This is a genomic window from Pseudonocardia broussonetiae, from assembly GCF_013155125.1.
In the GTDB taxonomy this organism is placed as follows: Bacteria; Actinomycetota; Actinomycetes; order Mycobacteriales; family Pseudonocardiaceae; genus Pseudonocardia; species Pseudonocardia broussonetiae.
This window is the reverse complement of the sequence record NZ_CP053564.1, coordinates 2,309,446-3,210,657: the sequence shown is the minus strand read 5'-3', so window position 1 is coordinate 3,210,657 and position 901,212 is coordinate 2,309,446. Positions and strand designations below refer to the sequence as shown.

Genomic DNA, 901,212 nt, shown 5'->3' with positions numbered 1-901,212 from the left:
CGAGCCCGCCAGCGCGGTCAGGATCGCGGCCTGGTGCAGGACGTCGTTGCGTCCGCGCGCCCGGCGCCCGGGCGGAACCGCCTTGACGACGCAGCGGTCCGCACCCGTGCCGATCTCGTAGGTCAGCCCCGAACGCCCGCCCTCCAGCACGGCCAGCCGATCCGCGGGCGGCAGGCCGAGTGCGTGCCGCACGCGCGTCGCGAGCACCGGATCGGCGTCGACGACGGCGTCCACCGCGGTCTCGGTCATCTCACTCCCTCACTCGGGGCCGCACCCGTCCAGGACGGGCCGGCACGGTCACCTCGTCGGTCAGCGGCCCGTCCACTTGGGATCGCGCTTCTCCAGGAAGGCCGCGACACCCTCGGCGGCGTCCTGGGAGTTGAGCGTGACGCCGACCGCGAGGTGCTCCAGCACCATCAGCGAGGCGATGTCCGCATCCAGGCCGCGGTCGATCGCCATCTTGGTCAGCTTCATCTGGAACGGGCTCTTGTCCGTGAGGTGGCTGATGAACTCCTCGACGGTCTCGTCCAGCTGCTCGGCCGGGGCGCTGTCGTTGACCAGCTCGAAGTCGGCGGCCTCCTTGCCCGACAGCAGCTTGCCGGTGAGCATGAGCTCCTTGGTCTTGCGGATGCCGAGCATCCGGGGCAGCCGGTAGATCGGGCCCGCGCCGCCGAAGAGCGCCCGGCGGATGTGGAAGTCGCCGATCTGGGCGGACTCGTCCGCGATCGCGAAGTCGCAGGAGATCATGATCTCGAAGCCGCCGGCCGTGACGTAGCCCTCGAGGACAGCGACGGAGGGCTTGCTCATGTTGTAGAGGCGGTCGCAGACCTTGGCGGACACGACCGCGACGTCCATCGCGGTGCTCGTGCCGATGAACTCCGCCTGCAGGCTGTCGAGGTCGAAGCCGGAGGAGAAGGTGTTGCCGCGCCCGCGGACCACGACGACCCGCAGCTCCGGGTCGGCCTCGATCTCGGTGATGTACTCGTCGAGCTTGTGCAGCATCGGCACGGTGATGCAGTTGCGCTTGTGGGGCCGGTTCAGCCAGATGCGCGCGACGTGACCGTCCCGCTCGAACTGGATGTCGTCTTCGGCAGCCATGTCATCCTCCAAGTTGAACTGAATTCAAGTCAGATAGTTCGCGGAGATCCGGGCGTTGTCAAGGGCTCACCGGGTCCTCCGACGTCGACGACCCGAAGTAGGCGCGCTCCGCGCGCCCGGCGAACGTCGGGTCGTCCGGCGAGCCGGTCGCGCCGATCGCCCCCTCGTGGAGCACCACGACCTCGTGCGCGACCGTCAGCGCGCGCGTCAGGAGCTGTTCCAGCACGACGACGGTGACGCCGTCCTCGGTCAGCCGGGCGATCCGGCCGTAGACCTCGTCCACCAGCGCGGGCGCCAGGCCGAGGGCCGGCTCGTCGACCACGAGCAGGCGCGGTCCGGCGATCAGGGCGCGCGCCACGGCCAGCAGCTGCTGCTCCCCGCCGGACAGCGCGGCGGCGGGCAGCTCGAGCCGGGTCCGGACGCGTTCGGGCAGCCACCCGGCCGCGTCGTCGATCCGGGACCGGAGCTCGCGGCCCTTCACCCCGGCCGCGTAGCCCGCGACCTCGAGGTTCTCGCGGACCGACAGGGTCCGGAAGAGCGCCCGCCCCTCCGGGACCAGGCTGCTCCGGAGCAGGTCCGGGACCGTCCGCTCGCCCGTGGTCGGGGCGAGGGTGCCGTGCAGGATCTGGCCCAGGGTGCTCTTCCCCGCACCGTTGGCGCCCACCACGGCGAGGATCGCGCCCCCGCGCACGACCAGGTCGATCCCGGTGAGAGCGGTGACCCCGCCGTAGCGCCGGGTCACGCCGCTCAGCGTCAGGACCGGGGCGGCCCCCGTAGGGGCGGGCGCGCGCGGGCGCTCCGCGGACGTGACCCCGAGGTAGCTGCGGCGCACCTGCTCGTCGGCCATGATCTCCGCCGGCGGGCCCTCCCCGATCGGCCGACCGAAGTCGAAGGCGACCACGCGGTCGGCGACCGCGAACAGGTCCTCCAGGACGTGGTCGATGATGATCACCGAGGTCCCCGCTGCACGCACCCGCTCGATCTGCGCGGCGAGCAGGCCGCGCTCGGCGGAGTCCAACCCGCCGAAGGGCTCGTCCATGATCAGCAGCCGCGCCCGCTCGGCCATCGCGCGTGCGAGGTCGAGCCGCTTCTGCGGACCGAACGGCAGCTGGTCGGGATAGCGCCCGCCGAGGCCGGCGAGTCCGACCTGCGCCAGCAGCGCCTCCGCCTCGCGCCGTCGGGCGGAGGTGACCCACCGGGTGGCGCACAGGAGGTTCTCGGCCACGGTCAGCTCGCCGAAGACCTCGGCGTGCTGGAACGTCCGGCCGATCCCCAGTGCGCGGCGCCGGATCGCCCGGACGCGGAGCAGGTCCGCGCCGGCGAAGGTCGCCGACCCGCTCGTCCTCCCGCCGGACAGCAACCCGCACAGGGCGTTGACCAGCGTCGTCTTTCCCGCCCCGTTCGGTCCGATGATCGCCACGACCTCGCCGGGCCGCACGGTCAGGGACACGCCGTCGAGAGCCTGCAGGCCGCCGAAGGCGACCCCGAGACCGCCCACCTCGAGCACCGCGTCGTGCGTGCGCCGGACCGGCGGTCCGTCGAGGGGCGGCGGAGGTTGCGCCGTCGTCACGGCGGCCGGTCGCAGTCGGCGCAGCAGCGTGCGCAGCAGGCTGCCGACCGCCGGGACGATCCCGGTCGGCAGCAGCAGCAGGGTGAGGACGAGCAGCGACCCCTGCAGGATGAGCTGGTCGATGCCGAGCAGATCGGCGAGGGAGGGCGCGAACGCGAGGAACACCCCGCCGAACACGCCGCCCGCGACCGTCCCCACGCCGCCGAGCACCGCCGCCGCGACCGTGTTGATGCCCAGCGTCAGGGAGAAGGTCTCGGGGCTGACGAATCCGGTGATCAGGCCGAGCAGCACCCCGGCCAGCCCCGTCACGGCGCCACTCACGCCGAACGCCAGGGCGCTCTGCGCCTCCGGCGCGATGCCGACCGAGCGGGCGACGACCGGGTGCGACTTGGCCGCCATCATCCGCATCCGCAGGCTGGTCCCGCGGGCGAGCACGGCGACGGCGACGACGACGCCCGCGGTGAGGATCGCCGCCACGACGGCCTCCGAGCCTCCGCCGCCCAACACTCCCAGGCCGAACACACTGGTGAGCTCCCCGACCGCGACCCCCTGGTCCCCCCCGGTCACGTCCACCCAGCGGTTGATGACCTCCAGGGCCACCAGGCTGAACGCCAGGGTCAGCAGGGCGATGTAGAGGACGGAGAAGCGGGCGCCCGCGAAGCCGAGGAACGCACCGCAGCCCCCCGCGAGCAGCATCGCCACCAGGACGGTCGGCTCCAGCGCCCAGCCGTGCGCCGAGCCGTACGCCACGGTGTAGGCACCGATCGCGAAGAGCGCCGGGTGCCCGACGGACCAGATGCCCGCCCATCCCGCCAGGAGGCCGACGCTCAGCACCAGGACCGTGTAGGTCGCGGCCAGCGCCACCGAGTAGGCCTGGAACGCGGGCAGCGCGCCGCCCTCGATGGCCAGCACCAGTACGACTGCGGCCAGCGGGGCGAGAAGCGCCCGGCCCAGGAGCCGCCATGACCAGAGCACGCCGGTCACACCCTCTCGAAGCTGCGGGTGCCGAAGATGCCCTGCGGCCGCAGCAGCAGGATCAGCACGGTGAGCGCGAACACGAACGTGTCGCGGAAGTTCGCCGAGACGTACGAGGCCGCCAGGTTCTCCAGCACACCGATGGTCACGCCGCCGATCACGGCGCCGTGCATGCTCGTCAGGCCACCCAGGAAGATCCCCGCGAACGCGCGGAACAGGGGCGCCGACAGCACCATCGGGGCCAGCCCCACCCGGGGGGCGTAGAGCACCGAGGCGAGTGCGGCGAGCCCGAGCCCGAGGGCCCAGGCGATCCGCGCCACCTTCTGCGCGGGCACACCGATGATCTGGGCCGTGGTGGCCGACTCCGCCGCGGCGCGCATCGCCGACCCCAGCGTGGTGCGGGTGAACAGCCAGCCCACCGCGAGCATCGCCGCGGCGGACACCCCGATCACCACCAGGTCCTGGGTCGCGAGCGCCGCGGAGCCGAACGAGACGCTGCCGGCGACCAGCGGCGGGAACGCCCGCGGCTCGGTGCCCCACATCGCGCTGACCAGCGCCTCGATGACGAGCGAGACGCCCATCGTCATGACCAGCGCCGCGAACAGCCGGCCCGAGCCGAGCGGACGCAGCAGGACCTCACGCACGAGGAGCCCGACCACGACGGCCACGAGCACGGCCGCGAGCAGGCCCGCCCACACGCCGAGACCGCGGTCCACGACCATCAGCGCGACGTACACGGCGAGGGTGGCCATGCTGGCCAGGGCGAAGTTCACCACGTCCGTGGCCCGGTAGATGATCACCAGCCCCAGGCCGAGCAGGCCGTAGACGGCGCCGCTGGCGATACCGCTCACCACGACGAGGAAGAGCTGCTCCATCGGTGGGCCTCCTTCAGACCGGGTCGGCGATCGGGCGGCGCGCCACCGCGGGCGGGGCGGGGTGCACCTCGTGGGCGTCCACCGGCCTCAGCTCCGGTCCGGCGCGCTGACGAAGTCGCCCTCGGCGTTCCACTGCCCGTCCCGGACGGTCACCCGCTGCACGTCCCGGGTGCCCACGTGCTGGTCCGCGGAGAAGGACATGGTGGGGGCCACCCCGGTGTCCACGGCGGAGGCGCCGCGGTAGGCCTCGACGATCGACTCGGCCGTGACCGGGCCCTGGATCGTCTTCACCACCTCGGCGAACACGGCGGCGTTCGCGTAGCCGAGCAGCGTGGAGAAGTCCGCGGGCTGGCTGGGCGCGTAGGTCGCCATGACCTCGCGGAACTGCTGCATCGCCGGGCTCTGGTCGGTGGGCGCCCGCACCAGCGAGACCGCCCGGAACCCCTCCGCCGCCGCGCCCGCCAGCGTCACGGTCGTGCTCGACGCGGTGGGCGAGTAGCCGTAGGTGGGCAGCGTGACGCCCTGCAGCTGGGCCGCCTTGAGGTAGGCCGCGGCCTCGGGGGCGGGGAGGATCAGCATCACGGCGTCGCCACCCGCGGCCTCGACCTGGCTGACCGCCGGGGCGAAGTCGGTGGTGCCGAGCTTGACCGGCACCGCGGTCGTGGTCGTGGACCCGTCCGCGCGGGTCGCCGCCGGGCCGATCTGGGCGGCGACGTCCGCGAAGGCCTTGGGGTCGTCGTGCACCACGACGAGCCTGCGCGCGCCGGACTCGACGGCCCACTGGGCCATCGCCGCGGCCTGGTCCTCGTACAGCGTCTGGGTCCCGAACAGCAGCGGTCGCGGCGGGTCGTACCAGGCGGCGATGCCGCCGTAGTGGTCGACGATCGGGACCTCCGACTGCTCGAGGACGAACGGGAAGGCCGCCTCGGACGGCGCGACGCCGTTGGCGTTGACGATGGCGACGACCTCGTCCTGCCCGATCAGCGCCCGCGCTGCCTGCACGGTCTGCTGCGGGTCGTAGGCGTTGTCCTTGACGATCCAGTCCACCTGCCGTCCGTTGATGCCGCCGTTCTCGTTCAACCAGCTGAAGTAGGCCTTGGCCCCCTCCATCTGCGGCACCCCGGAGGCGGCCTGTGCACCGGTGAGCGGGATCCAGGCGCCGATCGTGATCGGGCCGGACCCGTCGTCACCGGGAGCGGCGGACTGTGGTCCGCCGCCGCAGGCGGCCAGTACCAGGGCGAGGACCGCGGCGAGGACCGCGAGCACCCCTGTGCGTCGATCGAGCATCTCTACTCCCTTGGAGAGGATTTAACTGAGACGAGTTCAGTTCAGGTTGGGAACCGTAGGCCGGAGTGGCGTCCCCCACAAGACGGCAGTAGGATGAACTGACCTCAGTTCGAAGGAGTTCCATGCGACGACTCGACGACCGACGCGTGCTGCTGACCGGCGCCACCGGTGGCCTCGGCACGGCGATCGCGACCCGACTGGCGGCCGAGGGCGCCTCGGTCGCACTGACCGACCTCGACCCGGCGGCCTGCGCGGCGCTCGCCGACCGCCTCGACGGGGAGACCGTCGCGCTGGGACTCGACGTGGCCGACGAGGACGGGTGGCAGCGGACGGTCGCGGCGGTGCACGAGCGGTGGGGCGCGATCCACGCACTGGTCAACAACGCCGGGATCGGCAGCCTGGCGACCGTCGAGGACGAGGACCGCACGCGCTGGGACCAGGTCGTCGACGTCGACCAGACCGGCACCTGGCTGGGGATGAAGCACGTGGGGCCGCTCATCGAGCGCAGCGGTGGCGGCGCGATCGTCAACATCGCCTCGGTCCTGGGCGCCACCGGCGGCCTCGCGAACAGCGTCGCCTACGCCGCGGCGAAGGGCGCGGTCCGCGCGATGACCATGAACGCGGCGCTGCACTGGGCCACCCGCGGGGTCCGGGTCAACTCCGTCGTCCCGGGGTTCATCGGCACGGCGCAGCTGCAGGAGCGCTTCGGCGGCACCGAGCGGCACGCGGCGATGCTGGCGAACACCCCGATGCGACGGCTCGGGAGACCGGCCGACGTCGCCGCCGCCGTGGCCTTCCTGGCGAGCGACGACTCCGCCTACACGACCGGTTCCGAGGTCTTCGTCGACGGGGGCTGGTCCGCCCGCTGAACGGGGTCAGGCCCGGTCCGGCACCAGCACCGCCCGCCCGACGATCGCGCCGCGGCGCAGCTCGTCGAACGCCTCCTCGGCCTCCCCCAGCCCGAAGGTCCGCGTCCGGGCCCGGACCGCCCCGGCCCGCGCGAGCTCGACGACCTCGACCAGCTCCTTCCGCGAACCCCAGAACGGCAGCCGGATCCCCGCACCCGAGGGCAGGGGACCCGGCTTGGTGACCGGCAGGACGCCGCCCCCGCTCCCGACGACGACGAGCTCCCCCGCCGTGCGCAGCAGCACCGCCACCAGGTCGAGACTCGACTGGACCGCGGCGAAGTCGAGCACCGCGTCGGCTCCGCGCCCGCCGGACGCGCCGCGGACCGCCGCCTCGGCACCCGCGGGAGCGACGGCCACGTCAGCACCGGCCCACCGTCCCAGGTCCAGGGCCTCCTCCCGGGTGTCCACGGCCACGATGCGCGACGCTCCGGCCGCGCGCAGGATCCCGATCGCCAGGTGCCCCAGGCCGCCGACCCCGATGACGACGGCGACCGACCCGGCGGCCGCGAGCGCGTCCCGACACCCCTCGACGGCGTGGAACGAGGTGAGCCCCGCGTCGGTCAGCGTGGCGGCCAGTGCCGGATCCAGCCCGTCCGCCGCGACCAGTCGCTCCTGCCCGACGACGAGGGCCGCGGCCATTCCCCCGTCGACCCCCAGCCCGACGCCCGCGGCCGGCAGGGTGCGGCGCTCGTCGCAGTAGTTCGTCCGGCCCTGCACGCACCGCGGACAGCGCCCGCAGCCCACCGGGGCGTGGACCACGACCTGGGCCCCGACCGCCGGCCCCTCGACCCCGGCACCCAGCGCCGCCACCCGGCCGCAGATCTCGTGGCCGAGGGTGAACGGCAGCGCCCACGCGGCACCTGCGCCGTGGTCGACGACGTGGAGGTCGGAGTGGCAGATCCCCACCGCGAGCACGTCGAGCCGCACCTGTCCCGGACCGGGCTCCGGCACGCCGACGTCGACGAGCGCGGCTCTGCCTGGTTCCACCATCCGGTACGCGAGCACTGCGGATCCTTCCTCGAGGCCAGGTGTGCACCTCCACCCTAAGGCCTGAAATGAACTCAGTTGTGTGCATCTCCCGCTGCCGTACGGACAGCATCGGACGGAGCCGGGGCACCGCGGCTGCGGAGTACGCTCCCGGACCCGGGGCTCGTCCGCGTGGAGGTGCTGACCGTGCTCGAGGTCCGGCTGCTCGGGGATCAGGGGATCACAGCAGGGCGTGCCTCGGACGTCCGACCGGTCTCGTCGCGCACGATCGCGCTGCTGGCCCACCTCGTCCTCCACGCGGACGTGCCGCAGTTCCGGCAGCGTCTCGCGGTCCTCTTCTGGCCCGACTCGGGCGGGGCGCAGGCGCGCACGAACCTGCGACGTGAGTTGCACGACCTGCGTGCGGCCCTCGGGGACGACGCGCCGTTGGCGGTCGGTCCGACGACGCTCGTCTGGCACGACGTGCCGTCGTGCCGGGTGGACGTCCTCGTGTTCCGCCGTGAGCGGAACGCGGCGTCGGCGGCCCGGTCGGCCGGGGACCGGGAGGCCGTGCGGAGCCACGCCGACGCGGCGCTGCAGGCGTACCGGGGCGACCTCCTGCCCGCGATGGACGACGAGTGGGTGATCGACGAACGGGAACGGCTGCGCCGGGACTGCCTGGAGGTCTGCGATCTCGCGATCGCGGCCGAGCGGGAGTGCGGGGACGTGGCCGGCGCCGTGCGGATCGCCCGTCGCCGGATCCGGCTCGAGCCGCTCGAGGAGGCGGGGTACCGCGCCCTGATGGCGGTGCACCTGGAGTCCGGGGACGTCGGGGCGGCGGTCAGCACCTACCACCGGTGCGCCGCCGTCCTCGAGCAGGAGCTCGGCGTCCGGCCCGGGGCGCAGACCACCGCGGTCGTCGCCCGGCTGCTCGACGACGGCGCCGGACCCCGGGCACGCGCCGTGGAGGTGGGCCGTCCCGGCAGGGTCACCGGACTCGTCGGCCGGGACCGCGAGCTGCAGTCCCTGCTGCGGCAGTGGGAGCACGCCGCCGGCGGCGGGGGTGCCGGGCTCGTGGCGGTGGCCGGAGAGGCGGGCGTCGGGAAGAGCAGGCTGGTCGCCGAACTGGCGGCCGTCCTGCGCAGCGGTGGCGTCGCGGCGGCCACGACGCGCTGCTTCGGCACCTCGGGGCGGCTGCCCCTGGCCCCGGTGGCGGAGTGGTTGCGCAGCAGCGCGCTGCAGGACGGCGTGCGCCGGCTGGACCCGGTGTGGCAGGTCGAGGTCGACCGGCTCGTTCCTCGCCCGGGCCGGCCGGGCCGGGGGTCCGGCTCGGTCCGCGCGCGCCCGGCGGGCGCATCCCGCGCCGCGGCGGACGCCTGGCGGCGGCACCGGTTCTTCGAGGGGCTGGGCCGCGCCGTGCTGTCCGCGGAACGTCCCGTCCTCCTGGTGCTCGACGACCTGCACTGGTGCGACCCGGAGACCACCGCGTGGTTGACCTTCCTGCTCGGTCTCGCCGGCCGCGCACCCCTGCTGGTCGCCGCGACCGTGCGACCGGAGGAGGTCGAGCACAACGAGGACGCCTCCACGATGCTGTCGTCGATGCGCTCGGACGGGCGTGCCACGGTGCTCCGCCTGGCTCCGCTCGACCCGGCGGGCACCGCCGAGCTCGCCCGCTCGGTCCTGGGCCGTCCGGTCGGGCCCGGCGAGCAGGCGCTGCTGCACGGCACCACCGGGGGCTACCCGCTGTTCGTCGTGGAGGCCGCCCGCACCCTGCCGGACGACCCGACGGGCGCGGAGCAGCCGCTGGGGGCCGCCGACCTCGACGCCGTCCTGGTGCGCCGCCTGGAGCAGGCCTCGCCCACCGCCCGGCAGGTGGCGGGGCTCGCCGCGGCGGTGGGGCGGGACTTCGGCCTCGACCTGCTCGGGCAGGCGTGCGACCTCGACCCCGAACTGCTGGTGCGGGCGGTCGACGAGCTGTGGCGCCGCCGGATCCTGCGGGAGCAGGGCGGCGAGTACGACTTCTCCCACGACCTCCTGCGCGACGCCGCCTACTCCTCGGTCAGCCCACCGCGCCGGTGGCTGCTGCACCGGCGTCTGGCGCAGGGGCTGGAGGTCCTGCACGCGGGGCACCTCGACGACGTCGCCGCCCAGCTCGCCGAGCAGTACGACCGCGGCGGGCGCCCCGACCACGCCCTGTCGTACTCGGTCCGCGCGGCCGGGACCGCAGCGGAGGTCTTCGCGTACGGCGAGGCGATCCGGCACTACCGGCGCTGCCTGGACGTCCTCGGCCGGCGCAGGGCCGGACGCGACCGCGACGGGCGCGAGCTCGAGATCCTGCAGGCGATGCTGGCCCCGCTCGCCGCGCTCCGCGGGTTCTCCTCCGACGAGCTGCAGTCGATGCTCGAACGCTGCGTCGGGCTCGCCGACCGGCTCGACCGGCCGGAGGCGCTGCTGCGCGGCCTGATCGGCCTGTACGGCGCGCGGTTCGTGCAGGGCCACATCGTCGAGGCGCACGGGCTGGCGACGCGGGCGCTCGAACTCGGCGTCGCGGACCCCGTGCTGCTCGGGCAGGCGCACTACGCGTTCGCGGGAACGGCCGCCAGCCTGGGGCTACCGGCCACCGCGGTCGAGCACTTCGAGCTCTCGCGCACCCTGCTGGACGACGAGGTCTCGCTCCTGCTCGGGCTGCGTCCCGACCTGCACGCCCAGGCGTGGTCGGCGCACTCCCACTGGCTGCTCGGCGACGACGAGCAGGCGGCGTTCCGGTCCGCCGACGCGGTCGAGGGCGGACGCGCCTCCCACCACCCCTTCAGCCTCGCCGTGTGCCTCGCCTACGCCGGTCTCACGCACCAGCTGCGCGACGACGCGGTGGCCCTCGCGCCCGTCGTCGGCGAACTGCTCGAGCTGTGCCGGCGCTACGGGTTCGCCTACTACCTGCACTGGGCCACGATGCTCGACGGCTGGCTGACCGGGGGCGAGGCCGGAGCCGCGCGCATCGAGGAGGGGCTCGACGGGCTGCGGTCGCTGGGGGCGCACACCCGCATGCCGTACTGGCTGGCCCTGCTCGCGCAGACGCTCCTCGGCGCCGGGCGGCGCGATGCCGCGCGGGCCGTCCTCGACGCCGCACGGTCGAGCGCCGAGCAGCGGGACGACCTGTGGTGGCTCCCGGAGGTGCTCCGGCTGATGGCGGGGCTGGAGTCGGGTCCGACCGCGGTCGGCCTGCTCCGCCACGCGGTGGACCTCGCCGCGGCCCAGGGAAGTCGGACGCTGCACGCACGGTGCTGCTCCGACCTCGCGGCGCTGGGCGTGGAGGTCGACCCGTCGGCCACCGCGGACGGGCGACGCGACGCGAACGGTCTGCGAACGCCGGGGCCCTAACCTCACCCGGACCGAGCCCGAGCCGGCCCGACGAGGAGCACGCGGTGACGATCAGACTGTTCCCGGCACCACCCCCGCTGTCCGGTGACGCACCCGCCCTCGACTACGGGGACCGCGCTCGATGTCTGGCGGCCGCCCATCGTGCGCGGCGGACGTACCCGGGCCCACTGGGCGAACTGGTCGCGCGGGAGCTGACGTCCTACGCCGAGTTCGGGCACCGCTTCGGTGACGGGCTGATCCCGCGGCTGGTGGCCGCGGTGCTGTCCGAGCACGTCGACTCCGCATCGGAGCCGGGCTCCGGCCCGCGTGCGTGAGTCCGCGTCGACGGTCCTCATTGCAGGAAAGCCACGTTCACGCAACGGCGTTGCGTGAACGTGGCTTTCCTGCAAGTCGGGGACGGGCCGAGGTCCGACGGTGGGCGGCCGCAGGACCGGATCAGCCCCGCGACCTCACCATCGGCGCCGAACCGCCACGATCGGTCCGCGCCTGTGCACTCGACCGCACGCCGGTGGGCCGCCTCCTGGGTGGCCACGATCCCCGGCGCGTCGGGGCTAGGCGTTGTTCGGCTCCACCCGCTGCTGGTGCAGCCAGGCCTCCACGCTGAGAGCGGCGGGATGGATGGCTCGGGCCACGCCGAGATCCGCGTCGAAACCGGTCGCTCGAAGCCAGCGCCACAGTGCGACGGTGTCTGCCGAGAACCGCTGGAGCATCCAGACGGGCATCGGGAAGCGTCGGGGGTTCCGCCCGTGCACGCGGGCGTAGATGTGGCGGCACTCGTCGAGGGATCGGCGGTCCGCGGCGAGCGTCAGGTCCCCTCCGAGGTAGCGCTGCGGATCGGCGAACACCTTCGCGGCGATCACCCCGAGGTCCCGGCAGGACAGCCACAGGACCTCGAACGAGCCGCCCGCGATCCTGGGCCAGACGTGCCAGACGCCCGCCGCGGGGTAGAACGCCGGGTCGGTCATCAGCTCCATGAAGGCGGTCGGGCGGAGCACCGTGACGGGCACCTCGAGCTCGCGCAGGCGCTGCTCGACGTCGAGCTTGGACTCCCACGACCCGATCCCGGTGCCCCGCTCGCCCGTCCCCGCGGACGCGTACACCAGGTGCTGCACATCGGCCCGCTCGGCAGCCTCGGCGACCTTGCAGCCTTGTCGGATCTCGCCCGCGAGGCCGCTGATCTGGGGGTTCTGCACGCTGTAGACCCCGTGGACGCCGGCGAACGCGCGGTCCAAGGCCGCGGGGTCCTCCATGTCGGCCGGCACCATCTCGGCGCCGAGCACCGCGAGCGCTCGGGCCCGCTCGCTTTCCGGGTCGCGGGTCAGCCCCCGCACCCGCCACCCGTCGGCGAGCAGGGCCCGCGCAACGGCACTGCCCTGGCGACCGGTCGCTCCGGTCACGGCGACGATTCCGCGGTCCATCTCGACGCTCCCCCGGCGGGGCGGTACCTCCGGTGTGGAGGCTGCGCGCATGATCTCCATCCCGGCGTGGGATGGCAACCCTCCACCGGGCTGCGTCAGTCCAGGCTGTGTGAGTCGCCGAGCACGGCCCGTCTCACGTGCAGGGCCGCAGCGTCGTGGTCAGGACGGGAGCCCTGGTCGAACGTGGAGCGGGCGACGGGAATCGAACCCGCGTAGCTAGTTTGGAAGACTAGGGCTCTACCATTGAGCTACGCCCGCGTGCCCGGTAGAACCGGACGTCGTCACTCTAGCGGACGCCTCCCCTGCCGGTTCCCGGCAGCGCCCCTCCTCCGCTCAGGGGTGTTGTGTGCCGGTCTGTCCGGTATCGGCCGCAGAGCAGCGACCGGCGGGGCGGAGAGTGCGGCGATCGGCTTACACTCGCGCCGACGGGGTGTGGCGCAGCTTGGTAGCGCACTCGCTTTGGGAGCGAGGGGCCGTGGGTTCAAATCCCGCCACCCCGACCAGGTCAGGGAACGGGACGATCCGGTGGTGACCGACGACCCCGACCTCCAGGACGTCATCGCTCGCGAGCGGCGGCTGCACGACCCTGCCGTGCGGCGGGCGCCGGAGGTCGCCGGTGAGCTCCTCGACCCGGACTTCCGCGAGTTCGGCGCGTCCGGGCGCGTGTGGGACCGGGCGTCGATCCTCGCGATGATGGCCTCCTCCGACGACGGCCCCCCGGTCGTCGCCGACGAGTGGTGCGCGACCCGCCTCGCCGACGACGTCGTCCTGCTCACCTACCGCACCCGCCGCGCAGACCGCACAGCGCTGCGCAGCTCGCTCTGGCGCCGGAGCGGTGGCGGTCCGTGGCGCGTGGTCTTCCACCAGGCCACCGTGCAGCCGGTGAGCTGACCTCCGCACACCGGTTCTGCTTCCGCACACCACCTGCAACCGGTGTGCGGCGCACGGGACCGGTGCGCCGCGGGCTCAAGCCACCCGCGCGAGGAACGCGAGCGCCCGTTCCACCACCAGGTCGGTGGCCGCCGCGTCGTGCACGGGCAGCTCGCGTCGGTGAACAGGTGGGCGTCGCCGGGGTGGAGGAGGAGCTCCACCTCCGCGACGTCGGCGGCGAGCGCGCGGGCCACGTCGACGTCACCCGGCTCGTCGCCCTCCATCGTGTGGACCTGCGCCGGGAGCCCGGGCAGCCACCCCCCGAACTCCGACGGCGGGACGCAGCCGTGCAGCAGCAGCGCGCCGCGGACGCCGGGGCGGGTTGGGCGATCTGCTGCGCGGGCAGGACGCCGAGGGACAGGCCGACGGTCACCAGCGCGTCGGGCAGCGGCTCGACGGCGAGGCGGCCGCGCTCCACGACGTCAGCTCCCGCGCGCGTTCCCTGCTCCCGCGCGCCCCAGGGGCCTCGCGGGAGCAGGTTCGGCGCGCGGGACCCGGATCCGCGCGCCGGACGCGGGGCGGCGCGGGGCGGCGAGGGGCGGCGAGGGGGTCGGACCGCTGTGGCGGGCCGGCAGCACCGGTTGCCATGGCGCCATTCAGGCGCCACAATGGCGCCGTGGACCTCACCCCCTACGTCGACGCGCTGCGCCGCGAGCTCGCGGTCGTCGCCGACGCCGGCGGCGAGGAGGCGCGGGCGCTGACCGAGCGCCTCACCGCCGCGCTCGACGCCGCCGTCCGCCTGACGCTGCTCGAGGCCCTGTCGGGGGCTGCGGCCGAGATCACCCGCGACCTGGCGCCCGGATCGGTCGACCTCCGCCTGCGCGGGCGGGAGCCCTCGTTCGTCGTCACGGCCCCATCTGGCGCCACGGTGGCGCCACCGGCCGTGGAACCGGGCGACGACGCCGCCTCCGCCCGGATCAACTTCCGGCTGCCCGAGAACCTCAAGGCCCGCATCGAGGCGGCCGCCGCGGCCGAGGGCCTGTCGGTCAACGCCTGGCTCGGCCGCGCCGCGGCCGCGGCCGTCGAACCCGAGCGCCGCACGCACCGCGGCACCCAGCGCTACACCGGCTGGGTCCGCTAGCAGCCCCACCCGCCACGGCCGAGACCCAGGAGGCGCCCCATGCCCGTCTTCGACACGCCCCGCCCGATCACCGTCGCGCTCGACGTCCCGTCCGCGGAGGTACGGGTCGCCGCGGGCGAGCGCGCCGAGACCGTGGTCGATGTGCGGGCGAGCGACCCGTCCGACCCCGTCGCCGCCGAGTCCGCCGCGGGCGCCCGGATCACGCTCGACGACGGCGTCCTCACCGTCTCGGTGCCCGCGCAGCGCCGCCGCGGGCTGCGCGACCTGTTCCGCACCGGCTCCGTCGAGGTCACGATCGACCTCCCCGCCGGGTCCGGGCTGCGCGGCACCGTCGGCGGCGGGCTGAGCGCCACCGGTCGCCTCGGGGACTGCCGGCTGCGCACCACCGACGGCGAGATCGAGCTGGAGGAGGCGGGGGCGCTGCACCTCACCGCGTCGAGCGGCGGCATCGACGTCGACCGCGCCACCGGCACCACGGAGATCACCGGACGGGACGGCGACATCCGCGTCGGCTCCGTCGAGGGCGCCGCCACCATCCGGAACACCGACGGCGAGATCACCGTCGGCCAGGTCACCGGCGCGCTGCGGCTCGTGGGCGTCGACGGGGAGATCGACGTGGAGCGCGCCCTGGGCGACGTCGACGCCCGGACCGCGCACGGCGGCGTCCGCATCGGCGAGGTGGTGCGCGGCACGGTCTCCCTGACCACCGCCTACGGCGAGCTCGACATCGGCATCCGCCGCGGCACCGCCGCCTGGCTCGACCTCGACTCCGCCGAGGGCGAGGTGCACAACGGCCTCGACGCGACCGACGGCCCCGCCACCGGGGAGGACACGGTCGAGGTGCGCGCCCGCACCTCCGGCGGCGACATCCACGTGCACCGCTCCTGAGGAAGGCGCCCGGCCGACCGATGATTCCGGGGCCGCGCCGTCGTCCATCCTCCGTACGCACCCACGCAGCACGACCGCGAGATGGAGGAGTCCGATGCCCACCACCGTCCCCTGCCTGTGGTTCGACCACGGCGTCGCCGAGCAGGCCGCGGCGTTCTACGTCTCGGTGTTCCCGAACTCGGCGGTCGGCACCGTCACCCGGTACGGCCCGGACACGCCCGGCCCCGAGGGCGGCGTGATGACCGTCGAGTTCACGCTCGACGGGCAGCCCTACATCGGCCTCAACGGCGGCGACCAGTTCCGCTTCAGCGAGGCGATCTCGTTCCAGATCCGCTGCTCGGGGCAGGAGGAGGCCGACCACTACTGGGACGCGCTGTCCGACGGCGGCCAGGAGGGCCCGTGCGGCTGGGTGACCGACAGGTTCGGGGTGTCCTGGCAGGTCGACCCGGTGGAGCTGCACGAGCTGGTCGAGGACCCCGACCGCGAGCGGGCGGAGCGCGCCGTGCAGGCGATGCTGCGCATGGGCCGCATCGACATCGCCGAGCTGCGCCGCGCCGCCGACGCCGTCCCGGCCTGAGGCGGCTCCGGATATGACGGCCGTACTGTCGGAGCCCGGTTGTAGGGTCGCCCGCGTGACGACCACCACGGATCGCGGCGACGTCCGTCCCGAGGAGATGGAGCAGTACCGGCGCGAGCTCACCGGCTACTGCTACCGGATGCTGGGCTCCTCCTTCGAGGCCGACGACGCCGTCCAGGAGACGCTCGTGCGGGCGTGGCGCAAGGCCGACGGCTTCGAGGGGCGCTCGGCGGTGCGGTCGTGGCTCTACCGCATCGCCACGAACGTCTGCCTCGACATGCTGCGCAGCAGCAAGCGGCGGGCGCGGCCGGTCGACCTGGGGCCGTCGTCGCTGGTGGAGGAGTTCACGCGGAGCACCCGCTCGGAGTACGAGTGGGTGGGGCCGGTGCCCGACGAGCGCGTGCTGCCCACCACGGCCGACCCCGCCGAGCTCACGGCGGCGCGGGAGAGCATCAAGCTCGCGTTCGTCGCGGCGCTGCAGCACCTGCCCGCCCGCCAGCGGTCGGTGCTCATCCTGCGCGAGGTCCTCGCCTGGCAGGCCAGCGAGGTGGCGGAGCTGCTGGAGACGTCCGTGGCGTCGGTCAACAGCGCGCTGCAGCGGGCCCGCGCCACGCTGGCCGCGCGCGACGTCGCGCAGACCGAGCCCGTCACCGCCGACCAGCAGGTGCTGCTCACCCGCTACCTCACGGCGTTCGAGAGCTACGACATCCCGGCGCTGGTCTCGCTGCTCCACGAGGACGCCGTCCTGTCCATGCCGCCCTACGAGCTGTGGCTGCAGGGGCGCGACCAGCTGGCGGAGTGGTTCGTCGGTCCGGGCAGCGGCTGCCGCGGCTCCCGGTTGCTCCCCGTCACGGGCAACGGCCTGCACGGCTTCGGCTCCTACCGCCCCGACGGGCAGGGCGGCCACGCCCCGTGGGGCATCCAGCTGCTGGAGTTCCGGGGCGACCGGATCGCCGCGCAGCACAGCTTCATCGACGCGAAGCTGTTCCCCGAGTTCGGCCTGCCGACCCACCTCGCCCCCGGGCAGCCGTGGCCGGCGCCCGCCCCGTCCGCGTCCTGACGGAGCACTGCTGACCCGTCCGGGGAGCGGCCCTGCCGCCGCCCGGGTGGTCGCCGGTGCGCGGCGCTGCGCACATCGGTGGAACCCGGCGCGCGACCCGAACCGGAAGCCCCGTCCCGCGCGGACGAGGTGGACTGGAGTCGGGTGCAACTCGGGGAGTCGGTATGCCGAAGGACCTGTTCACGGAGTGCGCCGACGAGCTCGCGGCGTCGCCGGACCTCGTCGCGCAGCTGCTCGTCGAGCACTCCGCTGATCCCGACGGGTGGTGCCGCGGCCACAGCGCGCACCGCGAGCGCCACCCCTGCTCCATCCGCCGGCTGGCCGAGCTCGCCGGCGGTCCCTCACCCGCAGTAGCGGTGTAGCGGCCAGGTCAGGCCGCGGCGTCCCAGCGCCACTGCTCGGTCATGTCTCCCGTGCAGTCGGGGCAGGGCACGGCGACCCCGCCGTCGACCCCGGCCAGCTCCACGTCGATCCCGCAGTCGGTGCAGGCCCACCAGACCGTCGTGCTCGTCAGTGCGTCCATGCCCCCGATGGTAAATGACACCCCTGTCATTCGCGCCTCCGTCACTGCGCGTGCGTAACGGAACGATCATCGGCACCGACTCTCCCGCTGTGGCGCGGGCTTCCCGCGCCACGGCGCCGGTGGCGGCCCCCCTCCCGCCACCGGCCGGGTCCGCGTCGTCCGTGCCCGGACGACGCGGACCCACCTCACCGGGGCCGGGGGCTCAGGCCGCGGGCTGGCAGGTCGGGCACCAGAACAGGTTGCGGGCGAGGTGGCGCTCGTGGGCGATCGGCGTGCCGCAGACCAGGCAGGGCCGCCCGGTGCGGCGGTAGGCGTAGACCTTGCGGGCGCACAGCGCGCCGCGGTCGGGGGCGTCGAGCATGCGGGGGTCGTCCTCGGGCCGCAGCGTCTCGATCTTGCCGCGCTTCACGCCGTCGCGGAGCATCTCGACGAGGTCGGCCCACAGCGCGTCCCAGGTGGGACGGTCGAGCGCCTTCCCCGGCAGCTGGGGGTCGAGGCCGAGCCGGAACAGCGCCTCGGCCCGGTAGACGTTGCCGACGCCGGCGATGACCGTCTGGTCCATGAGCAGCGTGGCCAGCGGCGCGCGGGAGCGGGAGATGCGGGCCCAGGCGCGGTCGGGGTCGGCGTCGGGGCGCAGCGGGTCGGCGCCCAGGCGGTCGTGGATCGCGTCGACCTCGGCGTCGGTGATCAGCTCGCAGGCCGTGGGGCCGCGCAGGTCGGCGTAGTGCGTCGGCCCGACCATGCGCATCCGCACGAGCCCGCGCGGCGGGTCGACGGGCGTCCGCACGTCGCTGAACGTGCCGTAGAGCCCGAGGTGGACGTGCACGACGAGGTCGGGGCCGTAGTGGTGGAACAGGTGCTTGCCGTGGGCCTCGGTGCGCTCCAGCATCCGCCCGTCGACGATCTCGGCGCTGGTCGCGAACCGGCCCTGCGGGCTGGAGACCTCCACCGGCTTCCCCACGAAGCGGCGCCGGTGGGTGCGGGCGAGGCGGTGGAGCGTGTGTCCCTCAGGCATGCGGCAGGGCGGGGGCCTCGCCCGATCTCTCGTACTCGGCGAGCATCTCGATGCGCCGCGCGTGGCGCGGGTTCTCGGAGAACGGCGTGGTCAGGAACGTCTCGACGATCGCCAGCGCCTCCTCGAGGATGTGCATCCGCGCCCCGATCGCGACGACCTGCGCGTCGTTGTGCTCGCGGGCGAGCTTCGCGGTCTCGTCGTTGTAGGCCAGCGCGGCGCGGCAGCCGGGGACCTTGTTGGCCGCGATCTGCTCGCCGTTGCCGGAGCCGCCGATGACGACGCCGAGGCTCTCGCCGTCCTCGACCGTGCGCAGCGCCGTCTCGACGCAGTAGGGCGGGTAGTCGTCGTCGGGGTCGTAGGTGGCCGGGCCGACGTCGATCGGCTCCAGGCCCAGGGTGGTCAGGTGCTCCACCAGCTTCGCCTTGAGCTCGAAGCCGGCGTGGTCGGAACCCAGGTAGACGCGCACGGGCACAATCGTGCCCCATGAGCGCGGTGGCCGGGGTGGACGGGGTTCCCGGCGGCTGGGTCGTGGCCCGGGTCGAGGACGGGCGCGTCGGCTGGGCGGTGTGCGCGGACGCCGCCGCGGTGCTCGTCGCGACCGCCGGATGCGCGGCGGTGGGCGTCGACATCCCGCTGGGGCTGACCGCCGGGCCGGAGCCCCGCGCGTGCGACGTCGCGACGGCGCGGGCGCTGGGCCGGGCGCGGTCGTCGGTGTTCCCGGCGCCGCCGCGCGCGGTGCTGCAGGCGCCGACCCACGCCGCGGCCTGCGTGGTCGCCCGGGAGCTGACCGGCCGCGCGATCAGCCTGCAGAGCTTCCACATCGGCCCGAAGATCCTCGACTGGGACGCGCTGCCCGACCGGCCCGCGCACGTCGTCGAGGTGCACCCGGAGCTCGCGCTGCGCCGGATCGCGCCCGATGTGGCGTTCGCGCCGAAGAAGTCGGCGCGCGGCGCGGGGCAGCGCGTGGCGGCGCTGCACCGCTGGCTCGACGCGCCCGCCGCCCTGGCCGACCTGCCCGCCGGGGCGCGGCTGGACGACGTGCTCGACGCGCTGGCTGCGGCGTGGTCGGCGCGGCGGTACGCGGACGGGGCGGCGGAGGTGCTGGGCGCGGAGGTCGACGACCGGGGGCGGCCGATGAGGGTGGTGGTGTAGCTCCCTTTGCTCTGGACACCGATACGCACCGCCTTCGGTGGTGCGTATCGGTGCTCAGAGCAAAGGCGGCGGGCTACTTGCGGCCGCCGCCCAGCAGCCCGCCGAGCAGGTCGCCGATGTTCGGGGCGCTGCCGGAACCGCCGCCGGCGAGCACACCGCCGAGGATGCCGCCCAGCACGTCACCGATGCCGCCGCCGCCCGCGGGGGCCTGCGGGGCGGGCGCGGGGGTGGGGGCCGGGGCCGCCGCCGCGCCGCCCGTGAGCTTCGACGCGATCCACGACATGACGATCGGCGCGAGGATCGGCAGCAGCTTCGCGATCAGCTCCTGGCCCACCTGCCCGCCGAGCGGCCCCGTGCTGCCCAGCTGCTGCACGACCTGACCGCGGTTGGCGCCGAACACGTGCCCGACGATCTTGTCGCCCTGCACGGTGTCGACCTGCCCGAGGTCGACGCCGCCGTCGACCAGCCCGGAGTCGTGCTGCTGCACCGCGCTCGCGAACGACGACGCGCCGCCGGGGTCGTCGGTGTTGGCCTGGATCCCGCCGAGCAGTGCGGGCAGCGCCTGGCGCGTGGCCTGCTCGGCCGTCGTCTCGTCGACGCCGAGCCGATCGGCCAGCAGGCCCATCGGGATCTGCGCCAGGATCTCGTCCACAGGGCTCATGAGGGCCGCCTTCTCGAGGGGCCACCCCCTCGGGTGGCGACGCCGGGCAGCCTAGCGGTGATCATTCCCGCTTCTCGACGACCGGTTCCGGCTCGACCTCGCCGTCCCTCGCAGCGGCCGCCCGCTCGTCCTCCGGCGGCGTCGGGCCGTCGGTGTAGGTGGCCGGGCCCGGGTCGGGCATCGAGGCGGCCTCCGTGCCGGCGACGCCCGCGCGCTCGTCGATCCGCTCCCCCATGTACCGGATGACGACCGCCCCGGCCGCCGCCGCCGGGACCGCGAGGAACGCACCGGCGATGCCGTAGAGCGTGCTGCCGCCGGTGACCGCGAGCAGGACCACGGCCGAGTGCAGGCCGAGGCTGCGCGACTGCAGGATCGGCTGCAGGACGTTGCCCTCGATCTGCTGCACCGCGACGATGATCGCCAGAACGATCAGCGCGGTCGTGAAGCCGTTGCTGACCAGCGCGACCAGCACGCCCAGCACACCCGCGACGATCGCCCCGACGATCGGGACGAACCCACCGAGGAAGGTGAGCACGGCCAGCGGCAGAGCGAGCGGGACGCCGAGGACCAGCAGCCCGGCACCGATGAGGACCGCGTCGGCGAAGGCGACGATCGCCTGCGTGCGGATGAAGTCGCCGACCGTCTTCCAGATCCGGCGCAGCACCTCGGCGATGTGGCCCCCCGCGCCGTCGCCCGCGACGGTCCGGACCCAGGGCAGGAAGCGCGGCCCGTCCTTGACGAACAGGAACGCGAGCACCAGCGTCAGCAGGGCCGTGACGACGCCGGACGCGACGCTGCCGGCACCGGTCACGACGCTCGTGGCGATCGTCGACACGCTCTGCTGCAGCTGCGCCGTGGCCTGCCGGACGTACTCGTCGAGCTGGCTCTGGGCGAGGTTGAGCGGGGGCCCCGACAGCCACTGCTGGATGGCCTGGATGCCGCTGGTGGCGCTGGCGGCGATCTGGCCGATGCTGCCCGAGACCGACGTGCCGATCAGCGTGACCAGCCCGGCGAGCACGATGATCCCGCCCAGCAGGACCGTGCCGGCGGCGACCGCGGGCGGGAACCTGTGCCGGCGCAGGAAGGCCGTGGGCGGCCACAGCACCGTCGCCAGGATCACGGCGAGCAGCGTCGGCAGCACCACCGACCACAGCGCCCCGATCAGCAGCCACAGCAGCACCGAGCCCGCCGCGACGAGCAGCAGCCGCAGGCTCCACCGGGCCGCCCAGCTCACCCCGTCACCGATCGCGGTGCCGCGCCCGCGGTTGGTCCCGTCCGTCGTCGTCACGGCGACAGGTTCTCAGAGATCGGCCACCCGCGACGGATGGGATTGACCTGCACCGCGGTTCAACTCCTAGCGTCGGCGCCGGAACTGTCGGTGGTTCCCGCCACACTGGCGCGACGACGGACGGGGAGCGGCACGATGAGCATGGAGATGGTGGCCTGGACCTCGATGTACCAGGCCGCGCACGCGCACGACGAGCGCCGCGCGTTCTCGCGGGCCACGCTGCGGCGGATCGCGGGGTTCGCGCGGCCGCACCGGCGCCGGCTCGCGCTGTTCCTCGTGCTCAGCGTCGTGGGCGCCGCGCTGGGGGTGGCCACGCCGGTGCTGGCCGGGCGGGTCGTCGACGCGATCGTCGGCGGGGGTCCGGCGAGTGCGGTCGTCGGGCTCGCTGGGCTGATCGCGGTCATCGCGGTGGCCGTCGCCGGGCTCGGGGTGGTGCAGCGGTGGCTGTCGTCCACGCTGGGCGAGGGGCTGATCCTCGACCTGCGGGCCGCGGTGTTCGACCACGTCCAGCGCCAGCCCGTCGCGTTCTTCACGCGCACCCGCACCGGTGCGCTGGTCAGCCGGCTCAACAACGACGTCATCGGCGCGCAGCGGGCGTTCAGCGACACGCTGTCCGGGGTCGCGGGCAACGTCGTCACGCTCGCGCTCACGCTCGGGGTGATGCTGACGCTGTCGTGGCAGGTCACGCTGCTCGCGCTGGTGCTGCTGCCGGTGTTCGTGATCCCCGCGCGGCGGGTGGGGCGGCGCCTCGCGGCGCTGCAGCGCGAGGCCGCCGAGCACGACGCACGGATGGGCACGCAGATGACGGAGCGGTTCTCCGCGCCCGGGGCCACGCTCGTCAAGCTGTTCGGGCGGCCGTCGGAGGAGACGGCGGAGTTCGTGGCGCGGGCGGCGCGGGTGCGCGACATCGGCGTCCGCACGGCGATGGTCCAGTGGGTCTTCGTCACGGCGCTGACGCTGGTCTCGGCGCTCGCTCTCGCGCTGGTCTACGGCCTCGGCGGCTACCTGGCACTCACCGGCGGCATGGCCACCGGCGACGTCGTCGCGCTGTCGCTGCTGATCACCGGCCTGTACGCCCCGCTCACGGCACTGGCCGGGGCCCGGCTCGACGTCATGACGGCGCTGGTCAGCTTCGAGCGGGTCTTCGAGATCCTCGACCTGCCGCCGCTCATCGCCGAGCCCGCCGATCCAGCGCCGCTGCCCGACGGGCCGCTGTCGGTGGAGTTCGACGCGGTGCGCTTCGGCTACCCCTCGGCCGACAAGGTGTCGCTGGCGTCGCTGGAGGAGGTGGCCCAGCTCGACGCGCGCGGCGGCGAGGAGGTGCTGCACGAGGTGTCGTTCCACGCGCCGGCCGGGCAGATGATCGCGCTGGTGGGCTCGTCGGGGGCCGGCAAGTCGACGATCGCGCAGCTGCTCCCCCGGCTCTACGACGTCGACTCGGGCGCGGTGCGGGTCGGCGGGGTCGACGTGCGCGACCTCTCGTTCGACGCGCTGCGCGCCGCGATCGGACTGGTCACGCAGGACGGGCACCTGTTCCACGAGTCGATCCGGTCGAACCTGCTGCTGGCCCGTCCCGGCGCGAGCGAGGACGAGATCTGGTCGGCGCTGCGCCGGGCACGGCTGGCCGACCTCATCGCCTCGCTGCCCGACGGTCTCGACACGGTGGTCGGCGAGCGCGGCTACCGGCTGTCGGGCGGGGAGCGCCAGCGGCTCACGATCGCGCGCCTGCTGCTGGTCTCGCCCCGGGTGGTGGTGCTCGACGAGGCCACCGCCCACCTCGACTCCACCTCCGAGGCCGCGGTGCAGGAGGCGCTGGCCGAGGCGCTGGAGGGCCGCACCGCGCTGGTCATCGCGCACCGCCTGTCGACGATCCGCGCGGCCGACCAGATCCTCGTCCTGGAGGCCGGGCGGGTGGTGGAGCGGGGCACGCACGTCGAGCTGCTGGCCCGCGGGGGTCGCTACGCCGAGCTGCATCGCACCCAGTTCGCCGAGCCGGTGGCTACCGTCGCCGGGTGAGCGTCCGCCCCGAGCACCGCCAGCAGGCCCACCGCGTCCGTCTGGAGTGGGGCGTCGAGGGTGCCGCGCTGCTCGCGGCGGAGTGCGCGGCCGTCGTCGTGGTCGACGTGCTGTCGTTCTGCACGGCCGTCGACGTCGCCGTCGGGCGCGGGGCGTCGGTGCTGCCGCAGCGGGGGTCGAGCGCGGGGGCGGTCGACGAGGCGGCCGCGCGGGCGGCGGGGGCCGAGCCCGCGGCCGACCGGCGCGGGCCCGGCCCGTCGCTGCGGCCGTCGTCGCTGGTCGGGCTGGCGCCCGGCACCCGGCTGGCGCTCGCCTCGCCCAACGGCGCGACGCTGTGCGCGGCCGTCGGGCCGGGCGTCGCGCTGTTCGCGGGGTGCCTGCGCAACGCCTCCGCCGTGGCCGCGGCGCTGCGGGAGGTCGACGGGCCGGTCGGCCTCGTGCCCGCGGGCGAGCGGTGGCCGGACGGCGCGATGCGCGTCGCCGTCGAGGACGCGCTGGGCGCCGGGGCGATCGCGGCGGCGCTCGACGACCGCTCCCCCGAGGCCGACGCCGCCGTCGACCTGTTCCTCGCGGCGCGCGCCCGCGGCCTGCGCGGGGTGCTGGGGCGGCTGGCCTCCGGGCTGGAGCTGGAGGCCGACGGGTTCGGCGCCGACGTCGACCTGGCCGCGGAGCTCGACGCGAGCGGTACCGCCCCGCGGCGCGTCGACGGGTTCCTCGCGTGAGCGGGCGGTGGATCGAGGTCGGCGACGGGGTGCTGGCCCGGCGCTACGCCGAGCTCGACCTCACGGTGGGGCTGGTGGTCGGCGCCGAGCGGGCCCTGGTCGTCGACACGCGCGGCGACGTCCGGCAGGGCGCGGAGTGGGCGGCGGCGGTGCGGGCGGTGACGGTGCTGCCGCTGGTCGTCGCGATCACCCACGCGCACTTCGACCACTGCTTCGGCACCGCCGCGTTCCTGCCGTGCCCGGTGCACGCCCACCCCGCCTGCCGGGAGGCGGTCCTCGCGACGGCCGCGGCGCAGCGGGCGGAGTGGTCGGCGTACTACCGCGAGCGCGGCGACGCGGCGACCGCCGCCGCGCTCGCCGGCACCGATCCCCCGCTGCCCGACCACCCGCTGCCCGACCACCCGCTGCCCGACCACCCGCTGCCCGACCGCGCCGCCCCCGCGGTGCTCGACCTCGGCGGGCGGACGGTCGCGCTCCTGCACCCCGGCCGCGGCCACACCGACCACGACCTGGTGGTGCACGTCGACGACGTGGTGTTCGCGGGCGACCTCGTCGAGCAGGGCGCCCCGCCGTCGGTCGGGCCGGACTCGGTGGTGGCGGAGTGGCCCGCCACCCTCGACGCCCTGCTCGCCCTGGGGCCGCGGGTGGTGGTGCCGGGGCACGGCGACCCGGTGGAGCCCGAGTTCGTCGCCGCGCAGCGGGACGGGCTGCGGTAGGCGGGTGGGCCGGGTCAGGCCAGCGTGATCGTCCCGTCCACCACCGCGACCGCCTTCTCCGGCAGCGGGGAGGGGGCCGGGCCGCCGGTCACCGTGCCGTCGAGGGCGAAGCTGCTGCCGTGGCAGGTGCAGTGGATCGTGCCGTCGGTGACGTCGGCGACCACGCAGCCCTGGTGGGTGCAGGTGGCGGAGAAGGCGCGGATGGTGCCGGCCTCGGGCTGGGTCAGGACGACGTCCTGCGCCGCCAGGATGATGCCGCCGCCGACGGGGACGTCCGCGACGGCCGCGAGCGCGGCCCCGGTGGGGGCCGGGGCGGCGGCCGCGGCCCGCCCGGGGCCGTAGCCGGCGCACCCGGCGAGCGCGGCGCAGGCCGCCCCGCACAGGAGGGCGCGACGGCCCACGGCGGCGATCGGCAGGGGAAGCGGGGTGCTCATCGTCGACTCCTAGAAGCTCAGGCCGGAGGTGGTGAAGAACCAGACCGAGGACGTCAGCCAGAGGGCGACGAGCGCGGTGAACACGGCCCCGCCGAACACCGGCAGGGCCCACTTCGGCGTGCCGGACCGCTGCAGCAGCAGCATCTTGGCCACGAACACGCCGTAGAAGAAGCAGCCGAACAGCGAGTGCACGAGCACCCGCGGCTCGCCGGACTGGAAGCCGAGCGCGTAGAGGCAGTGGACCGCGACCGGCACCGTCAGCAGCACGGCGAGGCGGCCCGACCAGCGGTGCACCGTGCCGGTCCAGGACGGGGCGGTGACCCGCGGGAAGCGCCCGTACATCAGCAGGGCCGAGAGCAGCTGCACCAGGGCCAGCGCGAAGGCGGCGGTCGCCAGCCACGCCTTCGCCGCCGTGCCGCTGGAGAAGCCGCCGAGGTTGACCGCGAAGAACGTCGGCTCGTGGATCCGCCCGTAGACGCCGAGACCGACGGCGACGAGCGCCCCGATCCCGGCGGCGACGAGCCAGCCGGCCCGCGGGGCCGGTGCGGGAGCCGGCGCGGGAGGGGGCACCGCCGGGCCCGGCTGCGTCCCGGGGTCGGTGTACGGCGAGCTCATCGCACGACCCCCTCGGACGCGCCGTCCACCACGGTGACGGTGACGGGCGCGCCGTCCAGCACGACCGCGTCCGGCGCGGACGGGTCGAGCGCCGGAGCGTCGACGACCTCGCCCGCGGCCCGCGCACCGCCGGTCACCGTGCCGTCGACGGAGATCCAGCCGATGCGGGTGGCGACGCCGTCGACGTTGGCGCGGCCGTCGTAGAGACCGTCCGGCGCCTGCACGACCTTCGCCGCGAACGGCCACGTCCCGCCCCCGGCGGTCACCGAGCCCAGCGCCGCGGTCGCGTCGACGGTGCCGGTGAGCACCGCGCCGTCGGCGCCCTCCAGCGCCAGCGCGGAGCCGGTGAGGGTGCCCTCCAGCCAGGCCTCGACCTGCTCGCCGTCGCACACGTAGGCGACGGCCCGGCCGTCCTTGACGGCGATCGCGACCGTCACCTCGTTCCCCGACGACCGCCCGGCCCACACGGACTCGGCGACGGCGGGCGGGTCGGGCACGACGGCGACGGGCTCGGCGGCGGGTGCGGCGGCCGGTGCCGCGGCGGCCGCGGGGGCGGGCGGCGGCGCCTGCCCCGGATCGCTGAGCACGTCGACGGCCAGCAGCGCGCCGCCGAGCGCGGCGACCGCCCCGAGCGTCAGCAGTGGTGCGTACCTGGTCATCGGGGGTCCCCTCGGGTGCGTCGGACGGTGCCCGCACACGGTCCCGCCCCGGCGCCCGCCGCAGCAGGCACGACGACCGGTGCGAACCGGTACGCAGACACAGAGCGGAGCGGGGAGCCTGCGATACCTAGGCGGGCAGGGCCTTCAGGCGGAACGCCGTGACGGGCCCGCGGCGGCCCTTGACCGCGAGCTCCCCCAGCGCCTCGACGTCCGTGTCCGCGGGCAGCAGCGCCCGCGTGGCCTCCCCGATCACGACCTGCCCCGGCTCGGCGACCGACTCCAGCCGCGCGGCGACGTTCACGGCGTCGCCCATCGCGTTGAAGTTGCGCAGCGCGGTGCTGCCGATGTTGCCGACGAGCGCGGGCCCGGTGTTGACCCCGACGCGGAACGTGGGGCCGTCGTCGTCGGCGATCGCGGCGATGCCCTCCTGCAGGGCGAGCGCGGCGCGGACGGCCCGCACGGCGTGGTCGGGCTGGCGGGCGGGCGCGCCGAACAGCGCCATCATCGCGTCGCCGACGAACTGCACGACCGTGCCGCCCTCGGCCAGCACGGCCGCCGTCGCCACCTCGAAGTAGCGGTTGAGCAGCACGACGATCTCCTCCGGGCTCGACCGCTCGGAGAACGTCGTGAAGCCGCGGAGGTCGGCGAACACCGCCGTGACGTCGACGACCGCGCCGCCGAGCGCGGCCTGCGCGGGGTCGGCGAGCAGCGCCGTGGCGACGTCGGGCGACATGTACGCGCGGAACAGCCCGTCGAGCTGGTGGTAGAGCCGTGCGTTCTCCATGCCCATCGAGAGCTGGCTGGCCAGGGACGCGAGCAGGGAGCGGTCGCGGTCGCCGAACCCGCCGGGGCGCCGGACGAGGAGCACGCCGGCGGGGAGGTCCTTGACGGTCAGCGGGCAGGCGAGCACGTCGTCGCCGGTCTCGACGGGGTCGAGCCCCTCGGGCAGCGCGACGGGCGCGGTCCACGTGGGGTCGGTGCTCAGGGCGCCGGGCCAGCGCAGGTCGCCGTCCTCGAGCAGGCCGATGCGGACGGCGTGGCCGTCGAAGCCGTCGGCGACGCGGGTGACGGCGCGGCGCAGGAGGTCGTCCTCGGCGAGCCGGACGCGCGACTCGTGCCCGATCGCCACCAGCACGCCCAGGCGCCCGATCTGCTCGCGCTCCCCCCGCAGCGCCGACGCGGCCCGCCCGAGCACCGCGGTCTGGCCCTCGGTCAGCCCGAACCGCGACGCCATCCCCGCGGTGATCAGCCCCATCTCGTCGGCGGAGATCTCCCCCGCCTCCTGCCGGCGCACCGCCGACACCAGCGCCTCCAGCGCGGCCCCGTACTCCGCGCGCACGGCCTGCACCGTCTCCTCGGTGCGCACCCCGTCGAACAGCCCGGTGGTGGCGCCCTCGGCCTGGTACCCCGCGTACGCGCTGTAGCCGATGTAGCCGAACGCCAGCGCCATCAGCACGTGCCACAGCCACCACGTCAGGTGCCAGCTCGGCCCCAGCACCACGGCGACCATGGCCTCGGCCAGCAGCACGTTGGCCGTGAGGATCGACAGCAGCATCACCGAGCGGCGGCGGCGGTAGAGCTGGTAGTAGCGGACGGTGACGACGCCGTAGAGCACCACCGAGATCCCCGCGACGACGACGAGCGGGCCGGAGAGCCGCTCCGCCAGCGCCGGGTCGGCCAGCGGCGGCAGCCCGGCGAGCGACACCACGCCCCACAGGGCGGCGATCGCGAGCAGCCCGCGGCGCAGCCACGGGGCCAGGCGCAGGACCGTCGCCGACGGCAGGTCGACGACCGACGCGGCGGTGCACAGCGCCGCCAGCGCCAGCCCGACCGGCGTGGCGAGCGCGAACCCGCCGTTGCGGCTCCCGAGCAGCACCCCGGGCGTGGCCAGCGCGTGCAGCCCGAGGAACAGCGCGGCGGCCAGGAACCCGAGCCCGACCAGCAGCAGGCGGGCGTCGTCGTGGCGGCGGGCGGCGCGCGCGACCAGCACCGACAGGCCGACGTTGAGCGCGGCGGCGAGCGCGATCAGCCAGAAGTGCGTCGGGTGGTGCTCCAGGCGCACGTCGGCGGCGGGCACGGCGAGCAGCAGCCACAGCCCGGCCAGCGGCAGCGCGAGGTGGAACGCCCAGACCACGACGCGCGCGGGCACGCCCCGGGTGTCAGCCACGGGCCCTCCGGCGCAGGCCGTCGAGGTCGAGCACGGTCATCGTCCGGCGTCCGGTGGTGAGCAGGCCGCGGTCGCGCAGCACCCGCAGCGCCTTCGCCACGGCCTCCCGCGACGCCCCGACCCACCCGGCGAGCTCGTCCTGCGAGAGCGGCACCGGGATGCGGACGCCGTCGGGCACGGGCTCGCCGAACCGGTCGGCGAGCTCGACGAGGCGCCCGGCGACGCGCGCGGCGATGTCGAAGGCGCCGAACTCGACGCGCTTGCGGTCGGCGTCGCGCAGGCGGGAGGTGACCAGCCGCAGCAGCGCCATCGCCGCGCCCGGCTCGCTGGAGAGGAAGGCGACGAAGTCCGGCACCGGCACGACGAGCGCCACCACCGGCTCCAGCGCGGCCACCGACGCGCCGCGCTCGGTGCCGTCGATCGCCGACAGCTCGCCCAGCAGGGCGCCGGGCCCGCGCACCGCGAGCAGCACCTCCTCGCCCTGCTCGGTGATCGAGAAGACCTTCACGCGGCCGCTGACGACGACCACCACGGTGCTCGACCGGTCGCCCTCCAGGAACAGCGTGGCGCCCGCGGGCCAGCGCCGGTGCCGGCCCCGCGCGGACAGCGCGGTGCGCCCCGCGTCGTCCAGACCGGCCAGGAACTCCTCGGGTTCGAGCATGCGACCTCCGCGCCGACCGGTGCCGGAGTCTTCCACCGCCGACGGCGCGGGGCCAGGGTCACGCCGCTCCGGTCGGATCGGCGGCGGGGGCGAGGTCCGCGGGATCGACCGCGGGCGCGTCCGGGACGACGGGCACGACCGCACCCTCGACGGCCGCCGGGGCCGCCGACGTCGAGCCCTCGGCCGCCCCGGTGTCCGGCGGGGCGGTGGTGGGGTCGGTCGTCGTGGGCGGTGCTGTGGTCGGGTCGATCGTGGGCGGGGCCGTGGTCGGGGCGGGCGGCGCCGCGGTCCGGGGGGCGGTGCGTGGGGCCGGCTCGGGCTCGGGCTCCGGGGCCGGCGGCTCGGGCTCGGGCTCGGGCTCGACCGGTTCCGGCGCGGCGGTCGTGGTGGTCGGGGCGGCGGGCTCGACCCGGCTCAGCGTCGTCGGGTCCGGCGTCGCGGCGGAGGCGTCCGGTCCCGCGCGGTTCGCGAACAGGATCGCCCCGCCCAGCACGCCGGCGGCCAGCACGCTCGCCGCCGCCGCGGCGAGGACGCGCCGCGGGATCGCGCGCCGCGTCGCGGCCGCCTCGACCTCCGCGAACGGGCGCGCCGGCCGGGGCGGCCGCAGGGCCCGGGTGACCGGCGGCTCCCCCGCCGGCCCGGGCCCGGCGGCCCCGCGGCCCGGACCCCCGACGGCCGCGCCACCCACCGCAGCACCGCCCGCGGCAGCACCGCCCACCGCAGCACCGCCCGCGGCCGCACTCCCGACCGCCGCCCCCCGCACCGGCACGGCGCGCACGGTCGCGTCCCGCGCCGCCGCGTCCCGCACCGACCCCTCCCGCGACGCCGCGGCCCGCAGCGCCGCCACCCGGGCGGCCGAGCCGTCGTCGGTGGACATCGCCCCGGCGCCGTGCGCGGCCAGCGCCTCCGCCGCGGGCGCCGACGCCCCCCGCGCGACGAGCGCCGCCCCGGCCGCGATGACGCCCTTCGGGTCGACGTCGGCCGATGCGGGACGCCCGATGCCGGCGGACACGAGCTCGGTCACCAGCGGCATCCGCGACGAGCCCCCGACCAGCAGCAGCGTCGCGACGTCGGCGGGCGCGACCCCCGCGGACGCCAGCGCCCGCGCCAGCGCGTCGACCGTCTCGGCGATCGCCGGCCGGACCATGTCCTCGAACTCGGCGCGCCCCAGCCGCACCCGCGTGTGCAGCCCGGGCAGCATCACCGGCACCTGCACGACGGTGTCGACCGACAGCGCCTCCTTCGCCGCGGTGCACTCCCGCCGCAGCCGCGCGACGGCCTCCAGGACCGCGGGGTCGGTGCCGTCCAGCTCCGCCCAGGCGGGTCCGATCGCGTCGCGGACGTGGGCGAACACGGCCTCGTCGAAGTCGACGCCGCCGAGCCGCTCGATCCCCTCCGGCGTCCCGAGCAGCGCGAACCCGCCCCGCGGGTCCTTGCGCACCACGGCGGCGTCGAAGGTGCCGCCGCCCAGGTCGTAGACGGCGACGACCGACCCGGCCTCGACGCGCTCGGCGCTCGCGTACCCGACGGCGGCGGCCTGCGGCTCGGAGAGCAGCACCAGCGGCCCGACGCCCTGCGCGGCCAGCGCGGCCCGCAGCGCGGCGGTCTTGTGCGGACCCCAGCCGGCCGGGTGCGTCACCGCGATCCGCGACGGCGGGCCGCCCTCGCGCTGCGACACCTGCCGGACCAGCGCAGCGACGAACCGCGCCGCCAGCACCTCCGCCGGCACGGGCTCGCGGCCGACGAGGACGGGCGTCGGGTCGCCGATGCGGCGCTTGAACTCGCGCACGACGCGGTCGGGGTCCGACAGCGCGCGGCGCTCGGCGGCCTCACCGAGCAGGAACGAGCCGTCGGCGCCCGCGAACACCGCGGAGGCGACGGCGTGCCCGTGCTCGCCGAGCGGCACGGGCTCGGCCGTGCGGGCGCCGTCGCGGCAGACGGCGGCCGCCGACCACGTCGTGCCCAGGTCCACACCCAGCTGGTACATCGCTTCTCCTCCGTGACCGCTCGCCGGGGCCCGTCGGGGTACGGGGCGCCGTGAGGAGCAGGACGTCAGCATCACCGCGGCGGATGCCCGCGGGCCGGAAGTACCGGGCGGATCCCCTACCGCCCGCCGGTACCGGCCCGGGATCCCGGTACGGCGGCCGCGGCGGACCGGGGGTCGCCCGGATCCGCGGGGGTGCCCCCGGAGCCCATGGTTCTCGGCAACCGGCAAGCAGCGCCGGTGGGCGCGACCCGGCGCCGACCCGACACGCAGGAGAACACCATGACCGGCTCGTTCAACGTCGAGAGCTTCATCGCCAACCTCAACGAGGACCTCGACCTCGACCAGAACCTCCTCCAGGACTCCGACCAGCAGAACGAGAGCGCTCAGGTCTCCGACCAGGAGACGACGCAGGTCGGCGACCAGGACCAGGACGTCACCACGGCCACCAGCACCGAGGGCGGCAACGGCGGCGACGGCGGCCTGGCCGTCGGCGGCGACGCCAGCGGCGGTTCCGGCCTCGGGATCGGCGGCAGCTCGGGCGGCATCGCCCAGGGCGGCGGCAACAACGCCGACGGCGTCAACATCAACTTCGGTGACACCGGCGACGCCAACGGCACCGGCACGGGCGGCGACGGCGGCTTCGGCGGCAACGCCGACGCCTCCGGCGGGCGCGGCGGCGACGCCGACTCCGACGTCGACGTGGACGCCGACGCCACCCAGGTCCTCGACTCGGACCAGGACAACGACCAGGACTCGGACCAGGACAACGACTCCGACCAGGACGCCGACGCCGACGCCGACCTGGACCTGACCAACTTCATCAGCTGACGCACTCCCCACCGGCCCCGCCCGCGCGCGTCGCGGACGGGGCCGGTGGCCGACCCGGAGGTGGACCGCCGTGCTCGCCATGTCCCAAGTGATCGAATTCCTCCTCGACCTGATGGGCGACGAGGGCAAGCTGCAGCAGTTCGAGCTGAACCCGCACCGCACCATCGAGGAGGCCGGCCTCCAGGGCCTGACCGGCCAGGACGTGCGCGACGCGCAGCTCCAGATGTCGGACTCCGGCGTGCTCCGCCCCGACGGGGACGGCGGCGGAGGCAGTGGCGGAGGCGGCGGGGGCGGGGGGCGGCGGCGGTGGCGGTGGCGGGGGTGGCGGCGGGAGCCAGCGCTCCCAGCACGACGACCCCGTCCGCGAGATCCACCACACGACCACGCACTACGAGGTGACCGAGGTCGGCCCGCAGATCATCCAGATCGACGACCGCGACGTCATCTTCAACGACTCGTTCAACTCCGACGACGACGTCACGATCATCGACGACTCGTTCAACGACAGCTCGTCGGTCGTCAACGACGTCACGGCGATCCAGGACAACGACACGATCATCAACGACAACGACACGATCGACATCGAGGACAACGACACCACGGTCGAGGACGACGACGCCGTCGCCGAGGACGGCACCCCCGAGCCCGTGAACCCGCCGGTCGGCATCGGGATCGAGGACGTCGTCGGGCCCGCCGAGGAGCCGGAGGCCACCACGCAGGTCGAGCCGGAGCAGGGCGAGCCGGAGCCGGTGGTGGAGGAACCGGTCGTGGCGGAGGTCGAGCCGGAACCCGAACCGGAGCCCGAGTCCGAGGTCGAGGCCGACGTCGAGCCCGAGCTCGAGGCCGACGTCGACGCCGCGATCGTCTAGGTGACGCCATGAGCGGGACAGCAGGGACCGACCCCGCGCAGGCCGTCGACCGCGCCCTCGCGGCGATCGCCCGCTACGAGCGCCCCGACCTCGACGAGCGGCTGCGCGTCTCGCGCACCCGCGTGCTCGACGGGCGGGTGCGGGTGCTGGTCGTCGGCGAGTTCAAGCAGGGCAAGTCGATGCTGGTCAACGGCCTGGTCGGGGCCCCGGTCTGCCCGACGTTCGACGACATCGCCACCGCGGTGCCGACGGTCGTGCGGCACGCCGAGGCCGTCACCGTCACGCTGGTGCGCCGCGGCGGGCCGGGCACCGAGCCCGTGCGCGTCGACGTCCCGGCCGCCGACCTGGCCGCGCACGTCTGCGAGCAGGGCAACCCGGGCAACCGCGAGGGCTGGAGCCACGTCGAGGTCGGCGTGCCCCGGCCGGTGCTCGCGGGCGGGCTGGAGCTCGTCGACACCCCCGGCGTCGGCGGGCTCCAGTCGGTGCACGGCGCGGCGACGATGTCGGCCCTGCCGTCGGCCGACGCCGTGCTGCTCGTCTCCGACGCCTCCCAGGAGTACACGGCGTCGGAGATGGAGTTCCTGCGCCACGCCGCGTCGGTCTGCCCGACGGTCGCCTGCGTGCTCACCAAGACCGACCTCTACCCGGAGTCGGCGCGCATCGCCGAGCTCGACCGCGGGCACCTGGCGGCGGCGGGGATCAGCGCCGAGCTGTTCGAGGTGTCGTCGACGCTGCGCTGGCACGCCGTCGTCACCAACGACGCCGAGGCCAACGCGGAGTCGGGGTTCCCCGCGCTCGTCGGCTACGTCCGCAAGCGGGTGCTGGGCCAGGCCGACCGCATCGCGCGGCGCGGGGTCGTCCACGACGTCCTCGCCGTGACCGACCAGATCGCCGGGAGCCTGCGCGCCGAGCTGACGGCCCAGGACCCGGAGGCCGCGGCCGCGCTGATGGCCGGGCTGACGGCGGCGCAGGAGCGGGCGACCGCGCTCAAGGAGCGCTCGGCGCGCTGGCAGCAGACGCTCAACGACGGCGTCGCCGACCTCAACGCCGACATCGACTACGACCTGCGCGACCGCATGCGCGAGATCAGCCGCCTCGCCGAGGACGAGCTCGCGGCCGTCGGCGACCCGACGAAGGTGTGGGACCAGTTCGCGGGCTGGGTGCAGCAGGAGGTCGCGAACGCGGCCGCGGCCAACTTCGTCTGGGCCACCCAGCGCGCCCGCCACCTCGCCCACCAGGTCGCCGAGCACTTCTCCTCCGACCGCGACCAGCTGCTGCCCGCCCTGCGCAACGACCCGTCGGACGCGCTGCGCTCGGTGCGCGGGATGGCGGTGCCCGGCGCGGAGTCGTTCGGCGTCGGGGCCAAGGCGCTGACCGGCATGAAGGGCGGCTACATGGGCATGCTGATGTTCGGCATGATCGGCAGCATCGTGTTCGGCTCGATCTTCAACCCGATCGGGATCGGCGCCGGCATCGTGATGGCCGGCAAGTCGGTCGGCGACGAGCGCAAGCGGATCGTCACCAAGCGGCAGAACGAGGCCAAGACGGCGGCCAAGCGCTACGTCGACGACGTCACGTTCCAGGTCGGCAAGGACTCCCGTGACCGCCTGCGCGCGGTGCAGCGCGACCTGCGCGACCACTTCACCGAGCAGGCCGAGCAGCTCAAGCGCTCGCTGGCGGAGTCGCAGCAGGCGGCCGAGCGGGCGGTCAAGCAGTCCCACGCCGAGCGGGCCGCGCGGCACGCCGAGATCACGGCGGAGCTGGCGGCGCTCGAGGCGGTGCGGGCGGACGCGCGGGCGCTGCTGCCCCGGCCCGCCAAGCAGGCGGTCGCGTCGTGAGCCTCCTGGCCGCCACCCGCCGCGTGCTGCTGCTGGCGATCGAGACCCACCGCGACGACCCGGCCGTCGTCGCGCGGATGCAGGCGCAGCTCGCGCGGCTCGACGAGCCGCTGCGCGTCGCGATCGCCGGGAAGGTCAAGGCGGGCAAGTCGACGCTGCTCAACGCGCTGGTCGGCGAGCACGTCGCCCCGACCGACGCCGGGGAGTGCACGCGGGTCGTCACCTGGTACCGCGACGGCCGCGTCCCGCGGATCGTGCTGCACCCCAAGGTCGGCGGTCCCGTCCCGCTGACGGTCCGGCGCGCGGACGGCGCGCTCGTCATCGACATGGAGGGCGCGTCGGCCGACGACGTCGAGCGGCTCGTCGTCGACTGGCCGTCGGAGAGCCTGCGGTCCTCGACGCTGATCGACACCCCCGGGATCGCGTCGACCTCGGTGCAGACGTCCCGGCGGACCGTGGCCTTCCTCGACCCCGACGACGACACCCCCACCGAGGCCGACACCGTCGTCTACCTCATGCGCCACCTGCACGCCGCCGACGCCGAGTTCCTGGAGTCCTTCCGCGATCGCGGGGTCGCCCGGGCGACGGCCGTCAACACCGTCGCGGTGATCTCCCGCGCCGACGAGATCGGCGGCGGGCGCGTCGACGCGATGTTCTCCGCACGCGGCATCGCGGCGCGCTACCGGTCGGACCCGACGGTGCGCGGGCTGTGCCAGGACGTCGTCGCCGTCGCGGGGCTGCTCGCGCAGACCGGGCGGACGCTGCGCCACGCCGAGCACACCGCGCTCTCCGCGCTCGCGGCGCTGCCGCGCGAGGACCTCGAGTCGGCTCTGCTGTCGGTCGCCCGCTTCCGCCGCGGCGGCACGGCCCCGGGCGACGGGCCCGACGAGCGCGAGCGGCTGGTGCGCCGGTTCGGGCTGTTCGGCATCCGGCTCTCGGCCAGCCTGATCCGCCAGGGCGCGACGACGCCCGACGCTCTCGCGGCCGAGCTCGTCGCGCGCAGCGGGCTCACCGAGCTGCAGAACGTGCTGCACACGCAGTTCACCGGCCGCCGCGACCTGCTCAAGTCGCGGTCGGCACTGCTGGCCGTGGAGTCGCTGCTGACGGGCACGCGCCGCGACGGCTCGCTGGCCCGCGAGGTCGAGCGGGTGCTCGCCGGGGCGCACGAGTTCGCCGAGCTGCGCCTGCTGGGGGCGCTGCGCTCGGGCGCGGTCGCCCTGCCGGAGGCGGCGGCGCGGGAGGCCGAGCAGCTGCTCGGCGACGCCGGCGCGGCCCCCGCCGCGCGCCTGGGCCTGCCGGTCGGGGCCCCGCCCGGCGAGGTGCGGCACGCCGCGTTCGGCGCGCTGGAGCGCTGGCGGCGCCACGCCGCCAACCCGATGCTGGCCCGGGGCGCGACCGACGCCTGCCACACCGTGATCCGCACGTGCGAGGGCATCCTCGCCGGGCTGCCGCGGCCGGTCCGCGCGCCCTGAGCGGTATCAGGCGGCCCGGGGCGTCCTCCTCCGTGTCGGGTCCGACGGACACTCCGCAGTGTGTACGGGCACACGGAGTGCCACGCCGATCCGGCACAGCATGGGCGGACACCACAGCAGGGGGTAGCAGCCATGCCGCACACCGAGAAGCGGAGCACACCGTGACCGCGCCCGCGGTCACCGAGGCCGGCGACGCGGCCCGCGCCGAGCAGGCGTGGGCGCGCGGGGACGCCCTGGCCGCCATCGACGCCGCCGACCGCGCGCTCGCCGGGGGCGAGGACCCCGGGGCCCGCGCCGCCGGGGTCGCCGCCGCGGCCGGGGCCGCCGACGGCGCCCTCCTCGACGCGGCGGGCCGCTGGCGCGCCATCTCCGCCGTCCTCGACACCGACGGCGCGCAGGCCGCCGCGGTGTGGGCCACCGCCCGCGCCGCGCTGCTCCGCGCGCTGGCCGGGGACGTCGCCGGCGGCACCGCCGACCTCGCGGACGCCCGCGACCGGCTGCCCGACCCCGCCCCGCGCGGCCTGACCGTCCTCGTCGACGGGTCCGCGGCGGCCCTCGACGCGCTGCGCGGGGCCGTCGAGCCCGCGGCGCGGCGCCTCGCGGGCCTCGCCGCCGCGACCGTCCCGCCCGACGCGCTGGCGCCCGAGCAGTGGGGCGAGCTGGCGGCCACCGTCGCCGCCGCGGGCGGGCACGAGCGGGCCGCCCGCGCGATGCTCGAGCCGGTCCCCGGCACGCTGCCGACCACCCGCCAGCGCCTGCTCGCCGCCTGGCTGGACCTGCGCTCGGGACGCCTGTCCGACGCCCGCGAGGCCCTGGCCGACGTCGGCGGCACCGCCGTGCTGCGCCGCAACGCCGTGCTGGCCGCGGCCGTCGGCGTCGGGCTGGCCCGCCGCGGCAGCGACCCGGCCGCGCTCGCCGTCACCTGGGACCGGGTCGCGCCGGTGGTGGCCGGAGCCGACGTCGAGCCGTTCCTGATCGACGCCTGGGGCGAGCTGTCCGTCGCCGCCGCGCTCGTCGGCGACCCCTCGGCCGACCTGCCCGGCGCGATCGCCGCCGCCGTCGCCGCCGCCGGGTCGCCCTGGTGGGCCGAGGCGTCGCGGCTGTGGTGGGCGCTGGAGCGGGCGGTCGTCGCCGACGACGCCGCCGCCGCCCGCGCCGCGGCCGGGCCGCTGGCGGCGCTGGCCGTCGACCAGCCCCTGCTGCGGGTCCGCGCCCAGGCCGCCGCCGTCTGGGCCGCGGTGCTCGACGGGGACGTCGACGCGACCGCCGTCGACGCCGTCGCCACCGCCCTGGATCGGGCCGGGCGGCCGTGGGAGGCCGCGGCGCTGTGCCGCGAGGCGACTGCGCGGGCCGGCGCCCCGGCCGTGGCCCGGGCGCTGATGGAGACCGGCCGCCGCCTGCGCCCGGCCCGCGGACCCCGCCGGGCCGCCGGCTCCGACGAGCTGTCGGACCGGGAGCGCGAGGTCGGCGCGCTGGTGGTCGACGGGCTCACGCACAAGGAGATCGGGGCGCGGCTCTACATCTCCCCCAAGACCGTGGAGCAGCACGTGGCGCGGCTGCGGCAGAAGCTCGCCGCCGCGACGCGCGCCGACCTCGTCGCCGCCCTCCGGTCCCGCCTGGGCCCGGCGTGACCGCCGGGTGCGCCGTCCGGTTCGTCCGACCGGCGCAACTCAGGTTGGAGGACGGCCCGGGTGGGGCAGTCTGCGCCCGTGACCGAGCATCCGCGGGACACCGCCACGCAGCACGCCCGTAACAACCGCCACCTAGCGTCGCGGGCATGACCGCGCTGCCCCTGCTCGGGGCGGAGGAGGAGTTCCACGTCGTCGACCTGGAGTCCCGACGCTCCGCTCCCGAGGTCGACGCCCTGCTCGCCCGCCTCGACGGTGCCGAGTTCGCCCCCGAGCTGCAGCGCTCGCTCGTGGAGACCAACTCGCCGGTCTGCGCCACCCTCGACGACCTGCGCCACCACCTGCGCCGGCTCCGCGCCTCCCTGGAGTCGGCCGCCGAGCCGCTCGGGCTGGGCGTGGTGGCGGCGGGCACCGTGCCGCTGACCCACGAGGGCGACGCGATCTCCGCGGGCGCCCGGTTCGAGCGGATGCAGCACGAGTACCAGCTGCTGGTCAGCGAGCAGCACATCTGCGGGGCGCAGGTGCACGTCGACGTCCCCGACCGCGACGTGGCCGTGCAGGTCGTCCGCCGCGTCGCCCCCTACCTGCCGACGCTGCTGGCGATCTCGGCCAGCTCGCCGTACTGGCGCGGGCGCGACTCCGGCTACGCGAGCTTCCGGTCGATGGTGTGGTCGCGCTGGCCCACCGCCGGCCCGCCCGGGAACGTCGAGACCGCCGCCGACTACGACGCGATGGTGGCCGAGCTGATCGCGTCGGGGACGATCAGCGACCCCGGGATGGTCTACTTCGACATCCGGCCGAGTTCCCACCTGCCCACGGTCGAGCTGCGCGTGTGCGACGCCTGCCCCCAGGTCGACGACGTCGTGCTCATCGCCGGGCTGTTCCGGGCGCTGGTCGGGCGCGCCCGCGCCGACCTCGACGCCGGGCTGCCGCTGCCGGCGTCGCGCCACGAGCTGCTGCGCGCGGCGAGCTGGCGCGCGGCGCGGTCGGGCCTGGAGGGCGACCTCGTCGACCTCGTCGGGCCGAGCCTGGTCTCGCCTCCCCTGGTCGTCGGCCAGCTCGTCGACCACCTGCGCCCACAGCTGGAGGAGCTCGGCGACTGGGAGCAGGTGCTGGAGCTCTCGCAGGCCGCGCTGGGCCGGGGCAGCGCGGCGGCCCGCCAGCGCCGGGCCTACGGGCGGCGCGGCGAGTTCACCGACGTCGTCGACGCCCTGCTGGCCCACACCCAGGGCCGCACCCCCGCCTTCGAGCCCCCCGCGACCGTGCCCCGCAGCCCGGCGCTGCTCACCGCCTACCACCCGACGGCGTTCGACGAGGCCGTCAGCGAGGGCGGCACCGTCCTGCCGCACTACGGCTTCCTGTTCCGCGCGCTCGACCGCATGGGCCCGCGCGGGATGGTCGCCGCGGAGAGCGCTCTGCGCACCGAGCAGCGGGCCCGCGGCGTCACCTTCCGCGTCGCCGACGGGGAGCCCGACCGGCTGTTCCCGCTCGACCTGGTGCCCCGGATCGTCACCGCCGAGGAGTGGTCCGGGCTCAGCGCCGGGCTGGCGCAGCGCGTCCGCGCCCTCGAGGCGTTCGTCCGCGACGTCTACGGCGAGCGGCGCATCGTCGCCGACGGCGTCGTGCCGGCCGCGGTCGTGGAGAACGCGCCGGGCTGGAGCCGGCTGGGCAAGCTCTGCCCCGCCGACGCCGTCCGGATCGCCGTGGCCGGCATCGACCTCGTGCGCGACCACGCCGACCACTGGCTCGTGCTCGAGGACAACCTCCGCGTCCCCTCCGGCATCGGCTACTCGATCACCAGCCGGCGCCTGATCCGCAGCGTGATGCCCGACCTGGAGCCGCCGGCGGGCGTCGTCGGGCTGGAGCCGGTGCCCGGACGCCTGCGCTCCGCGCTGCTCTCGGCCACCGAGCCCGACGAGCCCGGCGCCGACGAGGTCGCGCTGCTGTCGCAGGGCCCGGCCGACTCGGCGTACTTCGAGCACCGCCTGCTCGCCGACCAGATGGGCGTGCCGCTGGTGACCCCGCGCGAGCTGCAGGTCACCGAGGAGGGCGTGTACCTGGTGGGCACCGGGGCGCGGAGGCGGCTCTCCGCGCTCTACCGCCGCATCGACGAGAACGCGCTGATGGCCGCGCCCGGTGCCGACCAGCGGCTCATCGGCCGCGCGATCGGCAACGCGGTGGCGCGCGGCAAGGTCGCGCTGCTCAACGCGCTGGGCAACGGCGTGGCCGACGACAAGCTCGTCTACGCCTACGTCCCCGAGATGATCACCTACTACCTCGACGAGCCGGTGCTGCTCGCCAACGTCCCCACCTACCCCTGCGTCGACGCCGACCGGCGGGCCGAGGTGCTCGACCGGCTCGACCAGCTCGTCCTCAAGCCCGTCGACGGCTACGGAGGGCAGGGCATCGTCATCGGCCCGCACGCCGACCGCGCCGAGCTGGCCGAGGTGGCAGCCGCCATCCGGGCCGATCCCGCGGGCTGGGTGGCGCAGGACCTCGTCGCCCTCTCCACCCACCCCACCTTCTCGGAGGGCAAGCTCGAACCGCGGGCGGTCGACCTGCGGGCGTTCGTGCTGCAGTCCCGGCACGGCGACGGCGCGCAGGTGGAGGTGCTGCCCGCGGCGCTGAGCCGGGTCGCCCCGGCCGGCAGCATGATCGTCAACTCCTCGCGCGGGGGCGGGGCGAAGGACACCTGGGTCCTGCGCTGACCGACCGGATCCCTGCCACCCCGTTCACACGACGGAAACATTCGGCGGAGACGCTGTCGTCATGTGCGGTATCGCGGGAGAGATCAGCTGGCGGGGTGCGGCGGACGTCGAGGCCGTCGCCCGGATCACCGCGGCCATGGAGCCGCGGGGCCCGGACGGCTCGGGCGTGCACGCGAGCGGCCCGATCGCGCTCGGCCACCGCCGCCTGAAGATCATCGATCTCTCCGAGCGCGGGTCGCAGCCGATGGTCGACCCCGAGCTGGGGCTGGCCGCGGTGTTCAACGGGTGCATCTACAACTACCGGGAGCTGCGGGTCGAGCTCGAGGGCCACGGCTACCGCTTCTTCTCCGACTCCGACACCGAGGTCCTGCTCAAGGCGTTCCACCGCTGGGGCGCGGCGTGCGTCGAGCACTTCCTGGGGATGTTCGCCTTCGCCGTGGCCGAGCGCGACACCGGCGTGCTGGTGCTGGGCCGCGACCGCCTGGGCATCAAGCCGCTGTACCTGGCCGAGGGGCCGGGGCGGCTGCGGTTCGCCTCGTCGCTGCCGGCGCTGGTCGCGGGCGGTGACGTCGACACCTCGATCGACCCGGTCGCCCTGCACCACTACATGAGCTTCCACGCCATCGTCCCGGCCCCGCTCACGATCCTGGCCGGGGTGCGCAAGCTGCCGCCCGCGACCGTCCGCACGGTGAAGCCCGACGGGTCGTCGACCGAGCACGTCTACTGGCGCCCCCAGCACGTCCGCCGCCCCGCCGACGCCGGGATGGACGCCCGCGACTGGGCCGACGCGACCCTGGAGGCGCTGCGCCTGGCCGTGCGCCGGCGGATGGTGGCCGACGTCCCGGTCGGCGTGCTGCTCTCGGGCGGGCTCGACTCCTCCCTCGTCGTCGCCCTGCTCGCCGAGGAGGGCCAGACCGGGCTCAAGACGTTCAGCGTCGGGTTCCACGCCGCCGGCGGGGAGTCCGGCGACGAGTTCGTCTACTCCGACCTCGTCGCCGAGCACTTCTCCACCGACCACCGCCAGATCCTCGTCGACCCGGCCCGGATGCTGCCCGCCGTCGACGCCGCGATCGCGGCGATGGCCGAGCCGATGGTCAGCCACGACTGCGTCGCGTTCCACCTGCTGTCCGAGGAGGTCGCGAAGGACGTCACGGTCGTGCAGTCCGGGCAGGGCGCCGACGAGGTGCTGGCCGGCTACAGCTGGTACCCGCCGCTGGCCGAGGTGCCGCGCGAGCACGCCGTCGAGGCCTACCTCGCCGGGTTCGCCGACCGGCCGCACGGCGACATGGCCACGGTGCTGCAACCGCAGTGGCTGCTCGACCACGACCCCAGCCGCGCGTTCGTCGCCGCGCACTTCGCCGAGCCCGGCGCCGACAGCACGCTCGACGCCGCCCTGCGCATCGACTCCACCGTCATGCTGGTCGACGACCCGGTCAAGCGCGTCGACAACATGACGATGGCGTGGGGGCTGGAGGCGCGCGTGCCGTTCCTCGACCACGAGCTCGTCGAGCTCGCCGCGGCGTGCCCGCCCGAGCACAAGCTCGCGCTCGGGGGGAAGGGCGTCCTGAAGTCCGCGGCACGCGGTGTCGTGCCCGACGGAATCATCGACCGCCCCAAGGGGTACTTTCCGGTACCGGCCATCCGGCACCTGTCGGGGCCGTTCCTCGACCGCGTCCGCGACGCCGTCACCGATCCGGTGGCCGTCCGCAGGGGCCTCGCCCGTCCCGAGTGGATCGCGGAGATGCTGGCCGACCCGAACACGACCCGCACCAACCTGGGCTCCAACGCGTTGTGGCAGGTAGCGCTGCTGGAGATGTGGTTGCAGGAGAGGGGGATCTGATCGCCGAGATCACCGGGCCCACCACCGGCCCCACCAGCTACCTCGACGCCGTCACGGCTCCGGACGGCGCGTCACTGGCGTGGGTCTCCGACGCCTCCGGGCGCCCGCGCGCGTGGACGGGTGCCTTCGACGGGCTCGTCCTCGGTCCCGCCCGGCCGGTGCCGCAGTTCGACGAGGACGTGCAGGCGCTGAGCTGGTCGCCCGACGGCCTGTGGCTGGCCGCGCAGCTCGCCCCTGGCGGCGGCGAGCGCACCCGCGTGCGCCTGATCGGGCCCGACGGCACCGTCGACATCGCGCCGGCCGCGCGGGCGGTCACGCTCGGGTCCTGGTCGAAGGGCTGCGGGCGGCTCGGTGTGACGATCCTGGGCGACGACGGCGACGGCCAGGCGTGCCTCGTCGACGTCCGCGACGGCACCTCCACGGTCCTCGCCTCCGGCCCCGCCGCCCGCGTCTGCGCGATCAGCGGCGACGGGAAGCGCGCGGTCGTGCGACTGGGCCGGCGCGGTGCGCGCGAGCTCGAGCTCGTCGACCTGCGCTCGGGCCTGCGCACCCCGCTGCTGCCCGGCGGCGGCGCCGTCGTCGCCGACGCCCGGTTCGACCGCTCCCGCCTCTACGTCCACACCGACGCGGGCCACGACCGGCCGGTGCTGCTCGCCGTCGACCTGCGCGGCCGCTCGGCCACCCGCGTGATCGCCGCGCGCGACGACGCCGACCTCGACGTCGTCGCCCTCGACCCGGAGGCGTCGCGGCTCACGCTCGTCTGGAACGTCGACGGGCGCAGCGAGCTGGAGCTGCTCGACCTGCGGTCCGGGCGGGCCGAGCCGCTCACCGCACCCCCCGGCGACGTCGTCACCTCCGTCGCGTTCACCCGGGACGGCCGCGCGCTGCTGGTCGGCAGCGAGGGCCCGACGGTGCCGCCGCGGATCTCGCACGTGCCGCTGTGGCCCGGCGGGGTCGCGGCGCCGCTGCTGGCCGACGCCCCGCCGCCCGGGCTCGTCGACCCCGACCTCGAGCGGTTCACCGCCGAGGACGGGCTGCCCCTCTCGGGCTGGCTGTTCCGGCCGCGGAGCACGCCCCGCGCCACCGGGGCGCGGCGCCCGCTCGGCCCGGTGCCGGTGCTGATCTGGCTGCACGGCGGGCCGGAGTGGCAGGAGCGGCCGGTGTACCAGCCGCTGTTCCAGGCGCTGCTCGCCGCCGGGATCGCGGTGTTCGCGCCGAACGTGCGCGGGTCGACCGGGTACGGCCGCGCGTTCGTCTCGGCCGACGACGGGCCGCGGCGGCACCAGTCGATCACCGACGTGCGCGCCGCGGTGCGGTTCCTCGTCGACTCCGGGCACGCCGACCCCGCGCGCGTCGGCGTCGGCGGGCGCTCCTACGGCGGCTACCTGACGCTCGTCGCGCTGGCCTGGTACCCGGAGTTGTTCGTCGTCGGCGTCGACGTGTGCGGCATGTCCGACCTGCACACCTTCTACCGCGACACCGAGCCGTGGATCGCGACGGCGGCCACCACCGAGTACGGCGACCCGTCGACCGAGGCGGCCCTGCTGCGCGAGCTGTCCCCCATCCACCGCGCCGACCGGATCACCGCGCCGCTGCTGGTCGTGCACGGCGAGGAGGACACGAACGTGCCGATCGGCGAGGCCTCGCAGATCGTCGCGGCGCTGCGCGAGCGCGGCCGGGCGCCGGGGTTGCTGCTGTTCCCGGGCGAGGGCCACGAGGTGCGCGGGGTCGAGAACCGGGAGCGGTTCGTCGACGAGGTGGTGCGGTGGGTGTCGGGTCCGCTGCTCGACGCGGACCTCGACGTCATCGACGGCCGAAGGACTGGATGACGGGCGAGCCGCCCTCCTCGGCGACGACGAACCGGTAGGCCTCGCTCGAGGTGGCGCCGTCGCGCGGGTCGAAGACGACGGTGGCCTCCACGACGCCGTCGCCGGCCGAGCGCGCGTCCTGCAGCGTCACCGAGTCCATGCCGCCGTAGAAGTTGTCGAACCCCGACTTCCCGCCCGACGCGGACTGCGCCTGCGGGCTGAGCAGCGCCCACGCGGAGTCGGTGTCGCCGGGCAGCAGCGAGTAGTAGCCCTGCACGAACGACACCGCGTCGACCGGGGCCGCCGGGGGCTCGGTGCTGCTGGGCGTGGGCGTCGGCGTCGGTGTGGTGGTGGACGGCGGCGCGCTCGTGGTGGTCGTGGCGGACTCGGTGGTCGTGGCGGGCTCCGAGGTCGGCGTGGCCGGGACCTGCGCCTGCGGTGTCTCGCCCGACTGGTTGAGCAGCAGCGCCGTGACGATCCCGCCGGCGACGACGAGCGCGGCCAGCACCCCGGCGAGCACCGCGACCCGGCGGCGGCGCCGACCTGCGGGCGCGGGGGCCGCGGGCGCGGCGGCGGCCGACCCGACGACCGTGCCCGGGTTCGGCTCGGCGCCGCGCGGCGGCAGCACCGCTGCCGTCCGGACCGTCGGGCGCGGGGCGACCACGGTGGTCGCCGTGTACCCGTCCTTGCCCGTCGCGACGAGGGCGAGCTCGTCGCGGGCCTGCGCGGCCGTGGGGCGGTCCTGGGGCTCCTTGGCCAGCAGCCGCATCAGCACGGGCGCGAGCGGCCCGGCCTGCTGCGGCGGGTCGACCTCGCCGGTGGCGACCTTGTGCAGCAGCGCGTACGCGTTCTCGTCGAGCCCGAACGGCGGGATGCCCTCGACGGCCGCGTAGAGCGTGGCGCCGAGCGCGAACACGTCCGACGGCGCCGCGGGCTCGTGGCCGCGCGCGATCTCCGGGGCGAGGAACGCGGGGGTGCCGGCGATGAGGCCGGTGCGGGTGAGCTGCACGTCGTCGACCGCGCGGGAGACACCGAAGTCGGTGAGCTTGACCCGCCCGTCCTCCCCGATCAGGACGTTGCCCGGCTTGACGTCGCGGTGCACGACCCCCGCGAGGTGCGCGGCGGCGAGGCCGTCGGCGACCTGGCGGCCCATGTCGGCCGCGGCGCGCGGCTCCATCGGGCCCTTGCTGGAGAGCACCTGGGCCAGCGACTGCGACGGCAGGTACTCCATGACCAGCCACGGCCGGTCCTCGTGGATGACGACGTCGAACATGCTGATGACGTGCGCGTGCTGCAGCCGCGCCCCGATCCGGCCCTCCCGCATCAGGCGCTGGCGGGCCTCCTCGGCCCCCTCCGCCCCGTTGCCGCGCGAGGCGGCCGCGAGCAGCTCCTTGAGAGCGACGGGCCGGTTGAGCAGCTCGTCGGTGCCCCGCCAGACCGCTCCCATGGCCCCGGCACCGATCCGCTCCTCGAGGCGGTACCGGTCGCCGATGCGGGTCGGGGGGTCCTCGGGCGCATTCATCACCCGCAAGGGTAGCGAGCGATCCTGGACACACCGACCGCACGGCCCCCACCCGCGTCCGCGGTCGTCGTGGCTGCTCGCCGGGCTGCTCGCCGGGCGGCGCGCAGAGGGCGGCGATCAAGGGCGGATGGTCGTGGTTCGTGATCCACTGGCGACCATCCGGCCTTGATCATCGCTGCTGGCGGCGCGTAGGTGGCCGTGGGGGACGGGCGGGCGGAAGGGACGGAGCGCGGGCGGCCGGGGCCGGTGCGCAGCGACCGCCGCACGCCGGTTCCGGTCCCCGCACACCAGTTGCAACCGGTGTGGGGGCGACGGAACTGGTGTGCGGGGCCTCGGGGGGTGGGTCAGCGGGGCAGGCCGAGTTTGGTGGCGCAGCCGGGCCAGGATCCGTAGCCGCCGCGGTCGTCGCGGACGCGGGTGGCGACGTCGATCTGCTGCTCGCGGGTGGCCTGGTCGGCGCGCGGGGCGTAGTCGGTGCCGCCGTAGTCGCTCCAGGTCCCCTCGTCGAACTGCAGACCGCCGTAGTAGCCGTTGCCGGTGTCGATGTCCCAGTCGCCGCTCGACTCGCACTGCGCCAGGCGGTCCCAGTCCTCGCCTCCCGCGGCGGGCTCCGGCTCGGCCGCCGGTTCGGGCTCGGCGGCGGGTTCGGGCTCGGCGGCCGGCTCGGGCTCGGGCGCGGGTTCAGGGGCGGGTTCGGCGGCGGGGTCCCCGGCATCCTCGGCCTCCGAGGCGGAGGCCGCGTCCTCCGAACCGGGGTCCCGGCCGCCCGCGCCGGTCAGGTCCTGGAGCGGGTCGTCCGCGTCCCCGGTCAGCGGGTCCTCGGTCAGCGGCTCCTCGGCGGGCGACTCGTCGGCAGGCGACTCGTCGGTCCCGTCCTCGACGCTCTCCTTCTCGGCGCCGTCGCCGGCGGAGTCCGAGCCGGCGGAGTCCGAGCCGCCGGAGTCGGCACCCTCGTCCCCGGCACCCTCGTCTCCCGAATCGGCCCCGGAACCGTCCTCCTCGGAGTCGCCGTCCTCGGACGAGGCGCCGTCCTCGGACGAGGCGTCCTCCGAGTCACCGTCCTCCGACTCGTCCACCTCGGAGTCGTCCACCTCGGAGTCGGCCCCATCGGAACCGTCCCCCGGCGCCCCCCTCCCCGCCCCCTCGTCGTCCACCACGAGCACCCAGTCCTCCTCGTCGGGAGGGCTGAAGGTCGTCGACCCGTCCGTCTCCACCGCGTCGAGCTCCGTCGCCTCCCCCGTCCGCGGGTCGAACCACCACGGCCGGCCGGTGTCGCCGTCGAGCGCCCCGAGGTCCAGGTCGACGTCCCCGCCCTCGGTGTACGCGACGACCGTGCTCCCGTCCTCCGCCAGCGCAGCGGGGACGTCGCCGTCGAGGGGCTCCAGCCGCGGCCGCGACTCCACCAGCGCCCGCACCCACCGCACCTGCTCCGCGCCGGGGGCGTCGAGGGCGTCCTCCCAGTCGTCCCGCGCCCCGTCGACGGCCGTGCGCCCGTCGTCGAGGAACTGCCCGACGGAGGTGTGGCCGTAGGTGGCGCCGGCCGCTCCGGACAGCACCGCCGACCACGCGTCCCGGCGCACGTCCTGCGCCGTGGCCCGCTCCCCCGGGGTCGACGACGGGCCGCAGCCCGGCCGGTCCTCCTCCACCGCCGCCCCGTCGACGAACGGCTCCCCCGCCTCGTACGCGCGCGTCCGCACCTCGGAGCGGTCGGCGCAGCCCTCGCCCGGGAGGACCGCGAAGCGGGGGTCGTCCGGCACCAGCACGACGTCACCGGCGGGAGCGAGGCGCTCACTGAGGAAGTCGGCCTGCTCGGCGCCGTCGGTCAGCGCCACGACGAGCCCCCGCGCGGACGCCTCGGACACGACGAACTCGGCGTGGTCCCAGAAGTCGTACGCCGCGTCGTCGGCCGGGTCCTCCCCCGCCGTGACGACGGGCTCCCCGCCGGCGAGCGGGGCGTCGCCGTACTGGTCGGCCGGGACGTCCAGCGACGCCCGGACCACGGTGAAGCCCTGCGCGGCGCGGGCGTCGAGGTAGCGGGTGACCTCGGTGCGGTTGAGGTCCTCCAGCAGGTCGGTCGCGGAGTCGGCCAGCCAGAAGAACGGCTCGCCGTCCCGCGTGAGCGACCGGCCCGCGACGGCGAGCGCCCCCGACCCGGCGCACCCGACCACGCCGAACAGGCAGTCGCGCGGCGGCCGGGGCCGGTCGAGCAGGAGCAGGCTCGCGGCGAGCACCGCGGCCACCGCGACGACGGCGACCAGCGGCAGGAACGGACGGGTCCGGGGCATGGGCGCGGACGCTAGGCACGGCGGCACCGCGGGCGGGGCCGGAACGGCAGGACCCGCGGACGCGACGACGGCCCCCACCGGGTGCGGTGGGGGCCGTCGTCGCAGGTCAGCGCTGGATCGACTTGATCTCCAGGAACTCCTCCAGGCCGAACCGGCCGAGTTCACGCCCGTTACCGCTCTGCTTGTAGCCGCCGAAGGGCGCGAGCGGGTTGAACGCGCCCCCGTTGACGTCGACCTGCCCGGTCCGCATCCGGCGCGCCACCGCCAGCGCGTGGTCGGGCTCGCCGAACACCGCGCCCGCGAGGCCGTAGACGGTGCTGTTCGCGATCTCGACCGCCTGCTCCTCGTCGGCGTACGGGATCACCGACAGCACCGGGCCGAAGATCTCCTCCTGCGCGATGACGGCGTCCGGCGCGACGCCGGAGAAGATCGTCGGGCGCACGTAGGCGCCCGGCCCGTCGACCTCCGCCCCGCTGAACGCGACGGTGGCGCCGTCGGCGCTGCCCCGCTCGATGTAGCCGTTGACGCGCTCCTGCTGCGCCGCCGACGACATCGGGCCGATGCGGGTGGTGTCCTGCGTCGGGTCGCCGACGGTGTACTTCGCGGCCGCGGCGACGGCCATCTCGACGATCTCGTCGTGCCGCGACGCGGGCACCAGCATGCGCGTCCACGCGGTGCAGGTCTGCCCGCCGTTGATCCAGGCGTTGCCCAGCCCGACCTTGACCGCCTTGGCGAGGTCGGCGTCCTCCAGGATCACGTTGGCCGACTTGCCGCCGAGCTCCAGCGCGACCCGCTTGACGGTGTCGGCCGCGACCACCGAGACGCGCTTGCCGGCGCGGGTCGAGCCCGTGAACGACACCATGTCGACGCCCGGGTGCCCGGCGATCGCCTCGCCGACGACCGGGCCCTCGCCGTGGACGATGTTGAACGCACCCGCGGGCAGCCCGGCCTCGGCCGCCACCTCGGCCAGGATCTGCGCCGACAGCGGCGCGACCTCGCTGGGCTTGAGCACGACCGTGCACCCCGCCAGCAGCGCGGGCGCGACCTTCGCGACGACCTGGTGCAGCGGGTAGTTCCACGGCGTGATCGCGCCGACGACGCCCACCGGCTCGCGGACGACCAGCGAGTTGCCGATCTCCTCGGTCCACGGGAACGACGACGCGAGCGACGCCACCCCGGCCGACGTGTACACGGGGAGCCCGGCCTGCACGGCCTTGGAGAACCCGATCGGCGAGCCCATCTCCGACGTCACCGCGGCCGCGATCTCCGCGCCGCGCGCCTTGAGGCCCTCGGAGATCCGCATGACGACGGCGGCCCGCTCGGCCACGTCGACCTGCGACCACTCGCGGAACGCGGCCTGCGCCGCCGTCACCGCCCGGTCGACCTCCGCGCCGGTGCCCTTCGGCACCGCCGAGACCACCTCACCGGTGGCCGGGTCGACCACCTCGATGCGCTCGCTCCCGCCGGCGACCCGCTCGCCGCCGATCCAGTGCCCGGTCACGTCCTCGCTCGATGCCATGCCCCGATCCTCACACGCCCGGCCGGGTGACGTCGCGACGACCGTTCGGCGCACCGATACCGGCACCCGGGTACAGCCGGGTCGATCGCGGGCGGGAGATCGCCCGGAGGGCTCCTCACCGGGGCCGGAGCGGGAGGACCATCGGCGGTGACGACGTCGAGCGGCTGGGAGATGCGATGAAGATTGCCGACATCCTCGCGACCAAGGGCCGGACGGTGCACTCCGTCCTGCCGTTCCGCACCGTGACCGAGGTGGCCAGACGCCTCGACGACCTCGGCATCGGCGCCGTGCTGGTCTGCGACGAGCACCGCACCGTCCGCGGCATCGTCTCCGAGCGCGACATCGTGCGGGCGGTCGCGCGGCAGGGGGCGGCGGTGCTGGACCGGCCGGTCTCCGAGGTGATGACGAGCAAGGTCCGCACGTGCGGCTCGCAGGAGACGGTGGCGCGCGCGATGGCGCAAATGACGGCGGGCCGCTACCGCCACCTGCCCGTCGTCGACGCCGGGCGCCTGGTGGGCATGGTCAGCATCGGCGACCTGGTCAAGCACCGCCTGCGCGAGATGGAGATGGAGACGGGCGTGCTGCGCGACGTCGTCATCGCCCGCTCGTAGGAACCACTCGCCCGCAGGGGCCCCGGACCACGCGGGGGCCCCTGCGGGCGGCGTGGATCAGGAGAAGTCGAGGTCCCCGCTGCGGGTCCGCTTCAGCTCGAAGAAGTAGGGGTAGCCGGCGAGCAGCACGGCCCCGTCGAAGACCTTGCCGGCCTCCTCGCCCTTCGGGATCTTCGTGAGCACCGGGCCGAAGAACGCGACGCCGTCGATGTGGATCGTCGGCGTGCCGACGTCCATGCCCACCGGGTCCATGCCGCGGTGGTGGCTCGCCTTGAGCTCCTCGTCGTACTCGGTGCTGGTGGCGGCGTCGGCGAGGGACTCGGGCAGCCCGACCTCGGCGAGGGACTCCGCGATCACCACGTCGAAGTCCTGGATCCCCTGGTTGTGGATCCGGGTGCCCATCGCGGTGTAGAGCGGGAGCAGGACGTCGGGGCCCTTCTCCTTCGCGGCGGCGATGGCGACGCGCACCGGCCCCCACGCCTTCTTCATCATCTCCTGGTACTCCTCCGGGAGGTCGCGGCCCTCGTTGAGCACCGCCAGGCTCATGACGTTCCAGGTCACCTCGACGTCGCGCACCTTCTCGACCTCGAGCATCCAGCGCGAGGTGATCCAGGCGAAGGGGCAGAGCGGGTCGAACCAGAAGTCGACCTTGCTGGGAGTGGTCATGTGAAGGGTCAACCCCGGCGGGACCGGACCGATTCCCGGGCGTCGGCCGGAGCCGTGTGGTGGGATGGCGCCCACTGCCCCCGAGAGAAGGTCGACTCCCGCATGGCTCCGCCGAACCTGACCCGATCCGACGCCGAGCGCCGCGCCGCACAGCTGGACGTCGCCGACTACACCGTCGCGATCGACCTCACCGACGGTGGCGGCAAGCCCGGCGAGGACACCTTCTCCACCGTCACGACCGTGCGCTTCACCTGCGCCGAGCCGGGGTCCGACAGCTGGATCGACCTGGTCGCCGCGGAGGTCGGCTCGGCCGTGCTGAACGGCGAGGCGCTCGACGTCTCGGGCTACCGCGAGGAGGACGGCATCGCGCTGCCGGGCCTCGCGGAGGAGAACGAGCTCCGCGTCGAGGCGCGGGGCCGCTACATGCACACCGGCGAGGGGCTGCACCGGTTCGTCGACCCCGTCGACGGCAGCGTCTACCTCTACTCCCAGTTCGAGACGGCCGACGCCAAGCGCATGTTCGCCTGCTTCGACCAGCCCGACCTCAAGGCCCGCTACACCCTCACGATCACCGCGCCCGCCGACTGGCAGGTCGTCGTCAACTCGGTGGTCGAGGAGACCTCCGAGGGCCCGGGCGGCTCGACCGTCCACCGGTTCACGACCAGCGAGATCATGAGCACCTACCTGGTGGCGCTGGTCGCCGGGCCGTACGCGGTGTGGCGCGACGAGCACGACGGGATCCCGCTGGGCATCTTCTGCCGCGCCAGCCTCGCGCCGCACATGGACCACGAGCGGCTGTTCACCGAGACCAAGCAGGGCTTCGACTTCTACCACCGCAACTTCGGGGTGCGGTACCCGTTCGGCAAGTACGACCAGCTGTTCGTCCCGGAGTTCAACGCGGGCGCGATGGAGAACGCCGGGGCCGTCACGTTCCTGGAGGACTACGTCTTCCGCTCCCGCGTCACGCGCCCGGTCTACGAGCGGCGCGCCGAGACGGTGCTGCACGAGATGGCGCACATGTGGTTCGGCGACCTCGTCACGATGACGTGGTGGGACGACCTGTGGCTCAACGAGTCGTTCGCGACGTTCGCCAGCGTCCTGTGCCAGGCCGACGCCACCGAGTACACAGAGGCCTGGACGACGTTCGCCAACGTCGAGAAGAGCTGGGCCTACCGCCAGGACCAGCTCCCCTCGACGCACCCGGTGGCCGCCGACATCCCCGACCTGCAGGCGGTCGAGGTCAACTTCGACGGCATCACCTACGCCAAGGGCGCGAGCGTGCTCAAGCAGCTCGTCGCCTACGTCGGGCTGGAGCCGTTCCTGGCCGGCCTGCGCGCCTACTTCACCAAGCACGCCTGGGGCAACGCCACGTTCGACGACCTGCTGGGCGCGCTCGAGCACTCCTCGGGCCGCGACCTGTCGGGCTGGGGCGCGCAGTGGCTGCGCACCACCGGGCTCAACATGCTCCGCCCCTCCTTCGACGTCGACACCGCGGGCGCGTTCGCCCGCTTCGAGGTCGTGCAGGGCGGCGCCCGCCCCGGCGCCGGAGAGCTGCGCACGCACCGCATCGCCGTGGGCGTCTACGACGACGACGGCTCGGGCGCGCTGGTGCGCACGCACCGCGTCGAGGTCGACGTCGAGGGCGAGCGCACCCCGGTCCCGGAGCTGGTCGGCGTGCCGCGCGGCAAGCTCGTGCTGGTCAACGACGACGACCTCACCTACTGCGCGCTGCGCCTGGACCCCGACTCGCTGGTCACCCTGATCGACCGCATCGGTGACATCGCCGAGCCGCTGCCGCGCACGCTGTGCTGGTCGGCGGCCTGGGAGATGACCCGCGAGGCCGAGCTCAAGGCCCGCGACTTCGTGGCGCTGGTGGCCGGCGGGTTCGGCGGGGAGACCGAGATCGGCGTGCTGCAGCGGCTGCTGCTGCAGGCCCAGACCGCCGTCTCCTCCTACGCCGACGACCGGTGGGCGGCCGAGCGCGGCTGGCCCCTGCTGGTCGACGCGCTGCTGTTCCGCCTCGACACCTCCCGCGGCGGGTCCGACACCCAGCTCGCCGTCGTCAACGCGCTGACCAGCAGCGTGCTCTACACCTCGGTGCTCGACGGGTTCGCGGGCTGGCTGGTCGACGTCGAGGTGCCCGAGGGCCTCACCGTCGACACCGACCTGCGCTGGCGCCTGCTGCAGGCGCTGGTGGCGCACGGCGCGGCCGCGCCGGAGCGCATCGAGGAGGAGCTCGCGGCCGACCCGACGTCGACAGGCCGGCGGCAGGCCGAGCGGGCCCGCTCGCTGGTGCCCACCGCCGAAGCCAAGGAGGAGGCCTGGCAGCGGGCCGTGCACGACGACTCGCTGCCCAACGCCGTCACCGAGTCGATCATCAGCGGGTTCGCGCACCCGACGCAGAAGGCGCTGCTCGCGCCGTACGTGGAGCGCTACTTCGCCGAGGTCGCGGGCGTGTGGGAGCGCCGCACGAGCGAGCACGCGCAGGCCGTGGTGATCGGGCTGTTCCCGTCGTGGGCCGTGGAGCAGGCGACGGTCGACGCCGCCGACGCCTGGCTCGCCGACGAGTCGCACCCGCCTGCGCTGCGCCGCCTGGTCACCGAGGGCCGGGCGGGCATCGTCCGGGCGCTCGGGGCGCGGGAGTTCGACCGCTCCTAGCCCGCCGCCGCTCGCTCCCGCCAGCAGCCGCGGGAGCGGCGCGGCCCTGGGCACCGCGGCCACGGCGCCCTCGGCCGGCGCGGCGCCGACCCGGGCCGCGCGAGCCGCCGACAGGTCCGGCGGTCGTCGGGGGGTGTCTCTATGGGGTTGTCAAGCGGCGGCGGGCGCCGGGCGAGGCTCCGAGGACGTTGGCGGTGCGTAGGGCGTGCGGTCGCGGAGCATGGCGTAGATGACGTCGGTGCGGCGGCGGGCGAGGCAGATCAATGCGGCGTTGTGCCGCTTGCCTTGGGCTCGTTTGCGGTCGTAGTAGGCGCGGCTTGTCGGGTCGGCGAGGCTGGCGAACGCCGACAAGAACAGCGCGGACTTCAGGGCGTGGTTCCCGCGCTGGGAGCGGGTCTCGCCCTTGATCGAGGTCCCGGATCTGCGGGTGACGGGAGCGAGGCCGGCGTAGGCGGCGAGGTGCCCGGCGGTGGGGAACGCGGCGCCGTCCCCGACGATGGTGAGGATCTTGAGGGCGGTCCTGAACCCGAGGCCGGGCATCGAGATCAGGACCTCGGCAAGAGGGTGGGCCTCCAGGCGGGACTCGAGCTCGGCGGCCAATGTGTCGCGCTCGGCGCGGACCTCCCGCAGTTGGGTGGCGACGCCGACGATGACGCGGCCGAACGCGGTGGTGCCGGGGACGACGACGGTCTGGGCGTCGAGCGCGGCGAGGATCTGCGCGGGCAGGGTCTTGGCCAGCCGCGGCGAGCGAGGGCGCATCGCGGCGGTGATGCCGTCCTCGCCGAGCTGGCGCAGCGCGTCGGGTGTGGGGGCGGCGGCGAGCAGGTCGAGTACCCCGCCGCGGTCCATACGGGGTCCGAGCAGGCGTTCCAGCGCGGGATGGACGTGCAGCAGGGCGTCGCGCAGGCGGTTGATGAGCCGGGTGGACTGAGCGGCGAGGTCGTCGTCGTAGCCGGCGAGCACGGTGAGTTCGGCGAGGATCTCGTCGTCGGTGCCGACCCGGCGCAGGGTGTGGGGCATGGTGCGGGCTGCGTCGGCGATGACGTAGGCGTCACGGGCGTCGGTCTTGCCCTGTCCGGGGTGCAGGTCGGCGATGCGGCGCATCGCCAACCCGGGCAGGTAGGCGACCTCGATCCCCAGTGACCGGGCGACCGCGACGGCCAGGGCACCGATCGAGGCGGGCTGATCGACGACCACCAGCACCCGTCCGTGCACGGACAGCTGCTGGAAGATTTCGGCCAGCGCGGTCTCGTCGTTGGGCAGCGGCTTGTCGTGCAGCCGCTGCCCGGTCGGGTCCAGCGCGCAGGCGTGGTGCACCGATTTGCCTACGTCGAGCCCGCAGAACACGGTGAAGTCGTGCTCGGGGATCTTGTCGGACTTCGACAACGACGCCTCCTTAGCCGCTGGGGCAGGCCGACCCGGGCACCCGCGCCGGCAGCCACGTTACGAGCAGACCACGCGAGCGGGTCAGGTCTCTATCAGCGGTCGTTGGCGCCCTCCGACCACGGTGACAACACCCCCCAGATCATCGACGACAGGGGCGACAAGTCATGCCGTGACCGGTGGCCTGCAAGCCCTCATCGGGCTTGATCAAGAAGGTAACGGGGTGATCGTCGCGCGTGTGCCGTCACGGTCGCCGGCGGGACCGTGACGGCACACTCCTGGTGATCATGCGCCGGCGCTCGTCCATGATCATCGTCTGGGCAGCTGAGCGACCGCATTCGGCCGGAAAAGCTGCCGATACGGTGATCATGGGATGTCGACCACCCACTGCAGCCCCGCCTCGGCCCGCTGAGCGCGGCCCGCCGAGCCCGGCCCGCTGAGCCCGGCCCGCTGAGCCCGACCCGGTCCGAGGTCCCCGACAGCACCAGGACCGTCCACCCGGCGCTCCGCAGCGGCTCCACGAGCGCGACCCCGTCGACGGGGCGCCCTGGCGCCGATCACCTGCGGGTTCAGGGCCGGACGCCGGGCAGGTGCGTGTTCGCCGCGCGCACCAGCCGGGCCAGCTCCGGCACCTCGACGACCTCGCGGCCGGCGGCGCGCAGCAGCTCGTCGCCCTCGCAGTCGACGAACAGGGAGGGCTCGCGCCAGGCGTAGACGACGCGCGGCACGCCCGCGTCGAGGATCAGCTGGGTGCACGACGCCGGGCGGGAGGCGCGGGTGCTGCAGGGCTCCAGCGACGTGTAGATCGTGGCCCCGGCCAGGCGCGGGTCGCCCGCGAGCTCGGCCAGCGCGCTCTCCTCGGCGTGGTCGCGGGCGTCGCGGCGGCCCGACCAGCCCTCGGCCAGCGTCGTGCCGTCGGCGGCGACGACCAGCGCGCCCACCCGGAACGTCGCCGACGGCGGGCAGCGCCCGGCCAGCGCGACGGCGCGGCGCAGCAGCCGGTGGTCGTCCCGGACGGTCATGCCGGGCCCCGGAGCAGGCGCAGGACGGCGACGTCGCCGACGGTGTCGACGCCCGCGAGCCGCCAGCGGTCGGCGGGGAACGCGGCGGGGTGCACGAACGGCGGCCCGGAGCCGACCAGCAGCGGGGCCACGGCGAGGTGCAGCTCGTCGACGAGCCCGGCCGCGAGGAACGCGGTGTGCACGGCCGCGCCGCCCTCCACGAGCAGCCGCCGCACCCCGCGCTCGTGCAGCAGCGCGAGCGCCGCGGGGAGGTCGGAGACGGTCTCCACCGCTGCCGGGACGTCCGGCGCCGCGCCCGTCGTCAGCACCAGCGTCGGGGGGCCGGTGAACACGCGCGCGGCCGGGTCGAGCGGGCCGCCGCGGGAGAGCACGACCCGCAGCGGCGTCTCCGGGAGCCCGCGGGCGACCCGCGCGTCACGGCGGGCGGCCGAGCGCACGAGCAGGCGCGGGTCGTCGGCGCGGACGGTGCCCGCCCCGACGAGGATCGCGTCGACGCCGGCGCGCACGTCGTCGACGCGGTCGAGGTCCTCGGGGCCCGAGAGCACCAGCCGCGCGGGCGTGGCGTCGTCGATGCGCCCGTCGAGGGAGACCGCGACGGAGGAGACGACGTGCGGGTACGCGGTGCTCAGCGCGTGCGCCGCCGGCCCCCGGCCTGGTCGGCCAGCATGCGCAGGCCGCTGAGCAGCCCGCCGAGGAGGTCGCCCTCGCGGAACGAGGCCACCATGCTCATCACGGCGAGCTTCGCGCCGCGGTCGGGCAGGCGCACGCGCGCCTCGGCGCCGGTGAGCACCTCCACGACCCGCTGCTCGGGGCTGACCGCCACGAGCACCGCCTCGCCGGAGCCCTCCAGCTGGGAGTGCAGCTCGGCGACGCGGGCGGTGACGTCGGGCCCGAGGTCGCCCAGGTAGACCGAGAAGCGCAGGCCGGTCTCGCGGCTGGCGAGCGTGAGCGCCTCGTCGAGCCGGGTGAGCTGCACGGGCGTGAACGGCTGGGCGTCGCGGTCGGGCTCGGTGAAGACCTCGGCCGCGGACACGCGTCCCGACGACGTGACGACGGTGCCCGGCGGCAGGTCCTCGGGGACCGCGACCTGACCGTGTCCGTGTCCCTCACCAGCTGCCACGGGCACCTCCTCGTTCACCGGTCACCGCGTGACCGTGCGCCGCGGGCAGCTGCGCGCCCTGCGGGTTGGCCGTCCACCACATCGGCTCGTGCGGCCACGGCTGCCCGACCCGGTAGCGGGGCCGGCGCGCGAGGCGCGGCCCGACCACGAGAGCGGCCACGAGCAGGTACAACGCGATCGACGGCACCGCGTACCAGAGGATCGACACCACCACGTCCACGGGCGAGAACCTAACCCACGCGGCCGCCGCGCGGGGGTCGGGGCCGACCCCGTTAGCGTGTCGGTATGCGTGCCGTGGTCACCGGTGGAGCCGGGTTCATCGGATCGAACGTCGTCGACGCGCTGGTGGCGTCCGGCGACGAGGTCCTCGTGCTGGACGACCTGAGCCGCGGCAGCGAGACCAACCTCACCGGCGCGCTCGCCGCGGGCGCCCGGCTCGCGCGCGTGGACGTCCGGGACGCCGCGGCCGTCGCCGAGCAGGTCACGGCGTTCGGGCCGGAGGTCGTCTACCACCTCGCCGCGCAGATCGACGTGCGCACCTCGATGGCCGAGCCCGCCCTCGACGCGCACACCAACGTCGTCGGCTCGCTCAACGTCTTCGCCGCCGCCCACCGCGCGGGCGTCCGGCGCGTCGTCAACACCTCCACCGGCGGCGCGATCTACGGCGACACCACCGCCGTGCCCACGCCCGAGACGCACCCGGCGGTGCCGCTGTCGGCGTACGGGCTGAGCAAGCTGACCACCGAGGCCTACGGGGCCTGGTTCGGGCGGTCGCACGGGCTGGACGTCACCACGCTGCGCTACGGCAACGTCTACGGCCCGCGGCAGGACCCGCACGGCGACGCCGGGGTGATCGCGATCCTGTGCGACCGCGCGCTCACCGGCACCCCGCCCACCGTGTTCGGCGACGGCCGCCAGACCCGCGACTACGTCTTCGTCGGCGACATCGTGCGCGCCAACCTGGCCGCGGCCCGGGCCGGGGCGCTCGGGCACGACGTCTACAACGTCGGCACCGGCACCGAGGTCGACCTGCTGGCGCTGGTCGACGCGGTGGCCGCCGCCGCCGACCTGCCCGCCGGGTCGTTCGCGCCCGAGTTCCGGCCCGAGCGGCCCGGCGAGGTGCGCCGCAGCTGCCTCGACGTCACCCGCGCCCGCGCCGACCTCGGGCTCGGCGACCCGACCCCGCTGGCCGACGGGCTACGCGCCACTGTCAACTGGGTGCGCACCCTCGCGCGCCCCTGACGCCGGGACCTGGTCGCGACCGGTGCCCTCGCGCACCTCCTCGCGCAGGCGCCCGACGAACTCCTCGACCTCCTCGACGTAGCGGCGCAGCTTCTGCAGCCGCCGGTCGGCGAGGTCGGCGAACGCGGCGAGACCCTCGGCGAGCTCCGAGCGGCAGGCTCCGGCGTCGCTCGTGCGGGGCCAGACCAGGGCCTCGACGCGGTCGGTCGGGCTCTCGGTGCCCTCCGTCAGCTGCTCCCGGATGTGCAGCAGCTCGCGCATCTGCTCGAGCGAGAGGTTGAGCGGCTTCATGAAGCGCAGCAGCCGGATGCGGGAGACGTCCTCCTCGCTGTACAGGCGGAAACCACCGGAGCTGCGGGCGGTCGGCGTGACCAGCCCCATCTCCTCCCAGTGGCGGATCGTGCGGATCGACAGGTCGACCCGTCGGGCGACCTCGCCGATCTGCAGCGTCGCGGCCGTCGAGGGGTGGGCCGCCGTGTTCTCGGTGGCTGGCATCGAGCCATCATGCCCCATGGGTGTAGGTCACCCTTCGTCGCCGCGTCGCCGGTGTCACCACATCGGGGGCCGCCGGCCCGCGTCGCGACCGGACGCGGCGTCGAGCTGGGCGCCCAGCTCCAGCAGCAGCGCGTCGTCGCCCGCGCGGCCCACGAGCTGCACCGACACCGGCAGCTCGGGCCCGTCGGCCGGGCCGTCGACGGGGCGGGCGAACGCCACCGGCAGGCTCAGCGCGGGCTGGCCGGTGATGTTGTAGGTCGCCGTGAACGGGGTGAAGCGCTTCTGCCGCGCGAAGTCCTCCGCCGGGTCGCCGCCGTCGGTGAACCACCCGACCGGGCGCGGCAGCTGGGCGAGCATCGGGGTCAGGACGACGTCGACGCCCGCGGCGGCCTGCGCCCCGACGACCCGCCGCGTCACCACCAGCGCCGACTGCGTGGCGGCCAGGTACTCCGGCCCGGACACCGCGCTGCCGCGGTCGCGCCACCACCGCGTCAGCGGGGCGAGCAGCGGTTCGGCCTCCGGCGGCACCGGGTGACCGTGCGCGAGCACCGCCCACAGCGTCTCGAACACCGGCAGGAACGACCCGTCGATGCCGGGCTCGAACTCGACGACCTCGTGCCCGAGCCCGGTCAGCAGCTCGGTGACCTGCTCGTAGGCCGTCACGCAGGCCGGGTCGAGCACGGCCTGGGGCACCGGCGGTGTGCGGTAGCGGCCGATCCGCAGCCGGCGCGGGGCGGCGCGCAGGGCGGCGGCCAGGTAGGTCTCCGGGCGCGGCGCGAGCAGCGGGTACGGCTCCCCCGGGACGGCGACGGCCAGCGCGTCGAGCATCGCCGCGGCGTCGTCGACGGTGCGGGCGAGCGGACCCGACACCGACATGCCCAGCGGATCGCCGCCGGCCGGGCCGCGCGAGACGAGCCCGCGGCTGGTCTTGAGCCCGACGAGCCCGCAGGCCGCGGCCGGGATGCGGATGGAGCCGCCGCCGTCGGTGCCGTGGGCGAAGGCGACGAGGCCGGCCGCGGTGGCCGCGCCCGCACCGCCGCTGGAGCCGCCCGCGAGCCGGGTGCGGTCCCACGGCGTCACGGCGGGGGGCCGACCGGCGGGCTCGGTGTAGGGCGGCAGCCCGAACTCGGGGGTGGCGGTCTTGCCGAGGCTGATCGTGCCGGCGGCGCGCAGCAGCCGGGCGGAGTCGTCGTCGACGTCGGGGACCCAGCCCGCGTACACCGGCGACCCGAACGACGTGGGCACGCCGGCCGTCATCGCCAGGTCCTTGATCGCGGTCGGCACCCCGAGGAACGGCGGGAGGTCGTCCCCGCCCGCCGCGAGCCTCTTCTCCGCCGCGCGGGCCTCGTCGAGGGCGCGGTCGGCGGTGACGGTGACGAACGCGCCCAGCCCGGCGTCGAGCGCCTCCACCCGGCGCAGCGCGTGCTCCACCAGCTCGACGGCGCCCAGGTCCCCGCGGCGCAGGGCGGCGGCCTGGTCGCGCGCGGTCATCTCGTGCGGCTCGGTCACCCGTGAGGTCTACCACGGCCCCGCGGGCCCGCCCTGGGACGATCCCGCGGTGCCCGCGCCCCGCCGCTCCCGCCCCGCCCTGCGCCCGTCGCTGCGTCCCGCGGCCGCCGGGGCCGCGCTGGCCGGGGCAGCGCTCGCGGCCGGGCTGGGCGCGCGCTACGCCGGCGGCACCGCGCCCGGGCGCCTCGACGACGGGCTGAGCACGGTGGTCGAGCGCGTCCCGGCCGGGCGGGGCGGGCTCGCGTGGCGGGTGTTCTCGGTGGGCGACCCGGCCCGGGCGGTCGCCCTGACCGCGGGGCTGGCCGCGGCCGGGCTGGCGCTGGGGCGGCCGCGGCTCGCGCTCGTCGCCGTCGCGGGGCCGGTGCTGACGGGCGTCGCGACGTCCGCGCTCAAGCCGCTCGTCGGCCGCCGCTTCGGCCGCCGGGGCGAGCACGCGTTCCCGAGCGGGCACACCGGGCTGGCGACGGCGCTCGCCGCGGCCGGGATGCTGCTCGTCGTCGACGTGCTGGCGCCGCGGCGTCCGTGGGACGCCATGGCGGTCGCCGCGGGCACCGTCGCGGTCGGCGCCGGGACCGGCGTGGCGCTCACCGCGATCGAGGTCCACTACCCGACGGACACGGTCGGGGGAGCCGCGACCGCGGTGGCCGTCGTCCTCGGTACGGCACACCTCGTCGACGCGGTGGCCGCCCACCGTCGGTGACCGACCGCTCGGCCTCCGAGAGCCTCCGCCGGGCGCGGGGTCGCCTCTCTCGTCACACACGCCACTCCTGTACCGAGAGTCACCGTTCCGGCCGATTGCTCACGGTTCGCACACGTAGCGCTCCGTATCCCCCCATCGTGAGTCCCTCGTTCGACGGAGATCGCTAGGGAACCCGTCACCGTCGCTGCATGGTCGGTCCTGCTCCCCCAATCGACCGCACCCGGACCTCCGGATGCAGCAGAGGCAGGTACGGCTCATGAACCGCAACGGCACCCACTCCCGCCGGCGCTCCGGCCCGTCGCGGCGCCTCCTCGGCGCGGCGGTGGCGGCGCTCTCGCTCGCGCTCCTCCCGACAGTCCCGGCGCTCGCCGCCGCGGCCGGCCCGGCCGTCGTGCCGGTGGCGGCGCCCGCAGCGCCGGCCCCGGGGCTCACCCAGCCCCCGCCCGACCCCGGCACCGATCCCGCGGCGCCCCCGGCACCGCCGGTGCCCCCGGTGCCGTCCGTCGCGCCGGTGCCCCCGGTCCCGTCCGTGCCGTCCGTGCCGTCCGTGCCCTCCGCGCCCGTCGCCGCCGCCGCGCCCGCCGCACCCACCACGGCGCCCGCGCCCACCGCGCCCGCCGTTCCCGCGGCACCGGTGGCGCCCGCCGCGCCGGTGGCGCCCACGACCGGTCCCGAGCCCACCCCCGCCCCCGAGCCGGCCCCGGCCGGGACGCCCGCGGAGACGCCCGCCGAGGCCCCGGCCGAGGAGCCCGCCACCGACGCCATGCCGGCGATCACCGTCGAGGGCGACCGGATCATGCGCGGCGACGAGCCCTGGTGGTTCCTGGGCTACAACTCCTTCGTCTGGTCCGCCGACTGCGGCACCGACGAGGAGATGATGTCGGCCGAGCAGGTCGACGCCTGGTTCCAGAGCATGCGCCACGACGGCCACGGCGCCGTCCGCCTCTTCTTCTTCGACGGCTGGAACCTCGACCGCCTCGACGCGGCCGTCGAGTCGGCGAAGGAGAACAACGTCTACCTGACGATCACCCTCGACGACGCCATCGGCGGCTGCGGGGAGAACGACAAGGAGGCCGGCTGGTTCGCCGACCAGTCCGAGCGCGACACCTTCCGCGAGCACATGACGATGCTGCTCGAGCGCTACCGGGGCGAGACGTCGATCGCCTGGTTCGAGTACTTCAACGAGCCCTCCTACGAGGGCGGCGCGCTGCGCGAGTTCTACGACGAGATGGGCGCCGCGGCCGACGAGGTCGACCCCACCCGCCTCTTCTCCTCCGGCACCGTCGCCCCCTACTGGCTCGACGGCGAGGACAACTTCCGCGACGTCCACGAGTCCCCCGGCGTCGACATCGCCTCCATGCACGAGTACGACGAGAACGAGGTCGAGTCCAACCACGGCCCCGGCGTCCGCGCCAACTCCGGCGGCAAGCCCACCATCGTCGGCGAGTACGGCATCACCGCGGGCGAGGGCTGCGACGTCGACTACGCGGGCCGCGCCGAGCTGATCCGGCAGAAGGCCGAGGTCTACACGGACACGACGATCGGCTACGCCGGCGCGCTGGCCTGGGCCTGGCAGCCCGGCACGGGCGGCTGCGACATCAGCAACCTCGACGAGGACGAGACCAGCCAGAGCGCGATGCGCGAGTTCGGTGCGGTGGCCGGCCAGGTCGGCGACACGGTCGGCGACCTCGTCGGTGACGTGGTCGGGGACGAGGCGCCCGCGGCGGACGACGACTCCGCTGCCGACGACTCCGGCTCCGGCTCCGGCTCCGGCTCCGGCGACTCCGGCTCGGACGACTCGGCGGACGACGGCGGCCAGTCAGACGACGGCTCCGGCGACGACGGCGGCTCGTCCGACGACGACACCGAGGGACGGCGTACGACGATCGGGTGATCCTCCCCGTTCGCCCACGGGGACGGCCCGGGCGGCGCAGGGTGGAGCCCGCCGCCGACGACGAGGACCCCGATGCCCACCTCCACCGACGTCCGACCCGCGCCACCCGCCGCCCCGCCCTCGCGCGGGCGGCGGGTGGCGCTCGTCGTCGCCCTGGTGCTGGCCGTGGTCCTGCCCGCGCAGCTGTGGACGGGCGGCTTCCCCGCCGGCGCCCCGGGCGACGACCCCGGCTCGGCCACCCGCGCGCGCTCCGGCACCGCCGCCGCGCCCCGCGAGCCCGCCGCCCGCTCCGCTCCCCCGGCCGCCCCCGCAACCGGCGCCGTGCCGGCGATCACCGTCGACGGCGACCGGATCCTGCGCGGCGGCGAGCCCTGGTGGTTCCTGGGCTACAACTCCTTCGTCTGGTCCGGCGACTGCGGCACCGACGAGGAGAAGATGTCGGCCGCCGACGTCGAGGCCTGGTTCGCCTCGATGCGCCACGACGGCCACGGCGCCGTCCGCCTCTTCTTCTACGACGGCTGGAGCACCGAGCGCCTCGACGCCGCGGTCGCCGCCGCGCGCGAGAACGGCGTGTACCTCGCGATCACCCTCGACGACGCGATCGGCGGCTGCGGGGAGAACGACAAGGACGAGGCGTGGTTCGCCGACTCCTCCGAGCGCGCCGTCTTCCGCGACCACATGACGGCGCTGCTGGAGCGCTACCGCGGTGAGACCGCGATCGCCTGGTTCGAGTACTTCAACGAACCGGACTACGCGGGCGGGGCGCTGCGGGAGTTCACGACGAGATGGGTGCGGCGGCCGACGCGGTCGACCCGGACCGGCTGTTCTCCTCCGGCACGGTGGCCCCCTACTGGCTCGACGGCGAGGAGAACTTCCGCGACGTCCACGAGTCGCCGGGCGTCGACATCGCCTCGATGCACGAGTACGACGAGAACGAGGTCGAGTCCAACCACGGCCCCGGCGTGCGGGCCAACTCCGGCGGGAAGCCGGTGATCGTCGGCGAGTACGGGATCACCGCCGGCGAGGGCTGCGACCTCGACTACGCCGCGCGGGCCGCGCTGATCGCCGAGAAGGCCGAGGTCTACACCGACACCGCGGGCGGCTACGCCGGCGCGCTGGCCTGGGCCTGGCAGCCCGGCACCGGGGGCTGCGACATCAGCAACCTCGACCAGGACGACGCGAGCCAGGAGGTCCTGCGCACCTTCGGGTGACGGCGGCCCCCGGGGCGGTCACCGCCCGCGGGTAGCCTCCCGTCCGTGTCCGCCGACCCCGCCGCCGCCGACGCCGACCCCCGCGTGCGCGGCCTCGACTACGAGATCGTGCTCGTCGCCTACAAGAGCGCGGGGCTCGTGCGCGCGCTCCTCGACGCGCTGCCGGGCCGCCCGGTCGCCGTCGTCGACAACTCCCACGACGTCGACGGCCTGTCCGCGGTCGTGGCCGGGCGCCCCGGTGTCCGCTACCTCGACGGCCCCGGCCGCGGGTTCGCCTCGGGCGCCAACCTGGGGGTCCGCACCTCCACCCACGACATCGTCGTGTTCGTGAACCCCGACAGCTCCCCCGACCTCGCCACCCTCGACGCGCTGGCCGCCGACGTCGCGGCCGACCCGGGCCTGGGCGCGGTCAGCGCCACGACGGTGCTGCCCGACGGCAGCGTCGAGATCGGCGTCGGCGGGTGGGAGCCGACGGCCCGGCGCGCGTTCGTGCACGCCGTCGGCGCGCACAAGCTCTTCCCCACCGCGGGGCTGTGGGCGCGACCGGTGCCCGGCAGGCCCATCGAGCTCGACTGGCTCAGCGGTGCCTGCATGGCCGTCCGCCGCGCCACCTTCGACCGGCTCGGCGGCTTCGACGAGCAGTTCTTCGTCTACAACGAGGACGTCGCCTTCGGCCGCGCGATCCGCGAGGCCGGGCTGCGCCAGCGCGTCCGCACCGACCTGCTCGTCCCGCACCTGGGCGGCGGCTCGGGCGAGGGCAAGACGCACATGCTGCAGCTGCGCGGCGCGTCGCTCGTGCGCTACGTCCGCCAGCACCATCCGGCCGCGACCGTCCTGGGCGTCCGGCTGGCCCTCACGCTGGGGTACGCGCCCCGGTACCTGCTGGCCCGCGCGCGCGGCCGGGGGGCGCTCGCGGCCGAGCACGCGGCCTACGTCACGGGGCTGTGGCGGGGCGCTCCGGCGGGCACCTCGAGTTAGGACAGCCTCAATCGAGCCTCACACCTTCGGCTGACACACTTGCCGGGCGTCGATGCGGGCCGAGTGGTCCGTCGGGAGCAGTCGATCGCCCGAGTGCAGGAGGATGTGTTGGCGGAGGTGCGGGCCCACGGCCACCCCCCCGAGAACAACCCGGTCCTGGTGGTCGCCGACTCCCTGCGCGACAACGGCGGCGTCCGCGTGGCCCTGGAGTACGCGCGGCAGTGGCGGATGATCGATGCTCCGGTGCAGGTCGCGGTCGTGCAGGACGTCGAGGACGAGGCGCACGCGCCCGTCGACCCCATCGTGCCGCTGGTGTTCCTCACCGCCCGCGGGAGCCGCTTCCGCTGGACCTGGCCGGTCGCGCTCGCCCGCCTCGTGCGCCGCGCGCGGCGCTCCGGCGTGGTGCTCGCAGGCTCCGAGACCGGCGTCGGTCTGCTGCTGGGCTACGTCGCCGCGCGGCTGGCGCGCCGCCCGTTCGGGGTGCTCGTGCAGGCCGACCTGGACGACGCCATCGCCACCTGGGTCGCCCGCCCGATCCGGCCGCTCACCCGCTTCGTGCACTCCCACGCCGACCTCGCGATCAGCGTCGCCGACAGCATCGTGCCCGGCGTGGTGGCCAACGGCCTGCCGCGCGAGCGGGTCCGGGTCGTCGTCAACGGGATCGACGTGGGCCGGGTCCGGGCGCAGGCCGGGCTGCCGGCCGAGCCCGACCCGGGCACGCCGCTGCGGCCCGTGGGCGTCCCGCCGGTCGTCGTGGGCCAGGGCCGGCTCAGCGTGCAGAAGGACTTCCCGCTGCTGGTGCGCGCCCACGCGCGCGTGCTCGCCGCGGGCGTCGACCACCGCCTGGTGATCATCGGTGACGGCCCGGTGCGCGGCGAGATCGAGGCGGCCGTCGCGGAGGAGGGCGTCGGCGGCACCGTCGAGCTCGCGGGGTACGTCGACAACCCGTACCCGATCACCTCCACGGCAGATCTGTTCGTGCTGTCGTCCAACTCCGAGGGCATGCCGCTCACGATCCTCGAGGCGCTGGCGGTCGGCGTGCCGATCGTCGCCACGCGCTGCGGCACGGGCGTCGACCTCCTGCTGGAGGACGGCGCGTACGGCGACCTGGTGCCCGTCGGCGCACTCGACGAGCTCAGCGCGGCGATCGAGCGGCACCTGCGCGATCCGTCGGTGCTCGGCGAGCGCGCGCACCGGGGCCCGCAGCAGGCGATGTCGTTCGACGTCTCCCGCTCGGCCCGCACCATCCTCGACCTGCTCACGGGCCTGCACCGGCCCGGTCCGGCGCGCCGGACGCCGACGCCCGTCTCCTGACGGCGCGCGGTCGCACCAGCTGTAACACGGGCGGGGGCCCGTGCCGACCGAACACACGACGGGATCGGAGATGTTGTGGGGGACCTGAAGGCCGTGATCCAGGCGGGGGGCAAGGGCACCCGGCTGGCTCCGTACTCCACCGTGCTGCCCAAGGCGCTGATGCCGATCGGCGAGGGCACCGTGGTGGACAACCTGCTCGAGCAGTTCGCCGCGGCGGGCGTGCGCGAGGTGGTCATCACCGTCAGCTCGTTCGGACCGCTGATCCGCAGCTACTGCGGCGACGGCAGCCGCTGGGGCGTCACGATCGACTACGTCGGCGAGGACGAGCCGCTGGGCACCATCGGCCCGCTGAGCGCGCTGCGCGAGCGGCTCGACGGGCCGTTCTTCGTCTCGAACTCCGACGTCTACACCGACCTCGACCTGACCGAGGTGCTGCGCTTCCACGAGAAGGGCGCCGGCCCGTTGACCGTGGTGCTGACGCCGCAGACGGTGAACATCCCCTACGGCGTGCTGACCCACCGGGACGGGCGGGTCGTCGGGTTCCAGGAGAAGCCGACCGAGACCTTCCACGTCAGCACCGGGATCTACTGCATGAGCCCCGAGGTGTTCGAGTACATCCCGCAGGCCGGGCCGTTCGGCTTCGACCAGCTCATGGCGGTGATGCTGGAGCAGGACCGGCCGGTCAACGCCTACCAGCACACCGGCCGCTGGGTCGACATCGGGCGCATCGAGGACCTCCGCCGCGCCCAGACCCAGCTCACGACCCTCATGGACGGGATGGGCGATGACGTCGCAGGCCTCTGACGTGCAGACCACCGACGTGACCGAGCTGCCGCTGGTGGAGCTCGGCGCCCCGATCCTGGGCGAGCCCGAGAAGCGGGCGCTGGCCGAGGTGATCGACAGCGGCTGGCTCGCGATGGGCGAGCGGGTCAAGCGGTTCGAGCAGGCGTTCGCGACGGTGCACGGCGCGGCCGACGCGGTGGCCGTCAACTCCGCCACGGCGGGGCTCTCGCTCATGCTCGCCGCGTTCGACGTCGGCGCGGGCGACGAGGTGCTCGTCCCGTCGATGACGTTCGTGGCCACCGCGGCCACCGTCGTGCACGCCGGCGCCACGCCGGTGTTCGTCGACCTGGAGGGCCCGGACCGGCCGCACATGGCCCTGGCCGACGCCCGGGCCAAGATCACGCCGCGCACGCGCGCGATCGTCGTCATGCACTACGGCGGCTACCTCATGGACCTGCCCGCCTGGCGCGCGCTGGCCGACGAGCACGGCCTGCTCCTGCTCGAGGACGCCGCGCACGTCGCCGGGATGGCCGAGGGCATCGGCGTGCACTCCGACGCCGCCGCGTTCAGCTTCTTCGCCAACAAGAACATGACCACCGCCGAGGGCGGCATGGTCCTCGCCCGCGACCCGGAGCGGCTCGCCCGCGTGCGCCTGCTGCGCGCGCACGGCATGACCGCGAGCACGCTGGACCGCGACCGGGGCCGGGCCGTCGGGTACGACGTCGTCGAGTTCGGGCACAACTTCCGGATGGACGAGCTGCGCGCGGCCGTCGGGATCGTCCAGCTCGAGCGCCTCCCCGGCTGGAACGCCACCCGCCTCGAGCTCACCTCGACCTACCGGGAGGTGCTGGCCCGGGCGCTGCCCGAGGTCACGGTGCCCTTCGACGAGGGGCACCCGAGCACCGCGCACATCCTGCCGGTCCTGCTGCCCGCGGGCGCCGACCGCACCGCCGTGATGGCGGGGCTGCGCGCGGTCCGCGTGCAGAGCTCGATGCACTACCCGCCCGTGCACCGCTTCAGCCGGTACGTCGACGCCTACGGCGAGGCCGACCTCCCGCACACCGACGCCTACGCCGACCGCGAACTGACCCTGCCCCTGCACCCCCGCCTCTCCCCCGCCGACGTCGAGCGGGTGGTGGCCTCGCTCGCCGGGGCCCTCTGAAAGGATCTTCCTCGTGGCCTTCGACCTCTCTGACCGCACGGTCCTCGTCGTCGGCGGCGCCGGCTACGTCGGCTCCGTCATGGTGCCCCTGCTGCTCGACGCGGGCGCCTCGGTGCGCGTGCTCGACCAGTTCGTCTACGACAACGGCTTCTCCCTCGCCCCGGTGCTCGACGACCCGCGGGTCGCGCTGCACCGCGGCGACCTGCGCGACGCCGCCGTGTTCGCCGAGGCCGCCCGCGGCGCCACCGACGTCGTCATGCTGGCCTCGCTCGTCGGCGACCCGGTGTGCAAGAAGTACCCGGAGCTCGCGCAGCAGGTGAACGCCGACGCCACCAAGGCGATCATCGACTCGCTCGACGGCCTGGGCGTGCAGCGCTTCGTCTTCACCTCCACGTGCAGCAACTACGGCATCCACGACTCGGCGACGCTGGCCGACGAGGAGAGCGAGCTCAACCCGCAGTCGCTCTACGCCCGCACGAAGATCGAGGTCGAGGAGCACCTGCTCAAGTCGGCCGCCTCCACCGACGCGTCGATGACGGTGCTGCGCATCGCCACCGCCTACGGCCTGTCGCCGCGGATGCGCTTCGACCTCACCGTGTCGCAGTTCGCCTGGGAGATCGCCTCGGGCCAGGACCTGCTCGTGTTCGACGCCGACACCTGGCGCCCGTACTGCCACATCCGCGACATCTCCAAGGCCGTCATGACGGTGCTCACCGCCGCGCCGGAGAAGGTCCGCGGCGAGGTGTTCAACGTCGGCGACACCACCCAGTGCTTCACCAAGCGGATGATCGTCGAGGAGGTGCAGAAGCACGTCCCCGACGCCGTGGTCTCCTACCGCGAGGGCGACACCGACCCGCGCAACTACCGCGTCTCGTTCGCCAAGATCACCGAGCGGCTCGGCTTCACCGTCGACCACACGGTGCAGGACTACCTGGCCCAGCTCACCACCGCGGTGCAGGCGGGCGTGTTCCCCGACGTCGCGGGCAGCACCCGCTACGGCAACTACGAGGTCCGCCACCTGGAGCCCCGCACGTGATCCGTCGGGTCACCCCCGCCCGGGTCGTCCACGCGGTCGGGCGCCGGCTGGGGCTCGCGCGCAACGAGCTCAAGGTGCGCCGCCAGCCGCTGCACAGCTACGCGCCGCGGTCCGCGCTCACCGGGCCCGAGACGGCCGTCGGGCGGGCGCGGGTGCCGGCCGTCGACGTCCACAACCACCTCGGGCTGTGGCTCAACCAGGGCCACGCGTGGATGGCGCCCGACGTCGGGGCGCTGCTGGCGTCGATGGACGAGCTGGGCGTCGCCACGATCGTCAACCTCGACGGCCGCTGGGACGCCGAGCTCGAGGCCAACCTCGACCGCTACGACCGCACCCACCCGGGCCGGTTCCTCACGTTCTGCCACCTGGACTGGTCGCTGCTCACCGACCGCCGCTTCCCCGAGCTGCTGCCGGCGGTGCTGCACCGGGCGAAGGCCGCGGGCGCGGGCGGGATCAAGGTCTGGAAGGACCTCGGCCTCGACGTCCGCGACCACGACGGCCTGCTCGTGCAGCCCGACGACCCCCGCCTGTACGACGTGTGGGAGACCGCGGCCGACCTCGACCTGCCGGTCCTCATGCACACCGCCGACCCGGTGGCGTTCTGGCAGCCGGTCGACCGCACGAACGAGCGGTTCGAGGAGCTCACCCGCCACCCCGACTGGCACCACGGCTCCCGCGACGTGCCCGGCCACGACGAGCTCGTCACCGCGTTCGAGCGGGTGGTGGCGGCGCACCCGCGCACCACGTTCATCGGGGCGCACGTCGCGAGCTCGGCGGAGGACCTCGACCGCGCGTCGCGGATGCTCGACCGGCTGCCGAACCTCACCGTCGACCTGTCGGCCCGCGAGGCCGAGCTGGGCCGCCAGCCCCGCCGCGCCGCCGCGTTCCTGGCCCGGCACGCCGACCGCGTGCTGTGGGGCACCGACTCGTTCCCGTTCCGCCCCGAGCAGTACCGCACCTGGTTCCGCCTGCTGGAGAGCGACGACGAGTACTTCCCCTACGGCGCCGACCCACCCCAACAGGGCCGCTGGTCGGTGTACGGGATGGGGCTCGACGGCGCGCTCCTGCAGGCGGTCTACGCCGACAACGCCCGGCGCGTCGTGCCCGGGCTGCGCGTGTAGCTTGGGCGCCCCGATCACGCGCCGCAGCGCGATCACGCCATCGTGCACCTCGAAGGATGATTCGGACACCTGATGCCGCACACCGCGACCGACCTGCCCCGCGCCATCATCCTGCACCCCAACGACGGGTGCCTGACGGTGGCGCGGGCGCTGGTGCGCCGCGGCATCGAGGTGCACGTCGTCACGAGCCCGTCCACTACCCACGTCCTCGCCAGCCGCGGGGTCACCGGACGGGCCCTGCCCGACCCGCGCACCGACGCGGCCGCGTGGCTCGCGGAGCTCGCCTCGCTCTCCGCCACCGGGGGCGGTGTCGTCATCTGCGGTTCCGACGCCGCGAGCGAGTTCGTCAGCGCCCACCGCACCGAGCTGGCCGAGAACCTGCGGACGTTCGAGTCCACCGACGGCGTGCACACCGCCGTCATGGACAAGAAGCGGCTCTACGAGATGGCTGCGGAGATCGGCGTGCGCGCTCCGTGGATGCACCTCGTCTCCACCCACGCCGAGCTGGCCGAGCGCGCCGCCGCGATCACCTACCCGTGCGTGCTCAAGGCCACCCTCGCGCACGTCGCGCGGGCCGCCGTCGGGCACGGGACGATCCGCGTGGAGAGCGAGGCCGACCTCCTGGAGAGCGCGGGCCGGCTGCTCGACCACGGCATCGACGTGCTGGTCACCGAGGTCGTCCCCGGTCCGGAGACCGACCTCGAGTGCGCGGTGACCATCCGCGACCGCGACGGCTCGTACCCGCTGGACTACACGCGCAGCAAGGTGCGGCAGTGGCCGCCTGACTACGGCGTCGGGTCGGTCATGGAGTCGCGCCGGCTCCCGGGCACGGCGGCGATCAACCGGCAGCTGCTCGACCACGCCGGGTTCGTCGGCATCTCGGCGTGCGAGACGAAGCGGCACAGCGGCAACGGCGAGCTGTACCTCATCGAGATCAACGTCCGTGTGCCCAACGGCTTCGGCCTGGCCGACGCGATGGGCGTCGACGGGTCGTGGCGGCTGTACGCGTCCGCGGCCGGGATCCCGCTGGGCCCGCAGCCCGAGCAGGTCGACGGGCGCAAGGCGATCTTCCCGGACCTCGAGTTCCGGGCCGCCGCCGCCCGCGTCCGCGCCGGCGACCAGACCCCGCTGCAGGTGCTCCGCAGCTACCGCGGCGCGCGGGACTTCGGGATCGTGTCGCTGCGCGACCCGGGTCCCGCGGTCGCGATGTTCGCACCGATGGTGCGCCGGCGGCTCACCCGCGTGCTCCGCGAGGCGTGGCAGCGGGTGCTGCGCCGCGGGGCACCGGCCCCGGCCCCGGAGGTCTCCGCACCGGTGTCCGAGATCACCCCGGAGCCGCGCCGCACCGCCTGACGCCGGTGCTCCGCCGCCGGTCCGTCGGGCTCCTCCTCCCGACGCTCCGCCGAACGGGTGAGCGCGCCGGATCCCCACACCCCTCTCCGCCCGTCCCCGGCCGGTAGGCTCTCGTCGGCGGAGAGTGTGCGTCCCTGGGCCGATCCGGGGTACGACGGAGGAGATGACGATGCCGGCACGACCCCACGGCCCGCGGTGCCGCCGTGTCGTGCGCGCATGGTGAGGATCCCCGCCGTCGCCCGCCGCGCCGGGTGGAACCTCGGCGACCAGATGCTCGTCAGCCTCACCAACTCGGTGCTGTCGTTCATGGTCGCCAACTCGGTCGACGCCCCGTCCTTCGGTGGCTTCTCCGTCGCCTTCACCGTGTTCGCGCTGGTCATCAGCGGCAGCCGGGCCCTGGCGACGTCGCCGCTGAACATCCGGTTCTCCGACGCCGAGAAGGACGAGGCCCACCGCTCGGCGGGCCACGCCACCGGCACTGCGCTGACCATCGGCTTCGTCACCGGCATCGGCTGCGGCATCGCCGGGCTGCTGCTCGACGGGCCCGCGTCGGCCGCGCTGCTCGCGCTGGCCATCGTGATGCCGATCGTCGTGGTGCAGGACTCCTACCGCTACGTCTTCTTCTCCCGCGGCCGCCCGTCGGCCGCCGCGCTGAGCGACGGCACGTGGACGCTGTTCCAGCTCAGCGCCGTCGCCGCGCTCCTCGTCTTCGGCGCCGAGTCGGTCGGCCTGCTCATCCTCGCCTGGGGCGTCTCGGCCCTGGCCGCCGTCGGGATGGGCATCAAGCAGTCGGGAACGTTCCCCGACCCCCGCCGCGCCCCCGCCTGGTTCCGCGAGCACCGCGACCTCACCGGCTACCTCTTCGCCTCCGCCGCCACCGCCCACGGCGCCAACCAGGGCGCGATGCTGGTGATCGCGGGAGTCGGCACGGTGCAGGCGCTCGGCTCCCTGCGCGGCGCCGCCCTGATCCTGGGGCCGACCTCGATCCTGTCCTCGGCCGCGATGAGCTTCGCGATCCCCGAGTTCTCCCGGCGTCGCAAGAACATGACCGACCGGCAGTGGCTGCTCGCCGCCGTCGGCGTCTCCGGCGCCGTCGCGTTCCTGGGGCTGTGCTGGGGCTCGTTCTTCCTGCTCGTGCCCGACCAGGTCGGCATCTTCCTGCTCGACGACACCTGGCAGGGCACCTCGGAGATCCTGCTCGCGGCGGTCGTGGCGCAGGTCTTCGCCTGCGGCACCATCGGCCCGGTCGTGATGCTCTACGCGATCGACCGCGCGTCGTCGACGCTGCCGATCCAGATCGTCCTCGGCTCGCTCACCTTCCTCTGCGGCGTCGGTGGCGTCGTGCTCGCCGGGGCGCCCGGAGCGCAGTGGGGCTTCGCGCTCGCCAACCTCGTCGTCATCCCGTTCTGGTTCTACCGGCTGTGGCGCGAGCTCAGGAAGCGCCGCGACCTCCTCGACCAGGAGGCCGAGGTCGATCCGGACCCGGTCGACGACCAGACCACCGCGATGGCCGCCCGCCCGTCGCGCAGCAACCACTTCATGGACGACCTGTCGTCGGCCCAGATGCAGACGATGATCATGCCGCGGATCGAGCCGCGCCCGCCCGCGCAGCGGCCGGTCCCCCGGCCCGTCCCGGCCCCCGCGCCCGACGCCGCCGCCACCCAGGCCGTCCCCACCCTGTCCGCCGCCGAGGCGACGCAGGCCGTGGCCGTCCCGTCGGCGAGCTCCGAGCCGGCCCCCACCCCCTCCTCCACCCCCGACGCCTCCGCCGACTCGGAGGCCACGCAGGTCACGCAGGCGCGTCCGCCGGACTCCTCCCCCGCTCCGGCCGTCGACGAACCCACCCGCGCGGTCCAGCTCCCCGACCGCGCTCCGGCCGACGCCGCCCCGGCCGACGCCGGCGGGACCGACGCCACCGGGGCCGACCCGAACGGCGCCGAGCGCACACGGCAGGATCGCATCCCGGCCGGCGCCAGCCTCTCCGGCGCCGACCTGTTCCGCTCGGGCGCCCGCCCCGACGCCCCGCACCCCGACGACGCCCACACCGGTGACGCCCGGTCCGACGCCCGGTCCGACGCCCGGTCCGACGCCCGGTCCGACGCCCGGTCCGACGCCGACGGTGCCCGGTCCGACGAGGCCGCCCCGCGGCCCGGCTACCTGCCCCCCGTCGGCCCGCCGCGGCCCGACGGCCGACCCGTCGGCGGCGGCGTCCCCCAGCCCGGCCCTCAGCAGTCGCCGCAGGTGCCGCAGCCGCAGGTCGACCAGCCCCGGGTTCCCCAGCCTCAGATGTCACAGCCTCAGGTTGCCCAGCCTCAGGTTGCCCAGCCTCAGGTTCCCCAGCCGATGCGGTCCGGCCCCGCGCCCCGCCCCGTGCCCGGCGGCCCCGTTCCCGCCGGACCCCTTCCTGCCGGCCCTCTCCCTGGATCCGCCCCCGGGCAGGGGCCCGGTGGGCAGGGACCCGGTGGACAGGGTCCCGGTGGTCAGGGACCCGGTGGGCAGGGACCCGGTGGGCAGGGACCCGGTGGGCAGGGGCCGCGCCCGTACGGCCCACCTCCCGGCAACGGTCCCGTCCCGCCCTACGGCCGCCCGCCCGGCGGCCCGCACCCCCAGGGCCCCGGCCCCGGTGGCCACCGCCCGCCCGCGCCCTACCCCGGCGGGCCCCAGCCCTACGGCCCGCCCCCTGTCCCCGGCGCCTTCGGTCCCGGTCCGCAGGGTCCTGGTCAGCAAGGTCCTGGTCCGCAGCGGCCCGGCCCACAGGGTCCCGGCGCCTACGGTCCCAGCCCGCAAGGCCCGCACCGACCGGGTCCCTACCAGCACGGCCCGGGTCAGCAGGGCCCCGACCAGCGCGGCCCCGGGCAGCAGGGCCCGGGTCAGCACGGCTCCGGACAGCCCGGCCCCGGACAGCCGAACCCGCCGCACCACGGTGCCGGACAGCACGCCCCCGTCCAGCACGGTCCCAGGCAGCCGGGCCCCGGCCAGCACGCCCCCGGACAGCCGAGCCCGTACGGTCCACAGCCTCCGCGTCCGACGCCCGGCGCGAGTGGACCTCCCCGTCCCGGGCACCAGAACCCGGGCCAGCCCCAACCCGGCCAGCCCCAACCCGGCCAGCCGCACCCCGACCAGCCCCGCTCCGACCACCAGGCCCCCGGCCGGCCCCACCCGGCCCCGCAGGGCGCGCACACCGACCAGCAGGGCCCGGACCGGTCGCACGCCGGCCAGCAGCGGTCCGGCGAGCAGCGGTCCGGCGAGCAGCGGTCCGGCGGGCCCCACCCCGGTCAGCAGGGCCCGCACCAGCAGGGCCAGGCACCCCACGCCCCCCAGCCCCAGCCCGGTCCCACTCCCGACGGCTCGCGCGCCGGCGACCCCGGCCGCCCCCCGCGTCCCACTCCCCGCGGCGACCGCCCGCAGCCGTCCCCTCGACCGTCCCCCGGCAACAGCGGCGGCAACGGGAACGGCCGGACCACCGAGCACGGGAACGGCCGGACCGCGAACAGCGGCAACGGGAACAGCGGCAACGGGAACAGCCACCCCACCGACGGGAACGGCGGCAACGGGAACGGCGGAGCCAACGGCACCGACAGGGCCGCTGGGAGCGCCGGAACAAACGGGAACAGCGGCACGAACGCCGGCGACGACCGCGACCGCGTCTCCTCCCCCTCCGACGCCGATCGGCCCGACGAGTCCCGCCGCAACGGCCACCCCCGCCCCTGACCCCGCTCTTGACCCCGCAGGCCCCGCAGTGATCGCCGAGAACGTCACCTCAACGCCCCGGCGGCGACCCTGACGGCACACTCTCGACGATCACCGCCTCATGATCACCAGGAGTGCGACCACACGGCCGTCCGCACGACCATGACGTCACACTCCTGACGATCTCCCGCCCTCGCGACCACCCGGGCCACCCCCACCCCGCCGCACCACACAGCCCGCCCTACCTCGGCGGCCCCACCCACCTCAGCCGCCCCACCCACCTCAGCCGACCACCACGGCCCCACCCCACCTCAGCCGACCACCACGGCCCCACCCCACCTCAGCCGACCACCACGGCCGCCCCACCACGGCCGCCCCACCTCACCTCGGTCTCCCCAACTCGGCCGCCCCCACCCCAGCCCGCCCCACCACGGCCGCACCACTCACGGCCGGCCAGCCCCAGCGCCTGAGCAGACGCCACAGACGAACCGCGGGCCCGCTCGCGCGCACGTTTCCAGTTCCCGCGCGCCGCCGGGGGCACGCGGGAGCCGGTCAGGTGCGCGGGAGCCGGTTACGCGCGCGCGAGACCGGCTCGGCGCGCCGGAGGACCCGCGCCTCCACACCGGCGTCCGCGTCGGTTCGCGGTGCGGAAACGGCGAGCCGGAAGCGCGGGCCGACCGCCGGAACGCGGGCCGACCGCCGGAGCGCAGACCCAAGCCGCCCCGCACCCACCGGCCCTCCATCCCACGACCCCGGCCACCAGCCCGACACACAACAGGCCCGACCCACGAGCAACCCACCACCCAGCCCAACCCGAGAACCACGACCGATCACCGAGCGTCCACCACCCCCACCCCCACACCGCCGTCCGTGGAAGTCTACTGTCACGTGAGAGTAGAGATCCCCGGAAGGAGCACATGATCGACATCCCGTCGGCCCTCCACCAGACCCCGCTCGCGCAGGCCTTCGACCCGCGCCGCAACAGCGTGAACGCCCTGCGCCTGGGTCTGGCCGGGCTCGTCCTGCTCTCCCACTCCCTGAAGTTCCAGGGCCACGAGGACCCGCTGGGCCACCTCACGGGCGGTGACGTCGACCTGGGCACCCTGGCCGTCGACGGGTTCTTCGCGCTGAGCGGTTTCCTCATCGCCGGCAGCTGGGCGGCCTCGCCGTCCACCGCCCGCTACCTCTGGCGCCGCTGCCTGCGGATCCTGCCGGCGTTCTGGGTGTGCCTGCTCGTCAGCGCGTTCGTGCTGCTCCCGCTGGCCCGACTGCTGGAGTTCGGCTCGCTCGCGGGGTTCCCGTGGACCGGGGAGCGGTCGGCGCTGTCCTACGTCACCTCCAACGCCGCGCTGTTCATCCAGCAGTACGAGGTGCCGGGGACGCTCGGGGGCGAGCCCGTCAACGGCTCCCTCTACACGCTGTTCTACGAGTTCGCGTGCTACCTCGGCATCGGTGCGCTCGGCGCGCTCGGCCTGCTGCGCGACCGGGTGTGGCCGCTGCTCGCCGTGACGGCGGCGGTGTGGCTGCTCACCGTCTCCGAGCTCCTCGACGGCGCGCTGCTCACCAGCCGCAGCGAGACCCTGGAGACCGCACTGCGCTTCGGGTCGATGTTCCTCGCCGGCGCGGTGGCCGCACGGCTCGCGCCGCGGCTGCCGATGGGGCCGGCGGGCGGTGCGCTCGCCGCGGTCGTGCTCGTGCAGTCCCTGGTGCTCGCGTCGATGGCGCCCACCCCGGAGGCGTCGACGCTGGTCCACGTCGCGATCGCGCCGGCCGCGGTCGCCTACCTGGTGCTGCTGGCCGGGTCGAGCCCGCGGCTGCACCGGGTCGGCGCGCGCCGCGACCTGTCCTACGGCCTCTACGTCTACGCCTGGCCGGCGCAGGCGCTGCTGCTGCTCGTCGGCGGTGCCGCCTGGCCGCTGCCCGTGTACGCCGCGGCCTCGCTCGGCGCCGGGCTGCTGCTCGCGCTGGCGAGCTGGACGTGGGTCGAGTCACCCGCGCTGCGCCTGAAGTCCTGGACGCCCGCGGCCCTGCGGCGGGACCGGCCTCAGGGCGTGTAGGTGCGCAGCATCTCCTGGACCGTCGGGTCGACGTCCAGGTTGCCGTACTCGCACTCCGACGCGTTGTCCGGGCCGGGCTGCCAGGCCCACATCATCGCGCCGGCGTAGCCCGCGCCCGTGGTGTAGGCCTCGGCCTTGAGGCGGGCCTGCTCGGCGCGCTCGGCGAAGTCCCGGTCGCACTCCTCGCCGGACTCCGAGGCGTAGAGCCCGAACTCCCCGACGATCACCGGCTTGCCCGCGGAGCCGCCGCGGACGTCGGGGCCGTGGTTGGACTCGACCTCGTTCTCGTCGTACTCGTGCAGCGAGGCGATGTCGACGCCGGGCGACTCGTTGAGCGTCGCGAAGTCGGCGTCCTCCCCGACGGCGTACGGGGCGATGGTGCCGGTCGCGAACAGGCGGTCGGGGTCGACCTCCTCGGCCGCGGCGCCCATCTCGTCGTAGAACTCGCGCAGCGCGCCGCCCTCGTAGGACGGCTCGTTGAAGTACTCGAACCAGGCGATGGTGGGCTCGCCGCGGTAGCGCTCCAGCAGCGAGGTCATGTGCGCGCGGAAGGCGTCGCGCTCGCCCTGGTCGTCGAACCAGCTCTCGTCCTTCTCCGTCTCGCCGCAGCCGGCGATGGCGTCGTCGAGCGTGATCGTCAGGTAGAGGTCGTGCCGCTTGGCCGACTCGACCGCCGCGTCGAGCCGGTCGATGTCCCAGTTCTCGAAGAAGAACAGGCGGACGGCGCCGTGGCCGTCGTGGCGCATCGAGGAGAACCAGGCGTCGACCTGCTCGGCCGACATCCGCTCGTCCTCGTCGCCGCAGTTGCCGGACCAGACGAACGAGTTGTAGCCCAGCAGCCACCACGGCTGCCCGTTGCGCAGGATCCGGTCGCCGTCGACGGTGATCGGGACGTCGGTGCCCAGCCCGTCGGCCGGGGGCGGGCTCGCGGTCGGGCCGGTGCCCCCCGACGGTGCCGGGTCACGGCCGACGACCACCGCGGCGACGACACCGATCACGACCAGCAGGGCCACGGCCGCGCCGATCACGAGGCGGCGACGGCGGCCGCCGGAGGGAGGGGTGACGCGCAGTGGGGTGGTGGACGGATCGCGGCCCGGTGCGTCGGACATGGTCAGGCGTTCCGGGCTCTCTCGATCACGGCGCGAAAGCTAGCACGGTCTACCGTTACGTCAGTGTCAGCCCGGCGGGGGCCAGCGGAGGCACGCCCAGCAGCACGTCAGCGGCCTTCTCGGCGATCATCATGACGGGCGCGTAGGTGTTGGCGTTGACGATGGTCGGCATCACCGACGCGTCGACGACCCGCAGCCCGTCGAGCCCGTGCACCCGCAGCGTCGACGGGTCGACCACCGAGTCGGGACCCGTGCCCATCCGGCACGACGACGTCGGGTGCAGCCCGGTCCGCGCGCGGCTGCGCACCCAGGCGATGAGCTCCTCGTCGGTGCGCAGGTCGCGGCCCGGCACGGTCTCGCCGCCGTCGAACGGGGCGAAGGACGGCTGGTCGAGCAGGTCGCGCGCCACCCGGATCGCCCGCGGCCACCACTCGCGCTCGGCCTGCCTCGACAGGTAGTCGAAGCGCAGCGAGGGGTGGTCGGCCGGGTCGGCGGAGCGCAGCCGGACGCGGCCGCGCGACTCGGGCCGCGCCGCCATCAGGTAGAGCTGGTAGCCGTGCTCGTCGACGACCGACGCCGGGTCGGTGCGCGTGGCGATCGGCGCGAAGGCGAGCATGAGGTCGGGGCGGTCCAGCGACGGGTCGGTGCGCACGAAGCCGCCGGCCTCGATCTGCGATGACGCCCCCGGCCCGCGCCCGGCCAGCAGCCACTGCAGCCCGATCGACGGCCAGCGGCTGCGGTGGCGCATCGTCATCATCGACACCGGCTGCGTGCAGCGGTTCTGCAGGTGGATCCCGAGGTGGTCCTGCAGGCCGAGTCCGACGGCGGGCAGGTCGAGCACCGTCTCGACGCCCACCTTCGCCAGGTGCTCCGCGTCGCCGACGCCGGAGAGCTGCAGCAGCTGCGGCGTCTGGATCGCCCCCGCCGACAGCACGACCTCCCCCGCCCGCACCTCGGTCTCCGGGCCGCCGTCCTGGCGCAGCCGCACGCCGACCGCGCGGGTGCCCTCGAACAGGACCTTCGTGACGAGCACGCCGCAGCGCACGACCAGGTTGGGGCGGCTGCGCACCGGGTCGAGGTAGGCCTTCGCGGCGGAGACCCGGCGGCCGCGGCGCACGGCGCGGTCGAAGGCGCCGAACGCCTCCTGCTCCTCGTTGACGTCGCCGGTCACGGCGTAGCCGGCCTCGCGGGCGGCACCGAGGAACGCGTCGAACAGCGGGTTGTCGACGGGCGCGGGCACCAGGTCCTGGGGGCCGCAGCGGCCCCGGCTCGGCCCGGCGACGGGGTTGCGGCTGTTCTCCAGGCGCGCGAAGTAGGGCAGGCAGTGCGCCCAGCTCCAGTGCTCCATGCCCGGCTCGGCCGCCCAGCGGTCGTAGTCGCCGGCGTGCCCGCGCTGGTAGACGACGCCGTTGATCGCGCTCGACCCGCCGAGGACCTTCCCGCGCGGGTGCACGAGCCGGCGCCCGTCCAGGTGCGGCTCGGGCTCGGACTCGAAGCTCCAGTCGTGGGTGCGGCTGCCGACGGCGTAGGCCATCGCCGCCGGCATCTCGACGAGCAGGTCCCACCAGCGGCTCTCCCGCCCGGCCTCGAGCACCAGCACCCGGACGCCCGGGTCGGCGCTGAGCCGGTGGGCGAGCACGCAGCCCGCCGAACCGCCGCCGACGACGACGACGTCGAACACGGGGCCGTCGAAAGAGGGCCCGCTCACCGCGCCGCCCCCGTCCACTCGCCGGTCTCCCGCGCCACCTTCTCCCAGTCGCGGCCGGTGGCCAGGTACGCCGTCTCCAGGTGCGTCGCGAGGTTCGGCGAGGCCGCCACCAGGACGTGGCGGTGGCGCGGCAGGCGGTGCGAGCGCAGGTTCATGCCCATCTTGAACGGCGCGAGCACCGCCGAGCGGACGCGGTCGCGCAGGGACGCGGCCGGGGTGAGCAGCACGAGGTCGCGCAGCAGCCCGCCCCAGCGGTAGGGCTCGAAGCCCTGGTAGGCGAGGCTGACGTCCCAGTCGCGGTACATGTTCGTGTGCGGCACCTTCGCCTGCCGGACGAGCGGCAGGTCCGTGCGCAGCGCGCCGACCCGCACGCCGAAGGTGCTGGTGGTGCCGAGCACGCGCACCCACACCTGCCCGTCGACGTCCCACTCCTGCGCCCGCCAGCCCCGCGGCTGCACGTGCGAGGGGTCGCTGACCCGACCGGCCGCGCGCTCGGCGGGCAGGGTCCCGTAGAGGGCGAAGTAGTGCGCGGGCACCTGCGCGGCGGCGCGGACGAGGTGCTCCAGCGCGTCGGCGGTGTGCAGGTAGTCGTCCTCGCAGAAGTAGACGAGGTCGTCGTCGGCCCAGCCGCGCTCGCCGGGCAGCCGCAGCGCCGCCATCAGGGAGCCGAACAGGCCCAGCCCGGGCAGCGCGACGATCTCGCCACGGCCGCGCATGAGCTCCAGCACCGGCTCGGCGACCGGGCCGTCGTTGAGGAACACGAGCTCGTGGTCGACGGCGTCCGCGGCCGTGAGCAGCGACCGCAGCGCGGTCTGCTTGCTGTAGTAGGGCGGCCGGGCCTTCGCATTGTCGCCGCCGTAGGAGCGGTACACGATCCGCAGGGTCACCCTCGCTGCTCCCTCGAACGGACGACAGGTCGAGGGGCAAGAGTGATCGCTGAGAGCGACGAGCTGCAACACGTCCGTCACGTGAGGGACGAGTTGACCACTACGCCGCGGGCCGGTGGGCGTCGAGCCGCTGTTACCGTCCTACCGACCTGACGTACCGGACGCACCTGGAGCGGAATGCCCGAGACCGCGCTCATCATCAGCGCGACGGCCCCGGTGCCCGTCGACAACGGGAAGCGCGTCGTCCTGCACGGCCTGCTGGAGTACCTCGTCGGCCGACTCGGCCCGGAGAACGTGCACTACGCCATCGTGGACGGTCGCGGCGGGGAACGACCCGACTTCCCGGGCGTCGCCCACCGGCTCGACCGGCCCGGCCCCGTCCGCCAGCTCGCCACCCTGGCCCGCCGCGTTCCCGTCGACCGCGCCTACACGGTCCAGGAGGCGATGTTCGGCTCCGCGACCCTGCGTGACCAGATCCACGACCTCGTCACCTGGCTGCGCCCCGACATCGAGATCTACGACACGCTGCGCCTGGGCCAGCACGCGCCCGCGTCCCCGCGTGGCCGGCGCCGCGTGCTCTACCTCGACGACCTCTTCTCCGTGCGCTACGACCGCATGCTCGCCGTCGACGAGCGCGGCGACGTCGACATCAACCCCCTCGGCGAGTTCGCGGCCAACGTGCCCGCGCCGCTGCGCTCGCTGATCCGCCACCGCGCGGTCTACCGCCCTGTGCTGCGCATGGAGCGCGACCGGATCCGCCGCGCCGAGGCCCGGGTCGTGCACGGCTTCGACACGAGCCTGCTCGTCAACATCGACGAGGTGCACCAATTGCGCGCGCTCGCGGGCGTCGACTCGGTGCGGGTCGTGCACGGGATGCTCCCGCCGGTCACGCCGCCGCAGCGCACCCCCGCGCAGCCGCCGGAGCTGGTGTTCCTGGGCCGGCTCAACATCCCGCACAACGACGACGCCGTGTGCGCCTTCATCCGCGAGGCCATGCCCGAGCTGGTGCGGCGCCACCCGGCCCTGCGCCTGCGCATCATCGGCAAGGACCCGAGCGAGGCGCTGCTGGCGCTGGTCGGGCGGCACCGGGACAACATCGTCCTGGAGGGCTTCGTCGCCGACCTCGACGACGTGTTCGCCACCGCCACCGTCTCGCTGGCCCCGCTCCGGTTCGGCAGCGGCGTCAAGATCAAGATGCTGGACGCGCTCGCCCGCGGGGTGCCCACGCTGGCCACCACGGTCTCCGTCGAGGGCGTGCCGGTGGCCGCCGACGGCGCGAGCGGCTGCTACGTCGAGGACGACCTGAGCCGCTGGCCCGACCTCGTCGACGAGATGGTCGAGCCGACGCAGAACGCGCAGCTGTCGAAGGCGGCCGTGGAGTTCTTCGAGTCCGTCTACGGCCGCGAGGTCGTCACGAGGCAGTACGACGAGATCTTCGGTCTCAGCGCGCCGGGAGCGCCCCGACCAGGCGCCTGATCTGGGCCACGCCGTCGAGCTCGTCGGTGACGAACCGGCGGCCGGCCCCGGCGAGCGCGGCCCGGCGCTCCGGGTCGTCGAGCAGCGCCCGCACGGCCGCGGTGAAGGCGGCGGGCCCGTCGGCGACGAGCAGGTGCTCGCCGTCGCGCCAGTGCAGCCCGCGGGCCCCGACCGGCGTCGTCACGACGGGCAGCCCGGCCGCCATCGCCTCGATCATCTTGATGTTGATGCCGGCGCCGTTGCGGACCGGGTTGACGAACACGTCGGCGGCCGCGAGGTGCGAGGCCGCCTCCGGGGCGTCGACGGTGACGCGCGCGCCCGCCGCCTCCAGCTCCGCCACCAGCGCCGCGGGGGCGCGCCTGCCGACGACGTTCAGCTCGGCGTCGGGCCGGCGCAGGTCGGGCCAGCACCGCCGGGCGAACCAGGCGATGCCGTCGGAGTTGTTGGCGTTGTCCAGCGCGCCCAGGAACAGGACGGTGCCCCCGGGCTCGGTGCGCGGAGCGCGGGTGGCGGCCTCCTGCGGCGGCAGGAACGGCGGCACGTGGATCACCGGGGTGGAGGTCGCCGCGGCGCGCACCGCGGCCTCCTCCTCGGCGATCTCGGCGAACACCGCGATCCGCGGCGCGGCGTGCACGGCGGCCTCCGCGCGGCGCAGCTTCCAGGCCTCCGCGGCGTAGGGCAGGTTGCGCGGGAAGCGGGAGCTGCGCGCGAGCTGGTCGAAGTAGGCCGACTCGACGTTGTGCGGGCGCACGACGGCCGGCACGTCGAGCTCCTCGGCCAGCGCGACGGCCAGGTGCGCCACCCGGAAGCTGACCGCGAGCACCGCGGTGAAGCCCTCGCCGCGCAGCCCGTCGGCCAGACCGGCGGGCAGCGGGCGCGACGCGAACAGGTACGGCGTGAGCGACAGGTGCGACAGCGGGCCGGTGCGCCGCGGGATCGCGGTCACCACGGCGCCGGGCAGCGCCGCGCGGTGCGCCGCGAGCTCCGCCCCGTCGACGCCGGGCACGAGCACGTGCAGCGCGACCCCCGCCGCCAGTGCCGCGCGCAGCTGGTTGAGCGACTCGACGCGGCCGCCCGCGTCGGCCGGCACGAAGGCCTCCTCGGCGATCGCGAGCCAGCGCTGTCCTCGGGTGTCCGGAGCCTCGGGATGCACGCCGCCATCCTGTCGCGCACCGTCCGGGGGCCGCCTTCGGGTGACGACCGTCGGGGCGGCGGGCACGGTTGGTTAGTATGACGGCCGACCGACGCCTGATCACGCGGATCGACGGTCACCCCGTCGTCACGGGATCCGCCCGGTCGATCCCCGGCGCCGGGCCCGTCACGCCCGAAGGAGTTCCTGTGCCCGACGTCCCGCTCGACTCGACCTCCGAGCGCACGAGATCGGGGGTACTGGCGACGGTCCGCACGCACGCGGCGGCGATCGCCATCGGTCTCGTCGCCGGTGCGGTCGTCGGCTACGTCGGCTCCCAGTTCCTGCCCACCGAGTACACGGCCACCTCGAAGATCTTCTTCGAGGCCAACGGGCCGTTCAGCCCGGACCAGGGCGGGGGCGGTGACGACGCCGTGCGGTTCGTCGCCAACCAGGCCGCGCTCGTGCTCACCTCCGACGTGCTGCAGCCCGCGGCCGACGCCGTGGCCGTCCCCATCGAGGACGTCCGCGAGAGCGTCACCGCGGTGGCCGGCACCGACACGAGCGACGTCACGATCACCGCGATCGCGCCCGCCGCCGAGCAGGCGCAGGCCATCGCCGACGCCGTCGCCAACTCCTACCGGACGGTCGCGGGCCAGCGGGTCACCGCCGAGGCCGACGCCGCCGTCGCCGCGGTCACCGACAACGCCCCGACCGGCGCGGGTGCGGCGGCCGCCGCCGCGGCCACCGACAACGGCGCCACCGCGAGCGCGATCCGGCTGCGCGCCGCCGCGTACGGCGACGGCGTCTCCGCGATCGAGCCGGCGATCCTTCCCGAGGCCGCCTCGGCCCCGCTGCCGCTGCAGAACGCGCTGATCGGCGGCCTCATCGGGCTGTTCCTGGTCACCGGCGTCAACCTGCTGCGCGACCAGCGCAAGGCCGGCACCGCCTCTGTCGCCGACCTCGACCTCATGCTCGGCGCGCCGCTGCTCTCCCGCTACCCGGCGCCGGGCTCGCGGGCGATCTCCGACCTGGTCAACGCCGACTCCAACTCCGACCGCTTCCGCGCGGCCAACGACGTGCTCACCGCGATCGACGTGCGCCTGGAGGGCATCCGCCGCCCGAGCGTGCTGTTCCTGAGCTGGCAGAACCACCTCTCCACCACCGCGCTCACCGTCTCGGTGTCGCTCGCCGCGGCCCGCGAGGGCCGCCCGGTCGTGCTCGTCGACGGCGGCGGCAAGGAGCGCGGCATCTCCTCGCTCACCGACGTCAGCCCGGGCCGCGGCCTGGAGGGCCTGGCCAACCTGGCCACCCCGATCAGCGCCTCGCTGCGCACCTGGCGCGTCGCGAAGGCCGAGCTCGGCGTCGTCCCGCTCAGCGACTGGTCGCCCACGCCGACGAGCGCCGCGGCCCGGCCGCAGGTGCTGCGCGCGGCGATGGAGCGGCTGCGCGAGAGCTCGGTGCTCAACCTCGTCGACGGCCCGCCGCTGACCGAGCGCTCGCTGGGCCTCGCGCTCGGCCGCGGCGTCGACGGCGTGGTGCTCGTCCTCGACGAGGACACCTCCGTCGACGACGCCCAGGAGATGGGCCGCCGCATCGGCATCGCCGGGATCTCGGCCATCGGCTACGTCCTGGTGCGCGCCCCGCGCCGCCGCCTGCGCGAGAGCGACCGCTCCGGCGGGCGCGGCGAGAGCGCCTACGAGAGCGACATGGTCATCGAGGAGGACCGCGCGCGTGCCTGAGCGGCCGGGCGGCGACGGGGAGTTCCCGGGGAGCGGGTCGTTCGACGACGCGCGCACCCAGCTGCTGCCCGTCGTCGCACCGCGCGCCGGGTACGCCCCGCGGCGGCGCCCCGGCGCCCCGCCCCCGCAGCCGCGGCGCATCGCCCGGCTCGCCGAGCGCGTGCCGCTGGCGTCGGTCTACCTGCTGATCGTCACCATCACGCTGTTCCAGCGGTTCGTCGTGCCGGGCACCGTGGTGTCGGTCGCGCTGCCGGTCGCGTTCGTCGTGCTGATCGGCCTGGCCGCGCGCGGGCAGCTGTCGGCCGACGTCACGCGGGTGGCGCTCTACCTCGCCGCCGTCGCGGCCAGCCTGCTGTGCACCGTGGTGGTGTCGGCGGGGTCGGGCCCCGCCCCCTCGTTCACGTCGCTGCTGCTGCTGCTCGTCCTCTACATCCCGCTGTGCTTCCGGGTGAAGGACCGCCTGCGCGACCAGTTCCCGCGGGTGCTGGAGTTCTACCAGCGGATCATGCTCGTGGGCGCGGTGTTCTGCATCCTGCAGACGGCGATCCAGCTCGCGGGGGTGGGCTACGAGGACCTGTTCGACACCTACCTGCCCCCCACGCTGATCTTCACCGAGTACAACACGACCTACCCGATCTACTACGGGTCGCCGATCCTCAAGGCCAACGGCTTCGTCTTCCTCGAGCCCAGCTTCGCGTCCCAGTTCCTGGCGATCGCGATCATCGTGCAGCTCATGCTCGACGGGAAGCGCTGGGGCCGTCTCGCCCTCTTCGGCGCCGCGCTGCTCGCGACGGTGTCCGGCACCGGCATCGCGCTGCTGGGCGTCGGCCTGGTGGTGCTGGCGATCCGCCGCGGCGGCCGCTGGACGGCCCGCGCGATCACCGCCACGTTCGTCGTCGCCGTGGCCGTCAGCTTCACCCCGGTGGGCGCGCTGCTCGCCGAGCGCACCGGCGAGAGCTCGACGTCGGGCTCCAGCGGCAACGCGCGGTTCGTCGCGCCCTACGTCGTCATCGCCGACGCGATCGGCCGCGACGAGAGCGTGTTCCTGGTCGGGCGCGGGGCGGGCACCGTCGACTCCGACGTCGCCTTCTTCAACCCGCAGGGCCTGCTGGTCAACTACCCGGCGCTGCCCAAGTTCATCGGCGAGTACGGCGTGCCGACGGCGCTGGTGTTCCTCGCGTTCATCCTGACGGTGCTGCTGCGCAACGTCCCGTCGCCCACGCTGGGGTTGATGGCCGCCACCGTCTACTTCGTGCTGTCCGGGAGCCTGCTGCAGCCGCAGACGGTGTACCTGTGCTGGCTGCTGACCGGCCTGTTCGCCGCGGCGCGGGCCGGTGAGGTCGCGGGCAGACGGGTGCGCCTGAGCTCGGCGGCGGCGGTCGAGCCGGCGCGGCGGCGCTCCCCCGCCCCGGCACCGCCCGTGCACGCCTCGCCGGTGCCCGGTCCCCGCCTGGCCGCGTTCGACAACGCCCCCGACCGGACGATGGCGGTGCCCGTCCTGCGCCGCCCCGCTCCCCCGGCCGGACCCCCTCCCCTCACCAACGGGCACCGCCCCACCCACCAGCGGTAGCCGTCCCGTCCGGACGAGTGCCGGGTGCGGGCCCGGACGGGTCCGATGAGAGAGTGTCCGGGCCGATCCGCGCACGCTCGAGCGATGCGGGTCGGCTCCACGGCAGGTGCGTGACGGAGATGGCGGTCACGCTGAGCGCCACCGCGAACGGAGTGACATGACGACGGCCACGAGCCGGCCCCTGCGGGTCCTGCACCGGTCCTACGGCGGGGACAACGCGAAGCCACGCCCGGAGTACTACAGCAAGCTGCTGGCCCTCGCCGCACTGCTGCGCGCCGCCGACGCGCTGGACGTCGCCCCGGAGCTCGTGTTCATCAACGACGGACCGATGCCCGACGAGCGCCTGCGCGTGATGGAGCGCTTCGGCGAGGTCGTGCCGGTCCGCAGGGGCGGCAGCGACACCAACTCCTACCGCGAGATGCTCGCCGACGAGAACGCGCGCACCGGCGAGCCCGACGACCTGCTCTGGCTCGCCGAGGACGACTACCTCTACGTGCCCGACGCCCTGCGCCAGCTCGTCGCCGCTGCCGCCGCCCTGCCCGCCGACTACTTCACCCTCTACGGCTCCCGCGCCGTCGACGTCGAGCGCAGCGGGCGCCGCCCCGTCATCCGCCCGGAGCCGGCCGCCGAGGGCACCGGGCAGTACGTCGAGGTCGGCGACGTGGCGTGGTACCGGGCCGCGGCCACCACCAGCACCTTCGCGATCACCCGCCGCGCGCTGGCCGAGGACGTGCGGCTGCTGCGCCACTTCGCCCTCACCGGCGGAGCGTGGGACAGCGCGACCTGCAAGGCCATCCAGGGCTTCGCGCCGTTCACCGGGCAGCGCCTGCGCCGCGACTTCCTCCCCTTCGGCGAGGTGCCGCCCGCGCAGTGGCCCAAGTCGGTCGTGCGCGGCGCGCTGCGCGTGGCGTCGATCCCGGTGTCGGTGCGCCGCCCGCAGCGGCGCCGCGCCCTCCTGGGCAGCGACCCCGAGCTGATCCTGCACATGGAGGCGCCGGACGACCCGCCGCGCCGGCTCAGCACGCGCACGCAGAAGATCGACTGGGCGGCCGTCGCGGCGGAGACCGCGGAGTGGGCCAATGACCACGGCATCCCCGTGGTGATCCCGGCACCGTCCGGCGGGTCCCGTGGCTGAGCACGCGCCCGTCCCGTTCCTGCGCCCGCAGCTCCCCCCGCTCACCGAGGTGCAGCGCTACTTCACCCTCGCCGAGCAGGCCCGCTTCTACTCCAACGGCGGCCCGTGCGAGCGGCTGCTGCGCGAGCGCCTGTCCGACTACCTCGACGGCGCCACCTGCATCCCGGTCAACAACGCCACGAGCGGGATCATCGTCGCCGTGCTCGGGGCCGTGCACCAGGCCGGCACCCGCGGCCGCGGGCTGGTCGTCACGCCCGCCTACACGTTCGTCGCCACCGCCGGGTCGATCGAGGCGCTGGGCTACCGCCCGCTGTTCGTCGACGTCGACCCGGACGGCTGGCAGATGGATCCCGACGCCCTGGAGCGGGCGCTGGCGGAGCACGGCCACGACGTCGCCGCGGTGCTCGCCACCCACACCTTCGGCACTCCTCCGCCCGCCGGGCTGCAGGACCGCTGGGCGGGCGCGTGCGCGGCGCGGGGCGTGCCGCTCGTCGTCGACACGGCGGCCGCGTTCGGCGCCGTCGACGAGGCCGGGTCCCGCACCGGCACCGCCACCGGCACGCACGTCTTCTCCTTCCACGCCACCAAGCCGTTCGGCGTGGGCGAGGCCGGGATGATCTCCACCCGCGACCCCGAGCTGGCCCGCCTGCTCGACGGCATCCGGCAGTTCGGCTTCGCCGAGGGCCGGGTGGCCTCCCTGCCCGGGATCAACGCGAAGATGGACGAGCTGCACGCGGCCACGGCGCTCACGGTGCTCGACACCTACGCCGACGTCCTCGCCGCCCGCCGCTCCACCGCCGAGTTCTACCGGCAGCACCTGGAGCCCGCGGGCTTCCGCTTCCAGACCGGCTCGGCCGGCGGCACCTGGCAGGCGGGCTACCTGCAGGCCCCCGACCCCGCCGCCCGCGACGCCCTGCTGGTGGCCGGGCGCGAGGCGCAGGTCGGCATCACGGCGTACTACGAGCGCCCCCTGCACCACCACCCCGCCTACGCCCACGCCCTGCTCGAGAGCGCCCTGCCGGTGTCCGAGGCCCTCTCCGCGAGCGCCCTGGCCCTGCCGATGGCCAACGACCTCACCGAGGTGGAGCGGGCGCGGGTGGTGGAGGTGGTGCTGGCGACGGTGGGGGCGGCGGCCTGACGCCTGCATCGTTCGCGGCGCTGCCGCCCGGCCTCGGCGAGCGGGTGCCGACGGGGTGATCGTCGAGAGGGTGACGTCACGGCCCCTGCACCGACCGCAGGGTGACGGTCTCGGCGATCACTGTGGTCCGCGCGACCCGGCCCCTCCTCGCTCCCCTGCAGGCTCGCGTTCCGCGGAACGCTCCGAACCGCGCACCCTCCTGCTCCGCACCCTTCCGGACGTTCGGGACACCGACGTCGGCTCCGTCGTCGTCCGCGTTCCGCGGAACGCACAGGACCGGTCGGAGCCAGGTGATCACCGAGAACGTCACCGTCACGGTCCCTGCGACGACCGTGACGGTGCGGTCCTGACGATCACCGTGATCCCCCTGGGCCCACCCGCCCGTACGCCGCAGCGCCGGGCCCACAGCCGTCCGCGTTCCGCGGAACGCAGAACTCCGGGTCCGGGCCCGCGTGATCACCGAGAACGTCACCTCACGGTCCCTGCAACGACCGTGAGGGTGCGGTCCTGACGATCACCCGCGTTCCGCGGAACGCGGCCGAGGCGACGGCGGCCGGCGCTCGCGCCGGCCATCGCCTCCCAACTTCCGAAGGCGCCGGAGCGGGTGCCGACGCATGATCGTCGGGAACGTGACCCCACGGCCCCGGCACCGACCGCAGCGTCACACTTCCGGCGATCACCGCGATCACCGCGATCACCGCGATCACCGCGATCACCGCGATCCCCGCGATCCCCGCGGCCCCACCCGTCCGCACGCCACCGCGCCGGATTCACAGCCGGTCCGCGTTCCGCGGAACGCACACAAATCGGTCGGGCCGCGTGATCACCGAGAACGTCACTCACGGCCCTTGCGACGACCGTGACGGCGCGGTCCTGACGATCACCCACGTACAACGGAACGGAGCGTTCCGCGGAACGCGACCGGAGCGCAGGGCCGGCCCCGATGCCCAGGGCCACAACCCCGTCGCACCTCCGTGTTCCGAGCGCGCCGGAGCAGGTGCCGAGACATGATCGTCGAGAAGGCGCCACCACGGCCCCCGCACCGACCGCAGCGTCACGATCCCGGCGATCCCGTGGTCCGCGCACCCGACCCGGGCCCACAGCCGCCCGCGTTCCGCGAAACGCAGAACTCCGGTTCGGGGCCGCATGATCACCGAGAACGCGACCTCACAGCCCCAGCGACAACCGTGACAGCACGGTCCTGACGATCACCCGCGCCCCGCGTAAGACCGGGCAGAACAGCTCAGCCCGCGCCCCCGAGGACCCACCAGGAACCTCAGCCGCCCCACAGGCTGCGGTACACCTCGGCCGACTGCGGGTTGGCCCCGTCGTCGAGCGTGGTGGCGAAGGCCGACTCGTTGAAGTACGTCTCGTACTCCATCACGTCGGCCCCGGCCAGGAACGTCTCGTGCATCTTCTCCATGTACACCGGGTTGTCGCCGATGCCGGAGCTGATCACGCCCCACTCCGTGACGCCGACGCCCTTGCCGTGGGCGCGGGCGAAGTCGATGACCGAGCACAGGCCCTCGCTGTCGCGGCACTGCTCGTCGAACTCAGCGGCGGTGGTGGAGGTCGGGTAGTGGTCGTAGGGGTCGATGCCGACCACGTCGACGACGTCGTCGCCCGGGTAGGACTTCCAGGCGTCGCCGTCGGAGGTCTGGGAGCCGTGGGCGTTCATGTTCCACTCGAAGCGCGCGTCCGGGGCGGTGGAGCGGACGGCCTGCACGACCTGGCGGTAGCACTGCTTCCACGCCGTGACGTCGGTGGCGCTCCACTCGAACCAGTCGCCGTTGAACTCCCAGGCGAGCCGGGTGTAGGCGTCGGTGCGGCCGGCGTTCGAGAGCGCGGTGCCGTAGCGGGCCCAGTTGGCGTCGTACGCACCGCTCGCGCACTCCGACAGGCTCCCGCCGGAGCCCTCCGGCCAGAACGGCTGGGAGATGACGAGGGCGTGCGGCGAGTCGCCCCAGGCCGACAGGATCCAGCTCGCGGACTCGATCTCCTCCCACGAGGAGCGGTCGCTGAAGCCGTGCACGACGTCGATGGGGCGGCCGCGGAAGCTCTCCCAGCGGTCGACCTCGCTCTGCGTCCCGATGACCAGCCCGGAGCGCCACGGCAGGCCGCCGGGGGCGTTGCCGGTGACGCGACGACGCGTGGTGCCCGTGGCGGCCGGCTCCCCGGAGCCCTCCGCCGCGGCCTCCCCCGACCCCGCTCCCGATCCCGCCTCCTCGGTGGCGGGTCCCGTGGCCTCGGGCTCGGCGCTGGGCGCGCTGTCGACGGCGGCGGGCGCGGCGAGCACCGGGGGCACGTCGGGGGTGGGCGGGATCAGCGACAGCAGGTCGGGCTGCGCGATCTCCGGGGGCACCGTGAGCTGGTCGACGACGTACACGCCCGCGCACACCGCCGCCACCGCCATGACGACGCCCACCGGGAGCCAGCGGCCACCGAACCCGCGCCGCGGCGCCGGCGCGGCGGACCGGCGGTGCCTCGGCTCGATCGGGGGTGCCTCGGGAGCGCGCATGTGGTGACCTCTGTGCTGGTTCGCGCCGGGCGGAGCGGGGAGCGCACCCGGCAGGGCAGGACCGGGGGCGAACCTATCACCCGAAAGCGTGACGATCCGGATCACTCGGCCGGCCGCCCCGGTCTGCGCCGAGCGTGCGGGGAGCGTCGACGAAAGGATGGGCCGTCCGCAGTACGGTCGGCCCGTGTTCGCCCGCCGCATCACCGTCGTCGGGGCCGGTTACGTCGGCCTCACCACCGGGGCCTGCCTCGCCGCGCTCGGGCACTGGGTCACCTGCGCCGACCCGGACGCGGCGCTGATCGCCCGCCTCCGTGCGGGTGACGAGCCCCTGCGCGAGCCCGGCCTCCCCGCGCTCGTCGACGAGGGACTGAGCGCGGGGCGGCTGTCGCTCGTCGCGGGTGCGGCGGCGGCGCTGTCGACCCCGCGCGGCGCCGCCGAGGTCGTGATCCTCTGCGTGCCGACGCCGGTCGGCGCGGGGGGCGTCGCCGACCTCACCGCGCTGCAGGCCGCCGTCGAGGAGGTCGGGCCGCACCTGGCGCCGGGCTGCGTGCTCGTCGTCAAGTCGACGGTGCCGGTGGGCACCGCGCCGCGCGTCCGCGAGCTGCTGGGCCGCGACGACGTGCCGGTCGTGAGCAACCCGGAGTTCCTGCGCGAGGGCACCGCGGTGCACGACTTCCGCCACCCCGACCGGATCGTCGTCGGCTCCGACTCGCAGGACGCGGCCGAGCGCGTGGCGGCCCTGTACTCCCGCCTGGGCGCGCCGACGGTGCTGACCGACGCGGCGAGCGCCGAGCTCGTCAAGTACGCCGCGAACGCCTTCCTGGCGCTGAAGCTGAGCTACGTCAACGCGCTGGCGGAGCTGTGCGAGCGCGTCGGGGCCGACGTCGGCGACGTCACCGAGGGCATCGGCCACGACAAGCGCATCGGCCAGGCGTTCCTGTCGCCCGGGCCCGGCTGGGGCGGCGCGACGCTGCCCAAGGACACGCACGCCCTGCTCGAGGCGGCCGACGCCGCCGACTTCGAGTTCCGGATCGTGCGCGCGGCGATCGACACCAACACCCGCCAGCGCCGCCGCATGGTCGACAAGGTGCGCCTCGCGGTCACCGGCAGCCGCACCGGCTCGCTCTCGCGCTGCCGGATCGGGCTGCTCGGGCTGACGTTCAAGGCGGGCACCGACGACCTGCGCGACTCCCCCGCGCTCGCCGTGGCCGCGCTGCTGCGCCAGGCCGGGGCCGAGCTCGTCGCCCACGACCCCGCCGTGGCGCCCGGCCGCGCCGATCCGGAGCTCGCCGGTATCGAGGTGGTGGCCACGGCCGAGGCCGCGGCGCGGGACGTCGAGGCGCTCGTCGTGCTCACCGAGTGGCCGCAGTTCCGCACGCTGGACTGGCCGGCGCTGGCCGGGCTGACGGTCCGCCCGATCGTCGTGGACACCCGCAACCTGCTCGACCCGGACGTCCTGCGCCGGGCCGGCTTCACCTGCCACCCCCTCGGGCGGCGGGTGCGGACGGTGACTCAGTAGGCGCCGTCACCGCGCAGCACGGCACCGACGGTCTTCCACAGGATGAGCGCGTCGAGGGCGAGCGACCAGTTCTCGACGTAGCGCAGGTCGAGCCGGATCGACTCGTCCCACGACAGGTCGCTGCGGCCGCTGACCTGCCACAGCCCGGTGAGGCCGGGGCGCACGTGCAGGCGGCGGTGGGTCTCGGTGGAGTAGCCCTCGACCTCGGCCGGCAGCGGCGGGCGCGGGCCGACCAGCGACATCGAGCCGCCGAGCACGTTGAACAGCTGCGGGAGCTCGTCGAGGGAGTAGCGGCGCAGCCACTGCCCGACCGCGGTGACCCGGGGGTCGCGGCGCATCTTGAACAGCGGGCCGGCGCCCTCGTTCATCGTGACGAGGTCGGCGCGCAGCTTCTCGGCGTCGACGACCATCGAGCGGAACTTGACCATCCGGAACGTCTCGCCGTGGCGCCCGACGCGGATCTGCCGGAAGAACACCGGCCCGCCGTCGAGCTTCACGGCGATCGCGACCCCGATCAGCAGCGGGAGCAGCAGGAACAGCAGGACGACGGCGCAGAAGCGGTCGAAGCAGCCCTTCATCACCTTCGCGATGCCGCTGAAGCGCGGCTCGGTGAGGCGCAGCAGCGGCAGGCCGTCGACCGGCTTGACGTGCAGGCGCGGACCGGCGACCTCGAGCAGGCCCGGGTCGACGACGATCTCGGCCTGCGAGTTCTCGAACTCCCACGACAGCCGCTGCAGCCGCCGCGGCGACCAGTCGGGCGTGGGCGTGACGGCGACGACGCGGTAGTGCCCGGCGTCAACGACGCGGTGCAGCGCCTCCAGGTCGCCCACGACGGGGACGCCCGCGATGGTGGTGTCGCCGTCGAGGCCGTAGCCGCTGGCGGTGCACGCGCCCGCGACCTGCCAGCCGAAGTGGGGGTTGTCGCGCGTGCGGACGACGAGCTCCGCGATCGACTGCGGCGTGCCGACGGCGAGCACGCGGTGCATGCACTGCCCGGTGAACCGGCGGCGGTGCAGCGCGCGGCGCATGACGTAGCGGGCGGCGGCGATGGCGATGCCGATCACCGGGATGAACGCGAAGGCCCACGGCCGCACCGAGCTGAGCTCGAAGGCGAGGCCGAACAGGCCGAGCAGGACCAGGCTGGTGATGGTGCCGCGCAGGACCGAGCTGAACTCCTCGGAGCCCTGGCCGAGCGTCCGCGGCTCCCAGGCGCGCCAGACCCACAGGCAGATCAGCGTGAGCAGGCCGGCGATGCCGGCGAGGCCCCAGGCGTTCGGCACGGCCGGCACGCCCAGGAACGTGGAGCTGATCCATCCCCCCAGGAGCGTCCCCGCTCCCACGACCAGCACGTCCGCCAGCACCACGAGGGCGGTGTAGCGGCCCTCCCACGACGTGCGCGGAGCCTCCACGGCCGGCTGGCCGTGCTCGCTCCCCAGGTCACCCCGTACGTGACGCGGTTCCCCGATGACCGGCAATGGACCGGTCCCGACCTCGCTGCTCAACACATCCTCCTTGCAGTGATCCGCGTCGTCGCGCGCGAACTCCGGCGCGCCGGCACGGCCCCTGAAAAGTCCCCCACCTACTCAACGCAGGAGGTGGCGCACTGTTACGTGACCTAGGTCACAGTGCGCTGCCGGCTTCGCGTCCTGACGTGCACATCCGCAGGTCGAGGCGACACGCCGCCCCCACACCGTTTCCCACTCCGTCGGAGCGGCTGATCACCCGATCGGGGAGCGTCGGCGGTGACACTCCGGATCTTGTGGACGCTTCGTCACCACTCGGGCACGCACGGACGCAGGACAGCACTCACGCGCTGTACCCCGCAACCGGGTTCCCAGTCCCCGTCTTCCGCTCACGGCCAGAAGGGAGGGATGCGTCTCAGTCGCGCCCGGCGGGGCGGCCGGTGCGGACGCACCCGGCGCGGGGGTCGCGGCGCGGGAGGGCGGTCCGGGGCTGCGGGACGATCTCGGCTGCGGTGGGCGTGCCGGCGGTGCGCGCCGCGGCGGGCACGGACGCCAAGGCGGAGGACAGGGCACCGGACGACAGGGCACCGGAGGACGGGACACCGGCCCGCAGGGCGGCCGACGGTGCGGTGCGCACGGTCCCGGACCTCAGGATCACCCCTCCGAGGACGACCGCGACGACCCACGCGCACGCGATCCACAGGGTTCCGAGGCCCATCACCCAGCCGAGCACCGCCATGTCCGCTCCCGACGCCTGCGACGGCCACGTTCATGACCGCGCGTCAGCATGCCGTCGGGAGGCGGGGAGGTTGCCTCGCTCGCGCCGACCGGCCCGATCGACGCGCCGACCGGACGGGATCGCGGGACGTGCGGGCGGTCACCGGCAGTGCACGGCCCGTACCGGAGCGCTGAACCGCTCGTCGCGGACGGCGTAACGCCGCTGCGCCGTCCGACGACTCCATCGGCCGCGGGGGCATCCGGCCCCGCCCGGCCGGCGGAGGTGCGGGAGCGATGACGGCGCGCAGGTGGGCGCTCGGGGCCGTCGAGGTCCTGCGCGCGCTCGGGCCGATGGTCGCGGTCGAGGTGCTGCTGCGCACGACCGACCTGCCGACGACGTGCCGCCGGCTCGGCGTCGCCCACGACCTGACCGCGCCTGCGGCGCCGGCACGGGCGACGACGGACCCGATCTCCCGCGCCGGACCGACCGCCGTGCTCCCCCGCCGGACCCGCCGCGTCGTGCGCGCCTGCGCGCTCGTCGTCGCGCACTGGCCCGCGGGCGACACCTGCCTGCGCCGCTGCCTGCTCACCGGTCACCGGCTGCGCGGCCTGGGGCCCGTCCTGCGGATCGGCGTCCGCCGCACCGGCGACGGCCGGTTCTCGGCGCACTCCTGGCTCGAGGTCGACGGCCGTCCGCTCGATCCGGCCGCTGGGGCCTTCGCAGCACTGGGCGCGGCCCGCCCGTGACCCTCCACCGCTACCGCGCGCACGGACTGCGCGTCCGCAGCACCGTCGCGCTGGCGCTGCCGGCCGACGCGGTCACCCGCGCGGGCCGCAGCGGCGGCCGGCCCGACCTCGTCCTGCGGGCCGGGCTGCGTCGCCCGGTCCCCTGCGCCGACCCGCCGGGGACGCTGCTCGCCGCGCTCGACCGCCCCGGCGGCGGGCGGTACTACTGCTTCACCCGCACCGCGGACGCCGTCGTGCTGCGCTACCCGGGCCTGTGCGACTTCGTCGGTGACGCCGCGCTGCGCCAGGTCACCGTCCACCTCGACCCGGCGGCCGACGCCGGGCTGGTCCCGGTGCTGGCCGCGGGCGCGCTGCTCGCCGTGCACCTGACCCTGCGGCACGCGCTGGTGCTGCACGCGAGCGCCGTGGACGTCGACGGCCGGGCGCTGGCGTTCGTCGGGGCGTCCGGGACCGGCAAGTCGACGCTCGCGGCGGCCCTGGCCGGCGCCGGCCACGCCCTGGTCTCCGACGACGTGCTGCGCGTCGAGCCCGGCGACGTACCCCGCGTGCATCCGGGCAGCACCGAGGCGCGTCTGCGGCCGGCCGCGCAGGCCCTCGCCGACGACGCCCCGCCCGGCGCCGTCCGCGCCACCGCCGACGGACGGCTGGCGCTGGCGCTGCCCGTCCGCGCGGGCGCCCCGCTGCCCCTGGCGGCGTGCGTGCTGCCGGCCCCGAACCGGACGGCGTCGGAGGTCGCGGTGCGCCCGCTGTCGCCCGCCCAGGCCCTCGTGCGACTCGTGCAGTTCCCGCGGGTCGTGGGCTGGCGGGAGCCGGCAGCCGCGGCCGCGCAGTTCCAGGCGCTGGCCGACCTGGTCCAGGTCGTGCCGGTCGTGCAGGCCTCGATCCCGTGGGGTCCGCCGTTCCCGCCCGGGGTGCTGGCCGAGCTGGTCGAGGCGGTCACCGGTCCGGCCCGGTCGCGCCGGGACCGGACACGGGGGGCGTAACGGGCCCGCCCGCGGGTCCGAGTCCCACTCCACGAGGGCGTCCCGGCGTCGTCCGCGCCCCCGTCCCGTCCCGTCGACGCGCGAGAGGAGGTGTACATGCGCCAGCCCTACGAACCCCCGGAGATCGAGCTGCTGGGCTCCGTCATCGAGGAGACCCAGGGGTTCCGGTTCACGGCACAGCAGGACTCGATCTTCGGGGTCAACGTGCCGTTCGGCGGTAGTCCGGTGCACTCCTGACCGCCCGTCGCGGGGCCGGTGGCCCGTCCACCGGCCCCGCTCCCGCGCCGAGAGGAGCGACCGTGGCTCTCCACCGGATGGAGCCGCTGGAGATCGCGAGCGGCTGGCTCGCCGACAGCCCCTGCCCCCCGCTGCCCGCGCCACCCGGCCCGGCACCGCGCCGGCTGCTCGACGCCCTGCTCGTGCCGCTGCTCGCCCGGCCGCCGTGCCTCGTCGCCTTCTCCGGGGGGCGCGACTCCTCCGCGCTGCTCGCCGCCGCCGTCGCGGCCGCCCACCGCGAGGGCCTGCCCCCGCCCGTCGCGATCACGCTCACCTATCCCGACGCCCCCGGCGCCCAGGAGTCGGACTGGCAGCGCCGGGTGCTCGACCACCTCGGCGTCACCGAGCGGGTCGTGCTGGTCGTGCACGACGAGCACGACGCCGTCGGGCCCGTGGCGGCACCGCTCCTGCGCCGCCACGGCGTGATCTGGCCGCCGAACGTCGCCCCGACCTGGCGGATGATGGACCGCGCCCGCGGCGGCTCGCTGCTGACCGGGGAGGGCGGCGACGAGGTGTTCGGCGTCAAGCGGATCACCGCGCTGACCAAGCTGCTGCACACGCGCACCCGGGCCGACCGCAGGCTGGTCCCGCTGGCGGCGCAGGCGCTCGCGCCCGCCGCGTTCCGCCGCCGGACCGCCCGGCGGGAGAGCTACCGGCCCCCGTGGCTGCGCGCGGACGCGTGGCGCGAGGTGCTGCGCCGCCACCTCGACGACGTCGCCGCCGAGGAGCTGCACGCGGGCCGCCAGACCTGGCAGCTCGCCTCGCACCGCGGTTCCCGGATCGGGTACGCCACGCTGCGGGCGCTGGGCGAGGAGATCGGCGTGCGCTACGTCCAGCCGTTCGTCGACCCCGGTTTCGTCGCCGCGACGGCGGCCGAGGCCGGCTTCTGGGGCTGGACCGGGCGCACGACGGCGATGCGCCACCTCTTCGACGACCTGCTGCCCCGCGCCGTGCTCGAGCGCGCCACGAAGGCGACCTTCAACGGCGCGGTGTTCGCCGCGCACACCCGCGACTTCGCGCGCGGCTGGACCGGCGACGGCGTCGACCACGACCTCGTCGACGCCGCGGTGCTGCGGGAGCACTGGCTCTCCCCGCTGCCGCACGCCCCCTCGATGGCCCTGCTGCACCAGGCGTGGCTGGCGGAGGGTGGGACGACCGGTCAGACGATCTCCAACCGCGGGATCGGGAACACCAGCCTCCCGCCCCACTCCCGCACGTAGGACAGCTGCTCGACGAGCTCGTCGCGCAGGTTCCAGGGCAGCACGAGGACGTAGTCGGGGCGGTCGTGGGCGATCCGCTCGACGGGGCACACCGGGATCCGCGTGCCGGGCGTGAGCCGTCCGTGCTTGTAGGGGTTGCGGTCGACCGTGTAGGGCAGCAGGTCGGGGCGGATGCCGCAGAAGTTGAGCAGCGTGTTGCCCTTGCCGGGCGCGCCGTAGCCGACGACGGTGCGCCCGTCGCGGCGCGCCTCGATGAGGAACTCGACGAGGTCGTCGCGCACGCGGGACACCGCGGTGGCGAAGCCGTCGTACCCCTCGACGGTGTGCAGCCCGGCCGCGGCCTCCGCGGCCAGCACGTCGCGCACGCGGTCCGACACGTCGTCCGGCCCGACCGCGGCGGCGGGGCGGGCCCACATGCGGATGGAGCCGCCGTGGGTGTCGAGCAGCTCGACGTCGACGAGCGCGAGCCCGCCCTCGGCGAGCGCCCGCTGCCCGGTGAGCAGCGTGTAGTACTGGAAGTGCTCGTGGTAGACGGTGTCGAACTGGGTGCGCTGCACGAGCGTCAGCAGGTGCTGCACCTCGATCGACACCCAGCCGTCGTCGGCCACCAGCGAGCGCAGCCCGCGCGTGAAGCCCAGGACGTCGGGGATGTGGGCGTAGACGTTGTTGGCGACGACGAGGTCGGCCGGCCCGTGCTGCGCGCGCACGCGCGGCCCGGTCTCGGGGGTGAGGAAGCAGGTGACCGTGGGGACCCCCCGCTCGCGGGCGGCGTCGCCGACGTTGGCCGACGGCTCGATCCCCAGGCAGCGCACCCCGTGCGGCGCCAGGTGCTGCAGCAGGTAGCCGTCGTTGCTGGCGACCTCCACGACGAAGGAGTCGGGACCGAGCCCGAGCCGCTCCACCGCACCGTCGACGAAGGCCGCGGCGTGGCGCACCCACGACGTCGAGAACGAGGAGAAGTAGGCGTACTCGGTGAAGGTCTCCTCGGGCGTGATCAGCGGCGGCAGCTGCACCAGCAGGCAGCCGGCGCACACGAGCACGTGCAGCGGGTAGGTCACCTCCGCGGCGCCCGCCGCCTCGGCCGTCAGGAACAGCTCGCACGGGGGCGTCGCTCCGAGGTCGAGGAAGCTGCGCAGGTCGGGGGAACCGCACAGCCGGCACGACGGGGTGGCGGGGACCACCGACGAGAGGTTCGGACCGATCTCGCTGAGAATCGCGGTCACGGCTCCTCCAGGTGTGTCGCTGCACGCCAGGAGCGTGCGCGGGGAACAGGTGCCGACAGACTCGGGCGCCGTGCACGTTGCGTTACCTCCCTGCCGTCGGGTAACGCCCCGGACCGCGCCCGCGAGTCCTGTCGCGGAACACCCGATCCGGACGAGACGAGGTGTGCACGATGAAGGTCGTCCTCTTCTGCGGCGGTTACGGGATGCGGATGCGCGACGGGACGTCGGACCTGCCGAAGCCGATGCACACGGTCGGGCCGCGCCCCCTGATCTGGCACGTCATGCGCTACTACGCCCACTTCGGCCACACCGACTTCGTGCTGTGCCTCGGGTACGGCGCCGAGCACGTCAAGGACTACTTCCTGCACTACTCCGAGACCGCGTCCAACGACTTCCGCCTGCGCGGCGGCCGCATCGAGATGCTGGGCTCCGACATCCAGGACTGGACGATCACCTTCGTCCACACGGGACTCGACTCCGCCATCGGCGAGCGCCTGCGGCGGGTCCGCGAGCACGTCGAGGGCGAGGAGATGTTCCTGGCCAACTACGCCGACGTGCTCACCGACCTGCCGCTGGCCGACATGATCGACCGGTTCAAGGCGAGCGAGGCCGTGGGCGCGCTGCTCGCGGTGCCGCCGCAGTCGGCCTTCCACTGCGTCGACCTGGGCGACGACGACCGCATCTCGGCGATCAGCACGCTGCAGCAGCTCCCGCTCTGGGAGAACGGCGGCTACTTCGTGCTGCGGCCGGAGGTCTTCGACTACCTGCCGCCGGGCGGGGACCTCGTCGCCGACGCCTGTGCCGCGCTCGCCCGGGAGGGCCGGATGCTCGCCCACCGGCACCGCGGGTTCTGGCAGCCGGCCGACACGGTGAAGGAGCGCAACGCGCTGGAGATCGCCTACCAGACCGGCCACCGGCCGTGGATGCTGTGGGAGCACCACGCCGCCGAGGAGGCGCTCCCGCCCGTCGCCCTCGCCGTCCCGGTCCCGCGCTGAGGTGCGGCCCGCCCGGACCGGCCGGTCGGCGGCCGACGCGACGGCGGCCCTGTGCGCGCTCGTCCTGCTCGGGCTCGGGCTCGCCGTGCTCGGCGGCACCGCGCCGTGGGCGGTCGACCGGGCGGCCGCGGCCGCGACGGCCGGGCTGACCGCGTCCTCCTACGACCTGCTCCTCGCCGTCGACCTCGTCGGGGAACCGGTGGTGGCGGTCGGGCTGGCCGTGCTGATCGCGCTCGCCTGCCTGCTGTGCGGGCGCGCGCGCCTCGCCGCCGTCGCGCCGCTCGCGCTGGCCCTGACCGCGGTGGCGGTCGCCTCGCTGAAGCCGCTGATCGGCCGCACGATCCACGGCCCGGAGAACCTGGCCTACCCCAGCGGGCACACCGCCACGGCCGCCGTGCTCGCGCTGGTCCTGCTGCTGCTCCTCGTCGACCTGGTACGGCCGGGGAGGTTGGCGGCCGCGGCGCTGGTCGTCACGGGCACCGTCGTCGCGGCCGGCGTCATGGCCGTGGCGCAGGTCGCGCTGTCGGCCCACTACGCCACCGACACCCTCGGCGGGCTGTGCCTGGCCGTCGTCACCGTCACCGTCACCGTCCGCCTGGTGGCCGCCGTACCGGCCCGCACCGCCGTGCCGGCCGCACCGAGGGGGGACCCGCCGTGACCACGACCGCGCCCGTCGACGGGGCGGTCGCCCGCTCCGCCGTGCCGCGCTCCGCCGAGATCGCCGCCCGGCTGCACCGGATGGTGCCCGGCGGCTCCCACACCTACGCCAAGGGCGACGACCAGTACCCCGAGGACATGGCCCCGGTCATCTCCCACGGCCGCGGCGCGCACGTGTGGGACGTCGACGGCAACGCCTACATCGAGTACGGGTCGGGCCTGCGGTCGGTCGGGCTGGGCCACGCCCACCCGCGGGTCGTCGAGGCGGTGCGCCGCGAGGTCGGCCGGGGCACCAACTTCGTGCGGCCCAGCGCCATCGAGGCCGAGGCCGCCCAGGAGTTCCTGGAGACGGTGCCGACCGCGGAGATGGTCAAGTTCGCGAAGAACGGGTCGGACGCGACCACGGCGGCGGTCCGGCTGGCCCGCGCCGCGACCGGGCGACCGCTCGTCGCGATCTGCCGCGACCAGCCCTTCTTCTCCACCGACGACTGGTTCATCGGCACGACGGCGATGTCGGCGGGGATCCCCGCGGTCACCACCGACCTGACCGTCACGTTCCCCTACGGCGACCTCGACGCCGTCGCGGAGGTGCTGGAGCTCCACGCGGGCCGGGTGGCCTGCCTGGTCCTGGAGGCGGCCACCGCCGTCGAGCCGCCGCCGGGCTACCTGCAGGGCCTGCGCGCGCTGGCCGACCGGCACGGCTGCGTCCTCGTGCTCGACGAGATGATCACCGGCTTCCGCTGGTCGGAGGCCGGGGCGCAGGGGGTCTACGGCGTCACCCCGGACCTGTCGACGTTCGGCAAGGCGCTGGGCAACGGGTTCGCCGTCTCCGCGCTGGCCGGTCGGCGCGAGCTCATGGAGCTGGGCGGCCTGCGCGACGAACGCGAGCGGGTGTTCCTGCTGTCCACCACCCACGGTGCCGAGACGCACGCGCTGGCCGCGGCGATCGCGGTGATGCGCACCTACCGCGAGGAGGGCGTCGTCGCCCGGATGCACGCGCTGGGCGACCGGCTCGCCGCCGGTGTGCGCGCGGTCGCCGCCGCGGCGGGGGTGGGCGAGCACGTGCTCGTCCGCGGACGGGCCAGCAACCTCGTGTTCGCGACCCTCGACGCCGACCTCCGGCCGTCGCAGGCCTACCGCACGCTGTTCCTGCGGCAGCTGCTCGCGGGCGGGGTGATCGGACCGTCCTTCGTGGTCAGCAGTGCGCTCTCCGACGACGACGTCGACCGCACGGTCGAGGTCGTCGCGCGGGCCTGCGCGGTGTACCGGCGCGCGCTCGACGTGGGCGACCCCGCCCCGTGGAGCGGCGGGCGCCCGGTCCGTCCGGTGTTCCGGCCGTTCGCCTGACAGGTGTAACGGGCACGGGCGGATGCCCGACTCACGGGGCATGCGGATGCGGGCGGGCGACTACTCGGCGCGCACGATCGGGAACGAGACGATCGTGCTCAGCCTGCCGACGTCGCGGTACTTCACGGTGACCGGCGTCGGGACGCGGCTGTTCGAGCTGCTCGCATCGGAGACCACTGTGGACGAGATGGTCGAGACCGTCGTGGCGGAGTACGAGGTGGACGCGGTGACCGCGCGCCGCGACGTGGAGCGGTTCGTCGGCCGGCTCCGCGAGGTGCAGCTGCTCGGGTGAGCGCTAGCTGTACTGATCGGACAGGTTGGTCAACCTGGTGATCGGTGGGTGTCCGCCGCAGGCGGTGTGGGGTCGGTGATGGTTGTACTCGTGAATCCAGCCGGGTAGGGCTTTGCGGCGGTGGGTTTCGCTGGCGTAGAGCCGGCGGAACGCCCACCCCTCGACCAGCGTCCGGTGAAACCGTTCGACCTTGCCGTTGGTCTGCGGGCGGTAGGGGCGGGTGCGGCGGTGGCGGATCTCGAGCTCGGCGCAGGCCTCGCGCCACAGGTGTGAGCGGTAGCAGGCTCCGTTGTCGGTCAGGACCGCTCGGACGGTGATGTGGCGGGCGGCGAACCAGGCCACTGCCCGGTGTAGCACCGCGACCGCGGTGGTGGCGGTTTCGTCGTCGCATATCTCGGTGTAGGCGACGCGGGAGTGGTCGTCGAGGACGGTGTGCAGGTAGCCGGTGCCCATCTTGGGCTGGTGGTGGCGGTTGCGCGGCTTGCCCGGGGTCGCGGCTCGATGACGCTTGCCTTGGGCTCGTCCGACGAAGCGCCATCCGCCGCCGTCGGGGATGTTGCCCAGCTTCTTCACATCCACGTGGGCCAGGTCGCCGGGGTGGGGGTGTTCGTAGCGGCGCACCGGTTCCCCGGGTGGCCCGATCCAGGTGGGAGAGCCGGTTGATCCGGCATGAGGTCAGGATGCGGTGCACCGTGGAGGTCGACAGCCCGAGGATCGCGGCGATCCCGACCGGGCCCAGGCGTTGCTTCCAGCGCAGGTGCACGATTTTGCGCACCGCCGGGGCCGGGGTCGCCAGCGGCGAGTGGTGCGGGCGGGAGGACCGGTCCTGCATCCCGGCCTCGCCCTCGCAGGCGTAGCGGTCGGCCCAGCGTTTCGCCGTCGGCCAGGACACCTGGAACCGTTCCGCGGCCCGGGCGACGGGCCAGTCCTGCTCGACGACCAGCTTCCCCAGGCGTAGTCGTGCGGTCGGGGTCAGCGCAGCGTTAGCGTGCACGGTGAGGACCTCCTGGGGTCGTGGTGTGGGTGCCGTCAGACAGCTCCACACCACCCCAGGGGGTCCTCACCTATCAAGATCAGTCAGACCGTGTCGTCACACGACCTCGACCAACGTCTCCGATCAGTACAGCTAGCCGTAGGCCGACGACTGGAGCGTGTAGAGCTCCGCGTAGCTCCCCGCGCGGGCCATGAGCTCGTCGTGGGTGCCGCACTCGACGACCCGGCCCGCCTCCAGCACGTAGATGCGGTCGGCGAGGCGGGTGCTGGAGAAGCGGTGCGACACGAGCAGGGCCGCGCGACCGTCGAGGACCGCGCGGACGTCGCGGAACAGGGCGTGCTCGGCGCGGGGGTCCAGGGCCGCTGCGGGCTCGTCGAGCACGACCACCGGCGCGTCGCGGTAGAGCGCCCGGGCCAGGGCGACCCGCTGCCACTGGCCGCCGGACAGGTCGGTGCCCTCGTCGAGGTCGCGCCCGAGCATGGTGTCGAGCCCGTCGGGCAGCTCGTCCGCGGCCGCGAGCAGGCGCGCGCGCTCCGCCGCGGCCTGCACCGCGGCGGCGTCGGCGGGGCGCTCGGGGTCGCCGAGCTCGATGTTGTGGCGCAGCGTCATCTGGTAGCGCACGAAGTCCTGCAGGACGACCCCGACCGACGCGCGGACGTCGGCGGCGGGCACCTCCTCGCCGTCCCACTCCCGCACGCCCGGTGCGGGGTCGAGCAGCCCGGCCACGATCTTCGCCAGCGTCGTCTTCCCCGAACCGTTCTCCCCCACCAGCGCGACGACCTCGCCCGCCCGGACCTCCAGGTCGACGCCGTCGAGCGCGGGCCGCGCCTGGTCGGGGTACCGGAAGCCGACGCCGCGCAGCGCGATCCGGTCGGTGAGCGGCAGCGCCCGCCCGGGCTCGGAGGCGCGCGGGGCGCGGGCGACGAACTCCTCCAGGTCGTCGAGGAACGGCACCGACTCCAGCAGCTCGCCGATCGAGCCGAACACCACGGCGAGCTGGCCGCTGAGCAGGCGCACCGCGATGGCCGCGGCCCCGGCCTCGGCCAGGTCGATGCGCCCGACCCGGACCAGCTCGACGATCGCGAGCAGCGCCCCGGCCAGCGCGAGGCCGACCCCGAGCGTGGTGAGCAGCCCGATCCACTGGCGCCGCCGCACCTGCCCGCGCAGGGCGCCGACGACGCCGGCCCCGAGCGCGTCGTAGCGCCCGCGCAGGACGCCGGCCGTGCCGAACGCCCGCATCTCGGCGGCGTAGGGGCGGGTGCTGAGCAGCTCGCGCAGGTACACCTGGCGGCGGTGGGCGGCGGTGATCCGGCGCGCGAAGGCGAACTCGGTGGCCCCGGCCCAGCGCGACAGCAGCACCGCGGGCAGACCGGCGGCGAGCAGCACCGGCACCAGCAGCGGCTCGACGCCGATCAGCACGGCCGACATCGTGACGACGCCCAGCACGCTCCCGCCCAGGCCCAGGAGCGAGGTGGTGACGAGGAACGGGCGGGTCAGCGCGTTCTGCTGCACCCGCTCCAGCGCGGTGGCGAACCCCGCGGACTCGTAGGTGGCCAGGTCGACGCGGGTGGTGGTGTCGAGCAGCCGGTCCCACACGCGCAGCGACACCCGCTCGCCGAGCAGCCGCTGCTGCTGGCGCTGCAGCGAGCCGGCCGAACCGGACAGGGCGGTGGCGAGCGCGAGGGCCAGCAGCGCCGGGCCGATCCCGACGTCGGCGGTCGCCGGCTGCAGCAGGGCATCGAGGGTGAGCTTGCCCGCGGCGACGACGCCGAGCGCCGCGACGGCTCCGACCAGCTGCAGGGCGCAGGCGACGGCGGTGCCGCGGGCGTCGGCCCGGCGCACCTCGCGGGCCGCGGCGACGACCAGGCGCGGCGCGGCGGCCACCGACCTCGCCCTCCCCGTCGCGCGCATCGCAAGATCGTAGCCGCCCGGGTCGGCCCGGGTCCGCGTCGTGACCGGGGTCAGCCGCCCGGCTCGTCGCGCGCCCCGCGCCGGGAGCGACCGGCCCGGACCTGCGCGACGGCGTACGCCAGGCGGGCGGCGGGCGTGCGGTGGCGGCCCGCCGTGTAGCCGCGCTGCGGGAGCGCGAGGGCGTAGAGGTAGGCCGCGCGGTCGCGCCACCGCGGCAGCACCGGCACCGTGGCGAGGGCCTGCGCCGCGAACGTCTTGTCCGCCCGGGTGTGCAGGGCGAGCCAGCGCTCGTCGCGGCGGCTCGGCACGAACCCGCGCGCCCACCCCGTGAGCGCGTCGTCCGGGCCACCGAGCAGCCGGTGCGCGTCGGCCACCGCGGCCGTCACGACGGCCTCGACGCCCCAGCCGGCCGCGGCGGCCCGCACCCGGGCGGTGTCGTCGGCGCCGCCCGGTGACCGCAGCCCCCGCAGCAGCTCCGCGACGTCGCGCAGCGAGCCCAGCCGCAGCGGCCAGTCGCCCAGCGCGGCGTGGAAGCAGGCGTGCAGGAAGCGGTGCGGACGGTCGAGCGCCCGCAGCGGCCGCCCCGCGACGGTGAACTCCTGTCCGGGCCCGCTCCACAGCGCGTCGAGGTCGACGAGCCGGCCCCACGGGCCCAGGACGAACGTCCGGTGCAGGTCCAGCTCGTAGCCCGCGTCGGGCACCATCGTCAGGCCCTTGTCGAAGCGCCGGTCGAACCCGGGGCGCGGCTCGGCCAGGGTCCGCCGGAAGCCGGCCGCGGACAGGACGGCGACGACCCGATCGATCTCGGCGGGCCGCACGAGCAGGTCCAGGTCGCCGAACGACCGCAGGGCCGGGTCGGGGTGGTCGAGGTGGGCCAGCGCGGCGCCCTTGAGCACGCGCACGCCGAGCCCGTGCCCGGCCAGCAGCGCGGTCACGGCGAGGAGCTGCTGCTCCAGCGCGAGCACCCGCAGCTGCCCGGCGCGGTGGGCCGCGGCCGCGCGGCGCGCCTGCTCGGCCGTGGTGGGCAGCGCGCCCTCGCGCACCGCCGCCGCCAGCAGACCCGTGACCCGGTGGGCGGCGGCCCCGCGCACCAGCGCGTCGAACGCGTCGTCGGACGGCGGCCGGGCCGGCAGCGCGTGCGCCGGCTCGGGCAGCCGGTGCGCGGCCACCGCCGCCAGCCCGGCCGGGTACTCCCCCGCACCGCAGAGCATGCGCGCCATCCCCGGACCTCCGGCCGGTGAGTGTAGGGCGGTAACGGCGCCCGGCGCGGGGACGAGTCCACGGGCGCGGCCCGTCGCGGGGACGGGCCGGGTGGACGGGAGCCGACGATGAGCCACACGACGCCCACCGGCCGACGCCGCCGGGGCGCGGCGCTCGCGTCGGCGGTGGCCGGCCTCGTGCTGATCACCGCGTGCCAGGTCGCGCCGCCGGCCGCCCCGGGCGGCGGGGCGGAGGGCGGCCCCACCGGCGCCGGACCGGGCCTGCCCACGGGACCCGTCGGCGCGGTCTGCGACAACACCGTCCCCGGGCCCGCGGAACCGCCGCCGGGCGCGGTCGTGGTCCGCGCCGGGGTCGTCGGCGACCTGCGCGCGCAGGTCGACGCCAGTCCGCCCGGCGCGGTGTTCTGGCTCGAGCCCGGCACCCACACCCTGACCCCCGACCAGTACGCGTCGATCACCCCGCGCGACGGCGACACGTTCCTCGGCGCGCCCGGCGCGGTCCTCGACGGGCGCGGGGTCAACCAGTACGCCTTCGTCTCCACCGCCGTCGACGTGACGGTGGCGCACCTCGTCGTCACCGGGTTCGTGCCGCCCGCCGACCAGGGAGTGGTCAACCACGACTCGGGCGACGGATGGGTCATCGAGCACAACACGATCCAGGGGAACAAGGGCGCCGGGATGATGGCGGGGGACCGCCAGGTGGTGCGCGGCAACTGCCTGCGCGCCAACGGCCAGTACGGGATGAACGCCTACCAGCCCGGCAACGGCATCACCGGACTCCTCGTGGAGGGCAACGAGATCGTCGGCAACAACACCGACGACTGGGAGGCGCGGGTCGAGGGCTGCGGCTGCACCGGGGGCGTCAAGTTCTGGGCCGTGAACGGGGCCGACGTCCGCGGCAACTGGGTGCACGACAACCGCGGCCCCGGACTGTGGGGCGACACCAACAACAACGACTTCCTCGTCGAGGGCAACGTCATCGAGGACAACGACGGCGAGGCCCTCTTCTACGAGACGAGCTACAACCTCGTGTTCCGCGACAACGTCGTGCGCCGCAACGCGATCGTCAGCGGGAAGACCTTCGCGCAGGACACCGACGACTTCCCGGTCGGCTCGGTGTACCTGAGCGAGTCGGGCGGGGAGCCGCGCGTCCCGGCCCGCACCGACCGCATCGAGATCACCGGCAACGCGTTCGAGGACAACTGGTCGGGCATCACGCTGTGGGAGAACGCCGACCGGTTCTGCAACAGCGCCGCGAACACCTCCACCGGCAACTGCACCCTGCTCGTCCCCGACGTCACGGCCTGCTCGCAGCCCGCCATCGCCAGCGAACCGCTGTACTCGGACTGCCGGTGGAAGACCCAGCGCGTCGACATCCACGGCAACACCTTCACCGCCGACCCGGCGGTCACCGGGTGCGCGCCGGGCTACGCCGACCGGATGGCCGTGCTGTCCAACGTCGGCACCTACCCCGACTGGTCCCCCTACCAGGGCGACGTCGTGCAGCAGGCGATCGTGCGCGACCAGGACGTCCAGTGGTTCGACAACGCCTACGTCGGGTCCTGGACGTTCCTCGTGGGCAGCACCGGCCGCTCGGTGCCCGTCACCGAGTGGCAGGCGGGGGAGACCGCCCAGGACGACGGCAGCACGTTCTCCCCGGGCCCCGGGGGCTGCTGAACGGGGTAACACCCACGCCCGCGGGATCGACATCACCCGCGTCCGCAAGGCCGTTCCACGAGGGAGCCGGGGGGATCGGAAGTGGCCGTGCCCGCCCGCACCGCACCCGCGGCCGACCGGTCCCGCCTCCTGCGGGCCGCCCGCCGCATCGGCTGGGGCATCGCCGACCAGGGCGTCTCCAGCCTGACGAACTTCGCGCTCGGCATCGTCGTCGCGCGGGCGCTCGACCCGGCGGGCTTCGGCGTCTTCGGGCTGGCGTGGGTCACCTACGGCGTCGTCCTCAACGTCTCGCGCGGCCTGTGCAGCGACCCGTTCACGGTGCGGTTCAGCGCCGCCGACCCGGCCGACCGCGCCCGGGCCGTCGCCCGGATGACGGGCTGCACGCTGCTCGTGGGGACCGTCGCGGGTGCGGTCACCGCCGCGGTCGGCGCAGGCCTGGGCGACCGGCTCGGGGCGGCGTTCGTCGCGCTGGGCCTGGTGCTGCCGGGGATCCTGCTGCAGGACGCCTGGCGGTTCGCCTTCTTCGCCGCCGGCACCGGGCGTCGCGCCTTCGTCAACGACGTCGCCTGGGCCGTGGCGCTCGTCCCGGCCCTCGCGATCGCCTCGGCCCGGCCGTCGGTGTTCGCGTTCGTGCTGGCGTGGGGCCTCTCGGGCGGGCTCGCCGGGCTGCTCGGGTGCCTGCAGGCCGGGATCCGGCCCCGGCCGCACCTGTCCCTGCAGTGGGTCCGCGAGCAGCGCGACCTCGGCCCGCGCTACCTCGTGGAGAACGTGAGCCTCAGCGGGGCCGCGCAGCTGCGGCTCTACGGCCTCGGGGCGGTCGCGGGGCTGGCCGCGGTCGGTGCGATCCGCGGCGGCGAGCTGCTGATCGGCCCGTTCCTCGCCCTGCTCATGGGGATCTCGGTGATCTCGGTGCCCGAGGCCACCCGGGTGCGCCGGGCCGCACCGCACCGGCTGGTGCACTTCTGCCTGCTCCTGGGCGCGGTGCAGGCGCTCGCGGCCGCGGTGTGGGGGGCGTTCCTGCTGGTGCTGCCCGACGCCTGGGGCCGCGCGCTGCTCGGCGACGTCTGGCCCGCGGCGGCGGTGCTGATCGTGCCGATGACGCTCACCGTGATGGGCTCGAGCCTCTCCAGCGGCGCGATGACCGGGCTGCGGTCCCTCGGCGCGGCGCGGCGCAGCCTGCGCGCCCAACTCGTGGCCGCCGCGGCCTACGCCGTGCTCGGCATCGCGGGCGCGGTCCTCGGCGGCGCCCCCGGCTCGGCCTGGGGCCTCGTCGCCGCCACCTCGCTGGCCGCCGCCGTGTGGTGGTCCCAGCTCCGCGCGGGCCTGCGCGACCCGGCCGCGCTCGCGCCGCCCCCGACCGGGAGGACCCCATGACGTCCCGCGACACCGCGCACCGCGACGGACCCCCGCGCGTCGGGCTGTTCGGCCTGCTCGGCGGCGGCAACATCGGCAACGACGGGTCGATGGAGGCCGTGCTCGCGCACCTGCGGGCGGAGCGGCCCGACGCCGTGCTCGACTGCTTCTGCAGCGGCCCCGAACAGGTCACCGCGCGGTACGGCGTGCCGGCCACGCCGATGCAGCAGTGGGCGTCCTACCGGCTGGAGCGCCGCGGCCCGGCGGCGGCCGTGCTCAAGGGTGTGGGCAAGGTCGTCGACGCGGGCCGGACGCTGGCCTGGGTGCGCCGCCACGACGCCGTGGTCGTTCCGGGCGCCGGGGTGCTGGAGGCGACGCTGCCGGTGCGCCCGTGGGGCTTCCCGTACGCGCTGTTCCTGCTGTGCCTCTCGGGACGCCTGGTCGGCACCCGGGTCGCGCTGCTCGACGTCGGCGCCGAGGTGATCGACAGCCCGGCCACCCGGCTGCTGGTGCGCACGGCCGCCCGGCTCGCCCACCACCGCTCCTTCCGCGACGCGCACTCCCGGCGGGTCATGGGCGACATGGGTGTCGACACCTCCGGCGACGAGGTGGGCGCCGACCTCACGTTCGCCCTGCCTCCGGTGGCGCGGCCGCCGGAGGAGCCGACCGGGATCGTGGGGGTCGGACTCATGGCGTGGAGCGGCGGCAGCGGCGACCGCCGCCGGGCCGGGGAGATCCACGACGCCTACCTCGCCGCGATGACCGAGTTCGTCGGCCGGCTCGTCGACGAGGGGCGGCGCGTGCGGCTGCTCGGCGGCGACGCCGTCGACGACGCCGTCGCCGCCCGGCTCCTCGACGCGGTCCGCGCCGCCCGGTCCGGTCACGCCCCGCTGTCCGTCGAGGCCGACCCGGTCCGCTCGCTGGACGACCTGGAGCGCGCGATGCACGACGTCGACGTCGTGGTGGCCACCCGCTACCACAACGTCGTCGCGGCGCTGCGGCTCGGCAAGCCCGTGCTGGCGCTGTCGTACGCCCCCAAGACCGACGCGGTGATGGCCGAGATGGGCCTCGCCGGGTTCTGCCACCCGGCCCGCTTCCCCGACGCCGACCGGCTGGCCGCGCAGTTCGCGGAGCTGGAGTCCCGGCGCGCGGAGCTGGGCGGGGTCGTCGCGGCCCGGGCGGCCGTGGTGGTCGCCCGGCTGCGGCGCCAGCTCTCCGGCCTGTGCGGGGAGCTGCTCGGGGAGCGTCCGCCCGCGGCACCGGTCGTGGGGAGCGCCGCATGAGCCGCACGAGGAGCAGGAGGAGGACGGGATGGGCACCGTGATCGACCGGGCCCGCCGGGTGGGCGGCGCCGCGCTCGACGTCGTCGAGCGGACGCTCACCGCGGCCGGACTGGGCGAGTCCCCAGAGAAGCTCGGCGCGGACGCCCGGCGCTACTGGGAGCAGCCCGACGGCGACCGGTGGCGCGCCGACTCCCACTGGCGCGACGCGAGCGTGTTCGCGGGCACCGACCTGTGGTCGGAGACCGGGCGCCGGCACCTCGACCTGTTGCGGCGGATGGCCCGCGTCGTCGAGCACCCCGGGCCGCGGGGCACCGTGCTGGAGTGGGGCTGCGGCGGCGGCGCCAACGCCGTGCACCTCGCCCCGGAGGCCACCGCGTTCGTCGGCGTCGACCTGTCGGCGGCCACGCTCGAGGAGTGCGGGCGGCAGGTCGCCGCCGTCACGGCGACACCGTTCCGCCCGGTGCTGATCGACCCCGCGGAGCCGGAGGCCGCGGTGGCGGCGCTGCGCGGCACCGTCGACGTGTTCACCTGCTTCTACGTCTTCGAGCTCATCGTCTCCCAGGAGTACGGCGCCCGGCTGCTGCGGATCGCCGCCGACCTGCTCACCGACGACGGCCTGGCGCTCGTGCAGATCAAGTACGACACGGGGTCCTTCGGCACCCGGCCCCGGCGGCGCAACTACCGGTCGCGGCTGGCCAGCATGACGACCTACCGCATCGACGAGTTCTGGGAGCTGGCGCACGACTGCGGGCTCGTCCCGCACGCCGTGCACCTGGTCCCGCGCAACGAGCTCGACGAGCGCTACGCCTACTTCCTGCTCACCCGGGCCGGCGGCCCCCGCGCGGAGGCCGCCCGGTGACCGAGCAGCGCACGAGCGAGATCCCGCTCCCGCGGACGCCGCCGGAGGCCGGGGCCGCGGCCCGCACCCCGCGGCTGAGCATCGGTCTGCCCGTCTACAACGGCGAGCGCTACCTGCCCGAGGCCCTGGGCGGGCTGCTCGGGCAGAGCTTCACCGACTTCGAGCTCGTCGTCTCCGACAACGGGTCGACCGACGCCACCGAAGCCATCTGCCGCGGGTTCGCCGAGCGCGACCCGCGCGTGCGCTACGTCCGCCAGCCGCGCAACATCGGGCTGGCCGGCAACCACAACGCGGTGTTCGCGCTCTCGCGCGGGGAGCTGTTCAAGTGGGCCGCGGACGACGACGTGTACGACCCGGACCTGCTGGCCCGCTGCGTGGCCGCACTGGACGCGACGCCCGGGGCCGTGCTCGCGCACTGCTACACGGCCGTGCTCGACGAGGACACCGGCGTGACGACGCCGCTGACCTACCCCCTGGCCAGCGCCGCCCCGCGCCCGGCCGACCGGCTGCACAGCCTGCTGTGGGACAGCGGCGGCGACGACGACTACGGGGTGATCCGCTCGTCGGTGCTGCGCCGCGTCCGGCCCTACGACAGCTTCTACAACGCCGACCGCACGCTGGTCGCGGAGCTGGCGCTGCACGGCCCGTTCGTGCAGGTGCCCGAGTGGCTCTACGTGCGGCGCGAGCACGCGGCCCGGTCCAGCCGGGGCCGCCGCGACATCCGCGCCTGGTGCGCGAGCTACGACGAGCGCCGTGCCGACCGGCTGCGCCACCCCGTCGTGCGCCTGCTCGCCGAGTACGTCTGGGCCTACGCGAGCGCCATCCACCGCGCGCCGCTGGGCCGCCGCGACCGGCTCGCCTGCTACGGCCGGCTCGGCGGCTGGCTGGTCGGCCGGACCGTCACGTCGGCGACGCGGGGCATCGGCAACGAGCGCCTCCCGGATCCGCGCCCGGCCGTGCCCTGATCGCCCCTCCCCCGATGCCCCGATCCCCGACCCCGGGCGACCGCCTCCCGGTAGCACCGCTCGAGCGCGTCGAGCCCGGCCGCAGGGGTGAACCCCGCCTCGTAGCGCCGCCTGCCCGCCTCCCCCATGGCCGCGTTGCGGTCCGGATCGGCCACGGCGGCGCGCAGGGCCGCGGCCAGCGACCCGGCGTCGCCCGGCCCGTGCAGCAGGCCGGTCACGCCGTCGTCGACCAGCTCGGCGGGCGCACCGTGCCCCGCCGCCACCACCGGCACGCCCGCAGCCATCGCCTCCACCACCACGAGGCCGAACGCCTCCAGCCACGTCGAGGGCACGGCCACGGCGGCGGCGCGGGCGGTGAGGGTGGCGCACGCGCCGGCGTCGAGCAGGCCGTGGAAGCGCACGTCGTCGCGCCCCGCGGCCCACGCGCGCACCTGCGCCTCCAGCGGCCCGGCGCCGGCTAGCACGAGCGGCAGCCCGATCCCGCCCGACGCGGCGATCTCGTCCCACGCCGCCATGAGCAGCGGCACGCCCTTCTCCGCCGTGAGCCGTCCCAGGAACAGCACGTGCTCACCGGGGCCCGCACGGCGCTGCGCGGGCTCGGGCACCACGTTGTGGCGCACGACGAGCTTGCCGGCGGGCATCCCCGCGTCCACCAGCTCGCGGCGCTGGGCGGCGGAGATGCAGAGGAAGGTGTCGACCCCGTCCCACCAGCGGCGGCGGTTGACGGCGTGGCCGATCGCGAGCGGCACCGTGGCGATCCGGGAGCCGCGGTAGCAGCCGTGCGCGACGGCCGGGAGCGGGGAGCGCCCGACGCAGGCGCGGCAGGGCCCGCCGTCGCGGTGCAGCGTGCCCGAGGGGCACACCTGCAGGTAGTTGTGCAGCGTCGCGACGACCGGCACGCCCTCGTCAGCGCAGGCCGCCACGACCGACGCCGACAGCAGCGGGAAGACGTTGTGCACGTGCACCACGTCGGGCGCCGACGCGCGCAGGCGCGCCCGCAGGTCGGCGCGGACCGCGGGGTTCCACGGCACGAGCAGCGGCACCGCGGCGCGGTGCGCGAGCGGCAGCGCGGCGATGTCGTCGCTGCGCCGCTCGTAGCGCTCGACGGCGTGCCCGCCCGCGGTGAGCAGCTCGACGTCGCGGTCGACGACCCGGTCCTCCCCGCTGGGCTGCCCCGACCGGTACCGGTTGTGGACGACGAGCACGCGCAGCGGGGCCGTCACGGCGCGACCGGCACCGCGACCGGGCCGGGCGGTGCCACCGCCCGGGACGGGCCCGGGACCAGCAGCGACGCCGCCACGGCCAGGTGCAGCAGGTAGGCCGACGCATCGCTCAGACCGACCTCGGTGTAGGACGCCACCGCGCAGTAGACGACCAGGAACAGTGCGCACGCCCGCGCGGGCCCGGGCGGGCGCAGCAGCGCCACCCCGAGCAGCACCAGCAGCATCGCGGCCGTGATCGCCACGCCGAGGATCCCGAGCTCGTGGTAGGCCGAGAGCCAGCTGCTGTCGATGGCCAGACCCCGGAACGACTTGTCGGTGAGCCCGATCCCGAGCAACTGCTCGCGCGGTGTGCGGTCGACCGCGAGCAGCGCGTCCCACACCTTCTGGCGCCCGGTGAGCCCGACCAGCTCGTCGGCGTCCTGGCCGCGGGCGAGCCAGGTCAGCACCGCGTCCCCGACCACCACCGCCCCGACCAGGCCGACGGCGGCGGCCCCGAGCAGGGCGCGGCGGGCGCGCCCGTCGGACGCCACCATGCTCAGCACGGCGACGGCGAGCCCGGCGACGAGCCCGGCGAGCGCGGTGCGGGTGTGGCTGAGCAGGAGCATGACGACGGCGGGCGCCACCACGAGCAGCACGTCGCGCCCGCGCAGCCGCCCCGCGATGCCGAGGAGCACCGCGAGCCCGATGGCCACCGCGCAGTACTGCCCGACCTGCGGCGCGGGGATCGGCCACAGCGCCCCGACCAGCCGCCCGTCCGGGCCGGAGAACGCCGGACCCGGCGTGACGACGATGCCCAGCAGCACGACCAGCAGCACGCCCCCGATCGCGCGCAGGTGGGTGCGCACCAGCACGAGGTCCGGGCGCCACCAGCACCCGATCAGCCACAGCGTCGCCACGAACACCACGAGCCGCGCCGTGCGCAGCAGCGCCCCGGCGCCGGACTCCAGCAGCATGCTCGACGCGACGGCCACCAGCGCCAGCGCGGCGAGCAGCACCAGGTACGCCGAGGGCCGCACCCGGATCCGCGGGTTCATGAGCAGCGCCAGCCCGAACGCGACGGCCAGCGCCCCCATCGTGATCACCTGCCCGCCCGCCTTGGGGATCGGGATGACGGTGCCGGCGCTGGGCAGGAAGCCCAGGACGTTGACCAGGAGGAGCCCCCAGACCACCGGGAGCAGGCGGGGTGGGTCGGCCGGCTCCGCCGCCGGGACCGGGGCCGTCATGCCGCCCCCGCCGGGGTGATCGGCCCGCCCCTGGCCTGCAGCCGCAGCCAGAGGTGCCAGCCGAGGTGCCGTTCGAGCCGCGCGGCCCCGGGCAGCCTGCGCACCGGCAGCGGGGGGGCGTGCAGGTAGCGGCGGAACGACTCCACGAGTGTGAAGTCGGGGAAGTCGGCGACCACCTCGCGCGGGGAGTACACCCGGGCGTAGGGGTTGTGCGGGCCGTCGGTGCTGCGGTGGGTGAACGCGTCGAGGTCCAGGTAGCGGCGCAGCCCGGCCCGCTCGGCCCCGTCGAGGTGCGCGCGCAGCAGCGGCGGCGCCGCCCGCATGAGCCGCGTGCGGCGCAGCGGGTAGGCGGCGGCGAGGACCGCGCGGCGCAGCACGCGGATGCTCACCTGGTAGTTGAGCGACCGGCGCGCGTACACCATCGCCACCAGCGTGCCGCCGGGCCGCAGCACGCGGTGGATCTCGGCCTGCGCCGCCCGGATGTCCGGTACGTGGTGCAGCACCCCGTGGCTGAACACGACGTCGAACGAGTCGTCGGGCCACGGGATCGCGGTCGCGCTGCCCTGGCGCAGGTCGACGTGCGGCAGGCGGCGCAGCGCCAGCCGGGTGCGGACGCGCTCGACGGACTCGGGGGTGAGGTCGAGCCCCGACCAGCGGGCCCCGCGGCGGATCAGCTGCTCGGACTCCGCGCCCTGCCCGAGCCCGATCTCCAGCACCCGCCGGTCGCGGAAGTCGAAGTGGTCCAGGCACGCCGGGATGTGGCCCTCCTGGTCGTAGCGCCAGGCGTCGTAGGCGGCGAAGAAGCGCTCGTGGTCGTCGGCGAAGCCGCCGTGCAGCCCGCCGACGATGTGGTCGCCGCAGGGGTGGGCGTTCCAGAACTCTCGGACGTCGCTCTCGTTCACGGGTGGGTCCTCTCCGGGCGGGGCACGTCGGCGAAGCACAGGACGGTCGCGAGCCCGGACGGGCCGACCTCGCCGGAGCCGATCAGGGTCACGGCGGGCTCGCGGCGGCCGAAGCCGGGCGAGTACCAGCCGCGCGGCGGGTCGGTCTCGCCGCGGTGCGCGGTCCAGGTGAGCTCGCCGGGCAGCTCCAGCAGCCCGTCGTGCGACGGGCCGCCGGTCCAGCTCAGCAGGACGCGGTGGCCGGCCAGCTCGGCCGTGACGGCCGGGCCCAGGTGCAGGGCGAGCCGGCACGGCTGCCGCCCGGGCCCGCGGACCTCGTCGTGGATGCGCAGCTCGCGCGCGGCGGCGTCGAGCTCGACGGTGCGGCGGTGCACGACCGGGCGCCCGCGGGCGGCGTAGCCGTCGTGCTCGGCCCGCCAGCGCGAGGTGCCGTCCGGCCGGTCCTCGGCGAGCAGGACGCGGCTGCGCGCGTGGCGCATCCACAGGAACGGCCCGCCGGAGCGGCTCTGGTCGGTGCCGTGCAGCTCGAGGGTGTTGTGGCCCAGCGTGGAGCGGAACCAGGCCCGCCACTCCGGCTCGCCGTGGTAGCAGTAGGTGCCGGGGTCGGCGAGGACGTCGACGCCGCCGTGGCGCACCTCCACCGACAGCGCGTCGGCGTGGGCGTGGGCGGCGATCGCGCCGAAGCCGTGCGGGCCGCCATCGCAGCGGCACCACAGCTCCGCGGCGCTGCCGCACGCGGGGGCGCGCAGCAGCGTCAGCCCGGCGTCGGCGAAGTGGTGCGGGCGCGTCGCGGGCCGCCCGGTGAGCGGGGGCCGCGGGTGGGCGAGCGCCGTGAGCAGCGGCGTCGCCAGGTCGTCGCCGAGGGGGGTGGGCCACCAGGGCAGCGCGCCGAACAGCGCGGCCCCGGTGGAGAGCAGCGAGGCCCAGCGGTCGGTGCCGTCGCCGTCGAGGACGAGGCCGCGCCCGTCGTCGCCGTCGCCCTGGCGGGGCGGGCGCCCCGACGCGTCCACGACGGCGGCCAGCGCGTCGGACATGCGCGACAGCGTCGCCCACACCGGGCCCGGCACGGGCAGCCCGGCCGCGTCGGCCTCGACGACGGCCGCGATCCCCAGCTCCAGGACCAGGCCGTGGTACTCGGAGGCCTGCTCCCGGTTCAGCCCGGACGGGAAGGTGTTGCGGGCCAGGTGCACCTCCAGCGACTGCATCGCCGCACGGCCCCAGCGGCCCGACTCGGGGAACCAGCCGAACGCGCAGGACGCCACGACCTGCCCGGCCAGCTCCGCGACGACGTGGTTGTTGGCCGAGGTCCCCCGGCTGGGGAACGCCTCGAGCCAGCGCTGGTGGAAGCGGATCTGGTGCAGCGCCTCCGGGTTGTGCTCGAACAGGGCGGGGGCGCCCGGCCAGCCGTCGAGCAGGCGCCGCGTCCACGCCCAGGAGATCAGCCGGATGCCCAGCTCGATCCCGCTGGTCCAGTGCACGCCCCGCATCGGGGGGTTGGCCGCCCACCACGACGCGAGGTGCTCGGCGACCCGGTGGGCGTAGCGCTCGTCGCCGGTCAGCGCGTACGCCGCGGCCAGCACGGTGAGGTGCTGGTGGCGCGAGGGCTCCCAGAGCTGCTTGACGTCGCCCACGGCCTGCTCGTCGCGGTAGGGGACGTCGAAGGCGTAGAGGTCCGAGGGACTGCGCAGGCCCGTCTTCGGGTCGCGGGACCAGTCCGGGTCGACCATGTCGTCGCGCAGCACCCCGAAGTACTCCGCGACGCCGTCCATCAGCCGGTCGGCCGTGCCGACCAGCCCCGCGGCGGGCTCCAGCGGGAGCAGGTCGGCGAGCCCGGCCGGCAGGGTCGCGGTGAACCGGCGCCGCGGCAGCACCGCGTCGGACCGGTCCGCCTCGCGCCGCCACTGGTGGACGCGCCGCGCGGTGACGACCCGCCCGGCGACCTCGGCGGGGCCCATCCGCGAGAGCCGCCGGAGGTACCACCCGGCGCCGCCCGCGGGCGCGCCGGTCACGGCAGCGCCCCCACCGGCTCCGGCAGCGGCGCGCGCACCGCCCCGGCCGGCCGCACCGGCACCCCGGACGCGAGGCTGGTCGCGACGGCGAGTGTGGCGCGGGTGGTGGCGACGAGGTCGGTGAGCGGCACCGGCATCGGGCCGCCGGAGCGCACGGCCGCGAGGAAGGCCTCGAGCTGCGCGGCCTGGCCCTTGTCCCGGCCGCGCGGGATCCGCGGCGAGGACCAGCGCCCGCGCCCGTGCACGGCCGCGCGGGCGAAGTCGTCCAGGTGCAGCACCCGGCCGTCGGCGAGCAGGTCCAGGGTCTCCTTGGGGAACGCGCTGTGACCCGCGGTGGAGTAGGTGATCACCGCGTTCGAGCCGTCCGGGTAGCCGAGCAGGACCTGCAGGTCGGTGCCGCCGGGGGTGCCGGTGGCGAAGACCGACTCCGGGGAGGCGCCCAGCAGCCAGCTCACGGTGTCGACGAAGTGGCCGCCCTCCCCGGTGAACCGCGACCCCTCCCCCGCGGCGTCGAGGTACCAGCTGCCGTGCTCGAGTCGCCCCGCGTTGACCAGGTAGCGGACCGTGGCGGGGCCGGTGCGGCGCCCGAACCGCTCGCGGGCCGCCACCAGCAGCGGCGCGAAGCGGCGGTTGAACCCGACCTGGACCCGGTCGTTGCCCGACTCGGCGACGGCGTCGAGGACCGAGTCCAGCTCGTCGGGCGTCAGCGCGAGCGGCTTCTCCACGAACACGGCCCGGCCGGCGAGCAGGGCGCGGCGGGTGAGCGCCGCGTGCGTGGCGTGCCGGGTGGCGACGACGACCGCGTCGACCGCCGGGTCGTCGAACACGGCCTCGACGTCGGTGCCGCACGCGGCGAAGCCGAACCGCCGCTGCGCGTTGGCCGCCGACAGCGCCGACGTGGTGACCACCCGGGCCAGCTCCACGTCGGGGCGCCCGGCGAGGTGCGGCAGCAGCATCGACGAGGCGTAGTTCCCGGCGCCCACGAACGCGAGGCGGACCGGACGCCCGCCCGGCACCGGCGGCGCGGGGCGCCCGGCGGGGACGGCGGTGACGGCGGGCGGGGCGGTCACCGGCGGCTCGACGGGCTGCGCGTCGGCGTAGCGGAACAGGACCGCGACGGCCGACAGGGAGCCCGACCCCAGCGCGCGGTAGGTCGCGACCGCGTCGTCGAACGGGGCGACGTGGCTGGTCAGCGGGGCCACGTCGAGCCGACCGCGGGCCATCAGGTCCAGCACGCACTCGAGGTTGCGGCGCTCGGTCCAGCGCACGTAGCCGATCGGGTAGTCACGGCCCTCGAGCTCGTAGGACGGGTCGTAGCGGCCCGGACCGTACGAGCGGGAGAACCGGACGTCGAGCTCCTTCTCGTAGTAGGCGTTCCACGGCAGGTCGAGGCGGCACTTGCCGATGTCGACGACCCGCCCGCGGTCCCGCGCCAGCGCGGCGGCCAGCTCGACGGGCTGGTTGCTGCCGCCGCCCGCGGCCAGGTACACCTGGTCGGCGCCGTGGCCCCCGGTGATCTCCGCGACGGCCGCGTCGACGACGCCCGACCCCGGGTCGGCGCACACGAGCGCGCCGAGCGACTCGGCCAGCGCGCACCGCCCCGGGTCCGGGTCGACGCCCACGACCCGCACGCCCGCCGCCACGAGCAGCTGCACGACGAGCTGCCCGACCAACCCGAGCCCGATCACCAGCGCGGCCTCGCCGAGCTGCGGCTCGCCGCGGCGCACGCCCTGCATGGCGATCGCGCCGACGGTGCCGAAGGCGGCGTGCTCGGCCGCGACCCCGGCCGGCACGCGGCAGAACAGGTTGCGCGGCACCCAGTTCAGCTCGCCGTGCAGCGCGTGCTCGTTGCCCGCGCAGGCCACGAGGTCCCCGGCCACCACCTCGGTGACGCCCTCGCCCACCTCCTCGACGACGCCCGCCAGCGAGTAGCCCAGCGGGGTCCAGGAGTCGAGCTTCGTGGTGACCTTGCGGTAGGTGGCGGCCACGCCGACCGTCGACGCGCTCTGCAGGACCTTCGCGACCTGGTCGGGGCGCGCCCGGGCCTTCGCGAGCAGCGACATGCTCGCCTCGCCGACCTTCATCAGCTCGGTGCCGGTGGAGATCAGCGAGTACCGGGTGCGGACGAGCACCCCGCCCGGCCGGCACCGCGGCTCGGGCACCTCGAGCAGCGCGAGCTCGCCCGAGCGGTAGTTCTGCACGACCTGCTTCATCGGTCGGTTCCTCTCAGGCCAGGGAGGCGGTCGTGTCGCCGGACGGGGCGCCGACGGCGCCACCCGCGCCGAGGGCGACGGCGTCGCGGTACCAGTGCTCGAGCGTGAGCACGTGCCACAGGTGCTTGGAGTGGTCCTCCCGGCCCGCCGCGTCCTCGGCGACGAGCCGGACGAGCGCGTCGCGCGAGAGCAGGCCCGACGACACCAGCAGCCCCTCGTGCACGACCTCGCGCACCTCGGTGGCCAGGTCGCGGCGCATCCAGGCCCGCAGCGGGGCGCTGAACAGGCCCTTGGGCCGGTGGACGATCTCGCGGGGCAGGGTGCCGAGCGCGGCCCGCTTGAGCGCGGCCTTGCCCTGGCGCCCGACGATCTTGCGGTTCCCCGGGATCCGGAACGCGGCCCGCACCACCTCGACGTCCACGAACGGCACCCGCACCTCGACCGACGCCGCCATGCTGGCGCGGTCGGTGTAAGTGAGGTTCAGCCCGGGCAGGAACAGCCGGGCGTCGGTCAGGCACATCCGGTTCACGTGGTCGGTCAGCGCGCTGTCGGCGTAGACCTCGGCGTGCTCGGCCAGCACCTCGTCGACCGGTCCCGCGAGATCGGGGTGCACCAGGTCGAGCAGGTCGCCGCGGTCGTACATCGTGTAGCTGCGCCGGAAGGCGGTCTCCTCGGGCAGGTCGGCGAAGCTCAGGAAGCGCTTGGCGAACCGCACGGACCGGTAGCCGCGGCGGGCGCTCGCCACCGGCAGCCGTCCCACCCCGGCCCCGATCGCCCCGCGCAGGCCCGCCGGTAGGCCCCGGTAGCGGACCGCGAGGGTGTTGGCCAGGTGCTTGCGGTACCCGCCGAACAGCTCGTCGGCCCCCATCCCCGAGAGCATCACCCGCACCCCGGCCTCGCGCGCGGCGCGGCAGATGAGGTAGGTGTTGATCGCCGCCGGGTCGCCGATCGGCTCGTCGAGGTGGTGGGCGAGCAGCGGCAGCAGCTCGGTGACGTCCGGCGCGATCTCGATCTCGTGCAGGTCGACGCCGTACCGCCGCGCGACGCTGCGGGCGTAGCGCAGGTCGTCGGGCATCGCCTCGAAGCGGGCGTCCTGCGCGCGGAAGCCGACGGTGTACGCGGCGATGCCCGGGTTCTGCTGCGCCGCGATGGCGGTGAGGTAGCTGGAGTCGAGCCCGCCGGAGAGGAACGTGGCCACCGGGACGTCGGCGGTGAGGTGCCGGCGGGTCGACCCGGCGATCACGTCGTGCAGGTCCGGGCCGCCGTGCGGGTCGGCCGCGGCCTCCTCGGCGGTGTCGCGCAGCGAGTACCACGTGCCGCTCGCGGACCGGCCGTCCGGGCTCAGCCGCAGCCAGGTGCCCGGCTGCAGCTTCTCCGCCTCCCGGAACATGCACCGGCTGTCGGGCACCCAGTAGTAGAGCAGCGACGCCACCAGCGAGGTGTCGTCGACGGTCAGGCCGGGGCCGAGCGAGCCCGCGAGCGCCTTGAGCTCCGAGGCGAACGCGACCCCGCCGTCGCGGCGCACCAGGAACAGCGGCTTGATGCCCAGCTGGTCGCGCACCAGCACCAGCTCGCCGGTCCGCTCGTCGAAGACGCCGAACGCGAACATCCCGCGCAGCCGCGGCAGGCACGCCGTCCCCCAGCGGCGCCAGGCCTCCAGCAGCACCTCCGTGTCGGAGGTGCCGCGGAACCGCACGCCCAGCGCCCGCAGGTCCGTCCGCAGCTCGGCGGCGTTGTACAGCTCGCCGTTGTAGGTCAGCGCGAGGCCGTCGGACACCATCGGCTGCGCCCCGGTCGGCGACAGGTCGACGATCGAGAGCCGCCGATGCCCGAGGTGCACCTCACCGGGCCCGGCCCGGTGGCGGTAGAGGCCCGACCCGTCGGGGCCGCGGTGGGCGACCGCGGCGGTCATCCGCCGCGTGAGCGCGCCGCCGCCCGGCCAGAGGTAGGTGCCTGCGACACCGCACATCGTCCGTGCTCCCTATCGCCCGGTCAGCCGGTCGTACACGTCGACGTACGGCGGGATCTGGTGGCGCCACGCCAGGAGGTCCTCGACGCGGCGGCGACCCGCCTCGCCCATCTCCTTGCGGCGCACCTCGTCACCGAGCAGCTCGAGGATCGCCGCGGCGTAGACGTCGACGCGGTTGGGCTCGGCGTACACGGCGGCACCGGCCGCCGAGACCCGCGTCTCCACCAGGTCGTACGCGACGACCGGCAGCTCGAACGCCATGTACTCCATGGTCTTGTTCATGGTCGACACGTCGTTGAGCGGGTTGCGCGGGTCCGGCGACAGACCGATGTCGGCGGTCGACAGCAGCGTCGCGACGAGCGCGTCGGGAGCGCGGCCGGTGAAGTGGACGTGCTCGCCGAGCTCGAGGTCCTCGGCCAGGCGGCGCAGGTCGGCGCCCGAGTCGCCGTCGCCGATCAGGGTGAGCGCGACGTCGGTGCGCCCGTGCACGTGCACGATCTGGTGCATCGCGCGCAGTGCGTGGTCGACCCCGTCCTGCGGGCCCATGACCCCGAGGTAGACCAGCAGGAACGGGTGGCCGCGACGGAGCTCCTCGTCCTCGTCGACGCGGCGCATCCGCTCCGGGTCGGGCCCGGTCCGCACCACCGTGACGTCCGCGGGCCGCTTGCGCCCGCGCGTGAGCGCCACCTCCCGGTAGGAGTCGTTGGTGGAGATCACGTGCGCGGCCAGCAGGTAGGTGACCCGCTCCGCGAGCTGCAGCGCCCGGTAGGGCAGGCCGGTGGAGCCGCCGAACCGCGACAGGTACAGCTCCGGGCACAGGTCGTGCTGGTCGTAGACCATGCGCGCGCCGCGCAGCAGGAACGGCAGCACCGCCACCCACAGCACGTCCGGCGGGTTGCAGACCTGCACGACGGTGATCGGCTCCCGCCGCCACACCCGCGTCAGCATCACGAAGGTGGCGAGGATCGACCACAGGTACTCGGCGACGAACATGATCTTGCGTGTGATCGGTGGGAAGGCGCGGTACTTGTGCAGCGCCACCCCCTCCAGCTCCTCGAACGCGGGGTCCCCCGGACCCTTCGGGCAGACGACGGACACGGTGTAGCCCGCGTCCCGCAGTGCCCGGCACTCCAGCCAGACCCGCCGGTCGAAGGGCACCGGGAGGTTCTGGACGACGATGCAGACGTGCTTCCCGCGGGCGCTCACCACCCCACCCCCTGGTAGCCGGCGAGGGACTCGACGGAGCGGCCGAGGCGGCCGTCGAGGTCGATGACCACCGGCGGCGCGGCGGCCAGCACGGTGGCGACGACGGACGGGTCGCTGGTGGAGACCAGCACCACCTGCGCGTCGCGCAGGGCGTCGGCGGCGTCGTCGTGGAGCACCTTCTGCAGGTGCGGCAGGCGGGCGTGGACGTAGCGCAGGTTCGCCCCGGTGAGCATCGCCGTGTTGACGTGCGGATCGTGTATCCGCACGTCCAGGCCCTTGCCGAGCATCATCTCGGCGAGCGCGACGTTCGGGCTCTCCCGCAGGTCGTCGGTGTTGTGCTTGAACGACAGCCCGAGCAGTGCCACGCGGCGGTTCTGGCCGCCGCCGGACTCGACGGCGTCCAGGACGCGCTCGGCCACGTCGCGCACGACCATCTCGTTGGACGCGAGCGCGCCCTGCAGCACCGGCAGGTCGACGCAGTTCATCCGGGCCAGGTGCAGCAGGCTGCGCAGGTCCTTGGGCAGGCAGGAGCCGCCGAACGCGAAGCCGGGCCGCAGGTAGGCCGGCGAGATGTTGAGCTGGCGGTCGCCGACGAAGACCTCCATCACCTCCCGGCTGTCGACGTCGAGCAGCCGGTAGAGCCGGGACAGCTCGTTGGTGAACGACACCTTGAGCGCGTGGAAGGCGTTGCAGGCGTACTTGAGGCTCTCCGCCGAGCGGAGCTCCACCTCGTGCACGGGGCCGCGCACGAACCCGAACAGCTCGCGCACCACGGCCGCCGCTCCGGGCGAGCCGCCGACCACCAGGAACGGCGGGTCGAAGAAGTCGGCCACGCTCGTGCCCTCGCGCAGGAACTCCGGGCACATCGCGACCTGCAGGTCGTCGCCGATGCGCCGGCCCGACGCCTCCTCGAGCAGCGGCGCGACGACCTCCTCGACCGTGCCGGGCGGCACCGTCGAGCGGACCACCACGGTGTGCGGCCGCGTCGAGCCGGCCAGCACGGACCCGATCTCGCGCACCACCCGTTCGACCTGCCGCAGGTCGGTGCTGCCGTTGTGCGCCGACGGCGTGCCGACGCAGATGAGCGAGACGTCGGAGTCGGCGAGCGCGTCGCGCACCGAGTCGGTGGCCCGCAGGGCGCCACGGGCGACGACGTCGACGAGCAGCGCGTCGAGTCCGGCCTCCAGGACCGGCGGGACGCCGGCGTTGAGCGCCGCCACCTTGCCGGGGTCGGTGTCGACGCCGACGACGTGGTGCCCGCGACTCGCCAGGCACGTGGCGGTGACCGACCCGACGTAGCCGAGTCCGAACAGTGTGACGTTCACGTGACCTCCACGCCATCGCCCGCCGTGACGCCCACGGCCGGATCCGTCCCGTTCCTCGTGCCGTTCTTCTCCGCGGCGCCGTTCCCGCCCGCGCCGTTCCTCGTCCCGCCGTTCTTCGTCCGCTTGCTCGTCCCGCGGTCCGTCGTCCTGTCGTCCCCGGCACCGTTCCCGCCGCCGTCCGCGTCTTCCTGGGCCGCGGGGTCGGCCGCGGGCACGAGCACCAGCTCGTCGGGGTGCCGCTCCGCCGCCGCCGCCCGGCCGCGCAGGGCGTGGTGCAGGCCGTCCCAGAGGGTGCCGTCGGTGCGGTCGCGCGGATCCGGGTGCACGAGCACGACGCCGAGGACGTGGATGCCGACGTCCGCGAGCTGCCGCGCCACCTCGTGCAGCCGGGCCGTCGACTCCGCCCCGGCCCGCACCACCAGCAGCGTCTCGCCGCCGAGCCGCGCGAGGTCGGTCCACGACGTGCCGGGCCCGGCCGAGCCCACCCCGAGGTGGAGGGTGCCCTCCGCAGCCGGAACGGTCGGGTGCGCTGCGCCGTCGACGACCTCGACCGGGGCCTCCACGCCCAGTGCCTGCACCTCGCGGCCGGGCAGGTCGTCGACGACGACGACGTCGTGGTCGACGGCGAGCTCGGCCGCGATGTCGGCGGCGAGCGAGGCCGCGAGCCGGGCGCAGCCCAGCTCCAGCAGCGACACGGGACCGGGCGCCGTCGTGACGAGCCGGGCGAGGACGGCCGCCGCCCGCCGCCGCTCCGACACCGGCCGGGACCGCCGCCACAGCCGCGACGGCCCGCGCAGCGGAGCGGGCAGCTGGGCGACGACCGACGCCCCGAGGTGCGCGGCGACGTCGCGGCGCAGCACCGGGCGGTCCGCGACGACGGCTCCGACGAGCGCGAGGCCCAGCCCGAGCCCCAGCCCGAGCAGCAGCCCCACCGCGCCCGCGATGCCCGCGGCGACGAGCGGCGAGCGCCCGGAGATCCGCGGCGCGTCCACGATCGTCGTCCCCGCGGCGACCCGCGGCGCGCCGATGCCGGCCTCCTCGGCCCGCTGCCCGAGGTCCTGGATCTGCCCGTCGAGACCCGCCCGGGCGGCGTAGAGCGCCTCGAGCTGGGCGGCCGTCGCCGGTGTCGCGGCCTGTGCGGCGACGTCGGCGATCTGGTCGCCCAGCTCGTCGAGCTGCGACCGGGCCGTGGCGCGCCGCTCGGAGAGCGCGGCGGCCTCCGCGTCGGCGGCGGCCTGGATGCGGGCGACGTGCGTGGCGATGTAGGCCTCGGCGAGGGCCTGCGCCCTGGCCAGCGCGTCGGGGCCGTCGCGCCCGGTCACCGTCAGCTCCAGGATGTTCGCCGCGACCGACCGGACCCGGTAGTCACCCAGCAGGTCCTGCGGGCGGACGTCGGTGGTGCCGAGCACGTCGAGAGCCCGCGCGGCCACCTGCGTGGTCTCGAACAGCGCGACGTCGGTCTCACCGATCGTCGTCGCGTTGGTGAACGACTCCTCCTCGTGCGCCACGTACACGCGGGTGACGGCCGTGCTGCCGGCGGGCAGCACCACCGTGCTCGCGACGCCGAGGAGCAGGCCGAGCAGGGCCAGGCCCAGCCAGGTGCGGCGGCGCCAGCGGAGCCCGGCGGCCAGGCCGCTCAGGTCGACCAGGGGCTGGGGCGCGGTGGCCGTCGGGGTGCTCACGACGTGCCCGCCAGCGCCGCGTCGGTCGGCTCCGCGCCGTCGACGGCCGGTTCCCCGGGCGCCGGGTCGTCGTCCGGCGACGACACCGCGGGCGCCACCGCGACGACCCCGCGCAGCGCCGTTCCCGCCTCGGCGAGCGCCGCGGCCACGCCGAGGAGCTGCCAGGCCGTGGCGGTACCCACCGCGACGACGACGACGGCCGCCACCGGGCCGTCCCCGAGATCGGGGCGCGGCCGGTCCAGGTCGACCTCGACGACGTCGGGCCGCGGGTCGCGTCCGTCGGCGACCGCCTCCGCGGCGCGTCGCACGAACGGGTCGGCGGCGGGGACGAGCAGCACCGTGCGCGCGTCCGGCACCGCGGGGACCGCCCGGTCGAGCACGCGGCGCAGCCGCACGGGGTCCTCCGGTCGGTCGGCCGGCGCTCCGGGGTCCCACGACCCGTCGCCGCGCAGGGCGTCCACCAGGGCCGCCGGGTGCCGCAGCGCGCGCAGGGCCGCGCCGACGCGCCGCACGGGACCGCGCGGTGCGGCCGGCCGGTCGCCGTCGGCCGTGGCCACCGCGAGCGGCGGGTCGGCCAGCAGCGGGGCGCCCAGCGCCTCGCCGATGCGGTGCGGGTCGCGCAGGCGCCGGTCGGTGTGCCGGGCCACCAGCAGCGCGACCAGCCCGAGCAGCGGGAGCAGCAGTGCCCCTCCGACGACGGACTGCACGAACGTCGGCGACGCCGCGCCGACCGGCACGGCCGACTCCAGCACCGCGAACCGGCCCTGGCCCGCCGCGGCCTCGGCCGCGGCCTCCTGCGCGCGGCCCTCCACGTCCTGCATCTCCGTGGTCGTGCTGGTCAGGCTGTCGCCGAGCCGGTCCAGCTCGGCGCGGGCCCGCACGCCGTCAGGGGTCGCCGCGGTCACGGCCTGTGAGCCCTGCAGCGTCGTGATGTCGCCCCGGATCTCGTCGATGCGCTTCTCGAGGTCCTCGCGGCGGCGGTCGAGCACCGCGGTCGCCGCGCTCGCGGCCTGGCCGACGAGCTCGGCGGAGAACTCCATGTACGAGCGGGTGGCCGACTCGGCGAGGCGCGCCGCCTCGGCGGGGGTGCCGGCGGTCGCCGCGATCCGCACGACGCTGCCCTCCACCACGGACGCCTGCACGCTGCCCCGCAGGTCGGCGCCGGTGCCGCCGCGCCCGACGTCCTGCGCGGTGCGGTCGAGCACGGTCAGGCTCGACGCGATCTGCGCCTCGGCGGCGATCTCCTCCTCCTCGACCGACCCGATCAGCAGCACCTCGCTGGCCGCGGTCCACCCCGGCGCGAGCACCAGCCACGCCGCGGACCCCAGCAGCGCGCCGATCACCACGAGGACGGCCAGTGACCGTCGGTAGCGACCGGCGACGGCAGACACGACCGACAGCCGCACGACGTCGTCCACGGTCACGTCCTCCGGTCCCGGATCCGCTGATCACCCATGTCGATCCCCTCGTCCCCGAACTGCCGCGTCAATCCGTTCGGCCTACTGCCGGCGTGGCGTGCTCACGCTCGGCGACATGCTCGCTGGGGTGAGCGCGAGCGTTACTCGAACGAGTGAACGGAACGGATCGCGCTATAGCAGGTAACGGTGAGCGCCCCTCGTGCGACCCCCGCCCTGCACGCAGGACGAGGACGGACAGGACACCGCGGTCGGGCGCGGGTTCCGGGGCATGCCGATGACGGCAGAGCTGAGGACGTGGATGACGTCGGAAGTCATGGCGAACGGACGGGTCACCGGTCACGCACCGGTCCGTCCACCGACGCCGATACCGCCCGCGGGCTGGGTCCGCCGCTACGCCGCGGCGGTCGTCGCCGGCGACGTCCTGGCCGTCGCGGTCGTGGTCCCCGCCGGCATCTGGCTGGAGCTGGGCACGAACGACCTCAACTACGGCGGCCTCGTCTCCCCCTGGCTGCCGCTGTTCTGCGGCCTGGTGACGATCGTGTGCCTGCTGCTCGCCCGGGCCTGGGACCCGCCGGTGCTCGGGCAGGGGTCCGAGGAGCTCAGCCGGCTGGCACGGGGGGTCGGCGGCAGCTCGGTCCTCGTCGGCATGGGCGGTCTCGCGCTGCAGGTGCCGTCCGTCCGGCCGTGGGCGTTCGGCCTGATCCCGGCCATGGGCCTGCTGGCGCTGCTCGGCCGCTACGCCCTGCGCCGCAAGCTGCACGCCCACCGCTTCGAGGGGCGGTGCGTGCACCACGCGCTGGCCGTCGGGTCACCGGAGTCGATCTCCGACCTCATCCACCGCACGCGGCGGGAGCGGTCCAACGGCTGGGTGGTGCACGGCGCGTGCACGCCCGGCCGTGGCGCGGAGGACGGCGCCGACATCCTCGGGGTGCCGGTCATCGGCGACCTCGACGCCGTCGCGGAGGCCGTCCGCGCCGGCGGCTACCGGGTGGTCGCGATCGGTCGCGCCCCGGGCTGGACGCCCCGGCGGCTGCACCAGCTCGCCTGGGACCTGGAGGGGCTCGGCGCGGACCTCGTCGTCGACCCGGGGCTGATGGAGGTCGCCGGGCCGCGCCTGCACGTCGCCCCGGTCGACGGCCTGCCGCTGCTGAGGCTCACCCAGCCGTCGCTGACCGGCCTGCCCCGCGTCGTCAAGGCCGTGATCGACCGGATCGGCGCCGCGCTGGTGCTGGCGCTGGTCACGCCGCTGCTCGTCGGGATCGCCGCCGCGGTCAAGCTCGACGGCGGGCCGGCCTTCTTCCGCCAGACCCGGATCGGGCGTCACGGCCGGTCCTTCACGATGATCAAGTTCCGGTCGATGGTGCCCGACGCGGAGTCCCGGCGCACCGAGCTCGCCCCCGCCAACGACGGCGACGGCCCGCTGTTCAAGATCCGTGAGGACCCGCGCGTCACGCGCGTCGGGGCGTGGCTGCGGCGCTACTCCCTCGACGAGCTGCCCCAGCTGTTCAACGTCCTCGGCGGGTCGATGTCGCTGATCGGGCCCCGCCCGCCGCTGCCCGAGGAGGTCGCCACCTACGACCGGACGGCCAAGCGGAAGCTCCGCGTGCGGCCGGGCCTCACCGGCCTCTGGCAGGTCAGCGGGCGCAGCGACCTGTCGTGGGAGGAGTCGGTGCGGCTGGACCTGCGCTACGTCGAGAACTGGTCGCTGGCACTCGACGCGCTGATCCTGTGGAAGACCGTCGGTGCGGTGCTGCGGTCGGACGGGGCCTACTGAGCCGGGCCCGCCCCGCAGTCGACCCACCGACCGCCCGACGCCTCGACCTCCGGCAGCGCGCGCCGGACCTCGGGCAGCAGGTCGGAGACGAACAGCAGGACCGTCCGCGGGCGGGCGGCCAGCAGCCGCTCCGGCGCCACGATCGGGATGTCGGTGCCCGGCATCCGGCGGCCCTGCTTGGCCGGGGACGCGTCGGCGACGGCGGGCAGGTCGGCGCGGCGCAGGCCCGCGAGGTGGACCAGCGCCACCGCCCGGGAGGCCGCGCTGTAGCCGAAGCCCGGCGCGTCCGCGTCGCGGCAGGCGTGCACGAGCACGCGCAGCGCGTCCGTCGACCGGGCCACGGCGTCCTGCAGTCCCCCGACGACCCCGGCGTCCAGCACGCCCGCGGCGGTCTCCGAGGCGACCAGGGCGGCGACGGACGCGTCGGGCCGCCCGCCCCGCCGCGCGACGAGGAGCACCGTGCCGCCGTAGAGGGGGAACCAGAGAGCGTCGGTGACGGTCAGGCCGGCGCGGGCGAGCATGCCGACGGCGGCGGGCGCGGAGTAGTAGGCGTAGTGGCCCAGCCGGACCGCGTTCCACTGCTCCCCCGCGAGGATCGCGGCCAGGGAGTGGAAGCCGAACAGGAGCACGCCGTCGGGGGCGAGGGCGTCGACGAGCCGCGCGAGCGCCGCGCGCTGGTCCGGCTCGTGCATGAGACCGAACGTGGCGTCGACGACGAGGTCGGCCGGCTCCCCGTCGGCGGCCGGGTGCACGCCCAGCGCCGCGAGCTCGGGCAGCCAGGACCCGCCGTGCGGCGTCGCGCCCTCGGTCACGGTGGCGCCCGCGGGCAGCAGCCCCCGCTCGCGCACCGCCGCGATCGCGTCGGCCCGCTGTCGCGCCAGCGCCGCGGGCTCGGCGCCGACGGGCTCGTCGGGCAGGGCGGCGTCGTCGGGGAGCTGCGCGAGGCCGCACGCGGCGCACAGCCACAGCCGCAGGGGGAAGACCGGCTCGGGCCCGGGATCCTCCAGCGGGGGGAAGTACTCGCAGGCGGGCTGCTCGCCGAGGTCGAGCACGAGGTGCCCCGACGGGGCGGCGCACGAGCGGCAGCGGATCACGGGCACGCGGTCCCCCCGGTGACGGGCAGGTCCGACCGGCGCATCCGGTGCTGCACGACGAGCACCCCGGTGCTGTACGCGAGGCCGGCCGTCACGCTCGCCGCTCCGGCGCCGAGCAGGCCGAACTCGGTGGTCAGCACGACCACCGCCACGATCGACAGCACGGCGCTCACCGCCCGTCCCGCCCACAGCTGCCGCATCCGGCCCGCGGCCTTCACGGCCTGGCCCGCACCGAAGCTCACCGCGACGAGGACGTACTGCAGGGCGATCAGGCGCGTGACACCCGCGGCGGGCACGAACTCGTCCCCGTAGACCAGGCGCAGCAGCGGCTCGGCCGCCAGCGCCACGAACCCGCAGTAGAGGACGGTGACGGCCAGGACGACCAGCGTGAGCGAGCGCGCGTAGCCCGCCAGGGCGGCCGCCCCGCCGTCGCGCAGCCGGCGGACCGACTCGGGGAGCCCGATGTTGCCCCCCGCGATGAACACGACGACCACCGGCCCGATCAGCCCCATCCCGGCGCGGAAGTAGCCGAACGGTCCCGCCCCGAGCAGCACGGGCAGGAGCAGCAGGTAGCCCTGGTCGGCGGGGAACGCCGTGCCGAACTCCGCGACGAACCAGCGGCTGCGCCCCCACAGGCGGCGCAGGTGGGCCGGGCCGCCCCGCACCGTCGGGCGGATGCGCAGCAGCAGCACCCCGGCGACGGCGCCGGCCGTCGCGCCCAGGCCCCACGCGGAGATGAACGCGGCCGTGCTCCGCACGCCGCCGAGGTAGAGGGCGCACGACACCGCCACCTGCACGACGGCGAAGACCGTATCGCTGACCAGCGCATGGTCGGGACGCCGCAGCCGGAACGCCATGGACCGGCAGTAGTCCTGCGCGAGCAGGCTCGGGATCCACACCGCCACCGACACCAGCGCCGCCGTACCGACGCCGCCCAGGTGCATGAGGATCCCGACGCCGGCGATCCCGCCGCCCGCCACGATCCCGACCAGCAGCACGGACAGGAGCCCCTCGGGCAGGTCCGCGTCCTCGCGGGTGCCGCTCCCGCCGACCGTCATCGGCTCGGTGACCAGCGCGCGGTTCAACCCCACAGCGGCCAGGAACACCAGGAAGGCGATGCCGAACGTGCCGAGGCCCTCGGCGCCGCCCGCACGGGCGACGAGGACGCCGAGCAGGAAGTTGGACGCCGAGGAGACGACCTGGTCGGCGAGGGTCACCACCGCCCGCTGCGCCGTGCGGTGGCGCAGGCGGTCGAGCACGGCGCGGCGGGATCCGGCCACCGCGGACCTAGCCGCGCCCGCGGTCGGTCCGGCTGAGCGTCATGCGCCCCTCCCTGTCCCCGGGGCCGTGGCCGCCACCTCGGTCGTCCGGCGCGCGGCCGGGCGTGCGATCAGGGGTGGGGTCGTCGCGGGGGCACCGGGCGTTACCCGCGTCCCGGCCGGGTCAGGCCGCGGTCGTCAGCCAGGGCTCCCAGGACGGCAGCGGCTCCACGGCGAGCACGAGGACGCCTCCCGCCGCCCGGTTGGGCGGGCGCGGCACGAAGGGCAGGGACCAGCCCAGCTCGTCGAGCATCCGGTCGGCCTTCTTGGAGTTGCAGGCCTTGCAGGCGGCCACGCAGTTGTCCCACGAGTGCGAGCCCCCGCGGCTGCGCGGGACGACGTGGTCGATGGTGTCGGCGCGGCGGGTGCAGTAGGCGCAGCGGCGCGCGTCGCGGCGGAGCACGCCGGCGCGGGTCATCGGGACGGCGCGGCGGTAGGGCACGCGCACGTACCGGGACAGCCGCATGACCGACGGAGCGGGGAGCGTGAGGTTCTCGGAGTGGAAGGCGCCGCCGACGGCGGCTTCGACGCACTCGGCCTTGCCGGAGAGCATGAGCACCACGGCGCGCTTGGCGGTGACGACCGCCAGCGGCTCGAACGTGGCGTTGAGGAGCAGTACCCGGGACCCCGTCGGGATCACGCCCGGGACTGGCGCGATCCCCGGCACCTCCCCTGGATCGGGGTCGGTACCGGTGGGGTCCGGTTGTCGATGCTTCACGCGACCACCTCCCTGGCGAATCAGACCATAGAGGGGGTGGGTTACGTAAGTGTGATATCGCGGCGACGCCGCGGCGGCGCGACGCCGCGGCGGTGCCCGGCCCCCACCCACCCCGCCCAGTTGCAGGAAGGCCACCTTGTGGACGGTTCGTTGCGTGAAGGTGGCCTTGCTGCAACTCGAGGCGGGGTCGGCGCGGGCGGAGGTGGCGCAGGTGGGGGGCCGTCGCGGGTCGGAGGTCGGCGCGGGTCGGCGTCAGCGCGGGTCGGCGTCAGCGCCGGTCGGCGTCAGCGCGGCCGGATCGTCAGGGCGGGGCGCGGGCGGGTGGCCGCGTGGGCGTGCGCCGCCCGCAGCTGCGCGATCACCGCGGCCCCCGCCCGTCGGACGTCGCCGGGCTTGCTCGGGAACACGATCGCCCCCGCCGCGCCGAAGGCCGCCGCCCGGCGCACCGTGCGGTCGTGGTCGGCCGGGCTGAGGTGCCACTCGGTGGAGTCGATCTCCCAGGCGAGCGCGACGTCGTCGAACCAGCAGTCGGCGACGCCGAGCAGCCGACCCCGGGCGTCGAACACCTCGACGTTCCACACGGCCGGCGGCAGACCGGCCCGGGCGAGCAGCTTCTTCGCGTCGAGCTCCGCCGCCGACCGGACGCCCTCGCTGACCTCGCGCAGCACCGCCCGCGGGTTCGCCGTTCCGCGCCGGCTGCCCAGCTCCATCTCCGTCCACAGCGCGCCGACGGTCGTGAGCCCGCGCTGCACGGCCTCGGAGAACAGCTCCGCGATCTCCCGGTAGTCGTGCAGCCTGCGGGCCACGGCCAGGAGGGCCCGCTCGGGCGGGGCCAGCGGGAAGCCGCCGTGCAGCCGCGGCTCGGGCATGCGGTGCGTGCGCTCGACGTGCACGAAACCCACGCCGCGCACCTGCCGGCCGTGCGGGAGGATCAGCTCCACCTCCGGGGGTGGGCCGGCCCGGCGCAGCGCCGCCGGCCCGCGGCGCAGCCCGTAGCGGCGGCAGGCCTCCATGCCCGACACCACCGCGTCCGGTCCGCCGAGCAGCAGCGCGGCCATGACGACCTGGTCGTCGGTGACGTGCCCCGACGACAGCACGATGATCCCCGGCAGCGGGCGCTGCCACGGCCCGCCCGGTCTGCACCGGTGGTAGGTGGTGCGCTGCGGCACCCCGCACGCCTCGAGCTGGCGGGCGCTGGCGACGCCGTGCGGGAAGCGGGCGCGGAGGTCGAGGCGGGTGCGGGCGCGGGAGGAGGTCATGGCGCGGATGCTGCCCACGTCGGCCGCGTCCGGAGGCGTTTCGGCGGAAGACGTTGCGGCCGCACACCCCGTCCCGCCGCCAACCACCACCGCACACCCGTTCCCACCCGCCGCGCATCCCCGCCGCCGAGTTGCAGCAAGGCCACCTTCACGCAACGAACCATCCACAAGGTGGCCTTGCTGCAAGTTTTCGGGGCGGGGGCGGGGGGCGAGGGCGAGGGGCTGGCGAGGCGGGGCAGGCGCGGGGGGCGGGGCCCGGGCTCACACCCGCGCCGGCGCCTCCGCCCCGAGCCGCTCCAGGAGCCCGTCCACCACCCGGTTCGACAGGCCCGTGCTGGAGTTCCAGCTCGTGACGTCGGGATAGATCTGCGCCGTCGTCGCCAGCAGCAGCCGGGTGCCCGGCACCTCCGCCGACGGCTTGGCCGCGGCGTAGCCCAGGGGGTACACCGGCTCCACGAAGGGCGCGGTGAACACCCGGACGTCGACGACGTCCTCGGCGGTGAGCAGGTCGGGGTAGGTCGCGAGCAGCTGGGCGGTCCAGCGGCGGGCGATCTCCTCGGGGTCGGTGCGGTAGAGCTCACTCGTGCGGTCGCAGTAGTGCATCGCGTACGCGAGGTGCAGGCCGTCGTGCGTGCCGTTGAGCGCCGACATCTCGATGACGCCGTCGAAGTCGGTGCCCGAGTGCAGCACCGGGGCCCAGTAGTGCCCGTCGAGGCCGCGGCGCAGGAAGAACAGCGCGTTGACGACGCCCTGGTACGCGAGCTGCACGGTCGGCAGCGCGGGCGCGAGCGCCTCGTCGGCCACCGCGCGCAGGGTCGGCAGCGGGAGCGTGGAGATCGCCCAGTCGGCCGTGAGCCGCTCCCCCGACGCCAGCGTGACGGCGACGCCGTCGGCCGCGGCGCTCAGCTCGGCCACCGGCACGCCGGTGCGCACCGTGCCGCCGCCCGCCTCGATCGCCGCGCGCAGGGCGTCGATGATCGACTCGTAGCCGCCGGAGGGGTAGCCGCGGACGGCCACGTTCTTCTCCCGGCCCAGCCGCTGCCACAGGTACAGCGCCGGGACGTCCCCGAAGGCGGCACCGAACTTGGAGCCGAACATCGGGGAGAACAGCCGCTCCCAGATGACGTCGCCGTAGAGGCGGCGCAGCCAGTCCTCGGTGCGCAGGTTGTCGAGGTCGCGGCCGCGGCCCAGGAAGCGCAGCAGCAGCGACACGACGCCGAAGCGCACGCGCTGGACCAGCGTCAGCGGCGTGAACCGCAGCAGGTCGAACGCCGTGTTGAACGGGTAGCGCTCGCCCTCGACGACCATGCCCATCCGCGTCGGCGCCCAGTCGACGGTGTCGGCGAGCCCGAGCTCGTCGAGCAGCGGCAGCAGGTGCTCGTCGCTGGGCATGACGCAGTGGTAGAAGCGCTCGACCGTGCGGCCCTCGCGCTCGAAGAACGTGCCGAGCCCGCCGAGCTGGTCGGAGGCCTCGAGCAGCGTGACGGACACCCCGGCCCGGACGAGCCGGTGGGTGGCGGCGAGGCCGGAGATCCCGCCGCCGACGACGATCACCCGGGCCGTCTCCCGATCCGCCACGTCACAGCGCCCGGTACGGGGCGGGCGCGAGGCGGTCGCGGACGAGGAGCTTCACGTACTGCCCCATCGTGCGCTTGAGGCGCAGCTTGCTCTCGCCCTGCTTGCGGTCGTACTGGAGCACGAGCGGCACCTCCGAGATGACGGGGTCGCAGTGTCGCAGCTTGAGCAGCAGCTCGACCATGCACGCGAAGCCCTGCTCCTCGACCAGGCGCTCGCCCCAGTGCTTGGCGGCGCGGGCCAGGATGCTGACGCGGTAGGCGCGGAAGCCGCTGGTGAAGTCGTTGACGCCCTCGACCTGCAGCGCCCGCTTGAACGTGACGGCGGCACCGCGGGAGAGCAGTCGGCGGAACGGGGGGACGGTCGAGTCGTCGCCGCCCTCGACGAACCGCGAGCAGATGACGACGTCGGATCCCGCGTCGAGGCCGCGGTGCATCTCGGCGATCATCGCCGGGTCGTGGGTGTCGTCGGCGTCCATCACGACCACGAAGTCGTCGGGGTCGGCGGCGGCGAGCACGGCGCGGATGCCGGACTGCACGGCCTGGCCGAGGCCGAGGTTCCGCGGGTGGCTCACGAGGCGGACGTCCAGCCCGGGCTCGCCCGCGGCGGCGATCTCGGCGGTGCGGTCGGCGGAGCCGTCGTCGATCACCCAGGCGACGATCCGCTCGGTGCGCGCGGTCTGCGCGAGCCGCGCGAGCAGCGAGGGCAGCGAGCCCTCCTCGTTGTACGCGGGGAGCACGACGTGGGCGACGCCCCCGGTCGCGGAGGGCTGGGGCAGTGCCCGGGAGCCGGCGACGGAGCTCGGCCGCTCGAACAGTTGCTCGGTCACGTCATTCACCCGTTCGGAAGGAGTGCGACCACGGAACGTGATCTCATGGACGACTCGCATACGTCCGAGGCCGCGTTACACCGTGCGGCCGTACGTCAGGAGAACTGACGAAGGCCCCGCCTGAAACACCAGCTCAGGACGGATTAGCCTTCCGGTCGTGCACGACCCATCGAGACGCGCATCACAAGAAGCTAACAACGCGTGCACACTCGACGAGCAAACGTCTGCCGCACAGCCACTCCGTGCGTCGGTCTCGGTTAGACCGAACGAGCACTACACCTGGCACGACGTAACGCGCAGTAGCGCACGGTGATCACCCGCCTCCAGGGAGACAGCACGTTGACGACCACCGACAGCCCCAGCCGGACCCCCGGGTCGCTGGTCGTCCGTCCCCTGTCCACCGCGGAGACGGCGGTCCCCGTCGCGGTCCCCCCGCGCCCGGCCGGCCGGCCCGCCGCGGCCGAGCGCCCGCTCGACGAGCGCGTCAGCGGCGTCACCGTCCTGCTCGCGGCCGTCGACCTCGCCGCGGTGGCCGTCGCGGTCCTCCTCGTCTCCCCGCAGTGGATCTGGGGCCTCGTCACCGGGGCGGTCCTCATCGCCTCGCGGGTGGCCGCGCGCCTGTACCGCAGGCGGCTGTGGCTGTCCTACTACCACGACCTCCCGCGCTCGATCGCCGCCGCGGCCGCCGCCTTCGGGCTCGTCGCCGCCGTCGCGCTGCTCGCCGGCCAGCACGACGCCACCATCCGCTCGATCGGCGAGGTCGTCGTCCTGTTCTTCCTGATCGCCGCCGTCCCGCGCGGGACGGTCTTCCAGGTCGGCCGCTGGGCCCGGCGCCGCTTCGGCCGCGGCGAGCGCACGATCGTGCTCGGCACCGGTGCGATGGGCGTCGCCCTCGCGGGCTCGATGCTGGACCTGCCCGAGTTCGGACTGCGCCCGGTCGGCTTCATCGACCCCTCGCCGCCCGCGGGCGGCACCGAGCTCCCCGTCCCGCTGCTCGGCGCCACGCTGCACGACGCCATCGCCGCGCACCGCGCCGGCGTGGTCGTCATCGCCTTCACCAACGCGACCGACGCCCAGATCGTCGACGCCACGATCACCGCGCACAGCCAGGGCGCGACCATCCTCATGGTCCCCCGCATGTGGGAGCTCTACCCCGACTCCGCGGACATCGAGCGGCTGCGCGGCTACCCGCTCGTCCGCGTCGCCACGGCGCCGACCGAGCGCCCGAGCTGGTGGGTCAAGCGCGCTCTGGACTCGCTGATCGCCGCCGTCGCGCTCGTCGCCCTGTCGCCGGTGCTGATCGCCGCGGCCGCCGCGGTCGTGATCGAGAGCGGGCGCCCGATCCTGTTCCGCCAGGAGCGCGTCGGCCTCGACGGCCGGACCTTCCCACTGCTCAAGCTGCGCAGCATGCGCCCCGCCGACGAGACCGAGTCGCAGACGCGCTGGAACATCGCGGGCGACCCGCGCATCGGCCCCGTGGGCCGCGTCCTGCGCCGCACCTCGCTCGACGAGCTGCCCCAGCTGTGGAACATCCTCCGCGGCGACATGAGCCTGGTCGGCCCCCGCCCCGAGCGGCCCGGGTTCGTCGCCGAGTTCTCCCAGGTGCACGACCGCTACTGGGCGCGGCACCGCGTGCCGGCCGGGCTCACCGGGCTCGCGCAGGTCAACGGCCTGCGCGGCGACACCTCGATCGCCGACCGCAGCCGCTACGACAACTACTACATCGCCAACTGGTCGCTGTGGCTCGACCTCAAGATCCTGCTGCTGACGATCCGCGAGGTCTTCCGCGGCGGGCAGCACTGACGCCGGCGACCGACGGGCCATACTGATCATCGTGCGACGGGCCGGGCTGGTGATCGCGCTCGTCCTCGTGCTGGCGGGTGCGTGCGCCGCGGGCGCGGCCGCGCCCCGCGGGCCGGCGGGCGACCGGTGCGCGCTCTGGTACGGCATCGGCGACACCCCCACCGACGCCGAGCTCGACGACGCCGCGGGCCGCTACGGCGTGGTCGTCCTCAACGCCTGGGAGACCGCGGCGCTGCGCCGGATCAAGGACCGCGCCCCGGACACCACCGTCCTGGTCTACAAGGACCTCTCCTCCACCCGCGACTACGCGGGCGCGCTGCGCGGCCCCGGCGAGGACGCGGAGCGGCTGCCGACCGGCGTCGGGTTCGCCCGGGCCGAGCGGGAGGAACCGGGGTGGTTCGCCCGCGACTCCGCGGGCGCGCGCATCGAGTGGGGCCCGTACCCGCAGCACTGGCAGATGGCGGTGTGGGACCCGTCCTACCAGCGCGCGTGGGCGCAGGACGTCACCGCGGAGGCCGTGGAGCAGGGCTGGGACGGCGTGTTCGCCGACAACGACTTCGCCAGCCTGCGCTTCTACTCCGACGCCGTGCTCGAGGGCACCGCCGACGCCGCGGCCACCGACCGCCTGGTCCGCGACGGCCTCGACGGGCTCGTCACCACCGCGGGCGAGCACCTCGCCGCGGAGGGGAAGGTGTTCGTGCCCAACGTGTCCGAGGCCCGGCTGTTCCCCGGGCGCTGGACCACGCACTCGCGCTTCGGCGGCGCGATGGACGAGAACTTCGCCCTGCGCGGCGACGACGGCCTGCTCACCTGGCAGGGCGCCGGCTGGACCGAGCTGCTGGCCACCGCGGCCGACCCCGACCGGTTGACGCTGCTGGTCACGGCGGGCGGCGAGGCGCAGGCGCGCACCGGCGACGCGGCCGCCGCCCTGCTCGCCGCCCCCGGCACCTGCTGGAGCGCGTCGACGGAGCCGGGCTACCTCGTCCCGGAGTGGACGCGCACGCAGGAGCTGACGCTGGGCGCCACGCGGGGCCCGGCGCGGGAGGCCGGGGGCGGGGTGTGGGTCCGCGAGTTCGCCCGTGGTTGGGCCGCGGTCAACCCCACGACGGGCGCGGTCGACGTCGACCCGCCGGCCGGGCTGGCCACCGCCGACGGCGCCGCGGTGCGGGGGACGCTGCGGCTCGAGGCCGGGGACGGCGTGCTGCTGGTGCGCCCGCCGGTCTGAGCGCTGTCGCTCAGGCGAGCAGCCCCGCGTAGAGGTCGAGGTGGGCGCGCGCGCAGACCGGGGCGGCGAACCGCTGCCGGGCCCGCTCGGCGAGCAGGCGCCCGGTCCGCGCCGGGTCGGGGTCGGCGAGGAGCTCGCGCAGGCGCGCCGCCAGGTCGTCGACGTCGCCGGGCTCGGCGAGCCAAGAGGCCGCGCCGGGCACGGTGAGCATGTCGGCGACGCCGCCGCACCGGGTGGCCAGCACGGGCTTGCCCGCGGCCATCGCCTCGGCGACGACGAGGGGCTGCTGCTCCATGCGCGACGGCAGCACGAGCGCGTCGGCGTCGGCGAGCAGCGCGGGGACGTCGGACCGGAAGCCCAGGAACCGGACGCGGTCGCCCAGCGGCGCGGCCCGGCGCTCCAGCGCGGCGCGCTCGGGGCCGTCACCGGCGACGGTGAGGTCGCAGCCGGCGGGGAAGGCGCCGGGGCGCGCGAGGGCGTCGACCAGGTCGGCCAGGCCCTTGCGCTCGACCAGCAGCCCGACGAACAGCAGGTGCCGGACGGGCGCGGCGGGCGGTGAGGACGGCGGCAGCCCCACCGCGTTGTCGACGTGCACGACCTTCCCGGCCGGCACCCGCAGCCGGCTCCGCAGGAACTCCCCCATCGACGGCGACGGCACCACGGTGGTGGCCACCGCCCGCGCGACGAGGGCGTCGGCGGCGAGCACCGCGCGCGTGTAGCGGCTCGGCGCGGGCGTGCCGGGGGTGCCGCGGAACCACGGCTCGGTCACGTCGTCGGGCACGCCGTGGTAGGTGTGCACGACGGCGGCGGGGCCGCCGCGGGTGCGCTCGAGCCCGGCCGCGACCAGCCCGGCGCGGCGGTCCTGGGCGTGCACGACGTCGGGGCGCCAGGCGCGCAGCGCGGCACGGGCCGCGCGGGCCGCTCCGAGGCTGCCCTTGCTGTCGACGGCGACGGCCTCGAGGTGCCCGTCGAGCAGGTCGGCGTCGCGCGCGGGTTTCGGGCCGAACACCCGCACCTCCGCGGAGCCCGAGGAGAGCAGCTCCGCGGCCAGGCGCACGGTGACGTCGACGGGGCCGCCGCGGTCCTGGGTGAGCAGGTAGGCGATCCGGGGCGCCATCAGCGGCCGCCCGCGGCGGCGGGGACGGCGAGCGCCGCGACGACGTCGGCCACCTGGGCGGCCACGCGGCGGCGGTCGAACCCGCGGACGGCGCGGTCGCGGCCGCGCACGCCCTCCAGGTCGGCGGAGGTGGGGTCGGCGAGGCGGCTCACCAGCGCGGCCGCCAGCGCGTCGACGTCACCCCGGGCGACGACGGCGCCGGTGCCCTCGCCCAGGCTCTCCCGCACCCCGCCCACGTCGAACGCGACGACGGACCGCGCGCAGGACATCGCCTCCAGCGGCACGAGCGCCATCCCCTCCGAGCGCGAGGGCAGCGCGACGACGTCGGCGGCGGCGAACCAGGACCCCGGGTCGTCGGTCGGGCCCGCCCAGCGCACCGACGGCGAGTCCGGGTGCGCGGCGCGCCAGCGCGCCTGCATCGGGCCCTCCCCGACGAGCACGAGCCGGGCGTCCGGCACCGCGTCGAGCACGGCGGGCCAGGCGGCGAGCAGCAGGTCCTGGCCCTTCTGCTCGGCGAGGCGACCGACGCAGACCACGGTGGGGGCGGTCGGCAGCCCGTGCGCGCGGCGGGCGGCGGCGCGGTCGGCCGGGCGCAGCACCGCGGTGTCGACGCCGTTGGGCACGACGACCGCCTCCCCCGTGACGCCCGCGGCCCGCCCGGCGGCGAGCTCGTCGGCGCCGACGCAGAGCAGCCGGTGCGTCCAGCGCGCCCCGGCGCGCTCCCAGGCCAGCGACGCCGCCCCGACCGGCCCGGACGACGCCTGGAACGACCACATGTGCGGCTGGAAGACCGTGGGGATCCGGCCGCGGACCGCGAGCCGCCCGGTGAGGCCGGCCTTGGAGCTGTGCAGGTGCACCACGTCGGGGGCGACGGCGTCGACCACCGCGGCCAGGCGGCGGGTCTCCCCCAGCACGCCGGGGCCCGGCGAGCGGCCCGCGGCCCAGGGGTGCACGACGGCGCCGAGCGCGGCCGCCCGCTCGGCGAGCCACCCCTCGGGGGAGGCGACGTGGACGTCCCAGCCGCGCTCGACCTGGTCGGCGACGAGCTGGGTGACGACGACGGCCACGCCCGCCGTGACGGGCTGGCTGACGTGCAGGACGACGGGGCTCACGCGGGCACCTCCGGTCGGAGCATGGTGCGCAGCTCGCGCAGCGCACCGCGGTCGACGACGGCCACGACGCCGGCGTAGCAGGCCACCAGCAGGACGCCCTCGACGAGCGCCCCGGGCAGCGACGACGGGGCGCCGAGCAGGCCCAGCGCCCCCGCGGCGCGGACGGCGGCGAGGCAGACCAGCGCGCCCAGGACGGGGCCGAGCAGCCCGCGCAGCAGGACCCGGGCGCGCGGTGCGGCCCCGGCGCGCCACAGCGCCACCCACGCGACGGGCACCAGCACGGCCGCGGCGGCGAGCTGCGCGCCGGCCGCGGCGACCAGGCCGTGGGGGGTGGCCACGAGCAGCCCGGCGACGAGCAGGACCAGGTGGGAGACCTGCAGCGCGAGGTACCAGCGCGGCCGCCCCGCCGCGCGGATCGCCTCGTACCAGGTCTGCAGCACGCTGATCGCGAGGCCGTAGAGGCAGAGCAGCACGAGCACCGGCACCGCGGGCGCCCACCGCTCCCCCAGCACGACGATCCGGTCGGCCAGCAGCGCGGTGATCGCGTAGAGGCCGCCGACGACGACGAGCAGGACGTGCGTGAACCGCCCGACGGCCGCCGGCAGCTCCGCCGGGCCGCGCTCGGCGAGCAGCCGGGTGTAGACCGGGAACGCCACGGCGCCCAGCACGATCGCGATCATGATGTAGGGCACCCAGGCGATCCGGAACGCCAGCGAGTAGACGCCGACCGCGTCCGGCCCGAGCACCCGGGAGACCAGCGGGTAGTGCACCGAGATCAGCAGGATCGCGACGACGGCGGCCGGCCCGACCACGGCGGTCCAGCGCCCGGCCTCGGCGGCGGCGGCCGCGTCCCAGCGCGGGCGCACCCGGACCCCGGCGAGCGTGCCGAACACCGGCTGCAGCACGGCGCTGACCAGCAGCCCTACCGCCAGCGAGTACGAGCCGACGCCCGCCACGGCCAGCGCCACCGTGACACCGGCGCCGACGACGGCGCTCCCGGCGTCGGGCAGCATCCGGCGGCGGAAGTCCAGCGCGCGGTGCAGCACGCCCATCTGCACGCCGCCCGCGGCGGTGAAGGGCAGGCTGAGCGCGGTGAGCACGACGAGCGGGGCCGCGGCGGGGGCGCCGAGCGCGGCGGCGATCGGGTCGGCGGCCAGCACGCCGACCGCGGCGAGCACCAGCCCGACCGCGACGCTCGCGGTGAGCACCGTCCCGGCCATCGCGCCGGGGTCGCGGCGGGTGCGGGTGATGACGTCGTAGACGCCCATCGACTGGACGACCTGCCCGATGTTCACCAGCGACACGGCCAGCGTCGCCAGGCCGAGCTCGGTCTCGGTGAGGAACGCGGCCAGCACCACGGTGACGGCCATCTGGCTGCCCTTGCTGACCAGGTTGACCAGGCCGAGCCAGAGCGTCCCGCGGGCGGCGCTGGCGCCCAGGGCGGTGGTCACCCCGACACCGCGACCGGTACCGGCGCGGCGCGGCGCACCCGCAGCACGGCCAGCGCCACCAGGACGGCCCAGCAGGCGACGAGCGCGACCCCGTCGACCGTGACGGCGAACCGGTCGCCCAGCGCGGCCCGGACCGGGACGTCGACGGCGTAGAGGTGCAGGTGCGGCACGGCCATGAGCAGCAGGGCCACCGGCACGAGCCGGGCTGCCCCGTGCTCGTGGCGGCGGACCCACCACCAGCCGGCGGCGCCGACGGCGGCGGGCAGCGCGATGAGCACGTCACCGGGCTGGTGCACCAGGGCGACGACGACGCCGACCCCGACGAGCAGGTCGCCCAGCACCGGGTCCTCGCGCCGGTCGAGCAGCCGCGCGAGCACCGCCGTGGCGCCCAGCACCGCGACGAGCACGAACGCCTCCGAGGGCACGGACCCGGTGACGCGGAAGACGACCGCGGCGACGTCGACGCGCTCGGCGATCGGCGAGTCGACCGCGCCGTAGGTGGTGCCCTGGGCGTGGCCGAGGTTGGCCGCGATGACGTGGAGGAAGCCGCCGACGCCGCCCGCGCGGGCGACGAGGATCCCGACCACCGGCAGGCTGGCCAGCGCGGCGATGCCGGTGCCACCCAGCGCGGTGCGCCACGAGCCGCGCGCGGCCAGCAGCAGCGCCAGGGGCAGCCCGAACTGCGGCTTGATCCACGCGACGCCGAGCGCGGCGGCCGCCCAGGCGGGGTGCGTGCGGGTCAGCACGAGCGCGCCCGCCGCGCCGACGGCGACGAGCGGGTTGATCTGGCCGAGGTAGAGCTGCGCCTTGCCCAGCTGGCTCGACAGCAGCAGCGCCGCGACGACCGCGGTACCCACCAGCACCGGCACGGGCACCCAGCGGCGCAGCTCCCGGGCCGAGAGGACGGCGAGCAGCACCAGCAGCGCGAGCGAGACCAGCGCGAACGCGGCCGCCCCCGCGGTGTAGGAGCCGAGCCCGAACGGCAGGTGCAGGGCCAGGTGGTAGGGCTGGTAGAGGTTGAACGTCTGGCGCACCGGCCAGGTCTCCAGCATGACGTCGGGCTGGTACGGGTCGCCGCCCGCGAGGAACTCGCGCACCGGGAAGTAGGTGGCGTCGCGGAAGTCCTGCATCGGCACCAGCGCCCGGTTGGCCGCCGTCGGCTCGGCGACGGTGAACGCGGGCAGCAGCGCGCGGGCCGCGCCGGCCAGGGCGGCCAGCCCGGCGACCACGGCCACGACGAGCGTCGCGCGGCCGGTCGGGGCGGGGCCGGCGCTCACGTCAGCACCACCGCGACCAGCGCCGACGTGTCGGGCAGCGCGCCGACCGCGGCGTCGATGTCCTCCTCGGCGGTGCGGGTCCGGTCCAGCACGGCCACGACGGCCGCCCGGTCGGCGTGCCCGTTGACCTGCAGGACCGCTCCCCCGGCGTGCAGCCGCCCGGTGAGCGACTCGGCGCGGGCCAGCGACCCGGGGCCGGTGCCGACCACCCGCAGCGGGCGGGCGGAGACCTGCTGGAGCACCGACAGGCGGGCCACGAGGTCGGGGTCGGCGGCGTCGAGGACGGTGACCGGGCGCGGCGCCCCGGCGAGGGTGAGCGCGTCGGTGATGCGCAGGCGTCGGGCGGGCGACGGGGCCGCGAGGTGGCGCAGCGCGAGCACCACGACCGCGGCGATCAGGGCCGCCACCAGCGCGAGGCCGGTGGCCAGCAGGCCGTCGGGACTGACCTGGCTGACGTCGGCGCGGACGTCGAGCGTGCGCAGCTGCGCGACCGGCGCGAGGACGTCGGCGTCGACGACCCCGCCCGCGACGGCCATCGCCAGCGCGTCGGCGTGCTCGGGCGTGTCGGCCAGGACGGTGATCCGGGCGACGCCGGTGTCCTCGACGTACTCGACGGCGATCGCGCCGCCCAGCTCCCCGGCGTCGGTGCCGGGCACGGCGCGCGTCGCGGCCTCCAGGACCGTCGGGGTGCGCACGAGCTCGGCGACGGCGGGCATGGCGAGCTGCACGACCTCACCGAACTGCGCGCCGCCCGCCGGCACGCCGTCGCGCTGCAGCGTCGGCCCGGCGACCAGCCCGACCCGCCCCTGGTACTCCGGGGCCTGCAGCGCCACGGCGCCGTAGGTGCCGGCGCCGACGAGCACGGCGGCGAGCAGGGCCAGGGCGGCGGTGGCGGTGCGGCGACCGGCCAGTGGGCGCGGCACCGGGCGGCGGCGGGTCAGCAGGTCCTCGTAGCGCGCGACCATCACGGCGGGGTCGTAGTCGCGGGCGATCGTGCGCAGGCCGGCGTCGGCGGCCGCGGTGCGGGCCGCCTTGTCGGTGAGCAGCGTCCCGAGCGCCTCGGCGACGGCCGCGGGGTGCCGCGGCGGCACGAGCACGCCGCCGCCCGAGCCGAGCACCTCGGCCACGCCGTCGACGTCGCTGGCCACGACGGGCGTACCCGACGCGAGCGACTCCAGCACCGAGACGGGCAGGCCCTCCCAGTCGCTGGTGAGCACGGTGGCGTCGGCCGCGGCGAGCAGGTCGGGCACGTCGTCGCGGTTGCCCAGGAAGCGGACGGACCCGGTGATGCCGAGACGCCCGGCCTGCGCCTCCAGGTCGGCGCGCAGCGGGCCGTCGCCGGCGACGAGCAGGACGGCCTTCTTCCGCGCGCCGGCGCCCGCGACGAGCTCGGCCCACGCGTCGAGGAGCACGTCGTGGCGCTTCTGCGGCACCAGCCGGGCCATGCACAGCGCGACGGGCGCGGTGGCGGCGAGGCCGAGCGCCTTGCGGGCCGCGGCGCGCGGCGAGGCGGTGCGGGCGGTCACCGCGTTGCGGACGACGACGGGCGCGGGCTCGTCGAGCCCGGCGTCGCGCAGCCGGCGGGCGATCACGTCGGAGACCGCGACGACGGCACCGGAGCTGCGGGACAGCAGCCGCGCGGCGCGCGGGTAGTCCCCGGCGGCGACGCCGTGGAAGACCGTGACGAGCGGGACCGCGCCGCGGGAGGCGAGCCGCCCGACGACCGTGGCCCCGACGTTGTGGGCGACGACGACGTCCGGGCGCGCGGCGCGCACCGCGCGCCGGGCCGCGAGCGCGGCGCGCAGCACGCCGAACGGGGACCGCCCGGCGGTCGGCACGGTGTGCAGCGCGAACCCCTCGGCGGCGAGCTCGTCGGCGCGCACGCCGCCCGAGCTGGCCACCGCCGAGGTCCAGCCGCGGTCGCGACCGCGCCGCACCAGCTCACCGACCAGCGACTCCGCCCCGCCGACACCCATCTCGCTGATGAGGTGCAGCACGCGCAGTTCCGTCACCGGGACCGTCCTCTCGCTCGGCCCTGCTGCCGTTGCGACAGCTCGAGCCCACAGGCCACGGCCACGAGCGACCACAGCGGTAGGTAGTACTGCTCGGACAGGAAGATCGACGCGACGACGACGGCCACCAGGCTCGCCTGCACCGCCGCGACCACCCGGCGGTCGGCGCCCAGGCGCAGCGCGCGCTCCGACGCGACGAACCCCGACGCGACGACGCCCAGGAACAGCAGCAGGCCCGGCAGGCCCAGCTCCGCGCCGACCTCGAGGTACATGGAGTGCGCCACCGGCGTCTGCTCGACCAGCTCGGCGACGTGCGACGCCTCGGCGTACTCGGAGCGGAACCCGCCGGGGCCGACGCCCAGCAGCGGGTCGCCGGCGAGCATCCGGGCGGCGGCCTGCCAGCGCAGCTCGCGGGTGTCGATGTTGGTGCCGGCGATGTAGGCCTTCTCGTCCAGCGCCCGGTCGAGCTGCGCGGGCGCCACCAGCAGCAGCATCCCGGCCCCGACCGCGACCAGCGCCAGCACGCCGCCGATCGCCCTCGCCGGGACCGCCCGGCGGGCCAGCAGCACCGCCACCGCGGCCGCCGCGGCGAAGCCCCCACCGCGGGAGAACGTGATCCCGGCGCCGACGACGAGCACGGCGGCGGCCAGGAGCAGCAGCGTCCCGCGCGCGACGGCCGGCAGGCGGCGGGCACCCGGCCCGGGGGTGAGCGCCACCAGCAGCGGCAGCGCCGCGACGAGCACGCACGCCAGGTCGTTGGGGTCCTCGAGCGGGCCCGAGGCCCGCGCCTCGCCCAGGACCAGGACGCTGTAGACGGCGCCGAACCCGGCCGCGCAGGCACCGACGACGGCGGCGGCGAGCAGGTGGCGCACCGGCACGTCCCGCCCGGCGACGTCGACCAGCAGCGCGGCCAGCGCCAGGAACGGCAGCCAGCGGATCGCGTACTCCACCGCGTAGGGCTCGCGCAGGTGCACCGCGGTGGAGACGAGCACGACCGCGGCGAGCGCGGCGACGAGCACGTGCACCCCGTGCAGCCGCGGCCGGGAGCGCTGCCGCACCCGGGACGCGGCCCACGCGAGGACGAACAGGACGGTGGGCACCTTGGCGAGCTGGCCGCCGAGGTCGAGCAGGTAGCCCTCGACGGGCGCGAGCCCGACGACGAGCAGCGCCGTGAGGTGCACCAGGCGCTCGTCGAGCGGGCGCCGGGCCGCGGGCGCCGGGCCGAGGCTCGGACCGGCCACGAGGGCCTGCGACACGCTCATCCCGCCTCCTCCGCGCCGGCGGCGCGCCGGGCCTGCGGACCCGTCGTCGATGCCGTCGCTGCCGGACCAGCGGACGTTAGCCCGATCTGCGCAGTGGTGATCCTCCCCATACGGGTGCTCGTGCAGGTCACCGGCGCGTGGAGCGCGTTGCGGAGAGCGCTACGATCCCGCGACCATGACCCACATCGCCGCGACCCGCATCGCCGCCGCCCCGGTCCCGTCGTGAACGTGCTGCGCGCCGACCGCAGGCAGCGGCTCGTCGCCGGGCTGGTGGCAGGGGTGCTGGTGGGCGCCGCCGTCGCCGGCGCCCTGCTGGCCCGCCCCGCGGTGTTCGAGGGCGAGTCCAGCCTGATCGCCCGCCCGGTCTCCGACATCCTCACGCCCGCCTCGACGCAGTTCGGCGAGGTCGTCGCGCTGGGGCTGCCCGCGCTGCCCGAGCTGGCCGCGAGCCCGACGGTGCTCGGCCGCGTCGTCGCCGCGGTGCCCGGCGCGCCGTCCGCCGACGAGCTGGCCGGGGACGTCGACGTCGCGCTGGTGCCGGGGGCCGGCGTCGCGCGGGTGACGGTCCGCGCCGCCAGCGCGGAGCTCGCGGGCGCGCTCACCGTCGCCGTGGTCGAGGCGCTGATCGCCACCGACGTGCTCGAGCCCGCCGCGCGCTTCGAGGCGCTCGACGACACCCCGCGCGTCAGCGACGTCGGCCCGACGCCCGCGTCGGCGCTCGCGATCGGGCTGGCCGCCGCGATCGTCGCGGGGCTGGTGGCGGCGCTGGTCGCGGGCCGGCTGCGCTCGCGGGCCACCGACGTCCAGGGCATCCAGGCGGCGCTGGAGCGCGCCGGGCACCCGCCGGTGGCCGTCCTCGACGGCAGCGACCGCACGCTCGGCGACCGCATCTCCGCCCTGCAGCGCGCCAGCGGGCGCCCCGTCCGCGTGCTCGCGGTGGGCCCCGGCCGGGCCGACCGGGTGGTGGAGATCCGGCGCGGGCTGGGCGAGCACGACGTGCCCGTCGACGGCGACGACGCCGACCCGACGGCGGTGCGCGCCCCGGCCTCGGTGGTGGCCGTGCTCGACGCGCGGGCGACCACGCCCGACGAGCTCGCTGCCGCCACCGCCACCCTCCCCGAGAAGTCCGCCGTGATCGCGGTCGTGCTGGACTGAGCCGGCTAGCGCGCCACCGCGGCCGTGCCGCGGTGGCGCCGGATGCCGGCGTCGCGCAGGCGGGCGACGTGCTCGCCGGTGCCGACGACGTCGAACCGGGACCGCAGCGAGGCCAGCACGTGGCCCAGCAGCGCGGCCTTCTCGCGCCCGGGCACCGCCATGCCGGGGAAGAACTCCATGCCGGGCGCCTCGGCGGCGTCGAGCACGTCGGTGGGGTGCAGCAGCAGCGAGGGCTGCACGCCGCGCAGCCGGCACAGCGCCAGCGCGGTGGCGAGGTAGGCCCGCGCCAGCCGCGGCGAGGCCTGGTGCAGCTGCAGCAGGTAGGAGCCGTGGATGGGCAGGCGGGTGAGCGGCATGGTGGTGACCGGCAGCTCGACGAGGCCGCCCGCGTCGCTCCAGCGGTACGGGTGGATCGGCGCGCGGACGTCGGAGACCGGGCCGAACAGCTCGCCGCGCTCCTCCTTCGGCGTGCCGCGGTAGTGGTAGGCGCGGGCCAGCGGGCCGATCCAGGTGGGCAGCGTCGTGGCGTCGTAGAGGTACCCGCGGCGGTGCAGCAGCGCCAGCAGCTCCGGGGTGATGCTGTAGCCCGGGCCGCGGAACCCGACCGGGCGGGGCGCGCCGGCGGCCACGATCGCGTCCTCGGTGCGGGAGAGCTCGGCCTCCAGCTCGTCGGGGCCGTAGCGGTGCAGCCAGGGCTCGTGGCCCCAGCTGTGGTTGGCGACCTCGTGCCCGGCCGCGGCGATCGCGGCCACGGCCTTCGCGCCGTCCTCGCGCTCGGCGTCGGCGCCGACCACGAACACCGTGGTGGCGAGGCGGTGCTCGCCGAGCAGCTCCAGCAGCCGCGGGACGGCGGTGGGCAGGAAGCTCGGACGGGACTCCCAGCCCGGGTCGCCGTGGGTCTTGAGGTAGGCCCAGAGGTTGTCGAGGTCGAGCGAGACGCTCGCGGTGGGGCGGGTCACGCGGCGACTCCCGCGACGGGCGCGGGCAGCTGCTCGCGCGAGGGGCGGCCGACGACGGCCATGGCGACGACGGCCGCGACCACCAGCGTCAGGCCCGCGGCGACCCACCAGCCGCGACCGGCGGCGATCTGGTCGCCGAGCACGGTGACGCCGAGGACGGAGGCGAGGACGACGGTGGTGGCGTCCATCGAGGCGGCGGCGACGGTCGTGGACGAGCGCTGCAGCGCGGCGGCCAGCAGCGCCTGCCCGACGAGCGCGGAGGCGACCATCAGCCAGGCCAGTGGCTGCAGCGGGAGCTCCAGCAGCGGGCCCGCGGCGAGCGGGCGCCCGCAGAGGGCGAGCACGGCGAACGCGACGCCGGCCAGCGCGCCCATCGCGACGGCCCCCGGCGCGCCGGGGATCCGGGCGGCCGGGAACGCGAGGGCGACGACGGCGAGCAGCGCGGCGAGCAGGCCGAACCCCAGCGCGGGCGGCATCGGGGCGGCCACCGACGACTCGGCGGCTCCCACGAGGAGCAGCAGCCCGACCGCCAGGACGCCGAGCGCGGCGATCTCCCGGCCGCTGACCCGCCAGCCCAGCACGACCAGCCCGATCACCGCGGCGAGGCCGACGGCCGAGGACGAACCGGCCTGCACGATGTAGAGCGGCAGCGTCGCGCGGGCGAGGAAGGCGAGGACCTGGGAGCCGAACCCGAACAGGTACACGCGGTCGGTGGCCAGCCGCACGAGGATGCCGGGGTCGACGGCGTCGCGCTGCTCGGTGCGCCGCGCGGCGACCGTCTGCGCGACGATGCCGACCGCGGCGGCCAGGGCCGAGAGGACGAGGAGGGCGTAGCCCCCGTACTCCCCGATGACGTCCGGCACGGGCCTGTCCCTCCTGCGGCGGGTCGGAGCAGACCCGGTTCGTCCGTTCAGTCGCGTCCGGGTCGACCGCCGTTAGCGCGGGTGACCCAGGACATAACCGCTGGTCGCGAGCGTGAGCAGCTGCCTACTCAGCGCAGCGAGGCGTAGACGACGATGTTGTCGCGGTAGGAGCGCGCCGCCCGGTCGAAGCTGCCGCCGCACGTGATGAGCCGCAGCTGCGCGTCGGCCGTGGGGCCGTAGACGCGCTCGGTGGGGAAGCCGTCCTTGGGGTACTGCTCCACGGCGTCGACGACGAACCGGGCCGTGCTGCCGTCCTCGCGCGGCACGAGGACCTCCGCGCCCGGCGTCAGCTCGCGGATCCGGAAGAACACGGCCGGCCCGCGCCAGGAGTCGACGTGGCCGACCAGGACCGCGGGGCCGGGGTCGCCCGGGGCGACGCCGCCGGTGTACCAGCCGACGCGGGAGAAGTCCTCCGGCGCCTGCAGGCGGCCGTCGCCGGCGATGCCCAGGTCGACGAGCGCGGGCTCGGCCAGCCCGATGGCGGGCACGGTGAGCCCGACCGGCCGCGCGGCGGGCGCCGGCTGGTCGACCCGCACGACCCGGGCGGCCGACGCGAGCGGCACCTCGGTGGTGACCGCCTCCGGCTCGTCGACGCCGAACAGGTCGAACGGGCCCATCAGCGGCACGCAGATCAGCAGCGCCGCCGCGGTGGCCCGCAGCGGGGCGGACGACCGCGGGGGCGGTGCGGACGGGGCGGCTCCCTGGTCGGCGGAGTGCCGGCCCAGCGTCGGCGCGCTCACCGGGTCAGCGGTGCCGCGAGCGGCGCAGCGGGGACGATCCGGAGACGCCGAAGACCAGCAGCAGCGCTCCGGCCAGGGCGAGCAGGATCGGCCCGGGGTCGGACCCGCCGGCCGTCGCACCGCCGCCGGCGGGGACGCCGCCCTGGGGCAGCGCGGGACCGGTGGCGGCGGGCGCCTCCTCCTCGCCGGGCCCGGCGACGGGGGCGCCGCTGAGCTCGGGGAGGCCGGGCAGGGCCGGGGCGAGGCTGCCGGTGACGTCGGCGAGCGGGGTGACGGCCAGCGTGCCCGCGGCGTCGCGGGTGAGGACGACCGTGCTCACCGAGCCGTCGGTCACGTCGAGGGTGGCCTGCAGCCGCTCCTCGCCCGAGGCGATGGCGACGTCCCAGGCGCGGGCGTCGACGGTGGCGTAGTCGGTGACCGAGCCGTACGCCAGGTCGGTGGCCAGCCGGGGACCGCCCGCGGCCTGCATCTCGACCGGGGCGCCGCCCTCGGCGCCCTGGATGATCCGGACGCGGCCGGAGCCGGCCGGGGCGACCGCCAGGTCGTCGGTGAGGAGCTGCCCCTGCACGGTGCCGCCCTCACCGGTGTCGAAGAACAGCAGCGACTGCGCCGAGCCGGGTGAGACCTCCAGCGCCGCGCTGAGCGGGGCCGGGGTGTCGGGCGAGGTGCCGGCGGGCCGCATCTCCACGGTCCAGCGACCGGCCGTCAGCGACTGGTACGGGGTGACCGCGCCGTACCCGGCGTCGGCGACGAGCGGGGTGCGTGAGGCGACCGCGCCCGGTTCCGTCAGGTAGACGTCGACGGCGGGCGTGCTGGGCGAGAGGTGCCCCAGGCGCACCTGCCCGGTCTCGGGGGCCTGCGCCGCGTGCGCGGGGACCGCGGCGAGCAGCGAGGCCGTGCCGAGCATCAGCAGGCCGACGATGCCGCTCGCGCGGTGCGTGCGGCGCGGAGCAGGGCGCCCGGCGGCGCGGTGCTGGCCCATGGTGATCTCCCGGTGATCGAGGTGGTCTGCCGGGACGTTCGTGCGCACCGTCCGCAGTGGATCGACCTTTCTGATCACGTGATCGTCACGGAAGTACGAGACGTTACACCGATCGGCCTAGTGTTTCGCGACCGAATGGTCACCCAGCGTGATCCACCGCGAAGTCCGCGGGACGGTCGCCGAGGCCGAGCAGCCAGGCCAGGGCGTCGGCGCTGCGCCGCGCGGCGCGGCCGTCCCCGAACGGGTTGCCCGTGCGCGGGACGGTGCGGTCGCCGTCGAGGACGCCCTTGGCCGCCGCGACGATCCGGGCGGTGTCGGTGCCGACGAGCTGCGCCCAGCCGACGTCGACGGCCTCCATCCGCTCGGTGACCTCGCGCAGCACCACCACCGGCACCCCGAACGAGGGCGCCTCCTCCTGGATGCCGCCGGAGTCGCTGAGCACGAGCGCGGCGCGGGCCAGCAGGCGGCAGAGCTCCGGGTAGGGCAGCGGGTCGGTGACGACGACGCGCGGGTGGTCGCCGAGCGCGGCGTCGACCTGGGCGCGCACGGCCGGGTTGGCGTGCGCGGGGAGCACGCAGACGAGGTCGGGGTGGGCGTCGACGACCTGGCGGGTCGCGGCCAGCACCCGGTCCAGCGGCGCGCCCCACGACTCGCGGCGGTGCGCGGTGACCAGCAGCAGGCGCGAGCGCCCCGCGGTGACGGCCTCGTGCACGGCCGCCAGGCGCGGGTCCTGCGGCGCCGGGGCGTCGGCGGCGATCACCGACGCCGCCACCTCCAGCACGGCGTCGACGACGGTGTTGCCGACGAGCAGCACCCGGTCGGTGCCCGCGCCGACGGCCGCGGCCTCGGCGCGCAGCGCGTCGGCGGCCCGCCGGGTGGGCGCGAGGTGCAGGTCGGCGAACACCCCGAGCAGGCGGCGGTTGGCCTCCTCCGGGAACGGCGCGGCCAGGTCGCCCGAGCGCAGGCCCGCCTCCAGGTGCACCACCGGCACCCGCCGCCACATCGCCACCAGGCCGCCCACCAGGGCGGACGTGGTGTCGCCCTGCACGACCACCGCCGCCGACCCCTCGGCGACCACCGCGTCGAGCGCGGGCACCAGCTGCGCGACGAGCTCCGCCTGCTCCCCCGTCGTCCGGTGCAGCGCGCAGACGACGTCGGGCGCCAGCCCGAACGCCTCCAGCGCCTGCGCCACCATCGTCGGGTGCTGGCCGGTGGCGACGAGCACCGGCTCCAGCACCCCCGCCCGGCGCAGCGCGAGCGCCAGGGGCGCCATCTTCACCGCCTCCGGCCGCGTGCCGATCACGAGGTGCACGCGGGGTGCGGTGGGCATGGCGGACCTCCGGGGCCGGGGAGCGATCACTGATCAGGTCGGCCGGACGGCCCGGAACGTTTCGGCCGGAAGGAGTGACCAGCGCTACCCCGTTCGGCACGCCCCGGCCGCCACCGGCACCGTCAGACCGCCTCCAGCGCCGCCACCACGTCCGCCACCAGGTCGTCGGGGTCCTCGCACCCCGCCGAGAACCGCAGCAGGCCCGGGGCCACGTCGTCGCCCCACCGCGCCCGCCGGTCGGCCGTGCTGCGCAGGCCGCCGAAGCTGGTGGCCGAGCCGACCAGCCGGCTCGCCGCGAGGAACCGCCCCACCGCCTGCTGGGAGTCGAGGGTGAACCGCAGCACCCCGTTCCACCGCCGCATCTGGCGGGCGGCGACGGCGTGGGCGGGGTCGCCCACGTGTCCCGGCCACCGGACGTCGGTGACGGCCGGGTGCCCGAGCAGCGCGTCGACGACGGCGCGGGCGTTGCCGGCCTGGCGCTCCAGCCGCAGGTCGAGCGTCCCGAGCCCGCGGTGGGCGAGCCAGGCCTCCATCGGCCCCGGCACGGCGCCGCCGCGCGAGCGGGCCTCCCGCAGCGAGGCGGCGAGGCCGGGGTCGCGGGTGCTGACGTGGCCGAGCACGACGTCGCCGTGCCCGGCGAGCGCCTTGGTGTCGCTGGCGACGACCAGGTCGGCGCCGAGGTCGAGCGGGCGCTGGCCCAGCGGCGTGGCCGTGGTGTTGTCCACGGCGAGCAGCGCCCCCACCGCGTGCGCGGCGGCCGCGGCGGCGGCGATGTCGGCGACGTCGAGCCCCGGGTTGGAGGGCGTCTCCACCAGCACGAGCGCGGCGCCCGCCAGCCCGTCGAAGGGGCCCGTGGTGGGCACCTCCCGCACCGGCACGCCGAGCGGCGCGAGCTCGCCGTGGGCCAGCGCGCGGGCGAGGTAGTAGCCGTCCGAGGGCAGGACCAGCGCGCCGTCGCGGCCGGTGAGGCGCAGGACGGCCCCGATCGCGGCCATGCCGGAGGAGAACAGGACGCACTCGCCGCCGTCGAGGTCGCCGATGGCCGACTCCAGCGCCCGCCACGTCGGATTGCCCGCCCGGCCGTAGAAGTCGGTGGGCAGCGGCTCGTCGGCACCGAGGTCGAAGGTGGACGACAGCACTGGTCCGGGGTGCAGGGGGTCCCCCGGCGCGCCGGGTGGGTGTCCGCCGTGCACGCACCGCGTCCCGTCGCCGCTCACGCCCCGCACCCTACGGTCGTGAGTGGCAACGAGTGCCCTGGCACTCGTTGCCACTCACGGGTCACTCCGGACGCGGCGCCCGGCTGATCAGCTCCTTGCCCATCTCCGCCGCCGACAGGCCCTCGTGGCACACGCGGCGCACGGCGTCGGCGATCGGCAGCTCCACCCCGTGGCGCAGGCCCAGCTCGCAGATCGACGTGCACGACTTCACGCCCTCCGCGACCTGCCCGTGGTTGGCCTCCTCGGCCTGCGCGAGCGACTCCCCGCGCCCCAGCCGCTCCCCGAACGTCCGGTTGCGCGACAGCGGCGACGAGCAGGTGGCGACGAGGTCGCCCAGCCCGGCGAGCCCGGCGAACGTGATCGGGTCGGCCCCCAGCGCGACGCCCAGGCGCGCGGTCTCGGCCAGCCCGCGCGTGATCAGCGACGCGCGGGTGTTGTCGCCGAAGCCCATGCCCGCCGCCATGCCGGTGGCCAGCGCGATGACGTTCTTGCCCGCCCCGCCGACCTCGCACCCCACGACGTCGGTGTTGGTGTAGGCGCGGAAGTAGCCGGTGGTGCAGGCGTGCTGCAGGGCGACGGCGCGGTCGTGGTCGGCGCACGCGATGACCGTGGCGGTCGGCTCCTCCGCGGCGATCTCGCGCGCCAGGTTCGGGCCGGACACCACGGCCACCTGGTCGGGCGTGACGCCCGCGACCTCGACGACCACCTCGCTCATCCGCTTGAGCGTGCCCAGCTCCACCCCCTTCGCCAGGCTGACGAGCGTGACGCCGGGGGGCAGCAGGTGCCGCCAGCCGTCGAGGTTGGAGCGCAGGGTCTGCGAGGGCACGGCGAGCACCACCGCGTCGACGCCGTCGAGCGCGGCCGCGGCGTTGGTCGTGGCCGAGAGCAGCCCGGGGAGCTCGATGCCGGGCAGGTAGTCGGGGTTGGTGTGCCGCTCGTTGACCGCCGCCGCGACCTCGGGCCGGCGCGCCCACAGGCGGACCTCGCGCCCGGAGTCGGCCAGCACCTTCGCGAACGCCGTGCCCCACGAGCCGCCGCCCAGCACGGCGACGCGCCGGACCTGCCCGCTCACGAGGCCCTCCGGAAGAACGCGGTGGGCGCCGGTTCCCCGCGCACCTCGGCGAGCAGGTCGCGCACCCGCCCCATCAGCAGGTCGGTGACCTCCCGCAGCAGCGCCGCGTCGATCGGCTTCCCCCGGTAGTCCGACAGGTCGACGGGCTCGCCGCAGCGCACCACGATCGGCCCGCGCGGCAGCGGCCGGAACTTCTTGTTGTAGCCGTCGAGGACGCGGTGGGTGCCCCAGTGGACCATCGGCACGACCGGCACGTCGGCCGTCAGCGCCAGGCGCGCGACGCCGGTGCGCGCGTGCATCGGCCAGGTCTGCGGGTCGCGGGTGATCGTCCCCTCCGGGTAGATGATGACGACCTTGCCCTCCTGCAGCGCCGCGGTGCCCTCGCGCAGGCTCTGCTGGGCGTCGGCCGACTCGCGGTAGACCGGGATCTGCCCGCTGCCGGCCAGCGCCTGCCCGAGCACGGGCACCTTCCACAGGCTGTGCTTGGCCAGGAACCGCGGCACGCGCCCGGAGCGCTCGACGATCAGCCCCGAGAAGATCGGGTCGAGGTGCGAGATGTGGTTGGCGACCAGGAGAGCACCGCCGTGCGCCGGGATGTGCTCGCGGCCCTCGTAGCGGCTGCGACCCGTGAGCCAGCCGATCGGGTAGAAGAAGACCGCGCAGAACGCGATCCAGAAGCCGCGCTTCTCACGCCTCACCCCATGCACTCCTCACGCCGGGCACCACAACCTGCCGGAAGTGTCCCCGGTGACCGGCCCGCCGGTCCACCCGACCCGATCGTGGAGATCTTTTCCCGAACCCGACGCAACCTCCCCCGGCGCGGCACGTCTCTGGTTGTGAGGACCAGTTACGGCAGTACCCGGTGAAGAGAAGGACAGTGATGACGGCCGCAGTGCAGACCGCCACGGTGCACCCCCTGAACAGGGTTACCGACCTGCGCGAGCCCGCGCGGATCGTTCCGACGCTGCGGCTCGTGGAGAACCCCGCCCCGGCTCCGGTCGACGCCCCCCTGGTCCCCGGCCGCGCGGTGCGCGGGTTCGTCGGGGTCGCGAAGGTCGTGGTCGACGTCACGGCCACCGCCCTGCTCCTGCTGCTCGTCGCGCCGGTGCTCCTGGTCGTCGCCCTCGCCGTGAAGCTCGACGGCGGCCCCGTGTTCTTCCTGCAGACCCGCATCGGCCGCGACGGCCGCGCGTTCCGCATGGTCAAGTTCCGCTCGATGGTCGTCGACGCCGAGAAGCACCGCGCCCTGCTCGCCGCCGACGACGAGGGCGCCGGCCCGCTGTTCAAGATGCGCCGCGACCCCCGCATCACCCGGGTCGGCAGCGTCCTGCGCCGCTACTCGATCGACGAGCTGCCCCAGCTGTTCAACGTGCTCAACGGCTCGATGTCGCTGATCGGCCCGCGCCCCCCGCTCCCGCAGGAGGCCGAGACCTACACCGCCCGCGAGCGCCGCCGCCTCTCGGTCCGCCCGGGCATGACCGGCCTGTGGCAGGTCAGCGGCCGCAGCGACCTCTCCTGGGACGAGTCGATCGCCCTGGACCTGCGCTACGTCGACGAGTGGACCCTCGGCCTCGAGATGCACATCGTCGCCGGCACCGCCCGCGCCGTCCTCGGCGGCCGCGGCGCCTACTGACCGTCCCCTCCCTCTCCTCCCGCGAGTCGGGCTCTCGCTGCGCCCGAGTCGGGCTCCGTGAGCCCCCGCCCCGCAGCCTGCGACGATGGACCCCGTGGATCTGGTGGTGCCGGTCAAGCGGCTGGTCGAGGCGAAGACCCGGCTGCGCGGCGCCGCCGGTGACGACCCCGCCGCGCACGCCCGCCTCGCCCTCGCGCTGGCCCACGACACCGTCGCCGCCGCCCGCGCCGCGCGCCTCGTGCACCGGCTGCTCGTCGTCAGCTCCGACCCGGTGGTGACCCTCGAGCTCACCGCCGCGGGCGTCGAGGTCGTCCCGGACGGTCCCGAGCCCGGCCTGAACGCCGCCTACTCCCACGGCGCCGCCGTCCTGCGGGCCCGCCGCCCCGGGGTCCCGGTCGCCGCGCTGCAGGCCGACCTCCCCGCCCTGCGTCCCGAGGAGCTCGACGCCGCCCTCGCCGCCGCCACGGGGTTCGCCCGCGCGTTCGTCGCCGACGCCGACGGCACCGGCACCGCGCTGCTCACCGCCGCCGCGGGCGTCGACCTCGACCCGCGGTTCGGCGTCGGCTCGGCCGCCGACCACGCCGCGTCAGGCGCGGTTCCGCTGGTCGGTGAGTGGCCGGGCCTGCGCCGGGACGTCGACACCCCCGCCGACTTGGCCGCGGCGGGCCTGCTCGGCCTGGGCGGGCGCACCCGCGGCGTCCTGGCGCCCTGCGCGCACCCCTGAGGAGCGCAGCGCGACCCGCTCCGGCCGGTGCGCCCCCGTCCGCGGCGCCGGCACGACCGGCGCCGGGGCGCGGCGCGGGCGCGGCGCCCGGTCGTGCACCAGGGTGATCAGCGGCGCCTCGACCCACCGGTAGAACAGCATCCCGCCGGCCACGGCGACGGCCGCGACCAGCACGAGCAGCAGCAGGCGCACCGGCAGCACGACCTCGGCGACCACCAGACCCAGCGCGATGCCGACGACCTTGAGCACCGGCACGTGCACGAGGTACAGCGAGTAGGACGCGTCCCCGGCCGCCACGAGCGACCGCGGCGCCCGCCACCCGTGCCGCAGCTCGCCGCCGACGACGCCGTACACCAGCAGCGTCGTCGGCAGCCCGACGGCGGCCAGGCGCAGCCAGCCCTCGACCGGCCCGTCGACGGGCCCCAGCGCGGCCGCGACCACCAGCAGCGCCACCGCCAGCGGGCACAGCAGCCGCGGCGCCGTGATCCGGCCGGCGAGCACCAGCGCCGCGAGGCCCACGCCCAGCACGAACTCGAGGTTGCGCGGGCCCAGCAGCAGCCCGACCCACAGGTTCGACGACGCCTGCTCCAGCGGCGCCAGGACGACGATCAGCGCCACCCACGTCCCGAGCGCCCACCACAGCCACGAGCGGCGCACCAGCAGCGTCGCCCCGAGGACGACGTAGAAGAGCATCTCGTAGACCAGCGTCCAGCCCACGAGCAGCAGCGGCAGCCCCGCCTGCGGCAGCAGCAGGAACGACGCCAGGACGTCGGGGCGGACGTCCTCGCTGGAGTTCACCAGGTCCGGCCGCCAGAGGAAGACGGCCAGGACCGCCGCGGTGACCAGCACGTAGCAGGGGTAGATCCGCGTGACCCGCCGCAGCAGGAACGCCGAGGCGGGCTGCAGGCCGGAGGCCACGTTCCGCGTGGTCACGGCCATGATGAAGCCGCTCACCACGAAGAAGAGGTCGACGCCCATCGGCCCCACGTGCTCGGTCCAGCCCAGCAGCACCGGGGAGCCGAAGAGCTTGTCCTCGAAGCCGGTCGGCCCCCCGAGGTGGGCGCCGACGACGAGCAGCGCGGCGACGGCGCGCAGCGCCTGGACCGTGCCGTACCGGGGAGCGGAGGTCACCCCACCCGATCGGGGGTGACGCACCTCGCGTTACGCCCCGGTTCACCTGGTGGACACCCTCGGGATGAGACGGGAGGGACACCAGTGGGCAACAATGGCCCGTGTGGGTGCAGACGTGAACGGTTCAGCAGGGCCCGAACCGACGCCGGGCGGTCGTCGCAAGGCCCGGGACAGCGCGTCGAAGCGGGCCCCGCGCCCGTCGACCCGCCGGGTGCACGCGGCCGCGCGGCCGCTGAGCACCGCCACCGTCGACGCCGGGCTCGAGATCCTCGACCAGCCGGGCCCGACGGCCGCGGCCACCGGGGCCCGCACCGACACCGCGGGCGCCGCGGTGCCCGTCAGCCCGCCCGCGCGCACGCCCGTGCCCGGCTCGGGCCTGCCCGACGACCGGTACCTCAACCGCGAGCTGTCCTGGCTCGACTTCAACGCCCGCGTGCTGGCCCTGGCCGAGGACACCAGCCAGCCGCTGCTGGAGCGGGCCAAGTTCCTGGCGATCTTCGCGAGCAACCTCGACGAGTTCTACATGGTCCGCGTGGCCGGGCTGAAGCGCCGCGACGACACCGGCCTCGCCGTCCGCAGCGCCGACGGCCTGTCCCCCACCGCGCAGCTCACCCGCATCGCCGCGCGCACGCAGGCGATCGCCGAGGCGCACGCGCGGGTGTTCCTCGACCACGTCCGCCCCGAGCTCGCCCAGCAGGGCATCAACATCCTGCGCTGGAGCGACCTGTCCCACGACCAGCGCGTGCGGCTGTCGGCCTACTTCTCCGCGCAGGTCTTCCCGGTGCTGACGCCGCTGGCCGTCGACCCGGCGCACCCGTTCCCCTACATCTCCGGGCTCTCCCTCAACCTCGCCGTCACCGTGCGCGACCCGGAAGGGCGCACCGAGCGGTTCGCGCGCGTCAAGGTGCCCAACAACGTGCCGCGGCTGGTCAACGTCGCCACCGAGGACGACACGATCACGTTCCTGCCGATCGAGGACCTCATCTCCGCGCACCTCGGTGACCTGTTCACCGGCATGGAGGTCGCGGAGGTGCACGCGTTCCGCGTCACCCGCAACGCCGACGTCGAGGTCGAGGAGGACCGCGACGAGGACCTGCTGCAGTCCCTCGAGCGCGAGCTCGCGCGGCGCCGCTTCGGCCCGCCGGTGCGCCTCGAGGTCACCGACACCATGAGCGAGCACGTCCTGGAGCTGCTGCTGCGCGAGCTCGACGTGCACCCCGGCGACGTCGTCACGGTCCCGGGCCTGCTCGACCTCACCGCGCTGTGGGCCGTGCACGGCGTCGACCGCCCCGACCTCAAGGACGACCCCTTCGTCCCCGCCACGCACCCGGCGTTCGCCGAGCGGGAGACCCCGCGCAGCATCTTCGCCACCCTGCGCGAGGGCGACGTCCTGGTGCACCACCCCTACGACTCGTTCTCGACGTCGGTGCAGCGCTTCATCGAGCAGGCCGCCGCCGACCCGCACGTGCTCGCGATCAAGCAGACGCTCTACCGCACCTCCGGCGACTCCCCCATCGTCGACGCCCTGGTCGACGCCGCCGCCGCCGGCAAGCAGGTTGTCGCGCTGGTGGAGATCAAGGCCCGGTTCGACGAGCAGGCCAACATCCGCTGGGCGCGCGAGCTGGAGAAGGCGGGCGTGCACGTCGTCTACGGGCTGGTGGGGCTCAAGACGCACTGCAAGACCTCGCTCGTCGTGCGCCAGGAGGGCGAGTCGATCCGCCGCTACTGCCACATCGGCACCGGGAACTACCACCCCAAGACCGCGCGGCTCTACGAGGACGTCGGCGTGCTCACGGCCGACCCGACGATCGGCGCCGACCTCACCGACCTGTTCAACTCCCTCACCGGCTACTCCCGCCAGACCTCCTACCGGTCGCTGCTCGTCGCGCCCTACGGCGTGCGGCGCGGCATCGTGCGGCGCATCGAGGACGAGATCGAGGCGCACCGGGCGGGCCAGCCGGGCGCGTGCGTCCGGGTCAAGGTCAACTCGCTGGTCGACGAGCAGGTGATCGACGCGCTGTACCGGGCGTCGCAGGCGGGGGTGCCCGTCGACGTGGTCGTGCGCGGCATCTGCGCGCTGCGTCCGGGCCGCGAGGGCCTCAGCGAGAACATCAGCGTGCGGTCGATCCTGGGCCGGTTCCTGGAGCACAGCCGGGTCTTCCACTTCGGCTCCGCCGACGAGTACTGGCTCGGCAGCGCCGACATGATGCACCGCAACCTCGACCGCCGCGTCGAGGTGCTGCTGCGCGTCGCCGACCCCGCGCTCGCCGCGCAGCTCGGCGAGATGATCGACAGCTGCATGGACCCGGCCACGCGGTGCTGGACGCTGCAGGCCGACGGGCGCTGGGAGCCCTCGCCGCCGCTCGACTCCGGCGTCTCCCCCGTCCGCGACCACCAGGCCGAGATGATGCTGCGCCACGCGCTGGTGGCCGAGTCGGAATGAGCACGCCGATCCTCGCGGCCGGCGCCGTCCTCTGGCGCCGCGCCGGGTCCGGTGCCGAGGTGGCGCTGGTGCACCGCCCGCGCTACGACGACTGGTCGCTGCCCAAGGGCAAGCTCGACCGCGGCGAGTCGATGCCGCACGCCGCCGTCCGCGAGACCGCGGAGGAGACCGGCTTCGCCGCCCGGCTCGGACCGCTCCTGCTCGACGTGCACTACGACGTCATCGAGGGCCCCAAGGTCGTGCGGTACTGGGCCGCGCAGGCCTGCTCGGGCGCCTTCGAGCCCAACGCGGAGACCGACGAGCTGCGCTGGTGCTCCCCCGACGACGCCGCCGCACTGCTGTCCTACCGCCGCGACCTCGACGTCCTCGCCCGCTTCGCCGACACCGGCCCGCCCGACTCGGTGGTCGTGCTGGTGCGCCACGCCAAGGCCGGCAGCCGCAACCAGTGGGACGGCCCCGACGAGGACCGCCCGCTGTCGGGCACCGGCCGCGAGCAGGCCCGCCAGCTCGCGACCCTGCTCCCCCTGTTCGGCCCCGACCGCCTCGCCTCCGCCCCGCCGATCCGCTGCCGCGACACCATCGCGCCGATCGCCGCGGCCCACGGCCTCCCCGTGGCCGACGAGCCGCTCCTGGGCGAGGAGGGCTACTGGGACGACCCCGCCGCCGGCCTCGCCCGCTTCCGCGAGATCGCCGCGCAGCCCGGCGTCAGCCTGGTCTGCAGCCAGGGCGGTGTGATCCCCGACGTCGTCGGCGCCCTGAGCGGACTCGACGACGTGCCGAGCCGCAAGGCCAGCACCTGGGTGCTGGGCTTCACCGGGGGCCGGTTGCGGACGTGGGACCACTACCCGCACCCCACCGGCTGAACACGGTGCCCGCTCACGCCGGTGGCCAACCCGTCGCGCTCGGCCACTCCCGCCACGCGCGGCGCTCCAGGTGCGCCTGCACCCCGGCGACGTAGGCCAGCGCCGGCGCGTCGCGCCACCCCCCGGAGTAGTGCATGCCGACGCACCCCCACAGGTCCCCGCGGCCCTGCGGAGCCGGGGAGAGCTGGCCCTCGTAGCAGGCCCGCCGCAGGCCCAGCGACCAGTCCACGTTGAACGCGGTGCTCGTGGCCGACCAGGGGGCGGTGCCGGTCCACACCGTCGACTTGATCTGGAGCAGGCCGAGGCTGACGCCGCCGTCGCCGCGCGCCGACTGGACCCAGCCGGACTCCTGGACCGCCTGGGCCCGCGTGACGTCCGGGTCGAACCCCCACTTGCACGAGGCCCAGCGGATGATCTCGTCGGTCGTGCCGGTGAAGCGGCCGGTGACGCGGGTGCGCAGCGCCTCGGCCGCGGGACCGCCCCAGGCCCGCGAGGCGACCGGCCCGGGCGGCACCGTGCGGTTCGCCCCGGTGTTCTCCGGCCGCGGCTCCCAGGGGTCGCGGCGGGTCGAGCGGGCGCAGTCCCCGTCGGACGGGAGCGGGGCTCCGGGAGGCAGCACCGCCACACCGAGGACGGGCGCACCCACGACCGCGGACGCGGCGACGGGCGCGGGGGGCGTGGGGACCGGGACCGCGACGGCCAGGCACAGGGCCACCGCGACGCCGGCCGCGGCTCGGAGCGGCACACCCGGATGCTCCCCCGAGAACCCGCAGGTGATCACGCACAGTCGCTCCGACGAGGAGTTCTGTCCTCCCTTCGTGGACGCTCCGCTATCGGGGTAACAGAGAGCGTCACCCGTCCGATCTACGGCTGAACTCGCCGGTCGTCCGACCGTGCCGACTTCCCAGTGATCGGAGCAGGATGCCAGCCGCTCGGACCAACGTCGCCGTCGTCGGGTACGGGTACTGGGGCTCCAAGCACGTCCGCGTGCTGAGCAGCCTCGCCGACGTGAGCGTGACCGTAGTGGACGGGAACGAGGACCGCCTGGCGGAAGCCGCGCACCACTACCCGGCCGCCCGGCTCGCCGGCTCGCTCGACGCCGTCGTCGAGGACGTCGACGCGGTGGTCGTGGCCACGCCGCCCGCCGCGCACACGCTGGTCGCGCTGGTCGCGCTGGAGGCGGGCAAGCCGACCCTCGTCGAGAAGCCCCTCGCGACGTCGGTCGCCGAGGCCGAGCTGCTCGTCGAGACGGCGGAGTCGCGGGGCGTCCCGCTGATGGTCGGCCACACCTTCGAGTACAACGCGGCCGTCCGCACGCTGCGCGACATCGTGCGCTCGGGCTCGCTGGGCCGCGTGCTCTACATCGACACCGCGCGGCTGAGCCTCGGGCGCTACCAGCGCGACGTCAACGTCATCTGGGACCTCGCGCCGCACGACATCTCCATCGTCTCCTACCTCCTCGACGAGATGCCGAGCTCGACGAGCGTCTGGGCGCAGTGCAACATCGGCGACCGCCACGCGGACGTCGCCTACCTGCGCCTGCAGTTCCCGCGCTCCGACGCCCACGCGTTCGTCCACGTGAGCTGGCTGAACCCCGACAAGGTCCGGCGCGTCACCGTCGTCGGCGAGCGCAAGATGGTCGTCTACGACGACATGTCCGACAACGAGCGCATCCGCATCTACGACATCGGCGTCGACCCCGCGGAGGTCGACGACCCGTCGTCGGCCCACGCGATGCCCGTCACCTACCGCTCCGGTGACATCACCTCGCCGTTCATCCCGTTCGACGAGCCCCTGCGGGTGCAGGACCAGCACTTCGTCGACTGCGTGCGCAGCGGCGCCACCCCCGCCACGACGGGGCGGCGCGGCCTCGACATCGTCCGGGTCCTGAGCGCCACCGACCGCGCCCGGCTCGACGGAGGGGTCGTCCCGGTCGACGACGGCCCGGTCGCGATCACGGAGCCGGCGCCGGCCACCGTGATCGTCGAGCAGCGCTCCCCGGTGCTCTCGTGACGCGCCCCGCCCCCGTCCCGTTCCTCGACCTGGGAGCGGTCAACGCACCGCTGCGCGACGCCCTCGACGTCGCCTGGAAGACCGTGCTGGGGCACGGGCGCTTCGTCGGCGGCCCGGAGGTGGCCGCGTTCGAGGACGACTTCGCCGCGTACTGCGGCACCGACCACTGCGTCGGCGTCGCCAACGGCACCGACGCGCTGGAACTGGTCCTCGACGGGCTGGGGATCGGGCCGGGCGACGAGGTCGTCCTCCCCGCCAACACGTTCGTCGCCACGGCGGAGGCCGTCCGGGCCGTCGGGGCCCGCCCGCGCTTCGTCGACGTCCGGCCCGACACGCTGCTCGTCGACCCCGACGCGGTCGCCGCGGCGATCGGGCCGCGCACGGCCGCGGTCGTCGCCGTGCACCTGTTCGGGCAGATGGCCGACGTCGACGGGCTGCTCGCGGTCACCGACCGCCACGGCGTCCCGCTCGTCGAGGACGCCGCCCAGGCCCACGGCGCCCGGTACGCGGGCCGGCGCGCGGGCGGGGCGGGGCGCGCCGCCGCGTTCAGCTTCTACCCGGGCAAGAACCTCGGCGCGTTCGGTGACGGCGGGGCGGTCGTCTCGGACGACGCCGAGCTCGTCGCCCGCATCCGGCGGACGGCCGACCACGGACGCAGCGCCACCAGCCGCCACCACCACGACGTGTCGGGCCGCAACAGCCGCCTCGACACCCTGCAGGCCGCGGTGCTGGGCATCAAGCTCGGCGGCCTCGACGCCGCCAACGCCCGTCGCGTGGAGGCGGTGGAGCGGTACCGGGAGCAGCTCCCCGACTGGTGCGCACCCGTCGCGCAGGACCCGCTCGCCGAGTCCGTCCACCACCTCGCGGTCGTGCGGGTGCCCGACCGCGCGGCGGCCGTCGCCGCGCTCGACGCCGGCGGGATCGGCTGGGGCGTGCACTACCCCGTCCCCTGCCACCTGCAGCCGGCGTTCGCGGAGTTCGCCGACGACCCCTGCCCGGTGGCCGAGAGGGCGGCCGGTGAGATCCTCTCGCTGCCGCTGTTCCCGGGCATCGCGCCGGCGCAGGTCGACCGCGTCTGCTCCGTCCTGGCAGGGGTGTGACACCGGTGCCCCCCTACGACCGGCTCCCGTCCGCGGGTGTCGAGGAGCGCACCGAGGCCATCGCCCTCGCGGCCGCCCCCTCGACGAACGGACGTCCACCCATGGTCACCGACGACCCCGGCACCCGCACCGCGGCGGCGGGCGGAGGCCCGTCGCGCCGCACGTGGACGACCCTGGCTCTGCTCGCCGTGCTGCTCGTCGTCGCGGGGGCCGGGGCGGGCTTCGGCATCGGCACGCTGCTGCCGACGCAGTACGCGGCCCGCGCCGACGTGCTCTACCTGCTGACCCGCGAGCAGCCCACCGGTTTCCTGCGGGAGGACCGCAACCTCAGCACCCAGCTCGTCCTGCTGACCAGCCGCACGGTGCTGGGCCCGGTGTCGGCCGGGTCCGGCGTGCCGGTCGAGGACCTCGCGGAGTCCCTGCAGGCCACGGTGCTGGAGGAGAGCGAGGTCATCAGCATCGAGTTCCGCGACGCCGACCCGGACCGCGCGACACGGATCCTCGACGCGATCGTGACCCGGTACCTGGCGGTGTCCAACAACGACGAGCGCTCGGACGTCCGCGGCTACCTCGAGACCGAGCTCGCCACGGTGCTCGACCGGATCGAGGCCGCCCGGACCGACACGGCGCTGGGTGCCGAGCTCTCCCCGCTGGTCGACCGCGAGCAGCAGCTGCGCAGCCAGCTCGACGAGCTGAACATCAGCGACCTCGCCGGGCCGGGCGCCCGCGTCCTCGTCCCGCCCTACGCCGACGTCGACCCCGTCAGCCCCCGCCCGCTGGTCACCGCGGCGACCGGCGCGCTCACCGCCCTGCTCGTCGCGGCGCTCGGCCTGCTCCTCGTCGTCCGGCGGCAGTTCCGCCCCTCAGGGGGGAGCGGTCATCACCACGACACTGCGCCGGACTCCCGGCGCGCCTGAGCGCGTCCGGCGGCGCCGGGTCTCCACCGCCAGGAGCTCGGCGACCGTCGCCGTCTGGACGCTGGTCAGCCGGGTCACCGGTCTGCTGCGGGTGGTCGTCGTCGGCGCCGTGCTGGGGCCGACCTTCCTCGCGAACGCCTTCCTGGCCACCAACACCGTCCCGAGCCTGACCTACTCGGTCGTCGCGGGCCCGGTGCTCGCGCTCGTCGTGGTGCCCGCCGTCGTCGGGTCGCTGGCCGAGCGGGGCGTCGCGGAGAGCGCGCTGCTGCTCCGGCGCCTCAGCACCCGGCTGGTCCTGATCGCGACCGCGCTGGCGCTCCTGCTCGTGCTCGTCTCGCCGGCGCTGGCCTGGTCGCTGACCCTCGGCGTGTCCGCGGGCGCGGAGCGCGAGCAGGCGCAGCGCCTGACCACGACGCTGCTCGTGCTCGTCGCCCCCCAGGTCGTGCTCTACACCGTGGCCGCGCTGGGCGCGGCGGCGCAGCAGGCCCGGGAGCGGTTCGCGCTCGCAGCCGCGGCCCCCGCGCTGGAGAACGTCGGGCTGATGCTGACCATGGTCGCCGCGGCCGTCCTGCACGGCTCGGGCCGCGACGTCGCCGAGGCGCCCGACGGCCTCGTCGTGCTGCTCGGCGCCGGCGCCACGCTCTCGGTCGCGGTGCACGCGGCCGTGCAGGTGTTCGGGGCCGCCCGCGTCGGCCTCTCGGTCCGCCCGGTGCGCGGGTGGCGGACCGACCCGGCGGCGCGCCGGACCGCCGACCGGCTGCGCAGCTCGGTCGCGGTGGCCGCCCTCCCCGCCGGGGCCTTCTACGCCCTGCTGGCCTGCTCGGCGACGGTGCGCGGCGGGGTGCTCGTGTTCCAGATGGCCTACTCGGTCTACAGCCTCCCCGCGGCGCTCGGGGCCCGTTCGATCACCACCGCCGTGCTGCCGGGCCTGTCCGCCGCGGCCAGGGCCGGCGACCGCTGGCGCTACGCGTCGTCGTGGCGCCAGGCGTTCTCCTACGTCCTCATGGCCGGGGTGCCGGCGCTGTTCCTGCTGGTCGGCTTCTCCGGTCCCGCCGCGGACCTCCTCGCCAACGGTGAGCTGCGCACCCCGGAGCTGGTCGCCGCGCTGGCCGCGTGCATCGCCGTGCTCGGCGTCGCGCAGCTCTCGGCCGGGGTCCACGAGATCGGCAGGCAGGCGCTGTTCGCGCGGCTGGACGTGTCCGGGCCGCGCCGGGCCGGGACGGTCGTGTTCGTCGCCACGGTGCTGCTCGCCCCCGCCTGCCTGCTCGTGCCCACCGGCACGCCCCGGCTCGTCGCGCTCTGCGGGGTGGTCCTGCTCGCCGACACCGCCGCCGCCGCGATCGTGCTGGTGCTGCTGCGCCGCGCGATCCGCCCGGCGGCCGTGCTCGACCGGGCGGCGACGGCCGCCACCGCCGCCGGAGCGGTCGCGGCCATGCCGGTGATCGGCGCGGGCGCCGTGCTCACCGGCACCGCCGACGGCGGGCGGCTGCTCGACGTGCTCGTCGTGACCCCGCTCGCGCTGCTGGCCGTGGCGCTGTTCCTGCTGGCGTGGACCGCGGTCCGCACCCGGCTGCCGGGTGCGCGGTGAGCGCGCCGCCGCTGGCTCCGCAGCGGGAGCCCGGGACGCCGGCCCGGCTGCGGGCCGCCCTGCCGCTGGGTGCGGCGCTGCTGGGTGCGGCGATCGTGGCCGGGGCCGCCGGGGCGGTCGGGGGCCTGCTCGCGGTGGCCGCCGTGGCCGGAGCCGCGGTGCTGGTCGTCACCGCGCTGCGCCCCGCCCTCGCCGTCCACGTCTACCTGGTCTCGCTGCCGTTCCTGTCGGGCATCGAGCGCGACCAGCTCATCCCGGTCGTTCGTCCCAACGAGGCCGTGCTGGTGCTCGTCCTGGCCGGCGCGCTGCTCGGCGGCTACGTCCGGCTGCTGCGGGGCGGGCGCAGCGGGTTGCGCCCGGGCCCGCTCGACGTGCCGATCCTCGTGTTCGTGCTGCTGTCCACGCTGTGGCCGGTCGTGTCGATGCTGCTGCGCGGGGTGGTGCCCGCCGGCTCGGACCTGATGGCGCTGCTGCCGATCTGCAAGCTGGCCGCGCTGCTGCTGCTCGTGCGGCTCACCGTGCGGACCGACCGGGAGCTGCTGCGGCTCGGGCGGGTCGTCCTGTGGCCCGCGGCCGCGGTGGCGACGATCGCCGTGCTCCAGACGGCGGGCTTCCCGCCCGTGCTGGCCGCGCTCGGGACGCTGTGGGCCGACGGCGGGGACGCCGCCGACCTCACCGAGCGCGGCACCACGACGTTCGCCTCGTCGATCGCGACCGGCGACTACGTCGTGCTCGCGCTGGCCCTGCTGACCGCGCTGACGGTCCGGGGACTGATCGGCCGCACCGAGCGGGTCGTCCTGGGTCTGCTGCTGGCCGCGGGGGTGCTGGCCGCGGGCCAGTTCTCCACGTGGGCGTCGGCGATCGTGGTCGGGGTCGTGGCGCTGCACCAGAACCCGCCGCTGCGCCGCACCGCGGTGCGCCTGCTCCCGCTCGCCGGGATCGCCGTGCTCGCCGGGCTGCCGGCGTTCGCGGAGCGGCTGTCGCAGTTCGGCGACGGGTTCGGCGTGCCGCGCAGCTGGCTCGGCCGGTGGGACAACCTCACGAACTTCTACCTCCCCCGCCTCGCCGACGGCAGCTTCGTGCTCGGGGTCTCCCCCGACTCGGTGCTGGTGGCGCCCGAGACGTGGCGCGAGGTCATCTACCTCGAGTACGGCTACCTGCAGCTGCTCTGGGTCGGCGGGCTGCCGCTGCTCGCCGGGTTCGCCTGGCTGTCGGTCGTCGTCCTGCGGGAGTCGCGGGAGCAGGCCCTGCGGACGGACGTGACCGGGGCGTACGCGGCGACGCTCGTGGCGGCGTGGTGGATGGTCCTGCTGCTGTCGGTGATCGACATCCACCTGGTCCTGCGCGGCACCGGCGAACTGCTGTTCCTCTTCTTGGCGATCATCAGCGGGAGGGTCGATGTCCGGACGCACCGGTGACGCGCGGTCGACGGCGTGGGAGAGCGGGATCCGGCGGGGGGCCGACGTCCTCCTGGCCGCGGTCGCCCTCGTCGTGCTCGCCCCGCTCCTGCTGGCCATCGTGCTGTCGATCCGGCTCGACAGCCCCGGGCCCGCGCTGTTCCGGCAGCCGCGGGTGGGCGCCGGGCGTCGCACCTTCACCGTCTACAAGTTCCGGTCGATGCGGGTCGGCGGGGACGACACCGCGCTGCGCGACCTGATCTCGGCCGAGCTGCGCGGCGAGGACACCTCCTCGGAGGGCAGCTGGAAGATCGACGCCGACCCGCGCGTCACCCGGACCGGGCGCCTGCTCCGCCGCACGAGCTTCGACGAGCTCCCGCAGCTGGTCAACGTGCTGCGCGGGGACATGTCACTGGTGGGGCCGCGGCCGTGCCTGCCGTGGGAGGCCACCATGTTCCCCGCCGAGTACGCCGACCGCTTCAGCGTGCGGCCCGGGCTCACCGGCCTCTGGCAGGTCAACGGCCGCAGCACCGTCGGCACGCTCGACATGCTCCGGATGGACGTCGAGTACGTGCGCACCCGGAACCTCGCGCTCGACGCGCGGATCCTGCTCGCGACGGTGCCGTCGATGCTCGGCGGGGACGGTGCGCGGTGACCACCCTGTTCCTCGCCACCACCGGCGGTCACCTCGAGCAGCTCGCCGGGCTCGCCGGGCGCATCGCGCCCGACGGCGACGAGCTGTGGGTGACCCACGCCAACGAGCAGAGCCGGTCGCTGCTGCGCGACCGCGACGTCGAGTACGTGCCCTACGTCCGCGTCCGCAACGTCCCCGACGTCGTGCGCTGCGTCCCCACCGCCCACCGCCTGTGGCGGCGGCGCGGCGTCACGCGGGTGGTGTCGACGGGCTCCGGGATCGCGCTGGGGTACCTCCCCTACCTCGCCGCGCGGGGCGTGGCGTGCCACTACATCGAGAGCGCGGCCCGCGTCGCCGCCCCTTCGGCGACCGGGACGGTGCTGCAGCGGGTGCCCCGGATCCACCGCTACACCCAGTACCCGCACTGGGCCGGCCCGCGGTGGGGGTTCGCGGGCAGCGTCTTCGACAGCTTCCGGGCCGAGCCCGCGGTCCCCGCCGCGACCGGCGTCCTGCGCGTCGTCGTCACCGTCGGCACCGCGGCCGAGTTCCCCTTCGCGCGGCTGATCGAGGGCCTGGTCCCGGTGCTGGGCCCGGGCGGAGCGCTGGAGTCGGCGACGGGGCGGCCCGTCGAGGTGCTCTGGCAGACCGGCTGCACCCCCACCGACGGGCTCCCGATCACGCCCGTGCCGTTCCTGCCCGCCGCCGACCTCGGCGCCGCGCTGGCGGCCGCGCACGTCGTCGTCAGCCACGCCGGGACGGGCTCCGCGCTGGCCTCGCTGGCCGCGGGCCGGCACCCGGTGCTGGTCACCCGGTCCGCCGCCCTCGGTGAGGCGGGCGACGACCACCAGGGCGAGCTGGCCGACGAGCTGGTGCGGCGCGGGCTCGCCACGCGCCGCGAGGCCGGATCGGTGACCGCCGAGGACCTCCTGGCATCGATGGGCACCACCGTGCACCGCGCGGACCCCCCGGCGTTCGAGCTGGTCGGATGAGCGCCGCCCCGACCGCCGCGCCGGCGATCCTGCGCGTCGACCCGCGCACCGACCCCCTCTGGGCGGCGCTGGCCGCCGGGCCCCACGGCGGCCTGTTCACCTCACCGCCGTGGATCGGCGCCGTCTGCGCGACGTACGGCTTCGAGCCGGTCGCGGCCGTCGCCGTCGACGACGCGGGGGTGCCGCGGGCCGGGCTCGCCTGGGTCGACGTCGACGACCTGCGCGGGCGGCGCCGCCTCGCCCTGCCGTTCTGCGACAGGGCCGACCCCCTCGTCGGCGACGCCGCCGCCTGGGCCGCCGTGTCCGGCGACGCCCTGGCGGGTGACCTCCCGTTCACGCTGCGCTGCCTCGACGGCTCCCCCGCCGCCGACGACCCGCGGCTGACCCGCACCGGCGAGGCCGCCTGGCACCGCACGCCGCTCGCCGGCCCGCTCGACGACCTGCACGCGCGGTTCCGCTCCCAGACCCGCCGCAACATCGCCACGGCCGGCCGCTCGGGCGTGGAGGTCGTGGTCGACGACGGGCTCGACGCCGTCCACGCCTACCACGACCTGCACGTCGCGCTGCGCAAGCACAAGTACCGGCTGCTCGCCCAGCCCCGGGGTTTCCTGGACGCGATCTGGGGCGCCTTCGCCCCCCTCGACGGGATCCGCACCACGCTCGCGCTGGTGGACGGGCGGCCCGTCGCGGGAGCGGTCCACCTCGTGTGGCAGGACACCGTCTACTACAAGTTCGGGGCGTCGGAGGCCGCGTCGCTCCCCCTGCGCCCCAACGACGCCGTGCACTGGGCGGCCCTGCGCTGGGCGCACGGGCGCGGTCTCGCGCACCTGGACTGGGGGCTGTCCGACCTCGACCAGCCCGGCCTGGTCGGCTACAAGCGCAAGTGGGCCACCGAGGAGCGGCGGATCCTGACGCTCAACGCGGGCGGGCCCCCGCACGGGCGCCGCGACGACACCGAACGGCTGCTGCGGACGCTCACCGACCTGTTCACCGACGACGCCGTGCCCGACGCGGTCACCGCGCGCGCCGGGGCCGCCCTCTACGGACTGTTCTGCTGATGACGACCGCGCGCCCGCTACTCCTCCGGCCGGTCGGTGCCGAAACCGGCGCTCGACTCCCCGTCGAGCTGGTACCCGGCCACGCCGTCCGGCACGGTGTTGTCGTAGAAGCCCGCGCCCGTCGACCCGTCCAGGAAGATCGCGGCCCGGTAGAGGCCGGGGCCGGTGAAGGTGTTGCCGCGCACCAGGACGTCGGGGATCCACTGGACGAGCACCGCCTGCGACCCCTCGACGTCGCAGACGTTGTCGGTGAACTCGATGCCGCGCGAGCGCCCGACCACCCCGTCCCCGCCGGACTCCTCGGCCGTCGCGATGAGGCACTGGTGGTCGACGTTGCGGCACACGTTGCCGGTGACCACGGCCCCGACCGTGGGCAGGCGGCTGTTGTCGTAGGTCTGGAAGCAGTCGGTGTGGGGCGGCTCGCCGTCGTACCCGTCGTCCTTGATGTCGCTCACGGTGTTGCCCGAGACGGTGATGCCGGTGCCGAAGAAGCGGATGCCGTCGGCGTCGTTCGCCGCGCGCATGACCGAGCCGCTGACCGCGTTGCCGCGCACCGTGATCCGCTCGCCCTCGACGATGATCCCGCTGCCGTCGGCGCCGGTCACGGTGTTGTCCTCGACGAGGACGTCGCGGCACCGCTGCTCGCACGAGATGCCGTCCTGGGTGGCGTCGCGCACCGCGTTGCCGCGCACGGTGATCCCGGTGCCCGCCAGGACCAGGCCCGTGCCGCCCTCGGTCGTGACCCCCTCGACGACCACGTGGTCGGCGTCGACCTCGACCGAGCGGACGACGACCGCGCCCAGCGCCCGCACCACCACGGGCCGCCCGGCCGTCCCGGACGCGGTGACGACGAGGTCGGTGGCGCGCAGGTCGTCCCCGGTCAGGCAGACCGTCGCCCCGGCAGGCGCCCCGGCCAGCGCCGCGCGCGCCGCGTCGGCGGTCCGGGCCTCAGCGGTGCACCCGGGCGTCAGGGGTGTGACGGGCGCCGGCACGGTGCAGGCCGCCACGGCCAGCACCGCGAGGACCGTCGCCGCGCGCGCCGCTGCGCTCGCCATGCAGCCCACGCTCCCTCCGGTCCACCCCGTGCGCCCGCCATCGTAGGGACAGCCCCCATGAGCCCCCGCAGCACGACCACCCGATCAGGGACCACCCGGTCCACCGTCGACAGGAGACGTCCATGACCGCCGCGCAGGGTCCCGACCGGGTCGTCGTCGTCGGGCAGGGCTACGTGGGCCTGCCACTGACCGTCCGGGCCGTGGAGGCCGGGTTCGACGTCGTCGGGTTCGACGTCGACAAGTCCCGCGTCGACCGGCTGGGCCACGGGCTGACGTTCATCGACGACGTCACCGACGACGACGTGGCCGCCGCGCTCGCCACCGGCAGGTTCCGCCCGAGCGCCGACCCGGCCGACCTGGCCGGGTTCGACGTCGCGGTCGTGACCGTCCCGACGCCGCTGGCCGACGGCGCCCCCGACCTCTCCGCCGTCAGCGCCGCGGCGACGGCCCTCGCGCCGCACGTGCGGGCCGGCTGCTGCGTCGTGCTGGAGTCGACGACCTACCCGGGCACGACCGAGGAGGTGTTCGTCCCGCTGCTCGAGGCCGACGGCCCGCTGCGGGCGGGGCGGGACTTCCGGGTCGGCTACAGCCCCGAGCGCATCGACCCGTCCAACCCCACGTGGGGCTTCCGGAACACCCCGAAGATCGTGTCCGGGGTCGACGCCGGGTCCGCGGACGCCGTCGCCGCCTTCTACGCGCGGCTGGTGGACCGGGTCGTCCCGGTCTCCGGCACGCGCGAGGCCGAGCTGGCGAAGCTGCTGGAGAACACGTTCCGGCACGTCAACATCGCGCTGGTCAACGAGCTGGCCGTCTTCTGCCACGGGCTGGGCATCGACGTGTGGTCGGTGGTCGACGCCGCGGCCACCAAGCCGTTCGGGTTCATGCCGTTCACGCCGGGCCCGGGCGTCGGCGGCCACTGCCTGCCGATCGACCCGTCGTACCTGTCGTGGCAGGTCCGCCGCACGCTCGGGCAGAACTTCCGGTTCGTCGAGATCGCCAACGACGTCAACGAGCACATGCCCGACTACGTGGCGAGCCGCGCGACCGCGCACCTGAACCGGGAGCGCAAGGCCGTCAACGGCAGCACCGTGCTGCTGCTGGGGCTGGCCTACAAGCGCAACTCCGGCGACGCCCGCAACTCCCCCGCGATCACCGTGGCGCACCGCCTGCTCGACCTCGGCGCCACCGTGCTCGCCGCCGACCCCCTGATCGACGCCGCCCAGGTACCGCCGGGCGTCGCGCTGGTGGAGGTCTCCGAGGAGACCCTCGCCGCGGCCGACCTGGTCGTGGTCCTGACCGACCACGACGTCCTCGACTGGGAGCTGGTGGGCCGGTTCGCCGACCGCGTCCTCGACACCCGCCGCCGGCTCGTCGAGCCGGGGACGGACCGGCTGTGAACCGCCCGGGGTCAGCGGCTCCCGGTGCCCGCCGGGAGCACCCGGTAGAGCCGGAAGGAGTTCGAGCGCGACCACTCGCGGCCCGGGCGCATGCCGCGCAGGCGGCGGACCTCCTCGAATCGGCCGGTCGCCCGCAGCACCTCCTCCTCGACGGGGTTGCCGTAGATGACGCGCAGCTCGCGGGGGGCGCGGTCCACCGACTCGAGCAGGCGGTCGACCACGGTCCGGAAGACCTCGCCGAAGAACGGGTTGTAGAGGAACACGACGGTGAGGTCGTCCGGGATCGGGAAGTCGAGCACGTCGGCGTGCACCAGGGTGACGTCGCGGACGCGGAGCCGGTCGCGGTTGCGCTCCAGGTTGCCGGTGGCGATCTCGTGCAGCTCGGTGGACAGCTCGACACCGACCACCCGGCGGAACGGGTAGGCGAGCGCGGCCTGGAGCACGACGCGGCCCATCCCGGACCCGAGGTCGGCGAACACGTCGTCCGGGCCGACCTCGCCCTTGCGCAGGATGCGGCGCAGGCTCGTCAGGCCGGCGGGCAGGTAGCGGTTGTAGTCCTCGTCGGAGAAGCCCAGCTCCTCGCGGCTGCGGGCGCCTGCCGTCGTCACCCCGTAGCGCCGCTCGAACAGCGCGCCGGTCACGGCCTGGCGGGCCGCCACGTAGGGCGGCTTGGCCAGGGAGACGAAGAGCTGACCCAGCATGGGATCTCCTGTCACGGCCGACGGCGTCGGCGGGGCGGGCGGTTCCGGGCGAACCACCGGTTCCTGCGTACGTCGTCACAGGGACCCGATCGTTACCGGAGGTGCGGCCGTGCATGAGGACCCGATCGTCACGGCGTCGGTCGATCCCGGCCCCGCCGCGCGGGCGGAGTGGGACGCGCTGGTGGCCGCCGCCCCCGCGGGCGACGTCGCGCAGCTCTCGGGATGGGCCGTGCTGCGGGGGGAGGCGGGGTTCGAGCCGCTGCACGTCCTCGCCCGGCTGCGGGGCGCGGTCGTGGGCGGCGCGCTCGTGCTGTGCCGGCGCCTGCCGGTGGGCGGGCGCGTCGGCTACGTCTCCTACGGGCCGCTGGTCGGCCCCGGTCTCGACGACGGCGACCGGCGGGCCGTGCTGGAGGCGCTGTGCGCCGGGCTGGAGCGGGTGGGGCGCGAGCGCACCCGCATGCTGTTCGTCCAGCCGCCCGAGGGCGGGGAGGACGTGACGCGGGCCCTGCTCGCGCGCGGCTTCCGCGGCTCGGACGCCGGCATCGCCCCGGCCGCGTCGCTGCGCGTGGACCTCACCGTCGGCGAGGACGAGCTGCGCCGGGGGCTGAGCAGGCGGCTGCGGACGTGGACCAACCAGTGGCCGGCCCGCGGCGTCAGCGTCCGCCGGGGCGGCGCGGCGGACCTCGCCCTGCTGGCCGGGCTGCTCGGCGACACCGCGCGGCACCAGGGCTTCACCCCGTTCTCGGCGGCGTACCTGGAGATCCTGCACCGCGAGCTGGTCGCGACCGGGCGGGCGGTCGTGTTCGTCGGCGAGGTCGACGGGGCCGCGGTCGCCGCCGACGTCGTGACGGTGTGCGGGGACTCGGCGAAGGTGCGGCTGGTGGGCCTGGACCGGTCCAGCGCCGCCACCCACCTCAACGTCCCCGGCGCGATCCGGTGGGAGTCGATGAAGTGGGCGAAGGCCGACGGACGGCGGTGGTTCGACTTCGGCGGGCTGCAGACGGCGTCGGTCGACGTGCTGTTCGCCGAGGGCGGCGTCGACGTCGAGGCGCTCGCCGGGCCCGACCGGTACAAGGTGAAGTTCGGTGGCGTGCCGTTCCGCTACCCGCCGGCGGTGGAGCTCGTGCCCTCCCCGGTCGTCCGCGGTGCCTACGACATGGTCCGCCGGTCGACGCGCGGGCGCCGGCTGCTGGACCTCACGAAGCGCCGCATCCGGGGCGGTCCGGCGGGCCGGGGCACCGGCGACCGGCAGGCCGCCCGCCGCCCGGTGAGCCCGGTGCCGGAATGATCGACTCCGTGCGGGAATCCACCTCCACCGTCGTCGTCGAGCGCGTCGCCGATCCCGGTCCCGACACCTGCGCCGAGTGGGACCGGCTCGTCGCCCGGACGCCCGGCACCGACGTGACGCAGCTGTCGGTGTGGGCGCGCGTCCGCGCGGGCCAGCGCTTCGTCCCGCTGCACCTGCTCGCCCGCCGCGACGGGGTGCTGGTCGGCGGTGCGCTGGTCCTGGTCCGCCGCGTCCGCGGGTTCGGCTCGCTGGGCTACGTGCCCTACGGGCCGGTCGCCGGGTTCGCCGACGGGCGCGCCGAGGTCGTGGCCGCGCTGGCCGACGCGCTGTCCTCGCTCCGGCTGCGCATGCTGTTCGTGCAGCCCCCCGAGGGCGCCGAGGACGTCAGCGGCGCGCTGGTGGACCGCGGCTTCCGGCCGTCCGCGGCGGAGATCGCCCCGACCGGGTCCATGCGGATCGACCTCGGTCCCGACGAGGCGGCTTTGCGGGCGGCCCTGTCGCGCAGGCTGCGCTACTGGACGGGCCGGTGGGCCGACCGCGGGGTCACGGTGCGCCGGGGCGACGAGCGCGACGTGCCGCTGCTCGTCGAGCTGATGGGCACGGCGGCGGCGGCGCGCGGCTACCCGCGACCGCCCCGCCTCGACTACGTGACGACGCTGTACGCGGAGCTGGCGCGGACGGGGAACGTCGCGCTGTTCGTCGGGGAGGTGCACGGGGTCCCGGTGAGCGCCGACCTGGTCACCGTCTGCGGCGACACCGTCCGCGGGAAGCTGTGCGGCTTCGACCGCGACGGCGACGGCAGGCGGCTCAGCGTCCCGGCCGCCGCCCGCTGGGAGATCATCCGCTGGGCCCGCCGCTCGGGCCACCGGTTCATCGACTTCGGCGGGCTGTCGGAGGCGACGCTGTGCGGCGCCACCGCCGGGGTCCGGGACGACGAGTCCTGGCCCAGCGCGGACCGCGCCAAGATGGCCTTCGGCGGCACCGCCTTCCGCTACCCGGCGCCGGTCGAGCTGATCCGCCCGGTGCCGCTGCGGTGGGCCTACGACGCGGCGGGGCGCAGCGCTGCCGGTCGCGCCCTGGTCGCCCGCGCGCGGATCGTGCTGCGCAGCAGTGCCCCGACCCGACCGGCGGCGGAGGCGGGGCCGTGAGGATCACCTGCGTCGGCGGCGGTCCCGCCGGGCTGTACTTCGCGCTGCTCGCCCGGCTGCGCGATCCGCGGCACCGGGTCACCGTCGTCGAGCGCACCCTCCCCGACGCCACCTACGGCTGGGGCTTCGGCTACTGGGACGACCTCCTCGCCGGGCTCGACGAGCACGACCCGCCGACGGCGCGGGAGATCCGGGCGGCCTCGGTGCGCTGGACCGGCCAGCAGGTGCGCATCCGGGACCGCCGTCCCGTGCACCTCGGCGGCTACGGCTACGGGATGGGCCGGCAGCGGCTGCTGGAGATCCTCACGCGGCGGGCGCTCGAGGTCGGCGTCGACGTCGAGCACCGGCGGGAGGTCGCGTCCCTCGACGAGCTCGGCGACGCCGACCTCGTGGTGCTCTCCGACGGCCACGGGAGCAGGCTCCGGCGCGGCCGGGCCGGCGCCTTCGGGACCACCGAGGAGGCGGGCGCGACGGTGCACCTCTGGCTCGGCACGGCGGCCTCCTTCCCGAGCTTCACGTTCGCGTTCGAGCCGACCCGCGCCGGGTGGGTCTGGTTCCACGGCTACCAGTACGCGCCGGGCGCGAGCACGGCCATCGTCGAGTGCTCCCGCGCGACCTGGAGCGGGCTGGGCTTCGACGCCCTCCCCGTCGAGGAGGCCGTCGAGCGCCTGTCGGAGGTCTTCGCGCGGCACCTGGGCGGGCACCCGCTGCGGTGCCGGCCCCCCGGAGCGGGTGCGGCCGCGGCGTGGCGGAGCTTCACCACCGTGGGCAACGCCCGGTGGCACGACGGGAACGTCGTGCTGATCGGGGACGCCGCGCACACCGCGCACTTCTCCGTCGGGTCGGGCACGAAGCTGGCCCTGCAGGACGCGATGGCGCTGGCCGACGTCCTGGGGTCGGGACCGCCCGCGGGCGGCCTCGAGGCGGCGCTGCGGTCCTACGAGGAGCTGCGCAGGCCGACCGTCGTGCGGCTGCAGGGCGAGGCGGCCCGCAGCGCGGCGTGGTTCGAGAACGCCGACCGGCACCTCCTGATGGCGCCGACGGACGTCGGCTACTCGCTGCGGACGCGCCGGGCCGCGGAGGTCGAGGGGGCCGCACCGCCCCTGCGCCGCCGGTCGCTGCCCTACCTGCTGCACCGGGCGACGCAGCTCCGGGCGGGCCGGGCGGCCCGGCGCGGGGTGAGCGCGCTCAAGCGGAGCTACGCGCGGCACCTGCGCCGCTGAGCCAGCCCGCCCCCGCCTCGCGTCCCGCCACTCCCCCGCTCGCACACAGGCCGCGGGGCCCGCACACAGGGCCGGACCTGTGTGCGGGCCCCGGACCCTGTGTGCGAATGGGGGCTACTTCTTCGCCTTCGCCTTCTTCGGCTTCGCGGCGGGCGCCTCGGCCACGGCCGCGGCCTTCGCCTTCGGCGCCGCCTTGGTCTTCGGCGCCTTGGTCTCCACGGCCGGGGTGGCGGCCTTCGCCTTCGGCGCCGCCTTCTTCGCGGCCTTGGGCGCCTTCGCCGCGGGCGCCGCGGCGGCGGGCTCCGGAGCCGCGGGCTCCGCTGCCGCCGCGAACGACGCCTTGGCCTTCGCCGGCTTGCGGGCGGGCTTCGCCGGAGCCGCCGCGGGCGCCTCCACTGCGGGCGCCTCCACGGCGGGAGCCTCGACCGCCGGAGCGGCGGCGGCCGCGGACCGGCGGGCCGGGGTGGCGCGGGGGGCGGGGGCCGACCCGCCGCCGACCGCCGCGCGGAAGCCGGTGCCGGGCCGGAAGGCGGGCACGGTGGTGGCGGCGACCTCCACCGTCTCCCCCGTGCGCGGGTTGCGCGCCACGCGCGCGGCGCGGGCGCGGGGCTCGAAGACCCCGAAACCGGTGATGGAGACGGAATCCCCGGATCCGACGGTGTCGACGATGGTGTCCAGCAGGCCGTCGACCGCGGTGGCCGCGGTCCGCCGGTCGCCGATGCGGGCCGCGAGCGCGTCCACGAGCTGCGTCTTGTTCATGGGCGACAACGTAGCCGCTGGTCAGGGGCGCGCACCAGGGACACGCGGAGGCGGATCCGTTGTGCGGCAACGGATCCGCCTCGCGAGGTCAGCGGGTGACGGGCATCCGGGCCGGTCGGGACGCCTCGAACGCCGTGATGTCCTCGGCGTGGCGCAGCGTCAGGCCGATGTCGTCGAGGCCCTCCAACAGCCGCCAGCGGGTGTAGTCGTCGATCTCGAACGGCACGGTGAGGTCGGCGGCCTGCACCGTCTTCTCGGTGAGGTCGACGGTGATCTCGGTGCCGGGCTGGTTCTCGAGCAGCTTCCAGAGCAGTTCGACGTCGGGCTGCGCGACCTCCGCCGCGAGCAGGCCGGCCTTGGCCGAGTTGCCGCGGAAGATGTCGGCGAACCGCGAGGAGATGACGACGCGGAACCCGTAGTTCATCAGCGCCCACACCGCGTGCTCGCGCGAGGAGCCGGTGCCGAAGTCGGACCCCGCGACCAGCACCGAGCCGCGGTCGAACGGCTCCTGGTTGAGGATGAACGACGGGTCGTTGCGCCAGGCCGAGAACAGGCCGTCCTCGAACCCGGTGCGCGTGACGCGCTTGAGGTAGACCGCCGGGATGATCTGGTCGGTGTCCACGTTGGAGCGCCGCAGGGGCACCCCGATGCCGGTGTGGGTGGAGAAGGCGTCCATCAGCTCAGGTCCTCGGGGCTGCTCAGGGTGCCGCGCACGGCCGTGGCCGCGGCCACGAGCGGGGACACCAGGTGGGTGCGGCCGCCCTTGCCCTGGCGGCCCTCGAAGTTGCGGTTGGACGTCGACGCGCTGCGCTCGCCCGGCGCGAGCTGGTCGGGGTTCATGCCCAGGCACATCGAGCAGCCCGCGGAGCGCCACTCGGCGCCCGCCTCGGTGAAGACCTCGTTCAGGCCCTCCTCCTCGGCCTGGAACCGCACGCGCATCGAGCCCGGCACGACCAGCATCCGGACGCCGTCGGCGACCTTGCGGCCGCGGATGACGTCGGCGGCCGCGCGCAGGTCCTCGATGCGGCCGTTGGTGCAGGAACCCACGAAGACGGTGTCGACGGCGACCTCGCGCAGCGGCTGACCGGCCGTCAGGCCCATGTAGGTCAGCGCCTTCTCCGCGGAGACGCGCTCGTTCTCGTCGACGATCTGGGCCGGGTCGGGCACGTTCTCGCCCAGCGGGAGGCCCTGGCCGGGGTTGGTGCCCCACGTGACGAACGGGGTGAGCGCGTCGCCGTCGATGTGCACCTCGGCGTCGAAGACGGCGTCGTCGTCGGTGCGCAGCTCGCGCCACGCCGCGACGGCCTCGTTCCAGTCGGCGCCCTTCGGCGCGCGGTCGCGGCCCTCCAGGTACGCGAACGTGGTCTCGTCGGGGGCGATCATGCCGGCGCGCGCGCCCGCCTCGATCGACATGTTGCAGATCGTCATGCGCCCCTCCATGGAGAGGTTCTCGATGACGTTGCCGCGGTACTCGAGCACGTAGCCCTGCCCGCCGCCGGTGCCGATCTGCGCGATGATCGCCAGCACGACGTCCTTGCTCGTGACGCCCGGGCGCAACGTGCCGTCGGCGCTCGTCACCGTGATCGACATGGTCTTGAACCGCTTGAGCGGCAGCGTCTGCGTGGCCAGCACGTGCTCGACCTCGGAGGTGCCGATGCCGAACGCCATGGCGCCGAACGCGCCGTGCGTGGACGTGTGGCTGTCGCCGCAGACGACCGTGGTGCCCGGCTGCGTGAGGCCGAGCTGCGGGCCGACGACGTGGACGATGCCCTGCTCGGCGTGGTTCATCGGGTAGAGCGGGACGCCGAACTCGGCGCAGTTCTTGCGCAGCGTCTCGACCTGCGTGCGCGACACCGGGTCGGCGATCGGCAGCTCGACGTCGGTGGTGGGGACGTTGTGGTCCTCGGTCGCCAGCGTCAGGTCCGGCCGCCGGACCGGCCGCCCGGCGAGGCGGAGGCCGTCGAACGCCTGCGGACTCGTCACCTCGTGCACGAGGTGCAGGTCGATGTAGAGGAGGTCGGGCTCGCTTCCGCTCTGCCCATCCTCTCGGCCCTCGCGGACGAGGTGCAGGTCCCACACCTTCTCGGCCAGTGTGCGCGGCGCCATCAGTTGCTTCTCCCAGCTGTTGGGACGTTAGTATCGCGGTGTGAGACAGCATAGCGGGATCGGCGTGCTCGACAAGGCCGTGGGTGTCCTCCGCGCCGTGGCCACCGAGCCCTGCGGCCTGGCCGAGCTGTGCCAGCGCACGGGGCTGCCGCGCGCCACCGCGCACCGGCTCGCCGTCGGCCTGGAGGTGCACGGGCTGCTCAACCGCGGATCCGACGGGCGCTGGCGCCCCGGCCCGGCACTGGCCGAGCTGGCCGCGGGCGGGGCGGACCCCCTCCTGGAGGCCGCCGCGGCCGTGCTCCCCCGCCTGCGCGACATCACCGGCGAGAGCGTGCAGCTCTACCGCCGCGACGGCACCCAGCGCGTCTGCGTCGCCACCGCCGAGCCGGCGAGCGGGTTGCGCGACACGGTGCCCGTGGGATCGCGGCTGCCGATGACGGCCGGGTCGGGCGCCAAGGTGCTCGCCGCGTGGGCCGAGCCGGCCGTGCAGCGCGCGGTGCTGGCCGACGCCACGTTCACCGAGCGGGTCCTGCTCGACGTCCGCAGGCGCGGGTGGGCGCAGAGCGTCGCGGAGCGCGAGTCCGGTGTGGCGAGCGTCTCGGCCCCCGTGCGCGACGGCAGCGGGCAGGTCGTCGCCGCGGTGTCGGTGTCGGGGCCCGTCGACCGCATCGGCCGCCGACCGGGCGTCCGCTGGGCCGCCGACCTGCTCGCGGCCGCGGAGGCCCTGCAGCACCGGCTGTGATCGAGACCCGCCCGAAAGGGTCACCGGCGGCCCGATACCGTGACGCGATTGCACGCAGGGTGAGGATCGGCGGCGGGAACGGGAGACGATGACCTACTTGCTCGGGATCGATCTGGGTACGACGAGGACGTCTGCCGCCGTCGGTCACCCGGGCGCGCGGCCCGGCGAGATCGAGATCGTCAACCTCGGCGACCGGTCCAGCTCGATCCCCTCCGTCTTCTACGCCGGCACCGACGGCTCGGTCCTGGTCGGCGAGGCGGCCGAGCGGCGCGCGCTCACCGACCCGGCCCGCGTCGTGCGCGAGTTCAAGCGCCGCATCGGCGACCCCACGCCGCTCGTCGTCGCCGGGGTGCCGTGGTCGCCGCAGGAGCTCTCCGCGCGCGTCGTGCGCTGGGTCGTCGACCGGGTGGGCGAGCGCGAGGGCGGCCCCGCCGCCCGGATCGCCGTCACGCACCCCGCGTCGTGGGGCCCGCTGAAGAAGGAGCTCCTCGGCGGCGCGCTGGCCGGGCAGGGCATGCAGGTGTCGTTCCTGGCCGAGCCGCAGGCGGCGGCGCTGCACTACGCGTCGGCCGAGCGGCTGGAGTCCGGCTCGACCATCGCCGTCTACGACCTCGGCGGTGGCACGTTCGACGCCGCCGTCGTGCACAAGGGCCCCCAGGGCTTCGGCACGGTGGGGCGCCCGGAGGGCATCGAGCGGCTCGGCGGCGTCGACTTCGACCAGGTCGTGTTCGACCACGTCCGCGCGGCCATGCCCGAGGCGTTCGCCGGGCTCGACGACACCGACCCCTCCGTGCTCTCCGCCGTCGCCGCGGTGCGCCGCGAGTGCTCGGAGGCCAAGGAGGCGCTGAGCAGCGACACCGAGGTGTCGATCCCGGTGCTGCTGCCCGGCTCGCAGGGCTCGGTGCGGCTGCACCGCAGCGAGTTCGAGGCCATGATCCGGCCGCAGCTCGAGGACACGGTCTCCGCGCTGCGCCGCGCCGTCGCCTCGGCGGGGATGACGCCCGACCAGCTCACCGCGGTGCTGCTGGTGGGCGGGTCGTCGCGGATCCCGCTGGTGGCGCAGCTCGTGTCGGAGCAGCTGGGCCGCCCGGTCGCGGTCGACGCCGACCCGAAGAACGCGATCGCCATGGGCGCCGCGCTCTCGCTCGACCCGGCGGCGCTCGCCGGGACCGGGCCGCACGTCCCCGCGCCGCGGGGCGGTTCGTCCGCCCCCGTGGGCGCCCGTCCGGCCGGTTCCCGGTCGACCGGCTCCCAGTGGGCGGCCGGTCCGGGCGGTGCGGTCGCGGCTGCCGGCCTCGGGGTCGCCGGCCTCGGGGTCGCCGCGGGCGCCGGTATGGCGTCGGCGGGGCCGTCGGCCGGGCCGGTGGCGTCGGCGGGCTTCCGGCCGCCGGGCGTGCCGCCGCAGCGGGTCGCCGGGGAGAGGGCCACGCAGGTCGTGCCGCCGCAGCGGCCGATGCCCGGGTCCCCCGGCTCCGGTCAGATGTCGGCCTACCCCGTCCGGCCGCCGATGGACCTCGAGGTCACCGAGTACCGCGAGGACGACTACGACCGCCCCGAGCCGCCCCGCCGCCGCGGCGGCGCGTTCCTCGTGTCGGTCGGCGGCCTGGCCGCGGCGCTCGGCGTCGTCGCCACGGTGTTCCTCATGCCGAGCCCCACCCCGACGCCCACGGCCAACACCGACCCGGCGTCCACGGTGCCGGTGCTGCCGCCCGTCTCGTCGGAGGTGCTGGGCACACCCACGCCGGTGGAGTCGACGGAGGCGCCGGTCGACGACGATCGTCCCGCCCCAGCAGCCCCCACCCGCCGCCCCGACCCGACCACGGCCCCACCCACCACGCAGGTGGAACCGCCTCCGCCGGTGACGACGGAGCCCCCGCCGCCGACGACAGAGCCCACTACGCCGCCCACGACGACGCCGCCCACCAGCAGTGTTGTCGAGCCACCTCCGCAGGCCGACGCGCAGCGGAACCTGCCGGTCGCCTGAGCCGGCTCGACCACCGGGACTGCGCTGTGGCGGCCCTCGGTGGGGCCGTGCGGTCACACTCCTGACGATCACGGTGTCGTCGGCCCGCCGCGCGACCCCGTGCCGCCGCCCGGGGCCGCAGCGCGCCATGATCGTCGAGACCGCGCCACCACGGTCGCCGCGACGACCCACACGTCGCACTTCCGACGATCACCGAGCCGCGATCACCAGGACCGCACCGCTGCGGCCCTCCCCAGGGCCGTGCGGTCACACTCCCGACGATCACCGGTGTCGTCGGCCCGCCTCGCGACTCCGCCGGCGCCCGGGGCCGCAGCGGCCACCCCGGGTTGTTGATCGCTGGCACCGCGCCACCACGGTCGCCGCGACGACCCACACGTCACATTTCCGACGATCACCGAGCCGTGATCACCGAGACCGCACCATGGCGGCCCTCAGCAGGGCCGTGCGGTCACACTCCCGACGATCACCGGTGTCGTCGACCCGCCCCCCGCGACTCCGCCGGCGCCCGGGGCCGCAGCGGCCGCCCCGGGTTGTTGATCGCTGGCACCGCGCCACCACGACTGCCGAGACGACCCTCACGTCACACTCCCGACGATCGTTGGCCAGTGATCGCCGAGACCGCACCGCTGCGGCCCTCCCCAGAGCCGTGACGTCACACTCCTGACGATCACCGGCTTGTGATCAGCGAGACCGCACCGTGGCGGCCCTCGCCAGGGCCGCGCGGTCACACTCCTGGCGATCACCGGTCTCGTCGATCCACCCCGCCCCTCCGTGCCGCCCGCGACCGCCGCACCGGCGGCCGCGGATTCATGATCACCAAAACCGCACCGTGGCGGCCCTCGCCAGGGCCGTGACGTCACACTTCAGACGATCACCGGCCTGTGATCACCGAGACCGCACCGCTGCGACCCTCGCCAGGACCCTCACATCACACTTCCGACGATCACCAGCCCGCACCCCCGGCCGCCTGCCCCCACCGCCGGCGCCGGACCAGAGACCGCGCCTCCGACGCCCGACCCACGCACAACACCCGAAAACGCAGAAACCCTCTCGACTCCGAACCGGAGTGAGAGGGTTTGTGCGTTGTAGCCCCGACGGGATTTGAACCCGCGCTACCGCCTTGAGAGGGCGGCGTCCTAGGCCGCTAGACGACGGGGCCAGAGACTCGCTGATATGTACTTGGCTTGCTCGAACTGCTCGGGAGAACAGTACAGGAAGGCTTTCTGGAGCTTTCCGCTGGGGTACCAGGACTCGAACCTAGACTAACTGAACCAGAATCAGTCGTGCTGCCAATTACACCATACCCCACTGGACGACGGTCACTCGGTGACCGCGTCCTGCGCGAACCACTCTAGCCGAGCCCCCCGGCGCGCTCCACACCGGCCCTCAGCCGCCGCAGCGACCGCTCGCGCCCCAGCAGCTCCATGGACTCGTAGAGCGGCGGCGACACGGTCCGGCCGCTGACGGCCACCCGCACGGGCGCGAACGCCTTGCGCGGCTTGAGCTCCAGACCGTCGATCAGGGTGGCCTTGAGCGAGCCCTCGATCTCCGCGGCCGACCACGTCGACAGCGCATCGAGGCCGGTCAGGGCCGCTTCGAGCACCGGGGCGGCGTCGGCGCCGAGGTTCTTCGCGGCCGCGTCCTCGTCGAGGGAGAAGCCGTCCTCGGACACGAACAGGAAGCGGAGCATGCGGGCGGCGTCGGAGAGGACGACGCTGCGCTCCTGTACGAGCGGGGCCGCGGCGGCGAGCAGCGCACGCTGGTCGTCGGTGTCGATGCTCACTCCCTCCGCGACGAGGTAGGGCTCGACGCGGCGGGCGAAGTCCTCGACCGGCAGCGCCCGCAGGTGCGCCGCGTTGATCGCCTCGGCCTTCTTCAGGTCGAACCGCGCGGAATTGCCGGAGACGCGCCCGACCTCGAATGCGTCGACCATCTCCGCCATCGTGAAGACGTCGCGGTCCTCGGCGATCGCCCACCCCAGCAGTGCCAGGTAGTTGAGCAGCCCCTCGGGCACGAATCCGCGCTCGCGGTAGAGGAACAGGTTCGATTCCGGGTCGCGCTTGGAGAGCTTGCGGTTGCCCTCCCCGGTGACGAGCGGGAGGTGCCCGTAGCGGAAGGGGCCGTCGCCGAGGCCCACGCGCTGCAGCGCCTCGAGCAGCGCGATCTGGCGGGGCGTGGAGGAGAGCAGGTCCTCGCCGCGCAGCACGTCGGTGATGCCCATGAGCGCGTCGTCGAGCGGGTTGGTCAGCGGGTAGAGCGGGCTGCCGTCGCCGCGGGCGAGCACGAAGTCGGGGACGGTGCCGGCGCGGAAGGTGACGTCGCCGCGGACGAGGTCGGTGAAGGTGATGTCGCGGTCGGGCATCCGCAGCCGGTAGACGGGCGCGCGGCCCTCGGCGCGGTAGGCGTCGCGCTGGGCGTCGGTGAGGTCGCGGTCGGCGTTGTCGTAGCCGAGCTTCGGGTCCCGCCCGGCGGCCTTGTGCCGCGCCTCGATCTCGTCGGCCTTCGAGTACGACTCGTAGACCTCGCCCGCGTCGATCAGGCGGCGCAGCGCGTCGGCGTAGAGGTCGCCGCGCTCGCTCTGCCGGTACGGCCCGTGCGGGCCGCCGACCTCGGGGCCCTCGTCCCAGTCGAGGCCGAGCCAGCGCAGGGCGTCGAGCAGGGCCTCGTAGGACTCGACCGAGTCGCGGCTGGCGTCGGTGTCCTCGATGCGGAACACGAACGCGCCGCCGGAGTGCCGGGCGTGGGCCCAGTTGAACAGGGCTGTGCGGATGAGCCCGACGTGCGGAGTGCCCGTCGGGGACGGGCAGAAGCGGACGCGGACCGGCCGAGTCGGTGAGTTCTGGGACGCAGTCATGGTCTTGCCAGGCTAGCGGACCCGCGCTAAATTCAACGCATGACGAATAACGAGCGCACGACCTGCCTCGTCGTCGGTGGTGGACCGGCCGGGATGGTGCTGGGGCTGCTGATGGCCCGCGCGGGCGTCCCTGTCACGGTCCTGGAGAAGCACGCCGACTTCCTGCGCGACTTCCGCGGCGACACCGTCCACGCCTCCACGCTGAACCTGCTCGACGAGCTCGGCCTCGGTGAGCGGTTCGCCGCCGTCCCGCACCGGCTCCTGGAGCGGGTCACCGTCCAGCTCGACTCGGGCACCGTCGTGATGTCCGACATGCGTCGGCTCCCGGGGCGGCACAAGCACATCGCGCTCGTCCCGCAGTGGGACTTCCTCGACATGCTGGCCGACTCCGCCGCCGAGGAGCCGGCGTTCACGCTGCGGCGCAACGCCGAGGTCGTCGACCTGCTGCGCGAGGGTGACCGCGTCATCGGCGTCCGGTACGTCGACCGCACCGACGGCAGCGAGCACGAGCTGCGCGCCGACCTCACCGTCGCCTGCGACGGCCGCGGCTCCGCGGTGCGCGCCGCCGCCCGGCTGCGGCCGCGCACGTTCGGCGTGCCGATGGACGTCTGGTGGTTCCGGCTGCCGCGCCGCGAGAGCGACCCCGTCGGCGGCGTCGGGCGGTTCTCCACCGGCCACTTCTGCGTGATGATCGACCGGGGCGACTACTGGCAGTGCGGCTACCTCATCCGCAAGGGCAGCGACACCGAGCTGCGGGCGGGCGGCATCGAGCTGATGCGCGAGCGGTTCGCCGGGCTGCTGCCGTGGATGGCGGACCGGATGGGCGCGCTGGAGTCGTGGGACGACGTCAAGCTGCTCGATGTGAAGCTGGAGCGGTTGCGGCGCTGGGAGCGCGACGGCCTGCTGCTCATCGGCGACGCCGCGCACGCCATGTCGCCGGTCGGGGGCGTCGGGATCAACCTGGCCGTGGCCGACGCCGTCGCCGCCGCCCGGATCCTGGCCCCCGCGCTGCGCAGCGGCGGGATCGTGCCGCGCTCGGTGCTGCGCCGCGTGCAGTGGCGGCGCTGGCTGCCGACGGCGCTGGTGCAGGGCGCGCAGCGGATCGCCCACCGCGCGGTGCTCGGCCCGACGATCATGGCCGCCCCCGCCGACGCGGCCGTCACGCCTATCGGGATGGCCGACGACGACGGCGGCCTCGCGCCCGCGCCGCTCGAGAGCCTGCCGTTCCCGATGCGGATGTCGCAGCGCTTCCCGGTGCTGCAGGGGATCCCGGCGCGGCTGGTCGCGATCGGCCCGCTGCCCGAGCACGCGCCGGAGTGGGCGCGGCGGGCGCCGCAGCCGGTCCAGACGCAGCCTGCCGGGGCGCAGCCCGTCGAGGCTGCCGCTGCTGCTCAGGCGGGCTCCGCGACGCCGCACTCCCCCACCTGACGGAAGCCGACGCGCTCGTAGACGCGGGTGGCGTCGGCGCTCCCGGCGGCGAGGAACACGAGGTCCGCGTCGGTGGCGCCGGCGAGCGCGGCGGTGACCGCGCCGCCGAGCCCCCGGCCCCGCGCCGCGGGGACGGTCCCGATGCCGACGAGCTCGGCGACGTCCCCCGCCCGCTGCACCTGACCGGCGGCGAGCGGGCCGTCCGGCCCCGTGACGAGGGCCATCGCGGTCCGGCCGCTCGCCAGGCCCGCCCGGGCCGCGGCGACGGCGTCCGGACCGGGAGCGTCGGGGGCCGGCGCCCCGAACGCGGCCGCGCCGACGAGCGCGACCGCGTGCAGCGCGTCGACCAGGTCGGGGTCGTCGGCGCCCAGCAGCCGCACGCCCTCGGCAGCGACGGCAGGACCGTCGAGCACCAGCAGCGGGCAGACGTGCACGGCCAGCCCGGCCTCGCGCACGGCCGCGTCCATGGTCGGCGCGGCGGCGTGCACCCACTCGAACGCCTCCGGCACCCCGGCGGCCCGCTGCCGGGCGCGGACCCGCGTGACGTCCGCGGCCGTGACCGTCGCCCCGGGCACCGGGCGGGCGTAGAGCGGGTGCCCGGGGCCGTCGGGCAGGAACAGCCGCAGCGGCCCGTCGTCGGTCGCCGTCGCGCGGGCGCGCGGCACCGCGTCGCAGAACGCGTCGATGCGCGTGAGGATCGGGGTCACCCCGCGATGGTGACGGGTACGGCAACCGGTTTGCGGGCGAGCGGCACCGCCACCGCGACGACGACGGCCGCGGCGACCGCCACCCAGCCCAGCCCGGCCGCCTCGTACAGCGGTCCGGCGAGCAGCCCGGCGACCGCGGCCCCGCCGTAGGTGGCGGCGGAGTTGAGGGCCAGGACCGCGCCGCGCGCGTGCGGGGCGGCGTCGGCGAGCCGGCTGACCACCAGCGTCAGCACGACGTGGTTGACCACGCCCCAGGCGACGGCCACGGCGAGCAGCGCCGGCAGCAGGCCGACCGTCGCCCCGAGCGCCAGGTAGACCAGCACGAGCCCGGCGAGGACGGGGGCGAGGCCGGTGCGGGCGGCGAAGCGGTCGGTGACCGCGCCCAGGCCGAACCCGACGCCGTAGGAGAGCGCGAGCAGCCCGGCCCCGGCCGCGCCGCCGCCGTGCAGCAGGCGGATCTCGGCGCCGGCGAACGCGAACACGGCGTAGAAGGCGGTCATGAACGCGAGCGTCGTCACGAGCAGCGGCACGACGCCGGGGACCCGCAGCGCGGCGGAGAGACGCGGTCGCGGCGCCGTCGGCACCGGCGTCGCGGGCAGCGTCCGGACCAGCACGGCCTGGGCGGCGGCGAGCACGGCCAGCGCGCCGAGCACCCCGCGCCAGCCGACGGCGTCGGCCAGCACCGTCGACACCGGGACCCCGGCGACGAGCGCGATCGACCAGCCCGTCAGGACCCGCCCGGTGGCCCGCGCGCCGTCACCGGGCGCGGCGAGCTCGGCGGCGAGGGCGTAGGTCGCGGGCAGCACCACGCCCGCGGCGGCGCCGGCGAGCACCTGCGCGCCCGCGAGCACCTCCCAGTTGGGCGCCAGCGCGGAGACCGCGGAGCTCAGGGCGAGCGCGAGCGCGCCGGCGGTCAGCGCGGTGGCCCGCGGGACGCGGTCGAGGCGCGAGCCCAGCAGCACGGCCACCGCGACGACGCCGACGCCGTACGCGGCGAGCGCGCGGCCGATCTCGGTGGGGGTGGCGGACAGGGAGGCGGCGAGGTCGGGCAGCAGCGGGGCGAGCAGGAAGGACTGCGCCCCGACCGCGACGACGCCCGCGGTCAGGACGGGGAGGTGACGGGCCATGCACCGAAGATGCTTCGGTCGTGACGCCGTTTCCAGTGCTCCAGGACCATGGCGAAGACTGTTCGGCCGAAGGGCTGTCAGGATGGCGGCATGGACCAGATCGACCGGAGGATCGTCGGTCTCCTCCTCGACGACGCCGACCGCACCTACGCCCAGCTCGGCCGCGACGTCTCGCTCTCCCCCGCCGCGGTGCACGAGCGGGTGCGCCGGCTGCGGGCGTCGGGGGTGGTGCGGCGCACGACGGTGGAGGTCGATCCCGACGCGCTCGGCGTCGACGTGCTCGCCTTCGTGCTGCTGGACACCGAGGGCTGGGCGCGCGACCACGTGTTCGCCGCGGCCGAGGCCGACCGCCGCGTCGAGGAGGCGCACTCGGTGGCCGGCAACAGCAACTTCCTGCTCAAGGTCCGCGCGGCCGGCCCCGACGAGCTGGAGGAGGTGCTGCGGATGCTCTACCAGGTCGAGGGGGTGGTGCGGACCCGCACGATCATGGTGCTGCGCCGCGGGTTCGAGCGGGGCGTCAGCCTGCCGTGACCGCTCCTGGCGCCCGCAGCGCGGCGTAGGCGAGGGCGTCGACCAGCGCCAGCCAGGACGCCTCGACGACGTTGCCGTGCACGCCGACCGTCGTCCACTCCCCCGCCTTGTCCGACGACTCGATCAGCACGCGCGTCACGGCGCCGGTGCCGCGGGTGAGGATGCGGACCTTGTAGTCGGTGAGGTCGACGTCGGCGAGCCACGGGCAGGACGGGGCGAGCGCGCCGCGCAGGGCGGCGTCGAGGGCGTTGACGGGGCCGTTGCCCTCGCGCGTGGCGATGAGGCGCTCCCCGTCGACGAGGATCTTGACGGTCGCCTCGGCCACGATCTCGCCGTCGGCGCGCCGCTCGGTGATGACGCGGTAGGACTCCAGGTCGAACGGCGCGGTGCCCGCGTCGCCGCGCGCGGTGCGCATGAGCAGCTCGAGCGAGGCGTCGGCCGCCTCGAACGACCAGCCCTGCGCCTCGCGCTCCTTGACCGTCGCCACGACCGACGACACGGCGTCCGGACGGCCGGCCAGGTCGACGCCGAGCTCCTCGCTCTTGAGCTCGACGCTGGCCCGGCCGGCCATCTCGGTGACGAGGATCCGCTGCCCGTTGCCGACGTCCACGGGGTTCATGTGGTTGTACAGCTCCGGGTCCACCTTGATCGCACTCGCGTGCAGGCCCGCCTTGTGGGCGAACGCTGACGTCCCGACATAGGCCTGGTGGGTGTCGGGAGCGATGTTGGCGATCTCCGCCAACGTGTGCGAGGTGCGGGTCATCTCCGCCAGGGCTCCGTCCGGTAGGACGGGCATCCCCAGCTTGGTCACCAGGTTCCCGACCACGGCGAACAGGTCGGCGTTGCCGGCCCGCTCCCCGTAGCCGTTCGCCGTGCACTGGACGTGCGTGGCACCGGCCTGCACGGCCGCGACGCTGTTCGCGACCGCGCAGCCGGTGTCGTCCTGGCAGTGGATCCCGAGGCGGAAGCCGGTGCGCCCGGCGACCTCGGTGACCACCTCGGCGATGCCCAGGGGGAGCATGCCGCCGTTCGTGTCGCACAGCACCGCGACGTCCGCGCCGGCCGTGACCGCCGCGTCGAGCACGCGCAGCGCGGTGTCGGGGTCGAAGGCGTAGCCGTCGAAGAAGTGCTCGGCGTCGAGGAACACGCGCCGGCCCTCCCCGACGAGGAACGCCACCGTGTCGGCGACCATCGCGCAGTTCTCGGCCGCGTCGGTGCGCAGCGCGCGCTCGACGTGGCGGCGGTCGGACTTGGCCACCAGCGTGACGACGGGCGCCTGGCTGTCGAGCAGCGCGCGGACCTGCGGGTCGTTCGCCGCCGTCGTGCCGGGGCGCCGGGTCGCGCCGAACGCCACCAGCGCGGCGTGGCGCAGGTCCAGCTCCCCCGCCGCGGCGCGGGCGAAGAACTCGGTGTCCTTCGGCAGCGCGCCGGGCCAGCCGCCCTCGACGTAGCCGACGCCCAGGGCGTCGAGGTGGCGGGCGACGGCCAGCTTGTCGGCCACCGAGTAGGAGATCCCCTCGCGCTGGGCGCCGTCGCGCAGCGTCGTGTCGTAGACGTGGAAGGCGTCGCCGAGCGGCGTGGCCGTGGGCTCGGTGCGGGACATCGGGGTTCTCCTGGGGCTCCGTGGGCAACAAAAAAGACCCCTCGCGGGATGCGAGAGGTCTGCGCGTCGGCCGGGTACTGCTAGCCGACGCGCCTGCCGATAATGATCACGGTGCTGTGCACGTCGGCGAGCATGGCACGCGGCGTCCCGCCGTGTCACACGCGGGGTCCACATGCTGGGACGGGTGTAGGCGGGCCGTGGCGTGATCCAGCAGGGTGGCGCACGGAGTCCCGCGCACCGACGCGCGAGGGCACGCGTCCGCGAGGAGTCGCCTTGTACCAGCTCACCGCCCTCTACAACCACCCCGAGGACCCGGCGGCGTTCGACAAGCACTACACCGAGGTGCACGCGGAGATCGCCAAGAAGATCCCCGGCATCCTCCGCTACACGATCAGCCACCCCGGCCCCGGTCCCGAGGGCGACAAGCCCCCGTACTACCTGGTCGCGGTGCTCGACTTCGCCGACGAGGCGTCGTTCGGGGCGGGCATGGGCGGCGAGCAGGGACAGGCGGCGGTGGCGGACCTGCCCAACTTCGCGGGGGCCGGGGTGACCCTGCTGACGGGGCCGGCGAACGAGGCCTGACCGCCTCTTCCCGCACTCGCGATTGCAGGAAAGCCACGTTCACGCAGCGAGATTGCGTGAACGTGGCTTTCCTGCAAGTCGGCGGGCGGAGCGGCGGAGCGGCGCCGCGGGCGTCAGCTGCTCGGCACCCCGGCGTGGCTGCTCACCAGCGCCGCGAGCCGATCGCCGATGCTGCGGGTGTGGCCGGTGGCGGAGTGGTCGCGGGTGGCCAGGTCGAAGGCCACCGCGGCCTCGATCCGCCGGGCCTCCTCGACGTTGCCGAGGTGGTCGAGCAGCAGGGCGACCGAGAGCACCGCGGCGGTGGGGTCGGCGATGCCCTGTCCGGCGATGTCGGGCGCGCTGCCGTGCACCGGCTCGAACATGCTGGGGTTCTTGCGGCTGACGTCGAGGTTGCCGCTGGCGGCGAGCCCGATGCCCCCGGTGACGGCGGCGGCGAGGTCGGTGAGGATGTCGCCGAACAGGTTGTCGGTGACGATCACGTCGAACCGCGCCGGGTCGGTGACCATGTGGATGGTCGTGGCGTCGATGTGCTGGTAGGCGACCGAGACGTCGGGGTGCTCCAGCGACACCTCCTCGACGAGCCGTGACCACAGCCGCCCGGAGTAGGTGAGGACGTTCGTCTTGTGCACCAGCGTCAGGTGCTTGCGGGGGCGGCGCTCGGCCCGGGTGAACGCGTCGCGCACGACCCGCTCGACGCCGAACGCGGTGTTCGTCGACACCTCGGTGGCGATCTCCTGAGGGGTGTCCTTGCGCAGCAGGCCGCCGGTGCCGACGTAGGGGCCCTCGGTGCCCTCGCGCACGACGACCATGTCGATCTCGGCGTTGCCGGCCAGCGGCCCTCGGACGCCCGGGTACAGGCGGGCGGGGCGCAGGTTGACGTGGTGGTCGAGCTCGAAGCGCAGGCGCAGCAGCAGGCCGCGCTCGAGGATGCCGCTGGGGACCGACGGGTCGCCGACCGCGCCGAGCAGGATCGCGTCGTGCTGCTGGAGCTCGGTCAGCACCGACTCCGGCAGGAGCTCGCCCGTGGAGTGCCAGCGCGCCGCGCCGAGGTCGTAGGTGGTCGTCTCCGCGCCGGGTGCGACCTCCTCGAGAACCTTCAGCGCCTCCTCGATGACCTCCGGCCCGATGCCGTCGCCGGGAATGACCGCAAGGCGCATGACTGGTGTTCCTCTCGTGGCTGGACCCGCGCGTGCCTCCGATTACCGGCGGGCCGCTGGGCACGTTACCGGCCGCTACCGGGGCGGATCGCCGCGCCTCACCCGTACGGGGTCACTCGCCCGGGTGAAACCACGCCGGAACGGGCCCGACCGGCCCGCGACACGCCCCCGAGCGGGCCATTCGGGCGCCCGCCCGAAGGCCGCGCCTCGGGAGGGATCAGTCGTCGAAGGAGATCAGCCGGGTGATGCGCGCCCCGACCGAGGCGCCGATCGGCTCGAGCACGCCCGGGTCGACGGGACGGTCGACGCGCAGCAGCATGATCGCGTCCTCGCCGTCGGTGGTCTGGCTGATCTGCGCGGCCTCGATGTTGACCGCGGCCTCCCCCAGCAGCGACCCGACGCGGCCCATGACGCCGGGGCGGTCGGCGTACTCCAGGAGCAGCACCTCGCCCTCGGCGCGCAGGTCGAAGTGCCGGCCGTTGACCTCGACGAGCTTCTGCACCTGCGACCGCCCGGTGAGCGTGCCCGACACGGTGATCGACTCACCGTCGGGCATCGCCGCGCGCAGCTGCACGACCGACCGGAAGTTCTCGCTCTCCGGGGCGGTGGTCAGCTCGACGTCGACGCCCCGCTCCGCGGCCAGCGCCGGCGTGTTGACGAACGTGACCTGGTCCTCGACGACGTGCGTGAACACCCCGCGCAGCGCCGCGAGCTGCAGCACCGAGACGTCCTCCGACGCCAGCTCACCGGAGACGTCGACGGTGATCGTGCTCGGCACGCGCCCGGCCACCGCGTAGAGCACGGTGCCCAGCTTCTGCGTCAGCGGCAGCCACGGGCGCACCTCCTCGCCGACGGCGCCGCCGACCTGCACGTTGACGGCGTCCGGCACGAACTCGCCGGCCAGCGCGAGCTGCACCGACCGCGCGACGTCGGTGCCCGCGCGGTCCTGCGCCTCGTCGGTGGACGCGCCCAGGTGCGGCGTGACGACGATCTGCGGGATCTCGAACAGCGGGCTCGACGTGGTCGGCTCGCTGACGTAGACGTCGATCCCGGCACCGCCGACGTGGCCCGAGCGCACCGCCTCGGCGAGCGCGTCCTCGTCGACCAGGCCACCGCGGGCCGCGTTGACGATGATCACGCCCGGCTTCGTCAGCGCCAGCTGGTCCTTGCCGATGAGCCCGAGCGTCTCCGGGGTCTTGGGCAGGTGGATCGAGATCAGCTCGGCGCGGCGCAGCAGCTCGTCGAGCGGGACGAGCTCGATGCCGAGCTGCGCGGCGCGGGCCGGGGCGACGTAGGGGTCGTAGGCGATGAGCTCGACGCCGAACGCCGCGAGGCGCTGCGCGACGAGCTGGCCGATCTTGCCCAGCCCGACGATGCCGGCGATCTTGCCGTTGATCTCGACGCCGGTCAGCGAGCTGCGGGCCCACCTGCCGGCGCGCAGGCTGGCGTCGGCGGCCGGGATGCGGCGCGCGGCGGCGAGCAGCAGCGCGACGGCGTGCTCGGCGGCGGAGACGATGTTGGAGGTCGGCGCGTTGACGACCATCACCCCGCGATGCGTGGCCGCCGGGACGTCGACGTTGTCCAGGCCCACCCCCGCCCGCGCGACGACCTTGAGCCGGGGCGCCGCGGCGAGCAGCTCGGCGTCGACCTGGGTGGCCGAGCGCACCAGCAGCGCATCGGCTCCCGCGATGGCGGCGAGCAGCGCGGGGCGGTCGGTGCCGTCCACGTGACGGATGTCGACGTCGTCGCCCAGCAGCGCGACCGCGGACGGGGCGAGCTTCTCGGCGAGCAGGACGACGGGGCGGGTGGCGGCGTTGCTCACGGCGGTGCAGGGCTCCCGGATCGGAGGGGTGGTACCCGCTGATCCTAGGGTCCGCGGGAGGGCCGTGGGCGCGGTGGGCGACACACCCCGACGTCAGGAAAGCCACTTTCCTGCCACCGGATGGCGGGAAAGTGGCTTTCCTGCAACGCGAGGAACGAGCAGCGACGATCAGGTCGCCTTGCTGCCCACCCAGCTCATCAGGCCGCGCAGCTTCTCGCCGACCTCCTCGATCGGGTGCGCCGCACCCTCCTGCTGGAGCTTGGTGAAGTTCGGGCGCCCGGCCTCGTCCTCGGCCACCCACTCGCGCGCGAACGTGCCGTCCTGGATCTCGCCCAGGATCTTCTTCATCTCCTCCTTGGTCTGCGCGTTGACGACGCGCGGACCGCGGGTGAGGTCGCCGTACTCGGCGGTGTCGGAGATGGAGAAGCGCTCGTTGGCGATGCCGCCCTCGTACATGAGGTCGACGATCAGCTTGAGCTCGTGCAGGCACTCGAAGTAGGCGATCTCCGGGGCGTAGCCGGCCTCGGTGAGCACCTCGAACCCGGTCTGGACCAGCGCCGCGGCACCGCCGCAGAGCACGGCCTGCTCGCCGAACAGGTCGGTCTCGGTCTCCTCGGTGAAGGTCGTCTCGATGACGCCAGCGCGGGCGCCGCCGATGGCGGCCGCGTAGGAGAGGGCGAGGGCCTTCGCGCCGCCGGTGGCGTCCTGCTCCACCGCGATGAGCGCGGGCACGCCCTTGCCGTCGACGAACTGGCGGCGCACGAGGTGGCCGGGGCCCTTGGGGGCGACCATGGCGACGTCGACGTCAGCCGGGGGCTTGATCAGGTCGAACCGGATGTTGAAGCCGTGCCCGAAGAAGATCGCGTCGCCGGCCTTGAGGTTCGGGGCGATGTCGTCGGCGTAGATGAAGCGCTGCTTGGTGTCCGGCGCCAGGATCATGATCAGGTCGGCCCAGGCGGAGACCTCGGCGGGCGTGCCCACCGTCAGCCCCTCGTCGGCGGCCTTGGCGCGGCTCTTGGAGCCCTCGGGCAGGCCGATGCGCACGTCGACGCCGGAGTCCCGCAGCGAGAGCGAGTGGGCGTGGCCCTGGGAGCCGTAGCCGATCACGGCGACCTTGCGGCCCTGGATGATCGACAGATCGGCGTCGGCGTCGTAGTAGATGTTCACGCTCATGACGGGTGGAGGTGTCCTCTCGGTTGGATGTCTGGGGGGGTCGTGAGCGGCAACCGTGGCCAGGGCGACGGTCGCCGCGCACGGGCGCGTCAGCGCACGGCGGTGGCGGTGATCGAGCGCGGCCCGCGGCCGACGGCGATCGTGCCGGACTGCACCATCTCCCGGATCCCGTAGGGCTCCAGGTTCTTGAGCAGCGCCGCGATCTTCTCGGCCGTGCCGGTGGCCTCGACGGTCAGGGCCTCCGGCGTGACGTCGACGGCGTGCGCGCGGAACAGGTCGACGATCTCCAGGACCTGGCTCCGCACCGCGGGATCGGCGCGGACCTTCACCAGCAGCAGCTCCCGCTGCACCGACGCGGCCGGCTCCAGCTCCACGATCTTGATGACGTGCACCAGCTTGTTGAGCTGCTTGGTGACCTGCTCGAGCGGCAGGTCGTCGACGGCCACGACGATCGTCATGCGGGAGACGCCCGCCTGCTCGGTCGGGCCGACGGCCAGGGAGACGATGTTGAAGCCGCGCCGGGAGAACAGGCCCGAGACGCGCGCGAGCACGCCGGGCTTGTCCTCGACGAGGACGGACAGGGTGTGCCGCTCGATCATGACTCGTCCCGGTCGTTCGCTGCCTGGTCCTGCTGGGCCTCGGCGGTGACCGCGGCGATCGTCCCGGTGTCGGCGACGAGCTCGTCGCCGTCGAACAGCGGGCGGATGTTGCGCGCGGCCATGATCTCGTCGTTGCCGGTGCCGGCGGCGACCATGGGCCACACCTGCGCGTCGGCGCCGACCACGAAGTCGATGACGACCGGGCGGTCGTTGATCGCCATGGCCTCGTGGATCACGCGGTCGACGTCCTCCTTCGACTCCGCGCGCAGCCCGACGCAGCCCATGGCCTCGGCGAGCAGCAGGAAGTCGGGGATGCGGTGCTTGTGCGTGCCGAGGTCGGTGTTGGAGTAGCGCTCCTTGTAGAACAGGTTCTGCCACTGCCGGACCATGCCGAGGTTGCCGTTGTTGATGACGGCGACCTTGATCGGGATGCCCTCGATCGCGCAGGTCGCGAGCTCCTGGTTGGTCATCTGGAAGCAGCCGTCGCCGTCGATGCACCACACGACGTCGTCGGGACGGGCCATCTTCGCGCCCATCGCGGCCGGCACGGCGAAGCCCATCGTGCCCAGGCCGCCGGAGTTCAGCCACGAGCGCGGCTTCTCGTACTTGATGAACTGCGCGGCCCACATCTGGTGCTGGCCGACACCCGCGGCGTAGACCGCGTCCGGGCCGGCGATCTGCCCGATCCGCTCGATGACGTACTCCGGCGACAGCGAGCCGTCGGCGGGCCAGGTGTAGCCGAGCGGGAAGCGCTGCCGCAGCTCGTCGAGCTGCCCCCACCAGGCCGTGAGGTCGGCGGGGTCGGTCGCCGCGCGCTCGGCCGTGACGGCCTCGATCAGGTCGGTGATGACCTCCTTGCAGTCGCCCACGATCGGGACGTCCGCGCGGCGGTTCTTGGAGATCTCGGCCGGGTCGATGTCGGCGTGGACGATCTGCGCGTGCGGGGCGAAGCTCGACAGCACGCCCGTGACGCGGTCGTCGAAGCGCGAGCCGAGCGCGATCAGCAGGTCGGCCTTCTGCATCGCGGCGACGGCGGCGACGGTGCCGTGCATGCCCGGCATGCCGACGTGCTGCGGGTGACTGTCGGGGAAGGCGCCCCGCGCCATCAGCGTGGTGACGACCGGGATCCCGGTGAGCTCGACGAGCTCCTTGAGCTCGTCCCAGGCACGCGCCTTGAGGACGCCGCCGCCGACGTAGAAGACCGGCTGCGCCGCCGAGTTGATCAGCTTCGCGGCCTCGCGGATCTGCTTGCCGTGCGGCCGGGTCGTCGGCCGGTAGCCGGGCAGCTCCATCTCGGCGGGCCAGGTGAACGTCGTCTGCTCCTGCAGGACGTCCTTGGGGATGTCGACGAGGACGGGTCCCGGACGGCCGGTGCTGGCGAGGTGGAACGCCTCGGTGATCGCGCGCGGGATGTCCTTGGCGTCGGTGACCAGCATATTGTGCTTGGTGACCGGCATCGTGATGCCGGTGATGTCGGCCTCCTGGAACGCGTCCGTGCCGATCAGCGCCCGGGACTGCTGCCCGGTGATCGCGACCAGCGGGATCGAGTCCATGTGGGCGTCGGCGATCGGGGTGACGAGGTTCGTCGCGCCCGGACCGGAGGTCGCCATGCAGACGCCGACCTTGCCCGTGGCCTGCGCGTACCCGGTGGCCGCGTGGCCCCCGCCCTGCTCGTGGCGGACGAGGACGTGGCGCACCCGGGTGGAGTCGAGCAGGGGGTCGTACGCCGGGAGGATCGTGCCGCCGGGGATCCCGAACACCACCTCGCAGCCGATCTCCTCGAGTGAGCGCACGAGGGACTGCGCGCCGGTCATCGGCACCGCGTCGAAGCGCGGGGACTCGGCCCGGGGGCCGGGGACGGCCTGCGGAGCCTGGCCGGGGCGGCCGGGCGGCGGCGCCGGTTTCGGTCCGGATCGGGGCGTGGCGGTGGTCATCGGCTGCTCTGCCTCGCTGATGGTGGGAATGGGCATGAAAAAACCCCCGACCGCCGGCTACGGCGGAACGAGGGTGGCGCGTCGACGACCGAGAACCCGCTCAGGCGTGGACGCGCCTGGCGATTACGAGGACCCGGGAGTCGGACATGGCGGCGACGCTAGCACGGCGCTGCCGGTGGGCGTCAACTGCGTGGGACGCCGGGCCCGCATGGTGAGACGCAGCCGACAGGACCGGGTGGCAGCATGGCGGAGTGCCCGCCGTCGTCTTCCAACCGTCCCGCCTGCAGCTGCTCGTCGCGACCGTCGTCGCGCTCTGCGCCACCCCCGTGGCGTTCGGCGCGCCGTACCTGTGGCTGCTCTACCTGCTGCCGATCGGGTTCGCGGTGTGGGTCGTCCGCACCCGCACGACGGTCGACGCCGACGCCGTCACCATCCGTTCTGTCCTGCGGCGCAGGCGCGTACCGTGGTCGGAGATCAGCTCGCTGCGCCTGGCCGGTACGGGCCGGGTCCGCGCGGTGCTGAACGACGGTGCCGAGCTACCGCTCCCCGCCGTCGGCGTCCGTGACCTGCCCCAGCTCGCCGCCGCCTCCGGCGGCCGGCTGCCCGACCCGGCTGGAGACTGAAGTGCCGGCACTGCGTTCCCGCGTCACCACCCACGGCCGCAACGCCGCCGGAGCGCGTTCGCTCTGGCGCGCCACCGGCATGACCGACGGCGACTTCGGCAAGCCGATCGTCGCGATCGCCAACTCCTACACGCAGTTCGTGCCCGGTCACGTGCACCTCAAGGACATGGGCGACCTCGTCGCGGGCGCGATCACCGAGGCCGGGGGCGTCCCGCGGGAGTTCCACACCATCGCCGTCGACGACGGCATCGCGATGGGCCACGGCGGGATGCTCTACTCGCTGCCCTCGCGCGAGGTGATCGCCGACGCCGTCGAGTACATGGTCAACGGTCACGCCGCCGACGCGCTCGTCTGCATCTCCAACTGCGACAAGATCACGCCCGGCATGCTCAACGCCGCGATGCGCCTCAACATCCCCACCGTGTTCGTGTCCGGCGGGCCGATGGAGGCCGGCAAGGCCGTCGTCGTCGGGGGCGTCGCGCAGGCGCCGACCGACCTGATCACGGCGATCTCGGCGTCGGCGTCGTCGGAGGTCGACGACGAGGGGCTCACCGAGGTCGAGCGCTCGGCGTGCCCGACCTGCGGCTCCTGCTCGGGCATGTTCACCGCCAACTCGATGAACTGCCTCACCGAGGCCCTCGGGCTCGCGCTGCCCGGCAACGGTTCCACGCTGGCCACGCACAGCGCGCGTCGCGAGCTCTTCCTGAACGCCGGGCGCACCGTCATGGACCTGGCCACGCGCTGGTACCGCGACGACGACGCGTCCGCGCTGCCGCGCAGCATCGCCACCCGCGCGGCCTTCGAGAACGCGATGGCGCTCGACGTCGCCATGGGCGGCTCCACCAACACCGTCCTGCACATCCTGGCCGCGGCGCAGGAGGGAGAGATCGACTTCGACCTCGCCGCCATCGACGCCGTGTCCAAGCGCGTGCCGACGCTGTCGAAGGTCTCCCCCAGCTCGGACTACCACATGGAGGACGTCCACCGCGCCGGTGGCATCCCCGCGATCCTGGGCGAGCTGTGGCGCGCGGGGCTGCTGCGCACCGACGTCCACACCGTCCACTCCCCGTCGGTCGAGCAGTGGCTCGGCACCTGGGACGTGCGGGCGGAGTCGCCGTCGGCGGAGGCGGTCGAGCTGTTCCACGCCGCGCCCGGCGGGGTGCGCACGACGCAGGCGTTCTCCACGTCGAACCGGTGGTCCTCGCTCGACACCGACGCCGCGGGCGGCTGCATCCGCGACCTCGAGCACGCCTACACCACCGAGGGCGGCCTCGCGGTGCTCCGCGGCAACATCGCCCCCGAGGGCGCGATCATCAAGACCGCGGGCATTCCCGAGGAGCTGTGGAACTTCTCCGGCCCGGCGCGCGTCGTCGAGAGCCAGGAAGAGGCCGTGTCGGTCATCCTCACCAAGCAGATCCAGCCCGGCGACGTCCTGGTGGTCCGCTACGAGGGCCCGGCCGGCGGGCCCGGGATGCAGGAGATGCTGCACCCGACGGCGTTCCTCAAGGGCTCGGGCCTGGGCGCGAAGTGCGCGCTGATCACCGACGGCCGGTTCTCCGGCGGGTCGAGCGGCATCTCGGTCGGGCACATCTCCCCCGAGGCGGCCGACGGCGGCGTGATCGGGCTGATCGAGGACGGCGACACCGTGCTCATCGACGTCCGGTCCCGGACGCTGTCGGTCGACGTGCCCGACGACGTGCTGGCCGAGCGGCGCCAGAAGATGGACGCCTCCGAGCGCCCGTGGCAGCCGCGCGACCGCGAGCGGGTGGTGTCGAAGGCGCTGCGCGCGTACGCGGCGCTGGCCACCAGCGCGCACACCGGAGCGGTGCGCCGGACGGTGTAGGCCGCGCCCCCGGCGCGACACGATCGCCACGAGACCCCGACTCGCGGGGTTGCCCGTCGAAGCCCGCGAGTCGGGGTCTCGTTGCGCGCGAGTCGGGGTCTCGTTGCGCGCGAGTCGGGGTCAGGTCGCGAGCAGGGGGCCGAGGGTGCGGAGCCCGCGCTCCGCGACCGCCGCCATCTCGCCCACCCGCTCCGCGCCGAGGTGGTCGGCGGCGAAGCCGAGGTAGTGGACGTGGACGTGCACCTCGGCCCACGCCCGCTCCACCTCCGCGACGCCCGGTGGCTGGGCTCCCGGGCGCAGGGCGTCGAACAGTGCGGTGTACGCCCGCGGGGCCGTCGCACCGGGCACGCCGGCCAGGGTGAGGACGTCGACGCCCGCCGGCGCGACGCGCGCGTTCCCCCAGTCGATCAGCGCGCCGCCGAGGAGGTTGCCGCGGTGGGCGTCGCCGTGCACGAGCGTGCGGGGCAGGCCGGCGAGCGCGGCGTCGATCCGCGGGTCGGTGCGCCACGCGGCCAGCGCGTCGGCCACCTCGGTGAACGCGGGGTCACCGGTGCGCGCGGCGGCACCGCGAACGGCCACCAGCGTGCGGTCGCACAGCGCGCGCCAGTGCGCGGCGTCGACCAGCGGGATCCCGCGGGGGCGCCGGCGCCACCAGTGCGCGTGCACCCGGGCCAGCGCCTCCCACGCCGCGTCCGGCACGGGCTCCCCGTCGGCGGGCGGCGTCCCGTCGACGAAGGGCACGACGATCCACCCGTCACCGGCGGCGAGCAGACCGGGGCCGGGGGCGACCGGACGCACGACGGCCACCGCGCGCATCGCCGCCACCTCCACCGGCGACGCCGCCTTCAGGACGACGGGCACGGTGCGGCCGGCGACGTCGAGGTCGACCCGCTCGACGCTCGCCGCGACGTACCCGCCTGCCAGCGGCGTCCGCGCGACGACCACGGCCGTTCCACCGAGCGCCCGGCCCGCCGCGGGCAGCCACGCGGCGTCGGGCGGGGCCGTCACGGGCCGACCGGCACCGGGCTGCGCAGCAGGAAGAAGACGAGCAGGCCCGCGGCCACACCGATGATCATCGCGAGCACGCCCCACGGGGCGGGGCGGCGGTTCCAGGTGCGCCCCCGCTCCAGCGCGACGTGCCCGGCGCCGGTGAGCACCAGCGCCGCGGCCCCGAGGCCGAGCACCGCCTCGAGCTCGACGCCGCGCGGGTCGGTCGCGAAGAAGCCGCCACCGGCGCCGAGCTTGAGCAGCACCACGTTGAGCATGATCGCGACCAGCCCCGCGGCCGCGAGCGGCGTGCCGACGCCGAGCACGACGAACGCACCCGCCACGAGCTCGGTGATGCCGGTGGCCCACGAGAGCGCGAGGGTCTCGCGGAACCCGAACCCGTCGAGCTCCCGGGCGAACCCGCCGATCCCCGGGCCGCCCCACAGCCCGAACACCTTCTGCATGCCGTGGGCGACGAACGTCCCGCCGATCGCGAACCGCAGCAGCAGCAGGCCGGCGTCGGTGCCGGCGTTCCACTCCAGCGGGCGGCGCGTCGGGCGGGTCTTCGTCGGCTCGGCCTCACCGAAGTTGCCGGGAGTGAACACCGAGGTCGGCTGGTCGCTCATGTCCGCGAGACTAGTGGGCGGGGACCGATGAGTCCGGTGATCGGCCGTCGTCTCCCCCGATGACAGCACGGCACGACGAACGGAGAACGCGATGTCCTTCCAGGCCTACCTCGACACCATCGAGAAGAAGACCGGCCGCATCCCGGCCGACCTGGTGGCGCTCGCCCACGAGCGCGGCTACGGCCCCGACACGAAGGCCGGCGTGATGGTCGAGTGGCTGAAGACCGACTTCGACCTCGGCCGCGGCCACGCCATGGCCCTCATCCACGTGATCAAGAACGGGGCGGGGATCAGCGACAAGCACGTCGGGACGACGGGCGCGCACCGCGACGAGTCCGACAGGCTCCGGCTCGACGGGCTGGCGAACCGCTAGTACCCGCCCTCCACGAGGTTCGGCGGCTGCTCCCCCCGCGCGAACGCCGCGATCTGCTCCGCGGCCACGCCGTACGCGCGCCGCAGGCCACCCGGGACGCTGCCGCCGACGTGCGGCGTGAGGAGGAGGCCGGGTGCCGACCAGAGCGGGTGGTCGGCGGGCAGCGGCTCGGGCTCGGTGACGTCGACCGCGGCGCGCAGGCGCCCCGACACCAGCTCGGCGGTGAGCGCGTCGGTGTCGGCGACGGGGCCGCGCGCGGCGTTGACCAGCACCGACCCGTCCGGCATCGCGGCGAGGAACCCGGCGTCGATCAGGCCGCGGGTGTCGTCGGTGAGCGGGACGATGACGACGCAGGCGTCGTGGTCGGGCAGCAGGTCGCGTACCTCGTCGATGCCGTGGACGCCGTCGCGGGCGCGGCGGCCGACGAGCGTCGTCGTCACCCCGAAGGGCGTCAGGCGTCGCACGGTGTTCTCCGCGACGTCCCCCGCGCCGACGATCAGCACGCGCTTCCCGTCCATCTCCTCGGTCTGGTGGTAGTCCCAGCGGGCCTCGTCCTGCGCGCGGACGAACTGCGGCAGGTGCCGGTAGACCGCGAGGAGCGCGGCCACGACCCACTCCGCGGTGGCGCCGCCGTGCGCGCCGCGGCAGTCGGAGAGCATGACGCCCTCGGGCAGCTTCCCGACCCACGCCTCGGCGCCCGCGGTGAGCAGCTGCACCAGCTCCAGCCGCGGGAGCTTCTCGGTGAGCGCGACGGCCTCCCCGGTCGCCAGGAACGGCGGCACGAGGACCTGCGCGTGCGCGGCCTCCTCGGGGAGCTCGCCGTCGGGGTCGTAGACGACGGCGGTGACCCCCTCGAGCTGCTCGGTCCCCTGGGCGTGCGGGACCAGGACGGTGATCGTGTCGGCCATGCCCGGGACGGTACTCACGGCCCGCTCACCCGGCCCGGCCTAACCTGGCGCGCGTGAGGGGACGGGTGCCGCGCGCACTGGCTGCGGCGCTGCTCGCCGTCGGCCTGGTCGGCTGCGCCACGTTCCCGGACAACGGTCCCCGCGAGTGGCAGGAGCAGATCGAGGGCGCGGGCGAGCTGGGCGGGATCCCGCGCGTGCCCGAGTCGGTGGAGCCGACCGCGCCGCCGACCGGCGAGCCGGCGCCGCAGGGCGGCACGCCGCCCGAGCCCGAGCCGTGCGACGACCCTGACCCGGCCGTGATCGCCACCTGCCTCGACCCCGTCGGCGCGATCGCCGTGCTGCCCGACGGCGTCACCGCGCTGGTCGCCGAGCGCCGCACCGGCCGGGTGCTGCGGGTGGCGCGGGACGTCGAGCCGCAGCTGGTGGCGACCGTCGACGTCGACGCGTCGGGGGGCGGCGGCCTGACCGGGCTCGTCCTCTCATCGTCCTACGCCGAGGACCGCCTGCTCTACGCCTACGCGACGACGCCCGAGGACAACCGGGTCGTGCGGATCGCGGAGGGCGAGCCGCCGGAGGCCGTGCTCACCGGCATCCCGCGGGGGCCGGTCAACAACGGCGGGGCGCTGGGCGTCGACGTCGACGGGTCGCTGCTCGTGGCCACCGGCGACGCGGGCGGCGCCGATCCGGCGTCGCTGGCGGGCAAGCTGCTGCGCGTCGACGCCTTCGGCCGCCCCGCCACCGGCAACCCCGACGCCGCCTCCCCGGTGCTCAGCTCCGGGCTGGTCGCGCCCGGCGGCGTCTGCGTCAACGCCGCCACCACGGCGGCGTGGGTCACCGATCGCCGCGGCGGGCAGGACGTGCTGCACCTGGTGGTGCCGGGTGCACTGGGCCCGGCGGCGTGGAGCTGGCCGGAGCGGCCCGGGGTGGCCGGCTGCGTCGCCCAGCAGGACGTCGTGGCCGTGGCGCAGAGCGGGGCCGGCGCACTGTTCGTGCTGCGCACCGACCCGCTGACCACGGCCTTCACGGCGACCGAGATCCAGCTCCCCGGCGTCTACGGCCGGCTCTCCGCCGCCTCGCTGGGCCCGGACGGCCTGATCTGGCTGGGCACGGTGAACAAGGACGGTGGGGTGCCGGTGCCGTCGGACGACCGGGTGCTGGTGCTGCCGCCGGTGGCGTCGGGCGGCCAGTCCCGGGCGTGACCCGTGAGTGGATACGAGTGCTGGAGCACTCGTATCCACTCACGGGCAGCGGGCGCACCGCACCGGCTCCCCCGCCCAGCCTCCGCGGCTCAGCACCGTGACGACCTCGCCGGCCACGCCGCACGGGTCGGCGCTGACGTCCCGCCACCCGAAGGTGAGCCGGGCCCGACCTGCCAGCTCGGCCGCGTTGTCGCGGCGGCGGTCGCGCCACGCCACGCTGTGCAGCAGGTGGGTGCGGCCGTCCAGTCGGACGGTGAGACCGGCGCCGACGTCGTACATGACGTCCTCGAACAGCGTGACGCCGTCGACGTGGACCGCACCCTGCCGTCGACCGTCCGGTAGGCCGTGCGCGGCCTCGACGTCGACCGCGTAGCACTCCTCCAGCACGGACTGGACCCCGTGCCGGACGAGCGCGACGGACCGGGTGAGCGCCCGGCCGTACCGCGGCGGCGGACGTTCGACGATGCGCTGCTCGACCTCGACGGGCCGCACGCGACCGGTCACCAGCAGGCTCGTGAGCATCCGCTGCGCCGCCCGCACGTCCGGCTCGGCCACCGACATGTCGAGCACGGTGTCGGCCCGGCTCGTCAGCGGAGGATCCTGCGCGACGACGATGTGGGCGAACGCGCGTGACCGGTGGACGATCACGAGCGGCGGCTGCGACACAGCGGAGGCGCCGTACGGGAGCGTGATGTGCACCGGCCCGTCCGACGGCGGCACCATGCCCCAGTGCTCGGCGGCCGTCCGGTGGCTCAGGACCGCCGCGGCCCCGCCGTAGCGCCTGGCCGCCTCCACCTTCGCCTCGGGCGTGAGCGGGCCCGTGAACGTCGCGTACGTGCGGGGAAGCACCCACTGCCAGCGGCCCGCCTCGACCGCCGCGACGATCATGTCGCGCGTGACGCCGGCGGACCGGAGCTGAGCGAGGTCGGTGATGCCGTGCTGGACGGTGTCGATCCGATCCCAGACGGTCGCGTGCGCGGTGGCGGACATCCTGCGAGGGTCCCGGACCCGAAGCGGCCGCTACCGACCGATCGGAAACCTGTGGATCACTCGGGCCGGATGTGGATACCTCACCCCGACCCGTGAGTGGATACGAGTGCCAGAGCACTCATATCCACTCACGGGTGGCGTCAGCCGCAGCGCTCGATGATCAGCTCCCGGACGCGCTTGGCGTCCGCCTGACCCTTCGTCGCCTTCATCACCGCACCCACGATCGCCCCCGCCGCCTGCACCTTGCCGCCGCGGATCTTCTCCGCGACGTCGGGCTGGGCGGCCAGGGCCTCGTCGACGGCGGCGATCAGCGGGCCGTCGTCGGAGACCACCTTCAGCCCGCGCGCTGCCACGACCTCGTCGGGACCGCCCTCACCGGCCAGCACCCCGTCGACGGCCTGGCGGGCGAGCTTGTTGTTCAGTTCCCCGCTCGCCACCAGCTCGATGACCCGGGCCACCTGGGCCGGCGTGATCGGCAGGGCGTCGAGCGCGACCTCGCGGGCGTTGGCCTGCTGCGCCAGGTACGCCACCCACCACGACCGCGCCTCGCCCGCGGGGGCGCCCGCGGCGACCGTGGCCTCGATGAGGTCGAGCGCACCGGCGTTGACCAGGTCGCGCAGCTCCTCGTCCGACAGCGACCAGTCGGCCTGCAACCGCGCGCGGCGGGCCCAGGGCAGCTCCGGCAGCGTCCCCCGCAGCTCCTCCACCCACTCGGCCGACGGCGCGATCGGCACCAGGTCGGGCTCGGGGAAGTAGCGGTAGTCCTCGGAGGTCTCCTTGATCCGGCCCGAGCGCGTGCTGGCCGTGTCCTCCTGGAAGTGCCGCGTCTCCTGCACGACCTTCTCGCCCGCGTCGAGCACGGCGGCGTGGCGGCTCATCTCGTAGCGCACCGCGCGCTCGACCGACCGCAGCGAGTTGACGTTCTTCGTCTCCGACCGCGTGCCCAGCACGCCCGAGCCGCGCGGCGACAGCGACAGGTTCACGTCGCAGCGCATCGAGCCCTGGTCCATGCGGACGTCGGACACACCGAGCGCCTTGATCAGGTCGCGCAGCGCGGTGACGTAGGCGCGCGCCACCTCCGGCGCCCGCTCCCGGGTGCCGGGGATCATCTTCGTGACGATCTCGATCAGCGGGACGCCGGCGCGGTTGTAGTCGAGCAGCGAGTACTCCGCGCCGTGGATCCGCCCGGTCGCGCCGCCGACGTGCAGCGACTTGCCGGTGTCCTCCTCCATGTGCGCGCGCTCGATCTCCACGCGGACGACCTCGCCGTCGTCGAGCGTGACGTCGAGGTACCCGTCGACGGCGATCGGCTCGTCGTACTGCGAGGTCTGGAAGTTCTTCGGCATGTCCGGGTAGAAGTAGTTCTTCCGGGCGAACCGGCCCCACGGGGCGATCGTGCAGTTCAGGGCCAGGCCGATGCGCATGGCCGACTCCACCGCTGTGCGGTTGACGACCGGCAGCGACCCGGGCAGCCCCAGGCACGTCGGGCAGACCTGCGTGTTGGGCTCCGCGCCGAAGCCCGTCGGGCAGCCGCAGAACATCTTCGTGGCCGTGTTGAGCTCGACGTGCACCTCGAGCCCGAGCATCGGGTCGTAGCGCTCGACGACGTCGTCGAAGTCGACCAGGGACGCGGTCATCGGGACACCTCCGGGGCGACGAGGGGCTCGCGCGTGGCTTCGTAGGCGGCGGCCGCGCGGTACATGACCGCCTCGCCGAGCGCCGGGGCCATGATCTGCAGGCCGACCGGCAGGCCGTCGGACAGGCCCGACGGCACCGACATCGCCGCCGTGCCGGCGAGGTTGGTCGGGATCGTGGCGAGGTCGTTGAGGTACATCGCCAGCGGGTCGTCGACCTTGTCGCCGATCGGGAACGCCGTGGTCGGCGTGGTCGGCGAGACGAGGACGTCGGCCTGGCCGAACGCGGCGGTGAAGTCGCGCGCGATGAGCGTGCGGACCTTCTGCGCCTGGCCGTAGTAGGCGTCGTAGTAGCCGCTGGACAGCGCGTAGGTGCCCAGGATGATGCGGCGCTTGACCTCCGGGCCGAAGCCGGCCTCGCGGGTGGCGGCCATGACCGCCTCCGCCGAGGCTCCCTCGCTCACCCGCAGGCCGTAGCGCATGGCGTCGAAGCGGGCCAGGTTGGACGAGACCTCGCTGGGCAGGATCAGGTAGTAGGCCGCGAGCCCGTACTCGAAGTGCGGGCAGGAGACCTCGACGACCTCGGCGCCCAGCTTCTCGAGCTGGCGCAGCGCCGCGTCGAAGGAGGCCTGGACGCCGGGCTGGTAACCCTCGCCGGTGAGCTCGCGGACGACGCCGACGCGCAGGCCGGACAGGTCGCCGTCGGCCCCCTGGCGCGCGGCCGCGACGACCGACGGGACGGGCGCGTCGATCGAGGTGGAGTCGAGCGGGTCGTGCCCGCCGATGACCTCGTGCAGCAGCGCGGCGTCGAGGACGGTGCGCGCGCACGGCCCGCCCTGGTCCAGCGAGGACGCGCAGGCGATGAGGCCGTAGCGCGAGACGCCGCCGTAGGTGGGCTTGACGCCCACGGTGCCGGTGAACGCGGCCGGCTGGCGGATCGAGCCGCCGGTGTCGGTGCCGATCGCGAGCGGCGCCTCGAACGCGGCGAGCGCCGCCGCCGAGCCGCCGCCGGAGCCGCCCGGCACGCGCGAGGCGTCCCACGGGTTGCGGGTGACGCCGTAGGCCGAGTACTCGGTGGACGAGCCCATCGCGAACTCGTCCATGTTGGTCTTGCCCAGGATCGTGACGCCGGCGCCGCGCAGCCGCCCGGTGACGGTGGCGTCGTAGGGCGGGCGCCAGCCCTCGAGGATCCGGGAGCCCGCCGTGGTGGGCATGTCGGAGGTGGTGAAGACGTCCTTGAGCGCGAGCGGCACCCCGGCCAGCGGGGACGCGGGCGCACTGCCGGCGGCCAGCGAGTCGTCGACGAGGGCGGCCGAGGCGAGCGCGGCGTCCGTGGCGACGTGCAGGAACGCGTGGACGCCGCCGTCGCCGTCGACCGCGGCGATGCGGTCGAGGTGGGCCTGCGCGACCTCGACGGCCGACACCTCGCGGGAGTGGATCCGCGACGCCAGGTCGGCGGCGGTCATCCGGGTGAGGTCCTCGCTCATGCCTCCTCCCCCAGGATCCGCGGCACGCGGAAGCGGCCGTCCTCGGCGGCGGGGGCGCCCGAGAGCGCCTGCTCCTGGCTCAGCCCGGGGCGCAGCTCGTCGGGGCGGAACACGTTCTCCAGCGGCACCGCGTGCGACGTCGGCGGGATGTCGTCGGCGGCGACCTCCCCCACCCGGGCGACCGACCCCAGGATCACGTCGAGCTGGCCGGCGAACAGTTCGAGCTCGTCGTCGGTGACGGCGAGCCGGGCCAGCCGGGCGAGGTGCGCGACCTCGTCACGGGTGATCGCGGCGGACAATGGACCCTCCAGGAGGTTCTGCGGCGGGGGTGGAGTCGGTCGGGGCGCGGCGGCGCGGCAGCCCGACACCGTGAGTCTAGTCCCCGGCCCGACACGCTCCGTTGTTGCGTGCGGAGCCCCGGACCCTGACAGAATCGCCACCCAGTGCCGCGCCTGCGGGACGGGTCGAGGAGGCGTGGCGTGTCGTTCCTGCTCCGGGTGGTGCTCCCGGACAAGCCGGGCAGTCTCGGGGCCGTGGCCACCGCGCTCGGCAACGCGGGCGCCGACATCCTGGGCGTCGACGTCGTCGAGCGCTCGCGCGGGCACGCCGTCGACGACCTCGCCGTGGAGCTCCCCGCGGGCCGCCCGCCGGACGTCCTCATCACGGCCGCGGAGTCGGTGCCGGGCGTGCAGGTGGAGTCGGTGCGGCCGCACTCGGGCAAGCTCGACACCCACCGCGAGCTGGAGCTGATCGAGGCCGTCACCGTCGACCCCGGGCACGGCCTGCAGCTGCTCGCCGAGGGCGTGCCGCGGATCTTCCGGGCCGGTTGGGCGCTGGTCGCGGCGCGCGAGGGCACGCGCGCCTACCGGATCGCGGAGAGCAGCGCGGCACCCGAGACGATCGCCGCCGACCTGCCGTGGCTGCCGCTCAAGCGCGCGATCGCCGTCGACCCGTCGGTGCACGAGGTCCCGCAGCCCTGGACCGAGCTCGACACCGAGCTCGCCGCCGCGCCCTTCGGCCCGTCGACGCCGCACGCGCTGGTCGTGGGCCGTCCGGGCGGGCCGGCGTTCCGGCCCTCGGAGCTGGCCCGCCTCGCCCACCTCGCCGGGATCGTGACGACCATCCTCGGGTCGTAGCCCGGTGGACCGTCCCTGGGCGCGCGTCCCGAGCTGGGTCGGGGCCGCCGTGCGGCCCGAGCTGGCCGGGGCCGTCGAGGAGATCATCACGGTCGTCCGGGCGGAGGTGCCCGACTACGCCCGCCCGCTGACCGGCCGCTTCGGCATGCGGATCACCGAGGGCGTGTCGGTCGCGCTGGGCCAGTTCGTCGACCTGCTGGGCCGCGACGAGGCCCTCACCGACACCCGCGTCTACCGCGCGCTCGGCCAGCTCGAGCACCGCGAGGGGCGGACGCTGGCCGCGCTGCAGTCGGCCTACCAGGTCGGCAGCCGGCTGCTGTGGCGCCGGCTCGGCGGCAGCGCCACGGCCCGCCAGCTCCCGCCGGAGGTCATCTTCGCCCTGGCCGAGGCCCTGTTCACCTACATCGAGCAGCTCTCGGCGGCATCGGTGGCGGGGTGGGCGGCGGAGGAGTCGAGCCGCGCGGGGTCGCTGCAGACGCGGCGCCACGCGCTCGTCGAGCTGCTCTCCCAGCAGCCGCCCGCACCCGTCGCCGAGGTGGAGCGGGCCGCGGCCGCCGCGGGCTGGCCCCTGCCGCCGCGGCTGGCGGCGCTGGCCGTCACCGACGTCGTGGAGGTGGCCGCGCGGATCCCGTCGGCCGTGGCCGCGGACGTCGACCCGGTGGGTCTGGCGCTGGTGCCCGTCGTCGACCGGACGGGGTGGCTCGAGCGGGTCCGCGCCGGCACCGGCGAGCGCCGCGCGGTGCTCGGGCCGGTCGTCGAGATCGGGGAGGCGCACCGCTCGATCGCCCGCGCGCGCACGGCGTGGCCGCTGCACGCGGCGGGACGGCTGGGCCCGACGGCCGACCGGCTCGTGCGCGCCGACGAGCACCTGCTCGCGCTGCTGCTCGCGGGCCAGCCGGAACTGGCCGACGACCTGCGCGCCCGCGCGCTCGCCCCGCTCCGGGACCTCCCCGCCGGGGCCGCGGCCCGCGCCGAGGAGACGCTGCGGGCGTGGCTGGACGCGCACGGCGACGTCACCGCCACCGCGGGCGCCCTGCACGTGCACCCGCAGACCGTGCGCTACCGCCTGGCCCAGCTCCGCGACACGTTCGACGGGGCGCTGGACGACCCGCTCACGCGCCTGGAGCTGGCGGTGGCGCTGCGCAGCGCGCCACCCGCCGAGCCCGACGCTCCGGGTCAGGCAGCCTTCGGGCCGCCGCCGGGGAACGCGTAACGGATGATCTTGCGGACCACCTTGGCGTACTGCTTGGGCAGCGGGCCGGCGGTGTAGGGCAGGCCGTAGCGCTCGCAGATCTCGCGCACCCGCGGGGCGATCCGGGCGTAGTGGTTGCTCGGGACGTCCGGGAACAGGTGGTGCTCGATCTGGTGGCTCAGGTTGCCCGTCATCAGGTGGAAGGCCGGGCTGCCGGTGAGGTTGGCCGAGCCGAGCATCTGGCGGACGTACCACTCGCCCTGCGTCTCGTTCTCCAGCCGCGACTCCTCGAACGACTCGACGCCGTCCGGGAAGTGCCCGCAGAAGATCACCGCGTGGGACCAGAGGTTGCGGACGGTGTTGGCCGTCAGGTTCGCGACGGCCGTCGACACGAAGCCGGGGCCCGACAGCAGCGGGAACAGCACGTAGTCCTTGGCGAGCTGCTTGCGCGTCTTGCGCCAGAGCGCCTTGAGCTCCTGCTTGGCCTGCGCCCAGGGCTTGGTGCCCTCCTGGACCTTCTCGAGCTCGATGTCGTAGATCGCGATGCCCCACTCGAAGATCAGCGAGAGGCCGACGTTCGTGAGCGGCTGGATCAGGTCGATCGGGCGCCACGGCTGTTCGGGCGTGACGCGCATGACCGCGTAGCCGAGGTCGCGGTCCTTGCCCCGCACGTTGGTGAACGTGTGGTGCTCGTAGTTGTGCGACTTCTGCCAGGCCTTGGACGTGGACGCGTGGTCCCACTCCCAGGTCGTGGAGTGGATCTTCGGGTCCTTCATCCAGTCCCACTGGCCGTGGAGGACGTTGTGCCCGATCTCCATGTTGTCGAGGATCTTGGCGACCGAGAGCGCCGCCGTGCCGGCCACCCAGGCCGCCGGGTTGAGCGAGAAGATCAGCGCGCCGCGGCCGGCGATCTCCAGGCCGCGCTGCAGCTTGATGACGTTGTGGATGTAGCGGGCGTCGGTCTCGCCGAGGCTGCCGATCACCTCGTCGCGGATCGCGTCGAGCTCGACGGCGAGCGCGTCGTACTGCTCGGGCGTGAGGTGCGCGGCGGCGCTCGGGGCGATGGTCGGCACGCTGCCGGCGATGCGGCTGGGCAGCGGGTTCTCGACGACGAGCGGCTCGGACTTGCGCATCGAGGTGGTGCGCGTGACGGGTCTGTCGATGGCGATGGTCATGAGGATGTCTCCTAGAGCTCGATCTCGACGTCACCGGCGGCACCCGACACGCAGGTCCGGACGTGGTCGCCCGGGGTGTCGTGCAGCTCGCCGGTGTTGAGGTCACGGACGGCGCCCGAGCGCAGGCGCCCGACGCAGGTGTGGCAGATGCCCATGCGGCAGCCGCTGGGCAGGACCGCGCCCGCCGCCTCGCCGGCCACCATGAGCGGCGTACCGGGGGCGACCTCCGCGGCGATGCCGCTGGTGGTGAACGAGACGGTGCCGCCCGCGCTGTCGCCGGCGAAGGCCGGGGGGACGAAGCGCTCGATGTGCAGCGTGTCGGGGTCGCCGGAGCGGGCCCAGTGGGCGGTGAGGTCGTCGATCATCCCGGCGGGGCCGCAGAGCCAGGTCTGGCGCGCGGCCCAGTCGGGGACGCAGTCGCCCAGCGAGTCGGCGGTGAGCCGGCCCTCGAGCGCGGTGTGGCGCTCGATGAGGCGCAGCCCGGTGGACGCGGCGAGCGCGCGCAGCTCGAGGCCGAAGACGACGTCGCGCGGCGTGCGGTCGCAGTGCACGAGCACCGCGCCGTCGAGCGCCTCGGGACGGGACACGGCCAGCTCGCGCAGCATGCCCATCACCGGGGTGATGCCGCTGCCCGCGGTGACGAACAGCAGCTTCTCGGGCACCGGCGACGGCAGGACGAACTCGCCCGCGGGCGGGCCGAGCCGGACCACCGTGCCGACCGGCGTGCGGTGGGCCAGCGCGCCGGACACCGCGCCGCCGGGCACCGCGGTGACGGTGACGGCGAGCAGGTCGTCGGCGGGGCGCGACGTGGCCGAGTAGGTGCGCCAGTGCCAGACCCCGTCGAGCCGGACGCCGAGGCCGACGAACTGGCCGGGGACGTGGCGCGTGCGCGCCCGGCCCGGGCGCAGCAGCAGGGTGGTGGTGTCGGCGGTCTCACGACGCAGGCCGACGACCTTGGCGTGGGGCTCGCTCGCCGACCACATCGGGTTGAGCGTGCCCAGCACGTCGTCGGGCAGCAGGGGCTGGGTCAGCCATCCCGCTGCCGTGTAGGCCCGTCGGCCGATCGCACTGAGAACTCCCATGACCGCAACGGTATTGCGCTTTTCGACAGGTCGCCACGGCCCCGGCCACGACCACGACACCGTTTCTGTTGCGTACGCCAAGAACCGGTGGTCAGAAGCGGAGTTTGAGCGCCGTCTCGACGAGGTCGTCGTTCCCTGTACCCAGCCAGCCGTCCGGCCTAACCAGGACGTCCTCGAACCCGATGCGGGTGTCGAGGTTGTTGCGCATCGCGTACTCGAGCACCGGCCACGCGCCGTCCTCCTCCCCGTGCAGCAGCACGGGGACGTGGAGCGAGCCGAGCGCGCGCAGGATGCGGACGCCCTCGGCGACGGCCGTGTCGGGATCGGGCACCGTCGACTCGGCGAGGACCCGGACCGTGCCGGGCGGAACGCCGGTCGTGCGCAGGGTCACGGCGTCGCCGCCGGTCCACACCCCGAGCTCGACGCCGATGCCGACGGACGCCGCGGCGGCGCACACGTCGGTCCAGCCCTTCTCGTGGACGTTCACCGAGCACACGTCGGGCTTGCCCATCCCGAGCCGCCCCCAGGCGAGCACGGCCTCGATGCGCAGCCGCGGGTCGGGCTGGATCCACCGGCCGGTGGTGACCCCGATCTCCATGTGCGGCACCTCGGCGCGGATCGCGGCGACGGCGTCGGCCACGTGGACCGGGTCGAGCGTCTCCTCCGCGCCGGGACCCCTCGGGTGCACGTGCACCGAGGAGATGCCGTGCAGGGCGACCGCCCGCGCGTCCCGGGCCAGGTGGCGGGCGAGGACAGGCAGGGCGGGGTGCGCGTCGGCGGGACGCGATCCGTTCAGCACCGCTTGCAGCACCAGTACACCCTCGTCACACGAGGATCCTAGCCCCGGGGCTCCCGGCCCGGCCCCACCGAGTGGAGACCCCGCTGACCCTCTGGCGAGGTGCCGAGCGGAGTGGCAAGGACTGCGCATCTCCTGGCCGTTCCCGCACGTCCGGACGTGCGCGGTAGTCGAGGGGTGCGGGGATCGACGGTGGGTGCGCGGGTGGTCACGGAGGGCGTCGGCGGGCCGGTGGCGATCGTGACGGGGGCGTGGGGGCGGGACCGTGGTGGTGCGCTTTCGGTGATCACCGGGCCGGCGTCGGTGCGACGGGCCCCTGCCGGTCGTTCGGCGGCGCGTCGGGCCGCGCCCGCGCACGCGTCCTGGCGTCTCGCCCGCCCGGGCATGCGCGGAACGCAGACAGGTGCGCCGTTCGGGCGGTCGGGTGTGCTGATCGCCGAGAGTGTGACCAGGAGGTCGCGGCGGGGGCCGTGAGGGTGCGGTCCCGACGATCACCGGCCCGTGATCGTGGAGAGTGCGACGTGGCGGTCGTTGGTGGGGCCGTTGTGGTGCGGTTCAGGTGATCACGGTGCGGGTGCGGGTGCGGCCGAGGACCGGCGATCGTCCCGCGCGCGTTCTCGGCTCCCGCGCGCCATCCCGCCTCCCGCCCGCCATCCCGCCTCCCGCGCACCTTCCCGCCTCCCGCGCACCCCCGGGGACGCGCGGGAACCTGCTCGGCGCGCGGGAGCGTGCGGGACGAGCGCACGGGCGGAGAGGGTGTGCTCGCACCGCGACCGGGGACTCGCGGCCATCCCGCGCACGTTCTCGCCTGCCGCGCGCGTTCCCTGCTCCCGCGCGCGTTGCTCTGCTCCCGCGCGCCCCCGGGAGCGCGCGGGAGCCTGCTCGGTGCGCGGGACCCCGCTCAGCGCGCGGGAAGGGGCGCGGGCGGCGGGGAGGGCGTCGACCCCGACCGCGCACCCTCCGGTCGCCTACGCGCGCTGCGCATCGACGGGTGCGTGGGTGGGGCAACGGGCAAGTGCCGCCCGGGGACTCGCGGCCGTCCCGCGCACGTTCTCGGCTGCCGCGCGCGGGAAGGCGCGCGGGAAGGCGGGCGGGCGGGGGGGCGCCGGCAGTGGCGCGCGCACCGGGCACGAGCAACCCGTGGGACAACGACCGAACTGCGCACCTCGCGGCCCCGCGACAACGTGCCGGCATGCGCAAAGGGTCAGAGGGTGCGCGGACGGCCAGAGGTTGCGCGGGTGGCGGCCGGTGCGCGGGTGGCGGCCGGCCGGTGCGCGGGTGGCGGCCGGCCGGTGCGCGGTGGCACACCCGGCCGGTGCGCGGGTGGTCGGCCGGTGCGCGGTCGGCACACCGGCCGGCGCGGCGCGCGGGACGCGGGGAGGGCGGGCGAGAGGCGGCGGCGCGGCGAGGGCGGGTGGAGGGCGGTGGCGTCAGGCCCCGGCCGTCGCCACCTCCGTGGCCGCCTCCGGCCCGCGCTCGAGCAGCACGCGGAAGCCCGCCTCGTCGAGGACGGGCACACCGATCTCCAGGGCCTTGTCGTACTTCGAGCCGGGGGCGTCGCCCGCCACCACGAACGCGGTCTTCTTCGACACCGAGCTCGCGGCCCGGCCGCCGCGGGCGGTGATGGCCTCCTTGGCCTCGTCGCGGGAGAAGCCCTCCATCGAGCCGGTGACGACGATCGAGAGGCCCTCCAGCGAGCGGGGCACCGAGGCGTCGACCTCGTCGACCATCCGCACCCCGGCCGCGCGCCAGCGGGCGACGACGTCGCGGTGCCAGTCGACGGAGAACCAGTCGCGCAGGGCCGCCGCGATGGTGGGCCCCACGCCCTCGACGCCGGCGATCGGCGCCAGCGCCGCGGCCAGTGCCTTCGTCCGCGCCCGCGTCTCGGCGCGCGCCTGCTTCTCCGCCGCCGCGGCCCGCTCCTCGTCGGACAGCTCCGCGGGCGCCTCCGCGCCCGCGTCGAGGGCCTCGGCCTCGGCCTCGACCTCGGCGGCGGGCACCGGCTCGGCCGGGTCGTCGGCCGAGCCGTCGGAGGTGATGACCAGGCCGGCGGCCTCGGTGTCGCGGGCGGCCGAGTCGGCCGCCGCCTCGATCGCGTCCATCGACCGGAACTCGCGCGCCAGCGCCTGCGCGGCGGTGGGCCCGACGTGGCGGACCGACAGCCCGACGAGCACCCGCCACAGCGGCCGGTCCTTCGCCGACTCGAGGTTGACGAGCAGCTTGCGGCCGTTGGCCGACAGCTCCCCCGCCTTGGTGCGGAACAGGTCGGTGCGCAGCAGGTCGTCCTCGGTGAGCGCGAAGACGTCGCCCTCGTCGCGCACCACCCCGGCCTGCAGCAGCGCGACGGCGGCCTCGTAGCCCAGTCCCTCGATGTCGAACGCGCCGCGGCCCGCGACGTGGAACAGCCGCTCCCGCAGCTGCGCGGGGCAGGACCGGGAGTTGGGGCAGCGCAGGTCGGCGTCGCCCGCCTTCTGCTGCGCGAGCGCCGTGCCGCACTCCGGGCAGTGGGTGGGCATGACGAACTCGCGCTCGCTGCCGTTGCGCGCATCGACCACCGGCCCGAGCACCTCGGGGATGACGTCGCCCGCCTTGCGGATGACGACGCGGTCGCCGATCAGCACGCCCTTGCGCTTGACCTCGTGCGCGTTGTGCAGCGTGGCCATCGACACCGTCGACCCCGCGACGACGACCGGCTCCATCTGCGCGAACGGCGTGACGCGCCCGGTGCGCCCGACGTTGACGGCGATGTCGAGCAGCGTGGTGATGGCCTCCTCGGGCGGGTACTTGAACGCGATCGCCCAGCGCGGCGCGCGCGAGGTGGAGCCGAGCCTGCGCTGCAAGGCCACCTCGTCGACCTTGACCACCACGCCGTCGATCTCGTGCTCGATGTCGTGGCGGTGCTCGCCCCAGTACTCGGTGTGCGCCACCACCTCGTCGACGCCCGACAGCACCACGGTGCGCTCCGACACCGGCAGCCCCCACGCCCGCAGCGCGTCGTAGCCCTGCGACTGGCGGACCAGCGCGAACCCCTCGCGCTTGCCGAAGCCGTGGCAGATGAGGCGCAGGTTGCGCGACGCCGTGACCCGCGGGTCCTTCTGCCGCAGCGAGCCCGCCGCGGTGTTGCGCGGGTTGGCGTACACCGGCTTGCCGGCCTCGACCATCTGCGCGTTGAGCGCCTGGAAGTCCTCCAGCCGGAAGTAGACCTCGCCCCGCACCTCGACCAGCGCCGGCACCGGGAACTCGTCGGTGCCGGTGAGCCGCTCCGGCACCTCGACGAGCGTGCGCATGTTGAGCGTGACGTCCTCGCCCGTGCGGCCGTCGCCCCGGGTGAGCGCGCGCGTGAGCCTGCCGTCCTCGTAGAGCAGGTTGACCGCCAACCCGTCGATCTTGAGCTCGCAGAGGTAGTGCACCTCCTCCGAGCCGACGTCGCGGGCCACGCGCTCGGCCCACGCGCGCAGCTCGTCGGCGGCGAACGCGTTGTCGAGGCTGAGCATCCGCTCGAGGTGGTCGTGCGCGGTGAAGATCGTCGAGAACCCGCCGACCCGCTGCGTGGGCGACTCCGGCGTGACCAGCTCGGGGTGCGCCTCCTCCAGCGCCAGCAGCTCGCGCCACAGCTCGTCGAACTGGCCGTCGGAGATGATCGGCGCGTCGAGGACGTGGTAGCGGAAGAGGTGCCCGGAGACCTCCTCGGCCAGCTGCGCGTGCCGCTCCGCGGCGTTGACTGGGCTCACGACCGGCAGGTTACCCAGGACCACCGACGGTTTCCGGGCGCTCACCCGAACCGGCGTCGCGCTCGGCCTCCAGCGCGGCGAGCAGGGTGCGCAGCAGGTGGTCGAGGGTGCGGCGCTCGTCGGCCGTGAGCGCGTCGAGCAGCCGCTCCTCGTTGGCGACGTGCTCGGTGACGGCCGCGTCGACGGTGGCGCGCCCCTGCGCCGTGAGGCTCACGCGCATGCTGCGGCGGTTGTCCGGGTCGAGCGCGCGGTCGACCAGGCCGGCGGCCTCGAGGCGGTCGAGCCGGTTGGTCATCGCGGCGGGCGAGAGCATCAGGCCCCGCGCGAGCACCGACGGCGTGAGCGTCCACGGCTCGCCGGAGCGGCGCAGCGACGCGAGGACGTCGAAGTCGCCGGTGGTGAGCCCGTGCGCGGCGAACACGCGCTCGATCAGCGGCCCGGCGACGCCGAGCAGCCGGCCGAGCCGCCCGAACGTGCCCATCGCGTCCAGCGGCAGGTCGGGGCGCTCGGCGCGCCACTGGGCGATGTACCGGTCGACGGCGTCCACGCGGGAAGAGTACTTGACTCCGTACATTTCGACGTCGTACTTTTCGCGTCATGAACAGCATCGAGTACAGCGCGGAGACCGACGTCGACGCCCCCGCCGCCGCGGTGTGGGCCCTGGTCGCCGACTACGGCCGCGACCCCGAGTGGCGCGACGGCGTCGCCACGATGGCTCCGTCGCCGCCGGGCCCCGTGCGGCCGGGCACCACCACCGACGAGCGGATGCGGGCGATGGGCCGGGCGTACCGCAACGGCGGCGTCGTCGGGGAGGTGGAGCCGGGCGTCCGCTTCACGTGGCGCACGACCTCGGGCGTCGACGCCGACGGCGCCCGCACCGTCCGCGACCTCGGCGACGGGCGCAGCCGCGTGCGGCTGGAGGTGCGGCTGCGCCCGCAGGGCGCGCAGCGGCTGCTCGCCCCGGTGCTGCGGGCCGTGCTGCGCCGCGGGCTCGTCGCCGACGCCGCCCGCCTGCGCGCGCTCGCCGAGCGGGCGGTGCAGCGGACCTGACGGGTCAGCGCCGCTCGCGGTCCTCGTCCCGGGCGTCGCGCTCGTCGTCGGGGTCCGCGTCGGGGTCGACGTCGGGCGGGTCCAGGAAGGCCGCGCCCAGCTCGCGGCACAGCTCCAGGGCGCGCCGCGCCCACGCCGGCGACGTGCCCGCGAGCCCGCACGTGGGAGTGGGCACGCAGAGCGAGGAGAGGCGGACGCGGTCGAAGCCCAGGCGGTCGGCCAGGTCGAACGCGGGCTGCGCGAGCCGCCGGGACGTGACGCGCCCCCGCGGCTCGACCGACGGCACGAGCCCGAGCAGCAGCGGCGTGCCGGCGTCCCAGATCTCGCCGATCCGGTCGAGCGCCGCGGGCACGGCGGTGCGCCCGGACACCGCGGGGCGGGTGGCGTCGACCGACACCGCCGACGCCCCGACGCCCGCCAGCAGCTCCAGCGGGGCGTCGTCGGCGCAGCAGTGCAGGACGGCGGGCACCCCGACGTCGGCGATCAGGTCGCGCAGCACGTCCGCCGCGACCGACGCGGCGACCGCCCGCACCGTGCCGTAGCCGGACGGCGTGGGGATCCGGGCGCCGAGCACGGCGGGCAGCGACGGTTCGTCGATCTGCAGGAGCACCTGGGCACCGGTGCGCGCGGCGACCTCGGCGACGTGCACGCGCAGGCCCTCGGTGAGGCTGGCCGCGAACTCGTGCACGGCCCCGTGGTCGGTGAGGACGCGGTGCCCGGTGCGCAGCTCGACGCCCGCCGCGAGCGTCCACGGGCCCGCGGCCTGCACCTTCACCCAACCCGGGCGGACCGGGTCGCACGCCTCCTGGAGGGCGTCGAGGTCGAAGCGGAGCAGGTCGAGGGCGCGGCGGTGGTCGTGACCGGGCCGGGACACGACCCGGTAGCCCGAGGGCCGGACCTCCACCGCGATGTCGACGAGCAGCGCCGCCGTGCGCCCGACCATGTCGGCGCCGACGCCGCGCGCGGGCAGCTCGGCCAGGTGCGGCAGCAGCGGCAGCTCGCCGACGATCGTGGCCGAAGCCTCGGCGACGTCGGTGCCGGGCATCGAGCCGACGCCGGTGGCCGCGCCGTCGGGCCAGCGGGGCCGCTCGCGCGGGGTCTCGTCCTCCTCCTCGACGACGACGGCGCGCGGCGCGGGCGGGGGCGGCGGCGGGTCGCCGGGACGGGCGCCGCCCAGCCCGGCGGCCGCCAGCGCGGCGGCCAGCGGGTCCTGCGGCTCGGGCCCCGCGGGGGCGAGCCCGGCGGCGGCGAGCGCGGCGGCCAGCGGATCGTCGGTGCTCATGGCGCGTGTCTACCAGTGCGGGCTCAGCCGGCGCGGTAGCGGGCGTCGAAGAAGCAGTAGATGCCGAACGCCGTCAGCCCCAGCGCGAGCAGCACCAGCAGCGGCGGCCCGTAGGGCTGGTCGGCGAGCGCCTGCAGCCCCGCGTCGAGGGTGGTCGGCTGCTTCGGGTCGTACCGGACGGCGGCGACGACGAGCAGCACCCCCGGCACCCCGTACGCGAAGCCCGCCGCGACCCAGCCGACCTGCCCCGTCCGCGTGACGAGCGTGGAGCGGCGCAGCCCGGCGCCGCGCAGGTCGAGCTCGCGCAGGAACGTGTGGCGCACCCCGCGCCGCACCGCGTACGCCGACCCGACCACCACGCCGACGCCCGCCAGCCCCACCAGCACCGGGCCGGCCGGCCACCCGAGCACCACCGACGCGAACGACGGCTGCGTCGACGGCGCCCCGCCCTTCGCCGCGATCGACCCGGCCGACCACGCGAGGACCCCGAACAGCCCGGCCTCGGCCAGGTTGATCGCGACCCGCCGCGCGCGCTGGCGCGGGGGGAGCTCGCGGTGCCCCAGCACGGCCTCGGCGAGCTGCCACAGCACCAGCGCGACGAGCCCCGCGGTGACGATCCACAGCAGCACCACCCCCGGCCCGGTGGCCGCGACGGCCTGCAGCGCGCCCTTCTTGTCGGCCCGCTCCGGGTCGCCGAACGGGACCTGCACGGCCAGCGCCGCGACGAACAGGTGCACCAGCCCGTAGGCGACGAGCCCGATCCGGCCGATGGTGCGCACGAGGATCCCCGCGCCCTCCGTGGCGTCGTCGCGCGAGACATCGGCGGTGATGTCGGACATCTCGGGCCTCCCGGGGTCGGCGCATCGTGGCAGGCGGCGGGCCCGCGGCGCCAGCCGTGACCGGGCGCCGGGGCCAGGTGCGGCCGAACGGCCGAACGGGCGTGCTGGCGTCCTCCGGAACGGGTGCTGGCACCCTCCCCCGCCCGGCCCGCGGCGCCGACGCTCGACGTCGTGGACACCGGACGGCTCCTGCGCTCCCTGCCCGCCCTGCTCGCCGCCGGGGCGGTCGCGCTGCTGGGCGCCGGGGTCGTGACGGTCGCGACGCACGCCGGGGGCACCGAGGCCGCGCCCGTGGTGCACGCCGGCGATCACCCCGGCGGTCACGGCGGCGGTCACGGCGCGGGTCACGGGGCGGGTCACGGCACGGGTCACGGCACGGGTCACGGGGAGCCCGGTCGCAGCGTCACCGACCTCACCGGCCCCCGCGACGGCGAGCCCGACGTGCGGTTCACCCTCACCGCGCGGCACGCGCCCGTCGGGGGCGTCGACGCCCTCACCTTCGACGGCACCGCGCCCGGCCCGGAGCTGCGGGTGCGGGCGGGGCAGCTGGTCGAGGTCGAGCTGCGCAACGCCGACGTCGAGGAGGGCGTCACGCTGCACTGGCACGGCCTCGACGTCCCCAACGCCGAGGACGGGGTGGCGGGCGTGACGCAGGACGCCGTCGCGCCGGGCGGCACGCACGTCTACCGCTTCCGGCCCGAGCAGGCAGGCTCGTACTGGTACCACTCCCACCAGGACTCGGCGCGGACCGTGGCGCGGGGGCTGTTCGGCGCGCTGGTGGTCGAGCCGGCCGGCGGCGGCGGGCCCGACGCCGTGCTGCTCGCGCACACGTTCCCCGACCCCGGTGCCGTGACCGAGCCCGTGATCGACGGGCCGGTGCGCCGCGACCCGGTCGAGCGCGTCCGGATCGTCAACACCGACTCGACGACGCAGACCTGGGCCGTCGACGGCGCCCCGTTCACGGTCCTCGCGATCGACGGCACCGACCTCACCGGTCCGACCCCGCTCGACGGTGCGGTGCTGCGCGTCCCGGCGGGCGGGCGCGTCGACGTCGGACTGGCCGGGCCCGCGACCGTCGGGCTGGTGGACGGGCCGTCGGTCGGCTTCGGCGTCGACCCGGTGCCGCTGACCGGGGGCGGGCCGGAGTTCGACCCGCTCGCCTACGGCACCCCGGCGGCGCCGGAGACCGGGCCGTTCGACCGCGAGCTCCTCCAGGTCCTCGACACCGAGCGCGTGACGCGGCGCGGCGTGCCGTCCGTCGTCTGGACGATCAACGGGTCGCTCGACCCGGAGCCCGCGACCGTCGCCGAGGGCGAGCTCGTCCGCGTGACGATCCGCAACGACGGCACCGACGCGCACCCCATGCACCTGCACGGCCACCACGTGCGCGTGCTCTCGCGCGACGGCGTCCCGGCGACCGGGAGCGCGTGGTGGACCGACTCGCTCGACGTCGGCCCCGGCGAGACCTTCGAGGTCGCGTTCCGCGCCGACAACCCCGGCATCTGGATGGACCACTGCCACAACCTGAATCACGCCGCCGCCGGGATGGTCATGCACCTGACCTACGAGGGGGTCAGCACCCCCTTCCGGCACGACGGGGGTGCGGGAAACACCCCCGAATGATCGCGGTAGCACTCCTGACCAGCGGTAACAGCGTTCCTAGGCTTTCCCCAGAACGACCGAGACCCGACCCGGAGGACCCGATGGACACCCGACGCCCCCTCACCGCGGCCGTCTTCGCCGCCGCGCTGATCAGCGTGACGACCGCGTGCGGCGGCGCCGCGGCGCCGGCCCCCGCGGCGGCCGACCAGCCCGCCCCGACCACCGCCGCCTCGTCCGTCGACACCGCCTGCACCAACCTGCTGGGCATCGACGCCACGCCGACGCCGGAGGAGGGCCCGGAGAGCCCGCCGGCGCCCGAGGAGGTCAAGGCGTGGGGGGCGACGATCACCACGATGCTCGACGCCGCGCTCGCCGCCGCACCCCCCGAGCTGACCCCCTCGCTCACCGCGCTCCAGCCCTTCGTGCAGACCGCCGCGAACGACGGCGTCCTCCCCGCGTTCGACGACCCGGGCCTGAACGCCGCCCTCGCGGGCTACGAGACGTGGGCCCACGACAACTGCGGCTACCAGAACATCGACCTGGTCGGCCGCGACTTCGAGTTCACCGGCGCCCCCGCCACCCTGGAGCCCGGCCCGATCAGCGTGCTGATGGAGAACCGGAGCGAGGACGAGCAGTTCCACGTCGCGCTCCTGGCCCGGGCCAAGGACCCCGCGATGACGGCCGAGCAGTTCACCGCGATGCCGATGGAGGAGCTGTTCGGGGCGGTCGACCTCGTGCCGGGCGCCGCGGCGGCGGCTCCGGGGCAGACCGGCGGCACGCTCGCGGACCTGGAGCCGGGGACCTACTTCCTGTTCTGCCCGGTCGGTGACGAGGGCGAGATCCCGCACCACCTGCAGGGGATGATCACGACGATCACGGTGGCCTGAGGGCGTTGCAGGAAAGCCACGTTCATGCAGCCCGGTTGCATGAACGTGGCTTTCCTGCAATTCCGTGGGTGCCCGAAGAGGTCAGGCCGTGCCGGTGATCCGCGCGCTCCCCCGCACCACGTCCCCGTCGTACAGCGCCACCGCCTGGCCCGGGGCCACCCCGCGCAGCGGCTCGCCCAGCTCCACCCGCAGCACCCCGCCGGGGCCGGGGTGCACGACCGCGGGCGCCAGGCCCCCGTGCGCGCGCACCTGCACCGTGCAGGCGAACGGCCCCGCGGGCGCCTCGCCCGAGCTCCACACCACGGCCGTGGCGTCGATCGCGCGCACGTCGAGCGCGTCGGCCGGACCCACCCGCACCGTGCCCGACACCGGCTCGATCCCCAGCACGTAGCGGGGGCGGCCGTCGGCGGCGGGGGCGTCGACGCCCAGGCCCTTGCGCTGCCCGACGGTGAACCCGTGGACGCCGTCGTGGCGGCCCAGCTCCGCGCCCGTGGCGTCGTCGACGATCGGGCCGGGCCGGGCGCCGATGCGCGCGCCGAGGAACGCGCGGGTGTCGCCGGAGGGGATGAAGCAGATGTCGTGGCTGTCGGGCTTGTCGGCGACGCGCAGCCCGCGGGCCGCGGCCTCCGCGCGCACGGCGGGCTTGGGGGTGTCGCCGAGCGGGAACATCGCGTGCCGCAGCTGGTGCGCGGTGAGCACCGCGAGGACGTAGGACTGGTCCTTGTCGACGTCGACGGCCCGGCGGAGCTCGCCCTGGCGCAGCTGCGCGTAGTGCCCGGTGCAGACGGCGTCGAAGCCCAGCCCGAGCGCCCGGTCGAGCAGCGCCGCGAACTTGATCTTCTCGTTGCACCGCAGGCACGGGTTGGGGGTCTCCCCCGCCGCGTAGGCCGCCACGAAGTCGTCGACGACGTCCTCGGTGAAGCGCGCCGCGAAGTCCCACACGTAGAACGGGATGTCGAGGACGTCGGCGGCGCGGCGGGCGTCGCCGGCGTCCTCCTTGGAGCAGCAGCCGCGCGACCCGCCGCGCAGCGCGGCCGGCGTCTCCGACAGCGCCAGGTGCACCCCGACGACGTCGTGCCCGGCGTCGACGGCGCGCGCCGCGGCCACCGCGGAGTCGACGCCGCCGCTCATCGCGGCCAGAACCCTCATGTCAGGACCCTCATGCGCTCAGCGCCCCGCCCCGGCCCGCCGCGCGCGCTCCACGACCTGCCCGATCACCGCCGCCACCGCGTCGACGTCCTCGGGGCGCGAGGTGTGCCCCAGGGAGAAGCGCAGCGAGCCGCGGGCGGTGGCCTCGTCGGTGCCCATCGCGAGCAGGACGTGGCTGGGCTGCGCCACGCCCGCGGTGCAGGCGGAGCCGGTGGAGCACTCGATGCCGTGGGCGTCGAGCAGCATGAGCAGCGAGTCGCCCTCGCAGCCGGGGAACGACAGGTGGGCGTTGCCGGGCAGCCGCGACGGCCCGCCGTCGATGGTGCCGGTGCCGGGGTCGCCGTTGAGCGTGGCGTCGCCGACGGTGGCCAGGACCTTGCCGACGAGGTCGTCGCGCAGGCCGGTGAGCATCGCGGCGCGGCGCGGGGCGTCGGCCACCGACAGGTCGACGGCGGTGGCCAGCCCGACGACGGCCGGCGTGTCGAGCGTGCCGGAGCGCACGTCGCGCTCCTGGCCGCCGCCGTGCAGCAGCGGCGTGAGCTGCACGGACCGCCCCAGCAGCAGCGCGCCCGCGCCGTAGGGGCCGCCGAGCTTGTGGCCGGTGAGGGTGAGCGCGTCGACGCCGGACGCGGCGAAGTCGACCGGCAGGATCCCGACGGCCTGCACGGCGTCGGTGTGCAGCGGCACGTCGAACTCGTGGGCGATCTCGGCGAGCTCGCGGACCGGGTTGACGGTGCCGACCTCGTTGTTGGCCCACATCACCGACACGAGCGCGACGGTCTCCGGCGCGGACTCCAGCGCCGCCCGCAGCACCTCCGGCCGGACGCGGCCGACGCCGTCGACGGGCAGGTGCTCGACGGTGGCGCCGGAGTGCTCGGCGAGCCACTGCGCCGAGTCGAGGACGGCGTGGTGCTCGATGCCGGGCAGGAGGACGCGGACGCGGCGGGGGTCGGCGGCGTGGCGGGCCCAGTACAGGCCCTTGACGGCGAGGTTGTCGCTCTCGGTGCCGCCGGTGGTGAGCACGACCTCCGACGGGCGCGCGCCGACGGCCGCGGCGATGCGCTCGCGCGACTCCTCGACCTCGCGCCGGGCGCGGCGGCCCGCCGAGTGCAGGGACGACGCGTTGCCGGTGCGGGCCAGTGCCTCGCACATCGCGGCCACGGCCTCGGGCAGCATGGGTGTGGTCGCCGCGTGGTCGAGGTAGGTGGAGCCGGCGCTCGGTGGCGTCACGTCACATGGCCTTCCCGTGTCGCTGGGTCGACCCGAGGATAGTCGCCCGGGCTCCCGCCTACGCGGCGACGGGGACGGGCCGGGCGTCGGGACGGGGCGCGACGGGGACGGGGTGGGACACACCGGTCACGGCACCGACCGCGGTGGCCGCGGCCGCGGCGAGCGCCCGCCGGTCGGACCCGGCCGGGTCCAGCGCGGGCAGCACGGTCATCTCGCAGGTCAGGGCGGGTGCACGCAGGACGCGGCACAGCGAGTCCCACAGCGTCTGGTCGCCGACGAAGGCGCCCGTCGCGGTGGCGGGGCCGGCGCCGTCGCGCAGCACGAACGCGACGGGTGTGACGGGCGTCCCGGCGTCGACAGCGGCCTGGAACGCGGCCCGACGGAACGTCCCGGCCGCGGCGCCGCACCAGGTCGTGCCCTCGGGGAACACGCCGACGACGGCGCCCGAGCGCAGCGCGGCGGCGGTCTCGGCGACGGTGGCGGGGAGCGCCCGCAGGCCCGAGCGGTCGACGAACAGGGCGCCGGTGCGGGCGGCGAGCGGGCCGAGGACGGGCCAGTCGCGGACCTCGCGCTTGGCCTGCATGCGCACCGGCCCGGCGGCGAACAAGGCGAGCACGTCGATCCAGGACAGGTGGTTGGCGACGACGAGCGCGCGCTGGCGCGGCAGCCGCCCGGAGACGACGGCCCGCACCCCCGCGGCCCGCAGCGCGGCACCGGCGCAGGTGCGCACCCAGCCCCGGCGCGCCCGTCCGCGCAGCACGGCGACGCCCGCGACCGTCCCCGCCAGCACGACGACGAGCCCCGCGAGCCGGGCGGCGAAGCACGCCGCGCCGACGCGGGGGCCGTCGCCGGGCAGACAGCCGGGCCCGCAGACCGGCACGGGCACCCAGGCCGCCGGGGCGCGGTGCAGCGCGCTCACGCCCCCTCCCCCAGGAAGAACCGGGCGTAGCGGGGGTCCATGTGGTCGAGGCCGAGCAGGACCGGGAAGTCGGCGCAGCCGAAGTCGGGGTCGTGCGCGGGGTCGCCGCACACCTGCGCGCCCAGGCGCAGGTAGCCGCGCAGCAGGGGTGGGAGCGGCGCGCGGACGACCGGGCCGTCGTGCGTCCAGGGGCGGTGGGGCGTCACGCGCCGGTCGGGGGGTGAGAGGTGCCCGTCGCGGACCCTCGCGGCCACCGACGCGGCGAGCGCTCCCCCGTCGGCCAGCGGGACGCTCGCGCAGCCGATCAGCCAGCGGTGGCCGGTGAGCAGCATGTAGCGGGCGATGCCGGCCCACACGAGGTTGATGACGGCGCCGTCGCGGTGGTCGGGGTGCACGCACGAGCGCCCGGTCTCGACCAGCGAGCCGCGCAGCGGGGCCAGCGCGTCGAGCGCGAACTCGCCCTCGGCGTAGAGGCCCCCGGCGTCGCGGGCCCGGGCGGGCGGCAGCATCCGGTAGGTCCCGACGATCTCGCCCGTGGCGTCCTCGCGGACGACGAGGTGGTCGCAGTGGGCGTCGAACCTGTCGACGTCCAGGCCGGGCTCGGGGCTGTGCAGCCGGGCGCCGAGCTCACCCGCGAACACGCGGTGGCGCAGCCGCTGGGCGGCGCGGACCTCGGCGGCGTCGGTGGTGAGCAGCAGGGAGTAGCGGGAGGCGGCGGCCGGCGGGGTCGCGGCGAGCACCTGCGATGCGGTCACCCGCTGTTCGTAGCCCTCGGAGGTGACCCGGACCCCGACCCCTCATTGCAGGAAAGCCACGTTCACGCAACCAGATGGCGTGAACGTGGCTTTCCTGCAAGAACTAGCGGCGGCAGATCAGGACTTGCGCTTCGCGATCTCGTCCTTGAGCTGCGGAGCGACGGTGAACAGGTCGCCCACCACACCGAAGTCGGCGATCTCGAAGATCGGCGCCTCGGCGTCCTTGTTCACCGCGATGATCGTCTTCGACGTCTGCATCCCGGCCCGGTGCTGGATCGCACCCGAGATCCCCAGCGCGATGTAGAGCTGCGGGGACACCGTCTTCCCGGTCTGCCCGACCTGGAACTGGTGCGGGTAGTAGCCCGAGTCGACCGCCGCGCGCGAGGCGCCCACGGCCGCACCCAGGGTGTCGGCCAGGCCCTCGACCACACCGAAGTCGTCCGCCGAGCCCACACCGCGGCCACCGGACACGACCACCGAGGCCTCGGTCAGCTCCGGGCGGTCACCGCCCACGATCGGCTCGCGGCTGGTGACCGTGGCGTTGCGCCCGTCGACCGTCACCGTGACGGTCTCCTGCGCGCCGGCGCCCGCGGTGGGCTCGATGTCGACCGAGCCCGGGCGCAGCGTGATCACCGGGTGCTCGGTGTTGGCCTTGGCCTCGGCGACGAACGCGCCACCGAACACCGAGTGCGTGACACCGTCACCGGCGATGGCGACGACGTCGTTGAGCCACGCCGAGTTCGTCCGGACCGCCAGGCGACCGGCGATCTCCTTGCCGTCCGGGGTGACCGCGATCAGCACCGCCGCCGGCGACGCCGACTCGACCAGCGAGGCCAGCACCGACACCTCCGGGGTCAGGAACGACGCGTCGTCGGTCTCGGCCACGTAGATCTTCTCCGCGCCGTGCCCGGCCAGGCCGTCGGCCAGCTTGGCCGCCGTGCCCGCCGCACCCACCACGACGGCGGACGGCTCGCCCAGCGTGCGGGCGGCGGTCAGCAGCTCGTAGGTCGACTTCTTGATCTCACCCTCGAGGTGGTCGACGAGGACCAGTACCTCAGCCATATCGGTCTTCCTTCCTCAGATGAGCTTCTGGGAGACCAGGAACGCGGCGATCTTCGACCCGCCGTCGCCCTCGTCCTCGATCTTCTCGCCCGCGCTCTTGGGCGGCTTGGGCGACGCGGAGGTCACCAGCGACAGCGCGTTGGCCAGACCGACCTCGGAGGCGTCGATCCCGGCGTCGGCCAGGCCGATCGTGGAGACCGGCTTCTTCTTCGCGGCCATGATCCCCTTGAACGAGGGGTAGCGCGGCTCGTTGATCTTCTCTCCGACCGAGATCACGGCGGGCAGCTCCGCGGACAGCATCGTGATGCCGTCGTCGGTCTCGCGCTTCACCGTGACCGCCGACCCGTCGATCGTGATCTCGCGGGCGTGGGTGAGCGCGGGGAACCCGAGCAGGTCGGCCACCATCGCCGGCACCGCACCGCCGCGGCCGTCCGAGGCCTCGTTGCCGGCGATGACCAGGTCGACGCCCTCGACGGTGCCGATCGCCTTGGCCAGCGCCTTCGCGGTGCCCACGGCGTCGGTCCCGGCCAGCGCCTCGTCCGACAGGTGCACCGCCTTGTCCGCACCCATCGACAGCGCCTTGCGGATCGCGTCGGTGGCCCGGTCGGGGCCCATCGTCAGCACGGTGACCTCGGAGCCGTCGTTGGCCTCCTTGAGCACCAGCGCGGCCTCCACGGCCCGCTCGTTGATCTCGTCCAGGACCGCGTCGGTGGCGTCCCGGTCCAGAACACCGTCCGACGGGTTGAGCTTGCGTTCGGAGTAGGTGTCAGGCACCTGCTTGACCAGCACGACGATGTTCATCGGACCTCTTCGACCTCCTGCCGGTGCGGACGCTGCCGCTCGTGGGTCTCGTGGGGACGAGAACCCCACGGATGTATCGACTCTGCCACCCGTTGCGGACTCTCGGCGCGGCGGGCGACGCTGCAGGTCATTGTTACCGGGCGGTATCCGCGCGGCAAACGCACAGGGTGGTGAGGCTGCTCACCGAGGGTCGCTGAACCGTGTGTGATCGGCGTCACGATGGCGGTTGCCTGCCCGGACGGAACGGGCACCCAGGACGTGGATCGAGTGACGGACGACCGGCGCATCCCGGCCGGCCCGCACCGATGGAAACGGAGTCTTCACCATGCCTCTCATGAACCGCCTCCTCGGAGCCCTGCGCGGTGCCACGAACCCCGGCCACCAGGGCGGCCACGGCCGTCCCGTCGGCGGCGTGACCCCCGGCGCGGGCCGTCCCGCCGGACGCAGCGGCGGACTCGCCGGCCTCGTCACCTCGGTGCTGGGCAACCGCCGCCGGCGCTACTGAGCCCGACCGCTCCACCTCCCTGACGAACGGCGTCCGCGACCACGCGGGCGCCGTTCGTCGTCCGTTCGCGTCCTCCCGCGCACGCCCCGGAGCCGATAGGGTCCGCCGGTACCTCCCGGATGACCCGGACAGGCCGACGGGAACCCGTCTGCGGGGTGCGCGTGAGAGGGGTGCCGCCGTGGTGGTGACCGGGTACGACGACCGTCACGGCTGCGGCTACGTCCTCAGCACCGGGGCCGACGCCACGGCCCCCGCCTCGCACACGCAGTCGGTCACGCACAACGGGCTCACCGTCCGGGCCACCCCGGAGCTGGCCGCGGCCCTGCGCGACGCGCTGACCCACCGGCCCGTCGCACTGCTGGGGTGGTCGGGACCCGAGGTCCCCCTGACCTTCGACGACCGCATCCTGCTGGCCTGGCTCCGGCACACGGTGGGCGGCGTGCTGACGGTGGCGGGCGGCCCGGAGCGCTGAGGGGCCCAGCCCACCGCGCCCTCCCCGCGCCCTCCCGCGCCCTCTCGGCCATCGCCAGACGCGCCGCTCCCGCGCCCTCCAGCGCCCACCCGCCTCGCCGCTCCTGCGTCCTCCCGCGCCCCCCGCGTCCTCCCGCGCCCTCCCGCGCCCGCCCTCGCCCTCCCGCGCCCTCCCGCGCCCGCCCTCGCCCTCACCCGCGTGACAGTGGAGTGGCTTTACTGCCACTGGATGCAAGTAAAGCCACTCCACTGTCATCGGGGCGGGGGGCGGGGGGCGGGGGGCGGGGGGCGGGGGCGGGGGGCGCGGGCGGCGGGCGCGGGGGCGCCGGGGCGGCCGTGCGTCGCCCTGCTCCGTCTGTCACCGTCGGCGCGTGACATCCCACCCGGCCCCCCTGCCGCTGACCGGCGAGCGGACCGTCCCCGGCATCCCCGAGGAGAACTACTGGTTCTTGATCGCTTAGACGGCATGCGCACGATCATTAGCGCTGCTGGTCACTGAGCGTCATGCGCATAGTTCTCGTGGCACCGACGGCCCTATAGGCGGCCCGGACCGGTGCGGGAACACCGGCTCCCCGGGCCTTGATCGCCCCAGGAGGCGACCCGCGGTGACCGTATCCGACCCGTCCGGCTCCGGCCAGGCACCACCGGCCGTCGAGCAGACCCCCGCAGCGACCACCGTCGTCAGCGCCCTCCGTGCGCAGGCCGCGCAGCTGCGGCGCGCCGTCGAGCACATCGCCGCGCAGCCGATCGACGAGCCTTCTCCCGTCATGGCCAGCATCGGCGTCACGGTCGAGACACGGCTCCGAGAGCGCGCCTCGTTCGTCGGCGGCCTGGAGGCAGCCGCGTCGCAGCTCGACGACGAGGCCACCCGCACCGAGCGCTACGGCCTGCGGTGAGCACCGCCGTCCTGCTCGATGTCGTGTTCTGCGCCCTGGTCGCCGTCCTGACCGGCTCTCTCGCCGTCGTCCTGCGCGGCCCCTACCTGTCCGCCCGCAGCTCTGCGCGCGGCCGCCACACCCACACCACCAACACCACCCGAGCACCTGGAGATCACGATGCGCGCCATCCCCGTCGACACGACCCGAGTCCGGTTCATCGCCACCGGCAAGCACGCGGCCCGCGCGGTCTACGCCGAGCTCTCCGACGGCAGCCGCAAGCGCGTCCCTGACAGCCACGACAAGGACGAGCAGGGTCGCCCGATGTGGGTGGTTGACGTGATGGTCGACGACCCCGACGCCGAGCGCGCCGAGATCGCCGCGGTCAAGGTCGCCTCCTACGAGGTGCCGGAGACCCGCCTCGGCGACGAGGTCCGGTTCCTCAACCTCGTGGCGGTCCCCTACGTCGCGCAGGGCACCGGCCGGGTCGCGCTGTCCTTCCGCGCCGACGGCATCGAGAACACCAAGCCGAAGGCCGCCGCGGCCTGACCGCGACCTGACCCCGAGCCGTTCAAGCTCGGACCCGCGGCCCGTCCCCCTGCCTGGCATCCACTCCCCTGGGCAGGGTGGCGGGCCGTCGTCGTCTCTGGAGGACGTCGTGACTCTGCTCGACTGGCACCACCGCCGCACCGACCGCGTCGCCAACTACGAGTTCGCCGCCTCGATGCGGTGGGCGTTCAGACAGGCCTGCATCGGCGCGGGTGTGTGCCTGGCCGTGGACTCCCCGATCGCAGGCACCTCGTTCCGCACACCCGAGGTCACCAACGTCGAACTCGGGACACCGCTGCGGATGACCGTGCGGATGCTGGAGGGCACCGTCCCCGCCGCGCTCGCCCGCGCAGGACACCTGATCGCGCCCCACCTGGGCGGGGTGGCGCTGCGGGTCGCCGACCGCGGGTTCGGCTGGGCCGTGGTCACCGTGCTGACCTCGGATCCGCTGGCCGGGTCGCTCGAGCTGCCGCCGTCGCCGCGCGCGGGTGTGCTCCTGGGGCGGGACGAGGGCGGCGAGAACCTTGAGGTCGACCCGGTCGAGCTGCCGCACCTGATCGTGCAGGGCCAGACCCGTAGCGGGAAGAGCACGTGGCTGTACGCGCTGATCGTGCAGCTGCTCCGCCACCTCAACGTTGTGGTGGCCGGCGTCGACCCGTCCGGGATCACGCTGCGCCCGTTCACCGGCACCGCGCACGCGAGGTGGCAGGCGTCGGGGCTGGCCGACCCGCACGCGCTGGAGGCCGTCCTTGTCGCCCTGGTCGCCGACATGGACGCCCGGCTCGCCGCGATGCCACTGGACCGAGACATCCTCCCGATCTCCGCCGAGCACCCGCTGGTCGTCACGATCCTCGACGAGTACCCGGCGCTGCTCCGCGCGCTCGACGCCGCCGACCCGAAGCAGGGCAAGCGCGTCCGGGCCCTGGTCGCTCGCCTGCTCGCCGAGTCCCACAAGGTCGGGCATCGGATGGTGATCGCAGCGCAGCGGGCGGAGGCGTCGATCGTGGGCGCCGCGGAACGGGCCCAGTGCGGCGGTCGGCTCTCGTTCCGCGTCGACTCCGCGGACTCGGTGAAGCTGCTGCACTCCGACGCCGAGCTGCTTGCCGGCGGCCACACCTCCGCACGCCCCGGGATCGCGCTATGCAGCTGGCCCGGCCGCCCACTCACCCGCATCCGCGGCCCCTACCTCGGCGGGTACGGCGCCTACGCCGCGGCCGTCACCGCAGCCACCCGCGGTGCCGCGTGATCCCCACCGAGCTTCTCCCAGCTCCCCTGCCCTCGTCGCGGCGTGCGTGCACCTGCATGGTCGTCGTGTGGGCCGCACCCTGCCCGCGAGCCGGCGGCCGTCCTACCCATGCGTGCGGCCCACACGACGACCATGCCGCCCTCTGGGGCCGTGACGAGGGCAGGGGAGCGACCCCCCTGCCCGAGACCGGTGCCCCCGGCAGGGCCGCCGGAGGCAGCTCGTGACCGCCGCGGGGCCCGCACAGCGCCAGCGCGCCGCGCGCGCCGGAGGCGTGAGCGCGGCGCGGGAGGCCGCGCAGCGGCCGACCCTTGGTAATAACGCACCTACTTCTTCCGGCGGCGCCGATGCAGCCCGGGAACGTCGGAACCAGGCGTGGGCCCTGCGTCGTCGCTTGTGGGAGATCAGCTCGCTTCCGCGGGTCCGGGCATGTGGGCGGGTGTCGCGCAACGCTGTAGGGGGTCCGACGCTGCGGGTGTCCGGTGACGAGGGTTCACGAGCTGCAGGTTTCGCCGGGCTGGTGCACTGCGGTAGCCCGTGGGCGTGTCCGTGCTGTGCCCGCCGGATCGGCGCTCAGCGGGCCCAGGAGATCCGCGAGGTTGTGTCTGCTGTGGACGCCGACGGTGGCGGTTGCGGGCTCGTGACGTTGACGTTGAGGCACCACCGCGGGCACCGGCTCACCGACTCGTGGAGCGCACTGCGGCACGCATGGGCCCGGGTCACATCCGGCCGCGCCTACCAGCGGGAGGTCGAGCAGTTCGGCATCACCGGGTGGATCGCCGCCGTCGAGGTCACCCACTCCGACCGGAACGGCCACCATCCGCACCTGCACGTCGTGTTGTGCTTCGACACGCCCGTATCCGACGATCTGCTCGGCGAGCTGGGCAGCCGCTGGTTCGCCCGCTACCAGCGCGCTCTGGCCCGGCGAGGGTTCGACGCGCTGGAGTTCGACGGCGGCCTGGACACCCGCACCGTCACCGCCGACTCGTCCGGGGCGCTCGCGGTGTACCTGGCGAAGTTGTCACTGGAGGTCACCGGATCGACCCGGAAGACCGGCCGGCGGCACTCGTCGCGCACCATGTGGGAGGTCCTCGCCGACGGTGTCGCCACCGGGCTCGCGGACGATCTTGAGGCGTGGTTCGAGTACGAACGCGCCAGCCACGGGCGCAAGCAGGTCACCTTCTCCCGCGGCCTGCGCCAGCGCTACCGGCTCGCCGAGGAGGAGACCGACGAGGACATCGCCGCCGCCGACCTCGGTAGCGACGACCTGATCGCTCTACCTGCGGAAACGTGGCGTGCAGTCCGCGACGTCGCTGAGGAGCTGCTTACCGTCGCTGAGGCCGAGGGTCTGGAAGGTGCGGTGCGGTGGCTCAGTGCGCGCCGCCTCGCTTGGAGCTGGGCTAGGCCGGCGCCGCCGACGTAGGATCGCCGCGCCGCGCTCCCCCGCGGCGGACATGTCGTCCGACCGGGGAGCAGCTCGTGAACGTAGGACGGCCCGGGTGCGCGGCCACACCGTCGAGCGGGGTACACGGCCAGGGCGGGCACTGCCTCGGCGAGCCGACGCACACAGCGGTGGTCCGGTGGCGCCAGCGCCGGTGCTGGGTCCGTGTCTTCCTCTGCCGGCGCCACGTCGACCTCGCCCCGGACGCCGAGCCGATGACCGCGCGTCACGTCGAGCTGCTCGCCGCCCGGCACGAGGACTGGTCGCGCGCCCTGGCCGGGCTCGGCTACGTCGGGCCGCCGACGTCGACCGATCGAGCCGGCGTGTGACCCTCGGCGCGCTTGACGGCGGCGAGGCGACCCGTTGAGATCCGCAGGTGTCGGTCATCTACAAGATCACCTACCCAAACGGGAAGATCTACGTCGGCCAGGACCGGACCGACACCCTCAACTACTACGGCAGCGCCGACAGTCGGCTCATCGAGCAGGACTTCACCCGAGAGCAGCAGCGCGACTTCACCATCCGCAAGGAGATCCTGTGGGAGTCGGCAACGGCCACTCACAGCGAGGTCACGCAGCGCGAGGTCGCACTGATCCGCCAGCTCCGATCGAACGACCCTGCGGTGGGATACAACCGCTGGCCGAGGCCTGCGACCGCCTGACCTGCGGGGATGGCGTGCCCCGGGTCGCGCGCTGCTCCTGGCCGACCCGGGGCGCAAGCCGCCGTGCAGGTTCCATCCCGCCGTGCGGCGCTTCCCTTCCCTGTTGCGGGCCATGTTGACCCGCACACGCAGCGTAACCGCTCGCCGTGCCCGGTCGCACTTCTAGCGACTGGTCACGGTGGGTAGCCGTTGACGGGGAGATGATCTTACTCCGAGTGCCGGGGCAGTCCATGATCGTCCGCCGGGTCCGCGCCACCCTCGCCTGCGCTGCGAGCCCGTCACCGGCCACCAGGGGGCGCGCTGTACGGGCCCAGGACGGCTCACGCGCAGGACAGGAGCGCAGGACCGAGGCTCGCACGGGGCGGCCGTCAGCGGCCGCTCAGGGCCGCGACGGGCTGGGCGCGCCGCGAGCGCGGGGAGAGGGATTCATAGGGGCATGGGTCCCAACGCGCGCAGGGGGTCGGGAGAAACGGGGCCTCGACCACGCAGCGACCAGGGGCGGCCGGCGCGCGAGGTACGCACCGGCCGCCCCTGGGATGGTGGGGGCTACGACCCCCCACCGGCGAGGAGCTCGCGGGCCTGGCCGAGGAAGCTCGGCGGCTCGGAGGCGAGGATGCCGCCGCCGACGAGGTCGTCCCGGACCCGACGCAGGCGCGCCTGCTCGTCGACCGCGGCCGCCCTCACCGCCCACGCGCTCGCCGTCGCCCGCCCCTTGCCCATGGCGTCTGTGCTGTCCTGTACGCCCGCGGCGCGCAGGGTGGCGGTCGCGTCCGCCATGTCCTTCTGCGCGGCCTTCACGCGCGCCTTGAGCGCCTTCTCGATGGCCGGCGCGTCCTCGGCCAGCAGCCGGATCGCCTCGTAGCGCCGCTTCTCGCTCACCTCCCGCTGGATCGAGCCGAGCAGGTGACCCTGCCTGGCGTCGAGCACGGCCAGGCGCGTGTCGACCTCGTCGATCCCGATGCGCTGCTCGGCCAGGCCGTTCACGAGCTCCTCGAACAGGACCGCGGTGCGCTCGAGGTAGCCGTCGGGCAGCGTGGGCAGGCTGATGCGAGCCTGCGCGGCTCGCATGCCGGGGGTGTCGAGGCCGAGGTCGGTGAGCGTGGACAAGTAGTAGCTCGGGCTGTAGCTCATGATCGTGATCCTTCAGTCGGCGAGCGGTAGCGGGAGGGTGCGGGCGCCCGGGTAGGCCCCCTTGACGACGATCGCGCAGTGGTCGACGGCGACCAGGCGCTGACGGACCTGCGGTAGGCCGTCGAAGGACATCCCGACGGCGTCGGGCGGAACGAGCTCCTCGAACCCGATCGAGAGCCGGTGCGGCTTGCGCAGCCACTCACCGAGCTCGTCCAGGACGTCCTCGTCGAGCCGCCACCGCACATGCAGGTCGTAGGCGCGCCGGTTGAACGACACGCACTCGCCGATCACGGGGGCGTCGCGCTCGTGGCCGATCTGGAGCCGGGGCCACCCGTCGGCGGCGACGGCGTCGGGGCCGGAGAACCACTCGACGACGTCGCCGGAGCGGTGGTGCACGGTCGCCGGTTCCCGCCACTTCAGCGCGATCCCCTCCAGGATCTGCGAGTAGCGACTACGGGTCCTCGGCGAGGCAAGGCCGGCGCGGTGGTGGGTGTCGGCGACCTCGGCGTGCATCCCGAACCGGCGGTAGATGACGCTCTGGTCCGGGCTGGGCTCGTCGTCGGTGTAGATGGGTGGGGCCATGTCGTTCTCCTCGTTGAAGGGGTGCTGCGTAGGTGAGAGATCCGGTCGTCCCCGAACTCGCGCGCGCGAACGCCAGGATCCGAATGTCCGAGAGACCCCCTGACCTGCGTATATAGGATCCGAGAGGTCTCCGAGAGACCTTCCGAGAGACCCGGATGCGTCCGAGAGAGGCGCCCGTCCGAGAGACCCCTCTCGGACGACCTCTCGGAGACCTCTCGGATCGCGTTTGCGCAGGTGGGACGGTCTCTCGGACACTCGGATGCGGGCACGGGTTCAGGCACTTTCGGCCTCGGGCATGACGGGGGCTTTGCCAGCCCGTCGCGCGCCGCTTTCGGTCAGGGTCCATACCCAGGTGGTGACCGCGCCGCGCTGCTGGCGGCTGACGAGCAGGCCGGACCGGCGGGCCTTGCGGCTGACGGTGTCCCACTTGAACCCGCGGCGTTCGGCCTCGTCGGCGCACTTCTTCGCGTGCAGCGGCAGAGGGTGACCTGCGGCGACGAGCTCGAACAGCCACGCGGTGTCGTCGGGCAGATCGGCGCGGTCGTTGGCGCCGCCGAGCAGGACGTCGGACAGGGTGTCGTCGGTGGTGCCGGTGATCGTGAACACTGGCTGGCTGACCGGAGCTCCGCCGATGAGCACGTCGACCGATGCCATGTCGTAGGTCAGGCGGGGCACGTCGTCGCCTGCGCGGCCGAGGTTGTTCTTGTCCTGCCCGAGCACCCGCTCGCCGTCGGGGCGCTCGACGAACGCCAGGACGGCGCGCACGGTGTCGCGTAGCCCGTGGCTGCCCGAGAGCAGTGACGCCACGTCGCCGGTGCGCTGCTTGTTGAAGTGGGCGACACCAGCGACGGCGGCCCCGGTGCGGTGTGCCAGGGCGACGAGGGGGCGCAGGCCGGCGCGGACGTCGTCGGTGCGGTCGGTGTTGGCGCCGCCGCGGTGCACGTCGATCAGGGGGTCGATCACGAGCAGTTGCGCACGGGTCTGTTCGACGGCGTCGCGGATGAGATCGATGTCGCGCGCCCACACGAGCGGCATCTCCGGGTCCTCGTCGGTCTCGGTGCCGTTGAGCAGGTGCACCCGGTCGAGGTCGGCGCCCGCGGCGGTGAGGCGGGGCACGGTGGTGTGTTCGTGGCTGTCCTCGGATGCGTAGATCAGGACGTCGGCGGGGCTGCCGGACAGCTCGCCAGGCAGGTCGCCGCGGGTGATGCGCGCTGCGCACCAGAGCGCGAACGGCGACTTGCCGACGTTGCCGCGGCCGGCGAGCACGCTGACCTCGCCGAGTGGGATCCGCCCGTACTCGCCGGTCTGCCACAACCACCGCGCGGCCTGCGGCTGGACAGCCGACGCTCGGACCATGCGCAGCCGACGCCCACCCGGCGTGGACTTGTCCCCGCTCGAAGTCGTCGCGCCTCCGCCGCCGGAGATCGTGGCGTCGGCGACCCAGGCCAACGGGCCTTCGTCGCAGTCGCACCCGCGCTCGTCCTCGGGTGTTGGGTCGCTGAGGACGATCTTCCGCGCATCGCGCAGGACCCTGTTGAAGTCTCGCTCGTCCTTCGCCCGGACCTGCCAGAGCTGGTCGACGGCCGTGGCGAGGCCGCGGTGTTCGCGCTCGTCGAGCCGGATCACGGCCAGCGCCCCGGAGAACTGCCCGGCCCGGGATCCGTCGGCCCACTTGTCCACGGCCCGCTGCATCGCTGCGCACGGCTCCACGTCCGCCGCCGTGCTGCGCAGGTTGAGCTGCCAGCGGGCGGTCTCAGCGGTCATGTCCGGGTCGTCGAGCTCGCGCACGACCGTGTTGGACCGCATCCGATCGGCGTCGCGCACGAACGCGCCCAGGTCTGTGTCGAGGGTGTCGGCGTGGTACCGCCAGTCCCGCTCACCCGCGACGATTGGGGCCAGGTCGCCGAAGTGGTCGTTCTCGTCGGCGACGGCGGGCGTGGTCATGGCGGTCATGGCGCGAACAGCCGGCGGGCCTGGACCACGACCGGGCACCTGGCGTGGCTATGGGCCATGATCGTGACGCCGTCCGAGTCGGTCACGGTGGGGCACCCCGGGGGGATCTCCGCGGTGCCCTGGAAGATGCGGATCGGCGTGGAGCCGTCCTCGTCGACGAGGTACGCGAGGTACCCGCCGTAGCCGGGGTCCTCCCCATCGGCGCGGACGATCACGACGATCTCGGCCACGTCCGCCGTGGTCATGTGCTGGCCGTGTCGACGTGAGGTCGTTCGTCGGGGTGTCCCGCGGTCGGTACGGCGGGCTATCCTGTTCCTGCGGTTGGATGACATGTCGCGTCGTCCTTCGGTAACGACACACGCGGGCCCGTTGTTCTGGCTGGGGAGCTGGGGAGCGGGCCCTCGTCGTGCCTGGGGAGTGGATCAGGCAGACACGGCGGCACGCCGGGCCTTGCTGGAGGCCAGCGCGAGACGCTGGAAGTGGGCGCGGCGGGCGCACTCCACTCGTCGTTCGCGCTCGGCGGGGTCGAGGTCGCCGCGGGGGTCTACTTCACGCTCGAACCGAGCGGTGAGACCGGCCTGCCCGCGATGGGCGTTCACGGCGGGGTCCTCGCGGGACCATCGGGCGTTCGCTGCGATCTGCGCGCGCAGCCGGCGCTGAGCTCGATCTAGAGCCATGGAACCGCACTACTTCCTGTTGCTCGACCAGTCCCCTGGTCGATGTGGCCTGTGGACTGATCCACTGCGCGCATGTGCGGTTACGCGCAGCCACTCCCTTGCCGAGAAACGTATAGCACGCCGTTACTTTGTGCAAACCCCCCCGCGCTGCGCCACGCTTTTGAGCAGGGACAGCGCCTGGCGCCGTTGCAGAGAGCTACAGTAGAGCGATGAACTAGACCCGATCGCCGCGCGCGAGCCGGCGCGCGGAGTCACGTGCTCGTCGGTCCGCCACGGATCGCCCGTACCGGCGGACCATGAGCGGTGACCGCCACCCTGCGAGCCGCTCGACGTCGCCCTCGTTCGCGCCGTGCGACAGCAGGTCGTCAGCCCAGGTGTGCCGGAACTGATGAGCGTGGATCGGGTCCATGCCAGCGACGGCGCACCGGCGGGTCAGCATCTCGCCGACGCCGCCGCCGGTCATTCGCCCGTCCCCTGCGCCGTCCCATCGCGCCGACAGGAACAGGGCCGGCGACTCCCGGCCGGCGCGGCGCTGATCCCGAGCCCGCAGGTACTTCCGCAGCGCGATCGCAGTCTTGCCTCCGAACGGCACGATCCGGGGGCGGCCGCCCTTCGTCCGGTGGAGCGTCACTTCCTGCTGTTGCAGGTCCAGGTCGGCGACGTCGATCCCGACCAGTTCGCCGCGGCGGACACCGGTGTCGAGCAGCATGCGGATGATCGCGGTGTCGCGGCGGTCGATGAACGTAGGACCGGCCATCGTCTGGAGCAGCCCCGTGAGGTCCCCGTCGGGGATCACGGGTACGGGCGGGAGGCTCTCCTCGGGCAATGCGACGCCCGCAGCAGGGTTCTGGACGACACCGCTGCCGTCCTGCGTGGCGAGGTACCCGAACCACAGCCGCAGGCTCTTGAGCCGGATGCGCAGGGTGTTCTGCCCGCGGCCCTCGTCTGCCATGCCCGACAGGAACTCCCCGACGTGGCGAGCGGTGACCTGACCGGGGGTCGTCACGGTCGGGTGGCGCTCAGCGAGGAACGCCCGTAGCTGACGCACCGCTCGGACGTACGTCACGCGCGAGAGGTCGGCGACCTTGCGCTCATGGGTCAGGACTAGTTCCCACTCGTCTTGCCAGTCCGCCAGCGCATCCACGGGGAGACTGTACGCTGCTGCGAGGTTCTCGTCTCGCAAGGCGGCATGCGGAACTCAGGACGTCAGGAGGTCATGTCGGGTGCGCGACACAATGCCAGGTGGCGAGGGTTGCCTTCCGCTCACGGGGGAGCGTACAGTCCCGGGAGTCAGCCACGAGAACTACTGGTTCCGCCGCCACGAGGTGGTCTACGAGGCCCTGCGCGAGCGCTGCCGCGGCGCCGTCGTGCTCGAGGCCGGGTGCGGCGAGGGGTACGGGGCGGACCTGCTGGCCGGGGTCGCGCGCCGGGTCGTCGCCCTCGACTACGACTCCCTCACCACCGCCCACGTCACCCACCGCTACCCCCGCGTCGACGTCGCCCGCACCAACCTCGTCGCGCTGCCGGTGCGCGACGGGGCCGTCGACGTGGTCGTGTCGCTGCAGGTCGTCGAGCACCTGTGGGAGCAGGAGCGGTTCCTGCGGGAGTGCCGGCGCGTGCTGCGCCCGGGCGGCGCACTGCTGCTCTCGACGCCCAACCGCATCACCTTCTCCCCCGGCCGCGACACGCCGCTCAACCCGTTCCACACGCGTGAGCTGTCGGGCGCGGAGCTGGCCGGGCTGGTGGGCGACGCCGGGTTCACGGGCGTCGAGGTGCAGGGTCTGCACCACGGGCCGCGGCTGCGCGCGCTGGACGCGCGGCACGGGGGGTCGGTCGTCGACGCGCAGGTGGCGGTCGTCGTCGACGGGAACCCGTGGCCCGACGCCCTGCTCGCGGACGTCGGGTCGGTGACGACCGACGACTTCCTGCTGCACGGCGACGACGTCGACGCGAGCCTCGACCTGCTCGTCCTGGCCACCCGCGGATGACCGCCCCCGTCGGCACCTTCTGCCTGGTCCTGCACAGCCACCTGCCCTGGCTGGCGCACCACGGGCGCTGGCCGGTCGGCGAGGAGTGGCTCTACCAGTCGTGGGCGCACTCCTACCTGCCCGTCGTCGACGTGCTGGAGCGCCTCGCCGCCGAGGGCCGCCGCGACCTGGTGGCGCTCGGCGTCACCCCCGTCCTCGCCGCGCAGCTCGACGACCCCTACTCCCTGCGCGGCGTCCACGACTGGATCGGCGGCTGGCTCCTGCGCGCCCACGAGGCCGCGGCGCGCCTGCCCGAGCTGGGCGCGCACGAGCACCGCGCCGCCACCACCGCGTTGGAGCTGTTCGAGCGCCGCTGGCGCCACGGGGCGTCGCCCGTGCTGCGCGGGTTGTCCGACGCGGGGGCCGTCGAGCTGCTCGGCGGGCCCGCGACGCACCCGTTCGCCCCCCTGCTGGAGCCGCCGGTGCGGGCGTTCGCGCTGGCCACGGGCCTGGCCGACGCCCGGCTGCGGCTGGGCGCGACGCCCGCGGGGATCTGGGCGCCGGAGTGCGGCTACGCGCCGGGGATGGAGCGGGAGTACGCCGACGCGGGCGTGGCGCGGTTCCTCGTCGACGGTCCGGCGGTGCGCGGCGACACGGCGTTCGCGCGGCCCGTCGGAGACTCCGGCGTGCTCGCGTTCGCCCGCGACCTCGACGTCACCTACCGCGTCTGGTCGCCCCGCGCGGGCTACCCCGGCGGGCGCGACTACCGCGACTTCCACACCTACGACCACCCGTCGGGCCTCAAGCCGGCCCGGGTCACCGGTCGGTCGGTGCCGCCGCACGAGAAGGCGCCCTACGACCCCGCGCGGGCCGCGGCCGCCGTCGAGCGCGACGCCGCCGACTTCGTGTCCGTCGTCCGCGACCGGCTCGTCCGCCTGTACGAGCAGCACGGCCGGCCGGCGCTGACCGTCGCCGCCTTCGACACCGAGCTGTTCGGCCACTGGTGGCACGAGGGCCCGGCCTGGCTGGAGGCGGTGCTGCGCGCGCTGCCCGACGCCGGGGTGCGGGTGACGACGCCGGCCGGGGCCGTCGAGCACGGCCTCGTCGGCGAGGCGGTGGAGCTGCCGCCGTCGTCGTGGGGGTCGGGCAAGGACTGGCGGGTGTGGGCCGGGGTCGAGGACCTCGTCGCGCTGAACGCGCGGGTGCAGAAGGCGCTGCTGTCGGTGCCGGCCGGCGGCCCCGCCCGCGACCCCCTCCGCGACGCGCTCGCCCAGGAGGCGCTGCTCGCGCTGTCGAGCGACTGGGCCTTCATGGTGACCAAGGACTCGGCGGCCGGGTACGCCCGCGACCGCGCGCACGCCCATGCCGCCCGCGTCGACGAGCTGGCGGCGCTGCTGCACGCCAGCCGCCGCGCGGCCGCGGAGCACCGCGTGCGGGAGTGGCCCGCCCACCCGTTCGGCCACGTGGACGCGCGCGACCTGCGCCCCTGACTCCGGTACCGGGGGTTCGCACACAGGCTGCGGGGCCGGCACACAGGGCCGGACCTGTGTGCGAGCCCCGGAAGCTGTGTGCGAGCCAGCGCCCTCAGCGCACGCGCGCGATCACCATGTCCAGCGGGTGCGGCACGTGCCCGTCGTCCTCGATGCCGCGCAGGTGGTCGAGCACCGCGGCGCGCACCGCGGGCGTCATCGCGGCCGTGCGGGCGCCGACGAGGAAGTCGAACACCGCCTCGCCGCGCCCGCACGGGTCGGCCAGGACGTCGGTGACGTCGAGGCGCCCGACCAGGGTCTCGGTGCGGACCTCGAGGCCGCGGAGGTCGAGCTCGTCGCGGACGTCGGAAGCGAACCACGGCCGGTGCCCGCCCCACGGGCACAGCAGCTCGGTGAGCACGCAGAGCGGCTCGAGCGGGGCCGTCGCGGCGACGACCAGACCGCCCGGCCGGACCATGGTGAGCGCGTGGTCGAGCGAGGCGCCGAGGTCGTCGACGTAGTAGAGCGAGTGGACGAAGTGCACCAGGTCGGCGGGGTGGCCGGCGTCGTGGTCGGCGAAGTCACCGATGACGACCGACGGCGTCAGCGCCTCGGCGGGCAGCGCCGACAGCCGCCCCGCGAACCCCATCGCCGACGGCGCGTGCGGCTCCACGCCCGTGTAGCGGACGCGGCGACCGTCGGCGGCCAACGCGGCGGCGAGCGGGGCGTCGACGCTGCCGTCGCCCACCCCGACCCCGACGACCCGCACCGGGTCGCACCCCACCAGCAGCGGCGGCAGCACCCGGGCCAGCCACTCCTGCAGCCGCGGGCGCTGGTCGCTCGCCGCCTCGTAGGCCGCGTGGGTGAGCGCGTAGCGCTCGCCGGACAGCGGCGGCAGGGGTGCGCAGCCCCGGACCTCCTCGCGCAGGCGGTCGAGCGGGAGGGTCGAGCCGGCGGTGGTCACCGTTCCACGCTAGGGCCGCTACCCGTTCGGGGCGCGGCGAAACCTGAGCTGTGGTTCGCTCGGAAGGTGACCTCCCCCGACACGGCCCGCCGCAGTCTCGACCACTGGAGCGAGGCGGGACGCGCCGAGATGGAGGCGTTCTACGCGCTCGCGACCGAGGACTACCGGCAGCTCGCCTCGGCCCGCGACTGGGCCGCCGACCTGCGCGCGCACGCCGTCGACGACCGCGTCCGGCTCCTCGACGTGGCCTGCGGCAGCGGCAAGTTCCCGTCCGCGCTGCTGGCCTCGGGGCTGCCGGAGCGGCCCGAGGTCGCCGTCGACCTGCTCGACCCGTCCGCCTTCTCCATCGCCGAGGCCCGCGCCGTCCTGCGTCCCCCGTTCGTCGCCGCCGGCGAGCACGAGGTGTTCCTGCAGGACCTGTGCGCCGAGGGCGCGTTCGACGTCGCGTGGGCCACGCACGCGCTCTACGCCATCCCGCCCGCCGAGCTCGGCGCGGGCGTCGCGCGGATGGTGGCGGCGCTGCGGCCCGGCGGGTTCGGCGTCGTCGCCCAGGCCTGCGCGCGGTCGCACTACCTGGCCTTCTACGAGGCCTACCGCGCGGAGATCGCGCCGGACGTCACCCCCTACACCGACGCCGAGGGCGTGGCCGACGCGCTGCGCGCCGCGGGCGTCGAACCGCAGGTGGTGCCGATCCACTACACGACCGGGTCGGCCGACCGCGCCGTCGTCGAGGGCTTCCTGCAGCGCTGCGCGTTCGACGACACGGTGCCGCTCGAGGCCATGGAGGCCGACGGTCCGCTGGGCGAGTACCTCGCCGGCTGCCGCGACGCCTCCGGCGCCTACACCTTCACCCACGAGACACACCTGATGACGTGGGAGAACGCGTGAACCCGTTCCTGTCCGCCACGACGGCGGCCGGCGGCGCGTCCGACGTGGCCGTCGCGTGGGACCGGGGCAACGACCAGTGGTGGGACTGGTACATGTCCCTCGCCGACGGTCCCGCGGCGTCCGGCCCGCTGACCAGCCCCGCTCCGCACGACCCCGGCCCGCTGCCCACCGACGACGCGCTGGCCGCCGAACTGGCCGAGCCCTACCCGCTGACCGGTGCGCAGGTCGCGCACTTCCGGGCGGAGTCGTTCGTCAAGCTCCCCGGGGTGCTGTCGCCGGGCGGGCTGGAGCGCCTGCGGGCGCGGCTGCGGGAGATGCTCGACGCGGCCGTCGACCCGGCGGTGGGGTTCCAGAGCCTGGAGATGATGTGGCTCGAGGACCCGCTGCTGCGCGCCGCCGTCCTCTCCCCCCGGATCGGCGGCATCGCGGCCGGGCTCCTCGGCGCCGACCGGGTGCGGCTCTACCACGACAACGCGCTGTCCAAGGAGCCCGGAGCCGGCCGCACGCCGTGGCACTTCGACGCCCACCACTTCCCGCTCGCCTCGGCCGACGTGCTGACGGCCTGGATCCCGCTGCAGCCGACGCCCCGCGAGATGGGGCCGCTCGCCTTCGCCCGCGGTGCCGACACGTGGCGACTGGTCGAGGACGTCGCGTTCGACAAGCACGGCACGTCCTACGACCGCGGCGTGTCCGAGGCGTTCCGGGCGCGCGAGGTGGCGGTGGAGGACGGGCCGTTCGCGGCGGGTGAGATGAGCTTCCACTCCGCCCACTGCTTCCACACCGCGGGCGCCAACCTCACCACCGTCCCCCGCATGGTGCTGGCCACCACGTACTTCGCCGACGGCGTGCGGGTGGTCGACGCCCCGACGATGGTGAGCGGGGACTGGCGCAAGTTCATCCCGGGCGCAGAACCCGGTGAGGTCGTGGAGAGCGACCACAACCCCGTCCTCTGAAGCGCCCTCCCGTCCCCCACCCCCGCGAGTCGGGGTCTCGTTGCGAGCGAGTCGGGGTCGAGGCGTCACCCCACCCCGACTCGCCCGCCACCACACCCCGACTCGCGGGGTTTGCGGGTCAGGGTCGACCGCGCCGCGGGGCCTACCGGCTAGTAGGTTCGTCCGATGCGGGTGCTGATGGTGTCCTGGGAGTACCCCCCGGTCGTGATCGGCGGCCTGGGCCGGCACGTGCACGCGCTGGCCACCGAGCTCGCCGCGGCCGGGCACGACGTCGTCGTCCTCACCCGTCATCCGGCGGGCAGCGACGCCACCACCCACCCCACCTCCGACGCCACGGACGAGGGCGTGCGGGTGCTGCGCGTCGCCGAGGACCCGGCGCACCTGGAGTTCACCCGGGACATGGTCGCGTGGACGCTCGCGATGGGCCACGCGATGGTGCGCGCGGCACTGACCCGCGTGGGCGGTTGGCGCCCCGACGTCGTCCACGCCCACGACTGGCTCGTCGCGCACCCGGCGATCGCGCTGGCCGACGTGCTCGGCGTCCCGCTCGTCGCCACGATCCACGCCACGGAGGCGGGACGCTTCAACGGCTGGCTCTCCTCGCGGACGAGCCGCCAGGTCCACTCCACGGAGTGGTGGCTGGCGAACCGCGCCGACACCGTCGTCACCTGCTCGGCCGCCATGCGCGCCGAGGTCGCGGAGCTGTTCGACCTCGACCCGGAGCCGATCGCGGTGCTGCACAACGGCATCGAGCCGCGCGGCTGGCGGGTGCCGCGGCGGCGGGTGGCGGCCGCGCGGGAGCGCTACGGCCCCGGGGGCGGGCCGCTGCTGCTCTACTTCGGCCGGCTGGAGTACGAGAAGGGCGTCCACGACCTCGTCGCGGCCCTGCCCCGGATCCGGCGCGCCCACCCGGGCACGCGGCTGCTGGTCGCCGGCACCGGCACCGCGACCGAGCTCCTCGACGACGCCGTGCGCGCCCACCGCGTGCGGCGCAGCGTCGACTTCCTCGGGCACCTGCCCGACGCCGACCTCGCCGCGCTGCTGTCGGCCGTCGACGCGGTGGTCCTGCCCAGCCGCTACGAGCCGTTCGGCATCGTGGCGCTGGAGGCGGCCGCCGCGGGGGCGCCGCTCGTCGCGTCGCGGGCGGGCGGGCTCGGCGACATCGTCGTCGACGGGGTCAGCGGGGTGTCGTTCCCGCCGGGCGACGTGCCGGCGCTGGCGCGGGCCGTCGGCAGCGTGCTCGCCGATCCCGCGGCCGCCCGTCGTCGGGCCCGGACCGCGCGGACGCGCCTGGGCGCCGAGTTCGACTGGACGCGCATCGCCGCCGGCACCGCGGACGTGTACGCCCGCACGGAGGCCGGCGGCCCGCAGGAGCTGCCGCGCCCGAAGATCCCCTCGGGGAACGTCTTCGGGCGGAGGTGACGGCTCAGGCGGCGTCCTGGCTCATGACCTTGGCGATGGCGTCGGGGTACTCGGCGACGAGGTCGCGGACCAGGTCGTCGCGGTCCTCGGCCACGGCCTCGTTGACGGCGACGGTGTAGGAGGCCTCGAGGGCCTGCAGGCGGGAGACGGTGCGGTCGTTCATCGGGGGTTCCTCCAGTCGTGGATCGTTCCTCTCCATCCAACGGCGACACCCCCCGACACGTTAGCGAACCGGGCGCAGATCACAACGATTCGATGCAGGTCACAGCGGCGACGCTAGATCGACTCGGACCGCTCGATCCGCACCTGCACCGCGGCCGCGGTCTTGCGGGCGATGTCGGCGACGGCGGCGCGCTCCTCGGCGGCGGCGCGGTAGTCGTCGACCCGGTTGCGCACCACCCGCGCCGGCGCGCCGACCGCGATCGAGTACTCCGGGATCTCCCCGCGCACGACCGCGTGCGCGCCCAGCACCGACCCGCGACCGACGCGCGTGCCGCGCAGCACGGAGACCTTCGTGCCGATCCAGCAGTCCGGGCCGATCCGCACGGGCGTCTTGACGATGCCCTGGTCCTTGATCGGGATGGTGACGTCGGCGATGCGGTGGTCGAAGTCGGTGACGTAGACCCAGTCGGCGACGATCGTGGCCGCGCCGATCTCGACGTCGAGGTAGCAGTTGACGGTGTTGTCCTTGCCGAAGACGACCTTGTCGCCGATCCGCAGGGAGCCCTCGTGGCAGCGCAGGGAGTTGCCGTCGCCGATGTGCACCCAGCGACCGATCTCCAGCCGCCCGTACCCGGCGCGCGCGTGCAGCTCGACCCGCTTGCCGAGGAACACCATCCCCCGCAGGACGACGTGCGGGTGCGCCGCGCGGAAGCGCAGCAGCCGCCAGTACCGCACCAGGTACCAGGGCGTGTACGCGCGGTTGCGCAGCACCCAGCGCAGCGAGGCGAGGGTGAGGAAGCGGGCCTGGCGCGGGTCGCGGCGCCCGGCCCAGCGGTCGCGCAGCGGCGACCCCCACATGCTCGTCATCCCCCGATGATGCCGGACGGCCCTGCGCCGGTCCGGGGCACCGTGTGGCGGGCGCGCCGGTCGGGTACCCGCGCCGATGACCACCCAGAGCGACACCCCCGACGAGGACCTGGACCGCGTCGTGTCCCGCCGCGTCGACCACCCGACGAGCGCCGACGCCGACGACGAGCGCGCCTACGCCGCCGCCGACCCGGGCAGCACCGACGACACCGACACCGACCCCGGAGGCAGCGGCGGGGAGTCGGAGCGGGCGGCGCGGGACGTGGAGGGGGAGAACCAGAGCGAGCCGACGCGGTCGGAGTAGGACGGCCGCGGCGTCAGCCCGCCGCCTCGATCTCCCCCACCGTCGGCATGCCGGCCCGCGCGCCGACGGCCCCCACCGAGAGCGACGCGGCGCGCACCGCCGTCCGCACGGCGTCGAGGAGCCCGTCCCCCGCCGCCAGCCGCGCGGCGAGGACCCCGTTGAACGTGTCGCCCGCCCCCGTCGTGTCGCGGACGGTGGCGGCGGGGGCGGGCACCCGCTCCACCGACGAGTCGACGACGAGCGCCCCCTCCCCGCCGAGCGTGACGACCACCGCGGCCCCGGTCCGCTCCCGGATCCGCTGCGCCGCCTCCACCACGTCGTCGGTCGCGGCCCCGAGCCGCGCCGCGAGGTCGAGGCACTCGCCGCGGTTGGGGGTGAGCAGGGGCCCGGCGTCCAGCGCCGCCACCACGGCGTCGGTGACGGGCGCCGGGTTGAGCACGCACGGCACCCCGGACGCCGCGCGGACCGCCGCGAGCACGGCGTCGTCGTTGATCTCGGTGCTGACCAGCAGGCACCCCAGGTCGTCCGGCACGTCCACCCGGGCCGGGACCAGCGCGTTCGCCCCCGCCCCGACCGCGATCTGGTTCTCCCCCGCCCCGTCGACGACGATCAGCGCCACCCCGGTGGCCCGCCCCGCCAGCACCGCCACCCCGGTGACGTCGACGCCCTCGGCGCGGAGCTCGTCGAGCGCGCCGGCGCCCAGGTCGTCGTCGCCCACGGCCCCGACCAGAGCGACCGCGGCACCCGCCCGTGCCGCCGCCACGGCCGCGTTCGCGCCCTTGCCGCCGCCGAAGCGCTGCGTCCCGTCGCCGACGACCGTCTCCCCCGGCCCGGGCAGCCGGGGCGCGGCCACGACGAGGTCGACGTTGACCGCACCGACCACCAGCACCGTTCCCGGGAGCGACGTCACGCCCGGGAAGCTACCCCGGCCTCCGGTCCCCAGCGCGCGAGCAGCGCGGCCTCGACGATCGTCATCAGCTCGTACAGCACGATCGACACCAGCACCGACATCGCGACGACGGTCCACACGCCGCCGTAGTTGCCCGAGCCCTTGTAGCCCGAGAGCACGCCGCCCATCCCCTCGAACCCGACGAGCCACTCGGCCAGCATCGCGCCGACGATCGCGCCGGGCACCGAGATCCGCGCCGACGCCAGGAACTGCGGCAGCGCCGACGGGATCCGCACCGTGACCAGCGCGCGGAGCGCCGAGCCGCCGTTGACGCGGACGACGTCGAGCGCCTGCGGGTGCGCCGAGCCCAGCCCCAGGACGATGTTCACCAGCGCCGGGAACAGCACGACGATCGCCGCGATCACCGCGATCCCCACCTTGCCCTGCCCGAACACCAGCAGCAGCAGCGGCGCCATGGCGACGAGCGGCACCGACCGCAGCAGCATCGCGATCGGCAGGAACGCCACCTCGAACGGCTTCCACAGCACGAACCCGATCGCGACGGCCGTGGCGATCACCATGCCGGAGGCGAACCCGATCGCGGCGTTGACCAGCGTCGTGCCCAGCGCCGCGAGGCTGTCGGCGCGCGCCTGCTCCGCCGACAGCGACGCCGGGCGGATCCCGCGCTCGGGGGCGTCGGAGAAGAGGTAGGCCCACACGTCCGACGGCGACTTGCCCACGAACGCCGAGACGTCGAACAGCGCGAGCAGCCCCGCCCACAGCGCCACCAGCACCACGACGGCGATGCCGACCGTGAGCAGCGCCCGCCCGAGCCGCGCGGCGATCACGCGCTCGTCCAGGGCGTGACGATCCGGGCGACGATCCCGACCAGCAGGTACCCGACGCCGGAGATCAGCCCGCTGACCAGCGCGAGGTACCACAGCAGCGGCGCGTCCGACTGGGTCTGCGCCGCGATCAGCGCGCGTCCGAGCGTGGAGTCGCCGCCGCTGCCGAGGTACTCGGCGAGGATCGCGCCCAGGAACGCGGCGGGCGCGGCGATCCGCAGCGCGGCGAACAGGCTGGGCAGCGCGGAGATCACCCGCACCTTCCGCAGTGTCGTCCACGCCGTGCCGCCGTAGGCCCGGACCAGGTCGACGCTCGCGCGCGGCGCGGCCCGCAGCCCGACCAGGCAGCCGACGACGGTCGTGAAGAACACGCTCATCGCCGCCAGCACGACCGACGCCCCGGACGGCGCGTCCCGGCCCGCGACGATGACGATCACCGGCCCGATCGCGACGAGCGGGATGCAGTAGCTGACGATCGCGATCTGGTTGGCGAGCTCCTCCAGCCGCGGGACGAGCAGGACGAGCACGGCCAGCGCGATCGCGGCCAGGTTGCCCCAGAGGTAGCCCTGCGCGGCCGAGGTGACCGTCGAGGTCGCGTTGGTGACCGTCGACGACCAGCGCTGCGGGTCGAGGAACTCCGCGACGACCGACGGTGGTGTCGGGATCGCGCCGCTGCCCTGGAACAGCACGACCGACGCCACCCACCAGACGGCGACGATGGCGAGCACGCCCGCGGCCCCACCCGTGAGCGGCGATCGTCGCCGGAGCCACGGTTGCCGCTCACGAGTCATGCGGAACCCCCGAACAGGATCTCCGACAGCCGGTCGACGTAGGCGTGGAACTCCGGCGTGCGCATGAGGTCCGGCGTCCGCGGCCGGGGCAGGTCGATCTCCACGAGCTCGGCGATCCGGCCCGGCCGCGCACTCATCACGGCCACGACGTCGGAGAGGAACACGGCCTCGGAGATGCCGTGGGTGACCATCAGCGTGGTCGCCGGCCGCTCGGTCCAGATCCGCAGCAGCTCGACGTTCAGCCGCTGGCGGGTCATGTCGTCCAGCGCGCCGAACGGCTCGTCGAGCAGCATCACCGTCGGCTGGACGACGAGGCACCGGGCGATCGCGACCCGCTGCCGCATGCCGCCCGACAGCTGCGCGGGCTTGGCCTTCTCGAAGCCGGTGAGCCCGACCAGCTCGATGAGCCCGTCGACGAGGCCGGGCTCCGGGGTGATCCCGGCGACCTCCAGCGGCAGCCGGATGTTGCCCGCCACGCTGCGCCACGGCAGCAGCGCGGCCTCCTGGAACGCGATGCCGAGCTCGTGGTCGCGCTGGATCTCCCGGGTCGACCGGCCGTTGATCAGCGCCTCGCCGGCCGTCGGGGTCTCCAGGCCGGCGAGGATCCGCAGGATCGTCGACTTCCCGCAGCCCGACGGCCCGAGCAGCGACAGGAACGAGTTCGCCGTGGTGCCGAGGTCGATCGGCGCGAGCGCCTCCACCGACTGCCGGCCCATGGAGAACCGCTTGGTCAGCCCGCGGATGTTGATGCCCGTGGCCGACGCCGGGTGCGCGTGCGGGTCCAGCGTGGACCGGGTCTCGGTGGAGGTCACGTCAGCCCACGATCAGGTCGGGGTTCTCCGCGTACACCTCGTCGAGGAGCGAGAAGTCGAACAGCTCCTCGGCGGTGATCGTGATGCCGATGGCGGCGAGCGCGCCGATGACGTCGGTGATCGCGGCGTCCGTGGCGGTGAACAGGCCGTTGGCCTTCGTGTCGGCGCTGACGATCAGGTCGTTCTGCGCGGTGGCCTGCTCGGTCTGGCCGGGGACGTCGAGGCCGAGGTCGGCGCCGTAGGTGGTGACGGCGAGCTCGGCCGCGGCGGCCGGGTCGGCGACGGCGTCGTTCCAGCCCTTGATCTCGGCCAGCAGGAACGCCTTGAGCTTGTCGCGCTCGGAGTCGATCGTCTCCTGCAGCACGACGAACGACTCCGAGGTCAGCGGCAGGCCGTTGTCGGCGAAGGCGAGCGTCACCGGGGTGAAGCCGTCGGCCTTCACCAGGAACGGCTCGTTGGTGAGGAAGGACATGAAGCCGTCGACGGTCTTCTCCGTCAGCGGCGTCGGTTCGTACTGCACGACGACCTGCTCGAGGCTCGCCGGGTCGATCCCGTTGGCGGCCAGCAGGCCCGCGAAGATCTGCTGGTTGGTGCCGGCCTGGATGCCGATGCGCTTGCCCGCGAGGTCGGCGACCGTGCGGATCGGCGCGCCCTCCTCGATCGAGAGGATGCAGAACGGGTTCTTCTGGAACGTGTTGCCGATGATCTTGAGCGGGGCGCCCTGCTCCACGATGAAGCGGGCGGTGGCGTCCGGCGCGGAGATGCCGACGTCGACGTTGCCGGCGAGGACGAGGGCGTCGGCGCTGTCGACGGGGCCGCTGACGAGCTCGACCGCGTCGAAGCCCGCCTCGGTGTAGTAGCCCTTCGAGTCGGCCATGTACTCGCCGCCGAACTCGATGTTCTTGATCCACGACAGCTGCACGGAGAGGTTGCCGAACGAGCCGGCCGCACCCGCGGCGGCGGGCGCCGGCGTCGTCGAACCACCCCCGCAGGCGGACAGCACCAGTCCGGCGGCGCCGAGGCCGGACAGGCGGAGGACATCACGGCGGGACACGATCATGCGGGGACTCCTGACGGTCTGCGACGGCGAGCGGGGACGGCCGTCGACCCGGTGAATCTAGGAACCGCATGACGCCTGGCGGTTAACGCGCCGTTACGGCCACGCAACCCCGTTTACGCTGACCGCATGCCGATCCCGCTGATCATCGACACCGACCCCGGGGTCGACGACGCCGTGGCGCTCATGCTGGCCGCCGCGTCGCCGGAGGTGGACCTGCGCGCCGTCACGACCGTGTTCGGCAACGTGCCGCTGCCGATGACCACCCGCAACGCCGGGCGGGTGCTCGCGCTGGCCGGCCGCGCCGCTGTGCCGGTCGCGGCCGGGGCCGCCCGGCCGCTGGTCCACGACCGGGCGTTGCGCGCCGAGGAGTGGCACGGCGGCGACGGGCTGGGCGGCCGCGCGTCGGCGCTGCCCGACCCGATTGCCGCTCCCGACCCGCGCGGCGCGATCGTCGTCATGGCCGCGGTGCTGCGCGAGTCCGCCGAACCCGTGACGATCGCGCCGATCGGGCCGCTGACGAACGTCGCGCTGCTGCTCGCGGTGCACCCGGAGCTCGCGCCGCGGATCGGGCGGATCGTGTGGATGGGCGGCTCGCTGGGCGCGGGCAACGTCACGGGGGCGGCGGAGTTCAACGCCCACTGCGACCCCGAGGCCGCGCACCGCGTGCTCACCCAGGCCGACGTGCCGGTGACGGTGGTGCCGCTCGACCTCACGCTCCGGTGCCCGGCCGACCCACAGTGGGTGGCCGCGCTCGGCGCGGGCGGGCCGCGCGGGCACGAGCTCGCGCAGGTCCTCGCGCACTACCGCGCGGCCTACCTGACCCACTACGGGCGCGACGCGGTCGCGCTGCACGACGCCGTCGCCGTGCTGGAGGCGATCCGGCCCGGCGTGCTGCGCACCGAGGCGATGCCGGTGCAGGTGGCCTGCGACCTCGGCCCGGCCCGCGGGGCGACCGTCCCCGTGCCCGGCGGCGGTCCGGACGTGGCGGTCGCGCTGGACGCCGACGTCGACGCCGTGCTGGCCGACGTGCTCGAGCGGGTCGGGCGGCTCGGCTGAGACCCGGGCGAACCGGGCCGCTCAGGCGAACCCGTGCTCGATCGCGTAGCGGACGAGCGCGGCGCGGTTGCTGACCGGGAGCTTGCCGAGCAGGCGCTGCACGTGGTTCTCCACAGTCCGCGGCGAGAGCCCGAGCCGGGTCGCGATCTGACGGGCCGTGAGCCCCTCGACGACCAGCCGCAGCACGTCGGTCTCGCGCTCGGTGAGGCGCACGTCGGGCGGCCCGGCGCCGCCGCTGGCCTCCAGCACGACGGCCGCGAGCCCCGGCCCGTAGGCGGGCTCGCCGCGCGCGAGGCGCGCCACGGCGTCGGCGACGTCCCAGGGCCGCCCGGTGTCGACGACGAACCCGGTGGCCCCCGCCCGCACCGCGGCCAGCACCTGCTCGTGCTCCGCGGACGCCGAGACGGCCAGCACCGCCGCGCCGGCGTCGGTGGCGGCGGCCACGGCGGCGAGCGCGTCCGGGGCGGCCATGTCGATCACGACGACGTCGGCGCGCAGCGCCAGCAGCTCCTGCGCCGTGGCGACGACGCCGAGCACCTCGAGCCCCTCGTCGCGCAGCACCTGCGCCCGGGACGCCGGTCCGTGCAGGAGAGCCACGGACGTCACGCCGACGATCCTGCCAGCCCGGGCGGCCCGCCCCGCCACCGCGGCGCCGCCGGTCCCCCGAGCGAGTGACGGGCGCGGTCAGTCGTCGGTCAGGCCCTGGTCGATCGCGTAGCGCACCAGCTGGACGCGGTTGTGCAGCTGCAGCTTGCGCAGCGTGTTCTGCACGTGGCTCTCCACGGTCCGGTGCGACACCACGAGCCGCTCCCCGATCTGCTTCGCCGTGAGCCCCTTCGCCACCAGCCGCAGGACCTCGGTCTCGCGCTCGGTGAGCACCGGCGCCTCCTCCGCGGCGGGCTCGCCGGCCAGGCGCCGGAACTCCCCCAGCACCAGCCCGGCCAGGCCCGGCGTGAAGACGGGGAACCCGGCCGCCGTGCGCTGCACCGCCGCCAGCAGCTCCTCCGCGCCCGCCGACTTCACGAGGTAGCCCGACGCCCCCGCCTTCACCGCCTCCAGCACGTCGGCCTGCTCGCCGCTGGCCGAGAGCACCAGCACCTTCGTGCCGGGCAGCGCCGCGAGGATGCCCTCGATCGCGTCGACGCCGGACGTGGCGCCGAGGTTGAGGTCCATCAGCACGACGTGCGGGCGGGTGGCCTTCGCGATGCGCACGGCCGCGGCGGCGTCCGGCGCGGTGGCGACGACGTCGAGGCCGCGCTCGGTGAGGTCGCGCGCCACGCCCTCGCGCCAGATCGGGTGGTCGTCGACGACCATCACGGTGATCCCGTCCGTCACGTCTGCTCCCTCGGCATCCGGATGATCCATTCCGTGCCCCGTCCGGGCCCGGTCTCGCAGGTGATCGTGGCGCCCAGGTCGCGCACGCGGCCCCGCATCGAGCGCGCCACGCCCAGCCTGCCCTGCTCCGCGGCCTCGTCGAGCCGCCCGTCGGGGATGCCCGGGCCCTCGTCGCGGACGCTGATCTCGACCTCGTCGCCCAGGTCCTCCACCAGCACCCACGCGGGCGCGTCCGGCCCGACGTGCCGGGCGACGTTCGCCAGCGCCGCCCCGACCACGGCCACCAGCTCCTCGACGGCGGCCGCGGGCAGCCGCACCGGGTGCGCCGGCGTCGAGACGCTGACGCGGCCCGCCCCGAGCATGCGCAGGGCGTCGGCGACGTCGCGCAGGCCGTCGGCGCCGGTCGGGGCGCCGTCCGTGGTGAGCAGGGTGCGCAGTGCGATCTCCTGCTCCCCGGCCATCGCGGCGAGCGCCGCGGCGTCGCCGCCGAGCTCCTGGCCGCGGCGGTGGACGTAGCCCAGCACCTGCAGCACCCCGTCGTGGACGACGCGGGCGAGCCGCTCGCGCTCGGCCATCGCGGCCTGCTGGCCGATCGCGGCGCGCAGCCGCTCGGCCTGGCGGCGCAGCACCGTCGACGCGTAGCCGATGCTGACCGCGACGAGGACGATCAGCTGGATGTCGCCCAGCTCGGCCTCGGCCCGTGCCGAGACCGCCAGCAGCACCGAGCACAGCACGGCCGCGCCGCCCAGCCCGCCGCGGACGCCGAACGCCAACGCGCAGGCGAGCACCGCGCAGGGCGTCCAGATCGAGCCGGAGACGGGCGCGTCGGCGTCGATCTGCGCCGCCGTCTGCACGAGCGGGGTGGTGGCGATGACCCCGCTGGTGACGACGAGGTCGGCGAGCGCGAGCCGCCCGCGCGGCATCCCGCCGAGGTAGCCGCGGCCGATGACGGCGGTCCACGCCGCCATCACCGCCTGCACCGCGACGGCGCCGGCCGGGGAGCCGTGCTCGTCGAGCGTCCAGAGGACGACGGCCGTGGTCGTGACCAGCGTCAGCACGCGGTAGAAGAGCAGGCCGCGCCAGAGCGGTTCGAGCGGGCGCTCGACGGTGGCGTCGCTCACGTCGGCCGTCCGCTCATGTCACCGGCTCGCGGGTCCCGCCCGGCCACACGCACGGCGACTCCCCCACCAGCACCCCTCCACCGACGGTCCGGACGGTGAGAACGTAGCCGCCGCCCGCCCGCACCTCGACAGCCGAGGCGTCGCGGGAGACCACCTCGCCCGCCGCCACGGCCGCGGCGACGAGTGCGGCCGGGTCGCCCGGGACGGCCAGCTCGACGCGGCTGCGCACCTGCCGGCTCGCCGGCCAGCCCGGCACGCCGAGCCAGGGGCACGCGACCTCCCCGGCCACGGCGGGCTCGACGGCCTCTCCGGCCACGGCCCGCACCAGCCCGTCCAGGTGCGCGCGGGCCTGCGCGGCCGTCTCGGTCGGGGCGGTCTGCACGGCCAGCAGGACCGCGGCGACGGCGAGCACGGCGGCCAGCAGCGCACTCACCGCGCCGACCAGCACGGGCACCCGACGGCGCAGTTCGTCCACGCGCCCATCGTGGCCGCGCGGCCCGCGCCCGCGGATCCGTAGGACTACCCGACCGGCCCGCCCTTGGTGCCGGTGACGAGCGCGTTGTAGAACCACGCCCGCGGCACGACCCGCGACAGCACGTTCTGGTCGAGCCACGACAGCCGCTGCCAGCTGCGGTAGGCGAACATCGCCCAGCCCATCCCGAGCTTCCCGGGCGGCACGGCGGCCTCGAACGTCCGGACCGGCCAGCCCAGCATCGCCGCGCTGAACTCCTCGGTGACCACCGTCGCGCCCATCGCGCCCGCGCGGCGGGCGGTGTCCTCGAGCTCGGCCGGGTCGAACACGTGGATGTCGACGACGGCCTCCAGCGCCGCGGCCCGGCTCGACTCGTCCAGCTCCGCCTGCGGCCGCCGCCACCCCTGCAGCACCGGCAGGCGCGTCAGCGTCGTGGTCGCCTTCCAGGTGGCCGCGCCGAGGCGGCGGGCGTAGGCGTCGCCGATGCGCGTGGGCTCCCCGGCGAACACGAACCGCCCGCCCGGCTTGAGCACGCGCAGCACCTCGCGCAGCGCCAGCTCGACGTCGGGGATGTGGTGCAGCACGGCGTGCCCGACGACGAGGTCGAACGTGCCGTCGTCGTAGGGGATGCGCTCGGCGTCGGCCACGCGGCCGTCGACGTCGAGGCCCAGGTGCTCGGCGTTGCGCAGCGCGGCCTGGACCATGCCCGGCGAGAGGTCGGTGACCGAGCCGGAGGTCGCGACCCCGGCCTGCATGAGGTTGAGCAGGAAGAAGCCGGTGCCGCTGCCCAGCTCCAGCGCCCGGCCGTAGGGCCAACCGGTCTCGCCGGCGACGAGCCGGAAGCGGTCGGCGGCGTAGGTGATGCAGCGCTCGTCGTAGGAGATGGACCACTTGTCGTCGTAGGAGCCCGCCTCCCAGTCGTGGTACAGCACGTTCGCGAGCTTGGCGTCGTGCCGCGCCGCCTCCACCTCCTCGGCGGTGGCGTGCGGGTTCGGGAGCGGCTCCGTACTCATGGGTAGGAGCCTAGCGGCGGCCCCGCGCCATGGGCTCGCACACAGGCCGCGGGGCCCGCACACAGGGCCGGACCTGTGTGCGGGCCCCGCGAGGTGTGTGCGAGCCGCCGGAAGCTCCTAGCGCCCGGTGAACTCCGCCTTGCCCGGGCCGTTGGCCACGAACGACTCCATGCCGATGCGCTGGTCGTCGGTGGCGAACAGCGCGGCGAAGGCCTCGGACTCGATGTCGAGGCCCGTGCGCAGGTCGACGTCGAGGCCGCTGTCGATGGCCTTCTTCGCCGCCGCGTAGGCCGAGGCGGGCCCGTTCACGAACTGCTCGGCCCAGCGGCGCGCGGCCGCGTAGACGTCGTCGGCCGGGACGACCTCGTCGACCAGCCCGATGGCCAGCGCCTCCTCGGCCTTCACCATCCGCCCGGTGAAGATCAGGTCCTTGGCGCGGGGCGCACCGATCAGCCGCGTGAGGCGCTGCGTGCCGCCGCCGCCGGGGATGATGCCGAGCAGGATCTCGGGCTGGCCGAGCTTGGCGTTGTCGCCGGCGATGCGGCGGTCGGCGCCCAGCGCGAGCTCCAGCCCGCCGCCCAGCGCGTAGCCGGTGATGGCCGCGACCGTCGGCTTCGGGATGGTCGACAGCGCGCCGAACCCGGCGGAGAGCCGCCGCGCGACCGCCGCCATCTCGGCGTAGGACATGCCCGCCATCTCCTTGACGTCGGCGCCCGCGGCGAGCACCTTCTCCCCGCCGTAGACGACGACGGCGCGCACGTCGTCGCGCTGCGTGGCCTCCGCGGAAGCGGCGAGCAGCTCCTCCTGCACCTGCCTGCTGATGGCGTTCATCGGCGGCCGGTCCAGCCGGATCGTGCCGACACCGCCGTCGACCTCGAGCCTCACGAATTCGGTCATGGCCCGACCCTAGATCAACGCAACCACGCCGTGTAGCGGCCGCGGCGGCGCAGGACGCCGAGCGGGAGGCCGAAGGTCTCGGTGAGGTTGTCGTCGGTCAGCACGTCGTCGAGCAGCCCGGCCGCGACGACCCGGCCCTCGCGCAGCAGCAGCCCGTGGCTGTAGCCGACCGGGATCTCCTCGACGTGGTGGGTGACCAGGATCGACGCCGGCGCGTCGGCGTCGGCGGCCAGCGCGGTGAGGCGGGAGACGAGGTCCTCCCGGCCGCCGAGGTCGAGGCCCGCGGCGGGCTCGTCGAGGAGCAGGAGCTCGGGGTCGGTCATCAGCGCGCGGGCGATCAGGGTGCGCTTGCGCTCGCCCTCGCTGAGCGTGCCGAACGCGCGGTCGCCCAGCGTCCGGACGCCGAGGGCGTCGAGGAGCTGGTCGGCGCGGTCGGTGTCGGCGTGCTCGTACTCCTCCCGCCAGCGGCCCAGCACGCCGTAGCCGGCGCTGACGACGACGTCGCGCACGGTCTCCTCGCCCGGGACGCGCAGGCCGAGCGCGGCGGACGTCAGCCCGATCCGGGTGCGCAGCTCGGCCAGGTTGACCCGCCCGATCCGCTCGCCGAGCACGTGCACGGAGCCGGTGGTGGGGTGCATCTCGGCGGCGGCCAGGCGCAGCAGCGTCGTCTTGCCGGCGCCGTTGGGGCCCAGGACGACCCAGCGCTCGTCGAGCTCCACCGACCAGTCGACGTCGCGGAGCAGCATCGTCGTCCCGCGCCGGACGGAGACACCGTCCATCCGGACGACGAGGTCGGTCAGGTCCGGAGCGGGGATAGGCGCAGCCACCCCCCCATCCTCGCGGATGCGACGACGGCGCTCACGGGTGCCCGGGTGCCTTAGGGTGGCTCCACGTGCCGGTCTTCCCGTTGGGTGCCCATGTCGACGACGCGGGGACGCGGTTCGCCGTCGCCTCCACCAGCGCCGACGCCGTCGAGGTCTGTCTGGTCGACGGCGAGGACGGGGCGCTCACGGAGCGGCGGGTCGAGCTGACGGAGCGGACGTTCGGCGTCTGGCACGGCCACCTGCCCGGCGTCGGGGTCGGGCAGCGCTACGGCTACCGCGTGCACGGCCCGTACCGCCCGTGGCAGGGGCTGCGCGCCAACCCGGCGAAGATCCTCGTCGACCCCTACGCCCGCCGGATCACCGGCCGCGTCACCGATCTGGGCGCCGCCCGCGGCTGGGTCGACGACCCGATGACCGGGGCGCTCAACGAGCGCGACTCGCTCGGCCACGTCCCGCTCTCGGTCGTCACCGCGCCGGACGGGGGCCCGGCGCACCCGCGCCCGGACGTCCCGTGGTCGGAGACGGTGGTCAGCGAGCTGCACGTCCGCGGCTACACGCAGTGCCACCCCGAGGTGCCGCCGGAGCACCGCGGCACCTACCTCGGGCTCGCGCACCCCGCCGTCGTCGCGCACCTGTCGCGGATCGGGGTGACGGCCGTCGAGCTGCTGCCCGTCACCTCCATCGCCGACGAGCCGCCGCTGCTCGAGCGCGGCCTGCCCAACTACTGGGGCTACGCGACGCTGGGCTTCCTCGCCCCGCACGCCGGGTACGCGAGCGTGCCGGGGGCGGAGGTGGAGGAGTTCCGCACGATGGTCGGCGCGCTGCACGCCGCCGGCATCGAGGTGATCCTCGACGTCGTCCCCAACCACACCGCCGAGGGCGGGGTCGGCGGCACGACGCTGTCCTACCGCGGCCTCGACGCCCCCGCCTACTACTCGCTGGGCGGCAACGGCCACGACGCCGACATCACCGGCACCGGCAACACGCTCGACGCCGGCTCCCCCACCGTCATCCGCCTGGTGTGCGACGCGATGCGGCACTGGGTCACGACCTACGGCGTCGACGGGTTCCGGATCGACCTCGCCTCCGTGCTCGGGCGTCCGCGCTCCGGGGCCTTCGACCCGCACGCCCCGCTGCTCACCGCGATCGCCGTCGATCCGATCCTGTCGCGCGTCAAGCTGATCGCCGAGCCGTGGGACGCCACCGGTGAGGGCTACCGCGTCGGCGGCTTCGGAGTGGCGTGGTCGGAGTGGAACGGGCGCTTCCGCGACGCCGTGCGCGACTTCTGGCGCGGCCACGGCGGCATCGCCGAGGTGGCGTCGCGGCTGTCGGGCAGCTCGGACCTCTACGCCGGCAACGGGCGGCGGCCCTGGGCGTCGGTCAACTTCGTCACCGCGCACGACGGGTTCACCCTGCGCGACCTGCTGTCCTACGAGCGCAAGCACAACGAGGCCAACGGCGAGCACAACCGCGACGGCACCGACGACAACCGCTCGCAGAACTTCGGCGTCGAGGGGCCGACGGCGTCGCCGGTGATCGCGGAGCGGCGCCTGTCGGCCGCGCGCGGGATGCTCGCCACGATGCTGCTGTCCACCGGCACCCCGATGCTGTTGGGCGGCGACGAGATCTGGCGGACGCAGGGCGGCAACAACAACGCCTACTGCCAGGACAACACGATCTCGTGGGTCGACTGGGACGGCGGGGAGGCGGCGGCGTCGCTCACGGCGTTCGTCGCGCGCGTCACCGCGATCCGCCGCAGCTCCCCCGCGCTGCACCGCGACCGCTTCTACCGCGACGGCGAGGTGCTGTGGTGGCACCCGGCGGGCCGGCGCCTGCGCGGCCACGACTGGCACGACGGCGGGCTGCACAGCCTGGGCCTGCTGCGCGGCGAGTGGCTGCTGCTGCTGCACTCCGGGCCGGACGCGATCGCCTGCACGCTGCCCGCGGGCGGGCCGTTCGTGCCGGAGCTGGACTCGACGCGGCCCGACGGCGCGCCGGTGAGCGCCCGTCCGCTGCCCGGGGGCACCACGATCACCCAGCCCGCCCGCTCGCTGCTCCTGCTGCGCGCGGCGGCGGACTGAGGGCTCGCTACCGGCGCCCCCGGCGACCTACGATCCCCCCATGCCGCGCTACGACTTCCGCTGCCGCGAGTGTGCGGACACCTTCGTGGTCAGCCGCCCGATGAGCGAGTCGGGCGAGCCCGCTCCCTGCCCCGCGGGCCACGCCGACACCGTCAAGCTGCTCACGACCGTCTCCGTCGGCGGCCGCAGCGGCGCCCCCCGCGTACCGGCCCGGGCCGGGGGCGGCGGCGGTGGGGGCGGCGGGTGCTGCGGCGGCGGCTGCTGCGGATGACGCACGGGTGACCGCCGGGTGGCCGAGCGCCGCCCGGTGATCACGCTCGGTCCCTCGCGCCCTATTCTCCGCGCGGCCGGAGCGGCCCGCGTCCGACGCGGGCGCGGGCGGGACTCCGGATCGAGCGAAGGACGTACACACGTGAGCACTCTCAGCGGCGGAAGCAGCCTCGCGGCGGGTCAGGCGGGCATCACCTCCGCCAACGGCCGCTACACCCTGGCCCTGCAGGCGGACGGCGACCTGACCGTCACCGACGGCTCGGGCGCGGTCGCCTGGAGCACCGGCACCGCGGGCAAGGGCGTCGCCCGCGCCGACATGCAGGCCGACGGCAACTTCGTGCTCTACACGGCCGACAACGGCGTCGTCTGGGCCTCGGACACCGACGCGCCCGGCGGCGTCCTCGAGCTGCAGGACGACCGCAACCTGGTGCTCTACACGGCCGACCGGAAGGTCGCCTGGTCGCCCAACTCCTACATCAGCGAGTCCGACAAGGCGGCCCTGGACGCCGCCGAGGCCGCGGGCCGCGCCCGGGCCGAGGCCGACGCCGCGGCGGCCGCCGCGGCCGCTCCGGCGCCCGTCGCGGAGCGCCGCTACACCGTGCAGCGCGGCGACTCGCTGTCGAAGATCGCCAAGCAGTTCTACGGCAACGCCAACGACTACATGCGGATCGCGCAGGCGAACGGCATCGCGAACCCCGACCTGATCCACCCGGGGCAGGACCTGCTGATCCCCTGATCTTCCGGTCCCTCGTTGCAGGAAAGCCACGTTCACGCAACGTCGTTGCGTGAACGTGGCTTTCCTGCAAGTCGGGGACGGCGGGGACGGGGCGGGCGGGGACGAGCCGGAGGGCCGATCAGCCCGCCAGCACGACCTTCCCCAGCTCCGCCGGGCTCGCCAGCAGCGGGTGGGCCGGCAGCACCCGGACCGTGTAGCCCGTGAGCCCCGCGTGCGGCAGCGGCACCACGGCCTCGAATCGCTCCCCCGCCCCGTCGGCCGCGCCCACGTGCTTCATCGCGGCCGTGCGCTTGCGGGCGTCGAGCTGGTCGGTCTCGTCGACCGGCCCCACGACCGCCTCCACGACGACGTCCGACGGGTCCAGCCCCGCCAGCTCCACCACCGCGCGCACCGTCATCGGCGCACCGACGACGGGCGTGTCCGGCAGCCCGGACGCGTCGACGCCGACGACCTGCACGCGGTTCCACGCGTCGCCGAGGCGCTGGCGGTAGGCCGCGAGCTCGCGCGCCGGCCCGAACGAGTCGGCGACGATCCCGGCCGCCGCGCGGGCCGCCGGGTGGTAGAGCGTCTCGGTGTACTCCTGCACCATCCGCGCGGCCTGGACCTGCGGGCGCAGCGTGGTCAGCGTGTGGCGCACGAGCTCGACCCAGCGCGGCGGCACGCCGTCGGTGCGGTCGTAGAACGCCGGCCCGACCTGCGTGGCCAGCAGCTCGTAGAGCGCGTTGGCCTCGAGGTCGTCGCGGCGGGTCGGGTCGGAGATGCCGTCGGCGGTAGGGATGGCCCAGCCGTTGCGGCCGTCGTAGAACTCGTCCCACCAGCCGTCGCGGATCGACAGGTTGAGCCCGCCGTTGAGCGCCGACTTCATGCCCGAGGTCCCGCACGCCTCCAGCGGGCGCAGCGGGTTGTTCAGCCACACGTCGCAGCCCCAGTAGAGGTACCGGGCCATCGACATGTCGTAGTCGGGCAGGAACGTGATGCGGTGGCGCACCGCCGGGTCGTCGGCGAAGCGCACGATCTCCTGGATCAGCGCCTTACCGCCGTCGTCGGCGGGGTGGCTCTTGCCCGCGACGACCAGCTGCACCGGGCGGTGCGGGTCGAGCAGGAGGTCGCGCAGCCGGTCCTTGTCGCGCAGCATCAGCGTGAGCCGCTTGTAGGTCGGCACGCGCCGGGCGAAGCCGACGGTGAGCACGTTCTCGTCGAACACGTGCTCGGTCCAGCCCAGCTCCGGCAGCGACGCGCCGCGCTCCAGCCAGGCCTTGCGGACGCGGCGGCGCACCTCGGCGACCAGGCGCGAGCGCAGCGCGGTGCGCAGGTCCCACAGCTCGGCGTCGGTGACGGACGCCGCGGGGGCGTCCGGCGTGCCGATCAGCGCCGTGACCTCGCGGGCCTCCCAGGTGGCACCGTGGACGCCGTTGGTGACCGAGCCGATCGGCACCTCGTCGGCGTCGAAGCCCTCCCACAGCCCGCCGAACATGCCGCGCGAGACGGCGCCGTGCAGCTGGGAGACGCCGTTGGCGCGCTGGGCCAGGCGCAGCCCCATGTGCGCCATGTTGAACATCGCGGGGTTCTCCTCGGCGCCGAGCGCGAGGACGCGGTCCATCGGGACGCCGGGGAGCAGGGCCCGCGCGGGGTCCCCCGCGCCGAAGTAGTGGCGCACCATGTCGACCGGGAAGCGGTCGATGCCGGCGGGCACCGGGGTGTGCGTGGTGAAGACGGTGCCCGCGCGGACGGCGGCGAGCGACTCGTCGAAGGAGAGGCCGTGGGCGTCCTGCAGCTCGCGGATGCGCTCCAGCCCGAGGAAGCCGGCGTGGCCCTCGTTGGTGTGGAACACGGCGGGCTGGGGGTGGCCGGTGGCGTCGCAGAACGCGCGGACGGCCCGCACGCCGCCGACGCCGACCAGGATCTCCTGGCGGATGCGCTGGTCCTGGTCGCCGCCGTAGAGGCGGTCGGTGACGCCGCGCAGGTCGGGCTCGTTCTCCTCGATGTCGGAGTCGAGCAGCAGCAGCGGGACGCGGCCGACGGCGGCCTGCCAGACCCGCGCGTGCAGCGTCCGCCCGCCGGGCATGGCGATCGCGACGAGCACGGGCGTGCCGTCGGCGGCGGAGAGCAGCTGCAGCGGCAGGCCCTGGGGGTCGAGCGCGGGGTAGTGCTCGAGCTGCCAGCCGTCCAGCGACAGGGACTGGCGGAAGTACCCGGAGCGGTAGAGCAGCCCGACCGCGACCAGCGGGACGCCGAGGTCGGACGCGGCCTTGAGGTGGTCGCCGGCCAGCACGCCGAGGCCGCCGGAGTAGTTGGGCAGCACCTCCGAGACGCCGAACTCCATCGAGAAGTAGCCGACCGCCGCGGGCAGCGAGTCGTCGTCCTCGCGCTCGGACTGGTACCAGCGCGGGCCCTCCAGGTAGGCCGCGAGATCGTCGGCCAGCTCCCGAACGGTGACGACGGTGTCGGCGTCCTGGGCGAGCGCCTCGAACCGCTCGGTCGGGATCTCGCCGAGCAGGCGCACCGGGTCGTGCCCCGCGCGCTCCCACGCGTCGGGGTCGAGCGCGGCGAACAGGTCCTGCGTCGGCGGGTGCCAGCTCCAGCGCAGGTTGGTGGCCAGCGACTGGAGCGGCGCGAGCGCGGGCGGCAGCTGGGCGCGGACGGTGAACCGGCGGAGAGCTCTCACGCGCGGCAGGATAGATGAATCGAGTCCGAGATCGGTCAAGCAGAGGGTTCGCGACCGGCCCCTCCGCCGTCCCGCGCACCGGGCGGGCTCCCGCGCGCCGCCGGGAGCGCGCGGCGGACGGACCGCGCCGGAGCGACACGATCGGGTCGCTCACGCCCGCCCCGGAGTCGTCCTCCGCGGGGGTCACGGAACCGTCTGACCGGCCCGGGTGACGATCGCGTGAATCTTGCGGAATCGGTTCCGACCCGTTCCTTTCGTGGCGCGAGCGGGTAGGTACGGTTGTGACTCACGTGACGGCTGCTCAGTGGGGGTGTGTGCCGAGATGACCGGACGAATCGGGATCGACGACGTCACTCCCTCGGTGAGCGGCGGTCGACAGGCCGCCAAGGCCGTCGTCGGCGAGGTCATCCCGATCACCGCCGCGGTGTGGCGCGAGGGCCACGACGCCGTCGCCGCCAACGTGGTGTGGAAGCGGATCGGCAGCAAGGGCACCGCGCACCACGTGCGCATGGAGCCCGTCGGGGTCGGCGGCGACACGTTCGGCGCCACCGTGGCCGCCGACGAGCCGGGCATGTGGACCTTCCGCATCGACGCCTGGAGCGACCCGTGGGCCACGTGGCGCCACGCCGTCACCAAGAAGATGGAAGCGGGCCAGAGCCCCGACGAGCTGGCCAACGACCTCGAGATCGGCGCCCGCCTGCTGCAGCGCGTCGGCCGCCGCCCCGCCGAGCGCGGCAACCGCGACCTCCTCTTCGGCGCCGCGAACGCCCTGCGCGACACCGCGATGCCGCTGCACGCCCGCGTCGCCCCGGCGCTGTTCCCCGCCGTCCAGCAGATCATGACCGAGCGCCCCGTCCGCGAGCTGATCACGCGCGGCCGCGCCCAGCAGGTCTACGTCGACCGCGAGCGCGCGCTCTTCGGTTCCTGGTACGAGTTCTTCCCCCGCTCCACCGGCGGCCGCGACGAGACCGGCCGCGCCGTGCACGGCTCGTTCGTCACGTCCGCGAAGCAGCTCGACCGCATCGCCGCGATGGGCTTCGACGTCGTCTACCTCCCGCCGATCCACCCGGTCGGCACGAAGCACCGCAAGGGCCGCAACAACAGCGTCAACGCCGGGCCCGGCGACGTCGGCTCGCCGTGGGCGATCGGCTCGGCCGAGGGCGGCCACGACGCCATCGACCCCGAGCTGGGCACGCTGGAGGACTTCGACGCGTTCGTCCAGCGCACGAACGACCTCGGCATGGAGGTCGCTCTCGACTTCGCGCTGCAGTGCGCGCCCGACCACCCGTGGGTCGCCGAGCACCCGGAGTGGTTCACCGTCCGCCCCGACGGCTCGATCGCCTACGCGGAGAACCCGCCGAAGAAGTACCAGGACATCTACCCGATCAACTTCGACAACGACCCGGCCGGGATCTACGCCGAGTCGCTGCGCGTGGTGCTGCACTGGGTCGAGCACGGCGTCAAGATCTTCCGCGTCGACAACCCGCACACCAAGCCGCCGAACTTCTGGCACTGGCTGATCTGGCAGGTCAAGGCCCGCCACCCCGAGGTGCTGTTCCTGGCCGAGGCGTTCACCCGCCCCGCGCGGCTGTTCGGCCTCGCGCGCCTGGGCTTCACCCAGAGCTACACCTACTTCACCTGGCGCACCACGAAGTCCGAGCTCACCGAGTTCGCCCTCATGCACGCCGAGCGCGCCGACGAGGCCCGTCCGAACCTGTTCGTCAACACCCCGGACATCCTCCACGAGTCGCTGCAGACCGGCGGGCCGGGCATGTTCGCCATCCGGGCAACCCTGGCCGCCACGATGGCGCCGACGTGGGGCGTCTACTCCGGGTTCGAGCTCTACGAGGGCGAGCCGGTCAAGCCGGGCAGCGAGGAGTACCTCAACTCCGAGAAGTACGAGCTGCGCCCGCGCGACTTCGAGGCGGCCGCGGCGTCGGGCAACTCCCTGGAGCCCTACCTGACGCGGCTCAACGAGATCCGCAAGGCGCACCCCGCCCTGCAGCAGCTGCGCGACATCACGTTCCACCACGTCGACAACGAGCAGATCATCGCCTACTCCAAGACCGAGCCCGCCACGGGCGACACGGTCCTGGTCGTCTGCACGCTCGACTCCCACGACGCCCAGATCGGCACGACCTCGCTCGACATGCCGGCGCTGGGCCTGGGGTGGAACGACCGCTTCACGGTGCACGACGAGGTGAGCGGCGAGACCTACGAGTGGGGCCAGTTCAACTACGTCGACCTCCGGCCGTGGCACCACGTGGCGCACATCCTCCGCGTCCAGCGGGGCTGAGCGCGGCGGCCGCGCCGCACCGGTCAGGAATCGAGAAGCACCGGGCGGGCGGCCGCACCTAGCGTGACCTGCATGAACCTCACGTTCCGGCAGGTGCACCGCTGGCTCTCCGTCGTCTTCACGCTCTCGATCGTCGTCACGGCGGTCGCGCTCGCGCAGGAGGCGCCCCCGGTCTGGGTGGCCTACCTGCCGCTGTTCCCGCTCGCGCTCCTCCTGCTGACGGGCCTGTACCTGTTCGCGCTCCCGTACACCGCACGACGCCGCAGGGCCGCCCGCGGGCGGTGACGTCACCGCCCGCGGATGAGACGTTCGGGTCGACGGCACCGCCACGTGCTGTGGACCCCGCGCCGTCCGATTAACCTCGTCGGCGATGAGTGAGAAGGTGGAGCCGGGCGTCGTGGTCGAGCAGGACGCCGAGGACTACGGGCATGCGCGCACGCTGGACGTCGACCACGACTGGTACAAACGCGCGGTCTTCTACGAGGTGCTGGTCCGCGCGTTCCAGGACTCGAACCGCGACGGCACCGGCGACCTGCGCGGGCTGACGTCCAAGCTGGACTACCTCCAGTGGCTGGGCGTCGACTGCCTGTGGCTGCCGCCGTTCTACGACTCCCCCCTGCGCGACGGCGGCTACGACATCCGCGACTTCCGGCAGGTGCTGCCCGAGTTCGGCACCGTCGAGGACTTCGTCTACCTGCTCGACGAGGCGCACAAGCGCGGCATCCGCGTCATCACCGACCTGGTCATGAACCACACCTCCGACCAGCACCCCTGGTTCGAGGAGTCGCGCCGCAACCCCGACGGGCCCTACGGCGACTACTACATGTGGGAGGACGACGACTCGCGCTACCCCGAGGCGCGGATCATCTTCGTCGACACCGAGCAGTCCAACTGGACCTACGACCCGGTGCGCGGCCAGTTCTACTGGCACCGCTTCTTCTCCCACCAGCCCGACCTCAACTACGACAACCCCGAGGTCCAGGACGCGATGCTCGACGTCCTGCGCTTCTGGCTGGACATCGGCATCGACGGATTCCGCCTCGACGCGGTGCCCTACCTCTACGCCCGCGACGGCACGAACTGCGAGAACCTCCCCGAGACCCACCAGTTCCTCAAGCGCGCCCGCAAGGTGATGGAGGACGAGTACCCCGGCCGGGTGATGCTCGCCGAGGCCAACCAGTGGCCGTCGGACGTGGTGGAGTACTTCGGCGACCCGGAGGTCGGCGGCGACGAGTGCCACATGGCGTTCCACTTCCCGCTGATGCCGCGCATCTTCATGGCGGTGCGGCGGGAGAACCGCTTCCCGATCTCGGAGATCCTGGCCCAGACGCCCGCGATCCCGGACAACGCGCAGTGGGGCATCTTCCTCCGCAACCACGACGAGCTCACGCTCGAGATGGTCACCGACGAGGAACGCGACTACATGTACGCGGAGTACGCCAAGGACCCGCGGATGAAGGCCAACATCGGGATCCGCCGCCGCCTGGCGCCGCTGCTCGACAACGACCGCAACCAGCTCGAGCTGTTCACGGCGCTGCTGATGTCGCTGCCCGGCTCCCCCGTCCTGTACTACGGCGACGAGATCGGGATGGGCGACAACATCTGGCTCGGCGACCGCGACGCCGTGCGCAGCCCGATGCAGTGGAGCCCCGACCGCAACGCCGGGTTCTCCATGTCCGACCCGGGCCGGCTGTACCTGCCGGTGATCATGGACCCGCTGTACGGCTACCAGGCCGTCAACGTCGAGGCGCAGCTCAACTCCTCGACGTCGCTGCTGCACTGGACGCGGCACATGATCGAGGTCCGCAAGCGCCACCAGGCGTTCGGCCTCGGCGAGTACCACGAGCTGGGCGGCACGAACCCGACCGTCCTGGCCTACGTCCGCAGCTGTGGCGACGACGTCGTGCTCTGCGTCAACAACATGTCGCGCTTCCCCCAGCCCGTCGAGCTCGACCTCTCGGCCTGGGTGGGCTGCGCCCCGCACGAGCTCACCGGTGGCGTGCCGTTCCCGAAGATCGGCGACCTCCCCTACCTGCTGACCCTCCCGGGGCACGGCTTCTACTGGTTCTCGATCACCCCGGCGGAGGAATCTGCGTGAACGAACTCCCCGACCTGCTCACCACCTGGCTCCCCCAGCAGCGCTGGTTCGCCGCGAAGGGCCGCCCCGTCGGCTCGGTCGAGATCGCGGCCCGGACGCCCCTGATGACCGACGGGGAGCCGCTGGTCGACCACCTGCTGCTCGCCGTGTCCTTCACCGACGGCTCGCCGGTGCAGCACTACCAGCTGTGGCTCGGTCGTCGCGAGCACCCGCGCGCCGACCTGGAGCACGTCGTCATCGGTCACCTCGACGGCGCGCTGGCCTACGACGCGCTGTGGGACGCCGAGGTCACCGCCTGGCTCATCGAGACGCTGCGCGCGGGCGCCACCATCGGCGACGTCGTGTTCGTGCCCGAGCCCGGCGCGGAGATCGCCCAGGGGGTGCCCGGCCGCGTGCTGGGCATCGAGCAGTCCAACACCTCGGTGTCGTGGGGCGAGCGGTCGATCCTCAAGGTCTTCCGCCGGGTCGTCCCCGGCCTCAACCCCGACCTGGAGCTGCACCGGGCGCTGCGCTCGGTCGACTCGAACGAGGTCGCGGCCCTGCAGGGCGCGATCGAGGGCACCCTCGACGGCGCCCCCGCCACGCTCGGGATGCTGCAGGACTTCGCGGCCAACTCCGCCGACGGCTGGTCGATGGCGCTGGCCAGCGTCCGCGACCTGCTCGCCGAGGGCGACCTGCGCGCCGACGAGGTGGGCGGCGACTTCGCCGCGGAGGCCTCGCGGCTGGGCGAGACGATCGGCGTGGTCCACGACGAGCTGCGCCGCGCGCTGGGCACCGGGGAGCGCGACGCCCGCGAGATCGCCGCGGTGTGGCACCAGCGCCTGGCCGTCACCACGGCGGAGGTGCCGGCGCTCGCGCCGCACGTCGACGCCATCCGGGCCACCTACGACGCCGTCGCCGGGCTGGGGGCGCCGCTGCCCGCGCAGCGCGTCCACGGCGACCTGCACCTGGGCCAGACCCTGCGCACGCCCTACGGCTGGCTGGTCATCGACTTCGAGGGCGAGCCCGCCGCGCCGCTGGAGGAGCGGGTGCGGCCCGACTCGTTCCTGCGCGACGTCGCCGGGATGCTGCGCTCGTTCGACTACGCCGCGTTCCACCAGATCCTGCAGTGGGAGCCGGGCACGTTCGCCGACCCCGACCACGACTCGCAGCTGGTCTGGCGCGCCAACGAGTGGGCCGAGCGCAACCGCGGCGCCTTCTGCGACGGCTACACGTTGCGCGCCGGCACCGACCCCCGCGACCAGCGCATGCTGCTGCGGGCGTTCGAGCTCGACAAGGCCGTCTACGAGCTGCTCTACGAGACCCGCAGCCGCCCGGCCTGGGCCCCGATCCCGCTGGCCTCCATCGCCCGGCTCACGTCCGAGGAGACGGTGCGCTGACGGGCGTACGCTGCGCGCCGTGACCCCGGACGCGATCGGCGCGCTGCTCGCCCGGCGGCCCGGCGTCCTCCTCGCGGTGTTGCACGGGTCGCGGGCGCGCGGTGACGGCGGTCCGGCGTCCGACTGGGACATCGGCGTGGTCACCGACGGCGACGTCGACCTCGCCGCCCTCACCGCGGACCTCACGTCCGCGCTGGGCACCGACGCGGTGGACGTCGTCGACCTCGGCCGTGCGAGCGCGCTCCTGCGCTACCGCGCCGCGAGGGACGGGGTGGCGCTCCTGGAGCGCACGCCCGACGCCTTCCTGGAGTTCCGGATCGAGGCCACCCGGTTCTGGTGCGATGCGGGTCCGGTGATCCGCGCGGCGCAGGAGCGCGTGCTGGCGGATCTCGGATGACGGGGATCGGCCGATGACCGGGATCGACCGCGAGCTCCTCGCGGAACGCGCGGCCTCCGTGGGTCGCCACCTCGACCGGGTCGCCGCACATCTGCCCGCCGACCCGGACGGGCTGGGCCCGCTCAGCGCGGCCACCGACACGGTCGTGCTCCACCTGTGGCAGGCCGTGCAGGTGACGATCGACCTCGCCGTCTCCTCGTGCGTCCGACTCGGACTCGGCAGCCCGCCGACGTACGGCGACGCGGTCCGCACTCTGGCCGCCGCCGGGGTGGTCGACGGGGAGCTGGCCGACCGGCTCGCGCGGGCCGCAGGGTTCCGGAACCTCGTCGTGCACGCCAACGCGGACCTGGACCTGCGCCGGGTGCACGCGATCGCCTCGGACGGCCCCGCCGACCTGCGCGCCTTCCTGGCCGCGCTGCGCGACCGCGCCGCCGGCTGAGGGCCGCCGGAGCCGTCCCGCTCACCCGCACGGCCGAACACCGACCCCGATGCGGGTGACGCGGCCGGGTCGGTGCCGCCTGGGTCGGCGTTCCGGGTGCCGGGGCCATAGGGTGCGCGGGTGGATCGCGAGGAGAACCGAACCCAGACGATCAACCCGATGATCGACGCCTGCCCGCCCGACCCGGCCACCGTCGACCGGGTCCTCGGCGGCGCCCACCACGACCCGCACTCCGTGCTGGGTGCCCACCCGCACGCCGACGGCACGGTGGTGCGCGTCCTGCGCCCGCACGCCGACGAGGTGCACGTGGTGCGCGCGGGCGGCGAGGGCCATCCGCTGGTCAAGGTGCACGACGCGGGGCTGTTCTCCGCCGTCGTGCCCGGCCCGCCCGCGGACTACCGCCTCGCGGTGCGCTACGGCGACCGCGTCGACATCGTGGACGATCCCTACCGCTGGCTGCCCACCCTGGGCGAGATGGACCTGCACCTCATCGGTGAGGGCAGGCACGAGCGCCTGTGGGACGTCCTCGGCGCCCACGTGCGCACCTACGAGACGCCCGCGGGCACCGTCACCGGCACGAGCTTCGCCGTGTGGGCGCCGGCCGCGCAGGGCGTGCGCGTCACCGGCGACTTCGACGGCTGGGCCGGGTGGGCGCACCCGATGCGCGTGCTCGGCTCGTCGGGCGTGTGGGAGCTGTTCGTGCCCGGCGTCGAGCCCGCCACCCGGTACAAGTTCCGGGTGCTGGGCCGCGACGGCCGCTGGCGCGACAAGGCCGACCCGATGGCGTTCCGCACGGAGGTCCCGCCGGCCACGGCGTCGGTCATCGACGTCGACACCCACGAGTGGGGCGACGCCGAGTGGCTGACGGCGCGCGCGCAGAAGCAGGCGCACGCCGAGCCGATGAGCGTCTACGAGGTGCACCTCGGCTCGTGGCGCCAGGGGCTGTCCTACCGCGAGGCCGCGGAGCAGCTCGTCGCCCACCTCGACGAGACCGGTTTCACGCACGTCGAGCTGCTGCCGGTGGCCGAGCACCCGTTCGGCGGGTCGTGGGGCTACCAGGTCACGTCGTACTACGCGCCGACCTCGCGCTTCGGCACGCCCGACGACTTCCGCTGGTTCGTCGACCACCTGCACCAGCACGGCTACGGCGTCATCGTCGACTGGGTGCCCGCGCATTTCCCGCGCGACGAGTGGGCGCTGGCGAAGTTCGACGGCGCCGCGCTCTACGAGCACGCCGACCCGCGCCGCGGCGAGCAGCCCGACTGGGGCACGCTCGTGTTCGACTTCGGGCGCAAGGAGGTGCGCAACTTCCTCGTCGCCAACGCGCTGTACTGGCTGGAGTCGTTCCACATCGACGGGCTGCGCGTCGACGCCGTCGCCTCGATGCTCTACCTCGACTACTCCCGCAAGGACGGGCAGTGGCTGCCCAACATCTACGGCGGGCGCGAGAACCTCGACGCCGTGGCGTTCCTGCAGGAGATGAACGCGACGGTCTACCGCGAGCACCCCGGCGTCGTCACGATCGCCGAGGAGTCGACGGCGTGGCCGGGCGTCACGCGGCCCACCCACCTCGGAGGGCTCGGCTTCGGGTTCAAGTGGAACATGGGCTGGATGCACGACACGCTCGACTACACCGGCCGCGACCCGGTGTACCGCGGCTACCACCACAACCAGATGACGTTCTCGCTGATGTACGCGTTCAGCGAGAACTACGTCCTGCCGATCAGCCACGACGAGGTCGTGCACGGCAAGGGCTCGCTCTGGGAGCGGATGCCCGGCGACGCGTGGAACAAGTCGGCCAACATCCGGGCCCTGCTCGCCTTCATGTGGGCGCACCCGGGCAAGCAGTTGCTGTTCCAGGGCCTGGAGTTCGGCCAGGAGCGGGAGTGGTCGGAGTCGCGCTCGCTCGACTGGGAGCTGCTCGAGGACCCGCTGCACAGCGGGATCAAGACGATGGTCGGCGACCTCAACCGCGCCTACCGCTCCCACTCCGCGCTGTGGACGAAGGACGTCTCCCCCGAGGGCTTCTCGTGGATCGACGCCAACGACACGGCGGGCAACGTCTTCAGCTTCCTGCGCCACGGCGTCGACGCCGACGGCAAGCCCACGGTGCTCGCGTGCGTCGCCAACTTCTCCGGCGGCGCCCGTGAGGGCTACCGCGTCGGCCTGCCGTTCGCCGGCCGGTGGCGCGAGGTCCTCAACACCGACGCCGAGCAGTACGGCGGGTCCGGGGTGGGCAACCTCGGGGCCGTCGAGGCCGACGAGATGGTGTGGCACGGGCGCCCCGCGTCCGCGGTGCTGCGGCTGCCCCCGTCGGGGGTGCTGTGGCTGGCACCCGAGCCGTTCGAGGGGGCCGTGCGGCGGTCGCGGATCGCGGCGGCGCCGGCGGAGCCGGTGGCGGAGGAGGCCGTTCCTGCTCCGGCCGTCGCTCCGGTCGTCGAGGCCCCGCCCGCCGACGCTCCGCTCGCCGACGAGGCCGTCTCGGCTCCGGTGGCGGACGAGGTGACCGACGAGGTGGTCGCGGCCGACGGTGTCGTGGAGGCGCCCGGGGACGTGGTCGCCGAGCCGGTCGTCGCCGAGCCCGTCATCGCCGAGCCCGTCATCGCCGAGCCCGTCGTCACCGAGCCGGTCGTCACCGAGCCCGTCGTCACCGAGCCCGTCATCGCCGAGCCCGTCATCGCCGAGCCCGTCATCGCCGAGCCGGCTCCGGCCGTGGAGCCGGGGCCCGTCGCCGACGACCCCGCCACCGGTCCGGTCCTGGACGGCGCGCCGGCCGCGCCCGTCACCGACGACGTCCCGGTGCAGGCCCCGGTGACGCCCGACGACCCGCCGGTGCCGGCCGTCGCGCAGACGCGCGTCGACCGGGCGGTGGTCGTCGAGCCCGTCGTCGAGCCCGTCGTCGAGCCCGTCGTCGAGGAGGCCGAGCCCGTCGACGAGGACGTCGCGGCGCCGACCGGCCGGCACGCGCTGGCTCAGCCGGCGGGTGCACCCGCTGCGGCCGACTCGGGCGCGTCTCCCGCGGCCGAGCCGACCGGGGACCGGCGCAACGGGGCGGCTCCGAGCAGCGCCAGCCAGTAGGCCACGAGGACCGCGCAGTACAGCGACCGGCCCAGGTCCGATCCGAGCTCCGCGATCGGACCCGGGTCGGTCGGCCAGATCGCGTTCCAGGAGACCGGGACGACCGCCACCGCGAGCAGCGCCGCCGCGAGGGCGCCCCGGCCCAGCGAGATCAGCACGAGCATGCCGGGCACGAGCAGCAGCAGGTAGTTGTGCCAGGCGATCGGGGAGAGCAGGAGCCCGGCCGCGACCACCGCCCACGGGGCGGTGCCGGCCGGGTCGACGCGGTCGCGGTGGCGTCCCAGCCACCCGAGCGTCCCGACGAGCACGGCCAGCCCGGCGACGAGGCCGAGCACCGTCGGCACGCCGAAGCGCATGGCGAGCCCGGGGAACGAGGCGTTGTCGACGGTGTCCGGGACGCCCTCGCTCAGCGCGATCCGCAGCCACTCGAGCGCGCTCGACGGGCCCGCGACCAGCACGCCGACCAGCGTCGCGACCGCCGCGGAGGCCAACCCGGCCCGCAGCGGCACCCACCGGCGCTGCACCGCGGGCAGCAGCAGGAGAGGTGCGAGCGAGGGCTTCAGCGCGACCGCCAGGCCGTAGCAGACCGCGGCGAGCACCGGGTGGCCGCGGCGCTCGGCGATCCAGCCCGCCACCAGCGCGACCAGCAGCAGCGGGTAGATCTGGCCGAGCACCAGCGTGCCGTGCAGCGGCGACGACACCAGCACCGCGACCACGACGGCCGCCGTCGTCCCGGCGCCCAGGCGCAGCTCCCGCGCCACCGCCAGCACCGCGACCACCACGAGCACGGCCGTCAGGACCAGGAAGATCCGGTAGGCGGTGAGGGCGTCGAGCCCGGCGAACGGCACGAGCAGCACCGTGAGCAGCGGCGGGTTGAGGTTGGTGAGCTTCGCGGGCGTCTCGTAGATGTCGGCGCCCTGGGTGAGCGCGACGGCGGAGTGCCAGAAGGTGTCGAAGTCGACGTGCAGGTCGCGCATGTCGGGCAGCGGCAGGAGCGTCACCAGTGCGTCGGGGTACCGGACGTGCAGCACCACCGCCGTCACCAGCGACGCGAGCACCACCACCGCCGCCAGCACGGTCGTCGGCGCGGAGCGGGTGGTGCGCGGGTGGGACACGGGGATCGACGCTATCCGACGGGGTGGACCGGCTCCCGTGGCGGGCCGGTCCGGGGGAGGATGGATGCGTGCGTGCCGTACTCGTCCTGCTGCTGGCGCTGGTGCTCGTCGGGTGCACGCAGGCCGTGCCCGGGCGCGGGGTGGCCGCGGACCTCCGTCCGCCCGAGCCGGCCGTGGTCCCGGCCGTCGCCGATGCCGACGCCGCGGCCGCCGCGGTGACCGCCGCGGTCGAGGACTTCTGGCGCACCGAGTTCCCCGCGTCCTTCGGGCAGCCGTGGGAGGACATCCGCACGCTGCTGCCCGCCTCCCCCGGCGACGGCACCCCGCCGTGCGTGCAGGACCTGTCCGAGGTCGCCGACCAGGCCTACTACTGCCCCGCCGCCGACGCCGTGGTGTGGGACGCCGCGGGGCTGGTCCCGGACCTGTTCGCGCAGTTCGGGCACGTCGGGGTCGTCGTCGTCCTCGCGCACGAGATCGGGCACGCGGTGGAGACCCGGCTGGGCCTCGACGAGGCGCAGGCCCGCGACCCGGGCGCCTACCCGACGATCCTGCTGGAGGCGATGGCCGACTGCTACACCGGCGTCGTCGTGCGCCAGTTCGCCGACGTCCCGGTGCCCGGCCTGCCGATCGGCACCGCCGAGCGCGACGCCGCGCTGCGCACGCTGGTCGGCTTCCGCGACCCGCTCGGCGTCGCGGCGGGCGACGAGGGCGCGCACGGCAACGCGTTCGACCGCGTCTCGGCCTTCCGGGCGGGCTACGACGACGGGGCGACGCGCTGCGCGGGGATGACCGTGCCGGAGCGCGGGTTCACGCAGGTGCGCTTCGGGTCGGCGGCCGACCAGGCCCGCGCGGGCGACCTGCCGCTGCGCGACCTGCTGGCCGCGATCGGCGTCGACGCCCGCGAGTGGGCCACCGAGCTGGCCGGGGTGGCGGGGTGGACCGCGCCGCCGCTCACCACCGGCGCCTGCCCGGAGGCCGCGGCGCAGGGGCCGGCGCGGCTGTGCCCGGCGGCCGACCCGCTGGCCGAGAGCGCGGTCGACGTCGACGTGCCCGCGCTGGCCCCGCTGCACACCGGGCTCGGCGACTTCGCCGGCGCCACGCTGGTGACCGGCCGCTACGGCCTGGCCGCGCTGCGGGCGGCGGGCACGCCCGTGGAGGGGGCCGCGGCCGGTCACGCCGCGGTCTGCCTGTCGGGGGCCTACGCGGGGCAGCTGCTGGTGGCGCCGGTCGACTTCCGGCTCTCCCCCGGCGACCTCGACGAGGCCGTGCAGGTCCTGCTCGCCGACGACTGGGCCGCGCGCGACGCGGCCGGCCGGGCCGACCCCGCCGAGCACGGGTACGAGCGCGTCGCCCGCTACGAGGACGGGCTGCGCGGCGGGCCGGCCGTCTGCTGACGCCGGCCCGGCCGCCCGGTCAGCCGCAGGAGCGGCGCAGGATCAGAACAGGACGCGCGCGAGCGCCCGGCGGGCCGCGGTGACCCGGGCGTCGTCGGCCGGGAACAGCTCGAACAGCCCGACGAGGTGCTCGCGCACCCGGTCGCGGTCGTCGCCGAAGACCCGGCCCGCGGTGGCCACGAGCCGCGCGAAGGCGGCCTCGACCCCGTCGCCGGCGATCTCGGCGTCGGCCGCGGCGAGCTGCGCGTCGACGTCGTCGGGAGCGGCGTCGGCCTTCGTGACCGCGTCCGGGTCGACCGCCTCGGCGCGGGCCAGGAACCGCACCTGCGCGAGCGCGGCGACGGCCTGCTCGTTGGCCGGCTCCACGTTGAGGATGTCCTGGTAGGCGGCCTCGGCGGCGGCGTAGTCGCCCTGCTCGAGGGCGTCCTCGGCCGCGGTGAAGCGCGGGTCCTCCGGCTCCTCCTCGGGCTCGGGCGCACCACCGGCGGCGGCCTCGGCCGCCGCGATGGCCGGCATCCGCTCGCGCAGGGCGTCGAGCAGGGAGGCGATCCACTGCCGGACCTGCGGCTCGGGCTGGGCGCCGTTGAACGCGTCGACCGGCTGCCCGCCGACGACGGCGACCACCATCGGGATCGACTGCGCGCCGAAAGCCTGCGCGATCCGCGGGTTGGCGTCGACGTCGACCTTCGCGAGGATCCAGGACCCGTTGCCCGCGGCCGCGAGGCGCTCGAGCACCGGCGAGAGCTGCTTGCACGGCCCGCACCACTCGGCCCACAGGTCGACGACGACCGGCACCTCCATCGAGCGCTCGAGGACGTCGGCCTGGAACGTGGCCTCGGAGACGTCGACGACGAACCCGGAGGGCGGGGCACCACCCGACGGGGCGCCACCGGGCGGGGGGCCGGCGGGGGCGGGACGGTTGGCGGCGTCGGAGCGGGCCTTCAGCGCGGAGAGATCGACCGCACCGGACATCGCGGAGGACAGCGCAGCCGTCTGGGCCGCCCGACGGGGATCAGGTCGTGACACGGCACCATCCTGGCACGTGGAGAGCGGTGACGACGCCCGGGTCGGCCCGGGCGCCCGCCCCGCCCCCTCACCCCGCGTCCCTCACCCCGCCTCCGGCAGCAGGCGCAGCCCCATGGGGTTGTCGGGGCTGAAGACGCCACCCGCGGGGAGCGTCGCGACGACCGGAGTCGTCAGTGCGACCAGCCGCTCGGCGGCCTCGTCGCCGACCGCCGCCCACGGGACGTCGGCCAGGGCGTCGGTGTACGCCTCGACCTCGGCGCGCAGCACGCTGCCCTCCTCGGTGAGGGCCCCGGAGTCCTCGGTGATCCCGCGCGCGGTCAGCCGCGCCACCGCCGCGTCCCACTCCTGCTCCGACCAGCCCCGCCGCGCGCGCAGCGCCGCCGGGTCGAGGCCCACGTCGGCGGCGAAGACGACCAGCGCCTCCACCGGGTCGAGCCCGGCCGTCAGCAGCGCGGCCACGTGGCCGTCGCCGCGGTGCTCGCGCAGCACGGTCTGCGCGTGCCACAGCACCAGGTGCGGCCGGTCGGGCCACGGCAGCGCGGCGTTGGCCGCGGCCAGCGCGCGCCCCGCCGTGGGGGCGGCGAGCGCGGCGTCGCGGGCGATGGCGGCGGCCTCGGCCACCTCCGGGGAGCCGAGCACCTCCGCCCCGACGACCCGGTGCAGCGCCGCGTCGACGGCGTCGAGCCGCGCGGCCAGGTACCGCTCGGGCGGGGCCACCGCCCAGACGGCGGGCACCGCGCGGGCGACGTGCGCCGGGTGGAAGTTGTAGAACAGCGCGGTGACGACCTCGGGCGGCGCCGCGCCCAGCGGGGCGGCCCGCAGCCCGAAGTAGCTCATCCAGTAGCCCTTCGTGCCCAGCGCGTCGCACCTCTCCTTCGACTCCGGGGCGAAGTAGGTGACGGCGTGGATCGGCTCCACGGCCCGCCACATCCGCCGCGCCCGGTGTTCGTGCTGCTCAACCACGTCGTCCTCCTCGTTCCGGTACCGCACCACCCGGTCGGTGTCACCCGACCCGGGCCCTACACGTGACTCTGCGTGACTGATCATCGTGCCGAACCCGCCGTGTCGATCACCGGACCGGCGGAGCACCACGACCGGCGGGCAGTCGTTGAGGATGTGTGAGTGACGCGCGCGTCGCTCTCCGTAGAACTTCTCGGCCGCCCCGCGCGGCCCCCACACGGAGGACCTGCCATGAGCACGGACAAGACCGTCGCCGACCGCCTGCTCGAGGACGCCCGCGCCAAGACCGCGCGCGAGGAGAGCCCGACCCTGGGCAAGATCGCCCTGATCGTGGGCGTGCTGGCCGTGCTCGTCAGCCCGATCTCCATCCTCGGCTGGGTGTTCGGCGCGGCCGCCCTGGGCCTCGGCGTGGCCGCCGTGCGCCGCCCGGCCGCGGCGCAGCAGGCCAAGATCGCCATGGTGCTCGGCGTCGCCGCCATCCTCGTGGGCGTCTTCTTCTTCACGCTCAACGTCGCCCAGGGCTGACCCGCACCACCGTCACCGCCGACCCCCCGCGCCCGCGTGCGCCGGGGGTCCTCGGCGTCGGCGCCCCTCATCCGGCCCGGCCGACGACCCCGGCCAGCAGGTCGGCCAGCTCCGCGGGACGCGTGAGCATCGGGAAGTGGCCGCCGGCGAGCTCGACGACCTCCGCCCCGGGCACGACGCCGCCGGTGCGGGACCACTGCGGGTCGACCACACGGTCGGCCGCGCAGACCACCTGCACGGTGCGCACGGCGGGCCACTCCGCGAGCGGCGTGACCTCCCGGGTGAGCGTCCAGTCCTGCGGCCGGACCGCGGCCACCGCCGCGGCGACGGCGGCCGGCCCGTCCTGCGTCCCGGTGCCCGCGAGCTCCTCCGCCACCCCGGCGTAGAGGTTCGCGGCCGCCGCGTCCGGCGGCCACGACGTCGTGCCGTCGTCGCCGCGGACCTGCCCCCGCCCGAACCCGGCCGCCATGATCCCCGGCTCGGCGCGCGTCCGGTCGGCCCACGACGATCCGGGGAGCGGCACGAGCGCGGCCACCAGGACGAGTGCGGCCACCCGGTCGGGACCGAGCCGCTGCGCCGCCACCGGGACGGTGAGCCCGCCCAGCGAGTGCCCGACGAGGACCACGCGGCCCTGAGGGCCCGCCGCGGCCAGCACGGCCTCGACGTACTCGTCGGTCGTGGCACCCGGCCGGTCGCTCGGCAGGTCGACCGCGACCACGTCGTGGCCCCGCCCGGCCAGCAGCTCGGCCACCGGCGCCCAGCAGGAGCCGTCGTGCCACGCCCCGTGCACCAGGACGACCCGCGGACTCACGCCGAGGCCTCCGGCGATCCGTCGCCGCTGCCGGCGGAGCCGCCCGCTCCCCCCAGCGCCTCCTCGACGCGCTCCACCTTGGCCCGGAGCTGGCCGCTGTCGAACCCGGGCCGGATGTCGGCCTTGAGCACGAGGCTGACGCGCGGGGCGCGGGCCTGCACGGCCTCGACCGCGGCCTTGACCACGGCCATCCCCTCGTCCCAGGTGGCGGACTCGATCGTGGTGAACATGGACGTGGTCTCGTGCGGCAGCCCGGAGGCGCGGACGACGCGGACGGCCTCGGCGACGACGTCACCGACGCTGTCGGAGCCGCCGCCCGCTGGGGCGATGCTGAAGGCGAAGAGCATGGTCGACAGCGTGCCCCAGCGCGGCGGCCGAGCGCGAGGCCCGGGACGGCGACGCTGCTAGCGTCGTCGTCCATGGCCCGCCACGATCCCCTGCCGTTCGACCCGATCATGCGGGCGGCGGACCTGTGGGCCGAGCGCATCGGCCCGTCGCGCTCGATGGCCGCCGTGACCAGCGTGATGCGCGTGCAGCAGATCCTGCTCTCCGCCGTGGACGCCGCCCTGCGCCCGCACGGCCTCACCTTCGCCCGGTACGAGGCCCTGGTGCTCCTCACGTTCGCGCGCAGCGGGCGGCTGCCCATGCGGGTGATGGGCGAGCGCCTGCAGCTGCACCCGACGAGCGTGACCAACATCGTCGACCGGCTGCAGGCCGACGGCCTCGTACGCCGCATCCCGCACCCCACCGACCGCCGGGCCACCCTCGTGGAGATCACCGACGAGGGTGCGGCGCTGCGGGCGCGCGCCACCGAGTCGGTGACGGCCGTCGACTTCGGCCTCGCCGGCCTCGACGACGAGCAGCAGACGCAGCTCACCGCCCTGCTCGGCGAGATCCGCCGGGCCGCGGGCGACTTCGCCTGACACCGGCCTCCCACCGGCCCTCACGACGGCCCGCCCGGCTCGTCCTCCGGCGCGCGCCGCCCGGGCCACCGCCGTGCAGCGCGGCTCCACGGCCGGCGCCGGCCCCTGCGGCACCCCCGGCGCCGGGCCGCGCCGAACCCCACCAGCGCTCCCCCGGCCGATCCGGCCACCACGCACACCGAGCACGTCGTCAGGTCCACGTCCGCCTCCCCGTCCCGCTGTTGACGGCGGTTGCGTCAACAGCGTTGACAGTACGGCCGGGGTCCGACAACCTGGGTCCGTGAGCACACCGACCGGCGCCGACGGCGTCCCCACCAGCGCGCTGCGCGAGGCCCGGGCCGCGCGCGGCTGGTCGCAGTCGGGGGCGGCGGGGGCGCTGCGGGCGCTCGCCGAACGGCGCGGTGGGCCCGACGCCTCCGCGGCCAGCCTCAAGACGCAGCTCTCCCGCTGGGAGAACGGCCACGCGCGGCCCGAGCCGGAGTACCGGGCCCTGCTGGCCGAGCTGTACGGGCGCAGCGCCGAGGAGCTCGGCCTCGCCGTCGGGCCGCCCGGGCCGCCCGACGGCCGCGAGCGCCTGCGCGGTGCGCTGGCCGCGGCCGCCGCGGTCGACGACGGGGTGGTGCGGCAGTGGGCGGCGCAGCTGGAGTCCGCCCGCCGCGTCGACGACGAACTGGGAGCCGCCGGGTCCGCCGGCGTCACGGCGGCACTGGTCGCACAGCTCGTCTCCACCCTGCGGCACACCGCGGCGCCCGCCCGGCGCCCCGCGCTGGCCGCCGTGCTGTCGGGCGCCGCCGCGCTCGCGGGGCGCCACGCCCTCGACGACGACGACCCCGACGCCGCGTGGGGCCACCTCGACACGGCCGCCGCGGCGGCGCGCGAGGCCGGGTCGCCCGTGCTCGTCGTGGCCGCGCTCGTCGGACGGGCCGAGGTGCTGCGCGAGATCGGCGACGCCCGCGGCGCCGCGGCCCTGCTCGCCGACCCGGCCCTCCCCACGGACCCGAACATCCCTACCGGCCCGGCCGTCCCCACCGAGCCGGCCTTTCCTGACGACGCGGCGCGGGCGCCGGAGCAGGAGCCGCTCCCGGCGGCCGACCGGGCCCGCCTGGACGCCGCGCGGGCCGTCGCCCTCGCCGCCGCGGGCAAGGCGGAGGCGGCACGGCGAGCCCTGGCCGCTCCTCCGATCGACGCCGCGCACCCCCAGGGGGTCGGTATCGAGTGGGCCGACGTCCACCACCGGCACGGGCAGGCGCTGCTCGAGCTGGGCGACCCGGCGGCCGCCGCGCGGCTGGAGTCCGGCCTGGCCGCGGGTCCGCGGTCGGCCCGCACCCGGGCCGGCCTGCACGCCGACCTGGCGCGGGCCCTGGCCGGCAGCGATCCCGGCAGCGCGGCCGGGCACGCCCGGGAGGCCCGGGCGCTGGCCCTGCGCATCGGCGCCCGCCGCCTGACGGCCCGCCTGGGCAGCACGTCGTGAGCCCGCGCAGGGCGGCGGCCGGGCGCGAGAGCAGGCGCGCCGGGCGGCTAGTGCTGCGGCGCGACCACCGTGCCGGCCAGCTCGTCGGCCGCGCCGTAGGGGTCGAGCTCGCCGTCCACGACGCGCTCCGCGAGCGTGGCGAGGCCGTCGGCGCCGGACACGTCGCCGATGCGCGCGCGCACCCGCTCCAGCGTGATCGCCTGGATCTCCGAGCGGGCGCGGGCCAGGCGCCGCCGCCGCCGCTCGCCCCCGGCGTCCATCCAGTCGCGGTGCGCGTCCAGGGCCGCCACCAGCTCCTCCACGCCCTCGGCGCGGGCGGCCACCGTCGGCACCACCGGCCGCTCCCACCCGCGCTCGTCGCCGTCGAGCGACATCATGTGCCGCAGGTCGCGCACGGTCTGCGCAGCGCCGTCGCGGTCGGCCTTGTTCACCACGAACACGTCGGCGATCTCCAGGATCCCGGCCTTCGCGGCCTGCACGCCGTCACCCATGCCGGGGGCGAGCAGCACCACGGTGGTGTCGGCGAGCGCCACGACCTCCACCTCGCTCTGGCCGACGCCGACGGTCTCCACGAGGACGACGTCGCAGCCGGCGGCATCGAGCACACGCAGCGCCTGCGGCGTGGCCCAGGCGAGGCCGCCCAGGTGCCCGCGCGTGGCCATCGACCGGATGAAGACGCCCTCATCGGTGGCGTGCTCGCCCATCCGCACGCGGTCCCCGAGCAGGGCGCCACCGGAGAACGGCGACGACGGGTCCACGGCCAGCACGCCGACCCGCCGCCCCCGGGCGCGCAGCGCGCCCACGAGCACCGAGGTCGACGTCGACTTCCCCACGCCCGGAGGTCCGGTCAGGCCCACGACGTGCGCCCGCCCCGTGTGCGGGGCGAGCGCGGCCGCCACGGCGCGCAGGTCGGCGGTGGCAGCGTCACCCGCACCGTCCATCCCGTTCTCCACCAGGGAGATCAGGCGGGCGACGGCGCGGGCCTCGCCGCGGCGGGCCCGCTCCACGAGATCGGGCACGTCGGGGCGGGGCATCGCCGGTACCGGTCAGCTCGTGGCGGGCACGCGCAGGATCAGCGCGTCACCCTGGCCACCGCCGCCGCACAGGGCCGCCGCGCCGACGCCGCCACCGCGGCGCTGGAGCTCCAGCGCCAGGTGCAGCGCGAGGCGCGCGCCCGAGGCGCCGATGGGGTGGCCGAGCGCGATGGCGCCGCCGTTCGGGTTGACGATCGCCGGGTCGACGCCGAGCTTGCGGGTCGACACCACGCCCACGGCGGCGAACGCCTCGTTGATCTCGATGATGTCGAGGTCGCCGACCTCGATGCCCTCCTTGCGGCACGCGGCGGCGATCGCGTTGGCGGGCTGCTCGTGCAGGCTGGAGTCGTCCGGGCCGGCCACCATGCCCTGGGCGCCGATCTCGGCGAGCCAGGTGAGGCCCAGCTCCTCGGCCTTGGCCTTGCTCATCACCACGACGGCCGCGGCACCGTCGGAGATCGGCGAGGAGGAGCCCGCCGTGATGGTGCCGTCGGCGGAGAACGCCGGGCGGAGCTTGCCCAGGCCCTCGGCGGTGGTCTCGGGGCGGATGCCCTCGTCGGCGTCGACGACCAGCGCGTCGCCCTTGCGCTGGGGCACGTGCACCGGCGTGATCTCGTCGCCGAACAGCCCGCTCTCCACGGCCTTGCCGGCGCGCTGGTGCGACTGCGCGGCGAACTCGTCCTGGTCGGCGCGCGTGATCTCGTAGCGGGCGTTGTGCTTCTCCGTGGAGGCGCCCATCGAGACCTGGTCGAAGGAGTCGTAGAGGCCGTCGTGGGCCATGTGGTCGAGCATGGTGACGTCGCCGTACTTGAAGCCCGAGCGGGACTTCGAGAGCAGGTGCGGCGCCTGCGTCATCGACTCCTGGCCGCCGGCCACGATGACGTCGTACTCCCCGGCGCGGATCAGCTGGTCGGCCAGCGCGATCGCGTTGAGGCCGGAGAGGCAGACCTTGTTGATCGTGAGCGCGGGCACGTCCATCCCGATGCCTGCGGCCGTCGCGGCCTGGCGGGCGGGGATCTGGCCGGCGCCGGCCGTGAGCACCTGGCCCATGATCACGTATTCGACCTGGTCCGGCGACACGCCGGCGCGCTCGAGCGCGCCCTTGATCGCGACGCCGCCGAGCTGCGCGCCGGTGAAGTCCTTCAGTTGGCCGAGCAGGCGCCCCATCGGGGTGCGGGCGCCGGCGACGATGACGGATCCGGACACGGAGACCTCCAGCAGCTGCGATGCGGTCGAGATGGTGCGAGTGACCCTGAGTTGCTGCGAACATACCCGCCGTCGGCGTGCCCGACCGGCCCCCGTGACGCCGTCCACGGCGTGACCCGGCACACAACCGCACGTCAGCGGCCCGGGGCGGCTACATTCCCGCCATGGCTGAGCACGCACCTTCGGGAGAGCACACGATCACCGCGGTCGACCACGTCGGCATCGCCGTCGCCGACCTCGACGAGGCGATCGCCTGGTACGCCGACACGCTCGGGCTGGTCGCGACGCACGTCGAGACCAACGAGGAGCAGGGCGTCCGCGAGGCGATGCTGTCCGCACCGGGCGACGCCGGCGCGGCCATCCAGCTCCTCGCCCCCCTGCGGCCCGACTCGCCGATCGGCAAGTTCCTCGACCGCAACGGCCCCGGCATCCAGCAGATGGCCTACCGGGTCACCGACATCGACGCCACCAGCGCCGCGCTCCGGGCCAAGGGCGTCCGCCTGCTCTACGACGAGCCGCGGCGCGGCACCGCCGACTCGCGCATCAACTTCCTGCACCCCAAGGACGCGGGCGGCGTGCTCGTCGAGCTCGTGGAGCCGGCGGCCTCGGGGCACTGATCCGAGGGCGGGTCCGACGGATCGGGTCACGACGGGCCGGGTCCGACGGGCCGGTCCAGCAGGACAGGTCGGGCCCGGTCCCTCGGGCGAGTGGTCCTGGCCACGTGGACGGGGTGCGGAAGCACCCGAACGGGTACCATACCGCGCAGTAACTTTCGGGATGCCAAGCATCTAACCCACGACTCAGCCATCGGAGGCCAGCCGTGCTGGAGATCCGCGACGCCATCCTCGCCGGGCAGTTCGACGCCGTCGGCGGGCTCGATGTCCCCGACCACTACCGCGGGGTCACCGTGCACGCCGACGAGGCGGAGATGTTCGCCGGTATCCCGTCGAAGGAGAAGGACCCGCGCAAGTCCCTGCACGTGGAGGACGTGGCCACCCCGGAGCTGGGCCCGGGTGAGGCGGTCGTGGCGGTGATGGCCTCGGCGATCAACTACAACACCGTGTGGACCTCGATCTTCGAGCCGGTGTCGACGTTCAGCTTCCTGCGCCGCTACGGCCGGATCTCCCCGCTCACCGCCCGGCACGACCTGCCCTACCACGTGGTCGGCTCGGACCTGGCCGGTGTGGTGCTGCGCACCGGGCCCGGGGTGAACGCCTGGAAGCCCGGTGACCAGGTCGTGGCGCACTGCCTGTCGGTGGAGATGGAGAGCCCCGACGGGCACGGGGACTCGATGATGGACCCCGAGCAGCGGATCTGGGGGTTCGAGACCAACTTCGGTGGGCTGGCCGAGCTGGCGCTGGTCAAGTCCAACCAGCTGATGCCCAAGCCCGCCCACCTGACCTGGGAGGAGGCCGCCGCGCCCGGGCTGGTCAACTCCACCGCCTACCGCCAGCTGGTCTCGCGCAACGGGGCCGGGATGAAGCAGGGCGACAACGTCCTGATCTGGGGCGCCTCGGGCGGCCTGGGCTCCTACGCCACCCAGTTCGCCCTCAACGGCGGCGCCACCCCGATCTGCGTGGTGTCCTCCCCGGAGAAGGCCGAGGTCTGCCGCAGGATGGGCGCCGAGCTGATCATCGACCGCTCCGCGGAGGGCTACCGGTTCTGGAGCGACGAGCACCACCAGGACCCCAAGGAGTGGAAGCGCCTCGGGGCGAAGATCCGCGAGCTCACCGGCGGTGAGGACCCCGACATCGTGTTCGAGCACCCCGGCCGGGAGACCTTCGGCGCCTCGGTCTACGTCGCCCGCAAGGGCGGCACCATCGTCACCTGCGCCTCCACCTCCGGCTACGAGCACACCTACGACAACCGCTACCTGTGGATGAACCTCAAGCGCATCATCGGCTCGCACTTCGCGAACTACCGCGAGTCGTATGAGGCCAACCGGCTCATCGACAAGGGCCTGATCCACCCCACCCTGTCCCAGGTCTACCCCCTCGCCGACACCGGACAGGCCGCCCTCGACGTCCACACCAACAGCCACCAGGGCAAGGTCGGCGTCCTCGCCCTCGCCCCCGAAGAAGGCCTCGGCGTCACCGACCCCGACAAGCGCGCCCGCCACCTCGAGGGCATCAACCGCTTCCGCGGCGTCTGACCTCGTCCGAGTGAGGAAGCCCACCACGGGCCGAGCACGTCTGAAGCGCCCGTGGTGGGCCCGGTACGGTGAGGTGCATGCCAGTCGACCCCGCTGAGGCCATGCCGGACGCCGGATTCGACGTCGTGCGCCGGGGCTACGACCAGGGCCAGGTCGACATGCACCTCCGCCGGATCGACGCGGAGATCAGCATCCTGGCCGCCGACCGTGACGCCGCCGTCGACCAGGCGACCCAGCTGGGGCGCGAGCTGGAGGATGCGCGGGCCCGTGCCGAGAAGCTGCGGGCGCAGGTCCGGACGCTCGCCGGGCCGCCGCAGAGCGTGCAGGGCATGAGCGAGCGCATGCGGTCGATGCTGCGCCTCGCCGAGGACGAGGTCTCCGACATGCTCGCCGGCGCGGAGAAGGACGCCGCCCGCCGCCGCGAGGAGGCGGAGCAGGAGGCCGAGCGGACGCTGGCCGCCGCGAAGGAGGAGGCCGAGCGCACCCTCACCGCCGCCCGCGACGAGGCGGCGTCCTACCTGGGCCCGGCGCAGGTCGAGGCGACCGAGCTCGCCGAGCGCACGGCCCGCGAGAAGGCCCGGCTGGTCACCGACCGGATCGCGATGGAGCGCGCCGTCGCCGCCGACCGCGAGGCGATGGAGCGCGAGATCGCCGAGCTGCGCGCCACCACCGAGGCCCGGCTGGCCGAGGAGCGCGCCACGGTCGAGCAGGCGCTCGCCGCGCAGCGGGCCGGGGTCGAGCGCGAGGTCGCCGAGCTGACGCGCCGCTCCGAGGAGGAGCGCGCCCGCCTCTGGGCGCAGGCGCAGGCGCAGCGCGACGAGGTGGAGCAGGACTTCGCCATCGCAATGGACCAGCGCCGCACCGAGGCGCTGGCCGCCCTCGCCGCCGAGCGCGCGTCGACGCGTCGGGAGATCGACGGATTGCACCAGGCCCACGCCGAGCGCGTCCGCGTCGAGGTCCTGCGCGCCGAGGAGCACGCCCACCGCATCGTCGCCGCCGCGGAGCGCCGCGTCGCCGAGCTCACCACCCTGCGCGGCCGGATCGCCGAGCAGCTCGGCGGCACGCAGTACGTGCTGAGCCGGGCCCTCGCCTCGCTCGCCCCCGTCGAGGGCGAGCCGGGCGCGCGCACCAACGGCCGCACCCCGTCCCCCACGCCCGCCCAGGCCCCGGCTGCGCCGGTCACCCCCGCTCCGGCCGCCCCCGCGCCGGTCACCCCGGCGCCGGCCGCCCAGACCGCGCCGGCGCCGACTGCCCGGACCGCGCCGCCCGCCCCCCGCGCCCAGACCGAGCCGCCGACCGTGCAGCTCAAGCCCGACACCCTGACCGATCTCGAGCCCGTCCCGGCGCCGAACGGCTCGACGGCCGCGCCGGCCGTCGGGGCCGGGGACGGCGCGAGGAACGGCGCAGCGGCCGAGGCCCCGGCCGGCACCACGACGAACGGTGCGACGGACCCCGCCACCACCGGCGCGGCCGACAGCACCCCGGCTGACAGCACCCCGGACGACAGCACCCCGGACGACAGCACCCCGGACGACAGCACCCCGGACGACAGCACCCCGGACGACGGCACGGCCGACGCGCCGGACGGCACGGCCGACACCCGGCCCAGCCCCCGGCGGCGCGACCGCCGCCGCGCCCGCGCCGCCGCCGGCCGCCGCTGACCCGTCGAACGCTGACCCGTCGACGACCCTGACCCGTCCCGAGGGACGAGGACGGGCACACCGCCCGAGCAGGTCACCGTCGGGCGAACCGGCAGCGCGAGCGTCAGCGCCGCCGCCCGGGCCCCCGCCGGTCGCGCGCGGCCCAGCAGCCGGCGTGCCAGTGCCGCCGGTCCTCGACCGAGCCGTACTCCCCCGCGGGCCAGGCGACGACGTGCGGCGCCGTGCCCGGGATCGCGTGGTCGCACCCCGGGCAGCGGTAGGAGCGGTCCGACGCCGTCGACCCGGGCACGCTGCGGACGATCCACTCGCCCTCGACGCGGGTGTAGGTCGCCGACCGCAGCGGCACGTGCGGCGGCCGCTGCGGTCGGCGTCCCCTGGCCATCAGGTGTCGGCCCGTCTCCGGATCAGCGCGCCGCGTAGTCCCGGAACCCGTGCCCGGTCTTGCGCCCGAGGCGCCCGGCCGTGACGAGGTGCTCCAGCAGCGGGGCGGGGGCGAAGCCGGACTCGCGGAACTCCTGGTAGAGCGACCGCTCGATGGCCAGCGAGACGTCCAGCCCGACGACGTCGAGCAGCTCGAACGGACCCATCGGCAGGGCGCAGCCGGTCTTCATCGCGGAGTCGATGTCGTCGGCGGTGGCGTAGTGCGCCTCCAGCATCTTCACCGCGTCGTTCAGGTACGGGAACAGCAGCGCGTTGACGATGAACCCGGCGCGGTCGCCGCAGCTCACCGGCACCTTCCCGATCCGCTCGCACAGCGCCAGCACCGACGCCGCCACCTCGGGCGCGGTCGTGATCGTGGAGACGACCTCGACCAGCTTCATCGCGGGCGCGGGGTTGAAGAAGTGCATGCCGATGACGTCCTGGGGCCGCGTCGTGGCCGCCGCGCACTCCACGACGGGCAGCGACGACGTGGTCGTGGCCAGGATCGCGCCGGGCTTGCAGATGTCGTCGAGCGCGGAGAACACGGCGCGCTTGACGTCGAGCTCCTCGGCGATGGCCTCCACGACGAGGTCGACGTCGGCGAAGTCCTCCAGGCGCGTGGTGCCGGTGATCCGGGCCAGCGTGGCGTCCTTGTCCTCCTCGGTGACCTTGCCGCGCACGACGGCCTTCTCCAGGGACTTCTTGATCCCCGCGATCGACGCGGACACCTTGGAGTCGCTGCGCCCGCGCACGACCACGTCGAGCCCCGCCGTGGCGAGGACCTGGACGATGCCCGAGGCCATCGTCCCGGTGCCGACGACGCCGACCCGGGCGATCTCGCGGATCGCGACGTCCTCGGGGACGGTGCCCGACGGCGTGAGGGCGTCGGGCACGACCTCGGAGCTGTGCGCGCCGGCGTAGGTGTAGAAGCCGCGCCCGGTCTTCCGGCCGAGCAGCCCGGCGGTGATCATCTGCTTGAGCACCGGCGCCGGCGCGTGCTGCTGGTTGCGCGACTGCTTGTACATCGTGTCGAGGATCTCGTAGCTCGTGTCGAGCCCGATCAGGTCGAGCAGCGCGAGCGGGCCCATCGGGTAGCCGCAGCCGTAGCGCATGGCGGCGTCGAGGTCCTCGCGGCTGGCGTAGCGCTGCTCGTACATCTTCGCGGCGTGGTTGAGGTAGCCGAACAGCAGCGCGTTGGCGATGAAGCCGGCGCGGTCGCCGATCACGACCGGGACCTTGTCGAGCGTGGCCGCGAACGCCGCCACGTCGTCGGCCACGTCCTGCTCGGTGACGACGGTGCGCACGATCTCGACGAGCTTCTGGACCGGCGCCGGGTTGAAGAAGTGCAGGCCGACGACCTTGCCGGGACGCCCGGTGCGCACGGCCAGCTCGGTGACCGACAGCGAGGACGTGTTCGACGCGAGGATCACCTCGGGGCGGCACACCGTGTCGAGCTCGGCGAACACCTTCGCCTTGAGGTCCAGGCTCTCGGGCACGGCCTCGATGACGAGGTCGGCGTCGGCCAGGTCGGCCAGCGACGTGCTGGTCGTGATGCGGGCCAGCAGCGCGTCGGCGTCCTCCTGGGTGAGCTTGCCGCGGCCCACGGCGCGGGACGTGGAGGTCTCGAGGTGGCTGCGCCCGCGCTCGACGGCCTCGGCGTCGGTCTCGACGGCGATCACCTGCAGGCCCTTGCGGGCGAACACCTCGACGATGCCCGCACCCATGGTGCCCAGGCCGACCACTCCGACCGTCCGGAACTCGCGTGCCACGCTGCCGCCGTTCAAAGTCACAGCCTCCGACGTTGGGGGATTCGGGTCGCCGAGCATCCTGTCATCCGGCGGCGCTCCCCGCCCCGTCCGTGTCGCCGGGAACACGGCCCGCGTCCACGGCGGACAGCAGGCGGTCGAGCGTGCGGCAGGCCTCCTCGAACGCCGCCGGCCCGACGAGGTCGCCCCAGGCCGTCTCGATCTCCGCGACCCGCACCGCCGCGGCCCGCAGCGCCCGCTCCCCCCGCGCGGTGGGCCGGATCAGCCGCGCGCGCCCGTCGGTGGGGTCCGGGACGCGCTCCAGGTAGCCGCGCCGCTGCAGGTCGTCGACCAGCTCGGCGGTGGCGGCCCGGCTCAGGTGCGCCCGGGCGGCCAGCGTGGTGAGGCGGACGTTCTCCCCGCGCAGGTTGCCGAAGACCTGCAGGTGCGCCTCGCGGATGTCGTCGAAGCCGGCGTCGTGCGAAGCGGCGAACACCTCCAGCCGGAAGTGCTGGAGCAGCCGCCCGAGCAGCTGGCCGATCGCGGGGCGGTCGGCGGGCAGCGGCCGGACGGCGCTTGACGGATCCACGACCGGCACTATACAACGGTTTCCGAAACTTCGGAAACCTGCGCATCTGCACCGACACATCGGGGAAGAAGGACCGTGGACATCACCACCGACGCCGGTCGGCTGCACGTCACGACGCTCGGCTCCGGCCCGCCCGCACTGCTGTGGCACTCCATGCTGGTCGACTCCCGGCAGTGGTCCCGCGTCACGGGGCGGCTCGCGGAGCACCGCACGCTGGTGCTCGTCGACGGGCCGGGCCACGGCCGCAGCGGCCCGCCGCCGCGGGGAACCGGCCTCGCCGACTGCGCGACCGCCGCGTCGCAGGTCCTGGCGGCGCTGGGGCTCGGCGCGGTGGACTGGGTCGGCAACGCCTGGGGCGGGCACGTGGGCCTCGTCCTCGCCGCCCGGCACCCGCACCTGTGCCGCACGCTGACCGCCGCCGCGGCTCCGCCCGCGCCGCTGCCGCCCGCGCAGCGGCGCCGGATCGGCACCCTCGTCGCCGCCTACCGGGTGCTCGGCGCGGCCCGGCCCCTGCGCTCGGCCGTGGCGGCGAGCCTGCTGTCGCCCGCGACCGCGGCGGACGACCCCGAGGCCCTCGACCTGGTGACCAGTGCGTTCGCCGCGGCCCCGCGCACCGGGATGCACCGGGTGATGACGGAGATGATGCTGCGCCGGCCGGACCTGACCGACGAGGTCTCGCGGATCGCCGCGCCGACCCTGCTTGTCGCCGGGGCGGCGGACCCGATCTGGTCACCCCCCCGCGCCGCGGCCGCCGCGGCCCGGATGCCCCGCGCCACGGCCGCCGGCGTCGCCGGGGCGGGGCACCTGCCGCCGCTGGAGGCCCCGGACGCCTTCGGCGACCTCGTCCTCGAACTGTGGGGGGTCAGCGCCCCCGCAGCACCCGCACCAGCCCGAGCAGCGCACCCATCCCCGCGGACGTCCGCCGGAAGCTCGTGACCGCGATCGGCAGGGCGAACCGCTGGCGCGCCACGGCCTGCGGGCGGGTGAACTCGCGCAGCCCGTCCTCGCCGTGGATGCGCCCGAACCCGGAGTCGCCCACTCCCCCGAAGGGCAGGGCGGGGATGCCGGCGAAGGAGATGACGGAGTTGACCGAGACCATGCCGCAGCGCAGCCGGGCGGCGATCTCGGCGCCGCGGGCCTTCGAGAACACCGTGGCGCCCAGTCCGTAGCCGGTGGCGTTGGCGCGGCGCACGGCCTCGTCGACGTCGGGCACCCGGTTGACGACGAGCAGCGGCCCGAACGTCTCCTCGGTGACGGCGGTGGAGTCCTCGGGCACGTCCAGGATCACGACCGGCTTGACGAACCCGGTGGCGGCGCTGTCGGCCCCGCCGACGACGGCCGTGCCGCCCTTCTCCAGCGCGTCGGCGACGTGGCGGCGCACCACCTCGGTCTGCGACGCCATCGTCATCGGCCCGAACTCCGCCCCCGCCGTCAGCGCGTTCGCCTTGGCGACCACCTTGTCGGTGAACTCCTGCGCCACCGAATCGAGCACGTACACGCGCTCCACGCCGACGCAGGTCTGGCCGGCGTTGGACATCCCGCCCCAGACGGCGGCGTCGGCGGCGGCCTCCAGGTCGGCGTCGGCGTCGACGATCAGCGGGTCCTTGCCGCCGCACTCGATCAGCACCGGCGTGAGGGTCTCGGCGCAGGTGGCCATCACGCGCTTGCCGGTGGCCGTCGAGCCGGTGAACGCGATCTTGGAGACGCCGGCCGCGCGGCAGAGCGCCGCGCCCGTCTCACCCGACCCGGTGACGACCTGGAGCACCGGGCGGCCGCCGACGATCTCGGCGAGCGAGTCGGCCAGCGCCACCCCGACGCCGGGCGTCAGCTCGCTGGGCTTGAACACGACCGCGTTGCCGGCGGCCAGCGCGTAGGCGATCGAGCCCATCGGCGTGAACACCGGGTAGTTCCACGGCCCGATGACGCCGACGACGCCGAGCGGCGCGTAGGTGAGCGTCGCGGCCTGGTTGGCCATCAGCAGCCCCGAGGAGACCTTCCGCCTGCCGAGCACCTTCTCCGCGTGCTTGGCGGCCCAGTCGAGGTGGTCGATCGCCAGCACGAGCTCGAGGCGGGCGTCGTCGAACGGCTTCCCGGTCTCCTCGACGACGATGCGCGCGAGGGCGTCGAGGCCCTTCACGAGCGCGCGGCGCCACTGCACCAGCAGCGCGCGGCGGCCGTCGAAGCCGAGCTCGGCCCACCAGGTCGCGGCGTCGGCGGCGCGGGTCACGGCGGCCTCGACGTCGGCGGCGGTGTGCACCGGGTACGTGCCGACGACCGCGCCCGTGCGCGGGTCGAGGGACTCGAACGTGGCCTGGACGGGCGCCTGCGTCGTGGTCATTACCGAAGAGTAGGCCGTGGGCCCCGGCCCGCACAGGCCGTGCGCGGCCCACGGGGGCCGGTACGGTCGCCGCCATGACGGGTGCGGACAGGGAGCTGCTGACCGGCCGGGACGTCGACGGCGAGGGACTCGCCGACTGGCGGCCGGTGTTCGACGAGCTGCACGCCCGGTTCCGGACGGCCGACTTCGCCTCCGCACTGGAGCTGGTCGACCGGATCGGGGCCGCGGCGGAGGAGGCGGACCACCACCCGGACCTGGGCCTGACCTGGGGCCGGGTCGACGTCCGGCTGTCCTCGCACGACGTCGGCGGGCTGACCCGGCGCGACGTCCGCCTCGCCCGCACGATCTCCGGCATCGCCGCCGACCTGGGCGCCACGGCCTCGACCGACGGCCTCACCGCGCTGGAGCTCGCGCTCGACACCCCCGACGTCGCGGCCGTCCGCCCGTTCTGGGCCGCGGTGCTGGGCTACGAACCGGGCCCGGGCGACGACGAGATCAGCGACCCGACCGGGACGCGTCCGACGATCTGGTTCCAGCGGTCCGCCGACGGCGGGGAGGCTCCGCAGCGCTGGCACCTCGACGTCCGCGTGCCGCCGGAGGTCGCGGCCGGGCGCATCGGGGCGGCGCTGGCCGCGGGCGGAGTCCTGGTCGACGACTCCGCCGCCCCCGCCTTCGTCGTGCTGGCCGACCCCCAGGGCAACAAGGCCTGCGTCACGACCTGGCAGGGGCGCGACTGACGCTCAGAACAGCCGCAGGTCCTTCGACTCCGTGCCGCGCAGCGCGTCGTAGTCGACGACGACGCAGCGGATGCCGCGGTCCTCGGCCAGCGTCCGGGCCTGCGGCTTGATCTGCTGCGCCGCGTAGACGCCGGTGACGGGGGCGAGCAGCGGGTCGCGGTTCATGAGCTCGAGGTAGCGGGTGAGCTGCTCGACGCCGTCGATCTCACCGCGGCGCTTGACCTCGATGGCGACGTGGCGACCGGCGGGGTCGCGGCAGAGCAGGTCGACGGGGCCGATCGCCGTCATGTACTCGCGGCGGACCAGCGTGAAGTCGTCACCCAGCACCGTGGGGTGCGCGGCGAGCAGCTCCTGCAGGTGCGCCTCGACGCCGTCCTTGACCAGGCCGGGGTCGACGCCGAGCTCGTGGCGCGAGTCGTGCAGCACCTCCTCGATGGTGATGACGAGCGACTCGTCGGCCTTGTTGCGGACGGTCCAGACGCCGGGCTGCTCCTCCAGCCAGCACGGCGGGCTCATCCAGTTCAACGGCTTGTAGGCGCGGTCGTCGGCGTGCACCGACACCGACCCGTCGGCCTTGACCAGCAGCAGCCGGGGCGCCATCGGCAGGTGGGCGGTGAGTCGGCCGACGTAGTCGACCTGGCAACGGGCGATGACGAGACGCACGGCGAGCGACCCTAGCCGGGGGCGGGAGGAGCGGGTCAGCCGAGCCCCTGCCGGGCGACCCACGCGGCGATCTGGCTCCGGCCGGTGAAACCGAGCTTGGCCAGCACGTGCTGCACGTGCGTCTCCACCGTGCGCTCGGAGATGTGGGCCTGCGCCGCGATCTGCCGGTTGGTGAGCCCGGCGCCCACCAGCCGGGCGATCTCGGTCTCGCGCGGGCTGAGCACCCCGCCGTCGCACAGCCCGGTGGCCAGGTCCGCGGCCGCCTGCGCGAGCGGGACCATCCCGAGCCGCTCCGCGCCCGTCCGGGCCTCGCGCGCGGCGGCGAGCGCGGTGTCGGTGTCGCCGCGCCGCCCGCGCGCCCGCAGCGCCCCCGCCAGCCGGAACCGCGCCTGCGCCGCCCACGGCGCCAGCCCCGTGGCGTCGTTCTCGGCGACGGCGGCCTCCTGGTGGCGCACCGCCAGGTCCGGACGCCCGGTGGCCAGCGCGGCGACACCGAGCGGGCCGTGCACCGACCCGTGGGTCGTGATCGCGCCCGCCCCGCCCGTGACGTGCAGCTCGGCGTGCGGGAGCAGCAGGCGGTAGCAGGTGGCGGCGGTCGCGGTGTCGCCCAGGTCGACGGCCAGCTCCGTGCGCCACGCCTCCAGCGGCAGTGCGACGAACGGCGGGATCCGCGGCGAGCCCGCCTCCGGCAGCCCGGCGTACCAGGCGCGGGCGTCGTCGGCGTCTCCCCGGTCGAGCGCCAGCCGCGCGTACGCGGCCCGGGCCAGCGCCGTGAACGGCGACGCCGTCTGCGGGTCCTGCCGGAACCAGGTGAGGTCGCCCGCCGAGCCGCCCGTGCAGCGGGCGACGATGATCCGGATGGACTTGGCCGTCGCGAACGCGCCGATGTCGCCGGCCCGCCCGGCCAGCTCGACGGCCTCCTCGTTGAGCCGCTCCGCCTCGGCGAACCGGCCGCGGCCGAACAGCAGCGCGAACCGCCCGCGCAGCAGGTGCAGCCGGGGCAGCGGGCTGCGCAGGCGCGCGACCACCGGGTCGACGCGGTCGAGCTCGGCCTCCGCCTCGGTGACGCGGCCGAGCTGCATCAGGGCGTCGAAGCGCCAGAGGTGGCCCCAGAGCACGTCCACGGGGTCGGCGGACCGCTGCGCCACGGCGAGCAGCCGCCCGCCCAGCACGAGCCGCTCCGCCGCTCCCCCGGCACCCGACCGCGCGAGCTGGCGGGCCCGCAGCGCCTCGCGGAGCGCCGCGGGGTCGTCGAGCCGCTCGGCCATGGTGAGGGACTCCGCGCTGGCGCGCGTCAGCACCTCGGTGTCGACGGCCAGCACCGCGGTGTGCGCGAGCTGGGCGAGCAGCCGGCTGCGCAGCACGGAGTCGGCGGGGTCCAGCGCGGCGAGCGCCTCGGTGCACCAGCCGCGGGTGAGGTCGAGCCAGTCGATCTCGGTCACCCCGGGCAGCACGAGCGCGACCTCGCCCAGCGCCGCGGCGTCGCCGGCGTGGCGGGCCAGGTCGGCCGCGGCGCGGCAGAGCGCCATCGCGCCCGGGACGTCGTGCCCGCCGGCCCGGGCGCGCGCCGCGGCGAGCAGCAGCGTCCGCCGCTCGTCCGGCCCGAGCACGCCCCGCGCCGCCTCGACCGCGCCGTCGTAGAGCCGGGCGGCGTCCTCGTGGGCGCGCCGGTCCGTCGCGAGCTCGGCCGCCCGCACCGCCCAGCCCACCGCGTCGGCCCGGTCGCCGTGCGGCCCCGCGGCGAGCGCGTGGGCGGCGAGGACGGGCAGGACGTCGGGGTCGCCGGCCCGGTCGGCGAGCGCGGCGGCGGCCCGCGCGTGCACCCGTCCGGCGTCGACGTCGACGAGCACGGCCTCGCGGACCAGGTCGTGGGCGAAGCGCAGCCCGGTGCGGCCCACGGGACGCTCCAGCAGGCCGTCGGCGACGGCCGGGGCCAGGTCGTCGAGCGCGCGGCCCGCCGGTACCCCCGCGACGGCCCCGAGGAGGTCGGCGTCGATCTCGCGGCCGAGCACCGCGGCCTCGGACAGCCGCGCCCGGCAGCCGGACGGGAGGTGGTCCAGGCGGGCGCGCACGACGTCGCGGACGGCCGAGGGCACGGCGTCGTCGGGCATCCCCGCCCGCCACGCCCGCACCAGCTCCCCGACCAGGAACGGGTTGCCCTCGGCCCGCGCGACGACGGCGGCGGCCCGTTCGGGCGGCACACCGGGCAGCGCGGTGCCCACCTCGTCCGGGGTCAGCCCGCGCAGCTCCAGCCGCGTGCCGGGCAGCCGCGAGGTCAGCTCCGCGGGCCGGTACGCCCCGACGACGAGCAGGCGCGCGTCGGCGGCGTCCCGGGCGAGGTGGCCGAGCAGCTCCAGCGACGGCGCGTCCGCCCACTGGAGGTCGTCGAGCACGACCACGAGGCCGGTGCCCGCCGCCGCGGCCGCCAGGAAGCGCGTCACGGCGTCGGCGAGGGCGAACCGCCCCTCGGGCCGGGCGACCGGGCCGGTGCCGGACGCGAGCGCCGCGAGCTCGGCGGGCAGCTCCCCCGGCCAGCTCCGCAGGGCGCGCCGCCACGGCCAGTACACCGGCACCCCGGGGGCGTCGCTGCAGCCGCCCGCCAGCACCGGCACCGCACGGGCGCTCGCCAGCCGCGCGAACTCCGCCGCGAGGCGCGATTTCCCGATGCCCGGCTCGCCGGCCAGGCAGACGACGCCGGCGCGGCCGTCGAGGGCGTCGTCCAGCCGCGCGACGAGCTCCTCCAGCTCGGCCGCGCGTCCGGCGAACCTCGGTTCCACGGCACCTCCCGCACGACGGAGTGCGTACCCGTACCACGGATACGTGGTTCCCACGATGGCCCGAGCTCCGGATGATCGTAGACATCCCGCCATGAGCCGAACCGCACTGCGCGCCGCCCGCCTCTTCGACGGCACCACCTGCACCGACGACCCGGTCGTCCTGGTCGAGGACGGCCGGATCACCGAGGTCCGCCACGGCCGGGGCGCCGCCGTGCCCGACGACGCCGAACTGGTCGACCTGCCCGGCGCCACGCTGCTGCCCGGGCTCGTCGACACCCACGTCCACCTGTCCTTCGACGGCGGCTGGGACCCGGTGGCCGCGCTCGCGGAGCGCGACGACGACGCGCTGCTGGACGCGATGGAGCAGGCCGCGGCGGCGCAGCTGGCCGCGGGCGTGACGACGGTGCGCGACCTCGGCGACCGCGACTACTCCGCGCTCACCCTGCGCGCCTCGGGCCGCGGGCCGCTGCCCACGATCGTCGCGGCCGGTCCCCCGATCACGTCCGCCGGCGGGCACTGCCACTTCCTGGGTGGCGCCGCGACGGGAACGGCGGGGGTGCGCGCCGCCGTGCGCGAGCACGCCGAGCGCGGGGCCGACGTCATCAAGGTGATGGCCAGCGGCGGCATCCTGACGCCCGGCACCGACGTCGAGGGGACGCAGTTCGGCCCGGCGGAGCTGCGGATCGTCGTCGAGGAGGCGCACCGGCACGGGCTGCCGGTCACGGCCCACGCGCACGCGCTGGCCGCCGTGCGCGACGCGATCGCCGCGCGGGTCGACGGGATCGAGCACTGCACCTGCGTCGAGGGCGGGAAGGTCGTGCTGCCCCCGGACGTCGCCGACGCGCTGGTGACCCGCCGGATCGCGGTCGGCGCGACCGTCGGGCTGTCGCCGGCCTTCGCCGGCCTCGCACCGCCCCCGGAGCTCGCCCGCCTGCTGCCCGGCCTGCGCCTCACCCTCGCCGAGCTGGTCCGCGCCGGTGCGCTGGTCGTCGCGGGCACGGACGCCGGCATCGCCCCGCCCAAGCCGCACGGCGTCCTGCCGCACGGGCTTGCCGAGCTGGTCTCGCTGGGGATGACCCCGCTGCAGGCGCTGGTCGCGGGCACGGCGACGGCGGCGCAGGTCTGCGGGGTGGCCGACCGCAAGGGCCGCGTCGCCCCGGGGATGGACGCCGACCTGCTCGCCGTCGCCGGCGACCCGACGACCGACATCACCGCGCTGACCTCGCCGGTCGCCGTGCTGGTGGCCGGGACGGTCGTCGTGTCCGGGGCGGTGGCGGCGTGATGGCCGTGCTGCTCCGGTGGGGCTCCGCGTTCGTGCGGCACCTCGGTGAGGCCGACGGCCGGCTGGGGCTCTGGTACGGCTACCCGTCGCCCTGGTTGTGGGCGGCCAGCGCGGACCCGGCCTCGTACAGCGCCGCCCGCAGCTCGGGCGGGTCGAGCGCCTCGACCTCCCCGGCCAGCCCGACGAGCTGACCCGCGGCCACCCGGACGTCCTCGACGGCCAGCTCGACGACGCACCAGCCGTCGGCGTCGGGCGGGCCGGCCCCGTCCAGGGCCCGCAGCGCGGCCTCGGTGTCGGTGACGTGAGCCAGCCACCGCCGCCCGTGCGGGCCCAGCCGCAGCCGGACCGTGGTGCGCAGCATCGTGGCCTCGAAGCCCGCCGAGGACTCCGCCCACCACTTGACCAGGTCGAACCCCTCGGGCCGCACGAACACCTCGCCGGTGGGCTCGGCGCCGGTGATCCGGTCGACGCGGTAGGTGAGGATCCGCTCGCCGCCGCGCGCGGCCAGGTACCAGGTGCCGCCCTTGACCACGAGCCCCAGCGGGTCGACGGTCCGCTCGACCTCCCCGTCGCGGCGGCGGTAGGTGATCCGCAGCCGCCGGTCGGCCCAGACGGCGTCAGACACCGCGGCGAGCTGCGTGACCTCCTGGGTCGTGTGGAACCAGCCGGGCGCGTCGAGGTGGAAGCGCTCGGCGACGGTGCGGGCGTGCTCGCGCAGCCCGTCGGGCAGGGTCGCCAGCAGCTTCGCCTGCGCCCCGGCCAGCGCCGCGCTCATCCCCAGCTCGGCCAGCACCTGCGGCGCGCCGACGGCGAACAGCGCGGCGGCCTCCTGCGCGGTGAGGCCGTCGAGGCGGGTGCGCCAGCCGTCGACGAGCCGGATGCCGCCGCCGGGCCCGGTCTCGGTGAACAGCGGCACGCCCGCGTCGGCGAGCGCGGCGACGTCGCGGTAGATCGTGCGCTCGGAGACCTCCAGCTCGCGCGCGAGCTCGGCCGCCGTCGCCCCGCGGCGGCGCTGCAGCGTGAAGAGCAGGGTCACGAGGCGGGACGCGCGCACCCCGCGATACTGCCCCGGTGGAGACGATCAGCACCCGCCAGGTCTACGCGAACAGCTGGATGACCGTCCGCGAGGACGCGATCCGCCGCCCCGACGGCTCCGACGGCATCTTCGGCGTCGTCGACAAGCCCACGGCGGCCGTCGTGATCCCGCTCGACGGCGACCGCCTGCACCTCGTCGAGCAGTTCCGCTACCCGGTCGGCGAGCGGCGCTGGGAGTTCCCGATGGGCACCGCGCCCGAGCGCGCCGAGATCGACCCCGCCGAGCTGGCCGCGCGCGAGCTGGCCGAGGAGACCGGGCTCGTCGCCGGGCGGATGGAGCTCCTGGGGCGCCTGGACATCGCGCCGGGCATGTCGAGCCAGCGCGAGCACGTGTTCCTGGCGACCGAGCTGACCGAGGGCCCGCCGAGCCGGGAGCACCAGGAGCAGGACATGCGGGCGGAGTGGTGCACGACGGCGGAGTTCGAGCGGCGGGTGCGCGACGGGGAGATCGTCGACGCCCAGACGCTCGCGGCCTACCTGCTGCTGCGCCTGAGGTAGCTGCGTCTGCGGTAGAAACGCGCGTACGGCACCGACCGACGCCTGGAGGCACGAGATGGACCTGCGCGAGACCGACGAGCAGCAGCTGCTGCGGAGGTCCGTCGCCTCGATGGCGTCGAAGTACGGCCACGACTACCTCGTGGAGAAGGCCCGCACCGGCGGCAAGACCACCGAGCTGTGGAAGGAGGCCGGCGACAACGGCTACCTCGGCGTGGCCGTCCCCGCCGAGTACGGCGGCGGCGGCGCGGGGATGGTGGAGCTGGCGATCGTCGCCGAGGAGATCGCGGCCGCGGGCTGCCCGCTGCTGCTCATCGTCGTCTCCCCGGCCATCGCGGCGACGGTGATCGCCACCAGCGGCACCGTCGACCAGAAGGAGCGCTGGCTCCCCCGCTTCGCCGACGGCAGCGCGAAGGTGTCGTTCGCGATCACCGAGCCGGACGCGGGCTCGAACTCCCACAACATCACCACGACGGCGCGGCGCGACCCGGACGGGAAGGGCTGGCGGCTCTCGGGCACCAAGTACTACATCTCCGGCGTCGACGAGACCGAGGCGACGCTCGTCGTCGCGCGGCTGGAGGGCGCGGGCGGGACGCTGCGCCCGGCCATGTTCATCGTCCCCACCGACACGCCGGGGATGACCTACCAGCCCATCGAGATGGCGATCCACTCGCCGGAGAAGCAGTTCACCGTCTTCTTCGACGACGCGCTGCTCCCCGACGACGCCCTGGTCGGCGGCGAGGAGGCCGGGCTCGCCGCGCTGTTCGCCGGGCTCAACCCCGAGCGCATCACGGTGGCCGCGTACTCCAACGGCCTCGCCCGCTACGCCCTGCGCAAGGGCACCGACTACGCGCGCGACCGCACCGTCTGGAAGACCCCGATCGGCGCGCACCAGGCGATCGCGCACCCGCTGGCCAAGGCGCACATCGAGGTCGAGCTCGCCCGGATGGCGACGACGCGGGCAGCCTGGTTCTACGACGCGGGCGACATGACGGCGGCCGCCGAGGCCGCGAACATCGCCAAGTACGCGGCGGCCGAGGCCGCGATCGGCGCCGTCGACGCGGCGGTGCAGGCGCACGGCGGCAACGGGATGTCGGTGGAGTACGGCGTCGGCACGCTCGTCGGCGCGGTCCGCACCGCCCGGATCGCGCCCGTCAGCCGGGAGATGATCCTCAACTTCGTCGCCCAGCACACGTTGGGCCTGCCGCGCAGCTACTGACAGGATGCGGGACGTGGCCCCCGACCAGGACCGGCACCTGCCGACCACCCACGCGAGCCTCGCGCACGGCGTGCCGCCCGCGGCGCGCGCGACGATCTTCGCGCTGTCGGTGGCCGGCGGCATCTCGGTCGGCCCCAAGGAGGGGCGCACGCTCGTGTTCGGGCGCAACCGGCCCGAGGTGCACGTGTGCGTCGGCGAGGACGACCCGCGGGTGAGCCGTCAGCACGGCGTGCTGACCCACACCGGCGAGCGCTGGTGGATCCGCAACACCGGCCGGCTGCCGGTGCGGCTGCCCGGCGGGCGGCTGCTGTTCGCCGAGGAGGAGCCGGTGCCGCTCGCGGAGGGCTACACGCCGGTGTTCGTGCGGGGGTCGAGCGGGCGCGAGCACCTGCTGGAGCTGTTCGTCACCGGCGCCGACGGCGGGCGCCCCGCGGCCCGGCACCGCGACGCCACCCAGCAGCCCGTCCTCTGGCGCCTCGACGACGACGAGCGCCTCGTCCTCGTCGTCCTGGGCCAGCGCTACCTGCTCCACGAGCACCGCCCGCAGCCGCTGTCCTGGCGCCAGGCCGCCGACCAGCTCGCCGAGCTGCAGCCCGACGCCGGCTGGACGCCCAAGCGCGTCGAGCACGCCGTCACCGCGATCCGCACCCGCATGTCGCGCGGCGGGGTGCCGGGGCTGACGCGCGAGGAGGTCGGCGAGCCGGTCGGCAACGCGCTCAACGACAACCTCATCCGCGAGCTCGTGCTCTCCACGACCCTCGTCCCGCCGGACCTGGAGATGCTCGGCGACACGTGAGCGAACCCACGGGCCCGCCGGGGCTGCCGGTCGGGCCGCGCGGCGGTTACCGTCAGACCATGGGCGACTACGAGTACCTCCTGGTCAAGCACGACGGTGACACCGTGCGGATCACGATGAACCGTCCCGAGCGCCGCAACGCGCTCTCCGAGCCGCACATGCGGGAGCTGCTGCGCGCGTTCACCGAGGCGGGCGACTCCGACGCCACCGGCATCGTGCTCTCCGGCGAGGGCAGGGCGTTCTCCGCGGGCCACGACTTCGCCGACGTCGCCGCGCGCGACGTGGGGGGCGTCCGCGACCTGCTCCGGCTGTGCACGCGCGTCATGACCACGGTGCAGCAGGTGCCGCAGGTCGTCGTCGCCAAGGTCGCGTCGATCGCCACCGCGGCCGGCTGCCAGCTCGTGGCCACCTGCGACCTCGCCGTCGCCGCGGAGTCGGCGTCGTTCTCGCTGCCCGGCGGCAAGGGCGGCTGGTTCTGCCACACCCCCGCCGTGCCCGTCGCCCGGAACATCGGCCGCAAGCGCCTGATGGAGATGACGCTGACGGGCGACGCGATCGACGCCCGCACCGCCGTCGAGTGGGGGCTCGTCAACTACGCCGTCCCCGACGACGAGCTCGACGCCCGCACCGACGAGCTGCTCGCCCGCGCCACCCGCGGCTCCCGCTACGGCAAGGGCGTCGGCAAGCAGACCCTCTACGCGCACCTCGACCGCCCCGAGGCCGACGCGTACGCGATCGCCGTCGAGGTGATGACGGCGATGTCGCAGAGCCCGGGCGCCCGCGAGGGCATGGCGTCGTTCCTGGAGAAGCGCAAGCCGGTCTGGACGGACTGACCCGCCCGGTCCGGCGGGCCCCGCCTGGCCCGCCTAGCCTGCTCGGCGATGCTCTCCCGCCGTGACCTGCTCCTGCTCGCGCCGCTCGCGCTGGCCGCGTGCGCGCAGCCGACGGGCACCACGCTGGAGCGGGCGCGGCAGTCCGGCGTGCTGCGCATCGGGATCTCCGGCGAGCGGCCCTACGGCTACGTCGGCGGAGCCGGCGAGGTCACCGGCGCGCAGCCGGTCGTGGCGCGCGCCGTGCTCTCCCGGATCGGCGTCGGCGGGCTGGAGGCCGTGCAGGTGCGGTTCGCCGACCTGATCCCCGGCCTGCGCGAGGGCCGGTTCGACATGGTCGCGGCCGGCCTGACGGTCACGCCGCAGCGCTGCACGGAGATCGCGTTCTCCCGTCCCGACTTCGTGGCCCCGCCCGCGTTCCTGGTGCCCGACGGCAACCCGCGCGGGATCGGGACGTTCCAGGGCGTCCGCCGCTCGGGCGTCCGGCTGGCGGTGCTGGAGGGATCGTCGGAGCTGACCTACGCGCGCGCCGCGGGCATCCCGGACGACCGCCTGCTGCGGAGCGACTCCCAGGGCTCGCTGTTCCGCGACGTCGTCGGCGGCCGGGCGCAGGCCGGTGCGCTCACCGCCGTCTCGCTGGCCGACGAGCTGCGCCGCAACCCCGGCTCGGGCGTGGAGATCACCCAGCCGGTCGAGCCCACCGTCGACGGCCGCACGGTCGTCCCGGCCGCCGCGTTCGCCGTCCGCCTGGGCGAGGACGACCTGCTGGCCGCGTTCGATGCCGCCCTCGCCGACCTGCAGGCGTCCGGCGAGTGGCTGGAGCTGACGGAGCCCTTCGGCCTCGACGCCCGCAACCTCCCCGACCCCGACCTCACCACCGCCCGCCTCTGCGCCCAGCCCTGACGGCCTGTGGGGCCGGGCGACGGGGACCCTCGCGGTGCCGGCCGGTGGTGGCGAGCGGGCCGGGCGGGCGAGCGGGCCCGCGCGGGCGAGCGGGCCGGCGCGGGCGAGCGGGCCCGCGCGGGCGAGCGGGCCGGCGCGGGCGAGCGGGCCGGCGCGGCGCCCTTCCCGGCGCCCTCCCCGGCGCGAGCCCCAGCGCGCGCCCCCGCGGTGATCAAGGGCAGATGGTCGTGCTCGGTGATCCACTAGCGACCTCTTGCCCTTGATCAGCGAGTCGGGAGGCGGGGCGGGGTGATGCGAGCCGGGGGGGGCGACGCGGGCGGGGAGGCGGTGCGGGGTGACGGCGGGCTGGGGGCGGGCGCGGGGCCGAACGCAACCGCCCTCGGACACGCAGCGCTCCATGATCGTCAGGAGTGGCGCCAGGCGGTCATCGGTGACCGCCTCGCACCATTCTTGGTGATCTTGGGCCGGTTCAGGCCGCTACGAGGTGGGCGTGGGGTTTGCGGCGGGGGGTCTGGTGCGGGTCGATCCACTTCGGGGGCAGGAACTCGGGGAGGCCGTCCCGGATCCGAACCTGCCAGTCGGTGTGGTGGATCTGGCGGTGGTGGGCCTTGCAGAGCATCACCAGGTTGTCGAGCCTGGTGGGTCCGCCGTGTTCCCAGTGGTGGATGTGGTGGATCTCGGACCAGGAGGGGGGTCGGTCGCAGCCGGGGTGGGCGCAGCCGCGGTCGCGGGCGGTGACCGCGCGCCGGAGGCCGTCGGGGATGGTGCGGGTGGCGCGTCCGATGTCGAGGGGTTGTCCGGCGCCGTTCATGACCACCGGGATGACGCCGGCGTCGCAGGCCAGCGTCCGCAGCGCGGCGGGCGTCAGCGTGCCGCCGAACTCCAGCATGGCGGAGCGGGCCCGGTGCTCGAGGTCTTCGAGTCGGACGGTGACGGTGAGCAGGGGTCGGCGGCCGCCGGTGTCGGGGAGGTCGCCGTGGTCGAGGACGTACCCGCAGATGTCGGCGAGGGCTTCGGCGTGGCGTTGCGGCGCAAGGCGGTCGTCGTCGGCGGTCAGTGGTGCGGCTTTGGCGTCGATGACCGCGGCGATGGCGTCGTAGAGGGCGGGGTCCTCGAACCGGCCCTTGATCGACCCACCGGACGCGTGGCGGGTGAGGCGCAGTTCGTTCACCGGTGCCGGGGTGTGGTCGTCGGGTTCGGCGCCGTCCTGGTCGAGCAGCGCGACCAGGGCGGCACCGAGGGTCTGGAGCTCGGAGGGGTTGAGGCGGGCGGCGTCGGCGGCGAGCTGGGTCTCGACTCCGGCCCACTGCTCGGGCGAGAGCCGGAAGGCGGCGTCGGTGGACAGGATCCGCCCGATCACCTCGACGTGCCGCAGCGCCATGTCACCCGCAGAAAACGCGGCCGCAGCGGACGGCAGGCGAGCGGGCAGAGGGGTCCCGTCGAGCGTGGTCCGGGCGTGGACATCGGCAGCCACGGCTGCACGACGCCGGGCCTCGACGTAGTCCCACGACAGCAGATCGGAGAGGGCACGGGCGGCGGACCGGTAGCCGCGGGTGAGGAAAGCGCCTTGGTCGTCGAGCGTGGCGATGGCAGAGGTGGAGATCGCATCCACGCGACGGACAGCGCCCTCGCACAGGCTCAACAACGCGAGGAGCTCGGTCTCGGATCCGGTGGCCGCGACCGACGCGAGCTCGTCGAGTGCATCAGCGAGAAGTGGACCCGGAGCCATGCCAGGGCAAACAGCACCACAAGCTAGTCGCAGCACTCAGAACGGGGACCGTTCTGTACCCGGGTCCGGAGGCATCGGGACCACGACGGCCATCGACCCGGTACACGTTCTTCACAGCAGGCGATCAGCGCCCCAGCACCGCCTTGAGGAACTCCTGAGTCCGAGGCTGAACAGGGGCCGTGAACAAGGAGGAAGGAGGCCCGTCCTCCACGATCCGCCCCTTGTCGAACATCATCACCCGGTCCGAGAAGTCGCGGGCGAACCCCATCTCGTGCGTGACGCACAAGATCGTGATGTCGGTCGACGACCCGATGTCCTGCAGGAGGGCGAGAACCCCGGCCACGAGCTCCGGATCCAGCGCCGACGTCACCTCGTCCAGCAGCAGGACGTCGGGCCGCATCGCCAGGGCCCGCGCGATCGCCACCCGCTGCTGCTGCCCACCGGACAACCGCGAGGGGTGCTCGTCGATCTTCTCCCCGAGCCCGACGAGGTCCAGCAGCTCGACGGCCCGCGCGTTCGCCTCGTCCTTCGACAGCCCCAGCACCCGCGTCGGCGCCTCGACGAGGTTCCCGCGCACCGTCATGTTCGGGAACAGGTTGAACTGCTGGAACACCATCCCGATGCGCCGGCGCACCTCGCGCGAGCGCCGCTCGTCGCCGGTGAGCTCCTGCCCCGCGACGCGGATGGTCCCGGACGTGACCGTCTCCAGGCACATGAGCAGCCGCAGGATCGTGGTCTTCCCCGACCCCGACGGCCCGATCAGCGTGACGTGCTCCCCCGGCGCGACGGTGAAGTGCAGGTCCGACAGCACGACGGCGTCGCCGTAGCGCTTCTCCACGCCGTCGAACACGATCATGGGCTCAGAGGGTCCCGACACCGGCACGGCGCTCCAATCTCCGCACCGCGAGCGCGGCCGGGTAGCTCAGCAGCAGGAACAGCAGGCCGGCCAGCGTGTAGGCCTCGACGTAGCGGAACGACACACCGCCGACCTCCCGCGCCTGCCCGACGATCTCCAGCACGCTGATCCCGATCAGCAGCGGGGTCTCCTTGAACATCGAGATCACGTAGTTGCCCAGCGCCGGCAGCACCCGCGGGACCGCCTGGGGCAGGATCACGCCGGTCCACACCCGCGAGCGCGGCAGGCTCAGCGCGGCCGCCGCCTCCCACTGCCCGACCGGGACGGCGTCGATGCCGGCGCGGTAGATGTCGGCGGTGTAGGTGGCGTAGTGCACCCCCAGCGCGATGACGCCGACCGCGAGCGTCGACAGCAGGATCCCGAAGTCGGGCAGCACGAAGTACAGGAAGAAGATCTGCACGAGCAGCGGCGTGCTCCGGACGAACTCGACGAACCCGCGCACGACGACCGCGAGCACCCGCGGCCCGCGCAGCGCGAGCGCGAGCACCAGCCCGAGGCTGAACGCGACGAGCGAGCCGAGCACCGTGATCTGCAGCGTCAGGACGAGCCCGGACAGCAGCTCGGGCAGGATCGAGAACGCGAACCCCCAGTCCCAGACGGGGTTCACGCGACACCCGCCGTGCTCAGCCGGGTGCGCTTCGGCGGACGCCTGCCGAGGCGCCGCGCGCCCACGCGCTCCAGCGCCCGCATCACGCCGGTGATCACCAGCGAGAGCAGCAGGTAGATCACCAGCACGACGAGCCAGATGACGAGGTCCTGCGAGCCGAAGTTGGGGATGAGCCGCTGCTGGGTGATGCCGGTGATGTCGAGGACCGACACGAACGACAGCAGCGCGGTGCTCTTGAGCAGCTGGATGAACAGGGTGTTGAACGGCGGCAGCATCTCCACCACCGCCTGCGGCAGCACGACCCGCCGCATCCGCTGCGCGGGCGTCAGCGAGAGCGCCATCGCCCCCTCGATCTGCGCGCGCGGCACCGACTGCACCGCGCCGCGCACGATCTCCGCCCCGTACGCGCCGTGGTTGAGCCCCAGCACGAGGATGCCGGCCCAGATCGGCACGATCTGGAAGCCGACGAGCAGCGGCAGCGCGAAGAACACCCAGAACAGCTGCACGACCTCCGACGTGCCGCGCAGCCCCTCGACGTAGATCCGCGCGACCACCCGCACCGCCCGCGAGGCCGACAGCAGGGCCAGCCCCGCCACGAACGACAGCACGATGGTCAGCGCGATGCCGCCGACCGTCGCGCCGACCGTGACGGGCAGTCCCTGCAGGATCACCCGCAGGAACAGCCCGAGGTCACCGGACATCAGGCGGAGCAGAGCTGCTCGGTGGTGAGCCCCTCCGCGGGCAGGTTGGCCTCGGAGAACCCGAACGGCGACGCGATCTCCACCCAGCGCCCGCTCTGCTGCAGCGCCAGCAGCTCCGCGTCGAACGCCTCGCGCAGCGGGGTGTCGGCGGTGCGGAACACGAAGCCGCCCGCCGACACCACCGGCTGGCCGTCGACCAGCGGGTCGAAGCTCTCGGTGACCTCCACGGGCGCGCCCGGGTTCAGCGTGCCGGTGAGCCAGCGCAGCGAGATGTCGGTGAGCGCGGCGCAGGCGACGCGCCCGTCGGTGACGGCCTGCAGCAGCGCGTTCTGCGAGTCGAAGGCCTGGATGTCGGTGACGCCCGCGGTCTCGGCGTAGCCCTGCTCGACCGCCGCGCTCAGCACCGCGATGCCCAGGCCCTGCGCGGCGACGTCCTCGAACGTCGCGATGCCCTGCGGGTTGCCCGTCGGGACCAGGAACGCCGTCTTCGCCGAGTAGTCCGGCACCGAGAACGCCGCCTGGCCGCAGCGCTCGGGCGTGATGTTCATGCCCGCGCAGACCATGTCGTAGTTGCCGGCGTTGAGCGACGGGATGAGGGCGCTGAACTCCGGCACCTGCGTGGCGACCACCTCGCCGATGCCCAGTGCCGACAGCACCGCGCGGGCCACCTCGGGCGCCTCGCCGGTGGTCTCGCCCTCCGGCGTGGTGAAGCCGTAGGGCTGCTCCCCCGCGATGCCGATGCGGATGCTGCCGGCGCTGCGCGCGGCCTCGAGCGCGTTGCTGCCGGGCGCGCCCGGCGGTGGTGTGGCGGCGGTGCAGGCCGACAGCAGCGCCGGCCCGCCGAGGGCCACCGCCCCCGCCACGGCGCCGCGCCGCAGGAAGTCACGACGGCTCCACGTTCGGTCGGTCATACCCGGACCCCCTCCGGACGACGATGACGACGGCAGCGAAGGTAGGCGACCTGCGGCGACCCCGCTGGGCGCGTTACGGGACTGCAACGCGGCGCCCGGCGGCCGCGCAGGGCACTATCGGCTCCATGCGCATCGCCGGGCTACCCGTGTGGGGTCCCTCCGACATGATCTCGGCCACTCGTGCCGTCCTCGGGTGGACCGACGAGGCGGTGGGGGTCGTCGCCGCCCTCCCCGGCCGCGTCGACGACCTGCTCGGCGAGGTGGAGTCGCTGGTCGGGCGCATCTCGACGATCGCGGGCTCGGTCGAGCAGATCCTCGGCCGGGCCGACGGGATCGTCGGCGAGATCGAGGGCGTGCTGGTCTCGGCGCGCCGCGCCGTCACCGACATCGACGCCGTCGTGCGCGACGCCGACGGCATGGTGCAGAAGGTCGACCCGCTGCTCGGCGAGGTCCGCGAGGTGGCCGGGAAGGCGGCCGGCCTGGTCGCCGACGCGGGCGACGTCGCCGCCGGCGCCGCGCACCTGGTCTCCCGCGCCGACGGGGTCGCCGGCGACGCCGCGCAGCTCGTCGCGCGCGCGGGCAGCGTGGCCGACGACGCCTCCGGTCTCGTGGGCCGCGCCGACGGCGTCGCGGGCAAGGCGGCCGAGCTGGTGGGCCGGGCCGACGACGTCGCGGGCAAGGCCGCCGAGCTCGTCGGCCGGGCCGACGTCGTGGCGCAGGACGCGTCCGGCCTGGTCGGGCGCGCCGGTGGCGTCGCCGACGACGCCGGCGACCTGATCACGAAGGCCGACGGCCTCAGCGACGGGGCGATGCACATCCTCGAGCTCTACCGGCCCGTGGCCACGAAGGCCGCACCCCTCGCGCAGCGCTTCGTCGCGGACTTCACCGAGGTCGAGCTGCAGGCCGCGATCCGGCTCATCGACCAGCTCCCGCAGCTCACGCTGCACCTCGAGAACGACATCATGCCGATCCTCGTCACGCTCGACCGCGTCGGTCCCGACGTCCACGAGCTGCTCGACGTGCTCCAGGACGTCCGCCACGCGATCCAGGGCGTCCCCGGCTTCCGGATGTTCCGCCGGCGCGGCGAGGAGCGGGAGCGCGAGGAGATCGAGCGCGACGAGGCCGGGACGCGGTAGTCAGCGCACCGGTCAGACCCCGTGGGCGCCCCGCACCAGGGTGACGATCTCGTCCATCATCTCGGTGAGCTTGTAGTCCTTGGGCGTGAAGACCGCGGCCACGCCCCGCTCCTTGAGCACGGCGGCGTCCTCGGGCGGGATGATCCCGCCGACGATCACCGGGACGTCGTCGGCCCCGGCCGCCCGCAGCCCCTCGACGACGGCGGGCACGACCTCCAGGTGCGAGCCCGACAGGATCGACAGCCCGACGACGTGCACGCCCTCCTGCACCGCCGCCGACACGATCTGGGCGGGCGTGAGCCGGATGCCCTGGTAGATCACCTCGAAGCCGACGTCGCGGGCGCGCACGGCCACCTGCTCGGCGCCGTTGGAGTGCCCGTCGAGCCCGGGCTTGCCGACGAGCATCCGCAGCCGCGAGCCGATGTCCTGCCCGGCCTGCTTGACGCGCTCGCGCACCTCGGCGATCTCGACGGCCGCCTCGCCGCCGGAGACGGCGGCCGACACCCCGGTGGGGGCCCGGAACTCGCCGAACACCTCGCGCAGCACCCCCGCCCACTCCCCGGTGGTGACGCCGGCCTTCGCGCAGGCGATCGAGGCGTCCATCAGGTTGGTGTCGGTCTTGGCGGCGTCGCGCAGCGCGTTCAGCGCCGACTCGACGACGGCGGCGTCCCGGTCGGCGCGCCAGGCCCGGATGGCCTCGACGGCGGCGGCCTCGGTGGCCGGGTCGACCGTCTCGATCGCGGCCGCGCCCTCGGCCTGCAGCGGCGACGGTTCGGTGGTGTCGAACTTGTTCACCCCGACGACGACGTGCTCGCCGGACTCCATCAGGCGCCGCCGCTCCGACAGCGACGACACGAGCTGGCCCTTCATGTACCCGGACTCGACGGCGGCCACGGCCCCGCCCATCTCCTGGACGCGGTCGATCTCGGCGCGCGCCCCCTCGACGAGCTCCGCGACCTTCGCCTCGACGACGACGGAGCCGGTGAACAGGTCCTCGTACTCGAGCAGGTCGGTCTCGTAGGCCAGCACCTGCTGCATGCGCAGCGCCCACTGCTGGTCCCACGGCCGCGGCAGGCCGAGCGCCTCGTTCCACGCCGGCAGCTGGATGGCGCGCGCCCGCGCGTCCTTCGACAGCGTGACGGCGAGCATCTCCAGCACGATCCGCTGGACGTTGTTCTCCGGCTGCGCCTCGGTCAGGCCCAGCGAGTTGACCTGCACGCCGTAGCGCAGGCGGCGCTTCTTCGGGTCCTCGACGCCGTAGCGCTGCTCGGTGATCTCGTCCCAGAGCTGCCCGAGGGCGCGCATCTTGCACATCTCCTCGACGAACCGGAGCCCGGCGTTGACGAAGAAGGAGATGCGCGCGACGACGTCCGGGAACTTCTCTGCGGGCACCTGGCCCGAGTCGCGGACGGAGTCGAGCACCGCGATCGCGGTCGACAGCGCGTAGGCGAGCTCCTGCGCGGGCGTGGCCCCGGCCTCCTGCAGGTGGTAGCTGCAGATGTTGATCGGGTTCCACTTCGGGATCTCGGCCACCGACCAGGCCACCATGTCGGTGATCAGGCGCATGCTCGGCGCGGGCGGGAACACGTAGGTCCCGCGCGAGAGGTACTCCTTGACGATGTCGTTCTGCGTGGTCCCGGCGAGCGTGGCGCGCGGCGCCTCGTGCTCGTCGGCCACGGCGACGTAGAGCGCGAGCAGGTACATCGCGGGGGCGTTGATGGTCATCGAGGTGTTGGCCTCGGCCATCGGGATCCCGTCGAACAGCGCGCGCATGTCGCCGATGTGGCTGACCGGCACGCCGACCTTGCCCACCTCGCCCTTGGCGAGCTCGTCGTCGGGGTCGTAGCCGGTCTGCGTCGGCAGGTCGAAGGCCACCGACAGCCCGGTCTGGCCCTTGGCGAGGTTGCGCCGGTAGAGCTCGTTGGACTTGCGCGCCGAGGAGTGACCGGCGTAGGTGCGGATCACCCAGGGTCGGTCACGCTCACGGTCGGTCGGGTACGGCACCGGACACCTCCGCCACGTTGGTTGCGGCCGATCGAAGTTCAGCGCAGCCTACTGTCGCGTAGCGCTCACACCCGGTCCGCACGACGGTCGTCACATGCGCGGATCGATCCAGCGGGTGAAGATGGGGCCATGGCCGACCAGGCGACGCGCTTCTTCGCCCTCTTCGGCGGGTTGATCATGATGGGGGTCATGGCGCTGGCCCTGCGGTGGACGTTCGGCACCGGGAAGGACCAGCCCGGGCCGCGCATCCCCGACCCCGACGACCCCACCGGCGACGGGCTGCTCGAGGAGGTCTCCCGGGTGCCCACCGAGGCCGCCGCGCAGGTCCTGCGGGGGCGGCTGGTGGCCGCCGGGATCCGTGCGACGGTCGGTCGCACGCCCGACGGCTACCGGCTGCTCGTGTTCCCGCAGGACCTGGTCGACGCGAAGCTCGTGCTCTCCGGGCGGTAGCTCAGACCCGGTGGTAGCGGGCGTCGAAGAAGCAGAAGACGCCGTACGCGACGAGCCCGACCGCCACCGCGATCAGCAGGTAGGGCCCGTAGGGCTGGGCCGCGAGGCCCTTGAGCGCCGCGTCCAGCCCGGTCGCCTCGTCCGGGCGCCGCTGGATCGCGGCGACGGCCAGCAGGATGCCGATCAGGCCGATCGCGACGCCCTTGGCGATGTTGCCGACCTGCCCGACGCGCTCCAGCACCATCCGCGCGCGGTGGTCCGACGGCGCCGACATGTCCTCGAGGAACTTCTTCTTGTAGCCCTCGTAGACCTTCACGACGCCGACGACGAGCACGACGAGGCCGGCCAGCCCGACGAGCCACTGGCCGCCCGGGAGCCCGAACACGCCCGCGGTGGCCTGCTGCTGCCCGCCACCGCCCCCGCCGCCCGACGCGGTGCGCCCGGCCAGGACGGCCAGCACGACGAAGATGACGGCCTTGACCGCGCTGGTGACCTTCTTGCGGATCATCTTCGTGCGGTCGGACTCGTAGGAGAAGCCCCAGACGGCCTGCTCCGCGCGCCACAGCGCGGCGGCGACGAAGCCGACCGCCAGCAGCCAGAGCAGGACCTGTCCGAACGGCTGCTGGGCCAGCGCCTGGAAGGCCCCGGTCTGGTCGGCCTGCTGGCCGCCCTGGCCGAACGCGACCTGCAGAGCGAGGCCGCCGATGATGAGGTGCGTGATGCCGTAGGCCAGGATGCCGCCGCGGGCGGCGATCTTGAGGGGCCTGCTGTTCGCGGCCTGGCGGGCCGAGTCGTTCGCGGATCGTGCTGCGCTGGTCATCCGCGGGTGTACCCGATCGGGTGACGCTTCACACGCGCCTCACGCGGCCGGTTCGCCCACCACGCGGGAGATGGCGGCGCCCAGTCCGCCGAGGTTCTCCACGAACCGCGGGTAGCCGCGGTCGATGTGGTCGACGTCCCAGACGGCCGTGCGGCCCTCGGCGCACAGACCGGCCAGCACGAGCCCGGCGCCGGCGCGGATGTCGCTGGCCCACACCGGCGCGCTGGACAGCCGCTCCACGCCGCGGACGACGGCGTGGTGGCCGTCGGTGCGGGCGTCGGCGCCCAGGCGCACCATCTCGTCGACGAAGCGGAAGCGCGCCTCGAACACGTTCTCGGTGATCATCGACGTGCCGTCGGCCACCGCGGACAGCGCGATCGCCATGGGCTGCAGGTCGGTGGGGAAGCCCGGGTAGGGCAGCGTCACGAAGTCGACGGCGCGCGGCCGCCCGTCCATCGCGACGGTGAACCCCTCGGGGCCGATGTCGGTGGTGGCGCCGGCGCTGCGCAGCTTGTCGAGGACCAGGTCGATGTGGTGCGGGTCGACGCCGCGCACGGTGACCTCGCCGCGCGTCATCACCGCCGCGAACGCCCACGTCGCCCCGACGATCCGGTCGCCGATCACGCGGTGCTGCGTGGGCTCCAGCCCGGTGACGCCGTGCACGGTGAGCGTGGAGCTGCCGACGCCGTCGATCTTGGCGCCCATCTGCTGCAGCATCCGGCAGAGGTCGACCATCTCCGGCTCGCGCGCGGCGTTGTCGATCACCGTGGTGCCCTCGGCCAGCACCGCGGCCATGAGGATGTTCTCCGTGGCGCCGACGCTGGGGAAGTCGAGCCAGATCTGCGCGCCCCGCAGCGTCTCCGCCGAGGCGACGACGCGCCCGTGCGCGATCTCGGTGGTGGCGCCCAGCTTGCGCAGCCCGGCCTGGTGCATGTCCAGGGGCCGCGAGCCGATCGCGTCGCCACCGGGCAGCGGCACGACCGCGCGGCGGCAGCGGGCCACCAGCGGGCCCAGCACGCACACCGACGCGCGCAGCTTCGACACCGACCGGTAGTCGGCCTCCGCGCTCGGGTGGGCGGGGACGTCGATCGTCACCGTGCCGTGGTCGACGGTGACCGTGCAGCCCAGGCTGCGCAGCACGTCGGCCATCAGCGGCACGTCGAGGATCTCGGGACAGTTGGTGAGCGTCGTGGTGCCCTCGGCCAGCAGCGCCGCCGCCATGAGCTTCAACACGCTGTTCTTGGCGCCCACCACGTCGACGGTGCCCTGCAGGCGCGCGCCGCCGTCCACCGCGAAATGCTCAGCCACGAGCGACGACGGTAGCCGCCCCGCCATCCCGGCTAGATTCGACCCATGGCCGTGCACCTGACGAGGATCTACACCAAGACCGGCGACGACGGGACCACCGCGCTCGGCGACTTCAGCCGCGTGCGCAAGACCGACGTCCGCCTCGCCGCGTACGCCGACACCGACGAGGCCAACGCGGCCATCGGCGTCGCCGTCACGGTCGGGGGGCTGTCGGACGCGCTGCTGGTGCCGCTGGCGCAGGTGCAGAACGACCTGTTCGACGTGGGGGCCGACCTGTGCTCCCCCATCGCCCTGGACCCCGAGTACCCGCCGCTGCGCGTCACCGAGGAGTACGTGACGCGGCTGGAGGGCTGGTGCGACGAGTTCAACGAGGACCTGCCCAAGCTGGCGTCGTTCATCCTGCCCGGCGGCACCCCGGGGGCGGCGTACCTGCACGTGGCCCGCACCGTGACCCGGCGGGCGGAGCGCAGCGTGTGGGCCCTGCTCGACGACGACCCGGAGCGCACGAACCCGCTCACCGCGCAGTACCTCAACCGCCTGTCGGACCTGCTGTTCATCCTGGGCCGCGCCGCCAACCCCGACGGCGACGTGCTGTGGCAGCCGGGCGGCCCGCAGGCGGGCGGCTGAGGGGCCTCAGGAGGCCTGGCGGTACCCGGTGCTCCGCCCGGGCGGAGCGGCCTCCAGCCAGGCCAGGAAGCCCATGAGGACGCCGGGGGTCATCGCCAGCTCCACGTCGACGCCGTGGCTGCGGCAGCGCAGCACGGCCGACGTCGTGGGCATGACGTACGCCTCGGCGTCGGCCGGCAGCCGCCGGTCGACGATCTCGAGCTGGTTGCGGTCGAGCTGCAGGGACGCGCCGGGGCGGAACGAGGTGAGCCGGAACCAGGCCAGCTCGTCGCCGCGGTAGCGGGCGACCCCGGAGTGCCATCCGGCCGAGGCGTCGCGGGAGGCGAACCGGGAGACGCCTGCGGGGCGGCGGCGCAGATTGAGGTCCACACCACCGCCCCGCATGAGGCGCACTCGCCGGAAGGCGAGGTATCCGAGGCACAGGCACGCGGCGATCAGGACGATGCCGAGCGCCGTGGCCGCCATGGTCGGCCGCTACTCGCCCGCGGCCTGCAGGCGCGCCTCGGCCCACGCGGCGTCGGCCGCGCCCTGTGGGTCCGAGGTGTCGGCCTTGTCGCGGGCGGCGCGCGCCCCCGCGACGTCGATCTCGTCGGCCAGCTCCGCGAACTCCGCCAGCACCGTCACGTTCTCGGCGGTGATGTGCAGGAAGCCGCCGCGCACGGCCAGCGTGGTGGACGTGCCGTCGGTGCCGTCGACGCGCACGACACCGGCGTCCTCGAGCTGCGCCAGCAGGGCCTGGTGGCCCGGCAGGACACCGATCTCGCCGACCGTGGTGCGGGCCTTGAGGAAGGTGGCCTGACCGGACCAGATCTTCCGCTCGACCGCGACCAGGTCGACCGTCATCTCAGCCATCCGGGTCAGCCCTCGAGCTTCTTCTTGTTCTTCTCCAGGTCCTCGATGCCACCGCAGAGGAAGAACGCCTGCTCGGGGTAGTCGTCGAACTCACCCTTGGCGATCTTGTCGAAGGCCTCGATGGTCTCCTTGAGCGGGACCGTCGAGCCCTTCTGCTGGGTGAACTGCTCGGCGACCAGCAGGTTCTGCGACAGGAAGCGCTCGATGCGGCGGGCCCGGCCCACGAGCTGCCGGTCCTCCTCGGAGAGCTCGTCGATGCCGAGGATCGCGATGATGTCCTGCAGGTCCTGGTACTTCTGCAGGATCCGCTTGACCTCGTTGGCGACCCGGAAGTGCTCGTTGCCGACGTACTGCGGGTCGAGGATCCGCGAGGTGGACGTCAGCGGGTCGACCGCCGGGTAGATGCCCTTCTGCGAGATGGGGCGGGAGAGCTCCGTCGTCGCGTCCAGGTGGGCGAAGGTCGTGGCCGGCGCGGGGTCGGTGTAGTCGTCCGCGGGCACGTAGATCGCCTGCATCGAGGTGATCGAGCGGCCGCGCGTCGAGGTGATGCGCTCCTGCAGCTCGCCCATCTCGTCGGCCAGGGTCGGCTGGTACCCCACCGCGGACGGCATCCGGCCGAGCAGCGTGGAGACCTCGGACCCGGCCTGCGTGAACCGGAAGATGTTGTCGATGAACAGCAGCACGTCCTGGCTGAGCTCGTCGCGGAAGTACTCCGCCATCGTCAGCGCGGACAGGGCGACGCGCATGCGCGTGCCCGGCGGCTCGTCCATCTGGCCGAACACCAGCGCGGTGTTCTGGATGACGCCGGACTCGGTCATCTCCGTGATGAGGTCGTTGCCCTCACGGGTGCGCTCGCCGACACCGGCGAACACCGAGGTGCCACCGAAGTTCAGCGCGACGCGCTGGATCATCTCCTGGATCAGCACCGTCTTGCCGACGCCGGCCCCGCCGAACAGGCCGATCTTGCCGCCGACCACGTACGGGGTCATCAGGTCGAGGACCTTGATGCCGGTCTCCAGCATCTCGGTCTTGCCCTCGAGCTGGTCGAAGTTCGGCGCCTTGCGGTGGATGCCCCACAGGTCGCCGGTGATCTCGAGGTCGGGCTTGTCCAGGCACTCGCCGAGCGCGTTGAACACGTGCCCCTTGACCTGGTCGCCGACCGGCACCGAGATCGGGCGGCCGAGGTCGGTGACCGTCTGGCCGCGGACCACGCCGTCGGTGGGCTGCATGGAGATCGTGCGGACGAGGTTGTCGCCGAGGTGCTGGGCGATCTCCAGCGTCAGCGTCTTGGCGAGGTCGCCGAACGCGACCTCGACGGTGAGGGCGCTGTAGAGCTCGGGCACCTCGTTGCGGGGGAACTCGACGTCGACGACCGGGCCGGTGACCCGGACGACCCGGCCGGTCCTGGTGCCGGTGGGGGCGTCAGCGGTGGCGGTCATCAGCTCTCACTTCCTGTGCTCACGAGAGCGTCGGCGCCACCGACGATCTCACTGATCTCCTGGGTGATCTGGGCCTGACGGGCCTGGTTCGACTCCAGCGTCAGGGTACGGATCAGTTCGTTGGCGTTGTCGGTGGCGGCCTTCATGGCCCGCTGCCGGTTCGCCGACTCCGACGCGGCCGACTCCAGCAGCGCGGCGAACAGCCGCGCGCCGATGTACTTCGGCAGCAGCGCGTCGAACAGCGCCTCCGCGTTCGGCTCGAACTCGTAGAGGGGCTGCATCTTCTTCTCGTCGCCGCCGGCGGCCTGCGGCGTGCCGCCGCCCGCCGCCGCACCGATGGGCTCGTCCGCCGCGATGCGGTCGGTCTCGCTGCCGGTGTACTCGACCTCCATGGGCGCCATCCGCCGCGCCTGCGGCGTCTGCGTGACCATGTTGACGAACTGGGTGTAGACGAGGTGCAGCTCGTCGACGCCGCGCACGCCGTCGTCGCCGGCCTCCCGCTCGCCGTCGGTGGCGACGGTGTCGTCGCTGCCGGCCATGAAGGCCGCCACGAGGGTGCGCGCCACCTCGGCGGCGTTCTCGTAGTCGGGCTGCTCGGAGAACCCGGTCCACGACTGCTCGACCGTGCGCCGGCGGAACCGGTAGTAGTTCACGCCCTTGCGCCCGATCACGTAGAGCACCGGCTCCTTGCCCTGCTCGCGCAGGAGCGACTGGAGCTGCTCGGCCTCCTTGAGCACGCCGGCGTTGTAGCCGCCGGCCTGGCCGCGGTCGCTGGTGACGACCAGCACCGCGGCCCGGGAGGCGTTCTCCCGCTCGACGAGCAGCGGGTGGTCGAGCGCGGAGTTGCTGGCCAGCTCGGAGAGCACGGCCGTCATCTGCTCGGCGTAGGGCTTGGACTCCTCGACCCGGGCCCGGGCCTTGACGATCCGGGAGGTCGCGATCAGCTCCATCGCGCGGGTGATCTTCTTGATGGACTGCGTCGACTTGATCCGCCGCCGCAGCACACGGATCTGCGCTGCCATGTGTCCGCCCGCCTACTTCGCGCTGCTGCCGGACGGGGCCGGCTTGTTGACCTTGACGGACTCGCGGTCGACGTCGTCCTCGTCCAGGGCCTCGGCGTCCTTCTCCTTCGGCACCACGGACGAGCCGTCGGTGGCCGTGAAGTTCTCCTTGAAGGACTTCACCGCGGTGGCGATGCGGTCGGCGAGCTCGTCGGACATCTTCTTCTCGTCGCGGATCTCGGCGAGGATGCCCTCCTCGTTGCGCCGCAGGTGGTCGAGGAACTCCGACTCGAAGCGCTGGATGTCGGGCACGGGGACCGAGTCGAGGTGGCCGCGGGTGCCGAGCAGGATCGAGACGACCTGCTCCTCGACGGGCTGGGGCGCGTACTGCCCCTGCTTGAGCAGCTCCACCAGGCGGCTGCCGCGGCCCAGGGTCGCGGCCGACGCGGCGTCGAGGTCGGAACCGAAGGCGGCGAACGCCTCCAGCTCGCGGTACTGCGACAGGTCCAGGCGCAGCGAGCCCGAGACCGTCTTCATGGCCTTGATCTGCGCGTCGCCGCCGACCCGGGAGACCGAGATGCCGACGTTGATCGCCGGCCGGACGCCCTGGTTGAACAGGTCGGACTCGAGGAACACCTGGCCGTCGGTGATCGAGATGACGTTGGTCGGGATGTAGGCCGAGACGTCACCCGCCTTGGTCTCGATGATCGGGAGGCCGGTCATCGAGCCGGCGCCCTTCTCGTCGGACAGCTTGGCGCAGCGCTCCAGCAGGCGGGAGTGCAGGTAGAAGACGTCGCCGGGGTAGGCCTCGCGGCCCGGCGGGCGGCGCAGCAGCAGCGAGATGGCGCGGTAGGCCTCGGCCTGCTTGGACAGGTCGTCGAAGATGATGAGGACGTGCTTGCCCTCGTACATCCAGTGCTGGCCGATGGCCGAGCCGGTGTAGGGCGCGAGCCACTTGAAGCCGGCCGGGTCGTTGGCGGGGGACGCGACGATGGTCGTGTACTCCAGCGCGCCCGCCTCCTCCAGCGACTGCCGGATGCCGGCGATCGTGGAGCCCTTCTGGCCGATGGCGACGTAGATGCAGCGCACCTGCTGCTTCGGGTCGCCGCTCGCCCAGTTCTGCTTCTGGTTGATGATCGTGTCGACGCAGACCGCGGTCTTGCCGGTCTTGCGGTCACCGATGATCAGCTGGCGCTGGCCGCGGCCGATCGGCGTCATGGCGTCGATCGCCTTGATGCCGGTCTGCAGCGGCTCGCTGACGCCCTGGCGGTCCATGACGCCCGCGGCCTGGAGCTCCAGCACGCGCTGGGTCTCCGCCTCGATGTCGCCGAGCCCGTCGATCGGGTTGCCCAGGGGGTCGACGACCCGGCCCAGGAAGTTGTCGCCGACCGGCACCGAGAGGATGTTGCCGGTGCGCTTGACCGGCTGGCCCTCCTCGATCCCGGCGTAGTCGCCGAGGATGACCGCGCCGATCTCGCGCTGGTCGAGGTTCAGTGCGACACCCAGCACGCCGCCTTCGAACTCGAGGAGCTCGTTGGTCATCGCCGAGGGCAGGCCCTCGACGTGGGCGATGCCGTCACCGGTGTCGGATACGTGGCCCACCTCGTCGCGGGACGTACCGGTCTCCAGCGACGAGACGTAGCTGGAGATCGCGCTCCGGATCTCCTCCGGGGAGATCGTCAGCTCTGTCATGGCTGTCGTCTGTCCTTATCTCTGTAAGAAGGGGTGTCAGCTCGGGAGGTGGCGGCCGGCGGCGGCGAGCCGGCCCGCGACGCTGCCGTCGATGACCTCTCCGCCGACCGCGACGACCAGTCCGCCGAGCAGGGATTCGTCCAGCTCGACCTGCAGCGACATCGGACGCCCGTAGAGGCGCGTGAGCGAGTCGGCGAGCCGGCGCTCCTGCTCGTCGGTGAGCGCGACGGCGGTGGTGACCCGGGCGACGTACCGGTCGCGCCGGGCGGCGGCCAGCTCGGCCAGCTCCTCGGCCGCGAGGTCGAGGTGGCGGCCCCGCGGGATGCGGACGGTCTGGCGCAGCAGTGCGGCGGTGACCGGGGAGACCCGGTCCCCCAGCACGGTGTCGAGCAGCGCGGCGCGCTTCTCCTCCGGCTGCCCCGTGTCGGAGAGCAGCGTCTTGAGCTCGGGCTCGCGGTCGAGGATGCGGCCGAAGCGGAACAGCTGGTCCTCGACGTCGTCGAGGCTGCCGTCCTTCTCCGCGACGGCGAGCGTGGCCCGCCGCGCGATGGTCTCCAGCGCCTCGACCAGGTCGGACGCCTTGGACCAGCGCGAGCCGACCAGGCCGTCGACGACCCCGAGGGTCGTCTCCCCCACCTGCGTGCCCACGACGTTGCGCAGCAGGCCGGTGCGGGCCTCCTCGGGGACGGCGGGGTCGCCCAGCGCCCGGCGCAGCGCCGTCTGCGCCACGACCAGCCGCGTGATCGCGAACAGCTCGTCGCCGAGCGTCGAGAGGTCGCGGGCGGAGGCGGAGTCGACGATCGCGTCGAGCCGCTCGCCCGCCGCGCGCAGGGACTCCCGGCTCGCGGCCTGGAGGACCACGGCCATCAGCTCGCTCCGGTGGTCTGCCGGGGCGCCATGCCGTCGAGCTCGGCGAGGAAGGAGTCGACCGTGCCGCGGCGGGCCTCGGTGTCGGCCAGCTCGGCGCCGATCAGCCGGGAGGCGAGCTGGACGGACAGGCCGCCGATCTCGCCCCGGAGCTGGCGCACGGCCTGCTCGCGGGACGCGACGATCTGCTCCTCGCCGCGCTGCTTGATCCGCGCGGCCTCCTCCTCGGCCTGGGCGCGCAGCTCGGCCTTGATCTGCGCCCCCTCGGCACGGGCGTCGTCGCGGATGCGGGCGGCCTCGGCGCGGAGCCCGGCGATCTGCTCCTCGTACTCGGCCTTGAGCCGCTCGGCCTGCTCCTGGGCGTCCTGGGCGCGCTTGATGCCGCCCTCGATGGCGTCGGTGCGCTCCGCGTACATCGCCTCGAAGCGCGGCACGGCGTACTTGTTGAGCACGAAGAGCAGGATGGCGAAGGCGACGATGCCGACGATCAGCTCACCGGGCAGCGGAAGGACCGGGAGCGGCTCCTCGGCGGCGAGGATCACAGTGTCCACCGTGTTTCCTTTCTACGGAGCGGCTCGGCAGGTGCGGCCGCGGTGAGCGGGATCAGCCGGCCGACGCGATGAAGAAGACGACCAGGCCGATCAGGGCGAGCAGCTCGACGAGGACGAAGGTGGTCCACGCGATGCCCATCAGGGTGCCGCGGGCCTCGGGCTGGCGGGCGGTGCCGCTGATGACGGCGGCCCAGATCATGCCCACGCCGATGGCCGCGCCGATGGCGCTGGTGCCGTACCCGATGGCCGCGAGGCCCGGGTTGATGTTCACGGCCTCGGCGGCCTGGGCGAGGACGATGTCGGTGCTCACGTTCGGTGTTCCTTCCATTGGGTCCGCCCCGGGGAGCGGATCGTTCGTGGGGGGAGCCTGCCGGCCCGTGGGGGCCGGGTGGGTCAGTGTTCCGAGGAGACCGCCGCGCCGATGTAGACCGCGGCGAGCAGCGCGAACACGTACGCCTGGATGGACATGACCAGCACCTCGAGGAAGGTGAAGGCGATGGCCGCGACGAACGCGAACGGTGCGGCCACGACCAGCGCGCTCCCGGAGAACAGCAGGAACTCGCCACCGACGACGGCCAGCACCAGGATCAGGTGCCCCGCGAACATGGCGGCGAAGACTCGGAGGGCCAGCGACAGCGGCTGGAAGATGAACTTCGTGAACAGCTCGATGACCACGATCAGCGGCGCCACGAAGATCGGGACGCCCGGCGGCAGCGCCGCGTGCTTGATGTAGCCGACGAAGCCGTGCTTCCGGAAGCCCGCGTAGTGGTACGTGACGTACACGAACAGCGCGAGCGCGATCGGGAAGCCGATGCGCGACATCGAGGGGAACTGGATGAACGGGATGATCCCGAACAGGTTGTTCACCAGCACGAAGCTGAACAGGCCCAGCACCAGCGGGATGAACGGCTTGAACTCCGCCCCGCCGATCTGGTCACGGGCCATGGTGTTGCGCGCGAGGCCGTAGATCGTCTCGGCCGCGAACTGCGACCGGCTCGGCACGAGCGTCAGCTTGCGCGTGACGAAGGTGAAGTACGCCATCACGATCACCGCGGCGAGGACGACCTGGAAGATCGGCTTCGTGATCTCCCCGAAGATGGGGGGGTAGATGAAGGTGCCGACGCCCGGGGGCGTGAACTCCTCGGCCGCCAGTACGAACTCGCCCAATGGGGATCCTTCCGGTGCTCCCGGCCTCGACGGAGGCTGTTCGGGAGATCGCCATGACCTGCGTTGTGCCGCGATCCCGCGGTATCAGCACCGCGTTTCGCTCACGTTGCGCACATTATCAGCCGGTCGGCGCTGCTCCGACGGCCCTACCTCGCACGTCACCAGCGGCGACGCGCCCGCGAGTGGATCACGGGGAGGTCTCGGGCCGCCCGGGCGCCGGGGAGGCGCCACCGCCGGGCCCGCCGGCCGCGTCCGCGGCCGACCCGGACATACCGGTCGGCGAACCGCTGGTCGCGGGCGTGGTGTCCGGCACGACGAGCAGCGTGCGCAGCCGGTACCCGGCCCACCCCTCGGCCGCGGTGGTGGCGAGCAGGCCCACGATCGTCGCCACGGCGAGCGACATCCGGTGCACATCGGGTACGGACGCGAGTCCGAAGAGCGCGATCAACAGGAAGATCATCTTCTGCACGAAGCCGCCCAGTGAGGCCATCATCACAGCCTTCGGCTCCTTGCCGGCCGTGCGGTGCATGAGCCAGAGCGTGAACAGCGCGGCCAGCAGCGCGAGCGCGATGCCCGCGAACGCGCTGACCGCGCCCCGCAGCCCGACCAGCACGCCCGCGACGACGACCGTCGGGACGCCCGCGACGGCGGTGGCCACGAGCACCCCGCGGCGCATGGACGAGGCCAGCGCGAGCAGCGTCTGCTCCTGGCCCTCGGGGAGGGTGCGGATCACCGGGTGGTCCTCGCTCTCGGTACGGACGAGGCGAGCACGGCCACGACGAGGCCGACCCCCACCGTCCACAGGACGACGAACGGGTCGTCGATCAGCGCCAGCGCCACGGCGCCGAACGCGAGCACGCCCGCCCAGAGGTAGATCAGGAGCACCGCGCGGCGCTGGCTGTGCCCGATCTCCAGCAGCCGGTGGTGCAGGTGCATCTTGTCCGGCGCGAACGGGCTGCGTCCGGCCCGGGTGCGCCGGACGACGGCCATCAGCAGGTCCAGGACCGGGATGAACACGACCGCGGCGAGCACGATCAGCGGGGCGAACAGCGCCAGCAGGTCGCCGCCGGTGGTGACGTCGGTGAGCCGGCCGGACGCCATCGTGGTGGCCGCGGCGAGCAGCAGGCCGATCAGCATGGAGCCGGAGTCGCCCATGAAGATGCGCGCGGGGTTGAAGTTGTGCGGCAGGAAGCCCAGGCACGCGCCGGCCAGCACGAACGCGATGAGCGCCGGCGTGAAGACGAAGGGGTCGTTGCCGTTGCGCAGCACCAGGCCCATCGTGAACAGCGCGGTGGCCCCGGCGGCGATCAGCCCGATCCCGGCGGCGAGCCCGTCGAGGCCGTCGACGAAGTTCATGGCGTTCACCAGCGCGACGGTGAGCAGCACCGTCAGCAGCACGCCCTGCTCGCGCCCGAGCCCGACCTGGCCGCCGAGGAACACGTCCGGCAGCACGGTCCACTGCACGCCGAACAGCGTCATCACCCCGGCCGCGGTGGTCTGGCCGGCCAGCTTGGTGAGCGCGTCGAGCTCGTAGCGGTCGTCGAGCGCGCCGACCAGCACGAGGATCAGCGAGGCCAGCACGACCCCGACCATCTCCTCGGAGTACGCGAACGCCAGGCGCATCGCCGGGAGCTGGTAGGCCATGGCGACCCCCGCCAGCACCCCGGCCAGCATCGCGAGCCCGCCCCAGCGGGCCGTCGGCGTGACGTGCACGTCGCGGCCGCGGGGCCAGGCCACCGCGCCGACCTGCAGCGCGAGCACCCGCACCGGCCCGACCAGCAGGAACGTGACGACCGCGGCCGTCATGCCGGAGAGCAGGTACTCCTTGATCGGGAGGATCTGCGCCGGCAGCGCCTGGGCGAGCACGGCGTGGGCGAGCACGGCGGCGGAGGGGCTCAGGGGCGCGGGTAGGCGGGCGCGCGGGCCACGAGCGCACCCACGCCCTCGGCGACCGAGGCGAGCTCGGCGTCGCCCGCCTGCGTGCCGTGCTCCGCCTTGATCGCCCGCGCGAGCAGCGACCCGACCTCGGCCATGTCGGCCTCGGTCATGCCCTGCGTGGTGAGGCTGGGCGAGCCGACGCGCACGCCCGAGGGCTTGAGCGGCGGCGCCGGGTCGTACGGGATCGCGTTCTTGTTGAGCGTGATGCGCGCGGCGTCGCAGCGGGTCTCGGCGTCGGCGCCGGTGACGCCGATCGGGCGCAGGTCGATGAGCGCGAGGTGCGTGTCGGTGCCGCCGGAGGTGGCCCGCATCCCCTCGGCCTCGAGGCTCTTGGACAGCGCCTGCGCGTTGGCGACGACCTGGTGCGCGTACGACCGGTACGCGGGCTGCGCCGCCTCCTTCATCGCCACGGCCTTGGCGGCGACGGCGTGCATCAGCGGCCCGCCCTGGGAGAACGGGAACACGGCCTTGTCGAGCGCCTTGGCGTGCTCGGCCTTCGACAGGAGCATGCCGCCGCGCGGGCCGCGCAGGACCTTGTGCGTGGTGGCCGAGACGACGTCGGCGTAGGGCACCGGCGACGGGATCGCCCGGCCCGCGACCAGGCCGATGAAGTGCGCCGCGTCGACCCACAGGATCGCGCCGACCTCGTCGCAGATCTCGCGGAACGCCGCGAAGTCGATCAGGCGCGGGTACGCCGTGGCCCCGGCGATGACCATCTTGGGCCGGTGCTGCCGGGCGAGGTCGCGGACCTCGTCGTAGTCGATCAGCTCGGTGTCCTGGCGGACCGAGTAGCTGATGTTGTTGAACCACTTGCCCGAGAAGCTCACCTTGGACCCGTGGGTCAGGTGGCCGCCCTGCTTGAGGTCCATCGCGAGCACCGTGTCGCCGGGCTGGGTGAAGGCGCCGTAGACCGCGAAGTTGGCCGACGCGCCCGAGTGCGGCTGCAGGTTGGCGTGCTCGGCGCCGAACAGCTCGCGCGTGCGCGCGTTGCCGATCTCCTCGGCCTGGTCGACGACCTCGCAGCCGCCGTAGTACCGCTTGCCGGGGTAGCCCTCGGCGTACTTGTTCGACAGCGTGGATCCCAGGGCCGCGAGCACCGCGGGGCTGGTGAGGTTCTCGCTCGCGATGAGCTGGAGGCCGCCGCGCAGGCGGTCCAGCTCGGCGAGCACCACTCCCGCGATCTCGGGGTCCTGCTGCTGCAGTGCGTCGAAGTCCGGGCCCCAGAACGGTGTCGTCACGGCGACTACGGTACCCGCCGCTCAGGCCGCCGCCCGCGCCTGCTCCCGCCACCAGTCGACCGTCGCAGCGAGGCCCTCCTCGAGCGGGGTGGGCTCCAGCCCGAAGGTCCGCTGTGCCGCCGAGGAGTCGAGGACGAACGGCTCCGCGAACTGGTAGCGGACCTCGGCCAGCTCCCGCAGGAACGGCACCGCGAGCCCGCCCAGGCGCACGGCGAGCACCGGGATCACCTGGACCGGCCGCTCGGGCACACCCGCCGTGCGCGCCATCCGCGACAGCATCCCGTTCACCGACAGCGCGGGGCCGGTCGGGACGTGCCACGCCCGGCCCCACGCCCGCTCGTCGGAGGCCAGCACCGCGAGGGTCTCCACGACGTCGCCGACGTAGGTCCACGAGTGCAGGGCGTCCGGGTCGCCCTGCACCAGGCGCGGCCGCTTGCCGGCGAGGAGGCGGGGCACGGCGTACTCGGCGAGGTGGCCGGTGGTGCGCAGACCCGGGCCGTAGAAGTCCGACGCCCGCGCCTCGGTCATCCGGATCCGCCCGGCCTCGTGCAGGGCGAGCGCGTCGGACCACATCCGGTTGCGGATCGCGCCCTTCGTGCCGGGCGCCGAGCCCAGCGGGGTGTCCTCGGTCATCGGGCCGTCGACGGGGCCGTAGCCGTAGAGGCTCGACATCGTCGTGAGGACGGCACCGGAGCGCTCGGCCGCCAGCAGCAGGGCGGCCGCGAGCGGCGGCCAGTCGGTGGCCCAGCGGTGGTAGGGCGGGTTGGCGCAGTTGTAGAGCGCGGCGGCGCCGGCCGTCAGGTCGCTCAGGATGGCGCCGTCGGAGGCGTCGGCCGCGACCCGCTCGATGCGCTCGCCCACCGGGCCCGATCCGCTGCGGGAGACGATGCGGACGTCGTGGCCCTGCCCGGCCAGGAGCCGGGCGAGGCCGTTGCCGATCGTTCCGGCTCCGACGATCACGTGCTGTGCCATAGGGTTCTCCTCGTTGTGCGAGCAGTGCTCTCTGTTCCGCACACTGTTCACGCTTCGGTGCTCCGCGTCAAGAGCACTGCTCTCGTTCCTGTGCGACACTCCCCCGGTGACCGCCTCCGGAACCCGCGCCCGCGTCCGCGCCGAGCTCACCCGCGAGATCACCGAGGCGGCGCGCCGCCACCTCGCCACCGGCGGCGCGGGCGCGCTGTCGCTGCGGGCCGTCGCGCGCGAGCTGGGCATGGCGTCGTCGGCGGTCTACCGGTACTTCCCCAGCCGCGACGACCTGCTGACCGCCCTGATCGTCGAGGCCTACGACGCCCTGGGCGCCGCCGCGGAGCAGGCCGACGCGGCCGCTGCGGACTCCGGCCTGCGCGGCCGCTGGCACGCCGTCTGCCGGTCGGCGCGGGAGTGGGCGCTCGCGCACCCGCACGAGTACGCGCTGGTCTACGGCTCCCCCGTGCCCGGCTACGCCGCCCCGCAGACCACGATCGGCCCGGCGTCCCGGGTGGGCGAGGTGCTGTGCCGGCTCGTCGCCGATGGCCTGGCCGCCGGGACCGTCCCGGTGCCGCAGGGCGGCGGCGACGCGGTGCTTGCCCCCGGCGTCGCGGAGCGGGTCGGCCTGTCGGCCGACGACCCCGGCTCCTCACTCGCCGCCCGCTCGATCCTGGCCTGGACCAGCGTGTTCGGCATGATCAGCTTCGAGCTGTTCGGCCACACGCACAACGTGGTGGCCGACCACGAGCGGTTCTTCCGGGACGGCGCCGACCACCTGGCCGACCTGCTCGGCCTTCCCGCCCATCCCGGCCATCCCGTCCATCACGCTGGAACGTGACGCCACGGTCGTGCGCGCGACCCTGACGTCGCACCCCCGACGATCATGACTGCGACAGCAGAGCCCACCCCCGGCGACCACCAACCAGGTCACACTCCCGACGATCACCGATCCAGTGCCGCGGCCGCAGGACGGCCGCCGGCCAGATCTAGGTGATCACCGGAACCGTGACAACACGGCCGTCGCAGCGACCCTGAGCGCACACTCCCGGCGATCACCGGCCGGCCGCGGCAGGACTGCGACACCAGCGCCCTCACGACGACCACCACGGCGCACTCCCGACGATCACCGGTCCCGCGCCGACGCTGCCGAACGGCCGCCGACCGGATGCCGGTGATCACCGGAACCGCGACACCACGGTCGTCCCCGCGACCCTGAGCGCACACTCCCCGCGATCACCAGCCCGACCGCGGCAGGAATGTGACACGAGCGCCCTCCCAGCGACCAACGCGGCGCACTCCCGACGATCACCGGTCCCGCGCCGACGCTGCCGAACGGCCGCCGACCGGATGCCGGTGATCACCGGAACCGCGACACCATGGTCGTCCCCGCGGCGCTCACGTCACACTCCCGGCGATCACCGGCGGGGGCCCCGGGGCACAGCCCTGTGATCACCGAGAACGTGACACTGCAGCCGTCCCAGCGACCCTGAGCGCACACTCCCGGCGATCACCAGCCCGACCGCTTCAGGAATGTGACACCGGCGCCGTCACCGCGACTCACACCCCCGACGATCCGGGAGGTCAGGCCGTGAGGACCGTCCGCCCCAGCACCTCACGCACCTCGTCGATCGTCACCGCACCCTGCCGGAGGACCAGGGGCTCGTCGCCGGTGAGGTCGACGATGGTGCTCGCGACGGGGTCGCCGGAGTCGCCGCCGTCGAGGTAGACCGCGACCTTCTCACCCAGCTGCTCCAGCGCCCCGCCCATGGTGGCGGGGGCGGGCGAGCCGGAGATGTTGGCGCTGGACACGGCCATCGGGCCGACGTCGCGCAGCAGCTCCAGGGCCACCGGGTGCAGCGGCATCCGCAGCATCACCGTGCCCTTGGTGGAGCCGAGGTCCCAGGCCAGCGAGGGGGCGTGCGGCAGGACCAGGGACAGGCCACCCGGCCAGAACGCCTCGATCAGCTGCCGGGCGGTGCGCGGGACGCCGAGCACGAGGCCGTCGATCGTGGACCAGGAGCCCACGAGCACCGGCACGGGCATGTCCGGGCCGCGGTTCTTGGCCTTGAGCAGGGAGCGCACGGCCGTGGCGGAGAACGCGTCGCAGCCCAGGCCGTAGACGGTGTCGGTGGGGAGCACGACCAGGCGCCCGGCGCGGACGGCTCGGGCGGCGGCGGCGAGGCCGTCGCGGCGGGCGTCCGCGTCGGCGCAGTCGTAGGTGGGAGGCACGGCGCGAGCCTACGAGGGGCGCCCGCGGCCTCAGGCGGGGGCGTCGACCCGGCGGGCGGTGGCGAAGCGGGGGCGGCCGGTGAGGTCGGTGTGCTCGGTGACGTCGGTGAGCACCCGGCGGCGGCGCAGCAGCGCGGGCACGGCCTCGCCGTGGGTGTCGTCGTGCTCGATCGCGAGGTGGCCGCCGTAGCGCAGCAGACCCGCCGAGGTGGCGATCACCGCGCGGATGATCTCCAGGCCGTCCGGCCCGCCGAACACCGCGCCGGGCGGGTCCCACTCGGTGACCTCGGGCGGCAGCTCCGTGTCGTCGGGGACGTAGGGCGGGTTGCACAGCACGAGGTCGACGTGGGACTCCAGGTCGAGCAGCAGGTCGCTCCACCGGACGTCACCGGCGTGCAGCGTGACCGTGCCGCCGTGCGCGGCGATGTTGTGCCGCGCCCACACCAGCGCACCGGGGTCGGCCTCGACGGCGTGCACCTGCGCGTCCGGCCGGCTCGCGGCCACGGCCAGCGCGAGCGCGCCGGTGCCGGTGCACAGGTCGACGACCAGCGGCGACGCGACGCCGGCGATCGCCCGGAGCCCCCACTCCAGCAGCAGCTCGGTCTCCGGGCGCGGGGTGAACACGCCCGGCCCGACGGCCACCTCGACCGGGCCCAGCACCGCGGTGCCCAGCAGGTGCTGCAGCGGCTCGCGGGCGGCCCGGCGGACGACGAGCTGCCGCAGCGCCTCCACCACCGGCGGGTCGACGAGCGGGTGCAGCATCAGCCGCCCGCGCTCGACGCCGACGACGTGCGCGGCGAGGAGCTCCGCGTCGACCCGGGGCGAGGACACCCCCGCGGCGGCCAGCAGGCGCTCGGCCTCGGCGATGGCCAGTCGCAGCGGCTGACGGCTCACCGGGCCGCCCTCCGTTGCAGGAAAGCCACGTTCACGCAACCAGATGGCGTGAACGTGGCTTTCCTGCAGTGCGCCGGCGAGATCACGAGCTGAGCTGATCCGCGCGGTCGGCCGCCGTGAGCGCGGTGAGCAGGTCGTCGAGCTCGCCGTCGAGCACCGTGCTCAGGTTGTGCGCCTTGTAGCCGACGCGGTGGTCGGAGATGCGGTTCTCCGGGAAGTTGTAGGTGCGGATGCGCTCCGAGCGGTCGACCGTGCGCACCTGCGACCGCCGCTCCGCCGACGCCTCCGCGGCGAGCTCCGCCTCGTGCTGCGCCTGCAGCCGCGAGCGGAGCACCTCCATCGCGCGGGCGCGGTTCTGCAGCTGGCTGCGCTCGTTCTGGCAGCTCACGACGATGCCGCTGGGCTGGTGCGTGATGCGCACGGCCGAGTCGGTGGTGTTGACGCTCTGGCCGCCGTGCCCCGAGGAGCGGAAGACGTCGACGCGCAGGTCCTTCTCGTCGATCTCGACGTCGGCGTCCTCGCCGGTGTCGGGGTACACGAGCACGCCGGCCGCGGAGGTGTGGATGCGGCCCTGCGACTCGGTGACCGGCACCCGCTGCACGCGGTGCACGCCGCCCTCGAACTTCAGCGCGCTCCACACGCCGTCGGGCTCGGGGGTCCGGGAGCGCAGGATCAGCGTGATGTCCTTGTAGCCGCCGAGGTCGGAGACGGTGGCGTCGAGCACCTCGGTCTTCCAGCCGCGCTTCTCCGCGTACCGGGTGTACATGCGGACGAGGTCGCCCGCGAACAGCGCCGACTCCTCGCCGCCCTCCCCGGACTTGACCTCCATGACGACGTCGTCGCCGTCGTGCGGGTCGCGCGGCACGAGCAGCTCGGCCAGGCGCGTCTCCAGCGCGGGGAGGTGGGCCGCGATCTCGTCGGCCTCGGCGGCGAAGGACGGCTCGTCGGCCGCCAGCTCGCGGGCGGCGGCGAGGTCGTCGCGGGCGGCGTCGAGAGCGCGCGCGGCGGCGACCACCGGGCCCAGCTCGGCGTAGCGGCGGCCCAGCTTGCGGGCCAGCGCGGCGTCGGCGTGGATCGACGGGTCGGCGAGGCGCAGCTCCAGCTCGGCGTGCTCGGCGAGCAGCGCGTCGACGGCCGGTGCCGGCATCGTCGCCTCCCTCTCTGGCTCGGTCCCTCGTGACATGCGAACGGCGCCCACCCGGATCGGGTGGGCGCCGTCGGCGGAGCTACTTGCCGGCCCGCTTGCCGTAGCGCGCCTCGAAGCGCGCCACGCGGCCACCGGAGTCCAGGATCCGCTGCTTGCCCGTGTAGAACGGGTGGCAGGCGGAGCAGGTCTCGGCGACGATCGAGCCGCTAGTCTTGGTGCTGCGCGTGGTGAACGAGTTGCCGCAGCTGCAGGTCACCTGGGTGGTGACGTACTCGGGGTGGATGCCAGATCGCACGGTGGTTCCTCTCGAAGTGGCGCCGGGTCCTCGCTGACGAGGTGAACCGGGGCCGGAGCGTGACTCTGTCCTTGAACCAGACAGAGCATTCAACCATCCACCCCGGCCCCTGATTCCCAGCGGGTCAGTCGTCGTTCCCGACCGGCAGGCCCTTGGCGACCTGCATGAGGAACTCGATGTTGGTGCGGGTCTTCTTGAGCTGGGTGAGCAGCAGGTCGATGGCCTGCTGGTCGTCCAGCGCCGAGAGCACGCGGCGCAGCTTGACCATGACGGCCAGCTCGTCGGGCGAGAGCAGCAGCTCCTCCTTGCGGGTGCCCGAGTCGCCGACGTCGACGGCGGGGAAGACGCGCTTGTCGGCGATGCGGCGGTCGAGCTTGAGCTCGGCGTTGCCGGTGCCCTTGAACTCCTCGAAGATCACCGTGTCCATCGTGGACCCGGTCTCGACGAGCGCGGTGGCGAGGATGGTGAGCGAGCCACCGTTCTCGATGTTGCGCGCGGCGCCGAGGAAGCGCTTGGGCGGGTAGAGCGCCGTGGAGTCGACACCACCGGACAGGATCCGGCCCGACGCGGGTGCGGCCAGGTTGTAGGCGCGGCCCAGGCGGGTGATCGAGTCGAGCAGCACGACGACGTCGTGGCCCATCTCCACCAGGCGCTTCGCGCGCTCGATGGCGAGCTCGGCGACCGTGGTGTGGTCGGTGGCCGGGCGGTCGAAGGTGGAGGCGATGACCTCGCCCTTCACCGACCGGGTCATGTCGGTGACCTCCTCCGGCCGCTCGTCCACGAGGACGACCATGAGGTGGCACTCCGGGTTGTTCGTGGTGATCGCGTTGGCGATCGCCTGGAGCACCATCGTCTTGCCGGCCTTGGGCGGGCTGACGATGAGCGCGCGCTGGCCCTTCCCGATCGGCATGACCAGGTCGATGATCCGCGTGGTCATGATGTGCGACTCGGTCTCGAGGCGCAGCCGGTCGTTCGGGTAGAGCGGCGTGAGCTTGGTGAACTCCGCTCGGTGGCGCGACGCCTCCGGGTCCTGCCCGTTGATGGTGTCGACGCGGACGAGCGGGTTGAACTTCTGGCGCGACTGCTCGCCCTCGCGGCTCTCGCGGACCGCACCGGTGATCGCGTCGCCGCGGCGCAGGCCGTGCTTGCGCACGAGCGAGAGCGAGACGTAGCAGTCGGTGGGGCCGGAGAGGTAGCCCGTGGTCCGGACGAAGGCGTAGTTGTCCAGGATGTCGACGATGCCGGCGACGGGCAGCAGCACGTCGTCGTCGCGCACCTCGGTGTCGACGTTGCCCTGGCCGCCGCCACCGCCCGCGCCACCCCCGGTGCGGTCGCGGTCGCGGCCCCGCCGGCGGTCGCGGAAGCGGCGACCGCGGCGGCCGCGGCCGTCGCCGTCCTCGTCGCCGTCGTCGTCCGGACGGTTGTCGCGCGGGCCGCGGTTGTCGTTGCCGCCGCGGTCGCGGTCGGCGCGGTCGCGGTCGGCGCGGTCCCGGTCGGCGCGGTCGCGGTCCCGGTCGCGGTCGGCACGGTCCCGGTCGTTCCGGTCACGGTCGCCGCGGGTGTCGCCCTGCCCGCTCTGCACGCCGTTCTGGGCCGCGGCGCTGCCGTTCTGCGTGGTGGCGGGAGCGGCGTCCTGGACGGCGGCGGCGGGCGCCTGGACGGCGTCGTTCTGCGCGGTGTTCTGCGCGGCGTTCTGGCCGGCGTTCTGGTCGCGCCGGTTGCGGTTGCGTCCGCCGCGCACCACCTCGCCGGACTCGCCGGCGTCGGCGGCCACGGGCTCGGCCTGCTGGTCGGCGCCGCGGCCGCGGCGGCTGCGGCTGCGCCGGCCACCGCCCTCGGACGGGGCGTCGGTGTCGGCCGCGGGGGCGGACCCGTTGGTGGCCGGGGCCCGGTCGACGGCGGGAGCCTCGACGACCGGCGCCTCGACCACAGGGGCCTCGACGACCGGCGCCTCCGCGACGGGGGCGGGCACGACCGGGGCCGGCTCGGCGACCGGGGCCGGCTCGGCGGCGGCCGGGACGGCCGCGGGGGCCGGGGTCTCGACCGGGGCCGCGGCGGCGGGCGCCGACGTCGCGTCGGGCGCTCCGGCCGGGCGCGACGCCGTGCGGCGGCGGCGCGTGGTGGGCGCCGGCGCGGCGGGCGCGGCCTCGGCGACCACGGGCTCGGCGGCCGGGACCTCGGCGGCGGGCGCCGGGGTGGCCGGGGTGGCGGCCGGGGCCGCGCTGTCCGGGAGGGACAGCTGGGGGGCCGGGGCCGCGCCCTGGCGCTCCTTGATGGCGGCGATGAGGTCGCCCTTGCGCATCCCGGTGGTGCCGGTGATGTTCAGCTCCTCGGCCAGCTGGCGGAGCTCCGCCAGCACCATGCCGGTGAGGCCGCCCCGCTTGCGGGCGGGCGCGGTGCTGACGAGATCGGTCTCGCTCACAGATGTCCTTCCTGACCGACCGGGTCTCATGCCCTGGTCAGCGGATGTCACACACTCGCCCGGACGGTGTGCCGGACGACATGTCGGTCTACGGATCGAGGGCCATCGGACCTCACGGCCGCCCCGACAGGCAGGGGCGACGATCGCTGCGACTGTTCGCGGGGGCGGCCGCTCGGGGCCGGGCGCGGGTCTGGCTCCAGCACTGGTCCGGTGTGGACCTGGGTGCCGGGGTTGCGCAGATGGCCCGAGTGGCCACGCGGAAGACGCGTGGATCGCCGTTGCGTGGCCGAGACTAGACTCCCCCGCTGGTCACGGCAACCACCACCCCCGGCGTGGCGGACCCTCAGTCGATCTCCACCTGCGCACCGACCGTGTCGACGGGCAGCGGCAGCGTGGAGAAGCCGTGCAGGTCCAGGCCCGCGGGCAGGGTGCCGTCGGTGGTGAGGGCGAGCACGGTGGGCCCGGCACCGGAGATGGCGGCCGGGACGCCGTGGGCGCGCAGCGCGTCGACCAGGTCGGCCGAGTCCGGGTACGCCGGACGCCGGTAGCCCTGGTGCAGGCGGTCCTCGGTGGCGGGAAGCAGCAGCTCGGGGCGCTGCGTGAACGCCAGCACCGACAGGGCGGTGCGACTGCCGGTGAAGGCGGCGTCGACCAGGGGGACCCGGTCGGGCAGCAGGCCGCGGGTCGTCGAGGTCGACGACTCCGTCCCCGCGACGAGCGCCACGGGGTGGATGCCCGGGTGCGCGTCGAGCCGTACAGCGTGGAAGCGCCCCGCGGTATTCCCGACGGTCTCCCAGGCGATGACGAACCCGCCGAGCAGGCTGGCCGCCGCGTTGTCGGCGTGCCCCTCCATACCGGCCGTGACCTGCAGCAGCGTGTCGCGCTCGAGCTCGACGTCGCGGCCCGCGAGCACGACGGCGGCGACGGCCCCGGCCACCGCGGCCGCGGCGGAGCTGCCGAGCCCGCGCGAGTGCGGGATGGCGTTGACGCAGCGCAGCCGCAAGCCCGCGGGCGCGTCGCCGGTGATGTTCCAGGCGGTGCGCATGGCGCGGACGACGAGGTGCCGGTCGTCGCAGGGCACCTGGCCCGCGCCCTCGCCGACCACCTCGACGGCGACGCCGTCGTCGGCCGCGCACGCCTCGACCTCGTCGTAGAGGCCCAGGGCGAGGCCGAGGGAGTCGAACCCGGGGCCGAGGTTGGCCGACGACGCCGGCACGCGGACGCGGACCTGACGGGGCCTGCCCATCAGACGAGGTCCGTCAGCGGACGGGACACCGGGGCAGGGCGCATCAACGCAGCTCCAGCGCGTCGGCGACGGCGCTCGGGTCGATGGGGATGACCGTCGGCGCGGGCGCCGTGAGCAGCGCCGTGTCGGGGTCCTTGAGACCGTGCCCCGTGACGGTGCACACCACCAGGGAGCCGCGCGGCAGCGTTCCGTCGGCGCCGGACTGCAGCAGCCCCGCGACGCTCGCCGCCGACGCGGGCTCGACGAACACCGCCTCGCGGGAGGACAGCAGCAGGTAGGCGTCGAGGATCTCCTCGTCGGTGACGGCGGCGAAGCGCCCGTCGGACTCCTCGCGGGCGGTCTGCGCCTGCGCCCAGGACGCGGGCGACCCGATCCGGATGGCCGTGGCGATCGTCTCCGGGTTCTTCACGGGCGCGCCGTGCACGAGGGGCGCGGCGCCCGCGGCCTGGTAGCCGAACATCCGCGGCGGGGAGTCGATCAGCCCGTCGGCGGCGTAGGCGCGGTAGCCGGCCCAGTAGGCGGTGATGTTGCCCGCGTTGCCGACCGGCAGGCAGTGGACGTCGGGCGCGCGGCCGAGCTCGTCGCAGATCTCGTACGCCGCGCTCGCCTGCCCGGCGATCCGGGTCGGGTTCACGGAGTTGACCAGCGCGGCCACCGGGTACTCGGCCGCGGTCTTGCGCGCGAGCTCCAGGCAGTCGTCGAAGTTGCCCTGGACCTGCACGATCCGCGCCCCGTGCGCCACGGCCTGCGCGAGCTTGCCGAGCGCGATCTTGCCCTGCGGCACGAGGACGGCGCAGGTCATGCCCGCGCGGGCGGCGTACGCGGCGGCCGACGCGGAGGTGTTGCCGGTGGACGCGCAGATCACGCCCTGTTTGCCCTGGGCGAGCGCGTCGGTGACCGCCATCGTCATCCCGCGGTCCTTGAACGAGCCCGTGGGGTTGGCGCCGTCGACCTTGAGGAACACCTCGCAGCCGGTCAGCTGCGACAGGTGCGGCGCCGGGAGCAGCGGCGTGCCGCCCTCCCCGAGCGTGACGACGGTCCAGCCCGGCTCGACCGGCATCCGGTCGCGGAACGCCTCGATGACGCCCGGCCAGCGGGTCGACCGCCCCACCGGGGCGAGCGGGGTGGTCGCGGAGGGGGAGGTCACGGGGCAACGCCCTTTCGTCCGAGGTCCTCGACGCGCAGCACGCTGTCGACGGCGTGCACGGCGTCGAGCCCGGCCAGCACCCGGACCGTGGCGGCGAGCGCCGCCTCCGGGGCCGCGTGCGTGACGACGACGAGCCGCGCGGCGCTGACCGTGTCGGCTCCGGCGGAGTCGGCGACACCGCCGGTCTGGCGCACCGCGGCGATGCTGACGCCCTGCGCGGAGAACTCCCCCGCGATGGCCGCCAGCACGCCCGCGCGGTCGGCCACCTCGAGGCTCACGTGGTAGCGGGTGGCGACCGCGCCGATCGGCAGCACGGGCAGGCGGGCGTAGGCCGACTCGCGCGCACCGCGCCCGCCGTGCACGCGGTTGCGCGCGACGGCGACGAGGTCGCCGAGCACGGCGCTCGCGGTGGGCGCGCCGCCCGCGCCCTGGCCGTAGAACATGAGCTGCCCCGCGGCCTCGGCCTCGACGAACACGGCGTTGAACGCGCCGTCGACGGCGGCCAGCGGGTGCGTGGCGGGGATCATCGCCGGGTAGACGCGGGCCGACACCGACTCCGGGGTGTCGGGCGTGGCGGGCGTGCGCTCGCAGATCGCCAGCAGCTTGATCACGCAGCCGATGCCGCGCGCGGCCGCGATGTCCGACGCGGTGACGTGCCGGATGCCCTCGCAGTGCACGTCGGCGGCCGTGACGCGGGTGTGGAAGGCCAGCGTCGCGAGGATGGCGGCCTTGGACGCGGCGTCGTAGCCATCGACGTCGGCGCTCGGGTCGGCCTCGGCGTAGCCGAGCCGGGTGGCCTCCTCCAGCGCGTCGGCGTAGCCGGCGCCCGACTCCGTCATCGCGGAGAGGATGAAGTTGGTGGTGCCGTTGACGATGCCGGCGACGCGGGTGATGCGGTCGCCGGCCAGGCTCTCGCGCAGCGGCCGCAGCAGCGGGATCGCGCCGGCGACCGAGGCCTCGTAGAACAGGTCGACGCCCGACGCGTCGGCGGCCTCGGCCAGCGCCGCGCCCTCCTCGGCGAGCAGCGCCTTGTTGGCCGTGACCACCGACTTGCCGGCCTTGAGCGCCTCCAGCAGCAGGGTGCGCGCGGGCTCGATGCCGCCGATCACCTCGACGACCACGTCGACGTCCTCGCGCGTGGCCAGCGCCGTGGCGTCGGTGGTGAGCAGGTCGCCGAGCTCGGGGTGCTTGTGCGGGCGCCGCACGGCCACGCCGACGAGCTCGACCGGGGCCCCGGCCCGCGCGGCCAGCTCCCCCGCCTGCTCGCGCAGCAGCCGCACGATCTCGCCCCCGACGGTGCCGCAGCCCAGCAGTGCGACCCGCACCGCGTTCCCGTTCACGCTCGCTCCTCGCTGACGACAGTGGGGGTCATGCTCCGGTGCGGACCCGCGCCGCCGCCCGCGCGCGTGACACGACTCACGGGCCGACCTCCAGCCGGAACTGGTCCTCGACGGTCTCGCGGCGCAGCAGCACCCGCGCCTCCCCGTTGCGCACCGCGACCACCGCGGGCCGCGGCAGGCGGTTGTAGGAGCTGGCCATCGAGTAGCAGTACGCCCCCGTGGCCGCGACGCCGAGCAGGTCGCCCGGGGCGAGGTCGGCGGGCAGCCAGCAGTCGCGCACGACGATGTCGCCGCTCTCGCAGTGCTTGCCGACCACGCGCGAGAGCACGGCCTCGCCGGTGCCGTCGCGCTCCGAGGACCGCGACACCAGCCTGCAGTCGTAGACCGCGTCGTAGAGGGCGGTGCGGATGTTGTCGCTCATGCCGCCGTCGACGCTGACGTAGCGGCGGCCCGACGACGTACCCAGCGGGACGTCCTTGAGCGTGCCGACCTCGTAGAGCGTGACGGTGCCCGGGCCGGCGATCGCGCGCCCGGGCTCGACGGCGATCTCCGGCACGTCGAGCTCCTCGGCGTGGCACTCCTTCTTGACGATGCCGCGCAGCTCCTCGGCCAGCTCGGCGACGTCGAGCGGGGTCTCGTCCGCCCGGTAGGCGATGCCGAAGCCGCCGCCGAGGTCGAGCGTGGTGAGCGCGGTCAGCGCGTCGCCGCCGTGCTCCTTGTGCAGCGCCGCCAGGAACCGCACGACGCGGTGCGCGGCGACCTCGAAGCCCTCGGTGTCGAAGATCTGGCTGCCGATGTGGCTGTGCAGCCCGACCAGCGACAGCCCCGGGGAGCGCAGCACCCGCCGCGCCGCCTCGGCCGCCGCGCTCGCCTCACCCCCCGCGATCGAGAAGCCGAACTTCTGGTCCTCGTGCGCGGTGGCGATGAACTCGTGCGTGTGCGCCTCGACCCCGACCGTCAGCCGGATCATCACCGGCGTGACGACACCGTGCGCGGTGGCGATCGCGTCGAGGCGGGCGATCTCGTGGAAGGAGTCGAGCACGACCCGGCCCACGCCCGCCTCGACGGCGGCCGTGAGCTCCTCGGTGGACTTGTTGTTGCCGTGCACCGCGATCCGCTCGGCCGGGAAGCCCGCGCGCAGGGCGACGGCCAGCTCGCCGCCGCTCGCGACGTCGAGCGAGAGGCCCTCCTGCGCGACCCAGCGCGCCACCTCGACCGACAGGAACGCCTTCGCCGCGTAGTGCACCGACGCGGCGCCGAACGCGGCGGCGAACTCCGCGGCGCGCGAGCGGAAGTCGTCCTCGTCGACGACGAACAGCGGGGTGCCGTAGCGCTCGGCGAGGTCGCGGACGTCGACGCCCGCCACCTCCAGCGCGCCGGTCTCCCCGCGCGCGGCGTGGCGCGGCCAGACCGAGGGGGCCAGCTCGTCGAACCCGGCGGCGTCGACGGGACGCGGGCCTGCGGTCTCGGGCGGTGCCGTGATGCCGGCGTGCAGCGGCCCGGCCGGATGCGCCCTCATGACTGCGCCTCCGCGGAGAAGAGCACGTCGGCGCTCACATCCGCTCCGGCGCGCTGACGCCCAGCAGGCCCAGCCCGTTGGCCAGCACCTGCCGCGCGGCGACGCACAGCGCGAGGCGGGCGCGGTGCAGGTCGGAGATCTCCTCGTCGCCCATCGGCAGGACGCGGCAGGAGTCGTAGAAGCGGTGGTAGGTGGCGGCGAGCGTCTCCAGGTAGCGGGCGACGCGGTGCGGCTCGCGCAGCTCCGCCGCCGTGGCGACGACGGCCGGGAACTCGCCGATCGTGCGGATCAGCTCGCCCTCGCGCGGGTGCTCCAGCAGGCCGAACGCCGTGCCGGGCTCCAGCCCGACGTCGGCGGCGTTGCGCGCCAGCGACGAGAGCCGCGCGTGGGCGTACTGGACGTAGAAGACGGGGTTGTCGTTGGTCCGGCGGCTCAGGATGTCGAGGTCGAGGTCGAGCACCGAGTCGATCGAGCTGCGGATCAGCGAGTAGCGGGCGGCGTCGACGCCGACGAACCCGACCAGGTCGTCCATGCTCACCGCCGTGCCGGCGCGCTTGCTCATCTTCAGCATCTGGCCGTCCTTGAACAGTCGCACCATCTGCCCGATGAGCACCTCGACCGTGTTCGGGTCGTCGCCGAACGCCGCCGCGGCCGCGCGGAGCCGGGCGATGTAGCCGTGGTGGTCGGCGCCGAGCATGTAGATGCACAGGTCGAAGCCGCGGGCGCGCTTGTCGAGGTAGTAGGCGAGGTCGCCGGCGATGTAGGCGGGCTTGCCGTCGCTCTTGATGACGGGCCGGTCCTTGTCGTCGCCCTCGTCGGTGCTGCGCAGCCACCAGGCGCCGTCGGAGAAGTAGAGGTTGCCCGAGTCCTTGAGCCGCTGCACCGCGGTGTCGACGGCCCCGTTGTCGTGCAGCGTCCTCTCGTGGAACCACACGTCGAAGTCGGTGCCGAACGCGTGCAGGGCGCGCTTGATCTCGTCGAACATGAGGTCGACGCCGATCTTGCGGAACACCTCGTCGCGGTCCGGGTCGGTGAGCGCCCCGGGCTCGGCGGCCAGCACCTGCGCCGCGATCTCGCCGATGTAGGCGCCGCCGTAGCCGCCCTCGGGCGTCGGGCGTCCCTCGGCCGCGGCCACCAGGGAGGAGACGAAGCGGTCGATCTGGCCGCCCGCGTCGTTGAAGTAGTACTCGCGGGTGACCTTCGCGCCGCGCGCGGCCAGCACCCGGCCCAGGGCGTCGCCGACGGCGGCCCAGCGGGTGTGGCCCAGGTGCAGCGGGCCCGTCGGGTTCGCCGAGACGAACTCGAGGTTGACGACGCGGTCGGCGTACTCGTCGCCGGTGCCGTAGGCCTCCCCCGCCGCCAGCACCTCGCCGACGACCGCGCCCTGGGCGTCGGCCGCGAGGCGCAGGTTGATGAAGCCGGGGCCGGCGATCTCGGCGGAGGCGATGCCGTCGCGGCCGGTGAGGGCCTCGACGAGCCAGCCGGCCAGGTCGCGCGGCGCGACCCCCGCCTTCTTCGCCGTGCGCATGGCGACGTTGGTGGCGTAGTCGCCGTGGTCGGGGTTGCGGGGGCGCTCGACACCGACGTCGTCGGGCAGCGCCGCGACGTCCAGGCCGCGCGTCGTGAGGACCTCGGTCGCAGTGGCGCGGACCAGGTCGGCGAGCTGGGCGGGAGTCACTCCAAGAGTCTAGGTCCACCCGCCCCGGGGCCTCCTCCGTCGGCCCCTCCATCCCCCGAGGAGGTGCTGCTCATGGGTTTCTCAGGCACCGCTCCTAGACTCGGGGGCCGCAAGGGCCGTCCGGGTGACGGCACCCGGACGCGACGGTGGGACGGTTCATGGTCAGCGGCAAGAACAGCAAGGCGGTGCGCAACGCGCGCGCGGCGGTCGTGACCCGGCGGTCGACACCGTGGGGCCTCATCTCGGCGGTGGTCGTCGTCGTGCTGTTCGCCGGCGCCGTCTTCGGCTACGCGTTCCTGCGCGGGGAGGAGAACGCCGAGCGGCTGTCCGCGCTCGCGCCGTTCACCCCCAGCGCGGAGAACCCCGACCCGTCGACGCAGATCGAGGGCGTCCAGGCGATCGAGTACACCGGCGGGCAGCACGTCGACCCCGTCACGCAGGTCGCCTACACCCAGAGCCCGCCCTTCGGCGGCGCGCACGACGCGGTCTGGGCCGCCTGCAACGGCGTCGTCTACGACCAGGCCGTGCGCAGCGAGAACCTCGTGCACTCCCTGGAGCACGGCGCGGTGTGGATCGCCTACAACCCCGACCAGGTCAGCGGCGCGGCGCTCGACACGCTGCGCGCGAAGGTCGAGGGCCAGCAGTACATGGTCATGTCGCCGTTCCCGGGCCTCGACACCCCGTTCTCGCTGCAGTCCTGGGGCCACCAGCTCAAGCTGACCGACGTCGACGACGTCCGGATCGACCAGTTCGTGGCCGCGCTGCGCGTGAACCGCAACACCCACCCCGAGCCCGGCGCGAGCTGCGCCGAGGTCGGGGTCTCCGGTGGCTTCGTCCGCACCTCCCCGCCGCCCTTCGTCCCCGCCCCCGCGCCCGGCACCCCCGGCACGCAGGCCGAGACCACCGCGGGCGCCGACCCGGTCACGCCCGACGCGGGATCGTGACCGTCTCGGTGGAGCGTCCGCCGACCTCGCCGTCCCCCGCCGACGGCGAGGCCCGGTGGGTGCGCCCGTTCGTCGCGGTCGTCGCGGTGGTGGGGCTGCTCCTGCTCGGCGCCGCGGGCGGGCTGCTGCTGGGCGTCCCGGGCTCGTCGACGACGGCCGAGCCCGGCACCGTCGACGTCGGGTTCTCCCAGGACATGTCGGTGCACCACCTGCAGGGCGTCGACATGGCGAGCTGGGAGCGCGACCACACCACCGACCCGGTGCTCGCCCAGCTCGCCACCGACATCGAGAAGACGCAGAACAACCAGGTCGGCCAGATGCAGGGCTGGCTCGCGCTGTGGGACGCCCCGGCCCTGCCCATCGGCGGCTACATGGCGTGGATGACCGGCGAGCACGGCCACGCGGGCACGGGCACGGGCACCGCGGACGGCCCCGTCGCCACGATGCCGGGGATGGCGACCGCCGCCGACCTCGACGCCCTGCGCGCCGCCACCGGCCCCGAGCTCGACGTCCTGTTCCTGCAGCTGATGCTGCGCCACCACGAGGGCGGTGCCGAGATGCTGCGCTACGCCGCGGAGAGCGCGTCGGTCCCGCAGGTCCGCAGCCTGGCCGCCCAGATGCTCGGCTCGCAGACCTCGGAGGCCGAGTACCTGCGCCAGCTGCTGCTCGCCCGCGGCGGGACGCCCCTGCCGCTGTGACGGTCCGGGTGCGCTAGGCTTGACGCACCCGAGCCCCCGTAGCTCAGGGGATAGAGCGTCGCCCTCCGGAGGCGAAAGCGCAGGTTCGAATCCTGCCGGGGGCACCACCACCTCTCCTCTTCCCCCGTGCGGTCCGCTCGTCCACACTCGCCGGTGCGCGGGTGTCGGCGGACGGAGACCGGACATGGCGGAGCGGGTCGAGGGCGTCGCGCGGTGGCCGTTGCGCGGGGCCTGGCGCACGTGGCTGCGGGTGTCCGCGCTCATCGGCCTGGTCCTGCTCGCCGGCGGCGCGGTGCTCGTCGCGCTGGCCCTGGCCGGCGGGGCTCCGGCGGCGGCGCTGCCGGGGCTGGTCCTGCTCGCGGTCGGCGCGGTCGTCGGCCGGCAGGTCGCGCACACCGCGCACGACGTGGTCCTGCACGCCGACGGCACCCTCGTCGTGCGGCGGATGCGCGGGCCGCTGCACACCCGCGTCGACGCCGTGACGGCGGTGCGGCCGTCGAGGCTGCGGTCGTCACGCACCCCGACGGTCCTCGAGACGACCGACGGCTGGGCGTACCTGATCCACGACGAGCGGACGAGAGCGACGCTGAAGGCGGCACTGGAGGAGGGCACTCACCCCTGAGCGGTTCTCAGGGGAGGTGGCGGGTGACCGCTGCCTCTGCCAGGGCTCGCACCTCAGGCTTCTTGCGAGGTCCCGTGATCGCCCTCCGCGCTCTCGCGGCCAGGGCGCCGTCGTAGAGCAGGAGGAGCTCGGTCGCGAGGGCGTCCGGGTCGGCCGCGCCCGTGCCCGCGGCCAGCTCGCGCAGGCGCTCGTCGAGCAGGTGGGTGTCGGCGGCGAGCCACTCCTGCGCGGGGTGCCGCGGGTCCACGACCTCGACCGCGGCGGCCAGGAACGCGCAGCCGCGCGCCGCCTCCTCCCGGCGGTGCAGCTCGTCGAGGGCGTCGAAGACCGACAGAGCGCGCTCGACGGCGTCGTCGCCGCAGCGCCGCAGCACCTCGTCCCAGATCGCGCGCCACCGCTCGTGCCGCCGCTGCAGGGCGGCGGCGACGAGGTCGTCCTTGCCGCCGAAGTGCGCGTAGAGGGTCGCCGGCGCGACGTGGGCGCGCTTGAGGACCGCGTCGACGCCCGTCGCGGCGATGCCGCGCTCGGCGAACAGCTCCTCGGCCGCGTCGAGGAGCCGCTCCCGCGCGCCGAGTCCGCCCATGACCCGTACTGTAACGACCACTATGGCGAAACGATCGTTACAGTCAGGGCTCGTGGCGTCCGGGACGGGCCTCATCGCGGTGACCTACGGAGTGGTCCGCTACGGGTACGGGCTGCAACTCCCCCAGCTCGCGGCGGAGTTCGCGCTGTCGGCGCCGGCGGCCGGGGCCGTCGCGGCGGGCGGGTTCGCCGCCTACTGCGTGAGCGCGCTGGCGGCGCAGCGCCTGCTCGCCCGGGGCTCGGCCCGCACGGTGCTGTGGCTGGCCGCGGCGGTGGCGGCGGTCGGCGCACTGGTGGTTGCGACGGCCGGGTCCGCCCCGGTGCTGGCGCTCGGCGTGCTGGTGGCCGGCAGCGCGGCGGGCGCCGCGTCCCCGGCGATGGTCGTCGCGGTCGCCTCGACGGTGCGCGGGCCGCGGGTCGCCCGCGCGCAGGCCGTGGTCAACGCGGGCACCGGCGTGGGCGTCGCGGTCACCGGCGCCGCGGTGCTCGCCGCGCCCCAGGTCTGGCGCCCGGTCTGGTTCGGTGCCGCCGCGGCCGCCCTGCTCACCGCCGCGGCCGTCGACCGCCTCGCGCGGTGGCCCGCCGCCGGCCCGCGCCCCGTGGACGGAGCGACGACCGGGATGCTGCGGCCCCTGCTGGCCGCCGGCGTCGCGGGCGTCGGCAGCGCCGCGGTGTGGACGTTCGGGCGCGACCTGGTCACGACCACCGGCGGCCTCCCCGGGCGGACCACCGCCGCGCTGTGGGTCCTGCTCGGCGCGGCGGCCGTGCTCGGCGCCCTGAGCGGCGACGCCGTCCGCCTGCTCGGCCTGCGGCGCGCCTGGGCGCTCACGGTGGCGCTGACGGCCGCCGGCACGGCCGCGCTCGCCCTCGCACCCGGTGCGGTGCTCGTCGCCGCCGTGGCCGGGGCGGCCTTCGGGGGCGCCTACACCGCGATGAGCGGGGTCCTCATCGCGTGGGGCAGCGCGCTGCGCCCGCAGGCCGCCGGGGAGGCCACGGCCGTCCTGTTCGTCGCCCTGACCGCCGGGCAGGCCCTCGGCGCGGTGGCGACGGGTGCGCTGGCCGGGCGCGTCGGCGCCCCGGCGGCGTTCGGGGTCAGCGCCGCGGTCCTGCTGGCGGCGGCGGGCGTCCTGCCGGCGCGGGTGCGCTCGTCCGCCGGCGTCTGAACGGGGGGGTGCGGTGGCGCGGCGCCCGGGGAGCCGAGGCGCCGCGCCACCGCCGCAGGGTGGTCGGTCGGGAGTGGATCAGGCCTGGACGGTCTCGTCGACCTGCTCGTGCTCGAGCGCCCGGTTGCGGGTCTCGGGCAGCAGCGACACGCAGACCAGCGACAGCACGCCGATCAGCGAGAGCATGACGCCGATCGCGAACGAGCCGAACGACGCCGCCAGGCTCGCGGCGAGCAGCGGCGGGATCGCCCCGCCCAGCACGCCGGCGAGGTTGTAGCCCAGCCCGGCACCGGTGTAGCGGTAGCGCGCGGCGAACAGCTCGGGCAGGTAGGACCCGGCCGGGCCGTACGCGATCGCGAAGATCACCATCGTGACCGACAGGCCGATCGCGAACGCCGTCGCGCTGCCGGTGTCCAGCAGCGGGAACAGCACGAGCGCCCAGACGATCCCGGCGACGCAGGACGTGCGGATGACGTTGCGCCGCCCGAACCGGTCCGACAGCACGCCCGCCACGACGATCGCGATGCCGAACACCACCGCCACCACGATCCCGATGCCCAGCACGACCGGGCGCGCGAGCGCCGCGCCGTCGGGGTTGGTGCCGTAGGAGGTCAGGTAGGCGGTGCCCATGTAGAAGAACGCGAACAGCATGGCCAGCGCGCCGGCCGAGAGCAGCACCTCGCGGGGCTGGGCGCGCACGGCGTCCAGGAACGGCAGGCGTCGCGACCGGTCCGGCGACGCCGCCTCGGCCTGCGCCCGCAGCTGGAGCTCCTTGAACGCGGGGGTCTCCTCGATCGAGAGCCGCACCCACAGCCCGACCCCGACGAGCAGGATCGAGAGCAGGAACGGGATCCGCCAGCCGTAGGACAGGAACGCCTCGTCGGTGTCGCCCATGACGAGGCCGGTGATGAGGAACGTGGCCGACGACAGCGCGAAGGCGATCGCCGGGCCGAGCTGCGGGAAGACCCCGTACAGCCCGCGCTTCTCCTTCGGGGCGTACTCGGCCGTGAGCAGCGTCGCCCCGGCCCACTCCCCGCCGACGGCGAAGCCCTGCGCGAACCGCAGCACCACCAGGATGATCGGCGCGGCCACACCGATGGTCTCGGCGCCGGGCAGCAGCCCGATGAGGACGGTCGCGATGCCCATCAGCAGCAGCGTCGAGATCAGGGTGCGCTTGCGGCCGATGCGGTCGCCGTAGTGGCCGAACACGATCGCGCCGACGGGGCGGGCGAAGAACGCCACCGCGAACGTCGCGAACGAGGCGACGATGCCGGCCGTGGAGCCCAGCGCGGGGAAGAAGACCTTCGGGAACACCAGCGCGGCGGCGGTGCCGTAGATGAAGAAGTCGTAGAACTCGATCGTCGTGCCGGCGCAGCTCGCGGCCGCGACCCGGCCGAGCGGCACCGGCGGGGACGGCGTCCGTCCCGGGGAAGACGTGGTGGACATCGGGGAGCTCCTCGGCGTTCGGTGCACAACGGCATCCGCAGCGTCACCGCTCCCGGGCGGGGCGCACTACCGACCGAAGTCGGTAGAGGCGGCACAACTCCGGGCCGGGTCACTCGTTGGACCAGCGACGACGCCGTCAGCGGGCCGCGCCCGCCCCGACCGGGAGGAGCCCGCCGTGCTCGACGACGACACGGTGTCCCGGGCCGTGGACCGGGTACTCGCGCAGCGCCTGGCCGATCTCCGCAGCCGGACCGGCCTGCCCGTGGTCTTCGGCGGCAGCACCCGGTCGGCCCCCGACGGCCAGCAGCTCACGATCAACCGCCTCGCCGGCACGCTCGGCGACTCGCTGCGGCTGCTCAGCGTCATCACCGGCCGCGGCCTGGGCGGCGCCGCGATGGCCCGCAAGGTGCCGTGCCGCGTCTCCGACTACGCCTCCACCACCGGCATCACGCACGACTACGACCACGTCGTCGTCGAGCACGAGCGCCTGACCTCGATCCTGGCCTACCCGCTGCTCGTGCACGGGACGGTGCGCGGCGTCCTCTACGGCGCCGTGCGCGAGGACGCGCCGATCGGCGACGTCGCCGTCCGGAACGCGGGGGTCGTCGCGGCCACCATCACGCGCGACGTGACCGCGCTGCTCGACCGGCACCCGCCGGCCACCGCGACGCCCCGCTGGGCCGGCGAGCTCGGCGCGGGCGCCCTCGAGGAGCTCGCTGCCCTCGCCCGCACCACGTCCGACCCGGAGCTCCGCGCGCGGCTTCGGCGCATCCACGAGGACCTCGCCGGGCCGGCCGGGCAGCCTCCCCGCCCGGCGGAGGGCCCCTCGCTGTCACCGCGGGAGGTCGAGGCCCTGCGGCTCGTCGCGGTCGGGTCGACGAACGCCGAGATCGCCGCGCAGCTCGGCATCTCGGTGCCCACGGTGAAGGCCTACCTGCACAGCGCCATGCGCAAGCTCGACGTCCACAACCGCGGCCGGGCCGTCGTCGTGGCGCGGGAGGCCGGGCTGCTCTGACGCGCGTGCGCCGTCAGGCCCCCGGCGTCCGGGCGCGGAAGCGCAGGCGGTCGCCGTCGCTGTCCACCAGCACCTCGGCGAACCCGGCGGCGCGCAGGCGGGCGGGGAGCCCGGCGGGGTCGACCGGCACGAACACGTCGTCGACGTGCAGGGCGCGGCGCGCCGGGGTGTCCTCGCCGTCGGTGCCGACGAGCAGGCCGCCCGGGCGCAGCACGCGGGCGACCTCCGCCAGCGCCCGGTCCTGCAGGTCGGGGTGCGGGATGTGGTGCAGCATCGTGAAGCAGGCCGCGGCGGAGAAGCGGCCGTCGGGCAGGGGCAGGGCGGTGGCGTCGCCCATCACGACGTCGACGGGCAGGCCCGCCGTCCGCGCCCGCAGGCCCTCGGCGAGCCGCTCGTCGATCTCGACGGCGGTGACGCGCGCCGCGCGCTCGACGAGCAGGTCGGTGACCAGGCCCGGCCCGGCGCCGATCTCCAGGACGTCGTCGCCGAGGTCGTCGTCGCCCAGGACCCAGGGCAGCAGCTCGTCCCGCACGAGCGACGCCCACCCCGCGCTGGCGCACAGCCGCAGGTGCTCCTCGTTCACCGCGCCGGGCCGCGCTGGACGACGTCGCTGACGGTGGCGACGTGCTCCTGCATCGCCCGCGCGGCCTCGAAGGGGTCGCGCGCGCGGATCGCCTCGGTGACGCGGCGGTGCCCGCCCAGCGCGTCGCGCGGGCGGTCCGGGCGCGACAGCGAGGCGATGCGGGTCTCCTTGATGAGGTCGCTGATCTCGTCCATCAGCCGGCCGAGCAGGCCCGAGTGGGCCGCGGCGGTGACGGCGGCGTGGAACTGCTCGTCGCCCTCGACACCCCGGCCACCCGCGGCGATGTCGCGCTCCATCTCGTCGAGCGAGGCCTCGATGGCCGCGAGGTCGTCGTCGGTGCGGCGCTCGGCGGCCAGCGCGGCGATCTTGGTCTCGAGCGCCTCGCGGGCGTCGATGATCTCCGGGAGCTGCTGCGCGTGCCGGCGCAGGGCGCTGACGATCTTCGCCGAGCCGCCGACGGGCTCGACCAGGATCACGCCGTCGCCGTGGCGCACCGCCACGATGCCGACGACCTCCATCGCCACGAGCGCCTGGCTGACCGTCGCCCGGCTCACCCCGAGGCGCGCGGCGAGCTCGCGCTCGGGGGGCAGGCGCTGCCCGACCTCGAGCCCGTTCTCGGTGATCCACTCCTGGATCTGGCTCACGACCTGCTCGTACAGGCGGGGGCGGACGACCGGCCGCAGCGTGCCTTCGACTGACATGGCGCCAGTCTATTGACATCTGGACGAGTCTGCTATTGGCTAGGCCACTCAGCCAACAGGCCAGCGTCCTCCGTCAACGTCGACGCCTGTTCTCACGGGCCCCGCGCCCTGGACTCAAGGACCGCCACATGTCACCCGAGCTGGTATCGATCATCGCGCTCGTGCTGCTGTTCGTCGTCGGCACCGTCCTGCCGATCAACATGGGGGCGCTCGGCTTCGTCGCCGCCTGGCTGGTCGGGATGTACGCGCTCGGCCTGACCGAGCGGGAGATCATCGCCGGGATCAGCGGCGACCTCGTGCTCACCCTGGTCGGCGTCACGTACCTCTTCGCGATCGCCCGCAACAACGGCACGGTCGACCTCATCGTGCGGGCCGCGGTGCGGTCGGTCGGCGGGCGGGTGGTGCTCATCCCCTGGGTGATGTTCAGCGTCACCGCCGTGCTCACCGCGATCGGCGCGGCCAGCCCGGCCGCCTGCGCGATCGTCGGGCCCATCGCGCTCGGTTTCGCGGGCAAGTACAGGATCAACCCGCTGATGATGGGCATGCTCGTCGTGCACGGGGCGCAGGCCGGCGGCTTCTCCCCCATCAGCATCTACGGCGTCATCACGAACTCGGTGATGGCGGAGAACGGCCTCCCGGTCGACGAGATGACCATCTTCCTGGCCAGCCTGCTGTTCAACCTCGCCATCGCCGTCGCGCTGTTCTTCACCCTCGGCGGCCGGCAGCTCCGGTCGCAGCGCCTGGGCCGCGACGAGCTCGACGAGAGCGGCCCGGCGACCGGCGGCCCGGCGGGCGGCGGGGCCGCCGGGGGCGCCGTCACGCTGACGAAGGGCGCCACGGCCACGGCCGTCGAGGCCCCGGCCGACCAGCGCCGGCGCCTCGCCGACCAGGTCATCACGCTCGTGGCGTTCGCCGCCGTCGCCTTCGTCGCGCTGGTCTTCGAGCGCAACATCGGCTTCACCGCGATCACCGCCGCCGTCATCCTCACCGCACTGTTCCCGAAGGAGCAGAAGGGCGCCATCAAGCAGATCGCGTGGCCGACGGTCCTGCTCGTCGCGGGGGTCAGCACGTTCGCGACCATCCTCAACACGGCCGGGGCCCCGGAGGCCGTCGGCGTCTGGGCGGCCGGTCTGGGCGCGGTCCTCGTCGGCGCGCTGGTCCTCTGCTACGTCGGCGGCATCACCTCGGCCTTCGCCTCGTCGACGGCCCTGCTGCCGATCATCGTGCCGATCTCGATCCCGCTGATCGCGTCCGGCGACGTCAGCGCGGTCGCCGTCGTGGCCGCGCTCGCCGTGGCCTCGACGATCGTCGACGTCAGCCCGTTCTCGACCAACGGCGCCCTGATGGTCGCCAACCGGCCCGACACCATCACCGAAGAGGCGTACTACCGCCAGGTCCTCTACTACAGCGTGATCGTCACGCTCGTCGGACCACTGCTCGCCTGGGCCGCCATCGTGGTCCCCGGCTGGATCTGAGAGGGATCACCATGACCGACACCGCACACGGCCCGCTGACCGGGACCCTCGTCGTCGACCTGTCCCGCGCGCTGGCCGGGCCGCACGCCACGATGATGCTCGGCGACCTCGGCGCCCGGATCATCAAGGTCGAGGTCCCCGGCACCGGCGACGACACCCGCGGCTGGGGCCCGCCCTTCGTGCAGCCACCGGGCACCGACGAGCCGGGCGCCCGCGAGTCCACGTACTTCCTCTCGGCCAACCGCAACAAGGAGTCGATCGCGCTCGACCTCAAGGCCGACGCCGACCGGCTGCTCCTGCTCGACCTCGTCCGCCGCGCCGACGTGCTGGTCGAGAACTTCCGCACCGGCGTGCTCGAGCGCCTCGGGCTCGGCGTCGACGTCCTGCGCGCCGCCAACCCCGGGCTGGTGGTCCTGTCGATCACCGGGTTCGGGCACGACGGGCCGGAGGGCGGCCGGTCCGGCTACGACCAGATCGCGCAGGGCGAGGCCGGCCTGATGTCGCTGACCGGCTCCGGCCCCGACGACCCGCAGAAGCTCGGCACGCCGATCGCGGACCTGCTCGCCGGGATGTACGGCGCGTACGGCGTGCTGGCCGCGCTGCGCGAGCGGGAGCGCACCGGCGCCGGGACCGTCGTGCGGACGTCGCTGCTCGCCGCCGTGGTCGGGGTGCACGGCTTCCAGTCGACGCGCTGGACCGTGGCGGGCGAGGTGGGGCGCGCCCAGGGCAACCACCACGCGTCGATCTCGCCGTACGGCCTGTTCCGCTGCGGCGACGGCGCCGTGCAGATCGCGGTCGGCAGCGAGGGCCTGTGGCAGCGCTTCTGCGCCGGCTTCGACCTGGACCCGGCCACGCCCGGGCTGGAGACCAACGGGCAGCGCGTCGCCCGCCGCGACGAGGTCATCGCGCTCGTCGAGCGGGTGTTCGCGGACTGGAAGGCGTCCGACCTGCTCGCGCACCTCGACCGGATCGGCGTCCCCGCGGGCAAGGTCCGCACGCTCGACGAGGTCTACGAGTGGGAGCAGACCCGCAGCCAGGGCCTGCTCGTCGACGTCGAGCACAGCACGCTCGGCACCGTCCGGCTCGCCGGGCCGCCGCTGCGGTTCTTCGACCACGACGGCCACGAGGTCACCCGGACCGCGCACACCGCGCCTCCGACGCTCGACGCCGACGGCACCGCCGTCCGCGCCTGGCTCGCCGCGAGCTGACACCCCGCCCGTCCCCCCGCCCGCCCGCTCGCCGATCGGAGGCTGCCGTGCAGCCGTTCGTGATCAACGGCCATGGCCGCATGGTCTTCCCGTCCAACTTCCTGCCCGAGCTCGACTTCACCCTGCTCGACGACCTCGACCAGCTCGGCGCCGTGATCCACCGCGACTTCGAGGCCAAGGCCCCCAGCGGCACCGAGATCCTGCGCCGGATCGAGGCGGGCGACCACTACGCCACCCGCTACGACGTGCTGCGCGACGTCGCGCTGAACCTGTTCTGGAGCAACCGCTTCACGATGACGATGTACGAGAAGCGCCCGACGCGGTGGCGCGACGTGCCGCGCCGGCGCGACGACGTGTTCCTGCCGGTCCTCACGCCGTGGGTCGACGCGGACCGCAAGGTCGCCGCCGTGCGGGACGTCTACGCGTCGCTGCCCGCCGCGTGGGAGGGCGACGCGGAGGACCGGATCTTCGACGTCCTGTTCGACGTGCTGCGCCACCGCCGCTTCCACGCCGCGGAGCTGCCGGCCGTCAAGCCGACGGTCGCGCAGGCGCTGGCCGACCCGACGAGCCTCACCTACCGGCTCACGTCCTACGACCCGGACCACCCGGTGTACGACCACCGGCGGATCCTCGACTGCGCGGAGGACGTGCCCGAGCTGGAGGCCCTGCACCGCTGGGCGATGGTGCTGCACGACCAGTACCCGTGGGACCGCGCGGCCACGACGCTGGCGCCGGTCGGCGACCTGCGCGACGACGACTACGTGGTCGTGCTGCACCCGCGCAACCGCGACGTGCTCGACTTCGTCCGCCGGGTGACCCGGGACGGCCGGCCCGCGGCGCGGCGCCGGATCGCCGACCACCCGCCGGCCCGCACCCGGCCGCCCGTGCGCCCCTACCCGCCGCTGCGGGTGCGGGAGCGCTTCGCCGTCCTGCCGAGGATCGAGGCGCTGACCGTGGTCCGCGGCGAGCACCTGTGCACCAACGACGACCTCATCCGCAACAGCGCCTACAGCTGGTCGCCGATGTCGGCGCAGGAGATCGTCGACAAGACCGGGATCGAGTCGCGCGTCTACACCGAGCGCCCGCTCGAGGACCTCGCGCTGGAGGCCGCGCAGGCCGCGCTGCGGCACGCGGGCCGCGAGCCCGAGGAGATCGGGGCCGTGCTGTTCTGCACGTGCACCAGCACGAAGCTGATGCCGTCGACCTCGACCTGGCTGTCGGGGCAGCTCGGCATGCAGCAGACGCACTCCTCGTGCGACGTCGTCGCCGCCTGCGCCGGCCTGCCCTACGGGCTCGCCGAGGCGACGCGGCTGCTGCAGGAGGTGGAGCGGCCCGTCCTGCTGGTGTGCGGCGAGAAGTTCTCCGACAAGATCGGCACCGGGCGCCCGGCCCGCATGATCTTCGGTGACGCCGCCGCGGCCATCGTGATCGCGCCGGCAGGCCCCGGCGAGCAGACCGACGTCGAGGTGCTGCAGACCTACGCGAGCGGCCCGGTCGAGGAGGTCAACTCGATCATCTGGCCCAACCCGGACTTCGACGGGAACGTCACCGTCCTGGGACCCGACGTGCGCGCGCTCGCCGGGCGCTACCTGCAGCAGATGATCGACGAGCTGCGCGACCAGAGCGACCCCGACGGCCGCGCGCCGACCCTGCTGGAGAGCATCGACCTCGTCGTCCCCCACCAGGCCAACAAGACGATGGTGCTGAAGCTCGCCGCCGCGGCGGGCCTCGCGGCCGACCGGCTGTTCTTCAACATCGAGACCGTCGGCAACACCTCGGCCGCGAGCATCCCGCTCGCGCTCGCCGACGCGAAGGCCCGCGGCGCGCTCACCGGGCCGATGCGGATCTTCGCCCCGGGCTTCGGCGCCGGAGCGGTGGGCGGGTACGCGGTGCTGCGGGTCGACCCGGCCGTCATCGCGCCCGAGCGGGTCTAGCCGGCGACCGCGGCGCGCGGGACGGACAGCCCGCGCGGCGCACCGGGGCGGTCGAGCAGGAGCACCCGCCCGCCCTTGGCCGCGGTCACGACGAGCACGTCGAGCCCCGGGCCCGCGAAGCACAGGTTGGTCGGGAAGGTCGGCTCCCCGAACGCGATCGTCTCGACCGGGCGGCCGTCGGGTTCGAAGACGAAGACCGCGTCGGCGTCCGGGGCGGCGGCGTACAGCCGCCCGGCGGCGTCGACCGCGAGCCCGTCCGGCCCCCCGGCCGGCAGGACGGCGGGCTCCCCCTCCGGGACGAGCCGGTCGCCGGTCCAGCGGTGGCGGGTCACCCGTCCCTCGTCGGTGCGGGCGAGGTGCAGCAGGTCGCCCCCCGGCCCGAGGGCGAGCCCGTTCGGGAAGGCGACCCCGTCGAGGAGCACCTCGGTCGTGCCGGTGCCCGGGTCGTGGGCGCAGAGCCGGCCGCCGGCCGCCCCCGGCGGGCCGGGATCGGTGAACCAGACGCGCCCGTCGGGTCCGGTGGCCAGGTCGTTGGGGGCCTGCGCCCCCGCCACGACGATGTCGTCGACACCGTCACCGACGATGCGCTGCAGCCCCGGCAGGACGGGGCGGCGGGAGCGGCTGGGGCGGACCGCACCGGCGTTCTGCGCGACCCAGACCGCACCGTCCGGCCCCTCGGCGAGCCCGTTCGGGCCACCACCGGTCTCGACCGTCCCCAGCACCCCTCCGCCGTCGAGGTCGATCTCGACGACCAGGCCGCGCGACATCGACACGGCGAGGAGGCGGTGGTCGGCCGTCCACAGCGGTCCCTCGGTGAAACCGATCCCCGCGGCCAGGGTGCGGGCGCTCACGCCCCGCCCCCGGTGAGCAGGTCGCGGATGCCCCGCTTGCTGACCTTGCCGGTGTCGGTCAGCGGGAGCTGGTCCTGGGAGAGGACGACGACGCGCGAGGGGACCTTGTACGCCGCGGCCCGCGCCCGGACGTGCGCCGTGAGCTCCGCGGCCAGGTCGTCTGCCACCGGGTGCGGCCCCCGCGCGACGACGGCGGCGGCCATCACCTCGTCGCCGGCGGGATCGGGCAGGCCCACCACGTAGGCCTGGTCGACGCCGGGATGGGTGGCGAGGAGCTCCTCGACCTCGAGCGGCGCGATGTTGATGCCCTTCACCTTGAGCATCTCCTTGCGCCGGCCGACGACGTGCAGCCGCCCGCCCTCGTCGAGGAGGCCGAGGTCGCCGGTCCGGAACCACCCGCCGGGCCGGAAGGCCCCGTCGTTCAGCTCGGGCCCGCCGAGGTAGTGGTCGATGACGCACCCGCGCAGCTCGACCTCCCCGGTCTCGCCCCCCGGCAGCGGGGTCCCGTCCTCAGCGGTGATCCGGATCTCCTGGGTCGGGACGACGGTGCCCGAGGTGCGCAGCCGGACGTCGAGCGGGTCGTGCGCGTCGGAGACCGTCGAGTGCCCGTAGCCCTCGGTCAACCCGTACATGCTGCAGATCTGCCGCACGCCGAGCTCCTCGGCGACCAGCCGCTTGTCCTCGGCCGTGAAACCGGTCGTGCCGGTGCGCAGCGCCGACAGGTCGTGCGCGCCGAACGAGGGCGCCGCGAGCAGGTTACGGGTGGTCGCGGCGAGGCCGTAGTAGACGGTGCAGCGCTCGCGGGCGAGGAAGGCCAGCGACCGGTCGCCGTCCACCCGCTCCTCCAGGCACAGCGTGACGCCGTGGGTGAGCGCGACGGGCAGGGCGTTCGCGCAGCCGTAGCCGAAGAAGAACGGGGCTGCGATCCACAGCCGGTCGCCGGGCACGAGGTGCTGGCGGCGGCCGATCTCGTACCCGTTGCGCAGGAGCTTGCCGTGCTCCAGCGGGACCGGCTTCGGCCGGGCGGTGCTGCCGCTGGTGAACAGCAGCAGTGCGAGGTCGGACGGGTCGGGGCCGGGCAGGGCGACCGGTTCGGCCCGGCCCGGCAGGTCCGTGCCGGACGGCCACAGGAGCGCGCCCAGGTAGTCGCCCGTCGCCGGGAACACCTCCGGCAGCCCGGCCCCGGCCAGCTCGGCCAGCACGTCGCGGCCGAACACCGTGGCGTCGGTGACCACCAGCCGGACGTCGCTGCCGCGCAGCACGTGCTCGAGCTCCGCCGCGCGGTACCAGGTGTTGACGGGCACGACCGTCAGCCCGGCCCGGTGCGCGGCGAGCGCCGCGGTGATCCAGCGCAGACCGTTGGGCAGCAGGATCCCGACCCGGTCGCCGCGACGCAGGCCCGCGGCGGTGAGGAAGGACGCGAACCGGGCGGTGCGGTCGGCGAGCTCGGCGTAGGTCAGCCGCCCCTCGGGCCCGACCACGGCCTCCGCGGACGGGGTCCGGGCGGCCAGGTCGTCGAGCACGGCGGGAACGGTCAGGGCGGTCGGGCCGGTGTCCTGCGGGGCGGGAGGTGCCGTCGGGACGCTCATCGCGCTGCTCCTTCGCGGTGGGGCGCGGATCGCGCCGTGGTGTCGGGACCGGGCGGGGTTGGGGGGAGGGCGGGGCGGAACACCACCCGAGGCGGATCGCTGCGGGCGTCGACCTCCGCGGTCACCGGGGCGCCGACGACGAGGCCGCCGGGTGCGCCGGGTGCCAAGCCGTCGGCCGCCGCGCCGACGAGGCGGGGCCCCTCGGCCAGCTCCACGACCAGCACCGCGTAGGGCGCGGGGTGCTCCGGGAGGTAGGTCCTGCGGAACACGGCGAACGACCAGAGGGTGCCGCGGCCGGACGCGGTGAACCACTCCGCGGCGTCCTCCGCTCCGCAGGACGGGCAGGTGCGCGGCAAGGGGAACGCGGGCAGGCCGCAGCCGCCGCACCGGGTCACCCGCAGCTCACCGCGGCGCAGCGCCGCGACGTGGGGCTCGACGTCCATCACGCCTCCGTCCCGAACAGCACCGACGACACGATGGGGGCCGCGCAGGCGTACTGCACGGTCCGGGCCCCGGTCACCTGGCGCCCGCCGCAGCCGCCCCGCAGCTGCCGGACCGCCTCCACGACGAGTCCCCATCCCTGCAGGTAGCCCTCCGACAGCTGCCCGCCGGAGGTGTTGACGGGCAGCTCGCCACCGAGGCCGATCCGGCCCCCGCCGATCCACTCCCCGGCCTCGCCGCGGCCGCAGAACCCGAGTCCCTCCAGCACGAACAGGACGTTCGGGCTGAAGTTGTCGTAGGCCATCAGCGCGTCGACGTCGCGGCGGTCGCGCCCGGCGCTGCGCAGCACGGCCTCCCCGACCTCCTGCAGCGCGCCGGCCCAGAAGTCGTCCGGCGGCAGGTCCGAGCCGACCATCCGGGCCCGCTGCGCCGCGCCCAGCACGTGCACCGGCGGGCGGGGCAGGTCACGGGCGCGGTCGGCGGCGGTGAGCACGAGCGCCGTGCCGCCGTCGTTGATCTGGCAGTAGTCCAGCACGTGCAGCGGCTCGACCACGTACCGCGACGCCAGGTAGTCCTCGACGGTGAGCGGTTCCCGGCGCAGCGCCGCCGGGTTGAGCCCGGCGTGGGCGCGGAACGTCGTCGCCACGGTCGCGAGCTGCTCCTCGCTCGTGCCGTGCAGGTGGCGGTGGCGCTGGAGCATGAGCGCGGAGAACGCACCGGGCGAGGTCATGCCGTAGGGGGCCGTGAGCGCCGGAGTGGTGCCGTAGCCCTCGCCCGCGGCGGTCGACCCCGAGCCACCCGCGCCGTAGGTGGCGCCCCGGGTGCGGCCGTCGTTGCCGTAGACGAGGGCGACGGTGCGGCACAGCCCGGCCCGGACGGCCGTGGCGGCCAGCTGGATCGCCGGCCCCGTCATCCGCCCCTCGGGCGGGACCTGCGCGGTCCAGACCGGGTCGAGGGCGTGCTCCGCGGCCAGCCCCTCGTAGCTGCGGACGCGGTGGGTCACCAGCCCGTCGACGTCGGCGGCGCCCAGGCCGGCGTCGTCGAGGGCGGCGCGCAGTGCCTCGCCGGCCAGGTCGTCGGCCGAACGGCCCAGCGCGCCGAACGCGGTGGTGCCGACGCCGACGACGGCGACGCCTGATCCGTCGTTCATCTGCGCCTCCTTCGGATACTTGATACAGAACGCACGCGTCGTGTTTCGCTCGGAAGAGCACGGCTCAGTCGGCCAGCACGCCCTTGCGCGTGAGCGCGGCGACCACCTGGTCGCCCTCCTGCTGGACGTGCTCCCGGTTCACCAGGTCGGCCTGCACCGCGTCGCCCGCCCGCAGCGCCGCGATGATCCGCGCGTGCCCCCGGTTGGCCTGCGGGCTCGCCGCCGCGGGGAGGCTGTAGACCTCGCGGGGCAGGTTCTGCGACAGGTGCCGCAGCACCGACAGCGTGCGCCGGCTCGCGCCCGTCTTGTTGATGAGCGCGTGGAACTCCCAGTTCAGGTCGTGCAGCAGGTCCGGGTCGTCGCTCGCGGTCATCTGCTCGTGCAGCTGCTCCAGCCGCTCGAGCACGGGCTCGGTGATCCTGCGGACCGCGCCGGCGGCCGCCATGCCCTGCGCCATGCCGTAGATCCGGTAGTGGTCGGCGATGTCCTCGGACCTGATCGGCACCACGAACGTGCCGCGGTGCGGCTCGGAGGCGACCAGGCCGTCGGCCTCGAGCGTGATCAGGGCCTCGCGGACCGGGAGGCGGCTGACGCCGAGCTCGGCGGCGATCGCGTCCTGGGGCACGCGCTGCTCGGCCTGCAGCCTCCCGTCGAAGATCATCGACCGGATGTGCTCGGCGACGTCGGCGCTCATCGCGCGGCGGTGGACCCGCGGTCGGGCACCGGACCGCGCCCGTCCGGTCACCGCCGCCCCCTCGGGTCGCCCCTGCACCTCTGGATAATCTATCAGCACCCTGCGGCGCTCCCGGCTCGGCGCGCTCATCGGGCACCCACCCCCGCCGCGATCCCCCAACGGGCGAGCGCGGCGTCCAGATCGGTGGCCGCGCGGGCGCGCAGGGGCGTGCGGCTCAGCCGGGGCGCCGCGGCGGGCTGCGGCCCGTCGGGACGCGGCACCAGGGTCCCCCGCGCGGCGAGGTGCGCGTCACCCGGCGCCTCCGCCAGGCCGAGCACCGGCGTGACGCACGCGTCCCGGCCGGCGAAGACCTCGGTCCACTCCGCCCGGGTGCGACGGGCGAAGCGCGCGGCGAGCACCTGCTTGGTCTCCGGCCAGCGCTCCCGGTCCCACTGCGCGGGCAGGCTCCCCTGGTCCACGTCGAGCCCCTCGAGCAGCCGGGCCCAGAACTGCGGCTCGATGCTGCCGACGGCCATGTACCCGCCGTCCGCGGTGGCGTAGACGTCGTAGAAGGGAGCGCCGGAGTCGATGTCGTTCGTGCCCGGCTCCCCCGACCAGCGGCCCTGCGCGGCTCGGCTCCAGATGCCGGTCATGAGCAGGCTGACCCCGTCGACCATGGCGGCGTCGACGACCTGCCCGCGACCGCTGGTCCGGCGCTCCAGCAGCGCGGCGAGGACGCCGAAGGCCAGCAGCATGCCCCCGCCGCCGTAGTCCCCGACGAGGTTGAGCGGTGGGACCGGCGCCTCGCCCCGGCGCGCGATGGAGCGCAGCGCACCGGTCAGCGCGAGGTAGTTGATGTCGTGCCCGGCCTCCCGCGCCCGCGGACCGTCCTGGCCCCAGCCCGTCATCCGGCCGTAGACCAGGGCCGGGTTCTCCGCCAGGCACTGCTCCGGTCCGAGCCCGAGGCGTTCCATCACCCCCGGGCGGAACCCCTCGACCACGACGTCCGCCCGGCGGACGAGGTCGAGCGCGACGTCCCGGCCGGTGGCCGTCTTGAGGTCCAGCCCCATCAGGGGCCGGCCCCGGGTGAGCGCGCCCCCGTCGACCGGCCCGGTGGGGCGGTCGACGCGGATCACGTCGGCACCGGCGTCGGCCAGCAGCATGGCGGCGAAGGGTCCCGGCCCGAGGCCGGCGAACTCCACGACGCGCAGGCCGGCGAGCGGGCCGGACGGGTGGTCGTCCCTGTCGGTGGTGGTCATGGTGAGCTCCTCATGCCGCGTAGGGGTCGCCGATGCTGCGGCCGCCGCAGACCACGAGCACCTGGCCGGTGACGTACGGGGCGTCGGCGAGGTGGGCGACGGTGCCCGCCACGTCCTCGGGGCGCCCCGCACGGCCGACCGGGATCGCGTCGAGCGTCCGGCGCCGGACCTCCGGCGGCAGGTCGTCGGTCATCGGGGTCTCGACGAACCCGGGCGCGACCGCGTTGACGGTGACGCCGGCCGGGCCCAGCTCCAGCGCGAGCGAGCGGGTCGCGCCGACGAGGCCGCCCTTGGCCGTCGAGTAGGCGCTCGACCCGAAGGTGCCCAGCCACGCCCGCGACGTGACGTGGACCACCGAGCCCCGTCCGCGCTCGGCCAGGGGACCGGCCAGGAGCCGCGTCAGGGCGAGCGGCCCGATCAGGTTGATCTCCAGGAGCCGCCGGAAGACGGCGGGGTCGAGCCGGCCGATCCGCGCGTCGCGCAGCACCCCCGCGCAGTTCACCAGGACGTCGACGCCGCCGAGGGCGGCGCACCGCGCGGCGACGTCGCGCCGCGAGGCCGGGTCGGTCACGTCGAGCGCCGCGGGGTGCAGGTCGCCGTCGGTGGTGCCGACCACGGCGTCCACCGCCGTCGCATCCAGGTCGGCGACGACGACGCGGGCGCCCTCGGCCGCGAGTCGGGCGCAGATGCCGCGGCCGATCCCGCCGGCCCCGCCGGTGACCAGCGCGGTCCTGCCCTCGAGCCTCACGGTCGCAGCCTCCCCAGGTCGGTGCCGGCGGTCAGGTAGGTCTCCTGACCGGTCACGGCCTCGCCGCCGGGGCCGAGCAGCGCGGCGAGGTGCCCGGCGAGGGCGGCCTCCGCGGGCCGGGCGGCGTCGAGCGCGACGACGTTGACGGTGATCCCGTCGCGGGCGAGTTCGATCGCGAGCGTCCGGGCCAGCGACAGCACGCCGCCGGCCACGGCCGCGGCGGCACCGAGCCCCGCCGCGCCCATCAGCGGGGCGTGCGGCAGGACGACGACCAGCCGGCCCCCGCCCCGCAGCGCCGGCAGCGCGCGCTGCACCGCGGCCAGGACGGCGTCGAGCGCGTCACCGACATCGGTGGCGAGCCGCTCGTCGGTGAGCTCGGCCAGCGGCGCGGGGTCCGGGACGCGGGGGACGACGCACGCGGCGGGCTCGACGGGGGGCGCGGTGGAGCGGAGCGCGGCGGAGACCGCGGAGCGGAGCGCGCCGTCGCCGAGGACCTCGACGCGCGGCACGGCCGGTGCGGCGCTCATCGGGCCATCACCACCGTCGTCACCGAGCCGCCGTCGGTCCCGTTGACGGTGCCGCCCTTGCAGTAGGCGAGCCCGGTGCGCGCGCCCTCGACCTGCCGGCCGCCCGCGGTGCCGCGCAGCTGCCAGGTGAGCTCGCAGACCTGCGCCGCGCCGGTGGCCCCGACCGGGTGCCCGCGGGAGAGCAGGCCGCCGCTGGGGTTCACGGGCAGCCGCCCGCCCAGTGAGGTCCGCCCGTCGGCGGTCCACGCCGCACCCTGCCCGCGGGGGACGAGACCGAGCCCCTCCATGCGAACGATCTCGGCGATGGTGAAGCAGTCGTGCATCTCGACCAGGTCGACGTCGGCGGGGCCGACCCCGGAGAGCTTCCAGGCCTCCTCCCCCGCGCGGTGGGACACGTCCTCGGCGTTGAGGTCGCCGGTGCCGGTCTGGACCGCGCCGCTGACCAGCCCGACCGCGAGCACGCGCGGCACCGGGCCCTCGATCCCGAGCCGCCGCAGCCCGGCCGGGCTGCAGAGCAGGACCGCGGCCGCGCCGTCGGAGATCGGGCTGCAGTCGAGCAGCCCCAGGGGTTCGGCGATCGGCCGGGCCGCGAGGACCTCGTGCAGGGCGACCGGCCGCTGGTACTGGGCGTAGGGGTTGTGGACGGAGTGCGCGTGGTTCTTCACGGCCACCGCCGCGATCTGCTCGCGCGTGGCCCCGTGGTCGGCCATGTAGCGGCGGGCGCTCATGGCGTGGCCGGCGGCCATCACGTAGCCGACGGCGGCGTCGAGGTCGCCGGGGTCGGGCCGGACGCCTCCCGAGACGCGGTCGGTCATCTTCTCGACGCCGATCACCAGGACGACGTCGTGCAGCCCCGCGGCGAGCGCGACCCAGGCCTCGCGGACCGCGGTCGCACCGCTGGCGCAGTAGTTCTCGTGGTTGGAGACCGGCCTGCCGTCGAGCCCGAGCTGGGCCGCGATGCGCTGGCCCGCCACGGGTCCGCCGAAGACGTGCCCGACGTGCAGGGCGTCGACGGCCCCGAGGTCGGCACCGGCGTCGGCGAGGGCCGACCGGGCCGCACCGACCGCCATCCGCTCGAGGGTGACCTCGGCGGGGTACCTGCCGAACCGCACCATGCCGACCCCGGCGACGTGCGCGGGTGCGAGGCTCATCGCGCCACCTCCGCGGCCGCAGTGAACCGGTGGCCGAGCAGCACGGTGCCGTCCTCGGCGGTGCCGAACGGGGCGAGCTCGAGCGTGACGGGCATGTCGAGGACGACCTCCTCCGGTGCGACGCCGACCACGCGCGCCATGAGGCGCACGTCGTCGGCCGGCAGGTCGACCTGGGCGAGCACGTAGGGGACCTCGACCCCGGGCGGGGCCTGGCGCACGACGGTGAACGAGTGCACCCGGCCCTCGACGCCCAGCTCGGTCTCGACGAGGCCGTCGCCCGCGCGGCAGCGCGGGCAGAACGTGCGGGACGGGAACGCCGTCGTCCCGCACGCCGGGCAGTGCGAGCCCAGGAGCCGGGGCGGGTCGAGGCGCAGCAGGCCGTCCCGGAACGGCCGGGCGCGGGCAGCGGTCTGGGGTGGGGACACCAGGGCCTCCTGGGGCGGTGGGAAGGTCGAGCAACGAGTCCCAAGGTAGATACTTGATACAATCTGCGCAACCTGCGAGAGTGGTCGGGGCCACCACCAGCACGACCATCACGCGTTCGCATCCGGCGCCGCGCTGATTGGATCAAAGATACGAAGGGACACCGATGACCCTCTCCGTTGCCGATCCCCCCGTCTCCTCGGCGGTCGCCGCACGTCTGGCCCTCCCGCCGCACGTGTTCGTCGACGGCCGGGCCGAGCAGCCGCTGAGCGGGGACGCCCTTCCGGTCCTCGACCCCGCCACCGGGCGCGCGCTGGGAACCGCCGCGGACGCCGGACCCGCGGACGTCGCCCGCGCGGTCGCCGCGGCCTCGCGCGCCGGTGATCCGGCCGGCCAGTGGCGCCGCACGACCCCGATCGAGCGCGGCCGCGTGCTGCACCGCATCGGGGACGCGATCCTCGCCCGCGCCGCGGAGTTCGCCGAGCTCGAGGTCCTCGACGCCGGGAAGCTGCTCGGGGCCGCACGGGCCATCGACGTGGACTTCGCCGCACGGGCCTTCCACTACTACGCCGGCTGGCCCACCAAGATCGTCGGTTCCACCGTGCCGGTCTCGCACCCCGGCGTCCACGTGCGCACCGAGAAGGACCCGGTCGGCGTGGTCGGTGCGATCACCGCGTGGAACTTCCCGCTCCTGCTCTGCGGGTGGAAGCTCGCACCCGCGCTCGCCGCGGGCTGCACCGTCGTGCTCAAACCGTCCGAGGAGACCCCGCACTCGGCGCTCTGGCTCGCCGAGCTGGCCCTCGAGGCGGGCCTGCCGCCCGGCGTGCTCAACGTCGTGCCGGGCCGCGGCGACACCGCCGGACGGGCGCTCGTCGAGCACCCGGGCGTCGACAAGATCTCCTTCACCGGCTCGACCGCGGTCGGCACGGACATCGCACGGCGGGCCGCCCACCACCTCACGCGCGTGACCCTCGAGCTCGGCGGCAAGAGCGCGAACATCGTCTTCCCGGACGCGGACCTCGACGCGGCGGTCGAGGGCTCGGCGGGCGGCATCTTCTGGCACGCGGGCCAGACGTGCAGCGCCCCGTCGCGGCTGTTCGTGCACCGGTCGGTGCACGACGAGGTCGTCGAGCGGCTGCGGGCCGTCGCCTCGGGCCTGCGGCCCGGTCACGGCCTCGACGCCACCACCGAGCTCGGCCCGCTGGTCAACGCCCGGCAGCGGGAGCGGGTGGCCGGGCACGTGCGGCGCGCGGGCGAGCAGGGCGCGGTCGTCCACGTGGGGGCCGACGTCCCGGACGACGGCTTCTTCCACCCGGCGACCATCCTGTCCGGCGCGCGGGACGACATGGCGTGCGCGCGCGAGGAGATCTTCGGCCCGGTCCTGACCGTGCTGCCGTTCGACGACACCGACGAGGTCCTGCGCCGCGCGGACGCCAGCGAGTACGGCCTCGCCGCCGGCCTGTGGACCCGCAGCGTCGACACCGCCCACCGCGCCACGAAGGCACTGCGCGCCGGGACCGTCTACGTCAACGGCTGGGGCCTGACCGACCCGGCCGCCCCCTTCGGCGGCTTCCGCCACTCCGGCTACGGCCGGGACCTCGGCCCCGACGCGCTCGAGGGCTACCTCGAGACCAAGTCCGTCTGGACCTTCCACGCCTGACCAGCGCCGACCCATCGCGAGGAGACACCGTGAAGACCCGTGCCGCCGTCCTGACCGGACCCCACCGGCCCTTCGAGATCCGTGAGCTCGAGCTCGACGAGCCGGGGCCCCACGAGGTGCTGCTGAAGATGTCCGCCGCCGGCCTGTGCCACTCCGACCTGCACATCGTGGACGGCGACAACGTCGTGCGCTTCCCCATCGTCGGCGGGCACGAGGCCGCCGGTGTCGTGGAGCGGGTGGGGCCGGGGGTCACCCGCGTGGCGCCCGGCGACCACGTCGTGTGCAGCTTCACCCCCGCCTGCGGCGTCTGCCGCTACTGCTCGACCGGCCGGCAGAACCTCTGCAACTCCGGCGCCACCATCCTCGAGGGCTCGATGCCCGACGGCACCTTCCGCATGCGCGACGAGGAGCTGGGCGAGATCGGCGCCTTCTGCATGCTGGGCGCGTTCTCCGAGTACTCGACCGTCTCCGAGCTGTCCTGCGTGAAGGTCGACGACTGGCTGCCGCTGGACCGGGCCGTGCTGGTCGGCTGCGGCGTCCCGACCGGCTGGGGCAGCGCCGTCAACGCGGGCGCCGTGCAGCCGGGCGACACGACCGTGGTCTACGGCCTCGGGGGGGTGGGCATGAACGCGGTGCAGGGGGCCGCCCACGCCGGCGCCAAGTACGTCATCGGCGTGGACCCCGTGCCGTTCAAGCGCGAGACGGCGCTGCGGTTCGGCGCCACGCACGTCTTCGCCACCGCCGAGGAGGCGGCCGCCACCGTCACGGAGCTGACCTGGGGCGAGGGCGCCGACCAGGCGATCTGCGTGGTCGGCGTGATGACCGAGGAGGTGATCACCGATGCCTTCAACGTGATCGGGAAGGGCAGCACGGTCGTGGTCACCGGGGTGTCCAACCCGGCCAACCTCACCGTGCACGTCTCCGGCTCCGACATGGTGTTCAACCAGAAGACGATCAAGGGAACGCTGTTCGGCTCGTCCAACCCGCAGTACGACATCGTGAAGATGCTGCGGCTCTACGACGCCGGTCGGCTCAGGCTCGACGAGCTGGTCACCGCCCGCTACACGCTCGACCAGATCAACGACGGGTACCAGGACCTCCGCGACGGCGTGATCATCCGCGGGGTCATCGACTACAGCAAGTGACCGCCGGCGGGGCCGGCCGGTCCGGCCCCGCCCTCCGCACGCCCGAACCAGCCACGGAGGCCGAGATGGACCCCGCCCCGCACGACGCACCCCCGGACGGACCGCAGGAAGGGAGGCCGGCGCCTGCGGCACCCCCCCGCGCGCGACGCGCCCGCCTCGCCGCCGCGTCCTTCGCCGGATCGACCCTGGAGTACTACGACTTCTTCATCTACGGCACCGCCTCGGCGCTCGTGCTCGGGCCGCTGTTCTTCCCGGGCACCAGCCCGCTGGCCGGCACGCTGCTCTCCTTCGCGACCTTCGCGGTCGGGTTCCTGGCGCGTCCCGTCGGCGCGGTCCTGTTCGGCGCGCTCGGCGACCGCCTGGGACGGCGCACGTCGATGATCTGGTCGATCGCGGTCATGGGCGTCACCACGTTCCTGATCGGGTGCCTGCCGACCTACGAGACCCTCGGCGCGGCGGCGCCGCTGCTGCTGGTCGTCCTCCGGCTCCTCCAGGGCGTCGCCCTCGGCGGCGAGTGGGGTGGCGCCAGCCTCATGATGGTCGAGCACGCCCCCGCCCACCGGCGCGGCCTCTACGGCAGCGTCGTGCAGATGGGCGTTCCCGGCGGGCTCATCCTGTCGGCGCTCGCGATGAACGCCAGCCAGGCGTTCTCCGGCCCCGCCTTCGCGGCGTGGGGCTGGCGGCTGCCGTTCCTGTTCAGCGTCGTCCTGCTGGGGGTGTCGCTGTACATCCGGCTGCACCTGGAGGAGACGCCCGTCTTCACCGCCATGCAGCGCACGCACCGCACCGTGCGGGCGCCGCTGCGCGACCTCGTCCGCACCCAGTGGCGCGACATCGGCCTCGCGATGGGCGTCGTCGCGCCGGGCGCCGTGCTGTTCTTCCTGGTGAGCACGTACGCGGTCTCCTACGGCACGAGCATCGTGGGCATGGACGGGTCGACCGTCCTCACCGCCCTGCTGGTCGCCTCGGTCGTCTACACCGTCACGATCCCGCTGGCGGGGTGGCTCAGCGACGTCGTGTCCCGTCGGGCCGTCCTCCTCGCGGGGTGCCTCGCGGCCGCCCCGTCGGGGTTCCTGCTGTTCGGGCTGCTGGGCACCGGCGACTTCCCGGGGGTGGTGGTCGGGATGACCGTCGCGCTGGCGGTCGCCCACGCCGCGCTGCAGGCGCCGCAGCCCGCGCTGTTCGCCTCGCGCTTCGACGCCCGGGTGCGCTTCAGCGGCGTCGCGCTCAGCCAGAGCCTCGCCACCAGCCTGCTGTCCGGGCCCGCACCGATCCTCGCCGCCCTGTTCTTCGCCTGGGTCGGGTCGTCCTGGCTGATCAGCGCCTACGTCGCGGTGTGGGCGGCCGTCGGTGCGGTCGCGGTGGTCGTGCTCTGCCGGCGGCCCGACGTCACCGGCGGGGAGGCCGTTCCCGACGCCCCGGCCGCACAGGAGTCCCTGCCGACCGTCGCCGGCAGGGAGTGAGCACCCAGCCGGGTGTCAGCGCTCGTCCACCACCCGGCGGGCCTTGAAGGTGGTCTCCGGCAGCGTCCCGGGCTCCAGCAGCTCCACCGGGACGCGGATGGCGACGGTCCGCTTGAGCGCCTCCTCCGTCCGCCGGACGAGGTCGGCGCGGCGGGCGTCGCCCTCCCCCGGCGCGGCGGCGGCGAGCTCGGCGCGCGCGGTGTGGCCGAGCTCGGCCTGCACGCACAGCTCGTCGAGCGCGCCGACCCGGCGGACCAGGATGCGGAACTCCGGGCCGAGCTCGTGGACGCTGCGCAGGGCCGTCTCGATCGCGCTGGGGAACACGTTGGCGCCCCGGATGAGCAGCATGTCGTCGAGGCGGCCGAGGATGCCCTCGGGCAGGCGGGGGTAGGTGCGGCCGCACGGGCACGGGTCGGTGGCGAGGTAGGTCTCGTCGCCGGGGGCGAAGCGGATCATCGGCTGGGAGTCGCGCCAGAGGTGGGTGTAGACGACCGCGCCCCGCTGCCCGACCGGGACCGGCGCGTTCGGGTCGCCCGCGTCGACGACCTCGGTGTACACCTCGTCGGTGAACAGGTGCGTCCCCGTGCCCTCGGTGCAGGCGACGCTGGTCTGGAACGGGTACATCTCCGAGGTCGACCCGGCGTCGGCCGCGGTGGCGCCCCAGCCCTCCTCGATGATCGTGCGGGTGCCGGGCAGGCTGCCGCCCGGCTCGCCCCCGACGAGCAGGTGGCGGACGGTGTTCTCCCGCAGGTCGATGCCCATGCGCTCGGCGACCGACAGCAGGTGGATGCAGTAGGACGGGGTGGCGCTGAAGATCGTCGAGCCCAGGCGGGCGATCAGCTCCAGGTGCTTCTCGGAGTCGGTGACGCCCAGCGGGAACAGCGTCGCCCCGATCCGCTCGGCGCCCTGCACCACGCCCCAGCCGCCGAAGAACAGGCCGAACGGGAACCCGACCTGCACGATGTCGTCGGGCCGCACGCCCGCGCACCACTGGGCCATGGCGTGCACGTCGCCCGCGCGCTCCCAGTCGGTGCGCGAGACCGCGTACATCGTCGGGACGCCCGAGGTGCCCGACGAGCCGTGGATCCGCGCGATCTCCCCCGGCGGCACCGCCCGGCTGTAGCTGCCGAACGGCGGGTGCTCCTGCTGGTCGGCGACCAGCATCTTCTTGGTGATCACCGGGACCTTCGTCGTGAAGTCCTCGACCGCGCGCACCTGGTCGGGGTGGAACCCGTGCGCGTCGTAGAGCCGGCGGTAGAACGGCAGCTCGGCGTAGGCGTAGCGGAGCTGGTGCTGCATCCGCTCCAGGATCACCCGGTCGCGCTGCGCGGGCGCGAGGGTCTCCCGCTCCTCGTCCCAGTAGCGGGGGTAGCCCCGCGGCCCTGCCGTGCTGCCCATGCGTTCCTCGTTCCTCGTGCCGGTTCCGCGTGCGTCAGGGGCGGGTGACGAGGCCCTGCGCCTCGGCGACGTCCCAGTAGGAGTGCAGCCCTCGCACGTGCTGGCCGCCGTCGACGGGCACGAAGTGGCCCGTGATCCGCCCGGCGGCCGGCGAGAGGAGCCACAGGGCGACGTCGGCGACGTCGGAGGCCTCCTGGTGCCGCGGCGGGGCGACCAGCGTGCGGTCGAGGAACTCCTGCCCGATCCGACCCACCGTGAACCCGGCGCCGAGCGGGGTGTTGACGGTGCCCGGGCCGATCGAGTTGGTCCGGATGCCATGGCGGCCCAGCTCCCCGGCGCAGACCTGGGTGAACTGCATGATCCCGGCCTTCGCCGCGCAGTAGTGGCCCAGGCCGTCGGTGGCGGCGACGGCGTTGAGCGAGGCGATGTTGACGATCGCGCCCCCCTCACCCGCCGCGACGGCCTGCCGCGCGAACGCTCTCGTACAGAGGAATGTGCCCTTGAGGCAGGTGTCGACGATCAGGTCCCAGTCGTCCTCGGAGGTGTCGACGACGAGCGAGAGCGACGCCGTGCCCGCGTTGTTGACGAGGTGGCGCACCGTGCCGAAGCGCTCGGCGGCGAGCGCGAAGGCCGCCTCGACGTCGGCGGCGACGGCCACCGACCCCTCGTACCAGGCCAGGCGGTCGCCCCCGTCCAGCTCCTTCGTCGCCGACTCGATGTTCGCCGCCGAGACCTCCAGCGAGACGACGTTGGCGCCGCCCGCGAGCAGCGCGGCCGCGATCGCCTTGCCGATCCCGCTGCCCGCTCCGGTCACGACCGCCGTCTGTCCGGACAGGTCCGTCATCCGGCGCTCCCCTTCGCGTTCCAGCCCCCGTCGACGGGCATCGACTGGCCCGTGCAGAAGCTCGCGTCGTCGGAGAACAGGAACGCGGCCGCGGCCGCGATGTCCTCCGCCCGGCCCAGGCGCGGGATCATGTGCGCCGCCACGAAGTTCTCCCGCATGCTGTCGGTGATGCCCGCCAGGATGGGGGTGTCGATCGTGCCGGGGCAGATGCAGTTCACGCGGATCCCGCGCGGGCTGTACTCCATCGCCACCTGCTGGGTCAGGCTGACGACCCCGCCCTTGGCCGCGGAGTAGGCGGCCAGGTTCTCCAGCCCCTTGAGCGCGGCCATCGACCCGATGTTGACGATGCTGCCGCCACCGCCGTCGAGCATCCGCGGGATGGCGGCCTGCATGCCCAGCCAGACGCCCCGGAGGTCGGTGCCGATCACGTGGTCCCAGCCGGCGTCGTCGAGGTCGACGACGTTGTCGGGCCCGGGGGTGTTGGTGACGCCGGCGATGTTGCCCAGCAGGTGCAGGCCGCCGAACCCGCCGACGGCCTCGTCGACGAGCCGCTTCCAGTCGCCGCGCTGCCGCACGTCCATCGTGATGTGCACGGCGCGGCCGCCGGCGTCGACGATCTCCCGGGCCGTCGCGTCGTCGTCCTGCAGGTCGCCGACGACGACGGCGGCGCCCTCCGACGCGCACCGCAGCGCCACTGCGCGGCCGATGCCCTGCACGCCGCCGGTGATGACGGCGACCTTGCCCTCGAGCCGGTTCACGCCGCCGCCCTCAGGCGATGCCGAGCGCGACGTTCGCCATGTGCTGGCGCCGGGCCATGCGCTCGCGCGCGGTGAACTGCGGCGTGACGTAGCGGGCGAACAGCTCCAGCGAGCGGTTCCACTTGTCGGTGGTGACCCAGTCTCGGCAGTTGATCAGCAGCGTGCCGAAGCCGCCGGTGGCCTCCTCCAGCTCCTTGACCTGGCGGATGCAGTCGTCCGGGCTGCCGATGATCCACGGGATGTTGTCGACCATCCACTCGAAGGTGAGGTCGGGGTCCTCCATGCCCTCGCCCTTCTTCATGAGGGCACCGAGGCCGAGGCCGAACAGGTAGTCGTAGGAGCGCTTGACGCCCTCGCGGATGTCGCGCATCGCCTGGTTCTTGTCGTCGGTCACGTAGACCTCGCGCACGACGCGCCAGTTGTCGCGGGTGACGGCGGGGTCGATGCCCGACGCCGCGCCGGCCTCCAGCATCGCCCTGCCCATCCCGACCAGGTCGGGGGCGAGGTCGTAGGTGCCGTTGTCGATGGGGGCGAAGTGCACGCTCAGCGGCTTCCAGCCGTTGGCGCCGCACTTGGCGTAGTTGTGCAGGCCGGTCAGGCCGGCGATCGCGAACGGCGGGACGTCCTGGTACGGGCCGACCTGCAGCTGGCGGTTCTCGTACTTCCAGTAGACGCCCTCGTAGGTCACCGGGTCGTCGGACGTGAGGAGCTGCCAGATGATCTCGAGCGCCTCGTTGGTGCGCGGCGCGGCCTCCGACGGCTCCAGGCCGAACAGCGCCTTGTCCGTGGGCAGCCCGCCGCCGCCGAAGCCGTACTCGAGGCGGCCGTGGGTGAGGTGGTCGAGGAACGCGAGGCGCTCGGCCACCATGAACGGGTCCTGGTAGGGCAGGTTGACGACGCCGGTGCCGAGCCGGATCCGGCTGGTGACGGCCGACGCCTTCGCGATCATGTACTCGGGCACCGGCACGTTCTCGTACCCGCCGGTGTGGTGCTCACCGATCCAGAACTCCGAGAAGCCGAGCCGCTCCGCCTCGACGATGGCGGCGATGTCGCGGTCGTAGGACAGCGTCCAGTTCTCGATCGGGGGGTGTTCCGGCATGGTGAAAAACCCGAACTTCATCGGTCGGTCCTCCTGCTGTGAGCGTGTCCGAGTGCAAACCGCGGTTCGGCTACCTGGTGCGGCAACTGTGGCGGCACTCACCTGCGGCTGTCAACCACCGGACGCGTGCTGCCGCCCTTGCGATCGGGGGGACCGTCCGCCACCCTGTGTCCGACCCGTGGTTTGGTAACCGAGCCGATCACCGCCCCTGGAGGAACCGTGACCCAGCCGAGTGCCGCCGACCCGCGGCCCCGCGTGCAGGCGGGCCCCGACGGCCACCGCCGCGTCGCCGGTGCCCGGTGCCGGTCGTGCGCCGAGGTCACCGCGTTCGACTGGCCCCGCTGCCCGGCGTGCCGCGGCGAGGTCGAGCCCGCCGACTTCGGCCCGGAGGGCGTGGTGTGGAGCTCCACGGTCGTGCGGATCCCGGTCCCGGGCCGCGTCCCGCCCTACTCGCTCGCCTACGTCGACCTCGACGACGGCCCCCGCGTCCTGGCCCACGTCGTCGACGGCTCGTGGCCGGCCCCGGACGCGGCGCCGATCGGGGGCCGGGTGCGCCTGGTCCCGCCCTCCCCCGACGGCGACGTCCGCGTCGAGCTGCTCGCGAGCGGGGTGCCCGCGTGAACGCGGTCGCGGTGCACGGCGTCGGCACCTCCCACTTCGGCCGCCAGCCCGGCCGCGACCTCATCGCGCTGGCTGAGGACGCCGTGCGCGAGGCGTTCGCCGACGCCGCCGTCACGGGCGTCGACGCGGTCTGGGTGGGCACCGTCTTCGGCCCCGCCGGCGTGGCGCAGCGCGTGCTGCGGGCGCTGGGCGTCACCGGGATCCCGGTGATCACGGTGGAGAACGCCTGCGCGAGCGGCACGACGGCGTTCCTCGAGGCGCACGAGGCCGTGCGCACCGGCCGCTACGGGCGCGTGCTCGCGCTCGGGCTGGAGCAGATGAGCACGGCGTTCGCCGGGGCCATCACGCCGGAGCCCACCGATCCGGAGGGCCGCTCGGGCCTCGCGCTCCCGGCCCTCTACGCGATGGCCGCCGCCCGCTACCTGCACCTGGGCGCCGTCACGCCCGAGCAGCTCGCCGCGGTGTCGGTGAAGAACCACGCGCACGCCCTGCACAACCCGCGCGCGCAGTACTCCGGGCGCTACACCGTCGACGAGGTGCTCGCCTCCCGCATGATCGCCGACCCGCTGACGGTGCTGCAGTGCTGCCCGACCTCCGACGGCGCCGCGGCCGCCGTGCTCGCCCCGGCCGAGCGCGGCTCGCGCGGGGTGGGCGTCCGCGGGATCGCGCTGCGCACGGGCGCGCCGTGGAACCACCGCTCCCCCCACGTCTGGGGCCACGACGTCGTGCGCGACACCGCCGCCGACGCCTACGCCGCCGCCGGGCTGGCCGCCGCCGGCGACGTCGACCTCGCCGAGGTGCACGACGCCTTCACCATCGGCGAGATCGTCACGACCGAGGCGCTCGGGCTCGTGCCGCCCGGCGACGGCGGGAAGGCCGCCGCGGCCGGCGTCACCGCGCTCGGTGGCGCGCACCCCGTCAACCCGTCGGGCGGGCTGCTCTCCCGCGGCCACCCGCTCGGCGCGACCGGCCTCGCGCAGGTCGCCGAGGTCGTCTGGCAGCTGCGCGGGGAGGCCGGCGGGCGGCAGGTCGAGGGCGCCCGGCTGGGCCTGGTGGAGACGATGGGCGGCGGGGTGTCCGTCCTCGACGGCAACGCCTGCGTCGTCGCCGTCCTGGAGGCCCCGTGAGCGCGTCCGTCGACCTCACCCGCGCCGACCTGCTCGGCGAGGACGCCGTGCGGGACCCCTACCCGCTCCTCGCGGCCCTGCGCGAGCACGACCCGGTGCACTGGAGCGAGCGCTACCGGTCGTGGTTCGTCACCCGCTTCGACGACGTCTCGGCCGCGCTGCGCGACGAGCGCTTCTCCTCCGACCGCATCTCGCCCTACCGCCGCGCGAAGCTGGAGGGTCCCGACGCGGACCCGGGCGTGCGCGCGGCGTTCGGCGTCCTCGAGGACTGGATGGTCTTCAAGGACCCGCCCGACCACACCCGCCTGCGCAAGCTGCTGAGCCGGGCGTTCACCCCGCGCACCGTCGAGCGGATGCGCCCGCGGATCGTCGCGATCACCGACGAGCTCCTCGACGCCGCCACCGCCGACGGCTCGGGGCGCACCGACCTGGTCGCCGACTACGCCTACCCGCTCACGGCGTCGGTGATCGCCGAGATGCTCGGGGTGCCCCGCCAGGACCGCGACCGCTTCAAGGACTGGTCCGACGAGATCACCGGGCTGGTCTTCGGCGGGATGGGCGACGCCGACCGGCACGCCGCCGGGGCCAACGGCATGGCCGAGCTGACGGCCTACCTCGCCGACCTGGTCCGCGCGCACGAGCGCGAGCCCGCCGACGACCTGCTGTCCGCGCTGATCAGCGCCCGCGACGACGACGACGCGCTGAGCCACGACGAGGTCATCTCGACCGGGGTGCTGCTCCTGTTCGCCGGGCACGAGACCACCACCAACCTCATCGGCAACGGCCTGCTGGCCCTGCTGCGCCACCCCGACCAGCGCCGCCTGCTCGACGCCGACCCGTCGCTGGTCGGCGGGACGGTCGAGGAGCTGCTGCGCTATGACGGGCCGGCCAAGACGGTGGCGCGCCTGATGGCGGCCGACGTCGAGCTGCGCGGCCGCACGCTGCGCCGCGGCGACCGCGTGTTCCTGTGCCCGTCCTCGGCCAACCGCGACCCGGCCGTCTTCGACCACCCCGACGACCTCGACGTCACCCGCCGGCAGGGCCGCCAGCTGGGGTTCGGCGTCGGGCTGCACTACTGCCTGGGCGCCCCGTTGGCCCGGCTGGAGGCGTCCGTCGCCATCCCGCGGGCCCTGGAGCGGCTGCCCGGGCTGCGTCCCGACGGCGACGGGCAGCGCTGGCACCCGGTGCTGCTGTCGCGGGGGCTGCGGGAGTTCCCGGTGCGCTTCGACGCCTGAGCGGGCCCCGGGGTCGGGGTCAGGCGTTCGGGGGCATCGACCGCGCCAGCGCCCGCATGCTCCCGCCCGCGACGAGCCCGCCCAGCGCCAGCGCGAACACCTCGTCGGCGAGCTCGAGGTCGGCGGCCTCGCCGCGCGGGGTGAACCAGTGCTGCATCCAGTCGAGCATCCCGACCAGCGCCCGGGCGACGGTCCGCGGCTCGGCGGGCAGCGAGAACTCGCCCGACGCGGCGCCCTCGGCCAGCAGCCCCTCGACGGCGGCCATGTACCGGGCGTCCATCTCCCGGAACTCGGCGAACTTGGGCGACTGCTCCATGTGCCCGATGTGGCGCAGGTACACGAACGCCGCCGGGTACCACTCGCTGAAGATCCGCACCTGCATCCGGATCAGCTCGCGCAGCCGCACGGCGACCGAGCTGCCGGTGTCCAGGCGCAGCCGGTCCAGCTCGGCCAGCAGGGCCCGGGCGGGCTGCTCGACGACCGCGAGGAGCAGCTCCTCCTTGCCCCCGACGTAGTTGTAGATGCTGCCCTTGAGGATCCCGACGCGCGCGCCGATGCCCTCCAGCGTCGCGTTCTCGTAGCCGTGGTCGCGGAACTCCTCCCCCGCGGCGTGCAGGATCTCCGGCCAGCGGCTGGGACGGGGCATGACGACTCCGGGGATGGGGGCGCGGGGGCTCCCGCATCGTAGGCTCCACCCGTGCCGCAGAGGCTGTTCGGCCGCGACGCGGAGCTCGCCGCGCTGCGGGGTGCCGCCGACCCGCGCGCGCTCCCCCGGCCCCGGCTCGTCGTGGTCGAGGGCGAGGGCGGGATCGGCAAGACCAGCCTGGTGCGGGAGTTCGCCGACGCGACGCCGGTCCGCGTCCGGTGGGCGCAGGGCGCCGAGGAGGGCGCGCCGCCGTTCTGGCTGTGGCGCCAGCTCGTGCCCGAGGTCGTGCCCGACCCCGACGGCGACCGGTTCGCGCTGTTCGCCGACCTGCGCGACGCCCTGGCCGGCGACGGCGCCTGCCTGCTCGTCGTCGACGACGTGCAGTGGGTGGACGAGCCCTCGCTGCTCGCCCTGCGCACACTGCTGCGCGATCCGGCGTGCGGCGCGACGGTCTGCTGCGCGACGCGCCGCACCGGTGAGGCCGGTCCGGGCTGGGAGCGGGTCGGCCCCGACCTGCTGTCCGGGCCGGACGTCGAGCGGCTGGTGCTGCGCGGCCTCGACGACGGCGCCGTCGCCGACGTCCTGCGCGCGGCGGCGGGCCGCGACCTCGCCGACGCCGAGGTGCGCGAGGCGACCCGCGCGAGCGGCGGCAACCCGCTGTTCCTGCGCGAGCTCGGCCGGCTCATCGCCGCGGGCACCGCACCCGCCCGCGCGGACCTCGGCGAGATCGTCGCGGCACGGGTGCGGCGGCTCCCGCCCGACGCCCAGCGGCTGCTCGGCGCGGCGGCGCTGCTCGCCGAGGAGTTCGAGCTGACCGTCGTCGCCCGGCTGCTCGACCTCCCGACGTCGGCGTGCCTGCCGGCCGTCGGCGACGCGCTGGCCGCGGGCCTGCTGCACGACGCGGGAGGCGGGCGGTTCCGCTTCTCCCACGGGCTGGTGCGCACCGCGCTGGACGCGACGACGCCGCTGCAGCGGGCCGTCGTCCTGCACATCCGCGCGGCGCGGGCCCTGGAGGACCTGCACCGCGACGGCCTGTCGCGGGTGTCGGCCGACATCGCCCGCCACTGGGCCGCCGTCGCGGTCACCGGGGAGCGGGAGCCCGCCGTCGCGTGGGCGCGCCGCGCCGCGCAGGACGCCACCCGCGCGCTGGCCCACGAGGAGGCGGCGCGGCTGTGGGCCTCGGCCCTGCACTGCGGCGGGCCCGCGCTCGCCGCCGGCGAGCGGGCGGGGCTGCTCCTCGGGCTCGGCGCGGCGCAGGTCGCGTCCGGCCGGTTCGCCGAGGCGCTGGCCGCGTGCCGGGAGGCCGTGGCGCTGGCCGAGGACGCGGGGCGCCTCGACCTCGTCGCGGAGGCGGCGCTGACGCTGGACGCCGTCGGCGACGGCAGCTGGGACCGCAGCGTCCGCACCTGGTGCCGGCGCGCCCTCGACGACCCGGACGCCGGCCCCGCACGGCGCGCACGGCTGCTGGCCCGCCTGGCCGAGGCGCTCGTGTACGGCGGCGACACCGCGGCGGCCGTCGAGCCGGCGGCGCGGGCCCTGGAGCTGGCCGAGGCCGGCGGCGACGGCGGCAGCGACGGCGACGCGCTCGTCGCCGCCCTCCGCGCCCGGCAGCTGACCTGCAGCGGCCCCGACCACACCGCCGTGCGGGCCGACCTCGCCGCCCGCATGACCGCGCTCGGGGAGCGGCTGCGCCGGCCCGCGGTCGAGATGTGGGGGCGGCTGTGGGCGGTCGACGTGGCCTTCGAGCACGGCGACCTGGCGCGGGTCGCGACCGAGGCCACCGCGCTGGCCTGGTGCGTGGAGCAGCAGCGCAGCCCGTTCGCGGCCTGGCACCTCTCGGTCGTGCGGGCGGCGCTGGCGCAGGCGCGCGGCGAGCTCGACCGGGCCCGCGAGCTGGGCGACGAGGCGTTCCGGGCCGTGGCCGGTACCGGGCACCCGGCCGCGATGGGCAGCCGCCTGTCCCTGCTCGGGGCGATCGGGCACCACGGCGGGTACGCCGAGGAGACGTTCGGGCCGCCCGGCGGGACGTTCGTGGATCCCGGCGACGTCCGCACGGCGTTGTTCGGCCGGCTCGGCCCCGCCCTCGCGCTCGCCGAGAGCGGCCGGCTCGACGAGGCCGCGCACCTCTACCGGCTCACCGGGCCGCCCCGCACCTGGGACGTCCCGCCCTACTTCCTCCTGCCCGCGCTGGCCGTCGGCGCCGGGGTCGCCGTCCTGCTCGACCTCCCCGACGACGTCGCCTGGTTCCGGGCGGCGCTGCGGGGCCGGCGGTCCGGGCACCTCGTGGGCGGGGGCGGCACCGCGAGCTACCTCGGCCCCGTCGACCTGGTCCTGGGCCGGTGCGCGGCCGCACTGGGCGACCTCGACGACGCCGCCGCGCTGCTCGCCGACGCCCTGGCCACGAGCGAGCGGATGGGTGCACCGGGGTTCGCCGTGGAGGCGGCCTGCGAGCTCGCCGCGGTCCGCCTGCGCCGGCGCGAGCCCGACGCGGCCCGGGCGCTGCTGGCCCGGGTGCGCCCGGACGCGCAGCGGATGGGGATGGCGCCGTGGGTCCGGCGCATCGACGCCCTGCTGGGCGGCGGCTCGGGCCCGCTGACGCCGCGCGAGCAGGAGATCGCCGACCTCGTGGCGCTGGGCCGGTCGAACCGGGAGATCGCCGAGGCGCTCGTCCTGTCGACCCGGACGGTCGGCAACCACGTCCAGCACATCCTCACCAAGCTCGGCTTCGCCAACCGCAGCCAGGTCGCGGCGTGGGTGGTCGCCCGCGGGGAGCGGGCGTGAGGGCACGGAGATGAGTAGCAGGTTGAGTACTTCCCCCGGCGCCCCCGCGGCCGCGCGTCCCTAACGTCCTGCGCGTCACCTCCCGACGCGGCACCAGGAGCACCCGATGACCTACGTCCACATCACCCGCGGGCCCGAAGGGCTCGCCGACTACCGGCGGGTCGAGCACGAGCTGGGGCCGGGCGCCGTCCCCGGGCGGCTCGGCCACCACGTCGGGACCGCCGACGGGCGGCTCGTCGTCGTCGACGTCTGGGACTCCCGCGCCGACGCCGACCGGTTCGCCGCCGAGCGCCTGTTCCCCGCGTTCGAGCGGGCCGGGGTGCGCCCCGACGCCTCGGCCGACGTCACGGCGTTCGAGCCGGTCGACTCGCGGACGTCGTCGTGAACGCGCGTCCCCTGGCGTCGGTCGGGGCCGCGCTCGCCGGCCTGGGCGCCCTCTACGCGTTCGCGCTGCTGCTCGGGATGCCCGACCCGGCGTGGTCGTACCTGGCCCGCGGCGTGGTGCACCTGGGCGAGCTCGCCGTGCTCCTGGCCGTCGCCGTGAGCGGGCTGGCCGGCTCCGGGGTGCTCGCGCGCGTCGGCGTCGGGCTGGCCGTGCTGGGGCAGCTGGCGCTCGCGGTGGCCGAGTGGACGCTGCTGAGCGCCCCTGACCTCAGCTTGGCCCTGTTCGCCGTCGGGCCGATCCTCACCGGGCTCGGTCTGGTCCTGACCGGGATCGCGGTGCTCCGCACCGGCCTGCTGACCGGGTGGCACCGGTGGACGGTGCTCGCGCTCGGCGCCTACGTGTTCCTCGTGATGATGCCGGCGATCATCGTGTCGGGCGGCCCGCCGGCCCCCCTCGGGCTGTGGGCGCTCGCCGTCTGGGGCCTGCTGTGGGTCCTCATCGCGGTGTCCGTGCTCACCGGGACGACGGCGGTGCGGCGGGCCGGCGCCCCGACCGCCGCGTAGACCCCCGGACGCACGGAACCGGCCCGGCCGAGGTGGCCGGGCCGGTTCCGCGTGGTGGTGGGATCAGGCGACGTCGTAGCGGTCGAGGTTCATGACCTTGTCGAACGCGGCGACGAAGTCGCGGACGAACTTCTCCTTCGCGTCGTCGCTGGCGTAGACCTCGGCCACGGCCCGCAGCTCGGAGTTCGAGCCGAAGACCAGGTCGGCGCGCGTGCCGGTCCAGACCACCGCGCCCGAGGCGTCGCGCGCCTCGAACGAGTCGTCGTCACCGGCGACCGACGACCACTGCGTGTCCATCGACAGCAGGTTCACGAAGAAGTCGTTGGTGAGCGTGCCGGGCGCGTCGGTGAGCACGCCGGCCGTGGAGCCGCCGGCGTTGGCGCCCAGGACCCGCAGGCCGCCGACGAGGACCGTGAGCTCCGGCGCGGTCAGGCTCAGCAGGTTGGCCCGGTCGACGAGCAGGTACTCCGCCGGGAGGCGGTGGCCCTTGCCGCGGTAGTTGCGGAAGCCGTCGGAGGTCGGCTCCAGGTAGGAGAACGACTCGACGTCGGTCTGCTCCTGGGTGGCGTCGGTGCGCCCCGGGGTGAACGGGACGGTCACGGCGTGCCCGGCGTCGCGGGCCGCCTTCTCGACGGCGGCGACGCCACCGAGGACGACGAGGTCGGCGAAGGACACCGGCTTGCCGAAGGACGACTGCACGCCCTCCAGCACCCGCACGACCTGCGCGAGCTCGTCGGGACCGTTGACCTCCCAGGTGCTCTGCGGCTCGAGGCGGATGCGGCCGCCGTTGGCGCCGCCCCGCTTGTCGCTGATCCGGAACGTCGAGGCCGAGGCCCAGGCGGTCGAGACGAGCTGCGAGACCGTGAGGCCCGACTCCAGGATCGACGCCTTGAGCGCGGCGACGTCCTCGTCGGACAGGGTGTAGTCGCCGCGGGCGGGCACCGGGTCCTGCCAGAGCAGGTCCTCCGCGGGGACGAGCGGGCCGAGGTAGCGCTCCTTCGGGCCCATGTCGCGGTGGGTCAGCTTGTACCAGGCGCGGGCGAACGCGTCGGCGAACTGGTCCGGGTTCTCCAGGAAGCGGCGCGAGATCGCCTCGTAGACCGGGTCGACGCGCAGCGCGAGGTCGCTGGTCAGCATCGTGACGGGCCGGTTGAGCTCGCCGGTCTCCGGGTCCGGGATCTTGTTGTCCCCGGTGCCGTCCTTGGCGACCCACTGCCAGGCACCCGCCGGGCTCTTGGTGACCTCGTACTCGTAGCCGAACAGGTTCTCGAAGTACTTGTTCGTCCACTTCGTGGGCTCGTCGGTCCAGGTGACCTCGAGGCCGGAGGTGATCGTGTCGCGGCCGGTGCCGGAGCCGAAGCCCTGCTTCCAGCCGAAGCCCTGCTGCTCGATGGGCGCGCCCTCGGGCTCGGCACCGACGTACTGGTCGGGGTCGGCGGCACCGTGGGTCTTGCCGAAGGTGTGCCCGCCGGCGATGAGCGCGACGGTCTCCTCGTCGTTCATCGCCATGCGGCCGAAGGTCTCGCGGATGTCGCGCGCCGAGCCGAGCGGGTCGGGGTTGGCGTTGGGGCCCTCGGGGTTGACGTAGATCAGGCCCATCTGGACGGCGCCGAGCGGCTTCTCCAGCTCGCGGTCACCGGTGTAGCGCTCGTCGCCCAGCCAGGTGCGCTCCGGGCCCCAGTAGACGTCCTCGTCGGGCTCCCACACGTCGGCGCGGCCGCCGGCGAAGCCGAAGGTCGTGAAGCCCATCGTCTCCAGGGCGCGGTTGCCCGTGAAGACCATGAGGTCGGCCCACGAGACCTTCTTGCCGTACTTCTGCTTGACCGGCCACAGCAGGCGGCGGGCCTTGTCCAGGTTCCCGTTGTCCGGCCAGCTGTTGAGCGGGGCGAAGCGCTGCATGCCCGCGCCCGCGCCGCCGCGGCCGTCCTCGACGCGGTAGGTGCCCGCGCTGTGCCACGCCATGCGGATCATGAAGCCGCCGTAGTGGCCGAAGTCGGCGGGCCACCAGTCCTGCGAGGTCGTGAGGACCGCGTCGACGTCGGCCGCGAGCGCGTCGAGGTCGAGGCTCGCGAACGCCTCCGCGTAGTCGAAGTCGCCGTCCATCGGGTCGGACGCCTTCGTGTGCTTGCGCAGGATCTTCAGGTTGAGCTGGTTCGGCCACCAGTCGGTGTTGCCCGCGCCCTCGGTGGGGTGTCCGAGGCGGCCCGAGTGCACGGGGCACCCTCCCGCCTCGGAGGTGTTCATGTCGGCTTCGACCGTCTCGTGGTCGTTCGCCTGGGCCTGGTCGTCAGACACGGGGCTTCTCTCCCTGATCAAGGTGGTGGGACGTGGAGCAGCCGGGGCACAGGCCCCAGTAGACGACCTCGGCCTCGTCGATCTCGAAGCCGTGGTCGTCGGACGCGGTGAGGCAGGGGGTGGCACCGGCGGCGCAGTCGACGTCGGCGATCACCCCGCACGAACGGCAGACGACGTGGTGGTGGTTGTCGTCGACCCGCGACTCGTAGCGCGCGAGGGAACCCCGCGGTTGGATGCGCCGGACGATGCCGGCGTCGGTGAGGACCCGCAGGACGTCGTAGACGGCCTGGTGCGACACCTCACCGTGCTGCTCCCGCACGACCCCGATGATCGAATCGGTGTCGGCGTGCGGATGGTCGTGCACGGCGGAGAGCACCGCCACCCGCTGGCGCGTGACGCGCAGTGCGGCCGCCCGCAGCCGGCGTTCGAGTTCCGTCGGCGTGGGCACGCGGCGAACTATGGCGCACTTCCTTGAATGAATCAAGATTGTGCTCGCCGCGCCCGCGGTTGCCCCGGCGGCGGCGGCTCGCTCATGCTGACGGCGCAGCCCCCATCCGCCTCAACGACGAGGAGCCCCCGTGGCGCCCTTCCCCGGCATCCAGCACGTCGCGATCACCGTGACCGACCTGGAGCGCAGCACCGCCTGGTACACGAACCTCTTCGGCGCCGGGCCCGTCCTGGACGAGGACGAGGAGTCGGGCACGTTCCACCACACGGTCTTCGCGCTCGACGGCGGCATGCTGTTCGGCCTGCACACGCACATGGGCGCGGAGAGCAGCGAGCCGGCCGACGAGCGGCGCACCGGCCTCGACCACATCGGCTTCGCCCTCCCGGGCTTCGTCGCCCTGGAGCAGTGGGCCGCCCGCCTGACGGCGCTGGGCATCGAGCACGGCGGCATCAAGAAGGCGAGCTACGGCAGCGGCATCTCGTTCCGCGACCCCGACAACATCGCGCTCGAGTTCTTCATCGCCCCCGGCACCTGACCACCCGGTGAGGGCGGGTCCGCGGCCGGCGCGGCACCCGCTCGTCCGTCACGGACGGTAGCGGCCCGCCACCGCCGATGACCCCTCGCTGACCGCCTGCAGGGGCGGAACCCGGCCCGCCGCCCGGCGATGTCACCCGTTGTCCACCGCCCTCCCCCTTGCGCCGCCACACGTTCGGGTGCGGTCGCTCGCCCGCTCCCCGCCGCCGTCGCAGACTGGCGCCGCCGGCAGGGGGGTGCAGCGATGACCACGACGGACGTCACGACGACGACGCAGCGCAACCGGACGACGCAGCGCGACCGGCTGCTCGTCCTCGGGCTGGGCAGCGCGCTCGTGTTCGGCGTCCTCAGCCGCGGCGGCTTCCCCACCGGCGACGCCGTGACGGTCCTGCTGCTGGTCGCGGTGGCAGCGGTGGCGCGCGCCCGGGTCCGGCGCGAGGTGCCGCGGCCGGTCGCGGTCTGCGTGGCGGCGCTGCTGGGCCTCGCCGTCTGGTCGGTCGGGCTCGCCCTGCTGCACGGCGACGTCGTGGACGGGGTGCCCGCCGCGGCGCTGCTCTGCGGCCTCGCCGCGGCGGCCTGGACCGCGTCCGCCCTCGACGCCACCGGCCGCCGGGTCCTGCACGCCGTGGTCCTGGCCTGCGGGGTCGTCGTCGCAGGGACGGGCTGGGCCGGTGTCGCCCTGCACGTCGAGCCGCTGGCGCTGGTGTCGTCGGGCCTGTGGCGGGCGTCCTCGACGCTGACCTACGCCAACGCGGCGGCGGCCTTCCTCGTGGCGGCCCTGCTGCTCGCCGTCACCGTCCTGCCCGCGCGCCGCCGGACCACGCTCCTCACGGTGTCGGTGCTGCTGCTCGGGCTGGTGGCCACGATGAGCCGGGCCGGGCTGGTGACGCTCGGCGTCGGGGTGCTGGTGCTCCTCGCGTCCGGCCCGCACCGGGCCCGGCTGCGCCCGCTGTGGCGGGTGCCGCCGGCCGTGGCGGTCGCCGCCGCCGGGCTCCTGCCCGCTCTCCCCGCCGACGCCGCGCCGCAGCCCCTGGCCGCGCTGGCCGGTCTCGCGTGCGGGACGGGCATCCTGTTCCTGCGCCGGCGCGCGATGGCGGTCCTGCTGGTCGCCGTAGCCGCCGCCGTCGCGCTCGCCGTGCCGGCGAGCACCCTCGCGGGGATCGCGTCGACCCGGCTGTCGGCGACCTCCGCCGAGCGCGACGACCTGCGCCGCGTCACGACCGCGCAGTTCCTGGCCTCACCGCTCACCGGCACCGGCCCCGGACGGCTCGACCTGGTCTACGTCGACCACACCGGGACGCTGGTGCAGGCGCAGTACACGCACGACGAGTACCTGCAGACCGCGGCCGAGACCGGCGTGGTCGGGCTCGCCCTCGCCGTGGCGGCCCTGGGCGCCCTCGCGGTCGGCGCAGCCCGCCGGTGGCGCAGCGCCGCCGGGCCGCCCGTGCTCGCGCTCGTCGCCGCCTTCGCGGTGCACAGCACCGCCGACTTCCTCTGGCACGTCCCGGTGCTGCCGCTGCTCCTGGTGGTCTGCGCCGTCACCCAACCCCCACACCCCTCGGAGGAACCGTGAAGACCGCTCGCAGGACCCTTGCCGAGAGCGCGCTGGTGCTCACCGTCGGCGCCGTGCTGGCCACCTCCGGCGGCGCCACCACCGCGCTGTCGCTGGTCGGCCACGAGACCACGCCGGTTCAGGCGTCGAGCGTCCCGGTGGCCGGCAGCAGCGCGCCGGGCCGGTGCGTCGACGTGACCGTGCCGGGCGTGCAGGTCAGCGTCGGGTCGGCCAGCGCACCGGCCGGCTGCGTCGTGGTCACCGTGCCCGGCACGGTCGGCGGCGCGAGCCTCCCCGTGGCCGCCGTCAGCGCACCGGTGGCGCAGTGGAGCGCGCCGCGGTGCGTGAGCGTGACGACGCCCGTCGGGGAGGTCCGCGCCGGCTGCTGACCGTCAGCGGGCCGTCGCCTCGCGGCGGGGCAGCACCCAGTCGGGCCGCACGAAGTGGCAGGTGTAGCCGTAGGGGTACTTCTGCAGGTAGTCCTGGTGCTCCTCCTCCGCCTCCCAGAACGGGCCGGCGGGGGCGACGTCGGTGGTGACGCGGCCGGGCCAGATGCCCGAGGCGTCGACGTCGGCGATCGTGTCCAGGGCGACCCGCTTCTGCTCGTCGCTCGTGTAGTAGATCGCCGAGCGGTAGCTGCGGCCGACGTCGTTGCCCTGGCGGTCCTTCGTCGACGGGTCGTGGATCTGGAAGAAGAACTCCAGGATCTCGCGGTAGGAGATGACGTCGGGGTCGTAGACGACCTCGACGGCCTCGGCGTGGTCGCCGTGGTTGCGGTAGGTCGCGTTCGGGGTGTCGCCGCCGGAGTAGCCGACGCGGGTCGAGACGATGCCGGGACGCTTGCGCAGCAGCTCCTGGGCACCCCAGAAGCACCCGCCCGCGAGGATGGCCGTGTCGGTCATGGTGCGAACCTCCAAAAGGTCGTTGCTCAAGGACGAACGCACCGATCGTGGACGATGTTCCGCGCGTCCACCACACTGCCGCGGTGCTCACCGTCCTGGGCGTGCCCGCCCACCCGCTCCTCGTCCACGCCGTCGTCGTCCTCCTGCCGCTCGCGACCGCGGGGTCGGTGGCGGTCGCCGTGCGCCCGTCGTGGGCCCGCCCGTACGGCCCGCTCGTCGCCATCGCCGCACTGGGCGGGGCCGTGTCGGCGGTGCTGGCGCGGCTCGCGGGCGAGCAGCTGGAGGCCGCCATCGAGATCACCCCGGGCTTCCAGCCGGTGATCGACCAGCACGAGCGCCTGGGCACGTTCACGGTGTTCGCCGCCTGGCCGTTCGCGCTGCTGGCCGTCGCGGCGGTCGGGCTGGCGTGGCGGGGGCGGGAGCGGGCGGCGCGGGTCGTCGGGGTGCTGGCGGCGCTGGCGGGTCTCGTCGCGCTCGTCATGGTGTCCCTGGCCGGGCACAGCGGTGCGGCGGCCGTGTGGGGTGACGTCGTTGGCTGACGCGGCCCTCGCGCGCCTGCGCGGCATCGTCCGCTCGCTCGCGATGTACCACGGCATCCCGGGGCGGCACCGGCGGATGGTCGCGTTCTACGGGCGGTTCCTGGGCCCCGGCGACGTCGCCTTCGACGTCGGCGCGCACGTCGGCAGCCGCGTGCGGGCGTGGCGGAAGCTCGGGGCGCACGTCGTCGCGATCGAGCCGCAGCCCGACTGCCTGCGCGTGCTGCGCCTGCTCTTCCGCCGCGACCCGGGCGTGACGATCGCGCCGGTCGCGGTGGGTGCGGCGCCGGGCACCGCGCGGCTCGGGCTGTCCAGCGCGACGCCGACGGTCTCGTCGATGTCGCCGGACTGGGTCGGCACCGTCGGGCGCGACGCCGGGTTCTCCCGGGTGCGCTGGGACCGGTCCGTCGAGGTCCCGGTGACGACGCTGGACGCGCTGGTGGCCGAGCACGGCGAGCCCGCGTTCTGCAAGATCGACGTCGAGGGGTTCGAGCTCGACGTGCTGCGCGGCCTGAGCCGCCCGGTGCGCGCGCTGTCGTTCGAGTACCTGCCGCCCGCGCACGACGCCGCGCTGGCCGCGCTCGACCTCGTCGACGGCCTGGGCGACTACGCCTACAACTACTCGCCGGTGGAGACCCTGCGGTTCGCCTCCGACGCCTGGCTCGACGCCGACGGCCTGCGCGCGCTGCTCGACCGGTACCGCCCGCTCGGCCGGTCCGGGGACGTGTACGCGCGGCTCCGCTGACCGTCAGGCGGGCGAGCTGAAGCAGCGCAGCACGGGGACCGGCGCGCTCGTGTCGATCCGGCACACGGCGGCGTCGCCCAGGAACAGCCGCCACACCGCGGTGTCCCCCACGCCGAGCGCCCACGCCACCGCCGCCTTGATGGGCGAGACGTGGCTGACGACCACGACGTCCCCTCGGGCGGCGTCGTCGGCGAGGTCGAGGCACGCCTCCCGCACCCGCTTCCCGACCGCGGCCAGCGACTCCCCGCCCGGGGGCGCGAAGTCGGGGTCGGTGTGCCAGCGCGTCCAGGTGCCGCCGTCGACGTCGGTGGGGACGACGCCGTCGAGGCGGCCGTAGTCCATCTCGATCCAGCGCTCGTCCACCTCGACGGGCCGGTCGCCCGCGAGCACGGCGGCGGTCTGCCGGGCCCGGCCGAGCGGGCTCGTCACGATCCGCGCGGGCCGGGGCAGCGCCGCGGCCAGCGCACGGGCCTGGCGGCGGCCGAGGTCGGTGAGCGGGTGGTCGACGTGCCCGCAGAGCAGGCCGCGCGCGTTGGCGTCGGTCTGGCCGTGGCGCACGAGGATCAGCACGGGACCGGCTCCGGCACCGCCGTGGGGCGCGGCGCCCGGGCGAGCAGCACCACCGCGAGCCCGGGCAGGCAGGCGATCATGCCCAGCACCCCGTAGACGACGGCCGCGGTGAGCCCCTGCGCCGCACCCAGCCCGGCCGCGGAGAACGCGACCGCGCCGACCGCCTCGCGCGGCCCCCACCCGCCGACGTTGAGCGGCAGCACCATCGCGAGCAGCGACAGCACCAGCAGCGGCAGCAGCTCCGCCACCGGCGCGGTGGCGCCCGCGGCCCGCGCGGCCACGACGAACAGGGCGAGGTACCCGGCCAGCGCCGTCAGGGAGAGGGCGACGACGGCGGGGCCGGTGCGCCGCGCGAGCACCCGCACGTCGGACGCCGCCGCGCCCAGCAGCGCCCGCAGCCGCGGCACGCGCCGCGCGACGAGGCCGACGGTCCCGAGCAGCGCCAGCCCGAGGCCCAGCGCCGGCAGCAGCCCGCCGAGCAGCACCGGCCGGGCGAGCAGCACCGCCAGCCCCGCGACGACGACCACCACCTGCCCGGCCGTCCGCTCCAGCACGACCGCGCGCAGCCCGCGCCCGTCGTCACGGCCGTGACGCACCGCCCGGTGGACGTCGCCGAGCACGCCCGCGGGCAGGACGGAGTTGAGGAACGAGGCCCGGTAGGTGTCGGCGACGGCCGTGCCGAACGGCAGCGCCACCCCCAGCCCGCGCGCGACGAGGCACCAGCGGCCGGCGGCGCACAGCGTCGTGAGCAGGCCGACGGCGAGCGCGGCGAGCACCGCGGCGGCGTCGATCGCGGCGAGCCCGTCGAGCACGGCGTCGGTGCCGACCCACACCGCGAGCGCGACGAGCACGGCCGCCCCGGCCAGCGCCTTCACAGCGGGGCCCTCATCGCGGCACCGCCAGCAGGTCCACGTGCCCGACCGTCACCCGCAGCACCCCGGCGGCCGCGGCGACGAGCCGGCGGCGCAGGTAGCCGCCCGCCTCCCGGTCCAGGTCGGGCCGCTGCTCGACCGCCGCGGCGACCCAGCCGCGCAGCCACTCCTCGGCCAGCGCGGTCTCCCCCGCCCCGAGCCGCCACGGGCTGGGCCGGGTCTCGACGGCCATGCCGTGGCGCGCGAACGCCTCCGCGGCGACGCGCCCGGCGTCGGGTCCGAGCAGCCGCCTGCCGTCGACGGTGCGGCGCTGGTGGGCGTCGAACGCGGCGGCGAGCACGGCGTCGAGCGGGTCGGCCGGGGAGATCGCGACCTCCCCGCTGACCGACAGCGCCAGCAGCGCCGCGCAGCCCGCCCCGGCGCAGGCGGCGGCCAGCGCGTCGACCTCCTCGGCGGTGAGCAGGTCGAGCAGCGCCGACGCGGTGACCAGGGAGGTCCCGGCGAGGTCGGCGGCGCGCAGGGCCGTCAGGTCGCCCCGGCTCGCCTGCGCGTCGACGCCCGGCGGGAGGTCCGCGAGGGCCCGGTCGAGCAGGACGGGGTCGCGGTCGTGCAGGACCCACCGCGCCGGCGACGCTGTTCCGCCCGGCGAGAGCCGCGGGGCGAGCCAGCGCACCATCGAGCCGGAGCCGCAGCCCAGGTCGCGGACCACGGCGGGAGCGCGCCGAGCGGTGAGCGCGGCCAGCTCGGCCGAGCGCGCCGCGGCGTCGGCGGGCTCACGCAGGGCCAGCCAGTCGGGCGTGCACACCGGCGAGCCGACGACGCTCAGACGGGCGTCCCGGCCTTCTCGAGCACGGAGATCAGGCACCGCGAGGTCACCTCCCACCCGGTCAGCTCGCCGCGGCGCGCGCGGGCGCCGGCGCGAAGCTCGGCGCGCAGGTCCGGGAGGTCGAACCAGCGCGCGAGCGCCATCGCCAGCGCGGGCACCTCGGCGGGCGGCACGAGCAGGCCGGTGCCGCCCAGCGCCGACCGCACCCCGCCGACGTCGGCCGCCAGCACCGGGATGCCGCGGGCCAGCGCCTCGGTCACGACCATCCCGTAGGCCTCGGCCCGCGAGGGCAGCACCAGCAGGTCGGCGGCGGCGAACGCGGCGGCCAGCGGCGCACCGACCAGCGCCCCGGGCATCCGGATGCGGCTGTCGAGCCCGTGCGCGGTGATCAGCGCCTGCACGTCGGCGACGTGGACGGGCGCGCGCCCGAGCGGGCCGACGAGGTCGCAGGTCCAGTGGCGGTCGGCGACGTCGGCGAGGGCGTCGACGAGCAGGTCCTGGCCCTTCGTCTGGGTCACCGACCCGACGCAGAGCAGCCGGCTCGCGCCGTCGGTGCCGGGTGCGAGCGGCGCCGGGTCCACGCCCGGGGTGACGACCTCGACGTGCGGCAGGTCGTGCTGGGTGCGCAGCCGCTGCGCCGTCCACGGGCTGGTGGCGACGACGGCGGCCGCGGCGTGCAGCACCTCGCGCTCGCGGTGCGCGAGGTCGGCGGCGCCCACCTCGTCGCCCAGCGGCAGGTGCACGAGCACGACGACCTCGAGGCGCCGCGACTGCGGCACCAGCACGTCGGGGACGCCGCAGGCCACGAGGCCGTCGACCAGGACGGTCGAGCCCGCGGGCAGGCCGGCGAGGGCGCGCTGCAGCGCGCCTCGGTCGGGCACCGAGGGCCGCGGCCAGCGCCCGGCCACCGGGACCTGGCGCACGGTCCAGCCGGCCGCGCGCATCCCGGCCACGACCCGGCGGTCGTAGGTGTTGCCGCCGCTGGGGCGGCTCGCGTCGTCGACGTCGGCGGGGACGACGACGTGCACGGTGCGCCCGGCGCCCGCGCTCACAGCGCACGCTCGTAGGACGCCCAGGCGACGTGCGACTCGTGCAGGGTGACCGTGATCCCGGCCAGCCCGCGCGCGCCCTCGCCGAGCGCGCCGGCGTGCACCCGGTCGGCCAGGCGGTCGGCGACGACCTTCGCCAGGAACTCCGTGGACGTGTTGACGCCCGCGAAGGCCGGGTCGTCGTCGAGGTTGCGGTACGTGAGGTCGGCCAGCACGCCCTTGAGCTCGGTGCCGGCCAGGCCGATGTCGACGACGATGCCGTCCGCGTCGAGGTCGGGCCGGCGGAACGCGGCGTCGACGACGAACGTCGCCCCGTGCAACCGCTGCGCCGGTCCGAAGACCTCGCCGCGGAAGCTGTGCGCGACCATCATGTGGTCGCGGACCGTGATGCTGAACAAGCGGATGCCCCTTCCCGTGCAGCTGATGACTCAGCCGTAGGTGACACGGACGCAGGGCGCGAACGGTTCACCGGCCGCGAGACGCGGCATCAGCGCAGGCAGATCCTCGAACGGGACGGCGTCGGTGACCAGCGCGTCGTAGCGCGGATCGGCCAGCAGGCGCAGCGCGAGGGCGACCCGGTCGGCGAAGCTGCGGCGGCCGCGGCGCGCGGGCGCGACCATCCCGACCTGCGTGCTGCGGATCGCGAGGCGCCGGCTGTGGAAGCCGGCGCCCAGCGGCACCGTGACGTCCCGGTCGCCGTACCAGCTCAGCTCCAGCACCTCCCCCTCGACGGCGAGCAGCTCGAGGCTCCGCGCGAGGCCGGCGCCGGTGGCGCTCGCGTGGACGACGAGGTCGCAGTCGCCGGCCGCGTCGGCGGGGTGCGCGAACGGCACGCCCAGCGCCTGCGCGACGGCCGCGCGCGCCGGGTCGACGTCGACGAGCTCCACGCGCACCCCCGGGAACCCGGCGAGCACCGCCGCGACGCAGCAGCCGACCATCCCGGCCCCGACGACGGCGATCCGGTCGCCGACCAGCGGCGCCGCGTCCCACAGCGCGTTGACGGCGGTCTCCACGGTGCCCGCCAGCACCGCCCGCGACGCCGGCACGTCGTCGGGCACCACCGTGACCGCCCCGGCCGGCACCACCCAGCGGGTCTGGTGCGGGTGCAGGGCGAAGACGGTGCGACCGCGCAGCGCTTCCGGACCGTGCTCGACGACCCCGACGGCGAGGTAGCCGTACTTGACCGGCCCGGGGAAGTCGCCGGCCTGGAACGGCGCCCGCATCGCGCCGTGCTGGCTCTCCGGCACGCCGCCGCGGAACACCAGCAGCTCGGTGCCGCGGCTGACGCCGGACACGAGCGCGCGGACCACCACGTCGCCGGGGCCCGGGTCGGGCAGCACCTCGTCGCGGATCTCGCCGTGGCCGGTGCCCGACGACCAGAACGCCCGCGCGCGGTGATCCACGTCGAACCTCCCTGAACCGCGACGGCGTCCGGGCCGTGTCCCTGGGGTGTACACACGCCCCATGACGACCGTAACGCGGCAGACCACGCAGCAGGCCTGCGCGGCCGTGTTCCAGGTCGTGCTGCTCGCCGCCCTCACCGCGGCGGTCGGCCTCGGCGCGCTCGGCTGGGCCGCCGGCACCGTGTTCGCCGCCGGGTTGTGGCTCCTGCTCGACGGCGCCGCCCGGCGCGCGGGCACCGACGCCCTCGGTCCGGCCGACCTCGTCACGCTCGCCCGTGCGGCGCTGGTCGGCGGGGTCGCGGCGCTGGTCGTCGACCGGTCGGGGGCGGTCCCGATCGTCGTCCTGGCGTCGGTGGCGCTGGTGCTCGACGCCGTCGACGGCCGGGTCGCGCGCCGCACCGGCACCGCCTCGGCGCTGGGGGCCCGGTTCGACATGGAGGTCGACGCGGTCCTGCTGCTCGTGCTCAGCGCGCACGTGGCGACGCTGCTCGGGCCGTGGGTGCTCGCGATCGGGCTGATGCGCTACGCGTTCGTCGCCGCGGCCCGCGCGCTGCCGTGGCTGCACGGCCCGCTCCCGGTGCGGTGGTCGGCGAAGGCCGTGGCCGCGCTGCAGGGGATCGTGCTGGTCGCCGCCGTCGCGGGGGCGCCGGGGTGGCTCGTCGGCCTCGCGCTGGTGCTGCTGGTGTGGTCGTTCGGGCAGAGCGTGCTGTGGCTCCGGCGTTCCCGGTGAGAGCGCTGCCCGTGTCCTCCCTGCGGACCGTCGTCGCCGCGCTGGTCGTCCTCGCCGCCCTCGTGGTGCCGGCCGAGCCGCTGGGCCTGCTCGCCCTGTCCGTCGAGGGCCTGCTCGGCGCCGCGCTGCTGCTCCTGCTCCCCGCCCGCGCCGTCCGCCAGGCCGCCACCGTCCTGGGCCTGGTGCTGGGGGCCGTCGGCGTCGTCGCCGTCCTCGACGCCGCGTTCCGCTCCGTGCTGGCCCGCCCGTTCGACCCGCTCCTCGACGCCGCCTCCGTGAGCGCCGGCGTCGAGTTCGTCGCGGGCTCGGCCGGTCCGCTCGCCGCCACTGCCGCCGTGCTCGGTGCGGTGCTCGTCGCGCTCGCCGTCCTCGTCGGCGTCACGCTCTCGGTCCGGCACCTCGCCGGGCTCGCCGTCGCCCACCGCCGCACCACCGCCCGCACGCTCGCCGCCCTCACCCCGGTCTGGCTGGCGTGCGCCCTGCTCGGCGCGCCCGTCGCCTCGGCCGGTGCGGCGCTGCTGGTCCGCGACCACGCCGTGCAGATCCGCGACGGCCTCGCCGACGCCGAGGCCTTCGCCGCCGAGCTCGCCGTCGACGCCCACCGCGACACCGACGGCCTCCTCTCCGCGCTCGCCGGCAAGGACGTCGTCGTCGCGTTCGTCGAGAGCTACGGCCGCGACGCCCTCCCCCTCGTCGCCCCCCGCCTCGCCGCCGGCACCGCGGAACTCGACGCCGCCGGCTTCGCCTCCCGCTCGGGCTTCCTCACCTCGCCCGTCGTCGGCGGCAACAGCTGGCTCGCCCACGCCACCTTCCTGTCGGGCCTGCGCGTCCACGACCAGCGCCGCTACGCAGCACTCGTCGACAGCGACCGCACGACCCTGACCAGCGCCTTCGGCGCCGCCGGCTGGCGCACCGCCGGCGTCATGCCCGGCACCACCCGCGAGTGGCCGGAGGCCGCCTTCTACGGCTACGACACCCTGCTCGACCACCCCGCCCTCGCCTACCGCGGCCCCGACCACGGCTGGGCCACCGTGCCCGACCAGTACACGCTCGCCGCCTTCCAGCGCGCCGAGCGCCAGGAGCCGCACGAGCCCGTGATGGCCGAGATCGCGCTGGTGACCAGCCACGCTCCCTGGGCCTACGTCCCGCCGGTCCTCGACTGGGCCGCCGTCGGCGACGGCTCGGTCTACGCCGACATCCCGCCGGGCCCCGCCGAGTACGGCGGCGCGGTCGCCTACTCCCTCGACAGCCTCGTGTCCTGGGTCCAGACCTACGGCGACGACGACCTGGTGCTGCTCGTGCTCGGCGACCACCAGCCCTCGGCCGCCGTGACGGGCGGCGGCGACACCGCGGACGTCCCGATCTCGGTGGTCACCCGCGACGAGGCCGTGCTCGACCGCATCGCCGACTGGGGCTGGACCCCCGGCCTGCACCCCGACGACGACGCGCCGGTCTGGCCGATGGAGTCGTTCCGCGACCGCTTCCTCACGGCCTTCTCGGCCGAGCCCGACCACCCGGCCCGCTGACTCCCGTCCGGTGGTCGTGGCGCCCGGTCCGGTAGCGGTGCCCGGTCGGGGTGGTCCATTCCAGGGCGCGGTCGGGCCCGAGTTCGGTCTGCCAGCCGGGATGTTCCTTGAGGTCGTGGTGGGCAGGGCAGAGAGCGACGAGGTTGTCCTCGCCGGTGGTCCCGTCGGGGTCCCAGGGGACGACGTGGTCGAGTTCGCAGGTGGCGGCGGGGCGGCGGCAGCCGGGTGCGCGGCAGGTGATGTCGCGGGCCCGGACGTGGTCGGCGAGGGCGGCGGGGGGCCGGTAGGTGGTGCGCCCGTACTCCAGCACCGTGCCGGTGAGGGGGTCGCTGACCAGGCGCCGCCACACGGCGTCGGCGGCGACCTCCCGGGCCAGTAGCGCGGGGATCGGGCCGTACCCGACGAGTTCGCAGGGGGCGTCGTCGGCGCCGGTGAGGGTGGAGTGCGGGACGAGCACGGTGATGAGTGGCTTCCCCGGGGTCACCGGCACGACCGCGACGGTGTCAGCGGCGGCGGCGGCGGGGTCGCGCAGGACGAGTCGTCCGGTGAGGACGGCGGCGAGCAGGTCGGCGCGGCGCTGGTCCAACGTCCGCGGATCCTCCGAGCCGAGACCCCGGGCGAGCCGGGTCAGCCACGCGTACGAGGAGGCGGCGTCCGGGGCGGTCAGCCGGGCCCACAGGGTCGCCATCCCGTCCTCGCCGGCGAACACGTCCACCCGCCGCTCCGCCCGAGCGGACCGGTGCCGAGCAGCGGCACCGTCCGGGTCCAGGGCGAGGATCGCCCGCCGCAGGGCGGCGTCGAGCTGCGCCCAGGTCTGCCCGGGCGCAGCGGGCAGCACCCGGTCCTGGACGGCGGCGGCGAGCGTGTCGTCGAGCAGGGCGAGCCGATCGCACACCAGCCGTGCACGCGACCAACACAGCCGCCCGCCCTCCAACAGGTCACGGGTAGGCCGCAGCACCCCGGAGAGCCGCCGGGCCTGAGCCAACCGCACCTGCGCCGTCCCTCGGGACACGGTCAGCGCCATCCCGATCTCATCGGAGGCCCACTCCCGCAGAGGAACCGCAGCGCTGACGGCGCGCACAGAGCCGTCCCCGGAACGTCCCTGGAACTCGGCCAACACGGCGGCCTGCCGGGCAGCAGCCCACGCAGCCAACCGCTCGAACCCGACAGCGGCATCCACCAGCTCGGCGTCGGACAGCGAGCCGACGGACTCGGTGGCGAACTCCAGCTCGAGTCCGAACAGTCCGGAGGGCGCGGTGTTGCCCAGCGTCTGCTCGGGGGGCAGAACGAGCACATCGCTGTCGAACATGTGTTCGATCATATCACTTCCACCAGCGGTAATCCACACTGGACCGAGGGCTTCGAGGGCAAGGCGACCCGGACCGCAGGCGCCCGCCAGGGCGCCGAGGACCGGAAGCGCCGCGGCAGCACATGCCAAGGTGACCCCCATGCCCGACAGGCACCTGAGCTCACACCACCTCAACAGGGCACTGCTGACCCGCCAGCACCTCCTCACCAGAACCCACCACGAACTCCGGAGAACGGTGGAAGACGTGGGAGGCCTGCAGACCCAGTACAGCCCGTCGGCCTACGTAGGTCTCTGGTCCCGCATGAGCATCTTCCAGAAGAACCACCTGACGGACGCCCTGGGAAGAGGGGAGATCATCCAGAGCTGGGTCATGCGCTGCACCATCCACATGGTCTCCGCCGACGACCACCCCCTCCTCACCGAAGCCGTCAGGGAGCACCGCAGGCAGCTCTGGACCCGCACCACGAAGGTCGACGCCGACATGGACGCCGTCGCGGACACCGTCCGGGAAGCGCTCCAGGAAGGCCCCAGGACCCAGGCCCAGCTCGTCGAGGCCATCACCGCAGCCGGCCACCCCAAGGAGGCCTTCTCCGGCGCCCAGCTCTGGGTCGACCTCGTCCGCGTCCCCCCGGCCGGCACCTGGGACCGCCCCCGCGCCCACGTCTACGGCCTGGCCGCACCCCTCATCGCCCCCGTCGACCGGGAGCGGGCCGAGGAGCACCTCGCCCGCCGCTACCTGGGCGGCTTCGGCCCCGCCACCCCCGGTGACCTCGCCCGCTACGCCGGCTGGACGATCACCTTCACGAAGGGCGTGCTCGCCCGCCTCACCCTCCGGACGTTCCGCGACCCCGACGGCGCCGTCCTCGTCGACCTCCCCGACGCCCCGCTCCCCGACCCCGACGTCCCCGCCCCGGTCCGGTTCCTCGGCACCTGGGACGCCGTGCTGCTCCTCGGCCACGCCGTCCGCGCGCAGCTGCTCCCGCCCGAGCACCGGCACCACGTGTTCCACACGCGCAAGCCGCAGTCGGCGCCCACGTTCCTCGTCGACGGCCGGGTCGCCGGGACCTGGCGCCGCACCGACGACCGGGTGGAGGTCACGCCGTTCGAGCCGCTGACGACCGCCGTGCGCGAGGAGGTCGAGGCAGAGGCCGAGCGGCTCGCGACGTTCCACGTCAGCGGTTGACGGAGATCAGCGGCTGAGCCACTCCCGAGCGTCCTCCACGCCGACCCACACGTGCGCCTCCCACCCGTGCACCCGGGCCGCCTCGACGTTCTCCGCCTTGTCGTCGAGGAACACCGCCTCCCCCGGCCCGAGCAGCGCCGACGCGCGGGCGAACAGCGCCGGGTCGGGCTTGCCCACGCCGAGGTCGCAGGAGAACACGAGCACGTCGAACGGCTCGCTCCACGCCGCCGCCCGCACCGCGGCGGCCAGCGGCACCGGGGCGTTCGACAGCAGCGCCAGCCGGTCGCCCGCCGCCGCCCGCTCCGCCACCAGCGCCGCCTGCTCGTCGGGCAGCACCGACCAGCGGTGGGCGTCGCGGCGCTCCAGCTCGGCCATCAGCTCCGCATCGGCGTCGCGGCCCCACGCCCGCAGCACGCCCGCCCAGTACTCCGACGACGCACCGCCCAGGTCGTAGGCGCCGCGCCCGGACCAGAACCCGGAGAGGAACTCGGCCTCCGGCAGCCCGAGCCCCTCGCCCACGACCGCGTGCAGGGAGAGCGTTGGCACCAGCACGTCACCGACGTCGAACACCACCGTGCGCGTCACGCCACCGCGGCCTTCCGCGGTGCCACCAGCAGCGACGTCCCGATCGCGAGCAGCGAGATCACGGCCGCCGTCAGGAACGCCACGCGCACGCCGGCGGCGTCGATCGCCCCGCCGGACGCCGACGCCAGCGTCATCACCGTGACGAACAGCGCCGTGCCCGCCGCCCCCGCCACCTGCTGCAGCGTCGTGATGATCGCGCTGCCGTGCGAGTAGAGCGACGTCGGCAGCGCGCTGAGCGCGTCGGTCATCAGCGGCGTGAGCATCACCGCGATGCCCGCGCTGAGCACGACGTGCGCGGCGACGACGGTCCACAGCGGCCCGCCGACGAGCGCGGTGAGCAGCCACAGCGCCGCGCTGAGCACCACCGCGCCGGGGATGACGAGCGGGCGGGCGCCGACGCGGTCGTAGGTGCGCCCGACGACCGGCCCGAGCAGCCCCATCACCAGCCCGCCGGGCAGCACGACCAGCCCCGTGACGAACGGGTCGGTGCCGAGCACCTCCTGCAGGTAGAGCGGCAGCAGGATCAGCGCGCCGAAGAGCGCCATCATGCTGAGCACGACGAGCACCACCGACACGACGAACGAGCGGTGGGCGAAGGGCCGCAGGTCGAGCAGGGCGCGGTCGTCGCGCTGCAGGCGCCGCTGCCGCGCCACGAACACGACCATCGCCACCGCCCCGACGACGACCGGGATCCACGGCGGCACCGCGGTCCCGCCGCGCGCGGCCTCGCCGATCGCGCTCAGGCCGTACACGAGCCCGCTGAACGCGATCGCGGAGATCAGCACCGACGGGACGTCGAGCGGGACCTTCCGCGTCTCCACCGGCACCTGCAGCAGCGACGCCCCCGCGACGAGCGCGACCAGCGCGATCGGCAGGACGATCCAGAACATCCAGCGCCAGTCGAGCGCGGAGAGGATCAGGCCCGAGATCGTCGGACCGACGGCCGGAGCCACCGCGATGACGATCGAGATCGTGCCCATCGTCGATCCGCGGCGCTCCGCGGGGATGAGCGTCATCACGGTCGTGAACAGCAGCGGCACCATCACCGCCGTGCCGACGGCCTGCACGATCCGGCCGGTCAGCAGCACCTCGAAGCCGGGCGCGAGGCCCGCGACCAGGGTGCCGAGGCTGAACAGCGTCATCGACGCGACGAACACCTGCCGCGGCGTGAACCGCTGCAGCAGGAACCCCGTGACCGGGATGACCACGGCCATCGTGAGCAGGAACCCGCTGGTCAGCCACTGCGCCGTGCTCGGGCTGATCCCCAGGTCGGTGATCAGCACGGGCAGGGCGACGCTCATGATCGTCTCGTTGAGGATCATGACGAAGGCGGACCCGACGAGCAGTCCGATCGCGAGACCCACGCGCGTGACCGGCGCCGCCGGCTTCTCGAGACCGACGTTCGTGCCGGACATTCTTCTTCCCCCCGGTTCCGGCGGCCGGACGGCGCCACCGTGATCCGAGCTTAGGCGGACCCGTCGCCCGGGCGCAGCCGCATTGCGGGAGGCACCTCCTGCGCCGCCACCCGCCCCCGCGACTCGACGTACGCCGCCACGAAGCCGATCACCAGCGCCAGGAGCACGCCGAGGTTGGCGTAGGCCCAGTCGCCCTCGCGCCCGCCGATCGGCCCGAGCAGGTAGCCCTGCCACGTCAGCCACTCGGCGCTCGCGTTCGTCACCAGCCCCCAGCCCAGCGCCGTCGCGACCGCGATGACCGCGATCGGGAACCACTGGACGTCGCCGTAGCGGCCCGACGGGCGGTAGAGGTCGTCCTCGGCGTAGTCGCCGCGGCGCAGCAGGATGTCGGCCAGCACGATCCCGCACCAGGCCGCGACCGGCACGCCGAGCGTGATGAGGAAGCCCTGGAACTGCACGAGGAAGTCGCCCGCCACGAACACGACGTAGACGGTGCCCAGCACCATGATCACGCCGTCGATCAGCGCGGCCGTCGGCCGCGTGACCTGGAGGCCGGTGGCCATCAGCGCGAGCCCCGACGAGTAGATGTCGAGCACCGCCCCGCCCACCAGGCCGAGCACCGCGACCAGCGCGAACGGCACCAGGAACCACGTCGGCAGCGCGGCGGCCAGGGCGCCGACCGGGTCGGAGGCGATGTTCTCGCTGAGCTCCGCCGACGAGCCGGCCAGCAGCAGCCCGAACAGCAGCAGGACCACCGGCCCGACGGACGCGCCGAACACCGTCCATCCGACGACCCCGCGGCTCGACGAGGAGCGCGGCAGGTACCGCGAGTAGTCGGCGGCGACGTTGACCCAGCCCAGCCCGAAGCCGGTCATGAGGAACACCACGGCCCCGACGACGGCGGCCGTGGAGCCCGAGGGCAGCGCGGTGACCGCGCCCAGGTCGATCGTGCCGGCGACCAGCACCAGGTAGACGACCGTCAGCACCGCCGCGACGACCGTGATCACCGACGACACCCGCATGATCACGTCGAACCCGAGCACCCCCGCGCCGACGACCAAGCCCGCCACCACGATCAGCGCGACGACGAGCGTGCCGGTGCCCCCGCCCGCTCCGAGGCGCTCGAACACCGTGGCCGTGGCGAGGGTGGCGGTGATCGTCAGGACGGTCTCCCAGCCGACGGTCAGCAGCCACGAGATCGCCGACGGCAGCCGGTTGCCGCGCACGCCGAACGCCGCCCGTGACAGCACCATCGTCGGCGCCGACCCGCGCTTGCCCGCGACCGCGACGAACCCGCACAGCAGGAACGAGAACAGCACCCCGAACACGCCCGCGATCGCGGCCTGCCAGAACGAGATGCCGAACGCGAGGGTGAAGGCGCCGTAGCTGATGCCGAGGACCGAGATGTTGGCGCTGAACCAGGGCCAGAACAGCTGGCGCGGGACGCCCTTGCGCTCGTCGTCGACGATGACGTTGATGCCGTTCTGCTCGACGGGCAGCGTGCGGCCGGTGGGCCGCGTCGCGTCCGCCGCGTGGCGAGGTGTGGCCACTGGCCCTCCTGGTACGCCGGGGCGTGTCGCGCACAACCTACGTCCCGGCCCGGTCCGCGTCGCGCCTTGATCCACCGTCCGGGTGAACCCGTTCAGGAACGGCCACAGCGGGTAACCGGACGGCATGGGGAGACACCGGCCCGCACCGGACCGCCGCCCGGTCACCCACCTCGTGGGCACCGGCCCCCGGACGGCCGGCAGGCCCGCAGTGATGGTGGCGGGCGGCCTGCTCGTGTGCGGTGCGGCCGTCGGGATCGGGATCGCGGTCGACGACGCCACCGAGCCCCGCGGCGTCCCCCTGCCCGGCGCGAGCGCAGTGCCGGAGCGGACGGCAGCGGAGCGGACGACGACCCCGAGCCGGACCAGCACCTCCGTGACGCCCGCCGCGACCTCCGCCGTCGCCGCACCCCCGCCGCACCACCGCCCGCCGCACCACGACCCGTCACCGCCGACGACGACGAGCAGCGGGAGGCGCCGGTGCAGGCGGTGGCCGCGCGGCCCGCCGAACCGCGGCCGGTTCGGGCGCCGGTGGCGCGGGAGCCGGAGCGGCCGCCCGCACCGGCCCCGGCGACCACCACCCCACCGCTCACGACCCCGACCACGACCACGCCGCCCACGACCCCGACCCCGCCACCCACGCCCACGCCGCCCGCGATCGCCGCAGCGCCCCCCGTACGACCCCACCGGCCACCACGCTCACCACACCTCCGACATCCGCCCCGACATCCACCCCGACGACGGCCCCCTCGTCCACCCGCCCCCGCCCCTACGCCCCGCCGGTGACGGCGACGACGGACGAGGAGGTCGAGGAGATCGAGGAGGCCGTGGCGGCGATCGACGAGGAGGTCGACGAGCGGGGCTTCGACGAGGAGGAGGCCGACGAGGACCGCGACCTGAGCGACGACCGCGACGACGACCGGGACGACCCGGACGACGACCGGGGCGAGGTGCGACTGCACAGCAGCCCCGCCGGCAGCCCCGCCCGCAGCCTCGACAGCAGCCCCGCCCGCAGCACGGACCCGACCGCCCTCACGACCTCCGGTACGCCGGCGCCCGGGACGGGCCGGGACGGGTGCGCCGCTCCAGCAGCGGGAGGGTCCGCCGCTCCACCACCGTCGACAGGATGACCACGCTCGTCGACCGGGCCACCGTGCCCGACCGGTTGAGCAGCAGCAGGGTCTCCTGCAGGTCCTCGTGCGACGCCGCACCGAGCCGGCACAGCACGTCCGACGCGCCGGTCGTGGCGTAGGCCTCCAGCACCGCGGGCAGGGCCGTGAGCTCGGCGGTGACGTCGTCGAGCGCCCCCTGCGCGATCTCCAGCGTCACGAAGGCCTGCACCGGGAACCCGGCCGCGGTGACGTCGACGTCGGGTCCGTAGCCGGTGACCACGCCGTCGCGCTCGAGGCGGTCGAGCCGCGACTGCACCGTGCCGCGGGCCACTCCGAGCGTGCGTGACAGCTCCAGCACCCCCGCGCGGGGGCTGTCGTGCAGCGCGCGGAGCAGGTCGACGTCGAGGGCGTCCAACATGGGCGGACTGTACAGCTGTACAGGGGTCCGAGGGGTTGATCTGTCCACTGCGAGCAGCTCGGAGAGGGGCTGTTGCGCAGTGCCCGTCCGAGGGGCTGTCATGGTGCCCATGAGCCTCGACGCGACCCTGACCAGCCAGGAACGCCTGGCGGAGCTCGACCTGGAGCAGCTGCGGCGGCTCGTCGGGCTCGTCGACCACGACCCGACCACCGACCCGTTCCCCGTGACCGGCTGGGACGCCGTCGTGTGGGCCGTCGGCAACGCCACGCAGGCAGCGCTGGTCTACCAGGCGGTGTGGGGCATGGAGCTGGTCGCCTACTCCGGCCCGGAGACCGGCAACCGCGACCACCACGCCTACGTCCTGCGGTCGGGCGCCGTGCGGTTCGTCGTCCAGGGCGGCGTCGACCCGGCCTCCGAGCTGCTCGACCACCACCGCCGCCACGGCGACGGCATCGTCGACATCGCGCTCGAGGTGCCCGACGTCGACCGCTGCGTCGCCCACGCCCGCAGCCAGGGGGCGACGGTGCTCGTGGAGCCGCACGACGTGTCCGACGAGCACGGCACCGTGCGCACCGCCGCCATCGCGGCCTACGGCGACACGCGCCACACGCTCGTCGACCGCTCCCGCTACACCGGCCCGTACCTGCCCGGCTACGTCGCCCGCACCGGTGTCACGGCCGGACCCCGCCTGTTCGAGGCGCTCGACCACGTCGTCGGCAACGTCGAGCTCGGCCGCATGGACGAGTGGGTGTCGTTCTACAACCGCGTCATGGGCTTCACGAACATGGCGGAGTTCGTCGGCGAGGACATCGCCACGGAGTACTCCGCGCTGATGAGCAAGGTCGTGGCCAGCGGCAACCACCGCGTGAAGTTCCCGCTCAACGAGCCGGCGATCGCGAAGAAGCGCTCGCAGATCGACGAGTACCTGGAGTTCTACGGCGGCCCCGGCGCGCAGCACCTCGCGCTGGCCACCAGCGACATCCTGGCGACGGTCGACGCGCTGCGCGCCCGCGGCGTCGAGTTCCTCGCCACCCCGGAATCCTACTACTCGGACCCGGAGCTGCGGGCCCGCATCGGCCACGTCCGCGTGCCGATCGAGGAGCTCGCGAGCCGCGGCATCCTGGTCGACCGCGACGAGGACGGCTACCTGCTGCAGATCTTCACCAGGCCCCTGGGCGACCGGCCGACGGTCTTCTTCGAGCTGATCGAGCGGCACGGCTCGCTGGGCTTCGGCGCGGGCAACTTCCAGGCGCTGTTCGAGGCGATCGAGCGCGAGCAGGCCCGCCGCGGCAACTTCTAGCGGCGGGACCCCGGTCCCGTTGTGAGACACCACGGGCGGCCGCGCTTCGCTAGGTTGCCGCCCATGGACGACGTACTGCCGATCCTGGAGAAGGTGCCGTTCCTCGTGGACGCCCAGCTCTGGGAGATCGCCTCCCGCTGCCGGATCTTCCGCTCGCGGGCCGACGGCGAGGACCAGACCGTGGAGCTGGAGCTGAGCCGGGACACCGCCGGGAGGTGGATGGTGGTGGCGCGCGACGACGAGCGCGACCTCACCGCGCAGGGCGTGCCCATGCCCGGCCTCAACGGCGCGATCAACATGGTGCCCTGGTACCTGCTCGACGACCCCGTCGCCGACTGACCCGCACGCCCCGCGAACGACAGGAGCCCGCCACCCCCGAGGGGGTGACGGGCTCCTGTGACGAGCTGTGGATCAGGCGACGACGCGCACGCCGGTGGCCTGGGGGCCCTTGGCGCCCTGGCCGACCTCGAACTCCACGCGCTGCCCCTCGTCGAGCGAGCGGAAGCCGCTCGCGTCGATCTCGGAGTAGTGCACGAAGACGTCAGCGCCGCCCCCGTCGACGGAGATGAAGCCGAAGCCCTTCTCCCCGTTGAACCACTTCACAGTTCCCTGCGCCATGCGATGAGCTCCTAGCAGATGGTGGTGGGGGCCGCACTGCGCAGCCACCCGGCCGACCGACCCTGACGAACGACCACCCGGGCCTCTGTGGACCGGACCGTCGTGCGCCAACTTGTTCCTGCGGGCGTGCATCACACGAACACCGAAACCGACGGACGAACACCGCAACCCTACACCTGTCGATCAGGTCGCGGAACCGGGTCACCGATCCGGGTCCGGACCGGCTCGACCGTGGGCGAACGCCGGGTCGACGGAGGTAGTGAGCAGTGGCAACGACCGCCTCCGCCCGATAGGTTCCGACACCGGAACGAGTGAACCGCCCGAACGGAGCCCGCCGCCGTGCCCACCCGCCGCACCTTCCTCGCCGCCGTCCCCGCGGCCGCCGCGACGCTCGTCCTGACCTCGTGCGGCGCCGCCGGCGCGACCTCGGCCCCGCCGGCGACGGGCACCCCCGCGGCGACGTCCCCTCCGCCCGCCGCGCCGGGCGCGCAGCAGAGCCCGATCGCGCTCGACACCGCCACGGCGCAGCCCGCGCCCGACCTCCCCGAGCTCGTCCTGGACTACCCGGGCGACGTCGAGGTCCGCGTCCGCTACGTCAGCCGCGACCCCGAGGACCCCACCGGCTGCACCACCCGCGGGCGCGAGGAGACCGTCGAGGCGGAGGTGCCCCCGGGCACGGCCGCGGTCCTGCTCGGCGACGTCCGGTACGAGCTCGTGCAGTTCCACTTCCACACCGCCTCCGAGCACACCCTCGACGGGCGGCGTTTCCCGGTGGAGCAGCACTTCGTGCACCGCGGCCCGGCCGGCGAGACGCTCGTGATCGGGCTGTTCCTCACCGACGACGGGCCGGGCGGCACGCTGCAGGACACCGTGCTCGGCGAGCTGCCCGACGAGTGCGGCGAGGAGGAGACCGTCGGCGGGCTCGACCTCGCGGGCGCCCTGCCCGCCGACCTGTCGACGCTGCGCTACCCCGGCTCGCTCACGACCCGGCCGAACACCGAGGGCGTGTCGTGGCTGGTGCTGCGGACGCCGGCCGCGGTGGCGGCGTCGACCGTGCAGGGGTTCCGGGAGCTGTTCCCCGAGGGCGACTCCCGCGACCTGCAGCCCCTCGGCGACCGGGTGGTGCGTCTGCGGGAGCAGTGAGAGGGCCTTCCCTGTTCCGAGTGGAGCAGTGGGGCGCCGTTCGTCGCACGCTGCGTCACGGTCGTCGTAGCGGGGCGCGTCCGAGAGAGCGGGACGGCCGGAGGTTGCCTAGGTTCGGTCCCGGGTCAGTGACGGCACGGTCACGAACTGGACACGGGACTCCCCACCCGACCGGCTCCCCCGAACCGGATGTCCAGCCGCGCCGTCGTCCCGGAAGGTTGGTCGTGGCTCGGCATCGCTCCCCCCGAGGCCGCCGCGCGCACGAGGGCAGTCCGTTCCCGGCACCGCGCCGGGCCACCGGAACCCCCTCCCTGCGCCGGACGGCGTCCGTCTCCACCCCCTCGCTCGCGCCCGCGTTCCCCGGGCCGCTCGCGTCCACCCCGGTGCGCCGGGGTGCCGCCGTCGTCGCCGTCGCCGGTGGCGCGCTGTCGCTGATGGGGGCCGCGGCCCCGGCGGCCGCGCCGCAGGTCGCCGACGTCGCGGCGCTCGCCCAGCTCCCCGCGCAGGACCTGCCCGCGCAGGGGGACGTCGCGGACGTGCTGCTCCGCTCGTCGGTCGAGCCCGTCGCGCCCGACCCCGACGTCCTCGACGACCCGTCGCCGCTCGTGAAGGCCGTGCAGATGGCCGAGGAGCGGCTCGTCCGGGCCGAGGAGGAGCGCGTCGCCGCCGAGGAGCGCGCCCGCGAGGAGGCCGAGGAGGCCGCCGCCGCGGCCGCCGAGGCCGAGCGTCGCGCCTCCGTCGGCGCCGACTGCGGCCTGGACACCGGCCAGCTCGGCGCCGTCCAGGACTACGTCCGCGAGGCCGCGGAGTTCCTGGGCTGCCTGTTCGGCGAGCCCACCATGCACGGGGTCGCAGGCCGCGCCGGCACGTCCGACCACCCGTCGGGCAAGGCCATCGACTTCATGGTCGACCGCGCCACCGGCGACCAGCTCGCCGCGTGCGCGCTGCGCAACCAGGACGCGCTGGGCATCAGCTACGTCATCTGGGAGCAGCGGATCAACCACGGGAGCGGCTGGGAGCCGATGGAGGACCGCGGCGGCGCCACGGCCAACCACTTCGACCACGTGCACATCTCGTTCGAGTCCGCGGGCGGCGGCGAGCTCACCGGGTGCTGAGCGCCACTCGTCGCGGTCCGCGACACGCCCACCTCACTTTCGGTGACAATTGACTCCGATCCGTGACCGATTCGCTATCGTTCCCGGCGGAAGAGCCCGCACGGCACCGGAGTCCCCGCTCCGGCCGGTCCCCGAACCGGACGCCCGACGGCCCGACGAAGAGGTAGACGTGTCCCGGCACCGCTCCCCCGCCGGCCGGCACGCGCACCCGCGGTCCGCTCCCCCGACCGCGATCCCCGGTGCGTGGCCGCGTCGCGCCGACGCGCCGCCCGCCCCTGCGCGGGACGGCGGTGGCGTCGCCCTGCTCGAACGGCCCGCCGCACTCGCGCACGACCCGCACGACCCGCACGCCGCGCACGCGTTCGCCGATCCCCGCGAGTTCGCCGCACCCCCGCGCGAGTTCGCCGCACCTCCCCGCGAGTTCGCCGCACCCCCGCGCGAGTTCGCCGCACCGCCGCGCGAGTTCGCCGATCCCGCCCGCCCCACGGCCCCCGCCGGTCGCCCGGCGGGCCCCCGCCACTCCGCCCCGGCCGTCCGCAACGGGCTGGTGGCCGCCGCGGCCACCGCCGGCCTGCTGTCGGTGGCCGCACCGCTCGTGCCGGCGCTGCCCGCCGCGGACCCCGCCGGCTCCACCACGCTCGCCCTGGCCGCCGAGGCCGAGGCCGCCGCCGACACGCCGGAGAGCGCGGCCCCCTCGCCGGTGCAGGCCTTGTCCGCGCCCGTCGACGGCCGGCTGCTCGCCGCCAGCATCCTCCCCGTCCCGGGGCAGACCGACGTGCTCCCGCCGCAGGCCGACGCCGAGTCGCTGCTCAAGGCGGCCGGGCTCGCCGACGCCGCCCGCGCGCTGGAGGAGCAGCGCCTGGCGCGCGAGGCCGCCGCGCAGTGCGACGTGCCCCTGCGCGGCCTCGGCTCCGTCAAGGGCTTCGTCCGCGACGCCGCCCGCTTCATCTCCTGCCTCTACGACCAGCCCGCGCTGATCGGCGTCGCCGGGCGCGCCCGCGTCTCCGACCACCCCCGCGGCCTGGCCATCGACTTCATGACCGACCGCGAGCGCGGCGACCGGATCGCCGACTGCGCCCTGGCCAACCAGGACGAGCTGGGCATCAGCTACGTGATCTGGCGCCAGCGCGTCAACTACGGCGACGGCTGGGAGCCGATGTCCGACCGCGGCGGCGCCACGGAGAACCACTACGACCACGTGCACGTGTCGTTCGAGCGCGGAGGCGGGTCGGGCGGCCCGCTCGCCGCCGCCTGCTCGTAGGCGCCCCTGCTCGTCGGCGCTCCTGCTCGCTCAGCTCCCGGGCGTCGCCTCGTGACCGGGGCGTCCCGCGGTGCGGCGGCGCTGCTTCATCTCGGCCTCGAGGACGTGGCGGCGCCCGTCCATCGTCTTCTCGCGGACGGTGCGCTCCAGCTCGCGCCAGGTCGCGTAGTAGCCGTCGTCGAACTCCTCGACGATCTGGAACGTCCAGCGCCCGGCGAGCACGTTGCGCCCGACGAGCTCGGTCTCGATGCGCTCGGCGAGGTCGGCGTGCCCCTCGGCGCGCAGGCCCTCGGTCACGTCGTCGAGCATGGCGTCGGCGCCGCCCATGAGCTGGTGGAACTCGTAGAGGGCGCCGCGGGCGCGCTCGATGCGCTCCAGCGCCTCGGAGAGCGCGCCGACCGCGGACACGAGGTCGTCGGAGGCGCCGGCGGGACGGGCGTGGTCGTCGTCGAGGGGTTCCACGGCCGACACGTGCCCCGTTCGCCCAGGGCGCAAACGCGGGCCCCCGGCGAACACGGCCCGCAGGCCGCGCCGGCGGTCCTAGCGTCGGGCCACCGACGACACCCGAGGAGTCACCGTGCCCCCGCAGCCCGTCCCGCCCCTGCCCGTCCCTCCCCTGCCCGTCCCCCCGCTGCCCGCACCACAGCCGTCCCACCCCACCGCCTCCGCCTCGTCGACGGTGCTCGTCGCCGGCGCCGACCCGGTCCTCGACCATCTGCTCGACGTCCGGGTCGTGCACGTCGGCGGCGTCCTCGACGACGACGCCGCGCAGCGGGTCTGCGCCCGCCTGCGCCTGCTCGCCGCCCGCGACGCGCGCCACGACGTCGTGCTGACGGTGTCCTGCACGGGCGGTCCGGCCGGGGCCGCGCTCGCCGTCGTCGACACGATGGAGCTGATCGGCCCCGACGTCGCGACGTGCGTCGTCGGCGCCGCGGCCGGGGTCGGGCTGCTGGTCGCGGCGAGCGGCGCTCCCGGGAAGCGGACGGCCACCGCGCACGCCCGCCTCACCCTGCTGACGCCCGCGGAGCCGTTCGGGATGGCCGTGCTCGCACCCGGGCAGCGGGCCGACGTCGTCGCGCTGCTCGCCGCGCGCACCGGCCAGGGGGCCGACCGGATCACCGCCGACACCGCCGCGCGGCGCTGGTTCACCACACCCGAGGCGATCGCGTACGGGCTGGTCGACGGGCAGGCGTGACTAGGCCGCCCAGTGCCCGGGCCGGTCGCGCCCGGCCGGCAGCGTGGTCGCGGCGTCGCCGCGGGCCGCGTCGAGCTGGGACTGGACGCCGAACAGGACGCCGGTGAGGTCGGCGCCCGAGAGGTCGGCACCGCGGAGGTCGGCGCCCAGGAGGTCGGCTCCGCGCAGGTCCGCCCCGCGCAGGTCCGCGCCCAGCAGGACGGCCCCGCGCAGGCAGGCGCGGCGCAGGTCGCGCTTCCGTGCGCCGACGAGGTCGGCGCCGGCGAGGTCCGGCCCGGCCGGGTCGCGGACCTCCGCGCTCACCGCGCGCAGCAGCGCCGCCACCTCCGCCCGGTGCGCCGAGGGGTCGAGCGCGGCGAGCGCGTCGGGGGTGCCGTCGGCCAAGCGCAGCGTCTCGTCGCGGGCGCGGCGGACGGCGGCGTCGTGGCTGCTGCCGCGCTCGAGCGCCTCGGTCACGTAGGCCAGGAGCTCGTGCAGCACCCGCACCACCGGGAACACCGCGCCGACCCGGGCGTCGAGCCGCCCGCCGAAGGTCAGCTGGACGACCCGCTGGCCCGCGCCGAAGCAGTCGTAGACGGTGCAACCGGGGAAGCCGCGCTCGCGCAGCGAGGAGTGGATGCCGCAGCCGTGGTCGGGGCGCAGGTTCGGGCACGGCGTGCCGGCGGGCTTGTCGAGGGCGAAGTCGGCCGACGCGGCGAACGCGGGGAGGACGCAGCAGAGGCCGGCGCAGCGCGCGCAGTCGGCCCGCAGGTCGGTCGGGGCGAGCACCCGTCCACGGTACGGGGCCGACCGGACGCCCCTGCGCGCACGGCGCTAGCGTGTGTCCACTTCTGCATCGATGGAGAGGCCCCTCACATGCGCGTCGGCGTGCTCACCGGTGGCGGCGACTGCCCCGGACTGAACGCGGTCATCCGGGCGATCGTCCGCAAGGGCGTCCCCGAGTACGGCTACTCGTTCCTCGGCTTCCGCGACGGCTGGCGCGGTCCGCTGGAGGCGCTCACCAAGCCCCTCGACATCCCCGCCGTGCGCGGGCTGCTGCCGCGCGGCGGCACGATCCTGGGGTCGTCGCGGACCAACCCCTTCGCGGTCGAGGACGGCGTCCAGAAGATCCGCACGAACCTGCAGAACCTGGGCGTCGACGCGCTCATCGCGATCGGCGGGGAGGACACCCTCGGCGTCGCGACGAAGCTGCACGAGATCGGCGTCAACGTCATCGGGGTGCCGAAGACGATCGACAACGACCTGTCCGGCACCGACTACACGTTCGGCTTCGACACCGCGGTCAACATCGCGACCGAGGCCATCGACCGGCTGCACACCACCGCGGAGAGCCACCACCGCGCGCTCATCGTCGAGGTGATGGGGCGCCACGCCGGCTGGATCGCGCTGCACGCGGGCATGGCCGGCGGGGCCAACATCATCCTCATCCCCGAGGTGCGGTTCGACATCGAGCAGGTCTGCCGCTGGGTCGAGTCGCGGTTCCGCCTCGACTACGCGCCGATCATCGTCGTGTCCGAGGGCGCCATGCCCAAGGACCGCGACGAGTCGCTGCTGAACGGGGAGAAGGACGCGTTCGGCCACGTCCGCCTCGGCGGGATCGGCGACTGGCTGGCCAAGGAGATCGAGTCGCGCACCGGCAAGGAGGCCCGCACCACGGTGCTCGGGCACGTGCAGCGCGGCGGCACGCCGACCGCCCGCGACCGCTGGCTCGCCACCCGCTTCGGCCTGCACGCGATCGACGCCGTGCACGCCGGGCAGTGGGGGCAGATGACGGCGCTGCGCGGCACCGACATCACGATGGTGCCGCTGTCGGAGGCCACCAAGGAGCTCAAGGTCGTCGACCCGGCGCTCTACGCCGAGGCCGAGGTGTTCTTCGGGTAGTAGCTGCCGGTCCGCCGCTCCCGCCACGCGCGGTAGCGGCGGTACCCGCGGCGGACGTTGCGCCACAGCACCACCAGCAGGATGACGCCGACCACCAGCAGGACCGCGGCGATTCCGAACGCCACCACCGGCGCGACGACGACGAGCGTCGCCACCCCGGCCACGGCGACGTCCTCCCCCAGGCTCACGCCGATGTTCGTGACGGGCTCGGGCGAGGTGTTGACGATCAGCCGCAGACCGCCCTTGACGAGGTGGCTCACCAGCGCGGCCGCCCCGCCGCTCGCGGCCAGCACCGCCTGCTCCAGCGAGGTCGCGTCGCCGGCCAGCAGCAGCCCGATCACCGCGCCCGCCGTCGGGCGGATCGCGGTGGACACCGCGTCCCACAGCGAGTCGACGTAGGGGATCTTGTCGGTGACGAACTCCAGCAGGTAGAGCACCGCGGCGACGACCAGCACGTCGGTGCGGGTCAGCGCCTCGGGCACCGCCTCGATCCCGCCGAAGCGGCCCAGCACGCCGAGCACGACCACGCAGAGGTAGGCGTTGACCCCGCTCGCCCACCCGCTCGCCAGCACCGCCGGCACCAGCTCCATGCGGTCAGGCTAGGTCGGGAAGATCACGGAGCGGCCTCAGACGATGCCCTGCCGGGTGGCGGTGTAGACGATCTCGGTGCGGCGGCGGACCTCGAGCTTGTCGCGCAGGTTGCGCACGTGGAACTTGACGGTGGCCTCGCTGATCAGCAGCCGGGCGCCGATCTCGCGGTTGGACATGCCGACGGCGAGCAGGCGCAGCACCTGGTTCTCGCGGTCGGTGAGCATCGCGCCGCCGAGCTGGCGGACGGCGGGGCGGTCGTCGTCGCGCACGACGTCGACGGAGGCCTCGGCGCCGCGGGGGCGGGAGTCGAAGACGCTCTCGCCGCGCAGCAGCGCGTGGATCGCGCGGAGGATGTCGGCGGTCTCGGCGCCCTTGCGGAGGTAGCCGTGCACGCCGAGGCGCACCGTCCGCATCATGACCTCGCGGTCGCGGTTGCCCGTCAGCACGAGGATCCGGGCGCCGCGGTGGCGCTCGAGCAGCATCCGGGCGAGGTCGACGCCCGCCGAGTCGCCGCGACCCAGGTCGACGTCGAGGATCACCAGGTCGGGCGGGCAGCGGTCGGCGACCACGAGCGCGTCGCGCGGGGAGGCGGCCTCGCCGACGACGGCGAGCTCGGGGTCGGGGGCGACGAGCTGCCGCAGCCCGAAGCGGACGATGGCCTCGGAGTCGACGAGCAGCAGGCGGGCGGTCCGGCGCGCCGTCGGGGGGGCGATGCCGGTCATCGCGCGGTCGAGCAGGGCCACGTCCGGTTCGAGCACGGCTTCGGTCGTCACGGGCGAACCTCCTTGGGGCCGTCGGGCGTGTCACGCGTCACTGGTCCCGGACCCTAGGTACCGCCACGTTGCCTCGACGTTGCACGCGCAAGGAGGGCCCGCTTGCCCCGTTCGGAGGCCTGGGCGATGATGTCGCCGGGGCAAGTCCTGGAGCGACGACGCTCGGAGCACACATGACGACGCGCGGTACGCAAGGCCTGCCCGTGCCCGATCCGGTGGAGCACGCCCGCGCGCTGACCGGCATCTACGACTCGGCGATGTCCGGCGGCACGGGTGCGGAGGCGCCGCGGTCGCTGGTGTCCGCGAGCTGGCAGCGCAGCCTCGCCGCGCAGGTCGACCCCGAGCGGCAGATGCCGCGGGCGGTGCTGGCCGAGGACGACCTGCCCGACCTGCGCGACACCCACCCGCTCAACGAGGTCCTGCCGCTGCTGCGCAGCACGCTCGTGAGCATCGCCGACGAGGCCATGCACGTCATGCTCGTCACCGACGCCGACGGCACCATCCTCTGGCGCGAGGGCGCGGCCCGCCTGCTGCACATCGCCGACGACACCGGCCTGTCCCCCGGCTTCCGGATGTCCGAGGACGCGATCGGCACCAACGCGATGGGCACCACGCTGGCCATCGACGCCCCCGTGCAGATCCACTCCGCCGAGCACCTCGTGCGCGCGTTCCACGCCTGGACCTGCGCCGCCGCGCCCGTCCACGACCCCGACACCGGCGCGATCCTCGGCGCGATCGACATCAGCGGCCCGTTGCACACGGTGCACCCGGCGATGGTGCAGCTCGTCTCGGCCACCGCGCAGCTCGCCGAGAACCAGCTGCGCGTGCGCCTCGCCATCGCCGACGAGCGGCTGCGCGTGCGCAACATGCCCCACCTCACGAGCCTGCGCGGGCAGGGCGCGCTCGTCACCCCGACCGGCCGGATCATCGCCGGCGAGCCCTACGGCACCTGGCCCGAGCGCGTCGCGCTGCCCCCGGGGTCGGGCCGCGTGCTGCTCGAGGACGGCCGCGAGATGGAGGTCGAGCCGCTCGCCGAGGGCTACCTGCTGCGCACACCGCGCGCCGCCGTGCGCGCCGCGAAGCGCAGCGCGCTGTCGCTGCGGTTCACCGGGGAGTCCGGCCCGCGGGTCGTGCTCAACGGCAAGCCGGTGCAGGTCACGCTGCGCCCGGCCGAGATCCTCACCGCGCTCGCGCTGCACCCCGGCGGCCTCACCGCCGAGCGCCTGGCGCTGCTGCTCTACGGCGACGACGGCAACCCCACCACCGTCCGCGGCGAGATCCTGCGCCTGCGCGGGCTGATCGGTGCCGACGTCCTGCGCACCCGGCCCTACCGCCTCGACGCCGTCGTCGACAGCGACTTCGAGGCCGTCCGCACGGCCCTGCGCGAGGGCCGGGCCGCCGACGCGCTGCAGGCGTGCGCCGGGCCGCTGCTGCCGCGCTCGGACGCCCCGGAGATCCGCGAGCTGCGCGACCAGATCGAGGCCGGGTTGCGCCGCGCCGTCCTCGACGCCGACGACCTCGACCTGCTCGTCACGTTCGCCGCCCACCCGCTGGGCCGCGACGACCTGGAGGTGCACGACCTGCTGGTGGAGCGGCTGCCCGAGCAGGACCGCCGCCGCCCCGGCATCGTCACCCGCCGGGAGCGGCTGCTCGCCGACGGCTAGTCAGCGCGGGCCCGCGTACGGGTCGGCGATCTCGCGCAGCCGCTCCAGCGCCGCCCGCAGTTCGCGCATGGCGCGCGGCCCGAGGTGCGCCGCCCACTCGGCCTCCACCTCGGCCACGGCGGCCGCGGCAACCGGCAGCACGCGCTCCCCGCGGGCCGCGATCCGCACGAGCCGCGCGCGGCCGTCGGTGGGGTCGGGCACCCGCTCGACGTAGCCGGCGCCCTCGAGCTGGTCGACGAGGAACCCGGCCGACTGCTTGGTGATCTGCGCCTGCTCGGCGAGGTCGGTGAGCCGGCTCCCGCCCGGCGCGATGCGCTGGACGACCCGGGCCTGCGCGAGCGTCACGTCGTCGAAGCCCGCGGCGGCGACGGCGGCCATCACGCGCTGCTCCATCGCGCGGTAGGGCAGGAACAGCAGCAGCCCGGTGTTCACGCGTCCCCTCTCGACACTGGTCAGAGAATCTGACAAGATTGGTCAGCCTCTCTGACGAAAGGATAGGTGACGTGGACGAGGACGCGAGCTGGCGGGTGATCGCCGCGGAACGCCGGGCACTGGCCGATCTGCTCGACGGTCTCACGCCGCAGGAGTGGGAGGGCCCGACGCTGTGCGACGGCTGGCGGGTGCGCGACGTGGCCGCGCACGTCGCGCTGACGCCGCAGCACCCGAGCACCGGTGCGATGCTCGTCGGCGCGGTGCGGGCCCGCGGCGACTTCGACCGCCTCAACCACGACCTCTCCGTCGCCCACGCCGCGCGGCCGCCCGCGCGGCTCGTCGAGGAGCTGCGGATGCACGCGGAGAGCCGCAGGCTGCCGTTCGTCACGTCGTACCGGAACCTGCTGATGGACGTCATCACGCACGTCCAGGACGTCGCGGTCCCGCTGGGCCTGCACCACGACCCGCCCGCCGACGGCGCGCAGGCCGCGGCGCAGCGCGTGTGGGACATGGGGTGGCCCTTCCACGCGCGGCGCCGGCTGCGCGGGCTGCGGCTCGTGGCCACCGACGGCCCGTTCGCCGCGGGCGAGGGCGAGGAGGTCCGGGGCTCGACCGTCGCCCTGCTGCTCCTGATGAGCGGGCGCACCGCCGCGGCCGCCCGGGACCTCACCGGCCCCGGGACGGCCCGGCTCGCTACTCGACCGTGACGCTCTTGGCCAGGTTGCGCGGCTTGTCGACGTCGCGCTCCAGGGCCACGGCGGCGTGGTAGGCCAGGAACTGCAGCGGGATCGAGAGCAGGATCGGGTCGAGCTCCGGCTCGTTGCGCGGGATGACGATCGTGCGGTCGGCCAGCTCGACGGGCAGCTTGCGGTGCGCGAGCGCGATCACCGGGCCGCTGCGGGCCTTGATCTCCGACAGCGTCGAGGTGTTCTTGTCGAGCAGGTCGTCGTCGGGGACGATCGCGACCGTCGGCATCTCCGGGCTGATCAGCGCCAGCGGGCCGTGCTTGAGCTCGGCCGACGGGTACGCCTCGGCGTGGATGTAGGAGATCTCCTTGAGCTTCTGCGCGCCCTCGCGGGCCACCGGCCAGCCGCGGCGGCGGCCCACGAACATCATGCTGGGGCTGGGCGCGATCTCCCGCGCCACCTCGGCGATCTCGTCGGAGAGCGTGAGGATCTCGCGCACCTGCTCGGGCAGCCGCTTGAGGCCTTCGAGGATGCGGGTGCCGTCGGTGGGCGAGAGGTCCCGGATCCGGCCCAGGTGCAGGGCCAGCAGCGCGAACGCCGTCACGGTCGAGGTGAACGACTTGGTCGCCGCCACCGACATCTCCGCGCCGGCGTGGATGTAGATGCCGCCGTCCACCTGCCGCGCGATCGTCGATCCGACCACGTTGACGATCCCGATGACGCGCCCGCCCTTGCGCTGCAGCTCCTGCACCGCGGCGAGCGTGTCGACGGTCTCGCCGGACTGGCTGACCGCGACGTAGAGCGTGTCGGGCTCGACCACCGGGTTGCGGTAGCGGAACTCGCTGGCCGCCTCGCTCGTGGCGGGGAGCCGGGCGAGGTCCTCGATGAGCTGCGCGCCGAGGTCACCCGCGTAGCAGGCGCTGCCGCAGCCCAGGATCTTGACGCGGCGGAACTCGCGCGCCTCGCGGACGCTGAGGTTGAGCCCGCCCAGGTGCGCGGTCGAGAAGCGCTCGTCGAGGCGCCCGGCCAGCGCGCGCGTGATCGTCGTCGGCTGCTCCTCGATCTCCTTGATCAGGAAGTGGGCGTGGTCGCCGATCTCGGCGCCGACGACGTCCCAGTCGATCGTCGACGGGCTCTTCGCCGTGGAGGTGTCGTCGAGGGTGAAGGTGCGGTAGCCGCCCGCGGTGAGCGAGGCGAGCTCGCCGTCGTCGAGGTAGACGACCTGGCGGGTGTAGCCGACGAGCGCGGCGACGTCGGACGCCACGAACATCTCCTTCTCGCCGACGCCCAGCAGCACCGGGCTGCCGTTGCGGGCGACGACGACGCGGTCCGGGTGCTCGGCGTCGACGACGGCCAGGCCGTAGGCGCCGACGACCTGGCGCAGCGCCCAGCGCACGGCCTGCTCGAGGTCGGTCGCGCCCGCGGAGAAGGCGGCGGCGACGAGGTGCGCGACGCACTCGGTGTCGGTCTGGCTGACGAACTCGACGCCGTCGGCCGTCAGCTTCGCGCGCAGCTCCTCGGCGTTCTCGATGATGCCGTTGTGCACCACCGCGATCCGGCCGGCGGAGTCGGTGTGCGGGTGGGCGTTCTCCGGCGTCGGGCCTCCGTGGGTGGCCCAGCGGGTGTGGCCGATGCCGGGGGCGCCCTTGAAGCGCGCGGGCAGGTCGGCGGCCAGCGCCGAGACCCGGCCGCTGACCTTGCGCACCTTCAGCCCGGCCTTCGTCATCACCGCGACGCCCGCGGAGTCGTAGCCGCGGTACTCGAGCCGGCCCAGACCCTCGAGGAGGATCGGTGCCGCGTCCTGCGGGCCGACGTAGCCGACGATTCCGCACATGGAGGTTCTCCCAGGGTCGTTGTTCCGGCGTCAGCCGTAGACGAGGCGGCGCAGCTGCCGGGCCGACAGCGCGGGCGGGGACACCCGCCGCGTCGCCAGCTCGGGGCCGAGCGCCGCGAAGATCCGGTCGTTGTGCCAGCCGCGGTTCCTGAGCTCGGCGTGGCGGCGGCGGACGTAGTCCTGCACCGGCTCCGCGAAGTAGCTCAGCACCTCGGCCACCACCCGCTCGGCCTCGCTCGCGCTCAGCGGGGAGCTGCGCACGAGGTGGTCGACGAGATCGTCGTACGGACCGGGCACCCGGAGGATGCTGCCGGAGAACCGGCGGAACGCCAAATCCCTGCCCGGAATCGGGCAGGACTCGGCGCGGCGTCGGACTACGGCCAAAAGAAGCCCGCGAGTCGGGGTCTCGTGGCGAGTGTGTCGGGGCGGTGGTGCGGACGTGGTGGCGCCTTCGCGGACGGGCGCCGTCTCTTCGGCTGCGCCTGCCGCCTCACGATGCTCGTGATCGCCGGGAGTGAGCCGTCACGGCCCTCCCGACGACCGCCACGACGCACTCCCGACGATCACGGGGCCCGGAACGGCTCCCCGCCGAGACCGTCACCAGCGGTGCGGATCCGGCCCCGCACCCGGCGCGTCACCCCCGAGCTGCGCACCTTCACGCGTCCTGCGCGTGCCGGGCCGTGCGCAGACCGCCGGGAGCCGCGCAGTTAGCGGTCCGGCGACGGGCGCGTGGTCGCTGCTGCCGCGCGTTCTGCGGAACGCAGATCCCCTGCCGGGCAATGATCACCGGAAGTGCGCACTCACGGCCCTCTCTGCGACCGTCACGTCACTCTCCCGGCGATCACGGATCGCGAGCTCTGCCGGCACCACCCGCAACGAGAGCCCGACACGGTCGCAACGAGAGCCCGACTCGCGGGGCTTCAGCGGCAAACTCGCGGGGCTTCAGCGGCGAACTCGCCGGGCGGCGGCGGCGAACTCGCGGGGCTTGAGCGGCAAACTCGCCGGGCAGCGGCGGACTCGGCGGGGGTCAGGCTGCCGGCTCCAGCTCCCCCGCCCTCCACAGCCGGGCGTAGGGGCCGCCGGCCGCCACCAGCACCGCGTGCGGGCCCTCCTCCACGATCCGGCCCCCCTCCAGCACCACGATCCGGTCCGACCGGGCGGCCGTGGCGAGGCGGTGGGCGACCACGAAGGCGGTGCGGCGGGAGACCACGCGATCGCCCGCCGCGAGGACCGCGGCCTCGGTGGCGGGATCGAGCGCGGCGGTGGCCTCGTCGAACAGCAGGATGTCGGGGTCGACCAGCTCGGCCCGGGCCAGCGCGATGAGCTGGCGCTGCCCCGCCGACAGGCCCTGCCCGCGCTCGCCGACCGGGTGCCGGAACCCGCCGGGCAGCGTGCGGACGAGGTCGAGCGCCCCGACCGCGCGGGCCGCCGCCTCGATCTCGGCGGGCGTCGCCGAGGGGCGGCCGTAGGCGATGTTGGCGGCCACGTCGCCGGTGAACAGGTGCGGCTCCTGCGGGACGATCCCCAGCCGGTGCCGGTAGTCGGCGAGGGCGAAGCGCCGCACGTCGACCCCGTCGACGAGGACGGCCCCCGACCCGGCGTCGTAGAACCGCGCGAGCAGCTTCACCAGCGTCGACTTCCCCGCGCCGGTCGCCCCGACCAGCGCCACCGTCTCCCCCGGGGCGACCCGCAGCGACACGTGGTCCAGGGCCGGGCCGGGTGCGCCGGGGTAGGCGAAGCAGACCTCGCGCAGCTCGACCTCGCCGCGCAGCCGATCGGGCACCGGGGTGGGCTCGCCGTCGGGCACGGGCTGCACGGAGGTGGGCGTGCGCAGCAGGTCGGAGATCCGGCTGAGGCCGACGCGCGCCTGCTGGTAGGCGTCGAACACCTGCGAGAGCTGCTGCACCGGGGAGAAGAACAGGCCGAGGTAGAGCAGGAACGCGGTGAGCACGCCGGGGGTGAGGTCGCCGGCCGCGACCCGGGCTGCGCCGACGCCGAGCACCGCCACCTGCGAGACGTCCGAGAGCAGCGCGACGAACGGGAAGTACGTCGCGATGTAGCGCTGGGCCCGCATGCGGCTGCGGCGGTAGGCGTCGCTGCGGTCGGAGAAGGCGGCGGCGCTGCGCTCCTCGCGGACGTAGGCCTGCGCGATCCGGACGCCGGAGACGTTCTCCTGCATGTCGGCGTTGACGGCGCCGACCTTCTCCCGCGCCTCCGCGTACGCCCGCGACGACAGCCGCCGGAACACCACGGTGGCCACGACCAGCACCGGCAGCACCGCCAGTGCGACGAGCGCCAGCGACGCGTCGGTGACCAGCAGCGCCACCGCCACCCCGACGACGGTGAGCAGGCTGACGACGGCCTGCGCGAGCCCGGTCTGCAGGAACGTCGAGAGCGCGTCGACGTCGGTCGTCATCCGCGTCATGATCCGGCCGGACAGCTCGCGCTCGTAGTAGTCGAGCCCGAGCCGCTGCAGATGGGCGTAGCTGCGCACGCGCAGCAGGTAGAGCAGGCTCTCCCCGGCCCGCGACGTGACGACGGTCTGCGCGGCGACGACGAACCACCCCAGCGCGACGACGCCCAGCCCGAGCAGCGTGGCGGTGAGCAGCGTGCTGGGCGAGCCGGCGGTGATGCCGCCGTCGACGGCGAGCCGGGCGACGGTCGGGAAGGCGAGCGTGGTGAGCGCGTCGAGCGACACCAGCACGATCGTCAGCGCGAGCAGCCAGCGCACCGGCCGCAGCAGCTTGACGAGCCGGAAGCCGGGGTCGGGGGCGGTGGGCTCCTCGTCGCCCAGGCGGGGGGTCTCGCGGGCGGGCGGGAGCGCGTCGACGGCCGCGGCGAGCGCGGGCGTCATGGGCAGCGCCCCGGCCATCGCCGACGGCCCCCCGACGCCCGACGCCCGACCCGTCCCGGTGCCCGCCGACGCCGCGGCCGCGCGCAGCGCCCCGTCCGACGCCGTGGCGGCCGCGGGCTCGGGCCACAGCTCGGGGGTGACGCCGCCGGGCCCGGCCGTGGTGGCGGCGGGCGACGGCGCGTCCTCGACGGCGAGCAGCTCGCGGAACAGCGGGCAGCGCGCCGTCAGCTCCGCCTCGGTGCCGACGTCGACGAGCTTCCCGGCGTCGAGCACGGCCACCCGGTCGGCGAGCGCGAGCGTGGAGCGGCGGTGCGCGACGAGCAGCGTCGTGCGCCCCGCCGTGAGCGTGCGGAGGGTGTCGTGGATGGCGGCCTCGGTGGCGCTGTCGACGGCCGAGGTGGCGTCGTCGAGCACCAGGACCCGGGGGTCGGTGAGCACCGCGCGGGCCAGGGCGATGCGCTGGCGCTGCCCGCCCGAGAGCGTCAGGCCGCGCTCGCCGACCATCGTGTCGTAGCCGTCGGGGAGGCGGTCGACGAACTCGTCGACCTGGGCGGCGCGGGCGGCGGCGCGCACCTCGGCGTCGGAGGCGTCCGGGCTGCCGTAGGCGATGTTGGCGCGGACGGTGTCGGAGAACAGGAACGCCTCCTCGAACACCACCCCGAGCTCGCGGCGCAGGTCGACCAGGCGCAGGTCGGGCAGCGGGACGCCGCCCAGGCGCAGCTCCCCGTCCTGCGGGTCGTAGAACCGCGGCAGCAGCAGTGCGACCGTCGACTTGCCGGACCCGGCCGTGCCGACCAGCGCGAGCGTCTCCCCCGGCGCGACCGTCAGCGACACCCCGTCGAGGACGGGCTCCTTGCGCGAGTAGCCGAACCGGACGCCGTCGAGCTCGACCGACAGCGGCCCCTCGGGCAGCTGCGCCGGGACGGGCGGGTCGACGACGTCGGGCTGGGAGTCGACGAGGTCGTACACCCGCTCGACGCCCGCTCGCGCGAGCTGCGCCGACACGACGAGCGAGCCGAGCAGCCGCGCGGGGCCGACGAGCCCGGCGACGTAGGTCGTGAAGGCGAGGAACGTGCCCAGCGTGATCGAGCCGGTGAGCGCGAGGTACCCGCCGAGGCCGATGACGCCGACCTGGCCGAGCGTGGGCAGCGCGAGCAGCGTCGGGTTGAGCCGCGCGGTGAGGCGGGCGGCGCGCATCCGCTCGGCGTAGAGCGTGCGGGCGCGGCCCTCCAGCGTCCCGACCTCGCGCGCCTCCTGCCCGAACCCCTTGACGACCCGGACGCCGGTGACGGTCTCCTCCACCTGCTGCGCGACGTCGGCCGCCCGCTGCTGCGCCGACCACGTCGCCGGGAACAGCGACGCCCGCGACCGCGCGGTGACGAACCCGGCGAGCGGCAGCAGCACCAGCGCGACGAGCGTCAGCAGCGGCGAGAGCCACAGCATCGCCGCCACCGAGGCGACGACGAGCACCACCGAGCCCAGCGCGAGCGGCACCATCGACAGCAGCGACTGGACGAGCTGCAGGTCGGTGATCGAGCGCGACACCACCTGGCCGGTGCGCAGGGCGTCCTGCCGGTGGCCGTCGAGGCGCTGGACCGACGCGAACACCTGGCGGCGCAGGTCGTGCTGGACGTCGAGCGCGAGGCGCCCGGCCAGGAAGCGCCGCAGGAACGACGCCCCGAACCGGACGAGCGCGAGCGCGCCGATCGCCGCGACGACCGGGCCGAGGACGGCGGTGGAGCCGGCCACGGCGTCGTCGACGGCCACGCGCGTCAGCAGCGGGCCGACGGCCTCGAGGCTGACGCCGAGCGCGGACGCCACGAGCGCGCCGATCGCGACGCCGCGGTGGCGCAGGCACGCGCCGACGAGGCGGCGGATCCATCCGGGTGGTGGGGAGCCGGGTGGTGGGGAGTCGGGCACGTCAGGGAACAGCGCCGGGACGGGCGGTGGCATTCCGCCGCGCACCCGGTTGCAGGAAAGCCACGTTCATGCAACGGAGCTGCATGAACGTGGCTTTCCTGCAAGTCACGTCGAGCGTCACGTCACGTCCCGCCGCCCGCCCACCCACCCGGCCAGCGCGGCCCCCACCGCCGTCCACCCGCCCAGCACCAGCAGCGCCCCCCACCACGGCGGCGGTGCGGCCACCCCGGCGGCGAGGCCCAGCAGGTCCGACGCGCTCTCCGGCCCGCCCAGCACCCGCGCCGGCACGTCGTAGACCGCCACCTCGCCCGCGTTCACCGGCAGCCACGCGCTGAGCGCCGCGACCGACGCCGAGTCGTTCGCGGTGAGCAGCAGCGACAGCAGCGGCTCGCCGAGCAGCACGTACACCAGCAGCAGCACGAGCACGGTGACCTGGTTGCTCAGCACCGTGCCCAGCGCGACGCCGAACGCGCCCCACAGCGCGCACACGGCCGCGCCGATCCCGACCACGGCGAGCAGCGCGCCCGGCTCGGGGACCTGCGCGCTCTCCTGCCCCGCCAGCCCGCCCGCGACGCCGACCGCCGACGCCACCAGCGCGTAGACGGCGCCGACCGCGGCCGCCACCAGCACCTTCGCCGCGAGCACCCCGCCCCGGCCCGGGGCCGTGAGGTAGGTCGTGGTGATCGTGCGGTGCCGGAACTCCCCCGCCGCCGAGACCGCGCCGTGCACGCCGGCGAAGGTGGCCGTCAGCGCGAGCGAGTAGGCCAGCGAGGCGAGCAGCAGCGGCAGGGTGTCCTCCGCGTCGGAGCCCCCGCCGAGCGCGAGCGTGAAGACGCCGCCGAACAGGTTGACCAGCAGCGTCAGCAGGGCGACCGGGACCAGCAACCCCCACCACAGCTTCGTCGACAGCGTCTTGCGCAGCTCGCTGCGCACCAGCGCGGCGATCACCGGGCACCCGCCGTCAGTCCGAAGTAGAGCTGTTCGAGGTCGACGCGCTCGGCCTCCAGGCCGTGCAGAGCGACGCCCGCGGCCAGCGCGACGTCGCCGACGCGGGCCGGGTCGGCACCGGTGACGGCCAGGCGCCCGTCGCGCCGCGCCTCGACCTCGGGCATCCCGGCCTTCGCGAGCGCCTCGGCCAGGCGCGCCGGGTCGGGCGTGGCGACGAGCACCCGCGGGCGCCCCCGCAGCCGCGCCAGCGGGCCCTGGTGCACGCAGTGCCCCCGGTTGATGACGACGACGTGGTCGACGGTCTGCTCGACCTCCGCGAGCGCGTGGCTCGACACCAGCACCGTGCGCCCCTGCCCGGCGAAGCCGCGGACGAACGCGCGCAGCCAGGCGATGCCCTCCGGGTCGAGCCCGTTGGCCGGCTCGTCGAGCACGAGGACCTGCGGGTCGCCCAGCAGCGCGGTGGCCAGCGACAGGCGCTGCTTCATGCCCAGGGAGAAGCCGCCGACGGGCCGGTTGGCCGCGGTGTCGAGTCCGACCGCGCGCAGCACGTGCCCGACCGCGGCGTCGGGCACGCGGATCGCCGCCGCGCACGCCGCGAGGTGCGCCCGCGGCGTGCGCGCCGGGTGGAAGCCCTGCGCCTCCAGCACGGCGCCGACGACCCGCGCCGGGTGCGGCAGCTCCCCGAAGCGCAGGGCGTTGATCCGCGCCTCACCGGACGTCGGCGCGACGAGCCCGAGCAGCATCCGCAGCGTCGTCGTCTTCCCGGACCCGTTGGGGCCCAGGAAGCCGGTGACGGTGCCGCGCTCGACGGCGAAGCTCAGGTCCTCCACCGCGCTCACCGGCCCGAACCGCTTCGTGAGCCGCTGCACGGTGATCCGCCCGCTGCCGTCGTCGCCCCGCGCTGCCGTCACCGGCCCGATCCTGCCGCACCGCCCCCGGGCGGGGTCCCGGACGCCCGGGTCAGACCGCGAGCGCGGCCCGGACGGCGGCCCCCGCCTCCTCGTAGGACCCGCGCGTGTGCCCGATCGCGCCGGCCAGCCACCAGAAGCCGTGGATCATCGACGGGTTCTGCAGGTGCGTCACCGGCACGCCCGCCCCGGACAGGGCGGCGGCGTAGGCGTCGCCCTCGTCGCGCAGCGGGTCGAACCCGGCGGTGATCACCGTGGCCGGCGGCAGGTCGGCGTGGCTCGCGGCCCGCAGCGGCGACACGTAGGGGTCCTCCACCAGCGTCGGGCTGGAGAGGTAGTGGCTGTAGAACCAGTCCATCGCGCTCTTCGTGAGCAGGTAGCCCTCGCCGTTCTCCACCCGCGAGACGTACTCGCCGCCCGCGTCGACGGCCGGGTAGATGAGCAGCTGGTGGGCGATCGCGGGGCCGCCGCGGTCGCGCGCCATCAGCGTGACGGCCGCGGCCAGGTTGCCGCCCGCGCTGTCGCCGGCCACCACGAGCCGGGTGGCGTCGACGCCCAGCTCGGACGCGTGCTCGGCCACCCACGCCGTCGCGGCGTAGCAGTCGTCGGGTGCCGCCGGGTAGACGTCCTCGGGCGCCTTGCGGTAGCCGACGGACACGACGACGGCGTCGACGATGGTCGCCAGCAGGCGGCACGGCTTGTCGGCCACCTCGATCGAGCCGATCACCCACCCGCCGCCGTGGAAGTAGAGGATCACGGGCTTGGGGCCGTCGCCCGCGGTCCGGTAGACCCGGACCGGGATCTCGCCCGCGGGGCCGGGTACGACGGTGTCGGTCACCTCGGCGACCTCGGGCTCGCCCTGCAGGTCGATGAAGGCCATGCCCATCTCCCGCGCCTCCGGCACGGTCATCTCGGCGAAGTCCTTGGCCCCCTGCGCCGCCATGGCGTCGAGGAGCCCCCTGGCCTGTGCGTCGAGCGTCATCGCTCTCCTCCGGTTCGTGGATGTGGATCGGACGCAACACCGTCGTGGCCGTCCCGTCAACGCCTTCTCCCCGGTTGTCCGAATCGCTATCGTCGGCTCGCGCATGTGCCGTGCGCCACAGGGAGGAACGCATGACCGGCTCGACCCTCGATCTCTCCACCGCGGCCGCCGACTTCACCGCCATCCTGGGCCACTGGGAGGCCGAGCGGCCCGACGCGCCCGCCGTCACCTTCGCGGGCACCACCCGCACCTGGGCCGAGTTCGCCCGCCGGGTGCGCCAGAACGCGGCCGCGCAGCGGGCCGCCGGGCTGCGGCCGGGCGACCGGGTGGCCGTGCTCGACCTCAACCACCCCTCCTGCGTCGAGATGACGCTGGCCTGCGCGCAGGTCGGCACGGCCAACGCCGTCGTCAACTTCCGGCTCGCGCCGCCCGAGATCGTGTACGTCGTCAACGACTCGCAGGCGCGGATCCTGTTCGTCGGCCCGGAGTTCGCCGCGGCCGTGGCGCAGGTGCGCGACAAGCTGCCCGCGATCGAGCAGATCGTCCACGTGGGCGGCGACGCCGACGAGTACGAGGCCTGGATCGGCGCGCACGAGCCCGACCACGACGTGCACCCGTCGGCGCCCGGCGACTGCTTCGTGCAGCTCTACACCTCGGGCACCACCGGCTTCCCCAAGGGCGCGATGCTCACCCACGCCGGGATGCTCGCGCACGCCACGAACGTCATGGCCGACTTCGACGTCGACGCCGACTCGCGCGTGCAGGTCGCCATGCCGCTGTTCCACGTCGGCGGCACGAGCTACGTGCTGCTCGCGATCGCGTCGGGCGCGCACTCGTTCATGATGCGGATGCCCGACCCGGCCGCCGCGCTGGAGATGCTGGAGCGCGAGCGGATCACGCACACGTTCTACGTCCCGGCGCTGATGGCCGCGATGCTGCAGGTGCCCGGCGTCGCCGACCGCGACTTCTCGTCGGTGAAGGCCCTGTCCTACGGCGCGTCGCCGATGCCGCTGCCCGTCATGCGCGGCTGCCTGAAGCTGTTCCCGGACGTGATGCACCAGGTCTACGGCATGACCGAGCAGTGCGGCGTCGTCAGCTCGCTGGGCCCGGAGGACCACACCGACCCGGCCGTCGAGCACCGCCTGATCTCCGCGGGCACGCCGATCCACGGGGTCGAGATCGAGATCCGCGACCCGGCCACCGGCGACCCCGTCGCCACCGGGGAGCCCGGCGAGATCTGGGTGCGCTCGGCGCAGGTCATGGGCGGCTACTGGGGCAAGCCCGAGGCCACGGCGGCCGCGATCACCGAGGACGGCTGGCTGCGCTCGGGCGACGGCGGGCACATGGACGCCGACGGCTACGTCTACGTCACCGACCGCATCAAGGACATGATCATCAGCGGCGGGGAGAACATCTACCCGGCCGAGATCGAGCGCGTGCTGGCCGAGCACCCGAGCGTCGCCGACGTCGCCGTGATCGGGGTGCCCGACGAGCGGTGGGGCGAGGTGCCCAAGGCCGTCGTCGTGGCGGCCCCCGGCGCCGGGATCGACGAGGCCGCGCTGCTGGCCTGGTGCCGCGAGCACCTGGCGGCCTTCAAGTGCCCCAAGTCGGTGGACGTGCTCGACGAGCTCCCCCGCAACCCCACGGGCAAGATCCTCAAGAAGGACCTGCGCAAGCCGTACTGGGAGGGCAAGGAGCGGCAGGTGGTCTGACGCTCGGCGGACCACGCCGTCGACGGCCACCGCGGCGGCGCGGCGGGCGGTGATCAGCGCTGGGGCGCGAAGCCGAAGGCGGTGATCACCGGCAGGTCGCCGCGACGCAGGCCGTCGAGCACGAACCGTTCGTGCGGGACGACAGGCTCGGGCAGCGCGTCGAGCGGGTACCAGCCCAGCCCGGCGCTCCGCTCGGGCTCCATCGTGCGCGGCTCGCCGGTCCAGCGGCGGCAGGAGAAGAAGAAGTCGACGCGCTCGTCGATCTCCAGGCCGTTGGCGTGCGTGCGGTGCATGGTCGTCAGGGGGACGAGGTCGCGCTGCTCGACGACGATCCCCAGCTCCTCGACGGCCTCCCGGCACGCCGCCGCGAACACCGGCTCGTCGGCCTCCACGTGCCCCGCGGCCGCGGCGGCCCAGTAGCCGTCGCGGTAGCCGGTGCCCTGGCGCAGCTGCAGCAGGACGCGCCCGTCGCCGTCGATCAGCAGCACGTACGCGGCAGGCACGACCCGGAACCCCACGGGCGGCGACCCTACCCGGGGCCCCGCACCCGGGCTCGCACACAGGCCGCGGGGCTCGCACACAGGGCCGGGCCTGTGTGCGACCCCCCGGAGCTGTGTGCGAGCCGGGGGTTGCGCGGCGGAGGACAGTCGTCCCCATGGCGGTTCGGATGGCGGAGCACGTGGCGACCTCGTTCGGCGACCTGCGGGTCGAACCCACCCCGGTGCGGCTGCGCGGCAGCGTCGACGGAGCCCCGGCCCTCGACACGACCGAGGCGCTGCTCGTGTGGGAGCCGGGGCGGGTGGTGCCGCAGTACGCGGTGCCCGTCGCGGACGTCGTGGCCGAGCTCGTCCCCGGGGGCGACGGACCCCGCCACGGCCCGGGCGCCCAGCCGCTGGGCCCCGACGGCCGGTCGGTGCTGACGCCCGACACCGGCTTCGGCGTGCACACCTCCGACGGCGAGCCCCTGACGATCCGACTCGGGGGCGTCGAGCGGGTGGGCGCCGCGTTCCGCCCGGCCGACCCCGCGCTCGCGGGCTACGTCGTCGTCGACTTCGCGGCGCTGGACTGGACCGAGGAGGACGAGCCCGTCGTCAGCCACCCCCGCGACCCGTTCCACCGCGTCGACGCCCGGCCGTCCTCGCGCCACGTCCGGATCGCGCTGGACGGGCAGGTGCTCGCCGACAGCCGCCGCCCGCTGCTGGTCACCGAGACGTGGCTGCCAGTGCGCTGGTACCTCCCGCCCGGCGACGTCCGCACCGACCTGCTGACGCCCAGCGGCACCGTCACGGCGTGCGCGTACAAGGGCGTCGCCCGCTACGACGCCATCGGGGGCCGCGACATCGCCTGGCGCTACCCGGCGCCGCTGCCGGGCATGGAGGCGCTCGCCGGGCTCGTCTCGTTCTTCACCGAGCACGTCGACGTGAGCATCGACGGCGTCGACGTGACGCGTCCCGTCTCCCCCTGGACGTGACGTGACCCGTCGGTAACATCGCCGCATGCTGCTGTCGACTCAACTCCAGTACGGCGACGACCCGATCAACAACGCCGAGGCGGTGGTCGGCCTGGAGAAGGCGGGGCTCGACGTCGTCTGGGTGGCGGAGGCGTACAGCTTCGACGCCGTCTCGCTGATGGGGTACCTCGCGGCGCGCACCGAGCGCCTGCAGATCGGCTCGGGGATCCTGCCGATCTACAGCCGCACCCCCACCCTCACCGCGATGACGGCGGCCGGGCTCGACGCCCTGAGCGGCGGCCGCACGATCCTCGGTCTCGGCGCGTCCGGCCCGCAGGTCATCGAGGGCTTCCACGGCGTCCCCTACGACAAGCCGGTGGCCCGCACCCGCGAGGTCATCGACATCTGCCGGCAGGTCTGGCGCCGGGAGAAGGTGCAGCACGAGGGGCTCTACTCGATCCCGCTGCCCGAGGGGCAGGGCACCGGCCTGGGCAAGCCGCTCAAGCTGATCAACCACCCGAAGCGCTCCGACATCCCGATCTGGATCGCCGCGCTGGGCGACAAGAACGTCGAGCTGACCGCGGAGCTCGCGCAGGGCTGGCTGCCGCACGTCGTGCTGCCGGAGCGGATGCGCGAGACGTTCGGTGCCGCCCTCGACGCCGGCACCGCGAAGCGCGCCCCGGAGCTCGGTCCGCTGCAGATCACCGGCGGCGGGATCCTCGCCATCGAGGACGACATGATGGACGGCGCCCGGCAGCTGCACCGGCACATGAGCGCGCTGTACCTGGGCGGCATGGGCGCGCGCGGCAAGAACTTCTACAACACCGTCTTCCAGCGCCAGGGCTACGCCGACGAGGCGAAGACGGTGCAGGACCTCTACCTCGACGGCAAGAAGGAGGAGGCCGCGGCGTCGCTGCCCGACGAGTTCCTCGCGCACACCTCGCTGATCGGCCCGCCGTCGTTCGTGAAGGAGCGGATCGCTGCGCTGCGTGAGGCGGGAGTGACCCACCTCCACGTCAACCCGATCAGCTCGGACCCGCAGAAGGTGTTGTCGCAGGTGAAGGAGTGGCTGCAGTAGGTGACGGGGGGGCCGTGTCGGTGACGAGCGGTGACCGGATCACACTCTGAGGTGTACCGGTCCTCGTCACCGATCCCCGGGAGCGTGCGTTGCTCGACCTCGTCATCGCCACGTCCGACGACCCGATGGGGCCGGAGCAGTACCGGTTCGTGGCGACGGACGCGTGGTGGCTGGGCAGCTTCGGCGCGCACCAGCACCTCACCGAGCACCGGCTGCGCACCTGGATCCCCGCGCAGCCCGATCGCGACTGGCTGCTCGACCGCTCGCTGACCGGCCGCCAGCGCTGGCTCACCGGCTCCCTGGAGCAGGCGCAGGAGGACGGGTTCGAGCTGCACGACGTCGCCCCGGTCGGGCTGTTCCGGGCGCCCTACGGCGAGTTCCACCGCGAGCGCGACCGCTGCGTCGAGCCCTCCCAGCGCCGCCGCGGCAGCTGGCAGGCCCCGACGCCGGAGTTCCTCGACCGCCTCCCCCGCGATCCCGCCGCGCTCCTGCAGCGCCTGCAGGACGACCACCCCGGCCGGTGGGCCTCGCCGTTCAGCGGCGCCGTCGACGCCCTGCGCACCTGCCTCGTGCCCGCCGACCTGCGCGCCGCGCTCTACCAGGCGCTCACCGGGCTGCCGGGCGTCACGCTCGCCGGCGGGACGTCCGCGTTCGACGGCCGCGAGTGCCTCGTGCTCGTCCACGACGCCGGGCGCACCCGCACCGAGCTGATGATCGACATCGCCGACGGCCAGTTCGCGGGCGAGCGCGACACCACCCGCACCGAGTCCCGCTGCGACCTCCCGCTCCACACGCTCATCGGCGAGACGGCCGTGCACAGCGCGGTCGTCGACGAGCTGGGCGAGCAGCCGTAGCCGACGCGCCATCTACCGGAGCGGCTGCTCCGGCCCGCCGTGGTCGGCCTCGGCCCGCGGCCCGTGGATGCGCCGCTCGGACTCCGCGATCGGCACGTCGTTGATGCTGGCCTCGCGGCGGCGCATGTAGCCCTCGGCGTCGAACTCCCAGAGCTCGTTGCCGTAGGAGCGCCACCACTGCCCGTCGACGTCGCGGCACTCGTACTGGAAGCGCACGGCGATCCGGTTCCCCTCGAACGCCCACAGGTCCTTGCGCAGCGCGTACTCGAGCTCCCGGTCCCACTTCCCGCGCAGGAACTCGGCGATCTCGGCGCGGCCGGTGACGAACCGGTCGCGGTTGCGCCAGACGGAGTCCTCGCTGTAGGCCGCCGCGACCTTCTCCGGGTCGCGCGTGTTCCAGGCGTCCTCGGCGGCCTGGACCTTCCGGGCGGCGGTCGTGGCGTCGAACGGGGGAAGCGGTGGGCGGCTCACGGGAGTCCTCTCGTCGGGGGCCCGGATCATCCCGCGCGCGGCCGTACGGCGCACCGGGCACCACCTCGTGCCCGATGTCTCCCCGCCGTCACCTCTGCCGCGATACCCGGGCCGCACGCCGGGGACTAACCTGGCGTGAAGTCCCGGCGAAGACGCGATCCGATCAAGGCGGTCCTCAGCGTGTCCAGCAGCAGTACCTCGAACCCGGCCAGTGACTTCGGTCCCAACGAGTGGCTCGTCGAGGAGATGTACCAGCGCTTCCTCGACGACCCGTCCACGGTCGACCCGGCATGGCACGAGTTCTTCGCCGACTACCGCCCCGGGGACGGCACGCCCGCCGACACCAACGGCGCCGCCTCCCCGTCGACGCCACCGGGACCGCCCCCGACGCCCACCGCCGAGCCCGCGGAGCCCACCGAGGAGCGCCGCACGGCCGACCGCGCCGCGATGGAGCCCCCGGCCGCCAACGGCGCCGCGCCGGCGAAGAGCGAGCCCGGGAGGACGGCTCCGGAGAAGGCCGCTCCCGAGAAGAAGGCCCCCGCGCAGGCGGAGAAGAAGGCCGCGCCGGCCGCGGAGAAGGAGAAGGCCAAGCCGGCCGCCGGCTCGTCGAGCCAGGCCGCGAAGCCCGCCGCCCCCATCGGCGGCGACGGCGAGTCCACGCCGATCCGCGGCGCCGCCAACGCCGTCGTCAAGAACATGAACGCCTCGCTGGCCGTGCCCACGGCCACGAGCGTGCGCGCGGTGCCCGCGAAGCTGCTCGCCGACAACCGCGTCGTCATCAACAACCAGCTCAAGCGCACCCGCGGCGGCAAGATCAGCTTCACGCACCTGATCGGCTACGCGGTCGTCAAGGCGCTGGCCGCCTTCCCGGTGATGAACCGGCACTTCGTCGAGGTCGAGGGCAAGCCCACCGTCGTCCAGCCCGACCACGTCAACCTCGGCCTGGCCATCGACCTGCCCGGCAAGAACGGGCAGCGCTCGCTCGTCGTCGTCTCCATCAAGGGCTGCGAGGCGATGACGTTCGCGCAGTTCTGGTCGGCCTACGAGGACATCGTCCGCAAGGCTCGCAACGGCGCGCTCACCGGCGAGGACTTCGCCGGCACCACGATCAGCCTCACCAACCCGGGCACGCTGGGCACCAACCACTCCGTGCCGCGCCTGATGCAGGGCCAGGGCACGATCGTCGGCGTCGGCGCGATGGAGTACCCGGCCGAGTTCCAGGGCGCCAGCGACGAGCGGCTCGCCCAGATCGGCATCAGCAAGATCATCACGCTGACGTCGACGTACGACCACCGCATCATCCAGGGCGCGGAGTCCGGCGACTTCCTGCGCCGCGTGCACCAGCTCCTGCTGGGCGAGGACGACTTCTACGACGACATCTTCCGCTCGCTGCGGGTGCCCTACGAGCCCGTGCGCTGGGTGCAGGACATCCCCGACGGCGCCGTCGACAAGACCGCCCGCGTCATCGAGCTGATCGACGCCTACCGCACGCGCGGCCACCTGATGGCCGACACCGACCCGCTCAACTACCGCCAGCGCCGCCACCCCGACCTCGACGTGCTCTCGCACAGCCTCACGCTGTGGGACCTCGACCGCGAGTTCGCCTGCGGCGGCTTCGGCGGGCGCGAGCGGATGAAGCTGCGCGACGTGCTGGGCCTGCTGCGCGACTCCTACTGCCGCACCATCGGCACCGAGTACATGCACATCGCCGACCCCGAGCAGCGCACCTGGCTGCAGGAGCGCATCGAGGTGCCGCACCAGAAGCCGCACGCGGCCGAGCAGAAGTACATCCTGTCCAAGCTCAACGCGGCCGAGGCGTTCGAGACGTTCCTGCAGACCAAGTACGTCGGGCAGAAGCGGTTCTCGCTCGAGGGCGGCGAGACCGTCATCCCGCTGCTCGACGCGGTGCTCGACAAGGCCGCCGAGCACGAGCTCGACGAGGTCGTCGTCGGCATGCCGCACCGCGGCCGGCTCAACGTGCTCGCCAACATCGTCGGCAAGCCGATCAGCCAGATCTTCCGCGAGTTCGAGGGCAACCTCGACCCGGGCCAGGCCCACGGCTCCGGCGACGTCAAGTACCACCTGGGCGCCGAGGGCAAGTACTTCCGGATGTTCGGCGACGGCGAGACCGTGGTGTCGCTGGCGTCCAACCCGTCGCACCTCGAGGCCGTCGACCCGGTCCTGGAGGGCCTCGTCCGCGCCAAGCAGGACCTGCTCGACAAGGGCGAGGGCGGCTTCACGGTCCTGCCGCTGATGATGCACGGCGACGCGGCGTTCGCCGGGCAGGGCGTCGTGGCCGAGACGCTCAACCTCGCGAAGCTGCGCGGCTACCGCACCGGCGGCACCGTGCACGTCGTCGTCAACAACCAGGTCGGCTTCACCACCGCCCCGGAGCACTCGCGGTCCTCGCAGTACTGCACCGACGTCGCGAAGATGATCGACGCGCCGGTCTTCCACGTGAACGGCGACGACCCCGAGGCGTGCGTCTGGGTGGCCAAGCTGGCGGTCGAGTACCGCGAGCGCTGGCACAACGACGTCGTGATCGACATGATCTGCTACCGCCGCCGCGGCCACAACGAGGGCGACGACCCCTCGATGACGCAGCCCGCGATGTACGACGTCATCGACGCCAAGCGCAGCGTCCGCAAGATCTACACCGAGTCCCTGATCGGGCGCGGCGACATCTCCATGGAGGAGGCCGAGCACGCGCTCAAGGACTTCTCCAACCAGCTCGACCACGTGTTCAACGAGGTCCGCGAGCTGGAGAAGACCCCGGCCGTCGCGTCGCCGTCGGTGGAGGACGAGCAGTCCATCCCCACCGACCTCGACACCTCGATCCCGCTGGAGGTGCTGCACCGCATCGGCGACGCGCACGTCGAGCTGCCCGAGGGCTTCACCGTGCACCAGCGCGTCAAGCCGGTGCTGGAGAAGCGCCACAAGATGTCGCGCGAGGGCGACATCGACTGGGCCTTCGCCGAGCTCATCGCGATGGGCGCGCTGGTGATGGACGGCAAGCTCGTGCGCCTGTCCGGGCAGGACAGCCGCCGCGGCACGTTCGTCCAGCGGCACTCGGTCGTGATCGACCGCCGCACCGGCGAGGAGTACTACCCGCTGCGCAACCTGAGCAAGGACCAGGAGCGCTTCCTGCCCTACGACTCGGCGCTGTCGGAGTTCGCGGCCGTCGGCTTCGAGTACGGCTACTCCGTGGCCAACCCCAGCGCGTTCGTGGCCTGGGAGGCGCAGTTCGGCGACTTCGTCAACGGCGCGCAGTCGATCATCGACGAGTTCATCTCGTCCGGCGAGGCGAAGTGGGGCCAGACCTCCGACGTCGCGCTGCTGCTGCCGCACGGCCTCGAGGGCCAGGGCCCCGACCACTCGTCGGGCCGCATCGAGCGGTTCCTGACGCTGTGCGCGGAGGGGTCGATGACGGTCGCCGTGCCGTCGGAGCCCGCCAACTACTTCCACCTGCTGCGCCGCCACGCCATGGACGGGATGCAGCGCCCGCTGATCTGCTTCACGCCGAAGTCGATGCTGCGCAACCGCGCGGTCGTCAGCCCGGTCTCCGACTTCACCGGCGGCCGGTTCCGCTCGGTCATCGACGACCCGCGCTACCGCGAGAACGACGGGCCCGCGGGCGACGTCCGCCGCGTCCTGCTGTGCAGCGGCAAGATCTACTGGGAGCTGGCGGCGCAGCGCGAGAAGCGCGGCGTCGACGGCGTGGCGCTGGTCCGCATCGAGCAGCTCTACCCGGTGGCCGACCGCCAGCTCGCCGCGGTCCTCGACCGCTACCCGAACGCGGAGGACATCCGCTGGGTGCAGGAGGAGCCGGCCAACCAGGGCGCCTGGCCGTTCCTCGGGCTGGTGCTGCCGGAGAAGCTGCCGCGCCTCGTCGGGTGGCGCCGCGTCTCGCGCCGCCGGATGGCCGCCCCCGCCGCGGGGTCGTCGAAGGTGCACGAGGTCGAGCAGAACGCCCTCATCGACGAGGCCTACGAGGACCTGTAGCCGTGTACTCCACCGACCGGGGCATCGAGGAGCTCGCGCAGCGCCGGGAGGGCGAGTCGGTCAGCATCGAGTGGCTGGCCGACCGCCTGCAGGCGTTCGTCGACCTCAACCCGGCCTTCGAGGACGCCGTGGAGCGGCTCTCGACGTTCCTGGCCCGCGACGACGCCGACGACGACCCCGACGCCTGACGCCGCGCCGGCCCTCGGCACCCGGTACCGGCGCGACGAGACCCCGACACGGCCGCAACGAGACCCCGACTCGCGGGCCTTTCGAGCCCGCGAGTCGGGGTCTCGTTGCGCGTGTGTCGGGGTCTCGTTGCGCGTGTGTCGGGGCGTCAGCGGGGGCGCAGGCCGAAGCGGCGCCGCCGGGCCGCCTCCTGGAGCGCCTCGAAGCTCCGGGTGGCCTCGGCGTCCAGCTCGTCCACCCGCGCCGGGTCGACGCCCGGGGCCGGGGCGGGCGGGGGGCGCAGCGTCAGCCACGACTCCTCCCACAGCATCTCCAGCGCCGCCTCCCACCGCACCGCCACGACCAGGCGGGTGAGGCCGGCGCGGGCGGCGGCCTCGCTCATCGCGTCGTGCTGGGCGACGCGGCGGTAGCCCAGCGCCGTCGCGCGCTCGGCGTCCTGCTCCCGCAGGTCCTGGGCGGCGCCGCTCAGCCCCTCAACGATGTCCTTGTACTCCCGCGCGGCGCTCACGGCTCCTCCGACGACGGCACGATCACGACCTCCGGGCGGGAGTGCTGGGCGCGGTCGTAGAACAGCCCCCGGCCCGGCCGCGGCGACCAGGACAGCATCATCCCGGGCACCAGCGCCCCGAGCTCGCTGCCCTGGACGTCGAGCGCCACCCACGCGCCGACGTCGTCGGGCGTGGCGCTGATCGAGAGCGTCGACCGCAACCGCGCGACGCTGCGCCACCAGCCCAGCACGTGCACGCCGGTCTCCGGGCCCGACCGCAGCACCCGGCGCAGCGCCTCGATCCCCTCGCGCTCCAGCACGGGATCGGCCGCGTCGGCGCCGAGGAGCACCAGCAGCACCGGGTGGCGCGGGCCGCCGCCGAGCCGGGCCACCACGTCGGCGGCGAGCGCCTCGATCCGCTGCCGCACCCCGTCGAGCATCACGACCTCCGGCGCGTGCCCCGCGGCGGTGAAGCGGGCCAGCAGCGCGCGGGCGTCGGCCAGCAGCGGCGCGACGACGACGTCGACCGACCCGGCCGGGTACTGCGCGGCCAGCGACCCGGCCGCCGCCCCGATCACGCGCCCTGCGTCCTCGGCGTCGGCACCGAGCACGGCGACGTTGCGGCCGGGGGTGTCGGCGAGCGCGGCCGTGGCGGGGCGTCCGGCCACGTCGATGCACTGCCCCAGCAGCGCCTGCGGCGGGCCGCCCGCGGGCAGCAGCGGCAGCAGGTCGGCCACGGCGGGGGCGCGGCTGCCGTCGAACAGCACGGGCTCCGGCCTGCCGGTGGACCAGGTCTCGTGCAGCACGCGCTGCACCTCGTCGGTGGTGCCGCGGGCGGTGGCGTCGGGGATGCGCACGACCTCGTTGCCGTGGCGCACGCCGGAGTCGTGGTTGACGATCGCGTGCCAGCGCGGGAGGTCCATCGCGGCCTCGTTGAGCTCGCCCAGCACCCGGCGCGCGCGGGGCAGCGCGATCCGCAGCACGAACTGCTCGAACACCGCGGGCCGCCCCCAGAACGCCTCGATCCCCGACACGTCCTGGCTGGCCAGCACGAGGTGGATGCCCTGGCTGCGCCCGCGCCGGGCGACGTCCTCGAGCAGCGCGGTGGCCTTCTTCGTGACGTCGTCGCGCTCGGAGAACAGGAGCTGGAACTCGTCGATGACGGCGACGATCCGCGGCCACCGCCCCTCGGGGTCGGCCCCGCGCAGCTCCTCCAGCTTCGTGACCTCGTGGTCCTTCGCGGCCTCGGCGCGGCGGCGCATCTCGTCGGCGAGGAACTGCAGCAGGGCCAGCCCGAACTCGCGGTCGGTGTTGATGTTGACGCCGACGAGCCGCGCGTGCGGCAGCCACGTCGTGTCCCGCCGCCCGCGCGTGAACTGGGCGAACGAGACGCCCTCCTTGAAGTCCAGGAGGTAGAACTCCAGCTCGTCGGGGTCGTACCGCGCGGCCATCGAGCTGATCATCGTGAGCAGCAGGTTGGTCTTTCCGGTGCCGCTCGGGCCGCCGATCAGGGCGTGCGGCGACTCGTCGGCCAGCACCACGTCCAGCGGCATCCCGTCGGCGAACCCGATCGGCGCGCGCAGCCCGGTGACCGACCGCTCGCGGCCCCAGCGCCCGGCCGCGGGCAGCAGGTCGGCGAACGCGCGGGCGTGGCCGTGCTCGTGGGCGTCGGCCAGGGTGTGCGCCGCGCGGGTGACGGCGTCGCGGGGCAGCGGCGGGTCCGGCGTGACGACGACGTGCTCCCCCGTCATCGACGACGTGGCCGCGCCGCCGTCGTGCAGCCGCACCGTCTCGTGCGGCGCCTGCAGCGTGACCGGCACGTCGACGAGCACCAGCGAGACCCCGGACGCGAGCCCGCCGCGGGAGATGCGCTGGAGCTGCCAGTGGTCCTCGTCGGCGAGCGGGCGGCCGTTGCCGACCAGCACCGTGACGATCCAGGGCTTGACCCGCGTGCCCGTGGCGGCGACGTGCGAGGCCAGCGTGGGGTGGCCGTCGATGAGCAGGCGGGTGTGCACCCGGCGGATCCGGTCGGACAGCTCCTCCAGCAGGTGGGAGAGCCGGCCGGGGTCGTGGACGGTGAGCAGGCCGCTGCGGGTGAGCGGGTAGAGGCCGGGGACGACGCCGGTGAACTGGCCGACGTCCCACACGTGCAGCCGCACCAGCCCGGGCGTGAAGTGGCTGACCACCCGCATCAGCAGCGTCTCGACGAGCGCCTCGGCGTGCGCGCGCCCGTCGCCCGACGAGGTGATCTGCAGGTGCGACTCGTCGAGCAGCGGCACCCCCACCGGCCACGTGACGGCCCGGGTCAGCGACTTCCCGGCGGCGCGGGTCGGCGACCCGATCCGCGCCTCCCCGATCCGCCAGAGCCCGGGCACCTCCTCGATGCCGTCGGACTTGCCGACCTGCCCGAGCCAGCGCCCCGGCTCGAGGCCGGCCGACAGCGGCGCCGCGCGCTCCAGGAGCTCGGTCAGCGCGGCGGGCCCGGTGCGCAGCCACGGGTCGAACGCGGCGGCCCGGTCGGCCTCCACCCGCGCGACGACGTCGGCGAGCTGCGGGTTGGCCAGCGGCACGGCGAGCGCGGGGTCGGCTCGGGCGTCGTCGAGGCCCTCGGTGCGCAGCCACTGCTCGACGAGGGTCTCCGCGTGCGCGCGGACGGCCGCGTCCTGCAGGCCGTCGGCGGCGCCGAGCGCGGCCGCCAGCGCGCCGTGGAGCTCGTCGAACGCCTCGGTGATCCGCTGCCTGCGGCCGGACCGCCCACCCACCATGGAGAAGAGACCTCAGATGCCGGTCGCGTAGCCCTGCGCGGTCTGCGTCGCGGCCGTGACGGTGTGCTGCACCTCGACGATGTCCGACATCGCCTTGGACAGCAGCGCGATCGCCTCGTGCGCGGTGTCCTGCGCACTGGACTCGGCGGTCTGCACCGTGGCCGCGCGGGCGTCCGCCAGCACGTCGTGGGCCTGCTGCAGGTGCCCGAGGCTCTGCAGCGCGATCTCGGCGGCCCGCGCCATGCTCGCCCGGACCTCGTCGACGCTCGCCATCGTCTTCCCTCCCGTGGAACGGGGCCTCGTGGTCGGCCCCCGCGACCCCGCGCGGACCTTAGCGCCCAGTGCACCGCACCCCGGACCGCCCCGCCACCGCGGCGGCCAGCAGTGGCCGCGGTCACGCCGCCCCGATACGTTGCCGGGAACGGCGGCGACGGGGGCCACAGCGGATGACGACCGGGGTCACCAGCACAGCACCGACGGGGCTCGGGTCGCGGTTGCGCCAGGTCGGGCCCGGCCTGCTCGCCGCGGCCGCGGGGGTCGGGGCGGGCGACCTGGTCGCCACGATGGTCGCCGGCTCGCGCTACGGCACCGCGCTGCTGTGGGCCGCGGTGCTCGGCACGGTGCTGAAGCTGGCGCTGGCCGAGGGCGTCGGCCGCTGGCACCTCGCCTCGGGCGCCACCCTGCTCGACGGCTGGCGCCGCATCGGGCGCTGGGCGACGGTGTTCTTCGGCATCTACATCGTCATCTGGGGCTTCGTCTACGGCGCCACGGCGATGTCGGCGGTCGGGCTGCCGCTCAACGCGCTGTTCGGCGGCCTGCCGGTGCGCTACTGGGCGATGATCGCCGGCGTCGTCGGCCTCGGGCTCGTCTGGGCGCAGCGCTACGCGGTGTTCGAGAAGTTCATCACCGTGCTGGTACTGATCAAGTTCGTGTCGGTCGTGTCGGTGGCGGCCCTCATCGGCCCCGACCTCGGCGCGCTCGCCGGCGGCCTCGTCCCCACGCTCCCCGACGGCTCGATCGTCTACGTCCTGGGCCTGATCGGCGGCGTCGGCGGCACGATCACGATGGCCGCCTACGGCTACTGGATGATCGCCAAGGGCTGGCGCGGCACCGGGTGGCTGTCGGTGATGCGGCTGGACAACGCCGTCGGCTACGTCATGACCGGCATCTTCGTCGTCGCGATGCTGATCATCGGCGCGGAGATCCTGCTCGGCCAGGACCTCGCCTCGGGCGACACCGGCCTGCTCACGCTGGGCACCGAGCTCGGCGAGCGCTACGGCGACTGGGCGCGCGTGCTGTTCCTCGTCGGCTTCCTCGCGGTCACCACGACCTCGCTGCTCGGCGTGTGGAACGGCGTCAGCCTGCTGTTCACCGACTGGGTCCGCACGATCCGGCTGCCGCACGGGCGCGACGCCGACCCCACCGCGCCCGAGCGGCCCTACGAGGCGGGCGCGGCCGAGCGCAGCCTCCCGTTCCGCGGCTACCTGCTCTGGCTGACGATCCCGCCGATGGGGCTGCTGTTCTTCGACCAGCCCTTCGCGCTCACGCTGGTCTACGGCGTGCTCGGCGCGGCGTTCATGCCGTTCCTCGGCGGCACGCTGCTCATCCTGCTCAACGCGAAGCGGTTCGTCCACGACGGGCGCAGCGGCTGGCTGTCCAACGTGCTGGTCGGCGCCGCGGCCGCGCTGTTCGTCGTGCTGCTGGTGACCGACCTGGTCAACCGCTTCGGCTGACGCGCGGCGGCCCCCTCAGACCATCCCGACCAGCATGACCGTCATCGCCCCGGCCATGGCGACGTGCGCGAGCGCGGCGGTGCGGGCGTCGCGCAGGACGGCGGTGCGCACGAGGACGGCACCGGGGGCGGGCACGCTCCCGAGGCGGTCGCCGCAGCGCAGGGCGTGCCAGGCGAACCAGCCCGCCAGCACCATCGCGAGCAGCGGCGCCGGGCCCCACCCGCCCCCGTGCCCGCCCAGCAGCATGAACAGCATCGCCCCGCTGCCGACGACGTGCTGCACGGCGTCGTCGCGACCGCGCCCGGCCGGGAGGCGCAGGGCCGCGGCGGCGAACCAGGCGCCGCACACCAGGAAGACCGCCGCCCAGACGGGTCCGGGCACGGGGTCGCCGAGCGGCGAGAACATCGCCGCCATCCCGAACCCCATCGCGGCGTGCGCGGCCTCGCCGGGCGGGTCGAGGCGCAGGCGCAGCAGGTGCACGGCGGCCACCGCGAGACAACCGACGGCGAGCACGACCGCCAGCGTCGTCATCAGCACGGGTGAACGATAAGCACGCCCGCGCCCCCGGATCCAGGTCCGTCACACGGTGTTCACGGCGACCATCATCGCCATGTCCTCGTGCTCGAGGTTGTGGCAGTGCAGCACGTAGCGGCCGCGGTAGCCGGTGAACCGCACCGCCACGTCGACGACCTCGCCCGGCCGCACGTCGACGGTGTCCTTCCAGCCGGCGTCGAACGGGCCCGGTCCCCCGCTGCCGCGGCGCAGCACCCGGAACGGGTCGAGGTGCACGTGCACCGGGTGGTGGACGTCGGTCACGAAGCGCCACACCTCCGGCTGCCCGAGCGGCGTCTCGTACCGCCGCGAGTCCGGGTCGAAGCCCTCGTCGTTGATCGTCCAGCCGCTGTGCCCGCCGGTGTCGCCGCGGGCGAAGGTGAACGTGCGCAGCGGCGCCCCGGCCGGCACGGCGGGCGGCTCGACGTCGGAGAGGCGCTCGGGCACGGCGCTGTCGTCGCGCGCGGTGCGGACGACCCGGAACGCCATGACGTCGGCGGTGCGGCCCTCGCCCAGCGCGTTCGTCATCCGGACCTCGGTGCCGACGGGCACCGCGGAGAGGTCGACGACGACGTCGAACCGCTCCCCGGGCGCGATGTCGAGGACGTCGTGGCGCACCGGTGCCGCGAGCAGCCCGCCGTCGGACCCGATCTGCACGAACGGGACGCCGCCGTCCAGCACGAGCCGGTAGCGGCGGGCGTTGGAGGCGTTGAGGATGCGGAGGCGGTACCGGGCGGCGTCGGCCTCGTGCACCGGCCACGGCGCCCCGTTGACCAGCACGACGTCGCCGAGCACACCCGCGCTCCACGCGTCCTCGACGCCGGGCAGACCGCGCATCCCCCGGTCCAGACCGGGGTAGGCGAACTCGCCGTCGGCGGTGAAGGAGCGGTCGCAGAGCATCAGCGGCAGCTCGCGGTCACCGCGCGGCAGCGGCAGGGCGTCCTCGACGTCGTCGCGCACGAGGTGGAAGCCCGCGAGGCCGCGGTAGACGGCCGGGGCGGTGAAGTCCATGCGGTGGTCGTGGTACCAGAGCGTGGCCGCGCGCTGCGTCATCGGGTAGCGGTGGTCGCGCTCGCCCGCGACGACGTCGCCGGTCATCCGGTGGTGCCCGGTCCAGCCCTGCGCGTCGCCGACGGGCAGCAGGAGGTCGAGCGGCCAGCCGTCGTGCTCGGGCGGGGTGTGGCCGCCGTGCAGGTGCACGACGGTGGGCACCGGGAGCTCGTTGCGGTGGCGCACCACGACCTCCTGGCCGGAGCGGCTCTCGATCGTCGGCCCGGGGAAGATCCCGTCGTAGCCGAGCACCGGCGTGCGGACCCCGGGCAGCACCTCCTGCTCGGCCACGCGCTGGGTGATCAGGTACCGGCCGGGCGCCACGGGCCGCGCCACCGGCGGTACCGGCAGCGGCACGCGGTAGGGCGCCGGCAGCGGCAGCGCGCTCACGAGCTGCCGCCCGGTCGACCCGGTCGCCGGCCCGCACCCGACGAGCGCGGCGCCGGCGGCGGCCCCGCCCAGCAGCGCGAGGAACCGGCGACGCCCGATCGGGCTCACCGGGACCGCCCCGCCGACGGGCTCCACACCCAGATCGCGAGCAGCACCGACGCCAGCACCACCGCGACGCCGAGCGGCACGTGCAGGGCGAGGTCGCGGGAGTACCCGGCGCCGACCTGGATGCCGATGGCGAGGAACAGCACCACCCCGGCCGGGGCCACCCACAGCCGCCCGCGCCCGGCGAGGACGTAGAGCAGCGTGAGCCCGATCAGGACCAGCCCCGACGCCGCGAGCAGGCTGCCGACCAGGCCGTGCGCCGCGATGGCGTCGATGTCGCCGGTGAGGAACCGCCCGGCCAGCACGGGCTGGGCGAGCACGGCGACCAGGTGCAGGGTGAGCAGGAGGCGCAGCGGCCACAGCGTGAGCCGCATCGAGGTGTCCACGACGGCCACGCTATAGGTAGTGGCGCTACCTATGGATCAGGGTTTCCCCCGATGGGACCCGCGGATCCGGGGAGTAGGTTCCCTACCTGTGAAGCCCGATGCCGTCCGCGGCCACCTCGACGGCCTGATCCTCGCCGTCCTGGAGCGGGGGCCCCGGCACGGGTACGCCGTGATCGAGGCGCTGCAGGCGAGCAGCGGTGGCGCGCTCGACCTGCCGACCGGCACCGTCTACCCCGCCCTGCGCCGCCTGGAGCGCGCGGGCCGGCTGTCCGGCTCGTGGAGCACGGTCGGCGGGCGCGAGCGCCGCACCTACACCCTCACCCGCGCCGGCCGCCACGCGCTGGCGCTGCAGCGGGCGGAGTGGGACGAGTTCAGCCGGGTCGTCGGTGACGTGCTGGGGCGCGGACCGGAGGGGCGGGCGACGTGACCGGCCCCGGCCTCGATCCCGTCGACCTCCACGTCGCCGCACTCGCTCGACGGCTGCGCGGTCCGGCCCGGCTGCGCCGGAGCATGCTGGCCGAGACCCGGGCGGGGCTGCTCGACGCCGCCGCCGCACACCGGGACGCGGCCGTCGCGGTGGCCGAGTTCGGGTCCGTGGCCGAGATCGCCCCGGCCTACCAGGCCGAGCTGACCGCGGCGCAGAGCCGGCGCACCGCACTCCTGCTCGTGGCGCTGTTCCCCGCGATGGTCCTGGGCTGGGACCTGCTCTGGTCCTCCGGTGTCGCCTGGACGGGGCCCGCGCCGGCCGCCGTCCGACTGCTGGCCCGGGTGCAGGACCTCGTGAGCTGGGGGATCACGGCGCTGGCCGCGACGCTGCTGGTCCTGACGCTGCGCAGTCGGGCCGACGAACGGCGCCTCGCCCTGGCCGCCGGCGGGCTCGGGGCACTCGGCGCGGTCCTGTGCGGGGGCACGGCGGTGGCGATGAACCTCGCGAACCTCGACCGGACCGTCGACATGCTCGCCACCCACCCGGCGGCCCTGCTCGCGATCGTCCTCAGCGGGGTGGCCCTCGTGCTCGTGCTGGCCTCCACGACCCGGGCGCTGCGCCTGGGCGTCCGGGCGGATCACCGACCGGTCGGGCCGTCGGTCAGACGAACGACCGGACCGTGAGCTCCGGCAGCGCGGCGGCGAGCACGTCGAAGTCCCGGTCGCGGTGCACGAGTGCGGCCCCGGTCCGCACCGCCACCACGGCGATGAGGCAGTCGACCAGCTTGCGCACGGTGCCCCCGCGCGCCCGGACGGCGCGGTACACCACGGCCGCGTCCCGGTAGTCGAGAGCCGCGTCGACCGGGAGCAGCACCACGCCGTCGACCAGCTTCTCGATCTGGGCGAGGGAACGGTCGGAGTTCGCACCTGCCAGCAGTTCCACCACCACCGGCTCGGTGATCGCGACACTCCCCGGCTCCTCGCGCAGCAACCGGCGCACCTCGAGGTTCGCCGCCGACCCCGTCCGCCGCAGGAACTCGATCCAGGCCGAGGAGTCGACCAGGTTCACGACGCGTCGACGCCGTCCCCGTCGTGGATCCGCGATCCGCGCATCTCGTCGAGGTCACCGTCCCAGCCGATGCCTTCGAGGCCCTCGAAGAACTCCGGGGACAGCCGCGGGCCGACCAGCCGTCGCAGCGCCAGGTCGACCGCCTCCTTCTTGGTCCGCAGGCTGTGCCTCCGCATGACCTCGGCGATCAGCTCGTCATCGATGTCGATGTTGGTGCGGCCCATACACCAACGATACACCGATTCAGTGCGCCCTCAGGCCAGCTCCACGACGTCCCCGCTGCGCACGGAGCCGCCGACGGCCACCTCCGCGTAGGCCCCCGCGCACGGCAGCACGCCGAACCCGGTGACCTCGACGCGGTTCTGCTCCATCGGCCCCCGCACGGCGTGCGGGGCGCGGGGCAGGGTGCCGTGCTCCAGCGTGGGCACCGAGCACCGCGGGGTGGGCAGCGTCAGGTGCAGGCGCACGTCACCGACCACCAGGTCGCGGCCCAGCCAGGTGTTCTCGACGAACGGGGCCGTGCCCGGCGGCGTCGCGATCACCAGGTTGGGCCGGTAGCGCACGGCCTCGACGCCGAGGTGGTCGAGCGTGGCGGTGGTGACGAGGTGCAGCGGCGAGTGGTCGACGAACGACCCGCCGGGCGTGCCCTGCGCGATCTCCAGGGTGGGCGCCTCGACCTCGGCCTCGACGCCGTGCTCCAGCACCTCGAGGGGGTCGGGGCGCTCGACGCTCGCCCCGTCCGGCCGCTGCGCCACCAGGCGCACCGGCCGGCCGAGGAACGCCGACAGCTCCTCGTCGGCCGCGGGGCCGACGACCTTCCCGTCCGGGAGCGTGATCCGCACCCCGGCGCCCTCCGGCGCGGCCGAGCACTGCAGCAGCGAGCGCCACAGGCGCGGGTGCTTGGCCGTGGCCACCCGGCCGGTGCCGACGTCGACCAGCGCGAGCGCGCGGTCGCCGTCGGCCCCGCCGGGGCCCAGCTGCAGCTGCTCGACCTCGACGCCGAGCATGGACTTCACCGGGTAGCGCCGGAGCGCGTGGATCCGCACGGTCAGACGAGGCCCTTCTCGGTCAGCCACGTCTTCGCGATCTGGGCGTCGGTCTGGCTCTGCTCGCCGATGATGACGTTGAGGTTGAGCAGCTCCTCCTGGGTCAGCGCCGCGGAGACGCCGTTGAGGGCCTCCTCCACCTGCGGGGTGACCTTGGCGGCGTTGATCAGCGGCACGATGTTCTGCGCCGGGAAGTTGTTCTTGGGGTCCTCGAGCGTCACGAAGTCGTTGGCGGGGATGGCCGGGTCGGTCGTGAACAGGTCGGCGCCCTGGATGGTGCCGTCGGCCAGCGCGGCGACGGTCAGCGGGCCACCGGTGTCGAGCGGGGTGAAGCCCTTGAACTCGCAGCCGTAGTTGTTGCGCATGCCCTCGATGCCGTACGAGCGCTCCTGGAACTGCGTCGGCCCGCCGAACTGGATGGTCGGGCAGAGCGGCACGACGTCCTCGATCGAGGTGAGGTTGTTGGCCTCGGCGAAGGCGCGCGTGACGGTGAACGCGTCCTTGTTCTCCGCGGCGGCCTGCTCCAGCAGCGTCAGCTCGGGCGGCAGCGCCGACTGCAGCGCGGCGTAGACCTCCTCGGGCGAGGACTCGGTGGCCTCGGGCACGACGTAGCGCAGGAGGTTGCCGTTGTAGTCGGGGACGACGTCGATCGACCCGTCGAGCAGGGCCGGGTAGTAGGTCTCGCGCGAGCCGATGGCGAAGCGCCGCTCGACGGTGACGCCGTTGGCCTCCAGCGCCTGCGCGTAGATCTCACCGAGGAGCTGGTTCTCGGGGAACTGCTCGGAGCCCACGCGGATCACGTCGGCGGGCGCGGCGGCCTCGCCGCCACCGGCGAGGGGGTCGCCGCTCCCTCCGCCGCCGCCGCCGCAGGCGGCGAGCAGCAGCATGCCGGCCAGTCCGGCCGCGATCGTGGCACCCAGGCGAGTCGTCTTCACGGGGTCAGCTCCTAGCGAGTTCGGGTTCGGGGGTGGAGCGGGTCGGGGAGGGAGCGGGGGGAGCGGGCTCCGACGGCGGGGCCGCGGCGCGGCGACCGGCCGAGGCCGAGGTGCGCAGGCCGGGCGAGACCACCAGGCGCTGCACGCCGGCGAGCACGGCCTCCGCGGTGAGGGCGAGCGCGGCGATGAGGAGCGCGCCGGCCGCCATCTGCGTGTAGTCGCGGACGCCGAGGCCGTCGATCAGGTAGCGGCCGAGGCCGCCGACGCCGACCAGCGCCGCCACCGCTGCGGTGGCGATGACCTGCAGCGTCGCCGTGCGCAGCCCGCCGATGATGAGCGGGAGCGCGTTGGGGAGCTCGACCTTGGTGAGGATCTCGCGCTCGGTCATGCCCATGCCGCGGGCGGCGTCGACGGTGGCGCGGTCGACGTTGCGGACACCGGCGTAGGTGCCGCCCAGCAGCGGCGGGATGGCCAGCACGACCAGCGCGATCGTCACCGGCGTGAGGCTGACGCCGCCACCGAACGTGACGAGCAGCAGCACCACGCCGATCTCGGGCAGCGAGCGCATCCCGTTGGCCACGCCGACGACGGCGAAGCCGCCGCGCCCGGTGTGCCCGACGTACGCGCCGATCGGCACGGCGATCAGCACCGCGATGACCAGCGCGACGCCGCTGTACTGGATGTGCTCGAGGATCCGCGCGGGCACGCCGGTGGACCCGGTGAGGTTCGACGGGTCGGCGAACCAGGCGAGGACGTCGCTCACGAGGCCGCCCATCAGCGCGACGCCCCGGCGCCGACCCACGGGGTGGCGAGCTTGCCGACCAGCACGAGCAGCGAGTCGAAGATCAGCGCGATGACGAAGATGAGGACCGTCCCGACGAGGATGGAGGTGGACGAGCCGCGCAGGAAGCCGTCGGTGAGGAAGTAGCCCAGGCCGCCGATGCCGATCAGGGCGCCGACCGCGACGAGGCTGATGTTGGTGACGGTCGCGACCCGCAGCCCCGAGATCAGGACGGGCAGCGACAGCGGCAGCTCCACCTGCGCGAACCGCCGCGCGGGCTTGTAGCCCATCGCCGTGGCCGCGGCGACGACCATGCCCGGCACGGCGGCCAGCGCGTCGGCGACCGAGCGCACGAGCAGCGCCACGGTGTAGACCGACAGCGCGACGACGACGTTGAGCGGGTCGAGGATCTGCGTGCCGAGGATGCCGGGCAGCACGATGAACAGCACCAGCGACGGGATCGTGTAGAGCAGCCCTGCGGCCGGCACGAGCACCGCGCGCGCGGCGCGCGACCGGTTGGCCAGCCACCCCACCGGCACCGCGACGACGAGCCCGATCAGCACCGGGACCAGCGCCAGCACCAGGTGCTGCAGGATCGCCGGGCCGAGCCGGTCGGCGTTGGCCGGGATCCAGCTCCAGTCGATCACGGAACGATCCGGGCGCTCACGCCGCGTCCTCGTGCTTGCGCGCGGTGGCCAGCGCGGTGAGCACGTCGTCGGCGCGGACCGAGCCGACGACCGCACCCGTGGCGTCGACGGCCACCCCGAGCCCCGACGGGGAGGACAGGGCGGAGTCGAGCGCGCCGCGCAGCGAGTCGGCGGCGGTGTCGTAGAGCGAGCCGCCCGCCACGAGGTCGTCGGGCGTGGACGGCAGCGTCGCGCGGCCGTCGACCTGCACCCAGCCCAGCGGCTTGCGGGCGTCGTCGACGACGAGCGCCCAGCCGTCGCGCGCGGCGTCGCGGACCTGGTCGGCCCCCGCCCCCATCGTCACGGTCGGCAGGTCGCCGACGGGCAGCCCCTCGGCGGGCAGGAACCCGAGGCCGCGGTAGCCGCGGTCGCGGCCCACGAAGCCGTCGACGAAGTCGTCGGCGGGACGGGCGAGCAGGTGCCCCGGCTCGTCGTACTGGGCGAGGATGCCGCCGGTGCGGAACACCGCGACCTTGTCGCCGAGCTTCACGGCCTCGTCGATGTCGTGGGTGACGAAGACGATCGTCTTGCCCAGCTCCGCCTGCAGGCGCAGCAGCTCGTCCTGCAGGTTCTCCCGGACGACCGGGTCGACCGCGCTGAACGGCTCGTCCATCAGGAGGATCGGCGGGTCGGCCGCGAGCGCGCGGGCCACCCCGACGCGCTGCTGCTGGCCGCCCGAGAGCTGCGTCGGGTAGCGCTTGGCCATCTCCGGCGCGAGGCCGACGATCTCCATCAGCTCAGCCGCGCGCGTGCGGGCCTTCGCCTTGCTCCAGCCGAGCAGCATCGGCACGGTGGCGATGTTGTCGAGGATCGTGCGGTGCGGGAACAGACCGGCCTGCTGGATCACGTAGCCGATCCCCCGGCGCAGCTGCGCCGGGTCCCCCGACATGATGTCGGTGCCGTCGATCAGGATCGTGCCACCTGTCGGCTCGACCATGCGATTGATCATCCGCAGTGACGTGGTCTTGCCGCATCCGGACGGCCCCACGAACACCGTGATGCCGCCGTCGTCGACGGTGAGGTCGAGTGCGTCGACCGCCACCGTGCCGTCGGGGAATCGCTTGGTCACGCCCCGGAACTCGATCATCCGAGGGACCCCCTGTCCAGCGGGAACCGCTTGCCGGTCCCCGTGAGAGCAGAAGGCTAACCCGACCGGTCGTGACCCCGCGACCGTTGTGATGAGCCTGAGATTCTGCGGGCACCTCAGCCGGCGAGCGCCGCGGAGGCCGCCGGGGTGGCCAGCCGACCGCCCGCGAAGACCTCGCGCAGGCGCTCCGCGGGGAGCGGCCGGGAGAACAGCCAGCCCTGGTAGGCGTCCACGCCGATGCCCCGCAGCACGTGGAACTGCTCGGCGGTCTCGACGCCCTCGGCCACCGTCGAACGGCCCATCGCCCGGGCCATGTCGACGACCGCGCGCGCCACCGCGAAGGCTGCCGGGTCGTCCGCGACGCCCGTGACGAACGCGCGGTCGACCTTCACCGTCTGCGCCGGCAGGTCCTTGAGCCGGGCCAGCGACGAGTAGCCGGTGCCGAAGTCGTCGACGGCGAACCGCACGCCCCGGTCGACGAGCTCGGCCATCGCGGCGAGCGCGTGCGGCGGCAGCGCCACCAGGCTCGTCTCGACGAGCTCCAGCACGAGGTGGTCCCAGTCGAGCCCGGAGCCGGTGACGATCTCGTCGACGACGGTCAGGAAGTCGACGTCGCCGGGCAGCAGCCCCGCGAGGTTGACCGCCACCGACGGGCGGCGCCCGCGGTGCTCGGGCCACGACGCGGCCTCGGCGCAGGCGGTGCGCAGGACCCACAGGTCCAGCTCGCGCAGCAGCCCGCTGCGCTGCGCGACCGGCAGGAAGTCGTTCGGCGGGATCACCCCGCGCTCGGGGTGGTGCCAGCGCACGAGCGCCTCGGCGCTGGTGATCGTGCCGTCCGGGCCGACCACGGGCTGGTACTGCAGCACCAGCCCGGTGCCGGTGATCGCGGCACGCAGCTCTGCCTCGAGCGCGAGCGCCTGCGTGGCGGAACTGACGACTCCGTCGGTGGCCATGCCGATCCCTCCGCGGCACTGCCGCCGCTTGGCGTCCTGCATCGCGACCTCGGCGAACCGCAGCAGGTCCGCCGCCCGGACGTCGCCGAGAGGGACCGGCGTCGCCAGCCCCACCGACGCCGTCATCTGCACCGGCTGGCCGTGCACCGTGATCGTGGTGCGCAGCAGGTCGGAGACGAGGCGGGCGAGCTGGTCGGGCCCGCCCACCTCCGCGTGGTCGGCGCAGATGACGACGAACTCGTCGCCCGAGAGCCGCGCCGCCGTGCAGCCCACCGGCAGCTCGCGCTGCAGGCGCCCCGCCAGCGAGACCAGCAGGTCGTCGCCGACCTCGTGGCCCAGGGAGGAGTTGACGCGCGAGAAGTCGTCCAGGTCGCCGCAGACGACGGCGACGCGGTCGCGCGCCGGGCCGGCCAGCAGCGCGTCGACCAGCGACAGGCAGGCGGCGCGGTTGGGCAGGCGGGTCAGCTCGTCGACGGTGCCCGCGCTGCGCAGCAGCTCCGCGGCCCGGCGGCGCTCGCCGATGTCGGTGCAGGCCACCAGCCAGAACCAGCTGCCGTCGTCGGCCGTGGAGACCGACGCGCTGACCTCGCACCACACCGTCGTGCCGTCGGCGCGCAGCAGCGGGGCGGCGTCGACGCGGTAGCCGTGCCGGGCGCCGGGCGCCACGGGCCGCAGCCAGCCGGGCAGCGCCGCGCGGTCCGGGCCGAGCAGGTCGAGCGGGCCCTCGGCGGTGAGGTCGGCGGCCGAGACGCCGCGCAGCGCGTGCGGCGGGACGTCGAGCAGGGCGCACATGTTGGCGTTGGCGTCGATCACGACGCCGTTCGGGTCGATCATGGCGACGCCCGAGGGCACCATCTCCATGAGGTCGGCGAAGCGCCGCCCGGCGTGCCGGACGCGGTCCTGCGCCTGCCGCTGCTCGGACAGGTCGCGCACCACGCCGACCAGCCGGACCGGCACGCCGTCGGCGGAGGTCTCGACCTCGGCGCGGCAGCTCAGCAGCCGCTCGCCGGGCAGGCGCAGCTCGACGTGGTGGTCGGTGGCGGTGCCGCCGCCGCGCAGGCCGCGGCACAGCAGGGCGACCTGCTCGCCCTCCACCGGACCCTCGACGCCCTCCGGCTCGACGCCGGCCGACCGGTAGAGCTCCAGCAGCGTCTCGCTGCGGCGCAGCGTGGCCGTGGCCAGCTCGTAGCTCCAGGTGCCGACGCCCGCGAGGCGCTCCAGCTCGGCGACCCAGCGGCGGTCGACGCGCTGCTGCTCGGTGCCGCCGCCCTCGGGCAGCTCGACGAGCACGACGGCGCGCAGCTCGCGCCCGGGCAGCTCCCAGCGCACGACCCGCACCCGCACGAGCTCGCCGTCGGGCCGGACCAGCCGGGCGTCGGTGTCGGGGCCGACGACGAGCTGCGGGAGGCGCAGGCCGAACAGCCCCGCCTCGGCCTCGGCGGCGTTGTCCGCGGCGCCCGCCCGCCCGCCGACGCGCCCGGCCAGGCGCAGCAGCGGGGCGTTGACGCGGACGATCCGGTCGTCGCGGTCGCACACGAGCGCGGGGGCCGAGGGCAGCGAGACGATCTCCGGCCCGCCGACGACGCCCCCGCCGGGCAGCGGCCCGCCCAGGTCCGACGCGCCGCGGCCGGCGCCGAAGACCGCGGTGCGCAGCGCCGGGAGCGCCGGCGAGCCCTCGGGGTCGGTGCGCTCGTCGGGGTCCAGGTCGTGCAGGTCCGCCATCGACGTGCCGTTCTCCCCGCCCGGCGCGGGGATGGTGTCGGCGGCCCGGCGGCCGGGGCCCTCGGCGTCGGGGAGGCGGTGCGCCGCGACCCGCACGCCCGACTCGGGTGTGACGGGCGACGGCTCGGGGGTCTCGGCGACGGCGCGGCCGACGGCGCGGGCGAACAGCGCCCGGTCGGCCGGCACCGCGCCGCCGAGGACGGCCTGCCGCGCGCGGCGCAGCTCGGCCCGCGCGACGGCCTCACCGGCGGGCCGGTCTCCGAGCTCGTCCACGGGCACTCCCACCGTCACGCAATGTTGGTCACTCGTCACAACGACGCAGGGACGCACCCGATCCGGGTCTTTCTCCCGATCGGCCTACGCCGCCCCGAGTGAGTGATCATCAAAGCCTGCACGGAGAGTGACGACGAGTGACGCAGGAGCACGAACCCCCAGGCCCCGAGCCCAGTTGGAGGTCACTCCGAGTCAGGTCGGCTCAGGCGCCCACCTGCGCGGCCGCGGAGACCGCCTGCGACACGGCGGGCGCGACACGCGGGTCGAACGGGCTCGGGACGATCCGGTCGGGCGCCAGGTCGTCGAGCGCGACCGCCGCGATGGCGTCCGCGGCGGCCAGCTTCATCGCCTCGGTGATCCGCCGCGCGCCCGCGTCGAGCGCCCCGCGGAACACGCCGGGGAAGGCCAGCACGTTGTTGATCTGGTTCGGGAAGTCGCTGCGCCCGGTGGCGACGATCGAGGCGTAGCGGCGCGCGACGTCCGGGTGCACCTCGGGGTCCGGGTTGGACAGCGCGAACACGAACGCCTCGGGCGCCATGAGCGAGAGCAGCTCCTCGGGCAGGCGCGCGCTGGACAGGCCCACGAACACGTCGGCGCCCGCGAGCGCCTCGGCGGTGGCGCCCGACAGGCGACGCGGGTTGGTCACCTCGGCGAGCGCGGCCTTCTCCCCCGTGACGCCGGAGCGGCCGGGCAGCAGGATGCCGCGGGAGTCGAGGACGGTCACGTCCGTCGCGCCGGCGGCCAGCAGGATGCGCGCGCAGGCGACGCCCGCGGCCCCGGCGCCGGAGATGACGACGCGCAGGTCGCACAGCTCGCGGCGCTGCACGGTGCACGCACCGCGCAGGGCGGCGAGCAGCACGATCGCCGTGCCGTGCTGGTCGTCGTGCATGACGGGGCAGTCCAGCGCCTCGACCAGGCGCCGCTCCAGCTCGAAGCAGCGCGGCGCGGAGACGTCCTCGAGGTTGACCGCCCCGAAGCTCGGGCGCAGGCGGACGAGGGTCTCCACGATCTCGTCGACGTCGGTGGTGTCGAGCACGAGCGGGATGGAGTCGAGCCCGCCGAACGCCTTGAACAGCGCCGACTTGCCCTCCATCACCGGCAGCGACGCGCGCGGCCCGATGTCGCCGAGCCCGAGCACCGCCGTGCCGTCGCTGACGACCGCGACGAGCCGGCTCGTCCACGTGTAGCGGGAGACCAGCGAGGGGTCGGCGGCGATCGCGCGGCTGACGTCGGCCACCCCGGGGGTGTAGGCGATCGCCAGGTCGCGGGCGTCGTCGAGCGGGGTCGTCAGCCCGGTGGAGAGCTTGCCGCCCAGGTGCGCGGCGAAGACGTCCTCGCGGGTCGGGGCGGGGACGGACAGGGGTGTGGACACGGTGGACGAGCTCATGGGGGATGCACTGCTTCCGGTCGCGGGGCGCTGGATCGCCGTGCACCGGAGGGCGGGTGGCTGCCCTGTCGCGGTGCCGGACGGCCTCCCGCGGATCACGCGCTGCCGGGATGGAGCGGCGCGGAACGACGGGGTTCGGCTGTCGGGTACGCCGGGATCCTAACCCGTGGGACGCCCTCCGGCTGCGTCGTTCGCATCACGCCCCGCTGCGCCCGGCGCACTACGTTGGCCCCATGACCGGTCGGGTGCACCTGCTGCGACACGGTGAGACGGAGTGGTCGCTCTCGGGCAGGCACACCGGTCGCACCGACATCCCGCTCACCGAGCGCGGCCGCGAGCTCGCCGTCGCCGCGGGCGAGCTCGGCAGGCGGCTGCGCGACGGCGCCGCCCCCGCACTGGTGCTGAGCAGCCCGCGCAGCCGGGCGGTGGTCACGGCCGAGCTGGCCGGGCTCACCGTCGACCGCGTCGACGAGCGGCTCGGCGAGTGGGACTACGGCGACTGCGAGGGCCGCACGACGCCGCAGATCCGCGAGACCGTCCCCGGCTGGACGGTGTGGACCCACCCCTGCCCGAACGGCGAGACCCCCGAGGACGTCGGGGCCCGCGCCGACGCGGTGCTGGCGCAGGCCCGGGAGGCCGACGGCGACGTCGTCCTCGTCGGGCACGGCCACTTCTCGCGCGTGCTCATCGCGCGCTGGATCGGGCTGCCCGCCACCGAGGGCGTGCGGTTCACGATGGACGCCGCCGCCTGGTCGGTGCTGGGCGACGAGCGCGGCGTGCCGAGCCTGGTGCACGTCAACCTGCGGGCGGTGGCGTGACGGACGGCGGTGGCGTGACGGACGGCGGTGCCGTGACGGAGGGCGGTGTCGCGGCGGTCCGGCCGGTGGCGCCCGGCGACGTCGCGGCCGTCGTGGGGCTGGTGCACGAGCTGGCCGCGTACGAGCGCGAGCCCGACTCGTGCCTGCTCACCGCCGAGCAGCTCACCGCCGCGCTGTTCGGCCCGTCGCCCGCGCTGTTCGGGCACGTGGCCGAGGTCGACGGCCGGGTCGTGGGCTGCGCGCTGTGGTTCCTCAACTTCTCCACCTGGCGCGGCGTGCACGGCGTGTACCTGGAGGACCTCTACGTGCAGCCCGCGCACCGCGGCGCCGGCCTGGGCCGCGCCCTGCTCGCCACGCTGGCCGGGGTGTGCGCCGAGCGCGGCTACGGCCGGCTGGAGTGGTCGGTGCTGGACTGGAACGCCCCGTCCATCGCCTTCTACCGCGGGCTGGGGGCGTACCCGATGGACGGCTGGTCCACCTTCCGCCTCGACGGCGACGCCCTCACCGCCCTGGGGCGTCGGGCAGGTCCAGACCCATCGACCACCCGCGCGACCGCTCGCTGATCAGCAGCAGGAACGTGGCGACCACCAGCACGCCGGTGACGATCCCGAGCACGAGCTGGCGCGACGGGCCGATCAGGGAGTAGACGACGGGCAGCAGCAGCAGCTGCGTGACGATCGCGGGCGTGCGGGCCCAGCGGCGGCCGGCCACCAGCCCGGCCCCGACGGCCACCAGCGCCAGGCCGATCACCGCGAAGTAGGCCGACTCCCCCAGGACGAAGTCGACGGGCAGGTCGGCCGAGCCCGCGCGGAGCGCCAGCAGCACGGCGAAGACGACGGCGGCGAGCCCCTGCAGGGCCACCGACGCCCCCGCGATGCGCACCTGGGGGGGTGGACCGGCGGACACGGGGGGCTCTTCTGACCTCACGGCACCGAGGATAGGACCCCGACCGGGTGGTGACGTGCAGTTCCCGCCCGTACCCGGTGAGCGACGAGTCGTCGTGCGAAAGGCGCTTCTCGTCGCGTCGAGCGGTTCGGGTCACCCGATTCGGGGACCGTGACGGTCCATTCACCGATCACCGCTGACCGTCGAGCCGATAAGGGCTCGCACCTGGGCAAACGAGAGCGCACTGTAGGCACCGGACAGGCGAGGGACCCGCAGCCACCACGGTGTCGGCGACCACGCATGGTCCGTCGGGAACCGGGTAACCGCGACCCGATGGGCGGGCAGAGGTTCACGCCCTTCGTGACGGACGATGCGGAGCAGTAACCGAACGTGTCGGAACTCGTTGCGAAGAGTGGGTGGAAGCACTCACCGGGGTGGACCTTGACCCCTTGAAAGACGTACGCGCTCGTGAAACAATTCACAAGCGCGGAAACACCGTGACGGACGATCGGCGCGACCCCGATCGCGCAAGTACGAGGAGCAAAGCAATCATGGACTGGCGCCACCGCGCAATCTGCCGCGACGAGGACCCCGAGCTGTTCTTCCCCGTGGGGACGAGCGGGCCTGCGCTGCTCCAGATCGCCGAGGCCAAGACCGTATGCCGACGCTGCCCCGTGGTCACCGAGTGCCTGACGTGGGCGCTCGAGAGCGGCCAGGACGCGGGCGTCTGGGGCGGCATGAGCGAGGACGAGCGTCGGGCGCTGAAGCGCCGCAACGCGCGCACCCGCGCTCGCACGGCCTGAGCACGGCGAAGCTGATCAGAGCAGCAGCAGTATCCGTACCCGCACGACCGGTACGGACGGAAGTGGAAGTCTCCCCCACCGAGGGCCCGAAGCCGGACTGCACCCGGCAACGGGCCCTCGGTCGTTCCACCGGGCGCACGCGGGGGCTGCTCCGGGTGGGGAGTCGGCGGCCCGCCAGTGCGACCTGCGTGCCGTCAACCACAGTCCTAGGCTAACGCCCCCGTAACGAGAGCCTGATGAGGGCCTCCGTTCCGCCCCCGGCCCTGGCCCGCACCTGCAGCGCCGAGTCGAGCTCCGAGTCGAGCAGCGTGCGGACGATCTGCAGCCCCAGCCCGTCGGCGGTCTCGACGTCGAACCCCGGGGGCAGGCCCAGCCCGTCGTCGAGGACGCCCACGTCCAACGTGGACGCCGTGCGCCGCGCCGTGACCACGACCTCGCCGGCCCGCCCGGGCTCGAACGCGTGGGCGAGCGCGTTGTGCACGAGCTCGGTGAGCACCAGCACGAGCGGCGTCGCGAGCTCGGCGGGCAGCTCGCCGAAGCTGCCGTCGCGGCGCACCTTGGCGCGCGACTCGGCGGTGGCGCCGTCGCCGATGGCCGGCAGCACCTTGTCGACGAGCTCGTCGAGGTCGACGCGCTCGGCCACCGACGCCGAGAGCGTCTCGTGGACCAGCGCGATCGAGTCGACGCGCCGCACGCTCTCCGCCAGCGCCCGGCGGGCCTCCGGGATCGCCGTGCGGCGGGCCTGCAGGCGCAGCAGCGCGGCGACGGTCTGCAGGTTGTTCTTCACCCGGTGGTGGATCTCCCGGATGGTGGCGTCCTTGGACAGCAGCGCCATGTCGCGCCGGCGCAGGTCGGTGATGTCGCGGACGAGCACCAGCGCGCCCGCCGCGTCGCCGCGCGGGCGCAGCGGCAGCGCGCGCAGCAGCATGACGGCGCCGCGGGCCCGGATCTCCATGCGCAGCGAGTGCCGCCCGGCCAGCGCGGACTCGATGCGCCCGGCGACCTCGGCGGCGTCGAACGGATCGAGGACGAGCGCGCGGGTGGCGCGGTCGAGCGGCAGCCCGACGAGGTCGCTGGCGTGGCCCATCCGGTGGTAGGCCGAGAGCGCGTTGGGGCTGGCGTAGGCGACGAGGCCGTGGGCGTCGAGCCGGACCAGCCCGTCGCCCGCCCGCGGGCTCGTGTCGGCACCGGCGACGGTGGCCTTCGGCGGGAACGTGCCGTCGGCGACCATCTGGCACAGGTCCGACGCGCTGCCCAGGTAGGCGATCTCCAGCGGGCTGGGCACGCGCGGCATCGCGAGGTTGGTGTCGCGGGAGAGCACGGCGACGACCGCGCCACCGTGCCGCACCGGGATCGTCTCGGTGCGGACCGGCACCTCCAGGTGCCAGCGCGGGTCCTCGTCACGGCAGATCCGGCCCTCGACGACCGCCCGGCGCAGCTGCGGGGTCTCCGCGACCGGGACCCGGCGCGCCACCATGTCCTCGCCGTGCGCGGTGGGGGCGGTGGTGGGCCGGGCCTGGGCGACGCACAGGAAGTCGGTCTCGACCGGCACCCACAGCAGGAAGTCGGCGAACGACATGTCGGCGAGCAGCTGCCACTCCGCGACGACCCGCTGCAGGTGCTCGACGACGTCGCCGGCCAGCTGGGTGTGCTCGGCCAGCAGCTCGCTCAGGGTGGACACCGGAGGAAGTCAACCACGTGGGACGATGGGTCCAGTGACCACGACCGTGTGAGGGAGGGAACCATGTCGAAGCGCGCACGCAAGCGCCGCGACCGCAAGAAGGGCGGCGCGAACCACGGCAAGCGCCCCAACACCTGAGACGCGATCAGCCGCAGGACCGACGATGCCGGGGTCCCCGTGGGGGCCCCGGCATCGTCGTGCGTGCGGTGGTGGAGCTGCGGTGGTGGTGGAGCTCAGTACGAGCGGCGCTCGACGCGCGTGGTGCGGACCGTGGTGGTCGTGCCCTCGGGGCCCGACTCGACGGTGACCTCGGCCTGCTCCAGCACCGCGGTGCGGATCTGCTGGCGCAGCTTGTCCTTGAGGCCCGCGGGCGCCTGCTCGCCGCCGCACTTGGTGGCCAGCAGCCGCTTGAGCTTCTCGTCGAGCCCGTACTCCGCGAGGCAGGGCCCGCACTCGTCGAGGTGCTTGGACAGCAGTGCGCGGCGCTCGCCGTCGCACTCCTGGTCGAGGAACAGCCAGACCTCGGCGAGGACCTCGGAGCAGTCGGTCTCGTGGTGGTTGCCGCAGCTCACGACGTGACCTCCTGACCACGTGCGCCGTCGCGGAGGCCCTGTTCACCCCGGAGGAAGCCCCGCTCGCGGGCGGTCTCGGTGAGCATCTCGCGCAGCTGGCGCCGGCCCCGGTGCAGCCGCGACATCACGGTGCCGATCGGCGTGCCCATGATCTCGGCGATCTCCTTATAGGCGAACCCCTCGACGTCGGCGTAGTACACCGCCATCCGGAAGTCCTCCGGCAGCGCCTGGAGCGCGGCCTTCACGTCGTCGTCGGGCAGCCCGTCGAGCGCCTCGGCCTCGGCCGAGGGCAGTCCCTTCGACGTGTGCTCGCCCGCCTGCGCGATCTGCCAGTCGGTGATCTCGTCGGTCGGCGACTGCAGCGGCTGGCGCTGCTTCTTGCGGTAGCCGTTGATGTAGGTGTTCGTCAGGATCCGGTACAGCCACGCCTTGAGGTTGGTGCCGGCGCGGAACGTGCCGAAGGCGGAGTACGCCTTCAGGTAGGTCTCCTGGACGAGGTCCTCGGCGTCGGCCGGGTTGCGCGTCATCCGCAGGCCCGCCCCGTAGAGCTGGTCGATGAGCGGCATCGCGTCGCGCTCGAAGCGCGCCATGCGCTCCTCGGGGGTCTCCGCCTCCTGGTCGACCACCACGGGCTCGGGAGCCGCGTCGGTGACCGGGGCGGTGCGGTCGGACGTGCTGCCGGGCACCGTGCTCCTCTCGCGCCGGACCACGCGGGTCCCGGGGCCGGCCACCGGTGTGGTGGCCGTACGACGGGACGAGCCTACGCGCCTCGTCGCGGAGCGGCCCGGTGATACCGGGGGGGAGTCCATCAGTGCGTGCGTCACGGCTCGTACAACACCCGGCCCCCGCCGGGTGATTCCCGCGCCGCTAGCGTCGGCGCCATGGCAGGCAGGGGAACCCCCGCGACGGCACTGCTCGCGCGCGAGCGGGTGGCGCACGTGCTGCACTCCTACGAGCACGGCTCCGGGCAGGCGTACGGGCCCGAGGCCGCGCAGCTGCTCGGGCTGGACCCGGCGCGGGTGTTCAAGACGCTCGTCGCCGAGGTCGACGGGCGGCTCACCGTCGCCGTGGTGCCGGTCGCGGACTCCCTCGACCTCAAGGGGCTGGCCGCGGCCGTCGGCGGGAAGCGGGCGCGGATGGCCGACGTCGCCGACGCCGAGCGCGCCACCGGGTACGTCGCCGGCGGGATCTCGCCGCTCGGGCAGCGCAAGCGGCTGCCGACCGTCGTCGACTCCTCGGCGCAGGGGCTGGACACGATGTTCTGCAGCGCGGGGCGCCGCGGCCTGGAGGTCGAGCTGGCCCCGGCCGACCTGGCCCGCCTGGCCGGCGCAGTGTTCGCACCCATCGCGACGTAGGCCGGGCCGGGCCGGGGCCAGGCCGGGCCGGGGCCAGGCCGGGTTGGGCGAACGGCACGTTCGTCCGGTGGGGTCGTGCGGGAGTGCCGTTCGCGCAACCGCTCAGAACCGCGCCAGCCAGTCGGTGACGGCCGCGCGCAGCCGCGGGTGCCCGGCCTTCAGGCAGTGGTCCCCGGGCAGGACCACCACCTCGCGGCCCGGTGCGGGGTCGGGCACGCCGAACGGGTCGTTCGCGCCCTGCACCACCAGCACCGGGACGGTCGGCGCGGCGAGCTCGGCGAGCCGGTGCTTCTCCGGGGTCCGCGGCGGCGCGACGGGGAACGCCAGGCACAGCACGCCCACCGCTCCCCCGGCGCCGGCCGTGCGGCAGGCCACGCGGGCGCCGGAGCTGCGGCCGCCGAACAGCAGCGGCAGGTCGGCGCGCACGTGCTCGACCACCGCCAGCCACGCCGTGTCGAGCTGCCCCGCCGGGGCGGGGGCGCGGCGCCCGGCCACCCGGTAGGGCTGCTCCACGAGCACGACCGACACCCCGGCCGCCGTGGCCGCCGCGGTGGCCGACACCAGGTCGGGGGCACCGACGCCGCCGCCCGCGCCGTGCCCGAGCAGCAGCACCGCGCGCGGGTCGGCCGCGTCGTGGCGGGTGAGGCGGGCGGGCCCGTGCGGGGTGTCGACCTCGTCGGACGTCATGCGGGGACGGGCGTCATGCCGGGTTCGGACCCGCCAGCAGGTCGAGCTGCAGGGGCTCCGGGACGTCCTCGAACGGCTCCAGCAGCTCGGGCCCGTTGTTGCGGACGCTGTTGACCTTCGGCGACACCGGCCGCAGCTCCAGCGCGCCGACCAGCTCCTCGGACGGCGGGGCGAGCAGCGCGGCCACCGACGGGTCGTCGGCGCCCACGTCGGGGTCGAGCCAGGCGTCCCAGGCCGAGGCCGGCAGCAGCAGCGGCATCCGGTCGTGGACCTGGGCCAGCACGCCCACCGCGGACGTGGTGAGCACCGAGGCCGTGACGAGCCCGTCGGGGTAGGCGCCCTCGGGGTCGTCCTTGGGCTTCCAGTACTCCCAGATGCCGGCCATCGCGAGCGACGAGCCGTCGGCGTGGTGGGTGTAGTAGGGCTGTTTGTGGTCGGGACCGCGCTGCCACTCGTACCAGCCGTCGGCGGGCACCAGGCAGCGCCGCGCCTGCATCGCCCGCTTGAACGCGGGCTTCTCCGCGGCCGTCTCCGACCGGGCGTTGATCATGCGGGCGCCGCCCTTCGGGTCCTTGGCCCACGACGGCACGAGCCCCCAGCGCACCAGGCGCAGCGTGCGCTCGGTGGTGTCGGGGTCGGGCGTGCCGTCGGCGTCGCGCGGGTGGCGCTGCACGACCGCGACGATCTGCTTGGTGGGCGCGACGTTGTAGTCGGGCTGGGCCGCACCGTCCGTGGCGTCGACGGCGCGGAACTCGTCGGCGAGGTCGGTGGGGGCCTTGATCGAGGCGTAGCGACCGCACATGGGTCCATCGTGGCACCCCACCCCGACAGCCCGCCGACCGGAACGAATGGGGGATCATGGGCACCGTGAGCAGCCCCTGGACCGCCCCCGTCGCGACCGGCCCCGTCCGCGGCCGGGTCTCCGTGCCCGGCTCCAAGTCCGTGACGAACCGGGCCCTGCTGCTCGCCGCGCTCTCCGGTGGCGCCGCCTCGGTCTCCGGGGCCCCGGCCACCCGGGACACGGCGCTGATGGTCGGCGCGCTGCGGGCGCTGGGCGTCGGGGTCACCGTCGACGGCGAGCACGTCGCGTTCGCGCCGTCCGCGGGCCTGCACGGCGGCGAGGTCGACTGCGGGCTGGCCGGCACCGTCATGCGGTTCGTGCCGCCCGCCGCGGTCCTCGCCGATGGCCCGGTCCGCTTCGACGGCGACCCGCGCGCCCGCGAGCGCCCGATGGGCACCGTGCTCGGCGCGCTGCGGGCCCTGGGCGCCCGGGTCGACGGCGACGCGCTGCCGTTCACCGTCGTCGGCACCGGCGGGCTGACCGGCGGCGACGTCGTCGTCGACGCGTCGGCGTCGAGCCAGTTCGTGTCCGGGCTGCTGCTGTCGGCGGCGCGCTACGAGAAGGGCGTCACCGTCCACCACGACGGCAAGCCGGTGCCCTCGCTGCCGCACATCGAGATGACGGTGGAGATGCTGCGCACGGCGGGGGTCGGGGTCGACGACTCGTCGCCGAACACCTGGCACGTCGCCCCCGGTCCGATCGCCGCGCGCGACTGGGCGGTGGAGCCCGACCTCTCCAACGCCTCGGTCTTCCTCGCCGCGGCCGCGCTGACCGGCGGCTCGGTCACCGTCACCGGCTGGCCCGCGGGGTCCACGCAGCCCGGCGCCGAGATCCTGTCGGTGCTCGCGCAGGCCGGCTGCACCGTGGAGCCCGGTCCGGACGGGATGACGGTGCACGGTCCCGACCGGCTCCACGGCGTCGACGTCGACCTGCACGACGCCAGCGAGCTCACCCCCACCGTCGCCGCGATGGCCGCACTGGCCGCGGGTCCGTCGCGGATCCGGGGCGTCGCGCACATCCGCGGCCACGAGACCGACCGGCTCGCCGCGCTCGCGCACGAGATCACCGCGGTCGGCGGCGACGTCACCGAGACCGAGGACGGGCTGGAGATCCGCCCGGCGCCCCTGCACGGCGCGCCGTGGGGCGCCTACGCCGACCACCGGATGGCCACGGCGGGCGCGCTGGTCGGGCTCGTCGTGCCCGGCGTCGAGATCGACGACATCGGGTGCACGGACAAGACGATCCCCGACTTCCCCGGACGCTGGACGGCGCTGCTCGGGTGATCGGCGCATGAGCAAGCGGGAGTACGACGAGTCCGACGTCCGGATCCGCCCCGGGCGGCGCGGATCGCGGCCGCGTACCAAGCAGCGCCCCGACCACGCCGACGCCGAGGGCGCGATGGTCACCCTCGTCGACCGGGGCCGCTGGACCTGCGCCCCCGACGGCGACAGCTCCCGCCCGCCGGTCACCGCGATGCGCGCCCGCGAGCTCGGCCGCACACCGATCGTGGTCGGCGACCGGGTGGGGCTGGTCGGCGACCTCACCGGCGACCCCGACACGCTGGCCCGCATCGTGCGCGTCGACCCGCGCGCCACCGTGCTGCGGCGCACCGCCGAGGACGACGACCCCTACGAGCGGGTCGTCGTCGCCAACGCGCAGCAGCTCGTCATCGTCACCGCGGTGGCCGACCCGGTGCCGCGCACGGGGTTCGTCGACCGCTGCCTGGTCGCCGCCTACGCCGGGGGCCTGTCCCCCGTCCTGTGCCTGACGAAGGCCGACCTCGCCGACGCCGAGCCGTTCGCCGCCACCTACCGCGAGCTGGACTTCCCGGTCGTCGTGACCCGCCGCGACCAGCCTCCGACCGAGCTGGCCGCGCTGCTCGCCGGGAAGGTGTCGGCGCTGGTCGGGCACTCGGGCGTCGGCAAGTCGACGCTGGTCAACGCGCTCCTGCCGGGCGTCGACCGCGCCGTCGGGGTGGTGTCGGCCGTCGGCAAGGGGCGGCACACCACCGTCGCCGCGCTGGCGCTGCCGCTGCCCCGCACCGCCGACGGGCGCGACGGCTGGGTCGTCGACACGCCGGGCGTCCGGTCGTTCGGGCTGGCCCACGTCACCCCCGACGACGTGCCCGCCGCCTTCGAGGACCTGGCCGCCGCGATCGAGGACTGCCCCCGCGGCTGCGGGCACCTCGGGCCGCCCGCCGACCCCGAGTGCGCCCTCGACGCGCGGGTCGAGCAGGGCCTGCTGCGGCCCGGCCGGTTGGCTGCGCTCCGCCGGGTGCTCGTCGCTCTCCGGTAACGGTTCGCTACGGTTCCTCGACCCTCTGGAGGCGCCGTCGTGGCATCGTGGTTGTCCCGCCTGCTCGCCGTACTGCTCGTCACCGGTGCCGTGGCGGGGTGCGGCGGGGCCGAGCCGGCCCCGGCCACCCTCACGCGCTACTACGACATCGGCGAGCTCATCACGGCCGTGTCGGCGCAGCAGCGGGTCGACGAGACGGCGCGGTTCACGCTGCGCGGCGAGCTCACCGGGGCGCAGGACGCGCGGCTGCGGTTCACCGGCGCCGGCGAGGTGCGGATCAGCGACGCCGACGTCGAGCTGGCGTTCACCCAGGTCGTCACGCAGTCGGGGGCCGACCCGCAGGAGACCGGCTTCGTGGTCCTGCCGGACGCGGTCTACCTGCGGATGCCCGCCGACGGCGGCAACGACGACCGCCCGTGGGTGAGGGTCGACCCGAGCTCGACCGACCCCGCCGACCAGCAGATGATCGCGCTCGCGAACCAGCTCACCGAGCGGGCCGACCTCACCGTCACGCTGGCGCGCTACGCCGACGCCACGCTGATCAGCGACGCCACCGACGACGTCATCGGCGGCGACCCGGCGGTGCGCTACACGATCGTCACCGACCTCGCCCGCGCCGCGGCCACCACGGCCGACCCGGCGCTGCGCGAGCAGCTCGAGCAGCAGGTCCGCTCGGGGCTGGACCGGATCACCTCGACGCTGTGGGTCGACGCCGCGCACCGCCCGCTGCGCAGCGCCGCCCGCCAGGAGCTGCCGGGGATCGGGACGCTGGTGGTGACCAGCAGCTACCGGGACTGGGGCCAGGCCGCGACGATCGCGCCGCCGCCGGAGGACCAGGTGCGCTAGCGCGCCCGTGAGTGGATACGAGTGCTCCGGCACTCGTATCCACTCACGAGCGCCGCAGGCGCAGAGCCCCGAGACTGGACCGCGTGCTGCTCCCCACCCCCGCGCCGGACACCGCTTCCTCACCGGACGCCGCCACCGCGTGGGTCCGCGCGCACCTGGCCGACCTCTGCCGCGACGAGCCCGTCGCCTCGCCCGCCTTCCGCGGCGGCCAGCAGGCCGCCGACACCGCGCTCGCCGCGCTCGACCTCACCGGCTACGCCGCCCGACGCAACGAGGTGCTGCCCGTCGGGCGGCGCGGGGCGACCCGGCTCTCCCCGTGGATCCGCTACGGCCTCATCGACCTGCCGACGGCGTGGGCCGCCGCGGCCGACGCCCCCGCCCGCGACCGCACCAAGTTCCGCGACGAGCTCGCCTGGCAGGAGTACGCCCGCCACCTCTACGCCCGGGTCGGGCACCGCACCGCCACGGCGCTGCGGGCGGCCCCGGCGCGCCCGGGGCAGGCGTGGGACGAGCCGTGGCCCGCCGCGATGAACTGCGTCGCGACCTGCGTCGAGGAGCTGGAGACCGACGGCTGGCTGGTCAACCAGACGCGGATGTGGCTGTCCTCGCAGTGGACCGTGCGCGCCGGGGCCGAGTGGACCGAGGGCGAGGACCGCTTCTTCACCCACCTGCTCGACGGGTCGCGCGCGGCCAACCGGCTCGGCTGGCAGTGGACGGTCGGCGGCGGCACCGGGAAGCCCTACGGCTTCTCCCGCTGGCAGGTCCGCAAGCGCGCACCGCAGCTGTGCCGCGGCTGCGCCCTGCGCGACGCGTGCCCCATCGAGCACTGGCCCGCCGACGCCCCGCCGCAGCCGCGCCCCGAGCCCGACCCCCGCCTGCGCGCCGACCCCGACCCGGAGGCCACCGGCGGGCCCCGCGAGCCGACGGGCGACGCCGAGCCCGACGCCGTGTGGCTCACCGCGGAGTCGCTCGGCGACGCCGACCCGGCCCTGGCCGCGCACCCCGACCTGCCGGCGGTGTTCGTCTTCGACGAGCCGCTGCTGGCGCGGCTGCGGCTGTCGGGCAAGCGGCTCGTGTTCCTCGCCGAGACCCTCGCCGACCTCGGCACCCGCCGCCCGGTCGAGGTGCACCGCGGCACGGTGCCCGACGTGCTGCGCGGGCGCGCGGTGGCCGTCACGCACGCCCCGGTGCCCGGGTTCCGGAGCCGCGCCGCGGAGGTCGGGCCGGTGCGGGTGCACCCCTGGCCGTGGCTGTTCCGCCCGCACTCGGGGCCGGTCAGCTCCTACACGGCGTGGCGGAGGAAGGCCCGTTAGCGCCGGGGGCCTAGTCCGAGAGCTCCACCAGGAACGCCACCTCGGACGGCGCGTACCAGGCCAGCTCGTGGTCCTCGGCCTCGCCGATGAGGAACTCGGCGTCGAGGTCGCCCATGTCGGCGGCGTCCACCGCGCCCGCGGCCTGCCGCACCGCGTACTCGGCCTCCTCGGTGTCGACGTGGACCGCCGCCACCGCCGACATCGGCACGCCGCCGGAGATGCGGACGGCACCGTCGTCGAGGTCGGGGCGCAGCGTGGCCTCGACGTCGGCCGCCACGACCACCCGCCGGGCGGGCACGCCGTCCTCCCCGAGCCCGAACTCGACGCCGAGCAGCCGCAGCGACGCGCGCGCGGCCTCGGCCATCGCGGCGTACTCGAGCTCCTCCTCGTCGCCCGCGGTGTAGCTCTCCCGCAGCTTCGGGGTGAGCGCGAACGCCGTGCCGCCCATCGGGTCGAGCCGGCCGTTCTTCACCATCCGCGCCAGTAGCGGCCACGTGGCCGGGATGTAGACCCGCATCAGCTCACCGTCCCCACGAGCTCGTCGAGCGCCTCGTCGACGAGGCCGGCCAGCACGTCGACGTCGGGCATGGCGTCGCGGTCGCCGTTGAAGCCGTAGTAGACACCACCGTCGTAGGACGTCAATCCGATGGCCAGCGCCTGCCCCTTCGCGAGCGGCACGACCGGGAACATCTCCAGCATCCGCGCCCCCGCCGCGTACAGCGGGAACTGCGGGCCGGGGACGTTCGTGACGACCAGGTTGAAGATCCGCTTCGACATCCCGCTCGCCGCGCGGGCCCCCAGCGCGTGCAGCGTGGGCGGGGCGAAACCGCCGATCCGGACCAGCGTGTCGGCGCCGACGGAGTGCGCCGAGGCCGTGTGCTCGCGCATCGCGTGCGTGACGTGGTGCAGCCGCACCACCGGGCTGGGCTCGCCGACGGGCAGGTCGACGATGAACGACGACACGCGGTTGCCGAGCGAGCCCGCCGTCGCGGTGCTGGGGACGTCGGCCTCGCCGCGCACCGACAGCGGCACCATCGCCCGCACCGTCGACGACGCCGTGACCGGCTCGCCGCGGGAGAGCAGCCAGTCGCGCAGGGCCCCGGCGACGACGCTGAGCACGACGTCGTTGACGGTGCAGCCGTGCGCGGCCCGCACGCGCCGGTAGTCCTCGAGCTCGGTGCGCGCGATCGCGAACCGGCGCTGCGTGGAGATGTCGACGTTGAGCGGGGTGCCCGGCGCGCGCCTGCTGGCCGCGCGCGCCATCGAGAACAGCTGCGCGAACCCGCCGGCGACCTTCCCGACGGTGGCGACGGCGTCGCCCGCCGCGGCCACGGCCGTCTCGACCACCAAACCGGGCCGCGCCACCGCCTCGGCCACCGCCCCCATCACGAGCTGCACGTCGGTGGGCTCGGGGCGCGGCATCCACAGCTCGGGGTGCCGGCCGTTGGTCGGGGCCTGCTCGCTGGGCGCGGCGACGTCGAGGATGACCTGGCCGATGTCGATGGCGCTGATGCCGTCGACCATGGCCTGGTGGGTCTTGGTGAGGATCGCGGAGCGACCGCCCTCCAGTCCCTCCACCAGGTACATCTCCCACAGCGGGCGGGTGGGGTCGAGCGGGCGCGACACGAGCCGCGCCACGAGCTCGGTGAGCTGCTCGTCGGAGCCCGGCTTGGGCAGCGCGGAGCGGCGGACGTGGTAGGCCACGTCGAAGTCGACGTCGTCGACCCACACCGGGCGGGCGAGGTTGGCCGGGACGTGCCGGACCTTCTGCCGGTAGCGGGGCACGAGCGCGATGCGCTGCTCGACGAGGTCGACGAGCGCGTCGTAGTCGAAGCCGGACGGGGGCCGCTCGAAGATCGACACACCGCCGACGTGCATGGGCGTGGACGCCTGCTCGAGGTAGAGGAACGAGGCGTCGAGGGGCGAGAGCCGGGGCGGCATGGCACCGATCCTAGGCTGACACCGTGGCCGCGCCCCGTTCCCCGAAGGACACCTTCATCACCGTCTACGGCCGCAAGCCCGTGCAGGAGGCCCTGGACGACGCGGACCTGCGCGTCGACAAGGTGATCGTCGCCGAGGGCCTGCGCGGCGAGCCGGTGCGCGCGATCCTCGACGCCGCACGCTCCCGCGGCGTGCCGGTGCAGCGCGCCACCGCCCACCGCGTCAAGGTGCTGGCCGGCAACGGGCGCCACGACCAGGGCGTCCTCGCCGACGTCGTCGCGCCGCGGATGGCACCGGTCGGCGAGTTCCTCGACGCGCTCGCGCCCGGCGCGCCCGCCGCCGTGCTGGTGCTCGACCGCGTCACGAACCCCGCCAACGTCGGCATGATCCTGCGCAGCGCCACGGCCGCGGGGCTCGACGGCGTGCTGCTCCCCCGCCGCGGCGTGCCCGCGATCGACCCGCTCGTCGTCAAGGCGTCGGCGGGGGTGGCGTTCCGGGCGCCGGTGCTGCGCTCGGGCACGGTCGAGGAGGGCTGCGAGGCGCTGCGCGAGGCCGGCTTCACCCTCTACGGCCTCGACGCCGGCGGCTCCTCGCTGCTCGACGCGGAGCTCCCGCCGCGGGTCGCGCTGGTGCTGGGCAACGAGACCGACGGCCTCTCCGACACCGTCGCACCCCTGCTCGACGGCGTGCTGGCGATCCCGATGCACGGCGGCGTGGAGTCGCTGGGCGTCGCGAGCGCGGGCGCCGTGGCCTCGTTCGAGCTGGCCCGGCGCCGGTAGCGGCACCTACCGTGGGGTCATGGTCCAGCGCCGCCTGCCCCGCCCCTCCGAACTGGCCCCGCTCCTGCGGCCCGCCCCGTTCATCCGCGACGCCACCGAGCGCCGCCTGAGCCGGGCGGCGAGCATCGCCGACCTGCGCCGCATCGCCCGGCGGCGGACCCCCCGCGCGGTGTTCGACTACACCGACGGCGCCGCCGACGGGGAGCTGTCGCTGAAGCGGGCGCGCGACGCGTTCGACCGGGTCGAGTTCAGTCCCACCGTGCTCCGCGACGTCTCCGAGGTCGACACCGGCCGCGACGTCCTCGGGCAGCGCTCCACCCTGCCCTTCGCCTTCGGCCCCACCGGCTTCACGCGGATGATGAACCACGAGGGCGAGCGGGCCGTGGCGGCGGTGGCGCAGGAGGTCGGCATCCCGTACGCGCTGTCGACGATGGGCACGACCACCATCGAGGACGTCGCCGCGGCAGCGCCCGGAGCGCGCAAGTGGTTCCAGCTCTACCTCTGGCGCGACCGCTCGGTGGCCAAGGACCTCGTCCAGCGCGCCGCCGACGCCGGCTACGACACGCTGATGCTCACCGTCGACACCCCCGTCGGCGGGGCCCGGCTGCGCGACGTCCACAACGGCCTGACGATCCCGCCCGCGCTGTCGCTGAAGACGTTCGTCGACGGGGCGCTGCACCCGAACTGGTGGGCCAACCTCCTCACCACCGAGCCGCTCGCGTTCGCGAGCCTGGAGTCCACCGACGGCACCGTCGCCGACCTCATCAACCGCGTCTTCGACCCGGCGCTCACGATGGACGACGTCGACTGGCTGCGCGGCACGTGGCCCGGCAAGCTCGTGATCAAGGGCATCCAGAGCGTCGACGACGCCCGCCGCGTCGTCGACGCCGGGGCCGACGCGGTCCTGCTGTCCAACCACGGCGGCCGCCAGCTCGACCGCGCGCCCGTGCCGCTGGAGCTGGTGCCGCCCGTCGTCGACGCGGTGGGCGACCGCGCCGAGGTGTGGGTCGACACCGGCATCACGCACGGCGCCGACATCGTCGCCGCGATCGCGTTCGGGGCGCGCACGGCGCTGATCGGCCGCGCCTACCTGTACGGGCTGATGGCCGGCGGGCAGCAGGGCGTGCGCAAGGCGGTGGAGATCCTGGCCGGCGAGATCGTGCGGACGATGCAGCTCCTGGGCGTGAACAGCGTCGACGAGCTGCGCCCGTCACACGTCCGGCTTCGCTCGAACGGGTGAACGCCGGCGTGCATCCGCGGGCGATAAGGGCCAAGGTGCGGGTATGAGTTTCCTGGACAAGGCCAAGGACCTGCTCAACCAGCACGACGACAAGGTGGACCAGGCGCTCGACAAGGGCGGCGAGGCCGCCAAGGCCCGTTTCGCCGGGCACGAGGGCCACATCGACGGGATCGTCGACCAGGCGCAGCAGCGCACCGGCGCCGGCGACACCACCCAGCAGGCGCCCCCCGCGCCCGCGCAGGGCGTGCCCGCCGACGAGCAGCAGTTCGAGGCGCCCGCCCCCGGGCAGAACCAGCCGGGCGAGCCCGAGCCGGGAGCGGTGCCGCCCCACCAGCAGTGACCGGCCGGCCGATCCGGCCGACCGCATCCGGGCCCGTGGTCCCGGTGGCGCACCGCGCCGCCGGGCCGCGGGCCCTCCTCATGCTCCCGGCAGGCCCAGCAGCACCTCGACCTCGTCGACGGTCGTGCCGGCGTCGACGTGGTGCACGACCACCGCACCCGCCGCCCGGGCGCCGCGGACGTTGGCGGCCAGGTCGTCGACGACCACGCACTCCGTGACGTCGACGCCGAGCCGCTGCGCGGTCCGCCGGAACACCTCCGGGTCGGGCTTGCGCACGCCCAGCACCGGCCCCAGGACGAGCACGTCGAACAGCGCGGCGACGTCGTCGGACACGGCGTGGGCGTCGGACACCAGCGCCGTCGGGTGGCCGGCGGCGCGGGCGCGGCGGACGAGGTCGAGCACCTCGGGGCCGTCGGTGAGCACGCCGCCGTAGTCCATGACCAGGGCGCGCAGCATCCGGCGAACCTACCGGCCCGTGCGGTGCGGGCGCGGGCGGTGCGGGCGCGGGCGGTGCGGGCGCGGACGGTGCGGGCGCGGACGGTGCGGGCGCCGATTGTGCGGCCCTGACAGTGCGGATCCGGACGGTGCGGCTCCGGACCCACCGGCGCCGTACGGTACGGCGCCGAACCGGTCGGAACGGCCCCGCCGCCGGGGCGGTGCGGCGCACGCTGCCGCCGTGACCAGCACCCTCGCGCCGCCCGCCCCCGCCGGCACCGCACCCACCGGCACCGTCCCCGCCGACACCGTCCCCGCCGACACCGCCCCCACCCCCAGCAGCGCCCTCGTCGCCCCGGTATCCACGCCCCCGCGCCCCGGCCCGCACCTGCGACTGGTGCGCTACGAGCCCGCTCCGGGCGAGGCTCCCCCGGAACCGCCCGCCGCACCCCGCCCGAGCGGCCCGCCCGCCGGCGTCACCGACGACCCGCCGGGCGCCCGCGAGGCGATCACCCGGCTGCTGCGCCTGGGCTGCGAGGTGCTCGACGGGCGCCGCCCCACCGCGCAGCTCGCCGCGCACTCCGAGGAGGAGGTGGTGCGGTACTGGCGGGTGGTGGCGGCGCGGCGCCCCGCCGCGCGGCGCTCACCGGCCCGGTTCCGCCGGGTCCGGCTCTGCCACCCGCGCCCCGACGCCGCCGAGGTCGCGGTGGCCGTCGAGCTCGACGGAGGGGTCCGCGCGCTGGCCGCCCGCTTCGACCTGCGCGACGGGCGCTGGCGCTGGACCGTCGTCCGGATCGGCTGAGGCACCCCGCGCAGCCACGACCGCCGCCCCCTCGGCACCGGCCCCGTCGACGCGGGTAGCGGCACCCGGGAGAGCCTGCCCCGGGACCGCCGCCCCCTCGGCCGCCGCGACCACGGCGAGCAGGTAGTCGCGCACGGCGTCGGCCACGGCACCGGGCGGCGTGGGGACGCGCTCGCCCAGCTCGCGGGCCGCGGCGTCGACGGCACCGGCGTACCGCGTCAGCCCGGCGTCGGTGGCGCGGACCTGCACGACCCGGCGGTCCACGGTGTCGCGCACGCGCCGCACGAGGCCGCCGCGCTCCAGGGCGTCGACGGCGGGGGTCAGGGTGGCCGGGGCGATCCCGAGCGCGGCGGCCAGGTCCCGGTGCGAGGCCGGACGGCCGCGCGCGAGCACGCCCAGCACCCCCAGCGAGGTGGGGGTGAGGCCGTGGGCGGCGACCGCGCGGCGGAGCAGGCGGTCGACCGCCTGCCCGGCGCGGGGCAGCAGCAGCCCGGCGGCGAGGGCGTCGGGGACGGGGTGCACGCCCCGCACGCTAGGGCCGTGGACCCGGGCGGCGGGGCGGTTCCGGAGAACCCGGCCCGCCGCTCAGGTGCTCAGGTGCTCAGGGGCGCGCCGCGGTGGCGGACCCGTGGCACTGCTTGTACTTGCGCCCCGACCCGCACGGGCAGGGCCGGTTGCGCGACGGCTCGCTCTCCGAGCGCGCGGCCCCGCGGGCGGTGCGGCCGCCGCCCCCGCTGGTGGCCGTGCCGCCGTCCTCGGTGGGCCCGCTGTAGCGCAGGTCCGCGGGGCGGGCGCCCTGGTAGGCGGTGGGCAGCACGCTGGTGGTGGCCGCGTCGTCGCTCGGCGCGGACACCGCGGGCTCGGGGCGGCGGCGTCGTCCCGACGGGCGGGCCGAGGAGGCGGCGGGGGCGGCCGCCGGAGCGGCGGGCGCGGCCGGGGCGGCCTGGGCAGGCGGGGCAGCGGCGGGCGCAGGTGCAGCAGTCGCAGGTGCAGCAGCCGCGGGTACGGCAGCCGCGGGTACGGCGGCCGGGGCGGCGGCCGCCGCCGGTGCCGCACCGTCGACGGGGGCTGCCGCCGGCGGGGCCGGAGCCTGCACCTTCACGTTGAACAGGTGCCCGACCGTCTCCTCCTTGATGCCCTCGAGCATCGCGGAGAACATGTCGTAGCCCTCGCGCTGGTACTCGATGACCGGGTCGCGCTGGGCCATCGCGCGCAGGCCGATGCCCTCCTTGAGGTAGTCCATCTCGTAGAGGTGCTCGCGCCACTTGCGGTCGATGACCTGCAGGAGGACCTGGCGCTCGAGCTCGCGCATGCCGCCCTGCGCGCCGATGATCGCGTCGATCTCGGCCTCGCGACGGGCGTAGGCGCCGCGGGCGTCCTCCAGCACGGCGGTCAGCAGGCGGTCCTTCGTGAGGTCACCCGGGTCGTCGAGGTCGCCCTCGTCGTCGGAGTCGGCGAGGTCCTGCCAGCGGATGCCGATGGGGTAGATCGTGCCCAGCGCCGTCCAGAGCTTGTCGAGGTCCCAGTCCTCGGAGTAGCCCTGACCGGTCTCGCCCTCGACGTAGGCCGTGACCACGTCGGTGAGCATGTGCTCGATCTGCTCCTGGATGTTCTCGCCCGCGAGCACGCGCCGGCGCTCGGAGTAGATGACGGTGCGCTGCTGGTTGAGCACCTCGTCGTACTTGAGCACGTTCTTGCGGATCTCGAAGTTCTGCTGCTCGACCTGCGTCTGCGCGCTGCGGATGGCCTTGGTGACCATGCCGGCCTCGATCGGCACATCATCGGGCAGGTTGAACCGGTTCATGATCGACTCGACCATGTGGCCGTTGAAGCGGCGCATGAGGTCGTCGCCCAGCGAGAGGTAGAACCGCGACTCGCCCGCGTCGCCCTGCCGGCCGGACCGGCCGCGCAGCTGGTTGTCGATGCGGCGCGACTCGTGGCGCTCGGTGCCGAGCACGTAGAGCCCGCCCGCGGCCTTGACCTCCTCCGCCTCCGCCGCGACCTGCGCCTTCATCGCCGCGACCGTCTCGTCCCAGGCCGCCTCGTACTCCTCGCGCTTCTCCACGGGGTCGAGCCCGCGGCGGCGCAGCTCCAGGTCGGCGAGGAACTCGGGGTTGCCGCCCAGCACGATGTCGGTGCCTCGGCCGGCCATGTTCGTGGCGACGGTGACCGCGCCCGCGTGCCCGGCCTGCGCGACGATCGCGGCCTCGCGCTCGTGCTGCTTGGCGTTGAGGACCTCGTGCGGCACCTGCCGCTTCACCAGCAGCTTCGACAGGTACTCGGACTTCTCGACGCTCGTGGTGCCCACCAGCACCGGCTGCCCGGCGGCGTGCTTCTCGGCGATGTCGTCGGCGACCGCCTCGAACTTCGCCTCCTCGGTCTTGTAGATGAGGTCGGGCTGGTCCTTGCGGATCATGTCCTTGTTGGTGGGGATCGGGACGACGCCCAGCTTGTAGATCTGGTTGAGCTCGGCGGCCTCGGTCTGGGCCGTACCGGTCATCCCCGAGAGGCGCTCGTAGAGGCGGAAGTAGTTCTGCAGGGTGATGGTGGCCAGCGTCTGGTTCTCCGCCTTGACCTCCACGCCCTCCTTCGCCTCGATCGCCTGGTGCATGCCCTCGTTGTAGCGGCGCCCCGCCAGCACGCGGCCGGTGAACTCGTCGACGATGAGGACCTGCCCGTCGCGGACGATGTAGTCCTTGTCCTTCTTGAACAGCTCCTTGACCTTGATCGCGTTGTTCAGGTAGCCGACGAGCGGGGTGTTGGCGGCCTCGTAGAGGTTGTCGATGCCGAGCTGGTCCTCGACGAGGGCGACGCCCTCCTCGGTGACGCCGACGGTGCGCTTGCGCTCGTCGACCTCGTAGTGCACGTCGCGCTTGAGCATCGGGGCCATGCGCGCGAACTCCTGGTACCAGCGGGCGCTCTGCTCGGCCGGTCCGGAGATGATCAGCGGCGTGCGGGCCTCGTCGATGAGGATCGAGTCGGCCTCGTCGACGACGGCGAAGTTGTGGCCGCGCTGCACCATGTCGGCCTTGTTCCAGGCCATGTTGTCGCGCAGGTAGTCGAAGCCGAACTCGTTGTTCGTGCCGTAGGTGATGTCGGCCTGGTACTGGCCCCGGCGGATCAGCGGCGGCATCTCCGAGAGGATCACGCCGACCGACAGCCCGAGGAAGCGGTGGATGCGGCCCATGTTCTCGGCGTCGCGCTTGGCCAGGTAGTCGTTGACGGTGACCAGGTGCACGCCCTCGCCCGAGATGGCGTTGAGGTAGGCGGGCAGCGTCGAGGTCAGGGTCTTGCCCTCACCGGTCTTCATCTCCGCGATGTTGCCCAGGTGCAGCGCCGCCCCGCCCATGAGCTGGACGGTGAAGGGGCGCTGGCCGATCGTGCGGCGGGCGGCCTCGCGGACGACCGAGAAGGCCTCGGGCAGCATCTCGTCGAGGGTCTCGCCGTCGGCGTAGCGGGAGCGGAACTCATCGGTCTTCGCGCGCAGCTCGGCGTCGGTCAGGCCCTCGACATCGGCCTCGAGGGTGTCGATGTGCGCGGCGATCCGGCCCAGCCGCTTGACCAGCTTCGTCTCTCCGGCGCGCAGCAGGCGGTCCAAAAGCGGCACAGCTCGACCTCATTCACGTGGCGGTCAGGTCGCAGCACGCGCCCGGGGGCGCAGCGCTGCCCGGTCCAGGGTAGCGAAGCACCCGGACCCACCTGCACAACGCCGAGGGGGCGACCCGCGTTCCTCGCGGAACGCCGGCCGCCCCCTCGGGGTCGGTGGGCGGGCTACCTGCCGAGCCGGATGACGCCGTAGTCGTAGCCCTTGCGCCGGTAGACGACGCTGGGCTCCCCGCTCTCGGAGTCGGAGAAGAGGTAGAAGTCGTGGCCGACGAGCTCCATGTGGGAGAGCGCCTCGTCGACCGACATCGGGTCGGCCGTGTGCACCTTGCGGCGCACGACGCGGCCGGGGGCCGGATCGTCGTCGGTGGCCTCGGGCGGGAGGTGGTCGGGCAGGGCGTCGTCGACGGCGTCGCGCGGGAACGGGATGTCCACGTCGGTCTCGGTGTCGAGGGGCGGCGCCTCCTCGAGCAGGGCGGTGCCCCGGCCGTTCGACGCGGCGCGGCCCACGAGCACCTGGGTGCGGCGTCCGGTGACGCGGCGGCGGTCGTGCGAGCGGCGCAGGCGCGCCTCGAGCTTGGCCACGGCGGCGTCGAGCGCGGCGTAGAAGTCCTGGGCGCAGGCCTCCGCACGGGCGACCGGGCCGCAGCCCCGGCCGGTGAGCTCGACGCGTTGACAGGTCTTGAGCTGGCGGCGGTTGGGCTCGTGGAAGAGCTCGACCTCCAGCCCGACGATCTTGTGGTCGTAGCGTTCCAGGCGAGCGACCTTCTCGGCGACGTGCACCCGGAAGTGCTCGGGCACCTCGACGTTCCGGCCGGTGACAACGATCTCCACGCAGACTTCCCTCGCTTTCGGCGTCGGGTTGGCGGTGCAGATGCGCCAGGACAGGAGTCCCGGCACTGGATCGGTGCGTTCCTCCTCGAATGCCCCGTTCGACGGGGCGGGTCGGATGAGAAGGGACCGTAGCCCGGATCACAGGACGGCAACAGACCCGTGCGGTGAGTGACCCCGGGCCGTGTGGTTGCGCTCGGTGACATTCCCCGAACACCGTCCCGAGGGTACGATTCCATCCGCTGTTCATGATCAACATGCGCCGGTCGCGTCGCACAGGACGAGCGCGCCGTCGACGCGCACACCCGCCGCCGCGAACGCCCCGACCGCCGCCCGCAGCGTCGCGCCGCTGGTCACGACGTCGTCGACGAGGAGCACGTCCGCCCCCGGCCGCGGGCGCAGCGGCGCGCGGACGTGCACCCGCCCGCGCAGGTTGGCCGTGCGCTGCGCCGCGTCGAGCCCCACCGAGTCGGCCGCCCCGCGCGCCAGCCCGAGCACGGGCACGACCCGCACCCCCGCCCGTCCCGCGGCCGCGGCGCGGGCGAGCCGCACCACGTGGTCGCCGCCGCGCGCCCGGGCCGCGGCCGCCCGCGACGGGGCCGGCACGAGGTCGACCGGGGCCCCGCTGAGCCCGGCGGCGAGCAGCGCGGCGAGCGGGACGGCGAGATCGCGCCGGCCGCGCTCCTTGTAGCGCAGCAGCGCGGTGCGCAGCGGGCCCGCGTACCGCCCGACGGCGAGCGTCGGCGGCAGACCGGGCAGCCCGACGCGGTGCGGCCCGGTGAGCAGGGATGCGCACGCGGGGCACCACGGCGCCTCCGGCGCACCGCACGCCGCGCAGCCTGCGGGCAGCACGAGGTCGGTCAGCGCCGCGGCGAGCAGGCGGGGTCCCATCCGCCCAGGGTGCCGGGTGGGGCCGACGGCGGGCGGGAGTTGTCCACAGGCGCGGCTCCGGCCACCCCACCCCCGGTTGCAGGAAGGCCACCTTGCTGACGTCCCGTTGCGTCAAGGTGGCCTTGCTGCAACTCGGCCTCGGGAGGCGGTCGCCCGCCGGCGGACGACAGGTGGTCGCCCGCCGGCGAGCCGCGCGCTCAGCCCGGGTAGAACGGCACCGCGTCCGGCGCCCCGCCCAGCACCTGGCGCCAGGCGTCCTGGTCGCCGCCCGCGAAGCTCCACACCCCGCTCTGGTCGGTCACCAGGAACGCCCGGCTCGGGGCGGCCGCGACCGCACCCAGCGGAGGCGTCAGGTTGTTGACCAGCAGCCCCTGCACCGACAGGCCGTCCACCGACACCTGCGCGACGAGCCGGTCGGCCCGGCGCGTGATCGCGACGACCGCCTCCGCCGAGCGCCAGTCGGCGCTCACGACCTCGCCGAGGTCGGCCGGGCGCAGCCGCCGGATGTTGCGGACCGCCGCCTCGCCGTCGAGGCTGCGCGTCACGGCGGCCGTGTAGAGCCCGCCCGCGACGACCGCGACCACGCGCATCCCGTCGCGCGAGAGGCGCAGGTCCTGGATCGGGCCGAACGCGGCGAGCTCGTCGGCGTTGACCTGCCCCGTCCGCGGCGTCCCCGCCCCGTCGACGAGCACGCGCGCCACCGTCGTCGAGTCCATGACGGTCCAGACCTCGCTGCCCGTCGGCGTCCACGACGGCCGGGTCATGTCGACGGCCGACAGCCCGATCTCGGCCACCCCGCCGTCGGCGCCGCCACCGACCAGCAGCAGCCGCCGCCCCGACGAGCGCGCGACCGCGGCGACCCGCTGCCCGTCGACCGACGACGCCGCCGACTCCACGTCGTAGGCCCCGTTGCCCAGCGGCCCGGGCTGCTCGGACCCGGCGGACCCGGCCCCCAGCCCGCGCAGCCGCCCGCCCGCGACGACGAGCGCGGGCACGTCGGCGGCGGGCTGGACGTCGCCGTTGAGGTCGGCCACGTCCTCGCGCGTGAGCTCGGGCCTGCCGGTGATCAGCGGGATCCCGTCGACGAGCAGCCGCACCCGCGCGACGTTGACCTCGCCGAGCGACAGCACGACCTGCGCGGCGAGCAGCCGGCGGCCGGGCTCGTCGAGGTCGCCGACCCGGGTGAGGTCGACGATGAGCGCGCCGGTCTCGGTGAGCGCCACGTTCGACCGCAGCCGCGCGCCCGCGTCGAGCTGGGAGTCGACGGCGCCGAGCAGCGCCCCCGACGGACCCGCCAGCAGCAGCTCCATCGCCCGCGAGGCCTGCGCGCGGGACGGGAACGCGGGCAGGTAGCGCAGGTCGGGGACGACGACGCGGCGGGCGGGGTCGACGAACCAGGTGCGGACGTCGCGGTAGCTCGTGCGGAACTCGTCCAGCGGCAGGACGACGCCGTCGGGGAGCTCGGAGATGCGCCACTGACCGTTGCGCCGCACGACCGTGACGTCGATCTGCACCGGCGCCTGCTCCGGCTCGAACGACCCCGACGCCGTCACCCGCCCGACGGAGCTGCCGCGGATCCGGATGCGCGTCGTGTCGGAGGACGGGTCGGGCGCGCCGGGCGAGGGGACGGTGTCGAACTGGGAGTCCAGCACGGTGAAGCCGGCACCCGCGTCCCAGTCCTGCGCCTCGGGGGCGAGGAACAGCCGGGCGGCGCCGTGGTCGTCGGCGCTGCTGCCCGAGGCCTCGACGAACCCGCGGACCAGCCCGCCCGCGTCCGTGCCGTCGACGGGCCCGGGCGGGAGCACCGCGGTCTCCCCGTCGGTGACGTCGCGCAGGATCTGCACCGGGGAGCTGCCGGGCACGCTCGCGCAGCCGGCCACGCCGCTCAGCGCGAGCAGCACGGCCAGCGCGACCGTCGCCCGCCTCACCGCTGCTCCCCCGCCAGGTCGGCCGCGGGTCGGGCTCCGTCTCCGCGGTCGTCGTCGGGCTCGTCGACGTCGTCGCCGGGCAGCCACTGCACGGCCGGCTCGACGAGCGGCATCCCGCGCGCCGGCGTGGGCACCGACGTCATCGGCGCGGGCGGGGTGCTCTCGTCGGGGCCGAGCGGGAGCGGGCTGTCGACGAGCACGCCGCCGGCGACGCGCGGGAGCGTCAGCCGGAACGCCGCGCCCCGGCCGACCTCGCCCCACGCCTGCAGCCAGCCGCCGTGCAGCCGGGCGTCCTCGACGCTGATCGAGAGCCCGAGCCCGCTGCCGCCGCTGCGCCGGGCGCGGCTCTCCTCGGCGCGCCAGAACCGGTTGAACACCAGCCCGGCCTCGCCCGGTCGCAGGCCGACGCCCTGGTCGCGGACCAGCACCGCCACCGCTCGGTCGTCGGCGGCCAGCTGCACCCGCACCGGTCGGCCCTCGCCGTGGTCGACGGCGTTGGCGACGAGGTTGCGCACGATCCGCTCGACGCGCCGGTTGTCAATCTCGGCGAGGATGCCCTCGGGCAGGTCGAGGTCGAGCTCGGTGCCGGTCTCGTCGGCGATGCCCCGGACGGCCTCGACGGCGCGCAGCACGACCGACCGCACGTCGACGTTCTCGGCCACCAGGTCGGCGACGCCCGCGTCGAGCCGGCTGATCTCCAGCAGGTCGGCGAGCAGCGCCTCGAACCGGTCGAGCTCGGTGACCAGCAGCTCCGAGCTGCGCCGCAGCGCCGGGAGCAGCTCCTCGCGGGAGGCGTAGAGGACGTCGGCGGCCATCCGGACCGTCGTCAGCGGGGTGCGCAGCTCGTGGCTGACGTCGGAGGTGAAGCGCCGCTGCAGCGCCCCGAACTCCTCGAGCTGCTGGATCTGGCTCTGGATGCTCTGCGCCATCTCGTTGTACGACTCGCCCAGCCGCGCGACCTCGTCGTCGCCCTGCACGCGCATGCGCTCGTCGAGGTGGCCGTCGGCGAAGCGCTCGGCGATCTCCGCGGCCTCGCGGACCGGGCGCACGACCAGCCGCGTGACGATGCTGACGATGCCCGCGAGCAGCAGGAGCAGCAGCAGCCCGGCGACGATGAGCGTGCTCTGGACCAGCCCGAGCGTGCGCTGCTCGGAGTCGAGCGGGAACAGCATGTAGAACTCGAGCCCGCGCGGGCCGGCGGTGCGCACCGGCTGCCCGACGACGAGCGTCGGCACGGCCACGCCGTTCTGCGTGATCGTCGCGTACTGGCGGGCCAGCGTGCTGTCCTCGCCGACGTCACGGCGCAGCTCGGCCGGCACGTCGTCGACGGGACCGGCGGAGATCTCCTCGCCCCCGTCGCGCCGCCCGGTGGTGAGCACGGCCCGGAACTCCCCCGCCGCGGTGGCCTCGCCGTCGGAGTCGGCGCTGGTCAGCTGCGCGAGGGCGTTGTTGAGTTCGCCCTCGGCACCTTCGCGGTCGGGGTCGACGCCGGACAGGTCGCGCTCCAGCAGCGAGACGCCGGCCTCGAAGCGCAGCAGCGTGTCGGCCTCCTTGCCCTGCACCAGGCGCTGCGCGATCTGCGTCTGCAGCACCAGGCCGAGCACGAGCACGACCGCCGTCGACAGGGCGAGGGTGCTGATCACCACCCGCAGCTGCAGCGAGCGCCGCCAGACCGCACCCGAGGCCTCGGCGACCTCGCCCCCGAACTGGCGCGCCTGGGCCAGGCCGCGGCGGAGGCGGCCGGGGCTCACTGCACCGGTGCGGGGCGTCCGCTCACGGCGGGCCCGCCTTGTACCCGACGCCGCGGACGGTCAGCACGACCTCCGGGTGCTCCGGGTCGCGCTCGACCTTCGACCGCAGCCGCTGGACGTGCACGTTGACCAGGCGCGTGTCGGCGGCGTGCCGGTAGCCCCACACCTGCTCGAGCAGCACCTCGCGCGTGAACACCTGGCGCGGCTTGCGGGCCAGCGCCACCAGCAGGTCGAACTCGAGCGGGGTGAGCGCGATCTGCTCGCCATGGCGCACGACCTGGTGGGCGGGGACGTCGATCGTGACGTCGCCGATCGCGAGCTGCTCGGCCGGCTCGTTCTCGGTGCGCCGCACGCGCGCGCGGATCCTCGCGACCAGCTCCTTGGGCTTGAACGGCTTCACGACGTAGTCGTCGGCGCCGGACTCCAGGCCCAGGACGATGTCGACGGTGTCGCTCTTGGCCGTCAGCATGACGATCGGCACGCCCGACTCCGAGCGGATGGCCCGGCAGACGTCGATGCCGTTCATGCCCGGGAGCATGAGGTCGAGCAGGACGACGTCGGGCCGCAGCTCGCGCACCGCGGGCAGCGCGCGGGTGCCGTCGGCGACGACGGCGGTGTCGAAACCCTCGCCCCGCAGCACGATGGTGAGCATCTCGGCCAGGGCCGGGTCGTCGTCGACCACCAGCACGCGCGACTTCATGCGGGTCAGCATCCCACTACCCGTGCGCGGGCCGCGCAGAGACCGGCTCCTCGCCCAGCAGCCGGGCCGCGAGGGCGTCCGCGTCGACGCCCGCCACCCCGTCCAGCACCGTCCACGGCGCCACCCACGACGCCGCCGCGAGCCCCGCGTAGACCGCGCCCGTGCGCTCCTGGAGCCCGCCGTCGGACTCGTAGGTGTCGCGCTCGCGCCCGGCCTCGGTGCGCTCGCGGTGCGCGGCGCGGTCGGCGGCCACGGCGTGGGGCACGGCCAGCAGCAGGTGGTGGTCGGGCACCGGGATCCCGAACCGCCCGAACTCCAGCTCCCGCACCCACTCCACGAACTCCCCCGCCGCGTCCTGGTGCAGCCGCGCCGCCCCGTACGCCGCGGCGGAGGCGGCGTAGCGGTCGACGAGGACGACGTCGTGGGCCTCGAGGTCGGCCCGCAGCAGCGGCCCCGCCGCCCGGCGGTCGAGCGCGAAGAGCAGCGTCATGCCGTGGACGGAGCCCGAGAGGTCGCCGAGGCGGCCGTAGAGGGCGTCGCGCACCAGCTCGGCGTGCACGTCGTCGTCGTAGCGGGGGAAGGCCGTGCGGGCCACGCGGGCGCCGCGGGCGGCCAGGGCGGTGGAGAGGGCGTCGGTCAGTGTCCGCTTGCCCGCCCCGTCGAGGCCCTCGACGACGACCAGTGCTCCCACGGCGCCGATCCTGCCGCACGGCCCGGGGAGGTGGGCGGGGGCCTGGTGACCCCCACCTCGCGCTTCCGCCGATCACTGCACCCCGACCGGGCGAACTGCGCACCGTCCGGCGTCCCGCGCATGTCCGGTGGCGCGCGGGAGACCAGCAGGTGCGCCGACGGGGGGCGCGGGCGCGGCCCGACGTGCCGTCCGAGCGACCGGCAGGGCCGCTTCTACCGGCGCCGGCCCGGTGATCACCGAAAGCGCACCGCCACGGCCCCACCAACGACCCTCACGTCACAGTCCCGGCGATCACGGGCCGGTGATCGTCGGGACCGCACCACCACGGCCCCCGCGGAGACCTCCTGGTCACACTCTCGACGATCACCACGCCCCGACCGCCCCAACTGCGCACCTATCCGCGTTCCACGCATGTCCGGGCGCGCGCGGGACACCAGAACGTGCGCAATCGGGCGCGGGGGGCGCGGGTGGCGGGGGGGCCGCGGAGCGGGGGGCGCGGGCGCGGCCCGACGCGCTGTCCAAGCGATCGGCAGGGCCGCTCGGACCGGCGCCGGGCCAATGATCACCGAAAGCGCACCGCCACCGCCCCACCAACGACCCCCACGTCACACTCCCGGCGATCACGAGCCGGTGATCACCGGGACCGCACCCTCACGGCCCCCGCGACGACCCTGGAGTCACACTCCCGACGATCACCACACCCCGACCGCCCCAACTGCGCACCTATCCGGGTCCCGCGAATGCCCGGACGCGCGTGGGAGACCAGAACGTGCGGAGCCGGGGCGCGGCCCGACGCGCCGTCCGAGCGACCGCTTCACCGGCACCCGGGCCGGTGATCACCAAAAGCGCACCGCCACCGCCCCACCAACGACCCCCACGTCACACTCCCGACGATCACGGGCCGGTGATCACCGAAACCGCACCCTCACGGCCCCCGCGACGACCTTGAGGTCACAGTCTCGACGATCACGAGCCGGTGATCACCGGGACCGCACCCTCACGGCCCCACCAAGCCCCCGCGACAGACGATCACGCCGCCATCGTCCGCACCACGTCCCACGTCGCGGCGAAGCCGGGGTGCAGGGGCAGGCCGCCCAGGCCCTCGGCCGGCACCCACCGCACCTCCAGGGTCTCGGCCGTCAGGGCGGTGAGCAGGAGCGGTTCGGCGGTGCGGGCGACGACGGTGGTGTAGGTCCAGCCGCCGTGGTCGTCGACGAACTCCCCCAGCGTCGTGACCGCCGCCGGGTCGAGCCCGGCCTCCTCCGACGCCTCCCGCAGCGCCGCGTCCTGCGCGCTCTCCCCGCGGTTGCGGGCGCCGCCGAGGATGCCCCAGGTGCCGCCGTGGTGGCTCCAGTGGGCGCGGTGCTGCAGCAGGACCTGGTCGTCGTGGCGCAGGAGCAGGCCGGCGGCGCCGAACAGGCCCCAGTGGCGGTGGCCCTGGTCGCAGTGGGTCCAGCCGTCACCGTCACCGCGGAGGAGGAGCACACCGCCAGCCTAGGCCGACACGAGCCCCGCTACGGGAACGCGTCGAGCGCGACCTCACCCTGCACGACGGTCGGCGGGTTCGGCGCCCACCCCGCGAGGTTGTCGCTGACGAACTTCGCTCCCGCCCGCGTCGACTCCTCGGCTCCGGCGCGGTCGGAGAACACGCTGACGGTCGTGACGCGGCCGGGGCCGGCGTCGATGAGGTAGTAGGCGACGAACCCGTCGATCCCGCGCAGCACCTCCCGGAAGCCGTCCCCCCTGGCTCGGATCTGCTCGACGACGTCGGGCGCCTCGTCCTCGTAGTTGCGCACCACTGCGTACACGTGTGCTCCTTCCTGCGCGAGGGGAACCGCTACGCGGGCGGCTGCAGGCCCAGCTGCTGGACCAGGCCCATCGTGTCGTAGGCGCACCACTCCTCGACGATGCGACCGTCGGCGAAGCGCAGCAGGTGCTGGCCGGTCATGTCGAGCGACCGGCCGGTGGGCTCCTGGCCGAGGGCCGGGCCGGTCATCGTGCCGGTGACCCGCCACGTCGAGAGCACGCGGTCGCCGAACTCGAACATCTCGATGACCGGGACCTGCAGGTCCGGGAGGCCGTCGCGGTAGGCGGTGACCAGGCCCTTGAACGCCTCGCGGCCGGTGACCCCTCCGCCCTCGACGTCGGGACCGTGCCGGACGAAGTCCTCGGCGATCAGCTCGTGGGTGACGTCGAGGTTGCCCTTGCCCCAGACCTCGTCGAGCAGGCGTCGTGCGGCGGCGAGCTGTGCGGTGTCGGCCATGTCGGGTGCCTCCTCGGGCTCCACGGCGTCGTGAGGGGCGACCGAGCGTAGGCCGAGGATCATGGGACGGCTGCCGCCTACCGGCGCAACCCCGGGCCGCCGGACGCGGACGCGCCGACGGCCGGCGGTGCGGGTGCACCACCGGCCGTCGGCGGGGAGGACGGGGAGGACGGGGAGGATCAGTAGCGGTAGTGCTCCGGCTTGAACGGGCCCTCGACGTCCACGCCGATGTACTCGGCCTGGTCCTTCGACAGCTTCGTCAGCTCCCCGCCCAGCGCCAGGACGTGGATCTTCGCGACCTTCTCGTCCAGGTGCTTGGGCAGCCGGTAGACGTCCTTGTTGTACTCCTCGAACTTCGTGAACAGCTCCACCTGCGCGATGACCTGGTTGGCGAAGCTGTTGCTCATCACGAACGACGGGTGGCCGGTGGCGTTGCCCAGGTTCATCAGGCGGCCCTCGGACAGCAGGATGATCGAGTGCCCGTCCGGGAACACCCACTCGTCCACCTGCGGCTTGATGTTGATCTTGATGATGCCGGGGATCCGGCCCAGGCCGGCCACGTCGATCTCGTTGTCGAAGTGACCGACGTTGGCCACGATCGCCTGGTGCTTCATCCGCTTCATGGCATCGGTGGTGATGATGTCCTTGTTGCCGGTGGTCGTGACGATGATGTCGGCCTTCTCGATCGTCGACTCCAGCGTCGCGACCTGGAAGCCCTGCAGCAGCGCCTGCAGCGCGCAGATCGGGTCCACCTCGGACACGATCACCCGCGCGCCCTGGCCGGCCAGCGCGGCCGCCGAGCCCTTGCCCACGTCGCCGAAGCCGCAGACCAGCGCGACCTTGCCGCCGATCAGGACGTCGGTGGCGCGGTTGAGGCCGTCGACCAGCGAGTGCCGGATGCCGTAGACGTTGTCGAACTTGCTCTTGGTGACCGAGTCGTTGACGTTGATCGCCGGGAACAGCAGCGCACCCTGCTCCGCCAGCTGGTAGAGCCGGTGGACGCCGGTGGTGGTCTCCTCGGTGACGCCGCGGATGTCCGAGGCGACCTTGGTCCAGCGCTGCGGGTCCGCGGTCAGCGAGCGGCGCAGCGTGTCGAGGATGATCCGGTACTCGTCGGAGACGGTCAGGTCCTCGTCCTCGACGGTCGGGACGACGCCGGTCTTCTCGTACTCGACGCCCTTGTGGATCAGCAGGGTGGCGTCGCCGCCGTCGTCGAGGATCATGTTCGGGCCGACGATCTCGCCCTGGTCGTCACGGAACAGGAACAGCTGCTCGGTGCACCACCAGTACTCCTCCAGCGTCTCGCCCTTCCAGGCGAACACCGGGACGCCCTTGGGCTCCTCGGGAGTGCCGGAGCCGACGACGATCGCCGCCGCCGCGTGGTCCTGGGTGGAGAAGATGTTGCACGACACCCAGCGCACCTCGGCGCCGAGCGACACCAGGGTCTCGATGAGCACCGCGGTCTGGATGGTCATGTGCAGCGAGCCCACGATCCGCGCGCCGTGCAGCGGACGGGCCTCGGCGTACTCGCGGCGCAGCTCCATCAGACCGGGCATCTCGTGCTCGGCCAGACGGATCTCCTTGCGCCCGAACTCGTGCAGCGACAGGTCGGCGACCGCGAAGTCGATGCCGTTGCGGGTCTGGAGCTTGCCGGTGGGGTCGGCGGTGGTGTCGACGGACATGACGGTGTGACGCCTCCTGGAGAACTTCGGATGACGGCGGCTCGCGGACAGCGGTGCGGGCAGCCTCTGTGGTCAGAGGCGCCCTTCTCACCATGGCCCGTACACCCCGAGCGTGGCGGACCCAGTGGTCCGTCGCAGCGCCTCTCGGGGAACGGCTACGCCAGTGCCCCACCAGCGTGGCCGCGTGCGGTCCGCGCTGTCAACCCGGGGTGAGCAAGTCGACGGCTGCAACGCGGCGGCCGCGCCACCGCGTCACAGGGTCGACGTCCCCGACCCCAGGAGCTCCCCGTGACCCCCTCTCCCCGCCGCGTCCTCGCCTCGTCCGTCCTCGGGATCGCCCTGCTCACGGCGTGGCCCGCGACGGCGTCGGCGCAGACGCCGCCCCCGCCCCCGTCGCCGCCGGTGACCGTCGCGCCCGTCCCCGCGACGCCCGGCCCGGCCGTGGCGCCCACCGCCGTGCCCGCGGTGCCGGCGGCTCCGGCGGAGGGCGGGCAGGTCGCGGTCGTGCCGCGCGGGGGCGCCGACACCGGTGGTGGCGCACTGGCCACGGCCGGCCCCGACCCGGCGCTGCTCGGCGGCGCCCTGCTCCTCGGGCTCGTGGGCGCCGGCGCGGCGGGGGTGGCCCGGACCCGTCGCGGCCGCGGATGAGCCGCGTCGCGGCCCTGGTGCTCCTGGTCCTCGCGCTCGTCGCCGGGTGCGCCGCCGGGCCGGCGCCCGCGTCGGGGACCCCGGCGCCCGCCGCCGCACGACCGGCCGCCGGCCCGGTGGCGCTCGACATCCCGGCCCTGGGCGTGCGGACCCCCCTCCTGTCGCTGGGGCTGCAGCCCGACGGCACGGTCGAGGTGCCGCCGCTCGACGACGTCGGCGTGGCGGGCTGGTACCGGCACTCCCCCGTCCCCGGCGAGGTGGGTCCGGCGGTGCTGCTCGGGCACGTCGACTCCGCCCGCGACGGCCCGGGCGTCTTCGCCGGGCTCACGCGGCTGCGGCCCGGCGACGCCGTGACGGTCGTCCGGGGCGACGGGTCGACCGAGGCGTTCCGCGTCGACCGGGTGGAGTCGTTCGCCAAGGACGCGTTCCCGACGCAGCAGGTCTACGGCGACCTCGACCACCCCGGCCTGCGCCTGATCACCTGCGGCGGCACCTTCGACGAGGAGCGGCGCAGCTACCGCGACAATGTCGTCGTGTTCGCCTCCGGAGCGCCGTGAACAGCGGGGACCGGGCCGCCTTCGAGGCGTTCGTGCTGGCCCACGGCCCGGGGCTCGTCGCGTTCGCGCGGCGGCTCACCCTCGACCACCACCGCGCCGAGGACGTCGTGCAGGACGTCCTCGCACGGATGGCACCGACCTGGCCGCCCGACGCGCGCGACCCGCTGGCCTACGTGCACACCGCGGTGCTGCGCCAGTTCCTGTCCTGGCGGCGCCGGTTCTCCTCGCGGGAGCGCCCCGGACCCGACGTCGGCGCCGACGTCGGCGCGCACGGCGGCTTCGCCGACGACGTCGTCGAGCGCCACCGCGTGCACCGCGCGCTCGCCGCGCTCCCGCCCGCCCAGCGCGCGGTACTGGTGCTGCGCTACCACCACGACCGGGCCGACGCCGAGATCGCCGCGCTCATGGGCTGCCGCGAGTCGACCGTGCGCTCGCACGCCCGCCGCGGGATCGCCGCGCTGCGGGCCGCGGGCCTGCTCGACCCCACCAGCGAGGAGACGCTGCGATGACCGACCACGACGGGACGGCCGACGAGGACGCGGTGCGCGACCTGCTGCGCGCCGCCGCACCGGAGCGGCCCGTCTCCGGTGCCGCGCTGCTCGCCGGGGTGCGGGTGCGCGTGGAACGGCGACGCCGTCGCCGCCGCACCGCGACCGTGGCGGCCGCGGCGCTGGCGGCCGCCGCGGTGGTCGGCGGGAGCGGCCTGCTGGCCGCGCGGACGTCGGCGCCGCTCCTGGTGCCGGCCGGGCAGCCGACGTCCACCCCGGTGCCGCAGGCCCCGGCCGTGCCCGGACCGCCGGCGGAGACCGCCGTCCCGGTGCCGGCACCTCCGGTCACCACCCTCGCCCCGGTGCCCGCGAGCGCGGTCCCGCAGGCCACCCCGGCGAAACCCCCACCCCTGGCGACCACGGCCACGCCGTCGCCCGCCGCGCCGCCACCCGCGGCCGTGCCCCCGCCCTGACCTGCCGCGGGAGCGGTCAGCCGAGCAGGTGGTCGCGCAGCAGCGCCTCGGCGGCGTCGGCGCGGCCGTGGGTGGCGAGCAGGCCGGCCGGCGCCACGGTGAAGTCGGCGTCGACCACGACCTCCACGTCGCCCAGCGCAGCGGCGAGCACGGGGTCGGCGCACAGCGTGGCGATCACCGAGCCCAGGCCGTTGCCCGACGCGCGCTGGCGGAACACGCCGCCGGTGAGCACGACGAGCCCCAGCCCGTCGGCCGCGTCGGCCCGGGCGCGCAGGTGCCGGCGCACGGCGACGACGGACGCGAGCGCCGCGATCCGCCGGTCCTCCGCGGCGCTGCCCGCGTCGCTGGGCACGAAGGCGACCTCGCTGGCCATCCGCGCGACGGTGGGCGCGAGCAGGTCGGCCTCCACCGGGTCGACGACGCCCTCGGCCTGCCCCTCGACGAGCACGCTCGCGGCGGCCGCGCGGACGCCCAGGTCGCCCTCGACGGTGCGCACCGCGCCGGTCGCGTCGACGGAGTGCACGTCGGTGGTGGCGCAGCCGACGTCGACGAGCAGCACCTTGCCGCCGCGGATCCGCGCGAGCTCGGCGGCGCCGCGGGCCACCGCATCGGGCGTGACGACCCGCACGAGCCGCCGGAACCGGGGCGCGACGGTGGCGCCGCGGCCGCCGATCGCGTGGCGCTGGTAGAGCCCCGCGAGCGCGGCGCGGGCCGGCTCCGGAACCACCTCACCGAGCCGCGGCAGCACGTTCTCGCTGGTCACGACGGTGCGTCCGGTGGCCAGCAGCGTGGCGAGCGCCTCGGCGCGGCCCTCGGTGTTGCCGGCCAGCAGGATCGGCGGGCGGATCCGGGCGCGGGCGAGGCGGCTCGCGTTGTGCAGCAGCAGGGCGGGGTCGTCGCCGTCGGAGCCGCCGATCAGGAGCACGACGCCGGGCCGGGAGTTGCGCAGCGCGCGGACGTCGGCGGGCTCGAGCGGGCCGGCGTGGACGTGGACGACGTGCGCTCCCGCCGAGCACGCGACGCGGTGCCCCGCCTCGGTGGAGGACAGCGTGTCCGAGCCGACGACGGCGAGGCGCAGGCCGCCGCCCGCCGAGGAGCAGGCCAGCAGCTCCGGCTCGGCCGCCGACCCGCCGGCCGCCGAGACCGCGCGGACCGTGGCGTCCATGCCCGCGAGGACGTCGCCGGTGGTGGTCGGGTGCTCGGCGAAGCCGGCCAGCCCGCCGTCGGCGCGCACGAGCACCGCCTTGGTCCAGGTGGACCCCACGTCGAGGCACACCGCGGCGGTGTCGGGATGGACGGGCGTCACGACGACCGAGCCTAACCCCCCGGAGCCGCGCTCGGCGCGTGGTCAACACCCCGGCGTCCCGGTACGTTCCGCGGAGACCTGGTCCCACCACGCCGCGGGAGTCCCCATGCTCGGCCTCATGCAGGATCGCCCCCTCACCCTGCCGCACGTGTTCCACCGCGCCGAGCAGTACTTCGCGCACAAGACCGTGGTCACCGCGGAGGCCGACGGCGAGACGTCGATGACGATCGGCGAGTGGGCCGGGCGCGTCCGCCGCCTCGCCACGGTCCTCGACACCCTCGGCGTGTCGGCCGACGGGCGCGTCGGCACGTTCTGCTGGAACACCGGCCGCCACCTCGAGCTGTACCTGGCCGCGCCCTGCACCGGGCGGGTGCTGCACACGCTCAACATCCGGCTGTTCCCCGAGCAGCTCGTCTACATCGTCGACCACGCCGAGGACGAGGTCGTGTTCGTCGACCGCTCGCTGATCCCGGTGATCGCGCCCCTGGCCGCCAAGATGGGCACGGTGCGGCAGTTCGTCGTGATCGACGACGGCGCCGACGCGGAGGTCCCCGAGGGCTGGCTCGACTACGAGGAGCTCCTCGCGGCGGCCGAGCCGTTCACCGGCACGTTCGTCGTGGAGGACGAGAACACCGCCGCGGCCATGTGCTACACCTCCGGCACCACGGGCAACCCGAAGGGCGTGGTCTACAGCCACCGCTCGGCGGTGCTGCACTCGCTGATCACGCTGACGGCCGACGCGTTCGCGCTGTCCGAGCGCGACGTCGTGCTGCCGGTCGTCCCGATGTTCCACGCCAACTCCTGGGGCCTGCCCTACGGCTGCCTGCTCGCCGGGTCCGACCTCGTCATGCCGGGGCCGAACATGACCCCGCAGGCCATCGCGTCGCTGCTGGCCCGCCACCGCGTCACCGTCACCGGCGGCGTCCCCACCATCTGGATGGGGATGCTGCCGATGGTCGGCGACCACGACCTGTCGCACCTGCGGATGATCGTCTGCGGCGGGTCGGCCGTGCCGCGGTCGCTGTCGGAGTCCTACCGCACGACGGTCGGCATCCCCCTGACGCAGGCGTGGGGCATGACCGAGACCAGCCCGATCGCCACGATGTCGACGCCACGCAGCCACCACGACGCCCTCACCGAGGACGAGCGCGCCGACATCCGCGCCCGGCAGGGCCAGCCCGTGCCCTTCGTCGACATGCGGCTCGTCGACCCCGACTCGGGCGAGGTCCAGCCCTGGGACGACACCGCCACCGGCGAGATCCAGGCCGCGGGGCCGTGGATCGCGAAGGAGTACTACCGCGGCGAGGGCGGCGGCGCGCAGTACACCGAGGACGGCTGGCTGCGCACCGGCGACGTCGGCACCGGCGACCGCTACGGCTTCGTCCGCCTCGTCGACCGCACCAAGGACCTCATCAAGTCCGGCGGCGAGTGGATCGGCTCGGTCGAGCTGGAGAACGAGATCATGGCGCACCCCAAGGTCGCGGAGGCCGCGGTGATCGCCATCCCCAGCGAGAAGTGGGTGGAGCGCCCGCTCGCCTGCGTCGTCGTGAAGCCGGGCGAGACGCTCACCGGCGAGGAGGTCATCGAGTTCCTCACCCCGCGGGTGGCGAAGTGGTGGCTGCCCGACGCCGTCGAGTTCATCGACGAGGTGCCCAAGACCAGCGTCGGCAAGTTCTCCAAGAAGACGCTGCGCGAGAAGTTCGGGGGCTACCAGGTCGCGGGGCCGACCAGCCACGAGCCGGCCTGACGCCCCCGTCGGGGCCGGCGTCCCGGCGGGACCGCGCACGGAGGTGCTGATGGAGGACGAGGTCATGGCCCGGGTCACCGCCGCGGTCCAGCGGGGGCAGGGCGGCGAGCGGACGGCCGCCCGCCGCGAGCTGGAGTCCCTGTGGGACGGCGACGGGCGCGCCGACGCCTTCCACCGCTGCGTGATCGCGCACTTCCTCGCCGACCTGCAGGACGACACCGGCGACGAGCTGAGGTGGGACGAGCGCGCCCTGGCCGCGGTCGACGGCGTCACCGACGAGCGCGCGCAGGAGTACGGCACCGCGCTGCGGGTCCGGGGCTTCCTGCCCTCGCTCCTCGGCAGCCTCGCCGACGACCACCGGCGCCTGGGGGACGCGGAACAGGCCCGGGGGTTCCTCGAGCAGGCGCGCGCCGCGTCCGACGCCCTGGGCGACGATGGCTACGGCGACCTGGTCCGCGGGATCCTCGACCGCGTCGGCCGGGCGCTGGACGAGGGCTCGACCGCACCGCTGCCGGACGCCTGACGTGGACGTCCTCGACGCGCACCTCCCCGTCCGCCTGCCCGTCCTCGCGCTCGTCACGTCGGCGGGCGGGCTCGCCGCGCTCACCGCCGTCCTGGCCGGGCTGCCCGCCGACCTCCCCGCCGCGGTGCTCGTCGTGCAGCACCAGGACCCGGAGCGCCGCCAGCCCGACGCCCTGGCGGCGCTGCTCGACGGGCGCACCCCGCTCTCCGTGCGGGTGGCCCGCGACGGCGACCGCCTGGAGCCCGGCGTCGTGCTGGTCGCCCCGCCGGCCACGCACATGATCGTGACGTCGACGTCGGCGATCGGGCTCATCGAGACCGGCGCGCTGCCGCCGGCCCGGCCGTCGGCCGACCTGCTGCTCGCCACCCTCGCCGTGACGTGCGGCCCGCGGTCGCTGGCCGTCGTCCTCACCGGCAAGGGCCACGACGCGCAGGCCGGCATCCGAGCCATGCACCGCTGCGGCGCGACGGTGCTGGCGCAGGACGAGGCGACCGCCGAGCACTTCGGCATGCCCGGCTCGGCCATCGCCACCGGCCTGGTGCAGGCCGTGCACCCGCTGGACGGGCTGGCCGCGGCGATCGTCGAGCACCTGGACCGCACGGTGCAGCGCGCCGGGGGCCAGGGCACGACCGGGTAGCGCTCCGGGACCGAGCCCGTGGACCGTCGGCCACCGGGGTCCGGTGTGCGACGGTGGGGCGTGCCGTCCGACCCCCTGCCGACGCTCGTCGAGCGGGTCCGGGCGACGCCGCCGCGGTGCGGCGCGACGCGGCTCGTCTGCGTCGACGGGCCGTCGGGGTCGGGCAAGACGACGTTCGCCGGACGGCTCGGCGACGCCCTGGACGCACCCGTGCTGCACCTCGACGACCTCTACCCCGGCTGGGACGGGCTCGCCGCGGTCGTGCCGCTGCTGCACGACGGCGTGGTCGCGCCGCTGCGCCGCGGGGAGGCCGCCGCGTACCGCCGGTGGGACTGGGCCCGCTCCGCGCCCGGCGGGACCGTCGTCGTCGGGCGGCCGCCGGTGCTCGTCGTCGAGGGGGTGGGCAGCGGGGCGCGGGTGGTCGCCTCGCACGCGGTGCTGCTCGTGTTCCTCGACGCGCCGGTGGAGCAGCGGTACCGGCGCGGCATTGCCCGCGACGGCGAGTCCTACCGCCCGCACTGGGAGCGGTGGGCCGCCCAGGAGGACGCGCTGTTCGCGGCGGAGGGCACCCGCGCCCGAGCCGACGTCGTGATCGACACCGGGGACCGCGCCGACACCGGCGACCGCTGACCGGGCCCCTGCCGCCGTTCGGACGGCGCGTCGGGCGGCGCCGGCGCCCCCCGCGCCCGGCTGCGCACGTTCTGGTCACCCACGCGCGCCCGGGCATGCGCTGAACGCGGATGGGCGCGGAGTTCGCGCGGTCGGGTGTGGTGATCGTCGAGAGTGTGACCAGGAGGTCGCCGCGGGGGCCGTGGCGGTGCGGTTTCGGCGATCACCGGCGCGTGATCGCCGGGAGTGTGACGTGGGGGTCGTCGGCGGGGCCGTGGCGGTGCGCTTTCGGTGATCACCGGCCCTGCGCCGGTGGGAGCGGGCCCTTACCGTCGCGGACGGCGCGTCGGACGGCGCGTCGGGCCGCGCCCACACCCCCCGCGCCCGCGCCCCCCGCGCCCGATTGCGCACCTTCTGGTCTCCCGCGCGCGTCCGGCGTGCGCGGGAGACCAAAGATGCGCGGTTCGTGGGGTGATCGTCGAGAGTGTGACCAGGAGGTCGCCGCGGGGGTGGCCGTGAGGGCGCGGTCCCGACGATCACCGGCCCGTGATCGCCGGGAGTGTGACGTGGGGGTCGCCGCAGGGGCTGTGAGGGCGCGGTCCCGACGATCACCTACCCGTGATCGCCGGGAGTGTGACGTGGGGGTCGTCGGCGGGGCCGTGGCGGTGCGCTTTCGGTGATCACCGGCCAGGAGCCGGTCTGAGCGGGCCTCCGCCATCGCTCGGACGGCGCGTCGGGCCGCGCCCGCGTACCCGGCGCCCGACTGCGCACGTTCTGGTCTCCCACGCGCGCCCGGGCATGCGCTGAACGCGGATGGGCGCGGAGTTCGCGCGGTCGGTGTGGTGATCGTCGAGAGTGCGACCAGGAGGTCGCCGCGGGGGCCGTGGCGGTGCGGTCCCGGCGATCACCGGCGCGTGATCGCCGGGAGTGTGACCAGGAGGTCGCCGCGGGGGCCGTGAAGGCGCGGTCCCGACGATCACCTACCCGTGATCGCCGGGAGTGTGACGTGGGGGTCGTCGGCGGGGCCGTGGCGGTGCGCTTTCGGTGATCACCGGCCCGGCGCCGGTCCGAGCGGGCCACTGCCATCGCGGACGGCGCGTCGGGCCGCGCCCACGCCCCCCGCGCCCACGCCCCCGCGCCCCCGCGCCCACGCCCCCCGCGCCCCATTGCGCACCTTCTGGTCGCCCGCGCGAGTCCGGCGTGCGGGAGACCAAAGATGCCCGGTTCGTGGGGTGATCGTCGAGAGTGTGACCAGGAGATCGGCGTCAGGCGTGCTGCGCCACCGGGAGCCGGTCGACCAGCGCGGCGACGGCGGCGGGCACCTCGACCCGCGCGCGGTCGCGCTCCTGCGCGGTGGCGGCGGTGCGCGAGTGCCGCACGCGGGCGCCGTGCCCCGTGCCCTCCGGCAGCTCCCATCGCCCGTCCAGCCCGGCGACGAGCGGTGCGACGACCTCGGGCGGGTGCACGAGCTGGCGCTCCAGCGCGACCTCCCACCCGCCCTGCGTCTCGGTGACGACGGGCTCCAGCAGGCCCAGCACGTCGACGTACTCCTCGTGCAGCGCGCGGTGGTCGAGCCCCGGGTCCTCGCCGGGCCGCCCGTCGAGCACGAGGCCCAGCGCGGCCAGGCAGGTGTGCCATCCGGCGGCGAAGCTCGCGGCGCCCGGGCCGTCGTCGAAGGCGTGGGTGAGCAGCAGGACCGAGCCGTCGCCGTCGGGGCGCAGCTCGAAGCGCAGGTGGTCGGTGTCCCAGGTGAACGCGATCAGCCGGGGCGGATCGAGGTCGGTGACGGTGCCGTCGGCACCGAACCCGAACTCCACCCTCCCGCCGACGCGCTGCTCGATCGTCGCGGTGCTGGGGAACCAGTCCGCGAGGCGCTCGGGTTCGACGAGCGCGGGCCACACGCGCTCGGGCGGGTGGGCGAGCCGGCGCTCCATGCGGAGCACCGAGCGGCCGTCGGACCTGGTCAGGATGGGGTTCACGGCGTCTCCTCGTCGACTGCGTCGAGTGGGCGTGCGGTGTCGAGCGGGCGTGGGGTGTCGAGGTGGCGCTCGAGCAGGTCGAGGCGGTCGGCCCACATCCAGCGGTAGGGGGCCAGCCAGGCGTCGATCTCGGCCAGCGGGGCCGGGTCGAGCTCGTAGAAGCGCCGCTGGGCCTCCGCGCGCACGCGGACGAGCCCGGCCTCGCGCAGCACCCGCAGGTGCTTGGACGTGCCGGGCTGGCTCAGCCCGAGGGCCTCGGTGAGCTCCCCGACCGGCCGCGGGCGCTCCCGGAGCAGGTCCAGGATCCGCCGGCGCACCGGCTCGGCGAGCACGTCGAACGTCACCCGTCGAACATACCTCGCCGGTTATATGCCTGGCAAGGAATACTCAACCCGTCTCGCCGCGGCCGATCCGCTCGGCGAGCCGGGAGTGGTGGCGGCCGTAGGCGAAGTAGACGACCACGCCGACGGCCATCCAGACGATGAACCGCAGCCAGGTCTCCACCGACAGGTTGAGCATCAGCCACAGGCAGGCCAGCACCGCGAGGACCGGCACCAGCGGCACGAGCGGGGTCCGGAACGCGCGGGGCAGGTCCGGGCGGGTGCGCCGCAGCACGACGACCCCGACGGAGACGAGCACGAACGCGAACAGGGTGCCGATGTTGACCATCTGCTCGAGGTCGCCCGCCGGGAAGAACGTCGCCACGGCGGCGACGACGACCCCGACCAGCAGCGTCGCCCGCGCGGGGGTGCCGCGCTCGCCGGTGCGCGACAGCGCGCGCGGGAGCAGGCCGTCGCGCGACATCGCGAACAGCACCCGGATCTGCCCGAGCATCAGCACCATGACGACGGTCGTGAGCCCGACGAGCGCGCCGATCGCGATGACGGTGGCCGCCCAGTCGACGCCGAGCGAGGCGAACGCGGTGGCGAGCGTGGCGCGCGTGCCGTCGTCGGCGGTCTGCAGCTCGGTGTAGGGCACCATCCCCGTCAGGACGAGCGCGACGCCGACGTAGAGGACCGTGACGATCACCAGCGAGCCGAGGATGCCGCGCGGCAGGGCCTTCTGCGGCTCCTTCGTCTCCTCCGCGGTGGTGGCCACGACGTCGAAGCCGATGAACGCGAAGAACACCAGCGACGCCGCGGCCAGCAGCCCGTAGATGCCGTAGACGCTGCCGCTCTCGCCGCCGAACAGCGACAGCAGCGACTGCGTGATGCCGCCCTCGGCGTCGCCGCCCTCCGCCGGCGGCGGGACGAACGGCGAGTAGTTGGCCGGGTTGACGTACATCAGCCCGACGACGATCACCAGCAGCACGATCAGCACCTTGATCGTGGTGAAGACCAGGCTCACGCGGCTCGACAGCTTCGTGCCCAGCACCAGCAGCGTCGCGAGCCCGGCGACGAGCAGCAGCGCGCCCCAGTCGAACGTGAGCCAGCCCAGCGAGAACGACGTCGGCACGTCGAGGCCGAACTGGCCGAACACCGTGGCCAGGTACTCCGACCAGCCCTTGGACACCACCGCGGAGCCGACGGCGAACTCCAGGACGAGGTCCCAGCCGATGATCCAGGCGACGAACTCGCCGAAGGTCGCGTAGGAGAACGTGTAGGCGCTGCCGGCCACCGGCACCGTCGAGGCGAACTCGGCGTAGCAGAGCGCGGCGAGCCCGCAGGCGACCGCGGCCAGCACGAACGCCAGCGACACCGAGGGCCCCGCGACGTCGCCCGCCGTGCTCGCGGCCAGGGTGAAGATCCCCGCGCCGACGACGACCGCGACGCCGAAGACGATGAGGTCCCAGGTCCCGAGGTCCTTGCGGAGCTTGGTGTCCGGCTCGTCGGTGTCGGCGATGGACTGCTCCACCGACTTCGTGCGCATGATCCCGTTCTGCCTGTCCCTCACCGCCATGACCGGCAACGTACGGAGAGGCGGGCGCGGTGTCACCCGCTGGCGCGTCAGACCGGTGCGGTGCGGGTGCGGTCCAGATCGGGCTCCAGGTAGATCAGCCGGGCGTCCGGTACGGCGGCGCGGACGCGGCCCTCGGCGGCGTCGATGGCGCGGGCGACGGCCTCCACCGGGAGCCCGGGCGTCAGCGCGATCTTCGCCGCGACGAGCAGCTCCTCCGGCCCGATGTACTGGGTGCGGACGTGCACGTCGCCGCCGACGAGGCCGTCGGTGATGCGGGAGAGCACCGGCCCGGTGGCGCCCTCGCCGATCAGCAGCGACTTCATCTCGACGATGAGGATGATCGCGATGGCGCCGAGCAGCAGGCCGATCCCGATCGTGCCCAGCGCGTCGAAGACGGAGTTGCCGGTGAGCACGGTCAGGCCGACGCCGAGCAGCGCCAGGACCAGCCCGATCAGCGCGCCGAAGTCCTCCAGCAGCACGACGGGCAGCTCGGGCACCTTCGACTGGCGGATGAACTGCCACCACGTGCCGCCGCCCTTGAGCGGACGCGACTCGGTGACCGCGGTGCGGAACGAGTACGACTCCAGCCCGATCGCGATGACGAGGATCGCCACGGCCACCAACGGCGAGGTGAGCGGCTCGTGCGACTCCAGCTTGTGGATGCCCTCGTAGAGCGCGAACACCGAGCCGAGCGTGAACAGCAGCAGCGCCACGACGAACGAGTAGAAGTAGCGGTCGCGACCGTAGCCGAAGGGGTGCTCCGCGGTGGCCGCGCGCTTCGCCTGCCGGCCGCCGAGCAGCAGCAGTCCCTGGTTGGAGGTGTCGGCGACCGAGTGCACGGACTCCGCCAGCATCGACGACGACCCGGTGATCAGCCAGCCGACGAACTTCGCCGCCGCGATCCCCGCGTTGGCGAGCAGCGCCGCCACGATCGCCCGCGTACCACCGTGTCCCGCCACGACGCCTCCCGCTCACCGCTCGACGGGGCAGCACACTACCCAGCGCGGGCCCGGTCGGCCGGGTCAGAGACCGTCGCCCGCCAGGAAGAGCTGGGTGCCCTCGGCGCGCGCCGTCACGACGACCTCGCCGTCCTCGTCGTCGATCCAGACCGACCCGCCGCGCTTGACCGACAGGTCGTTACCGGCACTGCGCACCGACGCCGCGCCCGCGGTGCAGAGCAGGATGCGCGGGCCGTCACCGGGCACCCGGACGTCGTCGGGCCCGCCCTCGAACCGGCGCAGCCGGAACTCGTGCGCGGGGGTGTCGTAGCGGATCCACCCACCGTCGGACTCGCCGTGCAGGACCGGGCAGACCGGGGCGGTGAAGTCGAGGACCCGCAGCAGCTCGGGGACGTCGACGTGCTTGGGGGTGAGGCCGCCGCGCAGCACGTTGTCGGAGTTGGCCATCAGCTCGACGGCCGCCCCGGACAGGTAGGCGTGCAGGTTGCCCGCGGGCAGGTACAGGGCCTCCCCCGGCGCGAGCGTGACCCGGTGCAGCAGCAGCGCGGCGAGCACGCCCGCGTCGCCGGGGTAGCGCTCGGAGAGCTCCAGGACCGTGCGGGCCTCCGCGCTGAACTCCTCCGACGCCCCGGCGAGCCGCACGCAGCCCTCCTGCAGCGCCGGCACGAGCGCGTCGAGCGAGGACTGCGGCAGCGTGATCCACGTCGTGAACAGCGCGCGCAGGCCGTGGTGGTCGGGCTGGGCCGCGAGGAGCTCGGCGTGCGCGGCGAGCGCGTCGACGTCGAGCGCGCGCAGCAGTGCGACGGTGGCCGTCGGCTCCCGGAACCCGACGAGCGCGTCGAACTCGGTGAGCGCGCAGACGAGCTCGGGCTTGTGGTGCGGGTCGCGGTAGTTGCGGTCGGGGGCCCCGCGGTCGAGGCCCGCCGCGTCCTCGCGGGCGTAGCCCTCCGCCGCCTGCGCCGCGCTCGGGTGCGCCTGCAGCGACAGCGGCTCGTCGGCGGCGAGCACCTTGAACAGGAACGGCAGCCGCCCCTCCCACCGCTCGGCGCGGTAGGCGCCGAGCCGTCCCGCCGGGTCGGCGGTGATCGCGTCGAGCAGCGAGGTCCGGGTGCCGTCGACGCCGACCAGGTGCGACGGGGCGCCGGGGTGCGCGCCCAGCCACAGCTCGGCCTGCGGGTGCGGGGAGGGGACCTCCTCGCCCAGCAGGTCGGCGATGACGGTGCGCGAGCCCCACGAGTAGGGCCGCACGGGGTTGTCCAGCAGCTCCACGGCGCCGGTGCTCCAGTCGGTCGTCAGGCGGGTTCGATGGTGCGGGTGGCCAGCCCCAGGTAGACGGAGGCGACGTCCACGCGCGAGGCCAGCAGCGCCGCCCGCAGCAGCGCGGAGTGCGGAGTGCCGCGGGCGACCTCGTCGACGGGGTGCAGCACGTCCCCGTCGGGCAGCGTGCGACCGGTGCGACGCAGCACCGCCTGCCCCGGATCGTCCTCCTCCGTGGCCACCAGCACCAGCCTCGGCGGCGGTGGCTCGCTGCCGTCGGCGGGGTCGTCGAACGGGTCGTGGAAGACGTCGCGGGCGCCGCCGGTGCGGTCGAGCGCGCGCAGCAGCCCGGAGGCGGCGACCCCCTCGCCCACGTCCCCGGCGTGCGCGACGACGCCGGCGTGGGTGGCCAGCGAGGTCGCGGCGTGCCGCGCGACGGCGGTGCCCAGCGGGTCGGTGCCCCACAGCAGCGGCGTGTGCTCGGCCAGGCGCAGCGCGAGCGACTTGGCCGGGTTCATGAACGGCTCGTGGCCGGGCTGGTTGCGCTCCGCCTCGGCGTCGAGCAGGTCGGCGAGGACGTCCATCCCGGGGTCCAGCGGCGCGGTGAGCAGCCCCAGCGCGCGCAGCACGGCGAGGCCGACGGCGAGCGCGCGCGGCAGGTCGAGACCGGGCGGCACCGGGATCCGCGGCTCCACCAGCCGCATCCGGCCCGCGCCGGCCGAGGCGACCGGGCCGTCACCGGGGGCCGACAGCACGACCTCGGCCCCGCGGCGCACCGAGCGCGCGACGGAGTCGGCGAGCTCGACGTCGGTGGCCTCGTCGGTGTGCGCGACGACCACGTCGAGCGGCCCGATCCAGCTCGGCACCGACTCGGCGACGACGACCGGCACCGGGCACGCCGGGCCGAGGAGCGCGGCGAGCAGCGCGGACGAGGACGTCGACGCCCCCGGCCTGCGGACCAGCACCAGGGCGCGCGGCCTCGCGCCCCCGAGGTCGGCGACGCCCGCCTCCTGCGCGCCGTGGGCGGCCGATCGCACCTGCGCGCCCGCCGTGGCGGCGGACCGCAGGACCCCGCGCGTGTCGAGCGCCGCCAGGGCCCGCGGGTCGGCCAGCAGCGTGTCGTCGAGCATCTAGCCCTGTTCCCCGGGGGCCACCGGTGGGGTGGCCTCCTCCAGCAGCAGGACCGGGATGCCGTCGACGACCGGGTAGCCGCGACCGCACGCCGTGCAGGTCAGCACGTCCGCCTCCGGGTCGGCCGGCGTGCCCGCGCGCAGCGGCGCGTGGTCGTCGGACGGGCAGGCGAGGATGTCCATCAGCTGGGGGTCGAGCTTGACGGTCACGTCGTCTCCTCCTGGAGGGGTGGTCTCTCTCGACTCTGCCAGTGCGCGGGCGCGGGCGCCGGGGCCGACCGGGTCGTTCCCGGTCACCGCGCGTGCGGTATCAGGCCCGGACCACGGCCAGCACCTCGTCGCGCAGCCGGGCGACGGCCGCGTCGTCGGCCGCCTCCACGTTGAGCCGCAGCAGCGGCTCGGTGTTCGACGGGCGCAGGTTGAACCAGGAGCGGTCGGGCAGCCGGACGGTGAGACCGTCGAGCTCGTCGGTCTCGACGCCCTCGCGCGCGGTGTACGCCGCGCGCACGGCCTCGATCCGGCCGGGCACGTCGGCGACGGTCGAGTTGACCTCGCCGGACGCCGCGTAGCGCTCGAAGTCGCGCATCAGCTCCGACGCGGTGCCGCCGGAGGCGCCGAGCTCGGCGAGCACGTGCAGCGCGGCGAGCATGCCGGAGTCGGCCTTCCAGAAGTCGCGGAAGTAGTAGTGCGCCGAGTGCTCGCCGCCGAACACCGCACCGGTGTCGGCCATCGTCTGCTTGATGAAGGAGTGCCCCACGCGGGTGCGCACCGGCGTGCCGCCGTGCTCGGCGACGATCTCGGGCACCGCGTTCGAGGTGATGCAGTTGTGGATCACCGTGGCTCCGGGGGTGACGGCCAGCGCGCGCACCGCGACCAGCGCGGTGATCGCGCTCGGGCTCACCGGCTCGCCCCGCTCGTCGACGACGAAGCAGCGGTCGGCGTCGCCGTCGAAGGCCAGGCCGAGGTCGGCCCCCTCCGCGACGACGGCCTTCTGCAGGTCGACGAGGTTGGCCGGCTCGAGCGGGTTGGCCTCGTGGTTGGGGAAGCTGCCGTCGAGCTCGAAGTACAGCGGCACGACGTCGATCGGCTCGCCCAGCACGGCGGGGACCGTGTGCCCGCCCATCCCGTTGCCGGCGTCGACGACCACGCGCAGCGGGCGGCTCCCGGACAGGTCGACGAGCTCGCGGAGGTACGCGGCGTAGTCGGCGAGCACGTCGCGGCGGGTCTCCGTGCCGCCGCCCGGGCCGTCGGGGACGCCCTGCTCGACGGCCTCGCGGATCGCCGCCAGACCGGTGTCCTGCCCGATCGGCGTCGCGCCCGCGCGGCAGAGCTTGATGCCGTTGTACTTCGCCGGGTTGTGGCTCGCGGTGAACATCGCGCCCGGCAGGTGCAGCCGGCCCGAGGCGAAGTAGAGCTGGTCGGTGCTGGCCAGGCCGATGTGGACGACGTCGAGGCCCTGGTCGGTGACGCCTCCGGCGAAGGCGGCGGCCAGCGACGGCGACGAGTCGCGCATGTCGTGGCCGACCACGACCGCGGTGGTCGCGGCGTCCTCGGAGCGCAGCAGGCGGGCGAGCGCGGCGCCGATCGCGCGGACCGTCGGCTCGTCGACGCCCTCCCCGACCACACCGCGGATGTCGTAGGCCTTGATGACGGCGGAGAGGTCCCTCATGGGGGTGAGCCTATCGACGCCCCGTCAGGACTCGGACGGCCCCGGCAGGACGCGCAGGTGACCGCGGCGGCCGGTGCCCGCGACCGGGGCGTGCTCGACGGGGCGGTCGGCCCGGCCCGCCTCGCGGACGGCCTCGGCGAGCGCCGTGAGGTCGTCGCTGGAGTGCTGCGGCGGGGCGAACTCGCCCTCGAACCGCACGACCTCCCAGCCCCGGGGGGCGGTGAGGCGGTGGGCGTGCCGGTTGCACAGGTCGTAGGAGTGCGGCTCGGCCTGCGTGGCGAGCGGCCCGACGACGGCCGTGGAGTCGGCGTAGACGTAGGTGAGCGTGGCCACCGCGAGCTCGGTGCACCCGGTCCGTGAACACCGCCTCACGCTCAGCACGTCGACGACGATAGCGCGTGCCCGACCCGCGACCCCGTTCCGACGCGCGGGCGTCCGCGCGCGGCGCCCCCGGCGAGCCGAGCGGGGATTACGATCCACCGATGACCACCGCACGACGGACGCTGCGCCGGTCCCCGCGCCGGCGGGACCGCCGGGGGCGCGGCCTGCGGGGGCTGCTGTACCCCACCACCACGCCGGCCGCCCGCACGCGCGCCGAGAAGTTCGACGCGCTGGTGCTGGAGGCGCTGGAGCCGATCGAGCTGCGCTGGGGGTCGGAGCTGACCGACCTGGACCTCGCCGTCGACGACGTGCCGGAGGTCGAGCGCACCTCGCCGGACGAGGTCGCCTGGGCCGCGGGCACGCTGGCCGACGCGGGCGTGCCGCTCGCGCAGCTGGTGCCGGCCGGGGTCGACCCCGACGGGCTGCCGTCGCGGGCCCGGATCGTCGTCTACCGGCGCCCGCTGGAGGCCCGCGCCAAGGGCGGGGCCGATCTCGCCGACCTGCTGCACGAGGTGCTCGTGGAGCAGGTGGCGGAGTACCTCAACATCGAGCCCGACGCCGTGGACGGCGGGGCGGAGTAGCGCTCCCCCTTCGGGGACGGCTCAGATGACGGCGCCGAGCTCGCCGCGGCGCAGCCGACGGCGCTCGCGCTCGGACAGCCCGCCCCAGATCCCGAAGCGCTCGTCGTGCGCGAGCGCGTAGTCCAGGCACTCGGCCCGCACGTCGCAGCCGCCGCAGATGCGCTTGGCCTCGCGGGTGGAGCCGCCCTTCTCCGGGAAGAAGGCCTCGGGGTCGGTCTGGGCGCAGAGCGCCCGCTCCTGCCACTCGGGGGCCTCCTCCGCACCGCCGTCGATCACGGTGAACGGCCCGGAGAGACGGTCGGGTAGCAAGCCCACGATCCCGGCACCGGCCTCGAACGTTCCCTCGCCCAGGACCCCTGCAACGATGTTCATGCGCCCACCTCCCCGCTACCACCCGGCGTGACCCACGTGCCCCCGCGAATCACAGCGATGTAAGTACAGCGCTGTCGGTTGGTGGTTGTCCAGCCGGAGCTGCCATCCGGGTGACGCGGTCCACCCCATCGGTCCCCCGTTCAGCACAATGGTCCGATGCGCGGAGTGTCGAGTCGGGTCAGCCCGTGGTTCCTGGTGCTGGTGTTGGTCACTGTGGGCGGCGGAGCGCTCACGGCGCTGGGCTCCGGAGTGCTCCTGACCACAGGCGTGGTGCTCCTCGTCCTGGGCGGCTGGGCGGTGTCGCTGTGCCTGCACGAGTTCGGCCACGCCTACGTCGCCTACCGCAACGGCGACCTCTCCGTCCGCGACAAGGGCTACCTCACCCTCGACATCCGCAGGTACACCGACCCCGTCCTCTCCTTCGGCCTGCCGGTGGTGTTCCTGCTGCTCGGGGGCATCCCGCTGCCCGGCGGCGCGGTCTGGATCCAGCACGGGGCGATCCGCTCCCGGGCCGCGCGGAGCCTCGTCTCGCTCGCCGGCCCGGCGATCAACCTCGTGCTCGGGGCGGCGCTGACGGTCACCGTCGCGGCCGTGTCGATGCCGATCGGGCTCGCCGTCGGACTGTCCTGCCTCGCGCTGATCCAGGTCCTCGCGTTCGTCCTGAACATCCTCCCGGTGCCCGGGCTCGACGGGTTCGGCGTCCTGGAGCCGTTCCTGTCCTTCCCCGCCCGCCGGTTCGCGGCCCGCGTCCGACCGTGGGCGCCGCTCGCCCTGTTCGTGCTGCTGATCGGGGTGCCGGGCGTCGCGTCGGCGTTCTTCGACCTGGCGTACGCGGCGTTCAGCGCCGTCGGCGGGGACGGGCGGCTGGCGGCGCTGGGCTACGGGGAGCTGTTGTTCTGGCGCTGACCCTCCGTGACGGGGTTTCACCATGGCGTTGCACCGATCGAGGGATTCAGCTACTGCCCGTCACCGACGTCCGGGCCCTCGACGGCCCCGCGGCCCGGGATGATCACCGGGCGCCACGGAGCCGGTGCCGCTGCCGTCCGGAGCACGGCCGCGTGTCGGTGCGACACGCCCGAACGGCCGCCGGTCGCTACGCCACGTGCCCACGCTCACCCGCTCTCGCGACCCCGCCCCCGCCGCCGCCGCCGCCCGACGTCCCGCCCCGGAGCCCGGCGATCAAGGGCGGATGGTCGTGGTGGGTGATCCACTGGCGACCATGTGCCCGTGATCGCTGGTGGCCGCACCTGACGGCCGTTGCGGGAGCCGTGGTGTGCGGTGGGTGATGATCACCCGATCTTGTGATCGTCGCGGACCGCACCTCACGGTCGTCGCCCCAGCCGTGGCGTGCGGCTGACAGCGATCATGGCGCCGCCGGGCCCTGTGATCGGCGCGAACCGCACCTCACGGTCGCCTCGAGGACCGTGATGTGCGGGCGGCGGTGATCACAGCGGCGTGTACGGTCGCCACGATCTCGGCTCCGAGGGGAACCGGGAGCGCTCAGGGGCCGTCCATGCCCGGTGCTGACCCGACCCTTCCTCGGTTCCGTCGCGATCGCGCGGGGCCTGCTGACGCCCGGACTCCTCCGCGGGCCGCGCTTCCGGCGCCTGTTCCCCGACGTCTACGTCCGCTCCGACGTCGAGGTCGACCTCGCCCTGCTGTCGGAGGCCGCGTTCGTCCTCACCCGCGGGCGGGGCGTGCTCGGCGGGTGGTCGGCGGCCGAGGTGCTCGGTGCCTCGTGCGGTCCGCTCGGCGCGCCGGCCGAGATCGTGGTGCCGGGCCGGCGGCGCGCGCGCCCGGGGCTGGTGGTCCGCGAGGAGGTGCTGCCCGATGACGAAGTCGTCGAGGTGGACGGGATGCTCGCCACGATCCCGCTCCGCGCGGCGTTCGACCTCGGCCGCAGGCCACCGCTCGTCGAGGCGGTGGTGGCGGTCGACGCGCTGGCGCGGGTGGGGCGGTTCGCGCCGCGCGACCTCGTCGCCTTCGGCTACGGGCACCTCGGCGCGCGGGGATCGCGGTTGCTCGCGGCGGCGGTCGCGCGGGCCGATGCGCGGTCGGGCTCACCGATGGAGACCCGCATCCGCATGGCGCTGGTCGACGGCGGCCTGCCCGCGCCGGTGCTGCAGCACGTCGTCGGCCCGTACGAGCTCGACCTCGCCCATCCCGACTTCCTGCTCGCCGTCGAGTACGACGGTCGCGACCACCTGACCCAGGAGCGGGCGATGCGGGACCTCGCGCGACAGGCGCACCTCTCGCGCCTGGGCTGGGACGTCCTCCGCTCCACCGCGGCCGACGTCCTGCTGCGGCCGCGGTCGGTGGCGGCCCGGGTGCGCTCGGAACTCGTGCGCCGAGGAGCCCCCGCCGCGTGAGCGCCGCACCGCGGGAGAGATCAGGCCGGCACCAGCCGCCGCCGTGCCGCCGCCACCATCTCCCGGACCGTGGGGCTGTCGGTGGGGAGGGCGTCGACCGGCCACCAGCGCAGGTCGTCGGACTCGTCGCTGATCCGCTCGACCGCACCGACCGGGGCGCGCACCAGGAACCGGACGTCGAGGTGGTGGGTGGGGACGCCCAGCGAGCAGGTGATCGGGTGGACGTCGACGTGCAGCGGCACCGGGTCGATCGTCAGCCCCTCGATCCCCGACTCCTCGGTGGCCTCCCGCAGCGCCGCCGCGACCAGTGAGTCGTCGCCGGGCTCGCAGTGCCCGCCGAGCTGGATCCACTTGCCGACGCGCGGGTGCAGCGTCAACAGGGTGTGGGTGCCGGGGGCGTCGAGCAGCAGCGCCGACGCGGTGAGGTGCCCCGGCTCGCACGACCGCTCGCACGCGTCGGGGCGAGCGGCCAGGAACGCGAGCAGGGCGTGCTTGAGGCCGCGCTGGTCGGAGCCCTCGGGCTCCCACCCGCGCAGCTCGGCGGCGGCCATCGCGGCGGCTACCACTCGACGAGCTCCCCGTCGCGCGCCGGCCGCGGCTCCAGCGGCGCGAGCGGGTGCCCGACGGCGATCGCGCCGAGCGGCTGCCAATCGGGCGGGAGGTCGAGGACGGTGCGCACGACGTCGGGCGCGAAGATCGTCGACCCGACCCAGCAGGACGCCAGCCCCTCCGCCGCCAGGGCGACGAGCAGCGACTGCACCGCCGCCCCGCCCGCGACGGTGAACATCGTGCGCTCGCCGAGGCGGCGCGCGGCGTCGGGGTAGGTGTGCATGCCGTCGCCGGTGCGGAAGGCGAGGACGAGCTCGGGGGCGCGGCGCAGCAGGTCGCCGCGCGACATCCGCCGCGACACCTCCTCGTCGGGACGCCCGTCGGCGGCGAGGTGCTCGCGCCAGCGGCGGGCCATCGCGTCGAGCAGCTCGTCGCGGCGCTCGCGCACCACCCCGAACCGGAACGGCGTGCTGTGGTGCGGCGCGGGCGCGGTCTGCGCGACGCCGACCGCCCGGCGCACCGCGGCGAGGTCGACGGGGGTGTCGGCGAAGTCGCGGGTGCTGCGGCGCAGCAGCACCGCCTCGGACCGCCCGCGCGCGATCGCCTCGTTCGTGCCGAGCCAGAACATGTCGTCGGCGACCGGGCGCACGAGGTCGCGCGCGGTCGACCCGTCGTCGACCGGTGTCATCCCCCGCACCACCGCGACCGGCACGCCGCCGAGCTTGCCCTTCGCGAGGTCGGCGGCCGCGGCCAGCTCGTCGGCCATCGCCACCTGCGTGACGAGCAGCTCGTTGCCCTGGTCGTCGCGCTGCCCGTCGTAGCCGTGCAGCACGGCGATCCCGGCCGAGCCGATGGCGAGGTCGGTCTGCCCGATCCGCCACGACCGCCCCAGGGTGTCGGTGACGACCACGGCCACCTCGACGCCGAGCAGCGCGCGCAGCTCCGACCGCAGCCGCGACGCGCTGGCGTCGGGGTCCGACGGCAGCAGCGCGAGCTCGTCGCGCCGCACGTTGGAGCCGTCGATGCCGGCCGCGGCCTGCACGATCCCGAGCTTGCCGACGACGATCGACGTCGGGCCGCGGCGCGCGACCACCCGCTCGGTCTCGGCGTCGATCAGCTCGCGGCGCAGGGCGTCGCGCTCGGCGGGGTCGGTGGGCGCGGTGACGAGCCGGCCCTCGACCTTCGAGAACACCTTGCTGGTGACGACGACGACGTCCCCGTCGGTGATCCACGGCGCGGCCGCGGCGAGCGCGGCGGCGAGGTCGTCACCGGGGCGGAACTCGGGCAGCCCGCGGACGGGCCGGACGGTGATGCCGTCGTGCGCGGCGTGGTCGGACACCTCGCGCTCAGGCACCCGCCAGCTCCACCGCGTCGCGCGCCATCTGCGCGGTCGCCTCGGTGCTCGACATCAGCAGCGGCACCGACCGGACCGCGACGCCGGGCACGTCGGCCGTCTCGCCGGAGTGCACCAGCCAGCCGTCGAGGACGCCCCCGGTCGTGCGGGCGCCGTAGTGGCGGCCGACGGCCTCGGCCGTGGTGTCGACGCCGATCGCGGTGAGGCAGCGGTCGGCCATGCCGCGCAGCGGGCGGCCACCGATGATCGGGGAGACGCCGACGACCTTCGCGGGCGTCGCCGCCAGCGCCACGCGGGCCCCGGGCACCTCCAGCAGCGTGCCGATGCTGACGACGGGGTTCGACGGCGCCATCAGCACGACGTCGGCGCCGGTGATCGCGTCGCGGGCGGCGGGCAGGATCGTGGCCTCGTCGGCCCCGATGCTGGCGAACCGGTGCGCGGGCAGCTCGCCCTTGTGCCGGATCCACCACTCCTGGAAGTGGATGGCCTTCTGCGCCTTCGGGCCGGTGGCCGGGTCGTCGACGACGACGTGGGTCTCGACGCGGTCGTCGGTGACCGGCAGCAGCGTGACGCCGGGCTGCCAGCGGTGGCACAGCGCCGCGGTGACGTCGGAGAGCGGGTAGCCCGCGCGCAGCATCCGCGAGCGGACGAGGTGCGTGGCGGTGTCCTTGTCGCCCAGGCCGAACCAGTCGGGGTCGGCCCCGTAGGCGGCGAGCTCGTCGCGCACCGACCACGTCTCCCCCGCGTGCCCCCACCCGCGCTCGGGGTCGATGCCCCCGCCGAGGGTGTACATGCACGTGTCGAGGTCCGGACAGATGCGCAGCCCGTGCAGCCAGATGTCGTCGCCGACGTTGACGACGGCGGTGATCTCGGCCTCGGGGTACGCGGCCCGGACCCCGACGAGGAACCGGGCGCCGCCGACCCCGCCGACCAGCACGGTGACCTTCACGCCACCGAGCCTACGACGCGCCGCGCCGGTCGTGCGGAACCGGGACACCGATGAGTCCCCGACGCCCCTGTCGTCCACAGGGCGTGAACGATGCACACGAGATCCACGAGGCCGTCGTCGCGGAGCGCCGCGGGCAGGTCGCGCTGTACTCCTCGCTCGACGAGCGGCAGTGGTCCGCACCGAGCCTGTGCGCGGGCTGGACCGTCCACCAGCTCCTCGCGCACACCACCATGCCGTTCCGCTACTCGCTGCCGAGGGTGGTGCTGGAGGTCGTCAGGGCGCGCGGCGACTTCGACCGCATGGCCGACCGCCGCGCCCGCGCCGACGCCGCCCGGCTGGCGCCCGCGGTGCTGCTGGAGTCGTTGCGCGCCCACGTCGACCACCCGTGGGCGCCGCCGGGCGGGGGCCCGCTGGGGGCTCTGTCGCACGACGTCATCCACGGGCTCGACGCCGCGGTCGCGCTGGGCCGGGAGCAGCACGTGTCGCGGGAGCGGGTGGTCGCGGTGCTCGCCGGGCTGGGCCCGAAGCACCTCGCGTCGTTCGGGACCGACCTCGACGGCGTCGCGCTGGAGGCGACCGACGCCGACTGGACCCGCGGCGCGGGCGCACCGGTCCGCGGCCGCGCCCAGGACCTGCTGCTGGCCGTCTGCGGGCGCCCGGTGCCCGCCGGGCGGCTCGAGGGCGCCGGCGCGGCGCGGTTCGCGCCCGGTCACATCGCGCGGTAGTCGCGCGGGGAGAAGCGGGGGCCGAAGCGGGGGCGCCGGAAGCCGCTGACCTCGACGTACCGCACGGCCCGCTGCCGCTGCGGGACGTAGGGCGCGAGGACGTCGAGCATCCCGGCGTCGTCGAGCGGGCGGCCCAGCAGAGCCCAGCCGACGACGGTGGGGATGTGGAAGTCGCCGAAGCTGACGGCGTCGGGGTCGCCCCAGGCGCGCTGGGCCACCTCGGCGGCGGTCCAGACGCCGATGCCGGGGACGCGGCGCAGCAGCTCGCGGCCCTCGTGCCCGCCCAGCTCGGCGGCCTTCTCCAGCCGGTGCGCGACCGCCGCGCAGGCCAGGATCGCGCGCCGCCGCGCCGAGTCGACGCCGGCGCGGTGCCACTCCCAGTCGGGCACGGCCCGGATCTGGGCCGGGGTGGGCGGCACGCGCATGCCGGCGGGGACGGGACCGGGCGCCGGGTCGCCGAAGCGCCGGCACAGCTCGCGCCACGACCGCCGCGCCTCGGTGCCGGTGACCTTCTGCTCCAGCACCGCCGGCACCAGCTGGTCCCACACCCGCCGCGAGCTGCCGAAACGCAGCCCGGGCAGCCGCCGGTGGGCGTCGGCGACGAGCGGGTGGTGCGCCACGAACTCCTCGGGCCGGTCGTCGGCGCCGAGCAGCGCGGGCAGCCCGTCGAGCGCCCACTGCGCGCCCGCGCCCCAGGCCAGCGCGCGCACCGCACCGTCGGGCAGGCGGCGCAGGACCGTCGTCGCCGGGCCGTCGGGCGTGGTGCCGACCCGCCAGATCCCCTCGCCGGCCCGCTGGAACGTCGGGTCGCCCGCGCCGCGGCGCAGCGGGGCGAGGACGCCGGCGAGGTCGAGCGGGAAGTCCGGCGCCCACTCCCTCGCGAGGTGCTCAGGCATCCGGGGAGAAGCGGATGCCGCTGACCTGCGCGTCGGGCCACACCCGGGCCCCGCCGCGCAGCTCGCAGCCGCCGGTGACGACCGCGCGGTCGCCCAGCACCGTGTCGACGACGACCGCGCCGTCCGCCACGCAGGCCCCGGCCCCGACCACGGAGTCGACGACGACCGCCCCCGCCCCGACGACCGCCCCGTCGAACAGCATCGAGCCCTCGACCGACGCACCGGCGCCGACCCGCGCGCGGCGCCCGACGGTGGACCCGCCCGACACCTTCGCCGACGGGTCGACCTGCGCGCCCTCGAGCACCAGCGCGTCGCCGACGGGTCCGGGGAGCGCGTCGGAGGGGGCGATGCCGCGGACGAGGTCGGCCGAGCCGTGCACCAGGTCGGCGGGGGTGCCCATGTCGCGCCAGTAGGCGGAGTCGACGTGCCCGGACACCCGGCGCCCCTGCGCGAGCAGCCCGGGGAACGTCTCGCGCTCCACCGACACCGCGCGCCCGGCCGGGATCGAGTCGATGACCTCGCGACGGAAGACGTAGCAACCGGCGTTGATCTGGTCGGTCGGCGGGTCGGGCGTCTTCTCCAGGAAGGCGGTGACGCGGCCGTCGGCGTCGGTCGGCACGCAGCCGAACGCGCGCGGGTCGGGCACGCGCACGAGGTGCAGGGTGACGTCGGCCGCGGTGCGCCGGTGGGTGCCGACGACGGCGGTGAGGTCGGTGCCCGCGAGGACGTCGCCGTTGAACACCAGGACGTGCTCGGCGCTCAGGTGCCCGGCGACGTTGCGGATGCCGCCGCCGGTGCCCAGCGGCTCGTCCTCGACGACGTAGGTGAGGTCCAGGCCGAGCGCGGCGCCGTCGCCGAAGTGGTCGGAGAAGGTCTCGGCGAGGTAGGAGGTGCCCAGCACGACGTGCCGCACCCCGGACGCCCGGATCCGCGAGAGCAGGTGCGCGAGGAACGGGACCCCGGCCGTCGGCAGCATCGGCTTGGGCGCGGACAGCGTGAGCGGGCGCAGGCGGGTGCCCTTGCCGCCCACCAGCACCACGGCCTCGACGTCGTGCATCGGGTCGGAACCCATTGCGCTACCTCCTCCGGTCCCGCGCGTACCGGCGCAGGCCGCGATCGACGGGCTCCAGCATGCCGGTCGCCGGACCGGGCCCGACGACGACCTCCGCCCCAGGCACGTGCACGGCCAGCCAGCCGGCCCGGCCCAGCCGCGCGCCGAGGTCGACGGCGTCGAGCGGGCCGAGGTGGCGCGGGTCGAACCCGTCGACGGACTCCAGCGCCGCGCGCCGCAGCAGCACGCACTCCGCGGCCACCCAGCCGACCGGCGCGGTGCGCCGGGGCGCGCCCGTCGGGATCCGGCTCCGGCGCAGGTCGGCGGCGGTGGGCAGGGCTCCGGCCGAGGGCAGCACGGCGCCGTCGGTGCCGCGCAGGAGCGGCCCGAGCGCGCCGGCGCGGGGGTGGCGCGCGGCCGCGTCGAGCAGGGCGTCGAGCGCCCCGGGGCCGGGTGCGGCGCGGGGGTCGAGGACCAGCACCCCGTCGACGCCCGCCGGCAGCGCCGCGACCCCGCGGTTCACCGCCGCCGCCCGCGCGAGCTCCTCGCCGACCGCGACGACCTGCGCCCCGGGCACCGACGCCCCCTCCGCGGTGACGACGACGAGCGGGCCGGGGAGGTGCGCGAACCCGTCGCCGGGCGCTCCCCACGTGACGACGCCGATCTGCACGCGGGAGACCCTAGTCGTCCGCCGGATCCAGCCCGTCGAGCTCCACCAGGATGTCGGCCGCCACGCGGTCGCCGGTGTCGGCGGCGACCTGCAGGAACTCGCGGGCGTCGTCGGGGCGTCCGACGTCGAGCAGGAAGCGGCCCATCGTGTACGCCCAGCCCGGCTCGGCGTGCCGGCGCGCCTCGGCGAACTCGGCCTGCGCGCCCAGGACGTCGCCGCGCGCGGCCAGCAGGAACTGGCCGAAGGCGGTGTGGGCGCGCAGCGCGCCCAGCTCCCCCGCCTCGCGGAACAGCACCTCCGCCTCGTCGAGCCGGGCCTGCGCGGCGCGCACCTCGGCCAGCGCGAGCACGGTGTCGGGGCGGGCCGGGTCGACGTAGACCTCGGCGGCCTCGGCCGCGGCGAGCAGGTCGCCCGCCTCGAGCTGCAGGGCGACGAGGTTGGCCGGGGCGAGCGGGTCGCCCTCCTCGGCGGCCCGGGCGAGCACGAGGATCCCCTCGGCGAGGCGGCCCTCGTCGCGCAGCAGGATGCCGAGGTCGTTGGCCGCGGCGATCTCGCCGGAGTGGATGGCGAGGCGCAGCGCGTCCTCGGCCCGCTCGCGGTCGCCGATCTCGCTGAGCGCCACGCCGAGCGGCCCGGCGAACCGCACGTGCCCCTGCGCCACCAGCGGCGTGAGCCACTCGGCCGCGGCGTGCCAGCTGCCGCTGTCGAGGTAGGCGCGGACCAGCAGGTCGGGCGCCGACTGCTCCCCGGTCGCGACGGCCTGGCGCAGCACGTCGACGGCCTCCAGCGGGCGACCCGCCTCCAGCAGCGCGGCGCCCTCCGCGGCGAGCGGCTCGACCGGGAGCGACGTCATGGAACCTCCTCGTTGGGGTGGCCCATGCTGTCAGTTCGCGCGGTCGTCGTCACCCTCTGTAGGTAGCGATCACCCTCCGGTAGGCCATTCGGCGGAGCGACTCCGGCACCAGCCGGTACCCGCCGCGCACGACGACGTTGCGGGCGAACTGCCCGCGCGAGGTGAAGCCCAGCTCCCGGAAGCGGCGCTGCACCGCGAGCTCGGCGCGCAGCTGGCCCAGCCCGCCGCGCCGCGCGTAGGCGCCCGCGCCCACCCGGTACTTGACGAGCGGCTCCGCCACGTTGGCCACCCGCGCGCCCGCGACGAGCATCTTCGCCCAGAGCAGGTAGTCCTCCATCAGCGCGAAGTCGCTGTAGCCGCCGACGGCGCGCACCAGGTCGCGGCGGTAGACGACGGTGGGGTGGTTGAACGGGTCGACGAAGCGGGCGCGGACCGCGATGTCGTCGGCGTCGACGGGCGGGGTGCGCAGCCCGACGACCTCGTCCGGGTCGTCGCCGAACTCCTGCAGCCCCGAGCCGACCAGGTCGACGCCCGACTCGATGATCGGCAGCTGGACGGCGAACCGGTGCGGCAGCGAGATGTCGTCGGCGTCCATCCGCGCGACGACGTCGTGCGCGCAGGCCTCGAGCCCGGCGTCCAGCGCGGGGCCCAGGCCGTCGTTGCGGTCGAGCTCCAGGACGTCGACGGGCACCGGGCTCTCCGCGGCCAGCCGCGCGATCGCCGCCTCCAGCGGCGCCGGCACCGGACCGTCACGCACGATGACGACGTGGTCGGGCCGGCGGGTCTGGTCCTGCACGCTCGACCGGAACGCCTCGGTGAGGAAATCGGCCCGGTCACCGGCCCAGACCGGCAACAACAGCGAGAACTGCTCGGCCACCGCCGGTTCCTCCGCCTCTCCCTGGGGGTCACGTTCCGTGAGCGTGCGGTGCGCGGTCGCGATCACCCGCGACACGCCCGCAACCTCCCGCGAGGCCGCGCCCGATGCTGCACCCTAGAGAGCAGGAGACACCGGGCACGCCGTCGGGGATGGAGCGAGGTGGAGCATGGACCCGCGCGATCTCGGGCTCTCGGGCGCCGCACTCCCCGAACCGCCCTGGCTGGCCCGCGCCGACCGGGAGCGTGACGCCCGCGCGGCGGCCCTGCGCACCGGTCTCCGCGCCGACCCGACCCGGGCCGCGGCGCACCCGCTGCGCACCGGCTCGCCGGTGCGGTCCCCCCGGGGCACCGGGTCGACGGCCCAACGGCCCGACGGCGAGCCCTGGGCCCCCGCCCCCCGCAGCTCCTCGACGCCCCGCGGCACGACGGGCGCCCGGGGAACGTCGACCGCTTCCCGTCCGCCGGGACCGGGCGCCGCCCGCCGCGGGCCGCGCGCCCCCCGCCCCGCGAAGGCCCCGCGCGCGCCCGGCCGGCTCGCGCGGAGGCTGCGGACCGCCACCGTCGTCGCCTCGGTGCTCGTGCTGACCGTCACCGGCACGGCGTGGGGCCTCTACCGCGACATCACCGCGGGCATCGTCACCACCGACGTCATCGTGGGCGGCAGCGACGGCGGCGACCAGAACATCCTGCTCGTCGGCGTCGACAGCCGCACCGACGCGCAGGGGAACCCGCTGCCGCCGGAGATCCTGCGCGAGCTCAACAGCGGCGCCGACACCGGCGTCCTGAACTCCGACACGATCATGATGCTGCACCTGCCGGCCGACGGCGGGGCCGCGGCCGCGTTCTCCATCCCCCGCGACGCCTACGTCGACATCCCCGGCTACCGCCGCGACAAGATCAACGCGGCCTACCCCGCGGTGAAGGCGCTGACCGCCGAACGACTGGTGGGCGACGGCATCGGCACCGGGGCGCAGGTCGAGGCGGAGGCCGCCCGCGCCGGGCGCAGCGCGCTGATCGGGGCCGTCGAGCGGCTCACCGGCCAGCAGATCGACCACTACGCCGAGCTCAACCTCGTCGGCTTCTACGACCTGACCCGCGCGATCGGCGGCGTCGACGTCTGCCTCACCGCACCCGTCGACGAGCCGCTGTCGGGCGCCCGCTTCGGCGCCGGCCCGCAGACGATCTCCGGGCGCGACGCGCTCGCGTTCGTCCGCCAGCGCCACGGCCTGCCCGACGGCGACCTCTCCCGCATCCGGCGCCAGCAGGTGTTCCTCGCCGCGGTCGCCGACAAGGTGCTGTCGGCGGGCACGCTGACCGACCCGGCCGCGCTGGGCGCCCTGATCGAGGTCGTGCAGCAGTCGGTCGTGCTCGACGAGGGCTGGGACCTGCTCGCGTTCGCCCGGCAGGCCTCCGACATCGCCGCCGGCAACCTCGAGTTCGTGACGATCCCGACCGCCGGGCAGGAGCGCAACGACCGCGGGGACGTGGTGCTCGTCGACCCCGACGTCGTCAGCGACTTCGTCGAGGAGCGCATCGAGGCGCAGCGGGTCGCGGCCGAGGCCGCCGCCGAGGTGCGCGCCGCGGAGCCCCCGCCGCCCGTCACCGTCATCGCCTCGCGCTACATCGTCAACGTCCGCAACGGGTCGGAGGCCGGCGGCCTGGCGGGCGACGCCCGCGCCTACCTGACCGGCCTCGGGTTCACCGGCGGCACGGTCGACAACACCGAGCCCGCCGAGACGAGCGTCGTGCGCTACTCCGGCGCCGACGGCGAGGCCGCGCGGTCGGTGGCCGACCAGCTCGGCGGCATCGACGTCGAGCGCGACGACACCGTCCCGCAGGGGCACCTCCTCGTGGTGCTCGGCGGCGACTTCGACCCGTCGGTGCTGCCCGCGCCCGCCCCGGTCGTCGACGCGTCCGCGCCGCCCCCTCCGGTGCAGGCCCCGATCACCGCGGCCGGGGTGCCCTGCATCGACTGAGGCGACCCGGGAGACTGGCGCCGTGTCCCTCACCGATGCGCTCCTGGACCGCTCCTCGGCCCGCCCCCTGATCACCTTCTACGACGACGCTACCGGCGAGCGGATCGAGCTCTCCGGCGTGACCACGGCGAACTGGGCCGCGAAGACCGCCAACCTGCTGCGCGACGAGTGCGACGTCGAACCGGGCTCGACGGTGGCGGTGCTGCTGCCCGCGCACTGGCAGACGGCCGCCGTCCTGCTGGGGGCGTGGTGGTGCGGCGCGGAGGTGGTCGGCGACCCGGTGGGCGCCGACGTCGTCCTGTGCGACAGCGACCGGATCGACCTCGCGCTGTCGGCCGCGCCGCCGCTGGGGGTCGTGGCGCTCTCGCTCGACGCGTTCGGCAAGGGCCTCACCGGCCTGCCCGACGGGGTCGTCGACTACGCCACCGAGGTGCGCCTGCACGGCGACGAGTTCGCGCCGTGGGAGCCGGTGCCCGCCACCGCGCCCGCGCTGGACGGGGCGTCGGTGGAGCGGGTGCTCGCCACCGCCCGCGACCGGGCGGCGGCGCTGGGCCTCTCGGCGTCGGACCGGGCGCTCTCGACGCTGGAGTGGTCGGCCGACGGCCTCACCGACGGGCTGCTCGCCGTGCTGGCCGCGGGGGCGTCGCTCGTGCAGTGCCGCCACGCCGACCCCGCGGCGCTGGAACGGCGGGCGCAGGCCGAGCGCACCACCGTGCGGCTGGGCGCCTGAGCCCCGTCAGCGCCCCATCGGTCAGCGCAGCAGCGAGCGCGCCATCACCAGGCGCTGCACCTGGTTGGTGCCCTCGTAGATCTGCGTGATCTTGGCGTCGCGCATCATGCGCTCCACCGGGAAGTCCTTCGTGTAGCCGGCGCCGCCGAGGAGCTGCACGGCGTCGGTGGTGACCGACATGGCGACGTCGGAGGCCAGGCACTTCGCGGCGCTGGAGATGAAGCCCAGGTTGGCCTCGCCGCGCTCGGCGCGCGAGGTGGCGACGTAGACGAGCTGGCGCGCCGACTCCACCTTCATCGCCATGTCGGCGATCATGAACTGGAGGCCCTGGAACTCGGCGAGGTGCTTGCCGAACTGCTTGCGCTCCTTGACGTAGGAGATCGCGACGTCGAGCGCGCCCTGGGCGATGCCGACGGCCTGCGCACCGATCGTGGGGCGCGTGTGGTCGAGGGTCTTGAGCGCGGTCTTGAAGCCGGTGCCCTCGGCGCCGATGATCCGGTCGGCCGGGATCCGGCAGTTCTGGAAGTAGATCTCGCGGGTGGGCGAGCCGTTGATGCCGAGCTTGCGCTCCTTGGGGCCGACCTCGAAGCCCGGGTCGTCCTTGTGCACGACGAACGCGGAGATGCCGTTGGCCTTCTTCTCCGGGTCGGTGACGGCCATGACCGTGTACCAGGTGGAGACGCCGGCGTTGGTGATCCAGCACTTGGTGCCGTTGAGCACCCAGCTGTCGCCGTCGCGCACCGCGCGGGTCTTCATCGCCGCGGCGTCGGAGCCGGCCTCGCGCTCGGACAGCGCGTAGCTGATCATCGCCTCGCCGGAGGCGATCGACGGGAAGACCTGCTGCTTGAGCTCGTCGGAGGCCGACAGCAGGATCGGGGTGAGGCCCAGGCCGTTGACGCCGGGGATGAGCGACGAGGACGCGCACACCCGCGCGACCTCCTCGATGACGATGCAGCCCGCGAGCTCGTCGGCACCCTCGCCGCCGAACTGCTCGGGGATCGTGATCGCGTGGAAGCCCGCCTTGGTCAGGGCCTCCTGCGCCTCGACGGGGTAGCGGCCCTGCTCGTCGACCTCCGCCGCGTACGGGGCGATCTCCTTCTCGGCCAGCGTGCGCACGGCGTCGCGAAGGGCCTCGTGCTCGTCGCTGAGCCGGTAGCTGTCGAAGTCGGAGTTCATGGCGCCGATCGTAACGGCACTGCGTGCCATCCGGCAAGCTCGCTGTTACCCTCCGTGCCATGACGGGCGCGACACGGCGGGGCCGCTCCGCCGAGGGCCGGGCGGAGGTCCGGCGCGACCTCGTGGCCGCCGCCGTCGCGCTGTTCCGCGACCGGGGCTACGAGGACACCACCGTCGACGACATCGCGGCGGCCGCCGGCGTCGGGCGCCGCACGTTCTTCCGCTACTTCCGCAGCAAGGAGGACGCGATCTCGCCCGACCACGAGACCGCGCTCGCCCGCATCGCGGAGGTCTTCGCGACCGCGCACCCCGACGAGCCCGTGACGAGCCTGGTGCTGCGCGCGGGCGAGACCGTGTTCGACCTCTACACCGACGACCCGCCGCTCTCCGTGGCCCGCTTCCGCCTCACCCACGAGGTGCCCGTGCTGCGCGACCGCGAGTCGGCCAGCGTCGACCACTACCGCCGCCTGTTCACCCGCAACCTGCGCCGGCGCTTCGCCGGGGAGCGCGACGGCGACCTGCGCGCCGCCGTCACCGGAGCCGCGGTGGTCGCGGCGCACAACCTCGCGCTGCGCGCCTGGCTCGACGACGGCGCCCCGCCGGCCCGGCTGCCCGAGTACCGCGACCGCTTCCGCCGCGTCGCCGACCTGCTGCCCGCCGACGAGGGGCTGCGCGGGGTCGCCGAGCGCCTGGAGATCGCGGTCGGGCGGCTGGAGCGCGGCGCCGCCTCCTGACCCCGGCGGGGCGTCAGCAGGGCGCGGTGAACGGCAGGTCCGGCACGTGCCGGGCCCACTCGGCCGCCGTCAGCGGGGCCCCGGCCGCGGCGCAGATCGCCGCCACGGCCTCCTCGGGATCGGTGAACCACACCCGCACGGTGCGGTCGGCCGCGCCGCCGAGCAGGCGGGTGCCGTCGGGCGTCCAGGCCACCGAGAACACGGCCTCCTCCGGACCGGTCAGGACGGCCCGGACCTGCGGCGCGCCCGGATCACGGACGTCCCAGGTGCGGACGGTGCCGTCGGTGCTGGCGGCCGCGAGCGCGGTGCCGTCCGGGCTGAACGCCACCGCGTAGACGTAGTTGGCCGGGCCCTCCAGCGGCGCGCCCAGCGCGATCGGCAGGTCGGGGTCGGAGACGTCGAACAGGCGGACCGTCCGGTCGGCGCTCCCGACGGCGAGCAGGCGCCCGTCGGGGCTGAACGCCGGTGAGTAGGCGAACCCGGTCGGCCCGTCGACGGTCGCCCGCAGCCGCGGCGTGGGGCCCGCGACGTCCCAGAGGTAGGTGGAGGTGTCGGCGCTCGCGGCGGCGAGCAGGCGCCCGTCCGGGCTGAACGCCGACGCGAAGACGTAGTTCGTCGCGGCCACCAGCGACGCCGTGCGCCGCGGCGCCGAGGGGTCGGTGATGTCCCAGGTCCGCACGAGCGCGTCGTCGCCCGAGGCCGCGAGCCGCGTGCCGTTCGGGCTGATCACGAGGTGCTCGACGAGCGCGCCGCTGCCGGGCAGGGGCGCCCCCAGGACGGCCGGGCGGGCGGGGTCGCGCACGTCCCACAGCCGGATGCTGCCGTCGGCCCGGCCCACCGCGAGCACGGTGCCGTCGGGGGTGAGCGCGGCCGACCCGGACACCGTCGGCCCGGGCTCCGGGTCGTCCAGCGCCGGGCCGAGCGGCTGCGCCCCGCCCGCCCCGGTGACGGTCCACAGCCGGGCCGTGTCGTCCTTGCTCCCGGGCCCGATCGCCAGCACGGCGCCGGAGTCGTCGAAGTCGAGGGCGAACACCGCGTCGTCGAAGCCGGTGAGGACGGGCCCGCGGACCGCCCACAGGTGCCCGACGCCGTCGGCCTCGCCGGTGAGCACCGTCGCGTCGTCGAGGAAGGCCGCCGTCGTGACGGGGGCGGGGTGCGGGAAGGTCGCGGTCACCGCGCCGCTGGCGGCGTCGTGCAGGCGCGTGTTGCCGTCGGAACCGCCGACGGCGACCGTCGCGCCGTCCGGGCTGACGGCCACCGCGTTGACCCAGTTCGTCGCCCCGGTGAGGGCGGGCACGGCCACCGGCGCGGCCGGGTCGGTGACGTCCCAGCGGTGCACGGCGCGGTCGGCGCTCCCCGCGAGCAGCGTGCGCCCGTCCGGGCCGAACGCCACGGCGTGCACCCGCCCGCCCGGCCCGCTGAGCGGCACCGCGCCCGGCCACAGGGCCACCCGCCCGGTCTGGTCGCCCGCGGCGACCAGCCCGCCCGACGCGGCGAGCGCGGTGAACCCGGCCGAGCCCGGCAGCGAGGACACCGCTCCGGTGCCGGGTGCCCAGGCGCGCACGTCCTCGCCCGGCACGGCCCCGTGGAGCGTGCCGTCGGCGGTGAACGCGAGCGCGGACACGGTCGCGGTGTCGAGCACGACCGCCGCCGACGGGTCGGCCACCGGCCGCAGCACCACCCCGTCGGCCTCCCCCACGGCGAGCGTCGCGCCGTCCGGGCTCAGCGCCAGCACCGCCACCTCCGACGTCGGGACGGGTGGGCCGAGCGGGCGCGGCGGGCCGTTGCCGTCGATGTCCCAGAGCTGCACCTGCGAGCCGGTCGCCGACGCCAGGATGCGCCGCGCGTCGTCGACGGCGAGGGTGGAGCCGAGCGCGGACAGCCCCGGCAACCGCGTCGGCAGGGGCGCACCCGTCGTGTTGAGCACGCTCGAGCGCGCCTCGGGCGTCGGCGCGACGCGGAAGGCGGCGACGGCGAGCTGCGCGGCCAGCGCGGGGTCCTCGGCGCGCAGCGCGTCGGCGCGCACGGCGACCTGGCGGGACACCGCGACGTCGCGGGCCTGCGCCGTCCGCCCGTCCTGCACGACGGCGTGGGCCGCGAGCGCGCCCACCACCAGCACCAGCACCGTCAGCGCTGCGACGAGCGCCCGCAGCGCCGTGGTGCGCCGCCGCTCCCGCGCCTCGCACTCCGCCTCCTGCTCCCGCCCGGCGCGCAGGAACTCCGCCTCCGTGCGGGTCAGGTCGTCACCGACCTGCTCGACGACCACCGCGAGCCGCACGCCGCGCAGCAGCAGGTGCGGGTCGCGGCCCTGCTCGCGCCAGGTGCGGGCGGCGTCGGCCAGGCTGCGGCGCGCGGCCAGCCCGGCGCGGTCGGCGTCGAGCCAGCCGTGCAGGCGGGGCCAGGCGACGAGCAGCGCCTCGTGCGCGATCTCGACGGTGTCCCGGTCGACGACGAGCAGCCGCCGCGCCACGAACGCGTCGACGTCGGTGTCCGCGACGGTCGGCGGCAGCTCGTCGCGCGCGATCCGCCGGCGCGTGTCGACGGCGTCGGGGGCGACGGTGACCAGGCGCAGGAACAGCTGGCGCACGGCGTGCTCGCGGTCGGGGCCCAGCGCCGCGAACGCCTCCTCGGCCGACGCCGCCACCGCCCCCGCGACGCCCCCCGTGCCGAGGTAGCCGCCCACGGTCATGGTGAGCCCGTCCCCGGCGCGCCAGGTGGCGAGCAGCGCGTGCCCGAGCAGCGGCAGCGCACCGGCCGGACCGCGGTCGCGGACGTCGGCGAGCAGCAGCGCGACCAGCGCCTCCTCGACGTCGACCCCGGCGGCGACGGCGGGCGCGGTGATGGCCTCGCGCAGCTCGTCGTCGGTCATCGGCCCGACCACCACCTGGTCGTGCTGCAGGGCCGCGGCCAGGGCGGGGTGCGCCAGCGCCGGACCGTAGAAGTCGGCGCGCAGCGCGAGCACGACGGCGGCCGGCAGGTCGGCCAGCGCGGCGACGAACGCGGCCCGGTCGTGCTCGGGCACCGCGGGGGCGAACAGCTCCTCGAACTGGTCGACGACGAGCACCGTGCGCACGGCGGGGTCGAGCTCGTCGCGCACGGCCGCGAGCACGTCCAGGGGCGCCCGGCCGGGCGTCCGCACCAGCGCGGCCGTGCCGGGGCGCGCCCGCAGCGCGGGGACCACGCCGGCCCGCAGCACCGACGACTTGCCCGACCCCGACGCGCCGACGACGACCAGCGGCCCGGTCGCGGCGTCGAGGCCGTCGAGCACCGCCGCGGTGAGGGCGGAGCGCCCGTGGAAGCGCTCCGCGTCGCCGGGCTCGAACGGCGCGAGACCGGGGTAGGGCGGCTGCTCCGGGGCCGCGCGGCGCCCGCCGTGGCGCAGCCGGAGGAGCGCCTCGCGCCAGGCGTCGAGGTCGGTGACGCCGCAGGCGGCGAGCACCAGCTCCATCGACGCCAGGGGCGGGCGGTGCCGGCCGGTGTAGTAGCCGCCGAGCGTGCTCGGCAGCAGGCGGGTGCGCCGGGCGACCTCGCGGATCGTCAGCCCGGCCCGTTCGCGCGCGAGCGTCAGCTCCCGGCCGAGGTCGGCCGGGGACCGGATGCGCGCCGGGTCCGGCGTCAGGTCGGTCACGGGTCCTCCGCACGTCGCAGGCCCGTGCGGTGGCACGGGCCCGTGCCGAGGGGTTCGTCCCGGACGTCCCGGACGTCACAGGTAGTTGCGCGTTCACAGACTTGCGGGGACCGGTCGCCCGGCCCCGGACGTGCGTGATCCCCGGGCCGCACCATCGGGTGCGCAAGCCGAGCTGGACGGGCTCGGGCCCGGGGATCACGGGTGACTGCCTGGGAGTCGCCGGCACCTACCGGCATTCCACGCGGTCGGAACTGCGTCCTCAGGTGCTAGCGGACAGCCACCTCACGAGTCCGGTTGCTACTCAACGCTGGACCACCTCCTCTCACGTGTGACACCACCCTACGACCGCACGGGCGGGGTGCGCCACGACTATTTTCCGGCGCCGTGCGACCACCGCAGGGGTGCGCCGGGGACGTGGTCCAGGACGGCCCGGCGCAGGTCCGCCACCGACGCCGCGCCGTCGGCGGTCGCCCCGGCGAGCACCGCGGCGACGCGGACGAACCGCGCCCACTCGACGCCCCCGGCGGTGGCGTGCACGGGCACCCCGCGCAGCGCGGCCCAGTGCTCGACGGGCGCGGTCGCGCCGGACACCAGCAGCCGCAGCCGGGCGGACGGCACGGCGTCGAGGCGCGCCAGGACGCCGGCGGGCGGATCGGCGGACGCACCGAGGTCGAGTCCGCCGAAGCGGGCGCCGAGGCGGGGGCGCGACCGCAGCGGGGTCGGGGCGGGGGCGGGGCCGTCGTCGATCCCAGCGTCGTCGGCGCCGTCGTCGTCAGCGCGGTCGTCGTCAGCGCGGTCGTCCGCGAGCAGCGCCAGCACCGCCACCGCGGCGTCGGCGTGCAGGGCGGCGAACGCGGCGGGCACCGCGTCCAGCGGCGGCCGGGTCGCCAGGCGCACGTGCCCGTCGTCGAGCGGGGCCAGGCCCCAGCAGCGCCACACCTTCGCGACCGCGACGTTGCTGATCCCCAGGTGGTCGGCCAGCAGCCGGCTCGACCAGCGCCGGGTGCCCGGGGGCGGCCGGCGCAGCGTCCGCTCGACCACCGCCACCGGGTCGACCGTGACCGGACGCCCGGCGCGCGGGGCGTCGCGCAGCCCGGGGAGGCCGTCGGACCGGTAGCGCTCCCGCCAGGTCAGGACCGTCCCCGGGGAGCAGCCGAGCTCCGCGGCGATGGCGGCCGGACCGTGGCCCTCCGCGGAGAGCAGCACGATCCGGGCCCGCCGGGCCCCCGACGACCCGGCGGAGCCCGTCTCCGCCCAGGCGCGCAGTGCGGCCGCATCCGTGGCCCCCAGTCGCAGCGGTGCAGTCGTGCGCATGGAGAGGGTGCTCCGCAACCACTCGACGGTGGCCGGGGACACGATCCCCGGGCGCCTGACGGGGAGGTGTTCGTGCGGGAGCGGACGGCCGGACGTCGGCCGATCGGGTGACGGCTCAGGCGCCGGCGGCGCGCTCGCGCAGGGCGGCGTCCTTGGTGAGGACGAGGTCGTGCAGGTCTGCCTGGAACGCCGTCATCCGCTCGCGCAGCGCGGCGTCGGAGGCGGCGAGGATGCGGACGGCGAGCAGGCCGGCGTTGCGGGCGCCGCCGACCGACACCGTGGCGACCGGCACGCCCGCGGGCATCTGCACGATCGACAGCAGCGAGTCGAGCCCGTCGAGGTGCGCGAGCGGCACGGGCACGCCGATCACCGGCAGCGGCGTGGCCGAGGCGACCATCCCCGGCAGGTGCGCGGCCCCGCCCGCGCCGGCGACGACCACGCGCAGGCCGCGGCCGGCGGCGTCGCGGGCGTAGTCGAGCATCCGCTGCGGGGTGCGGTGCGCGGAGTACACGCCCACCTCCCACGGCACGTCGAACTCGTCCAGCGCGGTGGTGGCCGCCTCCATGACGCGCCAGTCCGAGTCGCTGCCCATGATCACGCCGACGACGGGCTCAGGCATGCGTGGTCTCCTTCTCCGCCTCGGCGCCGTGGATGGACCAGCCGTCGGCCCACTCCGCGGTGGAGAGCCAGTGGGCCGCGAGCGCGGCGCGGGCGCGGACGGCGGCCATGTCGTCACCGAGCACCGTGACGTGCCCGACCTTGCGCGCGGGGCGCTCGGCCTTGCCGTAGAGGTGCACCTTGACGTCGGGGAACCGCGCGAACAGGTGGTGCACCCGCTCGTCCACCGACATGTCGACCGGCCCGTCGGCGCCCAGCACGTTGGCCATCACGACCGCGGGGGCGGTGGGGCCGGTGGCGCCGAGGGGGTAGTCGAGGACGGCACGCAGGTGCTGCTCGAACTGCGAGGTCCGCGCGCCCTCGATCGTCCAGTGCCCCGAGTTGTGCGGGCGCATGGCGAGCTCGTTGACGAGCAGGGACCCGTCGGTCCGCTCGAACAGCTCGACGGCCAGCAGCCCGGTGACGCCGAGCGCGCCGGCCAGGCGCAGGGCGAGCCGCTGCGCGCCCGCGGCGACCTCCTCGTCGAGGCCGGGGGCGGGCGCGAGGACCTGCACGCACTGCCCCGCCTCCTGCACCGTCTCGACGACGGGCCACGCCGCCGCCTGCCCGTACGGCGAGCGGGCCACCAGCGCGGCGAGCTCGCGGCGCAGCGGCACGGCCTGCTCGACCATCAGCGGAGTCCCGGCCGCCAGCAGCTCGTCGACCAGCGCGGGGTCGGCGGCGTCGAGCATCCAGACCCCGCGCCCGTCGTAGCCGCCGCGGACGGCCTTGAGCACGACCGGCCAGCCGTGCTCGCCGCCGAACGCGTCGACGTCGGCCGGGGAGTCGACGGTCGCGAACGGCGGCACCGCGGCCCCCAGCTCCGACAGCCTGCGGCGCATCACGAGCTTGTCCTGGGCGAACAGCAGGGCGTCGGGCCCGGGGTGGACGGTGACGCCGTCGGCGACGAGCGCGCGCAGGACGTCCTGCGGCACCTGCTCGTGGTCGAACGTGACGGCCGCGCAGCCCGTGGCGAACGCGCGGACCGCGGCGAGGTCGTCGGCGGCCCCCGCCCGGACGTCGGCGCACACCTGCGCGGCGGGCTCACCGGTGCCCGCGGCGAGCACCCGCAGCGACTGCCCCAGTGCGATCGCGGCCTGGTGGGTCATGCGGGCGAGCTGTCCGGCACCGACCATGCCGACGACGGGGAGGGGGGACGGGTCCACGGTGACGGGAGCCTACGCGAGCGCCGCCGTCGGCCCCGGGACGGCGTCTGGAAGGATCGTCCGGGTGTCCGTCGTCGAGTCGGTGCTGGCCCGGATCCCCCAGCCGTACCGCTCCGTCGCCATCAGGCACCGCGAGCTGATCAAGTTCGCCATGGTCGGCGGCACCACGTGGATCATCGACACCGCCCTGTTCCTGCTGCTGAAGAACACCGTGCTGATCGAGAAGCCGCTCACCGCCAAGATCATCGCGGTGCTGGTGGCGACCATCGCGTCCTACGTCCTCAACCGCGAGTGGTCCTTCCGCACCCGCGGCGGCCGCGAGACCCACCACGAGGCCCTGCTGTTCTTCGTGGTCAGCGGGATCGGGGTGGCCGTCTACACCGCCCCGCTCGCCGTCTCGCGCTACCTGCTGCACCTGAGCGTGCCCGACGTCAGCCTGTTCACCCAGGAGGTCGCCGACTTCGCCAGCGGCCAGATCGTCGGCGTCCTGCTGGGCATGGCGTTCCGGTGGTGGGCCTTCCGCCGGTTCGTCTTCCCGGACGAGGACGTGCGGCGGCAGGTGCCGGACCGCGGTGCCGACGAGCCCGCCCCGGCCGAGGCGCCGGACCGGCCGTAGGCCTGACCGGCCTTCCCTCGATCACCGAGACCCGGCGACCGCCCTCGCGCCGCGCACGGCCGGGTGATCATCGAAAGCGCACCACCACGGCCCCACCGACGGCGCTGACGTCACACTCCCGACGATCACCAGCCGGGCGGGTCGAAGCCGGCCTCCGGCGGCCGGGATCACCGAGACCGCACCGTCAAGGTCCCGGCCACGACCCTGGCGTCACACTCCCGACGATCACCGCCGCCGAGCAGCCGTGATCACCAGAACCGCACCACCAAGGCCCCACCGGCGACCCTGACGTCACACTCCCGACGATCACCCTGTTCCCTCCCGGGTGATCACCAGGACCGCACCCCCACGGCCCCACCGGCGACCCTGACGTCACACTCCTGACGATCACCAGCCGGGCGGGTCGAAGCCGGCCCCCCACGACCGTGATCACCGAAACCGCACCGTCAAGGTCCCGCCGACGACCCTGGCGTCACACTCCCGACGATCACCGCGGCGAGCAGCCGGTGATCGCCGAAATCGCACCGACACGGCCCCTCGGACGACCCTCATGGCACGTTCTCGGTGATCACCGGACAACCTCACCGCGGACTGCTCGGCAACCGCCCCGGCGCCACGACGTCGTCCGCACGCGCGGCGGGCAGGAAGATCGTGAAGGTCGGGGGGCGGGCGCGGGAGAGCTCCAGCCGCCCCCCGTCGGCCTCGACCAGCGCACGGGCCAGGGCCAGGCCGATGCCGGTGGACGAGCCGACCGACACCCCGCGCTCGAACACGTGGGCCACGAGCTCCTCGGGCACGCCGTCGCCGGCGTCGGTCACCTCGATCACCAGGCTCTTCTCGGTGGCCCGCGCGGCGATCACGACCGTGCCGCCGCCGTGGCGCAGGGCGTTGTCCAGCAGCGCGCCGACCGACTCGCGGATGCGGGCGGGAGTCACCCGGGCGAGCAGGCCGTCGGGCACGCGCACCTTCAGCGCCCGCCCCGCCGCCCGCAGCGCCGGGCGCCACTCCTGCGCGACCGCCTCCAGCCCGGCCCGCAGGTCCACCGGCTCCGCGCCGGCCGCGCGGGCGGCGCGGGCGGCCTCCAGCAGGTCGTCGAGGACGGCGGCCAGCTTCTCGGCCTGCTCCAGCGCGGCGAGGGCCTCGGAGCGGGCGCTGGGGTCGGGGTGGGTGGTGAGCTCGTCGAGGCGCAGCTGCAGGGCGGTGAGCCGGCTGCGGAGCTGGTGGGAGACGTCGCCGACGAGCTGGCGCTCGCGCTGCACGAGCTCGGCGAGCGCGGCGGCGGAGGCGTCGAGGACCTCGGAGACGGCGTCCAGCTCGGGGATGCCGTGGCGGGCGGGCGCGGAGCGGAAGTCGCCGGCGCCGAGGCGGGCCGCGCGGTCGGCGACGTCACGCAGGGGCTCGGCGAGGCGGCGAGCCGTCAAGGTGGCGACGACGGTCCCGACGGCGACCGACAGCACCACGAGCAGCAGCACCACGAGCGTGACCTGCACCTGCTGCCCGAGCAGCACCGCCCGCGGCTCCTGCATCGTGGCCGTGCCGCCGGAGCCGAGCGGGAGGGTCTCGGTGACCGGGTCCGCGCCCACGTCCGCGCCGATCACCAGAGGCGGGCGCCCGGCCTGCTCGAGCACCAGCCGTCCGCCGGCGGGCACGGCCAGCTCCAGCCCGGGGACGTCGACGGCCTCGCCGGGGCCCTCCAGCCGGGTCGCGACCTGCTCGAGGCGCGAGGTCAGCTCGGCGCGGTCGAAGTCGTCGACGAGCTGCCAGGTGGTGATCGCCAGCGGCCCGCCCAGCACGAGGGCGGTGAGGGCGACGACCAGCAGGGTCGACTGGAGGATCCGGCGGCGCACGGCGTGGGCCTAGTCGTGGTTGAAGCGGAAGCCGACCCCGCGGACCGTCGCGATCCGCCGCTCCCCGCCGATCTTGCGACGCAGCCAGGACATGTGCATGTCCAGCGTCTTCGACGTCTTCATCTCCGGGTCGTTCCACACCTCGCGCAGGATCTCCTCGCGCGTGACGACCTGCCCCGCGCGCAGCAGCAGCACGCGCAGCAGCTCGAACTCCTTGTTGGCGAGCCCGACCTCCTCGCCGTCGACGAGCACGCGCCTCCCGGACAGCTCCATCCGCACCCCGGCCACCTCCACCGCCTCCGGCGTGAGCCGCCGCAGCAGCGCCCGGACCCGCGCGAGCAGCTCCGCGAGCCGGAACGGCTTGCCGACGTAGTCGTCGGCGCCCGCGTCGAGCCCGACGACGAAGTCGACCTCGTCGGTGCGCGCGGTGAGCATGAGCACCGGCAGGTCGGGGTGGTCCAGCCGCACCCGCCGGCAGACCTCGAGGCCGTCCATGCCGGGCAGGCCGAGGTCGAGGACGAGCAGGTCGACGTCGCCGGCCTGCACGCGGTCCAGCGCGGCGAGACCGTCGGTGGCCACCGCGACGGCGTAGCCCTCCCGGGTCAGTGCGCGGGAGAGCGGCTCGGCGATCGCGGCGTCGTCCTCGGCGAGCAGGACGGTCGTCATGGTGGTCACACTAGGCGGGGCAGACTGCGGCACGTGAGCGACTCCGATCTCGATCTCGCCCTCCGCATGGCCGACGCCGCCGACGCCCTGAGCCTCGACCGCTTCCTGGCCGCCGACCTGCGGGTCGAGCGCAAGCCGGACCGCACGCCGGTCACCGACGCCGACACCGCCGTCGAGGAGGCCCTGCGCGCGCTGCTGGCGGCCGAGCGACCCGGCGACGCGGTGCTCGGCGAAGAGGAGGGCGGCACCGTCGACGGGGCGGCGCGCGGGTGGGTCATCGATCCGATCGACGGCACCAAGAACTTCTCCCGCGGCGTGCCGGTGTGGGCCACGCTGATCGGGCTGACGGCCGCGGGCACCGCGACGGTCGGCGTCGTCAGCGCCCCCGCGCTGGGCCGGCGCTGGTGGGCCGCGCCCGGGGAGGGCGCCTGGACCCGCGACTCCCCCACCGCGGCGCCGCGCCGGATCTCGGTGTCGGGGGTGGCCGACCTCGGCGACGCCTACGCCTCCACCACCGACGCCCGCGGGCTGGGCGAGCGCTGGGCGCGCCTGGGCGCGGCGGTGTGGGAGACGCGCGCGTTCGGCGACTTCTGGCAGCACTGCCTGGTCGCCGAGGGCGCGATCGACGTCGCCGTCGACGCCGCCGCGAACCCCTGGGACCTCGCGGCCCTGGTGCCGATCGTCCGCGAGGCCGGCGGGCGACTGGGCTCACTGGACGGGGCCGACGGCTTCGCCGGTGGCGACGGCATCTCCTCCAACGGCCTCCTGCACGACGCCACCCTGGCCATCCTCACCCCCTGACCGCACCCCGGAGACCCGCGAGTCGGGGTCTGAGTGCGAGCGAGTCGGGCTCTCGTGGCGAGGCTGTGACCGGGGCGCTGCCGGGTGACGTGCCACGGGCAGCCACCCGACCGCGACTCGCGCACCACGAGACCCCGACTCGCGGGCAACGAGACCGCGACTCGCGCGCAACGAGACCCCGACTCGCGGGGAGGGGGGCGGTGCGGACGGCTCGCGGGTGTCGGGTGTGTCGGGGCCGGTGGCGGGACCGCCGTAACCTGGAACCACCATGACCGAGCCGCTCACCCGCCCCGCCCCCGCCGGCTCCATCGCCGCCCAGGCGCTGCGCCGGCGCACCTTCGCCGTGATCTCCCACCCCGACGCGGGCAAGTCGACGCTCACCGAGGCGCTGGCCCTGCACGCCGAGGTGATCGACTCCGCGGGCGCGGTGCACGGCAAGGCCGGGCGCAAGGGCGTGACCTCGGACTGGATGGAGATGGAGCGCGCCCGCGGCATCTCCATCACCTCCGCGGTGCTGCAGTTCAGCTACCGCGACCACGTGATCAACCTGCTCGACACCCCCGGCCACGGCGACTTCTCCGAGGACACCTACCGCGTCCTCGCCGCCGTCGACGCCGCGGTGATGCTGCTCGACGCGTCGAAGGGCCTCGAGGCGCAGACCCTCAAGCTCTTCGACGTCTGCCGCAGCCGCGGGATCCCGGTGCTCACGTTCGTCAACAAGTGGGACGTGCCCGGCCGCGAGGCCCTGGAGCTGCTCGACGAGGTGGAGCAGACGATCGGGCTGCGGCCGATGCCCGTCACGTGGCCGGTCGGCATCGCGGGCGACCTGCGCGGCGTCGTCGAGTGCGCCACCGGCGAGCTGCGCCGCTACGCCCGCACCGCGGGCGGCGCGACGAAGGGCGAGGTCGAGGTCCTCACGCCCGAGCAGGCCGCCGAGCAGGAGCCGCTCTACACCGAGACCGTGCTCGACGAGCTGGAGCTGCTGCGCGAGATCGGCGCCGGGTTCGACGAGGACGACTACCTCGCCGGCACCGCGACGCCCGTCCTGTTCGGCGCCGCCCGCCACGGCGTCGGTGTCGGTCGCCTACTCGACGCGCTCGTCGACCTCGCCCCGGCCCCCGCCCCGCGCCCGGACGCCGAGGGCACGCCCCGCGAGCTCGACACCCCGCTGTCCGGCCTGGTGTTCAAGGTGCAGGCGGGCATGGACCGCAGCCACCGCGACCGCACCGCGTTCCTGCGCATCAACTCCGGCCGCTTCGAGCGCGGCATGGTCCTCACCCACGCCGGCACCGGCCGCCCGTTCGCCACGAAGTACGCGCAGGCGGTGTTCGGCCAGCAGCGCACCACGCTGGAGGAGGCCTTCCCCGGCGACATCGTGGGCCTGGTCAACGCGGGCGCGCTGCGCCCGGGCGACACGCTCTACGCCGACGAGCCGGTGCAGTTCCCGGCGATCCCGAGCTTCGCCCCCGAGCACTTCGCGGTGGTGCGTGCCAAGGACGCGGGCCGCTACAAGCAGTTCCGGCGCGGGATCTCCCAGCTCGACTCCGAGGGCGTCATCCAGGTGCTGCGCTCGGACCGCCGCGGCGACCAGGCCCCCGTGCTCGCCGCCGTCGGCCCGCTGCAGTTCGAGGTGGTCACGGCGCGGCTGGCCGACGAGTTCGGCGCGCCGGTGTCGCTGGAGCAGCTCAACTACACCGTCGCCCGGCTCACCGACGAGGCCGGTGCGCTCGTGCTGAACAAGGAGAGCGAGACCGAGGTGCTGCAGCGCTCGGTCGACGGCGCGCTGCTCGCGGTGTTCGTCAACAAGTGGCGGATGGAGACGATCCGCCGCAAGCACGAGGGCGTCATGATGGAGCCGCTGCTCGCCGGGGCCGTCGACCGCTGAGCCCTCGCGCCGGGCCAACTCTCACGTGCCGGTAGGGTCACGCTCCGTGACCCGCCCCGCCTGGCTCGCTCCCCGCGTCCTGCGCACCGAGGCCCTCTCCGGACTCGTCGTCGCCCTCGCCCTCATCCCCGAGGCCATCGCGTTCTCGATCATCGCGGGGGTCGACCCGCGCGTCGGCCTGTTCGCCTCGGTGACGATGGCGGTCACCATCGCGTTCACCGGCGGGCGCCCGGCGATGATCTCCGCGGCCACCGGGGCGGTGGCGCTCGTCGTCGCCCCGCTGGTCCGCGACCACGGCCTGCAGCACCTCATCGCGGCCGTGCTCCTGGGCGGCGCCATCCAGATCGCGCTGGGCCTGGCCGGCACGGCGCGGCTGATGCGGTTCGTGCCGCGCAGCGTGATGGTCGGCTTCGTCAACGCGCTGGCGATCCTGATCTTCGCCTCGCAGCTGCCCTACCTGGTGGGGATCCCGTGGGTGGGGTGGGCGCTGCTCGCGGTGGCGCTGGCCGTGCTCGTCGTGCTGCCCCGGCTGACCTCGGCCGTGCCGGCGCCGCTGGTGGCCATCGTGGCGCTCACCGCGTTCACCGTGTCCGCGGGCGTCACCGTGCCGACGGTCGGCGACCAGGGCGAGCTGCCCGACGGCCTCCCCGTCCTCGGCCTGCCCGACGTCCCGTTCACGTTCGGCACGCTGGCGGTCATCGCGCCCTACGCGCTCGCGATGGCCGTGGTCGGGCTGCTGGAGTCGCTCATGACGGCCAAGCTCGTCGACGAGATCACCGACACGCCCTCGGACAAGACGCACGAGTCGTGGGGCCAGGGCGTCGCGAACATCGTCACCGGCCTGTTCGGCGGCATGGGCGGCTGCGCGATGATCGGCCAGACGATGATCAACGTGCGGTCCGGCGGGGCCCGCACCCGCGCGTCGACGTTCCTCGCGGGCGCGTTCCTGCTGGTGCTGATGCTCGCGCTGGGTGACGTCGTCGGGACGATCCCGATGGTCGCGCTCGTCGCCGTGATGGTGATGGTCGCGGTCGGCACGTTCGACTGGCACAGCGTCGCCCCGGCCACCCTGCGCCGGATGCCCTACAGCGAGACCGCGGTGACGGTGGCGACGGTCGCGGTCACGGTGGCCACCCACAACCTCGCCTACGGCGTGGGCGTCGGCGTCGTGGTGGCGTCGGTGCTGTTCGCGAGGCGCGTGGCGCACGTCGTCGAGGTGACGGCGGAGCGTGACGGCGAGAAGGCCGTCTACCGCGTCACGGGCCAGCTGTTCTTCGCCTCCTCCGGCGAGCTCGTCACGGCCTTCGACTACGCGGGCGACCCGCCGTCGGTCGTCGTCGACCTCTCCGGAGCGCAGGTGTGGGACGCCTCGACGGTCGCCGTCCTCGACACGATCACGGCGAAGTACCGCGCCCGCGGCACCACCGTGACGATCACCGGGATGGATCCGCGCAGCGCCTCGCGGCACGCGGCCCTGGCGGGGCACCTGGACGCGGGGTGAGCGATGATCGCCCCGTGACCGAACTGGCCTTCGAGGACCTCACCCCCGGCCGGGTGTTCGAGCTGGGCACGACGGTGGTCGACCGCGACGAGATGGTCGCCTTCGCCCGCCGCTTCGACCCCCAGCCCTTCCACCTCGACGACGACGCCGCCAAGACCTCGCTCTTCGGCGCCCTCGCCGCGTCGGGCTGGTTCACCGCCGGGCTGTGGATGCGCCTCTACGTCGACACGGTCCTCAACAACGCGACGTCGCTGGGCTCCCCCGGCGGCAAGGACATCGCCTGGCCCGCGCCGGTGTTCGCCGGCGACGAGCTCCGCGCCACCATGGAGATCCTCGACGCGCGCCGCTCCCGCAGCCGTCCGGGCCTGGGCCTGGTCACCCTGCGGGCGCAGCTGCACCGGGGCGACACCGAGGTCTTCCGGAGCACGTTCACCGGGATGTTCGGCACCCGCGACGCGTGAGGCCGCCGGGAGCCTGCACGGGTCAGCCGGCCAGCGCGCGCACCACCCGCGAGGGCGACGGCCGCCCCAGCTGCCCGGCCATCCAGGCGCTGGTGGCGACGAGCGCGTCGAGGTCGACGCCGTGGGCGATACCGAGCCCGTCGAGCATCCAGACGAGGTCCTCCGTGGCGAGGTTGCCGGTGGCCGACTCCGCGTAGGGGCAGCCGCCGAGGCCGCCCGCGCTGGCGTCGACGGTGGTGACGCCGCGGCGCAGCGCGGCCAGGGTGTTCGACAGCGCCTGCCCGTAGGTGTCGTGGAAGTGCACCGCCAGGCGCTCGACGGGGACCCCGCCCGCCACGCAGGCGTCGAGCACGGCGTCGACGTGGCCGGGGGTGCCGGTGCCGATGGTGTCGCCGAGGGAGAGCTGGTCGCAGCCCATGTCGACGAGCCGGCGCCCGACGGCGGCCACCTGCGCCGGGTCGACGGCGCCCTCCCACGGGTCGCCGAAGCACATCGAGACGTAGCCGCGCACGCGCAGGCCCTCCGCGACCGCCCGCGTGACGACGGCGTCGAACATCGCGAACTGGGCGTCGAGGGAGCGGTTGAGGTTCCGCTGCGCGAACGTCTCGGTGGCGCTGGCGAACACCGCGACGTGCTCCACGCCCGACTCGAGCGCGCGGTCGAGGCCGCGCTCGTTGGGCACCAGCACCGGGTAGTCGACGCCGGGCGCGCGGGTCAGCCGGGCGAGCAGGTCGGCGGCGTCGGCGAGCTGGGGCACCCACTTCGGGTGCACGAAGCTCGTGGCCTCCAGGGTGCGCAGGCCGGTGCCGGCGAGGCGGTCGAGGAACTCCGCCTTGACCTCCACGGGCACCACGGTCCCCTCGTTCTGCAGGCCGTCGCGGGCCCCGACCTCGTAGATCGTGACGGACGCGGGCAGCCCCCCGGCGGGGACGGCCTGGGGAAGGGCTCGGTCAGACATCGTCGGCGACCTCCTGGTACAGCAGTGCGTGGACCCGCTCGACCCGCGGGACGTCGGTGAACTCGAGCGGCTCGTCGGACGCCGACTCGATCACCAGGGTGCCGCACCCGAGCACCCTCTCGAGCACGGTGTGACGGAACTGGACGCTGTGGATGCGGCTCATCGGGATGTCGATGCCGGTGCGCGCGAGGACGCCCTCGCGGACGAGCACCCGCCGCGTCGTGACGACGAAGTGCGTGGTGCGCCAGCGGACGACCGGCACGAGCGTCAGCCGGACGGCGAGCCCGGCCCCCACGACGCCCAGCACGAGCCACGCCCACGGCGCCCAGGCCTGCTCGCGCACGAGCGCGGCGAGGAACACGCCCACGGCGACGACGAGCAGCAGGTACAGGACCGGCCCGAGCAGCATCTTCGCGTGCGGATGGGTGTGCAGCACGACCCGCTCGCCGTCGACGAGCAGGTCATCGGGGTAGGCCACCGGCCCACCGTAGTTGCGGCTACTCCGCGGGCCGGAGGTGGACGACGTCGCCCGCGGCGACCGCGCGGCGGTGCCCCGCGGCGTCGAGCAGGAGCAGGCGGCCGTCGCCGTCGACGTCCTCGGCGATGCCGCTCACCGACGTCCCGCCGGGCAGCTCGACGCGCACCGGCGAGCCCAGGCTCAGGCACCCGGCGCGGTAGTCGGCGCGCAGGCGCGTGGCGTCGGGGTCGCCGCGCCCGGCGCGCCACTGCTCCTCGCGCGCGGACAGCCGGGTGAGCAGCTCGACGAGCACGGCCGCGCGGTCGATCTCGCGGTCGCTCTCGGCGGCGAGCGAGGTGGCGCCGGGCTGGTCGGACGGGGCGGACTCGACGTTGAGGCCGATCCCGACGACGACCGCCGGGCGCGCCGGGTCGGCCACCTCGGCGAGGATCCCGGCGACCTTCCGCGGGCCGCCGCGCTCCGCGGAGCCCACCAGGAGGTCGTTGGGCCACTTGAGGCCGGCGGGGGCGTCGGTGAAGGCGCGCACGGTGTCGAGCGCGGCCAGCCCGGCCAGCAGCGGCAGCCAGCTGAACCGCGACGGCGACACCCCGGCCGGCCGGAACAGCACGCTCACGGTGAGCCCGGACCCGGGCGGGGACACCCAGCTGCGGGCCAGGCGGCCGCGCCCGGCGTCCTGGTGCTCGGCCACGAGGACGGTGCGGTCGGGCGCCCCGGCGAGCGCCGCGGCCATGAGGTCGGCGTTCGTGGAACCGGTGCGCTCGACGACGTCGAGGCGGTTCCACGGGCCCACGCACGCCGCGCGCAGCGCCCCGGCGTCGAGTGGCTGCGCGGTGCGGTTCATGACCCGGGACGGTACCGGCGGGACCCCCCGGCCGCGGGACGGGAGGCCGCCGCGCGACCGGCGGGCGCCCCGGGTCGCCGGGCGCGCGCGGGCCGCCGCCGACCGGTCATCCCGCGCCGGGGCCGGTCATCCCGAGGCGGGGCCGGTGACCGAGGCGGGGCCGGTGACCGAGGCGGGGCCGGCGAGCACCTGGGTGCTCGGGGCCGGGATCCCGATCGCCGACGCCGCCCGGGCCCCGACCCAGCGGGCGACTGGGGGGAAGGCCGCCGCCAGCTTCAGGATCCGGACCGGATCCGGGTCGCCGCGGCGCATCCGGTCGAGGCTGCCCCGCTCGGAGCGGACCTGCGCGCGCTGCTCGCGGTCGGACACCGCCCGGCGGCGCACCTCGAACTCCCCGCACGCGGCGTCGAGCCCCGCGTCGAGGTCGGCCGGGTCGCCGCCGAGGACCGCGGCCAGCGTGTTGCCGGCGTCGGCCGCGTCGGCGATGGCGATGTTGATGCCGTTGCCGCCCACCGGGGAGATGACGTGCGCGGCGTCGCCGAGCAGCAGCAGGCCGGGCCGGTACCACGACGGGAGCCGCGTGATCCGGACGTTGAGCAGCGTGAGCTGGGTGAACTCGGTGAGGCCGTCGAGGCGGTCGCCCAGCCACGGCATCCGGTCGCGCGCCAGCGCCACCACCGGACCGACGCCGGCCTCGCGCGCCTGCGCGATCGTCCCCGTCGGGATGATGTACCCGAGCTGCCAGGTGGCCCCCTGCCCGAGCGCGACGACCGCCGCGCCGGGCACGGAGAAGTAGTCCAGGCCCGACAGCGGGGGGTCGCCGTCGCGGCGCGGCACCTCGAACCACAGGATGTCGAGTCCGGCGCCCAGCTCCTCGGTCCCGAACCCGCCCAGGCGCCGGACCTGCGAGAACCGCCCGTCGGCCCCGACGACGAGCGGCGCGCGGATCTCTCGCACCTCCCCGTCGGCGGCGCGGTACCGCACGCCGCGCACCCGCCCGTCCTCCTCGACGAGCTCGTTGACCCGCGCCGACATCTCCAGCCGGAAGCCCGGCAGCTCCGCGGCCCGCGCGGTGAGCAGCCCCAGGAACTCCGGCTGCGGGACGAGCACGTAGTGCGGGAAGCGGCGGCTGGCGCTGCCGTAGTCGGCGATCCGGTATGCCGCGGTCGGCGTGTGCCAGGTGAACGCGTCGGCCGTGGCGTGCGGGCGGGCGAGCACCTCGTCCGCCAGGCCGAGGGCGTCGAGCCACTCCATGACCGGCGGGGCGAGGGAGTCGCCCCGGAAGCGGCGGGCGAAGTCCGACCGGGCTTCGAGCAGCGTCACCCGCCGCCCCGCCCGGGCCAGCAGGTAGGCCAGCACGGCCCCGCCCGGTCCGCCTCCGACGACGACGCAGTCGGTCTCGTCCATCTCTCTCATCCCTCGATCATCTCGACCATCGAGAGACTACCGCCGATCGGCACTCCGCGCGAAGTACGCCGACGCCGCGGGGCGGAACATGAACCAGATCGCCGCGGCGACGAGGACCACCTGGATCGCGGTGGCGACCACGCTGACGATCCCGAGGGCCCCCAGCGACAGCATCTGCCCGGCGGTGAACAGGGAGTAGACCCCGCTGAGCAGCGACAGGCCCCCGAGCACGGTCAGCAGGATGCGGGCCCAGTTGCGGCCGTTGCGCATCGCGAAGACCGCGGCCGCCACCAGCGCCAGCAGGACCAGCGACACCACGATCCCGCCGATCGCCCCGCCGCGGGCGGCGCCGAGGACCTCGGCCGGGACGTCACCCTCGGCCACGCCGGCGTCCTCCAGGGCGGCCCCGACGATGGAGTCGATGAGGAAGAAGGCGGCGACCGCGCCGACGACCCCCAGCGCCAGGTTGGCCAGCCACAGGAGGAACGCGGTGCGCACCTCGGGCGGCGGCGCGCCGGGCCCGCCCTGACCGGCCCGCTTCTCGAGGCTCGGCCGGTCGTCGCGGTCGGGCCGGTCGCCGGGGTCGCCGTAGCCCTGCTGACCGCCGTACCCCTGCTCGCCGCCGTAGCCCTGCTCGCCGCCGTAGCCCTGCTGACCGCCGGGCCCCTGCTGACCGCCGGGCCCCTGCTGACCGCCGTAGCCCTGCTGACCGCCGTAGCCCTGCTGGCCGCCGTAGCCCTGCTGGCCGCCGGGCCCCTGCTGGCCGTAGCCGGGCTGCTGGCCGTAGCCCGGCTGCTGCCCGCCGTACCCGGGCTGGCCGCCGGACCCGGGCTGGCCCCCGTACCCGGGCTGGCCTCCGTACCCGGGCTGGCCTCCGTAGCCGGGCTGGCCCCCGTAACCAGGCTGACCCCCGTAGCCCGGCTGCCCGCCGTAGCCCGGCTGCCCGCCGTAGCCCGGCTGCCCGCCGTGACCAGGCTGGCCCCCGTAGCCGGGCTGCCCGCCGTAGCCCGGCTGCTGACCCTGGCCGGGCGGGGGGCCGTAGCCGGGCGGCGGGCCGTACCCGGGCGGCGGGCCGTAGCCGGGCTGCCCGCCCTGTCCCCCCGGTCCGCCCTGTCCGCCCTGCCCGCCGTACCCGGGCGGCGGGCCGTAGTCCGGCCTCCCCCGGCCGGGCTGCTCAGCCGGCTGGTCCTGCGCCGACTCACCGGGGTGCGGCTCGGACGGTGGCTGCGACATGCGACTCTCCGCTCACGTGAGGTGCCTGGCTGTGACCAGCACCACAAGTGCCGGTGGCAGGATCCAAGCCGGAGCGCCCGGGACGTGCAAGCACGAGGTGCCACGACCGGCGGACGTGACCAGGCACGCACGGACGAGGGGTTACCAGCCGGTAGGGGCGGCGGTCCTAGTGGTCGTCTGGGGAGCGCTCGACCGGAAAGGGATGCCTGCTAGCAGTTCCATCGGGCTCATCCCGAGCGCGTCAGCAATGCGCTCCAGGTCGGCAGTGCTGAGGGCCACCGCGCCGCGAGTGCGCTGTGACACCCACTGAGATGAGACGTGGAGTCGGCGTGCCAATTCGCGGCCGGTGACTTGCCGTCGGACGAGATGGACGCGCAGCTCCTCGGCAACGGTCTCGGTGAACGAGGGCGGCGGGGCTGCGTCGCTCTGAGCTGCAGTCATACCGTGAGGCTAGATGTTTCACGGTGACCGTGTCAACGATGCCGGCACGCGCAACACGCTCGTGTTGCATTGCACTTTCACGGTGAGCGTGGCATGTTGCCCGCATGCCTGAAACCGCCACCGACCCGATCGCAGCTTGCGTGCGCGCCGAGCTTGCGCGGATCAACAAGAGCGGGAGACAGCTGGCCGCAGAGCTGAGCTGGCACTACCCGCACCTCATGCGTCGCCTCACCGGTGGAGTTCCGTTCAGTGCGTCTGAGCTGGGGCGGATCTCCGCTCACCTCGACGTGCCCATCACGCGGTTCTACGGACCGGACAGCCCCATCGAGCAGGCGTCGTGACGGCGCCCGCCGCCGGCGTCAACGAGGACCTGCTCCGCCGCGTGCTCGACCACATCACCACCCACCCCGACCAGCACAGCCAGGACTGGTGGGCCCGCCGCACCGACTGCGGGACCGTCGCCTGCATCGCCGGGCACACCGTCCTCCTGACCGGGCACACGATCGACTTCGAGACGCCCGACGAGTACGGCAACCACGGCACGAAGCTCATCGACCGCCGCCGCGTCGAGGACGTCGCCGCCGAGCTGCTCGGCCTCAACGCAGAGCAGGCATGGCGCCTGTTCCACGACGCCGTCGACCTGCAGGCCTGCTGGGCCGCCGCCCGGTCCATCACCGGCGGCCGCATCCAGCGCTACGTGCCCCGCTCCACCCCGCCCACGAAGTAGCGACCCGGCGCCGCACGCGCCGAGCCGCCCGACCACGAGGAGATCACCCTCATGACCACCATCAGTCTGACGAACGCCACCCCCACCGGGCCACTGCCGATCACCGCGCGCTGGCCCCGCCGCGACCACGTCACCACCACCGCGCACCGGCGCAGCACCGACCTGATCGGCAAGGTGCCCGGCCTGCGGCACGTGTCCACGTTCCCCGACGTCGACCTCGCCAGGCCCGCGATGCGGCGCCAGGAGCCCGGCCAGCCGGTCACGGTGTCGGCGCTGCTCGCCCGGATCGGCGGCGGGCGATGAGCGGCGCCTACGACTTCCAGATCGCCTCGACCAGCCTGCGCGGTGCGCCCGTCGACGCGCTGCTGATGGCGGCCATCCTCGGCGCCGACACCGACAACCTCGCACGGCTCGCCACGGCGTTCCCGCAGCTGGTCGCCGAGACCCGCGCCCGGTTCAACGCGCCTGGCGGCGTGCTGCCCGAGGACGGGGCGACCTCGTGAACTTCCTCGCCTGGCTGTTCCCCACCCCACTCGACCCCACCGTCACCGCCGCCACCCGCACCTGGCTCCACACCCAGGACGAGGCCCGCGCCGAGCGGTCCGCCCGCGAGCAGCTCGTCGAGTGGAAGGTGCGGGAGGCCGCCGCACGACACCAGCTGCGGGAGCGGAACCGGATGTACGGGCGGGCGTCGCAGACCGTCGGCGAGCAGCGGGGCGTCATCGCGCGGCTCCGCGCCGAGCGGGACGCCTGGTGCGCCTCCCACGAGGACCAGGCGATCGAGCTGCGGGACGTGCGCCAGGGCGCGTTCGTCGAGCAGCGCGACCGGGCGACGGCCATCGAGGGTGCGGCGATCACGCTGCGCGCGCACGTCTTCGACTGGTCGAGCAAGTGCGAGTGCGGCTGGCGCCCCACGGAGACGACGGCGGACCACTCGCTGCACGTCGCCGAGCAGCTCGCCGCCGTCGGCGCGCTGGGCAACGTTCAACTCTCGGTTGAGAGTTCGGTTGCGAGCTCGCCGGTGCTGGTTGACCGAGACGGTGACGAGTGGCTGCCGAGACCAGGCGGGTCGTACTACTGCCCTGCCGGGGACATCTCCCGCACCTCGCGCGATGAGCTCGACGCCTCCTACGGCCCGCTCAGCGAGAAGGCGGCCACGTCATGACCCTCGAACGCATCCAGGTCGACGTCCCCGACCAGCCCCCCAACGGCAGCGTCGTCCTCGCCGGCGGCGTCGCCTGGCAGCGCCGCGACTTCATCGGCAACGCCGGCACCTGGTACGCCGCGAACGAGAGCGAGAACGGTCTCCACTGGTCGCACCTCGTCGTCGACTGCGGCCCCCTCGACGTGCTGCACATCCCCACCGAGAAGGCCACGCGATGAGCGCTGACTACGCCGACTTCCTCGCCGCGAAGGCGCGCCGCGTCGAGCAGGCGGGTCCCGACATCGACGCAGGCCAGATGCACCCAATGCTGCACGACTGGCAGGCCGAGCTCACCGCCTGGGCGGTCCGCACCGGCCGCGCCGCGCTGTGGGAGGACACCGGCCTCGGCAAGACCGTCCAGCAGATCGAATGGGCCCGCCATTCCGGCGACACCAGCCTCATCGTCGCCCCCCTGGCCGTCTGCCACCAGACCGCCCGCGAAGCGGCGAAGCTCGGCATCGACGCCCGCTACACCCGCGACGGCGGCGCCCCCCCGCCCGGCGTGTGGATCACCAACTACGAGCAGGTCGCCAAGTTCGACCCGGCCAGCATCGACGCCGTCGTCCTCGACGAGGCGTCGATCCTCAAGAACAGCGACGGCAAGACCCGCCGCCTGCTCACCGACCACTTCGCCGGTGTCCCCCGCCGCCTCGCCTGCACCGCCACACCCGCCCCGAACGAGCCCGAGGAGCTGTGCAGTCAGGCCGAGTTCCTCGGCCACGCCACCCGCGCCAACATGCTCGCCGCCTACTTCGTCCACGACGACCAGGGGTGGCGGCTCAAGGGCCACGCCCGCGGCCCCATGTTCGCGTGGATGGCGTCCTGGGCCGTGGCGCTGCGCCGCCCCTCCGACCTCGGCTACCCCGACACCGGCTACGACCTCCCCGGCCTGGAGATCGTGCCCGAGCTGCTGCCCGTCGCGATCGAAGCCGAAGGGCAGCTGTTCCCCACCGACCTCGGCGGAGTCGGCGGCCGGGCGAAGGTGCGGCGCGACACCCTCGACGCTCGCTGCGGTCGCGCAGTCGACCTCGTCGCCGCCGAGCCTGACGAGCCGTGGCTGCTGTGGTGCGGCCTCAACGACGAGGCCGACGTCCTGACCCGAGCCATCCCGGGGGCGGTCAACGTGGGCGGCTCCATGTCTCCGGAGGAGAAGGCTGAAGCGCTTCTCGGGTTCGCCGACGGACACATCCGGGTCCTCGTCACGAAGCCGGCGATCGCGTCGCAGGGGCTCAACTGGCAGCACTGCGCACGCATGGCGTTCGTCGGGCTGTCCGACTCCTACGAGCAGTACTACCAGGCGATCCGCCGCTGCTACCGCTACGGCCAAACCCGCGTCGTCCGCGCCCACATCGTGCTATCGGAGCTGGAGTCGCAGATCGCCGCGAACGTCGCCCGCAAGGAACGCGACGCCGCCGCCATGACTGGAGAGCTCGTCGCCGCGATGGCCGCCAACACCCACCACCGGAGGGCCGCATGAGCACCGACCTGTACCTCGAGGACGAAGCCCACGGCGACATGTGGTCGCTGCTGCTGGGCGACTCCTGCACCCGCCTCGCCGAGCTCGCCACCGGCTCCGTCGACCTGTCGGTCTGCTCGCCGCCGTTCGACTCCCTGTACACGTACTCGCCCAGCGCCCGGGACCTCGGCAACTCCGCGACCCGCGGCGAGTTCCTCGACCACTACGGCTACGTCATCGCCGAGCAGCTGCGCGTCACGAAGCCCGGCCGCGTCGCCTGCGTGCACGTGCAGCAGGTCGCCACGAAGAAGGCCGTTGACGGGTACAGCGGCCTCACCGACTTCCGCGGCGACGTCATCCGCGCCTTCCAGGGCGCCGGGTGGCTGTTCCACGGCGAGGTCACGGTGTGGAAGGACCCGCAGGCCCAGTCGATCCGCACGAAGGCGCACGCGCTGGCGTTCCAGACGAAGAACCGGGACAGCGCCGGCACTCGCCCCGCGCTGGCCGACTACCTGCTGAAGTTCGTGAAGCCCGGCGACAACGCCGTCCCGATCCCGCACCACGCGACCCGCGGCGAGGTGACCAACGACGACTGGATCGAGTGGGCGTCCCCCATCTGGTTCGACCGCACCGACGGCGGCACGGTCGGCGGTGAGCAGCTGGCGCCGGTGTGGCTCGACATCAAGGAGACCCGCACCCTCAACGTCCGCGCCGGCCGGGAGCACGCCGACGAGCGGCACATCTGCCCGCTGCAGCTCGACTTCATCGAGCGGTGTATCCGGCTGTGGTCCAATCCCGGCGAGACCGTCCTGACCCCGTTCGCCGGTATCGGCTCCGAGGTGTTCGTTGCCCGCAAACTGGGCCGCCGCGGTGTTGGTGTCGAGCTGAAGCCCAGCTACTGGCGGACCGCGGTCGACAACCTGCGCCGCCTCGACGCCGAGCTCGACACTCCGGCCCTGCTGGACCTTGACGGCGCGGCGGCCTTCTCGTGACCGCCGTCCGCGACCTCAACACCGACGACCGCGCCCGCCTCGCCGCGCTCCCCATCGAGCAGGTCGGCATGGCCGCCGTCGACCGCATGCGCGACGGCATCACCGTCCTCCCGCCCGACCCCGGCGTCGCCGTCCTTGGTTGCGGCATCTGCGGGCGAGTAGTCGACCTCGCATCTCTCGTCCGCGTCGAGCGCCAGTTCGTCGCGGGCCCTCCGGTCAGTCCCATCGCGTGCAGGAGTTGCGCCTCATGCCGTTGATCTCCGCGCACTACGAGCCGAACGTGCCCGTCCAGGGGTGCCCGTCCTCCGAGCGCTACCTCGCAGAAGCGGGCGCGGGCCGCGACCGCACTGAGTGCTGGCCCTGGCCCGGCGGCTTGAGCAGCTACGGGTACGGCCGCTTCCTCCTGGAGCGCCGCTTCCGGTGGGCCAGCGTCGGCGCGCACCGCGTAAGCCTGGAGCGACACCTCGGTCGGCGACTCCTGCCAACCGAGCAGGCGTGCCACCGCTGCGACAACCCCTCCTGCGTCAACCCGACCCACCTCTTCGTAGGCACGAACGCCGACAACTGCCGCGACATGCGCCTGAAGCAGCGGCAGAAGAAGAAGCTGACCGATGCTCAGGTGCTCGAACTGCGGGCCCGCTACGCGGCCGGCGGGGTGCTCCAGCGCGAGCTGGGTGATGAGTACGGAATCGGTCAGTCCTACGTGTCGACCCTGGTCCGCGGCGACTGGACGACAGGGCAGCCGAGGCCACGGCGATGACCCCCACCGACACCGACCACCTCGACCGCGTCATCCACCGCCTCCACCAGGCCAGCACCTGGGCCAGCTGGGGCGACAACGGCCGGCTCCTCACCCAGCGCCTCGACGACATGACGCCGGCACACTTGCGGTCCGTCCTCGCCTGGCTCCGCGACCGCGCCGTCGCCCTCCACGCCGAGCAGCTCGCCCACCACCACCGCGAGCTCAGCCGCGACCGCGACTACTTCGACACCCTCGCCGACATCGCGCACCTGCAGCGGACCCCGCCCGGGCACTGGCTCGACGAGACCCCACTCGTCCGCCGCCTCGCCCAGCTCGTACCCCACCAGCCCGCGCCCCGACGCGGCCTGCTGCGGAGGTGGCGGCGATGACCGAGGGCCCCGCCATCGAGCACGCCGAGTACGACCGCGAGCACCCCGAGATCGACCCCGCCCACGAGCAGCACCTCGAGGCCGTGCAGACGCGGTACGAGGAGAGCATCGGGTGGCACCGTGACTGAGCCCTGGATCACCGAGCCCGGCGTCTACGACCTCAGCTCCGAGGACTACCACTGCGACCCCGTCGTCGGCGGCAGCCTCTCCCACTCCGGCGCGAAGAAGCTTCTCCTCCCCTCCTGTCCCGCCATCTACCAGGCGTGGCGAACCGGGCCGCCCGAGGTCAAGGCCGCGTTCGACTTCGGCCGGGCCGCGCACCGCGAGGTCCTCGGCGCCGGCGACGACATCGTCGTCATCCGCGGCAGCGGGAAGGACGAGAACACCTGGCGCACCGCCAAGGACGACGCCGCTGTCGCCGAAGCACGCGCCGCCGGCCTCACCCCGATCAAGCCCCGCGACGCGGACACCGTGCAGGCGATGGCCACGCAGCTGCGCGAGCACCCCATCGCGTCAGCCCTGCTCAACCCGGCCTCCGGCAAGGCCGAGCAGACCCTCGTCTGGCGCGACGGCGACAGCGGCGTCATGTGCCGCGCCCTCGTCGACTTCCTCCGCCACCCCGTCACCGGGCAGCGCCTCGTCATGCCCGACTACAAGACCGCCAACGAGGTCGACCCCGACTCCATCGCCAAGGCGATCGCCGACTTCGCCTACCACGGGCAAGGCGCCTGGTACAGCGACGGCGCCGAGCACCTCGGCCTCACCACCGGCAGCCCCGCGTTCGTCCTCATCTTCCAGCGCAAGACCGCGCCCTACCTCGTCGTCTGCGTCCAGGTCACCCCCGAAGACATCGGCCGCGGGTACGAGCGCAACCGCGCCGCACGCCACCTCTACCGGTGGTGCACCGACAACGACCGCTGGCCCTCGTACCGCGACGGGTTCGGCAACTGGGCCGACGACCACGTCCTGTCCCTGCAGATCCCGCCGTGGGCGCAGAACCGCCACGACGGCGCATCCGAGCGCGGCGAGTACGAGCCGCACCGCCAAGGAGTGTTCGCATGAGCGTCCCCGTCCACCTCCCGCACCCCTCCACCCCTGCCCGCGTCGGGCAGGGCACCGCGATCGAGCAGTCCCGCGCCCAGGCCGAGGTGTACTTCCGCCTCCTCGCCGCGAAGGAACTGCCCCGCGACGAGGCCGCCGCCACCGAGGCGATGCGCGCAGCCTGCTCCAACCTGCGCCTCGCCGAGAAGGCGTTCTACAGCGTCCCGAAGGGCGGCGACCGGGCCATCGGCCCGTCGGTCCACCTCGCCCGCGAGCTCGCCCGCATCTGGACGAACCTCGACTACGGCGTCGTCGAGCTCCGCCGCGACGACGACTACCACCAGTCGGAGATGCAGGCCTTCGCGCTCGACCTGCAGACCAACACGCGCCCGTCGTCGCTGTGGATCCAGCCGCACAAGATGGACACGAAGCGCGGCGTCAAGCACCTCACAGAGGTGCAGGCCATCTACGAGTCGAACTCGAACGCTGGCGCCCGCCGGGTCCGCGAGTGCATCTTCAACATCCTCCCGCAGGCGTTCGTCGAGGAAGCGCAGGACATCTGCCGGGCCACGATCGAGCGCGGCAACGGCGAGCCGATTAGCGAGCGCCGCACGAAGGCGATCGCCGCGTTCGAGAAGACGTTCGGCGTCGTCGAGCAGCAGCTCGTGGACCGGCTCCGCCGGCCCGTGGATCGGTGGGACGAGCACGACGTCGCCGACCTGCAGGTGCTGTTCCAGTCGCTGAAGCGCGGCGAGGTGCAGAAGGACGTCGAGTTCCCCGCGGCCGCCGTCGTGGTCACACCTGGCGAGCTGACTGCGCCCGCAAAGGCCGAGCCCGAGGTGCCGGCCGACGAGGACGAGGACGCGCGACTGCAGGAGCAGCTCGACATGGAGGCCGAGCTCGCGGCGCAGGGCGCGGCCGACGACGACGCCCGCACCGAGTCGTGAGCCGGGTCGAGCGCCTGCGCTGGCGCATCGTGAGGCTGGTCGACAAGCTGCCCGGCCAGTGCTGGTCCGAGCTCGCCGACTGGGCCGGCCGCTGGTTCGCGGGCGACGACCCCGACGAGCAGTACGGCCTGCCGTGGCGCCCGCAGGGCTGGATGTGCCGCGAGGACGCCGCCCGCGTCGGGTCCTGCTACTGCGGGAAGCTGCAGGACCCGGCAGGCGCGGCTCGTGCTGTCGCCGAGCAGGCCGTGCGCGACGCGCATCGGCAGGGCCCGCGCGCTGATGGCTCGTGGGGCTGCGCCTGCGGCTGGGAGCAGGACAAGCCGCACCACGAGCACCTCGCCGACATGCTCGCGCCGGCCGTCCCGGGCGAGTCGTCGTGACCGTCCGCCCGATCACCGCCGTCGCCGTCGAGTGCGACCACCGCGACGGCCGCGACACCTGCGACTCGGCCCTCCTCCTGCGCGCCACCGACCCCGGCGACATCGACCGCCCGGCCGTCCTCGTCGCCGCCGCGATGCGCGGCTGGACCGTCGACGACCAGCAGCTGTGCCCGAAGCACCGACCCATCACCCCGGCCGCCCCGATGGCCGAGACAGGAGCCTGACCATGACCGAGACCTACGTGCGCTTCCGCGGCACCAACGCCAGCGTCGACAAGCTCGACATCGGACTCGGCGACCGCGTCGAGTTCACCGCCTCCGGCGAGTGCGTCGCCATCGGCACCGAGAAGCGAGCCGACGGCGAGGAGCGCCCCGTCGTCACCGTCAAGGTCGACGAGGTCGAGCTGGGCGACGTGACCGAGGGGTCGCGCGACGAGCAGCTGCCGTTCGACGACAGCCCGGACGCCGAGCTGTGAGCGTCGAGACCCGCGCCTACGACAACGAGCACGGCGACCCCGTTGTCGTGCTCGTGGCCACCGGCACGCACGACGTCTCCCGGCTCGTGAACCTGCTCTCCGGCGGCAGCCCGAACTCCGAACAGCGTCGGCTCGGCGCGACGATCGTGCGGCAGGTGCGGCGCCACAACGCCGGTCGCGCAGCGCTCCGACTGCTGCGCGACCACGGCGGCCCCGACTTCACCGCCGAGGTCGTGACGGCGGTCGCCTCGTGATCCCCCTCGGCGACCGCACCGTCACCGTCGCCTACCTCGGCGGCCCCGCCGACGGGCACACCCGCCCCTACCAGCGCGCCGCCGGCTGCATGCCCGACCTCGTCGACGGCTACCAGCTCGTCGGCCCCCACCCCTTCGACGCCACCGTCTGGCGCTACGCCTGGGCGTACACCCACACCGGCCGCCGGCAGCCCTGCAGCGCCGGATGCGAGCAGTACCCCGGCAGCCGGTGCCCCTCCGCCGGACGGCGACGACAGACCGCATGACGACCCTCACGCCGGCCCGCCACGCGCGGGCCGGCGCCCCGACAGCACGGCCCCCACGCTCCCCGCACCGGGCCAGGAAGGCAGGCCCCCTCGTGAGCGTGCAGGCCATCAGGTGGGCACGACGGCAACGCACTGGCTCGCCGGTGTCGAAGGCCGTGCTCTACGTCCTCGCCGATCACCACAACTCGGGTAGCGGCCTGTGCTGCCCGAGCACCCGGACGATCGCCGAGGAGGCCGACACCGACCAGCGCACGGCGCGCCGGCACCTCGAGGCGCTCCGCGACCGCGGTCTGCTGTCGTGGTCCGGCGGCTACGGCCGGGGCCGGAACCGGTACGTCCTGCCCCTCGATGGTGAGGGGTCTGACCCCTCACAAGTAGACGCCGGTAATGAGGGGCAGGACCCCTCACTAGACCTCGACGACATGAGGGGTGAGACCCCTCATAACGAGAACCGTAGTGAGGCGCAGCAGGATCGTAGTGAGGCGTTGATCTTGCGTAGTGAGGCAAACCGAGCCTCTGACCTGCAAGAACAGAAATCTAAGCGTACTACGTACAGAAGCGAAGAACATAAGGGGACGGCTACGCCGCCCCCCGCGCAGGCGCGGACGCGCGGCGGCGAGCGGCCCCGCGAGCACGCCTCGCCCGCCGAGCTCAACGCGACCGCCGCGAGCGGTGCCGCCTACGGCCTCGTCGCCGCCTGGGTCGAGCGCAACCCCGGCGTCGCGAACGGTCACCGCCGCGAGCTCAGCAAGGCCGTCGACCTCCTCCTCGCCCAGGGCGCAGACCGCGCCCACATCCCCGCCGCCCTCGACGGCGCGCACGCCTCGCACTGGCGCAACCCCGTGAAGGCGCTGCCGATGGCCTACGAGGACGTCCGCCGCGCAGCTGCCGCCCCGACGAGCAGCGCTCGCGCCGCCCGCAACACCACCGACGACAACATCCGCGCGCTCCTCGCCAGCAGCGAGCGCCCCACGACAGCCCGACGCGCCATCGGAGGACCACGATGAGCCTGACCGACGACGAGATCAAGATCGTGCTCGCGGTCGCGATGTCCTACGACAACCGCAAGCTCCCCGGCGAGGCAAACCGGATGGCGTGGGTCGAAGCCTCGCGCCGCGCGAACTGGACCGTCGACGCCGCCGTCGAGGCCGTGCACGAGCACTACTCGGCGCGCACCGACTTCGTCATGCCCGGCCACATCACGCAGCTCATCCGCGCCGAGCGCCGCCAGCCCGCCCCGTACCAGCCCCCGCCGCCGCGGCCGGCCGTCGAGGCCGCCGTCCGCGACGCCCTGCCATCGGTCGACGACCCCGCGCCGCCCCGGCCGCTCATCGCCCGCATGGCCCGCCGCGCCCGCCGGCCCCGCATGACCGCCGAGGACCGCGCCCGCATCGCCGCCGAGCTCGACGCGAAGCGCCCCGCCGCCGAGGGTGAGGCGTCGTGACCGACCAGCCCAGCACCAGCCGCGGCGGCGCGAAGGTCAGCGGCGGCACCTGCCCCAACGGGACGTGCCCGCACGTGCTTTGGCTGCACGACATCGTCGAGGCGCCGGGCCCGCCCGTGCAGGTGTGCACCGTCTTCGACTGCCCCTGCCGGGGCACCTCGTGAACCTCGACGACGTCGCCGACCGCGAGCAGGCCGAGACCGTGCCGTGCCCCGACCGGCCCCGGGGCTGCGGCGCCCGCCCCGACGAGCCGTGCCGCAACCTGCACACCGGGGGGCCGTTGCAGCACCTGCCCGCGCACGCCGCCCGCCTCGCCGCGGCCGGTGTCCGGCACGCCCCGCTCGACCCGCGGGAGATCACCTCGCCGCACGAGCGGACCCCGCGGTGACCCGCCCGATCTGGCGGGCCGACGACATCGTCATCGAACCGGCCGTCCCCGGCGTCGCCGGCTACGGCGTGTTCGTCGTGATCCGCGGCCGCCGCCTCGCCCTGGGCGCCGAGCAGACCCGCTCGCTCGCCGCCTGGCTCACCGCGCACGCCGGCGCGCTCCCGCCCCCGGCCGCCCCCGACGCGGTGCGGCTGGAGATCGACCGGCAGCGCGCCGCGCTCGCCGTCCGCTCCGAGCGCACCGACTCCCCCGACTTCCGTGTCGGGCTGGCGTGGTGCGACCACGCGCTCGACGCGATCGCCGCCGCCGCTGGCGCCCCCACCGAGAGGACCACCCGATGACCCACCAGGACCAGGACCGCTACACCGCCGCCATGCACGCGATGCAGAGCGGCGTGGCTGCCGACCAGAGCGGCGGGAGCGAGGACGGCACCCCGAAGCACCTGCGCGTTGGCGTGAACAGCGCGCTCGTCAGCGTCGCCGGGATCGGACGCCTTCTGATCGACAAGGGCGTGATCACGCAGGACGAGTACGAGGCCGCGGTGGCCGACGCGATGGAGAACGAGGTCCGGCTGTACGAGCGGCGGCTCTCCGAGCGCCTCGGCTCGACGGTGACGCTGTCGTGACCACCGCGACCGGCCCCGCGCAGGCCGTCCAGCGCGCCCTGCCCGGCCAGGGCCCGCGCACCCGCGTCCGCCTCGACGGCCCCGGCGCCGAACCCGACGTCCGGGCCGCACTCACCCGCGCCTGGCGCCTCGCCGGCCAGCCCCTGATCGTCGTGCTCCCGCTGCACCGCGACCCCGTCGGCGACGTCGCCGCCGCCTGGGCCGCCGAGCACGAGCTCGCCGGGATCCGCACCGAGCACCAGACCAGCGCGGCGTCGTCCGAGCCGTGCGTGGTCGTGCCCGCCGACGGGCCGGTGCCGTGGTGCGGGTGTGTCCACCCGCCGTGCCCGCGGTGCCTCGACGGTGACCGATGACCACGGCCACCGACCTGTTCGCCGGGGCTGGCGGATCCAGCGAAGGCCTCACCCAGGCCGGGGTGCGCGTCGAGGTCGCCGCCAACCACTGGCAGCTCGCCGTCGACACCCACGCCGCCAACCACCCCGACACCGAGCACCGCATCGCGAACCTGTCCGAGGTCGACTGGCGCACCTTCCCCAGCACCGACATCGCCTGGGTGTCCCCGTCCTGCGTGTGGCACACCCGCTCCGGCGGCCGGCGCCGCCAGCTCTCCGCCGACGCCGAGCGCAGTCGCACCGACGCTGGGGCCGTCGACCGCGCCACCGCGTTCGCCGTCATCGCCGCCGCCGAGGTCCACGCCTACCCCGTCGTGCTCGTCGAGAACGTCGTCGAGTTCCGCGACTGGGTCCTCTACGACTGGTGGCTCGCCGGGCTGACCGCGATCGGCTACCGCGTGCGGGAGCTCGTCCTCGACGCCGTCGACTTCGGGCACGCCCAGCACCGACGCCGGCTCTTCGTCGTCGCCACCCGCGACGGCGTCGAGCTCGACCTCACCCCGCCCGCGCGGCTCCCCGTCACAGCCGCCGAGATCCTCGACCCGCACCCCGGCCAGCCGGTCACCCGCCGGCTCTACGTCGCCGACCAGATCGACTCGATCACCGACTCCGGCGTCCCGCACCTGGTGACCTACCGCAAGCACGCCCGTGCCCGCCGGGCCGACCAGCACGCGCTGGCGACCGTCACCGCGGGTGGCAACCACCACGCCGTCGCCCAGCTCGTCGACGGCGTGCAGCACCACCGGATGCTGAGCAACCGCGAGTGCGCACGCGCCCAGGGGTTCGGCGACCACTACCAGTTCCGGGGCACGGCCGAGCAGGTGAAGCGGCAGATCGGGAACGCGGTGCCCGTCGGGATCGCGCGCTGGCTCGGCGAGCGTGCGACCGCTGCTCTGGGCGCCGACGCGGCCCTCGGTGGTGCGGCATGACCGCGCACGTCCTCGGCCTCGACCTGGCCCTCGCCAACTCCGGCGCCGCGGCCATCACCACCGACGGCCACGTCACTACCTGGGTCAAGACCACCGACGCGCTCCCCGCCGACGCCGCCATCCTCGACGTCGACGCCCGCATCAGCGACGTCGCCCGCTGGGCAGTCGGGCTGTGCACGACCGGCACCAAGCTTGTCGCCATCGAAGGCCCCTCCCACGGATCGCAGCACGGCCAGCCGCACGAACGCGCCGGACTCTGGTGGCGCGTCATCCGAGGCCTCATCGCCCGCGAGCTCCCCGTCGCCGTCCTGTCGCCCTCCACCGTCAAGGGCTACATCGCGGGCAAGGGCAACGCCGACAAGGCGCTCGTGCAGTACGCCGTCGACGCCGCCTGGCCCGGCCGCGGCCTCAAGCGGAAGACCAGCCACGAGTGCGACGCCGTCGCGCTCGCCACCGCGGGGGTGGATTGGTGCGGGTGGCCAGGTCCGTTCCTGGAGGGCAGGCGAGGTGCGGCCTGGCTGCTGAAGGGCCAGTGGCCGGAACGGGAGAGCGTCAGTGCGTGAGTGCAGCATCGAGGGTTGCGGTCGAAGGCGACACGGGACGCACGGCTGGTGCTCGATGCATCACCGCCGCTGGCAGCGAAACGGTGACCCGCTGCGCCTGGTCGTCGACAGGGTGCCGCCAGGGCTCACACCGCAGCAGCGGTTGGCGGCGAAGAGCGAGCGGCGCGGAGAGTGCTTGATCTACGCGCCGAACTGGAAGTCGGCGGACCACCGGAAGTTGATCCTGGCGTCCGGCAGGTGGGTCGGCGCGCACGTGCTCGCCTGGGAGCTCGCCAACGAACGCAGCGTGCCGTCCGGCCTGTTCGTCTGCCACAAGTGCGACACGCCGCCGTGCATCGAACCGGCCCACCTGTTCCTCGGCACGCCGCGCGACAACAACGAGGACCGCGACCGCAAGGGCCGCAAGGTCATCGTCCGCGGCACCAAGTCGTCGCGCTGGAAGCTCACCGAGCACCAGGTTCAGCAGGTACGGACCGCCATCCTGGCCGGTGAACAGGCGCGCGATCTGGCCATCCGCTTCGGCGTGCACCCCGAGACCATCACCGGCGCGGCGGTCGGTCGTCGCTGGAGCCACGTCACGGACCCGCCGCCGCTGGTGTTCGTCGGACGCGGCAGGCACGGCCGCTGGGCGGTGGCCGACCCGTGACCACCCGCGACCGCGCAGCCCTCGCCTGCATCCTCGCCTCCCTCACCACCCTCGCCCTCTACACCGCCGCCGCGCTGCAGTCCGGCATCGGGTACGCCGTCGCGTTCTTCCTCGGCGGCTCCGCGATCGCCCTCACGTTCCCCGACCCGAAGGACACCCCTCGTGACCACCACCGAGACCAGGCCCCGCCCGACCAGCCGCAGCCGCCACGCAGCGACGTCGACGGCACGGTGCGGCCCGTACCTGGACCAGTGCAGGTGCCGACACAGCGGACCGCAGGCGCTCACCGAGGCGGGCGTGCGGGCGCGGCACGCCGCCTCCGTCGCCCGCGCTGAGCGCAGCGGGTGGGACAGCGCCGAGGAGCGGATGCGCGCGCTGGAGGGTGCGCGTTGACCGAGCCCGAGCAGGCCGCGCCCGTCGACGTCGACGCCGCCCACCTCGCCCTCGACGCCGCCATCACCCAGCTCGTCCAGCCCTCCACCGAGAAGGTCGACCGCGCCGACGGCCTCATCGACTCCCAGGTCGCGCAGCAGCGCGCCGAGGAGCGGGCCACGACCGCCGAGCTGCAGCGGCGACTCGCCGGACACCGGGCGGCCGGCCAGCAGATGCAGGCGCACCTCGTCATGCGGCAGCTGCGCGACCACCGCCGGCGCGTCGTCAAGCGGCGGACCAACGGCAGAGCCACCACCGCCGTCGTGCCCAGCCTGCTCGTCCAGCTCCGCAGCGAGATCGGCGCCAGCAGCAACACCGGCGCCGGAGGCAGCGCCGGCCCGTACCGCAGCATCATCGCCATCCCGGCCACCGAGTTGCACGCCGAGATTCAGCGCACCACCCACGCGCCGCGTGGCGCGCTCGACCTCCGGCCCCACGTCACCCGATGGGCCGCCACAACCACCGACCTCGTGCACGCCGCCACCAAGGCCAGCGCATGGGTCGAGCAGATCCGCACCCTGCTCAACCCGCCCAAGCGCTGGCACCACCCCGGCGCCTGCCCCGACTGCGGCCAGGCCACCGCCCACGTCGTCGACACCAGTGGCGACCTCGTGCGCCGTCCCGCCATCGAGTTCGACCGCGACCGAGGCCGAGCACGCTGCCTCCGATGCCCCGCCCACTGGGACACCGAAGCCCAGCTCCACCAGCTCGCCCGAGTCCTCGTCGAACAACAACACGATCTCCGCATCTCGTGAACCCGCAGGTGATCAGCTACCGTGTGCTCACCGCGGTAGAGCCTGCCCAAATACAGGAGCGCTCCCGCATGCCGCACCGCCACTCCCGTCTCGGCCGCAGCACCCACCAGTCGCTCAAGCGGATCTGGCAGGACAGGCCCAAGGACGACGACACCGCGAGCCGCAGCACCACGCCGACCCTCGCCTACGGATGCGTCGCCCACGACCACTGCGACCGGCCACTGATCGACGGGTGTCCCATCCCGCTCTGTGCCCACCACGTGCGCGAGGTCTACGTCTACGCGCAGGAGCTGATCAGCGAGCGCCTGATCCCGGTCGTCGACGAGCTGGTCGCCGAGTACCAGCAGCAGGACCCGCAGACAGGCTGACCGCGAGGGGCCGCCGGTGACCAGACGCCGAGGTGGCCGAGCCTGGCGCGAAGCCCGCGCCGCGTTCCTCGCCACCACCGACGAGACCAACTGCTGGCTCTGCGGCCGCCACGTCGACCGCACCCTGCCCGGCAACCACAGGTGGGGACCCACCGCCGACCACCTCGTCTCCCTCATGGACGGCGGCCTCGAGTTACCCGAGCACGGCGCAGTCCTGCGCCTCGCGCACAACCGGTGCAACGCAGCCAGGTCCAACACCGCCCGCGCCCGCACCGGACTCCGACCACTCGGAGCCACCGGCCACGCATCGAGAGAGTGGTGACGATGCCCCGACTCACCCGAGCCCAGCTCGTCGGCCTCGGCGCCGGCGTCATGCTCGCCATCGGCATCGCGATCAGCACCGGCCTGCTGCTGCTCTACATCGTCGCCGACGTCCTCGCAGAGGGCTGACCAGCACAAACGCGGCATATCGGCAGGTCAGAGGCCCAATAAGATCCAGAGGGGGGTGCCGGTCACCCCGGCCTCTCCGGCCCCGTACCCCCCCTGGCGGGCGCCCAAATGGACGATCTAGGGGCGGTAAATGCCTCGAAAATGCCAAGAATGGGCCTCTGAGGCCATTTTTTAGCAAAAAGTCGGACTTTTTAGCAAACTTTTCCGGGAGGTGGCCGAAATGCGCGTTCCTGTGTGCGATACGTGCCCGGCCCCCGTCCTGCGCCGCAAGGGCTCCCGCGGGCCCCTGCCCAAGCGGTGTGACGCCTGCCGCGCCCCGAAGCCGGCCGCGAAGAAGCCCGCGGCCGCCCGCGCGCCGCGCACACCTGCACGCGGTGAGGTCGGGACCGCGCTGGCCGCCGAGCTCGCCGCGATGCCCGAGCGGGTGCAGGCGTCCACGGAGGCCGCGGCCGCCCGCGCGCTGGCCGTGCAGGTCGACCAGGGCCTGTCGATGACGGCGGCGACGCGGGAGTTGACGCGAGTCGTGGCGCTGCTGCGCGCGATGTCGCCCGCTGAGCGTGCGCTTGATGTGCGCGCCGAGGTCGCCGAGCAGGAGGTTCCGACAGGTGTCGCTCGCTTTACTGCCCGAGCCGCTGCGCGGCGCGCTGCGGCCGCGGGTTGAGGTCCGCCCGCCCGGGATCGTCGACTCGCTCGCCGATGACGCGGTCGACCTCGTCAAGGCGGGTGGGCTGACGCCGGACGACTGGCAGCGCGACGGGCTCGACCTGATGCTGTCGATCCGCGGCGATGGCGGCTGGGCGTGCCCGGACTACGCGGAGTGGGTGTCGCGGCAGAACGGGAAGTCTGCCGGGCTGCTGACGCCGCGAGCGCTGTACGGGTTCCTCGCGCTGGACGAGCACCTGATTCTGTGGTCTTCGCACCGGGTCGACACGACGATGCGGTCGTTCAAGTTCGTCGAGAAGATCCTGCGGAAGCTCGGCCAGCCGGCTCCGGGGCGGCTCGGCGAGTTCTACATCGAGTTCCCGGACCTCGGCACCACCGTGAAGATCAATGGGACGCACGGGCACGAGTCGTTCGAGCGCCTTGACACGCAGGCCGAGCTCAAGTTCGTCGCCCGGTCGGCGCGCGGTGGTCGTGGAATGGACCCCGAGTGTCTGATCCTCGACGAGGCGTTCGCGCTGAACGACGCGCAGATGGAGGCGCAGGCGCCGGCGACGGCGGCCCAGCCGAATGCGCAGGTGATCCTGACCTCGACACCGCCGCTGGACGGCGCGCAGGGCGAGGTGATGTTCCGGACCCGGGAGCGTGCCGAGTCGGACGACCCGGGCCTGATCGGGTACCGCGACTGGGGCCTCGCGGCGTCGCTGGACGAGCTCGCGGCGATGGCGCCGGAGGTGCGGCGCGCGTTCCTCGACGATCGGGCGAACTGGACACCGCCGAACCCGTCGCTGGGCTCGGGCCGGCTCACCGAGGCGGCGCTGGTGCGGCTGCGCCGGGTGATGTCCGAGGAGGGGTTCGCCCGCGAGTGCTTCGGCATGTGGCCGACGAAGGGCGCTGCAGGGTCGCGGCTGATCCCGGCGCAGGCGTGGCGGCTGCGGGAGGCGCCGGGCTCGTCGATCGAGGGCACGCCGGTGTTCGCGGTCGATGTGAACCCGGAGCGGACGGCGGCGGCGATCGTGGCGGCAGGGTTCCGGCCGAACGGCGGCGTGCTGGTGGAGGCGCCTCGCCCGGACCGGAACGCCGACCCGGACGAGGCGTGGCCGGTGGGTATGGACTGGGTCGTGCCGCGAGCGGTCGAGATCGACGGGTCGCATGGGCCTACGCGCTGGGGGATCGACCCGAACGGCCCGGCTGGGCCGCTCGCGCAGCAGCTGGAGGACGCAGGCCTGCAGGTGGTGCGGCTCAAGGGCCCGGATCTGGCGCGGGCGTGCATGAGCTACGTCGACGAGCTGCCGTTCCACCTCGGCGACGAGGTGCTGGACACGGCGGCAGAGGCGGTCCGGAAGCGCCCGATCGGTGATGGGGCGTGGGCGTTCGGTCGGCGCAACAGCGGGGCGAACATCGCCCCGAAGGTCGCGGCGGCGATCGCCCGGCATGTGCTGCTGGTGCACGGCGCGCTGGGGCCGTCCCCTGAGCCGCTTGCGGTGGAGCAGTCGAGCGCTCGGCTCGAGACGGCGGATCTGGCTCGGATGGGCTTCTGACGTGGCAAGGGAGGTGGACCTCGGATGACTGCACCGATCGGCGCGCCGACGTCGGAGCTGGGCTACGCGAACGCGGCGGGCTCGTGGTGGATGGCGCCGTCGGAGGAGACCACGCCGGAGCTGCGGTGGCCGCTGTCGGTCGCGGTGTACGACCAGATGCGCAAGCAGGACGCGCAGGTGGCGTCGGTGCTGCGGGCGGTGACGCTGCCGGTGCTGCGGACGCGGTGGCGGATCGCGCCGTCGGGTGCGCGCGACGAGGTGGTGTCGCAGCTGTCGGAGGACCTAGGGCTGCCGGTGCAGGGCGTCGACGAGCAGGCGGCGCCGTCGCGGCGGGTGCGGGACCGGTTCTCGTGGGCGGAGCACCTGCGGATGGCGATGCTGTCGCTGCCGTTCGGGCACTCCTACTTCGAGCAGGTGTGCCGGCTGGACGAGGCGGGGCGGGTGCGGCTGCGGAAGCTGGCGCTGCGCCCGGCTCGGTCGATCGCGAGCATTCAGGTGGCGCGTGACGGCGGCCTGGAGGGCATCGAGCAGTACGCGGGTGCGGACACGCTGGCCACGGTGAAGATCCCGGTGTCGCGGCTGGTCGCGTACGTGCACGAGCGCGAGGCGGGGAACTGGGTGGGGTCGTCGCTGCTCCGCCCGGCGTACAAGCACTGGCTGATCAAGGACCGGCTGCTGCGGGTGCAGGCGCAGACGATCGAGCGCAACGGGATGGGCGTGCCGCTGTACAAGGGCGGCGAGAAGGAGGCCAGCCTCGACGCCGGCCGGAAGCTGGCGCAGGACTGGCGCTCCGGTGACGCCGCCGGCGCCGCGGTGCCGTACGGCGCGGACCTGCTGCTGCGCGGCGTGGACGGGTCCCTGCCGGACGCCGACACCCCGATCCGGTACCACGACGAGCAGATTGCCCGCGCGGTGCTCGCGCACTTCCTGAACCTCGGCACGCAGACCGGGTCGTGGGCGCTGGGCACGACGTTCGCGGACTTCTTCACGCTGTCGCTGCAGACGGTCGCCGAGTCGATCGCCGATGTCGCGCAGCAGCACATCGTCGAGGACCTCGTCGACTGGAACTGGGGCCCGGACGAGCCGGCGCCGCGGATCGTGTTCGACGAGATCGGCAGCCGGCACGCCGCGACCGCGCAGGCGATCAAGCTGCTCGTCGACGCCGGCGCGCTGTCGAACGACCCGGCGCTGGAGCGGCACCTGCGCCAGCAGTACGGCCTGCCCGCGGCCGACGACACCGACCGGCCCCCGGCCGGCGACCCTGGAGGCACGGATGCCTGATCGTCCCCGTCTGCGCGCGGCCGCAGGCGCACCCCGGCCGTGGTATCGAGTCGGCCCGGTCCTGGCGCTGGCGGAGGGCCAGGCCGCCACCGAGGAGGCCGAGCCGGGTACGGCGTCGTCCTCGGCCGACGTCTACCTCTTCGACACCATCGGCGGCTGGTTCGGCGTCACCGCCGATGCGTTCGTCCGGGACGTGGCCACCCTCGACGTCGACCGGATCGTGCTGCATCTGAACTCGCCGGGCGGGGACGCGTCGGAGGGCGTGACGATCGCGAACATGCTGCGCGCGCACCGCGCCCAGGTCGAGGTGCGCGTCGACGGCCTGGCGGCGTCGGCGGCCTCGGTCATCGCGATGGCCGGCGACGAGGTCGTGATGGGCATCGGCTCGCAGCTGATGGTTCACGACGCGTGGGGTGTCGCGATCGGCAACGCCGCGGAGATGGCGCAGGCGCAGCGGATGCTCGACTCGACGTCGGACGCGCTCGCCTCGACCTACGCGGCGAAGGCCGGCGGGACCACGGAGCAGTGGCGCGAGGTGATGCGCGCCGAGACCTGGTACACCGCCGACGAGGCCGTCGCCGCGGGCCTCGCGGACCGGGTCGCAGCAGCCGACGAGACCGGCACCGCCGCGGGTGAGCAGATCACCCCGGGCGGCAGCAGCGGCTCGTTCTGGGACATGTGGGACAGCCTCGCCGCGCCGGACCGGTTCGACCTGTCCGCGTTCACCTACGCCGGGCGCGATCGTGCGCCCGCGCCCGCCATGCCGGGCCGTACAACTCCCGCCGCGTCCGCGGCCGGGCGATCCACAACTGAGAGGAGCGGCCTCGTGCCCTTCCTGGATGACGTCCGGCAGCGGCTCGGAGTCGCTGCCAACGCCGACGAGACCACCGTGCTCGCCGCGCTGGAGGAGGCGCTCGACGAGCGCGCCGACGGCGACGACGAGGACGACGACGAGACGAACACCCCGGCGCAGCTGCCCGAGGGCGTCGAGCCGGTCGACTCGCAGGCGCTGGCGCAGCTGCGTCGCGATGCCGAGCTCGGCCGGCAGGCGCACGCCCGGCAGGAGCGCGAGGACCGGGAGGCGCTCGTCGACGCGGCGATCGCCGACGGCCGGATCGCGCCGGCGAGCCGCGCCGCGTGGCTGACCAACCTCGAGGCCGACCCGGGTACGGGCGCGCGCGACACGCTCGCGTCCCTGCAGAAGGGCCTGATCCCGGTCGGCCCGCCGGTCGGGCACAACGGCGGCGCCGAGACCTCGGTGGATCCGCTCTACGCGAGCATCTTCGGGTCGGAGGCCTGAGTCATGGCTGACTACATCCCCGTGTTCAAGCCGGGCACGGACGTCACGTTCACCGCCGGCGCCGCCATCACCGGTGGCCGGCTGGTCGCGCTGTCCGCGGCCGAGACCGTCATCGAGACCTCGGCGACCACGGCGGCCTGGATGGGCGCCGCGGTGCAGGACGCCGCGTCGGGCGCGATGGTCGGAGTCACCTCGGGTGGCGTGCAGGAGCTGATCGTGAACGCCGCGGTCGCGGTGGGCGACATCCTCGTCCCGGCGGCGAACGGCCGGGTCACGCCGATCGCGGCCGGCACGAACTACGCCCACGTGGTCGGGATCGCGACGACCGCACAGTCGACGGCGGGGCAGACCTGCCGCGTCAAGATGGCCCGCTGACGGAGGACGAACGATGCCCTACACCTACCCGCCGGCGGCTCCCACCGTCACCGGCGATGTCACCAGCATCCACCGGCTGCTGCAGAGCCCGGAGCTGATCGCGCGTCGGCTCCGCACCATCGCCGAGCAGCGGTTCATCGCGGACGCCCTGCTGACGGGCCGCTTCACCGCGGTCGGCGGCGCGATCCAGTTCGAGCAGGGCGAGTCGCTCTACACCGACCGCGACCCGCGGGTCGTGCGGCCGGGCATGGAGTACCCGCTGGCCGGGATCACGCTCGGCACGACGCAGATCGCCGAGGTCCAGAAGTGGGGCCAGGACGTGCCCGTCACGGACGAGGCGATCGCCCGGCTGCTGCGCAACCCGATCGACCGCGCGTTCCTCAAGCTGGTCAACCAGATGGTCAAGAAGGTCGACAGCGTCGCGATCGCCGCGATCGCATCGGCGGTCACGCAGACCGCCGCTGCCGCCGCGGTGTGGACGACCGCCACGGCGAAGCAGATCTTCCTCGACGTGGCGAAGGCGAAGGCCGCCGTCATCGACCTCAACGACGGGTTCGAGCCCGACACCGTCGTCGTGTCCACCACCGCGTGGACGCACGCGATGGCGACGTTCGCCGACGCCGGCTACCTGCCCCGCGAGGACGGGAACTCCCCGGTCCTCACCGGCAACTTCCCGGTGATCGACGGGATGCGGTGGCTCGCCACCCCGAACATCCCGCTCGCGAACGCCGCGCTGGTCGTCGACTCGACGCAGCTCGGCGGCATGGCCGACGAGAACCTCGGCGGGCCGGGCTACGCCGGGTCGGTCGCGGGCATCGAGACCAAGAGCATCCGCGAGGACGAGACCGACGCGTACCGGCTGCGTGCTCGCCGCATCACGGTCCCCGTGGTGCTCGAGCCGAACGCCGGCTACGAGATCACGGGGGTGACCTCGTGAGCGAGTACATCGTGACCGGGCCGTGCGCGGTGGTGCACGTCGGCGACAAGATCCAGTACCTGTACCAGGGTGCGCCGCTGCCCGACGGGCTCGACGCCGACGAGGTGAAGCGCCTCGAGGGCCGCGGGCTGGTCGGGAAGCGGGACCAGGGCGACCTGGTCGTCGGCAGCGCCGCGGCGGACAAGCCGCGTCGGCCGGCCGCGTCGAAGGACTGACCGGTGTCCGCGCTCGACGTGCTGTCCGTGGCCGAGGCGCGGGAGTACCTGAACATCCGGCTGTCGTTCGATGCGTCGAAGACGGCCGAGATGGAGGGCTTCATCGCCGCGGCGGTGCGTCGGGTCGACCGGCACCTGTTCGGCGGCGACGGCCGGTCGCTGGCCGACGACCCTGACGCCGTCGAGCCGGAGCAGTCGCTCGCGGTCCGGGTGGTGCTGGCGGACTACTACCGCCCGCAGTCCCGGGCCGCGACGGTCGCCACCGGGCCGACCGTCGAGGACGTCGGCGTCGGCGGCCGGGCCCCGCTCGGTGCGCGCCTGACCGAGCTCCTCGGCCCGCCCGCGGCTGACGTGTCGGAGTCGGCTGTCGCCGCGGCAACAGCCAGCGGCCCGCAGGGGTCGTTCCCGGCGCCGATGGCGTGGCCCGACCCGGCCCCGTGCTGGGTGGTTCGGTGACCGGCAGCCCGGCGCCGCTGCTGGTGGTGGCGCTGCACGCCACGGTGGCCGCGTACGCCCGCACGTTGGCCGATCCGGACGTCGCGGAGGACTTCCCGCGGGTGGTGCGGGTCGACCTGGGCGTGCTCGGCGAGGAAGGCGCGGACGGCCAGTACGACGAGCTCGCCGCGATCGGCATCGGCGTCACCGGCAGCACCGACCGCGACGTCGACCAGCAGGTTCGGCGCCGTCTCGGCGGCCAGGACCTGACGGTGGACGTGGGATGCCGGGTGCAGGCGATGGCCGAGGACGAGACGCGGGCGTCGGCGCTGGTCCGCGCGTACGAGGTGCTGGACATGATCCCGGCGGCGGTCGCGGCTACGCCGGATCTGGACCTGCCGTCCGGGGTGCTGACGTCTCGGCCCTGGGTGGCGCGGGTGGCGCTGTCGTGGCTCGAGGACCCGCAGCTTCCGCCGCAGGCCGCGCTCGACGTGACCGTGCGGGCCTCGGCGTTCCAGCCCCGCGCCTGATCGCAGTCCGAAGTAGTTCCGCCCCCGGCGTCCGCTGCGGGGCTCGTTCGCATGCAAGGAGGAGCCCTCGTGGCAGAGCAGAAGGTCGTCGGGTTGGTCGCCAACCCGAACGCCCCGGAGGACTGGGTCGAGATCGAGCAGAAGGGCATCGACGGGACGACGCGCGTGCACCCCCGCTCGGTGAAGCACTGGGAGGCCCGCGGCTGGTCCGCGGTCAAGGAGACGAAGGCGCGGCCCGCCGCGTCCGGTAAGGAGTCCTGAGACATGGCCGCCACTCCACTGAACGTCGCCGAGCCGTTCTCCGCGCTCGACGGCCTCGAGGTCGTCTACGTGCCGGTCATCGCGGCGACGACGAACATCCCGACCCGTGTCGAGATCAACGCCGGCACCGACCTCACCTCGGAGATCACGGCGTGGGAGGGGTTCGAGGTCGAGCCCGGTGAGATCGAGATCCGCCGTCTGGGCAAGCGTCTGCGCGGCAGCATCCCCGGCGAGATCACGATCACCTCGGGGCGGCTCGACATCCTCGCCGACCGCGGCAACGACGACGTGCGCGACGTCCTGCCCGACGGCACGGTCGGCTACATCGTCTTCATGGACGAGGGCGACACCCCGACGAAGCTGATGGACATCTGGCCGGTCCGGGTCAACCGGCTGTCGAAGATCCGCTCGATGGAGAACGCGACGCTGCTCCGCGTGCGGTTCACGCACGACGAGCTGCCCGTCGAGGACATCGTCATCCCGGCTGCAGTGTGAGCCTGCGGGGGCGGCTGGTCGCACAGCAGCTCCCGACGCGCACGGTCACCCTGGCGCCAGCTGTGCAGGGCGCGGATCCCGACGTCGTCGAGGTCCGCGCCCTTCCCGCTCCCGAGTGGGACGCGCTGGTGCAGCTCCACCCACCGACCGAGCAGCAGGCCGAGGACGGGTGGGGGTGGAACCTCGCGACGTTCCGGCCGGCGCTGCTCGCGGCGTGCGTGGTGTCCCCGGACGACGAGGGCGACCCGCTCACCGAGGCCGAGTGGGCGCAGCTGCTGCTGAAGATGCCCGTCGGTGACCGCGAGCTGCTGTACCGCACCGCGGTCGACGTGAACGAGAACCGTTGGCCGGGCGCTGACGTGGGAAAAGGTTCCGGGTAGACCCGCTGTTCGATCTGCAGATGGACTACTGCGGGCCGCGTGGTCTACCCCGCTCGAAGTTCCTCGGCTGGCCGAAGGACGACCAGGACGCGGCGATCGTGTGGGTCATCCGGGAACGGTCGGTGCACGCGGCGTGCGGGACCCGCCGTGAGGACTGGGACCCGGAGCAGGGCGGTCATCCGCGCGCGTTCGTCGCGACGGTCGACGTGTGCCCGGGCTGCGCTGCACTGGAGAACCGGCAGGCCAGGTTCGACAAGCAGCGCGAGAAGGGCGACCTCGAGCCGGGGTCGTCGCTGGTGCTGCGCAGGCAGGAGGGGCTCCCGTGAAGATCACGGTACGGATCCCGAAGCACCGCCAGTTCGGAGCGCTGGCGCGCCGGTTCCGGGCTGCCGGGGACGGCACGCTGGAGCGCGACCTCGGCGCCGGGCTGCAGCAGTCGGCGCCGCCGGTGCTGGCGAAGGTCCACGCCCGCGTGATGGCCGCGTCGTTCCCGGCGTCGCCGTCGAAGGGCGGCGGCCGCTCGACCGGGTTCCGGGCGGCGCTGGCGGGCGCGACGAAGACCGAACCGCTCGCGTCGCCGGTCGGCGTGCGGTTCTTCGTCGACGGCGACGCGCTCGGCCGCGGCGGCACGGGCAGGGCCGGGCACCGGCTCGCGATGTACACCGAGGGCATCGCCCGCAACCGGTGGCGGCACCGGGCGTTCGGCCGCGACCCGGAGGACCCGAAGAGCTGGTTCAACCAGCTGCCCGACCCGTGGTTCTTCCCGACCTTCCCCGGCGAGGAGTCGCGGTTCGTGCGGGTCGTTGAGCAGGCGATGGACAAGACCGCGCGGCGGATCTTGGGATGAGGAGCGCATAGGTGAAGTGGCTGATCCCGTACGCGGGCGAGACGTTCACGTTCGACGACGAGCGACTGTCGGCGTCGGAGGCCCGGCTGCAGAAGCGGATCACCGTCGGCATGGCGCCCTTCGTGGCCGAGCGGGCGCGTGAGCAGATGGACCCGGACGCCTGGGTCGCGGCGCTGGTGATCGGCCGGCTGCGGTCGGGCCTCGACGCGATCGCCGCGGCCGACATCGACGCCGACGAGGTCGACCTCATGGCTGCGATGAAGCTGACCCGCGAGGCCGGCCAGGCGGAGGTGCGCGACCTGCGCGCCGCAGCGAAGGCCGCCCCCGACGCCCCGGCCGATGTCGAGGCGCCCGCCGCGCCGGAGGCCGCCGCCTCCTGACCCTGCTCGACCACCCCCGCCCACCTGCTCGGAAGCGCACACGGAGAGGGGGTGATGACGCATGTCCCGGTCGATGAACTTCGACGTCACCGCGAACGACAACGCCTCGCGCGAGTTCCTCGCGATGGCCGCAGCGGCGGAGAAGCTCGAGGACAGGCTCAAGAAGCTCGACCGGCTGACGGTCGAGCCGACGGCGCAGCTGAACATCACGCCGGCGACGCGGTCGGCGCAGCAGCTGCAGACCCGCCTCGACGCGCTGAAGAACGTGCGCGCCACGGTGGAGACGCCGGGCGCCGCGGAGGCACGCCGCGACGTCACGGCCCTGGTCGTGGAGATGCGGAAGCTGCGCAACGTCCGCGTGCGCCTGGACGTCGACGGCACCGCGAAGGCCGACGTCGCCGCCCTGGCGACGGCGCTGCGCACCATGTCGCGCGACGTCAAGGTCAAGGTCGAGCTCGACGACGGCACGTTCCTGCGGGACGTCACCCGCCTCAACGAGCAGGTCGCCGCGCTGACCGGGTCGACGGTCCGGATCGACTTCGACATCCAGCCACCCGACATCGAGGCCCGGCTCGCCTCGATCGCCGCGTCGCTGCGGACCCTGCGCGGCACCACCACGCACAAGGTGCAGGTCGACACCGGCGACGCCGAGGGGTCGGTCGCGGAGATGACCGCGTCTCTCGCCGGCCTCGCTCGCGCCCTGGCCGTGCCGATCGCCGTCCCCGCGCTGATCTCCGCCGCGGCCGGGCTGGGCGCGCTCGGCGCGTCAGCACAGGATCTCGTCGGCGCCATCGGCCTGATCCCCGGCGCCGGTGCGGCGGCCGGCGCCGCGCTCGCGACTCTCGGCCTGGGCATGGCGCACGTCGCCGACGCCCTCGGCCCGACGGGCACCGCCGCGCAGGTCAAGAAGGTCAACGAGGCCCTCGCCGCGCTGTCGCCGTCCGCCCGCGAGGTCGTCGGCACGCTGCGCGGGCTGGGCCCGGCGTTCTCCGAGATGCGCCTGTCGGTGCAGGAGGAGCTGTTCCGGGACCTGACCGACGTCATCGAGCCGCTGGCGAAGTCCTACCTGCCCTCCCTCGAGTTCGGGCTGTCCGGCATCGCCAAGGAGATGAACAACAGCGCGGCCTCCTTCGCGAAGTGGGCGATGTCGGAGCCCGTGATCGCCGACGTCAACACGATCCTGGCGAACACCCGCACCACGATGCGCGAGCTCGCCCCGGCCGGGGTGAACGTCGCCGCCGCCCTCACCGACATCGCGACCGTCGGCTCGGAGTTCCTGCCCGAGCTCGCCGCCGGTGCGACGACCGCGACCGCGAAGTTCCGCGAGTTCGTCGCCGAGGCCCGGAAGTCCGGCGAGCTGGAGCGGTGGATCTCCGGCGGCATCACCTCGCTGCAGCAGCTCGGCAACATCGCCGGGAACGTCGGCTCGGTCCTCGGGTCGTTCTTCGCCGCCAGCATCGACTCCGGGTTCGACCTGCTCGGCTCGGTCGAGCGACTCACCGGTGAGCTGTCGACGCTGATGTCCTCGGTCGAGGGCCGCACCGCGCTGGTCGACACCTTCCGCGAGTCGGGGGAGGCGGTCCGCGCGCTGCTGCCTGGCATCCGCGAGCTGTCTGGCGCGGCGCTGTCGACCATCGGGTCGTTCGCGCAGACCGACGGGCTGGAGCGGTTCACCACCTTGGTGTCGAACCTCGCGATCGCGGTGTCCCCGCTGGTCGCGCAGCTCGGCGAGCTCGCCGGTGGCACCCTGGGCGCGCTCGCGGGCGGCGCACAGATCGCCGTCGGGGCGCTCACCCCTGTCATCGCGCTGGTGTCCGGGCTGGTCGACGGCCTCGGTCCGGTCGGGCCCGCCGTCCTGGCCGCGGTGCTCGCGTTCAAGGGGCTGGGCCTGGTGGCCGGGCCGGTCGCGGCGCTGGGCGCCTCGATGCAGGTGGCCGCCGTGTCCGCGGCGGCGTTCGCGGGCCGCATGACAGGCTCGGCGGCGATCGCGGCCGCGGCCGGGACGTCCACGCTGGCGCTCGGTTCGGCGGTCGGCGCGCTGGGCAGGGCGCTCCCGATCGTCGGTGTCGCCGCCGTCGGGCTGGGCCTGGCGCTGTCGTCAATGTCGGTGTCGGCCGACGACGCGGTCACCGCACTGCGCTCCGGCGGTGTCGCCGCGGACAACATGCGCACGGCACTGCTTGAGCAGCAGGGCGTGTCGCAGGCCGGCCGCTCCGGGTTCGACGACTGGGCGAACAGCGTCAACACCTGGGTCAACAGCAACGTGTTCGGCATCGCGTCGATCGAGTCGACGAACGAGGCGATCGGGCAGCAGCGCACCGAGATGTCGTCGCTGCAGATCGCGCAGGAGGCGGCCACGGTCGCGCAGAACGAGTACCAGGAGGCGGTCAACGAGACCGGCTCCGGCTCGCAGCGATCCCGGGACGCGGCCTACGAGCTCGCCACCGCGACCGACCGGGTCGAGGCCGCGCAGCGCGCCGCAGAGGACGCGACGCAGTCGTACTCCGATCGGCTCCGCGACCAGGTGTCTGCTGTCCAGTCCGCACTGGGGGCGAACGTCCAACTGGAGGACGCGATCGCCCGCGTCGCCGAGGCCGAGAAGGCCGCGAACGACGCCGCGGCCGAGTACGGCGCCGGGTCGAACCAGGCGGCCGAAGCGACGCGCGAGTACGTGCTCGCGGCCGACCAGGCCGCGAAGGCGGCGCAGCAAGTGGCCGAGGAGTTCGGCGGGGCGGACGCCGGATCGGCTGCCTATGGGGCCACCCTCTTGAACCTTGCCGCGAATGCCCAGGGCCCGGCGCGCGACGCGCTGCTGTCGCAACTGTCGATGCTCAGCCAGACGCGGCTGGACTACCTCTCGGCCGGTGCCGCGGCGCTGGGGTTCGCGACGCAGGTCATCGAACTGCCGGACGGGAAGACCGTCACCATCGCGATCGACCCCGAGACGGGCGAGATCGTTGACACCCAGACCCTGATCGACAGCATGCGGGACGGCGAGGTCGAGATCAACCTGGAGACCCAGGAGGCGCTCACCGACCTCGAAAGCCTGGTCGGGGTGATCAACGGCTCCGGTGGGTCCATCCGCATCGACGGCAACCCACAGGCGGCCGGTGTTGCGCTGCAGTCGGTGCTCACCGCGATCTCCGAAGGCCGGGAGACGGTCGAGATCAACGGCGAGTCCATGCCTGCGCAGCAGGCCCTTGACTTGGTGATGGCGCAGATCCGGGCGTCGAACGCCGAGGTCACGATCGGCGGCCAGAACTACCCGGCGGCCAGAGTCCTCGACGACACCCTCGCCGCGATCCGGTCGGGCCGCGACGACGTCACGATCGGCGGCCAGTCGCTCCCGGCGCGGAGCGTGCTCGGGGTCCTGCTCGGCGACGTCGGCCGGGCGAGCTCGACCATGACGATCCTGGCCCGCGACGGCGGGGTCGGCGCGATGAAGGCGGCGCTGTCCCGGCCGTCGTCGTCGACGCACACCATCACCGTGGTGACCCGCGGCGGCGACTACCGGACCATCGGCGTCGGCACCCAGACCCGCAACCACGACGGCAACGTCATCCCCGCCTCGTCGACCTGGTACGCCGGCGGCGGCACCTTCCCCGGCCGCCCGTTCCGGGCCGGGACCGCGCAGCGGTTCCCCCCGCGGCACCTGCGCTACACCGGCGACCGCACGGACAAGGACGAGTTCTACCTGCCCGACAACGGGGTGCCGCGCACGATGGCGCTCGGCACCGAGTGGGCCCGCCGCCGCGGCATGGACCTGGTGCCGCGCAACACGATGAGCACCGCCGGTGCGGGCGCGCCGCGCGGCGGCGTCGCCGCTCTCGCGCGCGTCCTCGACACCCGCACCGGCACCGGCGGCGGCCCGGTCACGGTCAACCAGCAGGAGGTGGTGGCCGCGGTGCGCCAGCTGTCCGCGATGATGCGCGCCGGGTACAGCCCGCCCGACGCCGTCGCCGGCCCCATCGTGGCCGGCCTCGTGCGGATCGAGCGGGCACTCGGCGCCGGCCCCTCCGGTGCGGCGCGCGCCCAGGCGTCGAGGTCCAGCGCCGAGCTGCTGCCGGGCTGGTCCTGACGTGGCCGACTACGACGACACCTACCTCGTCGATGGCGTCGACCTGCACAACTACGCGACCCGCATCGAGGTCGCCGAGAACCTGCAGTCGACACCGGACCCCGTCGGGGAGGACATCGTGCTGCCCGGGCGGGACGGCGCGATCGAGGTGTACGGCCTGCCGGGGCAGCCGCGCCGCCCCGACAGCACGGCCAGCATCACGTTCACGATGTCGCTGATGGGCGTCGACCCCGACACCGGCGAGTTCGTCGGTGACGACGGCAGCGCCGAGCACTACTTCGCCCGCTGGGACGAGCTGGTGCGACTGTTCCACCGGCGCCGGTTCCCGATCGACCATCCCCGCCCGGACGGGACCCGGCGCGCGTACGGCCACCTCGAGGCAGGGCTCGCGCCGTCGCGGGAGCCAGCGTCGCCGTGGTTCGGCCGGTTCTCCGCGTCGGTCGCGATCCCGGCCGGGCACTGGGAGGACCTCACCGACACCAGCACCGGCACGGTGTCGCTGACCACCGGGGGCACGTTGCCGCTCGCGGTGTTCGCCGCGGCGACGGCGCCGTGCACGGGGCTGCGGGTGCGGTTCGGGGCCGGGTCGAACCCGCGGCTCACGCTGTCGACGGGCTACCTCGGCTGGGCCGGGGTCATCTCGTCGGGGCGGCAGCTGCTCGTCGACGCCGCGACCGGGCTGACGAGCCAGGGCACCGGGACGGCGTGGACCCCTGGCTACGCCGGCCTGGACTACTCGCCCGGCCCGGGCCTGTTCGAGATCGATCCGTCCGAGCCGCTGTCGGCTGTGCTCACGCACACCGGCGGCGGGTCGATGTCCGTCGAGGTGGCCGGGCGCCGCCGCTACCGAAGCAGTTGAGGAGCACAGCGTGGCGTTCACCCTGATCACGGTCACGGCGACGGTGAAGAACCCGGACGGCTCCAACGCGACCGGGTCGGCGGTGTTCCGGCCGGTGACGACGATGCGCAACAGCGCGGGCACGTCCCAGACCACCGCGGCCGCCGAGGTCCCGGCCGCGATCACCGCGGGGGCGCTGTCGGTGCAGCTCGCGGCGACTACCGACACCGGCACCACCCCGACCGGGGTGATGTACGAGGCGGTGTTCTACCTCAACGGGCAGCGGAAGCCGCGGAAGTTCTACTTCGCGGTACCCCACGACGGGGGGGCGCTCGATCTCGACTCGGCGACGATCGTAGAGACGCACCCGAACGCGATCACCGTGCCGACGCCTGGGCCTACCGGCCCCGCGGGGCCTACCGGCGCGACGGGAAGCACCGGCCCTGCCGGACCGACGGGACCGGCCGGACCGACGGGCCCTGCCGGGCCGACCGGCGCCACGGGCCCGACCGGACCCGCCGGCCCGGAGGGGACCGCGAGCGTCGCCGCCACCACGCAGGCGGGCACCGCCTACACCCTCGCCCTTGCCGACGCCGGCACCGCGGTCGAGCTGACTGCGGCGACCGCGACCGCGGTCACGGTGCCGCCGAACAGCGACGTCGCTTTCCCGGTCGGGGCGGTGCTGGAGCTGCTGCAGTACGGCGCCGGTCAGGTCACGGTCGCGCCCGGCGCGGGAGTCACGATCCGCACCGCGGGCACGCTCGCCACTCGGGTGCAGTACTCGGCGCTGTCGCTGCGCAAGCGCGGCACGAACGAGTGGGTTCTCACCGGGGACACCGCGTGATCGGGGTGCAGTCGCGGCGCGCCGTCGCGCGGCGGCCGCTGCACCGCCGCGCCACCGCGCCGGTTCGCACGGAGGTCCGGAACGCGGCCGGGACGCTGCTCGCGACGTTCACCGACGGCGCCCGCACTGTGTCGCTGCTGGGCGCCGAGCGGACGTTCACCGAGACGAAGCCGCCCGTGCTCGACCAGTTCGCCCGCACCGTGTCGTCAGGGTGGGGGCCCTCCCCCAACGGCGGCACCTGGGGCAACTTCGGCGGCGTCGACGCCGACTTCTCCGTGTCAGCAGGCAAGGGCCGCATCTCCGCGCCGACCACGAACACCTCCCGGTACACCCGCCTCGCCGACGACGTCACCACCTACGACATGCGGACCACGGTCACGACGGACACCATGCCCGTCGGCGCCGCGAACGTGGCCGCGCTGATCGGCGGCTGGGCCTCGACGACTGCGCACATGCGCTACCAGCTCACGCTCAACCCGTCCGGGCTGGTGTCCTGTCTGATCTCCCGTGTCGTCGGCGGCACCGCAACCACCATCGCCGGGTCGACCACCGTCGGGACTTCCGGCACCTACGTGGCCGGGCAGGTGTGGCACATCCGGGCCACCTTCGACGGCACGACGCACACCATGCGGGCGTGGAAGGACGGCGACACCGAACCCGTCTCGCCCAACCTCTCGGTCGCCGACACCACCTACCCGACCGGGCGCATGGGCGTGCGGACCCTCGCCGCGACGTCCTCGACAAACAACCCTGTGTTCCTGTTCGACGACTTCACCGCAACCGCGGCCTGGCCCGCCAACCCGACGATCACGCACTCGACATGGGTCCGGGTCCTGCCCGCCGCGTTCGCCGGCATCGTCAACCCGACGTGGCTCGCGGCTGCGCTGGCGGACACCAGCCTCGACGTGCTGGCGCTGTCGATGCAGTACATCACCGGCGCCGCGACCGTCATGGACGGGCCGCAGAAGATCGCGGGCGACGCCCACTACGGGCCGCTCAACGCGGCAGGCGGCCGCGACGTCGGCGCCGACTTCAACGACTACCTGGGTCTCGACTGGACCTACACCGGCGTGGACAGCGCAGAGTCGGCCGAGCTCGACTCGCTCGACTGCTCGGGCTTCCTCCGGATCGTGTGGGGCTACCGCGCCGGCCTGCCCCTGTCGCTCAACGCCGTCGGCAGCGGGCAGCTGCCCCGCGTGTCCCGTGACCAGCTCGACTCCGGGCCGGGGGTGATCATTGTTCCGCGTACCGGGGCGCAGATCACGGACCTGACCCCGCTCCGGATCGGTGACATCGTCGGCTTTGACGCCACGGCCGATCTCGACGAGTACGACGGCGAGATCGACCATACCGGCATTTACCTCGGCCTGGGCACCGACGGTGCCTACCGCTTCATCTCGTCCCGGAAGACGCCCGACGGGCCGACGTTCGCCGATATGGGCGGACCCTCCCGGCTCGACGGAAGCGGCATATACGCGCGCAAGCTGCGCACGATCCGGCGGTTCTGACCGGTGGCCGCGCTGACTCCTGCCCTCTTCGCGGTCGACGGGTCAACCCTGATCCCGCTGCCTGCCTGGACGAAGCTGCAGCTCGCGCCGCAGCGCAACTCGCCTGGCTCGGTCACCGTCGACTACCTCGCCGGCGCCGACGGGTTCGACGTCCTGCACGACGGCGTCGGCGCCCGCCCTCCCCGCGCGCTCGAGATCGAGGTGTGGCTCGGCGGCAACGCCACCGGCGCGCTGCGCGGCTACCTGCTCCGCAAGGGCGGCGACGCGCTCTCCCCGGACAGCTCGTGGACGTTCGGCGGGCACTTCCTCGAGTGGCTCCTCGGCAAGGCCCTCGTCGCCCCGCAGACGAAGACCAGCGCCAACCCCAAGGGCGAGCTCATCTTCTCGGCCGTCACCTACGGCACGATCCTCATCACCGTCCTACAGCAGGCCCAGGCCCGCGGCGCGCTCACCGGCGTCACGTGGGACTTCTCGACCACCCACGACAGCAACGGCGTCGCGTGGGCGTCGAACGTCACCAGCCTCAAGTTCAGCCCGAAGACGACCGTCCTGCAGGTCGCCGAGAAGGGCGTCGAGCTCGGCATGGGTGAGTTCGACATGACCGGGGCCCGGGTGCTGCGCGCCTACAACCCCGACGGGCGCGGCGTCGACCGCACCCTCGACGCGCCCCCGCTCACGTTCGCGCACACGATCAACCTCGCCGAGCACTCGCGCCGAGAGACCGCCGAGCAGGCCGGGTCCGCCGTCCTCGCCGCCGGCGGCCAGGGCCTCTACGACTGGGCGGAGAACGCGACCGCGCTGGCCTCGCTCGGGTTCCGCGCCGAGGTCGCCGCCGACGCCGGGCAGATCGCCACCCTCAGCGGGGTCGAGGCGTTCGCCGCCGCGCAGGCGCAGACCCTGTCGACGGGCGCCGCCGAGTACGCCTCCACCGTCGCGCTCGCCGCCGGCGCGCCCCGTCCGCTGCTCGACTACGGCGTCGGCGACTGGGGCTACGCCGTCACCGGCACCGAGCGGCGCCGCCTCCGGGTCGCGCAGCTCGACCTGGAGTTCCTGCGCGGCAGCCCCCCGCAGATCACCGTCGTGCAGTCGGACCTGATGACCGACGCCCTCGCCGCCCTCTACCGGCGCCTGGCCGCGGTCTCGTCGGGCGACGCTGTCGTCGGCACCTCGACCGCCACCCCGGGCGACGACACCACCGCCCCGGCCGCCCCGACCGGGCTGGTGGTCGACTCGATCGCCTACCAGGACGACGAGCACTCGCAGACCCTCGCCGCGGTCACCGTCGGCTGGTCGGCGGTCGTGACGAACGCAGACGGCCCGAACACCCCGCAGGCACAGGCCGCGCAGCTGATCCTCGAACGCTTCCAGTCGGGCCTCGCCGTGTCCGAGGAGTGGACGTGGCCCGAGGCGCCGCAGCTGGTGAACGACCACAACGACGAGCTCCTCGCCGGGTGGAACAACACCGGCGACGCCGAGACCTGGCTGGCCGGCTACGTCAGCGACCACAGCTCCGGCGCGTCCGCCGCCGACGACATTGCCGGCTACAAGGTGGCGCTCGCCTACCTCGGCATGTCGCAGGTCGGCGGCATCCCCAGCTCCAACCCGGTCGACGCGATCATCGCGTTCAACGAGGTCACCCCGTCCACCGGCACCACGGCGACGACGTTCACGTTCGGCGGGGTCGAGGCCGACGCGAGCATCGCGGTGCGCGTCGCCGCGTTCGACAACTCCGGGAACCAGGGCCCGTGGTCGGTGCCGTTGCAGCACACCACGGCCGTCGACAACGTGCCCCCGCCGCAGGCCGCCGCGCCGACGCTGCGGGTCTGGTTCGAGACCCTCGACATCGCCTCGAGCGGGCTCGGGTCGGTCGGCGAGCCCATGCCCAGCGACTACGACCACACCCGCGTGTTCCTGTCCCGCTCGGCCAGCATCACCGCGCCGGCCGGGGCGAGTTCACCGGTCGCGTTCGTCCCCGCCGAGACGGGCCGTCAGCACGTGGCGAACCTGTTCGGCGCCGGGACGTGGAACCAGCCGGACCTGCCGATCGGCATCGGCTACTACGCGGCGCTGCAGCACGTGGACCGGGCGGGCAACGCCGGCCCGATCTCGACCGTCGCGGGACCGGCCACGGCCGAGCAGCTGGTCTCGGCGCAGCTCATCGACTCGATCGTCACCGCGCCGAAGATCGCGGACTTCGCCGTCGGCAGCGTGAAGATCGTGGACGCCGCGATCATCACCGCGAAGATCGCCGACCTCGCCGTGAACTCGGCGAAGATCAGCGCGCTCGACGTCGGGAAGCTCACCGCCGGCACCATGACGGCGACGGTCACCCAGTCCGGACTGATGCGCACCGCGGCCTCGGGGAACCGGGTCGAGTTCGACGCCTCCGGGCTGCGGCTCTACAGCGGCTCCACCGTCGTGGGCCGCTGGCAGACCTCCGACGCGTCGATGCTGATGACCGGCACCTACATGTCGGCACTGTCCGGCGAGCGGATCAACATCCTCCCGGACGGCACCCAGCGGTTCTACCCGGCGTCGGGCAGCAACTACAGCCAGATCAACAACTTCGGCAACGACCTCATGATCCGGGGCATCCTCGACGGGAACGGCCGCTCGGGCCGGATGAACGTCAACGCGCTCGGCGCCGGCATGAACTTCTCCGCCGAGTCCGAGATCCCCAGCGACCTGCGGTCGGAGATGGTCGTCTTCGACCGCCGCGCCCGGGTCACCGCCCCGCTCATCAACTTCGAGGTCAACGGGAAGCTCACCCCGCCCGACGGCTCGTTCCGCCGGATCGCGTTCTCCCAGACCAACTCCTCCGGGGTGCAGATCGCCTCGTCGGTGCTGGAGTACAAGCTCGACACCGGCTCCAACCCGGGCATGGTCGCAATCTCCCGCAACGCCGGCTGGAAGGCCGAGGCCGGGTCGATGCTCGTCGTCAACGCCGCGATGGACACCTTCGTCGCGGTCAAGGCCAGCGACTTCGTCATCTCCTCCTCGGAGACGGTGAAGGAGGAGATCGCCGACATCCGGGCCGTCGTAGACCCGCTCGCCGCGATCCGGGCCGCGCGCGCCCGGAAGTACGTCTACACGTCCGACCGCTGGTACACCCCGCCCCCAACCGAGGCCGACCCCGACCCCGACCCGGTGCCGGTCGCCGACCCGCCGACTCGGCTCGGTGTGCTCGCCGAGGAGATGCCGGCCGTCCTGGTCCGGGACACGCCCGACGCGAACGGCGGCACGGTCGCGAGCATCAGCATCCCCGACCACCTCGCGCTGCTGCACGGTGCGCTCAACCAGATCAGCGACCGGGAGATCCGGTCCGTCGCCGGGCGCACGCTGGTCCCGTCCGGGCCGTCCCTCGCCGGCGCCGTCCGGGAGCTCGCCGTCACCTGGGACGAGGAGCCGCTCGAGGTGCCCACCGGCGGCATCACCACGATCTACGCCGCGATCGAGTGGCTGGGCAAGACGACGGCCCAGATCAAGCCCGGGTCGCTGACCCTGACCGGCTGCACCGTCGTCGTGAAGACGCTCGCCACGATCTCGCCGAGCTCGGGCAGCCCGATCACCGTCGAGGCGCAAGCGCTCTACGACTACGTCCCGCCCTACGTCCCGGAGGAACCGTGAGCAACCAGCAGGCGACCGTCTCACCCGAGCGGATTGTCGCGATCCTGCAGCGCACCGAGCTCGGCGCGGCGATGTGGCGGGCCGCCACCTACGAGGCCATCTCCGAGGTGCAGGCCGAGCGGATCTCCGAGCTCGAGCGGCAGCACGGCCCGGCCGCGGACGAGGGCAGCCCGGCGGCCACGGATGTCTGAGCACGACTGGCCGAAGCGCTACCACCCCGCCCGCTACGTCGACGGCGACTACGTCATCGACGAGGCAGTCACCGTGGAGGGCTACCAGCTGCAGCCGGCCACCTGGAACGCGCTCGCCGCATGGTGCGGCGGGGTCCGAGTCCTCGACTACGCCGGCAACCAGGCGCTCGCCGTGAACAGCTCCCTCGACGAGGACGACGTCGCGCACCTCGGCGACTTCGTGATGCGCACCGACGACAGCTGGACGGTCTCGCGCGCTGACGGGCACTACCAGCGGTGGGCCGCGTCCTGACCACGACCGCGACCACGCAGGCCGCCACCGTCATGCCCGCGCTGCTGGAGTACGGCGTCCTCGGCATCGTCGTCCTGCTCGCACTGGCGGCCATCCGCGTGCTGTTCTCCCGCGAGACCGCGGCCCACGACCGGGAACGCGAGCGCGCCGACAACAACGCCGACCACATCCGCGAGCTCAACCAGGTCATGCGGGACCAGGTCATCCCGGCCGTGACCAGCGCAACCGCCACCGTCGCCAACGCGGCCGCGGTCCTGCGCGACGTAGTGGAGCTGATCTCTCGTGACAAGGAGCGGTGAGGCCATGCCGTGCCCGCGCACCAGCGAGCAGACCAAGCGCGAGCGGGAGCAGCTGCGCGCCGAGACCGTGGCGGTCACAGCGGAGCTCGCCGCCATCACCTCCCGCCTGCAGGAGTACGTCGTCGACCTGCAGGGCCTGATCCGCCAGATGCAACGCACGAACGGGGAGACCAGTGGATGAGCTCAAGGCCCGGGCGAAGGCGCTCGGCGACGACGTCGAGGCGCTGACCGAGTCTGTCGACCGCCTCGCGGAGCGGCAGACGAAGACCGAGCAGAACAACCGGGCGCTCGTCGTGGCGCTGCTGCTCGTCGTCGCCCTGGGCGGGTTCGTGGGGTACGTCGCGTTCCGCGCGGAGCGCGCCATCGACGATGGCATCGCGGTGCGGCAGGACGTGCTGTGCCCGGTGTTCGACCTCGTCGTCGGCGGCTACGACCCCGAGTCCCGGCCGGCCGGCCCGGCGCGCGAGACCTACATCGAGAACCAGCGGGTGATGCGCGAGGCCCGCGACTCCCTCGACTGCCGGGGCGACCTCGTGCCGCGGCGGACAGGGTGACCTGCGCCGGCTGGATCGCGGTCGGCGTGGCCGCGTGGGCCGCGGCGTCGGTCGCCGCCGGCCTGGCCATCGGCCGGGCCATCCGACTCCGCGACCGGAACGACGGGAGATCGCCATGACCGACACCGAGACGGCCCGGCTCCGCGCCGAGCTCGCCGAGGTCCGCGCCGACGCCGAGGTGCGGCTGCTGATCCTGGCGATGACCCCGTACCTGCCCAGCAACGGACACCGCCTGCCGCCGCTGTTCGAGCGCCGCCGCGTATCCATCCCGGCCCCGCGCGTCACCCCGGAAGGAGCCCGCCATGCCCGACCCGCACGAGCCGCCCGTCGAGCTCGCTGACGTCGACGTAGACGAGCAGCTGATCGAGGACCTGCGCGCCGGCGCCCAGCCGCCGTCACACGACCACGTCGCCCAACACCTCGCGGCGTTGCGGGACGAGGTGAACCGGTGCCCGATCCCGAGCCTCTGATTTACCGGCAGCTCTCCGACGAGCACCACGTCGACGTGCCCGCCGTCCCGCCCGGACAGGACCCGGCGACGACGATGCTGCCCGCCTACCAGGTCCGGTACGGCCCCGCCGTCGACTGGGCATGGCCGCCCGGCGACGACGACGACCGCGCCGACGGCTGGTGCGAAGACCGATCCCCCGAGCTCGGCGAGATCACCCGCAACGACGGCGAGGACTGACGTGCTCCTCACCGACCTCGGCCTCACCCTGCGCGCCGCCGGCTGCCGCGTCGAGGTCGACCCCGGCGCGGCCACCCGTGGGCAGGGCCAGCTCGCCGGCGTCCGCGCCATCGTCTGCCACCACACCGGCAGCGTCTCCGCGAACACCTGGAAGGTCGTCCGCGACGGCCGCGCCGGGCTGGAGGGACTCCTGTCGCAGCTCGTCCTCGAACGCGACGGCCTGTGGCGATTCCTCGGGTCCGGGCAGGCGTGGCACGCCGGGTCGGGCGGCCCGCTGCTGGGCATCCCGGCGAACTCGGCGAACGCCTGGACGATCGGCATCGAGGCCGTCTCCGCGGGCACCGCCGCCGGCGATTGGACGGCCGCGCAGCTCGCCGAGTACCCGCGCGGTGTCGCCGCGCTGTGCCGCCGCTACGGCCTCACCGAGCGGCACGTGATCTTCCACAAGACGTGGGCGCCCGGCCGGAAGGTCGACCTCGCCGGCTGGCCCGGCGACCTGCCCGCGTTCCGGGCCGCCGTCGCCCGCCACCTCGCCGCCCCCGCCCCAGGCCCCCGCATGGAGGACGACATGTTCAGCGACCAGGACCGGGCCCTGCTGCAGCAGCTCGCCCGCCGCGACGACATCGGCCACGCCCGCTCCCAGATCCTGTCCCGCCTCGGCGTCGCCGACCCCGTCGGCTACCCCGCGCAGCGCAGCGCCGAGGACCTCGCCGCCGACGCACCCCGCGCCGCCGGCGGCCCGCCCGCGCTCACTGCGGCCGACCACGACGCCATCGCCCGCCGGGTGCTGGCGCTGCTCACCGAGCACCCGCTCACCCCGCGCGCGACCTGATCGAAGGGCTGACCGTGATCGACCTCAACTGGCTGCTGCTCCTGACCGGCACCGTGCTGCCGATCCTGACCGGGCTCGTCACCGCCCGCGTCGCCCATCCCGGCCTCAAGGCCGTCGTGCTCGCCGCGCTGTCCGCCGTGGCCGGCCTGCTCAACGAGCTGTACAGCGTCGCCGGCGACACCACCGCCTACGACTGGTCCGCTGGCGGCGCGAACGCCGTGACGGTGTTCCTGCTCGGCGTCGGCCTGCACTACGGCCTGCTCAAGCCGACCGGCATCACCGGCTCCGAGGGCGGCGTGCAGCGCGCCGTTCCTGCCGGCATCGGTGGCGGCCACCCCGAGCACGCCTGATCGTCCGCTCCCCGCACGCGACAGCGCCCCCCGGCATCCAGCCGGGGGGCGCTTTGGCGTGTCAGTGACCCGGTGGCCCGCGGGGTGTAACGCGGCGGGTTGATGCTGCGATTGCCGTGTGAGGCGCGGCGGGTATCGCGGCTGTTGAAGCTGGGGAGTGGATCCAGTCGCGATATCCGCCGCGCCTCACGACGCCCCGCTCGTGGTCACTCACCACGAGCGGGGCGTCATCTATATGTCGGGGACCGCGTCGAGATCGGCGATCACAGGACGCCCCTCATCGCGTTGTCCCGCCACCGGTCCGCGGCCCGCGCGTACTGGATGACGACCGGGGACTTCGGGGACCAGCGCCCGTGCGCCGCGGCCACGCCCAGCGGGACGCCCGCACGCAGCGCCGAGGTGAGACCGCCGGCGCGGAGCGAGTGCGCCGAGTACCCGTCCGGCTCCGGCAGCCCGGCGGCGGCCACGCAGCGGCGCACGATGCTGTTGATGCTCTGCGGCTGCAGCGCGCCGCCGACGACGCCTGTGCGCGACACCGTGCGCAGCAGCGGGCCCGACGTGATGCCCAGGTCGGCCAGCACCGCCGTCCACCCGCGGACCAGCCGCACCGGATCCACCTCCGGGTGCGACCCGGCCGGCAGCGCGACCACCGTGCCGCGCGAGTCCTTGTCCGTCTTCGACGTCCGGATCCCGACCTCGAGCCCGTCGTCGGTCTCCCGCACGTCCTGCATCGTCAGCGCCGCCAGCTCGGATCGGCGCGCCATCATCGTGAACCCGAGCACGAGCAGGAGCTGGTCCCGCTTCCCGCTGGTGGTGTCCAGCGGCAGGTGGTCGATGACCCGCCGCAGCGCCTCGGCGACCAGTGGCGTCGCCGCGCGGTCGACCACCCCGTTCTCGGCCCGCTCGCGGCGGTACCCGCGGAGCAGCTGCTGCGCCTGCTCGGCGTCGGGACGGCCCTTGTGCCCGGCGATGCTGTGCAGCTTCCGGATCGCGCCGATGTGCTGGCTGATCGTCGCCGGCGCAACCTCGGCCGTGATCAGGTGCGACACGTAAGCGGTCAGGGTCGCGTCGTGGGCGGGCAGCGCGGTCCGGCCAGCACGCGCACACCACCGCTCGAACGCGTCGCGGACGGCCCCGTACGCGAGCCGCGTGTTGGTCGGCACGGACCGCGCGAGGCGCTCGGCCGTGACGGGGTCGAGGAGGTCGTCGACGATCGTCGGCGCCGGACCCCCGCTGTTCCGGGCGATTTGGTCCACAGTCATAACCTGCCTTATGGGGAGCTTCAACCTGCATGGTGCCGGAGTTTCGGGCCCTGATCCACACCTCCCTGACGGGGAGTTCTCCCTACCCCGCCTCCCTGCCGGTCTCCCTGACTTGACCTGCGGAAACATGATCAGGGAGGCGCGTCACGACGCCTCCCCGCGGGCCGTCAGAACCCGCTCCGAGACCACGTACATGACGCCGCTCGACTTCAACGGCGGCGCGCCCGCCAGTGTCAGCACCTCGGTCAGGCGCGGCAGGTCCCAGCCCTCGTACGCGGCCGCGTCGGCCTCCATCAGCCGAGCCAGAACCACCGTCGTGCGCACCCGCGTCTCGCCCCGCAGCGCCGCCTCGATCGCAGCCATGTGGTCCGGCTCGCCCGACGTCACCGCCGGCCCGCGCGCCCGCTTCCGGCGACGCTCCACTGCCCGGCGCGCGACCTGCGCGGCTGGCTCGGTGTCGATGAAGTGCGTGCGGATGGTGGTGGACACCTGCCCGGCCGGCAGGTCGACCCCGTCGCCGGCCACGACGAGCGCGCCCTTGTCGAGGCCCTGGCGCAGCAGGTGCGGCGCGGCCCCGCCGTCGACGGCCTTGTCCCCGACGGCCATGCGCGCCTGCTCCTCGGTGCCCACCACGAGGGACGCCCGGATGTGAGCGCCCTCGCGGATCAGCTTCGGCAGGTTCTGGTTCGTCGGATCCTGCGTGCCCTGGTGCAGCAGCACGTCCACCGCGCGGCCCTGGTTCTGGATCTTCCGCGCAGCCATGAAGAACCGGCTGGTGTTCTTCGCGCCGCCGTACGGGCGCTTCTCGTCGTCGATCTCCGGGCACAGGTACGCCACCTGCGCCTCGTCGACGATCACGATCAGCGGGTCGTGCTGGCCGCCCTGCTGCAGCCGGCGGTCCATCTCGTAGACGGCGCGCTCCAGCATCTCGGTCGCGGCGATGACGTGGTCGTCGGTCGGGCCCTCGATGAGCACCTCGGCCAGCGGGCTGAACATCGACCAGTCGCCGAAGCCCTTCAGGTCGGCGATCCAGAACTGCACGCGCACGTCGAACGCCAGCCACAGCGCGAGCGCCCGCAACGCCGCCGTCTTGCCCTGGTTCGACAGGCCCGTGATGAGCAGGTGCCGCTGGTAGAGGCTGATCGCGACCGGGTCGCCGCGCAGGGACAGGCCCCACGGCGCGCGCCCGGACCGGTAGTGCGAGCGCTGCGCCTTGTCGGTGACCAGCGGCGACGGCCCGATCGGCTCGTCGAGCGCACCGGAGTCGGCGATCCACAGCCGCACGGTGCGCGCCGCGGACACGGTGATGTGCAGCTCGTGCTCGTGCCGGTCGAGGTTCTCGGCCAGGCGCCGACGTCGGGCCTGGATCTGGTCGGTCGACACCCCGGACGGCAGGAGCACGTCGACCTCGACGCCGCAGCCGGCGACCGCGATGGGGGACAGCAGCGCAGCTCCGGCGTCGCCGGCCTCCTTGAGCGCGGCGCGCAGCGGCGCGATGCCGAGGTCGCGCAGGGCGACGATCACCTTGGACGGGGTGATCAGCTCGTCGCGGGGCCGGTCCTCGGGCGCGAGCAGCCACATCGGTGGCTCGGCGGCGCGCTGCCCCTCCCGCCACGCCGCGTAGACGAGCACGGGCACGGCGAGCACGGGCCCGAGTACGACGACGAGCACGTGCAGCACCGTCGACACCACGGCGAGCACGGACCCGACGCCGGCCCACCAGCCTGCCCAGTCGGTGCCGCCCGGCGTCACCTGCGCGACGACGGCCCCAGCGAACAGCAGCACCAGCAGCAGCCCGAGCACGGCGGCGGCGAGCACGGCGAGCCCGAGCACCGCCCGGGGCAGCTCGAGCAGCCGCTTCATCCGCTCCGTCTTCGCGTCCCGCAGGTCTGCGGCTGCCTTCCCGACGGCCTCCCGATCGCCGGCGAGCTCGGCGAGGCGCACCTGCTCGCGCTCCACGCCGTGCGTCATCCCGCGCCATGCCCGCCGGGCGGTCGACCGCACGCCCTGCCCGGTGGTCCACCCGACGGCGAGCACGCGGCGCCCGGCCCGCCCTGTGGTGGCGGCGGTGGTGCTGGCGCCGAGCACGGTGACGACCTCGGCCCGGGCCCGGATGGCCCGCCCGATCAGGTGCGGGCGCGGCCGCGGGATGGCCTGCTCGTCGATGAGCTCGCCGTCGAGCACGGCGGGCCGCACGTCGGCGCTCTGCCGCTTCTCGAGGTCGACGCCAGGCTGGTCGGTCATCGGCGCTTCTTGCCCTTCTTCGTGCCCGGCCAGACGGTGATGCTGACGCGGCCGGTCTTCCGGTCGGTGGTGATGAACCCGGCGACGGCCTTCTTGCCGGGCTTGGTGAACGCGGCGAGGAGCAGCGCGGCCAGCACGATGGCGAGCACGAGCGCCTCGACGTTCACGCGGACTGCTCCCCGGTCGGCACCTCGTCGCGGGCCGGCCGCGGCTGGGGCCACGCGGGCAGCTGCACGTGGTGCGCGTGCTCGGCCGCCCAGGCGAGCACGGTGACGGCGGCGGGCAGCTGGGAGAGAGCGAGCGCGACCGGGATGCGGTCGAGCCACGCCCACCCGAACCAGGACATGGCGGCCGCCAGGAGGACGTGCGTCACCGGGCACCTCCCGCCGCCAGGAGCTGGCGCGCCTTCCACTCGCTGATCTCCAGCTCCTTGATGAGGCGCTGGCGGCCGGCGCCGTCGGCGATCAGGCGGGCGGCTCGCTGCTCCACCGTCTCCGGCTCGTCCTCCAGCGGTTGGAGATCGACCACCACGTCATCTCCAACGTCTGGAGGATCTGACAGCACGGTTGGAGTTCCCTCCGGCTCGGCCTCCACCTCGGCGGGAGGGGCTGGCGGCGCCGCTGGAGGCGTGGTGGCGAGCACCTCCAGCGCCGGATGGCGCACGAGCAGGACGACGAGGTGCACCGTCGCCCCGACCACGGCCGGCGGGATGGACCCGACGGCGACCGCCACCCACCACGGCGGGTCGACGTTGTGGGCGTGCATCCCGAGCTGCCCGGCGTTCCCAGCGACGGTGACGACGAGCAGCGCCCACGTCATCCGCCCGGCGAACCGCGCCGCGTCCCGGGTGGTGCGCCCGCCCAGCCACGTCGCGCAGGACACGGCGGCGCCGGCGTCGACGGCGATCGGGAGGAGCCACGCGAGGTGGCCGGGGATCGCGACGGCGACGGCCAGCGCGCGGAGGGCGTCGAAGGACAGGACCGCCGCCGCGGCGAGCACGACGGCGAGCCCCGCCCACACGACCTTCGGGGGTCGAGTCACAGGCGGCCGGCGATCGAGTAGTTCCCGTCGAGCGCCATGTGGCTGCGCCCGAGCGCGTCCTCCAGCGACGCGATCATCGCCGTCAGCACGGCGACCTGCTGCTCGGCGTCGGCCTGACTGCTGCCCTCCATGCTCGCCTGAATCGCCGCGCGGGCGGAGGTGGCGTCGTCGATGGCCCGCTGGATCGGACCCTGCGCGTCCCCGATGCTGGTGTTGGCCTGCGCCAACGCCTGCTTGATCTCCATGATGCTGGCGGACATGGCGGTTCCTCCGGTGGTAGGTCGAGCGGTGGGTGTGTGCGGCTTCGCCGCGGGTGGGGCAGGGGCCGGCGGTGCCGGGTGGTCCCAGTCGGGCTGGGCGAGGCGGTCCCACAGCAGGCTGTGCGCGCCCCACTCGGGGTCGACGATCGTCACCTGCCACATCGCGGCCAGCTCGTCGACGACGAGGTCGCGCACCCCGGCGAACGAGAACACGATGTCGCGAGGCGGGAGCCGCGCACCGAACGACGTCACGTAGTGCTCGCCGACCCGGGTCACGTCGACGGCCGCGCCGTAGTCGCGCCGCCACTTCGACGGCCGGTGCGCCACGATCTGCAGCCGCGTCCCCGCGGTCAGCGCGCGCAGCTTGGCGAGCACCTCGGCGGTGGCGAGACCGTCGACGGCGGCGCGCTGCTCGAACCCGTCCTCAGGGTCGCGGTCGATTCCCGGCTGCGAGCCGGTGGTGATGAAGCCGGAGCGGCAGGCGTGGGCGAGGACCGGCCCGAGGTTCGCCTCCCGCGTCTCGGGATCGGTCGGCCCGTCGTGCCCCGGCCAAGACTGCAGCTCGCCAAGGCAAAACCACGCCATCAGCTCGGCGACGTGGCCGACGGTCGGCGCTCGGTTCCACAGCCGCCGCTCGGCGAGGCAGCCGCGGGCGCCGTGGACGAGCTCGCGCAGCGACGGCACGGCTCACCACTCCCAGCGCGGCGGGCGGCGGGTGCGCAGGCGACGCCACCACGGGAGCCGGTAGTAGCGGATCCGGGCGTCGATGCCAGCGACCTGCGCGGCGGTCATCGGGATGCGCGGGCGAGTGCCCGCGGTCACCGGTCGCTCGTCTCGGCGCACGCCGGGTGGATCCGGTCGTGGTAGCGATCGACGTCGAGGTCGGTCACGTGGACGCGCTCGCGGACGGCGCCGAGCTGGAGGTCGTGATCGAGGACCGCGCTGCCGAGCTGCTGCGCGTAGCGCAGGGCCCAGGCGGCGGTGGCCATCGCCGCGATCACGGCGACGATGAGCAGGGTGGTGAGCATCGGGTAGCGCCTCCTCGGGAGGACCCGCTGCCCTCCCACATGTGAGAGGGTAGCCCAGTCCCCCCAAATGTGGGAGGGCACGCCGTTAACCTGCTGTCCGTGACGAGCCGCGAGGAGACCGCCGCGTTGAAGAACCTCACCGACCTGCTGGCGAGCGACCTCTCGAAGGTCGAGAACGAGGAGATCGCGGCCGGCATCCGCGAGGCCGAGATGCTGTTCGCCCGCTCGCCGCAGTGGAGCGGCCGGCTCGTAGCCGAGATGAAGCGACGCGGGGTGTCGTGGTCGGAGCTGGCGAAGATGACCGACGTGCCGCAGTCGACGCTCGGTCGGCGGGCGCGGGACTACACGTAGATCAGGTGGTCGGGCAGAGCAGCTCCGCGGCGAGCTGCACCATCTGCTGCTCGTCGGACTGCGGCGTGATCCGGGGCGCGTTCGGGAACGCCTGCGCGTACGCCTGGTTCGGCTTGACGCCGGCGATCATGTGGCTGCACACCGCGCGCCCCTCCTCCTCGACGTAGTCCCGGTACGTCGTCGTGCCGCTGTAGACCCCACCGCCGGCGAGGTCGGGTCGGCTGGCGAGCAGCTTGGTCGTCGGGTCCGGGTCGCTGGCGAGGACCTGCGCGATGACCCTGTCGGTGAACACGCGGACCTGCGACTCCATCAGGACGCGCGGCCCGGGGCCTGGGTCCGGCGCCGGCGCGGCGCTGCACCCGGCGAGCACGAGCAGGGCGACGGCGACGGCGAGGCGCATGCCCCGGTCATCGTCCCCCCGGCCGAGCCCGTTACGCACCGCGCGGCCGGACCGTCGCATCGCGCGAGCGGCGCCGGCCCAGCGCCCGCACCGGCAGGTCGCGGTCCTCGACGAGAGCCCGGACACCGTCGTCGGCGCACAGCACCACGAGCAGGCCCTCGCCGACGTCGACAACGACGAGCGCCGCCCGCCGGCAGTCCTCGCGCGCGCACCTCATCCGGCCCGCTCCCGTCGCTGCCGCGCGGCGCGCTCCCGTGCCGTGTCGATCCGCTGGGCAGCTGCGGCGAGGTTGTGCGCCGAGCACGGCCACGGCGCGTGCGGGACGCCGGTGCCGGGCTGGGTGCAGCTGCGGCACCGGCCGTTCGCGGCGGGCCGGTGCTCGGCGAGCATCCGGGCGTAGACGTCGGGCATGAACGAGAGCACCTCGGTGAAGGTGTTCCAGCGCAGCGGCGGGTCGGTACGGTCCATGAAGGTCGCCTCCCGGGGCGGCCAGGCCCGGGCGAGGAGTGCCAGCTCCTGCCCGGGCCGCTTCACGTCAGGCCGGTCGGCCGTCGGTGTCCAGCTCGCGACGTCAGGGCTTCCCCGCCCGGCCGTCGAGAAGTACGCACGTCTGTGTAAATCGCGCACGAACGCGGTCAATCGCGCACGTTCTGCCCCCACCGTGCGCCCCATGCCGTACGTCACGACCGGTCAGGCTGCTCGCGCTCTCGGCGTGTCCAGGCGCGCGATGCAGATGTGGGTGGAGAAGGGCCTGATCGAGCCCGACCACCGCACCCCGGGCGGGCACATGCGCTGGGACGTCGAGCGGCTGCGCGAGGAGCTGCGGAACCCGAGCCGGTTCCGGCGCGACGAAGGCTGACATCACGCTGCCTCGCGTCTCGGTCTCGGTGGCCGTGACCCGCGCTTCGGGCGCAGCGTGCTCGACAGCCGGTCCATCGCCGCCGTGGCCTCGCCGTCGGCGGTGGCGACGTAGAGCCGGGTGGTGTTCGGGTTGGCGTGCCGCATGGCCTGCTGCACGACGAGGAGGTCGCGGGTCTGTCCCCAGAGCGCCGTGCCGAACCGGTGGCGCAGGCAGTGCAGCGTGTACGGCAGCTCGACGGCACGCATCAGGGCGGTGACGGTGTTCGTGACGTACTTGGCGCTGACCCTGCCGCCGCGGATGGTCGCCCAGACGGGGCCCGGCCGGGTGCGCAGGTGCGCGGCGAGGAAGGGCTCGACCTCGCGCGGGACGGCGAGCAGGAACGACTTCTGCCCCTTCCCGACCCCGGACAGGTACATGCGGCCGCCACGTTCGGTGATGTCCTCGCGGCGCATCTGCGCGATCTCGTGGGCGCGCAGGCCCATGAACCCGGCGAGCAGGAGCCAGGTGCGGACGGGTTCGGGGGCTGCGTCGAGGAGCAGCGCGTAGTCCTTCTCGGGCACGGGTCGTGCGGCGCGCGCCGGGATCTTCGGGCGGGGGATGCGGACGGCGGGGTCGGTGTCGAGGTGGCCGGCGTCGACGGCCCAGCGGTAGAAGCTGGCGATGTGGTTGGTGTAGGTGCGGACGCTGGACAGGCTGACGCGGAGCCCGGCCTGCCAGCGGTCGATGTCGTCGTGGGTGGCGTCGAGCAGTTCGACGTCGATGCGTTCGGCGTAGCGGCGCAGGTTCTCTCGGCGGTGGTAGACGGTGCGGTCGGTGGCGCCGGTCCGTCTGAGCCAGTCGACGTGGAGTCGGATCATGCGCAAGTCAGGTTCGGAGAGTGTTCGCTTCTTCACCGTCCGAATATGCGTGAGGACGGCGTTCCGTGGATTGCGCATTTCAGGCGACTCGGGTGAGCTGGCTGTTACGGCCGTGCAGCGTTGGGGGGACGGCCGCCGCGCGAGGCCCGAGTGAGACATCGAGTGCGATCGAGTCGGGGTCGACATGATTCTGCGTGGCACTGGTCAGCGTCGGCAGGGCTACGAGGTGACGCTCCGGGGAGCGATACCAGCCGTTAGGCTCCCCGGCCATGACCGCCGCAACGGAGCCGATCGGGGACGCGTCCGGCGCTGCCGCCGACGAGCCGGACGTCCACACCACCGCCGGCAAGCTCGCCGACCTGTACCGACGTGCCGCCGACGCCGTCGACGCCGGGTCGGGCGCAGAGCGCCAGCACGCCAAGGGCCGCCAGACCGCGCGCGAGCGCATCGACCAGCTGCTCGACCCGGGCTCGTTCGTCGAGCTCGACGCGCTCACGCGCCACCGGTCGACCAACTTCGGGATGGACGCCAAGCGCCCCTTCGGCGACGGCGTCGTCACCGGCACCGGCACCGTCGACGGCCGCCAGGTCGCCGTCTTCAGCCAGGACGCCACCGTGTTCGGCGGGGCGCTCGGCGAGGTGTACGGCGAGAAGATCGTCAAGGTGATGGACCTGGCGCTCAAGATCGGGTGCCCGATGATCGGCATCAACGACGGCGGCGGGGCGCGCATCCAGGAGGGCGTCGTCGCGCTCGGGCTCTACGGCGAGATCTTCGTCCGCAACGTCCGCAGCTCCGGCGTCATCCCGCAGATCTCGCTGGTCATGGGCCCGTCGGCCGGTGGCGCGGTGTACTCCCCCGCGCTCACCGACTTCATCGTGATGGTCGACGGCACCAGCAACATGTTCATCACCGGCCCCGACGTGATCAAGACCGTCACCGGTGAGGACGTCGAGATGGAGGACCTCGGCGGCGGCCGCGCCCACAACACCAAGTCCGGCGTGGCGCACTACCTCGGCAGCGACGAGGCCGACGCGATCGACTACGTCAAGGAGCTGCTGGGCTACCTGCCCAGCAACAACCTCTCCGAGCCGCCCGCCTACCCGGCGCCCGAGCCGGTGGCGGGCTCGATCGCCGACGGCCTCACCGACTCCGACCTCGAGCTCGACACGATCGTCCCGGACTCGGCGAACACCCCCTACGACATCCACGGCGTGATCGAGCGGGTCGTCGACGAGGGCGAGTTCCTGGAGGTCCACGAGCTGTTCGCGCCGAACATCGTCTGCGGCTACGGGCGGATCGAGGGCAGGTCGGTCGGGATCGTGGCCAACCAGCCGACGCAGTTCGCGGGCTGCCTCGACATCGACGCGTCGGAGAAGGCCGCACGGTTCGTGCGCACCTGCGACGCGTTCAACATCCCGGTCGTCACGTTCGTCGACGTCCCCGGCTTCCTGCCCGGCACCGAGCAGGAGTGGGACGGCATCATCCGCCGCGGCGCGAAGCTGATCTACGCCTACGCCGAGGCCACCGTCCCGAAGGTCACGGTGATCACGCGCAAGGCCTACGGCGGCGCGTACGACGTCATGGGGTCCAAGCACCTGGGCGCCGACATCAACGTGGCCTGGCCGACGGCGCAGATCGCGGTCACGGGCGCGGCCGGCGCGGTGAGCATCCTCTACCGCAAGGAGCTCAAGGACCTCGAGGGCGACGAGCTGGCCAACCGCCGCGCGGAGCTGCAGCAGGAGTACGAGGACACCCTCGCCAACCCCTACATCGCGGCCGACCGCGGCTACATCGACGGCGTCATCCCGCCCTCGCACACCCGGGGCTACGTCGGCCGGGCGCTGCGGGCGCTGGAGACCAAGCGCGAGGCGGTCCCGGCGCGCAAGCACGGGAACATCCCCCTGTGAGCGAGGACGAGGCCGCGAGCACGGACGACGGGGAGACCGCCGCCGAGCCCACCCCGGAGGAGCGCCGCGCGCTCTTCCGGGTGGTGCGCGGCACGCCCACCGACGCCGAGCTCGCGGCGCTCACGGTCGTGCTCGCGGCGGCCTCCGCCGGCGGCGGCGACGCCCCGGTCCGGCGCCGCGACCGCTGGTCGGACCCGGTGGCGCGCCTGCGCGCGCCGCTCACCCCGGGCCCCGGCGCGTGGGCGGGCACGTACCTGCCCCGCTGACGGGGCGGTCCGGTCAGCTCGCGACGGCGGTCCGGGCGAGCGCGTGCTGGACCAGCGCGACGAGCGCGGACCGGCCCGAGTCGTGGTCGCGCGCGTCCAGCCACACCAGCGGCACGTCCGGACCGAGGGCGAGCGCGTCGCGGACGTCGTCGGGCCGGTGCTCGTCGGCGCCGGGGAACCGGTTGACGCCCACGACGAACGGCAGCCGGCGGTTCTCGAAGTAGTCGATCGCCGGGAAGCAGTCGTCGATCCGGCGCAGGTCGACGAGCACCACCGCACCGACGCTGCCCCGGGCCAGCTCGTCCCACATGAACCAGAACCGCGACTGACCGGGCGTGCCGAACAGGTACAGGATCAGCGACGAGTCGACCGTGAGGCGGCCGAAGTCCATCGCCACGGTCGTCGTGCTCTTGTCGGGCACGAGGTCCGCGTCGTCGACGCCGACCGAGGCCGAGGTCATGGCCTGCTCGGTGAGCAGCGGCGGGATCTCCGAGAGCGTCCGCACCAGCGTCGTCTTGCCCACTCCGAACCCGCCGGCGACCAGCACCTTGAGCGGGATCAGCTCCTCATCGACCCGCACGGAGTCCCTCCAGCAGTCGTTCCAGCACGGCGGGCGACGGCCCGTCCTCACCCGACGGCGGCAGGTGCACCGCGAGGTGGCCGGCGTCGACGAGATCGCTGACCACCACCCGCGCCACCCCGACCGGCACCCCGAGCGCGGCCCCGACCTCGGCGACCGACACCGGCCGCGCGGCCAGCTCCACCGTCGAGCGGTACTCCGGTTCCAGCCCGTGCGGCGAGGCGTCGGCGGTGGCCGTGACCAGCGCCTCCACGGGCAGGTCCCGGCCCGGGAGCGAGCGGGTGCGGCCGCGGGTGAGCGCGTACACCGGCACCACCCGCCCGCCGGACCGGTGCTCGCTCACGTCGCTGTGGCCGTGCGCGCGGCCGGGGTCAGCGCGTGGCCGACCCGGGCGGCGAGCAGAGTCATCTCGTAGCCGACCAGCCCGATGTCGCACTGCCGCTGGGCGAACACCGCGAGCGTGGCCCCGTGGCTGATCGCGGTGACGAACAGGTAGCCGCCCGCCATCTCCAGGATCGTCTGCGTGACCGGCCCGGCCGCCAGCAGCTGCGCGGTGCCGCGGGCCAGGCTGACCAGTCCCGACGCCGCCGCGGCGAGCTGGTCGCCCAGCGACGTCGCGACCTGCGACGACGTCGCGAGCCGCAGCCCGTCGCCGGAGACGACGACGCCGTGCACCACCCCCGGCGTGCCGCCGACGAACTCCTCCAGCAACCAGTCCAGCCGACCGCTCACGTCACGCCCCCGTTGTCGACGGTGTACTGCGCCGCACTGCGGCTGGCCTGGTAGCGCGACAGCGCGCTCGCGGCGGCGCCGTCGTGCACGGGTGCGGCCGGCTCCGCGCTCACGGGCACGCGCAGCTCCGGCGCCAGGTGCGCCTGCGGCACGCGGCGGCGCAGCCCGCCCCGCGCCGGCTGCGCCGGAACCGGCGGGCCGGCGGCACCGGGCCGCGGGCGCGGGTCCGGCACCGACGGGGCGGGTGCGGGCCACCCGCCGGCCACCGGGGCCTGCGGCGTGGCCGCGAACGGAGCCGGTGGTGCCGTCGCGAAACCGTCGGACGGTGCCGAGGCGAACGCGTCGGACGGGGTGCCGCCGACGGCACCGGACGGCGTGGGCGCGAACGGGGACGGTGGCGCGGCCGCGAAGGAGACCGGCGGGGCGCCCGCGGAGGAGGTGGGCGGTACGGCGGCGGCGAAGGGACCGGCGCCGAACGGCTCGGCCGACCCGTCCGCCTCCGGGCTCCACCAGCCGCGCCACTCGCCGTCCTCGGGCCCGGTGGCCGTCGGGGCGAACGGCGCCGGCCACGCGGTGGCCGTCCCGGACGCCGCGACCGCCACCCGCTCCGGGGCAGGGGCAGGGGCAGGGGGCCGGTGACGGGGCGGGGACCGGAACGGGGGGCGGGGGCGGGGGGCAGGAGCGGGGGACGGGACGGCGACGCGCTCCGCCGGCACCGGCCGCACCGGCGACGGGGCGTCCGGCTCGCCGAGGGCGTGCCGGGAGGGGGTGAGGTCCCCCGGCGCGCGGCGGGGCAGCGGCGCGCCGGGGCCGCCCGGGAACAGGGCGGCGGGCAGCACCACGACCGCGGTGACGCCCGAGCCGGGGGTGGCCCCGAGGGAGACCCCGACGCCGTGCCGGGCGGCCAGCCGCGCGACCACGTGGAAGCCCAGCCGCTGGGCCACGGCGAGGTCCACGTCCTGCGGTCGGGCGAGCAGCTCGTTGGCGGCGGCCAGGTCCTCCGGCGGCATCCCCACGCCCCAGTCCTCGACCGTCACCAGGCACGCCCCCTCGCTGCGGGGGTCGGGGCGGGCGCGGACGGTGACCGTGGTGTCGGGCGGGGAGAAGCGCACGGCGTTCTCGGTCAGCTCGGCGAGCAGGTGCGTGAGGTCGGCGACGACCCGCCCGGAGACGGCGCCCACGCGCTCGTCGATCACCGTCGTGACCCGGTCGAGGTCCTCGGTCTCGGCGATGGCGGCCCGCGCGACGTCGCGCAGCGGCACCGGGGCCGACCACGTGCGCGGCTGCTGCTCGCCGGCCAGCACCAGCAGGCTCTCGGCGTTGCGGCGGACGCGGGTGGCCAGGTGGTCGAGGGTGAACAGGTCCGCGAGCGCGTCGGGGTCCTGCTCCTTCTCCTCGAGCTGGTTGATGATGTCGAGCTGCCGGTAGAGCATGCTCTGGTTGCGCCGCGCCAGGTTGACGAGCATGTCCGAGGCGAAGCGCCGCCTGCCGATCTCGGCGTCGGCCGTGACCAGCTGCCTGCCCAGCGCCTCCTTCTCCGCCTGCTCGTCCTCGGTGATCCGCCAGAAGATCACCATGCCGACGCAGGCGGCGAGCACGCCGAGGCCGTGGATCCCCGACCACAGCCACGGGTCCGCCTGGCCCGCGGGGTGGGCGAAGATCAGGTCGCCGAGCCAGATCGTGCCGATCCCGTGGCTCAGGACGGTGAAGGCCACGTTCCACAGGAACGGCACCCAGTCCTGGTAGAGCGCGATGAAGCCGATGATGATGAAGAAGTGGAAGTGGGCCTCGATGCTGCCCGAGGTGAGCACGACCAGGGCGGCGGAGCAGAACACGAGCCCGCCGGTGACGAAGAACGACGCGAGCCGCCGCTGCCTCACCACGAGGCCCATCACCAGGCCCAGCACCGGACCGACCAGCGCCGCGCCGATGAGCAGGGGCGGGTCGCCCAGCGCGAGACCCAGCAGCGCGAGCGCGGGGAGGTGCAGGGCCAGCGTCCAGCGCAGCAGGCGGTGACGGCGCCGCCAGGCGCGGTCGTCGAGGGTGTTGCCGCGGGGCAGGTAGTGCCACAGGCGGCCGGCCGTCCCGGCAGCCGGGCCGTCGTCGACCCCTCCCGCTGCGGGGTCGACGGGTGTGTCCACGCTCATCGCACTGTCCCCTCCGGCGGCCACGGACGGACGCCACTGCATCGGTCGCGCACCGTACGTGCCCGACCGGTCGCGTTGGGCCACACCACGGACGTTCAGGACATTTCGGAGCAACCGTTCGGCGCGTTCCGGCGGCAGACGGGTGCACTCGTTGCACCCGAACGCACGTGTGACCGGCGCCACGTCTCGCCGACGGCACCGCCGGGGCGCGCTGGGCGCCCAGGAAGGCGCGTTGGGCGCCGGGACCGCCGTCGACCCGCCTCCCGCCGCGGAGCAATCTCGACTGCTCCGTACGGCCCAGCGCTCCACGGCCCCGTCCCGGCGAGCACCGCAGGGCGGTACGACGTGTGCGGCGCGGGCCAGGTCACGGCCCCCCGACGCCCGGGCCGGACCCGGCCGTAGGGTCCGGCGTCGTGCGCGTCGTACTGGCCTCGGCCTCCCCCGCCCGCCTCTCGGTCCTGCGCGCGGCGGGGCTGGACCCGCTCGTGCAGGTGTCCGACGTCGACGAGGACGCGCTCCTCGCGTCGATCCCGGACGCCACCCCGGCCGAGAAGGTCACGACGCTCGCCGGCGCCAAGGCCACCACGGTGGCGCGCCGGATCGAGGAGACCGAGGCCGTGGTCCTGGGCTGCGACTCGATGCTGCACATCGGCGGCGACCTGGTCGGCAAGCCCGGCACCGTCGACGAGGCCCGCACCCGCTGGCGCGCGATGGCCGGCGGCACGGGCGAGCTCGTCACCGGGCACGCCGTGCTCCGCGTCGCCGACGGGGAGATCGACCGCGTCGCCGAGGGCCACGCCGTCACCGTCGTCCGGTTCGGCGAGCCGACCGAGGAGGAGCTCGACGCCTACCTGGGGACGGGCGAGCCGCTCGCGGTGGCGGGCGCGTTCACCCTCGACGGGCTCGGCGGCTGGTTCGTGGAGGGCGTCGACGGCGACCCGTCCAACGTCATCGGGATCAGCCTGCCCCTGGTGCGGCGGCTCCTGGCGGGCGTCGGCGTCGGGGTCACCGACCTGTGGGCAGCGCCTCCGGCGCCGTGACCCGCGCGCGCCGGACGAACGGCGCCACCGGGGAGAACCGCAGCGCCTCGGGCAGGCGCACCACCAGCTCGCGGCGCCCGTGCAGCACCACGAGCCCGTCGCGGACGGCGGCCGGGAGCTCCAGCACCCCCTCCCACACCTGGTAGAGCACCGAGAGCGTCGACTCCACGGTCACGTCGACCTCGTGCCCGGGGTCGGTGAAGCACAGCGACACGTCGTGCGGCTGCACCACGAACCAGAACCGCGACCGGCGGGCGTCGGGCACCCGGACGTGCAGCACGGTGCGCCGGTCGCCGAACGGGGCCGGGTCGATGCCGCCGCGGATCCACCACATCAGCACCGTCGGGTCGAGCTCGTCGGCCCGCGGCTCGCCGAACGCCCACCGCGCGCCCCACTCGGCCAGCCCGAAGATCAGCGGCCGCAGCTCCTCGCACGCCTGCGTGGGCCGGTAGCCCTCCTCGTCGTGCACGACCAGCCCGCCGCGCTCGAGCTGGCCCAGCCGCTTGGACAGCAGCCCGCGCGAGCAGCCGGGCAGCCCGCGCGCCAGCTCGTTGAAGCGGGTGGCACCGACCAGCAGGTCCCGGACGACGAGCAGGGTCCAGCGGTCGCCGAGCAGCTCCAGCGACCGGGTGATCGGGCAGTACTGGCCGTAGCGGGACACGGCGTGGATCGTCCTCCGGCCGGTGCAGATCCGGAACTATCCGCGGCCCCGGTTACACCGGACGCTCGGTCCCATGACCACTCTGGAGCAGTCCCGCACCCGCATCACCGACGACGAGGCGCGGTCGCTGGCCGCCGGCATCGGCCGTGCCGCCGCCCCGTTCGACGCCGACCACGACCGCGACGCCACCTTCGTCGCCGAGGCCTACGCCGCCATGGCCGAGCGCGGCTACCTGCGCCTGGCGGTGCCGACCGACCTCGGCGGGCTCGGTGCCGGGTCGCGCCAGGTCGTCCTCGCCACCGAGGAGCTGGGCACGCACTCCGGCTCGGCCGCGCTCGCGTCCGCCATGCACCAGTACCTGACGCTCGTCCAGTGCTGGCGGCGCCGCCACGGGGCGCCCGACGCGGAGGCGGTGCTGCGCCGCGTCGCGACCGAGGACCTCGTGATGGCCACCAGCGGCGGCTCGGACTGGGTGTGCCCGACGACGACGGCCACCGCCGTCGAGGGCGGCTACCGGCTCGACGGGCGCAAGGTGTTCTGCACCCAGGCCCCGGTGGCCGGCGTCGTCTCCACGTCGGCGGTGCTGGGCCCGCCCGGCCCGGACGCGGTCGTCCTGCACGCCGGGGTGCCGCTGTCGGCTCCGGGCGTCTCGATCGTCGAGACCTGGGACACGCTCGGCATGCGCGGCACGGCGAGCCACGACCTCGTGTTCGACGGCGTGTTCGTGCCCGCGGAGAAGGTGCTGGGCAGGCGGCCCTACGGCGTGCTCGCCGGGCCGCTGCTGGTGGCCGCGATCCACTTCGCGCCGGTGGCCGCGGCCGCCTACCTCGGGGTCGCGCGCGGCGCGGTGGAGGAGGCCACGCGGCTGGTCGCCGCCCGCGGGGTCCCGTCGGCGTCGACCGTCCGGCTCGTCGGGGAGGCCCACTCCCGGCTGCGGGTGGCGCGCTGGGCGCTGCTGGCCGCCGTCGACGAGGTGGGCGAGGACCCGGCCGCCGACGAGGACGTCCTGCTCACCCTGATGACGACCAAGCGGCACGCCGTGACCGAGGCGCGGGCCGTCGTCGACCTCACCCTGGAGATCGCGGGCGGCAGCGCCTTCTTCCGCACCTCGCCGCTGGAGCGCGCCTACCGCGACGTGCGCGGTGGCGCCTTCCACCCGCTCACGCCCGAGGCCACCCTGGAGCTCGCCGGACGGCGCGCGCTGGCGGTGTGAGGGCCCCGCACCGGCGGCGACGGAACCGTCGCCGCCGGACTAGCCTGGTCCCATGGCTCTGCAGAACGACACCGACCCGAAGCTGGCCGAGTACGCGCACCCCGACCGCCTGGTCACGACGACGTGGCTGGCCGACAACCTGGGCGCCGACGGCCTCGTCGTCGTCGAGTCCGACGAGGACGTCCTCCTCTACGACACCGGCCACATCCCGGGGGCCGTGAAGGTCGACTGGCACACCGAGCTCAACGACCCGGTCACCCGCGACTACGTCGACGGCGCCCGCTTCGCCGAGATCTGCGGCGAGCGCGGCATCACCCGCGACACCACCGTCGTGTTCTACGGCGACCGCAACAACTGGTGGGCCACCTACGCGCTGTGGGTGTTCAGCCTGTTCGGCCACCCCGACGTGCGGATCCTCGACGGCGGGCGCGCCAAGTGGGCCGCCGAGGGCCGCGAGATGACCACCGAGCAGCCCAAGCCCGAGGCCGTCGCGTACCCGGTCGTGGAGCGCGACGACGCCGCGATCCGCGCGTTCAAGGACGACGTGCTCGCGCACCTGGGCAAGCCGCTGGTCGACGTCCGCAGCCCGGGCGAGTACTCCGGCGAGCTGCTGCACATGCCCGACTACCCGCAGGAGGGCGCCGTCCGCGGCGGCCACATCCCCGGCGCGGCCAGCGTGCCGTGGGCCCGCGCGGCCGCCGAGGACGCCACGTTCCGCTCCCGGGCGGAGCTCGAGGCGATCTACCTGGAGGAGCAGGGCCTCAAGGCCGACGACGACGTCGTCGCCTACTGCCGCATCGGCGAGCGCTCCAGCCACACCTGGTTCGTGCTCACGCACCTGCTCGGCTTCGACAAGGTCCGCAACTACGACGGCAGCTGGACCGAGTGGGGCAACGCGGTCCGCGTGCCGATCGTGCAGGGCAGCGAGCGGGGCTCGGCGTGAGCCTGCCTCCGCAGCTGGAGGAGCTCGTCGAGGACTTCTCCGGCGTCGGCCCGAAGGACCGCCTGCAGCTGCTCCTGGAGCTCTCCCGCGAGCTCCCGGAGCTGCCCGAGCGCTACGCCGACGCGGCCGACTCGATGGAGCAGGTGCACGAGTGCCAGTCGCCGCTGTTCCTCGCCGTCGAGGTCGACGACGACGCCGACCGGCGCGTGCACCTGTTCTTCTCCGCGCCGCCCGAGGCCCCGACCACGCGCGGGTTCGCCTCGATCATGCACACGGGGATGGACGGGGAGCCGGCGTCGGCCGTGCTCGCCGTGCCCGACGACTTCTACACCGCGCTCGGGCTCGCCCAGGCCGTGAGCCCGCTGCGGCTGCGCGGCATGGCCGCGATGCTCTCGCGGATCAAGAAGCAGGTCCGCGCCGCCGTGTAGGCCCGCACCCGGGCCACCTCAAGTCCTGGTGAAGAACGTTCCCCCGGACGGTGCCGGTCGCAACACTGTGAGGCGTCTCATGAGGACGTCTTCAGGAGGTGCGCGATGGACACCTGGGGAATCAGCGGCCCCACCTTCCTCACCGGCTACGTGCTCCTGGCCGCGGTGGTGTGGGTCGCGGCCGCGCGGCGGCGCCGTGCGCTCGCCGAGGGGTCACCTCGTACCGCCCACGACCTGGGCGGGCACGAGGTGGCCCACCTCAACGGCGGCCCCGAGCTGGCCGTCACCTCCGCGCTGACGGCCATGCACCTGCGCGGCACGATCGCCCCGGCCAAGGGGCTGGTGCACGCGGTCGGCCGCCTCGAGCCCGGAGCCCACCCGCTCGAGCGGGCCGTCCACTTCACCTGCGGCAGCCCGGTGCCCCGCGCCCGGCTGCCCCTGCACCGCCCCGTGCGGACCGCGCTGGACGACATCCACGCCCGCCTCGTCGCCCAGGGCCTGCTGCTCTCGGAGCCGCGCCGCCGCGAGATCCGTGCGACGGGCTGGTGGGTCGGCGCCGTCGCGCTGCTGGGGCTGCTGCGCCTGCTCGCCGGCATCGCCGACAGCAGGCCCGTCGGGTACCTCGTCGCGGTGCTGCTGCTGGTCTGCGTCGTCACGGCCGTGCTGCTGGCCCGGGCCCCGCGGCGCTCCCGCGCGGGTGACGAGCTCCTGGCGCGCCTGCGGTCCGAGCACGACGCCCTGCGGCCGGACTCCCGGCCCGACTGGGTGGCCTACGGCCCCGCCGCGGCCGCGCTCGGCGTCGGGATCTTCGGGGCGAGCGCCGTGTGGGCGTCCGACCCGGCCTTCGCCGAGGAGCTCGCCGTGCAGAAGGCCACGGCCCCGGGCGGTGACGGCGGCGCCTCCTTCTCCGGGGGCGGCGACGGCGGGGGCAGCGGCGATGGCGGGGGCGGCGGGGGCGGCGGAGGGTGCGGCGGTGGCTGCGGCGGCTGACGCCCGGGCCGCCGGTCCCGGACCCGCCCGGCTCGCCGGCGTGGGGATCGGCTGGCGGGCCGCGATCGCCGGCGTGGTGGCCGACGTCGACGGCCTCGGCTTCACCGAGGTCGTCGCCGAGTCCCTCGCTCCCGCAGATCCGCCTCGAGGGGTGGCGGCTCTGCGGGAGCGGGGGGTGTGCGTCGTGCCGCACGGGGTGCGGCTGTCGCTGGGCGGCACCGACCCGCTCGACCCCGCCCGCGTCACGCACCTCGCCGCCTGCGCGGCCGGCGTCGGGGCGCCGCTGGTGAGCGAGCACGTCGCGTTCGTCCGGGCGGGGGGCCGCGAGGCCGGGCACCTGCTGCCGCTCCCCCGCTCCCGCGACGCGCTCGACGTCCTCGCCGCCAACGTGGCGCGCACGCAGGCCGAGCTGGACGTCCCGCTGGCGCTGGAGCCGATCGCCGCGCTGCTCGACTGGCCCGACGACGCGATGACCGAGGGCGAGTTCCTCACCGAGCTGCTCGACCGCACCGGCGCCCTGCTGCTGCTCGACGTCGCCAACGTGCACGCCAACGCGGTGAACCGCGGGCAGGACCCGGAGGCGGTGCTCGACGCGTTCCCGCTCGACCGCATCGCCTACGTCCACGTCGCGGGCGGCGCCACGCACGACGACGGGCTCTACCACGACACCCACACCGCGCCCGTCCCCGACGCCGTGCTGCGGCTGCTCGGGGCGCTGGTCGACCGCCTCCCCGCCCCGCCGCCGGTGATGCTGGAGCGCGACGGCCGCTACCCGCCCGCCGCGGAGCTGCACGCCGAGCTGGCGGCGATCCGGGGCGCGGCCCGCCTGGAACCCCCCGCGACTCGGGAACCCCCCGCGAGTCGCGCTCTCGTCGCGCGTGAGTCGCGGTGAGCGTCGTCTGGGGCCCGGACGCGCCCTCGGCCCGCGACCGCCTCGCCGCCCGCCAGGCCGCCCTCGTCGAGGCCCTGGTGGCCGGCGGCCCGCCCCCGCCCGGCTTCGACGCCACCCGCCTCGACGCCACCCGCTGCGCCCTGCTGCGCAAGCGGGCCGGCGCGGCCGCCGAGCTCTGGCCGCTGCTCGCGGCGTCCTTCGGCGCGCGCTGGAGCGCGGTGTTCGCCGAGCACCGCGACGGCCACGAGCCGGTCGGGGCCCTGCGCGACGGCTGGGACGTGGCGCGCGCGGTCACCGGGCTCACGGGCGGCGCCGCGGCCGAGCTGGCCGCCCGCGAGGCCGCGTTCCGCTACGACGGCCGCCACCCGCCGCGCCCCCGGCTGCGCACGCGGCTGCGCCGGATGCGCAGGCGCTGACCTCCCGCGGTCGGGCGCAACGTCATCGACGCCACACGGTCCTCCGTCCGGCGATCGGGCCGGTCATGCCTAAACTCCCCGGTAACCACGCGCCGGGGCAGGGGTTCCCCGGTCATCTCAGGGAGGCCGCAACGTGCCGCGCTTGACCAAGGTCCTCGTCGCGAACCGCGGGGAGATCGCCGTCCGCGTGATCCGGGCCTGCGCCGATGCCGGGATCGGCAGCGTCGCGGTCTACGCCGACCCCGACCGGGACGCCCCGTTCGTCCGGCTGGCCGACGAGGCGTTCGCGCTCGGCGGGTCGACCGCCGCGGAGTCCTACCTCGACATCACCAAGGTGGTCGACGCCGCGAAGCAGGCCGGCGCCGACGGCATCCACCCCGGCTACGGCTTCCTCTCCGAGAACGCCGACTTCGCCCAGGCGGTCATGGACGCCGGCATCACCTGGATCGGGCCGACGCCGCAGGCCATCCGCGACCTCGGCGACAAGGTCACCGCCCGCCACATCGCCACCCGCGCGGGCGCGCCGCTCGTCCCCGGCACCAACGACCCCGTGTCGGGCGCCGACGAGGTGATCGCGTTCGCGAAGGAGCACGGGCTCCCCGTCGCGATCAAGGCCGCGTTCGGCGGCGGCGGCCGCGGCATGAAGGTCGCGCGCGAGGAGAAGGAGATCGCCGAGCTGTACGACTCGGCGGTCCGCGAGGCCACCGCGGCGTTCGGGCGCGGCGAGTGCTTCGTCGAGCGCTACCTCGACAAGCCCCGCCACGTCGAGGCGCAGGTGCTGGCCGACACGCACGGCAACGTCATCGTCGTCGGCACCCGCGACTGCTCGCTGCAGCGCCGCTTCCAGAAGCTCGTCGAGGAGGCGCCCGCGCCGTTCCTGTCCGACGAGCAGCGCGCCACGATCCACGAGGCGTCCAAGGCCATCTGCAAGGAGGCCGAGTACCACGGCGCCGGCACCGTCGAGTTCCTCGTCGGCCAGGACGGGCTGATCTCGTTCCTGGAGGTCAACACGCGCCTGCAGGTGGAGCACCCGGTCTCGGAGGAGACCTCCGGGCTCGACCTCGTCCGCGAGCAGTTCCGCATCGCCGAGGGCCTCGAGCTCAACCTGCTGGAGGACCCGGAGCCGCGCGGGCACTCGATCGAGTTCCGGATCAACGGTGAGGACGCGGGCCGCAACTTCCTCCCCGCGCCCGGCACCGTCTCGTCGATCTCGTTCCCGGCCGGGCCGGGCGTGCGCGTCGACGCGGGCGTGGAGTCGGGGTCCGTCATCGGCGGGCAGTTCGACTCGCTGCTGGCCAAGCTCATCGTCACCGGCTCCGACCGCGCGCAGGCGCTGGAGCGCTCGCGCCGCGCGCTGGCCGAGTTCCGCGTCGAGGGCATGGCCACGGTGCTGGAGTTCCACCGGCTCGTCGTCGAGGACCCGGCCTTCACCGGCGCCTCCGAGGACGAGTTCACCGTCCACACGCGGTGGATCGAGACCGAGTGGGAGAACACGGTCCCGCCGTTCGAGGGCGGCGAGGGTGCCGACGAGGAGACCGCGCCGCGGCAGTCGGTCGTGGTCGAGGTCGGCGGGCGCCGCCTCGAGGTCTCCCTGCCCGGCGACATCGCGTTCGGCGGCGGGGGCGGCGGCGCCGCGGCGGCCAAGGCCCCGCGCAAGCGCGGCGGCGGCAAGGGCGGCAGCGCGGCGTCGGGCGACTCGGTCACCGCGCCGATGCAGGGCACGATCATCAAGGTCGCGGTGTCCGACGGCGACACCGTCTCCGCGGGCGACCTCGTCGTCGTCCTGGAGGCGATGAAGATGGAGAACCCGGTCACGGCGCACAAGGACGGCACGGTGACGGGGCTGAACGCCGAGCAGGGCGCGTCGGTCACCCAGGGCACCGTGCTCTGCGAGATCAAGGACTGACCGTGCGCGGCAACCGTGGCCCTGGCCACGGTTGCCGCTCACGACCTCGTCATGGACCCCGTCGAGATCAACGCCGGCGCCTGGTACCTGCGGGTGCCCCGCGCCGACGACCGCATGGACGACCGCCACGCCGTCCTCGCCTCGTGCTCCGACCCCGAGATCACGCGCTGGCGCCACCGCCCGCCGCCCGACCCGGCCGAGGCCGACGCCTACGTCCGGCGCCGCCTGCGCGACTGGGCCCGCGACGAGCGCTACACGTGGGCGGTCTGCGAGCCGACCACCGGCGAGATGCTGGGCGAGGTCTCGCTCGACCGCGTCGACCTGCCGATGGCCCAGGCCGAGGCCGCCTGCTGGGCGCTGCCCGCGGCCCGGCGCCGCGGCATGACGACCACCGCGCTCGGCGCCGTCCTGCGCTTCGGCTTCGCCGGGCTCGGGCTGCACCGCGTCACCTACATGTGGGCGGCGGGCAACACCGCCTCCGGGCGGGTCGCGGAGAAGTGCGGGTTCCGCACCGAGGGCCGGATGCGCGACGCCTGGGTCGTCGACGGCGAGCGGCACGACGTGATCGTCACCGGCCTCCTGGCGACGGACCGTTGACGCCGTCGCGCGCGCCCGTCTAGCGTCCGTCGGGCCAGGTCAGCCACAGCGACCCCGCACCGTGCTGCACAAGTGCATAGCGGACAGCAGTGATGAACCCGTGTGTCCACCCACGGGGCCCGGTTCCTCCGCCACGCGGACGACCGCGCCGCGGATCCCCCACCACGTCGGCTCAGGCCACGCCGTGGGACGTCCCCGACCTTCCAGGCGACCAGGATCCGTCATGCCCCCCGACCCGCTCGTGACCACGCACGTCCACACCGACGGGCCCATCCCGGGCCCGCACTCCCTGCTCACCCTGACCTCGGCCGCGCACACCGGCGGCGGGGTCCTGATCAGCACGTTCTCCGCGAACGTGCGCGAACTGCCCGGAGCCACGCTCCACCCGGGAGCCCTGTCCCACTGGCGGTCCAGGGCCGACGACTGGCTGCACTCCCGCCGGGCCTCCCGTCCCCCCGCCCTCGCGATGACCGACTACGCCCGGTGGATCGACCAGTTCCCCGGCGCCGTCTACGTCGCCGACCCCGCCCGCACCGACCACCTCTTCGTCTACTGGTACCTGCAGCGCTACACCGGCCGCTGGCCGTTCGCGGGCACCCTGCTCGACGCGGCCGTGCACAGCCGCCTCGAGTGCTCGGCCCTCTGCTCACTGACCGGCTGCCGGGCGCCGCACGCGGCGCCGCTGGCGGCCACCAGCTGACCGGCGACGGCCGGCGCGTCCGCGGACGCGCCGGCCGTTCGTCGTTCCCGCCGGGGCTCCCGGCAGGATCCCCGGCATGACCGCACTGACGAAGGGCGCCAACACCGCCGTCGACGCCCGGCGCCTCGACGTCGCCCTGACCTGGTCGCCACGCCCCGGACTCCCGACGTCGACGCGTCGGCCCTGCTGCTCGACGCCGGCGGCCGCGTCCGGTCCGACGCCGACCTCGTGTTCTACAACCAGCCCGAGCACGCGACGGGGGCCGTGCGCCACACCGGGAAGGCGACGGCCGGCGACACGCTGAGCGTCGACCTCGGACGGGTCGAGGACGCCGTCGACCGCATCGTGCTCGCCGCGTCGGCCGACGGCGGCACGTTCGGCGACGTCCCGGGCCTGCTGCTGCGGCTCACCGACGCCGACGGGGGCGGCGTCGTCGCCGAGTTCGCCATGACGGCGTCGACGGAGACCGCGTTCGTCGGCGGTGAGCTCTACCGGCGGGGCGGAGCGTGGAAGTTCCGGGCGGTGGGTCAGGGCTACGCCTCCGGGCTGGCCGGGCTGGCCACCGACTACGGGATCACGGTCGACGACGAGCCGGTGGCGACGCCCGCCCCGGAGGCCGGCGCCGGCCTGCCGATCGACGTGCGGAAGCGGCTTGACCTGCGCAAGCGCCAGGTCGCGGTGTCGCTGGAGAAGCGGGGTGCCCGCGGGGTCGCGGCCCGGGTGGTGCTGGCGCTCGACGCGTCGGGCTCCATGAGCCGGCTCTACCGCGACGGCGTCGTGGGCCGGGTCGTGGAGCGCATGGCCGCCGTCGCCGCCGCCCTCGACGACGACGGCACGATGCAGGCCTGGACGTTCGCCACGAACCCGGCCCGCCTGCCCGACCTCGTCGTGGACGACCTGCCCGAGTGGATCCGGCTGCACGCGCGGGTCGGGGAGTTCCGGATCCGCAAGCGGCCGCCGCGGGACCTCGAGCCGGGCCAGGTCGACATGGCCGCGGTCGGCGGGTCCAACGACGAGCCGAAGGTGATCGCGCAGATCCGGGCCTTCGTGCGGGCGGCGCCCGTCGCGGTCCCGACGCTCGTCCTGTTCTTCTCCGACGGCGGCGTCACCCGCAACCGCGAGATCGAGCGCGAACTCCGCGACGCCGTCCCGGAGCCGGTGTTCTGGCAGTTCGTCGGGCTCGGCCGCCGCAACCGGTACGGCGTGCTGGAGAAGCTGGACACGATGACCGGCAGGCGCGTCGACAACGTCGGCTTCTTCGCCGTCGACGACATCGACGACCTGCCCGACGCCGACCTCTACGACCGGCTGCTCGCCGAGTTCCCGTCCTGGATCACCGACGCCCGGGCGGCCGGTGTGCTGCGTCGCTGACCCGTGATCAGGGCAGGCGCCCGGCCGTCAGCCCGCGCCCGGCGACCGCCCCGGCCACGCCGGCCAGCACCGTGATCCCGGCGAGCAGCAGGGTCACCAGGCCCAGCCCGCCCAGCAGCAGCCCGATGCCGGCCGAGGCGAGGCCGACCACGAGCCCGGTCCGGGCGACGACCGGCCCGCTGCGGCCGCGGGTGGCGATGCGGGCGCCCGCGGCCGTCAGCCCGATCGCGATCAGCCCCGCGAGCGGGCCGAGCAGGAGGGCGCTGGGCGGGACCAGGAGGAACAGGGCGTCGTCCAGGACCTGGGCGCCGACGGCGGCGACCAGGACCGGGGCGACGGGGACCGACGACGTGACGGGCTGGATGCTCATGCCGTCCAGGGTCGGCCGCGGGGGCTCCCTCCGGTATCCGGGAAACCCCCGAGTCGCCCCCTGGTCCGGGTCGGCCTAGTCCAGGTCGCCGTGGCGCATCAGCTGCCGCCCGGCCTCGGTGATCGAGCCGGACAGCGACGGGTAGACCGAGAACGTGTACGCCAGGTCGTCGACGGTGAGCCCGTTCTGCACGGCCAGCGCGATCGGCAGGATCAGCTCGCTCGCCACCGGCGCCACCACGACCCCGCCGACGACGACGCCGGTGGCCGGGCGGCAGAACAGCTTCACGAAGCCGCGCCGCAGCCCCTGCATCTTCGCGCGGGGGTTCGTCGAGAGCGGGAGCATGATCGTCCGGGCCGGGACCTCGCCGGCGTCGATCGCCCGCTGGCTGATCCCGACGGTCGCGATCTCGGGACGGGTGAAGACCGCCGACGCCACCGTCTTGAGCTTGATCGGCGCCACACCCTCGCCGAGCGCGTGCCACATCGCGATCCGCCCCTGCATCGCGGCGACGGAGGCGAGCATGAGCAGGCCGGTGCAGTCGCCCGCCGCGTAGACCCCGGGCACGCTCGTGCGCGAGACGCGGTCGACGGGGATGAACCCGCCGCGGTCGGTCTCGACGCCGACCTTCTCCAGCGCGAGGTCGGCGGTGTTGGGCACCGAGCCGACCGTCATCAGCGCGTGCGAGCCGATGATGGTGCGCCCGTCGGCCAGCGTGACGACGACGCCGCCGCGGCCGTCGAACAGGGAGTCGTCGCGGCGCACGGAGTCGGCGCGCGCCTGGCCGAGGATCTCGACGCCGCGCTCGGCGAACACGTCCTGCAGCACCGCGGAGGCGTCGGCGTCCTCGCCGGGGAGCACGCGGTCGCGGCTGGACACCAGGGTCACGCGCACGCCGATCTCGACGTAGGCCGACACGAACTCCGCTCCCGTGACGCCGGAGCCGATCACGACGAGGTGCTCGGGCAGCTCGGGGAGGTCGTAGAGGTCGCGCCAGGTGAGGATGCGCTCGCCGTCGGGGCGGGCGTCGTCGAGGACGCGGGGGGTGGCGCCCGTGGCGATCAGCACGACGTCGGCGGGGAGGATCTCGCGGGAGCCGTCGGCGCCCCGGGCCTCGACGACGTGCGGCGCGCGGGCGGCCGGCTCGTCGGTGAAGCAGGCCGAGCCGCGGACGATCCGCACGCCCTCCCGCTCGACGCGCGCCCGCACGTCGGCCGACTGGGCCAGCGCGAGGCCCTTGACGCGGGCGTTGACGACGGGCAGGTCGACGCCGACGGAGTCGGGACCGGCCGTCAGGCCGAGCTCCGGCGCGCGGTGCAGGTCGACGCGGATGCCCGCGGAGGAGATGAAGGTCTTGGACGGGACGCAGTCGTGCAGGACGCACGCGCCGCCCATGCCCTCCTGCTCGACGATGGTGACGTCGCTGCCGTGCTGGGCCGCCACCAGGGCCGCCTCGTAGCCGGCCGGGCCGCCGCCCATGATCACGATGCGGGTCATTCGGGCCTTTCGGGGGAATCTGCGGGTCTCCCGATCACGGTACGCGCGGGGGGGAGCACTACGCTGTGCCGGTGCCGCTCTACGCCGCTTACGGGTCGAACATGGACCCCGCCCAGATGAAGCAGCGGGCTCCCCACTCGCCGATGGCGGGAACGGGGTGGCTGCAGGGCTGGCGCCTGACGTTCGGCGGGTCGGACTACGCCTGGGAGGGCGCGCTGTCCACCGTCGTCGAGGCGCCGGGCGAGCAGGTGTTCGTCGTGCTCTACGACGTGCCCGAGCCCGACGCCTCGCAGCTCGACCGCTGGGAGGGCGGCGAGCTCGGGATGCACAAGAAGCTGCGGCTGCGCGTGCACACGCTGGAGGGCGACGTCCTCGCGTGGATCTACGTGCTCAACGACTACGAGGGCGGCGAGCCCAGCGCCCGCTACCTCGGCGTGCTCGCCGACGCGGCCGAGCAGGCCGGCGCCCCGGACGACTACGTCGCCGCGCTGCGCAGCCGGCCCAGCAGCAAGTCCTTCTGACCTGCTCGTCGGCGACCTCTTCCGGCGCCTGCTGACCTCCGCCGTCCCGTCGGCAGGCGGCTCGCCCACCCCCTGCGCGCGGGATGTACCCCCCGCGTAACGCGCGCGTCACGCGGCCGGAGCAACCGCGTACTTGGCTGACCCGTCGTCGGGCGGGAGGGGCGGGTGCTGATCGAGTTCGGGCTGCTCGGCCCGGTCGGGGCGTGGCGCGGCGGCCAGCCGGTGCCCCTGGGCGGGCGCAAGCAGCGCGCCCTGCTCGCCGCGCTGCTCGTCCGCGCCGGTCGGGTGGTGTCGCTGGACCAGCTGATCGACGACCTGTGGCCCGCCGGTCCGCCCGCTCGCGCCGCGGCGACCGTCCAGGTCTTCGTGTCCGACCTGCGCCGCGCGCTGGAGCCCGAGCGCCCGCGCGGCACGCCGCCCCGCCTGCTCGTCACCTCGGCGCCGGGGTACGCCCTGCGGACCGACGCCGTCGACGCCCTGGAGTTCGCCCGCCTCGCCGCGGCCGGTCGCGCCGCCCTGGACGACGAGGACGCCGAGCGGGCCGTCGAGCTGTTGGGCCGCGCCGAGGCCCTGTGGCGCGGTGCCGCGCTCGCCGACGTCGCGGACGAGCCGTTCGCCCGCGCCGAGGCCGCGCGGCTCGAGGAGCTGCGGCTGGGCTGCGCCGAGGACCGCCTCGACGCCGAGCTGGCGCTGGGCCGGCACACCGCGGTCGTGGCCGAGCTGGAGCAGCGCGTCGGCGCGCACTCCCTGCGCGAGCGGCTGCGGGCGCAGCTGATGCTGGCCCTGCACCGCTCCGGGCGCCAGGCCGACGCGCTCGCCGTCTACGCCGCGGGCCGGCGGATCCTGCGCGACGAGCTCGGGCTGGAGCCGGGGGCGGCGCTGCGCGCGATGCAGCAGGGGGTGCTCGGCCACCGCCCCGAGCTGGAGTGGTCGCCGCCCGGGCCGGTGGTCGTCGACGCCGTGTTCGCGGAGCCGTCGGACGAGCCGGGGCGCGTGCTCGTCGTCGACGACAGCGGGACCAACCGTCGCCTGCTCGGCGCCGCGCTCACCGCGCTGGGCCACGACGTGCGCACGGCCGGGGACGGCAGGCGGGCGCTCGAACTGCTGCGCGCCGAGGACGTCGACGTCGTCCTGCTCGACGTCCTCATGCCGGTGCTCGACGGGTACTCCACGCTCGCCGCGATCAAGGCCGACGCCCGGCTGAGCCACCTCCCGGTGATCATGGTGTCGACGGTGCACGAGCTGGACGGCGTCGTCCGCTGCCTCGACCTCGGCGCCGCCGACTTCCTCCCGAAGCCGTTCAGCGCCGCGGTGCTGCGGGCCCGGCTGCGGTCCTCGCTCGCGGCCAAGCGCCTGCGCGACACCGAGCGCGAGCACCTGCGCCGGGCGGAGGAGTCCGTCGGCGGCGGGACCGGGGCCGACGACGTCGCCGGGCGGCTGCTGCAGCTCACCCGCGACGTGGCGGCGCGCGAGGCCGCGCTGCGCGAGGAGATCGCCGCGCTGCGGGCGGAGCTGGGGCGGTCGGCGTCGTGACGACCGGGACGTCGCTGCGCCGGCTCGTGCAGGTCGGGATCGGCACCGGGTTCGCCCTGCTCACCGTGCTGCTGCTGCTGAGCCTGGCCGCGGAGCGCAGCACGCACGGCTCGGCCGACGCTGAGGCCCGGCGGTCGACGTCGCTGCGGCTGGCCGACGAGCTGCGCCAGACCTCCGACGACCTCACCCGGATGGCGCGCAGCCACGTCGCCACCGGCGAGCCGCGGTACCGGGCCTGGTTCGAGGAGATCCTCGCCATCCGGGCCGGCACCGCGCCCCGGCCCGTCGCCTACGACGAGATCTACTGGGACGTCGTCAGCGACACGGGGCAGCGCCCTACGCCGTTCGGCCCGCCGGAGAGCTTCGCGGCGGTGGCCGCGCGGGCCGGGTTCGAGCCCGAGGAGCTGCGGCTGCTGGCCGTCGCCCGCGAGCGCTCGGACGCGCTGGCGCGGCTCGAGCAGCAGGCGTTCGCGCTGATCGGGCAGCCCGACCGCGCCACGGCGCTGCTGTACGGAACCGACTACCTGCGGGCCAAGGCGCAGATCATGGAGCCGATCGGGCAGGTGTTCGCGCTGGTGGACGCCCGCACCGCCCGGGAGACCGCGCAGGGCGTGCAGGAGGCGCGGACCTGGTCGGCGGCGGCCGTCGCGGTCGCGCTGCTGCTGCTCACGGGCATGGCCGTGTTCGCCGCGAACACCCGCCGCGCCGTCATCCGGCCGGTGCTCGACCTCGACGAGGCCACCGCCCGGATCGCCGAGGGCGACCACGACGTGCGCGCCCCGGTCGCCGGCGTCGGCGAGATCGCCGCGCTGGCCACCCGCTTCAACGGCATGGCCGAGCGGGTGCGGGCGCGCACGGCCGAGCTGGAGCTGCTGCACCGCGTCGCCGCCACCGCGCACCAGGCGGTCGACCTGCCCGCCGCCACGCGGGAGGTGCTCGACCTCGTCTGCGCGCACACGGGCTGGAAGGTCAGCCACGTGTACTGGCGCGAGGGCGCGGAGCTCGTGCCGTCGGCGATCTGGCGCGGGGGCTCGCCCGCGTTCCGCTCGGCCACCGAGGATCTGCCGCCGACCAGCGGCGTCGGCCTCGCGGGGCGGGTGCTGGCCACCGGCGCCCCGGTCTGGATCCGCGACGTGCTGCGCGACCCCGACTTCCCGCGCCGCGCCGCCGCCCCCGACCTGGGGGCCGGGCTGGCGTTCCCCGTGCTCGCGGGCGGCGAGGTCGTCGCGGTGCTGGAGTTCTTCTCCTCGGCCCCCGCCGAACCCGACGACGCCCTGCTCGCGCTCCTGGCCGACGTCGGACGACAGCTCGGGCGGGTCGTCGACCGGGTGCGCGCCGCCGACGCCCTGCGCGACGCCGCCGCGGCGGCCGAGAGCGCGAACACCGCGAAGAGCGCGTTCCTCGCGACGATGAGCCACGAGATCCGCACGCCGATGAACGCGGTGATCGGCATGTCCGGGCTGCTCCTGGACACCGACCTCGATCCCGAGCAGCGCCGGTTCGCCGGGATCGTCCGCGACAGCGCGGGCTCCCTGCTGCTGCTCATCAACGACATCCTCGACTTCTCCAAGATCGAGGCGGGGCGGCTCGACCTGGAGCGGGCGCCGTTCCACGTCGCCGGGTGCGTGCAGGGTGCGCTCGACCTCGTCGCGGCCGACGCCGCCCGCCGCGGCGTCGCGCTGCGCTGCGACATCGGACCGGACGCGCCCGAGGCGCTCGTCGGGGACGTCACGCGGGTGCGGCAGGTGCTGGTCAACCTGCTGGCCAACGCCGTGAAGTTCACCGAGCGGGGTGAGGTCGAGGTGTCGGTGCGGGCGGACGACCTGGCCGACGGCACGCACGAGTGGCGCCTCGCCGTCCGCGACACCGGGATCGGCATCCCGCCCGACCGGCTCGGGACGGTCTTCGAGTCGTTCACCCAGGCCGACGTCTCCACCGCCCGGCGCTTCGGCGGCACCGGGCTGGGCCTGGCCATCTGCCGGCGGCTCGTCGACCTGATGGGCGGCACGATCGGGGCCGTCAGCGAGGTGGGGGTGGGCACGACCGTCACCGTGGTGCTGCGGGCCGCGGGCGGGGTCGCGGTGGACCAGGTGCCCGCACCCGCCGTCGAGGGGGTCGGGGGGCCGCTGCGGATCCTCGTCGCCGAGGACCACCCGGTGAACCAGCGGCTCGTGCTGCTCCAGCTCGCGAAGCTGGGACAGCGCGCCGACGTCGTCAGCGACGGGGCGGAGGCGGTGGCCGCGGTGCAGCGGCGCGAGTACGACGTCGTGCTGATGGACGTGCGCATGCCCGACGTCGACGGCGTCACGGCCGCCCGGCGGATCCGCGCGCTGCTCGGGGCGCGGGGGCCGCGCATCGTCGCCGTCACCGCCGACGCCTCCCCCGGCGACCGCGACGCGTGCCTCGCCGCGGGGATGGACGACCACATGACCAAGCCGCTGCAGCCCGCGGAGCTCGCCCGGGCCCTGCGCGGCTGCGCGCCCCCGGTGCTCGACCGGGGGGCCCTGGCCGCGCTGCGCGAGCTGGTCGGCGACGACCCGGACGCCCTGTCGGGCCTGGTCGAGGACTTCCTCGACGAGGCCCCTCCCCTGCTCGACGCCCTGGTCGGCGACGACCCGGCCGACGCGCGACGGGCCGCGCACACGCTGGGGGCGCTCGGGGCGACGTTCGGGGCCACGGCGATGGCCGAGCTGTGCCGGCGCGACGGGCCGCCCGCCGCGATCGGCTCGGAGCTGCGGCGCGTCGCGCTGGCCCTGCGCCGCGGCGATCACTTGGCCGGTGCTTAGCGCTCCCCTGTTCCCTTCCGGGCACGGGGTCGACGCCGCCCCCGGACCACCACCGTGCCCCCGGAGGCGTGAGCGATGAGCATCGAAGAGACGACCGCGACGACGACCGGCGCGGCCCCGCCGACGGCCGCGACGAACGAGACGCTGGAGGACTACACCCTCCGGTACGCGCCGAGCACCTACCGCAAGTGGACGCCCGGCGTCGTCGCGACGACCGCGCTCGGCGGCATCGCCTACCTCGCCGACTTCGCCATCGGCGGCAGCATCGGCCTCACCTACGGCACCGGGAACGCGCTCATCGCGATCCTCGTCGGCGTCGTCGTCATCTTCACGACCGGGCTGCCGCTGGCCTACTACGGCGCCCGGTACAACATCGATCTCGACCTCGTCAGCCGCGGCTCCGGGTTCGGCTACTACGGCTCGGTGCTCACCAACGTCATCTTCGCGACGTTCACGTTCATCTTCTTCGCCCTCGAGGGCTCGATCATGGCGCAGGGGCTGCTGCTGGGGCTGGGCATCCCGCTCTGGCTCGGCTACCTGCTCTCGACGCTCATCATCATCCCGATCGTGATCTTCGGGATGTCCGCGCTCAGCACGATGCAGGTGTGGACGACGCCGCTGTGGCTGGTCCTCATGGTCGGCCCGTTCGTCTACCTGGTGATCGCCGACCCGGCGTCGGTGGGCACGTGGCTGGCCTACGAGGGCAGCGAGGGCGGCGGGATCAGCCTCACCGCGATCGGGCTGGGCGCCGGCGTCGCGCTGTCGCTGATGGCGCAGATCGGCGAGCAGGTCGACTACCTGCGCTTCATGCCCGCCAAGACCGAGGCGAACAAGCGCGCGTGGTGGACCGCCGTCGTCGCAGCCGGGCCGGGCTGGGTGCTCCTGGGCGGGCTCAAGCAGGCCGCCGGCGCGTTCCTGGCCGTGTACATCGTCGGGCAGCTCGGCGAGGTGGCGGCCGTCGAGCCGGTGCAGCAGTTCAACGCGACGTTCTCCGAGATCGTCCCCGGGTGGCTGGCCGTGCTGCTCGCCGTCGTCCTCGTCGTGATCAGCCAGATCAAGATCAACGCGACGAACGCGTACTCCGGCTCCCTGGCCTGGACCAACTCGTTCACCCGCGTCACGAAGCGCTACCCGCGGCGGATCGTGTTCGTGTTCGTCAACCTGGCGTTCGCGCTGGTGCTGATGGAGGCGAACATGTTCGCCTCGCTGAACTACCTGCTCGGCTTCTACGCCAACTGCGCCATCGCCTGGGTCACGACGGTGGCCGCCGACATCGCGATCAACAAGTACCTGCTGGGGATCTCGCCGAAGGAGCCGGAGTTCCGGCGGGCCTACCTGTACGCGGTCAACCCGGTGGGCGTCGGGTCGTTCCTGGTGGCGACGGGCGTCTCGTTCGCGGCGTTCTTCGGGGCGTTCGGTGACGGGGCCCGCGCCTGGTCCCCGTTCCTCGCCCTGGGCCTGGCGATCGTGCTCACCCCGCTGCTGGCCGTGGCGACGAAGGGGAAGTACTACCTCAAGCGGCCCGACCTGCAGCCCGAGCCCCGGTTCACCGCCGACGGCACGCCGGCGACGACGACCCTGGACTGCGCCGTCTGCGGCCTGGCCTACGAGCGCCCGGACATGGTCGACTGCAGCTTCCACAGCGCCCGCCTCTGCTCGCTGTGCTGCACGACGGACAAGGCCTGCGGGACGGTGTGCCACGAGAGCACGACGTTCCTGGGGCTGCCGGTGGGAGCCCCCCGCCCCTGACCGGAAACCCCGCGAGTTTGCCGACGAACCCGGCGAGTTTGCGGATCGAGCCCGGCGAGTTTGCCGACGAACCCGGCGAGTTTGCGGATCGAGCCCGGCGAGTTTGCCGACGAACCCGGCGAGTTTGCGGATCGAGCCCGGCGAGTTTGCCGCCCGGGTCCGGCGAGTTTGCCGGAAGCCCCGGCGAGTGTGCCGATCACGCCCGGCGTGGCTCACCACGTGTAGCCACGCCGGGCGAACGCCGCCCTGAGCTCGGCACGGACCCGCATCATGCTCCGGAGGTCCTCCTTGCCGGCGCGCACGACGATCCACCCGCGGCGCTCCAGCTCCTCCTGGCGCGCCGCGTCCTGCTCGGCACGTCCGAGGTGAGGCTCGTAGCCGTCGTACTCGAACGCGATGCGCTGCTGCGGCCAGGCCAGGTCGATGCGGAAGATCTCACGGCCATCCTGCAGGATCTGCCAGTTGACCTCCGGGATCGGGAAGCCGTCCTCCAGCAGGCGGTAGCGGATCCAGCTCTCCGGTGGGGACTCCGCCTCCGCGGAGGCCAGCCCGAGGAGGACGGCACCGCGAGCGGAGCCGCGCGGGTCGGCCCGGTGCCGCAGCCGTGTCCCGATCGCCGATCGCAGCTGCTCCTGATGGGGTCGCGCCAGTCGTAGCGCCTCGTCGGTGACAGCGAGTGCGGCCAGCCCGTCCGGTGTGCAGAGCAGGTCGGCGACGACGTGGTCCAGCGCCAGCACGCGGAGCCCGTCGAGGTCCTCGACGTCGTCGTCCGGCCACCGGCCGTGGTGGACGGTCAGACCCGGCCGACTTCGGAACTCACGGCCGTACGGGATGCGGACGTGGGTGCTCGCGACGTCGACGGAGCGGCAGCCGTGGAGATGGGCGGCGGTGGCGTCGACGAGCACCGAGCGGTCGCCGGTCGCGAGCAGGGCGGCCCCGCCGCGCGTGCAGGGGTCGAGGAACCGGGGCGACTCGACGAGAGCCGTCCACAGGGGACGCAGCACGCCGGCGCGCACGAGCTCGTCGGCAGACCGCCGCCCGGCGGCGGCGATCAGGTCGCGCCGGCGGTAGGCACCGTGGAGGCCGGGGATCGGGATGTCCATGCCCATGACGATGGGGCCGATCGACGCCGTCGCCGCGACGAGTTGAGATCTGTGGACCGACGCAGACGCATGTGGACAACCAAGCGAGCGCCGGCGGCGAACTCGCCGAGCACTGCCGGCAAACTCGCGCGGCTCAGCGGCGAACTCACCGGGCGCCCGGGCAAACTCGCCGGACGCCAGCGGCAAACTCGCGCGGGGTGGACGGCAAACTCGCCGGGCGCCCCGGCAAACTCAGTGGGCCTTCTAGGGCTGGGGGGTCGTCAGCGCGCTCAGCGCCGCGTTCGCCAGGATCCGCACGCCGAAGGGGAGGGCGCGCTCGTCGAGGTCGAACGTGGGCTGGTGGATGTCGCGCATCGGGCCGTGACCCGGCCACACCCCGAGCCGGGCCATGGCGCCCGGCACGTGCTCGAGGTACCAGGCGAAGTCCTCGCCCCCGCTCGACTGCTCGGTGCCGACCGACGCGTCCGGACCCAGCACCGCGGTGGCGGCGTCGGACAGCATCGTGCTGCTCGAGGCCTCGTTGACCACCGGCGGCACGCCGCGGACGTGGTCGAGGACGTAGCCGACCCCGGTGGGGGCGAGCACCGCGGCCACCAGCGAGCGGACCTTCTCCTCGAGCTCGTTCCACGTGGCGTGGTCGGCGGTGCGCAGCGTGCCGCGCAGCAGGCCGTGCTGCGGGATCGCGTTGGCGGCCTCGCCGGCCTGCACCGCGCCCCACACCAGGACGGTGCCCGAGCGGGGGTCGACCTGGCGGCCGAGCAGCAGCGGGAGCTGGGTGATCAGCAGCCCGAGCGCCTCGACGAGGTCGGCCGTGAGGTGCGGGCGGGCGGTGTGCCCGCCGGGCGAGGTCAGCCGGATCTCCAGCAGGTCGCAGGCCGACGTGATCGGCCCGACGCGCGTGCCGAGCTTGCCGACCTCCAGGCGCGGGTCGCAGTGCAGCGCGAAGATCCGCTGCACGCCCCCCATCGCACCGTCGGCGACCATGTCGAGCGCGCCGCCGGGCTGCACCTCCTCGGCCGGCTGGAACACCAGCCGGACGCGGCCGGGCAGGTTCGGCGCGGACGCCAGTGCCAGCCCCGCCCCGAGGACGACGGCGGTGTGCGCGTCGTGCCCGCAGGCGTGCATCACCCCGTCGACGGTGGACGCGAACGGGAGCCCGGTGTCCTCCTGCAGAGGCAGGGCGTCGAGGTCGGCGCGCAGCGCGACGCAGCGGTCGCCGTAGCCGATGTCGCAGACCAGGCCGGTGCCGCCGGGGAGCGTGCGCGGCTCGAGGCCGGCGGCGAGGAGCAGCTGGGAGACCAGCGCCGTGGTGCGGTGCTCGGCGCGGCCGAGCTCGGGTACCGAGTGCAGGGCGCGTCGCCAACGGACGACGTCGTCGGCGTGGGCGGCGAGCCAGCCGTCGAGCCAGGCGGGCCCGGAGCCCGCGCCGAGGTCGACCACCGCGGGGGCGGCCGGCATGACCGGGGACGATTCCAGCAAGGTCACCGCACGCCCCCGCTCCGGACGTGCATCTCTGCTCTGTCCTGCATCGGACCATGGTGCTCACCCGGACGGCGGTAGACCAAGAGCAAATCGTTCACGTAGGGAAACGCTCGCCGAGGGGTCGCCGATGTGCTGCGGACGGCCGTACCCCGCGCGACGAGTGGTGATCGACACGAGCGACGAGCGGAACTTTTCGCCGTTCGTCTCATCGCGGCGGCGGCTGTGGAGAGCATGCCCTGAGGGATACCCGTCTGTGCCCGGAAGATACGTGCGGGCCAGAATGGGCAGGTGACGACGCCGCAGGACGGACAGCGCCGCATCGGCGGCCGGTACCTGCTGTCCGGCAAGATCGGCAGCGGCGCCATGGGCACCGTCTGGGCCGGGTACGACGAGGTCCTGCGCCGTCGCGTCGCCGTCAAGGAGCTGCGGGTCCCGATCGGCGTCGGCGACCAGGAGGCCCTCGACATGCGCGAGCGGATCCTGCGCGAGGCGCGGGCCGTCGGCGGGCTGTCGCACCCCAACGTCATCACCGTGTTCGACGTGGTCGAGGCCGACGGCGAGCCCGTCGTCGTGCTGGAGCTGGTGCCCTCCCGCAACCTCGCGGAGATGATCTCCGACCACGGGGCGCTGTCCGTCGCGCAGGCGGCGGTCGTGGGTTACGCCACTGCGGGGGGTCTGCGGGCCGCGCACCGCGCGGGCATCACGCACCGTGACGTCAAGCCGGGCAACGTCCTCGTCGCCGACGACGGGCGCGTCAAGCTCACCGACTTCGGCATCGCCCGCAACATCGCCGACGCCCCGATGACGAGCGTCGGCCTCGTGCTCGGCTCGCCCGCCTACATCGCACCGGAGGTCGCGGCCGGCCAGCCCGTGACGCCCGCCGCCGACCTGTGGGGCCTGGGCGCCACGCTGTTCGCCGCGGTCGAGGGCCGCCCGCCCTACGACGTCGGCGGCGACCCGGTGCAGACCATCACCGAGGTCGTCGACGGCGACGTGCCGCGCAGCCGCGCCGGCGGGCCGGTGTCGGAGGTCATCGCGGCGCTGATGGTGAAGGAGCCGTCGGCCCGCATGCCGCTCGACGAGGTGCGCATCCGGCTGCGGCCGCTCATCTCCGACCCCGACGACCCCCTCTACCCCGGCTCCCCCGACGCCCCGACGCTCGCCGCGTTCGTCACGCCCCCGCTCGACCTCCCGCCTCCCGCCGAGCACCCCGAGCCCTCGCGCAGCTCGGCGTCGATGGAGGCCCGGCCGCCCTCGCAGCCCGCGCTGCTCGCCGCCGACCCCGGTCCGCTGCCGGGCCCGCCGCCCGGGCGGCCGGGGGCGCTGCGGCCCGACGTGCCGATGCCCCCGCGCCCGGACCCGCTGCGGCCCGACACGCTGCGCCCCGACCGCGGCCCGCAGCGCCCGCCCCGGCCGCGCGCGCAGCCCCTGGCGGCGGCCCGGTCGTTCGCAGAGCCGACCTCGACGCTGCAGTCCGTGGCGCTCGTCATCGCCGGTGCGCTGGTGGTGCTGCTCGGCGCGGCCGCGGGCTGGGCCATCACGCGGATGATCGGCGGGCAGTCGCCGTTCGACACGGTCACGGTGACGTCCGCCGGCACCGAGCTGGTCTCGCACCTCGACCCCCTGGGCTTCGACGCCGACGTCCCGGCCGGCTGGACGCAGTTCGACCACGAGCGCCTCGACGGCTCGCGGGCCGCGTCCTTCATCAGCCCCGACGGCACCGAGGAGTTCACGGTGGAGCGCGCGGAGTCGCGCGACGCCGCGCTGGCCGGGCTCACGACCGACCGGCTCGGCGTCGACGTACTCGATCGCTCGGAGCTCGCCGACGACCGCCTGACCTACCGCACCGACCGCGACGGCCAGCAGCGCGCCACCTGGCTCGCCCTCGTCCCGGCCGACGGCGACGCCGTCTGGGTGGCCCGGCTCACCGTCCCCGGCGAGCGCGGAGAGGGCACCGCGCAGGCCCTGTTCGACGTGCTCATGGCCGGTTTCGCCGCTGCCGGGGCCTGATCGTCCGTTCCGTAGGCTGCGGGCATGAGCGAGCTCGAGAGCGCAGCGGCCGCCGCACTGGCCGAGGCCACCGGCGTGGCCACCCACGACGTCGCCGTGGTGCTGGGGTCGGGCTGGCGCCCGGCGGCCGACCTGATCGGCGAGGCCGACCACGAGGTCCCGATGGCCGACCTCCCCGGCTTCCTCGCCCCCACCGTCGCCGGCCACGGCGGCACGGTGCGCTCGGTGCGGGTCGGTGAGCGCCGCGTGCTGGTGCTGCTCGGGCGCACGCACCTCTACGAGGGCCACGGCGTCGACCCGGTCGTGCACGGCGTCCGCACGGCCGCGGCCGCGGGCTGCACCACCGTCGTCCTGACGAACGCGGCCGGCGGCATCCGCGAGGGCATGAGCGTCGGCGACCCGGTCCTGATCTCCGACCACCTCAACGTGACGGCGACGTCGCCGCTGCGGGGTGCGCAGTTCGTCGACCTCACCGACCTCTACTCCCCCCGCCTGCGCGCGCTCGCGCGCGAGATCGACCCGACGCTCGCCGAGGGCGTCTACGCCGGACTGACCGGCCCGCACTTCGAGACGCCCGCCGAGATCCGGATGTACCGCGGGCTGGGCGCCGACCTCGTCGGGATGTCGACGGTTCTCGAGGCGATCGCGGCGCGCGCGCTGGGCGTCGAGGTGTTCGGGCTGTCGCTGGTGACCAACCTGGCCGCCGGGCTCACCGGCCAGCCGCTGGACCACCACGAGGTGCTGGAGGCGGGAGCCGCGGCGGCCGGGCGGATGGGCGGGCTGCTGCGCGAGCTCGTCGCGCGATCATGAGTGCACCTGCGGCAGCCGTGAGTGGATACGAGTGCTCCAGCACTCGTAGCCACTCACGGGGGGTGGGTCGGTGAAGCCGCACCTGCGCGACGCCGCCCTGCGCTGGATCGCCGACGACCCCGACCCCGCCACCCGCGCCGAGCTCCAGCGCCTCCTCGCCGACGTCATGGCGGGCGGCCCCGACGACGAGCTCGCCGACCGGATGTCCGGGATGCTGCGCTTCGGCACGGCGGGGCTGCGGGGGCCGGTCCGGGCCGGGCCGGCCGGGATGAACGTCGCCGTGGTGCGCCGCGCCACGGCCGGGCTCGCGGCCTGGCTCGCGCGCGACGGCGTCCGCGGCACGGTCGTGGTCGGGCGCGACGCCCGGCACGGGTCGGAGGCCTTCGCCGCCGCCGCGGCCGAGGTGCTCGCCGGCGCCGGGTTCGCCGCCCGCACGCTCCCCGGCCCCCTGCCGACGCCCGTGCTCGCCTTCGCCGTCCGCGAGCTGGGGGCCGTCGCCGGTGTGCAGATCACGGCGTCGCACAACCCGCCCGCCGACAACGGCTACAAGGTCTACCTCGCCGACGGCGCGCAGCTCGCGCCCCCGTCCGACGCCGAGATCGAGGCGGCGATCACGGCCGCACCCGCGGCGGTGTCCGTACCGACCGGCGGCGACGTGTCCGAGGTCGACGTCACCGGGTCCTACCTGGACCGCGTCGCCCGCCTGCCCCGCGGCACCGCCCGCACCCTGCGCGTCGCGCTCACCCCGATGCACGGCGTCGGCGGCGCCGTCGCGGTGCACGCGCTGCACCGGGCGGGCTTCACCGACGTGCACGTCGTGGCGTCGCAGGCCGCGCCCGACCCCGACTTCCCGACGGTCGTGTTCCCCAACCCCGAGGAGCCCGGCGCCACCGACGCGCTGCTCGCGCTCGCCGCGGAGGTCGGCGCCGACCTGGCGATCGCCCTGGACCCGGACGCCGACCGCTGCGCGCTGGGCGTCCCCACCGCCGAGTCCGCCTCCGGCGGGCGGGCGGGCTGGCGCATGCTCACCGGCGACGAGACCGGCGTCCTGCTCGGCGACCACCTGCTGCGCACCGGCTCGTACGACGACCCGCTCGTCGCCACGACGGTCGTCTCGTCGTCGATGCTGCGGTCGGTCGCGCAGGCGCACGGCGCGCGCTTCGCCGAGACGCTGACCGGCTTCAAGTGGATCGTCCGCGGCGGCCCCGGCCTGGTCTACGGCTACGAGGAGGCGCTGGGCTACTGCGTCGACCCGGGCGCCGTCAACGACAAGGACGGGATCGCGGCGGCCACCGTCGCCTGCGACCTGGCGGCCACGCTCAAGGCCGACGGCAAGGGCCTGCCCGACCGGCTCGACGCGCTGTCGGCCGAGCACGGCGTCCACCTCACCCGCGGCATCTCGGTGCGCATGGAACCCGGCCCCCGCGACGCCGCCGTGGCCCGCCTGCGCGACGCCCCGCCGCAGGGCTGGGCCGTCACCCGTCCCGCCCCCGACGTGCTCGTGCTGCGCCGCGAGGGCGAGCGGCTCGTCATCCGCCCGTCCGGCACGGAGCCGAAGCTGAAGGCCTACCTGGAGGTCGTCGAGCACGGCGACCGCGCCCGCGCCCAGGAGCGCCTCGACGCGCTCGCCGCCACCGTCACGGAACTGCTGGGCGCATGAGCACGCTGCTCGTCGTGCACCACACGCCCTCCCCCGCGACGGCGGAGCTGCTCGACGCCGTGCTGCGCGGCGCGCGGGACCCGGAGATCACCGGCGTCGACGTCGTGCGGCGCGCCGCGCTCGCCGCCACCGCGTCCGACCTGCTCGCCGCCGACGCCGTCGTCCTCGGCACGCCCGCCAACATCGGCTACATGTCGGGCGCGCTCAAGCACTTCTTCGACACCGTCTACTACGTCTGCGCCGACGACACCCGCGGCCTGCCCTTCGGCCTCTACGTCCACGGCAACCTCGGCGTCGAGGGCGCGGTGCGGTCGGTCGAGGGCGTCACGGGCGGGCTGGGCTGGACGCAGGCGGCCGCGCACGTGACCGTCAGCGGCGCCCCGACCCGCGCCGACCTCGACGCCTGCGCGGAGCTCGGCGGCACCCTCGCCGCCACGATCATGAACGGCGGATGACACCCACCGGGGCTAGGGTGCCGCGATGCCCCGTCCGAAGGTGCACGACGCGGCGCTGCGCGAGCGCCTGCTCGACCGCGCGGGAGCCCTGCTGTCCGACGGCGGCACCGACGCGCTGAGCCTGCGCACCCTCGCGCAGGACTGCGGCACCTCCACGACGGCCGTCTACTCGCTGTTCGGCGGCAAGCCCGCGCTGCTCGACGTCCTGCTCGACCGCGCGGTGCACCGCCTCACCGGCCGCCTCGACGCCGTCGACGCCACGACCGACGCCGGCACCGACCCGCTGGAGCACCTGCGCCGCCTGGCCCTGGCCTACCGCGACGCCGCGCTGGACGACCCGCGCGTCTACGAGGTGCTCTCCGCCGCCCCGCCCGCAGCGCAGGCGCTGCGGCCCTTCGCCGACGCCGTCCGCCGCGCCACGACCGCCGGCGCGCTGCGCCCGGAAGCCGACCCGTCGGCCGTGGCGCTCGCGGTGCAGGCGCTCGTGCACGGGCTCGTCGACCTGGAGCTGCACGGCCTCGCCCCCGCCGCCGACGTGACCGGCGCCCTGCGGGCCATGCTCGACGGCTGGCGCGCCCCGGGCTACGGGACGGCGCCGAACTGACGGTCGCCGGCGTCGCCCAGGCCCGGGACGATGAACGCGGAGTCGTTGAGCCGCTCGTCGATGCTGGCGGTGACGACCCGGACCGGCAGCCCGCTGCCCTCCAGGTGCGCCACGCCCTCCGGCGCCGCCAGCACGCAGATCGCGGTGACGTCGGAGGCGCCGCGCTCGGTGAGCATCCGGATCGTGTGCTCCATCGAGCCGCCGGTGGCGAGCATCGGGTCGAGCACGAACACCGGACGCCCGTCGAGCGACTCGGGCAGCGACTCCATGTAGGGCACCGGCAGGTGCGTCTTCTCGTCGCGCGCCAGGCCCACGAAGCCCATCTGGGCCTCGGGCATCAGCGCCTGCGCGGCGTCGACCATCCCGAGCCCGGCGCGCAGCACCGGAACCAGCAGCGGCGGGTTGGCCAGGCGGTAGCCGGTGGTGCGGGCGACCGGGGTGTGCAGCGGCGCGGTGGCCACCGGGGCGTCGCGCGTGGCCTCGTAGATCAGCATGAGCGTGAGGTCGCGCAGGGCCGCCCGGAACGTCGCGTTGTCGGTGCGCGCGTCCCGCATGGTGGAGAGGCGGGCCCGGGCCAGCGGGTGGTCGACGACGCGGACATCCATGGCCGGAGGCTAGCCGGACACCCCGACGAACCGCGCCACCGCCGCGGCCAGCTCCGGCCCGGCGTCCTCCTGCAGGAAGTGCCCCGCGCCGGTGATCGTCGGGTGCTCGTGCCCGGCCGCACCCGGCACCTCCGCGCGCAGGACCGGCCCCATCGCCGCGGTGATCGGGTCGCCGTCGCTGAACGCGCAGAGGAACGGCAGGTCCAGGCCGCGCAGCACGTCCCAGGCGGCGCGGTTGGCCGCCGTCGACGGGTCGTCGGGGCGGGTCGGGACGAGCAGCGGCATGGCGCGGGGCCCCGCCTTGTAGGACTCGTCGGGGAACGGGGCGTCGTAGGCGGCGCGCACCTCGGGGGTGAACCGCGTGCGGCAGCCCGACTGCACGAGCCGCGCCACGTCGAGCACCTCGGCCTTCTCCACCGCGCGGCGGAACTCCCACCACACCGGGGGCATGTCGACGTCGCCGGTGGGCAGGCCGGTGTTGGCGGCGACGACGCGGGCGAAGCGCTCGGTGTGTTCGGCGACGAGCCGCAGCCCGATCAGCCCTCCCCAGTCCTGGCCGACGAGCGTGACGGAGCGCAGGTCGAGGACGTCGAACACGAGCGCGCGGACCCACTCGACGTGCCGGGCGTAGCTGTGGTCGGCGATCTCGGCGGGCTTGTCGGAGCGGCCGAAGCCGACGAGGTCCGGCGCCACGACCCGCATCCCCGCCCCGGCCAGCACCGGGATCATCGTGCGGTGCAGGAACGACCAGCTCGGCTCGCCGTGCAGCAGCAGCACGACGGGGCCGTCGGCCGGGCCGTCCTCCACCCACGCCATCCGCAGGCTGCCGCCGTCGCCGTCGGGCACGTCGGCGTAGCGGGGCGGCTGCGGGAAGCCGGGGAGGTCGGCGAACCGCGCGTCGGGTGTGCGGAGGGTGCGCATGACGACGATCCTGGCACCCGTGCTGATCCGTGACGCCACCCCCGACGACTGGGCCGCGATCTGGCCCTTCCTGCGCGCGATCGCCGCCGCGGGCGAGACCTACACCTACCCCCGCGACATCACCGAGGAGCACGCCCGCTCCATCTGGATGCCCGGGCCGCCCGCCGTCGCGTTCGTGGCCGTCGACGACGACGGCACCGTGCTCGGCAGCGCCAAGGCGGGCCCCAACCAGCTCGGCCCGGGCTCGCACGTCGCCACCGCGAGCTTCATGGTCGACCCGGCGCACGGGCGCCGCGGCACGGGCCGCGCGCTGGGCGAGCACGTGGTCGCCTGGGCGACGGCGCAGGGCTACCGCGCCATGCAGTTCAACGCCGTGGTCGAGACGAACACCCGCGCCGTGGCCCTGTGGCACGCGCTGGGCTTCGCGACGGTCGGCGTGGTGCCGGAGGCGTTCCACCACCCCGAGCACGGCTACGTCGGGCTGACGGTGATGCACCGGACGCTGTGACGGCCGGGCTCACTGCAGCGGGAACGGGGGCTGCCACCACCACGGCTCGTCGACGACCTCGACCGCCACCACCCACTTCACCCACCAGAACCCGCGCCGCCCGGGCGCGACGAGCCGCACCGGCGCCCCGTGCCCGGGCCGTGAGCGGCCGCCCGGCCAGGTGCGTGGCCAGCAGCAGCGAGCCGGCCTCGCCCGCGGGGAAGCGGCGGCGGTAGCCGGTGGCCGAGACGACGTCGACCGACGCGCCCGCGGGCAGCCCCAGGTCGGCCACGCGCACGCCCCGCCACTCCTGCTCGCTGTACCAGCCGCCGGTGCAGTCGAGCACCGCGCGCACGGTGGTCGTCGGGAGCGCGGCGAGGTCGACCTCACCGCCCGGGACCCGCAGCGGCCGCACCGGCAGCCGCGGCACCGGGTCGAACATCCACTGCGTGACGGGCACCGCCGCCGCGTCGGCGATCGCGTGCGACCCGGTCTCCCGCCGCTCCCGCCCCGGCGCCACGAGCCACAGCAGCGCCGACCCCGCGACGACCCCGGTGCCGAGCAGGGCGCGGCGGCGGTCGACGTCGGTGCGCCGCACCAGCGACCGCCACCGCCCGCCCCGCCCCCGGTGGTGGACCAGCACGTGCGCCCCGGCCAGCACGGCCGCCCCGACCGCCGCCCCCACGTGGACCTGCATCGGCAGCAGCCCGAGCACGACCGGCGCCCAGCCCCACAGCGCGTGCAGCAGCCCGCTGACCACCGCCAGCACGGCGAGCACCGCCAGGGCGAGGCCCATCACCTTCCGCGACCGCCCCGGCCGCCGCAGCCCCCGCCGGGCGATGCGGGACTTCGCCGGGACGAGCAGCAGCAGCCCCAGACCCGACGCTCCGTGGACGCCGACGACCCAGCTCGCCGGACCGGGCGTCCCGACGGCGAACGCGAGCACGCCGGTCGCCGTGACGGTCACGAGGAGTACCAGGATCGTCACGTTGACGGTGCGTGCCGCCCCGTTCATGCGCCCACCGTCCCGGTTCCGGCACGATCAGTGATCGACTTCGAGGTTCACCCTGACCCGAACGGGTGGTCCGACCGAAAGACTGTCACGCCGGAGGCCCTTCCGACGCTGTACTAGATGACTAGGAGGTGATCCGGTGCCGGAGAACACGACTTCCGACGAGGCGACGCTGGTCGCAGCGGCCGAGAAGCTCACGCAGTGCGACGGATACGTAGTGCTGGCCGTCGACCCCCAGACCGGGGAGGTCGACGCCCACGGGCCGTTCGACGGACTGACGGCGACCATCAAGGCCGACCAGCTCCGCCGCGACTTCGACCGCGGCGGTCTGGAGGACGTCACGGTGGGCGTCGTCCGTCTGCACAGCTCGACCTGATCCACGGCTCGACCCGCTCGACGCTCCATCCGTTCCACAGCTCGATCCAGCTCCATCCGTTCCACCGCTCCGCACCGGACATGCTCCGCGCCCGCCGCCCCTCCCGCGCGGCGGGCGCGGCACATCCGGGACGCGCGCGGGGGATCCCGGCCTACAGTGGCTCCGTGACGACGACCGTTCCGGCCCCACGCACCGGGTCGCGCGCAGCGGAGCTCACCGACGCCGTGCGCGACGACGCCTCACTGCGCCGGTTCCTGCACGGGCTGCCCGGCGTCGACCAGGTCGGCCTCGAGCGGCGCTCGGCCGCGCTGGCCACCCGCAGCATCAAGAAGGAGTCCAAGCTCCAGGCGCTCGACACGGCGATCTCGATGATCGACCTGACGACGCTGGAGGGCTCCGACACCCCCGGCAAGGTCCGCTCCCTGTGCGCGCAGGCCCGCCGTCCCGACCCCGGGCACCCCGACGTCCCGCCCGTGGCGGCCGTCTGCGTGTACCCCGACCTCGCGGGCGTCGCGGTCGAGGCGCTGCGGGGGTCCGGCGTCACGGTCGCCGCGGTCGCCACCGCGTTCCCGTCCGGCCGCTCCTCGCGCGCGGTGAAGCTGGCCGACACGGCGCTGGCCGTCGACGCGGGCGCGTCCGAGATCGACATGGTGATCGACCGCGGGGCGTGGCTCAGCGGGCGCTACGGCCAGGTGTTCGACGAGATCGTGGCCGTGAGGGCGGCCTGCGGCAGTGACGACTCCTCCCGGGCGCACCTCAAGGTCATCCTGGAGACCGGCGAGCTGGCCGGGTACGACGACGTCCGCCGCGCGGCGTGGCTCGCGCTGCTCGCGGGCGCCGACGTCGTCAAGACCTCCACGGGCAAGATCTCCCCCGCCGCGACGCTGCCCGTCGTGCAGGTGCTGCTGCAGTCCGTGCGCGACTGGCACCGCGCCACCGGCGAGCGGCGCGGGGTCAAGGCCGCGGGCGGCATCCGCACCGCGAAGGACGCCGTGAAGCACCTGGTGGCCGTGCACGAGGTCGCCGGCCCGGAGTGGCTGACGCCGGAGCTGTTCCGGTTCGGGGCGTCGTCGCTGCTGGGCGACCTGCTGCGCCAGCGCCGCACCCAGGCGCTGGGCCACTACGAGAGCACCGACCGGATCGGGAACGCCTGATGGCCACCTGGGAGTACTCGCCCGCACCGGAGTCCGCCGCGCTCGCGCAGCTGCGGCCGAGCTACCGGCCCTTCGTCGACGGCGCGTTCGTCGACGGCGGGGGCGAGCCGCTGAAGACCGTCAACCCGGCCACGGAGGAGGTGCTGGCGGAGGTCGGCACCGCGTCCGCGCAGGACGTCGACACCGCCGTGGCGGCCGCCCGCCGGGCGCAGGAGACGACGTGGGGCCCGATGCGGGGCGCCGAGCGCGCCAAGTACCTGTTCCGCATCGCGCGGATCGTCGCCGAGCGCAGCCGCGAGCTCGCCGTCCTGGAGACCCTCGACAACGGCAAGCCGATCCGCGAGTCCCGCGACATCGACGTGCCCACCGCGTCGGCGCACCTGTTCCACCACGCGGGCTGGGCCGACAAGCTCGGCTACGCGGGCCTCGGGCCCGACCCGCGACCCGTCGGCGTCGTCGGGGCGGTGATCCCGTGGAACTTCCCGCTGCTCATGGCCACCTGGAAGATCGCGCCCGCGCTGGCGTGCGGCAACACGGTCGTCCTCAAGCCCGCCGAGACCACGCCGCTCACCGCGCTCGTGCTCGCCGAGATCGCCGCCGAGGCCGGGCTGCCCGCGGGCGTGCTCAACGTGCTGCCCGGCGCCGGGGACGTCGGCGCGGCGCTGGTCGGGCACGAGGGGCTCGACAAGGTCGCGTTCACCGGCTCCACCGACGTCGGCAAGCAGATCCAGCAGCGCCTGGCGGGCACCGGCCGCCGGCTCACCCTGGAGCTCGGCGGCAAGGCGGCGAACATCGTCTACGACGACGCGCCGATCGACCAGGCCGTCGAGGGCGTCGTCGACGGGATCTTCTTCAACCAGGGCCACGTCTGCTGCGCGGGATCGCGGCTGCTGGTGCAGGAGTCGATCGCCGAGGAGTTCTCCGAGCTGCTGCTGCGGCGGATCGAGACGCTGCGGGTGGGCGACCCGCTGGACAAGAACACCGACGTCGGCGCGATCAACTCGCGCGCCCAGCTCGACCGGATCGTCGACCTCGCCGCCGCGGGCGACGCCGAGGGCGCCCAGCGCTGGACCAGCTCCTGCCCGCTCCCCGAGCGCGGCCTGTTCTTCCCGCCGACGGTGTTCTCGGGCGTCGAGCAGACGATGCGGGTGGCGCGCGAGGAGATCTTCGGGCCGGTGCTGTCGGTGCTGACGTTCCGCACGCCGGAGGAGGCCGTGGCCAAGGCGAACAACACGCCCTACGGTCTGTCGGCGGGGATCTGGACCGAGAAGGGCGCGAAGGCGATGTGGACGGCGCAGCGCCTGCGCGCCGGGGTGGTGTGGACCAACACCTTCAACCGCTTCGACCCGACGTCCCCCTTCGGCGGCTACCGGGAGTCCGGCTTCGGCCGGGAGGGCGGCCGGATCGGCCTGGAGGCCTACCTCGACGCCTGATCCGCCTGCCGCCCATCTATGTAGCTATCATCTACGTAGACGCGAGCGAGGTGGGCGATGGCGAGCCGGTTCGTCGGGCGGCAGCGGGAGCTGGGCCTGCTGGCCAAGCGGCTCGACCGCGTGCGGACGACGGGAGCGGGTGCTGCCCTGACGCTGCGCGGACGTCGGCAGGTGGGCAAGTCCCGGCTCGTGCAGGAGTTCTGCGACCGCGCCGGGGTCCCGTACGTGTTCAGCGCCGCGATCAAGGGGGCGTCGCCCGTCGAGGCCGTGACCCAGTTCCTGGCCGACCTGCGGAGCTCGGGGATCGGCGCCGACCCCGAGCTCCAGCCCGCCGCGGCCGGGGGCTGGCCCGACGCGTTCCGCGCGCTCGCCACGGCTCTGCCCGACCGGCCGACGATCGTCGTGCTCGACGAGCTGCCGTGGCTCGCCGAGCAGGACCCGCTGTTCGACGGCGCCCTGCAGAACGCGTGGGACCGCCTGCTCGTGCGCCGACCGGTGCTCCTGCTCCTGCTGGGCAGCGACGTGCACATGATGGACCGCCTGACCGCACACGACCAGCCGTTCTACGGCCGGGCCGACACCCTTGTCCTCGACCCGCTGACGGTCGCCGAGACCGGACGGGCGACCGGGCTCACCGGAGCCGACGCGGTCGACGCGCACCTGGTGTCCGGCGGGCTGCCCGGCATCCTCCGGAGCTGGCCGCACGGGCTGCCCGCCCTGGCGTTCCTCGAGCAGGAGTGCGACGACCCGGCGTCCGCGGTGTTCGGGGTGCCCGAGTCGTCCCTGCTCGCCGAGTTCCCGCTCCCGGACCAGGCCCGCCGGGTGCTCGAAGCCGTCGGGAGCGGCGAGCGCACGCACGCGACGATCGCCGCCGCGGCCGGCGGCGGGCGTTCGCCCGTGCCCTCCGGCTCGCTGTCGCCGCTGCTGGGGCGGCTCGTGGCGGACAAGCGCGTCCTCGCCGTCGACGAGCCGCTGGCCGTCCGGCCCGGGCGACCCGCGCTCTACCGCGTCGCCGATCCGAGCCTGCGCCTGTACCTGGCGATGCTCCGCGAGGCCCACGAGCTGAGCCGACGCGGGCGGCCCGGCACCGCGATCGAGCTCGTCCGGCGCCGTTGGACGTCCTGGCGCGGGCGCGCTGTGGAACCCCTGGTCCGTCAGTCGCTCGAACTGGCGGCCGCCGACGGCCGCCTGCCGTTCCCGGACGTGCGGGTCGTCGGCGGGTGGTGGAACCGGCAGTTCGACCCCGAGGTCGACCTGGTCGGCGCCGACCGGGGTCCGGTCGCGCGGAGCATCGGGTTCGTGGGGTCGGTGAAGTGGCTCGGCACGCCGTTCGACCGGCACGACCTCGCCGCGCTGCGGCGCGCCGCCACCGCGGTCCCCGGACACGATCCCGCCGCTACCGGGACGGTGGTCGTGTCGCTGTCGGGCACCGAGCCGGGGCTCGACCTCGGCGCCGTGCTGTGGACGGCCGACGACGTCGTCGACGCCTGGAGGTAGGCGCGGACGTACCCTCGCTGCGTGACCCTCTCCCCCGCCGCCGACGGCCGCCTGCCGGTCGCCAAGACGTTCAAGCTGTACGTGGGCGGGGCGTTCCCGCGGTCGGAGTCGGGGCGCAGCTACCCGGTGTCCGACCGGGAGGGCCGGCTGCTGGCGCACGCCGCGCTGGCCTCCCGCAAGGACGTCCGCGACGCCGTGGGCGCGGCCCGGGCGGCGTTCGGCGGGTGGTCGGGGGCCACGGCCTACAACCGTGGGCAGGTGCTCTACCGCGTCGCGGAGATGGTGCAGGCCCGCCACGGGCAGTTCGTCGACGACGTGGTGGCGGCCGAGGGCGGCACGCGGCGGCAGGCGGGCGGCGTCGTGGACGCCGCGATCGACCGCTGGGTCTGGTACGCGGGCTGGACCGACAAGATCGCCTCCGTGCTGGGCTCGGTGAACCCGGTGGCGGGGCCGCTGGTCAACTGGTCGGCCCCGGAGCCGACGGGGGTGGTCGGCGTGCTGGCGCCGCAGGCGTCGTCGCTGCTCGGGCTGGTCGACGTCCTCGCACCGGTGCTGGCCACCGGCTGCACCGCCGTCGTGGTGGCGAGCCAGGAGCGGCCGCTGCCCGCGGTCGGGCTCGGCGAGGTCCTCGCCACCTCCGACGTCCCGGGCGGCGTCGTCAACATCCTCACCGGCTCCACCGCGGAGCTCGCGCCGTGGCTCGCCGCGCACGGCGACGTCGCGGCGCTGGACCTCGCCGGGGCCGACGGCGAGCTCGCGGTCGCGTGCGAGCGCGCCGCGGCCGGCACCGTCAAGCGGGTCCTGCCCCGGCCGGCCGCCGAGCCCGACCACGCGCGCGCACCGGGCACGGCCCGGCTGCGGGCCTTCACCGAGATCAAGACCGTGTGGCACCCCGTGGGTCGCTGACCGCACCGGGTCCTAGGCTCCGTGCCGTGGCCAGCGACATCGTCCCGATCCAGCTCTCCCTGACCGAGGGCGACCTCGTCACGCTCTGGGCGCCGCGGTGGCGCGAGGACGGCGAGGAGTGGGAGGCCTTCCTCGGTGACGACGACGCGCTGTTCGCCTTCCCCGAGGTCGCGCAGCTGGCGGCGTTCGTCCGCACCGCGCGGGAGCACGACCTCGTCGACCACCCGGCCTGGTCGGTCGTCCCCGACCTCTCCGTCGCCGAGCTGACGCCCGAGGAGACGCAGACCTACGACGTCATCGGCGTCCCGGAGCTGGCGGCCGAGGAGGCCGACCAGTGGACGATCGGCGAGCTGCACGAGATCGTCGGGATGGTCCGCTCGATCGCCGACGTGTGCGAGCTCGACGTCGTCACCGAGGTCCTCGACTCCGCTCCCGGGTTCGGGCTGCTCCACCAGGGCACGCTGCCGTTCGTCGGGCGCGAGGGCGGGCGGCTGTGGGCCCAGCTCGTCGGCGTCATCGCGGAGCGCTGGGACGACGTCATCGACGCGCTGGACGACCTCGTCGACACCCCCGACGTCGACGCGGCGGCGCTCGCGGCGGCGCGGAAGGAGGAGGTCGCGGAGGCCGCGCCGGCCCCCGCCGACGCCCTGCTGCCCGCCGACGACACCGACGAGCAGGACGAGCAGGACGACGTCGACCCGGACGCGCCCGCGGGCTTCTGGGACGAGGTCGGCATCCACCCGATCCGGATCACCACCCGCGACGGCGAGTTCGTGACGCTGCGCTGCTTCATCGACGACGCCCCGCTGTTCCTGGGCTCGGGCGGCACGATCGAGGTCTTCGGCAGCGAGCGCGCCCTGACGCGCTGGGTCGCCGAGGACGGCGCCGACGGCCACGACCTGACCACGGCGTCCACCTGGTCCGAGGTCGTCGACAGGGCCGGGGTCGGCGAGCTGGAGGTCGAGGTCGACCCGCTCGACACCTACGTCCTCACCGGGCTGGCCGACGACATCGGCGAGGGCGTCCTGGCCGTCGACGCCTCCCAGCTGGAGCGGGCCGTCGAGCTGATCCGCGACGTCGCCGAGTGGGCGGGCGACGACGAGCCGGCCGAGGCGCTGGCCGAGAACCAGCCGCTGGGCTGGCTCGTGTCGTTCGTCGTGCGGCCGAACCCGACCCGGCTGGCGCCCAGCGCCCCGTTCGACCGGGAGTCCGAGCGGTTCCGCGCGCTGGTCGACGACCTCTCGGCCCGCCTGCACGTCCACTGAACCCGGCCGGGTGTCGCGACGGCTACGCCTGCAGCGCGGCGTACCCGGGCTTGATCACGTCGTCGATCAGCGCGAGGCGCTCGTCGAACCCGATGAACGCCGACTTCATCGCGTTGACGGTGAACCACTGCAGGTCGGCCCAGCCGTAGCCGAACGTCTCGGCCAGCGCGGTCATCTCCCGGCTCATCGACACGTCGGACATCAGCCGGTTGTCGGTGTTGACCGTGACCCGGAACCGCAGCTTCGCGAGCAGGCCGATCGGGTGCTCGGCCAGCGAGCGCGCCGCGCCGGTGTGCAGGTTCGACGTCGGGCACATCTCCAGCGGGATGCGCATGTCGCGGACGTAGGCGGCGAGGCGGCCCAGCGTCGCGCCGCCGTCGTCGTCGACGGCGATGTCGTCGACGATGCGCACGCCGTGGCCGAGCCGGTCGGCCCCGCACCACTGCAGCGCCTCCCAGATGGAGGGCAGCCCGAACGCCTCGCCCGCGTGGATCGTGAAGTGCCCGTTCTGCTGGCGGACGTACTCGAACGCGTCGAGGTGGCGGGTGGGCGGGAAGCCGGCCTCGGCGCCGGCGATGTCGAAGCCGACGACGCCGGTGTCGCGGTAGCGGATCGCCAGCTCGGCGATCTCGCGGCTGCGGGCGGCGTGGCGCATCGCGGTGAGCAGGCAGCCCACCCGGATCCGCCGGCCGCGCTGCGCCGCCCGGGCCGCGCCGGCGCGGAAGCCCTCCAGCACCGCCTCGACGACGGCCGCGAGCTCCAGACCGGCCTCGACGTGCAGCTCGGGGGCGAAGCGCACCTCGGCGTAGACGACGCCGTCGTCGGCCAGGTCCTCCGCGCACTCGGCGGCCACGCGGACGAGCGCGTCCGCCGTCTGCATGACGCCGACCGTGTGCCCGAAGGTCTCCAGGTAGCGCACCAGCGACCCCGAGTGCGCGGCCTCGAGGAACCAGCGGCCCAGCGCGGGGACGTCGGTGGTCGGCAGCGCGGAGTAACCGACCGCCTCCGCGAGGTCGACCACGGTCGCCGGGCGCAACCCGCCGTCGAGGTGGTCGTGGAGCAGCACCTTGGGGGCGTCACGGACGGTCTCGAGGTTCAGGGGTACGGCCACGCGTGCACGCTAGAACACCACGTCACGGGGCCTCCGCCGGGCGGGCGCACTGCTCCGAACGAGCGAGCGCACCTCCGAACGGGGAGCCGCGGACGAGTGATCCACAGCTCTCGCTACGCTGAGTGCTCCCCGCCCGCTCAGAGGAAGCTCCCCGCCGCCATGAGCAATGACTCGATCCAGTCGTTCGACCGCATGCGCGGCATGCTGGTGCGCGCCGCGGAGATCCGCGACAGCGAGCAGCAGCAGATCTTCGACTCCCTCGACGAGATCCACGCCCGCCTCGCCGCGCTCGACGCGCTCGGCACCGTGCGCAAGCGGCTGACCGAGCTGCCCGACCGCACCGAGGTCAGCGTCCTGGCCGAGCGGCTCGACGAGACCGTCGCGAAGCTCGACCAGCAGGACGCCACGCTGGCCACCGTGCTGCGCGCGCTGGAGTCGCTGCCCGACAAGCTGGCGAAGCCGTTCGCCCAGCTCGACGGGCGGCTCGACGGGGTGGCCGGGCGCATGGAGGGCATCTCCGGCCGGATGGACGGGCTCGACGACCGCCTCGGCGGCCTGCACAAGCGCCTCGACGACCTCGACAACCGCCTCGACCGCCACGAGATGCGCCTCGACGCCATGCCGTCCTCGGTCGGGACCCCGATCAAGGAGCGGATCGACGGCGTCGAGCGCGTCGTCCGCGAGCAGCTCGACGGCGCCTCCCGCGCGTTCGACGAGACCGGCGAGGGCCTGCGCAACCTGCTCGGCGACACCAGCGTCGGCCTGCACCGCCGCCTGGAGGACCTCGCCGCGCGTCCCGCCGTCGACCCGACGGAGCCGCTCGACGCCCTCGCCCAGCGCCTGGAGGCGCTCGCGAACCGGCTCGACGTCGTCGACCAGGCCGTGACCGACCGCCTCGAGCACCTGGACAAGGCCGTCGACGGCAAGTTCGGCTCGCTCGACGGCCGCCTCGACGAGAAGCTCGGCCGCATCGACGCCGTGCTGGTGGAGCGCCCCGACGCCGCGGCGGTGCGCGGGCTGGTGGAGCGGGCCAACGAGGAGTCCGAGCGGCGCAACGCCGGGCAGCTCGACGAGGCCATGGCCACGTTCGCGGAGCTCATCCTGGGCCGCGGCGGCCAGCCGCAGTCCCCGCCCCCGCCGCCCCGCCCGAGCCAGCGCCGGGCCCGCAAGGTCACGGTGAAGTCGTCGAACGGGGCGTCCGCGGGCGACACGGTCACCGACGACCCCGACGACGAGTAGTCAGCCCGGCCGGGCCGGGCCGACCCAGGCGCGGAGCTGGGTGCGGTCGGCGGCACCGGTCTTGGCCAGCAGGTGCGCCACGTGCGTCTCCACCGTGCGCGGCGAGACGAACAGGCGGTCGGCCACCTCGGCGTTGCTCAGCCCGCCCGCCACCAGCGCGAGGACGTCGACCTCACGGCTGGTGACGCCCCGCGCGCGGAGGGCGGCCGGGACGTGCGTGGCGCCGCGGCGACGGGTCGGGGAGCCCGCGCGGCGCAGCAGGTCGCGGCAGGTCCGGGCCAGCTTGTCGGCGCCGGCGCGCTCGTGCTCGGCGAGGTCGGCCCGCAGCAGGGGCACCGGGTCGCCCCACCCGTCGGCGACGGCGGCCTCCAGGACGAGCGAGCGGAGCAGCCGGTTCCACCACGGCAGCCGCGCCAGTGCCGCGTCGGCCCCGGCGAACAGGCGCACCGCGTCGTCGGCCCGCCCCTCGCGGCCCGCGACGACGGCCTCCGCGTAGGTCAGCCCCGCCCGGTTCACCCGGGTGACGACGGCGTGGTGCGCGCGCAGCGCCGCGCGCGCCTCGGCGTCGCGGTCCGCGACCAGCGTGCGCAGCAGGATCCACAGCCCGAAGAACCCCGTCGACGCGGCGGAGCCGTGGGGCATCAGCGCCGACACCCCGGCGTCGACGGACCGCGCGGCGCGCGGCAGGTCGTGGTCGAGCAGCGCCGTGAGGCCGTCGACCATCGGGTGCAGCGTCTCGACCTCGCGCGGCACCGCCGCCCGCCCCCGCGCGGCGGCGAGCAGCGCCCCGGCCTGCAGCGGCTCGTCGGCCAGCGCCGCGAGCCCGGCCGACACCAGCTCGGCCATCGCCTGCAAGCGGGTCAGTCCCAGCCGGCCCGCCTCCTCCCCGGCCTCTCGCGCACGCGGCAGGCCCGCCCGCGGGCCGTCGACGTGGAGCGCCGCCTCGGCGGAGAGCAGCCGCGCCTGCACCGCCGGCAGCAGGGCGCCCGTGCGCGAGCCCAGCTCGCGGGCGGCCGCCAGTGACGGCGCCACCGGGTCCCCCGCCATCAGCTCGGCGGCGCCCAGGTGGAACAGCGCCTCGACCTCCCACGGCGCCAGCCCGTGCTCGCCGGCGATCTGCACGGCGCGGCGCAGGAGCATGGAGGCCCGGTCGAGGTCGTCGACCATCGCCCGGCGCGCGGCCACGCCGAGCGCCTCGCACAGCGTCGCCGCGGCCTGCGCCGAGCCCGGTCGGGCGGCCAGCGCGGTCTCGGCGGCGTGCACCGCGGCGGCGGCCAACCCGGTGGACCGCCCGGCGTCGCCCGCGCCGTACGCCGCGTCCGCCCGGAGCACGAGGGACCGGGGGTCGGCGGGCCGTCCCGCCCGCGCCACGTACTCCTCGGCCGCCGCCCACTCCCCCGCGCCCACCGCGGCCCGGGCCAGGAGCAGGCACAGCTCGGCGTGGTCGTCGCCGGTCACCGTCCCGTCCCGCAGGGCCGCCGACCCGACGGCGCGGGCCTCGACGACCCGGCCGAGCCTGCTCAGCACGCCGACGCGCTCCACGGCGACCGCCACGGGGCGCCGTCCCGTCGCAGCGGCACGGGACAGGAGCGCGACGGCGCTGTGCAGTGCGCCGCGGGCGGTGTCGGCGCGGGCGAGCCCGAGGAACGCGTCGGCCGCCCGGTCCGGGCGCCCGGCGACGAGGTGCAGGTCGGCGGCGAGCGCGTGGTCGTCGGCGCTGCCGCGGGCCTCCAGCACCTCCGCGGTCCGGGCGGCGAGCAGCGCGCGCTCCGGAGCCAGCAGCCCGGCGAGCACGGCCTCGCGGGTCAGCGCGTGCCGCCACCGCAGCCCGCCCGGCTCCGGGCGCAGCAGCCCGCGCTCGGTGGCCGCCCGCAGCGCCGCGACGACCGCCGCGTCGGCCGTGCCGGTGACGGCGGCGAGCACCGGCACGTCCGGGTCGCCGGCCACCGCCGCCGCGGTGACGACGGCCCGCTCCGCCGGCCCGAGCGCGGCCAGCCGGGCCGCGACGAGCGCGGCGAGCGACGGCGGCACGTCCGGCCCCCCGTCCTCGGCCAGCTCCTCCACGAGCAGCGGCAGGCCGTCGGCCCGGGCCACCAGGGCGCGCAGCGCGGGCGCGGGCAGCGCGGCACCGCCGCGGCGGGAGGCGGCCAGCGCCGCCACCGACGCCGGTTCGAGCCTGTGCAGCGGCACGGTGCGGACGCCGGGATCGGCCGTGAGCCGGGCCAGCTCGGGCGCCGGCAGACCGTCGTCGCGGGCCGTGAGCAGCAGCAGCACCCCGGCGGCCGGCACGGCGCGCGCGAGGTAGCCGGCCAGCCGCAGCGTGTCGACGTCGGCCCAGTGCAGGTCCTCCAGCACCAGCACGCACCCGGGCCCGGCGCCGTGCAGCAGCGCGAGGACGGCCTCGCCGAGCAGCACCGCGGGATCGACCTGCGGCTCCCACTCGACCGGCCCCGACGCCCAGCCCGGGACGAGGCGGGCCAGCGCCGCGCGCAGCGGCGGGGCCGGGTCGCGCAGCACGCGCAGCGGCCCGGCCAGCGCCTCGGCCACGGCGCGGAACGTGCCTCCGCCGTCGACGGCGCACCCGACGAGCACGGTGCGCCCGGCCGCCGCGGCCCGTGCGGTGGCCTCGGCGACGAGGCGGGACTTGCCGATCCCGGCCTCGCCCGTCACCAGCACCGCGCCCCCCTCGCCGCGGCCCGCGGCGTCGACGCGCGCACGCAGCAGAGCCAGTTCGGCGGCGCGGCCGACCATCGGCGACGGCGGGTGCACCCGCCCATGAAAGACCCTCCCGCGCCGCCTGGCGAGCCCGTTCCGCGGCTATCTCCGTAGCCGGTACGGACGGCGCACGAGCCGCGCGGAGCCAGGCTCTGCGGCATGGAACACCACTACGACCTGCTCGTGGTCGGCGCCGGCCCCGCCGGCCTCGCCACCGCGATCACCGCCACCCGGGCGGGCGCGCGCGTCCTCCTCGTCGAGCGCCGCGCCGCTCCATCCTCCGTACCCCGCGCCACCCACCTGTCCGTCCGCACCATGGAGATCCTCCGCGGCTGGGGCCTGGCCGGCGCCGTGCGCGCCGCAGGCGTCCCCGTCCGTCCGGACGTCCGGATCTGCCGGACCCTCCCCGATCCCGACCACCACATCGAGAGCAGCGGCTACCCGCCGCTGCGGCGGTTGCTGCGACTCACCCCCGAGCTGCCCGGCTGCTGCCCCCAGGACCACCTCGAGCCGCTGCTGGCCGCGCACCTGCGCGCGCTCGGCGGCACGATCGTCACCGGCGAGGCGGCCGTGCTGCAGTCCGTCGGGCCGGCGGGCGTCCGCGCCCGGGTCGGGCCGCGCACCGTGCGCGCCCGGTTCGTCGTCGGCGCCGACGGCAGCCGCAGCGGCGTCCGCGAGCGGCTCGGCATCGCGATGGAGCCGCTCGGCGAGCTCGGCTCCTGGGTGAGCGTCCTGCTGCGGGCCGACCTCGACCGCGTCGTCGGCGAGCACCGCTTCCCGATCCACGTCGTCCGGGAGACGGCGGGAGCCGGGCTGGTGCTCCCGGCGGGCGGCGGCCGCTGGATCTTCGCCCAGGAGTGGTCCGCGGAGCGCGGCGAGCACCCGGACCAGTGGACCCCCGAGCGAATCCGCGAGCGCGTCCGGCTCGCCGCGGACGCTCCGGACCTCGACCTGGAGGTGCTGGGCGTGTACCCGTTCACGATGGCCGCCGCGCTGGCCACGGCCTTCCGCGCCGGTCCCGGCTTCCTCGTCGGCGACGCGGCGCACCCGATGACCCCGGTCAACGGCATGGGCCTCAACGCCGCGATCGCGGACGGGTTCGCGCTCGGGTGGCGGCTCGCGCTCGTCGCGGACGGGACCGCGGGCGAGGCGCTGCTGGACGGGTACGAGGCCGAGCGCCGCCCGGTCGACGCGCTGCTGGCGCGCCGCTCCCTGCGGACGGCCGAGCTCCCGGCCGACCGCGCCGCCGAGGACGTCGCGGGGCGGATCCCGCACGCCCCGGTCCGCTCGCGCGGGGTCCGGTCCTCCACGCTCGACCTGGTCGGCGACGGGTTCGTCCTGCTCACCCGGCCCGGCCACGACTGGGCGGCGGCCGCTGCCGCGGTGTCCCGCACCAGCCCGGCCCTGCGCGCGGTACCGGTCGACGACCCGACGGGCGCGCTGGAGCTGCCCGACGGCGGCGCGCTGCTGGTGCGCCCCGACGGCGTGCCCGCGTGGCGCGGCACCGAGCCGGCCGCGCTGCCCGGCGCCGTCGCCGCCGCGCTGGGCCACGCCGACGAGGAGGTCCTGCCGTGCGCGTCCTGATCACCGCCTGCCCGCTGTACGGGCACGTCAACACCGTTCTGCCGCTCGCCCTGGCCGCGCGGCGCGCCGGGCACGAGACCGTCGTCGCCACGGGTGGTGCGCGCGTGCCGCACGTGGCGCGGCGCGGGCTCGTCACGTGGGCTGTGGGCCCGGACCGGCTCGCGGCCAGTCCCGAGGGCTGGCTGGCGCAGTTCGTGGCGTCGGCCCGCCCCCGGGCCGACGACCTCGTCGCGCGGGCGCTGCGGTGGCGCCCCGACCTCGTGATCGGCGAGGAGACCGAGCTCGCCGCGGGTGTGGTCGCCGCCGCGACCGGGGCCCGCCACGCCGTGCACGGCCTCGGGCTCATGCCGCCGCAGCCGATCCGGGACGCCCTCGCCCCCGCCCTCGACGCGCTCGGCGCGCGGCACGGCGTCGACGACGCGGCGGAACGGGTGTGGCGGGCGGAGTACCTCGAGATCGCCCCGCCGGCGCTGCGTCCGCCCGGGCCGCGGTCGTGGCCGCACGCCCGGCCGCTGCGCCCCGCCACGGGAGACGCGACGGCCGGTGACCGGCTGCCCGCGGCGCTGGAGCGGCTGCCGCACGCCGACACGGTGCACCTGACGCTCGGGACGGTGTTCCACGGCGCGTCCGACGTGCTCGCCGCGGCCCTGGACGGGCTGCTCCGGCTGCCGGTGAACGTCGTCGTCACCACCGGGCCGGGCACCGACCCGTCCGTGCTCGGCCCGCAGCCGCCGCAGGTGCTGGCACGGCCCTACCTGCCGCACGCGCTGCTGCTGCCGCGCTGCCGGCTGGTCGTGTCGCAGGGCGGCGCCGGGATCCTGCTCGGCGCGGCCGCGCACGGGCTGCCGCAGCTGGTCCTGCCCCAGGGCGCCGACCAGCCGGGCAACGCGGCGGCGCTGGCCGGCGCGGGGGCCGGTCTGGTGCTGGGGCCCGGCGCCGTCACGCCCGCCGCGGTGGCCGCCGCCGCGGCCCGGCTGCTGGCCGGTCCGGGCTTCGCGGCCGCGGCCGACGGGCTCCGGCGGGAGATCGCCGCGATGCCCGGCCCCGACGCCGTCGACTGGGAGGCGCTGGGCGCTACGCGCGCACCTCGTCGAGCAGCAGCCGCGGCCGCGGGGTCGGCTCGGCGCTGATCCGCAGGCCGCCGTCGAGCGCCGCCCGGGCCCCGGCGACGGCGTCGGGGGTGTCGGTGTGCAGCTCCAGCACCGGCTGCCCGGCGGTGACCTCGTCGCCCGGGTCGACGAGCAGCAGCACCCCGGCCCCGGCCTGGACGGCGTCCTCCTTGCGCGCCCGGCCCGCCCCCAGCCGCCACGCGGCCACGCCGACGGCGAGGGCGTCCGGGACGAAGGTGCCCGACCGGTCGGCCGTCACGGTCTCGACGTGCGAGGCCACCGGCAGCGCCGCCGACGGGTCGCCGCCCTGCGCCGCGATCATGGCCTCCCACACCGGGTACGCGGCGCCGGAGGCGAGCACCTCCGCCGGGTCGACGCCCGTGATCCCGGCCAGCGCCAGCATCTCCCGCGCCAGCGCCACCGTCAGCTCGACGACGTCGGCCGGCCCGCCACCGCGCAGCACCTCCACCGACTCCGCGACCTCCAGCGCGTTGCCCGCCGCCCGCCCCAGCGGCACCGACATGTCGGTGACGAGCGCGGTCGTCGCGAGGCCGTGGGCAGAGCCGATGCCGACCATCGTCGCGGCGAGCTCCCGGGCGCGGTCGAGGGTCTTCATGAACGCCCCCGACCCGGTCTTGACGTCGAGCACGAGCCCGCCCGTCCCCTCCGCGATCTTCTTGCTCATGATCGAGCTGGCGATCAGCGGGATCGACTCGACGGTGCCGGTGACGTCGCGCAGCGCGTAGAGCTTGCGGTCGGCCGGGGCGAGCGTCGGGGTCGTCGCGCAGATGACGGCGCCGACCGACGCGAGCTGCGCCGCGATCTCCTCCAGCGACAGCGACGCGCGCCAGCCGGGGATCGCCTCCAGCTTGTCCAGCGTGCCGCCGGTGTGGCCGAGCCCCCGCCCCGACAGCTGCGGCACGGCCGCCCCGCAGGCCGCGACGAGCGGTGCGAGCGGCAGCGTGATCTTGTCGCCGACGCCGCCCGTGGAGTGCTTGTCCACCAGCGGGCGGCCGAGGTCGCCGAAGGACAGGACCTCGCCGGAGTCGATCATCGCCTGGGTCCAGCGCGCGATCTCGGGGGTGTCCATGCCGTTGAGCAGGATCGCCATGGCGAGCGACGACATCTGCTCGTCGGCCACGTCGCCGCGCGTGTAGGCGGCGACCACCCAGTCGATCTGCTCGTCGGACAGGCGCCCGCCGTCGCGCTTGGCGGTGATGACGTCGACGGCGCTGAAGGTCATGTGCCGACCGTAGCGCCGCCCGACCCGCGCGCCGTCACACCCCGACTCGCGCGCAACGAGACCGCGACTCGCGGGATTTCGAGAACGGGTCAGGTCGGCAGGTGCTCCGGGCCGAACGCGTCCGGCAGGATCTCGCTCAGCGGCAGGATCCCGCGCGGGGTGTCGAGCAGGCAGTCGGGACCGCCGAACTCGTAGAGCACCTGCCGGCACCGCCCGCACGGCATGAGCAGCTCGCCCGTGCCCGACCGGCACGCCACCGCGACGAACCGGCCCCCGCCGGTGAGCCGGAGCTGGCCGACCATCGTGCACTCCGCGCACAGCCCCAGGCCGTAGGAGGCGTTCTCGACGTTGCAGCCGGTGACGACGCGCCCGTCGTCGCACAGCGCCGCGGCGCCCACGTCGAGGTGCGAGTACGGCGCGTACGCCGACCCCGCCGCCGTGACGGCCGCCGTGCGCAGCGCGGCCCAGTCGGGATCAGTCACCCTCGCCCCTCCGGTACTCGACGCCCACCGCGGCGGGCGGGCGCAGTCGTTGCGACGCCACGGCCAGCACGAGCAGCGTCACGATCTGCGGGGCGTACGACGCGAACTCGCGCGGCACCGTCTCGGTCGAGTAGTACACCGCGTACACCGCGGCCCCGGCGACGAGCGCGACCAGCGCCGTCCGCCAGCGCCGCCGCACCGCCCACAGCACCGCCAGCCCGACCGCGAGGAGCGACGCCCCGTACAGCAGCGCGTGCACGGCCTCGCCGCCCGCGCGCAGCTGCACGCCGTCGACGTAGCCGAACAGCGCCGAGCCGGCGAGCAGCCCGCCGGGCCGCCAGTTGCCGAAGATCATGGCGGCCAGGCCGATGTAGCCGCGGCCGCCCGTCTGCCCCTCCAGGTAGCCCAGCTGCCCGGGGTTGAGCGTGAGCGCCGCGCCGCCGAGCCCGGCGAGCCCGCCGGAGATGAGCAGCGCGACGTACTTGTAGGTGTAGACCTGCACGCCGAGGGATTCCGCCGCCACCGGGTTCTCCCCGCACGAGCGCAGCCGCAGCCCGAAGCTGGTGCGCCACAGCAGGAGGTAGCTCGCGGGCACCAGCACGAACCCGAGGACGACGAGCGGGGTCAGCCCGGACAGCAGGCCGCCGAGCAGCCCGGCCACGTCGGAGAGCACCACCCGCTGCTCCCGTTCGAGCGCGAGGAGCCAGTCGGCCAGCGGCTGCACCGAGAACGTCTCGAACGCCTCGACGCGCGGGCTCTGGCGCGGGTTCTGCGAGACCGGGAAGAACACGAGCGTCGACAGGTACTTCGTGACGCCCAGGCCCAGCAGCGTGATCGCGACACCGGAGACGATGTGGTTGACGCCGAACGACACCGTGGCGACGGCGTGCAGCAGCCCGCCGAGCGCGCCGAACACCAGCCCGCCGACGACGGCCGCGTACGGGCCCCACTGGTAGCCGGCCCATGCGGCGCCCCAGGTCCCGAGGATCATCATGCCCTCGAGCCCGATGTTGATGACGCCCGCGCGCTCGGCCCAGAGCCCGCCCAGCGCGGCGAACAGGATCGGCAGCAGCAGCCGCACGGCGGCCTGTGTGGTGCCGCTGGAGGTCAGCTGGATCTGCCCCGTCTGCGTGGCCGTGATCGACAGCAGCCCGACGCCGACCGCGACGACGATCGCCGAGCGGGCCCAGCCGGGCAGGGCGCCGAAGCGGCCGCGGACGGCCGCGCCGGCCTTCGGGGGGTTCTGCGTGGCCGTGCTCATGCCACCGGCTCCTTCTGCGGGGTGGTGGTACCGCGCAGCTGCGAGGCCACCCGCCGCTGCTCGGCCGCGAGCTCGTAGCGGCGCACGATCTCGTAGGCGACGACGACCGACAGCACGACCGAGCCCTGCATGATCAGGACGATGTCGCGGGGGACGCCGACGTTGTCGAGCGCGAGCGCCGACTTGTCCAGGAACGCCCACAGGACCGCACCGAACGCGATGCCGACGGGGTTGTTGCGGCCCAGCAGCGCGACCGCGAGGCCGGTGAAGCCGTAGCCCTGCGGGGAGGTCAGCGTGTAGGCGAAGTCGCGGCCCAGCACCTCGGGCAGGCCCGCGAGCCCGGCGACCGCACCCGACAGCACCAGCGCGATGATCACCATCCGCTTGGCGTTGACACCGCCCGCCGTGGCCGCCGTCGGCGACTCACCGGACGCCGTGAGCTCGAAGCCGAACCGCGTGCGGTTGAGCAGGAACCAGTAGCCCAGTCCGAGCGCGGCGGCCACGAACACCATGCCGAAGATCGTGCCCGCGCCGGTCGGGATGCCGGGGAACTGGCCGCTCGGCTCGATCGGGGCCGTCGAGATGTTGTTGCCCTGCAGCACGCCGAACGAGTCGGGCCGGATCAGGAACGCGATCAGGCCGAGCGACACCGCGTTCAGCATGATCGTGGAGATGACCTCGCTGACGCCGCGGTAGGCCTTGAGCAGCGCGGGGATCCCGGCCCAGACCGCGCCGACGAGCACGCCCGTCAGGATGATCACCGTTGTGTGCACGACGGGCGGCAGGACGAGCGCCCCGCCGACGATCGCGGCCACGCAGGCCGCGAGCCGGTACTGGCCCTCGATGCCGATGTTGAACAGCTTCATCTGGAAGCCGATCGCCGCGGCCAGCGCGACGATGTAGTAGATGGCCGCGCTGTTGATGATGTCGACGGCGGTGGTGCCCTGCCCGACCTGCCCGACCATCGCGCCCAGCGCCGTCAGCGGGGACGCCCCGCTGATGACGAGCGCGACGGCGCACAGCGCGGCCGCGAACAGGATCGCGAGGACGGGCGGCAGGAGGGCCGTGCGGATCCGTGCCACGTTCATGCGGCCGCTCCGTCGGCACCGGTCATGGCGGCTCCCAGCTCCTCGGGCGTGACGGTCGCGGGGTCGGCGTCGGCCACCAGGCGCCCGCGCAGCATCACCTTGATCGTGTCGGACAGGCCGATCAGCTCGTCCAGGTCGGCGCTGATGAGCAGCACCGCGAGCCCGTCGGCGCGGGCCCGGCGCAGCACCTCCCAGATGCCCGCCTGCGCACCGACGTCGACGCCCCGGGTCGGGTGCGAGGCGATCAGCAGCACCGGTTCGCCGGACATCTCGCGGCCGACGACGAGCTTCTGCTGGTTGCCGCCCGACAGCGCGGCGGCGGCGACGTCGACACCGGGCGTGCGGACGTCGAACTGCTCGATGATCCGCTGCGTGTCGCGCCGCGCGGCCTCGCGGTCGATCAGGCCGCCGCGCGAGACCGGCGGGCGGCTCTGGTGGCCCAGGATCCGGTTGGCCCACAGCGGTTGCGAGGCGAGCAGGCCGTGCCGGGTGCGGTCCTCCGGGATGTAGCCGATGCCGGCCTCGCGGCGGGCGAGCGTGCCGGCGCGGGTGATGTCGGCGCCTGACAACGTGATCGTGCCGCCCACGGCCCGGCGCATCCCCATGATCGTCTCGACGAGCTCGGTCTGCCCGTTGCCCTCGACGCCCGCGATGCCGAGCACCTCGCCCGCGCGCACGACGAGGTCGACGTCGGAGAGCAGCGGGCGACCGCCGTCGTCGGAGTCGAGCGCGAGGCCGCTGACGCGCAGCACCTCGCGATCGGTGACCGTCGACGCGCCCGTCTGCGGGCTGGGCAGCTCGCTGCCGACCATCATCTCCGCCAGCTTGCGACTGGTGACCGTCTTCGGGTCGGCCGTGCCGACGCTGGTGCCGCGGCGGATCACCGTGATCGCGTCGGCGATCGCGCGCACCTCGTCGAGCTTGTGGGAGATGAACAGGAACGTGAAGCCCTCGGCGCGCATGCCGCGCAGGGTGGCGAACAGGTCGTCGACCTCCTGGGGCACCAGCACGGCCGTCGGCTCGTCCAGGATGATCGTGCGCGCCCCGCGGTAGAGGACCTTGACGATCTCGACGCGCTGCCGGTCGGCCACGCCGAGGCGCTCGACGAGCAGGTCGGGGCGGACGTCGAGGCCCACCGTGCGCGCCAGCTCGGTGATCCGGGCGCGCGCCTTCGCGCCGATCCCGAGCTGGGCCTCGGCGCCGAGCAGGATGTTCTCGGCGACGGTGAGGTTGTCGGCGAGCATGAAGTGCTGGTGCACCATGCCGATGCCCGCCTTGATCGCGTCGGCGGGCGAGCGGAACCGCACCTGCTCGCCGTCGACGGTGATCGTGCCCTCGTCGGGCTGCTGGATCCCGTAGAGGATCTTCATCAGCGTGGACTTGCCGGCGCCGTTCTCGCCGCACAGCGCGTGCACCTCGCCGCGGCGCACCGCCAGGTGGATGTCGCTGTTGGCGACCACCCCCGGGAAGCGCTTCGTGATCCCGGCCAGCTCGACGGCGTACTCCGTCATGGCTCTCCCTCTCGGACGTACGTCGGGGGGCCGGGGCGATCGGCCCCGGCCCCCCGCGTACGGCGATGATGCCTCACGGACGGAGCCGCCACGCCCCGGCCGTCAGCGGGCCGGAGCGGGGCGGCGCGGTCTCACGGCGTCGACGGGACCGTGATGTCGCCGTTGACGATCGCCGCCTTGTAGGCGTCCAGGTCCGGCACGAGGTCGTCGACGCCGCCACCGGTGGTGGAGTAGCCGACGCCGTCGACGGACAGGTCGAACGCCGGCGGGATGACCGCGAGGTCACCGGCGGCGACCGCGTTGACGTAGTTGAAGACCGCCACGTCGACGCGCTTGAGCATCGAGGTCATGATGACCTCGTTGACCGGCGCGGCCACGGTGTTGTACTGGTCGGAGTCGACGCCGATCGCGAACTTCGGGGCGTCCGGCGTGGTGGCCGCGGCCACCGCCTCGAACACGCCCTGACCCGAACCGCCCGCCGCGTGGTAGACCACGTCGGCGCCGCCGTCGAGCTGGCCGCGGGCGACCTCGGTGCCGCGGGCCGGGTCGTTGAAGCCGGAGAAGTCGCCGGCCGGGGAGATGTAGTCGACGTCGACCTCGATGTCCGGGGCCACCGCCTTGGCTCCCGCGACGTAGCCGGCCTCGAAGGCCTGGATCAGCGGGACCTCGACGCCACCGACGAAGCCGATCTGGCAGCTCGTGGTGCGCAGCGCCGCCGCCGCGCCGACCAGGAACGAGCCCTGCTCGGCCGCGAACGTCAGGCTGGTGACGTTGGGCAGGTCGACGACGGAGTCGATGATCGCGAACTGGGTGTCGGGGAACTCCGCGGCGATCGTCGTCAGCGCCTCGCTGTAGGCGAAGCCGACCGCGATGACCGGGCTGAAGCCGTCGGTGGCGAGCTGGCGCAGCCGCGTGGCGCGGGCGTCCTCGCTCTCGCCGTTGGCGGCGGCCAGCTCGCGGGTGTTCTCCCGCACGACGCCGATCTCGCTGATGGCCTGCTCGAGGCCCGCGGCGGCGGAGTCGTTGAAGGACTGGTCGCCGCGGCCGCCGACGTCGTAGGCCAGCGCGACGCGCAGCGCGCTCGCGTCGGCGTTCGGGGCGAGCGGGGCGGCGCTGGGGGCGGCGCCGCCGGCGACCGCGGGCGCGGCGTTGCGTGCGCAGGTCTCCTCCTCGCCGCCGCCTGCGGCGGGGGCGGAGCCGGTGTCACGGGCACAGCCCGCGAGGACCAGCGCACTGCTCAGCACGGCGGCTGCCAGTGCCATTCCTCGTCTGTTGCGCACGGAAGGGTGCCTCCTGTTTCGGCCGGTGCACCTCGTGGGCCCGGGCTTTCCTGGGAGCGGCGCGACGGTGCGCGCGACGGGGAACCGTAAACCGGGCGGGTGGGCGTTGACCATGGCCGTGACCGAATCGTCGGCTCCGGTGGGTGAGCGAGCCCTGCGCGCGCGGTGATCGCGCCCGTCGCCGACGGTGTGGGGGCGGTGGGACGACGTAGAGTCCGCGGCCGTGCGCTGGGTCGCAGCCGTGCTGCTGGTCGTCGGGCTGCTGGTCGGCGGGCCGGCCACCGCGCACGCCCGGACCGGGTGCCCGGGGCAGGAGGCACCGCCCGCTCCCCCGTCGGCCGAGGAGCTGGCCGGGCCGGCGGCGGCGGCGCTGCCGGTGCCCGCCGAGCCGGTGGGCGGGCTCGGCGTCTGCGGCGACGCGGTGGCCGGGGGCGGCGCCGTGCCCGCGGAGGTCGGCGTCGCCGGGTTCGTGCTCGCCGACCTCGACACCGGCGCCGTGCTCGCCGCCCGCGCCCCGCACGCGCGGCACCGGCCGGCGTCGGCGATCAAGGTGCTCACCGCGATCGTCGCGCTGCGCGAGCTCGACCCGGACCTCGTCGTCGACGGCACCGCCGAGGACCTGCGCATCGACGGCAGCCGCGCCGGCATCGGCCCCGGCGGCCGCTACACCGTCCGCCAGCTGCTCGCCGGGATGCTGCTCAACTCCGGCAACGACACGGCGGCGGCACTGGCCCGGGCGATGGGCGGGGACGCGGCCACCGTGGCGGCGATGACCGCCACCGCCGGGGCGCTCGGCGCCCTGGACACCCGTCCCGCCACCCCGTCCGGCCTCGACGGCCCCGGCGGCGCGTCGAGCGCGTACGACCTGGCCCTGCTGTTCCGGGTGGCGATGCGCGAGCCGCTGTTCGCCGGGACCGTCGCGACGCTCTCGGTCCCCTTCCCCGGCTACGGCGACGTGCCCGGCTTCGAGCTGTCCAACTCCAGCCGCTTCCTCGGCCGCTACCCCGGCGCGCTGGGCGGCAAGGCCGGGTTCACCGACGCCGCGCGCCACACGTTCGTCGGGGCGGCGGAGCGCGACGGGCGGCGGCTGGTGGTGGCACTGGTGCGCGGCGAGCAGTCCCCCGTGCCCATGACGGCGCAGGTGGCGGCCCTGCTCGACCTCGGCTTCGCCCTGCCCGCGGGCGTCGCACCGGTCGGGACGCTGGTGGCCGCGGCACCGGCCGTCCCGGTCGTCACCCCGCCCGCGCCGCCCGCCGCCGTCGCCCCGGAACCGGGCCGTCCGGCGCCCGACGACCCGGCGCCGGCCGGACCGCTCGTCCTGGTCGGCGTCGCCGTGCTGGTCGCCCTCGCAGCCGGAGCCGCGCTCGTCCGCCGCAGGAGCTAGCCCCGCCGCCGCCCCCGCAGCAGCCCGAAGCCGAGCAGCCCGGCCAGCGCACCGGCCCCGACCAGACCGGCGGCCGTGGCCCCGTCCGGCCCGGACCGCACCGTGACCTCGGAGTGGATCACCGCGGGCCCCGGCACGTCGACCGGCTCCTCCTGCTCGTTCTCCCGGGACGTCGCCGCCCAGGCCGTGACGAACAGGATGAAGCGCGAGGTGAAGAACGCGAACACCATCAGGCCGATGAACGGGCCGATGATCTGGCCGGTCGGCGAGGCCGTGACCGACGCCAGGTACACGGTCATGACCTGCTTGAGCACCTCGAACCCGACGGCGCCCAGCACGGCCGCCTTGGCCGCGCTGCGCAGCGTCGCGTGCTCGCGGGGCAGCCGGGCGATCACCCAGAGGAAGATCAGCCAGTTGGCGACGAGGCCGAGCACGACGCCCAGCACGCCGAGCAGGAACCGCGCCCAGCCCTCTTCGGCCAGGCCGACGAACTCCAGGACCGTGCTCGCGAAGCCCGACGCGAGGCCGGTGATCGCGAACGAGCCGACCATGGCGGCGCCCAGGCCGATGAGGGTGAGCAGGTCGAACAGCGTCTTCTTGAGGATCGCCGGGGCCGTCGGCGGCTGGCCCCACTGCTCCGACAGCGCCTCGCGCAGGTTCGACATCCAGCCGATCCCGGTGTAGAGCGCGCCGACCAGGCCGATGATCCCGATGGTGCGTCGGGAGGCGATCGCATTGTCGACGATCGGGTTGATCAGCTGGTCGAGCCCCGCGGGGGCGTTCGCGGCGATCCCGGCCTTGAGCTGGTCGAGCAGGTCGGGCTGCACGAACAGCACGAAGCCCAGCGCCGCCACCGCCACCAGGATCAGGGGGAACAGCGCGAGCACGGAGAAGTAGGTGATCGCCGCGGCGTAGTGGTCGCCGTGCCGGTCGGTGTAGCGGGCACCGGCGCGCACGAGGTGGTCGAGCCACTCGTACTTCGCGCGGTAGCGCTCCAGCATCGTCGGCTCCGCCGACTCGTCCTTCTTCTTCTCCTCCGCCTCGGCGGCCCGGGATCGGACGGTGTCCGCGTCCTCGTCGACGACTGCAGTCACGCGTCTCACGTCCTTCTCGTCACGGTTCAGGTCGGGGGCAGGAACCCGATCTTGTCGTGGACGGCCGCCAGTGTCGCGCCGGCGACGTCACGCGCCCGGGTGGCTCCGCGGGCGAGCACCCGGTCGAGCTCGGCCGGGTCGTCCATGTAGGCCTGTACCCGTTTCGCGAGCGGCGCAGTGAAGTCGGCGACGATCTCCGCGAGGTCCTTCTTCAGGTCGCCGTATCCGCGGCCCGCGTAGTCGGCCTCCAGCTCGGGGATCGTGCGCCCGCTGAACGACGAGTGGATCGTGAGCAGGTTGGCGATGCCCGGCTTCGCGGCGACGTCGTAGCGGATCTCGCGCTCGGCGTCGGTGACGGCCGAGCGGATCTTCTTCGCGCTCACCTTCGGGTCGTCGAGCAGGTTGACGATCCCGGCAGGCGTCGAGGACGACTTGCTCATCTTCGCCGTGGGGTCCTGCAGGTCGTAGATCTTCGCGGTGCCGGCGAGGATGTGCGGCTCGGGCACCGTGAGGACCTTCCCGAAGCGGGAGTTGAACCGCTGCGCGAGGTCGCGGGTGAGCTCGACGTGCTGGCGCTGGTCCTCGCCGACCGGGACGCGGTCGGCGTGGTAGAGCAGGATGTCGGCGGCCTGCAGGATCGGGTAGGTGAACAGCCCGACCGTGGCGCGGTCGGAGCCCTGCTTCGCGGCCTTGTCCTTGAACTGCGTCATCCGGCTCGCCTCGCCGAAGCCGGTCAGGCAGCCCAGGATCCAGCCGAGCTGGCTGTGCTCGGGCACGTGGCTCTGCACGAACACCGTGCAGCGGTCGGGGTCGAGCCCGAGCGCCAGGAGCTGCGCGACGCCGTTGCGGGTGCGGTCGGCGAGCGTCGCCGGGTCGTGCTCCACGGTGATCGCGTGCAGGTCGGGCACGAAGTAGAACGCGTCGTGGTCGTCCTGCAGCGCCACCCACTGCCGCACGGCACCGAGGTAGTTGCCGAGGTGGAACGAGTCGGCGGTCGGCTGGATGCCGGACAGCACCCGGGGGCGGCGGTCGGTGGGCGTGCTCATGACGTCATTCTGGCCGGTGGGTCGAACGGGTTCGCCTGCGGGACGATGTCCGGCGCGGGCCCGCGGCTCCGACGTCCCCGGTGAGCGGCGCCGCCGGGTGCCGACACGAGCGGAGGATGCAGCCGTGAAGTACATGATCATGCTCTACGGGTCCCAGCAGGACTACGACGCGATGGCCGGGCGCCCGGGCGGCAAGCCGCCGATGTCCGCCGAGGAGGTCGCGGCGATGCACGAGCACATGGGGACCTACCACCAGGGACTGGTCGACAGCGGCGAGTTCGTCGACGCCCGGGGCCTGTCCGCCCCCGTGCACGCCCGGCGGGTGCAGCTGCGGGACGGCGTGAAGGCCGTGACCGACGGGCCCTACCCGGAGACGCAGGAGGTGCTCGTCGGCTACACGATCGTCGAGTGCGCGAGCTACGACCGGGCGGTCGAGATCGCGTCCGGGCTGCTGGACCCGGACGGCGAGGGCGAGTACGTCGACGTCCGCCCGGTCGCCGAGGGCGTCGAGGACCTGGACTGACCCCGTGACCGCCACCGCCACCGAGGACCTGCTGCGCCGCCTGGCCCCGCAGGTGCTCGGTGCGGTCGTCCGCCGCTACGGCCACTTCGACCTCGCCGAGGACGGGGTGCAGGAGGCACTGCTCGCCGCGTCCCGGCAGTGGCCCGTCGAGGGCCTGCCGGACCACCCGCTGGGCTGGCTGATCACGGTGGCGGGGCGGCGGCTCACCGACCTGCTGCGCGCCGAGCAGGCGCGCCGCCGCCGCGAGGAGGCCGACGCGCGGCTCGTGGAGGCGGCGTCACCCGGACCCGTCCCGGACGCCGACGACACGCTCGTCCTGCTGTTCCTGTGCTGCCACCCGGCGCTCTCCCCCGCGTCGCAGATCGCGCTGACGCTGCGCGCCGTCGGCGGCCTGACCACGGCCGAGATCGCCCGGGCGTTCCTCGTGCCCGAGGCGACGATGGCGCGGCGGATCGGTCGCGCCAAGCGGGTCGTCGCCGACCGGGAGTTCCGGATGCCCGGCGCCGCCGAGCGCGACGAGCGGCTCGCGGCCGTGCTGCACGTGCTCTACCTGGTGTTCAACGAGGGTCACACCGCGACCTCCGGGCCGCACCTGGTGCGCACCGCGCTGTCGGCCGAGGCGATCCGGCTGACGCGGGTCGTGCGCCGGCTGCTGCCCCGGGACGGGGAGGTGGCGGGGTTGCTGGCGCTGATGGTGCTCACCGACGCCCGGCGTCCGGCGCGCACCGGCCCCGGCGGCGCGGTGGTGCCGATGGCCGAGCAGGACCGCAGCCTCTGGGACGCGGACGCCATCGCCGAGGGCGTCGCGCTGATCAGCGAGGCCCTTCCCCGCGGTCGCGTCGGCCCGTACCAGCTCCAGGCGGCGATCGCAGCGGTGCACGGCGAGGCCCCGAGCGCGGAGGAGACCGACTGGCCGCAGATCCGGGCGCTCTACGAGGTCCTGCTGCGGATCACCGACACCCCGGTCGTCCGGCTCAACCACGCCGTCGCCGTGAGCATGGTCGACGGGCCGCGCGCCGGGCTCGCGCTGGTCGAGGACCTCCCGCTGGAGGACGACCACCGCCTGCACGCCGTGCGGGCGCACCTGCTGGAGAGCGCGGGCGACCGCGAGGGCGCCCACGCCGCCTACCTCAGAGCCGCGCGCCTCACCACGAGCGTGCCGCAGCAGCGCTACCTGCACGGGCGCGCCGAACGGCTCTGACGGCCGTGTCCGGTCCGGGCCGCCGGCTCCGACGTCCCCTCCGAGCGGCACCGCAGGGGCGCCGCCGGAGGAGACGCCATGACCACGCAGACCACCACCGCACCCGCCCGGCCGCTGCTGGCCGCGGGCCTCGCCGCCGGACCGCTGTTCCTGGTGACGGGGCTGGTCCAGGCCGCCACCCGCGAGGGCTTCGACCTGGCCCGCCACCCGCTGAGCCTGCTCGCCGTCGGGGAGGGCGGCTGGGTGCAGGTGGCGAACTTCGTGCTGTCGGGCGCGCTGGTCGTCGCCTCGGCGGCGGGCATGCGCCGCGTGCCGGAGGCGGGCACGTGGGGGCCGCGGCTGGTCGCGGTGTTCGGGGCCGGGCTCGTGCTGTCGGGCGTGTTCGTCACCGACGCCGGAGCCGGGTTTCCGGCCGGGGCGCCCGAGGGGGCGCCGGAGACGAGCTGGCACGGGGCGCTGCACGAGGCCGGGTTCGCCGTGGCGGTGCTGGGGTGGACGGCGGCGGCCGCCGTGTCCACGCGCCGGTTCGCCGCCCGCGGGCGGTGGGGCGCGGCCGCGGCGACGGCCGGGGCGGCGGTGGCCGCGTTCGCCGTGGTCGGGTGGCCGGACCCGGACTCGTTCAGCGTCCGGCTGGTCGTCGCGTCGGCGATCCAGTTCGGCCTCGTCGCCGGGCTGTCGGCCGACCTGCTGGGTCGCGGGGCGTCCCGCGCGTAGCGTCGGCCGCACTCTGCTCGAGGAGGAGCCGTGACGACGTTCGTCGCCCGCGAGACCGGCACCGGGGACAACCCGTACCTGCTCGGCGTCCACGCCCCCGTGCGCGACGAGATCACGGCCGAGGACCTCGAGGTGGTCGGGGAGATCCCGCGCGACCTGAACGGCGTGTACCTGCGCAACGGCCCCAACCGCCGCTACGCCGCCCCCGGCCGCTACCACTGGTTCGACGGCGACGGCATGGTCCACGCGATGGCGTTCGAGAACGGCACCGCCCGCTACCGCAACCGCTACGTCCGCACCGCGGCGCTCACGGCCGAGGAGGCCGCGGGGCGCGCGCTGTGGAGCGGGGTCATGGAGTCCCCGCGCGGCAACCCGGTGGGCACCGCGCGCGGGCTGCCGTTCAAGGACAGCGCCAACACCGACCTCGTCCACCACGACGGGCGGGTGCTCGCCACCTGGTACCTGTGCGGGCAGCCGATGAGCCTCGACCCGCTGTCGCTGGAGACGATCGGCGCCGAGACGTTCCTGGGCACGCTGCGCGGCGACGTCATGGCCCACCCGAAGTCCGACGAGGCCACCGGCGAGCTGATGTGGTTCGACTACGGCGCCCGCGACCCGCTGCTGCGCTACGGCGTCGTCGGCGCGTCGGGCCGCATCGAGCACGAGACGACGGTCGACCTGCCCGGCCCGCGGCTGCCGCACGACATGGCGATCACCGAGAACTTCTCGGTCCTCATGGACCTGCCGCTGACCCAGGACGCCGCGGCCGCCCGCGAGGGCCGCTACAAGATCGCGTTCGACCGGGGCACACCGTCACGGTTCGCGGTGGTGCCCCGCCGCGGCACGGAGGTGCGCTGGTTCACCGCGGAGCCCTGCTACATCTACCACGTGGTCAACGCGTTCGAGGACGGCGCGACGATCGTCATGGACGTGTGCCGGGTGACCCGCCCGGAACCGCAGCCGACGCGTCCCGGCCCGCTGGGCAAGCTGCTGGGCTACCTGCGCCTCGACGCCCGGCTGCACCGCTACGTCTTCGACCTCACCACCGGCACCACCACCGAGTCGCAGCTCGACGACGCCAACACCGAGTTCCCCTCGATCGACGCCCGGCTGACCGGCCGGCCCGCGCGCTACGCCTACGGCGTGCACATCGCCGACACCGAGACCGTGCTGTTCGACGGCCTCCTGCGCCGCGACCGCGTCACCGGGGAGCGCCAGGACCACCGGTTCGGGCCGGGCCGCTACGGCAGCGAGGCCCCGTTCGCGCCGCGCGACGGCAGCACGCGCGAGGACGACGGCTACCTGGTGTCGTTCGTGACCGACGAGCGCACCGGCCGCAGCGAGGTGGAGGTCCTCGACGCGAGCGACATCACGGCCGGCCCGGTGGCGCGGGTGCTGCTGCCCCAGCGGGTGCCCGTCGGCTTCCACGCGACGTGGGTACGGGCCGACCAGCTGCGCACGCACCCGTGAGCGGATACGAGTGCCAGGGCACTCGTATCCGCTCACGGGTCACTCGTCCTCGGGCGACGGCTCCGGCGCGGGCTCGGCCCGGTGCACCACGACCGTGCCGTTCTCCAGGTCGATCGGCCCCAGCCGCCACGGCTGGCCGTCGCCGGACTCGCCACCCTCGTCGCTGATCTCCGGACCAGGAAACAGACTCCCCAGAACACCCATGAGCCCACGCTACGCGGGGCGAACGGCACTTCCGCCCAGCCCCGTGGGGCGGGAGTGCCGTTCGCTCAGGCGGGGGTGAGGGGGAGCAGGCGCGGCGCGGCGGACGCCGACGGCTCCAGGCGGGACGGGTGCCCCGCGTAGGTCGTGGTGCGCTGGCGCACCGGGCGGCCGGCGGCCGTCGCGATCGCCTCCAGCTCGACGACCGTGCGGGCGCTGCCGTTCTCCGAGCCCGCCATCCGGCTGATCGTCTCCTCCATGAGCGTGCCGCCCATGTCGTCGGCGCCGCCGCGCAGGATGTCGGCCGACAGGTCGTCGCCGAGCTTCACCCACGAGCACTGGATGTGGTCGATCCGCCCGTGCAGGGCGAGGCGGGCCACGGCGTGCACGGCGCGGTTGTCGCGCTCGGTGGGCCCGGGGCGGGCGAGGCCGGCCAGGTAGATCGGCGCGTTGTGGTGCACGAACGGCAGCGGCACGAACTCGGTGAACGCCGCCCCGCCCGCCTCGCGCGAGCGGTCCTGCTGCGCGGCGAGCGTGCGCAGGTGCCCGAGCCAGTGCCGGGGCTCGTCGACGTGGCCGTACATCATCGTGGAGCTCGACGGGATGCCCAGGCGGTGCGCGGTGCCCACGACCTCCAGCCACTGCGACGCCGGCAGCTTGCCCTTCGTGAGCACCCAGCGGACCTCGTCGTCGAGGATCTCCGCCGCCGTGCCGGGGATCGAGCCCAGCCCGGCGTCGCGCAGCTCGGTGAGCCACTCCTCGATCGAGACGCCCGCCTTCGCGGCCGCCGACACGATCTCCATCGGCGAGAACGCGTGCACGTGCATGCCGGGGACGGCGGCCTTCACGGCGCGCACGAGGTCGGCGTAGAACGTGACGGGCAGCTGGGGGTCGATGCCGCCCTGCACGCAGACCTCGGTGGCGCCGTCGCGGGCCGCCTCGACGGCGCGGGCCGCCACCTCGTCGAGCGAGAGCCGGAACGCGTCGGCGTCGCGCTCGCGCTGCGCGAAGGCGCAGAACCGGCAGCCGACGTAGCAGACGTTCGAGAAGTTGATGTTGCGGTTGATCACGTAGGTGACCTCGTCGCCCACGACGTCGCGGCGCAGGTCGTCGGCGAGGCGGCACAGCTCCTCCAGTGCGGCCCCGTCGGCGAGGACGAGCGCCATCGCGGCGTCGTGGTGGGCCGGGTCGAGCAGCGCGGCCGGGTCGGACGAGGCGAGCGCGAGCCCCGCGCGGACGTCGGAGTCGAGCCGCTCGGGCGCCGCCTGCCGGGACGCCGCCAGCTCCGCCTTGAGCTCGTCCCAGTCGCCGTAGACCGACTCGAAGTCGCCGCGGCGGTCCTCGGTGCGGCCGTCGGTGTCGATGGAGGCGTGCAGGTCGGTGCGGCCGGTGGAGGCGAACCCGCCGTCGGGCTCCTGCCACGGGCGGCCCACGACGAGGGCGCTCTCGTCGGCCAGGCCGTCGGGCCCGGCCAGTGCGGCGACGTGCGCGTGCAACCGCGTGTCGATCCACGGCGAACCCGCCTGCACGTAGCGCGGGTAGGCGGTGAGCCGCTCGCGCAGCGTGAACCCGGCGGCCTGCGACCGCGTCGCGAGCTCGTCGATCGCGGGCCAGGGGCGCTCGGGGTTGACGTGGTCGGCGGTGACGGGCGAGACGCCGCCCCAGTCGTCGATGCCCGCGCGCAGCATCAGCGCGAACTCCTCGCCGACGAGGTTGGGCGGGGCCTGCACGCGCATCTTCGGCCCGAGCACGATCCGGGTGACGGCGATGGTCGCGGCGAGGTCGTCGAGGTCGGCGTCGGGGTCGTTCGCCATCGCGGTGTCCGGCTTCGCCCGGAAGTTCTGGACGATCACCTCCTGGACGTGCCCCGCCGCGCGGGAGGCCGACCGGATGGCGAAGATCGACTCGGCGCGCTCGGTGCGGTTCTCCCCGATGCCGATGAGGATGCCCGTGGTGAACGGGACGCCGACGCGCCCGGCGTCGGTCAGCGTGCGCAGCCGGACCGCGGGCTCCTTGTCGGGGCTGCCGTAGTGCGGGCCGCCGGGCTCGCTCCACAGCCGCGTGGCCGTGGTCTCCAGCATCATCCCCATCGACGGCGCCACGGGCTTGAGCCGCGTGAGCTCCTCCCACGACAGCACGCCCGGGTTGAGGTGCGGCAGCAGCCCGGTCTCCTCCAGCACGGCGATCGCGCAGGCGCGGACGTACTCCAGCGTGGAGCCGTAGCCGCGCTCCTCCAGCCACTCGCGGGCGGCGGGCCAGCGCGCCTCGGGGCGGTCACCGAGGGTGAACAGCGCCTCCTTGCACCCCGCCGCCGCGCCCGCGCGGGCGATCTCGAGCACCTCGTCGCGCTCGAGGAACGCGGCGGGCAGCTTGTGCGGCACGGTGGCGAACGTGCAGTAGTGGCAGCGGTCCTGGCACAGCCGCGTGAGCGGGATGAACACCTTGCGCGAGTACGTGACGACGCCCGGGCGGCCCTCGGCGACCAGCCCGGCGTCGCGGATGCGGGACGCGGCGGCGAGGAGCTCGTCGAGCTGGTCGCCGCGGGCGGCGAGCAGGACGGCGGCCTCGGCGACGTCGAGCACGGCCCCGTCGCGGACCCGCCGCAGCGCCCGCCGCAGCGAGGCGTCGGTGGGGGCGGGTTCGGGGAGCGTGGCGGCCATGCCCAGACAGTAGGTCGCGGTCGGCGTCCGGTCGACCACCGCTCGACAGCCGCCCCCGCGCGGTGTCCACTGGCGCCGGTGCGACGACGGAGGGTGCGCGCGGCGGCCGCCGCGGCGCTGGTGACGATCCTGGCCTCCGCCTGTTCCCCCGCGACGGCCGGATCCGGCGTGACGATGCTCACTCCCCTGGTCGTCGTGCTGCACGGGCTGGGTGGCTCCGGCGGCGACACGCGCGACTTCGGGTTCGACGCGTTCGAGGGCCTCCTCGTCGCCCATCCCGACGGCGTCGAGCGTTCCTGGAACGCCGGCGCCTGCTGCGGGGCGGCGCACGAGCAGGGCGTCGACGACGTGGCCCGGCTCGACGCTCTCGTCGCGCGGATGGTCGCCGAGGACGGCGTCGACCCCGACCGCGTCTACGCCGTCGGGTTCTCCAACGGCGCGATGATGGCCTACGCGTGGGCGTGCGGGTCACGGACGCTGGCCGGCATCGGGGTCGTCGGGGGCGCGCTGGTGGCGCCCTGCCCGGACCCGGGGCCCGTCGCGGTGGTCGCCGTGCACGGCGACGCCGACCTGTCCGTGCCGATCGACGGCGGCGTGGGCCCCCGCAGCACCACCGGGTACGACTACCCCTCGCTCGACGAGTCGCTCGCGCCGTTCCCCGACGCCGAGCGGATCGTGCTGCCCGGCGTCGGGCACGAGTGGCGCCCCGGCACCGGCGACGTGCTGTGGCAGCGCCTGCGGACGGCGGTCAGGACGGCCGGGGACCGATGAACCGGGGCCGCGCCGGTCGTCCTCCCTGTGGTCGCACCCGCGACCGGCACGCCCGCCACCGGCACCAGGAGGACCCATGAGCACCACCGGGCGGCACGGCCCTGTGAAGGCCGCCATCACCGTGTCCGTCGACGGCTTCATCACCGGTCCCGACGACCGCGCGGGGCAGGGGCTCGGCGTCGGCGGGGAACGGCTGCACCACTGGGTGATGGGCGGACCGTGGACCTACGGGAGCGGCCCCGAGCCCGGCGCCGCCATGACCGCCGAGGACCGCGCGCACTACGACGCCCTGCTCGACGGGACGAGCGCGGGCCTGTGCGGCCGCGGGATGTACGACAGCTCCGGCGCGTGGGGCGGTCGCAACCCGTTCGACGGCACCCTGGTCGTCCTCACCCACCGCACCGCGGACGCGCCCGATCCGGACACGGGCTTCCTCCTCGTCGACGGGTTCGAGGAGGCGCTCGCCACCGCCCGGCGGGAGGCCGGCGACGGCGGCGGCGTGATCGTCGGGGGCGGTGCGGACGTCATCCGGCAGGCGCTCGCGGCCGGGGTCGTCGACGAGCTCGCGATCACCACCGCGCCCGTCGTCCTCGGCCGCGGGAAGCGGCTGTTCGCGGGCTTCGACCACGACCTCGACCTCGACGTCCTCTCGGTCCACCACTCGCCCCACGCCGTGCACGTGCGGTACGCGGTCCGGCGCTGAGGCCCCCGGACGGCCACTACGCCACGTCGGCGGGCTGCCCGCCGGTGACCGCGACGAGCTCGTCGAACGTCGTCGGGAACACCGCGCGGGCCACCCCGCCCGCGGCCCACACCTCGTCGTGGGCGGCGAGCGCGCGGTCGACGAGCGTGCGCAGCGGCGCCGGGTGCCCGACGGGGGCGATGCCGCCGATGACCTGTCCGGTGGCCGCCTGCACGAACCCGGCAGGCGCCCGCCGCACCCGCTGCGCCCCGAGCAGCGCCGCCACCTTCCCGGTGTCGACGCGGTGCGCGCCGGAGGTGAGGACCAGCAGCGGCTCGCCGTCGCACTCGAACACCAGGGAGTTGGCGATCTGCCCGACCTCGACCCCGAGCGCGGCCGCCGCCGACGCGGCCGTGGTGACGGCGTCGGGCAGCACCACCAGGCGGGAGACGCGGGCCGGGTCGGCGCCGCCCGCGAGCAGGGCGGCCGTCACGAGCTCGATGTTGCGGTGCACGGTCATCCCGTCGGGGTCAGGCGGCTGCCGGTGAGCTGGCTGCCGTCGGTGGTGGTGAGCAGGCAGAAGACGTCGCGGTCCTGGAACGAGCCGCTGCCGCCGTCGCGGCGGAACTCCGCCTCCGCCGGCAGGAGCGCCGTGACCTGCACGCCGTCGCGGTCGGCGAGCAGCCCGGAGTCGAAGCGCATCGCGCACGCCGCGGCGGCGAACTCCGGCAGCCGCGCCGGGTAGGGCAGGACCTCCTGCGTGCCGAACGACTCGACGACGGCGAACACCTCGGCGGCGTGCGGGGCGTCGCAGTCGACGGTGGCGCTGCTCGTGATCAGCACGCCGGGGTCGGGGCGGACCTGCAGGCAGTAGAGGTACGCGACGTCGTAGACGGGGACGTCGCCGCCCTCGCCGTAGGTGAGCGTCCGCACGTCGGGGTCGCCGGCCCGGGCCAGCGCGAACCCCCCGACGAGCCCGCCGACCAGCCCCGCCACGAGCGCCACCCCGACGGCGATCAGCCACGGCCTCCGGCTGCGCGCCGGCGCGGTGAGCGGGGTCGTCGGCACGTCCGGGGGCGGGGACGCCCCGCCGGGCGAGGCGAGCAGCGCCTCGGCCTGCACCCCGGTCAGCCGGGCCTGCGGGGAGCGCTGCAGCAGCCCGGTGACGACCGCGCCGAGCGGGCCGCGGGTGCGCACGGGCGGCGGGTCGGCGTGCAGGACGGCGGAGATCGTGGCGGCGGCGGTCTCGCGGTCGTACGGCCCGCGGCCCTGCAGGGCGTGGAACAGCGTCGCGCCCACCGCCCACAGGTCGGCCGCGGGCGTGGCCGGACCGCCCTCCAGCCGCTCGGGGGACATGAAGCCCGGCGACCCGATCATCGAGCCCGTCGTGGTCAGCCGGGGGTCCTCGGCGGCCTGGGCGATGCCGAAGTCGGTGAGCTTCACGCGGCCGTCGGCGGCCAGCATCACGTTGCTCGGCTTGACGTCGCGGTGCACGACCCCGCCCTCGTGGGCGACCCGCAGCGCCGCGAGCAGCGCGCGGCCGATCGCGGTGACGGCGCGCTCGTCGAGCGGGCCGGAGGCGGCGACGACCTCGGTCAGCGTCCGCGCCTCGATGAGCTCCATGACGATGTGGTCGACGCCGTCGTCGGTGACGACGTCGTGGACGGTGACGATGCCGGGGTCGTTGAGCCGTCCCGCCGTGCGCGCCTCGCGCAGCAGCCGCTCGCGGAACAGCAGGCGCTCCTGCGCGGGCAGCCCGGGCGGCAGGTGCAGCTCCTTGACCGCGACGTGGCGGCCCATCACGCGGTCCTCCGCGCGCCACACGATCCCCATGCCGCCGCGGCCGAGCTCGCCCAGGACGACGTACCGGCCGCCGATGACGCGGGTGGGCATCACGGGCCGTACACCACCGTCACCGGCGCGTGGTCCGACCAGCGCTCGGCGTGGCTCGGCGCGCGCTCCACGACGGCCGACCGGGCGAGGGCGCCCAGCCCCGGCGTCGCGACGTGGTGGTCGATGCGCCAGCCGGTGTCGTTGTCGAAGGCGCGGCCGCGGTAGGACCACCACGAGTACGGCCCGTCGACGCCGGGGTGCTGCGCCCGCACGACGTCGACCCAGCCCTCGCCGAACAGCGCGGCCATCCACTCCCGCTCGTGGGGCAGGAACCCGGAGTTCTTCACGTTGCCGCGCCAGTTGCGGATGTCGGCCTGCTCCGGGGCGATGTTCCAGTCGCCGCACACGAGCACCTCGCGGTCCTCGGCGGCGGCCTTGGCGCGGCGCAGCGCGAGGTAGGGGGCGAACCGGGCGAGGAAGCGGTCCTTCTCGTCCTGCTTCGGGGTGCCGGCGGTGCCGTTGGGCAGGTACAGCGACGCGAGCGTGACGCCGGGCAGGTCGACCTCGAGGTAGCGGCCCGATCCGGCGAACTCGTCGTCGTCGATGCCGGTGCGGGCGGCCCCGGGCTCGGCGCGGGTGAGGATCGCGACGCCGCTGCGGCCCCGCACCTCCGACGGGGCGTGCCGGGCGTGCCAGCCGTCGAACAGCCCGGCCGGGACCTCCTCGGGCTGCGCGCGCGTCTCCTGCAGGCAGACGACGTCGGCGGGGGTGGCGGCCAGCCAGGCCGCGAGCCCCTTCCCCGCGGCGGCGCGGATGCCGTTGACGTTGACGGAGCTGACGACGAGCACGTCGTGAGACTGCCCCATCGGCCTCGCTCAGCGGCAGTCGGTACCGGGGACGGGCGTCAGGTAGACGTCGGCCACGAAGCGGCCGTCCTCCAGCTCGCGGAAGCCGTCGGTGACGTTCGTCGTGCCGTCGACGAGGACGCCGCGGACCAGCGTGCCCAGCAGCTCGGACTGCTCCGCGGGCCCGGCGCGGACGTTGAGCTGGTCGGTGGTGACCTCCAGCTGGCAGCCGGTGGACCCGTCGGCGCCCGCCTCGCCGGTGCCGCGGTCGAACAGCGCCAGCACCGTGAGGACGACGCCGAGGATCACGACGAAGGTCCAGCTGCGGTACAGCGCCACGTCCGGGCGCTTGAGGGTCAGCGGCACGGGGGCAACGGTAGCCGTCCGCTCCACATCAGGACAGACGTACGGGATAGCGTGTCGGGGACCCCGCGAACACGGACACCGAGGCAGGCGCGCAGACGATGAAGGTCATCTACACCTACACGGACGAGGCTCCGGCGCTGGCGACGCACTCGTTGCTGCCGGTGGTCGAGGCGTTCCTGGGCAAGGCGGGGGTCGACGTCGAGACCCGCGACATCTCCCTGGCCGCCCGCATCCTGGCCGCGTTCGGGCTCGTCCCGGACGCGCTCGCCGAGCTGGGCGAGCTGGCGAAGACGCCCGAGGCCAACATCATCAAGCTGCCGAACGTCAGCGCGTCGATCCCGCAGCTCAAGGCCGCGATCGTCGAGCTGCAGAAGGCCGGCTTCGACGTCCCCGACTACCCGCACGAGGCCTACGACGCCGTCAAGGGCAGCGCGGTCAACCCGGTGCTGCGCGAGGGCAACTCCGACCGCCGCGCCCCCGCGTCGGTCAAGCGGTTCGCGCAGGCGCACCCGCACTCGATGGGCGCGTGGTCGTCCGACTCGGCGTCGCACGTCGTCACGATGGAGGACGGCGACTTCCGGCACTCCGAGCGCTCGGTCACCCTCGGCGCCGACGACGTGCTGCGCATCGAGCACGTCGCCGCCGACGGCACCGTCACGGTGCTCAAGGAGTCGCTGCCGGTCGTCACGGGCGAGATCGTCGACGCCGCCGTGATGCGCCGCGAGGCCCTCGACGCGTTCCTCGCCGCCCAGGTGGCCGACGCCCGCGAGCGCGGCGTCCTGTTCTCGGTCCACCTCAAGGCCACGATGATGAAGGTGTCGGACCCGATCCTGTTCGGGCACGCCGTCACCGCCTACTTCGCCGACGTGTTCGCGCAGTACGGCGAGGACCTCGCCTCCGTCGGCGCCAACCCCAACGACGGCCTGGCCAGCGTGCTCACCGCGCTGGAGAAGCTGCCCACCGACAAGCGCGAGGCCATCGAGAAGGCCATCACGGCCACCTACGAGTCCGGCCCGCCGGTCGCGATGGTCGACTCCGACCGCGGCATCACCAACCTGCACGTGCCCAGCGACGTGATCATCGACGCCTCGATGCCCGCCGCGATCCGCTCGTCCGGGCAGATGTGGAACGCCGCCGGGGAGCTCCAGGACACCAAGTACGTCATCCCGGACTCCTCCTACGCCGCGCTCTACGCCGAGACCGTCGCCTTCTGCCGCGAGCACGGCGCGTTCGACCCGACCACGATGGGCACCACGCCCAACGTCGGGCTGATGGCGCAGAAGGCCGAGGAGTACGGCAGCCACGACAAGACGTTCGAGATCCCGGCGGCGGGCACCGTCCGGGTCGTCGACGCCGGCGGCACCGCGCTGCTGGAGCACGAGGTCGCCGAGGGCGACATCTGGCGCGCCTGCCAGACCAAGGACGCCCCGATCCGCAACTGGGTCGAGCTGGCCGTGTCCCGCGCCCGCGCCACCGGCGCGCCCGCCGTGTTCTGGCTCGACGAGACCCGCGGCCACGACGCCGAGGTGCTGAAGAAGGTCCGGGCGCAGCTCGACGAGCTCGACACCGACGGCCTCACCATCGAGGTCCTCGACGTCGCCGCGGCCACCCGCTACACCCTGGAGCGGGCCAAGCGTGGCGAGGACACGATCTCGGTCACCGGCAACGTGCTGCGCGACTACCTCACCGACCTCTTCCCGATCCTGGAGCTGGGCACCAGCGCCAAGATGCTCTCGATCGTGCCGCTGATGAACGGCGGCGGCCTGTTCGAGACCGGCGCCGGCGGCTCGGCCCCCAAGCACGTGCAGCAGCTCGTCAAGGAGAACCACCTGCGGTGGGACTCCCTGGGCGAGTTCCTCGCGCTGGCCGTGTCGCTGGAGTTCCTCGGCGACAAGACCGACAACCCGCGCGCGGCGCTGCTGGGCACGGCGCTCGACGACGCCACCGGCACGCTGCTGGAGGAGGGCCGCTCGCCCTCGCGCAAGGTCGGCGAGCTCGACAACCGCGGCAGCCACTTCTACCTGGCGCTGTACTGGGCGCAGGCGCTCGCGGCGCAGACCGAGGACGCCGAGCTGGCGGGCCTGTTCACCGACCTGGCCGCCCGCCTGGCCGCCGACGAGGAGACGATTGTCGGCGAGCTGAACGCGGTGCAGGGCGAGCCGGTCGACCTCGGCGGGTACTACCACGTCGACAAGGCCAAGGCCGACGCCGTCATGCGGCCGAGCGCCACGTTCACGGCGGCGCTGGCGGAGTTCTGACGCTCCGCCCCCCTGTTGCAGGAAGGCCACCTTCATGACGCTTTGCGTCATCAAGGTGGCCTTCCTGCAATCCCGGGGCCGGTGACGCCGAGCAGGCCGTCCGGGACGCGCTTAACCCGTTGCGCCCCGCCGTAACGTGGACAGACGTGCTCGCGCCGTACCCGCAGCTCGTCGTCGCCGGATTCCGCCGCTACGCCACCTACCGCCAGGCCGCTCTCGCGGGCCTCTCCACGAACCTCGTCTTCGGCCTCCTGCGCGCCGCCGTGCTGGTCGCCGTGCTCGCCGAGCGACCGGTCGTCGCGGGCTACGACGTCGCCGTCGCCGTCACCTACGTCTGGCTCGGGCAGGGCCTGCTCACCGTCGTGCTGCTGTGGGGCGACTCCGAGCTGTCGACCCGCGTCCGCACCGGCGACGTCGTGGTCGACCTCGGCCGCCCGTGGGACCTGCAGGCCGCGCTGCTGGCCACCGACCTCGGCCGGGCCGGGTTCGCCGTGCTCTCCCGGCTGGTCCCGCCGATGGCGTTCGGCGCGCTGCTGTTCCCGGTCCGCTGGCCCGAGCGGCCCGCCACCTGGGCGCTGTTCGCGGTGGCCGTGGTGCTCGCCGTCGTCGTCAGCTTCGGGGTGCGGTTCCTGCTCAACGCCAGCGCGTTCTGGCTGCTCGACGCGCGCGGCGTGCTCGCGGTGTGGGGCGTGGCCGGCGGGGTGCTGTCCGGGTTGGTCATCCCGCTGGCCTGGTTCCCGGCCGCGGCGCAGGCGGCGCTCGCCTGGACCCCCGCCCCGTCGCTGTTCCAGATCCCGATCGACGTGTTCACCGAGCGCGGCGACCCGTTCGGGGCGCTGGCCGCGCAGGCCGGGTGGGCGCTGCTGCTGCTCGCCGTCGGGCGGCTCGTGCTGCGGCGCGGGTCGGCGCGGCTGGTGGTGCAGGGTGGCTGACCCCGCGGTGCCCGGCACCACCGGCGCCGTCTACCGCCGCATCGTCGGCTCCCGCATCCGCAGCCAGCTGTCCTACCGCGCCTCGTTCGCCCTCGACGTCGTGGCGCAGACGATCGGGCAGAGCATCGAGCTGGTGGCGGTCCTCGTCGTGTTCACGCAGGTCGAGCAGCTGGGCGGGTTCGCCCGCCACGAGGTGCTGGTGATGTACGGGATCGCGGCCACCGCGTTCGGGCTCGCCGACCTCGCCGTCGGGCAGGTCGAGGAGCTCGCGAACCACATCCGCACCGGCGAGCTCGACGTGCTGCTGCTGCGTCCGCTCGGCGCGCTGGCCCAGATCATCTCCGCCGACGTGGCCCTCAAGCGGCTGGGCCGGGTCGGCGCCGGGCTCGCGGTCCTGGCCCACGCCCTCGCGACGGCGGGGATCGAGTGGACGCCCGTGCGGGTGCTGCTGGCCGCCACCGCGCCGCTGGTCGGCGCGGTGATCTTCGGCGCGGTCTGGGTCGCGGCCAACACCGTGTCGTTCTGGGTCGTCGACGGCCGCGAGTTCTCCAACTCCGTCACCTACGGCTCGAACTTCTCCACCTCCTACCCCGCCACGGTCTACGGGCCGTGGGTGCGCCGCGTGCTGTGCTTCGCGGTGCCGAGCGCGTTCGTCGCCTACTTCCCGGCGCTGGCCCTGCTCGGCCGGACCGACCCGCTCGGCCTCCCGGCGGCGCTGCCGTACTGCGCGCCGCCGGTCGCCGCCCTCACCGTGGTCGCCGCGGCACTCGTCTGGCGGGCCGGGGTCCGCCGCTACCAGGGAACGGGATCATGATCATCTCCACGGACGGGCTCGGCCGCGACTTCCTGGTCGGCAGCCGGCTGCGCCGCACCCGGGTCACCGCCGTCGCCGACGTGACGCTCGACGTCGCCCGCGGCGAGGCCGTCGGCTTCCTCGGGCCCAACGGCGCCGGCAAGTCGACGACGATCAAGATGCTGACGGGCGTGCTCGTGCCCAGTGCGGGGACCGCGCGGGTCTGCGGGCTCGACCCCGTGCGCGAGCGCAAGGCGCTGGCCCGGCGCATCGGCGTGGTGTTCGGGCAGCGCAGCCAGCTGTGGTGGGACCTGCCGCTGGCCGAGAGCTTCGCGCTGCACGGCGCGATCCACCGCGTGCCGCCCGCGCGGCACCGGGAGCGCCTCGAGGAGTGCGTCGAGCTGCTGGACATGGCCGCGTTCCTCGCCACGCCGGTCCGCCAGCTCTCGCTGGGCCAGCGCATGCGCGGCGAGGTCACCGCCGCCCTGCTGCACTCCCCCGAGCTGCTCGTCCTCGACGAGCCGACGATCGGGCTCGACCTCGCCAGCAAGGAGCGGCTGCGCACGTTCCTCTCCGCGGTCAACGCGCGCGGCGACGTGACGCTGCTGCTCACCACGCACGACCTGCCCGACGTCGAGCGGCTGTGCCGGCGCGTCGTCGTCATCGACCGGGGCCGCGTGCTCGTCGACGACGACCTCGCGACGCTGCGGCGGCGCTTCGCGGGCCACCGCACGCTCGTCGTCGAGCTGGTGGAGCCGGCGGGCCCGCTGCACGGCCTGACCGGGGTCGTCGACGTCGCCGTGGAGGCGCAGGGGCTGCGCCAGCGCCTGGAGTTCACCGGCGCCACCACCGCCGCCGCGCTGATCGCCGACGTCGCCCGGCGCGTGGAGATCCGCGACGTCGGCGTGGACGAACCGTCGATCGAGGACCTGGTGCGCACGCTCTACGCGTCGTCCTGACCCCCGGTCAGCCGACCTCCTGCCCCTCCAGCGTCGCCGACGCCGCCACCCCGGGGATCGCGCCGCCGCGGAAGGCCTCGACGAACAGCGCGTGGTCCTCGCGGACGCGGGCGGCGTAGGAGTGGGCGAAGTCGACGACCCAGTCGGCGAACTCCTCCTCCTTCCCGTCGACGACCGCGAGTATCGCGTCCTCGGTCTGGAACGGGACGAGCGTGTGGTCGGCGTCGGAGTCGGCGACGCAGTGCACCTTCGCCGTCGCCCGGCCCAGGTACTCCACGACCGGGGCGATCTCGTCGGGCTCGGTGAGGTTGCTCCAGTCGAGGTCGTTCTCGTACGGCGAGACCTCGCTGACGACGAACCCGACGCCGCCGAGGTCGGTCCAGCCCAGCAGCCGGTCGGCGTGGGCCTGCAGCGCGCGCTGCGACACCGCGGTGCGGTGGCCGTGGTGCTGGAACGCCGCCGCGATCTCCGGGTCGGTGACCACGCGCGACGGCGCGGCGACGTTGCCCTGCTTCATCGACACGACGACGTCGTTGTCCAGCGCCTCGTTGAGGCCCTCGATCAGCACCGTGTACGCCGGGAGCCCGGCGCTGCCGATGCCGAAGCCGGAGCGGCCCACGACGTCCTTGATCGTGTAGGCGACGCCGCGGAAGCGCTTGGACTCCGGGATCGACTCGAGGTACCGGGAGAACGCGTCGACGACCTCCGCCCGCTCGTCGTCGTCGAGGCGGCGGACGCCGGGACCGTCGCGCAGGATCCGGTCGAAGCCCTCGGTCTCGGTCATCCCCTCGAGCAGGTCGACGCGGGTGCGCAGCCGCGCGAGCTGCAGCACCTGGCGGACCGCTCCCTCGGCGGTGCGCAGGTTCAGCCCGAAGCCGCGGTCGTCGTCCTTGGAGACGAACGTCCGGACCTGGTCGACGTAGCCGCGCACGTAGCCGCGCACCAGCGTCGTGATGTCGTCGTCGGAGATCGCCTTGCGCCAGCCCAGCAGCGCCATGCTCGCCGCGAAGCGCAGGACGTCCCAGGTGAAGTGACCGACGTAGGCCTCGTCGAAGTCGTTGACGTCGAAGACCAGGACGCCGTCGCCGTCCATGTAGGTCCCGAAGTTCTCGGCGTGCAGGTCGCCCTGGATCCACACCCTGGCGGTCTTCTCGTCGGCCCACGGGTCGTCCATCTCGGCGACGTCGGCGTAGAAGAGGCAGGCGCTGCCCCGGTAGAACGCGAACGGGTCGGCGGCCATCTTGCGGAACTTCGTGCGGAAGGCGGCCGGGTTCGCCGTCATGAGGTCGTCGAACGCGTCCACCAGCGTGTCGACGATGCGTGCCGATCGGTCGGTCATGCGCCGAACGTAGCCGGTGGGGCCCCGTCCGGGAGCGGCACGCGCAGGACGCGCATCTGCAGGGCGAGCAGGGAGTAGTAGCCGACGAGGGTGGTCAGCTCGACGGCGCCCGCCTCGCCGAGCGCCTCGACGGCCCGGGCCCAGGTGCCGTCGGTGAGGTCGCCGTCGCGCAGCAGCTCCGTGACGGCGTCGACGGCCACCTGCTCGGCGTGCGGGTCGAGCACCTCCAGCGCCGCGGCGACGGGGGCGTGCGCGTACCACTCGTAGGCGCTGCGGTGGTGCGCGGCCACGGCCAGGACCGCCCGCTCGCGCACCCGGTCGGGCAGCACGCCGTCGTAGCGCAGCGCCGCGCCCAGCGCCTGCAGCGCCGCGCCGCTGCGGGGCGCGCGCAGCATCGCGTCGAACGGGCCGTGCAGGGTGCCGTCGGCGGCCACCTCGACCCGCCCGGCCGGGGTCAGCAGCCGCTCCCGCAGCGCGCGCTGCGCGTCGTCGAGGTCGCCGGGGCGCAGCGCGGGCAGGCGCCGCGCCGGCTCAGGCGAGGGTGAGCTGGCCACGGGTGATCGTGACGGCGAGGAGCACCATGACGATGCCCGGCACGACGTAGCAGACGACGTCGAGCACGCGGCTGCGGATCACGAGCAGCCCGGCCTGCTCGGGCGGGAGCGCCACCCGCAGGACCGCCGCGACGAGCAGCGCACCGCCGAGCAGCACCCCGCCCTGGCGCCAGTGCTCCATCAGCACGCGGACCAGGCCCGCGGCCGCGATCAGCAGCACGAGCGCGGTGGGCGCCCAGACCGGCAGCCGGGTGCGCACCTCAGCCCCGCACGGCCTTCTCGGCCGCCTCGACCACGTTGGTCAGCAGCATCCCGCGCGTCATCGGGCCGACGCCGCCGGGCATCGGCGCGAGCTTCCCGGCGACCTCGGCGACCTCGGGGGCGACGTCGCCGACGAGCCCCAGCTCGGTGCGCGAGACGCCCACGTCCAGGACGGTGGCGCCGGGGGCGACCATGTCGGCGGTGATCAGCCCGCGCACGCCGGCCGCGGCGACCACGACGTCGGCGCGGCGCACCTCGGCGGCCAGGTCACGGGTGCCCGTGTGGCACAGCGTGACGGTGGCGTTCTCCGCGCGGCGGGTGAGCAGCAGGCCCAGCGGGCGCCCGACCGTGACCCCGCGCCCGACGACCGTGACCCGCCTGCCCGCGAGCTCCACGCCGTAGCGCGCGCACAGCTCGACGATGCCGCGCGGGGTGCACGGCAGCGGGCCGGGCTCGCCGAGCACGAGGCGCCCGAGGTTCGTGGGGTGCAGGCCGTCGGCGTCCTTGTCCGGGTCGACCCGCTCCAGCGCGGCCCCGGAGTCGAGGCCGCGGGGCAGGGGCAGCTGCACGATGAAGCCGGTGCAGGTCGGGTCGGCGTTGAGCTCGTCGATGACGGCCTCGACCTGCGCCTGCGTGGCGTCGGCCGGCAGCTCGCGCTGCAGCGAGGTGATGCCCACCTTGGCGCAGTCGCGGTGCTTGCCCCGGACGTAGGAGTGCGAGCCCGGGTCGTCGCCCACGAGGACCGTGCCGAGCCCCGGCGTCGCCCCCGCGGCCGTGAGCTTCTCGACGCGCCCGGACAGCTCCTCCAGGATCGCGTCCAATGTGGCCCTGCCGTCCATCACCGTCGCCGTCACGCCCGCCATCCTTCCAGACGGTCCGACGCCCTGATCTCGGTGCGGTCACGGTGTCTCATTCCGGTACAGGTAGCCCTTCTGGCCTATCGGGCAGGTGTGTAATCCGTGTGACGCCGCGCACAACCGGCGCCGTGACCGGCAACGATGCCGGGATTCCACCGACGAGAGGCTTTGGTCCATGAGTGTGGAGAGCGACGTCCAGTCCGGCGCGCACGCGGCCGCGGCACCCGCCCCGGCAGCCCCCGCAGGCAACCCGGCACTGCTGGGTCTGGCCACGTTCCTGCCCGGCGCCCTGTCCCTCGGCCTCTGGCTGGTCGGCTACCTGCCGGCCGGCGACGTCGGCGGGATCATCCCGGCGCTGGTGTTCTCCAACGGCCTGTTCCTGATGATCTCCTGCATCTGGGCGGCCCGGCTCGGCGCGAGCGCCGTGTCCGCGATCTTCGGCACGTTCTCGGCGTTCTGGTTCAGCCTCGGCGTGCTGCTGGCCGGCGTCACCAACGGCTGGTTCGCGCTCACCGCGACCAGCACCCCCCTGCCCACCTACCTGCTCGCGTGGCTGATCGTCTTCGTGGCGCTCACGCTGTCCACGCTGCGCCTGCCGCTGGCCTTCAGCGCGGGCTTCATCTTCGTCAGCATCGCGGTGGCGCTCGTGCTGGCCTTCGTCCTCACCGGTACCGCGATCTTCGGCACCCTGGCGGGCGTCTCCGTGTTCGTGTTCTGCGCGATCTTCGCCTACATCTGGGTCGACGGGATGGGCCAGGAGCTCGGCGGCAAGGCGATGTCGATGGGCAACCCCATCCAGCGCTGACCCACCGCACGCTCCACGCGCAGGCCCCGTCGCACCCCGCGGCGGGGCCTGCGCCGTGCCCGGGCCCGCTCAGCGGAAGTCGCGGCTCTTCACCGCCACCGCCAGCTCCAGGCGCTGCAGCCGGTCGGCGACGAGGTTGAGCACCCCCTCCTCGCTGCGCTCCAGCCGCCCGCGCACCAGCAGCGCGGCGCTGCCGACGGCCACCGTGCGGTAGCGCGCCCACAGCCCCTCCGAGCAGGTGACGTTGAGCATGCCGCTCTCGTCCTCCAGGTTGAGGAACGTGACGCCCTTCGCGGTGGCCGGGCGCTGCCGGTGCGTGACGACCCCGCCGACGAGCACGCGCGGCGGGCGGCGCTCGGGGTCGCTCGGGGGGTCGAGGTCGGCGAGCCGGTCGATGCGCACCGCGCCGAGGCGGTCGAGGCGCTCGCGCAGGTGCTGCACCGGGTGGCTGTCCGGGGAGACGCCGGTGGCCCAGACGTCGGCGACGGTGAGCTCGACGTCGCTCATCCCGGGCAGCGGGGGCGCGTCGAGCCCCACCGCGCTGCCCGGGAGCTGGTCGGGGCGCACCGACGCCACCACGCCCGCGGCCCACAGCGCGGAGCGGCGGTCCAGCGTCCGGTCACCCCGGGAGAAGCAGCCGAACGCGCCCGCCGTGGCCAGCGCCTCGGCCTGCGGGCCGGTGAGCCGGACGCGCCGGGAGAGGTCGGCCAGGTCGCGGTAGGGGCCGCGCAGGTCGCGCTCGGCGTCGATCAGCTCGGCCAGGTCGGTGCCGATCCCGCGCACCTCCGCGGTGCCCAGGCGGACCGCGAACCCGCCGGTGCTGAGCGGGTCGGGCTCGAGCAGGGCCTCGGCCCGGCCGCGGTTGACGTCCGGACCGCGGGCGAGCACGCCGTGCCGGCGGGCGTCGGCGACGAGCGACTGCGGCGAGTAGAAGCCCATCGGCTGCGAGTTGAGCAGCGCCGCGCAGAACGCGGCCGGGTGGTACCGCTTGAACCAGGCGCTGTAGTAGACCAGCGACGCGAAGCTGATCGAGTGGCTCTCCGGGAAGCCGAAGTTGGCGAAGGCCAGCATCTTGGTGAAGATCCCGTCGGCGACCTCGCCGGTGATCCCGTTGGCCGCCATCCCGTCGAAGAACCGGGCGCGCAGCTTCTCCATCTTCTCGGTGGAGCGCTTGGAGCCCATCGCGCGGCGCAGCTCGTCGGCGTCGCCCGCGGAGAACCCGGCGACGTCGACGGCCACCTGCATCAGCTGCTCCTGGAACAGCGGCACCCCGAGCGTCTTCTCCAGCGCGTTCCGCAGCAGGGGGTGGTCGTGCTCCCACTCCTCGAGCCCGTTGCGCCGGCGGATGTAGGGGTGCACCGAGCCGCCCTGGATCGGGCCGGGGCGGATCAGCGCGATCTCGACGACCAGGTCGTAGAAGGTGCGCGGCTTGAGCCGGGGCAGCGTGGCCATCTGCGCGCGGGACTCCACCTGGAACACCCCGACGGAGTCGGCGCGCTGCAGCATCGCGTAGACCTCGGGGTCGGTGGGCTGCAGCCGGTGCAGCTCGACCCGCTCCCCTGTGTGCTCGGCGACGAGGTCGATCATCAGGTGCAGCGCGGTGAGCATGCCCAGCCCGAGCAGGTCGAACTTGACCAGCCCGGCGTAGGCGCAGTCGTCCTTGTCCCACTGGACGACGGTGCGGCCCTCCATCCGCGCCCACTCGACGGGCACGACCTCCGACACCGGCCGGTCGCAGATGACCATGCCGCCGGAGTGGATGCCGAGGTGGCGGGGGAAGCCGAGCAGCTGCCCGGCCAGCTCGCCGACCTGCCCGGGCATCCCCGCGACGACCGGCGACCCGTGCCAGCCCTCGATCCGCTTGCTCCACGCGTCCTGCTGGCCGGGCGAGAACCCCAGCGCGCCCGCCATGTCGCGCACCGCCGACCGCGGCCGGTAGGTGATCACGTTGGCCACCTGGGCGGCGCAGGAGCGCCCGTGCGTGGCGTAGACGTACTGGATCACCTCCTCGCGGCGGCCGGACTCGATGTCGAGGTCGATGTCGGGGTAGCCCTCGCGCGCGGGCGAGAGGAACCGCTCGAACAGCAGGCCCATGGCGACGGCGTCGACGTTGGTGATGCCCAGGGCGTAGCAGACCGCCGAGTTCGCGGCCGAGCCCCGGCCTTGGCAGAGGATGTCGGCGCGGCGGCAGAACTGCACGATGTCGTGGACGATCAGGAAGTAGCCGGGGAAGTTCTTCTCCTCGATGATCGCCAGCTCGCGGTCGACCGTGTCGACGGCCCGCGGGTACTCGGAGTGGCTGCCGTAGCGCTCGGCCACCCCGCGCCGGGTGAGCTGCCGCAGCCAGCTCGCCTCGGTCTCCCCCGGGGGCACCGGGAACGGCGGCAGGTCGGGCGCCACCAGCCGGATCGAGAACGCGCACGCGCGTCCGAGCTCCGCCGCGCGGGCCACCGCGCCGGGATACCGCGGTTCGAACCGGGCCGCCATCTCCGCGCCCGAGCGCAGGTGGGCGGTGCCGGCCGGGGGCAGCCAGCCGTCGATCTCGTCGAGGCTGCGCCGGGAGCGGACCGCGGCCAGCGCCGTGGCCAGCGGGAACCGCTCGCGCGTGGCGTAGTGGGCGGCCGTCGAGGCGATCACGGGCAGGCGGGCGTCGGCGGCCAGGGCGGCCAGCGCGTCGTTGCGGCCGGTGTCGGTGGGCAGGCCCTGGTGGGTGAGCTCGACGGCCACGTGGTCGGCCCCGAACATCTCGACGAGCCGGCGCAGCTCCTTCTCCGGGTCGCCGCCGGTGTCGAGCGCCCGGCGCACCGACCCCTTCCGGCAGCCCGTCAGCGCCAGCACCTTCCCCGCGGTGTCGGCGACGACCTCGTCGAGGTCGTACACCGGGCGCCCCTTCTCCCGCCCCCGCAGCTGCGCGGCGCTGACGGTGCGGCACAGCGCGCGGTAGCCGTCGGGGCCCAGCGCGAGCAGCAGCAGGTGCCCGCCCTCGGGGTCGGCCACGCCGTTCTGCGGGGCGGACAGGCCCAGGCTCAGCTCCGTGCCGAACACCGTGGCGACGCCCACCTCGGCCGCGGCCTCGGCGAAGCGCACCACGCCGTACATGCCGTCGTGGTCGGTGAGCGCGAGCGCGTCGAGGCCGAGGCGGGCGGCCTGCTCGACCAGCTCCTCGGGGTGGCTCGCGCCGTCGAGGAAGCTGAAGTTGGAGTGGCAGTGCAGCTCGGCGAACGGGACGTGCCCCTGCGGGCGCTCCAGGTCGGGCGGCTCGTAGGGCCCGCGCTTGCGCGACCACGCCGGGCCGTCGCCGCCGTCGGGTTCGGTCTTCCCCGTGAGGCTGCCGCCGTCGCGCGGGCGCCCGGACAGCGCCGCCTCCAGCTCCGACCACGGGACGTCGGGGTTGCTCCACGCCATCGGTCCAGTCGAACACACGTTCGACGCGGACTCAACGGTGAGCCGGTCACATCCCCGCGAGTTCGCCGATACCGCCCGGCGAGTTCGCCGCCGGCGCCCGGCGAGTCGTCCTACCGCGCCGGGGCCGGGGCCGGGAGGTGCGGCTCGACCGCCCGCAGCAGGGCCGCCTTCGGCCGGGCGCCGACGACCTGCGCCACCACCCGCCCGTCGACGTAGAGGCTCAGCGTCGGCATGCCCATGACCCCGGCGGCGCGGGCGGTCAGCGGGTTCGCGTCGACGTCGAGCCGGGCGACGACGAGCCGCCCCTCCTGCTCGGCCGCGATCTCGCGCAGCACCGGCTCGATCATCCGGCACGGCGGGCACCAGTCGGCGGTGAAGTCGAGCAGCACGGGCAGCTCCGCAGCCAGCACGAGCGCGTCGAAGGTGGCGTCGGTGACGGTGATCATGGTTCCTCCGGGGGGTCGAGGTCGCACCGCGGCGCGGGTGCGCGGGCGAGCAGGGCGGCGTGCAGCTGGTCCTGCAGCTCGGTGCGGACGCCGTGCAGCCGCGCCAGCCAGGCGTCGACCTCGGCGAGCTTGGCCCGGTACACCGCGATGGAGTCCGGGCAGCTCCCGCCGACCGCGTGCCCGGCGCGCAGGCACTCGACGAAGGGACGGGTCTCCTCGAGCGCGAACCCCAGCGCCACCAGCGACCGGATCTCGACGACGGCGCGCTCGTCGGCGTCGTCGTAGTCGCGGTAGCCGTGGGTGTCGCGCCGCGCGGGCAGCAGCCCGAGCGACTCGTAGTGCCGCAGCGTCCGCGTGCTCACGCCGACCCGTCGTCCCAGCTCCCCGATCCGCACGAGCCGACGCTAGAGGTGCACGTCGACGTCAACGCAAGGGTTCTCCGCGAGGTGGTCCTGCGCCCAGGCGGCGAGCGTGGTGGGCGTGGTCGTGGTGGCGTCGCGGGGCTGCTCGGGCACGAACCCGTCGCGCATCCCGGTGGACATGCCCAGGATCCCCTCGACGACGGGCCCGCCCAGCCCGGCGCCGCGCAGCATCCCGCGCATCTCCTCGTCGGTGACGCGCTCGGCGCGCAGCGGGCGACCGGTGACGGCGGCGACGACCGCGGTGGCGTCGGCCCAGCTCAGGTCGGCCGGGCCGTGCACGGCCTGCACCCGGCGTCCGGTCCACCCGGCGAGGAGGCGGTGCACGGCGACCTCGGCGACGTCGCGGGGCGCCACCCACGGCATCCGGTGGTCGACGGGCAGCACGACGGGGACGACGCCGGAGTCGAGCGGCACCGTCAGGAGGTTGCTGGTGAAGAAGCCGCAGCGCAGGTGCAGCACGGCGGCGCCGGTGGCGTCGAGCTGCTCCTCGGTGCGGGCGAGCCCGTCGATCTCCCCGGCGCCGTGGCGCAGCTCCGCACCGACACTGCTCTGGAACACCGTGCGGCCGATCCCGTTCGCGGTGACGGCCCGGGCGGCGGTCGCGCCGAGGCGGGTGTGGTCGGCGACCGGGTCGTCGCCGGTGCCCGAGGGCTGCACCCAGTACAGGGCGTCGACGCCCGCGGTGGCCGCGACGACCGCGTCGGCGTCGCCGAGGTCGACCACGGCGACGTCGACGTGCGGGCGCACGGCCGGGTCGAGCCGTGCGGGGTCGCGGGCCAGCGCGAGCGGGCGCAGGCCCGCGCGCACCAGCATCGCGAGGACGTGGCGGCCGACGTGGCCGGTGGGGGTGGTGACGGCGATCCGCATGCCCCCACGGTGCCGGGGATCCCTGACACCCCCGGTCAGGGAGCCGATCCGCTCAGTCGTAGACGCCGACGACGGACCACCTCCCGCCGCGGTGGGCGAGCAGCAGCGCCGTGCCGTCGTCGAGGGCGACCTGCATCCGGCTGACCGGCTCCGCGCCGGTCCACCACCGCTGCTCCAGCGGCCACGGGCCCGCCCACCCGAGCACCTCCCGGGCCGGGCCGCCGTCGACGGCCACCCGCTGCGGCGCGGCGGTGAGCCGGTCGGGCTCGGCCAGCCCGACCGGGGCCCCCGCGGCGTCGACGGGAGTGGCCGGGAGCGGCTCGACGGGCACCGTGGCCGGCGACGGCGCGGGCACCCGCCCCGGCCACGACGGCGGCGGCTCGGGCACCGCGGGGCGCCCCATCGGCGCCGACCGCGCGGTCGCGCGCCGCCGGGCGTTGGTGGGGCGGGGGTTCCCGGCCCCGGGGCGGCCTGCGGCGCTCACCCGCCCGGTGGCGCGCAGGACGTCGTCGGGCCAGCCGGCGGGGGCGCGGTGGGGGCCGTCCTCCGCCGCTCCCCACGACCACGCCCCCGGGTCCCGCTCCACCACGGGCACCGGCTCCGGCTCGGGCACCTCCGGCCGCGCGCGGCGCGCGGGCCGCCGGGTGCTCGCCGTGCGCGGCTCCCGCTCGTCGCCCCAGGGCACCAGCCGGACCTGCTCGCCCGGGTCGCGGCCACCCGTCAGCACCGCGGTGACCACGGCGTCGGGACCGAGCAGGGCCTGCACCCGCACCATCGCCCGCCCGGCCCGGGCGTCGGCCTCCCCGACCTCGCCCCACAGCCCGAGCTGCAGCGCCCCGGCCGTGACCGTCTCCTCCGGGGTGAGCCGCAGCCACCCCACCGACCCCGCGCCGCCGCGCGCGAGCCAGGCGTCGAGCTGCCAGCGGACGCGGTCGACGGTGCCGGCAGGGGTGAGCGGCTCGGCGCACCGCCAGATCCGGTGCAGCTCCTTCCCCGCCTCCCCGCCGGCCGGCACGGTGCGGGCCGCGATCCCCAGGCGCGTGCAGGACAGGCCGTGCCCGGCCAGCGCGGCGTGCAGCCGCTCGGCGAGGCCGCGGGCGGCGAACGCGGCGGCGTCGACGCGGTCGACCGGCGGGTCCAGCTCGATCTCGACGGCCAGCTCCTCGGGCGGGCGGCGGCGCAGCGGCGGGCGCGGGTCGAGCCCCCGGGCGAGCCGGTGCGCGAGCACCGCGTCGGCACCGAACCGGGAGGCGACGTCCTCCGGGTCGAGCCTCCCGAACGCCCCGAGGCTGCGCAGGCCGAGGCGGCGCAGGAGGTCGACGAGGTCGGCGCGGCCGGCGTCGGGCTCCCGGTCGAGCTCCTCGACGCCGAGCGGGGCGAGGAACGCCGGCGTGTCGCCCGCGCCGACGGCCAGCCCGCGCCGGGCGGCGAGCACCGCGGCGAACAGCCCGTCGGCCACCCCGACCTGGCACTCGACGCCGGTGCGGGCCGCCACCTGGTCGACGAGCCGCTCCGCCGCGGCCTGCTCCCCGCCGAACCAGCCGACCGGGCCCTGCGCCGGCAGCGCCAGCAGCCCCGGCCGGACGATCTCGACGCCCGGCGCCAGCTCCTCCACCGCGACGACGACCGGCTCGAACGCGCGCGCGTCGCGGTCGGCGTCGCGCGCGAGGACCACCAGGTCGGGGCAGCGCGCCTGCGCCTCCCGGCGGCGCAGCCCGCGCCGGACGCCGTGCGCGCGGGCCACCGCCGAGCAGGCCAGCACCCGGTTGGCCACCACCACCGCCGCGGGCCGGTGCGGCGCCACCCCCTCCGCCCGGGCCGCCGCCGTGACCGGCCAGTCGGGCGACCACAGCGCGAGCACCCGCACCGGCGCCCCGCTCATCCGGCCACCGCCTCGACCCGCGCCGCGGGAGCCACCCGCTCCCCGCCCACGCCCCCGCCGTCGGCGGGCAGCACCAGGCCCGCCGTGCGCCCCGGCCCGAGCCCGCGCCCCGCCGCCCGCACCCGGATCCGCCGGGAGCACAGCCGCCCGGCGCCCGCCTCCAGCCCCTGCCACTGCACGTCGGCGCAGCCCAGCTCGACGTCGGCCCCGGGCCACGGCCCCAGCGCGAGCAGCACCGCGCCGCGCTGGCGGGCGCGGGCGGCGAGGCGCTGCCGGTCGCCGGCCCGCACCCCCGCACCCGGGACGGCCACCACGTCCATCCCGTCGAGCAGCGCCACGGTGACGGCGAGCAGGTCGCGCCCCGGGTGCGGCACCAGCGCGAGCCGCTCCAGCACCACCCCCGCCTCGACCGCCGCGACGAGGCCGAGCTCCGGCCGCCCGACCACCCCCACCCAGGCTCCCTGCGCGGACGCCTCGCCGACGAGCCCGAGCAGCAGCGACGTGGACCCGGGGCCGGGCGCGAGCGCCACGGTGGACCCCCGCCGCAGCCCGCCGCCGAGCAGCAGCCCCGCGAGCGGCTCGACCACCGGCAGCACCCGGTCGTCGGACTCGACCGCCGCGACGGGCCGGACCCCCGCCGCGCGGTCCTCCGCCCCGCGCAGGAGCCCGCGGGCCAGCGCCAGCCGGCTCGCGACGTCGCCCCGACCCTGCTCGCCGTGCGCACCGCGCACCGCCACCTCGGCCACGCCGCGACCTCCCCTGGTGCCCGCGCCGAGGGGAAGTCGACGTCTCGAACTGATGTTCGAGTATACCGGAGGACGCCTCGAACACCAGTTCGATCGATGCACAGATCCGTCCACAGCCTGTGGACGGCCGTCAGGTGCCGGCCACCACCACCCGGAGCCCGACGAACGACTCCCGGACGAAGTGGGCGAGGTCGTGGCCGTCCGCGTCGGCGATCCAGCGCTCGAACGCGATCCGGAACACGGCGATGCCCGCCTCGGCGGCCAGGCTCGCGGCCGGGTCGGGGACCCCCCGCTCGCGCAGCGCCGCCGCCATGGCCGCGGCCAGCGACGCGAGCTTGATCAGCTCGCGCTCCCGGAGCTCCGCGTTGGCCGCGATGACGCCCTGCCGGACCCTGGCGCGGTCGCGGATCCGGTCGAACCCCGCGCCGGACGCCTCGAGCGCCGCCGCGACCGCGCTGATCGGCGACGCAGAGTCCGGCGCCCCGGCGACGGCCGAGACGAGGAGTTCCTCCAGTGCGGCCGACCCGGAGAACAGGACCTCGCGCTTGTCGGCGAAGTGCCGGAAGAAGGTGCGCTCGGCGAGCCCGGCCCTGGCGGCGATCTGGGCGACGGTGGTCTGCTCGAACCCGGACTCGAGGTAGAGCTCCAGCGCGGCCTGCGCGAGCCGGCCGCGGGCGTCGGGCTCCCATCGACTCATCCCCGGATCCTAGGTCACGACAGTGACTGACATGAACTGCTACGGTGATGGCAGAAGCTGACATCACTAGGAGGACTGCCGTGCGAGTGCTCGTCACCGGCGCATCCGGCTGGATCGGATCCGCCCTCGTCCCCGAACTCCTCATCGGCGGCCACCAGGTCGTCGGGCTCGCCCGCTCGGAGGCCTCGGCCGCGGCGCTGGTCGCGGCGGGCGCGACGGTGCACCGCGGCGACCTCGACGACCTCGACGGCCTCCGCACCGCGTCGGCCGCGGCCGACGGCGTCGTCCACCTCGCCTTCCGGCACGACCTCGCCTTCACCGGGGACATGGCGGGCGCGGCCGAGGCCGACCGCCGGGCCGTGGAGGCGATCGGTGACGCGCTCGCCGGCTCGGACCGCCCCCTCGTCATCGCCTCCGGGCTGCTCGGGGTCGCGCCGGGACGGACCGCGACCGAGCGCGACGTCCCCGACACCGCGGCGGGCGGCCGGGCCGTCACCGCGGAGGTGGCGCTCGCGCTCGCGGGCCGCGGTGTCCGCTCGTCGGTGCTGCGGCTGCCCCCGACGGTGCACGGCGAGGGCGACGCCGGCTTCGTGCCGTTCGTCATCGACGCGGCCCGCCGCCGCGGGGTCTCCGGCCACGTCGACGACGGCGCGCAGCGCTGGCCCGCCGTGCACGTGCTCGACGCCGCGCACCTGTTCCGGCTGGCCCTGGAGAACGCCCCCGCCGGGTCGGTGCTGCACGCCGTCGCCGACGAGGGGGTGCCGGTGCGCACCCTCGCCGAGGTGATCGGCCGGCACCTCGACGTGCCGGTCGTCCGCGTCGCGGCCGCGGACGCCGTCGCGCACTTCGGCTGGATCGGTGCCCTGCTCGCGCTCGACAGCCCGGCGTCCGCCGCGGTGACCCGCGACCTGCTGGGCTGGCAGCCCGTCCACCCCGCGCTCGTCGACGACCTCGACAAGGGCCACTACTTCAGCCGGCCGGCCCGACCCGCGGACGACACGGACGGGTGAGGCCGCTGGGGAGGGCCCGCGCGCTCCTCCACACTGGGTCACATGCTGGTGGCGGTGGTCCCCGCGCACGACGAGGAACACACCCTCCCGGAGTCGCTGGCGGCACTGCGCGTGCAGGACCCGTCCCCCGACCGCGTGGTCGTGGTCGCCGACGCCTGCACCGACGCCACCGCCGCCGTGGCCGCCGCGCTCGGGGCCGACGTCGTCGAGACGACGGGCAACACCGGCCGCAAGGCGGGCGCGCTCAACCAGGTGCTCGACGCGCTGCTGCCCGGTCTCGCCGACGACGACCTCGTCCTCGTCACCGACGCCGACTCCGCGCTGGCGCCGGGCTTCCTCGCCGCCGCGACCGCGCGCCTGCGCGAGGACCCGGGCACCGGGGCCGTCGGCGGCGTCTTCACCGGCCGCCCGGGCGGCGGGCTGGTGGGGGCGCTGCAGCGCAACGAGTACGCCCGCTACGCCCGGGAGGTCGCGCGGCGGGGCGGCGCGGCGCGGGTGCTCACCGGCACCGCCACGCTGTTCCGGGCGTCGGTGCTGCGCGAGGTCGCGGCCGCCCGCGGCGGCGCGCTGCCCGGCCGCCCCGGCGCCGTGTACGACCCCGGCGCGCTCACCGAGGACGACGAGATCACCCTCGCCGTCCGCACGCTCGGGCACCGCACCGCGTCACCGCGCGCGTGCGTCGTCGTCACCGAGGTGATGACGACCTGGCGCGACCTGTGGGAGCAGCGGCTGCGCTGGCAGCGCGGCGCGCTCGACGACCTGCGCGCCTACGGCCTCACCCGCGTCACCGCGCCGTACGCCCTGCGGCAGGCCGCGATGTACGTCGGGATCCTCGCCGTCGCGCTGTTCCTGCTGGCCACGGCCGTGTTCGCGGCGCACGGCGAGCTCGGGCCGCCGCGCGGGCCCTGGCTCGTCGTCACCGCCGTGCTCGTCGTGGAGCGGGTGGTCACGGTGCGCCGCCGCGGGTGGCGGGCGGTGCTGCTCGCCGCGCCCGTCGTCGTCGAGTTCGGCTACGACCTGTTCCAGCAGGCCGTGTTCCTGCGCGCGGCCGCCGACCTGCTCGCCCGCCGCGCCCCCGGCTGGCACCACCCCGTCGCGCGGATCCCGGTCGGGGCCTGAGGGGTGTACGGCAAGCTCGGTTCCACGGCGGTCCTGGCCGCGCCCACCGGCGCGCTGGCCGCCGGCGGCATGCACGCCCTGTGGTGGGCGGTCGCGGCCTGCACCCTGGTCGCCGCGGCGCTCGCGGCGGCGCGCCTGCTGCCCCGCCGCGAGCGCTGAGCTCCTCGCTCAGTGCGCGAAGTGGCGCGTGCCCGTGAGGTAGAGCGTGACGCCGGCGGCCTCCGCGGCCGCGGTGACCTCCGCGTCGCGCACCGACCCGCCCGGCTGCACGACCGCGCGCACGCCGGCCTCCAGCAGCACCTCGAGGCCGTCGGGGAACGGGAAGAACGCGTCGGAGGCCGCGACCGAGCCGCGGGCGCGGTCGCCGGCGCGCGCGACGGCGAGCCGGGCGGCGTCGACGCGGTTGACCTGCCCCATCCCCACCCCGACGGCCGCGCCGCCGGAGGCGAGCAGGATCGCGTTCGACCGCACCGACCGGCACGCCCGCCACGCGAACGCCAGGTCGGCGAGCACCTCGGCCGGCACCGCCTCGCCCGTGGCGAGGGTCCAGGAGGCGGGGTCGTCGCCGGGCGCGTCGACCGCGTCACGCTGCTGCAGCAGCAGCCCGCCGGTGATCGGGCGCAGCTCGGCGCCGGTGCGCGGCGGGGCGACCGGCAGCCGCAGCAGGCGCACGTTCTTCTTGCGCGCCAGCACCTCCAGCGCGCCGTCGGCGTAGGAGGGGGCGAGCACGACCTCGGTGAAGATCTCCGCGACCTGCTCGGCCATCTCCACGCTGACCTCGCCGTTGGTGGCGATGACGCCGCCGAACGCGCTCACCGGGTCGGTGGCGTGCGCCTTGCGGTGGGCCTCGGCGACGTCGGCGCCGACCGCGATCCCGCACGGGTTGGCGTGCTTGATCACCGCGACCGTCGGGGCGTCGCCGTGGTCGTGCGCCGCGCGCCAGGCCGCGTCGGCGTCGACGTAGTTGTTGTAGGACATCTCCTTGCCGTGCAACTGCTCCGCCGCGGCGAGGCCGGGGCCGCCGGAGACGTAGAGCGCGGCCGCCTGGTGCGGGTTCTCGCCGTAGCGCAGGGTCGCCGAGCGCTGCCAGGTGGCGCCGGCCCACGAGGGGAAGATCCCGCCGTCGGGGTCGGGCGCCAGGACGTTGCCCATCCAGGACGCCACGGCGACGTCGTAGGTGGCGGTGTGCCGGAACGCGTCGGCGGCCAGGAAGCGCCGGTCCTCCAGCGAGAACCCGCCGTTCTTGAGCTGCTCGAGGACCCACTCGTAGCGCGACGGGTCGACGACGACGGCCACGCTGTCGTGGTTCTTCGCCGACGCCCGGACCATCGCGGGCCCGCCGATGTCGATCTGCTCGACGCACTCGGCCGGGGTCGCGCCGGACGCCACGGTCTCGGTGAACGGGTAGAGGTTCGACACGAGCAGGTCGAACGGTGCGATGCCGAGCTCGGTGAGCTGCGCGAGGTGCTCGGGCTTGCGGGTGTCGGCGAGCAGGCCGGCGTGCACGCGCGGGTGCAGCGTCTTGACCCGCCCGTCGAGGCACTCCGGGAACCCCGTCAGCTTCTCGACGGGCGTGACCGGCACCCCGGCGTCGGCGATGCGCTGCGCGGTGGAGCCGGTGGAGACGATCTCGACGCCGAGCGCGTGCAGCCCGGTCGCGAGCTCCAGCAGGCCCGCCTTGTCGTAGACGCTGATCAGCGCGCGCTTCACGGGCCTTCTCACGGGATGGTCACCTCTCGTCCGGTCACGGTGGCCCCGTGTCGGGCCAGCGCGGCGACGGTGCCCACGAGCAACCGCCGCTCCTCGATCTTGATGCGTTCGTGCAGCGTGGCGACGGTGTCGCCCGGCTCGACGGCCACCGCGGCCTGGGCGAGCACCGGACCGGTGTCGGTGCCCTCGTCGACGAGGTGCACGGTGGCCCCGGTGACCTTCACGCCGTAGGCCAGCGCGTCGGCGACGCCGCGGACCCCGGGGAACGACGGCAGCAGCGCCGGATGGGTGTTGACGACGGGCGCGCCGACCTCCGCGAGGAAGCCCGGGCCGAGGATCTTCATGAACCCGGCGCTGACGACCAGGTCGGGGCGGTGCGCGGCCACGGCCTTCGCGAGCGCGGTGTTCCACGCGGCGCGGTCGGGGTGCTCGGCGACGGGCAGCACGAAGGTGGGCACCCCGGCGCGCTCGGCGCGGGCGAGGCCCTCGATGCCGGGGCGGTCGGCGCCGACGGCCACGACCCGCCCGGGCGGCCCGGCGTCGAGCAGGGCCTGCAGGAGGGTGCCCGAGCCGGAGACCAGGACGACCACCCGCGGCGGGTCGGGGATCTCGATCCGGCGGCCCGCTTGCGCAGAGCTCGGCGACGCGGACACGCAGGGGCTCCTCGCGGCTCGACGGTGATCGGCGGAACCCGTCCAGCCTAGGCGGCGGCGCAGGTCACACCGATGCCGGAGCCCCCGCGGTCAGCCGTCGGCGTCGCCGTCCGTCGCCTCGCGGGCCGCCCGCTCGGCGGCCTCGCGGGCGCGCAGGGCCACGAGCTCCCCCACGGTGCGGGGGGCGGGGGGCTGCGGGGCGGGGGGCTCCTCGTCAGGCGCCTCCTCGTCAGGCACCTTCTCGTCACGCGCCTCCTCGTCAGGCGTGACCTCGTCGGCCGCGGACTCGTCAGCCGTGGCCTCCTCGGGCGCGGCCTCGTCAGACCCGATCTCGTCAGCCGCAGCCTCGTCCGCCACGACCTCGTCAGGCACGACCTCCTCGAGGGCCACCTCGTCGCTCGGGCTCGCGTCGTCGCGGACGCTGTCCGTGGCCTCGGCCTCGTCCTCGGCAGGACCGTCGACCGGACCCGCCGCCCTCGCCCGCTGCCGGATCCCGCGCCGGTCGCGCACGGCGGGGCGGCGGCGGGTCACCCGGTCGCGCACGGTCCCGTCACCGGCCTCCGCGCCGGCCCCGGCGTCGACCTCCTCCGGCTCGTCCGACGCCGCCGGGGTCTGCGACTCCTCGTCGTCCTCGTACTCGTACGGGTCCTCGCCCGGGCCGCGCCCCTGGTTCAGGAACACCACGAGCAGCGCCGGCACCCCGACGAGCAGCAGCACCGACGGCACCAGCAGCTCCGCCGGGATCCGCACAGGGTCGTAGGGGCCGGCCGCGAGCCGGCCGCCCGCGAGAGCGCCGAGCAGCCCGACGACCGCGGCGGTCCCGGTGACGGCGACGCCCGCCACCGGCATCGCGTGCTCGCCCGAGCGGCGCGCGACCACCCCGGTCAGCACCCCGACGGCGATCGGGCCGGCCAGCGCGAGCAGGGCCCAGACCGGCGGCGGGCCGTCGGGCAGGGCCGCGAACAGCGGGAACACCGACGGCTCGCCCGGCGAGACGCCGAACGGCGACACCGACGCCGAGCCCACGGAGAACCCGGGACCGAGCACCCACGACACGCCGCCGACCACGGCGTTGGGCAGGTAGGCCAGGGCGAGCAGCGTCAGGCCGACACCGGCGCCGAGGTCGGGAGCGAGGTCGGCGTAGGCGCCGCCGACGGCGGGCGCGCCGAGCAGCAGGGACCCCAGCAGGGCGAGCGCGCCGAGCGCGACGAGCCCGGTGAGGGCGAACGCTCCTGTCCGCAGGGCGTCACCGGCCCAGGGCGGCACCCGCCGGTCGCCCGGACGGCCGCAGACCCGCACGACCCCGAGGGTCGCGGCCCCGCCCGCCACGAGCCCGGACGAGACCAGCGCGGCCCACGGTGCGGCGGCGACCTCGGTCGCGCGCGGCAGGAGTGCGCTGCCCAGGACGGCGACGGCGGAGTGCGCACCGGCGAACGTCGCGAGCACTGTGCCCGCGTCGGTCCGCCACCGCCCGCCGAGCCGGCGCACGGCCCAGCCCGCCCCGGTGGCGACGACCCCGACGACGAGCAGCGTCGGCAGCAGCGGCAGCACGCTGAGCGGGTGGCCGCCGAGCGCGAGCGGGATGAGGTGCGCGGCGAGCCACAGCGGGATGGCGGCGGCGAACGCGCTGTCGAGCGAGACGTCCGCGCCCCCCGTGAGCACGACGGCCGCCGCGGCCGGGACGAGCAGGGCGTAGCTGACGATGACCGTGCCCATCGCGCCGGCCATCAGGACGCGCAGGCGGTCGAACCCGTCGGCGTCGGGCCGCGACCCACCCGGTTCGTGATCGGAGGCGTCGAGGGTGCGAGTCACCCCAGCAGGGTCGCAGCGCGGCCCGCGGGGATCGAGCAGGCGCGCGGGGGCCCGGGCGGGTGATTCCGGCCGCGCCCCCGGCGCGTCAGCCGGGCCGGGACTGGTCGCCCGGGGTGATGAAGCGCGTCTCCTCGGCGGTCTCCTGGCCGGGCTCGCGGTGCTGCTCACCGGCGGCGGGCGCGCTGTGCGCGCCGTGCGGGCCGCTGTCGGCCGGCTGCACCGGCGAGCCGGACGCCGGGGTGCTCGCCGACGACGACACCTCGGGGGCCGCGTACCGGCCCGACTCCCCCGCACCCGGTGCGGGCATGGCCGCGGTGGCCTCCGAGCCGCCCTGGCCCGGGTCGGCGGGCTGGCCGCCGGGGGCCGCGCCGTAGCCGGCCGCGTAGCCGGGGCCGCCGTAGCCCGCGGCCTGCCCGTAGCCCGCGCCGTAGCCGGGGCCCTGCGGGCTGACCGGCAGCCCGCCGGTCGGGGGGCCGCCGTAGCCGGACTGCTGCCCGGGCTGGCCGTACCCGCCGCCGTACTGGCCGCCGTAGCCGGGCTGCTGGCCGGGCTGGCCGTAGCCGCCGTACTGGCCGCCGTAGCCCGGCTGCTGGCCGGACTGCTGGCCGTATCCGTACTGGCCGCCGTACCCGGGCGCCGACGGGGCCGATGGCCGCCGCGCGGGGGCCTTGACCAGGCCCGTGTCGAGCAGCAGCGCGCCGACGGCCGCCGCGGCGGCGAGGAACGCGAGGACGAGCCCGACGACCTGCACCGCGCTCGGGCCGCCGAACTCCTGCCCCAGCGCACCCCCGACGCCCTGCAGCAGCTGCAGCGTGCCGGTGACCAGCAGGACCGCAGCCGGGAGCAGCACGCGCCCGGTCCGCGGCAGGACCGCGGCGCCGGCGAGCAGCCCGCCGCCGATGATCAGCGCACCGGCCAGGCCTCCGGTGAAGGTGAGCTCGTCGAAGAACCCGAGGATGTAGACCACCACCACGAGGGCGGTGGCGGCGAGGGCGAGCAGCCGCGCCGGGCCCGGCTTCAGCTGGTGGTCGGTGCTGCTGCTGGCGGCCGACGAGGTCGGTTCGGGCTGCTGCGTCATGGTGGAATGCTCCCCTCCGTGCGGACTCCCGCGGTCCGGCGTACGGGCGTCCCGCACGCTAGACCATCGCGCCAGGGCGCCCGGTCCGGACGCGAGCCCCGGACGCAGGAAAGCCACTTTCCCGCCATCTGATGGCGGGAAAGTGGCTTTCCTGCAACGCGGCGACGGGCGACTACAGCCCCGCCACGATCTCCCGCATCAGGTCCGCGGTCTCGCTCGGCGTCTTGCCGACCTTGACCCCGGCGGCCTCGAGGGCCTCCATCTTCGCCTGCGCCGTGCCCGCCGAGCCGGAGACGATGGCGCCGGCGTGGCCCATCGTCTTGCCCTCGGGCGCGGTGAAGCCCGCGACGTAGCCGACGACCGGCTTGGTCACGTTCTCCTTGATGTAGGCCGCCGCGCGCTCCTCCGCGTCGCCGCCGATCTCGCCGATCATGACGATCGCGGCGGTCTCGGGGTCGGCCTCGAAGGCCTCGAGCGCGTCGATGTGCGTGGTGCCGATGACCGGGTCGCCGCCGATGCCGATGGCGGTGGAGAAGCCGATCTCGCGCAGCTCGTACATCATCTGGTAGGTCAGCGTGCCCGACTTGGAGACGAGCCCGATCTTGCCGGGGCCCGCGATGTCGGCCGGGATGATGCCCGCGTTCGACTTCCCGGGCGAGATGATGCCGGGGCAGTTCGGGCCGATGATCCGGGTCTTGTTGCCCTTGGCCACGGCGTGCGCCCAGAAGTAGGCGGAGTCGTGCACCGGCACGCCCTCGGTGATGATCACCAGCAGCGGGATCTCGGCGTCGATCGCCTCGATCACGGCGTCCTTGGTGAACTTCGGGGGCACGAAGGCGACGCTGACGTCGGCGCCGGTCTCCTTCATGGCCTCCTCGACGGTGGCGAACACCGGGAGGTTCTTGCCGCCGATCTCGACGGTCGTGCCGGCCTTGCGCGCGTTCACGCCGCCGACGATGTTGGTGCCCGCCGCGAGCATCTTGGTGGAGTGCTTGGTGCCCTCACCACCGGTGATGCCCTGGACGATGACCTTGCTGTTCTCGTTGAGGAAGATCGACATAGTCAGGCCCCCGCCGCTGCGAGCTCGGCGGCCTTGTCGGCCGCGTTGTCCATGGTGTCCACCTGCGTGACGAGCGGGTGGTTCGCGTCGTCGAGGATCTTGCGGCCCTCGAGGACGTTGTTGCCGTCCAGGCGCACCACGAGCGGCTTGGTGGCGCTGTCGCCCAGGATCTTCAGGGCCTCGACGATGCCGTTGGCCACCGCGTCGCACGCGGTGATGCCGCCGAAGACGTTGACGAAGACGCTCTTCACGTCGGGGTCGCCCAGGATGACGTCGAGGCCGTCGGCCATGACCTGCGCCGACGCGCCGCCGCCGATGTCGAGGAAGTTGGCGGGCTTGACGCCGCCGTGCTTCTCGCCCGCGTACGCGACGACGTCGAGGGTGCTCATGACGAGGCCCGCGCCGTTGCCGATGATGCCGACCTGGCCGTCGTCGAGCTTGACGTAGTTGAGGCCCTTGGCCTTCGCCTTGGCCTCGAGCGGGTTCTCGGTGCGCTCGTCGACCAGCGCCGCGTGCTCGGGGTGCCGGAAGCCGGCGTTCTCGTCGAGGGTGACCTTGCCGTCGAGCGCGATGACCCGGTCCTGCGGGTCGCGCACCAGCGGGTTGACCTCGACCAGCGTGGCGTCCTCGAAGACGAAGGTCTCCCAGAGCTTCACGATGACGTCGGCGGCCTCCTCGGCCACCTCGGCCGGGTACTTCGCCGCCGCGACGATCTCGGCCGCCTTCGCCCGGTCGACGCCCGCGATCGCGTCGATCGGGATGCGCGCCAGCGCCTCGGGGCGCTCGACCGCGAGCTGCTCGATCTCCATGCCGCCCTCGGCGCTCGCCATCGCGAGGAAGGTGCGGTTGGAGCGGTCGAGCAGGAAGGAGAAGTAGTACTCCTGCGCGATGTCGCTGGCCGTGGTCACGAGCACGCGGTGCACCGTGTGGCCCTTGATGTCGAGGCCGAGGATGTCGGTGGCCTTCTCGGCCGCCTCGTCGGGGGTCGTCGCCAGCTTGACGCCGCCGGCCTTGCCCCGGCCGCCGACCTTGACCTGCGCCTTGACGACGACGGCGGTGCCGAGCTCGGCCGCCGCGGCCTTCGCGTCCTCGACCGTCTCGACGGTCCTGCCCGGCAGGACCGGGACGCCGTGCGCGGCGAAGAGGTCCTTCGCCTGGTACTCGTAGAGATCCATGGGCTCTCCCACTCCGCTGTGCGTGTGAGCCGCTCTCCGGCTCGCGGAAACGCTGCTGCGACGACCCTAGCGACGCGCGCCGCACCTGCCCTGACCTGCCCCGGTGACTGCTGTCACCCCCGCCCGGACCGGGCCGTCCCGCACGGTGTGTCAATCGGGGACAGCACGACGGCGATCTCTGGCCTACCGTCGGGTGCATGGCGCTGGTCCGCGGGGGGCTCGACCGCCTGGCGTCGGCCGCCGGGGCGGTCGGCCGGGCCGCGGTCGAGGTCGGCCGCGCCGGGGCCTACACCGCGCGGACCTTCGGCACCCCCGCCGGCCTGCGCGGCGTCGCCGTCGAGTGGGCGTGGCTGGCGGCGCACATGGCCGTCTACCCGGCCGGGCTCCTGCGCGAGACGCTGGTCGAGTCCGGCGACGGCTACCGCACCGACACCCTGCCGCCCGAGCGCCGCGGCCTGCTGGTGGCCGACCCGGAGGGCGCCGGCTACCCGATCCTGCTGGTGCACGGGATCATGGACAACCGGTCGGTGTTCACCGTGTTCCGCCGCGCGCTGCGCCGGCGCGGGTTCGGCACCGTGCACGCGGTCAACTACAGCCTCTTCACCGGTGACGTCCGCACGGCCGCGCACGAGCTGCGCGGGCACGTCGAGCGGCTGCGCGAGGTCACGGGCGCCGAGCGCGTCCACATCGTCGGGCACTCGCTGGGCGGCATGATCGCGCGGTACTACGTCCAGCGCCTGGGCGGCTCCGACGTCGTCGACACGCTCGTGACGCTGGGCAGCCCGCACACCGGCTCGCTCAGCGCCTACCTCATGCCCACCCCGCTGGCCGCCCAGCTGCGGCCCGGCTCCGACCTGCTCCGCGAGCTGGAGGAGCCCGCCCCCGGCTGCCCGACGCGGTTCCTGGTCGTGTGGAGCCGCATGGACCAGATGATCGTGCCGCAGCGCAACGCCCGCCTCGCGCACGACGACCTGCACGTCGAACACCTGGAGTTGCGTGACGTCGGTCACCTCTCCCTGCCGATCGATCCGCGCTCGGTGCACTGGGTGGTCAGCGCGCTCGCTCGTTCGGACCATCGCCGTCACCCGTTCCGACGAGGTCAGGCGGTCGAGAACCCCCGTTCGACCACGTACGGCGAGCGCTCCTCGCCCGCGTCCTGATCGCAGCGGTCGACTTCCCGACACGCCGCACCCAGATTTGCCTACGGCGCGTGACCACCGCTACGTTTCGGCCGTTCGCATCACGGACCGGTCACGACGGCAGCAGGCATCCCCCGAGACGCCTGGGACATCCCCAGTCCACGCCGATCGGCCCGCGGTGCGGAGACCACCATCCGTCGAGAAGGGCAGGTCGTGGCGCGCCACCGCTCCCCCAGCGGCGCCCCGGACCACCTCAGTGACGTGACGGCGCCACTGCGCGTCGTCACCGTCCCCGGGGTGCACCGGCTACCGGCGCCTCCCGCCGCGTCCCTGCGCGGCCGCGTGACCGTCGCCGCCGTCGCCACGGGCGCCGTCGTCGCCGCCGGTCAGACCGCCGTCGCGCCCCTGCTCGAGGCCGCCGAGCCCCCGCCCGTCGCGATGAGCGCGCTGCTGCCGGTCGCCGAGGTCAGCGAGGCCTCCTTCCCCGTCGACGCCATCGGCGGCGACCAGGTGCTCCCCGGGGCGCTCGCGACCGTCGGGCTCGACCCGGAGTCGCAGGTCGACGTCCAGAACCTCACGAAGGCCGTCGAGATCGGCCAGGAGCTCGCCCGCCGCGACGCGATCCTCACCTCCGCGCTCTCCTTCGGCGCCCCGCTGGCGCACCTCGTCGGCGACCAGGCGTTCGTGCAGCCCACCATCGGCCGCTTCACCTCCGGCTTCGGCGGCCGCTGGGGCACCCACCACAACGGCATCGACATCGCCAACGCCATCGGCACCCCGATCTACGCCGTCACCGACGGGGTCGTGGAGGAGTCCGGCCCGGCGTCGGGCTTCGGCCTCTGGGTCGTGCTCCGCCACGCCGACGGCACCAAGTCGGTCTACGGCCACATCAACCGCGCGATCGTGCAGGTCGGCGACGAGGTGGCGGCGGGCCAGCAGATCGCCGAGCTCGGCAACCGCGGCTTCTCCACCGGCCCGCATCTGCACTTCGAGATCCACGACGCGAACGACCGCCCGATGAACCCCCGCCCGTGGCTGGAGCAGCACGGGATCGACGGCTTCTGAGCGGCGCTCAGGCCCGCTCGCGCGCCTCCCGCGCGAACGCCGCCCAGTCGTCCTCGGGACCGAGCACCAGCCAGGCGCGCATCGCGCGGCCGTGCCCGTTGTCGAACGGCGCCCCGACGCCCGCGTCGAGCAGCTCCCCCACCCGCGCGGGGTCGAGCTTCACGACGAACCGGCCGTAGACGTCGAGCATCGCGAAGATCGCGCCGCCCGCGCGCAGCGCCCGCGCGCCGAACCCGCGGGCCCCGGGCCGCGGCGACTCGACGCCGGGGTCGTCGGCGAACCCGTCGACGACCCCGGAGAAGCGCTCGGCCGCGTCCACCGCACCTACAGCTTCTGCATCGGCACGCCGCCGATCAGCATGAGCCGCACGGTGCCGGAGCTGCCGAAGTCGATCGTGACGGTGGCCCGCGCGCCGCTGCCGTCGGACGCGACGACCGTGCCCAGCCCGTACTTGTCGTGGTTGACGCGGTCGCCCACGTCGAGGCTCAGCGTGGGCGCCATCGACGCCTTCGGGACGTTCCACGTGCCGCGGTCGGTGGCGGTGCTGCGCCGGCCGAAGCCGAAGCGGCCCACCGGGGCCGAGCGCTCGGGCTCGGCGCGCCGCCAGTCGACCAGCCCCTCGGGCACCTCCGCCAGGAACCGCGACGCCGGGTTGGCGTTGGGCTGGCCGAACGCCGAGCGGATCATCGCGCGGGACAGGTAGAGCCGCTCCCGGGCGCGCGTGATGCCCACGTAGGCCAGCCGCCGCTCCTCGGCCAGCTCGGCCGGGTCGCCCATGGCGCGCATGTGCGGGAAGACGCCGTCCTCCCAGCCGGTGAGGAACACGACGGGGAACTCCAGCCCCTTCGCCGTGTGCAGCGTCATCAGCGTGACCATGCCCTGGTCGTCGTCGGGGATGGAGTCGGCGTCGGCGACCAGCGCCACGCGCTCCAGGAACGCGGCCAGCGAGCCGGGCTCGGGGGCGCCGACCTCCACGTCGGAGGCGTCCGGGTCGGCCGCGGCGACGTCGCCCGCGAACTCCCGCGCCACCGTGACCAGCTCGGCGAGGTTGTCCAGGCGCGACCCGTCCTGCGGGTCCTCGCTGGCCTCGAGCTCGGCGGTGTAGCCGGTCTTCGCGTAGACCGCCTCCAGCAGCTCGGCGGTCTCCTCCCCGCGGGCCACGAGCTCGTCGAGCTCGTCGAGCATCCGGACGAATCCGCCGATCGCCCGCTGCGAGCGCGTGACCAGGCCGGGGACGCGCTCGGGCTGCTCGGCGACGATCCGCAGCGCCGCGGCGAACGAGATGCGCTCGCGGTCGGCGAAGGCCGCCACGGTGTCCTCGGCCTTGTCGCCGATGCCGCGCTTGGGCACGTTGAGGATGCGCCGCAGGCTCACCGTGTCCTCGGGGTTGGACAGCACCCGCAGGTAGGCCAGCGCGTCGCGCACCTCCATCCGCTCGTAGAAGCGGACGCCGCCGACGATCTTGTACGCCATCCCGACGCGGGCGAACACGCCCTCGAAGACGCGCGACTGGGAGTTGGTCCGGTAGAACACGGCGATGTCGGAGTTGCGGTAGTCGCCGGAGTCGACGAGCCGGTCGATCTCGGCCGCGACGAACGCCGCCTCGTCGTGCTCGTTGTCGGCGACGTACCCGACGACCTTCTCGCCGTCGCCCTGCTCGGACCACAGGCGCTTGTCGCGGCGGTCCGGGTTGCGGGCGATGACGGTGTTGGCCGCCGTGAGGATCGTCTGCGTGGAGCGGTAGTTCTGCTCCAGCAGGATCGTGCGCGCGTCGGGGAAGTCCTGCTCGAACTCCACGATGTTGCGGATGTTGGCGCCGCGGAAGGCGTAGATCGACTGGTCGGAGTCGCCGACGACGCACAGCTCGCCCGGGCGCGCGCCCGGCGCGGCGGGCGCCACCAGCTCGCGCACCAGTGCGTACTGCGCGTGGTTGGTGTCCTGGTACTCGTCGACGAGGACGTGGCGGAACCGGCGGCGGTAGTACTCCGCGACGGCGGGCAGCCGCTGGAGCAGCGCGACCGTCTCCATGATCAGGTCGTCGAAGTCGAAGGCGTTGGCCGTGCGCAGCCGCGCCTGGTAGACGCCGTAGACCTCGGCCACCTTGCGCTCGTGGTCGTTGGTGGCGCGCTCCGCGGCGTCGTCGGCGGAGAGGAGCTCGTTCTTGAGGTTGGAGATCTGCGCCGCGACCGCGCGCGGCGCGTACTTCTTGGGGTCCGTCCCGAGGTCGCGCGTGATCATCCCGATCAGCCGACGGGAGTCGTCGGCGTCGTAGACGGAGAACGCGCTGCGCACGCCCAGGTGCGACGCCTCGCGCCGCAGGATCCGCACGCACATCGAGTGGAACGTCGACACCCACATCGCGTTGCCGCGGCGCCCCACCAGCGCGTCGACCCGCTCCTTCATCTCGGCCGCGGCCTTGTTGGTGAACGTGATCGACATGATCTCGCCGGGGTGCACGTCGCGCTCGGCCAGCAGCCAGGCGATGCGGTGGGTGAGTACCCGGGTCTTGCCCGACCCCGCGCCCGCGACGATCAGCAGCGGCGACCCCGCGTGCACGACGGCCTCGCGCTGGCGCGGGTTGAGACCCTCCAGCAGGGTCCGGCCCCGGGCGGTGCGGGGCTCGGTGACGGTCTCCTGGGGCAGTTCGAACAGCGCGCTCATCGCTCTCCCTCGCTGCGCGAGCTCGGCGCTGCGCGCAGGCGCCGTGTCATCGATTCGCTCGCAGGCTCGCTCATCGTGTTCCGCAGGGTACCGCCGCCCCCTGACCGTCCCGCGCTGTGGCACACTCCGACCGTGCTGCGGAGCTGCCGATTCCGCTACGGGTGCCGGACCCCGGTGCCCGTGGCCGCCCCGCGCTGACCAGCCCACGAGCCCCGGTGTCCAGCGGACCCGGGGCTCTCCCGCGTCCGGGTCCGCGCACCGGCGACGAGGAGGAGACGTGACCGTGAGCGCCGAACAGGCCCCGCCCGAGGACGACATCCCCGCCGAGGACGAGATCCAGGAGCTGCGCCAGGAGATCGACCGCCTGGACGCCGAGATCCTGCGGCTGGTCATGCGCCGCAGCGAGGTGTCGCAGCGGATCGGCCGCGCGCGGATGGCCGCGGGCGGCCCCCGCATCGTCTACAACCGCGAGATGGCGGTGCTCGCCCGGTTCCGCGACCTCGGCGTCGAGGGCCGCGAGCTGGGGATGCTGCTGCTGCGCCTGGGCCGGGGACGCCTCGGCGGGCGCTAGTTCTGGCACTCTGGACGCCATGGGTGCTGTGGTCGGTCTGGTGGCGTTCCTCGTGGCCCTCGCCGGGCTGCTCGTCGCGCTGGGCCACGTCGGGTACCTCGCGATGCTGAACAGCGCGGCGACGAAGCGCGGGGTCGCCGGCGGCGCCACGGCCGACTACGTGGCGGGCCGCTGGAAGGTCGCGGGCGGCACGGCCGCGGCGGCCGCGCTCGGGCTGCTGCTCACCAGCGGCGGGCTGCCCCTCGACGTGCTCGGCCTGCTGCTCGGCGGCGGGGCCGGCGTCGTCGCGAAGGGGGCGCTCGACCAGACCCGCGGGCGGTTCCGCGGCCAGCACTGACCCGGCAACGGGATGAACGGTCCGTCACACCCGACGAGCGGCGTTGCGCCGTGGGGATGAACGACGACGAGCGGGCGAGTAGCACTTGGCCCGTGGGTGCGCCATCCGGTAGACATTCCGCAACCCGTTCACTCCAAGGGAGGACGTCGCGCCGTGCCCCAGCTGCTGTCCCGCGCCGGTTCCACGGACGCCACCTCGGGCGACCTGCCCTCGGACGTCGTCACCGTCGCCGACCTGCTGAACCGGTACGCGCCCGACCCCCAGATCGAGGCCGCGCCCTCCACCGGCCCGGTCACCGTCGGCAGCATCCTGCGCCGCGAGGGCCGCGCCCCGCACGCGGCCGACCGGCCGGTCGCCGCGCGCAGCCGCTGGGAGTCCGACGGCGGCGACGACGACCGCCCGCGCCGGGGCTCCGGGGCCCTCGTGCGCCGCAGCGCGCTCGCCGCCGGCGGCCTGCTCGCCGCCGGGTCGGTCCTCGGCGCCACGGTGATGACGGACTCCTCGCTCACCGGCACGGTCGACGACACCCGCGCCTCCGGCGGCTACGCCGGCGAGGGCCGCCTCGACGAGCCCGCGCCGGGCCAGGAGCGCCCGATCCCGACGGTCATCGACACCGCGGCGCAGTCGCAGTCCCTCGACGCCGGCGAGGCCGCGCCGATGGCCTGGACCGAGGTCGCGTTCCCGCGCGCCGCGGGCGGCGCCGCCGACACCCCGGCCGCGACCCGCTCGTCGGCCCCGGGCGGCTCGTCGTCCGCCGGCACGGGCTCGTCCACCGGCGGCGGCTCGGGAGCCGGCGGCGGCTCCACCTCGGCCCCGTCCACCCCCTCCGACGACGCCGGTCCCGGCTCCGGTTCCGGCGGCGGCTCGGGCTCGGGCGGCCAGGGCGGCGGCTCCGCCCCGCAGGGCGGTGGTCTCGGCAGCACCGTCCAGGACCTCGGCGAGGGCGTGGGCGGGCCGCTCGGCGGGGTCGTCAGCGGCCTCGGTGGCGCCGTCAGCGGCGTCGGCGGCGCGCTGGAGGGCGACGAGCCCAGCATCGTCGGCGGCCTCGCCGGCGGCCTGCTCCGCTGAGCGGCTACACCAGCCGGCGGTCCGACGCCCAGCGCGACAGCTCGTAGCGGTTCGACAGCTGCGTCTTGCGCAGCACGCTCGACACGTGCGTCTCCACCGTCTTCACCGAGATGAACAGCTCCGCGGCGATCTCCTTGTAGGCGTAGCCGCGGGCCAGCAGGCGCAGCACGTCGCGCTCGCGACGGGTGAGCAGGTCGAGCTCCGGGTCGCCGGGCGGGGCCGCGCCGGGCTTGTTGGAGAACACGTCGAGCACGAACCCGGCCAGCCGCGGCGAGAACACGGCGTCACCGCCGTGCACGCGGCGGACCGCGTCGGCCAGCTCGCGCCCGGAGATCGTCTTGGTGACGTAGCCGCGCGCGCCCGCCCGGATCACCGCGATGACGTCCTCCGCGGCGTCCGACACCGACAGCGCGAGGAACACGACGTCGGGCAGCTCGGGCCGCAGCCGGCGCAGCACCTCGGCGCCGCCGCCGTCGGGCATGTGGACGTCGAGCAGCACGACGTCGGGCCGGTGGTGCCGGACCGCCGCCACCGCCTCGTCGACGGAGCCGGCCTCGCCCACCACCCGCACGTCCGGGACCCCGCGCTCGAGCTCCGCGCGGACGCCGGAGCGGAACAGGGCGTGGTCGTCGACGAGGAAGACGCTGATGGTGCCGTCGCCGTCCGGAGCCTGCTGGTCGGTCGGGTCTTCGGTCATGTCGCCGCCTCCTCGTGCGTGCGTACCGGCATCGCGAGGTGCACCTCGGTGCCCTCTCCCGGCGTGCTGCGCAGGCGGACCGTGCCGCCGTGCCGTGCCATCCTGCCGTGCACCGAGTCGGCCAGGCCGTGCCGGTCGCCCGGGATCGCGTCCGGGTCGAAGCCGGCGCCGCGGTCGCGCACGAACAGGTTGACCGCGTCGTCCTCCACCTCGACGTACACCGACACCTCGGCGACGCCCGCGTGCTTGGCCGCGTTGACCATCGCCTCGCGCCCGGCGAGCACGAGCGCGCGCAGGTGGTCGTCGAGCGGGCGGTCGGCGCCGACGACGACGGGCGCGACGGTCACGGCGTAGGTGTCCTCGACCTCGGCGGCCGCGGCGGCCAGCGCGGCCGTCAGCCCCTCGTCGAGCGTCGGGGCGACGCCGCGGCCGTAGCCGCCCGCCCCGTACAGCCAGGCCCGCAGCTCGCGCTCCTGCCCGCGGGCCAGCCGGGCCACCTCGCGGGGCTGGTCGGACTGGCGCTGGATGAGCGCGAGGGTCTGCAGCACGGAGTCGTGCAGGTGCGCGGCGATCTCGGCGCGCTCGGTCTCCACGATCCGCTCGCGGCGCTCCTCGGTGAGCTCGCGGACCAGCCGCACCCACCAGGGCACCGTCAGCACGCCGACGCCGAGCAGCGTGGCGAGCACCGCGAGCAGCGCGAACTGCACCTGCCCGAGCTGGAGCTGGCCGAACAGGAAGACCGCGATGCCCGCGGCGACGAACAGCGCCCCGGCGAGCGTGCGGAGCACCGCGTTGCGGCCCCCGGCGGTGCCCGAGCGGGTCCAGCGGCGGCGCTGCCCCTCGTCGGCCTCGCGCCACACCAGCGCCGCACCCACCGCGGCGACGCCGAGCGGGCCGACGATCCAGCCGATGAGGTCGTTGCCCAGTGCCGCAGCCGTCAGCGCGGCGGCCACGCCCAGCGCGGCCAGGCCCAGCGCCTGCTGGCGCTCCCGCGGCGGCGTCGGGCGCTCGACGTCGGCGCCCTCCTGCTTGACGAAGACCCACAGCAGCCCGTAGGCCATCGCGCCCGCCCACCACATGGCGGCGAGGCCGACGAAGGCCGCGCGCACCCAGGTGACCGGGATGCCCAGGTGGTCGGCCACCCCTCCGGCGACGCCCGCGACGATCCGGCCCGAGCGGCGGCGGGCCAGCGGTGGGGTCGGTGTGTTCACCCGACCATCGTCACACGCACGGGAGCGGGTGACATCGGGGGAATCTCGGGGGCGTCCCGGGGTCATCCCTCATGATGCGGGGGCCGGCGGCGAGCAGGGTGGTGGACATGGACGGGACAGAGCTGCGGACGAGCCTCCGCGACATGTGGGACACGCGGCCGGCACGGCCGCGGGAGGGCCGGCACGTCGCCGGCGTGGCTGCGGCGATCGCGCGCCGCTACGACGTGGACCCGGTGCTGATCCGCGTGGCGTTCGTCGTCGCCGCGTTCTCCGGCGTCGGGGTGCTGCTCTACGTCGCGGGCTGGATCGCGCTGCCCGACGGCACCGACGAGCCGGTCACCAGGCGGGGCCCGCGCGGCGCCGCGCTGGTGGGCCTGGCGGTCCTCGGCGTGATCGGGTTCGGGTCGCTGTTCGACGACAACGGCTTCGGCATCCTGCCGCTGGTCGTCGCGCTGGGGCTGCTGTTCCTGCTGCACCGCAGCCGGGGAGAGCGCGTGGCCGCGCGACCGGTCGTGCAGCAGGTCGCCCCGGAGGCGCCCGTGGACGGCTCCACCGTGTCGCTGGTCAAGGACGGCACGCCGCCGGCCTGGGACCCGTTGGGCGCCGCCCCGTTCGCCTGGGACCTGCCCGAGCCGGCCGGTCCGCCGCCCGCCCCGGCCCGCCGCCGCCCGCCGGTCACGGCTGTGACGCTCGGCGTCGCACTGCTCGCCGGCGGGGCCACCGCCGCGCTCATGCTGGCCATCGGCGTGCTGACGGCCCCGAACGCGCCCGTCCTCCTCGGCGTGGTGCTCACCGTGCTCGGGTTCGGGCTCGTCGCCGGGTCGTTCCTGCGGGCCGGCCGGGGGCTCATCCCGGTGGCCGTCGTCGTCGGTCTGGTGACGTGGGGCTCGCTCGCCACCGCGTCGTTCGACTGGCCCGAGGGCGGCGTCGGCGACCTCGCCGTCCGCCCGACGTCGGTGTCCCAGCTCCAGCCGGTCTACAGCCGCGGGGCGGGCGACGTCGACATCGACCTCACCGCGCTCGACCTCACCGCGCCCGGCGCACCGCTGGCCACCGAGGTCCGGCTCGGGGTCGGGGACGTCACGGTCACGGTGCCGCGCAACGCGGACCTGACGTTCACCGGCACCACCGGCGTCGGGGAGGTCCGTGCCGCCGACCAGCAGCGCGACGGCATCGACGGCACGCTCGCCGTCTCCGACCTGGGGGCGGACGGAATCGCGGGCGGTCGCCCGCTGGAGATCACCGTGCACTCCGGTGCCGGTGACGTGGAGGTGCTCCGTGGCTGAGCTGGAGACGGGCCGTCGCCGGCCCGAGGTGCTGACCCTGGTGACCGGGCTCCTGGCCCTCGTGCTCGCGGTGTGCGCGTTCGTGGGCGAGCTGCCCTCGATCGACCCGCGCTGGCTGCTCGCCGGCGGCGCGGCGTTCGTCGGGATGGTCCTGCTGGCGGGGAGCCTGCGGGGGCGGCGGGAGTAGACGACCCGCCCGGGACGGGGAGCCCCGGGGCGGGAGGCGGACGGTGGGCGGTACCGGGTCGGGGGACCCGGTACCGCCCACCGTCACGTCCCGGCCTATTCCCACTCGATCGTGCCCGGCGGCTTGCTCGTGACGTCGAGGACCACGCGGTTGACCTCGGCCACCTCGTTGGTGATCCGGGTGGAGATCCGCTCCAGCACGTCGTAGGGCAGGCGGGTCCAGTCGGCGGTCATCGCGTCCTCGCTCGACACCGGCCGCAGCACGATCGGGTGCCCGTAGGTGCGCCCGTCGCCCTGCACGCCGACGCTGCGCACATCGGCCAGCAGCACCACCGGGCACTGCCAGATCGAGTCGTCCAGCCCCGCGGCGGTGAGCTCCTCGCGGGCGATGGCGTCGGCGGCCCGCAGCGTCTCGAGGCGGTCGTGCGTGACCTCGCCGATGATCCGGATGCCCAGGCCCGGCCCGGGGAACGGCTGGCGCCCGACGATCGTCTCCGGCAGCCCGAGCTCCCGCCCGACCCGGCGCACCTCGTCCTTGAACAGCGCCCGCAGCGGCTCGACCAGCGCGAACTCGATGTCGTCGGGCAGCCCGCCGACGTTGTGGTGGCTCTTGATCGTGGCCGTGCCCGACCCGCCGCCGGACTCCACGACGTCGGGGTAGAGCGTGCCCTGCACCAGGAAGCCGACGTGCTCGTCGCGCGCCACCTCGGCGGTGGCGGCCTCGAAGACGCGGATGAACTCCCGCCCGATGATCTTGCGCTTGGTCTCCGGGTCGGTGACGCCGGCGAGCGCGTCGAGGAAGCGGTCGGCGACCGACACGGTGTGCAGGTCGACGCCGGTGGCGGCGACGAAGTCGCGCTCCACCTGCTCCCGCTCCCCCGCGCGCAGCAGGCCGTGGTCGACGAACACGCACGTGAGCCGGTCGCCGATGGCGCGCTGGACGAGCGCGGCCGCCACGGCGGAGTCGACGCCGCCCGACAGCCCGCAGATCGCGCGGCCCCCGCCGACCTGGGCGCGGACGGCGGCGACCGTGTCGTCGATGATCGAGGAGGTGGTCCAGCCGGGCGTGATGCCGGCGACGTCGTGCAGGAAGCGCCGCAGCACCTCCTGGCCGTGCGGCGAGTGCCCGACCTCCGGGTGGTACTGGACGCCCGCGAGCCGCCGGTCGGTGTCCTCGAACGCGGCGACCGTCGCCCGCTCGCTCGACGCCGTGACCGTGAAGCCCTCCGGCGCGCGCACGACGGAGTCGCCGTGGCTCATCCACACCGGGTGCCTGCCGGGCAGGCCGTCGTGCAGGGCGCCGGGGTGGTCGGTGACCGTGAGCTCGGTGCGCCCGTACTCCCGCGTCCCGTCCGGCGCGACCTCCCCGCCCAGCGCCTGTGCCATGGCCTGGAAGCCGTAGCACATGCCGAAGACCGGGACGCCCGCCGTGAACAGGTCGGGGTCGATCGACGGCGCGCCCTCGGCGTACACGCTCGACGGCCCGCCGGACAGGATCACCGCCGCCGGCTTGCGCGCGACGATCTCCTCGACCGACGTGTCCCCCGGCACGATCTCGGAGTACACCTGCGCCTCCCGCACGCGGCGGGCGATGAGCTGGGCGTACTGCGCCCCGTAGTCGACGACGAGGACGGTCGGTGGCTGCACGGGTTCCAGGTTAGACGGCGCGGATCCCGCGCTCAGAACCGACGATCCACCACCCACCGGGCGGTCCGCCGGATCACGGCGCGAGCAGCGCGCTGTTCAGCCGACGCATCGTGTCGATCTCCACCCTCTCGGCGATCGCGGCGACCTGTGCTCGGCCAGCGCGCCGGGCGCACTTTCGTACAACGCGACGGACCCGACGAGCGCGCGCTCCCGGAGGAGCAGTCCGCCGCGGTCGAGGTGGGCGAGGTCGATGTCGTCGGTGCCGGCCAGCTCGACGAGGTCGGTGATCGCGGAGATGAGGTCGACGTCCGCGTCGCGCTCGACCAGCACCCCGACGTCGAGGTCCCGGGCGTTCTCCTCGCCGCGGCCCGCGCTGCCGAAGACCGTGAGGACACGAACGTGGTGACGCAGGCAGAACGCGTCCAGGACACCGGACGCGGCGGCGTCCCGCAGGCGCTGCAGGGCCTCGGCCGGAGTGGTCACCCGCACGGGGTGCCCGAGATCAGCCTCCGACAGCCGGTTCCGACCTACCGGGGCACGATCCGCTCCGTCACCCGGCGGTGTGAGGACCGGTAACGGACGGGCCCGAGCGGGCGAAAGCGGAAGCATGCACCCGGAGCAGCGGCGCCCAGAGATCGACCCGGTCACGGAGCGGATCCCGCGCATCGCCGCCACCGCCGTCTACGCGGCCCCGCGCTACGACCAGCCCCGCTACGACCAGCCGCCGCCCGGGTGGGCCCCGCCGCAGCAGCGCGCCTACGCGCCCCCGCCCCCGGTGGTGAAGCCGAAGCGGACCGGGCGGAAGGTGCTGGCGTGGTCGGCGGGCGCGGTGGTCGCGCTGGTCGTCATCGCGGGCCTGTCGGCCCGCACGCCCGAGGCCGCGCCCGCTCCGACGGTGGCGGCGCAGGACGCGCCTGCCGCGGTGGTCGAGGCACCCGTAGCCGCCGCACCCGCCCCGGCGCTCGAGGCTCCTGCCGCAGCGGCGCCGGCACCGGCGCCCGAGCCGAGCATGACGGTCAGCCAGTCGAGCGCGGTGCGGAAGGCCGAGGACTACCTGAGCTACATGGGCTTCTCGCGCTCGGGCCTCGTCGACCAGCTCGAGTTCGAGGGCTTCTCCACCGCCGACGCCACGTTCGCCGTCGACTCCGTGACCGTCGACTGGATGGAGCAGGCCGCGAAGAAGGCGCAGAGCTACATGGACTACACGGGCTTCTCGCGCTCCGGCCTCATCGACCAGCTCGAGTTCGAGGGATTCACCTCGGAGCAGGCCCGGTACGGGGCCGACTCCGTCGGGCTCTGACGGACCGGGGCCCAGCCCGGACCCTCAGCCCCGGACCGTCAGCCCCACCCGCTGGAACTCCTTGAGGTCGCTGTACCCCGTCTTCGCCATCGCCCGCCGCAGCGCGCCGAACAGGTTGACGGTGCCGTAGGGCGAGGAGGACGGGCCGAACAGCACCTGCTCCAGGTCGCGCTCGCCGGTGCCGAAGCCGGTGACCTCGGAGCGGGGCAGCGAGGGGTGGGCCACCGAGGAGGTCCAGTAGAGGCCGCGGCCGGGCGAGTCGGTGGCCTCGGCCAGCTGCTCCCCCAGCATGACGGCGTCGGCGCCGCACGCGATCGCCTTCGCCACGTCGCCCGAGCCGGTCATGCCGCCGTCGGCGATGACGTGGACGTAGCGGCCGCCGGTCTCGTCGAGGTAGTCGCGGCGGGCTGCGGCGGCGTCGACGATGGCCGTCGCCATCGGCACCCCGATGCCCAGCACCTCGTCGGTGGTGGTCGCGCTCGACTCCCCGTACCCGACGATGACGCCCGCCGCGCCGGTGCGCATGAGGTGCATCGCGGTGCGGTAGTCACCGACCCCGCCCGCGACGACCGGCACGTCGAGCGAGGCGATGAACTCCTTCAGGTTGAGCGGCTCGCCGCCCGACACGTGCTCGGCGGAGACGATCGTGCCCTGCACGACGAGGATCTCGACGCCGGCGGCGAGCAGCGCGGGGGTGAGCTCGCGGGCGCGCTGCGGGCTGACGCGCGCGGCGACCGTCACCCCGGCCTCGCGGACGGTGCGCAGCGCCTCGGCCAGCAGCGCCGGCTGGATCGGGGCGGCGTGCAGCTCCTGCAGCGCCCGGACCGCGCCGGCGGGGTCGTCGCCCTCCGCGGCCTCGAGCACCTGCGCGAGCGCCCCGTCGGCGTCGGAGTGCCGGGCCCACAGCCCCTCGGCGTTGAGCACCGCGAGCCCGCCCAGCTTGCCGACGGTGACGGCGCTGGCCGGCGACACGACGGCGTCGGTCGGGTGGGTGATCAGCGGGATCTCGAAGCGGTACGCGTCGAGCTGCCAGGCGGTGGACACCTCCTGGGAGCTCCGCGTGCGCCGCGAGGGCACGATCTCGACCTGGCCCAGGTCGTAGCTCCGACGGGCCTCCCGGCCCATCCCGATCTCCACGAGGTCACGCACGTGGAGCAGGGTAGAGCGGGCCCTGCCCCATTCCCGCCCCGGGCCTCCTCCGTCGGCCCTCCGTCCCCCTAGCGCGCGGCGTAGTTGGGCGCCTCGACCGTCATGGTGATGTCGTGCGGGTGGCTCTCCTTGAGCCCGGCCGCGGTGATGCGCACGAGCTGGGCCTGCTGCAGCTGCGGGATGGTCTCGGCGCCCGCGTAGCCCATGCCCGAGCGGAGCCCGCCGGTGAGCTGGTGGACGACCTGCGACAGCGGCCCGCGGAACGGGATGCGCCCCTCGATGCCCTCGGGCACCAGCTTGTCCTCGCTGAGCACGTCGTCCTGGGCGTAGCGGTCCTTGGAGTAGGACTTGCTGCCCTCGCGCGCGCTCATCGCACCGAGCGAGCCCATGCCGCGGTAGGTCTTGTACTGCTTGCCGCCGACCAGGATCAGGTCGCCCGGCGACTCCGCGGTGCCCGCGAGCAGGCTGCCCAGCATGACCGTGGACGCGCCGGCCGCGATGGCCTTCGAGATGTCGCCGGAGTACTGGATGCCACCGTCGCCGATCACCGGGACGCCGGCGGCCGAGCAGGCCAGCGACGCCTCGTAGATCGCGGTGATCTGCGGCGCCCCCACCCCCGCGACGACGCGCGTGGTGCAGATGGAGCCCGGCCCCACCCCGACCTTGACGGCGTCGGCCCCGGCCTCGACGAGCGCCGCGGCGCCCGCGCGGGTGGCGACGTTGCCGCCGACCACGTCGACGTCGCCGACCTCGGCCCGCAGCTTCGCCACCATCTCCAGCACTCGCTTGGAGTGCCCGTGCGCGGTGTCGACCATGAGGACGTCGACGCCCGCCTCGACCAGGCCCATCGCGCGGGCGTAGGACTCCTCGCCGACGCCCACCGCGGCCGCGACGACGAGCCGGCCGTCGGGGTCCTTCGTGGCCAGCGGGTACTTCTCGGTCTTGTTGAAGTCCTTGATGGTGATGAGCCCGCGCAGGATCCCGTCGCCGTCGAGGATCGGCAGCTTCTCCAGCTTGTGCCGGCGCAGCAGGCCCAGCGCGGCCTCCGCCGACACCCCGACGCGGGCCGTGATCAGCGGGGCGTGCGTCATGACCTCGCGCACGGGGCGGCTGTGGTCCATCTCGAACCGCATGTCGCGGTTGGTGATGATGCCGACGAGCTTGCCGCCCGCATCGGTGACCGGGACGCCGGAGATCCGGAACTTGGCGCACAGCGCGTCGACGTCGGCCAGCGTGGCCTCGGGCGTGCAGGTGACCGGGTCGGTGACCATCCCCGCCTCGGACCGCTTCACGACCTCGACCTGCGCGGCCTGCTGCTCGGGCGAGAGGTTGCGGTGCAGCGTGCCCAGCCCGCCCGCGCGCGCCATGGCGATCGCCATGCGCGACTCGGTGACGGTGTCCATCGGCGACGACACCAGCGGCACCTTCAGGCGCACCCGCCGCGTCACCTGGGTGCCCGTGTCGACGCTGCTGGGCACCACGTCGGACTCGGCGGGGAGCAGCAGCACGTCGTCGAACGTCAGGCCCAGCATCGCGAACTTCGGTGGCAGACCGGCGGCCTCGCTCGTCATCGGATCCTCCGGGCTCGTCATCGCAGAGGGCCATCGTATCCACGCGGACGGTGCGTGGCGCGCGGGTCCGGGGAGTGCCTGCCCACAGATCCCGGTCGCCCGGTCCGAGTAGGATCGGGGACGTGCCACCTGACGCGCTGCCGCCGGACCCGTTCGCCGGGGATCCGCACGACCCCGCGCTGTCGCTCGACGGCCCCGAGCCCGAGGAGGCGGAGGAGCTGAGCGACGTCGAGCGCGACGAGATCGTGGCCGACCTCGCCGACCTGGCCGTGTACCAGGCCCTCCTGGAGGGCCGCGGCGTGCGCGGCATCGTCGTCGACTGCGGCGACTGCGGCGAGCAGCACTTCCACGAGTGGAGCCTGCTCCGCGCCAGCCTGCAGCAGCTGCTCGACGAGGGCCAGATGCGCCCGCACGAGCCGGCCTTCGACCCCGACCCCAGCAGCTACGTCACGTGGGAGTACTGCCGCGGCTACGCCGACGCGGTGCTGTCCGACTCCTGACGGCCGACCCCTGACGGGCTCCGCCCCTCCCGACGCCGACGGCCCCGGTCCCCCTCGCGGGGGCCGGGGCCGTTCGACGTGCGGGCGTCAGCTGGTGGTGGTCGTCGTGCTCGTCTCCGAGCCCGACGCCGTGGGCGTGCCCTCCGCCGTGGCCGACGGGCCGAGGCCCTGGCCGGTGGTGGTGGTCGCGTCCGGGCTGCCCTCGGCGGTCGGCGAGGAGGGCGGCGGGTCCTGCGTGCCCTCGTCGATGGGACCACCGGGGGTCGTACCGCCGCCGGTGCTCGGGCTGGACGTCGGCGGGACCGCCGTGCTGGTCGGCGCCGCGGGGCTCACCGCGGGGGCGGGCACGTCGCTGGTGGTGGTGGCCGGGGCCGGCGCCAGCGCGGGCGACGGGGTCTCCGTGACCGCGCCGGGCGGCACCGGACGGCGCGGGTCGCTCTCCAGGGGGCTGCCCGGCTCGACCGGCTGACCGGGCGGCGTCTCGGCCGCCTTCGCCTCGAGGAAGCTCTGCACCTCGGCCAGCTGGGCGAGGCCCTCCTCGGCGCGGACGGCGACGAGGTCCTCCTCGGCCGCGGCCAGCGCCTGCGCCGCGAGGGCGGGCTCGCCGCGCGACAGGGCCTCCTTGGCCTCGTCGATGCGGACCTCGACGCGCTCGGCCGCCTCGACGGACTCCGCGCGCTCGGCGTAGAGGACGCGGGAGACGCCCCAGAGGGTGTCGCCCGGCTTGGCCTCGGCCGCGCCGACGGACACGCCGCCGACGGTGAAGACGATCATCGCGGCGGCCGCGGCCACCGGGAAGAGGTGACGGGCGCGCCGGCCGGACGGGCGGGAGGACGACCGGACCGCGGCCATCGCCGTGTCGAGGTCGACGAGCTCGGGGAGCGGCTCGCGGTCGACCTCGGCGCGCCAGGTGGCGAGCAGCGCGGCGACCTGGTCGTCGGCGTCGTAACCCCCGACGCCGGGGGCCGAGACGGACATGCCTGCGGCGAGCGCGCTGATCAGCTCGTCGTCGGCCTGGACCGCGACGAGGTCGATCGGCTCGTCGGAGACCTGGCTGAAGGGGATCGGTTGCGTGCGCATCCCGTCGGGATGGGAGCCGTTGCTGCCGTTGGTGTGCGGCCGGCGCGGACCGCGCCCACCGAAACCGCGTTCGTCCTGCATCTAGACCACCTCCTCGGGCATCGACTTGCGGAGCCGGGCCAGGGCCCGGTGTTGAGCGACCCGGACCGCTCCGGGGGTGGAGCCGACGGCCTCGGCCGTCTCCTCCGCCGACAGGCCCACCACGACCCGCAGCACCAGGATCTCGCGCTGCTTCTCCGGGAGCTGCTCGAGCAGCCGCGACATCTCCCCGGACAGCTCGACGCGGAGCGCGCGCTGCTCGGGACCGTCGGCGGTCTCGACCGAGTCGGGGAGCTCCGCAACGGGTTCGGACTTGTTGCGGGTGGACGCCCGGTGAGCGTCGATCACCTTGTGTGACGCGATCCCGTAGACGAACGCCAAGAAGGGGCGCCCCTGGACCCGGTACCCCGGTAAGGCCGTCAGCACGGCCAGACACACCTCCTGTGCGACGTCGTCCGCCGAGGCGAACGAACGCTCCCGTCCGAGGCGAGCGCGGCAGTACCGCACGACCAGGGGCCGGATGATGGCGAGCACGTGCCCGACGGCAACCCTGTCTCCCGCCATGGCGCGGGTGACCAGTTCGTCGGGAACGTCTGTCGTCTCACTCATCGCACAGAGTCGTCCGGGTGTTACGCAGCATGTTCGATCTCATCCGTTCGTGGGGCGACCACGGAGAGTGTTCGACCGTGTCCTCAGTGCGGTTCACCGTAGCGAAGCACCGGGAGCCGCCGGAGCGGGTACCTCGTCAGGAGGACGCGCGGGGGCGGGGCCGGGTTGCCCGGGGTGGACACGGGGCCGGACACGCCGACGGGTGCGTGGCGCCGGATCGGCGGACACGCACCCGTGAGGAGCGGTGGAGCGGTGCGGGGCACCGCGCGCCGGCTCGGGGGCCGGCGGGCGGGCTCCTAGGAGACCAGGCCGCGACGGAAGCCGTGGGCGACCGCCTGGGCGCGGTCACGCACGCCCAGCTTGCGGAACAGCCGGCGGGCGTGGGTCTTGACCGTGTCCTCGGACAGGTACAGCTCCCGCCCGATCTGGCCGTTGCTCTTGCCCTGGCTCATCCCGCGGAGCACCTGGAGCTCGCGCTCGGTGAGCTGGACGCCCGGGTCCGTGGGCGCCCGCGGGGTGGGCACGGCCGTGCTCGCGAGCGTGTGCGCGAGTGCGGCCACGAGCTCGGGACGCGAGGCGTCCCAGCGCAGGTAACCGCGGGCCCCGCCCGCGATGGCCGCGGCGATGCTGCCCGCGTCGTCGGGGGCCCCGAACACGATCACGTTGGCCTGGGGGTGAGCGGCGACCAGTCGTCGCGTCGCCTCCACCCCGGTGGGCACCGCACGCTGGGTGCCTACCAGGACAACGTCGACCGGCTGCCGGGAGAACCGGGCCAGCAACTCGTCCCCGTGCGCAACGCAATCGATCCGATGCACCCCCGGCACCGCGGACATCACGCGGGTCAGGCCTTCGCGGACGCTGCGACGATCGTCGCAGATGAGTACCGTCGTCACGACGATTCCTTCCTGCAGCTTCCTGCAGCCGGGTGATGTGTCACCCCACGCATCGGCGGGTGACCGCTCCACCTTGACACGATCAGGGCCCATTTGTGCCCTCCATTCGGGAGGGTTGCGCCGAGTGGCACTCGTCATGTGGGTGACGAAGTTCCGAATGGAGTAATTACAGTACTGGGGCCCGTGGCACAGGTTGCACCGACTCCCCCATCAGGCCCCTCCCCACGGGATCGCTGAGCTGGTAGAGGACGCTCGCCGAGAGTTGCGCGGCGTGTCGTCGGCGCGCCGGACCGCTCGACCGGCCGTTCACCGCTTCGTCGGACCGGTCGGCCGCCCCGTCGTTTGCGTTCAGTGACGATCCGGTGACGCTCGGCGATCCGATGCGGTCGGCGAGGTCGGCCGCAGCCAGCCGGGCGGGCCCCACGAGGGGGAGCAGTCCCGCGACGGACGCCGCCTCGGCCACGGCGTCCAGCTCAGTGAGCACTGCTCCGTCCGGGTGAGCCACGGCGCGGACGACGGCCAGCACGAGTCGCGACTTGACGACGTGCCGCAGCCCGCCGTCGGCCCGGGCCCGCTCCAGAGCCCGTTCCGCCGGCTCCAGCCCGCGGGCCGCCTGCCCCGCGAACAGCGCCGCCTCGGCCCGCACCCAGCCGATGCGCACCGCGGTCCGCCACGAGGGGTGCCCCCGCTCCTGCGCCGCGTCGAGCAGCCGCCCGGCCGCCGGGTCGCCGAGCCCGAGGGCGTCGGCGGCCAGTCCCACGAGCGCGTCGACGACGGCCGCGCCGGCGTCGGTGCCGTCCGGGCACGGCGGCCCGGGCGGGGCGGCGGCCGCCAGCCGCAGCCCGCGGGCGTCGAGGGGACGGGCGAGCGCGTGCCCGCCCTGCTGGCGGCGGTGCGCGGCCAGGGTCACCGCGGCGTGCGCCGCCACCGCCCGCGGGGTGCGTGGGTCGGCCAGCAGCTCCCGCAGGAGCGTGACCGCGGCGGCGAAGCGGCCCTGCCCCCCGAGGACGACGGCCGCGCGCCAGCGCTCCCCGGGTGGGGCGGCGGGAGCGAGCCGCACGACGGCACCCGGGTCCGGGCCGAAGGCCGCGGTGTCGAGGGGGCCGGGTGCGGCGGGGCGGGTCAGACCAGCACCGCCGCGGCCAGCGCCGCGGCCGCGTCGGCCAGTGAGCCGAACGACCCGACGCGCGGCGGCAGCTCCACGTCGGCCCAGCCGGGGCCGGCGGCGTAGGTCCGGAACCGCGGACGGGTGCGGGGCAGCGCCCGCAGCAGCGCGGGGTCGGCGGACGCCGGGATCTGCGACCACAGGACCACCGCGGCGGGCGCGGTGCGGCGGATCGCGGCGACGAGCGCGTCGGCCGGGAGGTTCGATCCCAGCGAGCGGCACTCGACGAGCCGGTCGGCCAGCGACGCGGCGAGCGCCGCCAGCGGCAGCGTGTGCTGCTCCTCCGGCATGCCGGCGAGCAGCACGGGACGGGGGTTGCGCGCGGGCGGGGCCTGCGCGACGTGCCGCGCGAAGACCGTGGTGACGCACTCGCTCACGAGGTGCTCGATCTCCACGCCCGCGCCGGTGTCGGCCCACCGCTGGCCCACCGCGATCAGCACGGGCCGGGCGACGGCGTCCCAGGTGTGGTCGACGCCGTGCGCCTGCGTCGACTCCTCCAGCAGCCTGCGGATCGCCCCGGCGTCCAGCGCGAGGGCGGCCCGGCCCAGCCCGCGGGCCTCGCGCCCCGCCCCGGGCAGCCGCAGCGCGCGGCCGCCGACGCGGACCCGGGTGGCGGCGCGGCCGTCGCCGGCGTCGTCGGGGAGCAGGAGCGGGCCGCCGTCGGCCGTGCCCTCGTCCCCGGACGTGCCCCCTTCCCCGGACGCGTCCGGCCCGGGGTGCGCGGGCGGGAGCCGGCGCGGCCCGTCGGCGTCGGGCCGGGGCAGCCGGGCGTCGCGGGCGTAGGCCGCGGCGTCGGCGGGCGCGGCGCCGCGCAGCAGCGCGTGCTGCATCAGCTCGAGGCGGGCGACGTCGTCGACGGTGTAGCGGCGGTGCCGGCCCGGCTCGTGGTGGCCCGGGCCGATGCCGTAGCGGCGGTCCCACGTGCGCAGCGTGGCCGGGGCGATCCCCAACCGCCGGGCGACGGCGGCGACGGTGAGCCCGGGGACGCCGTCGCCGGACCCGGCCGCGGGCGGGTCGGTGGCGGGCGTGTCGCGCCCGGGGGCGTCCGGCACCGGATCGTCCGAGATCGACCCATCCGCGGAGGTGCCGGCGGACGAAGACTCGGTGGACGGATCGACGGGGCTCGGACCGGCCGCCGCAGCGGCGGCGGCCGCCGACGGCTCGGGGTGCATCCACTCATGGTGCGGGGCAGGTGTGGGAAGAGCAACTGCACCACTTCGCACGAACACCTTGAACAACGTTTGGCGCGGTTCTAGGGTGGGCATACCGACCTCGAGAACAGGTCGTAGCGGAGGGGACATCGTCGTGGCGGACATCAGAAGGCTCCCGGTCCCGGTCACGGACATCTGGGACTGGCAGATGCACGGATCGTGCCGGGGCATGGACAGCGGCTTCTTCTTCCACCCGGAGGGCGAGCGGGGCCCGGCCCGCGCCAACCGCGAAGCCCGCGCCAAGCAGGTCTGCGAGGCGTGCCCGGTGCTGGAGCAGTGCCGCCGGCACGCGCTGACGGTGCAGGAGCCCTACGGCGTGTGGGGCGGGCTGTCGGAGTCGGAGCGCGACGAGATCATCCGCGGACGCGGGCGCACGCTGAAGATGGCCGGCTCCGCGCCGGTCGTGCACGAGGCGCGCTAGACCCTCCGGATCCACGCCGGAGACGCAGAACGGGCCACCTCCCGGAGGAGGTGGCCCGTCGGTGTGCGCGGGTCGGACTAGTGGCCGTGCCCGTGGCCGTGACCGCCACCGGCGGGGGCCGGCGGGGCGTCGGCGGGCTTGTCGACGACGGCGCTCTCCGTGGAGAGGACCATGCGCGCGATCGACGCGGCGTTGACCACGGCGGAGCGCGTGACCTTCACCGGGTCGATGACGCCGTCGGCGAGCAGGTCGCCGAAGGTGAGCGTGGCGGCGTTGAAGCCGTGGCCCCACTCCTGCTCGGCGACCTTGTTGACGACGACCGAGCCCTCGAAGCCACCGTTGGCGGCGATCCAGAACAGCGGCGCCGACAGCGCCTTGCGGACGATCGAGACGCCGGTGGCCTCGTCGCCGGTCAGGCCGAGGCCCGCTTCCAGCGTCTTGGCCGCCTGCACCAGCGCGGAACCGCCGCCGGGCACGATGCCCTCCTCGACCGCGGCCCGGGTGGCCGACACCGCGTCCTCGATGCGGTGCTTGCGCTCCTTGAGCGCGGTCTCGGTGGCCGCCCCGACCTTGATGACCGCGACGCCGCCGGCCAGCTTGGCCAGCCGCTCCTGCAGCTTCTCGCGGTCCCAGTCGGACGTGGCGTCCTCGATCTCGCGCTTGAGCTGCGCGACGCGGTCGTCGACGGCGCTCTTCGCACCGCCACCCTCGACGAGGGTCGTGGCGTCCTTGGTGACGACGACGCGGCGGACCGTGCCCAGCAGGTCCAGCCCGGCCTCGGACAGCTTGAGGCCGACCTCGGCGTTGATGACCGTGCCGCCGGTGGCGATGGCCAGGTCCTCCATGAACCACTTGCGGCGGTCACCGAAGAACGGCGACTTGACCGCGGCGACCTTGACGGTCTTGCGGATGGAGTTGACCACGAGGGTCGAGAGGGCCTCGCCCTCCAGGTCCTCGGCGATGATGAGGAGGGGCTTGCCGTCGGCGAGCACCTTCTCCAGCAGCGGCAGCAGGTCGGCGATGGCGCTGATCTTGTCGCGGTGCAGCAGGACGTAGGCGTTCTCCAGCACCGCCTCCATCGACTCGGCGTCCGTCACGAAGTACGGCGACAGGTAGCCCTTGTCGAACTGCAGGCCCTCGGTGATCTCCAGCTCGGTGGCGAGCGTGGAGCCCTCCTCGATGGTGATCACGCCGTCCTTGCCGACGGCCTTGAGCGCCTCGCTGATCAGGTTGCCGATCTCCGCCTCGCGGGAGGCGATCGTGCCGACCTGGGCGATGTGCTCCTTGTCGTCGACCGGGACCGCCTTCTCCTTGAGGAAGTCGGCGACCGCCTCGGCGGCGGCGGAGATGCCACGGCCCAGCGCCATCGGGTTGGCACCCGCGGCGACGTTGCGCAGGCCCGCGGCCACCATGGCCTGGGCGAGCACGGTGGCGGTGGTGGTGCCGTCGCCCGCGACGTCGTTCGTCTTGGTGGCGACGGTCTTGGCGAGCTGGGCCCCGAGGTTCTCGAACGGGTCCTCGAGGTCGATCTCGCGGGCGATGGTGACGCCGTCGTTGGTGACGGTCGGCCCACCGAACTTCTTGTCGATCACGACGTGACGGCCGCGCGGGCCGAGGGTGACCTTGACCGCGTCGGCGAGCTGGTTCACCCCGCGCTCGAGTGCGCGGCGGGTCTGCTCGTCGAAGCTGATCTGCTTCGGCATGTCCTGCCTCTCTGGGTTACTTCGTGCGAACTGCGACCGCCCCGGGGCCCGCTCGGTCGAGGGACCACCGGGGCGGCGGCACTACAGAACTGCCGGGTGCGTCAGTTGACGACCGCGAGCACGTCGCGCGCGGAGAGGATGAGGTACTCCTCGCCGTTGTACTTGACCTCGGTGCCGCCGTACTTGGAGTAGATGACGACGTCGCCCACGGCCACGTCCAGCGGGACGCGGTTGCCGTTGTCGTCGATGCGACCGGGGCCGACCGCGAGGACCTTGCCCTCCTGGGGCTTCTCCTTGGCGGTGTCCGGGATGACGATGCCGGACGCGGTCGTGGTCTCCGCCTCGCTGGCCTGGACGACGATCTTGTCCTCGAGCGGCTTGATGTTCGCCACGACGATGACCTCACCTTCAGGGTGTGCGTGTATCGGCTGTCGGATGACGTGGGACCGGCCGGGCTCCCCGCCGCCGCGGGTGCCGGGGTGCCGGGGTCGGGCGCCACGTGCGATTGGCACTCTACCCACGAGAGTGCCAATCCCTCAACGGCGCCCCACCCCTCGGTGTGATCAGCGCCCTATCCACCGGCGGCCGCCGGGGAGCAGGGTGCGGTGCGGCGACGGTGCCGGCGGTGCGGGGGAGACGCGATGACCACGGTGGACGCCGTGCTGGTCCTGCTGGCGGGCACGGCGGCGGGGGCGATCAACGCCGCGGTCGGGTCGGGTTCGCTGATCACCTTCCCGACGCTGCTGGCGCTCGGGTTCCCGCCGGTGCTCGCGAACGTCTCCAACAACATCGGCCTCGTGCCCGGTGGTGCGGCGAGCGTCTGGGGCTACCGCCGCGAGCTCGCCGACCAGCGCCGGCGGCTGCTGGTGCTCGGCACGATGTCGGTGCTCGGCGGCACGGCGGGCGCGGTGCTGCTGCTCGTGCTGCCGGCCTCGGCGTTCCGGGCGGTGGTGCCGGCGCTGATCGGGGTGGCGATCGTGCTGGTCGCGGCGCAGCCGTGGATCCAGCGCAGGCTGGCCCGGCGGCGGGAGGGCCGGGCGGCGCGGGCCGACGTCGGGCCGGGGTCGCTGCTGGCCACCGCGGTCGTCGGGGTCTACGGCGGCTACTTCGGCGGCGCCCAGGGCATCCTGCTCGTCGGCGTGCTCGGCACGATGATCGACGAGACCCTGCAGCGCCTCAACGCCCTGAAGAACGGCCTCGTGACCTGCGTCAACGCGGTGGCGGCCGTGACGTTCCTGGTCATGGCGCCCGAGCAGGTCGACTGGCGGGTCGTCGGGCTGATCGCCGTCGGGTCCTCGGTGGGCGGGCTGGTCGGGTCGCGCGTCGGGCGTCGGCTCCCCCAGCCCGTGCTGCGCGCCGTCATCGTCGTGGTGGGGCTCGTCGCGATCGTGAACCTGCTGCTGCCGTGAGCCGGGCGTAGCGTCGGGGCATGGCGAAGATCGGCTCCCTCGACGTCTCCCGGCTGTGCCTCGGCGCCAACGTGTTCGGCTGGACGGCCGACCGCGACGCGTCCTTCGCCGTCCTCGACGGCTTCGTGGCCGCGGGCGGCACCGTGATCGACACGGCCGACGCCTACATGTGGCGCATACCCGGCAACTCCGGCGGGGAGTCCGAGACGATCATCGGCGAGTGGATGGCCGCCCGCGGCAACCGCGACGACGTCGTGATCGCCACCAAGGTCGGCTCGCTGCCCACCCGGCCCGGCCTCTCGGCCGCGAACGTCCGCGCCGCGTGCGAGGACTCGTTGCGCCGGCTGCGCACCGACCGGATCGACCTGTACTGGGCCCACGCGGACGACCCGGGGACCCCGCAGGAGGAGACGCTGGAGGCGTTCGACGCCCTCGTCCGCGCCGGCTCCGTGCGCGAGATCGGCGCCTCCAACTTCTCCGCCGACCGCCTGCGCAGCGCGCTCGACCTCTCCGCCCGCGCCGGCACCGCCGCCTACGTCGCCGCCCAGCCGCACTACAACCTCGTCGAGCGCGCGGAGTTCGAGTCCGGGCTCGCGCCGCTGCTGGCCGAGCGGGGCGTGGCCTGCCTGCCGTACTACGCGCTCGCCAAGGGCTTCCTCACCGGCAAGTACCGGGCGGGCGGCGCCGACGTCGAGAGCGTCCGCGCCGAGGGCGCCCGCGCCTACCTCGACGAGCGGGGCACGGCGGTGCTGGCCGCGCTGGACGAGGTGGCCGCCGCGCACGACGTGCCGGTGGCGGCCGTGGCGCTGGCCTGGCTCGCCGCGCGGCCGACGGTGGCCGCGCCGATCGCCAGCGCCCGCACCCCCGGGCAGCTCGCGGACCTGCTCCCGGCGCTCACCCTCGAGCTCTCCGACGACGAGCTGGGCCGGTTGACGGCGGCGAGCGCCTAACCGATCGCCCCGGCTCCGACCAGCACCTCGGTCACCGGCATCGCGGAGTCGGCGGGCAGGTCGAGCGGGCTGGCCGGGGCTCCCGCCACGGCCAGGTGGGCGCCCAGCGCGGCCACCATCGCCCCGTTGTCGGTGCACAGGCCCGGGCGCGGGACGCGCAGCGCGATGCCGGCGGCGTCGCAGCGCTCCTGGGCCAGCGCCCGCAGCCGGGAGTTGGCCGCGACCCCGCCGCCGAGCAGCAGCGTCTCCGCCCCGCGCTCGCGGGCCGCGCGCACGGCCTTCGCCGTCAGCACGTCGACGACGGCCTCCTGGAAGCTCGCCGCCACGTCGGCCACGGGCACCGGCGTGCCGGCCCGCTCCAGCGCCTCGACGTGCCGCGCGACGGCGGTCTTGAGGCCGGAGAACGAGAAGTCGAACGGGGCGTCGCGGGGGCCGGTGAGCCCGCGCGGGAACGCGACGGCCCGCGGGTCGCCGTCGGCGGCCACCCGGTCGACGTGCGGGCCGCCGGGGAACGGCAGCCCGAGCAGCCGGGCGATCTTGTCGAACGCCTCGCCCGCGGCGTCGTCGATGGTGGCGCCGAGCGGGGTGACCGGCCCGGCGACGTCGGGCACGTCGAGCAGGCTGGAGTGCCCGCCGGAGACGAGCAGGGCCAGGCACGGGGGCAGCGGGCCGTGCTGCAGGGTGTCGACGGCGACGTGCGCGGCCAGGTGGTTGACGCCGTAGAGCGGCACGTCCCACGCCGTCGCGTAGGCCTTGGCGGCGGCCACCCCGACGAGCAGCGCTCCGGTGAGCCCGGGCCCCGCGGTGACGGCCACCGCGTCGACGTCGCGCGCGGTGACCCCGGCCGTCGCGAGCGCGCGGCGCACCGCGGGCACCATCGCCTGCAGGTGCGCGCGCGAGGCGACCTCGGGGACCACCCCGCCGAACCGGGCGTGCTCGTCGACCGAGGACGCCACCTCGTTGGCCAGCAGCACCGGCGCCGCGCCGTCGTGGCGGACGATCCCGACGCCGGTCTCGTCGCACGAGGTCTCGATGCCCAGGACGATCACCGCGGGTCCCTCCGCATCGTGTGCGCGTCGGCCCCGCTGGGCCGGTAGTAGTTCTTCCGGACGCCGACCACGACGAACCCCTCCGACTCGTAGAGCCCGCGCGCCGTGTCGTTGTCGGTGCGGACCTCCAGGAACACCGTGGCCCGCTCGGCGTCGGCCACCGCCAGCAGCTCGCGCAGCAGCGCGCGGCCGACGCCCCGGCCCTGGTGCGCCGGGTCGACGCCGATCGTGTGCACCTCGGCCTCGGCCTGCGGCGGGCCCGCGACGAACGCGAGCCCGGCGTACCCGACGAGCAGGTCGCCCTCGCGGGCCGCGCGGTAGAGGTGGCCCATCCGGACCTCCTCGCGGAACGCGTTCTCGCTCCACGGGTCGTCGCCGGGGAACAGCAGCGCCTCCAGCTCGGCGCAGCGCGGCGCGTCGGACTCGCGGAGGTCGTCGATCCGCACGGTGGGCGCGGTCATCCGGTGCTCACCTTCTTGCGCGCCCCGGGCGGGGCCGCGTCGGGCCGGCGCAGGTAGAGCGGTTCGAGCGGCCCGGGGTCGACGCCGGCGCGCAGGGCGGGCGCGGCCACCGCCACCAGGCCTGCGGGCGACGGGGACGCCGGGCCGCGGACCGGGAACCCGAGCCCCTCGGCCGAGCCGCCGGCAGCCGCCGCGACCGCGAGCCCGCGCTCGGCGAGCGACGCCGGGGCCTCGACGTGCGGCCCGTCGGTGCGGGCGCCGGAGGCGTCGTAGACCGCCCAGTAGACCTCGCGGCGGCGGGCGTCGGTGGCGACGAGCAGCCGCCCCGTCTCCCCCTGCGCCGTGACGTCGGCCGCGATCGCGTCGAGCGAGCACACGCCGTGCACCGGGACGCCGAGCGCGTCGCCCAGCGCGGCGGCGGTGACCATCCCGACCCGCAGGCCGGTGAACGGCCCCGGACCGGTGCCGACGACGACCGCACCGACCTCGCGCAGCGCGATCCCCGCGTCGGCGCAGGCGGTGAGCACCGCGGGCATCAGCAGCTCCGTGTGCTTGCGGGCGTCGTGCACGACGTGCGCCGAGCGCGGCACGACCGCGTCCGCCGTCAGTTCGACGACGCCCGCCGTCACGGCGGGCGTCGCGGTGTCCAGGGCCAGCACGAGCACCCGCCCAGGCTACGAGCGTCGGCCCGGGCCGTGTCGGGCGGCCGCCGACCTGTGGACAACTCCCGGCGATGTGGACAACTGCGGGACGCCGGGCCGGTCCTGTCGGGGGCCCGCCGGATCGTCGCCGCCATGACGCGACCCACCCGACAGCCCGTCCCTCCGCCCGTCGCCCTCGCCGACGCCGTCGCCCCCGACCGCGAGCGGCACCGCACCCTCATCGACGCCGCGCTCGACTGGCTGGCCGCGCACGACCGGGAGGCCGATCCCGACCTGCTCGCCCTGGTGTGCGCGGTCGCCGACCACCGGCGCGGCTCCCCGACGCGCTGGTCACGGACCGGCGTCGCCGGCGCGCTGCGCGCCGACCTGTCCACCTGGTGCTCCCGGCGGCGCTGCCTCGTCCCCGACGGCGTGCCGGAAGCGATGTGGAGCTGGTTCGACGCCCTGCACGCCACCGGCCGGCTCGACCCGTCGTCCGACCCGCTGGCCGAGCTGCGCAAGCCGCTGTGCTGCGCGGGCGGGCTCGACCAGGACGGCCGTCCGCTGCCTGCGGGCGCGCCGCGGCAGGTGGAGTGCGAGTGCTTCCTGCCCTACCGGGAGACCGCGGAGCTGCTCGGCGCGCTCGTCCGGCTCGCGGAGCGGTACGGCGGCGATCCGCTCGACCCGCTGCGGCGCCTCGTCGAGGATCCCGACGACCTCCCGGAGCCCCTGACCGACCTCGACGCGCTGCCCGACCTCGACGCGCTGCCCGGCCTCGACGCCCTGCCCGGGCGCGAGGGCGAGCGGTGGGAGGGGCCGCCGTGGACGGTGTCGGGGCCGTGAGCGGCCTCAGGCGTCGACGTACCGGACCGTGGCCACGCGCACGTCGTCGGGCCGGCGGTGCAGGCGCACGAGCAGGTGCCGGGCCGAGAGCCGCTCGGCCACGCCCTCGCCCCACTCCACGGCCACCACGGCGTCGGCCAGGTCGGTGTCGAGGTCGAGGTCGTCCAGTTCCGCCGCCACGTCGGTCGCCAGGCCGAGCCGGTAGGCGTCCACGTGCACCAGCGGCACCCCCCGGGCCCCGGCTCGGTGCTCGCGGGCGATCACGAACGTCGGCGACGTCACCGGCCCGGACACCCCGAGGCCACGCGCCAGCCCCCGCACGAACGCCGTCTTGCCCGCGCCCAGCGGGCCCGACAGCACCACGAGGTCGCCCGCCGCGAGACCTGCCGCGAGCCGCTCGCCCAGCGCCTCGGTGTCGGCCACGTCCGGCAGCTCCAGATCGGTGTCCAGCGGCACCTGCGGTGCGCTCATGCGCGCCGCCGGAACCGCTTGGGCCGGCCCGGGGCGGCGCCGGAGCCGACGTCGATGCGGGCCGCGCTGCGCCGCAGGAACGCGATGAGCGCCTCGTCCATCTTGGCGTGCTGCTCCAGCATCGGCAGGTGGCCCACCCCCGGGAACGGCACGAAGGTGGCGTCCGGGAGCTCGGCGGCGATCCGCTCGGAGTGCGAGTACGGGATCACGCGGTCGGCCTCGCCCGCCGCCACCAGGACCTCGCACCCGGCCAGCGCGGGCAGGGCGGCCACCCGGTCGTGGCTGCCCACGGTGTCGACGAAGTCGGTGAGCGCGTCCACGGCGTTCGAGCTGATCATCGTGTCCACGAGGTCGACCAGCCACGGGGCCACGCTGCGGTCGCCGTAGGCGAAGCTGCGGGTGATCGCCCAGATCAGGTCGCCCGCCACGCCGCGCACGACGTCGACGAGCGTGGGCTGCAGCCGCGCCAGCAGGCCGACGCCGCGGATGAGCGGGTTGCGCCGGGAGAGCAGCGCGCCCGGGAGCCCGGCGCTGCCGACCTCGCCCGCCGAGGTCGACACCAGCGCCACCCCGAGCACGCGCTCGGCGAACAGCTCCGGGTGGTCCTCGGCCAGCGCCATGATCGTCATGCCGCCCATGGAGTGGCCGACGAGCACGAGCGGGCCCTCGGGGGCGAGCGCGCGGATCACGGCGTCGAGGTCGCGGCCGAGCTGCTCGATCGTGCAGCTCTCCCGCGACGCCCGCTCGGAGCGGCCGTGGCTGCGCTGGTCGTAGAGCACCAGGCGCACGGGCGGGTCCACCAGCTCGGCGAGGCTGCGGCGCTCGAAGTGCCAGGTGCGGCGGTCGAGGGCGAAGCCGTGCACGAGCACGACGGTGAGGGCGGCGGCGTCGTCGGGGTCGGCCGGGTCGCCGGTGAGGTCGATCTCCTCGCACGACAGGCGCACGCCGTCGTCGGCGGTCACGGAGGACGGCTCGCCGGGCGGCAGCACGCCGGGCTCCGACGACCCCTCCGACATCTGCGTGGCCAGGCGCCGCCGCGCGGTGGCGATCTGCTTGCGCTTGCGGGCGGCCGCGCCCACCGCGACGCCGGTGGCGGCCGCGCCGACCACCCCGCCCGCGACGCCGACGGTCTGCCAGATACCGGGCTTCTTCACGGGCGACCCACCACGGTGCGGGTCACGCGGTTGCCGTGCACGCCGGTGGCGATCTCGTAGTGGATCGTGTCGAGCTCGTCGGCCCAGTCCTGCGCGGTGGGCCCGCCGCCGTCGCCGGGACCGAACAGCACGGCCGTGTCACCGGTGCGGACGTCGGAGCCGGGGCCGCAGTCGACCACCACCTGGTCCATGCAGACGCGCCCGACCACCGGCCGCAGCCGGCCGCCGAGCAGCACCTGCATGCGGCCGTTGCGGTTGAGCCGGCGCGGCACGCCGTCGGCGTACCCGGCGGGCAGCAGCGCCAGCGTCGTCTCCTGCGGGGTCGTGTACTCGTGGCCGTAGGACACGCCCTCGCCCGCCGGCACCTGCTTCACCAGCGCCACGCGGGCCCGCAGCGTCATCACCGGGCGCAGGGGGCTCTCGTCGACGGGACGGTCGAGCGGGTCGAGGCCGTACACCGCGATGCCCGGACGCACGATGTCGAAGTGCAGGTCGGGCCGGGTGAGGGTGGCCGCGGAGTTGGCGAGGTGGCGCAGCGGCGACAGGCCCCGGTCGCGGGCGGCCTGCCACGCCGCGGTGAGGCGGGCGGCCTGCCGGTCGAGCGTGGGGTGGTGCGGGGCGTCGGCGTGGGCGAGGTGCGACCAGACGGCGACGACCTCGCAGCCCCCGTCGGCGGCGGCCTTCGCGGCGTCGTCCACCAGGTCGGCCCACGCCGCGGCGGGCGCGCCGTTGCGGGACAGCCCCGTGTCGATCTTGAGGTGCAGCCGGGCCGGCCGCCCGGCCGCGCGCGCCCCGGCGAGCACGGCCACGAGGTGCTCGCGCGAGGACACCGAGAGGTCGACGTCGGCGGCCACAGCGGCGGCGAAGTCGTCGTCGGGCAGGTGCAGCCAGGACAGCAGCGGCGCGGTGATCCCGGCCGCGCGCAGCTCCAGCGCCTCCTCGATCGTGCAGACCCCCAGCCAGGTCGCGCCGGCCTCCAGCGCGGCGCGCGCCACCGGCACGGCGCCGTGCCCGTACCCGTCGGCCTTGACCACGGCCATCACCTGGGCCCCGGGGGCCGCGGCCGCGAGGACCCCGACGTTGTGGCGCACGGCGTCGAGGTCGATCACCGCCTCGACCCGGGCCGTCCCCGTCGTAGTCACCCCGGCATCATCGCATCACCGGTGGGGGCCGCGTGGCCCCCGGACGGCGTGCGCCACCTCACCGCGGGGCCGTCACCGGGCGTCGCGGGCCGGCTCCGCCGCGCCCAGCGACCGCACCGCGGCGGGGATCGCGGCCTGCACCAGCGACGCGGGGGTCGGGGCGCCGTCGGCGGCGATCTCCGCGGCGCGCGCGTGCACCAAGGCCGCGCACCCGGCCGCCCACCAGGGCTCCAGCCCCGCCGCGAGCAGGGCGCCGATCATCCCGGAGAGCACGTCGCCCGAGCCCGCCGTGGCCGCCCAGGACGACGTCGCGGGGTGCACGAGCACCCGCCCGTCCGGATCCGCGACGACGGTGGCGTTCCCCTTGAGCAGCACCGTCACCCCGAGGTCGGCGGCCGCGCGGCGGGCCGCGCCGATCCGGTCGCTGCCGACCTCACCGGCCAGCCGGGCGAACTCGCGGTCGTGCGGGGTGACCACGACCGGGCGGCCGCGCACGGCGTCGCGCAGGTCGGCGTGGTGGGCGAGCAGGGTGATCGCGTCGGCGTCGAGGCAGAGCGGCACGTCGTCGGCCAGTGCGGCGAGCACCGTGGCGCGGCCGGCGTCGTCGGTGCCGGAGCCGGGTCCGACGGTCCAGGCCTGCACCCGCCCGGCCCCGTCGACGTCCGCGGTGGCGACGACCTCGGGCCAGCGCGCGTGCACGGCCTCCGCCCCGGTGCCCGCGTAGCGCACCATCCCGCTGGTCGCGAGCACGGCGGCGCCGGTGGCCAGCACCGCCGCTCCCGGGTAGACGGCCGAGCCGGCCGCGACCCCGACCACGCCCTGCGTGTACTTGTCGTCGGCCGGGCCGGGCACCGGCCAGCGGGCGGCGACGTCGGCGGCCTCGAGCACCCGGGCGTGCGGCTCGGGCAGGTGCGGGGCCAGGCCGAAGTCGACGAGGTGCACCGGCCCGCAGGAGTGCGCGGCCAGCACGTGCACCGGTTTGCGGGCCCCGAACGTCACGGTCGCGTCGGCCCGGACCGCGGGCTCGTGGACCTCGCCGGTGTCGGTGTCGACGCCGCTGGGCAGGTCGACGGCCACGACCGGCACGCCGGCCCGCGCGGCCGCGGCCACCAGCCCGGCCGCCGGCTCGCGCACCGGTCCGCGCCCGGAGATGCCGACGATGCCGTCCACCACGAGGTCGGCGCGCCGCACGAGGTCCGCCGCCCCCTCGGCGCCGGTCACGCGGCCGCCGGCGCGCCGCAGCGCCGCCAGTCCGGGGGCGTGCGCGCGCTCGGGCACGAGCAGCACCGCCGTCACCGCGACCCCCCGGCGACGCAGCTCGTAGCCGGCCCACAGCGCGTCGCCGCCGTTGTGCCCGGCCCCGACGAGCAGCACCACCCGCCGCCCGGCCACGGCGGCGCCCAGCGCCGCCCGCACGTGCACCGCCAGCCCGTACGCGGCCCGCCGCATGAGCATCTCCCCGGGGACGTGCCGCATCATCGCGGCCTCGGCGTCGCGGATCTGGCCGGCCGTCCACACACCCCACATGCGGGCGAGGGTAGGCCGGGGTGGATCAGCCGGCCCGCTCGATGTCGCACGAGACGGAGCCGTCCTCGACCTCCGTCACGGTCACCCGGACGTCGACGACCTCCCCGTCGGCGGTGGCCGTGCAGGTCAGCGTCGTGCCCACCGAGGCGTCGAGTCGGCCGGGCAGTCGGCGGACCCGGCGCGGAACTGCCGCACGACCTGCGACTCGACCTCGTCGGCCGGGGCCACACCCGGGCACCCCGCGGGGCCGATCCCGAGCACGAGCACCGCTCGCGCCGCGCGCCCCGTGCCACCGCACGCGCCCCTGCCCACGCCTCCCGTTCCCCGCCGGACCGGTCCGTCCGGGCCCGTCACGAACGGGTGACACCCGTCCCGGACCGGCGACGGCGGGCGCACGGTACTACGGTTCTGCGCTGTGACCCGGACCCGCTCGTCGTCGCCCGCCGCGGTGCGCTCACAGCTCTCCGACCTGCGCGGCGGCAAGGACGCACTCGAACAGCTCTCCCGCCCGGGTCCGCTCACGGCGCTGCGCGGCGACCTCGGGATGGTCGGCATCCCGGGCGTCGTCTTCGCGCCGGAGGAGGGCCTCGGCCTGCCCGCCGTCGCGTTCGCGCACGACTGGCTGCAGCCCGCCGCCCGCTACGCCGACCTCCTGCGCCACCTCGCCACCTGGGGCATCGTCGCGGCCGCCCCGGGCAGTCACCAGGGCGCGCTGCCCAGCCACGCGGGCATGGCCGCCGACCTGCGCACCACGCTGGATGTCTGCGCGGGCGTCCGTTTGGGCGACGGGCGCATCAGCGTCGACGCCCGCCGCACCGCCTTCGCCGGGCACGGCATCGGCGGCGGGGTCGCCCTCCTCGCGGCCGTCGGGCACGAGCGCGCCCGCGCCGTCGTGACGATCGCGCTGGCGCAGACCCGCCCGTCGGCCCTGGAGGCCGCCCGGAAGGTCACCGTCCCGACCCTGCACCTCACCGCGGGCCGCGACACGGTCGCCCCCGCCGCGGGCCACGCGGAGCCGGTCTCGGCCTCCGCAGGCGGGCCGGTCGTGCTGCGCACGCTCAAGAAGGCCACCCACACCGGCTTCCTCGACGGCACCCACTGGAGCGACCTGCTGCTGTCCGGCAGCCCCGACGCGAAGACCCGCCGCCTCGCCCGCGGCCTGGTCACGGCGTTCCTGCTGCGCGAGCTGTCCGACGAGAACGGCCCGCTCGACGAGGTCGTGGTCGGCAAGGTGCCCGGCACCGAGGTCGTGTCCCGCTCCTGACCCGTCCCGTCCCGCACGGCGCGATGTGTCCCGCGTCGGCGCGCCGGCCACGGCCCGCTCCGACGATCGCCCGCCGCACCGTTCACTCCCGCACCCGCTCGCGCCGTCCGCGCACCCGGTGGCGCCGTCCCGACGTGCGCAGGACACCACCACGTGCGCAGTCAGCCGAAGCTCGAGCGGGCGCCTACCCGTCCTCCCCGAGCCGGGCCACGCTCATCCCCCGCTCCTCCTCGACCCGGCGGGCGGCGGTGCCGCCCAGGCGGGCACCGGCGCCGGCCCGCGCCGGCAGCGGCCCGCCGGCGTCCGAGGCCGTGACCGGCCCGCCGGCGGCCGACCCACCCGTGACCGGCCCACCCGTGACCGATCCGTCCGCCACCAGCCGCTCGGCCGCGGCCGCCACGACCCGGGCCGCGGCCAGCGCGGCGTCGAGCTCCCGGTCCAGCGCCCGGCGCACGAGACCGGCGCGCTCGGCCCAGGCGCGGCCGGCGTCGTCGAGCCAGTCGCCCTCGACGTCGGCGATCAGCCGACCGAGCGCGGGCAGGGCGTCCTGCATCCGGGCGGCGGCGACGGCGAGCACCCCGGCCGCGGCCGCCAGCGCCTCCTCCGCCCCGCCGCGCGGCTCGCCACCGTTCACGACGGCTCCGCCAGCGCGGCCCGGGCCTCGGCGTCGGCCGCCGCCGCGGCGTAGGCGGTGACGTGCAGGCCTGCGGTCAGGTCGGCCAGCTCGCGGCCGATCCGGTCGACGGCGGCCGCGGCGCGGTCGAGCTCGGCCAGCACGGCCGGCCCGTCGGGGGTCGCGGCCAGCGCCGCCCGCACCGGCCCGTCGACGACGGGCAGCGGCAGCAGCTCGGCGAGCAGCCCTGCCAGGCGCCGCCCGTGGGCGTGCAGGCGGTCGGGATCGAGGTGCAGGCCGGGCGACACCGCCCGATCCTCGCCCACGACCCGCCCGCGGCGGGGAGGAACCGGGGAAGCGCTCAGCGCGCCGCGGCCACGACCTCGGCGAGCCGGGCGGCGGTGCCGCGGGCCTGCTCCTCGGTCGGGGCCTCGACCATCACGCGCACCAGCTGCTCGGTGCCCGACGGGCGCAGCAGCACCCGGCCGGTGCCGCCGAGCTCCACCTGCGCGGCCTCCACGGCGTCGCGCACGGCGGCCGACTGCGCCACCGCCGCCTTGTCGACGACGGCGACGTTCTGCAGCACCTGCGGCAGCGCCGTCATGATCCCGGCCAGCTCGGCCAGCGACGATCCGGTCTCGGCCATCCGCGCCATGATCCGCAGTGCGGTGAGCAGGCCGTCGCCGGTGGTGGACCGGGCGGGCAGCACGACGTGGCCGGACTGCTCCCCGCCGAGGGTGAACCCGCCCGCGCGCAGCTCCTCGAGCACGTACCGGTCGCCGACCGCGGTGGTGCGCAGCGCGATCCCGGCCGCCTCCATCGCGAGGTGCAGCCCGAGGTTGCTCATGACGGTCGCGACGAGCGTGTCCTGCTCCAGCTCGCCCGCGTCGCGCATCGCCACGGCCAGCACGGCGAGGATGTGGTCGCCGTCGACGACCCGCCCCGCCGCGTCGACGGCCAGGCAGCGGTCGGCGTCGCCGTCGTGGGCGATGCCGAGGTCGGCGCCGTGCTCGCGGACCGCGGCCTGCAGCAGCTCGAGGTGGGTGGAGCCGACGCCGTCGTTGATGTTGAGGCCGTCGGGGTCGGCGTGCAGCGCGACCACGTCGGCGCCGGCGCGGCGGTAGGCGTCGGGGGCCACGGTGGACGCGGCCCCGTGCGCGCAGTCGACGACGACGCGGATCCCGGCGAGCGACGGGGTGCCCGCCAGCAGGTGCGCGGTGTAGCGCTCGGCGGCGTCGTCGAGGTCACGGACGCGGCCGATGGCCGCACCGGTGGGCCGCGGGCCGTCGGCACTCATGCCGTCCTCGACGGCGATCTCCAGCGCGTCGGCCAGCTTGTGCCCGCCGGAGGCGAAGAGCTTGATGCCGTTGTCGGGCATCGGGTTGTGCGAGGCGGAGATCATCACGCCCAGGTCGGCGCCCAGGACGTCGACGAGGTGCGCGACGGCCGGCGTCGGCAGCACGCCGACGCGGACGGCGTCGGCGCCCGCCGAGGTGAGCCCGGCCACCACCGCGGCCTCCAGCATCTCGCCGCTGGCCCGCGGGTCGCGGCCGACCACCGCGACCGGGCGGTGCGTCCGGTCGCGCTCGGCGAGCACACGCGCCGCGGAGGCGGACAGCGCAACGGCGAGCTCCGGGGTGAGGAGCTCGCCGTTGGCCAGTCCGCGAACGCCGTCGGTACCGAACAGACGTCGTTCGCCCATGTTCAGCGCTTGCTGTACTGGGGCGCCTTGCGGGCCTTCTTGAGGCCGTACTTCTTGCGCTCGATCACGCGCGGGTCGCGGGTGAGGAAGCCGGCCTTCTTGAGCGGCGGGCGGTCCTCGGAGTCGACCTCGATCAGCGCGCGGGCGATCGCCAGGCGCAGCGCGCCAGCCTGCCCGGAGATCCCGCCGCCGTGCAGGCGGGCGAAGATGTCGAAGCGCTCGGTCTTCTCGAGCAGCACGAGGGGCTCCCGGATCAGCTGCTGGTGCAGCTTGTTCGGGAAGTAGGTCTCGAGGCTCTTGCCGTTGAGCGTGAAGTTGCCGCTGCCGGGCATGAGGCGGACGCGGACGACGGCCTCCTTGCGGCGGCCGACGGTCTGCACCGGGCGGTCGGAGAACACGGCGTCCGGCACGTCGCTGGCCACGTCGACGTCGACGTCGGTGTCGTACTCGTCGTCGACGGCGTCGAGCTCGTCGGAGCTGGCCTCGGCCTCGACGGCCTCCGCGGGGACCTCGTCCTCGGCGGTGGCCTCGACCTCGGGCTCGGGGCTGGTCACGGGCTGTCCTTCTGTCGTGGGATCAGGAGTCACGGACTCGGGGGTGCTCACTGAGCGACCTGCGTGATCTCGAACGCGGCCGGCTGCTGCGCGGCGTGCGGGTGGCTCGGGCCGGCGTAGACCTTGAGCTTCTTGCCCATGGCGCGGCCGAGCTTGTTCTTGGGCAGCATGCCCTTGACGGCCTTCTCGACGAGGCGGTCGGGCTGCTTGTCGATCATCTCGCCGACGGACCGCTGGCGGAGACCGCCCGGGTAGCCGCTGTGGCGGTAGACGAACTTGTCGTCGCGCTTGTTGCCGGACACGGAGATCTTCTCGGCGTTCACGATGACGACGAAGTCACCGGTGTCCATGTGCGGCGCGTAGGTGGGCTTGTGCTTGCCGCGCAGGAGCGTGGCGGCATGCGTGGCGAGGCGGCCGAGCACCACGTCCGTAGCATCGATCACGTGCCAGGCGCGGGTGATATCGCCGGGCTTCGGGCTGTACGTGGACACGGACCTACCTCGTCGCTGTCTAGTGCTCGTCGAACTGCGGGCTCGGGAGCTGCCTCTGGTGCGTGTGGTGCGGAAAAGGGCACCGGGCCCCGGAGGCGGGGTGCACTCGTCGGAGCGCACGACCTCCCGCCGCACTATCGGTTGTCGAGGGTACCCGCCGGTCCGGAGGAGGGTCAAAACGCCCCCTCCGGACCGCTCCGCTCAGGTCCAGAGCGACCGGTTGCGGGCCTCGACCTGCTGGTAGTTCTCGTTCGCCGCACCCACCGCGCGGCCGATCCGGTCGAGCACCGCCGCGATGCCGACGGCGGCGTCGTCCCACTCCCGCTGCTTCTCCCGGTAGAACAGCGCGGCCTCGCCCTGCCAGGTCGCGGCCACCGGCCGCAGGCCCGCCTCCAGCTCCGCGAGCCGGTCGTGCATCCGCTTCGTCGTGGCCCGGATGTCCTCCTGCGCCGTCGCCAGCGCCCCGAACCCGACCTTGATCTCCGCCATGTCCCGCTCCCCCTCAGCCCAGTGCCGCGGTGATCGTCAACAGCTGTTCGCGCGAGGCGTCCTCGGACGCCTGGTAGCTCGTGCCCGAGGTGCGGATCGCCTCGCCGATCGCGCCGAGCGCCTCGCCGAGGCGCTGCGCGTCGGTGTCCCAGCGCGCCATCAGCGCCACGAACGCGCGGTAGCTGTCGCTCGACCACGACGACGCCAGCGGCGCGAGGCGGCCCTGCAGCGCCCGCAGGTCGGCCAGGACGGTGTCCCTCACCTCCATCGCCCGCGCGCCGGCGGCCATCATGTCCTCGGTCGAGGTGCCGAACCCGTCCATCGCACTCCTCCTCGTCCGGCGACCGCTCGTGGTCGCCCGCGTGGGGGAACCGTGCCAGCCGGGGCCCGCGTCCCGTGGCGTTTCCGGGCAGGAGTGTGCGGGTGCGAACGCCTCAGCCGCCGCGCAGCGTGCCCACCACGACCGCGCAGGCGGCCGCGACCGCCGCCGTGCCGGTCGGGGTGTGCCGGCAGCCGACGCTGAGCTGGGTGCCGCCGTCGAGCAGCACGTACCAGTCGACGACGGACGCCCCGGCGCGCTCCCGGTACGCCGTGACCGCGCGGCCGCCGAACCGCGCACGCGCGTCGTAGCCGGACAGGCCGGGCCCGGCCGCGTCGAACTCCGCCCGGAGCTCCGCAGCCGCCCGCGCCGGTTCCGCGGCGGCGTCGTAGCCCAGCGGGGTGGCCTCGACGGCGATCAGGTCGCTGCCCTCGGGCGCGGCCACCGGCGTCAGCAGGCTGCGGCGGCGCTCCGGCAGCCCACCGGTGTGCGCCCAGCCCTCGGGCAGCGCGAACCGGTAGCCGTACTGCGCGAGCACGCCGGCGGGCGGCGGCCCGGGAGCGGGCGCGAGGAGTCCGCCGAGCACGTGCAGCGCCCCCAGCGCGACGGCGGCCGCGCCCGCCGCGAGGACCGCCCGGCCCGCACGGCGCCTCCGCGGCGGTGGATCGGGCAGCCACCGCGGGCGGGCCGACGGGAGGACGGGACGCGAGCCGACCGGCCGGGCCAGGGCCGCCAGCACCGCCGCCGCCTCGGGCCGCGGGGCGACCACGACGTCGCGCAGCCCGGCGGCGTCCAGGTCCTCGGCGAGGTCCGGCGACCGCGCACCCCCGCCGACGAGCAGCACCGGGACGTCCGGCCGCCCGGCCACCGCGACGACGGCGCGCACCACCTCGGCCCGGCACGGCCGCAGCGCCGCCCGCACCTCGGCGGCGCGCACACCCCCGGCCACCTCCTGCAGCGAGAGCGACTCCCGCACCCGCCGGGCCCGCGGCCGGTCGCCGTCGCCGAGCAGCGCCGCCACGACCGCGTCCATCCGGTCGCCGCCGGCGGCCGAGCGCCGGGCCACCACCCGGCCGTCGCGGACGAGCGACACCTCCGTCGCGCCCGCCCCGGCGTCGACGACGACGACCTCCGAGCGGCCCGCCGCGGCCGCCCCGGCCCCGGTGACGACGACCTCGGCCGGGTCGACCAGCCCGCGCAGCAGCACCGGCAGCGCGACGCCCGGCTCCACCGGCACCTCGACGACCCGCGGCTCCCCGTCCGGACCCTCCCGCGCCACGCGCACGACCGACCGGCCGACCTGGACCGCCGCCCGACCCCGCACGGCGCTCACGGCCCGTCGACCGGCGGCACCCACGCCAGCTGCACCCGCCGCGCGCCGTGGCGCCGGTCGACGAACGTGCCGCGCCCGGGCGGCAGCGGCCCGGCCTTCACCGCCTCGACCAGTGCGCCCTCGTCGGGCCTCCCGTTCATCACCAGCCCGGGCGCCGACAGCTCGCGCAGCCGCCCGAGCACCGGGTCGAACAGCGCCCGCCCCGCACCGCCGCAGCGCCGCGCCACGACCAGGTGCAGCCCGACGTCCTTGGCCTGCGGCAGGAACTCCAGCAGCGGCAGCAGCGGGTGCGGGCCGCCGTGGCCGCCGCTGGGCGCGACGAGGTCGTAGTCGTCGACGAGCACGTACACCTCCGGCCCGGTCCACCAGCTGCGCTCGCGCAGCTCGCGGGCGGTGACGTCGGGTCCGGGCAGCCGGCGCCGCAGCGACGACGCCACCTCGGTGACGGCGTCGGCGGCCGCGCCGGGTGTGCTGGCGTGGCCGATCAGGTGAGTGTCGGGGACCGCGCCGAGCAGCGTGCGCCGGTAGTCGAGCACCACGATCCGGGCCTCGTCGGGCGTGGACCGCGCGACGATCCCGTGCGCGAGCAGCCGCAGCAGCGCGGTCTTGCCGCTCTCGGCGTCGGCGAAGCACAGCAGGTGCGGCTCGGCGGCGACGTCGAGCTGCACGAGCGCGAGCCGCTCCTCGTCGACGCCCAGCGGGATCCCGGTCGACCCGGGCTCGGGATCGGGCAGCCGGTCGTGGTCGAGCCGGTCGGGCAGCTGCCGGACCGGCGCGAACCCGTCCCCGGGCCGGGCCCGCGCCACGTCCGCGACCAGCGACGCCGTGTCGCCGCCGGTGAGCCGGGGCGCGGCCAGCACCATCGCGGCCCCGTCCGGGGCGAGGCCGTGACCGGGCCGGGCGGGCACCGACGCGGCCCGTCGCCGGTCGACCTCGGAGTCGGCGACGTCGCCCAGGCGCAGCTCCAGGCGGCTGCCGAACAGGTCCTTGAACGCCGGGCGCAGCTCGCTCCAGCGCCCCGCGGTGACCGCCAGGTGCACCCCGAACGACAGCCCCTGCGCCGCGACGGCGAGCAGCCGCGCCTCCAGGTCCTCGAAGTCCTGGCGCAGCGTGAGGTAGCCGTCGACGACCAGCAGCACGTCGGTGGCGGGCTCGGCCGCGAACTCCCCGGCCGCGCGGCGCGCCCGGAACGCCTCGATGCCGCTCACCCGCGCGTCGCGGAACAGCCGCTCGCGGCGGGTGAGCAGCGCGGCGACCTCCGCGACGGTGCGGCGCACCAGGTCGGGCTGCAGCCGGTCGGCGACCGTGCCGACGTGCGGCAGCCCGGCGAGCGGGGCGAGCGCGCCGCCGCCGAAGTCGAGCACGTGCACCCCCAGCTCGGCGGGCGTGTGCGTGAGCGCGAGCCCCAGCACGGCGGTGACCAGTGCCGTCGACTTCCCTGACCGCGGCCCGCCCACCACCGCCAGGTGCCCGGCGGCGCCGGAGACGTCGAGCAGCAGCGGCTCGCGGCACTGCTGGTAGGGCCGGTCGACGAGCGCGACGGGCACCCGCAGCGCTCCCCCGCGCCCGCCCGACGCCGCCAGCCCGCGCCCCGGGACCGCCCGCACGGCACCGACCAGCTCGTCGAGCGGCGGCGGGTCGCCCAGCGGCGGCAACCAGACCCGGTGCGCGGGCGGGCCGAGCCCGTCGAGGGCGGCGAGCACGGTCTCCAGCACGGTCGGTGCCTCGTCGGGCTCCGGCCCGGCGTCGGGCTCGGGCGGCGCGGGCACCGGGCGGACCTCGAACGCGTGCGCCCGGCGCGCGGCCCGTCCCCGGACGCGGCGCGGCACCTCGGCAGGCCCGGACACGTACGCGGCCCGGAACCGGACCAGCTCGCCGGTGCCGGTGGACAGGAACGCCGAGCCGGGCGCGGCCGGGAGCTGGTGCGCGTCCGGCACACCCAGCACCGCCCGCGACTCCGCCGCCGAGAACGTGCGCAGCGCGATCCGGTACGACAGGTGCGACTCCAGCCCGCGCAGCCGTCCCTCCTCCAGCCGCTGCGACGCGAGCAGCAGGTGCAGGCCCAGCGAGCGCCCGAGCCGCCCGATCGTGACCAGCAGCTCCAGCAGCTCGGGGCGCTGGGCGAGCAGCTCGGAGAACTCGTCGACGACGACGAGCAGCGCGGGCAGCGGCGGCAGGTCGGCCCCGGCGCGCCGCAGCGCCGCGTACTCGGTGACCCCGACGAGGTTGCCGGCGGCGCGCAGCAGCTCCTGGCGCCGGGTGACCTCCCCGGCCAGGGCGTCGGCCATGCGGTCGACCAGCGCCAGCTCGTCGGCGAGGTTGGTGATGACGGCCGACACGTGCGGCAGCGCGGAGAGCCCGAGGAACGTCGCCCCGCCCTTGAAGTCGACGAGCACCAGGTTGAGCTCCTCCGACGAGTGCGACGCGGCGAGGCCGAGCACGAGCGTCCGCAGCAGCTCGCTCTTCCCCGACCCCGTGGCGCCGATGCACAGCCCGTGCGGCCCGCTGCCGCCCTGCGCGGACTCCTTGAGGTCCAGGTGCAGCGGGCCACCGCCCTCGTCGAGGCCGATCGGCACGCGCAGGCGGTCGGTGTCGGTGCGGCGCCACCGCTGCCGCAGCGCGTCGACCCCGCCCGGCCCGGCGTCGAGGCCGAGCAGGGACGGCAGGCCCGCGGCCGGGCGGTCGCCGCTCGGGCTCACCGGACCGTCGGGCCGGTAGCGGGCCAGGCGCCGGGCCAGCGCGCGGGCCTCGGGCACCGTCATCCCGTCGGGCCGCCCGACCGGGTGGACACCGCCGTCGCCGGGCTCCTCGTCCTCGGTCTCCCCGTCCCCTCCGGCCCGCTCCAGCGAGCCGTCCCCGACCAGCAGCCGCACCACCGACGGTGCCGGCCGCCGCCCCGGCGGCGGTCCGACCCGCAGTACCGTCACCCCGGCCACCGCGGCCCACGGGCCGGGCCCGTCGGCCACCTCGTCGACGACGACGAGCAGGTGCGGCTCGCCCGCCCCCGGCCCCGCCGGACGCCCGGCCAGCTCGGCGACCCACCACCGGCGCACCTCGTCGGCGTCGCCGGTGAGCATGCGCAGCGGGCCGATCGCGTCGCGGCGGCGGGGGTGGGCGGTGTGCGGCAGCCACTTCGCCCAGTCCCACTCCGCGGCCAGTGCGGGCGGCGCGACGACGGCCAGCAGGGCGTCGGCCGGGCTGTGCCACAGCGCGTACCCGGCCACCACCGCGCGGGCCAGCGCGCGGGCGGGCCGCAGGTCCGCGGAGTGGGCCGGGGGCTCCAGCCAGACCGTCGAGCCCGCGCGCAGGGCGAGCGCCACCGGCAGGTCGGGCACGACGGCGTGCCCGCGCAGGAACCGGCGCAGCGCCAGCGCGGTGATCGGCTCGACGCCCTCGACCGGCCCGGTCCGCGGCGCGACGAGCCGCGTCGCGAGCCGCTGCGGGCCGCACCCGACGCGCACCCGCCCGAAGTCGGCGTCGGCGGGGCGGCGCTCCCACAGCCGGCCCGCCGCGAGCACCGCGGGCCACGCCGTGGCGTCGGGGTGGACGGTCTCCAGCCCCGCGCGCTGCGCGGCGGCGACGGTGCGGACGCGGCGGCGGAGCTGGGCGAGGTAGCGCAGGTAGTCGCGGCGGTCCTCGTCGACCGACGCCGAGCGGTCGCCCCCGCCGCGCCCGCCCGACCCGGCCAGCAGCATCCCCAGCGTCGAGACCATCATCATGCCGCCGAACAGCCACGACGTCGGGTTGCGGACGCCGAGCGCCGCCACGAACCCGACCGACGCCAGCAGCATCACGCCCGGCACCAGGCGGGCGACCATCCCGGCCGGCACCACCCGCTCCGGCTCCGGGGGCGGCTCCAGCACCAGCTCGCCGTCGGGGATGCGGGGCACCGCGCGCCGCGGCCGGACCAGCCCGATCGTGCCCACCCATTCACCTCCACGAGTTCTCCGGAACGCCCACGGGACGGCCGGGCGCGGGGGATGGTAGGCAGCCGCGCCCGTCCGGCGGGGCGGTTCGGAGGAAGTCGTCGGAGGAGGTCGAGGTCCCCATGTCCGTCGTCCGACCGGTGGCCGAGCCGGCGCCGCCCGCCTACACCCGGCTCACGGTCCTGGCCCCGCGCACCCGCGTCGACGTCGCGCTCCCGGCCGACGTGCCGGTGGGCGAGCTGGTGCCGATGGTGCTGGAGCTGGTGGGCGAGCCGGGCCCGGGACGGCGCCTGCTGCCGTGGCGACTCACCGGCGTCACGGGCGGCCCGCTCCACCCGGCGGCCACCCTCGACGAGCTCGGCGTGCTCGACGGCGAGCTGCTGCGGCTCGGCCCCGACGGTGCGCCCCCGCCGCCCCCGGTGTTCGACGACCCGGTCGACGCGCTGGCGGCGTCCGCGGGCGACGCGCAGCGCCCCCTCCCCGACGCCCGCCCGGCCGTCGCCGTCGTCCTGGCCTGCCTCGCCGCCGCCCTGCTCGCGACGGTGCCGGCGGGGCCGTGGGGTGTCGCGGCAGCGGTGCTGGGCGGGCTCGGCGCGGTCGCGGCGCTGGCGCGGACGGCCCGCACCGACCGCGGCGCGCTCGTCGCCGTCGCGCTGGCCGCGGGCGCCGGGGCGGCGGCGTCCGGGCCGGGCGCCGCGCAGGTGCTGCTCGGCGTCACCGCCGCGGGGGTCGTCGCGGCGGTGGCGCAGGCGCTGCGGCGGGCCGTCGACCCGGTGCTGGTCGGGATCGTGGTCGTGGCCGTGCCGACGGCGCTCGCGGCGCTCCTGCACCTGCGCCTCGGCGCGTCCCCGGCCGCGCTCGCGGCGGGCACCGGAGCCCTCGCGCTGCTGGCCGGGCCGCTGCTCCCCCGCGCCGCGCTGCGCCTCGCGGCCCTGCCCGCCCCGGTGGTCCCCACCGACGCGGGCGAGCTCGCCGCCGACGACGGGCCCCTGCCGCCCGCCGAGCTCGCGGAGCGCGCCGCGCTCGCCCGCGCGCACCTCGCCGGGCTGGTGGGCGGCTGCGGGGTCCTGGCCGCGGCCTCGGTGGGCCCGGCGGCCGCGGCCGGGAGCGGGGCCGGCACCGCGCTCGCCGCGGTCGTCGTGGCCGTGCTGGGGCTGCGCGCGCGGGGCTTCGCCGACGCCGCGCCCGCCCGCTCCCTGCTCGGCTGCGCCGTGGCGGGCGGGGCGGCGCTGGCCGTCGCCGTCGCGCTGGGCTCCGACGGTCCCGGGCGGCTGCTGGTCGCCGGGCTCGTCATGGCCGCGGTCGCGGTCGTCGCGGGTCCGGAGCGGCCGCCGGCCTCGCCGGTCGCGCGGCGGGCCGTCGACGTGCTGGAGGGGGTGCTCGTCGCGTCCGCGGTGCCGCTGGCGCTCGCGGCCACGGGGCTGTTCGCGCTGGTCCGGGCACTGTGAGGAGTCTGCGCACCGCCGCCGGACTCGCGGCGCTGGCCCTCGCCGCCCTGCTCGCGGCGGCGCCGTCCGCGCACGCCACGGCGGCGCCGTCCGCGCACGCCGCGACCTCGGTGGACGACGACAACGTCCCCGCCCCACCGCCACTGCGCGCGAGCGCCCCCGCGGGCGACGCGCCCGGACCCGCCCCCGGCCTGCGCGCCCCGCGCTCGTGCGCGCCGCTACCGATGGGCACCGCCGTCGCACCCGACCCGCCGCCCGGCCGCCGCCTGCGCCTGTCCGACGCCCACCGCCTCGCCACCGGAGCGGGCGTCCTCGTCGCCGTGATCGACACCGGCGTGGCGCCGCACCCGCGGCTCGCCGGGCGGCTGCGCGGTGGCGGCGACTTCCTCACCGGCGGCGGCCCCGGCGCCGGCCTCGACGACTGCGACGGCCACGGCACCGCCGTCGCCGGCCTCATCGCGGCCGCCCCCTCGCCCGGCGACGAGGTCGTCGGCGTCGCCCCGGGCGCCACGCTCCTCTCCGTCCGCCAGGCCGGCCCGTCGTTCTCGGTGCCCGGTCCCGACGGGCGGGAACGCCCGGCGGGCGACCTCGCGACACTGGCCGAGGCCGTCGTGCTGGCCGTGCGGTCGGGGGCCGACGTCGTCAACGTCTCGGAGGCGGTGTGCCTCCCGCCCGAGCGGGCGGCCGCCGGGGGCGCGCGGCTGCAGGCGGCCCTGCGCCTCGCCGTCGACGCCGACGTCGTGGTCGTCGCCGCGGCGGGCAACGCGGGCGTCGGGGGGTGCGGGGACGAGCCGGGGCAGGTGTCGCTGCCCGGCTGGTACGACGAGGTGGTGGCGGTCGGCTCCACCGGGCCTGACGACGCCGCGGCGGGCTTCACGGTCGCCGGCCGCTGGGTCGACCTCGCCGCCCCCGGCACCGGCGCGCGCTCGCTCGCGGTCGGCGGCGGGCTCACCGCGGACCCCCTCGCGGGCAGCAGTTCCTCCGCCGCGCTGGTGTCCGGGCTGGCCGCGCTGGTGCGCGAGCACTTCCCGGAGCTGACCGCGGCGCAGGTCGTCGACCGGATCCGGGCCACGGCCCGCCGCCCCGCCGGTGGGCGCGACGACGCGCTCGGCGCCGGCGCGGTCGACCCGGTCGCCGCGCTCACCGCCGAACCCGCCGTCCTGGGTGTCCCGGACGCTCCCGCCGGCACCGGCGCGCTCGTCGGCACCGCGCCCCGAGCGCTCCCGCCCGCTCCGCCGCTCGACCTGGCCGCCGTCGTCGGGCTGCTCGGCGCCGCCTCCGCCCTGGCCGCACGGCTGCGCGGGCGCGACGCCGACCGGGCCGGGGTCAGCCCGGCAGCACGTCCACCGTCCGCTCCGCCGCGCTGACGTCGAGCGTCCCGCCGACGGGCAGCAGCCGCAGCGCCCACTCCGGCGCCGGCTCCGCCGCCCTGATGCCGAGCGCGTGCGCCGTCGGCTCGTCCGCCACCCCGTAGGCGACGCCGGTGGCCGCGACGAGCCACAGCGGCCCCGCCCCGGGCGCGCGTCCCGGCCCGGTGGCCCGCACGGCCCCGCCGCCCGCGGGCACCAGCACCACCGCGTCGGCCCGCTCGCCCGGCCCGTCGGCCTGCGCCAGGTCGACGCCCGCCGCGGCCGCCGGCACCGGCAGCGCCGGCCCCACGACGCTCGCCGTACCGTCCGCGTCCGACCACATCACGCACACGACGGGCGCGTCCGACGGCGGCGTCACCGCATCCGGCCACCCGACGACGTCGAGCGCGACGAGCGGCCGCAGCCGCGCCACCACGTCCGGCCCGACCTCCCGCGCCACCGCGCCCGCGGCCCGCAGCGCCTCCGCCACGGCCGCCGGGACCTGCTGCGCACCCCCGGCCAGCAGCACGTGGAACGTCGGCGCGGCGCCGCCGAGCGGGGCCACGACCAGCACGTCCCCCACCTCGCCCACCCCGTCCGGGCCGGACGCCCCGGCGTCGGGGACGCGCGGGGTGCGCAGCGGCACCCCCTCGGGCAGCGCGTTCACCAGCGCCGCCGACGCGAGGCGCGGCTCCCGCCCGTCCAGCCCCAGCGCACCCGTGGCGGCGCGGTCGGCCGGGTCGACGCGGTGCCGCCGGCCGCCGACCACGAGCCAGGTGCCACCGCCCTCCACGGCGAGCAGGACCGGCGCCGCATCCCCGACGATCGGCGCCGTCCCGCCGACCACCACCGTCCGGAAGGATCCGGTTTCCGCATCGGTGACGTCGCACACCGCCCACCGCGGCGCCACCACCGCCCCGCCCAGGCGCACGGCCGTGGCCCCGGGTACGGCGGCGGTGGGGGTGCGCGGCGCGGCGTCGAGGTCGGCGTCGGCCACGAGCACCGGCTCGGCGGTCGCCGGGTCGGCCCCGGTCGCCCCGCCTCGGCGCAGCGCCGCGAGCACGAGCCGCCCGGCGGGCAGGTTCGCGACCGGCACGAGCCGGTCGGGCCCGTGCGCCACCACGTACATCGCCCCGGACTCCGCCCCGACGACGACGGCCTGCGCCGACCACCCCGGCCGCGGGTCGATCTTCGCCCAGACGAACGCGCCGACCAGCGCCAGCACCCCCAGGACGGCCCCGGCCACCGCGGCCCGGCGCTGGGTGCGCAGCTGCTCGTGCAGCGGCACCGGATCGCCGCGGACCAGCGCGGACTCCAGGCGCCGCACCCCGAACCGGTGGGCGTCGGCCTGGTCGCGGGTGGCGGGCGTCCGCATCCGCGGACGCTAACCCCCGGCGCCCACCCGTCGTGGGCGTTCGGGAGAACTCAGCCGACCGAGATCGCGTCGAGGCGCTCCCGCAGGAACGGCGCCGACACCACCGGCTCCAGGTCGGCGCGCCGCCCGATCGGCGGCGCGAGCGGGGTCACGAGCGCGTCGTGGTCGAGCTCGAAGAAGAACACGAGCGAGATCAGCTCCTCGTGCGGCGAGCCCGGCTGCGGCGGCAGCACGCGGTGCCGCCCGGAGCGCCAGCGCATCCCCGTCCAGTGGGCGAGCAGGTCGCCGACGTTGACGGTGAGCGCGTCCGGGTCGTACGGCGCGTCCTCCCAGCCCCCGGCGTCGCTGTGCACCTGCAGGCCGCCCGCCCCGGGCTCACGGTCGAGCACGGTGACGGTGCCGAAGTCGGTGTGCGGGCCGATGCGGAACTGCCCCGGCGCGGGCTCGCCCACCTCGGTCAGCGGCGGGTAGCGGTTGATGTTGAACGTCCAGGTCGGGGTGGTCGTCGTCAGCGGCGCCACACCGAGCGCGGTCCCGCACAGCTCGAGGAGCCGGCCCGAGACGGCCGTCATCTCCGCCAGGTACCGCGTGGCCACCTCGTGCAGCTCCGGCACCTCGGCGGGCCACACGTTGGGCGGGAACCACACCGCGTCGACGTCCCGGTCGCCGGTCGTGGTGTCCGGCCCGATCGCGAACGACTCCTTGAGGTCCGGCGGGTGCTCCTGCCCGTCGGAGCCCGGGCCCTCGACGGCCCCGTTCGCCTCGACGCCCGGCGGCAGCCACCCGCGCCCGCCGACGCCCACCGCGTACGCCTGCTTCACCGACGCCGGCAGCGCGAAGAACCGCCGCGCGGCCGCCCGCAGCTCGGCGCGCAGCGCCGCGTCGACCCCGTGCCCGGTGACCAGCAGGAACCCGGCCTCCTGCAGCCCGGCGTCGACGGCGGCCGGGTCGGGGTCGCGCAGGTCGACGGTCGCGATCACGGGACCTCCCCGATGTCCTCGAACCACAGGTCCGGCCGGGCGGCGATGAAGTCGGTCATCAGGCCGACGCACCGCTCGTCGGAGAGCACCGTGACGTCGACGCCGTGCTCGGCGAGCCAGTCGTGCCCGCCGGAGAACGTCTGCGCCTCCCCGACGACGACGGCGCCGATCCCGAACTGGCGCACCAGCCCGGAGCAGTACCAGCACGGCGACAGGGTCGTCACCATGATCGTCGTGCGGTAGTCGCGCTGCCGCCCGGCCGCCTTGAAGGCGGCGGTCTCGGCGTGCATCGACGGGTCGCCGTCCTGGACGCGGCGGTTGTGGCCGCGGCCGAGCAGCGTGCCGTCGCCCGCGAACAGGGCGGCGCCGATCGGGATCCCGCCCTCCGCGAGCCCGGCCCGGGCCTCCTCGACGGCGACGTCCAGCATCTCGGGGTTCACCGGGCCATGCTCCGGCGGAACAGCACCGCGTACAAGCCCGCCGACAGCGCGAAGCCGACGAGGAACGTGATGTCGCCGATCCCGGGCGCCACCGACGGCACCAGCCCGACGAACAGCTCCTGGTTGGAGAACAGCCCCACCGACACGACGATGCCGGCGACCAGCGCGATCACCCCGGCCGGGTTGCGGTAGGAGCGGTCGTAGAACAGCTCGGTCGGCACGGCGCCGCGGCGCAGGTACTGGTCGGTGAGCACGACGCCGAGCCACGGTCCGATCCAGTAGACGATCACGAGCAGGAAGGCCTCGTACCCGGCCGCGGCGTCACCGAGGGCGACCAGCGCGATGACGAAGCCGACCACCCCGAACGCCACCGCGACGACGGCCCGGGCCCGCTCCAGCTTGATGGGGAAGCCCATCGACAGGAACGCCATCGCGCCGGAGTAGACGTTGAGGACGTTCGCGGCCACCGCGCCGAGCGCGATCGCCAGCAGCGTCAGCCCGGCCAGGAAGCCGGGCAGGACGCCGACGTAGGCGCTGGTCGGGTTCTCCGAGACGCTGCCGACCGCGGCCGCCGCGCTCACCGACGCCGCGCCGACGACCATCAGCAGCGAGGTCGACGCGAACAGCCCGCCGCCCGCGGCGAGCCCGACGCGCCGGCGCGGGCTGTCGGCGGGGAGGTAGCGCGCGTAGTCGGCGGCGTACGGGCTCCAGCCCGCGGTGTAGCCGAAGACCGCGCCGAGCATCAGCAGGAATCCGCCGATCCCGCCGGTGCCGCCGTCGACGGGCACGAACGACGGGTCCGACGACGCCAGCACGATCACCGCGCCGATCCCCAGCACCACCGCGAGCACGGGGAACGCGACGCGCTCGAACGCCTGCACCAGGTTGTGCCCGAAGAACGCGACGCCGACCTGCACCAGCACGACGACGACCAGCCAGAACGGCGCGGGCAGCCCGGTCAGCGAGTTGAGCGCGAAGGAGGCGCTGACGCTGTTGACCGCGAACCAGCCGAAGCCCGACGTGATCGTCATCAGCCCGGCGGGGAGCACGTTGCCGCGGTAGCCGAACGCGAGCCGGCCCAGCACCATCTGCGGCACGCCGGCCGACGGGGCCCGTGCCGAGAGCACGCCGTGCGCGATCCCGGCCATGCCGTTGCCGAGCAGGATCGCGGCGACGGCCTGGCCGAACGTCAGCCCGAACACCTGCACCGACAGCACGCCGACGAAGATCGTCGCGAACTCGAGGTTGGGCGAGGTCCAGGTCCAGAACAGCTGCCGCGGCCGGCCGTGGCGCTCGGCGTCGGCGACGGGGCCGTTGCTCCCCGGCTCCACGGCGACGATCTTCGCGCCGTAGACGGGGGCGGTGCCGGACCGGGCGGTCTCGGCGTGGGCGGCGTCGGGCGTCGGCTCGGCGGTCATGGGTCCTCCCGCACTCGGTGGATGGGCCGACGCTACGTCCGCACCGCGCCCCCGCGGCACTGCCTGTCCGGTTCGGTCACGCAGAGTTCACGGGCGGCGGAGGCACAGCGGGCGACCGCACGTGGCGCGTCTGCTCCGCCCGCGCCGCGAGGTCGGCGTCGGGCGGGTAATCGACGGCGACCAGGGTGAGCCCGTGGGCCGGGGCCACCGGCACCTCGCTCGCCCGCTCGCCGCGCCGCAGCAGCCCCGCGGGCCAGTCGAGGGCCCGCCGCCCGCGGCCGACGTCGAGCAGCGCCCCGACCAGGCTGCGAACCATCGAGTGGCAGAACGCGTCGGCGGCCACTGCGGCGGTGACGACCCGCTCGTCGTCGACGCTCCAGCGCAGCTCCTGCAGCGCCCGCACGGTCGTGGCGCCCTCGCGGCGCTTGCAGAAGGCGGCGAAGTCGTGCTCGCCCAGCAGCAGCGCGGAGGCCGCGTTGAGGGCGTCAACGTCGACCGGGAAGGGCCAGGCGACGGTGTCGCGGGCGCGCAGCGGCTCGGCGCCGTGCGGCGCGGTGGCGACGCGGTAGCGGTAGTGGCGGCGCAGGGCGCCGAACCGGGCGTCGAAGGCGTCGGGGACGGGCCGGACGGCGCGGACGCGCACGTCGGGCGGCAGCAGGCGCGCGAGGCGCCGCACCAGCCACTCCGGGTCGAGGTCGGCGGGGAGGTCGGCGTGGGCGACCTGACCGGTGGCGTGCACGCCGGCGTCGGTGCGCCCGGCCACCGTCACCGCGACGGGCTCGCGCAGCACCGTCGACAGCGCGTCGACGAGCACCCCGCACACCGTCCGCAGGCCGGGCTGGACCGCCCACCCGGAGAAGTCCGTGCCGTCGTAGGCGAGGTCGAACCGGTGGCGCCGGCGCAGAGACGGACCGAGCCCGCCGTCCGGGGGGACGACGGGCTCGGGCGCGTGGAGCGGGTGGCTCAGGACTCGTCCTTCTTCTGCTGCGAGGCAGGGAGGGAGAAGCCGGCGGCCTCCGCGGCCTCGGCGCTGGCGAACCAGACCTCGGCGACGGTGTTGTCGTAGAACCGCGAACCCGGGACGTGGTAGAGCATCGAGTCGGCGTTGCCCTTGATCTCGAAGCCCTCCGGCGCCTCGTCGGCGTCCTCGAGCGGGGCGTGGCTGCCCTCGCCGTAGGGCGCGTCGGCGGAGTCGGCGGCCTCCTGGGCGGACTCGGCCGCGTCCAGCGCCTTCTCCTGGGTGTCGCTGCCCTCGGGGGCCTCGGCGGCGGCGTCGAGCGCCTTCTCCGAAGCCTCCTCGGCGGCCACGCCCGCGGGCGTGGTCGCCGCGGCCTGCTGCGAGGCGGCGGCCCGGCGGGCGCGGTTGGCCTCGTCGGTGACCGTCTTCTGCTGGACCAGCTCGATCACGGCCATGGGGGCGTTGTCGCCCTTGCGCGGCAGCGTCTTGGTGATCCGGGTGTAGCCGCCCTGGCGGTCGGCGAAGAACGGGCCGATGTCGGCGATCAGGCGGTGCACGACCGTCTTGTCGCGGATGACCTTCTGGATCTCGCGACGGTTGTGCAGGTCGCCGACCTTGGCCTTGGTGATCAGGCGCTCGGCGTAGGGGCGCAGCTTGCGCGCCTTGGCCTCGGTCGTCGTGATCCGGCCGTGCTCGAACAGAGACGTCGCGAGGTTGGCCAGGATCAGCCGCTGGTGCGCGGGTGACCCGCCCAGGCGGGGCCCCTTGGTGGGCTGAGGCATGGCTACAGCTGCTCCGTTTCTGCGTAGTCCTGGCCGTCGTCGCCGAACGGCTGGTCGGCGTCGTAACCGCCGTCGGAGCCGTACTCGGCGGCCGCGGCCGACGGGTCGAATCCGGGCGGGCTGTCCTTGAGCGCGAGCCCGAGGCCGACGAGCTTCATCTTGACCTCGTCGATCGACTTCGCACCGAAGTTGCGGATGTCGAGCAGGTCGGCCTCGCTGCGGCCGACGAGCTCACCCACGGTGTGGATGCCCTCGCGCTTGAGGCAGTTGTAGGAGCGGACCGTGAGGTCGAGCTCCTCGATCGGCATCGCGAAGGCGGCGATGGTGTCGGCCTCCTGCGGCGACGGGCCGATCTCGATGCCCTCGGCGTCGACGTTCAGCTCGCGCGCGAGGCCGAACAGCTCCACCAGCGTCTTGCCGGCCGAGGCCAGCGCGTCGCGGGGGGTGATCGAGGGCTTCGTCTCGACGTCGAGCACCAGCTTGTCGAAGTCGGTGCGCTGCTCGACGCGGGTGGCCTCGACCTTGTAGGTCACCTTGAGGACCGGCGAGTAGATCGAGTCGACCGGGATGCGGCCGATCTCGGCGCCGGTGGCCTTGTTCTGCATGGCCGGGACGTAGCCACGACCCCGCTCGACGACGAGCTCCACCTCGAGGCGGCCCTTGTCGTTGAGCGTGGCGATGTGCAGGTCCGGGTTGTGCACGGTGACGCCGGCGGGCGGGACGATGTCGCCCGCCGTGACCGGGCCGGGGCCCTGCTTGCGCAGGTACATCGTGACCGGCTCGTCCTCCTCGGAGGACACGACCAGCTCCTTGAGGTTCAGGATGATGTCGGTGACGTCCTCCTTCACCCCCGGGACGGTCGTGAACTCGTGCAGGACGCCGTCGATGCGGATGCTGGTGACCGCCGCGCCCGGGATGGACGACAGCAGCGTGCGCCGGAGCGAGTTGCCCAGCGTGTAGCCGAAACCGGGCTCCAGCGGCTCGATGACGAACCGGGAGCGGGTGTCGACGACCGAGTCCTCGGCCAGGGTGGGGCGCTGAGAGATCAGCATGGGATGGGGCCTCCTTCAGGCCTGCGGCTACCGCTATTTGAAGCCGCAGTGAGCCCCCGGTCCCTCCCTGCGGGACCGGGGGTGTCCAGCTCTACTTGGAGTAGAGCTCGACGATCAGCTGCTCGGTGACCTGCGTGTCGATCTGCGCACGCTCGGGCAGCTGGTGGACCAGGATGCGCAGGTTCGAGGGGACGACCTGCAGCCACGCCGGAACCGGACGGTCGCCGAGGAGCTCCTTGGCGATGATGAACGGGTCCGTGTTGACCGACTTCGGCTTGACGTCGATCACGTCGTACTGGGAGACGCGGAAGCTCGGGATGTCGACCTTCTGGCCGTTGACCAGGAAGTGGCCGTGGTTCACGAGCTGACGGGCCATGCGCCGCGTGCGGGCCAGGCCCGCGCGGTACACGACGTTGTCGAGGCGGGTCTCGAGGATCTGCAGCAGGTTGTCACCGGTCTTGCCCTGGCGACGGTTGGCCTCCTCGTAGTAGCGGCGGAACTGCTTCTCCAGCACGCCGTACGCGAATCGGGCCTTCTGCTTCTCCTGCATCTGCAGGAGGTACTCGGTCTCCTTGATGCGGATCCGGCCGTGCTGGCCGGGCGGGTACGGGCGGCGCTCGAAGGCCTGGTCACCGCCGACGAGGTCGACCTTGAGGCGACGCGACTTGCGCGTCATGGGTCCGGTGTAGCGAGCCATCTCTCGTCTCCTCCCCTAGACCCGGCGCCGCTTGGGCGGACGGCAGCCGTTGTGCGGCTGCGGGGTCACGTCGGAGATCGTGCCGACCTCGAGGCCGGCGGCCTGCAGGGAACGGATCGCGGTCTCGCGGCCGGACCCGGGGCCCTTGACGAACACGTCGACCTTCTTCATGCCGTGCTCCGCCGCCTTGCGGGCGCAGCTCTCGGCGGCCATCTGCGCGGCGAACGGCGTGGACTTGCGCGAGCCCTTGAAACCGACGTGGCCCGCGGAGGCCCACGCGATCACGGCACCGGTCGGGTCGGTGATCGACACGATCGTGTTGTTGAACGTGCTCTTGATGTGAGCGTGCCCGTGGGCGACGTTCTTCTTCTCCTTGCGACGGACCTTCTTGGGTCCGGCCTGCTGGCGAGTGCGGGGCGGCATTACTTCTTACCTGCCTTCTTCTTGCCGGCGACCGTCTTCTTCGGTCCCTTGCGGCCGCGGGCGTTGGTCTTGGTGCGCTGGCCGCGCACCGGCAGACCCCGGCGGTGCCGGATCCCCTGGTAGCAGCCGATCTCGATCTTGCGGCGGATGTCGGCCTGCACCTCACGGCGCAGGTCGCCCTCGACGCGCAGGTGCTCCTCGATGTACGTGCGGAGCTTGGTGAGGTCGTCGTCCGTCAGGTCCTTCGAGCGCAGGTCGCGGTCGATGCCCGTGGCGGTGAGGATCTCCAGGGAGCGGGTGCGACCGATCCCGAAGATGTAGGTGAGCGCGATCTCCATCCGCTTGTCGCGGGGGAGGTCGACGCCGGAAAGACGTGCCATGCGGCGGTTTCTCCTGTCGTAACCGTGTCCAGGTCTGCCCGACGCCCGTCCCGGAGCCGCTGTAGTTCCGGGCCCCGGCCTGGTTCCGGGGGTGGGTTGCGCCCGTGTGGCGCGGTAGGTGCGTCGGGTTCCTCTGTGTTGCTGCGTCCTGTGGACGAAGAACTGCGGGGCGATCAGCCCTGGCGCTGCTTGTGGCGCAGGTTCTCGCAGATCACCATGACCCGGCCGTGACGGCGGATCACCTTGCACTTGTCGCAGATCTTCTTGACGCTCGGCTGGACCTTCACGTCCGTCGCTCTCTCAGTTGGTCGGTCACTTGTAGCGGTAGACGATGCGGCCGCGGGTGAGGTCGTACGGAGACAGCTCCACCACCACGCGGTCCTCGGGGAGGATCCGGATGTAGTGCTGCCGCATCTTGCCGCTGATGTGGGCGAGGACCCGGTGCCCGTTCTCCAGCTCCACGCGGAACATCGCGTTCGGCAGGGGTTCGACGACCCGGCCCTCGACCTCGATCGCCCCGTCCTTCTTGGCCATGTCCTCCGCGATCCGTGACAGGTGTACGTACAGTTGACGTCGTGCTGGTGGCGCCTGTCCGCCGGCCCGGGACCGCTGGTCCCTCAGAGGTGCTACCTCGAACGGCACGACGGCTGCAGATGCATCCCGGGACGCACAGAGGCGCACCGAACGTCCAGAGTACAACCGTTGCGCACCGACCCGCACATGGGGTACACGCGCACGGGATCTCGGTTGACCTGCACCCGCGTCGAAGTGGTGAGCTTCGGCCGTGACGACGCTGCCGCGCCCGCTCCGCCCCTTCCGCCACCGCGACTACCGGCTCCTGGTGGCGTCGATGGCGTCCTCGCTGTTCGCCACGGGCGTCTGGCTGCTGGCCGTGGTCTACCAGGTCATCGCGCTCGGCGGCGGGCCGTCGGAGCTCTCGCTCGTCGTCGCGGCGGGCAGCGTCGGCCTGCTCGCCAGCGTGCTCGTGGGCGGGATCGCGGCCGATCGGCTGCCGCGCCGCGCGCTGCTCATCGGGGTGGAGTCGGTGCGGGTGGTCGCGGCCGGCGCCGCGGCCGCCCTCTCGCTGACGGGCTCGCTGCAGCTGTGGCACCTGGCCGTCGCCTCGCTGGTGCTCGGCTCCGCGGAGGGCTTCTACTTCCCGGCCTACTCCGCCCTGCTGCCCACGCTGCTGCCCGCCGACGAGCTCCTGGCGGCCAACGGCGTCGAGGGGACGCTGCGCCCGGTCGTCATGCAGGCGCTGGGTCCGGCGCTGGCCGGCGTGCTGGTCAGCGCGTTCCTGCCGGGCACCGCGATCGTCGCGGCCGCCGTGGCCAACGTCGTGGCCCTGCTGCCGCTGCTGGTGATGCGGGTGGCGCCGGTCGCCGCGCGCGCCGACGGCCCCGCGTCGGTGCTCGCCGACCTGCGCGAGGGCTTCGGCTACTTCCTGCGCACCGGCTGGCTGTTCGCGACGCTGGCCTTCGCCTCGGTGCTCGTCCTGCTGATCATCGGCCCGATCGAGGTGCTCGTGCCGTTCGCGGTGCGCGACCAGACCGGCTCCGGGCCGGGCGGCTACGCGTTCGTGCTGGCGAGCTACGGCGTCGGCGGGGTGGTCGGCTCGGTCGCCGCCTCCGCGGGTCGGCTGCCCCGGCGCTACCTCACCTGGATGATCCTGCTGTGGGGCGCGGGCTCGCTGCCGCTGGTCGTCCTCGGCGTCACCGACCTGCTCTGGGTCATGGGCGCCGCGGCGTTCGTCGTCGGCGTCACCGGGGCGGCGGCCACCGTCATCTGGGGCACGCTGCTGCAGCGCCGCGTGCCGCCGCACCTGCTGGGCCGGGTGTCCAGCCTGGACTTCTTCGTCTCGCTGGCGCTGATGCCGATCTCGATGGCCTTGGCCGGGCCGGTCGGCGACGCGCTGGGCCTGCCGCTGACGTTCCTGCTGGCCGGCGCGATCCCGGTGTTCCTGTCGATCGCGGCGATCCTGGGCTGGCGCCTGCACCGCGACGAGATCGCCCACCCCCTCGACGTGCCCGCCGAGGTCAGCGCAGCGCCGGCATCGTGAACCACAGCATCGGGTTGCGCGTCGTGCCGCGGGCCCCGGTCAGGCCGAGCTCGGCGCGGACCTCCGCGATCCGGGTGAACGCCTCCGGCGCCCGTCGGCGCGACGCCGTGAACCCGGTGACGCCGTGCTCCCGCATCCAGCGCAGCACGACCGCACCCTCGGTCAGGGGCAGGACCCGGCGCCCGTGGTGGACGTCGTGCACGCTCACCGGGATCCCGGCCGGCACCAGCGGGAACAGCTCGGCGAGGAACCACCGCGCGAACGACGCGGTGTGCGCGGCGTCGACGAACAGGTAGCCCGCGTCGCGCGGCACGTCGGCGAGGCGCTCGCGGACGTCGCCCAGGACGAAGGTCCACCGGTCGGCCGCCAGCTCCGGGGGCACCGTGCGCCGCACGTTGTCGATGCGGTCGAACGAGTGCAGGTGGCCGGACCCGTTGTCGCGCAGCGCCCGCAGGATCCAGCTCGTCGACCAGCCGTGGAAGGTGCCCAGCTCCATGACGTGCGCCGGCCGCGCATCGCGCAGCAGGAGGTAGGTCACCTCGGCCTCGACGTCGTCGAGCTGCGGCGTCATCGACGGCGTCGCCTCGCGGAACCGCCGCTGCTCCTCGACGACGCGGGCCAGGTCGGCGGCGTGGGTGCGGTAGAGCGCGCAGACGCGGCCGAGGTCGATCACGCCCCCGACCGTAGCCGACGCCGCCTCCGCCGCCGGGCCAGCACCAGCGCACCCGCGACGCCCGCCAGGACCCACCCCGCCCGCGACGGCGGGCGGACCGCGGCCGGTTCGTCGTCGGCCTCGTCGAGCAGCGTGACCGTGCCGGCGTCGCCGTCGACGAGGACCTCCTGCCCGGTGCGGATCCGGCTCGTGGCCGACCCGGTGCCGAGCACGGCCGGGATCCCGTACTCGCGGGCGACGATGGAGCCGTGGCTCAGGGGCCCGCCGACGTCGGTGACGACGGCCGCGGCCATCGCGAACAGCGGCGTCCACGCGGGCGTGGTGATCCGGGCGACGAGCACCTCCCCCGGCACCAGCGACGCGAAGTCGGCCGGGCCGTCGAGGACGCGCGCGGGGGCCGTCACGCGGCCAGACCCGGCGCCGACCCCCCGCACCACCGCCCCGGTGCCCCCGCCCTCGCGCGCGGGCATCACCGACGACAGCGCCCGGCTCAGCCACGGCCGCTCCGGCAGCATCTGCGGCGGGACGGCGCGGCGCTGCCCGCGCCAGACCATCCGGCGCTCGGCGACCTCGGCGCGCAGGTCGGGCCGCTCGGTGCCGCCGGCCAGGGCGCGGAGCTCGTCGTGGTGCAGCCAGAACACGTCGTCGGCGTCGGCGACCACGCCGTCCAGGGCGAGCCGGCGCCCGAGCTCGCGCAGCATCCGGCGCATGGTGGGCCACGCCAGCCCGACGTCGGCCAGCGCGTCCTCGCGGACCGGGCCGGTGGACTGCGCCGCGGCCAGCAGCCGGTCGAACAGCGCGCGGCGCACCGGGTCGAGCCGGGCGCGGGCGAGGTGGGTCAGCTCGTCGCGCTGCGCCGCCGCCCGCCGCTGCCGCTCGTGGGGGTGGGTGCCGCCGCCCTCGGCGAAGAACCGGATCGTGGCGAGCAGCGGCTCCGGGTCGTCGGCGGGCACCGGGCTCGCGAAGTCGAGGTTGTAGACGGTGTGCCCGAACTCGGCGAGGTGGCGGCGGAAGCGGTCGTCCCAGTCGGCGTCGCGGGGCGCGAGGGCCAGGTCGTGCAGCGACTTCTCGGCCTGCAGCGGCCTGCTGTCGAACCCGACGAGCAGCGCCTGCGCGGGCGGCTCGCCCTGCCGGCGGACCAGCCGGTCGTAGAACGCGGTGAACACGATCTCCGACCCCGCCGCCAGCGGGATGATCGACTGGACCGCGGTGTAGTAGCGCGTACCGGCGTCGAGCAGCGCCGAGACGCCGTCGAGCACCTCGGCCGCGGTGAGCAGCGCGGGGTCGCGGTCCGCCCACTCCGCGACGGCGGCGGCGTAGGCCGGGTGCGCCGTCTCCCGCCAGGCGGTGACCCCGCCCCGGGCCGTCGAGCCGCCCGGACCGGACAGCGCCCGGACCGCCTGCGGCGTCCGCAGCGTCATCCGGACCAGCCCGGCGTTGCGGTAGAAGTAGTACGCGTAGCCGTTGACCGTGGGGAACGCCAGGTCGCCCTCGCGCAGCGGGTCGCCCAGTGCGGTCGCCATGAGCTCGCCCAGCGAGCGGGTCACCGATCCGTCGACGAGGTCGGCGAACAGCGGCGTCAGCGGGTCGGGCATCTGCTCGACGATGCTCGCGCGGAAGTACGTGCCCCCCGGGTACGGCACGGGCCAGCTCGTCGGGACGTCGCCGGTGGGCTCGGGCAGCGCCGTGACCGGCCGGGCCTGCACGACGTGGAACGCCCCGCCGGTGTCCCGGACCCACTCGACGTCCTGCGGCGCGCCGAAGTGCGCGGCGATCCGGACGCCCAGCGCCACGAGCTCGGCCGCGGCGGCGTCGTCGAGCACCGGCTCGCGGCGGCGGCCCGGCGGCACCGCCACCTCGCGCGTGCCCGTCGCCCCCGGGACGGTCATCACCGCCTTGTCGGCGACGTGCCGCGCGACGACGGCGCCGGTGGCCGCGTCGACGACGAGGTCGTCGGTGCTCACCGTCCCGCCGACGACCGACTCGCCCAGCCCCCACGCCGCGCTCACCGCGGCGCGGTCGCGGCGACCGGTCGTCGGGTCGGCGGTGAACAGGACGCCGGCGGCCCGGGCGTCGACCATCCGCTGGACGACGACGGCCAGGCTCACGCCCGCCGGGTCGACGCCCGCCCGCGAGCGGTAGGCCATCGCGCGCCCGGTCCACAGCGAGGCCCAGCAGTCCCGGACGGCGGCGAGCACCGCCGCCTCCCCCTCGACGTGGAGGTAGGTGTCCTGCTGCCCGGCGGAGCTCGCGCCCTCGAGGTCCTCCGCCGTCGCCGACGAGCGGACGGCGACCGGCCCGCCGCCCAGCCCCGCGTACCCGGCCGTGATCGCGTCGGCCCAGTCGGCGGGCGGCTCGTGCGCGGCGAACAGGGCCGCGATGGCGTCGGCCGCGCCGGGTCCGCCCGTGCGGGCCAGCGCCACGACCTCCGCACCGATCCCCGCCGCGGCGACGAACGCGTCGTACGCGGCGGTCGGAACCACGAACCCCGGCGGGACCGGCAGGCCCGCCCGCACCAGCTCGCCGAGGTTCGCGCCCTTGCCACCCGCCACGGTGACGTCGGCGCGGCCGACGTCACCGAGAGCCACCACTGCCGTCACGCCCGCGACGCTACTCGGGGCGCGGGCGCGGTGACGCAGGGTGGGACGGACCTACAGCGCCTTGAGCTCCTCGGTGACCGCGGCGACCGACTTCTTCGCGTCGCCGAACAGCATCGCGGTGTTGTCGGCGTAGAACAGCGGGTTGTCGATGCCGGCGAAGCCGCTGCTCATGGAGCGCTTGAGCACGATCACCGAGTGGCTCTGGTCGACGTTGAGGATCGGCATGCCGTAGATCGGGCTCGACGCGTCCGAGCGGGCCGCCGGGTTGGTGACGTCGTTCGCCCCGATCACCAGCGTGACGTCGGTGCGGGAGAACTCGTCGTTGATGTCGTCCATCTCCTTGAGCGCGTCGTAGGAGACGTCGGCCTCGGCGAGCAGGACGTTCATGTGGCCCGGCATGCGCCCGGCCACCGGGTGGATCGCGTACTTGACCTCGACGCCCTTGGCCTCCAGCAGCTTGGCCATGTCCTTGACCGCGTGCTGCGCCTGCGCGACGGCGAGCCCGTAGCCCGGGACGACGATCACCGAGGACGCGTACGCCATCTGCACGGCGGCGTCGGCCGCGGACGTCGACTTCACCGTGCGGTCGACCCCGTCGTCGGCGCCGGGGACCAGCGTCGTGCCGCCGAAGCCGCCCGCGACGATCGCCGGGATCGTGCGGTTCATGGCCACGGCCATCTGGTTGGTGAGGATCGAGCCCGACGCCCCGACGATCATGCCCGCGACGATCATCGCCGTGTTGTCGAGCGCGAGGCCCGCCGCGGCGGCGGAGAGGCCGGTGAGCGCGTTGAGCAGCGAGATGACGACCGGCATGTCGGCGCCGCCGATGGGCAGCACCACCAGGACGCCGAGCACGGCCGCGACCACCAGCAGGCCGATGATCCAGATCTCGGCCGCCCCGCCCAGCCCGGCGACGATCGCGCAGGCGACGGCGCCGGCCAGCAGCAGGACGTTGACGAACTGCTGCGCGCGGCCCAGGCCGATCGGGCGGCCGGGCAGGATCTCCTGCAGCTTGCCGTAGGCGATGATCGAGCCCCAGAACGAGACCGAGCCGATGATCGCCGCGAACAGCGACGCCACGATGACGTAGGTGGGCACGCCGGAGAACGACTCGGTGGTGCGGAACTCCGACCACGCGATGAGCGCCACCGCGCCGCCGCCGACACCGTTGAACAGCGCCACCATCTGCGGCACCGCCGTCATCTGGACCTTCTGGGCCGACGGCACGCCCAGCGCCGTGCCGACCACCAGGCCCACGATGATGAGGATCCAGTTGTGCGTGACGGTCAGCAGCGTGGCCACCACCGCGATCGTCATGCCGACGGCGGCGATCTTGTTGCCGCGCACGGCCGTCTTCGGGCCGGTGAGGCCCATCAGGCCGTAGATGAACAGGCTGAAGGCGATGATGTAGAGGATCGGGATGAGCACGTCCATCAGGAGTCGCCCTTCTTCTGCGCGGGCTTGGCCTTGAACATGCCGAGCATCCGGTCGGTGACCAGGAAGCCGCCGATCACGTTGATCATGCCGAAGGCGATCGCGACCACGAGGATGATGGAGTCACCGATCGACGGGTCCTCCAGCCTCCCCAGCACGATGATGCCGCCGAGCAGCACGATGCCGTGGATCGCGTTGGTGCCCGACATCAGCGGCGTGTGCAGCGTGTTGGGCACCTTCGAGATCACCGCGAAGCCGACGAAGCCGGCCAGCACGAGGATCGCGATGTTCGCGAGCAGTCCCGAGGAGCCCGCCTCCGTCGCGTCGGCGGCGAGGATGGAGACGTTCATCAGGCACTCACCTCTCGGGTGACGCAGGACTGCGCGAGCACCTCGTCGTCGAAGTCCGGCGCCAGCGCGCCGTTCTCGTCCAGCATCAGTTCCAGCAGGGCCGACACGTTGCGGGCGTAGAGCTCCGAGGCGTGCTCGGGCATCGTCGCGGGCAGGTTCAGCGGGGAGGCGATCGTGACGTCGTGGGCCACGATGACCTCGCCGGCCTCCGTCAGCTCGCAGTTGCCGCCGCTCTCCCCCGCCATGTCGACGACGACGCTGCCCGGGCGCATGCCCTCGACGGCCCGCGCCGTGACCAGCGTCGGCGCCTTGCGGCCCGGCACGTTGGCGGTGGTGATGACGACGTCGAAGCCGGTGATGGCCTCCTCGAGGCGCTTCTGCTGCTCGGCGCGCTCGTCGTCGGTGAGCTCACGGGCGTAGCCGCCCTCGCCGACGGCCTCGATGCCGAGGTCGAGCCACTGCGCGCCCAGTGAGCGGACCTGGTCGGCCACCTCGGGGCGCACGTCGTAGCCGGTGGTGCGGGCCCCCAGGCGCTTGGCCGTGGCCAGCGCCTGCAGCCCGGCCACGCCCACGCCGAGCACCAGCGCCTGCGCCGGCTTCACGGTGCCCGCCGCGGTGGTGAGCATCGGGAAGAAGCGGGTGGAGCGCTCGGCGGCGAGCAGGACGGCCTTGTAGCCCGCCACGTTGCCCTGCGACGACAGCGCGTCCATCGACTGGGCCCGCGAGATGCGCGGGATCGACTCCATCGCGAACGCGACGACCCCGGCGGCCTTGAGCGCCGCCAGCGACTCGGGCGCGGTGCGCGGGGCGAGGAACCCGATCAGGGTGGCGCCCGAGCGGAGCCGGCCGATCTCCTCGGTGCTCGGTGGCGCGACCTTGACGACGACGTCCGCCGACCACGGGTCGCCGATCGTGGCGCCCGCCGCGACGTAGAGCTCGTCGGGGATCAGCGCCCCGAGCCCGGCCCCGGACTCGACGACGACCTCGACCCCCCGCGTGCGGAGCTTCTCGACGACCTTCGGGACGAGCGCGACCCGCCGCTCGTCCGCTCCCGACTCGCGGGGCACACCCACGGTGGTGCCCCCGGTTGCTGCAGTCATGGCGGGAACCTAGCCCAGCGCCACGACGAGGGGACCCGCCGTGTGATCAGTGTCGGGTCACGGACGGGCCTCGACCGATTCAGCCGGGTCAGCTCACGGGCAGCGTGAGGATCCGCGGGCCGTCCTCGGTGATGGCGACGCTGTGCTCCCAGTGCACGGCCCGGCTCCCGTCGGCGGTGACGACGGTCCAGCCGTCGGCCAGCTCCAGGGTCTCCGGGTCGCCGCCGGTGAGCATCGGCTCCACCGCCAGCGCCATCCCGGCCCGCAGGCGCGGGCCCTGGCCGGGCTCGCCGTGGTTGGGCAGGAACGGGTCCATGTGCATCGAGGTGCCGATGCCGTGGCCGCCGTACTCCGCGACGATGCCGTAGGGCACGCCGTCGCGGCGCCCGGCCTCCTCGCACGCCTCCTGCACCGCGTGCGAGATGTCGGTGAGCCGCCCGCCGGGCCGCACCGCGGCGATCCCGGCGTGCAGCGCGGCCTCGCAGGCCGCCGACAGCTTGAGGTCGGCCTCGGACACGGCCCCGATCGGGATCGTGACCGCGGCGTCGCCGTGCCAGCCCTCGAGGATCGCGCCGCAGTCCACCGAGATGAGGTCGCCGTCGGCGAGCACCGCCGACGCCGACGGGATCCCGTGCACGATCTGCTCGTTCACCGAGGCGCAGATCGAGGCCGGGAAGCCGTGGTAGCCCAGGAACGAGGGGACGGCGCCGCCGTCCCGGATCGTCTGCTCGGCCAGCGCGTCGAGCTCGGCGGTGCTGACGCCCGGCTTCGCCAGCTCGACGACCGCCACGAGCGTGCGGGCGACGAGCGCGCCGGCGGCCCGCATGGCCTCCAGCTCGCCCGGCGTCTTCAGCTCGATGTCACGGCCGCGCAAGCGGTTCACCAGCCCCCGTACCCCGCCGCGCCCGCCGCTCACGGCGTGGGCAGGGCGTCGAACACCCGCTCGGTGATCTCCTCGACGGTTCCGACGGCGTCGACGCGGATGAGCCGGTCGGCGTAGAAGGCGAGGAGCGGGGCGGTGTCGTCCCGGTAGACCTGCTGGCGACGGATGATGACGTCCTCGGTGTCGTCGCTGCGGCCGCGGCCCATCAGCCGCGCCACGACGACCTCGTCGGGGACGACGAACTCCACGACGGCGTCGAGCTGCAGGCCCTGCTCCTCGAGCAGCCCGGCCAGCGACTCCGCCTGCGGGGCGGTGCGCGGGAAGCCGTCGAGGATGAAGCCCTTCGCGGCGTCGGGCTCGGTGAGGCGCTCCCGGACCATCGCGACCGTCACCTCGTCGGGGACGAGGTCGCCGGCGTCCATGTAGCGCTTGGCCTCGACGCCGAGCGGGGTCTCCTCTTTGAGGTTCGCCCGGAACAGGTCCCCGGTGGAGATGTGCGGCACGTCGAGCCGCGCCGCCATCCGCTCCGCCTGAGTGCCCTTGCCCGCGCCCGGCGGACCGACCAGAACGAGTCGCACGCGAACCCGCCTTTCCCTGCTGGAGTTCAGTTGACCCGACGGACGTTAGCGCAGGAAGCCCTCGTAGTTGCGCTGCATGAGCTGGCTCTCGATCTGCTTCACGGTGTCCAGCCCCACTCCGACCATGATCAGCACGGCCGTGCCGCCGAAGGGGAAGTTCTGGTTCTGCCCCGATCCGGTGATGCCGAGGAAGAAGTTCGGGAGCACCGCGATGAGGCCGAGGTAGAGCGATCCCGGCAGCGTGATGCGGGAGAGCACGTGGTTGAGGTACTCCGCCGTGGGGCGTCCCGGGCGGATGCCGGGGATGAAGCCGCCGAACTTCTTCATCTCGTCGGCGCGCTCGTCGGGGTTGAACGTGATGCCGACGTAGAAGTACGTGAAGAAGATGATCAGCCCGACGTACAGGAGGATGTGCACCGGGTTGGACTGGTCGACCAGGTAGGTCTGCACGAACTGCTGGACCGCTCCCGACTCCGTGCCGACCAGCTGGGACACCAGCTGCGGCAGGTACAGCAGCGACGAACCGAAGATCACCGGGATGACGCCGGCCTGGTTCACCTTGAGCGGGAGGTAGGTCGACGTGCCGCCGTACATCCGGCGCCCGACCATCCGCTTCGCGTACTGCACGGGGATGCGGCGCTGGCCCTGCTCGACGAACACGACGCTCGCGATGATGGCGAGCCCGAAGATGCAGACGCCCGTGAAGATGAGCGGGCCGCCCTCGGGGTTGTTGAGGATGTTGGCGCCCTCGGCCGGGATGCGGGCCGCGATCGAGGCGAAGATCAGCAGGGACATGCCGTTGCCGACGCCGCGCTCGGTGACCTGCTCGCCCAGCCACATGATGACCGCGGTGCCCGCCGTCATCACGATGACGATGAGCGAGAGGTCGAAGACGCTGTCGCCCGGGATGATGTCCTGCGTGCAGCCCTGGAACAGCTGGCCGCGGTCGGCCAGCGCGACGATGCCGGTGGCCTGCAGGATGCCGAGCGCGATCGTGAGGTAGCGGGTGTACTGGGTCAGCTTGGCCTGACCCGACTGCCCTTCCTTCTTCAGCTGCTCGAACCGCGGGATGACGACGGTGAGCAGCTGCACGATGATGCTGGACGTGATGTAGGGCATGATGCCCAGCGCGAAGATCGACAGCTGGAGCAGCGCCCCGCCGGAGAACAGGTTGATCAGCGAGTACACGCTGGAGTTCGCGCCGCTCGACACGTCGGCGATGCACTGCTGCACCGCCGGGTACGAGACGCCCGGCGACGGGATGGTGGCGCCGAGCCGGTAGACCGCGACGATCCCGAGCGTGAAGAGGATCTTCTTCCGGAGATCCGGCGTGGTCAGTGCCGACCGGAAAGCGCTGAGCACTGGTGTGATCCTCCTGTACTGGTGGCCCCCGCGTCGCGGGCTGCCGCAGCGGGCCCATCGGGCGCACCGCGCAGGAACCCTAACAGCGGCTGTGCCGCCCCCACGGCACGGACCGGCGCGATGGCGCCGGTCCGCACCGAACGGGAGTCACAGCTCGGTGACGGACCCGCCTGCTGCCGCGATCTTGTCGCGGGCGCTGCCGGAGAACGCGTGCGCGCTCACCGTGAGCGCGACGCCGTCCAGGTCACCGTTGCCCAGCACCTTGACGGGCTGGTTGCGGCGCACGGCACCGGCCTCGACGAGCTCGTCGGGGCCGACGGTGCCGCCCTGCGGGAACAGGGTGGCCAGGTCGCCGACGTTGACGACCTGGAACTCCACGCGGAACCGGTTGCGGAACCCCTTGAGCTTGGGCAGCCGCATGTGCAGCGGCATCTGCCCGCCCTCGAAGCCCGCGGGCACGCCCTTGCGGGCGCGGGTGCCCTTGGTACCGCGGCCGGCGGTCTTGCCGCCCTTGCCGCCCTCACCGCGTCCGACGCGGGTCTTGGCGGTCTTGGCACCCGGCGCGGGGCGCAGGTGGTGGATCTTGATCGTGGACTCGCTCACGAGTTCACCTCCTCGACCGTGACCAGGTGGCGCACGGTGTGGACCATGCCGCGCACCTGGGGGGTGTCGTCCTTCTCGACGGTCTGCCGGATCTTGCGCAGGCCGAGCGAGAGCATGGTGGCGCGCTGGTTGGCCTTGGCGCCGATGACGCTCTTGCGCTGGGTGATGATCAGCTTCGCCATCAGGCCCTCGCCGCCTGCGCGGCTTCCGCACGCGCCCGCATCATCTGGGCCGGGGCGACGTCCTCGAGCGGCAGGCCACGGCGGGCCGCCACCTCCTCGGGGCGCTGGATCATCTTCAACGCGGCGATCGTCGCGTGGACGACGTTGATCGCGTTGTCGGAGCCCAGGCTCTTGGAGAGGATGTCGTGGATCCCGGCGCACTCCAGCACGGCGCGCACCGGGCCACCGGCGATGACGCCGGTACCGGGGCTCGCCGGGCGGAGGAGGACGACGCCGGCAGCGGCCTCGCCCTGCACCCGGTGGACGATCGTGCCGCCGATGCGGGGGACGCGGAAGAAGTTCTTCTTCGCCTCCTCCACACCCTTGGCGATCGCCGCGGGCACCTCCTTGGCCTTGCCGTAGCCGACGCCCACCAGGCCGTCGCCGTCGCCGACGATCATCAGCGCGGTGAAGCTGAAGCGCCGACCGCCCTTGACGACCTTGGCGACGCGGTTGATCGTGACCAGCCGCTCGATGTACGGGGTCTTGTCCTGGGCCGCCCCGCCACGGCCTCCGTCGCGGCGGTCGCGGCGGTCGCCCGAGTTCGAGCGCTCGCCACCGGGCCCGCTGCTGGGCCCCCCGCCGTCACGCCGTGCGCGTCCCGGCATCAGACGTTCCCTTCCGTGTGAATCATCATCAGAACTCCAGACCGCCCTCGCGGGCGGCGTCGGCCAGGGCCGCGATCCGGCCGTGGTAGCCGTAGCCACCGCGGTCGAACACGACGGCCGTGACGCCGGCCTCGCGGGCGCGGGCGGCCACGAGCTCGCCGACCTTGGCCGCGCGGGCCTTCTTGTCGCCGTCGAGCGCGCGGACGTCGGCCTCCATCGTGGACGCCGAGGCCAGCGTGCGGCCGGCGAGGTCGTCGATGAGCTGGACGACGATGTGCCGTGCGCTGCGGTTGACCGCGAGGCGCGGGCGCTCGGGGCTGCCGCTGACCTTCTTGCGCAGCCGGGCGTGCCGGCGGGTGCGCGAGACGCGGCGCTTGCTGGACACCTGGGAGGCGGTCCGCTTCTTGGCGGCCGCGGAAATCGTGTCGGCCATTACTTACCCGTCTTCCCGACCTTGCGGCGGATGACCTCGCCGGCGTAGCGCACGCCCTTGCCCTTGTACGGGTCGGGCTTGCGCAGCTTGCGGATATTGGCGGCGACCTCGCCGACCAGCTGCTTGTCGATGCCGGAGACCGAGAACCGCGTGGGGGTCTCGACCGCGAAGGTGATGCCCTCGGGCGCCGGGATGACGACCGGGTGGCTGAACCCGAGCGCGAACTCCAGCGTGTTGCCCTTGAGCGCCACGCGGTAACCGACGCCGTGGATCTCCAGCTTCTTCTCGTAGCCGGCGGTGACGCCGACGAAGAGGTTGTTCACGAGGGTGCGCGAGAGGCCGTGGTAGGCCTTGCTCTTGCGCTCCTCGTCCGGGCGCTTGACGACGACGGCACCCGTGTCGTCGCGCTCGATCGTGATCGGCTCGATCACGGTGTGCGACAGAGTGCCCTTGGGCCCCTTCACCGTCACCGTGCGGCCGTCGATGCTGACGTCCACGCCGGAGGGCACGGTGATGGGCAGCTTCCCGATTCGGGACATGGTTCCTACCCCCTCACCAGACGTAGGCGAGGACTTCCCCGCCCACGCCGTTCTTGTGCGCCTGCCGCTCGGTCTGGAGACCGGCGGATGTCGAGATGATGGCCACGCCCAGCCCGCCGAGAACGCGGGGCAGGTTCGTGGACTTGGCGTAGACGCGCAGACCGGGCTTGGAGACCCGGCGCAGGCCGGCGATGCTCCGCTCGCGGTTGCGCCCGTACTTCAGCTCGATGACCAGGGACTTGCCGACCTCGGCGTCCTCGACGGAGTGCGACGCGATGTAGCCCTCGCGCTGGAGGATCTCGGCGATCGACACCTTGAGCTTGGAGTGCGGCATGACCACGCGGTCGTGGTACGCCGAGTTGGCGTTGCGGAGACGCGTGAGCATGTCCGCGATGGGATCGGTCATCGTCATGGTGACGTCACTGCTTTCCCGCCTGGTTCCCCCGGGCTGGCGCCCGGGGGCCTGTGACGATCTGGAGGGGTACTACCAGGAGGACTTGTGGACACCCGGCAGCTCGCCGGCGTGCGCCATCTCGCGGACGCAGATCCGGCAGAGGCCGAACTTGCGCAGCACGGCACGGGGCCGTCCGCACTTCTGGCAGCGGGTGTAGCCGCGGACCTTGAACTTCGGAACGGCCGCGGCCTTGATGCGGAGCGCCTTCTTGGCCATGTCTCACGCCTCCTTGAAAGGGAAGCCGAGCTTGCGGAGCAGCGCACGGCCCTCGTCGTCGGTCGTCGCCGTGGTGACGACCGTGATGTCCATGCCGCGCGGCCGGTCGATCGAGTCGGGGTCGATCTCGTGGAACATCGACTGCTCGTTCAGGCCGAACGTGTAGTTGCCCCGGCCGTCGAACTGCGTGGCCGAGAGACCGCGGAAGTCACGGATGCGCGGCAGCGCGATCGTCAGCAGCCGGTCCAGGAACTCCCACATCCGGTCGCTGCGGAGGGTGACCTTCGCGCCGATCGGCATGCCCTCGCGCAGCTTGAACTGCGCGATGGACTTGGTGGCCCGGCGCATCTGCGGCTTCTGGCCGGTGATGGTGGCCAGGTCGCGCAGCGCGCCGTCGATCAGCTTCGCGTCACGGGCGGCGTCGCCGACACCCATGTTCACGACGACCTTGACGACGCCCGGGATCTGCATGACGTTCGCGTACTCGAACTGCTCGCGCAGCTGGGGCGCGATCTCGTCGCGGTAGCGCTGCTTGAGCCGCGGGACGGTCTTCTCGGTGCCCGTATCGGTCGATGCAGTCACCTCAGATCTCCTTCCCGTTGCTGCGGGCCACGCGGACGCTGCTGCGCTTGCCCTCGTCGTCGCGGGTGACCTGGCGGCCGACCCGGGTGGGGGTGCCGTCGGAGTCGACAACCATCACGTTCGAGACGTGGATGGCGGCCTCCTGCGTGACGATCCCGCCGGACTGCGCGCCGCGCTGGTTCTGGCTGACCCGGGTGTGCTTCTTGATCCGGTTCACGCCCTCGACCAGGACGCGGTCGCGCTCGGGGTAGGCCTGGATGACCTTGCCCTTCGCGCCCTTGTCCTTGCCGGCGATCACCACGACGGTGTCGCCCTTCTTGATCTTCATGGGTTACAGCACCTCCGGCGCGAGGGAGATGATCTTCATGAACTTCTTGTCGCGGAGCTCGCGACCGACCGGTCCGAAGATGCGGGTCCCCCGCGGCTCGCCGTCGGGCTTGATCAGCACGGCGGCGTTCTCGTCGAAACGGATGTAGGAACCATCCGGGCGGCGACGCTCCTTGACGGTGCGCACGATGACGGCCTTGACGACGTCACCGCGCTTCACCCCCGCTCCGGGGATGGCGTCCTTCACCGTGGCGACGATGGTGTCGCCGATCCCCGCGTAGCGCCGAGCCGAACCGCCCAGCACCCGGATGCAGAGGATCTCCTTCGCACCGGTGTTGTCGGCGACGCGCAGTCGCGACTCCTGCTGGATCACTTCGCCTTCTCCAGGATCTCCACCAGGCGCCAGCGCTTGGTGGCCGACAGCGGGCGGGTCTCCATCAGCCGGACGCGGTCGCCGACGCCGGCCGTGTTGGCCTCGTCGTGCGCCTTGATCTTCGTCGTCCGGCGGATGACCTTGCCGTACATCCGGTGCTTCACGCGGTCCTCGACGACGACGACGATCGTCTTCGCCATCTTGTCGGAGACCACGAGACCCTCACGGATCTTGCGCTCGTTCCGCTCCACCTCAGTGGGCGGCGTCTTGGCCGTGTCGGTCATGCCGCACCCTCGTCCTCGGTCGGGGCGGCAGACAGGCCCAGCTCGCGCTCGCGCATGACCGTGTAGATCCGCGCGATGTCGTGCCGGACGGTACGCAGCCGCCGGTTGTTGTCCAGCTGCCCGGTGGCCATCTGGAAGCGGAGGTTGAACAGCTCCTCCTTGGCCTCACGCACGCGGAGCACGAGCTCCTCGTCGGTGAGCTCGCGCAGCTCGGCGGCGGTCGTCGTCGACGCGGCCATCAGATGTCACCACCCTCACGGGTCACGATCCGGCACTTCATGGGCAGCTTGTGGATCGCGCGGCGCAGGGCCTCGCGGGCGAGCTGCTCGTTCGGGTAGCTCATCTCGAACAGGACCCGGCCCGGCTTCACGTTGGACACCCACTTCTCGGGGGAGCCCTTGCCGGAACCCATGCGGGTCTCCGCCGGCTTCTTCGTCAGCGGGCGGTCCGGGAAGATGTTGATCCAGACCTTGCCGCCGCGCTTGATGTGCCGGTTGATGGCGATACGGGCGGACTCGATCTGCCGGTTGGTGACGTAGGCGGGCTCGAGGGCCTGGATGCCGTACTCACCGAACGTCACGCGGGTGCCGCCCGAGGCCGCACCGGTGCGGTGCGGACGGTGCTGCTTGCGGTGCTTGACCCTGCGGGGGATCAGCATGGTCAGGCCTCCCCACCGGTCGCGTCGTTCGTGGACGGCGCCGGAGCGTCGACCGTGGCGGTGGCGGTGCCACCGGCGGACGACTCGGCGGCGGCGCGGCCGGCCTCGGTGCCGGAGCCCGTGGTGCCCGAGGCACCCGAGCGACGGCGGGCCGGACGCTCGCGGCGCGGGCCGCGGTCGCCACCGGGGGCCGCGGCCGCAGCCGGGGCACCCTCGCGACGACCACCGACGACGTCACCCTTGTAGATCCACACCTTGACGCCGATGCGCCCGAACGTGGTGCGGGCCTCGAACAGGCCGTAGTCGATGTCGGCGCGCAGCGTGTGCAGCGGGACGCGACCCTCGCGGTAGAACTCCGAGCGCGACATCTCCGCGCCGCCGAGACGACCCGAGCACTGGACCCGGATCCCCTTGACCTGCGGGGAGCGCATGGCCGACTGGATGGCCTTGCGCATCGCGCGGCGGAACGCCACGCGGTTGGACAGCTGCTCGGCCACGCCCTGCGCGACGAGCTGGGCGTCCGACTCGGAGTTCTTGACCTCGAGGATGTTGAGCTGGACCTGCTTCTTGGTCAGCTTCTCGAGGTTGCCGCGGATGCGGTCGGCCTCGGCGCCGCGCCGGCCGATCACGATGCCCGGGCGCGCGGTGTGGATGTCCACCCGCACGCGGTCCCGGGTGCGCTCGATCTCGACCTTGGAGATGCCGGCCCGCTCCATGCCCTTGGATAGCATGCGGCGGATCTCGACGTCCTCCTTGACGTACTCGGCGTACTGCTTGTCGGCGTACCAGCGCGACTTCCAGTCGGTGGTGATACCGAGGCGGAAGCCGTGCGGGTTGATCTTCTGACCCATTAGCGGGTCCTCCCCTTCGCACCACGAGCGCCGCGCCCGTTCTTGGCGGGCTGCGACTCGACCTCGACGGTGATGTGGCTCGTGCGCTTGCGGATCCGGTACGCGCGGCCCTGGGCCCGCGGTCGGATGCGCTTGAGCGTCGGGCCCTCGTCGGCCATGGCCGCGGCCACCACGAGGGTGTCCGGGTCCAGGTCGAGGTTGTTCTGGGCGTTGGCCGCCGCGCTGGCGACCACCTTGTACAGGGGCTCGCAGGCAGCCTGCGGCGAGAACCGCAGGATGTCGAGGGCCTCCTGGACCGGTCGTCCCTTGATCAGTGCGACGACGCGCCGCACCTTCGTCGGGGACATGTGCACGTACCGCGCCACCGCGCGCGCCCGGACGGGCGCGGCGGCAGTGCCTTCGGCTGTGTCAGCCATGGTCACTTCCTCCTGCTCCGTCTCAGCGCCTGCGCGACTTGCGGTCGTCCTTGATGTGGCCCCGGAAGGTCCGCGTGGGCGCGAACTCCCCCAGCTTGTGGCCGACCATCGAGTCCGACACGAACACCGGCACGTGCTTGCGGCCGTCGTGCACCGCGATCGTGTGCCCGATCATGTCGGGGATGATGGTCGACCGTCGGGACCAGGTCCGGATGACGGTCTTCTTGCCCGACTCGTTGAGGACGTCCACCTTCTTGAGCAGGTGGTCATCCACGAACGGGCCCTTCTTCAGGCTGCGTGGCATCTTTTACCTCCCTGCTCAGCGCTTGTTCTTGCCGGTGCGGCGGCGGCGGACGATCAACTTGTCGGACGGCTTGGTGCGGCGGGTGCGGCCCTCGGGCTTGCCCGCGGGGTTGACCGGGTGGCGACCACCGGAGGTCTTGCCCTCACCACCACCGTGCGGGTGGTCGACCGGGTTCATGGCCACACCGCGGACGGTCGGGCGCTTGCCCTTCCACCGCATGCGGCCGGCCTTGCCCCAGTTGATGTTGGAGTGGTCGGAGTTGCCGACCTCACCGATCGTGGCGCGGCAGCGCACGTCGACGTTGCGGATCTCGCCCGAGGGCAGCCGGAGCTGCGCGTACGGGCCGTCCTTCGCGACGAGCTGCACCTTCGCGCCCGCGGACCGCGCCATCTTCGCGCCGCCGCCGGGGCGGAGCTCGATCGCGTGGATCACGGTGCCGGTGGGGATGTTGCGGAGCGGCAGGTTGTTGCCGACCTTGATGTCGGCACGGGGACCGGCCTCGACCCTGTCGCCCTGCTTCAGCTTCTCCGGCGCGATGATGTAGCGCTTCTCGCCGTCGGCGTAGTGCAGCAGTGCGATCCGCGAGGTGCGGTTCGGGTCGTACTCGATCTCGGCGACCCGGGCCGGCACGCCGTCCTTGTCGTTCCGGCGGAAGTCGATCAGCCGGTACGCGCGCTTGTGGCCACCGCCCTGGTGACGGGTGGTGATGCGCCCGTGGGCGTTGCGGCCGCCCTTGGAGTGCAGCGGGCGGACCAGCGACTTCTCCGGCGTCGACCGGGTGATCTCGGCGAAGTCCGAGACGCTGGAGCCGCGGCGACCGGGGGTCGTCGGCTTGTACTTGCGGATACCCATGTCCTACGCCCCTGCCCGGCCACCGAAGACGTCGATCGTCCGGCTCTCCTCGGAGAGCGTGACGATCGCGCGCTTCGTGTCCCTGCGCTTGCCGTAGCCGGTGCGGGAGCGCTTGCGCTTCCCGTTGCGGTTCAGGGTGTTCACGGAGAGCACCTTGACGCCGAACACCTTCTCGACAGCGATCTTGATCTCGGTCTTGTTCGCGTCCGGCTTCACGAGGAAGGTGTACTGGCGCTCCTCGAGCAGCCCGTAGCTCTTCTCGGAGACGACCGGAGCGAGCAGGATGTCCCGCGGATCGGGGATCACTTGCCCTCCTCCTTCTCGCGCTGCGACGGCGGCAGCTGGAAGCCGGCGGCCTCCGCGGCCTCGGCGGTGGCGAACCAGACCTCGGCCACGGTGCGGGCGTAGAACGAGCTGCCCGGCACGTGGTAGAGCATCGAGTCCGCGTTGCCCTTGACGGGGAAGCCCTCGGGCGCCGAGCCGTCGGCCAGCGGAGCGCGGCTCTGCGGGCCGTAGGGCGCGTCGTCGGTGTCGTCGGCCGCGTCCGCCTGCGCGGCGGGGGCCTTCTTCACCAGCGTCTGCGGCTCGGCCGCGGCGGCCGACTTCCGCGTGGGCGCGGCGATCGGACCGGCGAGGAAGGTCTCGAGCGACTCCTCGGTGAACAGCACGACGTCGTTGACGAGCACGTCGTAGGTGTTCAGCTGGTCCGGCGCGATGAGGTGCACGGCCTGCAGGTTGCGCAGGCTGAGCTGGCTCGCGACGTCCTCGCGGCCGACCACGGCGAGCACGCGGTGCCCGGGGTCGCTCACGAGGCCCTCGATCGCCTTGCGCGCGGCCTTGGTCGACGGCGCGTCACCCGTGGTGAGCGAGTCGACGACGATCACGCGGCCGGCGCGGGCCCGGTCGGAGAGGGCGCCGCGCAGGGCGGCGGCCTTCATCTTCTTGGGCGTCTTCTGGGTGTAGTCGCGCGGCGTCGGGCCGTGGACCGTGCCACCGCCGGCGAACTGCGGCGCGCGGGTCGAGCCCTGGCGGGCGCGGCCGGTGCCCTTCTGGCGGTACGGCTTCTTGCCGCCACCGCGAACCTCACCGCGGGTCTTCGTGTCGTGCGTGCCCTGGCGGGCGGCGGCCAGCTGGGCCACCACCACCTGGTGCATCAGCGGCACGTTCGCGGTGACGTCGAAGACGTGGGCGGGGAGATCCGCCTTCACGGTCGTCGTCATGCCTTCACACCACCCTTCGCGGGGCTCTTGACCAGCAGGAGGCCGCCACGGGGGCCGGGGACGGCACCCTTGATCAGCAGCAGGCCGCGCTCGGCGTCGACCCGGAACACGGTGAGGTTCTGGGTGGTGACGCGCGCGACGCCCATGCGGCCGGCCATCTTGATGCCCTTGAAGACGCGACCGGGGGTCGCGCAGCCGCCGATGGAGCCGGGCGAGCGGTGCTTGCGCTGCACGCCGTGGCTCGCGCCGAGGCCGTGGAAGCCGTGGCGCTTCATGACACCGGCGGTGCCCTTGCCCTTGCTGGTGCCGACCACGTCGACCACCGCGCCGGCCTCGAAGACCTCGGCGGTGATCTCCTGGCCGGGCGAGTACTCGCCGGCGTCGGAGGTGCGCAGCTCGACCAGGTGGCGGCGCGGCGTGGTGCCGGCCTTCGCGAAGTGGCCGGTGCGCGGCTTGTTCACCTTGCGCGGGTCGATGGCGCCGTACGCCAGCTGGACGGCGACGTAGCCGTCCTTCTCGGCGGTCCGCACCTGGGTCACCACGTTGGGGCCCGCCTGGACCACGGTGACCGGGACCACCCGGTTGTTCTCGTCGAAGACCTGGGTCATCCCGAGCTTGGTGCCCAGGATCCCGGTGATCTGCCTCTCGCTCATGATTCCGTCAGCCCTACTGGATGTTGACGTCGACGGACGCCGGCAGGTCGATGCGCATGAGCGCGTCGACGGTCTTCGGCGTCGGGTCGAGGATGTCGATGAGCCGCTTGTGGGTGCGCATCTCGAAGTGCTCGCGCGAGTCCTTGTACTTGTGCGGCGAGCGGATGACGCAGTAGATGTTCTTCTCCGTGGGCAGAGGCACCGGCCCGACGACCCGAGCACCCGTGCGCGTGACCGTCTCGACGATCTTGCGCGCGGAGGCGTCGATGGCCTCGTGGTCGTAGGCCTTCAGCCTGATGCGGATCTTTTGTCCCGCCATGGTCGTCGGTCGTCCTTCTCATCCTGGGAGCGTGCTACGGGCGGTTCCGGGTCGGGCCCGGCCCGTGGACCGGCGCAGCCACTCCGCCTGGTCAGCACGGGGCGGCTGTCGGTTCGCACGGTCTGGGCTCCGGTCCACGAGGTCGGGCGTGTCGCGCCCGACTCGCACACCGGTCCCCGGGATCACCCACGACCCCGGGGGGTCGCTGTGCTCGGGGGGTCCGCACCGGGGCGGCCCGCGATCGCTCGCGGGCCGACGCCCGATGCGCAACCCGTCAAGGATGCCACACGGACGTGCGGCATCCTCGACCGGGGTGGTGCGGTACTACTTGGTGATCTTGGTGACCTGGCCGGCGCCGACGGTCCGGCCACCCTCGCGGATGGCGAACTGCAGGCCCTCCTCCATGGCGATCGGCTGGATCAGCTTCACGTCCATGAGGGTGTTGTCGCCCGGCATGACCATCTCGGTGCCGCTGGGCAGGGTCACCACGCCGGTGACGTCCGTCGTCCGGAAGTAGAACTGGGGACGGTAGTTGTTGAAGAACGGCGTGTGACGGCCACCCTCGTCCTTGGACAGGATGTAGACCTGGCCCTGGAACTCGGTGTGCGGGGTGGTGGTGCCCGGCTTGGTCACGACCATGCCGCGCTCGACCTGCTCGCGCTTGATGCCGCGGAGCAGCAGCGCCGCGTTGTCGCCGGCGCGACCCTCGTCGAGGAACTTCTTGAACATCTCGATGGACGTGGTGGTCGTCTTGAAGGACTTCTCCTTGATGCCGACGATCTCCACCTCCTCGTTCACCTTGACGATGCCGCGCTCGATGCGACCGGTGACGACGGTGCCACGACCGGAGATCGTGAAGACGTCCTCGACCGGCATCAGGAACGGACGGTCGACGTCGCGCTCGGGCTCCGGGATCGACTCGTCGACGGCGTCCATGAGCTCGAGCAGCTTCTCGGCCCACTCGGCGTCGCCCTCGAGGGCCTTGAGCGCCGAGACGCGGACGATCGGCAGGTCGTCGCCCGGGTAGTCCTGAGCCGAGAGCAGCTCGCGGACCTCGAGCTCGACGAGCTCCAGGATCTCCTCGTCGTCCACCATGTCGGCCTTGTTCAGCGCGACGACGATGTACGGCACGCCGACCTGGCGGGCGAGCAGCACGTGCTCGCGCGTCTGGGGCATGGGGCCGTCGGTGGCGGCGACTACGAGGATGGCGCCGTCCATCTGGGCCGCACCGGTGATCATGTTCTTGATGTAGTCGGCGTGCCCGGGGCAGTCGACGTGCGCGTAGTGGCGCTTCTCGGTCTGGTACTCGACGTGCGCGATCGAGATCGTGATGCCGCGCTGGCGCTCCTCGGGAGCCTTGTCGATCTGGTCGAACGCCGACGCCGCGTTGAGCGTCGGGAACTTGTCGTGCAGAACCTTGGTGATGGCCGCCGTCAGCGTGGTCTTACCGTGGTCGATGTGACCGATGGTGCCGATGTTGACGTGCGGCTTGGTCCGCTCGAACTTCGCCTTCGCCACTGGGGAATCCTCCTGGACTGAGTGACTTCATCCGCCGTGCTGACGGGGGGTCTGTGGGTCGTACCGGGTCCGGCGGGCCCGTGGTGGGCCCGCCGGGGACTTACTCGCCCGTGGCCTTGGCGATGATCTCCTTGGCCACGTTGGTCGGGACCTCCGCGTAGGAGTCGAAGACCATGGTGTAGTTCGCCCGGCCCTGGGTCCGCGACCGCAGGTCGCCGACGTAGCCGAACATCTCGGACAGCGGCACCAGCGCCTTGACGACGCGTGCGCCCGCCCGCTCCTCCATGGCCTGGATCTGGCCGCGGCGGGAGTTGAGGTCGCCGATCACCTCACCCATGTAGTCCTCGGGCGTGGTGACCTCGACGGCCATCATCGGCTCGAGCAGCGCCGGGCTGGCCTGACGTGCGGCCTCCTTGAGCGCGATCGAGCCGGCGACCTTGAACGCCATCTCGGAGGAGTCGACCTCGTGGTAGGCGCCGTCGACCAGGGTCAGCTTGACCCCGACCAGCGGGAAGCCCGCGAGGATGCCGTACTGCATGGCGTCCTGCGCACCGGCGTCGACCGACGGGATGTACTCCCGCGGGATGCGGCCACCGGTGACCTTGTTGTCGAACTCGTACAGCGCACCGTCGGCGGTGTCGAGCGGCTCGATGGTGATGATCACCTTCGCGAACTGCCCCGAGCCACCGGTCTGCTTCTTGTGCGTGTAGCTGTACTTCTCCACGGGGCGGCGGATCGTCTCGCGGTACGCCACCTGCGGCTTGCCGATGTTCGCCTCGACCTTGTAGTCGGTCTTCATGCGGTTCACCAGCACCTCGAGGTGCAGCTCCCCCATGCCGGCGAGGATGGTCTGGCCGGACTCCTCGTCCTGCGTGACCTGGAAGGTGGGGTCCTCCTCGGCCAGCTTCTGGATCGCGACGCCCAGCTTCTCCTGGTCGGCCTTGGTCTTCGGCTCGACCGCGACCTGGATGACCGGGTCGGGGAAGGACATCGACTCGAGCACGATGGGGTGCTGCGGGTCCGACAGGGTCTCCCCCGTCGTCGTGTCCTTCAGGCCGATGACCGCGTAGATGTGGCCGGCCTGGGCCTCGTCGACCGGGTTCTCCTTGTTGGCCTGCATCTGGAACATCTTCCCGATGCGCTCCTTGCGGTCCTTGGTCGAGTTGACGACCTGGGAGCCCGCAGCGACCTTGCCGGAGTAGACCCGGATGTAGGTGAGCTTGCCGAAGAACGGGTGCGCGGCGATCTTGAAGGCGAGCGCGGAGAACGGCTCGGTGACGTCCGGCTTGCGCGACTGCGCCGTCTCGCCGTCCTGCAGCGTGCCCTCGACCGGCGGCACGTCGAGCGGGGACGGCAGGTAGGCGATGACCGCGTCGAGCATGGGCTGGACGCCCTTGTTCTTGTACGCGGACCCGCAGAGCACCGGGTAGGCGATGCGGTCGGTCACGATCTTGCGGATGCCGTGCTTGATCTGCTCGACCGTGAGCTCCTCGCCACCGAGGTAGAGCTCCATGAGCTCGTCGTCGGTCTCGGCGACGGCCTCGACGAGGGCCGTGCGGTACTCCGCGGCCTTGTCGACCAGGTCGGCCGGGATCTCCTCGACGGTGTAGTCCTCACCGATCTTGACCTCGCCGCGCCATGTGAGCGCGCGCATCTCGACCAGGTCGACGACGCCGATGAAGTCGTTCTCGGAACCGATCGGCAGCTGCAGGGGCAGCGGCGTGGCGCCGAGGCGCTCCTTGATCGTCCGCACGGTGAAGTAGAAGTCCGCACCGAGCTTGTCCATCTTGTTGACGAAGCAGATGCGCGGCACGTCGTACTTGGTGGCCTGCCGCCAGACCTGCTCGGACTGCGGCTCGACCCCCTCCTTGCCGTCGAAGACCGCCACCGCGCCGTCGAGCACCCGCAGGGAGCGCTCGACCTCGACCGTGAAGTCGACGTGGCCGGGGGTGTCGATGATGTTGATCTGGTGGTCTTTCCAGAAGCAGGTGATCGCGGCGCTGGTGATCGTGATGCCGCGCTTCTGCTCCTCCTCCATCCAGTCCATCGTGGCCGCGCCGTCGTGGACCTCACCGATCTTGTAGTTCAGACCGGTGTAGTACAGGATCCGCTCGGTCGTGGTGGTCTTGCCGGCGTCGATGTGGGCCATGATGCCGATGTTGCGGACCTTGCCCAGGTCCGTCAGCACGTCGCGTGCCACAGCTATCTCGCTTCCCTCAACAGGTTGGCGCGGACGATCGGCCCGTCACCAGCGGTAGTGGGCGAAGGCCTTGTTGGACTCCGCCATCTTGTGCATGTCCTCGCGCCGCTTGACGGCGGCACCCAGACCGTTGCTCGCGTCGAGGAGCTCGTTCATGAGCCGCTCGACCATGGTCTTCTCGCGGCGCTGCCCGGCGTACGACACCAGCCAGCGCAGGCCCAGCGTGGTCTGCCGGACGGCACGGACCTCGACGGGCACCTGGTAGGTGGCGCCACCGACGCGGCGGCTGCGCACCTCCAGGGCGGGCTTGACGTTGTCGAGCGCGCGCTTGAGCGTGACGACCGGGTCGGCCCCGGTCTTCTCCCGCGTGCCCTCGAGGGCCGCGTAGACGATCCGCTCGGCGAGGCTGCGCTTGCCGTCCTGGAGCACCTTGTTCACCAGCTGGGTGACCAGCGGCGAGCTGTAGACCGGGTCGGAGACCAGCGGTCGCTTCGGAGCAGGGCCCTTGCGAGGCATCAGCTCTTCTCCTTCTTCGCGCCGTAGCGGCTGCGAGCCTGCTTGCGGTTCTTCACGCCCTGCGTGTCCAGCGAGCCGCGGACGATCTTGTAGCGGACACCCGGGAGGTCCTTCACGCGGCCACCGCGCACCAGGACGATCGAGTGCTCCTGGAGGTTGTGGCCCTCACCGGGGATGTAGGCCGTGATCTCCATCTGGCTGGTCAGCTTGACGCGCGCGACCTTGCGAAGCGCCGAGTTCGGCTTCTTCGGGGTCGTCGTGTAGACGCGCGTGCAGACGCCGCGGCGCTGGGGACTCCCCTTGAGCGCGGCCGTCTTCGTCTTGGTGGCCTTGTCCTGACGGCCCTTGCGGACCAGCTGCTGGATCGTGGGCATGAACCGTCTGCTTCTTCCCGTCGGTGGTGCTGGTGCACTGCGTCTGTCGTGTCGAGCTGGGTCGTGCTGGGGAGGCCGGCTGCACCGGCCGCCCTCCCCCGAGGTCGGGCGTGTCGCACCTTCGAACACCGTGCGAATGAGATCGGGGAACCTCACCGGATGGCCGGAGGCCTGCGCATCGGGATCGCGATCACGGGCCGGAGCACGGGATCAGCGGCCCACGGGCGCGCAGATCGGCCCGACCGAGGTCGAGCGCAAGCACCAAGACTACCCGCCCCGCCGAAGGGGGGTCAAAACGGGTCCAGGTGAGCGTCTGCCGGTGCTCGCAGAGTGCCGCACGACGTGGCGCGCCGCAAGAGGACTCGCCCGCTCGCCGCCGCTCGGCACCCGCTCGTCGCAGACGGGCGGGCACGGGCCGTGACGACCGGTGTGGCCCGTCCGTGCACGTCCTGGCCCCGGAGAGCCGTTCCCGACGCCGTCCGCGGGTGGATACCGTCGCGCATGGCCCTTCCCCGTGCCGCCGTCCGGCTGCTCACCCGGGGCGTCGTCGCCCCGCTGCTTTCCCCCCTGCTGCCGCTGCCGGTCAGCAGGCGCCTGCTCGACGCCACCGGCTACGTCGTGCCGCTCCCCCTCGGCACCCGGCGCACCGCCGTCGACCTCGGTGGCGTGCCGGCCGAGCGCGTCGTCGCCCGCGGCGCCGACGGCCCCCAGCAGGTGCTGTACCTGCACGGCGGCGGCTACAAGACGGGTTCCCCCACCTCGCACCGCGCGCTCACCGCGCACCTGAGCCGGGCGTGCGGCGCCCCGGTGCACGTGCCGGACTACCGGCTCGCGCCCGAGCACCCGTTCCCCGCGGCCGTCGACGACGTCGTGGCCGCGTGGCGGGCTCTGCGCGCAGCGGGACACCCGTCACAACGCATCGCGGTGCTCGGTGATTCCGCGGGCGGCGGACTGGCCGTGGCGCTCGTGCTGCGTCTGCGCGCCGCCGGCGAGGAGCTGCCCGGATCGCTCGGGCTGGTCTCGCCGTGGCTCGACCTCGACCTGAGCTCGCCCTGGGTCACGATCAACACGCGCCACGACGCCATGCTCGACGCGCGCACCCTGGCCCCCGCCGCCGCGCAGTACCGGGCGGGCGCCACGGCCCCCGAGCTCGAGCCCCTGGCCGCCGACCTCACCGGCTTCCCGCCGCTGCACGTCGTCGCCGGCGCCGACGAGGTGCTGGTCGGCGACTCCGACGCCCTCGTCGAGAAGGCGCGGGCGGCGGGCGTGCCCGTCACCTACACCCGGGCGGCCGGGCTCTGGCACGCCTACCCGGTCTTCGCGGGGCTGCTCGCCGAGGCCGACGCCGCCGTGGCGGAGCTCGGGGCGGCGGTGCGCCGTGACTGCGCCGGGGCCCCGGTGCGCGTCGCCGTCGTCGGGGCCGGGTTCGGCGGGATCGGCATGGGCGCCGCCCTGCGGGGCAGCGGGGCCGAGGTGACGATCCTCGACCGGGCCGACGGCGTCGGCGGCGTCTGGCGGGCCAACACCTACCCGGGCGCGGCGTGCGACGTGCCGTCGCACCTGTACTCCTTCTCCTTCGCCCCCGGGCGCGAGTGGACCCGCCGGTTCGCCCCGCAGCCCGACATCCTGCGCTACCTCCAGCGCGTCGCCGCCGAGCACGGGCTCGCCCCGCGGCTGCGCACCGAGGTGACCGAGGCCCACTGGGACGACGCCCGCGGCGTGTGGCGCCTGGACCTGTCCGACGGCGAGACGCTCGAGGCCGACGTGCTGGTGCCGGCGTGCGGGCAGCTCTCGCGCCCGGCCGCGCCCCGGATCCCCGGCCTCGACGCGTTCGCGGGGCCGGTCTTCCACTCCGCGGAGTGGGACCACGACGTCGACCTCACGGGCAAGCGCGTGGCCGTCGTCGGCACAGGGGCGAGCGCCATCCAGTTCGTGCCCGCGATCGTCGACCGGGTGGCGTCGCTGACGGTCTTCCAGCGCTCCGCGCCCTACCTCATCCCCAAGCCCGACCGGGCCTACTCCGCCGCCCACCACGCGTTCTTCCGGGCGGTCCCGGCCTGGCGGCGCGCCGCGCGGGCGTTCTGGTTCGGGTTCTTCGAGACGGGCGCGCTCGGCTTCACCACGGTCCGGTCGCTGACGCTGCCGTTCCGCTGGGCGTACGAGGGGCTGGTGCGCAGCCAGGTGCGCGACACCGCCCTGCGCGAGAAGCTGCGCCCCGACTACCCCGTGGGCTGCAAGCGCGTGCTCATCTCGTCGGACTGGTACCCGGCGGTCGCGCGGCCGCACGTCGACGTCGTGACCTCGGAGGTGGCCGGGGTGACCGCCGGGTCCGTACTCGCGGCCGACGGCACCGAGCACCCCGCCGACGTGATCATCCTCGGCACCGGGTTCGCCACCAGCGACTTCCTCACCCCGATGAAGGTCTTCGGCCCCGGCGGCGCCGAGCTGTCGGACCGCTGGCGCGAGGGCGCCCGCGCGCACCTGGGCATCACCGTCCCCGGCTTCCCCAACCTGTTCCTGCTCTACGGCCCCAACACCAACGTCGGCTCCGGCTCGATCGTGCACATGCTGGAGAGCCAGATCGCCTACGTGCGCCAGGCCGTCGCGGCGGTGGCGGGCGGCGCGGGCCCGCTGTCGGTGCGCCCCGACGTCGAGTCGCGGTTTGACACCGAGGTCCAGGACCGCCTGGGCCGCAGCGTGTGGACCGGCTGCCAGAGCTGGTACCGCACGGCGGGCGGCCGGATCGTCAACAACTGGCCCGGCCTGATGCGCGAGTACCGCAAGCGGACCGCGCAGTTCGACGTGACGGAGTACGAGCAGCTCTGACCCCCCACCTCACACCTGGTCCCTCACACCTGGCACCTCCGCGCGAACGGCACTCTCGCCCAACGTGGTTGGGCGGGAGTGCCGTTCACCTGGGGGGCAGAGCCAGCAGCGGCGGCCGCGGGCGCCGGCACGCGTGCGCGTGGTTGGCCACGAGGTCGTGCAGCACCGTGACGGGGTTCTTCAGCGCGCTCGGCAGGTGGTGGACGACGACCACGCCCTCCGCCATCATCGCCGCGCGCCGGTCCAGGGTGCGGGCGTAGTCGGCCGGACCGAGGTGCCACTCGAGCGAGTCGATCTCCCAGGCCATGCCGACGTCGTCGAACCAGGCGTCGGGCACGGCGACGAGCCGGCCGACCCGGTCGTACAGCTCCGCGTTCCAGATCGGGGCCGGCAGGCCCGAGCGCCGCAGCACCGCCCGGGCCTGCGCCTCGGCCGCGGAGCGCACCCCGTCGCCGACCTCGCGCAGGACCTCCCGGGGCAGCGCGCTCCCCCGCCCGTTTCCCGCCGCGAGCTCGGTGTTGAGGTCCGCCGGGGTGCACCGCCCGCGCTGCACCACCTCGGCGACCGCCGCCCGCACCTCGGTGCGGTTGCGGCTGCGCCGGGCGAAGTCGAGGACCGCGCGGGCCTCGTGCGCGAGGGCCCAGCGACCGGGCGCGGGAACGGGCAGCCGGTCGGTGCGCTCGGCGAGCACCCGCCCGGACCCGGCGCGGCGGACGTCGGCGGCCACGAGCAGGTGGACCGGGCCCGACGGGCGCGGCATGCGCTCCATCCCGTGCAGCTCGAGCGCGTCGGCGCCGGTGAGCACGGCCCCGGGCCCGCCGTGGATCAGCGCCGCCTGCCGGCGGTCGGCCCGGGTGACCGGTCCGTTGTGCAGCAGCAGGATGCCCGGCAGCAGCAGCTGCCACGGCCCACCCGCGCGGCAGCGGTGGCTGATGGTGCTGCGGGGGACGCCGAGCGCCACCAGGTCGACGGCGCGCACGACCGTCGCGCCGCACAGCTGCGGGATCTCGTCGAGGCGGGGCACCCACCGATGGTGCGGCCGGGAGGGGCCCGCGGCGGGACGAGCTGCGGAGCTGTGGATGCGCGGGCCCCCATGTGGACAACCCCGCCACGCACGAACGGCACTCTCGCCCAGCAAGGTTGGGCGAAAGTGCCGTTCGCGCGGGAAGGAGGTGCAGAAGAGGGGGTGGGAAGGGGGGGGGGTGGAGAGGGTGGGGGGTGCGTGGGTGGGGGGCGGAAACGGCGGACGGGGCCGGACACCGCCACGGGAGAGCGGTGTCCGGCCCCGTCCGGGACCCCTCGGCTCGTCCCCGCCCGCTCGGCGGGCGGGGACGTCGCAGCTACCTAGCGGTAGTCGCGGCCGAAGTCGTAGTCGTCCAGCGGCACGGCGGCACCCGTGCCCGTGCCGAACACGTCGGGGCTGTAGTAGCCGTCGTCGTAGCTCGGCAGCGCGTAGGCGGCCGCGCGGGCCTCCTCCGTGGGCTGGACCTGGATGTCGCGGTAGCGGGCGATGCCCGTACCGGCCGGGATCAGCTTGCCGATGATCACGTTCTCCTTGAGCCCGACGAGCTTGTCGCGCTTCCCGTTGATCGCGGCATCGGTGAGGATCCGGGTGGTCTCCTGGAACGAGGCCGCGGACAGCCACGACTCCGTGGCCAGCGAGGCCTTCGTGATCCCCATCAGGACCGGGCGGCCGGACGCGGGCTCGTTGCCCTCGGCCACGACGCGCCGGTTCTGGGTCTCGAAGTCGGCCCGCTCGGCGAGTGCGCCGGGCAGGAACTCCGTGGCCCCCGAGTCGATGATCGTGACCCGGCGCAGCATCTGCCGGACGATGACCTCGATGTGCTTGTCGTGGATGTCCACGCTCTGCGTGCGGTACACCTTCTGCACCTCACGCACCAGGTGCAGCTGCACCTCGCGCGGGCCCATGACGCGCAGCACCTCGTGCGGGTCGGCCGTGCCCTCGAGGAGCAGCTGGCCCACGTGCACGTGGTCGCCGTCGGCCAGCGGACGCTCCTGGCCGTCGACCGTGGTCATCGCGAGCCACTGCCGCTTCGACAGCTTCTCGTAGACGATCTCCTCGCCGCCGTCGTCCGGCGTGAGGGTGATCTTCCAGAAGCGCTCGCCGTCCTCGATGGAGATGCGGCCGTCGACGTCGGCGATGGGCGCCTTGCCCTTCGGGACGCGGGCCTCGAAGAGCTCCTGGACGCGCGGCAGACCCGTCGTGATGTCGTCGCCCGCCACACCACCGGTGTGGAACGTGCGCATCGTCAGCTGGGTGCCGGGCTCACCGATCGACTGCGCCGCGACGATGCCGACCGCCTCGCCGACGTCCACCAGCTTGCCGGTGGCCATCGAGCGGCCGTAGCACATGCCGCAGATGCCGGTGGCCGACGTGCAGGTGAGCGGGCTGCGCACCTTGATCGTCTTGACGCCGGCCGCGACGATCGCGTCGAGCGCCGGGTCGCCGAGGTCCTCGCCGCGGCGGACCACGACCTGGCCGTCGGCGCCGATCGCGTCCTCGCCCGCGGTGCGGGCGTAGACGCTGGTGCGCAGGTAGCGGTGCGGGATCAGGCGGCCGTCGGAGGTCTCCTCCGTGACGGCCATCGTGACGCCCCGCTCGGTGCCGCAGTCGACCTCGCGGACGATGACGTCCTGCGACACGTCCACCAGACGACGGGTCAGGTAGCCCGAGTCGGCGGTGCGCAGCGCCGTGTCGGCGAGGCCCTTGCGGGTGCCGTGCGTGGAGATGAAGTACTCCAGCACCGACAGGCCCTCACGGAAGTTGGCCTTGATCGGACGGGGGATGTACTCGCCCTTGGGGTTGGCCACCAGACCACGCATACCGGCGAGCTGCCGGACCTGGGTCATGTTGCCCGCCGCGCCCGACTTGACGATCGTCGGGATCGGGTTGTCCTCGGGGAAGTTGGCCTCCATGGCCCGGGCGACCTCTTCGGACGCCTGGGTCCAGATCTTGACCATCTCGTCGTTGCGCTCCTGGTGGGACAGGGCCCCGCGCAGGTAGCGCTTGTTGACCTGCTCGGCCTTGACCTCGTAGCCGTCCAGGATCTCCTGCTTGTTCGGCGGCACGATGACGTCGGAGACGGCCATCGTGACCCCGGAGCGCGTGGCCCAGTAGAAGCCCGCGTCCTTGAGCCGGTCGAGGCACTGCGCGACCTCGGTCATCGAGTAGCGCTCGGCCAGATCGTTGATGATCATCGCCTGGCGCTTCTTCGGCAGGATCTCGTTGACGTACGGGTAGTCCGCCGGCAGCAGCTCGTTGAACAGCACCCGGCCCAGGGTCGTGTCGGCCAGCCACGGGTCGCCCTCGGACCAGCCGATGGACTCCGCGACCGCGGCCGGCGGGGTGACCCCGTGCAGGCGGATCTTCATCGGCGCCTGCAGGTGGAGCACCTTGCGGTCGTACGCCATGATCGCCTCGGCGACCGAGGAGTAGATCCCGCCCTCGCCGTGGGCGCCCTCGCGCAGCCGGCTCAGGTGGTAGATGCCCGTGACCATGTCGAGTCGCGGCATGGCGAGTGGACGCCCGGACGCCGGCGACAGGATGTTGTTCGACGACAGCATCAGCACGCGGGCCTCGGACTGCGCCTCGGCCGACAGCGGCAGGTGGACCGCCATCTGGTCACCGTCGAAGTCGGCGTTGAACGCCTCGCAGACCAGCGGGTGCAGCTGGATGGCCTTGCCCTCCACCAGCTGCGGCTCGAAGGCCTGGATGCCGAGGCGGTGCAGGGTCGGTGCGCGGTTGAGCAGCACCGGGTGCTCGGAGATGACCTCCTCGAGCACGTCCCACACCTGCGAGCGGCCGCGCTCGACCATGCGCTTCGCGGACTTGATGTTCTGCGCGTGGTTGAGGTCGACCAGCCGCTTCATGACGAACGGCTTGAACAGCTCCAGGGCCATCTGCTTGGGCAGACCGCACTGGTGCAGCTTGAGCTGCGGGCCGACGACGATGACCGAACGGCCCGAGTAGTCGACGCGCTTGCCGAGCAGGTTCTGGCGGAACCGGCCCTGCTTGCCCTTGAGCAGGTCGGACAGCGACTTGAGCGGCCGGTTGCCCGGGCCCGTCACCGGCCGGCCGCGGCGGCCGTTGTCGAACAGCGCGTCGACGGCCTCCTGCAGCATCCGCTTCTCGTTGTTGACGATGATCTCGGGCGCGCCGAGGTCGATCAGTCGCTTGAGGCGGTTGTTGCGGTTGATGACCCGGCGGTACAGGTCGTTCAGGTCGCTCGTGGCGAAGCGGCCACCGTCGAGCTGCACCATCGGGCGCAGGTCCGGCGGGATGACCGGGACGCAGTCGAGCACCATGCCCATCGGCGAGTTGCCGGTGGTCTGGAACGCCGCGACGACCTTGAGGCGCTTGAGGGCGCGGAGCTTCTTCTGCCCCTTGCCGCTGCGGATGGTCTCCCGCAGGTTCTCGGCCTCGGCCGGGATGTCGAAGTTCTGCAGCAGCGTCTGGATCGCCTCGGCGCCCATGGCGCCGGTGAAGTAGTCGCCGTACCGGTCGTAGAGCTCCCGGTAGATCGACTCGTCGGCGATGAGCTGCTGCACGTCGAGCTTGGTGAACGCGGTCCAGATCTCGTCGAGCCGGTCCAGCTCGCGCTGGGCGCGGTCGCGGAGCTGGCGCATCTCGCGCTCGCCACCGTCCTTGACCTTGCGGCGGACGTCGCCCTTCGCGCCCTCGGCCTCGAGCTCGGCCAGGTCGGCCTCGAGCTTCTGGGCCCGCTCCTCGAGATCGGTGTCGCGCCGGTTCTCGACCCGCTTGCGCTCCACGCTCATCTCGGTCTCGAGCGTGGACAGGTCGTTGTGGCGGAGCTCCTTGTTGACCGACGTGATCACGTAGGCCGCGAAGTAGATGATCTTCTCGAGGTCCTTGGGCGCCAGGTCGAGCAGGTAGCCCAGGCGGCTCGGCACACCCTTGAAGTACCAGATGTGCGTGACCGGGGCGGCCAGCTCGATGTGCCCCATCCGCTCACGACGCACCTTGGCGCGCGTGACCTCCACGCCGCAGCGCTCGCAGATGATGCCCTTGAACCGGACGCGCTTGTACTTGCCGCAGTAGCACTCCCAGTCGCGGGTCGGGCCGAAGATCTTCTCGCAGAAGAGTCCGTCCTTCTCCGGCTTGAGGGTGCGGTAGTTGATCGTCTCGGGCTTCTTGACCTCACCATGCGACCACTGACGGATGTCCTCGGCCGTGGCCAGGCCGATGCGCAGTTCGTCGAAGAAGTTGACGTCGAGCACTATTCGCCTCAGTTCCTTCTTGTGTATCTGGCTCGGGCGGTCAGTTGACGACGTCGTCGACGGTCATCGACTCGGACCCGGGGCGGCTGGACAGGTTGATGCCCAGGTTCGCCGCGGCCCGCTCGAGGTCCTCGTCGTCGGTGTCGCGCATCTCGATCGCCTGGCCGTCGCTGGAGAGCACCTCGACGTTCAGGCAGAGCGACTGGAGCTCCTTGAGCAGCACCTTGAACGACTCGGGGATTCCCGGCTCGGGGATGTTCTCGCCCTTGACGATCGCCTCGTAGACCTTGACGCGGCCCGCGACGTCGTCCGACTTGATCGTCAGCAGCTCCTGGAGCGTGTACGCCGCCCCGTAGGCCTGCATCGCCCAGCACTCCATCTCACCGAAGCGCTGGCCACCGAACTGCGCCTTACCACCGAGGGGCTGCTGCGTGATCATCGAGTACGGGCCGGTGGAACGGGCGTGGATCTTGTCGTCCACCAGGTGCAGCAGCTTGAGGATGTACATGTAGCCGACGGCCACCGGGAACGGGAAGGGCTCCCCGGACCGGCCGTCCATCAGCGTGGCCTTGCCGTCGGGCCCGACCATCCGCTCGCCGTCGCGGTTGGGCAGCGTGGATCCGAGCAGGCCCGTGATCTCGTGCTCCTTGGCGCCGTCGAAGACCGGGGTGGCGGTCTTCGTGCCGGCCGGGGCCTCGTAGAGGCTCTCGGGGAGCTGCTTGGCCCACTCGGGCTTGCCCTCGATGTCCCACCCGGTCTTGGCGATCCACCCGAGGTGGGTCTCCAGGACCTGGCCGATGTTCATCCGTCGCGGCACGCCGTGCGTGTTCAGGATGATGTCGATCGGGGTGCCGTCGGGCAGGAAGGGCATGTCCTCGGCGGGGAGGATCTTGCCGATGACGCCCTTGTTGCCGTGGCGGCCGGCGAGCTTGTCGCCGTCCTGGATCTTGCGCTTCTGGGCCACGTAGACGCGGACCAGCTCGTTGACGCCGGGCGCCAGCTCGTCCTCGTCGTCGCGGGAGAAGACCCGGATGCCGATGACCTTGCCGGTCTCGCCGTGGGGCACCTTGAGCGAGGTGTCGCGGACCTCGCGCGCCTTCTCGCCGAAGATCGCGCGGAGCAGGCGCTCCTCCGGGGTCAGCTCGGTCTCGCCCTTGGGCGTGACCTTGCCGACCAGGATGTCGCCGGGCTGGACCTCGGCACCGATCCGGATGATGCCGCGCTCGTCGAGGTCGGCCAGGACCTCCTCGGAGACGTTCGGGATGTCCCGGGTGATCTCCTCGGCGCCCAGCTTGGTGTCGCGGGCGTCGATCTCGTGCTCCTCGATGTGGATCGACGTGAGCACGTCGTCCTGCACCAGGCGCTGCGAGAGGATGATCGCGTCCTCGTAGTTGTGGCCCTCCCACGGCATGATCGCCACGAGCAGGTTCTTGCCCAGGGCCATCTCGCCGTTCTCGGTGCACGGGCCGTCGGCCAGCACCTGCCCGACCTCGACGCGCGCACCCTCGACCACGATCGGCTTCTGGTTGGTGCACGTGCCCTGGTTGCTGCGGCGGAACTTGTGCAGCCGGTACGTGCGGCGGGTGCCGTCGTCGGCCATCACCGTGATGAAGTCGGCGCACAGCTCCTCGACGACGCCGGCCTTCTCGGCCACGACCACGTCGCCCGCGTCGACCGCGGCGCGCAGCTCCATGCCCGTGCCCACCAGCGGCGAGTCGGAGCGGAGCAGCGGCACCGACTGGCGCTGCATGTTGGCGCCCATCAGGGCGCGGTTGGCGTCGTCGTGCTCGAGGAACGGGATCATCGCCGTGGCGACCGACACCATCTGCCGCGGGGAGACGTCGATGTAGTCGACGCCGGCCGGGGAGATGTAGTCGACCTCGCCGCCCTTGCGGCGCACCAGCACGCGGCTGCCCACGAAGTTGCCGTCCTCATCGAGCGGCTCGTTGGCCTGCGCGATGACGAAGCGGTCCTCCTCGTCGGCCGTCAGGTAGTCGATCTGGTCGCCCGCGCGGCCGTTCTCGACCTTGCGGTACGGCGACTGGATGAAGCCGAACGGGTTGACCTGCGCGAAGCTCGACAGCGACCCGATCAGGCCGATGTTCGGGCCCTCCGGCGTCTCGATCGGGCACATGCGGCCGTAGTGGCTGGGGTGCACGTCGCGCACCTCGAAGCCGGCGCGCTCGCGGGACAGACCACCCGGGCCCAGCGCGGACAGGCGACGCTTGTGCGTCAGGCCCGCGAGGGGGTTGGTCTGGTCCATGAACTGCGACAGCTGCGACGTGCCGAAGAACTCCTTGATCGCCGCCACGACGGGACGGATGTTGATCAGGGTCTGCGGCGTGATCGCCTCGACGTCCTGCGTGGTCATCCGCTCGCGGACGACGCGCTCCATGCGCGAGAGGCCGACCCGGATCTGGTTCTGGATCAGCTCGCCCACGGTGCGCAGGCGGCGGTTGCCGAAGTGGTCGATGTCGTCGGTCTCGACGGGGATCTCGATCCCCGAGCCCTCCTCGCCCTCGACCGCGCCGGAGACCATCGAGGTGTCGCCGGCGTGCAGCCGGACGAGGTACTCGATGGTGGTGGCGATGTCCTCCTCGGTCAGCGTGCCGATCGGGTTCGGCGTCGTGAGACCGAGCTTCTTGTTGACCTTGTAGCGGCCCACCTTGGCGAGGTCGTAGCGCTTGTCCTTGAAGAACAGGTTCTCCAGGAGCGTCTGCGCGCTCTCGCGGGTGGGGGGCTCGCCGGGGCGCAGCTTGCGGTAGATGTCGAGCAGCGCCTCGTCCTGGCCGGCCGTGTGGTCCTTCTCCAGGGTGGCGAGCATCGTCTCGGAGAAGCCGAAGCGCTTCGAGATCTGCTCGGCGTCCCAGCCGAGCGCCTTGAGGAGCACGGTGACCGGCTGGCGGCGCTTGCGGTCGATGCGGACGCCGACGGTGTCGCGCTTGTCGACGTCGAACTCCAGCCACGCACCGCGGCTGGGGATGACCTTGACCGAGTAGACGTCCTTCTCGGTCGTCTTGTCGATGTTGTGGTCGAAGTAGACACCCGGCGACCGGACGAGCTGGGACACCACGACACGCTCGGTGCCGTTGATGATGAAGGTGCCCTTCGACGTCATCACGGGGAAGTCGCCCATGAAGACCGTCTGGCTCTTGATCTCACCGGTGGTGTTGTTCGTGAACTCCGCGGTGACGAACAGCGGAGCCGCGTACGTCATGTCCTTGTCCTTGCACTCCTCCTCCGACGCCTTCACTTCGTCGAAGCGGGGGTCGGAGAAGGACAGGGACATCGACCCGGAGAAGTCCTCGATGGGCGAGATCTCGGTGAGGATCTCCTCGAGACCGCCCACCGGGTTCTCGTCACCGGCATCGATCCGCCGCTGGAACCACGCCTCGTCGCCGACGAGCCACTCGAACGACTGCGTCTGCAGGTCGAGCAGATCGGGCACCCGGAGGGGCTCGCGGATCTTCGCGAAGGAGACCCGGGTGGGGGCTCCGGGGAGGGCCATGTGGTCCGAGGTGGTCGCGGGGGTCTTGGTGGCGTGCGGCGATGCCAAGATGCGTCCTTCCGGAACTGCGCTCTTCATCTGGCGGGCCCCGGGTTCCTCGCGCTACCGTCTCGTTCATCCGGTAGGAGCGGGATGGTCCTGGGCACACCGTCTGTTGTCAGGGCGCGGCCGCCGACCACCTTCGCGAGCAGTCGAAGTGGTTCCCACCGGAGCTCGTTCTCCCGGGCGGAGTCCTCGATGCGCGCGCGAAGCTGGACGGAGGCAGCGCAAAGAGGCAGTCTAGCTGCAAACGCAGCCGCTGTCGAGACGGGTCACCAAGGCAACCATCGAGACCTAAGAGTGACCTGACAGGCGCACCGAGTCAAGACTCTACGCGTCGGTAAGTGGTCTGTTCCGCGGGATGGACGGTGGTTCAACGAGCATCCGCGCAGATGGCGACCGTTCATCCCGAGGGTTCACCCCGTTGTGTCGACGGTCGGCGGTGGCACCCGCTCCCGTCGCGCTCCGTGGTCGGACGACGGTCAGGACGGGCGACGCCCCGCCTTGACAGCGCGTGATCGCCGACACAACGATCGCGAGCGTCAACGATTATGTCGACGAACGAGGAGACATCGATGTCCGACGCCCCCGACATGCGCGATCTGCTCGGTGCAGACGCCCCCTCCAACTGGGGCAAGTGGGGACCGGACGACGAGCTCGGCGCCCTGAACTACCTCGACGCGGGCGAGGTGCTCCGGGGCATCCAGCACGTGAAGTCCGGTGAGACGTTCACCCTGCAGATCCAGATGGGGCGCACCGACGGGCCCGGCGACCCGCTGTGGCCCGGCCGCGAGGGGATCAAGCGCAAGAACGAGCTCGACGAGAGCACCTGGGACGGCGAGGGCGCCCCCGCGTTCCCCGGGGGCCTGCACTACGCCGACGACACCGCGCACATCTTCCTGCAGGGCTCCACGCAGTACGACGCGCTGGGCCACGTCTGGTACGACGGCCAGCTCTGGAACGGCTACGACGCGCGGACCACCATCGACGCGATGCAGAAGGCCTCGGTGCTCCCCATCGCCGAGAAGGGCGTCGTCGGGCGCGGGGTACTGATCGACATGGCGCGCCACCGCGGCAAGCAGTGGCTGGACAAGGGCGAGACGTTCGACCACACCGACCTCGAGGCCGCCGCGCAGGCCCAGGGCGTCACCATCGAGCCGCACGACGTGCTGTGCGTCCGCACCGGCTGGATGAAGTACTGGTACGAGCTCAACGACCCGGCCAAGTTCTACGAGGGCTTCCAGGAGCCGGGCCTGACCTACTCCCGCGAGCTCGTGCAGTGGTTCCAGGACCGCGAGGTCCCCAACCTCGTCACCGACACCATCGCCAACGAGGTCACCTACGAGCCCGGGACGGGCGTCGCGCTCCCCCTGCACTGCGCCCTGATGCGCAACCTCGGCGTCACGCTCACCGAGATCGCCTGGCTCGACGACCTCGCCGACGCCTGCGCCATGGACGGCAGGTGGAGCTTCCTCTACGTCGCCGCGCCGCTGAAGGTCGTCAACGGCACCGGCGCCCCGGTCAACCCGGTGGCCATCCGATGACCGCCGCCGCCGACTCCACGACCTACGGCTCCAAGCCGTGGCTGGCCCGCTACGCGCCCGGCCAGCCGTCGTCGATCACCGTCGAGTTCGACAGCGCCCTGGACATGTTCCGGGCCGCCGTCGCGCGCGACCCCGACGGCGAGATCATCCGCTACTTCGACGGCCGCATCACCCTGCGCGAGCTCGACGCGCTCACCGACGCGTTCGCCGCCGGCATCACCGACGCCGGGTTCTCCCCCGGCGAGCGCGTGGCCGTCTACCTGCAGAACGTGCCGCAGTTCCTCATCGCCCAGATCGGGACCTGGAAGGCCGGCGGCATCGCCGTGTCGATCAACCCGATGAACAAGGAGCGCGAGCTCACCGAGCTGCTCACCGACTCCGGGGCGACCGTGCTGGTGTGCCTGGAGAGCCTGCACCGCGACGTCGCGGCGTCGGTGGTGCCGGGCACCGAGGTCCGCACCGTGATCACCACCTCGGAGCTGGAGCACCAGACCCGCAACGACCCGCGGATCTTCTCCGGCGTCGAGCGGATCGCCTGCGAGGGCACCGTCGACATGGCGGGGCTGCTGGAGCGGTTCGCCGGGCAGGCGCCGCCGGAGGTGTCCCTCGGGCCGGACGACATCGCGTTCCTGACCTACACCTCGGGCACCACCGGCCCGCCCAAGGGCGCGATGACGACCCACCGCAACGTCGTCTTCAACGCCCAGACCTACCGCGAGTGGGTGGGCCTGACCAGCGACGACGTGGTGCTCGGCGTCGCGCCGCTGTTCCACATCACCGGCCTGATCGCCCACATCGCGATCTCGCTGCTGATCGGGGCGCCGCTGGTGCTCATGTACCGCCTCGACCCGGCCGTCACGATCGAGACCGTCCGCGACGAGCGGGCCACCTTCACCGTCGGGTCGATCACGGTGTTCATCGCGCTGATGAACTCCCCCGCGGCGGAGAAGGAGGCGCTGGCGTCGCTGACCAAGATCCTGTCCGGCGGGGCGCCCATCCCGCCGTCCACGGTGAAGGCGTTCAAGGCGGCGTTCGGGCACTACATCCACAACGTCTACGGCCTCACCGAGACCACGTCCCCGAGCCACGGCACCCCGTTCGGCACCGAGGGCCCGGTCGACGAGGCCTCGGGCGCGCTGTCGGTCGGCGTCCCCGTCTACGACACGGTCGTGCAGATCGTCGACGACAAGGGCGAGGACCTGCCCGTCGGCGAGATCGGCGAGCTCGTGACCACCGGGCCGCAGGTCGTCGTCGGGTACTGGAACAAGCCCGAGGAGACCGCCAAGGCGCTGCCCGGCGGCTCGCTGCACACCGGCGACGTCGGGTACATGGACGCCGACGGCTGGTTCTACATCGTCGACCGCAAGAAGGACCAGATCAACGCGGGCGGCTACAAGGTCTGGCCCCGCGAGGTCGAGGACGTGCTCTACGAGCACGAGGCGGTGCGCGAGGCCGCCGTGGTGGGGGTGCCCGACGAGTACCGGGGCGAGAGCGTCAAGGCGTTCGTCAGCCTGCGCCCGGGCAAGGAGGTCAGCGAGGCGGACCTCATCGCGTTCACCAAGCAGCGCATGGCCGCCTACAAGTACCCGCGGCAGATCGAGTTCCTCGACGAGATCCCGAAGACCGTCACCGGCAAGCTCCTGCGCCGGGAGCTGCGCGGCCGCTGACGCCCACCCGGGTCACCGCAACGACGAACGGCCCTCCCGTCGGAAGACGGGAGGGCCGTTCGGGCGTGCGGGGGTGGAGCGGGATCAGCTCAGGCTGACCTTCGCGCCGGCGTCCTCGAGCTTGGCCTTGGCGGCGTCGGCCGCGGCCTTGTCGACACCCTCGAGGATCGGCTTGGGGGCCGACTCGACGAGGTCCTTGGCCTCCTTGAGGCCCAGGCCCGAGACGAGCTCGCGGACGACCTTGATGACCTGGATCTTCTTGTCGCCGGCGGCGTCGAGGACGACGTTGAACTCGTCCTTCTCCTCCTCGGCGGGCGCGGCGGCACCACCGGCGGCGGGGCCGGCGGCGGCGACGGCGACCGGGGCGGCCGCGGTGACGTCGAAGGTCTCCTCGAACTTCTTCACGAACTCCGACAGCTCGAGCAGCGTCAGGTCCTTGAAGGCGTCGAGCAGCTCGTCGGTGGACAGCTTCGCCATGGTGGCGGTCCTTTCTCAGGGGTGGAGCACAGAACGGGGGGGTGGAGCTCAGCTCGCGGCGTCGGCCGGGGCCTCGGTGGTGCTGTCGTCGGTGCTGCCGGCGTCGGCGGCACCGTCCTCGGCGGCGGCCGGAGCCGCACCCTCGGACTCGGCCCGCTTGTCGGCGAGCGCCTGCGCCAGGCGGGCGACCTGCGACGCCGGAGCGGCGAACAGACCGGCGGCCTTGGACAGGTTGGCCTTCATCGCGCCGGCCAGCTTGGCCAGCAGGACCTCGCGGGACTCCAGGTCGGCCAGCTGGGCGACCTCGGCGACGGTCAGCGCGCGACCGTCCATGAAGCCGCCCTTGATGACCAGGCCCTTGTTGTCCTTGGCGAAGTCGCGCAGCGCCTTGGCGGCCTCGGAGGGCTCGCCGGTGACGAACGCGATCGCGGTCGGGCCGATGAGCATCGACTCGAGGCCGTCGACACCGGCGTTCTCCGCGGCCCGCTTCACCAGGGTGTTCTTGGCGACGCGGTACGTGGCGTCCTGGCCCAGCGCGCGCCGCAGGGCGGTCAGCTGGGTCATGGTGAGGCCGCGGTACTCGGTGACGACCGAGGCGGACGCGCCCCGGAACCGGCTGGCGATCTCTTCGACCGCCGTGACCTTGTCGGATCGGGCCATTCCTGCCTCCTCTCGGGTAGTCGTCTTCGGATGGATCTGCGGGTCCGACCGCGGGGCGACGACTGCCCTGGAGACGACGAACGCCCCGGCGCAGGAGCGCACGGGGCGGAGCGGGCGCCTTCGCGCCCGGAGCTACCTCGTCCTCCTGCGCGGGTCGCCCGCTGCTGCGGGGCCTTCGTGCGCCTTCCCGGGGTGACCCGGGCGGGCGCAGACCTGCGGTCTTCGGTGGAACCGTCCACGAGGGTACGCGCCCCCGCGCCCGGCCCGGCGCGGGGGTGGCGCCGGTCAGCGGCTCTCGACCGCGGCGATCCGCCAGCGCCCGTCGACGCGCTCGCCGGTGACGGTGAGCCGGCCCGCGGCCGCGACCTGCTCGGCGCTGGCCGCGGTCGTCGCCTGCTGGTCCATGAAGGCGACGAGCACGGCGGTGTCGCCGTCGATGCGCTGCACGGCCGAGACGTTCACGACGGCGGAGACGACGGCCTGCTGCTGCGGTGCCAGCTCCCGGACCTGCGCGAACAGGCGGTCGAACTCCGGGGTGAACGCGTCGGTGATGACGCCGCGGGCGGCCCGCTCGTTCTCGTCGAGGCGGGTGAAGTCGTAGGAGTAGAGCGTCTCCAGCGCGTCGCCGAGCTGGGTGCTCACCTCGGAGGTGGCGGCGAGGTCGGTCAGCGCGGTGTTGGCCGCGGCCGGGGTGCCGCGCAGCGAGGCCGCGGCGATCCCGGAGAACGCCGCCAGCGCGACGAGGACGACGAGCGCCGCGGCCAGCACGGGCACCGTGCGCAGGCGGGCGAGCAGCGCGCGGCCACGGCCGGAGGACCGGCGCCCGGCGGACTCGGTGGCCTCCGCCTCGTCACGGGCCGGGCGGCGGCGCCCGCGGGGGGTCGCCTTCTCCAGGTCGACCGGAGCGTCCCCGTCGGTCGCGTCGTCGGGCTCGGGCTCCCCGGTCACGAGGTCGGCGGGGTCGGCGGGGTCGGCGGGGTCGGCGGGGTCGGCGGGGTCGGGCTGCGTCCGCGCCCGCGGCTTCACCGGGGCGGCGGGACGGGCGGCGCGGACCCCGGTCAGGGTCGGCCCCTCCCCCTCGGTCTCCGGGCGGCCGGGCACCGCCGTGCCGGCGACCTTGGGACGGCGGGTGGCGGGGCCGGGGCTCGTACGACGGCGTGCGGGCATCTCTCGCACCTCCTGGTCGGGTCGGGGGGTGGTCAGCGGACGACGTCGGCCCGGCTGGCCTTCCATCCCTGCTCGGTGCGGGTCATCTCGATCTGCAGGCGCTGCCGCAGCAGCACCGGGTCCTCGTCGGGCACCACGACCTGCACGTCCACCCCGACGACGACGCGCGCCACGCCGGCCCGCAGGTCCAGCTCGGCCACCGCCGCGTCCGCGACCGACGCCGTCGTGCTGCGCCCGGACTGCGTGACGAGCCCGGCGTACTCGGCGCGGTTGGCGCGGAACTCCTCGAGCAGCCCGCCGGTGGAGGACTGCTCCCACAGGTCCAGGCCCGGCTCGACGTCGGCCGAGTCGAGCGTGTTGAGGTTGATGGCCGCCTGCCGGGCGTCGACGAGCACGACGTCGCGCGTGCGGGCGAGCTCCAGCGAGTCGTCGGTGGCGGTGAACGCCCACAGCACCCCGAGCACGAGGGCGGCCAGCGCCGCGACGGCGACCAGCACCGTCAGCAGCCGGACCGGGTCGCGGCGGGGTGCGGCGGGCCCGGGGGCCGCGTCGCGCTCGTCGAGCTGGGTCATCGCACCCTCCAGGGGGAACGCGGCCTAGGGGAGGAGGCCGGTGAGGATCTGCGCCGGGGAGCTCAGGGGCGTCGGCGAACCGACCGGTGCCGATCCCGCCGGCAGTCCGCCCGCGGGCGGCCCGGACGGGGCACCCTTCGGCGCCATCGGGGTCTCCGCCCGCGGGGCATTCTGCGCTCCGCGGACCGAGATGGGGCTACCGGGGGGTTCGGCGCAGTAGGCGTCCTGGTTCGCGGGGGTGTCCGCGATGTCGGTGCCGCTGCGCCGGACGGTGCCCTCGTAGCCCCGCGTGCACGGGAACGGGTCGAACACGTTGACGACCAGGCCCAGGTGGGCGGTGCCGTCGCCGGGCGCCACCGTGTACGCGACGGAGGCGAACGCCGGGTAGGTGACGAGCAGCTGCCGCAGCGCCTCCTGCCGGGGCTCGGCGACGCGCGCGACCGTGAGCAGGTCCGAGACCAGCACCGACAGGCCCGGCCCGCTCTCCCGCAGGAGCCCGGTGATCTGCTCGGACGCCTGGGGGGCGGTCTCCAGCAGGCGCCGCAGGTCCGGGTCGGAGGTGCGGAGCTGCTCGGCCAGCAGCGCCAGGTCGGCGCTGAAGTTCTGGAAGGAGCCGGCGGTCTCGTTCTGCGTGGTGAGCACGGTGCGGCCGTCGCGGAGCAGGTCGAGGGTCTGCGGCAGCGCCTCGACGGCGTCCTGGCTGAACGCGTCGGTGGTGGCGAGGATCTTCTGCAGCGGCCCGGCGGTGCCCTCGAACGCGGTGCCCAGCTCCGACACCACCGTGCGCAGCGACTCCAGCGGGACCGAGCGCGCGAGGTCGTCGACGCCGACGACGAGGTCCTCCACCGGCACCGGCGTCGAGGTCCGGTCGACGGGGATGACCGAGCCGCCGGCGAGCTCCGGCCCGCCGTCCGACGCCGGCTGCAGGTCGACGTACTGCTCGCCGATCGCGGAGAGGTTGCGGACCGCGGCGTCGACGTCGACGGGGATCGCCGGCGCGCTGCGCTCCAGGTCGAGCTGCACGTCCACGCCCTGCGGCTTGAGCGTCAGCGGCCCCACCCGCCCGACGCTGACGCCGCGGTAGGTGACGTCGGCGCCGGTGAAGATGCCGCCGGAGTCGGCCAGCTGCATCGTCACGGGGTAGGTGGTGGTGCCGAAGACGTCGCCGAAGCCCGCGTACCGGAAGCCGGTGTAGCCGACCCCGATGACGGTGAGCAGCAGGAACGCCACCAGCTGGACCTTCGTCGCCCGGGTGATCATCGTCCGCCTCCCAGGAGACCGCCGAGGAGGCCGCCGCCGTCCTGCTCGGCCTCCTGCTGCTCGAGCTGTGTGGGCTGCCCCGGCTCGGGTGCCCGCGTGGAGCCCTCCGGTGCCCGCTCCGGCAGCGGCTGCACCTGGCCCGGCAGGACCGGGAGGACGTCGCCGAGCAGCGGGAACTCCTGCAGGCCCTGCAGCGCGCCGGTCGGGCCGAGCAGCGGACCGAGCAGCTGGCCGGTGGGCGGCAGCGCCGCGAGCGGGCTGTCGGGGCCGAGCAGCGGCTGGTTGGACCGCACCAGGTTCTCCAGCACGGAGCCGAGGTCGAGGTCGGCGGTGACGTAGAGGTTGGCGTAGTCGCCCGCGAACGCGGCCTCGCCGGCGTCGGTGAAGGGCGGCGTGAACAGCAGCTGCAGCGACTCGGGCAGGTCGGCCCCGGACTCCGCCAGCTTCTGCAGCACCGGGCGCAGCAGCTCGAGGTCGGCCAGCACGTCGTCGCGGCTGCGGTTGATCACGTCGGTGCCGACGACCGAGAGCCGGTCGAGCGCCTGGAGCATGTCGACGAGCTGCGAGCGCTGGTCCTCCAGCTCCTGCAGCCCGGGCGCGAGGTCGTCGAGGGCGATCTCGATCTGCCCGCGGCGGTCGGCCAGCGTCGTGCTCAGCCGGTCGACCTCGTCGAGGGCGCGGGTGATCTCGCCCTTGCGCTCGTCGAGGGCGCCGACGAGCGCGTCGACGTCGTCGAGCAGCGCCCGGATCTCCGGCTCGTTGCCGTCCAGCGCCAGGTTCAGCTCGTTCGCGATCGTCCGGATCTGCGCGACGCCACCTCCGTTGAGCAGCATCGACAGCGCGCCGAGCACCTCCTCGACCTCGGCGGCCCGGCCGGAGCGCTCCAGCGGGATCACCGCGCCGTTCGCGAGCGAGCCGGAGCCCGCGCCGTCGTCCGGCGAGCCGAGCTCGACGAACTTCTCGCCCAGCAGGCTGGTCGTGCGCACCCGGGCGGTGGCGTCGGACGGCAGCTGCACCCGCTCGTTGACCAGCATCGTGACCATCGCGGTCCAGTCGTCGCTGACGGTGATGCCGGTGACGGTGCCGACCGGCACGTCGTCGACCATCACCAGCGACTGCGGCACCAGGTCGACGACGTCGCTGAACTCGGCCGTCACCTCCATCGGGGCCTCGCCGAGGTCGGCGCCACCGGGGAGGGTGACCCCGCGCAGACCGTCGGTGAGCAGACCGCAGCCGCTGGTCAGCAGCGTCACGGCCGTGAGCAGCGCGGCGAGCCGCAGCGTCCGGGCGGTCATCACTCACCCTCCAGGGGGGCGGCGGTGTTCGGGAGCGGCGCGGCCGGGACGGCGGGCGCGGTGGGCAGCGCCAGCCCGGGGACCGGCGGCAGCTGGCCCGCCTGCAGCGAGGTGATCACCTCGGCCGCGGACGGCAGCGGCAGCTGGTCGAGCGGCCCGAGCTGCTCGCACGCCGTGCCGATCGTGACCGGCAGGTCGGCCAGCGCCTCCGGCGTCCCCCGCTCGAGCAGCTCGCAGATCAGCGCGAGCGGCGGCAGCGTCAGCTCGTTGATGTTGAGCCGCGTGTCGAGCGTGCCGGACGAGGCGTTGTAGGCGTTGGCCAGGTTGCCCAGCGCCGTCGGGGCGGTGTCGAGGGTCTCGGCGAGCGCGCGCTGCTGGTCGACCAGCACGGCGGTGACGTCGGTGAGGCGGTCGACGTTGGACTGCAGGACCTCCCGGTTGTCGCGGACGAACACCGCGACCTCGCCGAGGGCGATCGAGAGCTCCTGCAGGGCCGCACCGAGGTCGCCGCGCTCGTCGGCGAGGAAGGCGGACACGTCCTCGAGGCGGGAGTTGAACTCGCGGACCTCGGCGTCGTTCGCGGCGATCACCGAGACGAACCGCTGCAGCTCGGTGACCGTGCCGAACAGCTCCTCGCGGGAGTCGGCCAGCGTGCCCGACAGCTCGCCCAGGTCGGTGATCGTGTCGTTGAGGGCCTGGCCGTTGCCGCCCAGGTTGTCGGCGCCGACGTCGAGGACGCGCGAGAGCGAGCCCTCGCGGTTGACGCCGTTCGGCCCGAGCGCCTCGGTGAGGTCGACGGCCGTGCGGGCGAGGTCGTCGACGTCGAGCGGCACCGCGGTGCGCTCGACCGGGATGACGGCGCCGTCGGCGAGCTCCGGCCCGCCGGAGTAGGTCGGGGTGAGCTGGACGTAGCGGCCGGTGACCAGGCTCGGCGAGATGACGACCGCGCGGGCGTCGGCGGGCAGGACCAGGTCGGGGTCGTCGATCGTCATCTCGACGCGGACCCGCGTGCCCTCCGGCACGACCCGGTCGATCGAGCCGACGTCGACGCCCAGCACGCGCACCGAGTTGTCCTCGAACACCGCGGTGGCCGAGGTGAAGTAGGCGACGACCGTGCGGCCCGGCGGGCGGGCGATGACGACGACCGCCGTGGCCAGCAGGACCGCGATGACCGCGACGAGGCCGACGAGCTGGAACTGCCGCCGGTCGGTGTCGGTGAGCGCCATCAGCAGCCGCCTTCGTTGATCGGGCCCAGCGGCGGGAAGACGAGCCCGCAGACGTAGTTGTCGAACCAGCGACCGTTGCCGACGGCGTTGGAGAACAGGCGGGTGAACACGGCCTGCCGCTCGAGCGCGAGGTCGAGGTTGTCGCGGTTGCGCTGCAGGATCTCCGCGACGCCGTCGAGCGCCTCCAGGGTGGGCGTGAGCTGCTCCTGGTTGTCGGCGACGAGGCCGCGCAGCTGGACCGACAGGGCGCGCGTGCCGTCGAGCAGGGCGCTGATCGCGTCCTTGCGGCGCTGGATCTCGGCGAGCAGCAGGTTGCCGTCGGACAGCAGGCGCTCGAACTCCGGCGCCCGGTCGGCGAGCACGCCGGAGAGGTTCTGCGTGCCGGCGAGCAGCCTGCGGATCTCCTCGTCGCGGCTCGCGATGGTCTGCGAGAGCCGGGACAGGCCGTCGAGCGCGCCGCGGACCTCGGGCGCCGTGCCGGAGAACGTCTCCGACAGCGTCTCGAGGCTGGTGGCGAGCTGGGCGGTGTCGAGCCCGTCGATGGTGCTCGACAGGCCGTTGAACGCCTCGACCACGTCGAACGGCGACGCGGTGCGGTCGAGCGGGATGACGCCGTCGGCGGGCATGTCGGCGTCGCCCTGCGGGTCGAGCGCGAGGTACTTCGCGCCCAGCAGCGTCTTGACCTCGATCGAGGCCGACGTGCGGTCGCCCACCCAGGCGTCCTTGACGTCGAAGGTGACCAGGACGCGGTCGCCGGCGAGCTCGACGGACTCGACGCGGCCCGCCTCGACCCCGGCGATCGTGACGAGGTCACCGGACTGGAGCCCGGCCGCCTCGCTGAACTCGGCCCGGTGGACGTCGCCGCGGGTCAGCGCGGCGGGCAGGGTGAACGCCGCCACGAGGACCCCGACGATCACGAGGATGCCGAGGACCGCGACCGGCACCGGTCCGCGCGTGGCGGGCATCAGTTCCCTCCCAGGAGCGGCAGTCCGGCCAGGTCGGGCGAGCTGGGCGGGCCGGGCAGGGCCGGGAGCGGTCCGCCCAGTGCCCGCGTGTCGCCCTCCCCCCCGCCGTCGGGATCGGCCCCGCAGCGCGCCTGCGTGTTCGTGTAGGCCTGCAGCTCGAAGGCCGGCACGTACGGCGCGAGGCCGACCGAGCCGCCCAGGCCGCAGAGGTAGAACTGGAACCAGCTGCCGTAGCTGCCGGCCCGGGTGATCGTGTTGAGCTTGCCGGGCCAGTTGACCAGGAAGCTCTCCAGCGCCGGCTCGCTCGCGTTCAGGTTGTCCGACAGGTCGCCGAGCGCGGCGATGTCGTCGCGCAGGGCGGGCCGGCCCTCCTCGACGAAGCCGGCGGTGACCTCCGTCAGCTCCCCGATCGACTCCAGGGCCTGCCCGATCGGCTCGCGGTCCTCCGAGAGCCCGGAGACGAGCTCCTGCAGGGAGACCACCAGCGTCGACAGCTCCTCGTCGCGCTGGTTGACCGTCTCCAGCACCAGGTTGAGGTTGTCGATGACCTGGCCGATGACCTCGTCGCGGTCGGCGATCTCGTTCGTCAGCGACGCGGTGCTGGCCAGCAGGCTGCGGATCGTGCCGCCCTGGCCCTGCAGCACCTCGATGATCTCGAAGGAGAGCGTGTTGACCTGGTCGGCGTCGAGCGCGGCGAACAGCGGCTTGAAGCCGTTGAACAGCGTGGTCAGGTTCAGCGGGCCGCGCGTGCGCTCCAGCGGGATGACGGCGTCGGGCGCCAGCACCTCACCGGTTGGGCCGGAGCCCTGCGTCAGGCCGAGGAAGCGCTGGCCGACCAGGTTCTTGTAGTTGATCGACGCCGCGACCGAGGCCGGGATGCGCTGCGCGCTGTCGACCGAGAAGCGCACCTCGGCGAACCGGCGGTCGACGATCGCGACGTCCTCGACGCTGCCGACGACGACGCCGGCGATCCGCACGTCGTCGCCGACGAGCAGGCCGGCCGCGTCGTCGAAGCGCGCGCTGTAGCTGGTGCGCTCGCCGCCGGAGCCGTTCGCGATGGTCACGCCCAGCACCGTCGTGGCCAGCGCGACGACGAGCGCGAGGGCCAGGAACTTGAGCAGCGGGGCGAGGGGCAGGTTCCTCACGTCAGCGTCACCTCCGACCCGCGGTAGAGCGGGCCGACCATCAGGGAGCCCCAGCCGGGGACATCGGCGGGGCTGCCGCCGTCCTGGGCGGCCACCAGCTCGGCGACGAGCCGCTGCTCGCCGGGCGAGTTCGGCAGGCCCATGCCCTGGTAGGCGATGGCCTCGATCGGCAGGTCCGAGAGCAGCGGCAGCCCCGGTAGCAGTGGCGCTTCCAAGGACGAGTTCGCCCCGCGGGCGGAGCTGCCGTCCTCGCAGGTGTAGGAGGCGTCGCCGGTGCCGAACGTGTCGCCGCCGAGCGCGTCGACGTCACCCCGGGGGGAGTCGGCGGGCGGGGGCGGGGCCAGCGAGCCGTCGCAGAACGGGCCGTCCGGCGGCTCCTGCGGGCCCAGCGGCAGGATCGGGTAGCAGCGCGGGCCGCGGTCGTCGAGGTACTCCGGCTCGTCCTGGTCCGGCACGTACTTGCCCTTGTTGTTGACGATCTCGGCGGTCACGTAGACGCCGGGGCGGCCGCGGCTCGCGCCGAAGACCTCGTCCAGGCGCGGGACGAGCCCGTTGAGCTGCTCGAAGAAGCAGGGGAACTCCGGCGAGTAGCGCGCCAGGGACTCCAGCGTCGGCCGCGAGGCCGCCGACAGCGAGATGATGTTCTCCCCGTTGCGGTCGAGGAAGCCGCGCAGGTCGTCCGACGCCGTCGTGACGCCGCCGATCAGGGCGCGCAGCTGGTCGCGCTGCTCGACGGCGGTGCGGCTGGTGACCGAGAAGTCCTCCAGCGCGTCGAGCAGGTCGGGCGCCGCGGACTCGAGGTTGTCGGCGAAGTCGGCGAACTGGGTGATGTCCTCCTGCAGGTCCGGGATGCCCGGGCGGAGGCCGCCGGTGAGCTCCTGGAGCCGGACGAGGGTGTCGCCGAGGCGCTCGCCGCGCCCGGACAGCGCCTGCGACAGCGCGCCGAGGGTCGTCGCGAGGTCGTCGGGGTTCACCGCCTGCAGCAGCGGCAGCAGCCCGTCGAGCGCGGCGTCGATCTCGCGCGCGGTCTCGCTGCGGTCCATCGGGATGACGTCCCCGGCCGCGATCGGCGTGCCGCCGCCCCCGTTCACCGGCGCCACCAGCGACACGTACTTCTCGCCGAACAGCGTCTTGGGCAGCAGCCGCGCGGACACGCCCGCGGGGATGAGGTCGACCATGTCGGGCCGGATCGTGAGCTCCACGTCGGCGCCGCCGCCGGTGGTGCTGATCGTCTCGACGCTGCCCACGATCAGGCCGCGCATCTTGACGTCGGAGCGCTCGGTGAGCTGGTTGCCCGCGCGGTCGACCTGCAGCGTGACCGGGACGCCCTGCTCGAACGCGCCCGTGTACTTCGCGACGGCCAGCCCGAGCAGGGTGGCGATGACCAGGACGAAGGCGAGGCCCCGGAGTCTGCGCGCGATCATCCGGCCACCCGCACCGAGGTCTCCGTCCCGTAGATCACGAGGGTGAGGAAGAAGTCGAGGATCGCCGTGCTGACGATCGACAGGCGGACCGAGCGACCCACCGCGATGCCCACGCCCGCAGGCCCGCCCTTGGCGTAGTAGCCGTAGTGGCAGTGGATCAGGATGATCACCACCGCGAAGACGATGACCTTGAGGTAGGAGTAGAGGACGTCGCTGACCGGCAGGAACAGGTCGAAGTAGTGGTCGTACGTGCCGCCGGGCAGGCCGTTGATGAGCGTGACGTTGAGCCGCGAGGAGATGAAGCTCGCCAGCAGGCCGACCGTGTAGATCGGGATGATCGCGATCGTCCCGGCGATCACGCGGGTGGTGACCAGGAACGGCACGCTGGGCACCGCCATGACCTCCAGCGCGTCGACCTCCTCGGAGATCCGCATGGCGCCCAGCTGCGCGGTGAAGCCCGCGCCGAGCGTGGCGGTCAGGGCCGCGGCGGCCACCAGCGGCGCGATGTCGCGGGTGTTGAAGTAGGCGGTGATGAAGCCGGTGAGGGCCTCGACACCGAGCGAGTCGAGCGCGCGGAAGCCCTGCAGGCCGACCAGCGAGCCGACGAACAGCGACAGCGACAGCATGACGCCGGCCGTGCCGAGGATGACGATGAGCGCGCCGGAGCCGAAGCTGACCTCGGCGAGCAGCCGCGCGATCTCCGGGCGGTAGCGCCGCAGCGTGCGCGGGACCCACCCGACCGCCCGCCCGTAGAGCGAGAGCTGGTCGCCGAGCTCGTCGAGCTGGTCGAGCGGGCCGCGGACGAGGCCGCGGGCCCGGGAGCCGATCGCCGCCATCTCAGGACCCCTTCGGCGGGACGAGGTCCAGGTACAGCGTCGTCAGCACCAGGTTGAGGAAGAACACGAGGACGAAGGAGATGACGACGGACTGGTTCACCGCGTCGCCGACGCCCTTCGGGCCGGGGGGCGGGTTGAGCCCGCGGTACGCCGCGACGATCCCCGCCGTGAAGCCGAACAGCACCGCCTTGAGCTCGCTCACCAGGATGTCGCTGACCTGCGCGATCGAGGAGAACGCCGCGATGTAGGCGCCGGGCGTGCCGCCCTGCACGATCACGTTGAAGAAGTAGCCGCCGGCGACGCCGACGACGGTGGCCAGGCCGTTGAGGACCAGCGCGGTGGTGGCCATCGCCAGCACCCGCGGCACGACGAGCCGCTGGATCGGGGAGATGCCCAGCACCTCCATCGCGGCGATCTCCTCGCGGATGGTGCGGGCGCCGAGGTCGGCGCACACCGCGCTCCCGCCCGCGCCGGAGATCAGCAGCGCGGTGACGATCGGCGCGGCCTGCTGCACGATCGCCAGCACGCTGCCGGCGCCGGTCTGGCTCTGCGCGCCGAACTGGCGGGTCAGCTCCCCGAGCAGCAGGGCGATCGTGGCCCCGAACGGGATCGTGAACAGCGCCGTGGGCAGCGCCGAGACCTTCGTGACGAACCAGGTCTGCTCGATGTACTCGCGCAGCTGGAACGGCGGCTTGAAGGCGCTGACGACCACGTCGGCGGCGAGGGAGAACAGGCGTCCGACGGGGGTCAGCGCCCGGGTGAGCGGAGCGGTCACGGCCGCATCCCGCGGTGCCGGCCGGGGCCCGGCGGAGGCGACTGCGGGCCGGGGCCGTTGCCGGGGCCGCCGAACCAGGCGGGCGGCCCGTCGCCGGGGCGGATGACGTCGGTGTCGTCGGGGCCCGCGGGACCGGCCGGACCGCCGAGCAGACCCTGCTTGCGCACCGGGAGCGCGCCGCCGGCCATGACCGGCACCGGCTCGTTCGCGTAGCTGCGACGGATCTCCTCCTGCGCGGCCGCGGGCAGCGTGTGCAGCATCTGCATGACCCGCTCGCGGCGCCGGCCGACGGCCTTGCGCTCGGGCATGCCCGGGCTGACCTCGAGCTGCGGCTTCATCTCCGGAAGCCCGGCGAGCTCGCCCGCCTCGGCCATCTCGCGCTGCGCCTGCGCGGTGTCCTTCTCCTCCGACATCCCGATCGGGCCCTGGCGGCGCCCGTTGAGGAACTGGCTGACGACCGGCTCCTCGCTGGTCAGCAGCACCTCGCGCGGTCCGAACATCGACAGGTGCTTGCGGTAGAGCATCCCGATGTTGTCCGGGACGGTCTGCGCGGTGTTGATGTCGTGGGTGACGATGAGGAACGTGGCGTCGGTCTGCGCGTTGAGGTCGATGATCAGCTGGTTGAGGTAGGCGGTGCGCACGGGGTCGAGGCCGGAGTCCGGCTCGTCGAACAGGATGATCTCGGGGTCGAGCACCAGCGCGCGGGCCAGCCCGGCGCGCTTGCGCATGCCGCCGGAGATCTCGCCCGGCAGCTTCCGCTCGTCGCCCGTGAGCCCGACCAGGTCCATCTTCTCCGCGACGATGTCCTTGATCTGCGCCTCGGACTTCTTCGTGTGCTCGCGCAGCGGGAAGGCGATGTTGTCGAACAGGTTCATCGACCCGAACAGCGCGCCGTCCTGGAACAGCACCCCGAACAGCTTGCGGATCTCGTAGAGCTTCGACTCCGAGCAGCGCACGAGGTCGACGCCGTTGATGACGATCGAGCCCTTCTCCGGCTTCAGCAGCCCGATCAGGGTCTTGAGGAACACCGACTTGCCCGTGCCCGACGGACCCAGGAGCACCGACACCTCGCCGGGCGGCAGCGTCAGCGTGACGTCCGACCAGATGTTCGCGCGGCCGAACGACTTCGAGAGCCCCTCGACCTTCACCTCGACACCGGCCACGGCGCCGCCTCCTCAGTGGTTCCGGGCTGATCACGGCCGCCGAGCGGGGAGCGGGCGGCCGACTGCCCACAACACCCCAACGACGGATCGTGAGGTGGGTTACTGACCAGTTGCTGGGAAAGCGACAAGTTGGTCCGTTCGCACGCGGCATCTCACCCAGCAGGTGTAACCGGCGGTACCCGCAGCTCAGCGGCTCGCCGTGCGTCGCCACTCACCGTGCAGACGTGCTCTACCGAGCGTGCGCGCGCACGACCGACTCGACGTCGTCGAGGAGGCCCGCGAGGACCTCCGGGACGGGTGGCGCGCACGTCTGCTGGAACCCGACGAGCACGGACAGGCCGAGCACCGCGAGGCGCTCGACGACGACCGGGTCGTCGACGATCCCGGCCACGACCCACCGCACCGCGGCACGGCGCTCGTCGTCGACGCGGCGCTGGGCGCGCCCGACGTCGGGGTCGAGCGCCGCCCAGACCCGGATCGCGGCCTCCGCGGCGTGCGGGACCGTCACGGCGAGCTCCTTGAGCACCGTGACGCGCGCGCTCGCGTCGGGCGTCTGCGCCGCGAGGGCGACCAGCCGCGCGGTCTGGTCGGCCTCCCAGTGCGCCAGCAGCGCCCCGACGAACCCCGACCAGCCGCCGAAGTGGTGGTAGAACGACCCGCTCGTCACCCCGACGGCCCGGCACAGCGGGTGCAGCTTCAGCCCGGCCGCGCCCTCGCGGCCCAGGATCGCCATGGCCTCCGCGAAGTACTGCTCGGGCCCGACCGCCATCGTCGCTCCAGTCCTCCGGGGTGTGGTCCTCGTAACATAACTCATGTTACGTTGCCGCCGATCGCACCAGTGCTGTTGCCCTATGTGGAGGACCCATGGCCGGTTTCGCGAACGAGGACGAGCTGCACCGCTACATCGGCGGCATCTTCGAGACCGCGATGGAGGACCCGGAGCTGGCACCGAAGCTCCACGGCACCGGACTGGTCCTGCGGATGCAGTGCACCGAGCCCGACAGCGCGCTCGTCATCGACCTGCCCCGCGGCGTCGTGCACCGCGGCTCGGACCCCGACGTCCCCGCGGCCCACGCGACGATGGCGATGAGCACCGAGACCGCCAACGCCTACTGGCAGGGCAAGGTCAACCTGACGTTCGCGATGGCCCGGGGCAAGGTCAAGGTCGAGGGCACGGTCACCAAGCTGCTGCAGCTCGCGCCGCTGTCCAAGCGCCTGTTCCCCGTCTACGTCGAGCGCCTGCGCGCCGACGGCCGCGACGACCTGGTGGTGGCCTGAGATGACCACCTCCCCCGAGGCCCCCGTCCGCCCGCACGACCCGCTCGACATCTCCAGCCAGGCGTTCTGGGCCCGGCCGCCCGCCGAGCGCGACCTCGTGTTCGCCGAGCTGCGGCGCGAGCGCCCGCTGTCCTGGCACCGGCCCGCCGAGACCGACCTGCTCCCGAACGACGAGGACCCGGGCTTCTGGGCGCTGGTCACCCACGCCGACATCGTGGCGGTCAGCCGTGACGCCGAGACCTGGGGTTCCGGCCAGGAGTACGGCGGCGTGATGCTGGAGGACGTCCCCGAGGACGTCCTGGAGGCGGCGCACTCGATCCTCGCGATGGACGCGCCCCGGCACGCGAAGCAGCGCAAGGTGATCAGCTCGGTGTTCACGCCGCGGCGGGTGGCGCGCATCGGCGACCAGATCCGCGAGCAGGCCCGCCGGATCGTCGACGACGTCGCGGGGCTGGAGTCGTTCGACGTCGTCGAGGCCGTGTCGGCGCGGCTGCCCATGTGGACGGTCTCGGAGATGATCGGGATCGCCGAGCCCGACCGCGAGCGGGTGGCCCGCGCGGCCAACGCGATGGTGGGCTGGAACGACCCCGAGTACATCGGCGAGGGCGACGCGATGGGCGTGCTCCTCGACGCGCTGATGACGCTGCACGGCGCCGCGTTCGACCTGGTCGAGCGCCGGCGCGCGGAGCCGGCCGACGACGTGATGACCGCGCTCGTGCAGGCCGAGGTCGAGGGCGCCGTGCTCACCGACGAGGAGATCGCCGCGTTCTTCGTGCTGCTCTGCGTCGCGGGCAACGACACCACCCGCCAGACGACGACCCACGGCGTGCTCGCGCTGCACCGCAACCCCGAGCAGAAGGCGCTGCTGCTGGAGGACTTCGACGGCCGCATCGACCGGGCCGTCGACGAGTTCGTGCGCTGGGCCAGCCCGGTGCTGACGTTCCGGCGCACCGCGCGGCGCGACACCGAGATCCGGGGGCAGCGGATCGCGGCGGGCGAGAAGGTCGTGCTGTTCTACCGCTCGGGCAACTTCGACGACGGCGTCTTCGCCGACCCCGAGCGCTTCGACATCACCCGCAGCCCCAACCCGCAGATCGGGTTCGGCGGCGGCGGCCCGCACTTCTGCCTGGGCAGCCACCTCGCGCGGATGCAGCTGCGGGCGATCTTCGACGAGCTGCTGCACCGGCTCCCGACGCTGACCGTCGGCGAGCCGGTGCACCTGGCGGGCAACTTCATCAACGGCATCAAGAGGCTGCCCGCCCGGCTCTGACCGCTCCGGCTCCGACCCCTCCGGCTCCGATCGGTCAGACGGCGGCCAGCTCGGCCTGGTCCTCGGCGTGGAACCGCTCCTCGAGCGCCTCGGGGGCGGCGTCCACGTCGATGACCCGCAGGTCGGCGCCGCGCGCGGACTCGATGGCGCCGAGGCGGCGGCCGATCTTGTCCATCGCGTACTCGGCCATCTCGTTCATGTCGACGTCGAACGGCGTGGGCTCGCCCTCCTCGTACCGCTCGAACGTGCCGGTGACGACGCCCATCGCCGGTACGAGCAGCTCCTGCATGCGCTCGTCGACGGCGTCCCACAGCGAGTCGTCGGCGGCCACGTGGCGGCGGCAGGTGAACGTGCCCCAGGCCATGTGGCGGCGCTCGTCGTCGCCGATGTGCTTGATCAGCTGCTGCATCCCGGGCATGATGCCGCGGCTCTGGCAGACCTTCGACCAGGCGAAGTAGCCGGTGAGCGCGAGCGTGCCCTCGACGATGTGGTTGTAGGTCACCGAGGCGCGGACCTGGTTGCGCGGCGAGGGGTCGAGCGCGAGCGCGTACAGGCTGTTCGGCAGCTCGTCGGTGAAGATCTGCATGTAGTGCTCGTTGTCCTCGATGTGGCCGTGCAGGTCGCCGGTCATGCCGACGGCGTCGAACCAGCGGCGGAAGCCCTCGGTGTGCTTGGCCTCCTCGAACACGAACTGCGTCAGGTACATCTCGTCGGCCAGGCGGCCCTCGGCGGCCATCGCGGCGACGAAGGGCTGCAGGTCCTGCGTCACGGACTCCTCGCCCGCCATGAACTGCGCGGCCAGGCTGACGGTCATGTCGCGCTCGGCGTCGGTCATCGCGGCGACGTCGCGGGCGTCCTGGGTGAAGTCGATGTCGGCGGGGTTCCAGTGCTTGGCGTTGCCCTTGGAGAACAGCCGCATCGGGAACGAGTCGAAGTTGAGCCCACCCGTCCCGAGGGTGGCGAAACCGGTGCGCTTGCCGTGCTCGATCGATCGCGTCATCGCAGACCTCCGTGTGCTCGTGCTCGTCAGAACCGGATCAGGCCGCGGATGTTGCGGCCCTCGCGCATGTCGTCGTAGCCCTGGTTGATCTCCTCGAGGGAGTACTCGCGGGTGATCAGCTCGTCGAGCTTGAGCTGGCCGAGGTTGTACATCTCCAGCAGGCGGGGCACGTCGTGCTGGCCGTTGGAGCTGCCGAACAGCGCACCGCGGATCTGCTTCTCGTAGAGCGTGAGGTCGAGCAGCGACAGCGACGCGGTCTCCTCGTCGGGGTGGCCCAGCGCCGTCACGACGACCCGGCCCTTCTTGCCGACGAGCTGGAGCGCGGGCTGCAGGTAGGAGCCCTCGGCGACGCCCGTCGTCAGGATGGCGGCGTCGGCGAGCTGCCCGCGGGTGAGCGTGGAGACGGTGTTCCAGGCCTCGTCCATGCTCGCGGCGACGTGCGTGGCGCCCAGCTCCAGGGCCTTCTCGCGCTTGAAGGCCACCGGGTCGACGGCCACGACGTAGCGGCAGCCCGCGACCTTCGCGCCCTGCACCGCGTTGGCCCCGATCCCGCCGACGCCGATGACGACCGCGGTGTCGCCGGCCCGCAGGTCGGCGGTGCGCACGGCGGAGCCGAAGCCGGTGGTGACGCCGCAGCCGACGAGCGCGGCCAGGTGCAGCGGGAAGCCCTCGTCGATCTTCACGACCGACTTCACCGGCACGACGGTGTGCTGCGCGAACGTGCCGAGCAGGCACATCTGGCCGACGTCCTCGCCGCGCGCGTGGAAGCGGTAGGTGCCGTCGAGCTGCGGGCCCAGCGTGGCGCCGGCGCCGTCGTCGCAGAGCGAGGTGTAGCCGCGCACGCAGTAGGAGCAGCGGCCGCAGCTGGGCAGGAACGTCATGACGACCGGGTCGCCGACGGCCACGTCGGTGACGCCGGGGCCGACCTCGACGACCCGCCCGGCCCCCTCGTGCCCGCCGACCATGGGGAACCCGACCGGCAGGTCACCGGTGACGAGGTGCTCGTCGGAGTGACACAGGCCGCTCGCGGCGAGCTCCACCAGCACCTCGCCGGCGTTCGGGGGATCGAGCTCGACCTCCTCGACCTCCCACTTGCCGCCCTGCTCCCACAACACCGCCGCCTGCGTCCGCATGGGGGAAGCATGGACGTCCGGTCGCCGCACGCGCACCGGTCCGGAGGTTCCGCCCCTGGCCCGCGGGTGCCACGGACAACCCTGCTCCGCCCTGGCCTGCGGCCGCCACCCACGACCCCGCTCCGCCCCCTGGCCTGCGGCTGCCACCACAACCCCCGCGAGTCGGGGTGTGGGTGCGACCGTGTCGGGGTCCCGCGGCGAACAGCGCCACTGTCCACACCCCCCGGCGAGTTTGCCGCACTGCCCCGGCGAGTTCGCCGCACGGCCCGGCGAGTTCGCCGACCGCGCACGTGGTGATGGCCGGTCAGGTACGGCCGCCGGGTGGACGGACCCGAACGCCGCCGCTGCGTCCACCGGGCGGAGACGGACGACTCGCTGAGCGGGACGGCGGACTCGCCGGGTGAGGCGGCGAACTCGCCGGGCGGAGCGGCGAACTCGCCGAGCAGAGACGGCACACTCGCCGGGGCGAGCGGCGAACTCGCCGGGCGTCAGCGGCGAACTCGCCGGGCGCAGATGGCGAACTCGCCGGGCGTCAGCGGCACACTCGCGTTGGGGCGTGGCGGGCGCAGTGAGACCCCGACACGGTCACACCCACACCCCGACTCGCGGGTCTTTTAGGGCGGTGGGAGGGGGAGGTCCAGGTGGGCCACCAGGCCACCGCCCTCGCGGGGACGCAGGCTCAGCTCCCCGTCCATCGCCGCCACCAGCGCCTCCACGATCCACAGGCCCAGCCCCGCCGTGCCCCGCCGCTCCCCCAGCGCCACGCCCTTCGCGGTCACCACGCCCTCCTGCCCGGGCGGGAGGCCGGGGCCGCGGTCGCGGACCTCCGCGACCAGCCGCCCGTCGGCGTAGCGCAGGGCCAGCTCGACCGGGGCGTCGCCGCTGTGCCGCGCGGCGTTCTCGACCAGGTTGGTGAGCACCCGGCGCAGGCGCTGCGGGTCGCACCGCACGGCCGCCCCCTCCGGCTCGACCGAGGGCCGGCGCCGCGCCTGCTCCACCCCGGCCGAGTCCAGCACCGCGTCGGCCAGCTCCGACAGCGGCACCACCCTCGCGCGCACGCGGCCGATCGGGCTCCCGTCGGTGACGGCGACGTCGGCGAGGCCGTCGAGCATGTCGCGCAGGTGCACGGCGTGCTCGGCCAGCAGCCGGGTCGCGAGCTCCCGGGAGGGCTCGGACAGCCGGCCCGCGGCGAGGTCGGCGGTCAGCGCCGTCAGCGACGCGACCGGCGTGCGGAACTCGTGCAGCACCACCCGCACCCCGTCGAGCCGGGCCTGCTGCGCGGAGAGCAGCCGGGCGCGCAGGTCGCGCTCCTCCAGGAACGCCTCGTGCTCGGCCAGCGCCCGGGCCCGCGACACGGCCGCCGCCTCCAGCTGCCGCTCCAGCAGCTGCACCAGCGCCCCGACCAGCACCGACGCCGCGACGAGGAACGCGGTCCACCAGGCGCCGGTGAGCCAGCGGTCGGCGAGCGGGACGTCCGGGTCGGACCCGAGCACCGCGGCCAGCGTGAACCCCGCCCCCGCGACGACGGCCGCGAGCCGCCCCGCGACCGCCCCGCCCCGCACCGACGCCGCGATCACCACCAGCGGCAGCATCGCGACCATGATGCTCTCCGCTCCCCCGGTCAGCCCGCACGCGACGAGCACCAGCACCCCGTCGACGACGGTCGCGACGCGCGGCGGCAGCACCTGCCGCCCCCGGAACTCCGCGACGGCGAGCACCACCGCGTAGACCAACGCGGCCAGCACGATCGCCGCCAGCGGGGGCAGCGGCCCGCGCGCGAGCTGCGGCCCGGCGGCCAGCGCCACCCCGACGACCACCACCGTCACGACCCGGATCACGACCGCCGCGCGGTCCTCCGTCGTGCGCCCACCCACCGTCTGCACCGCGACAGCATGCCCGGTGTCGCTAGAGTCGCCGACCGTGCGCGACGGCCGGTACGTCGTGGTCATCGTCGACGACCACGCCCTGTTCTCGCAGGGCCTCGCCCTGCTGCTGGAGTCGCGCGCCGGGGACACGTTCGTCGTCGCCGGCTCGACCACCGCGGGCGAGGAGGCGGTGGCGCTCGTCGGGCGCGAGGCCGCCGACATCGCGATCGTCGACCTGGCGCTGCCCCCGCTCGGCGGCGTCGAGACCATCCGGCGCATCGGCGCGGCCTACCCGGCCACGCACGTGCTGGCCCTGTCGGGCACCGACGACCTCGGCCTCGCGACGGCGGCGCTGCGGGCCGGGGCGGCGGGGTTCCTGGGGAAGTCGGCCGACCCCGACGTGCTGGTGGCGCCGCTGCTGGCGATCGTCGCGGGTGTGCGCGTCGTCCGCCCCGACCTCCTCGACGCCCTGCTGGTCGCCGGCGACCGCACCGGCGACGGCCTCATGGAGCGCCTCGGCCCCCGCGACGTGGCGCTGTGGCGCCTGCTCGCGCGCGGGCTGGAGACCAGCGAGATCGCCAAGCCGATGCTGGTCAGCGAGCGCACCGCGAAGCGCATGATCGCCTCCCTGCTGCACCGCCTCGGCGCCGCCAACCGCATCGAGGCCGCCGCGATGGCCGGGCGCTACGGCCTGCTCGACGACGGCGACGACCCGCGCAGCCGCTGACGCCCGCGGCACCCGGACCGCTGACACCCGGGCCGCTGACACCCGGGCGCGCGGCCCTGGCCCGGGCGGGCCGCGGATGGCCCGTTCGTGGTCCTGTGCGCCGCCCGCGGCTGCGCCAGACTCCCCCTGACCAGCACCGATCGACGAAGGGGCCGACGTGGCGGCGTTCAGCAGCGAGGCAGAGGTCTACGAGTTCCTGGGCGGGGTGTTCCGGCGGGGCATGGACGACGCCGACCTCGTCGCCAAGCTCGAGCCCACCGGCATCGTCCTGCGCATCACCTACACCGACCCCGAGGCGGTGATCACCGTCGACATGCCGGGCAAGGAGGTCCACCAGGGCGCGGGCCTCGGGCCCGTGCCCAACGTCGAGCTGTTCATGACCGCCGACACCGGCAACCGGTTCTGGCTCGGCAAGGTCGTCCTGCCCGTGGCGCTGGCCAAGGGCCAGGTGCGGGCGAAGGGCCCGGTGGCCAAGCTGCTGAAGGTCCTGCCGCTGGCCAAGCAGATGTTCGGGCCCTACCGCGAGCACCTGGAGTCGGCGGGGCGCACCGACCTCCTCGACGCCTGACGGGTCACCCGTTCCGGTGTCCGACCGCGCCGTCCGCGCAGGTCGGCCGCATACTCCGCGATCATGGACCAGGTGTGGCTCGACGTGCAGATGTGGACGGGGCTCCGGGGCAACTTCCACCCCTTCACCGACGTCCTCTGCGACGCGCCCGAGCCGCTGCCCGACCTCGTCGACGACTGGCAGCGGTGGGCGTGGGCCCACCTCGGTGCCGTCGCGACGCAGGAGGGCTGGCAGCCCGGGCGCTACCACTACAGCGCCGAGCAGCGCGACGACGGCGGGCACACGCTCGCCGTCTTCGCCCGCGGGACCTGGGACTGGAACACCTGACCGACGCCCCGCGCGAGCCGGACGAGGTCGCCGCGCAGGGTGGGCCGGCGGCGCGGCGGGGGCGGCTCGCCCGGCGGCAGCCAGCGGCTGTCGACGCCGTAGCGCGGCGCCGCGAGCGCGATCAGGACGAGGAGGGTCAGCAGCATCCACATCTCCATGACGCCATCGTCACCCTGATTGGCCTTGGCCCACAGGGCCAATTCCGGGAAGGTGGACTCCATGGATGACGTGGACCGCCGCATCGGCGCCCGCAGCTTCGCCCGCCTCCTCGGCGACTGGCGTCCGCCGGACGGCCGGGGCCTGGCCGACGCGCTGGCCGACCGCGTCCGCCTGCTCGTCCTCGACGGCCGCCTGCCCCTGCAGACCCGGGTGCCGGCCGAGCGCGAGCTGGCCGGGGCGCTCGGCGTGAGCCGGACGACCGTCGCGGCCGCGTACGACGCCCTGCGCGAGGCGGCCGTGCTGCGCAGCAGGCGCGGGTCGGGCAGCTGGACCCAGCTGCCCGACGACCCGATCAGCGGGACGACGCAGTCACCGTTCTCCCCGCACGGCGACCGCTCGCTGTTCGACCTGGCCCACGCCGCCCTCCCCGCGCCGAGCGCCGAGCTGCGCCGCGCCGCCGCCGGGGCCGTCCACGACCTCGACGCCCTGCTCGGCGGGCACGGCTACGACCTCCTCGGGCTCCCCGCCCTGCGCACCGCGATCGCCGACCGGTTCACCCGCCGCGGCCTGCCCACGACGCCCGACCAGGTGCTCGTGACGGCCGGCGCGCAGAGCGCGATCGGGCTGGTGCTGGCCGCGTTCACCGGCCCGGGCGACCGCGTCCTCGTCGAGCACCCGACCTACCCCAACGCCCTCGACGCCATCGCCGCCCGCGGCGCGCGGGCCGTCCCCGTGCCGATGGGCACGAGCCCCGACGGCACCGGCAGCTGGGACCTCGACCAGCTCACCACCGCCGTCCGCGACGTCGCCCCGCGGCTGGTCTACGTCATCCCCGACTTCCAGAACCCGACCGGGGCCGTCCTCGACGCCGCGGGCCGCGAGCGGCTCGTCGACCTCACCCGGCGGACCGGCACGCCGCTGCTCGTCGACGAGACCCTGGCCGAGCTCGCGCTGGACGGGCCGCTGCCCCCGCCCGTGGCGACGTTCGGCGACTCCGCGCAGCTGCTCACGATCGGCTCGGCCAGCAAGGTGTTCTGGGGCGGGCTGCGCATCGGCTGGATCCGCGGGTCGGCCGCGACCGTGCGCCGGCTCGCCGCGCTCCGGGCGTCGATCGACCTCGGCGGGCCCGCGCTGGAGCAGCTCGTCGTCGCGCGCCTGCTCCCCGAGGTCGAGGCGGTCACGGCCGCCCGGCGCACCGAGCTCGTGGCCGCGCGGGCGCACCTGCTCGAGCGGGTCGCCGCGCTGTTCCCGCGCTGGCGCCCGTCGCGCCCGACCGGGGGGCTGAGCCTGTGGGTCGACCTCGACGAGCCGGTGTCCAGCCGCCTGGCCGTGGCCGCCCGCCGTCACGACGTGCTGCTCGCCGCCGGCCCCCGCTTCGGCCTGGACGGCGCGTTCGAGCGGCGGCTGCGGCTGCCCTACACGCTGCGCCCGGACCGCACCGACGCCGCGCTGGAGCGGCTGCTGCTGGCCTGGCGCGGTCTCGACCACCTCGACACCGGCCCCCCCGCCGAACCCGTGGCGGTCGCCTGACGCACGTCCGGCGACCCTCTAGTGTCGGATCGTCGATCACGAGGAGGCCTCAGGTGAGTGGACCGCTGTCAGGGTGCAAGGTCGTGGAACTGGCCGGGATCGGTCCCGGCCCGCACGCGGCGATGATCCTCGCCGACCTGGGTGCCCAGGTCGTGCGCGTGGACCGTCCGGGCGGGCTGCAGATCGGTGACGCGGACGCGCCCGACCCCACGCTGCGCGGGCGCCGCCGGGTGGCCGCCGACCTGAAGTCGCCCGAGGGCGTCGAGACGGTCCTGCGCCTGGTCGAGCAGGCCGACGTGCTGATCGAGGGCTACCGGCCGGGCGTCACCGAGCGCCTCGGCGTCGGACCGGCCGACTGCCACGCGCGCAACCCGAAGCTGGTCTACGCCCGGATGACGGGCTGGGGCCAGGACGGCCCGATGGCCCAGCGCGCCGGGCACGACATCAACTACATCTCGCTGACGGGCGCGCTGCACGCCATCGGCCGCGCCGGGGAGCGCCCGGTGCCGCCGCTGAACCTGGTGGGCGACTTCGGCGGCGGCTCGATGCTGCTCGTCGTCGGCGTGCTGTCGGCGCTGTGGGAGGCCGGCCGGTCCGGGCAGGGGCAGGTCGTCGACGCGGCGATGGTCGACGGGGCGTCGGTGCTGAGCCAGATGTTCTGGGGCTTCCTGTCGCAGAAGATCTGGCTCGACGAGCGCGACTCCAACCTGCTCGACGGGCACGCCCCGTTCTACGACACCTACACCTGCGCCGACGGCAAGCACGTGGCGGTCGGCGCGCTGGAGCCGCAGTTCTACGCGGCGCTGCTCACCGGGCTCGGCATCGACCCCGCCGACCTGCCCCAGCAGTACGACCGCGAGCAGTGGCCCGTCCTGCGGACGCGGTTCACCGAGGTGTTCGCGAGCCGCACCCGCGACGAGTGGGCGGCCGTCTTCGCCGACACCGACGCCTGCGTCACGCCGGTCCTCGCGTTCGGCGAGGTCGCGGCGCACCCGCACATCGCGGCGCGCGACACGATCGTCGAGTCCGGCGGCGTGGCGCAGGCCGCCCCCGCCCCCCGCTTCTCCCGCACGAGCCCGGAGCTGCCGGCGCCCGCCGCGGAGCCGGAGGACGTGGAGTCGGTGCTGGCCGACTGGCGCTGACGCACGGACACGGACGCACCGACGACGGCGCCCCCGCAGCCGAGGGCTGCGGGGGCGCGGGTCGTGCGCGGGAGATCAGGCGGAGGGCTCGTCCACCAGGAGGTTGCGGGTCCGCAGCGGGTCGACCGGGATGCCCGGGCCGGTCGTCGTGGAGACCGTGATCTTCTTGATGTAGCGGCCCTTCGCGGCCGACGGCTTGGCGCGCAGGATCTCGTCGAGCGCGGCGCCGTAGTTCTCCACCAGCTTCTCGGTGTCGAACGAGGCCTTGCCGATCACCAGGTGCAGGTTGGCCTGCTTGTCGACGCGGAAGTTGATCTTTCCGCCCTTGATGTCGTTGACCGCCTTCGTGACGTCGGGCGTCACGGTGCCGGTCTTCGGGTTCGGCATCAGGCCGCGCGGGCCCAGGATGCGGGCGATCCGGCCGACCTTGGCCATCTGGTCCGGCGTGGCGATGGCGGCGTCGAAGTCGAGCCACCCGCCCTGGATGCGCTCGATGAGGTCCTCGGCACCGACGACGTCGGCACCGGCGGCCTCGGCCTCGGCGGCCTTGTCACCGGTGGCGAACACGATGACGCGGGCGGTCTTACCCGTGCCGTGCGGCAGGTTGACCGTGCCGCGGACCATCTGGTCGGCCTTGCGGGGGTCGACACCGAGGCGCATCGCGACCTCGACGGTGGCGTCCATCTTCGTGCTCGCCGTCTCCTTGGCCAGGTTCGCGGCCTGGAGCGGGGAGTACAGGTTGTCCTTGTCGATCTTCTCCGCGGCTTCGCGGTAGGCCTTGCTGCGCTGTGCCATCTGAATCCTCAGTCTTGTTCAGGTCGTGGTCCGAGCCGCGCCCGGCTCTCCCACGCGTGCTTGGGGGGGTGGTGCTCAGCCCTTGACCGTGATGCCCATCGAGCGCGCGGTGCCGGCGATGATCTTCGCGGCCTGCTCGATGTCGTCGGCGTTCAGGTCGGCCATCTTGGTCTGGGCGATCTGGCGCACCTGGTCCATGGTGACCGTGGCGACCTTGGTCTTGTGCGGCTCGCCGCTGCCCTTGTCGACGCCGGCGGCCTTGAGCAGCAGCCGGGCGGCGGGCGGGGTCTTCAGCGCGAACGTGAACGACCGGTCCTCGAAGACCGAGATCTCGACCGGCACGATGTCGCCGCGCTGCGACTCGGTGGCCGCGTTGTAGGCCTTGCAGAACTCCATGATGTTGACGCCGTGCTGGCCGAGCGCGGGGCCGACCGGCGGGGCCGGGGTCGCGGCCCCGGCCTTGATCTGGAGCTTGATGATCGCGGAGAGCTTCCGCTTCTTGGGGGGCATCTCTGTGTCCTCGTACTAGATCTTGGAGACCTGGCTGAATGCCAGCTCGACAGGTGTCTCGCGGCCGAAGATCGACACCAGCACCTTGAGCTTCTGGGCGTCGATGTTGACCTCGTTGATGGTGGCCGGGAGCGTGGCGAACGGGCCGTCCATGACCGTGACGGACTCGCCGACCTCGAAGTCGACCTCCACCGTGGCCTTGCCGCCCGTGCTCGCGCCGGCCTCCGCCTTGCCGCCCGCGGTGGCCGGCTTCGGCTCGACCTTGGGGAGCAGGAACTTGATGACCTCGTCGTGGGTCAGCGGGGAGGGCTTCGACGTGGCACCGACGAAGCCGGTGACGCCGGGGGTGTTGCGGACCGCGCCCCAGGACTGGTCGTTGAGATCCATCCGGACCAGGATGTAGCCGGGCAGCACCTTGCGCTGCACCTGCTTGCGCTGGCCGTTCTTGATCTCGGTGACCTCCTCGGTGGGCACCTCGACCTGGAAGATGTAGTCCTCGACGTCGAGCGTCTGCACGCGCGTCTCGAGGTTGGTCTTCACCTTGTTCTCGTAGCCCGCGTAGGAGTGGACGACGTACCAGTCGCCGGGCGCGCGGCGCAGGGCCGCCCGCATCTCCTCGACGGGGTCGACCTCGACCTCGGGCTCGTCGGGGGCGGCCTCGGCCGTGGCCCCGTCGGTCTCCTCGGTATCGGCCTCGTCGGCGTCGTCGGAGGCGGTGGCGACGTCGTCGGCACCGGGCTCGTCCTCGGTGTACTCGTCGGACACCGCGTCGGACCCGTGGGCCGCCTCGACATCGGCGTCCTGCACGGCCTGCTCGGGGAGATCCGCGTCCGGGCTGGCGTCGGCCGTGGCGTCGAGCGCGGCCTCGTTGGCCTCGATCTCGCTGTCGGACAGCTGTGTGCCGCCGTCTGGGGAACTCACGTGCGTCTCGCTTCCTTCTCCGTGTCGTACCGGGTCACGTGCCGAACAGGTACGTGACACCCTGCGCGAACACCAGATCCAGCAGTGCGACCAGCGCGACCATGAACGACACGAAGACCAGCACGACGATCGTGTAGGTGATCAGCTGGTTGCGCGTCGGCCAGATGACCTTGCGCAGCTCTGCTACCACCTCGCGCAGGAACCGGACCACCCTGCTGGGCAGGGACGCCTTCGCCGGACGGCCGTCACGGACCGCGGTGGCCCGACCCTTGTCGCCGTCGCCGGCCGGCGTGGAGCCGGCCCGTCGACCCCGACGGTCGGCAGCGGAGTCCGGGCGTTCCCGCCCGTCACCACTCGCCTCGCGATCGTCCGTCACGCCCGTCCTCCAGCTCGCCGGCGGGGTACCGACCGGCACGAACTGCCGGTCGGATCCCGCTGCTGTCCGTCCTGTACGCAGTGCAGGGGTGACAGGACTTGAACCTGCAACCTGCGGTTTTGGAGACCGCTGCTCTGCCAGTTGAGCTACACCCCTAGACCACTCCGCCGAGGGACCTGCCCGCCTGCGGAGGGGTGCGTCGCATGACGACGCACCCAGCACGACGAGTGTACGGCACCCGGCGGAGCGCTTCCGCCCGCCCTACTTGTCGAGCGGGGCCAGCGACACGAGCGCCGCGGCGCGCTGGGCGTACTTCCAGTTGCCGAGGTCGGCCACGGTCTTGATGCCCAGGTCCTTCAGGAGCGCGTCGTGGCGCTCGCTGAGCCCCTCGAGCGCCGAGGGCGGGGCCGCGAGGATCTCCTCCGCGGTCTTCTCCTCCCACGCCTTGTCCACGAGCTTGCCGAACTTCACGTCGTGCTCCCTCCGGTCGGTGGCTTCCGCCGGGCAGCATCGACCCTCCGCCCGCGGGCGGGCGCACCGGGGTGGATCACGCGGGGAGCGCGACCTCGGCGACGGCCCGGCCGAGCACGGTCTTCCCCGCGGAGCGGGCCGTGATGGCGACCCTGGCGATCCCGTCGGTCACGTCGGTGACCTTGCCCGAGAGCTCCAGGAGCGCACCCTCGTCGTCGTCGGGGACGACGACGGGCCGGGTGAAGCGGACGCCGTAGCTGCGCACGGCCGACGGGTCGCCCACCCACTGCGTGACGAGCCGGCCGGCCAGGGCCATCGTCAGCATCCCGTGCGCGATGACGCCGGGCAGGCCGACGCCGGTGGCGACGCGGTCGCTCCAGTGGATCGGGTTGAGGTCGCCGGACGCGCCCGCGTAGCGGACGAGGTCGGCGCGGGTGACCCGCAGCTCCAGCGGCGGCAGCTCGGTGCCCTTCTCGACGATGCCGGGGCCCGGGCCGCTCACGACGCCTCCCCCTGCGTCACCAGCAGCGCCTTCGTGGTGGCGACCGCGGTGCCCGCGGCATCGGCGATCTCGCAGCGCAGCGTCAGCATGTGGCTGCCGGCGCGGCTGCTGAGGTCCTCCACGTGGATCGTGGTGACCAGCTCGTCGCCGCCGTGGATCGGGCGGTGCAGCACGATCGTCTGGTCGCCGTGCACCATGCGCGAGTAGTCCCAGCCGAACGCCGGGTCGCGCAGGAAGCCCTCGATCAGCGGCATCGTGAACGTGACGGCGAACGTCGGCGGCGCGACGAGGTCGGGATGACCCGCGGCCGTGGCCGCGTCGAGGTCGGTGCACACGGAAGCGCCCTCGCCGATGGCGAGGGCGAATTCCTTGATCTTCTCCCGGCCGACCAGGTACGGCGCCGAGGGCGCCAGTGCCGTGCCGACGAACGAGGCGTCGGGCACCGTCAGCGGGTCTCGCGGTGCTCGCGGTGCGTGCCGCAGTTGGAGCAGAACTTCTTGACCGCGAGGCGGTCAGGATCGTTGCGCCGGTTCTTCTTCGTGATGTAGTTGCGGTGCTTGCACTGCTCGCACGCCAGCGTGATCTTCGGCCGGACGTCCGTGGCCTTACCCATCGCGGGTGCCTCCATGCTTGTCTGTCAGTGGAACTGGTAGCGGTGGCCGGACTTGAACCGGCGACACAGCGATTATGAGCCGCTTGCTCTACCAGCTGAGCTACACCGCTATGAGAAGTGACTGGCGCCACCTCACCGAGCCCCTTTACGGAATCGAACCGTAGACCTTCTCCTTACCATGGAGACGCTCTGCCGACTGAGCTAAAGGGGCGGCACGGGCCCACGGTGGTACATCTCCGCGGCCGGAAACGATGCTACACACCCTCCGCGGCACCCGTGAACGGGACCCGTTCACCAGCTCGACGTGCGCACCCCCGGCAGGTGACCGGCGTGCGCGAGGTCCCGGAACTTCACCCGCGACAGGCCGAACTTGCGCAGGTGACCGCGCGGGCGGCCGTCGGAGGCGTCCCGGTTGCGCACGCGCGTGGCGCTCGCGTCGCGCGGCTGGCGGCGGAGTTCGCGGACGGCGGCGGCGCGCTCGTCGTCGGACGTGGTCGGCCGCGCGATGACGGCCTTGAGCTGGGCGCGGCGCTCCGCGTGCCGCGCCACCACGGCCTTGCGCCGCTCGTTCTTCACGATCTTGCTGGTCTTCGCCATCAGACCTTCCCCCCTTGGGCGCGGATGCGGGCCACCGCGGCGTCGATGCCGATGCGGTCGATCGTGCGGATCGCGTCGGCGGTCAGGCGCAGGCGCACCGTCCGGCCCTCGACGCGGTAGCGCTTCACCTGGATGTTCGGGTCCCAGCGGCGGCTCGTGCGCCGGTGGGAGTGGGACACGGTGTTGCCGAAGCCGGGCTGGCGCCCGGTCAGCTGGCAGCGCCTCGACACGGTCAGCTCCTCCCGGCGTGCGGGTGGGGCAGCAGTGCCATCTCGCGGGCGTTGCGGATGGCGACGGCGACCTGCCGCTGCTGCTGGGGCGTCAGGCCGGTCACCCGCCGCGCGCGGATCTTGCCGCGGTCGGAGACGAACTGGCGCAGCAGCGCCGTGTCCTTCCAGTCGACCTCGGTGATCTTCTTCGCGTGCAGCGGGTTGGTCTTCTTCCGCAGCACGCGGACGGGACGGACGGCCACCTCAGCGCTCCTCGCGGAAGTCGACGTGGCGCCGGACGACCGGGTCGTACTTGCGCAGGGTCATGCGGTCCGGGTCGTTGCGCCGGTTCTTGCGCGTGACGTACGTGGTGCCGGTGCCGGCCGTCGAGCGCATCTTCACGACCGGCCGGAGCTCGTTGCTGCGGGCCATGACCCACCTCCTCGCTAACGACATTCGTTTTCAACTAGGCTCCACGGTACCCCACCCCTGGAGGTCCCGTGCCCCGCCCCGAGCTCCTCGTGCTGACCGGGCCGACCGCGCCCGGCGTCGAGGACTTCGTCACCCGCATCCGCGCCCTCGACCCCGACGCCGCCGTCCTGCACCACGACCTGCGCGACGTCGGCGCAGGCCTGGTGCACCGCCGGCTGCGCACCCGCCACGACGACGTCACCACCACCGTCGAGCTGGCCCACGGCTGCGTCTCCTGCACGCTGCGCGAGGACCTGCTCCCGCAGCTGCACGCGCTCGCCGCCCCCGGCGGCCCGGCGCGGATCGTGCTGCACCTGGACCCCGTGCTCGAACCCGAGCAGGTGTGCTGGGCTCTGCTGCACGTGCTGGTCGACGGCACGACCGTCGCCGACGAGGTCGACCTGCGCGGCGTCGTCGCGGTCGTCGACGCCGGCACCTGGCTCGCCGACGCCACCGGCGACGCGACGCTGCCCGCGCGCGGCTGCCCGGAGCTGCCGGACGACGAGCGCACCGTCGCGCAGGTCGCCGTCGGGCAGGCGGAGTTCGCCGACCTGATCGTTCTCACCGGCACCGCCGACGCGTGGGAGCGCGCCCGGCTCGACGCCGTGCTCGCCCGGCTCGTGCCCGGCGCCCCGCGGCTGCCGGTCCGCGAGCTGGACGACCGGGTGTTCCTCGCCTCCGCCGTGCGGCGCGGGCGGCCCGCCGACGTCCACGCGGCGCTGCTGCGCGGGTCTCCCCCGCTCGACGCCGACTGCGGCGTCCGGCTCGTCGTGTTCTCCGCGCGCCGCCCGTTCCACCCCGGGCGCCTGCACGACGCGCTCGACGTCCTGCTCGACGGCGTCGTCCGCGCCCGCGGCCGCCTCTGGCTCGCGACCCGCCCCGACGCCGTGCTGTGGCTGGAGTCGGCGGGCGGCGGGCTGCGCGTCGGGCACGCCGGCGACTGGCTCGACGGGGCCGGCGACGAGGCCTGGGAGGCGGCGTCGGCGGAGCGGCGCGCGATCGCGTCGCTGGGCTGGCACCCGCGCTTCGGCGACCGCGCGCAGGACGTGGTCGTGCTCGCCCACGACGCCGACCCCGACGAGATCGACGCCGCGCTGCGCGGCGCCCTGCTGACCGACGCCGAGCTCGCGGCCGGCCCCGGCGCGTGGAGCGCGCTGCCCGACCCGTTCGGCTGGTGGCACACCGACCCCTGCTCTCCCGCCGCCGACGCGGTGGCGGGCACCGACGGCCGCTCCGAGGAGGAGCACTGAGGGCCCCTTACGGCGGGCGGCGCGGGAGGCGGGCGGGATCGGCGTGATCGCCCGATGCCCGCGGACCGGCCTCAGCACGAGGCTCGTCCCATGTTCTTCGACTCGCCGCACCTGACCCTCACCGCCGACCTGCGCCACCGCGAGCTGCTCGCCGAGGCCGAGGGCTTCCGCCTCGGGCGCCTGGCCCGGGCGGCGCGCCGCGACGCCCGGCGACGCCCGGCCGCACCGCAGCCCGCACCGCCGGAGCCGCCCGCGCCGCCGGACCCGTCCGCCCTCGGCGGAACGCCCGGAGAACGTCGGTGCCTCGTGCCACGATGACCGGCGTGACGCGGCTGGGGGTCGGGATCGGGCTGGTGGGCCGCCGGGACGAGGTCTCGGCGCTCACCGCCGCGCTCGGGCGCGCCGCCGCGGGCACCCCGGCCGGGGTGCTGCTGTCGGGCGAGGCGGGCGTCGGCAAGTCGCGGCTCGTGGCCGAGGCGGCGGCCCGGGCCACCGCGTCCGGCTTCACCGTGCTCACCGGGCGCTGCCTCGACACCGCCGAGGCCGCGCTGCCCTACCTCCCGTTCGCCGAGATCGTGGGGTCGCTGCCGCGCGAGCTGGTCGCCGGGCACGAGGCGCTGCGCCACCTGCTGCCCGACGGCCCGCCCCGGGGCGAGCCGGGCGGCGACCGCGCACTGGGCCAGCTCCGCGTGTTCGACGCCGTGCTGTCGGTGCTCGACGAGCTCACCGCCGAGCGGCCCGCGCTCGTCGTCGTCGAGGACCTGCACTGGGCCGACCGCTCCAGCCGCGACCTGCTCGTCTTCCTGCTGTCCCGGCTCGACGCGCAGCGCCTGGTCGTGCTGGCCACCTACCGCTCCGACGACCTGCACCGCCGCCACCCGCTGCGGCCCGTGCTCTCCGAGCTGGTGCGGCTGCCGGCCGTCGAGCGGCTGGAGCTGGGCCCGCTCGGCCCCGACGACGCGCTGTCGCTGGTGCGCCTGCTCGCCGACGGGTCGCTCGCGCCGCCGCTGCTGCACAGCGTCGCCCGGCGCAGCGAGGGCAACGCGTTCTTCGCCGAGGAGCTCGTCTCCGCCTGCTCCGACGGGCTGCCGCACAGCCTCGTCGAGGTGCTGCTGGCCCGGGTCGAGAGCCTCAGCCCGACCACGCAGCGGCTGCTGCGGGTGGCGTCGGTCGGCGGGCGGCGCGTGCGCCACGACCAGCTCGCCGCCGTCGCCGGACTCGACGTCGACGAGCTGGAGCTCGGGCTGCGCGAGGCCGTGCACCACCACGTGCTGGTCACCGACGAGACGACCTCGGCGCCGGGCACCGACGGCTACGCCTTCCGCCACGCCCTGCTGCGCGAGGCCATCCACCACGACCTGCTGCCCGGCGAGCGCAGCCGCCTGCACGCCGCGTTCGCCGCGCTGCTGGCCGACCCCTCCGCGCCCGACGAGCCCGGCCGGGCCGCGCTGCTCGCCCACCACGCGCTGGCCGCGCACGACCTGCCCACCGCGCTCGCCGCGTCGGTCCGGGCCGCGCGCGAGGCCGACGAGCAGGAGGCCCCGGCCGAGCTGCTGCTGCACGCCGAGCGCGCGCTCGAGCTGTGGTCGGCGGTGCCCGGCGCCGAGGAGGTGGCCGGGACGGCCGAGCACGAGGTCACGCGGATGGCGGCCTGGGCGGCGAGCGCCACGGGCGACCCCGAGCGCGGCTCGGCGCTGGGCCGGCGCGCGCTGGAGATCGCCGAGCGCCGCGGCGATCCGGTGCTCACGGCGAAGACGCGCCTGAAGTACGCGATGCGGCTCGTCGACCGCGGCGACGACCTGCGCGAGGCCCGCGCCGCCGCGGAGCAGTCGCTGGCCGTGCTCGCGGGCGGGCCGCCGTCGGGCGAGCTGGCCTGGTGCCACGCGGTGCTGGCCCGCGCGCACTACCGGGTCGACGACTTCCCGGCGTCGGTGCGCTGCGGCGAGCAGGCGCTGGAGGTCGCGGCCGCGCTGCCCGACGACGACGCCGCGCAGGCCGCCGCGGCCGACGCGCTCGCCACCATCGCGGGCTGCGAGGCCTACTCCGGCCGGCCCGAGCAGGCCCGGGAGCGGCTGGCCGCCGCGCGCTCGCTGGCCCGCCGCGCCGGCGACCTCGGGGCCGAGCTGCGCACCTACTCCGCCGTCGGCTTCTCGCTGCTGGAGGAGTGCCGGTTCACCGCGGCCGCCGCCGAGCTCGCCGAGGGCGAGGGGCGGGCCGCGGCCACCGGCCTGCGCTGGAGCATGCCCGGGCTCGACGTCCGGGTCGCCCACGTCGTGGCCCGGTTCCTCGCGGGAGACTGGGACGCCGCCGAGACCGCCGCCGACCTCGCCGGGGCGGCGGTGCCGGCCAGCGTCTCGGCGCGCCTCGTCGGCGCCGGGCTGCTCGTGGCCGCGGCCCGCGGCCGGTTCGACGTCGTCGAGCGCCGCCACGCCGAGCTCGGCCGCCGCCCCCCGGAGAACGTGCAGGCGGTGACGTTCCTCGGCGTCGCGGCCACCGAGTCGGCGCTGTGGCGGGGCGAGCCCGACGAGGCGGTCGCCCGGGCGGCCGCGGCGCGGGCCGCGCTCGACGCCATCGAGCCGTTCCAGTTCGGCGCCATCGCGCTGGCGGCGATCGGGGTAGCCGCGCACGCCCAGCGGGCCGCGGCGGGCGCCGACGCCGGCGAGGCCCGGGACGCGGCGCGGCTGCTGGTCGGCGTCGCGGAGGAGACGGCCCGGCGCGGGCTGCCGCGCGGCACCGAGATGGGTCCCGAGGGCCGGGCCTGGCTGCTGCGCGCCCGCGCCGAGCTCACCCGCCTCACCGGGCCCGACCCGTCGGCGTGGGACGGCGTCGTCGCCGCGTTCGGCTACGAGGTCGACGGCGGCTCCGAGGCGGTCGTCCGGGCGGGGCTCGGCTACCGCGGCGCCTGCGCCGCCCTGCTCCGCGCCGAGGCCCGGCTCGCCACCGGCGCGCCCGGCGCGGCCGACGACCTCGCCGCCGCGCACCGCACGGCCACCGCCCTGCGCGCCGCCCCGCTGCTCGACGCCGTCGGGGCGCTGGCCGCCCGGGCGGGCGTCACGCCCGCGGGCGCGCCCGCCCCCGCGGGCGACGTCCTCACCCCCCGGGAGCGGTCGGTGCTGGAGCAGGTGGCCCTGGGCGGCACCAACCGCCGGATCGGCGCCGCGCTGTTCATCAGCGAGAAGACGGTGAGCGTCCACCTGTCCCGGGTGATGGCCAAGCTCGGCGTCACCAGCCGCACGGAGGCGGTCAGCGTCGCCTACGCCCGGGGGCTGCTCGGCCCGCGCCTCCCGGTCTGAGCGCGGCTGGCCCGCACGGGCCCGCGACAGGCCCGCGGGGCCCCTTGATCGCCGCCCGCGCGTCCCTAGGGTGAGGTGACCCGACTCACGAGGAGGCGCGCCGATGACGTCGAGCACGACCTGGACCACCCGGCCGAACCTGTCCGATGTCGAGCGCTTCTGGACCGCTCCCGTCGCCGAGCGGGCCGCCGCCTTCGCGGCGCTGCGGGAGCGGGAGCCGGTGCCGTTCTTCGAGGAGCCGCAGTTCGCGTTCCTGCCCCAGGGCGCCGGCTACTGGGCGCTGACCCGCCTCGACGACCTCGTGGAGGCGAGCCGCAACGCGAAGGTGTTCACCTCCGGTCCGGGCGCGACGAGCATCGCCGACATGCCGCCGGAGTTCCTCGAGTTCTACGGCTCGATGATCAACACCGACGACCCGCGGCACGCGCGCCTGCGCCGGATCGTCTCCCGCGGGTTCACCCCGAGGCGCCTGGCCGCGCTCACCGACGAGGTGCAGGCCACCGCCACCGCGATCGTCGACGACATCGTCGACGCCGGTGAGGTCGACGCCGTCACCGCGATCTCCGCACGGCTGCCGCTCAAGATCGTCTGCGACATGATGGGCGTGCCGGAGAGCCAGTACGACTTCGTGTTCCAGAAGTCGAACGTCATCCTCGGCGCGAGCGACCCGGAGTACGTCCCGGACGCCGAGAACATCATCGTGGCGCTGCTGGAGGCGGGCAACGCGCTCGCCGAGCTCATGCGCGACCTGGGCCGCCACCGCGAGCAGAACCCGACCGACGACGTGACGTCCGCGCTCGTCAACGCCGAGATCGACGGCGAGCGCCTCACCCCCGACGAGCTGGCGAGCTTCTTCATCCTGCTCGTCGTCGCCGGCAACGAGACCACCCGCAACGCGATCAGCTGGGGCCTCAAGCTGCTCACCGACCACCCCGAGCAGCGCCGGATCTGGCTCGACGACCTCGACGCCGTCACGCCGACCGCGGTCGAGGAGATCGTCCGCTGGGCGTCGCCGGTGATCTACATGCGGCGCACCCTGGCCGTCGACGCCGTGCTGGGCGGGCAGGCGATGTCGGAGGGCGACAAGGTGCTGCTCTTCTACTGGGCGGCCAACCGCGACCCCGCGCACTTCACCGACCCGGACGCGTTCGACGTCCGGCGCTCCCCCAACCCGCACGTCGGCTTCGGCGGGGCCGGGCCGCACTTCTGCCTGGGCGCCCACCTCGCGCGCCGGGAGATGGCGGTGATGTTCCGCGAGCTGCTCACGCGCGTGCCCGACATCCACGCCACCGCCGAGCCTCGCCGCCTCCAGTCGATGTTCATCAACGGGATCAAGAGCATGCCCGTGAGCGTCCGATGACCACGCTGGACTACCCCGAGGTCCCGGTCGACGCGCTGCTCGCGGGCTCGGCCCGGCGCTACGGCGACCGCACCGCGCTGCACTTCGCGGGCCGCGAGCTCACCTACGCCGAGCTGCACTCCCGCGCGGGGGCCTTCGCCAACGCCCTGCACGGCGCCGGGATCGGGCGCGGCGACGTCGTCGCGATCCACCTGCCCAACTGCCCCCAGTACGCCGTCGCCTACTACGGGATCCTGCTGGCGGGCGCCACGTTCTCCCCCACGAACCCGTTGCTGCCCCCGCCCGACCTGGCCGCGCAGCTCGCCGACTGCGGCGCCGTCGCCGCCGTCACGTGGGCCCCGGCCGCGCCCGCGCTGGCCGCGGTGCGCGACCGGACCGCGATCCGGCTCGTGCTCGTCACCGACCGCGAGCAGGCCGTCGACCCGGCGCACCGGCTCACCCTCGACGGCTCGCTCGGCGACGCCCGCGACTTCGAGGAGTTCCACGCCGACGCCCCGACCGCGCCGCCGGCCGTCGAGATCGACGTCCACCGCGACCTGGCCCACCTCGCCTACACCGGCGGCACGACGGGCCGGTCGAAGGGCGTGCAGCTGCCGCACCGCAACGTCGTGGTCAACGTGCTGCAGTACGCGTGCGGCGGCACCGGCAGCGTCCCGACCCTCGACGACGAGGGCGGCATCGTCCTCGACCAGGTCGGCTCCCCCGAGGAGTTCCCGACGCGGCTGGGCACGGGCGTCGCGATCGGGCTGGCGCCGTGGTTCCACGCGATGGGCACGATCGGCGGGCTCAACGTCCCCACCGCCACCGGCGCCACGACCGTGCTCCACGAGCGCTTCGACCCCGGCGCCTACCTCGCCGACGCCGAGCGCTTCGGCATCACGGGCATGAGCGGCGCACCGCCGGTCTACGGCGCGCTGCTGCGCCACCCCGACTTCGCCACGCGTGACCTCTCCACCATCCGCGGCCTGTCCTCGGGCGCGGCCCCGCTGCCCGTCGAGATGATCCAGGGGCTGCAGCGCCGGCTCGGCGAGGACGTCGTCATCACCGAGGGGTACGGGCTCACCGAGGTCACGATGGGCGCCACGATCGGCCCGGCCGCGCGCTCGGCGGTGCGCAAGCCCGGCACGGTCGGCCCGCCGGTCGCCGACACCGAGGTGCGGATCGTCGACCCGGCCGGCACCGACATGACCGCGCTGCCCACCGGGGAGCCGGGTGAGGTCGTGATCCGCGGGCCGCAGGTGATGACCGGCTACAAGGACCGGCCCGAGGACAACGAGGCCGTGCTCGTCGACGGCTGGCTGCGCACCGGCGACATCGGCGTCCTCGACGAGGACGGCTACCTCTCGATCGTCGACCGCAAGAAGGACATGCTGCTCTACAAGGGCTACAACGTGTACCCGCGCGACCTGGAGGAGATCCTGCACGCGCAGCCCGGCGTCGCGGGGGCGGCGGTGGTCGGGCGGCCGGACCCGGAGGTCGGGGAGCTGCCGGTGGCGTTCGTCGTGGCGCCCGGCGCCGACCCCGAGGCGCTGATGGAGGCGGTCAACGCGCAGGTCACGCCGTACAAGCGGCTGCGCGAGCTGCACCTCGTCGACGCCATCCCGGTGTCGGCGGCGGGCAAGGTCCTCAAGCGCGAGCTGCGGGAACGGTTGCAGAAAGACACGAACGGGTGACAGGGAGCTAACGAACAGCGGGGCGAGGGCGATATGCGGTGCGTACGGACACCCGGCACGCGCGCACCGGCCCGGACATCCTCCTCGTCCCGCTGATCGAAAACGGTGCCGCCATGTCCGCTCCGCTCCAGACCGCACCCCCGGCCACGGGACGCCACCACCGCACCGCCACCCCGCGCGACCGCGCCCTGCGTGCGGTCGACGTCGCGGGCCGGCTGGGCACGGCCGTCACGCTCGCGGCCCTGCTGGTCGTCGCGGGGGCCGTGGGCGGCCTGTTCGACGGCGCGCCGGCCACCGAGAACGCCACCGTGACGGCGACGTTCGGGCGGTGACGCCCGGCCGCTCAGGCTGCTTCGGCCTGGCCCAGCGGCGTCTTCAGGACGTGGTCGACCAGCCGCATGACGAGCTGGCCGCCGCCGAGGCGGTAGCCGAACTCCTCCCAGGTGAGCAGCTCCCGCGAGAGCACCTCACCGACGGGGCCGGGGTACAGACGGGTCACCCGGAACGCGGCTGCGCGCAGCCGCATCTTCTCGTGATGATCCATGGGTACGGGGCTCATTCCGACTCACCTCCGCGTGCGTAGCGGGGCTCTCACCATTGAGCGGCCACCCTGATGGGGCTTCCCATAGTGGGCCCGCAGAACCGGGTCCCGGCGCCATCGTACCCGAAGAGTGACCGACGTCTCACCCTCCGCGCACAGTTCGTACGGGCGCCGTGACCGAGCGCTAACCTGATCTTCGTGGCTCCCCGCGACGTGCTCTGGTCCGACATCACCGGTGTCTACGAGGCGATCCTCGCCCACCCGTTCCTCACCGGGCTCACCGACGGCACGCTGCCGCGGGAGGCCTTCCGGCACTACGTCGTGCAGGACGCGCACTACCTGCGCGGCTACGCCAAGGCGCTCGCCGTGTGCGCCGCGAAGGCCCCCGACGAGTCCGCGACGGTGATGTTCGCCCAGCACGCGGCGGGCGCGATCGCGGCCGAGCGGGACCTGCACGCGTCGCTGCTCGACGAGCTCGGCACCCTCGACGACGAGGTCGCCCCGGCCACCCAGGCCTACCTCAGCTACCTGCTCGCCACGGCGCACGGCGGCTCCTACGCCGACGCCGTCGGCGCGGTCCTGCCCTGCTACTGGATCTACGCCCGCGTCGGCGCGACGCTGCTGGAGGCGGGCTCGCCCGACCCGCTCTACGCGCGCTGGATCGCGATGTACGGGGGCGAGGACTTCCAGGGCGTCGTCGACGCCGTGCTGGCCGAGACCGACCGCACCGCCGCGGCGCTGTCGGAGCCCGACCTCGCCCGCATGCGGCGGCACTTCGCCACGACCGCGCGCTACGAGTGGATGTTCTGGGACGGCGCGCACCGCCAGGAGCGCTGGCCGATCTAGCGCTGGTCGATCCGGTCGGGGATGACGACGTGCAGCACGAACCCGACCACGGCCACCACGATCGCCCCGACGAACGCCGCCCCGAACCCTCCGACGGTGAACGGCAGGCCCAGCCCGTCGGCCACGAACCCGACGAGCAGGAACAGCAGCGCGTTGACGACGAGCCCGAACAGGCCCAGCGTCAGCACGTAGAACGGGCAGCCCACCACCTTGATCAGCGGTTTGAGCACCGCGTTGACCAGACCGAAGATCAGCGCGACGCCGACGAGGGTGAGCGCCTGGCTCACGGTGCCGCCCGCGGCGACGTCGATCCCCGGCACGATCAGCGTGGCCACCCACAGGCTGACGGCGACGACCGCCACCCGGACGACGAAGGCGAGCGCGTTCGACATCAGTCCACCAGCGCCTGGGTCACCAGCGTCCGCAGCTGCGGACGGATCGGGTACGTGCTCGACGGCATGAGCTGCGTGAAGAACATCGCGGTGATCTCCTCGACGGGGTCGACGTAGAAGGCGGTGCTGGCCAGCCCGCCCCAGGCGTACTCGCCGTCGCTGGTGAGGGCCTTGCCCGCGGTGGCGTCGACGACCACCGAGAAGCCGAGGCCGAAGCCGACGCCGTCGAAGTTGGACTCCGCGAAGATCGGACGCCCGAACGACGCGAGGTCCTGGTCGCCGGGCAGGTGGTTGCGGGTGGCGTAGGCCAGGGTGCGCGGGCCCAGCAGGCGGGCGCCGTCGAGCTCGCCGCCGCGCAGGAGCATGCGGCAGAAGCGGTGGTAGTCGGCCGCGGTGGAGACCAGCCCGCCGCCGCCGGAGAGGAAGGTCGGCTCGCGCAGCGCGGCGTCGCCCATGCGGTCGTTGCGGTGCAGGCCGCCGCCGGGCTTCGGGACGTACAGCGCGGCGAGGCGCTCGGGGTCGGCCGCGCCGAAGCCGGTGTCGGTCATGTCCAGCGGACCGAGGACCTCCTCGGCGAGGAACGCGTCCAGCGCCTTCCCCGACACCACCTCGACGAGCCGGCCCAGCACGTCGGTGGCCACCGAGTAGTTCCACTCCGCGCCGGGCTGGTGCACGAGCGGGATGCGGGCCCAGGTGTCGCAGGCGGTGGCCAGGTCCATGCCGGCGGGCACGCCGAACTCGAAGCCGCGGCTGCGGTACATCTCGTCGACGGGGTGCGCGTGGTGGAAGCCGTAGGTGAGCCCGGCGGTGTGGGTGAGCAGGTGCCAGACCCGCATCGGCTCGGCGGCCGGCGCGGTGCCGGGGTTGGCGGCGGACCCGCTGCGGTAGACGCGCAGGTCGGCGAACGCGGGCAGGTACTGCGCCACCGGGTCGGTGAGCGCCAGCAGGCCGCGCTCGTGGAGCATCAGCACGGCCACCGAGGTGATCGGCTTGGTCATCGAGTAGATCCGCCACAGCGTGTCGTCGCCGACGGGGCGCCCGGCCTCGACGTCGGCGAGCCCGTGGTGGCTCACGTGCACCACCCGGTCGCGGCGGGCGACGGCGACGGTCCAGCCGGCGAGCCGGCCGTCGTCGACGTAGCGGGCGAAGTGCTCGTCGATCCGGGCGAGCCGCTGCGGGTCGAACCCGACCTCCGCCGGCTCGGCTTCCACCTTCAGTTCGGCCACACCGCCACCCTACTGATTCCCGGGCGGGGCCAGCCCGGCTGCGGCGTCGTCGACCACGAGCACCCAGTCGAGCCCGGCGTCGTCCGGGCCGGTGACCGGCGGGAAGAACGACGCCGACGGCGAGCGGGGCACCGTCCCCGCGTCGGTCGGGACGCCCGTGCGGGGGTCGAACCACCAGCCGTGCAGCGCCTCGCCGGGCAGGGCGGTGGTGTCGAGCGCGATGCCCTCCCCCGCGGGGACGTGCGCCATCAGGTGGTCGGGGGCGCGCAGCACCCCGGCCGTGCCGTCGGCCAGCAGTTCGGGAGCGGGGGTGCGGGCGCCGCGCGAGTCGGTGAGGGCCCGCAGGTGCGCCATCTGCATCGCGCCCTCGTCCACCAGCGCCGCGGCGCGGACGGCGGCGTCCGGGGCCCAGGCGTCGTGGTGGCCGTAGGTGTGGCCGGCCGCGCCGGCGAAGACGTCGGCGTAGGCGCTGCGGCGGACGTCGAGCGCGGTGGTGGCCGAGCCCGATCCGGCGCAGGCGGGGGCGTCCTCCTGCGCCGGGCGGGCGTCGAGGAAGGGGCGGGCGAGCATGCCGCCCACCCGGTCCACCGCGTCCTCGCACGCGTCGCCGCGGACCAGCGCGAACGACAGCCACGCGGCGTCGCCGACGACGTCGGCCGAGGACCGGCCGGGGCCCGGCTCGAACGTCATCAGCGGGTCGTCGACGGCACCGGCCGCGATGCCCTCGCCCAGCGCCGACCAGGTCGCGGCGTCGTCGTCGGTGCCGTCGCCGAGCACCCAGACGACCCGGTCGCCGTAGCGGGCGCCCAGGAACCGCCCGAGCGACGCCGCGTCGGCCGCGGCGGGCAGCGCGGGGGTGACGGCGACGTGCAGGCCGCGCCGGGCGGCCTCGGCGACCGCGGCGTCGACGCGGCTCCAGTCGCCGCCGTCCGGGACTGCGGTCTGCACGACGGTGAAGCCCTGCGCGGCGCGGACGTCGAGGTAGCGGCGCACCTCGGCCGGGTCGGCGGTCGCGAGCAGGCCCCACGCGGTGTCGCCGAGCCACAGGAACGGCGCCCCGCCCGCGGTGAAGGAGCGGCCGTCCGGCGCGACCCGCAGCGGCGGCGGGCCGGGGTCGGGGGCCGCGGCGGCGGTCAGCGGGGCGGCGAGCGCGGCGGCGAGCACCGCGGCCAGGGTGCGGTGCTTCACGAGGCCACCTCCAGCAGGCGGTCGAGGGTGCGGCGGAGCTGCGTGCGCTCCTCGGGGGTGAGCGGGGCGAGCAGCCGCTGCTCGCAGTCGCGCAGGCGCTGGGCCGCGGCGGCGCGCAGGGCCGACCCGGCGGGCGTCAGCTCCAGGACGAGCACGCGGCCGTTGCCGGGCATCGGGGTGCGGCGGACGAGGCCGCGGTCGTCGAGGCGGCGCAGCAGCGCCGCGGTGGTGGTGCGGTCCAGACCGATGGCGGCGCCGAGCTCGTGCTGGCGCGCGACGGGCCCGTCGGCGAGCAGCTCGAGCATCGCGTAGTGCCGCACCGGCAGGCCGAGCTCGGCCAGCGCGCGCTCGTCGAGGTGCTCCGCGCGGCACAGGGCGGAGCGGAGCCGCGCGGTGATGTGGTCCATCGGTCCTCCGCGGCGCGGTCGGCAGTGGTCAGGGGCCGATACTCACCGCGCCGACGGGCTGCGCGGAGGCGGCGCGCGGCGGAGACACCCGAACGGGCATGCTGGGCCGGATGGAGCAGCGGACGCGGTCGTGGTGGGGATGGGGCTGGACCGGCGAGGCCATGGCCGACGAGGCGTGCTCGGCGCTGGCGGCCGGGTTGCCGGGGTGCGCGACGGACCCGGTGCCGGTCCCGGAGGTGCCCGAGCTGCGCGCGCCGCGGGCCGCCCCGCCCGCCGCGCTCGCCGGTCTGTGCACCGCGGAGCCCGCCGTCCGGGCCGGGCACACCTACGGCAAGGCCTTCCGCGACGTCGTCCGCGCCCTGGACGGCGACCTGTCCGGCGCCCCCGACGTCGTGGTGCTCCCGCGGACCGAGGACGACGTCGCCGCGGTGCTGGACTGGGCCGGGGACGCGGGCGTCGCCGTCGTGCCCTACGGCGGCGGCAGCTCGGTCGTCGGCGGCACCGAGTACCGCGGCGAGGGCCCGTGGGTCTCGCTCGACCTCACCCGGCTCGACCGCGTCCTGGAGGTCGACGCCACCAGCCGCGCCGCCCGCGTGCAGGGCGGCACGCTCGGGCCGGGCCTGGAGGACCAGCTCCGCCCGCACGGGCTGACCCTGCGCCACTTCCCGCAGAGCTTCGAGTTCTCCACCGTCGGCGGCTGGCTCGCCACCCGCTCCGGCGGGCACTACGCGATGGGGCCCACGCACGTCGACGACGTCGTGGAGTCGCTGCGGGTCGTCACCCCGGTCGGGGTGTCGGAGTCGTGGCGGCTGCCCGCGTCGGGGGCGGGGCCCTCGCCCGACCGGCTGTTCCTCGGCTCGGAGGGCGCGCTCGGGGTGATCACCGAGGCGTGGCTGCGGGTGCAGCGCCGCCCGGAGCACCGGGCGTCGGCGGCGGTGCGGTTCGTCCGGTTCCCCGACGCGCTGGCGGCCGTCCGGGAGATCGCGCAGTCCGGCGTCACGCTGGCGAACTGCCGGCTGCTCGACCACGGCGAGGCCCACTTCTCCGGCGCCGCGTCCGGCGGGCACGCGGTGCTCGTGCTGGGGGCGGAGTCGGCGCACGGGCCCGTCGACGTCGCCGGCCCGCTGGAGATCGCCCTGGCCCACGGCGGGGTGGCGGAGGAGTGCACGGACGGCCGCGACGGCGCGGTCGCCTCGTGGCGCTCGGCGTTCCTGCGGATGCCCTACCTGCGCGACGGCCTCGCCCGCTGCGGCGCGATCGTCGAGACGTTCGAGACGGCGTGCACCTGGGACACCGCGGACGTGCTGGTCGAGGCCGTGCGCACGGAGGTCGGGGCCGCGGCGCGCGAGGTCTGCGGCGTCGACGGGATCGTCAACTGCCGCCTCACCCACCTCTACCCCGACGGGCCCGCGCCCTACTTCACGGTGCTCGCCGGCGGGCGCCCCGGGATGCAGCTCGGGGCGTGGGACGAGATCCGCGCGGCGGCGACCGAGGTGCTGGGGCGGCACCGCGCGACCATCACCCACCACCACGCCGTCGGCCGCGACCACCGCCCCGGCTACGACCGGCAGCGGCCCGACCTGTTCGCCGCGTCGCTGCGCGCGGTGAAGGCCGTGCTCGACCCGCGCGGGGTCCTCAACCCGGGGGTGCTGGTCTGACCCGGGGCCGTCCGGAGATGATGCGGAGGTGCTCCCCCTCCCCGGCGACGACGAGGTGCTCCGCGCGCTCGTCCACCGCCGCGACTCCGGCCGGCGCGACGACGGCCACCGCATCGCGCTCGTCGTCAGCGGCGGGGGGATGCGCGGCGCCTACGCGGGCGGGATGGCGCACGCCCTCGACGACGCCGGGCTCGGCCACTGCTTCGACGTCGTCTACGGCAGCTCGGCGGGCGCCTACATCGGCGGCGCGCTGCTGCTCGGCGACGGCCGCGGCGCCGCGCACATCTTCTTCGAGGACATGGCGTGCCGGGCGTTCGTCGACCCGCGCCGGCTGGGCACCCGCCGCCCGGTGGTGTCGCTGGACCACCTGCTCGACCACATCCTCACCATCGCCAAGCCGATGTCCTGGGAGGACCTGCGCGACTCCCCCGTGCCGCTGCGGGTCATCGCCACCGCGGCCGACGACCTGACCCCGCACGTCCTGGAGCCCGCCACCGTCGAGGAGTGGCGCCTCGCCCTGCGCGCCACCGCGGCCATCCCGGTGCTGGCCGGGCCCGCCGTCGCGCTGCACGGGCGCCGCTGGATCGACGGGTCGGTGGCGGAGCCGCTGCCCGTGCTCCGGGCCCTGCGCGACGGCTCCACGCACGTCCTCGCCCTGCTCAACCGCACCCTGCCCGAGCTCCGGGCGGGCGACCCGGGCGCCGGGCCGGCGCGCTGGGCCCGCGCGCTCGACCGGTTCGCCCCCGGGCTCGGCGCGATGACCCAGGAGAGCGTGCGGCACGGGCCCGCGCTGGCCGTGCTCGACGACGCCGGGCACCCGTCCCGCAGCGGCGTGCACCTGCGCGCGGTGCTGCCGCTGAGCGACGTCGGCGTCCACGGCCTCACGATCGACCGCCGGCGCGTCGAGCTCGCCACCCGCATCGGGTACGCGTCGCTGGAGGCGGCGGTGGAGAGCGTGGCGGCGGCGTGACTCCCGCCGTGGTGATCCTCCTGTGGTGACCGACGCCCTGGTGGACCGGCTGCGGGCGGCGGGGTGCGTGTTCGCCGAGGACGAGGCGCGGCTGCTGCGGGGCGCGGCCGCCACCCCGGCCGGGCTCGACGCACTGGTCGCGCGCCGCGTGGCGGGCGAGCCGCTGGAGTACGTCGTCGGGTACGCGGAGTTCTGCGGGCTGCGGATCGCCGTCGGGCCCGGGGTGTTCGTGCCACGGGTGCGCACGGAGTTCCTGGCCGAGCGGGCCGTCGCGCTGAGCGGCCCGGGCGCGGTGGTCGTCGACCTCTGCTGCGGCACCGGCGCCGTCGCCGCGGCCGTGCTCGCGGCCGTGCCGAACGCCGAGGTGCACGCCGCCGACGTCGACCCGGCCGCCGTCGCGCTGGCCCGGCGCAACCTCCCCGGCGGGCACGTCCACGTGGGCGACCTCGACGCCCCGCTGCCCGCCCGGCTGCACGGGCGCGTCGACGTCCTCGTCGCCAACGCCCCCTACGTGCCGACCCGCGAGATCGACCTCATGCCGGCCGAGGCGCGCCTGTTCGAGGCGCGGGCGGCGCTCGACGGCGGGCCGGACGGCACCGGCGTCCAGCAGCGGGTGGCCGCCGCGGCCCCGCGCTGGCTCGCCCCCGGCGGGCACCTGCTGATCGAGACGAGCACGCGCCAGGCCCCGCTCACCCGGGCGGCGGTGGAGCGCCACGGGATGGCCGCGCGGGTCGTCGTCGACGGGGAGCGGGAGGCGACGGTGGTGGTCGGGAGCACGCCGGAGCACCGGGGATGAGCGGTGAGGAACGTTCCAGGAACGACCGGTGGCGATGCTTCGCCGCAACAACCCACCACCGGAACGGACGACCCCATGCCCCTCACCACGATCGCTCGCGTCCTGGCCGCCGCCGGACTCGCGCTGGCTGCCCTGATCGGCACGACCGCGGTCCCCGCGACCGCCGCAGCCCAGGACATCACCTGGTACACGCTCGTCGGACTCGGCAGCACCAAGTGCGTCGACATCCGGACCGAGGACGCCGACTACGGCGCCCGCGCCCAGCTCTGGCAGTGCTACGGCTCGGCCAACCAGCGGTTCGCCCTGCGCCGGGTCGGCACCACCCCCCAGGGCAGGCCGTTCTTCCAGATCATCAACAAGGAGGCCCCGTACCTGTGCCTGCAGGTGCGCGACAACTCCACGGCCAACGGGGCGCAGGTCGACCAGTACGGCTGCTCCGCCGACACCCACCAGTACTGGTACTGGGGCTCCCCGCACAACGGTGTCCACCTGCCCCTGGTCAACCTCAACAGCGGCAAGTGCCTCGACGTCAACGCCGGCGCGGTCCACAACGGCGCCCGCATCCAGCAGTGGACCTGCAACGCGACCGCGGCGCAGATGTGGAGGACCGCCCAGTGACACCCGACCGCCGAGGGGGCGCCGAGCGGGGCGCCGGCCCCGCGCGATGAGTTCCGGGCGCCCGGGCGGTCGGTCCCGGCATGACGCACAGCCGCAACAAGGACACCGTCGAGCGCTACCTCGAGGGGTTCCGCCGCATGGACCACGCGCAGATCCTCGGCTGCCTCACCGACGACATCCGCTGGACCGTGTACGGCGCCTTCCACCTGCAGGGCAAGGAGGCCTACGACGCCGCGATCGACGGCGACGGGTTCACCGGGAAGCCGGACCTGCGGGTCGTCCGGATGGTGGAGGAGGGCGACACGGTGATGGCCGAGCTGACCGGCAACGTCGGGCGCGACGACGGGTCGGTGCAGGAGATGTCGATGGCCGAGGTCTTCGTGATGCGCGACGGGCTGATCTGCGAGCGCCGGGCGTGGGTGGTCGTGCTGGCGGAGAACGACTTCCGCTGACCGGTCAGCGCCCGCGCCGCACCACCAGCCCGGACTCGTAGGCCAGGACGACGAGCTGGGCGCGGTCACGGGCGTGCAGCTTGGTCATGGCCCGGTTGACGTGGGTCTTCGCGGTCAGCGGGCTGATCACCATGCGGTGGGCGATCTCGTCGTTGGACAGGCCGCGGGCGACGAGGGCGACGGCCTCGCGCTCGCGGTGGGTGAGCGCGTCGAGCCCGGTGGCGGGGCCGGGCGGGTCGGCGAGGAACCGGTCGATCAGCCGGCGGGTGATCGACGGGGCCAGCAGCGCGTCCCCGCGCGCGGCGACGCGCACGGCGTGCAGGAAGTCCTCGGGCTGGACGTCCTTGACGAGGAACCCGGCCGCGCCGGCGCGCAGGGCGTCGACGACGTAGGGGTCCAGGCCGTAGTTGGTCAGGACGACCACGTGCACCGCGGCCAGCGCCGGGTCCGCGGCGATGCGCCGGGTGAGCTCGATGCCGTCCAGCACCGGCATCCGGACGTCGACGAGCGCGACGTCGGGCAGGTGCCGCCGGGCCAGCTCCAGCCCCGCGGCGCCGTCGGCGGCCTCGGCCACCACCTCGAGGTCGTCCTCGGCGTCGAGGAGCGCGCGGAAGCCGCTGCGGATGAGCGGCTGGTCGTCGACCAGCAGGACCCGGATCACGACGGCCCGGCCACGGGGAGGTCGGCGTGCACGGTGAAGCCGCCCCCGCTGCGCGGCTCCGCCCGCAACCGGCCCCCGAGGGCGGTGACGCGCTCGCGCATCCCGAGGAGCCCGACGCCCGGCACCGGTTCGCGGTCGGGCGTGGCGGTGCCGTCGTCGTCGACGCGGATGACCAGGGCGTCGGGCCGGTAGTCGATACGGACCGAGGCGCTCGCGGCGGCGGCGTGCCGTGCGATGTTCGTGAGCGACTCCTGGACGATCCGGTACGCCGTCCGGTCCACGGCGGGCGGCAGGTCGGGGCGGCACCCCTCGACGGTCAGCGTCGCGTCCAGGCCCGCCGTGCGCGCGCGTTCCACCAGGTCCGGGACGCCGTCGAGCCCCCGTGCCGGGTCGCGCTCGTCGTCGCGCAGGGCCTCCAGGGTGGCGCGCAGCTCGCGGCTCGCCTCGCGTCCGGCGTCCCGGATCACCAGCAGGGCGTCGGGCACCTCCTCGCCCCGCTTGCGGGCCAGGTGGACGGCGACCTCGGCCTGCACGGTGATGACCGAGATCTGGTGGGTGAGGGAGTCGTGCAGCTCCCGCGCGATGTGCAGGCGCTCCTCGTCGGCGCGGCGCCGCGCGGTCTCCTCGCGGGTGCGCTCGGCCTCGTCCGCCCGGCGCTCGGCCTGGCGCAGCGCCTCCCCGGCCGCGGCGGCCGCGACCAGCCAGGCCAGCGGGAGGACGTCGCGGGCCTGCACGAGCGCCTCGCCCACCGGGAGCCCGTGCGGCGGGGCGAGCAGGGCGAGCGGGAACGCGGCCAGCAGCAGCACCGACCCCACCGCCGCGGCGACGCGGTGCCCGGCCCGCACCGCCGCGTACACCGCGACGAGGAAGGCGACGGCGGGCACGGCGGACCCGAGGGCCAGGCAGGCCAGGGCGGACGCCCCGGTCACGGCCAGCACGGCGACCGGGGCCCGGCGGCGCGCCGCCAGCGACAGGCCCCCGGCCACGAGCAGCACCCAGCCGAGGGGGCCGGGGCCGGCGCGGTCGGTGGTCAGCTCGGTGACCACCAGGACCGCCGTGAGGCCGACCGCGACCGCCGCGTCGCCGACGCCGGTCCGCACCATGCGTGCACGCTAGCCCGGTGCCGCCCCGGGCGACTCCTGCGCGCGGAGCATCTCCCGGCTACCGCAGCCGTGGTAGTCGCCGGGGTCCTGCCGCGGCGGCGGCAGCCGGAACCGTCGCCCCCGGCAGGACGACGGGCGGTGCGCCGGCAGACAGGATCGGCGGCGTCCCGTTCGCGCCGTTCGCCCAGGAGGAGCCCCCGTGTCCGTCCACCCCCTGCTCGCCGCCGTCAGCACGTCGTCGCTCACCCCCGGGCGCCTGTGGTCCCTCGTGGCCGGGGCGCTGGGGGTGGCGGGCGTCGTCGTCGGCGTCCTGTCCCTCACCCGCTCCGGCCGCGGCGCAGCCGCCGCGGCCGTCGTCGCGGGCGCGGTCGCCGTCGTGCTCGGCGGGCTCGTCGTGGCCGCCGCCGGGGGCGGTCCCGGCACCGGCTACGGGATCGTCGGCGGCTACGTCGCCGTGGTCGTCGGGCTGGCCGCGGCGGCGGTCGGCGCGCTGGGCCTGGCGCGCTCGCGCCGTACCCCCGTCCGCTGAGGTCAGCGGCGCAGCCGGGTGCCGAAGAAGTCGAGGGTGCGTCCCCAGGCCAGCTCGGCGGCGTCGGCGGCGTACATCGACGGCGCGTCCCAGTTGGAGAAGGCGTGGCCGGCGTCGTAGTGGTGGACGGTGACGTCCGGGCGCCCGCCCAGCGCCGCCTCGACCGCCGCGATCTGCTCGCCCGGGATGAAGGGGTCGCGGTCGCCGTAGTGGAACAGCGTCGGGCACTCGAGCGAGCCGGCGCGGTCGAGCATGTCGTGGATGCCGGACCCGTAGTAGGAGACGACGGCCTCCGGCCCGCGACCCTCGACCCGCGACGACGTCGCGAAGACGTAGGCCAGCGTGCCGCCGAGGCAGAACCCGACGCCGCCGACGGCCCCGTCGCACTCGGGCATGGCGAGCAGGTGCGCGAACGTCGACGTCAGGTCGGCCGCGGCCAGCCCCCAGTCCAGCTGCTGCACCATCGCCATGCACTCGTCCAGCCCCGACTCGTCCTTGCGCTCGAACCGGGGCTCGATCCGCCAGAACACGTCGGGCGCCAGCACCACGAACCCGGCGGCGGCCAGCCGCTCGGCGAGCCCGCGGATGTTGTCGTTGATGCCGAAGATCTCCTGGAACAGCAGCACACCGGGCGCGCGCTCGCGGTCCGGGAGGGCGCAGAAGGCGTCGAAGGACCCGCCGTCGTGCGCCTGGACGCGTTCGTACCGGCTCACGGTGGCTCCTCGTCGTGGACGTCGAGCGGCCGATCATGGCGGTCGGCCGCCCGCGTGTCGAGCACCGGCTGGCGCAGGATGGTGCGGAGCTTCGCGGGGTCGGCCCGGCGCGGGTCGCCGAGGTAGATCTCGTGGTGCTTGCCCGTCATCGCGAGCCCCTGGGCGGGGAGGAACTCCTCGTGGACGTGGCGCAGGAGGTCGGCCTCGTCGTCGTACGTGCCGACGTGCAGCACCTGGACGCAGCGGCCCTCGGACAGCGGCTCCAGGCGGAGGTCGTCGAGCCGCGGGGGCCGCTTCCTCCGACCCACCTGCTCGACCACCTCGGCGACCATCGCCGCCGTGGTCCACGGCGGTGCCATGATCATCATGGTCCAGTCCCACCGCGACTTGTCCCGGGCCGTGGTGAACGTGCTCATGTCGTCCGCCCACCACAGGCCCTCCAGCGGCATCACGACGGCGTCGCGGCCGAGCCGCGCGCGGCTCAGCGCCTTCAGGCCGTAGGCGACGGGGTAGAGCGTCGACACCGCGTCGGCGTAGGCGGGCGTGTTCGGGTCGCCGTGGCCGTCGACCATGAGGTACTGCAGGTCCGGGACGTCGACGACCTGCGGCGTGCGACCCGCGCGGTAGCAGGGCAGCTCCCGCTTGAAGTCGATCTTGTCGGCTACTGCTGCCACCGCTTGCGCACGTCGTCGGCGAAGCCCGCGTAGTCGCGCACCGGGACGATCTCCTCGAACTCCAGCATGTGGGTCATCGGCAGCCCGGCCATCACGATGCGGTCCAGCTCCTCGTGGGACTCCACGTCCAGGATGCCCACGACGCGGCGCTGCCCGCTCACCTTGTAGATCTCCTTGATCTTGCCGGCCGAGACCGCGCCCTGCGCCGCGTCGACCTCCTTCTCCCACTCGTCCCACAGCTCGTCGAAGGTCACTCCGCTGTGCTCGACGCGAACGCTGAAGAAGAACAACATCGGTGTCCACTCCCCCGTGCCACAGAGCCGGATGTGCGAGGGGCCAGCGTGGCCGTGGCGGGGGCGCCGGGACAACCTCCAGTCGGACGAACACCGCGGAGCGCGCGGGCACCGATGAGTTCCGGACGCCCGGCCGGTCGGTACCGGCATGAGCGATGCGGATGCGGGCAAGGTCGTGGTGAACAGGGCGATGTCGTTGGACGGCTTCATCTCCGGTCCCGACGACACGATGGACTGGGTCCTCGAGTACCGGAGCGAGACCCTGTTCCCGGAGGTCATGCAGGCCACCGGGGCGATGCTGGCCGGTCGGCGCACCCACGAGGTCGGCAAGCGGATGTCGCCCGACGGCGCCGACTACGAGGGCGGCCCGCTGTTCGTCCTGACCCACCGCCCGCCGGACGAGCCGGAGCGGGGCGTCACCTACCTCACCTGCGACGTCGAGGAGGCCGTCGCCACCGCGCGCGCCGCCGCGGGCGGGAAGAACCTGGAGATCCTCGGGGCCGATCTCGCCGCCCAGTGCCTGCAGCGGGGGCTCGTCGACGAGGTGCTCGTCTACCTCATGCCGCTGCTGCTCGGCGACGGCGTCCGGTTCTCGGCTGCGGGACTCGGCCGGATCGACCTCGAGCCGATCGACACCACCCGGTCGGGCCCGGTGACGATGCTCCGGTTCCGCGTGCGGAAGTAGGCGCGAGCGCACGGACGAGATCGGCGCCTGATCAGCTTCTCGCTGGTCAGGGGCCGCGTGTCCGGGGTGTGGCAGGTGGAACTCGCGGCGCGGGTGGAACCCTGCCGGGCCGGGCGGTGGGGGGCGGGGCACGCCCGCCTTGCCCCTCACCGGCCGGTCTGGCTGCCTTCAGGCGCGCCGCGAGGAGGTCGCCGCCCCAAGTGCCCCTCCCCTGATCTCCGGAGCGGCGTCGGGCGCGGGCGGAGCCCGGCTCGTGCAGTGTCTCGGCCAGACTGGCGCGACTGGTCGCAGACGGTTGAGGAGAGTGGGTCGGGATGACGTTCGACGATGCCGAGGTCGCGTACCTGCGTTCGCACTCGTTGGGGCGGTTGGCGACGGTGGGCGAGGACGGGCAACCGGACGTGGTGCCTGTCGCGGTGGAGTTCGACGGGGTGTTCTTCTGGGTGGGTGGCGGTGATCCGTCGTCGGTGCTCGCGACGCGGAAGTTCCGCAACGTCGCCGCTGGGGAGCGCCGGGTGGCGCTGGTGGTGGACGACCTGGTGTCCCTGGATCCGTTCATCGCTCGCGGTGTGCGGGTGTACGGCGTTGCGGAGGGCCCGGTGGAGCGGGTCGGCATGATCGGTCCGGGGGTGTTCTTGCGGATCGCGCCTGAGGTGTCGTGGAGCTGGAACATGGCCGGGGAGCCGGTCGGGGAGTCGTGGTACCCGGCGCGCAAGGTCGCGCACGGTGCAGCACCTGCGGCTTCGTGAGATGAGCACTGGTTCGGTCAGGTGAAGTGGCCTGCGCGTTGCGTTCGCGGTCGGGGCGCACGGCTGCTGGCGGTCGGGGCGGATCGTTCGGGCGATCGATGGCGGCGCGTGATGTGGACGGACGCCGGCGCAGCGGTCCCGCCGGCCGCGCACGGGCCGGAGGCAGGAGTGCGCGAGCCGAGCGGGTCCGGCGTAGCCGGAGGCGGCGCCTTGATCCCATGAGACAGCTTCGGCAGTAGAACAGTGACGCGTGTGTGTCCGGTCCGGTTAATGCTTGACGTCCCAGTGACACCTGATGCCTGACGCTCGGGCCTGATCGGCCTTCCTGCTCCTCGTCCTTGTGAACGTGGGCGGGAGGCCGGGATTGGCCCTGTTGGACATGACCGTTCGAGCAGCGTTACCGCGCGACCCGCGCTATACAGCACGACAAAAGGATTGCGGGCCCCCTGACACCTGACTGCGAGACGGCATCCATACGGTTACCGCCGGAGCAATCCGATCGAGGACTGAAACTCATATGCGCGACAATAACTGAGGTGGCGCGAGATTTCTTGACGGTGCGACACATCAGGCTCTGTACATGGCGCAGACGTCACCTTCCAGGCTCTGAAAAGAGGCCACTTGTAACGAAAGATTCGAGAGGACCGACATGAGGTCGACAGAGAGGTGAAGTCACATGATCTTATCCCTGCTGGCGGCTGGTGCCCTCGTGCTCGTTCCGACAGTCGCACCCGGTGACACCCCAAGGGCGTGCGAGCGCGCATCGGCGGTGGGGGTGACCCACATCAAGCGATGCGTGCGGATCGAGCCGCCACCACCCGTGGTATCCAACTACGAGCGAGCGCGGACCTTCCTCATGCCCGCTATGAGCACAACGGTCGCTCGCGGCGGTGACTGCGACCCCGGGGACGAGGGCGTGTCGGCAACCGGATCAACCACTGACCCTGACATCGTGTTCGGGACTGGGTGGATCGCGCCGGACCTGGCTGGCAACTACGGGTTGTTGGAAGTGACCAACTTCGGCAGCGAGCCTGCATTGGTCACCGTGACTACGACGTGCCGCGACACGGCCTAGCTCGCGGCGGCATGAAGTGACTGTGTGCGTGGATGACCCGGATACATAGTCGCGGTCTTCGACTCAGCGTCTGCTCGACGGCGATCAGGCGTGCTGCCTGTGTGACGTCGGAGGTTCGGTACAAAGACAGCTCATAGCGTTCTCGGCGTTCGGCCGCGAGTAGGTCGCTCAGGGTGGCGAACGCGGGCAGTGTGGTCGCGCCAAGCAGTTACAACAGCCGGCGACGCTCACGAAGTCCGCGCCGTGCGCATACCGACTAAGCGGTCGGTGCCTGAGAGGCCGGCGGTTGTCGCCTGTGGCCAGCGGTCGGCTATCCAGGCCGCCTTCTTGGTCTCGTATTCGATTCCCGAGATTCCCGTGAGGCCGCGGATGACTGCTCGGCTTCGCCGAGTGACTCGGTTTGATCAGGTGTGCTGCCGGGGCGATGTCGGCGGCTCGGCTGGCGTCGACCAGCGGAGACACCAGTGGCGGCGCCGGTCATCGCCACGTCGTTCCCCGCATCGCGGACGGTGACTCGGCCGCGCCGGCCGTCCGGCCGCTGCGGCAGCAAGAAGTCCGATGCCTCGGACGGGTGCCAGTCGAACACGTGTCGGACAACGGTAGTGGCTGCGTTAGCGAGAACAGGTTCGGACTTCACGTCGAGCTGGGCCAGGAGCTTCTCCACGACCTCGGCGGGAACCTCGCCATCGAGACCGGCGCCGGTAACAGGCAGGCGTGCCGGGATGCCGGTTCGGACGCATGCGGCGAGCGCCAGCTGATCGGCATGCGGGTTGCGCAGCCCGGGGTCCGCGCCGTTGGCGAGGGCGTCGCCTCCAACGTCAAGGATCGATACCGTCGAGCTGGAAGAACTTGACGGCGGCCGCGATCTGGTGGGCCAGCCCAACCGTCACGGTCCCGACGTAGCGGGGCCGCGATCTGGGGCCGGGTTGACGTCGTCCCCGTCCCCCTGCGGGTCGCGCCGAGACGACATCTGCAAGCCGTGCGCGGAAATCGCGGTGGGGTACGCGGTGGAGCTCGGACACCTGTCCGGCAATCCGGTCCGCGTCGATCAAGTGGCGCGCTTCAAGGTCACCCAGGCGGTGAACCCGCGGGTGGTGATCAATCACGGGCAGGCTCGTGCTCTGCTCGACGCCGTGCGAGCACAAGAGCCGGTCGGCGCGCGCATGGTCGCGTTCTTCGGGGTCATGTACTACGCCGCACTCCGGCCCGGGGAGGCGGTGGACCTCCGGAAGGACGCCCTGTCGCTCCCGACAAAGGGGTGGGGCGAGCTGTACCTGAGCACGTCGGCGCCCTCGGCCGGGCGCTCGTGGAGCGAGTCCGGGACCCGGCGGGAGCCTCGCCAGTTGAAGCACCGGGGCACGGAGGAGATCCGTGTGGTGCCCTCTCCCCCGGAGCTGACTGCGCTGCTGCATCAGCACCTCGACGACCACGGGACCGGTCTGGATGGCCGACTGTTCCGGGGCGTGCGGGGTGGGCCGCTCTCGGAGAGCCTGTACGGCCGGCGCTGGGCGGTTGCGCGGGCTGTGGCGCTGAGCGCCGAGGAGGCCGCCTCGCCGCTCGCCCGTCGTCCCTACGACCTCCGGCACGCGGCAGCGTCCACGTGGCTCAACGGTGGCGTTCCGGCGCCCCAGGTTGCTGCGTGGGCGGGGCACAGCGTGGATGTCCTGCTCCGCGTCTACGCCAAGTGCATCGCCGGCCAGGACGCGACCGCGCGGCGCCGGGTGGAGGAGGCCCTCCGTGCTGGATCGTGAAGATCAGTCCGTGCATGGTCCGTGGATGGCCGTAAACAGCCGTCTGGAGCTGGACATAGCGGGACAGACGCAGAAGCGGCCCCCGACCGTGTTTCCGCTGGTCAGGGGCCGCTTCCCCGGGGTGTGGCAGGTGAAGGATTCGAACCTTCGTAGGCTAAGCCGACGGATTTACAGTCCGCTCCCTTTGGCCACTCGGGCAACCTGCCCCGGTGCGCCGTAGCGCTCGACGAGGATACGACAGCCGGTTGGGGGGTGCGTCCCCGGCCCCGGCGATCAGGAGGACCGCATGGCAGACCCGTCGTTCGACGTGGTGAGCAAGGTCGACCGCCAGGAGGTCGACAACGCCCTGAACCAGGCCGCGAAGGAGCTCTCCCAGCGGTTCGACTTCCGCGGCACCGGCACCACCATCACGTGGTCGGGCGAGGAGGCGCTGACGATCGAGTCCGAGACCGAGGAGCGGGCGCTGGCCGCGGTCGAGGTGTTCAAGGAGAAGCTGGTCAAGCGCAGCATCTCCATGAAGGCCTTCGAGGCGGGCGAGCCGGCGATCTCGGGCAAGGTCTACAAGGTCAACGGCAAGATCATCCAGGGCATCGAGTCGGAGAAGGCCAAGGAGATCAGCAAGGCCATCCGCGACGAGAAGTTCAAGGGCGTGCAGGCGCAGATCCAGGGCGACCAGCTGCGGGTGTCGGGCAAGAAGAAGGACGACCTGCAGGCGGTGATCGCGCTGCTGAAGAGCAAGGACTTCGGGATCGCGCTGCAGTTCACCAACTACCGGTGAACCACGGGCCCTGATCCGCCGGAACCGGTCGTGCAGCGGCGCGAGGAGCCCACGTGGAGCTCCTGGGCCCTACGGCCGCGCTCGAGCCGCGGCAGGCGGGAGGATCTCGCTCCGGTGTTCGGCGTACAACGCGGCCATGGCGTCGGGATCGGGAGGATCTGCCTGCTCCGCGACCTGGTAGATGCTCTCGACCAGGCGGATCGCCCCGGGACTCGCGATCACCAGGATCGTGGCCGGCGCCGGGGCCGGGTTGGCGAACCCGTGTGCCGCGCCGCGCGGAACGAAGACGAACGACCCCGCCGGGCAGGTGGCGGTCCCGCCGTCGAGCGTGAAGGCCACCGATCCGTCGACCACGTAGAAGGCCTCGTCGTAGGCCCGGTGCAGATGGGGCGGCGGACCGGCCCAGTCGGGTGGGAGCACCGACTCGAAGACGGCGAAGTCCTCGCTCTCGCCGAACTCGACCTTGGCGTGCGCGGGCCCGAAACCGCGGCCCCCGCCCGGAGGGAGTGCGATCGCCGACAAGGGCACCTCCTGGTGCGGGACCACCGCGACGGTAGCGGGTCGGACCCCTGATCGGCACCACCCGCGCGGGAGCCGAGCTCAGGGCACCAGCCGCACCGGCAGGGCCGTGAGGCGGGCGCCGCCGAGCCCGGCCGGGCGCTCCTGGCGCAGCGCGGAGTGCGGGACGGCGAGGCGGGCGTCGGGGTACCCCTCCCGCAGCACCTCCACGAGCACCCGCAGCTCCGTCTGCGCCAGGTGCGCCCCCGTGCAGAAGTGCGGGCCGGCGCCGAAGGACAGGTCGGCGCCGTCGGTGACCGTCGCGCCGATCCCGGCGATGTCGACGAGCACCGGGCTGCCGGCGGGCAGGGTCGTGCCGGCGAGCTCGACCTCCTCGGTCGTGAAGCGCCACAGGCTCAGCGGCGCCGGTGGGTGGCGGCGCAGGACGTCGCGGACGAGGTCGTCGGCGGGCACCTCGCGGCGGCCCCCGTCGAGCGCGTCGGCGAGCAGGAAGCCCGCGGCCGGGTCGGTGGTGAGCTGCCCGGCGAACAGCAGCGTGAAGATCAGGTAGTGCAGCGTGCCCGTCGAGGTGCCGTCGGGGACGGTGTCGCGCAGCTCCGCGGCCAGCCCGGTCCGGCCCGGCGCCAGCGCCGACGCGGCGAGCTCGCCGTAGGTGGCCATCGCGCGGCCGGTGGCGGCCGGGTCGCCGGCGAGGACGCCCCGGCAGGCCTCGGCCGCGCGGTCGATCTCGTCGAGCGGGACGCCGAGCAGCTCGCACAGGACCGTGAGCGGGTAGCGGGTGGTGAAGTCCGCCGCCAGGTCGACGACGGGCTCCCGCGCGGCGTCGGCGAGCAGGCCGCGGGCGATCTCGCGGATGCGCGGCGCGAACGCGGCCGCCCGCCGGGCCGACAGCAGCGGCGCGTGCGCGCGGCGCAGCGCGGCGTGCGCGGGACCGTCGAGCGTCGTCAGCGACGGCTGCTCGGCCGCCGTCGGCTCCAGCCCGGACGTCCACCGGTCCCACGACGGCGGGGCGAGCGCGGGGTCCTTGCCGATGCGCGGGTCGACGAGCACCGCGCGGGCCAGGTCGTGGTCCGTGACGACGTACGCGGGCCCGCCGCCCGGCGCCTCGGCGACGACGACGGGGCCGCCCGGGACGCTCATCGGGCACCGGTCGGAGAGCCCTCCCTCCGACGCCGCGAAGGGATCGGGCCGTAGGCTCTCCGCTGCATCAGGAAGTATCTGCGTCATGCAGCTACTGTGCGGTGCAGGAGTACGGCTGTCAACAGGGGGCAGGGTGGACGAGCGCGACCGGCTGGCGGCGGAGGTCGTCGGGGCGCTGACCGGGTGGACCGTGGCCGTCGTGCAGTTCAACGGGATGGTCGCCGCCCGCCTGCAGGTCACCGAGACCGGCCTGCAGTGCCTCTACGAGCTGTCCCGGCACGGTCCGAGCAGCCCCGGCGAGCTCGGACGGCGGGTCGGCCTGACGAGCGGCGCGGCCTCCCGGATGGTCGAGCGGCTGCAGGCCGCGGGCTACGTCCGGCGCGTGCCCGACCCGCACGACCGGCGACGCGTGGTGGTCGAGCCGACGCCCGAGACCCTCGACCGGATCGCGGGCTACTACCGGCCGCTGACCGACCGGCTGCACGCCGACCTCGTCGGCGTCGACGAGGCCCACCTCGCCTCGATGCTGGCCTTCGCTGCGGCCGCGCAGGAGAGCACCGAGGCGCAGATCCGCGTGCTCGGGACGCCCGGCTGAGGCCTACCGGAACGGGCCGAGCAGCGCCGCGACCGCCGACGGCGCCTCGACGTGGGCGTTGTGCCCGAGCCCCGGCAGGTCGACGGGATCGGGCACGAGCTCGCGCAGGTGCGCGGTGCTGACCATCCGGTCGTGCTCGCCGCGGGCCAGCCGCACCGGCACGCGGGCGCCGGCGACCAGCGCCGTCATCTCCGGGTCGCCGACGCCGAACGCGCGCACGTCGAGCGCCGCCCGCCACCGCCCGCCCTCCTGCACCACCCCGGCGTCGACGTCGTCCGGCTCGACCAGCCCGGTGAGCCCGGACAGGCGCAGGTGCCGCTCCACCGCCTCCTCGCGGGTGTCGAACAGCGCGGGGCCCCGGGCGGCCATCGCGGCGCCGCGGGCGAGCTCGTCGGACGCCCACTCGACCTTGATCCCCAGCCCCACCACCGCCCGGACGCCCGGCGCGTTCGCCAGGTGCAGCCCGACGACCCCGCCGAAGGAGTGCCCGAGCACGAGCGTGCCCGACGGGTCGACCAGACCGGCGACGGCGTCGGCCACCGCCGCGAACGTGTAGCCGGGCAGCGGGGGCGAGCCGCCGTGGCCGGGGAGGTCGGGCGCCACGCACACCAGGGGGGCGAGCGAGGCGGCGACGCCCTCCCACACGTCGGACGTGGCGCCGAGCCCGTGCAGCAGCAGCACGGTGGGCGCACCGCTCCCCCGGCGCCGGACCCGCAGCCCGCTCACGCGCTCACCGGCGCTTCCCGGCGGCGGCAGGCCGCGGCGTAGGCCAGCGGCGGCATGCCGATGGCGTCGGTGAAGTCGCGGATGAAGTGCGACTGGTCGTAGTAGCCCAGCTCCGCGGCGATCTCCGCCCACGGCCGGTGCTGCTCGGCGGCCAGCGCCGCGGCGGCCTCGTGCAGCCGGTAGCGGCGCAGCACCCACTTCGGGCTGACGCCGACGTAGCGCCGGAACAGCCGCTGCAGCGTGCGCGGGGTGAGGCCGAACCGGTCGGTGACGTCGTCGACGCGGGTGATCGTGCGGTCGTGCAGCAGCGCGGCGACGATCCGCCCGACGAGCTCGACCTGCGGGTCGTGCTCCGGCCACCGCTCGCGCAGGAACGCCTCGACCCGCTCGACCAGCACCTCGACCGGGCCCGTCATCCGGGCGGCGAGCGCGTCGGCCGCCGGGCCCCACAGCGCCGACGCCGGAACGGCCGTGCCCGTGATGTCGCCGACCGGGCGGCCCAGGAACGGCAGGAAGGCGCCCGGCCGGAACTTGACGCCGACGACCCGGCCGGTGCCGCGGTAGGCGTAGGTGAAGCGGCCGAGCCCGACGCCCGAGATGCCGAGGCGCCCGGCGTCGAGCACCAGGTTGACGCAGGGGTGCGGCAGCAGCGTGACCGAGGCCTCGCGCCCGGGCGGCAGCTCCCACGTGACGACCCAGTGCCGCTCGACGAGCGCGGCGAGGTCGGGGGCGGGCGGGAGGCGCTCGAGGGTGAAGTCGACGTCGCGGACCCCGAGCACGCCGTGCTCGCTCGTCGTCGACAGGTCGGTGTCGCCCATGCCGACAGGATGCCCCGCACCCCCGACAATCACCGCATGGACGTCCGCGAGATCTACGCCAGGTGCAGTGCCGGGTTCACCGAGCGCGTGCGCACGATCGAGCGCGCGTGGGACGCGCCGACCCCGCTGCCGGGCTGGGACGTCCGGACGCTGGTCCACCACCTCGTGCACGAGGAGCGCTGGACCCCGCCGCTGCTGGGCGGCGCGACGATCGAGGAGGTCGGCGACCGGTTCGACGGCGACCTGCTGGGCCCCGACCCGGTCGCCACCATCGAGGAGGCGGCCGCCGCCGCGCTGGCCGCCGTGGAGGCCGACGGGGCGCTGGAGCGCACCGTGCACCTGTCGTTCGGCGACCGCCCCGGCCGTGAGTACGTCCTGCAGCTCGCCGCCGACCACCTCGTGCACACCTGGGACCTGGCCCGCGCCCTGGGCGCCGACGAGACGCTCGACCCCGAGGTGTGCGCCGAGGTGCTCGACTGGTTCCGCGTCGACACCGAGGCGCTCTACCAGCGCATCGGCGAGATCGGGCCGCGCGTCGAGTGGCCCGGCGACGACGCTCAGGCGGAGCTCCTGGGGCGGTTCGGGCGCACGCCGTAGCCGTTGACAAGAAAAGTTGTCGGTGACACGGTGGTCGGGTGCAGGAGGAACTGACCGTCATCGACGACCCGGCCGCGGCCGGGGTCTCGCTCGACCCGATCCGCGCGCGGCTGCTCGCCGCGCTCGTGGAGCCGGGGTCGGCCACCACGCTCGCGGCGACGGTCGGCCTGACCCGGCAGAAGGTCAACTACCACCTGCGCACGCTGGAGCAGCACGGGCTCGTCGAACTGGTGGAGGAGCGGCGCCGGGGGAACATGACCGAGCGCGTGATGCGGGCGACCGCGGCGAGCTACGTCATCTCTCCCGCGGCGCTCGGCGCGGTCGCGCCCGACCCCGCCCGCGCGCCCGACCGGCTCTCCGCCCGCTGGCTGGTGGCGCTCGCCGCCCGCACGGTGCGCGAGGTCGGCGGTCTGCTCGCCGGGGCGGCGGCCGCCCGGAAGCGGCTGGCGACCCTCGCGATCGACGCCGAGGTCCGGTTCGCCTCGGCCGCCGACCGCGCGGCCTTCGCCGAGGACCTCACCGCCGCGGTCACCGCGCTGGTCGCCCGGTACCACGACGACGCGGTGCCCGGCGGACGTCGGCACCGCCTCGTCGTCGCCGTCCACCCCCTGATCCCCGACACGCGGCCCGACACGCAGGACCACGACACGCAGACCCGAGAGGAGCGACCGTGAGCGAGCGGCGCCTGGAGAAGTCCGTCGAGCTCGACGCGAGCCCCGAGGAGGTGTGGGAGGCCGTCGCGACCGGGCCGGGGATCGCGACGTGGTTCGTCCCGCACGAGGTCGAGCCGCGCGAGGGCGGGGCGATCTCCGCCGACTTCGGCGGTGGGTTCCAGGGCACCGGCCGGGTGACGGCGTGGGAGCCGGGCAGGCGCCTCGCCTACGACTCGACCGAGGGCGGCGGGCACGCCTTCGAGTTCCTCGTCGAGGGTCGCGACGGCGGCGGCACGGTGCTGCGGTTCGTGCAGAGCGGCTTCTCCGGTGACGACTGGGAGGCCGAGTTCGACAGCTTCGACGCCGGCTGGGACCTGTTCTTCGACAACCTGCGCGCCTACCTCCGGCACTTCGCCGGGCAGCCGGTGCAGAACGCGCTGGCCATGGGCTGGACCGCGGGCGGCGCGAGCGCGGTCTGGCCGGTGCTGCACGCGGCGCTCGGGCTGGCCGGGCCGCCGTCGCTCGGGGAGACCGTCACGCTCACCCCCGACGGGCCCCCGCCCGTCACCGGCGTGGTCGACGTGGTCAGCCCGGAGTTCCTCGGGATCCGCTCGGCGGACGGTCTGCACCGCATCGGCGCCGAGGGCGAGGCCGGGTGCGGGGTCAGCGCCTACCACTACTTCTACGGCGCGCCGGTGGACGCGAAGGCCGTCACGGCGGCGTGGCAGGAGTGGCTGACGCGGCTGTTCCCGCCTCCCGCTCCCGAGTAGCGCTCCCCAGCAGCGCCCCCGGGGTCGCGCTCAGTGCCGGTGCAGGCCCATCTGCTCGAGCCGGCGGATGCGGTCCTCCATCGGCGGGTGCGTGGCGAACAGCCGGGCCATCTGGTCGCCGGCGCGGAACGGGCTGGCGATCATCAGATGCGACTGCGCGGTGAGCTGCGGGTCGGGCGGCAGCGGCGCGAGCTGGGTGCCGACGGCGAGCTTGCGCAGGGCGGAGGCGAGCGCGAGGGGGTCGCCGGTGAGCGCGGCACCGCTGGCGTCGGCCTGGTACTCCCGCGACCGGCTCACGGCCATCTGCACCAGGCCCGCGGCGACCGGGCCGAGCAGCGCGATCAGCAGCATCGCCACCGGGTTGGGCCGGTCGTCGTCGGCGCCGCCGAACAGGCCGGAGAACAGGGCCGTGTTGGCGAGGAAGCCGACGGCCGTGGCGAGGGCGCCCGCGACCGAGGAGATGAGGATGTCGCGGTTGTACACGTGGGAGAGCTCGTGGCCCAGGACGGCCCGCAGCTCACGCTCGTCGAGCATCTCCAGCAGCCCGGTGGTGGCGCACACGGCGGCGTGGCGGGGGTCGCGCCCGGTCGCGAACGCGTTGGGCGCCGCGGTCGGGGAGATGTAGAGGCGCGGCATCGGCTGGCGGGCCGCGCGGGAGAGCTCGCGGACGATCCGGTACATCGCCGGGTGCTCCGGCTCGGTGACGGGCCGCGCGTGCATCGCCCGCAGCGCGACCACGTCCGACCTGAAGTAGGCCCAGCCGTTGACCGCCAGCGCGGCCACCACGGCGACGACCAGCCCGGTCCGCCCGAACAGCGACCCGACGAGCAGCAGGAGCCCGCTCATCCCGCCGAGCAGCAGCGCGGTCTTGAGGCCGTTCATGACGAGGTCCGTCCCTTCCGGTATCGCTTGTCGTGTCAACGAGCCACGACCGGGTGGTGTTCCGAAACCGCTTGACCTCCACCCGCTGTCAGGTCGCACCCTCGGCGCGTGACCACGCTCGACACCGACGGCTACGTCGTCCTCGACGGCCTGCTCGACGCCGACCTCCTCGACGCCGTGCGCGCCGCGATGGCCGACGCCCTGGACCGCGACGGCCCCCGCGGCCCCGGCGGCACCCTGCACGTCGACGACCTGCGCGGGCCCGCGGTCGAGGCCGTCTGGACCGCGCCGCGGCTCGTCGCCGCCGTGGAGCACGTGCTCGGGCCCGACCCGGTGCGCGGGGCCCTGCACGTCCGCGCGCCGCAGCCGGGCTTCGGGGCGCAGGCCCTGCACGCCGACTTCGCCGGCCCGCCGCCGCCCGAGCCGCAGGTGGCGGTGGCGATCGTGGCGCTCGTCGACGTCGCCGAGGACGGCGGCGCGACGCGCCTCGTGCCCGGCACGCACCGCTGGCGCCGCACCGCGCCGGGCGACACGGTGGACCGCACGTGGCCCGGCGAGGTCCGGGTGGCGCTGTCCGCGGGGTCGGCCGTGGTGCTCGACGGGCACCTGTGGCACTCGGGCACCCGCAACCGCTCGGACCGCCGCCGCGACGCCCTGCAGGTCACGTTCCGGCGGCGCGGGTGAGCCCCGACCCGGCGTCCGATCCGGCCTCCGACCCGGCTTTCGACACCGTGCTCGCCCGCGAGTTCGAGGACCCGGCGTACTTCGCGGTCCACCAGCTCACCGTGGCGGCGTACCGGCTCGACCACGCGGACGGCGGGAGCGACCACACCGTCGCCGCGCTGCTGTCGGTCCTGCGCGCCGCCCTGGACGACGGGCTCGACGGCACCCGGCTGCGCGCGCACGTCCGGCGCACCTCGGAGCGGCTGCGGGCGCACCCGCCGGGGCCCGTCCGGCGCGTGGAACGCCCGCCCGGCACCGGGATCGCCGACGTCGCCCGCGCCCGGGACGCCGCCGAGCACTGCGCGGTCGTGCGGCGGTGGGCGGCGGAGGTGTGGGAGGCGTGGCGCCCCGTCGCCGACGAGCTCGGGGTGTGAGTCACCAGCCCCGCAGGTCGACCGCCCACGTGTCCAGCACCTCGGGGTCGTCGGCGTCGTCCCCGCGCACCAGGTGCATCCGCTCGTGCAGGGTGACGGTCGGGTCGACGTGCGCGGGCACCACCCGCACCCGGTCGCCCACGCGCAGCGGCTCGTCGGGCGCGAACGTCAGGTGCTCGTCGGAGCAGAACCAGACCTGCGCCCCCGGCACGGCCGGGTTGCCGTGGTCCATGCCCAGCGCCTTGAGCCCGACGTCGGCGACCGCCCAGCCCGGCACCTCCCCCGCCGGCGCCGTCACCGAGATCACGGTGCCCAGCACGGTCAGCGCCTGGCGGAACGGCAGCCCGGCCGCGGTGTAGGCGGTGTCCATCAGCGCGTAGGAGCCGGCCTGCACCTCGGTGACCCACGTGTTGAGCGCGTACGTGCCGGTGCCGCCGCCGGAGACCAGCTCGCCGCCGACGTCGGCGTGCGCCGCGAGCAGGCGCCCCATGCACTCCTCGGTGAGGCGGGCGCGCTCGGCCACGTCGCCGAGCATCATCAGGTGCCCCTCGTAGCCCATGACGCCGCGGACGGTGAGCCCGGCGGCGCGGGCGCGGTCGGCGAGCCGGCCGGCCCGGTCGGGGGCGATCCCGCAGCGGGGCAGCCCGATGTTGACGTCGACGAGCACCTCCCGCACCCCGCCCGCGACGGCCGCCGCGAGCGTCTCCTCGGAGTCGACCGCGAGCGTCACGCGGGCGTCGAGGGCGCCGAGGCGGCGGGCGTCGAGGACCTCGTTGGCCAGCAGCAGGTCCTCCCCCAACCCGGCCGCGGTCATGCCCTCCACCTCGCGGACCGTGGCGCAGGTGAAGCCGGCGTGGCCGACCCCGGCCTGCCGGCGGGCCAGCTCGGTCGTCTTGTGCGCCTTGACGTGCGGGCGCAGCCGCGGGCCGGGCAGCGCCTGCGCCATGTCGGCCAGGTTGGCGTCCAGCGCGTCGACGTCGACGAGCAGCGCCGGGGTGGTCAGGTCCGTGACCCTCATCCGAGTACCCGCTCCAGGTAGGCGTTGGTGAACCGGCGTGCCGGGTCGAGGCGGTCGCGCAGGGCGGTGAACGCGTCGAGGCCCGGGTAGGACGGGCGCAGGTCGGCCGCCGTGCGCGTGTGCAGCTTGCCCCAGTGCGGGCGCCCGTCGAGCGCGCGCATCACCTGCTCCACGGCCCCGAAGTACGCCTCGTGCGGCTGCCCGCGGTGCACGTGCACGGCGAGGTAGGCGCTGTCGCGACCGCACGCGGTGGACAGCGGCACGTCGTCGGCGGCGGCGACGCGCACCTCCACCGGGAACAGCACGTCGCGCGCGTGGCGGGCGGCTGCGGCGCGCAGCCCGTCGAACGCCTCGCCCAGCGCCTCGCGCGGCACCGCGTACTCCATCTCCAGGAACCGCACGCGGCGCGGGCTGGTGAACACGCGGTAGGAGCGGTCGACGTACTCGGCGGACGCCATCCGCGCGGCGACGAACCGGTTGAGCCGGGGCACCAGCGACGGCGCGGTGCGCCCGAGACGCCCGACGGCCCCGAACCCGGCGTTGCCCAGGAGCTCGTCGCCGACCCACCCCGCGACCCGGCCGCGGCGCGGGGCGCGGGCCTCGGTGCGGTGGTTGCGCTTGGTCGCGGCCACGTCGGTGTGCGGGAACCAGTAGAACTCGACGTGGTCGGCGGAGGTCATCAGCCCGTCGAGGTCGGCGAGCACGGCGGCCAGCGGCACCGCCTCCTCGACGGCGTGCAGCCGGAACGCGGGCACCGTCGCGAGGGTGACGCCGACCAGCACGCCGAGCGCCCCGAGCCCGACCCGGGCCGCGGAGAACACCTCCGGGTGCTCCGACGGCGAGCAGTGCAGCAGCGTCCCGTCGGCGGCGACGAGGTCGAGCGCGCGGACCTGCGCGGCGATCCCCCGGTGCGCGGCGCCGGTGCCGTGGGTGCCGGTGGAGATCGCGCCGGCGACGGTCTGGACGTCGATGTCGCCGAGGTTGGGCAGCGCCCGCCCGTGCTCCCACAGCAGCGCGTTGAGCCGGTGCAGGGCCAGGCCGGCGGGCACCGTGACCAGCTCGCCGTCGAACCGGACGGCCCCCGGGTCCGCGGGCGCGACGAGCGCGACGCCGTCGGGCACGCCGATCCCGGTGAACGAGTGCCCGGAGCCGACGGCCTTGACCCGCAGCCCGTCGCGCTCGGCCGCGCGGACCGCCTCGACGACGTCACCCGCGTCGCGCGCCACCACCGTGCGGACGGGCTCGGTGCGCTGGTTGCCCGCCCAGTTCCGCCACGCCACGGCGCTAGTGCGGGGCGCCGTGGGTGGTGAAGTGCTCCATCGGCACCGTGACGAACAGCGCCGTCGCCTCGACCGCGACCGGCCCGTCCGGCGAGTCGAGGCGGCCCTCGCCGGAGCACCAGATCTTGCGGCCGTCGCGCGCGTCGATGCGCGTGCGCAGGTGCAGCACCGATCCCACGGGCACGGGACGGCGGAACCGCGTCTGCAGCTCGGCGGTGACCGAGGGCTCGCGGTGGTGCACGGCGAGCGCCCCGAACACCTCGTCGAAGGCGGCCGCGATCACGCCGCCGTGCGCGATCCCCGGCGCGCCCTGGTGGTGGCGCTGCACGGCGAAGGTGCTGGTCACCGCCACGTCCTCGCCGACGGTCTGCCGCAGCCGCAGCCCGCCCTCCAGCTCGCCGCAGCCGAAGCAGCCGCGGAAGTGCGGCGGCAGCTCGGTGCCGGGCGCGGGGGTGTCGGGGTGCGAGGCGGGACGGACGGCGCCGTCGGGCACGGACAGGGACATGTACCGGACGGTAGCCGCCGCTGGTGCAGGATGCCCCCATGGCCGACATCACCAGTCCCGAGATCGCGGTGCACCGCGCGACGACCGACGGCGTCGCCGTCCTCACCCTGTCGCACCCGGCGCGGCGCAACGCGATGAACCTGGAGCTGTCCGGGCTGCTCGCCGACGCGATCGCCGCGGCCGTGGCGGACCCGGAGGTCGGCGCGGTCGTCGTCACCGGGGAGGACCCCGGCTTCTGCGCGGGCGGCGACCTCGCCGAGCTCGCGACGGCCGACCCCGCGACCCTGCGCCGCGTCTACGGCGGCTTCCTCGCGCTCGCCGAGTGCCCACTGCCGACGATCGCCGCCGTCAACGGGGCCGCGGTCGGCGCCGGGCTCAACCTCGCGCTCGCCGCCGACGTCCGCCTCGCCGGCCCGAAGGCGAAGTTCGACGCCCGGTTCCTGCCGCTGGGCCTGCACCCCGGCGGCGGCTACACGTGGATGGCGCACCGCGTGCTCGGCGCGCAGGGGGCGGCGGCGCTGACGCTGTTCGGCGAGGTCGTCGACGCCGAGGAGGCGCAGCGGATCGGGCTCGTCCACCGCACCGTCGACGACGTGGTGGGCGCCGCCGTCGAGATGGCCGCCCGCGCCGCCGCGAACCCGCGCGACCTCACGCTGGCCACCAAGGCCACCCTGCGGCTCACGGCGTCGATGGCGTCGCAGCTCGACGCGCTGGAGGTCGAGGTGCGCGCGCAGGCCGAGTCGGTGCACTCCGAGGAGTTCCGCACGCGGCTCGCCGCGCTGCAGGCGAAGATCAAGCGTTCCTGAGCGCGGCACACGGGCCTGACCGTCGGGTGTGACATCGGGCAGGGTGCGAGGACACTGGAGCGAAACGGGAGTTAACCTCGCCGTTGAGTACTCTCCACACCCGTCCGGAACGAGGACACGACCTACCCATGACTGCCACCCCCGACACCGCTGTCGACCGCACCGAGGTCGTGGAGAAGGACCGGGTGGTCATCCGTTTCGCGGGTGACTCCGGCGACGGCATGCAGCTCACCGGTGACCGCTTCACCTCCGAGACCGCCGCGTTCGGCAACGACCTCTCGACGCTGCCGAACTTCCCCGCCGAGATCCGCGCACCTGCCGGCACCCTGCCGGGGGTGTCGTCGTTCCAGCTGCACTTCGCGAACTACGACATCCTGACCCCCGGCGACCGCCCCGACGTGCTGGTGGCGATGAACCCGGCCGCGCTCAAGGCCAACGTCGCCGACCTGCCCCCGGGCGGGGTGCTGATCGTCAACACCGACGAGTTCACCAAGCGCAACCTCACCAAGGTCGGCTACGCCGCCGACCCGCTCGAGGACGACTCGCTGGCCCAGTACGCCGTGCACAAGGTCGCGATGGCCACCCTGACGATGGGCGCGCTGTCCGAGACCGGCCTCTCCAAGAAGGACGCCGAGCGGGCCAAGAACATGTTCGCGCTCGGGCTGCTCTCGTGGATGTACCACCGCCCCCACGAGGGCACCGAGCGGTTCCTGCGGGAGAAGTTCGCGCGGCGCCCCGACCTGGCCGAGGCCAACATCCTGGCGTTCAAGGCCGGGCACGCCTACGGCGAGACCACCGAGGCGTTCGCGGTCACCTACCAGGTCAAGCCGGCCCCGCTGCCGACCGGCACCTACCGGCAGATCACCGGCAACACCGCGCTGTCCTACGGCCTGGTCGCCGCCGGGCGCACCACCGGGCTGCCGGTGTTCCTGGGCTCCTACCCGATCACCCCGGCCAGCGACATCCTCCACGAGCTGTCCAAGCACAAGTCGTTCAACGTGACGACGTTCCAGGCCGAGGACGAGATCTCCGGTGTGGGTGCGGCGCTGGGCGCGAGCTTCGGCGGCGCGCTCGGGGTCACCACGACCTCCGGGCCGGGCCTGTCGCTGAAGTCGGAGACCGTCGGTCTCGCGGTGGCCCTGGAGCTGCCGATGATCGTCATCGACGTCCAGCGCGGCGGCCCGTCCACCGGGCTGCCGACCAAGACCGAGCAGGCCGACCTGCTGCACGCGATGTTCGGGCGCAACGGCGAGTCGCCGGTCCCGATCGTGGCCCCGCAGAGCCCGGGCGACTGCTTCGACGCCGCCCTGGAGGCGGCCCGGATCGCGGTCACCTACCGCACCCCGGTGCTGCTGCTGTCCGACGGGTCGCTGGCCAACGGGTCCGAGCCGTGGAAGGTGCCCGACATCGGCACCCTCACCCCGGTCGACCCCGGCTTCGCCACCGAGCCCAACGCCCCCGACGGGTCGGGCGAGTTCTGGCCCTACCTGCGCGACGACGACACCCTCGCCCGCCCCTGGGCCATCCCGGGCACCAAGGGCCTGGAGCACCGCATCGGCGGCCTGGAGAAGGCCGACGGCCGCGGCTCGATCTCCTACGACCCGGCCAACCACGACCGCATGGTGCGGCTGCGCGCGGCCAAGGTCGACGGCATCACGGTGCCCGACCTGCAGGTCGACGACCCCGACGGCGACGCCGAGCTGCTCGTGCTGGGCTGGGGCTCCACCTACGGCCCGATCGGGGCCGGGGCCCGCCGCGTCCGCGCGATGGGCCACAGCGTCGCGCAGGCCCACCTGCGCCACCTCAACCCGCTGCCGGCCAACCTCGGCGAGGTCCTCGCGAGCTACCGCACCGTGCTGGTGCCCGAGATGAACCTCGGACAGCTCGTGCTGCTGCTGCGCGCCCGCTACCTCGTCGACGCCAAGAGCTACACCAACGTCACCGGGCTGCCGTTCAAGGCCGAGGAACTGCAGGACCTGTTCCTGAGCTACCTCGACACGGGAATCAACGCTGGAGTGCACGCATGACCGCCCTGGACCTGGGCCTGCCCTCGATCGGGGGACTCGACGGGGTCCCCACCACGACCGACAAGCAGACCGCGAAGGACTTCACCTCCGACCAGGAGGTGCGCTGGTGCCCCGGCTGCGGCGACTACGCCGTCCTGGCCGCCGTGCGCCAGTTCCTCCCCACGCTGGGGATCAAGCGCGAGAACACCGTCTTCGTGTCCGGGATCGGCTGCTCCAGCCGGTTCCCGTACTACCTCAACACCTACGGGATGCACTCGATCCACGGGCGCGCCCCGACCATCGCCACCGGCCTGGCCGTGTCCCGGCCCGACCTGTCGGTGTGGGTCGTCACCGGTGACGGCGACGCGCTGTCCATCGGCGGCAACCACCTGATCCACGCGCTGCGCCGCAACGTCAACCTCAAGATCCTGCTGTTCAACAACCGGATCTACGGGCTGACCAAGGGCCAGTACTCGCCGACGTCCGAGGTCGGGAAGGTCACCAAGTCCACGCCGATGGGCTCGGTCGACTTCCCCTTCAACCCCGTGTCGCTCGCGCTGGGCGCCGAGGCCACCTTCGTCGGGCGGGCCATCGACTCCGACCGCAAGGGCCTCACCGCCGTCCTCGGCGCGGCCGCCGCGCACCGCGGCACCGCCCTGGTCGAGATCTTCCAGGACTGCCCGATCTTCAACGACGGGTCCTTCGACGTCCTGCGCAAGGGTGACGACGTCGAGGAGCGCCTGATCCACGTCACCGACGGTGAGCCGATCCGGTTCGGCCCCGCCGGCGACGACGGCCTCGGCACCTTCGCCGTGGTCCGCGAGGGCTTCGGGCTCGGCGTCGCCAAGGCCGCCGAGGTCGACGCGTCGGAGATCGTGGTGCACGACGCGCGCGACCACAACCTCGCGTTCGCCCTGTCCCGGCTCTCCGACCAGGACCTCACCCACACCGTCACGGGCATCTTCCGCAACGTCGACCGCACCACCTACGACGACGCCGCCCGCGCCCAGGTGGACCAGGCCCGGGAGGCCGCCGCCGCGAAGGGCGGGCCGGACCTGCAGGCCCTGCTCAACGGCCGCGACACCTGGACCGTCGTCGGCTGACGCGACCACCCGCGAACCACCCGCGCCGCCGCCCCTCCCCGCCCAGCGGGGAGGGGCGGTGTCGTTCCCGGGGTCAGCGGGGGTCGCGCCCCTCGTCGTCGTCGGTGGGGCCGTGCTGCTGCGGGATGGGCGGGGCCAGGCCGGACGGCTCGACGCCGAGCAGGTCGAGCGCCGCGCGGGCGCGGTGGCCGGGCCGCTCGGGCGGGCCCACCGGTGGCGTGTCGAGCGCCGCGAGCGCGGGGTCGACGGGCGGTGCGGGCGGGTCCTCCGGCGGCGCGGGCGGAGCCGCGGGCACCGCCACCGGCACCGCGGCCGTCACCGGCTCGGGAGCCGGCTCCGGTGGCCGGGCGCGGCGCAGCGGCCGCACGAACAGCAACCACGTGACCGCGGCCCCGAGCAGGAACGCCACGGCGCACAGCACCCACACCTGGGCGACGAACCAGGCCACGGCTCCCCCTACCTGATCTCGAACTCGACGCGCCGGCTGGCCGCGAGGCTGTCCAGTGGTGCGGTCGCGCCGAGGCCGACCGTCGTGATGCGGGCGGGGTCGACGCCCCCCGCGACGAGCGCCTGCGCGACGGCGACGGCCCGCCGCTCCGACAGCCCCCGCGCGCCCTCCGGCGAGCCCGGGGTGTCGGCGATGTGGCCCGCGAGCAGCACCGCGGCGTCGGACGGGGCGAGCACGGCGGCGACGGCCCGCACCGTCTCCGCGGACTCCCCCGGCAGCTCCGCGCTGTTGGGCGGGAACGTCACCGGGGAGGCCGCGACGAGCGCCGCCACCCGGTCGGCGACGGGCGCCTCCTCCGCGGTGGGCGCCGGAGCCGTCGGCACCTGCACCACACCCTCGGCGGCGGTCACCGGGGCCGCGGCGACGACCGTCGTCGGCAGGGAGGCCGCCTCGGCGGTGGACGGGGCGGCGACGGGGACGGCCGCGTCCGGCTCCGCCCGGGCCGCCGCGATCCCCGCCAGCAGCGTCGGCACGGCGAGGAACGCCGCGCACCACTGCAGGCGCGCGGTGCGCAGGGAGGACATGGCGGCTCCAGGGAGGGGGACGGGACCCCGAGTGATCGAAAACTCCCCGACGGCAGTCACGACACGATCACGACACGGCAGCACTTCGGGGCCGGAACGCTGTGGCGAGGCCCTCGCGCACCGCCTTCCGGCTCCGCAGTGCGGCGGTCGGGGTGTTCTGATGGAGGGTGTGAGTGTTCTCCGGGCCGAGCGGCCCGCGCTGTCCGGGCGGGGTGTGGGAGCGGCGGTCGCCGCGTACTCGATGTGGGGGCTGTTCCCGGCGTTCTGGCCGCTGCTCGCGCCCGCCGCACCGGTCGAGGTGCTGGCGCACCGGATCGGGTGGACGGCCGTGCTGATGGCCGGCGTGCTGGCGGTCCTGCGCGGCTGGGGCGAGCTCGCGACGCTGCGGCTGCGGTCCTGGCTCGCGGTGTTCGCGGGCGGGGTGTTCATCGCCGTCAACTGGGGCGTCTACATCGGGTCGGTGTTCGCGGGGCTCGTCATCGAGGCGGCGCTGGGCTACTTCATGAGCCCGCTGGTGAGCGTGCTGCTCGCCGTGGTCGTGCTGCGCGAGCGGCTGCGGCCCGCGCAGTGGGCGGCCGTCGCGACCGCCGTGGTCGCGGTGGTGGTGATCGCCGTCGAGGGCGGGCGGCCGCCGTGGGTCGCGCTCGTCCTGGCCACCTCGTTCGGCCTCTACGGCCTGATCAAGAGCACCGTGCCGCTGACGGCCGCCGCGGGCCTGACGGCCGAGAGCCTCGCGCTGGGGCCGGTGGCGCTGGGCGTCATCGCCTGGTTCGAGCTGACCGGCACCGGCACGATGGCCGGGTTCGGCCCCGGGCACCTGCTGCTGCTGGTCGCGGCCGGTCCGGTGACGGCCCTGCCGCTGCTGCTCTACGCCGTGGGCGCCCGCCGGGTGCCGATGAGCACGATCGGCGTGCTGATGTACATCAACCCGACGCTGCAGTTCCTGTGGGGCGTGCTCGTGGTGCGCGAGGAGGTCCCGCCGCTGCGCTGGGTCGGCTTCGTGCTCGTGTGGGCCGCGCTGGTGGTGTTCACCGTCGACCTGGTGCGCACGGCGCGCTCCGACCGCGCCGCCCGCCTGGCCCCGCCGGCGTAGCGGGCGGTCAGGCGGTGCGGTCGACCATGTAGGCGGTGAGCGTGGCCAGCGCGTCGGCCGCGGAGCAGCGCGGGAGCTGCTCGAGCTCGCGCTGCGCGTCCTTGGCCTGCGCGGCGAGCACCTCGCGGGCGCGGGCGATGCCGTCGCCGCGGCGCAGGAGCGTGAGCGCCTCGTCGACCTCCGCGTCGTCGGAGATCGGGTGGGCCAGCAGCGCCCGCAGCCGCTCCGCGTCGGCCCCGGAGCCCTGCATGGCGAACAGCATCGGCAGCGTGTGCACGCCCTCGCGCAGGTCGGTGCCCGGCGTCTTGCCCGAGTCCTCCGACGCCGAGGCGATGTCGATGATGTCGTCGGAGATCTGGAACGCGGTGCCGACGATCGCGCCGAACCGGTGCAGCGACTCGGTCTGCTCGGGCGTGCACCCGGAGAACATGCCGCCGTAGCGGCCGGCGGTGGCGATCAGCGACCCGGTCTTCTGCGCGATGACGCCGAGGTAGTGCTCGACCGGGTCCTCGTCGGGCCGCGGCCCGCGCGTCTCGCGCATCTGGCCCGTGACCAGCTCGGCGAACGTCAGCGCGATGATCCGCACCGCGTCCGGCCCGAGGTCGGCCACCAGCCGCGAGGCGTGGGCGAACAGGAAGTCGCCGGTGAGGATGGCGACGGTGTTGTCCCAGCGGTGGTTCGCGCTCTCCGCGCCGCGGCGCATCGTCGCGGAGTCCATGACGTCGTCATGGTAGAGCGTGGCCAGGTGGATGAGCTCGACGACCGCGGCCGCCGTGATCACCTCCGACGACCCGGGGCGCGGCCCCATCTGCGCCCCGAGGAGCGTGAACAGCGGCCGGAAGCGCTTCCCGCCCGCCTCGATGAGGTGCAGGGACGTCTCGGTGACGAACCGGTAGTCGCTGTGCACCTCGCGGCGCAGCAGCTCCTCCACCCGCTCGAGCCCGGCCGTCGTGGAGCCGGCCAGTTCCGCGTCACCCAGCTCGACGCCCGCAACCTCGTAGTTACTCACGCCCCTAGCCTACGAACACTCCGCCGGCCGCCCACTCCAAGGCCAGCGTGGGCAGGACGCCCAGCAGCAGGGTGATGAGCACGCCGAGCGTGATCGCGGCGGTGGTGAACGCACCCGGCACCGTGACGGACGGGCCGTCGGGGGCGGGCTCGCTGAAGAACATCAGCACGATGACGCGCAGGTAGAAGAACGCCGCGATCGCACTCGCGATCAGGGCGATCACCACGAGCGGGCCCATGCCGTCGCCCAGGGCGGCGGAGAACACCGCGAACTTGGCGGTGAACCCGCTGGTCAGCGGTATGCCGGCGAGCCCGAGCAGCAGGAACGCCATCGTGTACGCGACGACGGGCGACCGCTTGGACAGCCCCGCCCACTGCGACAGGTGCGACGCCTCGCCGTCGGCGTCGCGGACCAGGCTGATCACGCCGAAGATCGCGAGGGTGTTGAAGCCGTAGGCGAGCAGGTAGAACAGCGTGCCCGAGATGCCGGCGGGCGTGATCGCCATCGCACCGAGGAGCAGGAAGCCCGCGTGCGCGACCGAGGAGTAGGCCACCATCCGCTTGATGTCGGTCTGGGTGAGACCGATCACCGCGCCGATCACCATCGACGCGATGGCGACGGCCCACAGCACGCCGCGCCACTCCCAGCGGGTGTCGCCGAAGGCCACGTGCAGCACGCGCAGGATCCCGCCGAACGCCGCCACCTTCGTGCAGGCCGCCATGAACGCCGTGACCGGCGTGGGCGCGCCCTGGTAGACGTCGGGCGTCCAGGTGTGGAACGGGCCGACCGACGCCTTGAACATCAGGCCGACGACCAGCAGCGCGAGCCCGGCGTAGAGCAGCGCGTCGGAGCGCGCGGAGCCGACGGAGGCCTCCGCGATGTCGGAGAAGCGCACCGAGCCCGCGTAGCCGTAGATGAGCGCGAGGCCGTAGAGGAAGAACGCCGAGGCGAACGCACCGAGCAGGAAGTACTTGACCGCCGCCTCCTGCGACAGCAGCCGGCGCCGCCGCGCGAGCCCGCACATCAGGTACAGCGGCAGCGAGAGCACCTCGAGCGCGATGAACATCGTCAGCAGGTCGTTGGCCGCGACGAAGGTCATCATCCCGGAGAGGGCGAAGAACGTGAACGGGAAGACCTCGGTCTGCATCGTCGGCGCCTGGTCCGGCGAGCCGTAGTCGCGGTCCTCCGGGCCGGCACCGGTGCCGGTGGACCGGCCGCCCACCGACGCCCGCGCGATCGCCGACGGCAGGATCGCGCCGCCGGGCTCCACCGAGCGGTCGGCGATCAGCAGCACGCTGCCCAGGCCGAGCGCGAGCAGCGTGCCCCACAGGAACAGCGTGGGCCGGTCGACGGCGAGCGCGGCCGAGAGCGTGACGACGCCCTCCGGCCCGGCACCGCCGGCGTAGATGCCGAGCGTGAGCCCGGCCGCGGCGATGCCGACGACCGACAGCGCCACCTGGGCGGGCCAGCGCTGGTGGCGCGGCAGGAACGCCTCGACCAGCACGCCGACGAGCGCGGTGGCCAGCACGACGAGCAGCGGCGCAATGGCCGCGTAGTCGATCGGGGGCACTGGGATGGCCTGCGCCAGGGTCGTGGTCATCGGGTCGCTCCTCCCACCGGGTCGGGCAGACCCACCTCGTTCAGCGTGTCGATCACCGACGGGGTGATGACGTCGAGCACCGGGCCGGGGAAGAACCCGAGCACCAGGATCAGCACGATCAGCGGCGTCAGCACGGCGATCTCGCGCCGGCCGAGGTCGGGGAAGCCGGCCGCGCCGCGCGAGGAGCCGCGGGAGGCCTCGACGGTCGGGTCGAGCATGGTGCCCGGCCCGCTCGTGGACACCGCCGACAGCACCGCGGCGCCGCGCACCGGGCCCTGCATGACCTGCTGGTAGACCCACAGCACGTACAGCGCGGCGAAGACGATGCCGACCGTGGCCAGGATCGTGAAGACGGGCTGGCGCGGGTAGGAGCCGACGAGCACCAGGAACTCGCTGACGAACGAGTTGGTGCCCGGCAGCGCCAGCGACGACAGGCCCGCGATGAGGAACGACCCGGCCAGCAGCGGCGCGAGGGCGTGCACGCCGCCGTAGTCGCCGATCAGGCGCGAGCCGCCGCGCACGATCAGCAGGCCCACGACGATGAACAGCATGCCGGTGGAGATGCCGTGGTTGACCATGTACAGCGTGGCGCCGGCGAAGGCCTGGCTGGAGAAGGAGAAGATCCCCAGCGCGATGAAGCCGAAGTGCGCGATCGAGGTGTAGGCGACGAACCGCTTCATGTCGGTCTGGCCGACGGCGAGCAGCGCGCCGTACAGGACGCCGATCACGGCGAGCGTGAGCACCAGCGGCGCGAGGCGCTGGCTGGCCAGCGGGAACAGCGGCAGGCAGTAGCGCAGGAAGCCGAACGTGCCGACCTTGTCGAGCACTCCGACCAGCAGCACGCCCGCCCCGACCGGGGCCTCGGCACCGGCGTCGGGCAGCCAGGTGTGGAACGGCACCAGCGGGGCCTTGATCGCGAAGGCGACGAAGAACCCGAGGAACAGCAGGATCTGCGTGCCCTCGTCGACGCCTGCAGCCATCCGCTGCAGCTCGACCCAGGTGAACGTGCCCCGCCCGAGCTCCTCGCCGGAGACGACGAACAGCCCGATCACCGACGCGAGCATGATCAGCCCACCGAGCAGCGAGTACAGGAAGAACTTCACGGCCGCGTACTGGCGGCGCGGGCCGCCGAAGCGCCCGATCATGAAGTACATCGGCACGAGCATGGCTTCGAAGAACACGTAGAACAGGAAGACGTCGGTGGCCGCGAAGACGCCGACGAGCAGGCTCTGCGTGGCCAGCAGCAGCGCGTACAGGCCCGCGGCGGAGCGGCCCTCGGGGAGCTTCTCCTCCCACGAGAACAGCATGACGATCGGCACGAGCACGGCGATCAGCGCGAGCATGACGAGCGCGATGCCGTCGATGCCCAGCGCGAACGACGTGCCGAACGCGGGGATCCACGGCACCGACAGCTCGAGGGCGAACCGGCTCTCCGACCGCGCGCCCAGGTAGGCGAACCAGACCACGACGGTCAGGGCCAGCGAGGCGACGGAGAACCCGATGGCGACGAGCTTGGCCAGGCGCGGGTTCGCCCCCAGCGCGGCGACGACGGCCGACCCGACGAGCGGGAGCAGCAGCAGGGCGAGCAGCAGCGTTCCGGAGTCCATCAGACGAACCTCACCGCGAGCAGGGCCGCGACGACGAGGACGGTGCCGCCGAGCATGGACAGGGCGTAGGACCGGACGAACCCGGTCTGCAGCCTTCTCAGACGACCCGAGCTGCCGCCGAGCAGGGCGGCGGTGCCGTTGACGACCCCGTCGACGCCCCGGTTGTCGACGAACACCAGCGCCCGGGTGAGCCAGGTGCCGGGGCGGGCGATGACGGCCTCGTTGATCGCGTTCGCGTAGAGGTCGCGGCGCGCGGCCCGCACGGGCAGCGAGACGCGCTCGGGGCGCTCCACCGGCGTCCGCCGGTTGGTGGCGACCGCGACGAGCACGCCGACCAGCGAGATCCCGACGACGAGGAACGGGGTGAGGCTGTGCGGCACCGCGTTGGCCTCGCGCTCGACGAGCTCGCCGAGCGAGGGCGCGAGCCACGCCGTCAGCACGTCGTCGTGGTGCAGCAGGTAGCCGGCACCGACCGAGCCGAACGCCAGCACGATCATCGGCACCGTCATCGACAGCGGCGACTCGTGCGGGTGGTAGTCCTGCCCGTCGGCCGACTTGAGGTCCTTCCAGCGCTTCTCGCCGAAGAACGTCATGAGCATCAGGCGGGTCATGTAGAAGGCGGTGAGCCCGGCGGCCAGCAGCGCGGCGCCGCCGAAGACGTAGCCCTGCCAGCCCGGCTGGTCGAACGCCGCGGCGATGATCTCGTCCTTGGAGTAGTACCCCGACAGGAACGGGAAGCCGATCAGCGCGAGGTAGCCCAGGCCGAACGTCACGAACGTGACCGGCATGTACCGGGCCAGCCCGCCGTAGCGGCGCATGTCGACGTCGTCGTGCATCGCGTGCATCACCGAGCCCGCCCCGAGGAACAGGCCGGCCTTGAAGAAGCCGTGGGTGAGCAGGTGGAAGATGCCCAGCGCGTACCCGGCCGGGCCGAGCCCGACGGCCAGGATCATGTAGCCGATCTGGCTGACCGTGGAGTAGGCGAGCACCTTCTTGATGTCGTCGTAGGCGCAGCCGATGATCGCGCCGATCAGCAGCGTCACGACACCGACGAGCGTGACGACCAGGCGCCCGGTCTCGGACAGGTTGTAGATCGGCGAGGCGCGCGCGATGAGGTAGACGCCCGCGGTGACCATCGTCGCCGCGTGGATCAGCGCGGAGACCGGGGTCGGGCCCTCCATCGCGTCCGGCAGCCAGGACTGCAGCGGGAACTGGCCCGACTTGCCGCAGGCGCCCAGCAGCAGCAGGATCGTGATGGCGACGACCGCGGCCGGGTCGACCTGCTCGATCGTCGCGAACACCTCGGTGTACTGGAGCGTCCCGAGCTGGGTCCACAGGATGAAGATGGCGACGGCCAGGCCGACGTCACCGACGCGGTTCATGAGGAACGCCTTCTTGGCGGCCGTGGCCGCGGACGGACGGTCCTGGTAGAAGCCGATCAGCAGGTAGGACGCCAGGCCGACGCCCTCCCAGCCGAGGTAGAGCATCACGAAGTTGTTGCCCAGGACCAGCAGCAGCATCGCGGCGACGAACAGGTTGAGCTGCGCGAAGAACCGGCGGCGGCCGGGGTCGTGGCTCATGTAGCCGACCGAGTAGATGTGGATCAGCGACCCGACACCGGTGATCAGCAGGACGAACGTCAGCGACAGCGGGTCGAGCCGCAGGCCGAAGTCGATGTTCAGCCCGGCGACGGAGATCCAGTCGAACAGCGACAGCTCGCGCGTGCGCTCCTCGGCCGGCAGGGCGACCGTCTCCAGGAAGATCGCCAGCCCCACCCCGAACGACGCGAGGACGGTGGCGACGCCGAGCCAGTGGCCCCAGGCGTTCGACCGGCGGCCGGCGACGAACAGCAGCAGCGCCCCGACCGCGGGCAGCACGAACAGCAACCAGGCCAGCGACGCGGCGCCGGTGGCGGTGCCCACCTCGGGCAACTCCGTCACGGGGTCACCTCGGGGTGGTGAGCAGGGCTGAGCACGGGGAGCTCCTAGGTCAGTACTTCAGCAGGTTGGCGTCGTCGACCGACGCCGTCCGGCGGGTGCGGAAGATCGAGGTGATGATCGCGAGGCCGACCACGACCTCGGCGGCGGCGACGACCATGACGAAGAACGCCATGACCTGGCCGTCGAGGTCGCCGTTGATGCGCGAGAACGTCACGAGCGTCAGGTTCACGGCGTTGAGCATCAGCTCGATGCACATGAAGACGACGATCGCGTTGCGGCGCACCAGCACGCCCACCGCGCCGATGCTGAACAGCAGCGCGGAGAGCAGCAGGTAGTAGGTGGGGGTCACGACGTCGTCGTCCCGTCCGTCGAGGAGCGGCCGGTCAGCGAGCGCGCGTCGGGGAGCACGTCGTCGACCGGGGCCACCGGGGTGGCGTCGATGATCGCGGAGATCGACTCGGGGGCGATCGATCCGTCGGGCAGCAGTGCGGGGACCGCCACCGAGTTGGCCGTGGCGAACACGCCGGGGCCGGGCAGCGGGGAGATGCGGTCGTGCTCGCCGCGCAGGCGGGCCTGCACGGTGGCGCGCTGGCCGCGCTTGTCGTGCGAGGCGGACTGCGCGTACGCCAGCACCATCGCCCCGAGCGCCGCGGTGATGAGCAGCGCCGAAGTGAGCTCGAAGGCGAACAGGTACTCGGTGAAGATCAGCTGCCCGAGGCCGGCGATGTTGTTGCCCGAGCCCGCCCCGCCCGCGGCCAGCCCGGCGGACTGCACCGAGACCAGAGACGGGCCGATGCCCGCGACGAGCAGCAGCGCCAGCCCGACGCCGAGCACGAGGCCCGCGACGCGCTGGCCGCGGAGCACCTCGACCACGGAGTCGGAGCTGTCGCGCCCGACGAGCATGAGCACGAACAGGAACAGCATCATCACGGCGCCGGTGTAGACGATGATCTGCACGAACCCGAGGAACGGGGCCTGCTGGACCAGGTAGAACACGGCCAGGCAGAACATCGTGAGCACCAGGAACAGCGCCGAGTGGACCGCGTTGCGGGCGAAGACCATGCCCAGCGCGCCGGCCAGGGCGATCGGCCCGAGGATCCAGAAGACGATGGCCTCGCCGGTGGTGACGGTGTCGGCGGCGGCCTGCGCGAGCACCGCGTTCATCAGCACCCCGGTCATCGGACCTGCTCCCCCACCGGGTCGGTCAGCGGGTTCGCCTTCGCCAGGCTCGGGCCCTGCACGTAGTAGTCCTGCTCGTGGTCGCCCAGGCGCATCGGGTGCGGCGGCTGCTCCATGCCCGGCAGCAGCGGCGCGAGCAGCTGCTCCTTGGTGTAGATCAGGTTCTGCCGGTCGTCGTCGGCCATCTCGTAGAAGTTGGTCATCGTGAGCGACCGGGTGGGGCAGGCCTCGACGCACAGGCCGCAGCCGATGCAGCGCAGGTAGTTGATCTGGTAGATCGCGCCGTAGCGCTCACCCGGGGAGAAGCGCTGCTCCTCGGTGTTGTCCCCGCCCTCGACGTAGATCGCGTCGGCCGGGCAGGCCCAGGCGCACAGCTCGCAGCCCACGCACTTCTCCAGCCCGTCCGGGTGCCGGTTGAGCTGGTGGCGGCCGTGGTAGCGCGGCGCGGCGGGCGGGAAGTCCTCGGGGTACTCCTCGGTGACGACCTTCTTGAACATCGTCGAGAAGGTGACGCCGAAGCCCTTGAAGAACTCAAACATTCTCGGACTCCTTCCCTGTGGGGAGGGCGGGCTCGCGGGCCGCCGTCCGCGCCCGCAGCTTGTGGCGCGACGGGGTGGGCACGGCGAGGTCGAGCGGGGGCACGGGGTAGTCCGACGCCAGTTCGACGACCGGCTCGGGCTGCGCGCGGTCGGGCACCAGGAAGGCGACCAGCAGCACGACGGCCAGGACGATGCCGATGACGAACAGCAGCGCGGTGAGGTCGCCGCCCTCGCTGTTGCGCCAGGTGCGGATCGCGAAGATCGTCAGGATCCAGAGCAGGCTGCCGGGGACCAGGACCTTCCAGCCCAGGCGCATGAACTGGTCGTAGCGCAGGCGGGGCAGCGTGCCGCGCAGCCAGATGAAGAGGAACAGGAAGATCGTCGTCTTCAGCAGGAAGGCGACGAACTGCAGCCAGCCGTTGCCGTTGAGGAACGAGAGCGGCCACGGCCACATCCCGCCGCCCAGGAACAGCGTGGTGGCCATCGCCGAGACGGTGACCATGTTGACGTACTCGGCCAGGAAGAACAGCGCGAACTTCAGCGACGAGTACTCGGTGTGGAACCCGCCGACCAGCTCCGACTCGGCCTCGGGGAGGTCGAACGGGGCGCGGTTGGTCTCGCCCACCATCGCGATGACGAACACCACGAAGCTCGGGATCAGCAGCCAGCCGAACCAGCCGCTCGCCTGCGCCCCGACGATGTCGGCGGTGCTCATCGAGCCGGCGTAGAGGATGACCGCGACGATCGAGAGGCCGAGCGCGATCTCGTAGGAGATGACCTGGGCGGCCGAGCGCAGCGCCGCGAGCAGCGGGTAGGGCGAGCCGGAGGACCAGCCGCCGAGCACGATGCCGTAGACGCCGATCGAGGAGCAGGCCAGCACGACCAGCACGCCGACCGGGAGGTCGACGAGCTGCAGCACGGTCGGCTCGCCGAATATCGAGACCTCGCCGCCGAAGGGGATCACCGAGAACGCGACGAAGGCCGGGATCGTGGCGATGATCGGCGCGATGAAGTACACCGGCTTGTCGGCCATCACCGGCATGATGTCCTCCTTGAACGCGAGCTTGAGCCCGTCGGCCAAGGACTGGAGCCATCCGCCCGGTCCGGTGCGGTTGGGGCCGGGACGCTGCTGCATCCGCCCCACCACCTTGCGCTCGGCGTTGATCATGATCAGCGTCAGCAGGACGCCGATCGCGAACAGCGCCACGACCTTGAGCAGGATCAGCCAGATCGGGTCGTCGGCCAGCAGCTGCTGCGTGCGGGTCAGTCCCTCGACCGGCTCCGGCTCCTGGGCCAGGTAGGTCGTGATCACGCGGTCACCTCCACGAGGTCGCCGTGGCCGGCGCCGAGCAGCGCGCGCACCCGGGAGTCACCGGAGTTGCCCGGCAGCCAGACGACGCCGTCGGGCAGGTCGGTCAGCGCCACCGGCAGCGTGATCATGCCGCGGGTGGTGCGGACGGTCGCCGGGGCGCCCTCGGTGAGCCCGAGGCGCTCCGCGGTGGCCGCGTTGACCCGGACCAGCGCCGGGCGCGCCGTGCCGGCGAGTGCCGGCTCGTCGACCGCGAGGCTGGAGCCGTCGATCAGCGCGCGCCAGGTGGCCAGGACGGCCTGCCCGGGGGCGGTGGGCCGCCGGGGCTCCCCCGGGGCCGCCGCGGGCGCGGCGGGCGCGGCCCCGGTGCGGGCACCGAGGCGGGCCATCTCGCCCGCGGCCGCGGCCGGGGTCTGGGTGAACAGGTCGGCGTCCATCTCGACGGCCAGCGTGTCGAGCACGCGGCAGTCGGGGAGCACGCCGGACGCGTCGAGCGCCGGTCCGAAGCCGCGGACCCGGCCCTCCCAGTTGACGTAGCTGCCGGCGCGGTGCGCGTCGGGGGCCACCGGGAGGACGACGTCGGCGAGCTCGGTGACCGCGGAGGTGTGCATCTCCAGGCTCACCAGGAACCCGACCTCGCGCAGCCCGGTGATCGCCGCGGCGGGGTCGGCCAGGTCGTAGGGGTCGAGCCCGCCGACGACCAGCGCCGCGAGCTCGCCGTCGGCGGCCGCGGCGAGGATCTCGGCGGTGCCGCGGCCGGGGGCCGGGGGCAGCGTGCCGGACGGGAGGGCCCAGGCCGCCTCGACCTCGGCGCGCGCGGCGGCGTCGCCGACCGGGCGGCCGCCCGGCAGCAGCGTGGGGGCCGCGCCGGCCTCCAGCGCACCGCGCTCGCCGGCGCGGCGCGGCACCCAGCCGACGACGGCGCCGGTGCGGGCGGCCAGGGCCGACACCGCGGAGTACAGGCCGGGGACCTCGGCGGCGCGCTCACCGACGAGGATCACGCCGCCGCCGCGCAGGGCCTCGACGACGGCGTCGGGCAGCTCGCCCAGCACCGCGGCCTCGGCCCCGGGCACGGCCGGGATCAGGTTGTCCTTGGCCGCGGGCGACGCCGCGCCGGTCTCGCGCGAGGTGCGCTCGACGGCGGGGGTCGTCCACTGCCCGAGGTGGAACACCTGCTGCCCGTGCTTGCGGGCGGCCTTGCGCAGGCGCAGGAAGACGACGGGCGCCTCCTCCTCCGGCTCCAGGGCCACGCAGAGCACGGCGGGCGCGGCCTCGAGGCGGGTGTAGCTGAGCACCTCGGGGCCCTGGCCGACGACGTGCGCGGCGAGGAACTCCAGCTCCTCGGCCGAGTGCGGCCGGGCGCGGAAGTCGACGTCGTTGGTGCCGGCGGCGACGCGGGCGAACTTGCCGTAGGCGTAGGCGTCCTCGACGGTGAGCCGGCCGCCGGCCAGCACGCCGATGCCGCCGGCCTTCGCCTCGGCCAGGCCGCGGGCGGCGACGGCGAGCGCCTCGGTCCACGACGTCTCGGCCAGGACGCCGTCGGCGCCGCGGACCATCGGGCGCGTGATGCGCCCGGCGGAGGAGAGGTAGCGGAACGCGAAGCGGGTCTTGTCGTCGATCCACTCCTCGTTGACCTCGGGGTCGTTGCCCGACAGGCGCCGCAGGACGGTGCCGCGGCGGGTGTCGATGCGCAGGGCCGCACCGCTGGAGGAGTGCTCGTCGACGCCCATCGTGGAGACGAGGTCGAACGGGCGGGACCGGAAGCGGTACGCCGCACTGGTGAGCGCGCCGACCGGGCAGATCTGGATGGTGTTGCCCGAGAAGTAGCTCTGGAACGGCTTGTCCTCGGCCACGCCGACCTGCTGGTTCGCACCGCGCTCGAGCAGGTCGATGAACGGGTCGCCGGCGATCTCCTCGGAGAACCGGGTGCAGCGCTGGCAGAGCACGCAGCGCTCGCGGTCGAGCAGCACCTGCGTGGAGATCGGGAGCGGCTTGGGGAACGTCCGCTTCGTCTCGACGAACCGCGAGTCGGTGCGCCCGCTCGTCATCGCCTGGTTCTGCAGGGGGCACTCGCCGCCCTTGTCGCAGATCGGGCAGTCGAGCGGGTGGTTGATGAGCAGCAGCTCCATGACCCCGGCCTGGGCCTTCTCGGCCACCGGGGAGGTGTGCTGGGTCTTGACGACCATGCCGTCGGCCACGGTCATCGTGCAGCTTGCCTGCGGCTTGGGCATCGGGCGCCCGCCCATCTCCACCTCGACCAGGCACTGGCGGCAGGCGCCCGCCGGGTCGAGCAGGGGGTGGTCGCAGAAGCGCGGGACGATGATCCCGAGCCGCTCGCAGGTGCGGATGAGCAGCTCGCCCTGGGGGGCGTCGACGACGTGGCCGTCGATGGTGAGCCGCACGTACCCGTCGGGGACGGGGGTGGTGTCCTTCTCCGGGGCGATCGTCATGCCATGGCTCCAGCGGGCTCGGGCTCGGGCTCGGCCTGCGCGGCGGGCTGCGCCGCGCACAGGTCCAGGAACTCCTGGCGGAAGTACTTGATCGCGCTGGTGATCGGGCTCGTCGCGCCGTCACCGAGTGCGCAGAAGGACCGGCCCAGGATGTTGTCGCAGATGTCGAGCATCGTCTCGACGTCGGCGGCGGTGCCGTGGCCCTCCACCATCCGCTCCAGGATCTGCACGAGCCAGTAGGTGCCCTCGCGGCACGGGGTGCACTTGCCGCAGGACTCGTGCTTGTAGAACTCGGTCCACTTCATGACCGCCCACGGCACGGACACGGTCTCGTTGAAGACCTGCACCGCGGTGGTGCCGAGCATCGACCCCGCGGCCGCCGCGCCCTCGAAGTCCAGCGGGACGTCGAGGTGCTCCGCGGTGAACAGCGGGGTGGACGAGCCGCCGGGCGTCCAGAACTTCAGCGGGACGCCGTCCTTCATGCCGCCCGCGAGCTCCAGGAGCTGGCGCAGCGTGATGCCCAGCGGGGCCTCGTACTGGCCGGGGCGCTCGACGTGCCCGGACACCGAGTAGATCTTCGGGCCGGGGCTCTTCTCGGTGCCCATCGACCGGAACCACTCCGCCCCGCCCTGCACGATGGCGGGAACCGAGGCGATGGTCTCGACGTTGTTCACCACGGTGGGCGAGGCGTAGAGACCGGAGGTGGCGGGGAACGGGGGCTTGAGGCGGGGCTGGCCGCGCCGGCCCTCCAGCGAGTCGAGGAGCGCCGTCTCCTCGCCGCAGATGTACGCGCCGGCGCCGGCGTGCACGACGATGTCGAGGTCGAAGCCCGACCCGAGGATGTCCTTGCCGAGGTACCCCTTGGCGTAGGCCTCGTTGACGGCGTTGCGCACGCGGCGGATCGGGTGCAGCGCCTCGCCGCGGATGTAGATCGCGCAGAAGTTCGCGCGGATCGCGAAGCTCGTGATGATGCACCCCTCGATCAGCGAGTGGGGGTCCGCCATCATCGTCGGGATGTCCTTGCAGGTGCCCGGCTCGCCCTCGTCGGCGTTGATCACGAGGTACTTGGGCTTCGCGCCGGGCCCGGTCGGGCCCTGCGGGATGAAGCTCCACTTCATGCCGGTGGGGAAGCCCGCGCCGCCGCGGCCGCGCAGGCCGGAGTCCTTGACGAGCTGGATCAGCTGGTCGGGCTGGGCGGTCAGCGCGGTGCGCAGGGCCTGGTAGCCCTCCAGCTGCTCGTAGGTCTCGAGCGACCACGAGCGCGGCGACTGCCAGCGGCGCGTCAGCACCGGCGTCAGCATGTCGGTCATGACTTCTTCTCCGGCAGGCTCGGGAAGGCGGGCGGGGAGTCGGGCATCGACGGGGCGCTCCAGCCCCGGTCGGTGGCCAGCCGGGCCCCGCGCATGGTCTCGACGGCGCTCGAGGCGCCCTCGACGGTCTGCTCCAGGTCGGTGAAGACCCCGGCCAGCTCCAGCTCGACGGAGCGGAAGTCGGTGATCGGGGCGCCGCGGGTGGGCTGCGGCTTCTCCCCGCGCTGCAGCGCGTCGACCAGCTCCTCGGCGGAGGAGACGGTCTGGTTGTCGAAGAACTCGTAGTTGACCTGCAGCACCGGCGCGAGGTCGCAGGCCGCGAGGCACTCGGCGTGCTCGAGGGTGATGGAGCCGGTGGTGCCGGGCTCCCCCGCGGTCTCCTCGTGGCCGACCCCGAGCTTGGCCTTCAGGCGGTCGTAGATGTCGTCGCCGCCGAGCACCGCGCACAGCGTGTTGGTGCAGACGCTGACCAGGTGCTCGCCGCACGGCGTGCGCTTGTACATCGTGTAGAACGTCGCGACCGCGGAGACCTCGGCGGTGCTGAGCTCCAGCGCGTCGGCGCAGTAGCGGATGCCGTCCTGGCTGACGTGGCCCTCGACCGACTGCACCAGGTGCAGCAGCGGGAGCAGCGCCGACCGCGACTGCGGGTACTGCGCGATGATCTCCTTCGTGCGCTGCCGCGTGAGCTCGTCGAACCGCGGGCTGACCGGCGACTGCGGCGCCGGGGCGTCCCAGACGACCTCGTCGGGCGCCGCGATCGGGCCGTTGGCCTCCGGGTTGGGGGTGGTCATCGGTCCACGCCTCCCATGACGGGGTCGATCGACGCGACGGCCGCGATGACGTCGGCGACCATGCCGCCCTCGCTCATCGCCGGCATCGTCTGCAGGTTCACGAAGCTGGGCTCGCGCACGTGCACGCGGACCGGGCGGGTGCCGCCGTCGGAGACGAGGTGGAAGCCCAGCTCCCCGCGCGGCGACTCGACGGCCGTGTAGACCTGCCCGGCCGGGACGTGGAAGCCCTCGGTGACGAGCTTGAAGTGGTGGATCAGCGACTCCATCGACTGGCCCATGATCTTGCGGACGTGCTCGAGGGTGTTGCCCATGCCGTCGGAGCCGACCGAGAGCTGCGCGGGCCAGGCGACCTTGCGGTCCTCGACCATGACCGGGCCGGGCTCCATCTTCGCCACGGCCTGCTCGATGATCTTGAGCGACTCGTGCATCTCGGCGACGCGCAGCCGGTAGCGCGCGTAGCAGTCGGCCTCGGTGAGCACCGGGACCTCGAAGTCGTACTCCTCGTAGCCGCAGTACGGCTCGACCTTGCGCAGGTCCCACGGCAGGCCGGCCGACCGCAGGATCGGGCCGGTGGCGCCGAGCGCGAGGCAGCCGTCGAGCGGCAGGTAGCCGACGTTCTCCAGGCGCTGGCGCCAGATCGGCTGGCCGGTGAGGAGCTTGTCGTAGTCGGGGAGCCGCGTGCGCATGAGCGCGACGAACTCGGTGACCTTCTCCTCCCAGCCTTCCGGGAAGTCCTGCGCGAGGCCGCCGGGGCGGACGTAGGCGTGGTTCATGCGCAGACCGGTGAGGAACTCCAGCAGGTGCAGGACCTCCTCGCGCTCGCGGAACCCGGCCGTCATGCCGGTGAGCGCGCCGAGCTCCATGCCGCCGGTGGCCAGGCACACCAGGTGCGAGCCGATCCGGTTGAGCTCCATGAGCAGCACGCGGGCCTGCTGGGCGCGGCGGGGCGCCTCGATGCCCAGCAGCTTCTCGACGCCCAGGCAGTAGCCGACCTCGTTGAAGATGGGCGCCAGGTAGTCCATGCGCGTCACGAACGTGACGCCCTGGGTCCAGGTGCGGTACTCGCAGTTCTTCTCGATGCCGGTGTGCAGGTACCCGATCACCGAGCGGGCCTGCTGGACGGTCTCGCCCTCCAGCTCCAGCACCAGCCGCAGCACGCCGTGCGTCGACGGGTGCTGGGGACCCATGTTGATGACGATGCGGTCGTCGTGGTCCTCGTCGAGGAGGGTGTCCCAGTCGCCACCGGTGACGGTGTAGACGGACCCCTCGGTGGTGATCCGCTCTTCCGCGGGAGTGGGAGTGGTCACGAGTAGGACCTCCGCTCATCGGGCGGAGGGATCTCCGCGCCCTTGTACTCCACCGGGATCCCGCCGAGCGGGTAGTCCTTGCGCTGGGGGTGGCCCTCCCAGTCGTCCGGCATGAGGATGCGGGTCAGCGCGGGGTGGCCCTCGAAGACCACGCCGAACATGTCCCAGCACTCGCGCTCGTGCCAGTCGGCCGTCGGGTAGACCTCGACGACGCTGGTGACCCTCGGGTCCTCGACGTCGAGCGCGACCTCCAGGCGGATCCGGCGCCGGTAGGTCATCGACGTGAGGTGGTAGACGACGTGCAGCCGCTGCGCGACGCCCTCGCCGTAGTCGACGCCCGAGACCGAGCTGCACAGCTCGAAGCGCAGGCCCTCGTCGTCGCGCAGGGTGCGGCAGATGTCGAGGACCCGCTCGGGCCGGACGTAGAAGGTGATCTCGCCGCGGTCGATCGTGATCTGCTGGACGGAGTCGCGGGGGACGTCGCGCTCGGCGAGCGCCTCCGCGAGGTCGTCGGCGAACTCGTCGAACCAGCCGCCGAAGGGCCGCTCGGCCGGGGCCGGGGCGTAGCCGGGCAGGCGCAGGCCGCCGAAGCCGGACGTGTCGCCCGACCCGCTGACGCCGAACATCCCCTGCCGCTCGCGCGAGGCCGGGGCCGCGGTGCGGGTGCCGCCCTCGGGGGTGGCGCCGGTGCCGGAGACCTCGGCGCCCTCGACGTCGGCGGGGGCCTGCTCCTCCTGCCCCGCCGTCGGGGCCGTGCCGCCCGCGGCGCGCTGGGCGTCGCGGTCGGGGCCGCCGGTCTCGGCGGAGGACTGCGGGCCGCCGGTGGGCTCGGCAGCCTCCTTCGAGGTGCCGCTCGTGTCGTCAGCCATCCGTCACTTCTTCTTCGCGTAGGCCACGGACGACGGGATCAGCTCCGTCTTGTGGCCGCTCTCGGCGAGCTCCGCGGCGCGCTTGGCGCCCAGCGGCTCGTCCATGATCTTGGCGTGGATCTTGAGGATCGCGTCCATGAGCATCTCCGGGCGCGGCGGGCAGCCGGGGAGGTACATGTCCACGGGGACGACGTGGTCGACGCCCTGCACGATCGCGTAGTTGTTGAACATGCCGCCGGAGCTCGCGCAGACGCCCATCGCGAGCACCCAGCGGGGCTCGGGCATCTGGTCGTAGATCTGGCGCAGGACCGGGGCCATCTTGTTGCTGACGCGGCCCGCGACGATCATCAGGTCGGCCTGGCGCGGCGAGGCGCGGAAGACCTCCATGCCGAAGCGCGCGAGGTCGTAGCGCGGGGCGCCCGTCGTCATCATCTCGATCGCGCAGCACGCCAGCCCGAAGGTGGCGGGCCACAGCGAGGACTTCCGGGTCCAGTTGACCAGCTTCTCGACGCTGGTCAGCAGGACGCCGCTGGGGAGGTTCTCTTCGAGACCCATGTCAGTTCCAATCCAGGCCGCCGCGGCGCCACACGTAGACGTAGGCGAACCCGACGGTGACGATGAACAGCACGATCTCCACCAGACCGAACAGCCCGAGCAGGTCTGCGCTCACGGCGAACGGGTAGAGGAAGACCATCTCGATGTCGAACAGGATGAACAACATCGCGGTGAGGTAGTACGCGACCGGCATGCGGCCACCGCCGACGACCGGCTGCGGCGACGGCTCGATGCCGCACTCGTAGGCGTCGAGCTTGGCGCGGTTGTACCGCCGTGGGCCGATGTAGGGCGCCGACACCACCGAGAACAGCGCGAACGCACCGGCCAGGGCGAACATCAGCACCAGCGGGAGATAAGGATCGAGCATCCTGCGCAGTCCTCGCCGTCGACGGATCCGTGTTCCGGGCGCGACCCTAGGTCGCCGAGGCACGCCCGACGTCAGTCAGGTGAGCCTTACCCGCACGCACGCAGGCCTGGTCACCGCCGTGGTCGCCGAATCCGACGGCCGCTGCGTGTGGTGGTCCGCATGCGGTCCTGCGACTCCTTGTGAAGGATTTCACGAAGTCGGGGTGAGTCTAGACATCTCCCCGCGGGAGCGCGCGCCCGGTTCGTCCCGGGCGCCGGCGTCAGTAGGTGCGGCGGGCGCGGTGCAGGGCGACGGCGCCGAACGTCAGGTCGCGCCAGCCCACCTCGCCCCAGCCGGCCCGCGCGATGCGGGCGGCGAGCTCGGGCTGCGGGGACCAGTCGCGGATCGACTCGCCGAGGTACCGGTAGGCCGCGGCGTTGCTCGACACCCGTGACGCGACCGCGGGCAGCACCGTCTCCAGGCCCGCGTAGTACGCGGCGCGGAACGGCGCCCAGGTCGGCCTGCTGAACTCGCAGACGACGAGCCGGCCGCCGGGGCGGGTGACGCGGGCGAGCTCGCGCAGGGCGAGGTCGGTGTCGGCGACGTTGCGCAGCCCGAACGAGATCGTCACGGCGTCGAAGGAGGCGTCGGCGAACGGGAGGTGCAGCGCGTCGGCGGCGACCTTGGGCACCGCGCGGCCGGCGCCGGCCCGGAGCATGCCGAGGGAGAAGTCGGCGGCGACGCACCACGCGCCGGAGCGCTCGAGCTCGACCGTCGAGACGGCGGTGCCGGCGGCGAGGTCGAGGACCTTCTCGCCGGGGCGCAGGCCCAGCGCCTGCCGGGTGAGGCGCCGCCAGCGGCGGTCCTGGCCCGCGCTGAGCACCGTGTTCGTGAGGTCGTAGCGCTGCGCCACGCCGTCGAACATGGTGGCGACGTCGCGGGGGTCCTTGTCGAGGTCGGCGCGGGTCACGGTGCCGACGCTACCCGCGGTGGCCCGGGCCGCACGTCGGCCGGTGGTGCGGGTCGCGCCAGCGCGTGGCGCAGCAGCACCGCCCAGTGCCCGAGCAGCACCGCGCAGTAGAGCGAGAGCGGCAGCGCCGACGCCGTGCCGTCGTCGCCGTACCAGAGCACGGGCCACTCCTGGCCCAGCAGCGCCAGCGCCAGCAGCGGTGCGGCGGCCGCGCGCGAGCGGGCCAGCACGACGAGCACGCCCGGGGCGAGGACGACGAGGTAGGTGTTCCAGGTGACCGGCGACGCCACGAGCGCCGCCGCGGTCACGGCCCACAGCGCGTCCGGGCCGGAGCCGCGCACGAGCCACAGCGTGCCGGCGACGACCGCGACCGCCAGCACCGTGCCCACCAGCAGCCCGCCCGGCACCTCGACCAGCGGGCGGCCCCAGCCGGTGTCGCTGGTGAGCCGCACGAGGGTGGCGGGCAGGGAGGCGTTGTCGAAGAACGTCTGGACCGGGTGGTCGAGCACGAGCCGCAGCCACGTGACGCTCGCGGCCGGGCCGCAGACGACGACCCCGACCAGCGTGCCCGCCGCCGCCGTGCCGAACGCCGCGGCGGCCGTGCGGGGGGCCCGGCGCAGCACCGGGAGCAGCAGGAGCGGGGCGAGCGAGGGCTTGAGCGCCACGGCGAGGCCGATCCCGGCCCCCTCCCACCCCGCGAGCCCGCGCCGCGCGGCCAGCCACGCCCCGGTGAGCGCCACGGCGAGGAACGCGTAGATCTGCCCGAGCCCGACCGTCGCCAGCAGCGGCGCCCCGAGCAGGACCGCGGCCACGGCGAGCCCGGTGTCGACCGGCCGCAGCTCCAGCTCGCGCGCGACGGCGAGCAGGCACGCGAGCACCAGCGCCACCGTGACGAGGCCGAACAGCCGGTAGCCCGGCTGCGCCTCGAACAGCGCCACCGGCGTCATCACCACCGTCATCAGCGGCGGGTTGAGGTTGGGCAGCGCGGCGCCCGTGGCGTAGATGTCGGCGCCGTCGAGCAGGGCGAGCACCGAGGCGCGGAACGTCGCGAAGTCGGAGTGGTACTCCGGGTCCTCGTTCAGGATGCGGGCGAGGTTGAAGCTGCCGCGCTCGGCGAAGATCCAGCTCTGCGTGCCGACGGCGAGCACGACGAGCAGCGCGGACACCCCGCGTCGCCACATGCCGCCCTCCCGCCGTCGGCGGCCGACGCTAGCGGGCGGGGCCGTCGGGCTCCCGCGGCACCTCCGCGATCAGGCCGCCGCCCGCAGCGCCGCGGGCACGCCGAGCACGTCCGCGTAGTGCGCGAGCAGCTCGTCGCCGACGTTGGACCAGGTCTTGCGCAGCACCGAGCGGCGGGCCGCCGCGCCGAACCGCCGGCGCAGGGCGTCGTCGGAGACCAGGACCTCGACGGCGGCGCGCAGCCGCTCGTCGGCGGCCACCGAGGCGGGGTCGGCCGCGTCGGCGCCGTCGGGCCGGGGCGGGACGAGGTAGCCGGTGCGGCCGGGCAGGACGAGGTCGCGGGGCCCGCCGGCGTCGGGCGCCACGACCGGCAGCCCGGACGCCAGTGCCTCCTGCACGGCCTGGCAGAACGTCTCCGACGGGCCGGTGTGCACGAACACGTCGAGCGAGGCGTAGGTGCGGGCCAGGTCGTCGCCGTCGCGGAAGCCGAGGAAGGCCGCGCCGGGCAGGGCGGCGCGCAGCCGCTCCTCACCGGGTCCCGCGCCGACCACGACGAGCCGCGTGCCGGGCAGGCCGTCGAGAGCGGCCAGGCGCTCCACCTGCTTCTCCGGCGCCAGGCGTCCGACGTAGCCGATCAGCAGCTCGCCGCGGGGAGCGAGCTCCGCGCGCAGGGCGGCGTCGCGCCGGGACGGGGTGAACCGCCGCGTGTCGACGCCGCGGGCCCACTGGTGCACGCGCGGCACGCCCCGCGCGCGCAGCGCCTCGGTGGCCCAGCTCGACGGTGCGAGCGTGCGGTCGGCGAGGCCGTGCAGCCGGCACGTCCAGCGCCACGCGGCCCGCGCGGTGAGCCCGAGGCCGTAGGAGGAGGCGAAGCCGGCGACGTCGGTCTGGTAGACCGCGACGGTCGGGATGCCGAGCCGCCGGGCGGCGTGCAGCCCCCGGTACCCGACGACGAAGGGCGCCGCGAGGTGCACGACGTCGGGCCGGAACTCCCGCAGCGCGGTCAGGACGCGGCGGCTGGGCACCCCCACCGGCATCGAGGTGACGACGGGCAGGTCCAGCGACGGCACCCGGACGACCGGGACGCCGCGGTACTCGGCCGGGCCCTCACCGGGGGCGATCACGAGCACGTCGTGCCCGGCCGCGGTGAGGTGCTCGACCACCCGCAGCACCGAGTTGGTGACGCCGTTGACGACGGGCAGGAAGCACTCGGACACGATGGCGACACGCACCGGGGGAACCTCCCGCACGCGCGGGCCGCGCCGTCGTCGCCGGGCTGTCCTCCCGCCGAACTCACGGACAACACACCGTGCCGGGGCGGTTCCGCTGCACAGTTGGCCCGGTGATGGGCGACACGTCACCCGCCCGTTCCGCCCCCGACACCGGGCGCGGCGACCCTCGGGCCCCATGAGCCTCCGGCCCGAGACGCGCCTGCCCCCTCCCGCGGAGCCGGGGCTGCTCTCGCGCGCGCTGGAGGTGGCGGGCCGCCTCGCCAACGACGCGGCCGAGGTGATCACCGCGACCGCCGGGCGCGACCGCCTCACCGACACCGTGAAGGCCCACCCGTTCGACTGGGTCACCGACACCGACCGCACGCTGGAGCGGCACACCCGCCGCGTGCTGGCCGCGGAGTTCCCGCAGGTTCCGGTGCTGGGCGAGGAGTACGGCGCCGACGACGGCGTGCACGCGGCCCCGCTGCGCTGGGTCGTCGACCCGGTGGACGGCACGGCCAACTACGTCGCCGGGTTCCCGTGGTGCGCCTACAGCCTGGCCCTGGTCGACGCCCACGGCCCGGTGGTCGGGGTGATCGCCGACCCGAGCCGGGCCCAGATCTACGCCGCCGCCCGTGGCCGGGGTGTGCGGGCCAACGGCGTGCCGGTGCGGATCACGCCGCGCCCGGTCGTCGGCGGGCTGGTCTGCGCGGAGCTCTCGCTGGAGCGCGCCCCCGGCTTCACCGCCCGCGCCACCGAGGCCCACACCGGGGTGCGCGTGCTCGGCTCGGCCGCACTGGCGATCACGCAGGTCGCGCTGGGGCACGCCGTCGCCGCCGTGCTCGACCGCTACCAGGAGTGGGACGTCGCCGGTGCGCTGTGCCTCGCGGCCGAGGCCGGCGCCGTCGTCGTCGACGCCCGGGGCAACCCCGACCCGCTGCCGACCGAGGACCTCGTCGTCGCCGTGCCCGGCGCGCTCGACGCCGTGCTGTCCTGGTGGCACGCCGCCTGACCGCCGCCTAGGGTCGGGCCATCGCCACCACCACCTCGGGCACCCGCGACGTCGCGGCCCTCCTCGTCCGCGCCGCTCCCGTGGTGTTCGTGCTCATCTGGGCCACCGGGTTCGTCGTCGCCAAGTACGCCGCACCGCACGCGGAGCCGCTGAGCTTCCTGGTCGTGCGCTACGCCGGCGTCGTCGCCCTGATGCTGGTCCTGGCGCTGGTCGCCCGGGCGCACTGGCCGCGCGGGTGGGCCGTCTGGCACCTCGCCGTCGCGGGGGTCGGGATCCAGGCCGGCTACCTCGGCGGCGTCTGGGCCGCGGTCGCGGCCGGCATGCCCGCCGGGGTGGCGGCGTTGGTCGTCAACCTGCAGCCGGTGCTCACCGCGGCCGTCGCCGGGCTGACCGGCGCCCGCCTGGGCCGCCTGCAGCTGGTCGGGCTGGTGCTCGGGTTCCTCGGGGTCGTGCTGGTCGTGTCGAGCAAGCTCACCACCACCGGCATCACCGCGACGACGCTCGGGCTCACCACCCTCGCCCTGCTGGCGATCACCTCCGGCACGCTCTACCAGAAGCGCTTCTGCCCCGACTTCGACCTGCGCACCGGGCAGGTCGTGCAGTTCGCGGCGTCGATCGTGGTGACGCTGCCGTTCGCGCTCGCGTTCGAGTCGTTCCGCCTGGACTGGACACCCGAGCTGATCGGCGCGCTGGTCTGGTCGGTGGTGGTGCTCACCGGCGGCGGGATCTCGCTGCTGTTCCTCATGCTGCGGCGCGGGGCGGCCACGCAGGTCACGAGCTACTTCTACCTCGTCCCCGGCGTCACGGCGCTGCTCGCGCTGGTGATGTTCGGGGAGGTGCTGGGGCCGTTCGCGATCGCCGGCATGGTCGTCGCGGTGCTGGGGGTGGCGCTGGCGACGCGGGCCGTGCCCGGGTCAGGCGGCGCGGCGGCGGCGCCGCAGCCAGAGGGCGAGCGGGCCGAGCACCGCCCAGGTGCCGACGACGCCGAGCACCATCGGGCCGATGCCGTCGGCGGTGCTGCGGCCGGCCACGCGGACCAGCTCGGGGTCGGTGACGTCGTACTCGACGGCGACGACGTCCCCCGCCGACAGCCCGCGGGGGTGGAAGACGCCGTGCTCGGGCACGACGGCCTGCCCGTTCGCGACGGTGAACCGCACGAGCGTGCGGAAGAAGGTGGAGCCCTCGAGCACCTCGGCCTGCGCGCTGGCCGGGTTGGCGTCGATGGCCCGGTCGTCGACGGCCGAGCCGATCAGGGCGAGCCCGGCGAGCACCGTGACCAGCACCGCGAGGCCCAGGACCAGCTCCGGGAGCCGCCTGCGGACGAACCGGGCGGCGGGCGCGAGGGTGGCCGCGACCTCGTCCAGCGCCCTCGGCTCCCCCACGGCGACGGAGTCTAGACGGGCTCGGGGGCGCCACTGTGGTCAGCGCCTCCCCGGGGCGGACGAGCGTCGGGGACGCGCGCCTCTTACGCTCGAAACGTGACGATCGCTCCGCTACCGACCGGTGTGCGCGTGCGAACCAGGCCTGTGGACGACCTCGGCGGGCTGCTGGAGCTGCTGCCGGACGCCCGCACGCCGAAGTCCTGGGTGCGCGGCGGCGACGGTCTCGTCGGGTGGGGCGAGGTGGCCCGGTGGACCGGTTCGGGTCCCGACCGCTTCGCCGACGCCGACGAGTGGTGGCGCTCCTTCGTCGCCGGGACCCGCGTCCTCGACGAGGTCGGCGCCCCCGGCACGGGCCCCGTCGCGTTCGCGAGCTTCACTTTCAGCGACGACTCCCCCGGCTCGGTCGTCGTCGTCCCGCGGGTCGTGGTCGGGCGCCGCGACGGGCACGCGTGGATCACGGAGTTCTCCCACGGCGACGGGCCGTCGGTCGTGCACGCGGTCGACCCGGTGCGCCCCAGCGGCACCCTGCGCTACTCCGACGGGCTGCTGCCGGTCGACCGCTACCGCGCCGCCGTCGCCGAGGCCGTGCGCCGGATGCGGGCGGGCGAGCTCGACAAGGCCGCGCTGGCCCACGACCTGATCGCGGTCGCCGAGGCCCCGCTCGACCCCCGCCACCTGCTCGGCGGTCTGGCCGAGCGCTACCCGACGTGCTGGTCGTTCGCCGTCGAAGGGCTGGTCGGCGCCACGCCGGAGCTGCTGGTGCGGCGCACCGGTGACGTCGTCGAGTCGCGGGTGCTGGCCGGCACGATGTGGGCCGCCTCCCCCGGCGAGGGCTCGCTGGGCGAGCGACTGATGGGCTCGGCGAAGGACCGCCACGAGCACGCGCTGGCCGTCGACTCCCTCACCTCGGCGCTCGCGCCCCTGTGCGCCTCGCTCGACGCGCCCGACGTCCCCGACGTGCTGACGCTGCACAACGTCTCCCACCTCGCGAGCGACGTCCGCGGCCGCCTCGACCCGGTCGCCCCCGCGTCGCTGCTGCTCCTGGCCGAGGCCGTGCACCCCACGGCGGCCGTCGGCGGCACCCCGCGGAAGGTGGCCGTCGACCTCATCACCGAGCTGGAGGCGATGGACCGCGGCCGCTACGCCGGGCCCGTCGGCTGGATCGACTCCCGCGGCGACGGCGAGCTCGGCATCGCGCTGCGCTGCGCCCAGCTCGACGGCCCGGTGGCCCGGCTGTTCGCCGGGTGCGGGATCGTCGCCGACTCCGACCCCGACACCGAGGTGCGCGAGGCCGCGGCCAAGCTGGTGGCCGTGCGCGACGCGCTCGAGGGCGACTAGGAGGGTGCTGAAAAGCTCCGGCCGTAGCGAGCGGCGTCCAGGTGGTGTCCTCGCAAGGCGGGCGGATGCGGCGATACCGCTGTTGTAACGACGTATCCGCGCAACGCCGCGAGGGCGCCGCCTGGGCGTCGCGCAGTAGGCCCGAGCTTTTCAGCGCGCTCCTAGCCCCGGCGCTGCCGCGCGAGTGCGGCGACCTCGAGCTGGGAGCCGACCTCCAGCTTCGACAGGATCGACCGGATCTGCGTGCGGACCGTGGCCACCGAGACGACGAACTCCTCGGCGATCGCGGCCGGACGGCGGCCCGCGGCGATGCGGTCGACGATCTGGAGCTCGCGCGGGGTCAGGCGCTCCCAGCGGTCGCGGGCCAGGCGCCGCTCCTGGGCCCGGGCCGACGCCGACGCCTCGATCCGGCGGCGCTCGTCGTCGCCGATCAGGGGGCGGCCCTCGGCGGCCCGGGTCGCCGCGGCGACGAGCTCGGGGAACGGCGCCGACTTGCGGACCCGGCCCAGCGCGCCGGCCGCGATGCCCGCGGCGATGCGGTCCTCGTCGGTGGAGCCGGTGACGAGCAGGACCCGCCAGCCGGCGCGGCGCAGCCGGGGGACGAGCTCGACGCCGTCGAGGCCGTCGCCGAGGTCGAGGTCGAGCAGGACGAGCGCGCCGGGCGGCGCGGGGTCGTCGACGCGGGGCAGGAACTCGGCGGGGAGGACGGCCGTGGCCTCGATCCCGCCGGAGCGCAGCGCCATCACGAGCGCCCCGGCGACCAGCGCGTGGTCGTCGACGATGACGACCGGCGCACCGGTCACGCCACGCCCGACGGCACCGGGGCGCGGCAGCCGGCGACGGGCAGCTCGATGTGGACCGTGCACCCCGGCCCGGACAGCAGCCTGAACGTGCCGCGGTGGCGCTCGACGAGCTCGGCGGTGATCGCCAGGCCGAGGCCGTCGCCGCCGGAGCCGGGGCCGCGGACGCCGCGGCGCAGCACGACCTCGGGCGGCGCGCACAGCCCGGGCCCGTCGTCGGAGACGTCGATCCGGACGTGCCGCTCGTGCACCCGCGCCCGCAGCCACACGCGGGCGCCCGGGGCGTGGCGGCGGCAGTTGACCAGCAGGTTCGTGACGACCTGGGCGAGGATCCCGGGCGCGATCGCGGCCTCCGGGTCGCCGGTGACGTCGACGTGCACGTCGAGCCCGGTGGCGCGGTGCACGACGGCGAGGTCACCGAGGATCGAGCCGACGCGCGCCTCGGCGGGCGCGTCGTCGGGGCGCGGCCCGTCGAGCATCTGCTGCAGGCGGGCCAGCTCGGCGCCCGCGGCGACCAGCAGGCGGCGGCCGTCGTCGGAGCGGCTCATGCGGTCGTCGCCCAGGACGGTGGCCGCCCCGGTCAGGCCGGCGACGACGTTGCGCAGCTCGTGGTCGCGCTCGGCGACCGACGCCATGGCCGCCTCGACCTCGGCGAGCCGGCTGCGCGAGCGCTCCTGCTCCCGGCCGATGTCGCGGATCGACGCGAGCAGGAACGTGCCCGCGGCGACGAGCAGCATCGCGACCGCACCGAGCTCCACGACCCCGCCGAGCAGCGGGCGGGCGGCGATGATCCCGGCGGCGTGCGCGGCGCCGAGCGCGGCGAAGGCGAGGCCGGTGCGGCGCAGCAGCGGGCGGCGGTGGGCGGTGCCGTCGCCGACGATCAGGAGCCCCGCGACGCCGCAGGCGACCCACGCCCCCAGCGACACCGCCCGCACCATGTCCGGCGGCGGCACGTGCGACGGGGCGAGCAGCGCGGTGACCGCGACCGACACCGTGGCCAGGGCGACGAGGACGACCAGCCCCACCGCGTGGCCGTGCACCGGCCGCGACGCGGGCCGGGCGGCGAGCACCAGCAGACCGGCGACGCCCAGCAGCGCGACGCCGCCGGCGATCCCCCACACCCCGCCGTCCAGGTCGAGGTCGACGGCCCCCAGCAGCAGCATGACGCCCGCGTAGACGCCGACCGCGGCCGCGACCCGCCGGGCCCGGCGGTTGCCGCTGATCCACGCCGCGACCGCCAGCAGGATCGTCGCGGCGACACCGCCGGTGAAGGTCAGCGTGCTCATCGCCCGCTCCGGCATCTCCCGGCCCTGCAGCAGGACGACGGGCGCCGTGGCGAGGGCGACGAGGACCCCCTGCAGGACGACCTCCGCCGCCGGGACCCGGACCGCGGCCCAGATCGCGGGGAGACGGCTGCGTCTCGGAGTACTGCCGGTCAATGCGACCCCTCGGACGTACGGGGAACGGCGACGCCACTCAGGGGGACGTGCCGGGTGCTGGGGAGCTCCATCTGCGTCTTCGGGACTGGACCGAGTGCTGTTACGCGTTGGTTCGTTCCGTGGACCGGGTCACCGGCGGCGGCGCGCGTCCGGCGGAACCGTCACCGTGCGTGGAACCAGCAGGTACGCAGCGATGATGAGGAGCAGGACCGCCGCGGCGAAGTACATGCCGGGCGGCGTGAAGAGACGTTCTCTGAGCAGGCCGACGTACGGCACGTGGTACCACTGCACGCCGCGCACGTCCGCCGCCTGGACCAGACCGGGATCGGGCGCGTTGTTCGCGTCGCCCTGCGTCACGAACGCCGGGCCCGGCTGCACCTCCATCACGCGGTGGGTGACGATCCGCGTCTCGTCGCTCTCGGTGCTGCGGTCGGTGAACGTGATGACGTCCCCGACCGCGATCTCGGAGGCGGGCCGGGGCTGCACGACCACCGTCGACCCCACCGGCAGGGCGGGCTCCATGCTCCCGGACAGGACGGTCAGCGGGGTCGCCCCGCCGATGGCCGGGACGATCGCGACGGCGACGGCCAGCGCGACGACGAGGACGAGCGCGGTGCCCGCGGCCCACCCCATGATCCGGCGCACCGGGTGCGCGGCCGGCTCCGGCTCGGGCGCCCGGCTCGGCCTCGGGATCGGGATCGGGGTCGCCCGCACGACCGGAATGCGTTCGGTCACCGGTTCGCCGGCCATGATCCCCCTCGGTCGAGCACGCGAGGCTCCACCGTCGCGTGCGCGGGACCACGCTGTCATACCCCGGATGGGGTACGCGGTCCGCCGCCTCGAATACTCACGTTGAGGTATGCCCCGATCGCTCGCTGTGGCCAGGGTTCTCCCCAACGCGGTCCTCCAGGACCGCCCCGCCACCCCGCGATCCGAGGAGAACCCGTGTCCGTCCTGCAGAAGAACAAGAAGCTCGCCGCCGGCATCGGCGTCGCCGCCGTCGCGGCCGCCGCCCTCGCCCTGGGCGCCGGCACCTACGCGTCGTTCAGCGACACGGCCACCGGCCCCGGCGGCACGCTGGCCGCCGGCACGCTGAACCTGAGCGTCACCTCGAACCCCGCCGGCGTGACGGAGATCTTCTACGCCAGCAACATCGCACCGGGTTACAAGTCGGGCGTGCGGTCGATCACCATCGCGAACACCGGCAACATCGACGGCGTGCTGACCGGCACCCTCAGCGTCACCGGTGGGCCGGACCTGGACGACCAGATCAGCGTGACGGGCGGCTGCCCCGGCGGTCTGACGGTTCCGCCGGGCAGCACCGTGGCCTCGCTGGCCGGGCCGGCCGGTCAGTTCCTCGGCAACGGCGTGGCGCTGAACGGTGGCGACACCGCCACGTGCACCTTCGAGTTCGAGTTCAAGAACCTTCCCGGAACGGCGAACAACGCCGCCCAGGGCGAGTCCGTCGTCGTCACCTCGAACCTCACGCTGACCCAGGCCAACGGTGAGACCCAGGCCGACTGACCGACCAGCCGAACGGGACGGTGGGCCGGCGCAGCTGGTCCACCGTCCCGTTCGTCGGTCGGCCCGGAGATACCTCAGGTGAGGTATGCGCGGATCGAGCCGGATCGACACAGTTCCCACCACCGCGGTCCGTCGGATCGTTGACCTGCTCGCGATCCCCGGAGATCCCATGTCCATCCTGCAGAAGAACAAGAAGCTCGCCGCCGGCATCGGCGTCGCCGCCGTCGCAGCCGCCGCCGTCGCCCTCGGGGCCGGCACCTACGCCGCGTTCACCGACACCGCAGAGGGCCCCGGCGGCACGCTGGCCGCCGGCACGCTGAGCCTGGACGTGACGACCAACCCGAGCGGCACGACCACCCTCTTCAGCGCCTCCAACATCGCACCCGGCTACACCTCCGGTCCGCGGACCTTCATCGTGGAGAACACGGGTTCGATCGACGGCGTCCTGTCCGGCACGTTCACGGTCACCGGCGGACAGCAGCTCGCGGAGCAGATCCAGGTGACCGGCTCGTGCGACCGCGGGATCGGCGCCTTCCCGGCGCTCCCGCTCTCCCAGCTCCCGGCCGCGTCGGCGGGGTTCAGCGGCATTGACGTCGGCGACCAGGAGTCGCTGACCTGCACCTTCAACTTCGAGTTCCGCAACCTGGACGCAGCGGTGAACAACACCGCCCAGGGCCAGTCGGTGGTCGTCGGATCCTCGTTCACCCTGAACCAGGCCCCCACCAGCTGATCGGTCCGCTGAGCCACCCCTGATCCCAGGAGATCCCGTGTCGATCCTGCAGAAGAACACGAAGCTCGCCGCGGGCATCGGCGTCGCCGCCGTCGCGGCCGCGGCCGTCGCCCTCGGTGCGGGCACCTACGCCGCGTTCAGCGACACCGAGGCGGGCCCCGGCGGGACGCTGGCCGCCGGCACGCTCGACCTCGACGTCACCTCGAACCCGGCCGGGACCCTCCAGCTGTTCAGCGCCTCCAACATCGCGCCCGGGTACGACTCGGGTCCGCTGGTCTTCACGCTGACGAACACGGGGTCGATCAACGGCACCGTCACCGGCAACGGCGTGGTCTCGGAGAACGCCGGCGGCAACCTCGACGAGCAGCTGCTCGTGTCGGGCAGCTGCCCCGGGACGCCCTCGCTGTTCACCGACCGCACGGTCGACATCCTCACCACCGGGTTCAACGCGCAGATCGATGCCGGCCAGTCGGTCGTCTGCACGTTCCGCTTCACCTTCCCGGACCGGCCGGACAACAACAACGCGCAGGGTGACTCGGTCACCATCACGTCGTCGTTCCTGATGACCCAGCGCACCCCCTGATCGACGGCGGGACGGGCGGCGGGCCGGCACAGCCGGCCTCCGCCCTTCTCGTGTCGACAGGGCTCGACCCACGCACGAACGGGGTGTGCCGCCTCCGGCGGTGACCCACGAGGCAGTCCGAAGACCCCCGACGACCGGGCACGGTCGCGGCGGTCGCAGCTCCACCGGGGGAAATGTGCAGGCACGTACGGTCGCCGTGGCCATCGCGAGCATCGTGGCGGTGGGTGGTGCGGCACTCGTCGCGGCCTTCTCCTCCGACGGCACGCTGGCGTCGTTCTCGTCGACGTTCTCCAGTTCGCCGAGCACCATCGGCGCCGCGCGGGTCACGCTCGGCGGGGGCGACGACGGCGGCCCCGAGCTCGGCTACACCGACCTCCGGCCGGGCGTGCCCCAGACGGTCGAGCTGGCGGTCGCCTACGAGGGCACCGTCGCCGCCGCCATCGGCCTGTCGCTCACCCCCGCGGCCACGTCCCCGTTCTGCGAGCAGCGCGCGGGCGTGTGGGTCGCGAAGACCGGGATGGCGGTGACGCTCCGGTTCGGCAGCGCGCCGGCCGAGAGCTACTGCTCGCTCTACGACGGCCGCGTGGTGCCGCTCGGCACGGCGCAGCCGAACGCGGGGGCGCCCGTCCGCGTCCCGGTGACGCTGACCCTCGCCGCGGGCGCCGCGGCGGCGTCGGCCGGACTCGACCACACCGACGTCGCCACCGTGCACGCCGAGGGCGGATTCACCGACCGCGCCGACGGCCACCTCCGCATCGCCACCGCCGCCGCCGCCGACCTGCCGCCGGGCCCTGCGCCCGGCCCGGTCTCCGTGCCGCTCGCGCCGCCCGGCGGAGCAGCGGCGCCGCTGAGCCCGGCCGATCCGGCCGGGTCGGCGCGCAAGGCTCCTGCCGGAACCGGTGTGGCACTGCCCGCGGAGTGCGTCGCCGCGGGGATGGTCGCGACCGACTTCGTCGACGTCATCGCCCTGGACCCGGCCGACCGGACGTGGGACGCCATCGCGAGCCGCGGTCGCGGCGCAGGCCCCTTCGTGGTCCTCGGCACCTCCGGTGCCGACACGATCGTCGGCTCCACCGGCGGCGACTGCATCGTCGGCGGGGCGGGCGACGACTCCCTCACCGGCGGCGACGGCGACGACGTGCTGGTCGGCGGAGCGGGCGCCGACCTCCTCACCGGCGGTGCCGGCGCCGACACCCTGCTCGGCGGTCCCGGCGGCGACGACCTCCGCGGCGGCGACGGCCAGGACGTCTTCGACGGCGGCCCCGGCGGTGCGATCTGCGACGTCCTCCCGGCCGAGAAGGCGACGGCGTGCAGCGCCCCTCCGGTCACGGCGGCACCCTCGGTGGCCCCGGCGGCCCCGCCCGCTCCGGCTCCCGCCGCCCCGGCGCCCGCGCTCGTCGCCCCGGCGCCGCAGGTCGAGTCCGAGCCGCCGGCCGTCGCGCCCGCGCCCGAACCGCCCGCGCCCCAGCCCGAGCCCCAGCCCGAGCCGCCCGCGCGCGATCCCGAGCCGGTGGTCGAGGAGCCGGTGGTCGAGCCGAGCCCGACGGCCTCACCCGCGGCGACGAGCGACGTCCCGGGCGAGCCCGCGGCCTGAGCGAGGCACTCAGCCGGACGCTGCCCCGCCGTCGGCCCCCGTGCGGTGATCGAGGGGGAGATGGTCGTGGTGGGTGATCCACTAGCGACCATCTGCTCTTGATCGGCGGGTTCAGGGCGGGGCAGGGCGGGGCGGGCGCCGGGCGGGGCAGGGCGAGCGGCCTGGGGCAGGGCGGAGTGGGCCGGGTTCGGGGCGCGCGGGCGTCATGATCGCCAGGAGTGGTGTGAGGCGGTCACCGGTGACCGCCTGGCACCATTCTTGGTGATCATGAGCCGGGTTCAGGCCGCTGCGAGGTGGGCGAGGGCCTTGCGGCGCGGTGTCTGGTGCGGGTCGATCCACTTCGGGGGCAGGAACTCGGGGAGGCCGTCGCGGATGCGGACTTGCCAGTCGGTGTGGTGGAGCTGGCGGTGGTGGGCCTTGCAGAGCATCACCAGGTTGTCGAGCCTGGTGGGTCCGCCGTGTTCCCAGTGGTGGATGTGGTGGATCTCGGACCAGGAGGGGGGTCGGTCGCAGCCGGGGTGGGCGCAGCCGCGGTCCCGCGCGGTGACCGCGCGTCGGAGGCCGTCGGGGATGGTGCGGGTGGCGCGGCCGATGTCGAGGGGTTGTCCGGCGCCGTTCATCACGACCGGGATGACGCCGGCGTCGCAGGCCAGGGTGCGCAGCGCGGCGGGCGTCAGCGTGCCGCCGAACTCGAGCATGGCCGACCGGGCGCGGTGCTCCAGGTCCTCGAGTCGGACGATCACGGTCAGCAGGGGGCGGCGGCCGCCGGTGTCGGGGAGGTCGCCGTGGTCGAGGACGTACCCGCAGATGTCGGCCAGGGCCTCGGCCTGCCGCTGGGCAGCAGGGCGGTCGTCGTCCGCGGTCAGCGGGACGGACTTGGCGTCGAGAACCGCGGCGATGGCGTCGTAGAGGGCGGGGTCCTCGAACCGGCCCTTGATCGACCCGCCGCAGGCGTGGCGGGTGAGGCGCAGTTCGTTGACCGGTGCCGGGGTGTGGTCGTCGGGTTCGGCGCCGTCCTGGTCGAGCAGCGCGACCAGCGCGGTGCCCAGGGTCTGGAGCTCGGAGGGGTTGAGGCGGCCGGCGTCCACGGCGAGTTGGGCTTCGACCCCGGCCCACTGCTCCGGCGAGAGCCGGAAGGCGGCGTCGGTGGACAGGATCCGTCCGATCACCTCGACGTGCCGCAGCGCGATGTCACCCGCACCGAACGCGGCCGCAGCGGACGGCAGGCGAGCGGGCAGAGGGGTCCCGTCGAGCGTGGTCCGGGCGTGGACATCGGCAGCCACGGCTGCACGACGCCGGGCCTCGACGTAGTCCCACGACAGCAGATCCGAGAGGGCACGGGCGGCAGACCGATAGCCGCGGGTGAGGAAAGCGCCCTGGTCGTCGAGCGCGGCGATGGCAGAAGTGGAGATCGCATCCACGCGACGGACAACGCCCTCGCACAGGCTCAACAACGCGAGGAGCTCGGTCTCGGATCCGGTGGCGACAGCGGAGGCCAGCTCGTCGAGCGCATCAGCGAGATGTGGACCCGGTGCCATGGCTAAATTCTACTAGAACATGTGTTCGATGAACAGTGCTTGAGCAGGGAAAACAGGACCACAGAATAGTCCCAGCAATGAGAACAGGAACCGTTCTGTGCCCGGATCCGGAGGCCATCAGGACCACGACGGCGATCGACCCGGTACCACGTCCTTCGCGCCCACAGCACCACAAGGAGAAAGAACCTTGACCCTGACACAGTGACAACCCCTTCACTGCAACCATGGAAGGACTGAAGCACCCGAACGAGAAGATCCGCCTGAGAACAGCGATGGACATGGGCACGACACCGAACCCGAGCGACGTCGACGCCCTCATCGACAGGTGCGCGACGGAGAAGGACTTCCAGGTGAGAGAAGTGCTCACCTGGGCCCTCACCCGCCACCCCGCACAGACGACCGTCCCGAGGCTGGTGAACGAGCTGGAGAAGAACCCACAGGCCAGGAGCCAAGCCCTCCACACCCTGTCCAAGATCGGCGACAGAACCGCCTGGCCCGCCATCACCCGGGAACTCCTGACGGACCCGGACGACGAGGTGGCCCGCAGCGCCTGGCGGGCCGCGGTGGTGCTCGTACCGCAGGAGGAGAGGAACGAGTTGACGACCGTGCTGATCACCCAACTCGCCCGCGGCCCCCGCGACACCCAACGCAGCCTGAGCCGCGCCCTGGTCGCCCTCGACGCCGACCTCGGAGCAGCGAGCCACCATCCCGACCCGGACGTCCGAGCCCACGCCCACGCCACCGAGCAGCTGAAGCGCGACCCCGAGGCGGGCTTCGCGATCGAGGAGGCGAGGCGCGTGGTCGCGCTCGGCCCGTGCTGATCGGGGAGGTGGCGCGGCGGTCGGGCGTCAGCGCCCGCATGCTCCGCCACTACGAGTCGCTGGGCCTGGTGCGGCCGACGGGCCGCACCGGGGCCGGCTACCGCGAGTACTCCGTCGACGACATCCGGCGGATCTTCCACGTCGAGAGCCTCCGGTCGCTGGGGCTGTCGCTGCGCGAGGTCGGGCGGGCGCTGGACGATCCCGGCTTCGCGCCGGCCCGGCTCGTCGACGACCTCGTCGCCCGCACGCGCGAGCGCATCGCCGCCGAGACCGAGCTGCTCGACCGCCTCCGCCGCATCGGCGCCGCCGGACCCGAGGGCTGGGAGGACGTCCTGCAGGTCGTCGCCCTGCTGCAGGACCTGGGCTCCGACAGCGCCGGCCGCCGCCAGACCGCGGCGCTGTCGCCGGAGCCCGTACCCGTGGACGCCCTGGTCGAGGCCGCGCTGACCGAGGACGACCCGCACGTCGCCGGGGCCCTGCGCTGGGCACTGGCGCGCGCGGGCGACGCCGGCCCGGCGCTCCTGCAGGAACCCATGAACTCGGAGGATGCCGATGTCCGCAACCGCGCCGTCCGCTCCCTCGCCGCCGTCCCGGGCGACGCGGCGACCGCCCTGCTCCGCGGCGCCCTCACCCACACCGACGCCGCGGTCCGCGAGCGCGCGGCACTGGCGCTCGGCACCCGCGGCGTGGCCGAGGCCGTGCCGACGCTGGTCGCCATGGTCGTCGACGACGTGCACGACGCCGACGCCGCCGACGCGCTCACCGCCCTGGCCGCCGACCCCGCGACGGCCGACCGCATCGCCACCGCCCTCGCCGCCCGCGTCGACGCCGCCCCCGCTGCCCGCGGTCGGATCGTGCAGGCCCTCGCCGACGTCCCCGGCGCCACCGCCGGGCGAGCCCTCGCCGCGCTGAGCCGTGACGACGACCGGGCCGTCGCCCTCACCGCCGCCCACGTCCTGCGCAGGCGCGGCGGACTACCGCCCGCGTGACACCCGCTCGCGCAGCGCCGCGTGCCCGGACCGCAGGCCCGAGCGGTCGGCCCGGACCTCCACCACCCGCAGCCCCGGCGGCGGGGGCAGCGGCGCGAGGTCGACCCCGGACACCGCGTGCGCGATCCCGAACGCCCCGCACAGCTGCTCCAGCGACACCTCCTGCGGCGTGCCGAACATCCGCTCGAACGCCGCCGAGTGCTCCTGCGCCCCCTGCTCCAGCAGCCCGAAGATCCCGCCGCCGCCGTCGTTGAGCACCACGACCGTCAGGTCTGGGCGGGGCTCGCCAGGGCCGATGAGCAGGCCGGTGGTGTCGTGCAGGAACGTCAGGTCGCCCATCAGCGCGAAGGCCGGGCCGTCGTGGGCGAGCGCGACCCCGACCGCCGTAGACACCGTCCCGTCGATCCCGGCGACGCCCCGGTTGGACAGCACGGTCAGGTCGGGACGGGGCACGGCCGCGAGCGCGACGTCGCGGACCGGGTTCGACGAGCCCAGCACCAGCGCCGACGACGGCGGCAGTGCGGCCACCAGCGAGCGGGCCAGCCGCAGCCCGCCGGGGGCGTCGGGCAGGGCGGCGTCCAGCGCCTCCGACGCCGCGCGGTCGGCCGCGCGCCAGCGCTCCAGCCAGCCGTCGGGCGGGGTGAGCGGGGGCAGCGACCCGACCGCGCGGACCGTGCCGGGCACGTCGGTCCAGGGCCCGTCGCCGTCGAGCGCGTAGACGGCGACGGCCGGGTCGGCGAGCAGCCGGGCCACGCCGCGGTGCAGCGTCGGACGGCCGGCCACGACCACCTGCGCGGGCCGCAGCGCCGGGTCGTCGAGCAGCCACGGCCCGGCCCGCAGCCCCTGCGCCCACTCCCCCGACGACGGCTCCGCGACGACGGGCGCGGCGACGCCGGCCAGCGGCGGCGCCCCCGCACCGGCGACGACCAGCGTCGGCGCGGACGGGTCGAGCGGCAGCGGCCCGGCGGTGCGGGCGAGCGGGGCGAGCGCGGTCCAGGGCGCACCACCGTCGCGTCCGGGCGCGAAGCCGGGCTCCGACGGCGTCAGCGGCTCGTCGAACGGGGCGTTGAGGTGGGCGGGGCCGCGGGTCGCCAGGACCCGCGCCACCACCGAGCGCCAGTGCGCGTTGCCCCCCGCCGCCGACACCGTGGTGGTCGGCAGCCCGAGGACACCGTCCTGCACGACGGTCTGGCTCGCGCCGGTGCCGACGAGCTGCGGCGGCCGGTCGGCGGTGAGGGCGACGAGCCGCACCCCCGAGTACGCCGCCTCCAGCACGGCGGGGTGCAGGTTCGCGACGGCCGTGCCCGACGTCGTGCACACCGGCACCGCCCGCCCCGACCGCAGCGCGAGGCCCAGCGCGAGGAACCCGGCCGTGCGCTCGTCGATCCGGACGTGCAGCCGCAGGCGGCCCGCCGCGGCCGCGTCGTGCAGCGCGAACGCGAGCGGGGCGTTGCGCGAGCCGGGGCAGAACACCGCGTCGGTGACGCCGCCGCGCACGAGCTCGTCGACGAGCACGCGGGCCATCGCCGTCGAGGAGTGCACCCCCTCACCCTAGGGACGCGTGATGATCGGCACGCGCCGGGCGGGAAGGCCGACGGCGGCCCGCGGTGTTCCAGCTCCACGTGACACAGACGCCGCTCATGCCCGAGAGCCCCCTCCTCCAGCCGGTCACCGCCGGCGCCCTGCGCGCCGCGAACCGCGTGTGGATGGCGCCGATGACGCGCAACCGGGCCGACGCCGACGGCACCCCCAACGACCTCTCCGTCGAGTACTACGGCCAGCGGGCGGGAGCCGGCGTCGTCATCACCGAGGGCAGCCAGCCCTCCGCTGTCGGCCAGGGCTACCCGAACACCGCCGGGGTCGTCACCGACGCGAACGAGGCCGGCTGGGCGCGCGTCGCCGACGCCGTGCACGCCGAGGGCGGCACGCTCGTCGTCCAGCTCATGCACGCCGGCCGCATCTCCCACACCGGCACGATCGGCGGCGCCACCCCGGTGTCCTGCACGGCCACCACCGCGCGGGGCGAGATCGTCACGACCGAGGGCCTGCAGGCGTACTCCGCGCCCCGCGCGCTCGCCACCGACGAGCTGCCCGGCGTGGCCGCGGAGTTCGCCGACGCCGCCCGCCGCGCGGTCCGTGCCGGCGTCGACGGGGTCGAGCTGCACGCCGCCAACGGCTACCTGCTGCACCAGTTCCTCGCCGACGGCGTCAACGACCGCACCGACGCCTACGGCGGCCCGGCGGAGAACCGCGCCCGGTTCGTCGTGGAGGTCGCGAAGGCCGCGGCCGACGCGGTCGGCGCCGACCGCGTCGGCATCCGGCTCTCCCCCGCGAACCCCTACAACGACATCACCGAGGACGACGTGTCGGTCTACGAGACCCTCGTCGCGCAGCTCGCGGAGATCGGCCTCGCCTACGTGCACCTGGTGGCCCCGGCCGACGACCCGGTGGTCGGCAAGCTGCGGGCGGTCTGGCCGGGCGTGCTCGTGCTCAACACCGGGTTCGCCGCCGACAGCGAGCGGGACGCGGTCGAGCGCATCGTGGCCGACGGCGTCGCCGACGCCGTCGCGGTCGGGCGCCCGTTCATCGCCAACCCCGACCTCGTGACGCGCTGGACCCGCGGCGCCGAGCTCACCGAGCCCGACCCGTCGACCTTCTACGGCGGCGGCGCCCAGGGCTACACCGACTACCCCCGTCTCGCGGGCTGATCCCCGCGGCGAGGGTTCACGACGGCGGGCACCCCTACCCGGGGTCGCCCGCCGTCGGCGTACCCGGGGTCAGTCGGCCAGGCGCGTCGTCACCGGCGTGGGCCGGCTGAACAGGTCGAGCACCGGGCAGTGCTCGTCGACGGCGGCGCGCAGCTCCTCGTAGCGCTCGCGCGGCGCCGGGCCCTGCAGGTCGACGACGACCCGGACCTCCCCGAAGCCGGGGCGCACGGCGTCGTCGAAGCCGAAGAAGCCGCGGACGTCGAGGTCGCCCTCGATCGTGGCCGACACGTCGTCGAGCGGGATGCCGAGCTTCGCCGCCCAGAAGCGGTAGGTCACGACCTGGCAGGACAGCAGCGCCGCCAGGGCGTACTCGACGGGGTTGGGCGCGGCGTCCTGGCCGCCCAGCGCGGGCGGCTCGTCGACGACGAGGTCGTGGCGCCCGGCGCGGATGTCGGACACGACGCCCGCCCCGCCGGTGCCGGTGGTGCGGAACAGGGCGAGCGCCCTGTCGGGGCTGTCGGTGACGGCCGCCTCGGTGGCGGCGATGACGGCGCGCAGGGCGTCGTCACGGGTCTCGGTGCTGGTCACAGGGGTCTCCGTCCGGGTCCGGTCCGGACGTGCGGGCACGCCGGACAGGCCCTGGGAAGTAGGGGTGGGTGTCTCGGATCTGCGGTGCGGGCGGCGTCACGGACGCCGGGGCGTCACCGACAGAGCGCGGCCTGCGTGCGGCAGAGGTCGACGTGTCGACGGCGGGAGAACACGGTCCGAGCCCACACGGCGGGGCGGACGGAGTCAACCCCCGTCTCACATCGCGATCAGCTCGAACGCCGTGGCGAGCCGAGCGCCCGGCAGCCGCGCGCCGTCGGCCTCGGCCATCGGGCGCAGGAACCCCTCGGGGTCGGCCATGTCGCCGCCGAGCGCGGCGAGGTAGGCGCGGTGCGCGGCCAGGGAGGCGACGCCGCGCTCGAAGTACCCGTCGACGTCGACGGCGTGGCTGTTGCGCGGCGACGCCGCGGCCGCCACCCACCGCACGCCGCTCCACGGCTCGCCGACCTCGGGGAACAGCCACCGGTTGCCGGCGTCGCGGACCGCGTCGAGGACCGCCCGGCCGGTGGCGGTGTGGTCGGCCATGTTGAGTCCGACGTCGCCGGGCCAGGTGTCGCGGAAGTTGCCGGTGACGACGAGCTCGGGGCGGTGCCGGCGGATCGCGGTGGCGATGTCGCGGCGCAGCGGCACCCCGTACTCGACCAGCCCGTCGGGGTGGTCCAGGAACTCCACGACGTCGACGCCCACCGCGGCGGCCGCGGCCCGCTGCTCGGCCTCCCGGAGCGGCCCGCACTCCGCGGGCGGCAGCGTGTCGATCCCCGCCTCCCCGCGCGTGACCAGCAGGTACGTCACCTGCTTGCCCTGCGACGTCCACCGCGCGACGGCCGCGGCCCCGCCGTACTCCAGGTCGTCCGGGTGGGCCACCACGGCGAGCGCGCGGGTCCAGTCCTCGGGCATCAGCTCGTACGTCACGGCGCCATCCTGGCCCCTCGGTCGTCCGCGCGGGGGCGGGCCGCGGGCAGCAGCAGGCCGGCCCCGAGCAGGAGCAGCAGCACCCCGCCCCCGACCAGCAGGCCGACGGGCGTGCGCAGGGCCGCCATCGCCCCGCCGACCCACGGCACCACGTACCACTCGACGCCGCGCAGGTCGGCCGCCGCGACGACGCCCGGGTCCGGGTCGGGGTTGGCGTCGCCGCGGGTGCGGAACGCGGGCCCGTCGAGCACCTCGACGACCCGGTGGGTGACGACGCGGGTCTCCGCGGAGCCGGGGTCGCGGGCCAGGAACGTGACGACGTCGCCGACACCGACCTCCCCGGCCGGCCGCGGACGGACGACGACCACCGAGCCCACCGGCAGCGTCGGCTCCATGCTCCCCGACAGCACCGTCAGCGTGCTGGCCCCGGCCACCGCGGGCACGGCGGCCACGGCGAGCGCGAGCGCCACCGCGGCGACGACGAACAGGGCCAGCAGAGCACTCCACGCACGTCTCGCGACCATCGCGCAATCGTGCGCGCACCGACCCGGGAGCGTCGGATCCGCACCGTTTCTCCACCCGATCGGTGATCTCGGCGCGCGATATCGCGCGGGCCCCTGATGAATGGTCGCAATGACCGCACTGCAGAACAAGAAGGTCAGACTCGGAATCGGCATCGCGGCCGTGGCACTCGCCGCCGCCGCGATCGGCGCCGGCACCTACGCCGCGTTCAGCGACACCGAGACCGGGCCCGGCGGCACGCTGAAGGCGGGCACGCTGGACCTCACTGTCGGCGGCTCCGGCGGCGTCACGCTGTTCACGGGGGAGAACATCGCGCCCGGGTACACCTCGACCTCGACCATCGCCCTCACCAACACCGGGAGCATCCCCGGCACGCTGGCCAGCACGCTCCAGCTCACGGGCACGGACGTGACCTGCACCGAGCCGGAGGCCGAGGCCGAGGGCAAGGCGCAGGGAGCCTGCGCGCCCGGCGGCGACCTCCAGAACCAGCTCACCATCTCGATCCTCAGCGGGCCGGGCGTCGCCGCGGCGACGCCGCCGGTGACGCTGGCGAAGTTCGCCGAGACCGGGTTCGGCCAGATCCCGCTGGGCGCCGGCGCGACCGGCGAGTACGTCCTCAAGTTCGAACTGCCGAACCTCTCCGGAACGGAGAACAACAAGGTGCAGGGTGACCGCGTCACGCTGAGTTCGAATTACACGCTGACCCAGTCCTGATCCGGGGTGAGGGGGCCCGATCATGCGACGGAAAACGGCACTCGCCGTAGTGCTGGTCCTGGCGATCACCGCCACGGGTGCCGCACTCGTGTTCGGCAACGGCACCCTGGCGGCGTTCTCCGACTCCGACAAGGGGGGCGGCGGGACGGCGCGCACCGCCACCGTCGTCCTCGGCGGGCGGAGCACGCCGGTGGCGCTGACCTACACGGGCCTGCGCGCGTCGAGCACCACCCGCACGGTCAACCTGACGATCGACTACCGCGGCACGGTGCCCGCCACCGTGCAGCTGCAGCTCCCCTCGGGGGCGACCTCCACGTCGTGCACCCGCAACGGCACGACGTGGTCCGACGGCACGCTCGTCGGCTCGCTGACGATCGCGCTCGGCAGCCAGCCCGCCGTGCCCTACTGCTCGCTGCTCGACGGGGTGGCCCGCACCGTCGTCACGACCGTCGCACCCGGGACGACGACCGTCGTGCCGGTCACGGTGACGGTCGGCGGCCTCCTGGTGACCGGCCGCTCCGAGCGCGCCCCGATCACCGTCCGGGCCGTGGGCGGCTTCACCGACCGGGTGCTGGGCACCGTGTCGATCACGACCAGCGGCCTGGTCGGCGCCCAGTCGGCGACGGTGGCCGCACCCGCTCCGGTCGCGGCGCGGACCGTGGCCCCACCCGCGCCCCCCGCGGAGTGCCCCGGCACGTACGTCGAGACCGTGGTGCTGACGCCCGACCGGCCGCGGTTCGTCGCGGCCGAGGACCGCCCGGGCGCACCGGGGCCGTTCCTCGTGCAGGGCACCGCCGGCGACGACGTCGTCACCGGTTCCGGCGCCGGTGACTGCCTCGTCGGCGGGGGCGGCGCCGACGTGCTCGACGGCGCGGGCGGCGACGACGTGCTGCTCGGCGGCGACGGCCCGGACCGGCTCACCGGCGGCCCGGGCGCCGACCGGCTCCTCGGCGGCGCGGGGATCGACGAGCTGACCGGCGGGGCGGGGGCCGACGTCCTCGACGGCCAGGCCGACGGCGGCACCTGCGACGCCGACCCGGCCGACACCGTGACCGCGTGCGCGCTGCCCGCGCCCGCCCCGGCCCCGGTCGCCCCCGCACCGGCCCCCGCGCCCCCGGTGGAACCGGCACCCGCTCCTGCCCCGGAACCGGCTCCGGTCCCCGTCGAGCCCGCCCCGGTGGAACCGGCACCCGCACCCGCCGAGCCGGCTCCCGCGCCCGCTCCGGAACCGGTGCCCGAGCCGGCGCCCGTCGCCCCGGCCCCGCAGCAGGAGGGCTCCGCCGACCCGGCGGTGCCCGAGGGGACCGGGTAGCGGCCGCGGCCCGGCGGGTAGCGTTTCCCGCGACATGAGCGCCACCCTGCAGGCCACCGACCTCGCCGCCGGCCACGGCGCCCGCGTGCTGTTCTCCGGGCTCGACCTCGTCGTCGCCCCCGGCGACGTCGTCGGGCTCGTCGGGGCCAACGGCGCCGGCAAGTCCACGCTGCTGCGCCTGCTCGCGGGCGAGCTCGACCCCGAGGGCGGGCGCGTGTCGCTCAGCCCGCCCGACGCGACGGTCGGGCACCTCCCGCAGGAGCCCGACCGCCGCCCCGGCGAGACCGTGGCCGCGTTCCTGGCCCGGCGCACCGGCGTCGCGGCGGCGCAGGCGGCGATGGACGCGGCCGCCGAGGCGCTCGGTGAGGGCGCCCCCGGCGCCGACGACACCTACGCCACCGCGCTCGACCGCTGGCTCGCCCTCGGCGGGGCCGACCTGGAGGAGCGCGCGGGCGAGGTCGCCGCGGAGGTGGGGCTGGGTGTCGACCTGGAGGCGCCGATGACGGCGCTGTCGGGCGGTCAGGCCGCCCGCGCCGGGCTCGCCGCGCTGCTGCTCTCCCGCTACGACGTGCTGCTGCTCGACGAGCCCACCAACGACCTCGACCTCGACGGCCTGGAGCGCCTGGAGAGGTTCGTGCAGGGGCTGCGGGCGCCGGCCGTCATCGTCAGCCACGACCGCGAGTTCCTCGCCCGCACCGTCACCCGGGTCGTGGAGCTCGACCTCGCGCAGCAGCAGGTCGGCGTCTACGACGGCGGCTACGACAGCTACCTCGCCGAGCGGGAGGTGGCCCGCCGGCACGCCCGCGAGGCCTACGAGGAGTACGACGACAGGCTCGGCTCGCTCAAGGACCGCGCCCAGATGCAGCGCAACTGGATGGCCCAGGGCGTCCGCAACGCCCGCCGGAAGTCCACCGACAACGACAAGATCGGCCGGAACAAGCGCGCCGAGACCAGCGAGAAGCAGGCCGCGAAGGCCCGGCAGACGCAGAAGATGATCGACCGGCTCGACGTCGTCGAGGAGCCCCGCAAGGAGTGGGAGCTGCGCATGACGATCGCCGCGGCGCCGCGCTCGGGCACGGTCGTCGCGTCGATGACGGGGGCGGTCGTCCGGCGCGGGTCGTTCACGCTCGGGCCGATCGACGCGCAGGTCGACTGGGCCGACCGCGTCGTCATCACCGGGGCCAACGGCGCGGGCAAGACCACGCTGATCGGCGCGCTGCTCGGGCGCATCCCGGTCGACGAGGGCTCGGCGGGCCTCGGGTCCGGCGTCCGCGTCGGGGAGATCGACCAGGCGCGCGGGCTGTTCCTCGGCCCCCAGCCGCTCGCCCGGGCGTTCGGCGACGCGGTGCCCGACTGGGCCGAGTCCGACGTCCGCACGCTGCTCGCGAAGTTCGGGCTCACCGGCGACCACGCGCCGCGCCCGGCCGCCTCGCTGTCTCCCGGCGAGCGCACGCGGGCGGCGCTGGCGCTGCTGCAGGCGCGGGAGGTCAACCTGCTCGTGCTCGACGAGCCGACCAACCACCTCGACCTGCCCGCCATCGAGCAGCTCGAGCAGGCCCTCGACGGCTTCGGCGGCACCGTGCTCCTCGTGACGCACGACCGCCGGATGCTCGACTCGGTCCGCACCACCCGCCACTGGGCCGTTCGGGACGGGCTGCTCGTCACCTCGTGACGGTCGGTGCGCGCACGCCACCCGACCCGGCATGATCCGCGTCCCGGCTGTCATGAGCGGCCGCCGATCGCCGAAGGTGGGGCATGGGCTCCGCCGTGACGATGACGCGGCCCGTCCGGGACGGCCCCGTCGTGCCGCCGGGCGGGGCGGCCCTCGCGCGGCTGGTGTCCGAGCGCCCGCACGACCCCCTCGTCGCCACCGTCGGCGGGCCCGGCGGGACCGGCAAGACCCTGCTCCTCGACGCGCTCGCGCAGCTCTGGACGGCGGCCGGCGTGCGGGTGCTGCGCGTCGACCCCACCACCGCACTCCCCGCGCTCGACGACTCCTGCGCCGTCCTCGTCGACGACGCCCACCGGCTCGACGACGGGCGCCTCGACGCCCTGCGCGACCACGCGCTGCGCGGGCGCCTCGTGCTGGCCCACCGCCCGTGGCCGCGCCCGGACGCGCTCGCCGCGCTGTGCGCCGGGGTGGGTGCGCGGCGGGTCGTCGCCATCGTGGGGCACCTCGACGCCGCCGCGGTCGCCGACCGGCTCGCCGAGCGCCTCGGCGCAGCCCCGCCGGACGGCATGGCCGAGCTGGTGCACCGCCAGTCCGGCGGGCTGCCCGCGCTCGTCGACCTCGTCACGCAGGGCCTCGTCGACTCCGGCCGCGTCACCGCCCGCTTCCACGCGCCGGAGCGGATCACCGTGTCGGTGTCGCTGGCCGAGCGGCTGCGCCACCGCGTCGACGCCCTGCCGCCCGCCGTGCAGGCGCTGCTGACCGCGATGGCCCACGGCGCCACGCTCGACAGCGACGTCCTCGCCCCGGTCCTCGAGCTCCCCGGGCCGGAGCTGGAGGACGCCGTCGAGGCCGCCCGCGCGACCGGGCTGCTCACCGAGGCGGGCGAGCTGATCCCGCTGATCCGCACGCTGTTCCTGCGGCTGACCCCGGTCCTGCGCACCCGCGACCTGCACCGCCGCCTGGCCGGCATCGAGCTCGCCCGCGGCGGCTCCGTGCTCGCCGCCGGCCAGCGGCTGCTGGGCACCGGCGCGAGCGGCACGCACATCGCCACCGTCCTGCGCACCGCGGCCGACGAGGCGCTCACCCGGTCCCCCGCGCTGTCGGCCGAGCTGCTGGAGGCCGCCGTCGACGCCGGGCACCCGCGGCTCGACGTCGCGGGGCGGCGCGCGCACGCGCTCGTGCTGGCCGGGCGGATCGGGGAGGCCCTGCAGGTCGCCGACGACGTGCTCGCGTGCCCGGAGTCCCCCGACCGCACCGCCGCCGTCGTCGCGGCCGCCACGGCGCTCGCCCACCGCGGCCTGCCCGAACGGGGCGCCGAGCTGCTGCGCGCGCTGCCGCCGGGCCGCGCGGTGCTCGCGGTGCCCGCGCTCGTCGTGAGCGGCCGGCTCGACGAGGCCCGCGCGCTGCTGGCCGCCGCCGACGCCGCGCGCGGTGCCGACACCCTGCTCGACGGGGCCGCGCGGCTGCTCGGCGCGGGGATGGTCGGGGCGGTCACGGGGTCGGCGGCCGCGCTGTCGCGGCTCGCGCAGGCCACGGCGATGCTCGAACCGGTGGCCGCCACGACGCTGCTTCCCGATACGCCCGCCGCGCTCACGGCGGTCGTCGCGGTGCAGGCGGGGCAGCCCGCCGTGGCCGAGTCGACGCTGCGGCGGGCGATCGAGGGCGGGCACGGCGGGCGGGTCGCGACGCTGCGCCACCGGCTGCTGCTGGCCGGGATCCTGCTGGCCCGCGGCACGCTGGGCCCGCCGGCGGGGCTCGTCGAGCGGGTCGCGCGCCAGGACCCGCCGCCCGAGCCCCGCGACGCGCTGCTGCTCGCCGGGCTGGAGGTCGGGCTCGCCCGCCGTCGCGAGGACCCGGCCGCGCTCGCCGCCGCCTGGGGCCGCGCGCGCGAGGCCGTCGTCCGCCATCCCGCCGACCTCACGACGCTCCCGGTGCTCGGCGAGCTGGCCGTCGCCGCCGCGCAGCTCGGCGAGTCGTTCTGGCTCGACGGCCCGCTGGAGGACCTCGACGCCGTGCTCGACCGCCTCGGCCGCCCCGCGCTGTGGGCGGCCCCGCTGACGTGGTGGCGGCTGCGTGCGGCGGTGGCCGCCGGCGACGCCGTGGGCCCCTTCGTCGACGTCCTCGCCGCCACGGCGTCCTCGTCGCCGTACGCCGGGGTGCTGGCCGCGGCCGGACGGGGCTGGGCGTCCGTCGTCGACGGGACGCTGGACGTCGAGGGGATCGTGGCGACGGGGCGCCGGATGGTGGCCGTCGGGCTGGGCGGGGAGGCCGCGCAGCTCGCCGGCCGGGCCGCCGCGGCCACCCCCGACCGCCGCGCGGCGCACGCCCTGCACGCCGTCGCCCGCGCGCTGCAGGGCGGCGGGCCGGTGCCGGCCGAGCCCGGGGAGGCGCCCGCGCCGGACCCGGCGACGACGGCCCCGCCGGCCGACGCGGGCGCCCTGACCGAGCGCGAGCGCGAGATCGGGCGCCTCATCCTCACCGGCCTGACCTACAAGCAGATCGGCCAGCGCCTGTTCATCTCGGCGAAGACCGTGGAGCACTACGTGGCCCGGATGCGCCAGCGGCTCGGGGTCGCGAGCCGGGGCGAGCTGTTCGCCCTCCTGCAGTCGGCCCTGGGCGACGGTTCCTGACCCCACCTCCGGCGAGTCCGCCGAATCCCCCGGCGAGTCCGCCGAATCCCCCGGCGAGTTCGCCGAACCCCCCGGCGAGTTCGCCGCTCCGGTACGCCGAGATGTTCGTCCGCGCCCGGGCACGTTCGGCCACGACGGCGAGCCCGATCGGCGAACTCGCGCAGCAGGGCGGCCAACTCGCGCAGCAGGGCGGCCAACTCGCGCAGCAGGGCGGCGAACTCGCGCGGGAGGGGGGCGAACTCGCGCGGCAGGGGGCGGGGCGGGCTAGGGGCGGAGGGTGGCGACCAGGCCCTCGCAGGTCCGGACCACCGTCCGGCACACCCCGGTGACCGCGCGGCCCAGCATCGGGTTCTCCGCGTGCTCCTGCCAGCGCGCGAGGGCGTCGAGCGCCGCGGCGTGCAGGTCGTGGGGGCCCGCGGCGGGGGGCAGGCCGAGACGGGCAGCCGGTCCGGCGCCGACCGCGCCCAGCAGCCGCGCGCCCTCGTCGGACAGCGAGGCGGGCAGCGCCACCGCCCCGGCCCGCAGCTCCGCCAGCAGCCGCAGCTCGGTGAACTCGTGCGCCCCGGTGAGCAGTCGCTCCAGCTCCGCCGACAGCGCCCGCGAGCCGGACACCGGGTCGTCCTGCACCACCTGGTGCACGGCGAGCAGCGCCGACCGGGCCTTGAGGACGTCGCGGCGCTGCACGAACTGGCGGTCGAGGGCGTCGCGCAGCTCGCCCAATCCGCTGCGCTGCACCAGGTCGGCGGCCAGGGCGGCCGGGGTGGCGACGCCCTGGCGGATCAGCATCGTCGACAGGCGCAGCCCGAACACCCCGAACCGCCGCAGCAGCGCCGCCCGCTGAGCCGGCACGAGGTCGGGCACCGCGCGGGCGATCGGCGAGTCCGACGCCACGAACCGGTCGACGGTGAGCAGCGACGCCTCCACGGCGTCCTTGGGCTGGCGGGCGAGCGCGGCGAGCACCGTGAACTCCGTCTGGTGCAGCGTGCGGGCGGTCTCGGCCACCAGCCCGGCGACGGCGACGACGTCCTGCGCCAGCCCCCGCAGCGCCGGCTCGGAGCGGTAGCGCCGGGCGATCGCCCGCGCCGACACCATCGCGTCGACCCGCCCGCCGCCGATCTCGTCGGCCCGCGAGATCACCGCGAGCGAGTTCACCGACGCCGTCTGCGCGACGGTCTGGCCGCGGAACGCCTCCAGGAACTCCGCGTCGGCGGCGTGCAGGTGGCGCATCAGGTAGACCACCGCGTCGGCGTCGGTGGGCCGCTCGTCGTCGGGGTGCAGGAAGCGCAGCGTCCGGCGCCCCACCTCGTGCGACAGCGATGCGAGCCCCGGCGTGTCGATCAGGGTGGCGATCCGCAGGCTCTGCGACGGCCAGTCGACGACGAGCATCTCGACGTCCTCCGCCGACGCGCCGCCGAGGTCGATCACCAGCGCGCCGTCGCGCCGGTCGACCGGGAGCTCGTGCAGCGACCCGTCGGTGCCCACCATCGTCACGCCCGTCTGCGGCGCGTCGCGGTACCAGGTGACGACCTTCGTGCACTCCCCTGCGTCGACCGGCGCCAGCCGCTCCCCGACCAGCGCGTTGAGCAGCGTCGACTTGCCCGCCTTCACCTTCCCCGCGACGGCGAGGCGCAGCGGTTCGTCGAGCCGGTCGACCTGGTGGTGCAGCCAGCCCGCGGTGCCCTCGTCGTCGCGGTAGACCTCCGCGGCATCGCGGAGCAGGTCGCGCGCGGCGTCGGTGAGGGTCCGGCCCACGACCCGCGTCACCGGGACACCGTCACGACGCGGGCACGGGCACCGCGACGGGCGCCGGGACCTGCTGCTCGCCGGCCGCCGGCACGAGCGTGCGGACCCGCTGCTGCAGCCGCTCCAGCGCCGCGATCTGCTCGGGGATCTCGGCGAGCCGGCGCGTGCGCTCCCCCTCGGTGGTCTTCACCGACCGCTCGGCCGTGGCGAGGGAGTCCTTGAGCGAGGTGTTGAGCTGCTCGGCGAGCTCGCCGAAGTGGTCGCGCAGGTCGCGCTGGACGTCGCGCAGCATGTCGCGGGAGTCCTTGCCCACCTGGAACGTCACGTCGTCGACGTAGCGGCGCACGGCCGTCTTCGCCTCGCCCTGGCGGCGGCTGACGATCCGCCGCCGCTCGTCGCTGATCGTCTTGCCGCCCAGCAGCAGCCCGGCGCCGATCGAGAACGGGTTGATCAGCGAGAGTCCGACGAACGTGCCGAGCAGCCCGAACATCAGCACGCCGATGTAGCCGCCGCGCAGCCCGGCCAGGGCCTGCTGCCCGACGTTCCACGGCTCGCCGTCGCGCACGCGCATCTCGCGCGCCGCCCCGACCGCCGCCGACGCCTCGGTGCGCAGCGCCGGGAGCACCGCCTCGCGGTCCTCGGCGAAGTGCGCGGCGACCTGCCCGGCGAGGAACCGCGCGCGCTGCGTGGCCCACAGGAAGTTCGTCGACGCCGCCGCCGCGACCTGCTGCTGGATCCACGCCGAGAGCTGGTCCCAGTTGCGGGTCGGGTCGCCGCCGTCGTCGATCTCCTCCTCGGCCAGGCGCGTGATCTCGCGCATCCGGTCGCGCAGGTCGTGGTCGATGTCGGCGTTGAGGTCGGCGACGCCGTCGCCCAGCGTATGCTGCCAGCGCGCCGACCGCTCCTTGAGCGCCGCCGCCCGCTCCTGCGCCGCGCGCAGCGACCGGATCAGCTCCTGCACGCCGTTCGGGTCGCGGTGCGAGGACTCCTCGGCGCGCAGCCCGTCGCGCAGCTGGTCGGTGACGGCCACGACGTCGTGCACGGTGGAGCGGCGCGCGAGCAGGTCGGCCTGGCCGAGCACCCGCTGCGCGAGGTAGGTCTCCAGCGCGGGGAAGCCGGACTCGGCGTTGAGCGCGGCGTCGGCCGTGACGACGGCCTGCCACCGCACCGTCGACGACACGGCGATCAGCTCGGCGTCGATCCCCGCCTCGCGCAGGTGGCGCCGGTCGAGCTCGGCGATGCGCCGCCACTCCGGGTACATGTCGGTCTTCGTCAGCACGCAGGCGACGTTGGGGCACAGCCGGATCGCCTGGCGCAGGAACTCCAGCTCGGGCGCGGTGTACTCCTGCGAGGCGTCGGAGACGAGCAGGACGGCGTCGGCCGAGGGCAGCGCGGCCATCGTCGCGGCGCCGTGCACCGACGTCAGCCCGCCCACCCCGGGGGTGTCGACGACCTCCAGCCCGGCCTGCAGGATCGTGCGCGGGATCCCGATCTCGACGCCGGTGAGACCCTGCGCGTTCTGCGGGTTGCGCGCCTCGGTGACGTAGCCGGCGACGACCCCGGACAGCTCGTGCAGCGGGATGTCGGTGCGGCGGGTGCGCTCCTGCGCGGGGAGGCCGTCGGGCCCCTGCTCACGGGCGCGGACCAGCGTCAGCACCGGCTCGTCGGCGTAGGACACCGCGGTGGAGACGGCCGTGGCGACGTCGTCGAACACCGGGCAGACCGGCGCGCTGAGCAGCGCGTTGACCAGCAGGCTCTTGCCCTGCTTGAACTCGCCGACGACGAGGACGCGCACGCGGTCGTCGAGCAGGCGGGCGCGGGCCTGGTGCAGCCGCGCCTCGAGGTCGGGACGGCCGTACGGGGCGATCGTCGCGAGGGCGAGGTCGACGGCCCTGACCGTCAGGGGACGCTCCACGGGATCCTCCACGCGGCTCAGTCTGGGACACCGCACGCACGTGCGGCGGCGCCCTCCCCCGGACGGGGGA

Annotated in this window: 889 protein-coding genes, 9 tRNA genes and 5 pseudogenes (1 of these 903 only partly in view); 392 read left to right on the top strand and 511 right to left on the bottom strand. The window is 74.7% G+C overall.

All coding sequences use genetic code 11. The features are described from left to right. The 5 genes from HOP40_RS15910 to HOP40_RS15890 form a co-directional block, all read right to left on the bottom strand. Positions 1-249 carry the beginning of a phosphotransferase family protein gene (locus HOP40_RS15910; protein WP_172159339.1) on the bottom strand. 780 nt of this gene lie to the left of the window's left edge, so 249 of the gene's 1,029 nt are visible here — the first part of the coding sequence; its start codon is at positions 247-249; the stop codon falls past the left edge of the window. 60 nt (positions 250-309) lie between these two features. Next, the gene (locus tag HOP40_RS15905) at positions 310-1,098 is read right to left on the bottom strand and encodes an enoyl-CoA hydratase/isomerase family protein (RefSeq protein WP_172159337.1); all 789 of its coding nucleotides are present in this window, start codon (positions 1,096-1,098) and stop codon (positions 310-312) included. 58 nt (positions 1,099-1,156) lie between these two features. Continuing rightward, positions 1,157-3,643 carry an ATP-binding cassette domain-containing protein gene (locus HOP40_RS15900; protein WP_172159336.1) on the bottom strand — a complete coding sequence of 829 codons (2,487 nt, stop codon included), beginning with the start codon at positions 3,641-3,643 and terminating at the stop codon, positions 1,157-1,159. Between the two features lie 5 nt (positions 3,644-3,648). Beyond that, complete coding sequence (locus HOP40_RS15895; protein ID WP_172159333.1) at positions 3,649-4,518, bottom strand: branched-chain amino acid ABC transporter permease; 870 nt, start codon at positions 4,516-4,518, stop codon at positions 3,649-3,651. Positions 4,519-4,605: 87 nt separating this feature from the next. Continuing rightward, the gene (locus HOP40_RS15890) at positions 4,606-5,805 is read right to left on the bottom strand and encodes an ABC transporter substrate-binding protein (protein WP_172159331.1); all 1,200 of its coding nucleotides are present in this window, start codon (positions 5,803-5,805) and stop codon (positions 4,606-4,608) included. A 122-nt stretch (positions 5,806-5,927) separates the two neighbouring features. Between HOP40_RS15890 and HOP40_RS15885 the strand changes: the two genes are divergently transcribed. Then, positions 5,928-6,674 (top strand): SDR family NAD(P)-dependent oxidoreductase, encoded by a 747-nt coding sequence (locus tag HOP40_RS15885; protein ID WP_172159329.1) that lies wholly within the window; start codon positions 5,928-5,930, stop codon positions 6,672-6,674. 6 nt (positions 6,675-6,680) lie between these two features. Here HOP40_RS15885 and HOP40_RS15880 read toward each other — a convergent pair whose 3' ends face one another. Then, a complete protein-coding gene (locus tag HOP40_RS15880) occupies positions 6,681-7,718 on the bottom strand; it encodes an alcohol dehydrogenase catalytic domain-containing protein (RefSeq protein WP_240157703.1) in 1,038 nt (345 codons plus the stop codon). Between the two features lie 168 nt (positions 7,719-7,886). Between HOP40_RS15880 and HOP40_RS15875 the strand changes: the two genes are divergently transcribed. Next, a complete protein-coding gene (locus tag HOP40_RS15875) occupies positions 7,887-11,057 on the top strand; it encodes an AfsR/SARP family transcriptional regulator (RefSeq protein ID WP_172159327.1) in 3,171 nt (1,056 codons plus the stop codon). Between the two features lie 44 nt (positions 11,058-11,101). Further along, complete coding sequence (locus tag HOP40_RS15870) at positions 11,102-11,371, top strand: hypothetical protein (RefSeq protein ID WP_172159325.1); 270 nt, start codon at positions 11,102-11,104, stop codon at positions 11,369-11,371. Between the two features lie 237 nt (positions 11,372-11,608). Here HOP40_RS15870 and HOP40_RS15865 read toward each other — a convergent pair whose 3' ends face one another. Then, positions 11,609-12,475: an NmrA/HSCARG family protein gene (locus tag HOP40_RS15865; RefSeq protein ID WP_172159323.1), complete on the bottom strand. Its 867-nt coding sequence runs from the start codon at positions 12,473-12,475 to the stop codon at positions 11,609-11,611. Between the two features lie 184 nt (positions 12,476-12,659). Continuing rightward, positions 12,660-12,733 (bottom strand) — tRNA-Gly (locus tag HOP40_RS15860). Positions 12,734-12,901: 168 nt separating this feature from the next. On the opposite strand from HOP40_RS15860, the gene HOP40_RS15855 reads away from it, so the two are divergent. The 7 genes from HOP40_RS15855 (at position 12,902) to HOP40_RS15825 (ending at position 17,373) form a co-directional block, all read left to right on the top strand. After that, positions 12,902-12,978: transfer RNA gene (locus HOP40_RS15855), tRNA-Pro, on the top strand. 25 nt (positions 12,979-13,003) lie between these two features. Continuing rightward, positions 13,004-13,366: a nuclear transport factor 2 family protein gene (locus HOP40_RS15850; protein WP_172159320.1), complete on the top strand. Its 363-nt coding sequence runs from the start codon at positions 13,004-13,006 to the stop codon at positions 13,364-13,366. Between the two features lie 655 nt (positions 13,367-14,021). After that, the gene (locus HOP40_RS15845; RefSeq protein WP_172159318.1) at positions 14,022-14,486 is read left to right on the top strand and encodes a toxin-antitoxin system HicB family antitoxin; all 465 of its coding nucleotides are present in this window, start codon (positions 14,022-14,024) and stop codon (positions 14,484-14,486) included. A gap of 39 nt (positions 14,487-14,525) precedes the next feature. Further along, positions 14,526-15,374 carry a DUF4097 family beta strand repeat-containing protein gene (locus HOP40_RS15840; protein WP_172159316.1) on the top strand — a complete coding sequence of 283 codons (849 nt, stop codon included), beginning with the start codon at positions 14,526-14,528 and terminating at the stop codon, positions 15,372-15,374. 94 nt (positions 15,375-15,468) lie between these two features. Then, positions 15,469-15,951 carry a VOC family protein gene (locus tag HOP40_RS15835; RefSeq protein WP_172159314.1) on the top strand — a complete coding sequence of 161 codons (483 nt, stop codon included), beginning with the start codon at positions 15,469-15,471 and terminating at the stop codon, positions 15,949-15,951. A 55-nt stretch (positions 15,952-16,006) separates the two neighbouring features. Then, a complete protein-coding gene (locus HOP40_RS15830; protein WP_240157702.1) occupies positions 16,007-17,011 on the top strand; it encodes a sigma-70 family RNA polymerase sigma factor in 1,005 nt (334 codons plus the stop codon). Between the two features lie 164 nt (positions 17,012-17,175). After that, positions 17,176-17,373, top strand: a complete 198-nt coding sequence (locus tag HOP40_RS15825; RefSeq protein ID WP_172159310.1) for a hypothetical protein — start codon at positions 17,176-17,178, stop codon at positions 17,371-17,373. A gap of 8 nt (positions 17,374-17,381) precedes the next feature. Here the strand turns inward: HOP40_RS15825 and HOP40_RS15820 are convergent, their stop codons facing one another. The 3 genes from HOP40_RS15820 to HOP40_RS15810 all read right to left on the bottom strand — a co-directional run bounded on the left by HOP40_RS15820 (position 17,382) and on the right by HOP40_RS15810 (position 19,015). Next, on the bottom strand, positions 17,382-17,534 hold the full coding sequence (locus tag HOP40_RS15820) for a hypothetical protein (protein WP_172159308.1): 153 nt from the start codon (positions 17,532-17,534) through the stop codon (positions 17,382-17,384). 202 nt (positions 17,535-17,736) lie between these two features. After that, positions 17,737-18,549, bottom strand: a complete 813-nt coding sequence (locus HOP40_RS15815) for an Fpg/Nei family DNA glycosylase (protein ID WP_172159306.1) — start codon at positions 18,547-18,549, stop codon at positions 17,737-17,739. Next, positions 18,542-19,015, bottom strand: a complete 474-nt coding sequence (locus HOP40_RS15810; protein WP_172159304.1) for a ribose-5-phosphate isomerase — start codon at positions 19,013-19,015, stop codon at positions 18,542-18,544. The genes HOP40_RS15815 and HOP40_RS15810 overlap by 8 nt, the downstream gene beginning before the upstream one ends. Positions 19,016-19,032: 17 nt before the next feature. Here HOP40_RS15810 and HOP40_RS15805 point away from each other — a divergent pair, with 17 nt between their 5' ends. Next, a complete protein-coding gene (locus HOP40_RS15805; protein WP_172159302.1) occupies positions 19,033-19,701 on the top strand; it encodes a DUF429 domain-containing protein in 669 nt (222 codons plus the stop codon). Between the two features lie 73 nt (positions 19,702-19,774). Here HOP40_RS15805 and HOP40_RS15800 read toward each other — a convergent pair whose 3' ends face one another. Both HOP40_RS15800 and HOP40_RS15795 read right to left on the bottom strand, forming a co-directional pair. Further along, positions 19,775-20,362 carry a DUF937 domain-containing protein gene (locus HOP40_RS15800; protein ID WP_172159300.1) on the bottom strand — a complete coding sequence of 196 codons (588 nt, stop codon included), beginning with the start codon at positions 20,360-20,362 and terminating at the stop codon, positions 19,775-19,777. Positions 20,363-20,423: 61 nt separating this feature from the next. Then, positions 20,424-21,650 carry an AI-2E family transporter gene (locus HOP40_RS15795; RefSeq protein ID WP_172159298.1) on the bottom strand — a complete coding sequence of 409 codons (1,227 nt, stop codon included), beginning with the start codon at positions 21,648-21,650 and terminating at the stop codon, positions 20,424-20,426. A 165-nt stretch (positions 21,651-21,815) separates the two neighbouring features. Between HOP40_RS15795 and HOP40_RS15790 the strand changes: the two genes are divergently transcribed. The 3 genes from HOP40_RS15790 to HOP40_RS15780 are packed head-to-tail and all read left to right on the top strand — an operon-like array spanning position 21,816 to position 25,104. Then, positions 21,816-23,666: an ABC transporter ATP-binding protein gene (locus tag HOP40_RS15790; RefSeq protein ID WP_240157791.1), complete on the top strand. Its 1,851-nt coding sequence runs from the start codon at positions 21,816-21,818 to the stop codon at positions 23,664-23,666. Next, positions 23,663-24,388, top strand: coding sequence for a 2-phosphosulfolactate phosphatase (locus HOP40_RS15785; RefSeq protein ID WP_172159294.1), 726 nt, complete (start codon positions 23,663-23,665; stop codon positions 24,386-24,388). The genes HOP40_RS15790 and HOP40_RS15785 overlap by 4 nt, the downstream gene beginning before the upstream one ends. Next, positions 24,385-25,104 (top strand): MBL fold metallo-hydrolase, encoded by a 720-nt coding sequence (locus HOP40_RS15780; protein WP_172159292.1) that lies wholly within the window; start codon positions 24,385-24,387, stop codon positions 25,102-25,104. The genes HOP40_RS15785 and HOP40_RS15780 overlap by 4 nt, the downstream gene beginning before the upstream one ends. A gap of 14 nt (positions 25,105-25,118) precedes the next feature. On the opposite strand, the gene HOP40_RS15775 is transcribed toward HOP40_RS15780, so the two are convergent. The 6 genes from HOP40_RS15775 to HOP40_RS15750 form a co-directional block, all read right to left on the bottom strand. After that, complete coding sequence (locus tag HOP40_RS15775; RefSeq protein ID WP_172159290.1) at positions 25,119-25,538, bottom strand: QcrA and Rieske domain-containing protein; 420 nt, start codon at positions 25,536-25,538, stop codon at positions 25,119-25,121. A 9-nt stretch (positions 25,539-25,547) separates the two neighbouring features. After that, positions 25,548-26,153 carry a DUF6529 family protein gene (locus HOP40_RS15770; RefSeq protein ID WP_172159288.1) on the bottom strand — a complete coding sequence of 202 codons (606 nt, stop codon included), beginning with the start codon at positions 26,151-26,153 and terminating at the stop codon, positions 25,548-25,550. Further along, entirely contained in the window at positions 26,150-26,812 is a 663-nt protein-coding gene (locus HOP40_RS15765) for a hypothetical protein (RefSeq protein ID WP_172153784.1), read from the bottom strand. The genes HOP40_RS15770 and HOP40_RS15765 overlap by 4 nt, the downstream gene beginning before the upstream one ends. Positions 26,813-26,939: 127 nt before the next feature. After that, positions 26,940-28,979 (bottom strand): adenylate/guanylate cyclase domain-containing protein, encoded by a 2,040-nt coding sequence (locus HOP40_RS35470; RefSeq protein ID WP_205347202.1) that lies wholly within the window; start codon positions 28,977-28,979, stop codon positions 26,940-26,942. Continuing rightward, the gene (locus tag HOP40_RS15755; protein WP_172159286.1) at positions 28,972-29,640 is read right to left on the bottom strand and encodes a Crp/Fnr family transcriptional regulator; all 669 of its coding nucleotides are present in this window, start codon (positions 29,638-29,640) and stop codon (positions 28,972-28,974) included. Before HOP40_RS15755 ends, HOP40_RS35470 begins: the two co-directional genes overlap by 8 nt. A 58-nt stretch (positions 29,641-29,698) precedes the next feature. Next, the gene (locus HOP40_RS15750) at positions 29,699-31,627 is read right to left on the bottom strand and encodes an Hsp70 family protein (RefSeq protein ID WP_172159283.1); all 1,929 of its coding nucleotides are present in this window, start codon (positions 31,625-31,627) and stop codon (positions 29,699-29,701) included. Between the two features lie 279 nt (positions 31,628-31,906). Between HOP40_RS15750 and HOP40_RS36425 the strand changes: the two genes are divergently transcribed. The 8 genes from HOP40_RS36425 to HOP40_RS15710 all read left to right on the top strand — a co-directional run bounded on the left by HOP40_RS36425 (position 31,907) and on the right by HOP40_RS15710 (position 44,639). Continuing rightward, positions 31,907-32,455 (top strand): hypothetical protein, encoded by a 549-nt coding sequence (locus HOP40_RS36425; RefSeq protein WP_172159281.1) that lies wholly within the window; start codon positions 31,907-31,909, stop codon positions 32,453-32,455. Between the two features lie 272 nt (positions 32,456-32,727). Then, positions 32,728-33,324, top strand: a complete 597-nt coding sequence (locus HOP40_RS15740) for a hypothetical protein (RefSeq protein ID WP_172159279.1) — start codon at positions 32,728-32,730, stop codon at positions 33,322-33,324. A gap of 8 nt (positions 33,325-33,332) precedes the next feature. Continuing rightward, complete coding sequence (locus HOP40_RS15735) at positions 33,333-35,162, top strand: dynamin family protein (RefSeq protein WP_172159277.1); 1,830 nt, start codon at positions 33,333-33,335, stop codon at positions 35,160-35,162. Beyond that, the gene (locus HOP40_RS15730) at positions 35,159-36,634 is read left to right on the top strand and encodes a dynamin family protein (RefSeq protein ID WP_240157701.1); all 1,476 of its coding nucleotides are present in this window, start codon (positions 35,159-35,161) and stop codon (positions 36,632-36,634) included. Before HOP40_RS15735 ends, HOP40_RS15730 begins: the two co-directional genes overlap by 4 nt. Positions 36,635-36,795: 161 nt before the next feature. Beyond that, positions 36,796-38,265 (top strand): helix-turn-helix transcriptional regulator, encoded by a 1,470-nt coding sequence (locus HOP40_RS15725; RefSeq protein WP_172159275.1) that lies wholly within the window; start codon positions 36,796-36,798, stop codon positions 38,263-38,265. A 146-nt stretch (positions 38,266-38,411) separates the two neighbouring features. Further along, complete coding sequence (locus HOP40_RS15720) at positions 38,412-40,970, top strand: carboxylate--amine ligase/circularly permuted type 2 ATP-grasp protein (protein ID WP_172159273.1); 2,559 nt, start codon at positions 38,412-38,414, stop codon at positions 40,968-40,970. Between the two features lie 61 nt (positions 40,971-41,031). Beyond that, positions 41,032-42,810, top strand: a complete 1,779-nt coding sequence (locus HOP40_RS15715) for an N-acetylglutaminylglutamine amidotransferase (RefSeq protein WP_172159271.1) — start codon at positions 41,032-41,034, stop codon at positions 42,808-42,810. After that, positions 42,786-44,639: a S9 family peptidase gene (locus HOP40_RS15710; RefSeq protein WP_172159269.1), complete on the top strand. Its 1,854-nt coding sequence runs from the start codon at positions 42,786-42,788 to the stop codon at positions 44,637-44,639. The genes HOP40_RS15715 and HOP40_RS15710 overlap by 25 nt, the downstream gene beginning before the upstream one ends. Here HOP40_RS15710 and HOP40_RS15705 read toward each other — a convergent pair. The 3 genes from HOP40_RS15705 to HOP40_RS15695 all read right to left on the bottom strand — a co-directional run bounded on the left by HOP40_RS15705 (position 44,614) and on the right by HOP40_RS15695 (position 49,944). Further along, positions 44,614-46,140 (bottom strand): serine/threonine-protein kinase, encoded by a 1,527-nt coding sequence (locus HOP40_RS15705; RefSeq protein WP_172159267.1) that lies wholly within the window; start codon positions 46,138-46,140, stop codon positions 44,614-44,616. The genes HOP40_RS15710 and HOP40_RS15705 overlap by 26 nt on opposite strands. A gap of 344 nt (positions 46,141-46,484) precedes the next feature. Continuing rightward, a complete protein-coding gene (locus HOP40_RS15700; RefSeq protein ID WP_172159265.1) occupies positions 46,485-48,425 on the bottom strand; it encodes an apiosidase-like domain-containing protein in 1,941 nt (646 codons plus the stop codon). A gap of 106 nt (positions 48,426-48,531) precedes the next feature. Further along, complete coding sequence (locus tag HOP40_RS15695; protein WP_172159263.1) at positions 48,532-49,944, bottom strand: aldehyde dehydrogenase family protein; 1,413 nt, start codon at positions 49,942-49,944, stop codon at positions 48,532-48,534. A gap of 176 nt (positions 49,945-50,120) precedes the next feature. On the opposite strand from HOP40_RS15695, the gene HOP40_RS15690 reads away from it, so the two are divergent. Next, complete coding sequence (locus HOP40_RS15690) at positions 50,121-50,555, top strand: CBS domain-containing protein (RefSeq protein WP_172159261.1); 435 nt, start codon at positions 50,121-50,123, stop codon at positions 50,553-50,555. A 57-nt stretch (positions 50,556-50,612) separates the two neighbouring features. On the opposite strand, the gene HOP40_RS15685 is transcribed toward HOP40_RS15690, so the two are convergent. Next, positions 50,613-51,221: a mycothiol-dependent nitroreductase Rv2466c family protein gene (locus HOP40_RS15685; RefSeq protein ID WP_172159259.1), complete on the bottom strand. Its 609-nt coding sequence runs from the start codon at positions 51,219-51,221 to the stop codon at positions 50,613-50,615. A 102-nt stretch (positions 51,222-51,323) separates the two neighbouring features. Between HOP40_RS15685 and pepN the strand changes: the two genes are divergently transcribed. Further along, a complete protein-coding gene (pepN, locus tag HOP40_RS15680; RefSeq protein WP_172159249.1) occupies positions 51,324-53,879 on the top strand; it encodes an aminopeptidase N in 2,556 nt (851 codons plus the stop codon). A 150-nt stretch (positions 53,880-54,029) separates the two neighbouring features. Here the strand turns inward: pepN and HOP40_RS15675 are convergent, their stop codons facing one another. The 5 genes from HOP40_RS15675 to ctaJ all read right to left on the bottom strand — a co-directional run bounded on the left by HOP40_RS15675 (position 54,030) and on the right by ctaJ (position 57,624). Beyond that, positions 54,030-55,247 (bottom strand): IS110 family RNA-guided transposase, encoded by a 1,218-nt coding sequence (locus tag HOP40_RS15675; protein ID WP_172168428.1) that lies wholly within the window; start codon positions 55,245-55,247, stop codon positions 54,030-54,032. A gap of 584 nt (positions 55,248-55,831) precedes the next feature. Continuing rightward, positions 55,832-56,284, bottom strand: a complete 453-nt coding sequence (locus tag HOP40_RS36600) for a deaminase (protein ID WP_172159247.1) — start codon at positions 56,282-56,284, stop codon at positions 55,832-55,834. Continuing rightward, on the bottom strand, positions 56,281-56,856 hold the full coding sequence (locus HOP40_RS36595; RefSeq protein ID WP_338053074.1) for a RibD family protein: 576 nt from the start codon (positions 56,854-56,856) through the stop codon (positions 56,281-56,283). Before HOP40_RS36595 ends, HOP40_RS36600 begins: the two co-directional genes overlap by 4 nt. A gap of 53 nt (positions 56,857-56,909) precedes the next feature. After that, complete coding sequence (locus HOP40_RS15660; protein WP_172159244.1) at positions 56,910-57,404, bottom strand: DUF5130 family protein; 495 nt, start codon at positions 57,402-57,404, stop codon at positions 56,910-56,912. Further along, on the bottom strand, positions 57,391-57,624 hold the full coding sequence (ctaJ, locus tag HOP40_RS15655; protein WP_240157700.1) for an aa3-type cytochrome oxidase subunit CtaJ: 234 nt from the start codon (positions 57,622-57,624) through the stop codon (positions 57,391-57,393). The genes HOP40_RS15660 and ctaJ overlap by 14 nt, the downstream gene beginning before the upstream one ends. 65 nt (positions 57,625-57,689) lie before the next feature. On the opposite strand from ctaJ, the gene HOP40_RS15650 reads away from it, so the two are divergent. Then, complete coding sequence (locus HOP40_RS15650; RefSeq protein WP_172159242.1) at positions 57,690-58,646, top strand: NAD-dependent epimerase/dehydratase family protein; 957 nt, start codon at positions 57,690-57,692, stop codon at positions 58,644-58,646. Here HOP40_RS15650 and HOP40_RS15645 read toward each other — a convergent pair. Next, entirely contained in the window at positions 58,602-59,141 is a 540-nt protein-coding gene (locus tag HOP40_RS15645) for a MerR family transcriptional regulator (RefSeq protein ID WP_172159240.1), read from the bottom strand. The two genes, HOP40_RS15650 and HOP40_RS15645, sit on opposite strands and share 45 nt — an antisense overlap. Before the next feature lie 54 nt (positions 59,142-59,195). After that, positions 59,196-60,650, bottom strand: a complete 1,455-nt coding sequence (locus tag HOP40_RS15640) for an amidase (protein ID WP_172159238.1) — start codon at positions 60,648-60,650, stop codon at positions 59,196-59,198. 49 nt (positions 60,651-60,699) lie between these two features. Between HOP40_RS15640 and HOP40_RS15635 the strand changes: the two genes are divergently transcribed. From HOP40_RS15635 to HOP40_RS15585, 11 genes are all read left to right on the top strand, one after another. After that, complete coding sequence (locus HOP40_RS15635; protein ID WP_172159236.1) at positions 60,700-61,350, top strand: phosphatase PAP2 family protein; 651 nt, start codon at positions 60,700-60,702, stop codon at positions 61,348-61,350. Positions 61,351-61,606: 256 nt separating this feature from the next. Next, positions 61,607-63,244 carry a cellulase family glycosylhydrolase gene (locus tag HOP40_RS15630; protein ID WP_172159234.1) on the top strand — a complete coding sequence of 546 codons (1,638 nt, stop codon included), beginning with the start codon at positions 61,607-61,609 and terminating at the stop codon, positions 63,242-63,244. 72 nt (positions 63,245-63,316) lie between these two features. Next, the gene (locus tag HOP40_RS15625; protein WP_172159232.1) at positions 63,317-64,237 is read left to right on the top strand and encodes a glycoside hydrolase 5 family protein; all 921 of its coding nucleotides are present in this window, start codon (positions 63,317-63,319) and stop codon (positions 64,235-64,237) included. Further along, the gene (locus HOP40_RS15620; RefSeq protein WP_172159230.1) at positions 64,159-64,455 is read left to right on the top strand and encodes a hypothetical protein; all 297 of its coding nucleotides are present in this window, start codon (positions 64,159-64,161) and stop codon (positions 64,453-64,455) included. The genes HOP40_RS15625 and HOP40_RS15620 overlap by 79 nt, the downstream gene beginning before the upstream one ends. 45 nt (positions 64,456-64,500) lie before the next feature. Continuing rightward, positions 64,501-65,433 (top strand): glycosyltransferase family 2 protein, encoded by a 933-nt coding sequence (locus HOP40_RS15615; RefSeq protein ID WP_205347201.1) that lies wholly within the window; start codon positions 64,501-64,503, stop codon positions 65,431-65,433. A 117-nt stretch (positions 65,434-65,550) separates the two neighbouring features. Beyond that, positions 65,551-66,747 carry a glycosyltransferase gene (locus HOP40_RS15610; protein WP_240157790.1) on the top strand — a complete coding sequence of 399 codons (1,197 nt, stop codon included), beginning with the start codon at positions 65,551-65,553 and terminating at the stop codon, positions 66,745-66,747. A gap of 75 nt (positions 66,748-66,822) precedes the next feature. Further along, positions 66,823-67,551, top strand: coding sequence for a sugar phosphate nucleotidyltransferase (locus HOP40_RS15605; RefSeq protein WP_205347200.1), 729 nt, complete (start codon positions 66,823-66,825; stop codon positions 67,549-67,551). After that, entirely contained in the window at positions 67,532-68,692 is a 1,161-nt protein-coding gene (locus tag HOP40_RS15600) for a DegT/DnrJ/EryC1/StrS family aminotransferase (protein ID WP_205347199.1), read from the top strand. Before HOP40_RS15605 ends, HOP40_RS15600 begins: the two co-directional genes overlap by 20 nt. A 13-nt stretch (positions 68,693-68,705) precedes the next feature. Continuing rightward, positions 68,706-69,728: an NAD-dependent epimerase/dehydratase family protein gene (locus HOP40_RS15595; RefSeq protein WP_172159226.1), complete on the top strand. Its 1,023-nt coding sequence runs from the start codon at positions 68,706-68,708 to the stop codon at positions 69,726-69,728. After that, positions 69,725-70,849, top strand: coding sequence for an amidohydrolase family protein (locus HOP40_RS15590; protein ID WP_172159224.1), 1,125 nt, complete (start codon positions 69,725-69,727; stop codon positions 70,847-70,849). The genes HOP40_RS15595 and HOP40_RS15590 overlap by 4 nt, the downstream gene beginning before the upstream one ends. 72 nt (positions 70,850-70,921) lie before the next feature. Then, positions 70,922-72,202, top strand: a complete 1,281-nt coding sequence (locus tag HOP40_RS15585; protein ID WP_172159222.1) for a carboxylate--amine ligase — start codon at positions 70,922-70,924, stop codon at positions 72,200-72,202. 2,289 nt (positions 72,203-74,491) lie between these two features. Here HOP40_RS15585 and HOP40_RS36795 read toward each other — a convergent pair. Continuing rightward, positions 74,492-75,154 carry a pentapeptide repeat-containing protein gene (locus HOP40_RS36795; protein ID WP_420821820.1) on the bottom strand — a complete coding sequence of 221 codons (663 nt, stop codon included), beginning with the start codon at positions 75,152-75,154 and terminating at the stop codon, positions 74,492-74,494. A gap of 1,655 nt (positions 75,155-76,809) precedes the next feature. Between HOP40_RS36795 and HOP40_RS15575 the strand changes: the two genes are divergently transcribed. Further along, entirely contained in the window at positions 76,810-77,949 is a 1,140-nt protein-coding gene (locus tag HOP40_RS15575; protein ID WP_172159218.1) for an acyltransferase family protein, read from the top strand. Here HOP40_RS15575 and HOP40_RS15570 read toward each other — a convergent pair. Genes HOP40_RS15570 through HOP40_RS15560 form a run of 3 tightly spaced genes read right to left on the bottom strand, consistent with a single transcriptional unit; the run spans position 77,937 to position 81,653 of the window. Then, positions 77,937-79,058, bottom strand: coding sequence for a cellulase family glycosylhydrolase (locus HOP40_RS15570; RefSeq protein WP_172159216.1), 1,122 nt, complete (start codon positions 79,056-79,058; stop codon positions 77,937-77,939). The genes HOP40_RS15575 and HOP40_RS15570 overlap by 13 nt on opposite strands. 55 nt (positions 79,059-79,113) lie before the next feature. After that, complete coding sequence (locus tag HOP40_RS15565; RefSeq protein ID WP_172159214.1) at positions 79,114-80,766, bottom strand: choline dehydrogenase; 1,653 nt, start codon at positions 80,764-80,766, stop codon at positions 79,114-79,116. Then, the gene (locus HOP40_RS15560; protein ID WP_172159212.1) at positions 80,763-81,653 is read right to left on the bottom strand and encodes a glycosyltransferase family protein; all 891 of its coding nucleotides are present in this window, start codon (positions 81,651-81,653) and stop codon (positions 80,763-80,765) included. The genes HOP40_RS15565 and HOP40_RS15560 overlap by 4 nt, the downstream gene beginning before the upstream one ends. 177 nt (positions 81,654-81,830) lie before the next feature. Here HOP40_RS15560 and HOP40_RS15555 point away from each other — a divergent pair, with 177 nt between their 5' ends. Next, positions 81,831-83,129, top strand: coding sequence for a glycosyltransferase (locus HOP40_RS15555; protein WP_172159210.1), 1,299 nt, complete (start codon positions 81,831-81,833; stop codon positions 83,127-83,129). Here the strand turns inward: HOP40_RS15555 and HOP40_RS15550 are convergent. Then, complete coding sequence (locus HOP40_RS15550; protein ID WP_172159208.1) at positions 83,095-84,282, bottom strand: glycosyltransferase family 4 protein; 1,188 nt, start codon at positions 84,280-84,282, stop codon at positions 83,095-83,097. The genes HOP40_RS15555 and HOP40_RS15550 overlap by 35 nt on opposite strands. A 185-nt stretch (positions 84,283-84,467) precedes the next feature. Between HOP40_RS15550 and HOP40_RS15545 the strand changes: the two genes are divergently transcribed. The 4 genes from HOP40_RS15545 (at position 84,468) to HOP40_RS15530 (ending at position 89,843) form a co-directional block, all read left to right on the top strand. Then, positions 84,468-86,000: a P-loop NTPase family protein gene (locus tag HOP40_RS15545; RefSeq protein WP_172159206.1), complete on the top strand. Its 1,533-nt coding sequence runs from the start codon at positions 84,468-84,470 to the stop codon at positions 85,998-86,000. Then, positions 85,993-87,570: a hypothetical protein gene (locus tag HOP40_RS15540; RefSeq protein ID WP_172159204.1), complete on the top strand. Its 1,578-nt coding sequence runs from the start codon at positions 85,993-85,995 to the stop codon at positions 87,568-87,570. Before HOP40_RS15545 ends, HOP40_RS15540 begins: the two co-directional genes overlap by 8 nt. 157 nt (positions 87,571-87,727) lie before the next feature. After that, the gene (locus HOP40_RS15535; protein WP_172159202.1) at positions 87,728-88,705 is read left to right on the top strand and encodes a hypothetical protein; all 978 of its coding nucleotides are present in this window, start codon (positions 87,728-87,730) and stop codon (positions 88,703-88,705) included. Continuing rightward, on the top strand, positions 88,698-89,843 hold the full coding sequence (locus HOP40_RS15530; RefSeq protein ID WP_172159200.1) for a DegT/DnrJ/EryC1/StrS family aminotransferase: 1,146 nt from the start codon (positions 88,698-88,700) through the stop codon (positions 89,841-89,843). Before HOP40_RS15535 ends, HOP40_RS15530 begins: the two co-directional genes overlap by 8 nt. A 1,276-nt stretch (positions 89,844-91,119) precedes the next feature. Here HOP40_RS15530 and HOP40_RS15525 read toward each other — a convergent pair. Continuing rightward, positions 91,120-92,361, bottom strand: a complete 1,242-nt coding sequence (locus HOP40_RS15525; RefSeq protein WP_172159198.1) for a glycosyl hydrolase — start codon at positions 92,359-92,361, stop codon at positions 91,120-91,122. 184 nt (positions 92,362-92,545) lie between these two features. Between HOP40_RS15525 and HOP40_RS15520 the strand changes: the two genes are divergently transcribed. Beyond that, a complete protein-coding gene (locus HOP40_RS15520; protein ID WP_172159196.1) occupies positions 92,546-93,880 on the top strand; it encodes a UDP-glucose dehydrogenase family protein in 1,335 nt (444 codons plus the stop codon). On the opposite strand, the gene HOP40_RS15515 is transcribed toward HOP40_RS15520, so the two are convergent. Together HOP40_RS15515 and HOP40_RS15510 are read right to left on the bottom strand one after the other, a co-directional pair. Continuing rightward, positions 93,874-95,289: a sugar transferase gene (locus HOP40_RS15515; protein ID WP_240157699.1), complete on the bottom strand. Its 1,416-nt coding sequence runs from the start codon at positions 95,287-95,289 to the stop codon at positions 93,874-93,876. The two genes, HOP40_RS15520 and HOP40_RS15515, sit on opposite strands and share 7 nt — an antisense overlap. A 469-nt stretch (positions 95,290-95,758) precedes the next feature. Then, positions 95,759-96,082: a hypothetical protein gene (locus HOP40_RS15510; protein ID WP_172159194.1), complete on the bottom strand. Its 324-nt coding sequence runs from the start codon at positions 96,080-96,082 to the stop codon at positions 95,759-95,761. 272 nt (positions 96,083-96,354) lie between these two features. Between HOP40_RS15510 and HOP40_RS15505 the strand changes: the two genes are divergently transcribed. The 4 genes from HOP40_RS15505 (at position 96,355) to HOP40_RS15490 (ending at position 99,286) form a co-directional block, all read left to right on the top strand. Continuing rightward, on the top strand, positions 96,355-96,807 hold the full coding sequence (locus tag HOP40_RS15505; RefSeq protein WP_172159193.1) for a lasso peptide biosynthesis B2 protein: 453 nt from the start codon (positions 96,355-96,357) through the stop codon (positions 96,805-96,807). Beyond that, positions 96,804-97,790, top strand: a complete 987-nt coding sequence (locus HOP40_RS15500) for a hypothetical protein (protein WP_172159192.1) — start codon at positions 96,804-96,806, stop codon at positions 97,788-97,790. The genes HOP40_RS15505 and HOP40_RS15500 overlap by 4 nt, the downstream gene beginning before the upstream one ends. A 96-nt stretch (positions 97,791-97,886) precedes the next feature. Continuing rightward, positions 97,887-98,027, top strand: coding sequence for a hypothetical protein (locus HOP40_RS15495; RefSeq protein WP_172159191.1), 141 nt, complete (start codon positions 97,887-97,889; stop codon positions 98,025-98,027). Between the two features lie 62 nt (positions 98,028-98,089). After that, positions 98,090-99,286: an asparagine synthase-related protein gene (locus HOP40_RS15490; protein ID WP_240157698.1), complete on the top strand. Its 1,197-nt coding sequence runs from the start codon at positions 98,090-98,092 to the stop codon at positions 99,284-99,286. Here HOP40_RS15490 and HOP40_RS15485 read toward each other — a convergent pair. Beyond that, positions 99,226-100,500, bottom strand: a complete 1,275-nt coding sequence (locus HOP40_RS15485; protein WP_420821819.1) for a methyltransferase domain-containing protein — start codon at positions 100,498-100,500, stop codon at positions 99,226-99,228. The two genes, HOP40_RS15490 and HOP40_RS15485, sit on opposite strands and share 61 nt — an antisense overlap. Before the next feature lie 179 nt (positions 100,501-100,679). On the opposite strand from HOP40_RS15485, the gene HOP40_RS15480 reads away from it, so the two are divergent. Genes HOP40_RS15480 through HOP40_RS15465 form a run of 4 tightly spaced genes read left to right on the top strand, consistent with a single transcriptional unit; the run spans position 100,680 to position 103,800 of the window. Then, positions 100,680-101,504 carry a sugar phosphate nucleotidyltransferase gene (locus tag HOP40_RS15480; RefSeq protein ID WP_172159190.1) on the top strand — a complete coding sequence of 275 codons (825 nt, stop codon included), beginning with the start codon at positions 100,680-100,682 and terminating at the stop codon, positions 101,502-101,504. A 1-nt stretch (position 101,505) separates the two neighbouring features. Further along, the gene (locus HOP40_RS15475) at positions 101,506-102,162 is read left to right on the top strand and encodes a phosphatase PAP2 family protein (protein WP_172159189.1); all 657 of its coding nucleotides are present in this window, start codon (positions 101,506-101,508) and stop codon (positions 102,160-102,162) included. Between the two features lie 41 nt (positions 102,163-102,203). Then, positions 102,204-103,508, top strand: coding sequence for a glutamate-1-semialdehyde 2,1-aminomutase (locus HOP40_RS15470; RefSeq protein WP_275691370.1), 1,305 nt, complete (start codon positions 102,204-102,206; stop codon positions 103,506-103,508). A gap of 22 nt (positions 103,509-103,530) precedes the next feature. Next, positions 103,531-103,800 carry a PqqD family protein gene (locus HOP40_RS15465; protein WP_240157697.1) on the top strand — a complete coding sequence of 90 codons (270 nt, stop codon included), beginning with the start codon at positions 103,531-103,533 and terminating at the stop codon, positions 103,798-103,800. A gap of 3 nt (positions 103,801-103,803) precedes the next feature. On the opposite strand, the pseudogene HOP40_RS15460 reads toward HOP40_RS15465, so the two are convergent. From HOP40_RS15460 to HOP40_RS15450, 3 genes and pseudogenes are all read right to left on the bottom strand, one after another. Continuing rightward, positions 103,804-104,794, bottom strand: a pseudogene (locus tag HOP40_RS15460) (IS481 family transposase). A gap of 132 nt (positions 104,795-104,926) precedes the next feature. Next, a complete protein-coding gene (locus tag HOP40_RS15455; protein WP_172159188.1) occupies positions 104,927-106,705 on the bottom strand; it encodes an ABC transporter ATP-binding protein in 1,779 nt (592 codons plus the stop codon). A gap of 50 nt (positions 106,706-106,755) precedes the next feature. Beyond that, complete coding sequence (locus tag HOP40_RS15450; RefSeq protein WP_172159186.1) at positions 106,756-107,925, bottom strand: nucleotidyltransferase family protein; 1,170 nt, start codon at positions 107,923-107,925, stop codon at positions 106,756-106,758. Positions 107,926-108,033: 108 nt separating this feature from the next. Between HOP40_RS15450 and HOP40_RS15445 the strand changes: the two genes are divergently transcribed. The 5 genes from HOP40_RS15445 to HOP40_RS15425 all read left to right on the top strand — a co-directional run bounded on the left by HOP40_RS15445 (position 108,034) and on the right by HOP40_RS15425 (position 114,062). Continuing rightward, on the top strand, positions 108,034-109,602 hold the full coding sequence (locus HOP40_RS15445) for a right-handed parallel beta-helix repeat-containing protein (protein ID WP_172159183.1): 1,569 nt from the start codon (positions 108,034-108,036) through the stop codon (positions 109,600-109,602). 81 nt (positions 109,603-109,683) lie between these two features. Then, positions 109,684-110,976 (top strand): MATE family efflux transporter, encoded by a 1,293-nt coding sequence (locus HOP40_RS15440; protein ID WP_172159181.1) that lies wholly within the window; start codon positions 109,684-109,686, stop codon positions 110,974-110,976. Beyond that, positions 110,973-112,238: a polysaccharide pyruvyl transferase family protein gene (locus tag HOP40_RS15435; protein ID WP_172159179.1), complete on the top strand. Its 1,266-nt coding sequence runs from the start codon at positions 110,973-110,975 to the stop codon at positions 112,236-112,238. Before HOP40_RS15440 ends, HOP40_RS15435 begins: the two co-directional genes overlap by 4 nt. Positions 112,239-112,266: 28 nt before the next feature. After that, the gene (locus HOP40_RS15430) at positions 112,267-113,097 is read left to right on the top strand and encodes a class I SAM-dependent methyltransferase (protein WP_240157696.1); all 831 of its coding nucleotides are present in this window, start codon (positions 112,267-112,269) and stop codon (positions 113,095-113,097) included. Further along, the gene (locus HOP40_RS15425) at positions 113,094-114,062 is read left to right on the top strand and encodes a glycosyltransferase family 2 protein (protein WP_240157695.1); all 969 of its coding nucleotides are present in this window, start codon (positions 113,094-113,096) and stop codon (positions 114,060-114,062) included. The genes HOP40_RS15430 and HOP40_RS15425 overlap by 4 nt, the downstream gene beginning before the upstream one ends. Here the strand turns inward: HOP40_RS15425 and HOP40_RS15420 are convergent. The 10 genes from HOP40_RS15420 to HOP40_RS15375 are packed head-to-tail and all read right to left on the bottom strand — an operon-like array spanning position 113,960 to position 129,232. Further along, entirely contained in the window at positions 113,960-115,273 is a 1,314-nt protein-coding gene (locus tag HOP40_RS15420; RefSeq protein ID WP_172168404.1) for a glycosyltransferase, read from the bottom strand. The two genes, HOP40_RS15425 and HOP40_RS15420, sit on opposite strands and share 103 nt — an antisense overlap. An 8-nt stretch (positions 115,274-115,281) precedes the next feature. Next, complete coding sequence (locus HOP40_RS15415) at positions 115,282-116,508, bottom strand: O-antigen ligase domain-containing protein (RefSeq protein ID WP_172159177.1); 1,227 nt, start codon at positions 116,506-116,508, stop codon at positions 115,282-115,284. Further along, positions 116,505-117,410 (bottom strand): class I SAM-dependent methyltransferase, encoded by a 906-nt coding sequence (locus tag HOP40_RS15410; protein WP_172159175.1) that lies wholly within the window; start codon positions 117,408-117,410, stop codon positions 116,505-116,507. The genes HOP40_RS15415 and HOP40_RS15410 overlap by 4 nt, the downstream gene beginning before the upstream one ends. Next, positions 117,407-119,365 (bottom strand): heparinase II/III family protein, encoded by a 1,959-nt coding sequence (locus tag HOP40_RS15405; RefSeq protein WP_172168402.1) that lies wholly within the window; start codon positions 119,363-119,365, stop codon positions 117,407-117,409. The genes HOP40_RS15410 and HOP40_RS15405 overlap by 4 nt, the downstream gene beginning before the upstream one ends. Positions 119,366-119,415: 50 nt before the next feature. Further along, complete coding sequence (locus HOP40_RS15400) at positions 119,416-121,632, bottom strand: bi-domain-containing oxidoreductase (RefSeq protein ID WP_172159172.1); 2,217 nt, start codon at positions 121,630-121,632, stop codon at positions 119,416-119,418. Between the two features lie 13 nt (positions 121,633-121,645). Then, complete coding sequence (gene asnB, locus HOP40_RS15395; protein ID WP_172159169.1) at positions 121,646-123,601, bottom strand: asparagine synthase (glutamine-hydrolyzing); 1,956 nt, start codon at positions 123,599-123,601, stop codon at positions 121,646-121,648. A gap of 12 nt (positions 123,602-123,613) precedes the next feature. Further along, on the bottom strand, positions 123,614-124,807 hold the full coding sequence (locus tag HOP40_RS15390) for a glycosyltransferase family 4 protein (RefSeq protein ID WP_172159166.1): 1,194 nt from the start codon (positions 124,805-124,807) through the stop codon (positions 123,614-123,616). After that, complete coding sequence (locus HOP40_RS15385; RefSeq protein ID WP_172159163.1) at positions 124,804-126,132, bottom strand: nucleotide sugar dehydrogenase; 1,329 nt, start codon at positions 126,130-126,132, stop codon at positions 124,804-124,806. The genes HOP40_RS15390 and HOP40_RS15385 overlap by 4 nt, the downstream gene beginning before the upstream one ends. Next, complete coding sequence (locus HOP40_RS15380) at positions 126,129-127,814, bottom strand: GumC domain-containing protein (RefSeq protein ID WP_172159152.1); 1,686 nt, start codon at positions 127,812-127,814, stop codon at positions 126,129-126,131. The genes HOP40_RS15385 and HOP40_RS15380 overlap by 4 nt, the downstream gene beginning before the upstream one ends. Then, positions 127,811-129,232, bottom strand: a complete 1,422-nt coding sequence (locus tag HOP40_RS15375; protein ID WP_172159149.1) for a GumC domain-containing protein — start codon at positions 129,230-129,232, stop codon at positions 127,811-127,813. The genes HOP40_RS15380 and HOP40_RS15375 overlap by 4 nt, the downstream gene beginning before the upstream one ends. Positions 129,233-129,530: 298 nt before the next feature. On the opposite strand from HOP40_RS15375, the gene HOP40_RS15370 reads away from it, so the two are divergent. After that, complete coding sequence (locus tag HOP40_RS15370; protein WP_172159146.1) at positions 129,531-131,006, top strand: sugar transferase; 1,476 nt, start codon at positions 129,531-129,533, stop codon at positions 131,004-131,006. On the opposite strand, the gene HOP40_RS15365 is transcribed toward HOP40_RS15370, so the two are convergent. The 6 genes from HOP40_RS15365 to HOP40_RS15340 form a co-directional block, all read right to left on the bottom strand. After that, complete coding sequence (locus tag HOP40_RS15365) at positions 131,000-132,106, bottom strand: class I SAM-dependent methyltransferase (RefSeq protein ID WP_240157694.1); 1,107 nt, start codon at positions 132,104-132,106, stop codon at positions 131,000-131,002. The genes HOP40_RS15370 and HOP40_RS15365 overlap by 7 nt on opposite strands. Beyond that, positions 132,097-133,380: an MATE family efflux transporter gene (locus HOP40_RS15360; RefSeq protein ID WP_172159143.1), complete on the bottom strand. Its 1,284-nt coding sequence runs from the start codon at positions 133,378-133,380 to the stop codon at positions 132,097-132,099. Before HOP40_RS15360 ends, HOP40_RS15365 begins: the two co-directional genes overlap by 10 nt. A gap of 163 nt (positions 133,381-133,543) precedes the next feature. After that, entirely contained in the window at positions 133,544-134,059 is a 516-nt protein-coding gene (locus tag HOP40_RS15355) for an HNH endonuclease (protein WP_240157693.1), read from the bottom strand. Positions 134,060-134,421: 362 nt separating this feature from the next. After that, the gene (locus tag HOP40_RS15350; RefSeq protein WP_172159138.1) at positions 134,422-135,396 is read right to left on the bottom strand and encodes a hypothetical protein; all 975 of its coding nucleotides are present in this window, start codon (positions 135,394-135,396) and stop codon (positions 134,422-134,424) included. Positions 135,397-135,657: 261 nt separating this feature from the next. Next, a complete protein-coding gene (locus HOP40_RS15345; RefSeq protein ID WP_172159136.1) occupies positions 135,658-136,974 on the bottom strand; it encodes an FAD-dependent oxidoreductase in 1,317 nt (438 codons plus the stop codon). A gap of 1 nt (position 136,975) precedes the next feature. Beyond that, on the bottom strand, positions 136,976-137,800 hold the full coding sequence (locus HOP40_RS15340; protein WP_240157692.1) for a glycosyltransferase: 825 nt from the start codon (positions 137,798-137,800) through the stop codon (positions 136,976-136,978). 339 nt (positions 137,801-138,139) lie between these two features. Between HOP40_RS15340 and HOP40_RS15335 the strand changes: the two genes are divergently transcribed. Further along, positions 138,140-139,603, top strand: a complete 1,464-nt coding sequence (locus HOP40_RS15335; RefSeq protein ID WP_240157691.1) for a sugar transferase — start codon at positions 138,140-138,142, stop codon at positions 139,601-139,603. Between the two features lie 31 nt (positions 139,604-139,634). Further along, positions 139,635-140,828, top strand: coding sequence for a putative glycoside hydrolase (locus HOP40_RS15330; protein ID WP_172159130.1), 1,194 nt, complete (start codon positions 139,635-139,637; stop codon positions 140,826-140,828). 10 nt (positions 140,829-140,838) lie between these two features. Here the strand turns inward: HOP40_RS15330 and HOP40_RS15325 are convergent, their stop codons facing one another. From HOP40_RS15325 to HOP40_RS15300, 6 genes are read right to left on the bottom strand one after another with little or no spacing between them, the layout of a single operon-like run. Then, entirely contained in the window at positions 140,839-141,945 is a 1,107-nt protein-coding gene (locus tag HOP40_RS15325; RefSeq protein ID WP_172159128.1) for a glycosyltransferase family 4 protein, read from the bottom strand. Beyond that, on the bottom strand, positions 141,945-143,057 hold the full coding sequence (locus HOP40_RS15320; protein ID WP_172159126.1) for a glycosyltransferase: 1,113 nt from the start codon (positions 143,055-143,057) through the stop codon (positions 141,945-141,947). Before HOP40_RS15320 ends, HOP40_RS15325 begins: the two co-directional genes overlap by 1 nt. Then, positions 143,054-144,508 carry an oligosaccharide flippase family protein gene (locus HOP40_RS15315; RefSeq protein WP_172159123.1) on the bottom strand — a complete coding sequence of 485 codons (1,455 nt, stop codon included), beginning with the start codon at positions 144,506-144,508 and terminating at the stop codon, positions 143,054-143,056. The genes HOP40_RS15320 and HOP40_RS15315 overlap by 4 nt, the downstream gene beginning before the upstream one ends. Next, positions 144,505-145,785 carry a glycosyltransferase family 87 protein gene (locus tag HOP40_RS15310; RefSeq protein ID WP_240157690.1) on the bottom strand — a complete coding sequence of 427 codons (1,281 nt, stop codon included), beginning with the start codon at positions 145,783-145,785 and terminating at the stop codon, positions 144,505-144,507. Before HOP40_RS15310 ends, HOP40_RS15315 begins: the two co-directional genes overlap by 4 nt. Beyond that, positions 145,782-147,797, bottom strand: a complete 2,016-nt coding sequence (locus HOP40_RS35460; RefSeq protein ID WP_240157689.1) for a glycosyltransferase — start codon at positions 147,795-147,797, stop codon at positions 145,782-145,784. The genes HOP40_RS15310 and HOP40_RS35460 overlap by 4 nt, the downstream gene beginning before the upstream one ends. Beyond that, on the bottom strand, positions 147,794-149,059 hold the full coding sequence (locus tag HOP40_RS15300; protein WP_172159121.1) for an O-antigen ligase family protein: 1,266 nt from the start codon (positions 149,057-149,059) through the stop codon (positions 147,794-147,796). Before HOP40_RS15300 ends, HOP40_RS35460 begins: the two co-directional genes overlap by 4 nt. A gap of 222 nt (positions 149,060-149,281) precedes the next feature. Between HOP40_RS15300 and HOP40_RS15295 the strand changes: the two genes are divergently transcribed. Then, positions 149,282-150,214, top strand: a complete 933-nt coding sequence (locus tag HOP40_RS15295) for a YveK family protein (protein ID WP_172159118.1) — start codon at positions 149,282-149,284, stop codon at positions 150,212-150,214. A gap of 5 nt (positions 150,215-150,219) precedes the next feature. Here the strand turns inward: HOP40_RS15295 and HOP40_RS15290 are convergent, their stop codons facing one another. From HOP40_RS15290 to HOP40_RS15255, 8 genes are all read right to left on the bottom strand, one after another. Next, entirely contained in the window at positions 150,220-151,173 is a 954-nt protein-coding gene (locus HOP40_RS15290) for a polysaccharide deacetylase family protein (RefSeq protein ID WP_172159116.1), read from the bottom strand. Next, entirely contained in the window at positions 151,170-152,036 is an 867-nt protein-coding gene (locus tag HOP40_RS15285; protein WP_240157688.1) for a hypothetical protein, read from the bottom strand. Before HOP40_RS15285 ends, HOP40_RS15290 begins: the two co-directional genes overlap by 4 nt. A gap of 128 nt (positions 152,037-152,164) precedes the next feature. Beyond that, positions 152,165-152,836, bottom strand: coding sequence for a class F sortase (locus tag HOP40_RS15280; RefSeq protein ID WP_240157687.1), 672 nt, complete (start codon positions 152,834-152,836; stop codon positions 152,165-152,167). A gap of 4 nt (positions 152,837-152,840) precedes the next feature. Next, positions 152,841-153,866 (bottom strand): DUF4397 domain-containing protein, encoded by a 1,026-nt coding sequence (locus tag HOP40_RS15275; RefSeq protein WP_172159113.1) that lies wholly within the window; start codon positions 153,864-153,866, stop codon positions 152,841-152,843. Between the two features lie 91 nt (positions 153,867-153,957). Then, positions 153,958-155,148 carry a non-hydrolyzing UDP-N-acetylglucosamine 2-epimerase gene (wecB, locus tag HOP40_RS15270; RefSeq protein ID WP_172159110.1) on the bottom strand — a complete coding sequence of 397 codons (1,191 nt, stop codon included), beginning with the start codon at positions 155,146-155,148 and terminating at the stop codon, positions 153,958-153,960. A gap of 122 nt (positions 155,149-155,270) precedes the next feature. Continuing rightward, positions 155,271-156,365, bottom strand: coding sequence for a cystathionine gamma-lyase (locus HOP40_RS15265; protein ID WP_172159108.1), 1,095 nt, complete (start codon positions 156,363-156,365; stop codon positions 155,271-155,273). A 61-nt stretch (positions 156,366-156,426) separates the two neighbouring features. Continuing rightward, positions 156,427-157,437, bottom strand: a complete 1,011-nt coding sequence (locus HOP40_RS15260) for an NAD(P)H-dependent glycerol-3-phosphate dehydrogenase (RefSeq protein ID WP_172159105.1) — start codon at positions 157,435-157,437, stop codon at positions 156,427-156,429. Then, positions 157,434-158,135 (bottom strand): lysophospholipid acyltransferase family protein, encoded by a 702-nt coding sequence (locus HOP40_RS15255; RefSeq protein WP_172159102.1) that lies wholly within the window; start codon positions 158,133-158,135, stop codon positions 157,434-157,436. Before HOP40_RS15255 ends, HOP40_RS15260 begins: the two co-directional genes overlap by 4 nt. Positions 158,136-158,482: 347 nt before the next feature. Here HOP40_RS15255 and HOP40_RS15250 point away from each other — a divergent pair. Both HOP40_RS15250 and cofC read left to right on the top strand, forming a co-directional pair. Further along, positions 158,483-159,070: pseudogene (locus tag HOP40_RS15250) on the top strand (sugar transferase); the annotation flags it as partial. 85 nt (positions 159,071-159,155) lie between these two features. After that, the gene (cofC, locus tag HOP40_RS15245) at positions 159,156-159,794 is read left to right on the top strand and encodes a 2-phospho-L-lactate guanylyltransferase (RefSeq protein WP_172159097.1); all 639 of its coding nucleotides are present in this window, start codon (positions 159,156-159,158) and stop codon (positions 159,792-159,794) included. 198 nt (positions 159,795-159,992) lie between these two features. On the opposite strand, the pseudogene HOP40_RS35900 reads toward cofC, so the two are convergent. Then, positions 159,993-160,925 (bottom strand): annotated as a pseudogene (locus HOP40_RS35900) (acyltransferase family protein); the annotation flags it as partial. A 94-nt stretch (positions 160,926-161,019) separates the two neighbouring features. Between HOP40_RS35900 and HOP40_RS15240 the strand changes: the two are divergent. Together HOP40_RS15240 and HOP40_RS15235 are read left to right on the top strand one after the other, a co-directional pair. Further along, a complete protein-coding gene (locus HOP40_RS15240; RefSeq protein WP_420821807.1) occupies positions 161,020-163,368 on the top strand; it encodes an RNA degradosome polyphosphate kinase in 2,349 nt (782 codons plus the stop codon). Continuing rightward, complete coding sequence (locus HOP40_RS15235; RefSeq protein WP_172159095.1) at positions 163,365-164,231, top strand: NUDIX hydrolase; 867 nt, start codon at positions 163,365-163,367, stop codon at positions 164,229-164,231. Before HOP40_RS15240 ends, HOP40_RS15235 begins: the two co-directional genes overlap by 4 nt. Before the next feature lie 13 nt (positions 164,232-164,244). Here the strand turns inward: HOP40_RS15235 and HOP40_RS15230 are convergent, their stop codons facing one another. Beyond that, entirely contained in the window at positions 164,245-164,976 is a 732-nt protein-coding gene (locus HOP40_RS15230; RefSeq protein ID WP_172159092.1) for a hypothetical protein, read from the bottom strand. Positions 164,977-165,152: 176 nt separating this feature from the next. Here HOP40_RS15230 and HOP40_RS15225 point away from each other — a divergent pair, with 176 nt between their 5' ends. From HOP40_RS15225 to HOP40_RS15190, 8 genes are all read left to right on the top strand, one after another. Further along, positions 165,153-166,244: a Gfo/Idh/MocA family protein gene (locus HOP40_RS15225; RefSeq protein ID WP_172159090.1), complete on the top strand. Its 1,092-nt coding sequence runs from the start codon at positions 165,153-165,155 to the stop codon at positions 166,242-166,244. Continuing rightward, the gene (locus tag HOP40_RS15220) at positions 166,241-167,344 is read left to right on the top strand and encodes a DegT/DnrJ/EryC1/StrS family aminotransferase (RefSeq protein WP_172159087.1); all 1,104 of its coding nucleotides are present in this window, start codon (positions 166,241-166,243) and stop codon (positions 167,342-167,344) included. The genes HOP40_RS15225 and HOP40_RS15220 overlap by 4 nt, the downstream gene beginning before the upstream one ends. A 5-nt stretch (positions 167,345-167,349) precedes the next feature. Continuing rightward, positions 167,350-168,261, top strand: coding sequence for a GumC domain-containing protein (locus tag HOP40_RS15215; RefSeq protein ID WP_172159085.1), 912 nt, complete (start codon positions 167,350-167,352; stop codon positions 168,259-168,261). Positions 168,262-168,352: 91 nt separating this feature from the next. Continuing rightward, the gene (locus tag HOP40_RS15210; protein WP_172159082.1) at positions 168,353-169,849 is read left to right on the top strand and encodes a lipid II flippase MurJ; all 1,497 of its coding nucleotides are present in this window, start codon (positions 168,353-168,355) and stop codon (positions 169,847-169,849) included. Then, positions 169,846-171,267 (top strand): hypothetical protein, encoded by a 1,422-nt coding sequence (locus HOP40_RS15205; protein ID WP_172159080.1) that lies wholly within the window; start codon positions 169,846-169,848, stop codon positions 171,265-171,267. The genes HOP40_RS15210 and HOP40_RS15205 overlap by 4 nt, the downstream gene beginning before the upstream one ends. Continuing rightward, positions 171,248-171,901, top strand: coding sequence for a sugar transferase (locus HOP40_RS15200; protein ID WP_172159077.1), 654 nt, complete (start codon positions 171,248-171,250; stop codon positions 171,899-171,901). The genes HOP40_RS15205 and HOP40_RS15200 overlap by 20 nt, the downstream gene beginning before the upstream one ends. Then, positions 171,898-172,869: a glycosyltransferase gene (locus tag HOP40_RS15195; protein ID WP_240157686.1), complete on the top strand. Its 972-nt coding sequence runs from the start codon at positions 171,898-171,900 to the stop codon at positions 172,867-172,869. The genes HOP40_RS15200 and HOP40_RS15195 overlap by 4 nt, the downstream gene beginning before the upstream one ends. Continuing rightward, positions 172,866-173,927, top strand: a complete 1,062-nt coding sequence (locus HOP40_RS15190; RefSeq protein ID WP_172159075.1) for a GNAT family N-acetyltransferase — start codon at positions 172,866-172,868, stop codon at positions 173,925-173,927. The genes HOP40_RS15195 and HOP40_RS15190 overlap by 4 nt, the downstream gene beginning before the upstream one ends. Positions 173,928-173,944: 17 nt before the next feature. Here HOP40_RS15190 and HOP40_RS15185 read toward each other — a convergent pair whose 3' ends face one another. Beyond that, entirely contained in the window at positions 173,945-174,982 is a 1,038-nt protein-coding gene (locus HOP40_RS15185) for a right-handed parallel beta-helix repeat-containing protein (RefSeq protein WP_172159072.1), read from the bottom strand. A gap of 122 nt (positions 174,983-175,104) precedes the next feature. On the opposite strand from HOP40_RS15185, the gene HOP40_RS15180 reads away from it, so the two are divergent. Beyond that, positions 175,105-176,379, top strand: a complete 1,275-nt coding sequence (locus tag HOP40_RS15180) for a nucleotide sugar dehydrogenase (protein ID WP_172159070.1) — start codon at positions 175,105-175,107, stop codon at positions 176,377-176,379. A gap of 11 nt (positions 176,380-176,390) precedes the next feature. Here the strand turns inward: HOP40_RS15180 and HOP40_RS15175 are convergent, their stop codons facing one another. Next, on the bottom strand, positions 176,391-177,080 hold the full coding sequence (locus tag HOP40_RS15175; protein WP_172159059.1) for a methyltransferase domain-containing protein: 690 nt from the start codon (positions 177,078-177,080) through the stop codon (positions 176,391-176,393). 109 nt (positions 177,081-177,189) lie between these two features. Between HOP40_RS15175 and HOP40_RS15170 the strand changes: the two genes are divergently transcribed. From HOP40_RS15170 to HOP40_RS15160, 3 genes are read left to right on the top strand one after another with little or no spacing between them, the layout of a single operon-like run. Further along, a complete protein-coding gene (locus HOP40_RS15170) occupies positions 177,190-178,368 on the top strand; it encodes a lipid II:glycine glycyltransferase FemX (protein ID WP_172159056.1) in 1,179 nt (392 codons plus the stop codon). Positions 178,369-178,376: 8 nt separating this feature from the next. Beyond that, positions 178,377-179,516, top strand: a complete 1,140-nt coding sequence (locus tag HOP40_RS15165) for a lipid II:glycine glycyltransferase FemX (protein WP_172159054.1) — start codon at positions 178,377-178,379, stop codon at positions 179,514-179,516. Continuing rightward, on the top strand, positions 179,513-180,739 hold the full coding sequence (locus HOP40_RS15160) for an FAD-dependent monooxygenase (RefSeq protein ID WP_172159052.1): 1,227 nt from the start codon (positions 179,513-179,515) through the stop codon (positions 180,737-180,739). The genes HOP40_RS15165 and HOP40_RS15160 overlap by 4 nt, the downstream gene beginning before the upstream one ends. Before the next feature lie 114 nt (positions 180,740-180,853). On the opposite strand, the gene HOP40_RS15155 is transcribed toward HOP40_RS15160, so the two are convergent. The 3 genes from HOP40_RS15155 to leuC form a co-directional block, all read right to left on the bottom strand. After that, positions 180,854-181,498, bottom strand: a complete 645-nt coding sequence (locus HOP40_RS15155) for an HU family DNA-binding protein (protein WP_172159049.1) — start codon at positions 181,496-181,498, stop codon at positions 180,854-180,856. 88 nt (positions 181,499-181,586) lie between these two features. After that, complete coding sequence (leuD, locus tag HOP40_RS15150) at positions 181,587-182,174, bottom strand: 3-isopropylmalate dehydratase small subunit (RefSeq protein WP_172159047.1); 588 nt, start codon at positions 182,172-182,174, stop codon at positions 181,587-181,589. Then, entirely contained in the window at positions 182,174-183,604 is a 1,431-nt protein-coding gene (leuC, locus tag HOP40_RS15145) for a 3-isopropylmalate dehydratase large subunit (protein ID WP_172159045.1), read from the bottom strand. Before leuC ends, leuD begins: the two co-directional genes overlap by 1 nt. A 40-nt stretch (positions 183,605-183,644) precedes the next feature. Between leuC and HOP40_RS15140 the strand changes: the two genes are divergently transcribed. Next, complete coding sequence (locus HOP40_RS15140; RefSeq protein ID WP_172159043.1) at positions 183,645-184,346, top strand: IclR family transcriptional regulator; 702 nt, start codon at positions 183,645-183,647, stop codon at positions 184,344-184,346. Between the two features lie 88 nt (positions 184,347-184,434). After that, entirely contained in the window at positions 184,435-186,330 is a 1,896-nt protein-coding gene (locus HOP40_RS15135) for an Hsp70 family protein (protein WP_172159041.1), read from the top strand. Positions 186,331-187,416: 1,086 nt separating this feature from the next. Here the strand turns inward: HOP40_RS15135 and HOP40_RS15130 are convergent. The 3 genes from HOP40_RS15130 to gltX form a co-directional block, all read right to left on the bottom strand. Beyond that, positions 187,417-187,489: transfer RNA gene (locus tag HOP40_RS15130), tRNA-Glu, on the bottom strand. Between the two features lie 77 nt (positions 187,490-187,566). Beyond that, positions 187,567-187,638: transfer RNA gene (locus tag HOP40_RS15125), tRNA-Gln, on the bottom strand. Positions 187,639-187,681: 43 nt separating this feature from the next. Next, on the bottom strand, positions 187,682-189,184 hold the full coding sequence (gltX, locus tag HOP40_RS15120; protein WP_172159039.1) for a glutamate--tRNA ligase: 1,503 nt from the start codon (positions 189,182-189,184) through the stop codon (positions 187,682-187,684). 39 nt (positions 189,185-189,223) lie between these two features. Here gltX and HOP40_RS15115 point away from each other — a divergent pair, with 39 nt between their 5' ends. Continuing rightward, a complete protein-coding gene (locus HOP40_RS15115) occupies positions 189,224-190,612 on the top strand; it encodes an FAD-dependent oxidoreductase (RefSeq protein WP_172159037.1) in 1,389 nt (462 codons plus the stop codon). Here HOP40_RS15115 and HOP40_RS15110 read toward each other — a convergent pair. Then, positions 190,576-191,319, bottom strand: coding sequence for a GNAT family N-acetyltransferase (locus HOP40_RS15110; RefSeq protein WP_172159035.1), 744 nt, complete (start codon positions 191,317-191,319; stop codon positions 190,576-190,578). The two genes, HOP40_RS15115 and HOP40_RS15110, sit on opposite strands and share 37 nt — an antisense overlap. Continuing rightward, the gene (locus HOP40_RS15105; protein ID WP_172159032.1) at positions 191,316-192,446 is read right to left on the bottom strand and encodes an MFS transporter; all 1,131 of its coding nucleotides are present in this window, start codon (positions 192,444-192,446) and stop codon (positions 191,316-191,318) included. Before HOP40_RS15105 ends, HOP40_RS15110 begins: the two co-directional genes overlap by 4 nt. Before the next feature lie 90 nt (positions 192,447-192,536). Between HOP40_RS15105 and HOP40_RS15100 the strand changes: the two genes are divergently transcribed. After that, the gene (locus HOP40_RS15100) at positions 192,537-192,977 is read left to right on the top strand and encodes an Lrp/AsnC family transcriptional regulator (protein ID WP_172159030.1); all 441 of its coding nucleotides are present in this window, start codon (positions 192,537-192,539) and stop codon (positions 192,975-192,977) included. On the opposite strand, the gene cimA is transcribed toward HOP40_RS15100, so the two are convergent. Beyond that, complete coding sequence (gene cimA, locus HOP40_RS15095) at positions 192,964-194,580, bottom strand: citramalate synthase (protein WP_172159027.1); 1,617 nt, start codon at positions 194,578-194,580, stop codon at positions 192,964-192,966. The two genes, HOP40_RS15100 and cimA, sit on opposite strands and share 14 nt — an antisense overlap. Before the next feature lie 273 nt (positions 194,581-194,853). Here cimA and HOP40_RS15090 point away from each other — a divergent pair, with 273 nt between their 5' ends. After that, on the top strand, positions 194,854-195,162 hold the full coding sequence (locus HOP40_RS15090; RefSeq protein ID WP_240157685.1) for an EthD family reductase: 309 nt from the start codon (positions 194,854-194,856) through the stop codon (positions 195,160-195,162). A gap of 113 nt (positions 195,163-195,275) precedes the next feature. Here HOP40_RS15090 and HOP40_RS15085 read toward each other — a convergent pair whose 3' ends face one another. From HOP40_RS15085 to HOP40_RS15065, 5 genes are all read right to left on the bottom strand, one after another. Beyond that, complete coding sequence (locus tag HOP40_RS15085) at positions 195,276-196,319, bottom strand: 3-isopropylmalate dehydrogenase (protein WP_172159022.1); 1,044 nt, start codon at positions 196,317-196,319, stop codon at positions 195,276-195,278. A gap of 217 nt (positions 196,320-196,536) precedes the next feature. Beyond that, a complete protein-coding gene (gene serA, locus HOP40_RS15080) occupies positions 196,537-198,141 on the bottom strand; it encodes a phosphoglycerate dehydrogenase (protein ID WP_172159019.1) in 1,605 nt (534 codons plus the stop codon). Between the two features lie 168 nt (positions 198,142-198,309). Continuing rightward, positions 198,310-199,314, bottom strand: coding sequence for a ketol-acid reductoisomerase (ilvC, locus tag HOP40_RS15075; RefSeq protein WP_172159017.1), 1,005 nt, complete (start codon positions 199,312-199,314; stop codon positions 198,310-198,312). 89 nt (positions 199,315-199,403) lie between these two features. Next, positions 199,404-199,910, bottom strand: coding sequence for an acetolactate synthase small subunit (gene ilvN / locus HOP40_RS15070; protein ID WP_172168387.1), 507 nt, complete (start codon positions 199,908-199,910; stop codon positions 199,404-199,406). After that, positions 199,910-201,847, bottom strand: coding sequence for an acetolactate synthase large subunit (locus HOP40_RS15065; RefSeq protein ID WP_172168378.1), 1,938 nt, complete (start codon positions 201,845-201,847; stop codon positions 199,910-199,912). Before HOP40_RS15065 ends, ilvN begins: the two co-directional genes overlap by 1 nt. 251 nt (positions 201,848-202,098) lie before the next feature. Here HOP40_RS15065 and HOP40_RS15060 point away from each other — a divergent pair, with 251 nt between their 5' ends. After that, on the top strand, positions 202,099-202,470 hold the full coding sequence (locus tag HOP40_RS15060) for a PH domain-containing protein (protein ID WP_172159014.1): 372 nt from the start codon (positions 202,099-202,101) through the stop codon (positions 202,468-202,470). Between the two features lies 1 nt (position 202,471). After that, positions 202,472-204,313, top strand: a complete 1,842-nt coding sequence (gene ilvD, locus HOP40_RS15055; RefSeq protein WP_172159012.1) for a dihydroxy-acid dehydratase — start codon at positions 202,472-202,474, stop codon at positions 204,311-204,313. A 120-nt stretch (positions 204,314-204,433) separates the two neighbouring features. Here ilvD and HOP40_RS15050 read toward each other — a convergent pair whose 3' ends face one another. Next, on the bottom strand, positions 204,434-205,321 hold the full coding sequence (locus HOP40_RS15050; RefSeq protein WP_172159009.1) for an aminoglycoside phosphotransferase family protein: 888 nt from the start codon (positions 205,319-205,321) through the stop codon (positions 204,434-204,436). Next, complete coding sequence (locus tag HOP40_RS15045; protein WP_172159006.1) at positions 205,318-205,926, bottom strand: DoxX family protein; 609 nt, start codon at positions 205,924-205,926, stop codon at positions 205,318-205,320. Before HOP40_RS15045 ends, HOP40_RS15050 begins: the two co-directional genes overlap by 4 nt. Positions 205,927-206,017: 91 nt before the next feature. Between HOP40_RS15045 and HOP40_RS15040 the strand changes: the two genes are divergently transcribed. Continuing rightward, on the top strand, positions 206,018-206,299 hold the full coding sequence (locus tag HOP40_RS15040) for a DUF4287 domain-containing protein (RefSeq protein WP_172159003.1): 282 nt from the start codon (positions 206,018-206,020) through the stop codon (positions 206,297-206,299). Here the strand turns inward: HOP40_RS15040 and HOP40_RS15035 are convergent. Next, entirely contained in the window at positions 206,296-207,207 is a 912-nt protein-coding gene (locus HOP40_RS15035) for a 2-hydroxyacid dehydrogenase (RefSeq protein WP_172159001.1), read from the bottom strand. The genes HOP40_RS15040 and HOP40_RS15035 overlap by 4 nt on opposite strands. Positions 207,208-207,260: 53 nt before the next feature. Here HOP40_RS15035 and HOP40_RS15030 point away from each other — a divergent pair, with 53 nt between their 5' ends. Then, complete coding sequence (locus tag HOP40_RS15030) at positions 207,261-208,406, top strand: PQQ-dependent sugar dehydrogenase (protein WP_240157684.1); 1,146 nt, start codon at positions 207,261-207,263, stop codon at positions 208,404-208,406. Between the two features lie 39 nt (positions 208,407-208,445). On the opposite strand, the gene HOP40_RS15025 is transcribed toward HOP40_RS15030, so the two are convergent. The 4 genes from HOP40_RS15025 to gatC all read right to left on the bottom strand — a co-directional run bounded on the left by HOP40_RS15025 (position 208,446) and on the right by gatC (position 212,816). Then, positions 208,446-209,396 carry a hypothetical protein gene (locus tag HOP40_RS15025; RefSeq protein WP_172158999.1) on the bottom strand — a complete coding sequence of 317 codons (951 nt, stop codon included), beginning with the start codon at positions 209,394-209,396 and terminating at the stop codon, positions 208,446-208,448. Between the two features lie 140 nt (positions 209,397-209,536). Next, complete coding sequence (gene gatB, locus HOP40_RS15020; protein ID WP_172158998.1) at positions 209,537-211,033, bottom strand: Asp-tRNA(Asn)/Glu-tRNA(Gln) amidotransferase subunit GatB; 1,497 nt, start codon at positions 211,031-211,033, stop codon at positions 209,537-209,539. After that, positions 211,030-212,517 carry an Asp-tRNA(Asn)/Glu-tRNA(Gln) amidotransferase subunit GatA gene (gene gatA / locus HOP40_RS15015; protein WP_172158997.1) on the bottom strand — a complete coding sequence of 496 codons (1,488 nt, stop codon included), beginning with the start codon at positions 212,515-212,517 and terminating at the stop codon, positions 211,030-211,032. The genes gatB and gatA overlap by 4 nt, the downstream gene beginning before the upstream one ends. Continuing rightward, entirely contained in the window at positions 212,514-212,816 is a 303-nt protein-coding gene (gene gatC / locus HOP40_RS15010) for an Asp-tRNA(Asn)/Glu-tRNA(Gln) amidotransferase subunit GatC (protein ID WP_172158996.1), read from the bottom strand. Before gatC ends, gatA begins: the two co-directional genes overlap by 4 nt. Before the next feature lie 180 nt (positions 212,817-212,996). Between gatC and HOP40_RS15005 the strand changes: the two genes are divergently transcribed. Both HOP40_RS15005 and HOP40_RS15000 read left to right on the top strand, forming a co-directional pair. Then, complete coding sequence (locus tag HOP40_RS15005) at positions 212,997-213,653, top strand: ACT domain-containing protein (protein ID WP_172158995.1); 657 nt, start codon at positions 212,997-212,999, stop codon at positions 213,651-213,653. A 4-nt stretch (positions 213,654-213,657) separates the two neighbouring features. Beyond that, positions 213,658-214,866 (top strand): PucR family transcriptional regulator, encoded by a 1,209-nt coding sequence (locus HOP40_RS15000; RefSeq protein ID WP_172158994.1) that lies wholly within the window; start codon positions 213,658-213,660, stop codon positions 214,864-214,866. On the opposite strand, the gene HOP40_RS14995 is transcribed toward HOP40_RS15000, so the two are convergent. The 5 genes from HOP40_RS14995 to HOP40_RS14975 form a co-directional block, all read right to left on the bottom strand. Then, positions 214,830-216,020 (bottom strand): fatty acid desaturase family protein, encoded by a 1,191-nt coding sequence (locus HOP40_RS14995; protein ID WP_240157683.1) that lies wholly within the window; start codon positions 216,018-216,020, stop codon positions 214,830-214,832. The genes HOP40_RS15000 and HOP40_RS14995 overlap by 37 nt on opposite strands. 11 nt (positions 216,021-216,031) lie before the next feature. Further along, complete coding sequence (locus HOP40_RS14990) at positions 216,032-217,102, bottom strand: ferredoxin reductase (protein WP_172158992.1); 1,071 nt, start codon at positions 217,100-217,102, stop codon at positions 216,032-216,034. A gap of 91 nt (positions 217,103-217,193) precedes the next feature. Next, positions 217,194-217,901 carry a 3-keto-5-aminohexanoate cleavage protein gene (locus tag HOP40_RS14985; RefSeq protein WP_240157682.1) on the bottom strand — a complete coding sequence of 236 codons (708 nt, stop codon included), beginning with the start codon at positions 217,899-217,901 and terminating at the stop codon, positions 217,194-217,196. A 1,427-nt stretch (positions 217,902-219,328) separates the two neighbouring features. Beyond that, entirely contained in the window at positions 219,329-221,629 is a 2,301-nt protein-coding gene (gene ligA / locus HOP40_RS14980) for an NAD-dependent DNA ligase LigA (RefSeq protein WP_240157681.1), read from the bottom strand. Between the two features lie 10 nt (positions 221,630-221,639). Beyond that, complete coding sequence (locus HOP40_RS14975; RefSeq protein ID WP_338053066.1) at positions 221,640-222,176, bottom strand: MarR family winged helix-turn-helix transcriptional regulator; 537 nt, start codon at positions 222,174-222,176, stop codon at positions 221,640-221,642. A gap of 50 nt (positions 222,177-222,226) precedes the next feature. Here HOP40_RS14975 and HOP40_RS14970 point away from each other — a divergent pair, with 50 nt between their 5' ends. Further along, positions 222,227-222,679 (top strand): SRPBCC family protein, encoded by a 453-nt coding sequence (locus HOP40_RS14970; protein WP_172158973.1) that lies wholly within the window; start codon positions 222,227-222,229, stop codon positions 222,677-222,679. 4 nt (positions 222,680-222,683) lie between these two features. Here HOP40_RS14970 and HOP40_RS14965 read toward each other — a convergent pair whose 3' ends face one another. Together HOP40_RS14965 and HOP40_RS14960 are read right to left on the bottom strand one after the other, a co-directional pair. Beyond that, entirely contained in the window at positions 222,684-223,961 is a 1,278-nt protein-coding gene (locus tag HOP40_RS14965; RefSeq protein WP_172158971.1) for a uroporphyrinogen decarboxylase/cobalamine-independent methonine synthase family protein, read from the bottom strand. Positions 223,962-223,984: 23 nt separating this feature from the next. Continuing rightward, positions 223,985-224,800 carry a DUF1206 domain-containing protein gene (locus tag HOP40_RS14960; protein ID WP_172158968.1) on the bottom strand — a complete coding sequence of 272 codons (816 nt, stop codon included), beginning with the start codon at positions 224,798-224,800 and terminating at the stop codon, positions 223,985-223,987. Positions 224,801-224,971: 171 nt separating this feature from the next. Here HOP40_RS14960 and HOP40_RS14955 point away from each other — a divergent pair, with 171 nt between their 5' ends. Then, a complete protein-coding gene (locus HOP40_RS14955) occupies positions 224,972-226,423 on the top strand; it encodes a multicopper oxidase family protein (RefSeq protein WP_172158966.1) in 1,452 nt (483 codons plus the stop codon). An 80-nt stretch (positions 226,424-226,503) separates the two neighbouring features. Continuing rightward, positions 226,504-227,289 (top strand): hypothetical protein, encoded by a 786-nt coding sequence (locus HOP40_RS14950; RefSeq protein ID WP_172158964.1) that lies wholly within the window; start codon positions 226,504-226,506, stop codon positions 227,287-227,289. A gap of 81 nt (positions 227,290-227,370) precedes the next feature. Here HOP40_RS14950 and mnmA read toward each other — a convergent pair whose 3' ends face one another. From mnmA to HOP40_RS14920, 6 genes are all read right to left on the bottom strand, one after another. After that, on the bottom strand, positions 227,371-228,438 hold the full coding sequence (gene mnmA / locus HOP40_RS14945) for a tRNA 2-thiouridine(34) synthase MnmA (protein ID WP_172158961.1): 1,068 nt from the start codon (positions 228,436-228,438) through the stop codon (positions 227,371-227,373). A gap of 18 nt (positions 228,439-228,456) precedes the next feature. Continuing rightward, positions 228,457-229,668 (bottom strand): cysteine desulfurase family protein, encoded by a 1,212-nt coding sequence (locus HOP40_RS14940; protein ID WP_275691356.1) that lies wholly within the window; start codon positions 229,666-229,668, stop codon positions 228,457-228,459. A 58-nt stretch (positions 229,669-229,726) separates the two neighbouring features. Next, complete coding sequence (locus tag HOP40_RS14935; RefSeq protein ID WP_172158956.1) at positions 229,727-230,587, bottom strand: lysophospholipid acyltransferase family protein; 861 nt, start codon at positions 230,585-230,587, stop codon at positions 229,727-229,729. Further along, entirely contained in the window at positions 230,584-231,342 is a 759-nt protein-coding gene (locus HOP40_RS14930) for a GNAT family N-acetyltransferase (RefSeq protein WP_172158954.1), read from the bottom strand. The genes HOP40_RS14935 and HOP40_RS14930 overlap by 4 nt, the downstream gene beginning before the upstream one ends. A gap of 117 nt (positions 231,343-231,459) precedes the next feature. Continuing rightward, positions 231,460-232,404 carry an electron transfer flavoprotein subunit alpha/FixB family protein gene (locus HOP40_RS14925; protein ID WP_172158951.1) on the bottom strand — a complete coding sequence of 315 codons (945 nt, stop codon included), beginning with the start codon at positions 232,402-232,404 and terminating at the stop codon, positions 231,460-231,462. A 15-nt stretch (positions 232,405-232,419) separates the two neighbouring features. Then, positions 232,420-233,205 (bottom strand): electron transfer flavoprotein subunit beta/FixA family protein, encoded by a 786-nt coding sequence (locus HOP40_RS14920; protein ID WP_172158948.1) that lies wholly within the window; start codon positions 233,203-233,205, stop codon positions 232,420-232,422. A gap of 334 nt (positions 233,206-233,539) precedes the next feature. On the opposite strand from HOP40_RS14920, the gene HOP40_RS14915 reads away from it, so the two are divergent. The 8 genes from HOP40_RS14915 to HOP40_RS14880 all read left to right on the top strand — a co-directional run bounded on the left by HOP40_RS14915 (position 233,540) and on the right by HOP40_RS14880 (position 238,950). Further along, on the top strand, positions 233,540-233,710 hold the full coding sequence (locus HOP40_RS14915) for a hypothetical protein (RefSeq protein ID WP_172158945.1): 171 nt from the start codon (positions 233,540-233,542) through the stop codon (positions 233,708-233,710). Positions 233,711-233,888: 178 nt separating this feature from the next. Beyond that, positions 233,889-234,182, top strand: coding sequence for a hypothetical protein (locus tag HOP40_RS14910; RefSeq protein ID WP_172158943.1), 294 nt, complete (start codon positions 233,889-233,891; stop codon positions 234,180-234,182). A 604-nt stretch (positions 234,183-234,786) separates the two neighbouring features. After that, positions 234,787-235,077, top strand: a complete 291-nt coding sequence (locus HOP40_RS14905) for a hypothetical protein (RefSeq protein ID WP_172158941.1) — start codon at positions 234,787-234,789, stop codon at positions 235,075-235,077. A 159-nt stretch (positions 235,078-235,236) separates the two neighbouring features. Further along, entirely contained in the window at positions 235,237-235,605 is a 369-nt protein-coding gene (locus tag HOP40_RS14900; RefSeq protein ID WP_172158938.1) for a hypothetical protein, read from the top strand. Positions 235,606-235,714: 109 nt separating this feature from the next. Next, complete coding sequence (locus HOP40_RS14895; RefSeq protein ID WP_172158936.1) at positions 235,715-236,851, top strand: FtsK/SpoIIIE domain-containing protein; 1,137 nt, start codon at positions 235,715-235,717, stop codon at positions 236,849-236,851. A gap of 220 nt (positions 236,852-237,071) precedes the next feature. Continuing rightward, entirely contained in the window at positions 237,072-238,271 is a 1,200-nt protein-coding gene (locus HOP40_RS14890; protein WP_338053065.1) for a protein rep, read from the top strand. Positions 238,272-238,327: 56 nt separating this feature from the next. Then, a complete protein-coding gene (locus tag HOP40_RS14885) occupies positions 238,328-238,618 on the top strand; it encodes a hypothetical protein (protein WP_172158931.1) in 291 nt (96 codons plus the stop codon). A 47-nt stretch (positions 238,619-238,665) separates the two neighbouring features. Further along, positions 238,666-238,950: a GIY-YIG nuclease family protein gene (locus HOP40_RS14880; protein ID WP_172158928.1), complete on the top strand. Its 285-nt coding sequence runs from the start codon at positions 238,666-238,668 to the stop codon at positions 238,948-238,950. Positions 238,951-239,496: 546 nt separating this feature from the next. On the opposite strand, the gene HOP40_RS14875 is transcribed toward HOP40_RS14880, so the two are convergent. The 5 genes from HOP40_RS14875 to HOP40_RS14855 form a co-directional block, all read right to left on the bottom strand. Next, positions 239,497-240,081, bottom strand: a complete 585-nt coding sequence (locus HOP40_RS14875; RefSeq protein ID WP_172158926.1) for a hypothetical protein — start codon at positions 240,079-240,081, stop codon at positions 239,497-239,499. 12 nt (positions 240,082-240,093) lie between these two features. Beyond that, entirely contained in the window at positions 240,094-240,663 is a 570-nt protein-coding gene (locus HOP40_RS14870; protein WP_172158923.1) for a hypothetical protein, read from the bottom strand. A 273-nt stretch (positions 240,664-240,936) separates the two neighbouring features. Next, on the bottom strand, positions 240,937-242,607 hold the full coding sequence (locus tag HOP40_RS14865; RefSeq protein ID WP_172158920.1) for an AAA family ATPase: 1,671 nt from the start codon (positions 242,605-242,607) through the stop codon (positions 240,937-240,939). Between the two features lie 5 nt (positions 242,608-242,612). Continuing rightward, positions 242,613-242,861 (bottom strand): hypothetical protein, encoded by a 249-nt coding sequence (locus tag HOP40_RS14860; RefSeq protein ID WP_172158918.1) that lies wholly within the window; start codon positions 242,859-242,861, stop codon positions 242,613-242,615. 646 nt (positions 242,862-243,507) lie between these two features. Then, positions 243,508-244,437: a tyrosine-type recombinase/integrase gene (locus HOP40_RS14855; RefSeq protein ID WP_172158915.1), complete on the bottom strand. Its 930-nt coding sequence runs from the start codon at positions 244,435-244,437 to the stop codon at positions 243,508-243,510. Positions 244,438-244,528: 91 nt separating this feature from the next. On the opposite strand from HOP40_RS14855, the gene HOP40_RS14850 reads away from it, so the two are divergent. Next, positions 244,529-245,281: a class I SAM-dependent methyltransferase gene (locus tag HOP40_RS14850; protein WP_172168372.1), complete on the top strand. Its 753-nt coding sequence runs from the start codon at positions 244,529-244,531 to the stop codon at positions 245,279-245,281. Then, positions 245,278-246,750: a 1,4-alpha-glucan branching protein domain-containing protein gene (locus HOP40_RS14845; RefSeq protein WP_172158912.1), complete on the top strand. Its 1,473-nt coding sequence runs from the start codon at positions 245,278-245,280 to the stop codon at positions 246,748-246,750. Before HOP40_RS14850 ends, HOP40_RS14845 begins: the two co-directional genes overlap by 4 nt. 94 nt (positions 246,751-246,844) lie before the next feature. Here HOP40_RS14845 and HOP40_RS14840 read toward each other — a convergent pair whose 3' ends face one another. After that, positions 246,845-247,693: a methyltransferase domain-containing protein gene (locus HOP40_RS14840; RefSeq protein ID WP_172158909.1), complete on the bottom strand. Its 849-nt coding sequence runs from the start codon at positions 247,691-247,693 to the stop codon at positions 246,845-246,847. A 66-nt stretch (positions 247,694-247,759) separates the two neighbouring features. Here HOP40_RS14840 and HOP40_RS14835 point away from each other — a divergent pair, with 66 nt between their 5' ends. The 3 genes from HOP40_RS14835 to HOP40_RS14825 all read left to right on the top strand — a co-directional run bounded on the left by HOP40_RS14835 (position 247,760) and on the right by HOP40_RS14825 (position 250,956). Next, on the top strand, positions 247,760-248,581 hold the full coding sequence (locus tag HOP40_RS14835; protein ID WP_172158906.1) for a class I SAM-dependent methyltransferase: 822 nt from the start codon (positions 247,760-247,762) through the stop codon (positions 248,579-248,581). Then, a complete protein-coding gene (locus HOP40_RS14830) occupies positions 248,578-249,534 on the top strand; it encodes a phytanoyl-CoA dioxygenase family protein (RefSeq protein WP_172158903.1) in 957 nt (318 codons plus the stop codon). Before HOP40_RS14835 ends, HOP40_RS14830 begins: the two co-directional genes overlap by 4 nt. A gap of 165 nt (positions 249,535-249,699) precedes the next feature. Next, entirely contained in the window at positions 249,700-250,956 is a 1,257-nt protein-coding gene (locus HOP40_RS14825; RefSeq protein ID WP_172158900.1) for a glycosyltransferase family 4 protein, read from the top strand. Between the two features lie 4 nt (positions 250,957-250,960). Here the strand turns inward: HOP40_RS14825 and HOP40_RS14820 are convergent, their stop codons facing one another. Together HOP40_RS14820 and HOP40_RS14815 are read right to left on the bottom strand one after the other, a co-directional pair. After that, entirely contained in the window at positions 250,961-251,119 is a 159-nt protein-coding gene (locus HOP40_RS14820) for a hypothetical protein (RefSeq protein ID WP_172158897.1), read from the bottom strand. A 113-nt stretch (positions 251,120-251,232) separates the two neighbouring features. Then, positions 251,233-251,985 (bottom strand): acyltransferase, encoded by a 753-nt coding sequence (locus tag HOP40_RS14815; RefSeq protein ID WP_172158895.1) that lies wholly within the window; start codon positions 251,983-251,985, stop codon positions 251,233-251,235. 76 nt (positions 251,986-252,061) lie between these two features. Here HOP40_RS14815 and HOP40_RS14810 point away from each other — a divergent pair, with 76 nt between their 5' ends. Further along, positions 252,062-252,289: a hypothetical protein gene (locus HOP40_RS14810; RefSeq protein ID WP_172158892.1), complete on the top strand. Its 228-nt coding sequence runs from the start codon at positions 252,062-252,064 to the stop codon at positions 252,287-252,289. Positions 252,290-252,302: 13 nt separating this feature from the next. Here HOP40_RS14810 and HOP40_RS14805 read toward each other — a convergent pair whose 3' ends face one another. The 5 genes from HOP40_RS14805 to HOP40_RS14785 are packed head-to-tail and all read right to left on the bottom strand — an operon-like array spanning position 252,303 to position 256,686. Beyond that, positions 252,303-253,199: a PfkB family carbohydrate kinase gene (locus HOP40_RS14805; protein ID WP_240157680.1), complete on the bottom strand. Its 897-nt coding sequence runs from the start codon at positions 253,197-253,199 to the stop codon at positions 252,303-252,305. After that, positions 253,196-254,026 (bottom strand): ABC transporter permease, encoded by an 831-nt coding sequence (locus HOP40_RS14800; protein WP_172158890.1) that lies wholly within the window; start codon positions 254,024-254,026, stop codon positions 253,196-253,198. The genes HOP40_RS14805 and HOP40_RS14800 overlap by 4 nt, the downstream gene beginning before the upstream one ends. Further along, on the bottom strand, positions 254,023-254,751 hold the full coding sequence (locus tag HOP40_RS14795; protein ID WP_240157679.1) for an ABC transporter permease: 729 nt from the start codon (positions 254,749-254,751) through the stop codon (positions 254,023-254,025). Before HOP40_RS14795 ends, HOP40_RS14800 begins: the two co-directional genes overlap by 4 nt. Positions 254,752-254,810: 59 nt before the next feature. After that, positions 254,811-255,626, bottom strand: a complete 816-nt coding sequence (locus HOP40_RS14790) for an ABC transporter ATP-binding protein (protein WP_240157678.1) — start codon at positions 255,624-255,626, stop codon at positions 254,811-254,813. A 1-nt stretch (position 255,627) separates the two neighbouring features. After that, complete coding sequence (locus HOP40_RS14785) at positions 255,628-256,686, bottom strand: ABC transporter substrate-binding protein (RefSeq protein WP_172158885.1); 1,059 nt, start codon at positions 256,684-256,686, stop codon at positions 255,628-255,630. Positions 256,687-256,812: 126 nt separating this feature from the next. Between HOP40_RS14785 and HOP40_RS14780 the strand changes: the two genes are divergently transcribed. Beyond that, positions 256,813-257,742 carry a nucleoside hydrolase gene (locus HOP40_RS14780; protein ID WP_172158882.1) on the top strand — a complete coding sequence of 310 codons (930 nt, stop codon included), beginning with the start codon at positions 256,813-256,815 and terminating at the stop codon, positions 257,740-257,742. Positions 257,743-257,763: 21 nt separating this feature from the next. On the opposite strand, the gene HOP40_RS14775 is transcribed toward HOP40_RS14780, so the two are convergent. The 7 genes from HOP40_RS14775 to HOP40_RS14745 form a co-directional block, all read right to left on the bottom strand. Continuing rightward, on the bottom strand, positions 257,764-258,348 hold the full coding sequence (locus tag HOP40_RS14775; RefSeq protein WP_240157677.1) for a response regulator transcription factor: 585 nt from the start codon (positions 258,346-258,348) through the stop codon (positions 257,764-257,766). A gap of 78 nt (positions 258,349-258,426) precedes the next feature. After that, entirely contained in the window at positions 258,427-259,107 is a 681-nt protein-coding gene (locus HOP40_RS14770) for a response regulator (RefSeq protein ID WP_420821806.1), read from the bottom strand. Continuing rightward, positions 259,074-260,198: a MacS family sensor histidine kinase gene (gene macS / locus HOP40_RS14765; RefSeq protein ID WP_172158877.1), complete on the bottom strand. Its 1,125-nt coding sequence runs from the start codon at positions 260,196-260,198 to the stop codon at positions 259,074-259,076. The genes HOP40_RS14770 and macS overlap by 34 nt, the downstream gene beginning before the upstream one ends. Positions 260,199-260,211: 13 nt before the next feature. Then, positions 260,212-260,673: a hypothetical protein gene (locus HOP40_RS14760; RefSeq protein ID WP_172158876.1), complete on the bottom strand. Its 462-nt coding sequence runs from the start codon at positions 260,671-260,673 to the stop codon at positions 260,212-260,214. Between the two features lie 44 nt (positions 260,674-260,717). After that, complete coding sequence (locus tag HOP40_RS14755; RefSeq protein WP_172158875.1) at positions 260,718-261,683, bottom strand: class I SAM-dependent methyltransferase; 966 nt, start codon at positions 261,681-261,683, stop codon at positions 260,718-260,720. Positions 261,684-261,800: 117 nt separating this feature from the next. Further along, on the bottom strand, positions 261,801-262,580 hold the full coding sequence (locus HOP40_RS14750) for an enoyl-CoA hydratase/isomerase family protein (RefSeq protein ID WP_172158874.1): 780 nt from the start codon (positions 262,578-262,580) through the stop codon (positions 261,801-261,803). A 14-nt stretch (positions 262,581-262,594) separates the two neighbouring features. After that, positions 262,595-263,359 (bottom strand): ABC transporter ATP-binding protein, encoded by a 765-nt coding sequence (locus tag HOP40_RS14745; protein ID WP_172168364.1) that lies wholly within the window; start codon positions 263,357-263,359, stop codon positions 262,595-262,597. A gap of 113 nt (positions 263,360-263,472) precedes the next feature. Here HOP40_RS14745 and glgX point away from each other — a divergent pair, with 113 nt between their 5' ends. The 3 genes from glgX (at position 263,473) to HOP40_RS14730 (ending at position 266,491) form a co-directional block, all read left to right on the top strand. Then, a complete protein-coding gene (gene glgX / locus HOP40_RS14740) occupies positions 263,473-265,485 on the top strand; it encodes a glycogen debranching protein GlgX (protein WP_172158873.1) in 2,013 nt (670 codons plus the stop codon). Between the two features lie 40 nt (positions 265,486-265,525). Further along, entirely contained in the window at positions 265,526-265,756 is a 231-nt protein-coding gene (locus HOP40_RS14735; RefSeq protein WP_172158871.1) for an FmdB family zinc ribbon protein, read from the top strand. A 141-nt stretch (positions 265,757-265,897) separates the two neighbouring features. Continuing rightward, positions 265,898-266,491, top strand: coding sequence for a LysM peptidoglycan-binding domain-containing protein (locus HOP40_RS14730; protein WP_172158868.1), 594 nt, complete (start codon positions 265,898-265,900; stop codon positions 266,489-266,491). A gap of 118 nt (positions 266,492-266,609) precedes the next feature. On the opposite strand, the gene glgP is transcribed toward HOP40_RS14730, so the two are convergent. Further along, the gene (gene glgP / locus HOP40_RS14725) at positions 266,610-269,156 is read right to left on the bottom strand and encodes an alpha-glucan family phosphorylase (protein ID WP_172158866.1); all 2,547 of its coding nucleotides are present in this window, start codon (positions 269,154-269,156) and stop codon (positions 266,610-266,612) included. 322 nt (positions 269,157-269,478) lie between these two features. Here glgP and HOP40_RS14720 point away from each other — a divergent pair, with 322 nt between their 5' ends. The 7 genes and pseudogenes from HOP40_RS14720 to glgB all read left to right on the top strand — a co-directional run. Then, a complete protein-coding gene (locus tag HOP40_RS14720) occupies positions 269,479-271,452 on the top strand; it encodes an alpha-1,4-glucan--maltose-1-phosphate maltosyltransferase (RefSeq protein WP_172158863.1) in 1,974 nt (657 codons plus the stop codon). 72 nt (positions 271,453-271,524) lie between these two features. Beyond that, positions 271,525-271,737 (top strand): hypothetical protein, encoded by a 213-nt coding sequence (locus HOP40_RS14715; RefSeq protein ID WP_172158860.1) that lies wholly within the window; start codon positions 271,525-271,527, stop codon positions 271,735-271,737. Positions 271,738-271,822: 85 nt separating this feature from the next. Next, positions 271,823-273,550: a maltose alpha-D-glucosyltransferase gene (gene treS, locus HOP40_RS14710; protein WP_172158858.1), complete on the top strand. Its 1,728-nt coding sequence runs from the start codon at positions 271,823-271,825 to the stop codon at positions 273,548-273,550. After that, a complete protein-coding gene (locus HOP40_RS14705; protein ID WP_240157676.1) occupies positions 273,547-274,929 on the top strand; it encodes a maltokinase N-terminal cap-like domain-containing protein in 1,383 nt (460 codons plus the stop codon). Before treS ends, HOP40_RS14705 begins: the two co-directional genes overlap by 4 nt. 19 nt (positions 274,930-274,948) lie before the next feature. Next, positions 274,949-275,326 (top strand): type VII toxin-antitoxin system MntA family adenylyltransferase antitoxin, encoded by a 378-nt coding sequence (gene mntA, locus HOP40_RS14700; protein ID WP_172158855.1) that lies wholly within the window; start codon positions 274,949-274,951, stop codon positions 275,324-275,326. A gap of 13 nt (positions 275,327-275,339) precedes the next feature. Then, positions 275,340-275,765: a type VII toxin-antitoxin system HepT family RNase toxin gene (gene hepT / locus HOP40_RS14695; protein ID WP_172158852.1), complete on the top strand. Its 426-nt coding sequence runs from the start codon at positions 275,340-275,342 to the stop codon at positions 275,763-275,765. 159 nt (positions 275,766-275,924) lie between these two features. After that, positions 275,925-278,105 (top strand): annotated as a pseudogene (glgB, locus tag HOP40_RS14690) (1,4-alpha-glucan branching protein GlgB); the annotation flags it as partial. Positions 278,106-278,737: 632 nt separating this feature from the next. Here glgB and HOP40_RS14685 read toward each other — a convergent pair. Then, positions 278,738-279,958 carry a glycosyltransferase family 87 protein gene (locus HOP40_RS14685; RefSeq protein WP_172158849.1) on the bottom strand — a complete coding sequence of 407 codons (1,221 nt, stop codon included), beginning with the start codon at positions 279,956-279,958 and terminating at the stop codon, positions 278,738-278,740. A gap of 68 nt (positions 279,959-280,026) precedes the next feature. Between HOP40_RS14685 and HOP40_RS14680 the strand changes: the two genes are divergently transcribed. Beyond that, positions 280,027-281,352, top strand: coding sequence for a neutral zinc metallopeptidase (locus HOP40_RS14680; protein ID WP_172158847.1), 1,326 nt, complete (start codon positions 280,027-280,029; stop codon positions 281,350-281,352). A 42-nt stretch (positions 281,353-281,394) separates the two neighbouring features. Here the strand turns inward: HOP40_RS14680 and HOP40_RS14675 are convergent, their stop codons facing one another. Both HOP40_RS14675 and HOP40_RS14670 read right to left on the bottom strand, forming a co-directional pair. Continuing rightward, positions 281,395-282,324 (bottom strand): tetratricopeptide repeat protein, encoded by a 930-nt coding sequence (locus HOP40_RS14675; protein WP_172168360.1) that lies wholly within the window; start codon positions 282,322-282,324, stop codon positions 281,395-281,397. Between the two features lie 135 nt (positions 282,325-282,459). Then, the gene (locus tag HOP40_RS14670) at positions 282,460-283,341 is read right to left on the bottom strand and encodes an SCO6745 family protein (RefSeq protein WP_240157675.1); all 882 of its coding nucleotides are present in this window, start codon (positions 283,339-283,341) and stop codon (positions 282,460-282,462) included. Positions 283,342-283,569: 228 nt separating this feature from the next. On the opposite strand from HOP40_RS14670, the gene HOP40_RS14665 reads away from it, so the two are divergent. Further along, positions 283,570-283,863 carry a hypothetical protein gene (locus HOP40_RS14665; protein ID WP_172158846.1) on the top strand — a complete coding sequence of 98 codons (294 nt, stop codon included), beginning with the start codon at positions 283,570-283,572 and terminating at the stop codon, positions 283,861-283,863. Between the two features lie 67 nt (positions 283,864-283,930). On the opposite strand, the gene HOP40_RS14660 is transcribed toward HOP40_RS14665, so the two are convergent. Together HOP40_RS14660 and HOP40_RS14655 are read right to left on the bottom strand one after the other, a co-directional pair. Then, a complete protein-coding gene (locus HOP40_RS14660; protein WP_172158845.1) occupies positions 283,931-284,674 on the bottom strand; it encodes an alpha/beta fold hydrolase in 744 nt (247 codons plus the stop codon). Further along, entirely contained in the window at positions 284,671-285,021 is a 351-nt protein-coding gene (locus HOP40_RS14655) for a thiamine-binding protein (RefSeq protein WP_172158844.1), read from the bottom strand. Before HOP40_RS14655 ends, HOP40_RS14660 begins: the two co-directional genes overlap by 4 nt. A 72-nt stretch (positions 285,022-285,093) precedes the next feature. Between HOP40_RS14655 and HOP40_RS14650 the strand changes: the two genes are divergently transcribed. Together HOP40_RS14650 and HOP40_RS14645 are read left to right on the top strand one after the other, a co-directional pair. Beyond that, positions 285,094-285,597 (top strand): MarR family winged helix-turn-helix transcriptional regulator, encoded by a 504-nt coding sequence (locus HOP40_RS14650; protein ID WP_172158843.1) that lies wholly within the window; start codon positions 285,094-285,096, stop codon positions 285,595-285,597. 280 nt (positions 285,598-285,877) lie between these two features. After that, positions 285,878-287,068 (top strand): helix-turn-helix domain-containing protein, encoded by a 1,191-nt coding sequence (locus HOP40_RS14645; RefSeq protein ID WP_172158841.1) that lies wholly within the window; start codon positions 285,878-285,880, stop codon positions 287,066-287,068. 47 nt (positions 287,069-287,115) lie between these two features. Here HOP40_RS14645 and meaB read toward each other — a convergent pair whose 3' ends face one another. Both meaB and HOP40_RS14635 read right to left on the bottom strand, forming a co-directional pair. Continuing rightward, on the bottom strand, positions 287,116-288,102 hold the full coding sequence (gene meaB / locus HOP40_RS14640) for a methylmalonyl Co-A mutase-associated GTPase MeaB (protein ID WP_172158839.1): 987 nt from the start codon (positions 288,100-288,102) through the stop codon (positions 287,116-287,118). A 12-nt stretch (positions 288,103-288,114) separates the two neighbouring features. Continuing rightward, positions 288,115-289,308 (bottom strand): acetyl-CoA C-acetyltransferase, encoded by a 1,194-nt coding sequence (locus HOP40_RS14635; RefSeq protein WP_172158836.1) that lies wholly within the window; start codon positions 289,306-289,308, stop codon positions 288,115-288,117. Positions 289,309-289,472: 164 nt separating this feature from the next. Here HOP40_RS14635 and mce point away from each other — a divergent pair, with 164 nt between their 5' ends. The 3 genes from mce (at position 289,473) to HOP40_RS14620 (ending at position 293,121) form a co-directional block, all read left to right on the top strand. Then, positions 289,473-289,925, top strand: a complete 453-nt coding sequence (gene mce, locus HOP40_RS14630; RefSeq protein WP_172158834.1) for a methylmalonyl-CoA epimerase — start codon at positions 289,473-289,475, stop codon at positions 289,923-289,925. Positions 289,926-290,128: 203 nt separating this feature from the next. Then, positions 290,129-291,460 (top strand): crotonyl-CoA carboxylase/reductase, encoded by a 1,332-nt coding sequence (ccrA, locus tag HOP40_RS14625; protein WP_172158832.1) that lies wholly within the window; start codon positions 290,129-290,131, stop codon positions 291,458-291,460. 77 nt (positions 291,461-291,537) lie between these two features. After that, complete coding sequence (locus tag HOP40_RS14620) at positions 291,538-293,121, top strand: coiled-coil domain-containing protein (RefSeq protein WP_172158822.1); 1,584 nt, start codon at positions 291,538-291,540, stop codon at positions 293,119-293,121. 103 nt (positions 293,122-293,224) lie between these two features. Here HOP40_RS14620 and HOP40_RS14615 read toward each other — a convergent pair whose 3' ends face one another. From HOP40_RS14615 to HOP40_RS14605, 3 genes are all read right to left on the bottom strand, one after another. Continuing rightward, entirely contained in the window at positions 293,225-293,503 is a 279-nt protein-coding gene (locus tag HOP40_RS14615; protein WP_240157674.1) for a hypothetical protein, read from the bottom strand. Between the two features lie 22 nt (positions 293,504-293,525). Continuing rightward, positions 293,526-295,310, bottom strand: a complete 1,785-nt coding sequence (locus HOP40_RS14610) for a 3-hydroxyacyl-CoA dehydrogenase family protein (RefSeq protein ID WP_172158820.1) — start codon at positions 295,308-295,310, stop codon at positions 293,526-293,528. A 61-nt stretch (positions 295,311-295,371) separates the two neighbouring features. Continuing rightward, positions 295,372-295,875 (bottom strand): MarR family winged helix-turn-helix transcriptional regulator, encoded by a 504-nt coding sequence (locus HOP40_RS14605; protein WP_205347198.1) that lies wholly within the window; start codon positions 295,873-295,875, stop codon positions 295,372-295,374. Between the two features lie 75 nt (positions 295,876-295,950). On the opposite strand from HOP40_RS14605, the gene HOP40_RS14600 reads away from it, so the two are divergent. Continuing rightward, positions 295,951-296,811, top strand: a complete 861-nt coding sequence (locus HOP40_RS14600; protein WP_205347197.1) for an alpha/beta fold hydrolase — start codon at positions 295,951-295,953, stop codon at positions 296,809-296,811. On the opposite strand, the gene HOP40_RS14595 is transcribed toward HOP40_RS14600, so the two are convergent. Then, positions 296,738-298,213, bottom strand: coding sequence for an aldehyde dehydrogenase family protein (locus HOP40_RS14595; RefSeq protein ID WP_172158818.1), 1,476 nt, complete (start codon positions 298,211-298,213; stop codon positions 296,738-296,740). The two genes, HOP40_RS14600 and HOP40_RS14595, sit on opposite strands and share 74 nt — an antisense overlap. Positions 298,214-298,287: 74 nt before the next feature. On the opposite strand from HOP40_RS14595, the gene HOP40_RS14590 reads away from it, so the two are divergent. Continuing rightward, a complete protein-coding gene (locus tag HOP40_RS14590) occupies positions 298,288-298,950 on the top strand; it encodes a 4a-hydroxytetrahydrobiopterin dehydratase (protein ID WP_172158815.1) in 663 nt (220 codons plus the stop codon). Between the two features lie 3 nt (positions 298,951-298,953). Here HOP40_RS14590 and nucS read toward each other — a convergent pair whose 3' ends face one another. Together nucS and HOP40_RS14580 are read right to left on the bottom strand one after the other, a co-directional pair. Beyond that, entirely contained in the window at positions 298,954-299,613 is a 660-nt protein-coding gene (gene nucS / locus HOP40_RS14585) for an endonuclease NucS (protein WP_172158813.1), read from the bottom strand. A gap of 35 nt (positions 299,614-299,648) precedes the next feature. Continuing rightward, positions 299,649-302,390, bottom strand: a complete 2,742-nt coding sequence (locus tag HOP40_RS14580; protein ID WP_172158811.1) for a helix-turn-helix transcriptional regulator — start codon at positions 302,388-302,390, stop codon at positions 299,649-299,651. A 91-nt stretch (positions 302,391-302,481) separates the two neighbouring features. On the opposite strand from HOP40_RS14580, the gene HOP40_RS14575 reads away from it, so the two are divergent. Continuing rightward, entirely contained in the window at positions 302,482-303,672 is a 1,191-nt protein-coding gene (locus tag HOP40_RS14575; protein WP_172158809.1) for an amidohydrolase family protein, read from the top strand. 79 nt (positions 303,673-303,751) lie between these two features. Here HOP40_RS14575 and HOP40_RS14570 read toward each other — a convergent pair whose 3' ends face one another. After that, positions 303,752-304,726: a helix-turn-helix transcriptional regulator gene (locus tag HOP40_RS14570; protein ID WP_172158807.1), complete on the bottom strand. Its 975-nt coding sequence runs from the start codon at positions 304,724-304,726 to the stop codon at positions 303,752-303,754. Positions 304,727-304,785: 59 nt separating this feature from the next. Here HOP40_RS14570 and HOP40_RS14565 point away from each other — a divergent pair, with 59 nt between their 5' ends. From HOP40_RS14565 to HOP40_RS14545, 5 genes are read left to right on the top strand one after another with little or no spacing between them, the layout of a single operon-like run. Continuing rightward, positions 304,786-305,265 (top strand): NUDIX domain-containing protein, encoded by a 480-nt coding sequence (locus HOP40_RS14565; RefSeq protein WP_172168350.1) that lies wholly within the window; start codon positions 304,786-304,788, stop codon positions 305,263-305,265. A gap of 55 nt (positions 305,266-305,320) precedes the next feature. Next, on the top strand, positions 305,321-306,481 hold the full coding sequence (locus HOP40_RS14560) for an acyl-CoA dehydrogenase family protein (protein WP_172158805.1): 1,161 nt from the start codon (positions 305,321-305,323) through the stop codon (positions 306,479-306,481). Between the two features lie 13 nt (positions 306,482-306,494). After that, positions 306,495-307,277 carry an FHA domain-containing protein gene (locus HOP40_RS14555; protein ID WP_240157672.1) on the top strand — a complete coding sequence of 261 codons (783 nt, stop codon included), beginning with the start codon at positions 306,495-306,497 and terminating at the stop codon, positions 307,275-307,277. Positions 307,278-307,336: 59 nt separating this feature from the next. After that, a complete protein-coding gene (locus tag HOP40_RS14550; protein WP_172158799.1) occupies positions 307,337-308,110 on the top strand; it encodes an enoyl-CoA hydratase-related protein in 774 nt (257 codons plus the stop codon). Between the two features lie 48 nt (positions 308,111-308,158). Beyond that, positions 308,159-309,010 (top strand): transporter substrate-binding domain-containing protein, encoded by an 852-nt coding sequence (locus HOP40_RS14545; RefSeq protein ID WP_172158797.1) that lies wholly within the window; start codon positions 308,159-308,161, stop codon positions 309,008-309,010. Positions 309,011-309,479: 469 nt separating this feature from the next. Here the strand turns inward: HOP40_RS14545 and HOP40_RS14540 are convergent, their stop codons facing one another. The 5 genes from HOP40_RS14540 to ehuB form a co-directional block, all read right to left on the bottom strand. Further along, complete coding sequence (locus HOP40_RS14540; protein ID WP_420821805.1) at positions 309,480-310,739, bottom strand: HNH endonuclease signature motif containing protein; 1,260 nt, start codon at positions 310,737-310,739, stop codon at positions 309,480-309,482. Positions 310,740-310,863: 124 nt separating this feature from the next. Next, on the bottom strand, positions 310,864-311,595 hold the full coding sequence (locus HOP40_RS14535) for an amino acid ABC transporter ATP-binding protein (protein ID WP_172158794.1): 732 nt from the start codon (positions 311,593-311,595) through the stop codon (positions 310,864-310,866). Positions 311,596-311,599: 4 nt separating this feature from the next. Beyond that, positions 311,600-312,262, bottom strand: coding sequence for an ectoine/hydroxyectoine ABC transporter permease subunit EhuD (gene ehuD, locus HOP40_RS14530; RefSeq protein WP_172158793.1), 663 nt, complete (start codon positions 312,260-312,262; stop codon positions 311,600-311,602). Further along, entirely contained in the window at positions 312,259-312,963 is a 705-nt protein-coding gene (ehuC, locus tag HOP40_RS14525; protein WP_172158792.1) for an ectoine/hydroxyectoine ABC transporter permease subunit EhuC, read from the bottom strand. Before ehuC ends, ehuD begins: the two co-directional genes overlap by 4 nt. Continuing rightward, positions 312,963-313,874, bottom strand: a complete 912-nt coding sequence (ehuB, locus tag HOP40_RS14520; protein WP_172158791.1) for an ectoine/hydroxyectoine ABC transporter substrate-binding protein EhuB — start codon at positions 313,872-313,874, stop codon at positions 312,963-312,965. The genes ehuC and ehuB overlap by 1 nt, the downstream gene beginning before the upstream one ends. A 125-nt stretch (positions 313,875-313,999) precedes the next feature. On the opposite strand from ehuB, the gene HOP40_RS14515 reads away from it, so the two are divergent. Continuing rightward, positions 314,000-315,010, top strand: a complete 1,011-nt coding sequence (locus tag HOP40_RS14515; RefSeq protein WP_172158788.1) for a hypothetical protein — start codon at positions 314,000-314,002, stop codon at positions 315,008-315,010. A gap of 12 nt (positions 315,011-315,022) precedes the next feature. On the opposite strand, the gene HOP40_RS14510 is transcribed toward HOP40_RS14515, so the two are convergent. Beyond that, a complete protein-coding gene (locus HOP40_RS14510) occupies positions 315,023-317,014 on the bottom strand; it encodes a protein meaA (RefSeq protein ID WP_172158784.1) in 1,992 nt (663 codons plus the stop codon). Positions 317,015-317,143: 129 nt separating this feature from the next. Here HOP40_RS14510 and HOP40_RS14505 point away from each other — a divergent pair, with 129 nt between their 5' ends. After that, the gene (locus HOP40_RS14505; RefSeq protein ID WP_172158781.1) at positions 317,144-317,464 is read left to right on the top strand and encodes a hypothetical protein; all 321 of its coding nucleotides are present in this window, start codon (positions 317,144-317,146) and stop codon (positions 317,462-317,464) included. 1 nt (position 317,465) lies between these two features. Here HOP40_RS14505 and HOP40_RS14500 read toward each other — a convergent pair whose 3' ends face one another. Continuing rightward, a complete protein-coding gene (locus HOP40_RS14500) occupies positions 317,466-318,284 on the bottom strand; it encodes a DUF1206 domain-containing protein (RefSeq protein ID WP_172158778.1) in 819 nt (272 codons plus the stop codon). 39 nt (positions 318,285-318,323) lie between these two features. Then, entirely contained in the window at positions 318,324-319,592 is a 1,269-nt protein-coding gene (gene murA / locus HOP40_RS14495) for a UDP-N-acetylglucosamine 1-carboxyvinyltransferase (protein ID WP_172158776.1), read from the bottom strand. A 45-nt stretch (positions 319,593-319,637) separates the two neighbouring features. Between murA and HOP40_RS14490 the strand changes: the two genes are divergently transcribed. Further along, on the top strand, positions 319,638-320,219 hold the full coding sequence (locus tag HOP40_RS14490; protein WP_172158773.1) for a cob(I)yrinic acid a,c-diamide adenosyltransferase: 582 nt from the start codon (positions 319,638-319,640) through the stop codon (positions 320,217-320,219). 6 nt (positions 320,220-320,225) lie between these two features. Here the strand turns inward: HOP40_RS14490 and HOP40_RS14485 are convergent, their stop codons facing one another. The 13 genes from HOP40_RS14485 to HOP40_RS14425 form a co-directional block, all read right to left on the bottom strand. Next, on the bottom strand, positions 320,226-320,684 hold the full coding sequence (locus HOP40_RS14485) for a DUF2550 domain-containing protein (protein WP_172158770.1): 459 nt from the start codon (positions 320,682-320,684) through the stop codon (positions 320,226-320,228). 9 nt (positions 320,685-320,693) lie between these two features. Then, the gene (locus tag HOP40_RS14480; RefSeq protein ID WP_172158767.1) at positions 320,694-321,071 is read right to left on the bottom strand and encodes a F0F1 ATP synthase subunit epsilon; all 378 of its coding nucleotides are present in this window, start codon (positions 321,069-321,071) and stop codon (positions 320,694-320,696) included. Between the two features lie 5 nt (positions 321,072-321,076). Next, positions 321,077-322,510 (bottom strand): F0F1 ATP synthase subunit beta, encoded by a 1,434-nt coding sequence (gene atpD, locus HOP40_RS14475; RefSeq protein WP_172158765.1) that lies wholly within the window; start codon positions 322,508-322,510, stop codon positions 321,077-321,079. Continuing rightward, a complete protein-coding gene (locus tag HOP40_RS14470) occupies positions 322,510-323,532 on the bottom strand; it encodes a F0F1 ATP synthase subunit gamma (protein WP_172158763.1) in 1,023 nt (340 codons plus the stop codon). The genes atpD and HOP40_RS14470 overlap by 1 nt, the downstream gene beginning before the upstream one ends. A 12-nt stretch (positions 323,533-323,544) precedes the next feature. Beyond that, positions 323,545-325,203 (bottom strand): F0F1 ATP synthase subunit alpha, encoded by a 1,659-nt coding sequence (atpA, locus tag HOP40_RS14465; RefSeq protein ID WP_172158760.1) that lies wholly within the window; start codon positions 325,201-325,203, stop codon positions 323,545-323,547. Between the two features lie 36 nt (positions 325,204-325,239). Beyond that, positions 325,240-326,070 carry a F0F1 ATP synthase subunit delta gene (locus tag HOP40_RS14460; RefSeq protein WP_172158757.1) on the bottom strand — a complete coding sequence of 277 codons (831 nt, stop codon included), beginning with the start codon at positions 326,068-326,070 and terminating at the stop codon, positions 325,240-325,242. After that, on the bottom strand, positions 326,070-326,612 hold the full coding sequence (locus tag HOP40_RS14455) for a F0F1 ATP synthase subunit B (RefSeq protein ID WP_172168348.1): 543 nt from the start codon (positions 326,610-326,612) through the stop codon (positions 326,070-326,072). The genes HOP40_RS14460 and HOP40_RS14455 overlap by 1 nt, the downstream gene beginning before the upstream one ends. 61 nt (positions 326,613-326,673) lie before the next feature. After that, complete coding sequence (locus tag HOP40_RS14450) at positions 326,674-326,949, bottom strand: ATP synthase subunit c family protein (RefSeq protein ID WP_172158754.1); 276 nt, start codon at positions 326,947-326,949, stop codon at positions 326,674-326,676. A 65-nt stretch (positions 326,950-327,014) separates the two neighbouring features. After that, positions 327,015-327,788, bottom strand: coding sequence for a F0F1 ATP synthase subunit A (gene atpB / locus HOP40_RS14445; RefSeq protein WP_172158752.1), 774 nt, complete (start codon positions 327,786-327,788; stop codon positions 327,015-327,017). Positions 327,789-327,975: 187 nt separating this feature from the next. Then, positions 327,976-328,521: a Cg1360 family ATP-synthase-associated protein gene (locus HOP40_RS14440; RefSeq protein WP_172158749.1), complete on the bottom strand. Its 546-nt coding sequence runs from the start codon at positions 328,519-328,521 to the stop codon at positions 327,976-327,978. Further along, positions 328,518-329,594 carry an MraY family glycosyltransferase gene (locus tag HOP40_RS14435; RefSeq protein ID WP_172168346.1) on the bottom strand — a complete coding sequence of 359 codons (1,077 nt, stop codon included), beginning with the start codon at positions 329,592-329,594 and terminating at the stop codon, positions 328,518-328,520. Before HOP40_RS14435 ends, HOP40_RS14440 begins: the two co-directional genes overlap by 4 nt. Positions 329,595-329,683: 89 nt before the next feature. Continuing rightward, a complete protein-coding gene (locus HOP40_RS14430; protein WP_172158747.1) occupies positions 329,684-330,964 on the bottom strand; it encodes a serine hydroxymethyltransferase in 1,281 nt (426 codons plus the stop codon). A gap of 21 nt (positions 330,965-330,985) precedes the next feature. Next, a complete protein-coding gene (locus tag HOP40_RS14425) occupies positions 330,986-331,936 on the bottom strand; it encodes an NAD-dependent epimerase/dehydratase family protein (protein WP_172158744.1) in 951 nt (316 codons plus the stop codon). Positions 331,937-332,042: 106 nt separating this feature from the next. Here HOP40_RS14425 and HOP40_RS14420 point away from each other — a divergent pair, with 106 nt between their 5' ends. Next, a complete protein-coding gene (locus HOP40_RS14420; RefSeq protein ID WP_205347196.1) occupies positions 332,043-332,768 on the top strand; it encodes a TetR/AcrR family transcriptional regulator in 726 nt (241 codons plus the stop codon). Positions 332,769-333,511: 743 nt separating this feature from the next. Here the strand turns inward: HOP40_RS14420 and HOP40_RS14415 are convergent. The 10 genes from HOP40_RS14415 to argS all read right to left on the bottom strand — a co-directional run bounded on the left by HOP40_RS14415 (position 333,512) and on the right by argS (position 345,847). Continuing rightward, a complete protein-coding gene (locus tag HOP40_RS14415) occupies positions 333,512-334,159 on the bottom strand; it encodes an L-threonylcarbamoyladenylate synthase (protein WP_172158739.1) in 648 nt (215 codons plus the stop codon). Between the two features lie 30 nt (positions 334,160-334,189). Beyond that, a complete protein-coding gene (prmC, locus tag HOP40_RS14410) occupies positions 334,190-335,053 on the bottom strand; it encodes a peptide chain release factor N(5)-glutamine methyltransferase (RefSeq protein WP_172158736.1) in 864 nt (287 codons plus the stop codon). Between the two features lie 82 nt (positions 335,054-335,135). Next, entirely contained in the window at positions 335,136-336,200 is a 1,065-nt protein-coding gene (gene prfA, locus HOP40_RS14405) for a peptide chain release factor 1 (protein ID WP_172158734.1), read from the bottom strand. Positions 336,201-336,279: 79 nt separating this feature from the next. Then, entirely contained in the window at positions 336,280-336,495 is a 216-nt protein-coding gene (gene rpmE, locus HOP40_RS14400; RefSeq protein ID WP_172158731.1) for a 50S ribosomal protein L31, read from the bottom strand. A gap of 124 nt (positions 336,496-336,619) precedes the next feature. Beyond that, positions 336,620-338,917: a transcription termination factor Rho gene (gene rho, locus HOP40_RS14395; RefSeq protein WP_420821804.1), complete on the bottom strand. Its 2,298-nt coding sequence runs from the start codon at positions 338,915-338,917 to the stop codon at positions 336,620-336,622. 343 nt (positions 338,918-339,260) lie between these two features. Beyond that, the gene (thrB, locus tag HOP40_RS14390; protein WP_172158726.1) at positions 339,261-340,163 is read right to left on the bottom strand and encodes a homoserine kinase; all 903 of its coding nucleotides are present in this window, start codon (positions 340,161-340,163) and stop codon (positions 339,261-339,263) included. Between the two features lie 43 nt (positions 340,164-340,206). Further along, positions 340,207-341,223, bottom strand: a complete 1,017-nt coding sequence (gene thrC, locus HOP40_RS14385; protein ID WP_240157786.1) for a threonine synthase — start codon at positions 341,221-341,223, stop codon at positions 340,207-340,209. Positions 341,224-341,306: 83 nt separating this feature from the next. After that, the gene (locus HOP40_RS14380) at positions 341,307-342,650 is read right to left on the bottom strand and encodes a homoserine dehydrogenase (protein ID WP_172158723.1); all 1,344 of its coding nucleotides are present in this window, start codon (positions 342,648-342,650) and stop codon (positions 341,307-341,309) included. Between the two features lie 76 nt (positions 342,651-342,726). Then, positions 342,727-344,169 carry a diaminopimelate decarboxylase gene (gene lysA / locus HOP40_RS14375; protein ID WP_172158722.1) on the bottom strand — a complete coding sequence of 481 codons (1,443 nt, stop codon included), beginning with the start codon at positions 344,167-344,169 and terminating at the stop codon, positions 342,727-342,729. A gap of 34 nt (positions 344,170-344,203) precedes the next feature. After that, the gene (gene argS, locus HOP40_RS14370; protein ID WP_172158721.1) at positions 344,204-345,847 is read right to left on the bottom strand and encodes an arginine--tRNA ligase; all 1,644 of its coding nucleotides are present in this window, start codon (positions 345,845-345,847) and stop codon (positions 344,204-344,206) included. Positions 345,848-345,993: 146 nt separating this feature from the next. Here argS and HOP40_RS14365 point away from each other — a divergent pair, with 146 nt between their 5' ends. The 4 genes from HOP40_RS14365 to HOP40_RS14350 all read left to right on the top strand — a co-directional run bounded on the left by HOP40_RS14365 (position 345,994) and on the right by HOP40_RS14350 (position 348,111). Further along, entirely contained in the window at positions 345,994-346,791 is a 798-nt protein-coding gene (locus HOP40_RS14365) for a DUF3105 domain-containing protein (RefSeq protein WP_338053064.1), read from the top strand. Continuing rightward, positions 346,788-347,489: a DUF305 domain-containing protein gene (locus HOP40_RS14360; protein ID WP_240157671.1), complete on the top strand. Its 702-nt coding sequence runs from the start codon at positions 346,788-346,790 to the stop codon at positions 347,487-347,489. Before HOP40_RS14365 ends, HOP40_RS14360 begins: the two co-directional genes overlap by 4 nt. Before the next feature lie 32 nt (positions 347,490-347,521). Beyond that, positions 347,522-347,596 (top strand) — tRNA-Arg (locus HOP40_RS14355). A 77-nt stretch (positions 347,597-347,673) separates the two neighbouring features. Continuing rightward, positions 347,674-348,111 carry a hypothetical protein gene (locus tag HOP40_RS14350; protein ID WP_172158720.1) on the top strand — a complete coding sequence of 146 codons (438 nt, stop codon included), beginning with the start codon at positions 347,674-347,676 and terminating at the stop codon, positions 348,109-348,111. A gap of 7 nt (positions 348,112-348,118) precedes the next feature. On the opposite strand, the gene HOP40_RS14345 is transcribed toward HOP40_RS14350, so the two are convergent. Beyond that, entirely contained in the window at positions 348,119-348,694 is a 576-nt protein-coding gene (locus HOP40_RS14345; protein WP_172158719.1) for a TetR/AcrR family transcriptional regulator, read from the bottom strand. A 52-nt stretch (positions 348,695-348,746) separates the two neighbouring features. Here HOP40_RS14345 and HOP40_RS14340 point away from each other — a divergent pair, with 52 nt between their 5' ends. Then, positions 348,747-349,856, top strand: a complete 1,110-nt coding sequence (locus HOP40_RS14340; protein ID WP_172158717.1) for a YbfB/YjiJ family MFS transporter — start codon at positions 348,747-348,749, stop codon at positions 349,854-349,856. Between the two features lie 78 nt (positions 349,857-349,934). Here the strand turns inward: HOP40_RS14340 and HOP40_RS14335 are convergent, their stop codons facing one another. Further along, positions 349,935-351,302: an MFS transporter gene (locus HOP40_RS14335; protein WP_172158714.1), complete on the bottom strand. Its 1,368-nt coding sequence runs from the start codon at positions 351,300-351,302 to the stop codon at positions 349,935-349,937. A gap of 175 nt (positions 351,303-351,477) precedes the next feature. Here HOP40_RS14335 and HOP40_RS14330 point away from each other — a divergent pair, with 175 nt between their 5' ends. Then, positions 351,478-352,317, top strand: coding sequence for a helix-turn-helix transcriptional regulator (locus tag HOP40_RS14330; protein ID WP_205347195.1), 840 nt, complete (start codon positions 351,478-351,480; stop codon positions 352,315-352,317). A gap of 13 nt (positions 352,318-352,330) precedes the next feature. On the opposite strand, the gene HOP40_RS14325 is transcribed toward HOP40_RS14330, so the two are convergent. Then, positions 352,331-352,900, bottom strand: coding sequence for a class I SAM-dependent methyltransferase (locus tag HOP40_RS14325; RefSeq protein WP_172158712.1), 570 nt, complete (start codon positions 352,898-352,900; stop codon positions 352,331-352,333). Beyond that, a complete protein-coding gene (locus tag HOP40_RS14320; protein WP_172158709.1) occupies positions 352,897-353,601 on the bottom strand; it encodes a FadR/GntR family transcriptional regulator in 705 nt (234 codons plus the stop codon). The genes HOP40_RS14325 and HOP40_RS14320 overlap by 4 nt, the downstream gene beginning before the upstream one ends. 128 nt (positions 353,602-353,729) lie before the next feature. Here HOP40_RS14320 and HOP40_RS14315 point away from each other — a divergent pair, with 128 nt between their 5' ends. Genes HOP40_RS14315 through HOP40_RS14305 form a run of 3 tightly spaced genes read left to right on the top strand, consistent with a single transcriptional unit; the run spans position 353,730 to position 358,218 of the window. Next, positions 353,730-355,076 carry an SLC13 family permease gene (locus tag HOP40_RS14315; protein WP_172158707.1) on the top strand — a complete coding sequence of 449 codons (1,347 nt, stop codon included), beginning with the start codon at positions 353,730-353,732 and terminating at the stop codon, positions 355,074-355,076. Positions 355,077-355,087: 11 nt separating this feature from the next. After that, positions 355,088-356,284: a CaiB/BaiF CoA transferase family protein gene (locus HOP40_RS14310; RefSeq protein ID WP_172158704.1), complete on the top strand. Its 1,197-nt coding sequence runs from the start codon at positions 355,088-355,090 to the stop codon at positions 356,282-356,284. A gap of 47 nt (positions 356,285-356,331) precedes the next feature. Next, positions 356,332-358,218, top strand: coding sequence for a 3-oxoacyl-[acyl-carrier-protein] synthase III C-terminal domain-containing protein (locus tag HOP40_RS14305; RefSeq protein ID WP_172158703.1), 1,887 nt, complete (start codon positions 356,332-356,334; stop codon positions 358,216-358,218). Here the strand turns inward: HOP40_RS14305 and HOP40_RS14300 are convergent. The 10 genes from HOP40_RS14300 to HOP40_RS14255 all read right to left on the bottom strand — a co-directional run bounded on the left by HOP40_RS14300 (position 358,215) and on the right by HOP40_RS14255 (position 367,032). Continuing rightward, a complete protein-coding gene (locus HOP40_RS14300; protein ID WP_172158702.1) occupies positions 358,215-359,069 on the bottom strand; it encodes an SMP-30/gluconolactonase/LRE family protein in 855 nt (284 codons plus the stop codon). The two genes, HOP40_RS14305 and HOP40_RS14300, sit on opposite strands and share 4 nt — an antisense overlap. After that, entirely contained in the window at positions 359,066-360,658 is a 1,593-nt protein-coding gene (locus HOP40_RS14295) for a class I adenylate-forming enzyme family protein (RefSeq protein WP_172158701.1), read from the bottom strand. The genes HOP40_RS14300 and HOP40_RS14295 overlap by 4 nt, the downstream gene beginning before the upstream one ends. Beyond that, positions 360,655-361,101, bottom strand: a complete 447-nt coding sequence (locus HOP40_RS14290) for a Zn-ribbon domain-containing OB-fold protein (protein ID WP_172158700.1) — start codon at positions 361,099-361,101, stop codon at positions 360,655-360,657. The genes HOP40_RS14295 and HOP40_RS14290 overlap by 4 nt, the downstream gene beginning before the upstream one ends. After that, a complete protein-coding gene (locus HOP40_RS14285) occupies positions 361,101-362,249 on the bottom strand; it encodes a thiolase family protein (RefSeq protein WP_172158691.1) in 1,149 nt (382 codons plus the stop codon). The genes HOP40_RS14290 and HOP40_RS14285 overlap by 1 nt, the downstream gene beginning before the upstream one ends. A gap of 64 nt (positions 362,250-362,313) precedes the next feature. Further along, positions 362,314-362,943 (bottom strand): GntR family transcriptional regulator, encoded by a 630-nt coding sequence (locus HOP40_RS14280; RefSeq protein WP_172158688.1) that lies wholly within the window; start codon positions 362,941-362,943, stop codon positions 362,314-362,316. Between the two features lie 125 nt (positions 362,944-363,068). Beyond that, entirely contained in the window at positions 363,069-364,181 is a 1,113-nt protein-coding gene (locus tag HOP40_RS14275; RefSeq protein ID WP_172158686.1) for a CaiB/BaiF CoA transferase family protein, read from the bottom strand. A 10-nt stretch (positions 364,182-364,191) separates the two neighbouring features. Then, positions 364,192-364,929 carry an SDR family NAD(P)-dependent oxidoreductase gene (locus tag HOP40_RS14270; RefSeq protein WP_172158684.1) on the bottom strand — a complete coding sequence of 246 codons (738 nt, stop codon included), beginning with the start codon at positions 364,927-364,929 and terminating at the stop codon, positions 364,192-364,194. After that, the gene (locus tag HOP40_RS14265; protein ID WP_172158681.1) at positions 364,926-365,456 is read right to left on the bottom strand and encodes an SDR family oxidoreductase; all 531 of its coding nucleotides are present in this window, start codon (positions 365,454-365,456) and stop codon (positions 364,926-364,928) included. Before HOP40_RS14265 ends, HOP40_RS14270 begins: the two co-directional genes overlap by 4 nt. Further along, complete coding sequence (locus HOP40_RS14260; RefSeq protein ID WP_172158679.1) at positions 365,453-366,607, bottom strand: thiolase family protein; 1,155 nt, start codon at positions 366,605-366,607, stop codon at positions 365,453-365,455. Before HOP40_RS14260 ends, HOP40_RS14265 begins: the two co-directional genes overlap by 4 nt. Then, positions 366,604-367,032 (bottom strand): Zn-ribbon domain-containing OB-fold protein, encoded by a 429-nt coding sequence (locus HOP40_RS14255; RefSeq protein ID WP_172158676.1) that lies wholly within the window; start codon positions 367,030-367,032, stop codon positions 366,604-366,606. The genes HOP40_RS14260 and HOP40_RS14255 overlap by 4 nt, the downstream gene beginning before the upstream one ends. Before the next feature lie 164 nt (positions 367,033-367,196). On the opposite strand from HOP40_RS14255, the gene HOP40_RS14250 reads away from it, so the two are divergent. From HOP40_RS14250 to HOP40_RS14240, 3 genes are all read left to right on the top strand, one after another. Then, positions 367,197-368,690, top strand: coding sequence for an aldehyde dehydrogenase family protein (locus HOP40_RS14250; protein WP_172158667.1), 1,494 nt, complete (start codon positions 367,197-367,199; stop codon positions 368,688-368,690). Positions 368,691-368,719: 29 nt separating this feature from the next. After that, entirely contained in the window at positions 368,720-369,835 is a 1,116-nt protein-coding gene (locus tag HOP40_RS14245) for an NDMA-dependent alcohol dehydrogenase (protein ID WP_172158664.1), read from the top strand. 65 nt (positions 369,836-369,900) lie between these two features. Continuing rightward, positions 369,901-371,298, top strand: a complete 1,398-nt coding sequence (locus HOP40_RS14240) for an MFS transporter (protein ID WP_172158662.1) — start codon at positions 369,901-369,903, stop codon at positions 371,296-371,298. A gap of 15 nt (positions 371,299-371,313) precedes the next feature. On the opposite strand, the gene HOP40_RS14235 is transcribed toward HOP40_RS14240, so the two are convergent. Genes HOP40_RS14235 through HOP40_RS14220 form a run of 4 tightly spaced genes read right to left on the bottom strand, consistent with a single transcriptional unit; the run spans position 371,314 to position 375,418 of the window. Beyond that, a complete protein-coding gene (locus HOP40_RS14235; protein WP_172158659.1) occupies positions 371,314-372,696 on the bottom strand; it encodes a phenylacetate--CoA ligase family protein in 1,383 nt (460 codons plus the stop codon). 34 nt (positions 372,697-372,730) lie between these two features. Further along, on the bottom strand, positions 372,731-373,540 hold the full coding sequence (locus tag HOP40_RS14230; RefSeq protein WP_172158657.1) for an SDR family NAD(P)-dependent oxidoreductase: 810 nt from the start codon (positions 373,538-373,540) through the stop codon (positions 372,731-372,733). Then, complete coding sequence (locus HOP40_RS14225; protein ID WP_172158653.1) at positions 373,537-374,298, bottom strand: SDR family NAD(P)-dependent oxidoreductase; 762 nt, start codon at positions 374,296-374,298, stop codon at positions 373,537-373,539. The genes HOP40_RS14230 and HOP40_RS14225 overlap by 4 nt, the downstream gene beginning before the upstream one ends. A 10-nt stretch (positions 374,299-374,308) precedes the next feature. Continuing rightward, positions 374,309-375,418, bottom strand: coding sequence for an LLM class flavin-dependent oxidoreductase (locus HOP40_RS14220; protein WP_172158650.1), 1,110 nt, complete (start codon positions 375,416-375,418; stop codon positions 374,309-374,311). A gap of 198 nt (positions 375,419-375,616) precedes the next feature. Between HOP40_RS14220 and HOP40_RS14215 the strand changes: the two genes are divergently transcribed. From HOP40_RS14215 to HOP40_RS14205, 3 genes are read left to right on the top strand one after another with little or no spacing between them, the layout of a single operon-like run. Then, positions 375,617-376,018 (top strand): Zn-ribbon domain-containing OB-fold protein, encoded by a 402-nt coding sequence (locus tag HOP40_RS14215; RefSeq protein ID WP_172158647.1) that lies wholly within the window; start codon positions 375,617-375,619, stop codon positions 376,016-376,018. Further along, positions 376,015-377,145 (top strand): thiolase family protein, encoded by a 1,131-nt coding sequence (locus tag HOP40_RS14210; RefSeq protein WP_172158638.1) that lies wholly within the window; start codon positions 376,015-376,017, stop codon positions 377,143-377,145. The genes HOP40_RS14215 and HOP40_RS14210 overlap by 4 nt, the downstream gene beginning before the upstream one ends. Then, positions 377,142-378,380 (top strand): cytochrome P450, encoded by a 1,239-nt coding sequence (locus HOP40_RS14205; protein WP_172158635.1) that lies wholly within the window; start codon positions 377,142-377,144, stop codon positions 378,378-378,380. The genes HOP40_RS14210 and HOP40_RS14205 overlap by 4 nt, the downstream gene beginning before the upstream one ends. A 19-nt stretch (positions 378,381-378,399) precedes the next feature. Here the strand turns inward: HOP40_RS14205 and HOP40_RS14200 are convergent, their stop codons facing one another. Then, entirely contained in the window at positions 378,400-379,026 is a 627-nt protein-coding gene (locus HOP40_RS14200; RefSeq protein ID WP_172158632.1) for a TetR/AcrR family transcriptional regulator, read from the bottom strand. A 51-nt stretch (positions 379,027-379,077) separates the two neighbouring features. Here HOP40_RS14200 and HOP40_RS36415 point away from each other — a divergent pair, with 51 nt between their 5' ends. From HOP40_RS36415 to HOP40_RS14185, 3 genes are all read left to right on the top strand, one after another. After that, positions 379,078-381,807, top strand: a complete 2,730-nt coding sequence (locus tag HOP40_RS36415; protein WP_172158629.1) for a helix-turn-helix transcriptional regulator — start codon at positions 379,078-379,080, stop codon at positions 381,805-381,807. 106 nt (positions 381,808-381,913) lie between these two features. Then, the gene (locus tag HOP40_RS14190; protein WP_172158626.1) at positions 381,914-382,192 is read left to right on the top strand and encodes a hypothetical protein; all 279 of its coding nucleotides are present in this window, start codon (positions 381,914-381,916) and stop codon (positions 382,190-382,192) included. Continuing rightward, positions 382,189-382,755 carry a hypothetical protein gene (locus tag HOP40_RS14185; protein ID WP_172158623.1) on the top strand — a complete coding sequence of 189 codons (567 nt, stop codon included), beginning with the start codon at positions 382,189-382,191 and terminating at the stop codon, positions 382,753-382,755. The genes HOP40_RS14190 and HOP40_RS14185 overlap by 4 nt, the downstream gene beginning before the upstream one ends. Positions 382,756-382,818: 63 nt before the next feature. On the opposite strand, the gene katG is transcribed toward HOP40_RS14185, so the two are convergent. Then, positions 382,819-384,999 (bottom strand): catalase/peroxidase HPI, encoded by a 2,181-nt coding sequence (gene katG / locus HOP40_RS14180; RefSeq protein WP_172168338.1) that lies wholly within the window; start codon positions 384,997-384,999, stop codon positions 382,819-382,821. Positions 385,000-385,042: 43 nt separating this feature from the next. Next, complete coding sequence (locus HOP40_RS14175) at positions 385,043-385,498, bottom strand: Fur family transcriptional regulator (protein ID WP_172158621.1); 456 nt, start codon at positions 385,496-385,498, stop codon at positions 385,043-385,045. Positions 385,499-385,628: 130 nt separating this feature from the next. Between HOP40_RS14175 and HOP40_RS14170 the strand changes: the two genes are divergently transcribed. The 3 genes from HOP40_RS14170 to HOP40_RS14160 all read left to right on the top strand — a co-directional run bounded on the left by HOP40_RS14170 (position 385,629) and on the right by HOP40_RS14160 (position 387,973). Then, positions 385,629-386,033 (top strand): VOC family protein, encoded by a 405-nt coding sequence (locus tag HOP40_RS14170; protein WP_172158618.1) that lies wholly within the window; start codon positions 385,629-385,631, stop codon positions 386,031-386,033. Between the two features lie 243 nt (positions 386,034-386,276). After that, positions 386,277-387,605 carry an O-antigen ligase family protein gene (locus HOP40_RS14165; protein WP_172158615.1) on the top strand — a complete coding sequence of 443 codons (1,329 nt, stop codon included), beginning with the start codon at positions 386,277-386,279 and terminating at the stop codon, positions 387,603-387,605. Then, positions 387,602-387,973, top strand: coding sequence for a hypothetical protein (locus HOP40_RS14160; RefSeq protein ID WP_172158613.1), 372 nt, complete (start codon positions 387,602-387,604; stop codon positions 387,971-387,973). The genes HOP40_RS14165 and HOP40_RS14160 overlap by 4 nt, the downstream gene beginning before the upstream one ends. 3 nt (positions 387,974-387,976) lie before the next feature. On the opposite strand, the gene msrA is transcribed toward HOP40_RS14160, so the two are convergent. Next, a complete protein-coding gene (msrA, locus tag HOP40_RS14155; RefSeq protein ID WP_172158610.1) occupies positions 387,977-388,486 on the bottom strand; it encodes a peptide-methionine (S)-S-oxide reductase MsrA in 510 nt (169 codons plus the stop codon). A gap of 83 nt (positions 388,487-388,569) precedes the next feature. Between msrA and HOP40_RS14150 the strand changes: the two genes are divergently transcribed. Together HOP40_RS14150 and HOP40_RS14145 are read left to right on the top strand one after the other, a co-directional pair. After that, positions 388,570-389,025, top strand: coding sequence for a DUF2231 domain-containing protein (locus tag HOP40_RS14150; protein ID WP_172158607.1), 456 nt, complete (start codon positions 388,570-388,572; stop codon positions 389,023-389,025). Then, on the top strand, positions 389,018-389,767 hold the full coding sequence (locus HOP40_RS14145) for an FkbM family methyltransferase (protein WP_240157670.1): 750 nt from the start codon (positions 389,018-389,020) through the stop codon (positions 389,765-389,767). The genes HOP40_RS14150 and HOP40_RS14145 overlap by 8 nt, the downstream gene beginning before the upstream one ends. Before the next feature lie 3 nt (positions 389,768-389,770). Here HOP40_RS14145 and HOP40_RS14140 read toward each other — a convergent pair whose 3' ends face one another. The 6 genes from HOP40_RS14140 to HOP40_RS14115 are packed head-to-tail and all read right to left on the bottom strand — an operon-like array spanning position 389,771 to position 394,487. Further along, entirely contained in the window at positions 389,771-390,337 is a 567-nt protein-coding gene (locus HOP40_RS14140) for a histidine phosphatase family protein (RefSeq protein WP_172158605.1), read from the bottom strand. Next, positions 390,331-391,212, bottom strand: a complete 882-nt coding sequence (locus HOP40_RS14135; RefSeq protein ID WP_172158602.1) for a lysylphosphatidylglycerol synthase domain-containing protein — start codon at positions 391,210-391,212, stop codon at positions 390,331-390,333. The genes HOP40_RS14140 and HOP40_RS14135 overlap by 7 nt, the downstream gene beginning before the upstream one ends. A 10-nt stretch (positions 391,213-391,222) precedes the next feature. Further along, on the bottom strand, positions 391,223-392,035 hold the full coding sequence (locus tag HOP40_RS14130) for a class I SAM-dependent methyltransferase (protein ID WP_172168334.1): 813 nt from the start codon (positions 392,033-392,035) through the stop codon (positions 391,223-391,225). Further along, positions 392,032-393,087, bottom strand: a complete 1,056-nt coding sequence (locus HOP40_RS14125; protein WP_240157669.1) for a glycosyltransferase family 4 protein — start codon at positions 393,085-393,087, stop codon at positions 392,032-392,034. The genes HOP40_RS14130 and HOP40_RS14125 overlap by 4 nt, the downstream gene beginning before the upstream one ends. Beyond that, positions 393,084-393,482 carry a 6-pyruvoyl trahydropterin synthase family protein gene (locus HOP40_RS14120; RefSeq protein ID WP_172158589.1) on the bottom strand — a complete coding sequence of 133 codons (399 nt, stop codon included), beginning with the start codon at positions 393,480-393,482 and terminating at the stop codon, positions 393,084-393,086. Before HOP40_RS14120 ends, HOP40_RS14125 begins: the two co-directional genes overlap by 4 nt. 30 nt (positions 393,483-393,512) lie before the next feature. Then, positions 393,513-394,487 (bottom strand): zinc-dependent alcohol dehydrogenase, encoded by a 975-nt coding sequence (locus tag HOP40_RS14115; RefSeq protein ID WP_172158586.1) that lies wholly within the window; start codon positions 394,485-394,487, stop codon positions 393,513-393,515. 61 nt (positions 394,488-394,548) lie between these two features. Between HOP40_RS14115 and HOP40_RS14110 the strand changes: the two genes are divergently transcribed. Next, positions 394,549-395,217, top strand: a complete 669-nt coding sequence (locus HOP40_RS14110) for a CDP-alcohol phosphatidyltransferase family protein (RefSeq protein WP_172158584.1) — start codon at positions 394,549-394,551, stop codon at positions 395,215-395,217. 11 nt (positions 395,218-395,228) lie between these two features. Next, positions 395,229-396,743, top strand: a complete 1,515-nt coding sequence (locus HOP40_RS14105; protein ID WP_240157668.1) for a sulfatase-like hydrolase/transferase — start codon at positions 395,229-395,231, stop codon at positions 396,741-396,743. Here the strand turns inward: HOP40_RS14105 and HOP40_RS14100 are convergent. Further along, positions 396,703-398,052, bottom strand: a complete 1,350-nt coding sequence (locus HOP40_RS14100) for an HNH endonuclease signature motif containing protein (protein WP_172158578.1) — start codon at positions 398,050-398,052, stop codon at positions 396,703-396,705. The genes HOP40_RS14105 and HOP40_RS14100 overlap by 41 nt on opposite strands. Positions 398,053-398,191: 139 nt before the next feature. On the opposite strand from HOP40_RS14100, the gene HOP40_RS14095 reads away from it, so the two are divergent. Beyond that, the gene (locus HOP40_RS14095) at positions 398,192-399,235 is read left to right on the top strand and encodes a winged helix DNA-binding domain-containing protein (RefSeq protein WP_172158576.1); all 1,044 of its coding nucleotides are present in this window, start codon (positions 398,192-398,194) and stop codon (positions 399,233-399,235) included. Positions 399,236-399,241: 6 nt separating this feature from the next. Here the strand turns inward: HOP40_RS14095 and HOP40_RS14090 are convergent, their stop codons facing one another. Genes HOP40_RS14090 through HOP40_RS14080 form a run of 3 tightly spaced genes read right to left on the bottom strand, consistent with a single transcriptional unit; the run spans position 399,242 to position 402,785 of the window. Then, positions 399,242-399,820: an HAD-IA family hydrolase gene (locus tag HOP40_RS14090; protein ID WP_172158573.1), complete on the bottom strand. Its 579-nt coding sequence runs from the start codon at positions 399,818-399,820 to the stop codon at positions 399,242-399,244. Continuing rightward, complete coding sequence (locus tag HOP40_RS14085) at positions 399,817-401,235, bottom strand: DHA2 family efflux MFS transporter permease subunit (protein ID WP_172158571.1); 1,419 nt, start codon at positions 401,233-401,235, stop codon at positions 399,817-399,819. The genes HOP40_RS14090 and HOP40_RS14085 overlap by 4 nt, the downstream gene beginning before the upstream one ends. A gap of 50 nt (positions 401,236-401,285) precedes the next feature. After that, positions 401,286-402,785, bottom strand: coding sequence for a purine-cytosine permease family protein (locus HOP40_RS14080; RefSeq protein ID WP_240157667.1), 1,500 nt, complete (start codon positions 402,783-402,785; stop codon positions 401,286-401,288). A gap of 779 nt (positions 402,786-403,564) precedes the next feature. On the opposite strand from HOP40_RS14080, the gene HOP40_RS14075 reads away from it, so the two are divergent. Beyond that, positions 403,565-403,912 (top strand): hypothetical protein, encoded by a 348-nt coding sequence (locus HOP40_RS14075; RefSeq protein WP_172158566.1) that lies wholly within the window; start codon positions 403,565-403,567, stop codon positions 403,910-403,912. Here the strand turns inward: HOP40_RS14075 and HOP40_RS14070 are convergent. Then, positions 403,815-404,312 carry an Lrp/AsnC family transcriptional regulator gene (locus tag HOP40_RS14070; RefSeq protein ID WP_172158564.1) on the bottom strand — a complete coding sequence of 166 codons (498 nt, stop codon included), beginning with the start codon at positions 404,310-404,312 and terminating at the stop codon, positions 403,815-403,817. The two genes, HOP40_RS14075 and HOP40_RS14070, sit on opposite strands and share 98 nt — an antisense overlap. A 109-nt stretch (positions 404,313-404,421) precedes the next feature. Between HOP40_RS14070 and hppD the strand changes: the two genes are divergently transcribed. Together hppD and HOP40_RS14060 are read left to right on the top strand one after the other, a co-directional pair. Beyond that, a complete protein-coding gene (hppD, locus tag HOP40_RS14065; RefSeq protein WP_172158561.1) occupies positions 404,422-405,612 on the top strand; it encodes a 4-hydroxyphenylpyruvate dioxygenase in 1,191 nt (396 codons plus the stop codon). A gap of 63 nt (positions 405,613-405,675) precedes the next feature. Next, complete coding sequence (locus HOP40_RS14060; protein WP_172158558.1) at positions 405,676-405,951, top strand: hypothetical protein; 276 nt, start codon at positions 405,676-405,678, stop codon at positions 405,949-405,951. Between the two features lie 72 nt (positions 405,952-406,023). On the opposite strand, the gene HOP40_RS14055 is transcribed toward HOP40_RS14060, so the two are convergent. Continuing rightward, positions 406,024-406,230, bottom strand: a complete 207-nt coding sequence (locus tag HOP40_RS14055; protein WP_172158556.1) for a cold-shock protein — start codon at positions 406,228-406,230, stop codon at positions 406,024-406,026. Positions 406,231-406,569: 339 nt separating this feature from the next. Here HOP40_RS14055 and HOP40_RS14050 point away from each other — a divergent pair, with 339 nt between their 5' ends. The 3 genes from HOP40_RS14050 to HOP40_RS14040 all read left to right on the top strand — a co-directional run bounded on the left by HOP40_RS14050 (position 406,570) and on the right by HOP40_RS14040 (position 409,749). Continuing rightward, the gene (locus tag HOP40_RS14050) at positions 406,570-407,373 is read left to right on the top strand and encodes a carbonic anhydrase family protein (RefSeq protein ID WP_172158553.1); all 804 of its coding nucleotides are present in this window, start codon (positions 406,570-406,572) and stop codon (positions 407,371-407,373) included. Positions 407,374-407,756: 383 nt separating this feature from the next. Further along, positions 407,757-408,488, top strand: a complete 732-nt coding sequence (locus HOP40_RS14045; RefSeq protein WP_172158551.1) for a VldE C-terminal domain-containing protein — start codon at positions 407,757-407,759, stop codon at positions 408,486-408,488. Between the two features lie 169 nt (positions 408,489-408,657). Then, a complete protein-coding gene (locus tag HOP40_RS14040; RefSeq protein ID WP_172158549.1) occupies positions 408,658-409,749 on the top strand; it encodes a VldE C-terminal domain-containing protein in 1,092 nt (363 codons plus the stop codon). A 30-nt stretch (positions 409,750-409,779) separates the two neighbouring features. Here HOP40_RS14040 and HOP40_RS14035 read toward each other — a convergent pair whose 3' ends face one another. Next, a complete protein-coding gene (locus tag HOP40_RS14035) occupies positions 409,780-410,211 on the bottom strand; it encodes a hypothetical protein (RefSeq protein WP_205347194.1) in 432 nt (143 codons plus the stop codon). A gap of 115 nt (positions 410,212-410,326) precedes the next feature. Here HOP40_RS14035 and HOP40_RS14030 point away from each other — a divergent pair, with 115 nt between their 5' ends. Beyond that, positions 410,327-410,944 carry an ATP-dependent Clp protease proteolytic subunit gene (locus tag HOP40_RS14030; RefSeq protein WP_172158544.1) on the top strand — a complete coding sequence of 206 codons (618 nt, stop codon included), beginning with the start codon at positions 410,327-410,329 and terminating at the stop codon, positions 410,942-410,944. Here the strand turns inward: HOP40_RS14030 and HOP40_RS14025 are convergent, their stop codons facing one another. Further along, a complete protein-coding gene (locus HOP40_RS14025; protein WP_172158541.1) occupies positions 410,945-411,712 on the bottom strand; it encodes a pentapeptide repeat-containing protein in 768 nt (255 codons plus the stop codon). Positions 411,713-411,799: 87 nt separating this feature from the next. On the opposite strand from HOP40_RS14025, the gene HOP40_RS14020 reads away from it, so the two are divergent. Beyond that, positions 411,800-412,825: a 6-phosphofructokinase gene (locus tag HOP40_RS14020; protein WP_172158539.1), complete on the top strand. Its 1,026-nt coding sequence runs from the start codon at positions 411,800-411,802 to the stop codon at positions 412,823-412,825. On the opposite strand, the gene HOP40_RS14015 is transcribed toward HOP40_RS14020, so the two are convergent. Then, the gene (locus HOP40_RS14015) at positions 412,795-413,415 is read right to left on the bottom strand and encodes a DUF4126 domain-containing protein (protein WP_172158537.1); all 621 of its coding nucleotides are present in this window, start codon (positions 413,413-413,415) and stop codon (positions 412,795-412,797) included. The genes HOP40_RS14020 and HOP40_RS14015 overlap by 31 nt on opposite strands. A 36-nt stretch (positions 413,416-413,451) precedes the next feature. Next, positions 413,452-414,189, bottom strand: coding sequence for a LuxR C-terminal-related transcriptional regulator (locus HOP40_RS14010; RefSeq protein ID WP_240157666.1), 738 nt, complete (start codon positions 414,187-414,189; stop codon positions 413,452-413,454). 173 nt (positions 414,190-414,362) lie between these two features. On the opposite strand from HOP40_RS14010, the gene HOP40_RS14005 reads away from it, so the two are divergent. Then, positions 414,363-415,853, top strand: a complete 1,491-nt coding sequence (locus HOP40_RS14005; RefSeq protein ID WP_172158534.1) for a helix-turn-helix domain-containing protein — start codon at positions 414,363-414,365, stop codon at positions 415,851-415,853. On the opposite strand, the gene HOP40_RS14000 is transcribed toward HOP40_RS14005, so the two are convergent. Then, complete coding sequence (locus HOP40_RS14000) at positions 415,854-416,285, bottom strand: MarR family winged helix-turn-helix transcriptional regulator (protein WP_240157665.1); 432 nt, start codon at positions 416,283-416,285, stop codon at positions 415,854-415,856. A 71-nt stretch (positions 416,286-416,356) separates the two neighbouring features. On the opposite strand from HOP40_RS14000, the gene HOP40_RS13995 reads away from it, so the two are divergent. After that, complete coding sequence (locus HOP40_RS13995; RefSeq protein ID WP_172158523.1) at positions 416,357-416,992, top strand: maleylpyruvate isomerase family mycothiol-dependent enzyme; 636 nt, start codon at positions 416,357-416,359, stop codon at positions 416,990-416,992. Here the strand turns inward: HOP40_RS13995 and glmS are convergent. The 6 genes from glmS to HOP40_RS13965 all read right to left on the bottom strand — a co-directional run bounded on the left by glmS (position 416,979) and on the right by HOP40_RS13965 (position 426,417). Then, positions 416,979-418,805, bottom strand: a complete 1,827-nt coding sequence (gene glmS, locus HOP40_RS13990; RefSeq protein WP_172158520.1) for a glutamine--fructose-6-phosphate transaminase (isomerizing) — start codon at positions 418,803-418,805, stop codon at positions 416,979-416,981. The genes HOP40_RS13995 and glmS overlap by 14 nt on opposite strands. Positions 418,806-418,835: 30 nt before the next feature. Continuing rightward, positions 418,836-419,102 (bottom strand): hypothetical protein, encoded by a 267-nt coding sequence (locus HOP40_RS13985; RefSeq protein ID WP_205347193.1) that lies wholly within the window; start codon positions 419,100-419,102, stop codon positions 418,836-418,838. A gap of 730 nt (positions 419,103-419,832) precedes the next feature. After that, entirely contained in the window at positions 419,833-423,612 is a 3,780-nt protein-coding gene (locus tag HOP40_RS13980) for an ABC transporter ATP-binding protein (protein ID WP_172158518.1), read from the bottom strand. Positions 423,613-423,696: 84 nt separating this feature from the next. Then, a complete protein-coding gene (locus HOP40_RS13975; RefSeq protein WP_172158513.1) occupies positions 423,697-424,527 on the bottom strand; it encodes a hypothetical protein in 831 nt (276 codons plus the stop codon). After that, a complete protein-coding gene (locus HOP40_RS13970) occupies positions 424,524-425,438 on the bottom strand; it encodes an ATP-binding cassette domain-containing protein (protein WP_172158510.1) in 915 nt (304 codons plus the stop codon). Before HOP40_RS13970 ends, HOP40_RS13975 begins: the two co-directional genes overlap by 4 nt. Positions 425,439-425,487: 49 nt before the next feature. After that, positions 425,488-426,417: an alpha/beta hydrolase gene (locus tag HOP40_RS13965; protein WP_172158507.1), complete on the bottom strand. Its 930-nt coding sequence runs from the start codon at positions 426,415-426,417 to the stop codon at positions 425,488-425,490. Between the two features lie 131 nt (positions 426,418-426,548). Here HOP40_RS13965 and HOP40_RS13960 point away from each other — a divergent pair, with 131 nt between their 5' ends. Then, the gene (locus tag HOP40_RS13960; RefSeq protein ID WP_172158505.1) at positions 426,549-428,129 is read left to right on the top strand and encodes a long-chain-fatty-acid--CoA ligase; all 1,581 of its coding nucleotides are present in this window, start codon (positions 426,549-426,551) and stop codon (positions 428,127-428,129) included. A 53-nt stretch (positions 428,130-428,182) separates the two neighbouring features. Here HOP40_RS13960 and HOP40_RS13955 read toward each other — a convergent pair whose 3' ends face one another. Then, a complete protein-coding gene (locus tag HOP40_RS13955; protein WP_240157664.1) occupies positions 428,183-428,632 on the bottom strand; it encodes an NUDIX hydrolase in 450 nt (149 codons plus the stop codon). A 152-nt stretch (positions 428,633-428,784) separates the two neighbouring features. Here HOP40_RS13955 and HOP40_RS13950 point away from each other — a divergent pair, with 152 nt between their 5' ends. From HOP40_RS13950 to HOP40_RS13940, 3 genes are all read left to right on the top strand, one after another. Further along, on the top strand, positions 428,785-429,600 hold the full coding sequence (locus HOP40_RS13950) for a DUF427 domain-containing protein (RefSeq protein ID WP_172158502.1): 816 nt from the start codon (positions 428,785-428,787) through the stop codon (positions 429,598-429,600). 25 nt (positions 429,601-429,625) lie between these two features. After that, positions 429,626-430,657: an LLM class F420-dependent oxidoreductase gene (locus HOP40_RS13945; RefSeq protein ID WP_172158500.1), complete on the top strand. Its 1,032-nt coding sequence runs from the start codon at positions 429,626-429,628 to the stop codon at positions 430,655-430,657. An 89-nt stretch (positions 430,658-430,746) separates the two neighbouring features. Then, positions 430,747-431,511, top strand: a complete 765-nt coding sequence (locus tag HOP40_RS13940; protein WP_172158497.1) for a hypothetical protein — start codon at positions 430,747-430,749, stop codon at positions 431,509-431,511. 12 nt (positions 431,512-431,523) lie between these two features. On the opposite strand, the gene HOP40_RS13935 is transcribed toward HOP40_RS13940, so the two are convergent. After that, a complete protein-coding gene (locus tag HOP40_RS13935) occupies positions 431,524-432,012 on the bottom strand; it encodes a nuclear transport factor 2 family protein (protein ID WP_172168322.1) in 489 nt (162 codons plus the stop codon). 216 nt (positions 432,013-432,228) lie between these two features. On the opposite strand from HOP40_RS13935, the gene HOP40_RS13930 reads away from it, so the two are divergent. Together HOP40_RS13930 and HOP40_RS13925 are read left to right on the top strand one after the other, a co-directional pair. Continuing rightward, positions 432,229-435,984 carry a multifunctional oxoglutarate decarboxylase/oxoglutarate dehydrogenase thiamine pyrophosphate-binding subunit/dihydrolipoyllysine-residue succinyltransferase subunit gene (locus HOP40_RS13930; protein WP_240157785.1) on the top strand — a complete coding sequence of 1,252 codons (3,756 nt, stop codon included), beginning with the start codon at positions 432,229-432,231 and terminating at the stop codon, positions 435,982-435,984. Between the two features lie 2 nt (positions 435,985-435,986). Beyond that, positions 435,987-436,172: a DUF6104 family protein gene (locus tag HOP40_RS13925; protein ID WP_172158494.1), complete on the top strand. Its 186-nt coding sequence runs from the start codon at positions 435,987-435,989 to the stop codon at positions 436,170-436,172. A 146-nt stretch (positions 436,173-436,318) separates the two neighbouring features. Here HOP40_RS13925 and HOP40_RS13920 read toward each other — a convergent pair whose 3' ends face one another. Genes HOP40_RS13920 through HOP40_RS13910 form a run of 3 tightly spaced genes read right to left on the bottom strand, consistent with a single transcriptional unit; the run spans position 436,319 to position 439,695 of the window. Then, positions 436,319-436,678 carry a hypothetical protein gene (locus tag HOP40_RS13920; RefSeq protein WP_172158493.1) on the bottom strand — a complete coding sequence of 120 codons (360 nt, stop codon included), beginning with the start codon at positions 436,676-436,678 and terminating at the stop codon, positions 436,319-436,321. Further along, positions 436,675-439,422 carry an FtsK/SpoIIIE domain-containing protein gene (locus tag HOP40_RS13915; RefSeq protein ID WP_172158492.1) on the bottom strand — a complete coding sequence of 916 codons (2,748 nt, stop codon included), beginning with the start codon at positions 439,420-439,422 and terminating at the stop codon, positions 436,675-436,677. Before HOP40_RS13915 ends, HOP40_RS13920 begins: the two co-directional genes overlap by 4 nt. A gap of 12 nt (positions 439,423-439,434) precedes the next feature. Then, positions 439,435-439,695: a hypothetical protein gene (locus HOP40_RS13910; protein WP_172158491.1), complete on the bottom strand. Its 261-nt coding sequence runs from the start codon at positions 439,693-439,695 to the stop codon at positions 439,435-439,437. Positions 439,696-439,868: 173 nt separating this feature from the next. On the opposite strand from HOP40_RS13910, the gene HOP40_RS13905 reads away from it, so the two are divergent. Then, positions 439,869-441,155, top strand: coding sequence for an Nramp family divalent metal transporter (locus tag HOP40_RS13905; RefSeq protein WP_172158490.1), 1,287 nt, complete (start codon positions 439,869-439,871; stop codon positions 441,153-441,155). A 15-nt stretch (positions 441,156-441,170) separates the two neighbouring features. On the opposite strand, the gene HOP40_RS13900 is transcribed toward HOP40_RS13905, so the two are convergent. From HOP40_RS13900 to HOP40_RS13890, 3 genes are read right to left on the bottom strand one after another with little or no spacing between them, the layout of a single operon-like run. Beyond that, entirely contained in the window at positions 441,171-441,686 is a 516-nt protein-coding gene (locus HOP40_RS13900; protein WP_240157784.1) for a DUF5134 domain-containing protein, read from the bottom strand. A gap of 48 nt (positions 441,687-441,734) precedes the next feature. Continuing rightward, positions 441,735-443,255: a multicopper oxidase family protein gene (locus HOP40_RS13895; protein WP_172158485.1), complete on the bottom strand. Its 1,521-nt coding sequence runs from the start codon at positions 443,253-443,255 to the stop codon at positions 441,735-441,737. Beyond that, complete coding sequence (locus HOP40_RS13890; RefSeq protein ID WP_172158474.1) at positions 443,252-443,638, bottom strand: hypothetical protein; 387 nt, start codon at positions 443,636-443,638, stop codon at positions 443,252-443,254. Before HOP40_RS13890 ends, HOP40_RS13895 begins: the two co-directional genes overlap by 4 nt. Before the next feature lie 88 nt (positions 443,639-443,726). Between HOP40_RS13890 and HOP40_RS13885 the strand changes: the two genes are divergently transcribed. Both HOP40_RS13885 and HOP40_RS13880 read left to right on the top strand, forming a co-directional pair. Further along, entirely contained in the window at positions 443,727-444,065 is a 339-nt protein-coding gene (locus HOP40_RS13885; RefSeq protein WP_172158471.1) for a PadR family transcriptional regulator, read from the top strand. Then, on the top strand, positions 444,062-444,748 hold the full coding sequence (locus HOP40_RS13880; RefSeq protein WP_172158469.1) for a hypothetical protein: 687 nt from the start codon (positions 444,062-444,064) through the stop codon (positions 444,746-444,748). Before HOP40_RS13885 ends, HOP40_RS13880 begins: the two co-directional genes overlap by 4 nt. Here the strand turns inward: HOP40_RS13880 and vapC are convergent. The 9 genes from vapC to HOP40_RS13835 all read right to left on the bottom strand — a co-directional run bounded on the left by vapC (position 444,726) and on the right by HOP40_RS13835 (position 454,003). Next, a complete protein-coding gene (gene vapC / locus HOP40_RS13875; protein ID WP_172158468.1) occupies positions 444,726-445,133 on the bottom strand; it encodes a type II toxin-antitoxin system VapC family toxin in 408 nt (135 codons plus the stop codon). The genes HOP40_RS13880 and vapC overlap by 23 nt on opposite strands. Continuing rightward, on the bottom strand, positions 445,130-445,357 hold the full coding sequence (locus HOP40_RS13870; RefSeq protein WP_205347191.1) for a type II toxin-antitoxin system VapB family antitoxin: 228 nt from the start codon (positions 445,355-445,357) through the stop codon (positions 445,130-445,132). The genes vapC and HOP40_RS13870 overlap by 4 nt, the downstream gene beginning before the upstream one ends. A 30-nt stretch (positions 445,358-445,387) precedes the next feature. Next, positions 445,388-446,179: an MOSC domain-containing protein gene (locus HOP40_RS13865; protein ID WP_205347190.1), complete on the bottom strand. Its 792-nt coding sequence runs from the start codon at positions 446,177-446,179 to the stop codon at positions 445,388-445,390. A gap of 2 nt (positions 446,180-446,181) precedes the next feature. Then, positions 446,182-447,114 (bottom strand): ABC transporter substrate-binding protein, encoded by a 933-nt coding sequence (locus HOP40_RS13860; protein ID WP_240157663.1) that lies wholly within the window; start codon positions 447,112-447,114, stop codon positions 446,182-446,184. A 4-nt stretch (positions 447,115-447,118) separates the two neighbouring features. Continuing rightward, positions 447,119-447,916: an ABC transporter permease gene (locus HOP40_RS13855; protein ID WP_240157662.1), complete on the bottom strand. Its 798-nt coding sequence runs from the start codon at positions 447,914-447,916 to the stop codon at positions 447,119-447,121. Then, complete coding sequence (locus HOP40_RS13850; RefSeq protein ID WP_172158466.1) at positions 447,889-448,542, bottom strand: ABC transporter permease; 654 nt, start codon at positions 448,540-448,542, stop codon at positions 447,889-447,891. Before HOP40_RS13850 ends, HOP40_RS13855 begins: the two co-directional genes overlap by 28 nt. 16 nt (positions 448,543-448,558) lie before the next feature. Continuing rightward, positions 448,559-449,668, bottom strand: a complete 1,110-nt coding sequence (locus HOP40_RS13845) for an ABC transporter ATP-binding protein (RefSeq protein WP_172158465.1) — start codon at positions 449,666-449,668, stop codon at positions 448,559-448,561. 116 nt (positions 449,669-449,784) lie between these two features. After that, entirely contained in the window at positions 449,785-452,616 is a 2,832-nt protein-coding gene (locus tag HOP40_RS13840; protein ID WP_240157661.1) for a putative bifunctional diguanylate cyclase/phosphodiesterase, read from the bottom strand. A 202-nt stretch (positions 452,617-452,818) separates the two neighbouring features. After that, the gene (locus tag HOP40_RS13835; RefSeq protein ID WP_172158453.1) at positions 452,819-454,003 is read right to left on the bottom strand and encodes an NAD(P)-dependent malic enzyme; all 1,185 of its coding nucleotides are present in this window, start codon (positions 454,001-454,003) and stop codon (positions 452,819-452,821) included. A gap of 233 nt (positions 454,004-454,236) precedes the next feature. Between HOP40_RS13835 and HOP40_RS13830 the strand changes: the two genes are divergently transcribed. Both HOP40_RS13830 and HOP40_RS13825 read left to right on the top strand, forming a co-directional pair. Further along, positions 454,237-454,821, top strand: a complete 585-nt coding sequence (locus HOP40_RS13830) for an acid phosphatase (RefSeq protein ID WP_172158450.1) — start codon at positions 454,237-454,239, stop codon at positions 454,819-454,821. A 14-nt stretch (positions 454,822-454,835) separates the two neighbouring features. Then, a complete protein-coding gene (locus HOP40_RS13825) occupies positions 454,836-455,384 on the top strand; it encodes a GNAT family N-acetyltransferase (protein ID WP_420821803.1) in 549 nt (182 codons plus the stop codon). Here HOP40_RS13825 and HOP40_RS13820 read toward each other — a convergent pair. Further along, complete coding sequence (locus HOP40_RS13820) at positions 455,323-455,727, bottom strand: hypothetical protein (protein WP_240157660.1); 405 nt, start codon at positions 455,725-455,727, stop codon at positions 455,323-455,325. The two genes, HOP40_RS13825 and HOP40_RS13820, sit on opposite strands and share 62 nt — an antisense overlap. A gap of 530 nt (positions 455,728-456,257) precedes the next feature. Between HOP40_RS13820 and HOP40_RS13815 the strand changes: the two genes are divergently transcribed. Then, entirely contained in the window at positions 456,258-456,509 is a 252-nt protein-coding gene (locus HOP40_RS13815) for a WhiB family transcriptional regulator (RefSeq protein ID WP_075950692.1), read from the top strand. Between the two features lie 211 nt (positions 456,510-456,720). Here the strand turns inward: HOP40_RS13815 and HOP40_RS13810 are convergent, their stop codons facing one another. Further along, positions 456,721-458,190: a sensor histidine kinase gene (locus tag HOP40_RS13810; protein ID WP_172158446.1), complete on the bottom strand. Its 1,470-nt coding sequence runs from the start codon at positions 458,188-458,190 to the stop codon at positions 456,721-456,723. Positions 458,191-458,253: 63 nt separating this feature from the next. Between HOP40_RS13810 and HOP40_RS36790 the strand changes: the two genes are divergently transcribed. After that, positions 458,254-458,328 carry a 50S ribosomal protein bL37 gene (locus HOP40_RS36790; protein ID WP_370467464.1) on the top strand — a complete coding sequence of 25 codons (75 nt, stop codon included), beginning with the start codon at positions 458,254-458,256 and terminating at the stop codon, positions 458,326-458,328. A gap of 95 nt (positions 458,329-458,423) precedes the next feature. Here the strand turns inward: HOP40_RS36790 and rsrA are convergent, their stop codons facing one another. Together rsrA and HOP40_RS13800 are read right to left on the bottom strand one after the other, a co-directional pair. Next, complete coding sequence (gene rsrA / locus HOP40_RS13805) at positions 458,424-458,762, bottom strand: mycothiol system anti-sigma-R factor (protein ID WP_172158443.1); 339 nt, start codon at positions 458,760-458,762, stop codon at positions 458,424-458,426. Continuing rightward, complete coding sequence (locus tag HOP40_RS13800) at positions 458,759-459,448, bottom strand: sigma-70 family RNA polymerase sigma factor (RefSeq protein ID WP_205347189.1); 690 nt, start codon at positions 459,446-459,448, stop codon at positions 458,759-458,761. Before HOP40_RS13800 ends, rsrA begins: the two co-directional genes overlap by 4 nt. Positions 459,449-459,643: 195 nt before the next feature. On the opposite strand from HOP40_RS13800, the gene ybaK reads away from it, so the two are divergent. Further along, positions 459,644-460,117, top strand: coding sequence for a Cys-tRNA(Pro) deacylase (gene ybaK / locus HOP40_RS13795; RefSeq protein WP_172158440.1), 474 nt, complete (start codon positions 459,644-459,646; stop codon positions 460,115-460,117). Positions 460,118-460,219: 102 nt separating this feature from the next. On the opposite strand, the gene HOP40_RS13790 is transcribed toward ybaK, so the two are convergent. Both HOP40_RS13790 and HOP40_RS13785 read right to left on the bottom strand, forming a co-directional pair. Next, positions 460,220-460,804: an alpha/beta hydrolase family protein gene (locus tag HOP40_RS13790; protein ID WP_172158434.1), complete on the bottom strand. Its 585-nt coding sequence runs from the start codon at positions 460,802-460,804 to the stop codon at positions 460,220-460,222. 13 nt (positions 460,805-460,817) lie between these two features. Beyond that, the gene (locus tag HOP40_RS13785; protein WP_172158433.1) at positions 460,818-461,606 is read right to left on the bottom strand and encodes an SOS response-associated peptidase; all 789 of its coding nucleotides are present in this window, start codon (positions 461,604-461,606) and stop codon (positions 460,818-460,820) included. A 65-nt stretch (positions 461,607-461,671) separates the two neighbouring features. On the opposite strand from HOP40_RS13785, the gene aroA reads away from it, so the two are divergent. The 4 genes from aroA (at position 461,672) to HOP40_RS13765 (ending at position 466,099) form a co-directional block, all read left to right on the top strand. Beyond that, positions 461,672-462,928, top strand: coding sequence for a 3-phosphoshikimate 1-carboxyvinyltransferase (gene aroA, locus HOP40_RS13780; RefSeq protein WP_205347188.1), 1,257 nt, complete (start codon positions 461,672-461,674; stop codon positions 462,926-462,928). Between the two features lie 7 nt (positions 462,929-462,935). After that, complete coding sequence (rsgA, locus tag HOP40_RS13775; RefSeq protein ID WP_172158430.1) at positions 462,936-463,940, top strand: ribosome small subunit-dependent GTPase A; 1,005 nt, start codon at positions 462,936-462,938, stop codon at positions 463,938-463,940. Positions 463,941-463,979: 39 nt separating this feature from the next. Beyond that, entirely contained in the window at positions 463,980-464,786 is an 807-nt protein-coding gene (locus HOP40_RS13770) for an SCO4651 family lipoprotein (RefSeq protein ID WP_172158419.1), read from the top strand. A gap of 83 nt (positions 464,787-464,869) precedes the next feature. Beyond that, positions 464,870-466,099 (top strand): FAD-binding domain-containing protein, encoded by a 1,230-nt coding sequence (locus HOP40_RS13765; RefSeq protein WP_240157659.1) that lies wholly within the window; start codon positions 464,870-464,872, stop codon positions 466,097-466,099. Positions 466,100-466,109: 10 nt separating this feature from the next. Here the strand turns inward: HOP40_RS13765 and HOP40_RS13760 are convergent, their stop codons facing one another. After that, positions 466,110-466,616 (bottom strand): DUF6912 family protein, encoded by a 507-nt coding sequence (locus tag HOP40_RS13760; protein WP_172158418.1) that lies wholly within the window; start codon positions 466,614-466,616, stop codon positions 466,110-466,112. Continuing rightward, positions 466,616-468,040 (bottom strand): WS/DGAT/MGAT family O-acyltransferase, encoded by a 1,425-nt coding sequence (locus tag HOP40_RS13755; protein ID WP_172158417.1) that lies wholly within the window; start codon positions 468,038-468,040, stop codon positions 466,616-466,618. Before HOP40_RS13755 ends, HOP40_RS13760 begins: the two co-directional genes overlap by 1 nt. A gap of 23 nt (positions 468,041-468,063) precedes the next feature. Between HOP40_RS13755 and HOP40_RS13750 the strand changes: the two genes are divergently transcribed. Genes HOP40_RS13750 through HOP40_RS13740 form a run of 3 tightly spaced genes read left to right on the top strand, consistent with a single transcriptional unit; the run spans position 468,064 to position 470,399 of the window. Further along, positions 468,064-468,819, top strand: a complete 756-nt coding sequence (locus HOP40_RS13750; protein ID WP_172158416.1) for a TrmH family RNA methyltransferase — start codon at positions 468,064-468,066, stop codon at positions 468,817-468,819. A 19-nt stretch (positions 468,820-468,838) separates the two neighbouring features. Then, positions 468,839-470,059 (top strand): alpha-hydroxy acid oxidase, encoded by a 1,221-nt coding sequence (locus HOP40_RS13745; RefSeq protein ID WP_172158415.1) that lies wholly within the window; start codon positions 468,839-468,841, stop codon positions 470,057-470,059. A 43-nt stretch (positions 470,060-470,102) separates the two neighbouring features. After that, on the top strand, positions 470,103-470,399 hold the full coding sequence (locus HOP40_RS13740) for an antitoxin (RefSeq protein WP_172158414.1): 297 nt from the start codon (positions 470,103-470,105) through the stop codon (positions 470,397-470,399). A 78-nt stretch (positions 470,400-470,477) separates the two neighbouring features. Here HOP40_RS13740 and HOP40_RS13735 read toward each other — a convergent pair whose 3' ends face one another. Next, a complete protein-coding gene (locus HOP40_RS13735; protein WP_172158411.1) occupies positions 470,478-470,855 on the bottom strand; it encodes an HAD-IA family hydrolase in 378 nt (125 codons plus the stop codon). Positions 470,856-471,075: 220 nt separating this feature from the next. On the opposite strand from HOP40_RS13735, the gene HOP40_RS35885 reads away from it, so the two are divergent. Beyond that, complete coding sequence (locus HOP40_RS35885; protein ID WP_240157658.1) at positions 471,076-471,636, top strand: Rv3235 family protein; 561 nt, start codon at positions 471,076-471,078, stop codon at positions 471,634-471,636. A gap of 258 nt (positions 471,637-471,894) precedes the next feature. On the opposite strand, the pseudogene HOP40_RS36410 reads toward HOP40_RS35885, so the two are convergent. From HOP40_RS36410 to ahcY, 12 genes and pseudogenes are all read right to left on the bottom strand, one after another. Continuing rightward, positions 471,895-472,158 (bottom strand): annotated as a pseudogene (locus HOP40_RS36410) (MarR family winged helix-turn-helix transcriptional regulator); the annotation flags it as partial. Positions 472,159-472,237: 79 nt separating this feature from the next. After that, entirely contained in the window at positions 472,238-475,243 is a 3,006-nt protein-coding gene (secA, locus tag HOP40_RS13725) for a preprotein translocase subunit SecA (protein ID WP_172158406.1), read from the bottom strand. Between the two features lie 164 nt (positions 475,244-475,407). Further along, positions 475,408-476,073, bottom strand: a complete 666-nt coding sequence (gene hpf, locus HOP40_RS13720; RefSeq protein ID WP_172158402.1) for a ribosome hibernation-promoting factor, HPF/YfiA family — start codon at positions 476,071-476,073, stop codon at positions 475,408-475,410. A gap of 249 nt (positions 476,074-476,322) precedes the next feature. Then, positions 476,323-476,961, bottom strand: coding sequence for a ComF family protein (locus HOP40_RS13715; RefSeq protein WP_205347187.1), 639 nt, complete (start codon positions 476,959-476,961; stop codon positions 476,323-476,325). Positions 476,962-477,158: 197 nt separating this feature from the next. Further along, a complete protein-coding gene (locus HOP40_RS13710) occupies positions 477,159-478,889 on the bottom strand; it encodes an LpqB family beta-propeller domain-containing protein (protein ID WP_172158401.1) in 1,731 nt (576 codons plus the stop codon). Continuing rightward, positions 478,886-480,640 (bottom strand): MtrAB system histidine kinase MtrB, encoded by a 1,755-nt coding sequence (gene mtrB / locus HOP40_RS13705; protein WP_172158399.1) that lies wholly within the window; start codon positions 480,638-480,640, stop codon positions 478,886-478,888. The genes HOP40_RS13710 and mtrB overlap by 4 nt, the downstream gene beginning before the upstream one ends. A 22-nt stretch (positions 480,641-480,662) precedes the next feature. Next, positions 480,663-481,340, bottom strand: a complete 678-nt coding sequence (gene mtrA, locus HOP40_RS13700; protein WP_205347186.1) for an MtrAB system response regulator MtrA — start codon at positions 481,338-481,340, stop codon at positions 480,663-480,665. A 16-nt stretch (positions 481,341-481,356) separates the two neighbouring features. Continuing rightward, positions 481,357-482,031, bottom strand: a complete 675-nt coding sequence (locus tag HOP40_RS13695; RefSeq protein ID WP_172158397.1) for a dTMP kinase — start codon at positions 482,029-482,031, stop codon at positions 481,357-481,359. A gap of 1,029 nt (positions 482,032-483,060) precedes the next feature. Next, positions 483,061-483,516, bottom strand: a complete 456-nt coding sequence (locus HOP40_RS13690; protein ID WP_205347185.1) for an NUDIX hydrolase — start codon at positions 483,514-483,516, stop codon at positions 483,061-483,063. Between the two features lie 29 nt (positions 483,517-483,545). Next, positions 483,546-483,839: a hypothetical protein gene (locus tag HOP40_RS13685; protein ID WP_205347184.1), complete on the bottom strand. Its 294-nt coding sequence runs from the start codon at positions 483,837-483,839 to the stop codon at positions 483,546-483,548. A gap of 29 nt (positions 483,840-483,868) precedes the next feature. Continuing rightward, entirely contained in the window at positions 483,869-484,294 is a 426-nt protein-coding gene (locus HOP40_RS13680) for an ester cyclase (protein WP_172158394.1), read from the bottom strand. Between the two features lie 179 nt (positions 484,295-484,473). Beyond that, positions 484,474-485,976 (bottom strand): adenosylhomocysteinase, encoded by a 1,503-nt coding sequence (gene ahcY, locus HOP40_RS13675; RefSeq protein ID WP_172158391.1) that lies wholly within the window; start codon positions 485,974-485,976, stop codon positions 484,474-484,476. Positions 485,977-486,264: 288 nt separating this feature from the next. On the opposite strand from ahcY, the gene HOP40_RS13670 reads away from it, so the two are divergent. From HOP40_RS13670 to HOP40_RS13655, 4 genes are read left to right on the top strand one after another with little or no spacing between them, the layout of a single operon-like run. After that, complete coding sequence (locus HOP40_RS13670; protein WP_172158390.1) at positions 486,265-486,624, top strand: Tat pathway signal sequence domain protein; 360 nt, start codon at positions 486,265-486,267, stop codon at positions 486,622-486,624. Further along, positions 486,621-487,181 (top strand): class F sortase, encoded by a 561-nt coding sequence (locus tag HOP40_RS13665; RefSeq protein ID WP_172158389.1) that lies wholly within the window; start codon positions 486,621-486,623, stop codon positions 487,179-487,181. The genes HOP40_RS13670 and HOP40_RS13665 overlap by 4 nt, the downstream gene beginning before the upstream one ends. After that, the gene (locus HOP40_RS13660; RefSeq protein WP_172158388.1) at positions 487,178-487,690 is read left to right on the top strand and encodes an RNA polymerase sigma factor; all 513 of its coding nucleotides are present in this window, start codon (positions 487,178-487,180) and stop codon (positions 487,688-487,690) included. The genes HOP40_RS13665 and HOP40_RS13660 overlap by 4 nt, the downstream gene beginning before the upstream one ends. Beyond that, positions 487,687-488,142 carry a hypothetical protein gene (locus HOP40_RS13655; protein WP_172158387.1) on the top strand — a complete coding sequence of 152 codons (456 nt, stop codon included), beginning with the start codon at positions 487,687-487,689 and terminating at the stop codon, positions 488,140-488,142. Before HOP40_RS13660 ends, HOP40_RS13655 begins: the two co-directional genes overlap by 4 nt. Positions 488,143-488,158: 16 nt before the next feature. On the opposite strand, the gene HOP40_RS13650 is transcribed toward HOP40_RS13655, so the two are convergent. After that, positions 488,159-489,448 carry a glutamate mutase L gene (locus HOP40_RS13650; RefSeq protein ID WP_172158386.1) on the bottom strand — a complete coding sequence of 430 codons (1,290 nt, stop codon included), beginning with the start codon at positions 489,446-489,448 and terminating at the stop codon, positions 488,159-488,161. A 106-nt stretch (positions 489,449-489,554) separates the two neighbouring features. On the opposite strand from HOP40_RS13650, the gene HOP40_RS13645 reads away from it, so the two are divergent. The 4 genes from HOP40_RS13645 to HOP40_RS13630 are packed head-to-tail and all read left to right on the top strand — an operon-like array spanning position 489,555 to position 492,985. Further along, on the top strand, positions 489,555-491,195 hold the full coding sequence (locus tag HOP40_RS13645) for a long-chain fatty acid--CoA ligase (protein ID WP_172158385.1): 1,641 nt from the start codon (positions 489,555-489,557) through the stop codon (positions 491,193-491,195). Positions 491,196-491,244: 49 nt separating this feature from the next. Then, positions 491,245-491,718 (top strand): hypothetical protein, encoded by a 474-nt coding sequence (locus HOP40_RS13640; protein ID WP_172158383.1) that lies wholly within the window; start codon positions 491,245-491,247, stop codon positions 491,716-491,718. 1 nt (position 491,719) lies between these two features. Further along, positions 491,720-492,355, top strand: coding sequence for a chemotaxis protein CheB (locus tag HOP40_RS13635; RefSeq protein ID WP_240157657.1), 636 nt, complete (start codon positions 491,720-491,722; stop codon positions 492,353-492,355). Positions 492,356-492,415: 60 nt separating this feature from the next. Beyond that, positions 492,416-492,985: a nucleoside/nucleotide kinase family protein gene (locus HOP40_RS13630; protein WP_205347183.1), complete on the top strand. Its 570-nt coding sequence runs from the start codon at positions 492,416-492,418 to the stop codon at positions 492,983-492,985. A 1,244-nt stretch (positions 492,986-494,229) separates the two neighbouring features. On the opposite strand, the gene HOP40_RS13625 is transcribed toward HOP40_RS13630, so the two are convergent. From HOP40_RS13625 to HOP40_RS13585, 9 genes are all read right to left on the bottom strand, one after another. After that, positions 494,230-494,943, bottom strand: a complete 714-nt coding sequence (locus HOP40_RS13625) for an SRPBCC family protein (RefSeq protein ID WP_172158379.1) — start codon at positions 494,941-494,943, stop codon at positions 494,230-494,232. Beyond that, positions 494,940-495,287 (bottom strand): ArsR/SmtB family transcription factor, encoded by a 348-nt coding sequence (locus HOP40_RS13620; protein WP_172158376.1) that lies wholly within the window; start codon positions 495,285-495,287, stop codon positions 494,940-494,942. Before HOP40_RS13620 ends, HOP40_RS13625 begins: the two co-directional genes overlap by 4 nt. A 43-nt stretch (positions 495,288-495,330) precedes the next feature. Then, positions 495,331-496,842 carry an amino acid permease gene (locus tag HOP40_RS13615; protein WP_172158373.1) on the bottom strand — a complete coding sequence of 504 codons (1,512 nt, stop codon included), beginning with the start codon at positions 496,840-496,842 and terminating at the stop codon, positions 495,331-495,333. Positions 496,843-496,889: 47 nt separating this feature from the next. Next, a complete protein-coding gene (locus tag HOP40_RS13610) occupies positions 496,890-497,801 on the bottom strand; it encodes a cation diffusion facilitator family transporter (RefSeq protein WP_172158370.1) in 912 nt (303 codons plus the stop codon). Positions 497,802-497,864: 63 nt separating this feature from the next. After that, positions 497,865-499,070 carry a mannose-6-phosphate isomerase, class I gene (gene manA, locus HOP40_RS13605; protein ID WP_172158368.1) on the bottom strand — a complete coding sequence of 402 codons (1,206 nt, stop codon included), beginning with the start codon at positions 499,068-499,070 and terminating at the stop codon, positions 497,865-497,867. 23 nt (positions 499,071-499,093) lie between these two features. Continuing rightward, positions 499,094-500,188 (bottom strand): SIS domain-containing protein, encoded by a 1,095-nt coding sequence (locus tag HOP40_RS13600; RefSeq protein WP_172158366.1) that lies wholly within the window; start codon positions 500,186-500,188, stop codon positions 499,094-499,096. Beyond that, positions 500,189-500,398, bottom strand: coding sequence for a Trm112 family protein (locus tag HOP40_RS13595; RefSeq protein ID WP_172158363.1), 210 nt, complete (start codon positions 500,396-500,398; stop codon positions 500,189-500,191). A gap of 100 nt (positions 500,399-500,498) precedes the next feature. Continuing rightward, positions 500,499-501,857, bottom strand: a complete 1,359-nt coding sequence (locus tag HOP40_RS13590; RefSeq protein WP_172158361.1) for a phosphomannomutase/phosphoglucomutase — start codon at positions 501,855-501,857, stop codon at positions 500,499-500,501. A 24-nt stretch (positions 501,858-501,881) separates the two neighbouring features. Continuing rightward, a complete protein-coding gene (locus tag HOP40_RS13585) occupies positions 501,882-502,229 on the bottom strand; it encodes a DUF3499 domain-containing protein (RefSeq protein ID WP_172168299.1) in 348 nt (115 codons plus the stop codon). Positions 502,230-502,339: 110 nt separating this feature from the next. On the opposite strand from HOP40_RS13585, the gene HOP40_RS13580 reads away from it, so the two are divergent. Further along, positions 502,340-502,819, top strand: coding sequence for a metallopeptidase family protein (locus tag HOP40_RS13580; protein WP_172158359.1), 480 nt, complete (start codon positions 502,340-502,342; stop codon positions 502,817-502,819). A gap of 21 nt (positions 502,820-502,840) precedes the next feature. Here HOP40_RS13580 and HOP40_RS13575 read toward each other — a convergent pair whose 3' ends face one another. Continuing rightward, positions 502,841-503,191 (bottom strand): WhiB family transcriptional regulator, encoded by a 351-nt coding sequence (locus HOP40_RS13575; RefSeq protein ID WP_240157656.1) that lies wholly within the window; start codon positions 503,189-503,191, stop codon positions 502,841-502,843. A 156-nt stretch (positions 503,192-503,347) separates the two neighbouring features. Here HOP40_RS13575 and HOP40_RS13570 point away from each other — a divergent pair, with 156 nt between their 5' ends. Next, positions 503,348-504,097: a site-2 protease family protein gene (locus HOP40_RS13570; protein ID WP_172158357.1), complete on the top strand. Its 750-nt coding sequence runs from the start codon at positions 503,348-503,350 to the stop codon at positions 504,095-504,097. A gap of 614 nt (positions 504,098-504,711) precedes the next feature. Next, positions 504,712-505,560, top strand: coding sequence for an endonuclease domain-containing protein (locus HOP40_RS13565; RefSeq protein ID WP_172158354.1), 849 nt, complete (start codon positions 504,712-504,714; stop codon positions 505,558-505,560). Positions 505,561-505,580: 20 nt separating this feature from the next. On the opposite strand, the gene HOP40_RS13560 is transcribed toward HOP40_RS13565, so the two are convergent. The 3 genes from HOP40_RS13560 to cofD are packed head-to-tail and all read right to left on the bottom strand — an operon-like array spanning position 505,581 to position 508,412. Next, positions 505,581-506,126 (bottom strand): NUDIX hydrolase, encoded by a 546-nt coding sequence (locus HOP40_RS13560; RefSeq protein WP_205347182.1) that lies wholly within the window; start codon positions 506,124-506,126, stop codon positions 505,581-505,583. Next, positions 506,120-507,463: a coenzyme F420-0:L-glutamate ligase gene (locus tag HOP40_RS13555; RefSeq protein ID WP_240157655.1), complete on the bottom strand. Its 1,344-nt coding sequence runs from the start codon at positions 507,461-507,463 to the stop codon at positions 506,120-506,122. Before HOP40_RS13555 ends, HOP40_RS13560 begins: the two co-directional genes overlap by 7 nt. Further along, entirely contained in the window at positions 507,456-508,412 is a 957-nt protein-coding gene (cofD, locus tag HOP40_RS13550; protein ID WP_172158352.1) for a 2-phospho-L-lactate transferase, read from the bottom strand. Before cofD ends, HOP40_RS13555 begins: the two co-directional genes overlap by 8 nt. A gap of 83 nt (positions 508,413-508,495) precedes the next feature. On the opposite strand from cofD, the gene HOP40_RS13545 reads away from it, so the two are divergent. After that, a complete protein-coding gene (locus HOP40_RS13545; protein ID WP_240157654.1) occupies positions 508,496-509,137 on the top strand; it encodes a maleylpyruvate isomerase family mycothiol-dependent enzyme in 642 nt (213 codons plus the stop codon). On the opposite strand, the gene HOP40_RS13540 is transcribed toward HOP40_RS13545, so the two are convergent. The 5 genes from HOP40_RS13540 to HOP40_RS13520 are packed head-to-tail and all read right to left on the bottom strand — an operon-like array spanning position 509,122 to position 513,484. Continuing rightward, on the bottom strand, positions 509,122-510,033 hold the full coding sequence (locus HOP40_RS13540; protein ID WP_172158349.1) for a DNA-3-methyladenine glycosylase family protein: 912 nt from the start codon (positions 510,031-510,033) through the stop codon (positions 509,122-509,124). The two genes, HOP40_RS13545 and HOP40_RS13540, sit on opposite strands and share 16 nt — an antisense overlap. Next, complete coding sequence (gene manB, locus HOP40_RS13535; RefSeq protein ID WP_240157653.1) at positions 510,026-511,105, bottom strand: mannose-1-phosphate guanylyltransferase; 1,080 nt, start codon at positions 511,103-511,105, stop codon at positions 510,026-510,028. Before manB ends, HOP40_RS13540 begins: the two co-directional genes overlap by 8 nt. A gap of 4 nt (positions 511,106-511,109) precedes the next feature. Then, positions 511,110-511,754, bottom strand: a complete 645-nt coding sequence (locus HOP40_RS13530; protein ID WP_172158348.1) for a glycosyltransferase family protein — start codon at positions 511,752-511,754, stop codon at positions 511,110-511,112. A gap of 10 nt (positions 511,755-511,764) precedes the next feature. Then, positions 511,765-512,607 (bottom strand): tetratricopeptide repeat protein, encoded by an 843-nt coding sequence (locus tag HOP40_RS13525; protein ID WP_172158347.1) that lies wholly within the window; start codon positions 512,605-512,607, stop codon positions 511,765-511,767. A gap of 49 nt (positions 512,608-512,656) precedes the next feature. Further along, complete coding sequence (locus HOP40_RS13520; RefSeq protein ID WP_240157652.1) at positions 512,657-513,484, bottom strand: glycosyltransferase; 828 nt, start codon at positions 513,482-513,484, stop codon at positions 512,657-512,659. 166 nt (positions 513,485-513,650) lie between these two features. On the opposite strand from HOP40_RS13520, the gene HOP40_RS13515 reads away from it, so the two are divergent. Together HOP40_RS13515 and HOP40_RS13510 are read left to right on the top strand one after the other, a co-directional pair. Further along, positions 513,651-515,459 carry an LCP family protein gene (locus HOP40_RS13515; protein ID WP_172158346.1) on the top strand — a complete coding sequence of 603 codons (1,809 nt, stop codon included), beginning with the start codon at positions 513,651-513,653 and terminating at the stop codon, positions 515,457-515,459. A gap of 22 nt (positions 515,460-515,481) precedes the next feature. Further along, positions 515,482-516,189 (top strand): TIGR03089 family protein, encoded by a 708-nt coding sequence (locus HOP40_RS13510; protein ID WP_172158345.1) that lies wholly within the window; start codon positions 515,482-515,484, stop codon positions 516,187-516,189. Between the two features lie 21 nt (positions 516,190-516,210). On the opposite strand, the gene HOP40_RS13505 is transcribed toward HOP40_RS13510, so the two are convergent. Continuing rightward, on the bottom strand, positions 516,211-517,365 hold the full coding sequence (locus HOP40_RS13505; protein ID WP_172158343.1) for an acyl-CoA dehydrogenase family protein: 1,155 nt from the start codon (positions 517,363-517,365) through the stop codon (positions 516,211-516,213). Between the two features lie 59 nt (positions 517,366-517,424). Here HOP40_RS13505 and HOP40_RS13500 point away from each other — a divergent pair, with 59 nt between their 5' ends. Next, on the top strand, positions 517,425-518,099 hold the full coding sequence (locus HOP40_RS13500) for a TetR family transcriptional regulator (RefSeq protein WP_172158342.1): 675 nt from the start codon (positions 517,425-517,427) through the stop codon (positions 518,097-518,099). Between the two features lie 13 nt (positions 518,100-518,112). Here HOP40_RS13500 and HOP40_RS13495 read toward each other — a convergent pair whose 3' ends face one another. From HOP40_RS13495 to HOP40_RS13480, 4 genes are all read right to left on the bottom strand, one after another. Beyond that, complete coding sequence (locus HOP40_RS13495; protein WP_172158341.1) at positions 518,113-521,727, bottom strand: nSTAND1 domain-containing NTPase; 3,615 nt, start codon at positions 521,725-521,727, stop codon at positions 518,113-518,115. 369 nt (positions 521,728-522,096) lie between these two features. Then, on the bottom strand, positions 522,097-523,041 hold the full coding sequence (locus HOP40_RS13490; RefSeq protein WP_172158340.1) for a helix-turn-helix domain-containing protein: 945 nt from the start codon (positions 523,039-523,041) through the stop codon (positions 522,097-522,099). Positions 523,042-523,156: 115 nt separating this feature from the next. Further along, positions 523,157-523,660, bottom strand: a complete 504-nt coding sequence (gene purE, locus HOP40_RS13485; protein ID WP_172158339.1) for a 5-(carboxyamino)imidazole ribonucleotide mutase — start codon at positions 523,658-523,660, stop codon at positions 523,157-523,159. Further along, positions 523,653-524,864 (bottom strand): 5-(carboxyamino)imidazole ribonucleotide synthase, encoded by a 1,212-nt coding sequence (locus HOP40_RS13480; RefSeq protein WP_172158338.1) that lies wholly within the window; start codon positions 524,862-524,864, stop codon positions 523,653-523,655. The genes purE and HOP40_RS13480 overlap by 8 nt, the downstream gene beginning before the upstream one ends. Before the next feature lie 64 nt (positions 524,865-524,928). Between HOP40_RS13480 and HOP40_RS13475 the strand changes: the two genes are divergently transcribed. Next, positions 524,929-525,480: a GtrA family protein gene (locus HOP40_RS13475; protein ID WP_205347181.1), complete on the top strand. Its 552-nt coding sequence runs from the start codon at positions 524,929-524,931 to the stop codon at positions 525,478-525,480. Positions 525,481-526,061: 581 nt separating this feature from the next. Here the strand turns inward: HOP40_RS13475 and HOP40_RS13470 are convergent. Together HOP40_RS13470 and HOP40_RS13465 are read right to left on the bottom strand one after the other, a co-directional pair. Continuing rightward, the gene (locus HOP40_RS13470) at positions 526,062-527,327 is read right to left on the bottom strand and encodes an ATP-binding protein (RefSeq protein WP_172158335.1); all 1,266 of its coding nucleotides are present in this window, start codon (positions 527,325-527,327) and stop codon (positions 526,062-526,064) included. Between the two features lie 9 nt (positions 527,328-527,336). Continuing rightward, positions 527,337-527,993, bottom strand: a complete 657-nt coding sequence (locus HOP40_RS13465) for a response regulator transcription factor (RefSeq protein WP_172158332.1) — start codon at positions 527,991-527,993, stop codon at positions 527,337-527,339. A 66-nt stretch (positions 527,994-528,059) separates the two neighbouring features. On the opposite strand from HOP40_RS13465, the gene HOP40_RS13460 reads away from it, so the two are divergent. The 4 genes from HOP40_RS13460 (at position 528,060) to HOP40_RS13445 (ending at position 532,641) form a co-directional block, all read left to right on the top strand. Then, entirely contained in the window at positions 528,060-528,794 is a 735-nt protein-coding gene (locus tag HOP40_RS13460; protein WP_172168287.1) for an inositol monophosphatase family protein, read from the top strand. Between the two features lie 268 nt (positions 528,795-529,062). Next, entirely contained in the window at positions 529,063-530,679 is a 1,617-nt protein-coding gene (locus HOP40_RS13455) for a peptide chain release factor 3 (RefSeq protein WP_172158330.1), read from the top strand. Between the two features lie 46 nt (positions 530,680-530,725). Next, positions 530,726-532,180, top strand: a complete 1,455-nt coding sequence (locus HOP40_RS13450; RefSeq protein WP_240157651.1) for a SulP family inorganic anion transporter — start codon at positions 530,726-530,728, stop codon at positions 532,178-532,180. A gap of 14 nt (positions 532,181-532,194) precedes the next feature. Further along, positions 532,195-532,641, top strand: coding sequence for a MaoC family dehydratase (locus tag HOP40_RS13445; protein WP_172158325.1), 447 nt, complete (start codon positions 532,195-532,197; stop codon positions 532,639-532,641). Positions 532,642-532,663: 22 nt separating this feature from the next. On the opposite strand, the gene HOP40_RS13440 is transcribed toward HOP40_RS13445, so the two are convergent. The 6 genes from HOP40_RS13440 to HOP40_RS36785 form a co-directional block, all read right to left on the bottom strand. Beyond that, positions 532,664-533,599: a hydroxymethylglutaryl-CoA lyase gene (locus HOP40_RS13440; RefSeq protein WP_172158323.1), complete on the bottom strand. Its 936-nt coding sequence runs from the start codon at positions 533,597-533,599 to the stop codon at positions 532,664-532,666. After that, positions 533,592-534,077, bottom strand: a complete 486-nt coding sequence (locus tag HOP40_RS13435; protein ID WP_172158320.1) for a PH domain-containing protein — start codon at positions 534,075-534,077, stop codon at positions 533,592-533,594. Before HOP40_RS13435 ends, HOP40_RS13440 begins: the two co-directional genes overlap by 8 nt. Positions 534,078-534,096: 19 nt before the next feature. Continuing rightward, positions 534,097-534,918 (bottom strand): biotin--[acetyl-CoA-carboxylase] ligase, encoded by an 822-nt coding sequence (locus tag HOP40_RS13430; protein WP_172158317.1) that lies wholly within the window; start codon positions 534,916-534,918, stop codon positions 534,097-534,099. A 126-nt stretch (positions 534,919-535,044) separates the two neighbouring features. Beyond that, the gene (locus HOP40_RS13425) at positions 535,045-536,325 is read right to left on the bottom strand and encodes an FAD-dependent monooxygenase (RefSeq protein ID WP_172158315.1); all 1,281 of its coding nucleotides are present in this window, start codon (positions 536,323-536,325) and stop codon (positions 535,045-535,047) included. A 36-nt stretch (positions 536,326-536,361) separates the two neighbouring features. Next, complete coding sequence (locus HOP40_RS35455) at positions 536,362-537,558, bottom strand: hypothetical protein (RefSeq protein ID WP_205347180.1); 1,197 nt, start codon at positions 537,556-537,558, stop codon at positions 536,362-536,364. Between the two features lie 141 nt (positions 537,559-537,699). Then, positions 537,700-537,999 (bottom strand): helix-turn-helix domain-containing protein, encoded by a 300-nt coding sequence (locus tag HOP40_RS36785; protein WP_172158313.1) that lies wholly within the window; start codon positions 537,997-537,999, stop codon positions 537,700-537,702. A 104-nt stretch (positions 538,000-538,103) separates the two neighbouring features. Here HOP40_RS36785 and HOP40_RS13410 point away from each other — a divergent pair, with 104 nt between their 5' ends. The 63 genes from HOP40_RS13410 (at position 538,104) to HOP40_RS13110 (ending at position 577,602) form a co-directional block, all read left to right on the top strand. Continuing rightward, positions 538,104-538,340 (top strand): hypothetical protein, encoded by a 237-nt coding sequence (locus HOP40_RS13410; protein WP_172158310.1) that lies wholly within the window; start codon positions 538,104-538,106, stop codon positions 538,338-538,340. After that, positions 538,337-538,726, top strand: a complete 390-nt coding sequence (locus HOP40_RS13405; RefSeq protein WP_172158308.1) for a hypothetical protein — start codon at positions 538,337-538,339, stop codon at positions 538,724-538,726. The genes HOP40_RS13410 and HOP40_RS13405 overlap by 4 nt, the downstream gene beginning before the upstream one ends. A gap of 51 nt (positions 538,727-538,777) precedes the next feature. Next, complete coding sequence (locus HOP40_RS13400; RefSeq protein ID WP_172158306.1) at positions 538,778-539,029, top strand: hypothetical protein; 252 nt, start codon at positions 538,778-538,780, stop codon at positions 539,027-539,029. Then, complete coding sequence (locus HOP40_RS13395; protein WP_172158303.1) at positions 539,026-539,229, top strand: hypothetical protein; 204 nt, start codon at positions 539,026-539,028, stop codon at positions 539,227-539,229. Before HOP40_RS13400 ends, HOP40_RS13395 begins: the two co-directional genes overlap by 4 nt. Further along, on the top strand, positions 539,226-539,891 hold the full coding sequence (locus tag HOP40_RS13390; RefSeq protein ID WP_172158301.1) for a hypothetical protein: 666 nt from the start codon (positions 539,226-539,228) through the stop codon (positions 539,889-539,891). The genes HOP40_RS13395 and HOP40_RS13390 overlap by 4 nt, the downstream gene beginning before the upstream one ends. After that, positions 539,888-540,109: a hypothetical protein gene (locus tag HOP40_RS13385; protein ID WP_172158298.1), complete on the top strand. Its 222-nt coding sequence runs from the start codon at positions 539,888-539,890 to the stop codon at positions 540,107-540,109. Before HOP40_RS13390 ends, HOP40_RS13385 begins: the two co-directional genes overlap by 4 nt. After that, complete coding sequence (locus tag HOP40_RS13380; protein ID WP_172158296.1) at positions 540,106-541,407, top strand: helicase-related protein; 1,302 nt, start codon at positions 540,106-540,108, stop codon at positions 541,405-541,407. The genes HOP40_RS13385 and HOP40_RS13380 overlap by 4 nt, the downstream gene beginning before the upstream one ends. Continuing rightward, entirely contained in the window at positions 541,404-542,378 is a 975-nt protein-coding gene (locus HOP40_RS13375) for a DNA-methyltransferase (RefSeq protein WP_172158294.1), read from the top strand. Before HOP40_RS13380 ends, HOP40_RS13375 begins: the two co-directional genes overlap by 4 nt. After that, positions 542,375-542,635 carry a hypothetical protein gene (locus tag HOP40_RS13370; RefSeq protein WP_172158293.1) on the top strand — a complete coding sequence of 87 codons (261 nt, stop codon included), beginning with the start codon at positions 542,375-542,377 and terminating at the stop codon, positions 542,633-542,635. The genes HOP40_RS13375 and HOP40_RS13370 overlap by 4 nt, the downstream gene beginning before the upstream one ends. Continuing rightward, positions 542,626-543,138 (top strand): HNH endonuclease, encoded by a 513-nt coding sequence (locus HOP40_RS13365; protein WP_172158292.1) that lies wholly within the window; start codon positions 542,626-542,628, stop codon positions 543,136-543,138. The genes HOP40_RS13370 and HOP40_RS13365 overlap by 10 nt, the downstream gene beginning before the upstream one ends. Next, positions 543,135-543,509, top strand: a complete 375-nt coding sequence (locus HOP40_RS13360) for a hypothetical protein (RefSeq protein ID WP_172158291.1) — start codon at positions 543,135-543,137, stop codon at positions 543,507-543,509. Before HOP40_RS13365 ends, HOP40_RS13360 begins: the two co-directional genes overlap by 4 nt. Continuing rightward, positions 543,506-543,637, top strand: a complete 132-nt coding sequence (locus tag HOP40_RS36405) for a hypothetical protein (protein WP_275691355.1) — start codon at positions 543,506-543,508, stop codon at positions 543,635-543,637. Before HOP40_RS13360 ends, HOP40_RS36405 begins: the two co-directional genes overlap by 4 nt. Beyond that, positions 543,630-544,571 carry a PD-(D/E)XK nuclease-like domain-containing protein gene (locus HOP40_RS13355; protein ID WP_172158290.1) on the top strand — a complete coding sequence of 314 codons (942 nt, stop codon included), beginning with the start codon at positions 543,630-543,632 and terminating at the stop codon, positions 544,569-544,571. The genes HOP40_RS36405 and HOP40_RS13355 overlap by 8 nt, the downstream gene beginning before the upstream one ends. Continuing rightward, the gene (locus tag HOP40_RS13350; RefSeq protein WP_205347179.1) at positions 544,568-545,497 is read left to right on the top strand and encodes a hypothetical protein; all 930 of its coding nucleotides are present in this window, start codon (positions 544,568-544,570) and stop codon (positions 545,495-545,497) included. The genes HOP40_RS13355 and HOP40_RS13350 overlap by 4 nt, the downstream gene beginning before the upstream one ends. Beyond that, the gene (locus tag HOP40_RS13345; RefSeq protein WP_172158289.1) at positions 545,494-545,877 is read left to right on the top strand and encodes a hypothetical protein; all 384 of its coding nucleotides are present in this window, start codon (positions 545,494-545,496) and stop codon (positions 545,875-545,877) included. Before HOP40_RS13350 ends, HOP40_RS13345 begins: the two co-directional genes overlap by 4 nt. Next, positions 545,874-546,101 (top strand): hypothetical protein, encoded by a 228-nt coding sequence (locus tag HOP40_RS13340; RefSeq protein WP_172158287.1) that lies wholly within the window; start codon positions 545,874-545,876, stop codon positions 546,099-546,101. The genes HOP40_RS13345 and HOP40_RS13340 overlap by 4 nt, the downstream gene beginning before the upstream one ends. Positions 546,102-546,103: 2 nt before the next feature. After that, the gene (locus tag HOP40_RS13335) at positions 546,104-546,352 is read left to right on the top strand and encodes a hypothetical protein (protein WP_172158286.1); all 249 of its coding nucleotides are present in this window, start codon (positions 546,104-546,106) and stop codon (positions 546,350-546,352) included. Then, complete coding sequence (locus tag HOP40_RS13330; RefSeq protein ID WP_172158285.1) at positions 546,349-546,606, top strand: hypothetical protein; 258 nt, start codon at positions 546,349-546,351, stop codon at positions 546,604-546,606. The genes HOP40_RS13335 and HOP40_RS13330 overlap by 4 nt, the downstream gene beginning before the upstream one ends. Further along, the gene (locus HOP40_RS13325; RefSeq protein ID WP_172158284.1) at positions 546,603-546,872 is read left to right on the top strand and encodes a hypothetical protein; all 270 of its coding nucleotides are present in this window, start codon (positions 546,603-546,605) and stop codon (positions 546,870-546,872) included. The genes HOP40_RS13330 and HOP40_RS13325 overlap by 4 nt, the downstream gene beginning before the upstream one ends. After that, a complete protein-coding gene (locus HOP40_RS13320; RefSeq protein WP_338053062.1) occupies positions 546,812-547,879 on the top strand; it encodes a helix-turn-helix domain-containing protein in 1,068 nt (355 codons plus the stop codon). The genes HOP40_RS13325 and HOP40_RS13320 overlap by 61 nt, the downstream gene beginning before the upstream one ends. Further along, positions 547,876-548,316 carry a hypothetical protein gene (locus HOP40_RS13315; RefSeq protein WP_172158282.1) on the top strand — a complete coding sequence of 147 codons (441 nt, stop codon included), beginning with the start codon at positions 547,876-547,878 and terminating at the stop codon, positions 548,314-548,316. Before HOP40_RS13320 ends, HOP40_RS13315 begins: the two co-directional genes overlap by 4 nt. After that, a complete protein-coding gene (locus HOP40_RS13310; RefSeq protein ID WP_172158281.1) occupies positions 548,313-548,480 on the top strand; it encodes a hypothetical protein in 168 nt (55 codons plus the stop codon). Before HOP40_RS13315 ends, HOP40_RS13310 begins: the two co-directional genes overlap by 4 nt. After that, complete coding sequence (locus HOP40_RS13305; RefSeq protein ID WP_172158279.1) at positions 548,477-548,704, top strand: zinc finger domain-containing protein; 228 nt, start codon at positions 548,477-548,479, stop codon at positions 548,702-548,704. Before HOP40_RS13310 ends, HOP40_RS13305 begins: the two co-directional genes overlap by 4 nt. Further along, positions 548,701-549,045, top strand: a complete 345-nt coding sequence (locus tag HOP40_RS13300; RefSeq protein WP_172158276.1) for a hypothetical protein — start codon at positions 548,701-548,703, stop codon at positions 549,043-549,045. Before HOP40_RS13305 ends, HOP40_RS13300 begins: the two co-directional genes overlap by 4 nt. Next, positions 549,042-549,329, top strand: coding sequence for a hypothetical protein (locus HOP40_RS13295; RefSeq protein ID WP_172158274.1), 288 nt, complete (start codon positions 549,042-549,044; stop codon positions 549,327-549,329). Before HOP40_RS13300 ends, HOP40_RS13295 begins: the two co-directional genes overlap by 4 nt. Continuing rightward, entirely contained in the window at positions 549,326-549,682 is a 357-nt protein-coding gene (locus HOP40_RS13290) for a hypothetical protein (RefSeq protein ID WP_172158271.1), read from the top strand. Before HOP40_RS13295 ends, HOP40_RS13290 begins: the two co-directional genes overlap by 4 nt. Continuing rightward, on the top strand, positions 549,679-550,650 hold the full coding sequence (locus HOP40_RS13285; RefSeq protein WP_172158269.1) for a DNA cytosine methyltransferase: 972 nt from the start codon (positions 549,679-549,681) through the stop codon (positions 550,648-550,650). The genes HOP40_RS13290 and HOP40_RS13285 overlap by 4 nt, the downstream gene beginning before the upstream one ends. Further along, on the top strand, positions 550,647-551,213 hold the full coding sequence (locus tag HOP40_RS13280; RefSeq protein WP_172158266.1) for a RuvC family protein: 567 nt from the start codon (positions 550,647-550,649) through the stop codon (positions 551,211-551,213). Before HOP40_RS13285 ends, HOP40_RS13280 begins: the two co-directional genes overlap by 4 nt. Positions 551,214-551,268: 55 nt before the next feature. Further along, a complete protein-coding gene (locus HOP40_RS13275) occupies positions 551,269-551,859 on the top strand; it encodes an HNH endonuclease (protein WP_172158264.1) in 591 nt (196 codons plus the stop codon). Further along, positions 551,856-552,194: a hypothetical protein gene (locus HOP40_RS13270; protein ID WP_172158261.1), complete on the top strand. Its 339-nt coding sequence runs from the start codon at positions 551,856-551,858 to the stop codon at positions 552,192-552,194. Before HOP40_RS13275 ends, HOP40_RS13270 begins: the two co-directional genes overlap by 4 nt. Before the next feature lie 54 nt (positions 552,195-552,248). Continuing rightward, complete coding sequence (locus HOP40_RS13265; protein WP_172158259.1) at positions 552,249-553,046, top strand: DUF7340 domain-containing protein; 798 nt, start codon at positions 552,249-552,251, stop codon at positions 553,044-553,046. 8 nt (positions 553,047-553,054) lie between these two features. Then, positions 553,055-553,414 (top strand): hypothetical protein, encoded by a 360-nt coding sequence (locus tag HOP40_RS13260; RefSeq protein ID WP_172158256.1) that lies wholly within the window; start codon positions 553,055-553,057, stop codon positions 553,412-553,414. A 324-nt stretch (positions 553,415-553,738) separates the two neighbouring features. Further along, positions 553,739-553,864 carry a hypothetical protein gene (locus HOP40_RS36400; RefSeq protein ID WP_275691353.1) on the top strand — a complete coding sequence of 42 codons (126 nt, stop codon included), beginning with the start codon at positions 553,739-553,741 and terminating at the stop codon, positions 553,862-553,864. Positions 553,865-554,075: 211 nt separating this feature from the next. Beyond that, the gene (locus tag HOP40_RS13255; RefSeq protein WP_172158254.1) at positions 554,076-554,525 is read left to right on the top strand and encodes a hypothetical protein; all 450 of its coding nucleotides are present in this window, start codon (positions 554,076-554,078) and stop codon (positions 554,523-554,525) included. Continuing rightward, complete coding sequence (locus HOP40_RS13250; RefSeq protein WP_172158251.1) at positions 554,431-556,065, top strand: hypothetical protein; 1,635 nt, start codon at positions 554,431-554,433, stop codon at positions 556,063-556,065. Before HOP40_RS13255 ends, HOP40_RS13250 begins: the two co-directional genes overlap by 95 nt. A gap of 24 nt (positions 556,066-556,089) precedes the next feature. Beyond that, positions 556,090-557,346, top strand: a complete 1,257-nt coding sequence (locus HOP40_RS13245; RefSeq protein WP_172158249.1) for a phage portal protein family protein — start codon at positions 556,090-556,092, stop codon at positions 557,344-557,346. Continuing rightward, positions 557,339-558,646, top strand: a complete 1,308-nt coding sequence (locus HOP40_RS13240; protein WP_172158246.1) for a head maturation protease, ClpP-related — start codon at positions 557,339-557,341, stop codon at positions 558,644-558,646. Before HOP40_RS13245 ends, HOP40_RS13240 begins: the two co-directional genes overlap by 8 nt. A 3-nt stretch (positions 558,647-558,649) precedes the next feature. Next, complete coding sequence (locus tag HOP40_RS13235) at positions 558,650-559,021, top strand: capsid cement protein (protein WP_172158244.1); 372 nt, start codon at positions 558,650-558,652, stop codon at positions 559,019-559,021. Positions 559,022-559,034: 13 nt separating this feature from the next. Further along, positions 559,035-559,958 (top strand): phage major capsid protein, encoded by a 924-nt coding sequence (locus HOP40_RS13230; RefSeq protein WP_172158242.1) that lies wholly within the window; start codon positions 559,035-559,037, stop codon positions 559,956-559,958. Next, complete coding sequence (locus tag HOP40_RS13225) at positions 559,955-560,173, top strand: hypothetical protein (RefSeq protein ID WP_172158239.1); 219 nt, start codon at positions 559,955-559,957, stop codon at positions 560,171-560,173. The genes HOP40_RS13230 and HOP40_RS13225 overlap by 4 nt, the downstream gene beginning before the upstream one ends. 3 nt (positions 560,174-560,176) lie before the next feature. Further along, positions 560,177-560,629: a head-tail connector protein gene (locus tag HOP40_RS13220; protein ID WP_172158237.1), complete on the top strand. Its 453-nt coding sequence runs from the start codon at positions 560,177-560,179 to the stop codon at positions 560,627-560,629. Continuing rightward, on the top strand, positions 560,626-561,138 hold the full coding sequence (locus tag HOP40_RS13215) for a hypothetical protein (protein ID WP_172158234.1): 513 nt from the start codon (positions 560,626-560,628) through the stop codon (positions 561,136-561,138). Before HOP40_RS13220 ends, HOP40_RS13215 begins: the two co-directional genes overlap by 4 nt. Before the next feature lie 69 nt (positions 561,139-561,207). Beyond that, entirely contained in the window at positions 561,208-561,399 is a 192-nt protein-coding gene (locus HOP40_RS13210; RefSeq protein WP_172158232.1) for a hypothetical protein, read from the top strand. Between the two features lie 3 nt (positions 561,400-561,402). Next, positions 561,403-561,894, top strand: coding sequence for a phage tail tube protein (locus HOP40_RS13205; RefSeq protein WP_172158230.1), 492 nt, complete (start codon positions 561,403-561,405; stop codon positions 561,892-561,894). A gap of 62 nt (positions 561,895-561,956) precedes the next feature. Then, positions 561,957-562,274 (top strand): hypothetical protein, encoded by a 318-nt coding sequence (locus HOP40_RS13200; RefSeq protein ID WP_172158228.1) that lies wholly within the window; start codon positions 561,957-561,959, stop codon positions 562,272-562,274. A gap of 20 nt (positions 562,275-562,294) precedes the next feature. Next, positions 562,295-562,600 carry a hypothetical protein gene (locus HOP40_RS13195; RefSeq protein ID WP_172158226.1) on the top strand — a complete coding sequence of 102 codons (306 nt, stop codon included), beginning with the start codon at positions 562,295-562,297 and terminating at the stop codon, positions 562,598-562,600. Next, positions 562,597-563,121 (top strand): polysaccharide deacetylase family protein, encoded by a 525-nt coding sequence (locus HOP40_RS13190; protein ID WP_172158224.1) that lies wholly within the window; start codon positions 562,597-562,599, stop codon positions 563,119-563,121. The genes HOP40_RS13195 and HOP40_RS13190 overlap by 4 nt, the downstream gene beginning before the upstream one ends. A gap of 11 nt (positions 563,122-563,132) precedes the next feature. After that, positions 563,133-563,501 carry a hypothetical protein gene (locus HOP40_RS13185; protein ID WP_172158222.1) on the top strand — a complete coding sequence of 123 codons (369 nt, stop codon included), beginning with the start codon at positions 563,133-563,135 and terminating at the stop codon, positions 563,499-563,501. A 61-nt stretch (positions 563,502-563,562) separates the two neighbouring features. Continuing rightward, positions 563,563-567,579, top strand: coding sequence for a hypothetical protein (locus HOP40_RS13180; RefSeq protein ID WP_172158219.1), 4,017 nt, complete (start codon positions 563,563-563,565; stop codon positions 567,577-567,579). Between the two features lies 1 nt (position 567,580). After that, a complete protein-coding gene (locus HOP40_RS13175) occupies positions 567,581-568,438 on the top strand; it encodes a hypothetical protein (RefSeq protein ID WP_172158217.1) in 858 nt (285 codons plus the stop codon). Positions 568,439-568,448: 10 nt separating this feature from the next. After that, positions 568,449-569,261 (top strand): collagen-like protein, encoded by an 813-nt coding sequence (locus HOP40_RS35450; protein WP_205347178.1) that lies wholly within the window; start codon positions 568,449-568,451, stop codon positions 569,259-569,261. Continuing rightward, positions 569,258-570,769: an NlpC/P60 family protein gene (locus HOP40_RS13165; RefSeq protein ID WP_172158214.1), complete on the top strand. Its 1,512-nt coding sequence runs from the start codon at positions 569,258-569,260 to the stop codon at positions 570,767-570,769. The genes HOP40_RS35450 and HOP40_RS13165 overlap by 4 nt, the downstream gene beginning before the upstream one ends. Before the next feature lie 3 nt (positions 570,770-570,772). Further along, the gene (locus HOP40_RS13160) at positions 570,773-574,396 is read left to right on the top strand and encodes a hypothetical protein (protein WP_172158212.1); all 3,624 of its coding nucleotides are present in this window, start codon (positions 570,773-570,775) and stop codon (positions 574,394-574,396) included. Next, positions 574,393-574,587 carry a hypothetical protein gene (locus HOP40_RS13155; RefSeq protein ID WP_172158209.1) on the top strand — a complete coding sequence of 65 codons (195 nt, stop codon included), beginning with the start codon at positions 574,393-574,395 and terminating at the stop codon, positions 574,585-574,587. Before HOP40_RS13160 ends, HOP40_RS13155 begins: the two co-directional genes overlap by 4 nt. Beyond that, positions 574,580-574,879 carry a hypothetical protein gene (locus tag HOP40_RS13150; RefSeq protein WP_172158207.1) on the top strand — a complete coding sequence of 100 codons (300 nt, stop codon included), beginning with the start codon at positions 574,580-574,582 and terminating at the stop codon, positions 574,877-574,879. The genes HOP40_RS13155 and HOP40_RS13150 overlap by 8 nt, the downstream gene beginning before the upstream one ends. Beyond that, the gene (locus HOP40_RS13145; protein ID WP_172158204.1) at positions 574,864-575,178 is read left to right on the top strand and encodes a hypothetical protein; all 315 of its coding nucleotides are present in this window, start codon (positions 574,864-574,866) and stop codon (positions 575,176-575,178) included. Before HOP40_RS13150 ends, HOP40_RS13145 begins: the two co-directional genes overlap by 16 nt. Before the next feature lie 4 nt (positions 575,179-575,182). Further along, the gene (locus HOP40_RS13140) at positions 575,183-575,359 is read left to right on the top strand and encodes a hypothetical protein (RefSeq protein ID WP_172158201.1); all 177 of its coding nucleotides are present in this window, start codon (positions 575,183-575,185) and stop codon (positions 575,357-575,359) included. Continuing rightward, a complete protein-coding gene (locus tag HOP40_RS13135) occupies positions 575,352-575,732 on the top strand; it encodes a hypothetical protein (RefSeq protein WP_172158198.1) in 381 nt (126 codons plus the stop codon). The genes HOP40_RS13140 and HOP40_RS13135 overlap by 8 nt, the downstream gene beginning before the upstream one ends. A gap of 115 nt (positions 575,733-575,847) precedes the next feature. Further along, complete coding sequence (locus HOP40_RS13130) at positions 575,848-576,072, top strand: hypothetical protein (protein WP_172158195.1); 225 nt, start codon at positions 575,848-575,850, stop codon at positions 576,070-576,072. Further along, complete coding sequence (locus tag HOP40_RS13125) at positions 576,035-576,202, top strand: hypothetical protein (RefSeq protein ID WP_172158192.1); 168 nt, start codon at positions 576,035-576,037, stop codon at positions 576,200-576,202. The genes HOP40_RS13130 and HOP40_RS13125 overlap by 38 nt, the downstream gene beginning before the upstream one ends. Then, positions 576,181-576,420 (top strand): hypothetical protein, encoded by a 240-nt coding sequence (locus HOP40_RS13120; protein WP_172158190.1) that lies wholly within the window; start codon positions 576,181-576,183, stop codon positions 576,418-576,420. The genes HOP40_RS13125 and HOP40_RS13120 overlap by 22 nt, the downstream gene beginning before the upstream one ends. Before the next feature lies 1 nt (position 576,421). Beyond that, positions 576,422-577,252, top strand: coding sequence for an N-acetylmuramoyl-L-alanine amidase (locus tag HOP40_RS13115; RefSeq protein ID WP_172158187.1), 831 nt, complete (start codon positions 576,422-576,424; stop codon positions 577,250-577,252). A gap of 14 nt (positions 577,253-577,266) precedes the next feature. Beyond that, on the top strand, positions 577,267-577,602 hold the full coding sequence (locus HOP40_RS13110; RefSeq protein ID WP_172158185.1) for a hypothetical protein: 336 nt from the start codon (positions 577,267-577,269) through the stop codon (positions 577,600-577,602). 263 nt (positions 577,603-577,865) lie between these two features. Here the strand turns inward: HOP40_RS13110 and HOP40_RS35445 are convergent, their stop codons facing one another. The 8 genes from HOP40_RS35445 to HOP40_RS13075 form a co-directional block, all read right to left on the bottom strand. Further along, the gene (locus HOP40_RS35445; protein ID WP_240157650.1) at positions 577,866-578,858 is read right to left on the bottom strand and encodes a site-specific integrase; all 993 of its coding nucleotides are present in this window, start codon (positions 578,856-578,858) and stop codon (positions 577,866-577,868) included. Between the two features lie 150 nt (positions 578,859-579,008). After that, positions 579,009-581,108, bottom strand: coding sequence for an FtsK/SpoIIIE domain-containing protein (locus HOP40_RS13100; protein WP_205347176.1), 2,100 nt, complete (start codon positions 581,106-581,108; stop codon positions 579,009-579,011). Beyond that, on the bottom strand, positions 581,105-581,275 hold the full coding sequence (locus HOP40_RS13095; protein WP_172158182.1) for a hypothetical protein: 171 nt from the start codon (positions 581,273-581,275) through the stop codon (positions 581,105-581,107). The genes HOP40_RS13100 and HOP40_RS13095 overlap by 4 nt, the downstream gene beginning before the upstream one ends. Further along, entirely contained in the window at positions 581,272-581,481 is a 210-nt protein-coding gene (locus tag HOP40_RS13090) for a hypothetical protein (RefSeq protein WP_172158180.1), read from the bottom strand. The genes HOP40_RS13095 and HOP40_RS13090 overlap by 4 nt, the downstream gene beginning before the upstream one ends. Beyond that, positions 581,478-582,149, bottom strand: a complete 672-nt coding sequence (locus HOP40_RS13085) for a DUF2637 domain-containing protein (protein ID WP_172158178.1) — start codon at positions 582,147-582,149, stop codon at positions 581,478-581,480. The genes HOP40_RS13090 and HOP40_RS13085 overlap by 4 nt, the downstream gene beginning before the upstream one ends. After that, entirely contained in the window at positions 582,146-583,093 is a 948-nt protein-coding gene (locus HOP40_RS13080; protein ID WP_172158175.1) for a DUF6919 domain-containing protein, read from the bottom strand. The genes HOP40_RS13085 and HOP40_RS13080 overlap by 4 nt, the downstream gene beginning before the upstream one ends. A 3-nt stretch (positions 583,094-583,096) precedes the next feature. Further along, positions 583,097-583,231, bottom strand: coding sequence for a hypothetical protein (locus HOP40_RS36395; protein WP_275691352.1), 135 nt, complete (start codon positions 583,229-583,231; stop codon positions 583,097-583,099). Next, a complete protein-coding gene (locus HOP40_RS13075; RefSeq protein WP_172158172.1) occupies positions 583,228-583,437 on the bottom strand; it encodes a hypothetical protein in 210 nt (69 codons plus the stop codon). The genes HOP40_RS36395 and HOP40_RS13075 overlap by 4 nt, the downstream gene beginning before the upstream one ends. A 99-nt stretch (positions 583,438-583,536) precedes the next feature. Between HOP40_RS13075 and HOP40_RS13070 the strand changes: the two genes are divergently transcribed. After that, complete coding sequence (locus HOP40_RS13070) at positions 583,537-583,788, top strand: hypothetical protein (RefSeq protein ID WP_172158169.1); 252 nt, start codon at positions 583,537-583,539, stop codon at positions 583,786-583,788. Position 583,789: 1 nt separating this feature from the next. Here the strand turns inward: HOP40_RS13070 and HOP40_RS13065 are convergent, their stop codons facing one another. Genes HOP40_RS13065 through HOP40_RS13055 form a run of 3 tightly spaced genes read right to left on the bottom strand, consistent with a single transcriptional unit; the run spans position 583,790 to position 584,656 of the window. Further along, positions 583,790-584,188: a DUF732 domain-containing protein gene (locus HOP40_RS13065; RefSeq protein ID WP_172158167.1), complete on the bottom strand. Its 399-nt coding sequence runs from the start codon at positions 584,186-584,188 to the stop codon at positions 583,790-583,792. A 31-nt stretch (positions 584,189-584,219) separates the two neighbouring features. Further along, positions 584,220-584,405: a hypothetical protein gene (locus HOP40_RS13060; RefSeq protein WP_172158165.1), complete on the bottom strand. Its 186-nt coding sequence runs from the start codon at positions 584,403-584,405 to the stop codon at positions 584,220-584,222. After that, positions 584,402-584,656 carry a hypothetical protein gene (locus HOP40_RS13055; protein ID WP_172158162.1) on the bottom strand — a complete coding sequence of 85 codons (255 nt, stop codon included), beginning with the start codon at positions 584,654-584,656 and terminating at the stop codon, positions 584,402-584,404. The genes HOP40_RS13060 and HOP40_RS13055 overlap by 4 nt, the downstream gene beginning before the upstream one ends. On the opposite strand from HOP40_RS13055, the gene HOP40_RS36590 reads away from it, so the two are divergent. Beyond that, complete coding sequence (locus tag HOP40_RS36590; protein ID WP_338053061.1) at positions 584,598-585,047, top strand: MerR family DNA-binding transcriptional regulator; 450 nt, start codon at positions 584,598-584,600, stop codon at positions 585,045-585,047. The two genes, HOP40_RS13055 and HOP40_RS36590, sit on opposite strands and share 59 nt — an antisense overlap. A gap of 2 nt (positions 585,048-585,049) precedes the next feature. Here the strand turns inward: HOP40_RS36590 and HOP40_RS13045 are convergent, their stop codons facing one another. After that, positions 585,050-585,907, bottom strand: coding sequence for a tyrosine-type recombinase/integrase (locus HOP40_RS13045; RefSeq protein ID WP_172158158.1), 858 nt, complete (start codon positions 585,905-585,907; stop codon positions 585,050-585,052). 269 nt (positions 585,908-586,176) lie between these two features. On the opposite strand from HOP40_RS13045, the gene HOP40_RS13040 reads away from it, so the two are divergent. Further along, entirely contained in the window at positions 586,177-587,814 is a 1,638-nt protein-coding gene (locus HOP40_RS13040) for an acyl-CoA carboxylase subunit beta (RefSeq protein WP_172158155.1), read from the top strand. Continuing rightward, entirely contained in the window at positions 587,811-588,080 is a 270-nt protein-coding gene (locus tag HOP40_RS13035) for an acyl-CoA carboxylase subunit epsilon (RefSeq protein ID WP_172158153.1), read from the top strand. Before HOP40_RS13040 ends, HOP40_RS13035 begins: the two co-directional genes overlap by 4 nt. A 13-nt stretch (positions 588,081-588,093) precedes the next feature. Here the strand turns inward: HOP40_RS13035 and HOP40_RS13030 are convergent, their stop codons facing one another. Genes HOP40_RS13030 through HOP40_RS13015 form a run of 4 tightly spaced genes read right to left on the bottom strand, consistent with a single transcriptional unit; the run spans position 588,094 to position 591,539 of the window. Continuing rightward, positions 588,094-588,660, bottom strand: coding sequence for a GTP-binding protein (locus HOP40_RS13030; RefSeq protein WP_205347175.1), 567 nt, complete (start codon positions 588,658-588,660; stop codon positions 588,094-588,096). Then, entirely contained in the window at positions 588,647-589,003 is a 357-nt protein-coding gene (locus tag HOP40_RS13025; RefSeq protein WP_172158150.1) for a DUF742 domain-containing protein, read from the bottom strand. Before HOP40_RS13025 ends, HOP40_RS13030 begins: the two co-directional genes overlap by 14 nt. Further along, positions 589,000-589,392, bottom strand: a complete 393-nt coding sequence (locus tag HOP40_RS13020) for a roadblock/LC7 domain-containing protein (RefSeq protein ID WP_172158147.1) — start codon at positions 589,390-589,392, stop codon at positions 589,000-589,002. The genes HOP40_RS13025 and HOP40_RS13020 overlap by 4 nt, the downstream gene beginning before the upstream one ends. Next, positions 589,389-591,539: a sensor histidine kinase gene (locus HOP40_RS13015; RefSeq protein ID WP_172158144.1), complete on the bottom strand. Its 2,151-nt coding sequence runs from the start codon at positions 591,537-591,539 to the stop codon at positions 589,389-589,391. The genes HOP40_RS13020 and HOP40_RS13015 overlap by 4 nt, the downstream gene beginning before the upstream one ends. Positions 591,540-591,952: 413 nt before the next feature. Here HOP40_RS13015 and HOP40_RS13010 point away from each other — a divergent pair, with 413 nt between their 5' ends. Then, positions 591,953-592,579 (top strand): Maf family protein, encoded by a 627-nt coding sequence (locus HOP40_RS13010; protein ID WP_172158142.1) that lies wholly within the window; start codon positions 591,953-591,955, stop codon positions 592,577-592,579. On the opposite strand, the gene HOP40_RS13005 is transcribed toward HOP40_RS13010, so the two are convergent. Continuing rightward, complete coding sequence (locus HOP40_RS13005; RefSeq protein ID WP_172158139.1) at positions 592,545-593,240, bottom strand: winged helix-turn-helix transcriptional regulator; 696 nt, start codon at positions 593,238-593,240, stop codon at positions 592,545-592,547. The genes HOP40_RS13010 and HOP40_RS13005 overlap by 35 nt on opposite strands. 73 nt (positions 593,241-593,313) lie before the next feature. Between HOP40_RS13005 and HOP40_RS13000 the strand changes: the two genes are divergently transcribed. The 10 genes from HOP40_RS13000 to HOP40_RS12955 all read left to right on the top strand — a co-directional run bounded on the left by HOP40_RS13000 (position 593,314) and on the right by HOP40_RS12955 (position 602,696). Beyond that, positions 593,314-594,453 (top strand): acyl-CoA dehydrogenase family protein, encoded by a 1,140-nt coding sequence (locus HOP40_RS13000; protein ID WP_172158136.1) that lies wholly within the window; start codon positions 593,314-593,316, stop codon positions 594,451-594,453. A 52-nt stretch (positions 594,454-594,505) separates the two neighbouring features. Then, the gene (locus tag HOP40_RS12995) at positions 594,506-595,396 is read left to right on the top strand and encodes a sulfurtransferase (RefSeq protein WP_172158133.1); all 891 of its coding nucleotides are present in this window, start codon (positions 594,506-594,508) and stop codon (positions 595,394-595,396) included. Beyond that, entirely contained in the window at positions 595,393-595,824 is a 432-nt protein-coding gene (locus tag HOP40_RS12990; RefSeq protein WP_205347174.1) for a SufE family protein, read from the top strand. Before HOP40_RS12995 ends, HOP40_RS12990 begins: the two co-directional genes overlap by 4 nt. A gap of 105 nt (positions 595,825-595,929) precedes the next feature. After that, a complete protein-coding gene (locus tag HOP40_RS12985; RefSeq protein ID WP_172158130.1) occupies positions 595,930-596,814 on the top strand; it encodes a TIGR04222 domain-containing membrane protein in 885 nt (294 codons plus the stop codon). Further along, entirely contained in the window at positions 596,798-597,706 is a 909-nt protein-coding gene (locus HOP40_RS12980) for an MbnB/TglH/ChrH family RiPP precursor modification enzyme (protein WP_240157648.1), read from the top strand. The genes HOP40_RS12985 and HOP40_RS12980 overlap by 17 nt, the downstream gene beginning before the upstream one ends. Beyond that, positions 597,703-598,122, top strand: a complete 420-nt coding sequence (locus tag HOP40_RS12975) for an SCO6045 C-terminal-like domain-containing protein (protein ID WP_172158125.1) — start codon at positions 597,703-597,705, stop codon at positions 598,120-598,122. The genes HOP40_RS12980 and HOP40_RS12975 overlap by 4 nt, the downstream gene beginning before the upstream one ends. 133 nt (positions 598,123-598,255) lie before the next feature. Further along, positions 598,256-600,028: an acetyl/propionyl/methylcrotonyl-CoA carboxylase subunit alpha gene (locus HOP40_RS12970; protein WP_172158122.1), complete on the top strand. Its 1,773-nt coding sequence runs from the start codon at positions 598,256-598,258 to the stop codon at positions 600,026-600,028. A gap of 51 nt (positions 600,029-600,079) precedes the next feature. Continuing rightward, positions 600,080-600,625 (top strand): GNAT family N-acetyltransferase, encoded by a 546-nt coding sequence (locus HOP40_RS12965; protein ID WP_172158120.1) that lies wholly within the window; start codon positions 600,080-600,082, stop codon positions 600,623-600,625. Positions 600,626-600,848: 223 nt separating this feature from the next. Beyond that, positions 600,849-601,325, top strand: coding sequence for a hypothetical protein (locus tag HOP40_RS12960; protein WP_172158117.1), 477 nt, complete (start codon positions 600,849-600,851; stop codon positions 601,323-601,325). Between the two features lie 141 nt (positions 601,326-601,466). Continuing rightward, positions 601,467-602,696, top strand: coding sequence for a VWA domain-containing protein (locus HOP40_RS12955; protein ID WP_172168277.1), 1,230 nt, complete (start codon positions 601,467-601,469; stop codon positions 602,694-602,696). Positions 602,697-602,703: 7 nt separating this feature from the next. On the opposite strand, the gene HOP40_RS12950 is transcribed toward HOP40_RS12955, so the two are convergent. Both HOP40_RS12950 and HOP40_RS12945 read right to left on the bottom strand, forming a co-directional pair. Further along, positions 602,704-603,066, bottom strand: a complete 363-nt coding sequence (locus tag HOP40_RS12950) for a hypothetical protein (RefSeq protein ID WP_172158115.1) — start codon at positions 603,064-603,066, stop codon at positions 602,704-602,706. Positions 603,067-603,141: 75 nt separating this feature from the next. Next, a complete protein-coding gene (locus HOP40_RS12945) occupies positions 603,142-604,563 on the bottom strand; it encodes an NAD(P)H-quinone dehydrogenase (protein ID WP_172158113.1) in 1,422 nt (473 codons plus the stop codon). Between the two features lie 71 nt (positions 604,564-604,634). On the opposite strand from HOP40_RS12945, the gene HOP40_RS12940 reads away from it, so the two are divergent. The 4 genes from HOP40_RS12940 (at position 604,635) to HOP40_RS12925 (ending at position 611,152) form a co-directional block, all read left to right on the top strand. Then, positions 604,635-605,084 (top strand): gamma-glutamylcyclotransferase family protein, encoded by a 450-nt coding sequence (locus HOP40_RS12940; protein WP_141279060.1) that lies wholly within the window; start codon positions 604,635-604,637, stop codon positions 605,082-605,084. Positions 605,085-605,249: 165 nt separating this feature from the next. Then, positions 605,250-606,617 carry a BTAD domain-containing putative transcriptional regulator gene (locus HOP40_RS12935; RefSeq protein WP_205347172.1) on the top strand — a complete coding sequence of 456 codons (1,368 nt, stop codon included), beginning with the start codon at positions 605,250-605,252 and terminating at the stop codon, positions 606,615-606,617. Beyond that, positions 606,614-609,403 carry a hybrid sensor histidine kinase/response regulator gene (locus tag HOP40_RS12930; protein WP_172158110.1) on the top strand — a complete coding sequence of 930 codons (2,790 nt, stop codon included), beginning with the start codon at positions 606,614-606,616 and terminating at the stop codon, positions 609,401-609,403. The genes HOP40_RS12935 and HOP40_RS12930 overlap by 4 nt, the downstream gene beginning before the upstream one ends. 75 nt (positions 609,404-609,478) lie before the next feature. Beyond that, complete coding sequence (locus tag HOP40_RS12925) at positions 609,479-611,152, top strand: purine-cytosine permease family protein (protein ID WP_240157647.1); 1,674 nt, start codon at positions 609,479-609,481, stop codon at positions 611,150-611,152. A gap of 212 nt (positions 611,153-611,364) precedes the next feature. Here HOP40_RS12925 and HOP40_RS12920 read toward each other — a convergent pair whose 3' ends face one another. Continuing rightward, positions 611,365-612,255 carry a hypothetical protein gene (locus HOP40_RS12920; protein WP_172158108.1) on the bottom strand — a complete coding sequence of 297 codons (891 nt, stop codon included), beginning with the start codon at positions 612,253-612,255 and terminating at the stop codon, positions 611,365-611,367. A 243-nt stretch (positions 612,256-612,498) separates the two neighbouring features. Beyond that, complete coding sequence (locus HOP40_RS12915; RefSeq protein ID WP_172158105.1) at positions 612,499-613,713, bottom strand: amidohydrolase; 1,215 nt, start codon at positions 613,711-613,713, stop codon at positions 612,499-612,501. Positions 613,714-614,025: 312 nt separating this feature from the next. On the opposite strand from HOP40_RS12915, the gene HOP40_RS12910 reads away from it, so the two are divergent. From HOP40_RS12910 to HOP40_RS12890, 5 genes are all read left to right on the top strand, one after another. After that, positions 614,026-615,747: a serine/threonine-protein kinase gene (locus HOP40_RS12910; protein WP_172158103.1), complete on the top strand. Its 1,722-nt coding sequence runs from the start codon at positions 614,026-614,028 to the stop codon at positions 615,745-615,747. 24 nt (positions 615,748-615,771) lie between these two features. Next, a complete protein-coding gene (locus tag HOP40_RS12905; protein ID WP_172158100.1) occupies positions 615,772-616,557 on the top strand; it encodes a purine-nucleoside phosphorylase in 786 nt (261 codons plus the stop codon). A gap of 70 nt (positions 616,558-616,627) precedes the next feature. Continuing rightward, entirely contained in the window at positions 616,628-618,217 is a 1,590-nt protein-coding gene (locus tag HOP40_RS12900) for a phospho-sugar mutase (protein ID WP_205347171.1), read from the top strand. Continuing rightward, positions 618,214-618,672 (top strand): flavodoxin family protein, encoded by a 459-nt coding sequence (locus HOP40_RS12895; protein WP_172158098.1) that lies wholly within the window; start codon positions 618,214-618,216, stop codon positions 618,670-618,672. The genes HOP40_RS12900 and HOP40_RS12895 overlap by 4 nt, the downstream gene beginning before the upstream one ends. Positions 618,673-618,697: 25 nt before the next feature. Next, positions 618,698-619,276, top strand: a complete 579-nt coding sequence (locus HOP40_RS12890) for a TetR/AcrR family transcriptional regulator (protein WP_172158095.1) — start codon at positions 618,698-618,700, stop codon at positions 619,274-619,276. Here the strand turns inward: HOP40_RS12890 and upp are convergent. Together upp and HOP40_RS12880 are read right to left on the bottom strand one after the other, a co-directional pair. Further along, positions 619,255-619,881 carry a uracil phosphoribosyltransferase gene (gene upp, locus HOP40_RS12885; protein ID WP_172158092.1) on the bottom strand — a complete coding sequence of 209 codons (627 nt, stop codon included), beginning with the start codon at positions 619,879-619,881 and terminating at the stop codon, positions 619,255-619,257. The two genes, HOP40_RS12890 and upp, sit on opposite strands and share 22 nt — an antisense overlap. 9 nt (positions 619,882-619,890) lie before the next feature. After that, on the bottom strand, positions 619,891-620,802 hold the full coding sequence (locus tag HOP40_RS12880) for a haloalkane dehalogenase (RefSeq protein ID WP_172158090.1): 912 nt from the start codon (positions 620,800-620,802) through the stop codon (positions 619,891-619,893). Here HOP40_RS12880 and HOP40_RS12875 point away from each other — a divergent pair. After that, the gene (locus HOP40_RS12875) at positions 620,801-621,310 is read left to right on the top strand and encodes a GNAT family N-acetyltransferase (RefSeq protein WP_172158087.1); all 510 of its coding nucleotides are present in this window, start codon (positions 620,801-620,803) and stop codon (positions 621,308-621,310) included. The genes HOP40_RS12880 and HOP40_RS12875 overlap by 2 nt on opposite strands. A 9-nt stretch (positions 621,311-621,319) precedes the next feature. Here HOP40_RS12875 and HOP40_RS36780 read toward each other — a convergent pair whose 3' ends face one another. After that, the gene (locus tag HOP40_RS36780; protein ID WP_172158085.1) at positions 621,320-621,430 is read right to left on the bottom strand and encodes a hypothetical protein; all 111 of its coding nucleotides are present in this window, start codon (positions 621,428-621,430) and stop codon (positions 621,320-621,322) included. Positions 621,431-622,440: 1,010 nt separating this feature from the next. Between HOP40_RS36780 and HOP40_RS12865 the strand changes: the two genes are divergently transcribed. The 6 genes from HOP40_RS12865 (at position 622,441) to HOP40_RS12840 (ending at position 628,932) form a co-directional block, all read left to right on the top strand. Continuing rightward, on the top strand, positions 622,441-622,677 hold the full coding sequence (locus HOP40_RS12865; RefSeq protein ID WP_141279019.1) for a hypothetical protein: 237 nt from the start codon (positions 622,441-622,443) through the stop codon (positions 622,675-622,677). Between the two features lie 164 nt (positions 622,678-622,841). Beyond that, positions 622,842-623,831 carry a deoxyribose-phosphate aldolase gene (gene deoC, locus HOP40_RS12860; protein ID WP_240157646.1) on the top strand — a complete coding sequence of 330 codons (990 nt, stop codon included), beginning with the start codon at positions 622,842-622,844 and terminating at the stop codon, positions 623,829-623,831. Further along, positions 623,831-625,264, top strand: a complete 1,434-nt coding sequence (locus HOP40_RS12855; protein WP_172158080.1) for an aldehyde dehydrogenase family protein — start codon at positions 623,831-623,833, stop codon at positions 625,262-625,264. The genes deoC and HOP40_RS12855 overlap by 1 nt, the downstream gene beginning before the upstream one ends. Positions 625,265-625,321: 57 nt before the next feature. Then, positions 625,322-626,761 (top strand): ATP-binding protein, encoded by a 1,440-nt coding sequence (locus HOP40_RS12850; RefSeq protein WP_172158077.1) that lies wholly within the window; start codon positions 625,322-625,324, stop codon positions 626,759-626,761. Between the two features lie 21 nt (positions 626,762-626,782). Further along, positions 626,783-627,667: an aldehyde dehydrogenase family protein gene (locus HOP40_RS12845; protein WP_240157645.1), complete on the top strand. Its 885-nt coding sequence runs from the start codon at positions 626,783-626,785 to the stop codon at positions 627,665-627,667. Between the two features lie 26 nt (positions 627,668-627,693). Beyond that, positions 627,694-628,932, top strand: a complete 1,239-nt coding sequence (locus HOP40_RS12840; RefSeq protein WP_172158074.1) for a primosomal protein — start codon at positions 627,694-627,696, stop codon at positions 628,930-628,932. A 22-nt stretch (positions 628,933-628,954) separates the two neighbouring features. Here the strand turns inward: HOP40_RS12840 and HOP40_RS12835 are convergent, their stop codons facing one another. After that, complete coding sequence (locus HOP40_RS12835) at positions 628,955-630,043, bottom strand: adenosine deaminase (protein ID WP_172158071.1); 1,089 nt, start codon at positions 630,041-630,043, stop codon at positions 628,955-628,957. A gap of 159 nt (positions 630,044-630,202) precedes the next feature. Between HOP40_RS12835 and HOP40_RS12830 the strand changes: the two genes are divergently transcribed. Continuing rightward, the gene (locus HOP40_RS12830; protein WP_172158068.1) at positions 630,203-631,282 is read left to right on the top strand and encodes a PA containing protein; all 1,080 of its coding nucleotides are present in this window, start codon (positions 630,203-630,205) and stop codon (positions 631,280-631,282) included. Here the strand turns inward: HOP40_RS12830 and HOP40_RS12825 are convergent, their stop codons facing one another. After that, positions 631,283-634,051: an ATP-binding protein gene (locus HOP40_RS12825; RefSeq protein ID WP_172158066.1), complete on the bottom strand. Its 2,769-nt coding sequence runs from the start codon at positions 634,049-634,051 to the stop codon at positions 631,283-631,285. A gap of 105 nt (positions 634,052-634,156) precedes the next feature. Between HOP40_RS12825 and HOP40_RS12820 the strand changes: the two genes are divergently transcribed. Then, positions 634,157-635,581, top strand: coding sequence for an FAD-dependent monooxygenase (locus HOP40_RS12820; protein ID WP_172158063.1), 1,425 nt, complete (start codon positions 634,157-634,159; stop codon positions 635,579-635,581). After that, positions 635,569-636,711, top strand: a complete 1,143-nt coding sequence (locus HOP40_RS12815; RefSeq protein WP_172158060.1) for a glycosyltransferase — start codon at positions 635,569-635,571, stop codon at positions 636,709-636,711. Before HOP40_RS12820 ends, HOP40_RS12815 begins: the two co-directional genes overlap by 13 nt. On the opposite strand, the gene HOP40_RS12810 is transcribed toward HOP40_RS12815, so the two are convergent. The 6 genes from HOP40_RS12810 to HOP40_RS12785 all read right to left on the bottom strand — a co-directional run bounded on the left by HOP40_RS12810 (position 636,656) and on the right by HOP40_RS12785 (position 643,537). Beyond that, positions 636,656-637,933, bottom strand: coding sequence for a thymidine phosphorylase (locus tag HOP40_RS12810; RefSeq protein ID WP_172158057.1), 1,278 nt, complete (start codon positions 637,931-637,933; stop codon positions 636,656-636,658). The genes HOP40_RS12815 and HOP40_RS12810 overlap by 56 nt on opposite strands. An 89-nt stretch (positions 637,934-638,022) precedes the next feature. Beyond that, on the bottom strand, positions 638,023-638,415 hold the full coding sequence (locus HOP40_RS12805; RefSeq protein WP_172158055.1) for a cytidine deaminase: 393 nt from the start codon (positions 638,413-638,415) through the stop codon (positions 638,023-638,025). Beyond that, a complete protein-coding gene (locus HOP40_RS12800; protein ID WP_172158052.1) occupies positions 638,408-639,676 on the bottom strand; it encodes an ABC transporter permease in 1,269 nt (422 codons plus the stop codon). Before HOP40_RS12800 ends, HOP40_RS12805 begins: the two co-directional genes overlap by 8 nt. Continuing rightward, entirely contained in the window at positions 639,673-640,764 is a 1,092-nt protein-coding gene (locus tag HOP40_RS12795) for an ABC transporter permease (protein WP_420821802.1), read from the bottom strand. Before HOP40_RS12795 ends, HOP40_RS12800 begins: the two co-directional genes overlap by 4 nt. Further along, positions 640,761-642,275, bottom strand: coding sequence for an ABC transporter ATP-binding protein (locus HOP40_RS12790; protein ID WP_172158051.1), 1,515 nt, complete (start codon positions 642,273-642,275; stop codon positions 640,761-640,763). The genes HOP40_RS12795 and HOP40_RS12790 overlap by 4 nt, the downstream gene beginning before the upstream one ends. A gap of 131 nt (positions 642,276-642,406) precedes the next feature. Beyond that, the gene (locus tag HOP40_RS12785; protein WP_172158050.1) at positions 642,407-643,537 is read right to left on the bottom strand and encodes a BMP family lipoprotein; all 1,131 of its coding nucleotides are present in this window, start codon (positions 643,535-643,537) and stop codon (positions 642,407-642,409) included. A 241-nt stretch (positions 643,538-643,778) separates the two neighbouring features. Between HOP40_RS12785 and HOP40_RS12780 the strand changes: the two genes are divergently transcribed. Beyond that, positions 643,779-644,939: a D-alanyl-D-alanine carboxypeptidase family protein gene (locus HOP40_RS12780; RefSeq protein ID WP_172158049.1), complete on the top strand. Its 1,161-nt coding sequence runs from the start codon at positions 643,779-643,781 to the stop codon at positions 644,937-644,939. Here the strand turns inward: HOP40_RS12780 and yhjD are convergent. Together yhjD and trpS are read right to left on the bottom strand one after the other, a co-directional pair. Next, positions 644,936-646,033: an inner membrane protein YhjD gene (gene yhjD / locus HOP40_RS12775; protein ID WP_240157644.1), complete on the bottom strand. Its 1,098-nt coding sequence runs from the start codon at positions 646,031-646,033 to the stop codon at positions 644,936-644,938. The two genes, HOP40_RS12780 and yhjD, sit on opposite strands and share 4 nt — an antisense overlap. 26 nt (positions 646,034-646,059) lie before the next feature. Next, positions 646,060-647,079, bottom strand: coding sequence for a tryptophan--tRNA ligase (trpS, locus tag HOP40_RS12770; RefSeq protein ID WP_172158048.1), 1,020 nt, complete (start codon positions 647,077-647,079; stop codon positions 646,060-646,062). Between the two features lie 133 nt (positions 647,080-647,212). Between trpS and HOP40_RS12765 the strand changes: the two genes are divergently transcribed. The 4 genes from HOP40_RS12765 to HOP40_RS12750 all read left to right on the top strand — a co-directional run bounded on the left by HOP40_RS12765 (position 647,213) and on the right by HOP40_RS12750 (position 650,987). Then, a complete protein-coding gene (locus tag HOP40_RS12765; RefSeq protein ID WP_240157779.1) occupies positions 647,213-647,602 on the top strand; it encodes a YciI family protein in 390 nt (129 codons plus the stop codon). 4 nt (positions 647,603-647,606) lie between these two features. Beyond that, on the top strand, positions 647,607-648,803 hold the full coding sequence (locus tag HOP40_RS12760) for an RNA polymerase sigma factor (protein ID WP_172158045.1): 1,197 nt from the start codon (positions 647,607-647,609) through the stop codon (positions 648,801-648,803). Between the two features lie 78 nt (positions 648,804-648,881). After that, positions 648,882-649,517, top strand: coding sequence for a DUF998 domain-containing protein (locus HOP40_RS12755; protein ID WP_172158044.1), 636 nt, complete (start codon positions 648,882-648,884; stop codon positions 649,515-649,517). A 30-nt stretch (positions 649,518-649,547) separates the two neighbouring features. Next, complete coding sequence (locus tag HOP40_RS12750) at positions 649,548-650,987, top strand: carotenoid oxygenase family protein (RefSeq protein WP_172158043.1); 1,440 nt, start codon at positions 649,548-649,550, stop codon at positions 650,985-650,987. 39 nt (positions 650,988-651,026) lie between these two features. Here the strand turns inward: HOP40_RS12750 and HOP40_RS12745 are convergent, their stop codons facing one another. Together HOP40_RS12745 and HOP40_RS12740 are read right to left on the bottom strand one after the other, a co-directional pair. After that, positions 651,027-651,191: a hypothetical protein gene (locus tag HOP40_RS12745; protein WP_172158042.1), complete on the bottom strand. Its 165-nt coding sequence runs from the start codon at positions 651,189-651,191 to the stop codon at positions 651,027-651,029. A 65-nt stretch (positions 651,192-651,256) separates the two neighbouring features. Further along, positions 651,257-653,848 carry a bifunctional FO biosynthesis protein CofGH gene (locus HOP40_RS12740; protein ID WP_172158041.1) on the bottom strand — a complete coding sequence of 864 codons (2,592 nt, stop codon included), beginning with the start codon at positions 653,846-653,848 and terminating at the stop codon, positions 651,257-651,259. A gap of 78 nt (positions 653,849-653,926) precedes the next feature. On the opposite strand from HOP40_RS12740, the gene HOP40_RS12735 reads away from it, so the two are divergent. Both HOP40_RS12735 and HOP40_RS12730 read left to right on the top strand, forming a co-directional pair. Next, positions 653,927-654,619 carry a CE1 family esterase gene (locus tag HOP40_RS12735; RefSeq protein ID WP_172158040.1) on the top strand — a complete coding sequence of 231 codons (693 nt, stop codon included), beginning with the start codon at positions 653,927-653,929 and terminating at the stop codon, positions 654,617-654,619. Between the two features lie 76 nt (positions 654,620-654,695). Continuing rightward, on the top strand, positions 654,696-655,322 hold the full coding sequence (locus tag HOP40_RS12730) for a dihydrofolate reductase family protein (protein WP_172158037.1): 627 nt from the start codon (positions 654,696-654,698) through the stop codon (positions 655,320-655,322). Positions 655,323-655,338: 16 nt separating this feature from the next. On the opposite strand, the gene HOP40_RS12725 is transcribed toward HOP40_RS12730, so the two are convergent. From HOP40_RS12725 to HOP40_RS12710, 4 genes are read right to left on the bottom strand one after another with little or no spacing between them, the layout of a single operon-like run. Next, the gene (locus tag HOP40_RS12725) at positions 655,339-655,821 is read right to left on the bottom strand and encodes a YbaK/EbsC family protein (protein ID WP_172158034.1); all 483 of its coding nucleotides are present in this window, start codon (positions 655,819-655,821) and stop codon (positions 655,339-655,341) included. Next, complete coding sequence (locus HOP40_RS12720) at positions 655,818-657,194, bottom strand: serine/threonine-protein kinase (RefSeq protein WP_172158031.1); 1,377 nt, start codon at positions 657,192-657,194, stop codon at positions 655,818-655,820. The genes HOP40_RS12725 and HOP40_RS12720 overlap by 4 nt, the downstream gene beginning before the upstream one ends. Further along, a complete protein-coding gene (locus tag HOP40_RS12715) occupies positions 657,194-657,982 on the bottom strand; it encodes an exodeoxyribonuclease III (protein WP_205347170.1) in 789 nt (262 codons plus the stop codon). Before HOP40_RS12715 ends, HOP40_RS12720 begins: the two co-directional genes overlap by 1 nt. 27 nt (positions 657,983-658,009) lie before the next feature. Continuing rightward, positions 658,010-658,345 carry an SH3 domain-containing protein gene (locus HOP40_RS12710; protein ID WP_172158026.1) on the bottom strand — a complete coding sequence of 112 codons (336 nt, stop codon included), beginning with the start codon at positions 658,343-658,345 and terminating at the stop codon, positions 658,010-658,012. 98 nt (positions 658,346-658,443) lie between these two features. Between HOP40_RS12710 and HOP40_RS12705 the strand changes: the two genes are divergently transcribed. The 4 genes from HOP40_RS12705 (at position 658,444) to HOP40_RS12690 (ending at position 663,287) form a co-directional block, all read left to right on the top strand. Continuing rightward, complete coding sequence (locus HOP40_RS12705; protein ID WP_172157998.1) at positions 658,444-660,603, top strand: NADP-dependent isocitrate dehydrogenase; 2,160 nt, start codon at positions 658,444-658,446, stop codon at positions 660,601-660,603. 146 nt (positions 660,604-660,749) lie between these two features. Further along, complete coding sequence (locus HOP40_RS12700) at positions 660,750-661,535, top strand: ABC transporter permease (protein WP_172157995.1); 786 nt, start codon at positions 660,750-660,752, stop codon at positions 661,533-661,535. Next, entirely contained in the window at positions 661,528-662,349 is an 822-nt protein-coding gene (locus tag HOP40_RS12695) for an ABC transporter permease (RefSeq protein ID WP_240157643.1), read from the top strand. Before HOP40_RS12700 ends, HOP40_RS12695 begins: the two co-directional genes overlap by 8 nt. Continuing rightward, complete coding sequence (locus tag HOP40_RS12690; RefSeq protein ID WP_172157992.1) at positions 662,346-663,287, top strand: ABC transporter ATP-binding protein; 942 nt, start codon at positions 662,346-662,348, stop codon at positions 663,285-663,287. Before HOP40_RS12695 ends, HOP40_RS12690 begins: the two co-directional genes overlap by 4 nt. Positions 663,288-663,294: 7 nt before the next feature. Here the strand turns inward: HOP40_RS12690 and HOP40_RS12685 are convergent, their stop codons facing one another. From HOP40_RS12685 to HOP40_RS12670, 4 genes are read right to left on the bottom strand one after another with little or no spacing between them, the layout of a single operon-like run. Continuing rightward, the gene (locus HOP40_RS12685; RefSeq protein ID WP_172157989.1) at positions 663,295-664,626 is read right to left on the bottom strand and encodes a DUF2252 domain-containing protein; all 1,332 of its coding nucleotides are present in this window, start codon (positions 664,624-664,626) and stop codon (positions 663,295-663,297) included. Next, positions 664,623-665,180, bottom strand: coding sequence for a carboxymuconolactone decarboxylase family protein (locus HOP40_RS12680; RefSeq protein ID WP_172157986.1), 558 nt, complete (start codon positions 665,178-665,180; stop codon positions 664,623-664,625). The genes HOP40_RS12685 and HOP40_RS12680 overlap by 4 nt, the downstream gene beginning before the upstream one ends. Then, positions 665,158-665,439, bottom strand: coding sequence for a DUF3017 domain-containing protein (locus HOP40_RS12675; protein WP_172157983.1), 282 nt, complete (start codon positions 665,437-665,439; stop codon positions 665,158-665,160). The genes HOP40_RS12680 and HOP40_RS12675 overlap by 23 nt, the downstream gene beginning before the upstream one ends. A 1-nt stretch (position 665,440) precedes the next feature. Further along, on the bottom strand, positions 665,441-666,295 hold the full coding sequence (locus HOP40_RS12670) for a bifunctional methylenetetrahydrofolate dehydrogenase/methenyltetrahydrofolate cyclohydrolase (protein WP_172157981.1): 855 nt from the start codon (positions 666,293-666,295) through the stop codon (positions 665,441-665,443). 178 nt (positions 666,296-666,473) lie between these two features. On the opposite strand from HOP40_RS12670, the gene HOP40_RS12665 reads away from it, so the two are divergent. After that, the gene (locus tag HOP40_RS12665) at positions 666,474-667,103 is read left to right on the top strand and encodes a GPR1/FUN34/YaaH family transporter (RefSeq protein ID WP_172157979.1); all 630 of its coding nucleotides are present in this window, start codon (positions 666,474-666,476) and stop codon (positions 667,101-667,103) included. Positions 667,104-667,172: 69 nt separating this feature from the next. On the opposite strand, the gene HOP40_RS12660 is transcribed toward HOP40_RS12665, so the two are convergent. The 7 genes from HOP40_RS12660 to HOP40_RS12630 all read right to left on the bottom strand — a co-directional run bounded on the left by HOP40_RS12660 (position 667,173) and on the right by HOP40_RS12630 (position 675,568). After that, positions 667,173-670,508 carry an error-prone DNA polymerase gene (locus tag HOP40_RS12660; protein WP_172157976.1) on the bottom strand — a complete coding sequence of 1,112 codons (3,336 nt, stop codon included), beginning with the start codon at positions 670,506-670,508 and terminating at the stop codon, positions 667,173-667,175. A gap of 110 nt (positions 670,509-670,618) precedes the next feature. Next, positions 670,619-670,954 carry a thioredoxin family protein gene (locus tag HOP40_RS12655; RefSeq protein WP_172157973.1) on the bottom strand — a complete coding sequence of 112 codons (336 nt, stop codon included), beginning with the start codon at positions 670,952-670,954 and terminating at the stop codon, positions 670,619-670,621. After that, positions 670,951-671,349, bottom strand: a complete 399-nt coding sequence (locus HOP40_RS12650; RefSeq protein WP_172157970.1) for a MerR family transcriptional regulator — start codon at positions 671,347-671,349, stop codon at positions 670,951-670,953. Before HOP40_RS12650 ends, HOP40_RS12655 begins: the two co-directional genes overlap by 4 nt. Positions 671,350-671,358: 9 nt before the next feature. Continuing rightward, the gene (locus HOP40_RS12645) at positions 671,359-672,243 is read right to left on the bottom strand and encodes an NAD(P)H-binding protein (protein ID WP_172157968.1); all 885 of its coding nucleotides are present in this window, start codon (positions 672,241-672,243) and stop codon (positions 671,359-671,361) included. A gap of 52 nt (positions 672,244-672,295) precedes the next feature. Further along, positions 672,296-674,125, bottom strand: coding sequence for a DNA polymerase Y family protein (locus tag HOP40_RS12640; RefSeq protein ID WP_172157965.1), 1,830 nt, complete (start codon positions 674,123-674,125; stop codon positions 672,296-672,298). Beyond that, positions 674,122-674,871: a hypothetical protein gene (locus HOP40_RS12635; RefSeq protein WP_172157962.1), complete on the bottom strand. Its 750-nt coding sequence runs from the start codon at positions 674,869-674,871 to the stop codon at positions 674,122-674,124. Before HOP40_RS12635 ends, HOP40_RS12640 begins: the two co-directional genes overlap by 4 nt. Before the next feature lie 130 nt (positions 674,872-675,001). Beyond that, a complete protein-coding gene (locus HOP40_RS12630) occupies positions 675,002-675,568 on the bottom strand; it encodes a TetR/AcrR family transcriptional regulator (RefSeq protein WP_172157959.1) in 567 nt (188 codons plus the stop codon). An 80-nt stretch (positions 675,569-675,648) separates the two neighbouring features. Here HOP40_RS12630 and HOP40_RS12625 point away from each other — a divergent pair, with 80 nt between their 5' ends. Genes HOP40_RS12625 through HOP40_RS12615 form a run of 3 tightly spaced genes read left to right on the top strand, consistent with a single transcriptional unit; the run spans position 675,649 to position 677,856 of the window. Further along, complete coding sequence (locus HOP40_RS12625; RefSeq protein WP_172157957.1) at positions 675,649-676,578, top strand: SDR family oxidoreductase; 930 nt, start codon at positions 675,649-675,651, stop codon at positions 676,576-676,578. A 42-nt stretch (positions 676,579-676,620) separates the two neighbouring features. Further along, positions 676,621-677,697 carry a glycosyltransferase family 2 protein gene (locus tag HOP40_RS12620; protein WP_172157954.1) on the top strand — a complete coding sequence of 359 codons (1,077 nt, stop codon included), beginning with the start codon at positions 676,621-676,623 and terminating at the stop codon, positions 677,695-677,697. A 3-nt stretch (positions 677,698-677,700) separates the two neighbouring features. Further along, positions 677,701-677,856 carry a hypothetical protein gene (locus tag HOP40_RS12615; protein WP_172157951.1) on the top strand — a complete coding sequence of 52 codons (156 nt, stop codon included), beginning with the start codon at positions 677,701-677,703 and terminating at the stop codon, positions 677,854-677,856. 9 nt (positions 677,857-677,865) lie between these two features. Here HOP40_RS12615 and purH read toward each other — a convergent pair whose 3' ends face one another. From purH to sucC, 6 genes are all read right to left on the bottom strand, one after another. Further along, positions 677,866-679,419: a bifunctional phosphoribosylaminoimidazolecarboxamide formyltransferase/IMP cyclohydrolase gene (purH, locus tag HOP40_RS12610; protein ID WP_172157947.1), complete on the bottom strand. Its 1,554-nt coding sequence runs from the start codon at positions 679,417-679,419 to the stop codon at positions 677,866-677,868. Further along, complete coding sequence (gene purN / locus HOP40_RS12605) at positions 679,416-680,060, bottom strand: phosphoribosylglycinamide formyltransferase (protein ID WP_240157642.1); 645 nt, start codon at positions 680,058-680,060, stop codon at positions 679,416-679,418. Before purN ends, purH begins: the two co-directional genes overlap by 4 nt. 90 nt (positions 680,061-680,150) lie before the next feature. Further along, on the bottom strand, positions 680,151-681,872 hold the full coding sequence (locus tag HOP40_RS12600) for a cell division protein PerM (RefSeq protein ID WP_172157944.1): 1,722 nt from the start codon (positions 681,870-681,872) through the stop codon (positions 680,151-680,153). An 85-nt stretch (positions 681,873-681,957) separates the two neighbouring features. Next, positions 681,958-682,950, bottom strand: a complete 993-nt coding sequence (locus HOP40_RS12595) for a DUF5336 domain-containing protein (protein WP_172157942.1) — start codon at positions 682,948-682,950, stop codon at positions 681,958-681,960. 172 nt (positions 682,951-683,122) lie between these two features. After that, positions 683,123-684,010 (bottom strand): succinate--CoA ligase subunit alpha, encoded by an 888-nt coding sequence (gene sucD / locus HOP40_RS12590; RefSeq protein WP_172157939.1) that lies wholly within the window; start codon positions 684,008-684,010, stop codon positions 683,123-683,125. A 2-nt stretch (positions 684,011-684,012) separates the two neighbouring features. Beyond that, positions 684,013-685,185 carry an ADP-forming succinate--CoA ligase subunit beta gene (gene sucC / locus HOP40_RS12585; RefSeq protein ID WP_172157936.1) on the bottom strand — a complete coding sequence of 391 codons (1,173 nt, stop codon included), beginning with the start codon at positions 685,183-685,185 and terminating at the stop codon, positions 684,013-684,015. Between the two features lie 197 nt (positions 685,186-685,382). Between sucC and HOP40_RS12580 the strand changes: the two genes are divergently transcribed. Next, complete coding sequence (locus HOP40_RS12580) at positions 685,383-686,345, top strand: esterase/lipase family protein (protein ID WP_172157934.1); 963 nt, start codon at positions 685,383-685,385, stop codon at positions 686,343-686,345. 240 nt (positions 686,346-686,585) lie between these two features. Next, on the top strand, positions 686,586-687,389 hold the full coding sequence (locus HOP40_RS12575) for a M23 family metallopeptidase (RefSeq protein ID WP_240157641.1): 804 nt from the start codon (positions 686,586-686,588) through the stop codon (positions 687,387-687,389). Positions 687,390-687,396: 7 nt separating this feature from the next. On the opposite strand, the gene HOP40_RS12570 is transcribed toward HOP40_RS12575, so the two are convergent. Continuing rightward, on the bottom strand, positions 687,397-687,708 hold the full coding sequence (locus HOP40_RS12570; protein WP_172157929.1) for a hypothetical protein: 312 nt from the start codon (positions 687,706-687,708) through the stop codon (positions 687,397-687,399). Between the two features lie 5 nt (positions 687,709-687,713). Then, the gene (pcrA, locus tag HOP40_RS12565; RefSeq protein WP_172157926.1) at positions 687,714-690,050 is read right to left on the bottom strand and encodes a DNA helicase PcrA; all 2,337 of its coding nucleotides are present in this window, start codon (positions 690,048-690,050) and stop codon (positions 687,714-687,716) included. 277 nt (positions 690,051-690,327) lie between these two features. Between pcrA and HOP40_RS12560 the strand changes: the two genes are divergently transcribed. The 3 genes from HOP40_RS12560 to HOP40_RS12550 all read left to right on the top strand — a co-directional run bounded on the left by HOP40_RS12560 (position 690,328) and on the right by HOP40_RS12550 (position 692,026). Next, positions 690,328-690,621 (top strand): chorismate mutase, encoded by a 294-nt coding sequence (locus tag HOP40_RS12560; protein ID WP_205347169.1) that lies wholly within the window; start codon positions 690,328-690,330, stop codon positions 690,619-690,621. A gap of 19 nt (positions 690,622-690,640) precedes the next feature. Beyond that, entirely contained in the window at positions 690,641-690,958 is a 318-nt protein-coding gene (locus tag HOP40_RS12555; protein WP_172157920.1) for a hypothetical protein, read from the top strand. A gap of 153 nt (positions 690,959-691,111) precedes the next feature. Continuing rightward, positions 691,112-692,026, top strand: a complete 915-nt coding sequence (locus HOP40_RS12550) for a hypothetical protein (protein ID WP_172157918.1) — start codon at positions 691,112-691,114, stop codon at positions 692,024-692,026. A gap of 4 nt (positions 692,027-692,030) precedes the next feature. On the opposite strand, the gene HOP40_RS12545 is transcribed toward HOP40_RS12550, so the two are convergent. Next, a complete protein-coding gene (locus HOP40_RS12545) occupies positions 692,031-692,723 on the bottom strand; it encodes a response regulator (RefSeq protein ID WP_172157916.1) in 693 nt (230 codons plus the stop codon). After that, complete coding sequence (locus tag HOP40_RS12540; RefSeq protein ID WP_420821801.1) at positions 692,720-693,934, bottom strand: ATP-binding protein; 1,215 nt, start codon at positions 693,932-693,934, stop codon at positions 692,720-692,722. The genes HOP40_RS12545 and HOP40_RS12540 overlap by 4 nt, the downstream gene beginning before the upstream one ends. A 107-nt stretch (positions 693,935-694,041) precedes the next feature. On the opposite strand from HOP40_RS12540, the gene HOP40_RS12535 reads away from it, so the two are divergent. Then, positions 694,042-695,220 carry a PspC domain-containing protein gene (locus HOP40_RS12535; protein WP_172157911.1) on the top strand — a complete coding sequence of 393 codons (1,179 nt, stop codon included), beginning with the start codon at positions 694,042-694,044 and terminating at the stop codon, positions 695,218-695,220. After that, entirely contained in the window at positions 695,213-695,407 is a 195-nt protein-coding gene (locus tag HOP40_RS12530) for a hypothetical protein (protein WP_240157640.1), read from the top strand. The genes HOP40_RS12535 and HOP40_RS12530 overlap by 8 nt, the downstream gene beginning before the upstream one ends. 95 nt (positions 695,408-695,502) lie before the next feature. On the opposite strand, the gene guaA is transcribed toward HOP40_RS12530, so the two are convergent. Further along, positions 695,503-697,053: a glutamine-hydrolyzing GMP synthase gene (guaA, locus tag HOP40_RS12525; protein ID WP_172157907.1), complete on the bottom strand. Its 1,551-nt coding sequence runs from the start codon at positions 697,051-697,053 to the stop codon at positions 695,503-695,505. Positions 697,054-697,149: 96 nt separating this feature from the next. Continuing rightward, positions 697,150-697,536 carry a nucleotidyltransferase domain-containing protein gene (locus HOP40_RS12520; protein WP_172157904.1) on the bottom strand — a complete coding sequence of 129 codons (387 nt, stop codon included), beginning with the start codon at positions 697,534-697,536 and terminating at the stop codon, positions 697,150-697,152. Positions 697,537-697,660: 124 nt separating this feature from the next. Between HOP40_RS12520 and HOP40_RS12515 the strand changes: the two genes are divergently transcribed. Beyond that, entirely contained in the window at positions 697,661-698,353 is a 693-nt protein-coding gene (locus HOP40_RS12515) for an Ltp family lipoprotein (RefSeq protein ID WP_172157902.1), read from the top strand. 24 nt (positions 698,354-698,377) lie between these two features. On the opposite strand, the gene HOP40_RS12510 is transcribed toward HOP40_RS12515, so the two are convergent. Both HOP40_RS12510 and guaB read right to left on the bottom strand, forming a co-directional pair. After that, a complete protein-coding gene (locus HOP40_RS12510; RefSeq protein ID WP_172157899.1) occupies positions 698,378-699,502 on the bottom strand; it encodes a GuaB3 family IMP dehydrogenase-related protein in 1,125 nt (374 codons plus the stop codon). 68 nt (positions 699,503-699,570) lie between these two features. Continuing rightward, a complete protein-coding gene (gene guaB / locus HOP40_RS12505; RefSeq protein WP_172157897.1) occupies positions 699,571-701,073 on the bottom strand; it encodes an IMP dehydrogenase in 1,503 nt (500 codons plus the stop codon). A gap of 113 nt (positions 701,074-701,186) precedes the next feature. Here guaB and HOP40_RS12500 point away from each other — a divergent pair, with 113 nt between their 5' ends. After that, positions 701,187-701,573: a DUF5319 domain-containing protein gene (locus tag HOP40_RS12500; RefSeq protein WP_172168263.1), complete on the top strand. Its 387-nt coding sequence runs from the start codon at positions 701,187-701,189 to the stop codon at positions 701,571-701,573. An 87-nt stretch (positions 701,574-701,660) separates the two neighbouring features. Here HOP40_RS12500 and HOP40_RS12495 read toward each other — a convergent pair whose 3' ends face one another. From HOP40_RS12495 to HOP40_RS12475, 5 genes are all read right to left on the bottom strand, one after another. Beyond that, a complete protein-coding gene (locus HOP40_RS12495) occupies positions 701,661-702,734 on the bottom strand; it encodes an anti-sigma-D factor RsdA (protein ID WP_172157895.1) in 1,074 nt (357 codons plus the stop codon). Continuing rightward, a complete protein-coding gene (locus tag HOP40_RS12490; protein ID WP_172157892.1) occupies positions 702,735-703,301 on the bottom strand; it encodes a sigma-70 family RNA polymerase sigma factor in 567 nt (188 codons plus the stop codon). Positions 703,302-703,597: 296 nt separating this feature from the next. After that, positions 703,598-704,194 (bottom strand): response regulator transcription factor, encoded by a 597-nt coding sequence (locus HOP40_RS12485; protein ID WP_075942692.1) that lies wholly within the window; start codon positions 704,192-704,194, stop codon positions 703,598-703,600. 166 nt (positions 704,195-704,360) lie between these two features. Then, positions 704,361-705,254 (bottom strand): hypothetical protein, encoded by an 894-nt coding sequence (locus HOP40_RS12480; RefSeq protein WP_172157890.1) that lies wholly within the window; start codon positions 705,252-705,254, stop codon positions 704,361-704,363. A gap of 62 nt (positions 705,255-705,316) precedes the next feature. Further along, positions 705,317-706,411 carry a MerR family transcriptional regulator gene (locus HOP40_RS12475; protein WP_240157639.1) on the bottom strand — a complete coding sequence of 365 codons (1,095 nt, stop codon included), beginning with the start codon at positions 706,409-706,411 and terminating at the stop codon, positions 705,317-705,319. A 253-nt stretch (positions 706,412-706,664) separates the two neighbouring features. Between HOP40_RS12475 and HOP40_RS12470 the strand changes: the two genes are divergently transcribed. Beyond that, positions 706,665-706,991 (top strand): WhiB family transcriptional regulator, encoded by a 327-nt coding sequence (locus tag HOP40_RS12470; RefSeq protein WP_275691351.1) that lies wholly within the window; start codon positions 706,665-706,667, stop codon positions 706,989-706,991. A 77-nt stretch (positions 706,992-707,068) separates the two neighbouring features. On the opposite strand, the gene groL is transcribed toward HOP40_RS12470, so the two are convergent. Both groL and groES read right to left on the bottom strand, forming a co-directional pair. Continuing rightward, the gene (gene groL, locus HOP40_RS12465; protein WP_172157886.1) at positions 707,069-708,694 is read right to left on the bottom strand and encodes a chaperonin GroEL; all 1,626 of its coding nucleotides are present in this window, start codon (positions 708,692-708,694) and stop codon (positions 707,069-707,071) included. 101 nt (positions 708,695-708,795) lie between these two features. Beyond that, entirely contained in the window at positions 708,796-709,086 is a 291-nt protein-coding gene (gene groES / locus HOP40_RS12460; protein ID WP_013677399.1) for a co-chaperone GroES, read from the bottom strand. Between the two features lie 249 nt (positions 709,087-709,335). Between groES and HOP40_RS12455 the strand changes: the two genes are divergently transcribed. Beyond that, a complete protein-coding gene (locus HOP40_RS12455) occupies positions 709,336-710,103 on the top strand; it encodes a sulfite exporter TauE/SafE family protein (RefSeq protein WP_172157884.1) in 768 nt (255 codons plus the stop codon). Positions 710,104-710,123: 20 nt separating this feature from the next. After that, complete coding sequence (locus tag HOP40_RS12450) at positions 710,124-711,053, top strand: aldo/keto reductase (RefSeq protein ID WP_172157882.1); 930 nt, start codon at positions 710,124-710,126, stop codon at positions 711,051-711,053. Here the strand turns inward: HOP40_RS12450 and tsaD are convergent. From tsaD to tsaB, 3 genes are read right to left on the bottom strand one after another with little or no spacing between them, the layout of a single operon-like run. Continuing rightward, a complete protein-coding gene (gene tsaD, locus HOP40_RS12445) occupies positions 711,050-712,102 on the bottom strand; it encodes a tRNA (adenosine(37)-N6)-threonylcarbamoyltransferase complex transferase subunit TsaD (RefSeq protein ID WP_172157880.1) in 1,053 nt (350 codons plus the stop codon). The two genes, HOP40_RS12450 and tsaD, sit on opposite strands and share 4 nt — an antisense overlap. Beyond that, complete coding sequence (rimI, locus tag HOP40_RS12440; RefSeq protein ID WP_172157877.1) at positions 712,099-712,563, bottom strand: ribosomal protein S18-alanine N-acetyltransferase; 465 nt, start codon at positions 712,561-712,563, stop codon at positions 712,099-712,101. The genes tsaD and rimI overlap by 4 nt, the downstream gene beginning before the upstream one ends. Then, the gene (tsaB, locus tag HOP40_RS12435) at positions 712,560-713,228 is read right to left on the bottom strand and encodes a tRNA (adenosine(37)-N6)-threonylcarbamoyltransferase complex dimerization subunit type 1 TsaB (protein WP_172157875.1); all 669 of its coding nucleotides are present in this window, start codon (positions 713,226-713,228) and stop codon (positions 712,560-712,562) included. Before tsaB ends, rimI begins: the two co-directional genes overlap by 4 nt. Positions 713,229-713,357: 129 nt before the next feature. Here tsaB and HOP40_RS12430 point away from each other — a divergent pair, with 129 nt between their 5' ends. Beyond that, on the top strand, positions 713,358-714,047 hold the full coding sequence (locus HOP40_RS12430) for a hypothetical protein (RefSeq protein WP_172157872.1): 690 nt from the start codon (positions 713,358-713,360) through the stop codon (positions 714,045-714,047). Positions 714,048-714,053: 6 nt separating this feature from the next. Here HOP40_RS12430 and tsaE read toward each other — a convergent pair whose 3' ends face one another. From tsaE to HOP40_RS12410, 4 genes are all read right to left on the bottom strand, one after another. Then, positions 714,054-714,518 carry a tRNA (adenosine(37)-N6)-threonylcarbamoyltransferase complex ATPase subunit type 1 TsaE gene (tsaE, locus tag HOP40_RS12425; RefSeq protein WP_172157870.1) on the bottom strand — a complete coding sequence of 155 codons (465 nt, stop codon included), beginning with the start codon at positions 714,516-714,518 and terminating at the stop codon, positions 714,054-714,056. Beyond that, positions 714,515-715,672, bottom strand: a complete 1,158-nt coding sequence (locus HOP40_RS12420; protein ID WP_172157858.1) for an alpha/beta fold hydrolase — start codon at positions 715,670-715,672, stop codon at positions 714,515-714,517. Before HOP40_RS12420 ends, tsaE begins: the two co-directional genes overlap by 4 nt. Beyond that, entirely contained in the window at positions 715,669-716,814 is a 1,146-nt protein-coding gene (alr, locus tag HOP40_RS12415) for an alanine racemase (protein ID WP_172157856.1), read from the bottom strand. Before alr ends, HOP40_RS12420 begins: the two co-directional genes overlap by 4 nt. A gap of 72 nt (positions 716,815-716,886) precedes the next feature. Continuing rightward, positions 716,887-718,341 (bottom strand): NAD(P)H-hydrate dehydratase, encoded by a 1,455-nt coding sequence (locus HOP40_RS12410; protein ID WP_172157854.1) that lies wholly within the window; start codon positions 718,339-718,341, stop codon positions 716,887-716,889. Between the two features lie 415 nt (positions 718,342-718,756). Here HOP40_RS12410 and HOP40_RS12405 point away from each other — a divergent pair, with 415 nt between their 5' ends. Then, positions 718,757-719,605 (top strand): dienelactone hydrolase family protein, encoded by an 849-nt coding sequence (locus HOP40_RS12405; RefSeq protein WP_240157638.1) that lies wholly within the window; start codon positions 718,757-718,759, stop codon positions 719,603-719,605. Between the two features lie 184 nt (positions 719,606-719,789). On the opposite strand, the gene HOP40_RS12400 is transcribed toward HOP40_RS12405, so the two are convergent. The 9 genes from HOP40_RS12400 to eccCa form a co-directional block, all read right to left on the bottom strand. Beyond that, positions 719,790-720,239, bottom strand: coding sequence for a hypothetical protein (locus tag HOP40_RS12400; RefSeq protein ID WP_172157852.1), 450 nt, complete (start codon positions 720,237-720,239; stop codon positions 719,790-719,792). Next, the gene (locus tag HOP40_RS12395; RefSeq protein ID WP_172157850.1) at positions 720,236-720,526 is read right to left on the bottom strand and encodes a hypothetical protein; all 291 of its coding nucleotides are present in this window, start codon (positions 720,524-720,526) and stop codon (positions 720,236-720,238) included. The genes HOP40_RS12400 and HOP40_RS12395 overlap by 4 nt, the downstream gene beginning before the upstream one ends. 53 nt (positions 720,527-720,579) lie before the next feature. After that, positions 720,580-721,920, bottom strand: coding sequence for a phosphoglucosamine mutase (gene glmM / locus HOP40_RS12390; protein WP_172157848.1), 1,341 nt, complete (start codon positions 721,918-721,920; stop codon positions 720,580-720,582). 2 nt (positions 721,921-721,922) lie between these two features. Next, a complete protein-coding gene (rpsI, locus tag HOP40_RS12385) occupies positions 721,923-722,474 on the bottom strand; it encodes a 30S ribosomal protein S9 (protein WP_240157637.1) in 552 nt (183 codons plus the stop codon). Between the two features lie 47 nt (positions 722,475-722,521). Further along, complete coding sequence (gene rplM / locus HOP40_RS12380; RefSeq protein ID WP_172157846.1) at positions 722,522-722,965, bottom strand: 50S ribosomal protein L13; 444 nt, start codon at positions 722,963-722,965, stop codon at positions 722,522-722,524. Between the two features lie 201 nt (positions 722,966-723,166). Then, positions 723,167-723,454, bottom strand: a complete 288-nt coding sequence (locus tag HOP40_RS12375; RefSeq protein WP_172157844.1) for a WXG100 family type VII secretion target — start codon at positions 723,452-723,454, stop codon at positions 723,167-723,169. Positions 723,455-723,467: 13 nt separating this feature from the next. Then, a complete protein-coding gene (locus HOP40_RS12370; RefSeq protein WP_172157842.1) occupies positions 723,468-723,776 on the bottom strand; it encodes a WXG100 family type VII secretion target in 309 nt (102 codons plus the stop codon). Positions 723,777-723,888: 112 nt separating this feature from the next. Beyond that, positions 723,889-725,106 (bottom strand): type VII secretion-associated protein, encoded by a 1,218-nt coding sequence (locus HOP40_RS12365; RefSeq protein WP_172157840.1) that lies wholly within the window; start codon positions 725,104-725,106, stop codon positions 723,889-723,891. Next, complete coding sequence (gene eccCa / locus HOP40_RS12360; protein ID WP_172157838.1) at positions 725,103-729,032, bottom strand: type VII secretion protein EccCa; 3,930 nt, start codon at positions 729,030-729,032, stop codon at positions 725,103-725,105. Before eccCa ends, HOP40_RS12365 begins: the two co-directional genes overlap by 4 nt. A gap of 122 nt (positions 729,033-729,154) precedes the next feature. On the opposite strand from eccCa, the gene eccD reads away from it, so the two are divergent. Both eccD and mycP read left to right on the top strand, forming a co-directional pair. Further along, positions 729,155-730,480, top strand: a complete 1,326-nt coding sequence (gene eccD, locus HOP40_RS12355; protein ID WP_172157836.1) for a type VII secretion integral membrane protein EccD — start codon at positions 729,155-729,157, stop codon at positions 730,478-730,480. Next, positions 730,477-731,847 (top strand): type VII secretion-associated serine protease mycosin, encoded by a 1,371-nt coding sequence (gene mycP, locus HOP40_RS12350; RefSeq protein WP_172157834.1) that lies wholly within the window; start codon positions 730,477-730,479, stop codon positions 731,845-731,847. Before eccD ends, mycP begins: the two co-directional genes overlap by 4 nt. Here mycP and eccB read toward each other — a convergent pair. The 12 genes from eccB to infA form a co-directional block, all read right to left on the bottom strand. Continuing rightward, a complete protein-coding gene (eccB, locus tag HOP40_RS12345) occupies positions 731,807-733,204 on the bottom strand; it encodes a type VII secretion protein EccB (RefSeq protein WP_172157832.1) in 1,398 nt (465 codons plus the stop codon). The genes mycP and eccB overlap by 41 nt on opposite strands. A gap of 50 nt (positions 733,205-733,254) precedes the next feature. Beyond that, positions 733,255-734,184: an isopenicillin N synthase family dioxygenase gene (locus HOP40_RS12340; protein ID WP_240157636.1), complete on the bottom strand. Its 930-nt coding sequence runs from the start codon at positions 734,182-734,184 to the stop codon at positions 733,255-733,257. Then, positions 734,181-734,612 carry a nucleoside deaminase gene (locus HOP40_RS12335; RefSeq protein ID WP_172168255.1) on the bottom strand — a complete coding sequence of 144 codons (432 nt, stop codon included), beginning with the start codon at positions 734,610-734,612 and terminating at the stop codon, positions 734,181-734,183. The genes HOP40_RS12340 and HOP40_RS12335 overlap by 4 nt, the downstream gene beginning before the upstream one ends. An 8-nt stretch (positions 734,613-734,620) precedes the next feature. Then, positions 734,621-736,042, bottom strand: a complete 1,422-nt coding sequence (locus tag HOP40_RS12330; RefSeq protein ID WP_172157828.1) for a purine-cytosine permease family protein — start codon at positions 736,040-736,042, stop codon at positions 734,621-734,623. Positions 736,043-736,118: 76 nt separating this feature from the next. Then, positions 736,119-736,946 carry a tRNA pseudouridine(38-40) synthase TruA gene (gene truA / locus HOP40_RS12325; protein WP_205347285.1) on the bottom strand — a complete coding sequence of 276 codons (828 nt, stop codon included), beginning with the start codon at positions 736,944-736,946 and terminating at the stop codon, positions 736,119-736,121. Between the two features lie 59 nt (positions 736,947-737,005). Continuing rightward, positions 737,006-737,782, bottom strand: a complete 777-nt coding sequence (gene rplQ / locus HOP40_RS12320; RefSeq protein ID WP_172157826.1) for a 50S ribosomal protein L17, sunset domain variant — start codon at positions 737,780-737,782, stop codon at positions 737,006-737,008. 2 nt (positions 737,783-737,784) lie between these two features. Next, entirely contained in the window at positions 737,785-738,834 is a 1,050-nt protein-coding gene (locus tag HOP40_RS12315; protein WP_172157823.1) for a DNA-directed RNA polymerase subunit alpha, read from the bottom strand. Between the two features lie 91 nt (positions 738,835-738,925). Continuing rightward, positions 738,926-739,531 (bottom strand): 30S ribosomal protein S4, encoded by a 606-nt coding sequence (rpsD, locus tag HOP40_RS12310; RefSeq protein ID WP_141278892.1) that lies wholly within the window; start codon positions 739,529-739,531, stop codon positions 738,926-738,928. Between the two features lie 15 nt (positions 739,532-739,546). Further along, on the bottom strand, positions 739,547-739,954 hold the full coding sequence (gene rpsK, locus HOP40_RS12305) for a 30S ribosomal protein S11 (RefSeq protein ID WP_141278890.1): 408 nt from the start codon (positions 739,952-739,954) through the stop codon (positions 739,547-739,549). Then, complete coding sequence (gene rpsM / locus HOP40_RS12300) at positions 739,954-740,334, bottom strand: 30S ribosomal protein S13 (protein ID WP_172157821.1); 381 nt, start codon at positions 740,332-740,334, stop codon at positions 739,954-739,956. The genes rpsK and rpsM overlap by 1 nt, the downstream gene beginning before the upstream one ends. Positions 740,335-740,507: 173 nt before the next feature. Then, on the bottom strand, positions 740,508-740,621 hold the full coding sequence (gene rpmJ, locus HOP40_RS12295) for a 50S ribosomal protein L36 (protein WP_010148647.1): 114 nt from the start codon (positions 740,619-740,621) through the stop codon (positions 740,508-740,510). A gap of 25 nt (positions 740,622-740,646) precedes the next feature. After that, the gene (gene infA, locus HOP40_RS12290; protein WP_028929190.1) at positions 740,647-740,868 is read right to left on the bottom strand and encodes a translation initiation factor IF-1; all 222 of its coding nucleotides are present in this window, start codon (positions 740,866-740,868) and stop codon (positions 740,647-740,649) included. A gap of 250 nt (positions 740,869-741,118) precedes the next feature. On the opposite strand from infA, the gene HOP40_RS12285 reads away from it, so the two are divergent. Further along, on the top strand, positions 741,119-742,393 hold the full coding sequence (locus HOP40_RS12285; RefSeq protein WP_172157819.1) for an MFS transporter: 1,275 nt from the start codon (positions 741,119-741,121) through the stop codon (positions 742,391-742,393). Here HOP40_RS12285 and HOP40_RS12280 read toward each other — a convergent pair. The 33 genes from HOP40_RS12280 to rpsL form a co-directional block, all read right to left on the bottom strand. Continuing rightward, positions 742,371-743,066: a class I SAM-dependent methyltransferase gene (locus HOP40_RS12280; RefSeq protein WP_205347168.1), complete on the bottom strand. Its 696-nt coding sequence runs from the start codon at positions 743,064-743,066 to the stop codon at positions 742,371-742,373. The genes HOP40_RS12285 and HOP40_RS12280 overlap by 23 nt on opposite strands. Then, a complete protein-coding gene (locus HOP40_RS12275) occupies positions 743,063-745,666 on the bottom strand; it encodes a PEP/pyruvate-binding domain-containing protein (RefSeq protein WP_172157815.1) in 2,604 nt (867 codons plus the stop codon). Before HOP40_RS12275 ends, HOP40_RS12280 begins: the two co-directional genes overlap by 4 nt. 51 nt (positions 745,667-745,717) lie before the next feature. Beyond that, entirely contained in the window at positions 745,718-747,100 is a 1,383-nt protein-coding gene (locus HOP40_RS12270; RefSeq protein ID WP_172157813.1) for an NAD(P)(+) transhydrogenase (Re/Si-specific) subunit beta, read from the bottom strand. Beyond that, positions 747,100-747,450 carry an NAD(P) transhydrogenase subunit alpha part 2 gene (locus HOP40_RS12265; protein ID WP_172157811.1) on the bottom strand — a complete coding sequence of 117 codons (351 nt, stop codon included), beginning with the start codon at positions 747,448-747,450 and terminating at the stop codon, positions 747,100-747,102. The genes HOP40_RS12270 and HOP40_RS12265 overlap by 1 nt, the downstream gene beginning before the upstream one ends. Beyond that, complete coding sequence (locus HOP40_RS12260) at positions 747,450-748,550, bottom strand: Re/Si-specific NAD(P)(+) transhydrogenase subunit alpha (protein WP_172157809.1); 1,101 nt, start codon at positions 748,548-748,550, stop codon at positions 747,450-747,452. The genes HOP40_RS12265 and HOP40_RS12260 overlap by 1 nt, the downstream gene beginning before the upstream one ends. Positions 748,551-748,638: 88 nt before the next feature. Further along, positions 748,639-749,433, bottom strand: coding sequence for a type I methionyl aminopeptidase (gene map / locus HOP40_RS12255; protein ID WP_275691350.1), 795 nt, complete (start codon positions 749,431-749,433; stop codon positions 748,639-748,641). Between the two features lie 29 nt (positions 749,434-749,462). Then, entirely contained in the window at positions 749,463-750,011 is a 549-nt protein-coding gene (locus HOP40_RS12250) for an adenylate kinase (protein ID WP_172157805.1), read from the bottom strand. A gap of 45 nt (positions 750,012-750,056) precedes the next feature. After that, complete coding sequence (secY, locus tag HOP40_RS12245; protein ID WP_172157803.1) at positions 750,057-751,373, bottom strand: preprotein translocase subunit SecY; 1,317 nt, start codon at positions 751,371-751,373, stop codon at positions 750,057-750,059. Positions 751,374-751,520: 147 nt separating this feature from the next. Then, a complete protein-coding gene (rplO, locus tag HOP40_RS12240) occupies positions 751,521-751,976 on the bottom strand; it encodes a 50S ribosomal protein L15 (protein ID WP_218588921.1) in 456 nt (151 codons plus the stop codon). After that, on the bottom strand, positions 751,973-752,158 hold the full coding sequence (gene rpmD / locus HOP40_RS12235; protein ID WP_172157801.1) for a 50S ribosomal protein L30: 186 nt from the start codon (positions 752,156-752,158) through the stop codon (positions 751,973-751,975). Before rpmD ends, rplO begins: the two co-directional genes overlap by 4 nt. Next, positions 752,158-752,805 (bottom strand): 30S ribosomal protein S5, encoded by a 648-nt coding sequence (gene rpsE / locus HOP40_RS12230; protein ID WP_172157799.1) that lies wholly within the window; start codon positions 752,803-752,805, stop codon positions 752,158-752,160. Before rpsE ends, rpmD begins: the two co-directional genes overlap by 1 nt. Positions 752,806-752,833: 28 nt before the next feature. Next, on the bottom strand, positions 752,834-753,238 hold the full coding sequence (gene rplR, locus HOP40_RS12225) for a 50S ribosomal protein L18 (protein WP_172157797.1): 405 nt from the start codon (positions 753,236-753,238) through the stop codon (positions 752,834-752,836). After that, complete coding sequence (gene rplF, locus HOP40_RS12220) at positions 753,238-753,777, bottom strand: 50S ribosomal protein L6 (protein WP_172157795.1); 540 nt, start codon at positions 753,775-753,777, stop codon at positions 753,238-753,240. The genes rplR and rplF overlap by 1 nt, the downstream gene beginning before the upstream one ends. A gap of 13 nt (positions 753,778-753,790) precedes the next feature. Then, positions 753,791-754,189 (bottom strand): 30S ribosomal protein S8, encoded by a 399-nt coding sequence (rpsH, locus tag HOP40_RS12215; protein ID WP_141278869.1) that lies wholly within the window; start codon positions 754,187-754,189, stop codon positions 753,791-753,793. Positions 754,190-754,261: 72 nt separating this feature from the next. Beyond that, positions 754,262-754,447 (bottom strand): type Z 30S ribosomal protein S14, encoded by a 186-nt coding sequence (locus tag HOP40_RS12210; RefSeq protein ID WP_172157793.1) that lies wholly within the window; start codon positions 754,445-754,447, stop codon positions 754,262-754,264. A 3-nt stretch (positions 754,448-754,450) separates the two neighbouring features. Further along, entirely contained in the window at positions 754,451-755,029 is a 579-nt protein-coding gene (gene rplE / locus HOP40_RS12205) for a 50S ribosomal protein L5 (RefSeq protein ID WP_172157784.1), read from the bottom strand. A gap of 1 nt (position 755,030) precedes the next feature. Beyond that, complete coding sequence (rplX, locus tag HOP40_RS12200; RefSeq protein ID WP_172157782.1) at positions 755,031-755,357, bottom strand: 50S ribosomal protein L24; 327 nt, start codon at positions 755,355-755,357, stop codon at positions 755,031-755,033. 3 nt (positions 755,358-755,360) lie between these two features. Further along, positions 755,361-755,729 (bottom strand): 50S ribosomal protein L14, encoded by a 369-nt coding sequence (rplN, locus tag HOP40_RS12195; RefSeq protein ID WP_172157780.1) that lies wholly within the window; start codon positions 755,727-755,729, stop codon positions 755,361-755,363. Further along, positions 755,726-756,013, bottom strand: a complete 288-nt coding sequence (gene rpsQ / locus HOP40_RS12190; protein WP_172157778.1) for a 30S ribosomal protein S17 — start codon at positions 756,011-756,013, stop codon at positions 755,726-755,728. Before rpsQ ends, rplN begins: the two co-directional genes overlap by 4 nt. Beyond that, on the bottom strand, positions 756,010-756,252 hold the full coding sequence (rpmC, locus tag HOP40_RS12185) for a 50S ribosomal protein L29 (RefSeq protein ID WP_172157776.1): 243 nt from the start codon (positions 756,250-756,252) through the stop codon (positions 756,010-756,012). Before rpmC ends, rpsQ begins: the two co-directional genes overlap by 4 nt. Then, positions 756,252-756,671 (bottom strand): 50S ribosomal protein L16, encoded by a 420-nt coding sequence (gene rplP, locus HOP40_RS12180; protein ID WP_141278862.1) that lies wholly within the window; start codon positions 756,669-756,671, stop codon positions 756,252-756,254. The genes rpmC and rplP overlap by 1 nt, the downstream gene beginning before the upstream one ends. A 2-nt stretch (positions 756,672-756,673) precedes the next feature. After that, positions 756,674-757,522 carry a 30S ribosomal protein S3 gene (rpsC, locus tag HOP40_RS12175; RefSeq protein ID WP_172157774.1) on the bottom strand — a complete coding sequence of 283 codons (849 nt, stop codon included), beginning with the start codon at positions 757,520-757,522 and terminating at the stop codon, positions 756,674-756,676. Then, positions 757,522-757,938 carry a 50S ribosomal protein L22 gene (rplV, locus tag HOP40_RS12170; RefSeq protein WP_172157772.1) on the bottom strand — a complete coding sequence of 139 codons (417 nt, stop codon included), beginning with the start codon at positions 757,936-757,938 and terminating at the stop codon, positions 757,522-757,524. The genes rpsC and rplV overlap by 1 nt, the downstream gene beginning before the upstream one ends. A 22-nt stretch (positions 757,939-757,960) precedes the next feature. Then, a complete protein-coding gene (rpsS, locus tag HOP40_RS12165; RefSeq protein ID WP_141278859.1) occupies positions 757,961-758,242 on the bottom strand; it encodes a 30S ribosomal protein S19 in 282 nt (93 codons plus the stop codon). A gap of 15 nt (positions 758,243-758,257) precedes the next feature. Further along, positions 758,258-759,094, bottom strand: coding sequence for a 50S ribosomal protein L2 (gene rplB, locus HOP40_RS12160; RefSeq protein ID WP_172157762.1), 837 nt, complete (start codon positions 759,092-759,094; stop codon positions 758,258-758,260). A 3-nt stretch (positions 759,095-759,097) separates the two neighbouring features. Continuing rightward, a complete protein-coding gene (gene rplW / locus HOP40_RS12155) occupies positions 759,098-759,400 on the bottom strand; it encodes a 50S ribosomal protein L23 (protein ID WP_172157760.1) in 303 nt (100 codons plus the stop codon). Next, complete coding sequence (gene rplD / locus HOP40_RS12150; protein WP_172157758.1) at positions 759,397-760,314, bottom strand: 50S ribosomal protein L4, sunset domain variant; 918 nt, start codon at positions 760,312-760,314, stop codon at positions 759,397-759,399. Before rplD ends, rplW begins: the two co-directional genes overlap by 4 nt. Further along, positions 760,311-760,967 (bottom strand): 50S ribosomal protein L3, encoded by a 657-nt coding sequence (gene rplC, locus HOP40_RS12145; protein ID WP_172157756.1) that lies wholly within the window; start codon positions 760,965-760,967, stop codon positions 760,311-760,313. Before rplC ends, rplD begins: the two co-directional genes overlap by 4 nt. 13 nt (positions 760,968-760,980) lie before the next feature. Beyond that, on the bottom strand, positions 760,981-761,286 hold the full coding sequence (gene rpsJ / locus HOP40_RS12140; protein WP_040804197.1) for a 30S ribosomal protein S10: 306 nt from the start codon (positions 761,284-761,286) through the stop codon (positions 760,981-760,983). Between the two features lie 324 nt (positions 761,287-761,610). Then, the gene (gene tuf / locus HOP40_RS12135; protein ID WP_172157753.1) at positions 761,611-762,804 is read right to left on the bottom strand and encodes an elongation factor Tu; all 1,194 of its coding nucleotides are present in this window, start codon (positions 762,802-762,804) and stop codon (positions 761,611-761,613) included. 100 nt (positions 762,805-762,904) lie between these two features. Further along, complete coding sequence (gene fusA, locus HOP40_RS12130) at positions 762,905-765,004, bottom strand: elongation factor G (RefSeq protein ID WP_172157751.1); 2,100 nt, start codon at positions 765,002-765,004, stop codon at positions 762,905-762,907. A 45-nt stretch (positions 765,005-765,049) separates the two neighbouring features. Continuing rightward, a complete protein-coding gene (rpsG, locus tag HOP40_RS12125) occupies positions 765,050-765,520 on the bottom strand; it encodes a 30S ribosomal protein S7 (protein WP_172157749.1) in 471 nt (156 codons plus the stop codon). After that, positions 765,520-765,894 carry a 30S ribosomal protein S12 gene (gene rpsL / locus HOP40_RS12120; protein ID WP_141278851.1) on the bottom strand — a complete coding sequence of 125 codons (375 nt, stop codon included), beginning with the start codon at positions 765,892-765,894 and terminating at the stop codon, positions 765,520-765,522. Before rpsL ends, rpsG begins: the two co-directional genes overlap by 1 nt. Positions 765,895-766,395: 501 nt before the next feature. On the opposite strand from rpsL, the gene HOP40_RS36585 reads away from it, so the two are divergent. After that, positions 766,396-768,720, top strand: a complete 2,325-nt coding sequence (locus tag HOP40_RS36585; RefSeq protein WP_172157747.1) for an alpha/beta hydrolase fold domain-containing protein — start codon at positions 766,396-766,398, stop codon at positions 768,718-768,720. 85 nt (positions 768,721-768,805) lie between these two features. Here the strand turns inward: HOP40_RS36585 and HOP40_RS12110 are convergent, their stop codons facing one another. The 3 genes from HOP40_RS12110 to rpoB form a co-directional block, all read right to left on the bottom strand. After that, positions 768,806-769,744, bottom strand: a complete 939-nt coding sequence (locus HOP40_RS12110; protein WP_172157745.1) for a hypothetical protein — start codon at positions 769,742-769,744, stop codon at positions 768,806-768,808. A gap of 320 nt (positions 769,745-770,064) precedes the next feature. Then, positions 770,065-773,979, bottom strand: a complete 3,915-nt coding sequence (locus HOP40_RS12105) for a DNA-directed RNA polymerase subunit beta' (RefSeq protein WP_172157743.1) — start codon at positions 773,977-773,979, stop codon at positions 770,065-770,067. A 40-nt stretch (positions 773,980-774,019) separates the two neighbouring features. After that, positions 774,020-777,535, bottom strand: coding sequence for a DNA-directed RNA polymerase subunit beta (rpoB, locus tag HOP40_RS12100; RefSeq protein ID WP_420821800.1), 3,516 nt, complete (start codon positions 777,533-777,535; stop codon positions 774,020-774,022). 566 nt (positions 777,536-778,101) lie between these two features. Here rpoB and HOP40_RS12095 point away from each other — a divergent pair. Further along, on the top strand, positions 778,102-779,070 hold the full coding sequence (locus tag HOP40_RS12095; protein ID WP_172157741.1) for a cyclase family protein: 969 nt from the start codon (positions 778,102-778,104) through the stop codon (positions 779,068-779,070). After that, complete coding sequence (locus HOP40_RS12090) at positions 779,067-780,737, top strand: long-chain-fatty-acid--CoA ligase (RefSeq protein WP_172157739.1); 1,671 nt, start codon at positions 779,067-779,069, stop codon at positions 780,735-780,737. The genes HOP40_RS12095 and HOP40_RS12090 overlap by 4 nt, the downstream gene beginning before the upstream one ends. Before the next feature lie 84 nt (positions 780,738-780,821). Here HOP40_RS12090 and rplL read toward each other — a convergent pair whose 3' ends face one another. From rplL to HOP40_RS12020, 14 genes are all read right to left on the bottom strand, one after another. After that, positions 780,822-781,214: a 50S ribosomal protein L7/L12 gene (gene rplL, locus HOP40_RS12085; RefSeq protein WP_172157737.1), complete on the bottom strand. Its 393-nt coding sequence runs from the start codon at positions 781,212-781,214 to the stop codon at positions 780,822-780,824. Positions 781,215-781,262: 48 nt separating this feature from the next. Continuing rightward, positions 781,263-781,874, bottom strand: coding sequence for a 50S ribosomal protein L10 (gene rplJ / locus HOP40_RS12080; protein ID WP_172157735.1), 612 nt, complete (start codon positions 781,872-781,874; stop codon positions 781,263-781,265). 285 nt (positions 781,875-782,159) lie between these two features. Next, complete coding sequence (locus HOP40_RS12075; RefSeq protein WP_172157733.1) at positions 782,160-783,041, bottom strand: nuclear transport factor 2 family protein; 882 nt, start codon at positions 783,039-783,041, stop codon at positions 782,160-782,162. A 32-nt stretch (positions 783,042-783,073) separates the two neighbouring features. Beyond that, complete coding sequence (locus tag HOP40_RS12070; RefSeq protein ID WP_172157731.1) at positions 783,074-783,613, bottom strand: hypothetical protein; 540 nt, start codon at positions 783,611-783,613, stop codon at positions 783,074-783,076. Positions 783,614-783,637: 24 nt separating this feature from the next. Then, positions 783,638-784,873: an MCE family protein gene (locus HOP40_RS12065; protein ID WP_172157729.1), complete on the bottom strand. Its 1,236-nt coding sequence runs from the start codon at positions 784,871-784,873 to the stop codon at positions 783,638-783,640. After that, the gene (locus HOP40_RS12060; RefSeq protein ID WP_172157727.1) at positions 784,870-786,168 is read right to left on the bottom strand and encodes an MCE family protein; all 1,299 of its coding nucleotides are present in this window, start codon (positions 786,166-786,168) and stop codon (positions 784,870-784,872) included. The genes HOP40_RS12065 and HOP40_RS12060 overlap by 4 nt, the downstream gene beginning before the upstream one ends. Continuing rightward, the gene (locus tag HOP40_RS12055; RefSeq protein WP_172157725.1) at positions 786,168-787,394 is read right to left on the bottom strand and encodes an MCE family protein; all 1,227 of its coding nucleotides are present in this window, start codon (positions 787,392-787,394) and stop codon (positions 786,168-786,170) included. Before HOP40_RS12055 ends, HOP40_RS12060 begins: the two co-directional genes overlap by 1 nt. After that, the gene (locus HOP40_RS12050; RefSeq protein ID WP_172157723.1) at positions 787,394-788,359 is read right to left on the bottom strand and encodes an MCE family protein; all 966 of its coding nucleotides are present in this window, start codon (positions 788,357-788,359) and stop codon (positions 787,394-787,396) included. The genes HOP40_RS12055 and HOP40_RS12050 overlap by 1 nt, the downstream gene beginning before the upstream one ends. Continuing rightward, positions 788,359-789,504 (bottom strand): MCE family protein, encoded by a 1,146-nt coding sequence (locus HOP40_RS12045; RefSeq protein WP_172157721.1) that lies wholly within the window; start codon positions 789,502-789,504, stop codon positions 788,359-788,361. The genes HOP40_RS12050 and HOP40_RS12045 overlap by 1 nt, the downstream gene beginning before the upstream one ends. Next, complete coding sequence (locus HOP40_RS12040) at positions 789,501-790,928, bottom strand: MCE family protein (RefSeq protein ID WP_172157719.1); 1,428 nt, start codon at positions 790,926-790,928, stop codon at positions 789,501-789,503. The genes HOP40_RS12045 and HOP40_RS12040 overlap by 4 nt, the downstream gene beginning before the upstream one ends. After that, complete coding sequence (locus HOP40_RS12035; protein ID WP_172157717.1) at positions 790,925-791,764, bottom strand: MlaE family ABC transporter permease; 840 nt, start codon at positions 791,762-791,764, stop codon at positions 790,925-790,927. The genes HOP40_RS12040 and HOP40_RS12035 overlap by 4 nt, the downstream gene beginning before the upstream one ends. A 1-nt stretch (position 791,765) precedes the next feature. Then, positions 791,766-792,539, bottom strand: a complete 774-nt coding sequence (locus tag HOP40_RS12030; protein ID WP_172157714.1) for an MlaE family ABC transporter permease — start codon at positions 792,537-792,539, stop codon at positions 791,766-791,768. Beyond that, a complete protein-coding gene (locus HOP40_RS12025; RefSeq protein WP_172157712.1) occupies positions 792,536-793,702 on the bottom strand; it encodes an ABC transporter ATP-binding protein in 1,167 nt (388 codons plus the stop codon). Before HOP40_RS12025 ends, HOP40_RS12030 begins: the two co-directional genes overlap by 4 nt. A 229-nt stretch (positions 793,703-793,931) precedes the next feature. Beyond that, positions 793,932-794,471, bottom strand: a complete 540-nt coding sequence (locus HOP40_RS12020; RefSeq protein WP_172157710.1) for a TetR/AcrR family transcriptional regulator — start codon at positions 794,469-794,471, stop codon at positions 793,932-793,934. A gap of 95 nt (positions 794,472-794,566) precedes the next feature. Between HOP40_RS12020 and HOP40_RS12015 the strand changes: the two genes are divergently transcribed. Both HOP40_RS12015 and HOP40_RS12010 read left to right on the top strand, forming a co-directional pair. After that, a complete protein-coding gene (locus tag HOP40_RS12015) occupies positions 794,567-794,980 on the top strand; it encodes an SCP2 sterol-binding domain-containing protein (protein WP_172157707.1) in 414 nt (137 codons plus the stop codon). 1 nt (position 794,981) lies between these two features. Further along, positions 794,982-796,250 carry a cytochrome P450 gene (locus HOP40_RS12010; protein ID WP_172157705.1) on the top strand — a complete coding sequence of 423 codons (1,269 nt, stop codon included), beginning with the start codon at positions 794,982-794,984 and terminating at the stop codon, positions 796,248-796,250. A gap of 34 nt (positions 796,251-796,284) precedes the next feature. Here the strand turns inward: HOP40_RS12010 and HOP40_RS12005 are convergent, their stop codons facing one another. From HOP40_RS12005 to HOP40_RS11995, 3 genes are all read right to left on the bottom strand, one after another. Further along, complete coding sequence (locus HOP40_RS12005; RefSeq protein ID WP_172157703.1) at positions 796,285-797,250, bottom strand: R2-like ligand-binding oxidase; 966 nt, start codon at positions 797,248-797,250, stop codon at positions 796,285-796,287. Between the two features lie 26 nt (positions 797,251-797,276). Then, positions 797,277-798,383: an NDMA-dependent alcohol dehydrogenase gene (locus tag HOP40_RS12000; RefSeq protein ID WP_172157701.1), complete on the bottom strand. Its 1,107-nt coding sequence runs from the start codon at positions 798,381-798,383 to the stop codon at positions 797,277-797,279. A gap of 614 nt (positions 798,384-798,997) precedes the next feature. Then, complete coding sequence (locus HOP40_RS11995; protein ID WP_240157635.1) at positions 798,998-800,266, bottom strand: sensor histidine kinase; 1,269 nt, start codon at positions 800,264-800,266, stop codon at positions 798,998-799,000. 37 nt (positions 800,267-800,303) lie between these two features. Here HOP40_RS11995 and HOP40_RS11990 point away from each other — a divergent pair, with 37 nt between their 5' ends. The 3 genes from HOP40_RS11990 (at position 800,304) to HOP40_RS11980 (ending at position 801,870) form a co-directional block, all read left to right on the top strand. Beyond that, the gene (locus HOP40_RS11990) at positions 800,304-800,975 is read left to right on the top strand and encodes a response regulator transcription factor (protein WP_172157697.1); all 672 of its coding nucleotides are present in this window, start codon (positions 800,304-800,306) and stop codon (positions 800,973-800,975) included. Between the two features lie 157 nt (positions 800,976-801,132). Further along, a complete protein-coding gene (locus HOP40_RS11985; RefSeq protein ID WP_172157695.1) occupies positions 801,133-801,543 on the top strand; it encodes a sterol carrier protein in 411 nt (136 codons plus the stop codon). A 63-nt stretch (positions 801,544-801,606) separates the two neighbouring features. Further along, complete coding sequence (locus HOP40_RS11980; RefSeq protein WP_172157693.1) at positions 801,607-801,870, top strand: hypothetical protein; 264 nt, start codon at positions 801,607-801,609, stop codon at positions 801,868-801,870. Here HOP40_RS11980 and HOP40_RS11975 read toward each other — a convergent pair. Further along, a complete protein-coding gene (locus HOP40_RS11975) occupies positions 801,792-802,028 on the bottom strand; it encodes a hypothetical protein (protein WP_172157691.1) in 237 nt (78 codons plus the stop codon). The genes HOP40_RS11980 and HOP40_RS11975 overlap by 79 nt on opposite strands. A 61-nt stretch (positions 802,029-802,089) precedes the next feature. On the opposite strand from HOP40_RS11975, the gene yczR reads away from it, so the two are divergent. Further along, positions 802,090-803,559: a MocR-like transcription factor YczR gene (yczR, locus tag HOP40_RS11970; protein WP_172157689.1), complete on the top strand. Its 1,470-nt coding sequence runs from the start codon at positions 802,090-802,092 to the stop codon at positions 803,557-803,559. A gap of 53 nt (positions 803,560-803,612) precedes the next feature. After that, the gene (locus tag HOP40_RS11965; RefSeq protein WP_172157687.1) at positions 803,613-804,701 is read left to right on the top strand and encodes a CaiB/BaiF CoA transferase family protein; all 1,089 of its coding nucleotides are present in this window, start codon (positions 803,613-803,615) and stop codon (positions 804,699-804,701) included. 75 nt (positions 804,702-804,776) lie between these two features. On the opposite strand, the gene rplA is transcribed toward HOP40_RS11965, so the two are convergent. The 15 genes from rplA to rpmG (HOP40_RS11890) form a co-directional block, all read right to left on the bottom strand. Further along, positions 804,777-805,496: a 50S ribosomal protein L1 gene (rplA, locus tag HOP40_RS11960; RefSeq protein WP_172157685.1), complete on the bottom strand. Its 720-nt coding sequence runs from the start codon at positions 805,494-805,496 to the stop codon at positions 804,777-804,779. A gap of 75 nt (positions 805,497-805,571) precedes the next feature. Next, entirely contained in the window at positions 805,572-806,006 is a 435-nt protein-coding gene (gene rplK / locus HOP40_RS11955) for a 50S ribosomal protein L11 (RefSeq protein WP_172157683.1), read from the bottom strand. A gap of 15 nt (positions 806,007-806,021) precedes the next feature. Next, positions 806,022-806,927 (bottom strand): transcription termination/antitermination protein NusG, encoded by a 906-nt coding sequence (nusG, locus tag HOP40_RS11950; protein WP_205347167.1) that lies wholly within the window; start codon positions 806,925-806,927, stop codon positions 806,022-806,024. A gap of 34 nt (positions 806,928-806,961) precedes the next feature. Beyond that, complete coding sequence (secE, locus tag HOP40_RS11945) at positions 806,962-807,303, bottom strand: preprotein translocase subunit SecE (RefSeq protein ID WP_172157681.1); 342 nt, start codon at positions 807,301-807,303, stop codon at positions 806,962-806,964. A gap of 83 nt (positions 807,304-807,386) precedes the next feature. Further along, a tRNA-Trp gene (locus HOP40_RS11940) sits at positions 807,387-807,459 on the bottom strand. Between the two features lie 105 nt (positions 807,460-807,564). Beyond that, a complete protein-coding gene (locus tag HOP40_RS11935; protein ID WP_172157679.1) occupies positions 807,565-807,774 on the bottom strand; it encodes a hypothetical protein in 210 nt (69 codons plus the stop codon). Positions 807,775-807,850: 76 nt separating this feature from the next. Continuing rightward, on the bottom strand, positions 807,851-808,276 hold the full coding sequence (locus tag HOP40_RS11930) for a MaoC family dehydratase (RefSeq protein WP_172157677.1): 426 nt from the start codon (positions 808,274-808,276) through the stop codon (positions 807,851-807,853). Continuing rightward, complete coding sequence (locus HOP40_RS11925) at positions 808,273-808,719, bottom strand: FAS1-like dehydratase domain-containing protein (protein ID WP_172157675.1); 447 nt, start codon at positions 808,717-808,719, stop codon at positions 808,273-808,275. Before HOP40_RS11925 ends, HOP40_RS11930 begins: the two co-directional genes overlap by 4 nt. A 2-nt stretch (positions 808,720-808,721) precedes the next feature. Beyond that, a complete protein-coding gene (rpmG, locus tag HOP40_RS11920) occupies positions 808,722-808,889 on the bottom strand; it encodes a 50S ribosomal protein L33 (protein WP_172157673.1) in 168 nt (55 codons plus the stop codon). 34 nt (positions 808,890-808,923) lie between these two features. Next, positions 808,924-808,999: transfer RNA gene (locus tag HOP40_RS11915), tRNA-Met, on the bottom strand. Positions 809,000-809,027: 28 nt separating this feature from the next. Next, positions 809,028-809,100, bottom strand: a tRNA-Thr gene (locus HOP40_RS11910). Between the two features lie 80 nt (positions 809,101-809,180). Then, a complete protein-coding gene (rpsN, locus tag HOP40_RS11905; RefSeq protein ID WP_172157671.1) occupies positions 809,181-809,486 on the bottom strand; it encodes a 30S ribosomal protein S14 in 306 nt (101 codons plus the stop codon). Then, positions 809,486-809,716, bottom strand: a complete 231-nt coding sequence (gene rpmB, locus HOP40_RS11900; protein WP_172157660.1) for a 50S ribosomal protein L28 — start codon at positions 809,714-809,716, stop codon at positions 809,486-809,488. The genes rpsN and rpmB overlap by 1 nt, the downstream gene beginning before the upstream one ends. 2 nt (positions 809,717-809,718) lie before the next feature. Then, positions 809,719-809,958: a 30S ribosomal protein S18 gene (gene rpsR / locus HOP40_RS11895; RefSeq protein WP_172157658.1), complete on the bottom strand. Its 240-nt coding sequence runs from the start codon at positions 809,956-809,958 to the stop codon at positions 809,719-809,721. Between the two features lies 1 nt (position 809,959). Then, the gene (gene rpmG, locus HOP40_RS11890) at positions 809,960-810,127 is read right to left on the bottom strand and encodes a 50S ribosomal protein L33 (protein ID WP_172157656.1); all 168 of its coding nucleotides are present in this window, start codon (positions 810,125-810,127) and stop codon (positions 809,960-809,962) included. Between the two features lie 68 nt (positions 810,128-810,195). Here rpmG (HOP40_RS11890) and mrf point away from each other — a divergent pair, with 68 nt between their 5' ends. The 6 genes from mrf (at position 810,196) to HOP40_RS11860 (ending at position 818,074) form a co-directional block, all read left to right on the top strand. Then, the gene (gene mrf, locus HOP40_RS11885; RefSeq protein ID WP_172157654.1) at positions 810,196-811,416 is read left to right on the top strand and encodes a ribosome hibernation factor-recruiting GTPase MRF; all 1,221 of its coding nucleotides are present in this window, start codon (positions 810,196-810,198) and stop codon (positions 811,414-811,416) included. A 90-nt stretch (positions 811,417-811,506) separates the two neighbouring features. Continuing rightward, complete coding sequence (locus HOP40_RS11880; protein WP_172157652.1) at positions 811,507-811,734, top strand: hypothetical protein; 228 nt, start codon at positions 811,507-811,509, stop codon at positions 811,732-811,734. Positions 811,735-811,739: 5 nt separating this feature from the next. Next, a complete protein-coding gene (locus HOP40_RS11875; RefSeq protein WP_172157650.1) occupies positions 811,740-814,709 on the top strand; it encodes a helix-turn-helix transcriptional regulator in 2,970 nt (989 codons plus the stop codon). 103 nt (positions 814,710-814,812) lie between these two features. Further along, a complete protein-coding gene (locus HOP40_RS11870; protein WP_172157648.1) occupies positions 814,813-816,069 on the top strand; it encodes a cytochrome P450 in 1,257 nt (418 codons plus the stop codon). Further along, positions 816,066-817,742 (top strand): class I adenylate-forming enzyme family protein, encoded by a 1,677-nt coding sequence (locus tag HOP40_RS11865; protein ID WP_172157646.1) that lies wholly within the window; start codon positions 816,066-816,068, stop codon positions 817,740-817,742. Before HOP40_RS11870 ends, HOP40_RS11865 begins: the two co-directional genes overlap by 4 nt. A 113-nt stretch (positions 817,743-817,855) precedes the next feature. Then, positions 817,856-818,074, top strand: a complete 219-nt coding sequence (locus HOP40_RS11860; protein WP_172157644.1) for a hypothetical protein — start codon at positions 817,856-817,858, stop codon at positions 818,072-818,074. Between the two features lie 11 nt (positions 818,075-818,085). Here the strand turns inward: HOP40_RS11860 and HOP40_RS11855 are convergent, their stop codons facing one another. Beyond that, a complete protein-coding gene (locus HOP40_RS11855) occupies positions 818,086-818,301 on the bottom strand; it encodes a hypothetical protein (RefSeq protein ID WP_172157642.1) in 216 nt (71 codons plus the stop codon). Positions 818,302-818,481: 180 nt separating this feature from the next. Between HOP40_RS11855 and tenA the strand changes: the two genes are divergently transcribed. After that, positions 818,482-819,129, top strand: a complete 648-nt coding sequence (gene tenA / locus HOP40_RS11850) for a thiaminase II (RefSeq protein WP_172157640.1) — start codon at positions 818,482-818,484, stop codon at positions 819,127-819,129. Here the strand turns inward: tenA and HOP40_RS11845 are convergent. From HOP40_RS11845 to HOP40_RS11830, 4 genes are read right to left on the bottom strand one after another with little or no spacing between them, the layout of a single operon-like run. Continuing rightward, positions 819,126-819,521, bottom strand: coding sequence for a phage holin family protein (locus HOP40_RS11845; protein WP_172157638.1), 396 nt, complete (start codon positions 819,519-819,521; stop codon positions 819,126-819,128). The two genes, tenA and HOP40_RS11845, sit on opposite strands and share 4 nt — an antisense overlap. Beyond that, complete coding sequence (locus tag HOP40_RS11840; RefSeq protein ID WP_172157636.1) at positions 819,521-820,747, bottom strand: serine hydrolase domain-containing protein; 1,227 nt, start codon at positions 820,745-820,747, stop codon at positions 819,521-819,523. Before HOP40_RS11840 ends, HOP40_RS11845 begins: the two co-directional genes overlap by 1 nt. A gap of 9 nt (positions 820,748-820,756) precedes the next feature. Then, positions 820,757-821,935, bottom strand: a complete 1,179-nt coding sequence (locus HOP40_RS11835) for an apiosidase-like domain-containing protein (RefSeq protein ID WP_172157634.1) — start codon at positions 821,933-821,935, stop codon at positions 820,757-820,759. Further along, on the bottom strand, positions 821,932-822,342 hold the full coding sequence (locus HOP40_RS11830; RefSeq protein ID WP_172157632.1) for a MarR family winged helix-turn-helix transcriptional regulator: 411 nt from the start codon (positions 822,340-822,342) through the stop codon (positions 821,932-821,934). The genes HOP40_RS11835 and HOP40_RS11830 overlap by 4 nt, the downstream gene beginning before the upstream one ends. Before the next feature lie 110 nt (positions 822,343-822,452). On the opposite strand from HOP40_RS11830, the gene HOP40_RS11825 reads away from it, so the two are divergent. The 5 genes from HOP40_RS11825 to HOP40_RS11805 all read left to right on the top strand — a co-directional run bounded on the left by HOP40_RS11825 (position 822,453) and on the right by HOP40_RS11805 (position 826,836). Next, entirely contained in the window at positions 822,453-824,000 is a 1,548-nt protein-coding gene (locus tag HOP40_RS11825) for an FAD-binding oxidoreductase (protein WP_240157634.1), read from the top strand. Between the two features lie 28 nt (positions 824,001-824,028). Continuing rightward, the gene (locus HOP40_RS11820) at positions 824,029-824,970 is read left to right on the top strand and encodes a patatin-like phospholipase family protein (protein ID WP_172157628.1); all 942 of its coding nucleotides are present in this window, start codon (positions 824,029-824,031) and stop codon (positions 824,968-824,970) included. Between the two features lie 25 nt (positions 824,971-824,995). Then, complete coding sequence (locus tag HOP40_RS11815; RefSeq protein ID WP_172157626.1) at positions 824,996-825,766, top strand: putative protein N(5)-glutamine methyltransferase; 771 nt, start codon at positions 824,996-824,998, stop codon at positions 825,764-825,766. Positions 825,767-825,841: 75 nt separating this feature from the next. After that, positions 825,842-826,384 (top strand): RICIN domain-containing protein, encoded by a 543-nt coding sequence (locus tag HOP40_RS11810; protein WP_172157624.1) that lies wholly within the window; start codon positions 825,842-825,844, stop codon positions 826,382-826,384. An 80-nt stretch (positions 826,385-826,464) separates the two neighbouring features. After that, entirely contained in the window at positions 826,465-826,836 is a 372-nt protein-coding gene (locus tag HOP40_RS11805) for a nuclear transport factor 2 family protein (protein ID WP_172157622.1), read from the top strand. Between the two features lie 4 nt (positions 826,837-826,840). Here the strand turns inward: HOP40_RS11805 and HOP40_RS11800 are convergent, their stop codons facing one another. Together HOP40_RS11800 and HOP40_RS11795 are read right to left on the bottom strand one after the other, a co-directional pair. After that, complete coding sequence (locus HOP40_RS11800) at positions 826,841-827,497, bottom strand: response regulator (RefSeq protein WP_172157620.1); 657 nt, start codon at positions 827,495-827,497, stop codon at positions 826,841-826,843. Next, positions 827,494-828,600 carry a sensor histidine kinase gene (locus HOP40_RS11795; RefSeq protein WP_172157618.1) on the bottom strand — a complete coding sequence of 369 codons (1,107 nt, stop codon included), beginning with the start codon at positions 828,598-828,600 and terminating at the stop codon, positions 827,494-827,496. The genes HOP40_RS11800 and HOP40_RS11795 overlap by 4 nt, the downstream gene beginning before the upstream one ends. A 199-nt stretch (positions 828,601-828,799) precedes the next feature. On the opposite strand from HOP40_RS11795, the gene HOP40_RS11790 reads away from it, so the two are divergent. After that, positions 828,800-829,129 (top strand): DUF6223 family protein, encoded by a 330-nt coding sequence (locus HOP40_RS11790; protein WP_172157616.1) that lies wholly within the window; start codon positions 828,800-828,802, stop codon positions 829,127-829,129. Between the two features lie 2 nt (positions 829,130-829,131). On the opposite strand, the gene HOP40_RS11785 is transcribed toward HOP40_RS11790, so the two are convergent. Genes HOP40_RS11785 through HOP40_RS11775 form a run of 3 tightly spaced genes read right to left on the bottom strand, consistent with a single transcriptional unit; the run spans position 829,132 to position 830,809 of the window. Beyond that, entirely contained in the window at positions 829,132-829,842 is a 711-nt protein-coding gene (locus tag HOP40_RS11785; protein WP_172157614.1) for a dienelactone hydrolase family protein, read from the bottom strand. Further along, entirely contained in the window at positions 829,839-830,516 is a 678-nt protein-coding gene (locus tag HOP40_RS11780; RefSeq protein ID WP_205347165.1) for a GyrI-like domain-containing protein, read from the bottom strand. The genes HOP40_RS11785 and HOP40_RS11780 overlap by 4 nt, the downstream gene beginning before the upstream one ends. Further along, on the bottom strand, positions 830,504-830,809 hold the full coding sequence (locus HOP40_RS11775; RefSeq protein ID WP_172157611.1) for a muconolactone Delta-isomerase family protein: 306 nt from the start codon (positions 830,807-830,809) through the stop codon (positions 830,504-830,506). The genes HOP40_RS11780 and HOP40_RS11775 overlap by 13 nt, the downstream gene beginning before the upstream one ends. 148 nt (positions 830,810-830,957) lie before the next feature. Between HOP40_RS11775 and HOP40_RS11770 the strand changes: the two genes are divergently transcribed. Next, positions 830,958-831,494 (top strand): dihydrofolate reductase family protein, encoded by a 537-nt coding sequence (locus tag HOP40_RS11770; protein WP_172157609.1) that lies wholly within the window; start codon positions 830,958-830,960, stop codon positions 831,492-831,494. A gap of 314 nt (positions 831,495-831,808) precedes the next feature. Then, positions 831,809-832,243 (top strand): PPOX class F420-dependent oxidoreductase, encoded by a 435-nt coding sequence (locus HOP40_RS11765; protein WP_172157607.1) that lies wholly within the window; start codon positions 831,809-831,811, stop codon positions 832,241-832,243. A gap of 1,385 nt (positions 832,244-833,628) precedes the next feature. Here the strand turns inward: HOP40_RS11765 and HOP40_RS36775 are convergent. Then, positions 833,629-834,201, bottom strand: coding sequence for a DUF1152 domain-containing protein (locus HOP40_RS36775; RefSeq protein WP_172157605.1), 573 nt, complete (start codon positions 834,199-834,201; stop codon positions 833,629-833,631). A 124-nt stretch (positions 834,202-834,325) separates the two neighbouring features. On the opposite strand from HOP40_RS36775, the gene HOP40_RS11755 reads away from it, so the two are divergent. After that, positions 834,326-835,069, top strand: coding sequence for a tyrosine-type recombinase/integrase (locus tag HOP40_RS11755; protein ID WP_240157633.1), 744 nt, complete (start codon positions 834,326-834,328; stop codon positions 835,067-835,069). A gap of 124 nt (positions 835,070-835,193) precedes the next feature. Here HOP40_RS11755 and HOP40_RS11750 read toward each other — a convergent pair. Further along, positions 835,194-835,275 (bottom strand) — tRNA-Tyr (locus HOP40_RS11750). Between the two features lie 80 nt (positions 835,276-835,355). Here HOP40_RS11750 and HOP40_RS11745 point away from each other — a divergent pair. Next, positions 835,356-835,847, top strand: a complete 492-nt coding sequence (locus HOP40_RS11745; protein ID WP_172157603.1) for a YajQ family cyclic di-GMP-binding protein — start codon at positions 835,356-835,358, stop codon at positions 835,845-835,847. A 69-nt stretch (positions 835,848-835,916) separates the two neighbouring features. Here HOP40_RS11745 and HOP40_RS11740 read toward each other — a convergent pair whose 3' ends face one another. Both HOP40_RS11740 and HOP40_RS11735 read right to left on the bottom strand, forming a co-directional pair. Then, complete coding sequence (locus tag HOP40_RS11740) at positions 835,917-836,369, bottom strand: cupin domain-containing protein (protein ID WP_172157601.1); 453 nt, start codon at positions 836,367-836,369, stop codon at positions 835,917-835,919. 78 nt (positions 836,370-836,447) lie between these two features. Beyond that, on the bottom strand, positions 836,448-837,506 hold the full coding sequence (locus HOP40_RS11735) for a cytochrome P450 (RefSeq protein WP_240157632.1): 1,059 nt from the start codon (positions 837,504-837,506) through the stop codon (positions 836,448-836,450). Positions 837,507-837,639: 133 nt separating this feature from the next. Here HOP40_RS11735 and HOP40_RS11730 point away from each other — a divergent pair, with 133 nt between their 5' ends. Beyond that, positions 837,640-838,101: a MarR family winged helix-turn-helix transcriptional regulator gene (locus tag HOP40_RS11730; protein WP_205347164.1), complete on the top strand. Its 462-nt coding sequence runs from the start codon at positions 837,640-837,642 to the stop codon at positions 838,099-838,101. A gap of 3 nt (positions 838,102-838,104) precedes the next feature. On the opposite strand, the gene HOP40_RS11725 is transcribed toward HOP40_RS11730, so the two are convergent. Next, positions 838,105-838,827, bottom strand: coding sequence for an alpha/beta fold hydrolase (locus tag HOP40_RS11725; protein WP_172157595.1), 723 nt, complete (start codon positions 838,825-838,827; stop codon positions 838,105-838,107). Further along, positions 838,824-839,645 carry a helix-turn-helix domain-containing protein gene (locus tag HOP40_RS11720; RefSeq protein WP_172157593.1) on the bottom strand — a complete coding sequence of 274 codons (822 nt, stop codon included), beginning with the start codon at positions 839,643-839,645 and terminating at the stop codon, positions 838,824-838,826. The genes HOP40_RS11725 and HOP40_RS11720 overlap by 4 nt, the downstream gene beginning before the upstream one ends. A 36-nt stretch (positions 839,646-839,681) precedes the next feature. Here HOP40_RS11720 and HOP40_RS11715 point away from each other — a divergent pair, with 36 nt between their 5' ends. From HOP40_RS11715 to HOP40_RS11705, 3 genes are read left to right on the top strand one after another with little or no spacing between them, the layout of a single operon-like run. Further along, positions 839,682-840,242, top strand: a complete 561-nt coding sequence (locus tag HOP40_RS11715) for a TIGR03086 family metal-binding protein (protein WP_172157591.1) — start codon at positions 839,682-839,684, stop codon at positions 840,240-840,242. 50 nt (positions 840,243-840,292) lie between these two features. Continuing rightward, positions 840,293-840,916, top strand: a complete 624-nt coding sequence (locus HOP40_RS11710; RefSeq protein ID WP_172168243.1) for an ArsR/SmtB family transcription factor — start codon at positions 840,293-840,295, stop codon at positions 840,914-840,916. Continuing rightward, on the top strand, positions 840,913-841,665 hold the full coding sequence (locus HOP40_RS11705) for an SRPBCC family protein (RefSeq protein WP_172157589.1): 753 nt from the start codon (positions 840,913-840,915) through the stop codon (positions 841,663-841,665). Before HOP40_RS11710 ends, HOP40_RS11705 begins: the two co-directional genes overlap by 4 nt. Before the next feature lie 30 nt (positions 841,666-841,695). On the opposite strand, the gene htpX is transcribed toward HOP40_RS11705, so the two are convergent. Continuing rightward, entirely contained in the window at positions 841,696-842,547 is an 852-nt protein-coding gene (htpX, locus tag HOP40_RS11700) for a zinc metalloprotease HtpX (protein WP_172157588.1), read from the bottom strand. Between the two features lie 108 nt (positions 842,548-842,655). Here htpX and HOP40_RS11695 point away from each other — a divergent pair, with 108 nt between their 5' ends. Then, positions 842,656-843,231: a phytanoyl-CoA dioxygenase family protein gene (locus tag HOP40_RS11695; RefSeq protein ID WP_172157587.1), complete on the top strand. Its 576-nt coding sequence runs from the start codon at positions 842,656-842,658 to the stop codon at positions 843,229-843,231. After that, positions 843,228-843,644, top strand: a complete 417-nt coding sequence (locus tag HOP40_RS11690) for a DUF5946 family protein (RefSeq protein ID WP_172157586.1) — start codon at positions 843,228-843,230, stop codon at positions 843,642-843,644. The genes HOP40_RS11695 and HOP40_RS11690 overlap by 4 nt, the downstream gene beginning before the upstream one ends. 1 nt (position 843,645) lies before the next feature. Here HOP40_RS11690 and HOP40_RS11685 read toward each other — a convergent pair whose 3' ends face one another. The 3 genes from HOP40_RS11685 to HOP40_RS11675 are packed head-to-tail and all read right to left on the bottom strand — an operon-like array spanning position 843,646 to position 846,447. Continuing rightward, a complete protein-coding gene (locus tag HOP40_RS11685) occupies positions 843,646-844,662 on the bottom strand; it encodes an alanine racemase (RefSeq protein ID WP_172157585.1) in 1,017 nt (338 codons plus the stop codon). Next, the gene (locus HOP40_RS11680) at positions 844,659-845,942 is read right to left on the bottom strand and encodes a D-arabinono-1,4-lactone oxidase (protein ID WP_172157584.1); all 1,284 of its coding nucleotides are present in this window, start codon (positions 845,940-845,942) and stop codon (positions 844,659-844,661) included. The genes HOP40_RS11685 and HOP40_RS11680 overlap by 4 nt, the downstream gene beginning before the upstream one ends. 4 nt (positions 845,943-845,946) lie before the next feature. Continuing rightward, complete coding sequence (locus HOP40_RS11675) at positions 845,947-846,447, bottom strand: PaaI family thioesterase (RefSeq protein WP_172157583.1); 501 nt, start codon at positions 846,445-846,447, stop codon at positions 845,947-845,949. A gap of 38 nt (positions 846,448-846,485) precedes the next feature. Here HOP40_RS11675 and HOP40_RS11670 point away from each other — a divergent pair, with 38 nt between their 5' ends. From HOP40_RS11670 to HOP40_RS11660, 3 genes are all read left to right on the top strand, one after another. Further along, positions 846,486-847,253, top strand: a complete 768-nt coding sequence (locus HOP40_RS11670) for an enoyl-CoA hydratase (RefSeq protein ID WP_172157582.1) — start codon at positions 846,486-846,488, stop codon at positions 847,251-847,253. A gap of 128 nt (positions 847,254-847,381) precedes the next feature. Next, positions 847,382-849,280, top strand: a complete 1,899-nt coding sequence (locus HOP40_RS11665; RefSeq protein ID WP_172157581.1) for a 2-oxoacid:acceptor oxidoreductase subunit alpha — start codon at positions 847,382-847,384, stop codon at positions 849,278-849,280. Beyond that, positions 849,277-850,362 (top strand): 2-oxoacid:ferredoxin oxidoreductase subunit beta, encoded by a 1,086-nt coding sequence (locus HOP40_RS11660; RefSeq protein ID WP_172157580.1) that lies wholly within the window; start codon positions 849,277-849,279, stop codon positions 850,360-850,362. The genes HOP40_RS11665 and HOP40_RS11660 overlap by 4 nt, the downstream gene beginning before the upstream one ends. Positions 850,363-850,435: 73 nt before the next feature. Here HOP40_RS11660 and HOP40_RS11655 read toward each other — a convergent pair whose 3' ends face one another. Beyond that, entirely contained in the window at positions 850,436-850,810 is a 375-nt protein-coding gene (locus HOP40_RS11655) for a hypothetical protein (protein ID WP_172153783.1), read from the bottom strand. Positions 850,811-850,818: 8 nt separating this feature from the next. After that, positions 850,819-851,394, bottom strand: coding sequence for an OmpA family protein (locus HOP40_RS11650; protein WP_172157579.1), 576 nt, complete (start codon positions 851,392-851,394; stop codon positions 850,819-850,821). Positions 851,395-851,563: 169 nt separating this feature from the next. On the opposite strand from HOP40_RS11650, the gene rarD reads away from it, so the two are divergent. Next, a complete protein-coding gene (gene rarD, locus HOP40_RS11645) occupies positions 851,564-852,487 on the top strand; it encodes an EamA family transporter RarD (RefSeq protein WP_240157631.1) in 924 nt (307 codons plus the stop codon). Between the two features lie 7 nt (positions 852,488-852,494). Here rarD and HOP40_RS11640 read toward each other — a convergent pair whose 3' ends face one another. The 18 genes from HOP40_RS11640 to HOP40_RS11555 all read right to left on the bottom strand — a co-directional run bounded on the left by HOP40_RS11640 (position 852,495) and on the right by HOP40_RS11555 (position 872,679). Next, a complete protein-coding gene (locus HOP40_RS11640; protein WP_172157576.1) occupies positions 852,495-853,496 on the bottom strand; it encodes a polyprenyl synthetase family protein in 1,002 nt (333 codons plus the stop codon). Between the two features lie 4 nt (positions 853,497-853,500). Next, positions 853,501-855,096: an NADH-quinone oxidoreductase subunit NuoN gene (nuoN, locus tag HOP40_RS11635; RefSeq protein WP_172157574.1), complete on the bottom strand. Its 1,596-nt coding sequence runs from the start codon at positions 855,094-855,096 to the stop codon at positions 853,501-853,503. Continuing rightward, positions 855,093-856,703, bottom strand: coding sequence for an NADH-quinone oxidoreductase subunit M (locus HOP40_RS11630; RefSeq protein WP_172157572.1), 1,611 nt, complete (start codon positions 856,701-856,703; stop codon positions 855,093-855,095). Before HOP40_RS11630 ends, nuoN begins: the two co-directional genes overlap by 4 nt. Further along, positions 856,703-858,643 carry an NADH-quinone oxidoreductase subunit L gene (gene nuoL, locus HOP40_RS11625; RefSeq protein WP_240157630.1) on the bottom strand — a complete coding sequence of 647 codons (1,941 nt, stop codon included), beginning with the start codon at positions 858,641-858,643 and terminating at the stop codon, positions 856,703-856,705. The genes HOP40_RS11630 and nuoL overlap by 1 nt, the downstream gene beginning before the upstream one ends. A gap of 49 nt (positions 858,644-858,692) precedes the next feature. Beyond that, positions 858,693-858,992, bottom strand: coding sequence for an NADH-quinone oxidoreductase subunit NuoK (gene nuoK, locus HOP40_RS11620; RefSeq protein WP_172157570.1), 300 nt, complete (start codon positions 858,990-858,992; stop codon positions 858,693-858,695). Further along, the gene (locus HOP40_RS11615) at positions 858,989-859,822 is read right to left on the bottom strand and encodes an NADH-quinone oxidoreductase subunit J (RefSeq protein WP_240157629.1); all 834 of its coding nucleotides are present in this window, start codon (positions 859,820-859,822) and stop codon (positions 858,989-858,991) included. The genes nuoK and HOP40_RS11615 overlap by 4 nt, the downstream gene beginning before the upstream one ends. Further along, the gene (nuoI, locus tag HOP40_RS11610) at positions 859,819-860,361 is read right to left on the bottom strand and encodes an NADH-quinone oxidoreductase subunit NuoI (RefSeq protein WP_172157568.1); all 543 of its coding nucleotides are present in this window, start codon (positions 860,359-860,361) and stop codon (positions 859,819-859,821) included. The genes HOP40_RS11615 and nuoI overlap by 4 nt, the downstream gene beginning before the upstream one ends. After that, positions 860,354-861,628 (bottom strand): NADH-quinone oxidoreductase subunit NuoH, encoded by a 1,275-nt coding sequence (gene nuoH, locus HOP40_RS11605; RefSeq protein WP_172168237.1) that lies wholly within the window; start codon positions 861,626-861,628, stop codon positions 860,354-860,356. The genes nuoI and nuoH overlap by 8 nt, the downstream gene beginning before the upstream one ends. A gap of 41 nt (positions 861,629-861,669) precedes the next feature. Continuing rightward, positions 861,670-864,120 carry an NADH-quinone oxidoreductase subunit G gene (locus tag HOP40_RS11600; protein WP_172157566.1) on the bottom strand — a complete coding sequence of 817 codons (2,451 nt, stop codon included), beginning with the start codon at positions 864,118-864,120 and terminating at the stop codon, positions 861,670-861,672. Continuing rightward, entirely contained in the window at positions 864,117-865,430 is a 1,314-nt protein-coding gene (gene nuoF / locus HOP40_RS11595; protein WP_172157564.1) for an NADH-quinone oxidoreductase subunit NuoF, read from the bottom strand. The genes HOP40_RS11600 and nuoF overlap by 4 nt, the downstream gene beginning before the upstream one ends. After that, positions 865,427-866,221, bottom strand: a complete 795-nt coding sequence (gene nuoE, locus HOP40_RS11590) for an NADH-quinone oxidoreductase subunit NuoE (protein ID WP_172157562.1) — start codon at positions 866,219-866,221, stop codon at positions 865,427-865,429. The genes nuoF and nuoE overlap by 4 nt, the downstream gene beginning before the upstream one ends. Continuing rightward, a complete protein-coding gene (locus HOP40_RS11585) occupies positions 866,218-867,528 on the bottom strand; it encodes an NADH-quinone oxidoreductase subunit D (protein ID WP_172157560.1) in 1,311 nt (436 codons plus the stop codon). Before HOP40_RS11585 ends, nuoE begins: the two co-directional genes overlap by 4 nt. Next, positions 867,525-868,397: an NADH-quinone oxidoreductase subunit C gene (locus HOP40_RS11580; RefSeq protein WP_172157558.1), complete on the bottom strand. Its 873-nt coding sequence runs from the start codon at positions 868,395-868,397 to the stop codon at positions 867,525-867,527. The genes HOP40_RS11585 and HOP40_RS11580 overlap by 4 nt, the downstream gene beginning before the upstream one ends. 3 nt (positions 868,398-868,400) lie before the next feature. Further along, positions 868,401-868,952, bottom strand: coding sequence for a NuoB/complex I 20 kDa subunit family protein (locus HOP40_RS11575; protein WP_172157556.1), 552 nt, complete (start codon positions 868,950-868,952; stop codon positions 868,401-868,403). A gap of 1 nt (position 868,953) precedes the next feature. Next, on the bottom strand, positions 868,954-869,319 hold the full coding sequence (locus HOP40_RS11570; protein ID WP_172157554.1) for an NADH-quinone oxidoreductase subunit A: 366 nt from the start codon (positions 869,317-869,319) through the stop codon (positions 868,954-868,956). 259 nt (positions 869,320-869,578) lie between these two features. Next, positions 869,579-870,268 carry a demethylmenaquinone methyltransferase gene (locus HOP40_RS11565; protein ID WP_172157552.1) on the bottom strand — a complete coding sequence of 230 codons (690 nt, stop codon included), beginning with the start codon at positions 870,266-870,268 and terminating at the stop codon, positions 869,579-869,581. Further along, positions 870,265-871,449 carry a glycosyltransferase family 87 protein gene (locus HOP40_RS11560; protein WP_172157550.1) on the bottom strand — a complete coding sequence of 395 codons (1,185 nt, stop codon included), beginning with the start codon at positions 871,447-871,449 and terminating at the stop codon, positions 870,265-870,267. The genes HOP40_RS11565 and HOP40_RS11560 overlap by 4 nt, the downstream gene beginning before the upstream one ends. A gap of 69 nt (positions 871,450-871,518) precedes the next feature. Then, entirely contained in the window at positions 871,519-872,679 is a 1,161-nt protein-coding gene (locus HOP40_RS11555) for a glycosyltransferase family 4 protein (RefSeq protein ID WP_205347163.1), read from the bottom strand. A gap of 175 nt (positions 872,680-872,854) precedes the next feature. Between HOP40_RS11555 and HOP40_RS11550 the strand changes: the two genes are divergently transcribed. The 3 genes from HOP40_RS11550 to HOP40_RS11540 all read left to right on the top strand — a co-directional run bounded on the left by HOP40_RS11550 (position 872,855) and on the right by HOP40_RS11540 (position 876,390). Further along, positions 872,855-873,670 carry an inositol monophosphatase family protein gene (locus HOP40_RS11550; RefSeq protein ID WP_172157546.1) on the top strand — a complete coding sequence of 272 codons (816 nt, stop codon included), beginning with the start codon at positions 872,855-872,857 and terminating at the stop codon, positions 873,668-873,670. A gap of 89 nt (positions 873,671-873,759) precedes the next feature. After that, on the top strand, positions 873,760-875,067 hold the full coding sequence (locus HOP40_RS35440; protein WP_205347162.1) for a DMT family transporter: 1,308 nt from the start codon (positions 873,760-873,762) through the stop codon (positions 875,065-875,067). Between the two features lie 114 nt (positions 875,068-875,181). Beyond that, on the top strand, positions 875,182-876,390 hold the full coding sequence (locus tag HOP40_RS11540) for an isochorismate synthase (RefSeq protein ID WP_240157628.1): 1,209 nt from the start codon (positions 875,182-875,184) through the stop codon (positions 876,388-876,390). Between the two features lie 161 nt (positions 876,391-876,551). Here the strand turns inward: HOP40_RS11540 and HOP40_RS11535 are convergent, their stop codons facing one another. From HOP40_RS11535 to HOP40_RS11525, 3 genes are all read right to left on the bottom strand, one after another. Then, complete coding sequence (locus HOP40_RS11535) at positions 876,552-877,193, bottom strand: response regulator transcription factor (RefSeq protein WP_172157544.1); 642 nt, start codon at positions 877,191-877,193, stop codon at positions 876,552-876,554. Next, entirely contained in the window at positions 877,190-878,629 is a 1,440-nt protein-coding gene (locus HOP40_RS11530) for a sensor histidine kinase (RefSeq protein ID WP_172157542.1), read from the bottom strand. The genes HOP40_RS11535 and HOP40_RS11530 overlap by 4 nt, the downstream gene beginning before the upstream one ends. 129 nt (positions 878,630-878,758) lie before the next feature. Continuing rightward, positions 878,759-879,364: a signal peptidase I gene (locus tag HOP40_RS11525; RefSeq protein ID WP_172157540.1), complete on the bottom strand. Its 606-nt coding sequence runs from the start codon at positions 879,362-879,364 to the stop codon at positions 878,759-878,761. A gap of 210 nt (positions 879,365-879,574) precedes the next feature. Between HOP40_RS11525 and HOP40_RS11520 the strand changes: the two genes are divergently transcribed. The 4 genes from HOP40_RS11520 to HOP40_RS35435 all read left to right on the top strand — a co-directional run bounded on the left by HOP40_RS11520 (position 879,575) and on the right by HOP40_RS35435 (position 883,060). Beyond that, positions 879,575-880,153, top strand: coding sequence for a TasA family protein (locus tag HOP40_RS11520; protein WP_172157538.1), 579 nt, complete (start codon positions 879,575-879,577; stop codon positions 880,151-880,153). Positions 880,154-880,322: 169 nt separating this feature from the next. Then, entirely contained in the window at positions 880,323-880,883 is a 561-nt protein-coding gene (locus HOP40_RS11515) for a TasA family protein (RefSeq protein WP_172157536.1), read from the top strand. A 37-nt stretch (positions 880,884-880,920) separates the two neighbouring features. Next, the gene (locus tag HOP40_RS11510; protein WP_172157534.1) at positions 880,921-881,466 is read left to right on the top strand and encodes a TasA family protein; all 546 of its coding nucleotides are present in this window, start codon (positions 880,921-880,923) and stop codon (positions 881,464-881,466) included. 196 nt (positions 881,467-881,662) lie between these two features. Then, on the top strand, positions 881,663-883,060 hold the full coding sequence (locus HOP40_RS35435) for a calcium-binding protein (RefSeq protein ID WP_205347161.1): 1,398 nt from the start codon (positions 881,663-881,665) through the stop codon (positions 883,058-883,060). A gap of 278 nt (positions 883,061-883,338) precedes the next feature. On the opposite strand, the gene HOP40_RS11500 is transcribed toward HOP40_RS35435, so the two are convergent. Continuing rightward, complete coding sequence (locus HOP40_RS11500) at positions 883,339-884,598, bottom strand: HNH endonuclease signature motif containing protein (RefSeq protein ID WP_172157532.1); 1,260 nt, start codon at positions 884,596-884,598, stop codon at positions 883,339-883,341. 224 nt (positions 884,599-884,822) lie between these two features. Between HOP40_RS11500 and HOP40_RS11495 the strand changes: the two genes are divergently transcribed. Beyond that, the gene (locus HOP40_RS11495) at positions 884,823-885,419 is read left to right on the top strand and encodes a HEAT repeat domain-containing protein (RefSeq protein ID WP_172157530.1); all 597 of its coding nucleotides are present in this window, start codon (positions 884,823-884,825) and stop codon (positions 885,417-885,419) included. Further along, entirely contained in the window at positions 885,413-886,408 is a 996-nt protein-coding gene (locus HOP40_RS11490; RefSeq protein ID WP_172157528.1) for a MerR family transcriptional regulator, read from the top strand. The genes HOP40_RS11495 and HOP40_RS11490 overlap by 7 nt, the downstream gene beginning before the upstream one ends. On the opposite strand, the gene menD is transcribed toward HOP40_RS11490, so the two are convergent. Next, positions 886,394-887,950, bottom strand: coding sequence for a 2-succinyl-5-enolpyruvyl-6-hydroxy-3-cyclohexene-1-carboxylic-acid synthase (gene menD, locus HOP40_RS11485; protein WP_172157526.1), 1,557 nt, complete (start codon positions 887,948-887,950; stop codon positions 886,394-886,396). The two genes, HOP40_RS11490 and menD, sit on opposite strands and share 15 nt — an antisense overlap. Positions 887,951-888,048: 98 nt before the next feature. Between menD and HOP40_RS11480 the strand changes: the two genes are divergently transcribed. Then, entirely contained in the window at positions 888,049-889,116 is a 1,068-nt protein-coding gene (locus HOP40_RS11480; protein WP_172157524.1) for an alkene reductase, read from the top strand. Positions 889,117-889,185: 69 nt separating this feature from the next. Here HOP40_RS11480 and HOP40_RS11475 read toward each other — a convergent pair whose 3' ends face one another. The 4 genes from HOP40_RS11475 to HOP40_RS11465 form a co-directional block, all read right to left on the bottom strand. Beyond that, positions 889,186-889,704: an OsmC family protein gene (locus HOP40_RS11475; RefSeq protein WP_172157522.1), complete on the bottom strand. Its 519-nt coding sequence runs from the start codon at positions 889,702-889,704 to the stop codon at positions 889,186-889,188. Positions 889,705-889,817: 113 nt separating this feature from the next. Next, entirely contained in the window at positions 889,818-889,877 is a 60-nt protein-coding gene (locus tag HOP40_RS36770; protein ID WP_420821817.1) for a putative leader peptide, read from the bottom strand. Positions 889,878-889,920: 43 nt separating this feature from the next. After that, positions 889,921-890,619 (bottom strand): PIG-L deacetylase family protein, encoded by a 699-nt coding sequence (locus tag HOP40_RS11470; protein ID WP_172168231.1) that lies wholly within the window; start codon positions 890,617-890,619, stop codon positions 889,921-889,923. An 11-nt stretch (positions 890,620-890,630) separates the two neighbouring features. After that, on the bottom strand, positions 890,631-891,158 hold the full coding sequence (locus HOP40_RS11465) for a signal peptidase I (RefSeq protein WP_172157520.1): 528 nt from the start codon (positions 891,156-891,158) through the stop codon (positions 890,631-890,633). Positions 891,159-891,267: 109 nt separating this feature from the next. On the opposite strand from HOP40_RS11465, the gene HOP40_RS11460 reads away from it, so the two are divergent. From HOP40_RS11460 to HOP40_RS11445, 4 genes are all read left to right on the top strand, one after another. Next, the gene (locus HOP40_RS11460) at positions 891,268-891,870 is read left to right on the top strand and encodes a TasA family protein (protein WP_172157518.1); all 603 of its coding nucleotides are present in this window, start codon (positions 891,268-891,270) and stop codon (positions 891,868-891,870) included. 49 nt (positions 891,871-891,919) lie between these two features. Next, a complete protein-coding gene (locus tag HOP40_RS36390; protein ID WP_275691349.1) occupies positions 891,920-893,182 on the top strand; it encodes a calcium-binding protein in 1,263 nt (420 codons plus the stop codon). 34 nt (positions 893,183-893,216) lie between these two features. After that, the gene (locus HOP40_RS11450; RefSeq protein WP_172157516.1) at positions 893,217-894,854 is read left to right on the top strand and encodes an ABC-F family ATP-binding cassette domain-containing protein; all 1,638 of its coding nucleotides are present in this window, start codon (positions 893,217-893,219) and stop codon (positions 894,852-894,854) included. Between the two features lie 83 nt (positions 894,855-894,937). After that, entirely contained in the window at positions 894,938-897,484 is a 2,547-nt protein-coding gene (locus HOP40_RS11445) for a helix-turn-helix transcriptional regulator (protein ID WP_172157514.1), read from the top strand. Between the two features lie 264 nt (positions 897,485-897,748). Here the strand turns inward: HOP40_RS11445 and HOP40_RS11440 are convergent, their stop codons facing one another. Together HOP40_RS11440 and HOP40_RS11435 are read right to left on the bottom strand one after the other, a co-directional pair. After that, a complete protein-coding gene (locus HOP40_RS11440) occupies positions 897,749-899,248 on the bottom strand; it encodes a dynamin family protein (protein WP_240157627.1) in 1,500 nt (499 codons plus the stop codon). A gap of 10 nt (positions 899,249-899,258) precedes the next feature. Continuing rightward, positions 899,259-901,142, bottom strand: coding sequence for a dynamin family protein (locus tag HOP40_RS11435; protein WP_205347159.1), 1,884 nt, complete (start codon positions 901,140-901,142; stop codon positions 899,259-899,261). Between the last annotated feature and the right edge of the window lie 70 nt (positions 901,143-901,212).

What these genes read in the sequence shown, in the direction of transcription:
- HOP40_RS13440 (WP_172158323.1), bottom strand. Translation starts at nt 533,599, where the DNA reads ATGTCTGACCGAGCCCTTCCCCAGGCCGTCCCCGCCGGGGGGCTGCCC.
- HOP40_RS11865 (WP_172157646.1), top strand. Translation starts at nt 816,066, where the DNA reads ATGACCACGCTGGACTACCCCGAGGTCCCGGTCGACGCGCTGCTCGCG.
- HOP40_RS11615 (WP_240157629.1), bottom strand. Translation starts at nt 859,822, where the DNA reads ATGACCGGGGTGCTGATGAACGCGGTGCTCGCGCAGGCCGCCGCCGAC.
- HOP40_RS11845 (WP_172157638.1), bottom strand. Translation starts at nt 819,521, where the DNA reads ATGTCGAACGCGCTCGCCTTCGTCGTCCGGGTGGCGGTCGTCGCCGTC.
- HOP40_RS13125 (WP_172158192.1), top strand. Translation starts at nt 576,035, where the DNA reads ATGCCCGACCCGCACGAGCCGCCCGTCGAGCTCGCTGACGTCGACGTA.
- HOP40_RS13760 (WP_172158418.1), bottom strand. Translation starts at nt 466,616, where the DNA reads ATGCGGGTCTACATCCCGGCCACGTGGCCGCTACTGGCGCGGATGGTG.
- HOP40_RS11770 (WP_172157609.1), top strand. Translation starts at nt 830,958, where the DNA reads ATGAGCGATGCGGATGCGGGCAAGGTCGTGGTGAACAGGGCGATGTCG.
- HOP40_RS13590 (WP_172158361.1), bottom strand. Translation starts at nt 501,857, where the DNA reads ATGAGGGACCTCTCCGCCGTCATCAAGGCCTACGACATCCGCGGTGTG.
- HOP40_RS15820 (WP_172159308.1), bottom strand. Translation starts at nt 17,534, where the DNA reads ATGGACGCACTGACGAGCACGACGGTCTGGTGGGCCTGCACCGACTGC.
- HOP40_RS12095 (WP_172157741.1), top strand. Translation starts at nt 778,102, where the DNA reads ATGTCCGACGCCCCCGACATGCGCGATCTGCTCGGTGCAGACGCCCCC.
- HOP40_RS15690 (WP_172159261.1), top strand. Translation starts at nt 50,121, where the DNA reads ATGAAGATTGCCGACATCCTCGCGACCAAGGGCCGGACGGTGCACTCC.
- HOP40_RS13460 (WP_172168287.1), top strand. Translation starts at nt 528,060, where the DNA reads ATGGCCGACGCCGCCGACGCCCTGAGCCTCGACCGCTTCCTGGCCGCC.
- HOP40_RS12800 (WP_172158052.1), bottom strand. Translation starts at nt 639,676, where the DNA reads ATGAGCACGGCCACGCAGAACCCCCCGAAGGCCGGCGCGGCCGTCCGC.
- HOP40_RS11715 (WP_172157591.1), top strand. Translation starts at nt 839,682, where the DNA reads ATGGACGTCCGCGAGATCTACGCCAGGTGCAGTGCCGGGTTCACCGAG.
- purE (WP_172158339.1), bottom strand. Translation starts at nt 523,660, where the DNA reads ATGCCTGAGCCCGTCGTCGGCGTGATCATGGGCAGCGACTCGGACTGG.
- HOP40_RS14260 (WP_172158679.1), bottom strand. Translation starts at nt 366,607, where the DNA reads ATGAGCCTCGCACCCGCGCACGTCGCCGGGGTCGGCATGGTGCGGTTC.
- HOP40_RS14615 (WP_240157674.1), bottom strand. Translation starts at nt 293,503, where the DNA reads ATGGCCAGGGGACGCCGACCGCAGCGGCCGCCGCACGTGCCGCTGCGG.
- HOP40_RS13015 (WP_172158144.1), bottom strand. Translation starts at nt 591,539, where the DNA reads ATGAGCGTGGACACACCCGTCGACCCCGCAGCGGGAGGGGTCGACGAC.
- manB (WP_240157653.1), bottom strand. Translation starts at nt 511,105, where the DNA reads ATGGGTTCCGACCCGATGCACGACGTCGAGGCCGTGGTGCTGGTGGGC.
- HOP40_RS15400 (WP_172159172.1), bottom strand. Translation starts at nt 121,632, where the DNA reads ATGAAGCAGGTCGTGCAGAACTACCGCTCGGGCGAGCTCGCGCTGCTC.
- HOP40_RS12015 (WP_172157707.1), top strand. Translation starts at nt 794,567, where the DNA reads ATGGCCGGTTTCGCGAACGAGGACGAGCTGCACCGCTACATCGGCGGC.
- HOP40_RS15240 (WP_420821807.1), top strand. Translation starts at nt 161,020, where the DNA reads ATGGCCCGTGTGGGTGCAGACGTGAACGGTTCAGCAGGGCCCGAACCG.
- HOP40_RS15115 (WP_172159037.1), top strand. Translation starts at nt 189,224, where the DNA reads ATGACGAATAACGAGCGCACGACCTGCCTCGTCGTCGGTGGTGGACCG.
- HOP40_RS15700 (WP_172159265.1), bottom strand. Translation starts at nt 48,425, where the DNA reads ATGCCCCGGACCCGTCCGTTCCTGCCGCTGGTCGCCGTCGTCGCGGTG.
- HOP40_RS12895 (WP_172158098.1), top strand. Translation starts at nt 618,214, where the DNA reads ATGAGCACGCTGCTCGTCGTGCACCACACGCCCTCCCCCGCGACGGCG.
- HOP40_RS14655 (WP_172158844.1), bottom strand. Translation starts at nt 285,021, where the DNA reads ATGCTCTTCGCCTTCAGCATCGCCCCAGCGGGCGGCGGCTCCGACAGC.
- HOP40_RS14290 (WP_172158700.1), bottom strand. Translation starts at nt 361,101, where the DNA reads ATGGACGTCGAGCCCCACGTCGCGGCGCTGCGCCGCGGTGAGCTGCGG.
- HOP40_RS11775 (WP_172157611.1), bottom strand. Translation starts at nt 830,809, where the DNA reads ATGTTGTTCTTCTTCAGCGTTCGCGTCGAGCACAGCGGAGTGACCTTC.
- mtrA (WP_205347186.1), bottom strand. Translation starts at nt 481,340, where the DNA reads ATGAAGTCGCGCGTGCTGGTGGTCGACGACGACCCGGCCCTGGCCGAG.
- HOP40_RS14545 (WP_172158797.1), top strand. Translation starts at nt 308,159, where the DNA reads ATGCTCTCCCGCCGTGACCTGCTCCTGCTCGCGCCGCTCGCGCTGGCC.
- HOP40_RS13785 (WP_172158433.1), bottom strand. Translation starts at nt 461,606, where the DNA reads ATGTGCGGTCGCTACGCCTCGATCAAGGCCCCCACCGACCTCGCCGAC.
- HOP40_RS14070 (WP_172158564.1), bottom strand. Translation starts at nt 404,312, where the DNA reads ATGTTGGACGCCCTCGACGTCGACCTGCTCCGCGCGCTGCACGACAGC.
- rpsD (WP_141278892.1), bottom strand. Translation starts at nt 739,531, where the DNA reads ATGGCTCGCTACACCGGACCCATGACGCGCAAGTCGCGTCGCCTCAAG.
- rimI (WP_172157877.1), bottom strand. Translation starts at nt 712,563, where the DNA reads ATGACCGCGCCCACCGTGCGGATCGACGACCTCCGCGAGTCCGACGCG.
- HOP40_RS14715 (WP_172158860.1), top strand. Translation starts at nt 271,525, where the DNA reads ATGAACCTCACGTTCCGGCAGGTGCACCGCTGGCTCTCCGTCGTCTTC.
- HOP40_RS14575 (WP_172158809.1), top strand. Translation starts at nt 302,482, where the DNA reads ATGAGCCGAACCGCACTGCGCGCCGCCCGCCTCTTCGACGGCACCACC.
- HOP40_RS15235 (WP_172159095.1), top strand. Translation starts at nt 163,365, where the DNA reads ATGAGCACGCCGATCCTCGCGGCCGGCGCCGTCCTCTGGCGCCGCGCC.
- HOP40_RS14095 (WP_172158576.1), top strand. Translation starts at nt 398,192, where the DNA reads ATGCCCGACAGGCACCTGAGCTCACACCACCTCAACAGGGCACTGCTG.
- rpmG (WP_172157656.1), bottom strand. Translation starts at nt 810,127, where the DNA reads ATGGCCCGCAGCAACGAGCTCCGGCCGGTCGTGAAGATGCGCTCGACG.
- HOP40_RS11500 (WP_172157532.1), bottom strand. Translation starts at nt 884,598, where the DNA reads ATGGCACCGGGTCCACATCTCGCTGATGCGCTCGACGAGCTGGCCTCC.
- sucD (WP_172157939.1), bottom strand. Translation starts at nt 684,010, where the DNA reads ATGTCGATCTTCCTCAACGAGAACAGCAAGGTCATCGTCCAGGGCATC.
- nuoI (WP_172157568.1), bottom strand. Translation starts at nt 860,361, where the DNA reads ATGTTTGAGTTCTTCAAGGGCTTCGGCGTCACCTTCTCGACGATGTTC.
- HOP40_RS11445 (WP_172157514.1), top strand. Translation starts at nt 894,938, where the DNA reads ATGGGCTCCGCCGTGACGATGACGCGGCCCGTCCGGGACGGCCCCGTC.
- HOP40_RS14280 (WP_172158688.1), bottom strand. Translation starts at nt 362,943, where the DNA reads ATGAGCGCCGACGTCGCCGAGCACATCCGGTCGATGATCTTCGACGGG.
- HOP40_RS14350 (WP_172158720.1), top strand. Translation starts at nt 347,674, where the DNA reads ATGGCGGAGCGGGTCGAGGGCGTCGCGCGGTGGCCGTTGCGCGGGGCC.
- mce (WP_172158834.1), top strand. Translation starts at nt 289,473, where the DNA reads ATGGCTGAGCACGCACCTTCGGGAGAGCACACGATCACCGCGGTCGAC.
- HOP40_RS14060 (WP_172158558.1), top strand. Translation starts at nt 405,676, where the DNA reads ATGGACGACGTACTGCCGATCCTGGAGAAGGTGCCGTTCCTCGTGGAC.
- HOP40_RS12875 (WP_172158087.1), top strand. Translation starts at nt 620,801, where the DNA reads ATGACGACGATCCTGGCACCCGTGCTGATCCGTGACGCCACCCCCGAC.
- HOP40_RS15835 (WP_172159314.1), top strand. Translation starts at nt 15,469, where the DNA reads ATGCCCACCACCGTCCCCTGCCTGTGGTTCGACCACGGCGTCGCCGAG.
- leuD (WP_172159047.1), bottom strand. Translation starts at nt 182,174, where the DNA reads ATGGACGCCTTCTCCACCCACACCGGCATCGGGGTGCCCCTGCGGCGC.
- rplB (WP_172157762.1), bottom strand. Translation starts at nt 759,094, where the DNA reads ATGGGTATCCGCAAGTACAAGCCGACGACCCCCGGTCGCCGCGGCTCC.
- prfA (WP_172158734.1), bottom strand. Translation starts at nt 336,200, where the DNA reads ATGCCGGCACCGGCCGTCGACGCGCTGCTCGCCGAGCACGCCGAGCTG.
- HOP40_RS15755 (WP_172159286.1), bottom strand. Translation starts at nt 29,640, where the DNA reads ATGCTCGAACCCGAGGAGTTCCTGGCCGGTCTGGACGACGCGGGGCGC.
- HOP40_RS13425 (WP_172158315.1), bottom strand. Translation starts at nt 536,325, where the DNA reads ATGGACGAGACCGACTGCGTCGTCGTCGGAGGCGGACCGGGCGGGGCC.
- HOP40_RS13980 (WP_172158518.1), bottom strand. Translation starts at nt 423,612, where the DNA reads ATGCCACCGCCCGTCCCGGCGCTGTTCCCTGACGTGCCCGACTCCCCA.
- HOP40_RS13410 (WP_172158310.1), top strand. Translation starts at nt 538,104, where the DNA reads ATGCCTGAAACCGCCACCGACCCGATCGCAGCTTGCGTGCGCGCCGAG.
- HOP40_RS14595 (WP_172158818.1), bottom strand. Translation starts at nt 298,213, where the DNA reads ATGACCACGACGCAGGCGCCCGTCCAGGCCACGTTCGAGTCCCTCGAC.
- HOP40_RS11465 (WP_172157520.1), bottom strand. Translation starts at nt 891,158, where the DNA reads ATGGTCGCGAGACGTGCGTGGAGTGCTCTGCTGGCCCTGTTCGTCGTC.
- HOP40_RS14820 (WP_172158897.1), bottom strand. Translation starts at nt 251,119, where the DNA reads ATGAACGACCGCACCGTCTCCCGCCTGCAGGCCCTCGAGGCCTCCTAC.
- rplJ (WP_172157735.1), bottom strand. Translation starts at nt 781,874, where the DNA reads ATGGCCCGATCCGACAAGGTCACGGCGGTCGAAGAGATCGCCAGCCGG.
- HOP40_RS13930 (WP_240157785.1), top strand. Translation starts at nt 432,229, where the DNA reads ATGTACCAGCGCTTCCTCGACGACCCGTCCACGGTCGACCCGGCATGG.
- HOP40_RS15750 (WP_172159283.1), bottom strand. Translation starts at nt 31,627, where the DNA reads ATGTACCAGCTGGGTGTGGACCTGGGCACGACGTGGTCGGCGGCCGCC.
- HOP40_RS11470 (WP_172168231.1), bottom strand. Translation starts at nt 890,619, where the DNA reads ATGCCCGAGGACTGGACCCGCGCGCTCGCCGTGGTGGCCCACCCGGAC.
- HOP40_RS13910 (WP_172158491.1), bottom strand. Translation starts at nt 439,695, where the DNA reads ATGGCGAGCGTCGACGAGGTCCGGGCGAGCATGGCGCGGGCCGCCGAG.
- HOP40_RS15300 (WP_172159121.1), bottom strand. Translation starts at nt 149,059, where the DNA reads ATGAGCGTGTCGCAGGCCCTCGTGGCCGGTCCGAGCCTCGGCCCGGCG.
- HOP40_RS12810 (WP_172158057.1), bottom strand. Translation starts at nt 637,933, where the DNA reads ATGACCTTCAGCGCCGTCGACGTCATCACCGCCAAGCGCGACGGCGGG.
- HOP40_RS12655 (WP_172157973.1), bottom strand. Translation starts at nt 670,954, where the DNA reads ATGATCACCGTCACCGACGCCACCTTCGACGCGCTCGTGCTGGCTGCG.
- HOP40_RS11980 (WP_172157693.1), top strand. Translation starts at nt 801,607, where the DNA reads ATGGACCAGGTGTGGCTCGACGTGCAGATGTGGACGGGGCTCCGGGGC.
- katG (WP_172168338.1), bottom strand. Translation starts at nt 384,999, where the DNA reads ATGAACACCTCCGAGGCGGGAGGGTGCCCCGTGCACTCGGGCCGCCTC.
- HOP40_RS11515 (WP_172157536.1), top strand. Translation starts at nt 880,323, where the DNA reads ATGTCCATCCTGCAGAAGAACAAGAAGCTCGCCGCCGGCATCGGCGTC.
- rpsM (WP_172157821.1), bottom strand. Translation starts at nt 740,334, where the DNA reads ATGGCACGTCTTTCCGGCGTCGACCTCCCCCGCGACAAGCGGATGGAG.
- HOP40_RS14250 (WP_172158667.1), top strand. Translation starts at nt 367,197, where the DNA reads ATGACCCTCTCCGTTGCCGATCCCCCCGTCTCCTCGGCGGTCGCCGCA.
- HOP40_RS13815 (WP_075950692.1), top strand. Translation starts at nt 456,258, where the DNA reads ATGGACTGGCGCCACCGCGCAATCTGCCGCGACGAGGACCCCGAGCTG.
- HOP40_RS15430 (WP_240157696.1), top strand. Translation starts at nt 112,267, where the DNA reads ATGGGCACCGTGATCGACCGGGCCCGCCGGGTGGGCGGCGCCGCGCTC.
- HOP40_RS13375 (WP_172158294.1), top strand. Translation starts at nt 541,404, where the DNA reads ATGAGCACCGACCTGTACCTCGAGGACGAAGCCCACGGCGACATGTGG.
- sucC (WP_172157936.1), bottom strand. Translation starts at nt 685,185, where the DNA reads ATGGATCTCTACGAGTACCAGGCGAAGGACCTCTTCGCCGCGCACGGC.
- HOP40_RS14735 (WP_172158871.1), top strand. Translation starts at nt 265,526, where the DNA reads ATGCCGCGCTACGACTTCCGCTGCCGCGAGTGTGCGGACACCTTCGTG.
- HOP40_RS14540 (WP_420821805.1), bottom strand. Translation starts at nt 310,739, where the DNA reads ATGGCTCCGGGTCCACTTCTCGCTGATGCACTCGACGAGCTCGCGTCG.
- HOP40_RS15225 (WP_172159090.1), top strand. Translation starts at nt 165,153, where the DNA reads ATGCCAGCCGCTCGGACCAACGTCGCCGTCGTCGGGTACGGGTACTGG.
- HOP40_RS14240 (WP_172158662.1), top strand. Translation starts at nt 369,901, where the DNA reads ATGGACCCCGCCCCGCACGACGCACCCCCGGACGGACCGCAGGAAGGG.
- HOP40_RS12210 (WP_172157793.1), bottom strand. Translation starts at nt 754,447, where the DNA reads ATGGCCAAGAAGGCGCTCCGCATCAAGGCCGCGGCCGTTCCGAAGTTC.
- HOP40_RS15825 (WP_172159310.1), top strand. Translation starts at nt 17,176, where the DNA reads ATGCCGAAGGACCTGTTCACGGAGTGCGCCGACGAGCTCGCGGCGTCG.
- HOP40_RS11675 (WP_172157583.1), bottom strand. Translation starts at nt 846,447, where the DNA reads ATGTCCCTGTCCGTGCCCGACGGCGCCGTCCGTCCCGCCTCGCACCCC.
- HOP40_RS13055 (WP_172158162.1), bottom strand. Translation starts at nt 584,656, where the DNA reads ATGGACCGTACCGACCCGCCGCTGCGCTGGAACACCTTCACCGAGGTG.
- HOP40_RS12705 (WP_172157998.1), top strand. Translation starts at nt 658,444, where the DNA reads ATGAAGGTCATCTACACCTACACGGACGAGGCTCCGGCGCTGGCGACG.
- rpsN (WP_172157671.1), bottom strand. Translation starts at nt 809,486, where the DNA reads ATGGCGAAGACCAGCAAGATCGTGAAGAACGAGCGGCGCAAGGCCGTG.
- HOP40_RS12950 (WP_172158115.1), bottom strand. Translation starts at nt 603,066, where the DNA reads ATGAGCATCCAGCCCGTCACGTCGTCGGTCCCCGTCGCCCCGGTCCTG.
- HOP40_RS13040 (WP_172158155.1), top strand. Translation starts at nt 586,177, where the DNA reads ATGACCGCCGCAACGGAGCCGATCGGGGACGCGTCCGGCGCTGCCGCC.
- eccB (WP_172157832.1), bottom strand. Translation starts at nt 733,204, where the DNA reads ATGCGGACGCCCGCCACCCGCGACCAGGCCGACGCCCACCGGTTCGGG.
- HOP40_RS14310 (WP_172158704.1), top strand. Translation starts at nt 355,088, where the DNA reads ATGACCGACACCGCACACGGCCCGCTGACCGGGACCCTCGTCGTCGAC.
- HOP40_RS14235 (WP_172158659.1), bottom strand. Translation starts at nt 372,696, where the DNA reads ATGGGCAGCACGGCAGGGCCGCGGGGCTACCCCCGCTACTGGGACGAG.
- HOP40_RS14860 (WP_172158918.1), bottom strand. Translation starts at nt 242,861, where the DNA reads ATGACCACGGCGGACGTGGCCGAGATCGTCGTGATCGTCCGCGCCGAT.
- HOP40_RS15495 (WP_172159191.1), top strand. Translation starts at nt 97,887, where the DNA reads ATGCGCCAGCCCTACGAACCCCCGGAGATCGAGCTGCTGGGCTCCGTC.
- HOP40_RS15705 (WP_172159267.1), bottom strand. Translation starts at nt 46,140, where the DNA reads ATGAATGCGCCCGAGGACCCCCCGACCCGCATCGGCGACCGGTACCGC.
- HOP40_RS14875 (WP_172158926.1), bottom strand. Translation starts at nt 240,081, where the DNA reads ATGAGCTACAGCCCGAGCTACTACTTGTCCACGCTCACCGACCTCGGC.
- HOP40_RS13320 (WP_338053062.1), top strand. Translation starts at nt 546,812, where the DNA reads ATGCGAGCAGTACCCCGGCAGCCGGTGCCCCTCCGCCGGACGGCGACG.
- HOP40_RS12665 (WP_172157979.1), top strand. Translation starts at nt 666,474, where the DNA reads ATGAGTGTGGAGAGCGACGTCCAGTCCGGCGCGCACGCGGCCGCGGCA.
- HOP40_RS15465 (WP_240157697.1), top strand. Translation starts at nt 103,531, where the DNA reads ATGCCCGACTCACGGGGCATGCGGATGCGGGCGGGCGACTACTCGGCG.
- HOP40_RS15480 (WP_172159190.1), top strand. Translation starts at nt 100,680, where the DNA reads ATGAAGGTCGTCCTCTTCTGCGGCGGTTACGGGATGCGGATGCGCGAC.
- HOP40_RS12065 (WP_172157729.1), bottom strand. Translation starts at nt 784,873, where the DNA reads ATGATCACCCGGGCGACGAAGGTCCAGCTGGTGGCGTTCCTGCTGCTC.
- HOP40_RS11580 (WP_172157558.1), bottom strand. Translation starts at nt 868,397, where the DNA reads ATGGCTGACGACACGAGCGGCACCTCGAAGGAGGCTGCCGAGCCCACC.
- HOP40_RS15695 (WP_172159263.1), bottom strand. Translation starts at nt 49,944, where the DNA reads ATGGCATCGAGCGAGGACGTGACCGGGCACTGGATCGGCGGCGAGCGG.
- HOP40_RS13615 (WP_172158373.1), bottom strand. Translation starts at nt 496,842, where the DNA reads ATGGCGGTGAGGGACAGGCAGAACGGGATCATGCGCACGAAGTCGGTG.
- HOP40_RS12495 (WP_172157895.1), bottom strand. Translation starts at nt 702,734, where the DNA reads ATGCAGGACGAACGCGGTTTCGGTGGGCGCGGTCCGCGCCGGCCGCAC.
- HOP40_RS15775 (WP_172159290.1), bottom strand. Translation starts at nt 25,538, where the DNA reads ATGAGCACCCCGCTTCCCCTGCCGATCGCCGCCGTGGGCCGTCGCGCC.
- HOP40_RS15815 (WP_172159306.1), bottom strand. Translation starts at nt 18,549, where the DNA reads ATGCCTGAGGGACACACGCTCCACCGCCTCGCCCGCACCCACCGGCGC.
- HOP40_RS11660 (WP_172157580.1), top strand. Translation starts at nt 849,277, where the DNA reads ATGACCGCCCTGGACCTGGGCCTGCCCTCGATCGGGGGACTCGACGGG.
- HOP40_RS13960 (WP_172158505.1), top strand. Translation starts at nt 426,549, where the DNA reads ATGACCGGCTCGACCCTCGATCTCTCCACCGCGGCCGCCGACTTCACC.
- HOP40_RS12050 (WP_172157723.1), bottom strand. Translation starts at nt 788,359, where the DNA reads ATGCCCGCCACGCGCGGACCGGTGCCGGTCGCGGTCCTCGGCATCCTC.
- HOP40_RS12685 (WP_172157989.1), bottom strand. Translation starts at nt 664,626, where the DNA reads ATGACCGACCGATCGGCACGCATCGTCGACACGCTGGTGGACGCGTTC.
- HOP40_RS14970 (WP_172158973.1), top strand. Translation starts at nt 222,227, where the DNA reads ATGAACAGCATCGAGTACAGCGCGGAGACCGACGTCGACGCCCCCGCC.
- HOP40_RS11480 (WP_172157524.1), top strand. Translation starts at nt 888,049, where the DNA reads ATGCCCGAGAGCCCCCTCCTCCAGCCGGTCACCGCCGGCGCCCTGCGC.
- HOP40_RS14275 (WP_172158686.1), bottom strand. Translation starts at nt 364,181, where the DNA reads ATGACCACCACCGACAGGGACGACCACCCGTCCGGCCCGCTCGCCGGC.
- HOP40_RS13735 (WP_172158411.1), bottom strand. Translation starts at nt 470,855, where the DNA reads ATGCTGCGCGCCCTGGTCATGGACTACGGCGGCGTGCTCACCGACGGC.
- HOP40_RS15405 (WP_172168402.1), bottom strand. Translation starts at nt 119,365, where the DNA reads ATGGGCCCCGCCGAGGTCGCCGGGCGGGTCGTCACCGCGCGGCGCGTC.
- HOP40_RS13945 (WP_172158500.1), top strand. Translation starts at nt 429,626, where the DNA reads ATGCTGCTGTCGACTCAACTCCAGTACGGCGACGACCCGATCAACAAC.
- upp (WP_172158092.1), bottom strand. Translation starts at nt 619,881, where the DNA reads ATGGATGTCCGCGTCGTCGACCACCCGCTGGCCCGGGCCCGCCTCTCC.
- HOP40_RS13275 (WP_172158264.1), top strand. Translation starts at nt 551,269, where the DNA reads ATGCATCACCGCCGCTGGCAGCGAAACGGTGACCCGCTGCGCCTGGTC.
- hepT (WP_172158852.1), top strand. Translation starts at nt 275,340, where the DNA reads ATGACCGGGATCGACCGCGAGCTCCTCGCGGAACGCGCGGCCTCCGTG.
- HOP40_RS12985 (WP_172158130.1), top strand. Translation starts at nt 595,930, where the DNA reads ATGGACACCTGGGGAATCAGCGGCCCCACCTTCCTCACCGGCTACGTG.
- HOP40_RS11870 (WP_172157648.1), top strand. Translation starts at nt 814,813, where the DNA reads ATGACGTCGAGCACGACCTGGACCACCCGGCCGAACCTGTCCGATGTC.
- HOP40_RS15085 (WP_172159022.1), bottom strand. Translation starts at nt 196,319, where the DNA reads ATGCGCCTTGCGGTCATTCCCGGCGACGGCATCGGGCCGGAGGTCATC.
- HOP40_RS13130 (WP_172158195.1), top strand. Translation starts at nt 575,848, where the DNA reads ATGACCGACACCGAGACGGCCCGGCTCCGCGCCGAGCTCGCCGAGGTC.
- ehuB (WP_172158791.1), bottom strand. Translation starts at nt 313,874, where the DNA reads ATGACCGACCGAACGTGGAGCCGTCGTGACTTCCTGCGGCGCGGCGCC.
- HOP40_RS14755 (WP_172158875.1), bottom strand. Translation starts at nt 261,683, where the DNA reads ATGAGTACGGAGCCGCTCCCGAACCCGCACGCCACCGCCGAGGAGGTG.
- HOP40_RS12000 (WP_172157701.1), bottom strand. Translation starts at nt 798,383, where the DNA reads ATGCGGACGCAGGCGGCGGTGTTGTGGGAGCAGGGCGGCAAGTGGGAG.
- HOP40_RS15185 (WP_172159072.1), bottom strand. Translation starts at nt 174,982, where the DNA reads ATGGCGAGCGCAGCGGCGCGCGCGGCGACGGTCCTCGCGGTGCTGGCC.
- HOP40_RS14965 (WP_172158971.1), bottom strand. Translation starts at nt 223,961, where the DNA reads ATGAGCACCGACGATCCGCTGGCCGCCGCGCTCGCCGCCGCCGGGCTC.
- HOP40_RS11650 (WP_172157579.1), bottom strand. Translation starts at nt 851,394, where the DNA reads ATGTCCTCCCTGCGCACCGCGCGCCTGCAGTGGTGCGCGGCGTTCCTC.
- HOP40_RS14825 (WP_172158900.1), top strand. Translation starts at nt 249,700, where the DNA reads ATGCGGGTGCTGATGGTGTCCTGGGAGTACCCCCCGGTCGTGATCGGC.
- HOP40_RS15735 (WP_172159277.1), top strand. Translation starts at nt 33,333, where the DNA reads ATGAGCGGGACAGCAGGGACCGACCCCGCGCAGGCCGTCGACCGCGCC.
- HOP40_RS13665 (WP_172158389.1), top strand. Translation starts at nt 486,621, where the DNA reads ATGAGCCGCGTCGCGGCCCTGGTGCTCCTGGTCCTCGCGCTCGTCGCC.
- HOP40_RS14055 (WP_172158556.1), bottom strand. Translation starts at nt 406,230, where the DNA reads ATGGCGCAGGGAACTGTGAAGTGGTTCAACGGGGAGAAGGGCTTCGGC.
- HOP40_RS13640 (WP_172158383.1), top strand. Translation starts at nt 491,245, where the DNA reads ATGGAGGACGAGGTCATGGCCCGGGTCACCGCCGCGGTCCAGCGGGGG.
- HOP40_RS15865 (WP_172159323.1), bottom strand. Translation starts at nt 12,475, where the DNA reads ATGGACCGCGGAATCGTCGCCGTGACCGGAGCGACCGGTCGCCAGGGC.
- HOP40_RS11600 (WP_172157566.1), bottom strand. Translation starts at nt 864,120, where the DNA reads ATGACGATCGCCCCGGAGAAGGACACCACCCCCGTCCCCGACGGGTAC.
- HOP40_RS15025 (WP_172158999.1), bottom strand. Translation starts at nt 209,396, where the DNA reads ATGTCCGCCACCGCGCACGCGACCGTCTGGGATCGGATCGACACCGTC.
- HOP40_RS15450 (WP_172159186.1), bottom strand. Translation starts at nt 107,925, where the DNA reads ATGGCGCGCATGCTCTGCGGTGCGGGGGAGTACCCGGCCGGGCTGGCG.
- HOP40_RS13360 (WP_172158291.1), top strand. Translation starts at nt 543,135, where the DNA reads ATGACCCCCACCGACACCGACCACCTCGACCGCGTCATCCACCGCCTC.
- HOP40_RS15890 (WP_172159331.1), bottom strand. Translation starts at nt 5,805, where the DNA reads ATGCTCGATCGACGCACAGGGGTGCTCGCGGTCCTCGCCGCGGTCCTC.
- HOP40_RS14335 (WP_172158714.1), bottom strand. Translation starts at nt 351,302, where the DNA reads ATGTCCACCACGTCTTCCCCGGGACGGACGCCGTCCCCGCCGGTGCCG.
- HOP40_RS12545 (WP_172157916.1), bottom strand. Translation starts at nt 692,723, where the DNA reads ATGACCGAAGACCCGACCGACCAGCAGGCTCCGGACGGCGACGGCACC.
- HOP40_RS13580 (WP_172158359.1), top strand. Translation starts at nt 502,340, where the DNA reads ATGACCACCGCACGACGGACGCTGCGCCGGTCCCCGCGCCGGCGGGAC.
- HOP40_RS12090 (WP_172157739.1), top strand. Translation starts at nt 779,067, where the DNA reads ATGACCGCCGCCGCCGACTCCACGACCTACGGCTCCAAGCCGTGGCTG.
- HOP40_RS12330 (WP_172157828.1), bottom strand. Translation starts at nt 736,042, where the DNA reads ATGACCGCCGAGCCGACGCCCGACGCCGCCCACGCCGAGACCGCCCGG.
- HOP40_RS14785 (WP_172158885.1), bottom strand. Translation starts at nt 256,686, where the DNA reads ATGATCGTGTCCCGCCGTGATGTCCTCCGCCTGTCCGGCCTCGGCGCC.
- HOP40_RS15445 (WP_172159183.1), top strand. Translation starts at nt 108,034, where the DNA reads ATGAGCCACACGACGCCCACCGGCCGACGCCGCCGGGGCGCGGCGCTC.
- HOP40_RS13915 (WP_172158492.1), bottom strand. Translation starts at nt 439,422, where the DNA reads ATGGTGGGTGGGCGGTCCGGCCGCAGGCAGCGGATCACCGAGGCGTTC.
- rpsL (WP_141278851.1), bottom strand. Translation starts at nt 765,894, where the DNA reads ATGCCCACGATCCAGCAGCTGGTCCGCAAGGGCCGTCAGGACAAGGCC.
- HOP40_RS13490 (WP_172158340.1), bottom strand. Translation starts at nt 523,041, where the DNA reads ATGCGCACGACTGCACCGCTGCGACTGGGGGCCACGGATGCGGCCGCA.
- HOP40_RS12960 (WP_172158117.1), top strand. Translation starts at nt 600,849, where the DNA reads ATGCCCCCCGACCCGCTCGTGACCACGCACGTCCACACCGACGGGCCC.
- thrB (WP_172158726.1), bottom strand. Translation starts at nt 340,163, where the DNA reads ATGGGCAGGCCCCGTCAGGTCCGCGTCCGCGTGCCGGCGTCGTCGGCC.
- HOP40_RS13790 (WP_172158434.1), bottom strand. Translation starts at nt 460,804, where the DNA reads ATGACGTCCGACGAGGTCGACACCCCGCACGGGCCCGCCCGCCTCACC.
- HOP40_RS13350 (WP_205347179.1), top strand. Translation starts at nt 544,568, where the DNA reads ATGAGCGTCCCCGTCCACCTCCCGCACCCCTCCACCCCTGCCCGCGTC.
- HOP40_RS13835 (WP_172158453.1), bottom strand. Translation starts at nt 454,003, where the DNA reads ATGAGCTCGTCCACCGTGTCCACACCCCTGTCCGTCCCCGCCCCGACC.
- HOP40_RS13195 (WP_172158226.1), top strand. Translation starts at nt 562,295, where the DNA reads ATGGACTACTGCGGGCCGCGTGGTCTACCCCGCTCGAAGTTCCTCGGC.
- glmM (WP_172157848.1), bottom strand. Translation starts at nt 721,920, where the DNA reads ATGGGCGAACGACGTCTGTTCGGTACCGACGGCGTTCGCGGACTGGCC.
- HOP40_RS15200 (WP_172159077.1), top strand. Translation starts at nt 171,248, where the DNA reads ATGTCCGGACGCACCGGTGACGCGCGGTCGACGGCGTGGGAGAGCGGG.
- HOP40_RS15885 (WP_172159329.1), top strand. Translation starts at nt 5,928, where the DNA reads ATGCGACGACTCGACGACCGACGCGTGCTGCTGACCGGCGCCACCGGT.
- HOP40_RS36600 (WP_172159247.1), bottom strand. Translation starts at nt 56,284, where the DNA reads ATGACCGTCCGGGACGACCACCGGCTGCTGCGCCGCGCCGTCGCGCTG.
- HOP40_RS15685 (WP_172159259.1), bottom strand. Translation starts at nt 51,221, where the DNA reads ATGACCACTCCCAGCAAGGTCGACTTCTGGTTCGACCCGCTCTGCCCC.
- HOP40_RS13180 (WP_172158219.1), top strand. Translation starts at nt 563,563, where the DNA reads ATGTCCCGGTCGATGAACTTCGACGTCACCGCGAACGACAACGCCTCG.
- HOP40_RS13075 (WP_172158172.1), bottom strand. Translation starts at nt 583,437, where the DNA reads ATGCTCACCACCCTGCTCATCGTCGCCGTGATCGCGGCGATGGCCACC.
- HOP40_RS12880 (WP_172158090.1), bottom strand. Translation starts at nt 620,802, where the DNA reads ATGCGCACCCTCCGCACACCCGACGCGCGGTTCGCCGACCTCCCCGGC.
- rplV (WP_172157772.1), bottom strand. Translation starts at nt 757,938, where the DNA reads ATGGCTGACACAGCCGAAGGCACTGCCGCCGCGCCCGTCCGGGCGCGC.
- HOP40_RS15065 (WP_172168378.1), bottom strand. Translation starts at nt 201,847, where the DNA reads ATGACCACCGCCACGCCCCGATCCGGACCGAAACCGGCGCCGCCGCCC.
- HOP40_RS11735 (WP_240157632.1), bottom strand. Translation starts at nt 837,506, where the DNA reads ATGAGCGTCCCGGGCGGCCCCGTCGTCGTCGCCGAGGCGCCGGGCGGC.
- HOP40_RS14230 (WP_172158657.1), bottom strand. Translation starts at nt 373,540, where the DNA reads ATGACGGACCTGTCCGGACAGACGGCGGTCGTGACCGGAGCGGGCAGC.
- HOP40_RS36425 (WP_172159281.1), top strand. Translation starts at nt 31,907, where the DNA reads ATGACCGGCTCGTTCAACGTCGAGAGCTTCATCGCCAACCTCAACGAG.
- HOP40_RS15100 (WP_172159030.1), top strand. Translation starts at nt 192,537, where the DNA reads ATGGACCAGATCGACCGGAGGATCGTCGGTCTCCTCCTCGACGACGCC.
- HOP40_RS11450 (WP_172157516.1), top strand. Translation starts at nt 893,217, where the DNA reads ATGAGCGCCACCCTGCAGGCCACCGACCTCGCCGCCGGCCACGGCGCC.
- HOP40_RS12765 (WP_240157779.1), top strand. Translation starts at nt 647,213, where the DNA reads ATGATCATGCTCTACGGGTCCCAGCAGGACTACGACGCGATGGCCGGG.
- HOP40_RS14590 (WP_172158815.1), top strand. Translation starts at nt 298,288, where the DNA reads ATGACGGGTGCGGACAGGGAGCTGCTGACCGGCCGGGACGTCGACGGC.
- HOP40_RS12855 (WP_172158080.1), top strand. Translation starts at nt 623,831, where the DNA reads ATGGCCACCTGGGAGTACTCGCCCGCACCGGAGTCCGCCGCGCTCGCG.
- rpsK (WP_141278890.1), bottom strand. Translation starts at nt 739,954, where the DNA reads ATGCCGCCCCGCACTCGCCAGCAGGCCGGACCCAAGAAGGTCCGTCGC.
- rpsQ (WP_172157778.1), bottom strand. Translation starts at nt 756,013, where the DNA reads ATGACCGACACGGCCAAGACGCCGCCCACTGAGGTGGAGCGGAACGAG.
- HOP40_RS13205 (WP_172158230.1), top strand. Translation starts at nt 561,403, where the DNA reads ATGGCCGCCACTCCACTGAACGTCGCCGAGCCGTTCTCCGCGCTCGAC.
- HOP40_RS13740 (WP_172158414.1), top strand. Translation starts at nt 470,103, where the DNA reads ATGAGTTTCCTGGACAAGGCCAAGGACCTGCTCAACCAGCACGACGAC.
- HOP40_RS11745 (WP_172157603.1), top strand. Translation starts at nt 835,356, where the DNA reads ATGGCAGACCCGTCGTTCGACGTGGTGAGCAAGGTCGACCGCCAGGAG.
- HOP40_RS13140 (WP_172158201.1), top strand. Translation starts at nt 575,183, where the DNA reads ATGCCGTGCCCGCGCACCAGCGAGCAGACCAAGCGCGAGCGGGAGCAG.
- HOP40_RS13715 (WP_205347187.1), bottom strand. Translation starts at nt 476,961, where the DNA reads ATGGGACCCCGCCTGCTCGCCGCGGCGCTGACCGACCTCGTGCTGCCC.
- rpsS (WP_141278859.1), bottom strand. Translation starts at nt 758,242, where the DNA reads ATGCCACGCAGCCTGAAGAAGGGCCCGTTCGTGGATGACCACCTGCTC.
- HOP40_RS15175 (WP_172159059.1), bottom strand. Translation starts at nt 177,080, where the DNA reads ATGCTGGGTCAGCTCTTCGTCTCCCTGGCCAAGCCGCCCTACGTGGCG.
- HOP40_RS12820 (WP_172158063.1), top strand. Translation starts at nt 634,157, where the DNA reads ATGGAACACCACTACGACCTGCTCGTGGTCGGCGCCGGCCCCGCCGGC.
- HOP40_RS11765 (WP_172157607.1), top strand. Translation starts at nt 831,809, where the DNA reads ATGACGTTCGACGATGCCGAGGTCGCGTACCTGCGTTCGCACTCGTTG.
- infA (WP_028929190.1), bottom strand. Translation starts at nt 740,868, where the DNA reads ATGGCCAAGAAGGACGGGGCGATCGAGGTCGAGGGCCGGGTCGTCGAA.
- HOP40_RS15790 (WP_240157791.1), top strand. Translation starts at nt 21,816, where the DNA reads ATGTACCAGGCCGCGCACGCGCACGACGAGCGCCGCGCGTTCTCGCGG.
- HOP40_RS14505 (WP_172158781.1), top strand. Translation starts at nt 317,144, where the DNA reads ATGGCCGACCAGGCGACGCGCTTCTTCGCCCTCTTCGGCGGGTTGATC.
- HOP40_RS15350 (WP_172159138.1), bottom strand. Translation starts at nt 135,396, where the DNA reads ATGACCTCCTCCCGCGCCCGCACCCGCCTCGACCTCCGCGCCCGCTTC.
- HOP40_RS11855 (WP_172157642.1), bottom strand. Translation starts at nt 818,301, where the DNA reads ATGAGCCCCGTACCCATGGATCATCACGAGAAGATGCGGCTGCGCGCA.
- HOP40_RS14265 (WP_172158681.1), bottom strand. Translation starts at nt 365,456, where the DNA reads ATGAGCGCCGCACCGGCCGTGCCGCGCGTCGAGGTCCTCGGCGACGGC.
- HOP40_RS11495 (WP_172157530.1), top strand. Translation starts at nt 884,823, where the DNA reads ATGGAAGGACTGAAGCACCCGAACGAGAAGATCCGCCTGAGAACAGCG.
- HOP40_RS15630 (WP_172159234.1), top strand. Translation starts at nt 61,607, where the DNA reads ATGAACCGCAACGGCACCCACTCCCGCCGGCGCTCCGGCCCGTCGCGG.
- HOP40_RS13315 (WP_172158282.1), top strand. Translation starts at nt 547,876, where the DNA reads ATGAGCCTGACCGACGACGAGATCAAGATCGTGCTCGCGGTCGCGATG.
- HOP40_RS13745 (WP_172158415.1), top strand. Translation starts at nt 468,839, where the DNA reads ATGGTCCAGCGCCGCCTGCCCCGCCCCTCCGAACTGGCCCCGCTCCTG.
- treS (WP_172158858.1), top strand. Translation starts at nt 271,823, where the DNA reads ATGAGTGAGAAGGTGGAGCCGGGCGTCGTGGTCGAGCAGGACGCCGAG.
- HOP40_RS15600 (WP_205347199.1), top strand. Translation starts at nt 67,532, where the DNA reads ATGACGTCGCAGGCCTCTGACGTGCAGACCACCGACGTGACCGAGCTG.
- HOP40_RS12455 (WP_172157884.1), top strand. Translation starts at nt 709,336, where the DNA reads ATGACCACGGTGGACGCCGTGCTGGTCCTGCTGGCGGGCACGGCGGCG.
- rpmG (WP_172157673.1), bottom strand. Translation starts at nt 808,889, where the DNA reads ATGGGTAAGGCCACGGACGTCCGGCCGAAGATCACGCTGGCGTGCGAG.
- rplA (WP_172157685.1), bottom strand. Translation starts at nt 805,496, where the DNA reads ATGGCACAGCGCAGCAAGGCCTACCGCGAAGCCGCGGAGAAGATCGAC.
- HOP40_RS12070 (WP_172157731.1), bottom strand. Translation starts at nt 783,613, where the DNA reads ATGACCCAGCTCGACGAGCGCGACGCGGCCCCCGGGCCCGCCGCACCC.
- HOP40_RS13065 (WP_172158167.1), bottom strand. Translation starts at nt 584,188, where the DNA reads ATGCGCCTCGCCGTCGCCGTCGCCCTGCTCGTGCTCGCCGGGTGCAGC.
- HOP40_RS13280 (WP_172158266.1), top strand. Translation starts at nt 550,647, where the DNA reads ATGACCGCGCACGTCCTCGGCCTCGACCTGGCCCTCGCCAACTCCGGC.
- HOP40_RS12265 (WP_172157811.1), bottom strand. Translation starts at nt 747,450, where the DNA reads ATGAACGTCTCCATCCTCGCCGCCGACGCGACGGAGGCGGGCTCCTCG.
- HOP40_RS13755 (WP_172158417.1), bottom strand. Translation starts at nt 468,040, where the DNA reads ATGCCGCCCCGGCTCTCGCCCCTCGACGCCTCGTTCCTCTACCTCGAG.
- HOP40_RS14535 (WP_172158794.1), bottom strand. Translation starts at nt 311,595, where the DNA reads ATGATCGTGTTCGACGGCGTGGAGAAGCGCTACGGCGACGCCGTCGTG.
- HOP40_RS14200 (WP_172158632.1), bottom strand. Translation starts at nt 379,026, where the DNA reads ATGCCCCGTCCCAGCCGCTGGCCGGAGATCCTGCACGCCGCGGGGGAG.
- HOP40_RS13230 (WP_172158242.1), top strand. Translation starts at nt 559,035, where the DNA reads ATGCCCTACACCTACCCGCCGGCGGCTCCCACCGTCACCGGCGATGTC.
- rplD (WP_172157758.1), bottom strand. Translation starts at nt 760,314, where the DNA reads ATGACGACGACCGTGAAGGCGGATCTCCCCGCCCACGTCTTCGACGTC.
- rplP (WP_141278862.1), bottom strand. Translation starts at nt 756,671, where the DNA reads ATGCTGATCCCCCGCAGGGTCAAGCACCGCAAGCAGCACCGTCCGCAC.
- HOP40_RS15800 (WP_172159300.1), bottom strand. Translation starts at nt 20,362, where the DNA reads ATGAGCCCTGTGGACGAGATCCTGGCGCAGATCCCGATGGGCCTGCTG.
- HOP40_RS13600 (WP_172158366.1), bottom strand. Translation starts at nt 500,188, where the DNA reads ATGCTCGACGACACGCTGCTGGCCGACCCGCGGGCCCTGGCGGCGCTC.
- HOP40_RS13575 (WP_240157656.1), bottom strand. Translation starts at nt 503,191, where the DNA reads ATGAACATCGTTGCAGGGGTCCTGGGCGAGGGAACGTTCGAGGCCGGT.
- HOP40_RS12060 (WP_172157727.1), bottom strand. Translation starts at nt 786,168, where the DNA reads ATGACCGCCCGGACGCTGCGGCTCGCCGCGCTGCTCACGGCCGTGACG.
- groL (WP_172157886.1), bottom strand. Translation starts at nt 708,694, where the DNA reads ATGCCGAAGCAGATCAGCTTCGACGAGCAGACCCGCCGCGCACTCGAG.
- pepN (WP_172159249.1), top strand. Translation starts at nt 51,324, where the DNA reads ATGGCTCCGCCGAACCTGACCCGATCCGACGCCGAGCGCCGCGCCGCA.
- meaB (WP_172158839.1), bottom strand. Translation starts at nt 288,102, where the DNA reads ATGCCCCGCCCCGACGTGCCCGATCTCGTGGAGCGGGCCCGCCGCGGC.
- HOP40_RS13680 (WP_172158394.1), bottom strand. Translation starts at nt 484,294, where the DNA reads ATGGCCGACACCGCACAGCTCGCCGCCGCACGACGCCTGCTCGACGAG.
- HOP40_RS11630 (WP_172157572.1), bottom strand. Translation starts at nt 856,703, where the DNA reads ATGGACTCCGGAACGCTGCTGCTCGCCCTGCTGCTGCTCCCGCTCGTC.
- HOP40_RS14500 (WP_172158778.1), bottom strand. Translation starts at nt 318,284, where the DNA reads ATGACCAGCGCAGCACGATCCGCGAACGACTCGGCCCGCCAGGCCGCG.
- HOP40_RS12915 (WP_172158105.1), bottom strand. Translation starts at nt 613,713, where the DNA reads ATGCCGGCCGCCCCCGCGGTGGTCGACCTCGGCGCGGGCTCCGGGCCC.
- HOP40_RS12720 (WP_172158031.1), bottom strand. Translation starts at nt 657,194, where the DNA reads ATGCCCACCCGCGTCATCGGCGGCCGGTACGTCGTCCTGGGCGAGCTC.
- HOP40_RS14480 (WP_172158767.1), bottom strand. Translation starts at nt 321,071, where the DNA reads ATGGCTGAGATGACGGTCGACCTGGTCGCGGTCGAGCGGAAGATCTGG.
- HOP40_RS12580 (WP_172157934.1), top strand. Translation starts at nt 685,383, where the DNA reads ATGGCGCTGGTCCGCGGGGGGCTCGACCGCCTGGCGTCGGCCGCCGGG.
- HOP40_RS15765 (WP_172153784.1), bottom strand. Translation starts at nt 26,812, where the DNA reads ATGACCAGGTACGCACCACTGCTGACGCTCGGGGCGGTCGCCGCGCTC.
- HOP40_RS12740 (WP_172158041.1), bottom strand. Translation starts at nt 653,848, where the DNA reads ATGGCCGCCACGCTCCCCGAACCCGCCCCCACCGACGCCTCGCTGCGG.
- HOP40_RS13430 (WP_172158317.1), bottom strand. Translation starts at nt 534,918, where the DNA reads ATGAACCGCACCGCGCAGCCACTCGACGCCGGGGCGCTGCGCGCGGCG.
- HOP40_RS11720 (WP_172157593.1), bottom strand. Translation starts at nt 839,645, where the DNA reads ATGGGCGACACCGACCTGTCGACGACGAGCGAGCACGGCGTGCTCGGG.
- HOP40_RS15455 (WP_172159188.1), bottom strand. Translation starts at nt 106,705, where the DNA reads ATGCGCGCGACGGGGAGGGCGAGGTCGGTGGCCGCCGCGCCGCGCCTG.
- HOP40_RS15370 (WP_172159146.1), top strand. Translation starts at nt 129,531, where the DNA reads ATGACGTCGGAAGTCATGGCGAACGGACGGGTCACCGGTCACGCACCG.
- HOP40_RS11665 (WP_172157581.1), top strand. Translation starts at nt 847,382, where the DNA reads ATGACTGCCACCCCCGACACCGCTGTCGACCGCACCGAGGTCGTGGAG.
- HOP40_RS13525 (WP_172158347.1), bottom strand. Translation starts at nt 512,607, where the DNA reads ATGACGTCGCTCCCGGTCGAGCCGCTCGCCGCGGAGGGCGCCGCGCTG.
- HOP40_RS14285 (WP_172158691.1), bottom strand. Translation starts at nt 362,249, where the DNA reads ATGAACGACGGATCAGGCGTCGCCGTCGTCGGCGTCGGCACCACCGCG.
- HOP40_RS12515 (WP_172157902.1), top strand. Translation starts at nt 697,661, where the DNA reads ATGCACCCGGAGCAGCGGCGCCCAGAGATCGACCCGGTCACGGAGCGG.
- HOP40_RS14220 (WP_172158650.1), bottom strand. Translation starts at nt 375,418, where the DNA reads ATGAAGTTCGGGTTTTTCACCATGCCGGAACACCCCCCGATCGAGAAC.
- rpmD (WP_172157801.1), bottom strand. Translation starts at nt 752,158, where the DNA reads ATGGCGAAGCTGATCATCACCCAGCGCAAGAGCGTCATCGGCGCCAAG.
- HOP40_RS12755 (WP_172158044.1), top strand. Translation starts at nt 648,882, where the DNA reads ATGACCACGCAGACCACCACCGCACCCGCCCGGCCGCTGCTGGCCGCG.
- HOP40_RS13505 (WP_172158343.1), bottom strand. Translation starts at nt 517,365, where the DNA reads ATGAACTCCGACTTCGACAGCTACCGGCTCAGCGACGAGCACGAGGCC.
- HOP40_RS14015 (WP_172158537.1), bottom strand. Translation starts at nt 413,415, where the DNA reads ATGGAGCTGGTGCCGGCGGTGCTGGCGAGCGGGTGGGCGAGCGGGGTC.
- HOP40_RS13335 (WP_172158286.1), top strand. Translation starts at nt 546,104, where the DNA reads ATGACCGAGACCTACGTGCGCTTCCGCGGCACCAACGCCAGCGTCGAC.
- HOP40_RS14460 (WP_172158757.1), bottom strand. Translation starts at nt 326,070, where the DNA reads ATGGCCGTGGTCCTCCAGGCCGCGAGCCGGGAGTCCCTGCGCGCGGCG.
- HOP40_RS15570 (WP_172159216.1), bottom strand. Translation starts at nt 79,058, where the DNA reads ATGTCCGACGCACCGGGCCGCGATCCGTCCACCACCCCACTGCGCGTC.
- HOP40_RS12945 (WP_172158113.1), bottom strand. Translation starts at nt 604,563, where the DNA reads ATGACCCGCATCGTGATCATGGGCGGCGGCCCGGCCGGCTACGAGGCG.
- leuC (WP_172159045.1), bottom strand. Translation starts at nt 183,604, where the DNA reads ATGGCGCCGCGCACACTGGCCGAGAAGGTGTGGGACCTGCACCTCGTC.
- glmS (WP_172158520.1), bottom strand. Translation starts at nt 418,805, where the DNA reads ATGTGCGGAATCGTCGGCTACGTCGGCCCGCAGGACGCGGCACCGATC.
- HOP40_RS13900 (WP_240157784.1), bottom strand. Translation starts at nt 441,686, where the DNA reads ATGACGACGCTGGCGGTCGTGCTCGCCGTCGGTTGTCTCGCGGTGGCC.
- HOP40_RS14165 (WP_172158615.1), top strand. Translation starts at nt 386,277, where the DNA reads ATGACCACGACGGACGTCACGACGACGACGCAGCGCAACCGGACGACG.
- HOP40_RS12270 (WP_172157813.1), bottom strand. Translation starts at nt 747,100, where the DNA reads ATGGACGTGCTCATCCCGATCCTCTACATCATCGCCTTCAGCCTGTTC.
- HOP40_RS13100 (WP_205347176.1), bottom strand. Translation starts at nt 581,108, where the DNA reads ATGACCGACCAGCCTGGCGTCGACCTCGAGAAGCGGCAGAGCGCCGAC.
- HOP40_RS12920 (WP_172158108.1), bottom strand. Translation starts at nt 612,255, where the DNA reads ATGGACATCCCGATCCCCGGCCTCCACGGTGCCTACCGCCGGCGCGAC.
- HOP40_RS13965 (WP_172158507.1), bottom strand. Translation starts at nt 426,417, where the DNA reads ATGACGCTCGACGCACAGGCCAGGGGGCTCCTCGACGCCATGGCGGCG.
- HOP40_RS13385 (WP_172158298.1), top strand. Translation starts at nt 539,888, where the DNA reads ATGACCCTCGAACGCATCCAGGTCGACGTCCCCGACCAGCCCCCCAAC.
- HOP40_RS15840 (WP_172159316.1), top strand. Translation starts at nt 14,526, where the DNA reads ATGCCCGTCTTCGACACGCCCCGCCCGATCACCGTCGCGCTCGACGTC.
- HOP40_RS12410 (WP_172157854.1), bottom strand. Translation starts at nt 718,341, where the DNA reads ATGTGGGGTGTGTGGACGGCCGGCCAGATCCGCGACGCCGAGGCCGCG.
- rplL (WP_172157737.1), bottom strand. Translation starts at nt 781,214, where the DNA reads ATGGCGAAGCTGTCCACCGACGAGCTGCTCGACGCCTTCAAGGACCTG.
- HOP40_RS12965 (WP_172158120.1), top strand. Translation starts at nt 600,080, where the DNA reads ATGGACCCCGTCGAGATCAACGCCGGCGCCTGGTACCTGCGGGTGCCC.
- HOP40_RS12040 (WP_172157719.1), bottom strand. Translation starts at nt 790,928, where the DNA reads ATGATCGCGCGCAGACTCCGGGGCCTCGCCTTCGTCCTGGTCATCGCC.
- HOP40_RS13645 (WP_172158385.1), top strand. Translation starts at nt 489,555, where the DNA reads ATGCTCGGCCTCATGCAGGATCGCCCCCTCACCCTGCCGCACGTGTTC.
- HOP40_RS15045 (WP_172159006.1), bottom strand. Translation starts at nt 205,926, where the DNA reads ATGAGCGACCAGCCGACCTCGGTGTTCACTCCCGGCAACTTCGGTGAG.
- HOP40_RS13515 (WP_172158346.1), top strand. Translation starts at nt 513,651, where the DNA reads ATGGACCCGCGCGATCTCGGGCTCTCGGGCGCCGCACTCCCCGAACCG.
- HOP40_RS15435 (WP_172159179.1), top strand. Translation starts at nt 110,973, where the DNA reads ATGACGTCCCGCGACACCGCGCACCGCGACGGACCCCCGCGCGTCGGG.
- cimA (WP_172159027.1), bottom strand. Translation starts at nt 194,580, where the DNA reads ATGTCCCGCACCGAGCCCACGGCCACGCCGCTCGGCGACGCCTTCCAC.
- HOP40_RS14565 (WP_172168350.1), top strand. Translation starts at nt 304,786, where the DNA reads ATGACCGTCCGCGAGGACGCGATCCGCCGCCCCGACGGCTCCGACGGC.
- HOP40_RS15510 (WP_172159194.1), bottom strand. Translation starts at nt 96,082, where the DNA reads ATGGCGGTGCTCGGCTGGGTGATGGGCCTCGGAACCCTGTGGATCGCG.
- HOP40_RS12690 (WP_172157992.1), top strand. Translation starts at nt 662,346, where the DNA reads ATGATCATCTCCACGGACGGGCTCGGCCGCGACTTCCTGGTCGGCAGC.
- HOP40_RS13150 (WP_172158207.1), top strand. Translation starts at nt 574,580, where the DNA reads ATGTCTGAGCACGACTGGCCGAAGCGCTACCACCCCGCCCGCTACGTC.
- HOP40_RS13380 (WP_172158296.1), top strand. Translation starts at nt 540,106, where the DNA reads ATGAGCGCTGACTACGCCGACTTCCTCGCCGCGAAGGCGCGCCGCGTC.
- HOP40_RS12640 (WP_172157965.1), bottom strand. Translation starts at nt 674,125, where the DNA reads ATGAGCGGGGCGCCGGTGCGGGTGCTCGCGCTGTGGTCGCCCGACTGG.
- HOP40_RS12260 (WP_172157809.1), bottom strand. Translation starts at nt 748,550, where the DNA reads ATGACTGCAGCAACCGGGGGCACCACCGTGGGTGTGCCCCGCGAGTCG.
- ahcY (WP_172158391.1), bottom strand. Translation starts at nt 485,976, where the DNA reads ATGTCCGTCGACACCACCGCCGACCCCACCGGCAAGCTCCAGACCCGC.
- HOP40_RS12035 (WP_172157717.1), bottom strand. Translation starts at nt 791,764, where the DNA reads ATGGCGGCGATCGGCTCCCGGGCCCGCGGCCTCGTCCGCGGCCCGCTC.
- HOP40_RS12745 (WP_172158042.1), bottom strand. Translation starts at nt 651,191, where the DNA reads ATGGGTGTTCTGGGGAGTCTGTTTCCTGGTCCGGAGATCAGCGACGAG.
- guaB (WP_172157897.1), bottom strand. Translation starts at nt 701,073, where the DNA reads ATGACGAGCGAGGCCGCCGGTCTGCCACCGAAGTTCGCGATGCTGGGC.
- HOP40_RS14020 (WP_172158539.1), top strand. Translation starts at nt 411,800, where the DNA reads ATGCGCGTCGGCGTGCTCACCGGTGGCGGCGACTGCCCCGGACTGAAC.
- HOP40_RS14850 (WP_172168372.1), top strand. Translation starts at nt 244,529, where the DNA reads ATGCCAGGTGGCGAGGGTTGCCTTCCGCTCACGGGGGAGCGTACAGTC.
- HOP40_RS12020 (WP_172157710.1), bottom strand. Translation starts at nt 794,471, where the DNA reads ATGGCGGTCGGGCCCGAGCAGTACTTCGCGGAGGCCATGGCGATCCTG.
- trpS (WP_172158048.1), bottom strand. Translation starts at nt 647,079, where the DNA reads ATGAGCACGCCCACCGACCGCCGCCCCCGGGTGCTGTCCGGCATCCAG.
- rplR (WP_172157797.1), bottom strand. Translation starts at nt 753,238, where the DNA reads ATGGCCGACACGATTTCCGCGGCCGCCAAGAAGCGGACCGCCTCCCAG.
- HOP40_RS12555 (WP_172157920.1), top strand. Translation starts at nt 690,641, where the DNA reads ATGGGTGCTGTGGTCGGTCTGGTGGCGTTCCTCGTGGCCCTCGCCGGG.
- HOP40_RS13245 (WP_172158249.1), top strand. Translation starts at nt 556,090, where the DNA reads ATGACTGCACCGATCGGCGCGCCGACGTCGGAGCTGGGCTACGCGAAC.
- atpD (WP_172158765.1), bottom strand. Translation starts at nt 322,510, where the DNA reads ATGACCGCCACCGCTGACGCCCCCACCGGCACCAGGACCGGCCGGGTC.
- HOP40_RS36585 (WP_172157747.1), top strand. Translation starts at nt 766,396, where the DNA reads ATGGCCCTTCCCCGTGCCGCCGTCCGGCTGCTCACCCGGGGCGTCGTC.
- HOP40_RS12830 (WP_172158068.1), top strand. Translation starts at nt 630,203, where the DNA reads ATGAGCAATGACTCGATCCAGTCGTTCGACCGCATGCGCGGCATGCTG.
- HOP40_RS12790 (WP_172158051.1), bottom strand. Translation starts at nt 642,275, where the DNA reads ATGACGGAGTACGCCGTCGAGCTGGCCGGGATCACGAAGCGCTTCCCG.
- HOP40_RS14925 (WP_172158951.1), bottom strand. Translation starts at nt 232,404, where the DNA reads ATGGCTGAGGTACTGGTCCTCGTCGACCACCTCGAGGGTGAGATCAAG.
- HOP40_RS11685 (WP_172157585.1), bottom strand. Translation starts at nt 844,662, where the DNA reads ATGAGGGTCACGGACCTGACCACCCCGGCGCTGCTCGTCGACGTCGAC.
- HOP40_RS13905 (WP_172158490.1), top strand. Translation starts at nt 439,869, where the DNA reads ATGACGACCGGGGTCACCAGCACAGCACCGACGGGGCTCGGGTCGCGG.
- HOP40_RS12005 (WP_172157703.1), bottom strand. Translation starts at nt 797,250, where the DNA reads ATGACGCGATCGATCGAGCACGGCAAGCGCACCGGTTTCGCCACCCTC.
- HOP40_RS12490 (WP_172157892.1), bottom strand. Translation starts at nt 703,301, where the DNA reads ATGAGTGAGACGACAGACGTTCCCGACGAACTGGTCACCCGCGCCATG.
- gatA (WP_172158997.1), bottom strand. Translation starts at nt 212,517, where the DNA reads ATGAGCGAGGACCTCACCCGGATGACCGCCGCCGACCTGGCGTCGCGG.
- HOP40_RS12995 (WP_172158133.1), top strand. Translation starts at nt 594,506, where the DNA reads ATGGCTCTGCAGAACGACACCGACCCGAAGCTGGCCGAGTACGCGCAC.
- HOP40_RS14990 (WP_172158992.1), bottom strand. Translation starts at nt 217,102, where the DNA reads ATGGGAGTTCTCAGTGCGATCGGCCGACGGGCCTACACGGCAGCGGGA.
- HOP40_RS13830 (WP_172158450.1), top strand. Translation starts at nt 454,237, where the DNA reads ATGACCGGTCGGGTGCACCTGCTGCGACACGGTGAGACGGAGTGGTCG.
- HOP40_RS14745 (WP_172168364.1), bottom strand. Translation starts at nt 263,359, where the DNA reads ATGGACGGTGTCTCCGTCCGGCGCGGGACGACGATGCTGCTCCGCGAC.
- HOP40_RS12725 (WP_172158034.1), bottom strand. Translation starts at nt 655,821, where the DNA reads ATGACCGTGCACCGCAACATCGAGCTCGTGACGGCCGCCCTGCTCGCG.
- HOP40_RS13935 (WP_172168322.1), bottom strand. Translation starts at nt 432,012, where the DNA reads ATGATCCGGGCCCCCGACGAGAGGACTCCCGTGAGCCGCCCACCGCTT.
- HOP40_RS12315 (WP_172157823.1), bottom strand. Translation starts at nt 738,834, where the DNA reads ATGCTGATCTCTCAGCGCCCCACCCTGGCCGAGGACTCGGTCGTCGAC.
- HOP40_RS11460 (WP_172157518.1), top strand. Translation starts at nt 891,268, where the DNA reads ATGACCGCACTGCAGAACAAGAAGGTCAGACTCGGAATCGGCATCGCG.
- rplF (WP_172157795.1), bottom strand. Translation starts at nt 753,777, where the DNA reads ATGTCCCGAATCGGGAAGCTGCCCATCACCGTGCCCTCCGGCGTGGAC.
- HOP40_RS14110 (WP_172158584.1), top strand. Translation starts at nt 394,549, where the DNA reads ATGACGACCGTAACGCGGCAGACCACGCAGCAGGCCTGCGCGGCCGTG.
- HOP40_RS14345 (WP_172158719.1), bottom strand. Translation starts at nt 348,694, where the DNA reads ATGGGCGGACTCGGCGCGCGGGAGCGGCTCCTCGACGCGGCCGAGGAG.
- HOP40_RS14900 (WP_172158938.1), top strand. Translation starts at nt 235,237, where the DNA reads ATGCGCGCCATCCCCGTCGACACGACCCGAGTCCGGTTCATCGCCACC.
- HOP40_RS13455 (WP_172158330.1), top strand. Translation starts at nt 529,063, where the DNA reads ATGACCGAGCCGCTCACCCGCCCCGCCCCCGCCGGCTCCATCGCCGCC.
- ilvC (WP_172159017.1), bottom strand. Translation starts at nt 199,314, where the DNA reads ATGAGCGTGAACATCTACTACGACGCCGACGCCGATCTGTCGATCATC.
- HOP40_RS14620 (WP_172158822.1), top strand. Translation starts at nt 291,538, where the DNA reads ATGCCAGTCGACCCCGCTGAGGCCATGCCGGACGCCGGATTCGACGTC.
- HOP40_RS15895 (WP_172159333.1), bottom strand. Translation starts at nt 4,518, where the DNA reads ATGGAGCAGCTCTTCCTCGTCGTGGTGAGCGGTATCGCCAGCGGCGCC.
- HOP40_RS12010 (WP_172157705.1), top strand. Translation starts at nt 794,982, where the DNA reads ATGACCACCTCCCCCGAGGCCCCCGTCCGCCCGCACGACCCGCTCGAC.
- HOP40_RS11550 (WP_172157546.1), top strand. Translation starts at nt 872,855, where the DNA reads ATGAGCCTCCGGCCCGAGACGCGCCTGCCCCCTCCCGCGGAGCCGGGG.
- HOP40_RS12925 (WP_240157647.1), top strand. Translation starts at nt 609,479, where the DNA reads ATGAGCATCGAAGAGACGACCGCGACGACGACCGGCGCGGCCCCGCCG.
- hppD (WP_172158561.1), top strand. Translation starts at nt 404,422, where the DNA reads ATGAGCCTCGACGCGACCCTGACCAGCCAGGAACGCCTGGCGGAGCTC.
- HOP40_RS15575 (WP_172159218.1), top strand. Translation starts at nt 76,810, where the DNA reads ATGATCGACATCCCGTCGGCCCTCCACCAGACCCCGCTCGCGCAGGCC.
- HOP40_RS14960 (WP_172158968.1), bottom strand. Translation starts at nt 224,800, where the DNA reads ATGTCCGACATCACCGCCGATGTCTCGCGCGACGACGCCACGGAGGGC.
- HOP40_RS15645 (WP_172159240.1), bottom strand. Translation starts at nt 59,141, where the DNA reads ATGCCAGCCACCGAGAACACGGCGGCCCACCCCTCGACGGCCGCGACG.
- HOP40_RS14435 (WP_172168346.1), bottom strand. Translation starts at nt 329,594, where the DNA reads ATGACGGCCGCGGTCGTCACGTTCCTGCTGGTCGGGCCGGTGCGGGTG.
- atpA (WP_172158760.1), bottom strand. Translation starts at nt 325,203, where the DNA reads ATGACAGAGCTGACGATCTCCCCGGAGGAGATCCGGAGCGCGATCTCC.
- HOP40_RS15585 (WP_172159222.1), top strand. Translation starts at nt 70,922, where the DNA reads ATGCCGCACACCGCGACCGACCTGCCCCGCGCCATCATCCTGCACCCC.
- rplX (WP_172157782.1), bottom strand. Translation starts at nt 755,357, where the DNA reads ATGAAGATCAAGAAGGGCGACACCGTCGTGGTGATCGCCGGCAAGGAC.
- rpsH (WP_141278869.1), bottom strand. Translation starts at nt 754,189, where the DNA reads ATGACGATGACCGATCCCATCGCGGACATGCTCACGCGTCTCCGCAAC.
- rsgA (WP_172158430.1), top strand. Translation starts at nt 462,936, where the DNA reads ATGAGCAAGCGGGAGTACGACGAGTCCGACGTCCGGATCCGCCCCGGG.
- lysA (WP_172158722.1), bottom strand. Translation starts at nt 344,169, where the DNA reads ATGAGGGCGCATCCGGCCGGGCCGCTGCACGCCGGCATCACGGCACCG.
- HOP40_RS12430 (WP_172157872.1), top strand. Translation starts at nt 713,358, where the DNA reads ATGACGCGACCCACCCGACAGCCCGTCCCTCCGCCCGTCGCCCTCGCC.
- HOP40_RS13465 (WP_172158332.1), bottom strand. Translation starts at nt 527,993, where the DNA reads ATGACGACCGTCCTGCTCGCCGAGGACGACGCCGCGATCGCCGAGCCG.
- HOP40_RS12595 (WP_172157942.1), bottom strand. Translation starts at nt 682,950, where the DNA reads ATGACGCAGCAGCCCGAACCGACCTCGTCGGCCGCCAGCAGCAGCACC.
- HOP40_RS14650 (WP_172158843.1), top strand. Translation starts at nt 285,094, where the DNA reads ATGGCCCGCCACGATCCCCTGCCGTTCGACCCGATCATGCGGGCGGCG.
- rplQ (WP_172157826.1), bottom strand. Translation starts at nt 737,782, where the DNA reads ATGCCTCAGCCCACCAAGGGGCCCCGCCTGGGCGGGTCACCCGCGCAC.
- HOP40_RS14450 (WP_172158754.1), bottom strand. Translation starts at nt 326,949, where the DNA reads ATGGAAGGAACACCGAACGTGAGCACCGACATCGTCCTCGCCCAGGCC.
- HOP40_RS12620 (WP_172157954.1), top strand. Translation starts at nt 676,621, where the DNA reads ATGCTGGTGGCGGTGGTCCCCGCGCACGACGAGGAACACACCCTCCCG.
- rpmC (WP_172157776.1), bottom strand. Translation starts at nt 756,252, where the DNA reads ATGGCCGCGTCGACGACGACCGCCGCCGAGCTGCGCGAGCTCACCGAC.
- HOP40_RS11825 (WP_240157634.1), top strand. Translation starts at nt 822,453, where the DNA reads ATGGAGCAGCGGACGCGGTCGTGGTGGGGATGGGGCTGGACCGGCGAG.
- rpsJ (WP_040804197.1), bottom strand. Translation starts at nt 761,286, where the DNA reads ATGGCGGGACAAAAGATCCGCATCAGGCTGAAGGCCTACGACCACGAG.
- HOP40_RS11810 (WP_172157624.1), top strand. Translation starts at nt 825,842, where the DNA reads ATGCCCCTCACCACGATCGCTCGCGTCCTGGCCGCCGCCGGACTCGCG.
- HOP40_RS13060 (WP_172158165.1), bottom strand. Translation starts at nt 584,405, where the DNA reads ATGAGGTGCGCGCGCGAGGACTGCCGGCGGGCGGCGCTCGTCGTTGTC.
- HOP40_RS15135 (WP_172159041.1), top strand. Translation starts at nt 184,435, where the DNA reads ATGACCTACTTGCTCGGGATCGATCTGGGTACGACGAGGACGTCTGCC.
- HOP40_RS12075 (WP_172157733.1), bottom strand. Translation starts at nt 783,041, where the DNA reads ATGCCCGCACGCCGTCGTACGAGCCCCGGCCCCGCCACCCGCCGTCCC.
- nuoF (WP_172157564.1), bottom strand. Translation starts at nt 865,430, where the DNA reads ATGACCGACATGCTGACGCCGGTGCTGACGCGCCGCTGGCAGTCGCCG.
- HOP40_RS15190 (WP_172159075.1), top strand. Translation starts at nt 172,866, where the DNA reads ATGAGCGCCGCCCCGACCGCCGCGCCGGCGATCCTGCGCGTCGACCCG.
- HOP40_RS14920 (WP_172158948.1), bottom strand. Translation starts at nt 233,205, where the DNA reads ATGAACATCGTCGTGCTGGTCAAGCAGGTGCCTGACACCTACTCCGAA.
- HOP40_RS13000 (WP_172158136.1), top strand. Translation starts at nt 593,314, where the DNA reads ATGACCACTCTGGAGCAGTCCCGCACCCGCATCACCGACGACGAGGCG.
- HOP40_RS36400 (WP_275691353.1), top strand. Translation starts at nt 553,739, where the DNA reads ATGCCCCGACTCACCCGAGCCCAGCTCGTCGGCCTCGGCGCCGGCGTC.
- HOP40_RS15720 (WP_172159273.1), top strand. Translation starts at nt 38,412, where the DNA reads ATGACCGCGCTGCCCCTGCTCGGGGCGGAGGAGGAGTTCCACGTCGTC.
- HOP40_RS14295 (WP_172158701.1), bottom strand. Translation starts at nt 360,658, where the DNA reads ATGAGCGTCCCGACGGCACCTCCCGCCCCGCAGGACACCGGCCCGACC.
- HOP40_RS14845 (WP_172158912.1), top strand. Translation starts at nt 245,278, where the DNA reads ATGACCGCCCCCGTCGGCACCTTCTGCCTGGTCCTGCACAGCCACCTG.
- htpX (WP_172157588.1), bottom strand. Translation starts at nt 842,547, where the DNA reads ATGAACGGCCTCAAGACCGCGCTGCTGCTCGGCGGGATGAGCGGGCTC.
- HOP40_RS15180 (WP_172159070.1), top strand. Translation starts at nt 175,105, where the DNA reads ATGACCGCCGCGCAGGGTCCCGACCGGGTCGTCGTCGTCGGGCAGGGC.
- HOP40_RS12450 (WP_172157882.1), top strand. Translation starts at nt 710,124, where the DNA reads ATGGCGAAGATCGGCTCCCTCGACGTCTCCCGGCTGTGCCTCGGCGCC.
- HOP40_RS13845 (WP_172158465.1), bottom strand. Translation starts at nt 449,668, where the DNA reads ATGATCGAGTTCCGGGGCGTGACCAAGCGATTCCCCGACGGCACGGTG.
- HOP40_RS12850 (WP_172158077.1), top strand. Translation starts at nt 625,322, where the DNA reads ATGGCGAGCCGGTTCGTCGGGCGGCAGCGGGAGCTGGGCCTGCTGGCC.
- HOP40_RS12785 (WP_172158050.1), bottom strand. Translation starts at nt 643,537, where the DNA reads ATGGCACTGGCAGCCGCCGTGCTGAGCAGTGCGCTGGTCCTCGCGGGC.
- HOP40_RS13500 (WP_172158342.1), top strand. Translation starts at nt 517,425, where the DNA reads ATGACGGGCGCGACACGGCGGGGCCGCTCCGCCGAGGGCCGGGCGGAG.
- HOP40_RS13540 (WP_172158349.1), bottom strand. Translation starts at nt 510,033, where the DNA reads ATGCCTGAGCACCTCGCGAGGGAGTGGGCGCCGGACTTCCCGCTCGAC.
- HOP40_RS11795 (WP_172157618.1), bottom strand. Translation starts at nt 828,600, where the DNA reads ATGGTGCGGACCGGCGTCGGCGACGCGGCGGTCGCGGTCGGCCTCACG.
- HOP40_RS13235 (WP_172158244.1), top strand. Translation starts at nt 558,650, where the DNA reads ATGGCTGACTACATCCCCGTGTTCAAGCCGGGCACGGACGTCACGTTC.
- HOP40_RS15040 (WP_172159003.1), top strand. Translation starts at nt 206,018, where the DNA reads ATGTCCTTCCAGGCCTACCTCGACACCATCGAGAAGAAGACCGGCCGC.
- HOP40_RS11670 (WP_172157582.1), top strand. Translation starts at nt 846,486, where the DNA reads ATGGCCGACATCACCAGTCCCGAGATCGCGGTGCACCGCGCGACGACC.
- HOP40_RS15105 (WP_172159032.1), bottom strand. Translation starts at nt 192,446, where the DNA reads ATGGCCCGTCACCTCCCCGTCCTGACCGCGGGCGTCGTCGCGGTCGGG.
- HOP40_RS14100 (WP_172158578.1), bottom strand. Translation starts at nt 398,052, where the DNA reads ATGTTCGACAGCGATGTGCTCGTTCTGCCCCCCGAGCAGACGCTGGGC.
- rplC (WP_172157756.1), bottom strand. Translation starts at nt 760,967, where the DNA reads ATGAGCGAGAGGCAGATCACCGGGATCCTGGGCACCAAGCTCGGGATG.
- HOP40_RS14810 (WP_172158892.1), top strand. Translation starts at nt 252,062, where the DNA reads ATGACCACCCAGAGCGACACCCCCGACGAGGACCTGGACCGCGTCGTG.
- HOP40_RS15715 (WP_172159271.1), top strand. Translation starts at nt 41,032, where the DNA reads ATGTGCGGTATCGCGGGAGAGATCAGCTGGCGGGGTGCGGCGGACGTC.
- HOP40_RS14675 (WP_172168360.1), bottom strand. Translation starts at nt 282,324, where the DNA reads ATGTCCGGTGCGGTCGATCTCTCCGCGCTGAAGGCCCGCTCCGACGCC.
- HOP40_RS15535 (WP_172159202.1), top strand. Translation starts at nt 87,728, where the DNA reads ATGACGACGGCCACGAGCCGGCCCCTGCGGGTCCTGCACCGGTCCTAC.
- HOP40_RS13365 (WP_172158292.1), top strand. Translation starts at nt 542,626, where the DNA reads ATGCCGTTGATCTCCGCGCACTACGAGCCGAACGTGCCCGTCCAGGGG.
- gltX (WP_172159039.1), bottom strand. Translation starts at nt 189,184, where the DNA reads ATGACTGCGTCCCAGAACTCACCGACTCGGCCGGTCCGCGTCCGCTTC.
- HOP40_RS36785 (WP_172158313.1), bottom strand. Translation starts at nt 537,999, where the DNA reads ATGACTGCAGCTCAGAGCGACGCAGCCCCGCCGCCCTCGTTCACCGAG.
- rpsG (WP_172157749.1), bottom strand. Translation starts at nt 765,520, where the DNA reads ATGCCTCGCAAGGGCCCTGCTCCGAAGCGACCGCTGGTCTCCGACCCG.
- HOP40_RS14490 (WP_172158773.1), top strand. Translation starts at nt 319,638, where the DNA reads ATGGCCGTGCACCTGACGAGGATCTACACCAAGACCGGCGACGACGGG.
- HOP40_RS12335 (WP_172168255.1), bottom strand. Translation starts at nt 734,612, where the DNA reads ATGCTGGACGTCGCCGTCGAGGAGGCCCGGGCCGGGCTCGCGGAGGGC.
- HOP40_RS12630 (WP_172157959.1), bottom strand. Translation starts at nt 675,568, where the DNA reads ATGAGTCGATGGGAGCCCGACGCCCGCGGCCGGCTCGCGCAGGCCGCG.
- pcrA (WP_172157926.1), bottom strand. Translation starts at nt 690,050, where the DNA reads ATGAGCGCGCTGTTCGAACTGCCCCAGGAGACCGTCACCGAGCCCCGC.
- HOP40_RS12795 (WP_420821802.1), bottom strand. Translation starts at nt 640,764, where the DNA reads ATGAACGTGGCACGGATCCGCACGGCCCTCCTGCCGCCCGTCCTCGCG.
- HOP40_RS11805 (WP_172157622.1), top strand. Translation starts at nt 826,465, where the DNA reads ATGACGCACAGCCGCAACAAGGACACCGTCGAGCGCTACCTCGAGGGG.
- HOP40_RS12730 (WP_172158037.1), top strand. Translation starts at nt 654,696, where the DNA reads ATGAGCACCACCGGGCGGCACGGCCCTGTGAAGGCCGCCATCACCGTG.
- HOP40_RS12645 (WP_172157968.1), bottom strand. Translation starts at nt 672,243, where the DNA reads ATGCGGATCGCCGTCACCACCCCCACCGGCCACGTCGGCCGCCACGTC.
- HOP40_RS13950 (WP_172158502.1), top strand. Translation starts at nt 428,785, where the DNA reads ATGGCGGTTCGGATGGCGGAGCACGTGGCGACCTCGTTCGGCGACCTG.
- HOP40_RS15505 (WP_172159193.1), top strand. Translation starts at nt 96,355, where the DNA reads ATGACGGCGCGCAGGTGGGCGCTCGGGGCCGTCGAGGTCCTGCGCGCG.
- HOP40_RS15625 (WP_172159232.1), top strand. Translation starts at nt 63,317, where the DNA reads ATGCCCACCTCCACCGACGTCCGACCCGCGCCACCCGCCGCCCCGCCC.
- HOP40_RS13570 (WP_172158357.1), top strand. Translation starts at nt 503,348, where the DNA reads ATGCGCGGAGTGTCGAGTCGGGTCAGCCCGTGGTTCCTGGTGCTGGTG.
- HOP40_RS13250 (WP_172158251.1), top strand. Translation starts at nt 554,431, where the DNA reads ATGTGCGCGCCGAGGTCGCCGAGCAGGAGGTTCCGACAGGTGTCGCTC.
- HOP40_RS13045 (WP_172158158.1), bottom strand. Translation starts at nt 585,907, where the DNA reads ATGATCCGACTCCACGTCGACTGGCTCAGACGGACCGGCGCCACCGAC.
- HOP40_RS15805 (WP_172159302.1), top strand. Translation starts at nt 19,033, where the DNA reads ATGAGCGCGGTGGCCGGGGTGGACGGGGTTCCCGGCGGCTGGGTCGTG.
- HOP40_RS15620 (WP_172159230.1), top strand. Translation starts at nt 64,159, where the DNA reads ATGCACGAGTACGACGAGAACGAGGTCGAGTCCAACCACGGCCCCGGC.
- wecB (WP_172159110.1), bottom strand. Translation starts at nt 155,148, where the DNA reads ATGCCCACCGCACCCCGCGTGCACCTCGTGATCGGCACGCGGCCGGAG.
- HOP40_RS15035 (WP_172159001.1), bottom strand. Translation starts at nt 207,207, where the DNA reads ATGGCCGACACGATCACCGTCCTGGTCCCGCACGCCCAGGGGACCGAG.
- HOP40_RS15415 (WP_172159177.1), bottom strand. Translation starts at nt 116,508, where the DNA reads ATGACGGCCCCGGTCCCGGCGGCGGAGCCGGCCGACCCACCCCGCCTG.
- HOP40_RS14780 (WP_172158882.1), top strand. Translation starts at nt 256,813, where the DNA reads ATGCCGATCCCGCTGATCATCGACACCGACCCCGGGGTCGACGACGCC.
- HOP40_RS14550 (WP_172158799.1), top strand. Translation starts at nt 307,337, where the DNA reads ATGGGCGACTACGAGTACCTCCTGGTCAAGCACGACGGTGACACCGTG.
- HOP40_RS12660 (WP_172157976.1), bottom strand. Translation starts at nt 670,508, where the DNA reads ATGGCGTGGAGCAACCCCGACGTCCCGTGGTCGGAGCTGGAGGCGGCG.
- HOP40_RS15905 (WP_172159337.1), bottom strand. Translation starts at nt 1,098, where the DNA reads ATGGCTGCCGAAGACGACATCCAGTTCGAGCGGGACGGTCACGTCGCG.
- HOP40_RS13395 (WP_172158303.1), top strand. Translation starts at nt 539,026, where the DNA reads ATGAGCGGCGCCTACGACTTCCAGATCGCCTCGACCAGCCTGCGCGGT.
- asnB (WP_172159169.1), bottom strand. Translation starts at nt 123,601, where the DNA reads ATGTGCGGTGTCGCAGGCACCTACCTCTGGCCGGGCGGCGGCGCGCTC.
- HOP40_RS14950 (WP_172158964.1), top strand. Translation starts at nt 226,504, where the DNA reads ATGGACACCCGACGCCCCCTCACCGCGGCCGTCTTCGCCGCCGCGCTG.
- HOP40_RS36590 (WP_338053061.1), top strand. Translation starts at nt 584,598, where the DNA reads ATGAACGAGAGCACCTCGGTGAAGGTGTTCCAGCGCAGCGGCGGGTCG.
- mnmA (WP_172158961.1), bottom strand. Translation starts at nt 228,438, where the DNA reads ATGAGGGTTCTGGCCGCGATGAGCGGCGGCGTCGACTCCGCGGTGGCC.
- yczR (WP_172157689.1), top strand. Translation starts at nt 802,090, where the DNA reads ATGGATGACGTGGACCGCCGCATCGGCGCCCGCAGCTTCGCCCGCCTC.
- HOP40_RS14425 (WP_172158744.1), bottom strand. Translation starts at nt 331,936, where the DNA reads ATGGCACAGCACGTGATCGTCGGAGCCGGAACGATCGGCAACGGCCTC.
- eccD (WP_172157836.1), top strand. Translation starts at nt 729,155, where the DNA reads ATGTCCGTCGTCCGACCGGTGGCCGAGCCGGCGCCGCCCGCCTACACC.
- HOP40_RS15325 (WP_172159128.1), bottom strand. Translation starts at nt 141,945, where the DNA reads ATGGCGCCCCGGATCGCCTACCTGCTCACCCAGGACCGCGGCGGCCCC.
- HOP40_RS15155 (WP_172159049.1), bottom strand. Translation starts at nt 181,498, where the DNA reads ATGAACAAGACGCAGCTCGTGGACGCGCTCGCGGCCCGCATCGGCGAC.
- HOP40_RS14085 (WP_172158571.1), bottom strand. Translation starts at nt 401,235, where the DNA reads ATGTCCGGCACGAACGTCGGTCTCGAGAAGCCGGCGGCGCCGGTCACG.
- HOP40_RS14770 (WP_420821806.1), bottom strand. Translation starts at nt 259,107, where the DNA reads ATGGATCATCCGGATGCCGAGGGAGCAGACGTGACGGACGGGATCACC.
- nuoN (WP_172157574.1), bottom strand. Translation starts at nt 855,096, where the DNA reads ATGACCACGACCCTGGCGCAGGCCATCCCAGTGCCCCCGATCGACTAC.
- HOP40_RS36405 (WP_275691355.1), top strand. Translation starts at nt 543,506, where the DNA reads ATGACCGAGGGCCCCGCCATCGAGCACGCCGAGTACGACCGCGAGCAC.
- HOP40_RS14515 (WP_172158788.1), top strand. Translation starts at nt 314,000, where the DNA reads ATGCGCATCGCCGGGCTACCCGTGTGGGGTCCCTCCGACATGATCTCG.
- HOP40_RS12905 (WP_172158100.1), top strand. Translation starts at nt 615,772, where the DNA reads ATGAGCGAGCTCGAGAGCGCAGCGGCCGCCGCACTGGCCGAGGCCACC.
- HOP40_RS14320 (WP_172158709.1), bottom strand. Translation starts at nt 353,601, where the DNA reads ATGTCAGTCGAAGGCACGCTGCGGCCGGTCGTCCGCCCCCGCCTGTAC.
- HOP40_RS14870 (WP_172158923.1), bottom strand. Translation starts at nt 240,663, where the DNA reads ATGGCCCCACCCATCTACACCGACGACGAGCCCAGCCCGGACCAGAGC.
- HOP40_RS14750 (WP_172158874.1), bottom strand. Translation starts at nt 262,580, where the DNA reads ATGACCGAATTCGTGAGGCTCGAGGTCGACGGCGGTGTCGGCACGATC.
- HOP40_RS11560 (WP_172157550.1), bottom strand. Translation starts at nt 871,449, where the DNA reads ATGTGGCGACGCGGGGTGTCCGCGCTGCTCGTCGTGCTCGCCGTCGGC.
- gatB (WP_172158998.1), bottom strand. Translation starts at nt 211,033, where the DNA reads ATGACCGCGTCCCTGGTCGACTTCGACGACGTCGTCGAGCGCTACGAC.
- HOP40_RS12055 (WP_172157725.1), bottom strand. Translation starts at nt 787,394, where the DNA reads ATGGCGCTCACCGACACCGACCGGCGGCAGTTCCAGCTCGTCGGCCTC.
- HOP40_RS15770 (WP_172159288.1), bottom strand. Translation starts at nt 26,153, where the DNA reads ATGAGCTCGCCGTACACCGACCCCGGGACGCAGCCGGGCCCGGCGGTG.
- HOP40_RS13655 (WP_172158387.1), top strand. Translation starts at nt 487,687, where the DNA reads ATGACCGACCACGACGGGACGGCCGACGAGGACGCGGTGCGCGACCTG.
- HOP40_RS14470 (WP_172158763.1), bottom strand. Translation starts at nt 323,532, where the DNA reads ATGGCAGCGCAGATCCGTGTGCTGCGGCGGCGGATCAAGTCGACGCAG.
- HOP40_RS14865 (WP_172158920.1), bottom strand. Translation starts at nt 242,607, where the DNA reads ATGACCACGCCCGCCGTCGCCGACGAGAACGACCACTTCGGCGACCTG.
- HOP40_RS12375 (WP_172157844.1), bottom strand. Translation starts at nt 723,454, where the DNA reads ATGGCGGAGATCAAGGTCGGGTTCGGGGCGCTGGCGACGGCGCAGGAG.
- HOP40_RS13400 (WP_172158306.1), top strand. Translation starts at nt 538,778, where the DNA reads ATGACCACCATCAGTCTGACGAACGCCACCCCCACCGGGCCACTGCCG.
- HOP40_RS14815 (WP_172158895.1), bottom strand. Translation starts at nt 251,985, where the DNA reads ATGACGAGCATGTGGGGGTCGCCGCTGCGCGACCGCTGGGCCGGGCGC.
- HOP40_RS13870 (WP_205347191.1), bottom strand. Translation starts at nt 445,357, where the DNA reads ATGGGCCGCACCAACATCGACATCGATGACGAGCTGATCGCCGAGGTC.
- HOP40_RS13240 (WP_172158246.1), top strand. Translation starts at nt 557,339, where the DNA reads ATGCCTGATCGTCCCCGTCTGCGCGCGGCCGCAGGCGCACCCCGGCCG.
- ehuC (WP_172158792.1), bottom strand. Translation starts at nt 312,963, where the DNA reads ATGTCCGGTGACCTCGGGCTGTTCCTGCGGGTGATCCTGCAGGGACTG.
- thrC (WP_240157786.1), bottom strand. Translation starts at nt 341,223, where the DNA reads ATGCCGGTCGAGCCGGGCTGGACCGTCGTCACGCTCGGGGAGGGCGGC.
- rplK (WP_172157683.1), bottom strand. Translation starts at nt 806,006, where the DNA reads ATGCCCCCCAAGAAGCGGAAGCTCTCCGCGATCATCAAGCTCCAGATC.
- cofC (WP_172159097.1), top strand. Translation starts at nt 159,156, where the DNA reads ATGGACCCCGTGGATCTGGTGGTGCCGGTCAAGCGGCTGGTCGAGGCG.
- HOP40_RS12370 (WP_172157842.1), bottom strand. Translation starts at nt 723,776, where the DNA reads ATGGACGGGTTCGGCACCTCGACCGAGGACATGATGGCCGCCGGCGCG.
- HOP40_RS11975 (WP_172157691.1), bottom strand. Translation starts at nt 802,028, where the DNA reads ATGGAGATGTGGATGCTGCTGACCCTCCTCGTCCTGATCGCGCTCGCG.
- HOP40_RS13285 (WP_172158269.1), top strand. Translation starts at nt 549,679, where the DNA reads ATGACCACGGCCACCGACCTGTTCGCCGGGGCTGGCGGATCCAGCGAA.
- HOP40_RS11830 (WP_172157632.1), bottom strand. Translation starts at nt 822,342, where the DNA reads ATGGACCACATCACCGCGCGGCTCCGCTCCGCCCTGTGCCGCGCGGAG.
- HOP40_RS14720 (WP_172158863.1), top strand. Translation starts at nt 269,479, where the DNA reads ATGACCGGACGAATCGGGATCGACGACGTCACTCCCTCGGTGAGCGGC.
- HOP40_RS35455 (WP_205347180.1), bottom strand. Translation starts at nt 537,558, where the DNA reads ATGTCGCAGCCACCGTCCGAGCCGCACCCCGGTGAGTCGGCGCAGGAC.
- HOP40_RS12890 (WP_172158095.1), top strand. Translation starts at nt 618,698, where the DNA reads ATGCCCCGTCCGAAGGTGCACGACGCGGCGCTGCGCGAGCGCCTGCTC.
- rpsC (WP_172157774.1), bottom strand. Translation starts at nt 757,522, where the DNA reads ATGGGTCAGAAGATCAACCCGCACGGCTTCCGCCTCGGTATCACCACC.
- tsaE (WP_172157870.1), bottom strand. Translation starts at nt 714,518, where the DNA reads ATGAGCGCACCGCAGGTGCCGCTGGACACCGATCTGGAGCTGCCGGAC.
- HOP40_RS14485 (WP_172158770.1), bottom strand. Translation starts at nt 320,684, where the DNA reads ATGGCGGCCACGGCGCTCGGCATCGTCCTGATCGCCGCGTGCCTGTGC.
- HOP40_RS15555 (WP_172159210.1), top strand. Translation starts at nt 81,831, where the DNA reads ATGCCCGAGACCGCGCTCATCATCAGCGCGACGGCCCCGGTGCCCGTC.
- HOP40_RS14190 (WP_172158626.1), top strand. Translation starts at nt 381,914, where the DNA reads ATGACCTACGTCCACATCACCCGCGGGCCCGAAGGGCTCGCCGACTAC.
- HOP40_RS11880 (WP_172157652.1), top strand. Translation starts at nt 811,507, where the DNA reads ATGTTCTTCGACTCGCCGCACCTGACCCTCACCGCCGACCTGCGCCAC.
- HOP40_RS12535 (WP_172157911.1), top strand. Translation starts at nt 694,042, where the DNA reads ATGGACGGGACAGAGCTGCGGACGAGCCTCCGCGACATGTGGGACACG.
- HOP40_RS13295 (WP_172158274.1), top strand. Translation starts at nt 549,042, where the DNA reads ATGACCCACCAGGACCAGGACCGCTACACCGCCGCCATGCACGCGATG.
- HOP40_RS11575 (WP_172157556.1), bottom strand. Translation starts at nt 868,952, where the DNA reads ATGGGTCTCGAAGAGAACCTCCCCAGCGGCGTCCTGCTGACCAGCGTC.
- HOP40_RS14560 (WP_172158805.1), top strand. Translation starts at nt 305,321, where the DNA reads ATGGACCTGCGCGAGACCGACGAGCAGCAGCTGCTGCGGAGGTCCGTC.
- HOP40_RS15650 (WP_172159242.1), top strand. Translation starts at nt 57,690, where the DNA reads ATGCGTGCCGTGGTCACCGGTGGAGCCGGGTTCATCGGATCGAACGTC.
- HOP40_RS14665 (WP_172158846.1), top strand. Translation starts at nt 283,570, where the DNA reads ATGAGCACGGACAAGACCGTCGCCGACCGCCTGCTCGAGGACGCCCGC.
- HOP40_RS15525 (WP_172159198.1), bottom strand. Translation starts at nt 92,361, where the DNA reads ATGCGCGCTCCCGAGGCACCCCCGATCGAGCCGAGGCACCGCCGGTCC.
- HOP40_RS14915 (WP_172158945.1), top strand. Translation starts at nt 233,540, where the DNA reads ATGAACCGCCTCCTCGGAGCCCTGCGCGGTGCCACGAACCCCGGCCAC.
- nuoE (WP_172157562.1), bottom strand. Translation starts at nt 866,221, where the DNA reads ATGACCACCCCCAACCCGGAGGCCAACGGCCCGATCGCGGCGCCCGAC.
- HOP40_RS11570 (WP_172157554.1), bottom strand. Translation starts at nt 869,319, where the DNA reads ATGCTCGATCCTTATCTCCCGCTGGTGCTGATGTTCGCCCTGGCCGGT.
- HOP40_RS11860 (WP_172157644.1), top strand. Translation starts at nt 817,856, where the DNA reads ATGTCCGCTCCGCTCCAGACCGCACCCCCGGCCACGGGACGCCACCAC.
- HOP40_RS14995 (WP_240157683.1), bottom strand. Translation starts at nt 216,020, where the DNA reads ATGACCATCGCCATCGACAGACCCGTCACGCGCACCACCTCGATGCGC.
- msrA (WP_172158610.1), bottom strand. Translation starts at nt 388,486, where the DNA reads ATGACCGACACGGCCATCCTCGCGGGCGGGTGCTTCTGGGGTGCCCAG.
- HOP40_RS14005 (WP_172158534.1), top strand. Translation starts at nt 414,363, where the DNA reads ATGACGACGCGCGGTACGCAAGGCCTGCCCGTGCCCGATCCGGTGGAG.
- rpsE (WP_172157799.1), bottom strand. Translation starts at nt 752,805, where the DNA reads ATGCCGGGACGCGCACGGCGTGACGGCGGGGGGCCCAGCAGCGGGCCC.
- HOP40_RS14315 (WP_172158707.1), top strand. Translation starts at nt 353,730, where the DNA reads ATGTCACCCGAGCTGGTATCGATCATCGCGCTCGTGCTGCTGTTCGTC.
- ybaK (WP_172158440.1), top strand. Translation starts at nt 459,644, where the DNA reads ATGGCAGGCAGGGGAACCCCCGCGACGGCACTGCTCGCGCGCGAGCGG.